A 922,746-nucleotide genomic window follows, 5' to 3' on the forward strand; every position below is an offset into this window, starting at 1 on the left:
GTAGTTTGCAGCAATTAGTTGCATCGATTCTCCGGGTTGAACAATATGATACATTTTCTATCCATCCTTTCTAGAGAAGGGTATGATATGTATATGTTATTAGAAGTTGTCACATACATTCTTTTTAAGGATAGGTATGTAGGTAGATTATTTTAAGGTGAGTGTTCATTAAAAATGAAAAACTCACCTAACATGATAAAAAGGCGATGTTATTCACTTTTTAAAGTGAAAATTGTTAATTCAGGCCGACAGAGGAAACGAAAAGGTAGTCTTGTTGTCCCAATTCCTCTATTAACATATAATTTAAGTGGTTTTTCATCTCCTACATCATAAAAACCTTCATAATAAATTTCTCCAAAAGGTGGCTTTACCAGTGCACCGATGAAGGGAATTTGAATTTGTCCACCGTGGCTATGGCCACTAAATTGAAAGTCTACATGATATTGACTTGCTTCCTCAGCTAAGTCAGGGGCATGCGAAAGGAATATATGATACCCGTCATTAGGTATGTCCGCAAAAGTAGTTTGGAAATTTGGTTTACCGAGCATCGCATCATCAATGCCTGAAATATATATACTTTCATTATTGATGGTCACTTTTTTACTCTCGTTAAGTAAAACCTCAAAACCCGAATCTTCCATTATCTCTCTGTAAATATCAGAACCATATCCACCGTGATCATGATTGCCATAGATAGCAAATTTACCAATCGATGCTTTTAGTTTTGATAATATGGGAGCAATTTGATTAATGTACGGATACTCATTCGGTTTGTCCATTAAATCTCCAGTAAAAAGTATTAAATCAGGCTGGTATGAGTTAATTTTATTCATTAATTTCTCGAGTTCAGTTAAGTCATAGTGAAAGCCTAAGTGTGTATCACTGAATTGTACTATTTTTAAATTATGAAAGGAGTGGGGTAATTGAGATTTGATGATGTTATGATGATTTACTTGTAAGTATTTTGGCTCAATATCACGTGCATAAAAAAAGCCACCTGTACCGATAGCGGCTAGAGCTACGAAAGATCCCATACTTTTTTTCAAAAAACTTCTCCGATTCATTTTTTCTGCCATTACATTATACCAACCAATCTCTTTAATATACTCTCTCATACTATCAAATATATGAACGAAAAAACAGCAAAGACCTATATTTCCAATCATTGATAACAAATTGTAATAATTAACTAGAAGTAAATTGTACCAATAGATAGGTTAATATCTTTTAACATAGATATTAAAATTTTAATTTTCGACCTATTGGCAATATGTATGTAAGAATATGCTATAATGGGATATCGTATTAAAAAGTTTAGATAAATGGGAGTGCCTCTTTATGGAACCATTAGAAATCCTACAAGACAGCAAACAAATTATTCCGTATTTTTTTCCGATATTTAGTGCGGACGAGCATAGAATTATCGGATATGAAGTGATGGGTAAGTGTATAACTGAAGATAATGAGATCGATTTGAAGTCATTTCTAGCTGACGATTCCATACCAGAAGAATATCGTAATAAAGTCGATGATATTTTGTTGGAAAAAGCGTTAGAGCATGCTATTCAAATGAAAGATGATGTAATGATATATATTAATCGAAATGTTGACTTACTATTAAATCAAGATAGTGAGCATCTACTTAATATTTTAAAAAAATATGAGAAGCAAGGTATTGCGTTAGATCGAATTGTCATCAGTATGACGAAAAAAACGCCTATCGATGATGATTTTGACTATTTGGATCATTTCATTAGCTATTATCGTACATATGGTATAAAAATAGCCATCGATAACTTAGGAGAAGCGAATAATAATCTAGAGCAGATTGGGAAATTAGCACCAAATATTTTAAGAATTGATTTAAAAGCTTTACGTTCTTCCTCAAATAATCATCATTATCAAGAAATTCTTTATTCTCTTTCGATGTTAGCCAGAAAAATTGGAGCAACATTATTATTTGAAAACATCGATATGGATTTTCAACTGCAATTTGCTTGGAGGAATGGAGGCAGGTATTATCAAGGAGACTATTTGCATAAAGCTGGAAGTGTATTTGTTGATCGAGATATCCTAAAGGAAAAATTAAAAGAGAAGTGTCATCAATTTATCACTTATGAGAAGAAAAAATTGCACTCATTACACACAATAACTGAAAAGTTTAACGAAACGATGGCAGAATACTTACAGAAAAATCATGTATATGAATCTTACGTGCCATTCCTGACAAAACTAGCATTGAAGTTAGATCATGTTGCTTTTAGGTTATATATTTGTGATGAAGATGGTTTTCAGCAAACACCAAATATTTTCAAGAAAAATAAGCATTGGATACAACAAGATGAATACTTACATAAAAATTGGAGCTGGAGACCATATTTTTTAGAGCATATCATGCGCATGAAAAATAATAAAAAAGGTTTATTGTCAGATCTGTATACGGATATTGAGACGGGGGAAACCATTAGAACTTTTTCTTTTCCATTAACAGCGACAGAGTATTTATTCGCAGATCTTTCCTATGATTTCTTATATGAAAGAGACGGGCTATTATAGATAAAGGCAATATCAACCAGCATAAAACAAACTATAGCGCACATCCTATCATTACTAGAACGCATTTTTTAAAGGAGTGAATTTAGGGTGAGCGGCTGGTTAATTGCTTTAATCGTTATTTGTTTAGCTATCATCGTTTGGTCATTGTTTTCCACTACATCTTTATTAAAGGAAAAAGCATCAACGAATAAAGAACTAGATGCAGATATCCCAGATGAGGTGAAAAAAAGACCTTATATATTTAATCCTATTCTTGTTGCTTATATCGTTTTTTTTGTTGCTTTAGTGGCTATCACTATATTTTTTGTTTTTCGGTAAATACTGTTTAAAAAGGCTTCCTATTTTTCAAGGGAGCCCCTTTTTGTTCCGAGACTATTCTTTAATCTCTAATAATTCTTTTAGCTTTTCTAAATTAAACCCGCTAACCACTTCGTTTCCGATTACGACCGTTGGGGTGGAGTAGGAATGATATGTTTGTGTAAGTTCTTTCATTGCCTTAGGGTCTTTTTTTATATCTTTTTGTTCAAAGGAAAAACCGTAGTCTTTTAAAAACATTTTAGTGATTTCACATGGCGGGCATTCTGGTTGTGTGTAAATAGTAATTGTTTTCACGTACAAACATTCCTCCTGAAAAGTCGAACTTTGAAAAAATCTGGACTTTTTTTGTTCTTTTACTTGTGTAATCATATCATATTAATTATCCTGTTAATATTGGTATGTGAAAAAACGGTTACTGACCGCTTTTTAGAAGTAGGATAAAAACATGCCTAGAGAGAAACCTTAAGTTAAAAGGGTTGTTCTGGAAAGGAGATAAACAATTGTCACAATTACAAGGCATATTGACTAGATTAAAAAATTTACAGGAGCAAGCAACTGGCTCAGAACCTACACAAAGATTCTTTGAGGTGAATGGTGAAAGAAAATGCCAAGTTACTTTTCACCCGAAAAACGAAACATTCGAATTAGAAGTTTACAATGACAAAGAAAAACCTAAACGTTATCAATTTGATAATGTTGATATGATAACAATTGAAGTGTTCGAGCTCATTCAGTAACTTTTATAAGCGAAGAGACCAATGAAATGGTCTCTTTTTTTATTGGATTTAACCATTAAGCCTGAAGAAGGCGAAACATAAAACCACCTGTCCTTACTTACATGGGGATAGCGAAAAGCACAAGTTCATAACGAGGCTAGAAGATTGTTCAAGCCTCATGCAAATTTAAAAAATACATGATATCACCTAAGATATGAATCGGTATTATTATTTTTCAGCGCCTAAATAATTTCATTGTTCTTCGGTCACCCTATAAACGAGGTGATGTGATATGGTACCAGAGGTTATTTGTCCAAACTGTGAAAGAAGAGCGAAGATGGATAAAACACTTACTGCGCAATCTAACCAAAACTTAATCTTTCATTGTCCTTACTGTCAATATCGTAGTAGAAATATTCATACAAGTAAAGGATAGGATTATGGGGTAAAAATAAGGCAGATATGAGGAAACTATGATAAAATCATAATTGAATACAAATCATTAAAGTTTGAGGAGTTTTCAAATTATGATCAGTCTCCACAGTGAAGAATTTTTAGAAATTGATATTAAAGACTTGCTTATCCCTTCAGAGCGAGTGGCACATGTTCAAATCGGCAATAACTTAGAACACACACTTTTAGTTTTAACGAAAAGTGGTTACACAGCTATTCCTGTCTTAGATCCTCACTATAAGCTCCATGGATTGATTAGTACTCCAATGATTATGGAATCTATTCTTGGATTACAGAGAATTGAATTTGATCAATTGGAAGAAAAGCGTGTAGAAGAATTTATGAATCATGATGTACCACGCCTAAACATTAATACTTCTCTTAAAAATGCCACAGGACTGTTAGTCGATCATCCATTTATTTGTGTTGAAGATGATGAAGGGTACTTTGAAGGTATTCTTACCCGTAGGTCCTTATTAGTACAATTGCAAAAAGCTTTGCATAGCAAAAAGAAGAAGGACTAAAGAGCTCCCGAATGATATTGGGAGCTTCCGTATGTCAAAATTATGTAAGCAAGCCATTATCCGTATGTGATGGTGAGAGATGTGAGTTTAAAGGTGGTGAACGTCAAAGGTGGCTTCTCTATCGGAATTCCATATGTTAAGTGTTCTTGCACAAGAAATGAATATGCGCAAAGCAGCTGAACGTCTATTTGTATCACAACCAGCTCTTTCTCAAAGGTTACAAAATATCGAGAAAGAATGGGGTAGTAAATTATTCGTACGATCTCAAAAGGGATTGTCCCTAACACCAGCAGGTGAAATGGTCATCAAATTTGTTAATGAAGTCGTGGTAGCAGAGGAAAAGGTAAAAGAATCGATTCAGTCTTTAAATACTGAGGTATACGGGACATTGAAAATAGCTGTTGCTTCCATTGTCGGTCAAAATTGGTTACCTCAAGTATTAAAGAAATTCGTTAATCGCTATCCGCAAGCGAAAATATCATTAATTACAGGCTGGAGTAGTGAGATTTTAAGATCACTTTATGATGACGATGTACATATAGGTATTATTCGCGGGACGCCAGATTGGAAAGGTGTTAAAATACCTTTGTTTAAAGATAGTCTTTATCTTGTTGATACAGAGATTAAAGATACGAATCAAATATTAGAAACCGATAGACCCTTTATTCAATTCAAAAGTGATTCAAATTATTATCAAGAGATCCAAGATTGGTGGTTAAGGAAATTTAAAACGCCACCGAAAAGGACGATTGTAGTTGATCAAATTGAGACATGTAAACAGATGACGTTAAATGGAATTGGTTATGCGATATTGCCTGCCATTACATTAACCGGGATGGAAAAAAATATATTTATTAGCCCCTTAGAGGATGAAGACGAACAACCTATTAGTCGGGATACATGGTTACTCGGATATGAATCAGCTTTTGAGTTGAAACAAGTACAAGCATTTGTAGAATTAATAAAGCAACACATAGCTGAAGAGCAAAATAGATAATTTCACTTGTTTTCAATGCGTTAGTTTGTTAAATTAATTCTAGTTAGTTATACATATATGAACATTAAAGGAGGAATTACAATGAAAATGATGGATGCAAATGAAATCATTTCTTTTATTCAAAATAGTACTAAATCCACACCTGTAAAAGTGTATATTAAAGGTGATTTAGAGAATATTGATTTTGGTAGCTCAAGTCAAACTTTTATTAATGGTCAAAGTGGTGTCGTGTTTGGCGAATGGGCTGAAATTGAACAAGCAATTAAAGATAACGGAGCGAAAATTGAAGATTATGTAATCGAAAATGATCGCCGTAATTCTGCTATTCCATTATTAGATATGAAAAACATTAAAGCACGTATTGAGCCAGGTGCAATCATTCGTGATCAAGTTGAAATTGGTGACAATGTTGTCATTATGATGGGTGCTGCTATTAATATTGGTGCTGCTATTGGTGACGGAACAATGATCGATATGAATGTCGTTCTTGGTGGACGAGCAACTGTCGGTAAAAACTGCCACATTGGAGCAGGCTCAGTATTAGCAGGAGTCATTGAACCACCATCTGCAAAGCCGGTTATTGTTGAAGATGACGTAGTAATTGGTGCAAATGCAGTTATATTAGAAGGAGTAACCGTTGGTAAAGGTGCTGTTGTTGCAGCAGGTGCAATTGTAATTGACGACGTAGCACCTAATACAGTTGTAGCTGGTACACCAGCAAAGGTCATTAAACAAATTGATGACAAAACAAAATCTAAAACAGAAATTAAGCAAGAACTTCGACAACTTTAATAATAAGGTAAAATGAATATAGAAGAAGCGTGGAAGTTTATTTCCACGCTTTTGTATATGGAGGAGAATGTTTGTTGAATGATAATCAATTTGTGAGCATACGCCGAGACTTGCATAAGATACCGGAACTAGGATTTCAAGAAGTGAAAACCCAAAAATATTTATTAGATTATATCGCCTCATTGGATCAAACGCGAATGGAAATAAAAAAGTGGAGAACGGGTATTATTATAAGGGTAAAAGGCTTAAATCCTTCAAAAACAATTGGTTACAGAGCAGATATTGATGGGTTACCAATTGATGAGGAAACAGAGTATCCTTTCCAATCCATACATAAAGGAAATATGCATGCTTGTGGTCATGATTTTCATATGGCAATCGCACTTGGGGTATTAACTAATATCGTCAATCATCCAATCAATGATCATACGGTATTTATTTTTCAACCAGCTGAAGAAGGACCAGGTGGTGCTAAGCCGTTATTAGAATCAGAAGAATTTCAACAATGGAAACCTGATATGATCTTCGCTTTGCATATTGCACCTGAATATCCAGTTGGTACAATCGCTGTGAAAGAAGGCTTATTGTTTGCTAATACGTCAGAATTGTTTATCGATTTAAAAGGAAAGGGTGGTCATGCAGCGTATCCTCATCAAACAATAGATATGGTCGTAGCGGCATGCTCGTTAGTTAATCAACTTCAGACCATTGTTTCAAGAAATATTGACCCTCTTGATAGTGCTGTTGTAACAATAGGAAAAATCACTGGTGGTACTGTGCAAAATATTATTGCTGAAAATGCAAGAATAGAGGGTACAATCAGAACGCTCTCACCAACATCGATGAACAGAGTAAAACAAAGAATCGAAGCACTTGTACAAGGAATAGAAGTGGGGTATGAATGTCAAACAACAATCGATTATGGAAGTAATTATTATCAAGTATACAATGATGAAGTGTTAACAGCCGATTTCATTCAATTCACAGAAGGCCATGAAGAGGCAAACTTATTCTTGTGTAAAGAAGCAATGACAGGCGAAGACTTTGGTTATATGCTCCGTGAAATTCCCGGTTTTATGTTTTGGTTAGGGGTCAATTCCCCATTTGGCTTACACCATGCCCGCCTTAAGCCGGATGAAGAAGCAATTGATCTAGCGATAAACTATATCGTTGATTACTTGAACTATAAAGGTAATAGTGCATAATCATTTCATATTAAGTCGAGCGTGCGCTCAATTATTTTCATCACCTAGCTTTTTTTGATAGTATAATATTATAGATAGTATATTGAATAAATTAGAATGAATCCTAATTTAAATTCATTTTAAATTATCTTGACTATTAGCAAGTGAAAAGGTATAATTATTATCGATAAACAAGATGCAAATGAGAATGTAAATAACAATTCTTGTTTAGTACATAATTACTGGAGGGAATTATTCATGGCAGAACGTATGGTAGGAAAACAAGCACCAAGATTTGAAATGGACGCTGTATTAGCTAACAAAGAATTTGGTAAAGTAAGTCTTGAAGAAAATATGAAAAACGATAAATGGACAGTTCTTTTCTTCTACCCAATGGATTTCACTTTTGTTTGCCCAACTGAAATAACTGCAATGTCAGATCGCTATGATGAATTCGAAGATCTTGATGCAGAAGTAATTGGTGTATCAACAGATACTATTCACACTCATTTAGCATGGATTAATACGGATCGTAAAGAAAATGGACTTGGTGACCTTCATTATCCATTAGCTGCTGATACAAACCATGTTGTATCACGTGACTATGGTGTCTTAATTGAAGAAGAAGGTGTAGCACTTCGTGGGCTATATATCATCAACCCTGAAGGAGAGTTAATGTATTCAGTAGTTAATCATAACAACATTGGTCGTGACGTTGATGAAACACTACGTGTACTTCAAGCACTTCAAACAGGTGGCCTTTGCCCAGCTAATTGGAAACCAGGGCAAAAAACTTTATAATTTTTTATAAAGCCTTATAACCCATATTTGGGTAACAGAAGAAAAGAGGCCTAACATTCGTTTGTTAGGCCTCTTTTCTTCAAAGCAATTAAACATGAAGGGAGATTAACTAGATGAAATTACGTGCGCCGATGCCAGAATTAACGGGAGCAACAGAATGGTTAAATGGACAAGTGACAAAAGAGGAGCTAATTGGTGAAAAACCAACGCTCATTCATTTTTGGTCTATCAGTTGTCATCTATGTAAAGAAGCCATGCCTCAAGTGAATCAATTTAGAGATGAATATAGCGAAAAGTTAAATGTGATTGCTGTTCATATGCCAAGATCTGAAGATGATTTAGATATAGAAGAAATTAAAAAAGTGGCTGCCGAACACGATATCACACAACCGATTTATATTGATAGTGAACATAAATTGAATGATGCCTTTGAAAATCAATATGTCCCTGCTTATTATGTATTTGACAAAGCGGGTGTCCTTCGTCATTTTCAAGCAGGTGGAAGCGGAATGAAAATGTTAACAAAGCGCGTAAATCGCGTGTTGGATGAAATGGAGAAATCTGAATAATAGTTAGTGTAAGGGCTGAGATCTAATAATCTCAGCTTTTTTCTATTAAATCCGAAAAGATAAAATGAATCCTTACATTTATGGCTTTTTCTTTCATAAATGTGGTAGAATAATGTTCGTTAATAGGTGATAATTCGGAGGTTTGACGGATGAGAAAAAACTTTGTTGTGATTGGTTTAGGACGATTTGGTGGTAGTATTTGTAGAGAGCTAACGGAACAAGGTATGGAAGTGATGGCCATTGATTCGAATGAGGCAAGAGTGAATGAGTTTTCAGTTATTGCTTCTCACGCTGTAGTAGGTGATACAACAGATGATGCCGTCATTAAAAGTTTGGGTTTACGTAACTTTGATCATGTCATTGTGGCCATAGGAGACGACATTCAAGCAAGTATATTGACAACACTGATGTTAAAAGAAAATGGCGTTAAAAAAGTAACGGTTAAAGCTCAAAATGATTATCATGGCAAAGTATTAAGTAAGATAGGGGCAGACGTCATTGTTCACCCTGAAAGAGATATGGGGATTAGGATTGCTCATAAGCTAGCCTCCAATAGTATCCTTGACTATTTAGAGTTATCTGATGAACATAGCATCGTTGAAATTGAAGCAAATGAAAGAATTGGCGGTCATTCGATTATTGATTTAGATATAAGAGCAAAATATGGTGTGAATATAGTAGCGATAAAACGCAGATCAAGTATTATCGTCTCGCCACAAGCAACGGAAATTATACAATATAAAGATGTCCTTATTGTCATTGGGGCAGATAATGATATTAATCGTCTAGAGAAAAAAATGTTAAGTTAATAAAAGCATTCGAGGTAAACTCGAATGCTTTTTATCATACTTCCATAATGATAGGTAGGATCATTGGACGGCGTTTTGTTTTTTCATATAAGAACGGAGCAAGTGTATCCGTAATTTCATTTTTAATCTCAGACCATTGTGTTGTTTTTCTTTCCATCACTTTATTCAAATGTTTAGCGATTAAGGATTGTGCATCATTGATTAGGTCGCCAGATTCTCTCATGTATACAAAACCTCTAGAAATCAAGTCTGGGCCTGCAGAAATCTTAAACTCTTTCATGTTAATACTAACCACAACCACAACTAATCCTTCTTCCGATAGAATACGGCGGTCACGTAGAACAATATTTCCGATGTCGCCAATACCATTTCCATCGATATACACATTTCCTGATGGGATTTTTCCAGCAACTTGAGCAGTCTGGTCACTGAGAGCTAGCACATCTCCATTGTCCATGATAAAAATATCTTCTTCCTTCACACCGCAATCTATAGCTAGTCCAGCGTGCATTTTTTGCATGCGATATTCACCGTGTATTGGCATGAAGAACTTTGGTTTGATTAATCTTAACATTAGCTTTTGCTCTTCTTGCCCACCATGTCCTGATGTGTGAATGTTATTTAATTTACCATAAATCACTTCAGCGCCAGCGCGTGAGAGGCGATCGATGGTTCTACTTACACTAATCGTATTACCAGGTATAGGTGAAGAAGAAAAGACAACAGTATCACCAGGGTGAATCTGTATTTGACGGTGTGTACCATTCGCGATTCTTGAGAGTGCTGCCATCGGTTCGCCTTGACTTCCTGTACATAGGATAGTGACTTGGTTAGCAGGGAGGCGATTGATTTGCTGTGCATCAATAAATGTATCTTTTGGTGCAGTAATATAACCAAGCTCTTGACCAATATTGATTGCAGCTTCCATACTTCTTCCGAACACTGCGACCTTTCTTCCATTTCTAACAGCTGCTTCTGTCACTTGCTGAAGACGATGAATGTTTGAAGCGAAGGTAGCAAAAATAATTCTACCCTCTACTTTACGGAAAATATCTTGAATGCTATCTCCGACTTTTCTTTCAGACATTGTAAATTCAGGAATTTCACTATTTGTACTATCCGAAAGTAAGCAAAGGACACCTTCTTTACCAATTTCAGCGATTTTTGTTAAATTAGCAGGTTCGCCAACTGGTGTAAAATCAAATTTAAAGTCTCCAGTATGAACAACTTGGCCTGGAGGAGTTTTTACAACAATCCCATAAGAATCTGGGATACTATGTGTTGTTCTAAAGAATGTCACAGACGTTTTTCTGAATTTAATGATATCATCTTCTTGAATCTCATATAATTTCGTCTGTCTTAGTAAACCATGTTCTTCTAGTTTGTTTTTTAATAATCCTAGTGCTAGTTTACCGCCATAAATGGGGATATTTATCGTTTTTAATAAATACGGAATCCCGCCGATATGGTCCTCGTGTCCGTGCGTAATAAACAAACCTTTAATTTTATCTTCATTTTTTTGTAAATAAGTGTAGTCAGGAATGACATAATCTATCCCTAATAATTCATCTTCTGGAAACTTAATACCCGCATCAATCAGGATAATTTCATCTTGGAATTGTACTGCATACGTATTTTTTCCGATCTCTCCAAGACCACCAAGAGCGAATACAGCAGTCTGGTCATTTTTAACAAATTTCATAAATTATTCAATCTCCAATACTTTAAAATCTTGATGGCCTTGCTCATAAGTTAAGTAGTCACCTTCAACTGCTGTAACAAACTCAATATTGATTGGACGCGTTTTTAGTTTCGTACGAACGTCCCTTTCATTTTTTCCTTCGACATACACGGTTTTTGTGTGCTCACGTACAGGCACTTCTTTCGCGGACTCTTGATAGTAAACTTTAAATAACATAGGGTATCTCTCCTTATTCCGTAGTCTTTATCTATATTTTTTAAAAAGTAACATGAGATATAGGATAAGAGATCGCCACATGTCAGTATATAAAGTAAAAAAGGCTACTCATTCATTATTATTTACTTTTAGTAATGGTTACCGACTATGGGTAACAAAGGCCTTTTATAAGAATCAGTGTTTAGCCTTATTTTCTTATCTTTATATCGTTAACTCAGATAATTTATAGACTAAGCCAAACATTGGTCTTATATACTTAACATCGTCGGATTTCTTAACACAATCTTATGTATTTACTTAGTTAAAGCGTTAATTGTATAATAAAATTAAATCAGTCTTAAGGCTTTCATCATCATGCCCATTCTTATTTATGTCTAAAACAGTGACTTTTTATTTTGCGAATTGCGATTTCATTTCTGTTTGTCATGTATGTAATTAAGTGTATTGATTATAAATTTACAATAATGAAGGAGCCCTCCGCAAGTTTGAAGGGCTCAAAATCCGTTTTTCACTACTATTTGTCATACTTTAAACACTTTTCGATTCAATTCCCTTAATCCTATTGTATACGATATGCGTGTAAAGTAAAGCCTTCGGTTAGAGTTTTAGTAAAAAATGTTATTGAATTGAAGTTGTTTGACATATTATACAAGAAGGTTATATGGTTGAGTGGCAGGAATCGTAACAACGGAATCATTTATAATGTAGGTAGTAAAAGGAGTCATATGATGAAAATTGTATTTTTTGATATAGATGGGACATTGCTTAATAAAGATAATATTATACCAGATTCAACGAAAAAAGCGGTCAAGCAATTACAGGAAAATGGTATTTATGTAGCGATTGCTACAGGCAGAGCTCCGTTTATGTTTAAGCATATTAGAGAGCAATTAGATATTGAGTCTTTTGTTAGTTTTAACGGGCAATATGTTGTATTTGAAGGAAACGTCATCTATAAAAACCCATTGAATAAAGATCAGTTGAGACAATTAGAGAAACATGCACACCAAAATGGCCATCCAATGGTCTATTTAAATGAAGAGACAATGAAATCATCTGTTTCTCATCATCCATACATTCAAGAAAGTATGGATAGCCTTGATTTTCCACACCCTGAAGAGGATGGCACTTTCTATGAAAAGAAAGAGATTTATCAGGCACTTGTTTTCTGTAAACATGAGGATGAAAGCCTATATGTGGACGGATATGACGACTTTGGATTTGTAAGATGGCATCGTGTATCTACTGATGTTGTCCCAACTGGAGGGACAAAAGCAGAAGGTATAAAAGAAATGATTAAGCGACTTAATATCAGTATGGAAGATGTATACGCTTTTGGTGATGGTTTGAATGATATTGAAATGCTTGAGGCCAGTGGTGTCGGTATTGCTATGGGAAACGCTTTACCGGAAGTTAAAAAAGTCGCAAATATGGTGACAGAACATGTAGACGAAGATGGGATATGGAAGGGTTTAAGAAAGGTAGAATTAATTTAAAAGTAGACTTAAGTAAAATTTAAATGAGGTTGGGACATAAGTATTCTAGCTAATGATTTATCCGAATGATTAGGAGTTATAGCATCTAATCATTCGGTTTTTTGTTGATTTGAACCCTTATATGAAAAGAATAGTGAAATGGAGCGGAAGACACTCGACTCCTGCGGGAAATAGAGGGAAAGCTGAGACACCACAGGCAATGCCTTAGGACGCTCAGCCCCTCCCCGCGGAAAGCGAGAGAACGTGAGCGCAATGGAACGGAATTTTTTGCAAATGATGTTTTAAGTTCAATTTGTTATTGTTCTTTTTTGAGGTTAGCTCATTTAGTTATGTCCCAGCCTCATTTCTATGTCCTTCACATTCTCTCTATCGCAATGGCATTCTCAATAGGTTTGAATGGGTCTTGTTGATTTATATGATCATAAAACATTACGCCATTTAAATGATCAATTTCATGTTGGAAACAAATAGCAGGTAACCCTTTTAATCTTATTTTAACTTCCTCATTGTCAATAGTATATCCTTTAACTGTAACTCGTGCATACCTTGGAACAAATCCTTCAATTGCTTCATCAACTGAAAGACAGCCTTCACCAGCAGTTAAATACGCCTTCTCAACTGAATGGCTAATGATTTTGGGGTTAAAGAGTGCATAACTGATTAAGTTGTTTTTTTCATCTGTACAATGAACGGCAATCATTCTTTTCGAAACATTTATTTGTGGAGCTGCTAACCCTATTCCTGGCCGTAATCCATATTGCTCCGCAATGGAAGGTTTTTGACTATTTTGTACGTACATCATCAATTCGTTTAATAGTTTCTTGTCCTCTGAAGAAGCTGGTAACATAACCTCTTCGGCTACTTCCCTTAACACGGGGTGACCATCTCGGACAATATCATTCATCGTTAACAAAATCTCAACACTCCTTGAAAAGTTAAATATCATGTTTTTATATTTAAAAGATCTATTGAAAAGTTTTGTGAAATAAGGATTGCTTATGTTCCCTATCTTTTCAATCGACAAAGTAATGAAATAAGTTTACCAAACAATATTGAAAAAGTTAATCTAATCATTTTACTTAATTTGTATGTAAAGGTGTAGATATTATCTACACCCTCGCAAATACTAGTTCCAAAGAGCTGCCCCTACAATAATTAGTAAAATAAAGAGGACGATAATTAAGGCAAATCCACTTCCTCCACAACCGTATCCGCAACCAGCATTACCGTATCCATAGCCATACATAGTTTATACCTCCAAGTTTTTTTCATTTTCATCCATAGCGGACGATTAGTATAGGCTATGACCATAGAAAGCAAGTTGTATGGGCCAGCGCCTAATGCATAGTTAAAAATAACAAGAATATATATAGTACAAGTTAATAATTGTAAAATGTTTAAAGTATCGATATAGTAGAAGGGATAAACGACAAATTTTTTATAATTAGACAAGTTTATGCAAGATAGATACATAATAGTCTAGACGAATTGAGGGAGGGATAGGATGTATAAGAAAGTAAAGCTCATCGGATTAACAATGGTCGCAAGTATCATTTTCCTAGGTGGTTGTAGTCAAAGTCCGAAAGAAGAGCTGCTAAATACGTTAGAGGAAGTTGCACAAGCTGAACAAGAATTTAAAAATCAACAGGAGCCTCTTGTAGAAATTGAGAAAAAAGAAAAAGAAATTTATGATCAAATTATTGCCTTAAGTATGAAAGAATTCGATCAAATTAAAGAACTTTCAAATGAGGCGATTGAGCTTGTTAATGAAAGACAAGACTTAATGAAAAATGAAGAAGAAAGCATTACAGCTTCGCAAAAAGAGTTCGAAAAAACGGATAAGCTCATTAATAAAATTGAAGATGATGATTTAAAAAAGTCAGCTAATGAATTATATGATGTGATGATGCAACGTTATGATGTACATAGTGAATTATATAAACATTATATGAATTCAACAGAAATGGACATCGAATTGTATGAGCTATTTAAAAAAGAAGATGTCACGTTAGAACAGCTTGAATCCCAAATTGAGAAGATTAATCAATCATACGAAAAGATTGTAGAAAACAATGAAACATTTAATGAGAAAACGGAAGAATATAATGATAAGAAGCTTGTATTTTATAAAGATGCTGGCATAGAAATTGAAGAGGAAAAAGAATAGTATACAATTAATAGAGAATATGACAACGAGCAAATTCAATTATGGATTTGCTCGTTGTTTGTTTTATATTATCTTATCAAAAACTTTACTGTTTTTTAGTGAGAGAGATAAACAGGATTCATTCCGACTATATCAATACGCGAGAAAGGGAAGTAGAAGAAGTAAGTTATTTAATAATAAAAATAGTCGAATTATAACTCTTTTTGTGAAAATTATCTTTATTATAACAGATGGGTAAAACCTCTTTTTTTATAGTACAGATTAAAACAGTTAAAGTTTTAAATTTTCATTTATTATTATTCAAATTGATTTAAAACCAAAAAAATAAAGGTTTTCACAATTGACGAATGAAAAACCTTATATTAAAATGAATGCAAACGAAGAAAAGTGTGTCATATATTTTTGTGATACAACTAGTACAGTTTGAAGAAAAGAAGTTATAATAATAAAGACGTTTTTTTTGTTGGTATTTGTGGAAAACTATACTATATGTTGTCATCAGACAAATATAAACGTGATATTCTCCATTTGATAATCAATTAAGCGTTTTTAAAATAAGAAAGGGTGACTTTTTATGGCTTCAAAAACGAAAAAGGCTAGTTTAGATGTAAAGAAGCAACTTGAAAAAGTAGAAGATCAATTTGAAACACTGCAAATTTTGGATGAAGAAGGTAAAGTTGTTAATGAATCAGCAATGCCTGATCTAAAAGATGAGCAATTACAAGAACTAATGAAACGTATGGTGTATACACGTATTCTTGACCAACGTTCCATTTCTTTAAATAGACAAGGTAGACTGGGCTTTTATGCGCCAACTGCTGGACAAGAAGCATCACAACTGGCTTCACAATTTGCTTTAGAGAAGGAAGATTTTATTCTACCTGGATATAGAGATGTTCCTCAAATCATTTGGCATGGCCTACCGCTTTCACAAGCTTTTTTATGGTCTAGAGGTCATTTCGAAGGTGGTAATATTCCAGAGGATGTCCATGTGATTGCGCCACAAATTATTATAGGTGCACAATACATCCAAACTGCCGGAGTAGCATTAGGCATTAAGAAACGTGGCGAAAAGAAAGTAGCCATTACTTATACTGGTGATGGTGGAGCTTCACAAGGTGATTTCTATGAAGGAATTAACTTTGCTGGTGCGTTCAAAGCACCTGCTATTTTCATTGTACAAAACAATCGTTTTGCCATCTCCACACCTGTAGAGAAGCAATCTGCTGCTAAAACAATTGCACAAAAAGCGGTTGCTGCAGGTATTCCTGGTATTCAAGTGGATGGTATGGATGCTCTAGCTGTTTATGCTGCTGTTAGTGAAGCACGTGAGCGCGCGATTAACGGTGAAGGGCCAACATTAATTGAGACATTAACTTATCGTTACGGTCCTCACACAATGGCTGGCGATGACCCGACACGTTACAGAACAAGTGATCTCGATAATGAATGGGAAAAGAAAGATCCACTTGTTCGTTTCCGTAAATTCCTAGAAGACAAAAACCTTTGGAATGAAGAGATGGAAAACGAGGTCATTGAAAAAGCAAAAGAAGATATCAAAGTGGCTATTAAAGAAGCTGATAACACACCAAAACAAAAAGTAACTGACTTAATCAATATTATGTATGAAGAAATGCCTTATCATCTTAAAGAACAATATGAAATTTATAAAGAGAAGGAGTCGAAGTAAGCCATGGCGCAAATGACAATGATCCAAGCAATCACTGATGCACTTCGTACAGAACTTAAGAATGACCCGAATGTATTAGTATTTGGAGAAGACGTAGGCGTAAACGGTGGAGTTTTCCGTGCTACTGAAGGTCTTCAAAAAGAATTCGGCGAAGAGCGTGTATTTGATACACCACTAGCGGAATCTGGAATTGGCGGTCTTGCAGTTGGACTTGGTTTACAAGGCTATCGCCCAGTACCTGAAATTCAATTCTTTGGATTTGTTTATGAAGTAATGGATAGTATTTCCGGACAACTTGCTCGTATGCGCTATCGTTCAGGTGGCAGATATAATGCCCCTGTTACAATTCGTTCACCATTTGGTGGCGGTGTACACACTCCAGAAATGCATGCTGATAGTTTAGAAGGATTGATGGCTCAACAACCAGGTTTAAAGGTCGTTATTCCATCTTCTCCATACGATGCAAAAGGCCTGTTGATTTCTGCGATTCGAGATAACGATCCTGTTATCTTCTTGGAGCATATGAAATTATATCGTTCATTCCGTCAAGAAGTACCGGAAGAAGAATATACAATTCCACTTGGTAAAGCTGAAGTGAAACGTGAAGGTAAAGATATTTCAATTATTACTTATGGTGCAATGGTACATGAAGCATTAAAAGCTGCTGATGAGTTAGAAAAAGAAGGCCATTCAGCAGAAGTGATTGACCTTCGTACAGTTAGCCCAATTGATATTGAAACAATCATTGCTTCAGTTGAGAAGACAAACCGAGCGATTGTTGTACAAGAAGCACAAAAACAAGCTGGTATTGCAGCAAATGTCGTAGCTGAAATTAACGACCGTGCGATTCTTAGCTTAGAGGCGCCTGTCTTACGTGTAGCAGCACCGGATACTGTGTTTGCTTTCCCACAAGCGGAAACAGTTTGGTTGCCGAACTATAAAGACATTATTCAAACTGCAAAAAAAGTAATTGAATTTTAAATAAAATCGGGGGCGTGGCCCCTAATTTCTATAATAACTATGATACAATAGGATGGTGAATTTAATTGGCATTTCAATTTAGATTGCCTGATATCGGTGAAGGTATCCATGAAGGCGAAATCGTCAAATGGTTTGTAAAAGCTGGTGATGAAGTTCAAGAAGATGATGTTCTTTGTGAAGTTCAAAATGATAAAGCGGTAGTTGAAATCCCTTCTCCTGTAAAAGGAAAAGTAGAAGAGATTCACGTAGAAGAAGGTAGCGTGGCCACTGTTGGACAAGTACTTATTAGCTTCGATGCACCTGGTTATGAAGACTTAAAGTTTAAAGGTGACCATGAAGATGAAGAGTCTGAGGAAAAGAAAGAAACAGAATCTCAAGTTCAAGGAACTGCTGAAGAAGGTAAAAGTGTAGAAAAAGAGAATACAGCTCCTAAAGAAGAAGACAAAAAAGAAGGAAAAGTAATCTCTGAAACAAACACGGATCCTAATCAGCGTGTTATTGCTATGCCTTCTGTACGTAAATTTGCAAGAGAAAAAGGTGTAGATATTCAACAAGTAAGCGGTAGTGGAAAAAATGGACGTGTGTTAAAAGAGGATATTAATCAATTCTTAGAGGGTGGAAACGAGCAACAAGTTGACACCGAGTCTCAACAACAAGAAGCTTCAGTTGAAAGTAAAGAAGTGGAGAAATCCCAAACTCAGTCTATTCCTGAAGGAAGCTATCCTGAAACACGTGAAAAAATGAGTGGAATTCGAAAAGCAATTGCTAAAGCAATGGTTAAGACGAAGCAAACGGCTCCACATGTGACACTAATGGACGAAATCGATGTAACAAAATTAGTTGCTCATCGTAAGAAGTTCAAAGAGGTTGCCGCAGAAAAAGGTATTAAATTAACATTCTTACCTTACGTAGTCAAAGCCTTAACAAGTGCATTACGTGAATATCCAGTTCTTAATACTTCATTAGATGAAGAAGCGGGAGAAATCGTTCATAAGCATTATTACAATATTGGTATCGCTGCTGATACTGATAGAGGCCTACTTGTACCAGTGGTTAAAGATGCTGACCGCAAATCAATTTTCACTACGTCAAATGAGATTAATGAATTAGCTACAAAAGCAAGAGATGGCAAACTTTCAGGAAGCGAAATGAAAGGTGCTTCTTGTACGATAACAAATATCGGCTCAGCTGGTGGTCAATGGTTTACACCACTTATTAACCAACCAGAAGTAGCTATTTTAGGTATCGGTCGTATTGCTGAAAAAGCAATCGTCAAAGATGGAGAAATTATCGCAGCACCAGTTCTAGCATTATCATTGAGCTTTGATCACCGCATCATCGATGGCGCAACTGCTCAAAATGCACTAAATCACATCAAGCGTTTACTAAATGACCCAGAATTATTGCTAATGGAGGCGTAAGAAATGGTAGTAGGAGATTTCCCAATTGAAACAGATACTATAGTAATTGGTTCAGGTCCAGGAGGATATGTGGCAGCCATTCGTGCCGCACAAACTGGACAAAAAGTAACAATCGTAGAAAGAGGTGAAGTAGGAGGCGTATGCTTAAACGTTGGATGTATTCCATCTAAAGCATTGATTTCTGCTGGTCACCGTTATGAAACGGCTAAAGAATCAGAATCAATTGGTATTACAGCTGAAAACGTAAAAGTAGATTTCTCTAAAGTCCAAGAATTTAAAGCTGGTGTAGTTAAAAAGTTAGTAGGCGGGGTTCAAGGCTTACTTAAAGGGAACAAAATTGACATTGTTAAAGGTGAAGCGTACTTTGTTGATGCAAACACTTTACGTGTAATGGATGACAGTTCCGCACAAACATACACTTTCAAAAATGCGATTATTGCAACTGGTTCAAGACCAATTGAACTACCAGCATTTAAATATTCTAAACGTGTATTAAATTCTACAGGGGCGCTAGCGCTTGAGGAAATTCCTGAAAAAATCGCTGTCATTGGTGGCGGTGTAATTGGTGTCGAGCTTGGTGGTGCATACGCAAGCTTTGGTTCTCAAGTAACCATTCTAGAAGGCGCAGATGATATTCTTCTAGGTTTTGAGAAACAAATGACAACACTTGTGAAAAAGAACTTAAAGAAAAAAGGTGCAGAGATTATTACTAAAGCATCTGCAAAATCAGTTGAAGAAACTGAAAATGGCGTAAAAGTAACTTATGAAGTAAAAGGTAAAGAAGAAGTTTTAGAAGCTGATTACTTATTTGTTATGGTTGGTCGTCGTCCTAACACAGATGAACTTGGCCTTGAGCAAGTAGGTGTGAAAATGTCTGATAAGGGCGTTATTGAAGTTGACAAACAATGCCGTACAAATGTCAATAGCATTTTTGCTATCGGTGATGTTGTCGCTGGACCTCAACTAGCGCATAAAGCTTCATATGAAGGAAAAATTGCTGCTGAAGCAATTGCTGGTGAACCGTCTGAAATTGACTATCTTGGCATTCCTGCTGTTGTATTCTCAGAACCTGAACTTGCTACTGTAGGATATTCAGAAGCACAAGCAAAAGAAGAAGGTCTTGAGTATACAGCTGCTAAGTTCCCATTTGCAGCAAATGGCCGTGCATTGGCTCTTGATAGCACAGATGGTTATGTGAAGTTAATTACTCGTAAAGAAGATGGATTAGTAATCGGAGCGCAAATCGCTGGTGCAAATGCATCTGATATGATTGCTGAGCTTGGCTTAGCAATTGAAGCGGGAATGACTGCAGAAGATCTTGCGATGACTATTCATGCCCATCCAACTTTAGGTGAGATTACAATGGAAGCAGCAGAGGTTGCTCTAGGTACACCTATTCATATTGTAAAATAATTATTATATCAACAACTGTTTATATGATGAACTGCATCACAAATGTTTGCTACATTTGCTGGTGCAGTTTTTTTGTTTAAAAAACACTATTTGCGATTATGAGGAACTCATCCTCTATTGAAAAATGTTTAGTAAAAATAAATATAAAATCTTGGATTACTGTATGTAGACGTATGATTATTATTTTCAATATCACTCTATATAACAGAAGCCCTTTCCGTTCTATGGCATTTGCATATAATGAGTATGCTGAAGGGAGGGCAATAATGTTATTTGATAAGAATAAGTATAGAGATGAAACACAATTCTATAAGAAAAGAAAACTTAAACATTGCTGATGTAATCGCAGATGTAATTGCTGTGGTGGGTACACCCCAGGACCACCGGGACCACCAGGGCCGCCGGGACCACCAGGACCACCAGGACCACCGGGACCGCCAGGCTTAGGATTAACGGGCTCAACAGGATTACCGGGTCCAACAGGATTAATAGGCCCAACCGGAATAACAGGCTCAACAGGATTACCGGGTCCAATAGGAATAACAGGTTCAACAGGATTACCGGGCTCAACTGGATTAACAGGTCCGACTGGATTACCGGGCTCAACAGGATTACCGGGTCCAACCGGAATAACAGGTTCAACCGGATTAATAGGCCCAACTGGAATAACAGGCTCAACAGGATTACCGGGTCCAACCGGAATAACAGGCTCAACAGGATTACCGAGTCCAACCGGAATAACAGGTTCAACAGGATTACCGGGTCCAACCGGAATAACAGGTTCAACAGGATTACCGGGTCCAACCGGAATAACAGGTTCAACAGGATTACCGGGTCCAACCGGAGTAACAGGCCCAACCGGAGTAACGGTCCCAACCGGAGTAACAGGCCCAACTGGAGTAGCGCCAATAATTCAAGGTTATGTAACGAATGGTCGTGATGGGACGGTCTCCGTTATAGATATGGCCACAAATACGGTAACAGGAACAATCCCAGTCGGAACAAACCCCATTACAGTAGTAATCACACCAGATGGATCAAGAGCGTATGTGATGAATACAAATAGCATAAATCTATCGGTTATAGATGTAGCAACTGATACCATTATAGCAACCATCCCGGTAAGTACAAATCCGCAAGATATCGCTTTTTCGCCTGATGGCACTAGGGGTTATGTTTCAGGCTTTGCTGTGAATATAGTTATGATAATTGATACGGCAACTAATACAGAGTCAAGCACCTTCACATTAACAGATTTCTATGATGGGCCTATTACTTTATCACTAGATGGTACCACTGCGTATATGCCGAATCCGTTTGATAACAACATACTCGTAGTAGATTTGATAACCCAGACGCAAATAAACACCATTCCTGTTGGTCTCTTTCCAGAAGATATTGCCATTGGCGATATACCGTTTTAATTATCAGATAATTAATGAAAATATTCTGTACGATAGCTATCGTTCTTTTGTGTGCGCCTGGCATGTGCATGAACTATAGGGTGTAAGTCCCGAACCTCGAAGATAGAAGTAGAGGTTAGCCAAAAGCAAGGGTGTCCGTGGCGACGCGGAAAGCCAAGGGCCGAAAAATCTGCAAGTTCGTTATGAAACTTTGCGTTATTCATTTTAATTGAACCGCCGTATACGGAACCGTACGTACGGTGGTGTTAGAGGTCGGGAGTTAATCACTCCCTCCTACTCGATTGCGCTCGGCATCATGGAAACTGAGGGAAACGAGTAGCTAATCTTCATTCTGAGGAACATTAATCTGCGAGATAAGAATCACTTCCTGAAACACTATATATATTTAAGTAAGGTATAGCATTACATCGGAAAAATATTTTTTGGTATATATTGTATGTTACAATAGAAATATCATTATATGGAATGCATACAATATAGAAATAAAAGTGGACTTTTCAGGATGGTGAGAGTATGAGGCTATATATGGTCGTTATGTTACAGTTAATCATTTGGAGCGGTTATACATTTGTTGAATGGTTATCTAAATATGACCAATTCAGTATAAAGGTCATCATCCTGCTTATATTTGTTTATTTTGCGATGGTATTGGGTAATCGTTTATTACATTCAAACATGAGAACAGTATTAGCTACATTTATAAGTATTAGTGTATATTTATTTTTCTATATTTTTATGTTCTACATAGATGATCTAATAAGATAACTTTTAACTAAAGAATTGCGTGAGAGGAATGAATGAGATGAAGAACAGTTTTTTCGTTTTATTACTTAGCTTTGTTTTGGTTGTTACAGCATGTGGTAATGAAGAAAAAGAAACAACGAATGAGCCAAAAGACGATGAGGCGATAGAAGAAACAAAGAATGAGGAAGAAACGATTGCAAAAGAAGAAGAAAAGGATGAAGATGTAACTGAAGAGAAAGAGGCAGAAGTTGATGTTCAACCATCCTATATCGTTAATGAAAAAACATGGAAGGTTGAGCCGATAAAAGATGCTAATGATAAAGTGGTATTGTTAACGATTGATGATGCACCGGACAAGCATGCATTGGAGATGGCAAAAACATTAAGTGAAAAAAATGTGCCAGCTATTTTCTTTGTCAATGGTCATTTTCTACAAAATGAAGAAGGTAAAAAGACATTGAAAGAAATTGCTGATTTAGGTTTCCCGATTGGAAATCATACATATCACCATGAAAACTTAACAGAAATTTCAGAAGAGAAACAAAGAGAAGAAATCATATCCTTAAATGATCTAGTGGAAGAGATTATTGGAAGTAGACCGCAGTTTTTCAGAGCTCCGTTTGGGGCGAACACAGACACTAGTTTGAGAATCGCTAAAGAAGAGAAAATGATACCAATGAATTGGACTTTTGGCTATGATTGGGAAGCAGATTACCAGTCAAAAGATGCATTAGAAAAGATCATGGTAGAGACCCCTTATTTGAGTAATGGAGCCATTCTATTAACACATGATCGTTCATGGACCAATGAAGCATTGGAAGGAATGATTAACGGTATACAAGAGAAGGGCTATGAGTTTCTAGATCCAAACAAAATACAAAAAGAAAAAGAGGCAGCTTAAGGCTGATCCTCTTTTTCTTTTCTTGTTGCCCGTCCATTAATAAATCGTGAAGTAATGGAGTAGATTGAGAAGAATAATAGAAAGTAGCTTAAAATGTTTAAAAGAAATGGAATCCATTGAATACTCGTCTCAGCGTCCAGTGGAGATGTAAATTCTATAACTTTCGGATAGGATGAGGAATCGTCTGAAACGGTTACGCTCTGTTTGGCATACGGAAATGGACCACCAAACAAAAATGATTGTTCTAATGTTTCTGGCACATCTTCGAGATATTTACTAAAAATAAATGGCGAGATAAATGTGAAAATAAGTGCGATGATTAAAGTGAATATGACTGGTTTTCGCATGAAGATTATAACCCCTCTAGTTGAAGTATTTTTTCATTGTAGTTTTCTTTTGTAATAGTACATGACTCTTCCATTGAATAGATGGAGCTCGGCTTGTAACTTTTTAGCGAGAAATTTGCAATATTCGTTTGCTTTTCCTTTATCGCCGAACGTCGCTCCTTCAGGCAATGTAAAGCAAATATTTGTTTGAATCCTCGGTGTATTATCATGATCCATTATTTTCTCTTTTTGAATAGAGATAAGTATAGCACGATATCTTTCTTTTTCAGAATAGAGAGTAATTTGTTCTGCTTGTTTTTCATTAGAATCAATGATTTCATACGGGAAAGCAGCTTGACCATATGTCCAATCAACCTGATCTCCAGTTTTCGCGGTGATGTCTTTATAATATAGAAAATATTCTTTTAGTTCAGTTGTTGTAATTGTGTCAATCTTCGATGCAGGCACTAGCTTAATCGATGCATATGCATTCATTTAAAAAGCCTCCATTCAAAAATCCTATAGTTATACACTATATCTATTCTATCACCAGTGAAATATATGTGACAATGAAAATGTTGCATAGAAATCAAAGATAAATTATAATAATATTCAAATTATTCAAAAGGAGGGTGGATATGAAGTTTTTAAAACAAATGTATGATGATTTAGAGGACGTACATGCCAGATTTGTCGGCTTTTCTTCTTCTATTACTCGCTACGATTTTGCCATTTTTTCGGTCCCTTTCTTTACGAAACCCCTTGTGGTTTGCTTGCAGACGAGTTGTTCTACTCTCCTCGATATAAAAGATCTTGATGATCGCCATTACCTCCAAAAAGCTTTTCAAATTGAAAGTAATGAACAAACAGCTGAACTTATTCAATTCTTTAAAATTGAATTAAATAAGTAAGGTTGTAGATAAATCAAGGTTAATAAGGTATAAGAAATCAGCTATTGTGCTGATTTCTTTTTTTTATAACGATATTTAGTATGTCTTATTTAATCGTTAATTAGTAAAAAAAGGGCTTGATAAGATAAATAGTATGTATTATTATAATATATATGATGTAAACGATTACAATTAATGATGAAAGGATGGATGAAGAATGGGTACCATCGTTTGTCAAATATGTGACGAAACTATTGAAGTTTTTGAAGATGAAAAGGTGTCAGTTTTATACGGTCAATGTGGTTGTAAAAATGAGCATAACAAGATGCACATTGAAGAATAGATGATATATTAAACGGGTCAATCATTATAATAAACAGAGAGCAAATGCCATAGATTTTATCTATGGCATTTCTTTTGTAGCTAAAGGGTACTTCTCATAATATTTTTCATAAAAAATGCGAATCAAATATGTCATCTGATTCGCAATGGAAATGTAAAACTAAGACCAATAGCATTTTATCTCCAGTCTTATTTTATCGCTTTATGTTCTTTGATTACTCGAATATATTTAAAATCATAATCCTCTGGGCCTTGGACAGGTAGTCCGGCTTCCATATTCGTTTTTATATAATTTAGGTTTTCCCTTGTAATAATTTCCCCAGGAGTGAAAATAGGAATGCCTGGTGGGTAAACCATGATGAATTCAGCAATAATCCTACCTTCTGATTCTTCAAAAGGAACAAGTTCACTATCCGCATAAAATGCGTCTCTAGGAGACAGTGCTAATAATGGAATATTTGGTAATAACACTTGCGGATTTACTTTCGCTGCTTTTCCATGTCTTTCTTTAGATAACTCTTTTAAGGCATGAATAAGCTTATCTGCATCACTTTTTGCATCACCTGGTGTGATGATGCAAAGGATATTGTATAGGTCAGATAATTCAACTTCAATATGGAAATGCTCTCTTAACCATACTTCTACATCAAACCCACTTATGCCTAAATCTTTCACAGATATGATTAATTTTGTAGGGTCGTAATTAAAGGTTGCATTTGTACCAAGAATTTCTTTACCTACACAATAAATATGTTCAATTTCGTTTAACTCTTTCCTCATATATTGAGCAAGCTCAATGGTTTCCTCAATAATTGCTCTACCTTCAGTGGCTAAACGTTTTCTCGCAACATCTAATGAGGCAAGAAGCAAATAAGAGGTAGAAGTAGTAGTTAGCATGCTTAGAATGGACTGTACCCGTTTTGCTGACACTCTCTTACCCTTTAAGTTGAGAATGGAGCTTTGCGTCATAGAACCACCTAGCTTATGGACGCTCGTAGCTGCTAAATCTGCACCAGCTTGCATGGCAGACAATGGCAGTTCATCATGAAAATGAATATGAACACCATGTGCTTCATCTACTAATACGGGAATATCGTAAGAATGAGCCAAATCAACAATTTCCTTTAAGTCACAGGCAATTCCAAAATAAGTAGGGTTAATAACAAGTACCCCTTTGGCATCTGGATGTTGTTCTAACGCTTTCTCAACGGCATCAGTTGTTATACCGTGAGAGATTCCTAACTCTTTATCGACGACGGGGTGGATAAAGATAGGGGTTGCGCCTGCAAAGATAATGGCAGACATAACCGATTTGTGCACATTTCTTGGTACGATAATTTTTTCTCCAGGGCCGCAAACAGCCATAACCATCGTCATAATAGCACCACTCGTACCTTGTACGGAAAAGAATGTATGGTCAGCACCAAAGGCTTCAGCTGCTAAGTCTTGTGCTTCTTTTATGATGCCTGATGGCTGATGCAGGTCATCTAGTGGACCGATATTTATCAAGTCAATCGAAAGTGCATTTTCTCCTATGAAGTCCCTGAAATCAGGATCCATTCCTTTTCCTTTTTTATGTCCAGGAATATGAAATTGAATCGGATCGCGTTTTGCGTGGGAGAGAAGTCCATTAAATAATGGTGTTTCTTTTTGAGACAATAAATTCACACCTCTTTAAACAATCAATTTTGCAAACAAACAAGTGAATTATAGCATTTATCCTTCAGTCTGCATAGAAAGATAAGCAAATATTTTTCTGGCGAATACTTTGCATTCCATTTGTTAGGATATATAGTTAACAGTACATAGTCTTAGAGGATTCGATTATGATTATGAATTGATTCATATAAGTGGATTATTCCCATACTAAGAGAGAAGCGCATCGACTAAATAATCTCTGCGGTTATTTTTTGGGATGCTAAAATTTAGCATACTTGCTCTTCTTCGCTAACTCCCGTACAATCAGCATGTAATCTAAGTGAGAGGTGTTTATATGGAGTATCAATATCCAATGGAAAGCGATTGGTCAACAGAAGAAATTATAGATGCGATTGCTTTTTTTCAAGCAGTTGAAAAAGCTTATGAAAAAGGAATTCAACGTGAGGATTTCATGGCAGCTTATCGTCGCTTTAAAGAAATTGTACCGGGCAAAGCCCAAGAGAGAAACCTTTGTAATGATTTTGAAGAAATAAGTGGGTATTCTTCTTACCGCACGGTTCAAATGGCAAAAAAAGCAGACGAGGGTAGTAAAATTAAAATGTAAAAAAGAAGAAGCAGTAAGAGATAAGTCTGAGTCTCTTACTGCTTTTTCCTTTTGGTAAAAGGATTAAACGATACTGAGGTTTATTACAATTGATAGAGGGGTATAACTTTTTTAAAAACACTCTCTGTGTAAGTAATAAACTCAGAACCAGAAAGTTTAATCGCTTCTTCTTTTGGCATATTTATACCACAGAGTAACTCTGCTTTTTTGACATTTTGAAGTCGAATAAACATGTTTTTTAGTTCTTCCTTTGTAAGATCGCTATGTTTGATCACCTCTGGTTTCGTGTGATCTAATGACCAAACGAAGTCTTGTGGTATTTCATCATAGATTTCATTTATTTTGGTTTGCAACTTTTCAGCAATTTCAACTTTATTTGGTGCTTCATATATAACGGCAAACCAGATAAATACATGCGTTTCCCACAGACCAATCTGAAAGTGAGGAAGCATCTTATAGCCTCTTGGATTATTGGCGAATGCGACCCAAGTATCATTAGGTGGATTTTTTGTTCTTCTCGCATGCTTAGCTACATGAGGAGACATTTCATCACCCGTTTCTGCAGAGAGAAAAGGAGAAAATGTTTCTCCAAGTGCTTCAAGTTTGGGTCTTACTGTTGCAATTAATGCTTCCATTCTTTCTTCTAAACCATCAATTGTAAAAACATCGAAATCCTCTTTCTTAAATCCATTAAATGTCATTTGTAAACACTCCTTAAACCGTCTGTCTATGTCGCATATTGTAGCATAAAAGCAGGAGAGATAACCAATTTAGTACATCAAAATAATAATCAATTGGGTGAAAACATCTTCTTCATAGGTAAACGTACAATTTTGTTGCACTGTGAAAAGAAGCTTCATATGATAAAAGTAAAAATAATCAGAAAATTAGCTTTGGGAAACTACTATAATGAAAAGGGGTGCACTGTCTAATGAAGCAGCTAATTAATTCAATCAAAATGGCTACATTTGAGAAAGAAAGAACGGCAGTATTGCGATTAGAAATGGATTATGAATTAGCAACACTTTTTGAAGCTTTAGAACTGAAAGATGAAGAGGAAGTAAAATCTACAAAGAAAAAGCTTGAAAAAATCAGACAGGAACTTCTCAAGCTTAATGCATTTTAAGTGTGATAAATAAAGATGATAAAAGCGAACTTTACAGCAAGTAGTTAAGTTCGCTTATTGCTTTTTAAAGTAGTTCACTTGAAGTATTGCTTTTTTTTCGTTAAGCTAATGGTATTTTATACCGCTTAATAAAGAGTGGAGGATGAAAATGACTAATTGGAATGAAATACATAAACTAGCCACCACATGGGTGAAGGAAGCTGGAGAGAGAATTAAAGCTTCATTTAGTGAGGAGTTAACCATTGCAACAAAATCTCATCGTAATGACCTTGTCACTGATATGGACAAAGCAACGGAGCAATTCCTTATTGGTAAAATACATGACCATTTCCCATCTCATCGAATCTTAAGTGAAGAAGGTTTTGGTGATAAATTTGCGGATGTAAGTGGGGTCATTTGGGTGATTGATCCCATTGATGGCACAATGAATTTTATTCACCAACAAAGAAATTTTGCAATTTCCATCGGTGTATTTCAAGAGGGAGTCGGTAAAGTCGGGATGATTTATGATGTGGTACATGATGAAATGTATCATACGATTAGTGGTGAAGGTGCATATATGAATGACACGAAGCTCAATCCATTAACTGAGGGTGAAGTGAAAGATGCAATAATTGGAATCAACGCCACTTGGGTAACAAGTAATAAACGAATTGATCCTAATTACCTGAGCCCCTTAGTTAGGGATGCAAGAGGAACAAGATCGTATGGATCTGCAGCGCTTGAATTGGCATATGTTGCATCAGGCCGATTGGATGCTTATATTAGTTTACGACTCGCCCCGTGGGATTATGGTGGCGGCATGATTTTAATTAACGAAGTAGGGGGCATAACGACTAATTTAAAAGGAGAAGCCTTAAAGATTACGCCTCAAACGTCAGTATTTGTTGCACGGCCGGGTGTACATGAAGAAATCCTTCAGCAGTATTTAAACGGTGGAAATTGGTAAATGAAAAAATGGTGCCAGGCTTGTCCAGTTGGCACCATTTCTAATTTGTGATTTAGACTTTATAATTCTCCATTTTCTCGCATTTTTTTCTTTAACGTAAAGCCGCATCCCATAACAGCAACGATACCTACGATACATAGAAGAAATCCAAGCATACTTCTTTCCCCAATAGCAATACCAATTCCGCCGATACATATAGCCGCAGCAATCGCACAAGCTAATAATGGCCATTTAATATTTTTCATTTTTATCCTAACCTCCAATTTTGTACATTGGATACCTTAATCGTCCACAAAACTTATTTTACACAAAAAGAAGTTAGTTTTCTACAATATATGTGATATAATGTATCAGTTAAAGTATGAAGGCAATGATTTTTAGTCAAAAATGAAAAGAAAATAAACTGATTATATATCTTCACATAGTAAGAAGGTTTACACAATCAGCTAGGAGGAAACATAGTTGAAACATAGAGATGATATACGTAATATAGCGATTATCGCCCACGTTGACCATGGTAAAACAACTTTGGTTGACCAATTATTAAAGCAATCTGGAACATTCCGTACAAATGAACATGTAGAAGAACGCGCAATGGATTCCAACGATATTGAGAGAGAGCGTGGAATTACAATCCTTGCTAAGAATACAGCTATTAAATATCAAGATACGCGTATTAATATACTTGACACACCAGGGCACGCTGACTTTGGTGGCGAAGTAGAACGTATTATGAAAATGGTTGATGGTGTATTACTTGTAGTTGATGCATATGAAGGTTGTATGCCACAAACGCGATTTGTATTAAAAAAAGCATTAGAGCAAAATTTAACTCCAATAGTTGTTGTTAATAAAATCGATAGAGACTTTGCTCGTCCTGAAGAAGTTATTGATGAAGTCATTGATTTATTTATTGAATTAGATGCGACTGAAGAGCAATTAGAATTCCCTGTTGTTTACGCTTCTGCTATTAATGGAACAGCTAGTCTAGATCCACAAAAACAAGATGAAGATATGAAATGTTTGTATGAAGAAATTGTCAATAATATCCCAACACCAATCGATAATAGTGAAGAACCTTTACAATTCCAAGTAGCACTATTAGATTATAATGATTATGTTGGACGAATTGGAATTGGCCGTGTATTCCGCGGAACGATGAAAGTGGGCGAACAAGTTGCGTTAATGAAGCTTGATGGGTCTGTTAAACAATTCCGTGTAACAAAAATGTTTGGTTTCTTTGGTTTGAAACGCCTTGAAATTCAAGAAGCAAAAGCAGGAGACTTGATTGCTGTCTCTGGAATGGAAGATATCAATGTTGGGGAAACAGTTTGCCCTGTAGACCACCAAGACGCTCTTCCTGTATTACGAATCGATGAACCAACATTGCAAATGACTTTCCAAGTGAATAATAGTCCATTCGCTGGTAAAGAAGGAAAATATATTACGGCAAGAAAGATCGAAGAACGTTTGCATGCACAATTACAAACAGATGTAAGCTTAAGAGTTGAGGAAACGGATTCACCTGATGCATGGACAGTCTCTGGTAGAGGTGAGCTTCACTTATCTATTTTAATTGAAAATATGCGTCGAGAAGGCTTTGAACTTCAAGTTTCTAAACCAGTTGTTATTATTAAAGAAATTGATGGCGTTAAGTCTGAACCAATTGAACGCGTTCAAATTGACGTACCTGAAGAATATACTGGTGCGATTATGGAATCTATTGGTGCGCGTAAAGGTGAAATGCTAGATATGGTTAACAACGGGAACGGTCAAGTGAAATTAATTTTCCATGTCCCTGCTCGTGGATTAATCGGCTATACAACAGAATTCTTGACACAAACTCGTGGTTATGGAATCATCAACCATACTTTTGACAGCTATCAACCAATGATGCAAGGTCAAGTAGGTGGTAGAAGACAAGGGGTTCTAGTTTCCATGGAGAGTGGAAAAGCATCTACTTATGGTATCATGCAGGTAGAAGACCGTGGTACAATATTTGTAGAACCAGGCACAGAAATTTACGAAGGTATGATTGTTGGTGAGCATACACGTGAAAATGATTTAGCTGTTAATATTACAAAAGTGAAGCATGCAACGAATGTTCGTAGTGCAACGAAAGATCAAACGTCAACCATTAAAAAGCCAAGAATCATGACGCTTGAAGAAGCACTAGAATATTTAAATGACGATGAGCTTTGTGAAGTAACACCTGAATCAATTCGTCTTCGTAAAAAAATTCTGGATAAAAACGAACGAGAAAAAGCAGCTAAAAAGAAAAAATACGCTGAAGCTTAAGTACACATAGTCACTCGAAAAAAAGGAGGTAATTCATATTGCCTCCTTCCTTAATACATACTAAGGAGGATTTAGAGCATGATTGAAGATCGCCTTTCCTTTTTTGCAGCACTATATAAAGTTCATGAGAATTCAGATCTAGGGATGTGGTTGTTGTATCTCACCATTGTTGCCCTTTGTATTATTGTCTTTAAGTTAGGATTTGCTAAAAAGCTCCCTATACTTAAATCAATTATCATTTACGTATTCTTATTTATGGGATGTACAATGCTTACTTTCTTAGGGGTATTTTTACCAATTGCAGAAGGACTTGTCGTTGCTGCAGTCATTTTAATTATTTATAAAATCCGTCTTCATCAAGAAAAGAAACAACAAAGAGCCAGCGCGGAATAATGAAGTGGGGGAGATTTTAATTGAACGTGCATGATGCTATTTATAATTGGCTAACAATTAAAGTTGTGACAGATGCGAGACCAGAGGATGAAGCAGCAACCGAAACAGAAGAAATGTTTTTACAAATGTTGAAAAGTGATCATGGCATTAACGAAATCCAATATGAAAAAGCTGATTTATTCTATCATGTATCTTATCTTGATAATGAAGAGAGTAAGTCAACTAAATATCCGATTGAATTAATAGAAGTGATGTTAAAACAAATTTTAGCAGAACCCGAAAAATACAAAAACTTCCCCACAACATAAAGAAAGAACGCCACTCCAATGTGGCGTTTTTTATTGCATTGAAGTAAGTAATTTTTGGATACAAAGGTTTAAATAGCAGATTAATGAGGTGAAGCTATTCAATCGGCTCAGAAATAGAGATAAGAGTAGGAGCATCAAAACCGGTCTACCGCACTGAAAATATATTTTCGAACATAGTAACCTAAACCTGCCTTAAAATAAAGGTTACTGGACAACGATATGCATCCCATGGCACATCCATACAGAAATAGAATCACTATGTACATATGTACAGCTAGCTTCCTTATCGTTAAAATAAGATAATAAATATGATGTTCTATAAAGAAGGTGTCCATCAATAGATATTCAACATTTAAAATATTTTGTTGCAGTTGCGAATGAAGGAAGTTTTACTAAGGCGGCAGATAAAATGTTTGTTTCACAGCCGACTATTAGTAAGATGGTTAAAGGGTTAGAAGAAGAGTTGGCGGTTGTTTTATTTGAAAGAAATGGGAGGACAATTAAGTTAACAGACGTTGGTGAAAGGATTTACAATCAATCGCAGAATATAATTGATTCCTTTGCAAACCTTACAGATGAAATTAATCAGCTTAAACTGTTACAAACAGGCACAATTCAATTAGGCATGCCACCTATGGTAGGGGCAAGTTTTTTTCCTGCTGTTATTTATGCTTTTCGGAAAAAATATCCTAGAGTTAAAATCGAAATTATTGAGGACGGAGCAAGAGCATTAGAGGAAAAGGTGAAAAAAGGCATGATTGACATTGGTGTATCTGTTCTGCCTATGAATAGTGAACACTTTGATTATATTCCTTTCGCTTGTGAAAACTTAAAAGTAGTTGTGCCCATTAATCATCATTTGTCACAAAAGGAAACAGTGCGACTTCAAGAGTTAGCGAATGAAAGCTTTATCTTATATCGAAAAGACTTTACCTTACATGAAAGAATTATTGTCGAGTGTGTCCGTTCTGGATTTCAACCAAAGATTGCCTATGAGAGTGCGCAATGGGATTTTATAAGTGAGATGGTTGCTACAGGGCTTGGTGTAGCCTTATTACCAGAAAGTATATGTAAGCGTATTGATGGTAAACTTCAAACGATACCATTGATTGAGCCAGCGATTCCATGGGACCTTGCTATGATTTGGAGAAAGGAACATTACTTATCTTTTGCTGCTAGAGAGTGGGTGGCGTTTTGTAGTGAGTGGTTTAAAGAAGGGTTGGAAGAAAGTTTTGGGGAGGAAATAGATGATTCGAAATGAAGGAGATATTTTGCAGTTAATTAGAGATGATGAAGAAATGATGGCCGTATTAAAAGCAGTTAAACAACTGCAATTACCTGATTGGTGGATTTGTGCTGGTTTTGTTCGCTCAAAAGTCTGGGATACCCTCCATCATTTTCAAGAAAGGACACAATTGCCTGATGTTGATGTAATCTATTATGATAATCAGCAATTGAATGAGAACATTGAAAAACAGTATGAAAAAAAATTACATAAAATACTTCCACACATTCCTTGGTCAGTTAAGAACGAAGCGAGAATGCATTCTGTTAATAGCCTGCCGCCTTATCGATCCTCAGAGGACGCTATTGCAAAATTTCCGGAGACAGCCACCGCGATTGGAGTAAAGTTGGATAGTGAAAATCAATTAGTCATAACAGCACCATGGGGTATTGAAGACCTCATTCATCTTCGTATCAAACCGACTCCTTTTTTTGCAGCATCGAGGGAGAGAATGCAATTATATGAAAGCAGAATGATTTCAAAAGGTTGGAATAAAAGATGGCATTTTGTTCAATGAAATGAACCCCTCCGTTTTCTCATTAACGGAGGGGTTTTAAATCACCATTCTTCTTCTTCTTGTTTACTTCTATACAATTTAAAATTCCCAGTAGCTGCTCTTTCATTAGTCTTTGTTGTTATTCTGTCATTGCATTCAACACACATATAGGTGTGTATAGGTCGGTTTCTTAAACGTTTTGCTTCATATGATTCATTATCAATTGCTTCAATTTTATCACAAATAACACATTGTACTTTCATTTATATACATCCCTTTTCTAATAAACAACCATTTTCCTTATTATAAACTAGCTGTTTTTGAAAAGAAAGGATGCCGTAGTGAATTACTTATGATTATTCGATTGTTCTTCTTGATGTTTATTTAATTTATTTGATTCTTGCTCATTAAGCTGTTCTTTCGATTCTTCCGTTTCTTCTGATTTATTCGGTTCAACGATATCAGCAGGTACTTCAGGCATCAATCGACCAGATATATCAGCTAACTCATTTAAAATCCCTGTGATCGGGTGGCCATTTTCCACATCTTCTGTTACTTCCTGTAGCCTGGCATATAAATCAGGATCGGCAATAATTACAGCATTTGCACCGTAGGGGTCATGCTTTAAGCTTTCAGCAACTGCATATTTAATCGAGCCAACTTCAGAACGCTCAACGTCTTCATCAATATCAATGCCTACGATGCAATAGTCACCTAAAACGACAGCAGTTGCATCATTCACATGACGATTATCAGAAGCTAATGTGGCTAAGTGCTTAGAAGTCTCTTGTCCAGTTAATACTTCTTTTTCAGAAATGGTACTATTTTTCACATTGACCGTATGAGGTGTATCTTTATCATTTTGTGAAGATTGTGCGTTATTTTGTGCACCACACCCCGTTAAGTTGAGTACGATAAATAATGATAGTAGAACGTAAAAGTACTTCATTTTACTACCTCCATCAAGATTAAACATAAAAAAAAGTAAATGTTTATAACTAGTGTGCGAAAGTTCTTCTATCTTTATGCGATAAATCATATATTTTAAGCAAAGTTAGATTTGTCCATGTTGATAAATGAAAATGTTGAAACTAACAAGCAATGAACTATTTACGCACTAATGTATTTCTAATGGCGGGAGGCATCGGGTTGAGTAAAATATACGTGTTAGATACAAATGTCCTATTGCAGGATCCAAATTCCATTTATTCTTTTGAGGATAATGAAGTCGTTATTCCAGCTGTGGTGTTAGAAGAGGTAGATTCGAAAAAAAGATACATGGATGAAATTGGGAGGAATGCAAGGCAAGTATCAAGAATGATTGACAGTATGAGGCAGTCCGGGAAACTGCATGAGCAAATCCTCCTTGAAAATGGAGGAAGCTTACGCATCGAACTAAACCATCGTTCTTTTCACCAATTGCAAGAAATTTTTGTTGAGAAAACGAACGATAATCGGATTTTGGCTGTCGCTAAAAACCTCTCATTAGAAGAAGAGACAAAAGAAGGTGGTAGACCAGTTATTCTTGTGAGTAAAGATGCGCTTGTAAGAGTAAAGGCAGATGCTATTGGTTTACTAAGCGAAGATTTTTTAAGCGATCGTGTGATTGAAAATGATGATATATATACAGGTTTTCTTGAAGTATATCTCCATTTAGATATGGTGAATGAATTTTACAGTCAAGGAGAATTATCACTAAAAAAAATAACGAACCACGCATTCTATCCCAATCAATTTGTTATTTTAAAAGATGCGCTTGGTTCATCAGCTTCTGCACTTGGCATTGTGGATCAATCGAAAGGTAAATTGAAAAAACTCATTTTTGATTATGATCATATTTGGGGAATTAAACCAAGAAATGTACAACAAACGATGGCATTAGAACTGCTTTTACGCAGGGACTTGCCTCTTGTTACCTTAATTGGAAAAGCAGGGACTGGAAAGACATTACTTGCGCTCGCTGCAGGATTAATGCAGACTGAGGATTTAGGGGATTTTAAAAAATTACTTGTCGCACGGCCGATTGTCCCAGTTGGTAAGGACTTAGGTTTCTTACCTGGAGAAAAAGAAGAGAAATTACGGCCATGGATGCAACCGATTCATGATAATCTTGAGTATTTATTTAATGTTAAGAAGCCAGGGGAATTAGATGCCATTTTGGCAGGTATGGGTTCAATTGAAGTCGAGGCTCTTTCTTATATAAGAGGAAGAAGTATACCTGACCAATTTATTATTATTGACGAGGCACAAAATTTAACAAAGCATGAAGTAAAGACGATTTTAACAAGAGTTGGTGAAGGTAGTAAGATTGTCTTAATGGGTGATCCTGAGCAAATTGACCATCCGTATTTAGATGCCTATAATAATGGACTTACCTACGTTGTCGAAAAGTTTAAAGATCAGAAGATTGCTGGGCATGCTAAATTGATTAAAGGTGAAAGGTCAGGGCTAGCTCAATTAGCTGCTGATATCTTATAAAATTTAAGAACTACTGAAGAAAAAAGACTGAATGAGCTTAGTTGCTCAAATTCAGTCTTTTTTCTCATATAATATGGAAGTCTAGCACATTTTTAATTGGCTGACGGCGATTGCTACCATCTTTATAATAAATATGCACTGGGCCATCTTCCTTCAATGGCTTTCCTTTTAATGAAAAGGCGAGAATGAGGTTTTCTGCCTCTGCCATAGGGATACTGACTGTTTCATTCTCACAATGTACTTCTATTGTCTTGCTTTCACTATTTGGCTCTGCATTTGTAAGGAAAGGCAAGAAGGGAATCCCAAAAGTACCAGTTAAGACACGGACTTTTTCAAATTTCTTTTCTGTTTTAAGTGTTGGTGGGTATACTGCACCTTCCATAATTTCACGATCCCAATGTTTAGAGGCTGCTTTCGTATATTCCTCCTTTTCATTCGGTAACTCTTCTTCATTCTCAAAATATGTATCAAGGTCAATTTTTCGATCATCAAAAATCCATACACTTGGATCGAGTGTAATTGTATATTTGACGTTGCCTGTAATATGGATGATATCTTTCATTTTGTCATACCCCCTGCTTGTGTGACTAATATCTTTTGTCCTAATAAAGTATAACGCTTTTAACCATAAATGTCATTTCAACTCGAATGGAATATCACTAAATGTATTAAACTATAAGGAAATGTCGATGGAGAGTAGGGGTGTAATGGGTTGTCAGACAGATCAAGAATTGTTAGGAATAATTGAACAAGTGAAGCCGCTTGCTGCTAGAGGTAAAGTAGCAGATTATATTCCGGCTTTGCAGGCAGCTGATCAGTCAAATGTTTCAGCTGCTGTCTTTCATATTACTCGCGGTCGTGATGCTTGTGTTTCAGCTGGAGATATTGAACAAAAGTTCACATTACAAAGTATTTCAAAAGTAATTGTTCTAGCACTAGCATTAATTGATCAAGGATACACGAATGTATTTCAAAAAGTAGGGATGGAACCAACGGGCGATCCTTATAATTCAATGATCAAGCTTGAGACGAGCTCTCATTCTAAACCTTTGAACCCAATGATTAATGCAGGTGCATTGGCGGTTACAAGCATGGTAAGGGGAGATTCTCCCGATGAGAGGTGGCGACGTATTCTCCATTTTGTGCAATGTTTATTAGGGGGTAAAGCCATCGGTTACAATAAAGAGGTTGCAGATTCGGAATATAAGACAACAGACTTAAATCGTTCATTATGTTATTTTATGAAACAACATGGAGTAATTGATGGAGATGTCGATGAGTTAATTGATGTTTATACGAAACAATGCGCGATTGAAATGAATTGTTTAGATTTGTCAAGAATAGCAGCTGTCTTTGCAAATAATGGCCGTGATCCGCAATCAGGAAACATATTAATTGATGAGGAAATTGCAAGAATATGCAAAACATTCATGGTCACTTGCGGTATGTATAATGCTTCAGGGGAGTTTGCAATCAAAGTGGGAATCCCTGCGAAAAGTGGTGTTTCGGGTGGTATAATGGCAGTTGTGCCAGGTAAGTTAGGTATAGGCATTTTCTCGCCTGCACTAGATGAGAGAGGGAATAGTATAGCTGGTGCAGAAATATTGAAGATTATGGCAAAGAAATATCATTTTAGTATTTTTTAATCTGCGGATCTCCCCTGATTATCCTTGCTTTTTTCTTCACTTAAGTTTAAAATTTATAGATAGGATAATCGCTCGGAAACGGGGGGATTGAAAGTTGGCTTCTGAAATGGTTATTGATCATAAAGAAAGAGCTAATGCTCTATTACAGGCAGATGCTGAAAAAATATTAAAATTAATCAAAGTCCAAATGGATAATTTTACTATGCCTCAATGTCCATTATACGAAGAAGTACTTGATACGCAGATGTTTGGCTTATCTCGTGAAATTGATTTTGCTGTGAGACTTGGATTAATTGCCGATAAAGATGGAAAAGAAATTCTTGATAAACTTGAGAGAGAATTATCCATTCTACATGAAGCATCAGTAAAAAAATAAAACATATTAAAAACTCAAGCTAAGGATATTAGCTTGAGTTTTTTTATTTGTTAGAACTTGGTTAAGAGGAGAGTGGATAAGAAGAAATATAGGTTATGCTGCTTTATAAATGATAGGCAATATTATGCTGAACTATGAAACTGAATCTATTAATTAAGCATATATAGTAGACAAAAAGATAATTATGATGTATAAATATATTAATTAGTATGTCACATTGAATAGAATAATACAGAACAATGATCTAATCATTTATCGCGTTACGTTTTAATTACATTCCTTTTTATCTTTATTTTGGCAGGAAAATGAATGCTATAGTAGAATAAATATACTACTTAAGAGAATAAAGGAAGAGGCATATGTTTAAAAAAATTCTAAAATCTTATGATTATTCATTGATCGTTGTATTAGGTCTTTTATGTATTTTTGGACTGGTTATGGTATATAGTTCAAGCATGGTGACTGCTGTCCAACATAATGAAGTTGCTAGTGACTACTTTTATGATAAACAAAGAACACATTTAATTTTTGGTACGATTGCTTTTATTATTGCGGCCCTATTCCCATATAAAGCATATAAAAGTAACAAGTTTCTCATTCCAATCGTTTTCTTTTCATTTTTTGGATTGTTACTTGTATCGATAATCGGGAACGCAGTTAATAACGCACAAAGTTGGATTGATTTAGGCACCCGTTCTATTCAGCCATCGGAGTTTGTAAAGGTTATTGTTATTGTTTATTTGTCTGCAGTTTATGCCAAGAAACAATCTTATATTAATGAATTTAATAAGGGAGTTGTACCACCGCTTGTTTATTTGATTCTCGTTTGTGGTCTGATCGCGATGGAGCCGGATTATGGAACGGCAGGAATTATCTTTTTAATTGGTCTAGCGATTATTTTATCTTCTGGTATGAATATGAAAAACCTTTTAAAATTAGCTGGTATTGGTGCTATTTTTTTAATTCCAATGATGATTATTTTAAGAGATAAAATCTTTACAGATACTAGGCTTGCAAGGTTCGATTTCCTTCATCCGTTTGAAGCTGAAGGAGGATATCAGTTATCCAACGCATTTATCGCCCTTGGTAATGGTGGATTAAGTGGTTTAGGGTTAGGACAAAGTATTCAAAAAATGGGCTACTTACCGGAGGCTCATACAGATTTTATTATGGCGGTTATCGTTGAGGAATTGGGTATTTTTGGTGTTTTATTTGTGCTATTTGCATTAGGTTTCATCGTACTAAAAGGCATATTCGTAGCGCTCAAATGTAAAGACGCATTTGGAAGTTTATTGGCTATTGGTGTTTCAAGTATGGTTGGTATTCAAACGTTTATTAACCTTGGTGGTATATCAGGAGTCATTCCTTTAACAGGGGTGCCATTACCTTTTATAAGCTATGGTGGATCATCCTTATTAGTACTTATGGTATCAATGGGAATATTAGTGAATGTATCAATGTTTGTAAACTATGAAAAGAAATATAAAGATAAAGAAGAACAAAATGTAACGACTGACAAACCGGTAAAGACAACAGCAAGTATGAGCGGTCGTTTTACATATAATAGACGATAAAAATATACGGGGTGTTATTATGGGTCAAAAAATTAGCAAAGTATTAGTCGCCAATCGTGGAGAAATAGCCATTCGTGTTTTTCGTGCCTGTACGGAATTAAATATCCGTACAGTTGCGATTTATTCAAAAGAAGACTCAGGATCCTATCATCGATACAAAGCAGATGAAGCATACCTTGTTGGTGAAGGTAAGAAACCGATTGATGCTTACCTTGATATCGAGGGTATTCTTAAAATTGCAAAAGATAGTGGTGTTGATGCGATTCACCCTGGTTATGGCTTTTTATCAGAGAATATTCAGTTCGCTAGAAGATGTGAAGAAGAAGGAATCAAGTTTATTGGACCTGAATCTAAACACTTAGATATGTTTGGAGATAAAGTGAAGGCGAGATCACAAGCGCAAATTGCGAATATTCCGGTTATTCCTGGTTCTGATGGACCGGTGCAAGCTGTGGAAGAAGTAGAGCAATTCGGGAGAGATTACGGCTATCCAATCATTATTAAAGCCTCCCTTGGCGGTGGTGGCCGAGGAATGAGAATTGTTAAAAGTGCTGAAGAAGTAAGAGAAGCATATAATCGTGCCAAATCTGAAGCAAAAGCGGCATTTGGAAATGATGAAGTTTATGTCGAGAAATTCGTACAAAATCCGAAACATATAGAAGTGCAAATTATTGGTGATCAACACGGCAATATTGTTCACCTGTTTGAACGTGATTGTTCTGTACAAAGACGTCACCAGAAAGTTGTCGAAGTCGCACCATGTGTATCGTTAGACGAGGAATTAAGAGGACGTATTTGTGAAGCAGCCGTACAACTAATGAAGAATGTGGATTATATCAACGCTGGAACAGTTGAATTCCTTGTTTCAGGTGATGAGTTTTATTTCATCGAAGTAAATCCTCGTGTCCAAGTTGAACATACCATCACTGAAATGATTACAGGTATTGATATCGTCCAAACACAGATATTAGTTGCAGAAGGATATGAATTACACAGTGAAAAAATTGGGATTCCAGATCAAACAGAGATCAAAACAATGGGATATGCGATTCAATCTCGGGTTACTACAGAGGATCCTTTAAACAACTTTATGCCGGATACAGGAAGACTAATGGCTTATCGTAGTGGTGGAGGATTCGGTGTTCGTCAAGATGCTGGTAATGCATACCAAGGTGCAGTAATCACACCACATTATGATTCATTATTGGTGAAACTTTCAACTCATGCCCTTACTTTTGAGCAAGCTGCATCAAAAATGGTTCGAAACTTGCAGGAATTTAGAATTAGAGGGATTAAAACGAATATTCCATTTTTGGAAAATGTCGTAAAACATAAAAACTTTTTGACAGGTGAATATAATACATCATTTATTGATCGTTCACCAGAATTGTTTATTTTTCCAAAAAGAAAAGACCGTGGAACAAAAATGTTATCTTACATTGGTAACGTAACGGTCAATGGTTTCCCTGGAATTGAAAAACAGAAGAAACCGGCATTTGATCAACCAAGAATGCCAAAAATTATTTTACCAAATGAGTATCAATCTGGTACGAAGCAAGTACTTGAAGAACGGGGCGCTGAAGGTCTTGTGTCATGGATTAAGGAACAAAAAAATGTTCTATTAACAGATACGACTTTTAGAGATGCCCACCAATCCTTATTAGCAACAAGAGTTAGAACAAAGGATTTACAAAATATTGCTGAACCAACTGCAAAACTACTGCCACAAATGTTTTCTTCTGAAATGTGGGGCGGCGCGACATTTGATGTAGCTTATCGCTTTTTGAAAGAAGATCCATGGGAAAGATTATTAACATTGAGACAAAAGATGCCGAACATTCTCTTGCAAATGTTATTAAGGGCTTCTAATGCCGTAGGATATAAAAATTATGCGGATAATGTTATTCAAGAGTTTGTAGAAAAGTCAGCACATGCAGGAATTGATGTCTTCCGTATTTTCGATAGTTTAAACTGGGTAAAAGGTATGGAAGTAGCGATTGACGCTGTTAGACAGACAGGCAAAATTGCTGAGGCAGCCATTTGTTACACAGGGGATATTTCTGATAAATCAAGAAAGAAATATGATCTAGCGTATTATAAAGAGTTGGCTAAAGAACTTGAGAATCAAGGTGCACATATTCTAGGGATTAAGGATATGGCTGGATTATTGAAGCCACAATCAGCATATGAGCTTATCTCTGAATTGAAAGAAACTGTAGATATTCCAATTCATTTGCATACGCATGATACGAGTGGTAACGGGATTTTCACTTATGCAAAAGCAATCGAGGCTGGCGTTGATATTGTTGATGTTGCCTTAAGTACGATGGCTGGGTTAACCTCTCAACCTAGTGCAAACACATTATATTATGCGTTAGAAGGGTCAGAAAGACAACCTGACATGAATGTGAATGCTTTAGAACAACTTTCCTATTATTGGGAAGATGTACGTAAATATTATCAAGAATTTGAAAGTGGTATGAAAGCACCTCATACGGAAATTTATCAACATGAAATGCCTGGAGGGCAATATAGTAATCTTCAGCAACAGGCGAAAGCAGTTGGACTAGGTGAGAAATGGGATGAAGTAAAAGGGATGTATTCTCGCGTCAACCACATGTTTGGTGATATTGTAAAAGTGACACCGTCATCAAAGGTTGTAGGAGATATGGCTCTATACATGGTACAAAATCAATTAGATGAAGAAGCGGTTATTCAAAAAGGTGCTTCATTAGACTTTCCTGATTCTGTTGTCGAGCTGTTTGAAGGTTATTTAGGACAACCGTATCAAGGATTCCCTAAAGATCTACAAAAGGCGATATTGAAAAATAGAGAAGCCATTACCGTTAGGCCTGGAGAACTGTTAGAACCTGTTGATTTTGATGAAATCAAAGCGACTTTATATAAACAATTAGGTAGAGAAGTGACAAGTTTTGATGCAATTGCCTATGCACTTTATCCAAAGGTATTCATGGATTACCACAAAACATATACGCAATTTGGTGATGTTTCTGTTCTTGATACACCTACATTCTTATACGGTATGAACTTAGGTGAAGAAATTGAAGTGGAGATTGAAAAAGGTAAAACGCTTATTGTTAAATTGGTGTCAATTGGTCAAGCACGAGCAGATGGAACGAGAGTGATTTATTTCGAACTCAATGGACAACCTCGTGAAGTGGTGATAAAAGATGAAAGTATTAAATCTTCCGTTGCAACGAAAGTGAAGGCGGACCCTCACAATGAAACACATATTGCTGCGACAATGCCTGGAACCGTTATTAAGGCAGTAGTAAACAAAGGTGATATTGTTAATCAAGGTGACCACTTGATGATTACTGAGGCGATGAAAATGGAAACAACTGTACAAGCTCCATTTACAGGCACAATCAAAGAAATTTATGCCACTGATGGAGAATCGATTGCTACGGGTGATCTTTTAATTGAATTAGCGCGATCATAACAAAAAAACTTTTCCTCTTTCTAAGAGGAAAAGTTTTTTTGTTTGCTCACATTTACTTACATCAAACTTTTAAAAAATTTATGATAACGGAACATTTTTGTCTTTTTTGTTATCCGTTTTTCTTGATTGAGCCAATTCATTCGCTTTGCTTCTTGTAGTCAGAAGAATAAAGTAGCTTAACACCCCAAACAAGCAAGAAATAAAAAATGCATGGGCGAGCGCAATGTACAAGTTTAATTGGGTAATTACAACTAGTGCGCCAGCAATGACTTGTAAACTGACTAAAATAAACGAGATAATCCAGCCTCTATAAATAACAGGCTGATCCTTATAATGTTTGAGTGCTAGTATCATGATATATGTAATCCAAATAAATATTAAACCAGCTGCTGCACGATGTCCCATCTGAATCCATTCATACATATTCAGCGGAAGACCGATGGCATCATTTCTACAGAAAGGCCAATCGAAACAAACCAAACTAGCATTTACATGTCTTACGAGCGCACCTGTATAAACAACGATATAACTATAGAGCGTAACCCCGATAATATGGCGTTTCATTCGTTGATCAATAACAAGTTTTTCTGCTTGAAACTTTTTATCCACTTCGAATATTAACAAAGTAAGTAATAGAACGGCGGCAAAGGAAATTAAAGAGATCCCGAAATGGAGTGCCATTACAAAATCAGATTGTCCCCACATGACTGCAGCTGCACCGATTAGTGCCTGCAATACTAGAAAAATGACAGATGAAATAGCTAGAAATTTAGTTTCTCTTACATGACCAATCTTTTTCCATGACCAAATGGCTAAAATGAGAACCATAAGTCCGACAGAACCTGAAACAAGTCTATGAGCGAGCTCAATAATTAATTCGGGTGATATATTGCTTGGGATAAATTCACCGTGACATAATGGCCATGATGCCCCGCAGCCGTCTCCCGAATCTGTCTTTGTAACTAATGCCCCGCCTAATAGAATGAGTAGCATGCCTATTGTTGTTAGGACAGCGAACCATTTTAATGATCGTTGCAAAACTTTCACCCTCTTCTGAATGTATAGGTATGTATGAGCGCTTTGGCTTTAAGAACATAAAGTCTTCACTGATACCATATAAATGATGGTATTTGCCAAAATATTGTGTAGATTTTATGTTTAATTTCTTAGTTTAAAAGAGATTCAGTTGCGATTTAACTAAATGTGAAAAAATAACGTCTATGTATACTCACTTTTTTGATACTACAGGATTCATCAAAATATTACAATACTTATAAAAATTCTCCCGTATTCATCCTTATTTCCCTTGAAAACATCGGTTTTGTCTGCTAGAAATATAGTTGTCATGAAAATATGTATAAAAAGCTGAAGTTGTGTAATTACCTTAATTTATCATTTAATGAAAAAATTATTAACTTAATTATCTCAGAAAAGTGATGAATATATAATGAAAAACAAACTTCTGACACAAATTAGTCATAATTAATTCTAGAAAATTTCACAAAATAACTAAAAAATGTGATTTAATATACAGTGAATGCATCACATTTGTTTAGGGGAATTGTAAGTGTTTTGGAATTTATTTTAACTGCTTTGGTGAATTTAATGACAAATATGGTAAAGTAAACTAATTTGCTTTATAGTGGAGATAGTGCTTAACTTTTAATCTGTCATTAAATGGCCTCCAGTATCACATACTTAAAAGGAATGGGATGAAAACGAAAATAGCTTGAAATCTGTCTGAGATTTTTTTAATAATCTGGATATTATGTTTACTTAAATACATAGCTAACACAAAAGAGATTACTTACATAATTAAAAAGTGAACATAATAGTAAAGAAGACAAGCTTTTAAGAAAGTTGTTTTCTAAGATAGGAATACCTTTTCCAAAGTTTGTAACAATATGATTAGAAGTATGTGCTGGGCTTTACTTATTATTACTGGTGAAGTAGTTCATTTTTCAGTTGTTGGGAGATTCTCTCTTGTTGAGAGATTTATCCATATTAAGTTTTAGCACTCAAAGAAATTTTCATGAAAGAGGGGTATGAATAAGCTATGAAAAGGCTTGCAAAAGGGCGTCTGCTATTTATGTTAGCTGTAACGACGTTATTTCTAGCCGGCTGTGGTGAACCATTTATATCGACACTACAACCAGCGGGTGAAGTTGCGCAAACACAATATGACCTTATGCTATTGAGTACATTCATTATGGTTGGAGTCATTATTGTCGTGACAGTCATTTTCCTTATCGTACTGTTTAAGTTTCGTCGTAAAGACGATAAGATCCCTAAACAAGTTGAAGGAAGTCACAAATTAGAGATTATCTGGACTGTTATACCAATTTTATTACTTCTAGTTTTAGCTGTACCGACTGTTGCAGCTACGTTTGATTTAGCTGATGTTTCTCCTATGGAAGAAAAGAATGAAGATGGGAAAACAGATGTAACGGTGGTAAATGTTAAAGCAAATCTTTATTGGTGGGAGTTCGAATATCCGAATCAAGGTATCGTCACTAGTCAGGAGCTAGTTGTTCCTACTGACGAAAAAGTATATTTCAATCTATTATCGACAGATGTGAAACACTCATTCTGGATTCCAGCTGCTGGTGGTAAGTTGGATACCAATACTGAAAATACGAATAAGTTTTGGTTAGAATTTAATAGTGAGAAAGCTGATGAAGTTGGTAATATTTTTTATGGGAAATGTGCTGAGCTTTGCGGACCATCCCATGCATTAATGGACTTTAAAGTAAAAGCTATTTCAAAAGATGATTTTAATGCTTGGGCTGAAGATTTAGCTTCAATGGAAGAAGCAGCTCAACCTGAAACTGCGTCTGCAGAACAAGGGCAAGAAATCTTTAATCAAAGCTGTATTGGGTGTCATGCGGTTACGCCTACAGGAGCAAATGCTGTTGGTCCTAACTTGACAACTTTTGGTGACCGTACGCATATAGCTGGATATTTAAAGCACACAGAAGAGAATCTGAAAGCTTGGATAAAAGATCCGGAAGAATTCAAACCTGGAAATAAAATGACAGGTCAATATGGTAACCTTTCAGATGAAGAAATTGATGCATTAACAGATTACTTAATGGGCCTTAAAGTTGAGGATTGATAAGGCGATATGCGTTTAATAAGGAGGTAAAATTGTGAGTACCTATGCTCAGAAAAAAGGTGTTGGCGCCGTTTTATGGGATTACTTAACAACTGTTGACCATAAAAAAATTGCCATCCTTTATCTAATTGCTGGTGGATTTTTCTTCCTAGTCGGTGGACTAGAGGCAATGTTTATCCGTATCCAGCTAGCCGTACCAGGCAATGATTTTGTAAGTGCTGGAGTATATAATGAAATACTCACTATGCACGGTACAACAATGATTTTCTTGGCAGCGATGCCGTTGATATTCGCATTTATGAATGCGGTTATGCCACTACAAATTGGGGCACGTGATGTTGCATTCCCTTTCCTTAACTCTTTAGGGTTCTGGTTGTTTTTCTTTGGTGGTGTATTCCTAAACCTTTCATGGTTTTTAGGAGGAGCTCCTGATGCTGGTTGGACTTCTTATGCTTCGCTCTCACTTGCATCAGAAGGTCACGGGATAGACTTTTACGTACTAGGATTACAAATCTCAGGTGCGGGTACATTAATAGGGGGGATTAACTTCCTTGTAACGATTATTAATATGCGTGCACCGGGAATGACTTATATGCGTATGCCGTTATTTACATGGACAACGTTTGTAACGTCAGCATTAATCCTATTCGCATTCCCTCCATTAACTGTAGCACTTTTCTTAATGCTTTTTGATCGTTTATTTGGAGGAAATTTCTTTAACCCAGATATGGGTGGTAACACAATTATTTGGGAGCATTTATTCTGGATTTTTGGTCACCCAGAAGTGTATATCTTAGTATTACCAGCTTTTGGTATCTTTTCAGAAATTTTTGCGATTTTCTCGAGAAAAAGATTGTTTGGTTATTCATCCATGGTATTCGCTACCGTGTTAATCGGATTTTTAGGATTCATGGTATGGGCTCACCATATGTTTACAACGGGATTAGGTCCAATCGCTAATGCGATTTTCTCTGTTGCAACAATGGCAATCGCTGTTCCGACGGGGATAAAAATATTCAACTGGCTCTTTACAATGTGGGGCGGTAGTATTAAATTTACAACCCCAATGTTATATGCGATAGCCTTTATTCCAACCTTTACAATGGGTGGAGTAACAGGTGTTATGCTCGCGTCAGCTGCACAGGATTATCAGTTCCATGATAGTTACTTTGTTGTTGCTCACTTCCATTATGTTATTGTTGGTGGGGTAGTCTTCGCATTACTTGGCGGTTTACATCTATATTGGCCGAAGATGTTTGGCACAATGTTAAACGAAGCTCTTGGTAAAATAACATTCTGGTTATTTTTAATTGGCTTCCATTTAACCTTCTTTATTCAACATTTCTTAGGTTTAATGGGAATGCCGCGTCGTATCTTTACGTTTAATAGTGGTCAAGGATTTGATATGGCAAACATGGTAAGTACTGTTGGTGCCTTCTTTATGGCGGTAGCAACCATCGTATTATTAATTAATATTGTGATGACAATTGCGAAGAACGAAAAAGTTGGTGGCGATCCATGGGGTGACGGTCGTACACTTGAATGGGCCTTACCATCACCACCACCGTTTTATAACTTTAAACAGCTACCACTTGTACGTGGTTTAGATGCATTCTGGATTGAGAAAATGGAAGGTAATAAAGAGATGACACCGGCAGAGCCAATAGGTGACATTCATATGCCTAACAATTCTTTCGTTCCATTTGTTATTTCACTCGGATTGTTTATCGCAGCATTCGGTGCAATGTACCATAATGAACATTCTTGGGGCATCCCAGTACTTATTATCGGCATGTTGGTTGTCTTTGGTTCTATGTTCTTTAGATCAGTTAAAGATGACCACGGATATCATATTCATAAAGAGGAATTAATGGATGATGATAAAGGGGGTAAGGCATAATGAAGGCAGATGAAAAATTCACATATGAAACATGGCCTGCAGCGCCTGAAAAGCAAACCCTCGATGGAAAAAATAAATTTTTAGGTTTCTGGCTATTCCTTGGTGGTGAAACTGTTTTATTTGCGACTTTATTTGCGACTTATTTAGCATTAAAAGATCGTGTACCAAACAGTGACCATTATTTAGCCAAAGATCTTTTTGAAATACCATTGGTGTTTGTTATGACAATGTTGTTATTAACAAGCTCACTAACAAGTGTTTATGCAATGTACCATATGAAGAATTTTAACTTCAAAAAAATGCAGTTATGGTTAGGCATTACCGTATTACTCGGTTTAGCATTCCTTGGTTTTGAAGTTTACGAATTTAACCATTATGTACATGAATACCATCATACATTTACGAGTTCAGCATTTGGTACAGCTTTCTATACCCTTGTTGGCTTCCATGGGGCTCACGTTGCATTTGGTCTTGCATGGATCATTACATTAATGGTACGTAATGCAAAACGTGGATTAGACCTTTATACAGCACCAAAGTTTTATGTTGCAAGTTTATACTGGCACTTTATTGATGTTGTATGGGTATTTATCTTTACGGTTGTATATTTAATGGGAATGGTGGGATAACTGATGGCAAATGAAGAATTAAACTCAGGTAACCCAAAAGTTGACATTGAATATCGTCGCAGAAAAAGCGCAGAGGAAATGAGATATCAGGTAGTTTCATTTGCAATGATGATCTTTTTAACATTTGTGGCTTTCATTGCTGTTGGCTATGATATTTCTGGATGGTTTACCATTCCGTTTATCTTAGTTCTAGCAATCATTCAAGTAGGCTTTCAACTATATTATTTCATGCATATGAGCCATAAAGGACATGAAGCTCCTGCATTGTTCCTGTACTCAGGCGTCTTTGTAGCTTTCATTACTCTGCTGGCATTCGTGACAATTATTTGGTGGTAAAATTAAAAAAACGGCTGATGAATATCAGTCGTTTTTTTTATGTGAAAAATGGTCAAATAACACTGCTCATTATTTCAAGTAAAGATGAATGACAAAATAGAGCTACAATTCTTAAAAATTTATGACAGTTACAACAATCAAGGTAAGATGTTGACAACGATTCCATAAAGTGGGTTGCCACGGTCTTTAAGACAAGCGTATAATAGACATTGATATCAGAAACAATAAAGATGGCCTGTAGTATTACATAAAATGAGGTGACGTAAGAATGCCACTTAGTATTTTTGGATTTAGAGCATTATGGAGTCCATATTTTTTTCTAGCATTGGTCTTGTTGTTAATCTTGTACTTTTTAGTGACTGTTAAGTTTCGCCACCGTTTTGCTAATAGTGAACCATTACATAAGAAAGAAGCGCTATTCTTCTCAAGTGCAATCTTAGTCTTATATCTGATTAAGGGTTCTCCGCTTGATCTAATGGGACATTTAATGTTTTATGCACATATGATTCAAATGGGTGTACTATATTTAGTTGTGCCAATTTTGTTTATTTACGGAATTCCTAAATGGATGTGGCGTTCCTTTATTGCCTTACCAATCGTAAAACCATTATTTCGGTTTTTTACAAAACCATTAATTGCTTTAATCTTTTTTAATGGGTTATTTTCTTTTTACCATATCCCATTAATTTTTGATGTAATCAAAGTGGATATGACTTTGCATACAGTTTATACAATTATCCTATTTTTCTTTGCTATCTGTATGTGGTGGCCGCTTATCACCCCGTTACCAGAACAGCAAAGATTAAGTGGGCTAAAAAAAGTCGGTTATATATTTGCAGATGGGATTCTATTAACACCCGCTTGTGCCCTGATTATTTTTGCAGATGCACCGATGTATGCAACGTATTCTGATCCACATGCATGGGGGCAAGCATTAGCTCTCTGTGTCCCTACAGGAACTCTCGCAGGGTTAAATTTAAGTGGACCAGAAATGTTTAATAGCATGTCTTTACTGCATGATCAGCAGTTAGGCGGCGTTATTATGAAGATTATACAGGAAATTGTTTATGGGTATGTGTTGGCGCTTGTATTTTTTGAATGGTATCGTAAAGAACAGTCAGAGAATGAAGCTGAAAATCAGCTCATGAATCCAAGAACAGTGGAATAAATCCCGAGCCTACCTAGCTACTGAGGTAGGCTCCATTTTTGAACAATTAGAGAACTTTTACGAAAACCATTCAATCATGATTGAAAAAGAAGTAATACTTTTATAAAATGAGCATAGCTTCTTCATGAAATTGATGAAGGATAAACTATACATATAGGAAGTTTGATGAGAAAGGAAGTTACTATGGAGCATTCATTGCCTGTCTTACCAACAATCAGTACAACCTTTATCGTGTTAAGTGCCATTATGGTGGCAATTGGTTGGGTTCAAATTAGTAAGAGAAAAATTGACGCACATAAAAAATCGATGACGTTTGCTGGCATTTTTGCCATCATATTCTTTATTATTTATGCTAGTCGAACAATATTTATCGGAAATACATCATTCGGTGGGCCTGATGATATAAAAATTTATTATACCCTTTTTCTTATCTTTCATATTACCCTGGCCACATCAGGAGCAGTACTTGGAATCATCAATTTGTATACGGGATATAAGAATAAGTTAAAACTGCATAGAAAGATCGGTCCCTTTACGAGCATCATCTGGTTTGCTACGGCCATAACAGGGGTAGCGGTTTATTTACTACTATATGTCTTTTATCATGGCGGAGAAACGACTTCATTAATCAAGGCAATATTCGGATTTTAAGGAGTTCAAAAACAATGCAAGTCCGAGCTTATTCGAGTGCTAATGCTATTCGAATAAGCTCGGATTTTTTTGTTTCCATCCTATGGCAATGGATAACATGAGAATAGAAAGTATAAAGTTAGTGACTCCATCAAACAGTAAGGAATAATGATTGGTTTTTAGAATCAGTTTAATGAGTACAAGACATAGTAGAACAAAATCCGATTGAACTGCATTAACTATATTATCCTTTCTTAAAAAGGTTGAATACAGGAATGAATGGATGATGCAATTGGTAAAGCGAGATGGGGAAAAACAAAAAGTACGCAAATTTATCATTTCATCCATTGTAGAATCCAATTTACGCTATCTTAAAATGGATGGTGCGGAGGAAAAAATAAGGTTAATTAGAAGAAGTAGTGAAGATATTATCACGCGTTTAGATGATCCGATAATAATTGAAGTAAGACTAAGTATTATACCATATAAAGAAGTTTTAACAGATTTGCTGGTTTTACAAAAACAAATAATTGAAGATATTCGATTATTGACTGGACTTCGCGTTGGTAAGGTAATTTTAAAAGTCGAGCATTGCTTTATCGATTCTTAAGAAAAAACGTGAAGATGTTGTCTTCACGTTTTTTCTATCGCTTACTTAAGTATTTGTTCTAAATCATTATTAATGTCTGTTAAGATCTTTTCAGATTGCTTTACAAGTGCTTGTGGGAAGTGTTCGCCATCCCCGTATTCTACTCCGTGCGGATAATAATGTTTGCCTAATAAAGGAGTAAGTAATTGAATCGTCGCCTTTCTAGCGCCAACGTCACCTTCTACTGCATATCCAAACACACGCAGGTAGTAGACTCCTTCTTTTAATTCGAATTTTCGATCGTATGTAACTCTTTCATAATCCCATTGTCCTGCACGTACTAACTGATAAGAATCCATTAGGTCATCTAGTCGCTTTAGTTCAACTTGCTTGTTTTCTAAACCCGTATTTTCAAGCTTCATAATAATCAATCCCTCCTGAAAAAAACAATTGGTAAACAGAACCAATATTGAATCATCTCAAATTTAATAATAGTTGAAAAATGGACAAGTTGCAATCTTTTTCAAATATATCACTATTCTCACCTAACACTAGTATTCCCAACATCCCTTATATATGTATAATGAAAAATTAGAGAAAAGAATGATGAATAGAGGGTAATGCTATAAAGTTCAATTCCATGTATAATAATATGTATAAACCTTTAATTCGAGACTTTTATACAAGTTATTCAACGTATTTAATGAAGTGTACCCATAAAATATGTGTAAAGGTTTTCTTAATTCATAAACAACTTGCTATTATCCATTTCTATGTGATGATATACTATATTTAAACATATGTTATAAAAAATACTTTTTTGTGTATTGAAAAAATGAGAAGTTGTGTATATTTTACGATACTCATGTTTATGACGTGGATATAATAGAAGTGTCCGAGTTTTAAAAGAAGTCATGGGAGGTGCAAGTTCTCTGAAGAGTGTATTACGTGTATTTGTACTGATATTGGCTCTTACTGTTATATGGTTATACTTAGATTTTAGTAGTGAAGATCAACTGCTATTGAGTGACGAGGGTACAGAAGTTGCTCAAGATGAAACGATAGGTAATCAAGATGATGAAGAGTCAATGGTTGCTGAGATGCCTGAAGAAGGGTTGCTCACCTTAATGGGGTCTAAAGCTTCGGATATTAAAAAAGAGTTTGGTGAACCAGAACGGATTGATCCTACACTTCAAGGCTATGATTGGTGGATTTATCCGAATGGCAATCATGAATATATACAAGTCGGTATATGGGAAGGAAAAGTCATATCCGTATATGCCACAGGTGATGAAGTGGATGTAACGCCTTTTAAAATTGGACAACCATCAGGAGAAATTTACTCATCTCTATATGCAGAAACAAATATAGAAATTGAATTTGAGGGTAGTGTTTATCGCTTTGAATTATCAGAAGCAGACATGAATATGAGACCTATTATTAGAATTGGTGATTATTACGCAATCCTTTATTTAGATAAATTTACAGGCACGCTTTCTAGTGTTCGTTTTCTAAATGATGAGTCTTTCGTGATGTTAAGGCCTTATGAATTAGTTTATAGAGGCGAGTTATTTGTTGTAAATGATATATTAGAAGAGGAAGAAGCAGCTATCAATCGAGGGATGGAGCAGCAGATTATTGATATTACGAACGTGATGAGAGAAAGATATGATGTGAAGGAGCTTTCCTTAGATGAGAAGACTTCAGAAGTAGCTTATAACCACAGTGTGGATATGTATGAAAGTGAAGCCTTTTCTCATACCTCTGATGAATATGGTGAACTGTCAGACCGACTGAAAGCAGGCGAGGTTGCTTATTTATCGGCGGGCGAGAATATTGCTGCTAATTATGTAGATGCACCTTCAGTGATGGAGGGATGGTTAAACAGTAGTGCACATCGTGAAACTTTATTAAATGAACAATTTACTGACATTGGTGTAGGCGTCTACAAGAAGCACTTTACACAAAACTTTATTGAGAAATGGGAACAAGAATAAAGACGTTGCTTACTCATTGTATGATGAGTGCAACGTCTTTTTTATTCACTTACCGACAACAAAAAAGTTAGAGGAAGCAATTGCAACATTCTTACCATCGTCTCTTTCAACGACAGCAGAGAGGACCATCATGCGGCTTCCTTTATGAGTGATTGTTGCATAACAAGTAAGGTTGTTCCCTTTAATTGCAGCTAAATAATGAATGTTTAATTGCGTGGTTACAGCCATCTTATCTATTGGTGTTGCTTTATTGCTTAATGTACCCATTGCGGTATCAATGAGGGTAGCAATCATACCTCCGTGCACAATACCAAGCGGATTATAAAGTAGAGGTGTAATAGGAATAGAGATTGTAACAGTATCATCCTCTAACTGTTCTTCTACATTCATAAATGCTTCAATATATGAACGATTTGTCCCATTTTGCTGTCTTTCTAAACTATCCACGATAGTATTGATTAATGGTAAGTCTTTGTCAGTGGTTTGATCAATCATTTTTGAAAACTTCTGAAGTAAGAGATCTTTGTTTGTCATCATTTGTGAGACTCCTTGTTATATCATTAACTTTTCATTGATTTTAAGTATAAGCAATTTCTATTCCTCATACCAATACAAATGAAGTGTTGTATTTATGCTATCTTTATCGTAACAGAAACTTGAGCAATAGAAATATAGAAATTTATCACTTTTATGATGGGCCACTCATACAATAAGGTAGGCATTTGTAACGAATAAGAGGTGAATAATAGTGGCACAGAAACAATTGCATCCTACTGTTGAGCGGTTTAAGTCATATGTAAAAAAGAATCCATCAGTACTAAAGGAAGTTAGATCCGGTAAAAAGTCGATGCAGCAATTGTATGAAGAATGGTACTTATTAATAGATGATGAGCAAGATGAACGTGAGCAGAAGACAGATTCGTCAGAAACGACCACAACAACCACTGAAAACAAACAAGATTGGGTCAATCAGGTGATGGGTACTGTAAAGAACATGGATGTGAATCAAGTACAAGGTTATATTACAAATATGAGCCAAGCTCTCGGAGCCATTCAAGGAGTGTTATCACAATTTCAAGGAGGAGCTTCATCCTCTAAAAGCGCTACTCAATCAAACCCAATAGCTCAAAAACCAAATCCATTTGCATTTAAAAAAGATTAAAGAAGGTGACAATCTTTGCGTAAAGATATTAGAGAATATATTCAACAAAATGAAGAATTGAAAAAGTTCGTTAGAGAACAACCACAATGGTATCGAACGTTATCGCGGAATCCAACAGAAATACAGAAATTAGAAGTAGCATCGTTACACTATCATAAAAAAACAATCCCTCATCATGTAGAAAAGTTTTCTAATGGAGTTCAGATGGCTTCTATGATGATGAGTATGTTTCAAGCAATGAACAGTCAATCATAAATGGTCTTCTTCGTTAAGGAAGAGGACTATTTTTTATGAGTAATTATTTTTGTAAAGCAAATAATACATAATAAAAAGGGTTGATGAGCTTGCAGAAAATTTTTCAATACTTCTCGCTTTGTATTTTATTTATTGTATTAGTTGCTTGCACCAAAGATATTCCAGAGCCAGAAACAAATAGCATCCTAGCGCCTGTTAATGGGCTTGAAATTAGAGAATCTATTCCAGTAACAACTGCCTTGGCAAAAGGACCACAAGATTTTCTTGTAAAGCATGTAGTGGAAGGTAATGATGTATTGATTGAATGTATCGTTGATGGGGTAACATTTAGAGAAGATCGACAAGGGGTGAAAGGGAAGTTCATTGTATATCTTGATGGGAAGAAAACAGATGAAATCAGCCGCGCTGCATTCAAAATAAAAGGGTTGTCACAAGGGAAACATCATATCAAACTGGAAGTAGTGAGTAGTGACCCTGCCCTTTACTTTTTGACAAAAGAATTTATCGTACAGGTGGAATAATTTTTCTCAGTGCTTTTGATTTTAGCTATTCCATGATATGATGAAAAGTGGAGGTGAGCTTCCAGATGCTTGCTACTTTAGAAAGATTAGAAATATTGGATGTAGCCGATGAGATTGTCACGATGATTGTCAAGTCTGAGGAAGCTGCTCAATACAAGCAATGCCTCAAGGAGATGCAATCAAATTCTGAAACTCAGAAAAAGATTCGTCAATTTGTTGAAATGAAAGATCTTTATGAGGATGTACAACGATTCGGTAAGTATCATCCTGATTATAAAAGAGTCACGATGTCTATACGTCAGTTAAAGAGAGAAATGGATATGGATCCATATGTAGCAGCGTTTAGACAATCGGAAACAGAGTTACAAAGTTTGCTTGACGAAATTAGTGTCATTATTAGTCACTCTGTGTCTCAACATATTAAAGTCCCAACAGGTAACCCATTTTTTGATAATGCTTGTTCGGGTGGTTGTGGATCAGGCGGAGCATGTAGCTGTTCTGCTTAACAGTGCGGTCATGACCGCACTGTTTTTTTAGAAGATAGAGAATGAAAAAATCAATCACATTGTAAAAATAATGAAATATATGCTAGACTAATAACAATCATTTGAACAAAAGGGGAAGTATTATGCTTGGAGAGAGGCAAGGTTTAATTGTTTGGCTTTATTCATTAAAGCAAGCGAAAATGTTACGACGATTTGGCAACGTTCATTATGTATCGAAACGGTTAAAGTACGTAGTTGTTTATTGTAACATGGAGGATATCGACGCCTTAACTGAAAAGATTAGTTCTTATTCGTTTGTTAAAAAAGTGGAACCTTCGTACAAACCTTTTTTAAAAACTCAGTTTGAAAACGCAAAACCAGATAAAGCAAAAGAGTATGATTATAAGATGGGCATTTAGCAATTTAAACAAACCTAGGCATATATATAGCTAATATATGCCTAGGTTTGTTTAAGTTAGTGCAGGTAAATAGTGATTTAACCTGAATATAGCAATTAAATGTTGAAAATATAAGTCTTTCTCAGAGAAAAGTGTTGAAGGTTTCACATTGAATTGGATGAGTTCTTTATCTAACTCTTTCGCTGTTTCGGCAAATAATTGAAAGCGTTTATTAGGTTTGATTTCATGATTTGGCACGCCTTCTCTGCAAATATATATCGGTTGGAATTTTCCTTCAGCAGGTGGGTTTAATATCACGATAAGTGAACTCATGGCCTTGTCATTTATTGTTGTATGTAAAACCATCATATGTTTAAGGCGGTCACTATTCCTTTTCGCTATCTCTATCAATTCATAAATGTCAGAATACCCTTCTCCGAGTTCAATAAATCTTTGAATCATATTTGTTCTCCTTTTATGTTTAATCAACACTTTTCTACTTTATCATTTTTTTTAATTGATTAGAAGGATATTCGGTGTTTATATATAATTAGGTACAAGTATTACTTGAGTGAGTAGTAAGGAGCACATGATGAAAAAGGTAATTTCTATTCTTTTTGTTATCATTATCGTCTGCATATTTTTTAATCAATGGGACCAATTCATAACTGATGGGCAAACCGTTAATGCACATGAAAGTGCACAAACAAAAGTGACCATTCATTCGGGTGAAAACTCTGTACGAGTCATTCAAACGATTTCTACCTTATCTGACGAATCCATATACGAAATGATCGTACCGAAGAAAGCTTCAAATTGGACATGTACATATGATAATAAAGGTGAGTGTAAGAGTGTTTGGGGAGCTGAGAATATTATCGAGACTAAAGGGAGTCAGTTACACATTACCTATAGTTTGCCTATAAATCAAAAGACTAACACTTTGATTCGTGAATGGTTATTTCAATTAAAGGGCGTCACTATTGATCATGTGGAATTAAAAATCATTGAATCTCACCACCGAAATGGAACTTGGATGGCTGGTATTCCTTTATCAGGGTTCGTGAAAGAGGACCTAATAGATTATTACTCCTTTTCAGGTCATGCAAACAACCCGGCACTCCTTTGGCATAAGGGTGAAATAAACACTGAGCAAAACGATAAGTATTATACATATTATGGGAATCATTATCATGAGATCAAAGAACTGATGCAAAAACATGAAGAAAAGGTAAAAGAAGCAAAATTCTTAAATATCATTACAACTAATCAGTTGAAAAGTGGCCTATATGAAGGGATTCTTATTTTACCTAGTGGGGAATCATTAGAACGAGAATTAGTAGAGGCTCTCTATTTCTATGCTATTGAAAGTGAAGAAATAGAATGGTTCTTGGATTTATTAACATCATTTATTATTGATGAAAATCCTCGTTTTGCTCTGAGTAAGTTTGCTTTTAACGAACTAAAAGAAAAGCTAACTGCAAGTGAGTTGGAGCAAATTGTTGCCAATATTTCCGACTTGGATGAAAGTTTCGTACCAGAAGATATGGATGAAATCCTCTATCAAATAACAGGAAAGCAAACGAACTTCTTTGCTGAATTATTTAGGAATAAACAACCGGTTTCATTAGAATTGTTTACAATGAAAGATTATCATTGGAAGGATAAAAAATTCACTGTAAAAATAATTGAGATTGATGGAATAGAGTGGGTACCTTTCCAAAAGACAATGTCATTCCTCGAGTTAGAAACAGAGCGTTTATCTGAAACGGAATGGGTAATCTTTGATGAGGAAGATGTTTATCGTTTATATTCAGATCAGTCGATTTTTATAAAAAATGAAGAGGTTTTTGGTTTGTTAGAACATCCACTAAAAAAGATGAATGGTGAGTACTATTTAGAAAAAAAATGGCTCCAGTCCATCTTTCGTATACACTTGAAAGAAGAGGGCAATAAAGTTTATTTTGACATGTAAAAGGAAAAACAATTTATATGGGGAATCCTTATTTAATGTCATCGTCAAATAAATAAAAAAATCCCTGTAGCAAAAATACTACAGGGTCCTTCTAACCAACTAATAGGCAGAAGGTAAAGGGAGAGGAGAAACCGGAGGAAGAACTTATGGGGAAACGTAAGTCTTCTCCGCGGTTGGCAACAACATCGTTTAGATGCTGTTAATCTCATTATCTCCATATAAGATATTGTTATACATTTTTATTCATCATCTCTTGAAATACTTAGGAGAATATGTGTTTGTTTCCTATAAAAAGTATGGTAGGATGATGAAGAAAAATTGAATTTAAGATAAGTGGTGAGTAGTATGCGGGTAGTATCTGGTCAATATAAGGGACTGCAACTTAAAGCTGTTCCTGGTAAATCAACAAGACCAACAACTGATAAAGTAAAAGAAGCAATCTTTAATATGATAGGCCCCTATTTTGATGGAGGCATCGCACTGGATTTGTTTGCTGGAAGTGGTGGCCTGGGGATAGAGTCATTAAGTAGAGGTGTAGAAAAAGCGATTTTCGTTGATCGTGATAGCAAGGCAGTACATACAGTACATGAGAATTTACGAATTTGTAAAATTGAAGAAGGCGTTGAAGTTTATAGAAATGACGCTGAAAGAGCTTTAAAAGCCATTATGAAAAGGGAGTTACAATTTGATTATATCTTCCTTGACCCACCTTACAAAAAGCAACAACTCGTAAAATTGTTAGAAATTATTAGTCAACAGAAATTACTAAAGCAAAATGGCATGATAATGTGTGAACATAGCTCAGATATACAATTACCCACTTTTTGTGGGGACTTAGAACAAGTAAAGTATGAAAGCTATGGTATCATTGCTGTTTCCATTTATTGTTTTATTGAGCCTCATGAATAAATTAGAAAGCAGGGGATAAAAATGAGCGGGATTGCCGTATGTCCAGGAAGTTTTGATCCAATTACTTTTGGCCATTTGGATATTATTAAAAGGGGAGCAAAAGTATTTGACGAAATACATGTTGTGCTATTAAATAACTCTTCGAAGAATCCACTCTTCTCTGTTGAAGAAAGAATCCACTTGATTGAAGAAGTGACGAAAGAAATTCCTAATGTCAAAGTGGGGACATTTCAAGGTTTATTAGTGGATTATGCTAAAAGTGTAGATGCGAAAGCAATTATACGTGGGCTAAGGGCTGTGTCAGACTTTGAATATGAGATGCAAATCACATCGATGAATCGAGTATTAAATGATGATATCGAAACATTCTTCGTTATGACGAATAATCAATATTCCTTTTTAAGTTCAAGTATCGTAAAAGAGGTGGCAAAATATCAAGGAGATATTTCTGACCTTGTTCCAGCAGTTGTACAACATGCGCTACACAAAAAATTCGCTAAGTAAAATAAAGAGGCAGGTCAACTCACCAGAGATTGTCTGCCTTTTTTTATACGGTCATTCTCCTTCAAGGTCGTGTACTAATGGGAATGAAAATGCCTACGATAGTAGATAAAAATATATAGAATGAGAGAAAATAAAGTAATGAGTGGTCCAAGTGTTATCATGTATTCATATAGGGTGAAACCTTCATTTTGAAAAACTGGTATGGCATTAGATGGTTGTTCAAATGACACGCGGTTATATAATAAATGCCAAAATAGATAGGCGTAAAAAGCAGCAATAAATGAATGAATAATTCGAGCGATGAAAAACGGCTTAAAGCGTATATCAGATTGAGCGATAATGCTTGCGACTTGTGCTTGAACGCTGAATCCACAAAAGGCTAAGATAGCACTTGCAATCATTACTTTTTGTAACAGAGGAACATGATCGACTTGAGCAGTCATTTGATTTCCTTGAGTCAGTTCAAAAATACCAGAGAATAAAGCTTTACTAAATTCAGGGGAAATTTGGAAAACAGATAATAATAGACCAAGGCCATAAGCGAAAAAGTCAGTAATGCCAATGTGGAATAATAATTTATTTATGACCGAAAATAAAATAATAAAACCACCGATCATTAATAAAGTATGGATAGAAGATATTACAGCATCACCAACAAGCTTTCCTAATGGACGCTGTTCTTGTAATCTTGTTTCATGTAAGACATTAAATGCTTCCTTAAAAGAAAATTTTCGAGTGGGAGGCGTGGCTATCTTAGTGTTCTGCTCTTCTTCCTTTCGTCCGTAAAAGCGCATGATTAAACCTACAGTTAAATTACCTAGATAATGGGCTAGGGCAAGAATAATCCCTAATTTTGTATTATGAAAGAACCCAACAGAAACCGCGCCAAAAATAAACAAAGGATTGGAACAGTTAGAGAAGGAAACAAGTCGCTCTGCTTCCAGACGTGATATTTGTTTCTCTTGTCTTAATCGTACTGTGAACTTCGCTCCAGCTGGATAACCAGATGCCATTCCCATAGCTAACACAAAGCCGCCAACACCTGGAACTTTGAACAATGGTCGCATGAGTGGTTCTAAGAGGACACCAATAAATTTCACAACACCAAAACCGATTAAAACCTCGGCTATAATAAAAAACGGTAAGAGGGAAGGAAAAACAATTTCCCACCACATTTCGAGGCCCCTTCTCGATGCATCAACGGATTCTTGTGGATATAATATAAGTGAAAAGGCGATTAATGACGCCGAAAGTGCAAGCATGATTGTTTTTAACTTTGAACGTGACACGAATGAGCCTCCCTTATGTAATGACGGCTGGAACACATTGTAAGCATGTCCTTCTTCTATTGAATATACGACGATAAATGAAAAATTAGACCATTGATTTCAAAACGACATTACTTATTGCCTGTTAACTAAAGCATCAATTTATACATAAGATAATAAATAGCCTGATGTATTCTGATATCCAACCATGTAAAGAAGAAAGACAATCATTTTATGAAAGGGATTGGAGGGAAAGATTTGGTTCGACCAAAAATAGGTCTTGCTCTCGGATCTGGTGGTGCGCGTGGGTTTGCTCATCTTGGTGTAATAAAAGCGCTTGTGGATGAAGATATACCAATTGACTTGATTGCAGGGAGCAGTATGGGGGCAATGGTAGGCTGCTTTTACGCTACAGGCATAGATATTGAAACATTATATAAATTTTCCACTGTTTTTAAAAGAAAGTATTATTTGGATTTTACGGTCCCTAGAATGGGGTTTGTTGCTGGTAATCGCGTGAAGGAATTTATCCGTGTATTCACACAAGACAAGAAAATAGAAGATTTAACGATTCCTGTTTCTGTTGTCGCAACGGACATCCAGAAGGGAGAAAAGGTAATTTTCCAAGAAGGGCCAATAGCAGAAGCTGTTAGAGCAAGTATATCTATTCCTGGTATTTTTGTACCTGAAAAGGTTGATGGGCGGTTACTAGTCGATGGGGGTGTGATTGACCGTGTGCCTGTTTCAGTTGTAAAAGATATGGGAGCAGATATTATTATTGCTGTTGATGTCTCAAGGGTAAATGTTCAGACAGAGATACACTCCATTTATGATGTGATTATGCAGAGCCTAGATATTTTACAAATGGAGAATGTAATCAACCGTGAAATAGCATCCAATGTGATGATTCGACCGAGTGTAGAGATGTATAGTTCAAAAGCTTTTACAAATATAAATGAAATAATTAAGATAGGAGAAGAGGAAGCGCTCAAATATATTGATAAAATAAAAGAAATAATCGAAAATTGGAAGGAGCCAAATGAATGAAAAGAAAAATTTGGGCTCGCTCCTTCTTCGTCTTAGCATTACTCGTCCTTGTTACTTCTTTTATACAACTTCCTTATTATGTCTCAAAGCCAGGGATGGCGAAAGAATTAGAACCAATCATTGAAGTTGAGAATGGAGACAATGCGACAGGAAGTTTCATGCTTACGACTATAAGAATGGGCAAAGCGAATATTTATACTTATTTATGGGCGAAATGGCAAAAATATCAACATATTTATCCTATTGAGGATATTCGAAGAGAAGATGAAACTGATCGAGAATATCAGTTAAGGCAATTATACTTAATGGATAACTCCAAGCAGTCAGCCATAGAAGTGGCATATCAACATGCTGGTTTAGAAGTAAATTACAATTATCAAGGTGTGTATGTACTTAACATTATGGAAGGTATGCCAGCAGAAGGGAAACTTGAAGCATCAGATAGGGTAACGAAAGTAGATGGCCAATCATTTCAATCTTCAGAGCAATTTATTGATATGGTTTCATCAAAATCGGAAGGTGACAGCATATCCCTTACTTTTGAAAGAAACGGGGAAGAAAGAGAAACTGATATCGAACTACAGAAAATTGCTGCGACCGGAAAGGTTGGTGTGGGCATCACATTAGTGGATGATAAAGAGATTTCAGTTGATCCAGAAGTGGCGATTGATACAAGTGAAATTGGTGGTCCGTCCGCTGGCTTTATGTTTTCATTAGAAATCTATAATCAGTTAGTTCAGGGAGATATAACAAGAGGATATGAAATCGCCGGAACTGGAACAATCGCACCAGATGGTACGGTTGGGCGCATCGGTGGTATAGATCAAAAAATAGTGGCTGCAGATAATGCCGGAGCAGATATCTTCTTTGCACCGAACGAGAATAATAGTGATAAATCAAACTACAAAGAGGCAGTTAAAACAGCTAAAGATATTGATACGGATATGAAAATCATCCCAATTGACACATTTGATGATGCAGTGAAGTACTTAGAAGACCTAGAAGCTAAATGATAGAAAATGTTTTTATTAAAGTGTGGCCTGTAATGAATAACGGAGAAGTTCTGCTAAATGAATCAGAATTTCTCCGTTACTTTTATGAGTTTTTTTCATATTTAGTTATGTGTATTCACCCAATGCTACTGATTTTCTGTAGCTATTTACAAGTAGAGGGTAGGTTGTGATATCCAACCAGAGCGATGGCGAAAATTGTCTTTTCCGCTAACTAACCAGTGTTATTTTTAGCTTAAACAGCACAAAAACTTATTTGACTATAACCTTAAACAAACTAAGCGCTGCTTTTATCGCTTGTCATAAATGATTGGTGGTTGGCTAAAGTCAAGTTTTAAAAGCTGCTGTTGTTGTGGAGAATTTGCTGCCAGTGCATATATTCTAGTTGCTTTAAGGTCTAGAGCTAATGACTCCCGATTTTTTTCGGAGACTTTAGAAATGAGTGGAAGCTTAAACTCACCTTTATGTTGATTTAAATAGACTCGCCCTTTTGATGACATGCCAAGTAAGCGAAGATATTCAGCTTCCTCTATATGCGACATGGATTGTTTACTCACATGGATAAGAATATACAAACAAATTCTTTGAATGCGTGTCCATGTATACCGTTTTGTTTTCACTGCTTCCATAAATGCTTGAAAAGAAGTTGAAGTCTTACTCGCCTCGATTAAACGAAATTCGATCCCTTCTTCAACCTCATATATTTCTCTAAGTTGAGCAGGTGACGAACTAAGCAAGCGGTACTGTAGCATAGGCCAATATCGTTCCCAATGATGCAGAACTCCATATTTTTTATAATACGAATGCAAGGCATCATATGAGGTTCTCGGCATATATTTAAAAGTTTCTTCTATATTTGGTTCTTGAGAAAATATCTTTTTTCTGATGCTTGTAGCACTTGCAATTGTTGATGCATTAAAGTCTTCATCGTGATACTCCGCATTCTTTCTGGCGATTGTGGTTGGCTCCATTTTCGCATTTTGTTGCTTTATAGCTTTTATGTATTGGAAACCAAGAATATTATTCGGTTTTGTTAAATCCACTATTTCTTCATCGATGGCCAATTGTAATTGTTGGAAAGCAAGAGATGCAGCTTTAGGATAACTATAGCCTTCTTTACTATAATGTTTAAGCAGTTGGTTATACTCAATTTCATGTTTCTGTAACCCGTGATAAGTTGATAAAAATGGCTGTATATTCCCTTGTTCACTACCAAATGATAAATATTGACATAGTGTAGCTTCGAGTATTGATATGGCTCCTTTTGCAAATATATCTGCTTGAGATGTCGCAAATGAGAAAGGCAGTTCAAAAACAAGGTCACAGCCACCAGCTAAGGCCATTTCTGCTCGCGTCCACTTTGATACGATTGCCGGCTCTCCTCTTTGCAGGAAGTTACCACTCATCACACAAATCACCACGTCTGCACCTGTTTCCTTTTTTGCTTGCTCTACTTGATAGGCATGCCCATTATGAAAAGGATTATATTCAACGACAATACCGACAGCTTTCATTTGTTAACCACTCCTTCTTATTTTAATTATAAATGAAGAAATAAAATTTCACTAATGGTTCCATAAATCGACGATAAAGGTTTGCAAATTGAATAAAATTGGTTACAATACTAAGAGAAAATGAGATAAATGATTCTCTTTTCAATAACCTTCTGACTGTAAAGAAAAAATATTGACAAATAATTATATGAAAGCTATAATTACCTTTGTTGCCTTGGGGTGATTTATATGAAATGGACTTTAAGTCAGTTACAGAAGTATCGAAGCAAGGACTTCCCCTTTGATGAAATCGTCAATGTTGATGAATTAGTCAAAATGGATAATGAAATCAGAGATGCCTCACCAATGAGAATTACTGGTCGAGCAGATATTGATTCTGAGAAAGTGATTGTCCATTTTAAAATGGAAGGTCATTTGATTCTCCCTTGTTCGCGCACGTTGGTTGACGTTAAATATCCAATTAATGTGGAAACAATTGAAACATTCCTCTTGAAAGCTAGCGATTATGAAACTGAAGAGGAAGTTCATCAAGTACAAGGTGATGTAATAGACATGATGCCTATTATTCATGAAATTCTTGTGCTTGAGGTCCCTATGCAAGTATTCTGCGATGATAGCGGTGAAGAGGGCGCTCCTCAATCAGGAAAAGATTGGGAGGTCATTTCCGAGCAAGAGAAAACGGAAAAGATTGATCCACGTCTTGCTGGACTTGCTCAGCTACTTAATCAAAAGGATTCTTCTGATTCATAACTGGAAGAAAACAGTGAAAGCTGGTCTTAATAATTTTTTCTTCATAGTGTATGTTCAAAATATAGAGAGGTCTTTTCTACTCTATTGTATTAATAGAAGTTAATCCTCAAGTTTGAACGACTCTAAATCTCTATAAGGAGGTGGGAATAATGGCTGTACCTTTTAGAAGAACATCTAAAACTGCAAAAAGACAACGTCGTACCCATTTTAAATTACAGGTTCCTGGTATGGTAGAATGCCCAAATTGTGGTGAAATGAAACTTTCACACCGCGTTTGTAAAGCTTGTGGAACTTACAAAGGAAAAGAAGTTGTAAACAACTAATTTTTCATATGACAAAACGCTGGAGCAATAAAAGCTTCAGCGTTTTTTCTATTGTCTGTTGTCAACTGTTTCTGGCATAGTAATGAAGAAACAAAAGAATTGAATATAGGGATCTACAGCGGAGTATCCTATAAAAATTTTAATAAATATTCAAGGTTTATAAAGCAATGGAGCAAAAAGCTATGCATAATTTATCCCTAATTATCTTTGTTACATTATACTTTTTAAAGGAGATCTGATAATAATGAGCAGTTACCTAATACATAAGGAAGAAAATTTGCTTGTATTCACGATTACTAGAGAACATAAGAGAAATGCCATTAATTATGAGGTAATGGATGGTCTGCTTAAAGTAATTGAAATGACTAAACAAGAAGCAAACATAAAAGGGTTGGTCATCACTGGAGAAGGAGAGAGAGCCTTTTGTTCTGGTGGCGACTTATCTGCTTTTCAAAATCTGATCACTGAAGAAGAAGCATTTAACATGCTATCTAAAATGTCAAAGATTTTATATAAGCTCACTACACTCAACAAACCGACAATTGCCCTTATAAATGGAACTGCAGTAGGTGGTGGATGTGAACTGGCTACAGCATGTGATTTCCGCATTGCTAAAAAAGGAACAAAAATGGGCTTTATTCAAGGTACTTTAGCTATTACTACAGGTTGGGGCGGAGGTAGTATATTGTTGGAGAAGCTGGAGAATGAAGTTGCTTTAAAGTTACTGATGGAAGCTAGACCAAACGCGGCAGAAGACTTGTATAAAAAAGGTTTTATTCATGCTATTTATGATCAAGTGAATATGGAGGTAGTGCAAGAATTCTTTGCCAACATTAATAGAATTCATACAGATGTTTTATCTGCCTATAAAGAGATCCTTGTTCGTAAGTGGAAGGTCACACAATTAGAAAAAAGAATGGAAGAAGAAGTTCATACTTGCTCGATTCTTTGGAGTAAGGAAAGTCACCATCAAGCGGTAAATACATTTTTAACAAAAAATAAGTAAATAAAGAAAACGACTGAATATCCCATGTTTAAGTCTATCTTTTCTAGTATAAGCATAAGATGAAATAAAAACACTACTAGGAGGGGTTAGGGATGTCTTCTACTCGTCAAGATGCGTGGTCACAAGATGAAGATGTTTTACTAGCTGAAGTCGTTCTTCGCCAAATAAGAGGTGGAGGAACACAACTTCAAGCATTTGAAGAAGTGGGTAAAAAGTTATCAAGAACAGGTGCTGCCTGTGGGTTTCGCTGGAACTCATATGTAAGAAAGCAATATAAGAAAGCAATTGAAGTAGCAAAGAAACATCGGAAAGAATTAAAGAATCGTAAAAAAGACCCAGCACCATCATCATTGGTTGTTGAAGAGGCAGCAAAAGAAAAACAAGTATCAACAAGCCTCCCGCAATTAAGCTTTAATGAAATTGTAGAGAGCCTTAAATCTGTATATGAACAAGCAGAAAATGCTCATTCTGCTGAAAAAAACACATTATCTCATTATGAGGGGAAAATTACTTCTTTAGAAAAACAAACTTATTATTTAGCTGCTGAGAATGAAAGATTATTAAAAGAAATACAAACATTGGAGCAGGATTATAAGGCGCTTGTAGAAATAATGGAAAAAGCAAGAAAAATGGTTGTACTAAAAACCGACGATCGCGAAAAAAATGTGCGTGTATAATTTCTATTACCCTATTACGAACAATGATATGTATACTTAAGTTTCCTTATAAAGTTTATTTTATATTATAAATAAAAGAGCACTCCATTTATATTCGGAGTGCCTTTTTATGTTTATTCGTCTTCTTTTAATGATTCCTTTACCATACCCTCTGGAAACCATAGAACAGGGTTTTCCCCTAAATCCCTATCCATATCATATTGAGCTGAAGTGAAGCCCATCTTTTCCCAGAATTCCTTTGACTTAATTCTTGTGTTCGTCTTAATAGGTAGGTTAAAGCTCTTGGCAAAGTTAACAAGTGCTGATCCATAACCTTTTGATTGATAATCCTTCAACACTTCAAGCTTCCAAAGTTCTAAATAATCATGAGAAGGTTGGAAGTAACGGTCGAATTTGGCTTCTACTTTATAAAGACTCATGCGGGCAACGAGTAGGTCTCCGAAGTAAATACCATAAAAAGGTGATTGGCTTCCGTTTTCTATAATATTGCCTTCGAGATCCTCGAGCATTGATAATTCTTGAAGACCATATTCTTTAAACTTTTTAAAATCTTCTAAGGTTCTGTAATTTACTTTTAGTCTTTCAACTTTATAGCTCATGATTCATCCCCCTAAAACACTTATGTAATTTATTGAATGCGCTTACTGTCTATCATTATATAACAATATTAAGAAAATTTCTTTAGTAAACTGTTATTCTTTTATCATTCAAGGCATAAAAATGTATTGTTCAAAAATAAACGTAAGCGTTTTCAATAAAAAAGAAGGAAAAAGAGAGAACCTTGTAGAAATAGAGAATATTGCGATAAATTATATTTATTTGCATTTGTATTAATGTAGTAACGAACGAAGGGAGACTAAATGATTGCAGAAAATATTAATTGCCAATAGAGGAGAAATTGCCTTAAGAATTATTAAAACTTGTAAAGCACTGGGAATCGAAACGGTCGCAATATACTCAGAGGCAGATGAAGGGATGCCATTTGTTATCGAGGCAGATCAAGCATTTCTGATTGGGCCACCGCCAGTTAATCAATCTTATTTAAATGTTGAGAAAATCATTCAAATAGCTTTGGCAGAGAAGGTTGATGCTATTCATCCAGGCTATGGTTTCTTATCTGAGAATGCTGATTTTGCTAGAAAAATTCATGCAGCGGGCATTATTTTTATTGGACCGAACCCTGACACAATTGAAAAAATGGGAGATAAGATTATTTCTAGGCAAACGATGGAAAAAGCTGGCGTACCTATTGTGCCCGGTAGTCATAGTGGTGTTGTAACGGTTGAAGCTGCTCTTGCTTTAGCTGAAACATATGGTTACCCTATTATGCTTAAGGCAAGTGGAGGCGGCGGTGGAATCGGTATGGTGCGCTGTGAAACTGAGCAAGCGCTCAAAAGTGCCTTCACCTCGACAAAATCAAGAGCGAAAGCATACTTTGGCAGTGATGAAGTATTCGTAGAAAAGTGTATAGAGGGTAGCCGTCATATTGAGGTACAAATATTTGGTGATGATAAGGGCCAGATTGTTAGCTTATTTGAAAGAGATTGTTCTATTCAAAGAAGACATCAGAAAGTCATTGAAGAATCGCCTAGCCCCTCTCTATCAATGAAAACGAGGGAGAAGATGCTTGAGACTGCTATTAAAGCAGGTGAGGCAGTAGGATATAAAAATGCTGGTACCGTTGAATTTATCGTCGATGCGGATGAGAATTTCTACTTTCTAGAAATGAACACACGTCTCCAAGTCGAGCATCCTGTCACAGAACAAATAACGGGGATAGACTTGGTAGAATGGCAAATAGATATTGCTAAAGGAAAAGAACTTCCTCTTAAGCAAAGTGAAATTAAATCAGTGGGGCATGCGATGGAGTTCCGCTTGTATGCAGAAGACCCTGTTACATTTATGCCTTCGCCTGGTACGATTAGCCAATTAAAATGGGGAAACCCTGACGGTGTTCGCATTGATTATGGTTATGTTGAAGGTTCTAAAGTAACCCCATTTTACGATCCAATGATTGCGAAATGTATTATCACGGGCAAGAACCGAGAGGAAACCTTACAAAAAGCAGCACAATTTTTCGAGGAACTAGAAATTTCTGGTATCAAAACGAATGCCCCGTTGTTTGTAGAAATTTTAGATGATCAAGATTTTAGTAAAGGTCAATATACAACTGATTTTTTAAAAAATAAACCATTAATGAAAAAACAGTAATACAACCCCAAGGAGGAAAAGAAAATGAAAGAAATCGTAGCAAATATGGCAGGTACAGTTCTTAATGTGTTAGTTGCAAATGGAGATGAAATTACTGCAGGTCAAGAAGTACTTGTCTTAGAAAGTATGAAAATGGAAATTCCGATTGAGAGCAATCAAGGCGGTAAGGTAGCTGAGTTAAAAGTTAATATTGGTGATTTTGTGAATGAAGGCGATTCTTTATTAGTTTTAGAATAAGGAGAGATAAACATGACAACGATACAAACACTAACAAACGATTTAAAAGAGAGACGAAAAAAAATTGAAGCGGGCGGTGCGCCTAAATACCATGAAAAGCTTGAAGGTCAAAATAAATTATTTGCCCGAAAGCGTTTGGAACTATTATTGGATGATGGTTTTTACGAAGAAGATGGTAAGTTTGCTAACTGTAGTGAGGAAGGATTGCCAGCTGATGGTGTCATCACGGCAGTAGGAAAGATTAATGGACGCACAGTTTGTGTGATGGCGAATGATTCAACTATTAAAGCAGGATCATGGGGAGCTAGAACAGTTGAAAAGATTATTCGTATTCAAGAAACAGCGGAAAAACTTAAAGCTCCTTTGCTTTATTTAGTAGATTCAGCTGGTGCAAGAATAACCGATCAATTAGATATGTTTCCAAACCGAAGAGGTGCGGGGAGAATTTTTCATAATCAAGTAAAACTTTCTGGTGTTGTCCCTCAAGTTTGTTTACTATTTGGACCATCGGCAGCAGGCGGCGCCTATATTCCCGCTTTTTGTGATATTGTTATTATGGTTGACGGCAATGCTTCTATGTATTTAGGGTCACCAAGAATGGCGGAAAAAGTCATTGGGGAAAAGGTTACCCTAGAAGAAATGGGCGGAGCAAGAATGCATTGTTCTGTTAGTGGTTGTGGGGATTACTTAGCATACAGTGAGGAAGAAGCGATTACGGTCGCACAAAACTACTTATCTTATTTTCCGGGGAATTTTCAAGAATTACCGCCGACTAAAGAACCTGTAGCACCTAAAACTGGTAAGTCTTTAGAAGAGATCATTCCTGTGAATCAAAATGCCCCATTTGATATGTATGAATGTATTGAACAACTAGTTGATGAGAATAGTTTTTTTGAAATGAAGAAATTATTCGCAGCTGAACTTATTACCGGAATAGCGAGAATAGATGGAAAACCAGTCGGAATTATCGCAAATCAGCCAAAGGTTAAGGGCGGCGTTCTTTTTGTTGACTCGGCTGACAAAGCAGCAAAGTTTATCTCACTATGTGATGCCTATCATATTCCATTGTTATTTTTAGCGGATGTTCCAGGGTTTATGATTGGCACTAAAGTTGAAAGAGCAGGAATTATTAGACATGGCGCAAAGTTAATTGCTGCAATGAGTTCTGCGACAGTACCTAAGATTTCAGTTATTGTAAGGAAAGCTTACGGTGCAGGGTTATATGCGATGGCGGGGCCAGCCTTTGAACCAGATTGCTGTATTGCCTTACCAACTGCTCAAATAGCTGTTATGGGACCTGAGGCTGCAGTCAATGCTGTTTACTCTAATAAGATTAATGAAATTGAAGATATGAAAGAGCGCATTGCGTATGTACAAGAAAAACAAAAAGAATATAAGGAAACAATTGATATTTATAAACTGGCATCGGAACTCATTATAGATGATATTATCGCTCCAGACGAGCTTAGAAGTGCCCTTATTAATCGCTTTGAGTTATACGCTACAAAAGATATACCAATCGTTTCTAGAAAACATCCAGTAAATCCAGTTTAAAGACAAATACCCTGACCTTTCTTAGGAGAGTATCAGGGTTTTTTCCTTTCTTGGAGATGTACAATCTACTATTTGTTCTTATCAGTGCTAATGTTTAAGTTTTGTTTTCTTAATTGATTGATAAACTCAGTTTTGTTTTTAGGTGAAATGGCAATTGTTTTGAACTTCCCATAATTAATTTCAAGTTTATCGATAGACAAAGCAGGATCTGTAAACGGGTTTTTAGTTTCCGTAACGCTGTGAATATCAGCTATCTTGATTTTCCACCTAAAAGGCCCATATTGAATAGTAAGAACATCTTTTTTAATTGAATACCCTGTCTTAAACCAAATCCACAGCAGACAAAATCCAATGAGCGATAAAGTAATAATTTTTATCCATTGTTTATCTAAGAACGATGGGCTTATCCAAACTCCGAAGTTTGGAAAGAAAATGGGTGGTATAATGAAAAACAATGCACATAACCAATAGATGATTGACAACCATAAATCTTTCTTTGATGGAAAATACATATAATCATTTCCTTTCGTTATTATGCTATACGCTTTTCTTGTTTAACCGGTTTCGTAAATTTTGAAAAACTCATAAGTAAGTTCGGAGTGGCTCGCACCCTTATTTTTTATAAGGTAAACGAATGCACTTTTTTATCTCTATCGTGTTTATTTTGAGTGTGGAATCTTTGAGCAATGATTATGGATAGTAGCCCTCCAAACAAAAAAAAGAAAAATATATGAAACTTTTAAGAAAAAAAGAATCGTCTCACCTTTCTAGAATGAAATTTGCTAAAATGAGACTAAATACATTGTAAGTGAAGTGATAATGATGAAAATTGGGATTATTGGCGGAGGTTCTATCGGACTATTATATGCCTTTTATTTAAATCAACAACATGAGGTTACTCTTTATGTGCGTTCAGATGAGCAAAAGGACATTATCTCCTTAGAAGGTATCTTTTTAAATACGAAAGAAAATCGGAGGAATGAACGTATTCATGTTGAATATATACATAATTGGAAAGGGCAAGACGAGATTACCTTTGTTGCTGTAAAAGAATATCACCTTGACCCACTCCTTGCCACTCTTAGCATACATACAAAAACGGTATTTATTTTTCTGCAAAATGGTATGGGTCATTTAGAAAAGCTCGAACGGTTAAAAAATCAACAAGTCTATATTGGTACAGTAGAACATGGTGCACTAAAGGTAAATAAAAATGAAGTGAACCATACGGGAATGGGGGTAACAAAGCTTGCTCCTTTAATGGAAAATGCTGAACCCACCCTACTGTCGAATGTAGTGGCTAATAGCGAAGATTTTCCGTTTGTGCTTTATCATAACTATGAGGAAATCATGCTGAAGAAATTAGTTGCCAATGCTGTGATTAACCCTTTGACAGCAATTTTAAAGATAAGAAATGGCTTACTAATTGAAGACCCATCTTATTTTAAAGTATTTAAAATCTTATTAACAGAAGTAACAGCTGCGCTTTCAATTAAAGAGAGTCAAGAGATCGAAACATATGTTGAATCAATTTGTAGAAAGACTGCTCATAATCACTCATCTATGTTCAAAGATATTGTTGAAGGCAGGAAAACAGAAGTTGATTCCATTGTTGGTTATTGTCTTAATCAAGCAAAAAAAAGTCAAGAGAGTGTACCATTATTAACATCTTGTTATTTTATGATCAAGGGGATGGAAAAAAAGGGGGAGAACGATTGAGTGTATTTTTATCCTCGATGATTGCGACATTTATTACTATACCATTTCTAGGGTATTTGCTCGTTTTTATCATTTGTAAACAAGTGACGAAAAAGCATAAGAAGTCTGTACATCTAGCTCTTGATATTACCACATTGTTGCTCATTCTCTCTGTTCACTTTATGATAGCTTCAATTTGGAATCGTTCGTACATTTGGTTGATTTTTCTTTTCCTTATTACTACTGCTATACTTTATCTTTTGTATTATTGGCGGGTAAAGCAAGAAATCGATTACAGTAAATTGTTCAAAGGATATTGGCGCATTAATTTTTTGTTTTTTCTTACTGCTTACGGTGTTTTGATAGTAATTGGTATTTTTAACAGTATAAGTTATTTGGTATTTTAAAAAGGCTCTTTAGTTGGCTAAGGAAATATATTATCATTATGAATGATGAAATCAAAAGAAGTTAAAATCTAGCTCATCATAAGCAAAGTTTTTTTCTTTTCTTTTCTGACAATGCTATACTCATAAAGATACTTGGAAAATGTGTTTAGAAAGGAAGTTCATAGATGGAGATTTTGCATCTCACAATACCGGCCACTAATCGGTTTGCAACAGAGTATACTGCTCAAGATGAGAAAATTCAGCCATACTTCCACTACCGTTATAATCATAATAGTGATTTAAAGAGACGTATAGAAGAACTTGGTCAGAGAAATTTTTCACGAGATAAGCTAGTAAGTCATATAAGTGATTTCATGAGTAGCTTTCCAACATCTGAGAAAGTACAAGAATCTCTTAAAAAACTAAATGATGATAAAAGTGTAGTTGTTATTGGAGGGCAGCAGGCAGGTATAATGACTGGACCACTTTATTCCATACATAAAGTCATTTCTATCATTGCCTTTGCTAAGGAAAAAGAGCGGGAATTAAATGTTCCTGTTGTACCTGTTTTTTGGATTGCTGGTGAGGATCATGATTATCAAGAGGTAAACCATATTTATTGTTGTGAAAACAACCAAATGAAAAAGCAGGTGTACCCAGAATCACCGAATGATAAAACGATGGTATCAAATATCGCTATTGATTCAGATGTTTGTATCAAGTGGGTTGACGAAATCATTGAGTCATATGGTGAAACCGCATTTACAAAAGATATTATGTCGTTCATCCATAAGGCTATAGAACAATCGAAAACATATGTAGACGTATTCGCCCATTTAATTATGGGGATGTTTAAAGAACATGGTCTGTTATTGGTTGATTCAGGTAATGCGCAATTAAAACAATTGGAAAAGGGCATATTAGCTGAGCAAATCAAAGCTGCGACAAAAATGACAACAGCTGTGCTTGAAAATCAACAGAGATTACAAGCTGATGGTTATGCTAAGATGTTAGAAATCAGTGAAACTGCTGCTAATCTCTTCTATTATGATGAAGTTTTTAAAGAGAGAATCCTACTTGATTACAATCATCAAACCCAATTGTTTGTAAATACAGATGCTAAAATAAGCTTCACATTAGAAGAAATGCTAATGATGGCTGAAACAACACCTGAGAAATTGAGTAATAATGTTGTTACAAGACCTTTAACACAGGAATTACTTTTCCCTACATTAGCGTTTATTGCTGGACCAGGGGAAATCGCCTACTGGGCAGAACTGCAAAAAGTGTTTGAGCAGTTCTCTTTAAAAATGCCGCCACTAGTTCCACGCTTGAATTTCACGATTTTAGAGAGAGCAATTGAATCGGAAATGAAAGAGCTTGGATTATCATTAGAAGATGTATTAATAAATGGCACTGAAGAACGAAAGGATCAGTTTCTCCAATCCGTCCAAAGTAAAGAACGAGATGAAATTTTAAACGAATTACAAGCGAAACTAGAAGATTCTTACAAACAGTTATTAACTTATACTTCAGAGCAAGAAAAGGGTATGTACCCACTCGTAGAAAAGAATCAAGCACTTGTGCAAAAGCAAATTGCATTTATACAAACTAAATTTAAACAATCGACAGAGCAAAAATATACAAATATACTCTCGAAATTTGATCGTATTCAATCTTCGGTAAAACCAGACGGTAACCCACAAGAAAGGGTATGGAATGGACTTTATTTTATCAACAAGTACGGTTTATCATTCTTCTCCCGAATTCTCGATCAGGAACTACCGTTTGATGGTACGCATAAAGTGATTAAGGTATAAAGCAAAAGACTTAATTCCTTCTCAATATAGAGGAGGGTTTAAGTCTTTTTTTTGTGCAGAACAGCCAAAGTACAGGAAGAAGTTTAAGGCTAGGCGAACAACAAAGAGAATCTTTTTAAGTTAGGCGTAATTGATATGCCTTTGTCGATTTTTAAAATGTGTGACTAAAGAAACATCTTCTTTTGACAATTCTCTTTCAACTTTATTCATTTTGAAAGAGATAAGCCGAAAAAAGCAAATATTTTTGTAAAAAGATAGCGAAAGAAAAATATTTGAAAAGTAAAAAAACAGCAGGAATTTATTGGACATAAGCGAATCATTTAAAATAGTGGAGGAAAGTGGGGGAATGTGGTACATTTGTGTTAGAAAGTGGGTGAAGCGGGTATGTTTATGGGAGAATACCATCATAATGTTGATACGAAGGGCCGCTTAATCGTACCCGCTAAATTTCGTGAGAACTTAGGAGAGATATTTGTATTAACACGAGGTTTGGATCAATGTTTATTTGGTTATCCCTTAACAGAATGGAAAGAGCTTGAAGAGAAACTAAAAGCTTTACCCATGACAAAAAAGGACGCCCGCGCTTTTACCCGATTCTTCTTCTCGGGTGCAACAGAATGTGAAATTGACAAACAAGGACGAGTAAATATCGCTTCCCCACTAATGCAATATGCAAAATTAGACAAAGAATGTGTCGTATTAGGTGTTTCCAACCGAATTGAGATTTGGAGTAGAAGCCTTTGGGAAGAATATTTTGCAGAGTCAGAAGAATCTTTTGCTGAAATTGCAGAAAATATGATTGGCTTTGATATTTAAGCAAGGCTGAACCCGAATGAATACATAAGGGGACTTTTACACACGATTACAGGTTGGGAAGGATGAGCAACAATGTTTAATCATACAACAGTACTTTTAAAAGAGACAGTAGATGGACTAAATGTGAAAGAAAATGGGATTTACGTAGATTGTACTTTAGGTGGAGCAGGGCATAGTGAATATTTATTATCACAGCTCTCAAGTGAAGGAAGATTATTCTCTTTTGACCAAGATGAAACGGCAATTGACAATGCGAAGGAGAAACTTGCTAAGTACAGCGGGCAAGTGACACTGGTAAAAAGTAATTTTAGTCATTTAAAGGAAGAATTGAATGCAAGAGGGATTTCTGAAGTGGATGGTATTTTGTATGACTTAGGTGTTTCATCCCCGCAATTGGATACACCGGAAAGAGGTTTTAGTTATCATCATGACGCTCCGCTCGATATGAGAATGGACAAGCAAGCGGAGATCTCAGCCTATGATGTTGTCAACCATTGGTCATATAATGAACTTGTGAAAATCTTTTTTAAATATGGTGAAGAAAAATTTTCTAAACAAATTGCAAGGAAAATTGAGTTAGCGAGAGAAAAAGCGCCGATAAAAACAACAGGTGAATTAGTAGATTTGATTAAGGAAGGCATACCTGCCCCAGCTAGAAGAAAAGGGGGTCATCCAGCTAAGCGGATTTTCCAAGCGATACGCATTGCTGTAAATGATGAATTAGGGGTGTTTGAGCAATCATTAGAGCAAGCGATGGGCTTGCTAAAAAGTGGCGGAAGAGTAAGCGTAATTACGTTCCACTCGTTAGAAGATCGTATTTGTAAAGCGGCGTTTAAAGAGGCCAGCTCAACACCAGACCTACCACCGGGATTGCCAGTTATTCCTGATGAATATCAACCTAAGATGAAATTAGTGAACAGAAAACCTATTATTCCATCTGAAGAGGAGTTATCTCATAATAATCGATCTCGTTCAGCTAAACTCAGGATTATAGAAAAAATATAAAATAAAAGATACACATTCAGGAGGGGAAATATGGAGAATGTAGCTCGTAAACTACAGCAAGAACAACATGTATCTAATCAGCCGGCTCAAGCGCCAAAAAAGAAAATAAAAGATCGTAAATCATTGCTCTCGCCTGGAGAAAAAATAATGGGTATTGTATTTGCGGGCGCAGTTTTCTTTGGCGCCACAACAATTATTTCAAATCAAGCAGGTTTATATGAAGTAAATGCGGAAATTCAAGACACGCAAAAAGCGATCACTGAACAGCAAAGTGTGAATAGTGATTTAAAAATGCAAATTGAGGAATTAAGTCGTCCAGACCGTGTAAAACAAGCAGCTGAAAAATCTGGATTTGAAATGAATGAATCTCCAAAGGTTGTTGGTGGTGAGTAATGTATAAAAAGCAAAGAAATATGAATGTTGGAGCAGCGATATTGTTTATGATATTCAGTCTGCTCTTTTTTGTCTTGCTTTTCCGGTTTATCTCCATTCAAGTGACTGGTGAAGCGGGTGGTAAAGTCATTGCTGCACAAGCTGAACAGTTGTACCAAGGTTCAACAACTATTGAATCTAAACGCGGGACAATTTACGATCGTAATGGCAATGTCATTGCTGAAGATAGTACAGCTTACACTTTAGTTGCCGTCTTATCAGAAAAAATGACCAAGAATAAAGATAATCCCAAACATGTTGTGGAGCCAGATGAGACGGCAAAGCAATTAGCTGAAGTCATTGATATGGAAGAGTCTGAAATCTACGAAAGGTTAACGATCAATGAAAGGCGAGGGAAGGATGAACAGTTATTCCAGGTTGAATTCGGTCGTGCCGGTCAAAAATTAACAGTTAGTCAAAAGAAGAAAATAGAAGAGTTAGAATTGCCAGGTATTGTTTTTCAACCGCAAACCATTCGTTTTTACCCTAATGGAACTTTTGCTTCTCACCTTATCGGCTATGTTGATTCTGTCGAAGATGAAGAGGGAAAACTAGAAGACAAAGGAATTATGGGCTTAGAGAAGAGTTTGAATGATGCAATGTTAGGGAAAGATGGCAAGTTTTCTTATGAAAAAGATATTTGGGGCTACTTATTACCAAATGGTGAAGAGGTTGTAGAAAAAGCAGAAGACGGAAATGATGTATACTTAACTATCGATAATAAAATTCAAATATTTTTAGAAGAAGCAATGAGCAAAGTGAGTGAAAAGTATGACCCCGAAAAGATGGTGGCTGTTGTTGCTGACCCGAAAACGGGCGAAATTCTTGCGATGAGTCAACGACCTACATTTAATCCGGAAACACGGGAAGGCATTGACCAAACATGGCGTAATCTCGCTATTGAGGATTCGTTTGAACCAGGTTCAACAATGAAAGCTTTTACGTTAGCAGCAGCAATTGAGGAAGGGGTGTTTACGCCTAATGCAACGTTTGAATCTGGTACGTATAAAGTGACGGAAAAATCCCCACCAGTAAGAGACCATAATAATGGACAAGGATGGGGAGCAATTACGTATTTAGAAGGTATTCAACGTTCCTCCAATGTAGCGATAGCGAAAATGGTGAAAGATCAACTAGGTTATGAAACGTATCGAGAATACTTGACGAAATTTGGTTTTGAAGAACCGACCGGAATTGATTTGCCTAATGAAGCTGGGGGAAAAATTGTTTACGAATGGCCATTTGAAAAAGTAACAACGGCTTATGGTCAAGGAACCGCCATTACACCCATCCAACAAATACAAGCGGCGACTGCTATTGCCAGTGACGGGTCTATGAAACAGCCTCATGTGATAAATGAGATCATTAACCCGAACAATGATAAAGTGGTAAAAGAAGCAAAAGAGGAAATAAAAGGTCAACCGATCTCTGAAAATACAGCGAAGGAAGTAAGAAAGGTATTAGAAACGGTTGTCTCTTCTGAGAATGGAACAGGGCATAATCATTATCAAATTGATGGTTACAAAGTAGCTGGTAAAACAGGAACAGCTCAAATACCAAAAGAAGGTGGCGGCTATATAACGGGGAGAGAAAATTATGTGTTCTCGTTTTTAGGAATGGCACCGGCTGAAGACCCTGAATTACTTGTATATGTGGCTGTTCAGCAACCTGAGCTTGAAAATACAGAAACAGGTAGCGATCCTGTTTCAGAAATTTTTAAACCAGTCATGAAGAATAGCTTAAGTTACTTAAGTATTGAACCTACTGACTACGATAAGCTTCAAGTGAGTAAAGCGTTGAATTTTGAAGGAAAGTCTGTTGAAGAAGCGAAAAAATCATTGGAGAAAAATAGACTGCAGCCAATTATTATCGGTGATGGGAAAAAAGTTATTGAACAATCACCAGCTGCGACAGAAAGTGTGTTAGAAGGTGAAAAAGTTATTCTGAAAACGGATGGGAAGCTTACTGTCCCAGATTTAACTGGTTGGTCGATGAGAGATGTGATGAAGTTTGTTAAACTAACTAATCTTAAGCTTAACAGTGTCGGCAACGGTTTTGCAGTTCAGCAAAACCTAGCACCAGGAAGCGCTATAAAAGAAGATGAATATTTAATTGTTGATTTTCAACAAAGTGGAAAAAAAACCTCCGATACTGAGGGGGAAGAACTGAAAGATGATAAAAGTGCCAGCGAACAGTAGAAGTTAAAGAGCTTCTGTTCTAAAAATAATGTACAAGCATAAAATGGAACGAGCCAGATAAAAAAGGAGGGTTCGTTCCATTTATGCGTGTATCTAATGTAACCGTTCGAAAGAGATTAATTGCTGCATTATTTATTGGGTTATTTGTGTTTTTAATTATTGATGTTCGCTTGGGCTATGTCCAATTTTTTATAGGAAATGTTCTCACAGATGGGGCAAAGGAATTATGGAGTAGAAATATTCCTTTTGAGCCTGAAAGAGGAGAAATTGTTGATCGGAATGGAGTCGCTTTAGCTACTAATGTTAGTGCGCCAACGGTTTACGTTGTCCCGCGACAAATTCTCGAGCCTGACGATGCGGCTGAAAAGTTAGCCGCTACCCTTAATTTATCTAAAGAGAAAGTATTTGAAGAAATTACAGAGAAAAAATCGAGTGTAAGAATTACTGGTGGCCGGAAAATCACCCACGAAAAAGCAAAAGAAGTAAGATCATTAAATATAGATGGTGTATATATCGGTGAAGATTCTAAAAGGCATTATCCGTTTGGCGATTATTTATCCCATGTACTTGGTTTTGCTGGCGTTGATAATCAAGGATTGATGGGTCTAGAATTATACTACGATAAAGAACTAAGTGGAGAAAAAGGATCAGTTAAGTTTTATGCTAATGCAAAAGGGCAAAGAATGAATGATATGGCTGATGACTATCAGGCACCTGTTGACGGTGATACATTAAAGTTAACTGTTGATACGAAAGTACAAACAATTATTGAGCGAGAACTTGATAATGCTGAGGCTAAGTATAATCCAGATGGGTTAATAGCGATTGCAATGGATCCGAATACGGGGGAAATTCTCGGAATGTCTAGTAGACCGACATTTGACCCTGCTAATTTTCGTAATGTGTCTGCAGATGTGTATAATCGTAATTTACCTATTTGGAGCTCGTACGAACCAGGATCAACTTTTAAAATAATTACATTGGCAGCTGCATTGGAAGAGGGGAAAGTTGATCTAGATCATGATCATTTTCACGATCCGGGTTATGTCGAAGTAGGTGGAGCAAAGCTTCGCTGTTGGAAAAAAGGTGGACATGGTTCACAATCGTATTTAGAAGTGGTACAAAATTCTTGTAACCCAGGTTTCGTTAATCTTGGTGAACGATTAGGGAAAGAAACCTTATTTAAATACATTCATGATTTTGGCTTTGGAGAAAAAACGGGGATTGACTTGCAAGGAGAATCTACAGGAATACTATTTAACTTAGATAAGGTAGGGCCAGTAGAGCAAGCAACAACGGCATTTGGTCAAGGAGTATCAGTCACACCCATTCAACAAGTTGCCGCCATTTCTGCCGCCATTAACGGTGGCACATTGTATACACCATATATTGCTAAAGAAATCGTTGATTCTAAAACAGACGAGGTCATAAAACAAGTAACTCCGGAAGCGAAAAGAAAGGTAATATCAAAAGAAACATCAGCGGAAATTCGCAGAGCATTAGAAACTGTAGTTGCTCAAGGATCAGGTAAGAATGCGTTTGTTGAAGGATATAGAGTAGGTGGAAAGACAGGAACAGCTCAGAAGGCTCAAGGTGGTAAATATTTAGAAAACAACCATATCGTTTCCTTTATTGGTTTTGCACCAGCTGATGACCCTGAGATTGTCGTTTATACAGCTGTTGATAACCCGAAAGGCACAATCCAATTTGGTGGAGTTGTAGCCGCTCCGATTGTAGGTAACATTATTGGTGATAGCTTACGTGCCATGGGAGTTGAACCTAGGAAAGATCAAGTAGAAAAAGAGTATGCTTGGCCAGATACACCGCTTTTAGAAGTACCTGATTTAGTTGGTATTACAAAATTGGAGTTAGGTGAGATGATGATTAACCTTCAAATTGAAGCTAGTGGACAAGGAGATACGGTTGTGAAACAATCGCCTCTTCCTGGTACAAAAATCAAAGAAGGTTCAACCATTCGACTCTATTTCAATGATGAACAGCAAGATGATTCAGAAAAAGGCGGCGACTAAAAGCCGCCTTTTTCTAAGTTTATAATAATTCATGTCTAACAAAGTAGCCAGAAGTTGAGTCAAATGATTAGCAGGATGGAAATGGCGTATAATGAATGAAAAAAGGCTAGTTGTAGAACGAATGCCTTTATTTTTATAGAAAACTACCGATAAAACGAGGCAATTATGAGAAACTCATAGAAAATTATCGCTAAATCATGTAAAATATTATACGCCTATCACCTTTAACGCATAGGTTAGACAAAATGATCGTAAAAATGTTTTATGAGAAGTTTGTATGAGAGGAATGGAGTTTCATGAAATTACATACGTTGCTGCAAAAATTGCAACCTTACCTTCGATATAATGATGTAGAAAATATTGATATTCAATCGATTGAAAACGATAACCGCAAAGTAGAAGAAGGTAGCTTATTTGTTTGTATAAAAGGTTATACAGTTGATGGTCATGACTTTGCTGCTTCTGCTGTTGAAAAAGGAGCAGTAGCTGTTATTGCTGAGAAAGAGCTCTCATTAAAAGTACCTGTGATTGTAGTGAAGAGTACAAGAAGAGCGCTATCTTTATTGGCAGATGCATTTTACGGGCAGCCAAGTCAACAGTTACACTTAATAGGTGTGACAGGTACAAATGGAAAAACAACGACAACTCATATTATTGACAAAATTTTATCAGATGCTGGGCAAAAAACGGGCCTAATGGGCACAATGTATACTAAAATTGGTCAGCAAAAATATGAAATTAAAAACACAACGCCAGAGAGTCTTACTTTACAGAGAACATTTAAACAAATGAAAGATTCTGGTGTCACATCAGCAGTGATGGAAGTGTCATCTCATTCATTAGATGAGGGCAGAGTACATGGTTGTGATTTTGATGTAGCTGTATTTACAAATTTAACGCAAGACCATCTAGATTATCACCATACTATGGATGAATATCGTCGTGCGAAAGGTCTTCTGTTTGCACAACTAGGAAATGCCTATCATTATGATCGAGCAAAATATGCTGTCTTGAACGTAGATGATCCAGCGTCATATGATTATGAAAAATCAACTTCCGCATATATTCTTACATATGGAATCGATCGAGATGCGGATTTTCGGGCAAGAAATATAGAAATGAATGCTTCGGGGACCACTTTTGATTTAGATAGTCCCAACGGCAGCTATTCTCTTCATATTCAGTTAATAGGAAAATTTAGTGTGTATAATGTATTGGCAAGTATTGCTGCAGCTTTTGCTTCTAATATTTCTATGGAGCAAATTATCCAGTCCGTTGAAAGTGTAGCTGGCGTTGCAGGAAGATTCGAAACAGTAGATGCTCATCAAGATTTCACTGTTATTGTCGATTACTCTCACACGCCGGATAGTTTAGAGAATGCCTTAAAAACAGTGCAACAATTAGCAAAGAAAAGAATCTTTACTGTTGTCGGCTGTGGAGGAGATAGAGATCGTACGAAAAGGCCTTTAATGGCTCAAATTACTTGTAAACATAGTACAGATGCTATATTTACATCTGATAATCCCCGTACCGAGAACCCTGAAAGTATTTTAAAAGATATGGAAGCTGGTGTGAAAAACGAATCTTTTGTTTCAATTATTGACCGTAAAGAGGCGATTCAATATGCAGTGAATCAGGCAGAACCTGGGGATTGCATACTAATTGCAGGTAAAGGGCATGAAACATATCAAATAATTGGTCATGAACATTTTGATTTTGATGACCGATTAGTAGCAAAGGAAGCCATTGAACAAAAGATAGCAAGTAGTAAGTGACAATAAAAAATATCATGATTATGAATGATTGATTGAAAGGTTTAGAATATATGATAAAACGATTAAGAAGAAAACAAGTAAAACAATTCTCAATACCCGCTAAAGGTTGTGAACAATGATGATGGAACAAGTGATATTATTTACAATTATTCTAGGTTTTTTAATTACCGTTCTCATTTCTCCTTTGTTCATACCTTTTCTAAGGAGACTTAAATTTGGTCAAAGCATAAGAGAAGAAGGGCCAAAATCCCACCTGAAGAAAACAGGAACACCTACAATGGGTGGCTTAATGATTTTATTTTCAATCACATTAAGTACACTTATTATGACAGCTAAATTTGAAGGACCGACAAGTACCACCTATTTGCTGTTGCTCGTTACTTTAGGGTTTGGTTTATTAGGGTTCTTAGATGACTTTATAAAAGTAGTCATGAAAAGAAACTTAGGTTTAACTTCATTGCAAAAACTAATTGGACAGATTATTATTTCCATAATATTCTTCATCGTGTTAAAACAAACAGGTTTTAGTACGGAAGTATCGATTCCTTTAACCGATTTTTCCATTGATTTAGGATGGGGCTATGCATTATTTATAATCTTTTGGCTCGTTGGATTTTCAAATGCTGTGAACTTAACAGACGGGTTAGATGGATTGGTTAGTGGGACAGCAGCCATCGCATTTGGAGCATTTGCCGTCCTTGCTTGGAGTCAATCTTTATTTGAAGTATCAGTGTTTTCAGTAGCAGTTGTTGGCGCGCTTCTTGGATTTCTTGTATTCAATGCACATCCAGCGAAAGTGTTTATGGGTGATACAGGATCACTTGCATTGGGTGGAGCCATTGCAGCGATTGCTATTATGACTAAGTTTGAACTGATTTTATTAATCATAGGTTTCGTATTTGTAATTGAAACATTATCAGTGATTATTCAAGTAGCATCATTCAAGACAACTGGTAAACGTGTATTTAAAATGAGTCCACTACATCATCACTACGAGCTTGTAGGGTGGTCAGAGTGGCGCGTAGTTGTGACATTTTGGACAGTAGGCCTACTTTGTGCCATTCTCGGAATCTATGTAGAGGTGTGGATGTAATGAAAACAGTCAATCATTATCATCATAAAAAAATACTCGTGTTAGGCCTTGCTAAAAGTGGTGTCGGAGCGGCATCACTACTACATAAGTTAGGTGCTTTTGTAACCGTAAATGACTATAAACCATTAGATGAAAACCCGGAGGCTCAAAGCTTGTTAGAGCAAGGTATCACTGTGATTTGTGGAAGCCACCCAGTAGCCTTGCTTGATGAAGGGTTTGAATATGTTGTGAAAAACCCTGGCATTCCGTATAGTAATCCTATTGTCCAAGGGGCGATTGATAGAGGGTTGCCGGTTATTACGGAAGTAGAACTTGCTTATCAAATATCCCAAGCGCCATTTGTTGCCATTACTGGTACAAATGGCAAGACAACAACGACAACGCTCATTAATGAAATCTTTCAAGCTGCTCAAAAGTCTTCGCTTATTGCGGGTAACATCGGAAAGGTCTCATCTATCGTTGCGGAAAACGCGAAGAAGGAAGATACAATTATTATTGAGTTGTCTTCTTTTCAATTAATGGGTATTGAAGCATTTCGCCCGAAAATAGCTATTTTAACCAATCTTTATGAAGCTCATATTGATTATCATGGCACAATGAAAGATTATATTAGTGCAAAAGCGAATATCACGAAAAACCAAACGAAGGAAGATTACTTCATAGTAAATGCTGATCAAGAGGCAGTGATGGAAGTAGCTGCTCATTCAAAAGCGACGATCATCCCGTTTTCAACCACAAAAACGTTGGATAAAGGTGGATATGTCAAAGGCGGCATCATTTACTTTAATGAGGAAGCAATTATATCTATAGCTGATATTGTTCTCCCGGGGGCACATAACTTAGAAAATATTCTATCAAGTATCATTGCTGCCAAATTATCCGGTATTGGTAATGAAGCTATCTATCAAGTATTAACGACTTTTCAAGGCGTAGCTCACCGTCTACAGTTCGTTGGTGAAAAGCATAAAAGACGGTTTTATAATGATTCAAAAGCAACAAATATTTTAGCGACAACGAAAGCATTGGCTGCATTTGACCAGTCTATAGTTCTTCTAGCTGGTGGACTTGATCGTGGCAATTCCTTTGATGAGCTTATACCAGCATTAACAAATGTGAAAGCGGTCGTCACTTTCGGAGAGACAGCTGAAAAAATTGCTGCTGCTGCTGCTCATGCGGGGATAAAAAGCATTGTACATGCCAATAATGTGGAAGATGCTGTGCCACTGGCTTTTGACCTTTCAAAAGAAGGAGATATTATCTTACTTTCACCTGCTTGTGCAAGTTGGGATCAATATAAAACTTTTGAAGTAAGAGGAGACATTTTTATAGAAGCGGTGCATAAGCTTAAGTAAAGGGCTTGTCTGCCGGTTCAAATGATTCTATTCTTGAGCTAAGCTTGATTATGTTCGGTAGAGGAAACAGCAAACAGCCCTAAAACTTGGACTTAGAGGTGTGTTGACTTTGCCAACAAAAAAAGCCACTCCAGATATGATATTAATTATTGTTACGCTCATGCTCTTAGCAGTTGGACTAACGATGGTTTATAGTGCCAGTGCCATTTGGGCAGATTACAAGTTTGATGATTCTTTTTTCTTCGCCAAAAGGCAGTTACTATTTGCAATTGTTGGTTTAGTAGCCATGTTCTTTCTTATGAATGTTGATTACTGGACATGGAGAACATGGGCAAAAGTCATTATCATTGTTTGTTTTGTGTTGCTATTATTAGTATTAATACCTGGTATAGGAAATGTTAGAAATGGTTCAAGAAGTTGGATAGGTGTCGGTGCATTCTCTATTCAACCTTCCGAGTTTATGAAACTAGCGATGATTGCCTTTCTCGCTAAGTTTCTTTCCGAAAAACAGAAACTCATTACATCATTTAAGAAGGGGTTAGTTCCTTCATTAGGTCTCGTCTTTCTTGCATTCGGCTTAATCATGTTACAGCCGGATTTAGGCACAGGAACTGTAATGGTGGGGACTTGCATTGTAATGATATTTGTGTCTGGTGCAAGAATTAAACATTTTGCACTTTTAGGTTTAATCGGTATAGGGGGCTTCGTTGCATTAGTGCTTTCTGCTCCTTATCGTATCAAAAGAATTACCTCATTCTTAGACCCGTGGGAGGACCCTTTAGGCAGTGGATTTCAAATTATCCAGTCGCTTTATGCCATTGGTCCAGGGGGACTATTCGGTTTAGGTTTAGGTGAAAGCAGACAGAAATTCTTCTATTTACCTGAACCGCAAACGGATTTTATCTTTGCCATATTATCTGAGGAACTAGGTTTTATAGGGGGCACATTCGTCATTCTACTTTTCGCCCTTCTTTTATGGAGAGGCATTAGAGTAGCGCTTGGTGCACCGGATTTATATGGTAGCTTTTTGGCAGTAGGGATTATCGCCATGGTCGCCATACAAGTAATGATTAATATTGGAGTAGTCACAGGCTTGATGCCAGTAACTGGTATCACTTTGCCATTCCTAAGTTATGGAGGATCTTCATTGACCCTTATGTTAATGGCGATTGGTGTGTTGCTTAATATTAGTCGGTATTCTCGTTATTAGTGAAACCCATTTAGGGTTTCTTTTTTTGCTGATAGGAGAATCGCTAACAAAAAAAGAATATATAGTTAAAGCTTCAATTAAGTGGTATTACTTGGCTTAATTTGTTAATGTAGAACTTTTATTTATTTCAAAAGGGAAAGAGATTTTCCAAATTCATTACATTTGCATGACATTGTAGGTTATCATTTCTTCCTTTCAGTGCAAATATAGTAGAATAGGATAAAGTAAGACTAGTAAACAGTAAGGAAACTAAAAGGAAACTAACAGCTTTGGTTGAGGTGAAAGCATGAAAATTGCATTAAGTGGTGGTGGCACAGGGGGACATATTTATCCTGCGCTTGCCCTAATTCGGGAAATTCAAAAGCAAGATAAAAACGCAGAATTCTTATACATAGGTACAAAAAATGGACTAGAGGCATCGATCGTTCCTCGTGCAAATATACCTTTTCAGTCAATTGAAATTTCAGGATTTAAAAGAAGCTTATCTTTAGATAATGTGAAAACGATTTGGCGGTTTTTAAAAGGTGTTCAAGATAGTAAAAAAATGTTGAAGGAATTTCAGCCTGATGTCGTCATTGGTACAGGTGGTTATGTATGTGGGCCAGTTGTGTACGCTGGTGCCAAGTTGGGGATTCCAACAATCATTCATGAACAAAATAGTGTACCGGGTTTAACTAATAAGTTCCTTAGTAAATATGTCGATAAAGTGGCTGTATGCTTTGATGAAGCTGTGGCGAGCTTCCCTAAAGGAAAAGTAGTCATGACGGGAAATCCGCGAGCAACAGAAGTGCTTGGACAAAATGCCATTAATGGTAAATTATCTGTTGGTCTAGATCCAGCGAAACCATCTGTGTTGATTTTCGGTGGTAGTAGGGGAGCAAGGCCGATTAATGATGCCGTGTTAAAAACGTTTACACAGTTAGCATCCAGGCCATATGAAGTATTATATATCACCGGTGAGGTCCATTATGAAAGTGTAAAGAAAGAGGCCGAATTGGCTGGGAATCCAGATAATATTAAAATTAAGCCTTTTATTCATAATATGCCAGAAGTATTAGCGGGAACGGACCTTGCTGTTACGAGAGCGGGTGCAACAACCCTAGCGGAATTAACGTCATTAGGCATCCCAAGTATATTAATACCAAGCCCATATGTAACGAATAATCATCAAGAAAAGAACGCGAGAGCATTAAGCGACCATGGCGCAGCAGAATTACTCCTAGAAGGAGATTTGAGCGCGAATAAATTAATTGAATCGATTGACCGGATTTTATTAGATGAGGACAAAATTATCGCGATGAAATCTGCTGCGAAGAAGATAGGCGTCCCAGATGCAGCGGATCGGTTATATAATGTAATGAAAAAAATAATGAAAGATAAGCAGTAATGTAGCCCATTCTTATTGACTTTAGCATAATATAGAATACGATACAGAGAGGGCGGATGTTATGAAGAGCATATATAGTGAGTTAAACAGCGCTATCAATGGAACGGTAAAAGAAAAAGAACCACTTGCTTATCATACAACGATGAAAATAGGCGGACCTGCTGATATATTTATCGAACCTAAGACAGTAGAAGATTTGCGTAAAGCGATGAAGATTATTGTCTCACATCAAATTAAATGGACTGTAATAGGAAGAGGCTCTAATTTACTTGTAGCTGATGATGGCATTGAGGGAGTAGTGATTAAGTTCGGTAAAGGTTTTGCCAATCTCGAACGAGAAAAAGAACTTCTTCGGGTCGGTGCAGGGTATCCCCTTGTGGCATTAGCTACCAAAGTGAGTAAACAGGGGTATGCAGGGCTAGAATTTGCAAGTGGTATTCCTGGTTCTGTTGGTGGAGCAGTCTATATGAATGCAGGTGCACATCAATCGGATATCGCAACGATTCTCGAGAAAGCGTATATCCTTTTTCCGAATGGTGATCTGCAATGGTTAACAAACGAAGAAATGAAGTTTTCATATCGAACGTCTATTTTACAAAAAGAACGACCAGGCATTGTGGTTGAAGCCATTTTTCGCTTAGAGCAAGGAGAGAAGGAAGCGATTACTAATAGGATGTTACGTAATAAGGCATATCGTAAAGAAACACAACCATGGGATGCCCCTTGTGCAGGGAGTATTTTTAGAAATCCACTACCACATCATGCTGGTCAGCTGATTGAAGCAGTTGGTTTAAAGGGACATACACTCGGAGGCGCCCAAATCTCGCCATTACACGGGAATTTTATTGTGAATAGTAATCAGGCAACTGCTGAGGATGTTTTGGGGCTAATTCAACATGCAAAGGATACGGTATTAGCAGAAAAGGGAATAGCATTGCAAACAGAAGTTGAAATAATTGGGCGCGAGTAGCGAAAAAGACCATCTTTCATTCCAATTATTGTGATATAATCATTCAATAGAATGATGATAAGCGAATAAAGATTTAGGTATATTATCTCATTATGTTAATATATTAGTTTAATTAACCGAAAATAAGGATATATGCTGTGAGTAACGATGTACGAGGTGATGATACTGGAACAAGGAAAAATAGTATCCATAGAAGATAGAATTCCTAAATTAAAACAACAGAGAAAAAAGAAAGCGAACCGGAGACTCATTTCCCTACTAATTTTCTTTTTATTTCTGATTGCCTTAGTAGTTTATTTCCAGTCACCGTTGAGCAATATAAAAGCAATTAAAGTATCAGGTAATACTGTCTTCAGCAATGAAACGATTGTAGAACAAAGTGGATTAACTGAAGATATGAATATATGGAAAGTTGATGAAGCTGAAATTGAGCAAGTGCTTTTAAAACTACCAGAAATGAAAGAGGTAAAAGTAGCAACTGAGTTTCCAAATACAGTCGTTATTTCGGTTAAAGAACATAAACGAGTAGCTTATATTATGGAAGGTGAGAACTATATACCCGTTCTTGAAAACGGTAAAACTCTCTCCGTAAAAGGTGAAAGTGAGTTCCCAGCCAGTGCACCTATTTTATTTCAATTTTCTGAAGGAAAAGTGTTAGAGAAGATGATTGCGTCTCTTGGTCAATTACCAGAAGAAGTTCGTAATTCAATTTCAGAAATACACGCGTCACCTAAAGAAACAGATAAAGAGGCGATTACGCTTTATATGAATGATGGATATGAAGTAGTCGCTACATTAGCTACCTTTGTCGATAAAATGTCTCATTACCCGGCAATCGTTGCTCAACTTGATCCCGAAGTTAAAGGAATTATTGATTTAGAAGTGGGCTCTTACTTTAAGCCTTATGGCGAAGGGGGAGCTGAGGAGAATGAAAAAGAACAAGAAGAGGAAGTTGAAGAATAACCAGGTTATCTTTTCACTCGTTTTCATTGGATTAGGTTTTCTGATTGCTTATTCCTTTCAATTGGCGAAAGATACGAAAGATGAAAGCAGTATAACGAGTAACCAGTGGGAGAGGGATCAACAATTAAGGCGTGAATTGATTGATTTGGAAGAGAAAAATCTTAACCTTCAACAAGAATTGTACAAGACACAAGATGTTCTACAAGAAATTGAAAAAGAATTTTCTCAAGATGAGCAAGTATATAGTAATCTTGCCGAGGATGTCGATAAATATCGCATGTATTTAGGGAAGGTCAAAGTGAGTGGCCCTGGTGTAAATGTCACTCTCTTAGATGGGGAATACAATCCCAAAGCCGATTCAGCAAATAATTACATCGTACATGAACATCATGTGTTTCAAGTTATTAATGAGTTATACATTGCCGGTGCTTCAGCTGTCGCCATTAATGGTCAGCGCTTAACGCACTCCTCTTATATTGTCTGTAACGGTCCGGTCATTGAAGTGGACGGGAAGCAACACCCAGCCCCATTTGTTATATCTGCAATTGGAGATACGGACGTTCTCACATCGGCATTAAATATTGCTGGCGGCGTTAAAGATTTACTTGTCAATGAAAATATTCAGTTTTCATTAGAGGGTAAATCTGAAATCATAATGGATCCGATAATTGGGAGTTAGCGCTTTTTCTATCATGATAGGAGCAATATTTGGTGGAAAAAGAAGATAGGTGAAAAGATGAACAAAAAGCAATGGGGTTTTACAATAATCACAGTCTTAATTGGTGTCATGCTAGCCGTTCAGTTTAAGACGGTAAAGAATACAGACGTAAGAGATACAAGAGACACATGGCAATTGCGGGAAGATCTGCAAAATGAGGAAGCATTACGACTTGAGTTGCTAAAGGAAATCCGGTCACAAGAAGAGAAAATAGCGCAATATGAAAATAATATAGATGCTAATAAGGAAGAGGTTCTGAGATCAACATTGGATGAGCTCAAAACAGAAGTAGGACTGACAGAAAAATCAGGTCCAGGTTTGATTTTAACGGTACAACCTATCGCTGAGGAGTTGATTATCGGTTCACAAGTAGGGAAAGTTACACCCGATTTATTGAAAAGGTTAGTAAATGAACTCAACCGTTATGGCGCGAAAGAAGTATCCATAGGTGGTCATCGGGTAATCAACTCAACTGTGATAAGAGATATTAATAATATAACGAAAATAGATGGTTATTCTATTCAGACCTTACCGCTAGAATTGAAGGTTATTGTTGAGAATGAAGATGATGCTGAACAAATGTATAAAAGAATGCAAGTTTCAAAATCTATAGAAGATTTTTTTATCGAGAATTTAACACTCGATATACAACTAGCAGAAAATAAGATTACTGTACCAGCCTACAATGAACCAATTCAAATGACTGATATGAAGGAGGCGGACAAGAAAAGCGAAGGAGGACATTCATAGATGTGGCTACCCATCTTAGGTTTACTAATCGGGTTATTTATTGGGTTTATGACAGACTTTCAAATTCCTGATGAATATGCCAATTACTTATCAATCGCTATTCTTGCTGCACTGGATACACTTTTTGGTGGCATTAGAGCCCATTTACAGGATGTGTACAGTGAAAAGATCTTTGTATCAGGATTTTTCTTTAATATTTTACTTGCAGCAGGTCTTGCTTTTCTAGGGGTTCATCTTGGTGTAGACTTATATTTAGCAGCTGTGTTTGCATTTGGTGTGAGGTTATTTCAAAACATCGCTGTTATTCGCAGGATTTTATTAGCAAAGTGGACAAGTAAGAATGAAAATTTAGAAAAAAATTGATTTTAAAAAAGGGAATAGTTTAGTTTTGACGAATAATTTTATTAATATCAAATTTGGTTTATTAGTTTAATATAAAGAGGTTATAGTAATGATAACTGCAAGAATAGGTAACTAAAAAAGTCGACTCGCAAAAAGGGAGGTGCCACAGAATGAACAGCAATGAAATATATGTCAGCCTTGACATCGGTACATCCAGTGTAAAAGTAATCATTGGTGAGATGGTCAATGATTCTTTAAACATTATTGGTGTTGGCAATGTAGCTTCCGAAGGATTAAGAAAGGGCTCCATTGTTGATATAGATGAAACCGTTCATTCTATTAGAAGAGCAATTGAACAAGCTGAAAGAATGATTGGCATGGAGATTAGAAGAGTGATAGTAGGTATCACCGGTAACCATGTTATGCTTCAGCCTTCTCACGGTGTTGTCGCCGTGTCAAGTGAAAATAAGGAAATCTCAGATGAGGATGTAGCGCGTGTTATGGATGCTGCTCAAGTGGTATCAGTGCCACCTGAGAGAGAAATTATTGATGTCATTCCAAGACAATTTATTGTAGATGGATTAGATGAAATCAATGATCCAAGAGGAATGATTGGTGTAAGACTAGAAATGGAAGGTACCATCATTACCGGATCTAAAACTTTATTACATAATACGCTCAGATGCGTTGAACGCGCAGGCCTAGAAATTATGGATATTACCCTTCAGCCGTTAGCAGCAGGTGCTTTCGCCCTATCAAAAGATGAGAAAAACTTAGGTGTGGCTCTTGTTGATATAGGTGGTGGTTCAACAACGATTGCTATCTTTGAAAATGGTGTACTAAAGGATACAAGTGTATTGCCAGTTGGAGGAGAACATATCACGAAAGACTTATCGATTGGTTTACGTACTTCAACTGAAGATGCTGAAAAAATTAAGATAAAACATGGGTATGCTTTTTATGACCACGCTTCAGAGGAAGAGGTATTTAGTGTACCAATTATCGGCAGTGATCAACATCAACAATTTAATCAGCTAGAAATAGCAGATATTATTGAAGCGAGAATGGAAGAAACCTTTGATCTTATTCAACATGAGATTAGAAGGCTAGGTGCATCAGACCTTCCAGGTGGTTATGTTTTATGCGGAGGGGTTGCAAATACGCAAGGGGTATTAGAACTTGCTCAAGTGGTCTTCCAAAATAGAGTAAGAATAGCCGTGCCTGATTATATTGGGGTTAGAGAGCCACAATATTGTACAGCCGTAGGTTTAATACAGTTTGCATATAAAAATGCAAAGATACAAGGAAAGAACATGGAAGCAATTGTCGATCAACCTGAAGCAAATGAAAAAAGAACACAAAAGCAAACACAGCCGAAGAAAAGCACAGAAAAAGAGCCGGAACAAAAAGTGACATCAAGAGTTAAAAAGTTCCTTGGATACTTTTTCGAGTAGCAAAAACAAAACATTGTATTGTAATAGATTAATAGCAAGACAGATTGTCAATTTACAGTAGATGTTAGTCAGCTATTAAACAGTTAATCATCAAGATAAATGAGCGAATCGAAAAAAAGGTGTTCTTAGGAATATCGACGAATTAGGAGGATTTGTCATGTTGGAATTTGATACGAATTTAGATTCATTAGCAACGATAAAAGTAATTGGGGTTGGTGGCGGAGGAAATAACGCCGTTAACCGTATGATTGAGCATGGTGTACAAGGTGTAGAATTTATTGCAGTGAATACAGATGCTCAAGCATTAAACCTATCAAAAGCAGAAGTAAAGATGCAAATTGGTGGTAAATTGACAAGAGGGCTCGGTGCAGGTGCCAATCCAGAAGTAGGAAAAAAGGCAGCTGAGGAAAGTAAAGAGCAAGTTGAAGAAGCTTTAAAAGGTGCAGATATGGTATTTGTTACTGCTGGAATGGGTGGAGGAACAGGTACTGGTGCTGCCCCTGTTATTGCCCAAATCGCACGAGATTTAGGCGCTTTAACTGTAGGTGTTGTGACAAGACCATTTACATTTGAAGGTCGTAAACGCTCTACTCAAGCAGCTGGTGGAATAGCTTCTATGAAAGATGCTGTGGATACATTGATTGTTATCCCTAATGATCGTTTATTAGAAATTGTTGATAAAAGTACACCAATGCTTGAAGCATTCCGTGAAGCAGATAATGTTCTTCGCCAAGGTGTCCAAGGTATTTCAGATTTGATTGCCACACCTGGTTTGATTAACTTGGACTTCGCTGATGTGAAAACAATTATGTCCAATAAAGGTTCTGCACTTATGGGAATCGGTTTAGCTGCAGGCGAAAATCGAGCAGCAGAAGCGGCCAAGAAGGCCATCTCTTCTCCATTATTAGAAAAGTCCATTGATGGTGCGCAAGGGGTTCTAATGAATATTACCGGCGGATCAAACTTAAGCTTGTATGAAGTACAAGAAGCAGCAGATATTGTTGCATCAGCATCAGATCAAGATGTTAATATGATCTTTGGTTCTGTTATCAATGAGGATTTGAAGGATGAGATTGTTGTAACAGTTATCGCGACTGGCTTCAATGAAGAAGTTATTCAAACAAAGCCTTCCAAACCTGCATTTGGACAAAATAAAGGAAACGTTGGCGTAGGATCGCAGGTGCAAAAGCGTGAAACGTATCGTGAACGCGAGAGGGAAGAAGCAGCATCACATGAGCAGCCATCAAGAAATACAGCAAAGGAACATCCAGAAGATACGTTAGATATCCCAACATTTTTAAGAAATCGTAACCGTAGAAGATAAGACAATTTGTATAAAGAAGCTAATGTCCGAAAATGAAGGGCATTGGCTTTTTTGTTTTAAAAGAAGATGATCCCCTCAAAAATTTTTTCTATATTAACGTTAATTAGATAATAACTCCTTAAATTAGTCCATTAAAAGACTTCATCATTTTCGTCATTTCCTATAAATGAGACAGACCGCAAAAAACTGACAAAAAAAGAAAAGAATAGTGAAAATTTCTGCTGTTTTACCAACAGAAAGTGACATCTTTATTTTGGTGAATAGGCTATACTTTTTTTAGCACATCAATAAGACAGCCACCCATAAGAATATACATTGTTAGTTTTAGGAAGGAAGAAGACAGATTGGCCATTTATTTAGATATTATTTGGGCATTAAATTTGTTGTTTGATAGTCTTCTCCTATATTTAACGTCTATTCTTCTGAAAATCGAAGTTAAATTATGGAGAATAGCCACAGGAGGTTTGGTAGGCTCAATAATAATCTTATTATCCGTCACACCGATTCATGCATACTCCAGTCATCCAATAGGTAAGTGGTTATTTTCTATTTTCATGGTCTTTATTGTATTTGGTTTTAGAAGATTAACTTTTTTTTTAAAAGCGTTAAGCACATTTTATGCAGTGACCTTTTTAATCGGTGGAAGTTTAATTGCCGTCCATTATTTTATTCAATTTGATCTAGACCTGACATCCACCGTTATGCTTGCATCCGTAAATGGCTTTGGTGATCCTATTAGCTGGTTATTCGTATTATTAGGATTCCCTATTGCCTGGCATTTTTCAAAGAAAAATTATGATTCTATTGAAATGACAAAGATCAATTATGAGTCAAATGTGAATGTACAAATTCAACTAAAGGGAGAAACTTATGATTTTCAAGGTCTAATAGACAGTGGTAATCAGCTTTATGATCCACTAACAAGAGTACCTGTCATGATTGTATCGATTGACCAGCATAAAGAGTCTTTTCCAGAAGCGATTACAACAATGGCAAAAGATCCGAATGGTGCGATAGAAGGCAGGTGGGAAATCCCGAACGATTGGATGTCAGTTGTCCGAGTGATACCTGCAAAGGTGGTCGGTAGTGATAATCAAATGATACTTGCCCTCAAACCAGAGAAAATTACATTAATCAAAGATAATGAAGTCATTGCAGTGGATAAGGGGCTCATTTCATTTACTATGCAAAAGTTGTCCCCAGAGAATCGCTTTCAATGCATTGTGCATCCAAAAATGTTAACAGGTGCCAAGAAAGTTGGTTAAAACGCATGAGAAATAATCAATCATAGGGAGGAGAAAGAGTGCGTAAACTTAAATTTCGCTTATCATATTATTGGTATAAGCTTTTAATGAAATTAGGTTTAAAAACAGATGAAATATATTATATAGGTGGTAGCGAAGCTCTTCCCCCGCCACTTAGTAAAGAAGAAGAAGCGATATTGTTAAATAAGCTTCCTAAAGGAGATCAAGCAGCACGATCCATTTTAATTGAACGGAATTTACGTTTAGTCGTGTATATCGCTCGCAAGTTCGAAAATACAGGCATTAATATTGAAGACTTAATCAGTATTGGAACAATTGGCTTAATAAAGGCGGTAAATACCTTCAATCCTGAAAAGAAAATTAAACTGGCTACATATGCCTCACGATGTATTGAAAATGAGATATTAATGTATTTACGTAGAAATAACAAGATTCGTTCCGAAGTTTCGTTTGATGAACCACTTAACATTGATTGGGATGGTAATGAATTATTATTATCAGATGTACTAGGCACAGAGGAAGATATTATCACGAAGGATTTAGAAGCAAATGTTGATAAAAAGCTCTTAATTAAAGCACTTCATCAATTATCTGATAGAGAAAAACAAATAATGGAGTTGCGTTTCGGGCTTGGTGAGGATGAGGAAAAAACACAAAAAGATGTTGCCGATATGCTTGGGATTTCTCAATCCTATATTTCAAGATTAGAAAAAAGAATTATTAAACGTTTGAAAAAAGAATTCAATAAAATGGTTTAAAAAAATTTTTTAGTCGTTGAAATATCTGTTAAATAAAGGATATTTCTTTTTTTTACACTTTATGCGCATTTTTCTTGTGCATATTTTTCCTTCTCGCGGAGATACTGATTTTTGTACAGCAGCTCCTGTGAGGAGGGAATGGGATTGACTCGAAATAAAGTAGAAATTTGCGGAGTAGATACATCAAAGCTTCCAGTACTAAAGAACGAAGAAATGAGAGCACTCTTCAAGCAAATGCATAATGGAGATATATCAGCAAGGGAGAGCCTAGTAAATGGGAACCTCCGACTCGTTTTAAGTGTCATTCAACGATTTAATAATAGAGGAGAATTTGTTGATGACTTATTTCAAGTTGGCTGTATCGGTCTTATGAAATCTATTGATAATTTTGATTTAAGCCAAAATGTAAAATTCTCCACTTATGCTGTTCCTATGATTATTGGAGAAATCCGTAGATATTTACGCGATAATAATCCAATAAGGGTATCTCGTTCCTTACGTGATATCGCCTATAAAGCCTTGCAGGTAAGAGAACGCCTAATGAGTAAAACTTCAAAAGAACCAACAGCTGAAGAGATTGCGAAAGAGTTGGATATTCCGCATGAAGAAATTGTTTTCGCCCTTGATGCAATACAAGATCCTGTATCACTTTTTGAGCCTATTTATAATGACGGCGGCGACCCAATCTTTGTAATGGATCAACTCAGTGATGAGAAGAATAAGGATATTCAATGGGTGGAAGAGCTTGCACTGAAAGAAGGCATGAGACGCCTGAATGATCGAGAAAAAATGATATTACGCAAAAGGTTTTTTCAAGGAAAAACACAAATGGAAGTTGCTGAAGAAATTGGTATTTCTCAGGCTCAAGTCTCACGCTTAGAAAAAGCAGCCATTAAACAAATGAATAAAAATATTCAAAGCTAATATGCCAGGAGAGTTTAACACAGACGTGTTAAGCTCTTTTTTATTTGTAATGAAATAGAGGCCCTACCATGAGGAATGATTGATGAAGACGCATGGGAAATAAGCATAATTAGATAAACGCGATTTATAGATAAGAATAAGAACTACACCAGAGAGAAAAATGCGGCTAAATACATACTTGTTTGATAAGATTTTCCAAAGGAAATAGCTTGAGAACCACTTCATTCTCAAATCACCACACCAAATTTAGCTCGGTCTTTTTAATCTTTCTAATCATATATTGTAATAAAAGGAGGCGTTTTAAGATGATGAGAATCTCAAGTTTTCAAATGAAAGATGTGATTAATGTTGCTGATGGTAAGAAATTAGGATTTATTAATGATATTGATATTGATGTTTCAACTGGGAAAATAGACTGTATTTTCATTAGTCAACAAAACAAGATGCTTCCTTTTTTTAATAAGCTGGAGGATATCGTGGTCGAATGGGACGATATTTTAAAAATCGGTGAGGATGTGATTCTTGTCCGTTTTCCTCATCAATATCAATTAGAAGAACCAAAAGAAGAATACAGCAATCGATAGTTATAGCTGTAAACCTTAATCGCAATATGGTAAACTAAAGAAAAAAATGGGGAAAGTGTATGGAGCCATTTCAACGAACGCATGAAAAATATTTAATCATAAAACATTGGTTTGAAAAATATGGACTGATGGCAGGCTTTACAACTAAAAATGATGGGTATAGTGAAAAAGATTACACATCACAAAACTTTGGCTTTCATGTAGGTGACCAACCAGCGCATGTGATCCAAAATCGTATAGCATTAGCGAAAGAATTGCAATTTCCATTAGAACATTGGGTGGGAGCAGAACAAACTCATGGTGTTCATATTGAATATGTTCAAAATAACCAAAGAGGTAGAGGCGCAAAAGAGTATGATACGGCATTTGCTGCTACGGACGCCTTGTATACGGATGAAAATAATATACTATTAACTATGTGTTATGCTGACTGTATTCCACTTTATTTCTTCCATCCCAAGAATCAATATATGGCAGTTGCTCATGCGGGATGGAAAGGAACCGTATTTGGAATCGCTAAAAATGTTTTAACTGCCTTTCATGAAAAAGGAATTCGTCCACAAGAGGTCGAAGTTGTTATAGGCCCAGGTATATGTCGCTCTTGTTATATTGTAGATAATTATGTGCTTAACAAGGTGAACGATGCCTTAGGAGAAATGGCTCCTAGTGTTTATAATGAAATATCTAAAGGTCAATATGAATTAGATTTAAAACGATGTAATCAACTCATATTGCAGAAATATGGTGTTTTACGAGATAATATTCATACAACTGAATTTTGTACAAGCTGTCATGATACCTTGTTTTTTTCCCACCGAAGAGATGAAGGGAAAACGGGTAGAATGATGAGCTTTATTGGTTTGTGTGAGGAGGAATAGCATCTTGAATGTACAAGAGAACTTAAAGAGGATTAAGGAAAATATACAAACTGTTTGTGAAAAAATGAATCGTCCTAGTGATGACGTAAAGATTATCGCAGTGACAAAATATGTATCAACAGAAAGAGCACAGGAGGCAATTGCAGCAGGAGTTAATAACCTAGGGGAAAATCGTGATGAAGGTCTGTTAGAAAAACAAGCCGTCATAAACAATGGGGCTGTTTGGCATTATATTGGGAGCTTACAATCTAGAAAAGTAAAAAATATCATAAATGAAGTGGATTATATACATTCATTAGATCGGATGTCTCTTGCTAAAGAGATTGAAAAGCGTGCGAAAAAATCAATTAAATGCTTTATTCAAGTGAATGTGTCTGGAGAAGATTCAAAGCAAGGGTTATCCAGAGAAGAAGTCATTCCTTTTGTTAAAGCGTTGTCAGATTTTAAACAAATAGAAGTAGTAGGCCTTATGACTATGGCGCCATTGACAAATGATGAGACAGTATTAAGAAACTGTTTTCGAAATTTGAAGTTGCTTCAGCAAGAAGTAGTATCACTTCAATTATCTCATGCACCGTGTATAGAATTATCAATGGGAATGTCCAATGATTATCAAATTGCTATTGAAGAAGGCGCAACAATGGTCCGTATAGGAACGGCTTTAGTTGGAAAAGAAAAGTAAGGAGGTTAGGTGCAGATGAGTATAAAATCAAAGTTTAAATCATATTTCTTTTTAGATGACGAAGAAGACAACTATGAGCCAAGAGAAGATGAGTACGCCAATAGCAGGGATCGTAAAGAGGAACAAGAAACAACCTCTATTCGGACATCGCAAAGGCAGCACGCTGCAACAAAACAAAATGTTGTTAGTTTACAATCTGTTCAAGGACAAGGCGGTCAGCAAAAATCATCTAAAGTTGTTCTTGTTGAGCCACGCGTCTATGCGGAAGCGCAAGAAATTGCTGATCAATTAAAGAATAGAAAAGCAGTGGTTGTTAATCTTCAAAGAATTGATAAAAGCCAAGCAAAGCGCATTGTTGATTTTTTAAGTGGAACGGTGTATGCCATTGGTGGAGATATACAAAAAATTGGAATGGACATCTTTTTATGTACGCCTGAAAATGTTGAAGTATCAGGGAATATTTCGCAAATGATTCAGGAACATGAAGAAGAGAACTCGAGGTGGTAAATTAATTATGGCAACTTTATTTTCGATTATTATTACAGCCGTGGAGATTTATTCATGGGCATTAATCATTTACATACTCATGTCATGGTTCCCAAATGCAAGGGAATCTAGTATTGGGCAAGTTCTAACAAAAATTTGTGAACCCTTTCTAGAACCATTTAGACGTGTTATTCCGCCAATTGGTGGAATGTTAGATATTTCTCCGATTGTGGCTATTTTAGTATTAAATTTAGCAACATCGGGAATTCGACAAATCTTTTTATGGATGATGTAAAAAATACGAGCTAATGCTTAGCTCGTATTTTTGTTTTTTTTTAATAATAGGTTTTCAAAGGAAATTGCAAAACATGCAAATTTAATAAATGATATACTATAACACAACTGTTGTTAAAGGAGTAAGCTCATGTCAAATATATATCAACACTTTCGTCCGGAAGAGAGGGAGTTTATTGATCAAGTGTTAAGTTGGCGACAAACGGTTGAACAATCGTATGCGCCTAAGCTTACTGACTTTCTCGATCCAAGGGAACAAGATATTTTACACACCATCATTGGATCACAAAGTGATGTGTGCGTGCAATTTGAAGGTGGACATAGAAACGCCGAAAGAAAACGTGCGCTAATTTATCCAGATTATTTTGTACCGGAAATGGACGATTTTTGCTTAGAATTATACGAAGTAAATTATCCTCATAAATTCGTATTAATCGAGCATCCACAAGTGCTCGGCAGTCTTATGTCACTCGGATTGAAAAGAAGTAAATTTGGAGATATTTTGTTTGAAGGTCATACGATACAAGTAATTGTTTCTAAGGAAGTATCATCTTATATTTCTATGCAATTAGAATCTGTTGGGAAAGCTTCTGTTAAACTTGAAGAAAAACCATTTTCATCTGTTATTGATGCAAAAGAGCAATGGCAAGAAAAAGTTTTTACAATGTCATCCTTAAGACTTGATACGTTGATTGCATCAATTTATAATTTTTCTAGACAAAAGGCGCAACAACTTATTGCTGCAAAAAAAGTAAAAGTAAATTGGGCAATGAAAGAAAATGTAGCGTTCGATTGCCGTGAAAGTGATACGATTTCTGTTAGAGGCTATGGGCGCTGTAAGGTGATTGCGATAGAAGGAAAAACGAAGAAAGAAAAATGGAAAGTAGTTGTTGGTATACAAAAATAATCTTTTTTAGCTATAATGATTATAGTGTTTTACCGATATAAAATTGAAAGTGTATCGAATTTTATGCAGGAATCTGCAAGAAACTGTCGAATTACATGTTAACAAATACATAATTTGACCAACTGATCTAGGAGGTGGCCTTATGCCATTAACACCGTTAGATATTCATAACAAAGAGTTCAGCAAAGGTTTTCGTGGATATGATGAAGATGAAGTAAATGAGTTTTTAGATCAAGTGATTAAAGACTATGAAATCATTATTCGTGAGAAGAAGGAATTAGAAGAGCGTTTAAACGACTTAAATGAAAGAGTCGGACATTTTAATACGATTGAAGAGACGTTAAATAAGTCGATTGTTGTTGCGCAAGAAGCTGGGGAAGAAGTGAAGCGAAACGCACAGAAAGAGGCAAAGCTAATTATTCGTGAGGCGGAGAAAAACGCTGACAGGATTGTGAATGAATCATTATCTAAAGCAAGGAAGATTGCGCTGGATATAGAAGATTTGAAAAAGCAATCGAAAGTATTTAGAAATCGTTTTAAAATGTTAATCGAAGCCCAATTAGATATGCTACAAAATGATGATTGGGACCACTTAATGGAATATGAGCTAGATACAACAGACTTGAAGTCTACAAAAGAAGAAGAATCTAGGGTATAAGATACTTTAACTTCTGAATTAAACCGACTTGACGAAGTTGTATCCTATCGCATATAATCTAGAAAAAACATGATAAAACGATGACAGGGATAGTAGCATTCTATCTTACTTAAAAGAGTGGATTCCCACTTCAGCGATTCAGGGAAGGTGAAAGCCTGATATTAAGAAGAAGAATTTGAACATCACCCTTGAGTTCCTTACTTGAGCTAAAAAGTTAGAGTAAGGCGTAGACGTTCACGTTACGAATTGATTTTTGAGCGGATAGGGAATTTCTCTATCTACAAGGGTGGTACCGCGGGAATATATAACCTCTCGTCCCTTTTTTTGGGATGAGGGGTTTTTTGTGTTTTCCCCGAGTACCTTATGTATGAGCGCTACTTTGGTCATAATGTTATGTAGTATGTTGAGGAGGAAATGAGCTATGGATTACAAAGATACTTTATTAATGCCTAAAACAGATTTTCCAATGAGAGGAAATTTGCCAAAAAGAGAACCTGAAATGCAAACAGAATGGAATGAACAAGATATTTACGCAAAAGTGCTTGAGCGCACGAAAAATCAGCCATTGTTTATCCTGCACGACGGACCTCCCTATGCGAATGGCGATCTTCATATCGGACATGCGTTAAATAAAGTTTTAAAAGACTTCATTAACCGCTATAAGTCAATGAGTGGTTACCATGCACCATATGTACCTGGTTGGGATACGCATGGATTGCCCATTGAACAAGCATTAACGAATAAAGGTGTAAAACGTAAAGAAATGACGGTAGCAGAATTTCGTAAACTTTGTGAAGAATATGCTTACGGTCAAATCGAGAATCAACGTGAACAATTTATGCGGTTGGGTGTTCGCGGAGATTGGGAAAATCCCTATATTACATTAAAACCTGCCTATGAGGCCCAACAAATCAAAGTTTTTGGTGAGATGGCGAAAAAAGGTTATATCTATAAAGGGAAGAAACCTGTTTACTGGTCTCCATCATCTGAGTCTGCATTAGCAGAAGCTGAGATTGAATATAAAGATAAGCAATCCGCTTCCATTTATGTAGGATTTAAAGTGAAAGACGGTAAAGATGTTTTATCTGAAGACGTACGTATTGTTATTTGGACAACGACGCCTTGGACAATGCCGGCTAACTTAGGTATTTCTGTCCACCCGAAACTAAAGTATGTTGTCGTTGAAGTGGCTAACGAAAAATATTTAGTAGCTGAAGATCTACTAGGGTCTGTAACAGAAGAGATTGGCTGGGAAAATCCTAAGGTCGTTCAAACGATTCAAGGTAGTGAGTTAGAATATGTGACTGCTGAACATCCATTATATGGCCGTGATTCACTTGTTATGCTTGGTGACCATGTAACTACAGACGCTGGTACTGGTTGTGTTCATACGGCTCCAGGACATGGTGAAGACGACTTTTACATTGGCTCTAAATATGGCTTAGATGTATTATGTCCGGTGGATGACAAAGGGGTAATGACAGAAGAAGCACCTGGTTTTGAAGGTCTTTTCTATGATAAGGCCAATAAACCAATCACAGAAAAATTGGAAGAAGTTGGCGCGTTATTGAAGCTTTCTTTTATCAAGCATTCTTATCCACATGATTGGCGCACAAAAAAACCAGTTATTTTCCGTGCAACAGCCCAATGGTTTGCTTCTATTAAAGATTTTAGACAAGAATTATTGCAAGCAATTAATGATACAACATTTACACCGGCATGGGGCGAAACAAGGCTTTATAATATGGTTCGTGATCGTGGTGATTGGTGTATTTCTAGACAGCGTGCATGGGGTGTGCCAATTCCTGTCTTCTATGCAGAAAATGGAGAAGAGATTATTACAGACGAAACAATTGATCATGTATCCCAACTATTTAGAGAGCATGGTTCGAATGTGTGGTTTGAAAAAGAGGCGAAGGAATTATTGCCTGAAGGATTTACTCATCCAGGTAGTCCAAATGGTGTGTTTACAAAAGAAACGGATATTATGGATGTTTGGTTTGATTCCGGCTCTTCGCATCAAGCAGTATTACTTGAGCGTGAAGATTTACAAAGACCAGCAGACCTTTATCTAGAAGGGTCTGACCAGTATAGAGGTTGGTTTAACTCATCATTATCTACAGGTGTCGCTGTAACTGGTAAAGCACCATATAAAGGCATCTTAAGTCACGGCTTTGTTTTAGATGGTGAAGGTAGAAAAATGAGTAAGTCAATTGGTAATGTCATTGTACCTTCAAAAGTGATGAACCAATTAGGTGCAGATATTTTAAGACTTTGGGTTGCATCAGTTGATTACCAAGCAGATGTAAGAGTATCTGATCCAATCTTAAAACAAGTAGCAGAAGTTTACCGTAAAATTAGAAACACTTTCCGCTTCTTATTAGGAAACTTAGCTGATTTCGATCCGGCAGTACATCGTGTCTCTTATGATGAATTACGTGAAGTCGATCAGTTTATGTTAGTAAAGTTAAATAACCTAATCGAAACATCGCTACAAGCTTATGAGAACTATGAATTTGCAGGCATTTACCATGCTGTTAATAATTTCTGTACTTTAGACTTAAGTTCATTCTATCTAGATTTTGCGAAAGATGTTCTGTACATTGAAGCGCAAGATCAACATGATCGTCGTGCGATTCAAACAGTGCTTTATGATAGCTTAGTTGCCCTTACTAAGCTTGTATCACCGATTCTTTCTCATACTGCTGATGAAGTATGGCGTCACATTCCAAGTGTGGAAGAGATGAGTGTTCAATTGACAGATATGCCGACAGTACAAACTTTTGCTAATGCGGAAGAATTAACGACAAAATGGACAGCTTTCATGAAATTAAGAAATCATGTCCTAAAAGCGCTAGAAGAAGCACGAAATGAAAAAGTGATCGGTAAATCATTGACAGCAAAAGTAACGTTGTATGTTGATAACGAAACCAATTCCTTACTTGATTCTATTTCAGAAAGCTTACCACAACTATTTATCGTTTCTGCATTTGAAGTGGCAGGCAGCTTAGAGCAAGCACCAAATGAAGCGCATAAATTTGACAATGTAGCAATCATGGTTTCTAAAGCTGAAGGTGAAACATGTGAACGTTGTTGGACAGTCACTCCAGATGTTGGGGAAGTAGAAGAATTTTCAACCCTTTGCCCACGTTGTGCTACTGTCGTGAAAGAAAACTATAGCGATTTGAACTAAATTTAGTATTAGCCTAATCAAGGCCCGAACTATTCGTTCGGGTCTTTTTCTGTTTTCTTTTCATGATTATATAAGAAGGGTGAATGAAGTTAGAAATCAAGGAGAATTCTAAAAAAGATTTGCTATAAAAACGATCATAATTTTAATGAAAAGTTGTTAACAAATATTGAAGTGAATAATTTTATCATGTCTCAACCTTTTCCTCTTTGAGTGAAACTAATAAAATTTTCCTCAACCTGTAAAACTTGTTCAGCTTGTAAAATCTTTAGAGGCGTTCAAAATTAGCCAGTTGCTCATAATAACTTTATGAACAATCTTGAAGGATGAAGGGGGATTTTTTTGAACAATCAACCACATGTTATTCCACTAATTGAAGAGCTTCGTAATACGAGACAAGAGTTACTGGAGAGGTTAATGCAAAGTAATCTTCACCCCTTTATAAATGAAATGATATTAGATGAATTATATGATGTTGAAAAGGCGATAGAGAAGTATGAAAATGGCCAATTTGGCACATGTGAAATTTCTGGTGAGTTTTTGCCAGAAGATTTATTAACATTAATCCCTACGCTACAAACAATGGACGATTGTCAGTCTCTTAAAAGGTTCTATCGTAAAGCCCTTTATGATTAAAACAATCGCCTTAAAGAGCAATGCTACCGTTTTTTATGGGTTTATGCTAAAATGCAAAGGTATACAAATGAATATTGGAGGTTGCCTTTGTGTTTTTCTACATAATCGCTTTATTGATTATTGCTTTTGATCAATGGACTAAATGGTTAATTGTCAAGAATTTTACGCTTGGTGAAAGTATGACTGTCATTGAAGATTTTCTGTATATTACTTCCCATCGGAACACAGGTGCAGCCTGGGGAATATTAGAAGGTCAAATGTGGTTTTTTTATTTGATTACTGTTATTGTCATCATCGGAATCATTTATTATATGCAAACACATGCGAAGGGAAAATGGCTTCTTCAGCTTTCATTAGCACTAATATTAGGTGGTGCAATTGGAAACTTTATTGATCGTCTTTGGCGAAAAGAAGTGGTTGATTTTATTCATACATTCCCGTTCGGATATAACTTCCCGATATTTAATGTTGCGGACTCCTCTCTATGTATAGGTGTCGTGCTGTTATTAATACAGATGATACGAGAGGAAAGAGAAGTGAAAAAGGAGAAAGCAAATGAGCAAAGTGGAACATAATATCACCGAAAATCAAGCGGGTGATCGTATTGATAAGGTGCTGGCTAATCTGAATGCAGAATGGTCAAGAACACAAGTGCAAGAATGGATAAAAGCAGGACATGTGCTTGTCAATGGTAATAAAGTAAAAACAAATTATAAGGTAGTAAATGAAGACCAGCTTGATATAATTATTCCTGATCCAGAGCCATTAGATGTAGTTGCTGAGGAAATGGACTTGGATATTTATTATGAAGATAGTGATGTTTTAGTAGTCAATAAACCGAGGGGAATGGTTGTGCACCCTGCGGTTGGGCATGGAACAGGTACATTGGTAAACGGCTTACTAGCACATTGTAAAGACTTATCAGGTATAAATGGGGTCATGAGACCAGGTATTGTCCACAGAATTGATAAGGATACATCCGGCCTGCTTATGGTGGCTAAAAATGATCTCGCCCATGAGAATTTAGTAGAGCAACTTGTGAATAAAACGGTGACAAGAAAATATAAAGCGGTTGTGCACGGCGTATTAAATCATGATCATGGTACAATTGATGCACCTATCGGGAGAGACACGAAAGATCGCCAAAGTATGACGGTTGTTGATAATGGCAAACATGCTGTTACGCATTTCAATGTTATCGAGCGCTTTAAAGATTTTACTTTGATAGAATGTCAGCTTGAGACGGGAAGAACGCATCAAATACGTGTTCATATGAAATATATTGGCTTTCCATTAGCTGGAGATCCGAAATATGGGCCGCGAAAAACAGTTGAGTTCGGCGGACAAGTGCTTCATGCAGGGGTGTTAGGGTTCAATCATCCAAGAACAGGTGAGTACCTAGAATTTACCGCACCATTGCCAGCTGATTTCAAACAGCTCATTGCTATGTTGGAAAAATAATTGTTGACAAGTAAGTTGAAGTGTTATAAGATGAATTCAGTTAAATAAGTCCTTTAAAAGCAGTCCCGTGAGGCTGGGAAGGAAACGGTATGAACATGCGGTTGCTGTATGTTCAAATAAAGTACGATCGTTTACCCTCTCTCCTTTAGGTGAGAGGGTTTTTTAGTATAAAATGAGGTGAAAAAGATGTCACAAAAAGCCATTGTACTGGACGAACAAGCGATAAGAAGAGCACTAACAAGAATAGCTCATGAAATGATTGAAAAGAATAAGGGCATTGAGGATTGTGTGCTTATTGGAATTAAGACAAGAGGGATTTATATTGCTAATCGCCTAGCAAAGCGAATAGAAGAAATTGAAGGTGCCAAAGTAGCGGTTGGTGAAATCGATATTACTCTCTATAGAGATGACTTATCAAAGAAGACAGATAATCAAGAACCGCTCGTTAAGGGGTCAAATATCCCGATTGATATTAACGATAAGAAAGTGATTGTCATTGATGATGTCCTTTATACAGGAAGAACAGTAAGAGCAGCATTAGATGCTTTAATTGATTTAGGTAGACCTTCAGCTATCCAGTTAGGTGTGCTTGTAGATCGTGGTCATAGAGAATTACCGATTAGAGCTGATTATGTTGGGAAAAACATTCCGACTTCAAGTTCTGAAAAAATAGTTGTCGAACTAAATGAAATTGATCAAACAGATCAAGTGAGTATCTTTGAAAAATAAAATGAGCCCTTTTTAAATGCAGTCCAGAGAGGCTGACAAAGGGGGAAGTAACAGACTGCTCCTGGTCTGTGCTTACCAACCCTCTTTGTCCGCAGGCAAAGAGGGTTTTATATTAAAGGGGAGAAATACCACCATGAATAAACCAGTATTAGACATACATGATAAACCAACGCCAGTACATTGGCTCACCCTCAGTTTACAACATTTATTCGCCATGTTTGGTGCTACCATCTTAGTACCATACTTAGTAGGTTTAAGCCCAGCTATTGCCCTAATCTCAAGTGGTATCGGAACACTTGCTTTCCTAATGATTACAAAATGGAAAGTTCCTGCATACCTAGGTTCGTCTTTCGCATTTATTATTCCTATCCAGACCGCACAGCTCGAAGGTGGACCTGGCGCTGCCATGATAGGAAGCTTTATGGCAGGTCTCGTTTATGGGGTCGTCGCTCTTATTATTAAGCAAGCGGGTTATCGTTGGATTTTGAAATTATTACCACCCATTGTTACAGGGCCTGTTATCATCGTTATCGGACTTGCGTTATCTGGAACTGCAATTGACATGGCCATGAACAACCCAGTAACAGGAGAATATAGCATGCTTCACTTCTCGGCAGCTTTAATTACGCTTGCTGCTACAGTCATTATCTCAGTTTATGGAAAAGGCATGCTTGGAATGATTCCGATTCTTGCTGGTATCATTATCGGTTATGTATATTCACTCATGATTGGCATTGTTGACTTCTCAGTTGTTGCAAAAGCTGCATGGTTTGAAATGCCTGAATTTATCTTACCTGTGATGGATTATGATGTCAGAATTACTCTTGATCTTGCTCTACTGATGATCCCAGTTGCTGTTGTCACTCTTTCTGAACATATCGGTCATCAACTTGTACTCGGAAAAGTAGTGGGCAAAGACTATATAAAAGACCCAGGTTTACATCGTTCCATCTTAGGAGATGGGATGGGAACAATGTTATCAGCTCTAATTGGTGGACCACCGAAAACCACCTATGGAGAAAATATCGGTGTCCTTGCAATCACCAAAATTTACAGTGTTTATGTCATTGCCGGAGCAGCAGTGATTGCCATCGTCTTCGGATTTATCGGAAAAGTAACAGCTTTAATAAGTTCAATACCGACACCAGTTATGGGCGGGGTTTCAATCCTTCTATTCGGTATCATAGCTTCTTCAGGATTAAGGATGCTTGTAGATAATAAAATCGACTTTGGAAATAACCGTAACCTAGCTATCGCCTCTGTTATCCTTGTATTAGGAATTGGCGGCGCGCATTTACAACTTTGGGTCTTCAACTTAGAGGGAATGGCGATTGCCGCAATTGCTGGGGTTGTACTCAACTTAGTCTTACCGGGTAAACCGGAAGTAGATGAAAATATGTTTGAAAACTAATTACGCCTTTTAAAAGGAATCCAGAGAGGTTCATAAGGGTGTTGAGGAGCTGAGTTCAAAGTGGGAAGAAAATCTCACTTTGAATCACTCATGTTTATTCGACACCTTGACTTGTTTTTGTCAAGGTGTTTTTTAATAGAAGTCAAGGGAGATCAACCTTTACGCTTCAATAAAAAAGGAGGCTGTCTTTTATGGAACATTGTCTGACTACAACTGATCTAACAATAGACGAAATTCAAGGGATTTTAGCCGATGCAGAGCGTTTTATTAACGGTGAAATATGGAAGCCTAAAAACAAAGTTTTTATCGCGAATCTCTTTTTTGAAAACAGCACAAGAACAAAGTGTAGCTTTGAAGTTGCTGAAAGAAGATTGGGCTTAGATATTATTCCATTTGAAGTGAGTACTTCTAGTGTGTCAAAGGGTGAAACGCTCTATGACACAGTAAGGACGCTTGAAGCAATTGGTGTTCAACTAGCTGTCATCAGGCATCACGAGAATTGTTATTTTGATCAACTTATTGGGAAGACGAAAAGTGCGATTATTAATGCAGGCGATGGTTGTGGACATCATCCCACACAATCTTTGCTTGACTTACTAACAATTAAACAAGAATTCGGTAGCTTTAAAGGGTTAAAGGTAGCAATCGTTGGTGACTTACGTCATAGCCGTGTTGCAAGGTCAAATGCAGAGAGTTTAAATCGGTTAGGTGCAAACGTGATTTTCTCAGGACCAGAAATATGGTTCGATCAAAGTATGGCCCAACACGGGCAATATGTGTCTATCGATCAAGCGGTAAAAGAAGCCGATGTCATCATGTTGCTAAGGGTACAGCATGAACGCCATGAAGGTAGTATATGGGACGCTGAAAAGTATCATAAAGCATTTGGATTGACACTTGAACGGGAAAAAATGATGAAAAAGAGCAGCATTATTATGCACCCTGCACCAGTTAACCGTGGTGTAGAGATTGCAGACAGTCTAGTTGAGTGTGGACGGTCGAGAATTTTCAAACAAATGAAAAATGGTGTATTTATTAGAATGGCGGTATTAAAAAGAATAATTGAACAACTTGAAGGGGGAGAGCGTAATGGGAATCATCATCAAAAATGGTCAATTGCTTACTAATGAAGGGGAATTACTTCAACAGGATGTGTTCATTAACGATGGGAAGATTGAAGAAATCAGTGACTCTATCGCAGTAAATGATCATGAGGTCATTGATGCAACAGGTCAACTTGTAACAGCAGGATTTGTCGACCTTCATGTCCATTTACGCGAGCCAGGTGGTGAACATAAAGAAACAATTGCAACTGGTACACAGGCAGCGGCGCGAGGCGGATTCACTACAATTGCTGCCATGCCAAATACAAGACCTGTACCAGATAGTAAGGAACAAATGGAAACATTACATAAAAGAATCACTGAAACAGGTGTAGTGGAAGTATTACCATATGCCTCGATCACGATAAGAGAAGCTGGAGAAGAACTCACAGATTTTGCAGCACTTAAAGAAGCAGGAGCCTTCGCTTTTACTGACGACGGGGTTGGGGTGCAGTCAGCAGATATGATGTACTCAGCGATGAAAAAAGCAGCAGAAGTAAATATGGCAATTGTCGCTCATTGTGAGGAAAATACATTAATTCATAAAGGAGCCGTTCATGAAGGGAAGTTTTCAAAAGCGCAAGGGATAAACGGTATCCCTTCAGTATGTGAATCTGTGCATATTGCAAGAGACGTGCTATTAGCAGAGGCAGCCAATTGCCATTATCATGTTTGTCATATTAGCACAAAAGAATCAGTTCGGGTGGTAAGAGATGCCAAAAGAGCAGGGATTAAAGTAACGGCAGAGGTGACGCCACACCACTTATTGTTATCAGAAGAAGATATTCCTGGTCTTGATACTAACTATAAGATGAATCCGCCACTTAGAGGCAAAGACGATCAAGAAGCGCTGTTGGAGGGGCTACTAGATGGCACCATCGATTTTATCGCTACTGACCATGCCCCGCATACAGCAGAAGAGAAGGCTGAAGGGATGACATTATCACCATTCGGTATTGTAGGGTTAGAGACAGCTTTTCCACTTCTTTATACGAACTTTGTTAAGAAAGGTATTTTCACACTAAAGCAACTCATCGATTTCTTAACAATAAAACCAGCTGAATCTTTCTCTTTAAATAGAGGGTTATTACAAACAGGAAACAGGGCAGATATTGTTTTGCTTGATTTAGAAAAGGAAGAAGCAGTTGATCCAGATACCTTCTTATCAAAAGGTAAAAATACACCGTTTGCTGGTTGGAAGTGTAAAGGTTGGCCAACAACGACAATTGTTGCTGGAAAGGTAGTCTTTAAAAAGGGGAGTGTAACAGCATGAAAAGACAATTGATTTTAGAGGATGGCACAGTATTTATTGGTGAAGGCTTTGGTAGTGGTAAACAAACGATGGGTGAAGTCGTGTTTAATACAGGTATGACAGGATACCAAGAAGTTTTATCTGATCCTTCGTATTGTGGCCAAATTGTGACTTTAACTTACCCGTTAATCGGTAATTATGGTATTAACCGTGATGACTTTGAATCTATTCATCCAGCTATCAGTGGCTTCATTGTTAAAGAAGCAGCGGAATATCCATCAAACTTTCGTAATCAACAATCGCTTGCTGAGTACTTTTCTATGAAAGACATTCCAGGCATCGCAGGGATTGATACGCGAAAGTTAACACGAATCATCCGTAAAGCCGGAACATTAAAAGGAACGATTTGTAGCATAGAAGAAAATGTTACCGATGTATTAGAAAAAATGAAAGCAACTAAACTGCGAGTGGATCAAGTAAAGCAAGTATCAACAAAAACGCCTTACCCATCACCAGGGCGTGGCAGAAGAGTAGTATTGGTCGATTTTGGTATGAAGCACGGGATTTTAAGAGAGTTAAATAAAAGAGACTGTGACGTCATAGTCGTTCCCTATCATACATCTGCACAAGAAATATTAAACTTGAGCCCGGACGGTATTATGTTATCTAATGGTCCTGGGGATCCAAAAGATGTGCCCCAAGCAATTGAAATGGTTAGAGAGATTTTAGGTAAAGTCCCACTATTCGGCATTTGTCTCGGCCATCAAATTTTCGCTCTCGCATGCGGAGCAAATACTGAAAAAATGAAGTTTGGTCATCGTGGGTCGAATCATCCCGTAAAAGACTTGGCTACCGGTAAGATTGCAATCACTTCACAAAACCACGGTTACTCTGTCAACGAGATGTCGGTTGATCAGACAGACCTAGAAATTACGCATATTGCCTTGAATGATGGCACAGTTGAAGGGTTAAAACATAAAGTCTACCCTGCTTTCACCGTACAGTACCACCCAGAAGCATCACCTGGACCAGAGGATGCGAACGGTCTTTTTGAACAGTTTTTAAGTTTAATTGAAACGAACAGACAGGAAGGTGTTTATCAATGACAAAGCGTACAGACATAAAAAGCATATTAGTAATTGGATCAGGCCCCATTGTCATTGGGCAAGCGGCAGAATTTGACTATGCTGGAACACAAGCATGTATCGCACTAAAAGAAGAAGGTTACCGTGTCATTTTAGTCAACTCCAATCCAGCCACGATTATGACTGATACAGAAATTGCCGATGCAGTCTACATTGAGCCGTTAACACTTGAGTTTGTTAGTAAAATTATTAGAAAAGAACGTCCGGATGCCCTCGTACCAACGTTAGGTGGGCAAACAGGTTTAAATTTGGCGGTAGAATTAGCCAAATCAGGTGTGTTAGAAGAATGTCAGGTAGAAATTTTAGGAACGAAGCTATCTGCGATTGAACAAGCAGAGGATCGTGATTTGTTCCGTACGTTGATGAATGAGCTCGGTGAACCGGTACCTGATAGTGAAATTATTCACACATTAGAAGAGGCCAAACAATTTGTTGACATTGTTGGTTACCCAGTCATCGTAAGACCTGCTTTTACACTAGGTGGAACAGGTGGAGGCATTTGCCACAACGAAGAAGAACTAAATGAAATCGTGACAAGCGGATTGAAAAATAGCCCAGTGACCCAATGTTTGCTAGAGAAAAGTATTGCCGGTTTTAAAGAGATAGAATATGAGGTTATGAGAGATTCAAATGATAACGCAATTGTCGTTTGTAATATGGAGAATATTGATCCTGTCGGGGTACATACAGGAGACAGTATTGTTGTGGCACCAAGCCAAACATTAAGTGATCGTGAATATCAAATGCTGAGAAACGCTTCTCTTAAAATAATTAGAGCACTTGGGATTGAAGGTGGCTGTAACGTTCAACTCGCACTTGATCCCTACAGTTTCCATTACTACATTATTGAAGTGAATCCTAGAGTCAGTCGTTCTTCCGCACTCGCCTCTAAAGCGACGGGCTATCCAATTGCCAAGCTTGCAGCAAAAATTGCCGTTGGGTTAACTTTAGATGAAATGATGAACCCTGTAACAGGAAAAACATATGCAAGCTTTGAACCAGCATTAGACTATATCGTGACAAAAATTCCACGTTGGCCATTTGATAAATTTGAATCGGCAAATCGTTCATTAGGTACGCAAATGAAAGCAACTGGTGAAGTCATGGCGATTGGCCGGAATTTTGAAGAGTCAATTTTGAAAGCTGTAAGGTCACTAGAAGCAAATGTGCACCACCTTTTCTTGCAAAACGGGGCCGAAATTGATGATGCTCTTTTACAAAAGCGTATTCGTAAAGCTGGTGATGAGCGTTTATTCTATATAGGTGAAGCGTTAAGACGCGGAGTTACAATAGAAACCATTCATGAATGGAGCCAAATCGACTTATTTTTCCTATATAAATTGAATAAAATTGTGGAGATGGAAACTCAATTAGCAAAAAATATTGGAAACCTAGAAACTTTACAACTAGCGAAAAAACTAGGCTTTGCTGATACGACGATCGCCAACTTGTGGTCAATGAAAGAAAGAGAAGTCTATGAAATGAGAAAAGAGGCGTGTATCACCCCAGTTTATAAAATGGTCGACACTTGTGCGGCAGAATTTGAATCGGAAACACCTTATTATTACGGTGCATATGAAGATGAGAATGAGTCGATTGTGACAAATAGGAAGAGTGTGCTTGTATTGGGGTCTGGTCCAATCAGAATCGGTCAAGGTGTAGAGTTTGATTATTCCACTGTTCATGCGGTATGGGCAATAAAAGAAGCTGGATATGAAGCCATCATTATCAACAATAACCCTGAAACAGTTTCAACTGACTTTAGTATTTCGGATAAACTATATTTTGAACCATTAACGATTGAAGATGTAATGCATATTATTGACCTCGAGAAGCCAGAAGGAGTAGTTGTTCAGTTCGGTGGTCAAACGGCGATTAACTTAGCAGCAGGTCTTGTGGAACGCGGAGTGAAAATATTAGGAACTTCGCTAGAGAATCTCGATCGCGCAGAAGACCGAGACAAGTTTGAACATGCATTGCAAGAATTAAACATACCTATGCCGCAAGGGAAAACAGCATTATCAGTAGAAGAAGCGGTGGAGATTGCAACTGATATCGGTTATCCAGTTCTTGTTAGACCCTCTTATGTACTAGGTGGTCGAGCGATGGAAATCGTATATAAAGAAGAGGAGCTTCTCTTCTATATGAAGAACGCTGTGAAAGTAAATCCGGAGCATCCAGTATTAATCGATCGATACTTAACGGGGAAAGAAATTGAAGTGGATGCAATCAGTGATGGAAAGACTGTAGTTATTCCAGGAATAATGGAGCATATCGAACGAGCTGGGGTGCACTCAGGGGATTCGATCGCTGTTTATCCTCCACAAAATATAAGTGTTAGCATTCAAGAGAAACTAGTTGATTATACGGAGAGGTTGGCAAAAGGACTTGGTATTATCGGGTTATTAAATATCCAATATGTCGTCTCAAAAGGTGAAGTATATGTGCTCGAAGTCAACCCCCGCTCAAGTAGAACGGTACCTTTTTTGAGTAAAATTACAAACGTACCAATGGCGAAGATTGCAACAAAGGTCATTCTAGGGGAAACATTACAAAGTCAAGGGTATGAAAATGGGTTGGTACCTGAAAAAACAGGTGTATACGTTAAAGTACCGGTGTTTTCTTTCGCAAAATTGAGAAGAGTTGACATCACCCTTGGTCCAGAAATGAAATCAACTGGTGAGGTGATGGGTAAAGATCAAACACTTGAAAAAGCTTTATATAAAGGGTTAGTTGCTTCGGGTATGAAGATTTATCCATATGGCACAGTTTTAATGACTATAGCAGACAAAGATAAAGAAGAAGCTTTGAGTCTCGCCAAACGCTTTGCTTCTACCGGTTATAGATTAATGGCAACAAGTGGTACGGCTGAATATCTTCAAAGTGCCGGTATACCTGTTGATATTACGAATAAAATTGGTGCTGATGAGCCGAACTTACTTGATGTCATTCGAAATGGGCAAGCGCAAATTGTCATTAATACACTGACAAAAGGAAAGCAACCAGCAAGAGATGGCTTTAGAATTCGCAGGGAATCGGTAGAAAATGGGGTTCCATGCTTAACATCATTAGATACGGCAGATGCGATTCTACAAGTCATCGAATCAATGACTTTCTCTGCAGATGCAATGAATAAACTAGAAGAAAAAGTAGTACAGGAGGCGGTTTTCTTATGATCAAACAAGAAATATGTCAAGTAATTGATCAAAGAGAAATCGCAACAAATATTTATGAGCTCACTGTAAAAGGTGAGCTTGTTCATGAAATGACAGAGCCAGGTCAGTTTGTACATGTAAAAGTGAATAACAGCCTTTCACCTCTATTAAGAAGACCGATATCTATTGCAAATATAGATCAATCCAGACAGACTTTCACAATGATTTACCGTGCAGAGGGGAAAGGTACAAGTCTGTTAGCGAAATTAAAACAAGGCGATTTACTTGATGTGTTAGGCCCACTTGGTCACGGTTTTCCTGTAGATGAAGTAGAGTCTTGTGAAACGGCATTGCTCGTTGGTGGCGGCATAGGCGTCCCGCCGCTATATGAACTTTCGCAAAGACTAACGGCAAATGGTGTAAATGTAATCCATGTTCTCGGATTTCAAACGAAGAATGCCGTTTTTTATGAAGAAGAATTTAAGCAATTAGGTGCAACTTATATTACAACTGCTGATGGGAGTTACGCTTATTCAGGGTTAGTCACTGATGTCATTAAAAATGAAAATATAACTTTTGATGTTTTGTACACTTGCGGGCCAACACCAATGCTACGGGCACTTGAGAAAGAAAACAGACATAAAAAGGTATTTTTATCCTTAGAAGAGAGAATGGGTTGCGGAATAGGTGCTTGCTTTGCTTGTGTTTGCCATACAGGTGACGATCCAACAGGAGTTTCTTATAAAAAGGTTTGTAGTGATGGGCCCGTATTTAGGGCAGGGGAGGTTGTCATTTGAATGCTCTAAATATTAGCCTACCAGGGCTTAGTTTGAAAAACCCAATTATGCCGGCATCGGGTTGCTTTGGATTCGGTAGAGAATATAGTCACTTGTATGATTTAAGTCAGCTTGGTGCGATTATGATTAAAGCGACAACGAAAGAAGCTAGGTTCGGAAATCCAACACCGCGGGTAGCAGAAACATCTGCGGGTATGTTGAACGCAATTGGACTGCAAAATCCTGGATTGACAAAAGTTGTTGAAGAAGAATTACCATGGCTCTCTCAATTTGATGTCCCTATTATAGCGAATGTAGCGGGATCGATGGAGGAAGATTATATCGCAGTAGCAAAAGAGATTTCACAAGCACCGAATGTTCATGCGCTTGAGTTGAATATTTCTTGCCCGAATGTGAAAACAGGTGGTATTGCCTTTGGTACTGTTCCGGAAATTGCGCAATCATTAACGAAAAAGGTGAAGGAAGTCTCAGCAGTACCTGTATATGTAAAACTCTCTCCAAACGTAACAAATATCGTTGAAATGGCAAAAGCCGTTGAAAATGGTGGGGCAGACGGATTAACGATGATTAATACACTTGTAGGGATGAGAATCGATATAAGGACCGGTAAACCAGTGATTGCTAATCAAACAGGGGGGCTTTCCGGACCGGCCATTAAACCTGTTGCTATTCGTATGATTCATGAAGTAAGCCAGCAAGTGTCCATTCCGATCATAGGCATGGGGGGCGTGGAAACGGCTGAAGATGTAATTGAATATTTTTATGCCGGAGCAAGCGCCGTTGCAGTGGGGACGATGAACTTTGTTGATCCATTTATCTGTCCAAAAATAATCGCAGAGTTGCCAGAACTGATTCACTCATTAGGCTTTGATCATATTTCTGAATGTACAGGAAGGAGCTGGAAGACTGTTGAAAAACTCACTCATCATCGCGCTTGATTTTGCTAATGGTCAACAAGTGGACGATTTCCTCAAACCTTTCACAAATGAGCAATTATTCTTAAAGGTTGGAATGGAGCTATATTATCAAGAAGGTCCACAAATTGTGGAACGATTAAAAGCTGAAGGCCACCAAGTTTTCCTAGATTTAAAGCTACACGATATTCCGAATACAGTAAAAAGTGCCATGAGGGGACTTGCTCGTCTCGGATGTGACTTAGTGAATGTTCATGCAGCTGGTGGAATGGAGATGATGAAAGCAGCTGTTGAAGGGCTTGAGGAAGGGAAACTTCAAGGCGATGAACGGGCAAAAATAATTGCAGTCACCCAATTAACGAGTACATCACAACAACAAATGAATAAAGAACAGTTAATTCCTGGTTCATTAAACGAGTCGGTATTGCACTATAGTCAATTAACGAAACAAGCTGGGTTGGACGGAGTCGTTTGTTCTACTTTTGAAGCAAAGCAAATTGCAGAAAGGTTAGGCAATGATTTTCTAACAGTTACACCAGGAATTAGGATGGCGAATGATGATAAACAAGATCAAAAAAGGGTTGCCACACCTGATTTTGCCAGAAGCGAAGGTGTCTCAGCGATTGTGGTCGGACGCTCCATTACAAAAGCAACTGATTCCCTTGCTGCCTATTATCAAATTAAAAATCTTTGGGAGGGCATTTCCGTATGAAAAAACAAATAGCAGAAAGCTTATTAACTATTAAAGCAGTGGCATTAAATCCTAAAGATCCGTTTACTTGGTCGTCAGGTTTAAAATCTCCCATATACTGTGATAATCGTTTAACATTAGCGTATCCAGCAGTAAGAAGTGAAATAGCTAAAGGCCTCAAAGCGTTAATTGAAGATCATTATGGTGATGCTGAAGTAATAGCGGGAACAGCAACTGCAGGTATACCACATGCTGCATGGGTAAGTGAGCGGATGAACTTACCGATGTGTTATGTACGTTCAACAGCAAAAGCGCATGGTAAAGGAAAACAAATTGAAGGGAAGGCAGAAAAAGGGCAAAAAGTAGTAATAGTTGAAGATTTAATTTCAACCGGTGGCAGTGCTATCAATGCAGTAGAAGCATTAAGAGATGCTGGCTGTGAAGTGTTAGGGATTGTCGCTATCTTCACTTATCAATTGCAAAAAGGAGAAGAGTTACTTCAAGCTGCGAAAGTCTCAGCTCACACACTTTCCGATTTTAATGCATTAAAAGAGGTCGCAAAAGAGCAAGGTACAATTGAGGCATCAGACTTTGATGTATTAGACGAATGGAAAAAAGATCCACAAGCATGGGGCAAAGCATTCGCATAACAAAAATGGTCGAAAAGTTTGATTACTTTTCGACCATCCTATGTGTATTGTCCTGAGATATTACAGCGACGATAAAAATCCCAATTGATGGTCTTTAATGAATCCATCAATTGGGGTTTTTTTATTTCTTTTTACTTAGTGAAATGACTTTTTCTTCATCAGGGGTGACGAAGATTGTTTGTTGTTGATCATAAATGACAAATCCTGGCTTAGCACCGCTTGGCTTTTTCACATTGCGTACCTTTGTAAAATCGACGGGAACACTGCTTGAGTTACGTGCTTTACTAAAGTAGGCAGCTAAACAAGCAGCTTCTTGTATAACCTCATTACTTGGCGCTTTATCTCTAATGACCACATGGGAACCGGGAATATCTTTTGTATGTAGCCATATGTCATCTTTTGCTGCTAATTTATTTGTTAAATAATCATTTTGCTTGTTGTTTTTACCAACAATCATCTCTGTACCATCACTAGCGACAAAATAATCGAGAATTGGCTTTGTATTTCCGGGCTTTTTCTGTTTTCTTTGTCTTTCCCGTAAGTAACCACCTTCAACGAGTTCCTCACGTATTTCTTCAATATCTTTCGGTGAAGCGGTTTGTATTTGTTGTAACAGATGATCGAAGTAGTTAACTTCTTCATAGGCTTGATCTATTTGTTCTTGTACAACTTTTTTGGCATGTTTTGCTTTTTGATATTTTTTAAAGTATAGCTGTGCATTTTGCGATGGTGTTTTTTGTGTATCTAAAGGGATCAGGACATTGCTGCCATTTTCATCATAATAATTGCTCACTTCAATCTCATCCATCCCTCTTTGAATGGCATACATATGAGCGGTAATTAATTCACCGTACAATTGAAATTGCTCGGCGTTTTTTGCATCTTGCATCGTTTGCTTTAATTTCTCTATTTTTTTTGTATTTTTTTCTTTTTCATTGCTAATGAATTTTTCCAAGTCATTGCCTTGTTGTTTGACGCGGTCTCTTTCAGCTTTGCCGAAATAATAGCGGTCAAGCATTTGACTTAAACTCTCGAAATGACGGTGTTCTCCTTTAATATGATCTAATTGAAGGAAATAGAAAGTCTCTTTTTGATCACTCGTCGTGATGGTTGGTTTAACTTTGTTGCTTCTTACTTTATCCATTGCCATGATAAAAGCTGATGGTAATGTTGCGCGGTTGGCTAGACCTGCTTGATAAACAATTTCTTTTGCAAACAGTGGTGAAAATCCGCTGTAATGTTCTACAAGCTGTTTATCTAACTTCCCGCTATTAAAGTCCAATCTTCGTAATACATCCGTCTCATCTGCTTCTAATGGGTTGGCTTTATTTTGCGCAGGTGGAGCCATATAAGTTTGACCTGGAAGTAAGGCACGATGCCTATTAACGGCAAAGGATACGTGTTTAATACAATCGAGAATCATATTTCGTTCTTGATCGATAAGCGTAATATTGCTATGTCGTCCCATTATTTCAATAATCAGCTTTTTATAGGATACGTCTCCAATCTCATTACGGCCTTTGATTTCAAGGATAATAATGCGGTCTAAATCCATTTGTTTAATATCTTCTAATATATATCCTTCTAAATGTTTTCTTAATAGCATACAAAACATCGGTGGAATGCTAGGGTTGTCATAGGTTTCATTCGTTAATTGTACCCGAGCATAACTTGGATGAGCAGATAAAAGTAATTTATGATTTTTTCCGTTTGCTCTAATCACTAATATCATTTCATTTTTATAAGGTTGGTGAACTTTATTAATTCGACCACCTTTAAGAGTGGATTGTAACTCCTCTACCATCGCTTTTGTAAATAATCCATCAAATGACATTGAAAACATCCTTTTCTACGCACGAGATTCAGCGCTGTGCGTCTCTTTACTTTATGGAAGCTATTTTCCCATAAACAAATGGTTTTTAAAAGCTTTCTGTTTATGTAAAAAACATTCTTTCTCATAATAGCATAGCATTTTTTAGGACGAGACTGAATAAGCTTTCATGAGAGCCTTAAAAATAGGACAGCTCTCCATCGAGACAGTAGGGGAAGTAGGACGGTTCGCATTCAAGCATGTGCGAATTCTCTTAAAATGAAAAGGAGGAAGTGTGATGTCCGGATGAAATACCATGAGATGGAAGCGAGAGAGGTTGAGGATACGTTAAATACGAATAGGCATGAAGGCATGTCTGAAGAAGATGCGCAAAAAAGGTTAGAGCAATTTGGATATAATGAATTAGTAGAGGGAGAAAAGCAATCTGCTTTACTCTTATTTTTTAGTCAATTCAAAGACTTTATGACTTTAATTCTATTAGTAGCCACATTAATATCTGGTCTACTGGGTGAATATATTGATGCAATTGCCATCATTGCAATTGTGCTTATCAACGGAGTATTAGGGTTTTTCCAGGAACGAAAAGCGGAGAAATCATTAAGTGCTTTAAAAGAATTATCAACGCCTCATGTAACGGTATTACGTGATGGGGAATGGAAAAAGATTCCTTCAAAAGAAGTGGTTGTTGGTGACTTACTGAAGTTCTCCTCCGGTGATAGAATTGGGGCGGATATCCGCTTAATCGAGTGCAATAACTTAGAAATAGAAGAATCGGCCTTAACAGGTGAATCATTACCAGTGCAAAAAACAGTCGCAGCAATTAAGCAAGATAACCCCGGAATCGGCGATATGGAAAATATGGGCTTTATGGGTACGATCGTAACCAAGGGTAGCGGAGTGGGGGTTGTCATTGGCACAGGAATGAAAACAGCGATGGGACAAATCGCTGATATGATTCAAAGTGCGGAAACGATGACAACACCGTTGCAAAGAAGGTTGGAACAATTAGGAAAAATCCTCATTGTTGTCGCACTATTCTTAACGGTTCTTGTCGTAGGTATCGGTGTACTTCAAGGACAAGAATTATATACGATGTTTTTAACAGGGGTATCGTTAGCTGTAGCAGCTATACCAGAGGGATTACCGGCGATAGTCACCGTGGCCTTATCGCTTGGAGTCCAACGCATGATTAAACAAAAGGCGATTGTCAGAAAGCTCCCAGCAGTAGAAACATTAGGATGTGCTTCTGTCATATGTTCTGATAAAACGGGAACCTTGACTCAGAATAAAATGACTGTCACCCATTTATGGAGTGGTGGGAACACGTGGCAAGTAGATGGCATTGGTTATACACCAAAAGGTGATTTTTATCGCAGCGAAAAACGTGTAGATCCGAAAAAAGAAAAAACATTACAACAATTATTGATGTTTGGTATGCTTTGTAATCATGCTGAGATTCATAAGAAGAATAAAGAATTTATCATTGATGGTGACCCAACTGAAGGTGCATTGTTAGTCGCTGGGATGAAAGCGGGGTATAGTCGACCCTCTTTATTAAATCAGTATGAAATTCTCGAAGAATTTCCTTTTGATTCAACTCGAAAAATGATGAGTATCGTATTAAAGGATGCCAGTGGCAGAAGATTTGTAGTCTGTAAAGGGGCACCGGATGTGTTGGCGCAAAACTGTGAGAGTATCCTGTGGGATAATCGTAAACAAGCAATGACGCAAGAGATGCATAAATCAGTTAATGAGGCCATTCACGGTTTAGCCTCCCAAGCACTTAGAACGATTGCGATTGGATATAAAGAATTGACGAATGAGGGCAGAATAACATCGGAAAAAGATGCAGAAAATCGATTGACGTTCATTGGTTTACAAGGAATGATTGACCCACCAAGGACAGAGGTACGAGCAGCGGTTAGGGAGTGTAAAGAAGCAGGAATTAAGACAGTGATGATTACTGGTGATCATGTTACGACTGCTCAAGCCATTGCGAAACAATTAGGTATTCTTAATAAGTCAACAAAAGTAATGGAAGGTAAAGCACTAGCTACAATGAGTACAGAAGAGTTAGAAGATGTAGTTGATGATGTATCAGTGTTTGCGCGTGTTTCACCAGAACATAAACTAAAAATTGTTAAAGCTTTGCAAAATCGCGGTCATATTGTGGCCATGACAGGGGACGGAATCAATGATGCACCAGCTATCAAGGCTGCCGATATTGGCATTGCTATGGGCATTACCGGGACGGATGTAGCAAAAGAAGCATCTTCTCTTATTTTACTTGATGACAACTTCGCTACTATTAAATCAGCAATAAAAGAAGGTCGAAATATTTACGATAATATTAGAAAATTTGTGAGGTATTTACTTGCATCTAATGTTGGCGAGATACTCGTAATGCTGTTTGCAATGATACTAGCGTTACCTCTGCCACTCGTACCTATACAAATTCTTTGGGTGAATTTAGTAACAGATGGCCTGCCAGCGATGGCTTTAGGGTTAGACCGACCAGAAGGGAATGTCATGAAGCGAGAGCCGCGTAATCCTAAAGAAGGTATTTTTTCTAGAGGACTTGGCTGGAAGGTTATTTCAAGAGGGTTTTTAATTGGTGGAGTGACCTTACTTGCATTTATGCTCACATATAAAGGCGATCCAAATGAGCTCGCCTATGCGCAAACTGTCGCCTTTGCGACATTAGTCCTTGCCCAATTAATTCATGTGTTTGATTGTCGTAGTGAAAAATCCGTTTTTGCTCGAAATCCATTTGGAAATATGTATCTTGTCTGGGCGGTCATTTCTTCGGTTTTACTTATGCTTGTCGTTTTATATTGGCCGCCATTGCAACAAATTTTCCACACAGTACCAATCGCTGGTCGTGATTGGTTAATGATTGTTGGCTTATCTGCTGTCCCAACATTTTTACTTGGCTTCACATATTTGGCAAGAAAAACGAAGTGAAATATGGTATAATCCTTTAGGTAGTAGAGTGACACTCTATTACCTTTTGGTTTTTAATGCAAACTACATAATGTATGAATGTAAGAAACAGGTATGGTTAGTGCCAAATTTGTAGAAGAAAATTGTAGGTACTTCCCGCAAACGGCGAAAGGAAGTGTGGTTAAACGATGGTAGTGAGTATGACAGGGTATGGACAGGGTAAAAGGCAAACTGACACCTTCTCTATCACGATTGAAGTAAAAACGGTTAATCATCGTTTTACAGAATATTTTCTGCGCATTCCAAAGCAATTTCTCAAGCTGGAAGATAAAATAAAAAAAACGCTTAATCAATACATTAAGCGTGGTAGAATAGAAGTCTATGCAACCATAGAACAAACGGGATCGAAACAAAAAAAGATACGTGTGGATTGGGATTTGTTAGACGAATTTTATCGTTCAATGACAGAAGTGAAAGAAAAATATATGTTAAGTAGTGAACCTGGGTTAAAAGATTTACTTAATGACGATGTGTTTGCTATTGTGGAAGTGGATGAAGACGACGAATGGTTAGATGAGTTAATCATTGAAGCGACAAATGAAGCTGGTAAAGAGTTGCAAATGATGCGTTTAGCTGAAGGTAAGGAGCTAGAGAAGGATCTTTTTAAACAGCTTGGTTTATTAACTGAATGTCTTAACCGCTTATATGACTTAGCTCCTAACGTCGTAAAGCAATACGAGGACCGTTTGCGTAAGCGGATGGAGGAATATGCTGATGGTCATATTGATGAATCAAGAATCATAACAGAGGTGGCAATATTTGCCGATAAGGCAGATATCAATGAAGAGTTGACACGACTTGCTTCACATCGAAATCAATTTCAATTGACTCTCTCCTTGGATGATGCAATTGGTAGAAAACTTGATTTTATGATTCAAGAGATGAATCGTGAGGTCAATACAATCGGTTCAAAAGCAAATGATTCTACCATTGCTGGGGAAGTGGTTGAAATGAAGGGTCTATTAGAAAAGATGAAAGAACAAGTACAAAATATTGAATAAAGCGGTTTAGAAACGTGTGAGAAAGGTCAAAATAGTTAACTGATGACGGGGGGACGCATATGTCAATAAAATTAATTAATATTGGTTTCGGAAACATTGTTTCTGCCAATAGAATCATATCAATAGTGAGTCCGGAATCGGCACCAATTAAAAGAATTATTCAGGATGCAAGAGACCGTGGTGTACTGATAGATGCAACATATGGCCGTAGAACAAGAGCAGTAATTGTCATGGATAGTGACCATGTCATTTTATCTGCTGTTCAGCCGGAAACAGTAGCTGCACGACTGAATGACCGCGATGATGTTATCGATGAAGGGTAGGATTTTCTAATGAAGGAAAAAGGTTTATTAATTGTACTCTCAGGTCCATCTGGTGTAGGGAAAGGTACAGTGAGAAAAGAGATCTTCTCGCAGCCTGATACGGCTTTTGAATACTCTATTTCTATGACTACAAGAAAACCGAGACAAGGTGAAGTTGATGGAGTAGATTATTTCTTTAAATCACGTGAAGAATTTGAAACATTAATAGAGCAAGATAAATTATTGGAGTATGCTGAGTTTGTTGGCAACTATTATGGAACCCCTGTTGATTATGTCAAACAAACGTTAAACGAGGGTAAGGATGTATTTTTAGAAATAGAAGTACAAGGGGCAAAGCAAGTGCGAGAAAAGTTTCCTGATGGCTTGTTTATCTTCCTGGTTCCTCCTAGTTTATCTGAATTAAAAAATCGAATCGTCACGAGAGGCACGGAAACAGAAGATAGTATTAATCACCGTTTAAGTGCAGCTAAAGAAGAAATTGAAATGATGAAATTATATGATTATGTTGTAGAAAATGATCAAGTGGAAAACGCTTGTGAAAGAATTAATTCGATTGTAGTAGCAGAACATTGCCGTCGCACTCGGGTTGAACCTAGATATTTGAAAATGTTGGAGGCTGAATAATATGTTAAATCCATCAATTGATTCATTGATGACAAAAATCGATTCAAAATACTCTCTTGTATCTGTAGCTGCTAAAAGAGCACGGAAATTACAAAATAATGAAGAGCAATATCGTTTAGAAAAATATGTATCACATAAAAATGTTGGTAAAGCATTAGAAGAGATTAATGCAAATGAACTTTTTTATCGCTTAGGTGATACAACGCATGAAGGGGAAAAAAGATAAAATCCACATATTTGAAAAAATAACAACCTGTATGGAGGTTGTTATTTTTGTTCATAGCCGTAAAATTTGTTAAAAACAAGAAGAGATAGATGAAAAATTGAGCGAAATTATTCATAATAAAAGAAAAGTAACCTTTTGAATATTGGGGGTTTGTAAGATGTTAGATGGTAAAAAAATCTTGCTATGTGTAACGGGTGGAATTGCTGTTTATAAAGCTGTAGCTTTAACAAGTAAGTTAACGCAAGCTGGAGCTTGTGTGAAAGTGATGATGAGCGATTCAGCTAGACAATTTGTGTCACCGTTAACTTTTCAAGTGATGTCCCGTAATGAAGTATATTATGATACCTTCGATGAAAAGGACGCCAGTAAGATTGCTCATATAGATTTAGCAGACTGGGCAGATTTGATTTTAATTGCACCAGCAACTGCGAATATTATTGGAAAGCTTGCGAACGGCCTTGCAGATGATATGATTTCTACAACATTGTTAGCACACACATCGCCTGTATGGATTGCGCCTGCGATGAATGTCAATATGTACAATCATCCTGCCGTGATAAAAAATATAGATACGCTCCATCAGTTTGGTTATCAATTTATTGAACCGAGTGAAGGCTATCTAGCATGTGGCTATGTTGGAAAAGGTAGATTAGAAGAACCGGAAAAGATTGTTGAGCATATGAATCATTTTTTCAATCAAAAAGAACCGTTGTTAAAAGGGAAAAAATTATTAATCTCAGCTGGTCCGACAAGAGAAAAAATTGACCCCGTTCGTTATTTAACCAATCATTCGAGTGGTAAAATGGGCTATGCGATTGCAGAAGTGGCAGCGAAGCTTGGTGCAGATGTGACATTAGTATCAGGTCCTGTTCATATTTCTTCACCTCGTGGGGTAAAAGTTGTAAACGTTGAAAGTGCGGAAGAAATGTATGAAGAGATGATTGTTCGTTTTGCTGATGCTCATATTGTGATAAAAACAGCTGCTGTAGCGGATTATCGTCCAAAATATACTTTTGAGCAGAAAGTGAAAAAGAATGATGGTGATCAACAGCTAGAATTAGAGAGAACGAAAGATATTTTAATGGCACTTGGTAAGAGAAAGAAAAATCAAGTGTTGGTGGGCTTCGCAGCAGAAACAAATAATGTGGATGTATACGCGAAAGGAAAGCTGGAAAAGAAAAATGCTGACATGATTGTAGCCAATGATGTAACAAGTGCTGGTGCTGGATTCGGAACAGATACGAATATTGTTACTCTCTATAAACGAGATGGAACTAAAACAGCGCTCCCATTAATGTCTAAACATGACGTGGCAGAAAACATTTTAAAAGAGGCCCTTCATTTACATGAGGATGAGAGGAAATGATTGCTGAGGTCATTGTTGACGTACCGGCTAAGCAAACAGATCGACCTTTTGATTATGTGATACCGCAATCACTTGAGACGGTCATTCAAATTGGGATGCGAGTCGTCGTCCCATTTGGGCCAAGGAAAATTCAAGGTTTTGTTATTGGAATCAAACCTCATTCCACGCTAAATAAATTAAAAGAAATCATCGAGCCATTAGATTTAACACCTGTATTATCTGAGTCGCTCATTTCATTAGGAAATTGGCTATCAGAAGAAACTCTAAGTTATCGAATCTCTGCTTATCAAGCGATGTTACCAGCAGCACTTAAAGCAAAATATCAAAAAAAACTACTGGTTCCAAAGGAAAATAAACCGTTGTTGCCTCAAACCTTACAAAGCTTATTTGCTAATCAAGAAAGCATCATGTGGGAAGAAGCGAAAGAAACGGGCTATTTATCATTGTTACAGCAAGAAGTAACAAAAGGTCATATACAAATTATTTATGAAGTGAAAGATAAAATAAAAAAGAAAAAACGTCTCGCCATTAGAAGTGCTCTTTCAATAGAGGATTTAAAGACTTATCAATCGACTCTTACACAACGGGCACAAAAACAACATGACGTGATCAATTACTTTATCGAACATAATGATTGGATTTTCCTTACCGACTTAACGGCAACCCTACAAATATCGAATGCCGTCGTAAAAGAACTCGTGAAAAAAGAAGTATTAGAGGAGAGCGAACGTGAAATTTATCGTGACCCTTATGCAAATCGTTATTTTAAACGAACAGAACCATTGCAGTTAACAAATGAACAACAAGAAGCCATCGATCCTATCCATGATCGCATTGCCAAATCCATGCATGAAGTGTTTTTATTGTATGGCGTCACAGGGAGTGGGAAAACAGAAGTTTACTTACAGTCGATACAGAAAGTACTAGAGAGAGGACAAGAAGCGATCTGTTTAGTGCCAGAGATTGCACTTACCCCACAAATGGTTCATCGTTTTAAAGGAAGATTTGGGAATCAAGTAGCAGTAATGCATAGTGGATTGTCAGCTGGTGAGAAATATGATGAATGGCGAAAGGTACAGCGGGGGGAAGTGAAAGTTGTCGTTGGGGCAAGGTCAGCTGTATTTGCTCCGTTTGAAAACCTTGGTCTCATCATTATAGATGAGGAACATGAAACCAGTTATAAACAAGAGGAAAACCCGAAATATCATTCAAAAGATGTAGCAATAAAACGAGGGAAGCAAGGGAGTTTCCCCATTATTTTAGGTAGTGCTACACCATCACTCGAATCATTTGCTCGCGCTAAAAAAGGTGTGTACACTTTGTTAAGTTTGCCGAAGAGGATGAATAATCAAGATTTACCACATGTGGATATTGTAGATATGCGTGAAGAGCTAAGAAGTGGAAATCGCTCGATGTTTTCTTCTTCCTTATTAGAAAAGCTCCAAGTACGTATCGAAAGAAAACAGCAAACGGTCCTCTTCCTCAATAAACGTGGATACTCTTCTTTTGTTATGTGTCGTGATTGTGGCTATGTTGTTAATTGTCCGAACTGTGATATCTCATTAACTTATCATCGCCACCAGCAGCAAATGAAATGTCATTATTGTGGATTTGAGGATCATGTCCCCACTGTTTGTCCAGAATGCCAGAGTGATCATATTCGTTATTTTGGCACAGGGACACAAAAGGTAGAGGAAGAACTTCATAAAGTGTTACCAGAAGCGAGAGTTATTCGGATGGATGTCGATACAACGAGTAAAAAAGGTTCCCATGAGCGACTGCTTAATGAGTTCCAAAAAGGCCATGCGGATATTTTGCTTGGTACACAAATGATTGCCAAAGGACTCGATTTTCCAAATATCACGCTTGTCGGTGTATTATCGGCTGATACAATGCTTCATTTGCCAGATTTTCGCTCATCAGAAAAAACGTTTCAGCTATTGACGCAAGTTAGTGGTAGAGCAGGCCGACATCAATTACCAGGAGAAGTGGTCATTCAAACATACAGTCCTGAACATTATAGTATTCAGTTAGCCGCTGAACAAAATTACGATCAGTTTTACGAGCGCGAGATGATGATTAGAAAAGGCTTGAAGTACTCACCCTTTTATTTTATTACGCTTATTACGGTTAGTCATGAACAATTGATGAAAGCGTTAGATGTCACAGAAAAAATTACCACATTTCTGACTAGTCGCTTAACTAAAAGCGCCGTCTGCCTTGGTCCTGTTGCATCTCCTATTCCACGAATCAACAATAGATATCGCTACCAATGTTTGATAAAATACAAACGGGAGCCAGAGTTAAATCAATCATTAAAACAGATATTAGATCAATATCAGCAAGAAGTGACTTCAACTTCATTGAAAATATCTGTAGATGTTAATCCATTTATTCTGATGTAAAGAAAAACAACTAAAAAAGGTTATAGATAGAGAAAATCGTCGAGAATGGTAATAATTTAAGTCACTTTTCATAGAAATGGCTGGCTGTTGAATGAGAAGATGTTATGGAGGATTTATATTTTGAGTGTTAAACAAATAGTGATGTACCCTAATACAGTTTTAGAAAAAAAATGTACACCGGTAACGGTTTTTGATAAAAAGTTAGTCAGGCTATTAAATGATATGTATGATACAATGATTGAATTTGATGGGGTCGGACTAGCTGCTCCTCAAATAGGTCTCGATAAGAGAATAGCGATTGTAGATATAGAAGATGAACATGGCACGATTGAGATGATAAATCCAGAAGTAATCGAAACATCAGGTGAACAAACAGATCCAGAAGGCTGTTTGAGCTTTCCTGGCATTTATGGTGAAGTTACACGGCCATCATATGTGAAAATAAGGGCATTCAATCGCAAGGGAAAGCCATATGAGTTCGCAGCAGAAGGTTTTCTTGCTAGAGCAATTTTACATGAGATTGATCATTTGGATGGAATCCTATTTACCTCGAAGGTTAGCAGATATATAGAGGAAGAAGAGTTAGAGAGGTTGGATGAAGAATGACGAAAATTGTATTTATGGGAACACCGGATTTTTCAGTTCCGGTATTACGAAGTGTGATTCAAGAAGGTTATGATGTCATTGCAGTTGTTACACAACCTGACCGACCAGTGGGAAGGAAAAAGGTGCTAACTCCACCACCAGTAAAGGTGGAAGCACAGAAACATGGTATTCCAGTGCTACAGCCTGAGAAGGTTAAAAATAAAGAGGACTTGCAAGCTGTTTTAAATCTTGAGCCTGAGCTTATTATCACGGCTGCATTCGGGCAAATTCTCCCTAAGCAATTGTTAGATGCACCTAAATATGGTTGCATTAACGTACATGCTTCATTGTTGCCAGAATTAAGAGGTGGAGCACCGATTCATTACAGCATCATCCAAGGGAAAGAAAAGACTGGTATTACGATTATGTATATGGCTGAGAAGTTAGACGCAGGCGATATCTTAACTCAAGTAGAAGTCGAAATCGCTAAGGACGACACTGTTGGTACCCTTCATGAAAAATTAAGTGAAGCTGGCAGCAAACTATTGTTAGAAACATTACCACCGTTACTAAAAGGTGAATTGCTTCCGATACAACAAGATGAAGATTTAGCAACATTTGCATACAATATTAAGCGTGAAGAAGAAAAAATCCAGTGGAGTAAACCAGCAGTAGAAATTTATAACCATATTAGAGGTATGAATCCTTGGCCAGTTGCATATACGACTTTGTCTGATGGGGTTATGAAAGTTTGGGCTTCGACTATCATTGAATCAAAATCAAATCAAGTGCCTGGAACCATTGTCGGATTAGAAGAGGATGGCATCAATGTTTCTACCGGCGATGGTCAGACATTGCAGATAACGGAGATTCAGCCATCAGGTAAAAAACGCATGAAAGCGAAAGATTACCTGCGCGGTGCAGGTGCCCATCTTCAAGTTGGGATGAAGTTAGGGGACAATCAATGAAAAAGCAAAGAAAGAAAAATGTAAGAGAAGTTGCGATGGATCTGTTAGAGGCGATTGAAAAGAACCAATCGTATAGTAACCTCCTGTTAAACCATGCTATTAATCAAAACCGTTTAGAACAAAAAGATATTGGTTTGCTGACAGAACTGGTTTATGGGACGTTACAACGTAAAATGACATTAGATTATTATTTACAGCCTTATATAAAAAAACCAAATAAAGTGGAGTCATGGGTAAAGCAGTTATTAAGGATTACTGTTTACCAAATGGTTCACTTAAATAAAATTCCTGATCATGCGGCATTAAATGAAGCAGTAGAAATAGCAAAAAATAAAGGCCATAAAGGCATTGCTTCATTTGTGAATGGGATATTACGGAATATACAGCGAAATGGAATGAGACAAGTTGATGAGATAAAAGATCCTATTCAACGCATTTCAATAGCAACAAGTCACCCAGAGTGGCTCGTTGCCAGATGGGTGGAACAATTTGGGCTAGAAACAACGGAAGAAATGTGTAAGCTTAATTTACAAGCCCCGACACAAACAGCACGTGTAAATCGTACGAAGGCTACGACAGAAGAAGTGATGACATTATTGGAAGAAGAAGGATATGCCGTAAAACGGAGTGAATGGATCTCTGAAGCCATTCATGCCCTTCGGGGAAATCTAGCCAAGTCGACAGCATTCAAAAGTGGACTGATTACAATACAAGATGAAAGTTCAATGCTAGCTTGCTGCGCGTTGAATCCCCAAAAGGATGAAAAAATCCTTGATGCCTGTGCTGCTCCAGGTGGGAAAACGACTCATCTTGCTGAAGCGATGTCGGGGAGTGGAGAGGTTATAGCGATAGATCTCCATGAACATAAAGTGAAGCTTATTTCACAAACAGCAGACAGATTAGGATTAAAGAATATTGTCACTCTTGCACTCGATAGTAGACAAGTCCAAGATCATTTCCCGCAAGAGTCGTTTGATCGTATTTTGTTAGACGCACCATGCTCAGGTTTAGGTGTGATGCGCAGAAAACCTGACATGAAATATACAAAAAAAGCAGATGATTTAGTACGCCTGCAGGCCATTCAATTGGATTTATTAAATGCTGTCACCCCATTATTAAAAAAAGGTGGTATGCTAGTGTATAGTACATGCACTGTTGATGAATCTGAAAACCATCAAGTTATTTCACGTTTTTTAAGTGACCATAAAGAATTTGTTGGAGACTCAACACTTAAGGAAAGGCTACCACAAGCATTACAAACGTTTGTGAATGATTATGAAATACAAGTATTACCGCAATATATAGGTTCAGACGGATTTTATATCGCTTGTCTGAGAAAGAAGGTGTAATCACATGGAAAGAAATGCAACAAAGAAAAAAACAGAAACGAATCATCAACCATCCATTTATTCATTACAACTGGACGAATTAAAGGACTGGTTAAAGGAAAATAATGAAAAAGCATTCCGTGCAAGTCAAATTTTTGATTGGTTATATACAAAAAGAGTAACAAGCTTCGATGATATGACAAATCTATCAAAAGGTTTGCGAGAAAAACTCGCAGCTACATTTACTTTAACAACATTAAAGACGATTATTCAGCAACAATCTACTGATGGCACGATTAAGTTTTTATTTGAGTTACACGATGGCTATTCAATTGAGACGGTTTTAATGCGCCATGAATACGGGAATTCAGTTTGTGTAACGACACAAGTAGGTTGTCGTATTGGTTGTACATTTTGTGCATCTACTTTAGGGGGATTAAAGCGTCATTTAGAAGCAGGAGAAATCGTTGCTCAAGTCGTAAAGGTACAACAAGCATTGGATGAAACAGATGAAAGAGTTAGCTCTGTTGTTATTATGGGTATTGGGGAACCGTTTGATAATTATGATCAAATGATGTCTTTCTTAAAAATTATTAATCATGATGATGGCTTAAATATTGGTGCTAGACACATCACTGTTTCTACCAGCGGAATCATCCCGAAAATTTATAAATTTGCTGATGAAAATATGCAAATCAATTTTGCGGTCAGCTTGCATGCGCCTAATAATGATATAAGAGGAAGACTAATGCCGATCAACCGTGCTTATAAATTGCCTGATCTAATGGAAGCTATTCATTATTATGTGAACAAAACAGGTAGACGTGTAAGTTTTGAATATGGTTTATTCGGAGGAGTCAATGATCAAGTTGAGCATGCAGAGGAGCTTGCTGATCTCGTTAAAGGATTGAAGTGTCATATTAACTTAATCCCGGTTAATTACGTACCTGAGAGAGACTATGTAAGAACTCCTAGAGAGCAGATTTTTCAATTTGAAAAAGCATTGAAAAATCGTGGGGTTAATGTGACCATACGTAGAGAACAAGGTCATGATATTGATGCAGCATGTGGACAACTTCGTGCAAAGGAGAGAAAAGAAGAAACGAGGTGACAGTATGAAGGCTGTTTTTATGACTGATGTAGGGAAACTTCGTCAGCGAAATGAAGATAATGGTGGCATATTTACAAACGCCAGTGGTGATCGCTTAGCTATCGTAGCAGATGGTATGGGCGGTCACCGCGCTGGTGATGTAGCTAGTGAAATGGCCAAAGAGAAGCTGAAATCTATGTGGTTGCTTGCGCCAAAGATTGAAACAGCTGATCAAGCAGAAAAGTGGTTACATGATCATATTAATGAAACCAATAAAGCCATATATGCTCACAGTAAAAAAGTAACTGAATGTGAAGGTATGGGTACGACCGTTGTTGCTGCTATATGTACAAGCCGATTTGCAACGATTGTAAACGTGGGAGATAGCCGTTGTTATATTAGAAATGAAGCGGGTTTTCAGCAGCTAACCGACGACCATTCCCTTGTTAATGAACTGCTTCGGTCAGGACAAATTACAAAAGAGGATGCTGAAAATCATCCGATGAAAAATTTAGTATTACGTGTCCTCGGTACGGAAGAAGATGTGAATCAAGACATTAAAACGATTATTTTTGAGGATGATGATAGGCTATTGTTATGCTCTGATGGTTTGTCAAACAAAGTTTCAGAACAAGAGATGGAAGCTATCTTAAATGGCACTGACTCACTAGAGGAGAAAGCTACTGAGTTAATTAAACGAGCAAATGAAAATGGAGGGGAAGATAATATTACCCTCGTAATCATCGAGTATGCAGATGATTGTGAGAGAGGGTGATAAACGGTGATGATTGGTAAGCGTATAAACGGCCGTTATAAAATTTTGGAAATGGTCGGTGGGGGCGGCATGGCCAACGTTTATTTAGCTCATGATATGATTCTAGATCGAAACGTTGCATTAAAGATGTTGCGACTAGACTTCGCTGAAGATGATGAGTTTATTAAACGATTTCACCGTGAAGCACAATCAGCTACAAGCTTAACTCACCAAAATATTGTAACGATTTATGATGTAGGGGAAGAAGATACCCTTTATTATATCGTCATGGAATATGTTGACGGTCAAACATTAAAGCAATACATACAAAAAAACGGACCTGTTCCTTTGGAAACAGCCATAGATATTATGAAACAGCTAACATCAGCTATTTCTCATGCCCACCAAAATCAAATTATTCATCGTGATATTAAACCGCATAATATCTTAATTGATCATGAAGGTAAGATAAAAATTACTGATTTCGGAATTGCGATGGCTCTGAGTGCGACGAGCATCACCCAGACGAATTCAGTATTAGGGTCGGTTCATTATTTATCACCAGAACAAGCAAGAGGCGGTATGGCAAACCGTAAATCGGATATTTATTCATTAGGGATTGTCATGTTTGAGTTATTAACTGGAAGATTACCGTTTTCGGGAGAATCAGCTGTTTCTATTGCGTTGAAACATTTACAATCAGAAACACCTTCCTTAAGAAGATGGAACCCAGATATACCACAAAGTGTTGAAAATATCGTATTAAAGGCAACAGCAAAGGACCCATTTCATCGCTATAATAGTGCCGATGAAATGGAAGAAGACCTCTCCACGTCTTTAAACGAAGAGAGGATGAACGAAAGAAAGTTTACTGTACCTGATGACGATGATGCGACAAAAGCAATTCCGATCATTACTGCAGATAAAATGTACCATCCTACTGACGAAACGATTATTCATAAGATTGAAGAAAAAAATGAAGATAGTCCTGCACCTAGTGTAAAAAAGGAAAGTTCCAAAAAAGAAAAAGTTGAAAAGAAAAAGAAGAAAAAACGCAAAAAAGGTCCAATTATTCTTATATCTACTTTTGTACTATTAGTTGTGCTATTCGTCCTTTCTATCACTGTTTTACCTGAAATGCTTTCACCTGATGATATTACTGTACCAGATGTATCAAATATGAGCGTGGATGAAGCGAAAACATTGTTACAAGAAGAAGGATTTACGATTGGTGAAGAAATCGAACAAAACAATGATGAAGTAAAAGCAGGGGAAGTTATCAGAACCGAACCGAGAGCAGGTAGGACACAAAAAGAAGGAACCGCAGTAAATATTTATGAAAGTATCGGTAAAGAGCGCTATTCTATGGAGGATTTTACTGGTCGCCCTTTTAGTGATATAGAAGAGATGCTGAAAGAAGAGGGTTTCCAATCTATTCAATCAGAAGAGGAATTTAGTGATGAAACAAAGGGAACGATTCTAGAACAGAATATTGATCCCGGAGAAGAAGTGATTCCACAAGAAGAAGAGCTCGTCTTTGTTGTCAGCAAAGGTGAGGAACCAATAGAATTAAAAGATTTAACGGGTTATAACGATAAGGCCTTATCAGAATACGAAGCATCTAGTGGATTAACAATTGAAGTAGCTGGAGAAGAGCATCATGCTGAGATCGCCCAAGGTGAGGTCATTTCTCAGGATCCTGAAGCAGGAGCATCTTTAAATGACGGGGACACAGTAAAAGTTTATCTATCAAGCGGACCCGAACAAGTTCCTGTAGAAGTGAAAAGAGAAGTGAATGTACCGTATAAGCCCAATCCTGATAATGTCGGACAACCTCAAGAAGTACAAATTTTTATAGAGGATATGGACAACAATATTGATGAGCCATTTAATACAATTCATATTACTGAAGATCGGGTTATTTCTTTTACTCTGCAAATTCAACCTGGAGAAACCGCTTCTTACCAAATTATGAGAGATGGTCAAATGATTATTCAAGAAAATGTTCCGTATGAACAGTGATGTAGGAGGACAGTTATGCCAGAAGGCAAAATCATAAAAGCTTTAAGTGGCTTTTATTATGTTTTGAACAAGGATAAAGAAATCATCCAATGTCGTGGACGTGGTGTTTTTCGTAAAAATAAAATAACTCCATTAGTCGGAGATGAAGTAAACTATCAAGCAGAAAATGATAAAGAAGGGTATATTTTAGAAGTGAAAGAGCGTAAAAATGAACTTATTCGCCCACCTATTGCGAATGTAGATCAAGCTTTTCTCATTTTCTCAAGTGTTGAACCTACCTTTAGTACAGCGTTATTAGATCGTTTTCTTGTCTTGGTAGAATCAAATCATATTACGCCTATTATTTGTATCACTAAGATGGATTTGGCAAGTAAAGAAGAACAAGAAACACTAGCTGTATATGCTGATAACTATCGAAAAGCGGGATATAAAGTTATTTTGACTTCATCCGAAACGGAGGAAGGAATCGAGGATCTTTATCCTTTCATTACGGGAGAAATATCAGTATTTGCTGGCCAATCAGGTGTTGGTAAATCTTCACTATTGAATGTATTACGACCTGATTTGCAATTGAAAACAGACGACATTTCCTCTCATTTAGGGAGAGGAAAACATACAACAAGACATGTGGAGCTCATTGAGATTAATGGTGGCCTTGTGGCTGATACACCGGGTTTTAGTTCTTTAGAATTTACTGATATTGAGCAAGAGGATTTACAAACTTATTTTCCTGACATCCAAGAAATAAGTAGCTCATGTAAATTTAGGGGTTGCATGCATTTGAAGGAACCTAAATGTGCAGTTAAACAAGCGATGGAAATTGGTGATTTGCCAAGCTATCGCTATGAGCATTATATTACTTTTATAGAAGAAATCAGAGACAGAAAGCCGAGGTATTAACGCATGGTTAAAATTGCACCATCGATTTTATCTGCAGATTTTTCTAGATTAGGAGAAGAAATTCTTGATGTTGAACGTGGGGGAGCGGATTATATTCATGTAGATGTAATGGATGGTCACTTTGTTCCTAATATTACGATTGGTCCGTTGATTGTTGAAGCCATCAGACCGATAACGAACCTACCATTAGATGTTCATCTTATGATAGAAAACCCTGATCAATATATTCCAAGCTTCGCCTCAGCAGGAGCAGATATAATTACTGTTCATGCGGAGGCGTGTAAACATCTTCATCGTACAATACATCTCATCAAGTCATTGGGTGTTAAAGCAGGCGTTGTGATTAATCCTGCAACACCTGTCGAAGCGATTAAGCATGTGATAACTGATGTGGATATGGTGTTATTAATGACTGTGAACCCTGGATTTGGGGGACAATCATTTATTGAAAATGTTTTACCTAAAATTGCTGAAGTAAAAGAGTGGAGTAAAACATGTAATCCCTCTCTCGAAATCGAGGTGGATGGTGGCGTAAATGAGGAGACTGCTAAAAGATGCATTGCTGCAGGAGCGAATGTTTTAGTAGCAGGATCTGCCGTTTATAATAAACAAGACCGTAAAGAGGCGATTGCTAGACTGCGGAATTGACCTGAAAAAGCTGATTTTAAGATTATACTTAGAGTCAGCTTTTCTTATGTTTTTATTTTACGTAGATAGCAATTGAAAGAATAAATAGTTCATAACCTGAAAGATAGAAAAAGTGGAGGGTGTGGAGATGAAAATCAATTTATTAGCAGGAGGGCCACAACAGTATTTACCCAATCTCAGTGACTATTGTTTTGATGACGTATTATGGATAGGTGTAGATCGTGGTGCTTATACATTAATTAAGAAGGGAATCGCTATTGATTATGCATTCGGAGATTTTGATTCAGTTGATGAAAGTCAGTACAGTATAATTAAACAGCATGTTCCTCATCTTCAGAGGGTAAAACCTGAAAAGGATGAAACGGATATGGAATTAGCACTTTTATGGGCGATCGAACAAAAGCCCGAAGAAATTACGATATTTGGAGCCACAGGTGGGAGATTAGATCATTTTTTTGCTAATACTCAACTGTTAATTCAACCACTTCTAAATGACACTCTAGTACCTATTCGTATAGTTGATAAACAAAATCAAATTATGGTTAAAAAGAGCGGGCATTATCAAATTGCTAAGGAATCAACATATCCATACATATCTTTCATTCCCGTAACAGAAAGCGTGAAGAACTTGACATTAACGGGTTTCAAGTACCCATTAACTAATCGCTTCGTTCCCTTTGGGTCAACTCTTTGTATAAGTAATGAACTTATTAATGATAATGGTACTTTTTCTTTTGATAAAGGCATATTAATGGTGATAAGAAGCAAGGATGAAAAATAACTATTATTGATTCCTTTGTTCTAATATGAATAAAAAGAAGTAGCGCGTACGTTTATTACTTAAGGTGTGAGACTTTGAGGAGGGACTTAAATGAGATTTTATACAATCAAGCTGCCTAAATTTTTGGGAGGCATTGTGAGGGCGATGCTAGGGACATTTAAAAAGGAGTAAAGAGAACACTCTTTCTTTAGTAAAGTCTTTAGTGCGAATATTGTATAAAAAAGAGGGTACCAATAATGGTACCCTCTCATTCATTATACGCGTTCAACTTTACCTGATTTCAAAGCTCTTGCAGAAACCCATACTCGTTTAGGTTTACCGTCTACAAGAATGCGTACTTTTTGTAGGTTAGCACCCCAAGTACGTTTGTTAGCGTTCATCGCATGAGAACGGGCATTACCTGTTTTTGTTTTCTTTCCAGTAATTACACATTGGCGTGGCATCTATATTCCCTCCTTACTAAAACATGACGTCGTTATTTTCATGTTTCGATCACAATTGTCAGTTACATCTAACTTAATACGAAAGTAGCTCGCACCACTTTCATACTAAAAAGATACTTTAATAATTTATCATACAAACACTTACAATGCAATAGTTTGCCTCTATTCTATCAAGAAAAAAACCTTGACATATATGTTGTGAAAATACGTTATAATATGAAAGAGGCAAGTATGACTTTTAAAATGCTTACATGTATAGTAAAATATTCTTTATGAAAAGTGTAGTACATGCGTCTATTCGTTCCATGGCTTCATCATACAATGAATGATATTCATTTTTATTCACAATGAAAACGAAGACTAGCTTAGAAGAAGCATAATTAACCAGAAGGGGGAACAACAAAATGTCCATCGAATTAAAGAATAACTACGGGCAAATTGATATCTCAAATGACGTAATTGCGACAATTGCAGGAGGAGCAGCAGTCGACTGCTATGGTATTGTTGGCATGGCCTCTAAACATCAAATAAAAGACGGCTTATCTGAAATCCTGCGTAAAGAAAATTTTACTAAAGGTGTCATCGTGCGTCAGGAAGAAGATGAAGTACATATCGACATGTATATTATTGTCAGCTACGGAACGAAAATCTCTGAAGTTGCTCATAATGTGCAATCAAAAGTTAAATACACTTTAGATCAAACAGTCGGTTTAAGTACTGAGTCTGTTAATATTTTTGTTCAAGGTGTTCGTGTAACGAACCCGTAATGAGGAGGAAAATTTCGTGTCAATTAAAGTTTTAGAAGGAAAACAATTTGCGAAAATGATTATCCAAGGAGCTAATCATTTATCTACAAATGCAGATTATGTAGACGCATTGAACGTTTTCCCTGTTCCTGATGGTGATACGGGAACAAATATGAACTTGTCAATGACTTCTGGTGCAAAGGAAGTTAAAAATATAACAACCAATCATATTGGTAAAGTGGGAGTTGCTCTTTCAAAGGGTCTTTTAATGGGCGCTCGTGGTAACTCTGGCGTAATTCTCTCTCAACTTTTTCGAGGGTTCGCAAAGCATATTGAGCAGAAAGAAAGTGTAAATGGACTTGAATTTGCTTCTGCATTTGCAGCGGGTGTAGAAACTGCGTATAAAGCGGTTATGAAACCTGTAGAAGGAACGATATTAACTGTTGCGAAAGATGCTGGGAAAAAAGCCGTACAAGTAGCACAAACAGAAGATGATATTGTTAAAATTATGCAAGCAATCGTCAATGAAGCTAAAGCTTCTCTTGAGCGTACGCCAGAGCTACTACCAGTGTTAAAAGAAGTAGGAGTAGTTGATAGTGGTGGACAAGGTCTCCTCTTTGTATATGAAGGCTTTCTAGCAGAATTAAAGGGAGAAGCATTACCAGATTCTAGTGCGTCTATCCAGAAAATGGAAGAGCTTGTGAGTGCGGAACATCATAAAAGTGTTCAGAGTCATATGAATACAGAAGATATTGTATTCGGTTACTGTACGGAATTTATGGTTAGATTTGAATCTGAGAAGTTAGCTGAGAATCCGTTCTCTGAAGAAAAATTCCGCCAAGACTTAAGTCAATATGGTGATTCCTTACTTGTTATTGCTGATGAAAACCTCGTAAAGGTTCATATTCATTCCGAACAACCAGGTGATTGCTTATCTTATGGTCAAAAGTACGGAAACCTTATAAATATGAAAATTGAGAATATGCGTTTGCAACACACAAACATTCTTGATGAAGATGAAAAGGCTTCCTCTTCACAAAATGACGCTAAAGTTCCCCAAGAAAAACGTGAATACGGAGTGATCACTGTTTCAATGGGAAGTGGAATAGCTGATGTCTTCCGTAGTATTGGTGCGCATGTAGTAATCGAAGGCGGACAAACAATGAATCCAAGCACAGAGGATATTGTAAAAGCTATTGAAGAAGTGAATGCAGAGAAAGTAATTATCTTACCAAATAATAAAAATATTATTATGGCTGCTGAACAGGCATGTGAAGTATCAGAAACTGATGCCATTGTTGTTCCTTCTAAAACTGTTCCTCAAGGAATGAGTGCGCTCCTTGCTTTCAATCCATCCATGGAACTAACAGAGAATAAGGATTATATGTCTGAAGCATTATCACATGTCAAAACAGGTCAAATCACTTTTGCAGTCCGCGATACAAGTATCGATGGTCTTGAGATTGAAAAAGGCGATTTTATGGGGATTGAAGAAGGCAAAATTATCGTTAAAGATAAAGATAAACTTCAATCTGCTAAAAGTTTAATTGACCAGATGATAGATGAAGATTCAGAAATTGTCACAATTATTCAAGGTGAAGATGCCTCAAAAGAAGATGTAGAAGTAATTCTTAACTATATAGAAGAGAAGTATGATGATGTCGAAGTAGAAGTGCACGACGGCAAACAACCATTATATGCATTTATCTTCTCGGTAGAATAAATAGAAGAGAATGGCCATGGGTAGCTTCTTTACACTCCCGTGGCCTTTTTTAATCATATGGTTTTTAAAACGATGCCTCTTTCTTCGCCTATTTAGTGCTCGCCAAAAAGGGCGAGTTTTCTTTATTTCCCGAAACGAAAGTCTGTTTGAAAAGGAGGGTCAAGCATGTTAAGTGACAAAGTAGATCATATAAAAGGATTGGGTCAATCTGCTGCAGATAATCTTAAAGAGATGGGAATCATCACTATAGGCGACTTGATTGAATACTTGCCTTTTCGTTATGAAGACTATCGTCTAAAAGATTTAAGTGAAATCAAACATGAAGAACGCGTTACAGTTGAGGGGAAAGTCCATTCAGAGCCCACTCTTAGTTTTTATGGACGTAAACGTTCTCGCTTAACATTTCGAGTATTGGTCGACCGCTATCTCATACAAGTAATTGCGTTTAATCAACCTTATTTAAAAAAGCAAATAGAATTAAATGATACAGTTACGATTACGGGAAAATGGGACCAACATCGCCAAACGATTACTTTAGGTAAACTTACAAAAGGTGAGGTTACGCAAACGAATGCATTTGAACCTGTTTATGCTGTTAAAGGGAAAGTCACTGTAAAGTCTTTACGTCGCTATATTAAGCAAGCACTTGATCAATACGGACACGATATAGTAGAAACACTACCTTCAGAATACATAGGGGCTTACCGCTTGATGGCGCGTGAAAAAGCGATTCGAACATTACATTATCCTGATACCCCGGAAATGCTAAAGCAAGCAAGAAGAAGATTAGTGTATGAAGAGTTCTTTTATTTTCAATTAAAAATCCAAGCTTTACGAAAAATAGAAAGAGAAAGTAGTGCAGGGGTAAACATTGATTATCATTTACAACGATTAAAGTCATTTATTGATACACTTCCTTTTGAACTGACGGGTGCACAAAAAAGAGTTGTTAATGAAATTCTCTATGATATGAAATCTAATTATCGTATGAATCGATTGCTTCAAGGTGATGTTGGATCAGGTAAAACAGCAGTCGCTGCTATTATGCTATTTGCTGCTAATAGTGCGGGATATCAAGGTGCATTAATGGTGCCGACAGAGATCTTAGCTGAACAACATGCGGAATCAATGGCTAAGATGTTTGCGGATTATCCAATACGGATTGAAACATTAACAAGTTCAGTAAAGGGGAAAAAGAGAAAAGAACTACTTGCAGAATTAGAAGCAGGCAACATCGATATTGTTATTGGTACACATGCCCTTATTCAAACGGAAGTTGTTTTTAAAAGATTAGGGCTTGTAATTACAGATGAACAACATCGCTTTGGTGTTGAGCAGCGTCGTGTATTAAGGCAAAAGGGTGAAAACCCTAACGTATTATTTATGACTGCGACCCCTATTCCGAGAACTTTGGCTATTACTGCATTTGGTGAAATGGATGTATCCATAATCGATGAAATGCCTGCAGGTAGAAAAGTAATAGAAACGTATTGGGCAAAACTTGATATGCTAGAAAGGGTATTAGGTTTTATGGAGAAAGAATTACGTGGAGGACAGCAAGCTTATGTGATTTGCCCACTCATCGAAGAATCAGAAAAACTTGATGTCCAAAATGCAATTGATGTCCATGCTATTCTTATGCAATATTTTCAAGATAGATATAAGGTTGGTTTAATGCACGGGCGTCTACATCCTAATGAGAAAGATGATGTGATGAAGAAGTTCAGTGACAATCAGACGCAAGTACTAGTATCTACAACTGTAGTTGAAGTAGGTGTAAATGTACCGAATGCCACAATGATGCTCATCTACGATGCCGATCGCTTTGGGTTAGCAACGCTTCATCAGTTAAGAGGACGAGTTGGTAGGGGAGATAAACAGTCCTTTTGTATATTACTAGCAGATCCTAAATCAGAAGTTGGGAAAGAAAGAATGCGAATTATGACAGAAACGAATGATGGGTTTGTTTTAAGTGAGAAGGACTTAGAATTACGTGGTCCAGGTGATTTTTTTGGTCGCAAGCAAAGTGGGCTTCCTGAATTCAAGGTAGCTGATATGGTACATGATTACCGTGCGCTTGAAGTGGCAAGGAACGATGCTACGCAATTAATTCAAACAGAGAGCTTTTGGTATGATGCAGAATATCAAATGTTAAGAGATTACTTAAGGGATCATGGTGTGCTTGAAGGTGAGAAGTTAGATTAATATTAAGAGCGATGAAAAGGAGATATTCCCTCTAGGTGCAGCTCTCCATTTATTACGGTGGATAAATGAAGTTATTAGCTACTAAAAGAAACAATTCCTAAATGCTCGCTAGTATGCTTAAGGCATCTAAAGGTCGATAGTAGCAATAATTACTTCTTGCAATATAATAGCTATAATTATATACTACTATTAGTACCTAGTCTTAAATTTCTTGGACGGTGTATAAAAAATGAAAAGAAACAAAAAGCAACGACAATCATTATTAGTTGAAACGATAAAAGGGAATCCTTTCATCACGGATGAAGATTTAGCCGATAAGTTTTCTGTCAGTGTGCAGACGATTAGGCTTGATCGGTTAGAACTCTCAATTCCTGAATTGAGAGAAAGAATAAAAACGGTCGCTGAAAAAAACTTTGAAGACGAGGTTGTCGCGCTCCCTATTGATGAAGTAATAGGGGAAATCATTGATATCGTGTTAGATGACGTAGCTATTTCTATATTCGATGTCAAAGAGGAGCACGTCTTTAAACGAAATCAAATTGCGCGTGGACATCACTTATTTGCTCAAGCAAATTCTTTAGCGGTTGCGGTTATTAATGATGACCTTGCCTTAACAGCGAAGGCAAATATTCATTTTACACGCTCGGTAAAGGAAGGAGAACGAGTAGTTTGTAAAGCGAAAGTGATAAGTATTGATAACGATCGGACAAAGATAGAGGTTATAAGTACCGTACATAATGAATGTGTTTTTAAAGGTGAGTTTGATATGTATCGCTCCCATCAATAAAAATATTAAATGAAATTAAAGGATGAATAGATGTGAAAATTGCAATAGATGCAATGGGTGGTGACAATGCACCAGAGGAAATTGTTCATGGTGCGATGAAGGCCGCGTTAGACTTCGATGATATTGAAATTACTTTAGTAGGTAATGAAGATGAGATTAGAAAATATTTAACATCAAATGATGATAGAATACAAGTGCTTCATACGGATGAAATGATTTTGGGCACAGATGAACCTGTTCGCGCAGTTAGAAGAAAAAAACAAGCATCAATGGTATTAGCAGCACAACTTGTTGCAGATGGCAAGGCTGATGCATGTATATCTGCAGGTAATACTGGAGCGTTAATGGCTGCTGGATTATTTGTAGTTGGGAGAATTGACGGAATTGAAAGACCAGCATTAGCCCCTACTTTACCAACCGTAGGAGGAGAAGGTTTCTTACTTTTAGATGTAGGAGCAAATGTCGATGCGAAACCTGAGCATTTAACGCAGTATGCCTTGATGGGGTCGATTTATGCAGAGAAGGTACGAGGAATTAAGAACCCTAGAGTTGGTTTGTTGAATATTGGTACAGAGGAGAAAAAAGGAACCGAACTAACAAAGGGTACTTTTACTAGTTTGCAACAAGCTGATATCAACTTTATTGGAAATGTCGAAGCGCGTGATTTATTAAATGGCGTAGCAGATGTGGTAGTGACCGATGGCTTTACTGGCAATATGGTATTAAAGACTATTGAAGGGACAGCCATGAGTCTGTTTAAAATGCTGAAAGCGGCAATGACAAGCAATATGAAATCGAAACTAGCTGCAGCAGTATTGAAGCCGGATTTAAAAGAGTTGAAAGGGAAAATGGACTACTCGGAATACGGTGGAGCAGCATTGTTTGGTCTAAAGGCTCCAGTTATTAAAGCGCATGGATCGTCTGATCGCAATGCTTTGTACAGTGCTGTAAAGCAGACTAGAATTATGGTAGAGCATGAAGTAGCTGAAAAAGTTAAAGCGGCGCTTGAAATTCAATCATAATGGGAGGCAGATAATATGGGGAAAATTGCATTTGTTTTTCCAGGACAAGGTTCACAAACTGTTGGAATGGGGAAATCACTAGCTGATGAAAATGAGAACGTTTTAAACTTATTTAAACAAGCTGATGAACGATTAGGATACCCTCTTTCACAACTTATTTTCGAAGGCCCACAAGAAAAGTTGACGCAAACGATGAATGCTCAACCGGCATTGTTAACAACAAGTATGGCGGTTTTAGAAGCATTCAAACAATCGGGCATTACAGCAGATTATGTTGCCGGTCATAGTTTAGGAGAATATTCAGCACTTGTTGCAGCAGGAGCCATTTCTTTTACTGACGGTGTTTATGCTGTTCATAAACGTGGTGAATTTATGGAAGATGCTGTTCCTAATGGTGAAGGGACAATGGCCGCAGTTCTTGGGATGGAAAGAGAAGCACTGCAAGCAATTACCGCTAAGATTACGGAATCTGGCCATTCCGTACAATTAGCCAATTTGAATTCACCTGGACAAATTGTCATTTCCGGTACAAAACAAGGTGTAGAACTAGCTGGCGTAGAAGCGAAAACAGCCGGTGCGAAAAGAGTATTACCATTAGAAGTAAGCGGTCCATTCCATTCACAACTGATGAGACCAGCAGCTGATCGCCTCTTAAGCGTATTAGATGAAATCAAATTACAGGATGCCAGTGTGCCAGTGATTGCGAATGTCTCAGCAACACCAATAACTGCGTCTGGAGAAATTAAAGAAAAGCTATTGCAACAATTATATTCACCTGTTCTTTGGGAGGATTCTGTGAGGAAGCTTCTTGCTTTAGGTGTAGATACCTTTATTGAAATTGGACCTGGAAAGGTTTTATCAGGTCTTGTCAAAAAGGTAGACCGCAATGTTCAGCTTTATGCTATCTCTGATAGTAAGTCCATTGAGTCAACCATTGAAGCCATAAAGGAGGCAGCAAAATGAAGTTATCAAGTAAAATTGCCATTGTAACAGGTGCTTCTAGAGGGATTGGTAGGGAAATAGCTTTAGAGCTTGCCAGAGAAGGGGCAAAAGTAGCTGTCAATTATGCGGGTAGTGAGGCGAAAGCCAACGAAGTAGTTGATGAAATTAAATCGTTAGGGTCGGAAGCATTTGCTGTTCAGTGTGATGTCTCTAATAGTGAATCGGTTTCAAATATGATTAAAACAGTCATCGACCATTTTGGGCGTATTGATATTTTAGTGAATAATGCAGGTATTACGAAGGATAACCTATTGATGAGAATGAAGGAAGATGAATGGGACGCTGTCATTAATACCAATCTTAAAGGGGTATTTTTGTGCACCAAGGCTGTATCAAGACAAATGATGAAACAGCGGAGCGGACGCATTATTAATATTTCTTCCATTGTTGGCACAACTGGAAATCCAGGACAAGCAAATTATGTTGCTGCTAAATCCGGTGTTATCGGCTTAACTAAAACAACAGCAAAAGAATTAGCATCGAGAGGCATTACGGTTAATGCGATTGCACCTGGGTTTATTACGACAGAAATGACCGATGAATTAAATGCGGAAATTAAAGAGCAAATGCTCGCTAATATTCCACTGGCAACATTCGGCGAGCCAAAAGATATTGCAAAAGTAGTTAACTTCCTTGCTTCTGAAGATAGTAAGTATATGACTGGTCAAACTTTGCATGTTGATGGCGGTATGTATATGTAATTAGTAGATCCTTTCAAAGGGTTTACATAAAAATGAGAGAGATAAGACGACGTGATTGTTGCATTTGCGAAAAACATCTTTCGTATTTATTAACTTTCATCTATAATATCTTGAGGGGAGGTGAACAAGCATGGCAGAAGTATTAGAACGTGTAACAAAAATCGTTGTTGATCGTCTTGGTGTTGATGAGGCAGAAGTAAAAGAAGAAGCGTCTTTCAAAGATGATCTTGGTGCTGATTCCCTAGATGTTGTTGAACTAGTAATGGAATTAGAAGATGAGTTTGATATGGAAATCTCTGACGATGATGCTGAAAAAATTGTAACAGTGGGTGACGCTGTAAATTACATAAAAGCAAAAAACTAATCGTTGGATAAGTATGAGTGAGGGATATCCCTCACTCAATCTTTCTATATAAATAGCAGTTAATGAGTCAGATGTTACTTTTGTGCTTATTGTCCGCCGTGACTTGGGAGTTTTCAGGTAGTGACGGACAGTAAGTACATCCAGATTAACCTTCATTAGCGCTTTAAACTTGGTTAAGAATTCTTTCTGCCAAGTTTCTTTGTGTTTTTATGTAAAATTGCTTAAACTAAGAGAGAATAATGTATATAAAAAAAGATAAGATTTGTCATCAGTAAAAGGGGAACCACGTTTAATAATGGTAGACAATGTATGTGGTTATCACCATTTTTGGATAAATTTATTTAAAGGTACAAGGTGGCTGTTAAAATGCGTAATTATAAAGAAAAAGAGAAAAGAAAACGTGCGGATGAAAAGAAGTTTAAAGAATTACAACAAGTATTAGAAATTGAATTTAAAAACGAAAAATTATTAAGACAAGCTTTTACTCATTCTTCATATGTGAATGAGCATCGAAGAAAGCCTCATGAAGATAATGAAAGACTCGAATTTTTAGGAGATGCTGTATTGGAATTAACAGTATCCAAATTTCTCTATATTAAGTATCCGATGATGAGTGAAGGAGAATTAACAAAATTAAGAGCAGCGGTCGTATGTGAACCTTCCTTAGTAGAATTTGCTAATGAAAGAGATTTCGGTAAATACGTTTTACTAGGAAAAGGAGAAGAAATGACGGGGGGAAGAATGCGCCCAGCCCTATTAGCTGATGTATTTGAAGCCTTTATCGGGGCGCTGTATTTAGACCAAGGGATTGATGTTGTTGTTTGCTTCTTAGAAAAATATGTATTTCCTAAAATAGACTCGGGCGCATTTTCTCATGTGATGGATTTTAAAAGCCAATTACAAGAATTAGTGCAGAGAGATTCAGCGGGAATGATTGAATATAAGATTCTACAGGAAAAGGGACCGGCTCATAATCGTGAGTTTGAGTCAACAGTTTACCTTAATGGTGAAGAACTAGGAACTGGTACAGGTCGTTCAAAAAAACAAGCGGAACAACATGCAGCACAAATGGCATTAGAAGTGCTTAAAAACCATGTGAACTAAATCTTTACAAAGATGAAAAAGATTTAGTAAGGGAGGAGCAGGATTTTGTTTTTAAAGCAACTCGATATCGTCGGTTTTAAATCTTTTGCTGAACGAGTAACAGTTGATTTTGTTACTGGTGTAACTGCAGTTGTTGGCCCTAATGGAAGTGGTAAAAGTAATATTACTGATGCCATCCGTTGGGTATTAGGGGAACAATCAGCTAAATCGTTACGTGGCGTGAAAATGGGTGATGTTATTTTTGCAGGAAGTGACACGCGCAAACCTTTAAACTATGCAGAAGTCACATTAACGCTAGATAACCATGATCAATTTTTACCACTAGAATACAGTGAAGTTAGTGTAACAAGAAGAGTTTTTCGTTCGGGAGATAGTGAATATTTAATTAACAAACAGCCTTGTAGATTAAAGGATATTGTTGATTTGTTTATGGATTCGGGGCTAGGAAGAGAAGCATTTTCGATTATTAGCCAAGGCAGAGTAGAGGAGATTCTTAATAGTAAGCCAGAAGAAAGAAGAACAATTTTTGAAGAGGCTGCAGGCGTTTTAAAATATAAAACACGTAAAAAGAAGGCAGAAGTCAAACTAACTGAAACGAAAGATAATCTTAATAGGGTAAATGATATTCTGCACGAATTAGAGACCCAAGTTGAACCGTTGAAGATGCAAGCTTCTATTGCCAAAGATTATTTACAACAAAAAGAGGAACTTGAACAGTTCGAAGTCGGTTTAACCGTTTATGAAATAGAGGATTTGCATAAAAAATGGGAGCAACACTCGAATGATTTTGATCAACAGCAACAGCAAGAAATGGCCCTTTCAACAGAGGTACAAATGAAGGAAGCGAAAATTGCTGATGTGAGAGACCGCACAGTCGCATTGGATGAATCAGTCAATGAATTACAAGAAGTGCTCCTACATGCCAGTGAAGCATTAGAAAAACTTGAAGGTCGTAAAGAAGTACTCAAGGAAAGAAAGAAAAATGCTTCACAAAATAAAGAACAACTACAAAAAAGCAAAGAAGAACTTACCTTACGTGTAGAGGAACTTAAGAAGATAAAACGAGAACAAGAACAATCAACACTTACTTTAAAGTCTGATGCTGCTACTTATGAAAAACACCTAGCTGAAAAGTTAGAGCAGTTGAAGTTATATAGCGTTGATATTGATGAACAAATTGAGAACTTAAAAAGTGAGTATATCGACCTTTTAAATACTGAAGCAGCAGCAAAGAATGAACAGCAAATGTTGCAAAAACAACTTACGCAACAAGCGACTCGTGAAGAAAAGTTGATCGGTGATAATAGTCGATATATTGAGGAAAGAGAAGCATTACTCGAGCGTAAAGCGGAGTTATTGCATGATCATGACGCGATTAAAACACAATTAGACAACCATATCCATCAATATAGGCAAAAGCAAAAAGAATATGAAGTATTGCAACAAACATATGAAAAGGACGAAAAGAAATATTATCAAGCTATCCAATTTCTTCAACAAGCACAATCTAGAAAAGAAATGTTGGAAGAGTTGAAAGAAGATTATTCTGGGTTTTTCCAAGGTGTGAAAGAAGTACTGAAAGAAAGAAACAACCGCCTGAGTGGTATTGAAGGAGCAGTGGCGGAGTTAATTGAAGTTCCTAAAGAATATCAAACTGCAATGGAAGTTGCGTTAGGTGCGGCAATGCAGCATATTGTTGTGCAGACAGAATCTGATGGACGAAAGGCGATTCAATATTTAAAGAGTCAATCCTACGGGAGAGCGACTTTCTTGCCACTTGATGTGTTAAAAAAGAAATCATTGAATGAAGCACAATTAAAAATAGTGAAAGAACACGAAGCGTACATAGGGACGGCGGCTTCTTTACTACAATATGATTCGAAATATGCTTCTGCTATTGAAAGCTTACTAGGCAACGTAATAATTGCTAGCGATTTAAAAGGAGCTAATACATTAGCCAAGTTATTAGGATATCGCGTGCGAATAGTCACACTAGATGGTGATATCGTTAATCCTGGTGGTTCAATGACAGGCGGAGCGGTTAAACAAAACAAGTCATCGATATTAAGTAGAAAAAATGAGCTAGATGATTTGAACGATAAAATCACACATATGGATCTGCAAACAAAAGAGCTTGAAGCACGTGTGAAGAAAATGAAGCAACAGTTCAAAGATGCTGAGCATCTATTAGAAACGCTCAAACAAAAAGGTGAACAATTACGCGAACAAGAGCAAAGCCGCCTTAGTCTCCTTAAAGATTTGGAGTATGAAGAGAAGAGAGTAAATGATCGTCTTTCTTTATATGACCTAGATAAGGCGCAATTTGTTGAAGAGAAAAACCGCTTCGTGAATCGAGAAAAAGAATTAACGGAAATACTGCGAAATTATGCTGAAGAAATCATCTCATTAGATAACCAAATTAAAGAATTAACGCAATTAAAAAATGTACAACAAACGTCAAAAGAAAGTTTACAAGAAGAAATAAACGAATTAAAGGTGCAATTTGCTTCTAAAAGTGAGCAACTAAAATCTGCACAAGATCGATTGCGTTCCATCGTCTCAGAAAAAGCAGACACAGAAGAGAAATTGCAACTGGTTATAGATGATTTGCAGTTATTATCATCAGAAATGACGAATAATTCCTCAGGAGAACAACATCTCGAAGAAGAAGCAATGAGAAAGCGTGAAGATAAGAAGCAAACGATTGAACTCATCGCTAAACGAAGAGAAGAAAGATTTTCATTGCAAACAGTACTTGAAGATATCGAAGTGGAGTTAAAAGAGTTAAAACGTCTTCATAAAGGAAGAGTAGAAGGATTAAAAGACCTCGAAGTAAAAATTAATCGTTTAGACGTCGAGTTAGAGACCCGGTTAACGCATTTGCGTGAAGAGTATATGCTCTCATATGAAGCAGCGAAAGAGTCGTTCCCACTAAGTATCGATGTGGAGGATGCCCGCAAAAAGGTAAAGTTAATCAAATTGGCAATAGATGAACTTGGCACGGTTAATTTAGGTGCCATTGATGAATATGAACGTGTATCAGAACGTTACGAGTTTTTATTAGAACAGCAGAACGATTTACTAGCTGCAAAAGACACGCTTTTCCAAGTAATTGACGAAATGGATGTGGAAATGAAAAGGAGATTTCAAGAAACATTTGAAGGAATCCGTTTCCATTTTGAATCTGTTTTTCAATCATTATTTGGTGGAGGGCGAGCAGATCTTAAGTTTACAAATCCAGAGGACTTATTAAATACGGGTATTGAGATTGTAGCACAACCACCAGGTAAGAAGTTACAAAACCTAGGGCTATTATCTGGTGGAGAAAGAGCTTTAACTGCGATTGCGCTATTATTTTCTATATTAAAAGTGCGACCTGTCCCATTCTGTATTTTGGATGAAGTAGAGGCAGCGTTAGATGAAGCAAATGTGCACCGCTATGCGAAATATTTAAGGAACTATAGCCATGAAACACAGTTCATTGTGATTACACACAGAAAAGGAACAATGGAGGAAGCGGATGTATTGTATGGTGTTACGATGCAAGAATCAGGCGTTTCAAAAATGGTATCTGTAAGGCTTGAAGAAACAAAAGAGATGGCGATGAATTAACTTAGATAAGTCCCATTAGTCATTCGTTAGTGGGGCTTATCCATACATATTGGAAAGTAATTATTAGCAGATTGGAGATAAGAAAATGAGTTTTTTTAAGAGGTTGAAAGAAAAAATCACTTCACAAACGGATACTGTAACAGAGAAATTTAAAGACGGATTATCAAAGACAAGAGATAATTTCTCTGGCAAAGTTAATGATTTAGTTGCAAGGTATCGGAAAGTGGATGAAGATTTCTTTGAAGAATTAGAGGAAATTCTTATCCAAGCAGATGTTGGTTTTGATACTGTCATGACATTAGTAGAAGAATTAAAGATGGAAGTGAAAAGAAAAAATATTCAAGATCCAAAAGAGGTCCATGCAGTTATTTCTGAAAAATTAATTGATATTTATGAAAGAGCAGGCGAATCCTCTAGTGATTTAAATATTCAAGAAGATGGTCTAACGGTTATGTTGTTTGTCGGCGTCAATGGTGTGGGAAAAACAACGACAATAGGAAAGCTTGCTCATAAGCTCAAAGGTGAAGGAAAAAAGGTCATGTTAGCTGCGGGGGATACGTTCCGTGCGGGGGCAATTGAACAACTTGAAGTATGGGGCGATAGAGTCGGTGTTGAAGTAATTAAGCAAGGGGCAGGTTCTGACCCTGCTGCCGTGATGTTTGATGCTGTTCAGGCAGCAAAGTCAAGAAAAGCAGATGTGCTTATTTGTGATACCGCTGGTCGTCTGCAAAATAAAGTGAATTTAATGAAAGAACTTGAAAAAGTAAAACGTGTCATTGAACGGGAAGTGCCAGGTGCGCCTCATGAAGTACTTTTAGCTTTAGATGCGACAACGGGGCAAAACGCAATGGTCCAAGCGAAAACGTTTAAAGAAGCGACAAATGTAACAGGTATTGTTTTAACGAAATTAGACGGAACAGCTAAAGGTGGCATCGTCTTGGCCATTCGTAATGAGTTGGAAATCCCAGTAAAATTAGTTGGTTTAGGTGAGAAAATGGATGATTTACAAACATTCAATGCCGAACAATACGTGTATGGATTATTTGCTGAAATGGTTGAAGCAGAAGATTAAGAAACAAGCTCATTGCTAAAAAGCAATGAGCTTTATTTAATGTCATCTTGTCTTGAAATTGACAGAAGCTTGTCTACTAATTTGATTTCTTCAATTTGAGCGTAGTAAGTTGTCTTTCTTAAAAGTCAGTCTATGCTTGACAATTTAGTGTGTGATAGGTAAACTTTACATTGTAAAGGCTTTTCACTTAACAAGGGGGTTTAGAGATGCTTGAAAAAACAACGAGAATGAATTATTTATATGATTTCTATCAATCGTTGTTAACACCAAAACAAAGCAGCTATATGTCCCTTTATTATCTTGATGACTACTCCTTAGGTGAAATTGCAGAAGAGTATCACGTGAGCCGTCAGGCAGTTTATGATAACATAAAGCGAACAGAAGCGATGCTTGAGGAATACGAAGAAAAGTTATTATTGTTTCATAAATTTCAAGAGCGCGCTAAAATTATTGCAAAATTAAAGAGTAATTTTCAACCAGAAAGCTCAAAAGAGCAATATGCAGCTTTGCTGGAAGAGCTTGAGAAATTAGATTAGGAGGCGGCGTGCATGGCATTTGAAGGTTTAGCCGACCGACTGCAGAATACAATTCAAAAAATCCGTGGAAAAGGAAAAGTAAGTGAAGCGGATGTAAAGGAAATGATGCGTGAAGTTCGCTTAGCGTTACTAGAAGCCGATGTTAACTTTAAAGTAGTTAAACAATTCGTCAAAAAGGTAAGCGAACGTGCTGTCGGACAAGATGTAATGAAAAGTCTGACTCCAGGGCAACAAGTCATCAAAATTGTTAAAGAAGAATTAACAGAGCTTATGGGCGGCGAGCAAAGTAAAATCGCTGTTAGCAATCGTCCACCAACTGTCATCATGATGGTTGGATTACAAGGGGCAGGTAAAACGACAACGACAGGAAAACTTGCAAACTTATTAAGGAAGAAATATAACCGTAATCCAATGTTAGTGGCAGCTGATATTTATCGACCAGCGGCAATTAAGCAATTAGAGACATTGGGTAAGCAAATTAATATGCCTGTGTTTTCCTTAGGAGATCAAGTTAGTCCTGTTGAAATTGCCAAACAAGCTATCGCTAAAGCGAAGGAAGACCATCATGATTATGTGCTTATCGATACAGCTGGTCGTTTACATGTCGATGAATCCCTGATGAATGAGCTTAAAGATGTAAAAGACTTAACGAACCCAGATGAAATCTTCCTTGTAGTAGATGCAATGACGGGACAAGACGCAGTCAATGTAGCGTCTAGCTTTAACGAACAGCTTGGCCTCACTGGAGTGGTATTAACTAAGTTAGATGGTGATACCCGTGGTGGAGCGGCACTATCTATTCGCTCAGTCACCGAAACACCTATTAAATTTATTGGTCTTGGTGAGAAGTTAGATGCAATTGAAGCTTTTCATCCAGAAAGAATGGCCCAAAGAATTTTAGGTATGGGAGATGTGCTTTCACTTATTGAAAAGGCGCAAGCCAATGTAGATGAGGAAAAAGCGAAAGAGCTAGAAAAGAAAATGCGTACGGCTTCGTTCACACTTGATGATTTTCTCGAGCAACTTGGTCAAGTGAAGACGATGGGTCCGCTTGATGAATTATTAAAGATGATGCCTGGTGCAAACAAGGTAAAAGGGCTGAATAACTTAAAAATTGATGATAAACAAATTGCCCATGTTGAAGCCATTATTCAATCAATGACACAAGAAGAAAAAAGTCAGCCTGAGATTATTAATGCAGGTAGAAGAAAACGAATTGCAAGAGGTAGTGGAAGAACGGTTCCTGAGGTCAATCGCTTACTGAAGCAGTTTGAAGAAATGAAAAAAATGATGAAACAGATGTCAGGAATGCAACAAAAAGGGAAGAAAAAGGGCGGTTTAAAGCTTCCTTTTAATCCTTTTTAATAAAAAAATACTATGTAAAGAAAAAAACCTTTACAAAACAGGGTAGTATCTGATAATATACTATCTTGTGTGAAACTATTCGGAGGTGCTTTAAAAATGGCAGTAAAAATTCGTTTAAAACGTATGGGAGCTAAAAAATCTCCTTTCTATCGTATTGTAGTAGCTGATTCTCGTTCACCACGTGATGGACGTTTCATTGAAACTGTAGGAACTTATAACCCAGTTGCTCAACCAGCAAGTGTTGATATCAATGAAGAACTAGCGCTTAAATGGTTACAAGATGGTGCTAAACCGTCTGATACAGTTCGTAACTTATTCTCAAATGCTGGTATTATGGAAAAATTCCATAATGCAAAGCATGCAAAATAAGTGATTAACTGATGATCAAGGACCTTATCGAGACAATTGTGAAGCCCCTGGTTGATTTTCCTGAAGATATTCAAGTGAGTATTCGTGAAGAAAAACGAGCGGTGACCTATTTGCTTTCTGTCAACAAGAATGACATGGGGAAGGTAATTGGGAAGCAAGGGCGCATTGCAAAGGCGATAAGAACTGTTGTTTATGCAGCAGGTACTTCTCAAGAAAAAAAGATTTTCTTAGAAATTAAATAATCGATCCTATCGATATAGCTGAATAAACAAAAATGAGAAAGGAGGGGAGACCCTCCTTTTTTCACCATTAAGAAAAATATGCACATTCTATTATTGAATGGAGGCTGGTTAATCTTGCAAATTATTCAAACGGTTACTGTGAAACAAGTTTTAACTGAAACGAGTAAACAGGAATTATTAAATAACTATGAATGGAAGAAACAGCAACTGCAAAAAGAATGTGATCAATTTAAATTTGAAATGAAAAAATGGGAGAAGAACCAAAAGGCCCAAACTGGCCATCTTCGCTCTTTTTTTGATAAAGAAATAGAATCAAGAAATGAAAAAATGAAATTACTTGATTTTCAAATAGAGCAGTTACATATGCTTCCACTTGGAAGTGAATTAAAAGAAAAAGAAGTTCAATCGTTAATAACCATCGAAAAGGGAGATAATTGGGAAGAGGTCGAAAAAGGCAAAACGATTATCATAAAAGATGGACGAGTTGACGATATCCGCTAGAGGTGAGTATGAAAATGGAAACATGGTTTAATGTCGGTAAAATTGTAAATACCCATGGTGTACGTGGTGAAGTTCGCGTCATTTCTCGAACAGATTTTACAAAAGAACGCTATTCACCAGGAAATAAATTGACTTTATTTATGCCTGATAATAAACAAGGGAGAGAATTAACCGTCTCATCCCACCGCACACATAAGTCTTTTGATTTACTTACTTTTGAAGAGGTCTTTGGTATGCAAGAAGCTGAACAGCTTAAAGGTGGCATTTTAAAAGTAAATGAATCGCAATTGAGTGAATTAGAAGAAGACGAGTTTTATTATCACGAAATCATTGGATGTACAGTCTATACGATGGATGGCGAAGAGCTTGGCGAAATTAAAGAAATTCTTTCACCAGGTGCGAATGATGTTTGGGTGATTAAAGGTAAGCAGAAAAAAGAAATCCTCATTCCTTATATCGCTGATGTCGTAAAGGAAGTAAATATCACCGATAAGAAGATTATGATCGATTTGTTAGAAGGGCTATTATAATGAAAATAGATGTACTATCTCTATTTCCAGAAATGTTTACAGGTGTATTCGGTCACTCTATCTTAAAAAAAGCAAGTGATGCAGGTGCTGCATCCTATAATGTAGTGAACTTTAGGCAATATGCGGATAATAAACATCAAACAGTCGATGACTATCCCTATGGTGGCGGAGCGGGTATGGTATTAAAACCACAGCCGATTTTTGATGCTGTCAGTGATATAAAGAGTAAAAGTGATACCAATCCTCGCGTTATTCTTCTATGTCCTCAAGGTGAAAGGTATACACAGAAAAAGGCTGAAGAGCTTGCCGAAAGTGAGCATCTTATTTTTATATGTGGACATTATGAAGGTTATGATGAACGGATTCGTGAACATATTGTAACTGATGAAATTTCCATTGGTGATTATGTATTAACAGGTGGAGAATTAGGAGCTATGGTTGTCATTGACAGTGTGGTAAGGTTATTACCTAATGTTTTAGGAAACCAAGAGTCACATATGAAAGATTCCTTTAGTACAGGGGTGCTTGAACACCCTCATTATACGCGACCAGCTGATTTTCGAGGATTGAAAGTCCCGGACGTATTAACTTCAGGAAATCATCTTCATATTGAACAATGGCGACAGAGGGAATCGTTAAAGCGAACGTATCAACGTCGCCCTGATTTACTTGAACACATAGATTTGACTGATCAAGAAAAGACTTGGTTAGAAGAAATAAAAAAAGAACAGATTTAACATTGATGTTCTCCGTATGATATGGTATTATAATCTTTGTGACTTGGGCTTGTTAAAAAGCCTTTTGTCTGATAACGATGTTCCGCTGAAACACAAATGGTTTGCATGAGCGTCTTGGGAGGAGTTGAAAACGATGCATAAATTAATTCAAGAAATCACTCAAGAACAACTTCGTTCGGATCTACCTGAATTCCGTCCTGGTGATACTGTACGTGTACACGTTAGTATCGTAGAGGGAACTCGTGAGCGTATCCAAGTATACGAAGGAGTTGTGATTAAGCGTCGTGGTGGTGGAATTAGCGAAACTTTCACAGTTCGTAAGATTTCTTACGGTGTAGGCGTAGAGCGTACATTCCCTGTACACACACCTAAAATTGCGAAGCTTGAAGTAATTCGTCGCGGTAAAGTCCGTCGTGCGAAACTTTACTACCTACGTAACCTACGTGGTAAAAAAGCTCGTATTAAAGAAATTCGATAATCCGTTTAACAAAAGGTATATTAGTTCAACTTATTTTACCTTAGTTAAAATGAAGAAAGGAGAGCTTGTATTTTTACAAGCTCTTTTTCTATACATATTTCTCATTTCTGATATGATAATAACATACTTATAAGCTGTTTTTTCAGTATTGGTAAAGTTAAGAAGCAATTTGATTCTACTAAATCAAACAATAGTTCATTGTATAGTTGCATCGTCTACTTCTTTTATGTATAAAATAAGAGTATGTCAATGATCGAGAGAATAAAAACGAAACTGTATAAGTGGCTATGCTTTTAAAAGAGAAAGAATGGTGGGGAAACGATGGCTAAAAAGAAAAGTGAATTATGGGAATGGACAAAGGCATTAGTTGTCGCCGTCTTGCTAGCAGCAATTATTAGATATTTTCTTTTTGCACCGATAGTGGTAGACGGATTATCAATGATGCCAACACTGCATGATCAAGACCGTATGATTGTCAATAAATTCAGTTATAAAATTGGAGAGCCTGATCGGTTTGATATCATTGTTTTTCATGCACCAGAAAATAAAGATTATATTAAAAGGGTCATTGGTTTACCTGGAGACAAAATTGAATATAAGGATGATACATTATACGTAAATGGGGAACCTTATGAGGAGCCATATCTGAACGAATATAAGCAACAAGTAGCTGACGGTCCATTAACAGAGCCATTTACTCTAGAAGAGAAAATCGGCCAAGAAACAGTGCCTGAAGGCCATTTGTTTGTGATGGGTGATAATCGCCGTTTTAGTAAAGATAGCCGTCATATTGGCCCAGTTCCTATGGAAGATGTATTAGGAACTGCTGGAATTATTTATTGGCCGATTGAGGATATTAGATTAATTAAGTAGATTTGCATGATAACATCTAAAACACAATATGGCGCTTAAGATGAGTGATTGATTTCTCTTAACTAAAGAATAGGGTTACCCTTTTCTAAAACAAGCGCCATGATTGTGTTTTTTTAGTACCTAGTAGTAGTTTAATTTAATGCTTAATAAAGCGTAAATTTGAAATGTGAATATAAAGGTGATGATAAGTAATGACAATACAATGGTTTCCAGGACATATGGCGAAAGCTAGACGAGAAGTAACAGAGAAGTTAAAGTTAGTCGATATTATTTTTGAATTGGTTGATGCAAGGATTCCTCTATCCTCACGAAATCCAATGATTGAACAGATTATTCAACAAAAGCCAAGGTTAGTATTGCTTAATAAAGCAGATATGGCAGATCCTATACTCACAAAACAGTGGATTGACTATTTTAAAAGCAAAGGGCTAACAGCAATTAGTATCAATTCACAAGATGGCCAGGGCATGAAGGAGATTACTCTGGCAGCAAAACAATTACTTCAAGAGAAATTCGACAAGCAAAGAGCAAAGGGTATAAGACCGAGAGCCATACGAGCGATGATAGTCGGTATACCAAATGCAGGTAAGTCAACTTTAATCAACCGCTTAGCAAAGAAGAATATCGCTAAAACAGGTAATAAACCTGGTGTTACGAAGGCGCAAAGTTGGATTAAAGTTGGAAAAGAGATGGAGCTACTCGATACGCCGGGGATTTTATGGCCGAAATTCGAAGACCAAGAAATTGGTTTAAAGCTTGCATTAACTGGTGCGATTAAAGATACGATTTTAAACTTACAAGATATTGCTGTTTATGCCCTAAGGTTTTTGAAAGAACACTACCCAGAGAAGTTAGTAGAAAGGTATCAATTGAATGAGCTTCCTGAAGAAATCGTAGAACTATTCGATGAAATTGGCAAAAAAAGAGGCTGTCTAGTGAGCGGTGGTACGGTTGATTATGATAAGGTGACAGAGCTAATTATTAGAGAGTTCCGCTCAGAAAAATTTGGGCGCTTAACATTAGAAAGTCCAAAAGATATAATAGATGAAGAGTAATGTGTTCAATGAACGAAAAAGAAGAATATAGTTAGTACATTATCCGATTTATAAAGGTCTTAATCATAGGCCTTTATTTTTTCGTCTATGAATGCAAGTATTTAAGAATTTGACCAATCTGTCGATGAAATAGGAGAATGCAAACATGAAATCGATTAAAGAAATAGAGCAATTATTAAAGAATAGTGATATAGAAAATGAATACATAAAAACATTAAGATTAGATGAAAGAAACGGCGTGCAAAAAGCATTAGGACGCTGGGATAAGCAAATAGAAAAACGAGGGGCATTACTAGAGAAGTACGAGTGCATGCAAAAATATGAAAAGCGATTTCATAGTGAAGGTTATCGTTTGATTGCCGGGGTAGATGAGGTAGGGCGAGGGCCGTTAGCTGGACCGGTTGTAGCCGCCGCCGTTATTTTACCTGAGAACATTCAGCTTATAGGTATTGATGACTCAAAAAAACTCTCTGAAGAGAAACGCTTGTATTATTATGAAAGAATTATGGAAGAAGCGACTGCTGTTTCAACATGTATGATTGATCATCATGAGATTGATACAATGAATATTTTAGAGGCATCAAAAAAAGCGATGATGAATGCGATCAATCGTTTGCAAACGCAACCTGATTTTTTGCTTATTGATGCCGTTAAATTAAACACACCTTATCCGAGTGAATCAATCATAAAGGGTGATAGCAAGAGTATTAGTATTGCTGCTGCCTCAGTTGTAGCAAAAGTAGAACGTGACAGCTTGATGAAAGATTATGATAAACAATATCCTGCCTATGGATTTGCGAATAATATGGGCTACGGTACAAAGGAACATTTACGTGCAATTGAAGAAACAGGAATATCTCCGATTCATCGCCGTAGCTTTGCACCAGTTAAGGATTTTCTAATTGACAAAAGAAGGGGATAGGGTTAGTGGAAGTGAATGAATTAACGCTGGTTTCAAGAGATCAAATAAAAAACCAGCCTCTCATGTTGCGGCCAGGGCAATTGCTAAAGGGCAAAGTTTTAAAGGTGAATGAGGAAAACATGGCTGAAATTCAAATAGGGGCCCAGAAGATTTTTGCGAAAACCTCAATCAATCTTATCAACAATAGTGATATTTGGTTTGTGGTGCAAAAAAATGGTGAGGGCATTCACTTACAAATTATCGATGAAAATCAATTTTTAAAAGGCATATCACCACAAGCGATTCTACAAACGATGGGAATAAAGGTTACACAAGAAAAGCTTAAGCTCGTTAAATGGTTTCAAAGTCGAGAGATTCCGCTTAATCAATCGCTTGTAAAATCATTTACTCTTTGGATGACGGGTGATACAAAACAAGATATTGCTGTATTTAAAACACTTCTAGATAGAAGATTGCCATTAATTAAAGATGTTTTCAACGCCGTACATAGCATTAAAAATGAGCGAACAATCACGTTTGCCATAAACAATCTTCAGCATAAGCTTACGCCCTATCTCAATAACGAAACAGCTCAAACACTTGATCACTTATTAACTAAATTTAACCATCTATTCAACGATAAAATGTTAACTAGTTTAATGGATGGCTGGTTGAAAAATAGCGTTCAAGCAAAAGAAAGTTTCTCCTTGTTACAAAAGTTAGGTGTATTTTCGCCGAAAAGCAGTGAAGAACAAATCATTCAGCAACTGTTATATACCAGATCAGATGAAAAAAATAAAGCAATATTAACCCTTTTACAAGATATACAAAGCAGGGGTATACAAAAACAAACGGCCCCTTTTTTGCTCACATTAACAAAATTAAATCACGCTTTCTCATTTGCGTGGGAGAGTGGTACTAAGTTACAAGCTAGCATAAAAAATGGAGAAATCACTTTGCCTTTAAATGCTAACCAGATAACAAGTTTAATAAAGGATGGTCTGGCGAAATTATATGATCATTCGTATTCGTCAACTCCCATCAAGCAAACTTCATCACCACTTATAAATATTTATTCACGTTTAAATGAACAACTTCAAGTGCTAGAAACCTTAAATAAAAGCGCTTATTCAAAAACACAACAGCTATTGTATAATATAGCGGAAGAAACCAGGCAGCAATTACATACGCCAGTGATGATAAAGGGTGAACTAAAGCAAATATTAGCTTTATTCGGTTTAACATATGAACAGCAAATGAATGAAAAGCAGCATATAAACATTCATGCTATTAAACCGCTAATATTACAGTTGCTCAAAGATATTCAGCAACCTGCACTGACTGAAGCTGCAAAAGAGTTATTAAATAAAATCACTGGCATGCAGTTACTTTCTTCTGATACAGATGGACTCTCACATTTTGCCCTGCAGTTGCCATTTCCACTAGGCCCATTTAGTAAACTTCTTTCAATGCAGTGGTCAGGTAAAAGTAAAAAGAATGGAGAGATTGATCCAAGTTTCTGTCGGGTCCTATTTCATTTAAATATGGAAACATTGGGAGAAACCTTTATAAAATTGCAGATTCAAAACAGAGTAATCACGATGAATCTATCAATTGAAAATACAAGACTGCTTCCAGATACGAAGCCATTTGAAGAGCTGATTAAAAGTAAATTGAACGAAATGAATTACCAATTAACGAAAATTAGTTTTTCTGAAATAACAAGTACAATGAAAGAGGAAAAGAAGGATACAACCAATCCAATTCAAATAATAGGTGTTGATATGCGAATATGAATGGACAAAGATCCAAAAAAGCGGTTGCCCTATCATACTCAGAAAAGATGGATGCACCAGTTGTTTCTGCTAAAGGAAAAGGGCTCATTGCAGAAAATATTATAACTGTTGCACAACAGCATGAATTACCCATTCAAGAAGATCCCTCGTTAGTAGAGGTACTAGGAAAATTAAATATGAATGAAAAAATACCTGAAGAGCTATATCAAGTAGTTGCAGAAGTTTTTGCGTTTATTTATCAAGTAGACCGAAAGGCAAAAGGAGTAAAATAATGGCGTGCGTTTACTGAGTCGATAGTCATTCTTTTCCAAATACCAGTACCCCAAAGTAAGGGTATTGTAATTATTCAATTTTTTGAAAAGGTGGAGTAGTTGTAAACAATAATATTTTTTTAAAATAGAAAAAATGCGATGAGATAAAGGCTTAAAGCGCTTTTTTTGAATAAGTATCGAATCCGAGGATTGAATATTTCAGATAATACTGTAGACAACTTTTGTCACATTATATAAAATGTAAACGCAGTCTAATTTTTTGAAGAGTTAGTTAGGAGGATGGGAAATGAATATACATGAGTATCAAGGAAAAGAAGTCCTCAGACAATACGGGGTTGCAGTACCAAATGGTAAAGTAGCATTCACTGTTGAAGAAGCAGTAGAAGCCGCAAAAGAATTAGGTACAGACGTATGTGTTGTAAAGGCGCAAATCCATGCAGGTGGACGTGGAAAAGCTGGCGGAGTAAAAGTAGCTAAAAACTTGGAAGAAGTGCGTACATATGCTGAAGAAATTCTAGGTAAAACGCTTGTTACTCACCAAACAGGACCAGAAGGAAAAGAAGTAAAACGTTTGCTTATCGAAGAAGGTTGCGACATTCAAAAAGAATATTATGTTGGACTAGTTTTAGACCGTGCAACTTCACGTGTAACGCTAATGGCTTCTGAAGAAGGCGGAACAGAAATTGAAGAAGTAGCAGAAGCTACTCCAGAGAAAATCTTCAAAGAAGAAATTGATCCTGTTGTTGGATTAACAGCGTTCCAAGCACGTCGTATTGCTTTTAATATTAATATCCCTACAAAGCTTGTTAACCAAGCTGTTAAATTTATGATGGGTCTTTATCAAGCATATGTAGAAAAAGATTGTTCAATTGCTGAGATTAACCCATTAGTTGTAACAGGGGACGGTAAAGTAATGGCCCTTGATGCAAAATTAAACTTCGATAGCAACGCATTATATCGTCGTAAAGACATTTTAGAAATGCGTGACTTAGAAGAAGAAGATACAAAAGAAATTGAAGCTTCTAAATATGACTTAAGCTATATCGCACTTGACGGCAACATTGGTTGTATGGTTAATGGTGCGGGCCTTGCTATGTCTACAATGGACATTATCAAGCATTATGGCGGCGATCCGGCAAACTTCCTTGATGTTGGGGGCGGTGCGACTGCTGAGAAAGTAACTGAAGCATTCAAAATTATCCTTTCTGATGAAAATGTTAAAGGTATTTTCGTTAATATCTTTGGCGGAATTATGAAATGTGATGTTATTGCTACAGGTGTTGTTGAAGCGGCTAAACAAGTTGGATTAGAAGTTCCTCTAGTTGTACGTTTAGAAGGTACAAATGTGGACTTAGGTAAGAAAATTCTTGCTGAATCTGATGTTGAAATCGTTGCAGCAGACTCTATGGCTGACGGCGCGCAAAAAATCGTATCACTTGTAGGATAAGACCTATAGGTAGATGACGAAAAAAAATGATAATGGGCGTTGTGCCTTAGTTATTATTTCTGAGATACGGAAATCAGGAAGGAGAAAAAAACATGAGCGTATTTATTAATAAAGATACAAAAGTGATTGTACAAGGAATTACTGGTTCAACTGCGCTATTCCATACAAAACAAATGCTTGAATACGGTACTAAAATTGTCGGCGGTGTGACTCCTGGTAAAGGTGGCATGGAAGTCGAAGGTGTACCTGTTTTTAATACTGTGAAAGAAGCTGTTGAAGCAACTGGTGCAACTGCATCTGTTATCTATGTTCCAGCACCTTTTGCTGCAGATTCAATCATGGAAGCAACGGATGCTGAGTTAGATCTTGCTATCTGTATTACGGAGCACATTCCAGTACTTGATATGGTGAAAGTGAAACGTTACATGGAAGGTAAGAAAACGCGTCTAGTTGGACCTAACTGTCCAGGTGTTATTACAGCAGACGAATGTAAAATTGGTATTATGCCAGGATACATTCACAAAAAAGGTCATGTGGGCGTAGTTTCACGTTCAGGTACATTAACTTATGAAGCAGTGCACCAATTATCAGAAGCTGGAATTGGACAAACGACTGCTGTAGGTATTGGTGGAGACCCAGTTAATGGTACAAACTTCATCGATGTATTAAAAGAGTTCAATAATGACCCTGAAACTTATGCAGTTATCATGATTGGTGAAATCGGTGGAACTGCAGAAGAAGAAGCTGCTGAGTGGGTAAAAGCGAACATGAATAAACCTGTTGTTGGCTTTATCGGTGGTCGTACAGCGCCTCCAGGAAAACGTATGGGCCATGCTGGTGCGATTATCTCTGGTGGTAAAGGAACAGCTGATGAAAAAATCCGTGTAATGAACGAGTGTGGAATTCAAGTAGCTGACACACCTTCAGTAATGGGTGAAACACTTATTAAAGTGTTAAAAGAAACAGATCTATATGATAAATGTAAAACGCATTAATTAATAAAAGAGTCCCCTTTTCAATAAAGGGGACTTTATTAAATAAAATAATTAACTAAAAATTAAGAAAAAGGAGTGTGTTATAATGCATGATTTGTTGACAACTAAATTACTCACCCTTCATCATTGTCGCTCTGTGTCGTGGAAAACACTATATCAAATTGTAAAAGCGGATCCTTCCCTTTCCTCTATCTCTTTTCAACAACAAAAACCTCTCCCTTATTTTCACTTTCTAACTGCAGATACAAGGAAAAAAATTAATGATGAAATTCATTCCTTAAACATGGAAGAGCTACTTTCACAGTATGTGAACAACGATATACAAATCATTTCTATAATGGATGAAAATTATCCTAAGCTTTTGAAGGAAACGTATCAGCCACCTTGGTTTCTTTATGCAAAAGGAGATTTGTCTATATTAAATAAAAAACCAATTCTATCTGTTGTCGGAAGCCGAAATATGACTGAATACGGTGCGAGAGTAATCGAAGAAATCTTTCCAACACTCATAAAAAAAGGATTTATTATCGCAAGTGGTTTAGCAAATGGAGTTGATGCCCATGCTCATAAAGTAGCTATGCACTTAGGTGGGCATACAATTGGGGTATTGGGAAGTGGTTTTTTTCATATGTATCCAAACAGTAACCGCCATTTATTTCAGCAAATGTCTCGTCATCACCTTGTTTTATCAGAGTATCCACCGCACACAAAAGCGGAAAGATGGCATTTTCCGATGAGAAATCGCATAATTAGTGGTATTAGCCGTGCAACTTTAGTCATTGAGGCAAAAAGTAAAAGCGGATCTCTCATTACCGCTAACTTTGCTGTTCAAGAAGGAAGAGATGTGTTTGCAGTACCAGGCGGCATTCTTTCACCTTTTTTCTCTGGAACAAATGAACTGATACAACATGGGGCGAAATTAATACTTTCTGCAGAAGATATTATAGAAGAGCTGGTATATTAGGGGCAAAAATCATAATTTTTACAGGAATTTTTATGAAAAAGGTTGAAATTATTGAAAAACTGTTATACATTTTGCTTCAGAAGTTTGTTTGTCAGACAACAATTTGAGATGCGATAGTCGCAGTTTAGATTTGACAAAGCTAAATAGATTGATTAATAATAGTGGATATTTCAAAGAACAAATACTATTGAGCATTTAAATAGGTAGAAAATGGTCAATAAATAACAATAAACATAAAAACATTTATCTAAAAATGAAAGAAACAGCGGGTTTAGCAAATTTATTCCCTCTTGAGGAGGACAACTGGATGTCAGAATTTCTAGTAATCGTAGAATCCCCAGCGAAAGCAAAAACAATAGAAAGATACTTGGGGAAAAAATATAAAGTGAAAGCATCCATGGGGCATGTAAGGGATTTACCTAAGAGCCAGACGGGTGTAGATGTAGAGAATAATTATGAACCAAAATATATAACCATTCGAGGTAAAGGACCAGTACTAAAAGAGTTAAAAACAGCTGCAAAAAAGGCAAAGAAAATTTACCTCGCAGCTGACCCCGATCGCGAAGGGGAAGCAATTGCTTGGCATTTGGCACATAGCTTAGATATGGATATTGATTCAAAATGCCGTGTCGTATTTAATGAAATCACAAAAGATGCCATCAAAGAATCTTTTAAACATCCACGTGCGATTAATATGGATTTAGTTGATGCCCAACAAGCAAGAAGAATGCTAGACAGGTTAGTGGGCTATAATATTAGTCCGCTACTATGGAAAAAGGTTAAAAAAGGGCTTAGTGCCGGTCGTGTACAATCAATCGCTGTTCGCTTAATTCTTGATAGAGAAAAGGAAATTAACCAGTTCGAACCAGAAGAATATTGGAGCATCGATGGCGAATTTGTCAAAGGTAAATCTGCGTTTGATGCAAGCTTTTTTGCGCTAAATGGTAAAAAGTTTGAGTTGAAGTCTGAAGAAGATGTGCAAGCGGTTTTAAAAGAGCTAAAGAATAATGAGTTTGAAGTGACAGATGTAACGAAAAAGGAGAGAAAGAGAAATCCAGCAGTCCCTTTTACTACGTCTTCTCTTCAACAGGAAGCAGCAAGAAAATTAAACTTCCGAGCAAAGAAAACAATGATGCTTGCACAGCAGCTTTACGAAGGTATTGATTTAGGAAAAGAAGGTACAATCGGTTTAATCACGTATATGAGAACAGATTCTACGAGAGTATCTGAAATTGCTCAAAATGAAGCAGTTGAATATATTACAAACCAATATGGTAAAGAATATTTACCGGCATCAAAAAGGAAAGAAAAGAAAAACGCTAATGCTCAAGATGCACATGAAGCCATCCGACCTACGAGTATATTAAGGGAACCAAATTCATTGAAAGAGCATCTCTCAAGAGATCAGCTTCGTTTATATCGCTTAATCTGGGAACGCTTTACTGCTAGTCAAATGGCTCCTGCTGTTATGGATACAATGAGTGTAGATTTAATCAATGGTCAAGTGACATTTAGAGCAAACGGGTCAAAGGTTAAATTTCCTGGGTTTATGAAAGTGTATGTCGAAGGAACAGATGATCAGACGGAAGAAAAATCTAATATGCTCCCTAATTTAAAAGAGGGAGATAAAGTCGTTAAGAAGGATATCGAACCGAAACAACACTTTACCCAACCACCTCCAAGATATACAGAAGCAAGGTTGGTCAAAACACTCGAAGAACTTGGGATAGGCAGACCTTCAACTTTTGCACCGACGCTAGATACAATTCAGAAGCGTGGCTATGTAACATTAGATAATAAACGTTTTGTCCCAACTGAATTAGGAGAAGTCGTTTCCGTACTATTAATGGAGTTTTTCCCTGAGATATTAGATGTAGAATTTACTGCAAAAATGGAACAAGATCTGGATTATATTGAAGAGGGAAAAGAAAATTGGGTTAAAATTATTGATGAATTTTACCAAGGTTTTGAAAAACGATTAGAAGTGGCAGAGAAAGAAATGCAGGAAATAGAAATTAAAGATGAGCCTGCAGGTGAAGATTGTGAACAATGTGGAAGCCCGATGGTATTTAAAATGGGGCGCTATGGCAAGTTTATGGCTTGCAGTAACTTTCCGGAGTGTCGCAATACGAAGGCAATTGTTAAGGAAATCGGTGTGAAATGCCCTACTTGTAAAGAAGGTAATATCATTGAAAGAAAAAGCAAAAAGCGCCGTATCTTTTATGGTTGTGACCGCTACCCTGAGTGTGAGTTTATATCATGGGATAAGCCGATAGCAAGAAGCTGTCCGAAATGTGAATCATTACTCGTTGAGAAAAAGCTGAAAAAGGGTGTACAAGTACAGTGTGTGGAGTGCGATTATAAAGAAGAAAAACAAGGATAAATATAAGTGAGCAACGCTTTGCTCATTTCTAATAAAAAAAGTATAGCTACACACAGAAACGAACAATTATTGTTTAATTACAGTAATTGTTCGTTTTATTTATGTTTAGATCATTTTTATCAATAATAAATGAAAAGATTGAATCTTTTTTATAGAAATCGCGTTGATCTAAAAGCTGAAAAGTAAAGAATCAATCTTCGTTTTTAGTTTATAAAATAATTATCATATCGTTTAACTGTTCTATATCAGAAAAGGTGCTACATGGAATCAAGAGAAGAGATTTAAAGTTTTTGTGAAAATATTGAAATGCCATCAAAAGCGATGATATTGATTGCTATGATTGTGGTAAAAATGTTGAAAGGGGATGAAAAAATATCATCATGCATCCTGTTAATAACGGTAAAATTACACGATGGGTGGACAAATGGTGTTGTACGACGGATAACAATTAAAAAAATACTTTATGCTTTCAAATTTTTTTGTAATATTGTACAATGCAATTTGGGATTAAAAGATTATACTCGTTTGTGATTTAGTTAAAACGAACAATTAAATGAATGATATAAATAATTTCATAATAAGTAAGGAGAATTAACTAATGACTGAAAAGGTAGTAAACGTAGTTGGGGCCGGGTTAGCTGGAAGTGAAGCCGCTTGGCAAATTGCTAAACGAGGCATTCAGGTGCGCTTATATGAAATGAGACCGGTTAGACAAACAGCAGCTCATCATACAGATAAATTTGCTGAATTGGTTTGTAGTAATTCTTTAAGAGCGAATAATCTAACGAATGCTGTAGGTGTTTTAAAAGAAGAAATGAGACGACTAGATTCTGTAATTATTTCTTCAGCGGATGAAAGTGCAGTTCCAGCGGGTGGGGCGTTAGCTGTTGATCGTCATGACTTCGCTGCTAGGGTTACTGAAGCTGTAAAGAATCATCCAAATGTGACAGTGATAAATGAGGAAGTGACGGAGATTCCTGAAGGGATTACTGTTATTGCAACAGGTCCATTAACAAGTGAAGGACTTTCTGATAAATTACGTGATCTGTCTGGGGAAGATTATCTTTATTTCTATGATGCAGCGGCACCTATTATCGAAAAAGATTCCATTAATATGGATAAAGTCTATTTGAAGTCTCGATACGATAAAGGAGAAGCAGCCTATTTAAACTGTCCGATGAACGAGGAAGAGTTCAATGTTTTTTACGAAGCGTTAATTAATGCTGAAACTGTGCCGTTAAAAGAGTTTGAGAAAGAAATCTTCTTTGAAGGTTGTATGCCGATCGAAGTTATGGCATCTCGTGGAAAGAAAACAATGCTTTTTGGACCGATGAAACCCGTTGGTTTAGAGGATCCTAAAACAGGGAAGAGACCATATGCTGTTGTTCAATTACGTCAAGATGACGCAGCAGGTACCCTTTATAATATTGTTGGATTCCAAACGCATCTAAAATGGGGACCACAAAAAGAGGTGCTTCGTTTAATACCAGGCTTAGAAAATGCTGAAATTGTAAGATACGGTGTCATGCATAGAAATACATTTATTAATTCTCCTAAAGTGCTTAAATCAACTTATCAATTCAAGAATAGAGAATCTTTATTCTTTGCTGGGCAAATGACTGGCGTAGAGGGATATGTTGAATCAGCAGCTAGTGGGTTAATTGCTGGAATAAATGCTGCCCGTCTTGTGGAAGGGCAAGAAGCATTAGAGTTTCCGATTGAGACCGCTATTGGAAGTATGGCAAGATATATTGCAAACGCCAATCCAAAGAATTTCCAACCAATGAATGCGAATTTCGGTTTATTCCCAGAGTTGGAAAAAAGGATTAAAGGTAAACAGGAGAGAAATGAACAACATGCTAACCGAGCATTAGAAACAATTCAGAACTTTGTGAAAAATATGTAAATTTTCTTGCATGGGTCGCTTAAATATGATAGTATGATGAAGCCCTTGTGAGGTGAGTACAAAAAATGAGCGAAAATGTGAACATTTCTTTAAAGTTATTTATCGAATATTTACAAATTGAAAAGAATTATTCACAATATACAATTGAGCATTATCAGACGGATATAAAAGGATTTTTTATGTTCATGGCTGAACAAGGTTTGAAAAAGTTAAATGATGTCGAATATATGGATGTTCGATTATTTCTCACAAAACTTTATCAAGATGGTTTAGCTCGAAAGACAATTGCTCGTAAAATTTCCTGCTTAAGAAGCTTTTTTAAGTTATTGGTACGAGAAGGTATAGTTAACGATAATCCTTTCCAATTAACATCCATCCCAAAAGGAGACAAAAGACTACCGCAGTTTTTTTATGAAGAAGAGATGGAACAGCTCTTTAATAGTGTAGAAGTTGATACAGCACTTGGACAAAGAAATTTGGCGATTTTAGAAGTGATGTATGCAACAGGCATAAGGGTAGCTGAATGTGCTTCTATACAACTGGGTGATATTGATATGGATATTTCCGTTATCCTTATTCATGGAAAAGGGAGAAAAGATCGATACATACCATTCGGAAGTTTTGCTCACGATGCTCTTTTTAAATATTGTCATGATGGGCGTTTGAAACTCCAAAAAGAGAAGAGCAACCATTTATTTTTAAACCACCGTGGTGGCGCACTAACTGACCGCGGTATAAGAGGTATATTAAATAAATTGATTGAAAAGTCGTCTCTAGAAGGTGGCATCCATCCCCATAAGATTAGGCATTCATTTGCTACACATTTAATGTCAAATGGGGCTGATATGAGAACAGTTCAAGAGCTTTTAGGTCATGCTTTTCTTTCATCAACGCAAATTTACACACATGTTACACCTGATTACTTGAAAAAGACATATAATCAGTATCATCCTAGAGCATAGATTTTAAAGAAGTTTAACTATATGATGGATAAACGAAAAGTCATACTCATATATAGTCTATAGTGGATTATTAACATACTCCAAAAGGAGGAATAAACATGTCACAATTTCATGCAACAACAATTTTTGCAGTACAACATAATGGCGAATATGCAATGGCTGGAGATGGACAGGTTACATTTGGTGAGTCGGTTGTCATGAAGCATACTGCAAGAAAAGTAAGAAAGCTAGCAAATGGCAAAGTGATTGCCGGATTTGCGGGGTCTGTTGCCGACGCATTTACTTTATTCGAGAAGTTCGAAGGTAAGCTTGAAGAATACAATGGTAATTTGCAGAGAGCGGCTGTGGAGCTTGCTAAGGAGTGGAGAAGTGATAAAGTTCTGCGGAAACTTGAAGCGCTTCTAATTGTTATGAATAAAGACGGTTTATTGCTCGTATCAGGAACAGGTGAAGTCATTGAACCTGACGATGGTGTGCTAGCAATCGGTTCAGGTGGTAACTATGCATTAGCAGCAGGTCGCTCTTTAAAGAGATTTGCAGGTGAACATTTAACAGCTCGGGAAATTGCAAAAGCTTCGCTTGAAATGGCTGCAGAAATTTGTGTATATACTAACCACAATATTGTTGTGGAAGAACTGTAAAACAAAGGAGTGCTAAAATGGTTAAAATGACAAGTTTAACACCCCGTCAAATTGTCGAAAGACTAGACCAGTTCATAATCGGTCAAAAAAATGCCAAGAAAGCTGTAGCAGTTGCATTAAGAAATAGATATCGTAGAAGCCTACTACATGAAGAGCTTCGTGATGAAGTAAGTCCTAAGAATATTTTAATGATTGGACCAACAGGAGTAGGTAAAACTGAGATTGCAAGAAGGATTGCGAAATTAGTTGGTGCTCCATTTGTTAAAGTTGAGGCGACGAAATTCACTGAAGTTGGTTATGTGGGTAGAGATGTAGAATCTATGGTTAGAGATTTAGTTGAGACATCTGTACGACTTGTGAAAGAAGAAAAGGTAGCAAGTGTGCAAGAAATAGCAGAGAAAAATGCTAATCGCCGAATTGTCGAATTGCTCGTACCTAGTAATAAAAAGTCCGCCAATTATAAGAACCCTTTAGAAATGTTTTTTGGTGGTGGGAATGATCAACAAGAGAGCGATCAAGAGCAACAAGATGATCAATCAATTCAGCAAAAGCGTAAAGTAGTTAAAACAAAGCTTGAAAATTTAGAGCTAGAAGATGAAATCATCACTGTTGAAATAGAAGAGCAGCAACCGTCTATGTTTGATATGCTCCAAGGTTCGGGTATGGAACAAATGGGGATGAATATGCAAGATGCACTTGGTGGATTAATGCCAAAGAAAAAGAAGAAGCGAAAACTTACAGTAAGCGAAGCTAGAAAAGTGTTAACGAACGAAGAAGCACAAAAGCTTATTGATATGGATGAAGTAGGTTCTGAAGCCATCTATAGAGCAGAACAATCTGGTATGATTTTTATCGATGAAATTGATAAAATCGCAAGTAAAAATTCAGGAGGTTCCTCAGCGGATGTTTCCCGAGAGGGTGTGCAAAGGGATATTCTTCCTGTCGTCGAAGGGTCAACTGTTGTAACGAAATACGGGACAGTTAAAACTGATCATGTATTATTCATTGCAGCTGGGGCATTCCATACCGCTAAACCGTCTGATCTAATACCTGAATTACAAGGGCGTTTCCCGATTAGAGTCGAATTGACAAAATTAACTGTGGATGATTTTGTGAAAATATTAGTTGAGCCTGATAATGCCTTAATCAAACAATATCAAGCATTATTGGAAACAGAAGGTATACAAATTGAATTTTCTGACGATGCTATACGTAGGATTGCAGAATTTGCTTATGATGTAAATCAAAATACCGATAATATTGGAGCAAGACGATTGCAGACGATTATGGAAAAAATGCTTGAGGACCTTTCGTTTGAAGCGCCTGAGGTAACATTGGAGAAAATTGTGATTACGCCACAATATGTAGAAGAAAAGCTCGGGGAAATTTCTAAGAATAAAGATTTAAGTCAATTTATTTTATAATCCTTATTTGATGAAATTTCATTGTACTCCTAATCAAGCAAATCTTAGCAAAAAAATAAAGTAATGAAACATTCAAGGGATTGAAATAATGTTCCAAAGTTATAGGAGGAAAAATCAATGAATTTATTAAAAAAATCAAGAACAATTAATGCAATGCTGCAAAAGGCTGCTGGTAAGCCAGTTAACTTTAAAGAAATGGCAGAAACTTTAAGTGTTGTTATCGAAGCAAATATCTACGTCGTAAGCCGTAGAGGTAAACTATTAGGATATGCTGCGAACCAACAAATCGAAAATGAGCGCATGAAGAAAATGCTAGAAGATCGTCAGTTCCCAGAAGAGTACACTAAAAACTTATTTAACATTCAAGAGACATCATCTAATCTAGATGTGAATAGTGAATATACTGCATTCCCTATTGAAAACAAGGAGTTATTTGGCGCTGGATTAACGACAATTGTTCCTATTATTGGTGGAGGAGAACGTTTAGGTACACTTATTCTTGCAAGAGTGGAAGATGCTTTTGAAGATGATGATTTAGTTTTAGCTGAATACGGTGCTACTGTAGTTGGTATGGAAATTCTTCGTGAAAAAGCAGAAGAAATTGAAGAAGAAGCTAGAAGTAAAGCAGTTGTACAAATGGCAATTAGCTCTTTATCTTACAGTGAGCTAGAAGCAATTGAACATATCTTTGAAGAGTTGGACGGAAAAGAAGGCTTATTAGTTGCTTCAAAGATTGCCGATAGAGTAGGAATCACTCGTTCTGTTATCGTTAATGCACTTAGAAAATTAGAAAGTGCTGGCGTAATTGAATCAAGATCATTAGGAATGAAAGGTACTTATATTAAAGTATTGAACGATAAATTCCTTTTCGAATTAGAAAAATTAAAATCTAACTAAGATGTAAATTAAAGACCCTTTAAAATAACACGGAGACGCAGTTGTGCGTTACCGTGTTATTTTTATGATGTCAAATTTTCTAATATTACAACTTTATTACGAACGAAATAATATAGTAATAACGAATGAAGTAGAACTTTACACCTATTTTTTCAAAAAATACTCACTTATAGTTCATTATACCTATAATAGAAAAAATATAAAAGTTGGATTAAACCGATATTTAATAGTATTTATAAATAGTGCAGAAAAATAGAGCGTATTTTTACCTAGTGAGGAAAATGTCGAAAATAGGACAAAAGAATTATTAAAAATACGTTCTAGGTCATGGACTTATTATTTCATATTCTTTACAATGATGATAGATGAAATGTTTAGTAAGTGCTAATTGGAGAGAATTTTGGAAAAAACGAGGTGAAGTTTGTGAAAGTCTTCTCACAATCCATGTCGATTATTGAAAACGCAATTCAACAAACATCGACAAAACAAAAGGTGATCTCGCAAAATATCGCGAATGTTGACACCCCAGGATATAAAGCGAAAGATGTAAGTTTTAAATCTGCATTTAAATCCGCGATATCTAACGTGAATACATATAAAACGGATGAAAGGCATTTTGATATTACGCCATCTAATTTAGGTACCACAGTTTTTACGAAGAAAAATGTAACGTATAACGAAAGTGGTAATAGTGTAGATATGGATCAAGAAATGTCAGAGCTTGCAGCAAATCAAATTCAATACAATGCATTGGTTGATCGCATGAGCAGTAAATTTAATGGACTTGAAAACGTAATTAAGGGAGGCAGATAATCGATGACTATCTTTCGTAGTTTGGATACAACAGCTTCAGCACTGACAGCGCAAAGGTTAAGGATGGATGTCATCTCTTCAAATATGGCCAATGCTGATTCTACTCGTAGCGTGACTGGAGAAGATCCTTATAGAAGAAAATCTGTCGTGCTTCAACCGAAAGATAACGGCTTTTCATCATTTTTACAAACGGCAATAAATGAAAAAAGTCAAACGGGTAATGGTGTAAAGGTAACGAGAATTGTTGAAGATGAAACGCCTTTTGAACTCGTCTATCAGCCATCTCATCCTGATGCTAACGAAGAAGGGTATGTAGAAATGCCAAATGTGGACCCATTAAGAGAGATGGTAGATTTGATGAGTGCAACACGTTCATATGAAGCAAACGTCACTGTATTTAATGCAAATAAGAATATGCTATTGAAGGCATTGGAAATTGGTAAATAAGAAGGAGACTAAGAGATGAATATTAATAGCTTTTCTCCCGTCGTACATACAAATAGTCCGAATAATGATCAAAACGTAAGAGAGGTTACACCAAGTGATGCGCATAATAGCTTTGCTTCGGCTTTGAAAAATGCAATTGATAGTGTAAATGAAAGTCAAATATCATCGGATGAAATGACGACAAAACTTGCTACGGGTCAGGATGTTGACCTCCATGACGTAATGATCACCGCGCAAAAAGCGAGTGTATCGATGTCTTTAACACTAGAAGTTCGTAACAAAGCAGTTGAAGCATATCAAGAGATGATGAGAATGCAAGTGTAAAACGCGTATTCTCGTCTGATGACTAACCAAGGACCATCGGGGGATTTTTAGATGAAAGATTCTTTGCAAGCATATGGTACAAAGGTGAAAACATTCTGGGATGCGAAAACAAAGGGGCAAAAGGCTCTAATTATCGGTGCTCCGTTATTATTAATCATTGGTATTAGTATGATTGTTTTTCTTTCGTCCAGAACCACCTTAGTTCCACTATATAGTAACCTGACACCCTCAGAAACAGGCAGTATAAAGGAAAATTTAGATGCTAAGGGGATTAAGTCAGAAATCGTTGAAGGTGGTACAGCTATTAAAGTACCAGAAGAACAAGTAGATAGCCTAATGGTAGAGCTAGCTGCGGAGGGTATTCCAGATAGTGGTAATATTGATTATTCATTTTTTAGTCAAAATGCTGGAATCGGCATGACGGAAAATGAATTTGATGTGATGAAGCTTGATGCGATGCAGTCTGAATTAGCAGAGTTAATGAAAGGTATTGACGGTATTAACAACGCTAAAGTTATGATAAACATGCCTGAATCGGGTGTGTTTTTAAATGAAACAGAGGAACAAGCATCAGCGTCTATCGTGTTAAACACGGATCCAGGCTATAAATTTGAAAATCAACAAATCCAAGCGCTCTATCATCTAGTGTCTAAAAGTGTACCTAATTTACCTACTGATAATATCGTCATAACTAATCAAAACTTTGAGTACTACGATTTAAAAAATAGCGAAGATTTTTCGACAGGTTCTCAATTTGCCGTACAACATGAAATTAAAAAAGAAATCGAAAAGGATATCCAACGTCAAGTACAAACGATGCTAGCTACATTAATGGGTCAAGAAAAAGTAGTGGTATCTGTTACAGCAGATGTCGATTTTACACAAGAGAATAGAGAAGAAAATCTTGTCGAACCAGTAGATGAAGAGAATATGGCAGGCATAGCCATTAGTGCGCAAAAACTAACAGAAACCTTCACAGGTAATGGAGATACAGAAGGGGGCATCCCACAAAGTGAAGATGGTGCAGATGCACTTGGCTCTTCTTATGTTGAAGGTTCAAATAGTAACGGCGATTATGAAAAAATAGAAGAAACAATTAATAATGAAGTAAACAGAATAAGAAAAGAAATCGTTGAAAGTCCATATAAGGTAAGGGATTTGGGCATTCAAGTAATGGTGGAACCACCTGATGCGAATAATCCAAATTCATTGCCACAAGATCGGATTAATGATATTACGCAAATCTTATCAACCATCATCCGTACATCCATCGATAAAGACACATTGAATGAAACGTTAACTGATGAAGAGCTACAAAATAAAATTGCTGTCTCCGTGCAAGAGTTCAATGGAAAAGTTGAATTTCCAAATGAAGAAACAGCAACGATTCCTTGGTGGATCTATTTGGTTGTCGGATTATTATTATTAGTGATTATATTATTGCTATGGTTATTTTTACGTAATAAAAAAGAGAAAGAAGAAGAGATTGTAGAGTATGAAGTGGAAGAGCAATTAAATGATTCTTTACCCGATGTACATCAGGTAAAGGAAACAGAGGCAAGCATCCGAATCAAGCAATTAGAGAAGCTAGCTAAAGAGAAACCGGAAGACTTTGCCAAGCTCCTAAGAACATGGATTACGGAAGATTAGGAGGCCAGTCAAGCGTGAAAAGGGAGAAGAAAAATCTTTCAGGACGGCAAAAAGCAGCCATTTTATTAATATCTTTAGGTCCAGATATTGCTTCTAATGTCTATAAACATTTAAGTGAAGAAGAAATTGAAAAGTTGACTTTAGAAATATCCGGTGTAAGAAAAGTAGACAATGAGGCAAAAGAAGAAGTGCTAGATGAATTTCATCAAATCGCGCTTGCTCAAGATTACATTGCTCAAGGTGGTATCGGATACGCAAAGACAGTGCTCGAAAAGGCATTAGGAAACGAGCAAGCAACAGCGATAATCAATCGTTTAACTTCCTCGCTTCAAGTGAGACCATTCGATTTTGCCAGAAAAGCTGACCCAACACAAATATTGAATTTTATTCAGAATGAACATCCGCAAACCATTGCGTTAATTCTTTCCTATTTAGAGCCACAGCAGGCTGGGCAAATACTGTCGGAATTACCTCAAAATACGCAAGCTGATATTGCTAGAAGAATCGCAGTGATGGATGGCACTTCTCCTGAAATTATTAATGAGGTTGAACAGATTTTAGAAAGAAAGCTGTCCGCTACTGTTACGCAAGATTATACGCAAACTGGTGGAGTTGAGTCTGTAGTAGAAGTGCTCAATGGAGTGGATCGCTCAACTGAGCGTACGATTCTTGATGCGTTAGAAATTCAGGATCCAGATTTAGCTGAAGAAATAAAGAAAAGAATGTTTGTATTTGAGGATATTGTTACGCTTGATAATAAAGCGATTCAACGAGTGATAAGAGATTGTGCAAGTGAAGATCTCATGCTTTCTTTGAAAGTGTCTAGTGAAGAAGTAAAAGAGATTATTTATAAAAATATGTCACAGCGTACTGTTGATACATTTAAAGAGGAAATGGAATTTTTAGGACCAGTTCGACTTCGAGAAGTCGAAGAAGCGCAATCAAGAATTGTCGCAATTGTACGTAGACTGGAAGAAGCTGGGGAGATCATCGTCGCAAGAGGCGGAGGGGATGATATTATTGTCTAGGTTATTTAAACATTCCTCTCACGATTACTTAAGTGAAGAGGAGAAAATAACAATCTCTATCCGGCCGATGTTTAAACAATCAGAGGATCATCCATCTCCGCAGCTATCTGACTATTATGATCAGGTGATTAGTGAGGCAGAGAAGAAGGCGGAGGAAATTATCCATTCAGCAAATGAGCAAGCTGATCGCATATATCAAACTGTTCAAGAAGAAAAGGAAAAGGCAAAAGAAGAACAAGAGGCGGCACGTAAAGACGCATATGAGAAAGGTTATCTCGCCGGGATGAGTAAGGGTAAGGAAGATGGATTAAACACTTATACCTCTAGGTTAGCAGAAGCAAAAGAGATGATTAATGCAGCAAAAACTGATTATGAAGAAACGATTCAGTCAGCAGACCGAGCGATATTAATGATTAGTATGAAAGTAGCAGAGAAAATCATTGCAACGGAATTAACTCATCATATTGAGCACTATCAATCATATGTAAAAAACGCATTAAAAGAAGCAAAGCATTACAAAAACATTAAACTAATTGTTCATCCTGATAAATATATAGAGTTATTAAGCTATAAGGATGAACTAAAGGCAATGTTACCAGTTGAAGCTGGCCTGTATATCCTTCCTGATGAAGAACTTTCTGTAGTAGATTGTGTGATTGACTCAGATAATGGGCGAATTGATGCCACATGTAAGAGTCAAATAGATGAGATCAAAGAAAAACTGTCAGAATGGTTGGAGACCCATCATGAACTTGGATAAGTTATTAGAGGAAATTCATGTTGTAGATAGTTTCAAAAAATACGGAAGAGTCAAGAGAGTTGTTGGCCTAATGATTGAATCTCAAGGGCCGGTTAGTTCGATTGGTGATGTTTGCTATATTCATGTCCAAAGTAAGAAGAGTAGGAAAATACGTGCAGAAGTGGTCGGCTTTAAAGATGAGAATATTATTCTGATGCCCTATACAACGGTTACTGATATATCACCGGGGAGCTTAGTAGAAACAACAGGCAAACCGTTAGAAATTAAAGTTGGGACTTCCCTTGTAGGAAATGTCCTTGATTCCCTGGGAAAACCATTAGACGGGTCTCAACTTCCAAAAGGATTAAGAGAGGTGCCAACAGAACAAGACCCCCCGAATCCTCTATTGAGACCACCTATTAGCGAACCTATTGAGGTAGGCGTTCGGTTGATTGATAGTTTACTAACAGTTGGTAATGGCCAAAGAGTCGGAATTTTTGCGGGTAGTGGGGTTGGTAAAAGCACCCTACTCGGAATGATTGCCAGAAATACAAAAGCAGACATTAATGTTATCGCTTTAATTGGTGAAAGAGGAAGGGAAGTCCGTGAGTTTATCGAGAGAGATCTTGGCCCTGAAGGATTAAAGCGTTCAATTGTCATAGTAGCTACTTCTGATCAACCGCCATTAATGAGAATAAAAGGCGCCTATACAGCGACAGCCATTGCTGAATACTTTCGGAGCAAAGGCATGAACGTGATGATGCTAATGGACTCTGTTACTCGAGTAGCGATGGCGCAAAGGGAAATAGGTTTAGCAATTGGCGAACCGCCAACAACAAAAGGGTATACGCCATCAGTTTTTTCAGTTTTACCTAAACTGCTAGAGAGAACTGGCACCTCCAAAGAGGGGTCTATCACTGCTTTTTATACAGTGCTCGTTGATGGTGATGATATGAATGAACCGATTGCAGATACAGTGAGAGGTATATTGGACGGTCATTATGTGTTAGATAGGGAACTTGCTAATAAGGGACAATATCCTGCTGTAGATGTACTAAAAAGCATAAGTCGTGTAATGAATCAAATTAGTAGTAAAAAGCATATGAAAGCAGCTGAGAGCTTAAGAGAATCACTTAGTACTTATAGGCAATCAGAGGATTTAATTAATATCGGGGCATATAAAAAAGGCTCTTCACAAGAAATAGATCGAGCGATTACTTTATATCCACAAATTTTAAATTTTCTTAAGCAACAAACGGATGAAAAAGTGACGATTGAAGCTGGAATTGAACAACTATTTACGCTAGTTGGAGAAGGAGCACAGTAACAGATGTCTTTTAAATATAAGTTCGAGAAAATTATGCATGTAAAAGAACGAGAAAAAGATGAAGCTTTGGATATTTATAATCAAGCGACGAGACGTTTTGAAGAAGCTGCGACCAAGCTATATGAATTGCTTAAGAAAAAAGAAAATCTAGATCAAATGCAATCTGAAAGACTAGTTAGTGGATTACAAGTAGTGGAAATGCGTTATCAGCAACAGTTTATTTCGAATTTAGAAAAGACAATAGACCATTATCAAAAAAGAGTAATGAATGCCCGTACACAAATGTACTATTATCAAGAAAAGCTTGCAGAAAAAATGACAGAGTTTAAGAAATATGAAGTCATGAAAAATAAGAAGAAGATGCAATACCTATCAGAAATGAAGAGATTAGAAAATATTGAAATGGATGATATTTCAATCCAGCAATTTATCCATAAAGAACTTTAGGTGATAAGATGGAAAGTCACAAAGAGAAAAAGTCTAGACCGGTTATTAAAATATTTATGATCATTGCCACCACTTTAATTGGCCTTATCGCAATTGGATTATTAATCCTAACGGTTAGTGGATATAACATTTTTGAAGTGACGAAAAAGTATAGTCAAAATATTCCTGTTCTATCTAGCCTTTTTGAAGAAGATCAAACAGAAATGATGCAAACAATGGAAAATAGACTGATTGAACTAGAGGCAGAAGTAAATGACCGTGAGGCAAGAATTGAGCAATTGCAAAATCAAGTAGAAAGTAAAGACAATGAATTAAATAAAGCAAGCCAAGAAAAAACACGATTAGAGAATAGGGTAGACGAATTAGTTTTAATGAAAGAAGAGAATAAACGGGCGTTTAGTGACATTATTAAAACTTATGAAGAAATGGCGGCTAAAAAAGCTGCGCCTATTTTATCTAATATGAATGAAGAAGAAGCGGTGCGAATCCTGGCAGAGGTAAAACCTGAAGTACTTGCTGAAATATTGGCAAAAATGGAACCAACAAAGGCTGCTTCATTTACAAGCCTGGTAACAGCGTCTGTAGAAAATACTTCTACCACAGATGACGATGAGCAAGCCGCTGAATAAAGAGGGAGATGTTTCATGGAACTCATGTCACTGTTACCGATAAGTCATAATTATCAATCTACTAAAGCAGAACCAGCTAATGACAAGATAGGTAAAGGCGATTTTGCTCAGTTTTTAGGAAGTGTTGTATCAACTGAGGACACAGTCACTCCTAATAGCGGCGACACGAAAGATACAGTTACAAATCAAGATGATTTGCTATCTCTTCTCGAGGTAGTAGAGTGGGATGATTTGCCGGAAGAATGGCAAGCGTTTATGTACATCGATTTACGAGATGAAACGCTTGTTGTAGAACGGGCTAGTCAGTTATTAAACATGGAAGAAGAACAAATGGAACTGGTCTTTGCTCATATCCAAGCATTGTTGACAAAGCAAGCTGATATGGCTGAAGGTTTACATACGACAGAAGCTAGAGAGCATTTTCTATCAAAGTTCATTTCAGCTGTAGAAGGTGGACGGACGCAGACACAAACAACTGACCTCATCACTCAAAATAAAGCCGTCTTTCAAATGTTAAAGCTTGTGCAAATGATGAATCAACAAACGGAACCATCGCCATTTAGTCAACAACAATTAGCTGATCTCATAGGCGACATCGTGAAAATACTAGAAAAAGAAGCGGTAATACAGATACCTCAATCCATTTCGTTAAAAGGCCAAGGGACAAAACTTTCAACACAACAGTTGATGAAAGACTTACCACAAAGCATGACGTTAATAAATGGTGAGCAAAAGCAAATGGAAGCAGAAGTAGATATACAAGCAACTATGAGTAAACGAATAGAGGATCAAAATCCGGATATAAAGTCTGTGCAACTTTCTGCAAATCCGGTTGCTACCACTAAAAACGATACTTTGCAGTTACCTATTTTACAAAATGGTAAACCAATTCCTGCAGAACAACAAATAAAACAGTTTGAGAATATCTTATCTCGTGCGAAATTTACCACTGTGAATGGGATACAGAAACTGAGCATACAACTCACACCAGAACATTTAGGCACATTAAAGATAGAAATTGTCCAAAAAGATCAAATGATGATTGCTAGAATTATTGCGAGTACACATGCAGCCAAAGAGGCATTTGAATCTAGCGCACAATCTCTCAGACAAGCATTTCATACACAAAATATCAATGTCGATAAGATCGAAATTTATCAAACTTCACTAGAACAAAAGCAAGCAGAGGAATCGTTCAATCAAAGAGAGAAGAACCAATCGAACCAAAATGGTCATGGTCATAATGAAAAAAATGAACAAGACACAGATACGATCTCTTTTTTCGATGAATTAGAAGCAGAATTATTAAATCTAAAGGTTTAGGTGGTACGTTTTATGACAAACAGTATTGATTCTTCTTTATTGCTATCACAATCACAAACAACGAATAAAAATAATAGCAATACATTAGGCAAAGATGATTTCTTGAAATTATTAATGGTTCAACTTCAAAATCAAGACCCAACAAGCCCGATGGATGATAAAGAATTCATATCACAAATGGCTCAGTTTTCTTCTTTAGAACAAATGACTAATTTGACAACAAGTATGGAAGAAATGATCAACATTCAAGAGCAGAACCAATTACTATCTTATTCTCATTTTGTAGGTAAAGAGATTACTTGGCATAAATTAAATAGTAGTGAGGATAATGTGGAAGTGGAGCAAGGGACTGGAAAGGTTGCTTCCATACAGTTTAAAGATTCTACTGTCACATTTATTCTTGAAGATGGCACGCAATTATCACCAAGTAATATTTCTGAACTAAATCAGCCAACGATTGATGAGAATACATTAGTACAATCTAGTTTATTAATCGGCAAAGAAATTACTTATCAGGATGATCAAGGCGAAAATCAAATAGCTAAAGTAGAGTCAGTATCCTTTAAAGATGGACAAACCTATTTTCATATTTCAGGGTCTGAAAAATTAATTACACCACAGCAAATTACGAAAATTGAATAAAAGAAAAATGATAGATGTAATGATTTAAAGGAGGAATTGCAATGTTACGCTCAATGTATTCAGGGATTAGTGGAATGAAGAATTTTCAAACAAAATTAGATGTAATTGGTAATAATATCGCCAATGTTAATACAGCCGGTTTTAAGAAAAGTAGAGTTACATTTAAAGATGCAATGAATCAAATGGTAGCCGGTCCATCTTCACCGACAGAATTACGTGGAGGGCGAAATGCAACACAAGTTGGGCTAGGGTCGACTTTGGCTACTATCGATGTTATTCACTCTGGATCGAGTATGCAAACAACCGGTAGAGCATTGGATTTAGGTATTGAGGGAGACGGTTATTTTATCGTTCAGCAAGGTGGCGCACAGTATTATACGCGTGCAGGTAATTTTTATTTGGATGATGATGGCAGTCTAGTGAATAGTGAGGGTTTAAAGGTACAGGCATATAATAATAACGGTGTATTAGGTGATGTAGTTGTAAATGTGAATGCCACCCTACCTTCAGTGACAACAGAATCAATCACAGTGCAAGGAAATCTAGCAAAAGATGCGAATATTGGAACGGTATTCAATCAACAAATAAAAACAATTGATAGTAATGGCAATGCCCATGCGTCAACGGTTTACTTTAAAAAGATGGGCGATAATAGCTGGGGTGTCTTTTTTAATGAAGAACCAAAACCATCTTCTGTTGGCACGATCACAAGTTCAAATGAAGAAGCTGGTAATATTAGCGTGAAAAATCCTGAGGGTTACAAGGGGACAGGATCAGGGACATGGACTGTGGCATTGGAAAGCGATGTATATACTATTTCAACTCCTGATGGTGATGTCACTGTAAATGCTTCTGCTGTAGAGAATGGCGTATTATCCGCCCATGGCTTACAAATTGATGTATCAAATGTGAAAGAAACTGGTTCCTGGACTTTTGAGGTAACCCCACCATCGCAACCTGAAGATAATCTTACATTAAGTTTTGATGCAAATGGACAAATCATTGGTGCTGATGCTTTAAAAGAAGGCATTAGAATACCAGTTCCTTCCGGTGTAACAGATAATATGGCAACGGGTGAAGATGAAAGTCAATTATTAGTTAATCTTGATTTTTCTGCACTTACACAAGTAGAAGGAGCATCAAATGCGAATGTATTCCCTGATGGTTATACGGAAGGGAAACTGGAAAGCTTCAATATAGGTGCTTCTGGTGAAATTAATGGTGTCTATTCAAATGGACTGATTGAAATTCTTGGAACGATTGCTTTAGCCAAATTTAGCAATAGCTCAGGGTTAACAAAAGCAGGTAATAACCTTTATCAAGCTTCTGCCAACTCAGGGGTGGCTAATATTGGTGTGGCAGGTGATGGAAGAGGCAGCTTAGCAGCAGGATCACTTGAAATGTCTAATGTCGATTTATCAGAAGAATTTACTGAAATGATTACTGCACAAAGAGGCTTTCAAGCAAATACAAGAATTATTACGACATCTGATGAGATTCTTCAAGAGCTCGTTAACTTGAAACGTTAAAAAGGGGAGGTTTAGGTAAGCTTGGGTTTGCCTATTACAATAAATTGATAAAATTATCGAGATTAAATGGTCAATCGTTTATGTTAAATGCATTTTATATCGAAACAGTCGAATCGTTTCCTGATACGACAATCACACTTACCAATGGTAAAAAGTATGTGGTGAAGGAAAATGAATTAGAAGTAGTGAAAAGTATTCAGCAGTTCTACCAGGCTGTTGGTATGATCAAAGCTCATTCTATGTGGGAGGAGAACGGTGAAGATGAATAAAAAATGGCTCATCGTTGGAATTCTGGCATTGTTACTGGTAATTAGTGGTTCGTTATTTTACTTTACGGATGTAATTGCTAAGGATGCAAATGAGTCTTCTATTGATGATATTCTTGAACGTACTGTTTCTATTGACGAGATTACGACAAATCTAGCAAGTGACGATTATATTCGGATATCTTTTACTATTCAAGTGGAGAGTAAAAAGGCGAAAGAAGAGTTAGAGAAAAGAGATTTCCAAGTAAAGAATTTAATGATTCAAGAGTTATCAGAAATGCAAGCAGATGATTTAAGAGGTAAAGAGGGTCAACTATTATTACAGAAAAGTTTAACTGAAAAAATAAATGACCTGATGGAAACGGGCAAAATTGAAAAAATCTATATTACTGAATCAATCCTCCAATAACATAATTGCTGTCAGATTACTCATCTTTTAAAAATAAGAGTTTATTTCAAAGATATGGAGGTGACTTTTTTGCCAGGAGAAGTTTTATCGCAAAGTGAAATAGATGCGCTTTTATCAGCCCTTTCAACTGGAGAAATGGACGCTGATCAACTGAAAAAGGAACAGAGTGAGCGCAAAATTAAAACATATGATTTTAAACGTGCTCTTAGGTTCTCTAAAGATCAAATTAGAAGCATAACAAGGATTCATGAAAATTTTGCTCGGTTATTAACAACGTACTTTTCAGCACAATTAAGAACTTATGTGCAAATTTCAGTGACATCTACAGATCAAATTCCGTATGAAGAGTTTATTAGCTCTATTCCTAAAATGACAATTCTTAATGTTTTCGATGTTCCACCACTTGATGGGAAACTATTGATCGAAGTTAATCCGAATATCGCATACGCATTAATGGATCGCATGATGGGTGGGAAAGGGTCTAGCTTAAATAAAGTAGAAAACCTAACAGAAATAGAAACAAAAATTATGTCTAATACGTTTTCGAAAGCTTTCCTTCTCTTGAAAGAGGCTTGGAGTAATGTAATAGACATCGAGCCCAGTTATGCAGATTTTGAAGTCAATCCTCAATTCTTGCAGATGGTTTCACCTAATGAAACAGTTGTCGTGATTTCTCTCAATGCCACAATAGGTGAGGCGAGTGGCATGATTAACATTTGTATCCCGCATGTGGCATTAGAGGCCATTATGCCGAAATTATCAGTAAGATATTGGATTGAATCAGATGTGAAAAACAGAGAGCCTGAAGAGATAGAACGATTAACAAAGAATATTGAGATGGCCAGTATTCCCGTTGTATGTGAATTAGGATCGACGGATATTAGTATTGAAGATTTCTTAGATTTATCAATTGGTGATGTGATTGAGTTGGATCAAGGCATTCACGAACCGATGCAGATTAAAGTTGGCGAAATTCCAAAATTCACAGGACAACCTGGGAAAGTCCATAAAAAAATGGCTGTACAAATTTTGGATTTTGTGAAAGGAGAAGAAGAATATGAGTAATGATATGCTTTCACAAGATGAAATTGATGCATTATTAAAAGGAACGGGAGACGAGAATGAAACATTTTTTCGTTCTGTTCCAGAAGAGCAAGACAAAGGGCAAGAATTAACTCTTATTGAACAAGATGCTCTTGGAGAAATAGGAAATATTTCCTTTGGTAGTTCGACGACAGCTTTGTCTACATTATTAAATCAGAAGGTAGAAATAACGACCCCTTCTGTTTCTGTTATCGAATATGACAAATTAATTGAAGAATTCCCACATCCTTATGTTGCTATTAAGGTGAATTATACAGAGGGCTTCAAGGGAACGAATATTCTCGTCATTAATCAACATGATGCATCGATCATTGCAGATTTGATGCTTGGTGGCGATGGAAGTCAACCATCAGCAGACATGGGAGATATTCATTTAAGTGCGGTGCAAGAAGCAATGAATCAAATGATGGGTTCGGCTGCTACTTCAATGTCCACTATTTTTGGAAAGAGGGTGGATATATCTCCTCCGACAATTGATTTACTTAATTTAACAACAGGTGAAGGAGCAGAAACCATCCCTAGGGAAGATCCTCTAGTGAAAATCTCTTTTCGTATTATCATTGGTCAATTAATTGATTCTCATATTATGCAAGTATTACCTTATCACTTTGCAAAAAGTTTAGTGAAGGAGTTATTACAAACTACAGCTGAAGAACAAAGTGACAAGGAAATTGAGGAGCAAGAAGTAAATGATGTACAACCGCAAGAGATTTCACAGATGCAAGAGAGACGCCCATCTTTATCAATGAGTGATATGTCTCATAGCGCCACTGAAAACGGTGATACATATAGTCAGCCTAATTATTATCAACAACCCACTGAGTCCATGCGAAAACAAACGGAACAGGCGCAGATTCAACCGGCCAACTTTTTAGATTTTGGTTCTCAACAACCAGCTGAAAAGCAAACGAATAATTTGGATATGCTCTTAGATATACCATTGCAGCTAACAGTCGAACTAGGACGTACCAAAAGGTCTGTAAGAGAAATTTTAGATATGACACAAGGGTCAATTATTGAATTAGACAAATTGGCTGGCGAACCAGTAGATATATTAATAAATAGTAGATTAATAGCCAAAGGTGAAGTGGTTGTAATAGATGAAAACTTCGGTGTAAGGGTCACTTCAATAATCAGTCAACAAGATCGTCTTAAAAAGTTAAGGTAATCAAGGAGGAAGAGAAAATGTCTCAAAAAATATTAATTGTCGATGATGCAGCTTTTATGAGAATGATGATTAAGGATATATTGGTGAAAAATGGTTTTGAGGTTGTAGGTGAGGCAGCAGATGGTGTACAAGCCGTGGAAAAGTACAAAGAAACAATGCCAGACTTAGTTACAATGGATATTACCATGCCGGAAATGGACGGGATCACCGCATTAAAGGAAATCAAAAAAATTAATAGTCAAGCTAAGATTATTATGTGTTCTGCTATGGGGCAGCAGGCGATGGTAATCGATGCGATTCAAGCAGGTGCGAAAGATTTTATTGTTAAACCATTTCAAGCAGATAGGGTTATCGAGGCGATTTCAAAAACATTGAATCAATAAGCCGTAAGAAGTGAGATGTAATGAACATGTATAAACAAGTAATAGGAAGAATATGTCTACTAACCATTTCCTGCTTATTTTTGACGCAGTTACTCATTGTGACTGCGTCAGCTGAATCTAGAAGTGTAGAAGAAATGGTGAATGATGAGGAGAAATCCGCAGAGACCAATGAGGTTGAACAAGATATAGACTCAGAAGAAATTACAGCAGACACTACCGATGTCGGTTTAAGTGCTTGGGATTTTATTAAGATGATTTTTGCTACAGTGTTTGTTGTAGCGTTGTTATATGGATTGTTAAAGTTCGTTAATAAAAAAAGCCGCTCTTATAAATCAACCAATGTCGTTAATCACCTCGGGGGGACTGCCTTAGGTCAAAACCGCTCGGTGCAAGTCGTCAAAATAGGTGAAAAAGTGTATATACTAGGCGTTGGTGAAAATGTACAACTCATCAGTGAGGTCGCTGATAAAGAAGAGCGGGAGACTTTATTAAAACATTATGAAGAACAAGGTGAGCAGTCGTTGCCAGCAAGACAGTTTCTTACTCAACCTTTCAAGATAATGAAGAAGTCGGAAAGTGAACAAGTTAAGAACCAATCTTTCCAAGATATTCTTAGTAAACAACTGGCAGATATGAAAAAAACACGTTCCGATCAACTTGATAAGGTGAAGAAGAAAGGTAATCACGAACATGAATGAAGTAATGGAGATATTTAATAACAGTTCACCTGATAATATTTCAACATCTATTAAACTGTTACTAATGTTAACTGTACTTTCCTTAGCGCCAAGTATTTTAATATTAATGACATGCTTTACGCGTATCGTGATTGTTCTCTCCTTCGTTAGGACGGCATTAGCTACTCAATCTATGCCTCCCAATCAAGTGATAATTGGACTTGCCTTATTTTTAACTTTTTTTGTGATGGCGCCTACTTTTCATGAGGTTAATGAACAAGCATTATCACCCCTTTTCAATGAAGAAATTGATCTAGAGGAAGCATATGATCGAGCTTCCCTTCCCTTTAAAGAGTTTATGAGTGCTCATACGAGAGAAAAGGATCTACAGTTATTTCTAGATTATTCAGGAGCTGAAAAGCCTACTTCTATCGAGGAGATTCCATTAACAGCACTAGTGCCGGCATTTGCTATTAGTGAAATTAAAACAGCCTTCCAAATTGGTTTTATGATTTTTATTCCATTTCTAGTGATTGATATGGTCGTGGCAAGTGTATTAATGTCGATGGGAATGATGATGCTTCCACCTGTAATGATCTCATTACCTTTTAAGATTTTATTGTTCGTATTAGTTGATGGTTGGTATTTAGTAGTGAAATCACTACTACAAAGTTTTTAAGTAAGGGAATGTTAGGGAAATGACTTCGGAAACCGTAATTTCAATTGCAGAGCAGGGGATAATGGCGGTACTAATTGTATGCGGACCATTATTATTACTTGCTTTAGTGGTCGGCTTAATTGTAAGTATCTTTCAAGCAACAACACAAATCCAAGAACAGACGCTAGCATTTGTTCCTAAAATTGTCGCTGTATTAGTTGGAATAGTCGTCTTTGGGCCATGGATGTTAAATTATATGGTTAGCTATACAAATGATATTCTTTCTAATTTAACAAGGTATATAGGTTAAAGTTATTATGGAAGAATTATTCAACTATTTTCCAAGTTTCCTATTAGTATTTGTAAGAATTACCTCCTTTTTTGTAATGATGCCGATTTTTTCATATAGGAATGTTCCAAATACAATGAAAGTAGGGCTTGGTTTTTTTATTGCCTGGATTATGGTATTTACACTTGATTTACCATTACTCGAAATAGACAATATGTATATTTTCCTAATTCTTAAAGAAGCATTGGTTGGATTGTTTATCGGCTTTCTTGCTTATTTATTATTATCGGCGATTCAAACAGCAGGTGGCTTTATCGACTTTCAAATGGGTTTTGCCTTGGCGAATGTCATCGATCCACAAACTGGTGCACAAAGTCCGCTTACGGGTCAATATTTATACATTATCTCACTTCTATTTCTATTATCGGTCAATGGTCATCATTTATTATTAGACGGTATCTTCTATAGCTATCAATATGTGCCACTCGATCAACCGTGGATTGCATTTGGAGATGCTAGTATGGCTGAATACATGGTGAAAGCTTTTAGTAGAATGTTTGTTATTGCCTTTCAAATGGCTATTCCCGTTGTCAGCTGTTTATTTCTTGTCGATGTTGCATTAGGGATTCTCGCTCGAACTTTCCCACAGCTAAACGTCTTTGTTGTCGGGTTACCGTTGAAAATAGGTGTTAGCTACATCATTTTATTTATTGTGATGGGTGTGATGATGTTAGTTGTATCAAAACTGTTTGAAGAAATGTTGTATTTTTTACGAGGCATGATGAACTTGATGGGAGGGGCATAAAAAATGTTTCTCACACTCGATTTACAACTTTTTGCTGGGGAAAAGACAGAGAAAGCAACACCGAAAAAGAAACAAGACAGTCGTAAGAAGGGGCAAGTTGCAAAGAGCCAAGATGTAACTACCGCTATTATGTTACTAGCTGTTTTTACTTTCTTCTTCTTTGCCGCAGATTTTCTGCAAACTTCCATCATCACAATGCTTGAGCATTCTTTTAATGAATATTTATTACTCGATGTAACGGAAGCATCCGTTTTTAAGATTTTATTGGATGTCTTAAAAGAACTGGTGATGATTGTTGGTCCAATTATGGTTGTTGCCCTGATCGCAGGAATCATTGTTAATTATATTCAAGTTGGCGTGTTATTTACGACAAAACCAGTTGAACCGAAGCTTGAGAAGTTAGACCCGATTAAAGGCTTCAAGAGAATTTTTTCCCTCCGCGCCATTGTTGAAATGTTAAAATCGATTCTTAAAATTAGTATAATTGGCGTCGTTGTTTTTTCTATTTTATGGTTAAGAATTGACGAGATTCTCATTCTTTCGCAAAAAACAATAGGGGCTGCAATGAAAACAGTCATAGATTTAACCATTCAAATGGGGATATTTGCTTCGTTAGCATTATTGGTTCTAGCAATATTAGATTATTTATACCAAAAATATGATTATGAAAAGAATTTACGGATGTCAAAGCAAGATATAAAAGATGAACATAAAAATTCTGAGGGAGACCCTTTAATTAAATCAAAAATTAAACAAAGGCAGAGGGAGATGGCGACAAGAAGAATGATGCAAGAAGTGCCAAAAGCAGATGTCATCATTACCAATCCTACTCACTATGCTATCTGTTTGAAGTATGATGAGTCTAAAGCAGACGCACCAATTCTTACAGCTAAAGGGGTCGACCATGTCGCCCAAAAAATAAAATTAATCGCTAATGAACATAAAGTAATCATGGTAGAGAATAGACCGCTTGCTAGAGGTCTTTATGATCAAGTTGATATTGGCGAGAGTATACCTGAAGAGTTTTTTAAAGCGGTTGCTGAAGTATTAGCTTACGTATACAAAGTGAAAAACCAATTGGAGAAATGATAACTATTAAAAATAACCATCTATCATAAGATGGAGAGATAGATTGTTTTATATATCGTTAGGAGAGAATCAGATGGCTGTAAAAGATTTATCGGTGTTGTTGAGCGTTATTTTAATTGTTGCTATGCTCATCATTCCTTTCCCCCATTGGCTATTAAGTATTTTAATTATCATTAATATGGCGCTCGCACTTATGGTTTTACTCATGGCCATGAGTATGAAGGAAGCACTAGAATTTTCTATATTTCCATCGCTTGTTCTTTTAATGACTTTATTTCGCATCGGGCTGAATGTCTCTACGATGCGTGCCATCCTTTCCGAAGGTGATGCGGGGAAAGTTGTTGAGACGTTTGGTTCCTTTGTTACTGGAGGTAACGTAATCGTCGGTTTAGTTGTGTTCATCATTCTTGTTATTGTTCAGTTTATTGTAATTACAAAAGGGACTGAGCGAGTGTCAGAGGTTGCAGCAAGATTTACTTTGGATGCAATGCCGGGAAAACAAATGAGTATTGATGCAGATTTAAATGCAGGGATGATCTCTGAACAAGAGGCTAGAAATCGTCGTGAAAAAATCGGGCGTGAAGCAGATTTCTATGGAGCGATGGATGGTGCGAGTAAATTTGTAAAAGGCGATGCAATTGCGTCAATTATTATTACCTTAATTAATCTAATCGTTGGAATAATCATTGGTGTCACACAATTAGGTTTACCTATAGGAGAGGCTGCCACTCATTTTTCTATGTTAACAATTGGTGATGGATTAGTGAGCCAAATACCCGCTCTTCTCATGTCTACTGCGACTGGGTTAGTTGTCACTAGGTCAGCTTCAGAGGGAAATATCGGATCAGATATCACTGGGCAATTATTCTCTTATCCTAAAATGCTCTATATTGCCGGCGCGACTATTCTTTTCTTAGGTGTGTTTACACCGATTGGCTTGTTATTAACACTTCCTATTGCAGGCTTGTTAATAGCTGGTGGGTATTTTATTTCTAAAACACCAGCACCTGACAAGGAACAATTACAAGAAATCGAAGAAGAAGTGCAAACGGATGAAATGAAAAGTCCTGAGAGTGTGATTAATCTATTAAATGTTGACCCGATAGAATTTGAATTTGGCTACGGGCTTATCCCACTCGCAGATGCGAATCAAGGTGGCGATTTACTTGATCGAATCGTGATGATTAGAAGGCAATTAGCCATAGAATTAGGGATTATTATCCCCGTCGTTCGCATTAGAGATAATATTCAATTACAACCAAACGAGTATCGTCTCAAAATTAAAGGGAATGTAATGGCCAAAGGGGAGCTCTTGTTAGATCATTATTTAGCCATGAGTCCAGGTGTCGAGGAAGATTCTATCGAAGGAATTGACACAATAGAACCTTCATTTGGTTTACCAGCTAAATGGATTAATGAAGACACGAAAGAGCAAGCTGAGATTTACGGTTATACGGTTGTTGATCCCCCTTCAGTTGTGTCCACTCATTTAACTGAAGTGATTAAAAATAATGCCCATGAGTTAATTGGTCGTCAAGAAACGAAGCAATTAATCGATCATTTAAAATCAAGTTATCCCATTCTGGTTGAAGAAGTTACACCGACGCCTTTAACAACGGGAGATATTCAAAAAGTACTGGCGAAATTACTTAGAGAAAACATCTCTATTAAGAACCTACCAGTGATATTTGAGAGTTTAGCAGATACTGTTCGATCGACAACTGATACAGATTTATTAACGGAGTATGTTCGCCAATCACTCGCTAGGCAAATCACCGATCAATTTCATGAAGGTGAATCGTTAAAAGTGATCACTTTATCTGGAAAAGTTGAGAAGATTATTGCTGATGGCATTCAACAAACAGAACAGGGGCGTTTTTTATCGGTAGATCCGACGCAAACACAAACGATTTTAGAGTCACTGGCAAACCAAATCGAACAAAGTTCTATGTTGAATCATTCACCAGTGGTCTTATGTTCACCTGCTGTTCGATTATATGTAAGACAATTGACAGAAAGGTATTTTCCGCAAGTACCTATTCTCTCTTACAATGAGATAGAAGCTAATGCAGAAGTACAAAGCGTTGGAGTGGTGAATCTATAATGAAAGTGAAAAAGTTTACTGTTAATACAATGGCAGAAGGGTTAGAGAGGATACGTAAAGATTTAGGGCCAGATGCCATGATTTTACAGACGAAAAAAACGAAAAAAGCAACGGGATTTCTCGGTCTGTTTAAAAAGGAGCAACTAGAGATTATGGCAGGTTTCGACCCTGATGTGAAACAGCAGGCATCTGATCCGCAAACTCCTTCAGGTGAGATAGAGAATATGCAACAAATTATTACGCAATTGAAAGAAGTAAAAGGACTCATCAAAGAAAAGCGAGACGATTTACATATTCAAGCTGAAACCATGCCGACAGATGTTAAACGAATGATTGAACGATTACACAATATGGAATTACCGCCATTCCTTATAAATGAGATGACAGATCATCTATTAGCCAGATGGTATAAAGAATCAGAGCAATTACGTGATAGCAAGGTGACAGAATGGATAGAAGAATATCTAAATAGTAAACTCACAGGTCTTTCATTTGGTGGTATTACTTATAACAATCAATTAATTAAACTTATAGGTCCAACAGGAGTTGGGAAAACAACTACAATTGCTAAATTGGCTGCTGAAGCGGTATTAAAGCATAAAAAACAGGTGGCATTTATTACAACTGATACGTATCGTATTGCTGCTATTGAGCAACTAAGGACATATGCCAATATTTTTCATGCACCTATAGAAGTTTGCTATTCTGCCGAAGATTATCAACAAGCAGTAGAGAAGTTTGCTCACTATGATGTGATATTCATAGATACAGCAGGAAGGAATTATCGACTTGAGGAAAATATAAAGGAGCTTTCCTCTGTAACAAAAACCACTGATTTCCCAACAGAGACGTTCCTAGTGCTGTCACTTACTGCAAAAGTAGAAGATATGAAAGAGATATATGAGCAATTTATCGGAATGGACATTGACCGTTTCCTATTTACTAAAATGGATGAAACGAGCAGCCTTCATGCAGTAGGAGAGATGGTATTTCATTATCAAAAAGGGATTGCTTATATGACAAATGGACAAGAAGTACCTGAAGACCTGCAAGAGATGACAAAGGAGAATTTTTTAGATATCGTTCTCAAAAAGGATTCGGCTCATGTATGATCAGGCGTCTAAACTACGTGATCAATTAAAGAATAATCAACCCTTTATCGCTTCAGAAGGTCGTGTCATCTCTGTGATTAGTGGCAAAGGCGGTGTGGGGAAGTCAAATATATCCTTGAATCTATCCCTTTTATTGAAAGAGCGAAAGAAGACAGTCTTGTTAATTGACATGGATATAGGTATGGGAAATCAAGATATTCTTATCGGTCGTTCTTTTCCGTTTACTTTAGCTGATTATTTTAATGGAAAGCGCTCATTCAATGAGTTAATAGAAAAAGGTCCATTAGGGATTGATATGATTGCCGGTGGTTCAGGACTATCAAATATGTTGCAACTGGATAAACAAAAGGTGAATAACTTCCTCGATGATTTAAGTTTCATTTTAAGGACATATGATTTCATTATTTTAGATATGGGTGCAGGGATGAGCTTCGAAGCCGTTTCATTTATATCATCTTCTAAAGAAGTGATTGTTGTTACAACGCCGGAGCCTCCAGCTATAATGGATGCTTACGGTGCGATAAAACAAATTGCCAAAAATCAGTCGGATGTTCATTTTTCAATGATTATGAATCGCGTCGATGATTTACAGCAAGCTCGTGAAGCATTCCAGCGGGTTTCGGCAGTAGTTAAGAAATTTCTACAATTGGAAATCGTATACTTGGGCTCTGTGTTAGAAGATAAAAAAGTGAAAAAAGCTGTTCAACACCAAGTGCCCTTTGTCCAATTGGATCGAGAAGGACAAGCTGCCAAGCAATTAGCACTTATTACTTCTCAATTATTAAATGAAATAGAAAGAGTAGAACAAGGAAACAGTACATCTTTTATCCAGCGTTTAAAACATTTGCTTTTAAGTAGGGGGTGATTGGGTGTGAGTAAGGATAAGATTAAGGTAGTTGTCATTGATGACTCAGCATTTATGAGAAAACTAATTACTGATTTTTTATCTGGAGATCCACTAATAGAAGTAATAGGTGTGGCGAGGAATGGTGAAGAGGGCGTCCGTGAAGTGATTCAAAAACAGCCAGATGTCGTGACTTTAGATATTGAAATGCCTATTATGAACGGACTTGAGGCGTTGCAAAAAATAATGGCCAATAAACCTCTACCAGTTATCATGTTATCTAGTGCTGCAAAAGTAAGTACAGATCATACGATTTTAGCATTTAAATATGGTGCATTTGATTTTATAGAAAAGCCATCAGGTCCGATTTCATTGGATTTATATAAAATCAAGCATGATTTAATAGAAAAAGTGAAAATAGCACGACAAACAAATATGAAATCGTTAATTAGTCCTATAAATAAACCTCGCAAAACCATAAAAACATCCGAAAATTATAGTAATATAGAACTAGAAAGTGAGTATTTTGTATCAAGTGAGAAGAAACCTTTACTCGTTACAATTGCCGCATCAACAGGAGGGCCAAGAGCCATTCAATCTATTTTACAAAGTTTTCCACAAGATATAAATGCAACAATACTCATTGTCCAACATATGCCTCCGTTTTTCACCCAATCTTTAGCAAACCGTTTGAATCAAATGACTCATATTACGGTGAAAGAAGTAGAAGATGGGGAAAGGTTGGAGAGAGGTGTTGCTTATATTGCAAAAGGCGGCTTTCATTTTACTATAAATCAAAAAGGCAGTTTTCTTTTCGCTCATTTAATACCACCGGAGAAAAAAGTGGGGCATTGTCCGTCTGCTGATGTGCTATTTGCTTCATTTAGTGAATTGCAGGGCTATAGACAATTAGCTGTCGTATTGACTGGAATGGGCGTAGATGGAAAAAAGGGAGCACAAAAGTTAAAAGAGAAAACGAAAACAACAATTATTGCCGAATCGAAAGAAACAGCCATCGTTTACGGAATGCCAAAAGCGATCGTTGATAATGGATTAGCTGATGAAGTGGTAGAGTTACAAAATGTCTCATCTACAATCTTGAAGTATGTTTAATGGAGGTGTCTTTAGATGGAAATGAACCAATATTTAGATCTTTTTATTGAAGAAAGTAAAGAACATTTACAAAACTGTAATGATTTGCTTCTTAAATTAGAGCAAAGTCCAGAGGATTTATTCATTGTTAATGAGATTTTTCGCTCTGCTCATACTTTAAAAGGCATGTCAGCTACAATGGAGTTTAATGATCTAGCCCAATTAACTCACCAAATGGAGAATGTGTTAGATCTTATTCGGAATGAGAAATTAGCTGTTTCTTCACAAGTACTTGATGTATTATTTTTAGCAGCTGATTATTTAGAAGAAATGGTAGAATCTATTGCCAATGGTGGGAATGGACAATTGAATGTAGAGACTGTTGTGAAACAATTGCAAAGCTTGGATAGCAACCAACCGCTTGAAATTGGAAATGCACCGGAAACTGTGCAAGTTGGAAAGCTGACCTATGATGATTATGAGTGGACGGTATTAAGTCAATCAAAAGATACCGATTATCAGCCCTTTGAAGTGACGGTGCAATTACATAAAGATTGTTTATTAAAAGCGGTTCGAGTATTTATGGTTTTTGAAACATTAGAGAAAAATGGGGAAATCATTAAATCGCACCCACAAGCAACTGCTCTTGAAGAGGAACAATTTGACTTTGAGTTTACAGTAACCATTCTCTCCTCTAACACAAAAGAAGAGATTGAAATAGAGCTGTTGAAGATATCTGAAATTGACGCGGTTGAAATCATAGCGATAGATTTGTCTCAAGCGAGTGAAGAAGTGGCTGTAGCTGTAGAAGAAACCTCGTTGCCTACAAAAAAAGAGGTTGAAGTAACGCAGCAACAGACTTCATCATTCAAACAGCAAAGCAAACATGGCACGAAAACAATAAGAGTAAACATTGAACGCTTAGATATCTTGATGAATTTATTTGAGGAATTAGTGATTGATAGAGGACGCTTACTACAAATTTCGCAAGATTTAGACCATCAAGGGTTACAAGAAACGGTTGAACATATGTCTCGTATTTCCGGTGATTTGCAAAATATCATTCTCAATATGAGGATGGTTCCAATTGATACCGTCTTTAATCGTTTCCCCAAAATGGTTAGGCAACTAGCAAAGGATTTGCATAAATCTGTTAACTTAGAGATTATTGGTGCCCAAACAGAATTAGATCGAACCGTCATTGATGAGATTGGTGATCCACTCGTTCATTTGATTAGAAATGCAATGGATCATGGAATTGAAAAGCCGGAGGAGCGTTTAGCGAAAGGTAAGCCACAACAAGGAACAATTATCTTGAAAGCTTATCATAGCGGAAATCATATATTCATAGAGATAACGGATGATGGAGCGGGAATAAATAAGGATAATGTGTGTCGAAAAGCCATTGCTAAAGGGATCATTAAAGAAGAAGAGATTGCTTCTATGGAAGATCAAGAAATTTATCAGCTTATTTTTTCATCAGGTTTTTCTACAGCTAAGGAAATTTCCGATGTTTCGGGCAGAGGTGTCGGTTTAGATGTTGTTAAAAGTATAATTGAATCATTAGGCGGATATGTGACGATTCAGTCTAATGAAGGCTACGGCTCAACTTTCTCCATTCAATTACCCTTAACCCTTTCGATTATTTCCGCTATGTTAGTAGAAGTAGAAAATGAAAAATATGCTATTCCTTTATCGTCAATTATTGAAACAGCCATTATAAAAAAAGCTGACATTATGAAAACACATAATCAGCAAGTAATCGACTTTAGAGGTAAAGTTGTTCCGCTCGTTTCCTTACAATCTATCTTTGAAGTGAACGATGTAAGTGAAGAAATACCAGAGACGCTTTCAGTAGTTATCGTTCGAAAAGGAGACAAGCTTGCTGCATTAATCGTGAGTTCTTTTATCGGACAACAAGAGATTGTCCTAAAATCATTAGGTGATTATTTAACGAATGTTTTTGCTATATCGGGTGCGACAATATTAGGGGATGGACAAGTAGCGTTAATTATTGATTGCAATGAGTTGATAAAATAATAGGAAGATGGTGATTGGACTGTGGAAAATAAACAACATACTGTTCAATTAATTGTATTTCAGCTTGGTGATAAAGAATATGGGGTACCTGTTGCTGATGTACTCTCAATAGAAAAAATAGAACATATTACGAGAGTGCCAGGTACAGAAAAATATATTAAAGGGGTCATTAATCTGCGTGGCGTTATACTGCCAATTGTCGATTTGCGTACGAGATTTAATTTACCCGAACACCCATATTCCCAACATACTCGAATTATTATTACGAAAAAAGGTGAAAAGGAAGTGGGGCTAATTGTTGATACAGCGAATGATGTGATAGATGTTGCCACATCACAATTAGAGCCCCCGCCTGAAGTGGTGGGAACAGAGTCGTTTGATTATATAAAAGCTGTCGCCAAAATGAATCAACAAATTCTTATTTTGATTGACTTAGCTAAAGTATTAAATATAGAGGAGAATGTAGAAATTTAATGGCGCATTCTTATTCTATTAATGAACGACACCATCTCCCAAAATTTATAGATATGTTAAAAGAAGTAGCAAATATTGGTGCAGGTAATGCAGCAACAGCCCTTTCTTTTTTGTTGGATAAAAAAGTAAATATGCATGTTCCCTCGGTTCATATATATAGCTATCAAGAGGTAGTCGAAGCAAACGGTAATGACGAGAACGTAACGGTTGGGGGCCTATCGCAAGTCTCAGGCTCTCTTTCAAGCCAACTATTATTATTAATGTCTCATCAAAATGTAGAACGGTGGATAGCAGATTTGCTACAAAGTCAAAATGAAAAGTTTAGTAGTCTATACGATCACATGGAACAATCTGCATTAGCAGAATTAATGAATATGTTAACAGGCGCTTACGCTTCAGCACTTGGTGATTTTTTTGGAGAACCTCTTTTTTGTTCGCTTCCTGCTATTAGTATCGATATGTCAGCTGCACTAATCAGTGATGCGTGTATTACACAATCATACGATTTTGACGAGTTATTAGTTATGCAAACGAGTATGGAGATTGTTGAAGAATCGAAACAAGAGCTTTGTCGCTTATTGATCTTTCTCGATAATCACTCGTTATCTGAAATCTTAAAGAGATGTGACGGACAAATATAATGAATACAAGTGAAGTCGTGAAAGTTGGGATAGCTGACTATCATATTGTTCAGGCACCTCAGTTAATCCGGACGTCAGGTTTAGGTTCTTGCGTAGGTGTCGTACTTTATGATCAAAAAAAGAAAATAGCAGGTTTGGTTCATATTATGCTCCCTGACTCATCCTTAGCAAAATCACAGGTATTTAACCCCGCCAAGTTTGCTGATTCAGGTATTAAGCATTTGTACGATGAATTAATTAAAAGTGGAGCGCATCGTATTTCCATCATGGCTAAGTTTGCAGGTGGGGCTCATATGTTTAAATTTTCATCTGGCCAAGATGTGATCCGTATTGGCGAAAGAAACATTGCCACTACAGAACGAATACTAAAAAGCTTGCAAGTTGAAGTGACAGGTAAAGATGTAGGCGGTCATTGCGGACGAACGATTGAGTTCAACCCAGAGAATGGCAAGATGATGGTTAAGACGGTTAATCAAGGAGTCACATATATATAAATATTTGTTAGAGGAGGTGAGTATCTGGTTTAAATCATGTATTTAGCCAGATTCAATCAATGCTACAAGTTTCAGAAGAAAAAGCTTGGGATGAATGGGTATGTTCACGAAATCAGGATGCGGGTAATTTTCTCGTTAAAAGATATATGCCACTAGTGAGTTATCATGTACAGAGAATTGCAGCGGGTCTCCCTAAAAACGTGTCAAGGGATGAATTGAAAAGTTTAGGCATGATGGGTTTATTTGATGCACTAGAAAAATACGATCCCAATCGAGACCTTAAATTTGATACGTATGCATCCTTCAGAGTAAGAGGCGCCATCTTAGATGGGCTAAGAAAAGAAGATTGGCTTTCTAGAAGCTCGCGAGAAAGAACAAAAAAAGTGGAAGCGGCGATTGAAAGACTAGAACAGGCCTATATGCGTAATGTCACAGTTGAAGAAATTGCTCTTGAAGTGCAATTATCAACAAAGGAAGTATATGCTACTTTAAATGAACAATACATAGCCAACTTATTATCTATTGATGAAAAACCGAGTGACTATGACTACGATGATTATTCATTTGTTCTTCAAGATGAAAGAGCGATATTACCAGAAAAGCAGCTTGTGAAAAATGAAATAATTGAAGAATTAACGTCCCAAATTAAGCAATTAAACGAAAAGGAACAATTAGTGGTTAGTTTATTTTATAAAGAAGAACTGACATTAACAGAAATTGGGGAAGTTATGCAGCTTTCTACATCTAGAATTTCACAAATTCATTCAAAGGCAATTCAAAAGTTAAAGAAAACATTAGAAAAAATCGTCTAATGTTCTTTGAAGGAGGGTTTTTCTATGGTAAGAGGGCAAATCATTACTGTATCACCTGATAGGTTAACTGCTATGTTGCACCTAAAGGCAAGTGAGATACAAAATGATGATATTAAAAAAGTAATAGAAAATAGTATTCTTAAGGCGAATATTACATATGGACTTGACCATGCACTAATCGCGAAAATCGTCGAAGACCCTCAAGCCTACACTTACCCAATCGAAATTGCAAAGGGCGAGAAACCAATCGCTGGAAGAGATGCTTATTTAGTAAAGGAAAAGTTAAATTTGCATAGTGAGAAGCGAGAGAAGCTTACTGACATCCATCGGCATATGCTGACAGTAACAAACGGTGAGGTGGTCGCAACCATTTTTCCAGCTACACCTGGGACGGACGGAATCGATGTACATGGACGCAGAGTGAACAGTATGGATGGGAGAGAATTACATATCACCCCAGGGGAAAATGTCATTTTTCATCATGGACAATATTATTCTTTAATTAATGGTGAAGTCTTACTGTCAAAAGACACCTTATCTGTTTTGCCGATACAAGTAATAGATGGTGATTATCATCCTGGAAAAGGGATCATAAAATTTGATGGCCATGTGGTTGTAAAAGGGAATGTCTTAACAGGGAGCCATATTGCCGCAACAGGTAATATAAGAGTAGAAGGAACTGTTGAAAACGCCAAATTAGAGGCACAAGGCTATATTTATATTGAAGGTGGAGTCTTGGGGAATCAATATGGTAAAATTCAGGCTCAAGGCAGTATTAGAGCCACTTTTTTAAATCAAGCTGCGGTAGAATCGGCAAGTAATATTTATATAGAGCGTTCTATCCTTCATAGTGTAGTAGTTGCCAAGGAACATATTTTTGCAAATAATGCATCTGTCATCGGGGGGCATTTATCAACATATGGTGAATTGATTGTCAAAGATATTGGCAATCACCATTATACATATACTGAAATTGAATTAAAAGAAGAGGATCATTCACTACAAGAAAAGCTAGGAGAAATCTCGACCAAACTTGCTGAATTAAATATCGTCAAACAAAAGTTAGTCTCAATTGAGTATAAATTGCAGGAGGATCAGCAGGGACATCCGTTGGCAGTAAAGCATAAAAAGACTAAGAAACATATCGACCAAGAAATTTTAAATCTGACGAAAAAGAAACAAGAGATAGAAAGCCACCACTCCTTACAAAAGAAAAAGCTAGCTATCAAAATTCTTGGAGATCTTTACCCACAAACGAAGATAAAAAAAGGAAAGTACGCCAAGTTATTTAAAAAGCCGAATGCGCATGTGACCATTCATTTTAATCAATCAGAATTTGTAGTATCACCTATCGAAAATTAAAAAGCAGAGAGTCACTTATAGTTTATAAAAAAGGGGATAAATAATGATTGTTTTCTTCCTTATCATAAGTCTTATATTGAATATACTCGCAATAACTGCGATTCTTCTCCTTTATTTACGGCAAAACCGTTTTGTTTCTTTAGAAAAAGAACAAAAAAATAATATAGAACAAATGGATCAATTATTAGCGATATACCTAACGGAAATGCGTGAAGAGAATGAAGCCTTTTTAAAGCAAATCCAACAAAGAAATACATTATCTCCGGTAAATAACGAATCTAACCTACAAACGGAGGCAAATCCACAAGAGTTGAATAAACGCTATCCAGCAACAACAGCTAAAAAGAAGGCTGCATCTATTTATCAAGCTAATCAAGCCAATAAGGATACTCCTATTGATCATCAAAGAGAAGAAAATGAAGCGACTACCCATTCTTCTATTCAGGAGCTTTATCATCAAGGGAACTCCGTTGAAGAAATTGCAAAATACATGAATAAAGGAAAAAAGGAAGTAGAACTTTTATTGAAATTTTCTATGGAATGATGATAAGTCTTGCTTACTTACTGGAGTTATGCTATATTATAAAACGGTGTTAATACACACGCTTATTGATTTAACTAGTTGGTGCTGTCAATACAGTTTCTAGTTAAAGATGATATGAGCGGAGGAAAATAAAAACCATTAGGAGGAAACATCCATGTCAGTAATTTCTATGAAGCAATTGCTTGAAGCTGGTGTACATTTCGGACACCAAACTCGCCGTTGGAACCCAAAAATGAAAAAATACATTTTCACTGAGCGTAACGGCATCTACATTATCGACCTTCAAAAAACAGTTAAGAAGGTAGAAGAAGCTTATAATTTCGTTAAAGAACTAGCTGGTGAAGGCGGAACAGTTCTTTTCGTTGGTACTAAAAAACAAGCGCAAGATTCTGTTAAAGAAGAAGCGATTCGTTCTGGTATGTACTATGTAAACCAACGTTGGTTAGGTGGTACATTAACAAACTTTGAAACAATCCAAAAGCGTATTGCACGTCTTAAAGATATCGAAAGAATGTCTGAAGATGGCACTTTTGAAGTACTTCCTAAAAAAGAAGTTGTTCAATTAAGAAAAGAGCAAGAACGTTTAGAAAAATTCTTAGGCGGAATCAAAGATATGAAAGCTCTTCCTGATGCTTTATTCATCATTGATCCTCGTAAAGAGCGCATTGCAGTTGCAGAAGCGCATAAATTAAACATTCCAATCGTTGGTATTGTTGATACGAACTGTGATCCAGATGAAATCGATGTAGTAATCCCTGCAAATGACGATGCAATTCGTGCCGTTAAACTTTTAACTGGTAAAATGGCGGATGCAATTTTAGAAGCTAAACAAGGTGAAGAAGTAACGACTGCATAATTGCTATGAAATGCGTTATTTTGAAAAGGTGATAATAGGGAGCACCCTTTATCACCTTTTTTTAAAAAGAATGACGTATTTATTACCTGCAAATGCAAAGAGAACGATTGGCACACGCAATAGTTGGAAAAGATAATGTAATAAAAAAACATGCTGAATGTTCGTTTACGACATTTACATATTCAATAAGGAGGATTCCATAATGGCAATTACTGCACAAATGGTAAAAGAATTACGTGAAAAAACAGGTGCTGGAATGATGGATTGTAAAAAAGCACTTCAAGAAGTAGACGGAGATATGGAAAAAGCAATTGACTTTCTTCGTGAAAAAGGTATTGCAAAAGCTGCGAAGAAAGGCGATCGTATCGCTGCTGAAGGTTTAACTTCTATTAAAGTAGAAGGAAATGAAGCAGTTATTCTTGAAGTAAATGCTGAAACAGACTTCGTTGCTAAAAACGAAGGTTTCCAAACACTTGTTAAAGAATTAGGAGAGCACTTGTTAAGTGCAAAACCTGCGTCACTTGAAGAAGCTCTTCAAGGGTCTATGACAAATGGTAACACAGTTGAATCTCATATCAATACAGCTATTTCAAAAATTGGTGAGAAACTATCATTACGTCGTTTTGAAATTAAAACAAAAACAGATAACGATGCTTTTGGCGCATACCTACACATGGGTGGCCGCATTGGTGTACTTACAGTTCTTGAAGGTACAACTGATGAAGAAGCAGCAAAAGACGTATCTATGCACATTGCAGCTTTAAATCCTAAATATATCTCTCGTGATGAAGTTTCACAAGAAGAAGTTGAACATGAGCGTCAAGTTCTTACTCAACAAGCACTTAACGAAGGTAAACCAGAAAAAATCGTTGAGAAAATGGTTGAAGGTCGCTTAGGTAAATACTTCGAAGAAGTTTGTGTAAACGATCAATCATTTGTTAAAAACCCAGATGAAAAAGTTGGTAAATTTGTTGCTTCTAAAGGCGGTAAAATTAGCGAATTCGTACGTTACGAAGTAGGAGAAGGTATCGAAAAACGCGAAGATAATTTTGCAGAAGAAGTAATGAGCCAAGTGAAAAAATAATAAATAATCTACACATAGTAGATGAATTTTGTAGGGAACACTGTGTGTTCCCTGTTTGTTAGAATAAATGTAATTTGAAATTTTAAGCAAAAGCTTTTCTTCATAAAAACTATTGCTTACTATTCATTATGGAGGTTCTTATGAGCGACCCTAAGTATAAAAGAGTTGTTTTAAAATTAAGTGGTGAAGCATTAGCTGGAGAACAAGGTTTCGGCATTAATCCATCGGTAATTAAATCAGTCGCGCAGCAAGTGAAAGACTTAGCTGAGCTAGATGTTGAAGTAGCTGTCGTTGTTGGTGGCGGCAATATTTGGCGTGGTAAGATTGGTGAAGAGATGGGCATGGAACGTGCTAATGCAGATTATATGGGAATGCTTGCAACGGTAATGAACTCCTTAGCGCTTCAAGATAGTTTAGAACAACTTGGAATTGAAACAAGAGTCCAAACATCAATTGAAATGAGACAAGTTGCTGAGCCATATATCCGTAGAAAAGCCATTCGTCACTTGGAAAAGAAAAGGGTCGTTATTTTCGCTGCAGGCACAGGAAACCCTTATTTCTCAACAGATACAACAGCAGCATTAAGGGCAGCTGAAATTGATGCTGAAGTGATCTTAATGGCAAAAAATAATGTTGACGGTGTATACTCTGCTGATCCACGAATCGATAAAAATGCAAAGAAATACGATGAACTATCCTATTTAGACGTTATTAAAGAAGGATTAGCCGTAATGGATTCAACTGCATCATCACTTTGCATGGATAATAATATTCCACTGATTGTCTTTTCTATTATGGAAAAAGGAAATATCAATCGAGCTGTATTAGGCGAGCCAATCGGTACAATCGTAAGGGGGAAAAACTAAATGCCAAAAAATATCATAGCTAATGTAAAAGAACGTATGACAAAAGCAACACAATCTTACTCACGCGAATTAGCCGGTATTCGAGCTGGGAAAGCTAATTCTTCTATATTAGATAGAATAACAGTAGATTACTATGGTGCACCAACACCTATTAACCAATTAGCTGGTGTATCTGTACCAGAAGCACGTTTATTAGTCATTCAACCCTATGATAAATCTGTATTAGGTGACATTGAAAAGGCAATCTTGAAATCAGATTTAGGACTTACTCCAACAAGCGATGGAAACTTGATTCGTTTATCTATTCCACAACTAACTGAGGAGCGCCGTAAGGAACTTGTAAAAGTTGTGAAAAAGGAAGCGGAAGAAGCAAAAGTAGGCATCCGTAATATTAGAAGAGACGGTAATGATGATCTAAAAAAACTAGAAAAAAATGGTGAAATCACTGAAGATGATCAACGTGGTTATTCAGATGATATTCAAAAAGCAACAGATGAGTTTATCAAGAAAATTGATGAATTAACAAAAGATAAAGAAAAAGAAATTTTAGAAGTATAATCTTATTTACCTTATATAAGACATACTTTTTCGATTGTAGGCGAAGCCCTCTATGATAAATAGGGGGCTTTTTCTATAATGGACCGATTCTTACATTTCGTATTTTTGAATAAAGTGAAAAGAACAGTAGCGTAGAAGAATATTGAACTCTTATCTTAACTGGTAGAATTTGTTGGCAGATAAAACAAAACGGCCATCTATGAAATCGATCTTATATTTTCTAATTAATATCTTAAAAAAATATCTTATTGCATCGTTTTGTGGTAATCTTTAAAATGAGGAGCACAATTGTAGGAAAGTTATTGATGTGCTTACTTATTCTGCCTATAATGAATATATCTGAAATGGCAAAAGCGTCACTCGTTTAATCATCGAAGTAGTATGAACGGAAAAGGGTGCTTATCCATTAAATATATTGTATTTCTTATTTAATGGTAAATCAGCCTATTAAAAGGAGTATTCAAATGTTCGATAAAATGAAACTTTGGAAAAATAATAATGACTCAATAGAGCTTCAAGAAAGAATAGATAATATTAAAGCACAACCAATTCCAGAGCATGTAGCCATCATTATGGATGGTAATGGTCGCTGGGCTAAAAAAAGAACGTTGCCACGTGTTGCAGGTCATCATGAAGGGGCAAAAGTCGTTAGAAAGATTACTCGATTCGCCAATGAACTCGGCGTTAAAACGTTAACATTATACGCCTTCTCTACTGAGAATTGGAAGAGGCCAAAAATGGAAGTCGATTTTCTTATGAAGCTGCCATCCGAATTTCTGCAAACGTTTTTACCTGAATTAATAGAAGAGAATGTTCAAGTGAAAATGATTGGCAATAAATCTATTTTACCATCAGCGACATTAAAAGCGATTGACGAAGCGATTCAGTCGACTGCTCATAATGATGGGTTAGTGTTAAATTTTGCTATGAATTATGGGAGTCGAGCTGAAATTATTGAGGCAGTTAAAAACGTCTTAATCGATGCACAAAGTGGTATAATAGATGAAGAAAAGCTAACAGAAGAAGTTTTTTCATCGTACTTAATGACAAGTGAGTTGAACGATCCAGACCTACTTATACGAACAAGTGGGGAAATTCGATTAAGTAATTTTATGTTATGGCAACTGGCTTATGCTGAATTCTGGTTTACAGATGTTTTATGGCCAGACTTTGGAGAAGAACATTTTGTTGAAGCAGTTGAAGTATTCCAAAAGCGTCAAAGGCGCTTTGGAGGAGTTTAATAAAGGTGTTGAAATGAATGAAAGAAAGAGTAATCACAGCAATCATTTTTGGAGCAGTTCTTTTGCCACTAGTATTTATTGGTGGGTGGCCATTGATGCTCCTTGCCTATTTTTTTGCAACAGTAGGTCTATATGAATTATTAAGAATGAAAGGGTTTAATCTATTTTCCCTTCCAGGACTCATATCTACATTTATATTATGGATGATAATGATTCCTTCAGAATTTTCTTTTGCTTGGATGATACAAGCAGGGCTTGGAAAGTCAGATATATTAATACTTGGTGTACTTCTTTTGCTTACATATACAGTATTAACTAAGAATCGTTTTACATATGATGATATGGCCTTTATGCTCATTTCTACTATCTATATAGGTTTTGGTTTTCATTACTTTTTAGAAACAAGGGCAATGGAGAATGGTCTAATATGGATCTTTTTTAGCCTCTTCATTATTTGGGCTTCTGATTCAGGTGCGTATTTTTTTGGAAAGGCATTTGGCAAAAGAAAGCTATGGCCAGATATTAGTCCTAATAAAACAATAGAGGGTAGTATTGGCGGCGTGATTTCGTCTGTTGTCGTAGCTTGTCTATTTTTAATTTTTACTGATATTAGTGAACCAGCTGTTCTCATCATTCTTATGACATGTTTATTAGCAGTTTTTGGACAAGTAGGCGATTTGGCAGAATCAGCTTTCAAAAGACATTACGGAGTAAAAGATTCAGGTAGAATATTACCTGGTCATGGTGGGATACTTGATCGTTTCGATAGCCTGTTATTCGTATGGCCATTGATGTATATTATCTTATCTATCATGTAAGCAAAGAGACGATTCTATATAGGCGCTGTTTTAGGCGAAGAAGAGTGTATATACATCATGTAATAGCTTGGTAGAAGCCTTCCGCTTTTCTTAATAGGAGATGATAGTAATGAAAAAGATTAGTTTAATGGGTGCATCAGGTTCTATTGGTACACAAACGTTAGATATCATTAGACAGCATCCTGATGAATTTCAGTTAGTGGCTTTTTCAGTAGGTAACAATATTAACTTTGCCCGTCAAGTAATCAATGAATTTCATCCAGAGCTTGTTTCTGTCTTAGAAAAAAGTTCAATGGAGATGCTTAAAGCTGAGTTTCCACGCATATCATTTACATATGGACAACTCGGTTTAACTGAAGTGGCAGTGTATAACAAAGCAAATATATTAGTAAATGCTGTTTTAGGACGTGTGGGGCTAGAACCAACATTACAAGCAATTGAAGAAAGAAAGACGATTGCTATTGCAAATAAGGAAACATTAGTAACAGCAGGGCATTTAGTCATGGAATCAGCGAAAAGCCATGGTGTGGATCTATTGCCTGTTGATAGCGAGCATTCAGCGATTTTTCAAGCCTTACAAGGTGAGAAAGCAAAAAATATTGACAGATTGATTTTAACCGCTTCTGGTGGATCTTTTCGTGATTATAGTAGAGGGGATTTAGAAGCAGTAACAGTGGAACAAGCATTAAATCATCCCAACTGGTCAATGGGTGCAAAAATCACAATTGATTCAGCAACTATGATGAATAAAGGCTTAGAAGTAATCGAAGCACATTGGTTATTCTCATTACCATACGATAAGATTGATTGTCTCCTTCATAACGAGAGCATCATTCATTCAATGGTTGAATTCCATGATAGTAGTGTGATCGCTCAATTAGGCACACCGGATATGAGGGTTCCTATCCAATACGCGCTTTCTTACCCGGACCGTTTACCTTTAAAGAATAAGCGATTAAATCTAGCCGAGATTGGTCAGCTACATTTTAAAGAAATGGACTATGATCGCTTCCGTTGTTTAGCGCTTGCTTATCAGGCAGGAAAAGAAGGTGGATCGATGCCTGCAGTTTTAAATGCAGCTAATGAAGCAGCGGTTGCAGCATTTTTAGAAGGGAAAATAAGCTTTTTAAAGATTGAGGAGTTAATTGAACAAGCTTTAAATAGACATTCCTGTGTAAAAGCACCGACATTATCGGACATACAAGAAGTAGATGAGGAAACAAGAGCCTATATCTATTCGCTTTTATCAAGCTGATTCGTTTTTGATTCAGAAAAAAGGTGGTTAAAAATTGAGTACAGTAATAGCCTTTATTATCATTTTTGGGGCATTAGTATTTTTCCATGAACTTGGACATTTAATCTTTGCGAAGCGAGCAGGTATCCTATGTCGTGAGTTCGCGATTGGTATGGGACCGAAAGTTTTTTCATTTACAAAAAATGATACACTTTACACGATCCGATTGTTACCGATAGGTGGCTATGTCCGCATGGCTGGTGAAGATGTTGAAATGGTTGAATTGAAAGCAGGCTACCGAGTAGGATTAGTTTTCAACGACCAAAATGAAGTTCAGAAGATTATTTTGAATAACAAAGATAAATATCCGGATGCAAGGATTCTCGAAGTCGAACATGCTGATATTGAACATGAATTAATATTAAAAGGGTATGTTGAAGGTGAAGAAGAAAAATTAGAAACGTTTAAAGTGAATCGACGAGCAGTATTGGTGGAAGATGGAACAGAAACGCTTATTGCTCCTTATGATCGTCAATTTTCTTCCAAAACTTTAGGGCAACGAACAATGGCCATTTTCGCTGGACCGATGATGAACTTTGTATTGGCTTTTGTTATTTTTGTCATCATCGCTATATTACAGGGGATGCCATCAAATGCGCCGATGCTAGGAGAATTAACAAAAGATGGTGCAGCGATTGAAGCTGGATTCAAAGAAGGTGACATTGTTCATTCAGTCGATGGTGCAGAAATTTCAAGTTGGCAAGATGTTGTAGAGATCATTCAGAAAAACCCTAATAATGAGCTTGAATTTCAAATTGATCGCGATGGAGAAGAAATGACAATTCCGGTCACACCTAAATCGCAAGAAATAGAAGATGGTCCGACAATCGGTGTGATCGGTGTATATAGTCCGATGGAAAAAAATCCATTAAAATCAGTAGTATATGGTGCGGAAGAGACCGTATTGTGGACAAAAGAAATTTTTGTTATTTTAGGAAAGTTAATCTCCGGGGAATTTACGATTGATGCCCTTTCAGGTCCTGTTGGTATCTATGTTTCAGTTGACACAGTTGCTCAATCAGGTATATTTTATTTAATGAAGTGGGCAGGTGTCTTAAGCATCAATTTAGGTATTATGAATCTATTGCCTATTCCTGCTCTCGATGGTGGAAGATTAATGTTCTTTGCTATTGAAGGGGTTAGAGGAAAACCGATAGATAAACAAAAAGAAGGTCTGGTTCACTTTGTTGGCTTTGCGTTATTAATGCTGCTAATGTTAGTTGTTACATGGAATGACATTCAGCGATTCTTTTTATAAGAAGATGAAACCTGAGGCTCAGAGATCCGTTTTAACTAAATGGTTTCTGAGCCTTGATAATGAAAATAAATAATAGAGGTGTATAGATAAAGATGAAACAAAGTCAGGTATTAATTCCAACTTTAAGGGAAAACCCTGCTGATGCAGAAATTAAAAGTCATCAACTTTTATTAAGAGCAGGATTTATTCGTCAAAATGCTAGTGGTATTTATAGTTATTTACCAATGGCAAGAAAAGTGTTACAAAATATTGAAACGATTATTAGAGAAGAGCTTGAAGCCATTAATGCAGTAGAGATGCTTATGCCTGCACTTCAGCAAGCAGAGTTGTGGCAGGAGTCTGGTCGCTGGTATACATATGGTTCAGAATTAATGAGAATGAAAGACCGTCATGAGCGTGAATTTGCTCTTGGACCCACACATGAAGAGGTTGTGACGAGTCTTGTGCGTGATGAAGTGAAATCATATAAAAGGTTACCTCTTGCTCTGTATCAAATTCAAACGAAATTTCGTGATGAAAAGCGTCCACGTTTTGGTGTGCTAAGAGGTCGAGAATTTATTATGAAAGACGGTTACTCCTTCCATTCAAGCCAAGAAAGTTTAGATGAGATGTACGACCATTTTTATCAAGCTTATTCCAATATTTTTTCTCGCGCAGGTTTGAATTTTAGAGCTGTTATTGCGGATTCTGGAGCAATGGGTGGTAAAGATACTCATGAATTTATGGTGCTATCTGAAATCGGAGAAGATACGATTGCATACTCTGATACATCTCAATATGCAGCAAATATTGAAATGGCGCAGGTAGTTTCAACATATGAAAAATCGAATGAAGAGTTAAGAGAACTTGAAAAAGTTAGTACGACGAATCAAAAAAGCATTGCTGAAATTGTGGATTATTTAAATGTCTCAGCAGAAAAATGCATAAAATCATTACTATTTAAAGTTGATGAAGATTATGTATTACTACTTGTTCGTGGTGATCATGAAGTCAATGATATTAAAGTAAAGAATCTACTTGCTGCGAATGATGTGGAATTGGCTGATGCCGAGGAGACAAAATCAGTTATTGGCTGTGAAATTGGTTCCATTGGTCCGATTGGTGCAAATGTACGGATAATTGCCGATCATGCCGTCCGTGCAATTGTTAATGGTGTCTGCGGTGCAAATGAAGCGGGCTACCACTATGTTAATGTAAATGTAGACCGCGACTTTACAGTAGAACAATATGCAGATGTTCGCTTTATCCAAGAAGGAGACCCATCACCTGATGGAGAAGGAAATATTCTTTTTGCAAAAGGAATTGAAGTTGGTCATATATTTAAGCTTGGCACGAGATACAGTGAAGCAATGGATGCGACTATTCTCGATGAAAATGGCCGTTCACAACCAATGATTATGGGATGTTATGGCATCGGGGTTTCTCGTGTAATGGCAGCTATTGCTGAACAACATAGTGATGAAAATGGCCTTGTTTGGCCGAAAAATATTGCACCATATCAACTTCACCTTGTTTCATTAAATATGAAAAAAGAAGACCAAGTGCAATTAAGTGAAAGAGTATACGGTACTTTGAAAGATTTAGGGTATCGTATTTTATGGGATGATCGCGCTGAACGAGCTGGTGTGAAATTTGCTGATAGTGATTTAATCGGTTTACCTTTACGAATTACAGTTGGTAAAAAGGCAAATGAAGGCATCGTTGAAGTGAAATTAAGAAGTACAGGCGAGCAATTTGAAGTATCGGTGGAAGAATTACCACAATTTATTCATCGTCAGTTAGCATAACAACTAACATTCCTATATTAAAAATGATCCGACCCCATTAGTCGTCCAATGTTAAAGGTGAGAAAGGGGGCGGTTTTTTTATTTATCTCGTTAAAACTAATTGATTGTCTATGAATAAAATCTCCGTACGAATGACCCTCTACATAATACTAAATGATCTTTTGAAATTTAAAAGTTCCATTTCTCGGGGGAATAAGTGCATTACCACAAAATAGTTGACAATTACCGTAATTTTTACTTTATCAGATCTAGTATTTAATTATGATATAATAGGGACCGATTGAAAAAAATAGAACGTTTATGAAAGGGGAGGGCTGAAATGAGCGATATAAAAGGAAATAAAGAACGTTTTCAGCTCCTGTTACAACAATTAGAATTAACAGAAGATGCTTTTGTTCATTATTTTGAACAAGCTGAAATCATGAAAGTATATATTCAAAAAAAGGAAAAAAGATGGCATTTTTCCTTTAATTTAGAACAAATCTTACCGGCAGCTGTTCTTCAAAGATTTGCAGCTCAATTGCACCATAAGTTTTCTCATATTGCACGAACCTCTTTTTCTATTACCGTAACGAATCAACAATATGATGAGAGCTTAATTCAAGATTATTGGACATTTTGTATGAAAGAAATTGAAGGCATCTCACCACCGATGCTTAAGCTTCTTCATGAGCAAGTGCCGAAAATGAAAGGAAATAAGTTAATCGTTACCGTGAGTAATGATATGGAAAGTCAGTCCATTAAAAATAAGTATGTACCACTTATTCTTGATAGCTTTCAATCATTTGGTTTTCCACCATTTCAAATTGAAACAGAATTGTCAACAGACGAAAGCAATGAAGCATATGAGCGGTTCTTAGAAGCAAAAAGAAAAGAAGATCAAGAACGCGGCATGCAAGCAGCGATTGAAATGGAGAAGAAAGCATTAGAACAAGAATCAGATACACCGATACCACAAGGACCATTGACGGTCGGCCTAACAATTAAAGATGATGCGGACTTCCGCAAACTAATTGATATCGTTGATGAAGAGAGAAGAATAGCAATAGAAGGTTACGTCTTTCATGCGGAAACGAAAGAACTTAGAAGTGGTCGGACATTATTAACTTTCAAAATTACTGATTATACAAGCTCGATACTTGTAAAAATGTTTTCCCGAGATAAAGAAGATGCTGCACTCTTTCAAATGGTACAAAAAGGCATGTGGCTGAAAGTTCGCGGTAGTATTCAAAATGATACATTTGTTAGAGACTTAGTGATGATTGGTAATGATTTGAATGAAATCAAACCAATTGAGAGAAAAGACACAGCAAAGGAAGATGAAAAGCGAGTTGAACTTCATCTTCATACACCAATGAGCCAAATGGATGCCGTTAGTTCGGTTAGTGCGCTTGTTGCACAAGCGAAGAAGTGGGGACACAAGGCAATTGCGATTACCGACCATGCTGTGGCTCAATCGTTTCCGGAAGCTTTTAATGCCGGTAAGAAAAATGGTATTAAAATCCTTTACGGTGTTGAAGCGAATTTAATCGATGATGGTGTACCAATTGCTTATAATGATGCTCATCGACGAGTAGCTGAAGATACGTATGTTGTATTTGACGTAGAGACGACTGGGTTATCTGCCGTTTATGACACCATTATAGAGCTTGCAGCGGTGAAAATTCATGACGGCGAGATTATTGATCGTTTTGAATCTTTTGCTAATCCCCATCATCCATTGTCTGCTACGACTATTAATTTAACGGGCATAACGGATGATTTAGTAGAGAATGCGCCGGAAGTAGCTGACGTTTTAAAAGATTTTTACGAATGGACAGGCGATAGTGTGCTTGTGGCACATAACGCTTCATTTGATATGGGCTTTTTAAATGTAGGTTATAAGAAAATAGGCCTTGGAAAAGCAACGAACCCTGTTGTAGATACACTTGAATTAGCGCGTTTTTTACACCCAGAAATGAAAAACCATCGCCTCAATACACTGGCTAAGAAGTTTGATGTTGAACTAACCCAACATCACCGGGCGATTTACGATGCAGAAGCGACAGGTTATATTTTAATAAAAATGCTCAAAGATGCGATGTCTAAAGGTATTGAATACCATGATCAATTTAATGATAATATGGGTAAAGGAAATGCTTACCAAAGGGCAAGACCGTCCCATTGTACATTAATAGCGCAAACGAGTGAAGGGTTGAAGAATCTCTTTAAATTAGTCTCGATTGCTCATATTAATTATTTTTATCGTGTGCCACGTATTCCTCGTTCTGTATTGCAGAAATATAGAGAAGGTATTATTGTTGGTTCTGGATGTGACAAAGGTGAAGTTTTTGAAGGGATGATGCAAAAATCTCCTGATGAAGTGGAAGAGATAGCTGCGTTTTATGATTATCTAGAGGTTCACCCTAAAGAGGTCTATGCTCATTTATTAGAATTAGAGTTAGTTCGCGATGAAAAGGCGCTCGAAGAAATCATTTCAAACGTTGTGCAATTAGGTGAAAAATTAAATATCCCAGTTGTGGCCACAGGGAATGTTCATTACTTAAATCCGAATGATAAGATTTATCGTAAAATCTTAGTGAATTCTCAAGGTGGGGCAAATCCGCTCAATCGTCATGAACTGCCTGATGTGCATTTTCGCACGACCAATGAAATGCTTGAATGCTTTTCATTTTTAGGAAAAGAAACAGCAAAAAAAATCGTAGTAGATAATACGAATAAAATTGCTGAAATGATTGATGAAATTAAACCAATAAAAGATGATCTCTATACGCCAAAAATAGAAGGCGCAGACGAAGAAATGCGCGAAATGAGCTATAGTATGGCAAGAAGTATTTACGGTGAACAACTTCCAAAAATCGTAGAAGCTCGTTTGGAGAAAGAATTAAAAAGTATTATCGGACATGGATTTGCTGTTATTTACTTGATTTCTCATAAACTTGTTAAAAAGTCGTTAAATGACGGCTACTTAGTAGGATCAAGGGGTTCGGTAGGCTCCTCATTTGTTGCGACAATGACGGAAATAACAGAAGTTAATCCGCTGCCACCTCATTACGTCTGCCCAGATTGTAAGCACTCTGAGTTTTTTGATGATGGTTCAGTTGGTTCAGGTTTTGATTTACCTGATAAGGATTGTCCAAAATGTTCTCAGCATTATCGAAAAGATGGCCATGATATTCCTTTTGAAACTTTCTTAGGGTTTAAAGGCGATAAAGTACCCGATATTGACCTGAACTTTTCCGGAGAATATCAGCCAAAAGCCCATAACTATACAAAAGTTCTTTTTGGTGAAGAATATGTGTATCGGGCAGGTACGATCGGTACTGTGGCAGATAAAACGGCCTTCGGTTATGTCAAAGCGTACCAAAATGATAACAACCTCCAAATTCGAGGTGCAGAAATTGATCGTTTAGCTTCTGGTTGTACCGGTGTAAAACGAACAACTGGACAACATCCTGGTGGCATCATTGTTGTTCCTGATTATATGGATATTTATGATTTTTCACCTATCCAGTTCCCGGCTGATGACCGTAATTCAGAATGGAAAACAACTCATTTTGACTTCCATTCGATTCATGATAATGTGTTGAAGCTAGATATACTTGGTCATGATGATCCGACTGTTATTAGGATGTTGCAAGATTTAAGTGGGATTGATCCGAAGACCATTCCAACCGATGATCCAGAAGTGATGAAGATTTTTAGTGGAACGGAATCGTTAGGCGTCACAGAAGAGCAAATTATGAGTAAAACGGGTACATTTGGTATCCCGGAGTTTGGCACAAGGTTTGTTCGGCAAATGCTAGAAGACACGAAACCAACTACATTTTCTGAGCTTGTTCAGATTTCAGGTCTTTCACATGGAACGGACGTATGGCTCGGCAATGCACAAGAGTTAATTCATAACAATACTTGCACGTTAAGTGAAGTTATTGGATGCCGTGATGATATTATGGTGTATTTAATTTATCAAGGCTTAGAACCTGCCTTCGCTTTTAAAATCATGGAATCTGTCCGAAAAGGAAAAGGGCTGACAGAAGAGATGGAAGCGGAAATGAGGAAGAATGAAGTACCTGAGTGGTATATTGACTCTTGCTTAAAGATTAAATATATGTTCCCTAAAGCCCATGCGGCTGCCTATGTCTTAATGGCGGTACGTATTGCCTACTTTAAAGTTCATCATGCACTTTTATATTATGCAGCTTATTTTACCGTTCGGGCAGAAGATTTTGATATAGATGCGATGGTGAAAGGCTCACAGGCAATTCGGGCGAAAATTGAAGAAATCAATGCGAAGGGACTAGACGCTTCTACAAAAGAAAAGAACTTACTGACTGTAATGGAGTTAGCACTTGAAATGAATGAAAGAGGATATAGCTTCCAAAAAGTTGATTTGTATAAATCTAGTGCAAGTGACTTTATTATTGAAGGTAATACACTGATACCGCCGTTCAACTCTATACCAGGATTAGGGACGAATGCGGCACTGAATATCGTAAAAGCAAGGGAAGAAGGAGACTTCCTATCGAAGGAAGATCTCCAGCAAAGAGGTAAAGTATCTAAAACAATTATCGAGTACTTAAATAATCATGGTTGTTTAGAAGATTTACCAGACCAAAATCAGTTAAGTTTGTTCTAAGTCGCTTTTACAGCTATTCCATTTGCATAAAAATTATGGTTATGGTATAGTTTTATTGGAAATACTAACGGATATCTTCGCAAACAAGAGTGGGGCAACCCACTCTTTCGTCTTGTTTTTAACCAAAATTTTCATCGGTTACTAAGATGATCCGGTATATCTTGATTAGCAGCAACTCTTGTGTTTGCTGCTACATTTATAATGAATAGGCATCTTGCTAGAAGGAGGGATAAAGATGAGTAAAGTGACTGAAGAAGTTGAACAATTAGTCACTCCTATTTTGAGCGATCTTCAGTTGGAATTAGTTGAGATCGAATATGTGAAGGAAGGGAAAGACTGGTTTCTTCGTGTCTTTATTGATAAAGAGACAGGCGTTGATATAGAAGAGTGTGGTTTAGTTAGTGAACGCTTAAGTGAGAAATTAGATGAAATTGACCCAATTCCTTATAACTATTTCCTTGAGGTCTCTTCACCAGGAGCGGAACGCCCTCTAAAAAAAGAACAAGATTTCATGAAAGCGATTGGTAAAAACGTATTTATAAAAACATATGAACCAATCGATGGAGAGAAAACATTTGAAGGTGTACTTACAGACTTCGATGGCCATATCGTAAAAGTTGAAATGAAAATTAAAACGAGAAAGAAAACGGTAGAATTACCGTATGAAAAAATCGCAAAAGCTCGCTTAGCTATTGTCTTCTAATAAAGCAATTGGCGTAACGCAACTTATTTAAAGGGGGATATGAATCACATGAGCAGTGAATTATTAGATGCTCTTATTTTGCTTGAAAAGGAAAAAGGAATTTCGCGAGATGTAATCATTGATGCAATGGAAGCCGCGTTAGTGTCTGCTTATCGTAGAAACTTTAATCAAGCACAAAATGTCCGTATTGATTTAAATTTAGGTAGTGGCACAATGAAAGTATTTGCCCGCAAAGAAGTCGTTGATGAAGTGTTTGATCCAAGATTAGAGATTTCTATCGAGGATGCACGCAAGATTAATCCTAACTATACGGTTGAAGATATTGTAGAAATGGAAGTAACGCCAAAAGATTTTGGTAGAATTGCAGCACAAACAGCCAAACAAGTCGTTACTCAACGTGTTCGTGAAGCAGAAAGAGGCATTATCTATTCTGAATTCATTGATCGAGAAGAAGATATCATGACAGGCATTGTCCAAAGACAAGATGCAAAATTTATATATGTTAGTCTTGGTAAAATTGAAGCGATTTTACCTGTAAGTGAACAGATGCCAAGTGAGCAGTATCGCCCGCATGATCGAATTAAAGTGTTTATTACAAAAGTCGAAAAAACAACAAAAGGTCCACAAATTTATGTTTCTAGAACACATCCAGGACTATTAAAGCGTCTTTTTGAAATTGAAGTACCAGAAATTTATGACGGTACTGTTGAATTAAAATCAGTTGCGCGTGAAGCCGGAGATCGCTCAAAAATCTCTGTACATTCTGATAATCCAGAGGTAGATCCAGTTGGTTCATGTGTTGGACCTAAAGGAACTCGTGTGCAAGCCGTTGTAAACGAGTTGAAAGGTGAAAAAATTGACATTGTTAAATGGTCTAGTGATCCAGTTGTTTTTGTAGCCAATGCATTAAGTCCATCTAAAGTACTAGATGTTGTAGTTAATGAAGAGGACAAAGCGACAACGGTTGTTGTACCAGATTATCAATTATCGCTAGCTATTGGGAAACGTGGACAAAATGCAAGACTTGCGGCGAAGCTTACTGGTTGGAAAATTGATATTAAATCAGAGACAGAAGCAAGAGAAGCCGGCACATACCCAAGAGATGAAGCACTTTTAAGCTATCATCAAGATGACGAAGATGAAGATTTTACATTCCCTGAAGATAAGGAATAAGAGGTGAATGGCTGGTGAACAAAAGCAGAAAAATTCCGATGAGAAAATGTATAGCGACGGGGGAAATGATGCCGAAGAAATCGCTCGTACGCATTGTTCGCTCAAAAGAAGGCGAAGTTTCGGTTGATGTGACAGGTAAGAAATCCGGTCGCGGAGCCTATCTTACAAAAAGCAAGGAAGCCATCTTACTTGCAAAAAAGAAAAATATATTAGCTAGTCATCTAGATGTACAAGTGGATGAGGACATATATAACGAACTTTTAGATCTTATTGAAAAGGAGAAATGACGGTCCAAAATGAATGAGAAAAAATGGATGTCATTACTTGGCTTGGCCAATCGAGCGCGTAAAATCACTTCAGGTGAAGAGCTTTCTATAAGCGAGATTAGAAAAGGGAAAGCGAAACTTGTTTTGTTGTCTGCAGATGCTTCTGCAAATACGACAAAAAAAGTAACAGACAAATGTAAATCTTATGCTGTTCCTTATAAGATTGTCCCAGACAGAGAATTGTTAGGGCAAGCAATTGGCAAGGAAGCAAGAGTAGTGGTGGCTGTTTTAGACGCTGGATTCGCAAAAAAGCTATTAACGTTGCTCGATTAATTCTAGCGGGGGTGAAAGCATGAGTAAAATTCGCGTTTACGAATATGCTAAAAAACATAATTTATCTAGTAAAGATGTAATTACGAAATTAAAGGAAATGAATATAGAGGTTTCGAATCATATGACAACATTAGAACCAGGTGAAGTAACAAAATTAGACGGTATTTACAATAAGCAAGAAGAGAAACAACCGCAAAAACAACAATCAGCGCAATCACAACCTGCAAACAATCAGAAAAATAAACCAGCAGGTGCACCAAAAGGCAACAATAGAAATAAGCCAAATAATAATAATAAGAATCAAAAACCTAATCGCAATAATAATCAAAAAAATAAACCAAAGAATAAAGGGCAAAAACCGCCTCAACCAACTGCACCTAAAAAAGTAAAAGAATTGCCAGAAAAAATCACTTTTACTGAATCACTAACTGTTGGTGAGCTTGCTAAGAAGCTTCATAGAGAGCCTTCAGAAATCATTAAAAAGCTATTTATGCTCGGTGTGATGGCAACAATTAACCAAGAATTAGATAAAGATTCAATTGAGTTAATTGCAGGCGAATATGGTGTTGACGTGGAAGAAGAAGTATTAGTAGATGTGACAGATTTAGAAGCATATTTCACAGAAGATGAAGAGGCTAATCTTGTAGAACGTCCATCTGTTGTAACGATTATGGGTCACGTTGACCATGGTAAAACGACATTACTTGATTCCATTCGCCACACTAAAGTAACTGCTGGCGAAGCTGGTGGAATTACCCAGCATATTGGAGCCTATCAAGTAGAAGATAAAGGTAAAAAGATTACATTCTTAGATACACCTGGTCACGCGGCATTTACAACGATGCGTGCCCGTGGAGCGAAAATAACTGATATTACAATTTTAGTTGTTGCAGCGGATGATGGTGTGATGCCACAGACAATTGAAGCAATTAACCATGCAAAAGCTGCAGAAGTACCTATTATTGTTGCTGTTAATAAGATGGATAAAGAAGCGGCAAATCCTGATCGTGTCATGCAAGAACTAACAGAACATGGACTAGTTCCTGAAGCATGGGGTGGAGATACAATCTTTGTACCGATTTCAGCGATTAAAGGTGACGGTATTGACGAATTGTTAGAAATGATTCTCCTTGTTGGTGAAGTAGAAGAATATAAGGCGAACCCTAATCGTAATGCTGTCGGAACAGTTATTGAAGCACAGCTTGATAAAGGTAGAGGATCAGTTGCTACATTGCTTGTGCAAAACGGAACATTGAAGGTTGGAGATCCGATTGTTGTCGGAAATACATTTGGCCGCGTACGTGCAATGGTTAATGACCTTGGACGTCGAGTGAAGACGGCAGGACCATCTACTCCTGTCGAGATTACAGGACTGAATGATGTTCCTCAAGCGGGTGATAGATTTGCTGTTCTAGAAGACGAGAAGTCTGCCCGCCAAGTAGGGGAAGCGCGAGCACAATTAGCTCTACAAGCACAAAGATCTGAGAAGTCTCGTGTTAGCCTTGATAACTTGTTTGAGCATATGAAAGAAGGGGAAATGAAGGACATAAACATCGTCGTCAAAGCTGATGTTCAAGGTTCGGCTGAAGCCCTTACTTCCGCTTTAAATAAGATCGATGTAGAAGGCGTTAAAGTACGTATTCTGCACACTGGTGCTGGTGCCATTAATGAATCAGATATTACGCTTGCTGCTGCCTTTAACGCAATTGTCATCGGCTTTAACGTAAGACCTGATACGAATGCAAAACGTGCTGCTGAAGCAGAAGATGTTGATATTCGTCTACACCGTATCATTTACAATGTAATTGAAGAAATTGAATTAGCAATGAAAGGAATGCTTGACCCAGAGTTTGAAGAAAAAATTATTGGTCAAGCAGAAGTCCGTCAAACATTTAAAGTATCAAAAATTGGTACAATTGCTGGTTCTTATGTTACGGAAGGTAAAATTACTAGAGATTCTGGTATCCGCCTTATTAGAGATGGTGTTGTTATTTTCGAAGGCGAAATTGATGCGTTAAAACGTTTTAAAGATGATGCCAAAGAAGTAGCAACGAACTATGAATGTGGTATTACAATTAAAAACTACAATGATGTCAAAGAAGGCGACATTATTGAAGCTTATATTATGCAAGAAATCGAGCGTAAATGATTGTAGGTTTGGTTTCGTGTGAGTGTATTATATATGATGCCCGTTCATTAAAGGAAAAGAGAAGTGTATTACAGCGAATCCTCACTCGTCTGCAACAGAAATTTAACGTTTCTGTTGCAGAAGTTGGGTTTCAAGATACGTGGCAGCATACGCAAATAGCCTTAACTGCTGTAGCTTCAAGTAAGCAAGCGGTTGAGTGGGAGCTTTCAAATGCGCTTAAATTAATTGATTCTTTTCCTGAGATAGAACGGACAATTACAGACATTGAATGGCTTTGAAAAAGAGGTGTAACAATTGAGCCTAAGATCAAATAGAGTTGGCGAGCAAATGAAAAAAGAGCTCGGAGAAATTATCGGTCGAAAAATTAAAGATCCACGTGTGGGATTTGTAACAGTAACAGACGTTCATGTGACAGGTGATTTACAACAAGCTACTGTCTATATTTCTGTTCTTGGTAATGAAGAACAAAGAGAAGATACATTAAGAGGATTGGCTAAAGCTAAAGGGTTTATCCGTTCTGAAATCGGTCAAAGAATTCGCTTGAGAAAAACCCCTGAAATCACTTTTGAATTTGACGAATCAATCGATTACGGTAATCGCATTGAAACACTTCTTCATCAAATTCAAGATGACGGTCAATCCAAAGATAAGGATAAATAATGATTGGCGGATAGACGTTTGTCTATCCGTATTTATTTCACCTTAATTGGAGTTTTAGTGAAAGGGGGCGTAAAAATGGAGGGAATATTACCTTTATTAAAGCCAAAAGGAATGACGTCTCATGATTGCGTATTCAAGTTACGCAAGATTCTAAAGACGAAAAAGGTCGGTCACACAGGAACATTGGACCCTGAGGTAACGGGCGTATTACCTATTTGTATAGGACGTGCTACGAAGGTTGCAGAATATATTACAGATGCAGGTAAAGAGTATGAAGGAGAGGTCACAATAGGATTCTCTACAACAACAGAAGATGCCTCAGGTGAAGTAGTTGAAGAGAAGAAAGTGGATAAACCGATTACTAGAGAAGAGATTATCGCAGTGTTCCAGCAGTTAACTGGAGAGATTGTACAAACACCACCAATGTATTCTGCTGTTAAAGTGAATGGTAAAAAGCTTTATGAATATGCACGTTTAGGGCAAGAAGTGGAGCGGCCAAGTAGAAAAGTGCGCATTGATCGTATCACATTGCTAAATGAGCAGGAAGTCTATAATGGGGAACAAATCACCTTTCGTTTTCGTGTTGCTTGTGGAAAAGGAACATATATTAGAACATTAGCCGTTATGATGGGCGAACTTCTTGGTTATCCTGCCCATATGTCTGATCTCACTCGTATCCGGTCTGCAGACTTTACAATTGAGGATTGTTTGACGTTATCACAAGTGGAGGAAATGATGAACGAGGGAAGAATAGCTGACGTACTCAAACCGTTAGAATGGGGGATTAGCTATTTGCCGAAATATCAAATAAATGATAAAGTAGCAATGAAAGTGAAGAATGGCGCAGTTCTTCCTACTCCTGAAGAACTTGAGAGTGTAGCTGGTCCTATTGTAATGGAGACTGTGAACAATCAAGCGTTAGCCTTGTATATTCATCATCCTGATAAACCAGGTATAATAAAGCCAACTAAAGTTCTATACATAGGTGAATAGGTAAAGGTAAACGGTCTTTTACATAAAGTAGAAGTTGTATGCCTATCTTCATGTTTAAACAATATAAAAAGGTGAATGATCATGGAAGTTATAAAAATAGTACATCCACATAACCACACTAAAGATAGTTGGCCACCTCTTTCAATAGCATTGGGCTTTTTTGACGGTGTTCATCTTGGTCACCAGAAAGTGATACAAAATGCAAAGGATAAGGCAGATGAACAAGGGATAAAAAGTGCCGTAATGACATTTGACCCTCATCCATCAGCTGTATTAGGTGATCCACAAGAACAAATTAGATATATCACTCCAATAAATGAGAAAATTAAGATTGTTGCAAAGTTAGGCATTGATTATTTATTTATTGTGCATTTTTCTAAAGCGTTTGCTAATTTAGATCCAGAAGCTTTTATCGATCAGTATATTATTGATTTAAATGTATCACATGTAACAGCTGGATTTGATTATACGTATGGCAAATTCGGAAAAGGTACTATGGATACGATGAAAACACATGCAAAAGGGAACTTCTCTACAACCACGATTCCGCAGTTGAAAAGAGACAATGCTAAGATTAGCTCCTCACTTATTAGGACTTACCTAAAAGAGGGGAGTGTAGAAAAAATCCCTCCGCTCTTGGGAAGATACTATACAGTTACTGGTCCGGTCGTGCAAGGTGATCAACGGGGGAGACAATTAGGTTTTCCAACAGCAAATGTTGCTGTGAGTGAAGAATTTATCACCCCTCCAACAGGTGTATACGCTGTTAGAATTTTTGTTCAAGGAAAATGGTGGAGAGGGGTTTGTAATTTAGGCTATAAGCCGACTTTCCATGATGACTTAAAGGCCCCTTCTATTGAAGTCCATATTTTTGATTTCGATCAAGATATATATGGTGAAGAGGTTGAAGTGGAGTGGCATCAACATATTAGAGATGAACGAAAGTTTAATGGAATTGAAGCATTAATAGAGCAAATTGCTAAAGATAAGCAAGCAACACTCGATTATTTTGCAAAAAACAACGGTTAATTCTTGCATTTTGTCTAAAAAAGTTGTATTCTTATAAACGTATTGATTAATGAACCTTTGCTTGGCAAGTCGAGTCACCGACGCTTGCTCAGTAACAGGGGATTGAAATTTTAGGAGGTGAATCGGATGGCTATCACTAAAGAACGTAAAAATGAACTTATCAGTGAGTACAAAACTCATGAAAATGATACTGGATCTCCAGAAGTTCAAATCGCTGTCCTTACAGAAGAAATCAACAATTTGAATGAACATTTACGTACTCATAAGAAAGATCACCACTCTCGTCGTGGTCTATTAAAAATGGTAGGTAAACGTCGTAACCTATTAACTTACCTTCGTAACAAAGATGTACAACGTTACCGTGAGTTAATCAATAAGCTTGGTTTACGTCGATAATAAGAAGTTTGTCTTCTTATTTGAAGAAGCGGGATTTTTTCCCGCTTTTTTATTAGCCTAAAAACGCTATTCTACATAAAATTTTGTTATTTTATATATTTGAAAAAGTGTGCATAATAGTAGTAATGATGAAAATATGTCATGGCATTTTGCTTTAGTATATATGATGTTGTAAGTGAAATGGTAGAGAGGGGTACAAATATGGGACAAGATAAGCATATCTACAGCATAGATTGGGCTGGACGCAAGTTGTCTGTTGAAATAGGACAATTGGCAAAGCAAGCAAACGGTGCTGTATTGGTTCGCTATGGTGATACAGCTGTGCTTAGTACAGCAACGGCATCAAAAGAACCGAAAAACTTAGATTTCTTTCCACTTACTGTAAACTATGAGGAAAGATTATACGCAGTTGGTAAAATACCAGGCGGCTTTATTAAACGTGAAGGTCGTCCAAGCGAAAGAGCCATTCTAGCTAGCAGATTAATTGATAGACCAATTCGACCACTTTTCCCAGACGGTTTCCGCAACGATGTTCAAGTTGTCAGTATGGTCATGAGTGTCGACCAAGATTGTTCTTCTGAAATGGCGGCTATGTTTGGATCATCTCTTGCATTAAGTGTTTCTGATATTCCGTTTGCCGGTCCGATTGCTGGTGTGACTGTTGGCAGAATAGACAATGAATTTATCATTAACCCTTCTGTAGAACAAACAGAAAAAAGTGATATTCATTTAGTCGTTGCTGGTACGAAAGATGCGATTAACATGGTAGAAGCAGGGGCAGAAGAAGTTCCTGAAGAAACGATGCTTGAAGCAATTATGTTTGGACATGAAGAGATTAAACGATTAATTGCCTTCCAAGAGAAGATTGCTGAAGAAATTGGCAAAGAAAAGATGGCAGTTACGCTTTATCAAGTCGATGAAGAGATAAATGCAACTGTGCGCTCTATGTGTGAAGCGGATATGATTCCTGCTATTCAAGTTCAAGAAAAGCATGCTAGAGAAGCGGCTATTAAAGTCGTCAAAGATAAAGTAATTAGCCATTTTGAAGAGCAAGAAGTAGATGATGATTTTCTTAAACAAGTGAAGCAAGTACTTGATAAAATTGTGAAACAAGAAGTACGCCGCTTAATTACTGAAGATAAAGTAAGACCTGATGGACGTGGACTAGAAGAAATTCGTCCGCTGTCATCTGAGATTGATCTACTTCCACGTACACATGGGTCAGGACTGTTTACCCGTGGTCAAACACAAGCGTTGAGCATTTGTACATTAGGTGCGCTTGGTGATGTACAAATTCTAGATGGTCTTGGCATTGAAGAAGAAAAACGTTTTATGCACCACTATAATTTCCCTAATTTCAGTGTTGGTGAAACTGGACCGATGAGAGGACCTGGTCGTCGTGAAATCGGACACGGTGCTTTAGGAGAAAGAGCTTTAGAACCAATTATTCCATCAGAAAAGGTATTCCCTTATACGATTCGACTTGTTTCTGAAGTGTTGGAATCTAATGGTTCCACTTCACAGGCAAGTATCTGTGCAAGTACATTAGCAATGATGGACGCAGGTGTACCAATTAAAGCGCCAGTTGCTGGTATTGCGATGGGTCTTATCAAATCAGGTGATTATTACTCTATTCTAACGGATATTCAAGGAATGGAAGATCACTTAGGTGATATGGACTTTAAAGTAGCAGGTACAAGTAAAGGTGTCACAGCCCTACAAATGGATATTAAAATCGATGGACTTTCTAGAGAGATTTTAGAAGAAGCATTACAACAAGCAAAAATCGGTAGAATGCAAATTCTTGATTCTATGCTAGCAACGATTGCTGAACCTAATAAACAGCTTTCACAATATGCACCGAAAATCTTAATGATGTCAATTAACCCAGATAAAATTCGTGATGTTATTGGGCCAAGTGGAAAACAAATCAATAAAATTATTGAAGAAACTGGCGTAAAAATTGATATCGAACAAGATGGAACAGTATTTATTTCTTCAGTGGATGAAGAGATGAATCAAAAAGCGAAGAAAATCATTGAAGATATCGTTCGTGAAGTTGAAGTTGGACAAATGTATTTGGGTAAAGTGAAACGCATTGAAAAATTTGGTGCTTTCGTAGAGATCTTTAATGGGAAAGATGGACTTGTTCATATTTCTGAACTAGCTGAAGAGCGGGTAGGAAAAGTCGAAGATGTGCTATCAATTGGTGATGAAGTCCTTGTAAAAGTAACTGAAATCGATAAACAAGGTAGAGTGAACCTTTCTCGTAAAGCTGTATTAAAAGAGCAGCGTGAACAAAAAGAAAAAGCTGAGAATAAATAAATTAATGTAAGAAAGTCAGGGTTTCCCTGATTTTTTTCTTTCTTTTTTTATGGAAAAATATAAGTTGATTGCCTATAATTCATGTGAGCCCTCGGCTGCTTTCTATTACCTGTAGAAGGCAGTTAATATGTAAGCGCTTTATCGAGTGGTTAAACGGTTCTACCTTGTCCTCCTTTAACATATTTTAATGAAGAGGGAGGCTGGTGTTAATGAGAAGAATTGGATACTTGTTGTTAATAGTCATTTGTGGCTTTTTAATCGTTGCGAACCCGTTAACAGATCAATATATGTCTTTAGCACTAAGTGAAAGCATATCGGTAAGTAAAGAAAAGGATCCGCTTTTAATAGAAATAAAGGAGCAAGCGAAAACGTTTGAAGTACCTGCTCAGGATGCTGTCATAGATAAGGTATGGAAGGCGATTCCAGGCTTAAATGGATTAAAAGTTGATGTGAATGCATCTTATAAAAAGATGAAAAAGGACGGGTTTTTTGATAAAGAGAAACTCGTATTTACCGAAGTTAAACCGAAGATTCACCTAGAAGATTTAGAACCTTCACCGATTTATAAGGGTCATCCAGAAAAACCCATGGTTAGTTTATTAATTAATGTAGCTTGGGGAAATGAGTATCTTCCTAAAATGTTGGAAACATTAAAGAAACATAATGTAAAAGCAACGTTTTTTTTAGAAGGAAGGTGGACGCAAAACAACCCTGATTTAGCAAAAATGATTGTTGCTGCTGGGCATGAAATTGGCAATCATTCATATACGCATCCGGATTTAAAAGTTTCTTCTGATCAAAAAACAAAAGAAGAAATCGTGAAAACAAACGAAGTCATAGAAGCGACGACTGAACAAAAAGTGAAATGGTTTGCTCCCCCAAGTGGTAGTTATCGTGATCAAACCGTCAACATCGCTGAAGGGCAAGGTCTACTTACTGTGATGTGGACTGTTGATACGATAGATTGGCAAAAACCATCACCTGAAACGATAATTAATCGTGTAGTCAATAAAGTAGAAAATGGTTCAATGGTCTTAATGCACCCAACAGAATCAACAGCAAATGCACTGGATCGAATGATTGTAGGGATTAAAGACAAAGACTTACAAATTGGTACAGTGACATCCTTATTGTCAGAGGAAAGAATCAGGTCACACGAAAAAAAGAAAAAATAGCAAGCGAGATTTTGCAAAATATAGCAACAATAGGATACACTTATGTTATTCTACCATCATGAGTCTTTTTTTCTTTATGTTTGATAGCAGCTGTTCTAATTAGCCTTTTAACATCTTGCGTATCATCCGAAAAAAAGACAGCTTGCAAACAGAACAGGAGGAGCATGCTTGATTAAAAGATATACTTGCAAAAATGGAACAAGAATTGTATTAGAAAATATTCCGACTGTCCGCTCTGTTGCCATTGGCGTTTGGATTGGAACAGGATCAAGAAATGAAGATAAACAGAATAATGGGATTTCCCACTTTCTTGAACATATGATATTTAAAGGTACAGAGTCAAAAACAGCTAGAGAGATAGCGGAGTCTTTTGATAGTATTGGTGGACAAGTGAACGCATTCACATCAAAAGAATATACTTGCTATTATGCAAAAGTACTGGATACTCATGCTTCATTTGCGTTAGATGTACTAGCTGATATGTTTTTCAACTCTGCCTTTGATAACGAAGAGTTGAAAAAAGAAAAAAATGTTGTATACGAAGAAATTAAAATGTATGAAGATACGCCGGATGATATTGTTCATGATGTATTAAGCAAGGGCGTATATGGAAACCATTCACTTGGATATCCGATACTCGGAACGGAAGAAACACTAGAAACATTTAACGGTGACACATTAAGAGACTATATGCATAATCACTATATACCTGAGAATGTCGTCATCTCCATAGCAGGTAATGTGCCTGAATCATTTATTAAAGAAGTAGAGTCGCATTTTGGTACATATACAGGTGGTAGCCCAGCAGTAAATGAAACAAAACCTACATTTCATAATAATAAGATCGCAAGAAAGAAAGAAACAGAACAAGCGCATCTTTGTTTAGGGTTTAATGGGCTTCCAGTGGGCCATGATGATATGTATCAGTTGATCGTTTTAAATAATATTCTTGGTGGAAGCATGAGTAGTCGCTTATTCCAAGATGTTAGAGAAGATAAGGGCCTCGCATACTCTGTATTTTCTTATCACTCTTCTTTTAAAGATGTTGGTTTGGTTACGATATATGGTGGTACCGGTGCGAAACAAATGAATGTTCTTTTCGAAACAATTCAGAACACATTAGATGTTTTGAAACGAAATGGCATAACAGAAAAAGAATTAGTCAACAGTAAAGAACAATTAAAAGGTGGGTTAATGCTAAGTTTAGAAAGTACAAATAGTCGCATGAGCCGTAACGGCAAAAACGAGCTATTGCTTGGGTCTCATCGTACATTAGATAAAATTATTGAAGAAATTGATGAAGTGACAATGGACGAAGTCAATGAAATGGCGAAAAAGATCTTTACAGATGATTATTCATTAGCCTTAATTAGTCCAGATGGGGAATTACCTCAAGGGCTATAAATAAAAACGAACAATTTCCTTCTTAAAAGAGAGGAAGTTGTTCGTTTCTTTATTCATTTAGCCATTTTTCTTTTTTAGAACGGCACGAAAACAATTTAATTCTCCCCATATGGTAGATGTGAGAACATTAGGAGGTCGGGTAAAGGACACATTTTCAAAAAAGGTTAATTCTGCCTCATTTATTATTCGATTGAATATGTCTAAATCGATTGTTGGATAGTCACAAGTTAAAATGATGAGTCCATCCTCTTTTAATACCCGTTTAAACTCTACAAGGCTTTTATAAATATCCTCAATATTTAAATGTTCAATAACGGAAATACAGAAGATTTTATCAAATAATTGGTTACTGTATGGTAAATCAGTTAAGGAACAGCAACTCATAGAGACACTGTTTAACAATCGCTGCACATGTTCTTCTTGGATTTCGTCATGTGTATATGTTTCTTTCATATCTAATAAAATGGCTCTATTGTCTAATAATCTTTCATCAATGTCACAGGCAAAGGTGTGTTTGCATTTCTCACCTAAATAAAACTTTAAAGGGTGTCCCAATCCACAAGCTGCATCGAGGACAATATCATTTTTGTCTGCAAAATTCTTTGCCCACTCATATTCATAGGGTCTTGTTTCCCATTCCTTAGGTAACTGAAAAACGAATTGCTGAGATTTCGGATCGTCAGTTGCAATAAATCTGGAATCTGTTATATTTTTCATTTCCTTTCCTCCTCACTTAGCATTTTATTGTATGTGAAGAAAAAGGAGTCGCTACCTAACTATTTAAGTTATTCAAAGTGGTTTTTATGAATAGAGGTTTGTTTTTACCCCCTTTCTCTATCTTCTCTACAAAGCCAATTCAAACTTAGTGTCTATTCTTTGTTAGAGAACTCACCGAATAGGTCATTTCTACATAAGATGTTGAAGTAATTGAGTAAAAGAACATTAAAAGTTCTTTAAAAGAAGGTGAGTGTTGCATGCTGACAGGATTACAAATTGCAGTGATCGGTGGAGATGCAAGGCAGCTTGAGGTCATACGTAAGCTGACAGAATTGGATGCAAAATTATATTTAGTTGGTTTTGAACAGCTTGACCACGCTTTTTCTGGTGCAGTAAAGGAGAAGTTAGATGATGTGGACTTTACATGCATTGACGCCATTATATTGCCAGTACCTGGGGCTGGGGTAGATGGACAGATTGATACAATTTTCTCTAATGAAAAAATTACGATAAATGAAGAAATCTTAAAGAAAACACCGCAACATTGTAAAATTTATTCTGGTATTAATCCTCCTTATCTTCAAGAAATTTCAACGAAAGCAGATCGTGAAGTTGTTCAATTATTCAACCGTGATGATGTCGCAATATACAATTCAATTCCCACTGTTGAAGGCACATTAATGATGGCCATTCAACATACTGATTTTACCATTCACGGATCAAATGTCACTGTATTAGGACTAGGAAGAACAGGTATGAGTGTAGCCCGTGCATTTCATGCTTTAGGAGCTAAAGTGAAAGTAGGAGCTAGAAAAAGCGAGCATATAGCGAGAATAACTGAAATGGGTCTTACGCCTTTTCATTTGAATGATATCGAAGAAGCCGTTGTGGATACAGATATATGCATTAATACAATTCCCGTACAAGTCGTGGTGGCATCAGTAATAGCGAAAATGCCTGTTCATACGCTCATTATTGATTTAGCTTCTAAACCAGGTGGTACGGACTTTAGGTACGCAGAGAAACGTGGGGTAAAGGCACTATTAGCCCCTGGCCTTCCAGGAATCGTTGCACCGAAAACAGCGGGACGTATTTTAGCTAATGTTCTTTCACAATTGATTTTGGCCAATTTTGATGAAAGGGAGGATAAACAATCATGAATTTAAAAGGGAAAAAAATAGGATTCGGCTTAACTGGGTCGCATTGCACATATGATGCCGTATTTCCGGAAATAGAAAAGCTAGTTGCGGCGGGAGCTGAAGTCTTACCCGTCGTCACTTTTACCGTTCAAAATACTGATACAAGATTTGGTGATGGAGAAGATTGGATTAAAAGGATAGAAGAAGTGACTGGGAATAAAGTCATCGATTCTATTGTAAAAGCAGAACCGTTAGGCCCGAAAATCCCATTAGATTGCATGGTCGTTGCCCCATTAACAGGAAACTCTATGAGTAAATTTGCAAATGCGATGACAGATTCTCCAGTGCTTATGGCTGCCAAAGCAACATTACGGAATGAAAAACCAGTCGTACTAGGTATATCGACTAACGATGCGCTTGGCTTAAACGGCACAAACCTCATGCGTTTAATGTCAACAAAAAATATTTATTTTATTCCATTTGGGCAAGATGACCCAGTGAAGAAACCGAACTCAATGGTCGCCCGTATGACAGCATTATCTGATACAATAGTGAAAGCAATGAATGGTGAACAGATTCAGCCAGTCATTGTTGAACGATACAAAGATGGTAACTAAGTTCGAGATTTATCATATTTTCTATCGTTAAAGTAAAATATTTTTAGCAGACGACGGCTTTCGCCAGTAGACTTGGCGATAAGCCATGTTTTCTCATAAAATTTTATTTTTTAATGCGGGAATATGATAAAATATAAAATAATCTTAGTATACTATCTCTAGCTTGCTCACATAGTTGACTGACAGTTAGTCGCTCACTTGCTTGTTAGCTGAAAGGTAAACTAAAAAAATATCAATCATTATGTTGGCCGGAAGGAGAAATGGTTATGACAGAGAAAAAAGACTTCCATGTAGCTGTAGTAGGAGCAACAGGAGCAGTAGGTGAACAAATGCTAAAAACATTGGAAGAGCGTGCTTTTCCGATATCAACGTTGAAAGTACTATCTTCGTCTCGCTCAGCTGGGAAGAAGATTCAATATAACGGTAAGGAATATACTGTAGAAGAAGCTACACCTGATAGTTTTGAAGGTGTAGATATTGCTTTGTTTAGTGCAGGAGGAAGTGTATCCAAGCAATTAGCTCCAGAGGCGGTAAAAAGAGGAGCAATTGTGGTTGATAATACAAGTGCATTCCGTATGGATGAAAATACACCACTCATCGTACCTGAAGTAAATGAAGAAGATTTGCATAATCATAACGGCATCATTGCCAATCCTAATTGTTCAACCATCCAAATGGTTGTAGCGCTAGAACCGATTAGAAAAGCATTCGGTTTAAATAAGGTGATTGTTTCCACGTATCAAGCAGTCTCTGGTTCAGGGCAAGCAGCTATTGATGAACTGCAGGAGCAAACAAGAGCGATCTTAGATAATCAAGCATATACACCAGAAGTTTTGCCAGTAAAAGGTGATAAAAAACATTATCAAATCGCTTTTAATGCTATCCCTCAAATTGATAAGTTTGTTGATAACGGTTATACCTTCGAAGAAATGAAAATGATTAATGAAACGAAAAAAATTATGCATCTGCCTTCTTTACCAGTAGCTGCAACTTGTGTTCGTCTGCCCGTTGGAACTGGCCATTCTGAATCTGTGTATTTTGAGATTGATCAGGAAGGCATCGACGCAAAGGATATAAAAGCTTTATTAAGTAACGCACCAGGTATAGAACTACAAGATGACCCTGACAATCAAATTTATCCAATGCCAGCTGATTGCGTTGGTAAATCAGAAGTGTTCGTCGGTCGTATTCGCAATGACTTAGATGAAGCAAAAGGGTTCCATATGTGGGTCGTTTCTGATAATCTACTAAAAGGTGCAGCTTGGAATTCTGTACAAATCGCAGAAAGTCTTGTTAAATTAAAGTTAGTGAAATAAATTGCAATTACTCGAGGTGTTTAGATGAAAATCGTCGTTCAAAAATTTGGCGGTACATCGGTAAAAAATGAAGAAGGCAGGAGTCATGCATTAAGGCATATTAAGAATGCCGTTCAAGAAGGGTTCAAAGTGGTAGTCGTTGTTTCTGCAATGGGAAGAAAGGGAGACCCTTATGCAACAGACACGTTATTATCACTCGTTGGTGCGCCCCTTGCCAAAATCAATAAACGTGAGACAGATCTATTACTATCTTGTGGAGAAGTTATTTCAAGTGTTGTATTTACAAATATGCTTTTAGAAAACGAACTAACAGCAACCGCTTTAACAGGTGCGCAAGCTGGTTTTCGTACAAATCATGATCATATGAATGCGAAAATTATTGATATGAAATGTGAACGTTTAAAAAATGAGTTAGAATTACATGATGTTGTTGTCGTTGCAGGTTTTCAAGGATCAGCTAGAAACGGTGATACAACAACAATTGGACGTGGAGGTAGTGATACTTCAGCAGCAGCGCTAGGTTCTGCCCTTAATGCGGAGTGGATTGATATATTCACAGATGTTGAAGGAATTATGACAGCTGATCCGCGCATTGCACAGAATGCACGTTCTTTGGATGTCGTGACTTATACAGAAGTTTGCAATATGGCGTATCAAGGTGCAAAGGTTATTCACCCACGAGCAGTTGAAATCGCGATGCAATCGAAAATTCCTATTCGTATCCGTTCCACCTATACAGACGGTTTAGGTACACTAGTTACGGCTGTTACTAAACAAAGTAGAGGAACAGATATAAAAGAAAGACCGGTTACCGGGATTGCCCATGTAGCAAATATTACGCAAATTAAAGTGGTTGCTAAAGAAAATCAGTATGACCTCCAATCAGAGGTTTTTAAGGCAATGGCCAAAGAAGGCATTAGTGTTGATTTCATTAATATTTATCCACATGGCGTAACGTATACAGTGACCGAGGAAATGACGGATCAAGCGATTCAAATTTTAAATGGATTAGGTCATGATCCAAAAGTGGAAAGAGGCTGTGCGAAGGTTTCAGTGGTCGGTGCAGGTATGCAAGGGGTTCCTGGTGTTGCCTCTAAAATTGTAACAGCACTTTCGGAACAAGGCATTAGAATTATGCAATCAGCAGATAGCCATACGACGATTTGGGTTTTAGTTGAACAAGAAGATTTACCGAAAGCAGTCAATGCACTCCATGATGCCTTTCATTTAGAAAAAGATCAAGTAGAAATGATATAAGTGATTATTTAAAAAGAGGTGTAAAAATGGTTTTATTCGGAAGAGTTTCAACAGCAATGGTTACGCCATTTGATATTAATGGACATATTGATTTTGCGAAGACAACTCAGTTAATCAATCATTTGATTGAGAATGGGACAGATTCCCTTGTTGTTGCTGGAACGACAGGCGAATCACCAACGTTAACGAAAGAAGAAAAACTCGCATTATTTAAACATGTAGTTAAGGTAACGGATGGTCGCGTGCCGGTTATTGCCGGTACAGGTAGCAATAATACTTATTCATCCATTGAATTAACGAAGAAGGCAACAGAAATTGGTGTAGATGCCATTATGTTAGTTGCTCCTTATTATAATAAGCCAAACCAAGCAGGTTTATATGAACATTTTAAAGCGATCGCCGCAAGTACAAATTTACCTGTTATGTTATATAATATCCCAGGTCGATCATCTGTTAATATCACACCAGAAACAATTATCGAACTTTCCAAGATTGAAAATATTGTCGCTGTGAAAGAAGCGAGTGGTGATCTTAATGCAATGACGAAGATTATCGCTGAAACAGATGATGATTTCTTATTATATAGTGGCGATGACGGTATCGCTCTACCTGTATTATCCATTGGTGGAGCTGGTGTCGTATCCGTGGCCTCACATATAATCGGCTCTGAAATTCAAGAAATGGTGCAAGCATTTTTAGATGGACACTATCAAGAGGCAGCAAAATTGCATCAATCCTTACTACCAATTATGGAAGCGATGTTTGCAGCCCCAAGTCCTGTACCAGTTAAAACAGCTTTGCAGGTCAAAGGTCTTGATGTCGGTTCTGTGCGATTACCAATGGTACCACTCTCTGAACAAGAAAGAGCCACACTGATTGCCATTATTAAAAAGTAAGCAAAAAATCTGAACGATCATTCCCCACTTTCGGGTTTGTATTGTTCAGGTTTTTTTGTCGTGAGAGAAAAGAGGGGCTCTTCGTAAAAAAAATAAAAAATAGTGACCAAACATAATTAGCTCAGTTTTCCTTAGCCTTTTCATTTCTTATAACCTTCATCACTTCTTTAAATAACCACTAGATTTTCCTATTGTGAATAATTATCCCTATTAGAGAAAGCTTTCATCCTTTATCGTCACTAATATGTTTAAACCTAATTTAACTGGATAAATTGCTTTATAACCGCAAAAATGCATAAATTTGGTTGTTATTATTTTCTTAGTTAAAGTATAATGGGAATAACTGATTTTGATCGGGTGAATGAACTATAGGAGGATACATAAGTGAAAAGACAGAATGAAAGCATCAAGTTAGCAGCTCTAGGTGGAGTTGGTGAATTAGGAAAAAATATGTACATAATTGAAGTTGATGATGATATTTTCGTTATCGACGCAGGTTTAATGCTTCCAGAGAACGAAATGCTAGGAATTGATACGGTTATTCCAGATTTCACCTATCTTATTCAACAAAAAGATCGTGTGCAAGGAGTATTTTTAACCCACGGACATGAGGATCATATCGGTGCATTATCTTATTTGCTACGTCAGATTGAGGTACCGGTATACGGAACTAAGCTTACGATTGCGTTAGCAAAAGCAAAAATGAAAGAGCAAGGATTTAAAGGGAAAGCTGAACTCGTGGAAATACATAGTGATACCGAACTTCACTTTGATCATTGTGAAATTTCATTTTTTAAAACAAACCATAGCATCCCCGACAGTGTAGGGGTTTGTATTCATACGTCACAAGGCAGTATCGTCTATACTGGAGATTTCAAATTTGATCAAGCGGCAGGACCCCTTTATAAAGCCGAAATTGGAAAGATGGCTAAAATTGGAGAAAATGGCGTTTTGTGCTTATTATCTGATAGTACAGAAGCAGAAAAGCCTGGCTATACAAAATCTGAAGCGGAAGTATTAGATGATTTAGTGAAGCATTTTTATCAAGCGAAAGGAAGAGTCGTAGTCGCTACATTTGCGTCAGAGTTAATAAGGATTCAACAAGTATTTGACGCTGCAAAACAGTCCAACCGAAAGGTAGCCATTGTTGGAAGAAGCTTACAAAAAATATATGATATCGCCATCAGACTAGGGTTTTTAGACGTATATGAAGACGTAATGGTCTCTATGAATGATGTGAAAAACTTGGCAGATGAAGAAATCATTTATTTAGTGACAGGTACGCAAGGAGACCCAATTGATGCGCTGTATAAGATGACGAAAAACTCCCACCGTCAAGTGCATATTCAATCTGGAGATTATGTTATATTCTTCGCTACTCCTTTAAGAGGATCGGAAGTTTATTTATCAAAAACAGTTGATGTATTGTTCCGAAGCGGAGCTCATGTGGTATCAGGAAAAGGAAGTTTTAATACATCTAGCCATGGTAGTAAAGAAGAACTTAAATTCATGATTAATTTGATGAATCCGAGATATTTCTTTCCTGTTCATGGAGAATACAGAATGTTAAAAGCGCATGCGAAGGTAGCCGAATCGACTGGTATGGATAGTGAAGCTATTTTTATTCCTGAAAAGGGAGAATTATATGAGATAGCTAAAGGAACAATGAAAAATGTGGGTAAAATACCAACTGGACATGTATTAATTGATGGCAGTGGTGTAGGTGATGTCGGTAATATTGTTCTTAGAGATCGAAAATTATTATCTCAAGATGGGATATTACTCGTAGTTGTTACATTAAACAAAAAACAAAAAATTATTTCAGCCGGGCCAGAAATTATTACAAGAGGCTTTGTGTATGTTCGAGAGTCTGAAGAATTATTAGCAGATGCAAGCAAGTTGGTAAAAGAAATTGTTGAAGCAAAACTATCGAAAGAAGCTTTTGACTGGTCAGGTATCAAGCAAGATATGAGAGAAGGTCTCAATCAGTTCTTATTTGATAAAACAAAACGTCGTCCGATGATCTTACCGATAATAATGGAATCCTAAAAAAAGGCAGGTAATTACGTATTTGTAATTGCCTGCTTTTATTCTTCTTACGATAATTGATAAAACCGATTCGAAAAGCATAAGTAGAATGAAAATCCCATCCCTGTCTCATACTAAATATATAAAAGTTTGAAGGGAGAAGACTTATGGATTTTGAAATGAATGGGAATGATCAAGAGCAACAACCGAAAGAAGATAAGCAATCGCCTTTAATGGAAAAAATACAGCAATTAGGTCAAACAAATGTACCGCAACTATCTCAAGATTCTAAAATTCATTGTTTGACAATTGTTGGACAAATAGAAGGGCATTTACAACTACCACCACAAAATAAGACAACAAAATATGAACATCTTATTCCTCAGATTGTAGCCATTGAACAAAATCCAAAAATAGAAGGCTTGTTAGTAATATTAAATACGGTCGGCGGAGATGTTGAAGCAGGGTTAGCACTTGCTGAGATGTTAGCATCATTGTCAAAGCCTACCGTTTCAATCGTACTAGGTGGTGGGCACTCAATAGGTGTTCCAATAGCCGTATCATGTGATTATGCTTATATAGCTGAATCAGCAACGATGACCATTCACCCCATTCGGTTGACAGGCTTAGTAATTGGCGTACCACAGACTTTTGAGTATTTAGATAAAATGCAAGAACGTGTCATAAACTTTGTAACAAAGCACTCTCATATTTCTGAAGAGAAGTTTAAAGACTTAATGTTTGCTAAAGGAAATTTGACAAGAGATATTGGTACGAACGTCATTGGTGCTGATGCTGTTGAATTTGGTTTAATTAATGAGGTTGGGGGCATTGGTCCGGCATTAAAAAAACTTGAGGAGTTAATTGAAAACAATGAAAATCAGGAGGGGCTTGTGCAATGATATTATATACATCTATGCCAAATGAATGGATATACCAAGCTGAACCATCTGAATTTGCGAAACAAAAAGTGGTTAACTTTGAAGGTATCCCATTACTAGTGGAATTAACTAGTGGATCTGAATATCGTGTCATTCAAGTTATGAGTACAGACCCAAATGATTTCATGAATGAAAATATTGGACCTGGAGTAAAAATCACCCTCAGTTAAGCAAATGTTGGATGAAATTATGCTATAATAAATGAACATACGTAGAGCAGCCACCTAAAGGCTGCTCTCTTCTTTCATGCATCATTCAAGTACTTATAAATCAGGTGATAAAATGGCGAAAAAAAAGAAACGTAAAACGCGAAAAAAGCAACAAGTGAGACAAACTTTAAAATATGAATTAACTGCCCTTGTGATGCTCGCATTAGCCGTGATTGCTATAGCGAAATTAGGCGCAGTAGGTGGAGCAATCGTACTCTTTTTCCGGTTTTTTACCGGAGAATGGTACATGCTTTGTTTAATTGGATTAGTCATATATGCAGGCTTTTTAATGTGGAAAAGAAAGAGACCTGATCTCTTTCATATGAAATTAGTGGGCTTATACTTCATCATTAGTGCACTTCTTTTATTAAGTCATGTAACGTTATTTGAATTACTCTCAAATGGGGGAGCATTTACCGATCCAAGTGTAATAATGAATACATGGCGTCTCTATTGGAGTGAGGTGACGAATCAGGCGAGCACTTCAGACTTAGGTGGGGGCATGATTGGAGCATTAATGTTTGCCGTTTTCTATTATTTATTTGATGAAGCCGGCTCAAAAATTATTGCATTCCTTTTGATCATCGTAGGAATTATATTAATTACGGGAAAAACTTTTGGTCCAGCGGTGGGAGATATGACCATTTCATTTGCTCAATTTCTAAAAAAACAATGGCTGGCCTTTGTTGAAGATGTAAAAGGTTGGATAAGTAAGAAAAATAAACGCAATGCGAAACCTCGTACAAGAAGAAGTAAAGAAAACCAAGAAGAGCCGGCAATAACGATTCATAACAATTCAGAAGAAGTGGATAAAGACAACACACCAGAAGAACCAATTATTTCTAGTTTTTCTCAAAATGCTTATGACCAAGAGCAAGATGTTACGTTGCCGATCCAAGGGATAAGTGAGAGTCAACCGGAGGAAGAAGAGCAACAAGATGAGACTGTACCGCCGATTACTTTTACAGAAGTGGAAAATAAAGATTATAAACTACCACCAATGAAATTATTAAAGGCACCTAATCATACCGATCAAAGTGGTGAATATAAACTCATACATGATAATGCAGCAAAGCTTGAGAGAACCTTCCAAAGCTTTGGTGTCAAAGCTAAAGTAACCCAAGTCCATCTTGGACCGGCAGTAACCAAATATGAAGTGCATCCTGATGTAGGTGTGAAAGTAAGTAAAATTGTTAGCTTAAGTGATGACTTAGCACTTGCTTTAGCAGCAAAAGATATTCGGATTGAAGCACCAATTCCAGGGAAGTCAGCTATTGGGATAGAGGTACCGAATTCTGAAGTAGCGATGGTTTCCTTAAGAGAAGTCATTGAACCTAAAGGTAAAGATCGCAATGATTCAAAACTATTAATCGGTTTAGGAAGAGATATTACTGGCGAAGCTGTCACAGCAGAGTTGAATAAAATGCCGCATTTGCTCGTTGCGGGAGCGACTGGCAGTGGGAAAAGTGTTTGTATTAATGGTATTATTACTAGTATTTTAATGAGAGCGAAACCTCATGAAGTAAAATTAATGATGATTGACCCCAAAATGGTAGAACTTAATGTGTATAATGGGGTTCCGCATCTATTAGCGCCAGTTGTGACAAACGCTAAAAAAGCTTCTCAAGCATTGAAAAAGGTTGTAAGCGAAATGGAGAGAAGATATGAATTATTCTCCCATACAGGCACAAGGAATATAGAAGGTTATAATGAATTTATTAAAAGGCAAAATAAATTAGAGGAAGCTAAGCAGCCCCTACTCCCTTACATTGTTGTTATTGTTGATGAGTTAGCGGATTTAATGATGGTTGCTTCATCGGATGTTGAGGATGCAATCACTAGATTAGCTCAAATGGCTAGGGCAGCTGGTATTCATCTTATCATTGCCACTCAACGCCCTTCAGTCGATGTCATTACCGGGGTGATTAAAGCAAATATTCCATCAAGAATTGCGTTTGCTGTTTCTTCTATGACGGATTCACGGACGATTTTAGACATGGGCGGGGCAGAGAAGTTATTAGGAAGAGGCGATATGTTATTTATGCCAGTCGGGGCATCAAAACCTATTCGGGTACAAGGTGCATTTTTATCAGATGATGAAGTAGAAGAAATTGTTGATTTTGTCATTGGGCAGCAAAAAGCGCAATATCAAGAAGAAATGATTCCCGATGATTTACCAGATGCACAAACAAGTGAAGTGGATGACAAGCTATATGATGAAGCAGTTGAGCTTGTCATTGAAATGCAAACAGCTTCTGTTTCGATGCTGCAAAGAAGGTTCCGTATCGGTTATACGCGAGCAGCGAGACTAATTGATGAAATGGAATTACGGGGGATCGTTGGGCCTTATGAGGGAAGTAAACCAAGAACAGTACTCGTCAGCCAAAGTGTCGATGAGGCATCTTCTTAAAAATATATTTTCCACACAGCTTTAGTCAACAATTGAAAGAAAGTATGTACAAAGAATAGGTTAATATTTATTATAAATATGACCTATTCTTTTTTAGAGGTTTCTATTTTAGTAGCAATTGGTTTTAACATAAGAGGCCTATAAATAAAGAGAAATAAATAAATAAAACTCTTTGAGACATCAACTACGAGTCAACAAATGTGAAAAATATTCACTTTTTTCACTATCTTTTTCGACATTTTTTGAAAAATATGTTTCTTTATATTTAGAAAAATGTTATATTATTTTCGATTAGTAGAGATGATTGAACATCAGATGTCTGATGTCTTGAGATTTTTGATTTGGAGGAGCACAGCATGTCTATTAAGTCAGATAGCCGCCATTTGTATTTACAAGTGATTGATCGTTTGAAGCAAGATATTGATAAAGGTATTTATAAAGAGAGAGAAAAATTACCTTCTGAATTTGATCTTGCGAAACAATTAGGTGTCAGTCGTGCGACGTTAAGAGAAGCGTTAAGAATATTAGAAGAAGAAAATGTCATTATTCGTAGGCACGGTGTAGGCACGTTTGTAAATACAAAGCCATTATTTACATCAGGAATTGAACAGTTAAATAGTATCACTAATATGATTACCCAAGCAGGAATGCAACCTGGGACTATATTCCTTAGCTCAGAGACGCAATGTCCGAGCGAGGAAGATACCAGACTTTTTTCCTGTTCAGCAGATGAAGAAATCTTAGTAGTAGAACGGGTAAGAACAGCAAATGGTGAACCTGTTGTTCATTGCTTGGATAAAATGTTGGCGAAGCATATTCCAGACTCTATCTCTTGGGAAAAAGAATCTATTTTTGAAAATTTGGAAGAAAAAACAGGCAGAAGAATTACATATGCGGTCTCTGAAATTGAACCGATTGGTTATCATGAGAAGGTCTCACCTATTTTAGACTGTAGTCCTGAGACAGCTCTACTTGTTCTTAAACAAATGCATTACACTGAACAAGACGAGCCATTACTTCTCTCGGTTAACTATTTTAGAGCAGACAAGTTTAGCTTCCATGTTCTTAGAAAACGGATTAACTAATCAATCATTTACAACTACTAATGTAAACCAATTCCTTAAGGGGGAGCAAAATGAAAAAACGTAAACTTGGATTTGTACTTTCTTTTGCACTAGCGGCAGGTACCATTTTAGGAGCATGTGGTTCTTCAGAAGAAAACGAAAAAGGATCAAGTTCAGAAGGCAACAAAGAAGAGTCCTTCACGCTTGCAATGGTAACAGATGTTGGTGGAGTAGATGATAAATCATTTAACCAATCTGCATGGGAAGGGATTAAAGCTTTTGGTGAGGAAAATGGTTTAGAAGAAGGTAAAGGTGGATACACTTACCTTCAATCCCAATCTGATGCTGATTATGCAACAAATTTAAATAACTTAACTCGTCAAAAATTCGATTTAGTGTTTGGTGTTGGAGCAATGATGCATGATGCAATTGCTGAAATAGCCAAGCAACAAAAAGATAGTCAATTTTCAATTATTGATTCAGAAGTAGAGGCAGAAAATGTCGCTAGCATTATGTTTAAAGAACAAGAGTCAGGTTTCTTAGCTGGTGTCGTTGCTGCCAATGCAACTAAAGGGGATACAGTAGGTTTTATTGGCGGGATGGAACTTCCTGTTATTGAACGTTTTGAAGCAGGGTTTATTGCAGGTGTTAGAGCTGTAAATCCAGATATTAAAGTAGAAAGCAATTACTCAGGCGCATTTGACAAAGCAGAGCTTGGGCAATCGATTGCATCTAAGATGTATTCTTCTGGCATTGATGTAATCTTCCATGCTGCTGGTGGAACGGGTAATGGATTATTTAAAGAAGCACGTGACTTAAAAGAAAAAGATTCAGAAAGAGAACTTTGGGCAATTGGTGTTGACGCAGACCAATCAGCAGAAGGGGTAGTCGGGGATCATAATATTATCCTTACATCTGCTATGAAACGTGTAGACGTTGCTGTACAAGACATCGCAACTAAAGCACAAGATGGGAATTTCCCTGGTGGCGAAACAACGGTTTACGGTTTAAATGAAGATGGTGTGACTTTGGCACCAATCAACGAAGAGTTTGCTGGCAAAGCGGAAGTTGAAACACAAGTAAACGAGTGGATTGAAAAAATTAAGAGTGGAGAGGTTACTCCTCCTGAATCAGTAGAAGAAGCGAAGGAATTTACTGCAGAGTAATGAGGAAAGGAATAAGGGACTTAAAATCTCTTATTCCTTTTTAACTTAAAAGTTTAATTGAAAAGGATAATAGCATACAAATGATCCTTTTCAATTAGGTTTTTAAAAATAAGCCTAAAATTTCATAAATGGATGATAAATCAATAATAAATAAAAAAGTGAGGTCTGACCTCTAACTACATAAGGGTAAGGAGTGGAGATGGTGGAATATGTTATTGAAATGCTCAATATTCGTAAAGAGTTTCCGGGTATTGTAGCGAATAATAATATCACACTTCAAGTAAAACCAGGAGAAATTCATGCGCTCCTCGGAGAAAATGGTGCAGGAAAATCAACGTTAATGAATGTTTTATTCGGTCTTTATCAACCTGAAAAAGGGGAGATTAAAGTCAGAGGTAACAGTGAAAAAATCACCAATCCAAATGTCGCGAATGAACTAGGTATTGGGATGGTTCATCAACATTTCATGTTAGTTGATAAATTCACTGTAACAGAAAACATAATTTTAGGGAAAGAAATCACTTCGAAAGGAAAAATTGATTTAAAAGAAGCAGAAAAAGTAGTTAGCGATATTTCGCATAAATATGGTTTATCTGTTGATCCAAAAGCAAAAATTGCAGATATTTCTGTAGGTATGCAACAGCGAGTTGAGATTTTAAAAACACTTTATCGAGGGGCAGATATTTTAATATTCGATGAGCCTACTGCGGTGCTAACCCCACAGGAGATTGCAGAACTTATCCAAATAATGGGTAAGTTGATTAAAGAAGGTAAATCTATCATTCTGATTACACATAAACTTAAAGAAATTATGGAAGTATGTGACCGAGTAACGGTCATTCGCAAAGGTGAGGGAATTGGAACGCTGAATGTATCTGAAACGAATCCTGATGAATTAGCAAGCTTAATGGTTGGTAGGGAAGTGACGTTTACAACTGAAAAAACAGAAGCTAAACCGGAAGAAGCGTCATTAGAAATACAATCACTTACAGTTAAAGATTCTCGCAATATCACTGTAGTTGATAATTTAAACTTAACAGTCAGAAAAGGGGAAATTGTCGGTATTGCAGGGGTAGATGGGAATGGACAAACAGAATTGGTAGAAGCAATTGCTGGATTAAGAAAAGTAGAAAATGGGTCAATTTTATTAAACAATAAAGAAATAACAAAATTAACTACTAGAAAAGTAACTGAATCTGGCATTGGACATATACCGCAAGATCGCCATAAACATGGTTTAGTATTAGATTTTACAATTGGTGAAAATATGGTGCTACAAACCTATTACCAACAGCCTTATTCCAAATCAGGCATGATGAATAAGAAAGCGATTTATGAAAAAGCAACTAGATTAATAGAAGAATATGATGTCCGAACACCTAGTGAATATACACCAGCTCGCGCGCTTTCTGGAGGTAATCAGCAAAAAGCGATTATCGGCAGAGAAGTAGACCGTAATCCGGATTTGTTAATTGCTTCACAACCGACGAGGGGGCTTGACGTGGGTGCAATTGAATTCATCCATCGTAAGTTAATTGACCAAAGAGATCAAGGCAAAGCCGTGCTCTTAGTTTCTTTTGAAATGGACGAAATCATGAATGTGAGTGACCGTATTGCTGTTATCTTTGAAGGGAAAATCATTGCAATGGTTGATCCAAAGGAGACGTCAGAGCAAGAGTTGGGCTTATTAATGGCTGGTTCAACAAAGAAAAAGGCAGGTGATGGAAATGTCTAACCGTATGCAAAATATATTAATACCGATCATTGCTGTCCTACTTGGCATCATTGTCGGGACTATTTTAATGATTGTAACAGGTTATGATGCCGTTGCTGGGTTTATTGCTCTTTGGAATGGCGCATTTGGTGATGTTTATTTTTTAGGTGAAACAATTAGGCAAATCATCCCCTATATATTAGCCGGCCTTGCAGTCGCATTTGCTTTTAAAACAGGCCTTTTCAACATCGGAGTTGAAGGTCAATTAATAGTAGGTTGGTTAGCTGCTGTTTGGGTAGGTGTAGCTTTTGAACTACCAAAAATCATCCATTTACCTTTAGCTGTGCTAGCCGCTGCTTTAGCGGGTGCGTTTTGGGCCTTTATTCCTGGTTTTTTGAAAGCGCAATATCGTGTTCATGAAGTAATAGTCACGATTATGTTGAATTATACAGCACTTCATATTACGAACTATATTATTCGAACTAAATTGTCAGAAGGTAGCGATAGTTCAGATCCAATTGCTGAGACAGCAAGTCTTCGTTCACCTTTATTAGAATCCTTAACAGATTACTCTCGTATGCACTGGGGAATCGTTATTGCCATTATTGCTGTTATTATTATGTGGTTTATTTTAGAAAAAACAACGAGAGGATTTGAGTTGAAGGCTGTTGGCTTAAATCAACATGCATCAAATTATGCAGGGGTGAACGTCAAAAAGAATATTATTCTTTCCATGGTGATATCCGGAGTGTTTGCTGGATTAGCTGGTGCTATGGAGGGGCTTGGGACTTTCGGATATGCTGCTGTGAAAAGTGGGTTTACCGGAGTCGGTTTTGATGGTATCGCTGTAGCTTTATTAGGTTCGAATTCACCGATAGGGATTGTTTTGGCAGCGATTCTTTTCGGAAGCTTGAAGGTTGGTGCGCTCAATATGCCACTAGAAGCAGGCGTTCCGAACGAGTTGGTTGATATTATTATTGCTTTAATTGTATTCTTTGTGGCTTCAAGTTATATGATTCGATTACTCATAAGAAAGATTAATAAGAAGGGGGTGAAGTAAGTGGGTTTCATGGAAATATTAATGATTATTGTGCCAACTACTTTACTTTGGGCAGCACCCCTTATTTTCACCGCGTTAGGTGGCACTTTCTCAGAACGTTCAGGTGTAATTAATATTGGATTAGAAGGATTAATGGTGATTGGTGCTTTTACAGCAATTGTCTTCAATTTATCATTTGCTGATACATTAGGTGCATGGACACCGTGGGTTTCGCTACTAGTAGCCATGCTAGCTGGAGTCATTTTTTCAGCTATTCATGCGGTCGCATCCATAACCTTTAGAGCGGATCAAACCGTTTCTGGTGTCGCAATAAATCTGTTGGCGGTAGGTGTTACCTTATTTCTAGTTAAATTTATTTATGGTAAAGGGCAAACAGATATCATTCAAGAGAGCTTCAGTAAAATAGATATTCCGCTCTTAAGTGATATCCCGTTTATTGGTCCAATATTCTTTTCTAATACGTATTACACTTCGTTTGTCGCAATCATTTTCGCTGTGGTTGCTTGGTATGTGATTTATAAGACAAAATTTGGTCTCAGATTACGGTCTGTTGGTGAACATCCAATGGCCGCAGATACAATGGGGATTAATGTGACGAAAATGCGCTATTATGGTGTACTACTATCAGGTGCGCTAGGTGGTATAGGTGGTGGTGTATATGCCCAAGCGATTTCTTCTGATTTTGGTCATGCGACAATTAGTGGACAAGGGTTTATGGCATTAGCTGCAATGATATTTGGCAAATGGCATCCGTTAGGAGCAATGGGCGCAGCGATATTCTTTGGTTTTGCCCAAAGTTTGAGTATTATTGGTTCTAGCTTACCGCTATTAGAGAATATCCCGAATGTATATCTACTTGTTGCACCATATGTATTAACAATTATTGCACTCACTGGATTTATTGGTAGAGCAGATGCGCCTAAAGCATCTGGTATACCTTATGTAAAAGGAAATAGATAAATAAGTAAAAGTCTCGGGTTTGAACCTGAGACTTTTATTTTACGTATTCTTCCTAAAAGATGTCTGCAAGATTAGCATAGGATAGGTGTTAACGTATATAATAGAAAATATTGTTTTCTTTTCATACATATACTAAAAAGATGACAAAATAGGAAGAAGTGTGCTCCAAGTATTGTTTTTTAGGTAAAAGGAATAAGGAGGTTTATTAATGAATATTACAACAGAAACGGTTAAAGCCATTGATGGTGTGAAGCTTCATCAAATTAAAACAGATAAATATAAAACGAATACGATTGTTTGGAAAATGAAAGCGCCTCTAAGTAAAGATACTGTCACACTAAGAGCTTTATTACCGCATGTATTAGAAAGTAGTAGTGCAGCTTACCCTACAACGGCTAAGCTGAGGGCATACTTAGATGAGCTTTATGGCGCATCCTTGTATGTGGATTTATCAAAAAAAGGGGAATACCACATTATTTCTATGACCATTGAAATGGCAAATGAAAAATTTCTATCTGACCAGACCCCATTACTTAGAAAAGCTTTTGAATTACTGTCTGAGTTATTGCTACGTCCATTATCAAATAATGGAGCTTTTGACCGAGAGGTGGTTGAGAGTGAAAAAAGGACTTTAAAGCAGCGGATACAAGCTGTTAATGATGATAAAATGAGATATGCTAATTTACGCCTTGTACAAGAAATGTGTAAAGATGAAGCCTATGCTCTCCATGTTCATGGTGAATTAGACGATTTACCATTAATTACAGAATCGTCCCTTTTTCAGTATTACGAAAGGGCTCTAGCTGAAGATGAGCTTGATTTGTATATGATTGGTGATATAGATACGAATGAAGTTGAACAATATGTTCGTGAATTACTACCTTTTAAAAATCGTCCTGTTAAAGAAGCTTCTTTAATAAGAGGAAACGATTCGATTGAACCAGAAACGATTAAGGAAGAGCAGGATGTGAAGCAAGCAAAATTAAATATTGGCTATCGTACCGGTATCAATTATGGTGACCCTGAGTATAGTGCTTTGCAAATATTCAACGGAATTTTTGGTGGGTTTTCGCATTCAAAATTGTTTATTAATGTGAGAGAAAAAGCTTCTCTAGCCTATTATGTTGCCAGTCGGTTGGAAAGTCATAAAGGTTTGTTAATGGTGATGTCTGGAATTGATAATAGCAGCTATGGGCAAGCAACTTCCATTATTGAAGAACAATTAGAGGAAATGCGGAAGGGTGCCTTTACAGAGGAGGAAATTACGCAGACAAAAGCGGTTATTCAAAACCAAATGTTAGAAACAATGGATACGGCAAGAGGCGTCGCAGAAGTGCTCTATCATAACATCGTTTCTCAAAAGAAAATGGACTTAACCCAATGGATGAATGGGATGGAGGCCGTAACAAAAGAAGACATCATAACTGTAGCTAAAAAAGTTCAGCTTGATACCATTTACTTTCTTCATGGAAAAGAGGTGCAAAAATAATGGAACAAATCGCATTTGATCAACTGCAAGAAAAACTTTATTATGAAAAAATGGCCAATGGTCTAGATGTATATGTCCTACCGAAACATGGTTTTAATAAGACTTTTGCAACATTTACGACAAAATACGGCTCGATCGATAATCATTTTGTCCCACTTGATAAAAATGGGCCAGTTAAAGTACCAGACGGAATCGCCCATTTCTTAGAGCATAAAATGTTTGAAAAAGAAGATGGAGATGTGTTTCAACAATTTAGTCGGCAAGGTGCATCTGCTAATGCATTTACTTCATTTACTAGAACAGCCTATCTTTTTTCAAGTACTTCAAACGTGCAAGAGAATTTAACAACTTTGATTGACTTTGTCCAAGATCCTTATTTTACTAAGGAAACGGTAGAAAAAGAGAAAGGTATTATCGGACAAGAGATTACAATGTATGATGATAATCCCGACTGGCGTCTATATTATGGTCTAATAGCAAATCTATATCATCATCACCCAGTGAAAATTGATATTGCGGGAACAATTGCAAGTATTTCTGACATTACGAAGGATATGTTGTATGAATGTTATCATACCTTTTATCATCCAAGTAATATGCTACTTTTTGTCGTTGGCCCAGTTGAACCAGAAGAAATTATTGCTCAAGTAAGGAAAAATCAGGATAGTAAAAATTATAGTGAACAGCCTTCTATCGAAAGAATTTTTGATCAAGAGCCACAAACGGTTGCTGAAAAGTTAAGTACATTAAGAATGAATGTACAAACTCCGAAATGTATGGTCGGCATTAAAACTAATGATGCGAGTCAACAGGGGGCTGAGATGCTTAAAAAAGAATTAAGCCTAAATGTCATGTTAGACTTGTTGTTTGGTAAAAGTACACAACATTACAACGATCTCTATCGTGAAGGTTTAATTGATGATACTTTCTCTTACGATTATTCCCAAGAATCTGGATTTGGTTTTGCGATGATCGGTGGAGATACAAGTGACCCAAATAAACTTGCTGAGAAAGTGAAAGAGATTTTATTGCAGTCTACAAATGGTTCAAATTGGGATGAAGCGGCACTTCAACGCTCAATCAAGAAGAAAATTGGAGGGTTTTTAAGGGCACTTAACTCCCCTGAATATATAGCCAATCAATTTACTCGTTATTCATTCAATGATATGGATCTCTTTCAAATTGTTCCTATTTTAGAAAATCTGACATTGGATGATATTAATCAATCTGCCAAAGAATTAATCTCTGAAGAAAGAATGTCTGTATGTCAAGTGTTACCAAAATAATTGATGCTAGCCCGTTTATAGATGGGCTAGCTTGATTTATGTATTAGTTTTTTGGAGGAAAGCAATGAAAAAATTTGTATTAATAACGGGAGCTAGTGGAGATATTGGCGGAGCAATTGCGCAGGTATTAGCGAAAGAAGGTTATTCCCTTTATTTGCATTATCACAAAAATCAATTACGCATTGAGCAGTTAATGACAGCATTGAATACTTATGGCGGGGAATATATCGCTATTTCTGCAGATTTAACTTCTCCTGAAGGATATCTAAAAATTGTTGAAAATATTTTTTCCGTTGACGCAATAATCCATTGTAGTGGTCAGGCTTCTTACGGTCTATTAACAGATATGAATGAGGTCGATATCCAACATTTAATGAACGTACACGTCTTAAATCCGATTTTATTAACGAGAGCATTAATGCCAAAACTTGTAGCAAAACAGCAAGGAAATATCCAGTTTATCTCTTCGATATGGGGACAAACAGGCTCTGCATGTGAAACAGTCTATTCCGCTGTTAAAGGGGCTCAGATTAGCTTTGTAAAGGCATTAAGTAAAGAAGTGGCTTATAATGGCATCCGTGTGAATGCAATTGCACCAGGTGCCATTGAGTCGAAGATGATGGCATCTTTTAACGAAATAGAAGTGGAAGATATTAAGAATGATATCCCGATCGGTAGATTAGGTCATCCAAATGAAGTTGCTCAAGCGTGTGCCTTTTTATTATCTGACGCCTCTTCTTATATAACTGGTCAAACCATAAGCGTCAATGGCGGATGGTATACATAAGAATGAATAATTTATTTCACCTCGTTGCATGATAATATTGTACGTTTTAATATTTTGCATTTGCACCATCTAGCTGTTGAGGCAAATGTCTATAACGAGGAGGAAATACAATGTCTGTACTAGATAATTGGCAACAATGGAAAGATTTTTTAGGTGAGCGTTTAGAACAAGGTCAAGAGCAAGGGATGAACCAATCTACAGTTAGCGAAATTGCTTATCAAATTGGAGATTATCTTGCTGGTTCAGTAGAGCCTAAAAACGACCAAGAAAAAATTCTTGCTGATCTTTGGTCTGTCGCAAGTGAGGAAGAACAACATGCGATTGCTAATTTAGTGGTGAAATTAGTTCAAAAATAATTAGCGAGTAAGGGAAAAGCAATGGAGGTGTACATGCCTTTAATTGCTTTTTTCTTATTTTATATATATTTTTACGTAGGAAAAGGATTTTCCTTTCATATTAGTGGAAAATCATATATTATAGTACCTAGATTTAATTAAAAATAAATTAATATTGTGATGAAATTATGTAAATAAGATTATCTGGAACTGTAGGCGAATAAGGAGTGTTTTAGGTGGAGAAAAAAGAATGGTATTTCGAATATGAAATCCAAAAAAACAGACCTGGATTACTCGGAGATATTTCATCATTGTTAGGGATGCTTTCCATTAACATTATTACCATTAATGGAGTTGATCAAGGTAGACGTGGAATGCTGATTCTTGCTAAAGATGATGACCAAATCGTTCGATTGGAATCAATATTAAAGACAATGGATACGATTAAGCTCATTAAACTAAGAGAGCCAAAGCTTCGTGATCGGCTGGCTGTGAGACATGGGAGATACATACAGAGAGACGCAGATGATAAGAAGACTTTTCGATTTGTCAGAGATGAGCTCGGTCTTTTAGTAGACTTTATGGCAGAATTATTTAAGAAGGAAGGCCATAAATTAATTGGTATTCGTGGCATGCCTAGGGTGGGGAAAACAGAATCCATTGTGGCATCAAGTGTTTGTGCGAATAAGCGCTGGCTGTTTGTTTCGTCAACGCTACTTAAACAAACGATTCGCAATCAATTAATTGAAGATGAGTATAGCGATGATAATTTATTTATCATTGATGGAATTGTCTCGACAAAAAGAGCAAATGAACGTCATTGGCAACTTGTGAGAGAAATAATGAGACTTCCAGCTATTAAAGTAATCGAACATCCTGATATTTTCGTGCAAAATTCAGAATATACTTTGGATGATTTTGATTATATTATCGAACTTCGTCACGACCATGATGAAGATATTGTCTATGATGTAGTCGAGCGTAACAATCATAATATGTTCTCCGACACAGGCTTCGGAGGTTTTGATTTTTAGTAATGTTGGAAGGTGTTAGTTTTGACAGAATTAGGTAGTCGTTTAAAAGAAGCTCGTTTACAAAAAGGAATGTCTCTTGATGAGTTACAGACAGTTACAAAAATACAGAAGAGATATTTAATCGGCATAGAAGAAGGTAATTATCGAATCATGCCGGGTAAGTTTTATGTGCGGGCTTTCATTAAACAATATGCAGAGGCAGTAGGCTTAAATCATGAAGAGTTGTTAGATGAGTATAAAAGTGAAATTCCAGCAACAACCAATGAAGATATTCCAGAGAAACTTTCTCGTGTACAAACAAGTAAGAATATTTCTCCTTCAACTTCAAAGCTTTTAGATGTTTTACCAAAAGTTTTAATTATTGTCTTTATCATTGGTGTTCTTGCCGTCATTTATTATTTTGTTGAAAATAGCGCATCTGATAGTGATAAGCAATTAAATGAAGACAATAATAACCCAGGTGCAATTGTTGAAAATAATATGCCTAAAGATGAGAAACAGAACGAAGATGCTGCATCTGAGAAAGATAAAGAAGATGCACCAGATGAAAAAGCAGAAGAGGAGAAACCTGTTCAAGAGATAAGTGTACAAGAATCCTCTGGTAAAAACACTGTATATGAATTGAAAAATACGGATACATTTATATTAACTTTATCAGCTGAAGGAAAAAGCTGGGTGAGAGTGGCTAGCGCTACCAATGAAACCTTCTACGAAGAAACAATGGAAGAAGGCGTTGAAAAAGAGTTAGATTTAACAGATCAAAAAGAAGTACAAGTAATCATTGGCAATACAACTGCTACTGAAATTAAAATCAATGATAAGAAGCTTGAATATGAAGTTTCACCATCAGAGTATGTAAACCAAAACATTACGATCCGTTTTACATCGCTTGGCGAATAGTCATCAACCATTGATGACTATTTTCGTGTTTAGCCCTTGAGGTGGGAGGTATAGTATGAATGCTAACATTGCACTTTAGGCTTTATTGCTTTTTTTTGATAAAATATGATCATCCCACCCAGGGAAGAATTACATAATTACCGGAGGGAACTTATGAATTTACCAAATAAGATTACGATTTCAAGGATATTGTTAATACCAATTTTCATTATTATTATGTACAACCCTTTCTCATGGGGAGACATGAATTTTATCGGTGTGACACTCCCTATTGCTCATTTTGTTGGCGCGCTCATTTTTATCTTCGCTTCCGTTACGGATTGGATTGATGGCTATGTAGCGAGAAAGTATCAATTAGTCACCAATTTAGGGAAATTTTTGGACCCTTTAGCAGATAAGTTATTAGTTTCAAGCGCATTAATTATCCTTGTAGAATTAGGGATGGCTCCCGCTTGGATTGTCATTATTATTATTAGTAGGGAATTTGCCATTACCGGTCTTCGCCTGATTTTAGCAGGTGGTGGTGAGGTAGTTGCGGCAAATATGTTAGGTAAGATTAAAACGTGGACTCAAATTATTGCTGTATCTGCGTTGTTGTTGCATAATACAATCTTCGCATTGATTTCATTTGACTTTGCGACATTTGCTTTATGGGTGAGCATGGTGTTTACTGTATGGTCTGGCGTTGATTACTTTATTAAAAACAAACATGCCTTTACCAATTCAAAATAATAGGAGAGTGGTCATCATGAATGCTGAAATTATTGCTGTTGGCTCTGAGTTGTTATTAGGACAAATCAACAATACGAACGCCAAATTTTTATCACAGCAGTTAGCTGACCTTGGTGTGAATGTTTTTTATCATACGGTCGTCGGAGATAATGCGGGCCGACTAGAGTCTGCTATAAAAATTGCTGAAAATAGAGCTGAACTCATTATCTTCACTGGTGGGCTCGGTCCGACAAAAGACGATTTAACAAAAGAAACCATTGCTAAACATTTGCAAACAGATCTCGTAATGGATGATACAGCACTCGCGTCTATTGAAGAATATTTTAAACGGACAAATCGTCCAATGACTGAAAATAATCGTAAGCAAGCCTTAGTGCTATCTGGTGCAAAAGTACTTCCTAATGATTACGGTATGGCACCTGGTATGTTTTATCGGAAAGAAAATAAGCAATATATGCTGTTGCCTGGTCCACCAAAAGAAATGGAACCGATGTTTTTGAAGTACGGGTTTTCCGCAATTAAATCACAAGCAGTAGAAGAAGCAGTTATCTCGTCGCGTGTCCTTAGGTTCTTTGGCATTGGTGAAGCAATGCTAGAGGCGGAAATAGAAGATATACTTGATAACCAAACGAACCCGACGATTGCACCGTTAGCTGGAGATCATGAGGTCACCTTGAGGTTGACAGCCAAACATCATAATATTGATACGGCTATACAGCTTTTGGAAGAGAAAGAGAAAGAAATTATGGCAATAGTAGGAGAGTACTTTTACGGTTTTGATGATACGTCTCTCTTTAATGAGCTCTCAAAAAAATTGCAAGAAAAGAATTTAACTCTGTCTGCTGCGGAGAGTTTAACTGGGGGCATGTTCCAAGAAACATTTACATCGTTTCCCGGAGCCGGTGGGCTATTAAATGGTGGCGTCGTTTGTTATACAAATGAAGTAAAAGCAAATGTACTACATGTAAAGCAAGAAACAATTAAAAATGATGGTGTAGTCAGTGCTACATGTGCAAAGGAACTTGCGGAAAATGTCGCCAAATTAATGGAAAGTGATATTGGTGTAAGCTTTACGGGTGTTGCGGGACCTGATGAATTAGAAGGCAACCCAGTCGGCACAGTATATATAGGGATTTATCACGATGGTGAAGTGAGGGCTGAGAAGCTCAATCTCGGTGGTTCTCGCACATCAATTAGAAAGAGATCATCTCTTTATGGCGCCTATTTTCTATTGAAGTCTTTGGCGTAGCGAGGTATTAAAATATTGAAGAAATCCGGACAATGATTAAACGTTGTTCGGATTTCGCACTTTTATTGAAGCAATAGATACATGTTGTGCCCCCCCTGGTCGCTATTTTAGCTAAAGAAATAGTCAGAGATTAAAAGAAATTTGAAGTTTATGCTAAGAAAGAGATTTGATAATTGGATTTATATTTAGCAAAACCATCATTTTTACGAAAAAACCTACTGACGAAAAAAACGAATGAATGTTCGACTTTTTTCTCGACAAAGTCATAAAAAAAAGCTATAGTATAAATATGAAATCGCAAGAACTGATGATAAATTTATCATAGATAATAGAAATTTAAAGGAGGAAATAGCATGAGTGATCGTCAAGCAGCCTTAGATATGGCGTTGAAACAAATAGAAAAGCAATTTGGTAAAGGCTCGATTATGAAGTTGGGAGAACAAGCAGAGCGCAAAATATCCACAATTCCAAGTGGGTCATTAGCATTAGATACTGCTTTAGGGGTAGGTGGATATCCGAGAGGACGTATCATTGAAATTTACGGTCCTGAAAGTTCTGGTAAAACAACTGTTGCCCTGCACGCCATTGCTGAAGTACAAGCAGCAGGTGGACAAGCAGCATTTATCGACGCAGAGCATGCACTTGACCCTGTATATGCTCAAAACCTTGGGGTTAATATTGATGAGCTTCTTTTATCACAACCAGATACAGGGGAACAAGCGCTTGAAATTGCTGAAGCTTTAGTTCGAAGTGGTGCCGTTGATATTTTAGTTATTGACTCTGTAGCTGCTTTAGTACCAAAGGCAGAAATTGAAGGAGAAATGGGAGATTCTCACGTCGGCCTTCAAGCAAGATTAATGTCTCAGGCACTAAGGAAACTATCTGGTGCGATTAATAAATCCAAAACGATTGCGATTTTCATTAACCAAATTCGCGAAAAAGTAGGCGTTATGTTTGGTAACCCTGAAACAACGCCAGGTGGGCGGGCATTAAAGTTCTACTCAACGGTACGGTTAGAAGTGCGTAGAGCAGAAGCTTTAAAGCAAGGCAATGAGATTGTTGGTAATAAAACAAAAATTAAAGTTGTAAAGAATAAAGTGGCTCCTCCTTTTAGAGTAGCGGAAGTTGATATCATGTACGGTGAAGGTGTATCAAAAGAAGGGGAAATTATTGACCTCGGATCAGAAATTGATATTGTACAAAAAAGTGGTTCTTGGTACTCCTATAATGATGAACGATTAGGTCAAGGAAGAGAAAATGCAAAGCAATTCCTTAAAGAGAATACGGAAATTCGTTTGCAAATCCAAGAAAAAATCCGCGAGTACTATGGTTTAGATGTAGATAAATCTTCTAACAGCGATGATGGACAAGAAGAATTTGAACTAATCGATTAAGTGAGAAATAGGAGAGTTTAGGCGACTGCTGCTCTTGTTACTTTGAAAAGAAAGAGATATTCACAACTTATGATAAATATAGTTGAATATCTCTTTTTGTATAGACGAATTGTTTCGGAAAGAATCGTTAACTTCTTTGGCTCATGATTATACATAATAACAGGCATTATGGACTTATACTCTACCTTCAAGTACTTGACAATGAAATTCTGCGGCTTTACAATTAAAAATGTATAATTTACATTTTTTATATGTTAATTTGCATATTTGCTAAGGAAAGGTAAGAATTACCTTTCAGAAGATATTCTGTTGTTAACAATGGAGTAAGCTTCCAAATAACTGTATTATTTGCAAACAATAGGAAGAATGAAAGCGTTGAAAAGCTTAAGTGCAGTATATTGTTAAAGACGGTATACATGCCAACACTTTAAAAACGTAACAAAAAAGTTTATAGCAAGAGGAGGTGAAATGATGGAACTAGGTTATATCATCTCCATTTTGCTTGGCCTAATCGTTGCTGCTTTTGTTGGCTATTTCTTTCGAAAATCCGTTACGGAAGCAAAAATCGCTGGTGCCAGAGGAGCTGCTGATCAAATATTAGAAGATGCAAAACGTGAAGCAGAGGCTCTAAAGAAAGAGGCATTACTTGAAGCGAAGGATGAGAATCATAAGCTTCGCACAGAGGCGGAACGTGAAATTCGTGAACGTAGGAATGAACTGCAAAAACAAGAAAATCGTTTATTGCAAAAAGAAGAGAATCTAGACCGAAAAGATGAAACGCTAGATAAGCGTGAAGCGGTTTTGGAAAAAAGAGACGACTCTCTTGGCAAAAGACAACAGCATATTGAAGAGATGGAAAGCAAAGTGGACAAAATGGTACAGTCTCAGCAAACTGAACTGGAAAGAATCTCCGGGTTAACTCGTGAGGAAGCTAAATCCATCATTTTAGATCGTACTGAACAAGAGGTTGCACATGATATTGCCATCATGGTAAAAGAGAGTGAATCAAGAGCGAAAGAAGAAGCGGATAAGCGTGCGAAAGAAATCTTATCATTAGCGATTCAAAGATGTGCTGCGGACCATGTAGCTGAAACAACTGTGTCAGTTGTTAACTTACCGAACGACGAAATGAAGGGTCGAATTATCGGTCGTGAAGGTCGTAATATCCGTACACTTGAAACGCTGACAGGTATTGATTTGATTATCGATGATACGCCAGAAGCCGTTATTCTTTCAGGATTTGATCCTATCCGACGAGAAACTGCTCGTCTTGCACTTGATAAACTTGTACAGGATGGAAGAATTCATCCAGCTCGTATCGAGGAAATGGTGGACAAGGCCCGCCGAGAAGTGGATGAGCATATTCGAGAAATTGGAGAGCAAACGACATTCGAAGTTGGTGTCCATGGTTTACACCCTGACTTGATCAAAATATTAGGCCGCCTAAAATTCCGTACAAGCTACGGTCAAAATGTATTGAAACACTCGATGGAAGTAGCACAGTTGTCCGGTATGCTTGCTGCGGAATTAGGTCAAGATGAGACATTAGCACGCCGTGCAGGATTATTACATGATGTAGGGAAAGCGATTGACCATGAAGTAGAAGGAAGCCATGTTGAAATTGGGGTTGAACTAGCGACTAAATATAAAGAACACCCAGTTGTCATTAACAGTATCGCTTCCCATCATGGTGATACGGAACCAACATCCATTATCGCTGTTCTTGTAGCTGCGGCTGACGCACTTTCTGCTGCAAGACCTGGGGCGAGAAGAGAAACGCTTGAGAATTATATTCGACGTTTAGAAAAGCTCGAAGAAATCTCAGAGTCATATGATGGTGTTGAAAAATCATTTGCTATTCAAGCGGGTCGTGAAATTCGTATTATGGTTAAACCGGAGCAAATTGATGATTTGGAAGCACATCGTCTTGCAAGAGATATAAGGAAGAAAATCGAAGAAGAACTCGATTATCCAGGTCATATAAAAGTAACGGTTATTAGGGAAACAAGAGCCGTAGAATATGCGAAATAAGAGCGATGCCTTTTAGGCATCGCCTTTCCTTTTTTTGAAGGATTAAACTCTTGAAGAGCTAACTATCTCCTCAGAGATTTGCGTATGTATAAACAGAAGTATATTTAGAAGGGAAAAGATTATGAGAATTTTATTTGTAGGGGACGTTGTTGGATCATTAGGTCGTGAAATGGTAGAGGAGTATTTACCGAAATTAAAGGAAAAGTATCGCCCGCAAATAACCATTATAAATGGCGAAAATGCAGCTGGTGGTAGAGGAATTACCGAAAAAATATACAGGGAATTTTTATCGGCTGGGGCCCAAGCAGTGACATTAGGTAATCACACATGGGATAATAAGGAGATATTTGATTTTATTGAAGAGGCAAAATATTTGGTTAGGCCTGCTAATTTCCCTGATAACAATCCAGGGAAGGGTTTAATTTATTTAAAATATAATAGTGAAGAAATAGCTGTTATCAATTTACAAGGTCGAACATTTATGCAACCAAGTGATTGTCCTTTTGAAAAAGCAGAGCAACTTATTGAAGAAGCAAAGCAAAGAACACCGGTTATTTTTGTCGATTTTCATGGTGAAACAACAAGTGAGAAACAAGCAATGGGCTGGTTTTTAGATGGTAAGGTTTCAGCAGTAATTGGCACTCATACACATGTGCAAACAGCAGATCAACGCATTCTACCAAATGGGACGGCATTTATGAGTGATGTAGGGATGACTGGACCATACGATGGCATTCTTGGTATGGAAAGAGAAGCTGTGTTAAAGCGGTTTATCACGAATATGCCCGTCCGTTTTGAAGTACCGAAAAGTGGAAGAGGTATATTGAGTGCCGTAATCATTGACATTGATATGAAAACAGGAAAAGCGAAGAAGATAGAAAGCGTTTTAATTAATGATGATCATCCATTTTATAGCTAAAAAAAACCTCCTCAATTTCTAATTTTTCTGGTCAAGCTGGAATATGTCTTTTTCATTATGAATATAGTAGCAGTGGAAACATTTATTGAAACCTGATGAACTCTTTAAAAAAGAGCATTCAGGAGGGGGAAAAATGAGGAGGAGCTAGGAATGGAAATATTAAAAGTTTCAGCAAAATCTAATCCTAATTCTGTAGCTGGTGCGCTTGCTGGTGTTCTACGTGAAAGAGGAGCAGCAGAAATCCAGGCAATTGGTGCGGGTGCATTGAATCAAGCGGTTAAAGCAGTAGCAATCGCAAGAGGATTTGTAGCGCCTAGCGGTGTAGACTTAGTATGTATTCCTGCGTTTACAGATATTTTGATAGATGGGGAAGAGAGAACAGCTATAAAACTAATCGTAGAACCTAGATAATGGCTGTCATTGTCCATCAAAAATGTAAAAGCTCATTTGATTATCAAATGGGTTTTTTCTCTTTGTAAGAAAAAACAATAGAGAATAGATGAAAGATTTTGTATATTTAAAGAATAAAGGAGTGAGAAAGTGAAGATATTTGATGGGCATTGTGATGTATTAGCAAAAATGTTTTTGGACCCTTCTATTGAGTTTCAGCATTCGCAGCTGCTACAGGCTAATCTTAATCGACTATTAGCCGGTGGTGTGAAAGTCCAATTGTTTGCTATTTATGTACCAGAGAAAATTCATCCAGAATTAAAGTTTAACGCAGCACTACAAATCGTTGATATTTTTTATGAAAAAATAGTTAAACCTCATCCTCAAGTGAAGGTAATTCAGTCAAATAAAGATCTTCAAGGATTACAGGAGAATGAACTAGGGGCTGTTTTAACTTTAGAAGGCTGTGATGCTATCTACAATGATGAAGTGAAATTGAAAACGCTGTTAAGATTAGGTGTACAGTCGGTCGGCTTAACATGGAATTACGGAAATTTTGTTGCCGATGGTGTATTAGAAGAGAATGCAGGAGGGCTATCACGATTTGGCAAAAAGGTTGTAGAAGTATTAAATGAACGAGATATATTATGTGATGTTTCGCATATATCAGAAAAAGGCTTCTGGGATGTAATGGATATAGCTAAAAGACCGTTTGCCTCACATTCTAATTGTCTTCATTATTGTGCGCATCCAAGGAATTTAACCGACGACCAAATTCGCGCACTTATTAAGAAAGATGGTTTGATTGGATTGACTTTTGTGAGGGAATTCTTAAATGAGCCACATCGAGCGTCAATCAATGATCTATTAAAACATATTGATTATATCTGCTCTCTTGGTGGAGAAAACCACATTGGCCTTGGTTCAGACTTTGATGGCACTGAACCACCACTAAAAGGGCTTGAGCATGCAGGAGAGTATCAATATTTGATTGATACTTTATTACAGCATTTCTCACAGGAGGTTGTAGAAAAGATTACCTATCATAATTTCAAAAATGTGTTATTTAGCAGATAAATAGATTAATTTTTCTTAACTATCTAAAAAAATAAATAAATCTATCAATTATTTAATCTTAAAGGCTTGCATTTTTACATTGTTAGGTCTAGAATTGAAAGCGTTTAGTACGTTAAATGGTGAAATGGATGTATAAAAAGAGATTATACAAGTTTTTTACATATTTCTCGAATGTAATAAAAGGGGTGTAGGACATGGTGAAACAACTTTCGTGGAAGGTTGGCGGACAACAAGGCGAAGGAATTGAAAGCACTGGTGAAATATTTTCTATTGCATTGAATCGCCTTGGCTATTATTTATACGGATACCGTCATTTTTCTTCTCGTATTAAAGGTGGGCATACGAATAACAAAATTCGTGTGAGTACCTCTCAAACGCGGTCTGTTGCAGATGATTTAGACGTTCTTGTTGCGTTTGACCAAGAAACGATCGATGTCAATTATAAAGAGTTACATGATGGTGGTATCATCTTAGCAGATGCGAAATTTAATCCAGAGAAACCAGAAGATACAAACGCGCTACTTCTATCCGTTCCATTTACACAAATGGCGACAGATCTAGGAACATCACTTATGAAAAATATGGTCGCTGTAGGCTCAACTTGCGCCGTTTTAAATTTGGATGTCGAAGTTTTTAAAGAAGTAGTTGAAGAGATTTTTGCCCGCAAAGGACAAGCCGTTGTAGATAAAAATATGGAAGCAATAAAAGCTGGTTATGATACAACAGTTGAACAATTAGGTAAAACAGATGGCTTGATGCAGTTGGATGAAGCGGACGGTAAGAAAAGAATGTTCATGATCGGAAATGATGCCATTGCACTTGGTGCATTAGCCGCAGGAAGTCGATTTATGGCTGCTTACCCAATTACGCCAGCTTCGGAAATTATGGAGTATTTAATAAAAAAATTACCTGAACTTGGTGGTACTGTTATTCAGACGGAGGATGAGATTGCTGCTGCAACTATGGCGATTGGAGCCAACTATGCAGGAGTACGTGCTTTCACTGCCTCAGCCGGTCCAGGATTATCTTTAAAAATGGAATCAATTGGTCTAGCAGGTATTACAGAGACACCGTTAGTCATCGTTGATACTCAGCGTGGTGGTCCGTCAACAGGTCTACCAACAAAACAAGAACAGTCAGATTTAATGGCTATGATTTACGGAACACATGGAGAAATTCCAAAAATTGTTCTTGCACCAAGTACAGTACAGGAAGCGTTTTATGATACTGCTGAAGCATTTAATTTAGCTGAAGAATATCAATGTCCAGTTATTGTTTTATCAGATCTACAATTATCATTAGGTAAACAAACGGTAGAACCATTGAATTTTAATGAAGTAGAAATTCGTCGTGGGAAGCTACAAGACGATCTACCTGAAATAGATAGCAAAGAATATTTTAAACGTTATGAAGTGACGGAGGATGGCGTATCACCACGGGTAATCCCAGGGATGAAATATGGTATCCACCATGTTACAGGTGTGGAGCATGATCAATCTGGAAAACCATCGGAATCAGCAGCAAATCGTATTCAACAAATGGATAAACGGTTCCGTAAAATTGAAAATGTGAAATTTAATACACCAGTATATAAAAACGCCCCTCATGAAGAAGCAGATTTGTTATTAGTTGGTTTCATTTCAACAAGAGGTGCGATTGAAGAAGCGATTACTAGATTAGAAGCAGACGGTTTGAAGGTGAATCACGCACATATTCGTTTGATTCATCCATTCCCAACTGATGAGTTAATGCCGCTAGTCGCATCTGCTAAAAAGGTTGTGGTGGTTGAAAATAATGCCACTGGACAGTTAGCAAATATTATTAAAATGAATGTTGGATATGCGAATAAAATCATTAAATATAATAAGTACGACGGGAATCCTTTCTTGCCGCACGAAATCCATACAAAGTGCAAGGAGTTGTTCTAAATGGCTACATTTAAAGACTTTCGAAATAATGTAAAACCGAACTGGTGCCCAGGCTGTGGTGACTTCTCTGTTCAAGCTGCTATTCAACGCGCATCCGCAAATGTTGGTTTAGAACCTGAAGAATTAGCTGTAGTATCTGGAATTGGTTGTTCTGGGCGAATTTCAGGTTATATTAACTCATATGGATTTCACGGAATCCATGGACGTTCATTACCGATTGCTCAAGGTGTTAAAATGGCGAATAAGGACTTAACTGTTATTGCTTCTGGTGGTGACGGGGATGGCTTTGCTATCGGTATGGGGCATACGATTCATGCTATTCGCCGTAATATTAATATCACGTATATTGTGATGGATAACCAAATTTATGGCTTAACAAAAGGGCAAACATCACCGCGTTCATCTACTGGTTTTAAAACAAAATCAACACCTGAAGGTTCCATTGAACAAGCGATTTCACCAATGGAAATGGCTTTAACGGCAGGAGCTACTTTTGTTGCCCAAAGTTTTTCTACCGATTTGAAAGATTTAACTGCTCTCATTGAACAAGGAATTCAACATGATGGATTTTCACTTATTAATGTGTTTAGTCCTTGTGTCACTTATAACAAAATCAATACGTATGATTGGTTTAAAGCAAATTTAACTAAATTGAAAGATATCGATGGATACGATTCTTCCAATAGAGAACAAGCAATGCAAACATTAATGAAACACGATGGTTTAGTAACAGGACTAATCTATCAAAACACTGAACGTAAGTCTTATCAGGAAATGCTTCACGGTTATTCTGAAACACCGTTAGCAAAGGCTGATTTAAACTTAGATCAAGCATACTTTGATAAACTAGTAGAAGAATTTATGTAAAATAAAAGACTTAAGAAAATCCAGTTTTGATTTTCTTAAGTCTTTTTTTCTTTATAGAATATGAGTATATTTTTTAATACTTTCCTACGAAAAAGAATAGGAAAGGTGCATTGCTATTGTGTTCAATAGAAATACGCTTTATACTATAGTAATGTGTATGGAAATAATGGATAGTAAACGCCTACAGTAACATAGAAAGGGGCATGTCGTAAATGAATGAAAAACAAAGATTAGAAACTCAACAAGTAAAGGTCGCAAATCCTGCGGACAAAAAATCCGAAAAGGATTACAGCAAGTATTTTGAACATGTGTATACAGCTCCATCTTTAAAGGATGCGAAGAAACGTGGAAAAGAAGATGTCAAATATCATAAGGATTTTGAAATACCGAGTGAATTTGCTGGATTAGGGGAAGGCCGAAAGTTCTATATTCGTACATATGGATGCCAGATGAATGAGCATGACACGGAAGTAATGGCAGGGATTTTTATGAATTTAGGCTATGAACCAACTGAATCCGTTGATGATGCCAATGTGATTCTTCTAAACACTTGTGCTATCCGTGAAAATGCGGAAAATAAAGTGTTTGGTGAACTCGGACATTTAAAACATTTAAAACAACAAAATCCTGACTTACTTATCGGTGTTTGTGGATGTATGTCTCAAGAAGAATCTGTTGTTAATAAAATTCTTAAAACATATAACCAAGTAGATATGGTGTTCGGTACGCATAATATTCACCGTTTGCCAAATATTTTACAAGAAGCTTATATGTCTAAGGAAATGGTACTTGAAGTTTGGTCTAAAGAAGGCGATGTAATTGAAAATTTACCTAAAGTGAGAAGAGGTAATATTAAGGCTTGGGTAAATATTATGTATGGCTGTGATAAATTCTGTACGTATTGCATTGTTCCTTATACAAGAGGAAAAGAGAGAAGTCGCAGACCGGAAGATATCATTCAAGAAGTCCGTCAATTAGCGGCCAAAGGCTATCAAGAAATTACTTTATTAGGGCAAAATGTGAATGCATACGGTAAAGACTTTAATGATATGAAGTATGGTCTCGGGGATTTAATGGATGAAATTCATAAAATTGATATTCCTAGGGTCCGTTTTACAACTAGCCATCCACGTGACTTTGATGACCATCTCATTGAAGTGCTGGCAAAAGGCGGCAATCTTGTGGAACATATTCATTTACCAGTGCAATCCGGTTCGAATGATGTATTGAAAATTATGGCTAGAAAGTATACCCGAGAACAGTTCTTAGAGTTAGTAGGCAAAATAAAAGAAAACGTACCAGGTGCAACTTTTACAACAGATATTATTGTTGGTTATCCGAATGAAACAGAAGAACAGTTCGAGGAAACGATGTCGCTCTATCGTGAAGTAGGCTTTGAGGCGGCGTATACTTTTATCTATTCTCCTCGTGAAGGCACACCTGCTGCGAAAATGAAAGATAATGTACCAATGGAAGTGAAGAAAGAACGCTTACAAAGATTAAACGCACTAGTCAATGAAATATCTGCTGAATCTATGAAGAAATACCAAGGTGAAATAGTTGAAGTGTTAGTAGAAGGGGAAAGTAAAAATAACCCTGATACATTGGCCGGCTATACAAGAAAGAACAAGTTGGTAAACTTTAAAGGACCGAAGACAGCAATTGGAAAACTCGTCAAAGTGAAAGTGACGGATGCTAAAACTTGGTCACTTAATGGTGAGATGATTGAAGAAAAAGAAAATCTTGAGGTGAGCTAAGATGGCGAAGTATTCTAAAGATGATATTGTAAAACGGGCAAGAGAACTAGCTGTAATGATAGCTGATACGGAAGAAGTAGATTTCTTTAAACGTGCGGAAGCACAAATTAATGAAAATGAAAAAGTTTCAAAGATTATTGCGCAAATTAAAGGGCTACAAAAACAAGCGGTTAATTTACAACATTATGGGAAAGAAGAAGCTTTAAGAAAAACAGAAGCGAAAATTGATTCTCTTGAAGAAGAGCTAGATGCAATTCCAGTTGTTCAAGAGTTTAAACAATCTCAAGTGGATGTGAATGATTTATTACAAATTGTCTCTTCAGCCATTTCTAACAGAGTAACGGATGAGATTATTTCGTCAACTGGTGGCGATTTACTATCTGGTCAAACGGGCTCACAATTAAAAAATTCAGGCTGCCAACATTAAAAAATCAAAAGGGTGATCACAAGTCGATGTGATCACCCTTTTGATTTTTTATTATTGGTTCGTAGGAATCTGCCACTTTAGAAACTCGTTTCAATAATTGAATGGTCTTTTGTTGTGGCCACTTTAGTCTTATCAATATATTCTTAGATTTAGAACTTCTTATTGTTGAATGTAGATATGGAAAGATAATTATCAAAATAGGGTAATTATATGGATTTATCACCATTTCCTCAGCAAATAACATTTTTTATGATTATTATAAAAGCCACGTGTCAATTTCTACAAGTATTTGAATCAAAAGCGAGAGGAAATGTTCCAAGAAGTTGATGAAAAATCTTTCCTAGATTGGGCCCTTGCCCACCTCAGTCCGTAACAATCGCCCGTATGCGGCATATGATAAAGCATGCTAATGGATTTGGCTAATTGCCCATAAGAAAATAGGTCGCACACTAGTCTAATATCCCGCATAGGATGAATTGAAAATGAATGAGGAGGGTTCGCTCGCAATGGGAGACTATAGAGAGATAATAACGAAGGCAGTCGTTGCGAAAGGACGTAAGTTTATCCAGTCCAATCACACGGTTTGTCCTCAACACCACCCATCTAGTATTCTTGGTGCCTGGATTATTAACCATAAGTACAAAGCAAAAAAGGTGGGAAATACTGTAGAGGTTAGCGGAAGCTTTGATATCAATATCTGGTATTCTTATAAAGATAACACGCAAACTGAAGTAGTTACAGAGTGCGTGGAATACAAAGATGTTATCAAAGTGAAGTATCGTGATGAAGAAATCCTTGACGATATTGAAGTTGTTGCACGGGTCGTTCAACAACCAAACTGTATTGAAGCAACAATCTCTAAAAATGGCAATAAAATTATTGTACATGTAGAGAGAGAGTTTATTGTTGAAGTCATTGGAGAAACAAAGATTTGTGTAGCAGTGGCTGACGCAGGTGACTGCGAAGATGAAGATTGGGGATTAGAAGTAGAAGATGAAGAATTTGAAGATTTAAACCCAGACTTCATCATTGGCACTGAAGAGGAATAATAACTAACTAGGAGGTTTTACTTCCTAGTTTTTTTCTTTTTTAAAAGTATTGAAGAGTGTAGATAGGCAAGAGTATGAAGCATTTCTAATCGTTTGTTGACTTTCAAGTATGATATAATAAGATAAGAAAATAATAGATTATGAAATATGTGGAGGAAATTATGGCAGCAACATATACGCCGATGATACAACAATATTTAAGTGTAAAGGCAGATTATCAAGATGCCTTTTTATTTTTTCGTTTAGGCGATTTTTATGAGATGTTTTTTGAAGATGCGATTTCAGCATCAAGAGAGTTAGAAATTACGTTAACAAGTAGAGATGGCGGAGCGGAAGACCGCATACCGATGTGCGGGGTACCTTATCATTCAGCCCCAAATTATATCGAACGCTTAATTGAAAAAGGCTATAAAGTAGCCATATGTGAACAAACCGAAGATCCGAAACAAGCTAAAGGTGTAGTCAAAAGGGAAGTTGTTCAATTAATTACACCTGGGACTCGGATGGAAGGCAAGGGGTTAAATGAAAAGGAAAATAACTATATCGCTACAGTAACTGCATTTGAAGATGATACCTATGGTTTCGCTTATAGTGATTTATCAACAGGAGAAACAAAAGCAACCATTATTACTGATGGTTTTACCTCTATTTTAAATGAGCTGTCAGTTTCTAATGCGAAAGAAATTGTCGTCTCTTCGCAGTTCTCAGATAAATGGCTTAAAAAGATGAAAGAAAGAATGGTACTGACCATTTCTATTGAAGATGATGTTCAAACTCAGCAACCGTTTGAGGAAAGTGTATCAAAGTTAGCAAATAATCGTCTGCGTGATACTGTAATGAGATTATATAATTATTTGTATAAAACACAAAAACGTAGTCTTGATCATTTGCAACTAGCTGAAGTGTATGAAGTGAACCAATTTATGAAAATTGATTACTTCTCCAAGAAAAACTTAGAACTTACAGAAACAATGCGTTCTAATGGGAAGAAGGGTTCGCTTCTTTGGCTGCTAGATGAAACGAAAACAGCGATGGGTTCAAGAATGTTAAAACAATGGATAGATCGTCCGTTAATTAATAAAGATGCCATTATAGAACGACAATCAATGGTGGAAACTTTCATGAATCATTATTTCGAACGAGAAGAGCTAAGAGATACTTTAAAAGAAGTATATGATTTAGAGCGGCTTGCAGGTAGAGTCGCATTCGGTAATGTCAATGCTCGTGACTTATTTCAATTGCAGAAATCATTACAGCAAGTACCCAAAATAGGACATGTAGTGAATCAGTTAACGAATGATGTAGCTAAAAAATTGGCAAGTGAACTGGATCCTTGTGAGGATGTAACCGATTTGTTAGAAAGAGCCATTGCCGAAAATCCCCCGTTAACTATTAAGGAAGGCAATATTATTGCTGACGGTTTTAATGAAGATCTCGATCAATATCGTGATGCAACGAAAAACGGTAAAAATTGGATTGCTCAGCTTGAGAAGAGAGAAAGAGAGAAGACAGGGATTAAGTCATTAAAAATCGGATACAATCGTGTCTTTGGATATTATATTGAAGTGACAAAGTCCAATCTTCATCTGTTAGAAGAAGGTCTATATGAAAGAAAACAAACATTAACAAATGCTGAAAGGTTTATTACTCCAGAGCTAAAAGAAAAAGAGGCATTAATCTTACAAGCAGAAGAAAAGTCTGTAGACCTAGAATACACATTATTTTTAGAGGTAAGAGAACAGGTGAAAGAACATATTCCACGCATCCAAAATCTTGCCAAGCTTATCAGTGAACTTGATGTGTTGCAATGTTTCTCTGTCGTTAGCGAACAGCGACAATACCATAAACCGAGCTTTTCAAATGAACGGAAAATCGTAATTGAAGACGGGAGACATCCAGTTGTCGAAAAAGTGATGAATGCGCAAGAATATGTAGCGAATGACTGTTATATGGACCAGGAAAGAGAATTACTACTTATTACTGGACCAAATATGTCAGGTAAAAGCACATATATGCGACAAATTGCTCTAACCTCCATTTTGGCACAAATCGGTTGTTTTGTCCCTGCTAAACAAGCGGTGTTACCTATTTTTGACCAAGTGTTTACTAGAATAGGTGCGGCGGATGATTTAATCTCTGGACAAAGCACATTTATGGTGGAAATGTTAGAAGCTAGAAATGCCATTGTTCATGCAACAGAAAATAGTCTTATCCTATTTGACGAAATTGGTAGAGGGACGTCGACCTATGACGGAATGGCACTTGCTCAAGCGATTATTGAATATATTCACCATCATATTGGGGCGAAAACATTGTTTTCCACTCATTATCATGAGCTTACTGTTTTGGCTGAAGAATTGCCACGTATAGAAAATGTGCATGTCAGTGCAGTTGAACAGAACGGAAAGGTCGTATTTCTCCATAAGATTAAAGAGGGCTCAGCAGATAAAAGTTATGGTATACATGTTGCTCAACTGGCAGAGCTACCGGAGACATTGATTCAAAGAGCAAACGACATTCTTACGCGATTAGAAGCAAAGGATTCATCAAAAATAAATACAACAGCAGCAACGATGGAAGTACAAGAAGAAGCAGTAGGCCAATTGTCATTCTTTGAAGAAGAAAAGCAAGAGAAGAGAGGGACAAATATTGCTACGAAGGAAAGAAAGATGCTTGATCAGCTAAAGAAACTAGACATTCTAGAAATGACACCGATGACAGCATTAAATACCTTATATGAGATGCAAAAAAAGTTAAAATAAAGATTGAAAGGGTGAATCCTAGTGGGTAAAATCAAGCTCTTAGATGATTATCTATCAAATAAAATCGCGGCAGGAGAAGTCGTTGAGCGTCCAGCATCTGTTGTGAAAGAATTGGTTGAAAATGCCATTGATGCAGGCAGTTCTGTCATTGAAGTGGAAGTAGAAGAAGCTGGCCTTGCAAGTATCCGAATCATCGATAATGGCGAAGGAATAGCAGAAGATGACGTTCTCCATGCGTTCCACCGACATGCGACAAGTAAAATCCAAGACGAGAGCGACCTATTTAGGATTCGCACATTAGGATTTAGAGGGGAAGCACTTCCCTCTATTGCTTCTGTTTCCAAAGTGGAATTGAAAACTTGCCATAGTGATATAGGTACGAGAGTGGTGCTTGAAGGCGGCAAGGTTGTAACGATGGAAAAGGCAGCTAGTCGCAAGGGGACAGATATCACGGTGTCGGATCTATTTTACAATACGCCGGCAAGACTTAAATATATGAAAACCATTCATACCGAATTAGGTAATATTACTGATGTCATGAATCGCTTATCTTTATCACACCCGGAGATCTCATTCAGGTTACTTCATAATGATAAACAACTGCTGAAAACAACAGGCAATGGTGATGTCCGTCAAGTTTTAGCGGCGATCTATGGTTTAAATATTGTCAAAAAAATGATCCCAATTCAAACTCAGTCGCTTGACTTCAAGGTTTCTGGCTATGTGGCGTTACCAGAAATAACGAGAGCATCGAGAAATTATATTTCAACGATGATCAACGGGCGGTTTATTAAAAACTATCCACTAGTGAAAGCTATTCAGGAAGGTTATCATACATTGTTACCGATAGGACGGTATCCCATTGTTTTATTAAACATAGAAATGGATCCATTATTAGTCGATGTAAATGTTCATCCTTCTAAAATGGAAGTTCGTTTAAGTAAAGAACACGAATTAAACGAATTAGTCACTGCCACCATTAAACAAGTCTTTAAAAAAGAAGAATTAATTCCAAGTGGCTTTACCGAAAAGAAAATAATAAAGCCGAAAGAAGAACAAACGTTTCTTCACCTCGATCATTTACCAGAAAGACAACCATTTAAAGAGATTGAGCAGGAGAGGAAAGCACCAGAAGTACAATTTATCCAAGAAAATACAGTAACACGAAATCAACCAAAACAAGATACGGTCTTTGAAACGGCTCCTTCAATAGAAATTCCTTCTCAACCTAAAGAAGTGGACTTACATGAAGAAGAAAAAACAACGATTGCGGAAGAAGATGAAACCGTGCTTCCGTCTAGAGTTCCAGCAATGTATCCTATAGGTCAAATGCACGGTACCTATATTTTTGCACAAAATGATAATGGTTTGTATATCATTGACCAGCATGCGGCTCAGGAAAGAATCAAGTATGAGTTTTTTAAAGAAAAGGTTGGGAAAGTAGAAAGTGAATTACAGGAGCTTTTGATTCCAATGACCTTCGAATATGCAAACGATGATGTGATAAAGATCGAGGAATACAAGGACGTACTTGAAAAAGTGGGTGTATTCTTAGAGGAGTTTGGTCATAACAGTTATATTGTTCGTGCCCATCCACAATGGTTTCCTAAAGGAGAGGAACAAGAAACGATTGTGGATATGATTGAGCAATTGTTGAACATGAAGCGAGTAGATATAAAAAAACTGAGAGAAGAAGCGGCGATCATGATGAGTTGTAAAGGTTCAATTAAAGCAAATCGTCATTTACGTAACGATGAGATTCAAGCATTGCTGGATGAGTTACGCCAAACAAATGATCCCTTTACTTGCCCCCATGGTCGCCCAATTATCATTCATTATTCTATATATGAAATGGAAAAAATGTTTAAGCGTATTATGTAAGACCTGATGAGAGAGGTTTTTTATAGGAAACTAACATAGTAATCCTTAAGGTCACATAAAAAAGAGAGAACCGCAAATAGTTACACGCGGTTCTCTCTTTTTTTATTATTTCGCATTAGCTGTTTGTAATTTATCCATGTACTTTAATGATTTTCCTGTCCCAATTGCAACAGACTCTAACGGATTTGGAGCAAGGTGAACAGGCACATCAATCTCTTGACTGATCCATTCTTGCATACCATTAAGTAATGCTCCTCCGCCAGTCAAGATGACTCCACGGTCAACAATATCACCACTTAATTCAGCAGGACTATCTTCTAGTGTTGCTCTAAGCGCTTCTAAAATACTGAGTAACGCTTCTTTCATCGCATCTCTAATTTCAAAGGAAGAAAGCTCAATCGTTTTTGGTAATCCAGTGACTAAATCTCTCCCGCGTATTTCCATTTTAAGTTCATCATGGTTAATAAGCGCATGGCCAATTTCAATTTTAATATTTTCTGCTGTTCTTTCTCCAATAAGCACATTATATTCTTTACGTACATACTGAATAATATCATCGTCTAAACGGTCTCCACCAATACGAACGGAGTGACAAGCAACTACACCACCGAAGGAAATAATCGCTACTTCAGTAGAACCGCCACCTATGTCAACTACCACATTTGCGACTGGCTCATCGACAGGCATGCCAGCGCCAATTGCTGCTGCAACAGGTTCCTCAATAACGAAAACTTTTTTCGCGCCTGCATTTCGTACAGCATCTTGAATCGCTCTTCTTTCTACACTTGTCGACCCGGAAGGTGTACAAACAACGACACTCGGCTTTCTAATTGAGAAGCCGCCTGCTTTTGCAGCTTTTTTCATAATATGACGTAACATTTCTGTCGTTGTATCGAAATCGGCAATGACGCCATCTTTTAGTGGGCGTATAGCAACAATCCGTCCTGGTGTTTTACCAATCATTTCTTTTGCTTCAGTACCAACTGCTAGTACTTTTTTTGTTTCTGTATCAATCGCAACAACAGAAGGTTCATTGAGAGCGATACCTTTTGCCTTACTATAAACAAGTATATTAGCTGTTCCTAAATCGATTCCAATTTCAGCATTTCCTATCATTATCAATCACCTAATTTCCTATAATTCTGCTTCGTCTCAAACCATTTTCATAAGACCATATTCATAAGACATCTTATCTTAAACTCCGCTTTTTATAAGGTAACATGAAACGACCATAGAAGCCTGAATGTAAATAAAACGTTATAAAAATGTAATCTCCACTGTAAAAAAGAATCGAATCCGCAATAAAAAAGGTTTAATTTGTAGAAAAAGGGTGAATAATGTTTGGGTATTGATTGTCTTTTTTCCTTCCTATGCTTATGGTACGATAAGATAGAAATTGAAAGACTAAAAGGCAGTGTGAATGAATGACAACTCAAAAAGAAAAAATCATTATTCTTATAGGACCTACTGCAGTAGGGAAAACAAAAACAAGTATTGAACTGGCAAAAAAATACAATGGTGAAATTATTAGTGGTGATTCCATGCAAATATACAAAGGTATGGACATTGGTACAGCCAAAATAACGGAAGAAGAGACTGAGGGTATTCGCCATCATTTAATTGATATTAAAGAACCGGATGAAAGTTTTTCGACAGCTGCATTTCAAACGATTGTTAGAGAGAAGATAACTGAAATCAGCAGGAGAGGGAAGTTACCGATTATTGTAGGAGGGACGGGACTATACATACAATCCGTTCTATTTGACTATCAATTTTCAAATGTTGCCTCAGATGATGGTTTCAGAAAGCACTTAGAGGAAAGGGCGAAAGTTGAAGGGAATATTTGTATTCATAAGGAATTACAGGTGGTCGATCCGGAATCTGCCTTAAAAATTCATCCTAATAACATTCGAAGAGTGATTCGAGCTCTCGAAGTATACCATTGTACAGGAAAAACGATGACAGAGTGGCAAAATACTCAGAAACCTGAATCGGTATATAATGCCGCTGTAATCGGTTTAACCATGGATAGAGATCTTTTGTATAAACGGATTAATCAGAGAATAGATATAATGATGGATAAAGGCTTATTGGCTGAGGTGAGAGGATTTTGTGAAAAAGGATTGCGAAACTGTCAGTCAATGCAAGCGATAGGATATAAGGAATTCTATCCTTATTTTGATGGATTGATTTCTTTAGATGAGGCTGTTGAACAGCTGAAGCAAAACTCTCGAAGATATGCCAAAAGGCAGCTAACTTGGTTTCGTAATAAAATGGATGTTAGTTGGATAGATATGAGTATAGCCCTCGATTCAAAGGGTTTTCATAAAAAAATCAATGAAATTTATGTAACGATTGAAGGAAAGCTGAAAATTAAATCGAATACATAATAATAGAGATAAAAGAGGAGGATTTGTAATGAAAACATCAATCAATATCCAAGATCAATTTCTAAATCAATTGCGTAAAGATAACGCCAATGTGACAGTTTTCTTGTTAAACGGTTTCCAAATTAGGGGTCAAGTAAAGGGGTTTGATAATTTTACTGTCCTATTTGAATCAGAAGGAAAACAACAACTTGTTTATAAGCACGCGATTTCAACATTTGCTCCTCAACGAAATGTGTCGTTAGATATGGAACAAAAATAATAAGTTGCTTCACCGAGTCCGCAAATCATGCGGGCTTTTTCTTATGGTTTGACAATCCTTTTGGGGATAATGATGGTATATATCATTTGAAGTGATTAACAATTTTGTTTTGACTAAAAAAACTTTAATGATTTTCTCCAAATTGAATATATATGAACAAGAAGACTCTTACTTCTAATAATAGAATAGGCTAAATAACTACTTGAGATAACGTCTAGGCTTTTGTCACAATTAAGGCAATCTTAGCGTATACTGGTGCAAGAGAATGTGAGGTGAAAGCTATTGGATCAGCCGATTCGTTTGAAAAATAATGGACAAATCAGTATTGTACTAAATTCTCAAAAAAGAAAAGCCTTAACAAAAGAAATACCCGAACCGAATGTGGTACAAAAAACCTTACAATCAGAGCATCTTGCTCTTAGAGAAATTGAAGAAGAATTAGCTGCCTTAGTAGGCATGGAAGAAATGAAAAGAATGATTAAAGAAATTTACGCCTGGATTTACGTGAACAAGAAGCGAGAAGAAGCAGGACTGAAAGCGGGAAAGCAGTCCCTTCATATGATGTTCAAAGGAAATCCTGGAACAGGGAAAACAACGGTAGCTAGGTTAATAAGTAAGCTATTTCAAAAAATGGATGTTTTGACAAAGGGGCATTTGATCGAAGCTGAAAGGGCTGACTTAGTAGGAGAATATATTGGCCATACGGCTCAAAAAACGAGAGACTTAATTAAAAAAGCGATCGGAGGCATCCTTTTTATTGATGAAGCTTATTCCCTCGGTAGAGGAGGGGAAAAAGATTTTGGTAAAGAGGCGATCGATACATTAGTGAAACATATGGAAGATAAACAGCATGATTTTATACTCATTTTAGCGGGATATTCAAAGGAAATGGACTATTTTTTATCGTTAAATCCAGGTTTACATTCTAGATTTCCGCTTGTCATAGATTTTCCGGATTATTCAATTGAACAACTAATGGAAATCGGGCAAAGAATGCTGAAACAAAAAGAGTACGTACTTAGCAGAGAAAGTGAAAGGAAATTAAAAGATCACTTACTTTGGGTGAAAACAGTATTAAATCCTCAAACATTTTCTAATGGAAGATATATAAGGAATATTATTGAAAAGGCAATACGTGCACAATCCATGAGGCTTTTAATGCAAAGTCATTATGACCGCCATGAATTAATGACAATTAGAAGTAACGATTTAGTTTTTGAAGAAGACGATTGAATGAGTCCTAGCTCCGCTTAATTTAGGAGTTTGTTTTTTGTTATTAATAGGAATGCTAATTGAAAAAATAGAGCCGCTCTCCTACTTTGTATAGTGGGCTTTGAGCTGGCTCTGTTTTTTATGACTAATTTAACTTATATTGTTTTGTAGGGAGTTTCCATTTATAAGTGTAAGATAATACTCTAAGGGCGGTAATTGTTATGAATAATATAATGAGCTCTACTGATGATGTAAAAATATTTAATCCGATTAATAACCCTGTAATAATCGCCCAAACAGCATAGATTTCTGATCGTAATACTAAAGGTTTTCTTTGTGCTAATAAATCACGAATCATTCCTCCACCACTACCTGTTAATACTGCGGCAACGATAATTGCGCTTAATGGATGATTCATATCAGCAGCATAAAGTGCACCTTGTATAGCAAATGCTGATAAACCAATGGCATCAGTGAAGTTTCCCCATTTATGCCAATGCTTTAATAAATGATGGGGAAAAATGATAATCAATGTAATAGATAATAAGGCGATTTGAAAAAAAGTTCCCTGTTCCCACAATGTTGAAACGGGTACCCCAATCAATAAATTACGGATGGCTCCTCCGCCAAAGGCAGTGACGATGCCTAAAATATAAATGCCTAATATATCATAATCTTCTTCCATAGCTACGATTGCACCGCTAATGGCAAAAGCAATTGTACCAATCATACTTAAAAAATCCCAAGTTAACACCACATATCACCACACGTTCTTAAAATCCTGCACAAACATATAGATTTTAACATGAAATAGCATGAAATCAATGATTTTTAATTAATAATTTTTTTGGCAAATGATAATGATAGATAAAACTGCAAGACATTGTGGATAAAAGGAAATTTTCTCCCTTTAACGTAAAGAATAATTAGTGTATTACAAAAGAATTTGATATGATAATAATATGTTAAAAAGAAAGTAGGGCTTTAATGGAACAACAGTCTTTTAAAGAAAAAGCGATACTTGTCGGCTGTCAAACGACTGAAGACGATTTGCAATATAGTTATTCAATGGATGAGCTTATGTCACTAACAAAAACGGCAAATGGTGAAGTCGTTACAAGTGTTATACAAAAAAGAGAAAGAATTCATCCATCTACATATATAGGAAAAGGGAAAGTTGAAGAAATTTCACGTCTACAAGAAGAGACAGAAGCTGATGTGATCATTTTTAATGATGAACTATCTCCTAGCCAAGTTCGTAACCTATCCGAATTCATTTCGGCAAGAATTATTGATCGCACGCAGTTGATTCTTGATATTTTTGCAGGCAGGGCTCGTTCAAAAGAGGGGAAACTTCAAGTTGAATTAGCTCAATTAAAATATTTACTACCGAGATTATTGGGACAAGGAACAGCACTTTCACGACTAGGCGGGGGAATTGGAACAAGAGGTCCCGGTGAGACAAAGCTCGAATCAGACCGACGTCATATACGAAAGAAAATAGATGATATTGATAAGCAATTGAAAGCAGTTGTTCATCATAGGAAGCGTTACCGTGAAAGAAGAAAGAAGAATCAAGCACTGCAAATTGCCTTAGTAGGTTATACGAATGCGGGTAAATCTACACTGTTTAATCGCCTAACAGAAGCGGATTCCTATGAAGAAAATCAATTATTTGCCACACTGGATCCAATGACAAGAAAAATGTCTTTACCAAGTGGATATACAGCTCTTTTAACGGATACAGTTGGATTTATACAAGACTTACCGACTACGTTAATTGCAGCCTTTAGATCTACTTTAGAAGAAGTAAACGAAGCGGATCTTATTTTACATGTAGTCGATATGTCTAATCCTGACTACATCCAACATGAACAAACTGTAAAGCAATTAATTGATGATTTAGAGCAAGAAGAGATACCACAATTAATCGTATATAATAAAAAGGATGAAGCACATGAAAGATTCATCCCAACAAAGGGTAAGGACACGTTACAAATAAGTGCCTTAAATGATCGTGATCGCCAGCTGCTAAAAGAGGCAATTGAACGAGCAATCACTCAATTAATGGATTCATATACTGCTGCAATCCCTGCTTCAGAAGGAAAGTTATTATCGCTCCTAAATACGGTGACTATTGTGCGGAGTAGTGAATTTATCGAAGAAGAACAAATATATTTAGCTAAAGGTTTTTACTTCAAAGATCATCCAATCACACAAATGCTAAATTATTATAGAGTATAGAAAGTAAAGGTGTAAAACATGTTCCAAAGCTTAGTAAATGGAGAATCCCTTTTTGAGATTGTTCAAGAAGTAGAAAAGAAAATTTCTGCTGTGACACATAAAATAGAGCAAAGAATAGATGATAATCAATTTCGCGTACTGCAAAGTTTTCAAAAACATCGTGTAAGTGATAGCCACTTTATACCGTCAACAGGATACGGCTATGACGATGCGGGTAGAGATACTTTAGAATTAATCTATGCAGATGTCTTTGGTGGCGAAGCAGCATTGGTTAGACCACAAATCATATCTGGTACCCATGCTATATCGACTGCATTATTTGGTATTTTACGACCGGGAGATGACCTTTTATATATTACAGGTAAACCTTATGATACGTTAGAAGAAATCGTCGGTATTAGAGGTAAAGGGGTAGGGTCTCTAAGAGAATTTCGTATTGGTTATGATACGGTTGAATTGCAAGCGAATGGTAGGGTTGATTATGAAGTAATCAAAGAAAGAATGACATCTAATACAAGGATGATTGGTATACAACGTTCAAGAGGTTATGCGGAAAGACCATCATTTACAATAAATGAAATAAAAGAAATGATTGATTTTGTTAAGTCAATTAACCCTGAAGTCGTTGTCTTCGTAGATAATTGTTACGGTGAATTTGTTGAAGAGATGGAACCATGTCATATTGGTGCCGATTTAATGGCCGGTTCACTTATTAAGAACCCTGGCGGTGGATTAGTGAAAACTGGTGGTTACATTGTTGGGAAAAAAGCTCTTGTTGAAGCGTGTTCTTATCGATTAACTTCCCCTGGAATAGGAGCCGAAGCTGGTGCATCCCTTTATAGTTTGCAGGAGATGTATCAAGGCTTTTTCTTAGCTCCCCATGTAGTGGGACAAGCTTTGAAGGGAGCGGTTTTTACTGCAGCAATCCTTGAATACTTTGGGATGAAAACAAATCCAAGATGGGATGCAGAGAGAACAGACTTAATTCAATCAGTACAATTTGGTGATGCTAAAATGATGGTTGCCTTTTGTCAAGCGATTCAATATGCTTCCCCAATCAACTCTCACGTAACTGCATATCCAGCATACATGCCAGGATATGAGGATGATGTTATTATGGCTGCGGGTACCTTTATCCAAGGGGCAAGTATTGAGCTAACAGCAGATGGACCTATTCGCCCCCCTTTTGAAGCATATGTTCAAGGCGGATTAACCTATTCTCATGTAAAAATCGCCATTTGTACGGCGTTAGACCAATTATTAGAGAAAAAACTCATTCAAAAGAATCAATAAATGTGGAGAAAGGAGGCGAATATACGCTGCCTTTTTTCAATACTAGGAGAAAAGTTTGAAAATTTCATCATTTACATGTGATAAAACATAACATTTTGTTGACAGATTATCTAACACGACATATAATAGGATATAAGATACAAAGAAATAAAAAGTAAAAGAATGAAGGAGGAGAGATGGTTGACTGGAAGTGAAATACGTCGTTCCATGCCGCTCTTTCCAATTGGCATTGTTATGCAGCTGACTGAGCTTACTGCAAGACAGATTCGCTATTATGAAGAACACCAATTGATTACTCCAGCTAGAACGGATACGAATAGAAGGCTGTATTCATTGAATGATATTGATAAATTGCTAGAAATCAAAGATTTAATTGATCAAGGTGTCAATATGGCGGGAATAAAGCAACTATTTACAGTGAAACAACAACAAGAGATGGATGAACAAGCATTTAAGAAGCAAGAAGAAAAAGTGAGACATGATTTGTCAGATGATGAATTGAGAAAGCTTTTGCGTAAAGAATTTATGCAAGCAGGTAGGTTTACTCGATCGTCTTTAAGACAAGGTGATTTATCACGCTTTTTCCATTAAAATAAAAAATCTTTTCTTGACTTTAAAGGAGGAAACACAAGGTGGCAAAATTCACTAAAGAAGATATCAGACGTATTGCTAAAGAAGAAAATGTAAAATTTATCAGATTACAATTTACTGACATTTTAGGAACAATTAAAAACGTAGAGATTCCAATTAGTCAGCTTGAAAAAGCTTTGGACAATAAAATGATGTTCGATGGTTCCTCAATTGAAGGTTTCGTTCGTATTGAAGAATCAGATATGTATTTATTCCCAGACTTAGACACTTGGGTAGTCTTCCCTTGGACAGCTGAAAAAGGAAAAGTAGCACGTTTAATCTGCGATATTTATAATTCAGATGGTACGCCATTCGCGGGAGACCCACGTAATAACTTAAAAAGAATCCTTAAAGAAATGGAAGACCTCGGTTTTACAGATTTCAATCTTGGACCTGAACCAGAATTCTTCTTATTTAAGTTAGATCAACAAGGTGAACCAACTTTAGAACTTAATGATAATGGTGGTTATTTTGATTTAGCTCCAACAGACTTAGGTGAAAATTGCCGTCGTGATATCGTTCTTGAGCTTGAAGAAATGGGCTTTGAAATTGAAGCTTCTCACCATGAAGTGGCTCCAGGGCAACATGAAATCGATTTTAAATATGCTGATGCATTATCAGCGTGTGATAACATCCAAACATTTAAATTAGTCGTTAAAACAATTGCACGTAAACACGGTTTACACGCAACATTTATGCCAAAACCATTATTCGGTGTGAACGGATCAGGTATGCACTGTAACGTTTCTTTATTTAAAGATGGTGTAAATGCATTCTATGATACAAAAGGTGATTTAGAACTTAGTGATACAGCACGTAATTTTATTGCAGGTATCATTAACCATGCACCAAGTTTCACAGCTGTAACAAATCCAACAGTAAACTCTTTCAAACGTTTAGTGCCTGGATATGAAGCTCCTTGTTATGTTGCTTGGTCTGCAAGAAACCGTTCACCACTTATTCGTATCCCAGCATCACGTGGTGTCAGTACACGTGTAGAAGTACGTAGTGTGGATCCAGCTGCAAATCCTTATCTTGCAATGGCTGTTCTTCTTAAAGCTGGGTTAGATGGCGTGAAAAACAACCTAACACCACCAGCTCCAGTAGATCGTAATATCTATGTGATGAGCAAAGAAGAGCGTGAAGCTGAAGGCATTAAAGATCTTCCAGCTACACTTTATAGCGCGCTAGAACTTCTTAAACAAGATGAAGTAATGGTTGCTGCACTTGGTGAACATATTCTTGAACACTTTATCGAAGCAAAAGAAATTGAGTGGGATATGTTCCGTACGCAAGTTCACCCATGGGAACGCGAGCAATATTTACAAATGTATTAATAAAATTAACCCCTCTACCACTATGGTTTGAGGGGGTTTTGTTTTGCTCAAATAAAATTCATGACCAACTAATTATTCTGTTGACCAAAATAAGACCAAAAAATGTGACTGTAGGTAAACTCGATGTAATCGAGGTACCTGCGGTTTTTTTGTATTAAAAATAGAAGAAAGTAAAGTGGTGAGGAGAGGTCTTAAGACATTCATTTTGAACCTTATTCCTTTTATAGAATGGACCTTAACGTCGCTTTTCCATGCATTTAAAAAAATCTAAAAGATGTCATATAAAACATAAAATGGTCTTTTAACAAGGTGATATAGCCCGTACAACTCTTCATCTTCCACATATAGTATTAACATAATCATAGAAAGGAGGATGAGAATATGGGATATAAAAATCAAAACTATTCAGATTCATATGGATATGATCATAACGATTGTGGCTGCGATGAATTCTTTAGAAACATTTCCCGTGGTGAGGATGTGAAAGTATTCCTTAAAGGCGGCGGCCATGTTTTCGGAGAGTTTATCGATGTTCGTGGAAATTTAGTTTTCCTAGCAAAAGCTAACTGTCATCGTCGCGATGATCGTCACGATGATCGCCACAAAGATTGTTGCGACAAGAAAGATCGTGTAAGGATTACTACGATCTGTTGTGATGATATCGTTGCAGTTGAAGTCTAAAGAAACACCTTAGTAAGAGTCCTTTTTTATGTGTCTTAGAGGAAGTTATTGCAAGGGATATAACTGCTTCTTCACTTCGTATCTATTTAATAAATACTAAAAGGACTCTGCTCAAAGCAGCCATAACGGCTGCTTTTTTATATTAGTTAGAGTAGACTCGAAAAACTAAAAGAAGATACAAAGAGAAAATAAAATGGTCTCTTAACAGGGTGAGATAGCCCGTACAACTCTTCATTTTCCACATATAGTATTAACATAATCATAGAAAGGAGGAAGAGATATGGGATATAATAATTGTTTTTTTGGTAGAAGCCCAAGATATTCAGACTCATATGGATATAATAACAACAATTGTGGTTGTGGCAATTACAGTAAAGACGACAATAAGGATTGTGGCTGTGATGAGTTCTTTAAGAACATTTCCCGTGGTGAGGATGTGAGAGTTTTTCTTAAAGGCGGCGACCATGTATCAGGAGAATTCATCGATGTTCGTGGAAATTTAGTCTTCCTAGCAAAAGCAGAATGTCATCATCACGATGATTGTTGTTGTGACAAGAAAGGTCGAGTAAAAATCACTACAATCTGTTGTGATAATATCGTTGCAGTTGAAACTCGATAATTAAGATTCTTCTTTATTGTATCATCGAGGAATTAAGGCAATAGGATATAACAGTTTCATATCATCATTCAACTTGCTATCTATTTAAGAGATACTAAAAAGGATCTAGCTCAAAGCAGCCATAACGGCTGCTTCTTTATTTAGTTAGGGTAGAAAGATTAAAAGATAGAAACATAGAGCAAATAAAATGGTCTCTTAACAGGGTGGTATAGCCCGTACAACTGCAAGACCATCCACATATAGTATTAACATAATCATAGAAAGGAGGAAGAGGTATGGGATATAATAATTGTTTTTTTGGTAGAAGCCCAAGATATTCAGACTCATACGGATATGACAACAATAATTATGGTTGTGGTAATTACAGCAAAGACGACAATAACGATTGTGGCTGCGATGAGTTTTTTAAGAACATTTCCCGTGGTGAAGATGTGAAGGTTTTTCTTAAAGGTGGCGGCCATGTGTTCGGAGAGTTTATCGATGTTCGTGGAAATTTAGTCTTCTTAGCAAAAGCGGAATGTCATCGTCACGATGATTGTTGTGACAAGAAAGGTCGTGTAAGAATCACTACGATCTGTTGTGATGATATTGTTGCAGTTGAGGTATAAGGCACTGAGGAAAACCCGATAGTTGAGAGTGCTTTTACAGTGTTTTAGCGGAAGTTAATTTATGAGAAAATAACTATTGCGGATACTAAAAAACATCTTTAAAACCAATCTTAACGGTTGCTTCACTTGTAGACAAACTCCTTATATTGAGTTTGTCTACAGTCCTATCTATTAATTAATAGGAAGAAAAACTATAACAATGATGCTAGATAATCGAAATCAATGAGAAATAGTTGCTTGAAGCGATCCTCAACCTGTGGATGACTTGGTTCGTGAAATCAAGATAGCTATTAATTCCTAATAGATGATGAATTGAATATAAAGTGTATGTATTTTGAAGTAGATTGTTCTATTTACCCATCAACTGGATCAAATGAACATTTATTCCATTAAACCATCAGTTTTTCATGAAAAGACATGATGTTTTATCGCCCCATAAAACATCATGTAGAAGGTAGTCAAGTGATTCTAAGATCTGTGTAAGACATACATACTACAATTTAAGAAGCAACTCATCGTAAAACGATGATGTGTTATATCCCTTCATAAATGTGAAATTGAACAGTCTGAGCAGGTATTTCTAGCGCTTAGTTCTTATAATAGTAGGTGAAAAATGAGGTTGTCTAGATATTATTTGTTCTTTTTATATACAACAAAAAACCGTTCATAAGAACGGAATAAAATTTATTCGTGATCTTTTACTTTTAGGGTATCTAATAATTTTAAGATACCCTCTCCTCCCATACCAGAAACGAGAGAGATGATGAAAACAGCAGTGGGGGAATCCGGTGTTGTTGTCACAATGACAAATACGGCCGCCAGTCCTCCTAGTAAGATGTCTTCTAAGAACCCTAAATAAATGAATTTTTTCGTCATCCGTGGCTTGACTAGTTTGCCTAACCTCTGCAAATGCCCTGCAACACCGACAATTCCACCAATCAACGCAGCGAAGAGAATGTTCATTAACATTTTTCCTTCACACTCCTAAAGCCGAGATTTTTTTGCGACCTTAGGTTGATTCTTGGTGTAAATTTCATTATAATATATTTTTGTCTCCATGTAATGATTCTATTTTACTGAATTTTTCAAATTTAATAATTGGATGCGTAACATATAAAGATAATTGCAACGATTAAAAAGGAGTGTCAAAAATGACACTCTTTTTTAATGAATTTGGCGATAAACACCAATAACTTTGCCTAAAATAGATACATTATGCAAAATAATCGGCTCCATAGTAGGGTTTTCTGGTTGTAGGCGAATAAAGTTCTTCTCTTTAAAGAATCGCTTAACCGTGGCCTCGTCATCTTCCGTCATAGCAACGACGATTTCTCCATTATTTGCTGTTTGTTGCTGCTTGACTATGACATAATCACCATCTAATATGCCAGCTTCAATCATACTTTCTCCCATAATTTCAAGCATGAAGATATTTTCGTCACTCGGAGCCATTCTTTCAGGTAAAGGAAAATATTCCTCAACATTCTCAATCGCAGTAATAGGTTGACCAGCAGTAACCTTACCGATAATAGGAACGTTCACTGTTTGCACTTTAGGAATTGGATTGCTCTCTTCTAAATTTAATACTTCAATGGCACGGGGTTTTGTTGGATCTCGACGAATAAGCCCTTTACTCTCTAGTCTGGCTAGATGACCGTGTACGGTTGAACTTGAAGCTAGTCCAACAGCTTCGCCTATTTCCCTAACAGACGGTGGATACCCTTTTTGTTTTACTTCATCCTTTATAAAATTCAATATATCTTGCTGCCTCTTAGATAATTTCACGCTATCACGCACCTTCGTCAATATCATTAAGCTTATTATACCACCAGTAGAAAACAGATACAAACATAAGTTCGAATTTTCTTGTTGACAGAAACAAGTGTTCGCATTATACTAAAATCATCAAATCGAACATATATTCTATTCAGGGGTGACAATTAATGATAAAACAATTGTGGAATTCTTATAGTTATGCTATTATTCTTATCGCTTTTAGTTTCGGTATGGCTTTCCTATTATTTTTGAACACTGGTAATGCAAATCAGGAGGAGTATGTAAAGGTTGAAGTAAAACAAGGGGATTCTTTATGGAAAATTGCGGAGGATTTTAGAGATGCCCATAATATGTCTTCTAAAGATTTTGTTGCTTGGGTAGAAGAATTTAATCATATACATTTAGGTGAAATACATCCTGGTGATACGGTATATCTTCCCATTACAGATGGTGAAATAATATCTGAAACCAATTTAGCTAGTGTGATATTAGAAGACTAAAGGAATGAATGAGAATGAATGTAATTATATATTGTAGGGTGAGCACGACGAAGGATACACAGGAAACGTCCCTTGCTAGACAAGAAGAAGAACTTTTACATTTAGCGAGAATGAAGGATATGATTGTAGTTGAAGTGATACGTGAGAAAGCAAGTGGCTATGATTTAGAAAGAATAGGTGTGCTGCAATTATTAGAGTTACTAAAACAGAAACAAGCGGAGGCTGTTCTTATTCAAGATGAAACCAGGATTGGAAGAGGCAATGCTAAAATCGCCATCTTACATTGTATACTTAAAGAAAATGGGAAGATTTTTACAATTGCCCATAACGGGGAATTGCAACTTTCAGATTCAGATTCTATGGTATTACAGATTGTTAGCATGGTTGAAGAATATCAAAGAAAACTACATAATGTAAAAATTAAAAGAGGGATGCAAAAAGCTGTTCAAAAAGGCTTTCGACCTGAAAAAAATTTAAAAAACCAAGGTAATATAAACGGCAGAGAACGAATAGAAGTACCAATTGAAGAAATAGTAAAATTGAGAAAAAACAACCTTACTTTTGCAGAAATTGCTGCAACGTTAAGAGGCTTTGGTTATAAAGTATCTAAAGCGACCGTTAACCGTAGATATAATGAATATATAGATGAAATAGAGCTGGTGGATCATGAACCATCATGATACAAATCTAATATGTCACTTAATTTGATTGCGCAATATATTTTAAAACTGAAAGACGAAGATATCTTGTTTTGCTCCCAAGAAAAAAGCATACTGAAAGATCCTTCAATTGTTGAGTTCATGCACCATCATTGGAGGGAAATAACGTAAATTGTGAATGGTTATCTGTGCTCCTAAGATTAATCCATGTTTTTTTACATTAAACGATAGTGAAAGTATATTTCCTCATTCCCCTTACTTCCATACGCTTCCTACATTAAATAGATTCATATTTTTCAAAAGAGCACAATGATACATAGCTTTACCAAATCTTAAAGCAATACTTTACCAACGTATTATCGTCTGAAAATTATAGTGAAAAACATGATTGTAAACTGCTTTCTTGTCAAATGCATTCATATTTAGTAATATGGCTATTAAGTATCTTCTCCATATGGTTGAAGACTTTTTGGATGGGAAGGAGTGTAACACAATGATTTCAAAAGAAAAATTAGCGAGAATTAATTCGCTTGCCAAGAAAGCAAAGACGGAAGGTTTATCAGAATTAGAGGCAAAGGAACAATCTAAATTAAGAAAAGAATATTTAGAAAAGTTTAGAGCTTCTATGTTAAATACATTAAAAGGTGTTACTGTTATTGACCCTGAAGGTAATGATGTTACACCAGATAAGTTAAAGCGTGAACAAAATAAACCACTTCACTAAGATTGTGTTTATAAATTTTAAAAGGAAACTGTAACGAGCAGTTTCCTTTGTTGTTGTTGTTTTATATGACAATTATATAATATTTTACCTTTCTGGTTGTAACTGAAGGTGAAAGTCTATTATATTTAATTTGTAGGATATATATTGAAAGGATGTCGTTCATGTTCAACAAAACAGATGCTTTATCAATTAGCGCCATAAGAACATTGTCAATCGATGCAGTCGAGAAGGCAAACTCTGGTCATCCAGGAATGCCAATGGGAGCTGCGCCAATGGCGTATACTTTATGGACAAAGTTTATGAATCATAATCCCAAAAATCCTGATTGGTTTAATCGTGATCGCTTCGTGTTATCTGCAGGTCATGGGTCTATGCTATTGTATAGTCTCCTTCATTTATCGGGATATGATCTTTCTTTAGATGATATTAAGGAATTTCGCCAGTGGGGTAGTAAAACACCAGGACATCCTGAATTTGGCCATACACCAGGTGTAGATGCCACAACAGGTCCATTAGGACAAGGGATTGCCATGGCAGTTGGGATGGCAATGGCAGAAAGCCACCTATCAGCTGAATATAATAAAGATGGCTACAATGTAGTAGACCACTATACATATAGTATATGCGGAGATGGAGACTTAATGGAGGGAGTGTCAGCAGAAGCCGCTTCTCTTGCTGGTCACCTTCAATTAGGAAAGCTGATCGTAATGTATGATTCTAATGATATTTCATTAGACGGAGATTTAGATCAATCATTTTCTGAAAGTGTAGCGGATCGTTTTAAGAGTTATGGCTGGCATTATCTCCGAGTAGAAGATGGAAATAATCTCGATGAAATTGCCCAGGCAATTGACAGCGCTCGTCAAAATACTACACAACCGACATTAATTGAAGTTAAGACGGTAATTGGTTATGGATCCCCGAATAAGGCAGGCTCCTCTGCTTCTCATGGATCACCACTAGGTTCAGCTGAATTAAAATTAACAAAAGATGCTTATGAGTGGACATTTGAAGAAGATTTTCATGTGCCTGAAGAAGTATATGCACACTTCAATCAAAATGTAGCTATTAACGGTGAAAAAGTAGATCGTGAATGGAAAGATCTTTTTGCTGCTTACAAAAAAGATCATCCGGAATTAGCAGAACAGCTAGAAGGTGCAATCAAAGGTGAATTACCAAATGGTTGGGATAAAGATCTTCCTGTTTATGAAGAAGGCAAAAGCTTAGCAACTAGAGCATCTTCAGGGGAAGCTCTCAATGGTATCGCGAAGAACTTACCATCTTTCTTTGGTGGTTCAGCTGACTTAGCGGGCTCGAATAAGACGATGATGAAAGATGCAGAAGACTTCTCAGCAACTAATTATGCTGGTAAAAATATTTGGTTTGGGGTACGAGAATTTGCCATGGGTGCAGCTTTAAATGGTATGGCTTTACACGGTGGTCTAAATGTCTTTGGAGGGACATTCTTTGTATTCTCCGACTACTTAAGACCAGCTATTCGACTTGCAGCATTAATGAAGCTCCCAGTTACTTATGTTTTTACACATGACAGCATTGCTGTAGGTGAAGATGGGCCTACGCATGAACCGGTTGAACAATTAGCAGCGCTTCGTGCCATGCCTAATTTAGCTGTGATTCGCCCAGCTGATGGAAATGAGACTTCAGCTGCCTGGAAGCTAGCGATTGAGTCAAAAGATCAACCAACAGCACTTGTGTTAACTAGGCAAAATATTGCTACACTACCAAACTCAGCAGAGTTAGCCCTTGAAGGAGTAGAAAAAGGTGCTTATGTGATTGCGAAAGCAGAAAAAGAGCAACCAGATGCGCTTCTTTTAGCGACAGGGTCAGAGGTAGAATTAGCGGTGAAGGCTAAAGCTGCGTTAAAAGAAGAAGGCTTTGATGTGGCGGTAATCAGTATGCCGGATTGGAAGAGATTTGATGCTCAATCAAATGAATATAAAGAATCTGTCTTACCTAAAAATGTAACCAAACGTTTAGCCATTGAAATGGCAGCATCATTCGGCTGGCATAAATATGTGGGCCTAGAAGGCGACGTTTTAGGGATTGATCAATTCGGTGCCTCAGCACCAGGAGATATTCTAATAAAAGAGTACGGTTTTACTGTAGAGAATATTGTAAGCAAAGTAAAGAGCTTATAAACATGAGCGAAGAGGGAATTTCCCTCTTCGTTTTTTTTCGACAAAAAAAGTAGAGATTTATAACAAAAAGAGACAGAAAATACTGAAATAAAATTTTATAATAAGAGAAAGACTTGTCTAAAAAGGAGTAATTCTATGAGAACGTATCAGCTATATTTAATAGATGAACCTTTTGCGTCTCATTATTTTGGTAGAGAGCAAATGTTTTATCAGCTGTTCAAGGAATATGAACAAGCGACAGGCACGATCCAATTTATTTTGGGAAAACAAATTGCCTTTATCACCAAGAATATTCCAAAAGATAAAGTAAATAATGATTTGTATAGAGAATTATATGCAGAGAAAAAAGTTTCTTATAAGAGCAATGCGTTTTACATTAAAGAAAAAAATAGTCAAGCAAAGTTGATGATCCATGATCGTTTTCTAAGTTTAGAGGCTTCAGGAAACTATGATGCAGAGACGGTGTTCTTTGAAGTTCTACGAAAAGAAGAGAGTTCCTATTTAGCTATTGACCTTTTTCATAATCGATTTGGCTGGTTAAAGCCATTAAAAGAAAGAAAGTTTGTCTAAATTAGAGAAAATCATCAGCAAATATTGTATAATAACCTTTGGTCTAGTACACTGTATGATAGACAACATGAAGGAGGAAGTAGTATGTGGACATATATTCTAGTTGGTATATTAGCATTACTTGCTGGTGTAGCACTAGGATTTTTCATCGCTCGTAAATATATGATGAGCTACCTTAAGAAAAATCCACCAATTAATGAACAAATGCTTAAAATGATGATGATGCAAATGGGAATGAAGCCATCTCAGAAGAAAATTAACCAAATGATGAATGCGATGAATAAGCAACAACCTGGAAAATAACTTAAGAACGTCAGTTAAATAAAGTTTCTAGGTTCAATTGCATATAGATAGAAACAGATCAACTTTATTTTTCGGTTCTTCATTGCAACAAAGAATAGACCAAAGCTAATTTTAGCTTTGGTCTATTTCTTTCATTAGGATCATATTGTCGAATTCTATGATATCAAATCACTTGTTAATATTTTTTAAAATGAAATTCAAGTGTTAGCCTTTTATGCTTGTCTATTTAATGTAAGTCTACTCTCGTAAAGACGATTATATTCATTTAATAGAGAATCTAACTCCTGACTATATTTGATGGCAGAAGCAGAGTTGAGGCCGTTTCTCATAGCGGTTTGAATCAGTTCCCGTCTTTTTTGTTCAATTAATAATAGTAATTCTTGTTTGTTCACGCACCTAAAACTCCTCTGCGATTTTGTTCTAACCATGAAGTAGTTTCTATTTTGTCCCAAATATTCTTTTATTAATTATAGCGAATAATGGTAATTAATTCAAAAGAAACTTATGTAAAACTCTTTACATTCATGATACAAAAAAACTATTTATTCAACTGATTTGATACATTGACGACATAAAGCTTGTGTTTAACCTGTGTATTCTATGTTAGACACAAATTATTCAAAAAGATTAATTTCTTTTCACATAATGTTTTGATAGAATGGGGAAGGAAAAAGGGGAAGGTATGGAGGTGTTGATATGACTGATGTGAATTTTATAATTGCTCTTGGTGCAGGTTTTTTGAGTTTCATCTCGCCATGCTGTTTACCATTATATCCGGCATTTTTATCGTATATCACTGGAATGAGCGTAGGCGAGTTAAAAACGGAGAATGCACTGCTACAAAAACGTAGTTTGATACATACGCTATGCTTTTTATTAGGATTTTCAATTGTTTTTATTGCCATCGGTTTTGGTTCTTCTTATATAGGTAGCTTTTTTTATGAATATGCTGATCTCATTCGTCAAATTGGCGCAATTTTTATTGTTTTATTTGGGCTTGTGATCTTAGGTTTGCTTAAACCAGCATTCTTAATGAAAGAAAGGAGATTTGATTTTAAAAATCGCCCGACTGGTTATTTCGGTTCAGTTCTAATAGGTCTAGCCTTTGCTGCTGGTTGGACTCCTTGCTCTGGGCCTATTTTAGCATCAGTTATTTTACTTTCAGCGACAAACCCTGGATCAGGTTTATTTTATATGATTGCCTATATTATTGGTTTTGCTGTCCCATTTTTGATATTGTCTTTCTTTATCGGTAGAATGAAATGGATTAAAAAACACAATGTAACGATTATGAGAATTGGTGGGATATTGATGATTGTAATGGGCGTCGTCTTGTTCTTTGATTGGATGACTGATATTATCTCCCTTCTCACTATGTTGACAGGTGGCTTTACGGGTTTTTAATAGCGATCATTGCATCAAAAAGCGAGGAAAACTCGCTTTTTGATACGTGCGAAAATTGTCGTTGGGTTTAAATTGAAATTATTAGAAAAATTAGATATATTGTAATGAGTGATATTACTTTGAAATCAAAGTAGTTCATTATATAAGATGTTGTAGCGCATGGTGTTTGGAGGAGGAATAATAGGTGGCAAAGATATTAGTAGTAGATGATGCGAAATTTATGAGGTTGACTTTAAAGAATATATTAAAAAAAGCGAATCATGATATTGTTGGCGAAGCAGAGAATGGTAAACAAGCCATTGCCTTATATGAAGAATTAACGCCAGATCTTGTGACTATGGATATTACGATGCCAGAGATGAGCGGGTTAGAAGCAATGAGAAAAATTAAAGCTGAATACCCAACAGCTAGAATTGTCATGTGTTCAGCCATGGGGCAACAAAAAATGGTAGTAGAAGCGATCGAAGCGGGAGCAAAAGACTTTATTATCAAACCATTTGATGAAGTTAGAGTGATAGATGCTGTATCGCGAGTGTTATCTTAAAATCATACATATAATTTACTATTGAATAGTAATTAGCTATAATAATAAGTGTCATTGATCTTATTGTAAAAGGATGTTTTTTATGGACATGGTGTTGTTGACATCAATTGGAGCTGTTTCTATGGCAGTATTAGCTATGTTCATTCGAATGAAGGCGGCTAATCATCCAGTCACGATTAAGAAGATAATCTTACCTCCCGTATTTATGAGTACGGGGGCATTAATGTTTATTTTTCCCTATTTTCGCGTTACGTCAATAGAATTATTGGAAGCTGTTATAGTAGGGGCATTGTTTTCCTTGATTTTAATCAAAACGACTAAATTTGAAACCAAGGGATCCGAAATCTATTTAAAGAAATCGAAAGCGTTTATATTTATCTTAATAAGCTTGCTTATTATTCGCCTTGTTGCCAAATTGATGCTAAGTTCGACTATTGATGTTGGTGCGCTTGCAGGAATGTTTTATTTATTAGCATTTGCAATGATTGTTCCATGGCGTGTGGCGATGTTCTTTCAATTTCGCAAAATGGACAAAGCGGTACATGTCAAACAAGTAGAATCGAGACCAACTACTTAATAATGAAAGAAGCACCTTTAAGAGTGTACTAACTCTTAAAGGTGCTTCTTTGTTATGGATCCTTTTTTGATTCGTTTAAAAAAGATGTTCATATGGTGTCATGTTGATTTCTTTTTGTGCCAGTTTTTTTCTTAGAAATTTATGATCTTTTTTTGGTGTAGCAATTATGTAGCCGCGGATGAGAATTTCTTCTGTTATCTTTGTTGCTTTTTCTTTTACAGCTAATTCACCAATTTTTCCGGCTATTTTTTGCCGCGCGACATCACGAAAGAGTTCTGGTACTGGGCTAACGAGATCATTTAATAACTCTTTTTCTTGCTGTCCCCATAAATGCTGTGTTTGTCTTACATAATATTCTTCCCAGTCCATATCAGATTTACCGTCCGCTTTTGGCAACCGTTTTAAAAACTTTCGGAACATAAAAAACCCGCCAATGGACATAAGGATTACTAATGTTACAACCCAAAAAAGTATAAACCACATAAACCAACCATCGAGCATGTTCTTTTCACCCTTACCGTTCTTATTCTTACCTTATTATAAGGCTTCTTAATCAATCAGACAAGCAAGTGTAGCAGAAGAGGTTAGTTTTCCCCAATTTGTGAAAACAGTGTTGCGTATTCCTTGTCGGTGATTAGTAATCGATGGTGTAGATCATATGTTCTCAATACATATTCTTTCACACCAATAAATTCAGATTCAGTAATGACGAGAAAAGGGGTACCCTTTTTAAAGTTTTGATAGTCTTTTATTAGACGTACTTTTTTCATGATTTCCCTCGCAAACGATAGTAAATAATTTACTTTCTATTATATTAGGATTTCTTGCTATTGTCGAAACATGTCTAAAAATAAATTTTTATTTTTTAGTACAAATTCTATTGCATATATTTATTATATTTTTTAGAATATACTTATATTTCAGAAAAATAGGAGGGGATCCATTGGATAATTTAGCAAAAGCGCATGACCAAAAGGAAAAGAATATTAATTATGAGGTTGTGGCAAGTAGTTCTGCTTTTAAAAATTTATTAAGTGCTAAGAAAGCCTTTTTAGTGCCAATGATTATTTTTTTCATGCTCTTTTATTTTATGCTACCGATACTGACTTCGTTTACGAATGTGCTTAATCAACCGGCAATCGGCTCTATTACTTGGACTTGGGTGTATGCGTTTGCACAATTTGTCATGACTTGGGTTTTATGCATGATTTACGTTAAAAAAGCTGCAAAATTTGATAAAGCTGCAGAAGAAATCATTGAAAGTCATAAAACACAAGGAGAACGTTAATTATGAGTGGAATTGGTCTAACTTTATTCGTATTAATCGTAGCGATGACATTAGTGGTAACTTATTGGGCAGCAAAACGCACGAATACAGCAAGTGAGTTTTATACAGCTGGCGGAGGATTAACAGGTTGGCAGAACGGCTTAGCGATTGCTGGTGATTATTTATCAGCCGCTTCCTTTTTAGGTATTGCGGGTGCGATTGCATTATTCGGGTTTGATGGTTTCTTCTATTCTATTGGATACTTAGTGGCTTATTTAGTTGTATTATATATTGTTGCTGAACCACTAAGAAATTTGGGTAAATATACAATTGCTGATATGATTAGTGCCAGGTTTAGTGAAAAGAAAGTTCGAGGAGTAGCGGCAATTAGCACGATAACGATTGTTATTTTCTATATGATTGCTCAATTAGTTGGAGCAGGTGCACTTATACAATTATTGTTAGGTATTGATTATTGGATTGCTGTTGTAATCGTAGGTGTCATGATGACAACTTATGTCTTATTCGGCGGAATGACTGCAACTAGTTGGGTTCAAATTATTAAAGCGGCTCTATTGATGATAGGAACAGTTATTATTTCATTCCTTGTTTTAAAAGAGTTTAACTTCAATATTATTGGTATGTTTGAGAAAATGAAAACGGTAACATCACACGGTGAATCGTATTTAAACCCAGGTGTGAAATATACGAACGGTGTTGACACATTGTCAATGATGGTCGCTCTGGTATTAGGTACAGCTGGACTTCCACATATTTTGATGAGATTTTTCACAGTGAAAGATGCTAAAACAGCGAGAAGTTCTGTTGTCACAGCTACTTGGATTGTAGGAATATTCTATATTTTGACAATATTCCTAGGATTTGGAGCGGCGGCGTTTGTAGGTTCACAAGATATCGTCGCAGCAAATGCAGCTGGTAATATGGCAGCACCGCTCTTAGCTGAAGCGCTTGGCGGAGACTTCCTCATGTCATTCGTTTCTGCCGTTGCGTTTGCAACAATTCTTGCCGTTGTTGCTGGGCTTGTGCTCTCAGGAGCTTCAGCCTTTGCACATGATATTTATGGGCAAATTATTAAAAAAGGTAAAGCAACTGAGAGAGAGCAAATGCTAGCAGCAAGATATGCTTCCATTGGTGTTTCTGTACTTTCGATTATTCTTGCACTATTTGCGCAAACATTAAATGTCGCCTTCTTAGTATCTTTAGCTTTCTGTGTGGCAGCAAGTGCGAACTTACCAGTTATCATTTATACAATTTACTGGAAGAAGTTCAACACAGCAGGTGCTATTTCTGGTATGGTAACCGGTCTTGTAACGGCACTTGTTTTAGTAGCTATTAGTCCAAGTGTATTAAGCCCAGAAGGTACAGCGATTCTTGTTGGTGATCCAATATTCCCGTTAACGAATCCGGCAATTGTATCAGTTCCAGCAGGGTTTTTAGCAGCATATATTGGTGCAGTTGTATCAAATAAACGAGATGAGAAGAAATATGCTGAAGTATCTGTTAAAGCGAATACAGGAGTCAAATAATATCATAATGATCAACAGGCAAAGCGGCTTTCACTAGAAAGTCGCTTTTCTTATATTATGCGAAATCATGGTGGTGAGATTTTAATGGATATGAAAAAAATAGAATTCTTATCGATGCCTGCACTTTTCTTAGATTTAGATGCTTTCGATCGAAACTGCCAGGCCATTGCACTGCATGCAAAAGGAAAAAAAATAAGAGTAGCAACAAAGTCTATTCGTTCCATTGAAGTGATAAAGCGTATCTTGGCATCAAATGAATGCTATCAAGGTATTATGACTTATACTGCTGGTGAAAGCTTAACATTAGTGAAGCAGGGTTTTAATGACATATTGCTTGGCTACCCAAGTATGGATGAAAAATTTCTATCAATCATTGCTCGTGATCATGCGAAAGAAATCACTGTCATGGTCGATTCCTTAGCGCATGTTGATTATTTAATAAAATTAGCAAAGTCTGTTTATGGTCAGTTTTCAGTTTGTATAGATATAGATATGAGTACAAATATTTTTGGTTTCCATTTTGGTGTCCGCCGTTCTTCTTTAAGGAGCCCCTCTGAAGTCCTAGCTATAGTTGAAGCTATTAATGCGAGTGAAGTGCTTCACTGGAAGGGAATCATGGGATATGAAGCACAAATTGCTGGTGTTGGAGATAACGTTCCGCATTCATATGGAAAAAATACCATTATTCGTTTAATGAAACAAAAAGCAAAACGAGAAGTCAAACGGAAGAGGGCAGAAATCGCTATAGCTTTACAACAACGAGGGTATACACCTGCTTTAGTGAATGGTGGCGGGACTGGGAGTATCCATTATACGGCAACAGATGAACAAGTGTCGGAAATGACTGTCGGGTCAGGCTTTTATTCACCGCTTCTTTTTGATTATTATCAAGAGATCAAATACGAACCTGCCCTTTTTTTTGCAGTACCTATTGTCCGTCAAGCGAAAAAGAATATCTATACATGTCTCGGAGGAGGATACATTGCTTCCGGTGTTACTGACCGCACGAAGATGCCACTTCCTGTATATCCATATGGCATGAAGCTTTTACCAATGGAAGGTGCTGGTGAAGTGCAAACACCATTGTCTTATTCAAAGGGACGTTTATCCATAGGGAGTGCCGTTGTTTTTCGGGCTGCGAAAGCAGGAGAGGTATGTGAAAGGTTTACAGAGATTCATTGCTACTCGGAGAATCAATCTACATTTACATTAAAAACGTATAGAGGAGAAGGGATGTGTTTCCTATGAGAAAAACTTCACTCGCATCTATTCAAAACTGGGCAGGAAATGTACAATTCAATGCAGGGCAATTATTTTTTCCAGAAAGCATAGATGATGTGATAGAAGTGGTAAATAATGCAAGAAAGGAAAAGAAGAAGATTAGAGTGGTAGGATCCGGACATTCTTTCACAAACCTGATTCAAACCGATGAGTGGTTCGTTTCATTAGACCGTTTATCCGGTGTGATTTTCTTTGATGAGGACCAAGGTTTAGTAGAGGTATATGGGGGCACTAAATTATATGAAATCGGAAAATATTTAGGTGAGAAAGGTTGGGCGCAAGAAAATCTTGGTGATATAAATACGCAAAGTATTGCCGGTGCGATATCAACTGGTACACACGGGACGGGTATGAAATTTGGCAATATTTCTACACAAGTTGAAGAATTAGTGATGATAACAGCTGAAGGAGAGGAACTAATGATTTCTCGCCAAGTAAACTCACATTTGTACGATGTCTCGCTTGTTTCGTTAGGCTTGTTGGGTATTGTTGTAAAAGTGAAACTAAAAGTCATCCACGCACCGACCTATGTTTATAAAAGTAGGAAAATACTTTATAGTGATTTAAAACATCAGATTAGCTCCTATATCCATGAGAACCGCCATTTTGAATGTTTCTTGTTCCCCTATTCTAACCATGTGCAAATAAAAACAATGAATATAACAGACAAAAAGCCTCGGACAAGGAAATGGCGTAGGATTGAAAGTATGATAATGGAGAATTATATATTTGGGTTTCTATCTGTCTTATGTCGCAAATGGCCAAATCTAACTAAATCAGTTAGTCGCATAAGCGCAAGAGCCATTAGTAATAGTGAGCAATATGCGCCAAGTTATGATTTATTTGCTACTCCACGAAAAGTAAAGTTTGTTGAAATGGAGTATGCCATTCCATTAGAGGATATGGTTGCCTGTATCGATGAAATAAGGGCAAAGATAGAAGAGCAACAATATAATGTTCATTTTCCAATCGAATGTCGTGTTGTAAAAAGAGACAATAGTTGGCTAAGTCCCTCTTTTGGAAGAGATTCAGCTTATATTGCATTTCATATGTTTAAAGGTATGCCATATGAAACCTATTTTAACGATATGGAAACAATTATGAAGAAGTATGATGGGCGTCCTCATTGGGGGAAGATTCATCAAGCAAAGTTTTCAGAGTTGACTACAAAATACAGCCACTTAAGAAATTTTCTCAAATGGAGAGCAAGGCTTGATCCAGACCAATTATTTGTCAATCCGTATGTGAAACAGATGTTAAAGATTGAACAGGATAACATAGAGATGAAAGAGGTAACGATAGAAAAGCTGTAATTTATCTAATATACGATAGGAATATGATAAGATAGTATTATCGAATGAACATTCAGGAGGATTCAGTCTATCTTGTCTAGAGAAAAATTTCAAAAAGCTCAGGAATTTATTTATCAGTTTTACGAAGAAACAGGGCAAACAAAAGAACAAGCGGATAAAAGATTAAGTATTATTTCTGATGAACTGAACTCAACAGGATCATATAGACAATTACAAGAAGAATTGGCTTATGGTGCCAAACTTGCATGGCGTAATAGTAATCGTTGTATAGGGCGTTTCTTTTGGGAAACACTTCAAGTCATCGATAAGAGAGAAGCTAAAACAGAAGAGGAAGTAGCAAAGGCGCTTTTTGAGCACATAAAAGTAGCGACAAATAGTGGGAAAATTAAACCTTCTATTACAGTATTTCCAAGTAAAGAGAGTGATACAAACTTTCGTATATGGAATCACCAATTAATTAGATATGCTGGATACGACACAAAAGATGGTATATTAGGTGACAGGTCTTCTATTGAGTTTACAAAAAAGTGCATCGAGCTTGGTTGGGAGCCGACCTATAGTCGTTTTGATATATTACCGCTTGTTATTCAAAAGAACAACGAAGAACCTAAATGGTTTACAATACCAACAGAATTAATTGTTGAGGTAGAAATCGAACATCCAAATTATGCTTGGTTTAAAGAATTACAGTTAAAATGGTATGGCATTCCCATTATTTCTGATATGAAAATGGAGATAGGTGGTCTCATTTATGAAGCGGCGCCTTTTAACGGTTGGTACATGGGGACAGAAATAGGAGCTAGAAATTTTGCTGATGAAGATAGGTATAATCAATTACCTATCATTGCAGAAGGGTTAGGCTTAAATATTCGCTCGAATGCTTCACTTTGGAAAGATCGTGCATTAGTTGAATTAAATTTAGCAGTGATGCATTCTTTTCGACGAGACGGAGTGAGTATTGTAGATCATCATACGGCTGCAGAACAATTCAAACAATTTGAAGCGAAGGAAAGAATACATAAGAGGGAAGTCACTGGAGATTGGACTTGGCTTATCCCCCCTTTATCACCAGCTACTACTCATATTTTTCATAAACCTTATAAAAACATAAGTAAGTCACCTAATTATTATTATCAACATAAACCTTATTAAAAAAAGATAGATACTCTAACGCAAAACGGTTAGAATATCTATCTTTTTTATGATTGGGAAGTAGCGTTGTTAACAATAAACTGAAGTCGTAAAACGCGACCTTTATTACAAATTGAATCTGTCCGTTTTAAAGTCTCTAAAGCACTATCAATTAGAAACTTTCTTGGCTTTTTTCTTAATAGGAGTTCATCTTGAATAAATTGTATCAACAATTCTTCGTCCTTAGTTAGTGTCTCCGTTTCCAACATGAGTGCACATATATGCTTAATTTCATCTTGTTGTGTTTCAGTACCTAATAAATCATTGATCTCTGTATCGATTAAGGATGGTGAGAATAATTGAACTTCCTTTGTCGCAACTTGATTTGTCATTTCAACAATTCTCTCAACACTATATCGAACAACCTTTGTAATACTGACCGATGATTGAAATAATTCAGTATAATATTTGCTCAACTGATGAAGAATACCAAGGAAGATAATAGACATATCGAGAAGGTAGGCTCTCCGATTCTCTCCAAACAGTTCAATAAAGCGATAATAAGTCCATTTAATTGTCCGGAGCTGACCTTTTCTTATAAATGCTTTTAGTTCTAAGTCGTCTGATATGAACATTTCATCAAATAAAGAAACAAGCTGATGTTTATGATTAAACATGACTTGCTGTTCAACTTGCTGTGTGAAAATCTCAATACTTTGTGGACTTTTTCCAATAAGTAAAGCATCTCTTTCCTTTTCCATCAGCTTGTAACTATCTTTAAATATGGCCATCAGTAATTCTGCTTTTGAGGAAAAGTAATTATAGAACGTTCCTTTAGATATACCTGTATAAGATAATATATCTTGGATAGAAGTAGCTTGAAAGCCTTTTTCGATAAATAATTCATGAGCTAAATGAATGACATGTAATTTTCTGTCCTTCAAGAAATATCACCTTATTTTTAAGTTTTAAATAATTAGTATCATAACATAAAATTCTCTTAGAAAAAAATTCGCAAAGCGAAATATAATCATTGCATTCACTAATCATATCAGTTATGATAAGTCCTGCGTGAAATAGTGGTATAAACAATTGAACAATGTGTATAGGGAGGGGAAATAATGACCGCAAATCACCAAAATTCAAATAAACCACCCTATGGATTATTAGCAATCCTAATGGTGGGTGCGTTTATTGCGTTTTTAAACAACACTCTATTAAATATCGCCTTACCATCAATCATGGAAGATTTGAATGTAGATACGGCTACTGTCCAGTGGCTAACAACTGGGTATATGTTAGTAAATGGGGTCTTAATCCCTGCAACGGCGTTCTTAATACGTAAATATAGTGTCCGCATGTTGTTTTTATTTGCGATGCTTATGTTCACTTTAGGTACATTTGTAGCTGGATTTGCCGATATTTTTAGCATCTTACTTATTGGAAGAATGATGCAGGCTTCCGGTTCGGCTATTTTAATGCCTGTATTAATGAATGTGATGCTCGTTTCTTTCCCTGTTGAAAAACGTGGATCTGCGATGGGCTTATTTGGATTAATATTAATGGCAGCTCCAGCAATAGGTCCAACATTGTCAGGTTGGATTGTCGAAAATTATGATTGGCGGATGCTGTTTCATTTTATTTCTCCAATTGCAATAATCGTTTTACTATTAGGCTTTATATGGTTAAAAGATAAAAAAGAAAAGCAAGCAATTAAATTGGATTTTCTTTCATTATTATTATCTAGTATTGGGTTTGGTGGTGTTTTATATGGATTTAGCTCAGCAGGAAATGATGGATGGGGTGCTACGAACGTTTATTTAACCATCATTGTCGGTGCTATTTCTCTATTCATTTTCATTATTAGACAAAATAAGCAAAAAGAACCGATGTTAAACTTTGGTGTTTTTCAATTCCCAATGTTTACACTCTCAACGATTATTACAATGGTTGTGAATATGGCGATGTTCTCAGGGATGCTACTCATTCCTATCTATGTGCAGAATATCCGAGGTATTTCCCCATTTGATGCCGGTTTAATGATGTTGCCAGGTGCATTAGTAATGGCAGCAATGTCACCTCTAACTGGAAAGTTATTTGATAGATTCGGTGGGAAAATATTAGCAATAACTGGCTTAACCATTATGACAATCTCGACTTACTTTTTTAGTCGCCTTGAGATGGATACAGGGGCTATTCATATTATGATATTACATACAATTAGAATGTTCGGTATGTCAATGGTAATGATGCCTGTATCTACAAACGGTTTGAACCAATTACCACCACGATTCTATCCCCATGGGACGGCAATGAACAATACACTTAACCAAGTATCTGGTGCTATTGGTACAGCGTTGCTTATTACAATTATGTCTAATAAGGCAAACGCTGCAGGAGAAGATTTAGCAAATGCTACTCTACGTGAAAATGGTGGAGGAGAATTATCTCAAGAAGCAATGTTACAAATTGGGTTGCAATCTACATTAGAAGGGATTAATTTTGCCTTTTTCGTTTCAACTTTTATTTCGGTTATTGCGTTGATTCTCGTCTTCTTTATGAAACGTTCAGTACCTGCAAAAGATCCTGAAGAACAGACTGAAGCATTAGAAACCGAGCCATTAAATGAAACAGAATCGTCAAAATGATAGAAAAAAGTGACTGGAGATCCTAATCTCACAGTCATTTTTTTATGCTTGTTTTACTTGATTTTAAAGTAAGATAATTGGCATCTTTATATGAAATAATTGCGAATTTCTGACACCCGTGAAATAATAGTAACTATACATAATCGTTTTAATTAAAAGGAAGTGTTTTCTTTGAAAAAGATCTATATTATTCACGAAAATGATGAATGGACAGACCATTTGACAAGTAGATTAGATGAATTGCAAGTACCTTACGAAACATGGCACTTGCATGAAGGGATAATTGATTTAACTTCTACACCACCAGAAGGGGTGTTTTATAATCGCATGAGTGCTTCATCTCATACGAGAGGGCATCGTTTCGCTCCAGAATTAGCAGCAAGTGTGATTACTTGGCTAGAAAGTCACGGTAGAAAAGTGTTAAATGGGAGTCACGCACTTTCGTTAGAAGTCAGTAAAGTGAAACAATATGCCCTACTAGAAAAAAGCGGAATTAAAACACCAAATACAATTGGAGCAGTTGGGAAAGAAAATATTATTACTGCAGCCGAGAAATTAGGAACTACTCCTTTTATAACGAAACACAACCGAGCAGGAAAAGGTTTAGGTGTGCAGCTATTCCAAACAATTGAATCTCTAAAAACCTATGTTAGTAGCAATTCCTTTGAAGAACCTGTTGATGGAATCACTCTTATTCAGCAGTATATAAAATCGGAAGATCAGATCATTACAAGGGCAGAGTTTATTGGCGGGAAGTTTTATTATGCTGTAAAAGTTGATACTTCGGAAGGATTTGAATTATGTCCGGCAGATGCTTGTCAAATTGGCGATGCTTTTTGTCCGGTGGGAGAAGAGACACAGAAGCGCCCTAAATTCGAAATTACTGATGAAGTGGATGCTGAACAAATGGATAAATATGAGAAATTTCTTAAATATGCAGGAATTGATGTAGCAGGAATTGAATTTATTAAAGATGCTGATGGGCGTGTTTATACGTATGACATCAATACAAACACGAATTATAATGCAGACGCTGAAGGAATTGCAGGTAAATACGGCATGTTACAACTGGCAAAGTTGTTGCAGGAGCAGTTGAACTTAGCATAATTCAAATTAGCCATCATATACTAATGAAGCTAGTCCGTTTTTTAAGAACAGTTCACATCAGAATGACATATGCTAATTCTAAATGTGTAAGTGAGTAATACTGACATTTTTAGCTATTACATCTAAGGGCTGCTTAATTTTAAGCAGCTTTTGATTTAGTAAATGAAAACCCTGGGCTCGGCCTAGGGTTCCAAAAAGCTTATAGCGTTGTATTAAAAAAACTCTTCCGAGATGCTAAGATAATCATGGTTCGCCAACCAAAATCAAAGCAACGGAGGAGTTTTTAATGTCAAAAGACACTAATAGTTTAGCACATACAACGTGGAATTGTAAGTATCATATAGTGTTTGCCCCAAAGTATAGAAGGCAAGTGATATACGGAAAAATAAAGAAAGATATTGGAGAAATTTTAAGGCTGTTATGTGAAAGGAAAGGAGTTGAAATAATCGAAGCAACGGCATGTAAAGATCATGTACATATGTTAGTGAGTATCCCACCAAAAATAAGTGTATCGTCATTTGTAGGGTATCTAAAAGGTAAAAGTAGTTTAATGATCTTTGATCGTCATGCAAATCTAAAATATAAGTATGGGAATAGAAAATTCTGGTGTACAGGCTATTATGTAGATACAGTTGGGAGAAACAAGAAGGTAATAGAAGAATACATTCGTAATCAAATACAAGATGATGTAGTGGCGGAGCAATTAAGTATGATGGAGTATCTAGATCCATTTACAGGAGAAGAAGTAAATCGAAAAAAGAAGAAAAGATAAAAAGAAGGAGACCTTTGAGGTCTGGCCAGAAGAAGTAGTACAATTGGCGAACCCTTCAGTAGCCCTTTAGGGTCTGGTCAGTAACAAAGGCTTTCAGCCGCAGAACAAACCACCCGTTATCACGGGTGGTTTTGACTTATGGAGGTCTTTAAGGATATTTCTTGACTTTTGCTCAAAAAAGAGTATATTTATAACTCGTGATAGCGTAAAGTTTAAAGAAAAATTTACATTGTCATAGAACGTTCATAATTATCGATTATAATCATAATATGCCTCTGGTCAATAAAAACGGGGAAGGTAGTTGGGAAGAAAAGGGTTTTTATTACCAATTACTTATAGAATTTTTTTTAAAGCATGTTATAATAATGTGCTAGAAGGTAGGTGCAATAATGGATAGTTTATCTAAAAAAGGTCAAAGTTTATTCTTCGATAAATATATTGGCTTCTTTATGTTAGCTGTATTCTTCCTTTGGATGAAAACGTATATAACACAATTAACTCAATTTAATCTCGGGGTTGACAGCCCAATACAGCAATTTCTTTTATTTTTAAATCCTTTAGGATCATCGTTAATCTTCCTTAGTTTCGCTTTGTTTTTTAAAGGAAGACGAAAGTATATTGCGACATTAGTAATATACAGCATCATGTCATTCTTGTTATATGCCAATGTGGTTTATTATCGTTCATTTACGGACTTTATCACATTACCAACATTAACAATGACACAAAACTTTGCAGATGTTAGTAAAAGTGTAACGACTCTACTACGCCCATATGATTTCTTATTCTTCATAGATCTTCTATTCTTAATTGCTTTATTAGCATTTAAATTTGTTAAGATTGAGAAGAAAGATTATGGTAAGAGACGCATGGTTGCTGTATTATCTTTAGGTTTAGCAATTTCATGTGCAAACCTAGGACTGGCTGAAGCAGATCGTCCACAATTATTAACACGTGGATTTGATAGAAACTATATTGTTAAATATCTAGGTATGTACAATTATACTATTTATGATGCAGTACAAAGTACAAAAGCATCAGCTCAAAGAGTTATGGCAGATAGCAATGATACAACCGAAGTCGTGAACTTCACGCAATCTAATTATGCTGAACCCAATCCAGAAACATTCGGTATTGGGAAGGATATGAATGTGATATATCTTCATTTGGAATCCATTCAAACCTTCTTAATGAACTATGAATTGCATGGAGAAGAAGTTACACCATTCCTCAATTCATTAATTGAAGAAGAAAACACAACTTATTTTGATAACTTCTTCCATCAAACAGCTCAAGGAAAAACAGCTGATGCAGAATTTATGCTTGAAAACTCCTTATACGGGTTACCACAAGGTTCTGCTTTTACGACAAAAGGAATGAATACATTCCATGCAGCACCAGCCATTTTAAAAGAAAAAGGCTATACGTCTGCAGTATTCCACGGAAATAACGGCACATTCTGGAATAGGAATGAGATTTATAAAGGATTTGGTTATGACCGTTTTTATGATGCAAGTTACTTTGATATGAATTCAGATAACTTAACTGACTACGGATTAATGGATAAACCATTCTTTGAGCAATCAGAAGCTTATTTGGATGAATTACCACAACCTTTCTATTCGAAGTTTATTACAGTAACACATCATTACCCGTATCCATTAGATGAAGAAGAAGCGACAATTGAGAAACATACAACTGGCGATCCATCTGTGGATAATTATTTCCAAACGGCAAGATATGCGGATGAAGCGCTTGAAGAGTTCTTTAATTATCTTAAAGAATCAGGACTCTATGATAATTCAATTATCGTTATGTATGGTGACCACTATGGAATTTCAAGTAGCCATAAGAAAGCAATGGAACAAGTATTAGATACAGAGTATAGCGATTTTCTTGATACAAGTTTACAACGTGTACCGTTATTCATTCGTGTCCCAGGTATGGAAGGTGGAACGAACCATGAATACGCGGGCCAAATTGATTTAAAACCAACGTTATTACATTTACTTGGTATCGATTCGAAAGAGTATATTCACTTTGGAACTGATATTTTTTCAAAAGAACATGATGATTTAATACCGTTTAGAAATGGCGATTTTGTAAGCCCAACAATTACAGCCATCGGTGGAAAATATTATGATTCAAAAACAGGTGAACTAATAGAAGATGAAGAAGTTATTGCAAAAGGTGATGAAATGAATGAAAATGTTGAGCAAAAGCTCGCTTATTCAGACAAAGTCGTCAATGCTGATTTACTTCGATTCTATGAACCAGAGAATTTTACTCCTGTAAATCGATCGGATTATGATTATGCCGACTTTAAAAAGTTGTTTACAGATACTGAATCAAGCAACTCAAAGGATATGATTAGAGAATAAAAAGAGGAGCCATAAGTGCTCCTCTTTTTATTTTTTAACAAAAGTTCTTAAAAACTATTGAATTTTTTAAAAATTTTAATTATTATATAATATATAAACCAATGACAGTAATTACCTTACTGCAAATATGGTTTCCCTTTTTGAATGTTTGAATATGAAAATCATTGACAATGATTCACTTGATTTTTCTTGCCGAAAAACAAGCCGTGAATAGGAGTCAGTAGAGTAAACTTTTTGAAGGAAAAGTTTATTTTGCTGGCTCCATTTTATTTGTTGTAGAAATGGAGTGTATAAAAGATGGGGCTTGCATTAGAAGGGGTAAAGATTATCGACCTTTCACGGGTGTTAGCAGGACCATTCTGTACGATGATACTTGGTGATTTAGGTGCAGAAGTCATCAAAATTGAACATCATCAGAATGGAGATGAAACAAGATTTTGGGGACCTCCTTTTGTTGAAGGTGAAAGCGCTTATTATTTATGTGCAAACAGAAATAAAGAGAGTATGACATTGAACTTAAAAGCTGAAGAAGGGAAGGAAGTTTTTCGTCATTTAGTAAAAGATGCTGATATCGTAGTACAAAATTTTAAGACAGGTACATTAGATAAATTGGGACTTGGATACAAGCAGCTAAATGAATGGAACAGTAAAATCATTTTGGCTTCTATTACAGGGTTTGGTCAAACTGGACCATATAAAGATTTACCTGGGTATGATTACATCATTCAAGCAATGAGTGGTTTAATGAATATTACCGGAGAGGAAGCTGGCTCACCAATGAAAGTTGGTGTTGCCATTTCTGATGTGATTACAGGATTATATACTTGTATTGGCATATTAAGTGCATTGCATCACCGTCAGCACACTGGAGAAGGTCAGGAGATTGATATAGCATTATTAGATTGTCAAATATCTGCCTTAGTCAATGTAGCCAGTAATTATTTGGTCGGTAAAACCGAACCTAAGCGGTTAGGTAATTGCCATCCAAATATTGCCCCCTATCAAGTATTTACGGTTGCTGATGGAGAAATGGTCATTGCTGTTGGCAACGATCAACAATTTGCCCGTTTCTGTAATATTTTAGAATTAGCTGAGTTGATAAACGATAAACGGTATGCCACCAACCGTAGTCGCGTTGAAAATCGTAGTTCGCTAATACCGATTCTACAACGAGAATTATTAAAAGATTCAAAACAGAATTGGAAGCGTTTATTTGATGAACATGCTATTCCTAACGGTCCGATCCATACAATTAGCGAAACGTTTAATGATCCACAAGTTCTGGCAAGAGAGATGGTGATAGAGGGCAATCATCCTCATATCCCGTCATTGAAATTAACAGGTTCGCCATTAAAGCTGTCAAAATCTCCGGTCAAAGTAAGACATCATCCACCGCTTTATGGGGAACAGACAGCCGAAATACTACAAAGAGTTGGATATACCAGTGCTGAAATAAAAGAAATGAAAAAAAATCAAGTTATTTAGGAGGATTTATGATGATGAATTTCGAATTAACAGAAGAACAAGAAAGTGTAAAAAAATTAGTGAGACGGTTTGTTGACAATGAAATTATGCCAAATATTCAAGAATGGGATCGCAAACAACATTTTGAACCACATATTTTAAAAAGGTTGTCAGAACTTGAATTAATGGGTGTATGTATCCCTGAACAATACGGCGGGGCTGGTATGGATTATAACACACTAGCAATCGTATGTGAGGAATTAGAAAGAGGAGACACAGCTTATAGAACAGCAGTGTCTGTTCATACAGGGTTAAATAGTATGACCTTGTTACAATGGGGAACTGAAGAACAAAAGCAAAAATATTTAGTACCTCAAGCAAAAGGTATAAAAATAGGTGCATTTGGTCTTACTGAGCCGAATGCTGGTTCAGACGTAGCAGCAATGAATTCGACAGCGAAAAAAGATGGTGACTATTATATTTTAAACGGATCAAAAACATGGATTTCACTTTGCGATGTAGCTGATCACTTTCTTGTATTTGCTAAAACAGATCATGATGCAGCCCATAAAGGCATCACAGCTTTTATTGTTGAGAGAACATTTGCTGGAGTAGAAACAAAGGCTATTAAAGGTAAGTTAGGTATACGAGCGGGTAATACCGGTGAAGTGTTCTTATCTGATGTAAAAGTACCGGTGGCCAACCGTTTAGGTGAAGAAGGGGAAGGCTTCAAAATTGCCATGTCGGCATTAGATAATGGTCGATTCACAGTAGCAGCTGGTGCTGTTGGCTTAATCGCTGCCAGTTTAGAAGCAAGTGTGAAATATTGCCATGAAAGAAAAACATTTGGTAAGGAGATAGGAAAGCATCAACTTGTTCAACAAATGATTGCTAAGATGACTGCTAACCTGGAAATTTCGCGCCTACTTGTATTCAAAGCAGGGTCGCTAAAAAATGCTGGTAAGAGAAATACAAAAGAAACATCATTAGCAAAATGGATTGCTTGTGACGCTGCGTTTGAGGCGGCAAATGATGCGGTTCAAGTACATGGGGCTTATGGTTACTCAGATGAATATCCAGTAGAAAGATACTTGAGAAATTCAAAAGCACCGGTTATTTACGAAGGAACGAGAGAAATTCATACCGTCATGCAAGGTGAATATGCATTAGGCTATCGTGAAGATAAGCCACTGCGTAACCCACTGCCATCTTGGCCTTTTGAAGAAGAAGAGGTGGCAATTCAACAAAGATAAGGAGATCAACCTATCATGAATACATTTTTTCTAGCAGGACACGCAAAGCTTCCTCAAGGAATGGCGGCAAGGAACTTATATGATTCGATTACAATTACATTAGAATTGGATCAAAAGTATGGTGTAATAATTGATGCATCATGCACGTTAGCAACAGAGCATGGAAGAGAATTTATTCGCCAGTTGTTAAGAGGGTATAGTTTAAATGATGGTTTGGAACCTTTAATACAAAGAGTAAAAGGTCATTATAAAGGCAAAGCGGGTCAAGCGATATTAGCTGCTTTAAAAGATGTACACACACAATATGAGATGGTTTTATCTTGAAATAAGGAAGAGGTTGGGACGTAAGTATTCTAGCTAATGATTTATCCGAATGATTAGGAGTTCTAGCATCTAATCATTCGGTTTTTTTGTATGGTTTGAACCCTTATATGAAAAGAATAGTGAAATGGAGCGGAAGACACTCGACTCCTGCGGGAAATAGAGGGAAAGCTGAGATCCCCCAGGCAATGCCTTAGGAGCTCAGCCCCTCCCCGCGGAAAGCGAGAGTACGTGAGCGCAATGGAACGGATTTTTTTGCAAATGATGTTTTAAGATCCATTTGTTATTGTTCTTTTTTGTGGTTAGCTCATTTAGTTATGTCCTAGCCCTTTTTTCTATCATCATCTAAAAAGGAGAAGAGTGATTTGGATACTAGTCGATTTAAAATAGGAGACAGTGCAACCATTGCAAGAAAATTTACAGAAGAAGATATATTGAGTTGTCAGGAGCTAACAAAGGATTATAGCCCTGTTTACCAAGTGCAAAATGAGAAATGGGATGAACCTTTTGATCAACCGATTGTACCGGCGTTATTAGTTGAAGGACTAATACATCAAGTAGTCAGTGAGAAATTACCAGGTTGTCCCTGTGTGCTCCTGCAAAAAGAGCTGCTATTTTATGACCCTGTTTACCGTGATGAAAAAATTACAGTTAAGTTAGATTTACTTGACTGTCATAGTGAACGTCATTGGTTAACGATGAAGGTATCTTGCTTAAACGAAAATAATCATGAAGTCATTAGAGGTCAGCTCGTGGTACAATTACTCGGGCGTAAAGGTTGAATAAGATGAAAGAGATAACATTGATGGATCAATCTCATCAAAATCCTATATTGATCGTAAATGAGCATGGACGAATAATTACTGCTAATACTGTATTTACCCAACGGTTTGCGATGACAGCAGAGGAATTGAAAGAGCAATTGATTGAAGTCAGTAATTTTCCTTATCTGATTGGCAAGCTCCAGTGTCTTACAATCTTATCGGTTCTCTGTATTGTCAAAGTTAATAAGGAAAATGAGCATTATCGTTTAACTATATTATTAAAAGCAGGTGAAATTTCTCTTCCTGTTTTAAAACAGTTTCTTTCTTTATTACAAGAAAAAAAGAAATATACACGTGCTACTCATGCAGCTAATTATGAATTTGCGCATATTATTGGTGAAAGTCAAAAGTTATTAGAAGTGAAAGAGTTAGCTGCCCGTATTGCTGTTAGTTCATCCACAGTTTTAATTACTGGTGAAAGTGGGACTGGTAAGGAATTATTCGCTCAAGCGATTCATCATGCCAGTCCAAGGCGAAGAGGTCCTTTTATTGCTGTTAATTGTGCGGCCATTCCACCAGAATTATTTGAATCTGAAGTATTTGGTTATGAAGAAGGCGCATTTAGTGGAGCAAAAAAAACAGGCAAGCCGGGAAAAATTGAGCTAGCACAAAATGGTACCTTGTTCCTTGATGAAATTTCCGAATTGCCTAAAGCCGCTCAAGGTAAGCTATTAAGGGTGTTGCAAGAGAGGGAAGTTGAGAGGCTTGGTTCCATAGGAAAGAAGCGGGTGGATATTCGGATTATAGCCGCTACGAATAGAGATTTATTTGAGCTAGTTTCAGCAGGGGAATTTAGACAAGATCTATACTATCGTTTATTCGTATTTGATTTACCTATCCCACCTTTAAGAGAAAGAAAAGAAGATATAATCCCGCTTGTTGACTATTTTTTAGATAAATATAATCAACAACTAAATAAAAACGTAAATCATATTCATCCTCATTTACTCAAATGGTTAATGAACCATGAATGGCCTGGTAATATAAGAGAATTAAAAGCTGTTGTAGAAAGAGGGGTAACACTTTCTACCGGAGAAGAGTTAGGTGACAATGCAGTGGTGAAAAGAGTAGCGACTCAAACTAGTCATACCGAGTGTTTATCAAGCATTCAACCTTCAAAAACCTTAGAAGAAATCGTAAAAGATACAGAAAGAAAGGCTATTGTTGAGGCTTTGGAGGAAACGGGTGGAGATAAAACAATGGCTGCTGTAAAATTAAATATTCATTTAGCTAGTTTATATAGAAAAATAGCTAAATATCAAATCAAAACATAAAAATTAGAAAACGTGAACAGATTTTGGCAGGTAGCCAATTTGTTTGCGTTTTTTGTTTGATCAATTATTGGATAAGGACTCACTTTTGCAAACGTAATTTGCAAAAGTGAGAATAATTCGCAATATTGAGAAAAATAAAACGACAAAACCGCTACAAACAAATAAAATAATTTGGCATGGTTCTTGCTTTATATTCACAGAGAGGAGGATGGATAATGTTACAATTTTCATTTACTGAAGAGCAAGAGGATTTTCGAAAAATTTTAAAACAATATTCTAAGGAGGTATTATTACCTCAATATACAAAATGGGACAGAGAGAATAAGACACCGAGACATTTATGGGAGGAGCTAGGGGGGTTAGGTGTAACAGGTTTACGTATTCCAGAAAAATATGGTGGCAGCGAGGCAGATTGTATCACGACAGGTATTGCTGCTGAGGAGATTGGCAAAGGTGACTTTAATTTGACTTATTCGGTAATGTTAAATGCATTAATAGGAGAAATTCTCTCCATTCATGCAAATAATGCCATAAAATCAGAGTGGCTGCCGAAAATTGCACAGGGAAAATCGATTGTTGGCATTGCAATTACTGAACCGCAAGCAGGTACCGATGCAGGTGGAATACAATCAACAGCTATAAGCAAAGGGAATTACTTCATTCTAAATGGTGAGAAATCGGGTATCAGTGTGGCAACCGTTGCTGATGCATTTATTCTTTTTGCTAAAACCGACCCAACAGCCGGAAATAAAGGAATATCCGCTTTTCTTGTACCTAGTGATCTACCAGGAGTAGAGTGCAAAGGTTACGAAGATATGGGAAATATCCCAATAGGTAGAGGCTCCGTTTATTTAACTGATGTGATGATTCCTGAGCAGTATTTGATAGGTAATCTAAATGAAGGCTTCTCTCAAGTGATGAATGGCTTTGATTTAAGTCGGTTATTAATAGGACTCCAATGTATAGGTGCAGCCGTACAAAGTTTGGATGAAACAATCGAACATGTGAAAACAAGACATTCTTTTGGCAGACCGTTAGCTGTGAATCAAGCAGTCTCTTTTCCGATAGTAAATCACTATACGCAACTGGAGCTCGTTAAATGGCAAGCTTATCGAGGACTGTGGTTGCGTGATGAAGGTTTACCACATACGAAAGAAGCAGCATCTGTTAAGTGGCTTGCACCGAAATATAGTAGTGAAGCGATTCATGAATGTCTCCTTTTAAATGGGCATTATGCTTATACAAAAGAAATGCCATTTGAACAAAGGTTAAGAGATGTTATTGGATTAGAAATTGGTGATGGAACAGCGCAAGCAAACCAAATGGTCATTGCCAAACATCTTATAGGAAAAGAATTTCGATCTTATCAAAAAATATAAATACAAATTAGAAGAAAAGGAGAATCACTGATGGAATTAATAGATACTATACTGGAAAAGAAAAATGGCGTAGCCAAAATAACTATTAACCGACCAGAGGTTTATAATGCCTTTCGAGCACAAACGATTAAAGAATTAATTTGGTGTTTTCGTGAAGCTTGGGATGATAACACAATTGGTGCTGTTATTTTAACAGGCACAGGAGAAAAAGCGTTTTGCACAGGTGGCGATCAAAAACAAAAAGATGGAGAAAGTGGCTATGATGGTAAAGGTGGTCTAGGGAATGGGATTGGTCTTGAGATAGAGAATCTCCATCAAACGATAAGAAACATCCCTAAGCCAGTTATTGCAGCTGTTAATGGCTATGCAATCGGTGGAGGGCACGTATTACACGTTGTATGTGACTTAACAATTGCTGCTGATACCGCAAAGTTTGGGCAATCAGGGCCAAAGGTTGGTAGCTTTGATGCAGGATACGGATCAGCATATTTAGCGAGAATCGTTGGTGAGAAGAAAGCGCGAGAAATTTGGTACTTATGTGAGCAATATAGCGCTGATGAATGTAAGGAAATGGGCTTAGTGAATAAAGTTGTTCCATTACATGAATTACAGCAAGCGGCAGAAGACTGGGCACAAAAAATCCTACAAAAAAGTCCAACAGCTATTAAAATGTTGAAACTGTCTTTCAATGCAGATAGTGCAAATATTCAAGGGATTACGCAATTGTCAATGGCCAATTTAGCATTATTCTATCAATCAAGTGAATCAGCGGAAGGAAAAAATGCTTTCATAGAGAAACGGCCAGTAGACTTTTCGACATTTAGAAGTTAAATGAAAGATGAAGGAGTGTTTGTTGTGGAACGATTAGGTGAATTAACATCGTATTCTTCACAATGGCTCAATAAAACGATTATTGATTACTTAGATGAAGCAATCACACGTACACCAAATAAAACAGCGATTATCGATAGTAAAAGTCGATACACATACAAAATGTTAGGCTCAGTAGTCGATCGCGTCGCACTTGGTTTATTGGACTTAGGTATAAAAAAAGGCGATGTCATTTCTATTCAGCTTCCGAATTGGAATGAGTTTGTGATTCTGCATTATGCTGCTTCAAAAATTGGGGCGATTACTAACCCGCTTGTCCCTATTTATCGAGAAAGAGAACTTACTTATATGATTAAAGAAGTAGGGGCTAAATTGTTAGTTATTCCGGATTGTTTTAGAGGCCATGATTATATTGAAATGGTAGAGAAATGTCTAAAAGAATGGCCGGAACTTGAGAATGTTGTAGTTGTAGGAAATTCGTTATCAATTCCGGAAGAAATGAAATCGTTTGCATCACTAGTCACTTCTATAGACTCACAGGAAAAACGCAGAAATGAGCTATTAAATATAGAAATAGATCCTAATGAAGTAACTGAGATCATTTTTACATCAGGTACAACTGGTCTTCCTAAAGGTGTCATGCATACTCATAATACTTTATGTATTACTTCTCATTATTGGATTGATCATTTGCAATTAACGAATGAAGATGTGTTATTTATGGCATCAACCTTCGCCCATCAAACGGGGTTTGCTTACGGTGTTAGGTTACCAACACAATATGGTGGTACAGCAATCTACCAAGATACTTGGAACCCAGATGCATTCTTAAAGCTGATAGAAACAGAGAATGTGACTTTTACGGCAGGAGCTACACCTTTTCTAAAAGACACGATCGCTGCTGCTAAAAAAAGAACGGCAGATATTAGTAGTTTGAAGTATTTTATTGCTTTAGGGGCACCCATTCCTAGAAACTTAGTCAAGCAAGCAGAAAAGGTTGTATCATTCAAAATATTGGCAGGGTGGGGGCAAACAGAAAATGGGTTAGTTACCTTAACAAAGAGAAATGATTCTATTCAAAAATTGACGGAAACAGATGGCGTTGCTTTCACTGGAATGGAAGTAAAGGTTGTCAATCAACAATTGGAGACTTGCCAGGCGGGAGAAGAAGGTAATATTTATTGCCGTGGTCCTGCATTATTTCGCGGTTATTATAAACAAATAGAGAAAACGCAGTCTGAATTCGATCAAGATTGGTTTATTACTGGTGATAGAGGTGTGATGGATGAAGATGGTTATTTAAGAATTACTGGCAGAAACAAAGATATTATTATTCGTGGTGGGGAGAATATCCCTGTATCTTATATTGAAAATGTCCTATATGAGTATGAGTTGATCAATGATGTGCAAGTTGTGGCAATGCCGGACGAACGATTGCAAGAAAAAGCATGCGCATTTATTCAATTAAAACAAAGGGATACTACGTTTACCTTATCAATGTTACAACAATTTTTACTAAAAAAAGGGGTAGCTAAACAATATTGGCCAGAACATTTTGTCCTTCTAGATGAATTTCCACGAACCGCAAGTGGGAAAATCCAGAAGTTTAAATTAAGAGAATCGTTATTAAAAAATTGAATGTACCTTAAGTAAAAAGGAGTGGATGAATAATGACTAAGATTGCCTATATAACCGGAGGCGGTAGAGGGATGGGAAGAGCGATTTCCTTAGCCGTTGCAAATAATTATCAGGTAGTTGCCAGTGATATTAATATAAATAATGCCAAAGAAACGATCGAACTTGTTAAAGAAATAGGCGGAGAGGGCTTTGCTGTACATTGTGATGTAACGAGTTTAGAAAGTGTAGAACAATCTGTAAAGGAAGTGCAACAGAAGTATGGAAGTATTGATTTACTTGTAAATAATGCGGGATGGGATAAAATCGAACCATTTTTACAAAGTGAACCCGATACTTGGAGAAAAGTAATAGACATTAATTTAATGGGGCAAGTACACACATGTAAAACGATTCTGCCGTTAATGATTGAAAAAGGGAAAGGAAAAGTAATTAATATTGCTTCAGATTCTGGACGAGTAGGTTCAAGCGGAGAAGGAGTTTACTCTGCTGCTAAAGGTGGTGTAATTGCATTTACAAAGACGATTGCGAGAGAAATGGCTAGATATCAAATAAATGTGAATTGCATCGCCCCAGGTCCAGCCGATACGCCGCTTTTCCAAGAAATAGGATCTTATAATAAAGGGATTGCTGCTGCACTTGAGAAAGCCATTCCATTCCGAAAATTAGCTCAACCAGAAGATATAGCTGGTGCCGTCGCTTTTTTTGCTTCAAAGGAAGCGGATTATATTACCGGGCAAACACTTTCTGTTAATGGCGGTTTAACGATGTGTTAACAAGATGAAAAGTAATGAATGGATAACGATTGGGCAGTCTTCTGCCTAAGTTATAAGGGTAGTTATTTTCTTTGCAGACTAGTAAATAAGTTTAAGAGCATACCAAACAAGCCGAAACCTTTTCCGGCTTGTTTGTGTTTTTAGATTCTTATGATAGGAAGAATAAGTGCTGTTACTCTTCTATATCATAAGAATGTTTCTCGTCAATGGTTCCATCTTGTTTATATATCACAAGATGAGTTTTTTTATTTTGAGCGATTTCTTTTGCCCTTTTTACTGCTTCTGCTTTCGTAGGAAGTATCTCAGATGGTTTTTTCCCATGATCAGTTGTAATAGCCCAACCATCATCATGGGGCAGTACATGTTGTCCTTCTTGAATTCTTCTACTCTTATCTTTATCCGCTTTTCCTTCGGGTTGTAAATCACTGTCAGATGATTGAATCATTTGGTTTCGTTCTTTCGTTGCTGCATTTCTATACCATTTCTTACTTTGTTCAATTGCAATTGGAATAGCACGACTTTCATTATAGCCATCACGTATGAGACTGTTAGCTATTTCGATGGCTTTTTTCTTTATCGCTGTTTCTAAGTTTTTGAATGAATCTGGATAATCTGTCGTATTCCAAGGCATATTCTCCACCTCCTAGTTGATTACTAAATTCATACCCTAGTTTGATAGAGTTTACTCATAAAAAATAAAAGAAAAAATAGTACATAATAATAGTGAAATATCTAAAAATTTAGAATAATGATTGACAAATGATGGGTATCTATTTAAAATTAAAACAATGTTTTGTTATAGAAACATAATGAAGAGGAGGAGTAGAATGCCTATCATAAGAGTAAGTGAAGAAATGAAGATTCATTATAGGGTGAAAGGCGAAGGAAAGCCGCTTATTATTTTACACGGGTTGGGTAATAATTCTCAGTCGTGGACAAAACAATTAGAAGGTTTATCAGATGACTTTCAAGTATTTGTATGGGAAGCACCAGGTTATGGGCAAAGTAGTGATCCGGAAGAAGAGTTTACAAGTTTCCAGCAATTTGCTGATGTACTTAAGCAATTCGTCGATGCATTAGGATTACAGAAATTTTACTTACTTGGTCATTCCATGGGCTCTGCCATTGCAATAGATTTTACCTATCGTTTTAAAGATCGAGTTGAATTACTCATTATTGCTGATCCAACACGAGGGGCTGCTGGGAATAGTGAAGAAGAGAACAGGAAAAAGTTAACTAGAAGAGTTTATAATGTGACAAATCTAACAGGAGAAGAACTAGCAAAACAAAGAGTAAGGGAATTGTTAGCGCCAGAACCTAATCTGGAGGTAGTGAAAGAAGCAGAAAGAATTATGGCACAAGTTCGACCGAAAGGGTATATCTCGGTTGCTAACTCTTTATATTCTTTGGATCACACAGATATTTATGGGAGCATAACGACGCCAACTTTAATAATATGTGGTGAATTTGATAAGGCAACTCCTGTTGAGGAAGCAGAAATCTTCCATCAAGCGATTGCTGAATCGCAGTTGGTCATTATCCCTAATACAGGTCATCTATGCTATCAAGAGGATCCGGCATCTTTTAATGAAGCTGTACGGAAATTTCTGCAAAATCCTGTAAATATATAAACGAAAATGATTCTTAATATCTTTTTCAACGATTTTTTGTTAAAATAGTAATATAGTATTTACTGGGAAAGTGGGGTGATGGAGTGGCTAACGGTGAAAAAGAGCGATATAATGCCAATTCATTAGTCAGAGGATTAGAAATTTTGAAACTATTCAACGGCGGACGTTCAACGATGTCTTTAGCTGAAATTGCGAAAGAATTAAATGTAAGTCGTACTGTACCATACCGTTTACTCTATACATTGCAAACGTTAGGTTACTTACATCAAGATGAACATACAAAGCGCTATAGCTTAACACCAAAAGTGCTCGAGCTAGGGTTTGCTTATTTAAATAGTTTAAACTTACCTGAAATCATTCAACCTTATTTGGATACGCTCCGTGATACAACTGGAGCGTCATGTCATTTATCGATATTAGATGATTATGAAGTCGTATACATAGGCAGTGCACCTGTTCGCGGCGTATCTGCCATTAATGTAAATATCGGTTTAAGATTGCCAGCACATGCAACAGCTAATGGTAAGCTTCTATTAGCTATGCAGCCAGAAGCAAAGCTACGTGAAATAGTGTATGGATCAAACTTAAAACCGTATACAGAAAAAACGCAAACTGATTTACCTGGCTTCTTTGAAGAATTAGAAACAATTAGGAAAAATGGTTATGCTATTTCTTTAGGTGAATTCCATCAAGGCATTCAATCGGTAGCGGCACCAATATATGATCGTAGCGGAAAAGTAGTGGCAGCTATTAATATTGTCGCCACTGATGTTACCTATCAGAATGATTTTATCGAAAAAGTAGCCCTACCGAAAATTCTTGAAATATCTAAACAATTATCGGGTCTTATTGGAAATTAATTCACTAGAAGACTCGAACAATTGTTGTACCCGAATCTAATGGATTCGGGTTTTTTGTATTGGAATTATTCTCTTTCTTTTAAACGAAGTTTTTTCCATTGCTTATTTCACCTCTGGACAATTTCGCCCTAGTAGGTAAAAGTTTAAACTACTAGATGAACGATGCATTAGAAACCCTTCATTTGTCTCTCCTTTTATAAGTAGTCCCCAATAAAAAAGTCATTAAATGAATAGATTCGCTAGAAATAATATTGAAATCCTATCATAAAGTGTCATTTATCTCTTTAAATTTACTAAGGTTTATGGCTGCTTTAACTGATATGCCCTAACTAATAGAGGAAGCAAACTCACTTAAGATGAAATAATTTTCTGTATAAGTATAGTGAAAATAGTTTTAATTTATAAGAATCTGTATTGACAAAATTTTTTAAAAATTTTAAGATTATATAAACTTTGTTTTGTATAAAAAACAAAGTTTTGAATGGATAGATATTTTAATGGGGGTGACTTTTTATAATTAGTGATTTTTTCCAGCATATTATAGGAGGGTAAAGGATGTTAACAGGAAAGAAAAGATGGTTGTATATTGCTGTACCGATATTCTTCTTTTGGTTTTTTGGCCAAATTGATAAGCTCGGTATTTCTATTATTCAAACAGATGCTGATTTTCTTAGTGATTTAGGCATTACTGGTGAAAATGCCAAGATTGGTTTTATCACATTTATATTCACAATTGCTTATGCTGTATCAAACCTATTCTGGGGTGTGATTATTGATAAACTAGGTGCCAGAAAAACAGCAATGTTAGGATTAGTTGTTTGGACCATAACGATGATTACCGCTGGCTTATCAACTACATATGAGATGTTTATCTTATCAAGAATCGTTCTTGGCCTTGGTGAGGGTATGATGATTCCTGTGTGTGGAAAATTCATTGCTAACTGGTTTCATTATAAAGAATTAGGAAAAGCACAAGCATCATGGTTATCTGGTAACTATTTAGGTCCGGCTGTGGGTGCTTTAATGCTAACCGCCATCATTGCTAGTCTCCATTGGCAAGCTGCATTCTTCTTACTCGCTGCTTTTAACTTATTGCTTGTACTGCCACTTTTTTATTTTCTTACTAGAGATACACCAGAAGAGCATAAAGGGATTACACATGATGAGCTTTCCTATATACGTGAGAAAAACCCGGTTGATAAAAAAGATGAATCGAAAAGTTTTGCCCAAGACTATCGTTACTGGATTGTATGGTTTGGAATGCTGATGTCTTCCTTTTTATTTTTTGGTATAAGTATCTGGTTACCTACTTATTTAATTGAAGCGAAAGACTTTTCGAGGGAAGCGATGAGTAGTATTACATCATTATCTTGGTTATTTGCTTTAGGATTTGTCCTTATTTGTGGGTACTTATCAGATAAGACAAACCGTCCAAGCCTTATGGCGACCATTTTATTTGCATTAACCACGATCTTTTTATGTGGTGGCATTATGTCACCTAACGCGATCATTGCTGGTATATGCATGGGATTAGCTATGGGAACACAAGGTGGGGTCTTCCATCTAAGTAATTTGTTTATTGTGAAATTCTCTACACCTGAAACCGCTGGGAGAGCAGCAGGTATGATGGGATTCACTAATATTATGGGTGGTTTTGCCAGTTATATTATGGGATATTTACGAGATCTATCTAACGGAGACTTTGGGACGTCAATCATTGTCTTAATTTTTGCCTCTGCTTTAGGTTTTGTTGCTTATTTATTTACACTTAAACGTGAATCAGCTGAGTTAAGGGTTATTCATAATAATCAGTCAATAGTAAGTTAATTGTTTGATTTCAACTATTTATCTTTTTAAAATTTTCTCAAAATTTGTTGACTTTTTTGTTAACAGATTTTAAAATTGATTTATAGGAGAAACAGTGTTTCTAATATAAAACATAAAGGAGTGTTTTGAAAATGGCAATTGATATTAAAGAATTTGAAAAGAAGCATGTAGCAAGATTACAGGATCGTTCATTAGATTGGAATGTTCTTAAATTCCAAGAAGAAATTGACCCAAGATTTAAAAGAGCACAAATGAGATATATTGGTCGTGGAGCCACTGCAAATGCTGATTCTAATGTTATTGCAGCTGAGCATTTTACATTAAGCACGATGGTATTACCTGCAGGGTGTATTGGACCATTGCATTTACATGATGATGTTGAAGAAGTTTTCTTTATTATTAAAGGAAGCGTAAAAGCGATGATTCAAGAAGTAGATAGTGATGAGGTTCATGAAATTCGTTTAAATGAGCGTGATTGTATCAGTTCACCACCTGGTGTCTATCGTGGGATTCATAATGATGGTGACGAAGAAGCATTAATGTTAGTTATGCTTGGTGCTGTTAAACCGAATTTGCCAACTTACGTAAAAGGGAGCGAATTAGAAGAACTTCGTCTTCAAAGAGCGAAAGAAAGAGAAGCAATTATTGCAGACAAATAATGAAGTGAGGTAAGGAAGGCCAATATCATATGGTCTATCCTTACCGATTTTTATTAACATACTATATTCACCAATAATTTGTAACGAGCGAAACATTTACCACGAAATTTCGCTTTATTTATAGAGGAGGTTTCAAAATGATTGGTATTACCCATTTAAGACATATCAGTCTCATTACTCCGAACATTGAAGAACAAGCTGCCTTTTATGAAAAAGTTTGGGGATTAGACAAAACGGCTGAGGATGAACAAACGGTTTATTTCAGAGGAGCAGGACCTGAAAACCATATTCTAAGTTTACACAGTGGCGACAGAAGTGCTCTTCATCATATCGCATTTGGCATGGTGGATAAGCATGCGGTTGACCGTGCTGCAGAATATTTACAAGAAAAAGGCGTACCGATTGTTCAGGCACCCGGCTATTTAGATGAAGAAGGTAAAGGTTATGGACTCCGCTTTGCTGATCCGGAAAATCGTGTAATTGAATTATCAACATGGGTTGAAATTCATACATCCATTTGGAATCAAAAAAATGTAGACCCAGTGAAGCTCAATCATGTCGTAATGAATACAGCTGATTTACAAATGATTACAGAATTTTATACAGATATTCTTGGCTTTAAAGTGACGGACTGGAGCGAAGATAAAATGGTGTTCTTACGTTGTAATCGAAAACATCACTCCATTGCTTTTAATCAAGAAGGTCATGCATCTGTTAATCATATTGCTTATGAAGTTGACACAGTAGATGAAGTAATGCGTGGCATTGCTAATGTGCGTAAAGCGGGATTTAGTGAACTATGGGGACCAGGTAGGCACGGCCCAGGAGATAATATCTTTTGCTATTTCAAGGACCCGGGTAATTTTGTCATGGAATACACTTGTTATCTTGAAACGATTGAGGACGAAGCAGAATGGAAAGCAAGAGTATGGAAGCGTGTACCACACTTAATGGATCAGTGGGGAATCGCCGGACCGCCATCTAAAGAAGCACGGGCAGCAATGGGGGGAAAACCAGATCCAGGCTGGGCAAAATTACAATCATTGATTTAATGGCTTACTTGAGAAAGGAAGAATGTAATGGATTTAGGATTAAAAAATAAAGTAGCAATTATTATGGGTGGTACCTCAGGTGTTGGATTGAAGACGGCTGAGATGTTTCTAGCTGAAGGTGCTAAAGTCGCTATTTGTGGTAGAGATGAAAGAAGAAAAAATATGGCAGAGAAGCATTTAACAGATTTAGCATCTGCTAACAGCATTTTTGCCGAAACATGTGATGTAACGAATAAAGAAGATGTACAGCGTTTTGTCAAAGGTACAGCAGAAAAGTTTTCGGGTATTGATATTTTAGTCAATGCAGCTGGGCAAAGTGTGATGGGACATTTCTTTGATGTCACTGATGAACAATGGGAACAACAAATTCAATTAAAGTATTTTGCTATCATCCACGCTGTAAAAGCTGTTCATCCATACTTAGTTGAGCGTGGTGGCGGTCGCATAATCAATATAAATGCTACGCTCGCGAAAGAACCTGAGAGACATATGATCGCAACAGCTGCAACAAGAGCAGGATTACTTAATTTAAGTAAAACATTATCTCAAGAACTGGCGAGTGATAATATTCTTGTAAATTCAGTAAGTCTTGGCTTAATTAGAACGGATCAATGGGAAAGAAGAAGGAAAAAGAATGCACCCGACATGGATCCGGAAAGTTATTATGCAGACTTAGCGAAGAAAAGAAATATCCCACTAGGACGTGTGGGAGAAGCAGAAGAAGTAGCTAGTGTGATTTTATTTTTAGCATCCAAACACGCAAGCTATGTCGCTGGTTCAACTATTGAAACAGCAGGTGCATTAGGAAAGGCATTATAAATATACAAAAAAGGTAGGAAGATACTAATGACAGAAACAAAGCAAATGGAGCAAGCGGAGTTAACAGAAAACTCAGAAATGGACTTTACCGTTGCTGATGCGGTTGTTCAAGAGCTTGTTAGAGCGGGTGTAACGACAGCGTTTGGTATTGTAAGTATACATAATATGCCAATTTATGATGCCATTTTACGAGAAGGAAGCATCCATCTTGTGTGTGCACGTGGTGAAAGTGGAGCGGTGAATATGGCCGATGGCTATGCACGTGTGACAGGAAAGCTTGGTGTTGTCATTACCAGTACAGGAACAGGCGCAGGTAATGCAGCTGGCGCACTTGTTGAAGCTTGGGCAGCAGGTGTACCACTTCTCCACCTAACTGGTGAAGTGGCATCAACCTATTTAGGTACTGGCCGTGGCTATATTCATGAATGTAAAGATCAATTATCAATGTTAGAAGGATGCTCTAAACAAGCGATGCGCTTAAGAGTGCCGAATCAAGCAAAAGCAGTGGTAAGGCAAGCGGTTGTAACTGCTCTAACTGCCCCATCTGGCCCTGTTTCGTTAGAGATCCCCATTGATTATCAATCTGCGATTATTCCTGACCTGCACCTACAAGACTGGTCGGTAAAAACTCCGGAAGTTAACTCAAATACATATATTCCTGAAGAGGTACTCTCATTGGTTGCTAAAGCGACGCGTCCTGTGATTTGGGCTGGTGGAGGTGTCATTTCAGCAAACGCATCCCAAGAGTTAACAAGATTGGCCAATCAGCTGGGAGCTGCTGTTATTACGAGCCAATCTGGAAAAGGAAGCATCCCTGAAGATCATCCACAATGCATTGGTCATTTTGCTGCCTATCAAGGCACGAAAGAATTGCTCAAGAATGCGGACTTGTTAATTAGTGTCGGTGTGAGATTTAGAGGAAATGAAACGTCTAATTGGAAGGTTGAAGTGCCGAATCTTCATATTGCTATTGATGCCGATTGGCAAGGAATGAACCGAAATTACACTTGTAGTTATGGGCTTGTTGGAGACGCAAAGGATATTTTAAATAACTTAGTCACGCAATTACAAACAAAAGGGGTTCAAGATAAACCATCATATAAAGCTGAAGTAAAGCACCTAAGAGAAACATTACGAGCTAATTTACGAGCAACATTAGGACCATATGAGCAAATAATGGACGAAATGAGAGCAGCATTACCTAAAGATACAGTGCTCGTACGAGATGTTACCGTGCAAGCTAACGTATGGGGAAGTAGATTGTTCGAGATTATTGAACCGAGAACATCTATTCATGCTTCCGGTGGTGGAATTGGTCAAGGGTTACCGACAGCGATTGGTGCTCAAATCGCTGCAAAGGATCGCAAAGTAGTTTTAATGGCTGGTGATGGTGGTTTTATGGTGAATGTTGGTGAAATGCCGACTGCTGCCCAAGAAGCACTGCCGCTTATTGTTGTCTTGTTTGATGATGGTGGATATGGCGTTCTTCGTAATATTCAACAAAATGCATATGGTCGTCAAGTAGCTGTTGATCTACTAAGTCCTGATTTTGTGCAAATGGGAGAGTCTATGGGATTTGATGCGGTACGAATTCATTCAAGTGATGAATTTGCGGTAGAGATTAATAAAGCGGCAAAAAGTGTTAATCCGACAATTATTGTTGTAGATATGGAAGCTGTAGGACCAATGGCTAAGCCTTTTGAAGGACCTCCTGGTGCTGCTGATGCATTTAAACCGAAGAAGTTATAAGCAAACATCTGAGTAAAGGAGGAAGCATAATGATTTCAACATATCCTAAAGTGTCTGGCAAGTTTTTAATTGATGGTAACTGGTTGGAAGCGGACAAGAAAAAGGAAGTCATTAATCCAGCAAATACGCAAGAAGTTGTTGGAGAAGTTGCTCTTTGTACAAAGGAGCATGTAGATAAAGCAATAACAGCAGCAGTGAAAGCATTCGAATCTTGGTCTCAATCAGATATTCACGAACGTGCAGCAAAAATGAAGGAAGCAGCAGGAGCGATTGAAAAAATCGTTGAAGAAAATGTGAATTTGCTCGTAAGGGAAAATGGTAAAATATTAGTTGAAGCAAAGAAAGATTTACTTCGATGTGTCGACATTATGAGAGAAGCGTCCGATGAATTATTAAATTGGTGGCAACCAGAGGCATTAGATGGAGAACAAAAAGTGCAAATTCGTAGAAGGCCAAGAGGGGTAACAGCGGTCATCTCCCCATGGAATTCACCAATGATCTTAACATTTAAGCGCGTAATTCCTGCTATTTTAACAGGGAATACAGTCATCGTTAAACCAGCTACAAGTTGTCCACTTACGATTATGACATTTCTAGAAAAGGTCGCTTCATACTTTCCAAATGGTGTATTGAATGTTGTAACGGGATCAGGTTCATTAATCGGGGATGCGCTATGCAAAGATTCTAGTGTACGTACAGTTGCCTTTGTTGGTAGTACGGAAACGGGTAAAGAAATCATGAAAGCGTCAGCTAGCAATGTGAAAAACATTTTTATGGAATTAGGCGGGAATGATGCTGCCATCTTTTTAGAAGACGCGAAACTCGATGACGAATTGATTACTAAGTTGAGATTTGGGATCTTACGAGCAGCTGGTCAAGTATGTTCAGCAGTTAAAAGGGTATATGTGCATGAATCTCGATATGAAGAGCTTGTGGAAAAATTGCGGAAAAAGTTCCAATATATTCGTGTTGGTAATGGGATTCAACCAGATGTAGAGATGGGGCCGTTAAATAATCAAACACAATATGAATATGTAAAAGGATTAATTGCGAGAGCGAAGGATACTGGGGCAGAAGTCCTTACAGGTGGAATCAAAATTGATCCAGATGGTTGGAATGATGGATATTTTATAGAACCGACTATTATTACTGGTGTTGCTCAAAATAGCGAAATTGTTCAAGCGGAACAATTTGGACCAGTTATTCCAATCCTCTCATTTCAAACAAATGAAGAAGCCATAAAACTTGCAAACGATAGCCATTTTGGTTTACGCGCTTCTGTTTGGACAGAGAATGAAGAGGAAGCGATTATGTTTGCTGATCAATTAGAAGCAGGAGCTGTATTTATTAATAACCATACCGTATTCCAGGACCTTCATTTAGATTTTCCTGGTTTAAAAGAAAGTGGTATTTCACGCGAAACAAGACACTGTAGCTTGGAATTTTTTGCAGACACATATGGATTCGCGAATTAGAAAGTAGGGTTGAAAAATGAAGCTGGGATTAATAGGTGGCGGAAATATCGGAAAATTTTTGCTACAATCTATCAATAACGATCAATTGGTTGATGGTGCACAATTCGTTGGATTGTATACAAGAAATCAAGAGAAAGCAAATGAGCTGGCAGAGCAGTATGATTTGCGAAGCTACCAAACCATCGATGAGCTGATTTCATCAGATATAGATGTGATTGTTGAAGCAGCAACTGTAGAAGTTGTTCGAACACATGCCGCATCGATTCTCACACATGGGAAAGATCTTGTTGTAAGCAGTGTAGGCGCATTTTCAGATAACGACTATTTTCTCCAATTAGAAACGATATGTAAAGAACATGGGACAACGATTCATTTACCATCAGGAGCGGTAGGAGGTTTGGATATATTAAAAGCTGCTAAAGCTATCGGTGCTTTACAAGAAGTAGCGTTAACAACAACGAAGCCACCGCATGCCTTAAATGGGGTTAGTCTTGAGAAGAAAACAGTCTTATTTGAAGGTAATGCCTATGAAGCGATTAAACAGTTTCCTAAGAATATTAACGTATCAATCATTCTATCGTTAGCTGGACTTGGTTCAAAAGAGACAAAAGTGAAGATTATTGCTGATCCAAAAGCATCGAAAAATAGTCATGAGATTATAGCAAAAGGGGCGTTTGGAAATGTGAAACTAGTGGTTGAGAATGATCCGATGCCAAACAATCCAAAGACAAGTTATTTAGCAGCATTAAGTGTTCTCTCAACATTGAAACATAAGGATCAATCTATCAAAGTGGGATAGGGATAAGTTACAATAATCTTTGCGACATCGATGAATCAATTGGTAAGAAGGGGGATTACTATGATTAAAACGGTAAAAGACTTAGAAGATATGACGAAATCGGAATTATTGGAACATTTGAATGATACGGTCAAACCGGAAGTAGGCGAAATACCTGCATACATTTTGGCCGATCCGAAAGTATATGATCTAGAACATAAAAAAGTCTTTATGAAAACATGGATATTTATTGGTCATGAATCAGAAATACCAAATAAAAATGATTATATGTTAAGAGACTTAGCCGGGTATTCAATTATTGTATCTAGAAATGCAGATAGGAGCATCAAGGCATTTTACAATATGTGTACACATCGCGGTATGAAGTTGTGTCGTGCAGACAAAGGGAACAAATCTGCTTTTGTTTGTCCATATCATGGATTTAACTTTAAAAACAATGGTGATTTGATTGGCGTCCCACTACAAAAAAATATCTATGGTGAAGAGCTAGATAAATCTACAATGGGTTTAACAGAAGTGCGAATTGAATCCTATAAAGGGTTGTTATTTGGTACTTGGAATGAAGAGGCAGAATCATTAGATGATTTTTTAGGAGACTTTAAATGGTATCTTGATATCTTAGTAGGTCGAGCTGAGATGGAAGTGCTAGGCGCTCCACAACGTTTCGTTATTCATTCAAACTGGAAAATTGGTGCTGATAATTTTGTTGGTGACTCCTATCATACAATGGTGACACATGGCTCAATTGCTAAATTAGGAATGGTACCTTCTGCAACGTATTCCAAAATGGGTTATCAAATTCATAGTGAAAATGGTCATGGTCTAAACCTTGGGACACCAAACCCTGATTTTGCTTTCCCAGAAGAATTAATAGAAGAGTATAAATCTAATTTATCGACAGAACAGTTTGAAGTATTAAGTAACTTGAAGAATATGATCGGGAACATCTTCCCTCATCTATCTTTCTTAATTTCACATACGAAAGTAAAAGGGCAATTGATTTCCAATACCACTGTTAGGTTATGGAGACCAATCGATCACGACAAAATGGAAGTGATTGCTTGGTTTTTAGTTGAAAAAAATGCGCCGGAAGATTGGAAGAGGCGGTCACGTGAATCCTTTGTCCTTACTTTCAGTCCATCAGGCATTTTTGAACAAGACGATACGGAAGTATTTACGGATATTACTGCCGCAGCAAAAGGGCCTATGCCAGTAATAAAAAATTTAACTTATAACTACACAATGGGCATGCATAGAAAACCTGTAGACTTTATCGGTCCTGGTGTGGCTTATGATGATAAATTTTCTGAAGCGAACCAAAGAAATTTCTATAAATATTGGCTGGAGCTAATGAATAAATAAATTTTCGTGAAGAAGGGAGATAGATGAGATGAGTATGGAAAAAATGCTTGCAAACTATGAATTTGAACAATGGCTATATAAAGAAGCACAATTATTGGATGATATCGATTTTGATGGTTGGTTCAGTTTGATGCATCAAGATTTGAAATATCAAATGCCAGTCCGTATAAATAAGGAAGGAACAGAGCGTCCTGATTATACAACAGATATGTTTTGTTTTGATGATGACATTGACTTATTAAAACTCAGAGTGGATCGGTTAAAAACAGATTATGCTTGGGCGGAAATTCCACCTTCTCGAACTCGACGTTTCGTCAGTAATGTAAAACTGGAAGGTTATAACGCGGAAGAATGGGCGTCAGTAAATAGTTATTTACTTCTTTACAGAAGTAGGAGTACAGATATCCATCACGATATTATTTCAGGAGAACGTCGCGATGAATTCAAGTTCGAGGATGGCAAATGGAAATTATCGAAACGGGTGTTTATCGTGGATCAAACGACAATCAATACTCGAAATCTAGCAATCTTTATTTAATTTATTCACAAGGAAGAGAGGAGAACAACTAGAATGGCGGAATTTGATGGTCGCTCACTTTATATAACTGGTGGGGCATCAGGTATTGGGAGAGCTGTGGTGGACTCATTTCTGAAAGAAGGAGCATACGTGACGATTCTTGATCGCTCAAAAGACGGATTAGCTGCAATCAAGGAACAATATGGTGAGCAGGTGATTTGTATAGAAGGAGATGTGACTCATTTTGAAGACCACGAAAAAGCTGTATATCAAGCGGTTGAAACATTTGGGAGACTAGATGTCTTTATTGCTAATGCAGGGGTGTTCGATGGGTTTGCAAAATTCGAAAATGTGACGGCTGAAGCCATGAATGATGCTTATGAATTATTAATGAACATTAATGTAAAAGGGTATTTTAACGGTGCGAAAGCTTCACTTCATGAATTGAAAAAGACAAAAGGTAATATCATTTTTACCGTTTCTGGTGCTGGATTTTACCCTGATGGTGGTGGGGTATGGTACACCGCTAGTAAACATGCGCAAATAGGTTTAATGAGACAATTGGCATTTGAGCTTGCGCCAGATGTCAGAGTGAATGCAGTTAGCCCAGGTGGGACATTAACATCACTTAATGTCATCACACCTTTAAAACCGTTTGTGAAAGAAATCGACAATGATACGAAAGCAAAAAGCATAAAAACGAGAAACCCATTAAGAATTGCAATGAATGCTGATGATCATGTCGGTCCATATTTATTATTAGCTTCAAGTAAATCACGCGCCATTACTGGCGAAGTCATTTCAAGTGATGGCGGTCTTGCCATCAGAGGTCTTAGTTAAGAAAGGGATGAATGATAATGGAATCAAATACAAAAATGCAGCCACTTCTTGGTAGTAAAGAAGTTAATCAATTAGCTTTTGTTGTCAATGATATTGAAAAAGCCTCAGCTGATTTTTCGAAATTGTTAGGTATTCCTAATCCTGGCTGGTTTTTAACAGGTGATGAGGAAGTATCTAAAGTAATATATAAAGGAAAGCCGACCGCTTCTCAGAGTAAACTAGCATTTCTAAATACACCGACTGTTCAATTTGAACTCATCGAACCTAATATGGAACCGGGAACAATGCGTGAATTTCTTAACGAGATAGGAGAAGGAATCCATCATATTGCCGTTGATGTTGATAAGATTCAAAATCATTTGCCGAACCTCGAAAAAAACGGTTATCCACTTCTTCAATCAGGTGAGTTTACATCAAGTGATGGTAGGTACGTTTATGTTGATACCGCGAATGAAACGAAAACTTTGATTGAATTGTTAGAAAGCGCAGAACCTAGGGTTACTACATACAAAGCGGGAGAAGATAAGCCACTATTAGGTACAAATGTTGTGGAACAACTGGCTATTGTGGTAAAAGATTTAGACAGAGCAGCAGATAAGTATTGTCAATTGTTAGGCATAGAAAAACCAGCAGTAATTCAATCAGGGAAAAGTGACATAACAAAAGTTGTATATAACGGTGAAGCTACGGAAGCAGATAGTCGCTATATGTTCATTCGTACACCATTATTAGAAATTGAATTAATCGAACCTGGAAAAGCACCAAGCACATGGAAGACTCATTTAGAATCATATGGTGAAGGTGTCCACCATATATCCTTTGTTGTAAAAGATATGGATGAAAAGATTACTCTTCTAGAAGAAATGGGTTATCCTGTTATTCAAAGAGGAAATTTTTATAACGGAAAAGGCAGATATGCTTATATGGACACAACTTCAACTTTTAAAGTCATCATTGAGTTATTAGAAAAATATTAAACAATATTGGGAAGCGCTTTGTAAATGAAGATGTATACAAGGTTGCTTCTCTCAATTTTTTTAAGATCATACAAAGTAGTTGATTTTTATTATCTGAATATTAAAATAAATAAGCGAGGGTTATTATATGGAATTAAAGGAGAAAGCATTAGCACTTCATCGTTTGCATAAGGGAAAATTAAGTATTAGCACAAAGGTTTCGGTAAAAACGAAAGAAGATTTAAGTTTGGCGTATTCTCCAGGTGTAGCTGAACCTTGCTTAAAGATCGCTGAAAATGAAGAGAAAGCTTACGAATATACGAGTAAGGGCAATATGGTCGCAGTCGTTTCAGACGGTAGTGCCGTATTAGGACTTGGAAATATTGGTGCACAGGCATCTTTACCTGTTATGGAGGGAAAAGCGATTCTTTTTAAAGAATTTGCCAATGTCGATGCAGTGCCGATCTGTCTTCAAACCAATGATGTAGAGGAGATTATCCGTACGGTGAAATTATTAGAGCCATCATTTGGAGGTGTGAACCTTGAAGATATATCTGCACCTAGATGTTTTGAAATTGAACAAAGATTAATTGAAGAGTGTGGAATTCCTATCTTCCATGACGATCAACACGGTACGGCAATTGTAACAGTAGCTGGTTTAATCAACAGCTTGAAGGTTGTAGGGAAAAAACTTGATAAAATAAAAGTAGTCGTAAATGGTGCAGGTGCAGCAGGGATCTCAATTATTAAATTATTAAGAAAATTGGGCGTTAGAGAAATGATTCTTTGTGATACGAAAGGAATGATTTATAGCGGAAGAGAAGAGGGTATGAACGCGATTAAAGAAGAGATGGCCAAAATAACAAACAGTAAGTCTCTATCAGGTACGTTAAAAGAGGCCATTAATGGGGCGGACGTGTTTATTGGAGTCTCTGCAGCAGGTGTATTATCTAAAGAAATGGTACAAACAATGAATCGTGATGCGATCATTTTTGCGATGGCTAATCCAAGTCCAGAAATCATGCCAAATGAAGCCAAAGATGCAGGAGCAGCCATCATTGGTACTGGCCGATCTGATTTTCCTAATCAAGTGAATAATGTATTAGCTTTTCCAGGAATTTTTAGAGGGGCATTAGATGTAGGAGCAAAAGTAATTAATGAGGAAATGAAAATTGCGGCTGCTTATGCAATAGCGGGCATCATTAACGAAGAAGAACTTACTAAGGACTATATTATCCCAGATCCATTTGATATCAATGTAGCGAACAATGTGGCAAAAGCAGTTAGTGAAGCGGCCATTTCTACTGGTGTCACAAGAAAGGCATATAGTGAACCAATTTTTATATAAAATAATGAATTCGCCGGGGATGTTTGTCCAAACAAAGTCAAGATGTGGACATACTATAATTGTGTAAGATCTCCTCCCTATTAGATCTTTTGATCTACTTTGGCCACAAGCACTTGAAACTTGTGGTCTTTTTTTATGCCCAATTAAAAACAAAATAAAGGCTACCGAACATGCCGGCAGCCTTTACTCTCACGAACACCATACCTCCTCAAATATCAGCCCTTGTTATCTGGTTTTTTATTTATCACTATCCCTTCCTTTGTTTGTTTCAAAACCTGATGACCAAAAACAGCGATACCTGCTGCAATAATACCGTTAACAATCGCATCCAAAGAAAAACCATATCCGATGCTCCCAATACCGATAGAACATATAAACAAGATCCAAATGATTGTCCAATCAGGGATAATAGGGGTCTGTTTGAGTGCATGTCCAATGAGCCAAAGCGCCGGTATTAATACAAAATAATTTTGGTTCAAAAATTGCACAAGATTCATGTCAACACCTCCTTATTCCGGCTATTAAATATTTTATGAAAACCGCATAAGATTGCTTGTTCGCTTGCACTATGTTTAGAAGGAGAAAAGTATTATTTTTCGTAGAATACTAGAAATAGTAATAAATAAATGCTTATTTTAGGTTTTCTGTTGTGTGAGATAGTGATGAATAATCTCAAAATTTTCATCAATGAAAGCATCTTTTGAGTAGCCTAATTTGATTATTTCTCATGATAGCCTGTCTCTTTTACCTTTCCACTTGTATATAAGGAATGAAAGGGGGGAGAGAATATGGCACAAACTATTTTAGTTGATTCAAAGCTTCGATTAAGTTTTGAGACAGGTGTGAATGAAAAGGGGGAAGTGGAGTATAAGGTAAAAACTTTTAGTCATGTGATGGCAGAAGCTACCGCTGATCAATTGTATCGATTTGCCGAGGCGTATGGATCGTTGGCACAATCACCACTTGTTTCCATCCAACGAAATGACAACCATGATATTTTACAATCATAATATTTTAAAGGGGAGAATAAAAAATGACTAAAAAGTTAGAGTTAACCTTTGGAACGTCAGATGGAAGTGTTTCGACCATTTCGGTTGATGACCCTAAAGAACCAATAGACATCGCTGAGGTCATTTCGGTAATGGAAGAAATGATTGCTTCAGAGGCGGTTCAATCTACAAAAGGAAAGCTTACAAATGTTAAAGGTGCAAGACTTGTAGAAAGAACCGTTACCGATTATGAGTTAGAGTAATATCGGTTGATTGTTACCAAGCTGCATTTTTAGGTGAACCTCTACCTCTTGCAAGGGAAGAGGTTCACTTTTTAATTGATCTTCTATTTATTATTACGTTATATTTGGGAGGGGAAAATGTGAGTGAGCTTGTTAAAATGATCAGTGAAGTCGGCTTTCCTATCATTGTGACATTGTTTTTACTTTATCGCATTGAGGCGAAGTTAGATGTAGTTGTTCAATCGATTCAAAGCTTGCCCGAAAAGCTAAAAGAATAAGAGCGTAATTTGTTGACAGTGATGGGGATAGATGCTAAATTTAATTTAACCGTTACTCATTAGTGATATATGAAGAAAGCTTTTCCTAGGATTGGATAGGTCTTTGTAAGTACGATGATTAAAGGTGAATTTTTATATGGTTGTTTCTTCAACCATAAGGAGGATTTTTTGTTATGAAAAACGGTAAAGTAAAATGGTTTAACGCAGAAAAAGGTTTTGGATTTATTGAAGGCGAAGACGGAAATGATGTATTCGTACATTTTTCTGCAATCCAATCTGAAGGATTCAAATCACTAGATGAAGGTCAAGAAGTTTCTTTCGAAGTTGTTGAAGGTGCTCGTGGACCTCAAGCGGCTAACGTTAATAAATTATAATTCGATAATCAACAGCCTAACATATGTTAGGCTGTTTTTATATATGAAGAAAATAGTTGCTCTTTTTCACTTAATGGGACGCCGAGCTACATTCATTAAGATGTGCCATATCAAAAGTAGGTACGGGTGATGCTTGAAACTCTCTCCACATTCCCTCATTAATCAATAATCTCTTGTGTTACTTCTTTGCAAAGTTTTTCCACCATACTTAATTTTATATATGTATCTTTTTAGGTTGTTCTTGATCCACAGGACTCATTATTTTCTTTATCAGTACACATTTAAAGAAGGGTATCTATCACATTTAACAAGATAGCCATCTAAAAGGTTGGATGGTGCGGTTCCAGGGTTTGGCTACTAAATATTAGCCAACTTAACTTTATTGGTTCAGTTGGCTTGAAAAAGGAAAACAAATACTTGTTTCTGTTTGTCGAAAGTTAAATCACATCACAGTAAAAATGTTGAGAAGTGCTTAACTAATTATTAGATATATATTTATTGCTTCCAGGAAGTTTCTTCGTTTCATACCAGGCTTCAATTGCTTCTTCACGACTTTTCCCTTGGTTTTCTGGGTCAGCAAAAAAGTCACGAATGAAAAGGTTGTATTCAAATTGAGGTGCAATGTTTTTCGTATACGAAGGGTCTTTTTTTCGTTCTTCCTCCTCATACCAAGCGTTTACAACATCACGATACGTTTTTCCAACATTGTTTTTAAAATAATTTTGGATATAGGTGGAAAAATGAAATTTCGGGATAATTGTCTTAAAAAACGCTCTAACATTTTGACTACAACGATGGTTTTCCGTAATAACTGTATCAAAACTTAAATCTACTTGAGGTTCCATCTTCTTATTCACTTTTGATTTTCTGAGAGGTTTTTTTATCTCTCCTGTCCGAAGAAATATTTCAATCCTACCGGAAATTTCTATTTTTGAACCAGAAGCACTTATTCCGTTTTCTCGACAAAAAGATTGTAATTCTTCCTTTAACCAATAGAAATCTTTAAAACTTTCAACACTAATATCTTTCGTAAGGTTAGGTCTCATAAATCACACCTCCATATTTATTTTTATTATAGAACAATTGTTCTTAGTTTACAAAAATAACCATAACCAAAAACAACAAAGTTTACGAAAACAGCCTTCAGAAAGAATGTTAACATCCATGAATGAAGACAACTCATCCATCATTCCAGCCAGAAGAAGGTCCATTTCTACAAGTTATACAACTGGATAATACAGATCATAAAAGACCAGCTCTGTACCATCCCACGTTCTAGCCATTAACAGTTTAAGGGGCCAATTTTTTATCCAGTTTGGATCAGTTCATTTTTCTGTTTACATACTTTACTAATGAAATAATGACATCTAATTGTATTAATGCTCGCGCTCTAGTCTTTGTATTCCTTTATTTGTTTTCATGCTAGATGAATTTTTCCGAGAACTGAAATAGAAAAAAGTAATCATGTAATAGGAAAAAGGTATTAAGGTATAGCTTGTAATAATACAAGATTATTGTGATAAAATGGAGAGAAAAGTGGTTTCGTGCTACGGCATGAAGGAAACTCAAGACATTTATTACCGTAGCTAGAGCTGAATTGTTTTGGTTGCGGCAAAGAAACTATTTATTACTTAGCCAACAAATATCTTCATTAGGATATTCATCTACAATTTGATCATTTAATAAAAGTTATATTGTTAAAAAACTCGAGCAAAATCAAATGGATATTGGTTTTACCCATTACAAATAAAATCAGCAGAAGCATGGGCATTATTACGTTTATGGAGACAGGCACAATATGTTGTCGTTGCGTGTAATCATCCATTGTTCCAATTTGAGAGCGAATCTTTTATTCTATTAAATAAATTGGAAGTACCAAAAGTTACAAATTACCGATTCGTGATGGACTAACATATATCATCAATCATGCCTCGCGTAGCATGCTGTATTGATGACTATTACCAATGTACCGAAGCATTCGGTTACCTATAGAAGTTCGACACTAAGATTTATAAATATTGAAGGTACAATCACAATGTGGAGAAAAGCAATCTAAAATCCAGTATTTAATGAAGGTTTCAGTAGCTAAACATAGATACATAGAAGAGAGGGAAAATAAATGAAATTTATCCATACAGCTGATTGGCATTTAGGCAAGCTTGTTCATGGGGTTTATATGACAGAAGATCAACGGTATATGCTCAAGCAATTAGTTAAGCTTGTCGAAGAAGAACAACCAGATTGTTTAGTGATTGCAGGTGACCTTTATGACCGATCTGTCCCGCCAGTTGCTGCGGTTGAATTATTAAATGAAGTATTATTCACAATCAATGTAAAATTAGGTGTCCCCATTGTGGCAATTGGCGGAAATCATGATAGTGCAGAACGATTGTCATTTGGCAGTTCGTGGTACCAACAAAGTAATTTTTACTTAGCTGGAAAGCTGACTGACACGGTTGAAAGTGTGAATATTAAGGGAGTGAATTTTCATCTTGTCCCTTTTGCCGAACCAGGTTTAGTAAAATATGCTTTCAATGATGATCGAATTAGCTCTCATGAAGAAGCAATGAAAGCGATTATTGAAAAAATAGACAAGAATATGAATCATAATGAGCCAAATGTCCTCGTTGGCCATGCATTCGTACTAGGAGGAGAAACGACAGATTCAGAGCGAATATTATCAGTTGGTGGTTCAGGTTGTGTAAGTGCCAGTAACTTCGATTTATTTAATTACACAGCTCTTGGACATTTACATAGTCCAGATGCGATATCACATGACAAAATTAAATATGCCGGGTCTCTGATGAAATATTCTTTCTCAGAGGCCAAACAACAAAAATCGGTTTCAATTGTTGAGATGAATGAAAATGGTACCTTTCAATTAGAGCGGAAAAGTTTAAAGCCGCTCCGAGATATGAGAGAAATTGAGGGCTATTTAGAAGAGTTATTAGATGAGGGTTATTATAGTGAACAGAAAAAGGATGATTATTTAAAAGTTACTCTATTAGATGATGGAGCATTGATTGATCCTATTAACAAATTACGGCAAATATACCCAAATATTCTTCATTTAGAGCGAAAACGTACGTTGCAGGATATGAAAAAGAAGACTCACTTAAATATTTTAACCGATGAGAGAAAAAGTGAACTTGAGCTATTTACGCATTTTTATCAAGAAGTAACAACCGCTGAATTCACTAAGGAGAAGCAAAATATTATCGTTGATGTAATAGAAAAAATGAGAAGGGAGGGAGTTGGCCAATGAAGCCACAGTTACTAATAATGCAAGCGTTTGGACCATATGCGGGGAAAGAAAAGATTGACTTTACTCAATTAGGCGGTCGTTCAATGTTTGTTATATCCGGAAAAACAGGAGCGGGAAAAACAACTATTTTTGACGGTATAACCTTTGCCATTTATGGTAAAGCAAGTGGGGAAGATCGCATGGGTGCAGACTTACGTAGTCAGTTTGCAGAAGAAGAATTGATAACGGAAGTATCGCTCACATTCACAATCAAAGAGAAACAATTCTATATTGTTCGCTCCCCTCAGCAGTTGAAGAAAAAAAAGAGAGGGGATGGCTTCACAACCGTTGGAGCAAAGGCAGAATTATATTCGATTGCTAAAGATGGTACACAACAGCAATTAGCTGCGAATGTGCGCGATGTAGATGAGAAAATTAAAGAAATCATGCTTATTGATAGCAATCAATTCCGGCAAATATTGATGATTCCACAAGGAGAGTTCCGAAAGTTACTCACATCAGATAGTAAAGAAAAGGAAGTCATTCTGCAAAAACTATTTCATACAGAGATATATAAAAGAATAGAAGAAAGATTAAAAGATGAAGCAGCTGAACTGCGAAAAAATGTGGAAGTGAAAATCGAGCAAAAGCAGAGAACCGCTCAGCAAATTCATGCAGTTATGAATCAAGAGTTACAGAGAATACTAGATGAGGATCAGTTCCAGTCTATCAATCATCATCAGTTTGTGAAACTTTTATTAGAAGAATTGGCACTAATGGAAGAGAAAATAATTGACTGGTCAAAAAAGATAAAAGAGCTTGAAAATACTAGTTTAGAATATCAGCAAAAGAAAATAGAAGGAAATCGGTTGATTGAACAGTTCACATTAAAGGAAAGATTAACGGAAAGGTATGAACAGCTAAAAGATAATGAGAAAATAATGTCGAAGAAAGAGAAAGATTTATCATCGGCGTACAAGGCAGCTGTCTTATTCGAACAGGAACAACATTGCCATCGTCTAAAAAAAGAAATTAATCATATTTCCGAGCAAATGCAATCAGTCCAAAGTGAAGAAAAAATTCAGCAGGAACGGCTACTGTATGCAAATAAAGCATTAGAAAAGGAATTGCTCCGTGAGAAAGAAAGAGAAACAGTAGAATCGGAGTGGTTGTCATTAAAAAATTTACATGATGATATACAAATTTTTGCTGACACAGAGCAAAAGGTCTCTTTTTTAGATCATGCAATGACAAGCAAAAAGAACGAGATAGAGAAAAACCAACAAAAACTTGATCATTTACAGCAGGAATTAAAGAAAGTAAAAGCAGAGAAGCTAGAGCTTGAGAAAAATCAAGAGCATATGCTATCAATAGAACAACATCTTCATCAACTAAAATACGAAAGCAAACAAATACAATCACTTATACAATTAGAGAGTGAATTAGTGATTGAAAAGGAAACTTATAAAGAAAAGGACAAATATCTACAAAATGCGATTGCTCGCCTGAATGATAGTAAATCACTTCAGGACGAACTCGAGAAAAAGTTGATAGAAGGGCAAGCAAGTATTCTAGCAAGGCAGCTTCAACAAGGAGAACCATGTCTTGTTTGTGGTTCTACTCATCATCCGTCAATTGCCAATGGTCATGAAACCATTCCAACTGAAGAGGATTTAAATGCAGCTAAACATCAAGTATTAGACATTGAAAAGGAAAAAATAGCGGCTGAGCAAGCATACTACCAAGTACAATCTAAACTTGAATTTATCGAAAAATCAATTGCGAAATTATTGCGAGAAATACAATCAGAGCATCTACCCCTTCTCACATTAGAAAATGCCAAAGAAGTTTTAGCAGAAGTGGAAGAAAACGAAAGAAAAAAAATGCAACGGAAAAATCAACTAGAAAAAGAAAAATCCAGGTTGAAGGAATGTCAAGAAAAAATCATAGTGTTAGAAGAAGAGGAAATACAGTATGCAGAAAAAACAGCTACGCTTAACCAATCTATCCTCGATTTAAACAATGAATATATAAAACATCATACTTCACTGCAAAGGTTGATTAAGATTATTCCTGAAGACTTGCGTTCTTTACCACAATACAAAATGGCTTTACAAAATAAACAGGAACAATTGCAGACATTAAAAGAGCAATTAAAGTTTGCAGAAGAACAGAAAGAAAAAGTTACTAAACAATTAACCATTTTGAAATCGCGGTATGAAACATTCACTCAACAATATGACCACTTACAAGGACAATTAGATCAGGAAAGAACGGACTTTGTTAATCGAATGCATGAACAAGGCTTTCAAAGCTATAGTGAATATGCCAATGCACAGATTTCAGAAGAGCTGCGTGAACAAATCGCTCAAGAGATCCGCTCGTATCGTGAAGAATTTCGTTCGGTTAATGACCGCTTAAATGAGTTGACGAATCAATTAAGAGATGTAATGAAACCAGACCTTGAGCAAATTGAATTGAAATTAAATGAACTCGTTGATAAGATTCAATTTGAAAATGAGCAATACAATCAACTTATGTATAAAAAAAGAGATAATGAAAAGGCGTATACACGTTTAGAAAGTATACATGAAGAAATTGCTGGTCTAGAAGAACGTTATCGCCTCATTGGTCATTTATCTGATATTTCGAAAGGACAAAATACGTATAGATTGACGTTTGAGCGTTTTGTTTTAGCGGCTTTCTTAGATGATATTCTTATTCAAGCCAATTTACGTTTATATAAAATGACGAACGGAAGATATGAATTAACGAGAAAAACGGATCGTTCCAAAGGGAATGTACAAAGTGGGTTAGAACTACTTGTATTTGACCAGTACACGGGACAGGAAAGACATGTTAAAACATTATCAGGTGGGGAGAGCTTTAAGGCTTCTCTTGCTCTAGCATTAGGTCTTGCTGATGTAGTTCAATCACATGCAGGTGGCGTGTCGATGGAAACGATGTTTATTGATGAAGGTTTTGGTACACTTGATCCTGAATCATTAGAACAAGCGATTGAATCACTCATCGAAATCCAGAGTAGCGGAAGACTAGTTGGTATCATTTCCCATGTTCCCGAGTTGAAGGAAAGAATGGATGCACGCCTAGAGGTAGAGTCATCCAAAGGGGGAAGTACAACTAAGTTTATTTTTACAACATAAGTAATTTTGGACTCTCTTCATTGATAAGAGAGTCCTTTTTATGTAACCAATTGAATCACATCACTTCGTTTCAAATACTTTTTTGCCGAGCGGTTATGAACTATTCATAGTACCTTCGGGCGAATAGGTGTGTTTGTTTATTGTCACTTTATTTACAAAAAGGAAGTACTGATACGAAAGCAAAAAATAGAGATGAGAGCAGAACAGAAAAGATAAGTGCGTCACTCAGAACGAAAAAATAAAAATGAAAACAAGGTTAGCTTAGTTAACTTAAGTTCAAAAACTCCTAACAAGAACCTCAAGCCAAAAAAATTGTCTCTTGTTTCCTTTCGAAAAGCGGAATAATAGGAATCAAAGTTTAATTATTGTATAATTATTAATAATCAGAAAATAATAAAAAGGGGGTGAAAAGGCATGGCCGTTGTATCTTATGCTCGAACGAGCGCTCAAAAGCAAGAAAACCCACAATATAAAAAGTTAATTTTAGCACTCTGTTTTTGTAGTTGGTTTGTCGTTATGAACACAACAATGTTTAATATTGCCTTACCAAATATCATAACAGATTTAAATATTACGCCTATTATCGGTTCGTGGATGGTTTCTGGATACTCAGTAGCTTTTGCCATTTTCACTCTCACATTTAGTAGATTATCTGATTATATTTCTATAAAAAAACTGCTCCTTATTGGACTTACTATATTTATATGTTCATCGTTGGTTGGATTTTTTGCTGAAAATGTTATTATCCTTTTATTTGCACGAATCTTCCAAGCGGTTGGTGCTGGAGCAGTTCCAGGATTATCTATGATCATTGCTAGTAAATTTGTGCCGATATCAGAACGAGCAAAATCAATTGCCATGATTGGTTCCGGTGCAGCATTAGGCTTTGGTTTAGGTCCAGTAGTAGGCGGGATAGCAACACAATTCTTTGGCTGGAATTACTTGTTTCTTATACCGCTAATGGTTCTTGGTTTTTTGCCTATTCTGATGCAATTGTCTCCGAAAAATGAAAGTAGGGAAGGTAGCTTTGATATAAATGGCTGCTTGCTTACTAGTTGTACAACCATTGCCGCCCTTTTAACTATCTCTCAAACATCATTTTTGTTCGGCGCCGTATTTGTAGGTTTAGCAATCATTACATTGTTCTATTTGTGGAAACAGAAACAGCCATTTATTTTCCCGCAATTATTATTAAATAAGGACTATATTCGATTATTAATCATTGGCTTATCAGGCTTTATTTTTCATTTTTCTAATTTATTTATGATGCCACTCATTTTAGGGGATTTACATCATAAAGATCCAATCGTTATGGGACTATTGATATTTCCAGGTGCCATTATCGCTATGTTTGCTGGCCCCTATATTGGTAAGTTGATTGATTTATATGGAAGCAAGCGTTTTATTTCTCTCGGCCAATTAACGTTACTGCTCGCCTCATTACTGTTTGCTTTTTTAGCAGCTTACAATCCGTACTCTATTATGGGTGCTTACATTTTTGCAAGTATCGGTTTTTCAATGTTGAATAGCAGCGTTGCTAATGAAACAGCTTATCTATTATCAGTTGAAATGAATAGTGCAGGAATGGGGTTGTTACAACTACTACAATTTATTGGTGGAGGAATTGGAGTGACATTATGTGGGTTATTAATGAATCTTCAGAAGGAATTGCCACTATATATTCAGTATGAGCGTGTCTACTTTATGCTTGCTAGTATCCTCGTACTTGCTTTTAGCTATCAAATGATCTTTCGCAAAGTAGTTATTGAAAAATAATAGCAGAAAACATTATGATAATAGAAAAAGAATTCAAGGGGACAACAGATGATGGAATTGATGATCGATGATTTATCAGGTACAGCTATTCAACAATTGATAATGGAACATTTAACCGATATGAGTAGTCAATCACCGCCAGAGAGTACACATGCATTGAATTTAGATGGTTTAAAACATCCTTCTGTGACCGTTTGGAGCTGCTGGGAATCTGGTATGCTCGTTGGTTGTGCAGCTTTAAAAGAGATAGACAACCGCCATGGTGAGATCAAATCGATGAGAACAGCTAAATATGCCTTACGTAAAGGAGTAGCAGGAAAACTATTAGATCATTTAATTCATGAAGCAAATGTTCGGGGGTACTTGCGTTTAAGTCTAGAAACAGGTTCGATGGACTCTTTTGAACCGGCTAGAAAATTGTACGAAAGTAGAGGATTTCAGTATTGCCAACCATTTGACCACTATAAGGAAGATCCTAATAGTGTGTTTATGACACGATCAATGAAAAGTTAAATAATTATGTTTGTTATTGATATTTGTGCTAGTTTAAAATCTCCTAAATTAAATGGGGATTTAAAATAAAATCGCGACGTTTGTAAAAAAAGATGCAAAGATTTACCCCTTTGAATATGCATTGCCTGAAGAGGGATTTTGGTGAAAATAACATGACGATATTCAACAATCGGGTCAGATAACGGAATAAGAATTAACAATGACCTTCTAAACATGCGGGACATATGATGGTTTATAATCATATGTCTTTGGAGGAATGTTTTAATGAATACCCCTTTTTATATGTATCCTTATTATTCGACCCCTTATTATAGTAATGGGCCAATGTGTAATCATGATAATATGTTTGGTCCTGGCTATGGAAATATGTCTTATGGTGTGGGCTATGCAAATCAATATTGGCCATATCCAAACACTCAGGGATATACTCGTTCCATATTAAATGACCATGGAAAAGACCCTTTTGTCGTAAATATTAATCAAGCTGCTAGGCAAAACAACACATTCCGAACTGCTATATGGACTGGAGATAATCTACAAGTGACCTTGATGAGTATCAACGTCGGAGAAGATATTGGTCTAGAGGTTCATCCTGACGTAGATCAATTTTTACGTATTGAGGAAGGTCAGGGATTTGTACAAATGGGCGAGAGTAGAGATCAGTTAAACTTTGTAAGGAATGTGCATGATGATTCTGCTATTATGGTCCCTGCTGGCATGTGGCATAATTTAACGAATACAGGCAATATCCCGTTAAAACTCTACACAATCTATGCACCGCCTGAGCATCCATTTGGCACTGTTCATAGAACAAAGGCAGATGCCGAAGGTTAGAATCTATAGTATTCTGGAATCGGGCGCTTAATGGCATAAGTTGTGTCAGAATCCGGCCATTTAGTTGAAAAAGTTTTCTTGGGGAAGGGAGAAAAAGTACTGTCTAAAGGTTTAAAAAAAATGTTATTTTGGTCACTTGGATTTCCAGTTATTATTACTATACTCCGCATTATTACGGATTACTTTTTTGATCGTGACATTGAATTATTCTCATATTCGGCAGTCTTCTTGGGGACTGTTGTCGCGGGATTAATTTTTGCAGGACCATTAAATTATTATATATCAAAATCTCGAGAAAGATAAAAATAGCTTATTGAAGTCCTTCTGTTATCGGGCGCATTTGTTGAGCATCACAGGTAGAAAATGATCAAACTTTTTTATAAAAACCAAACTTAAGTCTGCTAAAGAAGAATCCTTTTTGATCAATCTTTTGTTCAAATGGATTCTCCTTATTTATCGTAAAATAAGGGTTAGCGAGGTATTTTTGCTAAAACTTTATTTCAAAGCTACATTAAAAAAAGGGTGCAAACCGTTTGTGATTTGCACCTGCTTTTCTTCGCTAAGAGGATCTATTTTTAAAGGACAAAAGTGAATATAAAAAACAGAATGTAAATGAAGATTAATAACCCGACAATTGTAAAGGCAATGGTTGCAATTTTACTACTCGAGTATTTGTTAAGAACAAAGACCATCACAATAAAGAGAATAAAAAAGATGAGAGCTGGTAAGAAAATAGAGAATGTTGAACTCAATTGGAAAACCCTTTCTTTGTGCAAAATATGTACATTCTCTACTATCTTAAATGAAAGCGTAGAGGACATGCAATATTTCGTAAGGACTAAACCATTTTGGAATATTTTTCGAGCGAATGATCACCTAATGTTATAAAACGATGATAGATGGAGATGGGAAGAAGTGACAGAACCAGAAAAACAAGTAGTTATTGAAAGAACCTATAATCAACCGAGAGATATAGTCTCCTAAGCTTTTGCAGAACCATGTCTTTCCCGCTTTCATAAAATGTGTCCTTACAGTATTATGTAATAAAATGAAAGAAAATTTAGATGATTTTAAACTTGATTATTTTGTTGAGGATATTTGTGCTATTATTTGTAAATAGATCAGTCTTAGAAATTTAGTGAAAAGGAGATTTGCGCGACAATTGATATCATTACATAAAGTGAAAGAATGGAAAAAACCAATCATTTTATTATTCTCACTTTCTAGTGCGCATATTGGTAGTTTTGTATATTTGGCTGCAATTAATGTACTAGTGTACAAAGTAACAGACGGTTCAGCAGCGGCTGTCGCTGGTCTATGGGTGATTTCACCAATCATCAACATCATTACAAAGTTGTGGACAGGTAGTTTTATAGACTATCGTAGTAAAAAGAAAATCGTGATGATTACTTATGTTTTACGCGCTTTATTAATTGTGACCATGTTCTTCGCAACAAATATAACCTCCTTGTATCTGATTTTAATTGTTGTAAGTGTGGGCCAGTCATTTTTTGTCCCTGCCTCAATAACCTATACAACGATGATAGTCCCTTATGAGAAAAGAAAAAGGTTCAATACATTCCGTTCGGTCACATCATCCAGTGCTTTTATTATTGGGCCAGCTATAGCCGGTGTATTGATCTTTTTGACATCAGTAGAGGTGACTCTTTTGTTAACTAGTTTGTTTTTTGTCATCGCTGCCGTCTTTATTTGCTTTCTACCAGATGTTGATAAGAAGAAGACGGAGATTCCTCGATTAACAGTTAACAGAGTAAAGGAAGATTTCATCAGCGTTTTTACCTTCTTAAAAAAAGAGAAATATGTCAGCTTTGTCTACTTAGGTTATTTATTTCTAATGATCATTGCCTATGTTATGGATGCACAAGAGGTCGCTTTTATTCAAACTGTAGTTGGTCTTTCTGAAACTGATTATAGCTTTCTTCTGAGTATTACGGGGATAGGATCGGTTGCTGGCGCTTTTGTATTAACCATTATTGCAAATAGATTATCTATCCGATCAATGATTGCCTGTGGAATGTTCATGATGGCAATTGGATATGTTTTCTACTCCTTATCCTCGTCATTTACGGCTGTAATGAGCAGCTTTATTCTACTAGGTTTTTTTAATAGTTTCTTAAATGCTGGAGCGTTAACTTTTTATCAAAATAATATACCGGTAGAAATGATGGGCAGAGTGACAAGTATTTTTCAATTACTGCAAAGTATGCTACAAGTAAGTTATTTAAGTGTCATCATGCTGATGACTAATCTCATCCCATTAAAAAATATCATTATTTCATTGAGTCTACTCCTTTTTGTATTCACTTGCTTTTATGTTGTAGTTATTTTTCGCCATTCTTTTCAACGTTAGTTTACAGAGAAAAGTGAAGGGGTATCCGTTGATGAATAACAGGCACTTGCTATTCTTGTATAAGATTGCCCTGCAAACAGTTTATTTGCTGCTAAAGAGTGAAAGGAGTATGATACATTATAAGAATATTCAGTTTATTGAAAGGAGGATTACATGGGAAAAACGGCTTTATCTTGGAGTGGGGGGAAGGACGCTTGTTTGGCGTTAGACTACTTACTAGCAAATGGAATAAGTGTTGAAGTATTGATTACAACAAAACAACGATCTGAAAAAAGAACACACGGACATGGAGAAAAAACAAATCTGTTAGTAAAACAAAGTGAATCATTAGGTATACCCATCCATTTTATTGAGACAGACATAGATAATTATACAGATAGATTTGTAGAAGAGTTAAAGCAATTGAAGTTAAAATATGATTTAGAGGCTATCGCCTTTGGAGACATTTATTTTAGACCGCATAAAGACTGGGGAGAGAAGCTTGCTTCATCAGTAGGATTACAGGCTATCTATCCATTATGGAGGAAGAAAGAGGAAGTGGATGCACTTCTACATTCGTTTATTCAGCGTGGATATAGAGCTAAAGTGATAAGAGTCCGCCCTGATTGTTTATCTGATAGTTGGCTAGGCAGAGAGATTGATGAATCATTTTATCAACAGATTAAGTTAGAAGAAGTCTGTCCGATGGGAGAAGCAGGAGAATATCATAGCTTTGTTTATGATGGACCGATTTTTTCTAAAGTGGTTGCTATCCTTACTAAGGAAACGGTGATATGGGAAGGATCTAAGAAGGTTGATTTGCATTTAACTCATGATGGGGAGGTAGAAATATGAAAATAGGTGTGGCTGGTGCAGGGGCAGTTGGGAGTTTGTTTGGGGCATTACTTGCGAATGCTCATCATGAAGTGACCTTTCTAGCTAGAGGTAAGCATTTAACTAGATTGCAAGAGAGGGGCATAAAAGTAGTCAGTGAGCAATATCCTATCCTTAACTTAAATAATGAACATACAATTTTCACCAATGACATCCATGCATTAGCTTCAGTAGACATCCTTCTATTTTGTGTAAAGTCTACTGATACGAAAAAGTTAGCGGACAGCCTGAAGGGTGTGATAAAAGATGAGACGATGATCGTAACGATGCAAAATGGGGTAGATAATGAAGAAATATTGGCACGTAGTCTAACGAGTAATAAAATTTTTTCTTGTGCGACTTATGTGCAAGCAAGTATAACTGAACCAGGCTGTGTGAAAGAATCGGGCTCCCATCAATTATTAATGGGTGCATTACAAAAAGAGAATAGCAATCAAGCGAGAAACATCGTTGAATTATTTCAAGAGGCAGGAATAAGGGCAAAATTCACAGAAGAAATCCTTATGCATAAGTGGAAAAAGCTTCTCTGGAATATTACCTTTAATCCATTGTCTGCTATAACAAAAGCAACAATTGGCGAAATATTAGATAGTGTGGAACTAAGTGCTTTGGCGAAAAACGTGGCATCAGAGGCCGTTTCTGTGGCAGCAAGACAAGGGTATTCCTTTGATAAAGAAAAAATGATTCCTTCTATTTTTAAAAAAGCGGCCTATGCTAAGGAACATCAGACATCCATGCTACAAGACCGCTTAAATGGTAAAGCAATGGAATACGAATCGATGTGTGGGTATGTTCTTAAACTTGCTCATGAAACAGAAATAGAAGTGCCAACGATTAGGTCTTTATATAGTATTTTGAAATTTTGGGACGAAAAAGATAGGAGAAAGGACCACCGATATGCTGAAACCTTATAAACATGAAGGTGTGATTTGCGCCGAAGGGAATTTACTGAAAAATAGTAGAATTTCAAGAAAAATATTTTCTTTTATTGTCGATGGTTTGGTGATTGATACTGGGCCTTATTCAATGTCATCTGACTTCACTCAATTTTATCAATCCTATTTTGTTGATCAGGTCGTTTTAACACATAGTCATGAAGATCATTCTGGCAATGCCTCGTGGTTTGCCAATCAACAAATTCCTATTTTCTGTCATCGGTTAGGGGTAGAGATTTGTTCTGAAGATGCGCCCTATCCCTTGTATAGGCAAAGAACATGGGGAGCAAGGAAAGCGTTTACTGCATATCCATTATCGCAAAAATTTTCGTCAAGACAGCTTGATTGGGAGGTAATAGAGACACCCGGTCATGCGGATGACCATGTGGCCCTTTTTTGCCACAATAAAGGTATAATGTTTACTGGTGATTTATATGTTCAGCCTCATACAAAGATTGCGATGGATACAGAATCCATTCCGGAAATTATCCAATCAATAAAAAAATTGTTAACTTATGACTTTGAGGCAATGTTTTGTTCTCATTCGGGGTATTTTCCTAATGGTAAAGATCAATTGCGAACGAAATTGAATTATTTAGAGGATCTCAGTGGTAAAATCATTCAATTGTATCTTGAAGGTAAAAGTGTTTTAGAGATTAAGCAATTATTTTTTCCAAAACACTATCAGATGATTTCGATATCAAACGGTGAATGGGATACAATTCATATTGTAACTTCTATCATTAATGGCTATCAAGAAAAATTCAAAAAATCATCAGTTTAGTCTTGGCAAGAGAAAAAATCTCTGCTATTATAATGAATATTAAAAATATACTGACTAGTCAGATAATATTTTATGTTTTTTTATTACTCCATGATACATTTCCATTCAACTACTAAGAACTTTGCAAAACGACTGCTTGGTTTGGCTGTAGACACTTCTATGTTTTTAGTTCCGTTACCTCTGCAAAACGTTTTTATAAAAAATGAAAGCGTTTCCTAACTATTTTGTTCAAAGAAATACAACACCATTGTTCTAAGCAAGCTGTAAAAAGAATAGATTCATCCTATCATTTAAAGCTGGCTACCCTATGCTTCGCTTCATGGGGGAGTTGAACTAAATCGATCATGTAGTTTGTAGAAAGTGAAAAAACTAACCGGTTAGTATGTAAAAAAGTTCTAACATACTAACTAGTTAGTATAAATAAATAGATAGAGGTGAAAGAAATGGATTTACGATTAACAGAAGAACAAAAAATGGTCCAACAAACCATTAGAAAGTTTGTGGAGAAAGAATTGATTCCGCTAGAAAATGAAGTATTAAAGAATGAACGAGAAGGAAAGCCTAGCCTTTCTAAAGAAGTCCAGAAGAAATTACAGTTAAAAGCAAAGGAAGCGGGCTTTTGGGGAATTAACACACCTGAGGAATACGGTGGAGCTGACTTAGGACAAATGATGCAAGCCATTGTTTGTATTGAAGTAGCTAAAACGTTTGTGCCATTTAGTTTTGGTGGATCTGCTGACAATATCCTTTATTATGCTAATGAAGAGCAAAAACAAAATTACTTAATTCCTACAATAAATGGCGAAAAAAAATCTTGTTTTGCTATGACTGAACCTGGAGCAGGATCTGATACGCAAAATATACGCATGACAGCAGTGAAAGATGGAGATGAGTGGATCCTAAATGGTGAGAAAACATTCATTACTGGTGGTAATGAAGCAGATTTCGTTATGGTCATCGCGATAACGGATAAGGAGCTACATAAAAAAACGAAGGGTAGAGACGGTGTCACTTGTTTTATCGCTGACCGCGAAATGGGGTGGAAATCAGAATATATCCATACGATGGGTGAATGGGGACCAGCAGGACTTGTATTTGATAATGTCCGAGTACCAGAGAAGAATATCCTAGGTGAGCTGCATGGCGGTTATAAACTCGGTCTTGAATGGATTGGATTTGCTCGCTGGATAGTAGGAGCAAGAGCGGTCGGAGCAGCAGAGAGACTATTGCAAATGGCAATAGATTATGCAAAAGAACGAGAAACTTTTGGAAAACCAATTGCAGAGAGACAGGCAATTCAATGGCAAATTGCAGATTCAGCCGTTGAAATAGAAGCAGCTAAATGGCTAGCGTTGAATGCGGCATTTACTTTGGATCAAGGGGAAGATAATCGTCACTATGCATCGATGGCCAAACTTTATGGGTCTAATATGGGGAACCGCGTCGTTGACCGCGTATTACAAATTCATGGTGGCATGGGGTATACAAGAGAGCTTCCGATTGAGAGATGGTACCGAGAGGCAAGACTTTGGAGAATATATGATGGCACAGATGAAATCCAACGTATGATTATCTCAAGAAACTTACTGAAGGGGCACGTGAAAATCGGCCAACAAATATAAGAAAATGATACAGGGGGCATATGAAAATGACAAGATTCACAGGGAAAACTGCATTTATTACTGGCGGAAGCCGAGGAATTGGTAAAGGTGTCGCTGAGCTCTTCGCACAAGAGGGCGCCAATATTGCAATTATTGATATCAATGAGGATGCATTAGCGGAAACAGCCGCAGAATTCAAGGAAAAGGGCTATCATATCTTCGTGAAAAAAGCAAATGTTGTCGAAGCAGGCGAAGTAGAAACAGCGATGGAGGAAGTTGTGCAACAGTTTGGTACACTTGATATTTTAGTTAATAACGCTGGTATTATTCGCGATAATTTACTGTTTAAAATGACGGACGATGATTGGCAATTCGTAATGGATGTACATCTGAAGGGATCGTTTAATGCATCGCGTGCCGCACAAAAATATATGGTCAAACAAAACTATGGCAGAATTATTAGTATTTCTTCTACTTCTGCTCTTGGGAATAGAGGGCAGGCTAACTATGCAACAGCAAAAGCTGGTTTACAAGGATTAACAAAAACATTAGCCATTGAACTTGGACGCTATGGCATCACAGCAAATAGTGTCGCACCTGGTTTCATTGAAACAGAGATGACAAAGGCTACAGCAGAAAGAGTAGGGATTCCTTTTACAGATTTTGTTAATGGAGCGATAGCGGCTATACCGGTTGCGAGAAGCGGAAAGCCTGCCGATATCGCCAATGCAGTTGCATTTTTTGCAGATGAGAAATCATCATTTGTGAATGGTCAAGTTATTTATGTCGCGGGCGGTCCAAAAAATTAAAATTGGAGTGGATGCACAGGATGTACACTAATGTGATCGGCAAAGTATCAGGTAAGGTGAAGAATACGGTTGAACGTGGGTTAGTCAAACGGTTCGCGCAATCGATTGGCGATCCCCATCCTATTTTTATTGATGAAGAATATGGAAAGAAAAGTAAGTATGGCACAAATATTGCGCCTCCTACTTTCCCACGGGTGTTTGAATCTGGCACAATTGAAGCGTTACAGCTGCCGAAGAAAGGGTTGATTCATGGTGAGCAAAGGTTTCATTATGAAAGGCCTCTTCTAGTTGGAGAAGATGTATATGTTTGGACAGAAGTGAAGGATTATTATGAGAAGAAAGGGAGCAATGGTTTAATGGGCTTTCTTTCTGTAGTAAAGTATGGAGAAGATAAGGATGGGAAGCTCATTTTTAAAGAAGAAGCCATTACCATTATTACAGAAGCTGTGAGAAAGGCGATGAGTGTATGAGTAATATCTTGACTTTAGAAAAGGGAAAAACATTGTCCGAAACCTTAGCGCCTGTATCTAGAATGGACTTAATAAAGTATTCAGGTGCATCAGGTGACTTTAACCCCATTCATACAGTTGATGAAGAAGCAAAGAAAACGGGACTTCCAGGAATTATCGCTCATGGTATGTGGACAATGGGGAATCTTGCTAAATTATTTACACCCTATTTTGAAGAAGGTTTTATAAAGGATTATCGTATTCGTTTTTCAGGTATGGTCTTTATTGATGATGTGATTACACTTGTTGCTACAGTTACTGCTGAAGAGGAGCAAGAAATCGCATTTGAGGTGAAAGCAGTTAATCAAGCAGGAAAGGCCGTTTTAAAAGGTGATGTCACATTTGTTATAACAAATGAATAAGGGGAGGTGTGTGTAATGAATTTTGAATATTCGGATAAAGTAAAGCGTTTACAAGAAAAAATAAGTGATTTTATGGACCAATATGTTTTTCCAAATGAAAAAACTTACATGGAGCAAATAAGTAAAGAGGATCGATTCAGTACCCATCCAACCATTATGGAGGAACTAAAAGCAAAAGCAAAAGAAGAAGGATTATGGAACTTATTTTTACCGGATAGTAAAGATGGTGCGGGTTTAAGCAATATCGAATACGCTCCATTATGTGAGTTAATGGGGCGGTCATCTATCGGACCTGAAGTATTTAACTGTGCTGCACCAGATACAGGAAATATGGAAGTATTAGTACGATATGGAACGGATGAACAAAAGGAAAAATGGCTAAAACCATTACTAAACGGTGAAATTCGCTCTTGTTTCTCCATGACTGAACCGAATGTGGCCTCATCTGATGCGACCAATATCGAATCAAGCATTATTCGTGATGGTGATGAGTATGTCATTAATGGGACAAAATGGTGGTCATCAGGCGCAGGTGATCCTAGATGTAAAATTGCTATTGTCATGGGTAAAAACGATCCAAATGCCGAAAAACATAAACAACAATCGATGATATTAGTCCCACTTGATACCCCAGGTGTAAAAATCAAACGCACATTAAATGTATTTGGTTACGATCATGCTCCTCATGGTCATGCCGAAATTGAATATAACAATGTAAGAGTCCCTGCTAGTAATATGCTACTAGGTGAAGGGAGAGGTTTCGAAATTGCACAAGGTAGATTAGGACCAGGGCGCATTCATCATTGTATGAGAACGATTGGAGCAGCGGAAAGAGCATTATCCATTCTTTGTGAGCGTGTCCAAGAGCGCATCGCCTTTGGTAAAACATTAGCCGAGCAAGGTGTTATTCAAGAATGGATTGCCGAAGCTAGAATAAATATCGAACAATCACGCTTACTCACATTGAAAGCTGCTTATATGATGGACACTGTTGGAAATAAAGCTGCTAAAACAGAGATTGCCATGATAAAGGTAGTCGCACCTAATGTGGCACTTCAAATTATTGATCATGCCATTCAAGCACTAGGTGCAAAAGGCGTAAGCCAAGATACACCGCTTGCTGCGAGTTGGGCGAATATTCGAACATTGCGCTTGGCAGATGGTCCAGATGAAGTGCATAAAAGAGCGATTGCAAGACAGGAGTTAAAAAAATATAAAAAAGTAGCACAGGGGGTCAAATAATGCATGTAAAAGAACTGTTCGATCTATCTGGAAAAACAGCTATTGTCACAGGGGGCGGAAGAGGATTAGGTGAACAAATTGCCGAAGGGTTTGCTGAAGCTGGCGCAAACATCGTATTATGTTCCAGAAAAAAAGAGAATTGTGATGAAGTGGCCAATCGTCTCAAAGAACTTGGTGTTGAAGTACTGACTTTTAAATGTGATATTACTAACCCAGAAGATGTGCAAACAGTCGTCGATGAAACGATTCAGCGTTTTGGGAAGATCGACATTCTCGTCAATAATAGTGGGGCAACATGGGGTGCTCCAGTAGAAGAAATGCCCTTAGAAGCATTCCAAAAAGTAGTCAACGTAAATGTTGTAGGCACATTTCTAATGTCGCAAGCTGTTGGTAAAGCAATGCTCGTTGAAAAACAAGGAAAAATCATTAATATTGCTTCTGTAGCTGGACTGAAGGGGTCAAATCCAGAGTTAATGGATGCAATCGGATATAACTCAAGTAAAGGTGGCGTCATTTCTTTTACAAAAGATTTGGCAGTGAAATGGGGACCGAGAGGCATTCATGTCAATGCGATTGCACCAGGGTTTTTCCCAACAAAAATGTCAAAGGTACTTATTGAAAGAAACAGCGAGCGCTTCTTGCAAAGGACCCCACTTAGGAAATTCGGTTCGGATTCTGATTTAAAAGGAGTGGCTCTATTTCTAGCAAGTGGCGCGTCTGATTTCATTACGGGTGAAACAATTGCTGTAGACGGTGGAACAACAGCAATGTAAAGGGAAGGAGATGGATGACATGGGTAATAGAGAAGCTGTAATCGTTTCAGCTGTACGCACAGCGATTGGTAGGCAAGGAGGTTCTCTTGCCTCCGTTCCAGCTCATATATTTGGTGGCGAAGTCATTAAGGCAGCAGTAGAGCGGGCGCAAGTGAATGTGGGAGAGATTGATGATGTGATTTTTGGTAATGTGCTAAGTGGTGGCGGAAATATTGCTAGATTATCAAGTCTTCAATCAGGTCTTTCTCTTAATCTACCTGGTTTAACGATAGACCGTCAATGCGGATCAGGTATTAACGCTGTTGCACTTGCTGCAGCTATGATTAAAGCGGGTGAGGGAGATGTATATATTGCCGGTGGAGTAGAAAGTATGTCGAGGGCACCTTATTTGATGGATCGGGCTGATCAGCCGTATAGTCCAAGACCCCCTCAATTTAGAAAATCACGGCTTTCACCTGATGAAGTTGGTGATCCACCTATGGGGATAACGGCAGAAAATTTAGTAGAGAAATATGGTATTTCTCGTCAAGAGCAAGATGAATATGCCAATCGTAGTCAAGCTAGAATGGCTAAAGCGATGGTTGAAGGTCGTTTTAAAGAACAAATTGTTCCGATAAAGATTCCTGTTAGAAAAGGAGATCCGATTACTTTTAAAGAGGATGAACACCCAAGACCACAAACGAATATCGAGGGGTTAGCAAAACTTAAACCTGCATTTAAGCAAGTTGGCAGTGTAACAGCTGGCAACAGTTCAGGCTTAAATGATGCTGCTTCGGCGCTTGTTGTCATGTCGAGAGAAAAAGCGAATTCCCTCGGTTTACGTCCATTAGCTGTTATAAAAGAATCAGCCGTTGCTGGTGTTGATCCTAATATTATGGGGATAGGTCCTGTACCTGCTGTTAGAAAACTATTAAAGAAAACTGGCAAAACACTTGAAGATATCGATTTAATTGAATTGAATGAAGCATTTGCCGCGCAAGTCATTGCTTGTGACAGGGAGTTATCATTCAACCCGGAAAAGTTGAATGTGAATGGCGGAGCGATTGCTCATGGTCATCCATTAGGCGCAACAGGTGCCATACTTGTAACGAAAGCAGTATATGAATTGCAGCGGTCACTAAGTCATTCCGCTTTAATTACTGCTTGCATTGGTGGAGGTCAAGGGATTGCCCTTCTCATTGAAAGAGAACTAGTCTAAGAATAGGCATAGTCAGGAGGGCTTTTAGTGAAAAATCAAATCTTAAAGAAAAGCATCGATTTGTTTGATGATAAAGGCTTTAAGGAAACGACAATTCAAGATATTGTTGATCAACTCGATGTGACGAAAGGTACTTTTTATTACTATTTCAACAGTAAGCAGGAAGTATTAAGGGATATCCATTTAGAATACATCGAAGGCTTATTACAAGAACAAGAAGAAATCTTACAAAATCAAACATTAAGTAATAAAGAAAAGCTTTACGAGAACATTTATTTAACCTTAAGTAAGATTGACACTCAGGGTAAAGAAGCACGTATTGTGCACCGGGAGTTAAGACATTTACATGAAGATCATGTCAAACAAATTAAATTAAAGCGAAAAGAATATCGTTTAAATTTTGAAAAAATTATTGATGCAGGTAAAAAGACAAAAGAATTTAGTAATCATATTCGTACAGATATTCTTGCCTTCGGATTTTTAGGAATGACGAATTATAGCTATTATTGGTTTCGAACAGATGGTGAGCTAACGGATAAGGAATTAGCACGGTTTTATACAGAAATTATATTAAAAGGTATTGAAGAAGTGCCTGTTAAAGAGGGGATTTGATGATGTATATAAAACATCAAATAGAGGTGTATGTACGCTTTAGTGAAACCGATGCTGTTGGTCATGTCAATAATACGAGTTATTTTCTTTATTTTGAAGAGGCAAGAACAAAATTATTTTATGAGATCCTACCTAATAGAAATAGACAAAGTAGCATGATTTTGGCTTCGATTCATTGTGATTATGTTGCCCCCGCATTTGCCGGTGAGGAACTAGTTGTGACAACTGAGGTTAGCAATATTGGCCGTAAAAGCTTTGAATTACAGCATTTATTAACAAGGAAGATGGATGGTAAATTGGTGGCTAAAGCAAGTTGTGTCACTGTATGTTATAACTTCATAGATGATCATTCTATTTTGATTCCGGAACATTTAAGGGAAAACTTAAAAAAATATCAGCCTCTAGCATCACCAAGTAAAACAGAGGAGGGTGTTCATGACTTCTGATACAATTCCCATTCGAGAAGGTGAAGGGCTTGATGTTCATCGCTTAGAACAATATTTAAAGGCGAACATGGAAGAAATACCTAACAAACCATTAGAAATCTCTCAATTTAGTGCAGGTAAATCAAATTTAACCTATCAATTAAAGGTTGGTAACTGGGAGGCTGTATTAAGAAGACCACCTATGGGACCCGTAGCACCTAAAGCGCATGATATGGAAAGAGAGTTTAAAGTACTTCAGGAGATCCACCCTTTTTTCAACCAAGCACCGAAGCCTTTTATATATAGTGATAAAGAACTTTTAGGTGCACCGTTCTTTATTATGGAAAGAAAAAAAGGGGTAGTGATTGACGATTCCCTCATTATTCCAGATGGTGACAGTGCTTATGATGTCGGTCAAAGGATATCACAACTGATGGTAAACACCCTTGTGCAATTACACGATATTAATTATCAGAAGACTAAATTAAAAGATATGACGAGACCAGCTGGATTCATGCAAAGGCAAGTAGATGGTTGGATAAGTCGATACCATCGTAGTAAAACAGATGAAATTATTGAGATAGATGAACTTACAAATTGGTTAGAGTCACATCTCCCACATACCGAAAAAACAACGATCATCCATTATGATTTCAAATTAAATAACAGTATGTTCAATCAACAGTTAACAAGATTAATCGGTGTGTTTGATTGGGAAATGTCAACTGTTGGTGACCCGTTAGCGGATCTAGGTGTTGCCTTAAGTTACTGGCATGAAAAAAATGATTCCGATCTATTGAAGAGAGGTCTAGGAGATGAGTCGGTGACGACAAAGCCTGGCTTTTTCACAAGGGAAGAGTTTATTCAAGCATATGCTTTAAAAAGTGGGACCGATGTCAGTCAGATTCATTATTATTTAACATTTGCTTACTTCAAACTTGCCGTTATATGTCAGCAAATTTATTATCGCTGGAAGCGTGGACAAACAAAAGACGAACGTTTTTCTAAACTAAACTTATATGTAAATAACTTAATACAACATGCTGTAAAGACATCGAGGAGAAAATTGTGAGGTTATTGATATGGTGAAACTTCATGTAATCATGAAAAAAGAAGAAATCGATAAAGAGAAATTAAATGGGGAGAAAGTGGTCGTTGTTTTTGATATTTTGATGGCCACATCGGTTATAACAACAGCAATTCAACACGGGGCAAAGTCGGTCATACCAGTTGCGAATCAAGAGGATGCATTATATGAAGCAAGCATTCGCGAGAAAGGAACATATGTGTTAGTGGGGGAATATAACGGCCTGACGATAGATGGTTTTGAATCACCCCATCCAGAAACGTTATCTAAAACTGTTGGAGGCAAGGATATTATCTTAACAACCACCAATGGAACTGTGGCCATCAAACAGGCTCTTAAAGCGAAAAAAGTGTATATAGCATCCCTCTTAAATGCCAAACATTCGGCAAAGGCAGTTTGTAGCGAACATCATGATGAGACGGTTGTCCTTGTCTGTTCAGGATCTTCAGGTGCATTCAATGTCGAGGACTTTTATGGAGTCGGTTATTACATCGATTGTTTAATAACTAGTAGTCATAAGATTTGGGAAATGTCAGATACAGCACTATGTGCGCATCAGTTTTATTTGGGTGCAAAAGAAAAAGGAACAGAATTATTAATGGCTTCACGTGTAGGTAAAATGATTGCAAATCACGGTATGCAGACGGAAGTAGTGTTCGCAGCTCAAAAAGATATTTTTGCTGTTGCCCCTATTGTAACTAATGAAGGTGTTATCAGCGTTTAATAAAAAAATGAGGTGAAGATATGACATCGAAAACAATGAGTCATTTACTAATGAAAATTGAGAATGGTGTAATGGAATTAACGTTAAATCGTCCTGAGGCATTAAATTCATTTAGTCCTGAGCTGATTCAAGGATTAAAATCAGCACTACAACAAGCGAAGGCGGATAAAGATATTCGTGTTATTGTATTGAAGGGAGCAGGAAGAGCTTTCAGTTCTGGAGGAGATGTGAAAAGAATGGGTTCAAGATCGCCTCTAGCTACTTATGAACATATTGGTAACTTGAATGAGCTTATTCTTTTAATACAATCTGTAGAGAAACCAATCATTGCAGCCGTACATGGATATGCGGCAGGAGCTGGGTTTAATCTAGCATTAGCATGTGATTTAATCTTAGCAGAAGAAGAAACTATATTTATTTTAAGTTTTTCTAAAGTAGGCTTAATTTCGGATGGTGGCGGCTCTTATTTTCTTCCTCGATTAGTTGGATTGCAACGGGCGAAGGAATTATTCTTCAGCGCAGAGCCATTAACAGTTGAAAAAGCATACGAATATGGCATTGTTAACCATATTTACAAAAAAGGTCACTTTGAGGATGAAGTAAAACAATATGCAGAAAAATTAAGTGCTGGTCCAAATATTGCGTATGGATTTATTAAAAAACTTACTAACCAATCTTATCAGTTAACATTAGAACAAGTATTAGAACAAGAAAGGATTACACAAGGTACGATGGTAACAACAGAGGATCATCATGAAGGAATTACTGCTTTTAAAGAAAAAAGACAGCCTGACTTCAATCGTTCCTAAATTAATATAAAACCTCTATGAGCTATTCTGAAAAGTTAAGGAGGAGATTAAATTAATGCAAACAAGACATTTTGATCACTGGCCCAAGCTTCCTAAACAACTGATTGTTCCGGAAACTTCAGTTTACCAAAACTTAGAATTCTCAGCACTTCAATATCCATCGCGAGAGGCTATCCATTATTATGGGAATGAAATAAGTTTTAAGCAATTATTAGATGAAGTGAAGCGTGTATCTAGTTATCTGCAAACGGAATTACAGGTGAAACAAGGAGACAAAGTCCTGCTCTTTATGCAGAATTCTCCCCAGTTTGTCATTAGTTTCTATAGCATTATGAGAATAGGCGCTGTCGTCGTTCCGATTAATCCCATGCTTGTTACGAGTGAGTTAGCTTTTTATATTAATGATTGTCAAATTGAAACGGCAGTTATTGGTCAAGAATTACAACCTATTGTGAAACCACTTATTGAACAGACTTCTTTGAAACATCTACTCATTGCCTCCTACTCAGATTATATTGACCCACAAGATAACATAAATAGACCAGATGTAGTTGAAGAACCACGAAAAGAGTGGACAGAAGAGCAAGAGCATTACCAATGGGATGACGCTTTAAAGATGAGAGAAATCGTTCCATATTATACGAGCAAACAGGATGATTTAATCGTCCTCCCTTACACTTCAGGAACAACCGGTGTACCAAAAGGCTGTATGCATACGAATTATTCTGTTCAAGCCAATACGGTTGGGGGTGCTTTATGGGGGAGGATTTCAAGTAGCAATGTCATTTTGTCTTCCTTGCCATTTTTCCATGTGACAGGAATGGTGCAAAGTATGCATGTGCCAATTTATGCTGGAAGTACTATGGTCATTATGACTAGATGGAATAAAGATACGGCATTACAACTTATTGAGAGAAAGCAGTGCAGTAATTGGACCGCTATTAGTACAATGTTAATTGATTTTATTTCTAATCCAAAATTAACAGCTGATCGTATAGCTTCACTTATTGGCATTTCCGGTGGTGGCGCTACTTTGCCGGAAGCAGTTGGTCAGAAATTAGAGAAATTAACTGGATTAACTTTTTTAGAAGGATATGGCTTGACCGAAACAATTGCACAAACCCATTCGAATCCAACAGATCATCCAAAAATGCAATGTTTAGGCATTCCCTTCTTCGATGTGGATGCTAGAATCATAGACCCTATTACAAATGAAGAATTGGGAATCAATGAGGTTGGTGAAATCATCATTCATGGTCACCAAGTAATGAAAGGTTACTATAATCGTCCAGAAGAAAATGAAAGCGCTTTTATTACTATGGAAGGAAAACAATTTTTTAGAACAGGTGATTTAGGAAAAGTGGATGAAGAAGGTTATTTCTTTATTGTTGATCGTGTAAAAAGAATGATTAATTCTTCCGGTTATAAAATTTGGCCGACAGAGGTGGAGTCAATTCTCTATCGTCACTCTGCGATTCAACAGGCTTGTGTCGTGGGGATTCCTGATCCGAGACGGGGAGAATCAGCAAAAGCCTTCGTAATATTGAATGAAGACAGTAAAGGCAAGACATCTGCTGAAGAGATTCTTCAATGGGCTAAAGAGCATATGGCTGCTTATAAAGTTCCGAAAGTAGTTGAGTTTAGAGAGTCTTTCCCGATGACATCGAGCGGGAAAATATTATGGCGTAAATTGAAAGAAGAAGAGGAAGCGAAAGTGAATCAACAAAAAGTCTAATCTTCTACTGACGTGAAAAAGGGGGAAAATGATGGAACTTTTATTGCAACAATTGTTTAATGGATTAACAATTGGGAGTGTCTATGCTCTTGTAGCTTTGGGGCTCACTTTAGTGTACGGCATTCTCCATATTCCAAATTTCGCTCACGGTGCTCTGTACATGGTAGGTGGATATATCACCTTAATTATGATGACTGAAGCAGGTTTACACTATATTCTCGCAATGGTTGTTTCCATTTGTGTCGTCGGACTTTTAAGCGTCTTAATGGAGAGACTCGTTTTCTATCCTTTAAGGCACTCTCCTCCTATTCAAGATAAAGTGGCTGCCATCGGTATTTTACTTTTTCTTGAGGCATTAGCACAGTTTATATGGGGAGCGGATTATCGCCAAATGTCAACACCTTTTGGGCAGGTGGTAGAAGTGTTTGGTCTTACACTGACATTGCAAAGAATACTCATTGTATTCGCAGCAATTGCAGTAATGATTTTGCTTTACTGGTTCTTGAAGAAAACATTTACGGGTAGCACAATCATTGCAATGGCTCAAAATAGAGAAGGAGCGCAATTAGTAGGTATCAACACACATAAAGTAGCGATCCTCACTTTTTTTATTGCTGGTGCTCTTGCAGCAATTGGTGCTTCACTCACGTCACCAATTAACCTCGTCTTTCCTGGAATGGGACATCTGGTGATCCTAAAAGCTTTTGTTATTATCATAATCGGTGGAATGGGCAGTATTCCAGGAGCCATATTAGGTGGATATATTCTAGGGTTCACGGAAAGTTTAGGTGCAACCTATCTTTCTGCAGATTATAAAGACATCATTGCTTTTGTATTATTGATTCTCATTCTATCGATCAAGCCTCAAGGAATTTTCTCAAAAGGAGGCGTATAGAATGAACATTCTAACAAACAAGAAGGTCATCATATCTTTGCTCATCGTACTCGGAATCGTTTTCCCTTTCATCATCCCGAATCTTTATTATCTTCATATTATGACTTTGGCTTTTATTTGGACAATCGCGGTTTATGGCTTGAATTTACTTGCGGGTTATACAGGTTACTTATCTTTAGCGCATGGTGGTTTCTTTGCAATTGGGGCGTATGTAATCGGCATCCTTACCGTTAAACTTGAGATGGGTTTTTGGTTAAGTTTTTTGTTAGCTCCATTGGTAACAATGTTCATCGGTTTAATCATCGGGCTGTTTGCTTTAAGAACGAAAGAACACTTCTTTGCTATATATACTCTTTGTGTAGGCTATATTATTTACCTTGTGATTGATAAGTGGGAAGGTCTAACTGGTGGCGTAAGAGGTTTAATTGGTATCCCGTTGCCAGAGGCAATTGGTCCAATTTCTTTTCAATCACCAACAGCACAATATTATTTAGCGTTTATCATTTTTCTCCTCGTTGTGGCTGTTATTTATCGTATCGTGCATTCCCTTACTGGGAGAACGTTTGTCGCCATTCGTAATAGTGAAGATTTAGCGTTATCACTTGGTATTTCAACTAAGCGTAATAAACTTCTTGCCTTTGTCCTTTCAACTTTTTTTGCTGGTTTGGCAGGAGCGATGTATGCAGGTTTTATCCGTTTCATCGGTCCAGAAATAGCTTATACAACGATTACCTTTGATTTGCTTACTTATATGATTGTTGGTGGAATAGGTACATTTGCTGGTCCGATTGTAGGAACATTTCTTATTGTGATCATCTCGCAAAATCTACAATTCTTACAAGATTATCGTATGCTCATATTCGGCCCATTACTGACATTACTCATCATCTTCTCTCCAAGAGGTATTGTAGGGTTTATTCAAATGCAATTGTATCAAAGAAAACGGAAAAAACAGGAATCTCTTGCTTACAAAAATAGGGAGGAGGAGACAAATGCTGGAGGTTAAAGGCTTAACGAAGCGTTTTGGTGGGAATGTAGCAGTGAAGTCAGTGGATTATTCGGTACAACAAGGAAAAATAAACGCGATCATTGGCCCTAATGGTGCGGGAAAAAGTACATTCTTTAACTTGATTACAGGCGTGCACGAACCGACCGAAGGAACGATTATCTATAAAAATCAGGAGATTACTAGGCAACCGGCGAATGTGATAGCAAAGCTAGGTGTGGCAAGGACATTTCAAAGTACACACTTATTTGAAATGTCGACGGTGAAAGACAATGTAATCGTTGGCCATCGCTTGCGAACGAAATCTAATCTGTTTGATAGTATCTTTCGGACGAAAAGGCTGAAAGAAGAAGAACAACAATGTATCGCCAAAGCGGAGGAATCATTAGATTTCGTTGGCTTATCACATGTAAGTGATCAACTAGTAACAAATATTTCTCAAGAAGAGAAGAAACGTGTTGCTTTCGCATTAGCACTTGCTACTGATCCTGAGATCGTTTTTCTCGATGAACCAACAGCTGGGGTCAATCCTGATGAAACAGATGAAATGGCAAATTTAATCCAAAAAATGTCGGATAAGGGCTTAACGATTTGTCTTATCGAACATAAGATGCCGATGATTATGCGGTTGGCCCATCATATTATGGTTTTAAACTATGGAGAAAAAATTGCAGAAGGAACACCAGCAGAGATTCAAAAAAATGAAGAGGTCATCAAAGCCTACTTAGGAGGGACGGTGAGTGCTTAAATTAGATGGGGTTTCTGCTAAATATGGAAAATATTTAAGTATTAAAGATATTGGAATTGATGTTGCGCAAGGCGAGATTGTTGTTTTACTAGGGGCAAATGGAGCAGGGAAAAGCACCACTTTCAAAACAATTAGTGGTTTATTAAAAGCATCTTCAGGCAAGATCCTTTTTAACGATGAGCCTATTCATCAAACGGCACCTGAAAAGATTGTACAAATGGGGATTGTCCAATGTGCCGAAGACCGTAAATTGTTTCCTTATATGAGCGTAGAACAAAATTTAATGATGGGAGGATATATTCATCGTAAGCGTAAAGCGCAGTTGAAACAATCCTTACATGATGTGTTCGAGCTTTTCCCGATTCTTCACGAGAAAAGAAATGAAGCAGCAGGTTTACTAAGTGGTGGTCAACAGCAAATGCTTGCAATCGGTAGAGCTTATATGGCTAAACCGAAGTTAATGTTACTTGATGAACCTTCTATTGGGCTAGCGCCACTTATTGTTGAACAAATGTTTGAGAGCATTAAAAATATTAATCAAGAAGGAACAACCATTCTTTTAGCAGAACAAAATGCATTTGCAGCGTTAAGTATTGCGAAGAAAGGTTATGTGTTTGAAAATGGCCAGATTGCTTTGCAGGGGACTGCGGATGAGCTTTTATCAAACCAAGAGGTAAGAAAGGCTTATATTGGTGCATAAGTGAAAATCATTTAGGGGGAGAGTTTTATGAAAAAGCGGAAATGGTTAAGTGTTTTAGTAGTATTCACTATCTTTTTTCTTTCAGCTTGTGCACAATCAAGTGGTGGCGATGGTGAGAAAGTCGTCAATATTGGCTATAGTGGTCCGTTAAGTGGTGCTGCTGCTTATTACGGTGAAAACACTTTAAATGGTTTGAAGATGGCAGTAGAGGATATTAATAAAGAAGGATTTGAAGTAAATGGTGAGAAATACAAACTGAATGTTGTTGCCTTGGATGATAAATATTTACCAAATGAAACAGCATCGAATGGAAAACGGTTAGTTCAAGAAAACCAAACACCGATTATATTCTCGCCACATAGCGGTGGCATCTCAGCATTACAAGTTTTTAATGAAGTGGATAATTTCATCGTATCAGCCTATTCGAGTGAACCAGATATTGTAGAGCGTGGAAATACATTAACTGTTAGAATCCCGCCGAGTTATGAAGGTTATATTGAGCCATTCTCCGATTATGCGATGGATAATTTCGGAAAAAAATTAGCAGCGATTCCACCTGTTACGCAATATGGAAAAGATTGGGCTGAAGCGATTATTCCATATTGGGAAAGTGCGGGAGGAGAAGTGGTGCATAAAGCTTCAGTTGATTACTCAAAAGATACTGACTTTTTTACTCTCTTAACGAATGCATTAAAAGAAGAGCCAGATGTCCTCTTCATTGGTGGACCTTCAGAACCTACTGCTAAAATCGTATCACAGGCAAGACAGCTTGGATATGACGGCGGCTTTATTGTGATGGACCAAGCGAAATTGGATGAAATGAAAAATGTGACAGGTTCATATGATGTATTAGAAGGAGCAATAGGTGTTGTTCCGCTTATATATACAGAATATTCTGGAACAAAAGCTTTTATAGATAAGTATCGTGAAAAGCATGACAAGGATCCAGGTTCTGAAGCAGGGTATCACTATTTAGCCATGTATGTATTTGTAGAAGCAATGAAAGCAGCGGGATCTGTTGATGATGCTAAGCTTATACGGGCACATATTGGAGATGGATTAACTAATTTACCAGATGATAAAAAAGTATATGATTTGAAACAAATTGAAGAAAATGGGGCAATCGAAAACTTTATCAGAATGGGTGTAATTAAAGACGGTGAGTTTGAAGAAGTAGATTTAGAGTAAAAACAGGACGTCTGTGAGTGAGGAAGATTCACAGACGTCCTATCTTTTGTTTTACCTTAATTGATAAGGGTATAGAGAAGTAGAAAGTATATAATGGAGGGATAAAATGAATAATCGAAGTATTCTTTTAGTCGAAAGACCAACTGGAATGCCCAGTGATCAAAATTTTAAATTAGTAGAAAAAGAAGAGATTCCACGTTTACATGCAGGCGAGGTATTAATACAAACCATCTACCTTTCTGTTGATCCATATATGAGAGGTAGAATGAGTGGGCGAAAATCATATATTGAGCCATTTGCATTAAATGAAGTGTTATCCGGTGGAATTGTAGGTCAAGTAATTGAATCAAAGGATGGTAATTATAAAGTAGGTGACTTTGTGGAAGGACGGCTGGGCTGGTCTGACTATAATGTGGCTAAAAGTCATCAAATACGTAAATTAGACCCTTCTATAGCTCCTATATCAACAGCATTAGGTATTGTTGGAATGCCGGGATTAACAGCTTATTTTGGATTACTAGATATAGGAAATCCTAAAGAGGGAGAGACGGTTGTTGTCTCAGGCGCAGCAGGTGCCGTTGGATCTACGGTTGGGCAAATAGCTAAATTAAAAGGCTGTAAAGTGATTGGAATCGCTGGAACGGAAGAAAAATGCCAATATTTAAAAGAAGACCTACATTTTGATGAGGTTATCAACTATAAAACGGATAATATAAAGGATAAAGTTAAACAATATACACCCGATGGCGTCGATATTTACTTTGATAATGTAGGTGGCGAAATTTCCGATGAAGTAATGAAAAGAATTAATTACAAAGCAAGGATTATCCTTTGTGGACAAATCTCCTCCTATAATGCGACAGAAGTAGTGTATGGGCCGAGAATACAAGGATTATTAGTACAAAAAAGTGCATTAATGAAGGGATTCATTGTTGGAGATTATGCAGATAATCACGAAGAGGGATTGAAGCAACTTGGAGAATGGGTTAATTCAGGCAAGCTTCAATACCGGGAAAATATTGTCGAAGGTTTAGAAAAAGCTCCTCATGCATTTATTGGCTTATTTAAGGGAGATAATTTAGGTAAACAGCTTGTTAAAGTTAGTGATTATTAACACAACCTAACAATAAGCTTATTTTAAAGGAAAAGAACATGGCATGAGTTTGTTCTTTTCCTTATCATTGTGATTGTTTGATTTTGCTCCTATTTATGAGATAGGACAATAAGGGCAATTAGATACATATATTGGAGGAATGTTATGCAACTATTTGAGCAAAACAATAGCAGCTACTCCTTTGAGATATTTTCCACTTCACACCTTGTGATGGTGGCGCTTTTTTTATTTGGTTGCTTCTTCTTATATTTCGTGAGACATAGGTTAGCCGGACATAAAACGATAATGCGAGTAATCTTCTTATTGCTCTTGCTCTTTTTAGAAGGAAGTTATCACTATTGGTTATGGATAGGTGGAGAGTGGGATGTATCATTTGCTTTGCCTCTTCACTTATGTTCGATTAGCGTACTCCTTTGTATGCTATTACTTATTTTACAAAAACGTTTGCTCTTTCAATTAACTTATTATATTGGTATTGCGGGAGCGACGATGGCTATTTTGACACCAGAACTGTTTTTTGGATACCCTCATTTTCGTTATTTCCAATTTTTCTTGATCCATATAATCATCGTATGGACAGCTTTACTTTATATATTCAGCTTTAAGTTCTCTCCAACAAGTAAAGGGGTTGTAACTGCGTTTATTTCACTTAATATATTTGCAAGTGTAGCGGCTGTTATTAACTATGTTACTGGTGGAAATTATATGTTTCTTTCCCACAAACCAGCGACGGGTTCTGTGCTCGATTTTTTTGGCCCATATCCTTATTACATTCTTGTTCTTGAGGGTGTAGCTTTATTGTTATTTGTACTTATGTATCTCCCATTTAAGAGTAGGAGGAAAGACCCTCTAAAAAAAAGAAAACAATTAGTTGATTAAATCGTCCCATTTTCGTTATAGGTGTCACAAAATAGTCAAACAAAATGAAACTATTTTCTTTTGTGTTACATTTTGTTTTAGTGAGAAAGAACCGTTTGTTGTGGATGCTATTGGAAGTTTAGTATGTATTTTCTTTTAAATTGCATTTATTTTACATATAAACCATGTTTTACACGGTTTGTTTTTTATCGTATGCCCACTATCATGAATGAGAAATGATAGATTAGGAGTGTACAAGTGATGAAAAAACAACTCGTGTCAATAGCAGCGGCTACTACTCTTTTTGCGGCAACATATGCAGAAGTTGGAGCAGCGCAAACACATACAGTACAATCAGGTGATACATTATGGAAATTGTCAAATACATATAACCTTTCCATCAATCAATTAATGGAGTGGAATCAGCTAACGAGTTCTACAATTGTTGTTGGTCAAAAGCTGAAGGTGAATGGATCAGATCAAACAAGTACCTATACTGTCAAAAGTGGGGATTCACTTTGGAAAATCGCACAGCAATATGGCATCTCTGTCATTGATTTAAAAAACTTCAATGGTCTGAGTTCCGATAGGATATATCCAGGTCAGAAATTAAAGCTAAAAGGGAGTGCAGGGGGAGCGCCAACAACCCCTAGTACAAACCAATCAACTTATACAGTGAAATCCGGTGATAGCCTCTGGTTAATTGCCTCAAAACATCAGTTATCAGTAGCGCAATTAAAAAACATAAATAACTTAACAACGGATGTGATTAGTCCAGGGCAGGTATTAAAAGTGAGCTCATCTAACTCTTCGGCAGGTGGGAATCAAACGAGCACCAACCAACAGTCACAGGTAAATACATTAATGACAGAAGCAAAAAAACATATCGGGGTTCCTTATACATGGGGAGGAAATTCACCATCTTCTGGGTTTGACTGTAGTGGATTTTTAAAATATGTTTTTAATCAAATAGGCGTTTCCATTCCACGAACAGTGGAGACAATTTGGCAAGCGATTACATCTGTTTCATCTCCACAACCGGGTGATATTGTCTTCTTTGAAACGTATAAAAAAGGACCATCACATGCCGGTATTTATTTAGGTAACAATCAATTTATTCATGCTGGAACAAGTACAGGTGTAACAATTGCTGATATGTCTTCAAGTTATTGGAAACCGAAATATTTAGGTGCAAAAACGGCATTATAAGAACGAATTTAAAAGAGCATTTGGGAGACAGTTCTCAGATGCTCTTTTTTAGATTTAAAGCGCTGAATCATCTAATGAATATTCTAAATATTTAAAATTGACAAAAAGTATTATTTTGAATAAAATATTATATATAGATATATAGTATCGAATACCGATAAAAAGAGAGGGTGAAAAGTATTGGTTAAATTAGAAGTGCCAACTGTTCAATTCACATCTGATCAGCAGTCATTTAGAAATGAAGTCCGTGCATTTTTAAGAGAAGAAATACAATCCGGTCATTTTACACCTGCATGTGACTCATGGTTAAGTGGAGAATCATCTACTTTTTCGAAAAAGCTAGGTGATAAAGGGTGGATTGGAATGACATGGCCGCGATCATATGGTGGAAGTGAAAAAAGCGCCATTGAAAGATATATTTTAACAGAGGAATTACTTGTAGCCGGGGCACCAGTTGCTGCCCATTGGTTTGCTGATAGACAAACAGGGCCATTGCTTCTTAAATATGGGACGGAAAATCAAAAAAAGACTTTTTTACCGCAAATAACAAAAGGGGAATGCTTCTTTGCTATAGGTTTAAGTGAACCGAATGCTGGTTCTGATTTAGCTGCTATCAAAACCCGAGCAGTACGAACGGATGGTGGCTGGCTACTCAATGGTTCGAAGATATGGTCAAGTGGTGCTCATATCGCTCACTATATGGTGGTGCTATGTCGAACATCACCACAAAATGAAGAAAATCGCCATGATGGTATGAGTCAGTTAATGGTTGATTTACATGTTAACGGTGTGACCATTCGCCCAATCACTTTTTTAACAGGTGCGCATCATTTTAATGAGGTGTTTTTTGAAAACGTTTTCGTTCCTGATGAACACGTGGTCGGTCAAGTCGGGAATGGTTGGAAACAAGGAATGGCCGAACTTGCTTATGAAAGAAGTGGACCCGAAAGAATACTCAGTACATACCCGTTATTTTCAATGGTAATTGAAGAACTAAAAAGGATAAATGATCGAGACGGATTAACAGAAATGCTGTCACTCCTTCCCGAACTTTGGAGCATTAGAAATTTATCGATTGGTGTGGCAAAGTATCTTGACGAGGGGAAGGATGTTTCGTTTATTGCTTCACTTGTTAAAGATAGAGGAACAACTTTTGAAACAAAAGTGGCTGAGACTGTGAGGTTAGTATTATCTAAGCATCCCGAATTATTTAATAGTAAGTCTATCGATGAGCTGTATACACAGTCTATTTTGCATGGTCCAGGTTTCACTTTAAGAGGGGGAACAACGGAAATCCTGCGAGGAATTATTGCCAAGGGGGTTGTGTCACAGTGAGTGAAATCAAAGAGTATATTTATGATTCAGCCAGTAAATTCTTGAAGAAACAATCTACACAGGCATTACTTGAAAAGGGACAAATGGGGTTGTTTGATGATGAGTTATGGGCATCCGTAAATGACATGGGTCTAACAGGCGTAAATATATCAGAAGCATATGGTGGAGTGGGTGGAGATTATGAAGATGGTTTTACAGTTATTAAATTAGTTGGTCAGTACCCTATTCCTCTCCCTTTAACTGAAACTTTAATCAGTAAGTGGATCCTGTCACAGTACGGGATAAAGATCACTCATGATCAACCGCTATCTTTTTATTTTAATGAACAAAACCCTTTGGAAGTGAGAGAACATAACGGTAATTATATCTTAAACGGAGAGGCTTTGAACGTACCGTGGGGAAGGGTAGCGAAAGAAATCGTTGCCCTAGCCAAATGTCAAAACCAATGGATAATGGTCCTCGTACCAGTAAATGAGTCAAAGATACATGAAAAAGTGAATCTAGCCGGTGAACCACGTGATTCCTTGTTTTTTCATGGTGTCAATATTGAAGATTCAGCCATCAAAATAATAAAAGATTGTGAGAGTAAGAAAAAAGTAGAGCAACTGTATGCATTGGCTAAAGCGGCGATGCTTACTGGTATTAGTGAACGTGTAGTTCAGGAGTGTCTGCTTTATGCAAGTGAGCGCAAACAGTTTGGCAGAAAATTATATCGTTTTCAAGCGGTGCAACAGCATATCTCCTTTCTAGTCGGAGAAACAGCTGCTTGCTTAGCTGCTGTTAATAATGCAGTGGAAATGCTTCAAGGTGGAAATGATGCGTTGTCTATTATGTTGACAAAGATAAAGGTGAGTGCTGTTGCAGGGGATATCGCGATGACTGCCCATCAACTACATGGCGCCATTGGGATGACATATGAACATACGCTGCATCATTTAACAAAACGGTTATGGTCATGGCGTGATGAAGGTGGAAATGAACGCTATTGGCAAGGGGAATTAAGCACATATATAGAAAAAAATTCAGGCACTATATGGTCACTATTAGTAGATAATCACTCAGTTAGATCCATTTTATAAGGAGGTAATAAGGATGTCTGATTTACATTTTGAGGTAAGAGACGGAATTGCACAAATTATATTAAACCGCCCAGATGCAATGAATGCGTTTAGTGAGGAAATGCTAGATTTATGGATTGATGCACTACAGACTGTGCGAGATTCTGATGATATACGTGTTGTAATTGTTAAAGGAAATGGAAAAGGCTTTTGTGCTGGTGGGGATATGAAAGAAATGGGCGCAGGCAGAGGGTTTTATCGCTCTGATGAAGATCGTGTAACCACTGGACTCGCAAGGAAAAATTCTTTATGGAAAAAGGTACAACGTATTCCGCTATTATTGGAAGAGATTGATCAACCTGTTATTGCACAAATAAATGGAGCGGCATTTGGCGCAGGTCTTGATATGGCATTAATGTGTGATATCCGCATTGTCGCAGAAGGAGCGAAACTATCCGAAAGTTATACAAAAGTCGGCTTAGTTCCTGGAGATGGTGCTGCTTATTTTCTTCCAAGAATAGTTGGCATAGACAAAGCTTTAGATATGCTTTGGACAGCGAAAGTATTGACGGCTAGTGAAGCGAAAGAAATGGGGTTGGTCACATTTGTAGTTGCTGATGATGAGCTGGAAGGTTTTACCGAAAACTATGCCAAAAAATTAGCTAATGGACCACAAACGGCCATTCGCTTCATTAAAAGAGCAGTCTATCAAAATCAAACGATGAGCTTAAGGTCATCATTAGATATGATTTCTTCGTTTATGGCAATCGCAACCGAATTAGATGATCATCGTGAAGGGGTAAAAGCGGTAACAGAGAAAAGAAAACCGACATTTCAATAAACCGATGTAAAGGGGGGAGGAAGTTGTGGAGAGGGCATTGGATGGAATAAGAGTATTAGATTTATCAAGAGTTTACGCTGCACCGGCTGGTTCAATGATATTAGCTGATTTAGGTGCCGATGTAATCAGAATCGAATCACCTTTGGGTACTGATAGCATGCGAGATTGGGGACCATTTGTAAATGGTCACAGCAGTTATTATTTAACAGCTAATCGGAATAAACGTTCTCTTACCCTTGATTTAAAAACTCATGAAGGATTAACGATATTTAAGCAATTAGTAGCAAAAGCTGATATTGTTCTTGAAAACTTTAAAACAGGGACATTGAAAAAGCTTGGTATTGATTATGATGAATTAAAAAAAATCAATAATGGGATCATTCTTTGTTCTGTAACAGGTTTTGGACAAACAGGTCCAATGCGTACAGAGCCAGGTTTTGATCCAGTTATTCAAGCGATGAGTGGGTTAATGGATGTGACAGGTCACCCTGACGGTGAACCAACAAAAGTGGGGATACCGATTGCAGATATTCTAACCTCTAAATATGTCGCTATAGGTATCTTAGCCGCTTTAAGGATGCGGGATAAGAATGGTGTTGGCCAGCATATCGACTTATCTTTACTCGATGTGCAAATCAGCTCAATGGCCAATATTGCGAGTGGTTACCTAAATACTGGCATGGAATCTAAAAGGTTAGGGAATCAACATAACAATGTTGTCCCCTATCAAGTTTTTGATTGTAAAGACCATCCTCTAATGATTTGTGTAGGAAATAACCATTTATTTAGTCAACTATGCAAGCTATTAGAAAAACCTGAATGGATAAGCGATCATAGGTTTCTAACAAACGAAAAACGCTTAGAGCATAAAGATATATTAGTCCCATGGATAGCTGAACAAATGCTAGCAAATACAGCAGATAACTGGTTAGAGAAGTTTTCCCAATATGGTATTCCTGCTGGAAAAGTGAATAGTATTATGCAAGCCTTCAATGATCCACAAGTACTTGCAAGAGAAACGGTTGCAACGATGTCACATCCAGTGATGGGAGAGGTGAAATTAACGAAAAGCCCTTTACGCTTCTCTGGATTAAACATAAGATATGATCTGGCACCACCAATACTCGGTGAGCATACAAATTCGTTCTTGCAAGAAGAATTAGGTTTGGGTGAAGGAGAAATAGCTGCATTAAAAGAACAAGGGATCATATGAGAGAAAGAGGTATTTTAAAACATCAGTGGGCATGTTTTTTATTGAAGTGTTCATTACCATTTTCATTTGAATAAAAAAACACTTTTTACCGAGTGTTGCTTTCAGAAAGAAACTTTATGAGACACTTACTTTGAATTGATTAGAAAGTCATGTTTTTCTTACATCATTCCTTACCAATTACCTGGAAAATGTGAAGCGGGATGTGAGCCGGAAGTAGTAAAAGTCAAGTGAAATATGTGTTGATATTCCTCACTACATGGTAAAATATTGATGAAGATTAATATGACGAGGAGGAAGAAATGAATGAGTTTCTTTTCTAAAGTTTTAGCTAGTGTGGGTATAGGTGGCTGTAAAGTGGATGCAAAACTTGCAAAAGCATCTTTTGTGCAAGGCGAACAAATCGATGGTGTCATTGCAATAACCGGAGGGAAAATAGATCAACAGATTGAACATTTATATATAGAAGTATGCTGCAAATATGATGTCGAAAATGATGATAATGGAGTAAGCACACATACAGCAGTTTTATGTCGCCAATTGATTACACAAAATATAACTGTATTAGAAGGTGAAGAAAAAGAAATTCCTTTTTCTTTTCAATTACCTTATGATACACCGATGACCTATGGAAAAACAAAGGTTTGGTTACAGACTTCAGGGGATATTAAGAATGCAATGGACCCTAATGATACAGATTTTATAAAGGTTGAGCCTAATCAATTATCTTCTTCCATTTTACATAGCATGGAGGATATCGGATTTAGGTTAAGAGAAGTAGTTTGCGAGGAATTACCTAGAAGACTAAGAGGTAAATATCCATTTGCTCAAGAGTGGGAATTTGTCCCTGCTAGTGGAGAGTTTAGAGGCAGATTGGATGAAATAGAATTGATTTTCATGAAGCAAAACGAAAGTAATGTTGAATTACTCATAGAAGTCGATCGCCGAGCAAGAGATTTTGGCTCCTTTCTTTCAGAACTTATGGAAACAGATGAAACGAAATTAAGAGTCCGTTTATCTGTAAATGATATCCCTCAAATGGAAGCGAAACTTACAGAGCTCATTCGTAAATATGCTTAAATTGTAACAATATTTAATGGTGGCTAATAGAATCTTCACACGACAATGATTCTAGCTATTATGGTTGTTTTTACGTGAATTTATGCGAACATATCGTGGGGAAATCTTCATTGGTTATGTTCGCATTTGTCGTTTCGAGCATATAGAATCAACCTTTACATGTTTTATTAAATAATTTGGTAGGATGTTCATAAATAAATCAGAATTTTTGAATTAATCTTTCGGTTTGTTATACTTGTATTATGTTTGATTAAGTAAAAAATTTGCCCTACATACAGGACAGATTTGGGAAGGGGAATAAAAAATGAAAGCGGTTGTATTAAAAGACAAAATGAAAAAAGGAGATAAAATTGCTCCATTATATTATGAAGAAATAGAGACACCACAGCCCAAAAAAGGTGAAGTGCTCGTGAGATTACATTATGCTGCTGTTAATCGTCGGGATGTATTTATCCGATATGGTGCTTATCCTGGTATCGAGGTTCCATCTGTTTTAGGTTCTGATGGAGCAGGTGTCATTGCAGCATTAGGTGAAGGGGTTTCAAATATCGCTGTAGGTAGTGAAGTTGTCATCAATCCAGCGCTTGATTGGGGAGATAACATTGACTATCCTCAAGCTGAACATACAGTACTTGGTGTTCCTTCTAATGGGACCTATGCACAGTATGTGACAGTACCTGCTGAAAACGTGCTACAAAAACCTTCTCATTTGACATTAGAAGAAGCAGCTGCCATTCCTTTAGGCGCACTGACAGCATACCGAGCGGTTGTTACAAAAGGAGAGGTCAAACCGTCTGATACCGTTATTATTCCGGGTGTTGGAGGAGGTGTTGCGACTTTTGCATTACAAATTGCTGTAGCAAAAGGAGCGACTGTCTTTGTTACTTCGAGCAGTGATGAAAAAATTGCTTACGCTAAGGAACTAGGCGCTACTGGTGGAGTAAACTACCGCAATAAGGATTGGGTGAAGCAATTAAAAGCATTGTCAGGTGGAGCCAATTTAAGCATTGATAGTATTGGCGGGTCTACCTTTAATGATCTCATTTACTTGGCTAAACCAGGTAGTAAAATTGTCTCGTTTGGTGCGACATTAGGACCGGTAGAGCAAGTAGTAATGCCAAGAATCTTCTTTAAGCAATTACATATTTTAGGGACAACTATGGGCAGTGCTTCTGAATTTAAATCAATGATTGATTTCTATGAAGCTCATAAGTTAAAGCCAGTGATTGACGGAGTATATGACTTACAGGATATTGAAAATGTTCATGAAAAAATGGATAAAGGAAAGGTATTTGGGAAAATGGTTTTAAAAATACCGCATGACTAAGATGAAAAAATGGTAAAAACCATCACTCATTGTTGCCAGCTATGAGATTAAAGATATGAAGCCCAACCGCAGTCAAGACTGAAAATAAAAAATAGCAAAAAGGTTGAACTTATAGTACTGATAAGTTCAACCTTTTTATGCTGCTTTATGATAATTATTCAGGCTTCCATGAACTAAATCTTTTTTCAATCAAACCGATTACGCCGGTGAGAATGACACCACAAACAGCGATTACAACGACACCAACAAACATTTCAGCCGTTTTTAAATTTTGTCCTGCATGTGTGAGATGATAACCAATACCAGCTGTAGATGCATACATTTCTCCAACGACAATGGCGATTAACCCCTGACCTAGCCCTAAGCGAATACCATTTAGAAGAAAAGGAACCGTGGAAGGTAGAGCAATCGTTTTGAATATTTGGAATTCAGATGCGGTAAAACTACGAGCTGCTTTAATTAAGTTTTGATCTAAGGTGGACATGGCCTTTTGTGCACTCATGACAATGGGGAAAAAAGCCATTAAAAATACGACGACGATTTTAGATGCCACACCAATTCCAAAAGCAATGATGATGATTGGTAATAATGCAACCTTTGGTGTGACGTATAGAGCGGATACAAATGGACTAATAATACTATTGAAAATACGATTCCACCCTGCAAATATGCCAAGCGGAATCCCTATCGCCATGGCTAGTATAAATCCAAGAGAAAATTCATATGCACTAACACCTAGATGCTGCCAATACTTAGGGTCTGCAAAAAGTGTTGTAGCCGCTTCAACAATTTTAATAGGTGAGCTTATAAATAGCGGGTTAATAAGCTTATAATAGGAAATCAATTCCCAAGTAATTAAAAATAGAATGACGGATGTTACACTAATCCAAACGGTGTTTCTTTTGGTTTTTATTTTTCGTGACTTATTTTTGACAGGAGTGGTGGATATCATTTCGGTTTTACTCACTGAATGTCTCCTCCTTAGGCGAAACCTTGTTTTGCTGACTCGTTTTCTATTAATTGCCAAATACGGTCAACGTATTGTAGAAAATGTGGTTCTCTTTTTATCTTCAATTCTCTTGGTCTTTTTAAATCAATGGCAATATCATCAACTAAATGGCCAGGTCTTGCCCCGAATACAAAAACGCGATCAGCTAAAAAAACAGCTTCATCGATTTGATGTGTGATAAAAATACTTGTTTTTTTCGTTTCACTCCATATTCTCACAAGTTCCTGTTGCATAAATTCTCTAGTTTGTGCATCAAGAGCGGAGAATGGTTCATCTAAAAGTAGCAAGGAAGGTTCTACTGTTAAGGCTCTCGCAAGGTTTACTCGTTGTTGCATACCACCAGATAATTCATGCGGATAATGACTTTCAAATCCTTTGAGGCCAACCATTTCTATATATGTTTTCGCAAGCTTTCTCGTTTCAGAAGTGATTCTTTTTTGTAATTCTACACCGTATAAGACGTTGTCCATTACATTTCTCCATGGGAGGAGACTCGGAGATTGAAAGACCATGGAGCGATCTTTCCCAGGTCCGACTATTTTTTTATTATCTAAAAGAATGGACCCATTACTCGGTTCAATAAAACCGATCACCGTATTCAAGAAAGTTGTTTTTCCACAACCTGATGGACCGACAATACAAATAAATTCTCCTTCTTGAATGGAGAGGTTGATATTTTTTAAAGCAGTTACCTCTTGACCGGTTTTATGGTTTATATAAGTGACATCGAGGAATTGACTTTGCAGTTTTGGTATTGATTGTGTATCTATCATCGTAACCTTCCTTTCCTATTATTTTGGGAAAGCTTCTTTTAAGTAACGATTTGTCCAAAGTTTTTCTTCAGACGTATCATGAGTTTGGCTTACACCAGAAATTTCACTTAATTCAACTAAAGGGTTTTGTGCGTGATCCCATGCAGCTTGAGTCATTTCACCATAACCGACATAGGTTGGTTTTAATGAAGTGAGCGATTTTTCTAATATTGCTTGATCGACTCCTTCAAAATACCCTGTAATTAATCCAGCAGCTTCACCTGGATTGTCTCGAGTAAATTCAATCGCTTTTCCTAATGCTCTTACAACTTTTGTAGTAAGTTCAGGGTTTTCTTCGATATAGTCTCTCTTCGCAAAAACAATCTCCCAAGCTAGTTCAGCGTACATTTCTTCTTCACTTAGTTCGAGTGCAAGTGAACCACCCTCTTCTGCTTCAACCAGTGCAGAGAATGGGGGTGACGCAATTCCACCATCAATAATACCTTCTTGCATTCCACCGACTTTTGAACCTGTTCCTTCCATTTTTACTGTTTCAAGGGTCGATTGATCTTGGCCATACTTTTCCATTAAATAGCGTAAATAAACATCGCCGGAATCTCCCACTTGATTAGAGCCAATTTTTGCACCAGCTAATGCTTTTACTTTCTCCTCAACAGTGGATTCTTTTGTTATGCCTTTTTCTTTCATAAAGGTGTCAGACAGCGCTACTTCATATGTGAGAGCAGAATTTAATCCTTGGATGGCTACAAGGTCTTCTCCTGCTTCAATGGCAGATAACATGGCACGTGGTGCAGCTAGCGCAAATTGTGTATCTCCTGAAAGAATAGTCGCTGTCACTTGGGAACCACCACCTCCTGAAGCAATAGTTGCTTCGATCCCTTCGTCTTCAAAATATCCTTTTTCAATTGCCACATAGAGAGGAGCGAAGGAAAGAATTCTTGCTGGCTCTGCAAAAGTAAGTGTTGTCTTTCCATCCTCTGAAGTAGAAGAAGCATTACCGCAAGCTGTCAGAAGGAGCAGTGTTGACAGTAATAAGGTGAATAAGCTACTTTTCATGTTAAATCCTCCTTTGTTTTATATATAATACATAGTTTTAAATATACAAAAAATATTTGATTAATGTCAATATTATTTGAATATTTTATTTATTTAGATGAATTGAATATTTCTTTTACCGTAGAGTAGAAAGGAGGTCGCAGGAGCATTTCGTCTTTCAATCTAGTAAATGAACGATAAGTACAGGGAAAATGCGGTTCTATGTATTGAGTGATTATTCTCCAACATTTGGTGATTTAACCGTTTATTATCAGTTATAATGGTAAGTAAGGGAGGTGGGGTGATGAAGCCTAAACCGATTTATGTGGAGATTGATATCAATCGTGAGCTAGATGACGTTTGGACATATACACAAGAACCTACTAAGCATGTGGAATGGGATATCAGATTCTCAAGCATTAACTATGAAGAAATACTGGATGATGATGTGCAAACTTTTACATATAAGCGAAATATACCACCATTTTTAGAAATAGTAGGGTGGGGGAAAACAAGAGGGAGCGTAGATAGGGATGGAAAAAAGACTTCATCGCTTCATTTCGGTACAGATTATTCGCTTTCGCCAATAAGGGAAGGTAGAGGATACTGGAAATATGAACCTAAAGGAGAAAAGAAGACATTATTTATTACCCAATATGACTATAATGTCCCATTAGGTAAGTTTGGTATGTTGCTAGATAACTATTTTTTCCGACCTTTATTAGGATGGTCAACGGCCCTTAGTTTCGATGTATTGCGAAGATGGTTAGAAAAAGGTGAAAATCCAGGGGCGCAATATCGCAATTTTATCATTCACTGGATTGTTACGTTTCTATTTGCTTTTATATGGATCTATCACGGTTTGGTTCCTAAATTGATTACGCAACATCCCCTAGAGGTGCAAATGATTACCGATGTAATGCCAGTCTCATATGCGCATGCGAAAACATTGATGGTAATTGCAGGTGTAGGTGAGATTGTCTTTGGCTTGAGTTTTTTATTCATTCAGCGAAAAGGGAAGTTGTTTATAATAGCCCTTTTACTTTTACTTGCTTTAGGTATAGCGGCAATTGTCGGAATTCCATCTTTAATGACTGCCCCCTTTAATCCTTTTACGTTTAACACTAGTTTAATTATACTTGCCCTGATTGGGTGGTTAAGTTCGACTCATCTACCGTCTGCTAAAAATTGTAGGAGAGTGAAAAAGCGCAAATGACTATGTATGAGCAAGTATTAGGTGAACAGTTTGAAAGATTACATAAGAGAATGCAACAAAGATATCGTTTCAATCAGGCAACTTTTATAGGAAAAGGGAAAATGGATATTGTTGAAAACAAATGGTGGCTACGCCCTTTTTTATATTTAGCGACAAAAAGACGCTTAATGTTCCCTGAACATGGTAAAAATATTCCGTTTGAAGTGAAAAATACGTTGAATGTAGAAAAAAATGAAGTGTATTGGGAGCGGAAGTTTTTCATTGGTGGGAAAATGCGTTATTTTGATGCAAACATGAAGTGGAATGAACAGACGAGAGTAGTGGATGATTTTTTAGGTTATCCTTCACCTCTATACTCATCACTTTGTTTTCAAGTACAACCTTGTGGTGGTCTAAAGATTGTGTCGGGTCGGCAAGCGTTACTTATTGGTAAACACGAGTTAGAAATCCCCTCTTTCTTACAAGTAAAAGCTGAGGTGTATGAACAATTCGATGAGAAGATTGACCGGTTTCGAATTAAAGTAAAAGTAAGGAATCGGCTTATAGGTACATTGTTTACATATGAAGGGACTTTTATTGATGAATAGACAGAAAAAAACATTACTTATCCTATACCTCATTTTATTTATTATTACATTTATCGTATCAATCGATAGTGGCTATTTTTTACTTTTGACCGTGGCACAAATGATTTATGTTCCGGCAATGATCTTGCTTATTGTTGAGAAAGGGGATTGGATAGATAGATACGGATGGCTATTCATTACAATGGGTGTCATTTCGGTTTTTATACTAATGGTTTTCACTTCAAGTGAGACCAATTGGATTTTCTCTACAATTTACCTGATTTATACGGTTTTCTTCTGTTTTTATGGGATATGGCGCTTTCTAAACCGGGGGTTCACTCACTTTGAAGAATTTTTGATTGATGTTGGTTTGATTTATTTAGCAATTGGTGGATTATGGACATTTGCTCATTATAATGGAATTGATACTGGTTTTTCCCCTATGATTACTTGGTTAACGAGCATCCATTTTCATTATGCTTCTTTTTTATTACCGGTTTTTGCTGGTTTTTTAGGTCGAGTACTAAAAGGGAAGCGAAGGGGTTTTTACTACTGTAGCACAGCCATCCTTATTGCACCGCTTCTTCTTGCAATCGGCATTGCTGTTTCTTATTGGTTAGAAGTAGTGTCAGTCTTTCTTTATATATATGGAATCTATGGCTTGATTTATTATGCATTAAGCGCACGAATTCATAGATTGTTTTACAAATCCTTGGCTGTCATTTCATTTGCTTCCTTAGGTGTAACCATTTTATTTTCTGTTGCCTATATCATTAGTCGATATGCTGGGAATGAAGGGATGACTATTCCTTTCATGCTTCAATTTCATGGAATAACGAATAGTATCTTTTTTGCTTTATGTGGTTGCTTAGCGTGGTTTTTTATCCGACCACAAAGTCGTTTCGTTAAGCATCATATCCCACTGAGTCATGTGAGAGGTGGCGTGGTGGTTGGTGAAGAAGTGTTAACTAAAGTGAAAGACAGTAGAAAAGTAGATGGACTTGTTGAAGATCTACAAAGTTATTCATCCCATTCGATTCCAAAACCATACCAAGATTTTTATGAACATACGAGCGAGTTTCGCTTGTTTGCAACTGTACAATGGGCTAAATGGTTTAAACCATTTGCTTTCTGTTATTACCAAGTGAGCCGTTTCGTTAAACAAATCCATTTACCCCTGCATAACAATAAAATAGAAATGAACGGTGAGTTGGTATCGGTCTCATCTAAAGTCGATGGGCGAACAAATCCCCGAGCGTGGTTGAGAAAAATTAACAATGACGTTTGCTTTATTGCTTTATATTCAGCACATGAACATTTAGGGAAAAAATATATGAATATAAGTCTTCCCCTTCCTTTCTCTGCTATGACCGGTATTCTTTCACTGAAGATGGATAAAGAGAACTTAGTATTAACTAGTTTTCAAGAAAATGAGCAGTCGCATGAAGGGATATATTTTCAATGGAGAAATCACTTTTTCCGTTTGCCTTTAAATGAAAAATTTACGATGTTTGTTTCAAAAGATGGCAAGTTAATGGCGAATCATCATATGTGGATATTCGGAATCTCTTTTCTATTTATCTCTTATGAGATTGAAAATAGGCAGGAAAAAAATACTAAGAGTAGAACTATATTATCATGATTAAATGATCGGTTGCTAAAGAGGGCCATAAATGGGTGAGATGTCAGCAAAAGGATATCGTATGTTAGATGGGAAGAAATAATAACAGAATGTAGAGAAGGAAAAAGGTGATGAAAGGGATCATCACCTTTTTTCTTACTTCTGCTTGTTAAAAGCTTCCTTCACATCGCCGAACTTTTCTTTAACTGTTCCTTTCACTTGATCCATTTTACCTTCAGATTTTTTTGATGTATGATTTGTGCTATCACCATATTCTTCTTTTATTTTTCCTTTTATTTTATCTTTAAGACCATCCATTTGCTCTTTATTCATTTTATACCACTCCTTTTGAAGTTTGTAACATTTATTCCCTTTATCAAAAAACTGAAACCTTTTTCTTCGATTATTCGTTTATGAAACTGATAAACTATTAAAAGAGACAACTTTGTGTGGAAGGGAAAAGAAAAAGTGAAGATGGTGAAAGTTTTTAGAGCGTTTGTATTTACGCTCATATTTATTATTATTCTATTGTTAATTATCCAATATTTATTCGGTTCATTATTTAAGTATAAAGATGTACCTTTACCAGTTGAGGTTCATCCCGAAGTAAGAGCTAAGACAGAACAGCTAATCACATCATTAGAAGACAAAGGAATCAATATATTGATTACAGATGATTATCGCAGTTTACATGACCAAGATGAGCTGTATGCAAAAGGGCGATCTGAAGAAGGAGAAATTGTCACACATGCCAAAGGTGGAGAATCGTATCATAATTATGGGTTAGCTGTTGATTTTGCCCTAGTCACAAAAGGTGGAGAAGTAGTATGGGATATGACATATGATGGGAATGGAAATGGCCAAGCTGACTGGGATGAAGTAGTAGCAGAAGCGAAAAAGTTAGGATTTGAATGGGGTGGGGATTGGCAGCATTTTAAAGATTACCCGCATTTACAATATGACTTTGGCTTATCGATTAATGAATTACAAAGGGGGAAAAGACCTCCTGAAGAAGAATAAATATCGTTAAGGGGGCTTGAGTGTATTGGATATAGCTGCTGTAACTAAAGAGGAAGGCTTTGACTTGCATTTGCATACGACTGCTTCCGATGGTGAACTAACTCCTCTTGAGTTAATACAATATGCTGTTCAAAAAAGATTAAAGACCATCAGTATTACAGATCACGATACGATTGATGGTGTAGAAGAGGTGTATAGCATCTCCCACAATCTCCCTATTCATCTCATTAGAGGGATTGAGCTATCATCAACATATAAAGATAAAAGAATTGATATATTAGGTTATGGTATTCATCCGACTAATAGTCTTAAAAAGAAACTGGCATTTATTTATGAAAGTCGGTTAGATCGTGCCAACAAGATGTTAAAACTGTTAAACTCTTATGGAGTGCCTATTAGTATGAAAGATATAAGGAAACAAATGGCAGGAGAGCTTATTTGCCGACCCCATATTGCCATGGCTATAGTTGAAAAGGGCTATGCATCGTGTAAGAATGATGCTTTTCGGCGCTACATCGGTGATGATACGCCAACACATATTCCACTCGATACGATGTCTGTGGAAGAGGCGATTGCCACGATTCATGAGGCGGGTGGACATGCTGTGCTAGCTCATCCGCGCCTCATAAAAGATGATCAGTTAGTGTTAGAACTACTGCATTTAGGTCTCGATGGTATCGAAGTTTGGCATCGCAGGCATACAAGTAAGGATGTGAAAAAATACAAAAGAATGGCAAAAAAATATGAGATCCTGCAAACTGGCGGATCAGATTTTCATACATATGCCCACTATTTGGGTGAATTTGGTTTTAAGCGATAAAGGAATAATGGAGGTTTGTTATGCCTATTTGTCAAAATTGTCATCACAAGTGGAGTTGGACGCAAACATTTAAAAGGCTATTTACTATGAGAAGAACATTAAAGTGTATGTACTGCGGGGAAAATCAATATCAAAGTGTAGCTTCAAAAAAAGTAACTTGCTTTCTACCGCTCGTTTCCTCATTTATTATCGCTTTTATTTATCTGTTTAACCCTTCGCAAACCATTGTCTATCTATCCAGTGGCTTCGTATTTATCATTATTTGTCTTCTCATGCCTTTTTTTATCCGTTTCATTAATAATAATGATGTAATGTAATGAACTAATTAAGAACGATAATTTTGCTTGCTATGATGATAGGGTAAATACCATTTCATCATAGCTTTTTTTCATTTCCAGTGGCTTCGTCCCTTAAAAGCGCTCTTTAGGTATATGTTTCAATTTTATCTTTCAAAGACTTGCCTATAGCAAAGTCGAGATACAAGCATAAATTAATATTAGATAGAAAAAAGTGCTATGGTCTAGTAATTGAAAGGAAAGGGAGTGAAGGGATGAAGATCATGACAATTTTGGGGACAAGGCCCGAAATTATTCGCTTAAGTTTAATCATAAAAAAACTCGATCAAATAATTGATGAACATCTTATTGTCCACACCGGTCAAAATTTCACAAATGAATTAAGCGATATCTTTTTTAAAGAACTAGGCTTAAGACAACCTGATTATATATTAGCAACAAAACAACAATCACTTGGGAAACAATTAGCAAAAATGTATAGCGAACTAGAAGGCATATTACAAGATGAGGCACCAGATAAAATTCTCGTATTAGGAGACACTAATAGTGGACTCAGTGCCATTCTAGCTGAGCGCATGGGTATTCCAGTATACCATATGGAGGCGGGGAATCGTTGCTATGATTTAGAAGTGCCTGAAGAGAAAAACCGCCGTGTAATTGATGCGATTTCAACAATTAATCTACCTTATACACCAGGAAGTAAAGAAAACTTATTAAGAGAAGGGGTTGCCCCACAAAGAATCTATACTTCAGGCAATCCGATTAATGAAGTTATCCAACACTATTCAGCACAAATTAATAAAAGTAATATTTTACCCTCACTATCACTACAAAAAGGAAATTATTTGTTACTTACTGCACATAGAGCTGAAAATGTCGACCATCAAGAAAGACTGCTTGAGATATTAAATGGCGTTAATCAAGTAGCTGATCATTTTAATAAACGTGTTATTTGCAGTATTCATCCCCGCACAAAATCCAAAATCGATCACCTTACCGATTTCGTTCTACATCCATTAGTCGAATTCCATCAACCATTTGGTTTTTTTGATTTTGTACAACTTGAGAAAAATGCTTTCTGTGTATTAACGGATAGTGGAACAGTCCAAGAGGAATGCTGTTTATTCTATATTCCAACTGTTACAATCCGCCATACAACAGAAAGACCTGAAACATTAGCCTGTGGAAGCAATATGATTTCTGGTATACATGCAGAAAGAATTCTTTCCTGTGCAAAAATTATGACGAGTCAGCCAACAAACTGGAAATTACCTGAAGGCTACGAAGCAAATGATGTTTCAGATAAAGTAATCAAACTACTATTAGGGGGACTGACAGTTGTTTAAAGATAAAATCATCTTAGTAACCGGCGGAACAGGGTCTTGGGGCTATGAACTCGTCGAGCAATTACTATCCTATCAACCGAAAGAGATAAGAATACTTTCTAGAAATGAGTCTAATCAATTTTCAATGAAGGAAGCATTCGATCATCATCCTTCATTGCATTTTTTAATTGGAGATATAAAAGAAAAGGAAGCAATGATTGAAGCAACTCAAGGCGTACATTATGTTTTCCATCTTGCAGCACTTAAGCATGTTCCTGTATGTGAAGACCAACCGATTGAAGCTTTAAAATCAAATGTGATTGGAACGCAAAATGTCATAGATGCAGCAGTTATTAATAAAGTAGAAAGAGTTGTATATATATCCACAGATAAAGCTTCTAATCCGTCGAACTTTTACGGTTTATCTAAGGCGATGGGGGAGAAATTGATTATCCATGCCAATACATTAAACTCGGAAACAAAGTTTGTTTGTATAAGAGGTGGAAACGTACTCGGTACAAATGGAAGTGTCATCCATGTGTTTAAGAGACAAATACAAGAAAAAGGTAAAGTAGGCATTACCGACCCTCGTATGACAAGATTCTTCTTAACAGTAGAGGAAGCGATAAAATTGGTCTTTAAAGCAACCTTTGAAAGTATTGGTGGCGAAACATTTGTAATGAAAATGCCTGCATGCAAAATTACTGACCTAGCTGACTTATTAATTGAAGCATCAGGAAAAACGAATATCGGAACAGAAATCCTTGGAGTTAGACCAGGAGAAAAAATCCATGAACTCTTACTATCTGATTATGAAAGTACAATGACCGTCACATATGATGATGAATACTATGTTATCCTACCCTCTATTCATATCGATGGTTTGAGGGCTTATTATAAAGATTATCAACCGATTAATCTAGAAGAATATAATTCTGGTCAATCGTTAATGGATAAAGAGGAGCTGAGGAAGATGTTGAAGAAGGGCGGGTTTATTTAAAATGAAATTATTAATTTTGGGAGGGAAGGGCATGGCAGGTCACATGCTTGCCTCCTATTTTCATGCTTATTCAACGTTTGACGTCTATATAACTTCAAGAGAACATTCAGAAAATGATCATCAACTATATTTAGATGTGACCCGTACAACTGATGTAGAAGCGGTTATTGATAAGGTACAACCAGATATCGTTATTAATTGTGTTGGTATCTTAAACGAGCATGCAAGTGCTAATACAAAACTTGCCTTTCAAGTTAATAGTCTGCTGCCACAATCGTTGGCAAGTATTATGGAAAAAAGGGGAGGCCGTCTCATCCATATTAGTACGGACTGTGTGTTTTTAGGCGATAAGGGAGGTTATTCTGAAGAAGACATAACAGATGGCACATCTATTTATGCGCAATCGAAGCAATTAGGTGAAGTATCTTCCCCCCCTCATTTAACTGTAAGGACATCAATTATAGGTCCTGAGTTAAAGAAAGATGGCATTGGCTTATTCTTATGGTTTATGAATCAAACAGGTACCATAAAGGGTTTTAGTAATGTGTATTGGAATGGCGTAACGACTTTAGAATTAGCGAAAGCGATTCATCAGATGATTAAGGAGGATATACAAGGACTGTATCATCTTGGTATGCCTCAAGCCGTTTCTAAATATGAGCTCTTGTCTTTAATAAAAGAAGTATTTCACAAAGAAGATGTATCGATTATCCCTGATGATGAAGTAAAGTTGGATCGAACAGTGCAAACGGTAAGGAAAGATTTCTCCTATCGATTTCCAACATATAAAGAAATGCTCAGTGAGCTTAAAATAGAGATGAAAAGAATGAAAGAAAGAGCATAGTCGTGATTACTCATACAGAAAAAAACGAACAATTCCATTTAATCGATAGAATTTGTTCGTTTTTTATGTTTAGCGTCTCCTTTTTTAAAACGTCTCCGCTTATTCGCATTCAGATGGCATGGATAAGAAATTTAGCGAATCAAACCGGATTACTTGTTTACTAAAATTCAATTATTCATGCTGTTTTTTCTTATCGTCTGATGATAGAAGGGGGAGACTTGTTTAATTGTGTTTGTTAACGACCAGTAACTAGGAGCGAACGCAAATGCGCTCATACCCATACTTTTTCTGATCTTATCTTCACGTAGTAAGAAAGAAATTTGTTGAGCTAGTTTCTTTGAGTCTCCGCTCGGTATAAGAAAACCTGTTACACCATCTTCAATCATTTCTGGTTTACCTCCTACATCACGAGCGATAATAGCTAATCCTGATAATTGATAAAGGCTGGTTTTCTGAGAGGGTGATAAATAAACACATAGTGAAGAACAGTTAGTTAATGACTCTCGATGTGAATGTTATTACATAAGATACGCTTCATCCATTAGCTACCTATGTTTGTGTAACTCGCCTTACGGATTCATATCATTCTACACTCCTCCTAGGCATCATCTTCATAAAAAAGCTCCTTACATGAAGTTAGCTTTTGTTTTTCATAAATTGATAGGTTTGTAGTAATCCATTATCGATAGCATGTTGTGATACCCAATTGAGTTTCTGTTTGATTTTTTCCGGGGAGAGGCAGCTATCTTTTATATCTCCTTGGCGACCGGTAACATATTGTTTTTTGATCGGTTTGTTATGAATATGAGAGAGTTTTTCAATGATTTGATTAACTGAAGTCTTTAAACCTGTGCTCACATGAAAGGTATCATTTGTGACTTGTTTACTAGCAGAAACATTTGCAAGAACGATATCGTCGACAAATATAAAGTCTCGTGTTTGTTCGCCATTACCGTGTATATTAAGTGTTTCCCCTGCTAAAATCTTTTCCAGGAAAACAGCAATAACACCACCTTCTCCTTTTGGTGTTTGTCTAGGACCATACACATTGCCATAGCGTAAAATCGTATAGGGTAATTGATATAAATGGTGGTAAAGGCGGATATAATTTTCTGCTGCATATTTTGACATACCGTAATAGGAGATTGGTTGAGTGGTATCTGTTTCATGAATAATATCTTCTGATGATTCTCCATAAACAGCTGAGGTAGATGAAAATATAAATTGCTTGACTTTTGCTTGAACACTAGCTTCTAGAAGATTGATTGTACCAACGATATTAATATCTGCATCTACAGTTGGATATTTGATGGATTTTGTTACATCTGCTTGAGCAGCAAGGTGAAAAACAAGATCAGGTTTTATTGTAGAAAAGTGCTGCTTTATTGTCTCGCTTCTAATATCACAATCAAGAACGATTGACTCAGGGTGGAGATTTTTTTGTGTGCTAGATGAGAAGTTATCAATCACATATACTTTTGCTCTTTCTTTTATAAAGTAGTCCACTAGATGTGAGCCAATAAATCCTGCTCCTCCGCTAATAACAATATTCATGATTGTTCCTCCCTAAGTTTGCTTTGTCTTCAAGGCTTTTTGGTAAACAGCAATAACACTATCAATGGCTGGAGTTAAACGCCAGTAATCATGGGCGAAATGTTTGGCACGCATACCGAGATTATTCAAGAATGCTGGCTCTTTTAAGAGATAAGCAATCGTTTCATAAAGTGGGTAGGCGTTTTTTGGAGGCACTAGCATGCCAGTCATTCCATGTTGAATCATCTCGGGGACACCCCCAACTTGACTTGCGATGACGGCTTTCCCGGAAATTTGTGCTTCAATAACAGATAAAGGTTGGTTCTCAATTAACGTTGGTAAAATAAGCATATCTGACTGTTGCAGTAAGGCAGGGACATCATCTCGTTGCCCTAGAAAGACTATCTCTTTCTCTAGTCGTGCTTGTTTAACAAGTTTTTTCAAATCGTTTTCTTCAGGACCGCTCCCTACAAGCCAGCATACCCAATCACGCCTTGTTTCCTTAAGCATTGCAAGTGCTTCAATAAGAAACCTAACCCCCTTGAACGGCGTGAATCTACCTGTGAAAATGATCACTTTTTTATTGCGTGGCTTTTTCATATTGGTTGTTTCCTTAGCGCTAGCGGTAAATGCATCGATATCATAGCCGTAGTGTAAAATGTTTAATTGCTGTTCAGATACATCGAATTGGGATATCAGTTTTTCATACATCCATCGGTTTGCAACAATGGTGCAGTCGCTAGCTTCAGCTCCTTGTTTTTCGAGTTGACAGAAATATTCAACCCCTTCTATGGAGCGATTTTCAATTTGACCATTATAATGGGCATCAATAATTTCTTGAGCTACACATCCATGCATTGTTGTAACCGTTGCAGTTTGAGGGTATTTTAATCGATTGACCGCTATGGAAGAGAAAATATCTTGGGCATGTATAACATGATATTCGCTAAGGTCAATTTGTTTGAAACAATTTATATATATGTCTAATAAGGAAGAATAAGAGCCAATAATTGGATCCTTACTCTCAGCCATAGGTGGTGGTCCAGTAGGCGTAGGAATAAAAATATTACGATTAATCACCGCAAGCGCTTTATGATCTTGAGTAAAGCCAATGATATCAACTGTATGACCAAGTCGTTCATATCTATTCTTTAGTTGGTTCATATATTTCCATACGCCACCAACGTGCGGAATTTGCCAAAAGGTTGCAAAAAGAATCTTCATATATTCCTCTCCTTTGTGATTGTCCACATTATATGTATATGCGGTCCGCTATTATCTGTTATAGACGGGTATACCTGCTAAAACCTTATACAATATGAAAATAGAAAGCTGTGTTCAAATTAAAGTGCGAACAATATATGTTTAAAACATATATTGTCCGTGGTTTGCTTTATTCACAAATTAGTCAGAATATGCTGCTGCATAGAATGTTTCTGGGCCTGTTCGAGTTGGAAATAATACGACCCCGCCTGCTACATTGATTGTTGCGCGATAAATTGGAAAAGTCGTTTGTGCAATCGGGTTGTAATCGGCACCATTGAAGGATAATACAGTAGTTGAAGCTAATCCAAGGCCTGCAACTGCTAATGTTTGTGTCGCTGAATAAATAAGAGATGGCGTTCCATTTACAACGCGATAAACGTTTACGACAATCGGTGTTAACACTGTAGCTAAGGAAGTGAATGCAGCGCTGATAGAAAATGTTACACGAGGATTAGTCCCTGCACCAGCTAAATTCAAGCCTAATGTACCAAATAATGTTGGTGTAGCTGTCACAGGAATACTAATTTGACCATTTGCTGTTGAGTTTTGTGAGCTTTGTGAATCTAAAAATGTTCCCATTATATTCACCTCCTTTGCTTGTCAGTTAGTAATACATTATGTGCATGGCGTACGAGGTGCTTGGACAAGTTTTACCATTTTTTTAAAAGAATTGAGCCCAAACAAATAGACAAACTCTTCATATGCTATTTAGTAAGTTGTTCGAAATGGAGAGTGAGAGGGGCAATATGGGTAAAGGGAAAACGATCCTTATTACTGGTGCTGGTGGGTTTACGGGTCGGCATGCATGTGATTTCTTTCATAATCAAGGTTATCAAGTATATGCATTAATGAGGAAAAAGCCAAACTTATCATTACCATATAAGGTGATCATTTGTGATTTATTATCACTTGAACAAATTGAAGAAGCAGTAAATGTCAGTAAGCCTGATTATATTTTGCATTTAGCTGGGAGGTGTAATGTTTCTGATTCATGGGAACATCCAGTTGATGTATTGAGTGTTAATACAATCGCAACAGTCAAATTAATAGACGAAGCTAGAAAGTATGTGGCACACTGTCGCATCCTTATACCAGGTTCAGCATTAGAATTTGAACCGAATCAATTAGACACGCTAAAAAATCCTTATAGTCTTAGTAAAACCATACAAGTAATCCTGGCAAAGTCATGGATTCAGCTCTTTGAAAGCCAAGTCATCTTAGCCAAACCAACAAACTTAATTGGTCCAGGGAATTCGACGGGTATTTGTGCCATTTTAGGTCAACGAATTGCAGAATTAGAAGCAAAGCATTCCTATGATAAAAAAGAATCTATAGAAATTGCTGTCAATGCCAAGAGAGATTTTCTCGATGTAAGAGATGCAATAAAAGCGTACGAATTGTTGTTAAGAAAAGGAAAAGTAGGGGAAGTGTACGAGATTTGTTCAGAAACATCTTATACACTTCTTGAAGTGATGGCTATTTACAAATCTCTTACGAATGAACATATTCATATAGAAGAAGTGGAAGAGTTACGACCATCTTATGTCGCATCAATGAGTGCACAAAGCTTAAGAGATTTAGGTTGGGTGAGGAGCTATTCTTTAACACAATCATTAAATGATGTGTTAACTCACTTTAGGAATAAGATAAAGAAGGACGTGTAAATATGAAGCCACTAGTTTCGGTCGTTATTCCTTTTTATAATTGCCAATATGTCGATCAAGCAATTGAAAGCGTATTACAGCAAACTTATAAAAATATTGAATTAATTGTTGTCGATGATGGTTCAACTGAATACGTACACTTAGTGCAATCTTATAAAAATAAACTAACCTATATTTACCAAAGAAATAAAGGAACAGCTGCTGCGTTGAATACGGGAATTAAAGCTGCTAAAGGGAAATATATTGCCTGGTTAAGTGCCGATGATTTATTTGTACATGAAAAGATTGAAAAACAAGTAGATTTTATGGAAAATCGTCAACTGAGTATGAGTTTTACAAACTATGATATTATCAATGAAAATAATGAAGTGGTGAATAAAAACTTAACGATTAATTTTCTATCTACCAGTCATATTTATGAAACCTTTTTATACTATAACCCTGTGAATGGATGTACAGTCATGATAAAAAAAGATGTATTTAATGAATTGGGCTATTTCAATGCTCGATATAAATTCACTCAAGACTATGATATGTGGTTAAGGGTGGTTCTTGCCGAAACGTCAATAGCATTTATAAATGAAAGTCTGACAAAATATCGCGCCCATAGCAATTCAACATCAGCTAAAAATCAGCCGGCAATGAAAATGGAAATACGTAAACTCGAAGCGATTTATCGGAGAAAATTAAGGCAACTTTTAAAAAAGTGGAAATGAAAAGATACTAGTTTGCATAGTCACTTGGATGAATACATGTCAAATGGACACTCCTAAAAAAGGGAGTGTTTTCTATTTTACATAAAATTGTTTGGCTCATTGTTTAAGTATGAGTAATGGTTTAAAAACTGATTGTCGAGTAAGTAAAATTCTAGCCGAAAGACATTTACTTTAAAGGAAGTTAAGATATCTAGTTATACTATAGAGTAAAAACAGCATAAGAAAGAGCCAACATGAGGAAACGAATTGAGCAGTGTATGGTCCTGCTCAATTCGTTTCCTCATGTATGATTATTTTTACAATCTTGTTCGTTTCATCTCTTTATTAAGAGGCTAGTTGCTACGTATTCCTTAACGATGGTATGACGTTCACATAGAAAAACCGTGTAAAACCGATTTCTTTTATGAACAACTTTCAGTTGCTTACTAATGTACTTGTCATCATTTTCTTGAAATTTTGAGCATAAAGCGAGGGGTGAAAGTTCGTTTTTACATGCGATACTGCATTATTAATAATCGTTTGTCTGAGAGCTTGGTTTTGAATCAGTTCGACCCCTTCTTTCACAGCTTCTTTTGGGTTACCAATTTCATAGTATTTGCCGGTAATATTATGAGTAACAGCTGTTCTTATACCGCTAGAATCAGTTGTGAGTATCGGGCATCTACAACTCATTGCTTCTAATGCTGTTAATGGAGCACCTTCTATTTTTGAGGTCGAACAAAGAAATCCACCAGAATCACTAATCATTGAAAAATAGTCAGCCATATTCTCATTAGGAATATTCGGTAATAATGTTATGTTTTTTTCCAAATGGTACTTTCTCATCGCCTTTAAAAACTTCTCTCTATCTTCAGGGAAAGATAAAGTTGGATCTTCAAAAAGGTAGACTTGTAGCTGGTTGCGTAGCTTCCTTTTTAGTAAAAAACAAATGCTCAAAAATTCTTGCCAGTTTTTATTATCCTCAATTCGCCCAACCCAACCAATAATTGGTTGGACAAAACTTTTTCCAGTCGCTTTATAGTTGAAGTTACTGCAATCAAAGCAATTATTAAATTCATACTTGGGGACCTTTGGGAATATCTCATTTAATAATACGGAAATATGGGGAGTCCTTGGATTAAGAAAACCATCAATATCATTCTCCGCTAATGTTTTACCAAGAAAAAAACCATTTCTTGTTTGTTGTATCGACCCATAACCTTGGATTTCAACAAAGATTTTACCTTTGTATCCACTTTTTTTGATAGCAGGAACCATTTTAAAATCGGAAGTTATGACAATAGCATCATATTGATGTTTCTTTATTAGCTTAATAATTTCTGCTTCATCGCTTTTAATAAATACAGGATTATAGTGTTCATTTAAATAATTTCTACGATTTTCATAATATAGAAAATGACAATTGATTCCTACCTCCTTTAAAGCAATACTTCTTTGTCTATTTAAGGTTTCGACTCCTCCACTTGGTACATAGAATATAAATAATACTTTCAAGATGTACTCCTCCTATCACATTTACCCTTTAATTATAAATATGCGCAAGTCTCACATGTGGTTTGGACAATACGTCTAGAAAGAAAGAACGGAGTGCAGTTAATTTATGGATAAAGTTTCAGTCGTAATCCCTTTTTATAATTGTCGATATATTGGTGAGGCAATTGAAAGTCTGCTTGCACAGACATATGGAAATATCGAGATTATTGTCATTGATGATGGCTCCACATGTCATCTTGATAAACTTGAACCATATAAAACAAAAGTTACTTATTTAAGGAAGGAAAATGGAGGGACAGCTACAGCTCTTAACGCAGGGATTCAAATCGCAACTGGTAAATATTTTTGTTGGCTTAGTGCCGATGATAGCTATAAACCAACAAAAATAGAAAAACAAGTAAAATATATGGAAACATATGGTGTAAGAGCTTGTTATAGCGGCTGTGAGACAATTGGGAAAAGTGATACACAGTTAGATGCGAATTTTAATCAAACGTATTCATTGAGAAGTCACTTCTTAAAAGCTTTATTAGAAATATGTTTTATTCACGGTTGTACAGTCATGCTGCGTATGGATTTATTGCGCGAAGTTGGTCCGTTTGATGTCAGTTATAGATATACACATGATTATGAGATGTGGCTGCGCATTGGTTTAAGTGAAAACTTTCATTACATCGCGGAAAAATTGGTGAATTATCGTGTACACGAGGAGATGGGGACAGTTCATCATCAAAAAGAGATCAAGCGAGAAGTTTTCACTATTAAGAGACAATATCACAATCATGTACAAAAGAAAATTATAGAATTAAGAAGAGAAGGACATTAGGGGAAAAATATACCTGCCAACAAATGATATATCTGGGCAGGCAGGTATGATGAAAATAAGTTAATCCAGCATATGTTTTTATCCAACAAGTTCTGACTGTAGATAATAATAAAGTAAATCGTAAGTTTGGCGAATACTCTTTTCATGCGTGCGCTCAAAAGCGTGAGAAGAGTCAATACCTGGTCCGATTAATCCGTGAATAATATCAAATCCGGATCGAATAGCGGCAGATGCATCGGAACCGTAGTATGGATAAATATCTACCTTATAACCGATTTGATGTTCTTCTGCAAGAGTGACTAAATGTTTACGCAATTGATAATGATAAGGGCCGCTAGAATCCTTCGCACAAATAGAAACTGTATATTCATCAGTTGTCTGTCCATCACCGATAGCGCCCATATCGACAGCTAAATACTCTACTGTTTCGTCAGTAATATTTGAATTGCCTCCATAACCAATTTCTTCATTATTTGAAATGAGGAAATGAGTGGTATAAGGTAGTTCAATACGACTAGTAACGATATCTTTAATTAATTGCAGTAGAATAGCTACACTCGCTTTATCATCTAAATGTCTAGATTTGATAAATCCAGCATTGGTTATTTCCACTCGTGGATCAAATGAAACAAAATCTCCAACGGCAATTCCTAGTTTCTTAACGTCTTCAATTGAGTGGATTTCCTCATCTAAACGTACTTCCATATTATTCATATTTCTTTCCGCAGTACCAGCATCTTTATAGACGTGAACAGAGGTTTGATGCATGAGGATGGTACCACTATATCTTCTTCCATCTGACGATTCAATTTGACAGTATTCGCCTTCAATAGAGTTGTAACGAAACCCACCAATGAGATCAATTTTTAATCTTCCACTCGGTTTAATTTCCTTAACGATTGCTCCTAATGTATCCACATGTGCAGTTAACATCCTATGTTGGGAATGGTCTTTTCCAGTAATTGTTGCGATTAGACCGCCTTTGCGATTTTTCTTTGTTTGTACTCCCAGTTCATGCAAATAATGCTCAACGTATGAGATTACTTCATATGTATTCCCTGATGGACTAGGGATGGAAACTAATTCTTTTAATAATTGCAGTGTTTCTTTCGTTTGAAAGTTAGTCAAAATTGTGTTCCCTCCTATATGTTTTATTGTCTATTATTATACGCTTTTTTTCTGTGTCTGAACATGCCAGCTTCTTTATTGTTTTTGTGATTGAGATTCTCTTTTTTTAAGTTCTTGTAGGGCAAGAATTTTTAATGAAAGAATTTCTTCTTCACTGAAATGTTGATTGACGGTGTCCATTAATTCCTCCTTATCTTTCTCCGTCAACCCTTTTTTTAGTTTAGTAGAAAGATCTTTGATGTCTTGATTGGTAAAGGTTTGTGTTACTTTAGTTATAGCTTCTGATCTCGTTTTTATCGGTAAGTCTGTTTCACTTAAATTCATTGTTGCAATCTCGTCTTTTTCATTTATATATGACTGGATTGAAGGGTCGTTTAATAATATTTGCATGTCTTCTTCTTGAATAGTGTCAGCCAGTCTAGTCGCTGCATGATAAGAAACTCCCTCTAGCACTGCAAAACAAATAAGTATGGCGGTGAAAATCGTTGTTAAACTTATGAAAGAAATAAATATGATTTTCTTTCTAGACATGGAGAGCTCGCACATCCTTTTCTATATCTTTTAGCATATTTTAACATTAATTTAGCGTGTTGATGTACAAACTATTTAAATCTTTTATTATTTTCTCAATATTAAAGTCCCTTAATAATGCTTGACGAATTTCTTTCATTTCTACAATGTTTTTTTCATGTGTCATCAATTGGGAGATGTCATTTTTGATATTCCGTTGATGAATAGGTTGATCTGCATGATGATCTGCAAAATGACCATATTTCATCTTTTCCCAGTTTTCTTTTGTCACGATTCCACTATAACCTTTTGCTCCTGCTGCTATAACAGGAACTTCACAGCTTATTGCTTCCATTGCTGTTCTTCCGGTTCCTACAACCACATTAACGGAACGGTAAAAGGGACGTAAATCTTGTTGTGAGCCTAATAAATGAACGTACGGTGTTGCTCTTTTCCGGTTCATCGCTTTAATCATATTGTGAATTTGTTTCGTTCTAAAACCTTCCCCAGCAACAAGGGCGTAAAGGTTTGGCTGTCTCAATTCTTCAATTGCTTTTAACAGGCGCATGCAAATATCTGCTTTATCAAATTCTAGCCGGCTGGCGTAGAAGACGACAAACCCTGTGTCTGGGATGTGAAGGTTTTTTCTTACAGTTAAATCAGATTGATCAATATAATCATTTCCATCTATACCATTTGGGATGAAGGTAGATGACAGATTATATTGATGAACTAATTGCTCTTGAACTAATTGGCTCACAGTAATAATTTGATTACATTTTGGCAGTATTTTTAATAATTCTTCTCTGCGGTTGTATAGGCCATGAAGGGTGTAGACATAAGGGATGTTAAGTTTTTGGGCCATATGAAGTAATACAATACCGGAAAAAACTTGATGACAATGAATGAGATCAATTTGATGGTTGTGAATGATTTCTTCTATTTTTTCCTGTAATTCCGTAGATTTATCGTCAAAGGTGGTCGGAATATTTACCTCATAGACAGGAATGTTCTCATGTTTAAAATTGTCTCCTAACACGCCGGGTCTCCCGATTACAACGATCGTATAACCGATCGCTTTTAATGCTTTACTAATTGTGAATAAATAGGTTACTGTACCGTTTGCTCCTAAGTGATCAGCTACCATTAAAATGGATTTCATCTTAACACTTCCAATCATGTTTTTTACATTATATGTGGGATGATGGAAGAATTATTAGAAAAAAGGCGTTTGTACTGGGAAACTCGTCCATTCAGTTATAGAAAAACGACATAAGATAGTTAGTGATTAAGGAGTGAAGGGAGGGTATTACAATATGTTATGTACTGACTCTAAGAAAAAACATCGTTATCTAGATGGTAAGAAAAAAGAAAAGTTTGAGGGTTGTGGAAAACCATCTCATAACAATGACTGTGGTGATGACTTCTGTAATTTTGAAGGACTAAGAGATGAATTAAGACGCTTAGTTGGAACTTTTGTAGAAATTGAAACAACAGGTGGACCAGTAGAAGGTGTATTAGCAGCAGTGAAAAAAGACTATGTTGTTGTTACTGATGGCACTTCAACTTTCTTTGTTCCATTTAGAAATATTCAATCAGTTATAAATTTAAGTTAAGGAGGGGTTATATTGTCTAGAGGGTTTTCTGGTTTAGCACCAACTATTGCAGAAGAACTTGAAGGTTTCATTGGACGTACTATCACTGTAGTAAGTAACTTTTCTTCGCAAACGGGCGTCCTTTTACGCGTAGATGATGGTTCACTTGTGTTAGCTCGTGTCGTAACTGGTTATTACACAAATGAAACGGATGAGATCATTATACCGTTATGTAATGTAAGTTATGTAGAGTTACCAGTAATATAATGATGACTTAAAACCTTCGAAGGTCTTTGCCTTTGAAGGTTTTCTCATTCTTCTTTGCAGCAGGGATATATATAATCATGCAAAAATGAAACTTTACTAATTTCATCTTCGTCTTCATATTACATTTTTATTTATTAGAGCGATGTGAAAGAGGTTATATGATGGAAGAAAGAAACAGTAAATCTATATCATTTAATCCGATTTTCCTTATTGTATTAAGTTGCTTTGCTGTGAAGTTCATCATTACATATTACACCAGTTTTGATTGCCATTCGAAAGTCTAAAACTACAACAAGTCCCAGTCTTGATTCATATCCCTGGTGTGAAAACAGGAGATGATCCTACACCTATCGGCGGTCAGTTGGATATCAGGCCAGCACTTTTACATTTATTAGGGATTGAAACCCGGTTTAGGTACAAATTTATTAGCGAAAGGTCATTTTTAAACTTACTTCATTGCGAAATGGCGATTTTATCTCGACTGATATAAGTATGATTAATCAGCGTTATTATGATAGTAGAAGTGGGAAGGTGATATCGTATGAGGAGGAATTTGATTAACTGACACAAGCCGCGAGAGAAAAACTGAATCTTTCTGATGAAATATTAACAAAAGATTTATTAAGGTTTTATAATCCATCAGGGTTTACACCTATTAATCGTGAGGATTATCAATATGTTTATGAGCGAGAAGTAGAAAGTTAAAGTATTGAATGTGCACTTAGAGATAAAATATAGTAAACGATCTAAAATCAATGTTATACTTCATACATTGAGAAATCGATTAAGGGGGAAAAAAGATGAGCGAATGCAAATTGGATCACACAATGACAGATGTAAAAAATAAATATATGGATCAGAAAACGTATTTGCCTAAGGATTTTCATGCAAAGTTCGACCTGTTTTTCCAAGAAGAACATAGCCAAGAAATTTTAAACGATGTATTTCACTTATTAAAGAAATACGATTTAGCTAATCAAGAGGAGCAAGAAACGAGAAATAACCGTCTTCAGTTGATTTTAAGAAATGTTTGAAGGTAAAGAGGTTGGGACATAAGTATGCTAGCTAATGATTTATCCGAATGATTAGGAGTTCTAGCATCTAATCATTCGGTTTTTTTTTGTGATTTGAACCCTTATATGAAAAGAATAGTGAAATGGAGCGGAAGACACTCGACTCCTGCGGGAAATAGAGGGAAAGCTGAGACCCACAGGCAATGCCTTAGGAGGCTCAGCCCCTCCCCGCGGAAAGCGAGAGTACGTGAGCGCTATGGAACGGACTTTTTTTTGCAAAAATGATGTTTTAAGATCAATTTGTTATTGTTCTTTTTTGAGGTTAGCTCATTTAGTTATGTCCCAGGCTCTTTCCATTCGTTATTGGAGAAGATATGTGTATAATGAATTTTCAGTTATTAGATTTCAAAGCATCTCAAAGGCCATTCTCATAGGAAATGAGAGCATTTACTGAATAATTTTTTTTGCTAACCCCATTAGCTATTTCAAACTTGTTTCTTTTATATTTCCCTAGTTTAGTAGTTCTTTCGAAATGATATTACAAAAAAATTGTATGCATTAAAAAAATATTTTAATTGTACTTCATGTGTGTTATGATGATTAGGATTTGAAATACAACCATTTTGAAAACGGTTTCATTCGAAGAGTATAGGATGTGACAAAGATGAAAAAGAAGGATCAACATATATTTGACTTTGCTATTAGAACGGCTGATATGCTTGTGAAGATGTTTGGCCCTCATTGTGAAGTAGGTGTTCATGATTTCTCAGATTTTAAGAAATCGCTTATACATCTTGCCGGTAATGTAACTGGTCGTTCAATTGGTGCTCCGATTACAGATTTAGTTTTGAACGAATTAGCAAAGGGAAACAATGTAGCAGAGGATCTTGCCAACTATAAAACGCAGACACCAAAGGGAAATGTAATGAAATCATCAACCGTTTTCTTACGAGACGAAAATGATAAAATTATTGGCGCGCTTTGTATGAATTATGACATTAGCTTGATGATGCAATTTGGTGGTGTCCTTGAAACGTTAACAAACTTTAATGAGGAAGATACGAAGGATGAAACCTTCTTTACATCCGTACAGGATATTGTTCACGAAATGGTTGAACAAGTCCTTCAACCGTTTAAAAAAGCACCTGCAAGTATGACGATTGATGAAAAAATTGAGGCAGTGAAACAGTTAGAGGAAAAAGGGACTTTCTTAATTAAAGGAGCCAATGAATATGTTGCTTCTATTTTAGGAGTTTCCAAGTTTACTATTTATAATTATTTACAGAAAATAAAAGTGATGAATGAGAATGAGAACACGCCTGAGTATGTTTAATATAATGAGTCAGTTAATGATAAAGGAGCATAATATATGAAATATAGATCAGCTTTTGATATTATCGGCCCAGTGATGATCGGACCTTCTAGCTCACATACAGCTGGTGCTGCTCGCATTGGAAGGGTAGCTCGCACTTTATTTGGCAGACAGCCAACTAAAGCAGAAATATACCTTTATGGTTCATTTGCGAAAACATATAAGGGACATGGAACAGATGTGGCAATTGTCGGGGGAATTCTTGATTACGATACGTATGATGAACGTATTCCTGGATCGCTGCAATTAGCCGAGCAACTAGGAATAGAGATCGTTTTCTCTGTTGAAGAAGCAGTTGTCGATCATCCAAATACTGTGCGCATTAAATTGTTCGATGATGATAAAGAAATGGAGCTTGTTGGTATTTCCATTGGTGGAGGCTCTATTGAAATAATTGAATTAAATTCATTTGCTCTCAAGCTTACAGGTGAACATCCTGCTATCTTAGTTGTCCATAATGACCAATTTGGTGTAATTTCAAAAGTTACTTACCTTTTAGCACAACATGAAATAAACATCGGTCATATGGAAGTGTCAAGAAAAGAAAAAGGGAAAATGGCATTAATGGTCATTGAAGTTGACCAAAATATTGATCAAAACTTAATGGACGAAATCGCTCAGTTACCACATATCACTCAAGTCATCAAGATGGTGGATTAATGACAGCACGTAGGAGGGATGTATGATGTTATTTAAGAACGCGGCAGAATTAGTAGAAATAGCAGAAAGAGAGCAAATTAAAATTGCGGAAGTGATGATTCGCCAAGAAGTGGAAGTATCTGGGCGCACACGTGAAGATATTATTGCCCAAATGGATCGTAATCTCACCGTTATGGAACAAGCGGTAGAGAGAGGTTTAAATGGTGTAACTTCCGTTTCTGGGTTAACAGGTGGGGACGCGGTTTTATTACAAAAATATATAAAAAGTGGAAAAGCACTTTCTGGTCACACCCTGCTTGACGCTGTTAGCAAAGCTGTTGCTACAAATGAAGTAAATGCAGCGATGGGGACCATTTGTGCAACACCTACGGCAGGCTCAGCAGGCGTTGTACCTGGGACACTGTTTGCTGTTAAGGATGTACTTAACCCATCAAGAGAAGAAATGATTGAATTCTTATTTACATCCGCAGCGTTTGGCTTCATCGTTGCCAACAATGCTTCCATTTCCGGAGCAGCTGGTGGCTGTCAAGCAGAGGTAGGGTCAGCGAGTGGGATGGCAGCTGCAGCGATTACAGAAATGGCAGGTGGTTCACCTTCTCAAGCAGCACATGCGATGGCGATTACTTTAAAAAATATGCTTGGTTTAGTATGTGACCCTGTAGCTGGATTGGTAGAAGTCCCTTGTGTGAAAAGAAACGCAATGGGTGCTTCAAATGCGATGACTGCAGCGGACATGGCATTAGCAGGAATCACAAGTAGAATTCCATGTGATGAAGTGATTGATGCCATGTACCGTATCGGTCAAACGATGCCTTCCGCTTTAAGAGAAACGGCTGAAGGTGGGTTAGCAGCTACTCCAACAGGCAGAAGACTAGAACAAGAGATTTTTGGAAACAAAACAAAAGCAGTTAAATAATTTTTGTAAGAGAACTAAAAAAGAACATTCTTGATTCGTGTCCATACGATTCAAGGGTGTTCTTTTTCTGTTGTTTAGGTAAAAGGTGTACCTGTAAGCTAAGTTTGTAAAATTTTTCTGCGTTTGCTAATTAGGAATGAGATAGGGCGAGAAACGACTAGAGGTAAAGAGCACTGTAGTTAGTTTTAAAGAAATAAATCAAAAAGTCTTAATGAAGTGCTTACTTGACATACAAGGTTCTTCCTAACTTGAGAATATAATTAAGCAAGAGTAAAAGGGAAGACCACTACAATAGTGGTCTGATGTAAAGGGGTCAAATGATAGTTGATACTAGTATATTCTCCTTAACCTCGGTCCCAAAACCTTTGTTTACCTACATTTTGAATATAAGTTTTAAAAGGGCCATTTGTAATTGTTACACCAGGTTTATTAATAATCCCGACTTCTTGAATTAAGTACATGCCACTTCGAGAAGAGCCGATGGGTTTATAATGGTTATATTGCTCAATTATATAGCTCTTAGCCTTTTGATTAAAGTGAGGTGTGGCTCCTCTTCCAGATACGACAAATAGACTGTCATAAACCAGGGGAGAACCTGTTAAAAAGGAATCGTCGACTTGAAGCGTACTACCATCAGTTCCAGTCAATGTCTCCTGTGTTTCACTAATAATGAACGGGCGAGTTTTTGCAGCGAGCAGTTGTTGTAATAATGGACGTACAATTGCTGCATCATATTGATCAGCCACGATAATACCCACTTTTAAGGTAGCTGGAGAAAAAGTTGTGTTTGCCATACTAAGTGCTTTAGAGGATGCAGTTTCAGATGACTCTTTTACATTAGGCGGCTGGACACCAATTTTTTGTGCGACAGATGTGGCAAGGTCGTGGCTTATATGACCAATGAGATTGACGACATTTTGCCTCACCATTTTACTTTTTACTTTACCTAATTCAAAGCTAAAAGCTAAGTAGATATGATTCCTCTCAACATCACTCATACTATTCCAAAATAACCTTGCTTGAGAAAAATGGTCTTGAAAACTTGGCGCAGTCTTTCGAACTTTCATACCTTCAACTTGAGAAGGATATGTGAGGAACCCTCCTCTTGCTGGGGGTACTTCATAAGGTGTATTGTTTTGCAAGGAATTATTGTGATAAGCGACTTTGCCCTTATCGATAATATATCTGGCTGCACCGTCTCGTTGGTTGTTATGAAATGGACAAACAGGACGATTAATAGGAATTTGTTGGAAGTTTGTTCCTACACGATATATTTGTGTATCTGAATAGGAAAAAATACGCGTTTGTAGTAGGGGGTCATTAGAGAAGTCAATACCACGGACGATATTACCAGGGTGAAGAGCAACTTGTTCAGTTTCGGCAAATACATTATCAACATTTCGATTCAATGTCATTTTACCTATTTTTCGTACGGGCACAAGCTCTTCTGGCCATAATTTAGTCGCATCAAGAATATCAAAGCCGAATGTAAATTCGTCTTCTTCATTAATGACTTGTATGCCTAATTCATACTCAGCAAAGTGGCCTTCTTCGATATTTTCCCATAAATCTCGGCGGTGAAAATCCGCATCCGCTCCGCCAAGTTTTTGTGCTTCATCCCAAATTAATGAGTGAAGGCCAAGTACGGGCTTCCAATGAAATTTAACAAATTTCGCTTCGTTATTTTTATTAACAAGTCTAAATGTATGGACGCCGAAGCCCTCCATCGTTCTAAAACTACGGGGAATGGTCCGGTCGGACATAATCCACATCATCATTGCTGCAGATTCTTCATTGCTCGAAATGAAATCCCAAAAAGTGTCATGAGCTGTTTGACCTTGTGGAATTTCATTATGCGGTTCCGGTTTTACTGCATGAATGAGATCTGGAAATTTTATGCCGTCTTGAATAAAGAAGATGGGAATATTATTCCCTACCAGGTCAAAATTACCTTCTTCTGTATAAAATTTTGTCGCAAATCCACGTACATCTCGGTTTGTTTCATTTGCGCCTCTCGAGCCCGCTACTTGAGAAAAACGGACGAATACGGGTGTTTCTAAACTAGGATCTTGAAGAAAATGTGCCATTGTTATATCTTCTAACGATTCATATACACGAAAAACCCCATGTGCAGCAAATCCCCTTGCGTGAACTACTCTCTCAGGAATACGCTCTCTATCAAAATGCGCCATTTTATCCTGAAATATAAAATCCTCCATCAAGGTGGGACCGCGTTCACCAGCTGTTAAAGTATTTTCGTCATTCGCAATTTCTACCCCTTCATTAGTTGTTAACGGTTGATTTTTATTTTCACGTATGAATGCTTCTAATTGTTTCGTTTTTTTATTTTCTGGCTTTTTGCCTTCTCGCTCCACTACAGTCACCTCCATTATCAAAGGTATGATGACGGTAATAAAGTATGTATAAAATTTTATGATATCCGCTTTTGATGATCTTTTACAGCAATAAGAATCCCCTTATTAATCCAATAATTGAAATTTTCGGGCGGGAAAACACCACGTCTATGTGAAGAGCCCATTTCAATAATAATACTACTTTCACTTACATCCAAAACCTTCAAAGATTTTGATAAGCATAAGTTAGGTAAAAAACCATCTTTAATGTTAAACTCCATATTTTTTTTAATAGCCATCTAATTTCCTCCAATTTAAATTATGACTTATAACTATAGACTTGGTTTTACTTTGGGAATATATCTCAAGGGTGAAATAGAATCTTATGTAAATCGTATTGTAAAACCCTATTAAATATTTTTATATTCCATTGCTTCACTTGGGTTGTTTAATCATAATGTAACCAATTTTTAAGAGGTTTATCCTTTATAAGTGTATTTCAGCAATGATGAAGAATAATAGAAGAAAACAATTTTAATGGTCTTTATAATAAAGGGAGTAATAAAATATGGAATTTCCAATCATACATACAAATTTTTGGGATGCTATTATCGCCATTCCCTTAGTGATTATCTTTACGCAAGTGTTAAAATATTATCTCGGGATTAGTAAACCTTTTGTACCGACAGTGGCTATTTTATTAGGGTTAATTGTATCAATCTTTATAAGCCATAGAGGGGATTTCATTGCAGGTGTCTTTATGGGATACTTTTATGGTTATGGGGCTATTGGTAGTTATGCTTCCCTTAAAACATCTTGGCATTATTTTAGAAATAAAAAATAATGAAAAAAGGCCAAAGAGTGCTTGCTTTATTGTTGATTAAAAACACGAACAAATTTCCATTTGTCCGCGTTTATTGAGGATATCATTCTTTACTTGAGGTTTGAGCCACAAATTGCATCCTTTCATTAAACATTGTTGGGTAGGATAGGAACCCAAGTATAGTACTCGTAATAACAGCAGATGAAAGCAACATAAATAGAATCAACAATTGAAACATGACAGCCTGAACAGGATCAGCTCCTGCGATTATTTGTCCGCTCATCATCCCAGGGAGTTGTACAAGGCCAATCGTTTTTTGACTTTCAATTGTCGGTATCGTACTGGCACGAATACTTGTCATTAACTGGCGGTGAATGGCTTGCTTCGGTGTACTTCCCAATGATAGAAATAGCTCAACTTCTCCTGTTCTGTTTTCAATTTCAGCGGTAAACCGATTGAGAAATAATATCGATAGTACCATTGCATTGCCAATGATCATTCCACTAATTGGAATCATGTATTGGGCAGTTGCTGGAATGATTTTAAGACTAATAAGGACACCTTGTGTTAACACTTCAATAAAGCAGTATGTAAGGATAAGTTTCCATGTAATCCCTTTGATCATCACCCCTTTTTTTCTTGCATTATGTACGGCAGCAGTAATAATGAGAAGAATCATTAAAAAGATATAGAAATAGCTTTCTGAATCAAAAACGAATTGCAGCACATATCCGACCGCAAGAAGTTGGATGATTGATCGTATGGTCGCAATCAAGACATCTTTTTCAAGACCTAACCGAAATGTTTTTGATAAGACAATAGGAATAAGAACAAATATTAATGTCAGAGATAATTGAAAAAATGTCATTTTTTCTCACCACCTTCAAAAAACTGTTTGACCTTATCATTCGTGGAGGAAGCGACTTCAGCACTTTTTCCATACGCCGCTAGTTTGCCATCTATCATTACCCACGTATCATCCCCTATACGAAGTGCTTGTTCTAGATTATGAGTAATCCAAATGATGGTTGTTTCCTTCTTTTGATTAATCGATGTAATCAGTTGCTCAATTTCCCTTTGTGAAGACTGATCAAGGGCAGATGTAACTTCGTCTAACAATAATATTGCCGGTTCATTCAGTAATGTCCGCGCGATAGACACCCTTTGTTGTTGCCCCCCAGAAAGGTCTGTTGCTTTGCGGTGAAGAAATGTTTCATTCAACCCAATTAAATGAAGCATTTCAATCGCCTTTTCTTTTGATAATCGCTTTCCATGGAGGGATAGTGGCAATGATAAATTATCAAAGACATTCCCTTCTATCATGATAGATTTTTGGAGAACTATTCCTACTTTACGGCGTAATACTGTTGGTGTAAGGGTCAAAATATCCTCACCCTGAATGAAAATATCTCCAGATGAGGCTGACTTCATCCCATTACATAAATGAAATAATGTAGACTTGCCTGAGCCTGATGGACCGACAACGGTCGTTATATTTCCGGAAGAAATCGCACCCGTTATGTCTTTAATAATTGCTACTGAATCAGTATGATAATGCACATTTTGAAATGAAATCGCTGCTTGCAAATATAACCACCCTTTTACTTTTATGATAAATCTTTATGTACAACCTTAGTATATCCTAAAGGATGAGATTAGTTAGATATTTAAAGACTTCTTGCGCAAAATGACCAAGAAAAAACTTTATGTTTTTTTAAAATAAAGCGATCGAATGGTTACTTAGTAAGAAGACTTCTCTTAATATTTGAAAAAAGAAAAGGATTTATAAGGGGTCTTAAAGAAAATGAAATATATAACAATGACAACTAAGAGGAGGTAAAAGTGATGAAAAAATATGAACTAGCAGTAATTCCTGGTGATGGTATAGGAAAGGAGGTTGTACCTGCTGCCGTAAAAGTGCTCCAAACAGCAGTGACTTTACATGGTGGTATTCAATTAGAGACCACTGAGTTTCCATGGGGGTGCGACTATTATCTCAAACATGGCAAAATGATGAGTGATGACGGTCTAGAGCAACTGAAGAATTTTGATGCCCTTTTTTTGGGTGCAGTAGGAGATCCGAACAAAGTGCCTGATCATATTTCTTTATGGGGGTTACTCATTCACATTCGGAGAGAATTTGAGCAGACAATTAATATCCGTCCAGCAAAATTATTTAAAGGGTTAACTTCCCCTCTCGTTAATCCTGGACCATTTAATTTTTTAGTTATCCGTGAAAATAGTGAAGGGGAGTATAGTGAGTCTGGGGGAAGGATACATAAAGGAGAAGATGAAATCGCTATCCAAAACGCAATTTTTACTCGAAAGGCAACGGAAAGAGTAATCGATTATGCGTTTAAGCAAGCTGTTCTTCGGAAGGGGCACGTCACTTCTGCGACAAAATCTAACGGTATTGTCCATTCGATGCCATTTTGGGATGAAGTCTTTAATGATGTGAGTAAACGCTATACAGGAGTGCGTACATCTTCTGTGCATATTGATGCACTAGCTGCTTTTTTTGTTTCCAAACCGAGTGATTTCGATGTGATTGTTGCTAGTAATCTTTTTGGAGATATTTTAACTGATATAGGTGGAGCGATTATGGGGAGTATTGGTATAGCTCCTGCAGGAAACATCAATATCAATGGGAAATACCCATCTATGTTTGAGCCTGTACATGGTTCAGCGCCAGATATTTATGGGAAAGGAATAGCCAATCCCATCGGGCAAATATGGACGGCTTCGTTAATGTTAGATCATTTAGGTGAAGCAGCACTAGCTAGAGAGGTTTTACGAGCAATGGAAGAAGTGACTGAGGCAGGGATAAAGACAAAAGATATTGGCGGAAATGCTACGACTGATGAAGTGACAAATAAGATTTGTCTTCAATTACAAAATAATATTGGCTGAATTGAGGGAGGTTGAGCATATTTGATGAATCAAATGTTTAGCTTTTTATTCGTACCAGCGATTTCTACCAAGATGGTAAATAAGGCCTTAACGATTAAACAATCAGCTATCATACTAGACTTAGAGGATTCTATTGCCCACTCCAAAAAGCATGTAGCCAGAGAGAAGGTCTCTGGTTATATGAGTGAACTTAATGAATGGGATAGGCAAAGGGTATATATTAGGATTAATGATAGTGATAGTCCATATTTTTATCATGATCTCCAATTAGTGAAAGGCTGTAGGCCACGGGGGATATTTATCCCAAAGTCAGAAGATAAAAACATGATAAAGAAGGTAGCTACTTATTTGGCAGATGAATCTATAGCACTTATTCCGTTAATCGAAACGGCAAAAGGGATACATTATTCATTTGACATTGCCACTGCAACAGAAACCGTTGAAAGGCTCGCTTTTGGTGCGGTTGATTATTGTTTAGATACAAATATTGAGGTAGGGGAGCGGAGGGAAGAGTTATTATACGCACGTTCGCAATTAGTAAACGCTTCAGCAGCAGCTAAAACGTTACCCCCTATTGATTCTGTGTTCCTCCAATTAGAGAATAGCAACGATCTGATTAAAGAAACAAACCATGGACGGAAATTAGGCTTCGCCGGTAAATTAGCGATACATCCAAACCAAGTCGTATGGATCAATGATGTGTATCATCAAGAGAGTAAAAACCGTATTCAAGAAGCAAAAGAAGTAATTAGACTGTTTGAAAACGCTGAGAAAGAGGGGAAAGCATCCATTAATGTGAATGGTCGCTTAGTTGATTACCCCGTGTATAAACAGGCTAAGAAAATACTGCAGATTAATAATGAATGAAAGTGATAACACTCTCATATGGCTAACTATAAAAAGTTTGGTAAGTTGGTATGGGATTCCGTTAACGTCTTGCACTTAGTTTTACTACTCTTCGAAATAAATTCAGAAAAGTATAGACAATTTTAATTGGATTTTGTATCCTGTTTTAAAAGGGAGTAAAGGGTGAGTGATCATTGACGATTGATGTTGAATTAAAATTAGATAATCGCGATACACTGCATTTAAAAGTATGTAATGTCCTCCGAGAAGCAATTATAAAAGGCCAGTTTAAACCTGGTGAACGATTAAAACAATCAGATTTAGCAGAAAAACTAGGTGTTAGTAGAATGCCCATTAGAGAAGCCTTGAGGAAATTAGAATCTGAAGGCTTAATTACACTAGTACCACATAAAGGAGCTATTGTTAAAACCATTCATTTATCAGATTTACAAGAGGTTTACACCTTAAGAGCACAGTTAGAGAAGCTGGCTTTTATCCAAAGTGCAAAGCTGCTTACAGATACTGAAATCACGAGATTAATAGAACTTGTTCAATTGATGGAAGATAGTGAAGATGTAGATGAATTTGTTGAAAGAAATATAGAATTTCATCAATTATTATTAAAGCACTGCCATTGGGAGAGATTAAATGGTTTTATTGATTCTCTTTGGAATGGGCTACCACAACAAACCCCACATTTTATTACAGGTCAGACGGCTACATCAAATGAAGAGCATCAGGAGATTATCAAAGCGATAAAAGAGAAAAGATTTGAGCATGCAGGTGAGATTTTGTCTCATCATATTTTAAGAACAGGCGAATCACTTATTCACAGTTTAAAAAATGAGAGAATGACATAAACGTAGTTTCATCAAGAGGGCAGCACGAATTATTCCGAGCTGCCTTATCTTTTGTAAACGTTTACTTTAATGAAGGAAGGGAGAATGGGAATGACTTTAACGGAAAAAATTTCAGAATATATAGTTAATTTAGACTATCAAGATTTACCAAAAGATGTGATTGAATTTACGAAAGTGTGTATTTTGGATTGGTACGGTTCGGCAATAGCAGGAATAGATGAACCACCAGTTATTGCTTTAAAAGAGACGTTACTGGAAATGGGAGGGAAGGAACAGGCAACCCTCATTTCCGGTGAAAGAACTTCTCTTGCTAATGCTGCGATGATTCATAGTGCTGCTAGCCATATAGTGGAGTTAGATGATATCCATAAAGGATCGATTATTCATGCAGCAACAGTTGTGATTCCAGCTGCTTTATCTGTGTGTGAAGCGTATGACTTATCTATTGAAGACTTAATTACGAGTATCGTCATCGGCTATGAAGTTTGTTATCGTATTGGTGAAGCGGTTACGCCTAGTCATTATTATTATTGGCATAATACCGCAACATGTGGCACATTCGGAGCAGCAGCTGCAGCAGCGAAGTTATTAAGGCTCAATAAACAACAAATCGTTCATGCTTTGGGGAATGCAGGGACACAGGCAGCAGGATTATGGGAATTTATTGAAGATGGAGCTAATTCTAAACAGCTTCATACAGCAAAGGCATCCTATAATGGTGTACTTGCAGCATTACTTGCTAAAAAGAGCTTTACAGGTGCATCAAAAATACTAGAGGGAAAACGTGGCTTTTTCAAGGCAATGAGTGATTCGTACAACGAACAAAAGGTTGTGGAAGGACTCGGTGAGCAGTTTAAAATAATGGAAAATGGTTTTAAGCTGTATGCCTCCTGTCGTCATACCCATCCGAGTATGGACTGTGTGCATACATTGATGAACAAATATACAATAGACCCTACTGAAATTGAAAAAATCCACATAGAAACTTATCAAACAGTTTTAGATATAACGGATAATCCTGATCCTCGTTCCATTTATGCAGCAAAATTTAGTGTGCAATTCTGTGTTAGCTTACTTGCTCTTAAAGGTAGTGCTTTTCTACAAGATTTTAATGAAAAATCATTAAATAATAGTGAAATCAGAGAAATGATTCATAAAGTTCGAGTTACATCTACAAAGGATTTTACGGATGCCTATCCGGAACAATGGGGTGCAAAGGTAACTATTGTCTTAAGAAATAAAGAAAGTTATTGTTTCGCGACTGAATTTCCAAAAGGAGACCCAGAGAATCCTGCCAGTAAAAAACAAATGGTTGAAAAATTCCAGTCATTAGTGGCTCATAAGATCACAGATGTAAATCATAGAGTAGATGATATATACAATATTGAAAAATTAAAAATAAAGGATTGGCTAGTGGCAAATAGTCCAATTGCAAATGGAAAAGAGGCTTAATGATGAAAGTGATTGCTTATGACCATATAGTGGAACAAGTAGCGAAGCTTTGTCAGGAAGCGAACTTTGATCTTGGCGAAGATGTTATTTCTGCTTTTCGACAAGCGGTGGAAACAGAAAGGTCACCAATTGGAAAAGATATATTGTTAGATTTAATTGAAAATGCCAATATCGCTACTGAAAACCGTGTCCCCATGTGTCAGGATACAGGTGTTTCCGTTTTTATTGTTGAATTAGGTCAAGACTGTTTTATTAAAGGTGGGACAATCACAAATGCCATTAATGAAGGTGTAATGAAAGGGTATAAAGACGGGTATTTAAGGCATTCTCTCGTCAATAATCCCCTGACGAGAGATAAATCTGAAACATATAACAGCCCTGCCATTATTCATATCGAAATGAAAGCCGGAGATCAACTCGTTGTCCATATGTCGGCAAAAGGGGGAGGGAGTGAGAATATGAGTGCCCTTAAAATGTTAACCCCAGCAGATGGTATTGAAGGCGTAAAAGATTTCATCTTAACCACCGTTGAACATGCAGGACCGAATGCTTGTCCTCCTTTAGTCGTTGGTATTGGAATTGGTGGCAATTTCGAACGCTGCGCTTATTTAGCTAAAAAATCATTGTTTCGGCCAATTGGTCAACATCATCCATCTCCAGAAGTAGCCCAATTAGAAAAAGATTTGATGAAAAACATGAATGAAATGGGGATTGGTCCTCAAGGGTTAGGTGGAGATACAACTGCCCTAGATGTAAAGATCGAGTTAGAACCATGTCATATCGCTGCACTTCCTGTGGCAGTTAATTTGAATTGTCATGCGTCTAGACATAAAGAATTGAGAATGTGAGGCTGATAGAATTGGGAAAAAAACAGTTATCTTTACCGTTAAGTCCAGAAGAGTTGGCAACATTAAGAGCAGGAGAGCAAGTTGAATTAACCGGCTTAATATATACAGCGAGAGACGCAGCCCATAAAAAAATTTATGCTCGTTTATCTCAACAAGAAACGATTCCATTCTCATTAGAAAATGCTTTTATTTATTACGTTGGTCCGACCCCAGCAAAGCCTGACCAAGTGATTGGTTCCGCCGGTCCAACAACTAGTAGTAGAATGGATAAATACACACCATTATTATTAGAGCATGGCTTAAAAGGAATGATTGGAAAAGGGTATCGAAACGAAGAAGTAAAGGAAAGTATAAAAAGAAACAAAGCAGTTTATTTAGCAGCAATAGGGGGAAGCGGCGCACTTCTGTCTAGGGCTATTAGAGAGGCAGAGGTTGTGGCCTTTCCTGAGTTAGGTACGGAGGCAGTATATCGGCTTACAGTAGAACATTTTCCAGCTACAGTAATTATCGATTCTTTAGGTAATGACTGGTATATACAAGCAAGAGAGAAGTTTCAACAAGAAAGATCGAAGCTTTAATCAATTATTTTCATGCTAGGACAAAGACTTATATTGCCTATCAATTGTATCCATTATCCCAAACTAATTATCTATTTTCTCAATAAAATATTGAATATTATTAATATATATAATAATATAATTAATAAATTCAGAAAATTCTAATAAGGTGGTGTGGGTAGATGGAGTTTGAATATACAAGTGAAAACCAACAAGTCTTACAAATGGTAAAGGAGTTTGTTCGAAAAGAAGTGTCACCCCAAATTAAGTATTATGAGAAAAATCAATTATTCCCGAAAGATATTTTTGAAAAAATGGGGAATCTCGGTTTTTTTGGTGCTTGTTTCCCGGAGCAATATGGTGGATCTGAATTAGGTTTTCTTAATTTAGCTATCATTGCTGAAGAAATATCAAAAGTACATCCATCGTTAGGTTATGCCTTTAATATGCAAGCAATGACCTGTCCTTTTACAATATTAAATTGGGGAAATAAGCAGCAAATTGAAAAATATGTTCCTTCACTAATAAAAGCGGAGAAAATTGGTATGTTCGCTCTTACTGAATCTGGTGGTGGCTCAGATCCTGCAGGAGCAATGAAGACAACGGCTGTTCTAGATGGTGATGAGTACGTGCTGAACGGATCAAAAATGTGGATTACTTTTGCTAATGAAGCAGATGTAGGTGTGTTATTTGCGAAAACAGACCCAGAAGCTGGTCATAATGGCATTTCTGCTTTTATTATTGAGACTAATTTACCGGGGTTTTATGCAAAGCCAATCGAAATCAGTTCCCTAGGATTTATGACTAGAAGCTGTGAAGTATTTTTAGAAGACTATCGAATCCCAAAAAATCAATTATTAGGTAAAGAGGGAGAAGGTTTTAAAATAGCGATGAACGCCCTTGATTATGGGCGCTTAACTGTTTCTTCGCGATTGGTTGGTATTGCTCAAGGTTGTATTGATGAATCGATATCTTATGCAAACGAACGAGAAGTGAGTGGCGTAGCGATTGGTCAATATCAAATGATTCAACATTTGATTGCGGATATGGTAGTAGAAACAGAGGCTGCAAGATTGCTTACTTATAAAAGCGCTTACTTAAAAGACAAAGGCGAGGCGGCAACTAGACAAAGTGCATACGCAAAATATTTTGCCTCAGAAGTAGCTACCAAAGCAGCAAGAAGTGCGTTAGAGATATTTGGTGGCAATGGTATCGCAGATGAATATCCGATTATGAAGTATGTAAACTATGCGAATATGCTTCACTTTGGTGAAGGATCGGCGAATATCCAACGAATACTGATTGCCAATGACGCCTTAGGAGAAAAGGATGCCAATCGTCATCATATCGAAAGAAAGTTTTCCTTAAGTAGTGATATTCATAAGGTGAGGTTGTAATCGATGAGTGATAGTCAACCACTTGCAGGTGTTAAAGTATTGGATTTGTCTCGTGTATATGCAGGGCCTGGGGGTTCAATGATATTAGCAGATTTAGGGGCTGATGTCATCAGAATAGAGGCACCGAATGGTACAGATAGTATGAGAGATTGGATTCCTTTCATAGAAGGAGAAAGTACGTATTATTTTACCGCTAATCGTAATAAAAAATCAGTTGAGTTGGATTTGAAAAAGCAAAAAGGGAAGGAGATCTTTTTACAACTCTTAAAAGAGGCTGATATTGTCTTAGAAAACTTTAAAACAGGCACTTTGAAAAAGTTGGGTCTCGACCTAGAACAACTTAAAAAGGTTAAAAAAGATATTATATTATGTTCGGTAACCGGATATGGTCAAACGGGACCGTATAAAGGGGAACCTGGGTTTGACCCTGTTATGCAAGCAATAGGCGGTCTAATGGAAGTCACTGGATTTCCGGAAGGGGAGGCGACAAGAGTGGGGCTTCCACTCGTCGATATTATGACGTCACAATATGTAGCAATAGCGATTCTCGCCGCTTTAAGGCAAAGAGATCAAACAGGAAAGGAACAATATATTGATCTATCTCTATTTGAAGTACAATTAAGTGCACTTGCCAATGTAGGAAGTAGTTATTTAAATACAGGTACTGTTTCAACAAGAGTTGGCAATGATCATAGTTATATTGTTCCTTATCAAGTGTTTAAATGCAGTGACCGCCCTTTAATGGTTTGTTGTGGGAATGATAAATTATTCGCAAAATTCTGTGTGGTTTTAGCTCGTGATAGTTGGATAGATGATCAAAGGTTTATAACAAATCAAGCTAGAGTAACTAATCGTGAAGTGTTATCAAAAAAAATCGCAGAAATTATGATAACCAAAACGGCAGATGAATGGTTCACTCAATTATCACGAGTAGGTGTTCCAGCTGGACCAGTAAATAATATTGAACAAGTTTTTCAACACCCTCAAGCTGAAGCGAGAGAAGTTGTTGAAGAAGTTGACCATGTAAAGCTTGGACTTATTCAATTAGTAAAAAGTCCACTCAAGAATTCTACGCTAAATATTAAAACAAAAACAGGACCACCTTTGTTAGGGCAACATACTGAAGAACTTCTACATTCTTTAGGGTATCAAACATTAGAGATTAATCAATTGAGAAAAGAGGGAGTAATTGGTTCGTCAGATAAGAAGAAAGTGTGATTTTGAACAATACTGGGGGTGTTTCCAATGAAAAAGATCCTTCTATTGACTGTATTTTGTATAGGCATTTTATTAAGTGCATGTAGTCAACAGACATCCAATGAAAGCGCTTCCGATGAGGAGTATGTGATGGATATTAATAATTGGCAGCCATCTACACATCACTATGCTTATAATGCATGGGAGCCATGGAAGAAGATGGTGGAAGAAAAGACAAACGGAAGAGTAAAGGTCAATATTTATCATGGCAGTGCGTTAGGAAAGTCTAGCTCCGTTTATCAAGATATAAAAGGAGGGCTCTATGATGTAAGTCTTCTCGTAACAAACTATTTTTATGATACTCCTTTTTTTCCTTATACAATCGGTAGTCTACCTTTTGCCTTGCAAGGACCTGTTGAGGCCAACAAAGTTTTAAGTAAATTCGAAGATCGATTTGCAGACAAGGGATTAGATAATGTCATCCTTATGCCTCCCACATCAACAGATGCCTATGATTTATTCTCTACATCACCTATTTACACAATTGAAGATTTACAAAACAAAAAAATGAGAATGAGCGGAAAAGGAGAAAATGCCTTTATTCAATCATTAGGAGGAACGCCAGTATCGATCACATCTGAAGGTATATACGAAGGATTAGAAAAAGGGATGATTGATACCGCATTTTATACACCTATTGGCGGTGAAGCAGTAAGGTATTATGAACCGGCCCCTTATATCACACAAATGTCAGTACTCGTCAATCCACTCATTCCTGTAATGAATAAAAACTTCTATGATCAGCTTCCGCCAGATTTACAAAAAATCTTTACAGAAGAATTGAATCCTGCGTTATCAGAAATGTTTACAGAGAGTTATGTTACAGAGTTAGCTGCTTCCAATAAGCAGTTAGAGAAAGCAGTTGAAAAAAGAGGTGAATATATTAAACTTTCTACAGAAGAAGACGTTAAGTATCGTGAAGCGGGTAAAGGTGCCTGGGAGTTATGGATAGAAGATGCAAATAAACGTGGATATGATGGGGAAGAAATGGTCGAAGCTTTTTTTGAAATTCTCCGTGAAGAAGATTACCCTTTACCATTTGAAAATTAAAACAGTTAAGGTGGTGGAATACATGAGAAAGCTTGAAGAGGTCATACGTTTCTTTACAGCAATAACAAAATATATTGCGTTAGCAACGATGACACTGATGATGATATTTATTACGTTTGCTGTGATGAGTCGCTTACTATTTTCACCTATTATAGGTGATATCGAAATTGTTCAGTTAGGTATGGTTGTGCTAATCATGTGTGGTTTGGCTTATACAGAACAAGTAAACGGACATATTACAATAGATATTATCACAAGTAGACTTTCATATAAGTGGCAACGCGTCTTAGATATATTTGGCGCATTTCTTACATTTATTATTACCATCCTCATTGCTTATATTTATCTTCATGTCGGGATTTTTCATCAATTGACAATGCCTATATCTACTACTCTTTTAGAAATCCCTTTTTACCCCTTTGATTATATCATTACATTCGGCTTTCTCATGTGGGGAGCTGAGGCATTTCTAAGAATGCTCAAACTCATCCTTTCATTGAATCATGAAAATATAGGAGGTGATGAACATGCCGGTTGAATGGTTTGGCGTAATCGTTATTTTGCTCATGTTTGTTTTAATGTTTTTTAAAGTACCCATTGCTATCGCAATGGTCGTACCAGCCGTACTAGGAATCTTTTATTTGAAAGGTTGGACGGCATTGGCCACCGTTGTTGAAACAGTGACATGGGATCATAGTTTTAGTTATACGTTAAGCACTATTCCTATGTTCGTTCTAATGGGTGAATTATTATTTATCTGTGGAATTAGTACAGAACTTTTTAATACATTCAGACTTTGGCTTAGTAGATTAAGAGGTGGACTTGGGATGGCGACGATTGCATCCTCTGCAGTGTTTGCGGCCGCTTCAGGTTCAAGCCTTGCAAATACTGCCACAATGGGTGTAATTGCATCGAAGGAAATGCTAAAGGCGGGTTATAACAAATCATTAACCGGAGGAACGATTGTTGCAGGGGGAACATTGGGAGTGCTCATTCCACCAAGTACATTGTTTATTCTATATGGCATGATGACTGAACAATCTATCGGACAGCTTTTAGTGGCTGGCATTATCCCGGGGATTATGCTGATCATTTTATATATGATCACTGTATTTGTGGCTGTTTCTTTAAGACCAGAGTTAGCACCAATGATTCATACAAAGGTGGAGTGGAAGGATCGTTTTATCGCATTGAAATCCACCGTATGGATTATTTTGTTATTTGGCATTGTGATTGGCGGTATGTATATCGGCTGGTTTAACCCAACAGAAGCAGCAGGGATTGGCGCATTCTTTACTTTTATTTTTGCATTAATCAGAAAGAAATTAACGATACAGTCATTTGTTCAAGCATTATCTGCTACTTTGAAAACAACTGGATTTTTATTTGCCATTATTATTATGGCATTTATATTAAATTACTTCCTTACAATTACGAGATTGCCTTTTCTATTAGCAGATATTTTCGAATCTATTTCAGTTCCTCCTTTTCTATTATTTGTACTTATTATTCTTATGTACATTTTATTAGGAATGGTGATGGATGCCCTTGCTATGGTTGTCGTTACACTACCAATTATTCTACCGATCATTCTTGCGATGGATATGAATTTAATTTGGTTTGGTGTCATTATTGTTTTAGTGATGGAAATGGCTATGATCACTCCTCCTGTTGGCATGAATTGTTTTGTACTGAGAGGATCGGCCCCTGACCTTACTTTAGAACAAATTTTTAAAGGGGCGAGTATATTTTTAATTCCCATTTTCCTATTAATTATTATTCTTTATCTATTTCCTGATATTGCTTTGTTCTTGCCTAAAAATATGTATTAAGAGGAAGGTGAATAGATGTTTACAAGTGATGACCTTAGACCAATGTTAGAACCAGAAGCAATAGCCATTATTGGAGCTAGTGGAGATAAAACAAAAATCAGCTATAAACCGATAGCGAATTTAAAAGAGGTAGGCTATGAAGGTGAAGTTTATCTTGTGAATCCAAAATATGAAGAGATATTAGGTTTTCCTTGCTATCAGAAGATAGAAGAACTACCTGAACATATTGACTTAGCCTTGATTTCCGTAGCCGCTAAAAGTGTATTATCTATTATTAAACAATTACACGCGAAGAAGGTAAAAAGTGTATTAATTTTTAGTTCTGGATTTACTGAAATAGGTGGTGAGGGAGAGAAGTTAGAGAAAGAGATAAGAGAGTATGCAAAAGGGCACCATTTGCCGATTTGCGGTCCAAATTCTCTCGGGTTATTTAATTTAAATAAGCAAATGATTGCTTCCTTTTCCAGTTTAAAAGCATGTGATTCTGCACCGATTGCATTTGTTACACAAAGCGGAGCAATCGGATCTTTAACTCATACATTAGCAACTGAAATCGGTATCGGTTTTCAAGCATTTGTATCAAGTGGAAATGAAAGCGCGGTTGATTTCTTTGAGTATATTGATTATTTTGCTAAAAGTCGTGATATAAAAGTCATTGGTGGATATTTAGAGGGGGCAAGAAGTGTAACTAAAATGAATCGTGCAATAAAGGCAAGTCATGAAAATAATAAACCACTTGTATTAATGAAAGTTGGAACGTCAGTAATAGGGGCGGATGCGGCTAGTTCGCATACCGCATCATTAGCAGGCAATGCGAAGATCTATCAATCTTATTTTGCTGCAAACAATGTTGTCCTTGTTAATGATGAGGAAGAATTAATCGATACATTATCATTGTTTAATTATGCTAAAAATATGGCTAAAGATGGAGGGACGGTTATCGTCACACAATCCGGTGGTGCAGGCATTATGATGGCTGACCAATGTGAACGTAAAGGAATTAAGCTTGCCACTTTAAAAGCAGAAACGAAAGAAAGACTATCACAAACACTTCCTGCTTTTGCATCAATTAAGAATCCAGTTGATATGACTGCACAAGTGAATCAAAATCCTCAACAAATACTTGCCACTTTAACTGTGCTAGTAGAAGCAATTGAAGTGCAATCCATCGTGCTCTATATTCAAATGACCGATCATTTATTTACACCTATTATCAACAAACTTAGTACGTTGATTAAACAAGCAAATAAGCCCATTGTTGTTTGTTGGTCAGGAATACAGGAAGAAACTAAAAGGGCACTCTTTAGCGAAAAAAGTATTCCATGGATTCCTACCCCCACACGGACCATTAATGCCCTTGCACATGTCGTAAATTACTATACAGCAGAAAGGAATACATCCGCTCAAATAAGAAAAGGAAACCATAAGCAGTCACCGATGATTGTAAATGAAAAACTAAATGAATGGGAAGGGAAGCAACTATTACAATCGATTGGTATAAAAGTGCCTAAAGGGTCTTTTGTTCGTAATCAAGAAGATCTACATGCGCATAGTCTTCCTTTTCCGCTTGTCTTAAAAGGAGTTTCAAAGGAAATAACTCATAAATCTGACTATCAGTTGGTTCAAACAAAAATTAATAATCAACAAGAGTTACTTCGTTTTTATGAAGGGATGATAAATAGAATAAAGCATCATCAAGTCGAACATCTTATCGAAGGAATGATGATTGAAGAAATGGCAGATGAAGGGGTAGAGGTGATTATTGGTGCCATTGATGACCCCACTTTTGGACCGACAATCATGTTTGGTATCGGAGGAATATTTACGGAAGTGCTTGAGGATGTCGTTTTCTTGCCTGCACCGATTACAGAGGCACAGGCTTTACAAATGATCGCTTCTATTAAGGCGTTTCCACTTCTAAATGGAGCCAGGGGAAAACATAAGTCAGATATAAAAGCATTGGCATTAACGATACAATCTTTATCAGAATTTTGTTTATCTCATCAAGGAGAATGGACAGAAATGGAATTTAATCCGATACTCGTCCATAAAGAAGGTAAAGGTGTTACAGCAGTTGATGCTGTCATTGTTGGGAAGAAACAGGCAGAGATATATAATTGATTCACATCCCCTTATTAATGAGACTGAGCGTATAGAGTTCATTAATAAGGGAGTTTATATGCATTTAAATTAAATAGGGCTTCTGTTCAGTGACAAACGATAAAAACTTCTGTATCCCTCCCGCTATAACGGTATCTTGATGGTAAACAAGGTGAGAGTGACGATGCAAATCTAGGTCCTCACTTATCAGAATGACGCGGAGTTTACCATTTTCAATTTCTTCTTGCACTGAAATACTTGGCAAGAAAGATATCCCGAGATTGATCTCAATCATTTTTTTCGTTGCATTGATGTCATTAAGCTCCATGCCTGTTCTCATATGAAAATCATAGGAAGAAAGCTTTTGTTCGATTTGTTGCCAATAGTTTGATTCTTTCCCATAAACAATGAAGGTTTCATCAGCTAAGTCACTTAAATGTGGACTTGGAATATTTGTTAAGCGATTGTTCGCTGAGGCAACGAGGACAATAGGATCTTGTCCTATATGATGGCTGATTAAATCTTCTTCTATAAACTCTTTTTGAGCGGAACGTGCAATGGCAAAATGCACTTCACGATGATAGAGCATATCGATCATTTTAGGTGTAAAAGCCGTATGCAGTATGATTTCAATTGCAGGATAGGAAATGTGAAAGCTTTCTAAAATTTTTGGTAAGATCCAGTAACAAAATGAATCAGAAGTTACTAGAGAGAGGGAACCTTTATCCCCTTCTTTATATTGAGTGAGTGATTTTTCAGCCTCTTCTAGTAATGAAAGAATTTGTGTGGAATAGGGATAAAGAATTTTTCCGGCTTCAGTTAAGTTACCTAATGCTTTATTTTTTCGATTGAATAATTGCAGTCCTAATTGGTCTTCTAAAGATTTAATTTGAGAGCTAACAGTTGGTTGTGAAATACATAATTCCTCAGCAGCTTTAGAAAAGTTATGATGTTTATAGACTGATAGAAATACTTCTAATTGTTTAATATCCATCTACTAACGCTCCTTACATGTTTTCCTGCTGCCACTATTTTATCATATAGATATCAGATAATTTATATCATTCTAAAATTTCATTGACAAAAAAATTTTTTGTACATAAAATTACGGAAAATAGGAAAATGAAGGAGTAGAAGAGATGGATGAGCATGTAAAGAAGGCGAAGAGAAAATATAATGTACCTGCAGTCGACAGCGCATTTAAAATCCTTACTTTATTAAGTCGAAAAAAGTTTAGTAAAAGTAACTTAACTGAGATTGCTAATGCTTTATCATTAACGCCAACAACATGTTACCGCATTCTGCAAAAACTAGAAGAGCTATCGGTTGTACGTTATGATCAAAGTTCGAAAAGATATAGTCTTGGACCCTATTTAGTCGTTTTAGGAGAAAGAGCGAAAGAAAATATATTAGACTTATCTGTTATTATGCCTTATTTGGAAAGATTAACAGAAGAAACAGGATTAACGAGTTTTCTCGTCAATCGAATTGGTGAAAAAAAATCGACCATCATTGCGAAGGTTGAAGCAGAACAATTTGGAATAAATGTATCTGTAGGAAGACATTTCTCAATTGTAGATGGTGCTTATGGTAAGTGTTTGTTAGCTAATCTCAGGCGAGAAGAAGCAAAACGGTTAATTGATTATAATGATGGTCTTCGCCCTTTATCGGAAAACGAAATGAAAGAATTATTAATAGAGTTAGAGAGGATAAAAATAAAAGGATATGCCATTTCATATGGGGAATATATTGATGGTTTAATTGGCATTGCTGCCCCGATCTTTAATAATACGAATAAAGTGGAGATGTCCATTTCGTTAGTTGGCTTAACCAGTCAGTTGCAAGGAGCGGAAGCAGAAAGAATTGGTGAACTAGTAAAGGGAATTGCCAGTGAAATTACAATTAAATTAGGTGGAGAAAGCCGTTTAGTCTAATTAGAACAGACATTATTATTCAGTCAGAAGATAAGGAGTAATAATGTCTTCTTTGCTGAGAATTATCGAATATGGTTAAATAATCTTAATTTTCTAATTTTTCATTGACAAAAAATTTTTTAATATATAAAATTTAGTACATATCATATTTTCGAATGGGAGGTAGTTTAATGGACTTAAAGAATAAAGTAGCGATAGTCACTGGCGCTGGAAAGGGAATCGGTAGAGAGATTAGTCTTTTATTAGCTCAACATGGTGCTCAAATAGTCGTTGGTGACTTGAATGTAGAGGCATGTGAATCTGTCGTGAATGAAATCGAAAAGGTTGGATCAAGGGGATTAGCAGTAAAAGTAGATGTTGCCAAAAAAGAAAGTGTGGACGAACTTTTCTCAAAGACAATTAGTCATTTTGGTGATATAGATGTGCTTGTTAATAATGCCGGAATTACACGTGATGCAATGCTTCATAAAATGACAGAAGAGCAATTTGACCAAGTGATTCAAGTACATATGAAAGGGACATTCTTATGTATGCAAGCCGCGGCACTTCATATGAGAAAACAAGAAAAGGGAAAGATTGTTAATATCTCCTCCATTGCCGGTAAAGTTGGTAATATGGGGCAAGTGAATTACGCAGGCGCAAAGGCAGGAATTGTGGGCATGACGAAAGCCGCAGCAAAAGAATTAGCTAAGTTCCAGGTCAATGTTAACGCCATACAACCCGGTTTTATCGAAACAGATATGACCAAAGCCATTCCTGACAAATTAAAGGAGTTGAAAATAGCTGAAATACCGATGCAAAAAGTAGGTCAACCTCTTGATATTGCTAAAGCTGTCGTTTTCTTAAGCTCTCATTACGCAGATTATATCACTGGGAATGTAATTGAAGTAACTGGTGGCAGATATATGTAAGCGATTGCACAATAAGAAAATAAATTGATAATTACTAACATCTCTTCTCAGTCATACAAAATGACAAAACAACATCCTCAACAAAGATACATCTTGAAATACTCTCTTTTAACTTCTTTGTAATGACCAAACCCATTAATAAAAACATATTCCTACCAATTCATTAGTTATTACTTTTCATATGAATTTCCACAAATAAATGCATAGATGGAGGGTTACTATGTCAATTAAAAACGCTGCTGCCATTGTTGGAGTAGGTGACATTGAGCTTGAAGATGGGAAAGTAAAAGACGGTTTATCCGTCATGCAAATTCAAGCAATTGCAGCAAAACGAGCATTAGATGATGCAGGTTTATCAAAGTCTGATGTAGATGGTCTGTTTGTTGCTGGTCTATGGGGAGTACCCGGTGTTGGTACATTTCCTTCTGTTGTCATGGGAGAATATCTGGGGATTGAGCCAAACTATACAGATTCTACACAGATCGGTGGTTCTTCATTTGAAGCTCATATTGGCCATGCTGCAGCTGCCATTCAAGCAGGACTTTGTGAAGTGGCATTAATTTTATATGGAAGTACACAGAAATCAGAGAGATCACGATCTTTAGCAGGAAGGCCACCTACGTTTACTGCACAATATGAAACACCTTTTGGCTTACCTTCACCAGCTGGTGCCTATGCAATGGCGGCAAATCGCCACATGCATCAATACGGAACAACGAATGAAGACTTAGCCGAGATAGCAGTTGCAACAAGAAAATGGGCGCAATTAAATCCTTTTGCGACAAAAAGGGATACGATATCCATTGAGGATGTGTTGCAATCACCGATGATTACAGATCCTCTTCATTTACTAGATTGCTGTCTGGTAACAGATGGAGCAGGAGCCGTTGTACTTGTATCACCTGAGCGAGCAAAGGATTGTCGAAAAAAACCGGTATGGATTCTTGGTCAAGGTGAGGCACATAGTCATTGGTCTATTCAGGCGATGCCTGACTTAACAGTGACATCTGCTGCACAATCAGGTAAACGAGCGTTTGAGATGGCCGGTGTTGGCCATGATGACATTGATTTTGTTGAAATCTATGACTCTTTCACGATTACGGTGTTGCTCACATTAGAATCTTTAGGTTTTTGTAAGCGTGGTGAAGGTGGCGATTTTGTGAAGAATCAACGTACAGCTCCGGGCGGTGATTTTCCAATGAATACGAACGGTGGGGGCCTTTCATACGCACATCCAGGCATGTACGGTATCTTTTTAATTATTGAAGCGGTAAGGCAATTAAGAGGTGAGTGTGGAGAGAGACAAGTGAAAGAAGCAAAAATAGGACTTGTGAATGGAACAGGGGGAACACTTTCCTCAACATCGGTCGTCATTTTAGGGAGGGACTAAACAGATGGATGAGATAATGAAGCCATTACCAATTATTGATAATGATTCGAAATTTTTTTGGGAAGGGTGCGAGAAAAACAAATTATTCATTCAACAATGTCAAAGTTGCTCTTTGCATATCTTTTACCCACGTATTCTATGTCCTCACTGTGGAGAGGAAAACGTGACTTGGGTTGAAGCAAGCGGAGAGGGTACGATTTATTCTTATACGATTGCGCGAAGAGCTGGTGGTCCTGCATTTAAGGGCGATTTACCTTATTGTGTTGCCCTCGTCGAGCTAGAAGAAGGGGTTAGGATGATGACGAACATTATTGATACGGATATGGAAACCATTCATTGCAACCAAAAAGTAAAGGTCGTCTTTCAAAAAGTCGGAGAGATGACTCTACCCATGTTTACGCCTGTATAAGATAGTGTTCATTTGCCATATCTGGATGGGAGGTTATTACATGAAAAAAGGGAATAAAATGCTTCCATTAGTCCTGCTGCTAATACTATGTTTTCTTATAGCTGGATGTAGCTCCGCTTCGCAAGCTTCGTTGCTTGCAGATGAATCGGGTCTTGCTGATCAAATGACGTGGAGTGTATATGATGTAGGTTCTGGTGGTTATGCAGAAATGTCAGCTATTGCGAATGTGCTAACAGAAAAATATGATACAAAAGTGAGAATGCTACCATCTGCAAGTGGTGTTGGAAGGATGGTACCTTTAAGGCGTGAAATTGCTTCTGTAGGAAAAGTTGGAGATGAAATTCAACTGGCATTTGAAGGGACAGAAGAATTCACTTCAAAAAAATGGGGACCGCAAGATGTTCGTGCTTATTGGGCACCCATTAGCCAATTCGGATTTGCTGTGAGAGAAAACTCAGATATACAAACTCTCAAAGATTTAAGAGGAAAGAAGATTCCAATAATCGCAGGAAACACTTCCGTCAATTTGAAAAATGAAGCGATGCTTGCCTTCGCTGGTTTAACTTGGGATGATGTAGAGCCCGTAAAAATCACTTCCTATTCAGGACAAGGAGAAGCGCTTATCCAAGGACAAATTGATGTTGCTGGTATTAATCCGACTGCATCTACAATGTTTGAAGCCCATAGTAAAGGCGGGATTCGTTGGCTGGAAATGGATAAAGGTGACGATGAAGGTTGGGCAAGAGTAGAGGAAGTGGCTGCATGGTTATTTCCTATTCATTCAAAGCAAGGAGCAGGGATGGAAAAAGGTTTCAATGTCATGGGCCATGGCTATTTAATTGGGGGATACGCAGATCAAAGTGAAGAGGCAGTCTACCAGTTTATTAAATCGTTAAATGATTCTTTCCATCTATATAGCGATGCACTACCTAATCTAGCACTATATGGTAAAGATGAAGTTTTAACAGAGCCAAAAGGGATTCCGTTTCACGACGGTGTCATCCGGTTCTTTAAAGAAGAAGGTTTATGGAGTAAAGAGAAACAACAAAAAAATGATCAATTAATTGAACGGTATGAAGAGTTAAGAGAAGTGTGGGATAAAACAGTTGCATACGCTGAAAAAGAAGATTTAACAGATGAGGAATTCGAAGCGCTCTGGTTGCAAAACCGAGAAACTGTCAATAAGAAATAAGATAACCATCCATTCTTAAAATGTGAGGTGAGTTTAGTCTATGATGCAGTCACGTTTAAACACTTTTTGGAAAACGATCATTATTAGCTCTACTCTAATAGGCATTTTCTTATCTGTAAACATGTTATTCTATCTTGAATTATTTGGCATAAATCCAATCCAAAATGCTTATATGATCTTATTATTAGCATGTTTTCTCCCTAGCGCTTATCTTATGTTCCCCGCAAAGAAAACGGATCTTTCAATTAAATGGTATGATATCGCCTGTTTTTTATTATCCCTAATCATTGCTATCGCCATTGGCTTGAATGGTGAACGGATTATTATTGAGGGATGGGATTGGGAGGCTCCCATTTTACCGACAATTGCCTCAATTCTTCTTTGGGGGCTAATTATTGAAGCTCTTAGAAGAACGGCCGGTCTTGTTTTAGCGATGATTTGTCTAGTAATCTCACTGTATCCGCTTATTGCAGGAGTCATCCCGATAGAATTGCTCCAAGGACAGTCTTATGATTTTCTTACGTTAGCGAGAAATCACATCATGAGTTCTAATAGCGTCTTTGGTATTGCTTATACAACGATAGGAAATTTATTACTTGGATTTTTAGTCTTTGGTGTAGTCATTACGAAAACTGGAGGCGGTGACTTTTTCTTCAACCTCGCTCTTTCTATCTTTGGCAAAACAAGGGGGGGTTCAGCGAAGGTTGCCGTTGTAGGGAGTGCGTTTTTTGGCATGTTGAGTGGTAGTGCCGTTTCAAATGCCGTGACAATTGGTGCAATGACCATACCGGCAATGAAGAAAACAGGTTATAAACCGCATTATGCAGCAGCTATTGAGGCGACAGCCTCTACAGGAGGTACGATTACACCACCGATTATGGGGTCGGCAGCCTTTATCATGGCCTCTTTTTTAGCGGTTCCTTATTATGAAATCGCTTTAGCCGCTGCAGTACCAGCATTTCTTTATTATTTTGGCTTATTTATTCAAATTGATGGATATGCTGCCAAAAATGGATTGAAAGGGATGTCTGTTTCGGAAATACCACCTTTCTGGAAAACATTGAAAGAGGGTTGGTATTATATCTTCTCAATCGTTGTCATGATTTTCTTCTTAGCAGTACTAAACTCAGAAGGGCAAGCACCTTATTATGCGAGTGCTGTATTGTTACTCATTGCCATGATAAAGAAATCAACGAGGATGTCAGGTAAAGACCTAGCGAATATGGTTGTGAATATAGGAAAGGTTTTAACTGATATCGTTGTGATTATTGCTGGGGTAGGCTTTATTGTTGGTGCGTTGTCCGCTACAGGAGTATCGTTTTCGTTTTCACGTGAATTAGTGGCTGCTGCGGGTGATAATACTTTCTTAATCTTAATTGGTGGAGCACTTACCTGCTTTATTTTAGGGATGGGTATGACTGTATCCGCTGTATATGTATTTTTAGCAGTAATTATGGCACCGGCACTTGTTGCAGTCGGTGTAGATCCAATTGCAGCACATTTATACGTTGTTTATTGGGCAACTGTCTCCTATATCACGCCACCAGTAGCATTAGCTGCCTTTTCTACAGCAAGTATAGCAGGAGCAAGTCCGATGAAAACAGCTTTTCAATCTGTCCAGTTAGGGTCAGTAAAGTTTATCGTCCCTTTCTTCATGATTTATAATCCAGCCATATTGATTGGGCGCGGAGATCCGTGGGAGACGGTCATCAGTATAATTGTTGCCATTATAGGGATTGCATGCATTTCCTTTGCTCTGGAAGGTTATCTTGTGGGAGCTGGCACTTTAGTTGTGGCAGAGCGAATCATTCTATTTGTTGCAGGTCTGATAATGTTTGTTCCGATGTGGTCATTTATTATCGGGGGAACCGTGATAGCTATATGTCTTTATGTACTTAAATGGCGTAGAAATAGAAGTAATTATAATCAAGGTAATGAACTGGAGGTATAACGAATGGATAAAAATGAAGCGATACAAAAATTTCTTCACCCAGCATCAATCGCTATTGTAGGCGTATCAAAAGATTTTACATCCATTAGTGGTAAACCGATTAAAAATCTTATTCACCATCATTATAAAGGAAACATTTATCCTGTTAACCCTAAATATGACGAGATTGGTGGTTACAAATGTTACCCATCTTTAGTTGATATTCCGGAATCCGTTGATGTTGCATTAATTGCAGTTTCAGCTAAAAGAATGTTATCCATCATCGATCAATGTAAACAAAAGGCGATTAGAAATATTGTTCTATTCGGCTCAGGTTTTGCAGAAATAGGAGAAGAAGGTTCAAATCTACAGAACAAAGTATTAGAAAAGGCAAAGGAAGCAAATATTCATATTCTTGGTCCCAACTGTGTCGGCTTATTAAATGTTCATTTATCACTACCAATGGGTTTTGCTACCTCGTTTGAAACAGACCGGCCATTTATTTCTGGACCAGTCGGGTTTGCTTCTCAAAGTGGAGCGATCGGCTTTTCATTATTTGGGATGGCACAAGAAGAAAATATTGGGTTTTCCTATGTTGTAAATACAGGTAATCAGATGGATATTACGACACTTGATGTAATGAACTATATGGTAAATGATGAGCAGACATCAATCATTACTGGTTATTTAGAGAGTATTCCTGATGGGGAACAATTCATTCGATTAGCGAAAGCCGCAAAAGAAAAAAATAAACCACTCATCATGCTGAAAGCTGGAAGGTCAAAATTAGGACAGAAAGCAGCTTTATCACACACAGCCTCAATGACTGGTTCTGACGAAACCTATCAAGCCATCGCTAAACAATATGGCATTATTACAGTGAATGATATTGATGACTTAATCTCAACAGTCAAAGTCTTTTTGAATCAAAAAAGGGCAGCTGGGAATCGAGTGGTAACGATTTCTAATTCTGGAGCTGCAGGTATTGCAATGGCTGATTATAGTGAAGATTTACAGCTTAATATGATTACTTTAGCTGAAGAAACTAGGCGAAAAGTAGCAGATTTAATCCCTACTTACGGTTCTGCAATGAATCCGATTGATGTGACTGCGCAAAGTTTAAAAGAACAACATATCCTAACCGATACATTGAAAATTTTATTAGAGGATACAACAATAGACAGTATTGTTTTTCAAACGACATTTGGAGGCGAATTAGGCTTTAATATTTGCAAAACAATAGCGGAAATAGACGCAAAAACAGATAAACCGATACTCGTGACGATTACTGGCACCGATGAATTAACAGGAAAAGGAAGAAGGTATTTACAACAAAATAATATCCCAGTATATAAAACATCTTATGAAACAATGGTTGCACTAAGCGTACTAGTACAATATTCAACAAAGACGGTGAATGATGTGCAGGTAACAGCTGAAAACATGTATAAACGTGAGGAAATAAAAGAACGAATTTGGACTGAAGTAAAGGTCAAACATTTATTATCAAACTTTGGCATCCGCACACCTAAAGGCGTACTTATCAATAAGATAGACGAGATAGCGACAATGAAAGTAGACTGGGATATCCCTAAGGTGTGCAAAGTCATTTCTGCCGATATTCTTCATAAAACGGATGCAGGAGGTGTGATTGTTAATATACAGAATGAACAACAATTAGCATTAGCGGTTAAGGAGATATCAGAAAATGCCAAGAAATATGATAAAGAAGCACAGATAGATGGCTTTCTTGTGGAAGAGATGGTGAAGCAAGAAGGCGTAGAATTTTTCATTGGCGTGAAAGAGGATCCACAATTTGGTGCCATTATTGTCTGTGGACTAGGCGGGATATTTATTGAAGTATTAAAAGATGTTTCGCTAAGAAAAGCCCCAGTCAGTAAGGAGGATGCAATGGAGATGCTAACGGAATTAAAAGGTTATGCCATTTTGCAAGGAGTTAGGGGAAAATGCAGACATGACATTCATGCATTAGCTCGAGCGATAGAGAAGATATCTCATTTTGCTGCTAATCAAAAAGGTAGATTAAAAGAGATGGATATCAACCCTCTTCTTGTGCTTGAAGAAGGAGAAGGTGTGCTTGCCTTAGATGGTGTCATCGTTTGGGATGAAAAAATTGATCATTTAATAGAATCCTTATGAATGGAGAAGTCTCTATTATGAAGAATGAATACTTACATTGGCTAGAAAATGAGTTTCATACATCTCCTTATTGGCAGCTTCTTGGTATTACGATGGATGAATTGGAAGCAGGAAGAGCGCGCATTAAGATGGCAGTAGAAAAACAACATTTAAACTCTAATGGTGTGGTTCATGGAGGCGCAACTGCCTCCTTATTGGATTCGGTTATAGGGGTCACTATTCGCTCAATGAAAGATGTTAAAGTTGCGACAATTTCATTAACCACTCAATTTCTATTACCAGTTAAAGAAGGCATCTTGTATGCAGAAGCGAAAATGATACACGAAGGAAGAAGAATCCAATATGTTGAGTCTATCCTAACTCAGGAAGATGGAAGTGTTGTTGCAAAAGCGCTAGGTACCTTTTCTGTTAAACAGCGGATAAGTTAGGAGGGGGATTTATGGATGAGTCTATTAAAGTACCTCAACCGGAACCGATAAAAGGTGGCATGCCAGAACCGACAGAAATCAATTATTTCTTATCAGATCCCCATATTCATTTTTTATTAGCACACTATGCAAACGATAATTATCGATTATTTAAAGCTAAGTTAATGGAATTAGGGGATAGAGCAAGTAATGAAATCGATCAGCTTTCGAGAGAGGCGGACAGACATCCACCGACATTAACAATGTATGATAAGCGGGGACAACGAATAAATGATGTTAATTATCATTCATCCTATTCACGTCTCGAGGAAATCGGTTATGAAGAATTCGGGTTGGTTGCCATGAGTCATCGCATTGGTGTCATGGGGTCTAAAGAGGTTTTTAATAAAGTGATGAAATATACTTTTTGGTATGTATTTGCTCAAGCTGAATTTGGCTTATGTTGTCCGATGAGTATGACGGATTCAGCTGCGAAGATTTTGGAAGATTACGGAAGTTTAGAGCTGAAGGAAGAATATTTATCCAAATTAATTAGTACGAAGAGTAATAGAATGACCGCTGCTCAATTTATGACAGAAAAGCAAGGCGGATCGGATGTTGGTGCCAATTCAGTAACAGCAGAAGCTAATGGAGATGCATGGTTCATCACGGGGGATAAATGGTTTTGTTCAAATGTTAGTGCTGATGTAGCACTTGTTTTAGCTAGACCAATAGATGCAAAAGAAGGAACAAAAGGATTGGCCATGTTTTTAGTACCAAGAATCATACCAGGTGGAGAAAGAAATCATTATACGATCAATAAATTAAAAGATAAATTAGGGACAAAAGGAATGGCCTCAGGAGAAGTAACTTTTGAGCGGGCGATTGGTTACTTAGTCGGTGAACTTGATCATGGGTTTAAACAAATGATGTCAATGGTCAACGCTTCAAGGTTATCAAATAGTGTCCGTTCTACAGGTCTCATTAGGCGATCTTATTTAGAAGCTTTATATACAACTAGAGGACGAATTGCATTTGAAAAACCATTAGCGAAACTTCCTCTCATGCAGAAACAATTATTTGAAATGATGCTAACATCAGAAGTGGCGACATCCATGTCACTTTATACAGCATATATGTATGATTTGACCGAATCTAAAAAGGACGAGAAAGCAAAAACGATGCTAAGGTTGTTAACACCCTTGTTAAAAGGTGTAATTTGCAAACAAGCAAGAGTGATTGCAGGAGAATCGATGGAAATGAGAGGTGGCAATGGTTATATTGAAGAATGGGCAAATGCTAAACTTGTTCGAGACGCTCATTTAGGGTCAATATGGGAAGGTACGACGAATATTGTCGCCTTGGATGTTTTAAGAGCAATAACAAAAAATAAGGCAAATACGGTGTTAATAGAAACAATGAAAACGATTTTAAATGAAGTGACATTTGTTGATTTTACCCCATTGAAAAAGAAATTATTAACAAATATCCATCGATTAGAGGAAGATCTTAACTTAATAGGGCAAGTTAGCCCTACAGATGTAGAGATGGAAGCTATTTCTATTATGCAACACATTTATTATTTAGTAGCGAATTGCTTATTATTACAAGAAGCTGAAATCGAAAGGAAGAAAACAAGAAGTTATAGAAAATATTTTAATGCTTGTTATTATTATCATCTGCATTTCCGAGAAAGTAAAAGTCGATGTTTTCACGAAAGTGTATGGCAATGGGGGGAAGACGTTATCAATTGGGTAATGATCCCCAGATCAGCGATCTCTCTTTTTAATGAGTATTTGAGTAAATAGAAAATTCTAAAAAATATTGCAATTAAAAATTGGATACAGTATCCTATAGGTAACCATTATTAAGCAGAGTGAAGACGAACAATACAGCTCGAGAGAAACAGCGAGAAGCTGCGCTGACTAATGTAAGTTTTCTAGCAAGCCATTAAAATATCACTTAAAACGACCCTCTAAGTTACTGAATGGGAATGCACCATGCATCTCCACAAGTCCATCTATGACATTTGGCGAAAAATGAGCATGTATTCGCTCCCCTTTCTTTTTTGAATCATACTAAACCAAGAACAACTATGGCCATGATTGAGGATGAAATTAATGCTCATTCAAGGCAAAAAGGAGGATATAAATGAAGGTTGAGACATATGAAACGATTGGCCTAAAAAAAATCCATCATAATCAAATTGCTATTTTACGTTTAAACCGTCCACAATCAATGAATGCACTGAATACAAAAATGGCAAGTGAAATCGTATCAAGTTTAGAAAGCTTAAAATATGATCCAGATTTACGTGTCATTATTTTAACAGCAGAGGGAGATAAAAGCTTTTGTGTTGGAGCTGATTTAAAAGAACGAAACGGTATGAGCCAAAGTGACTGGAAAAAGCAACATGATATTTTTGAAAGAGTAACTGAATTAATTCGAGAGTTTCCTTTTCCCGTTATTTGTGCTGTAAATGGTTATGCGCTGGGTGGCGGTATGGAGATTGCACTAAGCTGTGATATGCGCACAGCAAATGAAAACGCTTCATTCGGTTTACCTGAAGCGAAACTCGGTCTTATACCGGGAATTGGTGGCACACAAATGGCCGTAAGAGTGTTACCACTTGCGATAGCGAAAGAAGTTTTATTTACCGGTAAAAGAATCAGTGCTATAGAAGCTGAAAAATATGGACTCGTGAATAAAGTTTGCAGAGAAGAAAATTTATTAGAAGAAACGATTAAGTTGGCTTCAGAAATTGCTGAAAATGCTCCACTTTCATTAAAGGCAATAAAGAAAGTTGTTAATAAAGGAGCAGATTGCGATTTATCTACGGGAATCGCGCTAGAATTAGAAGCATATTATCGTTGTGCTAATTCTAGCGATCGTTTAGAAGGAATTTATGCTTTTAATGAAAAAAGAAAACCACAATGGCAAGGAAAATAAAGGAGGGTAAAAATGGCACAGACGAAAGTCAATACTGAACATGACATGATTAGAAAAAGTGTGAAAACTTTATGTGAGAGATTTCCGGAAACGTATTGGCAAGAAACGGATGAAAGGGGAGAATATCCAACAAGTTTCGTTCAAGCCTTAACAGATGAGGGCTGGCTTTCCGTTCTTATTCCAGAACAATATGGCGGAGCTGGCTTGGGAATGACGGAAGCGAGTATCGTGTTAGAAGAAATTAATCGCTCAGGTGGGAATGCGGGTGCTTGCCACGCCCAGATGTATACAATGGGTGCCATCCTAAGGCATGGTAGTGAAGACCAAAAACAAAGATTTCTCCCGAAAATCGCCAGTGGCGAAGCAAGGCTCCAAGCATTTGGGATTACTGAACCAACAGCTGGCAGTGATACAACGAGTATCGAAACTTTTGCCCAAAAGCAAGGAGATAAATATATAGTTAACGGACAGAAAATTTGGACATCTAGAGCTGAGCATTCTGATTTAATGCTACTTCTAGCAAGAACCACACCAAAAGAAGCTGTAGCGAAGAAAACAGACGGCTTAAGTTTATTCATACTAGATATGAAAGAACAAAGTGATAAAATAACCATTCGTCCAATTGATACAATGATTAATCATGCGACAACAGAAGTATTCTTTGAAAATGCTGAAATTCCTGTAGAAAACTTAATTGGTGAAGAAGGTATAGGATTTAAATATGTTCTTAGTGGTATGAATGCGGAAAGAATATTAATTGCCTCAGAATCTGTTGGAGATGGTTTATACTTTATTGATCGCTCAGTGCAGTATGCTAATGAACGCGTGGTCTTTAATCGCCCTATTGGACAGAATCAAGGTGTACAATTTCCGATTGGTAAGGCGTATATGGAAATACAAGCAGCAAAGCTAATGAGGGATAGGGCGGCTGAATTATTTGATGAGGGAGTCAATTGCGGTGCAGAAGCAAATATGGCTAAATACCTTACTTCTGAAGCGACATGGAATGCAGGAAATGCGGCAATGGATACTTACGGTGGCTATGGTTTTGCTAAAGAATATAATATTGAACGGAAATTTAGAGAAGCGAGATTATTTAAGGTTGCCCCTATTGCCAATAACTTAGTGTTAAGCTTTGTCGGACAGCATGTATTGGGATTACCAAGGTCTTATTAACTTGTACCATTTCTTTTACTACAGGGAGGGATAAGGATGACGGGACCTTTAGCAGGCATGAGAGTCATTGATGTCACAACTAATATTTCCGGTCCAACTTTAACAATGATTCTAGCGGACTTAGGTGCAGAAATTATTAAAATTGAACGTCCGGGTACGGGGGATGACGCCAGGGGGATGGGGCCCTTTATGAGTGGTGAAGGTGTATATTTTCTTCATATTAATCGAAATAAAGAGTCGGTTGTCATCGACCTTAAGAAACAAGATGGGAAACAAATTGTTTATGATCTTGTTGAATCGGCAGATGTATTCGTGGAAAACTTCCGGCAAGGAAAAGCTGAGCAAATGGGGTTAGGCTATGCTCAATTGAAGGCAATAAACAAACAAATCATCTATTGCTCATTATCAGCATACGGCCAAAGTGGACCGCAAAAGTTGCAACCGGGCTATGATGCTATTGCTCAAGCAGAAACAGGTATCATGGGCATAAACGGAGCAAAAAATGCTGAACTAGCGAGAGTACCTGTCTCTATTTTAGATCAAGGAAGTGCAATGTGGGGTGCAATTGGTATTCTATCTGCATTTTTGCATCGAAAGCAAACAGGTGAAGGGCAATTTGTTTCTACTTCTTTATACGAAACAGGTTTATTTTGGAGTAGTTATCATATGCTTTCCTTTTTAGCGACAGGAGAGGAACCACAGAAAAACGGCTCTGGCCACACGGCTTTCGCTCCTTATGGTGCTTACTTGGCGAGTGATACGTATATTATGATTGGCATTTCCAATCAATCGTTATTTGAAAGATTATGTCGGGTTTTAAATAGTATAGAGTGGCTATCAGATCAGCGATTTATAGATAATAAAAATCGTGTGAAAAACCAATTCATCTTAAAAGAAAAAATGGAACTGATACTTCAAAGGGAAACGGCTGACTATTGGGTAACGGAATTAAACGCTGCGGGTATCCCAAGTTCCAAAGTAAAGAAAATATCTGAAGTCATTGATGCAAAACAGACAGAAGCCCTTGGCATGTGGCAACAGGTAACACATGATACAATTGAAGATTTACGTTTACCAAGACTCCCTTTTCATCTAAGCAAATCTACACCTGAGGTGAAAACAGCACCGCCAAAACTAGGGGAAAATACGGAGTGCGTCTTACAATCGTTAGGCTATACGCAAGAAAGAATAGAAGAACTTTCATCCAATCAAGTAATTGCATTGCAGCTGATGAAAAATAACTGAATAAAAAGTAAATAGTTTACCGTTTATTTCTGCGCTCTTCTTTCATGTGGTAATATTTTCATCAACTATGATAAAAAAATACTTTTCAAGAGAAAGATATCTGCTATAATAGTTTTAATATTGAAACGTTTTAATTGAAGAAAGTATTAAAATAATAGCTGAACGATTGAAAGAGGGCTAGTAAATAGGAATTGGCATGAAAGAGAGTGGGGTTTATCAGCTGAAAGATTCCACCATGTTTCAACCTATTGAACCTGCCTCTATAGTCTGATGAAAACCATCAGCGGTGATTGAGACGTTAACTCATGAAAGTGGAATGTTTCAGAAAAGTTGCATTCAATTAAGGTGGTACCGCGAAACCTAACTCGTCCTTATGTATTAAGGCTTGAGTTAGGTTTTTTATTTTAAAAAGAGAAGAAAAGACATTAAACGTATGGATGTTCTTGCTCTTAAAAGGAATGAATCGTATGGGGAAGAAAAGAATCATCGTTAAAATAGGTAGCAGTTCATTAACAAATGAAAGAGGAGAGATTGACCGTTATAAATTTACTGACCATATATTAGCACTTGCAAAAATACAGAGGATGGGTCATGAAGTGATTGTCGTATCGTCGGGAGCAGTAGCAGCAGGCTTTAGAAAACTAGGTTATTCTTCCCGTCCCATTACATTAAAAGGGAAACAAGCTGCGGCTGCTATCGGTCAAGGGTTATTAATTCAAAGTTACATGGAAGCCTTATTGAAATTTGACACTTTAGCAGCGCAAATTTTACTAACTCGGTCCGACTTTAACAATCAAGTACGCTTTAGAAATGCGTACGATACGATTATGGAACTGTTAGATCGTAAAGTCATACCGATTATTAACGAAAATGACACTGTTTCAATTGAGGAATTGACTTTCGGGGATAACGATATGTTATCAGCACTTGTTAGTGGGCTTGTTCATGCTGATTTACTTGTGATTTTAACTGATATTAATGGCTTATATGATCAAAACCCGTTTATGTATCCTAACGCAAGGCGAATTGACTTTCTGAATGAAATTACTGATGCACAAATGAAAGCGGCAAATGGTGCGGGCTCTAAAGTGGGTACTGGAGGCATGTACTCGAAATTGAATGCTGCTAAAACAGCTATGGAATTAAATGTTCCCGTTTTTATCGGTACTGGTAAAGGTGAAGACAAACTAATAAGCATCCTTAATGGAACTGGAGATGGTACTTATCTTTCTAATCAGCAAATGAAAAATATTAATACGAAGCGGCAATGGATTGCTCTTCATTCGACGGTCAAAGGAAAAATCTATGTTGATAAAGGAGCCGAAAAAGCACTCGTGCATGGTGGAGGAAGTCTATTATCACCTGGAATTGTTAAAATTGATGGAAGTTTTCATTCAGGTGAGGTTGTTGAAGTGAGGTTTGAAAATAAACTAATTGCTAAGGGGGAAGTAAGTTGTTCAAGTCAATTTCTCATGCAAACATCACTTGAGAAAAAACGAATAAAAGAAGTGATTCATCGCGATAAATTAGTTTTAGAAACGAATAGGAGTGTGGGAAATGGCAAGTGAAGTATATGAAAAAGGTAAGTTAGCAAAGAAAGCAAGCTATCGTTTAACTGGCGCTACGACCGAGGAAAAAAATCAAGCATTAAAGGCAATTGCTAAACAATTAATAGAAGATCAAGAGGAGATCCGTTTAGCTAATAAAAAAGATATAAGTATGGCGCGTCGTCATTTGAGTGATAGTATGATCGATCGCCTTATGCTGGATGAATCTAGAATAAAGGCAATGTCACAAGCAGTCACTGATATCGTACAACTTGACGATCCTATTCATCGAGTATTGCAGACAATAAAGAAGGAAAATGGTCTAATTATTCAACAAAAGTCAGTCCCACTTGGTGTGATAGGTATGATTTACGAGGCAAGACCTAACGTAACAATTGATGCTGCTGCACTAGCATTAAAGACAAATAATTGTGTGATTTTACGAGGGAGTAAAACGGCTTTACATAGTAATCGTGCGCTTGTCCAATCTGTTCATCGCGCATTACAATCGACGGAGTTACCAAGGGATAGTGTATTATTAATTGAAGATACAAGTAGAGAAGCTGCCAAAGAATTATTTCATCTTCAATCTTTTCTTGATGTTCTTATCCCTAGAGGTGGAAAAGGATTGATTGATACGGTTGTACGTGAGGCGTCCGTACCGGTTATTGAAACAGGTGCAGGCAATTGCCATATGTATATTGATGAGTTCGCTGAATTAGAAATGGCGAAGAAAGTAGTATTAAATGCGAAGAAACAAAGACCGTCTGTGTGCAATAGTATCGAATCTCTTTTGATTCATACTCGATGGTTGGAAAAGTACGGGGGAGAATTTTTAGCTTATATTGAGAACGAAGGAATTGAAATAGTGGGTGATCAATATATGAAAGATTTCTTGCCTCACATGACATTAGCCACTGAAGAAGACTATCACAATGAGTTTTTATGTTTGAAAATGAGCGTTAAAACAGTTGCCACTGTCGAAGAAGCCATTACTCATATTCGTCAATATGGGACGAAGCATTCAGAAGCGATTATAACGGAAAATAATAGTCGAGCAGCAACCTTTTTGAATCATGTAGATGCTGCTGCTGTTTATCATAATGCATCAACAAGATTTACAGATGGATTTGAATTCGGCTTTGGTGCAGAGATTGGGATCAGCACGCAAAAAATGCATGTGCGAGGACCAATGGGATTAAAAGCACTAACATCAAGTAAATATTTTATTGAAGGCAATGGACAAATAAGAGAATAATTGTTAGTAACAAGTGAGAGGAATTTTGCTAGCGTTGGAGAAGTATAAATGAATAAGATGATATTCTTCTAAAAAGGTGTGACTAAACAATGGTAACTATTCCTAAGCCAGCGGCAACGGTCTTATTAATCAATCAACAAGGCCAAGTATATATGACGAAACGCCCAGCAACAATGAAATTTCTTGCAGGGCATTATGTTTTTCCTGGTGGCGCAGTGGATGAGAAAGACTCGCTCCTATCTAATAGATTAATTGCTCCAACCGATCAAGAAAATATCCCATTAGCTTATTATGTTGCTGCCGCACGAGAAGTCTATGAAGAAATTGGCGTTTTCCTTGGATGTGATAGAAAAGGAGAGCCGCTTTCATTTCAAGAAGAGGAGAGTTTGCACGATAGGAAAAGGCTCTTAAATAAGGAAATAAGTTTTATCGAGTTATTAAAAGAAAAAGAAGCCGCGCTTGATTGTCGCTGCTTCACATATATTGGCCATAAAACGACTCCTGCAAAAAGCCCCATACGTTTTGATACACGTTTCTTTATTGCTCGTCTTCCAAAATGGCAACAACCAATTCCTGATCCTTACGAAGTGGCAGAAGCCAGGTGGATATATCCAAAAGAAGCTTTGCGTGCATATGAGATGGGTGAAATTAAACTCATACATCCGACTATCCGCTCACTTGAAAAAGCAATGAGTTGGCTGGATGCCACTTCATGAGTAAATGGAGTAAGCATTTCTATTCTGTATAACTTTTCTTTCGTCTATTAACTTAATTAAATGAGCTTCTGTTGTTTTTTCTGCAACTACCTTGTTTGAAGGATGAATATGGCCATCATATATCTTGTTCGTAATTTCGTGTAATAACAGGGGCTCATTGTCTTTTAAAATATGTAAAATTTGTTCTTCTCTCTGCTTCCTTCTATTCAGTACATATTCAATATGTTCGTACGGATTATGAATCCAATCACCATGACCTGGACCAACCATTGTTAACGATAATGATTTTATTTTTTCTAATGTGATGAAGTAGTCTTTCATATTCCCATCAGGTGTACCAATCCACGAAGTTCCCTTTTCAATTAAATTATCACCTGCCAATAAAATCTTTTTAGAAGGTAAATAAAAGCTTAAATGACCTGGAGAATGCCCAGGGAGGTGTAATACTATCAGAGATTCATCGCCTATAGATATCTCTTCGTGATCAGAAAGGTAGTGGAGGTTATCAATTTGAACATTCCTTCTGATTTCGGGCTCTTCAAGTGGATGAATAAATGTAGGTATTTGCCAATCAAGAAGTTGTTTCACGCCAGGTGAATGATCTTTATGTCCATGGGTAAGAAGGATTTTTTTCGGAATGGGGAGTTCGTGTTTTTTTAGTGCTGTTTGTAGTGTTTCTCTTGTAATCGGTTGATTATAACCAGTGTCAATGATAAGAGTTTCCTCTTTATTGCCGATAATATAACTATTTGTTGTCGTATAGGGCCAAAGAGTGGGAGTAGGAATAGGTATGCGTAAAACATTTATATCTGATTTCATTGTGTCCACCTTTTATAAATAGATTGAATATTGTGAATATTTTATAGCTATTGATACTTAATTAATACCTATGCTATGATACATAGGTATGACTTTTTTAAAATCATTGAGTAAAAGTATCCAATATAATAATAACAAAAATATTGGGGTGTGTCAACTAATTTTTATCAAGGAGTGATTTTATGCTAGAGCGACAAGAAGAGCAAAAAAGGGTCGATAGAATAATACATGAAGTGAATAAGAAGCAAGTCGCTTATATAGAAAATCGCGACCACGTACAAAAGGATGTGAAACATTTAAAAACTGGGTTTTGGGATGATGTGACAGTCAACCTAGAGGAAATGGATGATGTGATTGAGACATTTCAAAGTGTGAAGCAGCAAGCCGAATTATTAGGAGAAAGGGAACGGAGAATGGGCATGCTCGATCAATATGTCAACATATTGTCGAAACAAAAAGACTCTCCCTATTTTGGCAGAATTGATTTTAGGGAAGATGGGGAAGAAAAGGAATCCATTTATATTGGTATTGCCTCTTTGATGGATGCAAACGATGAGCAGTTTCTTATTTACGATTGGCGGTCACCTGTTGCGAGTATGTATTACGACTACACGCCTGGTGAAGCAAAGTATGATACCCCATATGAAACAATAACGGGAGAAATGTTATTAAAACGTCAATTTATTATAAAAAAGGGGAAAATTGAAGGATTATTTGATACAGGGTTAACGATTGGCGATAGTGTGCTCCAGGAAGTGTTAGGTGGACATGCGAATGCACAAATGAAAAGTATTGTTGCTACGATCCAGAAGCAGCAAAATGCAATTATCCGCAACGTGAAAGACGATTTAATTATTGTCCAAGGAGTAGCAGGTAGTGGGAAAACATCAGCAGCATTACAAAGAATCGCTTACCTTCTCTATCATTATAGAAAATCATTGCATGCTGAAAATATAATCCTATTTTCGCCGAATCCGCTATTTAATAGCTACGTCTCTCAAGTGTTACCGGAATTAGGTGAGAAAAATATGAAGCAGGATACTTTTTGGCACTTCATTCAAAGTAAGTTTGATGCGAAGCTTACGATAGAAACACCGCTAGATCAATTAGAATTACTTCTTCAAGAAAATAATGCGAGTGAAAAAAGAGTCCGGGAAATTGAATATAAATCTTCTATGGATCAATATATTAGCCATTTATTAATAGAAGGGATGATTTTCCGGGATATCACCTTTCATAATGAAAAATGGTTGACTGTCGATGAAATAGTTGAGAAGTTTTATTCCTATGATAGTCATATTTCCATCGCCAACAGACTGCAACTTATACAGGAATGGATCCTAGCTATCATAAAGAAAAAGGAAAAAGCAGAACGGAAGAAGGCATGGGTTGAGAATGAAGTAGAATTACTTGATAAAGAGGATTATTTACAAGCCTATAAAAAAGCACAGAAAATCGATGATGAAGGCTTTTTGCAACCAGAAGTCGAGCAGGCGTATTTGATGAAAATGGTTGTGAAAAGGAAACTTAAGCCGCTTCGGAAACAAATCAATTCTTTCTATTTTGTTGATGTAGTTGCAATGTATGTTGAGTTTTTACGTACAAATAACGAAGATGATTCGGGATTAGAGGCCATCTCATCTGGTGATATGTTGTATGAAGATGTTGTTCCCTACTTATATTTAAAACAACAATTATTAAAGGAAGATGGTCATACTTCTGTACGTCATATATTTATTGATGAAGCGCAGGATTATTCACCCTTTCACTTTGCCTATTTAAAAGAGTTATTCCCGTATAGTAAGTGGACGTTATTGGGGGATGTGAATCAAACCATCCACTATCATGCTGACAACCAGTCTGCTCTTTTTAGTAATGAAAAAGCAACAGTCTATCAATTAAGACAAAGTTATCGTTCAACGAAAGAGATTACGACATTTACATCAAGTTTGCTGTTGAATAATGAAGATATTATTCCTTTTAACCGAAGTGGCGAAAAGCCTGTTATTAAAAATGTGACTGAGGATGAAGCGCTAACAACACTCATCGATGTCGTTCGCCGCTCCGTTTCACTAGGTCATGAATCGATTGCGATCATTGCTAGAAATGCGAAACAATGTGAGAAGTGGTACAGTCAATTATTGCCTCATTTTAATAATGTGAACCTTATCCATCAAAAAACAACGGAATTTCAAAAAGGAGTTACTATTATTCCCTCCTATTTAGCAAAAGGGATTGAATTTGATGCTGTTGTTATCCCTGATGGTGAACAATATAAAAAAGAGAGGGACCGCTTTTTATTCTATACTGTGTGTACGAGGGCAATGCATCAGTTAGTTATCTTGCAAAAATCGCAAACAAATCCGTTTATTAATGGAGCAGACGTGCACACATATGATTATATCGTGTAAAGATTGTTTTAAGTATGTAGGATATTATTCGTATCTTACATACTCTTTTTTTATATCTTTTGATGTGTTTTTACATATTACAGGAGGAAAAGAAGATTTCTTGCATAACCCTTTTAAGGGAGCAATTTTTGCTTTCAAACTGAATAGAGGGAGGAATGTGAAGTGAAAAAAATGGTCGCTTCGATTGCCATCGTCACGTTATTTATGTTAACAACCTCTCAAGTATATGCTGCTAAAACAATTACGCCTCAAGGAAAGCTTAAGCCACCAGGGGAAGTATTCACGCCAGGAGAGTGGTTTCTCGGAAGTACACCACCGAATTTAGATGCTAGTAAACCCCCGATTGTCTTTGTTCAAGGAAAAAATGGTAGCTCAACTAGTTGGTATGAAGAAACAGAATACCATGGTGTGAATGATATGTATACAAAAGCGTACGAATCTGGCTATCAGACTGTGTTTGTGCAATTGCATGATGCCGCAGGAGAAGGTTCGGCTAGCCAATTTGATAACGGTGAACTTCTCGCTTCTATGCTTGCTGATATTTCCGGGCATTTCCAAGGAAAGAAATTAAATATTGTCGCTCACAGTAAAGGTGGACCAGATACACAAGCGGCGCTTATTCATTATGGTGCTCACCCATATGTCGGTCGAGTGATTACATTAGGCTCACCCCATCATGGTTCGCATTTAGCTGACCTTGCCTATAGTTGGTGGGCAGGCTGGTTAGGAACGTTATTAGGGCAAAAAGATGATGGGACCTATTCTTTACAGATAGGTGAAATGGCTCACTTTCGCTCGTTAACTGATCATCATTCTAATGCAACAAAAAATAAGTATTACACTGTTTCAGGAACAAATAAGGGGCCTTCATTGTCCGCTTTATGGATGGGTGGCCAATACTTATCCTCTGAAGGTGAAAATGATGGTTTAGTTAACGATTGGAGTACAAGATTACCATATGGTACACATCTCTTTAATGACACTTCTCTTGATCATGATAAAATTCGCATGGGCTCCGCTGTATTTTCTAGAATTGAACCCTATTTGCGGACATCATCTGTAGCAGGAGTGACAACGGGTGATATAAAAAGTAGCGACGCATATATGTCTAAACAGGTTTCTTCCTATGTTCACGGTGGGCAATGGCAAGGAAATGCACCATATAAACAATACTTTCATGTTGATGAACAACTCAAAAATATACAAATCTGGACTACAACGAAGGATGATAAGGTTAAATTAATCTCGCCAACTGGGAAAAAGTATCAAAGTTATGTTTCCTCTTCTCAAAGTGCAGAAATATTTAATGGGGCAGCAGCTCATAGTTTTACTGGCGTTATATCTGAGGCAGGTCGTTGGCAAGTGGAACTAACATCTAGTAAAAAAGATAATGCCTATGTGATGAATGTTACCCATGGAGGGGGAAATAATCTAGAACTAAAGATGAATTCACTCCTCTCTAACAATCCAGTTGCTTTCTCCTTACAATCAAACAACAATATACAATCTATCACAATGAATACGACATTAGTAGATAAGAAGGGCAATAAAGTAGTCGCACCGTTAAATGTACAAAATACTTCGCAAAAAGGGTCAATTGGGCAATTCACTACAAAGTTAAGTAGTGGTGTTTATAATATGACCATTGATATAAAAGGTAAAACACTTCAAGGAGAACCTTATGAAAGAACAGTTATTCGCTCATTTTATGTACAATAGAGAGTTTCATTCATCTTTTGATTGGTGTGGGGTGCTGATACTGGCATCTCTTTTTCTTTTTATCTAAAATAATAGACAAGTCATTTTAAATAGATGAGGAGAGATGTGAATGAAGTTTATAAATAAAACAGTTATTGTCACTGGTGCAGGGCATGGAATCGGTCAAGGTGTTGCACTCGCTTATAAACGGGAAGGTGCCAACGTAGTAGTAGCTGATTGGGATGAATCGAACTTTGCAATGCTTGAAGCAAAGGGGCTTGATTGCTATCAGATAGATGTCCAAGAAGAAGCGGATATTAAGCGATTATTGGAAGAAACGGTGGAGAAATATGGACAAGTAGATATTCTTATTAATAATGCTGGTATATCTGTCTTTAAACCTTTGTTCGAATTAACAATAGATGAATGGGATCGCGTCATCAATACTAATGTAAGAAGCGTATTTTTAGCCACGAAAGAAGCGGCGAAATATATGAAGCATAACGAAATGGGAGGGTCGGTTGTTAATATGGCTTCTACCCGTTCCGCAATGTCTGAAATCCATTCAGAAGCCTATGCTGCTTCAAAAGGAGGTATCGTTAGTTTAACTCATGCATTAGCTCTTTCCCTAGCTGATTATCACATTACGGTAAATTGTATATCGCCAGGGTGGATTGAGACAAATGAACAGGCGCAACTTCGAGAAATAGATCATCAACAGCACCCTTCAAAGAGAGTTGGGACACCAGCTGATATAGCTAAAGCTTGTCTTTACTTAACCGATCCCGAAAATAACTTCGTGAACGGAGAGAATATCACTGTAGATGGTGGTATGACGAAGAAAATGATATATGAAGAGTAAATAAATAATAAAAAAGCAAGATTTGCCCTTGTAAAGGAATCTTGCTTTTTTTCTTTTTATTTCATTGCATCTGACCACTCTTCGACATTCCACACTTTTGTGACCCAATCTTCGTAAAAGTCGGGTTCGTGGCAAACGAGGACGATGGTACCTTTATATGCTTTTAAGGCTCTTTTTAATTCTTCTTTCGCTGTAATATCTAAGTGGTTTGTTGGTTCGTCAAACAGCAACCAATTGCTTTCGTTCATCATTAACTTGCAAAGACGTACTTTCGCTTGTTCGCCACCACTTAGTTGGTTCATTGGTCTTGAAATATGTTCATTTTTTAGTCCGCATTTAGCCAGAGCTGCACGAACTTGATGCTGATCCATCGCTGGGAACTCGTTCCATACATCATCAATTGGTGTAATTTGCTCGCCTTTCACTTCCTGTTCGAAATAGGAAGGGTAGAGGAAGTCACCTCTTTCAATTTTCCCGCTAATGGCTGGGATTTTCCCAAGCATCGTTTTTAAGAGGGTGGATTTTCCGACACCGTTGCAACCAACAATGGCAATGCGATCCCCTTTTTCAATTGTGATTGACATTTTTGGCAATAGGGCATGGGTATAACCAATTTCAAAATTCTCGCCTTCAAACACATATCGACTACTCGCTCTTGACTCTTTAAATTCGAACGTTGGTTTAGCAGCTGTTTCAGGACGATCAATTCTCTCCATCCGATTTAATTGCTTTTGCCTACTTTTTGCTCGGCCAGTTGTCGAATACCTTGCCTTGTTCTTTGCGATAAAATCTTCTTGTTTTTTGATGAATTCTTGTTGCTTTTCATATGCTTGAATATGTTGATTTTTATTGATTTCTGCCAGTTCTAAGAATTTTTCATAACTAGCTGTATAGCGAGTAAGCTTAGAGAATTCTAGATGAAAAATGACATTTGAGACTCCGTTCATAAATTCAGTATCATGCGAGATTAAGATGAAGGCATATGGATATTCTTTTAAATAGTTGGATAACCAGTCTATATGTTCAACATCTAAATAGTTTGTTGGTTCATCTAATAGTAAAACTTGAGGTTGCTCTAGTAATAGTTTGGCAAGTAAGACTTTTGTTCTTTGCCCTCCGCTGAGTGCTGCAACATCTCTGTCCAAACCTATGGCATCTAATCCCAACCCTCTTGCGGCATCGTCTATTTTTAAGTCGATTGAATAAAATCCGCCTGCTTCTAGCATGTCTTGAATTTCACCCATTTTCTCAAGCAAAACTTCTAATTCTTCTGGTGTGGCATCTGCCATCTTTGCTGTGACTTCATTTAATTCTTCTTCTTTTTTATATAATGGAAGAAAGGCATCTCTCAATGCATCGCGCATCGTTTTTCCAGGGGTTAAAACGGTATGTTGATCGAGATAACCGTATTGAACATTAGGTGTCCATTCCACTTTTCCCCCATCGTGAATGAGTTGCCCTGTAATAATATTCATTAAAGTAGATTTACCTACTCCGTTTGCTCCAACTAACCCAACGTGATCCTCTGCTAATAAACGAAAAGACACGTCTTTAAATAATGTTCGATCGCCAAAAGTATGACTTAAATGATCAACTGTAAGTAAACTCATTTTGTAATCCTCATTTCTTCATAATCATTTAATAATCATACTAGATTTCTCGTTGTTTAACTAGGGGAGAGGCGATATTTATCTATAAAAGAAAAATTCCTTAAGGGGAATGGATAGTGGTATAATATGGTTTAAATACATATAAAAGGGGGATTGTTATGCAATTAACGATCCATGCAAAGGGAGAAGGAGCGAATGTCCTTTCTTTTTTATTGGCGAAACATCCTGAACGTCTATATGAAAGAGAATATAAAGGGCATAAAGTACGCCTCTTTTATCAATGCTTTACTCCAAATGAGGTGAAACTAACGATTTACGCCGTTTTGGATGCTATCAGTTTAGTGAGGGATGGCGGAGAGAAATTAGATATTACACATTATATTAATGACCGTGAATTTGCAGTTAGTAGTTTGTTTTTATCACTAATACGCTCTCCTCTTGCGACAGCCCTAAATGGCTTACCTAAGGAAGAATATTTACCATATGTGGAACAGGTATTTCAATTTTCGTTTTCATTTGGGCCAGTAAATACAGACCTTTCTGTAAAGAATCTTCGTGAGTTGTTTTCACCGCTTGGATTTACCGTATCTGTGCAATCGAAAACGAAAAACAGTCCTCTTTATGTAACCGTTACAGGTGAGACAACGTTGCAAAGGGGATTAAGGCAGTTATTTATTCTCATTCCAGTTATTGATAATTATAAGCACTACTATATAGATGAAAAGGAAGCGGAAAAGCTCCAGCGTTTCGGTGAAGGTTGGCTAGAGGATCATCCTCAGAAGGAATGGATTTATAAACGCGCCCTAAAATATAAAGGGTTATTAAACGGGACGATTTTTCAACAGGGAAAGGTTGAACGGGAAAAGAAACAAAAAGGGCTAAACCAACGACGTTATGAAAAGATCATCGAGATCATTCAAGCCAAACCTCATCTTAGAAAGATCGTAGATATGGGTAGTGGAGAAGGGAAACTAAGTACTCGATTAGGCTTTTTACCACATGTGAGTGAAATAATCGCGGTTGAACCAAGTGAACGAGAAACGTTAAAGGCGACAAAAAGATATGCCAAAGCTGCCGAAAATGCGGGTTTCTTAATGCCGATACAAAAATGGGGATCGGTATTTTATTATGATGATGGATTAAAGAATAAAGATGTCTTTATTTTATGTGAAGTAATCGAACATATTGCTGAAGAAAAACTGCAAACGGTCATGCAACTTATTTTTCAAGAGTATAAGCCTGAGGTTTGCATTATAACAACACCTAATAAAGAATATAATACTCTTTATCAACTTGGGGAAACCATGCGCCATTATGATCATCGTTTTGAATGGACAAGAGCAGAATTACATGCATGGGTTGAGAAGATGACTGCTATGTATGCTTATAAAGCAACCATTTCTAGTATAGGTGAGATTGATCATGAACGAGGCGGGCCGACTCAGATAGTCGTTTTTGAAAAAGGGGTGATGATATGAAGAGAATAACCCTTCCTAACGCTGGTGTCGTTTTACTTATTGGACCTTCTGGGAGTGGTAAGACAACATTGTTGCAGAAATGGGTCAATAGTGGACAAATAAAAGAGTCAGAAGTTTTAAGTTCAGATAAATATAGAAAAATCGTTGCAGATGAAGAGTATACCTCAGTTGAAAACAAAAATAGCGAGAAGGCGCAAATCTTATTTGAACAGTATCAAAGAATCTCTAAAGAGGCATTTGAACTGCTAGAATTGACCATACAAGCAAGATGTCGCTTAAATAAATGTAGTTTTATTGATGCGACTAATATAAATAGTGATGATCGTAAAAAATTGATTTCCCTTGCACATCGCCATCATTTGCCGGTAAGCGCCATTGTATTGGATGTCGATTTGGATACATTATTAGTGAGAGATAATGAACGAGCGATGCCTAGAGGTTCAAAGCGCATTAAACAACAAATGAAAAGATTTCAATACGATAAGCGCTATTTAAAGACGGAAGGTTATCATCAACTTCATATAATAAAAGAATTGAATCACTCTCTTGAAATAGAACGAATGGATGAAGTTCCTTCTATTGATGTGGGTGCAGGCATCGATATCATTGGTGATATTCATGGTTGTTTTACTGAGCTATTACAATTATTAGAGAAGTTAGGTTATGAAGAAAATGAACAAGGGCTTTATACTCATCCCCTAGGGAGGAAGTTTTTATCATTAGGGGATATTATGAGTCGGGGACCGCGCTCTTTAGAAACGCTTTTATTTTTTAAGAATCATGTTAATCATAACTTAGCTTATATGATTGATAGTAATCACGGGTGGAAAATTTACAGATGGTTAAAAGGAAATCAGGTCACTTTACGACATGGTGACGAATTGACAGCTAAAGAAATCAATCAATGGTTAGCAACCTATTCAAAAGAAGAGCAAAAACGATTGAAGGATGAGTTCATTCAGTTTTTAGGAAATGCTCCGGCACATTATATAATCGAAGATGACGGCGTGCCAATGCTTGTATGCACGCATGCAGGGATTAAAGATGAGTATATAGGGAAGAGTTCCCAACAAATATCCGATTATTGTCGATATGGTGAATCATCAAGTAGTACGGAAGATGGTAGGCCCATTAGAGATGAATGGTATCATCATCATTCAGGTCATATGACGATTGTTTGGGGCCATGATCCGAGACCGTATCCAACCAATATCAATGCTACGATTAATATTGATCAAGGTGTGGTATTCGGAGGGAAATTAACAGCTTACCGATACCCTGAGAAGTCATTTATCTCAGTTGATGCCCTCAAAAATTATAACGGGGTCGAGCATAACCCAATAATAGAATGGAAGAACAAGAGGTTGCAGCCCCCTAATATACAAGCACTTATTGAAGGTTATCGCGTACAAATAGAAGGATTCGATGATGTGAGTGTGAAAAGTAAATATATAAAGCCGGTTATTGGTTCGTTATCGACATCTGATACCCATTTTAATCAACTGGTTTATCTCCCACCAACTATGAGTCCTGTTCCTATTCCGAGTCAGTTACCAGATTATTTAGAACATCCATTAGAAGCTTTTCAGTACTATCGTGATCATGGTGTGAATCAGCTTATTGTGGAGAAAAAGCATATGGGCTCACGTGGCATTTTACTGATTTTTAAGAATGAGGAAGAGGCCTTTAACTATACTGGGATTAGTAATTTAGGGGCGATTTATTCAAGAAGTGGGAAACGTTTCTTTAAAAAGGATATTGAAGAGCAAATTTTAACGGGTATCCAATCTAGTTTAAAGAGAACTGATTATTTTGATAAGTACGAAACAGACTTTGTGTTACTGGATTGTGAAATCATGCCGTGGAATTTAAAAGCACAAGACTTAATCAATAAACAATATAATCTTGTCGCCGAAAGCGCGATTCTAGATCGAATGATCTTGGATAAAGAACTAAATGAAGCCCTAGTTGAGAATCATTGGTTAAAGGAAAATCAGGAAAAGTTAGAACGTGCAGAAAGTTTTCAAAAAGTGTATGAAAAGTATTGCTGGGAGGTTTCTGACATTGATCGCATTGTGATTGCTCCATTTCATATCCTAGCCCATAGTGGGAGAGTATATCACGAACAGTCGCATATATGGCATATGGATCATGTGGAAGAATTATCCGAAATATGCAGTATTTTTAGGCGTACTGATTATTTACTAATTGAAGGTGAATCAAATTGGGAGCGAGTAATTGGTTGGTGGCAGGAAATGACTGAAGAAGGGCATGAAGGAATGGTTGTTAAGCCCAATCAGTTTACCATATGGGATAAAGGGAAACTGTTACAGCCGGCATTAAAGGTGAGGGGAAGAAAGTATTTACAAATCATATATGGTATGGATTATTTAGAAGAGAAGAATTTAGAGCGGTTGAAGAAAAGAAATACAAACCGTAAACAAAAATTAGCATTGCAAGAATTTTCTTTAGGAATAGAGGCGTTAAACCGTTTTGTGAAGCAAGAAGAATTAGGCCGAATTCATGAATGTATTGTCGCTATACTTGCCCTCGAAGGAGATGAAGTCGACCCGAGATTATAGTCATCATAGAGAAAAGTCATCTATATCGATGGCTTTTTATGATGGAATTTTATCTTTCATAATCTTATTACCACAAGCGCAAATTGTACTATGCTTTAACTTAATCAATTTTGTTTTACATACTGGGCAAATTTTATCTTCTTTTTTCATAGGAATCATCCTTTCTCTATGCATTCTTGGCATTTCCCATACACTTCCATATTGTGGTTGTTGACGGAAAACCCTGTAAGATTAGCTACCATTTCTTCAATTTCTGTTAGTTCTGGATAGTTAATATCAGCGATCTTTCCACATGATTCACAGATGACGTGATAATGATTGGACTGACTAAATTCGAAGCGACTTAATCCATTGCCATAAGGTAGCTCATTAATGATTCCTAATTCAACAAATAATTTTAAGTTATTGTAAATGGTAGCGAGACTAATAATAGGTATTCTTTTTTGAATGTCTTCAGCTGTTGGATGTCCATTCATGTCAATTAGTGTTGTTAAAATTTGTATTCTTTGTGGTGTAACCCTTAAGTTTTTCTCTTTTAATAAGGGAATCAAGCTTTCTATTTGGTCTTTATTCATGCTATAACCCTCATTTATAGTGATGTAATTGTAGTGAATGCCTTTAAGATCTACTTAAAGGCAAATGAGAAAAAGTGAAAAAATAAACGAAATATGAGAATAACTAACATATTAACGATATATATTAATAATAACACTTCTCATTCGAAAATCAATACTTTTTTATAATAATTATAAATAAGGTCTTTGTATTAATTTAATTTCGATATTGTTGGTAATATATCCTCTGTTGAGAGTGCAATAAATTTAATCACCAATATACTAGTATGTTACATGACATAAATGTGTGAAAAATGATTGCAAGACGGAAAGAAATTATCAATTACACTTTGAATCGTGATTCTAGTTGATAAAAGAGTGCGAATTTTTCACAAATACAAAATCCGCATGTACCAATAACACGAGCGTTATTTGGTACAATGCGGATTTTTGTTTGAAATGTATAGCTAACCTATTAAAGGATATGAATTTTATTTTACCTTTTCTGCCCAGTTAATAAAATTTATTACAACCTGATCTAAGAAATCTAGAGTTTGTTCGTGGACAAGCTCTCCTTGCTCATCTACTTTTTCAAGCACGGTACCGATAAAAACTTCATTTCCTGGAAGCGTGACAGCACCAACACCTGCTGAGTTGAGTATTTGACGCAAGTGCATTTGTGCTTTTACAGTTCCCATTGCACCAGGCGTTGCACCAACAATCATTGCAGGTTTATTGACCATAACTTTTTCTACTCTGGAAAACCAATCAATGGCGTTCTTTAAAAATGCAGGAATGGAATGATTATATTCAGGTGTTAAAAATAATAACCCATCACTATCTTTAATTCTTTGGCGAATTTCTATGACAGCCGCTGGTGGTGCAAGTTCATCATCTTGATTATACATCGGTAACTCCTCAAGAGGGAGAATATCAATCTCTAGCTTTTCTTGATAACGTTCTTTCATTAATATAGCTAACTTTTTATTAATTGATTCTTTGCGATTACTTCCAACAAATGCAGCAATTTTCATATAAAACCCCTCCATATGTAATATTTAACGTTTCCATCATAGCATAGCCCCATTTATAATCTGATATAAATGCTCAAAAAAAAACCGCAGTTAATTCAATTAGTTATGAACATTTTTCAAGGGAAATGGGTAAATTAACTAATAAAGTTCCTTTGAAAAAATGTCCTCTATATGTGTACAATTATTTAAAATGTGGTAAAGTATAATTTGTAAAACCTATACATAGCAAATACATGACTAGGAATTAGTTGTGTTTTTCAAGAGGACAGTTGTCTGCTTTGAAAAGAAAATTAAGATGAAACGCTAGGAGGAAAAGGAATATGTCAAGCAATATTCTTAATCAATTTTTAAGTGAAAATCTTGAGGATTTAAGAAATAAAGGGTTATATAACGAAATTGACCCGTTAGAAAGTGCAAATGGTCCAATCATTAAAATTAACAGGAAAGAGTTAATCAACTTATCTTCGAACAATTATTTAGGTTTAGCAACAAATGATACGTTAAAAACAATTGCTAAAGAAGCGGTTGATAAATATGGTGTTGGTGCAGGGGCTGTAAGGACGATTAATGGTACGTTACAAATCCATGTAGAGCTTGAAGAAACACTTGCAAAATTCAAGCATACTGAGGCAGCTATCGCTTATCAATCTGGATTCAATTGTAATATGGCAGCGATTTCTGCAGTAATGGATAAAAATGATGCCATCCTTTCAGATGAGCTAAATCATGCTTCTATTATTGATGGTTGCCGTTTATCCAAAGCAAAGATTATTCGATTCAATCATTCTGACATGGATGATCTTAGAGCAAAAGCAAAGGAAGCAACAGAATCTGGGCAATACAATAAAGTAATGGTTATTACAGATGGCGTATTTTCAATGGATGGAGATATTGCTAAATTACCAGAAATCGTTAAAATCGCGGAAGAGTTTGATCTAATCACATATGTAGATGATGCTCACGGTTCTGGTGTATTAGGTAAAGGTGCTGGTACAGTTAAACACTTTGGCCTATCTGATAAAGTGGATTTCCAAATTGGAACATTATCGAAAGCAATCGGAGTTGTTGGTGGTTATGTAGCTGGTAAACAACAATTAATCGATTGGTTAAAGGTAAGAAGTAGACCTTTCTTATTTTCTACATCTGTTACACCTGCTGATGCTGCTGCAAGTAAGAAAGCGATTGAGATGTTAATGGAGAGCACAGCGCTAAATGAAAAGCTATGGGAAAACAGTGAATACTTAAAGGCAGGCTTAAAGAAATTAGGATTTAATATCGGTGATAGTGAAACGCCGATTACACCTTGTATCATTGGGGATGAAGTGAAAACGCAAGAATTTAGTAAGAAATTAAATGAAGCAGGAGTGTATGCAAAGTCGATCGTATTCCCAACAGTACCAAGAGGAACAGGTCGTGTACGGAATATGCCATCTGCAGCACATACGAAAGAAATGCTAGATCAAGCATTAACTATATATGAAGCGGTAGGAAAAGAATTAGAGATTATATAAAATCACTCCTTTAGGAAGAGTTTAGAAAAGGGTAGGAGAAAAAATGAAAAAAATAATGATTACTGGCGCACTTGGTCAGATTGGCTCAGAGTTAACACTTAAATTGAGAGAAATCTATGGAACAGACCATGTCATTGCAACTGATATTAGAAGCAATGACTCAGAGGCAGCTACATCAGGTCCTTTTGAAATGGTAGACGTTACAGATGGCAAAACGATGTTAGAAGTGGCGAAGAAGCATCAAGTTGATTCCATTATTCATATGGCTGCTTTATTATCAGCAACAGCTGAAGCAAATCCAGTGTTTGCTTGGAATTTAAATATGGGTGGATTGATGAACGCACTTGAAGCAGCAAGGGAAACGGGTGCGCAATTCTTTACGCCAAGTTCCATTGGCGCTTTTGGACCTTCTACACCAAAAGATCATACACCACAAGATACCATCTGCCGACCAACTACAATGTACGGTGTTAATAAAGTTTCTGGAGAGCTACTTTCTGATTATTACTACCATAAATTTGGTGTCGATACGCGTGGTTTACGTTTTCCCGGATTAATTTCTTACGTAACACCACCAGGTGGGGGAACGACCGATTATGCTGTGGAGATTTATTACGAAGCAATGAAAAACAAAGCGTATACATCTTATATTGCACCAGGCACATATATGGATATGATGTATATGCCTGATGCATTAAATGCGATAGTCAACCTTATGGAGGCAGATCCTACGAAATTATTACATCGTAATTCATTTAATGTGACAGCAATGAGTTTTGAACCGGAGCAAATCGCTGCTGAAATTCGTAAACATATACCAGAATTCACCTTAACGTATGATGTTGATCCAGTTCGCCAATCGATTGCTGACAGTTGGCCAAATGCCATTGACGCTTCAGCTGCAAAAGAAGAATGGGGATTTAAAGCAGAGTATGATCTCGCGAAAATGACTGAGGATATGTTAAATAAACTAAAAAAATAAAATAAAGATAAGAAAAACGCCCCTTTTGTTAAGCGGGCGTTTTTCATTGAGTTAGTTTATCCATACTAAAAGGTAAATTTGTTCATTTTAAATCGCAAACTGTAACCATAAAGAGGTTTACATAAATTTATTATGTAAACTAATATCTACTAGTTATTTGTCTATGAAAATTTCCAAAATAGAATGTTGGTGAACGATTCGTAGTGGAGTTGTAATATGAGGAAGTGTAAGTTTTCTGCTATAGGTTGCGCCATCACTTTTTGCAACAGCACTAATTATAAGTTGATCTCCTGTTGGTATGACTTTCACATGATGATAACGATCTTCTTCAATTAAGGCTTCAATAATATAAGCTGATTCTGTATCAAACACATCGATACGAAAGATAGACTCGTCTAAAAAAGAGGTTAAAGGATCGAGAAACATGCTCTCTAACCAACTTTGCCACTCCATATTCATACATATCACCCCAGTATGATAATGTATGCGTATACATAAGTAATGTGAATGGCCAATCGATTATTAATGAATTAATTGTTTTTGAAGGAAGAATTTATGATAACTGCCCCAGAACAATAGTTTAGAAAAGTTTAAGTAGAACAATCATGAATTTATACGGAGAGTTGCTAAAATAAGGAGAAATGAGTTCGATACAATACCGAACTCATTTAAGCAGATTTTTACCACTTATTCCATTTCATCCAATAAACTTCTACATATCATGATGAGCGTGATTCTTTTGTCTCGAATGATTTCTATTCTTTACTTTCTTAGATCCACTTAAAGGCTCAGGTTGTCCTGGATTATCCCCTTTTGGAGCGTTTTTTCTCATATCTTTACCATCATTTTTATTCATTTTTTTCCCTCCTTTGTTTATAGGATGAAAGAATCCCCATTTTTTATACGGTATATTTCATCATCACTCTGAACAATTTAATTGTAAGAATAGTAAAAGAGGTGAAAACAAGTTATGCCTTATCATAAAAATAAACAGCAAGCATTTCAAGCAGCACAACAAAGTATGGAAGATGTAGAAGAACAGTATGATGTAATAGATAAACACGCGAGTACGTATGGCCAACAACTCAACCATCTATCTCAAGAAATAGCAGAAACTTATGAACAAATTCAGAATGCCCTAGAAGTGGCATCTGAGCATCAAAAAGAGCAATTGCTTAAATTTCAAACTGATTTGGATGCCATCACACACCAAGTACAATCGGAAAATAAAAAATAGAGCTAAGAAAGTCGAATAAAGTCAATTAAACACGAATGGTTTATTTTCTTAATATAATAATTAAATGAAGTCTATTTCACACCGTAATTGATAACCTCTCTCAATTATGGTGTTTTTATGTTTATCATATCATTTGTTAGAAATACCATAAGTAAAACTTATCAATAACAATAACTTTCTTGTTATTTACTTATGTTGAATGTTGTATTATTATAGAAATTGTGAGAAAAGTGAGGATGGGTAAAAATTCAAACTTTTCGATTGATTACCATTAAGTGGTATTATAGTACTTTGTAGTTCGAATTAGGGGGTAATACTATGGCGAAAAATGATGTGTTTAATTCCCGTAAATCATTTGAAGTAGAAGGGAAACGCTATCATTACTATGACTTAGCAGCACTTGAAAATGCAGGTATTGGACAGGTATCTAAATTACCATATTCAATTAAAGTCCTACTTGAATCTGTACTACGTCAATATGACGGTCGTGTAATTACAAAAGAACATGTTGAAAACTTGGCAAAATGGGGAACAGCAGATGTGAAGGAAGTGGATGTACCATTTAAACCTTCACGTGTTATCCTTCAAGACTTTACAGGTGTACCAGCAGTTGTAGACTTAGCTTCTTTAAGAAAAGCTATGGCTGATATGGGTGGAGATCCGGATATGATCAACCCTGAAAAACCAGTTGATCTTGTTATTGACCACTCTGTACAAGTTGATAAATATGGCACACCAGATGCACTAGACGCAAACATGGTTTTAGAATTTGAAAGAAACGCAGAACGCTACCAATTCTTAAGTTGGGCACAAAAAGCATTTGATAACTATCGTGCGGTTCCACCTGCAACAGGTATTGTTCACCAAGTAAACTTAGAATATCTTGCTGATGTTGTCATTGCAAATGAAACAACAGAAGGAGATTTTGAAGCATTCCCAGATACACTTGTTGGTACTGACTCTCATACAACGATGATTAATGGTATCGGTGTACTCGGTTGGGGCGTTGGTGGTATTGAGGCGGAAGCTGGTATGCTTGGACAGCCTTCATATTTCCCAGTTCCTGAAGTTGTTGGGGTGAAACTTGTTGGTGAGCTACCTAATGGAGCAACAGCTACTGACCTTGCCTTAAAAGTAACACAAGTTTTACGTACACACGGCGTTGTAGGTAAATTTGTGGAATTCTTCGGACCAGGTGTTCCTGCACTTCCACTAGCTGACCGTGCAACAATCGCGAACATGGCACCTGAATATGGTGCAACATGCGGATTCTTCCCTGTCGATGGTGAATCTTTAGAATACATGCGTTTAACTGGACGTAAAGAAGAACAAATCAAAGTTGTTGAAGCTTATTCTAAAGCAAACGGCTTATTCTTTGATCCTTCATTAGAACCTGTTTACACAGATGTAGTAGAAATTAACTTAGCTGACATTGAACCGAACCTTTCAGGTCCAAAACGTCCGCAAGATTTAATTCCGCTTTCTGCTATGAAAAAAGAATTTAATAAGGCTGTTACGGCTCCTCAAGGGAACCAAGGTTTTGGTTATGATGAGAAAGAGTTTGATAAAACAGCGACAGTTAACTTCAAAAATGGCGATTCTACGACAATGAAAACGGGTGCAGTTGCAATTGCTGCGATCACTAGCTGTACAAACACATCTAATCCTTATGTATTAGTTGGTGCAGGTCTTGTGGCGAAAAAAGCAGTAGAACTTGGTTTGGAAGTTCCTAAATACGTAAAAACATCTTTAGCACCAGGTTCAAAAGTTGTTACTGGATACTTAAATAACTCTGGTTTACTTCCTTATTTAGAGCAATTAGGATTTAACCTAGTAGGTTATGGATGTACAACATGTATCGGTAACTCCGGTCCATTAAAAGAAGAAATTGAAGAAGCGATTGCTGATAGCGATTTACTTGTTACGTCTGTTCTTTCTGGTAACCGTAACTTTGAAGGTCGTATTCATCCATTAGTGAAAGGTAACTACCTTGCTTCACCACCATTAGTAGTTGCATACGCTCTAGCTGGAACAGTTGATGTTGATCTTCAACATGATGTTCTTGGTCAAGACAAAGATGGTAACGATATATTCTTTAAAGACATCTGGCCAACAACAGAGGAAATCAATGAAGTCGTTAAACAAACGGTAACACCAGATTTATTCCGTGATGAATATGAGCGTGTTTTCGATGATAATGAGCGTTGGAATGAAATTAAAACAAGTAATGAGCCATTATATACTTTTGATGAATCATCTACTTATATCCAAAACCCACCATTCTTTGAAGGTTTAAAACCAGATCCAGAAGAAGTAAAACCATTAAATGGTTTACGTGTGGTTGGTAAATTTGGTGATTCAGTTACAACTGACCATATCTCTCCTGCAGGTGCAATCGGAAAAGATACACCAGCTGGTAAATATCTTCGCGAAAATGGCGTAGAAGTTCGTGACTTCAACTCTTATGGTTCTCGTCGTGGTAACCATGAAGTCATGATGCGTGGTACATTTGCTAATATCCGTATCCGTAACCAAATCGCACCGGGTACTGAAGGTGGATTCACAACTTACTGGCCAACTGGTGAAGTAACTTCCATTTATGATGCATGTATGCAATATAAAGAAGATGGAACTGGATTAGTTGTACTTGCTGGTAAGGATTACGGAATGGGATCATCTCGTGACTGGGCAGCAAAAGGAACAAACTTACTAGGTATTAAAACAGTTATTGCCGAAAGTTATGAGCGTATTCACCGTTCTAACCTTGTGTTAATGGGCGTTCTACCACTTCAATTTAAAGCTGGTGAAAGTGCTGATACACTAGGATTAACTGGTAAGGAAACAATTAGTGTTGAAATCGGAGAAGGCGTAAGACCTCGCGACTTTGTAAAAGTGACTGCTGTTGCAGAAGATGGCACTGTAACTACTTTTGAAGCACTTGTTCGATTCGACTCTGAAGTGGAAATTGATTACTATCGTCATGGTGGTATCTTGCAAATGGTTCTTCGAAATCGATTGAAGAAATAATTGTAGATTTCCTACCCTCTACACATCTAGATGTGTAGAGGTTTTTTTAATTTGTCTATATTCAATACTCATAAATCACGATGTGAAAGTTTTTTGAGCATATTGAAATAAAAGGAGATAACAAATGAAAGCGTGGATGATTGGTCCGTTTTTAATCACTGTGAATCAGTTAAGTCTTGCGATCGCGTTTGTAATCACATATTTTCTTTTAAAAACTTTCTTTAAGGTGGAGGAGGAAATAAAAGATGAAGTTACTTCTAGTCTGATGACTGGTCTTATCATTTTTCTCCTAAGTTATAAAGGGTTGCCTCTAATAACGAAGTTTGCAGATGTAATAAAAAATCCTTTCATAATTGTTTATTTAAGTAGTGGACTGAAAGGTCTATATTTTGCTTTGATTATCATGTTTATATATTTATTTATTAAAGCCTATCGCTCGCAATTCCCAATGATTCCTTGGATGCGTATCGCTTTCGTTTATTTACTTACTTATTTCCTTTCATTTTGGATGATGAGAACACTATATTTTCTTTCCTATTAGGAACAATAATGAGAGGAAGGAGTGTTCAAGTTGAAAAAAATCGTATTATTCCTTTGTTGCTTTTGGCTATTCATCCCTTTAAAAACTGCAGCAGAAGATCAATTACCAGGCTTGAAGATCGGCACAAAAGCACCCGAATTTATGCTCCAGACTATTGAAGGTGAAAATATCAGTTTAACGGATTTCCGTGGAAAAAAAGTGATGCTCAATTTCTGGGCTACTTGGTGTGCACCATGCAAACAAGAAATGCGTGATTTCCAATTATTTTATCAAAATAAAAAGGATGCTAATATAGAAATCATTGCGGTAAACATTGATACAAAAAGTAATGTAGGCAAATATATTGAACGCTTAGGTATTACTTTTCCGGTTTTATTAGACGAGAATGATCATATAAATGAGATTTATCAAGTGCTCGTAATACCAACAACTTATTTCATTGATGAAGAGGGTGTCATAAGAGATAAGTACTATAGTGCTATGCCTTTATCATTAATTGAAGAAAAGTTAAAACAGTTTTAATTTAACTCTTTTATTTTTACATTTTTCCAATAGAGAAACCCATTATTAAATTTTCTAAAATTTGTAATAACTTTCTATTGAATAGGGCATACTGTTTGTAAATAGAAAGAAATGGTGGGTGAAGAATTTTATGAGAAAACCAAAAAGAAGAACATTTGCTGATTTAGTATTGGAGAATAAGCTGCAATTAATGAAAGATCAGTCTGCAATGGATAAAATAGAGATGCGATTAGAAGAAAAACATGCTAGTCACTTGAAGGCAGAGTAGATTTTTACCTGATTAGTTCACTTAACTTCCGAACATAATAAAAAAATGAAGGAGGGATAAGTGATGGGTAATCCAAAAAGAAATAGTAAAAATTTTGTACCCAATCACCTTGGTACCCAATCAAGGGGGTTTGGTGGCAATAAAGGAAAACAAATGCAGGATAAATCAGGCAAGCAACCAGATGTGATTCAAACAAAAGGTGAATAAATGATAAAAGGATGCTTAGGTAAACCGTACCTAAGCATCCTTTTGTCTGTAAGCGGCTTTACTTCAATGTGAAGAAAAAAATATGGTATAGTTAGTTTAAACCATTGAATAAAGTGATGTGAATAGAATGAAACAAAAGAAAACAGATGTTGACAAAAATGGTTCCCAGCAAGTACATACAGAAAGAAATATATTTGAACAAATTTCTCGTTTAGATGAAAAGTCTGATGCTGAACAATTATCAAAGTTGCTAACAGAAGCATCGCAATTGTCTGCTATAAGAGAAAAAACAGATGTTCAATTGCCAGTTGCATGGTTACAAAAGGCGATTGAATTATCACCGCAGAATTTCAGAGCAAAAGAAGCGCTTGCAGAAACAAAATGGATGATTAACAAAGAATTCATGGATCAACTTCAATATCCTATTATTCGTGAAACTGATAATCGAGCTACAAAAAAATATGCTGCAGAAGAAATGATCGCCATCACAAACCGTTTTATGCAACAAACGATTAAAGCAAAAGAACATTTAAAAGGACAAAAAGAGGAACTAAGCCATTATCAGCATGATCAACTGAGTCCTTTTGTAGACGATTTATATGCTATCCTTGAAGAAGCACTTTCCATTGGCAATCAATTAGTTGAGGTTGCAGAAGCATATGAGCAGTCAATATCCGGCGTATTTCATACAGCAATACATTATGATGAAGTAAAGCGAAAAATTGAGCTACTTTTGAAAGTGAAAGAAAAGTGGCAACAAAAAATCGAAAACTATGAAATACAGAAAAAGCAACATGTGACTCCTTTAAATGAACTTGATGAAATGATAGGTATGATGAATGTAAAAAAGAGAATTAAAGCTTATTATCAATTTTTACAGTATCAAAATAGACGTCGTACTTTAGGTTTTAACCAGCGAGATCAACTTAGTTTGAATATGGTGATTACGGGGAATCCTGGGACAGGTAAAACAACTTTAGCGAGAACACTTGCCCGTATATACCATCATTTAGGTGTCTTACCAAGGGAGAATGTCATAGAAACCAATCGTTCACAATTAGTCGGTGCATATGTTGGGCAAACGGAAGAGAATGTTGCGCAATTAGTCGAAAAAGCGCAGGGTGGAGTATTATTTATCGATGAGGCTTATACATTGAATCGCTCAGCTCAATCAAAGGACGATTATGGACAACTCGCTATTGATACCCTTGTTTCGTTAATGACAAGTGAAAAGTATAGTGGGCGATTGGCAGTAATATTGGCAGGCTATCCTGATGAAATGCGACAGTTTCTTGAAGTAAATCCAGGATTACGCAGTCGTTTCCCGCAAGCCAATCATCTCCATCTTCAAGATTACACTGACTATGAGTTGTTAGAGATCGGTAAGCGAATCGCTTTAAATAATGATTATGTGCTAACTAGTTCGGGAGAAAGGGCGTTGTTAAAGAGAATAGAAAGAGAGCGTGTTGATGACACTTTTGGTAATGCAAGAGCTGTACATGATGTCATTCTCGATGCGATCTTTTCTAAAGGTATAAAGGGTGAGGAAGCGGATATTAGAGAACTAACAATCTTAGATGAAGATGATTTTACCATCGATGAGGAAGAGTCCGTTGATCAACCGCAGAAGCAACTGGATGAAATGATTGGCTTGGAACATGTTAAAGAAGAGGTAAAAACTTTAGTGTCATTTGTACAAGTACAGCATATGCGCGGGAAACAAGGATTACCGACCATTCCTGTACAGCTACACTCAGTTTTTACAGGGAATCCAGGTACTGGAAAAACGACGATAGCGAAAATTTTCGCGCAATTATTAAAAGAATGCGGCTTGCTTAAACGGGGTCATTTGATCGTTTCGAGTAGAGCAGACTTTGTTGCTGGTTATATTGGCCAGACAGCATTAAAAACAAGAAAACTTATTCGCCAAGCATTAGGGGGTGTGTTGTTTATTGATGAAGCGTATTCCCTGTTATCAGACATCAATGCTGATTATGGAAAAGAAGTGATAGATACGCTTGTAGATGAAATGACTAAACATAATGAAAACTTGGTTGTGATTTTAGCAGGTTACCCTGAGGAGATGGAAAAGCTATTGGTAAGTAATCCTGGACTCAGGTCACGTTTTAAAAAGTTTTTACATTTTCCGGATTATACTGCTGAAGAGATGCTGAAGATGATGAAAGCATTTTTAGCAAGATATGAAATGAGTTTAACGAAGACTGCTGAACAATTACTACTGGAGTATTTTACAAAAACAGTAACAGAAGGGAATGGCCGATTAGTTGTGAATCTTGCTGAAGGGGCCATTCAAAATCAAGCTAGAAGAATTATGGAAGAGTCACATACAAGTGAGTCTTCGTTATCTACATTAACAGAGACAGATTTTATGAATACATTAGGTGTAAATAGAAAGGAAGACAAGACAAGTGCTAGTTTCAACGAAAGAGATAGAAGTTAGATATGCAGAAACAGATCAAATGGGTGTGGTCTATCATGCCAATTATATTATTTGGATGGAACTAGGTCGAACGCAATTCGTAAAAGACTTAGGTTTTAATTATGCGGCATTAGAAGAACAAGGTGTACTATCACCTGTACTCGACATACAAGCATCTTATAAAAAACCGCTCCATTATGGGGAAACAGCCACAGTCAAGACATGGGTGGAGGCTTATGATGGTTTAAGGACAACTTACGGATATGAAATATATAACCAAGAAGGCATTCTTGCTGTTAGTGGGTCGTCATTACACACTTGTGTGAAGAAGGATAGTTTTCGACCAATTTCACTTCGAAGGAAGTTTCCTGATTGGCATGAAGCATATGAAAATGCAAAGAAATAAAGAAAGAAGGCTGTAGTATGGCGTTCGGTATTACGAAGGCGGTTATAAGAAAGTGGAAATCTGATATAGATGCAGGAAAGATCGCCTTTCTTACTCATTATTGGCTAGATGATCGTTTCCCCGCGTGTAAAACGGTGACGAAGGTGGGAGCGTCCGACTTGAATCAGCTCATTTTATGGGGGAAACAGTACGGATTGAAGCCGGAGTGGATTCATCACCGTAAGGATGGTTACTCTCATTATGATTTATTAGGCGATAAACAAATCGAAATTATGAGGTTAGAGGGAAAAGAAGAGCATATTTGGCGTTAAAAAACATCACCCCTAGTGCACTAGGGGTGATGTTTTATTTTTCATATTTATACTGCGGTTCGTTTAAGTCCTCATCATAATTAACAATTAAATGGTGATCATCAAAGTACCATAAGTCTTTTTCTTCGATAAAAAACTGGATACCCTCTGATTCTTTTATAACAACAGGATTAATCGGTTCTTCATTAGAAATACCTAAAGAAAAGCCTTGTTGTATCGGGCTTGAACCTCCATAACGGGCAAAAAAACGAACGTAATCTCCATCTGTCAAAAGCATCTCATCTTTGAACCAACTAATGGCTTTTTCACTCAATCGAATGTCCAAGTTCCCATCTCCTTCTATCTTTATAAGCCTATTGTATCCGAAAGCGAATCGCACTGCTAAGATTTTGATTGCTAAGAGAAAGGAACCTTATTTATGCTCAGAGAAATATTCGTTGATGGCACGAATCCAATTGATTCTTGTTACATCAGAGGCTGTTTGTTTGTCACCTGTTTCTAGCGCTTGAATAATCCGTTCATGCTCGTCGATAGATGATTCTGTTAAGATAATGGCTTTATAATAGTAAAGTCTCATCACGTGAGGTTGGAGACCTTCAATTGCCTGAGTAATATAAGGATTTTTAGTTTCATCTACAATTAATTGATGGAACTCTTCGTCATATTTAAGAGCAGAGAATGAATCCTCAGTTTTAATAGCTTCAGCAAACTTTTGATTAATTTCTTTTAAACGATGAATCACCTCTTGATTCAGATTGCCTGCTACTAATTCAGAAGACAATGCTTGCAGAACACTTAATGGAGGGAGGATTTTCGTTATATCTTCGTGGTTTACTGCAGTAACTTGTGTCCCGACTCCAGGATACATTTCTACAAACCCTTGGGAATTTAATAATTGTAATGCTTCTCTAATAGGTGTTCTGCTGACTCCTAAAGCATCCGCAAGATCAGCATCATTCAATTTTTCTTTTGGTTTTAACGTGCCATCAATAATCCATTCTTGAATTTGCAAGAATGCGCGTTTTTTGGCCGAAAGTCGTTGTGGAGTTGAAAAATTACTTGGAATTGGCATAATAAACCACCTTTGTCGTATCAAATATCTGTTCATTATTCTGTTAGTATGGTGTGATTTTTTAAATTGCTCTAAGAAATACAGAAAAAATTCTATCCGTATTAGTAATATATAGAAAAAATTATATAATAATATAGTTTTTAATGCAATATATCACCTTTAGCATTCTTTTTATTAGCATAATTTATTGTGTTCATTTTAGTGATATGTTATCTTATAAATGCAATATATTAAAGAGGTTCTATGGGTGGAAGAAATTATTAATATTATTTCAGAAATATTTAATTCTTATAAGAATTAATATTCTGAAAATACTGGCGGTGTGAATATCACATGCTATTAGTATTTGAGAGGGGTAAACTTGTAATATGAATCAAAAATCTTCAAATTCTTATGTAGTTGTACTAGGTTTAATGTTATTCTCTTTGTTCTTTGGAGCGGGTAATTTAATATTCCCGATTATGATGGGGCAAGAAGCGGGTACAAATGTTTGGATAGCAACAGCTGGGTTTATTATAACTGGTGTGGGGCTTCCATTATTAGCTGTTGTTGCTCTTGGCTTTTCAGGTAAGAGTGATTTGCAATCGCTTGCAAGTCGAGTTAATCCAACATTTGGTCTGATTTTCGCTATTATCTTATATTTAGCTATTGGTCCATTATTTGCCATCCCGAGAGCAGGAAGTGTTTCATTTGAAATTGGAATCCGACCATTATTGCCAGAATCTTCACTAACGATTGGATTATTAATATTCTCAATCTGTTTCTTTGGAGTTGCAACGATATTATCATTAAATTCATCAAAGATTGTTGATATCGTAGGTAAATATTTAACGCCTATTAAAATTAGCTTTATACTATTATTAATTCTTGTTGCTGTCTTTAATCCTCTTGGATCTTTTGCGGAGCCAACAGAAGCTTATTCACAACACTCATTCTTTAATGGCTTCTCAGAAGGCTACTTAACAATGGATGTACTGGCTGCATTTGTCTTTGGGGTAATTGTTATAAATGCACTGCGTGCAAAAGGTATAGAGTCAAACCGCTCTATTATGTTTGCTACTATGAAGGCTGGTTTGATTGCTGCAATTTTATTAGCATTCTTTTATAGTGCAATGGCTTACATGGGTGCTAGTAGTGTTGCAGAATTAGGCGTTCTCGAAAATGGTGGAGCTGTTCTTTCAGGTGTAGCCTATGCATATTTTGGCTCTTATGGTGGGATCGTTCTAAGTGCTGTTATGATCATTGCCTGTATGACAACAAGCGTAGGTTTGATCAGTTCATGTGCTAGCTATTTTAATAAGATCATGCCTAAATTTTCCTATAAGACATATGTAATTGCATTTGCTATTTTCAGTACCGCTGTTGCTAACTTTGGTTTAACAGAGCTAATTGCTATTTCTGTTCCCGTACTAACAGCGATTTATCCTTTGGCGATTTTATTGTTAATTTTAACATTTTTCCATCCGTTTTTTAATGGCAAGAAGTCTGTATATCAAGTGAGTATGATTTTAACGTTTATTGTTAGTGTTTTTGATGGTTTAAAAGAAGCTGGTGTTCAAATTGAGCCTGTTTATAATTTATTCACAAACATTCTTCCGCTGTATGAGGTGGGATTAGGTTGGATTGTACCAGCTATCATCGGTGTGATTGTAGGTATTGTTATTGATCTATTTAAAAGGAAGACAAAGATAAAAGAGAATGAAGAATTAGTTTAACTGTTTCTTTACCCTTACAAAAGACTTTACTTTTGTAAGGGTTTTTTTATGTGAACGATAAAAATATTTTTGATATCTAGACGGATTATTCTAAGCCACTCCAATCAAAAACGTAAGTAATCACATATATTCTATTATCGTGGTTCTAGTAAATGAGCATGGAAGATAAATAAAACTAAGAATAATTCTATTAATATATTACATATGACTATATTTTTTTAAAATAATATATTGCATTCAACACAAGGATATGTTACTTTAAGAATGCAATATATTGCTTGAATTTTTTCAGAGATTGTAATTCATACAATATTATATTTAAATATGAACTTTCTGAAGAATTAGTAAATTATAGTATTTATGATTGTTAACTACAACAGTAGGTGCAGAAGGGGGTAGAAGATATGAATCAAAAGGTTCCATCTTCTTATATTATTGCAGTAGGGTTTATGTTATTTTCATTATTTTTTGGAGCTGGGAACTTAATTTTTCCAGTCATGATGGGTCAAGAAGCAGGAACGAACGTATGGGCAGCGGTAGCGGGCTTTATTATTACAGGTGTTGGCCTTCCTTTATTGGGTGTAATCGCTCTGGGCTATTCTGGTAAGAGTGACTTGCAATCGCTTGCAAGTCGTGTAAATCCATTGTTTGGTCTAGTTTTCACAGTTGTATTATATTTATCTATCGGACCATTATTTGCGATCCCGCGAACTGGTACAGTCTCTTATGAAATTGGTATTAGACCTTTCATTTCTGATGAATGGAGTACGATTGGATTAGTTGTTTTCTCCATCATTTTCTTTGGAATTACCGCATTTTTCTCTCTAAATGCATCGAAAATTGTTGATATCGTAGGGAAAGTTTTAACACCTATTCTACTATTATTTATCTTAATTTTAATTGTAGTAGCATTTGTTAATCCACTAGGGTCTCTACAAGCACCAAGTGAGGCATATACTGTTAACTCTTTCTTTAACGGTTTCACTGAAGGCTACTTAACAATGGATGCTCTTGCTGCTTTCGTATTCGGAATCATTGTAATTGATGCGATACGTTCTAAAGGCGTTCAATCAAATAAAGTGGTGATGCTTTCAGTTATTAAAGCAGGTTTAATCTCAGCCGGATTGCTTGCCTTGATATACGGCTCACTTTCTTACATTGGTGCAAGTAGTGTTTCGCAATTAGGTATTTTAGGAAATGGTGGTGCGGTTTTATCTGAAGTTTCAGCACATTATTTTGGTTCATATGGAGGAGTTATACTAAGTGTAATTGTTATTGCAGCCTGTTTAACGACTAGTATTGGTTTAATCTCCTCATGTGCAGCTTATTTTAGTAAAATCATGCCTAAAGTCTCTTATAATACATTTGTTATTATTTTCTCAGTATTTAGTGCAGCCATTGCTAATTTTGGTTTAAGTCAATTGATCGCTATTTCAGTACCGGTATTGACAGCTATTTATCCATTAGCGATTGTATTATTAATTCTTACATTCTTACACCCATTGTTTAATGGCAAGAAAACGGTTTATCAAATGAGTATGTTATTTACATTTATTATTGGTGTCTTTGATGGCTTTAAAGCAGCAGGATATACGATTGCCTCAGTAGATAATCTTTTCTCTAGTATTCTTCCATTATATGATGTAGGGCTAGGTTGGTTATTACCTGCATTTATAGGCGCTGTTATAGGAATGATTATTGGCTTATTTCAACGGAAAAAAGTTGAGGATGAAAAAGAACAAGTCATTTAAAGAGAAAAAGAAGCCTCCGACTAAAATGGAGGCTTCTTTTATTGATATAAGGACAATGCTGATTATTCAGATATGTTAAGTTCATCTCTCAACTCTGTATGTATGATCTTAATCAAGCGGTAATGTAATTGTAATGGTTGTACCTACATTCATTTCAGATGAAATGTTAATCCACCCATTATGTTGTTCAATAATTCTTTTGCAGATGGATAACCCAATGCCTGTGCCCGTTGTTTTAGTAGAATAAAAAGGTTGAAAAAGCTTTTCTAATGTCTCTTCATTCATCCCATAACCCGTATCTTTTATAACGATTATACAGGTTTCATCTGTACTTCTAACAGAGATTTTAATCGTATTTTCTTGGTGTTGCTCCACTGTATCAAATGATTCGAGTGCATTTTTAATTAGATTGACTAATACTTGTTTTAATTGCTTGGCGTTTCCATTTATATACGGGTCATCTTTTGATAATTGGAATGTGAGTGCTGTATTTTTTAAAATCGCTTCACTTTGAAACAACAGGAAAGTATCGTGGACAAGTTTATTAATAGAAATACGTTCTTTAATATTGTCTGTTGGTTTTGCTGCATTTAAAAACTCATGGATAATGTCATTGGCACGATTAATCTCATCTAGAGCAATATCAACATATTGATTTTTCCCTGACTCATTGAGATAGGGTTTTAACAATTGTAAAAAACCTTTAACTGTTGTAAGTGGATTGCGGATTTCGTGTGCCATAGATGCTGCAAGTGTACTTAAATTTTGTGCGTATTCATTTGTGAAATTTGCTTCATTAATCTGAGAAGCTGTTTCATGAATGATTTTCTTTTTTTCATTCAGTTCTAAACTAAATCTGAGAAGTTTCTGTTCCAATTGTTGTGTTTGATAGTTATGGTCAGCAGATAATGAATGAAATAAGGGATAGCAAAATAAATGACATGATTCTTCCTCTGGAATCGTATAGACGCGATAATTGTGATACCCGTTACCGAAAAATAGCTGTAAATTAAGAACTGCTTTTTTCTTGCGTATTACATTAAATTGTTCGACATCTTCGTAATTCATTAATTGTGTGAATGGGGTACCAATGATTGTATGTTGATTAACTATAGATGTTGAAACCACGTGATTATTGTTGTCAATTAAGAAGTATGGAAATGGTAGTTCTTTTAAGACAATCTCAGTTAATTTCATTTCTTATCATCCTTACCATTGTTTGTCATGTGGAAGTAGTATTTAATGTCATGCTCTTTTATTCTATTAGAAGAAATTGCAATATATGTTAGAAAAAGATGTATATTGAGAAAAAAACACGAAACTTCTCTACATATTTTGTTATGTACTTGAGTTAAAATGTCATATTTTTAAATAAATAGCAAAGTTGGAATGATTAATCTTATCATACCAAAGTCATTCAATGGCTTTCAATCACCGTTTTCATTCGTTAAAGGGATTTTTTAGGATTGATTAGAGAAAAGACTCACGTCATTCTACCTAGTAAAGAAATGGATAGATAAGAAAAAGACAGCATTCCTTAACGCTGTCTTTTGGATGTCTATCTTTTCTTTTTGAATAAATTGACCTTTGGTTCGGTTTTATTGACAATCCTTTTAATATTTGTACGATGTCGATAAATGATGAACGATGTCATTAAGGCAATCACTATGATTAAAATTGGATCACCGAGAATAATTGAATAAATCAATCCTGCAATACCAGCAATCATTGATGATAATGAAACATATTTAGTAGTGAGAAGCGAGATGAAAAATACAACTAATATGACCGCAAACATAACAGGCACGAACGCCAGCACAACACCTGCAGATGTAGCAACAGCTTTACCACCTTTGAATCCTGCAAATATCGGATACATATGTCCAATAACAGCAAAAATCCCTATAATCACTGTATGTATATCAATATCAAAGAAGATAGGTAATACTCCAGCAGCTATTGTACCTTTTAGGATATCTGCAAGTGTAACGGTAAACCCTGCTTTTTTCCCTAGCGTTCGGAAAGTGTTTGTCCCACCAAGGTTACCACTACCATGCTCACGGATATCAATGCCATAAAACACTTTACCAATGATTAATCCAGATGGAATGGAACCAATTAAATAAGCAATAAGAAAAACGATGATTACTTCAAATGTCATAAACTCTCCCCCACGGAATAAAAATACAGTTCTTATATTGTACCATGTAAATAAGTGAATGTACTATGTTGCATTTAAATTATCTTTTCAAGTGCCAAGATTGATTCCTTTATTATGAAACGAATGTTAAATAGATATATGAGTAAAATTAGTAGAAAAGAACATTTTTGTTAAGCGGTATGGCGTAAATTTAGCGAGAAAGAAAGCTGTATAAAAGAGATGACGATATTATGTTAGAAAGAACAGAATTGCGATCTATTCGCATTTATACTTTAATTCAGATAAAATAGTGTAGAGTTCAAAATAAGAGGTGAATGTATTGAGTATAGAAAACCCAACAAGAACTGAAATTGGAAAGTTGTTAAAACAAGCAAAGAGGATTGCCGTCGTAGGATTAAGTGATAACCCTAATCGCACATCCTATATGGTAAGTGAAGCGATGCAAAAAAGTGGTTACGAAATTATTCCTGTTAACCCGAAAATTAAGGAAGTATTAGGTGTAAAAGCGGTTGCATCATTAGCTGAAATAGAAGGCAAAGTGGATATTGTTAATGTCTTTAGACGTTCAGAATATTTGCCAAGTCTTGCAAGTGAATTTCAAAATATTGATTGTCCCATTTTTTGGACTCAGCTAGGTGTTGTAGATGAAGGTGTATTTCAGCAATTAAGTGATGCTGGTTATACCGTGATCATGGATCGATGCATTAAAGTAGAGCATGCGCTAACAAAATAACATTTGTAGCATGGGATCATGAATTTGATTTCATGCTTTTTCTTTCATAAGCGGATTAGTAGAGAAAATATGATATAATGATTAGAACGTTTGTTCTTATTCCTTGTTGCAACAGTATATCTATCTTTAAAGCATGTTACAATGAGGAACATATATGCATACTACTCGCATGATTAAGAAGGAATATAGTGAATAAGAATGGAATAATAAACCGATATCTAATGTAGAGAGGTGCATAAAGAGGCGGTTATGATATAATCAAACTCTATTGCCAACTCGGATTGATAGACAATAGACGGTTTTTGAAGAGATGAAAGGGGAATGCTTGTGGCAAAAAATCAGGAAGTATTTGACTATAATGATGATGCCATACAAGTACTTGAGGGATTAGAAGCTGTTAGAAAACGTCCCGGAATGTACATTGGAAGTACGGATGCAAGAGGGTTACACCACCTTGTATACGAAATAGTCGATAACGCTGTAGATGAAGCACTCGCAGGTTTCGGCGATCATATCATTGTCAAAATACATAAAGACAATTCAATTAGTGTTCAAGATAAAGGTCGGGGAATGCCGACCGGAATGCACAAAATGGGCAAGCCTACAACCGAAGTCATATTGACTGTGTTGCACGCTGGAGGGAAGTTTGGCCAAGGTGGATACAAAACAAGTGGTGGACTTCATGGTGTGGGTGCATCAGTTGTTAATGCCTTATCCCAATGGCTAGTTGTAAAAATTAAACGTGATGGACTTGTTTATGAACAGCGATTTGAAAACGGTGGAAAGGCAGTAACAACGCTTGAGAAAGTTGGCAAAACGAATCAAGTCGGGACAACGATCCACTTTAAACCAGATCCCACGATTTTTTCAACAACTACATATAATTTTGAAGTGTTAAGTGAACGATTACGAGAATCCGCTTTTCTTTTAAAAGGGATGAAAATCGAAATAACGGATGAACGTCATGATCTTAAAGAGATTTACCATTATGAAAACGGAATTGAAGCTTTCGTTCAGTACCTAAATGAAGAAAAAGACACGCTCCATCCAGTAGTTAGTTTTGAAGGCGAGCATAACGGCATTGAAGTTGATTTTGCCTTCCAATTTAATGATGGTTTTTCAGAAAATGTCCTTTCTTTTGTGAATAATGTTCGTACGAAAGATGGAGGGACGCACGAAGCTGGAGCTAAAACAGCGATGACCAGGGTGTTCAATGAATATGCCCGCAAAGTCCAGCTGTTAAAAGAGAAAGATAAGAACTTAGAAGGAACCGATTTAAGAGAAGGTTTCGCAGCGATTGTCTCCGTACGTGTACCCGAAGGACTTTTACAATTTGAAGGACAAACAAAGGGTAAGCTCGGCACAAGTGAAGCACGTTCAGCAGTCGATGCCGTTGTATCAGAGCACCTCTCCTATTTCCTTGAAGAAAATCCAGAGACAAGCTCTTTATTAATTAAGAAAGCAATTAGAGCTTTTCAAGCAAGAGAAGCAGCACGTAAAGCGAGAGAAGACGCTAGAGGCGGGAAAAAGAAGAAACGCGCTGAAGCGGTTTTATCAGGGAAGCTGACACCTGCTCAATCACGTAACCCAGAAAGAAACGAATTATATTTAGTAGAGGGTGACTCTGCAGGTGGTTCAGCAAAGCAAGGGCGCGATAGAAGGTTTCAAGCGGTATTGCCCTTAAGGGGTAAGGTAATAAATACTGAGAAGGCGAAACTCGCAGATATCTTTAAAAATGAAGAAATAAACACGATTATACACGCTGTTGGAGCGGGTGTCGGTGGTGACTTCACGATTGAAGATATTAATTACGATAAAGTGATTATTATGACGGATGCTGATACTGATGGCGCCCATATTCAAGTGCTCTTATTGACCTTCTTTTACCGCTATATGAAGCCGTTACTTGAAGCAGGTAAAGTCTATATTGCTTTACCACCATTGTATAAAGTGAGTAAAGGTTCAGGAAAGAAAGAAGTAATAGAGTATGCATGGAGTGATGAAGAGCTTCCGGATACGATTAAGAAGGTCGGTAAAGGCTATATTATTCAGCGTTATAAAGGACTTGGTGAAATGAATGCTGACCAATTATGGGAAACAACAATGGATCCGGAAACGAGAACGCTCATCCGTGTGAAAATTGATGACGCTGCGAGAGCGGAACGTAGAATTACCACATTAATGGGTGATAAAGTTGAACCGCGTAGAAAATGGATTGAAACCAATGTTGCATTTGGCTTAGAAGAAGATGGCAGCATTTTAGAAAATGAAAACATTTCTACGCTTGAGGAGTTAGATTCATGAACAAAGCAGAACAATTTCGTGATCTGCCGTTAGAAGATGTCCTTGGGGACCGATTTGGCAGATATAGTAAATATATTATACAAGATAGAGCATTACCTGATGCGAGAGACGGGCTAAAGCCCGTACAGCGTCGTATTTTATATGCCATGCATGTAGAAGGAAATACGCATGATAAAGGTTTTAGAAAATCGGCAAAAACGGTCGGTAATGTGATTGGTAATTATCACCCACATGGTGATACGTCTGTATATGATGCCATGGTGCGTATGAGTCAAGATTGGAAGTTGCGCAAGCTTCTTATTGAAATGCACGGTAATAATGGTAGTATCGATAATGATCCGCCTGCTGCGATGCGGTATACAGAGGCGAGATTATCTTCTATTTCTTCTGCACTCTTAAATGATATTGAAAAAAGAACGGTTGATTTTATCCCGAACTTTGATGATACTTCGAATGAGCCAACAGTTTTACCAGCGAGTTATCCTAACTTACTTGTCAATGGATCAACAGGCATTTCTGCCGGGTATGCAACGGAAATTCCACCTCATCACCTCGGAGAAGTGATTGATGCTGTTATTCATCGTATGGATCGTCCACAAAGTACTGTCGATGACTTAATGCAGTATATAAAAGGACCTGATTTTCCTACCGGTGGAATGATACAAGGTGTGGAAGGTATTAAGAAAGCCTATGAAACGGGCAAAGGTAAGGTTATTATCCGTGGTAAAGTAGATTTCGAGGATATTCGTGGTGGTAGAAAGCAAATTGTCATTACTGAAATTCCTTATGAAGTCAATAAAGCGAACTTAGTGAAGAAAATGGATGAATTTCGATTCGATCGTAAAATCGAAGGAATCGCTGAAGTCCGTGATGAAACGGATCGTACTGGGCTGAGAATTGTCGTTGAATTAAAGAAAGATGCTGACCCACAAGGTGTTTTACACTATTTATATAAATATACTGATCTGCAAATCCCATATAATTTTAATATGGTGGCGATTCATAACCGTCATCCGAAAACGATGGGTTTAGTTCCCTTATTAGATGCCTATATTGACCATCGAAAAGAGGTTGTCACACGTAGAACACAATTCGATTTAGAAAAAGCGCAAACACGTCAGCATATCGTTGAAGGACTCATAAAGGCGTTATCTATATTGGATGAAGTCATCGCGACGATTCGTGCTTCAAAAGATAAGCGTGATGCGAAAGAGAACTTGATGAGAGAGTATCAATTTACAGAGCCACAAGCAGAAGCGATCGTCTCATTACAACTTTATCGTTTGACGAATACGGATATTACAGCTTTGCGTGCAGAAGCAGAAGAACTAGCGGCCAAAGTAGAGGAACTCACATCGATTCTTGCCAGTGACAAGAAACTCGCATCAGTGATAAAAAAAGAGCTTCGTGAAGTGAAGAAGCGATTTGAAGACAATCGAAGAACAGTAATTCAAGCAGAAATAGAAGAAATTAAAATTAACCTAGAAGTTCTTGTAGCAAATGAAGATGTGATTGTTACTGTCACAAGAGATGGGTATATTAAACGGACAAGCCAGCGTTCTTATTCTGCTTCAAATGGACAAGATTTAGCGATGAAAGAATCCGACCGTTTATTAACAAAGCTAGAGATGAATACAACCGATGTTCTCCTTCTATTTACGAATAAGGGCAGCTACTTATATTGTCCTGTTCACCAATTACCTGATATCCGTTGGAAGGACATGGGTCAACATATTGCCAATATCATTGCTATTGATCGTGATGAATGTATCATTCATGCCATCCCTATTACTGATTTTGAACAAGAGAACGCGACATTACTATTTATTACGAAAAACGGTATGGTGAAGAAAACCGAATTAAAATCATATAAGGCACAACGTTTCTCTAAAGCGCTTGTTGCTCTTAACTTAAAAGGTGAAGACGAGGTTGTCGATGTTCACTTAACACATGGAGAATATGATGTGTTTCTCACGACTCATTTAGGTTATGGCCTCAGATTCCATGAGGAAGAAGTAAACTTAGTAGGTCCAAGAGCTGCGGGTGTAAAAGGAATTAATCTAAAAGATGATGATTATGTTGTTTCTGGAAAAATGATTAAAAATGAAAAAGATGAAGCAATTGTCATAGCAACCCAGCGCGGGGCAGTGAAAAAAATGAAACTGCAAGAGTTTGAGCAAACATCAAGGGCAAAACGAGGTGTAGTGATGTTACGGGAATTGAAAAAACATCCGCATCGCATTGTCGGTATGGTGATAACAAATAACCATGAAACGGCATTTGTTGAAAGTGAAAAAGGAGCAATAGAGTCTATCGCAATAAATGAACTTCGATTCAATGATCGCTACTCCAATGGATCGTTCATTTTGGATGAAGAAGAAAATGGTTCCATTATTCATTTATGGACTGAAAAGAACGATTAAACATCGTGCTAGAATAAAAATGAGAGATGCTCTTTATAAGGGTATCTCTTATTTTTTTTAAAAAATTTCTTGAATTGAAAGGAATTTTACTTAGGTAAGTATAATATTATTAAAAGTCAGCATGTAAATCGACGTAATCTTTAAAATGTAAGCGCAATCATTCAAGTAGAAAGGTGTGAGTAATTGATGGCCAATCACAATCATCAAGATATCCCTTCCTATGATGCAATCATTGTTGGTGCTGGGTTTTCTGGCATGTATATGCTCTACAGATTACGAGAACGTGGCTTACGGGTGCGGGTTTTTGAAAAAGGTGCTGGTGTAGGCGGAGCTTGGTATTGGAGCCGCTATCCTGGTGCGAGGTGTGACTCAGAGAGCCATACGTATAATTTTACTTTCTCAGAAACGCTATATGAAGAATGGTCTTGGCGTTCTCGTTATCCGACACAACCAGAAATTCTCGAATACTTAAACTTTGTAGCGGATCGCTTACAACTGAGAGAGGATATCGAGTTACAAACAGAAATAAGTGCGGCTCATTTTGATGAAGAAGTGTCACAATGGCGAGTGTATTTACAAGATGGTCGACAATTGACATGCAAATATTTTATTACAGCTGTCGGTTGTCTCTCAGCACATGCGAAGAATATACCGCAAATATCAGGCTATAACCAGTATAAAGGTGAAAGCTATCACACAGGTACTTGGCCCCATGGCGAAGTAGATTTTCGTGGCAAGAAAGTTGGAATTATTGGCAATGGCTCAAGCGGCATTCAAAGCTTACCGGTTATTGCAGAAACAGCAGCGGAAGTATATAGCTTCCAAAGAACTCCTCAATATGCGATTCCCGCACAAAATCACCCTTACACAGAAGAAGAAATTAAAGAATATAAAGCAAATAGATTAGATCACTAGTGTTGCATAAATATTGTCGCAATTTTCAGTCTGATTATCCTCCCTGTTTAGAGCCAAAAAGGTAAATACCTATTCAAAGGTGGCTCCATCCATTTGGGTTTTTTTTACAATTAGACTTGTGCGACAACAACAATTTGCTTATTAAGGGATGGCTTTCCCTTCAATCTTTCGAAGCCAGATATGGGCTGGTTTCCACAATGCAGCCCTTAAATAACGGCTAATTTGTAAGGTTTTTCGCTTACTTCTTGTTTCAAGTTGTACGAGAACATGTAGGCAAAAAACAATCAGTGCGATAAACACTTGGTTTTGAATCGCCCATTCACTTTGACCGTAGAATTTTTTGATGCTGAGATGCTGTTTGATCCATTTAAAGAACAACTCAATTGCCCACCGTGATTTGTACATCTCTGAAATTTCTTCGGCACTCAAATCAAAACGATTGGTAATTAAATGCAGTTCATTTCCTTTTGAATCCATCACTTTTAGAAGACGAAAGTAATTTTCAGCACGGTTTTGAGTCGTACCAATCAACACCATTTGATCTGACAAAACAGCTGAATTCTCGGGTAGTTTAAAATTATAAACTTCCCGTATGACTGCGTTTTTCCGTAGCCTTGAAAGAAAAAAGTAACCATCATCTGTCATTCGGTCAAAGCGCTCGTAATCTAGGTAGCCACGGTCAAACACATACATGCATTCTTTATCATCAACCATGATTTCAAGCTGACCACGATCATGTTCTTTTGCCGTTGTTAAAACAGCCTTTTCAGGATAGGAACTCCCTTTTTCCATAAACACAAGTCTCAAATGCAACTTGACACCCGCTTTTGTTTTGCGGAACTTTGCCCATTTATGATTGGTCAAATTAAGTGGCAATGTGCTTGAATCAATAATTTTTAACGGCATAATAAGCTTTGTATAATGTGTTTTTGCATGAATTTGTGCGACTAAATCAAGGAAAAGCCTTTGAAATAAATCTGGATTTATACCGTTTAATCGGCGTGAGAGCTGAGAAATACTGATTGAATCAAGATCAATGCCTTTTTGTAGTTGGTCGTCGAAAAGACAATCGCTTAGCTCATGCAAACTTTCGACTTCTTGTAGCTGTGCAAAAAGGAGTAATTTTAGAAATGAGTCTGTTTTTAGTTTTTTCGTATAGTAATCTAATTTCAACGTTTTCACGGTTTCTTCAAAAAGTTGAAGATTTATTGGTGAAAACCATTGTCCAAATGAAGTTTTTCGTGTAATCTTGTCCATGAGTTGGTCCTTTTTTAGTGGATTTGGACGGGTTACCACCTGACTTATCCATTATAAAGGACTTTTTCTTTGCACAAAATAATAAAATTGAACATTTTGAGTATTTTTAATAGTGAAAATAAATTAATGCAACACTAGTGAGATTAGATACAAGAAATAAAATGTTTCAATCTCATACTGGTTATCCGTTTTTTTCCCGACCGATTTCTGCCTTAGAAGAAAATCAATTCAAAAGGCAGGAAGTTTATGAAACAGCATGGAATAAAGGCGGATTTGAGATTAGTGCCACTTATAATGATTTATTACTTAATGAATCCTCTAATGAAACACTTAGTCAATTTGTTAAAGACAAGATTAAACAAGTTGTTAAGGATCAAACGTTGGCAGAAAAATTATTACCCACCTACCCCATTGCCACTAAACGATTAGTTCTTGATACAAATTATTACGAAACATTTAATTTGCCACACGTCCACTTTGTCAATGTAAAAACTGCGCCTATAACACAATTTAGTGAAAACGGCATTTGCACAGCAGACAAAGAGTACCCCTTAGATATGGTCGTGTTCGCTACAGGTTATGACGGCATGACCGGACCATTATTAAATATGGATATTAAAGGACGTGGAGGAGAATCACTAAAAGAAAAATGGGAACATGGCGCCAATGTATCAACTTACTTAGGTGTTGCGACTAACCTCTTCCCGAATATGTTTATGATTACTGGACCACAAAGTCCATCTGTTGCAACAAATATGCCGACAAGTATTGAACAGCATGTGGATTGGATTGACCGCTTTATTGCTTATATAGAGGCAGAAGGGCTTGAAATGGTAGAAGCGAATGCGCAACAAGAAGAGGAATGGCGTATCCACTGTGAAGAAGTATATAGAAAAACATTATATAGCAAGACCCCTTCATGGTACTCAGGGGCAAATGTAGAAGGAAAGCCTGAAGCATTTTTAATTTATCTAGGAGGACTAGGACCATACGGAAAAATCCTCGAGAACTGCGCTACTAGTGAGTATAGCGGATTTGACCAATATTCTTCTATCACAAAAAGTATGTAAAGGAGTGTTATTAATGGATTTTATGAGTAGAGTAGCGGAAGAAATAAGAGAAATCTGTGAGGTTTTTCCACCATTTAAGTTACCTGAGGGGTTAGAAGCAGCAAGGCAGGCCGCATTCGTTCCAGTGGAAACCTCCCCTTATGTAAGGATTAATCAATTATCCATTCAAGGTGGAGATAAACAAAGAATGTTAGTGAAGATCTATGAACCTTCTAATAGAAATGAAGAGGCACTACCAGCTGTTCTTTTCATACATGGAGGAGGTTATGTAACTGGTCATCCAGATGGTAGTGATGCTATTTGTCAAGCGTTTGTAAAAGAAGCTGAATGTGTGGTTGTGTCAGTGGATTACCGGTTAGCTCCAGAGCATCGCTATCCATGTGCAATAGAAGATTGCTATGCTGCCTTGTTATGGATGCATGAAAGTTATGAAGAATTAAAGATTGATAGAAGTAGAATCGCAGTAGCTGGTCAGAGTGCGGGCGGGGGATTAACAGCTGCGCTCTCACTGTTAGCACGAGATCGAAACGGTCCAAAAATTGCCTTCCAAATGCCACTTTATCCAATGATAGATGATCGCAATACGAGTCCATCAAGCTATGAAATCACCGATGAAAGAGCGATATGGAATCGTGGCAATAACCTAGAAGCATGGAGAATGTATTTAGGTAAAAATATCAATGGCGAGATTTCACCGTATGCTGCTCCAGCAAGAGCAAAAAATTATTCTGGCTTGCCACCAACCTATACTTGTGTGGGTCAATTGGATCCATTTAGAGATGAAACAATTGAATATGTCTCGAGGCTAGCGAAAGATGGGGTCGATGTAGAGTTTCAGATTTATCCTGGCGCTTATCATGGCTTTGAATTATTGAATCCAACTTCTGATTTGGGAAGTACAGCCATTCACAACTATATACAAGCATTAAAGAAAGCGCTTAACCCAAAAGTGAAAATCATGAAATAAAAAGAATGAGCTGCGTGATTGAATCGCAGCTCATTTTCGCAGAAAAAATATTGTTAATTTAGAAATATCTGATATTTAATTGACGGGTAACAGAAATATGGGTTAAATTGGACATATAGAAAACAGCTGTAAATAGGTGTTACCGTTTTCATTCGTTCTTTGAAGGGAGAAAAGAAAAATGTCTCGTTTGCCAAAACAATTTCAGCAATTACAGTTACCGGTCATCGGATCACCGCTTTTTATTATTAGTAACCCAAAGCTAGTGATTGAACAATGTAAAGCTGGTATCGTTGGATCGATGCCAGCATTAAATGCCAGACCTTCTTCACAGTTAGATGAGTGGTTAGCGCAAATTACAGAAGAGCTTAATGATTATAATGCACAAAATCCCGAAAAACCAGCTGCACCATTTGCGATTAATCAAATCGTACATAAATCAAATACAAGATTAGAAAAAGATATGGAGCTATGCGTGAAATATAAAGTACCCATTATTATCACCTCTCTAGGAGCGAGAGAGGAAGTGTTCTCTGCTACTCATAGTTATGGAGGTATTGCACTACATGATGTAATTAATAACACTTTTGCGCATAAAGCGATAGAAAAAGGTGCAGATGGTTTAATTGCTGTTGCTGCAGGAGCGGGTGGCCATGCTGGAGATAAAAGTCCGTTTGCGCTTATTCAAGAAATTAGACAATGGTTTGATGGAACTTTAGCACTGTCTGGCTCTATCGCGAACGGACGAGCCATATTAGCGGCGCAAGCAATGGGTGCAGACTTAGCCTATATTGGCTCGCCATTTATCGCTACAGAGGAAGCTAGAGCCTCAGAAGAGTATAAACAAGCCATTGTGGATGGTTCATCAGATGATATTGTTTATAGTAATCTATTCACTGGGGTTCATGGTAACTATTTAAAACCGTCAATAAAAGCTGCTGGATTGGATCCTGATCATTTACCAGATAGTGATCCAAGCAAAATGAATTTCGGGGAAAATCGAGTAAAAGCATGGAAAGATGTTTGGGGAAGTGGACAAGGTATTGCTGCTATTTCCGCAGTCACAACTACTGCTGATTACGTCAAAAAACTAAAACAGCAATATCAACAAGCCCAAGCCGACTTGTTCGCCCATAGCAAACAATTTACGTGATCAATGAATCCTCTTGGCCGCCTTTTAGGTGGCTTTTTTTAATGCCCGAATTTACAAGCATACAAAAATTAGTGAAAATAATTCTATTAGAACCATGTTCCAAATATTCAATAGATAAAGAAAAAACAAAAAAGTCATTAAGTAAGTAAAAAAGAAAATTAATAAGGGGCTTATTGAAATATACAGTTAGACTGTATATAATTGAACTATATAGTTTAACTGTATATTTTGTGTTGGAGTGATTCAATGGACATAAACAAATATTCGCCATTAACCGAAACAACCTATTATATTTTATTATCATTAATTGAACCTTCACATGGATATGTCATGATGCAAAAAGTGGAGCAATTAAGTGACCACAAGGTGAAAATAGCGGCAGGAACGATGTACGGAGCCATTGAAAATCTAGTCAAACATCGGTTAATAAAATCTGTGCAAAGTGATGATAAGCGTAGGAAAACGTATGTAATCACAGAGAAAGGCATCGAGGTACTAAAACAAGATTACAAGAGGATGAGCCATATGATTCACATTACTGACAACTTGTTCTCTAAAACCGATAAATAATGGAGGGGGAGAAGATGCGTAAATTTAAGCTTTTTATTGACTTTGATAAAGAGGAACAATGGTTAGAAGAAATGGCGAGTAAAGGATACCAGTTAGATAGCACTAATTTCGGCTACAAATTTCGTTTAGCTGAGCCAAAAGCGAAAAAAATCAAAATAGATTTCAGAAAGTTTCGTCATTCAACAGACTTTTGGGATTATATTACACTGTTCGAGGATAGTGGTTGGAGACATTTAGCTGGATCAAAATATTCAGGAATCCAATATTTTGAGAAAGTCGATGACCGAGCAATAGACGACATTTTTTCAGATAATGATTCAAAAGCAAAAAGGTATAAGCGCTATGCCCATTCTTCTCTAATACTTGCCATCAGTAACTTTCCACTTTTAATTTGTCTTTATTTTACAGGCATCATTGATCCAGTTTATCTCATTCGACCAAGAGAACTTTACTTAACCCCGGGGCTATGGGACAAAAGTGGAACCTCATTTTGGTTTTCGTTTATTTTTGAGACACCTTTTGCCTTGTTCAGAGGGGCAGCTTGGACATTCATTCCACTGTCTATTCTATCCTATTTATTCTTTAGTTATAAAGCAAATAAACGATATATTCAGTCAATGATTAAAAAATAACATGATTCATCATAGCAAAGGTAGGGGAGAACGATGGAAACAGAATTAAAGAGGGGCTTTCTTGTCAGACAAAGAGCATTTTTGAAATTGTATTTACTCAAAATGATTGAAGCGAATAAACGTTATGGTACTCAGTTTTTAGATGATTTAAGAACCGAATTTAAACCATATGGATATCATCCTACTCATTCCGAAATCTATAAAACATTACATGAATTAACGAGAGAGGGGTGGGTGAGAAGAGAAAAAAAGTTACTTGGAGAACCTGGCGTAGATTTTCAAGAAATTATCATTTATCATTTTACGGAAAAGGGAAAACAAGAATACGAGCTGTATAGAAAGCAAATGAAAGTGGAGCTTGACCGTTGTTTAGGACTGCTTAATCAAGCCATGAGTGATCATTATGGACCGATAAAAAGAAAATAAATTTTTCATGTCTTTTTTGCATTTTTCTTCCAATAAGGGACATCCTAATAATAATGTTAGGAGGGTCTTTACAATGAAGAAAGAAGTGCTTGTCGCATTAACTGCCTTTTTCTTGATGAGTTTATCCACCATGACCGCTGTATATGCTGGTGCAGATAAGAATGAAGAGCAAAAAACAGTCATTACCCAAGAAGCAGAGCTTTCTGGTAAAGCGTTAAAAGAGACGATAAAGATTAAAGGGATCCGCTATGAAGAAGAAGCTGGTTTTTTTAAAGAATTATCATTAGAAGTAGAAGATAATCTAAAAAAATCTGTCAAAGTAGATTTAGAAGCAGGGTTTGACCCACGATTAAAAATCATTGATTTTAATGATGATGGTAAAAAGGAATTACTAGTGAAAATCAATACAGAAGATAGTGGAGAAAATGCTGCATACTATCTTTATAGTTATCAAGATGGGAAACTAATTAACTTAGGAGTGCCTGATCCAGTCATTTCTACTGCGCAATTAGAGGATAATTACGAAGCTGTTATCGCAGTAGAAAACGAAAATAGAGAAGTAACGTTTGATTTAGCTGGAAATGCAAAAGCGTATGAAAAGCTCGGTATATATCATAAAGGGAAGTTAAACGAACCATTTGAACTAACTGTTAACTCTTACAGTATGCTGACTCCTTTTGAAAATACAAAGGGAGAAAAGGGTTTGAAGGGCATGCAAAGGGTCACAGGTATAGACCATAATGATACTATTGCTTTTTTGCAATCTTTTTGGATAAGAGAAGATGAAAAATGGCAATTAATGAACGTAGAAATTTTGGATGTAAGAAACAAATAAGCCGTTATAGCCTATAGTTTATCTTCGCTTAAAAAAGTAAAGATAAACTATAGGTATTTTTTATGATATATTCATCAAGTTTGTTAACTTGTAGTAAAGGATAAGGGATAAATGTCTAACTAGCACAACTTTAGCTAATAGGCATATGATGTATAGAAGTCACCACTTTATAATGAAGGGGAAGGATACAATGAATGAAGAGTTAGATTTAACAAAATTAAAGGTTGATATTCTTGCTCCTGCAACAGATGTAAAGCCAGTTGAATATAGAAATTATTACTTTCGACAGCCTTATGGAGATGAACAAGCTTATTTGAGCATTTCCATTGAGGACGTACAAGACAATGAGTACAATCATTCTGATGCGCTCCAAGCGAAGTGGATACCGCAAATGGGGCAATATGTATTGTTCTGCCGTTTTCAAATTAGTAAAGGGGAATACACTGAACCTTATGCTAAGATAAGATTCCTTATTTATGAAAGAGAGATCAATAATTGGTTAATAGCGCTTGTTTATGGGGATCAACAATTTTTACAGCATTATCCTTGGTTGCTCGATTCACCAATCTACGTACAGTTTCAATCTGATTATACTGAGTTTAATAAGATACAATACTATGGAAACGTAAGACAGTTCTTAAGTAAAGCTTTACAGAGACAATAATATTATTATGTAAACTAAAAGTTATAAATCGAAGAATGGTTTATAACTTTTTCCAATTATGATGTATTGAAAAGTATTAAAAAATCATAACGAGACAATATTATTAATGGTCATGGCCTAAAAAGATAATTAATTATATGGTATAAACTAGCAAAAGTAAAAGAACGAAAACAAATGGAATCAAATCATTGAGTTACGTTATTTCAATTGGATTATTTTTAACAAAGTGAAATATAAATTCATGAATCGAACTAAAACTTGAACAAACATGCAAATTATAGTTGTTCAAAAGATTCCATATGGATTTGCTATTATTAATTATTGACAACAAAAAAGATTAAGATCATAAAATTTTATTCCGTCTCATTATTTTAAGTATACTTAGATATTGAGACAGAAATGATTATGATTATTTAACTTCCTATAATATATATTATGTAAACTAATAAAAATTTATATTACTAATAGGTCTCCCTCATTCCTGTTTAATTGTACAAACATAAGGATGCCAAAACTAATAGGACAAAAAAGTCTAAACTTCTTCCTCTATACGATTTTTGAAAGGAAAAAGTCTAAACTTTTATTTGATGAATCGCCGTAAAAACAACTTCATTATGGGGTCCTACCAACAAAACGTGGAAAACATACGCTAAGGAATCAACGGCTTTTTAAATTTTACTGTAAAAGTTTTTCCACATATTTTAGTATTAGATGTTAAGAAAATCCTTATTTTTTTCTAAGACTTTACTGGTACTCATTAATTACTTTATCAATCTGTGGACTTTGATTTCCCTTTCGGAATGTAATTAAGGCAAAAATTGAAGAAATCAAATACAGTAGAAATGCCAAAAAGTAGACATAAACAACACCCATATAGTCCGAAATCAGGCCTGTAATAAACACTGAAAGCGCAAATACCAAATAATAAAGATTATCCTTTGCGGCATACAATTTAGATAATGAGTCATCTAAAGTAACTTTTTGGATATAGGTTTGTTGAGAAATATCTCTTAATTGGTAAAAAGGGCCCATTATGACTACTAAAACAAGAGCTATCCAGGCAGTACTGTTAGCTGCATAAAAAAATATCAACATACTCACTAAAAATGAACTTACGATAATCCCTTTTATTAAATGCTTTTCAAGCTTTCTGGAGAAAATAGTTATCAGGATTCCACCTAAAATACTTCCTACATAATAACTTGTATTAATGAAGCCCCACCATTGTTCCCCTTTATTCAGTACTTCAATTACGAATACCAATGTTATACCGCCTATCCAAATTCCAGAAGCAATTCCTTCCAATATATCCATAGTTGTAATGGTTCTCATATGATTTTTTTTACTAAAAAGAATGAACCAACCAGCTTTGATGATTTCCCATTTCGGCAGTTTTTTTGCTTCCTTTATCTTTTTAATTTTTAATCGTAATGATGAGAAAAAAGAAAGCATCAAAAGAGTTAAACTTACTAATAAAACCCTACTTTCACCATAATAATTAATAGCTATTGTTCCTACAGACCATCCAAGTAAAGCAAATGATTGATCAGTTGTACTAATCAGGCTATTTGCTTTACCTATCTTTGTGTCTTCCACCAGCTCAGGTATTAGTGACATGCGAGATGGGGAGATAAACCCATCCATAAATGCTGCTAGTCCGATTAAAGAATAAATAAATGTTAATTGCACAACCTGATTGATATCCATACTTACAACACCTAATATGCATGCAATAATGTAGCACTTTGGATAATGGGATGAATTTTCACATCTGAATCAGTATCATTTCTCAAATTAATAATTAAGTCTTGTTTACTTCCAGGATCCATCATTAAATCAAAATACGTTTTGTCTTTATTAATTTGATTCTCAGGTATCTCTGTCTCAACTGCGAAATTAAATTCTGATGCTGTTATTTTCCATGGGTCATTAAGAGAGAAATCAATTAAAAGAATAGACATGGATAATAAAAGGATGAATGTCATACGTTGTCTTCTCATTTTACAGACCTCCATTAAAAGTAATACATCAAAAGTTTAAATGATGTATTACTTTTTATTACATTCTAGTATTTACATCACAATTTATTAGCTATTTCCAGGTGCATCTGTTAAGACCCAAGTAAGATTTGTGGAATATTCCTTTGCGTATTTAGTTGTGCTACCAGGAACAGTTAGTGATACACTAGTTGATATATTTTCGTCCCCTGCATCTCCAAAGCGAGCCACATATGTACCGGCTCCTTCACCTGCTTCAGCAGACATTACATCAGATAATACACCTGCTGTTAAGTCTATTTCACTTGAGACAGTACTTGGAAGAGAGGAAGCAGATGAAGTTTGAACATTAACATTTGAAATTAAAATAGCTGCTCCAGTCAATTCTTCAGCTTCTTCTGTTTTAAATTGCTCTTCTTGCCTTACTTGTAGAGTCCATCCTGTCTCAAGCCCCCTGTTATCACTCACCTGTACATAGTTTGCTCTTTCTTCCTCTATTCCATCAATTAATATAGTTTGTGGAGTAGCAAAATAGGTCTGGTCTTCAGAGGTAATCGCTTGTTCGCCAAAATCAAAAGATGACGCAAAGTCAATACTTAATGGTCCGGTAGTTCCTGGGGTTGGATCGGTTCCATCTGGATTTTTTGGTTCTACTTTTTCATCAGGATTATCTGGATCAATAGGATCTGTTATACCGGTATATGGTGTGAAACTGATTGTACCTGTTGTATCGTACTCTCCCCCATCAGCTGATGCTATTAGAGATCCTCCTATTAATAAGGTGGATGTGAACACTATACTTGATACTATTTTCAAAGGTTTTTTCATGATATTTATCCTCCTATATAATTCTATAAATAAATAATTCTTAATATTAATTTGTAGGTGAATCAGTTAAAATCCAAGTTAATTTTGTACTGTATTCAACAGCATCTTTTGGTGTACTACCTGGAATTGAAAGGGTAATTGCTGTATTTTTCAGTTCACCATTCACCTCTTCAACTTGACCAAACACATCTAGCCATTTTCCCGCTCCTGCTTTGTCTGTAGCTGTCATTACTAATGATTCTGCACCATTTGGATCTAATGTAATATCAGTTGTAACTGGAGCTGTTACGTTAGTCATATTTGTTACTGCGTTCCCATCAATCATGGAAATTTGTGCCCCAGTTAATGTGGCATTTAGGGTATTATCATTTGTAAATTGACCTTCTTGTTTAACTTTTAATGTCCATCCAGCATTACTACCACGGTTATCGGAAATTTGGACATAATTTGAGCGTAATTCTTGTGTTACATTCCCCTCAGTGTCAGTGATGTTAATTTTTTGTGGATCAGCATAATATGTTTGGTCCATGTTTGAAATTTCATTTTCACCAAAGTGTATACTTGAGGCAAAGTCTATGCTAAGTGGTCCATTCGTACCTGCGTTTGGATCAGATCCATCTGGATTTTCTGGTTTTACTTCCTCGTCTGGATTATTAGGGTCAACTGGTTCTGTTATTCCTGTATAAGGTTTAAATTTTACTGTACCTATTGATTCATACTCAGCACCATCCGCAACTGCAGAAAGTGCCCCTCCGATTAAAAGAACTGACGCTAAGGCTGTACTTGATAGTACTTTAATATATTTTTTCATAATATACTTCCTTCTCTGTTTATTTTATCTATTGACTATAATTCATTCTTAATAGAAGAATTGCTAATGAGATTATGCAAAAACCAAATAAAACATGTAAAAATCCTGTTTGTTCACCTGTCTGTGGTAATCGATTAAACTCTTTTAGTGTAGACGGACTACTATGCTTTTCTAACCCCGATGTTTCAGGTGAAGAATTTTTATCATGTTCATAAATATATTCACCATAAAAGCCAACACTTGATTTTGAGTTATATTCACCATTACCTTCAGCATTTGAGAGAGTGGGTAAAAAAATGAGTAAACTGATGAGTATACTAGGAATAATAATTTGTTTCTTCAATTAGAATTCACCCTTACTTCTATTGATTTGATGGAGTATCTTCTAAGGTCCATTTAATCACTGCTTCATATTTTCCAATTCTCGCTTCGCCAGATTGGGCTTGTACATATAGACCATTTTCAAATTTACCATTCCACAAATCAGAAATATAGAATGGTTCATCATCAGTATTTAAATGCTCAAAAATGGTTGTTGAAAAATTATTCAGTTCAGTAACTACTCCATCTTTTATATATACAATCGGTAAGGTTGAATCACGTTCTTGATTATAAAGAGGTTCTACTAGTGAACTTGATAATTTCCATGATGATTTTTCTTTTCGAGTATCTATGACACCTAGCTTTTCATTTAAAGTAACAACTTCAAATAACTGATCATTCGGGGAAATCTCTAATTGACTTCCAAATGAAATTATATTTGGAGCAACCAATGATAAACTACCTGAATATTCAACAATCTTAAAAATGGGGCCAGCTTTAAAAATAGCATCTTTATAACTTATGCTTGTATTTGGGTTTTGATTTCCCATTGGGTTATTTGTTGGAGGATTAATTAACCCTTCTACATCTAAAAGCCCACTATTATCGTTTAATATAATTTGGAGATTAGATCCAACTTGTAAGGGCAATAAGTTATCCGGTATTTCAAATGACCAGTTACCCTTTTCATTCACTCTGGCAGTAATCAGGTTGCCCTGAGTATCCTTTATAGGTTCACCATCTATTTCAACTATCACCGTCGAACCAATTTCATCTGCAGTTCCTATGATTTTGTTTGTTTTTTCATCTATTACTTCCAAATCAACATTAGCTGGATTGGGAGGTGTAACATCCATTACCTCAGTTGTTTTAGGTTGTCCCTGAATCCAGGGCCCCCTTGTCGCCATCGCTGAAATTTTTTCTCCTGCTAAATTAAATTTCGTATCTGTATATTCAACATACCCTTCACGATTCGTATATAATTTATGTGTATCACCAAATGTGTCTGTAAGATCAACATATGCCTGTTTTTCCGAAGCATATACCGGAATATAGTTTACGTTTCCATTTTCATCCAAACCTTTACCATCAGGTACTTCTCCTATTTTCACTCGTGCTTGAAGTGTATAATCCGCATCTGTATGTACCTTTTCATAGATGATATCTGGTAGGCTGTTTAATCCCGATATTCTTCTAAAATCTTGGGTTGAACTAAAATCAACCATGATAGTTTCATTTGTTGAAGTAACTGTCATATTATTATATCTAGTTGCCTCAATTAAGAAGTCGCTGACTTTTACATAGTTAAAATCTGATGGTCCAAGTAATTCTGATTTTTTCTTCCATAAATCTATATCGGAATCGCTGATTTGAAAGGTTGTATCATCTCCCATTCTTACTGCAGTCGAATTAGTACCTGTACCTGCATTTCTTATATCATAAGAAGCTGGTTCATTAAGAATAAATGAATGCCCTGAGCCTTCATCCATATTTATTAATCCTGTTGAACTATTACCAATAACATAAAGCTCTGCATTTTCCTCAACAATAAACTTGCTATTATCGGGAGTGTTTACGATTGACCTAAAGTTTATTACAGACCCATTTGATTTACTTGTTAGATTCACGTATGCTCCAGATTTAACTGTAAAAATTGAATTATCACGACTAAAGGCTACTGCATAACCAGGCATATTAATATCTAGTTTAGAATCCTCTCCTACAGTGATACTATCATAATGATGATATATCGCAGGATAGGTGGTTCCAGAAGTTTGTGATTGAGTAAGTTGAACGGCGCAATTTTGACCAATTGTAAATTCTCGAGAAGCTCCAGTATCACCTTCTCTAGCTGCAAGATTAAACCACATAATAGAAAAATTATAATAATTAACATTTCCTTTATATGTGGTCCCCTCTTCCATAATAAAACTACCTAAATAAAAATTTTCAGCACGTGTATTTATATTCATTTCACCATATACGGTTACTTCAGCATACTGAGCTCTTGCAAGTCTTTGCACTGTAGGTTCAGCTATAATATTTCCAAACTTATACTTCCACTTACCAGTGTAACTCCCAACTAATCTAGAACCTACAATGTCCTCTGCATACGCTCCTGCATATCTTTGAGCTAATGTGATATCATGCATATGGAAATTTCCCTCTCCACTAGTAGGATTACCGAGGTAAATAGAAGAGTAGTCAAAATTCACTTTGTTACCATTTCCGTTAATTTCTAAATCCCTTCTTACCTGATAAGTAGATAATCTAGTTCTATTAGCAGATGTTTCTGTGGATGCATCCAAATTTTCCATAATATTAATTTTGTTGATTTCTGGATTTCTCACTGCGTTAACAAATTCATTCCAAGTGTTCACATCTATTTCATTAGCAACTAGGTCTATAACGTCTAAATTGCTTACAGAATTAAAATGATCATAATCCGCTTCTTTGTTGTTTTCTATTCTAAAATTTTCTTTAGCATAATCACCTTCATTTTCTGTATTTGGTTTGCTTCCTACATCTTTATCTACTGTAACACCTTGACTTTCTTCAACAGTGTCATTATCTGTTCCGGATTCTTGGTTGCTTTTTTCATACTCTTCTTCAGAAATTTGACTTTCTTCAACAGTGTCATTATCTGTTCCGGATTCTTGGTTGCTTTTTTCATACTCTTCTTCAGAAATTTGACTTTCTTCAACATTGATATTAACTATATGAGTAGTTTGACCATCTTTACTAGCAACTATAGGAAATTGTCCCACATCCTCAGCTAGTAAATATAAATCTAATAATTGATTACCCATTTGAGAATTATCATATGTAATATTAATCAAATTGGTAGAAGAGTCATATTCAATCTTAGGTGGATTGGTTATATTTTCTAATGATTGTTTTGTTTGATCGAGTGCATATTTTAATCCACCGGGAATATGAAGTTGAATGACTACTGCTTTTGAATTGGTTTCCTCAATAGTAGTTGATACCGTTATTTTGAAAGTTTCGTGAAGTTCAATTTTTTTCTCTTCTACCTCAAGTAGTAAACCATTAGAAGCATTTACAGAATGAATTGTGAAGAAGTTTTGTATGTTCATAGATGTTATCAATATAGCAATAATAAATATACTTAAGCCTGCTCTTATATAGTTTTTTTTTCTTCTTGCCTTACCTGTCAAACGTCTTTTTCTCATTTTTTCTTTTTTCACCTCTTCCCTTTATTCGATTTTCAAACTGAATAATAATATTCTAAACTAATATTCTTTAAACCTGCCATTCAACTTTTACTTAATATAGAACCATTTTTGAAAATGCAATTATTTACCTTCTTCTATGTAAGGGGCGTTTTCTTTTTTATTTTATGCGCCTCTATGGATGTATGTCCTTGTGGATAAAACAGGAATACTAAAATGCTCTACAAACAATCATCAAAATGTAAACAGATGAGACATGTGGTACATAAGTCAATAAGAAGCTCATAGAGAAAGAATAGTATTTTTGAATCGGTAAATTCTTCTTGTTTTCTTTCTTATAAAAGGATTAGGACATAATAGAAGCTCCTCCTAAGTGTGGGTTCGAAGAGTAGAAGAAACGGTCTATATAAATTATGAGGAGAAATAGAAAATGTTGTAAAAAAATGAGGGGAACGTTTAAACTAATTTACTCAATAATTGGGTGTAGAAGTTTACTCATCGTGGAGGCACAAATCGTTCATTTCTATATGCTATAACACGTAGTCGAGCTGTTAAGTGATTTAACGAAGTTGATGAAATTTTACTGTTTATATCACGTTTATTTTATGATTTTGGATATATATTATTTACGGATAACTAATATTACTAAAATAAAATTTGATATAAACCATCGAGTATGCCAAATTAGACTATTTCAATATATGAAACTTAACTTAATGTGAATATATTTATAACAGGATACTATACAGCATTTAAAAAAATGAAAAATAAAACACTTACAATTCGTGTGTGGTTTTGGTTTATACACTAAGCAAAATAATATCAGATATTACTTCATTAATATATTTTTTCAGAAATTACTAGTATAATAACTTTTTTTGAAAATAAAAATTTGAATAATTAAGATATTATTTATCATAGTGCATCATCTTACCTTTTTAAGTTATTAAGAGAATGTCTTCCTGTTCAAATAATCCAATAAATAATGAGGTGTGAAAAAATGGTTTGTAAATATTGTCTTAAGAAATTTCCGTTTTCAAAAAATATTGATGAAGCAATTATTAATCCGAATGGAACAAGATTTACTTACAAAACAATAGATAACCTAGAAATAATTCTCCACTTATATCATCATGAAAATATAACAATTTTTGATATTTCCAAAATACTTCAAATGAGTAAACTTACTATCAGTAAAATATTAGTTGAATTTGGTATTTCTCATCCTGTTACAACCAAATTAACTATTTATGATGAGAAAGAGATAAATATTACTTACAATTTATTGAAAAATACCCCTAATTACATCAAAGATCCAAGCCTACTAATTAGAAATTTGGCTCGAGAATATAAAGTAAAAACATCAACTATTAAGTCAATCGTACATAGTGATAACTAAAATTACTTAGTCGGTTAAGTTAATGTGTTTATACACAGCTGGTGATTTTGTTAATAGAGTAAATTTGCATATCTTTAGTTTTACGTATAATTCTCCCTCCCTTCTTCTGCCTTTGTTAACAACGTTTAGTTTAGCAATTTGACATATATAGAAGTATCGATATAATAGCAATATGGAACCTATCGATATTTTTAAAGCATTATCTAATGAAACGAGACTAAATATCTTACTGTGGTTAAAAGATCCAGAGAAGCACTTTCCAAAACAGGGTGCTCACCTACCTAAGGAAGTGAGTTACAAAGGCGGAGTATGTGTTGGAGATATACAAGAAAAGGCTAAAGTTTCCCAATCTACAGTGTCACACTACTTAAATATGATGCAGAAAGCAGGATTATTAGAATCTGTTCGTTATGGTCAATGGACTTATTATCGAAGAAATGAGGAAGCTATTAGTCAATTTGCGGAATATTTTAAAACGGAAATCTAAGTTTTTATGATTTTCGTATTTTTTTTAATGCGTATATCGATAATTCTAGATATTTAAATTTATGACAGGAGGATTTAATCATGCGGTTTATTGCATATATTTTTGCATTATTGGCCGGAATGGCACTTAGCTTTGAAGGAGCTATTTACGGTGAACTAGGTAAAAATATTGGAAAATTAGAGACTAGTTTTTACAACTTTATTGTAGGTGCAATCATTCTTGGTCTATTATGGTTATTTTTTGGAAAAGGTAATTTATCATACGCAGTTAAAGCACCTAAATGGTCCCTTTTAGGAGGAGTATTAGGTGTTGTTTACTTAACAGCAATAGTAATTAGTATTCCATTTGTTGGAGTTGGGATCACTATGGTTGCTGTAATCCTTGGCCAATTGATTATGAGTATGGTAATTGAGCATTTTGGATGGTTAGGAACAAATAAAGTGAAAATTAATAGAGAGAAAGTTTTAGCTGTCATTTCAATGATGATAGCACTCATATTAGTTAACTAGGAGAGGTTTTTATTATGGGAATTATTATGATTTTGTTTACTATAATTGGTGGTATAACATTAAGTGCACAATCAGCAATAAATGGATCATTCAGCCGTAGAGCAGGTACAATTGAAACTACGTTTTTAACATTTATAACAGGCAGTATGTTATTGGCCCTTATCATATTATTCTTTGGTCAAGGAAATATATTTGCCATATTTGACGCACCTCTTTGGCAACTAAGTGCCGTTTTCTTAGGTGTTATATTTTTGCTCTTTAATGTTTTTGCTGTTACAAAAATTGGCGTTATAGCTACTAGTATTACGGTGATAATCGGGCAATTAGTCATTAGTGTTGTAATTGATCACTTTGGATGGTTTAATAGTTTAATTATTCCACTAGATACTAAACGATGGTTTGCTCTTTTATTTATGTTAATAGCCTTATATTTCATATTTAAAGGGAATAAGCGTTCTGTGGTAGAATCGAAACAACAAAAGTAGTTAAGGTTACTTCACTTAATGCATTTAAGAATCCCCTATTAATCAGTATGTCATTAGGTAGCATAGCTAAATCATCTCAATTTTTTTACCGCAATGAATTTAACTATTATACTTCAGCTCTATTAGAGCGGGACTTGCAGTTCATATCTAATTAGGGTATAAAGAATCAACAAAACCAGTCATCAACACTATAGATGACTGGTTTTGAATTTGACTCTGTTAAAAGCATCAGTCTGTGTTTTACCTACTATTTCTAACTTTTGCTATTAATGGATAGCAACCTCGCTTTGATATTTTAAGTCCCCTGCTGCTTTCACCCTTACTCTAGTTGCATTTCCTGGCAAGTAGGCCAATGGGACATCCTCAATATCTACAATTTCTATACTACTTGGTTCAGCCCCAGCTTGCACAGCTTGGACACCAAAGGTTGAATTCTGCCTATCACAATTCTCAAAATAGATATGTATCTTACAAGAATAGTGGCGAAAGAACCTTATAGCAATCGTCGTTATTTCACTTTTGTATAATTCAGATAACAACAGGATCACCACTTTTACTGAGATTAAAGTTATTATAACAAATAATCGAGATGTCCCATTGGTATATTGACGCATTTAGATCAATTTCACTTTAAATGAACCTTATGAAAAATAAACATCCTTTTATATTATATAAAGGTGAATTAAGGTCGCGCATCCCAAGGCTTAAGTGAGCCAATGATTGTGAAATCCCTCTCTGATTGCATGCTGTCAGTTGAATGATTTTAAGCTTACATTGATCTTTGTAGTTTTATTGGGAGGATTTGATACTTTCGATGTCTGAACTGCTCCTTTTTCAAGATAGAGTATCCACGGTTCATTTTGTAATTGCTCGGGTACTTAAATGGTAGGAGAAAAATCGAAAAATCTGCTATCTATTTACTTAGAAAAGCTATCCATTAATGGTTCAATGTCAGCTCCATAACATCCGATTTTTGCTGATTAGGTTGATTTTCTTTTCGTTATTTGTTTGCACCCAAGAATGAGGATAGATTGAGTATTTATTCTTTCTCTTAATGGAAAAATGTATGACAAGGTGGCTTTGTCATACGGTTTGATAAAACAGTTGAGAAAGTGACTATTGAAGGGTTGGCGTAGCATGGAAATTCCAACTACTACTTGGAAACCATGTATTCTAAGGGATACCCATTCAAAGTTGCTGAACCATTAAAAATGGAAAATAGCAAATTAAACATACTTTTACTTTTAAATCCTACATACTAGATTTGATATATGTGTTTTTTGTAATTAAGTAGTTTCTTCAGCATATAAAGGGTGATACTAAAATTCGGGGGTTTTAAGGATGGAAGACAAAATGGGAAATTACCATTTTTTCAGCCTCTTCTAGTAAGTTTTCTTTCAGCATGTAATAAGGGTAAAAAAGACTATAATAATCAAGATGAAGTAAAAATATCAATCCTGTTCGATTTGACAGTGATACGAATTCAAATAATAATTATCAATTCCTTTTGATTCAAGAGGGGAATAAGTTGGCCAAGAGCCAATTTTATACGTAATAATTACTCAGTTAAACAAGTTTAATACAGGCGATAAATAAAGCTTCTCACAAAACTTAAATTCAGTAATATCTGTGATCTTTTTTTCATTTGGGGCATCTGCAGTGAAAAAATGATTTAAAATATTTGGGGCAATTTTACCAACTTCTTTTTTACATCCTCATTTTCCATACGTAAACGTTTGAGTGCTGCATGATGCGCTTCTGGAGAACCTACCTCTTTAATTTAATTTTTCCTCTGCTCTTCCCCTAATATTAATCAATTTATTGGATAACCTATAAATACAAATAACCAAAGAATCAGTATCGGAAAAAAACCTTCTATTTCAATGCAAATATATAAGGAGGGCTTTACCCTTGCTAAAATGGCTTAACCAATCGAAAAAGACATTATTTAATAAGAATAATGACGATACTGAAACAGAATTTAAGATAGATGATTTAATTAAAGCGTTAAAACCATCGAAAGACTTTCAACGGTTTGAATTCAAAACTGAAAGTACTAGTTGCATTATTAGCTATATGAATACTTTAGTGAACCCGGAGTTTATACATCGTGATGTTCTGTCGCATTTAACAGAGAACGCCTTTACTAGCCTAAAAGAAATAGAAAAATTACTTCCAATAGAACAGAAATTAATAACTGATGATGTAAAAGAAATCCAAAAGAAAATAATGACTGGTTCAATTATGATTCAATTTAGTGAACATGATTCGAACTGTTTACTGATACCTGCTGTTACTGTTGAATCGCGACAAGTAACAATACCAGAAGTAGAGTTTAGTGTAGTTGGACCGAAGGAAGCATTTGTGGAAACACTTGATATAAATATTAACTTAATCAGAAAGAGACTTCCACTTCCGCAGTTACATTTAAGAGAGATTGAGGTTGGGAAAATATCAAATACACGAATCGCTGTTCTTTTTATTGATGGCATCGCTAATCAGGAAAATGTTAATACAGTAATACAGCGATTATCTGATATTGAATATGACAATATAATTGATAGTTCGTATATAACTCAAATGATTTCTGATAATAAAAATTCACCTTTTCCACAGCTGCTCGATACGGAACGTCCTGATCGTGTTTGTGCAGTATTAACAGAAGGGAAAATTGTGATTCTAGTTGATGGTTCACCGCATGCCCTATATGCTCCTATAACAATAGTTGAATTTTTCTCGGCATTTGAAGATTATTTTCTTATTTGGCATATGGCATCTTTCTTTCGATTGATTCGTCTATTCGCTGTAGCTTTTTCAGTTTTTTCTACTCCTTTTTATATCGCAATATTGACATATCACTTTGAAATGTTACCGATAAATCTTTTAGCCACCATTTATTCATCAAGAGGAAATGTCCCATTTCCACCAGTGCTAGAGGTGCTAATAATGGAATTTGTTATCGAACTATTGCGTGAAGCTGGTGCTCGATTGCCTAGTAAAGTCGGACAGACAATTGGTATCGTTGGCGGTATTGTAATTGGAACAGCTTCTGTAGATGCTGGTTTAACTAGCAGCGTATTACTAATTATTGTAGCACTTGCAGCACTTGCATCTTTTACAACACCAGTCTACCAAATGAGCAACACCATTCGCTTCATTCGCTTTCCTTTTATATTATTTGCACATTTGTGGGGATTTGTCGGAATCGCTATTTTATTTGCAATTACAATTTGCCACCTATTAGGATTGACCTCTTTAGGAAGGCCATTTATTGAACCTATATTTCCGCCACGTTTAACGGATTTAAAAGATGCCTTTTTTCGTATGCCTTTCAATCGTCAGGCTAAGCGTCCAATCTACCAAAGACCTGAAGACTCGAATCGTGCAAATTCAGTTCGCTTAAATCAAAAACATGATAAGAATAAAAATAAATAAGGAGCATAGAGCTTTTTAACTTAACAGCAAATGAATCTTGAACAACTACTATGGAAATTTGGTGAGGTTTATGCGAAATCTTTTAAAAGAAAACTTACTTATTTCACCCTTCCTTGTCTTTTATCTGATTCATTCAATGCAGACAGGTATCTCTGTCCTCGACTTAAGAGGAATAAGTAAGTCTGCTGGACACGATTCTTGGATCTCAATAATAATATCTGGGTTAAGTATACATCTTCTAATCTTCATCTTATATCGTATTTTAAACAAAGGACAAGGAGATTTAATTGCTATTCACAAGGAGTTGTTTGGCAAATGGGTTGGTGGTTTTCTTAGTCTGCTGTTTATTTTATATTTATTAATGCTTTGTTTCACTGTATTACGTTCATATATCGAAATCATACAATTATGGGTATTTCCGCAATTAACTCCATGGTTTTTTAGCTTAGTACTTTTAATAGCTGCAGGTTATTTTGTGATTAACGGACTTCGAGTTGTAACTGGGATATGTTTTTTAAGTACCCTATACTCGATACCAATTTTACTAACATTTCTTTTCCCCCTGAAATTTGCTCATTTCAGTAACTTGCTTCCTGTAATGGACCATAGTTTTAGAGAATTGATTGATTCAGCAAGAAATGCCACATTAGGTTTGAGCGGATTTGAATTATTATTTATGTATTACCCGTTTATTAAGCATCCGAAAAAGTCTGAAAAATGGGCTCATTTAGCAGTCATAGTCACAACACTTGTTTATGTCTTTATAGCCCTAGTTACTTTCGTTTTTTATAATCAAGGTCAGCTGCAAGAAATATTATGGGGAACAATCACAATTTGGAAAATTATCGAATTTCCATTCTTTGAGCGTTTTGAACATTTAGGAATAGCTGCATGGATATTTATTGTATTGCCAAATATTTGTTTGACATACTGGGGAGCACACCGTGGAATTGTAGAGATATTTTCATTTAACAAAAAACTTATTTTGAGTGTGATCATAATCATTTTAGTAGCTGCTTCAGGATTAATTGAAGATCGGACAAGTATCGAAGCACTTAGAAGATTTTCAGGAGAAGTTACTTTCTTTTTTGTATATGGTTACATCCCTATCTTGTTTATTTTACAAAGGCTTATATTGAAGCTGAGAGGGGGTAAATAAAGTATGAATACCCCCTCACAAAAATTTAAAAATAACTTTAAATCTATTCGTTTCTGTTTTTTTACTCAGTAATACCCTTTTCTATAATATCGAATTTAATTTTGACATCTACGGAGGCATCTGGATACAGTTCCCGCCATTTATCTGCTTTCCATCCCCTTGTTTGGCTTCTAACTCTATCTCCAAAACCAAGTGGATCAATGCCCTTTTCTTGAAAATCTTTAATCATTTGTAAACTTCTTTCCTTTAATTGTGCCTCTAACATTTTTTCCATCTTCATTTCATCAGCCGCATTCTGCAACTTAATGTCAGAGATAACTTCATTAATAAAAGCTTTAGCTTTAACAGTGATCTCAATTTCTGGACTGGTCATCCCCTTCTTTATTTGATAATCCACTTTCGATTTTATAGTTTCCAATGCTATATAAGTATCCTCTTCAGGAAAAGAGGCCTCGTACGTCCCATAATCTATATGTTCATATAACATTTTAAATAAGAAAAGCTTATCCCCCCGTATAGCATCTATGTATTTATCTTCTTTAAATAAGGCTAGACCAGTAAGCTTAATTTTATCGTTTTGTTTTTGGACAAGCACCATAAAGGGATCTTGACCTTTAGCTGAATAATTGTACATAAACTCATGATAATTTGTTGAAGGTAAATTTCCTGTTTTATGATGTTCAAGAAGATTCTTTAAATAACGGGAAGGTGTTTCTTCAAATGCGTATGTCCCTTCTAATAATTCCTTGGCGTTTCCTTCAATTACACAAAAGTCAACCATTCTTCCAATAGATGGATGTCTTTTAAGACCATCAAGAATCTTAATAACACCTTCTTTCGCTAATTCTTCCCCGTAGACAGCAACCAACACTTTACCCACTGTAACAGGTTTAGGCGACTCATTTTGAGCACTTCTTGCAGCACCATATCCAGTAAAATTCACATCGCTGAGGGTTGTGTTAGTCACTTTTTTTTCCTTACCTGTACTGAAAATAGCAACATCCAAAGTTAATTCGTATTTTTTTTTGTCAGCAGAATCATAACCGATGCCTTCCGCAATCTGAAGATCTTCAATTGTTTTTGTCTGAACACAGCCTACAAGTAAATAAATACAACAGATAGGGATGAGCGACTTTTTAATTATCATTAATATACTCCTTGACATTAAAATTTACCAAATTAAGGTCAGGTTATCATAGATATTTGATAGTGACATTGATTCAATATCATTATTCCGCACAAACCTTTATATAATGTGACAACTATTCATATATTATTGGACTTTGTTGCAAGTGCAGAGATTGCATAGTTTCATGTACTAATACTAAATATATTAGTAAATTTAATAATGGTATATTTTAAATTTATTGGAAAAAGCCCTAAAACTATAGGTGAATTTAGAAAGAACATTAACTTTTAAAAATAGATTAAATATTATATACAAAAAATAATCTCAATTGTTATAAATTATTCTTTGTTAATTGCCGTAAATTATGACAAGATATATTGAAAATATACCAATACATTTATACCCCTTCATTAGTAAATCAGGCTCTTTTTCTATATGATCAAATACCTATTTTTAACTAACTTGTATTTAAAAAAAGGATTTAATAATTTTATTAAAATCCAATATTGTGAACCAATAATTTTTAGAATACTATCTGGAACCATCTTATACTCAAACTTATTTATGTTAATAAAATAATTGATGATTATTTCTCTTTATGGTTGACTTTCCAAGGTTCAAATGAAAATGGAATTCCCACCATTTTAGCTGTTAACTCATCATAGGATACTAAATCTTTTTTTGAAAGTTCTTTTAATGAGCGTTTCCCCATTGCTCTTAAGGCCATTTTCATTTCTTCAATGCTCGCTGTTAAAAATTTTTCAGCAGTTTTTACCCCATCTTCAACCTTAAACTGATCCTTGAATTTACCTTCATTCCATACAACTTGTGTAGGTGGTTCGAAAGGAATTGCCTTAAATATTTGATTATGTGCCACCGTAAATAAAATAGCAGATCCCAAATAAACAGCATCAGCACCTAATGCCAGTACCTTTAAAAAATGTCCTGGAACAAAAAGTCCACCAGAAACAATTAAACTAATTTCTCCTTTCATATTTCTCTTCTTTAAATGATTAACAGCACGAACAATTGCATGTAAGGTTGGAATCCCCATATCATCAGATAAAATCGGCGGTGCACCCATTGTAGCTGCTTGACCACCGTCTATCGAAATAAAATCCACACCTAGATAAATTAATTGATCGATGTCCTCTTCTATCTTTCCGCCTGCCCCCATTTTAACACCTATAGGAACACCCCCAGATACAGTTCGAAGTTCATTAACAAGCTCTTTTATATCATCAATCGTTTGATCTTCATAGAAATTATCATAAATCACAGCATCTTCATTTTCTTTCAGTCCCATTACATCACGAGCACGTCCGGTTAGATTTTTTGGTGAAATTTTCGTACCCACACCGAATAGTGCACCTTGTCCAAGTTTAATTTCAATCATATCAGCACGTTTAATTAAATCTTCGTCCTTTGACCATTCCGCTTTTGAAAATTGCAATATATATTTCCCTGCAGCGTTTAATTCTTCAGGTAAAACGCCTCCTTCTCCTGAATTAATTGCTGTTCCTGTATTGTTAGCTGCTTCTGCCAATGCAAGCCTTACTTCTTCGCTCAGTGCGATGCCATAAGCCATCCCACTGATCAGTAATGGTATTTTTATTTTCATTGGCTTCTTTGCTTTTGGTCCAATTGTTACTTTGACATCTACCTCTTCTTCGCCATCTATAGGAAATGGTGTTGTTTGTGTAGGGATAAAGTTAATCGGATCAAAATGTGGCCACTTTTTTGAAGAGCCTAATGGACGATGGAGGACATCGCCTGTTTCGGCACGCAAGCTGTTTTCTAGCATATTTTGAATTCCCATATGGCGTAAACCCGGCAATATTTCCATAAGATTTTCTTGATATCCATCGGTTAGTATGATTTTCCCCATTTTTTTCGCTATTTTTTTTATCATCCAACGCCAACCAATAAGGATGAAGATGAAAAAGATAAATAATATTGAAATCATCACAAAAGAAAAATAGTATAAGATGTTCGGCATAATCACTTCTCCACTTTGTATTAATAAACAACCATCATCTCCATTATTGCCCAAATTAAAATTTATTATCATATTGATATAGAACACTAGCAAGTAGTACATATGTAGTTCTAATAAAATTCATCTTAAGGGGAAGGCTAGAAATGATTTTAAGATTGAACAATTACTAATGTAATAAGACGTGCTTCGGGTAATTTTTATTAACATCATTTTCTCATGGATTATAGTGTTGCCATCTAACATGGAAAGGAGAAGATTTTCTTGAATATTTTAAAAGATACCAGTCATCGACCATTTTCAATATATTCAAAAAAATGGATAATGAGACAAACATGGAGAAACCTATATTTTCTTCATTGGCCTGTCCCAATTGAAGCGCTACGTGCACATGTTCCTGATTCATTACAAATTGATACCTTTAATAACTATGCTTGGTTAGGAATTGTTGCATTTGTTATGGAAGGAATCTATCCTCGCGGAATACCTGCTGTCTCAATAACCCCTAAATTTCCTGAAGTCAATTTAAGAACCTATGTTAAATATAATGGTAAACCAGGAGTCTATTTTCTTTCTTTAGATGTCGAGAACTGGGCTTCCTATAAAATCGCAAAAAAATGGTATCGTTTGCCTTATTATCCTGCACAAATTACTTTTCGAAATGACGATCAAATTTTTCATTGTACGAGTGTCAGAAAAAATAACAAAGCCCAAATAGCGTTTCGTGGGACGTTAAGACATTCACAAGAAGTAATTTTTGCAAATTCAGGCACTCTTGATCATTGGCTTACAGAGAGGTATTGCCTATATAGTACCGATTCTAATGGCACCATTTATTGTGGGGAAATTCATCATGGGCCATGGCCGTTACAGAAAGTAGATATAGATATAGAGGTGAATACACTTTTTTCACCTTTTAATATTGATCTTTCTAATAAAGAACCGATATCTCATTTTTCAAAAGGAGTTGATTCTCTTATTTGGAATATTAAGAAGCTACATTAAATTAAGAAGACGTAGACTCTCTTTTAAAAGAGTAACATTAAGGTCGCGCCTCCCAAGGCTTAAGTGAGCCAATGAGTGTGAAATCCCTCGCTGATTGCATACTGTCAATTGTACCTGCTGATATTTCTTCGTGTGTGAGCCACCTGGAAGATGTTCCGTTATATTTGAAGCCTAGTTGGATGATTTTAAGCTTACATTGGTCTTTGTAGTTTTGTTGGGAGGATTTGATACTTTCGATGTCTGAACTGCTACCTTTTACAAGATAGAGTGTCCAAGGTTCATTTTGTAATTGCTCGATTTGTTTGTTCATTATAGGAATAGCGTTGGGGGCTGTATTATGAATCCATGCTAAAACAGTGTGAATGGGACCGCCTTCTTTGTGAGCAAGGGTAATCTCTTCAATAAGTTTGTCAGTATCAGTGTAATCTAAAAGACGATAAGTTGTATTTGATTGCTCTAGGGATTTGCTCTTTCTTCCATAGATTCTTGTTTGAGTCGTGCGATCAATTAACCATTGTGTTGTTTCCTTTAACATACCTGTTCCTCCAAAAATGAGCGTATGTCCAAAGTTTTTCATATTGCTTCTCCCTCCTTCTAATTAACTGCGATGTTACTGCGAGCGCATACATAAAACTTCCATTTATCAGCGATTAAACCCTCTTTTTTACAAAATTTCCTTGAAGAATTTTGACAGTTTAAAGAACTTGCTTCTTGTATCGGAAATATTTCTTTTCTAGTTTTGCAGAAGTTGCAAAGATATATTGGTAGCTTTGCTGAATAAGCTGAATTAAATCATTTAGTTGCACATCCGATTCATTCATTACTTCTTCTCTCATCTCTTTAAGTGATTGATGAAAACCTTTAATGTCTTCATATTCCATAATGTCATAGAGTGTTTCCATATCTTCATATGATGTATAGATGAACCGTTTCATTAATTCGTGTAATCTTTTTGCTTTTAGATGGTAATCAATATCTAAATTAAAAACATTAGAGTATAGTAATGCTTCATTAGCAATCTCTTTATATTTAGGTTCAATCTTCGTCGTTATTAAAAGTAGTTTTGAGGTGGCGGTAGATAGAAAGATTTCCTTATCACGATGCCAAATGGTTACTCTAACACCGTAGTAGGTAATCATTCCGCCAATAATCGCTCCAACAAATCCGATCAAACCAGCTATAATGGTCAAGTCCCATTCAAACATGATATGTAAACAAGCCCCTAGAACCAATGTAATACATAATAGTAATAGAGTAATGATGATGATTAAGAAGCTGTTTTCCTTTTGATGAATCATTGCCTACCCCACCTATTTAAGAGGATTATTAAGAAAGATTATATTTATCATAGGCTAATACTTTCCATTTTAGTTACTTTCATTTACAATAAAAGATGAATAGTCTGATTTTTCTATCTTTATTTTATGAACTCTATTGACTGATAATACCCTTTACTGATTTATTTTCATTTACATATTAATTTTATCAATTTCATTTACATTTTCTCATATCCTCCTTCTCTTTTTACTATTTTACAAGAATAAAAGCACCCTAATATTCCATTGTTTATCCTCTTAGAATATAATTTTCTCGTAAATTTCATCTTTTCCCTTTACTTTTTTAATTATATTTTATTATAATCATTATATAATAATTATTATTATCTAAGATTAATTAGTAGATAATGATAATTACCTCATTTCACAATAAAGGAGAATCAGTATGAGCGAAAATAATATTATTTCTGAAGCAAACCATTCAGGCGGAGGTGGCTGCCCTTTTCATCATGGAAGTGTCACTAAGCAGCAATCTGAAGCAACGACTAACAAAGATTGGTGGCCGAATCAATTAAACTTAAATATTCTTCACCAACATGATAAAAAGTCTAATCCAATGGGTGAAGATTTCGATTATACTGAAGAATTTACTAAACTAGATTACTATGCTTTAAAGCAAGATCTTCATAAATTAATGACGGATAGCCAAGATTGGTGGCCAGCAGACTTCGGTCATTATGGACCACAGTTTATTCGTATGGCTTGGCATTCTGCAGGTACTTACCGTACAGGTGACGGCCGCGGGGGTGGCGGTACAGGTTCACAACGATTTGCTCCTCTTAATAGTTGGGCAGACAATGCCAACATTGATAAATCTCGTCGTCTTTTATGGCCTATTAAACAAAAATACGGTAACAAAATCTCTTGGGCAGATTTAATTCTATTAGCAGGAAACGTTGCCATTGAATCGATGGGTGGTAAAACATTTGGATTCGGTGGTGGCCGAGCAGATATTTGGCACCCTGAAGAAGATGTATATTGGGGTAATGAAAAAGAAATGCTTGGTGACAACCGCTATTCAGGAGATCGTGAATTAGAAAATCCGTTAGCGGCTGTACAAATGGGTCTGATTTATGTGAACCCGGAAGGTCCAAATGGAAAACCAGATCCTTTAGCAAGTGGTAAAGATATTCGGGAAACATTTGCACGTATGGGTATGAATGATGAAGAAACAGTTGCCCTTGTTGCAGGTGGGCATACTTTCGGTAAAGCACATGGGGCTGGAGATGCTGCACAAGTAGGTCCAGAACCAGAAGCAGCGCCGATTGAAGCGCAAGGACTTGGGTGGATCAGTTCACATGGCAGTGGTAAAGGTCGTGACACAATTACAAGTGGTATCGAAGGTGCATGGACTGCAAACCCTACGCAATGGGATAACGGTTTCTTCGAGCAATTATTTGGATATGAGTGGGAGTTAACTAAAAGCCCTGCTGGTGCGTATCAATGGCAAGCGGTAGGTCAAGATGAAGCACATATGGCTCCTGATGCCGAAGATAGTTCTGTCCGTGTAAAAACAATGATGACAACAGCTGATATGGCGTTACGTATGGACCCTGCTTATGAGAAAATCTCTCGTAGGTTCTATGAAAATCCAGAAGAATTCGCCGATGCTTTTGCACGTGCTTGGTTTAAGCTACTTCACCGTGATATGGGTCCACGCGACCGTTATTTAGGTCCAGAAGTACCAGAAGAAGAATTAGTATGGCAAGACCCAATCCCTAAAGTTGATTATGATTTAACAGATGCTGAAGTGTCTGAGTTAAAAGCCAAAATTCTAGATACAGGTTTATCAATTAGTGAGCTTGTTACAACTGCATGGGCATCTGCTAGTACATTCCGTGGTTCTGACAATCGTGGAGGTGCAAATGGTGCCAGAATCCGTTTTGCTCCACAGAAGAACTGGGAAGTGAATCAACCTGAACAACTTTCTAAAGTGCTTCATACATTGGAAGGTTTACAAGCGGGATTAGATAAGAAAGTTAGCTTAGCTGATTTGATTGTCCTTGGTGGTAGTGCGGCGATTGAACAAGCGGCAAAGAATGCTGGTTTTGACGTCACTGTTCCATTCTCTGCAGGTCGTGGAGATGCGACAGAAGAACAAACAGATGTAGAAAACTTTGAAGTATTAGAACCAATTGCTGATGGTTTCCGTAACTATCAAAAGCAAGAGTACAGTGTATCTTCAGAGGAGTTATTAGTAGATAAAGCACAACTGCTTAACTTAACAGCTCCAGAAATGACTGTATTAGTTGGTGGTATGCGTGTATTAGGTACGAATCATGGTGGTACGAACCATGGCGTATTTACTGAAAATGTAGGCACACTATCCAATGATTTCTTTACGAACTTACTTGATATGAGTGTTGAATGGAAGCCAGTTCAAGGCGGTATTTTTGAAGGTCGTAATCGTCAAACAGGTGAAGTTGTTCGAACGGCTTCAAGGGTGGATTTAGTGTTCGGTTCTAACTCAGTGTTACGCTCAATTGCTGAAGTGTATGCACAAGAGGATAATAAAGAAAAGTTTGTCAACGATTTTATCTCTGCATGGGTTAAAGTAATGAATGCCGATCGTTTTGATTTAAAAATCAAGGATGCTGTATTAAGCAAGTAATATGAATCTAAAGAGAACGCCGCTACATATGTAGACGGCGTTCTTCTTATTTACTTCTGCGAGCGGCTTGTTGCACTGGGTCCCATACCCCATTGTAAGGTGGCGCATAAGATAAATCTAAATCCATTAAGTCATCGATGGACATTTCATTGTATAAAGCAGTAGCAAGAACGTCTATCCGCTTATCTACCCCGTGCTCTCCGATTATTTGTCCCCCAAGTAACGTACGATATTTCTTATGATATAAAAGTTTTACCTTCATTTTTTTAGCATCTGGGTAATAACCAGCAATATCGTGCGCCTCTGTTACAACAACCTCATAAGGAATATTAAGTTCATTAGCTTCCTTTTCAGAAATACCTGTTCTTCCTAATGTTAAGTTAAAAAATTTAATAACAGATGATCCTACGATTCCTTTAAACGGCTTAGCGATTCCTAATAGGCTCAGACCTGCAATTTGCCCTTGCTTATTTGCGTGTGTCCCCAAAGGAATATGATCATCCAACGCTTTGATTCTATGATATTGCGTAGCACAATCTCCTGCAGCATAGACATCTTTAATATTGGTTTGCATATAATTGTTTACCCGTATAGCACTATGCTGACTCAGTGCAATATCTGTTTGCTTGAGAAATGCTACGTTTGGCTTGACACCAATTGCCACTAAGACAAGATCAGTTTTGTATGCCCCTTTATCAGTCGTAATGCTTTCGACAAAAGTGTTTCCTGAAAAGGATTGGACTTCCTCACCTAATTTTAAAGTCACTTCATGCTCGTTAGCCTTCTGATGGATTAGCTGTGCCATATCTTCATCAAAAATCGTAGCAAGTTGTTTATTCCGCTCGATAATTGTTACCTTTTTCCCTAACTCCACAAAGCTTTCAGCCATTTCCAAACCAATGTATCCACCACCAATAATCGTCACATGTTTTATCGTTCGATTATTCATTTCCTGGATGATTTCATTTGCGTCAGGTATGGTTTTTAAAGTGAATATTCCTTGAAGATCAGCCCCCTCCCAATCGGGCACAATAGGACTAACACCAGTCGCAATTAATAATTTATCGTATGTAAGTTGAAATCGTTGTTGATCAATATAGTTATAACCTTCAACGGTTTTCGTCTGTGTATTGATATTAGTGACTTCATGCTGTACTTTGGCATCTATTCCATATTTCTCGCGAAAAGTTGTAACAGAACGGGCAATTAAGTCTTCCTTTTGTGGAATGACGCCACTAATATAATAGGGCAGACCACATTGTCCATAAGAATAAATCGTTCCTTTTTCTAACACAGTAATTTCGTGATTTTCCTTGCTGTTGCGAATGATTTGCATCGCTGCACTCATCCCAGCAGCATCGCCACCAATAATAATTATTTTCATTCTTCATTCCTCCCTTCACTAGTTTTGCTCAACATTGTGTTTTTCACACTATGATTCGATTTTTTACATACAATTAAACAATTGATCGAAGTCAACTGAGGGTTAAAGAACCACCTCTTAATCATTGCTTAGCAATCCCATGATTAATGATAACAGAATCGTATATTAATATGGAAAATAATTGATAAATGCCTTGATTAATAATATTTACCATAAAATTATTATGTAAACTAGTTCGAGGCCTTCAGATTTTCATACATATATTATCATTTTTGTAGAGCAATTAAGTATAAACTTATCGGATTAGTTGTGAATTTGTATAATAATTAATTTTTTGATATGTAAACTCCGATAATTTTGTAACAATATTCTATTATATGTATTATTATTCATTAAATTTCCCCAAAATTAAGGTTTTCTTCAAAACATGTTTAAGTAATATCGTGAAAATAAGTTTATATCATTATACACTTATTGTAAAATTAGGAATCGAAAGAAAAAATATATCCCGAAAAACTATTTATTCTTTTTTTAGTCTAAAAGGTTTGCTGCTTACATAAAGTGGATATGTCATAAGAAAGGAGAATTTACATGAAGACGATAGAGATAAAAAGATTTTCTGTTGGGAGTGTAGTTAAAAGCACTTTGTACTTATTATTTATCCCCATTATTGGCATGATTATTTTCGGATTATTTTCCTCATTATTATTATTTACCGAAGACGGGGTGATCGCCTTTACGGGCATTTTATTTATGCTTTTATTATCTGTATTGTATGCGGCCATTTATTTTGGCTTAATTGCACTCATGACCGTTATTTATAATTGGTTAGCTGGAAAATTTGGTGGATTGACGATGGTAATTGAAGAGAAAGAGTAAACACACTAGGCTGGGGTCATTTTATCCCAGCCTTACGGTTGTTTTATGAATTAAAATGGAGCATTTTTTTATGGTAGATTCTAATGAGTGTGAAGATTATCGCTGTTAGCCATATGAGTACGACAGCACTATACACAATGGGGTGAATCTCTTCATTGCTAATCCATGTTTGTGCAATTGTCCGAATGTTGATGAGAATGATGAATCCCCCAACAAGCACCCCCATTAATTGTGGATTTAATTTCTGTACAAGCCAAGCAGCAATCGGCGCTGCAATCACACCGCCTACCATGAGTGCGCCCACCCAAAGCCAGTTTACTTCGTTCCACCCTAATGAAATAAGAAAACCAATGGATGCAGAGAGGGCAATCGCAAATTCACTCGTGTCGACAGTACCAACCACTTTCCTTGGGCTAACCCCTTTTTTTGAAAGCAATACTGGTGTTGTAACAGGACCCCAACCGCCACCACCTGTTGCATCAGCAAATCCTGCTATAAAACCTAATGGAATCGATTGCTTTTTACTGAGATTGATTGATGACTGGTGGTTACTTTCCTTATATTTAAATAAAAATCGTATAAAGATAAAAACACCTAATAGTAAAAGGAAAAGGGCTATATATGGCTTCGCTAGATCACCTGGGATATTACTTAAAAACGTGGCACCTAAAAACGCGCCAATGGAACCAGGGATAATTAACTTATATACAGTTTGTTTATCAACATTGCCAAATTTTATATGTGAAATACCTGAAGCGGCTGTAGTGACCACTTCAGCAAGGTGGACCGAAGCGGAAGCAACGGCAGGAACAATGCCAAAAGCAAGTAAAAGCGAAGTAGAAGTCACGCCATATGCCATTCCGAGAGCACCATCAATTAACTGTGCGAATAAGCCAATAAAAATAAAGATTAATAAATTTTTCATAGGTAACACCTCTTTCGTTAAATAAAAAAGGCAAAATCTATTGTCTAGATTTTGCCTTCGGTTGACCGAACAGCAGCTATATGTAAGGCTTCTAAGCTCTCTCTTTGTTGTTCTTTATTTAAACGGCATTCATCTGTTAGTACTTCTTGTAAATAGTCATTCTTTTCACTCTCACTAATTGGCAATTTTTTAACCAATTGTCTATACTCCGTGAGAAAAGTTGTATATTCCGTCCAACTTTCATCAAATTGTTTGCTTAACTGTTGTTTTAATGCTCTTGTTAACTTTGGACTACTCCCATTTGAAGTAACGGCTACTTGGAGGTGTCCTCTCGTTACAGTCGCAGGGAAGAGGGTATTGCCATCCGTTAATTCATCTACTACACAAACTAACTTTTTCTGCGTTAATATTTCGCCAAAGTGCTTATTAATCGCTCGATTATTGGTTGCAAGAATACAAAGAAACACATCCTCGAAATCAGCCAATTCAACCTCTCTTTTTATGCATTGAAATTGATTTTGTTGCGCTAATTCCAATACTTCATCTGAAAATGTTGGTGCAATGAAAGTAATGTTGGCCCTTTGTTCTAATAAAACCTTTGCCTTGCGTGCGGCAATCTTCCCACCTCCCGCAATGACAACTGCTTGATTACTTAAATCAATAACGAGTGGCTGCACTCTTCTCGACCCCCTTTATTTAAATATTGAACCAAACGAAGCTGTATGCTGGAGATATGACTTAATGGGTCAATGATGAAAGTCTGATCTCCTAAAGCTCTTTTCTGTTCAGTAAATTGTTGCAATTCATCTAGTAATAAACCTGAAAATAATAAGTAAGGGATAATGATTATTCTGCTTTTTGTACGATTCTCTAATAAATGATAGCCTTCTTCAAGTCGAGGGGTCGCAGCCGCAAGAAAACAGGAAGTTATGTTGTTCACTGCTAACTTTGCCTTTAGCCCCTTTGTTATTAATTCAAAATCCGCATAGATGTTCACGTCACTACTTCCTCTTCCTACAACAAGTAATTGATCTTTTTCAGTAATGGGAGATAATTTTTCGTTTAACAAATCACCTATTCCGTCTAAGATATAGTTCTGAACGCCAAAAGGTGGATGGAGATGGATTTTAATAGCTGAAAATCGCTTCTTCAATGATAGAAGAATGGTATGAATATCCTTCTTGAAATGACCTCCTTTTAATAAAAGTAACGGAATAACATCAATTTCTCGCGCCCCTTGATGAACACAAGCTTCTATTCCTTGTTCAATCGTGGGGGCACATATTTCTAAATAAGACCATTTTTGTATAGGGACATTTACTTGTTTCATGATGGTCTGCAAAAAACTTTCTACTTCCCGTAGCCCTTTTTTTGACCTTGTGCCGTGAGCAATATAAAGAATGGCTTTCATTCGCTATGAACCTTCTGAAGGGCTGTGCCATTTTCAATATACCAGTTCAGATCGTCTCGTAATTTAACAACTTCTCCAATTATAATCATGCTTGGATTGATGATTGCTTCGTCTTCCGCTAACCTTACAATTGTATTTAATTTTCCTATTATCGTCCGTTGTTTTACTGTTGTTCCCCACTCCACAATAGCAATTGGGGTATCACTATTTTTTCCGCTTTTTATAAGGTGATTAACAATGACAGGCAATTGTGAAACGCCCATATATATACAAAGTGTATCGACCCCATGTGCTAAGTGATGCCATTTTTGGTCAGCAACTGAGTCACCCGCTTGATGACCGGTAATAAATGCAAAGCTTTGACTGATGTGCCGATGGGTGACAGGAATGCCGGCATAGCTCGCAGCACCAATGCCAGCAGTAATCCCAGGAATCACTTCAAATGGAATACGATGTTTAACACATTCAAGCGCCTCTTCTCCTCCTCGACCAAACACGAAGGGATCCCCACCTTTAAGGCGAACAACGGCTAATCCTTTTTTTGCATATTTTACGAGAAAATTGTTAATCGTTTCTTGTTTCATCGTATGATAATGAGGAAGCTTTCCACAATAAATCAATTGTGCCTCTTCTCTCGCAAATGATAAAATATCCCGATTGACTAGTCGATCATATAAAATGACATCCGCTTGCTGAATTTTTTTAATTGCTTTTAATGTAAGTAATTCGGGATCGCCACAACCTGCACCAACAAGGTAAACATGCCCCTTCATTTATCTGCCTCCATCATTCATCTAATATAAAACCGACTTTTTTTGTTATCCGTTTCTTTTCTCTTAGCGTTACTTCGTTTATCTCTGGCAACTTTAAATAATATTTTTCTAGTTCAATATCTAACTGGGTAAATGCTTCATCATCAGAATCAGCTACAATGACTGCTGGAATTTCCTTATTTACCAATGACAATTCAAACCTATATAGAAAGGCCATCTTTATGAGTCTCCAATACAATATTTAGTTGCTCTTGCAAAGATTGTGTGCCATTTCTTTGCACAAAAGTATAAAAATTCTCTCCTGCTATTTTTTCCTTTTTAAAAAAATGCAGTAGATGTTCGAGAGTATCTGTGAGGAAGTTAGCTGGTACTTTCCCTTTTAATTTTTTGTTAAACTCTCCGCCAGATTCTAACGTCCCTCCAACATACACTTCATAAGCTTCTTCCATTTCCTTATTCTTGTTTCGTATCATCACACCTTGTAAACCGATATCGGCAATTTGCCGTTGACCGCAGGAATTCGGACAACCAATCATATGCATGCGTACTGGAACATCAACAGTTAAGCGACGGTCAAGTTCTTCTGCAATTTGGCGCATTCTTTCTTTTGTCTCAACTAAAGCTAAGTTGCAAAATTGGATACCTGTGCAAGAAACGGAATGGCCGATAAAAGAATTCGGATTCACTGTAATTCTATTAAAAATAGGTTCGGCAAGTAGCGATTCTACATGTTCTTCTGGGATATGTGGAAGAATCAAGTTTTGTGAATTACATGTTCTAATTTCACCTTGACCATATTGATCAGAGATTCGAATAAGCTCAAATACTTCATCCGCGGTTAACCGGCCGACAGGTACATTGAAACCGATGAACTTAAGCCCTGATTGTTTCTGATCATGGACACCATAGAAATACCCTGCATTCCATTTCTTCACGGGTTCAACCCCTTTAGAAGGCAGTACTCCTGTATATTCTTCAAGTTTTTCTTTAAATTTCTCCACACCCCAATCAGCAATTAAAAACTTTAATCTAGCACGATGTCGTTTATCTCGATAACCGTAATCTCTGAATATAGTTGTTACGGCAATAGCAACCTGTAACACCTGCTCTTTTTCTACAAAAACATCTACGGTTTCTGCTAGAAATGGCTTAGCAGATAGGCCTCCCCCTACTTTTAAATGAAAGCCTTGTTTTACGGCACCATCGATGTTTTTTTCAGCCGGTGTAAAAGAGACACAGTTAATTTCTGCATTAGCGGCGTTTTGTAAGTTTGTACTGATAGACATCTTATATTTTCTTGGTAAATTCGAAAATTCCTCATTAAATTGGAAGTACTCATACACTTCTTTAACAATATCTCTCGTATCAAATAATTCGTCAGGGTCAATACCTGCAATTGGATTTCCGACTATATTCCTTGTTATATCCCCACATGCACCAGCACTGGAAAGACCGACACTTTCTAGTCTTGTGAAAATATCAGGGATTTCTTCAATCGTTAACCAGTGAAATTGAATCGCTTGTCGCGTCGTAATGTCGAAAATTCCGCGACCATAATCTTTGGCAATACCAGCTAGAATATTCGCTTGTTCCTTCGTTAAAATTCCAGAAGGTACATTTACACGCATCATAAAATACCCAGCTTCTTTAGGCTTTTGCAAATACAAGCCTGCCCATTTAAAAAGGTCCCATTGGTCTTTAGGAATAGATGAGAAGCCATTTTTTGCATAATGTGGAATGTCCTCATAAATTTTCAGGCCATCTTTTTCTAGTTTTGCTAATTCGGTTTTGTTTAGTTTTTCATTACTTGACCAATGCTTTGTATAAGCCATTGTCTACAACTCCTTAATGATTTGATGTTGTTGCAAAAACGTTAGTATTTCAGTTATTGCTTCCTCTACTGATAAACGGTCGGACCTAATTGTTACATCTGGATGTTTAGGAGGCTCATAAGGGGAATCGATTCCGGTGAAGTTTTTTATTTCGCCTCTACGCGCTTTTTCGTATAATTTCTTCGGATCCCTTTTCTCGCATTCTGCTAACGGGCAGTCAATAAATATTTCAAAAAATTCATTGGAGGCAAACTGTTCACGCACGCGATCACGGTCTGCTGCGAAAGGTGAGATGAATGCCGTAACGACAATTGTTCCACTATCAACAAACAGTTTAGCTACCTCCCCAATACGGCGGATATTTTCTGTGCGATCTTTTTCAGTAAAGCCTAAGTCTGCATTTAGACCATGTCTGATATTATCACCATCAAGGACATACTCTTTAATACCTTGTTCAAACAATTTGGCTGATAAAGCACTCGCCAAAGTAGATTTTCCAGAACCAGATAATCCAGTAAACCATAATGTACAACTACCATGTTGCTGCTTTAAGCAACGTTCCTTTTTTGAAATGAGCGTATCGTGCCAAGTAAGATGACGGCTTGCCATATTTATCCTCCTTTCTAGACGCTTACATCAGTCTTTAAGCCATTAATCAATACATCAATTACTTCTTTACGGCTAAATGTGGAAGGGGGCTGTTCACCCTTGCTTAATAGTTCTCGTACTTTTGTGCCAGATAATATCACTCGATCTTCTTGTTCATGAGGACATGTTTTATTTGAAGCCATCCCTTCACAGCGGTAGCAATAGAAGCTATGTTCAAAAAATAAGGGGGTTATGCCAAGTTCCTCTTCAGCAAATTGTTGGAAAATATATTGGGCATCATATGTACCGTAATAATTCCCAACACCCGCATGATCTCTGCCGACGATAAAATGTGTACAGCCGAAATTTTTTCTGGCTATGGCGTGAAACACTGCTTCTCTAGGACCAGCGTATCTCATCGCTGCCGGGTAAACACCCAGATGAACACGTTCACGAGGAAAATATTCTTTTAATAAGATGCGATAACTTTCTAAACGGATATCTGCTGGGATATCATCTGCTTTTGTTTCACCTACTAGTGGATTCACAAATAAGCCATCGACCGTTTCAAGCGCAGCTTTTTGAATATACTCATGCGCTCGGTGAATTGGATTACGCGTTTGAAAACCAACAATTGTTTGCCAACCCTTTTCAGCAAACAATGCCCTTGTATCCTTTGGCTCTAACCAGACATCTGCAAAGTCTTTCTTCTCAGGTTTTTTGATGAGGATGATCTCTCCAGCTACATAGATATTGCCTCTTTCAAAAAGTCGTTTAACCCCTGGATGAGCTTTATCTTTTGTGCGATAGACAGATTGTGCTTCTGTTTCTAAATCAGGTTCAAACCACTCAGAAACAGTAATGACGCCATAGGTTGTATTTTCTAAAACCAAACGATATTGCTCACCTTTTTGAAGTTGGGTAGCAATCAAACTATCAACAGGTAAAGTGATGGGAATGGACCATATTGTTCCATCACTTAATCTCATGTCTTGAACAACAGATTCATAATCTTCTTTTCCTAAGAATCCTGTTAAAGGACTAAATAACCCAACAGCCATCAGCTCTAAATCACTTAGTGTAATTTTGTCAATTCCTATACTGTTTGACACTTTAGAAATATCAAATTCTGGCTCAAATCTTTGAATTAATGTACCTCCATGTGGGCTTGGTATGCTCATCTGTTTACTCCTTTTTTATGAATTTGTATGCAACCCGCATTCTGTTTTCGTTAAGCCTTGCCAACGACCCGCGCGGGAATCAGCGTCTTCATTTGTTGGTTGCGTGCAAGGAAAACACCCAATACTCGGATAGTTCACATCGTGTAAAGCGTTATAGGGTAATTGTTTTTCTTTGATATAATCCCAGACATCTTTCGTGCGCCAATGAATAAGTGGACAAATTTTGATGTTTGTGAATTTCTCATCCCTGTTAACAAAATTAGTATGCTTTCTTGTCGGCGACTGTTCGCGCCTAAGACCTGAAATCCATGCTTTTTTTCCCACCATTGCTTCTTGTAAAGGCAGTATTTTACGTATTTGACAGCATTGATTCGGATCTTTTTTCCACAATGCCGACTCGTAACGACCGGCTTGTTCATCTAATGTTAAATGAGGTTTTTTCATTTCAACTTGAAGCGCTGGAAAACGTTTTTTTATGTCTTCAATCACTTGATAAGTTTCAGGAAAGTGTAAATCCGTATCAAGAAAAACCAACTTAGCCTCTCTTTTGATTTGCGTAATTAAGTCGATAAGGACGATGGCTTCGGCGCCAAAACTAGAAGCATACACAATTTCATCTTCGTTGTACGTGTGATAGGCCCACTCTAGAACAGACAAAGCGCCTTTCGAGTGATCATCGGTAGTAAAGCTTGCAGAAATATCCTGCCAGTACTCATAAGTAATCGCCTGTTGCATTTCATCCCTCCTTTTCCGATAAAAAAAGACGGCATCTCCCCATTGAAGGAAAATGTCCGCCTTTAGTTGTCTAATCAGCGAATGACTATTATTTTTAAAGAATCACCTCTTATACAAAAAACACCTTTTCAATAAGAAAAGGTGTGAGATAACGATTCATGACACCTTATCTTTCAAAATGAATCAACATTTTGCTGGAATTAGCACCTTGCAGTAAGCAGGTTGCCGGGTTTCATCGGGCCAGTCCCTCCACCTCTCTGGATAAGAAAATATTGGATAAGATAAATCCTAACATACTATCAATAAAAGTCAATATAAAAATCTAAATTTTTTGATTAATCTCAAAGATACTTCTATATTGCAATAATTTTCCACTGAAAGCGAATGAACAATTACCTACATAAAAAAAGATAATTTCGTCAGAGAGCGATTCTCAAGCATCCTAATTAATGGAAAAGTATTATTTTATTTTTATAGATTCGTATGATAATATATAAGTAAAGATAATTACGCATTATCTTTACTATACATAATAATATTATTGTTAATTAAAAAGGAGTCCTTCTTATGGATGAATTAGTTTTATTACATACACTTTCAAATGAAGATTATTTACTTCAATTACGAAATCGATTAAAGGATAGTAACTTCTTAGATTCAAATCGAAATCTCAACTTGAAAAATGCCAGTGATCAAGAATTACTTGAAATGTTTTTTGTCGTAAAGGTTTTTACAAGTAATAAAGAGTTATCTCCCCATACTTTGAAAGCTTATCGGACTGATGCTAAAACATTGTTAATATTTATGAATGAACATCAGCTGAAGTTTAAAGAGATCGGTTTTCTTGAAGTGAAAGCATATAATCATTATATTAATGAAAAATACGCCCCGAAATCCGCAATTAGAAAACTGGAATTCTTTCGTCGAATTTTAGATTTTGGATACGAGACGCAATTTTACGCTGCGCATTTATCTACATGGGTTTCAAAACCATCTAGTAAAAAGGGGCATATTACAAAACAAGATGGGAGTCAGGTAAGAGAGTTAACTCCCAATGATGCTGAACATCTGATATCCTGCTTCCCTAAAATTGTAAAAACGAATAAAAATCGTGAAGCACTGCAAACTCGCAATTTATTAATCGGTTATTTACTTTATACAACTGGCATGCGCGCTAGTGAGTTATTAAGTTTAAACTGGGGAAGTTTTCGTATCAACCGTCGCGGAGCTCTTTATGCAGACGTCATAGGAAAAGGGAAAAAAAACCGTTCCATACCGATTCGTGAAGAAGTAAAAGCAGTTCTATTCACTTATAGAGAAAGTATCTCTGCTCCCACAGAATGGAATACAAATGATACTGCACCTCTCTTCTTCTCCATATACAACAAGAATGATATTGAGACAGACCCAAAGAGATTATCTTATCCTGCCTTGTATAAAATTGTTAAGGAAGCAGTTGCCTTAGCAGGAAAACAATCAAATGTCTCTCCCCATTGGTTCAGGCATACATTTGTTACGATGTTACTAGAAAACGATGTGCCGCTTGCCGTTGTCAAAGATTGGGCTGGCCATGCAGATATATCTACAACCAATATTTATTTGGAAAGGATTAATCAAGATGATTCATTTAAACATTTACAAAAAGTATCTATATTTCAATAAAAATTCATAAATTTTTGTTTTGTATTTTATACAATGGCTTTTGTTAACGTTTGGCTGTTCACCTATTTAGCGTTGTGGACAGTCAGATATACCCAGGTGGATTTATGGTCACATGCAATTAATGAGTCTCTCCACTATTTAATAAAAGGAACTTTGTATAATGCTTGATTCATATAAACCAATTCATTGGCTAAGTTTTTCACTCTTGATAAAACATCTTTATCAAACAATTCGTTCTTATGATTGAAATGATCAATATGGGCATACACATAGCTTGGAGCTACATATGCACGAAAATAGCCTGCAATTGGTTTTAATTGATTTTCTATTACAAGATAATGCTGATAAGTTCCTCCTGTCGCAATAAATCCCATTACTTTATTGCGAAATACATCGGGAGGAACTAAATCAAACAAATTTTTAAGTACTCCTGTTATCGATCCTTGAAAAATAGGTGATCCGATAACATAAAAGTCAGCTGAAGAAATGGTTTCAATAAGTTGCTTTGTATCATCATTGTATTCAGAAGGATGTCTTCCATCACAAAATTGAATGTCAAAATTCTTTAAGTCTAGTAACTCTACCTCAATTTCAGGATGAATGGTTTGAATCTCATCTAACACTTTATTTACTACGACTAAAGTTTTCGAGCCTGTTATTGTTCCAGAAATACCTAATAATCGCATGCTTAATCTCTCCTTTTTTATCATTGGTAATATAAGATTAAAGATGCAATATCTATGCCAATCAAAAACCTAGTGATTAGATGAAACAGCATATTTAATATGTATCAAATTTGAACCTAAACGATGATTTTTGCAACATTGAAGAGTGTTTAGATTGGGGATGATTATATTTAAATTAATTCTTCTTCATTTAACTTCCTCCATAATGTACTTCTACTAATTCCTAATAATTTCGCCGCTTCACTTTTGTTCCCGTTTGTTTTATTTAGAACATCTTTAATTGTATTCATCTCTGCCTTTTTTATCAGATCCTGAGATGATGTATTTTCTGCATAAATTTCAGAATTTAATTGCGAAAAGTCATTATCCTCTAATGTTTCAATTAAATTAGTAATCAACTCTTTTCTAGTCACTTTTATTGGTGATTCTAAGTAGGCAAATAATCGTTCGAGATTATTTTCCAATTCCCTAATATTCCCCTGCCATTTGTACTCAGCTAATATTTCTGTCATTTCATGGATGTGCTCATTTATAGTATTAAAAAAATGAGGATATCTCTTAAATGTATAAGATAATACCAAATCTTCCAAATCTTCTTTGCGCTGATTTAATGTAGGTAAAATAAGGTTTAATACACTTATACGATAAAATAGGTCTAAGCGAAAATCACCTTCTTTTACTTTATCCAGAAGGTTTACATTTGTTGCCGCAATAATTCTAACATCTATTGGTATAATCGATGCACTTCCCACTCGTCTAACTACTTTCTCTTGAAGAATTCTTAATAATTTTGACTGCATGCTTAATGAGATTTCACCTAATTCATCTAAAAATACAGTACCTTTATGAGCAAGTTCGAATAATCCTGCTTTTCCACCCCTTTTTGCGCCTGTAAAAGCACCTTCTGTATATCCGAAAAACTCTGATTCAATTAAGTTTTCTGGAATAGCTGCACAATTGATAGCAATAAAAGGTTCAGATGCGCGAGAGCTGTCATTATGTATACTTTGTGCAAATAGCTCTTTCCCAGTGCCTGATTCTCCAATGATTAAAACATTTGCATCGGTTTTCGCAAACTTTTTGGCTTTTAATTTTGTCTTTTGAATCGGCGTGCTTTTACCGACAATGTCATGAAAATCGTAAATTGCTCGATTGGATTGGTCATATAACTTTTTTCTTATACTCTTTTCGTGCTTTTGGATCTCGTCGGTATCCGATATAATGATAACCGTTCCATCAAAAATATCTTTAACATAGATTGGGAATGAGTTTAAAAATAAAGTTTTATTTTTATAATCAAATAATTTCCCCTTTAAAGGAACGTTTTGTTTTGAACTTTTAGAAATAAAACCAAACTCACCAATTTCATTAATAGAAATCCCCTTTAAATCCCGATATTTTTGTAGAGATAACAATTCAATTGCTTTTTGATTGATTTGGAGGATTCTGTTTGTTACGTTTAAACTGATGACTCCTTCATTAAAATGTTCTAATATATACTCTTGACGTTTTAAGTTACTTTGCTCTTCAAACCTTCCAGTTAATACATTAAATGCAATATCGATTGCCTGTTTTACACTTTCTCTTCCATACCAAATGAACCCACTTAATCCTTTTTTTATAGCTTTAGAAACAATTAAACCAGAACCAATAACACTTTTTTGTTTTTTCGCAACAAGTTCATCTATTAAATCATCAATTGATTCTACATTCGGATAAGAGTATTGGTTAATCTTTATATTTAGCAAATTTTCTAAATCCGATAAATCTTCCTTAAAAAATTTTTCTTTATAATTAATAATATTGATTTCATTTCCAAGTCTTACGGCTTGATTTAGTGCTTTTAGAAATTCATTTGTTTGTACACGGAATGGTATTAAATGTCCTCTAACCTGACGCCGCTTAAACTCTTCATATATAGTAGCACCACAAATTAATACATCATCATTTTGTATATAGGTAGGATTTTTTAAAATATCTTTTGCTTCTAATTTTTGCACTACTAATTCTTGGAAATTTCGTTTTCTTATTGAGATTTCTTCTTCGACAAATACATCCAATGGTGAAAAACCGGTTACAAATAACTTCATCCTCATCCCCCCTTATATAAGAATATTTATTAAAACATGTGGGTATGTTGATTTTCTATCAATTTAACCATGTTTTCACATTTTCATAGAGCATAATATTGATTTGTTCTTCACTCAATCCATTGGCTAACAACATAGGAACAACTTTATCTAATAAAAAAGTCATTGACCAATCTGGGTATACTTCCTTTTTTAAACTCTCAGGTTTATATCTATCTGTCGTACAACAATAATCTTGTGATAAAAACATTCTATTAGTATATCCTTTTTGAACAAGAGCGATTACTGTTGCATTTCGTCTCTCTGTTGATAATGTAGAAGTAAGACCGTAGCGGTCCATCCCGATATAAACCCCTTTATCTAACAATCTTTCAAGATAATCGAGATTATCGGTGTCCCCACAATGGCCAATTAGGACTTTATTCAATTGAACTCCTTCCTCTTCAAAAATTTCAATTTGATTTAGTCCATTTTCTTTGGAGGGTACTGAATGAGTCATAATAGGAACTCCTGTACGCAGGTGTGCTCGAGCAACTGCCCTTAAAACTTTTTCGACTTGAGGAGTAAGCCCTGGGATATCTGTTGCACATTTTAAAAAGCCAGCTTTAATCTCACTATTTTGAACCCCAATTTCAATGTCCCGTACAAATTGCTCTACCATAAAGTCGGTATTATTAAACATAAAGCGTGTCGGTAAATAATGAAATGTAAAGATACCTGTAGCAGCAATGATATTTACCCCTGATGCCATAGAAACCCTTTGCATAAATCTGACGTCACGATCTAGTCCCATTACACTCGGGTCAAAAATAGTCTGAACCCCTTGTTTCTTAACACCAAGCACTTGTTCTAAAGCAAATTGATATTCTTCATCATGATTGTATAAATGGGGGAATTGAACAGCGACTTCTTCTGCTCTTGTTCTTAAATGTTCATGTATAAGTGTTTTACCTAGCTTGTTGATTTCAATTGGCCCCGTAACCGAATTAATTACTTTCATATTCAACCTCCATTCATTTTTTTAAATTATTTCACAAATTTATAAATTTGAATATAAAAGAAGGGAGAGGCGTTTTATAGTAAACGTTTTCATTTTTAACTTTCTCCCTTGTTGGAAACAAGTTGTATCTAATGTTTGGGGAAATTAAATCACCTTACATAATTCGGTAGAAACAGAGCGATTTCAGGAAAAATATATAACAATATGATTAATGATAGAATTGGAATCATGAACAATAGCGCACCTTTAAAAATGGATTGAAGGTCAAGGTCGTCCACGACGCCCTTCAACACAAAACAATTCATCCCAACTGGTGGTGAAATTAAGGCCATCTCTACGAGAAGTACAATAATGACGCCAAACCAAATCAAATCAAATTCAAGCGCTTGAATAATTGGCATGATGATCGGGATAGTGACGACAATCATTGCCATTGTATCCATAATGGCTCCTAAAATTAAATACATAAGCACAATGAGTAAAAAAATCATTGTTGGTGATAATTCTTTACTAAATAAAAAGTCGGCTAATAGATTCGGTACTCTCGTAATCGTCAAAATAAAGTTTAAGAGAAATGCCCCCATCACAATAGCGAAAATAAAACCAGTCGTTTTTACTGTACTAAAAATCGCTTCACGAAATCTGGCAAATGTCAGTTTTTTTCTTAATAAGGCTACAAGAAAAGCCCCTAATGCACCAAAACCAGCTGCTTCTGTAGCGGTGAAAAATCCGATATATATTCCACCCATAACCAATATAAATAGTAAAATAATCCATACATTCGTTTTTAAAGATTTAACTTTTTCACTCCAAGGTACATTGTTCTCATAAGTACCAGACACTAAACTAGGCTTTATCAATATACTAATCCATATCGTTAACATAAAAAAAAGGGTTAATAGAATCCCAGGTACAATGCCAGCCATAAGTAACTTACCTATAGATTGCTCTGTCATCATGCCATAAAGAATGAACATGGTACTTGGAGGAATAAGTATTCCTAATGTTCCTCCTGCTACAATAGATCCACCAGTTAAGCTTTTAGAATAGCCCGCTTTGAGCATTTCTTTTGATGCGACTACCCCAATTGTACCTGTTGTAGCTAAACTAGAACCTGAAGAAGCGGCAAACATAGCCGAAGCCCCAATAGTTGCTATACCTAATCCGCCTTTAAGCTTTCCAAACCAATTCTTGAATGCGGTGTATAATTCGTCACTAAATCCAGCAACATATAAAAATTGTCCCATTAATACAAATAGAGGAATTGTACTCAATGTATAGCTATAACTATGGTGCCAAATGATGCTTTCAATAGCAGTAAACAGTGCATTTTCACTTTTTAAGAATAAAATACCTATACAGGCAGGTACCGCCATTGCTACTACAATCGGAATTCTTAAAAACATTAAAATAAACACAAAAACTAAAACAATCACACCTATAGCAGTTACATCCAAACGAATCCCCTCCCTACTTTCCTTGTGTGAGCAACCTAAAGTTACCAACTATTTGCTTGATTGATTCAAATCCCCAGCCGATGAAACCAAATATTAATAGGGCTTTAAAGTAGAAAAAAGGTATCCTGAGAATGATAGAGGCTTCGGCGAGATCAAATTTGATGACAAAAACATAAGCAACTAAAAAAGCAAAAATCGTAATTAATATAGAAGAAATTAAATCAATCACATACTGAACTTTGATTGGGAAATGATCTGCTAGGATCCCTACCGAAATATGAGCTCTTTGATTTTCAGTATACGAAAGGGCACCGACGATCAATGTAACCATTGTTAATTGGACAAGCTCCACATCTCCGACAATCGGACTGCCTAAACCTCTTGATATAGCTGAAAAGGCAACAATTATCATCATGACTATCAATGAGAGGAATGCCAACCATTTATTGATTTGAGTACATTTGGAAATTATTTTCGCCCACATCTTTAACCCTCCAATCACAAATGATCATTACTATTAAAATTTATCGGGGCTCACTTAGTAGCCCCTTTTCATTATTCTGGAATGATAATCCCTTCTTCTTCAAGTAGACTTGTAAAATACGCCATCATTTCTTCGCCAGGATATCCTCTCTTATTCGCAATTTCTATCCACTCATCCATCACGATTTTTGCAGGTTCTCTAAACGTAGCTAGTTCTTCTTCAGTAGGAACAATAACTTCGCCTCCATCTCCTTTTACATTAACTTCAAAAATATCTATCGCCTCTTCTGCACTTTGTGTATAAAGGTCTGTAATCAAGCTGGCGTATGCCGGACCAAATTTCTTATAAAACATCTCTTTTATCTCTTCAGGTAAGCTCTCTAAAAAATCATTATTCATCATTAACATTTGTGTTGCCACACCAATATCCAATTTCGTCATATAAGGGCTCACTTCTTCTAATTTGAATCCATTGGCACCGACTGCAGTGTAGGCAACGGAGTCCACTATACCTTTTTCAACAGATTCATATAATTCAGTATTATTTAAAGATACTGGTATAGCTCCTAACTCTTTGAATAATTCGATTCTTTCAAGAACCGAATCGGCTATCTTCAGTTTCTTCATATCCTCCATCGTACGAATTGGTTGTGTACTATATAATTGATAAGCGTCAGTAGAAGAAATAGACATAAATTGTCCTTCTTTAAAAGTATCTTTCATATATTTATCTTTGAATTGTGTAAGTACGGATTCTGCGATTGCGGGGTCATCAATTAGAAAAGGCAAATCACCAATAGTTAACGGGAAAAGATCTGTATCTATATGTCTACCAGGTGATACAATGCCAGCTTCATAAAGGCCCGATTTTATATCCTCATAGGCAGAAGAAAGCTCTCCTAAAGCAGCACTTGGAAAAATGTTAACTTGAACAATTCCATTCGTTTCTTCTTCAACCATTTTTGCCCATGGCTCTGCTACTTGTTTGGTAAAAGGATGTACAGGTCCGGCTGAAACATTTAAGTTTAATTCATATATTTTTTCCCCAGAAGCTGTTTTTTGAGAAGAACAGGCTGATATAAATAAGAGTGAAATAATCAGCGTGATTATTACTGCCTTGTACCTCATAAAAGTACCCCCCTTTTTAGTAAACGTTTTCATTATGAAGTATTATCGAATGAAATTTTCCGTCTTCGAAAAATACGGCATCACTTTTTCAGCAAACAATTTCATAGACTTTAACACTTTCTGTTGTGGTTGACCACCAATATTCATCCAAAGAATAATATTATTTAATCCTGTAATTCTCTTGTATTCTTGTATATCCTGTATTACTTTTTCTGGTGACCCAACTAATGTATTTTCCGATTGTAAAAATCGTTGGTAATCTATATTTCTTTCTCTATCGATCACACCAAACGTCGGTCGATTATCTCTTTCATTCATATACCATTCAAGCCCTTCTCTATATTCCGCTTGTGCTTCTTCAGTCGTTTCTGCAACATAGCAGAAAAGTAACTTTCCTGATCTAGCAACAGCATCTTCTACATATTCAGATGATAATCCGGATGCAAGTGCAGACTTTTTATACAATTCGATTTTGTGATTCGTATCTTCATTGGTTATTCCTCCTAGAACAAATGAATGCCCCTGTTTGGCTGCATTAATGATTGAAGAATCATTACCAGAAACCATTACAAATATCGGCGGTCCTGAACGATGCACAGGTCTCGGATAAACAGGAATGTCTTTGATATCATAGAATTTTCCTGAATAAGTAACCTTATCGTTTTTCAATGCAGTTGTAAGAATATCTAATGATTCTAAGTATTTTTCATGGCGTTGATCAAAGTCAATATTGTATGCTTCATATTCTAATGCATCGTATCCTTTACCCACGCCTAAATACAATCTTCCATTACTAATGATATCTACTAAAGCCATATCTTCAGCCAATTGTAATGGATGATGAAGAGGTAATCTAGAAACGGCAGAGCCTAGCATAATCGTATTCGTTTGTGCGGCTGCGGCTGCCAAATAAACAGACGTAGAACTAACAACACCATAAGCACGAGCATTATGTTCAGCAATCCATGCGGAATGAAAGCCCAATTGATCAGCAATCTTTATCTGTTCTAAACCATCACGTAACTCTTCCGCATCAGTTTTCCAAGGAGCAACCGAATTCAAGAAGAAAAGTCCAAATGTCATATCTTTTCCTAAAATAGGCATTATCCAACACTCCATTTCTTTAATTTACAGGCATAAAAACAAAATCTTAACTGAATATTACAAAAATTTAAATAAAGGTTATTTATTGTGTCGTTAGCATTCCTTAAGTCCAATAACTGACTTACTTTAACTATCAAGTTTGATAATTATATTTCTGAAATCGCTTCTTCTAAAATAGGCAAGCTTATATGAAAAGTACTACTTCCTTGTGTACTGACTATTTTAAAAATTTCCATTATCTCTTCAAATGTAGCTCCATACTTCAATGCATTTCTAATATGAATCCGCAACCCTTTCTCAAATAAGTGTGTAGTGGAGCTATCGATAGCAATATAGATAAATTCTTTTAGTTTTTCACTTATTATGTCTTTTTCCCAAGGGTTTGTTAAATATTTAAGATAACTTTCAAAAAATTGACCATCATTTACTAGAAGTATGTCACGAAAACGGTTCCAATAGCCCATTTTCTTTATAAACTGATTTTTTTGCTCTGTTTGCTTTTCATTCAAACATACTGACATAGAATGGTTCGAGTACGCATTGTATTCATCTTCTAAAATCGGGATTCCTACTGCACAAGTATGCATGCCTAGAACACTAACTAGTTTAAGAACTTCGAAGATTTCCTCTATTGTTGCCCCGTGAATAATTGCGTTTTTAATATGCATTTCTAGTTTACTTTGGCAGAGGTTTGTCGGAGAAGCGTTTATTGCGATATGAATGAGCTCAATTGTTTTTGCATCAAATATATTATTCGTATAAGGGGTTAACAAGAAGTCTTTGTATATGGTATAAAAACTAGAATCGATAGTCGATAAATATTCCATAGTCGAATCCCAATAACCCATTTCTTTTAATTGAGCATTAGAAATTGTTTTATTAGTATTGCTGTTAGCTTCCATTGATAAATCCTCCTTCCTAAGATCAAATTGATTCATTTAGCAAAACTGGTTCTATAATAAAAAATGGGGTTTATTCATTTTTCTTCCCATTTTTAGTTAGACTTCGAATAAGATAAATAGTCTTTTAATTACTCGGTGATCCAGATACATAGATGATTTGCCCTGTAACATAATCAGATTTTTCTGTGGCTAAAAATTCGATTACATTTGCGACATCTTCTGGTTTGCCAATTCTTCTTATTGGATTACGATTAAGAATCGCCTCCTTCATTTGATTGAAATTATCAATTCCTCTCTTATGTGCATCGGCTTCAGACACTTTACTCATCTGTGTTTCGATATAACCAGGGGCAACTGCATTAACATGTATGCCATGGGGACCAAGTTCAATAGCTAAAGATTTTGTCAGTCCTTGAATTCCTGCTTTTGCAGCAGCATAGTTGACTCTTCCTTTTGCACCTAAAGCCGCAACGGATGAAATTAAGATCATCTTTCCTTGTTGCTGTCTCTTCATGAATGGTGTAACCGCTTTACAACAATTAAAGGAACCTTTCAAATTAACATCTATCACTGTATCCCACTCATCATCCAACATATCATCAATTAAATGATCTTTTAATATTCCAGCACAATTGATTAAAATATCAATTCGATTAAACTTTTTAAAAACACAATTTACAGCATCTTCAACTTCTCTTCTATTACTTATATCTACTTTCATTTCATATACATCGTCTGAATAGTCCTGCCATTTTCCTTGTAGTAAATCAAAAACAACTATCTTTGCTTTCTCAAACAACAATTTCTTCACCGTTGCTTCGCCTATTCCCCCTGCACCGCCTGTGATAATTGCTACTTTCCCTCTGAACGTCCCGATATGTCTCATTCCTCCTTTTAAATTTCTTGTTCATTAAACCATTGAATGGTTGACTTGAGACCCAACTCATTTATTTTGTCTCTAATCGATTGAATCCCTTCGGTCGTATGGATAATTGCATCTTGCTCTGGTCCGAACATCACACTTGTTCTAAATCCTTGAATATCCATTACTCGATTATGTGCTTGCTTCTTTAACTTCAAAATATCAAGAGGTGTTTTTGCAATTCCTTTAGCAATTTCTAATGTTTTTTCTTCTAACTCTGCTTCGTTAAAGCAACGGGCGGCAAACCCATATTCTGTCGCTTCGATACCTGTAATTCTACTCCCAGCTGTTAAATCTAGTAATTTTGCTCGTTGGTGCCCAATATGCCATCCCCAATAAATTCCTACAAACCCTCCTCCAAGAGGCAGTGAAGGAAAGCCAAACTGTGCATTCTCAGCTGTGATAACAAAGTCACATGAAGCTAACAGCTGTGTACCCCCTGCCAATGCAAAACCATGTACTTGCGCAATGATTGGTTTTGGAAACGCCCATATTCTTAACCATCTTTTCGTAAATTCCTCTAATTTATCTCGGTCTTCAGTGACAGTGGAATGATTGTATTTACCGACATCGTACCCTACACTAAATGCTCGCCCACTTCCTTTTATGATAACTACACTAATAGAATCATCTTGTTCAATTTCGGTTAGCGCTTGATCAAGCTCTGTTAACAGCTGCTTATTTAAGGCATTTAATTTTTCTGGACGATTCAATATGATATAGGCGATTTTTCCTTTCTTTTCCATTAATACTGATAATTCTGACATTTAAAAACCTCCAATGAATTACTATTATCTTTTTATTAAAATCCACCACCACTAACATCCAATGTTACACCTGTAATATAAGATGAATCGTCTGAGCTTAAGAATGTTACAGCAGCTGCTTGCTCATGAGGTACTGATGCTCTCCCGATTGGAACATTTCTTAATGTAGATTCAATATCTCGATTCTTCCATATTTCCTGCATTCTATCCCCACTAATACAATAGCCTGGAGCAACTGCGTTAACCCTAAATCCTGATGGAGAAAACTCTTTTGACATATGCTTGGTTAAACCTATAACAGCAGCCTTCGCCGCACTATAATGTGGCCTCATCGACTCATTTGGGTTGATTCCTGCTTGTGAAGCCATATTGACGATTGTTCCTTGTGTCCCTTTTTCGACATGATTCCTAATAAACGATTGCGATACTATAAAAATACTTTTTGTATTTAAATCAAATACACGATTCCACATGTCCTCTGTTAATTCCAATAAGTGAATGGGGTGTTCCATGCAACCTCCACCTGCATTATTTACTAAAATATCGATTGTACCTAGTTTTTTCCAACAATCTTTGATGACATTGTTCACTTCATTACTTGATGTGACGTCACAAATCTTCGGAAGACAGGAGCTTGGAAACTGGTGATTGATTTCATTACAAGCTTCATTTAAAGATTGTTCGTCTATATCTAAAACAATGACATAAGCTCCTTCTTGAACAAAACGCTCGACAATTGATCTGCCAATTCCCGATCCTCCTCCAGTGACGAGCGCGATCTTGTTATTTAGCTTACCCATTTCAGCTCCTCCTTCTGTTTAATTAAAGTTCAGGTCACCTCTTAATAGGCTTCTAGCTATTGTTCGTCTATGGATTTCTGAGGTACCATCAGGGATTCGAAGAATTCTGGCATAACGGTATCCTGCTTCAAGTTTTAGTTCATTTGAAACGCCAACTCCTCCATGAATCTGGATGACTTTATCATATACACGCCCTAACATTTCCGTACAGTAAGCCTTTACCATCGAGATCTCTTTGACCGGTTGCTTTTTCGTGTTTTCAATTTTCCATGCGCAATGTAAAGCCATATTTCTAGCCGCATAGATATCCATGGCAGATTCCGCCAACATATTTTGTATAGTTTGGTGCTCTCCTATTGTTTTTCCAAACGTTTTTCGCATATTCGCATAGTCTATTGCCTGTTTCAATGCCCATTGAGCAGATCCAATACATTTACCACTCATCCCTAACCTTCCATTATTAATCCCGTGCATTGCCTTTGTAAACCCTTGATCTAGTTCTCCAATAATATTTTCTTCTGGGACTCTTAATTGATCGATGCTAATAATTCCAGCATCCCCTCCTAATTCCCCCATAACCGGAATTACTGAATCTACATTGAAGCCTTCGCTATTTGTTTCAACAAAGAAACAAGTAATACCACCTTTTCTCTTCTCATGTAATTCGGGATTTGTCACTGCAAATAACATACAGTAATCCGCATAAGGTGCATTCGTTATCCACTGCTTCGTTCCATTTATTACCCATTCATTGTTCACTTTAACAGCTTTTGTTTTGATCCCCCAAACATCAGAACCGGCATCTGGTTCCGTTAATCCAAAACATAATGTTTTTTCTCCTTTTCTTATCCCATCCAGATAATAATCTTTTAGTTCTTGTTTTAGCCCTCTCAACACTGGTGTAATTCCATTGGTAAAAGGAGAGGGAATAACCACAGGGTCAATTAGTTTTCGATTAGGATAGCTTTTTGCAATCGCTTCTTGCGTTAATAAAGCAGTAATAGGTCCAAGTTCCTCACCACCTAATTCTTTGTCCCCGAACATTGTATAAAAACCTGCTTCTGCTGAAGCCATTCTTACTTCTTTTCTTAATCTCTCAACTTTTGGATGACGTCTGCCATTTTCTAGATAATAATTTCTTTCATTGTAGAGTAATTCAGCGTTTTCTTCTTCTAAAGGGATTACCCTTTTATCAATAAATTGTTTTAAGCCGTTTATAATTTCTAAAGTTTCTTCTGGTACGGTAAAATTCATGAACACTGACTCCTCCTTTGTTATTTATTTAACTTAATTTCATCAATGCGTCTGCAACCTTTACACCTTTACTCCCTTCAAACACCATAATAGGATTGAGGTCAACTTCCTCTAAAAGCTCTTCTTGCATGCTAATCACAAAACTAAACTGTGAGATGAGGTTACATAATGAGTCAATATCGTACCGAGTTTTTCCTCTAAAACCCTTTAAAATCATACTTGCTTTTAATTCCTCTACCATTTCTTTTGCAACCATTGGCGATACCGGCGCTTTTCTCATAGAGACATCTTTAAAAACCTCTATAAAAATTCCGCCTAAACCGACAAGTATCATTTGCCCGAAAATGGGGTCTCTCTTTGCACCCACATACATTTCTATGGAATGATCCTTTATCATTTCCTGTATTAACACTCCATCAAATGCTGCCTCTTCTTCATTAACAATAATAGTTTTAAGTTGATTGAAAACATCTTTTACTTCTTGATCATTGTTAATATTTAACTGCACTAGTCCCTTTTCCGTTTTATGTAATATTTGCGGTGACATCCCCTTTAATACCACGGGATAGCCTATTGAATTTGCCCATTCCACCGCTTCAGTTGGGGTTAGTGCTAATTTTTCTACTGTTATAGGAATCTTGTAATTACGAACTATTTCTTTGCTTTGAAATTCCGTTAACGCTTTTCTGTGATTTGACATGAGTTGATTGATTTGAACAAGTGGCACCTCCATTTCCTCATTAGCACAAGCTTTTTCTAGATGTATTTTTGACTTTCTTAATTCATTCATAGCTGAAAGAATCTTTACAGCTCTAGTTGGGTCTTCATTTGATACTAATCCCGAATCGTGGATTATTTTTTTTGCTTCAGGATTACTTAATGTAACTATCACACAAGGAATATCAGGAAATTGTTGCTTAATATGAATCAGCGATGTAAGCTTTGTTGACAATGAATCCGGTTTCAATCCAGAAAACCCTAAAAATACGATTGCTGCATCATATTGCCTACTCTTTAAGACCGCTTTCATAAAATCTTCTAACAATGTCGGCATGTAAGATACTTGTGCTGTAGTATCTAAGGGGTTTTTCACTCCAGCGATAGGTATAATGGATTTTAAATGATTTTGAACATCTTGAGGAGTCTCGGGTAAAGTAAGCCCATTTTCTATTACTTGGTCGGAAAGCATAATCCCTACGCCGCCAGAGACTGTAAAGATTGCTACTCGATCCCCTTTCATCCTCGGTAATTCCGCATATGCGTTAGCTACATCAATAAACTCATCAATCGTCTCTGCCCTATACACACCGTATTGTTTAAAGATTGTGTCATATACCGAATCAGAACCGACCATAGAACCTGTGTGTGACATTGCAGCATGCATACCTACATCTGACCTGCCTACTTTTAGTAAGACGATTGGCTTTTTCTTTTGCGCAGCTAACTTAAACATATTGATTAATTTATTTCCATCTTTTGCTCCTTCAAGATAACAGGCAATTACACTTGTTTTTTCATCATGTATTAAATACTCGATACAATCTGCCACATCGATATCACTTTCATTTCCAGTTGCAACAAACTTACTGAAACCGATTTGATGTTGTCTTGCTAAAGTGAAAACATGTGATCCAAACGCTCCGCTTTGACTTACAAAACCAATTTTCCCTTCTGGTAATGGTTCTTCGTTTTCTAAAATTGTGGAAAATGTAGCATACATTCTTTTACTTACATTAAATAACCCTAAACAATTCGGCCCTAATACTCTGATATGATGTTTTTTTGCAAGGGCAGTAATTTTTTCTTGGTCTTTTTTTCCCTCTTCTCCTATTTCCGAGAAACCAGCACTAAAAATCACAACAGACTTCACACTCTTTTTGATACATGCTAGAAATGTGGGGAGAACTAATTTTTGTGGCAAAGCAATAATTGCTAGATCAATATCACTTGGGACATGCAAAATGGTCTCGTAACATTTCATATCTTCAATTATTTCATAATTAGGGTTAACTGGATAAATACTTCCTAAGTATCCATACTTCATTAAATAATCTAACGGTCTGCCACCAATTTTCTTTTTGTCAGGAGAACAGCCAATAATGGCAATACTTTCTGGCTCAAATATTGATTTTAATTCATTTTGCATATAAGACTCCTTTCATGAAGTAATAATTAATCTTATTGCAAGTGCTATGCCAAAACCATTTTTAATAATAAAATAATACAGATAACTGCTCTTATTATAGGGGACCTTAAGATTCGCAATTGAATTTCAAATAAAAAATGATAATTGTGTTTCAAAATAGTATATTTGGTTTTTAAAATGAAACAGATACAATTTTTAGCGCTGTAATTTTGACCAATATTTACATTAATTAATGAATATTATTAAGTTTAATGTTTCTTTCTTTTTAACACATAAGTTGCTCTCCCTGTTGCTAATAGCTTACCTTCTTCATCCAATATATCTGCTACGCCAACTACTAGTGTCCTTCCTTTATTAATAATCTTACCTTCTGCTTTAATTACACCTGAAGAAACAGGGCGAAAATAATTAATATTCATTTCAGCTGTCATGGCATTAAAATGATCTGCGAGAATGGTTCTAACAGCTGTCCCAACAACGGAATCAATTAGAACTGATATTACTCCTCCATGAACAACTTGATTCGCTTGTAGTAACTTTTGGCTTATTGGAAGAATTAGCGTCGCCTTTCCATCGTCAATTTGTTCCAACCTTACCCCTATTAGTTCACGAAAATGGTTGTTTTTCATCCTATTTATTTCTTTATCCCAAAGCTCTTTCTTCATCGAAATCTCACCTTCCCACATAGTTATAAAAACAATTATGTAGCATGCAATTTATATGCCTATCTTATTGAGTTAAGATTATTGCATTAGATTTTTTAACTATGTAACTGATAAAAAGCAGGTTGCATTTATGAATGGATATAAAAAAAGCCAATCTTCCTATAATGAGGAAGATTGGCCATATTTGCAGTCTGATATCCAGGTGTATTTTTCTGGAAAACACTATTCCTTTATAATAAGGAAAATACCAGATACTGAACTTTAAACGTTGTAAATGAAAAAGGCAGCCTGGGCGAGCTGCCTTTTTCTCCGTTTGAGGTGAATCAATTTTCAGAAGGATTACTATACTATATGTACAAGCAGACGAAGTGGACAAGGATAAACGTCTAATTTTAGTAAAATGGGCTTAATTATTCCTTGCTTCATAGCCTTCGTTATTTAGGTGTTCGTGCAAAAAAGCATATCAAATTATGGGGGTTGGTTTTAATTCAAAGGTTTATTTTTCATTGCTTTATGCTAGTTAGATCATTAAATAATTGACATTAAACATGCTATATCTCTTTAAGGATACTCTTTCTTTAAGTTTCATTGTAGTCTTCTTAGAGTTAGATGATAATAAACTAAGGTCAGCTGGTCTGTTTACATCCATTATGTTTGTTAAATTACCATTTTATATGAGCAATTTTTCTTTGATGGTTATTTTTCTATGTGGAATACTCTCACCTTTTGTACTTTGAATTTTAATAAATGATGAAGGAAAGGTAAGTGAATAGCATGCAATATTTTTAATTACCTACTTTATGGATACTAATAAGTAGGTTTATTATACAAAACATTGAATATTTAAATTTCTCTAGTTTTCTAATATTCATTTGACATCAGATGTCATACTACCTTATCATCAATACTATTGGAGTAAAATTTTTAAGGGGAGACATCATGGTAAATATTTTAATTGGGATTTTAGGCTTTTTTCTCGTTCTCGGCTTAGCATACCTCATTTCCAATGATAAGAAAAATATCAACTATAAAGCGATTGCTATTATGGTTGGCTTACAGATTATCATTACTTTATTCATGTTCCAAACAACCATTGGTTTAAAGTTAGTTGAATGGGTTTCTAACGGCGTAACAACTGTTTTAAATTTTGGTTATGAAGGTATTGATTTTGTATTAGGTGGCTTGGTACAAGAAGGACAAACAGTCTTCTTTATGAATGTACTCATGCTCATTATTTTCACTTCAGCGCTATTATCCATTCTTACTTATATTAGAGTTTTACCTCTAGCTATTAAGTACATTGGTGGGTTTTTAGCAAAAATCACTGGTCTATCAACAGTAGTTACATTCAATAGTATTAACTCCATTTTCTTTGGTCAAAGTGAAGCATTATTGGCGATTAAATCTCATTTGGCAAAAATGAGTGATAACAAATTATTCATTATTAGTACATCAGCAATGGGGAGTGTATCAGCTAGTATTATGGGCTCTTACATGACAATGGTTCCTCCTCAATACGTTTTAATTGCAATGATTTTGAATTCGCTTTCAGGCTTAATTATCGCGACAATGATCGCTCCAATTAAAAACAACGAAAAAGAAGAAATTGATGTAAAAGATGTGACAGGGTCTAAATCATTATTTGAAGCGATTTCAAATGGTGCACTTGACGGCGGTAAAGTGGCTTTAATCGTTGCAGCTATGCTCGTTGCCTACATTGCGTTAATGGCTTTACTTAATGCGATGTTTGATGGAATATTCGGTATGGATTTAACAACGATACTAGGTTATATATTTGCTCCTGTTGCCTGGTTGATGGGTATACCATCAAATGAAATTATTACAGCTGGCTCAATTATGGGAACAAAGCTTGCTACAAACGAATTTGTTGCAATGTTACAATTCCAACCACTAATTGGAGATCTTTCAGAGAAAACAGTTGCGATTATTTCAACATTCTTAATCTCTTTCGCTAACTTTAGTTCAATTGGTATTATTAGTGGTTCGATTCAAGCTATTAATGGTGAGAAAGCGGCTGTTGTTGCCAAATCAGGTTTGAAGATTTTATTAGCAGCGACAATGGCATCAATTTTAACCGCGATTATGGTTGGATTATTTAGTTAACCACGAAAAAAAAGGCATCCATGTATGCCTTTTTTTCGTGATCTAAGAAATACTATTGAAGAGGTATTGACCTTTTCAATAACCTATTTTACATAATAATCTACCTTGAAAGATGAATATTAATACATAAACTGGTGGGTGCCTCTTCTAAATAACTCTCCTTTAGAAATGGATGAGATTTTCAGTTGTAATTAACGAAAAATTTAGTCTTATCTCCCAGCAACTTTATAGTATAAAGAAAATACAAACCAGATAAGTGTTGGTAGTAAAGTGGCTCCTATAAGCATATAAGCGAGCGTTTTAATTGCATCATTTGGTCCGTTTACATATAACAGAAAAATTGTCAATGTAGCAAAAATTAAAATCATCATTGTATTCATCAAAAATACACTTTTTTGTTTCCCTTGTACTTTCCATTTATTTGATTGAATTTTCATCGCTGTCCAAACAGCTGGTATTGCCAGAATCGTTAATATTACTGCTACAACCGTTAATATATTTGCGATCATTCCTGTTGTAAGCATTGTACCCGTCCAAGAACTTATTGCAAACAGCACTAATGCTCCTACCCATCTTGCCGTGTTACTTAAAGACTCCTCGTGTTTTTGGGCAAGTGTTTCTTTATCTGAATAAATTGGTTCAGTACCAGGAGCGGCACGAAATAAATGAATACCTGCTTCTGAGAAAACATGCTTCCAGCCTGCGTCTTCAAAATAACTTAAGTATTCCCCTTCCTCAGTTTCTTCTACTGTACGGTAATCTATGCTATATATACTCTTTTTCTCACCTTTCACCAATGTATATCCCATGAAACTGAGCTTTTTAACATGCCATCCTTTAAGAGACTGTTGTCTCAGTTTCTCCATATCGGTACTTTCTGCAAATGCCAATCCACCTGACATCATATACTTTGTTTTACTCATTTTCTATTCCTCCTAATCCCTCTTCTGCTAATTGAAGCATTAGCTTTCTCACATCCACTTCCTCTTTTAAAGCCAATTTACCTTGTTGGGTCAGTCCATATACTTTTCTTCTTGAGTCTGATCCGTCCTGCAAATAGATCCATTCTTATTTTAAGAGCTTCTTTATAATCGTATACATCGAGGCTGGTCCAATGGCTATTCTTCCTTGTGTAGTCTCTTCGATCAAAGACATAATTGCATATCCATGCCTTGGACGGGTTAATGCCGTCATTATATAAAACATAGAATCGGTTATCTGCCCTTTTGATTTCAATTTTCATCATCCTTATTGTATCTTTTTTTGATATATCATAAAGTGATATAATTTTTCATAAAAAAAGCTTCCTTCAACATGAAGAAGCTTAGTCAATATGATCGCTTAAAGTAATCGAACATAATTTTAATTTCTTTTACTATTACATTGTTCACTACACATCAAAGAATATGCCATTAACCAATTACTATCATTATTCATTTTTCTCACTTTCGTAAAGCCAACTTTTTCATAACAAGCAATAGCACGATGATTGTTTGTCGCAGGATCTAAAATAACCATTTTTGCTTCTGTTCTTTGCGCAATGTATGCCACAAATAGTTTCACCATTCTCGTCCCAATACCTTTTCCGAAAAGCATTGGTTCACCGATAAACTGATCGATTCCATAGATAATTTCATTGCCCTCAAAACCAAAATACTCATTATCTACAGGATAATACTGCATAAATCCAATCGGTTGATCTTTGAGTTCTACGATAAATGAAGGGACATTGATTTCGCCGTCTATACGAGGACCATATTTCTGTTTCACCATTTCTAAAGAAAAAGGTTCATTTACATCTCCGTAGAATGTCAACACTTCTTTAGTACTTAACCATTTACTCATATACTGATAGTCATGTTTAGTCATTTTCCTTATATATAAATCATTTTCTTTCAACACGAACTCTCCTATTCAATATATAGCGTGAAAACTCGCACGTATAAAAGCAGATAAATTGGAGCCATCCTACCGAATTTTAACAGTTTCAAAGGGGAACAACTGAAATTCCTTTTCATTTATTCGCATGTTCAACCATACACTTATCTACAAAAATGAACTGAATTTTCACATAATAAATTACACACTATTTCTTAAAGTCCTTATCTACTAAAGGTTTACCATCTGGATCAACCATGACCGTTAATCCACTTGTCGGACCTGCATAATGGAACATATACATGACTCCGGTTTCATTATCCCGAATGATCTTAAAAGTTTCTATTTTCCCTTGAGTATATATTGTTTCAAAACGTTTATTCTCCATAACTCACCGCTCCCTACATTTTTTAATGAAGTATCACTTAAGGTAATGTAGCTGTATATGAGTTTCATTACCTTATTTTTACCATAAAACCACTTATTGAACAATGCACATTTCAAAGAATATTTCGACATAGACAGTTTTCAGATATAAGTAATGAAAAGGTGGCGTAAACCCTTACTGGATTTATGCTACCTTGTTCTACTCCTAATCAATTACCTATTGGCTTCATATTATATTCGATTATTTATTAAACAACATCAGAAAAATTCACAGAATGTTCATTTACTCAGGTTTTGATATTTATTTTATATTTGTGGTGGGTACAGAGATATTTCGTATCTACCAAACTGAAAAGGAGAGATCATTATGAGCCAAAAGAACGTAATTAAGAAGAACATTAATCACAATAAGGGATGGGCACTTGATTTGTTCAGTGATGTTGTTATTGTTGAGAACAATGGCACAAAATTCCTTTTCCTCTCAGGTGTTTCTTCTGAAGACCCAGAAGCTACAGATCTTCATTCAGTCACAATCTTAGGAGAAAACGACTTCCGCAAACAAACGCAAATTGCATTTCGAAAGATTAAGAGCATACTCGCCGCACATGGGGCAACACTTGCCGACGTCGTACGAATGACGGGGTATGTCACTGATCGAAATAATATGTATACATACTTTGAAGTGCAAGGAGAGGAACTAGAGGGCGCCCCACGACCACCACACACATTTCTAGAAGTTTCCTCCCTCGCCGTTCCAGAAATGCTTGTAGAAATCGAAGTAACTGCGATAATTGATAGTAGTGAGAGCTAAGGAAGCCCAATGAGAATAAGAAAGATGCCATTGAGGAGCAACTCCTCAATGGCATTTCATTAGATAAATTACTAACCATGTCTTAAATTATATTTTCGTCTGAGCACAAATATTTAGCTTCAACAAATGGATGCAATGTATTAAGAGAGGCAATCATACTAAATGGTAAGTTAATTACTCTAAACTATGCCGACTCAGTATTGGGATTGAGTCATTTAGTAGGATTTTCTTTTTGCACCAACACTACGAGATTTAGCTGACTCTAAGCTTTTCACCATCCAAATGCCGACTGCCAATCAAACGTCCGTATTGAGTGAAACTAAGCTTGTTAACTTCAAAAGCTAACAAGCCAAAAATTATCCTATTCTGTTTTGCTTTTTTGATCTTTATTTCGTTTATTTCCCTTACTATTATCACCACTTATTGCGCTTTGATTTCCTCGCGGTGAACTTTGGTTCTTACTGCCGTTATTAGGTACTTTTGTCAAACTGCTTCACTCCCTTCTATTAAGGAGTATTGTGGACTGTTCGAGAAAATTCTATACAAGAAAAAAGAGAGCAGTCACTCTCGAGTTTTCCTCTTATCAAATCACGAGGTGACTAACGTCAAATGTACGATGATGTAAAGTCATTAATTGTTAAAATTAGCTTCCGAGACTCGTGGTTTTTATTTCCATTGGTGTGGAAGTCCGGAGTTTTTTCGTTCGTTTTCTAATCTTGTTCCCGTTTCTAGTTAATGAAAGAACTTCTAGCCTAATATGGCATTATTGATCTATTTTTTCTTTTGAATGATAGCCAACTTTTTCTTCCTCAATGCAAGAAAAACAAGTCATTTTATCATCTTCTTCAAGAACTCCACCTAAAAATCCACCATGACAATAAATCCCTTCACCACAACGACTACATTTACCAAGATACTCTTTTTCCATATGTCCTCCTTACAATAAGAGTTCTCCCTTTTTAGATGAGACTTTTAAAAATTTTTTATGTTCTTGTGTAGATTCAGCCCAGCCCAAACATTTAAACTTATTGTTATATATATTTTAAAAAAGAGAAAACATATTCCCTCAAGTTTGAGAGTGCTGATGGGATTTTTAGCAAAATTAAAGTATACGGAAATAAATAACTCTGTGGAATCTCACCCTCCAATCTCTGATATGTTGTAATATTTCCAGAATATTGGGCTTGCCAGTTACTTTGTTCGCCCATAACCAAATCAATGTAGTAATTGCCTTAAAAAATAATAAGTAAGAAACCTCATTAGCTCAAATGAAGTTTCTTACTTTACTATAAATTAAATGCTCATTACGCCACCTTTTGATGCATTTGTAACCAGTTTAGAGTACCTTCCTAACCAGCCATTTTTAATCTTTGGTTCAAATGGTTGTAATGATTTTTTTCGCTCAGCTAATTCTTCATCAGATAATTTTACGTTCATCGTTCTGTTAGGTAAGTCAATCACAATGATATCCCCATTCTCAATAAGTGCGATTGGCCCACCCTCAGCAGCTTCTGGAGAAATATGACCAATGGAAATCCCACGTGATGCTCCGGAAAAACGGCCGTCTGTTAGTAAAGCAACTGAACTGCCTAACCCTCGACCCATAATGGCTGAAGTCGGCGCGAGCATTTCCGGCATTCCTGGCCCACCTTTAGGTCCCTCATACCTGATGACAACAACATGACCTTCTCTTACAGCTCCATTATCGATTGCTTGTTGTGCTTCTTCTTGTGATTCAAAAACAATCGCTTCTCCTTCGAATTCTTGAATAGTTGGGTCCACTGCACCGACTTTGATGACAGCACCTTCAGGGGCGATATTTCCATATAAAATGGAAAGTCCACCAACTGGGCTATAGGGATTATCTTTTGGACGAATGACCTGTTCATTAGTAATGTCATGTCCACTTACCAACTCACCCATTGTTTTACCGGTAATCGTTATTCTCTCTGGGTGAATGGCATTTGGAATTTTCGTTAATTCATTAATGATTGCACTAATGCCCCCAGCTTTATTAATATCATCCATTGAATAATCTGATGCTGGCATAATTTTTGCTAAATATGGAACACGAGCAGCGATATTATTAATATCTTCTAGATTATAATCAATGCCAGCTTCATTTGCGATTGCTAAAGTGTGAAGCACCGTATTCGTCGAACCACCCATCGCCATATCTAAAGCAAAGGCATCATCAATGGCTTCTTTCGTAATAATGTCACGTGGTTTCACATCTTCTTCAATCATCCGAACTAAATGTTTAGCAGCTTCATAGATTAACTCTTTCCGTTTCGCACTTGTAGCGACAATCGATCCGTTCCCAGGAAGAGCGACACCTAGCATTTCCATTAAGCAGTTCATTGAATTAGCAGTAAACATACCTGAGCAAGACCCACATGTTGGACACGCATTATTTTCAATATCATTGAACTCTTCTTCTGTCATTTTTCCTGACTTGAAGGCGCCTACGCCTTCGAAAACGGATGTTAATGAAAGTTGTTTTCCGCTGGCACTCGTTCCTGCTTCCATCGGACCACCTGAAACAAAGACGGAAGGAACATTTGTACGTGCAGCTGCCATTAACATACCAGGAGTGATCTTGTCACAGTTTGGAATATAAAATACGCCATCAAACCAGTGAGCATTAATTACCGTTTCCGCACTATCAGCAATTAACTCTCTGCTAGGTAAGGAATAACGCATACCAATATGCCCCATGGCAATTCCATCATCAACACCGATCGTATTAAATTCAAAGGGGATGCCACCTGCTTCAATGATAGCTTCTTTAACCACATCTGCAAATTCTCGTAAATGAACATGCCCAGGAATAATATCAATATATGAATTACATACACCAATAAACGGTTTCTCTAAATCTTTCGCTTTTACTTTCCCTGTCGCATATAAAAGACTACGGTGAGGAGCTCTATCTACTCCAAGTTTAATCGTATCGCTTCTTCTCATTTACAACCACACCTTCAATTTTCATTATTTTGATTATTTGTATAATGTATTGTAAATCGTAAGTTGTCTGCTGTCAATAACGTTGTTAGACAAAAAAGACATCTTTTAAAAAAAGATGCCCTTTTTGCTTTTTATTCAATTCCTAATTCACTCATTGCATGTAATATATGAATTTTCATCGCACTTCTGGCTCCTTCAGGGTTACGATTCTTCATAAAATCCATAATCATTTGATGATCATTCAATGTATCTTTAATTGCCACCTCTTTTTCGACTGATAAAATCACTCCTTTATCGATGGCTTGATAAATAACAGGCATGAGCTTTTCCATAAATTCATTATGCGTGGCTTTAACGATTGATTGATGGAATTTCTGCTCTTCAGCTGTTCGGTCTTGCTTCTTTTTAATCTTTTCTTCAATTTGCAACCCATAATCGATGATTCTTTTCATTTCTTGATCACTTGCACGAATGGTCGCATAGTATGCGGCTTCTGGCTCAAAAATTAAGCGCATTTCATACAAATCTTTCGCATTAATTTTTGCATCTGTAAGCAATCCGAAATGTTGCATATGGTCAATATCCAAATCTTCTTTTATAAAGGTCCCTCTACCTCTTTTGATTTCGACAATGCCATTTGTAACGAGGATTCTAATCGCTTCTCTTAAAGTCGTTCGACTAATATTCAATTCTTCCGATAATTCATTTTCGTTAGGTAGCTTATCTCCAGGTTGAAAACGTTTCTCAATGACAATCATAGAGATAATATCATCAGCGATGGAATCGGATAATCTTTTTTGAGTCATATATTTGTCCACACCTTATTTAGTATTAATATAGAATATAGTGGAAACGATCATTTATGTAAATCCTTATTTTTAACGATATGAAAAAACCACGAATGCGAGAACATTCGTGGAGAGAATTTATTCATTATTGGAAGTTACTAGTGGCGCGTTTTCGTCTTGCACCCATTCTGTCATGGAACCGTCGTATACAGCGACATCTTTGCGACCTAGTGTATATAGAATGAAAGCATTCCATGTAGCAGCAATTCCACCGCCACAATAAGTGATGACTTTTTTAGATGGATCAAATACACCGGTCGGCTCGAAAATTTCACGTAATTTTTCTTCCTCTTTAATGAGAAGAGATTCATCATCTGATAAGTCAGCAAAGAAGACATTTTTACTATTAGGGATATGACCGGGACGGCCGTAAGTGTTTTTCTTACCACTAAAGACGTCTGGTGATAGACAATTCATAATGATCATGTTAGGATCATCGATTGCATTTTTGACATCTTCTTTTGTAGCCAATAATTCCCTTCTTCTTCTACCATTAAAAGTCGCTTTCGGATAATATTCAATCCCTGACTTAACTTCTCTACCTTCTTCTTTCCATTTTCTAAAGCCGCCGTTTAAGATAGAGACATTATCAAATCCTTCGAAACGAAGTTGCCACCAAACACGGGATGCCCAATCAGACGCGGCATTCGGTGAGCCGACTTCAGCGATTTTGTCATAAATAATCACATGTGTACCATCACCGACACCCAATTTTTCAATGCCTTCTACGAACCTTTCTCGAGATGGCAATGTAAATGCTTTTGGATCATCTGGGTTTGCTAATTCGTTTACTACATCTGCATGCACAGCGCCCGGAATATGCTCTTCTTTATAAGCGTCTCGTCCGTTCGTTACAGAGTAAAGTCCATCACCATCTGGTAACTTTAAAAAAGTTGTTGCGTCTAATATGCGGATATTTTCATCATTTAAATGTTCCTCTAACCATTGGGTTGAAACAATTGATGGAATCGTTTTGGTCATTACTTTTCTCTCCTCTATCGATTTTTGATTAATATAACATTATACCCATCTGTTTACAAGGAATTAGGTTTGTGATGTTCATTTTCATGACCCAACCATTACACTTTCATATTCCCTCATTCTGAAGGTAGAAACATTGTTAATAGCGTAATCATAGAAATCATTATCAGATCAACATATAACAACCACAAACAATAAAAACATTATCTAATGAAAGCTTTCGGGCAAAAAAACACCTTCCCCAAACCTTTTCATTGAATAGAGAGAATGAAATAGAGTAAAGGCATCCGACATTCATACCAATAATCATAAAAATAACTTTTCGATTCGTCTTCCTCATTACAATTCAATCTTGCTACATAAGGCCCCCTCTATAGTGGGAACAAACAACGGGAAAAAACCGATTCTTATCAATCGGTTTTTAAAATAATTTGCCATTAATAGAGGATGCCTTCTGCTTCTTTTGTGTAAATTTTCGCCTGATCAAGTGCCCCATCTTTTAACTTAGTAACCCATTCTGGATCTGCAAGTAGGGCACGACCGATAGCCACGTAATCATATTCACCAGCATTCATTTTTTCATCGACAATTTTAAGATTTTTTTCAATGGTGATTTGTGCATTATCTTCACTACTTAAATAGGCGCGATTAATGCCAATGGATCCAACTGCAATGGTTGGTTTCTGTGTAATTTTCTTTGTCCAAGCAGCTAAGTTATATGTAGGGTGTTCTTCAACAAACTCTGGTTCCCATATGCGTCTTGTTGAACAATGAAAAATATCGACACCCGCTTCAACTAAAGGTGTTAATATGGTGGCAAGTTCCTTACTATTATTCGCTAACTTGGCTTTGTAATCTGTCCCTTTCCACTGAGAATAGCGGAACACAATTGGAAAATCAGGACCGACTCTTTGTCTGCAAGCTTTAACGATCTCTGCTGCAAATGTAGAGCGTGCTTGTAAGTCTCCACCATACTGATCGGTCCGTTTATTCGTCAGTTCCCAGAAAAATTGGTCAATTAAATATCCATGAGCACCGTGTAATTCGATACCATCAAATCCAATCTCTTTGGCAGATTTAGCAGCTTCTGCATATGCATCGACTAGGTCGTGTATTTCTTCATCGGAAAGTACCTTGATTTGATCAATTTTCTTTCCTTTTAACGTGATTCCCGAAGGACTGACAGGCGGTGAATCGATGTTTGGTAAACTTCCAGCTTTTCTTGCTGCACCAACATGCCATAATTGTGGAATAATTTTACCGCCAGCCTCATGTACTTGAGCTACTACATTTGCCCAACCTTTTAGTGCATCCTCACCATAAAAAAGAGGAATTGTTTCACCAACAACCGCTGACGGGTGATTAATCGCTGTGCCTTCAGTAATAATAAGGCCTACACCATTTTCTGCTCTCCTACGATAATATTGTGCTACCTTTTCATCCGGTACACCATTTGGTGAGAATCCTCTAGTCATTGGTGCCATTACTACCCTGCTTTTCAATTGCTCATTTCCAAACGGAACCTTTTCTAATAGACTATGCCCTGCCATTTTTTCTTCCATCTTTATCACTCCTTGCTTTCATTTTACAAAGAATGATAGCAAATACAAGTAAAAAGCATTTAATTAACAGAATATTTTATTCACTTATCGCTTCATAAAAAAAACATTTCAAAAAAGGAATTTGAAATGTTTTCTCTTTATTAAGAATCAGCTCTTACATTTCTTCAGGTTTAAAGCCATAAATAACAGAAACACCTAAATACAAAGAAAAGAAATCTAAAAACCAATTATTATTATTTTCTTTTGTGTGAAGGCAACGAAAGATTTCTTGGAACTGCATGCTTTCACTTGCCTTCACTACAGGCGTTATGCCGAAATACTTAATTACCGTATCTAAATTTAAATGTTTTGCAACCTTCAAAACATCCTCTAATAGTGAGTAATAGATTGCGATTTCCTTTTCCTGAAATAGTTTAATCATTTGTGGATGTAAGTTAGCTAATAATAAACGTCCTTCTTCTTCATTTACAACAGGAACTTGATTTAACATTTCTTTTATATCGATTTTAATCACCTATTTTTTTTTATTATCTTTACGAGTTGAGAGTTCTTAAACCATTCGGTTCTTCCACCAATCAGAACAACTTAAAGTATATATTTTACTATGTATACAATAAGCCCGCCATTCACCTATTATTATATAGTAATAGGCAATCTCTTTACCTATTAGCCATAAATTACTTATATAAGTATAATTTCTTTCATAATAAATATCAATTAGGGGGACGGTAAATAACCACATTTCAAGACGCTCTCCCCTCATTGAAAAATGGTTAATGAACGGGGTGAAAGAATCGCCAGAAGGAATGACAACCATCAATACTAAGAGTAGTAATCGGTTATTTTTCATTCAAAATAGTATGTTAATGTTAGAATTTCGAAATTACTCACCTCTACTATATTGAGATTTTTAATTGCCTTTCATATGAATTGATATATCAATATATATTTTTCTCTATTTCAAGTATGGATTGACAAGTTTTGGTTTACAGGGGATGATTTTTTGCTTATGATTAGATAGATGAACAAACAAAATATTTCGAATGCGCTAGGGGAGCTATGTTTAATGGCTGAGAAGGCAATTGCCTGACCCTTATAACCCGATCTAGATAATACTAGCGTGGGGAAGTGCAGTTGGTCAGTGTATTCTCTTTTTTTGCATAGCCAAACTGCATTCCATCGGGGTGCAGTTTTTTTTGTTCAAAAAATGTTTAAAGGGGATATTTATATGAATCAATTATGTGGAAAAAGTAGAATCGTCGGTTGTCAGTTTACGCTTTCTGTAATGAGTGAAAGGTATGTGGACATTATCTTATTTGCCCTTAAAGAAGTGAACATGTCAAAGGTGTGGTCTCATACTGATGATGTTTCTACTTGTATACGTGGGAAGCAAATTCATGTTTTTGATGTAGTGAGAGCAATATTTTTACACGCGGCTAAAACAGGAGAACACATTGCTATGAGTGGCACTTTTTCGATTGGTTGTCCAGGAGATTCAGCAGCAGACGTATACATGGACGAAACTGACATTGCTTTGAACAAGGATTATACAAAAGAAATAGAGCAGTTAGCAGGTTGCAAATTTGCCCTCTATCCCTTAGGGAGGGAAGATTATATGGAAAAAATTTATGAACAAATTGATTGGTCCAAGGAGTCAGAAGTAAAGGTAAGCCATAGCCATTATGCCACAAGGCTTGATGGAGATGTGAATGATATTTTTAACTTGTTACATAACGTTTTCGATCAGACCAAGCAAGAGGTTTCTCATGTGACAATGACATTCACATTGTCAGCTAACAGCCCAACTGGAACTGCTAAAGAAGTGAAAGTATCATGAGAAAATCTTGGCGTTTGAAAGATATTGTTCTCATGTCAGTCCTCGGGGTAGTATTTGGCTTCATTTATTTAGGTTTTTTTGGGGTCGGTAAAGTTCTTGTTGCCATCCTTACCCCGTTTGGACTTGGACCCATTGGTTATGAATTGATTTATGGCATATGGTTTATTGTATCAATCATAGCTGCTTACATTATCAGAAAGCCAGGCGTTGCTTTTACAGCAGAAACCATTGCTGCTATTACCGAAGTACTTGTCGGTTCAACATCTGGTCCAGCTTTAATTCTTTCAGGAATGGTGCAAGGGTTAGGTGCAGAAATCGCTTTCGCTGTTACAAAATGGAAAAATTACCAACCTCGTATTCTCGTTTTTTCCGGTGTTAGTGCAGCATTTATTAGTTTTCCTTACCATTTCTTTGTATCTGGTTTTCATGCTTATGAATCCTGGCTTATTATGACAATGTTTGTTATACGTCTCTTAAGTGGAGCCATCATTGCTGGTTATTTTGGAAAAATATTAGCGGATCAATTAGCGAAAACAGGTGTGTTAAATGGGTATCCTATTGGGAAGGAGATAATAGCAAGGCATGAAAAATCATCAACCAATTTTTGAACTAGACTCTTTCTCTTTTTCCTTTGATAAACACGATGAACCTTCTTTAAATAATGTTAGCTTTAGCTTATATGCAGAGGAAGTGACTTTATTACTTGGAGCAAGTGGATCTGGCAAAAGTACACTTACATTATGTTTAAATGGCCTATATCCTGAGGCGATTGATGGTTTTACTTCAGGGGATCTTTTATATAAAGGGAGATCGATCTCTTCCTATCCCAAAGGAGTAATCAACCAAGAAATAGGTATTGTCTTTCAAGATCCGGAAAGCCAGTTTTGTATGGTTCGTGTAGAAGATGAATTAGCATTTGTTTTAGAAAACTTGTCTATTCCCAGAAGCCAAATGAAACAAAGAATAGAACATGTGCTAGACATTGTAGGATTATCACAATATAAGAAACATAACATTCACCAGCTTTCAGGAGGACAAAAACAAAAGGTTGCTCTAGCTTCCATCCTTTTAATGGACCCTCAATATTTAATTTTAGATGAACCTACAGCAAATTTAGATCCTATATCTAGCATTGAGTTTATCGAGACAATTATGAGGATTCAAAAAGAACGAAGATTTGGTCTGCTTGTAATTGAACACGAAATCGATGATTGGGAAACGTACGCTCATCGGTTGATTGCGCTTAATAAAAAAGGAGAAATCCTTTTAGATAGTGCGCCAAAGGAAGGTTTTATCAATCATTTACAGGAGTTAAGAAGTAATCGTATAAGAGTACCTAAAAGATATGTAATTAGGGAACTCGCAAGACCACCATCAAGTGAAAAAGAAAGTACAGAAGTAATTGTAAATCTTAAAAACATACAATTTAACTATAAAAATAAGCAAATCCTTAATGAACTTTCTTTCTTGATCAAAAAAGGAAGGTTTTGTGCGATCGTTGGCGAAAATGGTGCTGGTAAATCTACCTTATTACAATTAATAGCCAAATTAAATAAGCCTGTATCAGGTTCAATCGATTTTTTAAACATCCCATTAAGTGATTGGCATGAAAATGAGTTATATAAGAAGATAGGCTATGTATTTCAAAATCCTGAGCATCAGTTTATTAACCAAACTGTATACGATGAAGTGTGTTTTGGTATGAAACTAAGTGGCTATTCTAGAGTAGAAACAGAAAGAATGGCTCATCAGTTATTAACCGATTTTGATCTTTTATCTGATAAGTGGAAAAATCCATTTTCATTAAGTGGTGGACAAAAAAGAAGGTTAAGTGTAGCAACGATGTTACATTCCACACCTGATTTACTCTTATTCGATGAACCCACATTTGGACAAGATGCCTATACAATATCTCAATTTATGCGTATAGTCATGCAACTAAATGAAAAAGGGACAACCATCGTTTTCGTTACCCATGACATGGATTTAGTTGATTCATATTGTAATCATGTCTTGGTCATGCAAGAAGGAAACATCGTTTATAACGGTACACCTAAAGAACTTTGGCGAAGAACTGAGCTTTTAGAAAGAGCCAGATTAAGGATCCCTTACCGTTTACGGTCGATGAATGAAGAGATGACAGTATGATACACTCATTAAATCCAACTATGAAAGCTATTACGATTATCATGCCTGCTATTCTGTTGAGCTTTTCCTTTGATATTATTACACCAGCGATTATGTTTATTTATATCCTGATACTTACATTTTTCTTCAGTAAACTGAACATAAAGAAATGGTTGTTTTACTTTATACCTATGTCCTTTTTTGCGCTCGGACTTGCTTGGATGACAATGCTTTATACGGATGATAGATATGCAACTGGTCCTATTATCTTTTCCTTCCTTTCTTTTGATATCAGGATGGGTAGCATTATAGTTAGTATAAGTTTAGCGCTAAGGTCATTGTGTTTTATAGGGTTATCTTTACTCTTTGCTTTTACAACTGATCCGACAAAGTTTATGTTAAGTTTAATGCAACAAGCTCGCCTTTCACCTAAGTTGACTTACGGTATTTTGGCTGGCTATCGCTTTGTTCCAACCTTCAGGCACGAATTAGATATGTTAAAGAAAGCTCATCGTATTCGCGGCTTTGGTCATGCAAAAGGATGGAGAAATCTTGTAGAACAAATGAAACAATATTTTATTCCCCTATTAGCTGGTGCGATTCGGAAGGCTGAAAGAGTCGCAATTGCAATGGAATCAAAAGGTTTTACAGGATCAAAAGAACGAACCTATTATACAGTAATGAAAATAAAGTTTACAGACTACCTATTTTTATCGATCATGCTCATCATATTAATAATCGCCTATTACGTCTCCTATCGATTGGGTACACTTAACATATTCGGTCATCGGATTACGCCCTAACTTTTCCTTGCTAGAAATCTTTCTAAGTAAGGTTAACAACGAACAAGTTCAGTTTGATGATTGAGAATTTGTTCGTTGTTAATTACCTGAATGTACTTGATAGTATTTATTTCTTGAATAACACAAAAATATATCTAATCAATATCATCCATCCCCCATGCTTTGAACAAAGCTTTCAAGCTATGTTCCAATTCCTCTTCGCGAATGCCTGCAAAGCCTAATATGATTTGTGGTTCTTTATCGTCTCTTCGAATAATGGAGTAATTAGATAATGGATAAATTTTCAAATTCTCTCGCTTTGCGCGGGTGACGAGTTCGTTTTCATTCATACCGTTCTTGACTATCAATACGACATGCAATCCAGAACTCTCTCCTATCACTTCTAATTGTGGAAAGTACTTGAGTACGTTTAGAACTATTTCGACCTTTCTTCTATAAACCTTTTTCATTCGGTTTAAATGCTTTTCAAACTCTCCGTCTTTCATAAATCCACTTAAGGCATTTTGGTCTATTCTCGAAACTGTGCAATGATAAAAAGAGAATTTTTCTTTATAAGATTTAACAAGGGTGTTCGGCAAAACCATATAACTAATTCGCAATGATGGAATAAAAGATTTAGAAAAGGAGCCTAAATAAATCACTTTCTCTCCTCTGTCCATACTTTGCAGAGACGGTATCGTTTTTCCGTTATAGCGAAACTCACTGTCATAATCATCTTCAATAATATAGCGATCATTCTTCTCTATTGCCCAATTCAACAATTGTTGTCTTCGTTGAATCGGGAGAACAGTTCCATAAGGAAAATGGTGTGAAGGTGTTGTATATAGGATATCTATAGGTGATTTTTTTATGGCGTGAATGTCGACTCCTTGTCTATCCACTAACAATGGATACACTTCATATCCGTAATTATGTAATATCTTCATCATTAAATGGTAGCCTGGGTCTTCCACCCCATAGACCGTATCTTTATTAAATAGAAAAATGAGCTGTTGTAACAGAACTTCTACACCTGCGCCAATAACTATTTGTTCAGGCTTACAAGTTACCCCACGGGAATGATATAAATATTGCGCAATTTCTTTCCTTAATTCAAGTTCCCCCTGATTATCACCAAGCAGCAATGAGGACTGATGGACGGGTTCAATATGTTGTTTCACATATTTTCGCCATTTATCATACGGAAAGTGAGTTGTATCAATTTGACTCGGGTGAAAATCATAGAGGACCGTTTGTTCTTTATGATAAACGCCAACTGCTGAACTTTCATTCTTCATTTTACTTTCAATATATTCTAAGTCTGTTAGAGGCAATATAAAGTAGCCTCTGCGCGCTTGGACCTCAATATAACCTTCCGCTTCCAGCTGTTCATACGCTGTTTGAATGGTGTTTTGACTTATTTTTAGTAAGGAGGCTAATTTCCGTTTAGATGGAAGCTTATCGCCTTCTAGTAATCTTCCCTCTGTTATTTCGCCTTTAATATAGTCATATAATTGTTCGTATAACGGTACTTCACTGTCTCTTAACAACTCACAAGCTAAGTAATCCATCTAAATCGCCCCTCTAACTGATACCATAAAATTATCAAAAACTGATACTTACAATCATATCAGTTCCTTTTTATACTAATAAACAAATCTGAAAAATGCAATGGAGGAATGAAAATGAGTCAATTAGTAGGTACAGAAACAGTAAAACGCGGGATGGCACAAATGCAAAAAGGCGGGGTCATTATGGATGTCGTTAATGCTGAACAAGCAAAGGTCGCTGAAGCAGCAGGCGCAGTTGCTGTGATGGCATTAGAACGCGTGCCGTCAGATATTCGTGCTGCTGGAGGAGTTGCCCGTATGGCGGACCCAAGAATTGTAGAAGAAGTGATGCAGGCAGTGTCTATTCCTGTCATGGCCAAAGCTAGAATTGGACATATCGTTGAGGCACGAGTGTTAGAAGCAATGGGTGTTGATTACATAGATGAGAGTGAAGTATTAACCCCTGCAGATGAAGAATACCATATTTTAAAAAGTGAGTTTACAGTTCCATTTGTGTGTGGATGTCGTGATTTAGGTGAAGCAGCCAGAAGAATTGGTGAAGGTGCATCCATGTTAAGAACGAAAGGTGAACCGGGTACAGGTAATATTGTTGAAGCGGTAAGGCATATGAGAAAAGTTCAAGCACAAATTCGGAAAATCACTTTGATGAATGATGATGAACTCATGACAGAAGCGAAACTCTTAGGTGCACCATATGAAATCCTTCGTGAAATTAAGAAAAATGGCAAATTACCAGTTGTAAACTTTGCTGCAGGTGGGATTGCAACACCAGCAGACGCTGCTCTTATGATGGAACTTGGTTCTGATGGTATCTTTGTAGGATCCGGTATTTTTAAATCTGAAAATCCAGAAAAGTTTGCTCATAGCATTGTGCAAGCAACGACGCATTATAAGGACTACGATTTAATCGGGAAGCTTTCGCAGGAACTCGGTGCTGCAATGAAAGGATTAGATATTTCTAAATTATCCTTAGAGGAAAGAATGCAGGAGCGTGGTTGGTAATGTTGAAAATTGGCGTACTCGCCTTGCAAGGAGCCGTTTCTGAGCACATCAAACAAATTGAGTCAGCCGGGCTAGTCGCAGTAGCTGTAAAAAAAGCAAGTGAACTACACACCCTTGACGGTTTGATTATTCCTGGTGGAGAAAGTACGGCGATAAGAAAACTGATTGATTATTATGAGTTCAAATCACCAATTCAACAGTTTTCAGCAGAAAAGAAACCGATTTTTGGCACTTGTGCGGGATTAGTATTACTAGCTAATGAATTATCCGATGGTAGTGAAGCACATTTACGGTTAATGAATATAACGGTAAAGCGAAATGCCTTCGGTCGACAAAAGGATAGTTTTGAAACAAAGTTAAAAGTAAAAGGATTTACAGACAATGTACCGGCAGTATTTATTCGTGCACCAATTATTACAGAAGTACAAGAAAATGTGGAAGTATTAGCTACACATGATAACCAAATTGTAGCTGCCAAACAAGGGCATTTACTCGTTACCTCTTTCCACCCTGAGTTGACAGAAAATAATCGTTGGATGAATTTATTTATCGAGATGGTAAAGCAAGCACATCAAAAGACTACCATTCATTAATCAAAAAAAGAGCCGTGCTACAGATAATCTAAAAAGAAATGCCCGGAAAAGAGCTGTATTCTAAAAGGAATTTTTCCGGGTAGTATTGGTGATTTTAGTCATCCCTATTAATCATAGGGCGGTATACTCTGTGGAAAATGAAACAAGTTTTCTGGATTGTATTTCGTTTTTACTTCTCGTATCTTTTCAAAATTATTACCGTAATATGCTTCAATAAGAACTAAATTTATCAATCGTTATTTTTAATTAAAATTTGATTGTGAATATGGTGTTCCATATGCGAAAGATAATCTTGAATAAGCCACTCGAGTGTCTTATGTTGATTATTTCCTATGTCACAAAGTTTAGATAGGCTTTCGCTAGGAACATTTTTAACAATAATGACAATTTGCTTATTTAATGACTGAAAAAGGTTTATTATTTCACCCAGCGGTCTATCTTGATAATTCTGAACCTTTACCCATTGATCTTGATTATATGATTGAATAACATACACTTGTTCTTCATACTGAATTTTTATAAACCTTTCAATATTATTTATCGCAGAGTCACATAAATGTCCTAAAATTTCTTTTTTAGACCATTTATTTGGTAATGGTCGATTAGAAATTTCTAATTCTGACATAGAATTGTACGCATCTGGTAATGTTTTTATCCAATGATTTATCCCCTCAACAACCTTTTGCATATTGCTCTTCCCCCTAAAATTTTTTTATTCAACTGTACTGGAGTCTATCCTTTTGAAGTTATCCGTATATAATATCCATCTGGGTCAATGACTCTAAAATCAGTTGCCCCCCAACTTTGGTGTTTAATAGGTGATTCTATGACTTCTGGTGTGACATTTGTGATTTGTTTGTAGTGATAATTGACATCCTCCACACTTAAAATCAACTCTACGCCCACGCCCTTATTTGCCAAATTCCTTCTTCTAAAGTAATGGTCCTCGTCTAGGATGGAGTCTGCTGTGAGTAAGAGGAAAGTATCCTCATTCTTAAACAAGGCACTACTCTCACTCTGTTTCACAAGACTGCAAGCTACTATTTCTTTGTAAAAACGAACCGATTGGTGCAAATCTTCTACAAAGAGTTCAATTTTGAAAGCCATCACATGCCTCCTTTATTCACTACGAATGGTGCAATCATTTTAATGACATCTTGATAAAATGATGGTGGGTGTGGTACAAATTGCTCTTTGGTCACAGTAGCTTTCAACTGACCTTTTTGTAATGGCTTTATGATAGTTCTTTCTATAATAGGAATGCTATCTAGTTCTTCTGCCCATAACTGACAAAAGTCACCCCATTTTACTTTTACCAAACCAGCTACTTCTTCCTCTTGAAGAGAAAATTGTTCTAAGTGGAATACTCCGCTATGTAAAAAAACATGTGCATGCTCTCTATCTTTCATCTTTTCCGTTTCTATGGCATAGTGAAGCATACCAACTGAGGTAAGTTGTTTTATAGAGACATTGATGCCTAGCTCTTCCTCTACTTCCCTAACACCATCTTCAATTGTCTCATCCGCTAATAAATGCCCGGCAGCAGTAATATCTAGCAAGTTCGGATAATCTTTCTTTTGCGCACTTCTGATTTGTAAAATGAGATAGTCTGTTTCTCCTTCTTGACTTAGTAGCCAACAATGAAAGACCTCATGCCAATACCCTTTGTGATGCGCTTCGTCTCTTGTTGCTATACCAATTTCCTGGTATTGTTCATCAAAGATTTTCAAGTATTCTTTAGTCATGAATACAGTCCTTTCCTTTCAACCAATCTTCTAGTACACTCCAAGTCATAGTGGCTTTGCCGTTGTCTGATTTCATTGTGCCGGTATAGATCTTTTCATTTTCCGGATGTTCATTATAATGACTAGCAATAGCCCGCGACGTTTCAGATACGTTTTCTTTTTCGATATCCTTCATCCTGATCCAGCACAATTCTCCTTCATTACTTGAAATGAATGCTACATCCTCCTTTAATTTTGCAAAGAAAACATATTGAACCCTTACCTCATTTTCATCTGCTTTTAATCTATGAACAATATACTTTAACTGTAATTTATCTAAAATAAGACCAGTCTCTTCCTTCACTTCTCTTATAATTGTTCGTTCTGGGTCATTTATCTCTTCTGGCTCCATATGACCACCGATTGGTACGAGTTTCCCCGGAAGAAATGCGTGAGAGGAAGGTTTTTGTAATAATAAAACTTCATCATTTTGATTGATTAAAAACGCAACGGCCATTTGTCTTAATCTCACTCAGGAATCACTCCACTTCCCAATTAACTTTTATTCTCTCCTTTACATCTGAACCCGTTACTATAACACGATAATCACCTATTGTATCCGCTTTAAAAGAGAGTAAACTATTGTGAATGTCTTGATCATTTGCTTCAATAACTTGAAAAAACACATCTTGACCTTTTCCGTCTAAAATATAATAACCATAGCCGCCCTCATTTTCAGGTGAAAAGTGTATGGTCATGTTGACTTTTTCACCACAAGCAAGTGTAATAGGAATCGAATGCATGCCGTTAAAATGAGCAAATTGTGCAGAAAATGAGTTTTCTGACGTTTGTTCATGCCAGTCTTTCTTCTCTGTATAATCGATGGTGGATAATGCAAATAACACGGGCAGAAGAAGAACAATTGCCCATAACTTTTTATGGTAATGTTTCACAACCCTGTAGCATATGAAAAAGATTCCAGCCACAATGGCAGCTGCCATTCCAGCGAGAACCGTAAAAACGGTAAAACCCGTTAGAGGAAAGAAAGCGCCAAAACCAGCAACTGTATAAAAAATAGTCTGAGCTTCCAAGGATATAGAAAACTTAGCTGAAAACTCATCAATGATCACAGCAACAAGTAGAGCATAAATGATGCAATAAAGATAAACCCATGACTGATATGACTGCTTCCATTCATATAAATCAAACCCAACACTAGTTAGAAGGAAGACATGAAGTAGCATAAGTAAGCAAGTAAGTGTAGTTAATAGATTCATTATATATGATAGAATGGATTGGATTTTATCCTTGTCCATATGGTCAACTCCTAAAAAGCCAAATAATTATTGGAAAATCTGCAATTTCCGCTGATTATTAATGGCAATAATGCCTATCCATTGTTGTTTGGCTACAGCAAAGTTTAGCTCATCTTCTCCCCAATCCCAATTAGGGTTCCATATGCCTTCCGTTGTGACTGTTTTATGTAAGTAAACAATATTTTCTTCAACAAGAGCGCGATATTGATGATATAAAAGGTCCTCTTTATTATGAATTAAATCTAGTGGCAGTGCACCATAACTTTTCCCCCATGTATCTGGTATTTTGTTTATCGCTTTCTCTGCTAGTTGATGGATTTTAGCGAGCACCTTTTTTGCTTCACCCATTTTGTCCTGTAATAAGAGGGCGGCCTTCTGAAAATTATTAATCTCATGAAACCCCATGTCTTCCACTTGTTGCAGATAGGTAAAGGCTTTTTCGATTACATGCCACCCCAACTTATTTGCTTCACTCTCCTCGCTAGACCAATGTATCAGATAGGCGGCTAATTCAACTGATGGATTATACATCCACATAGACTGAACATCTTTTGTATAGTGCCAATGAGGGGCATGAGGGTAAAGGTTATGTTCGGGTGTTACTGTGAGCCAAAATTCCGCCTCTTTATTATAAGAGAGTACTAAATAGTTTATGAGATTCCTTACTATCTTTTCATCCTTAGTGGCATGTACTTCTAGCAATTGTTGGCACGCTGACCATGTCGCGATAGCCGAAGAAGCTGGCAGCCAGAAATCCGGTTCCAATCCATTACCGAAGCCTCCATCTTCATTTTGATAGGACGCTAAATACTGAATGACCCTTTCTCGCGACCCTCCCTCAAATAGGTATTCCCATCGCGCCAATTCAAGTGGGCGAGCATTACGCTGCATCCAGGTCTTCGTTTTGTTATTCATTCTGTTTCCTCCTTAATCATAGTGTCTTGAATGTATATACGATTTGCGTGTGGTTCATCCATTTTTTCACCTGATTTTTTTGCTCATCAAAGATAAAACGAAAACTAAACAATAGACTTTGAGATATTTCTAAGGTCAATCGTTCAATCTGTCTTATCTAATTTCTAATACCTTTCAATGGCGATATCTGAAATTCACCCTTTTCGTTGAACAGACTCATCTTCCCCTTTAATGGTAGTTCTTTGGCCACGTTCATAAGAAAAAAGACTCTCTTCAGTCCACTTAAGATTGTTTATATCCTAGAGAGAAAGATTTTTCTTTCACATCCCCTACTTCTGGATGACTGTCAGGAATATCCCAGCCCCGATTTTGTACATGTACAAGTAATAACTGCTGTTTCTAAAACAAAACCCATAAGTACTTGTGATGTATTATATATTAGGAAGTGTTTGACTCTTTTTCCATGATAATTGTATTTCTCCATCCCAATTGACTGTTACCGTCGTCATCTTTAACCCGTTATCTTGACTAGTTGGATTTGTTTTTTCATGTGAACAACAGGGATTTCAACGCCATTTGCTTTCCGGACTATTACTTGATCAAAGATCTCATAACCAACTGATTGATATAATAAGATATTTTTAGGGACAGTCATTCGAACTTTGCAAACAAGCTGGGTAACTACATGATTACCTGCATAGGATTCTAATTCCTTTAACAATAGCTTTGCAATCCCTTTTCGTTGATAGGTTGGCAGTACAGAGAGGCGATAAAAATAGAGCTCCTTATTTGTGAGTTTAAACCGGACCATCGCCACTGGAATATCTTGATCATAGCAAATTAAACTTTGTTCACCATTCTCTAGTGCACTCCTTACTTCTTCCGTTGTTTCTATTAAAGCACTAGATGGGGGATTATTATATTCACTAAATGCAACTTGCATAATTTCGGTAATGATGGCAGCATCATCGCTCGTTGCGGGTTTTATTAACATAATCTGGCTCCTTTATACTCTTTTGCTTAATGTCATGATAGAAGGAATCTTTCCGTACAATATGAAAAGAATTTATATTCTAATGGAATGATCACTCTTCTAATATTAATCATTGTGATTGATTATTTTTTACTTGGCTTTGGATAGAAAAGAGATGTGATTGGTAGAAAAGTACAAGTCGCGTCAGCAAAATATCATGAATGATGAAAGAATCACTAATAATGGATATCATTTTGCGCCTCATTTTTCTGCTTAATCTTCATAGATAGTAGAAACCTTCCATATAATTGTAGGAGAATACATTTTAACTTTAGGAGGTCTATTACCAATGAATTTGTTAGGTATGATTACTTTTATATTTTTAATTATTGCTGTTGATTATTTTTACTTTGATAGGGATAGAAAAAGATGGGGTTGGTTGAAAGGTGCAAGTCGCGCAAAGAAAGCCATTTGCATATCCTCTATCCTTCTCCTTTCTATCATAACTTATCTAGGTTTAAGTATGTGATATTACCTCTGAAAATTCTTATAATTCTTGTTACTTTTGTAATAAAAGAACAGGCAATTTCTCCTCTTTAGTATAAAAAGAATGGCTAATCTCCCGTTTTGCTGGTATCATATGTAAATAGTAAAAATTTTTATTGATTTTTCAATTTGATTACATCTCATAATTGGAGGGTCTATTGGTTTCTTTTTAGCCAAACATACTATATAATGCGCACTAGATGATTTTAATCAAAAAATCATTCTGCTTGCAGGAAGGAGATTGATTATGAAGAAATGGACAGTTTTATTAATGACAAGTTTGATGGTGCTATTCTTAGCTGCTTGTGGAGGAGACGAAGAAGCAAAAGATGCTGAGAAGAAGGACGAAGGACAAAACACTGAACTATCTGCTGAAGATAAGAAAAAACAAGAAGAAATGCAGAAGAAATTAGACGAACAAATGGTTGAGGATGATTCAACTGTTGCTGTAGTTAATGATGAAAAAATCTTAGGTGTTGATTATAATTTGACACTTACTACACTACAAGGGCAAATGCAACAAATGGGTCAAGACCCAACGACTAAAGAAACATCTGAACAAATGAAGACTCAAGTAATTGATAGCCTTGTAGGACAAACACTTATCCTTCAAGAAGCCGATAAAAAAGGGATTAAAGCTTCTGAAGAAGATATCAATGAACAGTTTGAGCAGACAAAAGGTCAATTTGAAGATGAAAAAGCCTTTGCTGCTGCCCTAGAGCAATCTCAATTAGATGAAAAAGAACTAAAAGCACAAATCGCTAATAGCATTCAATTCAACCAATACGTTGAAAAAGAAGTACCTACTGGCGAAGTATCAGAAGATGAAATCAAAAAAGCTTATGAAGAAGTAAAAACACAAAGTGAAGGTGCCGATCAAGAAGTGCCTAAACTTGAAGATGTAAAAGAACAAATTAAAGCATCTATCCAACAACAAAAACAACAAGAAGTACTTGCTCAACATGTTGATGAATTGAAAGAAAAAGGGAAAGTTGATATTAAAATTTAAAACTAAACGCTATCCACTTTGAACTGTACCCTATCTGTTAGACATGATCTAACAGTGGAGGTGCAGTTTTATTTTGTTTTAAAAAACGCCTAGGACTTCCTAGACGTCTGTAATCTATTTATTTCGCTACAAGAATCTTACTATCAATATTCCTTAATCCTTGTCTTGGCATCATCTATTTTTCACGTACTGTTTTCAGTGCTGCACTCCAAGAAACGACTTCATCCATCATTTTTTCTACGACTGGTACATGTAAGTCTGCTGGATTGAATGTTGTACGTTCTTCCCAATCTGTGAAAATTGAAAGACCTGGATGTGTACGAACATCCGCAATTGCAAGCTCCCCTAAAATACCTCGTAAGTGTTCTGCTGCACGCGCTCCACCAAGTGCGCCGTAAGATACAATACCTGCCGCTTTGTTATTCCAAGGTTCACGGCCGAAATCTAACGCATTTTTTAATGCACCTGTAATCGAGTGATTATATTCTTGTGCAATGAAAATGAATCCATCGCATTTCGCTATCGCTTCATTCCAACGAAGCACACGCTCATCTTCCATTAATGTCACGCAAAAGAATGGTAAATCAAATTCTGCGATATCTATGATTTCAAACGTTGCATCTTCACGTTTATCGGCAATTTGCTTAACCCATTCGCCTACTGCTGGACTATAACGACCTACTCGTGTGCTACCTAAAATAATTCCGATATTTACTGACATAATAAATCCTCCTAATTTCTAGTCAACTTTTGTTTACGTCATGCTACCCATATTATAATAATGTGATAACGGACCAAGCTTATTTGCTGACTGGTACCTTTAAATATTCGCTCATCCTTATCAGACTATAAAAACTTTTTTAAATATTTCAATTCTTAAATATCCGCATGAGCATCCTTACCATAACTGTACACGCCATAGTCTACTCTCGTCATATAGGTTTTTCATTTCATCTTGCCCTTTGCATCAATAGCAATTAGATATAATGTTACATTGGCATTTGCGATAAAATCGTCGCGGTTTATTGTCAGCGGTTTTATAGTTAATGACTTCGTCTCCTCCTAGTTGTTTTAAAAACTAAGTATTACGTTCTGACCCTGTTGTATATACATATACTTCTGCTTGTAGAAACGTTGATTAGGAAGGACAGGCTCTTTTGCCTCGATTGAGCATGTCTATATTACCAGGGATTAAGTAGCTTTTTACAATCCTTTCCTTCCTTTTTTCCTTATCGGCTTTCAATTTAAATCAAACAAACTGTACAAAAGGATGGGCTATTTAAGCTTCTTTTTTGTCTGAACTCTTGTCCCTACATAAAGAATGTTGGAGTTGCCTACTTTCAATCTTTGGATGAATAGGATACACCTTTTTTCTTGTAATTCAGCCAAATAATATCCTGTTCCACTTGTTCCATCTTTTCAAAGGAAAACTCCATAGGAGGGATATTCCCGGTAAGGGAAGGGCTTTTTTCAAACAGAGATGATTTCTCCACTGAGTCGTCCACAATAGGAGCGACAATGAGACTCAACTCATCTATCAGGCCTTCATAAGCAAAGGAGCCGTTCACCATCGGTCCGCCCTCCACAATCATTTTTTTGATACCAAAGTGTTTGTACAGCTTTTCGGCTGCGACAGTAAAGTTGAGCCCTTCTGCTCCTGCAAAAATATACGATACGCCAATACTCTGCAAGTAGGCGAGATAAGCGTTATCTACATTTTCGGAAAGCACGGCCACCACATGGGCATTACCACTCACGCCATAGTCTGCACTCGTCATATTGGTTTTCCATTTCAGCTTGCCCTTTGCATCAATAGCAATTAGATATAATCCTGCATTGGCATTTGCGATAAAATCGTTGCGGTTTATTTCCTTGCCATAAAAAGGTGCTAAATCAATCGGGTCGTTGGAAGCAAAACTGCCATCCAAACTAACGCGACCGGCGGCAAATGCATCCGGCTTGTATTCTGTAAACTTGCTGTTAAAGACTTTTGATACAGGATATACATCCTCAAGGCTTAAAAAATCGTACTTGGTCCTTCCGTCGATGGTAGCGAGTATCTGGCATACAATATGGGGTCTAGTCATAATGGTTTCCTCCTGATTATTTGATGTGTTCTTTCAAGTGATTCTTGAATGTGGTAATATTCACTTCGCGCTTACTTTATTTCTTAAATCATTAACAGCGACTGTAAACCATTTTGTGAACTTTGAATGATTCCACATAAATGTACAATTCGTTTAATACTTTGGGATCCAACATGAGCTTGATAAAAATTCTTTTGGATGAATCTCACTTAAAAAAATAAGACTAATACTATTTTGATTGCTCTGTACCTACAATTTGAATTTCAAGGCCCCATGGGCTAGTAATATAGAAGAATCCTATTGGACTAAATACTCTAACTGATACACCAGGAGTATTTTCAAAATAAGTGTAAGCTTTTTTGAGGTCCGTTACTGAAATGGCTAAATGTGCTGTGCCGATATCTGCAGGCTTTGGTCCACTATTTTGTTCAGGGTCAGTCCATTGAACAAGCTCTATTTTCTTCCCACCATATTGGAGGAATGCTGCACCTTCAACAAATGCTTTTTCATGAACACCAAAGCTTTGTTTTAATCGGTCGTCCTCAAACTTCATAGGTTGAGCCTGAAATAATACTTCGAAATTTAAAACTTCTGTAAAAAATGTAACTGCTTCCCTAAGGTTAGGTACTACGATCCCAGTGTGATCAATCGTTCCTTGGAAAAGTTCATTTTTCAATTCCACCGCCCCATTTCCTTATAACATTCTGCTACCTATATAGAAGTAGAATAGTCAAATCACAGGTTAGATATTAATTTTCTTCGTCAGGTAAATTTATTTTTATTTATTAAAAGAAATAATTCTCTTTCCATTATTTGGGCCATTTTCGAAATCTTTGTGTGAAGTTTTGATACCATCTAATGTAAAAGGATATATTTTATTAACACGAACGATTAGCTTCTTTTCAGTATATAAGTTAATAATTGAATGTAATGTTTCTGTTCTGATGTCACTGCTTATATATTGAGCTTCGACGCCATATTCAACAGCTTTCTTTTGGTCAGGTACTTGAGCAGTAGAAAACATCTTACCAGAAGATTTCATTACTCTATAGCTTTTATCCTGAGTTATCCCGCCGACTGTGTCTATTACCAGATCAATATCATGAATGACTTCTTCGAAATTTACTGTTGTATAATCAATTATTTCATCGGCACCAAGTTCTTTTAGGAATTCCTTGTTACTTTCGGTTGCTGTCGTAATCACATAGGCACCTGCATTTTTTGCATGTTGTATAGCCATACTACCCACACCCCCTGCTCCACCATGTATCAAGACTCTTTGATTAGGCTTAACTTGACCATGACCGATAACAGACCTCCACGCTGTGCTAGAAACTACCCCTAAGCCCCCAAGAGGTATCAAATCGAGATCATTTGGTACTTTAGCAACATAGCTAGCTTCATCTACAGCAATATATTCTGAATATGTCCCCGTAAAAGTGATACCTATAACGTGATCTCCAACTTGAAATTCTGTGACATTTTCACCAATTTGCGTAACGATTCCAGAAAAGTCCTGACCTAGCAAATGGGGAAATTTAGGTTGCAATTCTGCGGGCACTGACGCTGGTAGCCCCTGTTTTCGAATCACTGTATCAATATTATTTATACTTGCTGCCACCATTTTTATTAATATTTGGCTTGCAGTAATAGATGGTATGTTTTCATTCGCCTCAAATAGAACATCTTCAGAACCGTACTCACGCATAAGAATTTTTTTCATAGTATAAACATTCCTCTCTATTCATTTTATAAGATTAATGTTTTTTGCTTATTCATAGTATAATTAGTATAATAATAAAATAAAAGTACGATAAAAAAATATATATACTATCAAAAAGTATACTATGAGGTGATTACATGAAAGTTAAGAATGATGAAATAGACATAACACAATGTTCAATAGCACCTGTTCAAAAAATAATAAGTGGAAAGTGGAATATGGTAATACTGTATTTTTTGAACCAAGGCGGAGTACTGCGTTTTGGAGAATTACAAAAAAAACTACCTAATGTTACTCAAGCAGCACTAACAAAACAATTAAGGGCATTAGAAGAGTATAAATTAGTTCACCGAGAAGTTTATAAACAGGTTCCACCCAAAGTTGAATATTCATTAACAGAGATTGGAGTTAACTTCTTACCAGTTCTTACAGCACTAGAGGAGTGGGCAACGGATTATCAAAAATTAGAAAAATAATACATTATTATAACTAGTGGAAAATTAAATAAAACAAGAGCAGCACAACATGTAGAGTTGAGTATGCTCTTGTTTTTGGTTTATATTTCCTTGAAATTGTACAGCGTATTTTTCTAACGGAGCTCCATTAACTTTGTCAAACATAAACAATAGGGGCATTGGTAAAAAAGTTAAATTAAAAAGTCGAATCCTTAAGTATGAAGTGACTTTTTTAGTATGAAAGTTACTTAGCGTATGTTTTCCGCGTTTTTTGTTGGTAGAACCCCTATAGAAAAATAGTAAGTTTACAAACCATAACCCTCTATTCAATTAAATTACAATTTTCCCCCTTTTAAGAAAACAAATTTATTAATACGTTGCCTACACGATGCCTAAAATGTGAATAATCATGTTTAGCACCATTGATAATGGTTAATTCTGTCTGAAATGCCTTCGCAACTTCTTCGTTAGAGTGAATAAAAGCCTGATTGACTTTATTATCATCACTTTCTAAACTACCACAATCCATATAAATTTTATTTACATGTGAGATATCTGACTTTCTAATTAAGTCTTCTATTTTTTCTTGATTTCGATAAAATGATGAAGAGAAAACTGCCATACTATTATAGATAGTCGGATAAACACAAACCGCATAAGCAGATATAAGTCCACCTAAAGAGATACCTGCTATAGCTGTCTTATCAGACTTTGTACGATAATGTTTATCTATAAATGGTTTCAGTTCATTTGTTACAAACTCAATATATCTTTGTCCATCTGGTTGCCAACTGTCATCGATGTGAAATTGCTGACTATACTCACCCCCTTGCCACGGACAATAGTCTTCTATTCTTTGTGCTTGGATACAATCAATCCCGACAACAATCATTTGACAATCTTGTTCATTAAACACTTTTTCTAAAGATAAAGAGACGCCACCAATCGCATCCTCATCTCGAAAGATATTTTGTCCATCATGCATGTAAAGCACTGGTAACCGTTTATTTGTATTAAAGTAATGTTTCGGTATATACATGCGAATTGTTCTTGTTTGATTCATAATTGTTGATTGAAATGAAAAAACTTTATGCAATTCTAACTGCACCTCCCTTAATACTTTTGAAAGAAGAAACATAATAGCGATATTCTAGAAGCAAAAAATCGAGCTTTCTTGGCTAGGAAGCTCGATTTTTTACGTGTTATGATTTTATTCGATATTTTTTGCTCTTTTTCCTATTACTTTATTAATGGAGTTTCTTATCTGCTTACTTTATTAATGGAGTTTCTTATCTGCCCTAACATAATTACAATCTTTTCAAGAGCAGAAACCGTAATGTATTCATCCACTCGCTCGCAAAAAAAGGATAGATTGTATAATCGGCAGATTCTACAATTACTACAGATTTACTATCATCGAGAGTTCTGGTTATCAATTTTTCTTGCATTAATGAATTTGTAATCTAATTTGCTATTGCATGGCAGTTTCAGCGGTCCGATTCTTAGTATCATATCCGCATTTAATACATATTCTCCTTCAATCGCTCAGTGATTGATTGTTTTGTCATTTTTTTGAAAGTTAGCAATGGAACTGTTATACAAATAATTAATACGACTATTGACACAACCACCATTGGTATGAGTGGAAACTGATAGACTGCATATTTTGAGACTGAATTAAATAAGACGAATAATCCATAGGCTATTCCATTCCCTATTGTCCATACTAATCCCAAGGAAATCATAGCATAATATACGCCTTCAGTCGCAACCATCTTTTTCACTTGCTTTCTTGTCATACCAATACTTTCTAATACAGATAATTCTTGTTTTCGATTAATGATTCCCGTAAACATGATATTAATAAAATTGACAATGCCTATCAAGGCAAGAAGAACAGAAAATCCGCCGCCAATAAGTGAGATCGCAATTTTTGATAGCTGCAAACTATCACGTATGGCTTCTTTTGTTTCGAATTGGAAAACACCGTATTCCTCGGATATCTGTTGGATTTGTTGTTGGACTTCCTTGTCTTTTCCTTTTTCGACAGACACATAGACCGAACCGATCTCGGGTTGATATTTACCATTGAAGTTCTCCATGAATTTTTCCGGTACGATTAATGTTGGGGCCCAGTTATTGAGTCCGGATGAATCTAGATTGAGTGGTAAGTAGCCGCCAAAATTGACTCTAAATTGTTCACCTGTTATCGGATGTGTGATAACAAAATTGCTCGGAAGTTCATAGATTCCCTCAAGTGATTGCCGTAAATACACCGTCTTTTCCCTTGATAAATCGATATTGCTATTTACTTTAGCAGGATGAAGACTCAATAAACGTTCAAAATCCTCATTTTTCAAGCTAATGATTTCACCCTCAAATCGCTTTGCTAGTTCTGCTTTTGAAATACTATCCTTAGCCCAATGATAATAAGAGGAAAATGCATCCGAAAATTCCGCTTTATATTTTGATTCATACTGTGGACTAACGTCTGTCACTCCAGAAACTGTTTCAAACTCCTTAATTAGTTTGTGCGATAAATTGTAAACTGGTTCATAATTTCCTTCATCATCCATCATATAGCCATTACGAATTTCAATATCACTTATCATTGAATTGGATACATAATTCTCAATATCTAAGCTTTCAACAATTGTAAAAACCGATAAAAATGTTGTCAATCCAAAGAATAAGGACATAAAAACCACCGTTGTTCTTTTTCCATGTCGGAAAATGTTTCTCCATGCCATTTTCCCTATTTTTCCACCATTGGTTGTTGCCTTCGTTTTTTTACTTTGAACTTTTATATCTGTATAACGAGTCGCTTCTACTGGTGATATCTTCCCAACCTTTCGGGCCGGCTTCCATACACTAATAAAGACAGTCATAAATGAGAATAAACTACTTAACAAAATAAGTACTAACTGTACTTGCCAATATCTAAAGAAATTCGGTAGACCGCCATATAAAGCAAAACCAAAAGCTAAAGCAATAGCTAGGGCACTACCAATTGGGATACCAATGACAGAAAGTCTCAATGCTTGTCCTCTAATAATCTGTTGAAGCTGTTTAGCAGTAGTACCAATTGTTTTCAATAATCCATATGACTGAATATCGTGTGAAATCGATAGATAGAAGATATTATATATAAGTAGGTATCCGCTAAACATAATAAGAAGAACAACCACTCCAATACCTGCAAGCATCATCATCTGATCACTTGATCCAGATAAGTTAAAATATGTTGCGAATTGCTGCGAATCAAATACATTCACTTGCTGTTCTAACCGTTCTACTTCATCTAATGGGGTAATTCCTCTTTTAAACTGAATATCTGCATATCCGTTATTTTCTAATGTGTGATTGGTGCTTTCTAAGTAGGCTTTTGAAACAAACCCCATACTGGCAAAAGGATCCTTTGAAAAAAGTGGATCAGTAAACCACCCTGTGAGAGTAAATTCCTGCATCACTTGTTTCCCGTGCTCATCCAAAATCGGCAACTCAATTTCCATTCCCTTTTTCGGTGTTGAACCAGTTAAATAATCAACTGCTTCCTTCGAGAGCATGATTTCATCTTGCTTTTTAGGGTATTCTCCGTTAATTGGATATAATGCATCTTGTTTCATATGATAGGCTTCTTTTGATAAATAACTTAATTCAATACGGTCATCACCAATTTCACTACTTGCTGCTTGTGTGATTTGTCCTATTCGTTCAACCGAAGATGCTTTATCTAAAGTGGATAACTGTAATTCAGTCGGATTTGTTAAATACGCATCAGCTGCTGTTCCCGCAGATTGAATCCAATTGACTTCAATAAACCGATTAGCATTCATGCCAAAAAGAATCAATGCACTCAACATAAAACTTGTTAAAACAATCGCCAGTAAAGCTACTTTATTCCTAGACTTATTTTCTTTAAGTAAACGTTTGGATAATGTTTTAATGACCTTTTGATTATTGACCTTCAGCATAACCATTACCACCTACGATCTGCCCATCCTCAATTCGAATGGTGCGATCGGCCATTTGCGCGATTTCTTCATTATGTGTAATCATAATAACCGTCTGCTTAAAACGATCACTTGTTACTTTTAATAAACCAATTACATCTAAGCTCGTTTTACTATCTAAATTTCCTGTAGGCTCATCTGCAAGTATAATTGACGGCTTTGTAGCCAGTGCTCTTGCTATAGCCACACGCTGCTGTTGTCCACCTGACAGTTGATGAGGCAGATTGTATACTTTTTCCTTCAATCCTAATAGTGTAATGATCTCCTTGACATATTCCTCATCCACCTGGTTACCATCTAGTTCTATTGGCAAAACAATATTTTCATATACATTCAGAACGGGGATTAAGTTAAATTGTTGAAAAATAAAACCGATTTTACGTCTACGAAAAATGGTTAATTCATCAGCACTTAAGGTAAATAACGATTGTCCATCAATAATGACTTCACCTGAATCTGGATAATCCAAACCACCGAGCATATGGAGTAAAGTGGATTTCCCACTACCTGATGTCCCAATAATCGTTACAAATTCTCCATGCTCAATTTGTAAGGTAGTATGATCTAATGCTTTTACTATATTCGTTCCACTACCATAGTATTTTTTTAAAGCGTTTGCCGTAACTATGTTCATATGTCTCTCCTCCAAAATACTTGTTCGTTAACAATGTGATTGTAAAAATTAAATCTTTCTATGTTCTTTCTGAAATCTATCACAATTGAAAGAAATGAAAAGTATTTATTATTTTGGAAGAAAAACGGAAAATAACGATCCTTGATTTGGTTTAGAGGCAACTTTAATATAACCACCTTGGCGCATAATAATTTCTCTTGTTAAAAACAAGCCAATCCCTACACCTTCCATATGATACACCTCTTTAGAGCGGAAAAAACGAATAAAAATCTTGTTAATTTCAGATTCTTTTATACCAATGCCTGAGTCCTGGATATCTATCCTACAGAAGCTATCATATTCAAGTACCTTAATTGTTATTTTTCCTGCTTCTTTCGTATATTTATTAGCATTATCAACAATATTTAATAACGCCTCTTTTGTCCATTTATAATCAAAACTAGCTTGTTCTATCCCACATTGAAGATCAATCCTTTGTTGCTTCTCATTAAATATTGGCCGCAAATCTTGAATAATATCTTGTAGCAAAGGTTTCAGTAACTGCTGTTTTGGCGTCACATGTATGATTCCGGTTTCTAATCGAGAGGAATTAACTAATGCTTGTACTAAAAAACTTAATTTTGTCGTTTGATGGTTTAATTGATTAATGTATGTTTTTCCATTCATTGATAAGCCTTCCTCATCTAACAGTTGCCCATAGAGCATAATATTGGCAATGGGTGTTTTTGTTTGATGTGCTATATCAGATATTAATGTCTTTATTTCGTCACGTTCTTTTGAAAGCTGTTCTTTAGATGTTCCACTTTCTAAGAGATACTGCCTCATCTTTGATTCTACCGCTGATAATTTAGACTCATCATACGTCGATTCTCTAAATTGTCCGTTCTTCGCTGATTCAATCATCTCAGATAAGCGATTTAAAATACGGCTAATTTTTCGCTCATAATACCATTTTCCAATTAGCCATGTACTTATAATGGCTACAATTACAACTAACAAAATAGCTATTTTTTCCATGAGTAGCCTATCCCGTACACTGTTTCAATTCTATTCTCTTTCCCTAACTTATCTCTTAACCTTTTAATAGCAACTGAAAGTGCATTCTTTTCAACAAATGCTGATTCATCCAACCATACTTTGTCTATCAACAGTTCTCGTTGTAGTGTTTGCCCTTTATTGACGATTAATAAGCGCAACAATTTCTGTTCCGTTTTGCTTAATTCTATAGGCTTTGATTGATTCATAAATTGCATTTTTTCGAAGTTAAAATAAAAATTTCCTATTTGATAAATATCTGTATTCTGTTGAGATTGTTGTCTACGAAACACTGCCGAGACTCTTGCCCGTAAGATCATTAAACTGAATGGTTTCGTTATATAGTCATCTGCCCCAAGTTCTAACCCTCTCACAATATCGACTTCAAGATCATTAGCTGTAAGAAAAATAAAAGGACACAAGTCATTTTTCATCATAGCTTGAATCCATTCAACACCATTTCCGTCTGGCAAATTAATATCTACCAGCATTAAATCAAATATTTCCTTATGTAAAGCAGCCGTCGCATCTTCTAATGTATATACTTGAGTAAACGAATAATTATCTTGTTTCAAACTCAAAGTAATGCCCTGATTCAGCGCGATATCATCCTCTATTACTAGAATTTTTTTCATACTTACGCTTCCTTCCTAGAGACTATTGACACCAATCTGTCCCCTCTTATTATTCCTTTTGGTACGATTAACTAGCCTTTTATAAGATGTTAGCAAAAATTAATCCACTATCTCTTAAGGTTTTAATTGAAAACTACAAGTTGGCCACTCAATTAGGTAGATTCATCTTCTTTACATATTAAGTACTTCTCATAATTTCTGCAAACAACTATCATGACTGTTTAACATAACTTTGGAATTTCCTATGAGTAATTGATAAGCGCTTTATTTTTCTAAACTTAATATACATCCTTAACAACTACATAGTATATACAGGTGTAGGAAGAAAATAATAGAAGATATGTATATATGTAAAGGGGAGTGCGGATGATGACTTATATTTTATTAATTGTTGGATTCGCTTTATTGATTAAAGGAGCCGATCTTTTTGTTGACGGTTCTTCCAATATTGCTAGGTTGCTAAGGGTCCCACCCATGTTAATTGGGTTAACGATCGTTGCATTTGGAACAAGTTCACCTGAGGCTACTGTCAGTATTATTGCCGCACTTGAAGGAAGTGCAGATGTTTCACTAGGAAATGTGCTCGGGAGCAATATCTTTAACATCACACTTGTGGTAGGGGCTACTGCCTTTTTATATCCATTGAAAGTACAAAGTGAGACAATAAAAAAAGAAATCCCTTTCACATTTCTTGCAAGTGTTACTTTGCTCATTCTGATGAGTGATATAACTTTGCAGGGTTTTGACAGTAATCTACTGACTCGTAGTGACGGACTTGTCTTTTTATTATTTTTATCTATATTTATGTATTATGTCATTGAAATTGGCCTAAAAAGTCGGCAAAATATAGAAACTACATCTACTCCTCAAGACCTTACCTGGGGTAAAAATATATTCATTTCGACTTTAGGTCTGGCCGCCATTATTTTTGGGGGGAATTTAGTAGTTAACAATGGTACAGAAATTGCGTACTCCCTTGGTATGAGTGAAACATTAGTAGGATTAACAATTGTTGCAATAGGTACCTCTCTACCAGAACTAGTAACTTCGATTACTGCAGCGTTAAAAAAAGAAAGCGAAATCGCATTGGGTAATATTGTAGGCAGTAATATTTTTAATATTTTATTTGTACTTGGTGCATCGGCAACCATCTCACCATTAGCCGTGAATGATAAAGTCTTTATTGACGTCATTCTAATGATAATCCTGACGGTTGTCCTATTTATATTCTCGCGGACCCGTTTTAAAATCGGCAAAAGAGAAGGATTAATACTCGTTTTCGCGTACATTATTTATTTGGTTTATATTATTATTCGGAATTAAAAATCGATGAAATCATTAAATGTGAATGATAAAAAAAGACTTTCATTTCTAGTTTGAAAGTCTTTGTTAGTATGCCCTATATAGTTGGCTTACGACATTTGATAATAAAACTAGTCGGTAATAGACTAGCTTTATCAGGTGAATACCAGCCATTACTATGTCTATCTTTATCTTCTTCTGATATACAGACCTCTTCGATTATTTGCTCAATATGAAACCCTGAAGTAATTAGTAAATTGATATATGTACTTAATTTATATTGTTGCATTGTTGCTGGTTCCTGCCATGCATGATGATCATATGCACCTTCCTCATGATAGCTTTTAGTCATAACGAGTTGTCCATTTTGATGGCTCATTCTATTATATAGTGGATGTTCCCAACTAAAGATAAATAAACCACCATCATTTAAATATTGAAAGACATTGGCCAACGTTTTGCTTAAATTCGTCGACCATCCAATCGCGTATATTGAGAAGACGATATCAAAATATGCACTCGGAATACCAGGATTCGCTTCCATTGGAGACTCAAATAATTGAATCAATGTATTACTTTCTGCTAATAAGTGCTTAGCTGTTTGAATTTGTACATGAGATAAATCAAGCCCCCATAATTCACTAGGAGATTTTCCATCTAGATATTTGATTGAATGACCACTCCCGCATCCTAATTCCAATATCCTCTTTCCTTTCACCTCACCGAATAACTGTAAATCTTCTTCAGTAGGTGCGAACGGACCATATTCAGGCAGCGGGTTTCTAGCAAAAAATCTCTCTGCAGCTTGATCCCAACTTTTTTTGTTTTGTATTAACGTTTCATTATTCATTCTTTCACCTCTTAAGAACATACATTCGACCTTAAAGTGGTGAAACCCTGCAAATTATTCGTATTTTTCCTTAAGCGAAATCTACATCCTTTTTTATTATTCTTTTATTCCTTTCATTTCTCTACACCTACTATTGCCATATTCATTCGATTATGTTGTTAGATATAAAATTTTTCTAAAAAAAACAAAAAAGAGCATCCTAAAAAAGGACGCTCCATTACTTTATGCAGTTACAGTGCTTTTCTCAAATTCTGTGACAATGTAGGTTCCTGATGTATTATAATTGCTCATTTCTTCAAAGATTTTTGTTACTTCAGATAAACTGATTTCTGCTGTTACCATCTTACCTGGTGTTATTTTCCCTTGCAATACTAAAGGAAGTAATGAATCAAAACGGTGATTCGGCATCCCTAAAGTTCCGATAAATTGGATTTCTTGCATAACCATTTGATCAATAGGTAAGGCAATTTTTCCATCTTCAACTTTTGTTGTCACGCCAACTTGTAAGTGGCGACCACGTTTGGCTAAACTATGAATCCCATTTAAACATGTATCTGCAATACCAAGGGCGTCAATAGATACATTCGCCCCACCACCAGTGATTTCCTTCACTGCATGAACCGGATCTACTTCTTTACTATTAATCACTACATGTGCGCCCATTTGCTTAGCCAACTCTAGATTCTTTGGATTAATATCGACACCAATGACGGTTGCACCAATGGAAGCAGCAATATTAATGGCATTTAAGCCCACTCCTCCACATCCATAGATAACAACCCACTCACCTGGTTCCACTTTTGCTCGATCGACTACTCCATGAAAAGCTGTCATTAAACGACAACCTAATGCTGCACCATCTAAAAAACTAATTTCCTCTGCTAAAGGAATAATATTACGGTCACCCAATGGAACACCTACATACTCCGCATATCCACCATTATAAGTCGATCCAGGAATATAAGAAGAATGACAGAGGTTAGAGTGGCCCTGTAGACAATATGGGCATGTACCATCACTACCTGAGAAAGGAACGATAACGCGGTCTCCTTTTTTATAGTTTTTTACATTTTTCCCTACTTCTTCGACAACTCCGGTAAATTCGTGACCTAATATTTTTTGGGTAATCGGTATATCTCCTGCCCAGTAATGCCAATCACTACGGCAAACGCCATTTGCTTTTACTTTTACAATCACCCCATTTTCATCAATTGTAGGATCAGGTACTTCTTGAACAATTGCATTTTTTATTCCTTCAATTACTAATGCCTTCATAACATCAGCTCCCTATCCATGTTTAATGGCAACACTTTTTACTTTTGTATAGGCTTCGATACCTGCTAAACCTAATTCCGATCCCATTCCACTTTGCTTAAATCCAGTTAATGGGATATTGTCATCAGTTAAAAAATATTCGTTGACCCAAACAGAACCCGCATTTAATGAATCAACCATTTTATGCGTTGTCTCTATGTTTGTCGTCCACACACCTGCAGCTAGCCCATATTCTGTTGCATTGGCTCTTTCTATGACTTCTTCGATTGAATCGAAAGGTATAATACAAAGGACAGGACCAAAAATCTCCTCATAGACAGACTGACAATTTTCATCAAGTCCTTCGATAATTGTTGGTAAATAGAAGTTCCCTTGTTGAAGGTTTGGACTAGTAGGTCGTTTGCCTCCAGTAAGAATGGTAGCTCCATCTTTTTTGGCTAGTTCAACATACTTTTCAACAGTAGCTATTTGTGTTTTAGAAATGAGTGGCCCCATTTGCGCGTTTGGATCAAGGGGATCACCTAAAATAAAGCTTTCCGCTATTTCAACGAGCTTAGCTTTCACAGTATCATATACAGAACGTTCAATATATAAACGTGAGCCTGCCGCACACACTTGTCCTGTATTCATTAGGATCGCTTGAATTGCACCAGGAATCGCTTTGTTTAAATTAGCGTCTGCAAAGATAATGTTTGGCGACTTCCCTCCTAGTTCAAGCGTGATTTTTTTCAAAGATTTCGACGCTTTTTCCATAATCCGTCTTCCTACACTTGTTGAGCCTGTGAAACCAATTTTATCGATATCTGGGTGTGATGTAATCGCTTCCCCAAGCTTCCCTCCTGCACCTGTAACAATATTAACAACCCCAGGAGGAAAACCAGCTTCCTCTATTAATTTACCAATATATAAAGTCGATAGAGATGTTTGTTGCGAAGGTTTTATCACAACAGTATTCCCAGCCGCAAGTGGAGCGGCAATCTTCCAACATGCAACTAAAGCAGGAAAGTTCCAAGATGTGATTTGACCACAAACACCTAGAGGTTCACGTTTAGTAAAAGCATGGATCTTTCCACCACTAGTAAGGTCGAGCGTATTTCCATAAAGCTTCGTTGCCCAACCAGCATAGTATCGAACATGATGTACAGCATTCTCAGCAAAGCCACCTGCTACTGCAAGTGTCCCCCCATAATCAAGGGCATCCAGTTGCGTAATAACTTCTAAATTTTCTTCTAATAAGTCCGCTAGCTTATTTAATAATCTTGCTCTCTCTCTTGGAGCTGTGTTTTTCCAGCTACTTTCGAAAGCTCGTCTGGCAGCCTTAACTGCTATATCAAGATCTCCCTCATCACCTTCATAAATTTTCGCCAAAACTTCATTCGTTGTTGGGTTAATGGACTCATACACTTTTCCCTTATTTGCCGGAACCCATTTTCCATTTAAAAACATTTTCTTTGTTCCTCTTAAAAACTCTTGAACAATCGGATTAATCTGTAAAATAGTATTAGCCATGTTCATTCCTCCTAATTAAGCTTCAATTTTATTAAACTCAAAAGCATATCCTCTGTAATCTTGTTGTGATACTTCGTTACATATTTGGCGATAATTGTCTAATCCACCTAAATAAATTAAGAAATCCTGGGACTTTCCATCGATATTAGACCCTGTATACCAGGATGCTGTTTTCGTAAACAGAGTGTTATCGGCAATCTCTTGACATTTCATGCTCCATTCCCTTTCCGCACCCTCGGTTGGCTCAATCGTTTTTACATGATGATCACGCATATACTTTAAGCAATCTGATATCCACTCTACATGTTGTTCAATGGCTGTTGGTACATTCGTTAAAACAGAAGGGCTTTGTGGTCCAGTAATCATAAAGAAATTTGGGAATCCTGCTAAGCCAAGTCCTAAATACGTCTCAACTTTTTTTCCACTTTTCCACTTGTTTCTAAGTGATAATCCCTCACGCCCTCTTATATCTATTTTCAATAGCGTTCCTGTCATTGCATCATAACCAGTTGCAAAAATAATGATGTCTAATGGGTATTCTTGTTCCTTTGTTTGAATCCCATTTGTAGTAATACCTTCAATCGGTTCTTGTTGTAAATTCACTAACATTACATGTTCTTGGTTATACGTATCATGATAGTTTGTATCTAAGATGGGCCGTTTTGTTGCGTAGTAATAATATGGGAGGAGATGGGCAGCCACTTCAGGTTTATTGATATTTGCACGAATTTTATTTCTGAGAAACTCTGAAATTAACTCATTTGATTTCTCATCAGTTGTTATATCATTAAATGCATTATTTAAAATCATCCCGCCTTTTTCCCAAGCCATTTCTAAGATTTCATTACGTTCCTCTTCTGGCGTCTCTACTACAGATTTCGTTGGTTTAGGAATGGGCAACCCTGAAGGTGAGGTTAACATGACGCTTCGTGCTGAATGAAACTCATCTTTAAATTGATCAACTTCTTCTTTTGTAAATGAACGATTCCGTGCAGGTACAGAATATTGAGGTGTTCGTTGAAAAACATAGACTTCTTTCGCTGATTCTGCAATGACGGGAATTGATTGAACACCACTAGAGCCTGTGCCAATCACTCCAACACGCTTATCTCTAAAATCAACAGTTGTATTTGGCCATTCGCCAGTATGATAGCTTTCACCTTGGAAATTTTCAATTCCTTTAAAATTAGGAATACTCGAGGTGGATAGGCAGCCGACACCTGAAATTAGGTAAGTTGCTGTGAACTCTTCACCGTTTCCCGTTGTAATGTGCCAAACTGCATGTTCTTCAACCCAAACTGCCGATTTTACTTCAGTATTAAATTGCATATATTTCTTAACATCTAATTCATCAGCCGCAAAATTTAAATAGCTCAAAATCTCATCTTGGCCAGCAAACCTTTTAGACCATGACCATTTTTTATATAAATCCTCTGAAAACATAAAATTATAGTAAAAACTATCTGAATCACACCGGGCACCAGGATATCTAGCGACATTCCACACGCCACCAACTCCAGCTGCTTTTTCAAATGTTTTCACAGAAAAACCTTCTTTACGTAACTTATACGTCATATAGATTCCAGAAAAGCCAGCGCCAATCACTACCGCGTCAAAATATTGAGTCATTTCTTATCCTCCTTTGTACTGTAATAGATAATTTTTAAAAAAAGAGAATGTAAGATTTGAACTTAATTTACTTGATTACCACTTTTTATACGCCTTGTTCGACTTTGTTTAAAAATCTCACAATATGTTGAACGGACTCTTTTGTTTCTTCTTCAAAGAAATCCATATTACCGTAATAACCATGGATTGCGCCTGAGATCACTTCATATTGAACAGGTACACCGTCCCGTCTTAACTTTTCTGCATAAGCAACTCCTTCATCTTTTAAAACATCATTTTCCGCTGCGATAATAAGCGTTGGAGGTAACCCTTGAACGGAATCGTATTTTAATGGTGATACATCGGGATGATTATACAGTTTTTCATCTCCTACATAATGGATACCAAACCATTTCATCAAATCTCGATCGAGACCAAATCCTTCAGCAAATTCGTTATAGGAATCTGTATTAAATTCTAAGTTTGTAACTGGGTAAATAAGAACTTGTGATTGAATGGATGGGCCATTGTTTAAAGCTTTCTTGGCAATAACCGTAGATAAGTTCCCACCAGCACTATCTCCACCAACAGAAATTTTCGTTAAATCTACTTTAAGCTCGTCTGCATGATTAGCTACCCATTCTAGTGCTGCATAGCAATCATTCATTGGAATGGGAAATTGATTTTCCGGAGCAAGACGATAATCCACAGAGATAACAACCGTTTTTGCTTCTGTCGCTACTAATCGATTGGCAGCTTCAAACATTTCAACAGAACCAATGACCCAACCGCCTCCATGATAATAAACTAGTGCTGGAAAAGGCCCTTCTCCTTCCGGTGAATAAATACATAATCGTATTTCTGCTCCATCATTGACTTTAATTAAGCGCTCTTCTCTTAGATGAATATGTGGTAAAATATTTTGTTCAGGTATTGGGGCATTTTTCTGAATTTCCTTTAATTCAATTGGATCAAATGATTCGATTTTCGGACCAGAATAAAAGCTCTCTAAATACAATTTTGCCCTTTCAGATAAACTTGCCAAATGATCTCCTCCTTTTTACTTAGAAAATTGTAATCGCTTACAATGATATTGTATAATCTAAATATTCTAACAACTATTCCTACTTTTTGATAAAACAGTACATACTTTAAGTCAAAATACAAATATGCCATTAGGTAATGAATATATAAGCCTAAATTAAAAAAGGAGAGTGTATTTATTGGTTAAATTAGATAATTGGGAAAGTAACATAGATAAAATAAAGGCAGCTATCAATCAAGAGCATAAAATTAAAATAATATTGGAAAGCTTTCTTACTGATTTTTCATTAAATGAAGCGATGTTATTTCGATATTCTCCGATAGACCACTTAGCGGAAGGGATACTTTCTGCTACTAAGTCAGAGTTCAAACATATTTCGTCTATACGGGATGATATCACTTCCATTCCAGCCATATTCAAAGCTATTAAAATGAGAACACCACAATATTATGAAGGAAATAATTTCCATTTAAATATATCAAAAAAATATATTATTGCAGATAACCAAGATGCTTTATTGGTCGTTCCTATCATATTTAACCAAGTTGTCATTGGCTATTTTCTAGGATCTCAATTTAAGAAGCCATTTGACCTTAAACTATTAATAGAAGCAAGTTTGTTTAGCAAGGACATTGGAGAAATTTTATTCAATCAATTTAATTTTATCGAGGAGGCAGAAATTAAACTATCGAAACGTGAATACGAAGTAATGAAATGTACTGCAAGCGGTTATAGTACGAAACAAATTGCCCATATATTAGAGATTAGTGAAACGACGATTAAACAATATATCAAAAGTGTCATGGCAAAAACCAATACATTAAATCGAACACATGCTGTAGCGTTTTTAATTCAAAAAAATATTCTTAAATAAGAGGAGTTTCGTTTGAATTACTTTGTATTCATGTAAAAAAATCCTTTGATTAAAGGTTATTTTTATATTTTAGAATAAAATTTTATGTTTAAAACTTTTATTCTATCTAAAAGGGAGAATAAATTATTGAAACCTAATATTTGTTTCTAGTATTATATTTATCTTAACTCGCTTTTTTACTATAGTTATGACAAGTTAGTATGGAAAAGAGGTGGATTTAATGTGCCTATAGCTAAATTAATGTAGGTGGATGTATAGAAGTCATTTTTAAAGTAAAACGTTTATAATTTTCTTTACAAGTTTGAAATGGATTGAAAACGAAACAAACATAGATTTTGCGCTAAATTCCATAATGAATTTTTTCCTCGTGTCATTCATTTCCAATCATGCTAAAATCTTTTAACTAAATTTTATTAGTATAAACAATTATTCATCCTTGTCTTTTTAACCATCTATTCATAGTTTCACTGAATCGTTTTACTTAGAGCAAGCTCTTATCGACTGCAATATGGATAAAAGCTCGCTATCCTTTTGTTGTATGAATATTCATACCAATCCCTCCTTTTTATTCTAAGAAGCATAGTTTTGTATGAAAATCTCAAATTTCCCGTACATATTAGCCACTTTTTACAAACATAAGGAAGATTGTAAAAAAAGGTATTAATCCTTGATGTCCCTTTAAATTGTCTATCGAAATAAATTTTCTTTTATATTGGTTTAAAGAAATTCTTGCCGATCTGTTTTATTTTACCCCACATATGTAAAAGCAAAAGAAGCATTGAACTTGGCCAAGTGCAAGTGTATGCATCATGGAAGTTAGATTCATTCTTTTAACAAAAATATAAAGAGTGCTAAATTTTTCTAATTTTCATAAAAAACGAACAAGATATCCTGAATATATGACGTGCTAATTCAGGTATATATAATTTTTTTGATATATATATTGTATAGATCAGAAAAATATAAAGGAGTGACGTTTACATGTGTACAACAGTGACAATGCATACGACAAACCAACACCATTTTTTAGCAAGAAATATGGATTTTGTAGACCTTCCTATTGATTATGATGTTGTGGTTTTGCCAAGGAGGTACAGGTGGTTAAATCAACAAGAAAATCGTTATATAACTAACCGATATGGCATTATTGGTATGGGGGTTGAGGGGGAGAATACTCATATTGGCTTATTTGATGGAATGAATGAACACGGTTTAATGGGAGTGATTCATTATTTTGAGGGCTTTGCAGAGTTTCAGACCGAGAAACAAAGAAATCGACTTAATTTAGCAGCTAATGATTTATTACTTTTTATATTGTCACAGTTTACGTCCACTTCTCAAATCACTCAGCAGATAAGAAATATTAATTTAATTGCACAAGAAATAGAATTCCTCGGAACGGTACCTCCCATTCATTGGATCTTTACTGATCGCCAATACAATACAATTGTTATAGAAAGCACAAAAGATGGAGTAAATGTTTATAATAATCCAATAGGTGCTTTTTCAAACAGCCCAGATTTTCGCTGGCATTTAATTAACTTAAACCTTTACACTTCATTGAGCCCTTCTGATCCAGGTGAAACCATTTGGGGAGACTATAATCTAGTTCGCTCTCCTGAGATGGTAAGTGGTGTATATGGGATACCTGGTGATTATTCTTCGCCTTCCCGATTTGTTCGTGCTGCTTACCTTCGAAATCACATTGAAGAAGCTGAAACAGAGTTAGACGGTTTACGCAACGCTATGAAAGTCCTAGAATATTGTGCTGTAGCTAGAGGTGCAGAGCTTGAAGACAATCAGCCATCTTATACACTTTACACAAGTGCCATGTGTAGCGAATCAGAAACTTATTATTATCAAACTTATAATAATATGCAAATTAATGCTGTTCAATTGTCTAATGAAGATTTAGATGCCCAAGATGTAAAACATTTTCCTATTTCACAAGAACAATCTATCTTTTATCAAAACAGAACAAAATAAAATCAAATCAAATCAACTACCAATCTAAAGGGCCCTTGATTCGATAAAGATGGTTATATGTGAAATTCATTATGATGAAGGTCTAATCCGAAAAGACCATAGTCTGTCGCCATGACAAATAATTTTCATATAGATTTATCTTGTATTCTATACGATCTGAACACCTGCTTATTCTTCGATTGATAAGATAGTGAATCGTATCTACAGTGTATTACTTCTTGCAAGGGCCCTATTTACCTAACAGATTATTGAAAGTCGGCAAGTTCAAGTAAATCATCAATCACTTTATCTGCCTGCTGTAGTTCTTCAGGCTGGGAAAAGTCAAAGCGGCAGCCTACTGCTAGCAAATCATTTTCCTTTGCTGCTAAAATATCTTATAGGTGATCCCCAACTACTAGCCCTGTTTCAATGTGATGAGTCTGAACAATTTCTCTTACTAAATCCGTTTTATTTAATGAGTCGATTTGTTCAATACTGTATACCTCTGTTAGAAAATGTGCGAAATCATAAAAATCGACGATCGCTTGTAAATATTTCGCTCGACCATTACTTGCGATAAAGATGTCGTAGCCCTTTTCCTTTAACAAAGTTAGCGTTTCGATGGCATGTGGGTAAAGTTCACCATTTCCTTCTTTTATATTGGCGATTAAACACTTTAAGAAGTATTCATCGACTTCTCCATGATCGAATGGAGAAAATGTCGGAAGTAATGTTTGCCATACTTGAGGAAGAGGCACACCCATTATTTCACGATATTTTTCAATCGGTGTGATCTCATGCCACTTTTGCTGAGACCTCAAGTAATTAAATGTACCGTCTAGTGACTTCTCTAGAATTCTCTCTGTTTGAAATAAAGTCCCATCCATATCGAAAATAACCGCTTTATGTATACTCCTTATGTATAATGTTCATGGCCTCGGCTATCCCTTCAACCACCTCATCCAACTCAATGTCTTTGACACTCCCAGTGCTCATTTAATGTTTGCTCTCCTGCACCAGTTTTGACTAATATTTTCCTTGCCCCTACTTTTGATGCGGCGATCATATCACTCCAGCGGTCGCCAATTACGACAGTTCGCGCGAGTGAAAGCTTATACTCATCTGCTGCTTGCTGGAGCATTTCAGTATTTGGTTTGCGACACTTACAACTCTCTTCGGGGGCATGAGGGCAAATATACACTTGATCAAATCCGAAAGAAAGTAATTCGTCCATAAATGCCGTTTTTGTCGTTAACCCTTTCCCAATTCCTGGTTGGTTCGTGAAAGCAAACACCTTGATTCCCTTCTCCTGCAACTTGCTTATATTTTCTTTTACACCGGCAAACAGAGTAAATTCTCCAGGATAGTGGATGGTGTCATCGCCACCAATTGTGCCATCGCGATCTAAAAAAACGGCTTGTAATCTATTGTTTTCCTTCATTGTGATTGTTCTCCCATAGGCGATTAACCGTTAGCAGTTGCTCTTCAGCAAAAATCATCTCATAAATATCAGGTTTAGTCGTTTGTTGGAAAAATTGATAATCATACTGTTTTTGAAAGTAATTCATTATAATCGTCATAATATTTCCGTGTGTCCCAATGACAATGGACTCTCCCTTGTAATGGTTCAAAATCTCTTTTATGACTGGGATGGAACGTTCTTGTGCGGCAAATGTGGATTCTCCTCCAACTAAACAGTATTTTTCGTCTTTAAATGACTGCTCAATCGCTGATAATAATTCCTTTTCTTCTGCATGGTAATCGAGTCCCTTAATTGGTCTTTCTCTTAGATTTTCATATGTTGTGATTTGTAGTTGCCTATTTTCTGCAACCTCTCGAACAGTCTCGATTGCACGCGTATATGGACTAGAAATGACTCTATCAATCTTTTTATCCTTTAAAACTTTTGTGACTTTATTTGCTGCCTCTCTTCCCTCTGGCGATAAACCTCTCTTTTTCTCCTCACCAAATATAAACGGCGATTCCGCATGTCTAACCATATAAATTGTCGTTAACATAGCTATTCCCCTCTATCTTTCTCTATAAGTCTCAAAATATTTTCCAATCATTTTGAGTGTTAAAGTTGATGGTAATCCTCATAAAACCGTTTTTAATAAAATGCCACTCTCCTTTTTACGCAAAATCACAATGACATTTTTTACTCTACTCTTCCCTCATGTTTGTCTTTCCCTCGTGAAAAGCCTGCAAACAATCTCCCCCCATATGGAAGCAATACTTCATCAGTAAGTGCGATTAAACCTGCTTTGCTATTTTTCTTATAATATTCTTCTAAACAGTCGGTCAGTTTATTAGCAAAATGAGAATCATATGTTTTTAATGCGCGCAATAGCCATTTGGCATCGCCTATCTATTGCCCTTTCGTTCGTAAATAGAATTCTCCTATTCATTCAACTAATGTCTGCACAATGAATAACCCCTCTGCTCTATCATTGCCACCAGATATATCGTCTAATACATCTGTTAAAAAGTAGCGTTTCATTTCAATCGTACTTGAATCCCATAAAGCTGGACCAAGGGCTAACAAGTCAGCAGCTTCTTTTTTATTTTTTCAACATTCCATCTTCTTTCAAGATGATTCCTTCCGTTATCATTATTCAATTTTTATCGTACTTGTAGTGAATTTAATATTATAGAACCTTCTCATAACAAAAACATTCATAAGCCCGCTTATACTGTGACTTCACTTCTTCTTTGTTATCACCGACATAATGCGCGAAGGTTGTCATTGGCAGGATATTTTTATCTTGGCTATGAATGACCTCACTAGAATCTTCTTCATTGATATAAAGATGAAGATACGAATAATCACTAGAGAATCCGTTTTGTTGGTACCATCTGTTCACACCTTTATCGTCTCTCGTCCACGCTTCAAACCGGTTGAGGTTTTTTTGCCTAGCCATTCGCTCTGCTTCTGCCAATAATGTGCGCGCAATCCCTTGTCTTCGGTAATCGGGATGGACAGCAATATGCCATATCATGCCACCGAGTCCAGTACCACGAGAACAAACACTTCTTTCCTCATTTTCATATTCTACATCAATCAAGCCGACTACTGTTTGATCCAATATAGCTACGAGTTCTATCGCCTGATTTTCGTAACGCTCTTTTGCAGTTAAAACATTGTCATAATAAGCTGAATCCAAAAAGGCAAGTACTCGACATCGCACCCAACCTATTTCATCCTCCGGTTTATATGCTCTAATTTCCACTTTCATCCTCCTTAATTAAAAGAAGCCCATAACCACCTACATGCAATTTTTGTTTGATTCATTGTAAACATTTCTATATAAGAGTCATTCATGATTAAAGAATATATAAGATAATAATAATCGAACAAGAAGTCCAGCCATCATGAGTTTAGAACTAACTTGCTAAACAGCCTTTTACCCCATTCTATGGAACAAGATTAACGAGAAACATGTGTTTATCTAATAATCATTTTTATCAAATTTGAAATCGACATGTTGACTCTAACTTCCAAGAGAAGCGTGGAGCTTACATAGGGATTCTCTCTTTATTTTCTATCAAAACAATAGTAATCGGCTACTTCGTTTTTTAAAAAATAGTTAGACTACTTTATTTAATGTATCCCCTATTTTATTTTCCTCTACAATTAATCTACTTCCTTTTACTTTTTTTGCTATAATTAATAGTATCATATTTTGGAAAAAATGTATTTTTATAAAAGGAGTGAAATGATTTTGTTCCATTTCTTTCAATACAATTGGCAAGTGAGAGATGAATGGTTGACATTGTTGAAAGACCTCCCTCCTGATGAATTATTAAAGGAGAGAGTCGGTGGTGTCGGGAGTATTCTTTATACCTTCTTCCATATCATTGATGTGGAGTATAGCTGGCTACGCTGTATCAATGGAAGAGAAGATGTCCTATTTGATTATAGTGACTATCAGACACTTGATCGTATTCGAAATCTTTCAAATGAACGAAGAACTGAAATAATCGAAAACTTTCCTCATGATGTACCTTTAGATCAACAAGTATTTATTCCTTGGGACTCTAGTTACCAAAATGTGAATGCGATTCTCCATCATATAATTGCCCATGAAATCCATCATATTGGTCAGCTGTCTATTTGGGCAAGAGAATTGAATTTACATCCTGTCTCAGCTAGCTACATTGATCGAAAATTTTAATGCGGAGGTATGTATGCGTTTCACTTATGTTTGTCTTAGCTTAGCAATGTCGTTTTTATTATTCGGATGTTCTGAAATGAGCAGTAAAGAAGAAGTAGAAACGAACTGGTCGTTCCAAACTGAAAACGGACAATCTTTTAATATTGTAGAAATCCAACATTTAATGGAAAGTTACATAAAAGGTATTGATGAAGAGGATGTTGTATTCGCAGATTACAAAGAAGCGGTCATTGAACCTATTTATAATGATTGCTTTCTTGACGGTGAATTTCTTCCTATCGCTGAAGGTGTATTGTCACAAAAACCAGAGAATTTCGACAAACTAATGAGAACCATCGAACGGATGAATAGTAAGGAAGTAAAAGATAGCTTGTCCGAAGCACTAGAGCTTTCTGCTACTGCCTTACCGATAGAAAAGGAAATCAATGTCTGCTTACTTCCTGTTTCCTATCCTGGTATTGGAATGGCAGTAGGATCAGATAAGATTCTCATTTTGTTTGACGAGTATTTTTCCATCGATCATTTTAAGGTCACACTCGCTCATGAATATCATCATAGTGCCTGGGAGGCTGAGTATCGAAAGCCTTCTGAGAAATGGACTGTCCTTGATAATATGGTCTTTGAAGGCAAGGCAGTGATGTTCCAAGAAATCATATATCCACACCAGCAAATGATAAATACAAATGAGATTTATGACCAAGAGGCATGGGATTATGCATCACCTCATTTCGAAAAAGAAACACTCGAGCACTCTAATCAGATTCTTTATGGCGGATTTGATCCACTGCCATCATTGTATGGCTATTCTGAAGGCTATCGAATGGTGAAAAATTACCTTGAGGAAAATCCGAATTTGAGTATTCCAGAGTGGACAGAACAAGACGCTGCCACTATTTTTAAAGAAGGTAGTCATGAGGAAAACTATGATTAAGATAGGAGAGCATTTATGCAACATGGAAATGTACTAATTCCTTCAAAGAAGGGACTGTTTCTCTATAAAAACACCTTTCAACAAGAAAGCTTATGGCGTTCAGATGCTTCGTATAAATTGTTATATGCGTTAAATGGATCCACCCATTATCATCTATCAAAAAAAAGAGAAAAACTAACGATTAATCAATTTCTTATAGTTGATCCTTTTACACCTCATCAGCAATTATTTGTTGAAAAGCAAAAATTTCTCATTGAAATCAATCCATCTTTTTTAAAAGATGTCAATGAATCTTTTGGTAATCACCCTGCTGATATTGCGTTTGCTGCGGTCATTCAGCTCAATCCAATGATTACGAAATGGATTGAGCTGGTCATTGAAATGATGACACTAGAAGAAGATCATCAACAGCCGATGTTTCGGTTATTCCTTGAGAACAGCTATACCCAGTTAGCGATTCTTCTTTTAAAACACACGATACATACGAATAACCATCAGCTACCAACTGAACATTTTCAAACCGGAGCACCTGCTATTTACAAAGTCACTTCCTCTTTAAAAGAAGCCTATCAATCACCATGGTCACTCAATGATATGGCGGCAATTATTGATTGGGATGTCTATCATTTCTCTCATTATTTTAAAGAAGTTGTCGGTGTTTCACCTTATTCGTGGTTACAAATTTATCGTCTGCAACGAAGTTTGTTTTCATTGAAACAGAATGATACGACTATTCTCGATACGGCTCTTGACGCAGGTTTTTCATCTATTTCTGTCTATAATCGTCTTTTTAAAAGAGTATATGGCATTTCACCCCGGACATTTCGAAACAACTTCACGAAGTAATAAAGTGTGAAGAGACATATAAATAGGCCACATATTGTAAAGAGAAATCTTACTGGTACAATATGTGAGAATAAACCAAATAATAATAAGGAAAAGGCATTCGCACAATATAAAGTAAATGCGCTAAAACTAAAGCCTCGGCCCAACATCTCGTCTGGTAGGTGTTTTTGTAACAAATACACTCTAGCAAGCCCCGAAATCGGTAGACCAATCGCTGCGATCGACACACCAATAAACAAAAACGGGTGCCCATTAATTAAACCGACGATACTAATGCCAGCTCCCCAAATAAAAGAACCAATTACATATTGCATCATCGTGAACCTTTTGATAAATAAAGGAATGATTACATTAACAACAATGACAAATAGGCCATACCAACTGGTTAAAATACTGTACCATTCTTCTCCCTTTGTAACCATTTGTTCTACTAACAAAAATAATCCTACTTGCCAGACCCAAGTATGGAAAAACACAATCACAACAGTGATGAAAATGACTTTCCTAAGAATATGGTGCTGTATTAACCAGCGAAAAAATTCCTTTAAGGACCTGTAAATTTTTAAGTTATTCTTTTTGATGTCACTATGAATGTAAACCGGCACAAATGAAAGGAATATTGCACTAACAAGATAGCTAATTATCGAAACTGTAAAAAAATGTATTTTACCAATCGTAGCTAAAATGATGAGGTTTCCAACGGGTCCTACTATAACAACGCCTCTTGTAATAGAGTCAACTAAGCTGTTGGCCGTTGTTCTCTCTTCTTAAACCGTCACTTTCATCAATAACGCTCTACTCGCAGGGTCATATAAGCAACCTATTGTATGTATAGATAAACAGAGAAAAATTAGTTGCCAATACTGTAATTGCTGAGTATAAAATAAAACAATCACTACCATGATTATCGGTATTTTAATAATTTCCATTCGAATAAGCCATTTCTTAATTGGAATCCAATCCGCTAATACGCCCCCTATTAATCCAAATAGCAAATATGGCAACACCTGAGCGGCCACCATAGCAGTAGTATAACTAGATGAACCTGTTAATGAGAAAGCAAAAAACAAAAAAGCCATATTTATCATCATATTACCTAAACTGGTGAAACTCTTACTTAGTAAATAAAATCTGAATGCCCGGTTTTTTCGCAGGATAGATTGATACATCTCGATCACCTCACCTACTAGCTTATAGTCAAGCGAGGGATTTTTCTGCTATGATATTGCATATGTTTTGCACAATATCGTACCATTAAGTGCATTAAGATCAGAAATACGGAAGGTGATTTAATGATAATAACGTTTCAACACAAACCCTAAGATTGGTGGTTCTCTCACATAAAATAAAATCATATTATTTAGGTCACGCTATAGCCTTCCTCACCAATTTCACCAACAATTTCTTCTAAAACATCCTCCATTGTGACAATACCAATGGCTTGCTTTTCTTCATTATGAATAAGTGCCATATGCATTCTTGTTTTTTGCATCGTTAGTAAGGCTTCCTTAATTGGGGAACTCTCTAGAAAGTTGGGAATTTCATGAATAAAATCACTGATAGATACATCTTGATCCACTAGACTTTTTGTTAATAATTCCTTTGCATTTATATAACCTATAATCCTTCCATCTATCTTGTCTTTAACTGGATATCGAGTAAAAGTGTGTTTTTCTAAAATGTCTAATAATACTGTAAGAGTCATGTTTTTTTCAAGTGTAATGATACTTGCTTTAGGAATCATGATATCTTTTAGTTGTCGTTCATCAAAACTAAAAATATTTTCTAAATAAGTAAGTTCTGCTTGGTTAATCTCACCACTTTCGAAGCTTTGTGTTGCAATCAACTTAATCTCTTCTTCTGTATGTGCTGTTTCGTGTTTTGACGGCTCGACTCCAAACAATTTTAAAAGCCTTTGTGAAGCACCATTTAAAAATTTTATAATCGGTTTTGTTATTTTTCCAAACCAATATAATGGAGGAGCAAGTAATAATGTCATCTTCTCTGAATATTGGATCGCTAATGTCTTTGGTGCTAATTCGCCAAAGACAACGTGGAAAAACGTGACAATAGCTAAAGCAATGAAATACGACAATAAAGTGGCTGTTGCTTGAGAAAGTTCGAATCGTTCGAAAACGGGATGTAAAATTTTTTCTACTGTTGGCTCTCCCAATGCACCGAGTACGAGGGCTGTAACAGTAATTCCTAATTGACACGCCGATAAATGATAATCGAGCCCGACAACCACTTTTTTCGATATTATAGCCTTTTTATTTCCTTCTTCAATCAGTTGGTCAAGTCGTGACATGCGCACCTTAAGAATAGCGAACTCTGCCCCAACAAAAAATGCTGTTAAAATAATAAACACAACCACAAGAAATAGATTTAAAATAATCATACCGTCCATCATCACTCCCCTTTGGGTTCACCTCCAATATGAAGTCCTTCCAATTGTACCCTTTGGATTTGCAGTTGTTTTACTTTCATTACTGTCCAGGTGAGACCGTTTTCTTCCACGACATCTCCCTTTTTTGCAATGCCTGATAATTTTTGGTGAATCCAACCGCCCAACGTATCAATTTGATCACTATTTGCGAATGTAATCCCGAATTTTTCTTCTAAATCATCCAATAAGACACGTCCTGAGATGCAGTATATGTTAGGTGCACGGAACTCAATTTCTTCGACTTCCTCTTCGTCAAATTCATCGCGGATTTCACCAACAATTTCTTCTAAAATATCTTCTATCGTAAGTAAACCGGAAGTACCTCCGTATTCATCTACAACGATCGCCATATGAACACCGGTTTTTTGCATTTTGATGAATGCGTCGTATATTTTTGTTGTTTCTAAAATAAACGGAATAGATTGAATAAAATCAGACAAGTGATAATCCCTTTTCCCTGCCATCTTTGCTAACATTTTTTTAACATTAACGATGCCGATCACTCGATCCTTTGTTTCATCTATCACAGGATATCTTGTAAAGTTATGTTCTATCATAGTTTGCGCAATTTCTTCCTTCGTCATGTTCTGCTCGAACACTGCCATATTAATTCTGGGAACCATGATATCTTTGGCCACCCTTTCATCAAAGGAGAAAACATTTTCCATATACTCGAGTTCGGTTTGGTTTATTTCACCGCCTTGATAACTTTGTGTCATGACGATTTTCAATTCTTCTTCCGTATAGGAATCTTCTTCGGCTTTTGCTGGAACGCCAAACATACGTAATATCACTCGTGATGTTCCATTGAGTAACCAAATGAAAGGAAACATGATTTTTCCGAACCAGTAAAGAGGCGGCGCTAATAATAAACTCATTTTTTCAGCAAATTGAATCGCTAATGTTTTTGGTGCCATTTCACCGACAACTACATGTAGAATGGTTACTAAGATAAATGCAATGGCATATGAAAGAACTGATGCTAATGATTGTGAAACATTTAACCAATCAAAAACAGGATATAATATTTTCTCGACGGTTGGTTTACCAAGGGAACCAAGTCCTAAAGCTGTTACGGTAATACCCAGTTGGCAAGCTGATAAATTATAATCTAAGTTATCAGCTACCCTCTTGACGGTAATTGCTTTTTTATTTCCCTCATCAATAAGCTGATCAATCCGTGACATTCTTAGTTTGACAACAGCAAATTCTGCTGCCACAAAAAAACCAGTCGCGAAGATTAAGAAGGCAAGGAGCAGTAAGTTTAATACTGTAATAAGATCCATAGGGCACCACCAGTAAAGAATTTGTTTTATATTAATGTGTCCATTCTTTGATCATGTACTCATGCTTTTATAGTGATTAGTTAATATCTAATATCATAGGTTTAAATGATCTATGAAAACTCCAATAAAAAATAAAAACGAGGAAAGAATATACTTTTTCTCTCCTCGACAGCATTTACATCTATTATAACTGGACCGATATGTCTAACTATTGATTGTCCAGCTAAATGGATCTGGCAGTTCATCCCACTTCGCATCATACTCACTTGGTGATAACAAGCAGTCATCTAATTCTTTTGTTATTAAATCTACATCAATATCCATTCCTATAAACACAAGTTTAGTATGACGATCACCAACAACCTAGAGTTTTCTTATAAAACCTCACCTTATTCTAACTACAAGTAATAACAATATAATATTAATTGGATATGACAAAAAATAGATAATATTATTTATAAACCAAAAATTATTTTAGGTATAAATATTCAAGGTAGTCATTCATTTAAACTATTTTTTCTTTGCAAGTTGACTTTTCCCGTAGCTTCATTCTTATACTTATAATAAAAGGAATATTCATACAATTATCCAAATAAAATATCTTTTTTAAATAATAGGAGTGTGATTTAAGATGATTCAAGATATTTTTATAATGTAATTTGGTTTGGATATTTGATGATATCCAAAAATCTCCTAACATTAATTATTGGTTATACTAACTTAAGTGGTTTTTAAAAGGAGTGAGTTAATTGAAGGTATTGGTATATACAATTCTTTTATCAATTATGTTTTTAGTTGGTTGTAGTGACGATACTACACCTGGTTCTTATCAATCTATTATTATGGTAAATGGAACTGAATATGTTCTGACTCAACCTGAAAATGAAAATGTCCAATATGATCGAGATAAAAAGATTGGAAAAATTGAAAGAAAGGTTCCAATTGAACAAATCCCTAATTCTCACCTATCTTCTAATGAGTTGCCAAAAGGTACTAAACTATATTCAACTATTCAAGACAGTGAATATATTATTGCGCAGCGACCAGATATGAACGAAGAACTGTTATATACCCTGCAAAAAAATTTAAAGTCAGCCGAATGAGATTAAATTATAAAACACTACTACGATTGACAAACGTTTTTTACTCCTTTATAAAAAAAGAGCCATCATATTGTATGATCGCTCTATCCTTTGATTATTTAATTTACATAGTTGTTAATGGACTAATCTTCACTGCTACTCTCACAGATTGCTCTAATTTATGATCGAGCATGAAGTTAGCTTGGATATAGTAATTATTATCTTTAGAATTCATCTCGTTTGCTGAGGGAATTTCCAAAGTAAACGTTGTTTCTTTCTGCTCATTCGGTTGGATAGGAATCGAACAAAATACAGAGTGAGATCTCACAATCTTTTCTTTATTATTTTCTTGGTTGCACGCAATCAGATCAATATCATATCTTCTAATCTTTTGTGGGATGAGACCACCAAAAAATTTTATGCCACCTTCAATAATATGGCCTTCTTTATATTCTTTTTCATTAGTAGATAAATGAATTTTCTTCATTCCTATACCCATTTTTAGAGCATATTTTTTAAGCATTCTAGCAATGTCACCTATACCTTCTTATATATTGTTTAATAACTGTTGATTGTAATCGTACTAACCTATAATAGTATATGATATAAATAATGGTAAAGAATTTTTTTACATGATAATCTTTTTTATTATTTGTCCTTCTATTAATCTTTGTATCATAAGCTTTCAGACAGTAACGCCATTTACTAAACAATTAATCAATCGGATTCATTATTAACTCCCTTTTTGAAAGTGAAACGTTACAATTGTTTAGCATTTCTTCAGTTAATTAACCTTAAGAAAAAGTGCAACGTTATGGTTATTTAAATTATATAATGCTCAACTACCTTTGACAAGATAAAAGCGTGTGCTTTAAAAAAATTTACTGTGGTTTTACATTAGGTGATCATTGCATAAAAAACATTCGCCAAGAAATCTGCTAACAGCTATCAAGGAAAAAAGTGAAGGAGTAGATAGCTATGTAGCAGAAACACATTTCGACCATCATCTTAACGATTTAGCAGGAAAATGCAACACAAAATAAAGCCTTTTAGAAAAGAGGAGAATAATCATTTCATACTTGCCTGAATGTCATTTAGAATGGGGAAAACGTGGCGCAAGAGAAGCAGCTATTCGAGGAGATATTGTGATTATTGTTGATGTCCTCAGTTTTTCCTCTACAGTTGTAACCGGTTTAAACTACGGAGCAATCATTTATCCTTATCCCCCTCATTTAAATGGCAAAGAATACGCGCGAACATTGGGGGCGCAATATATTCTTGGGAGAGCTGAAGCAGCGAGATTAGGTTCACCCACTTTATCACCTGTGACATTTAATCACTCACATAATAACGAAAAATATGTGTTGAGTTCCTTAAACGGTGCTTTTTGTACTTGGATTGCCTCCCATATACCAGCCTTATTCATTGGCTCTTTATTAAACGCTTCTGCAGTAGCATCCGTAGCAAATCAATTATCCGCTTCTTTAAAGGCTAATATTACTGTTGTTCCTTGTGGGGAATTATGGAATGGTGTGAAAGAATTTGAAGACTCTCTCCGCCCTGCAATGGAAGACTACTTGGGGGCTGGTGCCATTCTTTCCAGGATAGAAGGAAAGCATTCAGCTGAGGCGCAAGTGTGTATTGGCGCTTTTCAGCATTCAAAGTCTACTCTTAGTAGATTGATATGGGATTGTACAAGTGGAGTAGAATTAAGAGCAAGAGGGTTTGAAGAAGATGTGAAGCATTGTAGCCGTTTAAATATTTATCAAACCGTGCCTATATTAAAAAACCAACATTTTTGTCAATATACAACAAGGACATGAAGAAGCAATAAACGATCGTTTATTACGGTTGCTCCTCCATGTCGTGAGCTTTTAGGGGTACCGCCAGCAAAACGCGGATTTACAACGTTAAGGATATTCCAGTATTAAAAATCCCAATCTCTCAGTGATTTAAATGAGAAATTGGGATTTAATTATTCAACGATTGGGTAGTTATCTACAGTATCAGCTCATAAAAGTTGAAAGAATGCACCTTTTATCGTTGATTACATGTAGTCATAGATACACGTATTAAGGACGTGACTTGAGCCCCCAGTGGGTACAATTGATACTTTAGGCTTAGTATGTTTTCCATCAGGCAACGAGCCTATCTATCACACCTACCGGGCCTAGTGACAGGGTTCCTGCTGTAGACCGCAAAGTAACTTTGGAGAAGTAATAAAATCCTATTTTTTTAGTTCTTCAAGCTTTCTTCTATTGACTGCTCTGTATAAGGAACCTTGTGATATTCCAGTTGCCGAGACAATCTCCTTTATGGAATATTCCTCACTATCATACATCCTTAGCGCAACAGCAAGCTTTTCTTTATCCAACTTGGGTCTACCTAATGTTTTCCCACGCCTTTTACTTGCTTCAAGTCCTTCCTTTACTTTCTCAGCAATAAGGTTTCTTTCTAATTCTGCAATGACACACATCATTTGGAACATGGCTTTGCCTGTAGAGGTTCTTGTATCCATATTTTCTTTTAAAGAAATGAATTGCACCCCCATCTCTTCTAACTGTTGAATAATGTTGAGGATATCCAATGTTTTACGTCCTAAACGGGAGATGCTCTCCACTACAACTGTATCGCCTTTCCGGATGACATCAAAAAGTTGGTGAAGTCCTTTTCTATCTTTAACTGTACCAGTGAATTTCTCCTCAACTATTTTTTCACAACCATATTCATTAAGCATACCAATTTGCCGATCTAAATTTTGGTCAATAGTAGATACCCGAGCATAACCAATTATCATTTGTAACCTCCAATAAACTTGTATATTTTTATTTTACTAGAGGGGCAATTATTGTAAAGGTATTTGATAATACTTTTGGTAATTATTTTTGGTAACTGCTAATCTTAATAAAGTCAAAGGGTAACAGGGCGATGGGGGGACATTACAAAAACACTGGTTTTTGGTAATCTAGTTGAGTAAAAAGTTTATTAATTTAGTGTTTAAAATTTATGTGTGCTTGAGTGTGATTAAATTTACCTCTCAAACACGTTAATTATTCAAGAAAAGGGCTATTTTCTTGAATAAGAGAAGGAATTATTAGAAAGTGAATTCGAAGCTTAAGATTTCCCTATGTATAATAGGATTTGAAAAGCATTGATCTTAATTATTAATATATTGCTCTTTATGTCTAGCTCTTGGTTTTGTGCCAAGGACATTTTTAATAATGTCTTCACTCATATGTATACCATGCTTATATAACCTATTTTGTTCTTGTTATTTGTTCGTCTTCATTGAAAAAATGTAATAAGACATATTTTAGCCCAAGCCTGGAAAAGAGAATCTTCCCCTGCATACGGAAAAAAAATAATATTTAAACCGGCCAATATACCCAATAACCATGAAAAATTCATATTAAGAGCTATCATCATTTTATTAACTTTGTTTGATCCACCTTACTCCCCACCTTTCTATATTAATAAATTCCCAGTAAATTAATGTAATTCGCGCAAAAATCATTAACATATCATTTCCAAAAACGGCACATATTATTAGTTATAAAAGCCATAATAACAGTATAAAAAACAAACTTTTCTAGGATGGGTTAAACTATGCGTTATTTAAAAATTAAATCCATTATGCAAAAAATGAAGCAAAATACTAAATGGACACAGGAAGAACAATTTAATAATTCAATTTTGTTCTCATCGGATGTTCATAAAAATGAAGAAAAACTAAAACAACTGTTAGATTCAAGTGATGATATCATTTTTCATGATTTCATCATTCCATTACATGACGGTCGCACATTGAAAGCTCTACTAGTTATAGTAGACGGGTTAATTGATGAAGATGCCATTCGCAATAATGTATTAGAGCCACTGACTAAGGAATCTCTAGATAGCACTATGGGAGAAGAATTAAAACAAGTAAAAGAAAGAATTTCTATTTTTAACACAAAGAAGGAAAATAATCTAGAAAAATCTGTATACCAAATACTGAAGGGAAATACGTTACTATTACTGGATGGGTATAGTGAAGGATTACTGCTAAATGCACCAGGGTACGAGGTTCGAGCAATCTCCGAACCTCAATCTGATCGAGCTGTGAGAGGAGCACATGACGGATTTATTGAATCATCACCTACTAATATTGCATTGTTACGGCGAAGAATCTCACATCCTTCTTTACAGTTTGAAACAATTAAAATTGGTGAATATAGTCAAACGGATATTACTATCGGATATGTAAAGGACATTGCGGATCCAAAATTGATTGAACGGATCAAACAAAGATTAGAACAAATTAAAGTGGATGAGATAAATAATTCAGGGGAAATCGAACAATTCATCGAAGACCATCCCTTTTCAATCTTTCCTACGATTGGAAATACAGAACGTCCTGACAAAGCTTCAGCCTTATTAATGGAAGGAAGAATTGTGATCATTGTAAATGGGGATTCGGTCAGTTTGTTTGTTCCATCCCTATTTCTTGAAAATATAAAAAGTATAGAAGATTACAGTTCTCGACCCTATTATAGTTCCTTCATTCGAATGCTGCGTTTCGTGTCATTTGTAATCAGTATTTCTTTACCAGGCATTTATATTGCAGCTATTAATTTTCATAAGGTGATGATTCCATCTGATATGATTGTCCCTATTATTCAAGCGCGAGAGACGGTCCCATTCCCTCTAGCAATGGAAATTGCCATGATGATTTTAATGTTTGAAGTTGTCCGTGAGGCTGGTGTCAGACTTCCTCAACAAATTGGCTCAGCGTTAAGTATTGTTGGTGCTTTGATTCTGGGACAAGTCTCAGTCTCAGCCGGACTTGTTGGTGCACCGACCATTATTGTTGTATCCATATCGTACATTGCTGCATTTGTTATCACCCCAATTGCAGACGTCACCGCACTTCTTAGGATAGGATTATTTATTGCTAGTAGCTTATTCGGGGGATATGGACTAATTGTCGCCATGCTCGGTTTATTAACACATATGATCTCTTTAACATCGTTTGGGATTCCATTTATGGCGCCATTTGCACCTTTTTATTTTCAGGATTGGAAAGATTCACTGATTCGTTTACCGTTGAGGTGGAAAAAACAGCGACCAAAAAGTATACCGAATCAGCGTAAGACTAGAATTAGATCATTACCTAAAACAGGTGATAAATGATGGTAAGGATGCTAACTATCATCCCATTATTATTTTTATTAACCGGCTGTTGGAGTAGTCAAGAACTTGATAAATCAGCACTTGTACATGGGATAGGGTTGGATAAATCTGACGGACAATTACGAATTAGCGTCGAAATCATAAAACCAACTGGACCAAGTGAACAAGGTGGAGGAGAGGGGGGCGGAGGAAATGGCCAAAATATTCTATTAGAAAGAGACGCGGACTCATTGATACAAGGCGCAAGAGAATTCATAAAAGATGCGAAACGTCGGCTTTATTTTGAGCATACTCGTTTATGGGTGATTGGTGAGGAATTAGCAAAAGATAATTTTATTGACTACCTTGATGAAAGCAGACGCGATCAAATGTTTCGTTTGAATAGTTATCTTTTCATTACAGAAGAAAAGCCAATTGATATTTTGGGTACTTCTACACTTTATGAAGATCTTTCTTCGGCAGAAATAGTTTCTGCTTTAGAACAAACACAATATATTGCTGAATTTACATCCGTAAAAATGTATGAATTTTATAAGTTAATTGAGGGCCCTATTCCTAATGCCTATTTGCCGATAATTCGAACAAGAAAAGAAAAGGGTAAAGCAATTACTTCAATAGACGGCACTGCTGTTATTAACACTTATAAAATGGTCGGTAAACTGAATACAGATGAAACTGTTGGGCTGAATATCCTTTTAAACAAGGTAAAAGGCGGAAGTAAAACTGTATCTCGAAGTAAAACTGTATCTCTGAATGACAAGGAGAAGATCTCTGTAGAGATAAAGAAATTAGAAACGGAAATAAATCCAACATTAGATGGTAATCAGCTTGAAGCATATCTGAAAATCGAGATAGAGGGAACTTTAGCTGATAATACTACGAATAGGAATATAAATGATCAATGGATAAGTAAAGTTGAAGAAGAAGTATCAAATCAGACTGAAAAATCCGTACGTTTAACTTTGAATAAGCTTCAAAAGGTAATAAAGACTGATATATCAGGAATTGGACTGGAAACCTACAGAAAATATCCTAAACAATGGAAAAATGTCCAATCTGAATGGAATGAGATTTTTTCTAATGCAGATATAATGATTGATGTTCATACAAATATTACTCATCAAGGTCTTATTAATAAAAGTGTAGGAAAAAATCACAAAAAGCCTTATAACAACCCTTATAAACGATAGATTCTATGGACAATGAAGAAGGAGATTACTGATATGTTAACGAAATGGGAGACACTTTTTTTATTAATAATGACGCTTCCAATCATGGGACATGTCGTGATTCTTCCGTTAATGCTCGATGTTGCTGGGAGAGATGCTTGGATTTCCATAATTATATCACTTCCGGCAGCATTTACGTTGGCAATCTCCATTTATCGTTTGAGACTTAAATACCCAAAACAAAATATTTCTGATATGCTTCACAATTTATTAGGAAAACCTTTTGGAGTGATGATAAAGATAATTTTCATTATCTACTTTTTATTTTTAACAATTTTCTCGTTTGCTTTGTTAGTTGATTTTATCTACATTGCCTTTTTTCCTGAGACACCACGATTGGCTATACTGGTCTGGTTTTTGTTATTCTTTGTTTATGCAGCTTCAAAAGGTATTAAAAGAATTGCATTAACGGCAGGAATACTAGCAATAATTGCTATGGCGACTGGACATACAGTCACGATTTTGGACAGACCAATGAAAGATTGGAGTGAGCTCCAACCTATATTTGAGTTTGGTTGGAATCCAATATTATGGGGATCTTTGATAATTTTAAGTATATGGGTAGAATTATTACTACTTTTATTTCTACCCATTCAAAACATTCGTGAAAAACGAATGTTTTTACTATGGAGTATTGGAATTTTGTTAAATGCACTTATGATGTTTTCAACAACTATAGGTAGTATTACGATTTTCGGATTAGGTCAGGCTGATAATTTTGTATATCCCGCATTAGAGTCAGTACGAATTATTAGTTTAGGATTCATTGATCGTTTTGATATTTATGGATTACTATTAATGGCTGTAGGGACATACATACGCTGCAGTCTATACTTCCGAATCGCTTATGATATAACTGTATCAAAGGTTTCCTCAAAGTGGATAAGACGATTTGGGTTTACGGGGTTTGTTTTACTCGTATTCCTTGGTACGTACTATTTATCAAAAGAACATCTTCGGCTAGATAAAACATTAGATATTTACGCATATATGATTGTCCTGTTTCCTATTCCATTTTTGTTACTAGGTATCTCTTATTTAAAAGGAAAAACAAAGCAGAGTTAGCTCCCAAAAAGGGAAAAGTGATGCTTACCTTATGTCTTAAGTTTTGCAAAAATCATTGCTAGATAAGGGGGTATTTTCAGAGTTATGATTTTAAAAGTATAACTATCAGTTGATAAAAAAGTAAGCAAGGCAAGCACCCTATCATTGTGCAGATACATCAATACTACGGGGACTACATACCGTTTTAATTTCAGCTAGATTGGACAATTCACCTCGATCACGTATATGAATTTTTCTCGCATCAACCTCAAAGTCCTCAAGCTAATATCTTGATGGGATATTAGCTGGCTTTTGTCACCGATCAAAATGATAAAAAACTACGACACCTTCAACTTAATAGGTATTCGCTGATTCATATTGAGTTCAAAAGTTCCGTATGGATTGACATGATGATAAAATAAAGGTGTTAATCCCCTAAAATCTTCTGGAGTCATTTTCTTCAACCAATATTGGTTGTTGTCATAAAGAACCTCTTGTACCATTAAGGTATTCATATAGACTAAGCAATTTTGCAGCAATTGAAGTGATAAGACAGAAACCTCTTGATCTTCTATCGAATTGGAACGAATTTCACTGTTTTTTCCATAGAAAATATAGGTATTCACCGAGTTCCATTGTTCCACTGTATTTAATCCTTCATGGATCTCTCTGCGAATCTCTTCATAGTGTAAATAATCACATAAAAAGATTGTTTTAATCGCTTTTCCTAATTCACATAAAGCCTGATAAGTTGGATGTTTCGTATCCCGTGTAAATCGCTTTAATATAGATTCGGCAGAAGCAGTACCCAACCGTAGAGCAGTTGCAAACTTAATGATTTGTTCATACTGTTGCCGAATAAGATCCCAGTTAATCGGTCTACTTAAAGTCGGTTGCAGGTGAGGATATTCCTCATTCATGCCGGCTTCTGGACGATATAGCTTTTGAGACCCGATATTTTTAAAGCGTGGCATCAGTTTAAAACCAAGTAGATGACAAAAAGCAAAAGCAACGACACTTTGTCCGTGTGTATCGACATAATTTCTGTCAACTTCCATATCCGTACAGTGCCGAAGAACTCCTTCCATCATAGCTGCCACTTCCGAAGAAAGGCAGGACTTTAGCTGAGAATAAATACAAGCTGACTTTCGATCTGTATGCCAATAGATCATGACTCCATGTTTCTTATAACGAGGATGCCATTCAGAGAGTAGGTTCTGATCCCAAGAACCAAAATGTTTTGAATCGGAAGCACATGCAGTGGTAGCTTCTCCCCATACCTCTTTCATTCGATTGTAGATGATATGGTTGGTAACCTCTGCGTTGGCTTTTCGCAAATGGTCTTTATGAATAAATTTTTGACGGATATATCGAAGTTCCCGATAACCATCTAGGTGGTTTCCAGCAGAAACAGTTTTCAAACCTGTATTCGTTCCTAATCCAAATAAACTTAGTAGAAGCCGTCGTTGGATGGTTTCTCGATCTAAAATCTCTCGATCGGCTGTGGTTTTAAAGTGCTTGGTAAACTCCGTGTGAAAATCTGTTTCTTTTAGTAAATCCAATAGGTTAATGTCGGACCAACGGCTCTTAATCTCCCGTTTAAGCGTCGTCACATGTGGGGGTTCGGGTTGCTTTTCAAGTGGAGTGACTCTAATCCATCCCTTGTTATTTCTGGTAGTGATCGCTACTTTTTCGTTACTTTGATCCCTTAACCCTTGATTCAATAAATGGAGTTTATCTTTCATCAACAGTATAATATCTTTGATAAAAGGCTCTACATCAAGAGGCACTTTCAGTGCTTGAAAATATTCTTCCTTGTGCTCTTCAAAATCTTGAGGGAGATCTTCATCCGGGTTTCGATATCGATCAGCGCCCTCAATCCAAATTTCTTTACAACGAAGTCGAGTGCGAAGCGATTGTATGACAGCAATTTCATAATTGATTCGATTTACCCTTTCAATTCCTTTGCTGTCTGTCTCGACAATGACGTCTTTCCATTTTGGCTGAATTACGCCTTCAATGGGAACTTCATCACCAGCAGCAAAATAACGCTGCCCACTTTCCCCATACTCTCGAATTAGTTGTAGCTTTGAAATAAAGTTTGAGCAAAAAGATCTCGCAAATCCTTATTTTACGATAAATAAGAAGAATCCATTTGAAAAAAAGATTAATCAAAAAGGATTCTTCTTTAGCAGATTTAAGTTTGGTTTTTATAAAAAAGTTTGATCATTTTCTACCTGTGTTGCTCAACAATCGCGCCCGATAATGGAATGAATAGAATATTAATTTAAAGGTTCTAATTTCATCATTGCACCAAAATATTGTGAAGCAGTTGTAAAAGAGATAAATGCACATAATTCACTTATTTCCTCTTCAGTGAAATATTCTTTTAAAATATCAAAAGATGAATCAGCTATGTCACCCTTTTGTTTTAAAAAGACTTCTGCAAATCCTACTGCAATAGAAGTTTTTTCATTAAACTTATCTGGATCAGGTTTTCCTTTCGCCTTACAATACTCACATCCGTTACTTTGGGCTAATGTTCTCCTTACTTGTTCCTTTAATTCAGATGTTAGTAGTCCATCTTTTTCTAACACATTTCCTAACTGATTCCATCCTTCCATTACTTCTTTATTATGCCCCAATAGTCTCTGAAAATGTGTTTCCCCGAAATTAGATCCAACAATCCTTGCCATATAGGTACCTCCCTGTTATATTTAATTACAAATTAATTATAAAAAATAAAATCACTAAAACAAATTAAATTTATAACGATTATCAAATTAATCTTTTATAAAATTAACGATTATTGGGGATAGACTTTAAAAATGAAAATAGATGATATTGATAAAAAAATTTTAGATGAACTACTTAATAACAGCCGTCTATCAATGAGCGAGCTTGGGAGAAGGGTGAATCTGTCCTCCCCATCAGTAACAGAACGGGTAAGGCAAATGGAATCATTTGGAGTTATAAAAAAATATACTTTAGAAGTGAATTATGAAAAATTAGGTTTACCAATCCAATGCATAATTGAAGCAACAGTTAAAAATGGTGACTATAAATCTTTTAAAAATTATATTGAGAAACTTCCAAACGTCGAATTCTGTTATCGAATAGCAGGAAGTGCGTGTTATATGCTTAAAATGCAATTTGAAACGTTCGATAAAACAGAAAAGTTTATTGATGAAGTAAATCCAATCGCACATACTGTAACACATTTTATTTTTTCACAAGTTTCAACATATTTAAAAATTAATATGGATTGATAAGTTTTCAGTCAAAAGCAATACTCTTTATTTACCAGACAGTTAATTGAAATAGCATGCTTAAATAATAATGGAAATTCTTGAACGAGTTCCTGCTTATTCCACAAAATGGCCCGATTCTGGTATAACCTTATTCAATAATTGCGCCCGATTCCAGAAGACTATAGATTTCTAACCTTCGGCATCTGCCTTTGTTCTATGAACAGTACCAAAAGGATGATTAGGTGGTGCATAAATTGAATAAAGCTTTAACGGTATATTACCTGTATTGGTTACATTATGCCAAGTATTGGCAGGTACTATAATGGCAAAATCATCACCCGCATTTCTTACAAAATTCAGGTTATCTTTACTCTTACCCATCTGAACAAGTCCTTGACCTTCCTCAATTCGTAGAAATTGATCAACCTTAGGGTGAATTTCCAACCCTATATCATCTCCAACGTCAATACTCATTAAGGTCACCTGCAAATGACTTCCGGTCCATATAGTATCTCGATAGGTATTATTTTGTTTAGCAGCCTGATTGATATTTATTACAAAAGGTTCTTTTCCATGGTCATTTAATATGGAACTAGTATATCCCTGAGTGTTTGGATATGACCAATATTGATTTGCATAGCGCCTAGCATATGACATATTTCCATAGCCAAGACCAAACATATTATCATGATTACACATTTGCCCATTACTATAATAAGTGTTCGAATAATAAGGATACATATAAAAAGGGTTATTCATTAAAACATACCTCCAAAGATATATGATTATAAACCCATCATATGTCCAGCGGATTTAGAAGTTCATTGCTAATTCTTATTCCGTTATCTGGCCCGATTGCGGAATGAAAAATTCCTGCATTGATACAGGAATTTTAATCAAACTTTATTATAAATTATCGAACTTTTTTACAAATTAGCAGACTTTATTTTAAATCAACATTAGTTGGATAGCCTCGATAATCGGCTGATGAACTTGATTATTTGAGCGAAAAGTAAGGTTGTTTAAAATTTTAGAAAGGGACTTTCGATAATGACCTTGGTAAGAAGCGTGCATTTTCGTATAGATTTTTTCTTTGTATTCCCGGTTATTTTTTGTCATGTCCTTAATAATATCCCGAATCATATCAGAGCTAACAATAGGGAATAGAGTATCTTGAATGACCCCTTCTGGGTTATCTACGGTCGCTTTTAATAAATTGACAATATGTTTATTTTTCCCTTGGACTCTTTCTAATTCTTCTACTGCTTCTTTTCGGGTTGTATTTTTGGCCTTATTTCCGAATTTTAGCGCAATTTCATCCAATAAATCAGCTAAATAATCAATGACTTCCTCATGACGATGCGAAAATAAAATGGCAAGAAGGGTATAGCGTATAGGTGCAGGGTGAGCACGCAATTCCGTTACGGTTTCGGTAGCTGCACGTAGTCGATATTTTTTTACTAGTTTAGGAGACATCTGTTTACATAAACCATCAGGGATTTGAAGATGTTGAATGGCTAATAGTTTTTTGATTTCCATTTCCATCGTACTTACACTTGGTTTGCCTGGAGAGGATAGCAACTGGCGAAAGGTTAAAATGTCGTTGTTTTCTTCATCAGGAATTTTAGCTTCGAAATAACCATCGGACCCTTCATCAGAGTGTGATTCAAGAAAGGCATCTAATCGTGAACAGGTCTTAGGAGAAAGTTGTTGATAGGTCATTTTATATAAATTCTTTTCAAAATGATCGATAGCAGATTCAATCATTCGCTTCAAACTTCCTAATGAAGGAGGTTCAACTTTCCACGTACGAAAGAAACTGTATGCTTGATTTTTCAAGTAGTCGGTATCATGTGTAAACTGAACCTGTTCTCCTAACCACTCTGCGAAGAGATGTTTGTCGTTTGCAGTAAGTTCTCGAAATCCAAAAAGGTTACGTATTGCCTTTCGATGTTCCGTATAACTTCTTTCTTTTCCACCCCAACCATAGTTGTCAAAAAAGTCCTCTACCGAAGCATCTACTTGATCAGCTACATGTTGGACAACTTCTTTGGGCACATCTTGCTTCTTGTTAGGAAACTGTGCTTCCTGTTGGAAATATTTAAGAAGGACAGCAAACCCTAAACGGTTTGCGCTTGTTTTCTTACTTAGCACTAAGTGATTTTCATTTGGCAATAAACTAAAATGTTCATCGAGTTCATTTTGATTCCAATTTCTCTTCAATGGTTTCCCTCTTCTCACTATGTCATTTTATAAACAGTATAAATTTCGACATAGTGAGCTATCAACAATACTTATCGAAATTATCAAAAAACAACTTTACTTTTATTGGAAATAATCTTGCGGACTAGAGCAGCTACCCTGTCACTAAGCCTATCGGAAGGAAACAAATAGTTTGTCCTGATTCTATCAAAAGGTTTATTTTTTGATACCAACATTTTTAGGCATGAAATGTCGGCAATTATTATCTATTTTGTTTTAAAGTAAATATTGAAAGGGAGTAAACTTATGGATTGGCTAGAAAGAATGAACAATGCGTTAAACTACATTGAAAATAGCTTGAATGAAGAAATAGACTACAAAGAGATTGCAAAAGCAGCTAATTGTTCTGAGTTTCATTTTTCAAGAATGTTCTCTTCAATCTCAGGTATATCGCTATCAGAATATATTAGACGTAGACGGTTAACACTCGCAGCATTTGAAATTCAAAAAAGTGATATTCGGATCATTGATGTGGCAATTAAATATGGTTATGTTTCTTCTGATACTTTCTCACGTGCTTTTCAAAAAATGCATGGAGTAACCCCTTCCAATGCTCGTAATAGAGGGGTACAGTTAAAAGCCTTTCCCAGAATTTCCTTTCAAATTTCTATTAAAGGAGATACCGAGATGGAGTACAGAATTGAAAACCTTGATTTTGAATTAAGAATTGTTGGAAAAAGTAAGCCAGTAAAAACAAGCAGAGCATTTAAAACAATCCCTACGCTTTGGAACACTGCGAAAAAAGATGGATTTATGCAAGAACTAGTAGATATGTCATGGGAAAATCCAAAATGCACGCTTGAAAGCCTTCTGGGGGTTTGCGGAAAAGAAGCTGCCATAACAGATGAACAATTTTCCTATTTCATGGGCGTAAGATACGATGGGGAATCCCCAGAAAATATGGAGACGCTTATTATTCCCGCAAGTACATGGGCAGTTTTTCCGAACATAGTGGATGCATGGAAACGTTTATATTCCGAGTGGGTCCCTACCTCCGAGTATGAACTTGCAAATTTACCGTGTATAGAATGTTATTACGGTCCGAAGCATAAACCAAGACACGAACTCTGGGTCCCTGTTATCCCGAAGTAAATTACATATTCAGTAATAGAATGCTGTTTATGGAGTAACGAAAAAAGAGCCTAATTTCTCAATTTAGGTGATGGGAAATCAGGCTTTTTATATTGGAAATTCCTTATCGTTGTAAATCCGCATTTTCCTGACGCTACCCCTTTTAGTCTTGTCAGGTTATTATTCATCAACGATTAAGTCTTTTTATTCTCCTAAAATAAGTGTTACTATTTGATAGAAATCTCGTTGGGCAATGAGAAAGTGGGGATGATTTTCGTCATCTAATAACATGATATAAGGCTCTTCTTCTTCAGGAATAATTAATACCATTTCGTTGATAAAATCATTAAACCATTTGTTTTTCACAGTCAGTGATGGTGCCAACGGAATCCGAACCATATAGCCGTCTTTCGGCATAGGATTAATTTTCACATAGATTCCATTGATTGATTGTAGAATGGATGTTGCTTCTTTTTGTATTTGTTCATTTGGGGTTCGTTTTTTTACAACGTCGTTGACTTCTACATCAAACAATTCCACTTGAGGAAGTCCTTCAGCAGCAGTTGTTGAAGCAAAGGATAATAATAGTGCGAAAGAAAGTAAGAACATCGTTTTTTTCATAATAATCACCTCTTTTATTAACTTTTCCATCAAGATTTTTTTTACTCTTAAATGTGTATTTATTATTTTAATTACTATTGAATATTTGGAACATAGTTCATTTGAATTATTAGTTAAACAAAAAAACCAATCTAAGATGTAAACTCAGATTGGTTTTTTTGTTCTTATGCTTGTAATGATTTTGCTTGCATTTCGTACATTTGTTCGTATATCCCACCAGCTGCAATGAGCTCTTCATGACTGCCTTGTTCTTTGATTTCACCTTTATCTAGAACCAAAATGCGATCAGCGTTTTTAATCGTAGACAGTCGATGAGCGATGATAAAAGTTGTTCTTCCTTGTTTTAATACATTCATCGCGTTTTGAATAATTTCTTCTGTTTCTGTATCGATATTGGATGTCGCTTCATCGAGGATTAAAATCGCTGGATCAAAAGCAAGCGCACGCGCAAACGAGATTAATTGTCTTTGACCGGAAGATAAAGTACTTCCTTTTTCAATCACCGGTTCATCTATCCCTTTTTCCAAATGTGATAACACACGATCGGCACCAACTGACTGAATCGCATGCTCCACTTTTTCTCTTGTAATATTAGGTTGATTTAAACTTACATTCGAAGCAATTGTCCCGGTAAAAAGGTACGGGTCTTGTAAAACAATCCCCATATGTTCACGAATGGTTTGTCGCGGTATTGTCGTAATATCCATCCCATCAATATAAATTTTCCCGATTGTTGGATCATAAAAGCGAAATAATAAATTCATAATCGAGCTTTTTCCTGAACCTGTATGACCAACGAGCGCAATCGTTTCTCCCTTTTTTGCTTGGAATGAAATATCTTTTAAAACAAAATCAGGCTCTTTATATGCGAAGGATACTTGATCAAACACCACATGCCCTTTATATTTTGGTATCTTTTCATTAGATACCTTCTCACCTTTTAGTGCTAAGACTTCAAATACACGATTACCGGCAACGAGTGAACGTTCCATTTGCGAAAATTGATTAACAATATTTGTAATCGGATTGAATAGTCTTGTTAAATAGTCAACAAACGCATAGAGTGTTCCAGCTGTCACTATTTGTGTACCACTAAACGATTGTGTACCAAAATAAATGATAAAACATGTAAATAACAGTAGCCTTAACGTATTTACAAGGTTATGAGAAGTAGCAGAATCAAGAATAATCAGCTTTCTCTCATACTGATAATGTTCTTCATTCATATTATCAAACTCTTTCGTCATTTGTTTTTCTCGACGGAAAGCTTGGATAATGGTCATTCCTTGAATTGATTCATTAATCATTGCATTAATATCAGCGATTTTTGTGCGAATAACGTCATTATACTGTGAAGCATACCTTCTATATACAATCATCCAAATATAAACGATTGGTATCATAACGAGTGCGATTAAAGCCATTTTCCAGTTCAATATGAACAAGGCAATATAGACTCCTGTTATAGAAATGGCACTTGTTGCAAAACTCGAAAGTACTTGAACAAATAAGTTTCTTATTGCCTCTGTATCATTTGTCACTCTCGCAACGATTTTACCAGATGGTAATTGATCAAAGAAACCGATTGGTAATGTTTGAATATGCTTGAATACATCTTTTCTTAATGCTTGAATAATTCTATTCGAACCCTTTTGTAATTGTAAATACATAAAATAACGGAAAATAGCCGTACAAATTGATAACGAGAAATATAGGATGAGTAAATATAGAATTGGTGTAAAGTCAAATTGGCCGACTGTCATATGATTATCAATGATATGTTTAGCGATAAAAGGGCCGGCTAGGTCAGTGAACACCGCAATTGATAGGAATAACAACCCGAGCAAAATGGTGCCTTTAAACCTTAGCGCATACGATAATAATTGTTTGCCTGTGCTCATGTATTCGCCCCCTCTAGCTGTTGGCGTACATACTGCTCTTTATACCAACCATCTTCATGAATTAAATCATCATGTGTACCTACTTGTGTAATTACCCCATTATCTAAAACAATAATTTGATCGGCGTGTTGAATACCTGATAGACGGTGGGTTGTAATGATTGTCGTTTTTCCCGCTCTTTCGTTTTGGATATTGCTAATAATTGCAGCCTCTGTTTTTGCATCAACAGCTGATAAAGAATCATCCAATATTAATATATCAGGATCTTTAATTAACGCCCGCGCAATCGATACCCGCTGCTTTTGTCCCCCTGATAAAGAAACACCTTTTTCCCCTACTAGCGTATTTAAACCGAGTGGAAGATAAGCTAAATCTTTTGTAAAAGCAGCCAAATCAATCGCTTTTTCTATTTCTTCGTCTGTGGCATCTTCTTTACCGAATAAAATATTTTCTTTAATAGTTCGAGAAAACAGCACATGACTTTGCGGTACATAGCCAATCCAATCTAATACTTGCTCTTTCGTCTGTTGGGAGAGATCGATATCATCAATTGATATTCCACCTTCTCCTAAAGGATACTCCCTCAATAATTGGCGAATGAAGGTCGTTTTCCCTGCACCTGTTTTCCCAACAATCCCTAACGTTTCCCCACTGCTTAAGCTTAAATTAATATTTGCGAGGTTAACGACTTTACTCGTAGGGTATTGAAAGGTTAAGTCTTGAAATTGTAAAGTATGGGGCTTATCAACTGCAAAAGGTTTTGTTGGCGGCACGATATCCGCTTCATAATTCAATGTCTCTTGCACCCTATCTAAAGACGCGTTCCCTTGTTGCATGACATTGATTAACTCACCAATGGCAAAGATCGGCCAAACCGCTAATCCTAAGTAAACATTAAAGGTAACTAATTGCCCAACAGATAAGTCTCCATTTGCCACTAATACTGATCCATAACCGAGGGCGACGATATAACTAATGCCTGTTCCAATTGTGGTGATTGGGTTAAATAAAGCATTTATTTTTGCGGTATGCATATTTTTCTCATAAACATCTTCACTCATATCAGCAAATCGTTTTTCATCTGCCTTCTCTTGCACATAAGCACGAATAACTCTAACACCAGAGACAGATTCTAAAACACTATCATTCATCTCGCCAAAAGCATCTTGTGCTCTCATATACCTTTCATGGACAAGCTTGCCGTAATATTGAATTAATATTGCCATAACCGGGACAGGTAACATGGCGAAAAAAGTAAGTTCCCATGAGATCATGAAGCCCATCGCTAAGATAATACCACCGAGAAAGAAAGTGGAGTCAATCAATGTCATAATGCCAAACCCCGCTGTTAATGAAACGGCATTCAAATCATTAGTCGCCCTAGCCATAAGATCTCCTGTGCGATTTTTTTCATAAAAAGTCGGTGTCATGCGCAGAAATTGGCTCATTAATTTCCTCCGCATTAACCGTTGCAAGTTGACGGAACCTTCGAATAGACCGTATTGCCAAAAGAAATTTAACATATAGCTTAAAATAATAATACCTAAGAAAACGGCTACATACTGAATTAATAACTCACGTGTCATTTCACCTTCTGTAATATAATCAATAATGACCCCAATTAAGTACGGTGGAATAATTTCTAATACAGTAGCTAACATCAATAATAGAATAGCGATACCGTATTGCTTTTTGTATTTTTTGAAAAACCAAGCGAGTTTCTTTAACACATCAAACATTTATTACACAACCTTTCCTCTCTTGCTGACTAATTTCTCTACCCACAACCTATACGCTGGTTTTTTAATAGTAATATTCTTTGCTTTCTGTTCATCTTTAACATCCCCTTATCTTTATGCAACTATCTATTAGAAAAACGTGACTTGCGCGCAATTTTTAAAAGCAAGTCTTCGTTTATCTTCCTTTTAAAAAAGAAAATGCGACCCCAAAAGAGGCCGCATTTCTCTTCTAAGGTATGAACGTGTTGCCATACCTCCATTCATTAAAAAACATAAAGCATTATCGAAAAAAAGGTAAGGACGGATATGTATTTGTTTTCATGAATGCCTTCACTCTTGCTTTCATCGTCCTTACCTCCTCTCATTTGTAAATAGCGTCTTTTGAATATTACCACTATTTACATATTTATGTCAATATGTTTTTTTAATGACATTCTGTTTGAATGCCTGTCTACTTCAACCGCCATATCAAAAAAATCAGATAAAGTTTCACTCGTAAGCAACTCGGATGTATGCCCACTTTTAAATACCGTACCTTCTTTAATTAATAGAGATTTATTAAAAATAGAAATAATTTCTTCGATATGATGGGTCACAAAAATAATGGTCGGTGCTTCTTTTGATTTTGAGATACGAGCAATTGAATCTAGCAACTGTTCACGAGAAACAAAATCTAATCCCGTTGTTGGTTCGTCAAGAATGAGCAATTGCGGATGGGCCATTAGGGAGCGAGCGATTAATATTTTTTGTTTCTCTCCTTGGGAGCAAGTTTGGTAAATGTCATGCTGCAAATGGGTTAGATGAAATTGCTCTAACCATTCATTTGCCTCTTTAACATCATCGGTTGATGGTTCTTCATAAAGTCCGATAGAAGCATATTTTCCACTAATAATAATATCTTGTACCCGCTCATATGGGCGAATTTTCTCTTGAAAAGAAGATGATACCCATCCAATGGATTGCCTTACTAGCTGTAAATCGACTTTACCATATGTATGACCCAGTACTGAAATGTTTCCACTGGTTGGCCATATATAGCCCATAACCATATTTAATAATGTGGTTTTTCCAGATCCATTTAAACCAAGCACTGCCCAATGATCCCCTTTATTTACTTGCCAATTCATATTTTTTAAGATGAGCTCCTGATTTCTTGACCAGTAGACATTTTCTATTTGAAGCACTGTATCCATCCTTACCCTCCCGCAAAACTAAAAATTGTGATATTTTTATAATAAAAAAACAGAACGGCGCTTATAGCTTTTGCCCGTCCTGCTCATGTAAATTATCTATTTCACTCATAAAAACTGTTAGGGATACCTGCGAATTTACGCTTATGATATAATAACGGTTCTTTTTTATTGCTTTCAATATCAATCACTTTTCCAACTAATATACTGTGGTCGCCAGCTTCAATGGTGTCATGCATTTCACATTGAAATACACCAGCGCAATCAGCAATAATTGGTAAACCATTGACTGATTCGGACCAATCCGTATTTTTAAAACGATCAAGACCTTTTGAAGCAAATAATGAACAAACTTCTGCTTGGTCATGAGCTAATACATGAACAGCAAATTTTTTCGTTTGCGTGAACTTTTCATAAGAAGATACTCTTTTATCAATTGACCACAATAATAACATTGGATCTAATGAAACAGAAGCGAATGAATTAACCGTTAAACCGATAGGTGTGCCTTCTTCGTCCATCATTGTGACAACCGTGACACCAGTAGGGTAATTACCCATGACTTCTTTAAATAAATCTGTTTTACTCATGATTCTTTCCCCTTTCATTCTCCTCATAACCCCCTAAAATTTGTACTTCTCTTTCTAACTTTACACCAAAATTGGCAAAGACTTTTTCTTGTACAAGATGAATGAGCTGAATATAATCACTAGCAGTCGCTTTATTCTTATTCACCATAAAACCTGCGTGTTTTGTAGACACTTGCGCGCCACCGACCGTTAACCCTTGTAAACCGCTATCTTGAATCAACTTCCCGGCGAAGTATCCTGGAGGTCGTTTAAAGACACTACCACAAGAAGGATACTCTAATGGTTGCTTCGATTCTCTCGCAAAGGTAAATTCATCCATCTTTGCTTTTATGTCTTCTTTATTTCCCTTTTGTAACGTGAATGTCGCTTCTAGAACAATTAGCTTTTTCTTAGCAAATGCACTTGTACGGTAAGCAAAATCAAAGTCTTCTGATGTTAAAGTTAATAACTCCCCTTCCATATTTAAAGCAATGACCTTTGTTAATACATTCGAGATTTCACCACCGTATGCCCCTGCATTCATAAATACAGCACCGCCAACACTTCCTGGTATCCCACATGAGAATGCTAACCCCTCAAGACCGTGTTCATAAGCTGTACGAGAAACATGAATAATTTCAGCGCCACTTCCTGCCTTTATTTGTTCACCTTCAACAGAAATATCGTTAAAATGATCGAGGTTTAACACAATACCAGGTAAACCATGATCACTAATAATGACATTTGCTCCTTTCCCAAGTAAGGTTAGAGGAATCTTTTTATCGTAGGCAAATTTTACAACCTTTTGTGCGTCTACAGTATTGCTTGGCTGCACGAAAATTTCCGCCTCACCACCAACCTGTATATATGTATGTTTAGACATCGGCTCTTGATGATAGATATCACTATTCGTTAATAGCTGACGTAATGTTTCTTTGATGTTCATTTTTTTACTCCAATCTGTTATGCTTTACAAAAAGTCAATGCATTTTTATACTGAAAGGTATAAAAATAAAATAACATGAAATCATGTATTTATCTAGTACTTTGTGAGACGAAAGAAAGTGTGATGACTATGGGTTTAATATTACTAGAAATTTGCGACATGAACCTCTTGTCAGAAGAAGCGCTGCAAGCTTTATTAGAAAAATACCCCGAAGTAGCTGTTATGAGCTATGATTGTCAAAACTTATGTGGTCTTTGCAAAATGAGACCATATGCGCTCGTAAACGGACAAAGGATATTTGGAAAAGACTTGCCGGAATGTATTGAAAATATTCGCTTAAAAATAGAAGAGGAACTGGCATTGTTCGCATAATTCATTTTCACTGGAGCCTAATAACAGGCTCCAGATTTTATTTGTCTTTAAGTGTGATTCCGAATTGATCTTTAGCTAATTGTAAAAATTCAGCTGTTGTTACCTTTTTCTTCGTTATATTTCCACCTACATTTAGGGTATAGGAATTTTCTGTCAGCGTAACCGTTTCGTATTCTCTAATTGATGTGAATAGATAACCCTTATTAAAAGGTGATGATTCACTATGAATAATAGTGTCTTGTATTGTTGTTAATTCATCTTCTGATTGAACAATGTTTGCTAATGAGAATTTATATCCTGTTTTCCAATCATGCACACCATTTTTTTTCATATTTAGAATATATTCATCGTTATTGTATGTGATTCTAAAAAAACCGTTCGCTGATTTCACTTCTTCACCGTCTAACGGTACAGCTTTTAAAGGTAAATTATTGCCAAAGCCTGTGTCTACTAAAAATGGTTTATTTTTGTGAGTGAGAATGATAAATACATGCGTGTCCCCCGTTTTAGACCATGTTTGATTACTGTGATCATACACATTCCCTCTTACTAATTTTACATCTAATCCCTCATCTTTTAACACATAAAAAAGCAAAGGGTTCAAATGGTAACAAACACCACCAAACCCATTATTTAAACAAGTTTCTTCAATTAATTCTTTTGTAATCGGTGCTGTACTTCTCGCCATAATACTCGTGTTTTCAAACGGGAAGACATTCGTTGCTTTTCTTAAAACTTCATCCAAATTTTTAAATGTAACCTTCTCTTGAAAATGAATTTTCTCTTTAAACTTCATCGCCAAGTCTGTCATTGTTCATCATCCTTTAGTATAACTTCACTCTAATATAACACGCTTCGCTTATCTCATAAATGAATTTGCATAAAATTGGCTAACAGTGTATCTTTCTTATTCTTCAAATACTGTGAAATATTTAACAGCTAAACAATCATCCCTCATCAAAAACCAAAACACTTACGTGAACACCAATCACTTTGAATAAACCTTACATAATAAAGAGACAAACCGCTGACAATATAAGCAACAAAGATAGGAGGACTTCATTATGTTATCTGCTGAACAACTACATCATTTCAAGAATTTGTTAACACAATCTTTGAAGGAAAATGAAAAACAAATAGAGCAAAATCACCATTTCGGACTCCATGAAGAACAAAATAATGTCGGTCTATCTGGCGAATTATCTAATTACGATAATCATCCAGCCGATTCTGCGACTGAATTATATGAAAGAGAAAAGGACCTAGCGATAGACGATCATTATCGAGATGAAGTTGATGAAATTCGCGCAGCTCTTGTTGCTATAGAAAAAGGAACTTATGGAGTGTGTCAAGTTTGTCAAAAAGAGATTCCCATTGACCGACTTGAGGCAATGCCAACAGCGACAACTTGCATTGAACATAGTCAACAGCAGAACTTAAATGAATACAGACCCATAGAAGAGGAAGTCATTAATGCCAATGTCGAGGTACCGCATGATGATAATAATGGTTTTGATGAAGAAGATAGCTGGCAATCTGTTGCAAAATGGGGAAATTCAGATGGACCGTCAGATTTATACGATGCCCCAACAGATTATGATAAAATGTATCTTAATTCCGGTGAAAACGTTGGCTATACAGAAGAGTTCGAGAATAGTGTGGGCACGGATATCGACGGAAAAAACATCCAAATTTTTGACACAAAACAGTTACGTGCTTATGAAGATGCACTGGATGAAGAAGGAATCATGACCACTTTCGGTGATTTAAAAGCATATGAAGAAGAACCTTATGTTGATAATCAAGAAGATGAGCAATAATAAAAAGCGAGACAATGGCGTCTCGCTTTTTATTATTCACTGCTTTACTTCTCTTCTTTGGCGAGATCGATTATCATGACAATTAACACAAGTAATTGAATCAAGACATCGGCTTCGATTGGAATCATCCTCCTCCAATAGATGGTGAAGTTCATTCCTCCGTTTTATCTAAGAAGTAAAGACTTACGTTTCCCTTACTCCATCTATATGCATGAACCCATTCATTATGTCTCATTAAACTAGTAACCACTAGAGATATACGTTAAACTAAAGAAGATTATATACATAGGTGGGGAGAACAAATGACATTACGGGAAATTGAAAACCAATTGACAGAACTAAAAATGGACTATATGCGTTTACAAGATGATATCGAAAAATTAGAGTCATTTGGCCGTTCAGTTGAGAAACAAGAATTACGAATGAAAGAAATTGAAGAAGAACTACAAAAACTTAATCGTTTAAAAGCTGAGCTTGAGAAATAATTCTCTTTCTGCAATGGGAAATGGCGTGTTGTATATGCGCCGTTTCCATTAATTTGATAATAAAGGCTTCCCTCACTTTATTTGGGGGATGTGTTTGAGTAGATAAAGACAACTTGCACTAATTATCACTATTATATTGGATAGATGAAAATATTCATGAAAAGAAAATATCATCAAAATAGTCTTATTTTTCAAATTTATTAAATATTGCTAATAAAACGCAGATGGATATCTTGAGATAACATTTTTATCAGAGGTTGAACCTGGAGATTAACTACGAACCGGCTCCCTGTTTACACTGCACTATTTCCTCAACCTACCAAAGCAGATGAACCATATTTGATCGATTTTCTAACAAAGACAAAAAATATCCTGTAATGAATACAGAAACAACGTAACGTACTTACGAAATGATGTTGCTCTTGTTGTCATATAGCTAACGAAAAGTGGATGAAGATGAGCAGAAAGTCACAATATTTCTGGCGAATCAAATGATTATGAGGAAAGTTAAGGAGGCAACAAAAACGATGTCTACAGGAATGATTCACCATATTGAATTGTATGTGTCGGATTTTTTTCGCAGTGTAGCTTTTTGGGATGCATTACTATCAGAGCTGGGATACAGTCGTTTTCAAACATGGAAGCACGGTCAAAGTTGGAAAATAGAGAACAGTTATTTAGTCATTGTTCAAGCGGAAGAGAAATATTTAGACATTCCCTATCATCGCTGTCGCGTTGGCCTTATTCATTTAGCTTTTCATGCACAGTCACGAGAACAGGTTGATGTGATTACAGAAAAACTAAAAGAAAATCAAGTTACAATTCTCTATGAGGATAAGCACCCATACGCTGGTGGTTCAGGGCATTATGCTGTTTTTTTTGAAGACCCAGACCGGATGAAGGTGGAAATTGTTGCACCCGCACCATAGTTTCATCGTCATTCTCCACCATTTGTATACTTGTTATCACCCATCATCACATTTTTATCTTCTCCCCTGTTTACATTAGTGGGAGGCAAATATTTATGATGCCTCCTTTTTCTATCAATCCAAAAAGCCATACTAATTAAAAAAACCATGATAAAAAACAGCACCCACATTTATATCATCACCCTCTATTCAATAAATCGCCTTTTGTCTAATCCATTTGGTTGCCACCCACTTCTCTCCTTTTTGTACTGGTAAACTTGAATGTAATGATTTACGATCAACTTCACCTAGAGAATTACCATAGTGAAAAAAGACAGCCGACCCTTTCTTAGGGGTAAATGAAGCATTAATCTTTGGAAATATGGTTTCACCGCCTGATTCAACATCATTCAAATAGATAAGCATCGTTGCTATTCTTTGGCCGCCATTCCGAAGGTCTACACGGTTATCCGGGAAAAAATCAAAGTGAGATTTATATTCATCACCGACTTCATAATGCAATACTTGCAACCCTTCCCCATTTTCAATTGGATAAGAGGTCAGCAAACTGATTCTTTTTTCAATACGAGCAATAAAATCATCTTCTTGAAGGTTAAAGTACATCCCTTTACTCGTTCTACCAGCAGCAGCTTTTTCTGCTCCAGAATTCGCGTCTATGACTTTAGATGGCTGGAGGCGACTCTTCGCCCGTGCAATGAGAAAATCACATTCTTCATCTGATAATACATCGTCTAGTTGTACAATCGCTGGTTTGATAAATTTTGAGCGTACAAACACTTTTTGATTATCTACCACAATGGAATTGGGTTGTTCATTTAAATAGACAGATTCATAATGATAAGCAGAAGCACCTTTTATCTCTGAACTGGCAAACGCAATTTCAAACATTGTCTCATAGGCAAACCTAGCATCGAAACCTTTTTTAATGAGACCATTCGTAATCGCTAATGGACTCACTCCTTGTTTTAATGTATCAATAATCCAATCTTGTAGTTCATTTGAAATAGTTTTCATTTTTTCCAAAACAGACGTCAACTCCTCCCCTATTTTGACAATATGTTTTGTTGAGACTGAACAATCTTCATTAACTGCTCTGAAGAATAAATACAAACCCCTTGTTTCTCCATCTCAGTGATACATTTCATTGCTTGTGCTACATGCTTTGCTTCAATGGCATACTTCATTTTTTTCTCATCATTCAATAATGGCGACAAAAGTTGATACAGCTTTTTACCGGCAAGTTCTCCCCTACGCTTTTCTAATCGTTCTCCCATTAACAATGAAGGCCTTACAATCGATAACGCAGGTAATGACAATGTTTTTAGTTTATCTTCTAGTAAGCCCTTAATACGCGGATAAAACAATTTAGAACGAGCATTTGCATTGATAGAACTTATAATAACAAAATGTTCAACATCATGATTTTTTGCTAATTTAGCCATCGTATAAGGATAATCTACATCTACTTTTATCATTTTTTCTTTTGTTTTTGCTTTTTTAATGGTTGTGCCTAAACAGCAATAGATGTGATCAACACAAAAATGCTCAGCATATTCTTCTAAATAATCAAAGTCAATGACTAATTCAATCAATTTTTCATGTTTCATATGAAGCGGTGTTCTAACAACCGCAATCACTTTCTCATACGAACCTTGGAGTAATATTTTTAATAATTCTTGCCCGACTAGGCCTGTTGCACCTGCTATCAGCGCAGTCTTTCCCATCTTTAGATCATCCTTCTATTTTTTTTCCTTTCATTCTATGATACATGGAAACGGGTACAGATAAAAACAAAAAGTTTGAATTATTGTGCATTTGTTGTTTTTTTCTAGTCACGAAGCTTTTCTTTTTGCAAAAATAACATCATATGCCATAATATGACCATAACATTAAAGGAGGTACTACATGAATACAATTACTTTAAACAATGGAGTAGAGATGCCCCAACTTGGCTTTGGTGTTTGGCAAGTGGACAATGAGGAAGCAACCGCTGCTGTTCAAACAGCCATTGAAGTTGGTTACCGTTCCATTGATACAGCGATGATTTATCAAAACGAAGAAGGTGTCGGTAAAGCAATTAAAAACGCTGGTATTGCTAGAGATGATCTTTTCATTACGACAAAAGTTTGGAATACTGATCATGGATATGAACAGACATTAAAAGCATTTGACGAAAGTCTAGAAAAGTTAGGATTAGAATATGTTGATTTATACTTGGTTCATTGGCCAACACCACAATTCGATACTTATGTAGATACATATAAAGCATTAGAGAAATTATACAATGATGGCCGTGTAAAGGCGATCGGCGTCTGCAACTTTCATATTGAACATTTAGAACGTATATTAAATGAGTGTTCAGTGAAACCAGTATTAAATCAAGTCGAATGTCACCCCTATTTATCCCAAAACGAATTAAAGGAATTTTGTAAGAAACATGATATTTATGTGGAGGCATGGAGTCCATTACAACAAGGTGGGGAAGTATTACAACTTGATTCAATTAAAGCAATTGCCGACTCAGTAGGGAAAACCCCTGCCCAAGTAGTTCTTCGTTGGCATTTGCAGAATGATACAATTGTTATTCCTAAGTCAGTCACTCCTTCTAGAATCAAAGAAAACTTCGATGTCTTTGATTTTGAGCTTTCGCAAGAACAAATGGCAACCATTAATCAACTTAATCGCAATGAAAGAAAAGGCCCAGATCCATCTGACATGAATGTTCGCTAATATTCTTTCATCAATAGATAAAAGAGGTAAGTGCTAAGATATTTTTATATTCGCACCTCCCTCTTTTTTTTATTCCATAAAGGCGTCTTCAATATTATATAGGGCTAAATCAATATCTAATTCTTCGCCACTTACAAGCTTTGCTAATTGTGCACCTAAATACGGACCAGATGTTAATCCAGATGCCCCTAACCCATTGGCAGCATACAGTTTCTCGTATCCAGGTACTTGACCTATAACGGGTAAAAAACCTGGTGTAAACGGCCTAAATCCTACTTTTGTTTCAATAAGAGTTGCTGCTTGTAAACCCGGTGCCACAGTCAACGCTTTAGATAAAACTTCAAGCACGCCCCCCGCTGTCACATTCGTATTAAACTGATGTTCATCCTCATGTGTCGCTCCAACAACGACTTTACCATCATCAAAAGAGAGTAAATAATGATTTGTTGGCGGTTGCACCACGGACCATTCAGATGTATCTGCGTCAGGTACGTGAAGATGAGCAATTTGTGCTTTTTGAGCGCTCACTTGAAAATTGAGCCCTATTGGCTCTAATAATTCCTTCGCCCAAACGCCAGCCGTTACGATGATTTTATCCGCATGTAATAGCTCTCCATTCACCTTTACCCCTTCAATTTGACCACTATCATTCACTAAAGCAGCTTCACCATGAATCATATCTGCACCATATAATTCAGCAGCTTTAAGCAGCGCCTTCCTAAGTTTACGCCCATCTACTCTAGCCGCTCCACTCACATATACAGATTGAAAATCATTCGACAGTGGCGGAAAAGCACCTCTCGTTTCTTCTTGATTATAACTTTTAATTTCTTCTATTTCTGGTGCATCTTCTCTCCTTTTTAACGCTCGTTCTATCATCTTTTCAAGTTTTGTTTCGTCGTGATGTAAACTAATCGCACCTACTTTTTTATAACCGGTGTCTTGATCAGTTTCTGCTTCAAGTGCTGGGATTAATTGTTGATAATACTTTGCTCCCCCTTTAGCAAGCTGATACCACGCTTTGTTTCGCCGTTGTGACAACCATGGACAGACAATACCTGCGGCTGCTTCTGTCGCTTGGCCAGCATCTTGCCGGTCGATAACCGTCACCTTAAAACCTGCTTTCGCTAAATGGTAAGCAGTAGATGCTCCAAGTATCCCTGCTCCAATCACTATCATTTGTTGCATATTTTTTCCTCCATCATGGATAAAAGACGAAAAGGCAATATGCTTTCCGTCTTTTATCGAACTAGCTTAAGCGTGCGAACTCTTCCACAAGCTCTTCAAACGTTTGTAACGCTTCGTCAATCGGTTTTGAGGTCGTTAAATCAACGCCCGTATTTTTTAATAAATCTAATGGAAATTCTGAACTTCCGCTTTTTAGAAACTCTAGGTAAGTTTTCAATGTTTCCTCATCGCCATTATAAATCTTTGTTGCTAATTGAATAGCTGAAGCATAACCTGTCGCATATTTATAAACGTAAAATGGGCGATAAAAATGCGGAATCCTTGACCAACCGTATTTTACCTCTTCATCTAACACAAGGCTTTCCCCATGATAATCTTTAAATAGTTGTTCATAAATGCCATTAAACACTTCTGTATTTAATGTTTTACCTTCTTCTGCTAATTGATGCGTCTTCCATTCAAATTCACTGAACATGACTTGTGTAAAGAAAGTACCTTTAAACTGATCAATAAAATGATTAAGTAAATGTCGTTTAATGTCTTCATTCGTTTCGTGATCAAGTAAATATTTTATTAAAAGTACCTCATTTACTGTTGATGCAACTTCAGCGACAAAAATACTGTAGCCAGCCGTAATTTGCGGCTGATGCTGGGCACTCCATTTGCTATGAACACCATGTCCACATTCATGCGCAAGTGTAAACATACTATCAAGATCATCACGATGATTTAAAAGAATATAAGGGTGTACACCATATACGCCCATATTATAAGCACCAGAGCGTTTCCCTTTCGTTTCTCTTACATCAATATAACGATTCTCTTTAAACGATTGCAATGTAGAAGTATACTCTTCCCCAAGCGGTGCTAATGCTTTACACATCGTCGCAAATGCCTCTTCATATGGAATCTTCATATCGACATCTTTCACCAGCTGAGCATTTAGATCATATTGTCTTAATTCATCTAACTGCAATAACTCTTTCCTTAAGGCTGTATATTTGTGCATCGTTTGTAAATGGTCTCTTGTCGACTGAATAAGATTATGGTAAACCTCTGTCGGAACATTATCACCAAATAATGCTTTCTCTAATGCAGAAGGATACTGCCTAATTCTAGTGGTTGTAACATTATTTTTGATCGCTGCTGATAAAGTTGAGCCGATCGTATTTTTAAGTTGTACATAAGGTTTATAATACGCCTTATACGCTTCTTTCCGTTTTTGTCGGTCATCACTTTCAATTAACTTTGCATACATTCCACGAGTAAGCTCTACTTTTTCGCCATCATCATTTGTTACGAGACCAAACTCAATATCCGCATTATTAATCATATTATATGTATTGGATGGTGCAGAAAGCGATTCACCTAGTTGTGATAATAAGCTTTCTTGTTCAGTTGAAAGTACGTGCGCTTTATAACGAAACGATTCGAGTAAGTCTTCTTCAAAATATTGCAGGCCTTCTTCTTCTTTAATATAAGCTTTTAATGTTGTTTCATCTAAGCTAAGTAAAAACGGCATAAAGAAAGAAGTTGCACTACTCACTTTCACACTTAGTTGTTTCGATTGATCTAATAAACTTTGTGCATGACTATCCCTTGTATCGACATCTGATTGTAACATCGCATAAGCATAGACTTTGCCAAACAAATAAGATAAATCTTCCTGTTTCTTCAGAAATTGAAATAAACTTTGCCCATTACTTATTTTCCCCTCGAACCCTGCTAACTCCTGTGCTAATGACTGGATGGATTCATAATCCTTTTGCCACTGAGAATCCTCACTATAAATATCAGCGACATTCCAAGTTTCTTCTACTGGGATGTCTTTTCGACTAGAATAGGTCGTCATTTCTTTTAACACTCCTTAATAGTTCATTTTTTTGCTCATATGCGTTATATTAACTAAATATATTCTATTTCGCCATTCTTAAACCTTTTTATAATAATTAATAATGGAAAAAGGAAAGGAGATCCAATCATGGCTATTACATTACCTCATATCGAGGATGCGAATCAAACTAATTATCTCCCACCTCAAGGTGAGATTCAACAGTTTGAATCTGACGAAGAGTACGAAACTAAGTTAAAAGAATGGAAGTTGCCTGCAAAGAAAGCGTTTTGGTTTAAACAAAAAACCCATCAACGCAAAGTAGAAATTGTTGGCTATCAAACATACGGAGAGGAAGATGATCATTACACCATTGTCATCAAGTTCCAAGATGGGAAACTAAGTTGCATTCATCCTGCTTATTTAAAAGAAATGCAAGCAGGTAACTTTGGTAAAGAAGCTTTTGATGCTACTGGTCAACCGAACACCGCACAAATCGAAGAAAAACAGGCCGACGAAAAAACAAAAGAGCAAGCGCCAACACCGCCGAAAACCACAGCTAAAAAAACGAAAACAAAGAAAAAAGAAACAGCCAAAAAAATCCAACTTCCTGAAGATAAAGTGGCTTTCTCAGCAATTGTGAAGCAATTTGCGCTAAGCTATAATCATTTCACTGAAGACCATGATGAAGTCATTGTGCTCGATGAGATTGTCATTCATCAAGACGACCCTTTACCAATTGGACTAGCTTGGTGCAGTCACTCTAAAACATTAAAAAAACATGAATTAGCTATAGGGGACAAACTTTCCTTTAACGGCAAAATCGTTAAAAAGAAATTACCAAAAGCCCAAGACGATGCCGATGAAGAGCATAAAGTAGAAGAAGCCGTTCCTTACAAAATTAATAATCCTTCAAAAATTGAAAAACAATAGCAAATAGAGTGAGGCTACTCCCTCACTCTATTTTTTTTACTAATGAATGCAAATGTTAGCTAGAGAACCTTTTTGTACTGATTCGACAAATGATGGAATCAGTTCTCATCAATCATTCCTGCTTGTACATTTAACTCATGCTTGAACCTAATCTCTTACATAATCTAATTTCGTTTTTGGTTAAGGTTTACGCAAGAAATGAGCGACCGTGACCTTAGTAAATACAAGCTTTTAGAGATTCTCTAAACAAAAAAAGCATCTCTACAAAAAATAGAGATGCTTACGTATCGAATTAGAATTGAGCAGCAGCTTTTGCTACGTTTCGTAATCCTTCTTCAATAATATCTTGTGTACGATCTGGATATTGGTTATGTCCTTCAATTACTACTTCTGAAGGAGATGTAATGCCCCAAAGGCTGATAATTGATTTTACTAAGTTTAATGCCATTTCGCCAGCAGCCATACCTTCTAGTGAATAATCAGAACCTCTAGCGTTTAAAAGCATCACTTTCTTGTCGCCAGCAAATCCTACTGGACCTTCAGCTGTATATTTAAACATTTTACCTGCTTGAGCTAAGTAAGAAACATAGCTGATTAATGGAGCTGGTACAGTTGAATTCCAAAGTGGGAAGGCGAAAACGATTTTATCAGCATCAAAGAACTGATTTAAATACTTGTCAACTAGCGCAACAGACTTTTCCTCTGCAGCAGATAATTCCAATCCTTGGTTCTTTTTGAAAGTACCATTGATTGCATCATTACCATAGTAAGGCATGTTTTCTTCAAAAAGATTCAATTCCATAATTTCATCTGATGGATTTGATTCTTTATATGATTGTAAAAATGCATGATACATTTTTACAGAAATCCCAGCTTCAACTGGACGATCACTTGCGTTTACAAATAGAACTTTTGCCATTATGTGAAGACCTCCGAATGTCGTAATAATTTATCCGAAATACACTAAAATGAAATATCTCGAACCAAAAGTAATTTTAGTATATTAATAGGATCTTGTCAATGGAATAAGTTCTCTTTAACTAACACTTATGATATTTTTTAGGTCTAAAGGAATAACTGTAGTAAATCTCGCGCAGACTTTTCTGGATCTTTAGATTTACTAATCGCTGAAACAACAGAAACACCTGCTAATCCTCGATCTTTAAGCATTTTTATATTTTCTAGTTGAATGCCACCAATAGCGACAGCAGGAATATCAATCGCTGCAATGATTTTCTCGAGCATACCTGGTGCTAATAAATCAGCATCAGATTTAGAAGTCGTCGGAAAAACCGAACCTATTCCAACATAATTTGCTCCTTGTTCTTGCGCCAATTTCGCTTCCTCTACATTGGATACAGAGATACCAACAATCATATCATCAGGAACAATCTTTCTAACGACGTCACAAGGCAGGTCATCTTGACCGACATGCACACCTGCTGCACCAACCGCTAAAGCGACGTCTACTCTATCATTAATAATCAGTGGAATATTCAATGGTTTTAATATAGATTGTAATGTTTTCGCCTTTTCATAAAAGAGTCGACCATCTGCAGTCTTCTCCCTTAATTGAACGATGGTCACACCACCTTTTACACTAGTACGAACCATATCATATAATTCATTGTTTGCTATTTTATCATCTGTGACTAAATATAAACGATAATCCATTATTTTTGCCTCACTCCATCTAGCCAAGTGGCTGCATTCATTGTACTAATCGTATCCATTAGCTTCACTCGAAATGAACCTAACCCTTCCCCCGCATGTAATCTCTTTGCTGCGATTTCCCCTGCTAGACTCATAGTAGCCATACCAATGACAGCACCGTCAAACCAATTTTCTGAAACAGCAGCAGCAGTTGCTACTAATGAAGCTGTCATACAGCCTGTTCCTGTTACCTTCGTCAAAAGGTAATCTCCGTTATCAATCACAACTAATTGCCTGCCATCTGTAATAACATCTTCTTTTCCACTAATAACAATGAGACAGTTTAGAACTTCGGCTGCCTCCTGTGCAAGTACTTCAGGTGCCATTTCAATTGCCCCTGCATCGACACCACGGGTTTTTGTATTTTTTCCAATAAGCGCTGAAATTTCAGAAGCATTGCCGCGAATAATGGACACTTTTATTGTACTAATTAGCTCTTTTGCCTTACTTGTTCGATAGGTGGTTGCCCCAACACCAACGGGATCAAAAACAACTGGAATCCCCTTTTGGTTAGCTGTTTGTCCAGCTTTAATCATTGCCGCAAACATTGCATCATTAATTGTACCAAAATTAATCACAAGCCCCTCAGCCATCATTGCCATTTCTTCTACTTCTAACAGCTGTGTGGCCATAACAGGTGAACCACCCATTGCAAGAGTCACATTGGCGCAATCATTTATAGTTACTGTATTAGTTAAATGATGAATGAGTGGGGTCTGTTCTTTTAACTGCTGAAAGACTCTCTCAACTGCTTCACTTGAAATCGTCATTATCTTTCCTCCATCTTCGCTTTGTTGTATAACTCATAAAAATGATTTGTTGGACCATGTCCATTACCGAGTACTAGACTATGCTCAATCGCTATGGAAATATAATTTTTCGCAGACTGAATGGCCACAATAAGTTCTTCTCCTTTTGCCAACCCAGCAGCAATGGCAGATGAAAGCGTGCAACCTGTACCATGGGTATTTTTTGTCTCTATTCTTCTACCATTAAACCAGGTGAAATTTTGTCCATCCCATAATAAGTCATTCGGTTCTCCTTCTAAATGTCCACCTTTTAATAAAACGGCTTTTGGCCCTAATTTATATAAGTTTTTACATGCTTGTTCCATGTCTTCAACCGTGCGAATCGTCATACCTGTTAGTACTTCAGCCTCAGGAATGTTTGGCGTAATAACAGTCGCAAGTGGTAACATCTTTGCTTTCAGTGCTTCAATAGCTTGTTCCTTTAAAAGATGATGACCACCTTTCGATACCATGACAGGATCTAACACAATCACTTTTGGACTATAATGATTTAAACGGTCTGCGACGATACTGACAGTCTCACTCGATGACAACATGCCGATTTTGACAGCATCGACCTGGATATCATCAAACACGGCTTCTATTTGGTCTTTTATAATATTGATTTCAATATCCTGTACCGAACGTACCTCTACTGTATTTTGAGCGGTAATCGCCGTAATGACAGACATGCCAAACACTCCATTGGCGGAAAAAGTTTTAAGATCTGCTTGAATCCCAGCTCCTCCTCCTGAATCAGAACCTGCGATTGTTAATGCTGTTTTCATCGATGTAACCTCCAATAGCTTTATTCTTAATTAAAACTCTTAATAAACCATATCCTAAAATCGCTCCCGTAAACGAGCTCACCATAAATGCTGGTAGAAATCCGAAGAGGGTTGCTTCTTGCCCTAAAAGTAATGTACTAATCGGATAAGTCGCTACTGCCCCTATCACTCCTGTTCCAATGACTTCACCTAGTGCTGAGAAGCCAATTTTTTTCGTTTTTTGATAAAGCAACCCTGCAAGTAAGGCGCCAATCATACTGCCAGGATAAGCAAAAATACTTCCAGTACCCATCATATTTCTCAATGTAGATGAAAGAAACGCTTGACTCACGGCATACCATGGTCCAAGAAGAACAGCAGATAATACATTTGCCAAGTGCTGAATGGGAAAAATTTTCGCTATTCCAATCGGAATAAAAATGAGACTACTCGACACAGTAGTAATGGCTGCAATTGTTGCCGTCATCGTCATTTTTTGAATTTTATTCATAGACCTTTCCTCCTTTCGATAAAAATAAAAAAGCCGCTATTTTTAAAATAAGCGGCTTTGGTCATCATGATATGTATGACGTCACTCGCTTCCCTCCGCTAGTATTAACTAGATCAGGTTCAAAGGGTTCATCTCAGCCAAATAGTTGGCACCCCTAGCATTTATTTATATATAAAATAAAAAAATCCTCTACTTCCAAAAGGAAGCGAGGACGACTACATCGACACACTTCCCTCCACTGGTACAAACCAGATCAGGTTCAAAGGGTTTTGAATGCCATTCAATCTCAGCCTCTTTTCTTAAGGCACCCCTAGTGAAAACTTATATCATATGATGCACTCAATATAACATGAAATGAAAGAAATGAAAATAAAAAACATTGAATAGAAACGATGTTGCGACATAAAACGTTATGATATGATATTTATATAACATTCGGGAGGACAGGCTATGGAGGATAAGAGTATTGTACTAATAGGGTTTATGGGGGTCGGAAAGACATCCATAGGAACGGAATTAGCGAAGAAATTACAATGGGGTTTCATCGATACAGATGAACGCATTGAACAACAGTTTGGGATGTCTACTTCGAAAATTTTTCATGATTATGGTGAAGAAGTTTTTCGAAAAGCTGAAAGCGAGTTGATTGAACAACTTTCTGCCGAAGAAAAACATATTCTTTCATTAGGCGGCGGTGCCTTTTTAAACAGTACAAACCGCGAAATATGTTTACAAAACAGTACCGTTGTCCTTATCGAACTCTCATGGGATAAGTGGCTCGACCGATACCCATTGATTAAAGATACAAGACCGAAATTGAATGGTCTTTCTACTGAAGAAATGTATCATTTATACAAAGAAAGACAAGCTCATTATCAACCATATCATTTAAAAATCAATGTAGATGGGAAAACAGCTGAAGAAGCTGCTGATTTGATTGTTCGAGGGATTAGTTGAGATAACTCTAGATGGTTTTTCGCCTGTTTATCAGGCGTTTTTTTGTCATTTGTATATTTATATTGTTCGTTTATCTTTTCAACACCTATACAAACCACTTATCACCAACATCTCTCAATAGTATATTAACTATAATAAAAGTGATTCCCTCATCATTTGTTTTAAATTCTTTTTGTAAAAAATATAGGATGGCTGAACCGCTAAATGCCCCTGCGGAAGAAAACACCAATTTATTAAACATTCTAAATCCATATATGCAGTTCATTCCATTTTCCACTCACCCCTCAAAAAAACCACCTACCAACAATGGCAAGTGGTTCTCTCTTCTATTAAATCGCTGTTGTAACAGCTTTTTCTTCATCTACTTTCACAATCCACCCAAATTTATCTTCTACTTTTCCTTTTTGGATACCTGTTAGTGTTTCGTAAAGTTTGCCGGCAACTTCACCTGTTTGCCCACCACTAATAGTCAATTTTTCGTTATTCCAGAATAGTTCTCCGACTGGTGAAATGACTGCTGCAGTACCGGTCCCGAATGCTTCTTCTAACGTGCCATTCTTTTGTGCTTCATAAATCTCATCGATTGAGATACGACGTTCAGATAAAGGAATACCCCAGTCTTTAATGAGTTCAATAACAGAGTTTCTTGTAACCCCTTCTAAAATGCTTCCGTTCAATTCAGGTGTGACGACTTCACCGTTAATTTTAAAGAAAATATTCATACTTCCTACTTCTTCAACATATTTATTTTCTTTCCCATCTAACCATAGTACTTGAGAATAGCCTTCCTGTTCAGCTACTTCTTGTGCTTTAAGGCTAGCTGCATAGTTTCCTCCCGTTTTAGCATTACCCGTTCCACCTTTTACTGCACGCACATATTCGCTTTGGACAGCGATTTTTACTGGATTAATTCCTTCTTTATAATAGGCACCGACTGGTGACATGATAATAATAAATTTGTATTGATGTGATGGAGCTACGCCTAAATAAGGTTCGGTAGAAATGATAAATGGACGAATATATAGTGATGTCCCCTCAACATTTGGTACCCAATCACGATCGACTGCAATTAATTGTCTTAATGCTTGAACAGCAAGTTCTTCGTCAATTGGCGGAATACAGAGTCTGTTGTTCGATTTGTTCAGCCTTTCCATATTTTTATACGGTCTGAACATGAGCACTTCCTGATCTTCAGATAAATATGCCTTTAATCCTTCAAAAACACTTTGGCCATAATGAAATACCATTGCAGACGGGTCAATTTGTAATGGCTCATAAGGGACTATACGTCCATCATGCCACCCCTTGTCTGCATGATAGTCCATTACAAACATATGATCTGTAAAATTCCTACCGAAAATTAACTGATCAAATGCCGGTTTTTCTTTTTTGGTTGCACGTCTTTGGATTTCAAACTGATAATCATTCATTTCTACTCTACTCCCTGTCTAAGATCAATTTAAAGTGCTGTTAAACATCTTTACTCTTTTTCTTGTGGTATTATGCACCATTGTAAACGAAATGCATTTAACTACTACTTCCCAATGATATACGATATTAAGAATTTATCACTTTAATACGTGAAAACAATATAACATTTCCTTAATAAAGTACATTGATTGTTTAAAATATTATGAACCCTATTCTTAGTATTGTCAACACAGTTCCTGAAACTTTTCTATTATTCTTACAAATTTATAATATCCCTTTAAACACGGGATTTCACTAGTCTTTTATTGAAATGGTTTGCATGAAATATTATGCAGAAAGAGCTCTAATTTTTCAGATAATTAGTTAAAGAATACAAAAATACTCGTGACCTCCTTCTCGTCACGAGTACTTATTAATGAAACCAACCTTTCTTTTTTGATTCTGTGATGGCTTCGATTCTGTTTGTTACCTCTAACTTCTCTAATATTGCTGAAATATAATTACGAACTGTACCGACTTTGATTGTTAATGTTGAAGCAATTTCTTTCGTACTTTTTCCTTCTGCCATTAATTCAAGTACCGCTTTCTCACGTTCTGTTAAGGGATTTTCTTCTCGATACACATCATCCATCAATTCCGGGGCAAAAATTCTTTTGCCTGCCATGACACTACGAATCGACTCAGCTAATTCTTCACTCGGGCTATCTTTTAATAAATAGCCGCGGACTCCTGCTTTTATCGCTCGTTGAAAATAACCGGATCTTGCAAAAGTGGTTAATATAATGACTTTTATGCCACTGTTTTTGATGTCTTCAGCTGCTTCTAAACCTGTTTTTAAAGGCATTTCAATGTCCATAATACAAATATCAGGACTTTGTTCTTGTACTAATGTAACGGCCTCTTCTCCATTGGAGGCTTGACCAACGACTTGCATATCGTCTTCAAGATTTAGTAACGAACCGAGTGCGCCTAACATCATTCTTTGATCTTCCGCAATGACAATTCGAATCATGCCAAATCTCCTCCTTCAACTTGTTTAACTACAAGTGGAACAATAATTGAAATTGTCGTCCCCTCATTACAATTAATGACCAAATGGCCATTTACAAATTCTAATCTTTCTTTCATTCCATGAATCCCATTACCATAGCTTTTTTTCTCACTATTCGTAATGCCTATACCATTATCCTTTACAGTAACGACTAACTCTTTATTTTGTTCTTCAATAACTATTGAACATTTTGTAGCTCTACTATGCTTGACTACATTTGTGACTGCTTCTTTTAAGCACATACTAATAATATTTTCGATAAAAATCGATGTGTAAGCTTCTTTTAGCGGTTCATTGATTTCTAAATCCATTTGCGCAGCTTGTAAGATTTCTTTAATGCGAACTACTTCTTCTTGCAATCTTATCCCTCTCATTTGCGATACCATTTTCCGTACTTCATTTAAAGCTGTACGAGCTGTTTGCTGGACATCTTTTAATTCCACTTTTGCTTGTTCAGGGTCTTTTTGAATTAACTTTCTCGCCAGATCACTCTTTAATCCGATTAGTGAGAGTTTTTGTCCAAGTGTATCATGTAAGTCGCGCGCAATTCTTTGTCGCTCCTCTTGTTTGACAAGATCGGCAATTCTTTGGTTAGCGTATTCTAATTGTTTCTCTAACCTCTCTTGTTTTCTTTTGTTATAAATATTAAACGGCAATAATATCATACTGACTAAAATAATAATCACAAATGGAAGTTGACTTAAAAACATTTCACTTTTGACAACAATATGATAGTTAATCGCTACAGTCGTTGAAACAATGTGAATGATATAAACAATAAAAAATGCCACTCTATTTTTTATATATCCATTATAATAAGCGATGAAAAAAGCAAAATATACATATTGATAAATAATTAACATCGTCATTGAAATCGCAATTAATAAAAGAGACCAAATATAAACAGGCCATTTATTAGAGATGAAAGCAAAGCGAAAAGTGATAAAAAAGACGACCGTTAAGATGATACCAACAATAATCTCCCAGGTCGTTGAAGATTGAAAGATAAAATAAAATGGGAGAATGGTCAGGATAATCCATATGTATGGCGTCATCCCAGAGCTTTTTAGTTTATGTAAAAGTGGATATGACATTGTGATCCTCCGCTTCCAATGTAGAAATAGAAAACTCCTTTGTTTCTTTCATACAAAGGAGTTTCTTAACAGTATTATAGCAGATTATGAAGATACCGGTACTTTTCGGTATTGTTTTACTGCACGGTAACCGACAAATATTTTCTTCTCTTCATCCCAAAGCTTAAAGCGAAGAGATTCTAAGCTTGTTGCTAGCGAAATGGTCGGTACATTTTGTAATTGCTCACTGTTCGTATGTGCTTTCTCTAATTCGTAATTTGGTACTCTTGGGGCTAGATGATGTACATGATGGTAACCAATATTCCCTGTCATCCATTGCAGTGGTTTTGGCAATTTATAAAATGAACTGCCTTCAATCGCTGCACTCACATATTCCCATTCTTTATCTGGCTCAAAATAAGAATCTTCAAATGTATGCTGGACATAAAATAACCAAATACCCGCTGCACCAGAAATCAGGAAAATTGGGATTTGCACAAGTAGGAATGCTTCCCAACCGATGAGGTAACACATGAACGCATATAAAGCAACAATACCAACATTGGTTAAATACGTATTTAGTCTCTCGGGTAAACGAGCGCCTTTCCGATTAAAACGATTTTTGAATAAAAATGTATAAATGGGACCTAAACCAAACATAATGATTGGATTACGGTAAAGTCGATAACCAACCTTCGTTAAAAAAGGGGCATCCATATATTCTTTAACAGTCAATAACCATATATCGCCTGTCCCTCGCTTGTCCAAGTTACTGCTTGTCGCATGGTGAACAGAATGATCATGTGCCCAAGCGCTATATGGAAAAATAGTAATAATCCCCGTGATCGTTCCGACAATCTTATTCGCCTTACGACTTTTGAAAAATGAATTGTGGCAGCAATCATGAAAGATAATAAATATACGTATTAAAAAGCCCGCTGCTAAAACGGATAATGCTAATGTCAATAAATAATGAATGGATAGTGAAAAATAAGCTAGTGTCCATAAACCAAAAAATGGTACAAGCGTATTGATTAATTGATATATACTTTTGTTTCGATTCGCCTTTTCAAATGGCAGCATTTGTTTTCTCAATGTTTTCAAACGTTCTTTTGTCATATTGTAAGTTCCTTTCCTTCAATATTAACTTAATAATAAAGACGTCTGAAAATACTGTGAAGACATAGGTGTCATCAGGCAACCATGATAAATGTCATGTATACATCATGACCAGCTACTAATATCAACCTTCAAGCTCTATTGTAAGGTGAAATAAAATTTGATAAATAAGTGAAAAAGCTTCGCCTATCGTCATATCATCGGAAAAACCTTCCATATAATCTAATGTAAAGTTAATTTCCCATAATCCATCTTTTTGATTAAACATCGGGCTGAGTCGCGCTTCGTCACTTGTGAAGATTGACATAAAATAGGCCTTAATTTCTTTTTCCTTTTTCTTAGGCTGCTTTAAACCAATCAAGCAATCATATGTACGAAATAAATCATCTACTTCAAAAGAAAGTGATTCTACATTTAGTTGATCAAACCATACGGATTCTACATATACGAATTCATTGATATGTTGTTTAAAATAAGTGATTGGCTGTTCAAAAAATTCACTGGCCGATTCCGTCCCGAGAAAGTTTTCTGTTTCTTTATCGCCCCTTTCAATATAACTATCAAAAAAGCGCTTTTTAGGATCGAGAACGTTTACCTCTTTTTCATCTATTAACTCCTGCTTTTTAGCGTAGTTTAATTCTTCAATAAATAGTAATTCTCCATTTTCTTTTGCTTGTTTAATTCTTTCTTCTAACTGTTGTTTAAACATCATTCGCACCTCTTTGTCTTTCATTGCAAGTTTTTCTCCTTTACATTCTACACAACTCTCTATCATGCTTTCAACAATGTAAAATCACATATTGAATATCATCCACGATCAGTGCGACCGAATAAGTGCAATTCCTTGCAATTAATCAACCAGAAAAGCCCGCACCCCTTGCATAATAAATTTTATCTTAAAATCTTTACTTCTCTCATATGTATAAAATAGGCAGCAACTGATTCATGAACGTACTTGAATGCATAAACTATAAATTAAAAATGTGGTGATGACTTTTGCAAATACTTCCTTTTCAAAATTTACAAGAGAAAAACTTAACATTTGAAGATGTCTTTGAGCGCATCCTTCACTTCATGTACATCCAACCGAGAGGAAATTATAAGCTAATTGTTGGAACAGACTCTCAAGTACATCCAGCCCATACTTTATTTATCACAGGGATAGTGATTCAAAATGCAGGCAAAGGAGCGTGGGCGTGTATTAGAAAATGTTCCATTCCTCGCAAGATGCTTCAACTACATGAACGCATTTCTTTTGAAACTTCGTTAACTGAAGAGGTCGTTGCATTATTTGATGAAGAGAAGAAAAACAAGATGATTGATATCGTCTTACCATTTATTTACCAAGGTGCAAGTTTTACGATGGAAGGTCATTTAGATATTGGGGCCGGCTCTCGTAATAAGACGAAGGAATATGTAGCTGAAATGGTTGCGAGGATGGAATCCATTGGAGTGGAGGCCAAAATAAAACCAGAGGCATATGTCGCCTCTAGTTATGCAAATAAATTCACAAAATAAATTACTGATGCAGTGAATACTGTTCTTCTGCTTTTTCCGCTACTGCATTCGTTAACTCGGTTGTAATATCAGGAAGAGAAGTGTCCAGAATGGCATTTGCCATTTTCGCCATCATTCCTTCCGCTACAATCTCTAAAAAGCCCGTCATCACTACTTCTTGTTTGGAAGAACTTACGCTTGAGAAAAAACCATTACCCTTAAATTTCTCATTGATACCTGTTAAGTTAAATGTCACTTTATTTGGTGCCTGCCATCTCGTGATATCCACCTGTAACTCTATCTTCTTTTTCATTAAGCCGACATCTACTTTAAACACCCAGATGGAGCTTTTCTCATTTAATATCTCATGCCTAATATACCCTGGAACAAGTGGAGCCCAATGGTTCATATCACTAACAAATTGCCATAAATGTTCAATTGATACATTTACTTTTTTTTCATGATGAAAGCTTGCCATTATGCCTCTCTCCTTCATTCTCGTCTTAGATGCTACTGCCTTATTTCTATTCGACCTGTAGGAGAAACATGCTATCAAATTTAGGATTAGCGTATCAGTATACGCAAAACAAATTAGAAACTTTGGAGGTAACAGCTGCTTTCTTTCTGACCAAAAGATTAATATTGTCTCAGTTTAATAAAACGAAAATACGTCATCTGTTTGCTTTTATAAATGCCGAAAAGGAGAACTTGACTTTTTTTAAATCAATGGAGGAAACAGATTATTTTGATATGATATCGCGATTGGATATGTCTGTTTGAGACAAAGGCTATGCTACAGAAGTGTCAAGCGGTGATTAGCTTTAGAATGATGGTCGAACCACATATAATTCCGCACCAGTGCAGTTATAAAAAAAGCTGGGAATGCGCTACAACTATTTATATAGTGGGATAGCAATCTAGAGAAAAAATCGTCACCTTTCGTTGTTTGCACATAACAAAAAAGATAATGTGTAGGTTTGCTACACATTACCTTTACAACACTAATTAAATGGTTTATTAAACATATCAGCCAATAATTTATATGATTTGAGACGGTCGTTATAATCATGTGTAATTGTCACGATCATGATTTCATCTATGCCGTATTGTTCTGTAAGATTTAGCAATTCTCTCTTGACCTTTTCCGGATTGCCAATAATCATTCTATCTTTCATCTGTGCAACTTTTTCTTGTTTTGCACTGAAATAGGGATGCTTAATTGCTTCCTCTATTGAGGGCACTCCTTGCTTCTCTCCATCATCTGATTGTAGATGCCATAACAATACTGAAGTAGCTATTTCCTCAGCCTTTTCATCTGTTTCAGCACAAATAACGGAAACGGTTAACATCATCTTTTGTTGGTCGTTCTTGCGCTTCTCTTTAAAAAGATAAAACGCCTCTTCACCATTGGCTTCACTCATAAAATGTCCAAAACAGTAATGCAACCCTTTTTCCGCTGCTAAACGTGCACTTTTATCGCTTGTTCCTAACATCCACACTTCCGGTTTTATTGGTGGGATGGGACTTGCCTTTACTTTACGAAAAAGATGGTCTTCTGGATGCTTGTCATTTAAAAAAGCAAGCAGTGTATCAATCGACTGTGGCCACTCTTTGACGGCTTGTAAATAATTTCCCGCCAGTGCAATACTTGCTTCCGCAGAACCTCCTGGTGCTCTTCCTATGCCAAGGTCTATACGACCTGGAAAAAGTGTGCTTAATAGATGAAAGTTCTCTGCCACCTTATAAGGCTTATAATTTGGTAGCAGCAATGCACCCGAGCCGATTCTAATATTTGATGTTTGTGAAGCAATATAACTCATCATTATTTCAGGAGAGGAGCTAGCAAGCCCAGGCAAGTCATGATGCTCTGCAATCCAATAGCGGTAATAGCCTAATTCATCCGCTTGTTTGGCTAACTGCAGTGATGCCTCAAGTGCTTCTTTTGCTGTCTTGCCTTTTGCAATAGGTGATTGATCTAAAATACTCAGCTTCAATATTACCCCTCCTGTTTACCTCTTATAGTAACGTCTTCTTCTATTCGGTTGATTCTTATGGCAATCATCGCAAATGTTAAAAGCATGATCCCACGTTAAAGATTTTCCACAACGCTTACAAGTTTTTTTCATATTTGCAATATCATCATCTAATCGTTCAAACACATGATTAGATATATCATCCCTTACTCTTTCCCAATAGATGGCTTCGGTATGTTGACCTAATTTATAAAGAAAAAGTAAATGAAGGCCTATTGCTTTATAAGAATACTCAAGGTCTTCAAGATTACGATTCCTTAACCTCGGTTCAGGTAACTCTTCATGATCAATGATACTGTACATTGTCTGCTCCCATTGTCGAACTAGGTCTGCTTCTTTTTTAGAAAATGGTAAATGTAAAAAGCTGTACAAATCTTTTAAAGGCATCCTCGCCTCAATCTCTGTCCCTCGAACCAATTCATAAAGCTCTCTTTCTTCACTTAATGTGGCTTTCTTTGTTCCTTTTGGACTTTCAAACAAATCCCAGAGTTCAAAAAACTTCCCTAGATCACGATAATACGAAAGAAAGCGATCAAAAATGGCTGAAGTAGGTGCAATAGCAAAACTTTCAATCGGAGCATCTACTTGTGATAATAAGCTTCTCATTAACTTAATTCGATCAAAAAAAGCCACTCTACCGACAGGGTAAATCCCTTTTCGCCCCGCTCTCCCAGCAATTTGCTTCACTTCTTGAGATGTCAAAGTCCGACGCTTCGTACCATCAAATTTCTCCGTTTCCAGAAAAACAATCCGTCGTATCGGTAAATTCAATCCCATCCCGATCGCATCTGTTGAGACAATGACATCAGACTGTCCAGCTGTAAAACGATTAACTTGTTTCTTCCTCGTTTCAGGTGGCATACTGCCATATATCATACTGACTTGATGACCTTTTCTCTGTAACATAGATGCTGTTTCTAATACCCTTTTACGTGAGAAACAAATTAGCGCGTCACCCGCTTTTACATTTTTTAGTGAGAACTCTTCACTGTCTACTTCCAAAGGGGCTTCTCGTTGATATCTATTTATTTCAACATCGCTATCTCCAATTAATTGCAACAGCATATCTTCGGCATTTTTACTGGCAATAATATGCACTTCCCTCGCATTTGCCTTTGTGATTGCTTTAAACCAAGCATAGCCTCGGTCCTTATCACTAATCATTTGTGATTCATCGATGACAATGACATCATAATCATCTTTCTCATAAAACATCTCAACAGTACAAGATAAATGTGTCGCACCTATTGTTTCACGTTCCTCTTCTCCTGTTTTTAAAGAGCAAGGCGTTCCTTCACTATTTAGTTTTTCATAAACTTCTAGTGCCAATAATCGTAATGGAGCTAAATATAACCCGGATGGGGCTGCTTTCATTTTTTCCAGTGCATGGAACGTTTTTCCTGTATTGGTGTCACCAATATGAAGAACAAATTTTTGATGAATATTTTTGCGGCTCTCATAAGCTGATCCAAAAATATCATTCAACATTCTTTGTTGTTGTTCTTCTTTTTGCCTACGTTCCTGTTCTTCTTGCTTTCGCTTCTGTTTTCTTTCTTTCACTTGAATTTCATACAATCTTCGCTGCTCTTCTACTTCATAATCCTCATTTGCTATCGTCAATAAATCTGTAACATAGTCTTCCATTAAACGGCCTAGTGCATTTGGAATCAAATCCTCCCAATCGATTAGATCCAATAGCTTCTCTCCCGTCAAACTATGATGAAACAAAGATTGATACTTATCGATATGATTTTGACCAAGATGTAAAAGAAGCGCTTGTTGTATAAGCGTATGTAAAGATTCTCCTATCATTTGTTCATATTCAAAATAGTAGGTCTCATATTCAAAATACCATTTATTTTTTATCATCACTTTGTGGAGATTACCTGTAAACTCTTCAAAGAAATCTTCTACTCGTGGGTAATCATCAACTACAAAAGGACCCACTTCTACTAAAGGTTCCTCTAAATAACTCGATTCCGTCTCATCGTATTTCACTCTATCTGCTAAATCCTTTTTAAGCTTTAAAGCCGCTTTATGTCTTAAAGCTAAAAAGAGATCTTCGCTGTTTTTTGCCAACCATTGTTCTGCTTCTTCACAAAGAAACTCTTGATAGGCGTATCTTTCTTGTTTGATCTGACGTTCTTTTTCTTCTTGAAGATATCTTTCTCTCGCATAAACATAACGCTTTGCCCACTTTTCTGGTTGATCTGCAAAAATCGAATGGAGCAACTTATTGACATTTAATGGACGAAATTCAATGACTTCTTTCCTAAATGCTTGATTTAACGTTTTCTTATTCATATCTTCAACAACATAGTTTTTTTTCTTTAAATACTCCTTCTTATGAAATCGAGAGAGTTTGTTTGTCGCTTTATTACTCCACACATTCTGCCAAACTTGTGCTAAAAACGGGGCACGATCGTTTAAATATTGGGCAAAACTTAACATTTGTTCATTTGCACCTAAATAATAATCTATGTCTTCATAAATTTTCATTTTTGTATATTCAGTCGCTTGACGATGGATATCCTCTAATTGCTTCATTTCTTTAACTCCTCTAACAAATACATATTATTCCTATTGTATACGAACTCGTGTCACTTCACTACCATAACATATCGCACTTCCGCTAAAAAATTATCAGAGAATTTAAAATTAAAATCAACAAACAAGGAGTTCGGAATCAATTCATTTTTAATTTGACTTAAATATTATAGAAGGAAAATATAATGGCTAAAACAAAGTGGACGTTAACGCCCAGCCAAAGTAGTATTGATTTCTGTTAAACATATGATGATTGATAATATAAAGGGATTATTTACAGCGTATGATGCTGTCATCGAGGCAGATCCATCAAATTTAACAACTGTTGATATTGCATTACCAATTGACAAAGCTAGTATTGAAAAAAGGAAGACCATGATAAACATGTAAATTCACAAGATTTCTTCGATACCGAAACCTATCGAATAATTATTTTTAAAGCAACTTGTTAAAAAAGGGTAGATGAATATGGCGTAAACAGCTTCTGACCATTAAAGATACAACGAAACTAGAAACGCTTGCCGTCATTGAATTTGAAGGAACAGGTATTAATCCATGGGGAAATACAAAAGTTGGCTTTACCGTAACAGGATTAGTAGAAATGATTATGCGTTAACATGGAATGCTGCATTAGAAATGGGTGGCGTCCTTGTTGGAGATAAAATAAAATTGGTTTATGTTTTGTAACAATAAAGTCTTTTATTTAAACCACTAACAAATGAAATAACAACCTATCTATAGTTTGATAGGTTGTTATTAAAGTTATCTAAAAACCTATTTGAGATCGAAGGTAAAGTGTTTAACGAATAATAAAAATGTAGTTTTAGTACACTATTTCATAAACTTAAATATTACCTCATGTTATTTACATAAATTTTGTACAAATTTAGGCAACACGAAACTCGCTTGATGTAATTCTGGAGTATAGTATTGACCATTAATATCACTTATTCTATTAGAATCAACATCTAAGGGATCATACTTCTTGGAACCTATAGTGAATGTCCACATCCCACTTGGATATGTTGGTATATTACAAGTGTAAAGGCGTGCAATTGGGAAGATTTCCTTGGTATCTCGAATAGCATTTCTAATTAATTCTGCTTTAAACCAAGGATTATCTGTTTGTGCAACAAAAATACCGTCTTCTTTTAGTGCTTTTGCAATGCCTGCATAAAATCCTTTTGTGAATAAACCCGCAGCCGGTCCCACAGGTTCAGTAGAATCAACCAAAATTACATCGTACTTGTTGTTGCTTTTTATAATATGATCAAATCCATCACCAATTATTAATTCAGTCCTAGAATCACCAAAACTTGAAGATATGTGAGGTAGGTGTTTTTTTGAATATTCAACAACTTTATTATCGATTTCAACCTGAGTAACTTTCTCTACACTAGAATGTTTCAATACCTCTCGTACTGTACCACCATCTCCTCCACCAACAATTAATACTTTTTTAGGAGAAGGATGTGTAAATAATGGGACATGCGCTATCATTTCATGATAAACAAATTCATCTTTTTCGGTTGTCATAACCATATTATCTAATAACAACATATTGCCAAACTGTTCAGTCTCTAACATATCTAGTTGTTGATATTCAGTTTTTTCGTTCTCTAATATTTGATTAATTTTACCTGTAATTCCAAATGATTGAGTTTGTTTCTCTGTAAACCATATTGACATAATGAATCTCCTCTTTCTATTTAGCTAATAAGTTTTAATCCTACTGCAGCACTCAATACCATTGCCATAAAAATGATACGTAGCCAATGTTTTGACTCACCGTAAAATAAGATTCCTACAACTCCTGAACCGACAGTTCCAATTCCCGTCCAAATAGCATAGGCAGTCCCCATTGGTAAAGATTGCATTGCCATACTTAAGAAAATAAAACTACTTCCTAATCCAAGAATAAATACTAAGAATGATTTAATTGATTTTTTTTGAAGTATCATATTTATTCCAGTAACACCAACGACCTCAAATATCCCTGCGAGAATTAGAAAAGTCCATCCCATTATCCTTCACTCCCTTCTTTTTGAGGTTTACCTGTTACTACTTTAAGACCAATAACTCCTGTAAGAAGAATAAGGATTAACAATAATTTTAATATTTTAAATGGCTCACCAAAAACTAACATTTCCATTAGGACAGTTCCAGTTGTACCGAGCCCTGTAAATACTGCATACGCCGTTCCTACTGCTAGTTTAGATGTAGCTTTTATTAATAGAGCAAAAGACAGTATGATAGCAATGATTGTGCCAGTCCATGTTATTACATCATTTGAATGCTTAAGCCCTATAACCCAGCCAACTTCAAATAAAGATCCTAGTATTACTAAACTCCATGCGCGATTCATCTTCATCCACCTCTCTCATTACTAATGCCTTGCCAATAAACATACCAAGCTTCTGATAATCTAATAGCAAGTCGTTCTGAATTACCATATAGAAGTTCTACAAATAAACCGTCTAAAATAGTTAGAAATGCTAATGTAGCTGTCCTCTCATTAACAATTGGTTTTAGTATTCCGCATTTTTGTTCAAATAGTAACTTAAATATCTCTTCAAGTTCACTAACATATTTATCAGTTCCAATTTTTATAAGGTCTTTAAGTTGTATTGGAGGAAAAAAAGAAGTCCTCAAAAAGAAACTAGTATTACTATTTTCTTTATTATAGGAGTCCAAATATTCATTTAAAAAATTGTATAAGATTTCTCTTAGAGGTTTTGCTTTATTTTTAGATATAAACTTTTTGACAAATAATAATTCATTATTTACAGCATCATTAAAAGTACTAATAAAGAGTTCATCTTTACTTTTAAAATGAGTGTAAATAGATTGTTTTTTTATTCCAACCTCACTTGCAATTTGAGTTAAAGATGCACCTTCATATCCATGAAGAGCAAATTGAGTTAGTGCTACTTTTTTTAGTTGTTCATATGTCATAAATTATCATCCTTCCGAACGGTCGTAAGGATATATTATCACTACACTTCATAAACGTCAAATAAAAATTATATTGAAGTTATATAAAAAATGTGGATTTATAGTAAGGGAGTTTGAAAATGGGTAAGAAAGGAGAATTGGGAGTTATTATTACTTTTAAATATCTTTTTATTAGTTAATCGACTTTATAATGGATTAAAAAATACTTTATTATTTCTATACAGTTATCCTTTCAGAAAGGGTGAATAGTTGAAAAATAGGGGAACTAAAAAGTAGCTTTTAAAATCAAACGACGAAAACGCTTGGAGGAGTAATCCAAGCGTTTCCGTCGTTTGACGAGAGCGATTTACTGCTCAGCTAAAATCGTCGCAATTTTATCTTCAATGATTTTCCCTTTAGATCCATCGATCATATTATTTAATACGATAGAAAATACATATCTTTCGCCTGATTGGTTATCAACGTATCCTGAAAGTGAGCTTACTGTTGAAATGGATCCTGTTTTTGCATAGACATAGCCCTCTGCAGGAGAGTTTTTCATGCGATTTCTTAATGTACCTCCTATCATTCTTTCTGGATGACCAGCAACCGGTAATGATTGAAAATATGTTTCAAACCAAGATTCCTTCTGTACTTCGTATAAAAGTTTTGTCAGCTCATTTGCTGGTATTAAGGTAACATGAGAGATACCGGACCCGTCCCTTAGTAGGGTAGTTTCTTGGTTAACTCCCCAATTTTTTAATTCATTTGCCAATACTTCTAAGCCTGCATCCCAACTGCCTTCATTTTTAACCACTTTCCCCATTTCTTTGATTAAGATTTCCGCATGTGTATTATTACTCAATTTCATAAAGGGGATGAGCAGTTCCTTTAACGGCATGGACTGTTGTTCAAACAACACTTCTGTTTGTTCAGGTGCGACTCCTACCTTTACCCCACCATGTATTTTAATACCTTCATCTGCTAAAGAATCCTGTAATAACGCTGCAGCATACTGTGTTGGTTCCCATACCGCAATCCACTCTCTACTAGATGTCGCTTCCAAGGGAATCGTCCCAGAGATTGTTATCTCATTTGTACCATGTTCTCTTACGATATCGATATCCTTCTCGTCTGAGGCACCAACTGTTTTAGCCTCATTATTGATTTTGACATATCGATTGTCCGGTTGCAGTGTAATTTCTGGCTTATCCCCCTCTCGCTTCCCTGATTTTACTTCTACAATGACACTACCAGCATCATAATCTTCATTTGGACTCGCAGTTAATGCAGAAATTTGTGCACCGTAATAATAACTCTCATCATTCCAGACAATATCTTCTGACAAACGCTTATCATCATACCAACTGTCATCTGCAATAAGTTGTCCCTTAATCATTTTGATCCCTTGTTTTTTTAATGCTTTAGCCATGTTAGTAAAATCTTCTTTCATTAAAGTAGGGTCGCCATAGCCCTTTAAATAAATATCGCCATGGTGGACAGAGCCCCTTTGTTGGCCTTTTGATAATAGTTCTGTTTTAAAGCGATAATCCTCACCTAATACTGATAGTGCTGCCGCGGCTGTTAATAGCTTCATATTAGAAGCTGGTCGCAATCTTGTATCAGCTATATGCTCATAAACAATCTCTCCTTCATCTGCGCTCCTCACGCTAACACCAGCAAGAGCTCCTGCTAACAGTGGATCGTTGTTAATGAGTTGATTAAGCTTTTGAACTAATTCATCTCCTTCTTCATTAGCCGAAACTTGTGGTTCCACTGCTGATTGAAACGGTGTGTAGGCAATGGAAAGTAGTAGTACAACCGTTATCAAACTCACTAAAGCCTTTTTCATTTTTCCTCATCCCCTCCTATTTTCTCCTGTCTACATTTCTTCTACATAGATTGACAAAAAACTGCATGTATATGTATTGAACTTCGCTTTTTCTCCAATTTTCTCCTGTAAGTGAATGGATGTGTTTTTACCTTCTATCTTAATAGGTAGCAATTACTACTCAATTATTACTTTTGTCAATTATAGGCATACTTTAGGGGGATAGAGAGAGTAGAAGGACAAACTTAACTGAGTCCTAAGGCTGAACTAGGCTCGATCATACTGAGATCGACTCATATCTACTTGATGATCACGTATAAAGAAAACACCTTCTCGTTCGAGTAACTCTTTTTGCCTATCGGCTTGATGGCCATCACTTATTTTGATTTCACCTACTTTATTGACCACTCTATGCCAAGGTAAACTATATTTATGACTCATTGAATGGAGAATGCGCACAACTTGTCTTGCACCGCGAGGGCTACCCGCATATGTTGCAATTTGTCCGTAGCTCATTACTTTGCCTTCAGGGATTTCTTTGATGATTTTAATCACTGTTGCTGTAAATGGTTGCATATACTTTCCTCCAAACGGCTCGTTTTGTTACTAGTATAATTTAATAATCCATCATTAAATAGTCTCAATTCATTCATAATAAGATACATGCAATCACTAAAACAAACCTACCAAGCCTAGAGAAACTTCTATCTATCATTATTAGACAAAAAAAACAAGAACAAATTCAATGAAGTGAATTTGTTCTTGTTTTTTAATCAACTCAATATATTAACTACTTACTAATCTATTTTTTACTACTTCAGTTAATACGCGGTTTAAATGTTCTGGTACTGTTAAATAAAGGAGACCGTTTCCTTCTAATTTTGGCGAATAGCCTAGTGGAACAGTTCTTCTAATAAGTTGCGCATATGACTCTGGCTCTGAGAAATCTCTTTCAAAAGTAATTTGAGATAGATCTTTTATTAACGCCAAAGCCCCTGCGACGTGCGGTGCGGCCATTGATGTACCGCTAAGTTTTGCATATTTACCATTTAAAAAAGTAGATAAAATTTCTTCCCCAGGAGCGACCAAATCAATTTCCGTATGAGAATTGCTGAAAGGCGATGATTCGCGGTTTAAATTAACGGCTCCAACACTGATGACTTCATTATATGAACCTGGATAAGCAAGCTCATCGGTGTTATCATCCCCGTCACCTTCATTCCCAGCCGCGCAAACGACGAGAATATTTTCCCTTACGGCTTGTTGTATCGCTTCATGTAGTTCTGGAACATCTGCAGGCCCACCTAGTGACATCGATATAATATCGACTTTCTGTTCAATCGCATACAATATTCCATTTATAATCCAATCATATTGACCAGACCCATCTTTGTTCAACACTTTTACAATGAACAAATCTGCTTCCGGGGCTACACCAATTACTCCTGATTGATTAGCAGTAGCTGCAATTGTACCAGCAACATGTGTGCCGTGACCATTATGGTCATCTAATATATCTGGTGAACTCCCATCATCGTCTGTAAAGTTTCTACCACCTATAATTCTCGCTTTTAAATCGGGGTGGTCCATGTCACAACCTGTATCTAATATTGCCACCTTCATGCCTTTTCCTTTCGTCTCTTTCCAAATCTCAGGTGCCTGAATCAATTGTATTCCTTGCGGTGTTTCATTGACATCTGCCACTTGATCATTGACTGTGTAAGGCATTACTCTAACTAATTGCTTCATCCTTTATCCCTCCCTAACATAATCGTGAAAACCCATTTTGGTCCCATGAACGCATAGACAAGATAATTTTGAAGCGATACAAGTTGTATCTTTATTATAACAAAAGATTAAATATTCTGAAAGAAATTAGACCTTTTTTTCTCTCGGACTTTTTTCCTGTTTTTTACTTCCCTAACTTTTGCCTCAATTGTTTATAGATATCTACAATTTCATCTATTTTCATTCTTACAAGTCCACTTGACGAAGGAGCAACAAAATCAATTACACCCGGTACAACCGATTCGCTCTGGAACCCCCAAGATATCTTCTTTTTCTTACTAAATTCTTGATATACGCCCTTCCCTACATAACAGGCCACTTCAGGTTGATATTTTTCTAGTTTCTCTAATAGCTCCAATCTACCTGCTTGATATTCTTCCTTCGTAATATCACTAGCCGCTTTTGTTGGTCTTGAAACGATATTTGTTAAACCATATCCTAATTCAAGTAATTGATGATTTTCTTCTGGTAAGTAAATCCGTTCAGTCAATCCGGATTGATAGAGGATTTTCCAAAACCGGTTATGACGATTGGCGTAATGAAAGCCAGTTTCTGCAGACTTGACACTTGGGTTAAACCCAATAAATATGACTTTTAAATCCTTCTTGAGATGATCATCTATCGGTTTCATTTATCATTACTCCTTTATTTCTTCATACCATAACCATAGCATGTATATGATATTTTTTGCATTGATACAATCTACTAATTTTGAAGAGTGGAAGGAGAGATGAGCGATCGTATGTATGAAGGTTCTAATAACAAACGACATCAACAATCATTAAAAAGTGCTGTGATTATCTTTACGATCATGATTAATGTACTATTTGGAAGATTTCTTAATTTTTAAAGTGTTGCCCTTTACAGAAGACAAAAAATCCTCTCTAAAAATCAGAGGATTTTTACGCATCATATGCTCTAAAGCCATACTCCAGTAACTCAATAGCTAAGCTTTTTTCTTCTTTAATGATGAAGGGCGGATGCCATGTGATGCAATTGCCAGCTGCTACTTTAAACGATAGTCCATGCTGCAAACAGTAGTAGAAAAAAAACTCGGTCAGTTGCTCATTAATTTCTTTTGTTTCTCTGCTTTTAACAAGCTCGATAATTATTTCAGTAAAGCGGCAACTTGTGGCATAATACCTCGCCTACACTTTCCCCAATACAAGGATATCTGGCTGGGTATCATATAATTGATTCACATAACATTCACCGCTTCGGTAAAAGGCGTTCGAATTTCATCAAAAATAGTAAGGTCCATGTTCGTCACATATTTTTCTTAACCTTTTAAAATAAGATTTTGGAGGAATATGCGTGACTGTTGCTCTAATTGGCTTTAGTAATTTATTCATAATCACAGACTCCAAATAATTTAACGACTTTTGAGCGTTATCTTCTGGTGAACTTGCATCAAAGACATTCCGGTAGGACTGGTAAGGTATAACTTTAATTATCATCGGCAACATTGGACCAATAACCTTTTTAAAAACAGAGAAGTGCTTCTTTACTTCTCAATAGCTTCCCTTTCCTCCCCGGATACTTGAAGATTAATTGTTTCTATCAGTGAGGGTAATTCTGTCATTGTCTCAATTGTAAAATCAGCCCCTGCGCTTATAAAGGCTTCTTTTGTTCGTTCCATTTCTTTCAATCGTTCCTCTCCTGATAATTTGTTAAACTCATTGATTGATAAGCCCATTTCAGAACTACCAACTATCACCCCAACCGTCCATACGCCTGCTTGTGCACCTTCTTTAATATCTGAAATCGTGTCTCCAACCTTCACGACGTTTTTCACACTCGATATTTTTAATGCCTGCAAGTTTTTAAAGATCATAAACGGATACGGTCGACCGTACGAATCGGTATCATCAGCGGTAAAGTAACAATCAGGTGTATAGCCTTTTTCCTTTGCTAAGGGTACAACAATATCCATCATTGAACTCGTATAGCCTGTCGTTGAACCTATTTTCACCCCATCTGCTCTTAACTCTTTAACCGTTTCGACCACACCAGGTATCGGATCAGTAAAATGAGCTAATGATTGCAATAAAGCCGGTTCGAATTTGCTATACAACCTTTCTACATCTGATTCAGTAAATGGCTTGCCGTGTTGTTCTTCCCAAAGACATCCTATCCGATGCATTGACAGCATTGCGCGTATATGATCGATCTTTAGCATTCCCATTGGTTCTCTCGCCTCTGCTATCGTCACCTCAATGCCTGCATCTTTAAAAATATCAATAAAGACGTTTACAGGTGCAAAACAACCAAAATCTACTGTCGTACCCGCCCAATCAAATATTACTGCTTCAATTTTTTTCATTACGCTTTCACTCCCAAATAGTTTTCGATAATATCACATAAACGGTTAATATCTTCTTCGTAAATTTCGCCAATATTGCCCATTCTAAAAGTATCTTCATCAGTTAGTTTTCCTGGATAAATAACAAATCCATGTTCTTTCATATAATCATAGAAAGCTTGAAAACTAAATTGATCGTTCGGATAAATAAAGGAAGTAATAATCGGTGATTGTTTGTCCTCACTAATATATGTATCAAATCCAATGGCTTTCATTCTCTTCCTTAATAACTGATTATTATTTCGGTATCGTTGTTCACGAGCAGGAATCCCTCCTTCTGTGTTCAGTTCATCCAAGCTCTTCCCGAAAGCAGCAACGACATGAGTTGGCGAAGTATAGCGCCATTTACCATCTTTGTCCATCGCTACCCATTGATCATATAAATCGAGTGATAGGCTTCGTGCATTACCTTTACAAGAGATGATTTTCTCTCTTTTAACAATCACAAATCCAAACCCTGGTACTCCTTGAATACATTTGTTCGCACTACTTATTAAGAAATCAATCCCAAGCGCGGGTATATCAATTTCCATTCCGCCAAAGCTTGACATTGCATCAATAATTAATGTTTTATTTGTTTCTTTAGCAACGTTTGCGATCATCTCAAGTGGATTAAGAATACCTGTCGTTGTTTCACAATGGACCATGACGATATGTGTAATCTCATTATCTAAAGACAATAAATTTCTAATCTCTGCTTCTTTCGGATATTCATTATAGGCAGCAGCATAATGCGTATGCTTAATACCGATATAGTTGGCGATTTTGACAATCCTCTCCCCATAGGCACCGTTCGTAATAATCAATGCTTTATCTTCTTTACTAAAAGCAGAAGTCATAACTGATTCCACTGTAAAAGTGCCGCTACCTTGCATCAAGACTACGGTATAGTCATCATTTTCTGCATGAGCAAGTTTTAATAAATCTGTGCGAATTTTTTGCGTAATTTGCTTATAATCTTCATCCCAAGTACAACGATCAAACAACATTTCTCTTTTGACCGCCTCTGTCGTTGTTAATGGACCTGGTGTTAATAATTTATATTCTCTCATTTGTAAACTCTCCTTTATTTAGCTGAATTAAAGAATGCTTGATGTTTCTCTAATAACTCTACTGTCATTGGTTCTGGGAATATTTTTTGATTGCTAGCAATGTTTTCATCTGCAACCGTCTCGCCATCGTATAAAGCAACTGGATAATAGTCGATTAAACCTTCTCTCGCTTCTTTTACCAGAACTTCAGCCATTTCTTCCGCTAATTCTTTTTTCCCCTCACCCTTATCAATGATGGCAATCGATTCTGTAGTTGAGAAGTTCCCTTCTGTTGGGTCGATAAAATCAATTGGTGCGCCTTCCGTTTTTGCAGCAACGGCTTGATGACGCAACCCAAACCCAACGGCCACTTCCCCTGCTTGCACCTTTTTAATAGAACCAGAACCTGAACTTTCTAAATGAGGACCCGCATTTTTTATAATCCCAGCCATTACATTCCTACCCGCTTCTTCTCCATACTCACTAATAATTGCTTGAATAAGCATCCACCCTGTGGAAGAATCCATAATATTAGGAATTGACACTAAGCCTTCGTATTGCGGTTCTGCCAACTCTTTTATTGAGGTCGGTACTTCTAGCCCTTTTTGCTCTAAAAGAGAAGTGTTATAAAATAATGAACCAGTATTAGCTAATAAAGGCGTATAAAAGTCAGGATATTCTTCTAAACTACTTGTATCAAAACTTAAATCCTTAAACATGTCATGTTGCTTTTCAGCACTTTCTAAAAAGTAAGAGCTCATTGTGACGATATCTGCTTCGATACTTTTCCCTTCTGCTAATAATTTTCCTCCTAATTCTGATGTTCCTAATGATTGAATTAAATAGTCTCCTTCAAAGCCAGCGTCGTTTAATGTTTCTTCCATCACGTTTACTGCTTCTTCATCACCATTTGATAAGATTACGACTTGATTACTGTCACCACTTGCTGCCTCCCCTCCACATCCAGCTAGAATCATGACGATAGCAACTGCCAAGAGTGTGAACCATTTTTTATTTTTTCTCATGTTACATCCCTCACTTTTATATGTTTTTTAATGATCTTCTTTTTTGTAAATAATCACAGAGTAATTTGATAATGAGATTTGTGAAGAAAATCAGTAAAGATAGGACAAAAATGTCATTAAATTTAGCAAAATGCTGTAGTTCTTTGATCTTACTTGAAACAAGCGATGTTTGAGCAGATACGAGAAAAATAATCCCGCTAATCGTGACCATCGCATTAATAAAATAATAACTAAACATTTCTATCACTGTGCCCCAAGAGTTTGGCAGAATCACTCGGTAAATCGTTTTAAACCAACTATCTCCGAGTAATCCTCCCGTTGTCTCCCATGACGGGTTCATCTTAGATAAAGAATTTTTCGCCATTAAGTAAGGCGTTGTGTAGTAGTGAACAATATTGCATACAATAATAATGATAAATGTGCCTTTTAAACTACTATTATTGAAAAGTAATAGATAGGATAAACCAAGTACCATACCAGGCAAGGTATTTGTAATCATTGAAACAATATCAAACGCGCCTTTTCCTTTTATCTTTGTTCTCGCATTAATAATCGCTGAACTGTAGGCTATCAAGATCCCAAAGATTGTCGTAAAAAGAGCAACGATTAGAGAATTCTTATAAACACCAATGAGATCATTTGATTGAAATACATTGATGAGATGATTCCATGTAAAAGTTAAATTGTAAGGAAAACTTGTTAAAAACGGTGCAATGAACATCACTAGAAAGACAGATAACATGCCGATTAAGACAATGGAAACAAATAACGCAAAACTAATATCTCTTCCTTTATGTTCAACCATTTCAATTTCAGTGATTTTGTCATAATGGAAATTGAATCGTTCTAAATATTGCAGTAAAAACACACCGAATAGGGCTGGTATGAGCATTAATATAGCGATGACTGCCCCGTGGCTGAAATTCGGAATCGAACCAAGCATGACTTGATAAAGCTGAGTAGAAACCACCGAATAGGTTCCGCCAATCGAAGCCGGTATCCCATAATCAGTAAAACTTAGAATAAATGAAAGGACAAAGGCTCCACCTATTGCTCCAGTTAAAGGACGTAAGATGGTATGATAAAAGCTTCTCCAAGTACCATCTAACATCAACTTTGAAACAACCATGAATCTCTTATCTATATACATAAACGAGTTATTAATAATTAAAAAGGCAGCCGGTAAAGTGTAAATTGTATAGCCTAACAACAACCCATTAAATCCATAGATATTAAATAATGGTTGTCCTAAAAGCTGTGTGATCAATCCTTGATTACCAAAAGAATACATAATCGCAAAACCATATGTAATAGTAGGTAATAACATAGGAATAAGTATCCCGACTTTAATGATACTTTTATACTGATGTTGAATATTGGTACAATGTAATGCGTAAGCAATCATAAACGCTAACACAGTTGAAATTACGGCTGTTAACCCTGAAACTTTTATACTGTTCATGAACGCTGTTAGTAATTCGCCATTCGCTAGTACATTTATATAATTGGATAATTCAAGGCCCTTTGTTGTTTGAAAGGAACGGTAGAACAATGCCAACATTGGCAACACAAGAAATACCGAGAATAATAGGATGATAGCCAAATAGATGACTTTCATTTCCAACTTGATATTAGGCATATTGCTCACCAAACAAATGAAAAATATTTTGCCTTTTAATGTGGAGTTGTTTCAGAATAAATTCTTTCACAAATTCATTGTTCGGTTCATGAATGATTTCATGTGGGGTGCCAAATTGTGACACATGACCTTGATTAATAATTAAAATCTTATCTGACAAGGTTAACGCCTCTTCGGGATCATGCGTAACAATAATGGTTTTTAATTGATATTGCTTAGCAATCGACTTGATCCTTTCTTTAATTGACTCTTTAATTACCCCATCTAGTGCACTTAACGGTTCATCTAATAGAAGAATTCTTGGTTTCATCACTAACGTTCTCGCAAGTGCGACTCTTTGTTTTTGCCCTCCAGATAGCTGACTGATTTTCTTGTCCAAATGGGGACCGAGCTCAAGAAAATCAATATATTCTTTTAATTCTTTCTTTGAGTCAGTAGACTTCTTATTCTTCAAGCCATAAACAATATTTTCATAGGCGTTTAGATGGGGAAATAAGGCATAATCTTGAAAAACAATATTAAAACCTCTATCCTTCATCTTTACATTCGTTAAATCTTCATTTTTATAATAAATTTTTCCACTATCCATTTTTGTCAAGCCTAAAATGATGTTTAATAGCGTTGTTTTCCCACTTCCACTTTGACCAAGAAGTGACACGATTTCTCCTGCTTGAATCTCTAAATCAATATTTTCTAATACTGATTTGTTATGATATTTTTTAGATATATTCTCGAGTTTGAGCATATTTAAATCCTCCTATAGTTAGAAAATTCAATATTTTAAAATGAATTCCCCGCTCTTCAGCTTTTTATCCATTGTTCTTTAGTAAGGTCAATTGAGTACGGATAGTCAATATTCGTAATAAAATAATTTACTTCTTCTAATGATGCAATTTTATAATTGGCTACCTTATGCACTTTTGAATCATCACTTAGAACAATAGATTTTTTTGATTGCGAGATAAATACTTGTGATAATAGGCATTTGTCTATATCATAGCTTGTAAATCCAGCTTGATTAGCGACACCGTCGATGGCAATAAATGCTTTATCGACATAAAATTCTTTTGCCATCTTTTCTGCCAAAGATCCGGTTGTACGGAAATGATCATGACGAACATGTCCACCTAAGAAGATGAGTTCACCTGTGAAACTTCTTAACTCCTCTCTTTCCATTAATTTAATCGCGATGGGAAAAGAATTCGTTATCACTGTAATGCCGTCTTTCATTAATAAACCATCAGCCATCTGCATCGTTGTACTGCCTTCATCAATGAAAAGAACATCACCATCTTCAACAAGAGTAGCTGCTTTCCTTCCAATCAATTTCTTTTCTTCGATATGTAGAATTTCTCTTTCAAACATCGACAACTCATTATTTACAGGCTCAACTTTGACTGCGCCACCATGAACTTTTTTTATTTTATATTCATTTGATAATTCTTCTAAGTATCTACGAATGGTTTCCGTTGATACATGAAATTCTTTCGCCAATTGATTAACCTTCACTTGCCCAACCTCTTGGATTAAACTCATAATCTTTTTCTTTCTTTCTTCGGCTAGTAAAGACATACATGTTTGCTCCCTTAATCTTTTTATTGTTTTACTTTGTTTTATTTTGTTTTATGTTGTTTTTTTATTATATAAGCAAGAATATCACATGTATATCATCCTGTCAGAGAGTCTCACAAACATTTACAAAACCTTACATATCATTTACATCCCCTTAAAGGGTTTTACATATTTCTTATATTAGATGTACTTATAACAACACAAAAAAAGCCGCCAAAGACATTGCATTGGTCGGCTCTATTACTCAATTATTTACTCTGCTAACAGTAATGAGATTTCTGGAAAGACAATAACGAGAATAAGGGCAATAACCATGAGTAAGTAAAAGGGGGCGACACCTCTTATGACTTCTCCGATTTTTGCTTTTGTGATCCCACTAACAACGAATAGATTTAATCCAACTGGAGGTGTAATCATTGCTAACTCCATATTTATCGTCATGATAATAGCAAAGTGGATTATATTAATATCGAACATCACTAATACAGGCAGTAAAATGGGAAGGGTAATTAAAATAATCGCCGTTGCTTCTAAGAACATGCCGAGTAGGAAGAACATCAAATTCACACCAATGATAAATATCCATTTATTTGCTGAACTTGCTTCAATCCATTGTGCAAAAATTTGTGGTACTTGTTCTGTTGTTAAAAACATGCCGAATACCATCGCAGATGCTATAACTAAGAAAATCATTGCGGTAATATTAATAGACTCTTTTAATACTTCGCGAAATTTACTGAAGGTCATCTCTTTGTAAATAAATATCGACACAATTAAACCGTATAAACAAGAAACAAAAGCCGCTTCAGTTGGCGTGACAACCCCACTATAAATGCCACCTAAAATAAAAACAGGTAGTAAAAACCCCCAGATTGCCTTATATGTCTTTTTCCACCTTAATTGAAAGGGAACTTTTTCTAATCTACCATAATTATGTCTCCTTGCATGGAAGATAGCTGAACACAAAAGTAAACCAGTTAGTAACAGACCTGGGATTATTCCTGCAGCAAATAACTTCCCTACTGAGGCTTCTGCAACTGTAGCATAAATAATTAATGGAATGGACGGCGGGATTAAAATACCTAATGTACCAGCAGCTGCCACTAAGCCCATCGAATATCTTTTACTATAACCTGCCTTTACCATCGCAGGAATCATAATCCCACCAATTGCTGCAGCTGTGGCCGGACTTGAGCCTGAGATGGCAGCAAAAATCATGCATGCAAGGATAGTGACCACAGCTAATCCACCGCGAAAATGACCGACCCATGATTTTAGTGCTTCAATCAAGTGAAAGGAAATGCCTCCTTTGGACATAATCACCCCTGCAAAAACGAATCCGGGAATAGCCATTAAAGTTGCCGAGTTTAAAGCATTAAACATCTTTAAACTAACCGTATAAAGTGTGAAATCTACCATAAATAAAGCAATGATACTAGATAGCCCAAGACTTACTGCGATTGGAACTCTTAATAAACAAAGTATCGCAAAAACAACAAAGAGGACAATGATCGCACTCATAAACTAACCCCCTTGTTATTATTTTCTCTATTTTGTTGTTCTATTTCTTCATATAATTCTTCTACTTCACCTGTTAGCTCTTTCTTATCACCTTTAGCAGATTTATAAGCTTTTCTAATGAAGTAAAGCCCTAGTAGCCCCATGCTGATAGGTAAGACAAGTAAGGTGATCCAAATCGGAATACCAACATCAACAGTTTCAGTTCCTTGCACTCTTGTAAGCGTTACCAATTTAATACTTGTAAACATTAAAAAGAAGGCGAATCCCGCACCGATACAATTGCTAATACAGTTAATAATCATTTTTGCTTTGTAAGGTAAACGATCAAATAGGAGTTCAACACTGATATGACGATTTTCTTTTAAAGCGATACCAAAGCCCAAAAATATGGACCAAACAATCAAAAATTCAAAAATCTCTGTCACCCAAGCTTGTGGCATATTGAGAATATACCTTGTAAATACCCCATACAGACTTACAAACACGCCAGCAATAAAAAACAAGCCAGCCATTCCCTCTTCTAAGTTTGATAGTTTCTTAAGCATGTCGATTATCAACTCCCTTTTGTAGATTGTATCCAATATTTATACTTTACTATATAACTAACAAATAATAAACAGAATATTTTATTATTTTTATTTATTCACAATTTTCATTTATTTTGTTATAATTTTAGATATTGTATCCAATCTACTATTTTGTAAGCGATTTCTTTTTGTGACGAGGAGGGTTTTTCATGTTAAAAGTAAAATCAATTTTTGTCCTTTGCCTTTTGATTCTCGTTGGAACACTTCTGTCTGGTTGTCAAAGTCATCCGACACATGCAGATGCTACACAAGTAAACGGCATTCAAGCAATGACTATTAAGATATCCCATGTAGTTGCAGAAAATACCCCGAAACATAAGGGGGCATTAAAAATGAAAGAAGTGATTGAAGAGCAATCCAATGGGAAAATTCAAGTTGAGATTTTTCCTAATAGCTCCTTGTTCGGTGATAAAGATGAATATCAAAACTTAATTGCCAATAATGTACAATTCATCATGCCAGAAATGACAAAATTAGTTGGTTCTGAAGTTGGTTTTAATATCCCAGGCATGCCGTTTCTGTTTGAAAATGACGAAGCAGCTGAAAGCTTTTGGGATGGGCCAAAGGGAAAAGAAGTGTTAGCGCGTTTACAAAAAGATAAGGTATTAGGATTAACGATGTGGCCAAATGGAGCTAAGCATGTAACAAATAATACTCGCCCCCTATCCTCTCCACGTGATTTTTCCGGTTTGAAAGTGCGGACAACTGGAGGGCAACTATTAGAAGAACTATATAAATCATTAGGTGCGGGCTCAAGTTCAATCCCATTCGGGGAGTTATATACTGCCTTGCAACAGGGAACCGTCGATGGTCAAGATAACCCGTTTAGTAACATCGAATCGAAAAAATTTGCCGAAGTCCAAGAGTACTTAACCATTATCGGTATGAACCGTGTTGACTATGCACTACTAACAAACACAACTTTTTGGGATGGATTAAATGAAGAAAGCAAACGCATTGTGCAAGCTGGCATCGACGCAGGTACAGAGATTGCTAGAGATTCTGCTGAAAAGCTCAATAATGAAGCTTATGTAAAAATACAAGACGAAAGTGATATAGAAGTGAATGAACTAACTGATGAAGAAATCGAAGCTTTTAAAGACCATCTACAGCCCGTGTATAATAAATGGAAGAAAATTATTGGCGAAGATATTATTGAGGATGCTGAAAATAGATAATTGATACTTCCAATAATCTCCATACCATGTATAATGGTAAGAAACGATTGAATGAGGTGTGATAGAGGTAATGACTGGAGATATGGTCTTTCAAATGATAATGTTACTGCTCCTTTTAGCTATTTTATTCATATTCACTGTAGCTGTAAAAGTTCTTTTTCGGAAAAAGAGGAGGAACCCAACCCTCGATGTAGAGGAAAAATTAGATAAAATTATTGCATTATTGGATAGTGAAACAAATAGGAAAAGGTAGAAGGCGTTCTATATTTGGCGCTTTCTTCAGGATGGTTTAACCGTTTAGCTTGTCTTTGCTGTTCTAAAAGATTTTCGCTTTAGAAAAGCTATATCACCTTCTTCTATCATAAAATGATTCAATTTTTAAAAGTACTATTGTCATAGTAAAACAATAAAGGAATAATAGGAGGATAAAACTTTGCACTATCTCGGTATATCATTCGCACTTTTTGGGGCATTATTGATGGTTATCAATCTTTATTTCCTACCATCCCACCAATATGATATAGTTAGATATATTTCTGGCACGTTTTTTTGCTCGGAATCATTCTTACTCCCCAATATATTATAAAAAAAGAGAAAAAAACAAAATAACAAGCCAAACTAACACTTTTAAAAAGAATTGAAGCCTATCAACTCTACCTACCTCATGAAAATATGCTATTTCTCTTCAATTACTCATTCATTTCCAGCAGTAATTATCTCTAAAGCTTTCTCTAGTTGTCCATCACCATTCATAAGGTCGCCAATTGTCCGTGTGATTGGTATATCAACATTTAATAATTCATTACCGGATGGATCAAGTACAGGTCTAACAAACTCGTGTTGAGAAATAGCAACTTTTATTTTTGAATGGGGCAGCTCAATGATCATCACTTCTCCATCATGATTCGAGTTCATACCTGCCGGCTCACCAATCAGCTTCCCCAAACCATTATCTTTTAATATCGTGGCGAACATCGTTCCTGAGCTGAATGTACCTGGTCCAGTTAAAATATAAAGTTCTCCTTTATACTTCCCTTTATTTTTAGTTTTCACCACCACTTTGCGGTCTCCATCTACTTTACCCACTCGGTAACTTAAATATTGATTCACGTCCAGATAGTTTATCCACTCATCAGCAACTGTTGAATCCCCACCACTATTATGTCGCAAATCTAGTATGACCTTTTTAATTCGTTGCTCTTTTACACTTTCAAAAAAACTCGCTATTGATTGTTGATAGCTACTATCATTTATTGAATGTATTAATTGAAAATAACCTACATTCACCGTATCATAACTCAATATTTCCCACCTGTAGGGCTCATCATGATTATTAATGGTTTCCATTGTTTTATATGCTAGCTCCAAAGTTATTATTCTGCCATTTCGCTCTACCTTCAATTCAACCATTTCATCTTTTTCAATTCCAATAGATTGTAAAATGCTATCTATCGTTAACAAATTGACCAAATGTTGAAACCGCCCTTCATGATCATAGGATATATACGGCCTTAATTCATCCAATAATTCATCAATCTCTTTCGCACCAATCGCCAAAATCTTGTCCCCTTTTTTGGCTTGTCCATCCTCACTCTGCAAAATATAAACGTCATTATTAACATTTACTAATGATATTGGTAGTTTTTTTTCTGTTTCATTAAGTAATACATTCGTATGAGAATCCCCAATTTTGGCAATAACTCTCATTAATTCCATCGAGAACGATGAATGATCATCGATTGCCTCTAGTTCATTATAAAAATGAGCCATTCCTTCTTGATTAGTTTTAAAAGCTGGATGTACAGCATGTAACTTGTGAAGCAGAAAATCAATATCCTCTTTTCTTTCTTTAACCAAACTATTTCCATCTGCATGATTAACAAAAATTGTACTCAATAAAAGCAAATATAGTATGATGCGATTCATCACTTACCCCACATTTATGTATTATATAATCCTATTTTATATAAATTATAGCAAAAAATGTATATATTAAAATTAAAATTATTCGTAAGTTAAACTTCTATTAAGAATTGGTACTAATAGAACAACTTTATGTCAATTTCTAGGAGATTATGTGTAGGGGGGAAATAGGGGTTGTTCAGCTATTCGATGAATAGGCTTATGATTAAATGGAAGAAATTTCATTTGCTAAATTTTCACCCATTCTCATCATATATAACAGCATCCTGCAGTATTAATGGCAAGCTCACTTACCTTTCTTCCCTCATTTTTAAAAAGAACCTTCAAGTAAGAAAAAAACCCAGACAAAAGTCCGGGTTACATTCCAGCTTAAACTAGCTAGTTTAAGCTTAGAAAAAAGGCATTAGTCTTCAACGACAACCTTTTCCATTACGTCACCATTTTTCATCGCTTTCACAGCTGGCATGCCAGATGTTACTTTTCCGAAAACAGTGTGTACACCATTTAGGTGAGGTTGTGGCTCATGTACGATGAAGAATTGGCTGCCACCAGTATCTTTTCCAGCATGCGCCATAGATAATGATCCTTCTTCATGTTTATGTGGATTTCCTTCTGTTTCACATTTAATCGTGTAACCTGGACCACCTGTACCTGTTCCAGAAGGGCATCCTCCCTGTGATACGAATCCAGGAATTACACGGTGGAAAGTTAAACCGTTGTAAAAACCCTCATTAATTAGCTTTTTAAAGTTTGCTACTGTACCTGGCGCTTCATTTGGGTATAATTCAAATTCAATTTTTTCTCCGTTTTGTAGCTGTATGTATCCTTTTTCAGACATATATAACACTCCTTTTATATTTCAAAATCCTTTCTATCATAACATTTTTTTATATAAGAATAAAATCTGAAGGTAAATAAATTTAATTGAAGCACTTATTATGTTCCAAATAAGCTTAAGAATAGTAATAAAAGAAATATGACCGATGCATAAAATGAGACATGGAGAAAAAAAGTAGTGAGGTTGAATTTTATTTCTTCAGTGTTAAAGGTTTGTCTTTTCGTCCGTTTTTGCATATCATCACCATCCTTATGTAGATGTTAATAATATTCGTTATTCAAGTGACATAATCCTCCAAATTTAAGCAAAATAAATAGCCCTTCGTTTGTATGAAGTGCCATTTATTCAGCTTGTCTTTGCTGAAGTTGTTGCGTTAAATGACGATCAATGATGCTGTCTAACTTTTGTAAACTTTGCCTTGCTCTGTCAGCAGTAATGGTGCGGTAATGGTGGGCTCCTCCTGGTTCTTCATCCATTTCATCTGCTCTTTTAACAATGGATTGTAAGGCGGTACGGTCCACTTCCCCACCTGGTAAAAAAGAATCTGTATGAAATAATATCGCTAGTGAAACTTGTTTGGCTCTAATCGGATTTTCACCTAAGCGAATCAGTAATTTATGGGCTCTTTCCGCTCCTTTTATCGCATGAATATCGTTTTTACGATATAATTCATAGTCCCATTTACCATTTTGATTATACCAAGTGTAATGACCGATATCATGTAAAAACCCTGCTTTTGCAGCTAAGTCGACATCCACATTTTCTATCTTTGATAATTTAACTGCATGATAAGCAACCGCTACAGCATGGGCAAGACCTGATCTTGTTACATATTTCTTGGCAATATGATGATCAAAAATATCAGTTAATGTAACATCTCTCATAAAAATACCCTCCTCTTTTTATCCTTTACCTTATTTATGCCCCTCTATACAACTGTTGGCTTATAAAGTTATCATATACATTTTCATTGTCGAAAGTGTTAGGGCATATTATATGGAAATAGATATTTTAACTATACATTTTACTTGTTTTCTCGGAAAATTACTAGTGTTTTGTGCGATTATCTAACAAGAATGTTAGTGAGCAATGACTCTACCACCACTTATCCTTAATAAATAAAAGTAGCACCCAGTTCGTTCAGGTGCTACTCCCTTCTTAATTTACATATTCATTCCATTTATCGCGCAAGTATCTCGCAAAATCTTTTCCTTCTTCAATGCTTTCTTTCATAAATTCTTTCCAAACGGGCAGTTCTTCTTTTAGTTTTTCACCTAGCTTGTCAGATTGTTCCTTAATGGTGGTTTCCATTTTCTCTTTTGCTTTGTTAAAGGCTTCTCCACTACTATTGTTCACTTCTTTAGGTTCAATAGCGCCTTCCATAACCGCTTTGAAAATCGGTACAACATTTGTCGAGGTGCTTCCTGATAAGTAATGTTCTCGGTCCGTTTTATCATACCCCAACCACACTGCTCCAACGATTTCACCTGTATAACCAACAAACCACTGATCTTTTGTTCCATTTAAATCAGCATATGGCAATTGAGTAGAACCTGTTTTCCCCGCAAGTGATACACCTTCTATTTTGGCACCTGCTCCCGTTCCATTTTCAATGACGTCCTCAAGCATTGTATCCATTTTTTTTGCGACTGATTTTGATGTTACCTTTGTAACCTTATCATCATGGGCAACAATTTCATTACCTGTTGGTCCAACAATTTTCGTAATAAAATGAGCATCATGTCGCTTTCCTTCATTAGGGAAAGTAGAATAAGCTTCTGCTAGTGTTAATGGAGATATCCCTTTATGCATACCACCTAAAGCGATACCTAAATACTCATCTTCCTTTTCATAAGGAATCCCAAATCGCTGCAAAGAATCTAACCCTTTTTTCAATCCGATTTGATCTAGTAACCAGACAGCAGGTGCATTAATCGAATCAGCAACTGCTTTTGTCATCTCTACTTCACCAAAGTATTGATCGTTCACATTTGTTGGTGTGTAGTCACCATACGTTACTTTTTCATCTTGTAACATTGAATCTGGCTCATAATCTTCTTCAAGCGCAGGGGTATAGGCAGCTAATGGTTTTAATGTTGACCCTGGTTGTGCTTTTATATGTGTCGCCCGGTTAAACCCTCTAAAGACATGTTCGCCTCTTCCACCTACCACTGCACGGACACCACCAGTTTGCGGATCGAGTAGAACGGCTCCACTTTGAACAAGGGTATTACCATTACCATTAGGGAATAGTGCGTCATTATGATAAGTCACTTCTAAATTTGATTGGATATTTTGGTCCATTTGTGTGTATATTTTATATCCTCTTGTGAAAATTTCCTCTTGAGTTAAACCATAGCGGTTAATCGCTTCATCTAGTACCGCATCTACATAGTAAGGATATTGCCTCTCAAATGTATTTTTTTCCCCTTCTTTTAACACAATTTCTTCTGCAACCGCTGTTTCATACTCAGCGGTTGTAATCATGTTTAGCTCCTGCATTTTAGCTAATACGATATTCCTTCTTTTCATTGCTCCTTCATAGTTTTTATAAGGGTCCAGATAAGAAGGTGATTGCAATAAACCTGCAAGCATCGCTGATTCACTAATTGTTAACTCGCCAACATTTTTACTAAAATATTGATTGGCTGCGTTGTCAATTCCCCAGGCACCACTACCAAAGTAAACTTGATTTAAGTACATTTGCAGTATATCTTCTTTTTCATACTCTTTTTCAATTTCAACTGCCAGAAATAGCTCTTCTATTTTACGCCGGTATGTTTGCTCAGAAGTTAGTAATGCATTTTTAGCTAATTGCTGCGTAATTGTACTTCCCCCACCTGTGATTCTACCAGCAAATAAATTGCTTACAAACGCCCTGGTCATTCCTTTTAAATCAAAGCCATTATGTTGATAAAAGCGCTCATCCTCAATGGCAACAACCGCATTTGGTAAATGTTCTGGTAGTTCTTCAAACGAAACTCCTTCAGTACGATTTGTGGCAAAGCTTGACGCTTCATCCCCATCCTTATCATATATGACAGTAGATTGCTTTAAGCCTTCTTGTAATGTAGACACATTGGCGTTTACAGCAAGGAAAGCAAAAAATAGAATCGCAAGTAAAATAAAAGTCAATCCTAGTAATAATCCGATTTGTGTTAAATGATATTTTTTCCAAAACTTCTTTATCCATTGCCATAAAGTTTTTAGTCTCTCTTTTAGTTGAGCTTTCATTGTTTTACTCCTTCATATAAATGGAAAAGTGAAGAGTTTTTTATTTACTCTCCTCTATTAAATAGAACGTAATAAAAGAAAATAAGTTTCATTTTTATATTATTTTCTACCAACCATTAGATTTTACCCAGTTGACTAATGTATTTGATATGATCCTTGCATTGACATAAGGGGGTAATAAATTAGTCATTGCTTCAAAAGGAGCGCCAACCCATAAAATATCATCATCAATCATAATAAATGCAAAGCTCGGATGACCTTTCATATGACTAGCAGAAGGAAGCTCAGATAAATGCGTCTCGCTACAAATTGTAAGTAATCCCCTTTTAATAAGTGATTGAAATACTTCTAAGTAAGGGGATTGAACACTAAATGTCCTTGGCAAACCAACGATCACTTGTTTTTTGGCATGATGTAAATCATAGAGTAAGCGTTCGCGCTTTTTAGCATAATGCCAAGACAATTTCGGATGCGAGTGATTCATCCATTGCCCTATTTCAGCGGGACCAATTACATGTCCTTCGCTTATTTGATGTTGCCATAATTTTTTCCATATTTTCTTACTTGATACATGGCGTCTTATAAACGTACCATTTGCGATATGAATAAACTTCCCTTTTGTACGTGTAAGCGCAACATTCAATAAACGTTCACTATTTTGACCGGTTAATAACATACCTGGTCTTGTTTCTGGATCCCCATCGACTGTATCAAATATCATCATATCCTGTTCACTCCCTTGAAAGCGATGGACAGTTGCTGACACAATTTGCGCAGTCATTTTCTCCTTCTCATAGATTTCATCTAAGAACTGTGTCATTAATATCGCTTGTGCTCTATAAGGTGTGACGTAGCCTATTGAGCGATTGCCTGCCTTATAAGCCTCATGAATAAGTTGAAAAGAGAGCAATAGTTGCCAGAGATTCACGCGAGAATGCGTTGCTTTTTCCTTTATGCAATAGGCACCTGTACTCGATGTATCTAACAATATAGAGGCACGCATAGGAAATGGTTGACTTTCTACAATGTTCTCTCTCGTTTGATAGACAGAATGATGATCGACAACGAGGGACTGATAAATATATTCATTAGTGAATTTTGATATATCTGGGTGCATTCTTCTTTGTTCATTTAATAAGAATAACTGTGGATGAAGTTTCCCTTCATTCTCTTGGTTAACGACACCAGCATGGTGAAAAATATCTTCCTGTAACCATTTCTTCACTAAAGGATGCTTTGCTGAAGCAATTGGCGGTAGCTGTTTAAAATCTCCACAGATAATTGTCCGTTTTCCTAGAGAAGTAGCAAGAGCAATTTGAGGGATGTATGCCATACTTGCTTCATCTAAAATAATATAGTCGAATTCATCTTCATAGATGAGCGGATCAGTTGCCATTTTCGCCAATGTTGTACCAATGATTCTTGATTGCTTCACGAGGGTATTTTCTTTTTTCTTCAATTTTTCATGTAATGTATGAAGCTTTTTTTCTATTTCAACTAATTGCCTACTATCACGTTGGCTAAAGGAAGAAGATAGATCTAATTTTAATCCTGCTCTTTCCTCCATTAATTGATTTTTCTCTTCTATTAAATCACCATCACTAATGTTCAATAAACCTGTCGCTGTAATTGAAACAAACTGCTTCATGAATTCATCCGATTGTCTGCCATACCTTAATAGATCACCGAGATTATATTTCTCCTTCTTCAAGAGAAACTGATAAACTTCCGCCATAAGAACATCCACTGCTTGATTACTATGTGCGACAACTAATATCCGCTGATTTTTTAAATATTTATTTGCAGCTACTCTTGCTAACGTATAGGTTTTACCGGTTCCTGGAGGTCCCCAAACATAAGTAATTGGATTATACTTCGATCGTAGTACTAATTCATGTAATGGTGATTTAATTTTATCTTGCTGATGTTTTACCTCAGTTGAGGGATTCATCAGATGCTTTATTCTTACTCTTTTTTTCTTTTGATCCTTTATTTCCGCTAGCCTCTGAAAGAGTTGATCTAACAACTCCCAAGGGTCATGCTGTAATTGGGCTTCATGAATATCTTCACCGAGATAATCTTCTATCGTTACAATGATATTTTTCCCTTCTACCGATACCATCCGGCCCTTTGACTTTCTTTCACCCCAAAGAACGGTAATGGTTGAACCAATTGGAATCGATAAAGGAAAATGAACTTCAAAGTAATAACTATAGCCCTCTTTTGCGTCTAATTTTCTTCCAGCAAAAAGATGATAGCTCTTACTACCAAATTGTTTTAAATGACTGATTTCTGCTGCAATCGCTTTTTGCCACTCTTTTATATAAACTTTTGTTGATACCATTCACTCATACTTCCTTTGTTTTCATTCATAAATATTTACTATACCATATTTACGAACAAGTAGACGCTACTTGCAATAAAAAGATCACTAGCCTATATGCCATTTTTCAATAAAAGATTTCAGCTCCATACTTAGTACATAAATAATCAAATTACTCTGTAATCCTTAGGTAAATCACCTTTTAGGAGCCACCTTTCAACCATATCATTAAACAAGTCAGGTTTTGCCAAAGGAAAGCCATGACCAATTTTCGGTAAAATCACTCCTTGGCAATTTAAATGAGAAGCTACAATGTCTGTTGCCGATTTTTTCATTACCGCCTTTTCTTTCTCACCGACAGTAACCAGTATTTTCGTTTCTGCCTGTTTAAATGCTTTAGGTATTCGAAACGACATGTTTTCTTGTAATACTCTAATGAAGGTTTCCATTTCCATTCGAGCACTTTCTTCATAATACTTTTCAAAGTAGGCTTCATTTACGTACAATGTTTTAGCTTGGATTCTGGAAAAATATTTATTTTTGATTAAAGGAAATGACCATTTGATTGTGGGTATTATCCATTTTTCTATGTGTGGATAGGGCCTGACCAAAGCACTATTGATGATGGCAAAATCTATTAAATAGGGTTTCATGCTTAATATTTGTATAATCACTTGCGCTCCTAGAGAAAAGCCGATTAGTATTATTTTCTTACCGCTCGCTTTTTGTTCGATTAAGTTTATAACTAATTCTGCACTACCTTTTATGGTAAATTTAATATCATCACTGTGTAAACCATGCTCAGGTAAGTCTGGAACAATGCAATGATAATGCGGGAAATGTTGAATTTGTTTATCCCACATCCAACCACTTACTCCACCGCCATGTAAAAATACGATTAAAGAGGCACTTTTATCACCGTATTCTGAAAACTTCAATGCCGCTTATTTCACCTCTCCTCCTTATAAACGAGACCGATTTATTAATATGCTCTGTTTATTTTAGAAACGTAATTGTCGTAACTTATCCCTCTCAACAATCATGAATGAGAGATCTATGAAAGAGGCTCAATCATTATAAAAAAATGATTGAGCCTCTCTTCCTTATACTTCTAAGCCATAGTTTTTACATAATGCTGCTAGTCCACCTGAGAAGCCACTACCAATGGCATTGAATTTCCATTCGTTATTGTGGCGATATAGCTCACATACAACCACAGCTGTTTCAATAGAAAAATCTTCTCCTAAATCATAACGTAGAAGTTCTTCATTTGTTTCTTCATTTACTAAACGGACAAACGCATTAGAAACTTGTCCGAAATTTTGCTTTCGTATTTCTGCATCGTGAATTGTAACAGCAATTCCGATATGATCAACAGTTGAAGGGATTTTTGAAAATTCAACAATTAATTGTTCATCATCCCCATCTCCTTCACCCGTACGATTATCTCCTGTATGTATCACTGCAGCTGATGGATGCTCCAACTGATTGTAGAAAACAAAATCTTGATCTTGCTGGCAACGATTTTGATGATCTGCTAAAAAGGCGGACGCGTCTAGGTCAAAGGCTTCTCCGCCACTATACTTGTTCGTATCCCAACCAAGACCGATAACAGCTCTTTTTAATCCCGGGTTTGTTTTTGTTAAATCGATTCTTTGTCCTTTTGATAATTGAATAGCCAATGAGACTCCTCCTTTTATCGCGTTAAGATTAACCTACTTGTAAACCGTAATCAGTTGCAATTCTTGCTAAACCACCTTGATAGCCTGAACCAATCGCCGAGAATTTCCACTCACCATTATGACGATATAATTCCCCAACAATGACAGCTGTTTCAATAGAGAAATCTTCTCCCAAATCATAGCGAATCAATTCTTCGTTGCTTGCTTCATTTAAAATACGAACATAAGAATTTGCAACTTGTCCGAAATTTTGCCCTCTTCCCTCTGCATCATGAATCGTAATTACAAACGAGATCTTTGCAATAGAAGCTGGTACATTGGATAAATCAACTTTTATACTTTCATCATCGCCATCACCAACACCTGTGCGATTATCCCCTGTATGTACAACTGACCCATTCCCACCTTCTAATTGATTGTAGAAAATAAAGTCTTTATCCGAAGAACATTTTCCAGATTCATCTAATAAAAACACACTAGTATCTAAGTCAAAATCTTTGCCACCGTCATATTTATTTGTATCCCAACCAAGACCGATAACGACTTTAGATAGCCCTGGATTTGTTTTCGTTAAATCAATTTTTTGTCCTTTTGATAATGAAATTGCCATTTTTCATCTCTCCCTTTTTATTAAAAATTGTAAATATGTATATATTTAGTTTAAACGTTTCTTTGAAAAACGTAAACTGATTTACTCTCGCTTTACTTTTTAATACTAGATCCAATAAGCTTTGTTCCTTAAGCTTTAGAAGATTGCTGTTCTTTCATCTCCTCTGTTTATAGTACATACGTAATCCCCCCATAAATAGTTTCAAAATTTTTTCACTTAAATAGGTAAGCGCCTATTATTGCCACAGTTTAACAACGACCCTCATATGCTATAAAAACAGATATGAGGGAAGGTTTATATTTTGTCTAAACATGAGCAAGTAACGCCAGCATTATTTCTTAAGGAAAAAACCACGAGTAATCAAGATGTATTTAGAAAAAATTATCTATCTGACCTGTTAGAAGAACAATCACAGCTTAATCATAAAGTAACAAAACAGTATCGCAATTTACAATATCAGTTAGAGGAGACGTATGAAGATTTATTGAGCTATGCTAAAGATGAGAGTATACGCCACGAAAAAAATAGGCAGCAATACAATGAGGAATGGACTGCTCTTCAATCAGCCTATCGAGCACAAGAGCAAAATCAACGAGAGATGAGTGGTTCTCTTCAACAAATTGAAGAGAAAAACGAAGAATTACTCATTCAGTTACGAGCTAGTATGTCTTCATACGAAGCCCTATTAGAACAAGCATCTATTCAGGAAACAGCTATTTTAGAACTTTCACGAAAATTAGATAGCTTTGAGAAGCCGACTGAAAAAATGCTAGAGGAATTAACAGTCATTACTGATGATCAAGCTGCAATTAAAGACAAAATGGAAACACAAGATATCTATCATCAATCTGTTATGGAAAAACTCGAATCTCAAGATGCACTTAATGAGAAAGTATTAAGACAAATCGATCATTTAAAATCAATTATTTTTGAAAGAACAGCCTACCTTACAGAAAACTTTAAATCACTCATTTCTCCAGTGAAAAGTTTTTTTGTTCACCATGAGGAGAAAAACAAAAATAAATAAGACTAGATAAGATAAATTTCTTGCGCGAATTTTGGTTTATTTCAAATGCCTAATCGCGCATTTATTTTGCCCATTCCATTCATCCTCTTTTCAAAAAATTACACTTTTGTTCACCCATCGTTAGTACAGCCCAAAGGGGGTTGAGTAAAGGGGGGTTGCAACGCTCTCAAATGAAAAAATAGTAATGAAATCTTGAAAACGAAGTGGCACCGCTCACAACTCTCTTTTTTTCTAAGAAGACATAAAAAAATCCGAACCCATACATCTTTAGCGGTATGGGTTCGGACTTATCAGCTAACTATTATTCTCTTTTTACTATTTTCTATTAAACAATTAATCTAAGATTGTCACTTTTACTGTTTGTCTTCCATAATTAATGGCATCTTCTTTATTTGGAATAAAGATATCAATTTTATTTCCTTTAATCGCACCGCCGGTATCGCCAGCGATTGCTTCACCATAACCTTCTACAAATACTTTTGTTCCAAGTGGAATAACATTTGGATCAACTGAAATGACCTTCGCATCAGGATTCTCTTTTAAGTTAATACCAGTTGCTGTTACACCAGAACAACCTTCACAAGATGCTGTATATGCAGTTGCTTCCATTGTAATTTCTTTTGTTCCTTCTTCATTAGAGGAATTATTCGTGTTTTCCTCTTTTTTAGGTGCATCTACTGTCTCTGCAGGTTCTTCTTTTGCCTGTTCTTTGTTCGTATCTTTATTCACTGCTGGTTTTTCTTCTTTAACTGGTGTAGATTCGGTATTTTCTACCGGAGTATGTACCGGGTTTTCTTTCAAGATACTACTCGGTGCACCTGGATACACAACAAGCTCTTGGCCAGGATGAATCACTTCTGAACTTAACTGGTTCCAGTTTTTTAATGAATCGACCTTCACATCAAGTTCTTTAGCAATGCCCCAAAGCGTGTCGCCTTTATTTACTTTATATTTTTCTTCTTCATATACGTTTAACACATCTTCAATATAAATTGTATTTGAAGATAAGTTATTCCACTCTTTAACCTGTTCAACTGTCGTATTGTATTTTTGAGAGATGCTCCATAAAGTATCTCCCTTTTTGACAGTTACTTCCTCGGCTTGCACGCTTGCTGCAGCTCCTCCTGCAATAGTTGCTACAGCTAAAAATGATAATACTGATTTTTTCATTTCGCATAACCTCCTGTATAGCTTGTATTAGCTAACGGTGATAATCATAACAAAAGTTCGTTACAGGAAAAGAACAGGACAATAATAATCTAATGACTTATATAACAGAAGTTTAACAAAATGAGGTTTGTCTCTTAATAAATGTATTAATAGTAATTTCTCTTCCTTAAAATGAAAATTTTTCTCCCTTTTATTAAAAAATTCAAAAAATAGGTACACATTTTTATTTTCATCGTGTATACTGTATCATAACAGAAGGAATAATAAAATAATTGTTATATAAAAGGAGATGGAAGAAAATGATGAGTCCAGTAGAATTTTTTCAAACTTTACCTAAGAAAGTTTGCCCAGAATGCGGTCAAGTAATGGAGGAACAAGCCGAATCCTACTTAATGGAATGTGATCGTTGTCTTTCAAAAAAAGGAGAATAAAACGACAAAAACCGTGCAGTCGAAGTAGACTACACGGCTTTTTTGTACCACTCTGGCTAAAAATAAAGCGATTATCACAAACAAACTATGTTAATCGCTTTATTTTTAGCTTGGAGTTAAGTTACGTTAAGATTTCTGGGAGATCTCTTACTTCTAAAGTTGTGTCACTTCCACATAAAGGGCATTTCAAATCTACGGATACAAAATCCTTTCTCATCCAGCCATTACACGTATTATCTAAACAAGCATATACATCCGTACTTAAAATCACCACTTCAGGTTTTTCTTCTTGTGCTTTTTTATTAAAAAACATCGTGATCCCCCTTCAAATTTTAATCTTCTGCTATTATTATGGACAACTTTGCTTAATTTAATGAATATAAATCTGCGTAATTTTTCGTAAGTAACGTAAACTATAGAAAGAGGTGAATACAATGTCATCAAAAGAAAAGCGATTTACAGTTGCAGGAACAGATATTAATGAAGTAAAACAATTGAATCAACAGTCTGGTCTTTCTTATAATGAAGTAAAAACATTATTAGCTGCAAAATATATAAAATCAAAAAATGAGATGAAATAAAGAAGCTGCCTGCAAGCAGCTTCTTTCAGACCGTAGACAAACCCCACCTTTGCATTAAAGTGAAGGTGGGGTTTTCTGTTATTTTAAAAGATTTTTCTTCTTTTTCAGCTTGGACATGGTCCTCGCCATGTCCAGTTTGCCAATTTTTTTAGATTCATGGCAGCGAACGTAAGCATCGCCTGCATTGAAACTTTTTTAAGACCTCTTAAGGTCGTCCAACGCATGCCATGCTTTTCTTTTGCGTCCGCAAAAACTCGTTCGATTGTTTCTTTGCGTTTCGCATATAGAGTTTTATTAAGTTCGGTATGTCTCAAATGATCTACTTCATCTATGTAATCCTGCCATACATGTCTATGAATCATTTTGGTGTGATTCTTACTTTGCGTACAACGGTCTAACAGAGGACAGTCTTTACATTCCAAAGGATTTGAAGCGTATTGCTTGTACCCGTCTCTTGTCGTCGTACGGTAAGGTAGAATTTGCCCTTCGGGACATAGATAGCAGTCAAAATGCTCATCGTAAACGTATTCGTATTTTCTAATATATCCTTCTTTCGTTCTCGGACGTGTATAAGGCATAACAGGCCTGATGTCTTGGTCCATTAAGAATTTAGCGATGTGTGGTGTTTTATATCCTGCATCAACAGCGATAGAACTGGGCTTACCGACTTTATCTGTGACTTGAGTGACGAGCTTGTCCAACATCCGACTATCGTGAACATTCCCTCCTGTGACGAGTGAACCTAAGATAAACCCCCGGGAGTCACTTGCCGTATGAAAAGAATACGCAAATAGCTTTTCGCGTTCATCTTTTACGTAATAACCACTTTCAGGATCTGTCGTGCTGACTTTTATTTCTTTTGACTCTTCTTTATTCTGTGGGGGGAAGGGCTTTTTTTCGTGTTTCTCACGGTCGATATTGATCTCGTCATCTAACTGAGCCTGATACGTTCTAGTTTCGACTCGGGCTATTTTCTTTTCAAATTTCTTCTTATTAGCATTCGCTTTAACATGAGTAGAATCAATAAACGCAACGGATGGATCCACCAATCCCTTGGTCATCGCTTCTTTCAAAATGCGGTAGAAAATTTGTTCAAATAGGTCTGTATCGTGGAAGCGTCGAGCGTAGTTTTTACCGAAGGTTGAAAAATGAGGAATCTTCTCGGTGAACCCATAACCAATAAACCATCGATAAGCCACGTTGGTTTCGATTTCCTTTATAGTTTGACGCATTGAGCGTATGCCGAAAAGGTATTGTATGAAGACCATTTTAATAAGGACGACGGGATCAATACTCGGACGACCATTGTCTAAGGAATACTTATCTTTCACCAGGTCATAAATAAATTCAAAGTCAATCGCTTGTTCAACCTTCCTAACCAGATGATCCTCTGGAACAAGTTGATCCAACGCTACCATTTCAATTTGATTTCTTCCATCCTCAACGTGTTTTGATAACATTTTATATCCCCCACATAAAATTGATTCCATTCAATTATACAAAAAAAACTTGTAGACGTGGTCTAATTCTTAGACTTTGTCTACAAGCTGAAAGAAGCTGCCTGCAAGCAGCTTCTTTAAATTAATTCTGTGATTTTTTTCTTGGAATCGCGATGTCAATACCTTCAACAACATCCCAATTTTCATCAGCATTTTCCAAATCACCATTTAGCAAGGATAGATTCTCATAAAGATTTTTGGATTCACTTAAAGGCATATCCTCATATTCTTTCAAATCTTTTATCCTCCCTTCATGTAGTTCTATTGTGTTCAAATATCACTGTTTCATACACTTTCTTAGGCATTTATGTACTTAAGCAATTTAAAAAGTGTATGGGTTTCAATCTGAGGTTAAAAATTTTTTATGTAGTAGAAACATTCAAAAAGGATTGAGATCATACAGAGGTACTTAAAATAAAAAAGCAGCCATCTAGACTGCTTCGCATTTTTTCTTTATATCTGATGTTGACATAATCATTTGAAGGATAGCTTTTAATACATTTGTTATGGAAAGCGTATGGCGTTAATATCAACATTTAATGCACTTGATGAGGTAACATTTGCTGCTACTGTATAAGCGATTCTAATTTCATATGTTGCAGTTCCAGTGGTAGCAGCAGTATTTACATTAGTGGATGCAACAGGAAATCTTGATGTACCTGCCGAACTGACACTTCTTTGAACAGAACGAGTATCAAGTAAAGTTCCATTAAGATATAGCCTAATTTGAAAGGTGAAATTAGAATTGGCCGTCGTAATTACATCAATTGATGCCGCGTAGTCAATTTTAATGTTTTGAGCAACTGTTGTTGGTACATTTAACGTAGCCACTGTCGTTTCAGTTCCATTAGTTGTTAGCGCAACGGGACCAGCTACTTCCGTAAAAAATAATTGAGACCCAGTTCCTGTGGCTCCTGTTGGTCCGGTTACTCCGGTCGATCCAGTATTTCCTGTGGCTCCTGTAGCCCCTGTTAACCCAGTCGAGCCTGTTGCTCCGGTTATTCCTGTCGGACCTGTTGTTCCTGTGGCTCCGGTTACTCCCGTCAATCCTGTATTTCCTGTTACTCCTATAGCCCCTGTTACACCGATTGAGCCTGTGGCTCCGGTTATTCCTGTCGGGCCTGTGGATCCTGTGACACCAGTTACTCCGGTCAAGCCTGTATTTCCTGTGGCTCCTGTGGCACCGGTTACACCGGTCAAGCCTGTATTTCCTGTGGCTCCTGTGACACCGATTGAGCCTGTTACTCCAGTTATTCCTGTCAGGCCTGTTGTTCCTGTGACACCAGTTATTCCGGTCAAGCCTGTATTTCCTGTGGCTCCCGTAGCTCCTGTTACTCCGGTCAAGCCTGTGGCTCCGGTTATTCCTGTCGAGCCTATGGATCCTGTGGCACCCGTTACTCCGGTCAATCCTGTAATTCCTGTGACTCCTGTAGCCCCTGTTAACCCAGTCGAGCCTGTTACTCCTGTCGGACCTGTTGTTCCTGTGGCTCCCGTAGCTCCTGCTCCACCGGTCGAGCCTGTTGCACCCGTTACTCCTGTCGGGCCTGTTGTTCCTGTGGCTCCCGTAGCTCCTGCTCCACCGGTCGAGCCTGTTGCACCCGTTACTCCTGTCGGGCCTGTTGTTCCTGTTGCACCCGTTACTCCGGTCAAGCCTGTATTTCCTATGGCTCCTGTTACACCGATTGAGCCTGTGGATCCGGTTACTCCTGTCGGACCTATTGTTCCTGTGGCTCCAGTTACTCCAGTCAATCCTGTATTTCCTGTGACTCCCGTGGATCCTGTTGCACCCGTTACTCCTATCGGGCCTGTTGTTCCTGTGGCACCGGTTACTCCGGTCAAGCCTGTATTTCCTGTGACTCCTGTAGCCCCTGTTAACCCAGTCGAGCCTGTTACTCCTGTCGGACCTGTTGTTCCTGTGGCTCCTGTTACCCCGATTGAGCCTGTTACTCCAGTTATTCCTGTCGGGCCTGTTGTTCCTGTGACACCGGTTAATCCGGTCAAGCCTGTATTTCCTGCTACTCCCGTGGCTCCTGTTACACCGGTCGAGCCTGTTGCACCCGTGACTCCTGTCGGGCCTGTAGATCCTGTGGCTCCAGTTTCTCCGGTCAATCCTGTATTTCCTGTGGCTCCCGTGGATCCTGTTACACCGATTGAGCCTGTGGATCCGGTTACTCCTGTCGGACCTATTGTTCCTGTAGCTCCAGTTTCTCCGGTCAATCCTGTATTTCCTGTCACTCCCGTGGATCCTGTTACCCCCATCGAGCCTGTTGCACCCGTGACTCCTGTCGGGCCTGTTGTTCCTGTGGCTCCAGTTTCTCCGGTCAATCCTGTATTTCCTGTCACTCCCGTGGATCCTGTTACACCGATTGAGCCTGTGGCTCCGGTTACTCCTGTCGGACCTATTGTTCCTGTGGCTCCAGTTTCTCCGGTCAATCCTGTATTTCCTGTGGCTCCCGTAACTCCTGTTACACCAATTGAGCCTGTGGCTCCGGTTACTCCTGTTGGGCCTGTAGATCCTGTGGCTCCAGTTTCTCCAGTCAATCCTGTATTTCCTGTGACTCCCGTAGATCCTGTTACCCCCATCGAGCCTGTGGCTCCGGTTATTCCTGTCGGGCCTGTGGACCCTGTAGCACCAGTTACTCCGGTCAATCCTGTAATTCCACTAGCTATCGCATTAAAACTCTCTGGACCCACACGCGTTACATCTGTATCAACTGCACCAGTAATATTACGCACAAAGGCAGTATATATTAAAAACCCAGAACCTTTGGGGACATTGTAATCAGAAGCTGAAAATGCGTACTCTTGAGGACCGAACTCAGAGCCATTAAGAACAATAGTCTTGATACCAGTAAAAATTGTATTAACATTAGGATTAGTCCCGCGAACAATTTTAATTTCTACAAAATTTGTAGAAGTACTAGCTGTTGGACTTAGTTTTAAAGTGATAATACCGTCAAATTGAACACGAATGTTTGAAGTGGGTATGGCTTCACTAACATTAAGGCCAACTTGTCCCCAAATTTGGTAAACAGACGAAGTGGGAATGTTTATAGAATTTGCATAAGAAGCATTTTGAGATATTATTCCATCAAAGAATTCCGGCATACGTTTTCACTTTCCTTTTTATAAAGAATACAAGCGAAATTTAATTTAAATTAACTTTCAAATTAATTTATGAAATATGAAACAAAAGCGGAACGGCACATTTATTTATCCTTGAATAAACCGGGATTATATAAAAAACTTTGTCACATTTTATTAAAGATGCTGGGAATAAACGAATAAAATTCGACAAAAAACTATGAAAATAGTAATAATGATAGCCTTTTCCTGAATGCCTTTGAGTTGGATTGTTTTATTCAGCTTCAGGATTAATGCCTGTCAACCGTACATGTATTTAAATTAACTCCGATGTTAAAACTTTTACATGAAGCTGTATGATAAAGGGCTGCTTTCTAATATTTATTAAATGTATATGTCGAATATAGACGGAAAATTATAAATCTTCTTAGTTGATTTATAATTTTAAAAAATGATACTATATTCATGTAAACGGTTTCTACGCTTAACAATTCCAGCCATGAGAGTACATAGACACTATTTTTAAGGAGGAATTCGATGAGTCAGTTAACTGTAAGTGTGAAAGAAAAGGTGGAAAAATTTTTAAGTGGGAAGAAAAAGCTGTATATTAATGGGGAGTTTGTCGAAAGCAAATCAGGCAAAACATTCGAATCATTTAACCCAGCAACAGGTGAAGTACTCGCCCATGTATATGAAGCTGACAAAGAAGACATTGATTTAGCGGTTAAAGCAGCTCGCGAGGCATTTGATAATGGTAAATGGTCAAAGATCTCTGCTGCACAACGCAGTCGCCTTCTCTATAAACTGGCCGACTTAATGGAAGAGAATAGTGAAGAATTAGCACAATTAGAAACCTTAGATAACGGAAAACCTATAAGAGAAACAACATATGGAGATATCCCACTAGCTGTTGAGCATATACGTTACTATGCTGGCTGGTCAACAAAAATCGTAGGCCAAACAATTCCAGTAAGCGGTCCATTCTTTAACTATACAAGACATGAACCAGTTGGAGTAGTTGGACAAATCATCCCATGGAATTTCCCATTATTAATGGCTATGTGGAAAATCGGTGCAGCTCTAGCTAGCGGTTGTACGGTTGTATTAAAGCCAGCTGAGCAAACTCCTTTATCCGCTCTCTATCTAGCAGAACTTATCGAAGAAGCCGGATTCCCTAAAGGTGTCATAAATATTGTTCCTGGATTTGGTGAAACAGCAGGCAGTCCATTAGTAGATCATCCATTAGTCGACAAAATTGCTTTTACTGGCTCTACTGAAGTCGGTAAATCGATTATGTCCAGTGCTTCTAAAACATTAAAAAGAGTAACGTTAGAGCTTGGCGGTAAATCACCTAATATTATCTTACCAGATGCCGATCTTTCAAAAGCAATCCCAGGGGCTTTAAATGGTGTTATGTTTAACCAAGGTCAAGTATGCTGTGCCGGGTCTCGTGTGTTTATTCAGAAGAAACAATTTGATAATGTAGTTGCTGATATGGCAAGCCATGCTAAGAATATCAAACAAGGAGCAGGTATTCACGCTGACACAGAAATCGGACCACTCGTGTCGACTGAACAACAAAAACGCGTACTTGGTTATATTGAAAAAGGTGTGAGTGAAGGTGCAGAGCTTGTCGTAGGAGGAACGAAACCACAGGATGATGGCTATTTTGTTTCACCAACGATCTTTGCTAATGTGCAAGATAACATGACAATTGCTAAGGAAGAGATATTCGGTCCGGTTATCTCCGCCATGCCGTATGAGGATTTGGATGAACTAATTGATCGGGCTAATCACTCAGAATATGGTTTGGCTGCAGGAGTATGGACACGAGATGTAGCAAATGCTCATTATATTGCTAATAAACTTCGAGCAGGTACCGTTTGGGTTAACTGCTATAATGCTTTTGATGCTGCTTCACCATTTGGTGGCTACAAACAGTCTGGTATCGGTCGTGAAATGGGTTCCTATGCTCTTGATAATTATACTGAAGTGAAAAGCGTCTGGATTTCAATGAAATAAATAGAATAAAAAAGAGGCCGGAACAAAACCATCCTCTAAATGAAAAAGCCGTTGAAATTTAGTGATTGTAAAATTTCAACGGCGTTGTTTGTTTGTCTTCTAAAATAAGGGCAAACTTCTGATAAAACACCAAATAAAATCAAAAAGAAGGGCCTTATGTTTAAATTACCATCAAATGATCAAGAGGGAATCGATGTGGAGCCAGTTTTTGGATTTTAGAAGGCTAATTTACGTTTCACTCGATTTTCCGTCCGCAAGAAAAACAAAAGTTTAAAATGAAATGGGTCTCGAGTTAATCGGCAGTGCATTTCAGAAAATACACGACCAATACCTAGGAGTGAGAAGAACTAACAGAAAAAGGTGAATTTGAGTTCCCTCAAAATTCACCTTTTTTCATTAATTGAAGGTAGTTTTGTCCCAGCCTTTTGTTTACGCGTATGCTAAAATGCTGTCTCTTAATAGTCGAGCTGCTCCAACACCTGCTTTTTCATCGTAATACTGAGTAAATCTCTCATCAGCTATATACATTTCTGCCAAACCTTTATGTGCCTCAGATGAATACGTCGACCAGCTATATTGTAACCATTCTTTGTGTAGCATCACGATTTGCTTTGCATCTTCCATTTGTTGATCCGTTTGTTGATTGAATTGTTTCAGTCTTTCAATCAGTTTCCTCTCTACCTCTTGCATTTCTTTATAACTTTCTTCAGACATTTGCATCCAAGATTTATTTGCTTCATCTACAGTTTCCGTTCCGTATTTTTCGCGAATCTCTTCTCCGAACATGCTTTCGTTTTCTTCTACTCTCTTCTTTTTGAATGCTGCAAATTTCTCTTCGTTACTCATTTCTATCTCTCCTTTATGATAAGCAATCGTATGTTCAACTGCTTTAATTAGGCTGTCAATATGATGCCTCTTTTCAACTAATGCATCATAATGCGTGTGCAATATACTTTGTATCGATTGATTTTCAGAAGCTAATATTTTTTGTATGTCAGACAACTTGAAGTTTAATTCCCTATAGAACAAGATTTGTTGCAATCGATCAACTTCAACTGTTGAATAAAATCGATAACCCGCTTCATTGATTTTTGCCGGCTCAAGTAAATGAATTTCATCATAATATCTTAATGTACGCGTACTTACACCAGACATTTGTGCCATTTGTTTAATTGAATAGAGCATCACTTCACCTCCTAATCACTACAATAAAGGTTTACGTTGCGTAAAGGTCAAGAAAGAATTCAAAAAAAATTTTTTCAACCAAGACTATTCAGCCGTCACTTACTTCAACCATACTCTGTTAGCTTTATCCATATAATCACCAATTTTTCCAATTTACTTTCATTTAATGTATAACGAAGAAGCTTGAGCATCCTTAAATCCAGCTTCACTCAAATTTCGGTGAATAGATACAGGTTGTGTGTCGCCTCTTGAATCGGAAATGATGTAGGAGCAGAAGCAGGTTTTATTATTGCTTTAAATGTGAAAAAGATTATTCTATCAATACGAAAGTTTTAATGATTGGGAATGTAAGATGCGGAACGTGAAATTAACCGAAGATAAACTTAAAGGTTGGGAGATTGATCTCTCCCGACCTTCCATTCACTTCGTCCTTCTTTCGACCAAATTCACGCCAACTCCCATACAAATCACGCCAATTAACAACATGAGCACCAAAGGCAATGTAACCTCATTCCATCCTGCATCAAAAAGTGCTATATCCATCAGGGCTTCCATCGCATGAACGAGTGGAAATAAATCTGCAATGAACAAAAGAACAGGGTTGCTAATCAGACCAGGAGGCATGTAAACACCGCTTATGACCGGTACAATTGGTATAATAGACGGGAAAATCATATTAAACTGTTCCGGTGTTTTGATAAATCCAGTAAATAACATGGCCAAACTCACCATACTGAGTGTAAAGACAGCTGAGACAGTAAGTAACATGCCAAAGTTATGACCTAGATTATAGTCCATCACATAATTAAAAATCACTAACACAATACAAATCTGTATAAATCCGATAAAAAAGCTGTAAAATAGGTGGCCTGCATACATCGCCGTTTTGCTGACAGGAGAGAGAATCATTCGATCCCATACACCACTTATTTTATCCGAAGTAACGCCATTCACTTTAAATCCAATTGTAAACATGGCCAAAAATAGGGTGAATCCAAACAATAGTTGGAGCTGCATATTATATTCTGGCACTTCTCCATCCTCAATGGATTCCGTTTGCATTTGTAATGGAGCATCTTCCAGATAACCACCTATTTGCTTCCGTGTAGCTTCAATGTCCTCTGATCCAGATGCAGCTTCCAGCTGGGCCTCTTGTGTAAATACAGTGTGAACATAGTCTTCCACTAATTGGACAGCCTGCGTATTGGAAGCTGCAATAATCTGATAATCACTTTCAGATAACCGAATCGCAGCTTCACTATTTCCTTCTTCCACATCTGCATGAGCCTCTGATTCATCTGTAATAACAAAAACATAATCTTGATTTGCATTTAATAAAGGTTCCCATTTTTCTTCCACCTCACTGCTGTTGAAGTCACTGCTGAAGATAGGGATAGTTGTTTGTGTTTGTTCATTATTATTCACATACGTGAAAATATACGTAAAAAGAATGCTTCCTAAGGTCAATAGAATGACTAACCAGGGGCTTCTGATATCCTTCTTTAATTGTGCCTTCACTACTGGAAACATTACGATTTCCCCCTTTCAGGAAACAGGAGTATTCCAATAACTAAAAATCCAATGAAAAAGCCGAATTGTTTCATCAACGGTACTGCAAAAGAAATCGCATTCCCATTTTGCGAAAATTCCGTAAATAAATCTATGACTACCCCTGTCGGCGTCCATTGACTCAATGCCTGCACCCATTCCGGGAACTGTTCCAACGAGAAAAAATTTCCTCCTAACGCAGCAAATCCCATAACGACCATAGTAAAAAGCCCATTCGCTGTATTTATGTTATGCATTCTTATCGTCAGAGAAGTGAAAATAGCAGATAACCCGGAAATAGATAATGAGAAAAACGTGACAATTACAATGATACCTAACCAAAATTCTGTTGATTTTTCGGGGAAGATTCCCAACATGAGATCAGTTACAACAAACACAAGCATTAATTGAATCCAGGCCATACAGAAAGTAGAAATTACTTTACCCATTAAATACGAAAATGGGCGGCTGTTCGTTAATAAAATTCGATTGAAAACACGCTCTCTTTTCTCCGTTACCGTCTTTGCTGCAACTGTCGCAGCAATAAATAGCGCAAATAGTGAGCTCATCCCAATCGTGTAATATTGGGCAAGTTCTATTTCAACCGCATTTTCTTTGATTACTTCTCTTCCGCCTTGCGGTAATGCGGGTTCTGATCCTTCCTCTCCTCCTGTCACCGCACTAAGCGCAAATTGAAAATTGAGTGCCTCCATATAATTATCGATCACACCAGCTAAGATATCTGTTTCTAATGAATGTTCTTCTATTTGAAAACGAATGGGTGTTTCTACAGGTTCATCCAGCATTACTTTCCCTAACACATCATACGTAAACCCTTCTGGAATTTTAATGATGGCATCCAATTCGCCGTTTTCGATCTGTTTTTGCGCTTCCTCTTCATTCATCTCAATAGTATGGATCCAGGAACTCAATTCTGGATCTTCAAAAAGCTTTACCATTATCCCAATCGGCGACAAGGTTTCAGCCTGTTCCATCATTGCATCTATTTCTATTTCTCGTAAATCCATCTCCAGTAACGCTTCTTCAAATTGCTTAAGACCGGTAGCTTTATCATCTTCCAGTATCAAACCAACCCTTAAATCCATTTCGCCAGCATCTTTAACCGATATTCCGGAGAAAGCAACATGCAGCACGACAAGGATGAGTATTGGCGCCAGTAAAGAAATGAGTACTTCTTTACGATCCCGCCAAAAAACCAATAAATCTTTTTTAATAAAAGAGAACATTTTGCTATTCTTCCTCCTCTTAATCTCTTAATGTCCGGCCGGTTATGTGCAAGAATACATCTTCAAGACTTGGCGTTTCCATTTGAAAATTCGTTAATAAAATGCCTTCACTTTCAACAGCGTGTATCAAATCACTTAGGATACTGCTTCCTTTCTTAGAGATAATCCGTAAACTTTTATCTGTTGCATCTACACGACGTATGTTCTTAATAGATTTTACTTTTTCCACTACCGTATCACTCATCTCGCTCAAAGTGACTTGAATCATATCTTCAGTGGATAATATGCTTAATAACTCTTCCTTACTTCCTGAAGCCACCACTTTCCCATGATCCATAATGTAGACTCGTTTGCATAATTGCTCGACTTCCTCCATGTAGTGACTCGTATAAAGCACCGTCGTTCCATTTTCTTCATTAAGCTTACGTACAGTTTCAAGAATATGGTTTCTTGATTGTGGATCAATCCCTACAGTCGGTTCATCCAAAATAAGAATTTTTGGATCATGCAACAAAGCAGCTGCAATATTAACCCGTCTTTTCATCCCACCGGAGAATGTTTTTACCAACTCTTTTTGAGGTTTTTTCAATCCAACCATCTCAAGAATTTCCTGGATACGTTGTTCTAAAATGGTCTTTTTGACGTTATAAATTTCACCAAAGAACTTCAAATTCTCATAAGCCGAAAGTTCTTCATATAATGCAATCTCCTGGGGAACAACACCAAGAATCCTTCTTATTTCTGCGGGGTTTTTAATTGTACTTTTTCCATTTAGTTTCACATCTCCGGCAGTCGGTTTAAGTAAAGAAGAAATCATGGAAATTGTAGTAGACTTGCCAGCTCCATTCGGACCAAGCAAACCAATAGATTCTCCCTCATCTATATAAAGATCAATTTCATCAACTGCTTTTTTTCCTTTAAACGTTTTGCTTAATTTGACCGTTTCAATCATATCCACTCACTCCTGTATTAGTTGATAACACAGAAAAACTTGACACATCACTCGTTTTTCTATATTTTTCATCCTTGCCTCACAATGTAAAATATACATAAAAAAAAACAGTGCCACCACTGTCTCTAGTCATTTTCAACATCATTCGGAATTACTTTAGTCATTTTAATTTTTCGCCTATGTAGTTAATCAGACAAGATTATGGCGAATCGAGTAAATAGCAAGTTGTGTCCGGTCTCTTAAATCTAATTTATGTAAAATTTGACTCGTATTGTTTTTCACAGTTCCTACTGATAAACCTAATCGCTCTGCAATTTCATGATTGTTAAGCCCTTCACCGATACAAGTTAAAATAGCACGATCACGCGGAGTCAGAGATGGATCTGGACTTTTATCTTCCTGTCGCTGGAGAAGAAGAGGCATCACTTTGGCGGCAACTTGATCTTCCACACTCAGTCCGCCTTTTAAGGCACTACGGATGGAGCGAATCAAAGAATCGGTATCCGCATCTTTTAAGATATAACCACTCACACCTATTTTTAATGCTTCCATCACATACTCATTATTATCAAATGTTGTTAACATTAAAACTTTAGATGTGTTCCAGCGGGTTTGTATAATTTTTGCTGCTTCAATTCCGTCCATAACAGGCATTCGAATGTCTAAAATCACTACATCAAATACGTGTTGTTCACAGAGGTGGATAGCTTCCTTCCCATTACTTGCTTCTCCGACTACCTTCATTTCCTTATCTGTTTCAATCATCATCTTTAACCCCTGCCGCACCATCACCTGATCTTCAACCAATAGTATCCGTATCATCATTTCCCTCCTGATCTGTTATTTTTATAAAACCCCTGACAATGAATTGCTCTTCCGTTTTATGTACTTCTAATTTCCCGCCAATTTTTTCTAGTCTTTCCCGCATAGAGATCAGTCCGAACCCTTCCTTATATCGATAATTATTTATTACGGGATTGCTGATTTCAAAACGAAAAACACTGCCCCCTGGAGCTTCAAACGAAACCTCAGCCTCTCTGGCATTACTATGTTTCATTATATTCGTCAATGCTTCCTGTACAGAACGAAAAATGACGAAAGACTGTTCACCTGTAAGCGGCACTGTAAAAGCCCCGTGCTTGACAGAAAAATGAATCCGGATAAAGCTTTCTGTTTCCAGCTTACGGATTAATCGTAAAATACCCTGAAGTCCTCCAACTTCATTGGTTTTAAGCACTTTTACAGCATTTCGCGTTTCCTCAAGACTTTCACTTGCAAGTGTCTTTAAAGATTGAATCTGCTTCTTATCTTTTTCATTTGCCGTTATCCTCAAAACTTCTATTTGCATAAGGAGCGCAGTAAGTTTGTGACCAACAGAATCATGAATCTCATGTCCAATCAGTGTACGTTCTTCCTGCCTTGCTGACTCTTCCTCCGAGGCAATCCCCCTTTTTAATCTCCTATATTCACTGAGTAAGGCATCATACCTGAGGAAAAAATCATCCTTCGCGTTCTTTGTTTGCTTAAAAAGAATGAGTGCGGCAATGAGGCAAGCAAAATACGTCAAGATAAAACTAATAACAGATACGGAAAGCTCTGTATTTAAAATGATAGAGATCATTCCTACAACAGAAACGACTACAACCATACTAGCTAGGCGAGTTGACAATTGATAAAAGGCCTCTGCAATTAACAAGGATAAAATCAACAATAGAAACGGATTAAATCCTTCCCCTTGCTGCGGGAATAATGTAATGACCGAAGCTAATGCATTAATAGCAATTATAATGGTGGAAACGACTGGCTTTTCCTTAACAAGCGGCATGAGAAAAAAGAGAATAAAAAACACCGACAAACCAAGCAGTCGCCATGTTATTTCTGACGCACCACCTGCAAAATATAGAATAGCAAAACTCCAAACGACTGTATTAAATAAGAACCATATCCAGTATAACTTCATACATATTTTCCCTTTCCTTCTACTGAATATATCGTACCAAATAGGGTTTGGGATGACAATGGGAAATGTATTTCTGGGAAGGAGAGTGTTTTTTCAGGAGAAAGTTAGTCATTACATCATTTTGTGGAATTTATTGCAATAGAATTTTAAGCTGTCGCTAAGCTTTCCTCTAAGGTTTAAATGGTTCTAGAAACGACAATGTATTTTTTAGTGACATGGAAGCTATAAACTCGAGTAATTATTTTATCAAACTGTTTGAACTTACCACTGTAAAACAGAGTATTATCATATTAAAAGACCAGTCAAATAATGTGGAATAAGGGAAAGGATTGTTTTTGAGTTTGTTCTTTAGGTTTATTTATTGTATTAATGCTTACCAAGTCCAATAGTGCTTTGATAATAGGCGCTGTAATCAAAATTAAGTCTTATTCTTATTTTCATTATTATATATTTGATAGAAAAGAGGTAACTAATCGTGCAGTTTACTTGAATAAGAAGATGTCTTTTTAGTATCTCCTTCACATTCAGCTTGAAATTTGTACAGCCTGCAAAATTCCCGCAAGGTTGTCTGTATCCCATGTAAATTTTGCATTTACTTATGAAAAAGTTTACTTTACCATTCATTTACCCCCAAATTTCTAAAAAAAAGAGAGGTGAATAACTCACCTCTCTAAAATAATCATATGTAGTAGCCCTGCTTTTGCTTAATTAGAAGCAGATGGCATTGGTTTACATGGCTGAATGGTTAATAATGATCTTGGTTTTGTAAGGCTCACTTTAATACCAGCTTTTTTTAAACGGTTCACTAAATCTACGATCTGTGTTTTCTCCATTTATAAAACTCCTTTTTTCCTGCCTTTATACTTTATATATTAAGGGATAATTATGAAAAAACTATGAACAATCCTTTATTTTTTTCCTTCTTTTATAACTTTTTTGTGAAAAAAGTATAATAGAATCATGATTTTGTTGGATAAACAGAAAACTGGCTTGTATGTATTGTCCAAACTTATCGTATTGTCTATTTTATCATTACTTACCCTTTTAGAATTATGACAAAACCTCAACATTTTCATTTCAACCACATATATTTATATTCGCTTTAAAGTGGTAAACCCCTCTATTTTTTCGTGTTTTTTCAAATAAATATGATCTAGATTAACACTGTGACTTAAGTTAATGTTATAATTTTATCGATTATGATGCATGGAGGAATATAATTAATGCTAACTGTTACAAACGTAGGTCTCCGTTATGGCGACCGCAAATTATTTGAAGATGTGAATATTAAGTTTACACCTGGCAATTGCTATGGTTTAATTGGCGCAAATGGTGCGGGTAAATCCACCTTTTTAAAAATTTTATCTGGCGAAATTGAATCACAGTCCGGAAATGTTAGCTTAGGTCCAGGAGAACGGCTTGCAGTCTTAAAACAAGACCACTTTGAATATGAAGAATATGAAGTATTAAAAGTGGTGATTATGGGTCATGCACGCCTATATGAAGTGATGCAAGAAAAAGATGCTATTTACATGAAAGCCGATTTCTCAGATGAAGATGGTATGAGAGCTGCCGAATTAGAAGGTGAGTTTGCTGAGTTAAATGGTTGGGAAGCAGAATCAGAAGCGGCTATTTTACTTAAAGGTCTCGGCATTCCAGAAGAGTTGCATACGAAGAAAATGGCTGATTTATCTGGTGGAGACAAAGTAAAAGTATTACTTGCTCAAGCATTGTTCGGAAAACCCGATGTTTTATTACTAGATGAACCGACGAACCACTTGGATATTAAAGCAATTGCTTGGCTCGAGGAGTTTTTAATTAACTTTGAAAACACCGTCATCGTTGTATCTCATGACCGTCATTTCTTAAATAAAGTTTGTACTCATATTGCTGACTTAGACTTCGGTAAAATTCAAATTTATGTCGGTAACTATGATTTCTGGTATGAATCAAGTCAATTAGCACAAAGAATGGCGCAAGATGCTAACAAGAAAAAAGAAGAAAAAATTAAAGAACTACAAAACTTTATTGCTCGCTTTAGTGCCAATGCGTCAAAATCTAAGCAGGCTACATCAAGAAAGAAATTGCTTGATAAAATCTCTTTAGATGATATTAGACCGTCATCAAGACGATATCCTTATGTAGGCTTCTCTCCTGAACGTGAAATAGGAAACGACCTATTAAGAGTGGACGGATTATCGAAAACAATTGACGGTGTGAAAGTACTCGATAATGTCAGCTTTATTATGAATAAAGATGATAAAATTGCGCTTGTTGGGGCGAATGAACTTGCTAAAACCACTTTATTTAAAATTCTGATGGGTGAAATGGACCCAGATGAAGGCTCATTTAAATGGGGAGTAACAACTTCTCAAGCTTATTTTCCAAAGGATAACTCAAATTTCTTTGAAAATAGTGAGCTGAATTTAGTTGAATGGCTTCGTCAATATTCTCCTGAAGATGAAAGTGAAAGCTTCCTTCGTGGCTTTTTAGGTCGTATGCTCTTCTCAGGTGAAGAAGTATTAAAGAAAGCAAGCGTGCTTTCAGGTGGAGAAAAAGTTCGCTGTATGCTATCAAAAATGATGCTCAGTGGGTCAAACGTTCTTCTACTTGACGAACCGACGAACCATTTAGACTTAGAATCCATTACCGCTTTAAATAATGGTTTGATTGCCTTTAAAGGTTCGATGATTTTTGCATCACATGACCATCAATTTATCCAAACGATTGCTAACCGAATTATTGAAATCACACCAAATGGAATCGTAGATAAACAAGTAACTTATGATGAATACCTTGAAAACGATGAGCTACAAAAGCAAATCGCCACAATGTATCAAGGATAATAGTATGGAGCTGGAGGTCAAGTATGGCCACCAGCTTCTTTAAATTGATAGGTAAAGACGAATTTACCTGAGCGTTCTCAAGTTTTTATCTAAAAACCCATCGTGTGTTCATCCAAGTTGCTTTCCGAAATGACTTGAAAACCATTTCTTCTCAATAGGGCTGTTGTGACACCCATACCTAATATTTGTTCCCCTTTAAATTCTCCATTGTAAATAATTGAACTACCACATGATGGACTATTTACCTTAAGAATAATGGTATTTGCTCGCAACTCTTGGGCTTTCTTTAAAGTAGCATATGCTCCGTTGATATATTGTTTTGTAACATCCTTACCTGACTTTTCAACAACTCTTGCTTTTCCGTCCAATACATCTTCCCCATCACCACCCACGATCTCAGCTGGCTCTCTTGGCGTCATAAAACCTCCGAGTAGTTCCGGACAAACAGTCATTGCTTGATTCTCTAATAAAAGGTTCTGGATTCTTTCATCTAAACTATTTGATCCATTATATCTTACATTCATTCCTGCCAAACATGCACTTACTAATATCATCAATTCACCACCACCAACTATTTTTCCATACTTTCCTATTGGCAATTGTAACCACATTCAAACTTTGCAGTTATTTAAACATTTATATACATGCATAAAAGCACAGTAAAGTTACTGTGCTTCCTTGCTACCATCTCCTATTAGGAATATCATAGCGGTTCCGTTTCCTTTTTTTGTTTATAAATAAGAAAAGCATGATTAAAATGATGGCACCTATGCCAATTACTATATAGAAAAAAAGGCTCGTATTTTCCTTCTCAGTATAATCACTAGCTTCATTTATCGTATGATGATTCGCTACTTCTTGTTTAAGCTGTTCTCTTTCCAAATTAATTTTTTGTATCACTTTATCATTATGATCAACGATTTCTAATACACCCTGATTATTTAAGTTTTCTTTAAATCCCTCAATCGGTAAAGTTACCTTGTAGCTATTTTCTGTCGGTTGAAACACTTTTTCACCAACAAAATATTCTGGTTCAGGTACAAGTTCTTTGTTTTCATAATGAGAGAAACTGTAATCAAATATGGTTTTCGTGTCTTTATAAATATCACGTTTAAAATCTGCTTTCATCACAATTGCTGTTAATGTCAATTTCCCATTATCTGCTGTGGATGCGAGTGTTTGTTTAGATTCACTAACAAAACCCGTCTTCCCGCCAGTAATCCATTCATAGGGTCTTTGTCCGGTTAAAAGTTGATGATGGCTAAGTAGTGTCGTATCCCAAGATTCACCATCCCATTTTAATTCTACAGTGCCAAAAACTTCAGCGAAGGTCGCGTTTCTCATAGCATAATTTGTAATGATTGCCATATCTTTTGCCGTTGTATAATGCTCTTCAGAAAATAATCCGTGCGGGTTTGTAAAATGAGTCTCGGTCACTTTTATTTCGTTTCGCATGTAAGCATTCAATTTTTTCGCAAAATTCTCTTCGTTACCTTCCAAATGAATGGCAATGGCCTTAGCTGCATCATTTCCTGAGTTAATGAGCATACCTTGAACGAGCTTTTTTAAAGTTACCTGCTCGCCTTCTTCTAAGTATACCTTTGTCCCCTCAACATCTACTGCTTCTTTAGAAATTGTTACAACATCATTTAAATTTCCATTTTCAATTGCATAAATAGCGGTTGCAATTTTTGTTAAACTTGCTGGATACATTTTTGTGTTTGCATTTTTTTCATACAATATAGCGCCCGTTTCTGTTTCCATAACAATCGCCGTTTCACTTACAATTTCTGGTTCATCATCCTTAGCAAATGCTGTTTGTGTACCTAATAACATGAGGAATAGGAAGATGATTATCCATTTTTTCTTCATTCATCCACTTCCATTTCTAGTGCTTTTACCCTATTGAATTGTATCAAAAAAATTGTACGTAAAGATAGATGATAACAAATTGTTACATAATTGAAAGAAGATTGTCGTATTTTGCAATAAATTATCTATTTGTGTTGCTACAGGATTAGACTAAACATCCTAGATTTTTCGCATAAAAAAGAGCATCCTCTTATTTAGATGCCCTAATTTACTAATTATATGATATTAACTACTGCCACAGCCGCTTCCGCAACTTGCACCTGAATCACCACTAGAAGAAGAACTGTCGTCGGACTTGGATGATACATCACTAGCACAGGCAAAACCGCTACATGAGGAAAAAGTAAAGCTATTCTTTGCTAGCACATCAGGTAAATAAATACTTACCGCTTCTTCGAAATTGTCATATTCAAACATTGAAAAATAAATGCAAATAAAAAGAATACTTTGGTGGGAAAATTCGGGTTTCGGTTTCAGATTCTCATTTTGCGCTTTATTTTTTTCATGGAGTTCTGTTGCAGATTTAATATTTTTTTTTATTGATTGTATCATTTCCAACTGGATATTCTTCCATTTAGAATGTGTACGGAAATAAGTCATTAACAGTTCTTTTTCACTTAAAGCCGTAAAATCAGCTAAGATTTGAGGGTGCAAAGGTTTTCTCATAAAAGATCCCCATATTTTCACACTATTCTCAGATGGTTGGAAATAACTCAAATACAATAAGTCAAAAAACGCCCTTTCATTATGTGGAGATGGATTGCCACCACCAGTGTGAGGCGTATGGTGTAAATATTGACCAAATAATTGCTTGCAAAAATCAGCATACTTTTGGGTAAATAAAATCATTTCATGCCATAATTCATCCACTTTACTACTATACATTGGTACGGATTTGAGCAGACTACATAGGAAGAAATATCTTTTTAATTCCATAAAAAGCCAATCAAATTCATGATCTTTCCATTTAGGATGTTCTTTGAGCACGCGATTTTTTAACTGCCTTTTATCGCTTTCTGTAAATGAACTCTCTACTTGATGAACTAAAGGTTGAGCAAGCGGTTGAACTAAACCAATATTATTCGGGATTGGTAATGCCTTTAAAGGTTTTGCAGCCGGTTTTAAGAACTTTGCAAATACTACAATGATGATAATGAATAAAATAATAAATAAGTACAACATTCTCTTCTTACCCCCTCTTGCTAATTATACACAAGATATTGGTACCCCACCATAAATTTGGAAGATTCGTATCTGTACACGAAATTAACATACGCACATTTATCTTTTGCGTTTTTCATTCATTGAACAATCATATTTCCGCTCAATATTTTGGACAATCGATTTTTAAAATAAAAAACTCCCCGAAGATTGCTCTCTTCATCGAGGAGTTATGACTTACTTATTCTTCTTCATATAGTTATCATATACATCATCTTTCGCCAGCCAAGCAAAGTCCGCTATCTTAATTGCATTCACGGCCGATTGAAAATCTTTAAATACCATCGCATTTTCTTGATGATTCTTTTCAATTTTCCACTGCTCTTGTTTTTCGTAGATACGATAAATGTCACCAGAGCGCCCTTCATAAATCGTACCATGACTATTTTCTTTTTGGTTCAATTTATTTTTAGGTGCATCAATTTTCAATGATTCTTCTGTGAATAATTCTACTACGAATTTTCTAAACGCGTCTTCATTCATCGTACAGCCTGATGCCTTCGCATGGCCACCTCCACCGTACGTGCCTGCAACAGCTGAAACATCGATATGATCGTGAATCGTTCTGAAGCTGACTTTGCGTCCACCCATATTAAGAATCGCAATATAATCTAAATGAGGATATTCTTTTCCTAACTCATTGCCTAGTTCGGAATGATAAGATTCCGCATGAACAACACCAACAATGTGATTATCAATCGACGCTTGGATAAGTTCTCTTTTTTTACGCTTAATATAGCGTTCAATTTTCGCTTCTTCCATTGATAATAATTTCGCTTCAAGCTCATCAAATTCAAAATCATCTGCGGATTTTAATCTTTGCAGTATCATTTCCTCAAATTCTTCTATAGAAAACATATAAAATAAATCATTCAACTGCTTCGCTTTTACATTATTATTCTCGTCCCATTCCCAAGTATCATATTGTCTAACCAATTCAATAAATTGTTCAATGGACCTTTTTGGAGATAGTTTTTTTTGCTCAACAAAATATTCATATAATAATGATGTAGCACAAGTTTGTCTCCCATCATCATATTGTACTGTTACTTTAGCCCATTCATATTGATTGAAATGTAAGGCCGTTTTATGATGATCAATTAGTTGTGCATGACCACCATGTTTGACAAAATCATCAACTCTTTTCGTGTTATCCTCATTGATCGATAAGTCTGTTATGTATAGCGTTGCATCTTTATGGTCTTTTTCAGAAAAAAACTTCTCGACTTTATAGTCTAAGCCTCCGACAGAATTATAATAAACTTGCCCTTCTTCACCTAATGCTAGTTTGATGATAATACCACAACCAACACCATCTAAGTCGTTATGAGAATATAATTTATACATTACTTCACCCGCTGTTCTAGAATATTTCAATATGTATGCTCTCCCAAAAGAGTTAGTACTATTATATATGAAAAGAACCCTGCATGAAACCGCAGGGCATTAATTTAAAACAGAAGGTAGGCAATAGGTGTGACAAGAATAAGAGCAAGGACTGTTCGCTCAAACCAAATAATCACCATTTGCCTAATGGTAAGAGGAATATCAGTTGATAATATGCAAGGAACTAAAGCCGAAAAGAAAATAATCCCACTAACAGATACAACACCAATAATAAATTTCGTCATCAAAGCGGATTCTGTCACTACCATAGAAGGTAAAAACATTTCTACAATCCCAACCGAAGTCGCTTTTGCTGTTAACATTGCTTCTGGCAATCCTAGTATAGCTGTAAATGGATAAAATAAATAAGCAAGCCAATCAAAAACTGGCGTGTATTCGACTAATACCAAGCCAATAAGCCCAATAGACATAATTGAAGGCAGGATGGACATCGTCATTAATATACCATCTTTCAAATTTTGTTTCACATTTTCAAATATTGATGGTGCCAAAGCAGCAGCTTTCATCGCTTCTTTCCACCCAGTTTTTAGCAGTGGTTTGTCATATACATCATTTTCTCTCTTCACACCCTGATAATACTCATTTGACATATTCCGTATCGGCCATATTCGTACCGTAATCGCTGTTACTGTAAATGTAATCACGAACGATGTCCAAAAATAAATCGTCCACATAGACATTAAGTCTAACGCTTTAGCTACAACAATCATAAAAGTGACAGAAACAGTGGAAAACCCCGTCACAATAATCGCTGCTTCTTTTATTGAATACTTACCTTCTTTATATATACGATTGGTAATTAATATACCGACAGAATAACTGCCAACAAAGGAAGCAACTGCATCAATTGCGGACCGTCCAGGTGTTTGGAAAATCGGTCTCATAACTGGTTTCATCAACACCCCTATAAATTCAAGTAGACCATAGCCTACTAATAAAGCTAAAAAGACAGAACCAATAGGAACTAATAAACCGACTGGCGTAACAAGGCTATCGAATAAAAACGAACCCATATTTGGAGCAAATATAAATGTGGGACCGAAATTAAAATAAACCATAAAGGCAATGACTACACCTAAAAGTTTTAAGAACGAAAATATCGCTGTGACAGTTGTTTCTTTCCAATTACCTTTTATAAATGGATATAAGCCACCTAAGAGGATAATCAAAAGCAAATAATAAGGAACGACATTACCTAGTAATTGTCGCAACCCACTGACAATATGATCGATCATAATGGAAGATTGCCCATTCAATGAGATCGGAATAAAAAACATAAAAAACACCAATCATACTGTAAATGAAAAACTTCCATACATGACTATGGCTGTTTTTCGGTTGAGGATTGGTTTGGCGATTACTCAGTTCAGTTTCCATATTCTCCTCACAACCTATCTTCCTTATAATTTTATTTTTTTATAAAAAGAGACTGGCATATACCAATCTCCCCCTTACTATTAGTGACTTTTTAACGTGTTTATTACTAGAGCACCATTGTCAATAACGATTCTCCCAGCTTTAATTACCGAATGAGTATGATTCATTCCATATAAATATTGTGTTTGCATATAGTTAGGCACATCAAGTATAAGAATATCTGCCTTTTTTCCTTCTTCAAGACTGCCAACCTCATGCCCCTTCCCAATAGCATGGGCAGCATTGATGGTTGCCGCGTAAATCGCTTCAGCAGGCGTTAAGCCCATATGCATACAAGCGAGATTCATCATAAACGGTAATGAAGTTGTTGGTGAGGAACCAGGATTACAATCCGTAGACAAGGCTACGGCTACTCCTTCATCAATCATTTTTCGACCATTAGCTGCTTCTTCCATTAAGAAAAAAGCGGTACCAGGAAGAAGAACAGCGATGACACCCGCTGCTGCCATTTTTTTAATCCCTTCATCTGATGCTTTCAATAAATGATCAGCTGAGATGGCACCTACTGCTGCTGCTAATTCAGCGCCACCATACGGTTCAATTTCATCTGCATGAATTTTTGGTATTAAACCAAGATTTTTTCCTGCTAACAATAACTTCTTCGATTGCTCAGGGGTAAAAACTCCTCGTTCACAAAATACATCGTTAAAAACAGCTAACTCCTCCTCCACAACTAATGGGAGCATCTCATCAATGATAAGATCGATAAAAGCATCTGGTCGCTTCTTGTATTCTGCAGGTATCGCATGCGCGCCCATAAAGGTGCTGACAATATCAATCGCATGCAACCGGTTGAGTTCCTTTGCAACAAACAATTGCTTATACTCTGTTTCCCAGTCAAGTCCGTAGCCACTTTTTGCTTCAATCGTTGTAACCCCATGCATTAAAAAGCGATCCAATCGCTTAAGGCTCTCCTCTTTTAATTCATCTATTGTCGCTGCTCTCGTTTTAGACGTTGTGGCATGAATGCCACCTCCGTTGTTCATGATTTCCATATAGGTGGCACCATTTAACCTCATATTAAACTCTTCTTCACGACTCCCCGCATAAACTAAATGTGTATGTGGGTCCACTAACCCAGGCATGACCACCTTACCACTTGCATCAATTACTTCTGCTGAATTTAGTTCTTGCTGAAATTGGCTAATCAATTCATTTGTTTCACCGATGGCCACAATGTGTTCATCTTTTATTAGGATCGCACCATCATTAATGACGTGTAATTGATTCATCGCTGCTTTGACTGCAGGTTGTTGTGAATGCCCTTTTAATGTAAGAAGTTCATTTGCATGCTTTATAAACAAATAAGTTGAGTTCATTACCTTACCTCTCCTCTATTGATTATTTTTCCATCCCTTTCTTGAGCATTGGTATTTGAATGCCTTTATCTATGGCCGTTTGTTTCGCAAGCTCATACCCAGCATCAGCATGCCGAACTACACCCATACCGGGATCTGTTGTAAGCACTCGCTGTAATCTCTTCTCCGCTTGTTCCGTTCCATCAGCAACAATCACCATACCAGCGTGTAAAGAATAGCCCATGCCTACTCCACCACCGTGATGTACTGACACCCAACTTGCACCACCAACACTATTAATTAGAGCATTCAAAATCGGCCAATCTGCTATTGCATCACTACCATCCTTCATAGCCTCTGTTTCCCTATTAGGTGAAGCGACAGAGCCTGAGTCAAGATGATCGCGTCCAATCACGATTGGTGCTTTTAATTCACCAGATGCAACCATATCATTAATGATCTTGCCGAACCTTGCTCTTTCACCATAACCTAACCAGCAAATTCTTGAAGGTAAGCCTTGAAATTGAATTTTTTCTCTAGCCATTTTGATCCAGTTACATAAATGTTTATTGTCAGCAAACTCTCTTAAGATGACTTCATCTGTTTTATAAATATCGTCTGGATCTCCAGAAAGTGCTACCCATCTAAAAGGGCCTTTTCCCTCACAAAATTGTGGACGGATATAAGCCGGTACGAATCCTGGAAAGGCAAAAGCATCTTTCACACCTTCATCATGAGCGACTTGACGAATATTGTTACCGTAATCAAATGTGATGGCACCTTTATTCTGCATTTCAAGCATAGCAGTCACATGAATGGCGATGGACTTCTTAGCTTGTTGCACATATTCTTGTGGATTTTCAACTCTTAACTTGGCTGCTTCTTCCATTGAAAAAGAAATAGGAATATAACCATTTAACGGATCATGTGCTGATGTTTGATCTGTTAATACATCTGGGATGAAGCCGTATTCCAACATTTTGGGGAGGATTTCCGCTGCATTTCCAAGCAAGCCAATAGACATCGCCTTTCCCTCTGCTTTTGCTTCCTGTGCAAGCACAATCGCTTCTTTCATATCATAAACTTTCTTATCCAAATACTTTGTTTCTAATCTCCGGTCAATTCTCGTCTCATCTTTATCTATTGCAATACAAACACCCCCAGCCATTGTCACTGCTAATGGCTGGGCCCCGCCCATACCGCCAAGACCCGATGTAAGTGTAATCGTTTGCTTTAAAGAACCGTTAAAATGTTGCTTAGCCAGTTCTGAAAATGTTTCATACGTTCCTTGCACAATTCCTTGGCTGCCAATATATATCCAGCTGCCGGCTGTCATCTGGCCATACATAATTAACCCTTTTTTGTCTAGTTCATGAAAGTGTTCCCAATTAGCCCATGCAGGAACAATGTTAGAGTTAGCAATTAATACTTTGGGTGCATCCTCATGTGTTTTAAAAACCGCAACCGGTTTGCCTGATTGCACAAGCAATGTTTCATCATTTTCAAGCTGATGAAGAGTTTCCATCATACTATCGTAGCTCTCCCAATTTCGCGCCGCTTTACCAATGCCGCCATATACAATTAATTCTTCAGGCTTTTCGGCGACTTCTTTATTTAAATTATTTCTTAACATACGAATAGCAGCCTCTTGAATCCAACCTTTTGCATGGAGTTCACTACCGGTATAATTAATAATTTCTCTCTTCACTTTTTCCATCAATATCCCTCCAACTCATTAATAAATTTATTTTAACTTAGAATTTTCCGAATAAACTGTCTATTAATGTTGGATTATTTATATTTTTTTGTGATTTATCACTTTGTTTTATATAGTTATTTATCCATTTATTCGATTTTTTATATAAATATAAAAAATATATAAATCTACTGCTTTTATTTTTCTTCTATTTATAAACAGTGTCATTCTTGCATAAAAGATCTGGTCTAATTCCGGTACATTAGACTTGTCTCTTTTAATTGAAGGCTGATTCTCACTCAAAACAAAAAATCCAAACAACCATTCTAATTTCTTTAAGGAAAATTGAATGATTGTTCGGATTAAGTTTGTTTATGATTTCGAGACGAGATGTTCTAGTTGTTCGTCATTGATAAAACGCTGTATATTTTCTAGCGTCAGCTGGTTAATTCTTTGCACTGCTTCAAAAGTAGCCCCACCAATATGAGGAGTTGCTATCACATTTGCTTGCTTTGACAACTCCGTAATGGAAGGCTCTTTCTCAAAAACATCTAATGCTGCACCTTTGATCACCTGATTTTTTAATGCTGCAAGCAGGTCGACTTCATTCACTAATCCGCCGCGTGAGATATTGATAAGAAACGCACTCGGCTTCATTTTTGCTAACGTTTTTTCATTGATTAGATGGCGATTTTTCTCAGATAACGACGTAGAGAGAATAATGTAGTCAGCAGTTGATAGTAATTCGTCAAGTTCAGTAAAGGTAACATTCAGCTCTTTCGCTTTTTCCTCATTTCGATAATGGCCGAAAGCAATGACTGACATATCAAAACCACTTGCTCTTTTAGCAATTGCTTGTCCGATTGCACCGAAACCAATAATCCCTAACTTCTTCCCGTAGACTTCGTTACCCATAGAGAGCTGCCATGTACCCGTTTTCATCTCATGATCTTTTTGCGCAATTTGTCTTGAAATTGACAATAATAACGAAAAGCCAAGATCTGCTGCGGAATGTGCATTTTGACCTGGTGCATTTGTAACAACAATCCCTTTTTTCTCAGCATAGTGCACATCGATATTATCGTACCCTGCTCCGAATTTAATAATGTACTTTAAATTGGGGGCATGGTCAATGACTTCTTGATCAATTTTCACAATAGCAACGACGATGATATCAACATCTTCGACTTCTTGTAATAATTGTGATTTTGTAAGTCCACTATCACTATGAACGAACTTCACTTCAGCATTTAACCGCTTCGCTTCTTCTATAATTGTCGGATATTCCTCGATAAATGGATCTCTAATTAAATATAAAACTTTCATTTTTCATCTTCACCTTTATGTTCATTTTTGTTAGGACGTACGACTTGTGTTTGCACGAAAAGTACTTGGAGAGCACTTCATTATTTGATTAAAGACTTTATTAAAATATTGTTGATTACGATAACCACATTCTTTCGCAATCATTTTAATTGGAAGATTTGTTTCCGTCAATTGCTGAGTCGCCTTTTTTATACGGCGCATCGTAACGATTTCCCTAAAAGATTGCTTATAATATTTCGTTAATAAGGAGCTAATATAGCTCGTATTACGATTAAATTTGGCAGCAATCATATCTAAACTCATCTCTTTCTCATGAAAATGTTCTTCTATATAATGATATATTTGCTTGGCTAACTTCTCAGACTTCGAGTCTAGTTGCATGTCTGTATCTATTAATCTAGCTATCAACTTGATCATTTCTTCAATTACTCGATAGATAAGAGGTGAGTAGAGAATCGTCTGGAATAATGCTTGATACTTTTCTTCCTTTTCTTTATCAATTAAATGCCTTGCAATCATGTATCGTCTAATTTGTGCCAAAATACTAGTTAATCTAATTCTAATTATAGCTGGATCAGGATAAGGGGACGTTAGGCTTAAAAATTGTTCATATAGCCATGTTTTGATTGCTTTTATATCCCCCCGCCGTAAATGATCAATCCAAAACTCTTGCTCTTTTGGTGTTAAAAAAGGGTCGATGCTCACCCATTCGTTGGCTGACCATGGAATAAGCTTATTTAAACCGGTGTAGAAGGAAAGCTCCATTCGTTGCTTAATCTTGCCGTATTGTGATTGCAGTAGACCTTTATCATTTGAATTTCCTTCGGCTAAAATGATTGCTTCATTTGATTCTTTCGCCCATCCACGAATAAAGGTATGGCATTTTCTTAAAAGATCTTGGTCATTCTCCTCTACAAGGCATAAAATCATCTCAGGTAAAAGAAATACTTTTCTGACATTCGCCCATGAATGACCGATTACATAGGTATATAACTTAAATATTTCATTTGGATGAACAGTTCTCATTCCTATAACCTTTACATGATGGGCTTGATCTGTTTGCAGAAAGGTTCGTTCTTCAGTATCGTCCTCGGCTATTTGTGCATGGTTAAGACTTTTTCTATGTATACGATAAAGCACTCGAAGTGATCGAAGCACATCCTCTGGAGACACAGGTTTTACTAATAAATCACTCACTCCTATTTCAATCGCTTTCTTTGCCTGATCAAAAGTAGGTTCAATCGTCATTGCTAATATTTTTATGTTAAAGATCGGGACAAGCTGTTTTAATTTCTTATACGCCCCTGAAGCAAACATTTCCATTTCCAACAATAAGAGATCCGGACTTTGTTTTTCAATGATTGTGAATACTTCATTTGTAGATGATCTTATTTCAATTTGCCAAGTAGGATAGACGGTTTTAATTAACCATTTTAATCCCTCTGCATCGTTGTGATCTCGATCAGCAATCAAAATCTTATACATGCCATCATCTCCTTTTTATTATGTTAGCTTAAAATGCAAAAGTAAACAATTTTGAAAAAAAGATAAAAATGAGACAAGTTCTGTTGTTCTCTCAGCATACATATGAAGTACAACCTAATAAATGAGGAGAGATAGAATGAAATTCCTAATTATTACAAAGCAAACGATGATCACTGTTTTATTAGTCATTGCCCTTATTGCATCTGCTTCTGTATGGCTTATATCAAAGAATGGGAGTTTAGCTGTGTTCGGGGAGACGACAGAAACAACAAGGGAGATTGAAATGGTCACGACAGAATATAAAACAACAATGGAAAATGGACAAGAAATGGAAGTGTATCGCTGGGATCCAGGAACTGTATTTTTAGAGGTCGGAGAAAAAGTCAATTTAAATATACTAGGTGTGATGGGTAAGGAACATTCCTTTTATGTAGAGGGGACTGATATTAAAGGTGTGGTTCAAAAAGGAGAAGAAACCAAGGTACCTCTCCAATTTGACGAAAAAGGTACCTATCAACTCATCTGCCATAACCATTCTCAAGCAGAAGATCATGGGAAAATGATTGCTTACATTGTTGTGCAATAATTGTATTTTTCTCGATGGATAAAATATTCATTCACATATAACCAAGAGACATGATGTTTTAAGTAACAAAAGCCAATGAATAATGACGCGAACAAACTTAACATTCGGTTGAGTTTGTTCGTACACCATTGTAGCCATTCAACTCTTCCTAGTCTCTCGGGAAGCTATAGCCTGCGCAAGAGGATCCCTTTATTGTTACAGTTATGCTTTTTCAAGATGTGCCACAATAGTAATATACCAGTTAAATAACGCTCTAACCTCAAAAGACACAGTTAGATTATCGCAAAAGGGCTTAATAAAAAAACTGCCGTAATCATACGACAGTCGGTTTCCTTTCTATATTATTATTTTGAAATAAACATTTGTGTCCAATAGTGACCGTAAGAGCCACCTTTAGCATAGCCAACACCGATCTCAGTGAACTGACTAGATAGGATATTTTTACGGTGTCCATCGCTATTCATCCATGCTGTTACAACAGCTTGTGCACTTGTTTGGCCAGCTGCAATATTTTCCCCTGCTGCATTGTATGTTAGCCCAAAATCTTTTATCATTTGAAAAGGTGTGCCATATGTAGGAGATTGATGACTAAAGTAACGACGATCAATCATGTCTTGAGATTTAAAGCGTGCCACTCGCGCGAGCTCCCAATTTTCTTTTAATGGTTTTAAGCCCTCTTTAGCGCGCTCTTCGTTTACAAGCTGAACGACTTGTGATTCCATTGATAATGTAGCTTGAGCAGTAGAGGGAATTTGAACTGTTTGACCAGGGTAAATAAGGTTAGGATTCCCGATTTGCTTATTAGCTTGAATAATCTCTAGCACCCCTACTTGATACTTCACCGCTATTTTCCACATTGTATCACCGGATTGCACTGTATGTACGGTTTGAGCACTTGCTATATTTTTTATTCCAAAGACAAGAGTGACAGTTAACAAAAATAATGATAAGTATTTAGTTATTTTTTTCATATTCATATTAAACCAAAACCTATTAAACTATTATAGCGGTAATTGTTGGCTACATTGGGTAAAAGAAGCTTAGTTAGTAAATGAAAGGGTATGCAGGAAAAAACATTACCTTAAAAATTTTATTAAACAAAGGTGTAGGGAAGTTGCCTTTATTCTCGTCTATTCTTATGATAATGTAAGTTACTTGATAGAATCAGATGACAGCAATAGGAAAAATGATTATAATGGAGTAATGACATTAGAAACTGATAGAATAGAAAGGTATTGAGAGATGAACGAAATCAATATTAGTTTATTTAGAGGAATAAATGACCTAGGCTTTGAATATCCAGCTTTAAATCCAATGATTGTTTTTATTGCCGAATATACAGTGATTTTATTAGCCTTAATTACTTTGATGTATTGGTTTACACGTAAAACAAAAAATCGTTATATGGTGATGACGGCAGGATTTACATTTATTTTAGCTGAAATTATTGGTAAGTTCGTTGTTAGCAAACTTCACTTTAACTACCAACCTTTTGTTGAATTGGATAACGTCAATCAGCTAATAGAGAAAACGGCGAATAATTCTTTTCCAAGCGATCATACGATATTATTCTTTTCATTCTGTATCGTCTTTTGGCTATTTAATAAGAAAAATATATTGTGGCCCATTCTTGCTGTATTAGTAGGTATTTCACGAATATGGGTTGGTGTCCATTATCCATTTGATGTGATAACAGGAGCACTCATTGCCATCATTTGTGCGTTTATCATGTATAACCTCATAGGTAGAATGCAAATGTTCACGACATTATTGGAAGTTTACGAAAAAATAGAAGAAAAAGTATGGCCAAGAAAAACTAAAGGTAGACATTTAAATCGATAGAAGCGGGATGGATCTTTTTAGATCCATTCTTTTTTGGCTCTAAGTTAAAGGGAAAGCTAGATAGCATTTGCTCAATTATTTAGTGAAAATACCTAATGAAACAGTGGAAACGCCTTATAATTGGTATTCAATCACTTTTTCTTTTTGAGTAAGGCAACCGCTTTTGCTAGATCTTCATCTTCTTTCCTGAGTAACGGACAAAAACCCTCTGCTCTGCTTTCATCCGCGTCTTCTCTTCTGCATGAAGTGCCAACGCTTTGAACACCTGCTTCTTTATTAGCAATTCAAAGTCAGTAGATTGGTCAAAACCTCTAATCATTTTAATTTATGTACTTACTTCCCTCCAAAAAAAACAGACTGCCACCTAGCAGTCTGCCTACAACATTATTTCCACCAGTCGTCATGCATAGAGGCTGGCATTTGTCTTTTATGTTCTGTTATGATATACCTTTGCTCAATTTTCTTAGCAGCTTCGGCACTGACTTCTTTTCCTTCTAAATAGTCATCAAGCTCATCATAAGTAATCCCTAATTCTGTCTCATCAGCCTGTCCTGGTGATTGATCAAGTAGATCTGCTGTCGGTACTTTCATATAAATTCTCTCTTCTGCACCTAGCTCTTTTAGTAGGGCTTTACCTTGACGCTTGGATAAGCCTGCTAGTGGCAATAAGTCTGCTCCGCCATCACCGTACTTCGTATAAAATCCTGTAACTGCTTCTGCAGCGTGGTCCGTCCCAATCACTAAAAGACCCATTTCTCCACCGAAAATATATTGGGCAATCATACGTGTTCTTGCTTTCACATTCCCTTTATGGAAATCTTTTAGCTCAGCAATATCGGCCACATCATTATATACTTTTTGAATTTCATCGACTGGTGATTTCACATTATAAACATATGTTTCATCCGGTTGAATAAATTGCAATGCTCTTTGTGCGTCATCTTCATCATGTTGCTCTCCGTATGGTAATCGAATCGCCACGAACTTTGCTTCATATCCTTCCGTCCGTAATTCCTCTACTGCTATCTGTGCTAATCGTCCGGCTAGTGAAGAGTCTTGACCACCACTTATCCCCAATACAAATCCTTTAGCATGAGCACCCTTGACATAACTTTTCAAAAAATTAATTCGTTCACTGATCTCCTCTTTTGCATCAATGAATGATTTTACATGTAAAGCAGCGCGAATCTTATCTTGCATGGACATTATTACTCATCCTTTCATCAAGCGTCAGCATTTAGGCTATCTTTAATTTTTTTCTTAATTGAATCGATCAGTTCTATTTTGTTATTCCAGCAAATCGGGCTTAAGTCTACAGGATATTCTTCCGGATTTAATGACCTTCTATACTCATGCCATAATAGAGAAAGGTTTTCTTTCACGTATCCTTGTATCTCCTGTAGACTTGGCTTTTCGTATACTAATTGACCATTCGTAAAGATGTCCTGATGTAAGTCTTTCGCTTCGAAATTGGTGACAAATTTACTAATATAGGTGTGGACAGGGTGGAACATTTTTAAACGTTCTTCTTCTTTAGGATTTTCACTCTCAAGAGCGATATAATCACCCTCTGATTTGTGATTTTCCCTATTTATAATTCGATAAACACGTTTCAAACCAGGCGTTGTCACTTTTTCTGGATTCCCACTAATTTTAATTGTGTCATCCATTTCTCCTGCTTCATTTTCTATAGACACCATTTTATACACAGCACCAAGTGCAGGTTGGTCATAACCGGTAATCAGCTTTGTCCCAATACCCCAAGAATCAATTTTGGCACCTTGTGCTTTAAGATTCATAATTGTATATTCATCTAAATCATTAGAAGCAACAATTTTTGTGTTAGTAAATCCAGCTTCATCTAACATTTTTCTAGCTTCTTTAGATAAATAAGCCAAGTCCCCACTATCAATTCGAATACCGACAAAATTAATGCGATCACCTAACTCTTTTGCAACCTTAATAGCCGTTGGTACACCAGAACGAAGCGTATCGTATGTATCAACAAGGAAGGTACAATCTTTATGTGTTTCTGCATATTTATGAAAAGCAATATATTCATTTTTATATGCTTGTACAAGCGAGTGAGCATGTGTACCTGCTACTGGTATATTAAACATTTTACCAGCACGTGTGTTAGATGTAGCACCAAACCCACCAATTATAGCCGCTCTTGCTCCCCAAACGCCGGCATCCATTTCTTGTGCTCTACGGGAGCCAAACTCCATTGCCACACCATCATCTAACACTTCCATAATACGGGCAGCTTTAGTAGCAATTAAAGTTTGGAAGTTGATAATGTTTAATAAAGCTGTTTCAATTAATTGCGCTTGAGCAAGTGGTGCTTCAATTCTTACAATTGGTTCGTTGGCAAAAACAAGCTCACCTTCAACCATTGAACGAATACTACCTGTAAAACGTAAATTCGCTAAATAATCAAGAAAAGCATCAGGATAATGTAATTCATCTCGCAAATAAGCAATATCACTCTTAGAAAATTCGAATCCTTGCAGGTAATCAATGATGCGTTCAAGACCTGCAAACACACCATAGCCGTTTCCAAAAGGAAGCTTTCTAAAATAAATATCAAAAACCGCTTTTTTATCATGTATGCCATCTTGCCAATATGTTTGTGCCATATTAATTTGATATAAGTCTGTGTGTAATGCCATGCTGTCGTCTGGATATGGCTTGTTCATTCTATTTAATACCCCTTTTTCTTTATTTAACTACTGCATTCAGAGAACCAGTAAAATGATCGAGTGCCCATTTATGACCCATTTCATTAAAACTTGCTGTGGCTCTTTCATAAACAACAATTGAAAATCCTTTGTTATAAGCATCTACAGCCGTGTGTAGTACACATATATCTGTACAAACGCCAACTAAATGCAATTCGCTAATGTTTCGTTCTCTTAATACAAGTTCTAAATTCGTTCCACAAAAAGCACTGTACCTTGTCTTATCTAACCACTTTACATGGCCTAAACCTTTATTTTCCTCGAAAACTTGTTTTAATTTACCATATAGCTCTCTACCCTCTGTCCCTTTTATATTATGAGGTGGATATAGCTTTGTTTCGGGATGAAAATGATCATCTTCTTCATGGCAATCAATAGCCATAACAGTTAAATCACCATTTTTAATAAAATCTTCTGTTATTCGTACAATCTCATCTTCAATAGCAATGGCCGGTTCTCCACAAGGTAATGCTCCGTTAACAAAATCATTGGTATAATCAATATTAATCAAAGCCCTAGCCAAAAGTATCTCCCCCATTATCTTTCTTGATATCGTCCTGTATATATAGGTTTCACTACTTCTACTTCATTAAACCTATATAATTGCGTTGCTTTTTTTGACGTTCTTTGCGTCGTTTTCCCCTCAACCTTTTCTATAAAAGGAAGGGATTTAATTTTCCTAGCAAATGCTTGTTCATTTAGTATAGCGGGATCTTTTGTTACTGTTGATAATACGGCTTGTAATTCTGAGTATGTAAATTCATCTTGTAATAAATTCTTTGCTGCTGTCGTTTGTAACAGCTCACTTTTGATTACGCTCAGGGCATCATAAATAATTTGCCGATGATCAAATGCAAGCTCTAATTGCAGGACGTCATTAATATTCACTAATTTAACGTCAGATGCGTCATCATTTGCTTTTATTTGCCTTAAGTCATCTTCAGAGATAATCGCATAATGGGCATTTGATATAATCCAACCTCTATCATCTCGACCCGGTTCATCATATATGCCAAAATGCTTCATATGCACACAATCAATCCCGGTTTCCTCTTTTAATTCCCTAACAGCTGCCTGCAAGGCATTTTCATGAACGCCAACAAAGCCTCCCGGCAGCGCCCACTTCCCTCCCTCTGTATTTAACTCTCCTTCTGCATTCCATTTAGCTCTCTCAATTAACAAAAGGTTTAAGCTCATAACTGGCGGAGTAAATGGTTTGGATTCCTCTGTAACAATGGTAAAAACAGCAATATCTGCTGTATAGCCATCTGGTGTACGATATTTTTTAGTCATAAGGTAATTGCCCCACCACCATTACATTAATTAACAACTTGATAATTGTTAATTATATTTTACCCTACTTTAAAGAAACTTCAACTCTAATGTTTCATTTGATTGCAGGAGTTTCTTTTTTCCTCAAGAATATATCACAAAAAGAATAATACTTTATTTGAAAGGAAAGAACACATGATTAAAAATATCTCTAATCATATTCAAACAATACGTTCCTTAACAATCCAATCACTCGAGAAATTAAATCCTGCATTCATTTCTACAATCCCAAAAGGATTCAATAATCATATTCATTGGAACTTTGGACATATCGCTTACATACAGGAAAGACTTGTATTTGAACTTTCAGGAGAGAAGATGGGGATTTCAAGTGAATACGAAACATTTTTTGCTGCAGGTACTGCTCCACATCTCTGGCAAGGGAATCCACCAGCTATTTTAGAAATCAAAACTGTATTACAAGAGCAGCCGCAGAGAATCATTTCCGTTGCCGAAAACAGATTTACTGATTCCTTGCCATCCCCATTCACAAATAAAATGGGAATTACTTTTCATACAGTTGGCGAATGTATCCTTTTCTCTATTTTTCATGAAGGGATGCATTTAGAAACCATTAAAAGAATTGAGAAAGCACGACAAATAAGTAAACCAAACACAAAACATAGTTGACATAAAAATACCGTCACACTATAATGTAAACTATATTATACATACGGTTAACATTATGGATGAGGTGAAAGAATTGACGAAAGAACAATTACGATTAAGGTCGCTCCTTACGACAGCATTATTCGCAGCTATTATTGGAATTATGGCACAATTAATTATCCCACTACCTCTCGTCCCAATTACTGGACAAACATTAGCAATTGGATTAGCTGCCGTGATTTTAGGATCGAAATACGGCACTTTTTCCATCCTCTTATATTTAGCATTAGGATGTGCTGGGGTGCCTGTGTTTGCAGAGTTTTCTGCAGGATTCTCAGTAATTGTAGGACCGACAGGTGGCTATTTAATTAGCTATATACCAGTTGTATGGCTGATGGGAAAATACCTAGAGAAAACAAAATTTACATTTGCCCATGCGCTTACAGCCAATCTCATAGGTATGTTTATTACCTTAATTATTGGAACCGCGTGGTTAAAGTGGTTGACTGAATTAAGTTGGAGCGCAGCATTTTTGGCAGGATTCGCTCCATTTATTATCGGTGGTTTGATTAAAGCGATAATGGCCGCATGGATTGGATTAATCGTTAGAAAACGATTAATTAGTGCTCGATTGCTTTTTACGAATCAGTTATCAACTAAACCAGTTGATAAAAGCGCCTCTTAATGATAAAGTTTGGATGCTTTTAAAATAAAGTAATGCGCATACATCTTTATTGTGTGCGCATTTTACTATTTCCCTCAATTATACACATTGGATTTGAGCACCGACATCGGTCTTAATCACACTTCATACTCCCAAATTTACTTCTTTCACTATGATTATTGCCGTCTCTCTTTAGCTAAAAAATTTTTTTGTTTTTAAATGGCCACAAATAGCATTCAGAACAACTGGTGTACCAATTACTGCAGGAATAAAGTAATAGCTAAGGCGATAAAACATTAAAATCATAAATGTTAATTCTGCTGGTATACCGTGCGATTCAAACCCGATTAGAATAACTAAATCAAACGAACCAATTCCGCCAGGTAACATACTTATTATGCCAGCACAAGCAGCCACAATGACAATTGGGAAAACAGAAAATAAAGAAAAATTCACACCGACTATATTTAAAATACCCCAAATACAAATAACGACAAATATCCATTCAAACACTGAGATCATTAATAGTTCCGTTATAAACTCCCTTTTGATGGGCAAACTTTGTAGTTTTCGTTTAATAAAATAGACGAAAAGCAATAGAGGGGTATAAATTGCAACAATCCAAATAGCAAGATGCGCTAATCTTACCTCTGAGAAAAGTTCAGAACCATTAATTAACACAATCCAAGACAAGATTGATAAACCACAAAGATAAAATAATGACAGCTTGGCGATTACCTTAATATAAGGAATATTATTGTCTAAGTAGGGACGGTAATAAACCGTTCTTAATGTTGCACCTGCTACTCCACCAAACCCAATTAAGTTAGAGTAAGCATTTGCAGATAACGAATACCCTAGCAATTTATGCATCGGAATTTTAACTTGCAGTAAGCGATTTAAAATAACATCATAAAAAAACATTGGTGATAAACAAATGAACCCTAAAATAATAATGAAAAAAATTCGCCAAAATGAAAGCTCATCTAAGTAATGCTCAAGCAATGCCCAGTTGAAATCTTTAAAAAATTTATTTGCTTCCATTATTACAATAAGCAAAATGATGCATGGGATAACATATTTTATTACTTGAATTAATTTTTGATTAGAAAATATTGACACGATGATTCACCTTATTCACTACTTTTACAATCATTTTCATTCCCCTTTTGTTTCCATCCTATTAATATGTATTCCATACTTGTCCATAAATGAACAATCGATTTATGGCAACATTTTTAATCCTAACATGAAAAAGGCAATGCCTCCTATATAAGTGACAAATAAATATATAAAAGCCATCTTTTGTTTCTTCATCATTAATTCCACCATTTCTAACTGAACAGATGAAAAAGTCGTAAATGCCCCCAGTAAACCAACTGCAAGTAAAGCTGATACATTTTCCCAATTTAGAAAATGAACAACAATCCCCATCAAGAAGCAACCAAGTAAATTAACGATAACCGTTCCATATGGAAAGAGTGAATTCGTTATCCTATTGATCAACGTTGATAAGTAGAAACGGGCTATGGCACCAAAAAATCCACCTATCATCACATAAAGTATTTCAGTCATGCTCCCCTCACCTCTTTACGGTTACCCAAAACCATACCAAGATAGACCATTACTAATCCTAGTGCGATATTACAAAAAATATAAATAAAACCTTGAATGAAATATCCACTTTCAACTAATAAGACTGTATCCGCACTCACAGTTGATAATGTGGTAAATGAGCCAATTACCCCTACAGTGATTGCTTGTTTAAGTTTAGGATCAATAGGCAATGTGATGGTTGATAAATAACCTAGAACAAAGGCACCAAACACATTGATTATTAAAATATCTACAGGAAACGCACTTTGCCAAAACTGGCCAATGACCATTATAATAGCAAACCTCATGCCCGCACCGATTATCCCGCCAATTCCAATGTATAGATACTTCATCCTTGACCTCCTGCTCCTAAAAATTGTTCATGCATACTATCGATTATATGTGCCAAGCTAACAGTGTAAGAAAAAAAGAAAGGGTGTTAAAAAATGAAAGGTACAATCATTGCAGTTGCTCTTTCAGGCTCTCTCCTATTAACAGCTTGTGGCATGAATAATGGGCAAGAAGTGAACGACACTGCTAATAGAGCACCAGATATGCATGACCCCGCAAAGGTTGGATATGACAGAAATGGCGACAATGATAGACCAAGTATTGACCACAATATTCATACTCGTAATGTCGATTATGATGGAACACAACAATCAATGAGATTCGCTGATAAAACCGCTGATAATATTACACAAATGGACGAAGTAAAAAGAGCAAGAGTTTTACTCACTGGCGACAATGCCTATGTAGCAGCAACCTTAGCGAATGGTAAGGAATTAACACAAGATTTAGAAAGTAAAATTGCTGATCAAGTAAAATTATCTGACCAGAACATTGATGATGTTTATGTATCAGTAAATCCTGATTTCTACAACCGTGTGGACACATATGCAAAAGATGTTCGCGACGGAAAACCAATTGAAGGTTTCTTCGATGAATTTAGTGAAACAGTGAAACGAATCTTCCCTGATCATGAATAATGGTCATTCTATGGTCTGATAGGAAAGTATCCCTATCAGACCTATTTAAACAAAACTTATATTACCTAAAAATATTCTGTAAAGCCATTAAAGTAACAGGCTTGATTATACCAATCATCATCATTTAAATAAGAATCTTATACATAATTATTAAGTTCAATTCTTTGCTCAATAGTCCCGTCCTGCTCCATCCTCAATGCAATGATTATTTCTTTCTTATCTATTTTTTTGCATACGAAAAAGCTGTCAGTTCTTCTGACAGCTTTTCAGCTTACACTTCTTTAAAATAGTCTTTATAAAATCCACTAACTTTACCAGAATTGTCAATGATGAAGAAAAACTCTTCTGTTTCATTTTTCACATCATAGATTTTCCCTTCAGTTAAAGCACGATTAACAATATATTTCGCTGCATTCGTATGTACACATTTTACCTTTTTTAATGTATCACTTTCATGCCAAGTTTGATGAATCATATTTTGCCACTCCTTATGTGTTCTCTTATACAGTGTAAAAAAATAAAATGTGTTCTGCAAGCTGTATTGTGATTTTTTTCTAGATGTGATGATATATACTCATTTGAAATGTGTGTTTATAGAAATACTTTTTGCAAAAAAGATATTTTTTCCTTTTCAAAAGTATACATTTCACTTGTGAAGAAATCTTTAAATGTTACATATAGTATATCACAAATATAATCGATTCTAACCATTTCCAAGTGTTGATAATGTTGCTTATCATAAACAATCTCAAAGAAGCATGTTTTCGTCAATTGTTTCATTTAGACGACCTTCTTTCATCTTTGGTGACATTGTTATATACCCCCAAAGTAGCTTATAGTAAACTTCTTTGTTTAATTCACAACTCCGAGCTTTTTTATTTCATCTTTTAAGTGCTGAACATATTTATAACTGAGTCTCCCTTCAGCTGCCCGCAAAATTTCCCTCGCATAAAAGAGTGGCGGAGCAGACTGGGGATTCTTATCATAAACATGGAAGGTTAATACATCTTTATATATCGTCCCATCGATTGTCACATTAACAAAAGTCGGTCGATAATGACCAACAGTAACGCCTTCTCTTTTAAATAAATAATCCATTGCTTCGATCGGTAATTGATAAACAATGCCTTCTGTTTCACCAGAACCCTCAACAATGTCCGCGCGATTCCCATCAGGTGCATAGAAATAATAGCCCATTTGATAGCCTTTTAACATCCCTACACCGACGACATCTTCAAAAAAATGGTCAACTCCAGCTTTCATAAATCTTTCAGTATCCATACAAGAGCCATAAGCAAAATAGTAAAAAGTCTTTGGGGCATTCCTTTGCAGATTGTATAACTTCCAATCTGAAGCTTTAATTACTTCTTGCTGTAGAGTTTTATCGAGGGATACAAAAATAAGACCTTGTTGCTCGCCTTGATCCGTATGTACGAGCACTTTTTTCCTTACAGATAATGAATGCTTGTCATTTTCTTTATAGCCTTTTAAAACATCGATCGTTTCTAATTGTTCAGTACTGACAGCGTATAATTCACCATATACTCTTTCAGATGGTTTCTCTGACAATTCGACTGTCGGATAACCCTCACTCGTCTCAACCATGACCCCATTTATCCAAGCTTGTTCAGCAATTAAAGGACATTTAGTTAAATAATGATGATGATTCTCATTTTTTCGTAATGTGCCATATACAAAGAGGTGAATCGTTGCCATACACATAAGTGCTCTCCTTTATTGTCACTATAGTAATATATTTATTCTTTCTCCTCCTACAATATTCAACAATTCGAAAGTGATTCCCTCTATCTTTACAAATTTTTACCATATTTTTACCTTAACTACATATCCTATCACCTGAATCCGATTAAAACTCTAGGAAGTTTGGTGGAATAAAAAGCAAGGCAAACAATTTGCCTCGCCTCTTGCTCATTCCTTTTCTTTACTCTCTACATTTTTATTTCATCTCGTCTTTCATTCATAATTTCTGGGCAGTAATCGCTTGAATCGCTTGTTCCTTTAATTTGAATTTTTGTATTTTACCAGAAGCAGTCATTGGGTATTCTTTCGTAAAAGTAATATGTTTAGGTATTTTATGCTTCGATATTTTGTCTTTACAATATTCTTTAATTTCGTCAGCGGTAATGTTAACCTGATCTTTTAATATAATCCATGCCATTACCTCTTCACCGTAAACCTCATCAGGAACACCTACAACTTGAACATCTAAAATGTCAGGATGGCTATAGAGAAATTCCTCAATTTCTCTAGGATATACGTTTTCCCCACCTCTTATAATCATATCTTTCAGACGACCTGTTATTTTACAATAACCATTTTCATCCATAATAGCTAAATCTCCGGTATGCAACCAACCCTCTTTGTCGATAGCTTGTTCTGTCGCTTCAGGATTGTTATAATAACCTTTCATCACATGATATCCCCTTGTGCAAAGTTCCCCTTGAGTACCTAATGCCACTACATTTGATGTCCCGGGTTCAACAATTTTCACTTCTACCTCTGGTAACGCTCGGCCCACTGATTCCACACGTAAATGAAAGGGATCATCCGTGCGTGTTTGAGTAATAACTGGTGAAGATTCCGTTTGTCCATAACAAATCGTTATCTCTTCAATACCCATTTTTTCAATGACCGCTTTCATTACTTCTATCGGACAATTGGAACCAGCCATTACACCTGTTCGCAATGTTTGCAAATTATATTTGCTAAATTGTTTGCTATTGATTTCCGCAATAAACATCGTTGGTACGCCATGAAGTGCTGTACACTTTTCTTGTTCAACCGTTTGTAATACAGTATCAGGATGAAATTCTTGTACAGGTATCATCGTTGCCCCAACTGACACACAAGCTAAGGTGCCAATAACACAACCAAAGCAATGGAAGAATGGTACAGGAATACATAATCGATCATCCTTTGTGAGCTTCATACAAGCGGCAATATTTAATGCGTTATTTACGACATTACTATGTGTAAGCATAACCCCTTTCGGAAACCCTGTTGTACCTGAAGTATACTGCATGTTAATGACATCATCTGGATGTAGCGAACGCAAACGTTCATTTAAGATCTCATCACTAACCCCTTCACCAAGAGTTACAATATCTTCCCAACTATAAGTGCCCGCAAAGCGCTTCTCTCCCAACACGATGACATTTTTCAGAAAGGGAAGCTTGCTACATTTTAACTGCCCAGGCTGGGATGTTTTTAATTCTGGTGCTATTTTATAGAGAATATCTATGTATGATTGGTCACGGTATTTTTCCATCAAAATAATGGTGGTGGCATCAGATTGTTGTAATAAATATTCAAGTTCAGCGGCTTGATAATTCGTATTGACAGTAACCAATACGGATCCAATTTTACCTGTGGCAAATTGAGCACTTACCCATTCAGGTGTATTAGAAGCCCAAATCGCTACATGTTCTCCTTTTTCTAAGCCGAGTTTCATGAAACCTTTAGCAACTGTACGGCAATACTCATTAAAACTATGATATGTGTACCTCAAATCTCTATCTGCATAGACTAACGCTTCGTGATTAGGATTCTCTTCTGCTCTTTTTTCTAATAAATCACCAATCGTAATATTTAATAATTCAGTCAAGTTTTTTCCTCCTCAGAAAATTTTGAAATTAAAACGCTTTCATATATTATTATGTAAAATTCGAATGTAATATTTTTAGTCATAATCATTTAAAGTCAAGTAAGGTAAGCCTACCAGGTTTCTAAACAGACAAATTCCGATCATTCTTGATGTTCAACACCTAAAAACACCTTTAAATTTTTCATCTAATAAAAATTAAAAAGTTCGAATATTTATATATTCGAACCTTCTCGTATGATTTCCTTTATTTTTTTCTTACCATTATATAAAAGGTTGTGCTTTTTCTTTGAAATTGATGTTGAATAATAAAACCGAGTTTTTCATAAAGATGGATGGCTCGTTTATTAAACGAAGCGACTGTTAACCTTATTGGAGTGTTTGGAAAAAGCCTTTCTATTTCCATGAGAATGCTGGTTAAAAAACTTTTTCCCCCTCCCTTTCCTGTTAAATCTGGCCTCATCCCTAGGCCAATATCAATGTATTCATCTATATATAGAAGACGGTTATTCACCGGCACTCTTGCTGATTCACCGTAACAAAAAAAACCAATCATTTCTGCTTGTTTATATATACAGAAGTAGTTTCCCGTTAGCCATTCTTGTTTACGATCTTCAGTTTGAGCGTGATTATAAAAATCATAAGGAGGTGGATAGGTCCAGGAACTGAGGATTTCAGCATCGTCTTCTTTTACTTTATTAAACGTGGTGGTTTCCATATCACTTCCCCCCGTCTCTCGTCCTTAAACTAATCTCAATTCATATACAAGTTCTTCTTGGCGAGTGTCATCAAACCATTCTTTGCCTAATAAAGTAAACCCTAGTTTTTCTACGATTTTTATGGATGCTTCGTTTTTAGGATCACATGAGGCTTGAATGTATTTTACTTTTTTATGTCTTTTTGCTAATTTGATACATGCTGTGATGGCTTCTGTGGCATAGCCTTTATGCCAATAAGATTTTCTAAAATGGGCAATTAATTCAATTCGTTTCACTGAGGCATCAATATTAAATCCAGCTGCTCCAATGACTTCATTGTTTTTCTTATCTTTTAAAATATATACTGAGAGGCCGTATTCTTTATGACAGTCTTCATACCATTTGACGATTTTAGGAATCTTGACAGAAGCAACTGCTCCTCCACTTCTGGCCATCACTTCCTGACTACCCCAAATTTCATTCATTTGTTTAATGTACGCTTTTTCAAATACAAAGAATGTCATTCGTTTCGTTTCATTTATTTGCATGTTACACCCCTCTTTCTATAATGAATGATAAGAAGAGCCAAAGAGTTGTATTGTTTTTTCATTCTTCAAAAAAGGTTGTAATGTAATATAAACGGGACGGTTTTTGCAAGCATGTTTTTCATTATATGCGTCAAACTTAAAGGATACATCTGCAATCATTACATTTGTCCCTTGTTGTTTCCCTTGAAACAACTCACACCATTCCTCAGCTGTTTCTTCAGGTGATTCTACATTATACACAATGTCCTTTACTTTCGTATGAATAAGTTTTTGATCTATCATACCTAATGTCTTGAATTCTTCATATCTCGTATGATCATCTTGTTCCCATTGAATGAAAAAAGGAAAAGGCACTTTACGTTTTGCTTGTAAAAATAGCATCTTCCATCTAATCAGTTGCCCATCTGACCTCATCCGTTCACCAGGAAAGATCGGATAGGTTTTATATCCCTTTTCATTCAATTCTTGCTTTAAAACCTCAATATTTTCTGTGCGAAAACATACTTGCCCTAAGCCCTCAAATGTAGCTATATCCTGCACAGCTTGTTGTATTAAGGGGTTTTCTGATTGCACAGCAGTCGCTTTATTTTCTATAGCTAAAAATTCTATGTAAGATGAGTTTAAGTACAATAAACTATTATATGTTCCCCATTTTTCATGTCTGCCACCTTTTACCGCTTTTATATTCATAACAGATAAATGATCGACAATCTCTTGAGGGCTTCGATTAATAAAATGAACGATATGATCCAGTTTCATAAAGGATCCCCCTTTCATCAAAAGAAAATATATCCAAATTTACTCTAGATAAGATTAGTTTACCATAACTTTTCTACTTATCTATGAAAGTTTTCTTACTCGACTATTACTTCTCAAATAAATTGTTTGTTCTTTATAGACATTTTACATTTCCTTAACAATTAAAAATTTTATTCATTTTTCCTTTTCAAAACAGGGGATAACGTTTACAATAAATAAAAGAATATTCAATCCTTTACCTAGGAGGTATGTATCAAATGAAGATAATGAGTAATGAACAGTTGGTCGTCTCGTATCGTGATGCATTAAAGTCAGGTTCAGAAAAGGAATGGATTCGAATACTTAAAGCTGAAATTCAAAAACGGGGATTAAAACCATTTAAAGAGTAAAGCATAAGGCGAGCAATTATTTGCTCGCCTTTTTTTATTTTGATCTTTCAGTAATGTGGAAGATACCCATCCATTTTTTAATTATCGTTGCTTTATTTCCTTTGTCGTTTGAATTTCATTATTTTGTAGTATTTGTTTATAGTCCATATCAGAAATAACACCCAGCTTTTTGAACAGTACGGAATATTTCAAAATCCTATTTTTCCTTCCTCTCATGGTCATCACTCCTGTTTTTCTATCATAATATGCATTTTATTTATAAAGTTTCCTTAATGCAACATTTTTACATTCGTAAAATTATTTTTATCAAGTGCATAAACCTTACTATTCCCTAAAAGGTTTGAAATTATGATTAATAGGGGACGACTAAAAAGCCTAAGGAATGCAACAATAAAAGGTGTGGGTCGCTTGTTGATGATACAAATGTAAAAATATAGGGTGTTTAATCAATGGTTTAACTATCAAGAAGATTGGCCTACTCGATTTTTCCTGGCCCTTTATCGCTACAGTTTTGAGTCATGTCCAAGTGTTGATGACATACTTCTTCAAAGGCATGCCATTCTCTCGAAGTTCAAATGAAGGCTTCAACTATGAGTGCGACTCACAAAAAAACGAGGAAGTGAACAATAAATCGCTTCACTTCCTCGCTATAAACCCTTTTGAGTATTCGTTTATTTTATATTAAGCTTCAAATAATAAAGACTCAGGGTCTTCAATTAATTCTTTAACACGTTTAAGGAATGTTACTGCTTCTTTACCATCAACAATACGGTGGTCATAAGAAAGTGCAACATACATCATTGGGCGGTTTTCCATTCTTTCAGCATCAATAGCAACTGGACGAGTTTGAATTGAATGCATCCCTAAGATACCTACTTGTGGTCCATTAAGAATTGGCGTTGATAATAATGAACCAAACACACCACCATTAGTGATTGTGAATGTTCCACCTTGTAAATCAGAAATCGCTAGTTTATTATCTCTTGCTTTTTTACCAAGACCCATAATATCTTTTTCAATTTCTGCAAAGTTTTTACGATCAGCATCTCTTACAACTGGAACAACTAAACCTTCATCTGTTGAAACAGCGATACCGATGTCATAGAATTTTTTAAGAACTAGTTGATCGCCATCGATTTCAGCGTTTAATAACGGGCTACGTTTAAGTGCAGCAACTACCGCTTTTGTGAAGAAAGACATAAACCCAAGTTTAACATCATTTTCTTCTTGGAATTTATCTTTACGTTTTTTACGTAAGTTCATCACATTTGTCATATCAATTTCATTGAATGTTGTTAACATAGCAGATGTTTGTTGAACTTCTACGAGTCTTTTCGCAATCGTTTGACGACGACGGCTCATACGGATGCGTTCTACTGGTTTTTCACTATTTGCCTCAGCTGCTGCTGGCTTAGAAGCTGGTTTCGCTGCAGCTTGTGGCTGCGCCGCTGGTTTCGCTTGGTTTGGATCGTAGTTCGCAACATCTTGTGAACGCACTCTTCCCATTGGATCTGTTGTTGGAACTTCACTTAAATCGATTCCTTTTTCACGAGCCATTTTTCTAGCTGCCGGTGAAGCAATTGTGCGCTGTTTATTTTCTTCAGCTGGTTTAGAATCAGCTGGTTTCGCTTCTTCTTTAACTTCTTGTGGTGCTTCCTCTTTTTTCTCTTCCGCTTTAGGAGCAGGAGCTTCTCCACCTTCACTTACTACCGCAATGGTATCCCCTACATTGACAGTGTCGCCTTCTTCTGCTTTCAATTCTGCCAGTACACCACTATATTCAGAAATGATTTCAACATTTACTTTGTCTGTTTCAAGCTCAACAACATAATCACCTTTGTTGATTGTATCACCAGGTTGTTTAAGCCACTGAGCGACTGTACCTTCTGTAATTGATTCTGCTAATTCAGGAACTTTAATTTCTGCCACAATAATTTCCTCCTTATTACTTACGTGTTAAAGATTCTTCAATAATTCTCTGCTGCTCTTTTTTATGCACGACTGGATCGCCTTCTGCTGTGCTTGAGCGGCGGCGTCTACCGATATAATTTACCTCTACTCCGTCAGGGGCAATATGTTTTAACCTAGGTTCAACAAAATTCCATGCGCCCATATTCTTCGGTTCCTCTTGCACCCAGATCATTTCTTCAAGATTTGGATAACGTTTTACTACTTCCGTAATGTCAGCAAATGGGAACGGATAAATTTCTTCTACACGTACAATATGGAACCATTCTTTATCTTCAATATCTTTTAATTTATCTTCTAAATCAATAGCCATTTTTCCTGAGGTGAAAACAATTCTCTTCACAAGATCTTTTTTCTCACCAAGACCGGATTGCTCAAGAATCGAGTTAAACTGCCCTTCTGATAAATCTTTAGCAGTTGCAGCAACTGTAGGGTTTCGTAAAAGACTCTTAGGTGACATGATCACCAATGGTCTTACTTCTTCCTTATTTAAAATCGCTGCTTGTCTTCTTAAAATATGGAAGTATTGCGCTGCTGAAGAAAGATTAGCTACAGTCCAGTTATTTTCAGCTGCCAGTTGCAAGAATCTTTCTAATCTTGCACTTGAATGCTCTGGTCCTTGTCCTTCATATCCATGCGGAAGAAGCATTACTAAACCAGATTTTTGACCCCATTTCGCGCGACCAGCAGAAATGAATTGATCAAACATCACTTGTGCAGAGTTCGCAAAGTCACCGAACTGCGCCTCCCAAAGAACTAATGTTTCTGGAGCTGACACATTATAACCATATTCAAACCCAAGTACAGCCATTTCTGATAACGGGCTATTATGAACAGCAAATGAAGCTTTAGCTGTTGAGATTTGATGTATCGGTGAGAACGATTTACCTGTTACTTCATCATGTAACATAATATTTCTATGGGCAAATGTTCCACGCTCTGAATCTTGACCCGTAAGTCTCACAGGTGTACCATCTGAAATAATTGAAGCAAATGCTAATGTTTCAGCATGACCCCAATCAATTTTTCCTACTTCTTCTAGTCCATTTTTACGACGTTGTAAAATTTTACTTAGCTTTCTAAAGACTTTATATTCTTCCGGCCATTTTAGAAGCTCTTCATTCAATTGTTGTAAAGATTCTAATGGCACAGCTGTTTGAAGACTAGGTATACCATTTTCCACTGTCTCAGGTGGATTTAATTCTGTTGCATCTTCTTGTTTATCTGGCACTTTATCGTAAGCTTGCTGAAGTTTTTCTACTACTTCAGATTGAATAGTAGTAACCTCTTCTTCTGATAAGTACTGATCTTTTTTCAATTTCTCGCCATACAGTTCTTTGATCGTAGGTCTTTTATGAATAATATTATACATCGCTGGATTCGTTGTCATCGGCTCGTCCATTTCATTGTGACCAAAGCGACGATACCCAATTAAGTCAATTAAGAAATCTTTATGGAATTTATCTCTATATTCAATCGCTAATTTAGCGGCATTAATAACGGCTTCCGGATCATCTGCATTTACATGCACGATCGGTACCTCATAACCTTTTGCTAAATCACTTGCATATCTAGTCGATCTAGAATCATAAGATTCTGTTGTAAAGCCAATTGTGTTATTAGCAATAATATGGATGGAACCACCTGTATTATAGCCATTTAATTGACCAAGATTTAATGTTTCAGCGACAACACCTTGTCCTGGGAAAGCAGCGTCTCCGTGAATAATGATGGAAAGTGCTTCGTCGTAATTAACTTCCGGGAAACCAAAAGAAGTGCGTTTATCTTGTGCCGCTCTTGTATACCCTTCAACTACCGGGCCAACGAATTCTAAATGACTTGGATTGTTAGCAAGTGTCAATTTCGCAACTGTCGTATTTTCAGCCTTGATTTGTTTGTCTAATCCAAGATGATATTTTACATCACCTGTCCAACCATAGCTGATGCCAATGGAACCTTCTGATGGGACAAGATCTTTGTTTGGCGCATGCTGAAACTCCGCGAATATCATCTCATAAGGTTTACCAAGTACATGAGCAAGCACATTTAAACGTCCGCGGTGTGCCATTCCAATATTTATTGTTTTTGTTCCATTCGCAACTGAACCTGATACAATTTCATCTAACATTGGTACCATTGTATCTAAACCTTCAATGGAAAAGCGTTTTTGACCAACGAAAGTACGGTGTAAGAATTTTTCAAACTCCTCTACCTCTGTTAATCTTTTGTACACTTTCGATTTTTCAGGTTTTTGCAGGTTAAGTTTAAGGCTATTTGTTTCAACCTTGCGACGTAGCCAATCTTTTTCTTCTAAGTTATCAACATGTGTAAATTCAAATGCTAATGTTCCCATATAAGCATTCTTTAAGTATTCCAATGCTTCTAATCCATCTCTTAACGGAATATTCGCATCTGTACAAATAAGATGAGCTGGTATTGCACGTAAATCTGCTTCTGTTAATCCATAATTACTTAAATCAAAAATAGCAACATTCTTTTCTTCCCTATTACTTAGGGGATAAATATCAGCAGCTTTATGTCCGTTTGAACGAATAAAATCGGCAAGACGAATAGCTGACAAAGTTTTTTCAATTTGTTCTGGGCTTACGCCAGTGCTTTCTGCTCCTGTACTTACAGGAGCTACCCCTGTTTGTTGCAACGGTGAACCATTAACCTCAAAATACTCTCTCATTTCTTGGTCAACTGATTCTGGATTTTCTGAATACATCTCATAAAGCTCGATTACATAGCCAAGGTTAGGACCATAAAAACTTTCTAAAGGCCCACTACCCTCTGAAGGCTTCTTCATGGAAAATTACCTCCACAACTCTTTTTTAAATATATTTGGATAATTTATTTCCGTCCAATATCCATACTAGGATAGTAACAATATTATTTCGTATATTAAAATTCCGAATAATGTTAATTTCCAGAGGACGAAATGTTTCCTAAGCCATTTTACCACGTTAAAGGCGTATATACAAAGGGAAAAAAGAGAAAATCACAAAAATACAGCTAATATTTTTTGAAAAAATACTTATATTAAAAAAGTGAATTAATTTTATTTCCTATTTCACGCCTATTAGTGTAATAAATTGGCCAGATGAACTAAACGTCTACAAGCCTGACAATCATTCAACTTCTAAACCGTTTTCCTATTTAAGTATATATCAAAAGCCTTATTATTGGTAGAATTGTGCACTAGATAATCAAACTAATGAAAATACTACGAGAGGGTGTAGACCTATGGATTTATCTAGAGCGAGGGAACTACTAAATAGTCACAACGAATATGAAGTGACTTTCGACGGTGTAAATATCGTCATTGTCGATCTCTATGAATTAACTAAAATGGCGAGGGTGTACGACAGAAACAACATAGGTAAGAATCAAGTTGTTCCTCTCGCACAACTAATAGAAGTAAAGCAAATACGTTAACGATCGGTTTTTTCTGTAAAAATACGGACGATTCTCTCTGTATCTTTATTATATTCAATAAAAACATAGAGCCCATATTCTTTCTCCTGCTGACGCATCCAAAGTTTAAACTTTTCTATTTCAGTTTGTTCCTTTATCTCTTTTCCAAGATGCTGATAATCAACAATATCTGCTAATGGGTATTTTTCCTTTGCAATCATCATCGCTTCTTTGCCCCACTTCGCATAAGAAGGCGCATTATCAACCGCATAGTTTGTTTGAGGACTTAAGATGAATACAAAGCTAAACAAGACTAAGACCGTTGCGAATAACACTCTTTTCACCATTTTCTCCTCACCTCTTCACTTTCTTTTTTGATGGATGTATTTTTAGTTTTACTTTCTTTCCTAACTTTATTCTTTTGAAATTTTTTAGGGTTATTAAGGGTTATATAATGAAAGAAAAAATCCCACTATATACTTGCTAGTACAAAAAAATACTCATAAAAAAAGAAAAACGATCTAGTTAATTGTAATAACTTGCTCGCCTTTCTTTATCTATTGTTTGATTAACCCTTATACCATAAAGCTTTTAAATCATTTTCAGTTAAGCTTCTTATAGGAAAAATTCGTTTAAATCTAACTATATATTCAATCATCGTTCAGCATATCCAACAATAAATTGAAGAATTAAAAGGTCTATTTTGTTCTCTCAAGTAAATCATCTATTTCAATGATGTCTAATAAATGATGAATATCATCAGTTGGGTTATATACACCGTCTAAAAATTGATCAATATCAAATTTCTTTAACAAGATAACCCTCCTCTTTTTCATTCGTTTCAAAATCATTCGCAGACTTCACATTTTTTTTGAGGGTGCCGTTATTCAACATCCAACAACATTTATATTAATATAATAAATCCAGAAACTACCTTTAAGATTTATTGAATGATACAATGTTTAATTTTCAGTTTTTTCTCAAAATAGAGTATTTAAATAATATTATTTTTTCTTTTTACTTTCAGTTTCATGAACATTTTGTGACCAAATTCATCATTTGTTCATGAACATTTTGTGACACCTATCACATTCAATTGTTTTTAACCATTTATGATACTAACATAGGGTTACAGACGTGATAATTCACGTTCAAAATAAAACAATAGTTTTGTAGAAAGATAGAAAGGGGTACATCAATGAAATTGAAAAGGGCTCTTTTATTGGCTGTAGTTGCCATTGCCGCCGTACTTGCTGGGTGTGAACCACTTACTGTTCTAAATCCTAAAGGTCCACAGGCCGAAGTCCAGGCTAACGATATTATGATGTCCATTTGGTTAATGTCTGGCATTGTTATTGTAGTTTTTGCAATGCTTGCATATATGCTCATTAAATATCGTTCATCTAAACAAGCAAAAGATTATGAACCACCTCACATCGAGGGAAATAAATGGGTGGAGGCAGTTTGTGTCGGAATTCCTGTACTAATTGTAGCTTATCTATCATTTGTTTCTGTCCAAAGTAATTATAAAGTTGAAGCTACACCTCCAGGATATGAGGATAAGGAGCCATTAGTTGTATATGCATCATCATCTAACTGGAAATGGCACTTTAGCTATCCTGAAGAAAATATCGAAACAGTAAATTACTTATATATTCCTACAGATCGAGCACTTGAATTTAAACTTTACTCTTTCGGTCCAATTACAAGCTTCTGGATTCCACAACTTGGTGGACAGAAATATGCAATGGCCGATATGGTAACAACATTACATTTAGCTGCTGATCATCCAGGTGAATTCATGGGTAGAAATGCTAACTTCAGCGGAAAAGGTTTTGCTGAAAATACGTTTGATGTAACAGCTATGTCTCCAGTTGAATTTGAAGAATGGGTTGATGAAGTTCATCAAACAGCAGATCCAATCACTGAAGAAAAATTTGAAGAGTTATTAGAACCAGGTCATTTAGGTAAAATGACGTTTACTGGTACTCATTTAGACTTTAGCCCGGCACCTGAAGGGCATGAACATCATCAATCTAATGATGAAGATTCAGAAGAAAATCATGAAAATCATGATGAGCACGAAGGTCACTCTGACCACAGTGGCCATTAATTAGATGAAGTGTCAATTGACATCTTCTGAAAGGAGTATACAGGATGGAGTTCTTTGAACGTTTTGCCATACCGCATCCAAGTCCAGCTATTTATGCATCAATGGTAGCAATCGCAGTTGTTTCTATCGCCATTGTAGTTGGGTTAACATATTTTAAAAAATGGGGTTATTTATGGCGTGAATGGTTAACAACTGTTGACCACAAACGATTAGGTATTATGTATATTATCGCAGCGATCCTCATGCTATTCCGTGGAGGCGCTGACGCAATTATGATGCGTGCGCAATTATCAGCACCTGAGAACAAGTTGCTTGATGCACAGCATTATAACGAGATATTCACAACACATGGTGTTGTTATGATTCTCTTCATGGCTATGCCATTTATTATCGGTTTTATGAACTTTGTTGTTCCACTGCAAATTGGGGCTCGCGATGTTGCGTTCCCACGTCTTAATGCACTTAGCTTCTGGTTATTCTTTGCCGGTGCTATGTTATTCAATATTTCATTCGTTGTCGGAGGGTCACCAGATGCCGGTTGGACATCTTACTTCCCGTTAGCAGATAATGAATTTAGTACCTCCGTCGGTACGAACTATTATATGATTGCTATACAGATTGCCGGTCTTGGTACATTAGCAACAGGTATTAACTTTTTGACGACAATCTTGAAAATGCGTGCTCCTGGCATGACATTAATGAAAATGCCAATGTTTACTTGGTCAGCTTTAATTACTAACGTTATTATCGTATTTGCTTTCCCTGTATTAACAGTTGCGCTTGCAATGGGTACATTAGATCGTTTATTCGGTACACATTTCTTCGCTTCAACAAATGGCGGTATGGATATGTTATGGGCCAACCTTTTCTGGGTTTGGGGACACCCTGAAGTATATATCTTGATCTTACCTGCATTCGGTATTTACAGTGAAGTTATTTCTACTTTCGCTAGACGTAACTTATATGGTTATAAATCAATGGTTGCTTCAATGGTAATCATTTCACTATTATCATTCGTTGTATGGGTTCACCACTTCTTTACAATGGGTCAAGGCGCTTTTGTTAACAGTATTTTCTCTATTACCACGATGGCAATAGCAGTACCTACCGGTGTTAAAATATTCAACTGGTTGTTAACACTGTATAAAGGTAAAATCGTTATGACAACGCCAATGCTTTACTCAATGTTGTTTATCCCACTTTTCACACTTGGTGGTGTAACAGGGGTTATGCTTGGTATGTCAGCAGCTGACTATCAATACCATAATACAATGTTCTTAGTTGCTCACTTCCATATGGTAATCATTCCTGGGGTTGTGTTCGCAATGCTCGCTGCCCTTTACTACTACTGGCCAAAAATGTTTGGCTTCATGTTAAATGATCGTCTTGGTAAAATCGGCGCTTGGATTATTGCTATTGGTACATTAGTTGCCTTTATGCCAATGTTCATCTCTGGTTTAGATGGTCAAGCACGACGTATGTACACTTATTCTGAAGCAAGTGGATTTGGTATTTGGAATATGATTTCTATGGTTGGCGCACTTATGTTAGCAGCTGGATTTGCGTTGATCGTTTATAACATTTACTATAGCTTCCGTCATGCACCACGTGACATTGGATCAGATCCTTGGGATGCACGTACACTTGAATGGGCTACACATACACCAATTCCTGAGTACAACTTTGCAACTATGCCTAAGATCGATACCTATGAAACATTCTGGGATTCAAAGAAGAAAGGCACAACGTTATTCCCAGATAAAATTGAAAAGATTCACATGCCAAACAACAGTGGTATTCCATTTATTATGGGTATTATCTTCTTCCTGTGGGGATTCTCGTTCGTCTTTGCAATGTGGATTCCGTTAATTATTTGTACACTAGGTATTTTCGCTTGTATGGCTTATCAATCATTTGAAAATGATCATGGAAGATATATTTCTATTGAAGAAATAGAAGAAACAGAAAAAGAATTGGGAGGTAAAAGATAATGAAGATTGATCACTCTCTCCCTCTTGAATACAGTACTGATGAAAATCGCTTGAAGATTCTTGGCTTCTGGATTTTCCTTGGTGCGGAAGTTATGTTATTTGCAACATTATTTGCATCTTACTTTATTTTGTCAGGTGGTACAGGTGATGGCCCATCGGGTGCTGAAATTTTTGAAATTACACCTGTATTAATTGAAACGCTCGTTTTATTAACAAGTAGTTTTACAATCGGTCTTATGGTTCACGCGATGAGACTTGGACGCCAAAAAGCAATGATGGGATTCTTTATTGCAACCATCGTACTTGGGGCTATTTTCCTCGGTGTTGAGATTTACGAATTCGTTCACTATGTTCATGTTGGCGCAGGACTACAAACAAGTGCTTTTAGTGCAATCCTATTAACAACTTTAGGAACACACGGCGCGCACGTAACTTTCGGGTTATTCTGGGGAATATGTATCCTAATTCAAGTAAAGAAATATGGCTTAACACCAAGAACAACGAATAAGTCATTTATCTTCTCTCTTTACTGGCACTTCCTAGACGTTGTTTGGATCTTCATCTTCAGCTTCGTCTATCTGAAAGGAATGATGTAATGATGAAAGAATTATTCCCGATGAAACAAGTGATGGGATTTATCTTTTCACTCGTGCTCACTGCTGTTGCCCTAATGGTTTACTTCTTTGATATGTCATTTGCAATTGGAATGACGATCTTACTAGTAACTGCTTTTATTCAAGCAGGGCTACAATTAGTACTATTCATGCATGCTGGTGAATCAGAAGATAAAAACGCCATCTATATCACAATATACTACGGTGTATTAATTGCTATCTTCACCATTCTTGGTTCCCTACTAACAATGGTTTGGACTTACCAATTTCAATAAATAAAAAAAGGAGCGTCCTCTTATAGGGCGCTCCTACTTTGTTTTAATAGATGTTGCCGTTACTTTTGTTAATGTGTCTAATTTTGATTTTCTAAGTCCTGTCTTTTCTAATACTTCCTCTGTAGCTACAAAAAAGACCCCCATTAAAAAGACAAAAATAGCTCCCATTACCGTTCCAATACCGATACCAGTTAATGCGCTGGAAACGTTTCCAAAGAATCCGATCGAAAAGATGATGATCCCAGCAATTAATAATGTCCCTCCATAATACTTAACTGCTTTTAACATAGCTTTTGATGTATTCATTTCCATCATCCTCCTTTTCATCCATTATCCACCCTGTTCACAATTATGTCAATATTTTTTCGTAAATTTGACAAAAGTTTATCTGGTTTTAGGTTGACATTTTAGATTTTAAGTTATTTTTTTATTATATTATGCAAATATTTATAGATTGATTTTACTTTTAGACTTATTTTTGACAAAAAAGATGGTTTTACTTCTTATTTTCTTCACAAATTATGTATTATATTCCTTTGTTAACAACGTTTTATACTAAAAATAGCTCTTCGCTCCCTTTATAATGGAAATATATTTACATTACGAAATCATGCTTGATATTATTTTTTTGGGGGTTATAAATTTGTCACATAAAATAAAACGTACAACTCTCATTTTTGCTTCAATATTATTTATGATTGCTATTTTCATCACCTATTATTTAATAAACAAGCCCACCACTTATACCATTCCCTTCTCTCAATTGGAAACCAAAATACAAAATAATCACCAAGGTGACATTGAAATGAAGGAATATAAAAACGGAAAAATAGAAGTGGTTTTAAACGATCAAAAATTTATTTCTCACATTACACCTAATAGTGATAAAGTTGAAACCCTTGTCACAACTTATCCTATAGACTATAAATATTCTACGACTAATCCATATAGCATATGGATGATCATTGCTTTCTTATCATTATTATTTGCAATCACAATTTATTTAATTAAATCAGGAAAAATGGGCGCAACCAATCAACTAAAACAATCTGTATCTAAAGCGAAACCTCTCCCCCAGACATCATTAAATGATGTTGGAGGTTTGCAACCAGAAATGAAGGATGAATTATTACAAACCATATCATCTTTGAAGTCGCCAGCAAAAGCGGAGGAATTAGGGATTAAGCCTCCTAAAGGAATTCTTCTTTATGGTCCTCCTGGCACAGGTAAAACATTGCTGGCACAAGCAATAGCTAAGGAGTTAAATGCGCAATTTTACTCATCAAGTGGTTCTGCCTTTAATGAAATGTTTGTTGGTGTCGGTGCTTCAAGAGTTCGTTCACTCTTTCAAAATGCCCGCAAAAATCAACCTGCTGTTATTTTTATTGACGAGGTAGATGCGTTAGCAGGCAAAAGAAAGCCTCATGGCGGGGAAGAAAGTGAAAAAACATTAACGGAATTACTCGTTCAATTAGATGGCGGACATTCAAATGATGGCATTTTATTTATTGCAGCAACGAACAGAAAAGATATGCTAGATGATGCATTTCTTCGACCAGGTAGAATTGACTTCAGCTTTCATATTCAGTTACCTGATTTGAAAGGAAGAAAAGAAATAATTGATATTCATGCAAGAAATCGACAACTTGCCAGTGACGTCTCAGCTTCACTTACCGTTTTAGCTGAATCAACATCCGGTTTTTCTGGAGCTGACCTCCATTCTCTATTTGAGACAGCAAGTAGAAAAGCAATACTTAATAATCATAAAGAAATTACAAAAGATGATCTCAATTTTGCATTGGATCGTACCATTTTAGGAAACAGCAGCCTACCTTTACAAGATGTAAAAATTAAGCGAAGAGTAGCAATCCATGAAGCTGGCCATGCGCTCATTGCAGCTGTTACAAAACCAGGGTCAGTCAGAAAAGCGACTATTATTCCTCGTGGCCAAGCATTAGGTTATGTTGCACCTATTCAAAAAGAGCTCCATTTATCTACCTTTAGTGAACTCCTTGATCAAGTAGCAATGATTTTAGGTGGAGGAGTAGCAGAAAGACAACTATTAGGTGAGCATAGTATCGGTGTAAGCGGAGATGTCCAACAAGCAAAGCAATTGTTAGAACAAATGGTTGAAAACGGGCTTTTAGAGGATGGCTTCACCCTTTCTTTTGAATCGAAGCGTAAAGAAGAATTATTACAATCCCTTTATTTTCAAGCGTTAAAACGAGCAGAAACTTTACTAGTCGAACATAGTAAAGCGCATGCAGACATTGTACACGCCCTCGTGTCTTATGAAACATTAGATGGGGATGAAATTGAACAATTAGTGCGAAAAAATTATTGATGACCATTGCATGTAAACGAACACATTCAATTTCTCTGTTGAATGTGTTCATTTTTTTCTGCTTCCCTTCCCTTCATACATAAACAAAACTTCTACAAAAGAATAATACTATTATTAGACGAGATAAAGCAAATATCAAACTAAGTGTAATGTATATATAAGTATACAATGCTGCATTTCTTGATTTTAATAATTAAATCGATGACAAAATAATTGCCCCTGCTTAATATCATTATAAAAGAAAGTTGGCGTTTTTTTGTTTCTATTTTACTTACATTCACAGTAACTATTCTTTTTTCAGTGCTTCTTTCTTTCTAAGCATACCGTCTTTACAAACACGCGAGGGACTTGCCTTAGATTAATGATTGCCTTTTTAGAAATGATAAAGAAAAGGAATGGGAAATTTGATATTGAAGGGAATATAAACGAAGAAGAGCCATTCATTTGTTTTTTCTTGCATCATATTCTGTCTAACGTTGTCGAATTTTCGTCAATATAATAGGAAATATGTCACTTCTTGCGCTTGCCTAGGAAATAACAAGAGAATAAAGTCCTTTAATCATTAGAAGTGATAATTGGCTTCAACTCAATTATCACTTCTAATCTGTCTATTCATCCGTTCGTTCTTAAGTTTTCGAAACTACTCTATTGACGAAGCCATTCACTTCCTTCAATCTGTTCAGATAAAGGAATGATATGGGCATTTTCTTTCAAATGTCCAATATGGCGATTTAAAACCTTAACCATCATTGGCCCCGAAACACCCACATGCCCTATGGCAATGATGCTATTCTCAGTTTTAAGCTTATTCTCTAGTCTTTGAGTTTGTTTTTCAATATGATTGACGGAATAAGTGTCATCAAAAAACATATTGTTTTCTAAATAAGGTAAGTGTAGCTCTTCTGCTAGTGTTGGAATGACACTCTTTCCAGTCGTTTTACTATCAAGATAATACAAGCCCTTTTCAGCGCAAACCTCTAGTACAATTTGCATAATTCTTTTATCTTCAGTGATTTTCGACCCCATATGATGATTCATTCCAACAGCATGTGGCACATTCTCAATCGCTTCCTCTACCCTTTTACGAATTTCTTCATCACTCAAATCGGCAGTAATCGCTCCTGGACCTAACCAACTTTTTTTCCCTACTTTGGGCTCCATCGGCATATGAACAATGACTTCATGCCCTTTTTCGAATGCTGCATTGGCATCTGCAGTTGTTGAAGGCATAAACGGCATAATGGCAACAGTTAACTGAACCGGCAAATTAAGAATATCTTCTGTTCCATTCATATGGTTACCTAAATCATCAATAACAATGGACAAAGAGGGCTTTTCCCCTTCTTCCACTTGTGCGAAACCTCCTTTACACATTAATGGAAATAACATAATATTAACAAGCAAACTTGTTAACAATAATCGTTTCATCTAATCACTCCTCCAAGTTAAATTTCCCATAACTTCGAGGAAAATTGCATCCTTTTCTTATAAAGCTGATTTTTTTTCTATTTGTGTGTAGGAAGTTTTTCTATTTCGAACCCAGGCAATGATAACAGCAGCGATAAGTACTAAACCTAAATACCCAGTAATCGGATACAGGATACCAACTAAGTTTGTAAACCCAAAGAAACTAGAAACAAAAGATGTCATACTAATCACAAGAACTGCCCATTTAAAATGTTTGTTTTCTCTTTTCACTAACCTTGAAGTAAAGCTATAGATCATACCTACGGCAGTGTTGTATATCATGCCTAAAAGAATAATTGTCATTAATACACCAACGAATGGAGAGATCTCATTCGCTAGAAAAAGCATTGGAATATCGAGTGTTGCCACATCTTCTATTCTTGTGAACATTCCGACATTTATGAGTATAAGCATGAGTCCAAGCCCAAGACCACCAACAACACCACCCCAACCTGCTTGTTTTGCATTTTTGGTTGTGCCACCCATTACAGCTAACATTGCTACTCCACATGTAATGTTATAAGAAACGTAAAGCACGGCACCTAGCACCCAATTTGGTGCTGCCGGATTTCCTTCTTGCGCTACATTGCTCAATTGTGAGAAATTTGCATCAGCTGTAAATAGAGCATACGCTGAAATAATTATGACAAGCATGATAAGGAAAGGTGTGATACTACCGATTATCGTCATCACACGATTAACATTTACAAAACATGTCAGCATGGTTAACAGGACCATAATGAAACTTCCTATTTGACTCGCAATACCAAATTGTTGTTCAAATGTTGAACCTGCCCCTGCAAACATAATCGTTGCCACACCGAATAAAAAGAAAGTAATAATAAAATCCACTACTCTGCCTATATACTTTCCACAAATATAGTGAACAACATCTTTATGAGATTCTGTTTGTAGCCTACTACCTATTTGCGTAATATTCATACCGAGAAAAATGAATAAAATCGTAGCGACTATTGTACCAATAAAACCTAGCCAGCCAAAATTAGTAAAAAACTGCAAGACCTCTTGCCCAGATGCAAAACCAGCTCCAATAATTGTGCCAATATAGGCACCTGCTATTTGAATGATTTTTCTCATAATCCTCATCCTTATTTTTGAATTTTCTGATATTTAATTAACAATGAAAGCAGCTGCCTTTAAACACACAGCTGGCTTTCTTATTTGACATTATTGATACGTTTTTTCCATTATTGTATATTTTTCAATGACCGCTAGATCTGGTGCGTATCCTATTCCGGCGTTTTCAGGTACGGTAATATATCCATCTTCTACAACAACCTCAGGTGTTATGATATCCTTTTCCCAATATCTTTTGGAACCTGCGGTGTCACCAGGCATAATAAAATTAGGTAGCGTGGTTAAAGCAACATTATGTGCTCTTCCAACGCCTGACTCTAGCATGCCTCCACACCAAACAGCAATTCCTTGTTCTTGACAATAGTCATGGATTTTCTTTGCTTCTGTTAAGCCTCCTACTCGGCCAATTTTAATATTAATAATCTTACAACTTCCTAATTCTACCGCTTTTCGTGTATCCTCAAGTGAATGAATACTTTCATCTAAGCATATCGGTGTCTTCATTTCGGCTTGTAATTTCGCGTGATCGACAATATCGTCTGAAGCTAAAGGCTGCTCAATCATCATTAAATTGAACTCATCTAATTGTTTAAGATGATCAATGTCTGTTAAACGATAAGCAGAGTTTGCATCCGCCATTAGTAAAATGTCAGGAAACTTCTCTCTCACTTGTCTCATTACATCAACGTCCCAGCCCGGCTTAATCTTTACTTTCATTCTTTTATAGCCTTCAGCTACATAGCCCTCAATTAATTGCAGTAGATCTTCTACAGATTTCTGTATGCCGATACTGATCCCTACTTCAATCTTCTTCTTTTCTCCACCAAGTGCCTTAGCCAAAGTGATTTGATTTCTTTTTGCATATAGATCCCATACAGCTCCTTCTATCGTGGACTTGGCCATATTGTTTTTTCTAATAGAAGAAAAGATTTCACTTACTTCATCTGGATGGGTAATTTCTTTATTTAATAATGCTGGAATGAGAAAATCTTCGAGCATATGCCAATTCGTTTTAAATGTTTCTTCATTATACCAAGGCACCTCAAAAGCAACAGATTCTCCCCAACCACTATTACCTAAGTCATCAGTTGCTTCTAATAAGATAAACTCTTTATCTTGAAAAGATCCAAAGCTAGTGGCAAAAGGTGCTTTCATTGTCATTTTTAGATGGCGTAACTTTACTTCCTTTAGTTTCATTGATTTTTTCCCCTCACATCTAATTGTAATTTTTGTCTTTTGATCGTGATGATATAGCTTACATGATTATTTTTTTGGACATCATACGCGGTGTACCCATGCTGAAAGAGTTGCTGAAAGATCTTTCTTGTCACCTCTCGCCATTCCTTTGCTAATGCAGGATTATGTTTTTTTATTTCCATAAACTCTGCTGGAATGGGGACAGCAATACTCATTTCATTATAATCAATATGTTGTAACGTTTGTTCCATTTCGCTTATCGCAGGAAAATCATCTCGATGGACAACTTCAAATGGGTATATCGGTGTCACATCATAATTAAGCTGTTGTTTGACATGTGAACTGCTGATTCGCCACTCGATGTTGAAACGATCACTTGGTAAGCCTTTGTTAATTCCATCGACCATTTCACCATAACAATTCACAAGATAATCATTACAAATACCATTTAATTTTGATAAGTTCAAGTAAGCATTTCTGCTTTGTAAAGGATCAAATGTCCAGCGAATCAGATTGTACCCCATTTCCTCAGCAGCTTCCCTTTGTGCCACTTTAAGTAGAGCACCAATTCCTTTATCACGATAGCTTTGATGGATACCAAGCATATGAGAACAAAGGAAAGCTTCTCCATTTGCATAACCAGGAAATCCATAGCTGAATCCAATCAGATTATTTTCATCAAAGGCACCTAGCATGAGACCACCATTTTTTATTGCTGTTGCCGTTTGGTGGACAGGAATGGGATCCATCCCCCATACGTCTCGCTCTAGCTTTTGGATTGTTTCCATCTCTTCTATCGTTGTCAATTTTTTTATCTCTAAGCCAGTGAGCATTGGCTACGCACCTTCTTTTTCTAACGTATTTAATACTGTTTTGACAAGGATTTCAATGCCAGTAAATATCGCTTCATGGTTAAAATTCATTTCAGGATGATGTAACCCAGGAGATAATCCACAACCAAGCCCTAGCATCGTTGCCTTCAATTCAGGTTTTTTTAAAGTATAAAAATGGAAATCTTCTCCCCCTGATGTGATAATTGGTGGAACCATTTTGTCTTTACCAATTGTTTCAATAATTGCCTGGCCCATTAATTGCACTGCATCATCATCTACTTGTGCTGCAGCAATATCAGCTGTTATTTCATAATGAATTTCCACCTCATAAAGAGATGAAAGGTAAGCAAAAATTGCTTCTACTTTAGTTGCTAATTGCTGCATCACTTCATTTGTTTGTGCCCTTAAATCTAAACTGAATTGCGCTTTACCTGGAATAATATTACTTGAGTCACCACCGGCTTGGAACTTTGTCATTTTAACTGAATGTGGGACCATGGGATCTAATTTGATTCGATTCAATTCTTGAACCATCGCTGCACCTATTTCAATCGCGCTTTGCCCCAGATGAGGTCTCGCTCCATGGGCATCTTCTCCAATGATTTCTCCAGTTACAAACCGTCCAGCTCCGTGCATAATAGCTGGTGAGCATTGACCATCTGCCAACTCCTGAATCGGCCTTACATGTACGCCGAATAAATAACTCAAATCGTCAACTAATCCCTCTTCAATAAACTTCAATGCGCCGGTACCTTTTTCTTCAGCTGGTTGGAATAAAAATTTAATCCTGCCTTTTTTATGTACATTTAATCGATGCAGTACAAGTAATGTACCGATCGCCATAGTCATATGTGCATCATGTCCACATGAATGATTGGCCTGCATTACTCCATTCACTTCCTGCCACAGTGCATCTATATCAGTTCTAATGCCAATGGCTTTTTCACCGCTACCTATTTCGGCAATGAGTCCTGTCGTTGTAGGTAAAGTTAGAAAACAGACCCCTTCTTCTTTTAAAACCTCAGCTATAAATGCTGTTGTTTGTGTTTCTTGCCAGCTTATTTCTGGATTTTGATGTAGATGATTAAATATGTTTGTTAATTTTGGCTTTAGTGCTTCTAGTACCTGCAATTCTTTCACCCCTTTAAGCTGTTAACTGATTTCAAAATAATCATGGAACACTTTATCGTAATAATCCTTTTCTTCTTTAAATGCCTCTTTATTCTCTGTCATCATTGCCGCAATTATCGCATTCAAGAATGAAAACAGCACCGGTGTAGAATCAAGTGTAGGTTTCTTCCCTGAAAAAAGTGGTATAAGAATGTCCACATGGTTTTTTAATGGAGATAGTGGCGTGTCAGTAATCCCAACGACTTTGGCATTTTGGCTTTTTGCTTGCTTTGTAAAATCAGTCGTACTTTTCACATAACGATGAAAACTAATTGAAACCACAACTGAAGTTTCATCCATCGAATGTAAAATTTTTAATAAATCATCGGACTCTGTTCGAATAAGGTGAACATCAACCTTCACAAGCCCTAATGTAAATGCTAACCAACTTGCAGCAGCAAATGATGTTCTTGCACCGATAACATAAATCTTTTGGGCTGATTTCAACTGATCAATAATCAAATCAAATTTTGCTTCATCTATTGTCTGAATGGCTTGAGTGATCCGCTCGGCATCCATATTCATCACTTTTTCTAGAAAATGTGGTTCGCCAGCGAATGGTTGCTTCGTCTGAATATAAGAATCTAAGCTGCTTTTATCGTGAAAGAATTGCTCACGAACTTCTTTTTGTAATTCAGTATAGCCTGATAATCCTATTCGGTAACAAAAACGGATGACAGTGGTTTCGCTCACACCTGCTTTTTTACCTAATTCCTTTGCTGACAATACGGCTATATCTTGATCATGGTCTAGTAAATAAGTGGCTAGTTTCTGTTGTGTTTTCGATAGTCCTTCATAACTCAATGTAATAACTTCTTTCAGATTCATCTAATCACCAACCTTGGAAATGAAGTCTGTGCTTTTTATGCAATATATTAGAAGGGTTTACTTCTTGTTTATAGTAAATTATCACAATCTTTCAGTTATTTCAATGCTTTATTGCGAAAAAGTTTCAATTTGATTGCCTATAAGCATTGATCATTGCACAATGCAAAAAAAAGCGGACAAATTCCACCATTGAAATTTGTCCGCTTTTCGGCTTGCGATATATGCATTTTTTTATCATTTTACTTATTGTTTATTTACGATGCATCTTAAATTCAAGAAACAGTTCATTATAGTATGCGAGCATTTGTTTACCTAGGTTCTCGTATACTTCTAGCTTAGCTGTTTGCTCTTCATCTGGATAGAAACGTTCATCACTTGTAGTTTCCTCATCCATATGAGGAAGAGCTGCTTTATTCGGTGTTGAGTAACCGACATATTCAGCGTTTTGAGCAGCAACTTTCGGATCTAACATAAAGTTAATAAATTGATGAGCCGCCTCTCTATTTTTTGTTGTCTTTGGGATGACCATATTGTCAAACCAAAGATTCGAACCTTCTTCAGGAACCATATATTCCAGTGATTCATTTTCCCACATCGCATCTTGGGCAGTTCCAGACCATAAAACAGCAACAGCCGCTTCATTATTTTGCATTAATAATTTAATTTCATCACCAACGATAGCTTTTATATTCGGTGTTAATGTATCAAGTTTATTTTTCGCTTCCAGTAATCTTCCTTTATCTGTTTCGTTCAAAGAATACTCGAGGCTATTTAAGCCAAAACCGATGACCTCTCTTGCTCCATCAACAAGTAATACATCATTTTTTAAACTTGGATGCCAAAGATCGTCCCATTGTTTAAAATCAATTTCATCACTTACTTTGGCAGGATGATAAAGAATACCTACTGTTCCCCAAAAATAAGGGATAGAGTATTCATTGTTTTCATCAAATGCTAAATTTAGAAAACGAGGATCAATATTTTTCAAATTCGGCAGTTGTGCATGATCAATAGGGAGAAGCAAATCTTCCTGTTTCATTTTGTCAATCATGTATTCTGACGGTACGGCTATATCATATGAGGTACCACCCTGCTCTATTTTTGTTAACATAGCTTCATTTGAATCAAAGGTTTCGTAAATTACTTTGATACCTGTTTCATCTTCAAACTGCTCCAATAACTCAGGGTCAATATAATCTCCCCAGTTATAGACAGTAATCGTGTGCTCGCCTGTATATCCTTGTGCAGTATTTAAGCGGTTAACGATATACAGCAATACAAAAGAAACAATTAATACAAGTGACAAAGCACGTATGAGGTTTTTCATTTTCTAACCCCCATTCGACCGATCTTGCTCGTCTTCTTTGTTATAAAGTAATACCCAACGACTAATAACATGGTGAATAAAAATAACAATGCGGATAAGGCATTGATACTTAGTGATACCCCTTGTCTTGCCAGCGCATAAATTTCTACGGAAAGCGTTGAGAATCCATTACCGGTCACAAAAAAGGTAACAGCGAAATCATCCAAAGAATAAGTAAGTGCCATAAAGAAACCAGCAAATATACCAGGTGTAATATAAGGCAATACAACCTTTGTTAACACATCTAATCGACTTGCACCTAAATCCAAAGCCGCATAAATGATGCTCGTACTCATTTCTTCTAACTTAGGTAATACCATTAGGACAACAATTGGTACACTAAAGGCAATATGCGCCAATAAGACGGAAATAAAGCCGAGCTTTATACCAATCATTGTGAAAAAGATGAGAAAAGATGCACCAATAATGACGTCAGGACTAACAATTAAAACATTATTTAACGACAATAAAGTATTTTTTGTTCTTCTTCTTCTTGCATAATAAATGGCCAAAGCACCAGCCACGCCTAAAACTGTCGAAATAGCTGATGACAGAAGGGCAACAATTATTGTATTTAATACTATGATTAGTAGCCTTGTGTCATTAAATATTTCTTTATACCAATCCAATGTAAACCCTTCAAAGTGATACATATCACCGCCACTATTGAAGGAATAAAAAATCAAATAAAAAATCGGTGCATATAAAACCATAAAAATGATGATTAAATACAGAGAGGACCATTTAAATCTCTTCATCGCATTTCGCCTCTCTTTCTTCTACCAGTAAGAAGCATAATGACAACCATAAAAATAATTAAGAAAACTGCAATAGTTGCCCCCATTCCCCAATCTTGCGTTACGAGAAAATGTTGCTCAATAGCTGTACCTAATGTAATCACTCGGTTTCCTGCGATTAATCTTGTCAACATGAATAAAGATAGGGCAGGGATGAATACGATTTGGCACCCAGATTTGACCCCATCTAAAGTCAATGGGAAAACGACACGAGAAAAAGTTCGCCAGCTTGAAGCACCTAAATCTTTTGAAGCATCAATAAAGGATGGGTTCAGTTCATCTAGTGCATTAAAGATCGGTAAAATCATAAACGGTAAAAAGATATAGACAGAAACAAACACAAAACTAAAGTCAGTAAATAAAATTTGCTTTCCACCTACACCCATCACTTCGAGAAATTTATTGGCTGCTCCATATGTGCCAAAAATACCTATAAATGCGTAAGCTTTTAATAATAAATTGATCCATGAAGGAACGATAATAAGTAGTAACCATAATTGTTTATGCTTTGTTTTTGTTAATAAATAGGCTGTAGGATAAGCGATTAATAACGTGAAAAAAGTAATTAATAACGCGTACCAAAAGGAGCTAAGTGTCATTTTTAAATAAACAGGCGTAAAGAATTTTTGATAATTCTCTAAGGAAAAATCGCCTTCTATATTAAAAAAAGAATAATAAACAACTAAAACTATTGGTGTGATGACGAAAAGAGCAATCCATAAAACATAAGGAATTAAATAATAATTACGAGATTTAGCTTTCATAACTTCCCTCTTCATATGCTTCGAGACGCTTATCGAACTCCTCTTCTGTTTCACCAAGACGCATGACATGTATGTCTTCTGGCTCAAAGTAGAGACCAATTTCACTTCCGACAATCGCTTTTTTCGTCGAGTGAACGAGCCACTCATTGCCATCTTCATCATAACAACTTATCTCATAATGTACGCCTCTAAATAATTGTGAATCGACTTTCACCTTTAACTTACCAACATCAGGACTAGTAATTTCTAGATCTTCTGGGCGAATGACTATCTCGACCGTTTCATTTTGATTTAAACCCGCATCGACACAAGCAAATGTTTTACCTGTAAAGCGAACAACATAATCTTCAACCATTACACCTTCAACAATATTAGATTCCCCGATAAAGTCGGCAACAAAACGATTAATCGGCTCATCATATATATCATTAGGGGTACCACTTTGTTCTATTTTACCGTTATTAAGAACAAAAATTTCATCAGACATTGCTAACGCCTCTTCTTGATCATGTGTAACAAAAATAAAAGTGATACCTAAATTTCTTTGTAATTCTCGCAGTTCATATTGCATTTCTGTTCGCAACTTTAAATCTAGTGCAGATAATGGTTCATCAAGGAGAATAAGCTCAGGTTCATTAACAATCGCTCGCGCAATCGCAACACGTTGTCTTTGCCCACCTGACATCTCTTTTATCTCTCTTTTTTCATATCCTTCTAAGTTCACAAATTTTAAAGCTTCTATTACTTTTTGATTGATTATTTCAGATTTGAGTTTTTTTATTCTAAGTCCAAATGCTACGTTCTCAAAGACATTCAAATGAGGAAAAAGTGCATAATCCTGAAAGACAGTATTCACTTGTCTTTTATTTGCAGGTACTTCATTTACCTTTTTATTATTAAAATAAATATCGCCTTTTGATGGTGAAATAAATCCAGCAATTAAGCGAAGGATTGTTGTTTTTCCGCATCCAGAAGGACCGAGCAAAGTATAGAATTTTCCACGCTCTATTTCAAATGAAACATCATTTAAGACAGCCGGGTCATTATCATATTGCTTTGTTACGTTTTCAAAACGAATAATAGTTTGGTCTGACATTCCAATCTCCTTCTTCTATAAGATATTTCTTTGTAATTCTAGATTAAAAAAAACGGATAATCAATACACAATAAAAAATAAATATTGATATTTTTATCTGCGCATAATAATTGGAATTGCTGAGACAATAAGGAAAAAAAGGTGAGTAACTTTGAATCAAAAACTAAGCTTTATTAGCATTGCCTATATTTTTATTCTCGGTATCGGTTTATTTGCTCATGTTGAAATTATTCCTGCTGTATTATCTACCTCTGGACGCGATACATGGATCAGTATGTTACTTGCCATTATTCCTTTGATTTTATTCATCCCTCTTATTTATAAAATGGGACAAACAGTTAAAGGAGCGCCGTTTATCCGAATTATTAGTAAAAAATTAGGAAAGTTAAAATTCTATATTTTATTCTTCCCTTTAATCCTATATTTAATAATTTCTGCCTTTGTCTCTACAAAAGAAATTGTCTATTGGTCACAATTAAGTTTTATGCAAAATTTTCCCACTTTGATAATTGGTGGTGTACTATTAATTGCCTGCTTCTATTGCAGTTTTTCCGGTGTGGAATCAATGGCCATTATTAGCCGTATGTTACTACCAGCAGTCATATTTTTAGGTTTTTTTGTTTCATTCGCTAACATGAAGAAAAAACATTATGAGTTGTTATTACCCATTTTCCAAGAAGGTGCACTAGATATTCTAAAGGGGATGTTTTACACAAGCTTACCGATTATTGAAATTGCTTTTGTTTTATTTCTCCTACCATATATGAAAGGAATGATTAAAATTAAACATTTAATCATTCTGGGCGTACTGATTATCGGGTTAATGATTGGGCCTGCAATTGGGGCTATAGTGGAATTTGGGCCAAAACACGCTTCTGACTTTAGGTACCCAGCATTTGAAGAGTGGCGAATCATATCTATTGGAAGATATATTTCTCATACAGACTTTTTTGCCATTTTCCAATGGCTCTCAGGTGCTACAATCCGAATTGGTTTTTTTACCTTTCTCACCTCTCAAGTTCTTACGAATGGAGGGAAAAACAGAACACCTATCTGTATCATCTTTATCTTGTTATTCATTGCGGTTGTAATGCCGCTAGACCAAGACCAATTTTATAACTTTGTTTTTCATTATTTCTTACCGATATCAACTATTGTTCTTCCTATTCAATTTATCCTGGTTTCAATATTTATCTTTAAGAATAAACAATTATTCCAAGGAGGATGAAGAGCTTGTATGATCAATCTCTCTTTACAAAAGATAAGTTGGCAGAAATTTTTAACCATTCTTCAGATATACAGATCAAGAGCATCCCTGTTCGTCATACTCCTAAGGGAGAGCTTATCATTATATATTGCCGCCCCATTGTAAACATAAATTTAGTTCACTCTCTGGTAATTCCTTATTTAATGGAGGAGGATAAAGAAGGTGAAAAACTTTATAACTATATACAAAGTGATTACAGTTTAAAAGCTAAATTAACAAAAGAAGAATTAATTCATCAAGTATTTTGTGGTAAATTAGCAGTGATATCAAACTTCCGTGAACGGATTTATTATTATGATGTGAAGGATGAACCGAATAGACAACCAGAAGAATCCGTTATTGAGGTATCAGTAACTGGACCAAAAGATGGGTTTATCGAAAATATTGATACTAACCTTGGACTTGTACGTAAAAGGTTAAAAACCCCCTCGTTCGTTAATGAAGAGTTTGTAATTGGTCGGCGGTCGAAAACGAGGGTTGCGCTTCTATATATTAAAGATGTTATGAATGAAGAAATAATTAACAATGTACGCGAGAAACTAAATAAAATTGATGTCGATATTTTGCAAAGTCGGGATGAACTAGAAGAGTTAATAATAGATTATAAATACTCACTACTACCACTTACAAATTTCTCAGGTCGACCTGATTTTGTCGTTGAATCACTCAATCAAGGAAGATTTTCAATTATGATTGATGGTGCACCTACAGTTATTATCGCCCCAATCAACTTGAGCTTCCTAGTCAAAACTGCCGAAGATAGTAATATTAGCTTTTATTACTCCTCAGTAGAACGAATGATTCGATTACTAAGCTTATTCCTGACGGTATTTTTACCAGGGTTTTATACAGCACTTGTTACGCATAATGTGGGACAATTACCTTTGCCGTTAATTGCCACTATTACGATTGCAAAGATGGGTTTACCGTTTTCGACACTACTGGAAATGATTACAATTTTTATTATGTTTGAGTTGTTTAAAGAAGCGGGTGCAAGACTACCAAAAGGAATTGGACAAACAGTTGCAGTCATAGGGGGATTAATCATTGGTGATGCAGCGATTAGAGCGGGTATAACCTCGCCTACGCTACTCATTGTTGTCGGAATTACAGCAATAGCAGGGTTTACTCTTGTTAATGCCAGTCTTACGGGTAATGTCTTTTTCTTGAGAATGGCTGTCTTATTAATCAGTTATGCTTTTGGTATATTTGGTTTTATTCTTTCGGTAATTTGTGTTTTTATCCATTTATCTACACTCAAATCCTTTGGTATTCCTTTTTTAAACATAGCAAAGCAAAAAAAGTGGTCAGAAGAACTAAAAATGTTTGTTACACTTCCTTTTAGCCTACAGAAAAAAAGAAATCTATCTTACGGAGTTAAAGATAAAACGCGAAAAAATGATGACACTGATTAAAGAAAATGGAAATTTATACTTATCTGCTTTTAAGTGGTTACCAAAGTTTGAGAAAATGCTGCACCCGTATACGCTGTTTATCAGTATTGCTTTTCAAGATAAACAGTTTATTATTTATTTACAGTTTTTAAACTGCTGCAAAAATTCATACAAGATGAGACCAAACAAAAAAGGAGTTAAAAACTCCCCAGCTCATAAATTAGATTTTTACCTATGCATGTTCTTTTTGTTATATACTTTTCATTTCCCTCCCTTCCTTTAGGTTTCCGTTTGCCATCAGTGCGAGTTATACTTGCGGAAACTCTTTAACTCTTTATACGGTCCCCTTATCAATGCCTCTATCTGCTTATCTTTAGAGACATTAGGCACTTTTTTCCCTTTAACTTGCTTAAAAATGGGCATTACAGAAGTAGCTCCTTCTTCAATATTCCATTGTTTTCCGTCATGAGTTAGCTCAAGTTCTATTCTCCCTAAATGATTTCCCCAATGCCCCGCTTGAACGATAAATGGTGTTGTCTGAGATTGAAGCCATTCATTCGGTTTTTCTGGAAAAATATTATGACTATGTCCAAAAAGAATCACATCAATATTCTCTATTGATTTTAATTCATTCACGCTATTCCCTTCTTGCTGAGTAAGGCCCTTGTCAGCATTGATACCAACATGAGCTAAAGCAATGATAATATCTGCCCCTTCTGCTTTCATTTGTGGAATATACTGATTAGCCGTTTCAGTGATTGTTCTCATTTTTAACTTTTGCTTAAAATAATTGCTATTCCAATCGGCGACAATAGGGGTTAAAAAACCAATCACTCCAATTTTTATTGCACGCTCATTCCCATATTCATCGATCAATGTCCGCTCAAGAATCACATATGGATTCATATAAGAAACATCATCAAAGATATTTTTCGTCATATCCTCATTGTATATATTGCTACTTACAATTGGAAACGTTGCATCTCTTAAGCTTTCCGTTAAAAAGCCGATACCATAATTGAACTCATGATTTCCGAGTGTCATGGCATCATATTGTAGTGTATTCATGACATTAATTACCGGGTGAGTTTGTCCTAAATGCATCAATCTTGTTTGAAATACATAATCTGCAAATGCATTTCCTTCTAAGATATCACCAGTATCAAATAATAAGACATTTTTGTTTTCGTGACGTTCACTCTTAATTAAAGTTGCGGTTCTAACGAGTCCAAAATCGCTAACAGATTCGCCTTCATCGTTTTCATCCATCATATGACCATGCATATCTGTTGTTTGTAGAATCCGTAATTTAACCGGAGCTGATGAGGCATAAGCGTTAGTAAATAACGAGAAACCGAAGAGCCATCCAATGATAGGAAGTATAAAGAAAACGACAGTTATCTTTCGCATATGACTTTTCATCATTTCACCTCAACACATTTGATGAATTCTTATTTTGTCATGACTCGCTTAAAATCATTCGATGGAAAGCAAATTGTCCTAAACCACTTTATTCCAATTAACACATTTATAATTGGTATTGTGCATAGGTTAGAACAAGCCATTATATTTTTTTATCTAAAGAAAAATATATGAAATTAAAAAAAAGTAGGATAGAATAATAAATATAAGGAAATGCTGAGAGGATGTAGGTTTTGTATAAGATATGTTTACCAATGATGTTCCTTTGCTATATGTTCATTACGCCATTGTTTACTGAGGATATAAATGATCATCGTTCTCTACATTATGATGATGATGTTCAAATAACGGCTACGATTGCCGCATTTAAAAGACCTACGGAAATTGTTATACGAGAAAAAAACAATCATATTGTACATAATATCAATGAATTTATTAGCTTAGAAGAACCCCATAGCATCGTTCAGGAGAACCAACAATCAAAACAGGATCGATTTCAACTACCCGTCCAGTATCAATCCAGTTACTTATCTAATCTCCTTATATAAAAAGATGCTTTATTGTTGAAGATTTTATAGGGGGAATATGAAAATGGAAAATTTCAAAAAATGGTTACAAAGTAGCGGGATTAAAAGAGTTATTATTTTTGCAATTCTCGTCTTCGCTTTATTTTTAATGAGAAGTATGATTAATGTCATCCTTATTACGTTTATTATTTCCTTTCTAATGGATCGATTAGTGAATCTTGTCTTGAAGAGAATGAACATAAATCGAAAATTCACAGTAATCGGTCTTTACTTAATTATTATTGCGATATTGACTGTTGGCATTAGCAGATATTTACCAGTTATTATATTTGAAATCTCGCAACTGATTGGACAAATGCAAAGTTTCTTTAGTCAAAAACATGACAATATTATCATGAACTATATTACTGAATTATATGAGCGCAATGAAATATCATCTTATTTAGAACAAGGGGTAACCGTTCTACTTAAATACTTCTCTGATATAAGTTCATTTGGCATACAATTTTTAATTTCACTTATTTTAAGTATTTTCTTCGTTTTAGAGAAGCCAAAGTTGATTGCCTTTACAAACAAATTTAAATATAGCAAAGTTGCACCTTTTTATAATGAAATTGCTTACTTTGGTTCTAAGTTTGTGCAAACATTTGGCAAAGTAATTGAGGCGCAATTTATTATTGCCCTTGTGAACTGTGCATTAACAACTTTTGCTCTATGGATAATGGATTTCCCTCATTTAATGGGATTATCTATTCTTATTTTCTTTTTAGGCTTAATACCAGTTGCGGGTGTGATTATTTCATTGGTGCCATTAAGTTTAATCGGCTATACGATTGGTGGAATCATGCTCGTTATTTATTTATTAGTCGTAATTATGATTATTCACGCAATCGAAGCATATATACTTAATCCAAAACTAATGTCATCAAAAACCAATTTACCTGTCTTCTATACTTTTATCGTATTGATTTTCGGAGAACATTTCTTTGGCGTATGGGGACTTATTGTTGGAATACCAGTGTTTGTCTTTTTACTAGATGTATTAGATGTACAAACGACAGAAAAAAAATCGGTAAAAGCATAAATAGCTAAGGGGATAAAAGCCGTGCAAGTTAGTACGGCTTTTATCCTCTTTTTCTGCACTTTCCGCTCTGATTGACGACAAACTCAAAATTCTAAACATATTCCTTAGAGCATTTGAATTGTTACAACCCCGATGAATAAGCTGTATTCCTCCATTGTAGTTAAAGTCTTTCACTATAGTTAATAAATATAAAAAAGAAGAAACCTCCCAAGTAGTCGTACCCGTGAGGTTTCCTTATTGCTGATTTTGTATGGTCTTTAAACCCGTTATAATTAAAAATGCAGCATATATAAGTAAGAAAACACCTGGAACAATTAGTAATAACGCGCTTCCCTCTCTTGACTGTGCGAATTGTGTAAAATAACCTGCGTAAGGAATGGTAAAGCCCGTATATTTAGCTGTTACATTGTCAGAAAGAACGAGATCTTTATCAATTGTATTATTATTATCCCCTTTTGTTTCATACATTGTGTGCACGCCACTGTGAATAACATTATGAATGCGATGAGTAACAGGAATGCCTTCTTCACTTAGAAAAGTGATAATATCTTGCTTATTTAAGGATTGTTTTTCTTCCTGCTCTAATGGTTTTACGGCAATAATTGCACCTGTTTGAAACGTCGGTTCCATAGAACCAGATAAAACAGACTTTAATTGGTACCCTAAAATTGTTGGTTCCCCACCTGATGCTTTAGCAGCAACAACAATAACCGCTAACACGATCACTAGCACCATTAAGAAAACTGTCATAGCCGTACTAAACCAGTTAAGTACCTTTCTCATTTATTCAACTTCCTCTACATCAAGTATTTGTTCAATTTCATCCTTTGAAGATGGCTTTTCATCGATTATTTCTTCTTCTTCTGTAAGTTCTTCTTGGTTTTGTTCAACATCAACATTTTTTTCTTCTTCAGTAACTTCTTTTTGCTCTACTTGTTGTTGCTTATCTTCTTTTGGCACCTTTTCATCCTCTTGCTTTTCTTTCTCTTGCTGATTTTCCTTTTCATGCTTATTTACTGTCTCTGGTTTTTTTTCACTATCGGTAACTTCTTCATTAGGTAACCAGACTTTGCTCTCGACATTTACCTCAACAGAGGTTGAATATGTATAACTTGCTTTAGTATGTCCTATGAATACTGTATGGAAAGTCACAATAAGAGAATAGATAGATAGAACAGATAGTAATAAAACGATTTTTCTATTGCACTTCATATTTAAATCTCCTTTTCTTACAAGAGCTGGGGAAACGATCATCATTTCCCCAGCATGTTTTAATTATTGAACGCCTACAGCGTCATAAGCTTGTTCAACTGCTGTAACTGCTGGTGAATCTTCACCATAGAGATCTTCTGCAGCATGGATTGCAGCTTGTCTCATCATGGCAAAAGTTGAATTTGGGGTTAAATAAACCGATAAGGCACGATAATAAATTTGTTCCGTTTTTTCACGGCCAATACCAGTTACTTCTACTCCGTAATGCTCTCCCCCTTCAGAGACAAGGTAAGCAGCTTTATTATTAATACTACTATTAATATGCACACCACCATTATCAAGAGAGCCTGTATATCTTCTATCCCAATGATCTGGATAAGGTTGTTGTGTTCTATTCTCAATTAAACTAGCTGGATCTTCCATAGAGCGTAATCCAATCGCCCCGTTCGCCATAATATCCTCACCGATAATCCAATCATCTCGATCGACCATAGCACCAAAAATATCAGCGAATGATTCATTCAACGCACCTGATTCATTACGATAAATTAACCCTGCTGTATGTTGAATGACACCGTGAGACATTTCATGTGCAGCCACATCGAGACTACCAGCTAATGGATGAAACCTAATACCATCACCATCGCCATAAGACATATATACACCATTCCAAGAAGCATTGTTCCAATTATCACCAACGTGAACACGAGAGAGTAATCTTTGCCCTTGATCATCTACAGAGTTGCGATCAAATGTTTGTTTGTAGTAATCATATGTCTTTTGAGAATTGGCATGAGCATCAACTGCAGCACCATCGGTAAATAACTTACTTCTACTAACAATATCTTCATTAATATTATTATCATAATCGTATGTAATGACCCCATCACCTCTTGTTTGGTCATACATTTTAAACAAACCATCAATGTACGATGCCTTAAACATTTGTTTATCTCCGAATACGCCATATCCAAATGCCGTTATTTCATTTGCTGCATTATACGAATCAATAATTTGACCATTCTCTACATTAACAAAGTAATGCCAGTATCCTACTTCTGGAGAAGTAGTGGAAGCTTTTACAAGATAAACAGGATAATAGTTATTATCAAACTTGTATATGACTTTTTCTGCTGTTACTTCACTATCATATTGTTTTACTTCGCCAATTACCGCTTCTATTCCTGCTGTTGCAATGGAAATAGCCTTTTTTTCACTTATTTGTTCGGATGAAGCTTTTATTTCAATATCTATGTCTGAAACGACTTCACCGTAAAAACTAACTTTATCGCTATCTGTTCTAATATTAAAAGTTTGTTCTGCTCCATATATAGGAATACCTTTATATAATTGTTGCAAACGATAATGATGAAAGTTTTCATTTTTGTCAAACTCATAATCTTTTACTGTAAAACTTTCGCTTATTTGTTTATTAGATAAATTAAATTGCTTACTTTTAGAAAGAAGATAACTTTCAAGTACTTGTTTAGGTTGAACCGTTTCACTTGCCTGCATATGTTCAGTAAGATTAGATGAGTGGCTATCCAGTTTGGTTTGTGATTCATTTGCATAAACTTGTCCTTGAATAGGACTTGCTAGCATTCCTAAAATGAATGCTGTTGATAATACTTTCGTTTTTATCGACATGCACAAAAGCCTCCCCCATTGCTTATTTTAATTTTACTTCTCCTCACCAGCTGTTTGTGAAGCATTAAATACCCATTCTAGATTTAACTGATCCCCTTGGAATTGGTTTTGATCTTCACCGTTTTCAACAAATTCGAATTGTACCCATATTTCATTTGTTTCGCCTGGAGCTAGGCCACTATTCTGCTTCCATAATGGATCCCATAGATCTCTCTGTACGATATCAGGGTCCATATTTTTCAATTCATACAAAGTTGTCTCAAAAATAGGTTCAGACTCTTTCTCCCAATTCCATAAAAAATTCACACGAATATGTTTACCAAAATCTTCTGTATTATCAGATAATTCATCCGATACTTGGTAATCTGTTAGCAAATGAATGGATTCGATCGGCAATGAACCACTATTACTTAATACAAGCTCTCTCGTGACAGTGTCACCCGGTTTTAAGTTTTCCACTTGAAACATAACCTCAGGGTTAATGGATAAGTCTAACGTGCCCGCAGCAAATACATGATTCGTCGATACTTCATCGGAAAAATAAGCAAATGTCCCTCCTCCAACTAGAGCAAGTCCAAGTGCAGCTGACATCATCCCAGATGCAAGCTTTTTTTTCACTCCCATAGTAAATCTGCTCCTTTCAACCGTTTATATTTACTTTTCTTCATTTGCTAAGACTATTAAGAAAAGCTTACGTCAAACATAAAGGAATCTATAGGAAGAATTAAGTTTCCTATGCCCTATTTCAATATAGTCATATTCCTTCATTTTTCACATTTTTAGTAAAAATGAGGTATTTATTACCATTATTTTAGGCGGAAAAAGTGATTATCCTCCGAATTTATTTGAATACTGGTATTATTTTATTCCATTTGCTCGTCTACTCATTGTATTTAGGCATTTGCCTTCATCAACCTCACAACATCAGATTCTCTGAAAATCATAGCGAGTTGCCTATGAATATAGAAAGGGACCATTTTAAAGGATAAGAAAAGGGGCAATGGATTTCACAAAATGTCTCATGTCAGAAATCCATTCCCCTATAAAGAACGTTCTACTTAATGCTTAGCGGCTTTATATCGCCAAACTCCATTTTCCATTCCCTTCTCTACTTTGTTCTTTTCTTCCAAATAATCTAAGTGACCAATTACCTCTGACATTACAAGGCTGAACTGAGTATAATATTTGTCAGGGTAAAAATGTTGTGCAATTTCACTCGCTGTTTTTTCTGCTTCTGAAACATAGGACAGGAATTTTTCAGCTTTTCTTTCTATCCCTTTCAACCTTTTATGTATAAGTAAATGTGGCGTCGTTATTCGTTCCCCATGCCCACTATAACAATAATCAATATCATAGGTTAAACATTTTTGCAGTGAGTGCGCATACTCAATGACAGTCTTTCTTCTTTCACCATTCGTATAAGGTTCAATTAAAGCATTACTTGAGATATGGGCGATAAGGTGGTCTCCACCTACCATTACATGGTTTCTTTCATCTATTAAAGCGATATGATCAGGCGCATGTCCTGGTGTTTCAATTACTTTCCTATTTATAATATAATCATTTTCTGCTAACATTCTATAATCAGCATGCAATCCCTCGTTTTGTTTTTCTATGACGATATTCTTGAGCTGCTGTACTCTTTTTTCACCCTCCTTCCCACAACCCATCTCACGATATAACCTTTCATAAAAGGAAGTTCTTTGTTCAAAAAATGACTTTTCCCTCTTTAAGCGAGGAATCGCTTCAGCATGAACATAGACGGGCATATTATGCTTTTCAATGATTCTAGGAATCAAGCCTATATGATCTTCGTGTGAATGAGTAAGGATGATTTCATTGATATCCTCTAACAGAAATTGATGGCGCTGTAGTGTTTGAAGAAATTGCTGCCAACATGCTTCATGATTAATTCCAGCATCTATTAATGTTAATCCTTTAATGCCTTCTACAATAAAGAAATTAAAAGACCGCAAATCACTGTTTGTCGGTATGGTAATTGGATAAATCATGACCTTATTCCCCCTTCTAAACTATTTATCTAAAAAATGATTGAGTGAGCACTCAATCAAAATGTCTTATTTCTCTAAAAATTTCACTGGCAATGATTATCTCTTAAGTTTTTTTATACAATATAGTATAATAAGTATTATTGTCAAACCGACCATTGCCACGCGAATATTGTCCATACTTGAGGTGATAGAATGGAATTTCATGCAGAAACAACAAAAGATAAAGTGTTATTTTTATTAAAAAAAGAGTCTTCCATGTCTGTCAACGACCTTAAGGAACGCCTGAATATTAGCCATATGGCGGTGAGAAAACATTTAACCGGATTAGAGAATAGCGGTTTAATCGCATCCACAGAAACGAAACAAGCGCTAGGTCGCCCGACTCAATTCTACTATTTAACAAGTAAAGGCGAACATTATTTTCCGAAAAATTATGAAGGTCTATCACTTGAATTTCTTAATGATATGGAAGAATTGTATGGCAGTGAAGCGATTGAAAACTTATTTATGAAACGGGAAAAGCGACTAGTGGAAGAGTACGAACATAGATTACAAGAACAAGCGCCTGATATGAAAATGCAAACATTATTAAACATTCAAAATGAAAAAGGCTATATGGCATACTTGTCAAAAACAGGGACAGACGAATATGAGCTCACAGAGTTTAATTGTCCCATTCTTTCCATAGCCCAATCCTATAATACAGCTTGTCATTGTGAAACCCAATTGTTCAAGCAAGCATTAAACACAAATCAAGTCCACCGTGTAAGATGCAAAACAGAAGGTCATGATCATTGCCAATTTAAAATTAAATTTAATTGACTGAACTATTACTTGATAGAGTAATAGTTTTTCTTTTTTATTGACACTGGTCGGTTGATTGTTTTGTGGATTTTTAGGGCTTCCTTTTTTGTATGTATCTTCTTTTTGTGACATGTCGGATAGGAACAACAGCGTACATTTTTAACTTTGTGTGTATTTTCTATTTGTCCCCTCTTTTTCCTAGATGCCTCATAGATTGTGTGCTTTTTGTTTTTACTTTTAAATGTTTCTACCTCTCATTATGTATATAAAAAAGACCCAAAATTAAATTTTGGGTCCCTCATCAATATCCTTATTTTGATGCTGCGAATAATTTGTTAACTTCATCCCAATTCACAACATTGAAGAATGCTTGTACATAATCTGGGCGTTTGTTTTGATATCTTAAGTAGTAAGCGTGCTCCCAAACGTCAAGACCAAGGATTGGTGTTTTACCTTCCATTACTGGGCTATCTTGGTTTGGTGTGCTTGTAATAGATAATTGACCATTTTCAGATACTAACCATGCCCAACCAGAACCGAAGCGTCCAGCTGCAGCTTTAGCGAATTGATCTTTGAATGCGTCATAGCTACCAAAAGCTTCTTCAATTGCAGCAGCTACGTCACCAGTTGGTGCACCGCCACCATTTGGAGAAAGAAGTGTCCAGAACAAGCTGTGGTTTGCATGTCCGCCACCGTTATTACGTACAGCTGTACGAATATCTTCAGGAACAGCGTCTAAATTAGCAATTAGTTCTTCAATAGATTTGCTAGCTAATTCGTCATGTCCTTCTAATGCAGCATTTAAGTTGTTTACATATGTTGCATGATGACGATCGTGGTGGATTTCCATTGTTTGCGCATCGATATGTGGTTCAAGCGCATCATTTGCATAAGGTAATGCTGGTAATTCGTGTTTAGCCATTTTGAATTCCTCCTAATATGTAAAATCTTTTTACACTCTATATTTTAGAATACCTTATCTACTTTTTCAACTAATAAGTATAAAAAGTAGAGAGAAAATTAAAGACACTATTTCCTACCTGATTTTGTTAAAATTGGTATAAAAGGAGCGAGAGAGGATGATTGTATGAAAGCGGTTCTATTTGATTTTGATGGTACGTTAGCCAATACCTTACCTATTTATTACGCTGCGTTTAACAAGGTGTTCCAAAAATTTGATCAACGTACACTTTAGAACAATGTAGTTCTATCTATGTTTGCCCCATCAGAAACAGGGATTATTCGAAAACAACTAAAGCATGCTGATAAAGAAAGATATTGACTATTTTTACCAACATTATGAGGCAATTCATGCAAAAATTGTACAAGATAATAATGAAATAAATCAAATGTTAAAACAGCTAAAACACAATGGCTTACTCTTGGGGATTGTCACTGGTAAAGCGCAAAGGAGTCTACAAATATCGTTAAAGCGACTACAAATGGGCGATTATTTTGATGTAATGATTACAGGAGATGATGTTGAGAAACCGAAACCACATCCAGAATGAATCGAAAAAGCACTATCTAGACTTAAAGTCATTCCATCAGAAGCGACCTTTATCGACGATAGTGAGGCAGATATATTAGCTGGGAAGGCGGCAGGCGTAACAACAATCGCTGCTAAGTGGTTAGAGGAAACACAAACGACGGCGTTTCAACCACAAGCAAATATTGAATTGAATGAATGCAATACATTGCTGCAATTTATCAAAGGGGATGAAATAATGACTGATAAGTGGTTAATATGGGCGCGGAAAATCCAAGCAATCTCACAATCAGGCTTAGCTTTTTCAAAAGATATCTATGATATTGAAAGGTATGAACAGTTAAAAGAACTGAGTGCTGAAATCATAAGTGAGTACTCAGAGCAATCAACGGACGATATTGTTGCGGTATTAAGTAATGAATCAGGCTATCAAACACCGAAAGTTGACGTACGGGGCGTTGTTTTTCAAAATAACAAAATATTACTAGTGAAAGAAAAGTTTGATAACAAATGGGCCTTACCAGGGGGCTTTTGTGATGTTGGCTTATCCGCAAGTGAGAATGTTATAAAAGAAATTCAAGAAGAATCTGGTTTTATTTGTGTTGCGAAGAGGCTCATCGCCTTGTTGGATATGAATAAGCACCCGCATCCGCAACAACTCTTCCATTATTATAAAATATTTATTTTATGTGAGATTTCGGGGGGACAGGCAGCCTGTGGGATAGAAACTGAAGCGATTGATTTTTTTGCTGAAGACAACTTACCTCCTCTATCTCTTAATCGAAATACGAGAGGACAAATCAAAATGGCTTTCGACTTTCTTAAAGATTCTCATGGATTCCCCATCATCGATTAATCAAGCAAAAAGGCCTATAACCATTTTCGGTTATGGGCCTTTTACTTATGCATCAATTGTTATCTTCTGTAATCGTTGTTGCCACTCTTCGTCTGTTAAACCATTTTCTTGCACGTATAAATTATTAGGATGTGTGCGGCACTCATCCGAACAGCTCCTTAAATATTTATGCTCGTTTTCTTCTGTTGTCATAAAACGTTTATCGCAATCAGGATTAGCACAATTAACATAACGTTCACAAGGTTCACCAGTGAAATGGTCTTTCCCGACAATGGTATGCTCTTTCTGATTAATGGGCACACTGATCCTTTCATCAAATACATAACATTGGCCGTCCCATAGTTCTCCTTGAACTTCTGGGTCTTTACCATATGTGACAATGCCACCATGTAGCTGACTCACATCTTCAAAACCTTCTCTTACTAACCAACCAGAGAATTTTTCACAACGTATGCCACCTGTACAATATGTTAAGATTTTCTTACCAGATAGTTCGTCTTTATGCTCACGTATCCAATCAGGTAAATCACGAAAAGCTTCAACATCCGGTCTAATCGCCCCTCTAAAGTGGCCGATATCATATTCGTAATCATTTCTTGCATCAATGACAACAGTATCTTCTGCTTGCATGGCATCAAAGAATGCTTTTGGCTCTAAATATTTGCCTGTTATCTCATTAGGATTAAGATCATCCTCTAGTTTTAATGTTACTATTTCTTTACGAGGTCTGACATGCATTTTTTTGAATGCATGGCCATTCGTTTCATCGATTTTAAATACCATATCACTGAAGCGTTTGTCGTTTTTCATCATATCTATATACGCATTTGTTTGTTCCACTGTTCCTGACACTGTACCGTTTATACCTTCTTTAGCAACAAGGATTCGTCCTTTTAATCCGAGCTCACGACATGCTTTTAGATGATGTTTACTAAAGGCTTCAGGATGTTCGATTGTTACATATTTATAATAGAGTAAAACGCGGTATTGATTATTTTTTTCTGTCATTTCTTCCACCTGCTTATTTCTGTTCTTTCATTTGCGACAATAGTTCACTGGGCGTTTCACATTGAATAAACTCGCCATTCACTATTGCATATGGACTTTTCTTACATTGCTTACAATGTGATTGGCATTCATATTGTTTATAAGATACTTCTTTACTAGAAAGAAAAGGGCCAAATAACGCAAAGTCTTCATCAGTATAAAACCGATCGAGGTTCTTTTCGCAAAATTCTATCGTAACTTGTTCTTTTTTTGAAAAAATTTTATTAAATAATCCCATATACAACATCCTTTTTTAGATGTCTATTTTCATATTTGTCCGTAGAATACTATACCATGATTTAACAGGCATTTTCAAATAGATTTATATCAATTACCTTGCCCTAATCTCATTCACTATAACTTCTAAACCGTTCGTCAAAGGAGAGTTCTTCATACTAGCAATCATTTTTGGTCTATCCAATTCCATTTGCCTTAACGTGTGTAAAAGGGAACCGATTGCTTCTTCCTCGATTACTTTTGCGAACCCTTTTTGGGCGAATGATTCAGCATTTAACAATTGATCACCTCTACTTTGTTTTTTAGATAAGGGGATGATCAGCATTGGCATGTTTAGTGCTAAAAATTCAAATAACGCATTAGATCCACCCCTCGTGATTACACAATGAGTAGCTGCAAGGATATGCGGTAATTCCTCATGAATATATTCAAATTGTCTATACCCTGCTTTCCCTATTAAGCTTTCATCCACTTGACCTTTTCCACAAATATGCACAACTTGATAGTTATCTAATAGATTCGGTAATTCCTTGCGAATTTGTTCGTTTATCTTTTTAGCACCCAAACTACCACCCATAACAGTAATAATAGGCTTTACACCGGAAAACTCAAGGAACTTTAAGGCCGTGTTTTTATCGCCGGTAAATATCTCTGGCCTTATTGGTGAACCAATGGCAAGTACTTTTTCTTTCGGAAAATAAGCTTTCGCCTCTTCAAACGATGTGAACACCTTTTCAGCAAATCGTTGGGCAATTTTATTCGCTAATCCAGGTGTTAAATCACTCTCATGGATAATTGCTGGTATTTTTAGCATTTTAGCAGCAATTATCACTGGAACTGATACAAATCCACCTTTTGAAAAAAGCAAATCGGGTTTTATCTTTTTTAAGATCCTCCTTGCATCAATCACACCTTTCATGACGCGAAAAATATCTTTTACATTCTCTAAGTCTATATATCTTCTTAATTTCCCACTAGAAATAGGAAAATATGGAACATCAGTCTTTGCGATTAACTCCTTCTCAATGCCTGTTTTCGAACCTATATAAAAAAAATCTACTTCTTTATGTAATTCAGTAATAAGGGCGAGATTAGGGGTGACATGCCCCGCTGATCCCCCTCCTGTTAAAACCACTTTTTTCTTAGTTAACATCAACCATTCTCCTCTTTCTCTAATTAAAGACCTCATTACTATTATAATCTACTTTTATTTCCCTAGCCCCTCCCATGCAAATTTGATTTCTTCTATTTCAGCCTTAGCTCCCCCCTGATCATGAACATCAATAAAACCAATTGCTCTGTTTAAACTTGTACCTATTTGATTGAGTTCATTTTTCTCAACAGAAAACTGCACTCGCTTTTGAACAGTTAAAAACCCTTCTTTGGCTTGATTGATTTGTTTTTTTGCACTTTTCCAATCACCTTCTTGAATTGATTGTTCAACTAAAGAAAGCGTCCCTATTACATCATCGCCATCAACGAGTGGTTGTTTAAGAAAATCTCCAGACTTCATTGTGAATATAAAAATAGCCAGTATAAGACAGGGGATCAATTTATAAAGAATAAACTCTTTCATTTACTTCAATCCTTTAAAATCTGTAATATCTACGGGATTTTTCATTTTATCTTGATAAGCGTCAATAAAGAGCATCCCATTGCTATCAATAATCGCTAGAAAGATATCACTAATTTTTGTATATCCACGATTTTTTAATTCTTTCATCAGCCATTCCTCGGATTTTTTCAATTGATGCAAATTATTGCGAACAAGCACTCCATCATAAATTAATTCCGTCCCTATTCCTTTATATGTAGACTTTAACTGTAAATCCCTTGGGGTAACTGGTAAATAATCCGCTTTTTTTAACACGGATATTTGCCCATCTTTTTCTACAATTGCATAATCTACCTCTTTTAAATCAAATATCCCTTTTTCTCTTAGTTGTTCTTGGAGATCAGAGATACGGTAACGCAGTTTCTTCATGACTTCATCCATAATTTCCCCATCCATAATAACGATTACAGGCTCCCCATCGAAATAGATCGATGCTTGGCGCCACTTCATCGTTACTTTTTGCAGACATAATACGAGAACCGTCCATGTGAACAGGCCTACCCAATAAGGCCATGCATCTGTCGCGATGTCTGCAGAAAGATTCGCAGCCATAGAACCAATCGATATTCCTAAAATATAATCAAAAAATGTGATTTGACTCACTGTTTGTTTACCTAAAAATCGCGTAAATATAAGCAATGTACCAAAAGCAATAATCGACCTTACTATAACGACCGATGTCTCATTCATCGAATTCACTCCTACTATCATTGCCTTTAGTATGAGCGTAATTAGAAAAAGTATCCAGAAAACAAAGATAAAGTTGGGGGAAATATGTAGATTTTTTGCATATGGCACTTTTTTAAAAACCAAAATGGTTCCGAATATAAAAGATATAAGAGAAAAATAAACGAGAAAGATTCTCGCAACATTTTCACAACTATTTTAGAAGGGGGTCCGACAGTTAGTAAGAACAATTCCTGTTTACTTGGTTATGTTGTTAACATCACGGAGGTTCTGGGAAAATACACAGAAAAACACTCGCTTTTATTAGTGAGTGTTATATTTTGTAAAAACATAATTATTTAATCATCATTCACATTATTATGTACAAGTTGTATAATACATGTTATTACAGTGACTAAAATTATACCTCTAACTGATCTTAGAAACACTAAAGCTATTAGTGATATGGTTATAAAGAATCCAACGGAACCCGTTTTTGTAACCAAACATGGAAGAGAATTTTTAGTGTTATTGAGTCATGAAGAATACAAGAAATTAGTAAAAAATAAAAAAGGAAGATACGGGTTAAGGCCGTATCTCCAAAGTTGGGGAGTTCAGTGGTGGCTGAACTCTTTTTATTTGTTCTTTTTCATTTTTTCAATTCTTGCAGTTACTTTTTGGTATTCTTCAACTGTTTTACAATCTTTTAATTGTTCCACAATTAAAGATAATACTACATCAAATTGGTGATCCGTCATACCTTGCATTACATTTCCCTCACTTAATCGAAATATTTCATCTACTATATATAATAACAATAGAAATGTCAGAAACATTGTTCTACCAGTACTAAATAATCATATGCTTTTTCAGCATACAATTGAGACTCTCAATCGCTTGTTTAACCTTCCTAACCAGATACAAGTTGGTCCAACACTACCATTTCAATTTGATTTCTTCCAGTCTCAACGTGTTTTGAATATATTTTATATCTCCCACATAATTTTGATTCCATTGAATTATACAATAAACTTGTAGACATGGTCTAGTTCTTAGACTTTGTCTACAAGCTGAAATGAAGTCTAAAACTTCATTTTATTTTCTCCCTATATATCTAATTCTAAGAAAATCGGACAATGATCACTACCCATTGTTTGACAGTGTGCACCGGCATCTTTGATTTGTGCTTTTAATTTTTCCGACACGATAAAATAATCAATTCGCCAACCAATATTCCGCTCTCTCACTTTGGCCATGTACGACCACCATGTATAGACATCCGTCTTTTCTGGATAAAGGTATCTGAAAGAATCGACAAACCCTGATTCAAGGAGACTTGTCATCTTTCCGCGTTCCTCATCAGTAAATCCTGAATTTCCTATATTGGATTTTGCATTCTTCAAATCAATGGTTTGGTGTGCAACATTAAGATCGCCGGTGTAAATCACGGGTTTTTCAGCCTCTAACGAAAGCAAATATGTTTTTAAATCATCTTCCCATTGTAAACGATAGTCTAATCGGGAAAGGTCTCTTTTTGAATTCGGTGTATATACATTTACAAGGTAAAACGTTTCAAATTCCAACGTAATAATTCTTCCTTCTTCTTGTTCTACGTTTTCTCCCACACCATATTTTACTGATAGTGGTTCTACTTTAGTAAAAATAGCGGTACCGGAATAGCCTTTCTTAACGGCATAATTCCAATATTGATGGTAGCCTTTTAAATCTAATTCTATTTGACCCGCTTGAAGCTTTGATTCTTGTATACAAAACACATCTGCATCTACTTCTGCGAAAAAGTCGAGAAACCCCTTCTTCACACAAGCGCGCAAACCATTGACATTCCATGACACAAATTTCATGTTGCTAAACTCCCCTTTTTCTCTATCTGATCCTTCTTATTCTATAGGAAGTTTGACTTTGATTAAAGTCTTGTGATTTGCTATAGTTTTTACGTATAGTTGAAGGAGGAATTTGAATGGCTGATCATCAATTTCATTTAAAAGCACACTTTCCAGGATTACGAAATAGTGTCGGAATAATTGAAAGTGGACAACTGCGTACAAAAGTATCTATTCCGCCTGAAATGAACGGACCAGGAGTAGGGACAAATCCGGATGAAATGCTTCTAGGTGCTGCTGCCACTTGTTATATCATTACATTAGCTGCCATGATGGAAAGAAGTAAATTGGAGAAAAATGATTTATCGATGGAATCAACAGCAATTGTTAACGAAACAAATGGCGTCTTAACTTATAAGAAAATCATCCATAAACCAACCATTGTACTTACAAACCATGATAATGACCGTGACAAGGACCTTGCGTTGAAGTTGGCTAAAAAAGCAGAAGCATCCTGCATGATTTCACGCGCCATCCAAGGCAATGTAGATATTGAACTAGAAGTAACCATCAAATAAAAACAGCAATCCAATCCACGTCTCTTACAAGTTTCAATAGAGGCGTGAAGGTTTAATCAAACGACGCTACCCACTTCTCCGTGATTTCTACACATCTTTTGATAGCTGGGGACAATATGCGATAGCTTTCTTCCTTTAATGGCATTACCACACAATTTTTAGGAATGGTTTCTAATAATAATTCTAGCAATATGCTTACACCAAAATTATGAGCAACCATTGACTTAATTAACTCTTCCGCCATTCACTCAACGCGGATTATTTGGTTGAATCTCTGCTTTGGCAAATAAATCTATTATTTCACCCCCCATATGTTGACATGATGAAAAGGGATAGCCTTTACCTCTTGTACGCTCACCTCACTTCTTTCTGAAAAGGATGATTTGCTAGCGCCTTTGGTTTTATTTCTATTCGCTGCCGGTTTAACTGTCACTTTACCATTCGAGATATCATAGGTGCATTTTTGGCGTGATTGTTGCGACATTAGGAAGTTACCCGAGTGCCTGTTAAGGTGAAACTACCCCACCAATGGAACAATAAACAGAAAGTACTTTACTTTAATACAGCCTAAAAGATATTCTTAACTAAATAGGGATAGGAGAAAGTTTATGTTTTCACTTCGTAGAGTCTTAAAATTACGTGATTTAGAAATTTTTCATGTTTGGAAGAAGGAACATTTCTTATCTTATGTAATCATTGAAGATACTAGAAATCCATTTACTAATGAGGATAAACAACTAGACCCACTATGTTATATGGAAGATGAAGAGATTGATGAGATACTAAATGTTTTCAGGATTTCTATCATTAATGATGAAAAGTTAAACGAAGAGGATTCAAAAGCACTACGATCATATTTTTCGGACTTCGTTAATAATACGAACTTAACAAATTTTATTATTAAGGAATATGTTCAAGAAGATTTGTATGATAATGAAGACAATATAAAATCCTTTAATAAAATCTTACAACATATAGGTTCAAATTATAAAATAGAAGAATTTGATGAAAAAAATTGGATTTATTTATCACAAGATTAAGGTTTCTTAAAAAAAAATAAAGCCGTTCTCTTCGTTCAGAACGACTCTATTTTTATATTTTTTTAAAATGGGCCTATATCAATAACCTTTCTTCATTAAATACCCACATAATAAAAGTGAAAGTACGATAAAGCTAATTAACGCCATAAAACCGCCTGTAAATGAGCCTGTTGTTGTACTGAAAAAGCCAACAACCATTGGGCCAGCAGCTGCTACTAAATAAGATACACATCCGAATATACCACTGATTCTCCCCATTACTTGGGGTGATGCAACTTCATGGAGCATCGTCATGGTTATCGGTGCTGGCATGTATAATACACCTAATAGAATAATTGTAAGTAGGATCACGACTGTAGTATTCGTAGTGTATAAGAATCCTAGGAAGCAGCCAATGATGATGAGACTAGCTACAGCGACAAAGACAGCCCGTTTCATCCATCTATCAGATAGATAGCCACATACTAATTGTACGATGATAGCGAGCGCATAACCCGCTGCATTAATCATAGCTGAATTAACAAAATCAATCCCCTTTGCTTCTGTTAAATAGCTTGGCAAAAAAGTAGAAAATCCGAAAAAACCGATTGAGACGCAAGCATATACCGTTGTTAATATCCAAAACAAAGGACTGGTTAAAACGGACTTCAGACTACCTGTATCGATGCTAACAGTCTTTTTCACACCTTGTCCATTTTCTATATAGTTCACTTCTGCAGCATTTGTGGCATAATGTTCAGATGGCTTGTTTCTAATCATAAAAATAAATACGGCCAAACAAATAAAAGAAATAATCGCTAGTGCAAAATAACTTTCTCTCCATCCAAATGATGCAGCAATTAATGCAATGGCTGGAATCCCAATAACCGGGCCAATCGCATTACCTGTAAACCAAAAAGACTGTGCTTTACCTTGTTCGTGTTGTGGAAACCATTTAGCTGTTAAGGTTAGTGCAATGGGGTATAAAACACCTTCACCAACTCCTAGTAATGCTCTTGACCATAATAATGCCGTAACCGATGTAGCTGCTCCACCGATAACCATCGCTATACCCCAAATGGCTATACCAATCATCCCACTCTTAAACGCACCGATACGATCAACTACAAACCCCCAGAAAAATTGCCCTAATGCGTATGTAATTAAAAAGACAGAGCTTAATGTTCCCTTGATTACATTATCACTAATGGCTAAATCTTGTAAAAACTGTCTTTCTGCAAATAATATATTAATATTAGATTTATCAATCATTGAAACTGTGAATAATAACATCAATGGTAATGAAATATAAATCCACCTAGTATTGGTTGCCTTAGTCATGTTTTCTTCGTGAATTACTTTTGCATCTTGCATAGTTGAATCACCCCTAGTGAAAATTGGCATGTTAGTAGAAGAGTGATATAATAAGTACACTCTTATTGATAACGATCCTAGTAATCTTTAAGACAGAACAGGTATCTTGCAAACAAAGGGATTTCCCACAAAATCCTTTGGAAGATACCTGTTTTTCCCTTTAATTTGTTTGTAATGCTTGAAAAGATGCCTCTGCTTCCTTAATCCATGTTCTTAGTTTATTTGGACTGATGGGTAAATCATTTGTTTTAATTTCTAATGGATGAAGGGCATCTACGATCGCATTTGCTATTGCAGCGGGTGGCGCGATCGCTCCTCCCTCACCTACACCTTTTATCCCTAGGCGATTTCTTGTCGACTTGAATTCCTGATGTGCTTTTTCCACTGTTGGTACTTCCATCGATGTTGGTAGTAAATAATCCATATAAGTACCGGTAAGCAATTGCCCTGTTTGGTCATAGACAATTTCTTCATAAAGAGCAGAACCAATCCCTTGCGCAATACCGCCTTGCACTTGACCATCAACAATCATCGGATTAATAACCGTACCACAATCATGTACAACACTATAATTCTGTAAGTTTACAAAACCTGTTTCTTTATCCACCTCCACTTGTGCCATATGAATCGATGCAGCAAATGTGACTGTTGGAGGTGCAAAATAATGTGTTACTTCTAAGCTAGCTTCCATGCCTTCCGGTAAATTTCCTAATTTAGCAGGTAGCGCAGCTCGCCCAACATCTTTATAGGTGACAAACTTTTCTGGAGAAGTCTCTGCATATATTTTCCCTTCATCAATGACTAATTCTTCATCCGTTTTTAGTAAATGGGCGGCAATTTTTAACACTTTCTCTCTCATTTTTAATGCTGCCTCATAAATAGCTGAACCTGCATTTACGGCGCTTCGGCTAGCGTACGTTCCTTGGCCCATTGGCAACACAGTTGTTTCGCCAACGCGAACAGTAATATTTTGCGGGTTTACTCCCAATCCATCTGCTGCAATTTGTGAGAATACTGTTTCATGCCCTTGTCCTTGAGGCGTACAGCCTAAATAAGCTGTCACATGGCCAGAAGGATCAATAGAGATATGTGCCCCTTCATAAGGTCCTGCACCTGTACCTTCTACATAAGAAGAGATACCAATACCAACAAGCTTGCCCTCTTTCTTCTTCTCTTCTTGTTCTTTTCTAAAAGCTTCATAATCAACTAAATCAACTGCTTTGCGTAATGCATCAGGATAATCGCCACTATCATAAATAAGCTGGTGGCCATCTTTCACTAAAATTCCTTGATCATAAGGCATGTCTTCAGCTTGAATCATATTTTTCTTCATAATTTCGATTGGATCTACTTTTAATTTTCTTGCGACGATATCGATAATTCGATCCATTACGAAGACTACTTCAGGTCTACCAGCTCCCCTAAATGGCACATTAGGTGTTTTATTCGTTAAAATGACTTCACATTTACTATCATAGTTAGGGATTTTATAAGCCCCTCTTAAATGATAGGCACTATTATAAGCACAAGTTAAAGCGAAGAAATTAACAGCACCACTATCAATCACAAAAAAATCTTCAATGGCCGTAATTGTTCCATCCTGTTTAAACGAAACTTTTACTTCATGGATTTGGTCCCTAGATTGCCTTGCACTTGTTAAATGCTCCATTCGGTCCTCTATCCATTTTATCGGCCTCCGAATTTTTTTAGCTAAGTAAGGAATGAGAATCTCTTCTGGGTAAACACCACCTTTTGGTCCGAAGCCGCCTCCTACATCAGGTGCTGTGACACGTATACTTAAATCGGGTAATGACAAACAATGGGCTAAAGTAGATCTGATTTCATAAGGCATTTGCGATGACGACCATACTCTCAGCTCTTGATTTCTTGTATCAAATTTCGCCACTACTCCTCGTGTTTCTAACGGATTTGATCCCAGTCGGGGAGTTCGAATTTTTTCATTAATAATATAGTCTGCTTCGGAAAATGCTTGCTCAACATAACCTGTTGTTACGTGAAAATGAGACTGAATATTGTTTTCTAAATGTTCTTGTATGAGCGGTGCATCCTCTTTTCGCGCTTCATATGGGTCAACAAGCGGTTGTAGCGGCTCATAAGTTACCTCGACTAGATCAGCTGCATCTTCGGCGATGTAACGATTTTTCGCCACAACAATTGCGACAGACTGGCCAACGTATGTCACTTTTTTCTTAGCCAAAATATCCTCATAGTTGAAGTTAATCGTTGGTGATATCGCCTCAACTAAATTAGGTGGAAGAAAACAATGTGATTCAAATTGCGTCAATGGTTTAATATCTTCAATATCTTTTGCAGTAAATATCCCATAAACACCCTCAATTGCTTTTGCAGCCTCTATATTTATATCCACAATCTTCGCATGTGCATGGGGGCTTCTCACAAATACTGCTTCTGACATATTTGTTAAACTAATATCGCCCACAAACATGCCTGTTCCCGTTAAAAGGCGATAATCTTCCTTTCTTTGCATGCTTTTTCCGATATATTTATGCATATTTCTCCCTCCTTTTTTATAGCGTTTGGTGTGTGACTTGCTTTACTGCTTTAACAATATTGGCATAGCCTGTACATCGGCAAAGATTTCCTGAAATCGCTTCCCTAATTTCTTCTTCAGACGGATTTGGATTTTCTTTCGTAAATTGCGTTAATGTCATTAAGAAGCCTGGTGTGCAAAATCCACATTGAAGGGAATGACAATCCGTAAATGCTTGTTGAAGAGGATTTAATTGACCATCCTCACCCACAAGTGATTCAACCGTTTCAATCGTAGCCCCATCCGCTTGAACAGCTAGCATTAAACAGCCTCGCACCGCTTCCCCGTTCAATAGTATAGTGCAAGCCCCGCATACCCCATGCTCACATCCAACATGTGTGCCTGTTAAAAATAATTCTTCTCTTAAGAAGTCAGTTAATAAGAGCCTAGGCTCTATATCTCTTTCCACTTTTTCACCATTTACAATTAAAGATATTTTCACTTTATCCAACCTTCTCTTCTCCTTCCCATGCTCTAGCTGTTGCTTCTTCTATTGCACGTTTTAATAGCGTACCAATAAGTTCCCTGCGATAATCCGCACTTCCATGCAAATCGCCTTCTGGGTCCACACAATCACTCGTTAATTCAGCGACTTCTTTTAATAAAGCTTCCGATACTTTCTTTCCTATTAATAATTCCTCTGCTTCTTCTACTACAAGTGGAACAGGATTGACTCCACCAACGGCTAGTTGTGCCTTTTGAATGAGTCCTTGATTATCAAGTTCAATTACTGCTGCAGCGATTGCTAAGCCAAAATCGCCATGTCTCCTCGCTACTTCTACAAAAGAATGCCCCACTCTCTCTCCTTGAGTCATAATTGGAAAGCGGACTTCTTTCACTAATTGATTTGTTTGTAATGCGGTCAGGAGATAAGTGAGAAAGAAGTCTTCAGGACCGACAACTTCTTCTTCATCAACTGAGGCAATCACAATCTCTCCTCTTAATGTCGTCAATACACACGGTAATTCTGCCGAAGGATCACCATGAGCAATACTGCCACCAATTGTCCCACGATTGCGAATTTGTTTATGACCCACCCACTTGATTGCGTCAATAAGCAGCGGACATTTTTCTTTAATTAATTGTGAATTTTCCACTTCCACATGCCTTGTCAGTGCACCAATGGCAATATATCCATCTTCTTCACGAATATAATTTAATTCTTTTATTCCGCTCACATCGATTAAAAACTCAGGGGTGGATAATCTCATATTCAATACAGGTATTAAACTTTGACCGCCAGAAATGATTTTACAATCATCTCCGTATTCTTCTAGATAAGTTAATGCCTCCTCAACACTTGACGGTTTTAAATATTTAAACTTTGATGGTTTCATTCATCTGCCACCCTTTCGTTACGCTTTTTGTAAATTGATTTGTTTCTCAACATCTTTAAAGAAGTTCCCAGCAATAAATTTCGCAACACCGCTCATTACCCTGCTTCCTACACCTGCAATCATGCCGCCGACTTCTGCATCACATTCCCATTTCACTTCACACTTTTCTTCGTCAACTGCCGTAATATAGCAATCCATTTTTGCCTTAACAAATCCTGGCTTTCCACTGCCTTCTGCAATTAATTGATAGTGTATAGGTGCTTCGATGTCTTCAAGTTTTACATTTCCCTTGTAATCTCCTTTAACTGAAGCAATGCCCAATTTCATCTCAACATCATAGGTTCCATCCTCTTTTAAAATTAGACTTTTGCATCCTGGGATGGCTTTTTCTAATATTTGAGGATTATGCAGAGCATCCCAAACATCTTTATTATTTTTTTTCATTTTCGCTTGACCTGATAAGATCATCATTTTCTCCCCTTTACACTTTTAAAATTGTGCTAATAGTAACAATATTAATTTTTTCAAAAAATTTTGTCAATGGAATACAGACGTTTTTGTTTCATTAATTAAATACAGTTTCTCATATAAAACATAAATGCATATAAAAATCTATATTTATATAAATAATCTCTTTTTGGTTTTATTAGTAAAACCATATTATTATTTAAAAATCAACTAGCTTTTCATATCTTTGCCTTGTATCAATATCTAATAAAATACCGCGGTCATTCACTGCTATTTCTTCTTTATATGGGATGGTGCGAATAAAGTTCTTTCCACTTTGTTGTTGAATCGATTGAATCATCGTATTACTGATATTTGCAAAATAGACAGGATGGCCAGCCGTTTGATTATATAATGGTCTTATAGTAAATGGATGATTTTTTTCTCTCGCTATGTACTGACCTCTCTCAATAATCATTTCACTTGTTTTCTTTTCTATAAAGGGGGTATCTCCTAAAAAAACGAGTGCATCTTCCTCTGGAAAAACCACTTTGGAAAGTCCCTTGTACAGTGAAGAGGATTGACCATTGGCATAATCCTCATTTATGAGCCAAGAAAAGGAAGGATCGCTTATCTTGATTTCTTCCATAATGGTAACCGCATCATGCCCAATAACTGCAATCACTTCTTTACAATGTAACTTTAATACTTGTTCAATTACATATTGAAGCATTGTTGTCCCTTTAAATGGTAGCAACTGTTTTGTCCGCCCCATTCGCGTGGATAATCCAGCTGCAAGAATAATGGCTTTAATCGGACGCTTATGGTGATTGGTGTATAAATTCCGCACCTTGTAGAAAACCCCCTTTATGTCTTGTTCTAACGGCAATTACTTCAGCAACAATACTAATGGCAATCTCCTCAGAGGATACGGCTCCAATATCAAGACCAATTGGACTATGTATTCTTTGTAAGTCTTGATTCGTGAAATGACACCCTTCCAAATATAGCTGATCGAGGATTTTGATACGTCGTGATTTCGGTCCTAAGACGCCAATATAAGGAGCCTGTGAAGATAGGGCAAATTTTAATGTCTGCTTATCTTTTTCAATATGATGATTCATAACGACAATATATGTACGATTTGTGAGACGAATACATTCTGTGAAATTCTCTGGTCTAGCTATTATTCTCTCGGCATGAGGAAACCTTTCTTCATTGTTATATAGACTTCTTTGATCAACGACAATCGTCTTCATCCCGCATTCTGCTGCATATTTAACAACAGGTATCGCATCATGTCCTGCACCAAACACCATCAAAGTAGGCGATGGAACAAACACATCAAAAAATACGCCTACATCTAATTTATTCTCATCTTGTAACAACAAACTTTCTGGTTTCGGGTTGGATTGTCCTAACTTTTCTTGAGCAATGGATTTCGCCGCCGCTTCCAACACTTGGTCATGAAATGATCCAATAGAGGGTTGATTTTCTAGATAGCAAACCCGTTTATTTTTTTGTGACGAACTAGCTTCTGTAATTGTCATTAATACAGCAGGCTGTTGTTGATCAATAGCTTCTAGCCAAGCATCAAAAGGCAGCAATTGCTTTTGCACATTCATCCACCTCTTCAATATTTTGTGGTGTATACATTAATGGTTCAATATAGATATAAACCGTTCCTGGACAGCCAAGACCTAAACCCCATACTTCTTCTTCATCTAAATGATACGTTTTAATAATTGGAGTTTTTGTTTTTATTACTTCCTTTGCTACTTCCGCTACATCTGCCTCTAAACAACCTCCCGATATTAATCCGACAGTACCTCCATCCGCATCGATTAGCATTTTTGCCCCTTCTTTTCGATAAGCCGATCCTTTTACTTTAATCACCGTTGCCAGAGCACAAGGAAGCTTCTCAGCTTTGCATTTTTGTATTGCGCTAATTACTTGTAGCTGTTCATTCATCATCGACATCACTCTCCAATGGGTATATATTTAATAGTATAAGTAGGAAATGGAATGTTTTACCTATAAAACGAAGTTTCCGATATAGAATAATATAAGCGTTCCTTCTTGACAATGTCAATTAAATTTTTAGAAAATTTACAATAGATTACTTTTTATGATTTTTGACTTTTTATTATCCAAAATACACATAGAAGGTATTCATTTGAAGAACCCTACGTTATCTACTTATTGGCTTTTTCCTCACTCTCCCGAATGGTATAGGCAAATAAGCAAGAACGGAGAAGCATACAAATATCCTTGGCAATCTACTATTGATTCACCTATAGCAGAAAATATATTTGATCAACTCGTCTGTCTACACACAAAAGATAAAGTTACCCTTGATTTTGGCTGCGGGGATGGGCGATTCACAAAAAAATATGCTTTATATGCCAAGCAAATGATTGGGGCGGATTCTTCTATCCAATTTATTCATACAGCAACGAAAACAAAGCCTGATAACACTACATTTATTATTGCTCATTCAAAAAATGAACTTCCTTTTAAACCAGCATTCTTTGATCTCGCGATTACGCGTAAAGGACCCACATCCATCTATCAACAATTACCTCATTATGTAAAAGAAGGAGGGCTCATTTTAGGTTTGCACCCTGGTGAAAATGAAGGAAAAGAGCTATCAACCTGGTTTCCTCACCTTTTTCCAGACAACCAACATACCATACCAATTGAACAACATCTCACAGAAATCTTCACAAAGACTAATTTCAAGAAGTTTAAAATTCACCCGTTTCATACGATTGAATATTTACATACCCCCCTTGATCTCATCCACTATCGTTGCTTTGGACAAAAAAAAGAAATTTATCAAATAGTTAACTCCGATTTACGAGAAATCACTAACATTTTCAAGAAACACCAAACAGCAAAAGGCTTACCTCTCACCTATGAACGATATATAACAATAGTACATGTGTAAATCCCTTACAATTCTAGGTTCTTTGAAGACATTATGTAGAGTAAATATTGGTACATTTGAAAAAAATATTGCAGGTATATAGATTTTGTTCTCACAGGGGTAAGTAAGATTCTTCGTTTTGCGTTTGGATGGGTTTTATTTATCATGATTATTTCGTTTGCGGTGCTCATTACTGTGGGGTCTCTTTTATTTGCTTCACTTTCATTGTTTCCATTGCTCATCACTGCTAGATTTCTTTCATTTGCCTCGCTTTCATTGTTTGCGGTGCTCATAACTGTTGGATTTCTTCTATTTGCTTCGCTTTCATTGTTTGCATTGCTTATAACTGCTTGATTCCTTCTATTTGCTTCGCTTTCTTTATTTGCATTGCTCATAACTGCTTGATTCCTTCTATTTGCTTCGCTTTCATTGTTTCCATTGCTCATAACTGCTTGATTCCTTCTATTTGCTTCGCTTTCATTGTTTCCATTGCTCATAACTGTTGGATTTCTTCTATTCTCATCGCTTTCATTATTTCCATTGCTCATAATTGCTAGATTTTTTCTATTTGCCTCCTTTTCATTGTTTGCACTGCTCATCACTACTGGATTCCTTCTATTTGCTTCGTTTTCTTTATTTGCATTGCTCATCACTGCTAGACTCCTTCTATTTGCCTCGCTTTCATTGTTTCCATTGCTCATATCTGTTGGATTCCTTCTATTTGCCGCGTTTCCATTGTTTGCATTGCTCATCACTGCTAGACTCCTTCTATTTGCCTCGTTTTCATTGTTTGCGTTGCTCATTACTGCTGGATTCCTTCTATTTGCCGCGTTTCCATTGTTTGCATTGCTCATAACTGCTAGACTCCTTCTATTTGCTTCGCTTTCATTGTTTGCGGTGCTCATAACTGCTTGATTCCTTCTATTTGCTTCGCTTTCATTGTTTCCATTGCTCATAACTGTTGGATTCCTTCTATTTGCTTCGTTTTCTTTATTTGCATTGCTCATAACTGCTAGACTCCTCCTATTTGACTCGTTTCCATTGTTTGTACTGCTCATCACTGCTGGATTCCTTCTATTTGCATCGTTTTCTTTGTTTGCGTTGTTCATAACTGCTAGACTCCTCCTATTTGACTCATTTTCTTTGTTTGCATTGCTCATAACTGCTAGATTCCTCCTAATTGCCGCGTTTCCATTGTTTGCGGTGCTCATCACTGCTGGATTCCTTCTATTTGCATCGCTTTCATTGTTTCCATTGCTCATAACTGCTAGATTTTTTCTATTTGCATCGCTTTCATTGTTTGCACTGCTCATAACTACTAAATTTCTTCTATCAGCCTCGTTTCCATTGCTCATAACATCTACTTTCCTTCTATCTGCCTCAATCAACCATTTTCCATAAACACACAACGCCAAATCTTTGATGAATTCTTATTAGAAAGCACTAAAAAAGACTAATCCGTGCCTTTACAGCAAGGCTAGATTAGTCTTCTTCTTTAAATATTTCATGTAAATATCGCTCTCTATTTTCCAAGAAGTATCTCGTTATTTGGTAATGATCTGTTTCTTCGTAGGTTGTTTCAGCAATTCTACCTTTATCGAAATTTAGGATTGTTGCGCCAGGAAAGCCTAGTAGTATCGGGGAATGAGTGGCAATGATTAATTGGCTCTCCTCCGTCGAGACGATGTCATGCATGATTCTTAGGAAAGCTAGCTGCCTTGCAGGCGATAGTGCCGCTTCCGGCTCATCTAACAAATAAATACCCTCTCCATCAAACCGATTGAGAAAGAGTGATAGAAACGATTCGCCATGCGATTGTTCATGTAATGACTTTCCTCCGTATCCACTATAACCTGTTGGGCATTCCCGTTCTAATTCATCAATATGTGTAGAAAACTGATAAAAAGATTCGGCTCTTAAGAAAAAGCCATTTGTTAACTTCGGCATCCAAGAAAGCCTAATATGGGGAGCTAAAGAAGATTCGGATGCATGTAAATCATAACGATTACTTCTATTCCCTCCAGCCACATTAAAACCACAGTGGTGGGCAACGGCTTCTAGTAAGGTTGACTTGCCAGAACCATTATCACCTACAAAGAATGTTACAGGTGACTTAAATTGAATTTCATCCATTGATGCAATCGTAGGAATGGATAAAGGATAGGTATTTTCATGACTATTACTCATTTTCTTTATTTTTTTTAGCATTGTCTCTCCTCCTGTTTCCTAATGTCCCATTGATCATTTACTGAAAATATGCCATTGTCTATGGTATGATAAACATATCTTTCCAGAATCGAACTTTCTCATAAGAAAAAGAAGGTCTGCATATGAACAAAAGCTATTCATTATTGCTAGCAGTTATTATCGCTTTAGCAGGAGGGGGCGTCTTCACCCTACTTCATATACCAGTAAGTTGGTTATTAGGATCCATAACAAGTATTATGCTATATTCTATCATATCAAAGAAGACGTTGTACTGGCCAAAATCGTTTAGAAACATCGGGATTTTTATTATTGGCTACAGTATGGGTCTTTCATTAACAAAAGAGGCGATGGTGTTCATCTTGCACCAACTACCCTCCATGCTATTTTTAACAGTACTTATTATTGGGTTTAGTTTAATCACTTCATTATTAATAGCAAAATTGACTGGTATCCATTATCCATCGATATTGCTTGGTAGTATTCCTGGTGGTTTGTCACAAATGCTCGTATTAGCTGAAGAAACAAAAGATATTAATGTGACTGTTGTTACTTTCTTACAAGTCGTGCGATTAATACTTATTATCTTTTTTGTCCCTTTTCTCATTTTTGGTCCGTTCTTTCATAATGGTGAGAACATCTTGCCAACTATTGAAAAGCCGGCTAGTTGGCAGCAATTATTTCCTGACATAATTCCATTTATTATTCTATCACTTATCTTAGTTATAATATTTAAAAAATGGAAAGCACCCACCCCGTTTCTACTCGGCCCTATTATTGCGACAAGTCTCATGACATTGCTCCATATTAATGGTCCAGAATTACCTAACAGCTTACTAGAGATTGCACAAGTTTTTATTGGCATTAACATTGGACTCATGATGCATCCAGAAAAGCTTGAAAACAAATGGAAATTATTAAGCTTAGGAATATTTAGCAGCGCTTTATTAATCGTCATCTCCATGATGCTCAGCTTTCTTCTTAGTCAATTTTATGGGTTTTCTCTCGCAACAAGCTTCTTAAGTTTATCACCTGGCGGAATGGATCAAATGGCTATTATTGCCCATGAAGTCGATGCACAATTAGCTGTTGTAACCGGCTATCAACTATTTCGGGTATTTTTTATCTTCTTTATTGTACCACCTTGTTTAAAACTTCTATTTTCGCGATATAGAAAAGAAAAAGGGTGACCAGTTGGTAACCCTTTTTACCTATACTAAATGATCTATTCTCTTTATCGTTCATTTTACCTATTCCTTACTCATCTCATTTTTATCTACAAAATTTATTGTCGAAATAGTCAATTTCGTTATAAAGTGACTACATTTGTGGAATAACGTCTTGTTTTGATATCTTTTGTCAGCCGGCAGGAAAAGACGGGTTATGATGCGGAATAGCTAATTATACGGAATTTATTATGTAGTTCGGAATCCCCTTCCGAAACATGAAAAATTACACTATGATGAAAGGGAGTTATTCATGAATCAAATTATGCAAGCATATACCATTAATGAAGTATCTAAACAGTTAAACATTCCGCCGGGAACCTTAAGACAGTGGGAAAAAGATTTAAAGGATATATTAGTGATTCCCCGCTCTAAAAATGGGGCAAGATATTATACAGATGAAGAAATTAGCTTACTAGATACCGTTAAAAAAATGCGTAATCAAAATTTAAGTCAAAAAATGATTCGCAGATTACTGAAACAACATCTTGATTCAAATGCTATGACAGATCAACAAGAGAGCCCCCTAGAAACTTCATTGAATCCTATACTACATGAAGCAACAACTAAGCAAGATCATCACCCACTCAATATCGAACAGCTATCTATGGTCATGACACAATTCCAAGATCATTTATTACAAGAGATCAAGCAAGAATTAAACACGAGCTTTAAAAAAGAAGTTGTAGACGAAATGAAAATGGAGCTTTCCAAAAATTCGCTTCATACAGTTAAAACGATTTCTGACTCCATCTATAAATCCAACGAAAAGACGAAAGCAGAAATTCAAGAAATGACTGACGAATGGAAACATGCTTCAAAACAAAGCTCCGGAGCACTCGAAACCTTGTCAAAAAGAGTTGCGAAGCAGTCGAAGCGAACGACAGACCAAATGCACTATATCACGAACAAAATAACCGAATCTTCAGAAGCATCCTCTGAAGAGTTCAAAACAATGATTCATTATATTTCTAGCTCTCAAGAATTAACAGGTACAGAGTTTAGCAATGAAATAAATGAATTAAAAGAAAGTATGAATGCCGATCGCGATATTTATGTCGAAACAATGAGAAAAGAACATGAAGAATATTTACATCGATTACGCGAACGAGAAGACGCATTCCAAGATATGATGCTGTCTTTCCGGGATGCAGCAGCGAGTAAGCAAGAAAAGAAATGGTGGCAAAAGTGGAAAAAATAAATTTGTAGGGGCGAGTATCCCCTCAATATAAAGGGGTTTTTATCAAATGAAAAATCAGCAAAAAGCGCATAATGTGGATGAATTATTAGTTACAATGGACAATAATCATCATCGTGTAGATTTTCGCCTAGATGAACTCGAATCGAAAATGGAGATGTTAAAAAGAAAGTTAGAAAAATTTGAACACAAAATGCAAATGCTTAAAGACTAATTACACCTGATAATACCCTCTAAAAGAGTATTAACTTATAATAAACGTTAATACTCTTTTTCTTCATTCTTATGTTATTCTCCTAAAACGCCCCCATGTATTCAGTATGATCATCTCTCCATTCAATGACTTTTCCTACTATCGTTTTCTTTAAAAGAAACTATATTTTCCTAAACAGATTATGTTATTCTGTAAATAATAGGAAATATATCCTTATGGAGAATTATGGATAAGTCGAATGAGTTGTTACCTATGTTTAACGAGACTATAATTTAGGCAATAAAGAGTAGTATCAAGGTTAGAAAGGAATTCTATTTTGAAAAAGATTAGTATATTTTTCTTAATATGTTTGCTTATTTATATAAGTTGGCCGTCAATTAGTGAAGCTCTTGGGGATAAGACCAACGAACACTTGAAACAAATTCAATCATCTATTGAAGAAAAAGATGTTCAAGGCTTTACAGAAGAAGCTGTTAATGCTTTTAATCAAATGATAATAAATTTTGAACAATGGATTCAGCCTTCACCTAATGACTATTCTGCAGAGGAAGATGAATCAGTCGAGAAGCCCACATTATCTGAACCTGATAATCAAACAGTTTCAGTCTATAATTTTGAAATCGGGGAGGAGAAAACTGAAGTTGAGAATACATTAGGATCCCCTCAAAGAATTACATTAAATGAATATGGTAGTAAATGGCATACTTATCATGATAATTATCATCATTTCATCATGATTTCTTACGATGAGAATGATTTAATTAATGGCATCTATACGAATCAAGATTTAATTACTTCTAAAAATGGCTTTCAAATGAATATGACAAAAGACGAAGTAACAAAGATATTTGGGGAACCGATAAGCTCTATTCGGAAAGGTATAACCAACTATCAATATGCAACCGATAATAATTATGCACTTTATGAAGTCGATGATAGTTATTTAACGGTTTTCTATGATATTCATGAAAATAACCAAGTAACAGCTATTCAATTAATTTCTAAAGAGCTAGAACTTAAAAAGGTTGGCTTCTATGGTGAAAAAAGTGCAGATTTAAAGGAAGGTTTTGAATTCCAGTTATTTGATTTAACAAATGCTGAGCGCGTTAATTATCGTTTACCTACACTTACTTGGGATGATCCCGTAAGACAAACAGCTAGAGATCATAGTGCTGATATGGCTGTTAATAATTATTTTGGTCATGATAACTTAAAAGGTGAATCGCCATTTGACCGGATGAATGCTGATGATATTCTGTTCCGAACAGCGGGCGAAAACTTGGCCTATGGCCAATTTAGTAGTATTTTTGCCCATGAAGGCTTGATGAATTCTGCTGGACATAGGAAAAACATTCTTAAAGAAGATTACCAACTTCTTGGTGTTGGTGTGGCATTTAATGACGATAATCAGCCTTATTTCACAGAAAATTTTTATACGAAAAGATAAGCATGCAGGAATGCTCTGGCATGCCCTTTTTCATGCAACAAACCATTTAACATATCTATTCACTTCCAAAGTCCCTACTGCCAAAAGTTTAAATGAGTTTTTGCCTTAATGATCGTACCAGGTTACATTTTTAATGACCGGATGATTCATTATAAAAGCAGATAATTTCATTCATGTAAGAGAAGTTGCTACAATATGTACAGATACTAAAAAGAAAGTAGCTGAAAACGATGTCAACGATAAAATATTCTGTTTTAGATTTAGCACCAGTTCTTGAAGGTGGGACACCTAGTGAGTCATTAGCGAACTCGCGTGATTTAGCCAAACATGTAGAAAAGTTAGGTTATACGAGATATTGGTTGGCCGAACACCATAATATGCCGGGTATTGCTAGTTCAGCGACATCAATTGTCATTAGTGATATTGCCCGCGCAACCAATACGATTCGAGTAGGATCTGGGGGCATTATGTTACCGAATCACTCTTCTTTAGTGATTGCTGAACAATTTGGTACGCTCGAAACACTTTACCCAGGAAGAATTGATTTAGGCTTAGGTCGTGCGCCAGGTACTGATCAACTTACTGCGGCGGCATTAAGAAGAACACGACGAACAGATGCCGAAGATTTCCCTCAACAAGTGGAAGAATTGAGAACTTATTTTGATCCTTCCCGCTCTGAACAGCCATTACCAGTTAGAGCGGTTCCAGGGGAAGGCTTGAATATTCCAATATGGTTACTCGGTTCAAGTGGTTATAGTGCGCAACTAGCTGGTCAGTTAGGTTTACCATTCTCTTTTGCTAGCCATTTTTCACCAGACAATACACTACCAGCAATTGATTTATACCACCGGAGCTTTAAACCATCTGATGTATTAAAAGAACCTTATGTAATGGTTGGGGTGAATATCATTGCAGGGGAAACAGACGAAGAAGGACAATACCTTGCAAGTTCTCTTTACCAAACTTTCTTAGGTATGATGCGTAATAAACGTGGAAAGATGTTGCCTCCTATTGAGAATATGGACGAAGTTTGGACACCTGTTGAGAAACAATTATTACAACAACAATTAGGTTCTTCTATTATTGGTGGTCCCGAGACAGTGAAAGAGAAGCTCGAAATATTCCTTGGCGAAACCGGAGCAAATGAGATTATCGTCAATGGTCAAATCTATGACCATGATAAAAGAAAAGCATCTTATCAGCATGTGGCAGATGTAATGAAAGAAATAAATGCTTAAGAACTTTGATTATCGAAAGCAAACAAACTACTTGAAATCTAGTTACCTGTTTGCTTTCGAAGCCTTTGTTCTTTTTAAAACGCGGATAGCACTTAGGAATCTGCGTTGCAGGGATGAGGTACGAAGCACCCTTCCTCATCCCTCTTTTATTATTTTTCACTTTCTCTTCTTGGTGGTACACTTTCGTTAAGTATGTATATTATGAATGATGATTTTTGCTATACAACTCTACAAATTGCACAAGCACCCCCCATTCCTCAGCTTTTCCCGCAGCACATCTCCCTTCCGGACACTTTTTCTAAGCAAACTCTAGTTATTTCCTTCTCACTTCATTGCCTATCAAATTTCACTACCATCAGCCTTGTTCGGTATAAACGAAACACGCTAACTAGTGAAAGACTTGATTCACTTCTTATCTTCTACTTTAGAAAGTGAGTCAATTTTTGCTTCAGCTAAGCGGCGATAAAGGTTGCTCATATGGACCAATGAGTTAATCATTAATACCTCTTTCATTTCATTGTTAGGTTGGGGGAATTTTTCATTGTAGTTTTGAGCAATCGATTGCTCCATCCATTCAATATTTTCATTAAATTGTTCTTCATTCTCATTTATCATGTCTACATACATTTCATAAACGTCTTCTATATTCCCCTTATCTCTTTGCACTTCCTGATTTAGACTGTCTAACGTTGTTTTAATGTCCTGTATTGATAAAATGCCTTTCAATTGATAAATAAGGCTCATCGTTAATATATGTTCTTTACTGTAGCGTTTATTTTTAATGGGAGGTAATAATTTTCCTTTGGCATAATTATTAATCATTGTTTTTGTTAAAATCTTCTCATCTTCATTTCGTTTATAAGAATGGTAGTTTTGTTCAAATAGTTGTATAACTTGATCCATATATAAAGCGATAGAAGGAATATCTTCCATGCGAATAGGCTTTCCTTGTCTGATTCTTTCTTGTTTTTCCATCATTCATCCCTCATTATTTTTCTTATTATCATACATCCTATCACAAAGAATGTAAATGTTGACTATATATTATAGTTAGTAGTAATATTATATGTAGTATTAAAAACTACTTATAATATTACTAGGGGTGTTATCATGTCGTTTATAAGAGAACCCATCAATAGCTTAACTCATTTCGTTGGCGCGATATTGTCATTTATTGGTTTACTGGCACTAATCATCAAAGCATCATTACATAACGGAACAAATATTGCCATATTCTCCGTTACTTTTTTCGGCATTAGTATGATGTTACTTTATCTTGCTTCCTCCACCTATCATGGGGTGATAGCAAAAGAAACAGTTATTGCTTTCTTGAGAAAAATTGACCATTCCATGATTTTCATCTTAATTGCTGGTTCTTATGCACCTTTCTGTTTAATAGCACTTGATGGCGTATTAGGGATCAGTTTATTTGCTTTCGTTTTAACGACATCCATTCTTGGTGTATTATTTAAAATGGTCTGGTTTAGTTGTCCTAGATGGTTATCTACCTTTTTGTATATTATGCTCGGTTGGGTTATCATCATCGCCTTCCTCCCATTAAGTGAAGCATTGAGTACAGCAGGGCTCATATGGTTAATTCAAGGAGGCGTCTTTTATACAATTGGTGGCGTTATTTATGCGGTCAAACCTAAATTTATGGAATTTAAACATATGGGGTTTCATGAGATTTTTCATATCTTTATCTTATTAGGTACGCTTTGTCACTTTATTAGCGTATATGTTTATGTTCTTTAATTAGATGAACATTGCAACGGATTTAAAAAGAGAGGGCTAAATGAGACAGATGTTTACTTACTCATTTAGCCCTTCTCTATTTTTTATTTAATTAACTTTTTCAATAGCTTTAATGACTTTTCGCTCGGGTATCGAAATGGAAAATCCACTTTTGTTGTTTGTTTTAAGACGCTTTTATAATGCGTGAATGCATCAAAACTTGCCCGTCCATGATAAGAACCAATCCCACTATTGCCTACACCACCAAATGGTAAATGTGGTGAGCTTAAATGCATCACTGTATCATTGATACAACCACCACCGAACGAAAGGGATTGCAAGATTTTTTGCTGGACTTTTTCATCTTCTGAGAAAAGATAAAGTGCTAGCGGTTTCGGTTGTTCTTTTATTTTGGTAATGACATCATCTAATTCCTTATAAGACAATACTGGAAGAATTGGACCGAAAATCTCATCTTGCATAATCGGGTCCTGCCAATTAATTTCGGTTAAGATGGTCGGTTCGATCAGATGATTTGATTGATCCACTCTCCCTCCATAATAAGATTGACCATTTGTTAAAAATGTAGAAAGCCTTTTAAAATGCTTCTCATTGACGATCTTTGTATAAGCTGGATTTTCTATCGCATTCTCTCCATAAAGACGTTCGATCTGAACTGTGACTTCCTTAAGAAACTCAGCCTGAATATCTTGATGGACATAAACAAAATCGGGTGCTACACATGTTTGTCCAGCATTCAAGAATTTCCCCCATACTAACCTTTTTGCCGCATGGTTTATTTGGGCGTCGTGATGAATAATTGCTGGACTTTTTCCTCCCAGCTCTAGCGTAACAGGTGTTAAATGATTAGCGGCTGCCTGCATAATGTTTCGACCAACTGCTACACTTCCGGTAAAGAAAATATGATCCCAAGATTCTTCTAATAAGCTTTCACTTACTTCCACGCCTCCTTCCACAACTGTAATATACTCAGGCGGAAAATGCTCCGCGATAAGTTGCGCAATTAAACGAGAAGTGTGAGGGGTTAATTCAGAAGGTTTGATGACTGCTGTGTTCCCTGCCGCAATCGCACCAATTAGTGGGGCAATCGCTAATTGAAAAGGATAGTTCCATGGTGCAATGATTAATGTATTCCCATATGGCTCAGGATAAATCATGCTTTTTGAACCAATCGTAGTTAAAGCTGATTTTACTTTTGCAGGTCTCGCCCACTTTTTCACATGTTTAATGGTAAATTTTATTTCCTCTAACAAGACTGCAATCTCTGTTAAAAAAGAATCAAAAAATGATTTCCGTAAGTCTTTTTGCAACGCCTCGGCAATGCTAGTTTCGTTATCCTTAATTAAATCTCTTAATGTATATAATGCGTCCACTCGGTATGTAAGAGCTTTTGTTTTACCCGTATGAAAGAATGCTTTTTGCTGTGCTAAAATATTATTGTCCATGCTCTTCCCTCTTTCTACTTTCAATGTTATGTCTCCTGCAGGAAAATGGTTTTACTTTCTTGAATATATACTAAAAAATGAGGTGAATCCTATGCGCAAGAAACTGCCAATTTTAATTCTTCTATTTGCTGTCCTTTATATATTTTTTATACCTGAGCAACCGACAGCCATGAAGATCTTTTTTAAATTAGTACCGATGCTTCTTATTATTCTATACACATATCGCAATCAGCAAGAAAATAAACCTATTCATTACCATTTTATTTTTTTCGGTCTTATTTTTTGTATGTTTGGTGACGGCTTACTCATATGGTTTGTTGTGGGACTAACTGCATTTTTAATCGGCCATATTTTCTATACAATAGGTTTTTTTAAGGTCTGGGACTACTCTTTAGCAAGGTTTCTTTCTTTTATTCCTATTCTTGCTTATGGTATCTTTATGAGTTCGAAGTTTATTACAGCCCTAAATTACCGCAACGAAAATGAATTAATTATACCTGTCATCCTTTACATTGCCGTCATATCATTGATGTTTTGGTCCGCCATTATGTCAGGGCAACTGTATGCCATAATTGGTAGTTTTCTCTTTGTTATTTCTGATAGTGTGTTAGCATGGAATAAATTTATTTCGTCCGTTCCTTTTTCAGGAAGTATTATTATGATTACCTACTATATAGCACAATTTTTAATAGCTTTTAGCTTGTTTCATTTAACAGTAAATCAAGTGAAGAAACAAAAACCGAATACACCTATTCCAACAAAAGGATAATTTTTGAAATTTATGCTAAAATAAAGAGATAACCTAAATTGGGCAATCGCATAGAATGACAATAGGCAAATGTTTTTCTTTCCCTTTTAGGCTTATGTTTATCTTACCATTGTAGGAGGAGGATACCAGTATGAACAAGAAACAACATTCTTTTCATTCACAAGATAATGGCGAAAATCAGGAAAATGAATTAGAGACAGTTGAGACAGCTGCTGAAAGAATTGAAAGAAAACCAGAATTTGATACGTTCGGGACGGGGTTAAATGGTTACGGAAATTAAGAACAAAAAAAATGATGGTGATTCATTTTCATATTGAATCACCATCATTTTTTATGCAGTAGCCTCTCCTTGCGTATTTCGACCCTGTTTCTTTTTCTTCACTGGCATTAAGCTTCTTTCCAACCAACCCATTATCACATCAGCAATTACTGCCATCAATGCTGTTGGAATAGCACCAGCTAATATGATTGCCGTTCCGTCTTGCGCATTCGTTCCACGCATAATAATATCACCAAGGCCCCCAGCCCCAATAAAAGTACCTATTGTTGCAATACCAATTGTAATGACTAATGCTGTTCGAAGCCCTGCCATAATGACAGAAAGGGAAAGCGGTATTTCTACCATTCTTAATATTTGCCATTTTGTCATACCCATTGCTTTACCGGACTCAATTAAAGTATGATCGACATTCCTAATTCCTGTATAAGTATTCTTAATAATTGGCAATAAGGAGTAAAGGAATAGTGCAAAAACGACTGTATTTGTTACAAGGCCCATAACAAGCATTAATACTGCGAGCATGGCGAGTGCAGGAATCGTTTGAATGACATTTGCTAACGAGAGAACTACACTACTTAAACGCGCATATCTCGCTATTAAGATGCCAACCGGAATACCCACTATCGCTGCAAATAATACCCCGTAGGCTGACATTAGAAAATGTCTAAAGAACTGTTCCCATACATAAGAACCGTTATTTATAAAATACGTCAGTAAGTCAGAAATCAAATCCATTTATGCCACCCCCTATTCCTTATCACGGAAATAATTATTTTCTTCTAAAAATTCTTCAGCAATAATTGCCGGTTCTCTTAATTCCCCGTCTGCTGCATAATTTAATTCTTGCATTTTTTCAGTACTTATTTCTCCTATTAATCTTTCTAATAATGGATCAAGTTCAGGATACTTCTCTAAAATTTCTTTACTCGCAACAGTAGATGAATCATATGGTGGAAAGAAATTCTTATCATCTTCTAATACTTTTAAATTAAAGGCTTTTATACGCCCATCTGTCGTGTAAGCTAAAACGACATCCATATCTCCTGATGCCGCTGCTTGATAAACAAGTCCAATTTGCATAGGATACACATTCGAAAAATCAAAGCCATATGTTTCAACAAAACCATCATATCCATCTCCTTCACGATTCAACCATGAAGTATCTACACCGAAATTTATTTCATTTGCTAACTTCTCTAAATCAGATACCGTTTCCAAATTCTCTGCTTCTGCTAATTCAGCTGTTACGGTAAAGGCATACGAGTTGTCAAATCCAAATGAATCATACCATTTTTGATTATATCTCTCGCTAAACTCTTCTTGGACTACTTCCATTGCCTTATTAGGATCCAGTACCGGCTCCATTCCTAAAGCTCCTGCAATATCTGTCCCTGTATAGCGAGTGGCTGATATATCTACATCATTTCTCACCATTGCCTGATGAAGCACAATAGAAGACCCAAGGTTATTAACCATATTGACACTGAGATCGGTTTCTTCTTCAATTAACTGTTTAATTATTTGACCGACAATTTGTGATTCAGATGTAGCCACTGTTCCAATTGAAATTGAATCTTCACTCGATCCGGTTAAACCAGGAAGTGAACAGCCTGATAATAAAAGAGTCATAGTTAACATCATCGTCATGAAGATTTTTTTGCTTTTTATCAAACTAATCACCACCTTATGCTGTTTTTTTGTCACGCATTGATTTAGGAGTAACCTTATATTCTAACTTTCCAAGTATTAAATCAACGATTAATGCGAGTATCGTAACTGGAATCGCCCCTGCAATAATAAACTCAGTTTGGTATAAATTTAATCCACTAAAAATAAAATCACCTAAACCGCCTGCACCAATAAAAGCAGCTAAAGTAGCCCAACCGATTAAGTATACAGTCGATACACGAATACCAGCCATTATAACAGGGATGGATAATGGTAATTCTACATATCGGATTCTTTCCCATCCAGTCATGCCCATCCCACGCCCAGCTTCTAATAAGCTTTTATTAACATCCTTCACACCTGTATAAGTGTTTCTTAAGATAGGCAGGACTGAATAGAAAAATAAAGCAATAATGGCAGGAACTTTACCAATTCCAAAAATAGGAATAAAAAACGCTAAGATTGCGAAACTTGGAATTGTTTGAATCATGCCAAGCACAGCCATTACTGGTGATGCGGCTTTTTCGAATCTTGTCAGAAGTACACCTAAAGGGACTGCTACAATGATACCTAGAACTGCAGCGATCACTGATATATATAAATGCTCCCAAGTTTTGATCAATAATTCCGTACCGTTATTATTTAAAAAATCCATTATGGCACTCATCTACATCTCTCCCTTCTACTGTGCACGCTCCAGCTCTTCGTCTCCCCAGATAGAGTCATAAACGATATCAACTAAGCTTGTTCTTGTCACTATACCGACAAGATGTTTTTGTTCATCTACAACCGGCACATATTTCAGCCCTTTCTTCAATATTTGCCTGATCGTATCACGTACAAGGGCATCTTTTTGCACAGAAAATGTATCCGGATTTAGAATATCTGCTACGCTTTTTGCTTTTTTTCTATTTTGATCAATGGCTTCTACATCAATATATCCTTCTAAAACCCCTTCTTTATCAATAACCAATAATGAGTCTACGCGATTTGTTTTCATAACAGTTATCGCATTATATAACTGCTCATCACTTGTAATCGTGACAGGATGAGCATTCATTATTTGCTCAACTGTTGTAATGTTTGGTTTTGCTTGCACTAATCTTTCTTTTCCGATAAACTCTTCGACAAATTCATCGGCAGGCTCTCGTAAAATTTCCTCAGGAGTCCCACATTGTACAAGCTGTCCATCACGCAAAATGACAATTTTATCTGCTAGTTTAAGAGCTTCGTCCATATCATGCGTAACAAAAACGATTGTTTTGTCTAATTTCTTCTGCAAGTTTTTAAATTCATCTTGTAGGGCATCTCTCGTAATCGGATCGAGTGCACCAAAAGGTTCATCCATTAAGATTAACGGCTGATCAGCGGCTAACGCTCTCAAGACACCAATACGCTGCTGTTGACCTCCACTCAGTTCATGAGGATATCTCTCCAAATAATCCGGAGTCATATCAACGAGAGAAAGAAGCTCCTCTGCCCGTTTTTTTCTTTTTTCTTCTGGCCACTTTAAAAGCTTAAGCACAAGAGAAATGTTTTCTTGAATGGTCATATGCGGAAATAGACCAATTTGTTGGATGACATAACCGATTTCTCTTCTTAGCTTTACTGGATCTTTCTCCATAATATCCTCACCATTAATGAAGATTTTGCCTTCAGTTGGTTCGATTAAGCGGTTGATCATTTTCATTGTTGTTGTCTTCCCACAACCACTTGGCCCAATAAATACAATGAACTCACCTTTTTTAAATTCTAAATTCAGATTAGAAACAGCTATTTTGCCGCCCTTATACTTTTTTGACACATGCTCAAATTTCAGCATTTATAACACCCCCGTTTTTTTCCTCTACCGCATAATACCCATTTCACCGTAAAATGAATCTTCTTATCAGACTTTTTACTTACTTAATATAGTATATTATAAACTTTATAAAATAAAAAGTTTACAAAGTGTACATATTTTATAAAAAATAGTTAAAATAAATATTGTATAAAGTTTTTACTCGTTATATCTTATAATAGCTACGTAATCATACGAATTACTCTACAAAGTATGATTATGTAAATTTTTTCAAATATGGTACATTGTCATTAACTAAATGATCCTTATATTGAAAGGGTGATTGGATTGAGCGAAAGTTTAGATCATATTGAATCTATTTTTGTTGATAGAATAGCGGATAATATGAACACGTATGGTGTGTCTTCGACTGTCGGCAGAGTGTTAGGGATTATTTATATGCACCGAAAACCGATGACACTTAGCGAATTATCGGAAGCAACTGGCATGAGCAAAACAAGAATGAGTCAAGTAGTAAGAGAAATGGTGGAGCTAAATATTGCGGAAAAAGTATTCGAGAAAGGCATCCGTAAAGACTTATACAACGTAGAACAAGACTACTACCAAACGTTCGTATCACTATTCACTTCCAATTGGCAAAAAGCGATACAAAAAAACAAACAATTTGAAAAGAAAATAAAAGAAGAACTTCATAATATCACATCAAAAAAGGAACTTACGATCGAAGATGAATTAAAGATAAATGACTTATTGGCTGAAGCAAAGGAATGGATGGAATACTACAAATGGTTGGCTAATCTTGTGGAATTTTTTGAAAGTGGTGAAGTATTTAAACATGTACCGAAGCCATACTAAAAAAACGGCATGAAACTTTTCTTAAATATTTATTGTAAAGTTTGTCCTTTCTTTTCATATATATAACATATCCAACCATTACTAAAGGTTAGGAAAAACAATTAAATGGGGATTGTTATATGTTAACTGGACTGATCATCATTTTTTTATTTGTCTTATTTCTGCCCTTTATTTCAAAAGTAGTCGAAGAGAATTTAGAAATATTTCTTTTCTTTATGGGCGTTCTAGCTGTTTTTATTAGTCAAGTCTATACGGAAGCATTATTTTTTAAAGCAGCAATTGCACCAATTAATATCGCTATAGCGGTTTTTATTGCAGGTGTCTTATTCAAGTGGTTTCAGCGTGGATTGCAAAATTCAGTCGTCTATGTTAGTGAACGTGTACCCTTTTGGTTTTTTATTTTTTTCACAGTGATCTTTTTAGGACTAATTTCAAGTGTTATTACTGCTATTATTGCCGCACTCATTCTTGTCCTTATCACTTCTTCCCTTACACTACATAGACGGTCATTACTCATTTTTGTTGTTCTTTCCTGTTTTTCTATTGGTTTAGGGGCATCTTTAACACCTATTGGTGAACCACTTTCCACAATTGCTATTAGTAAATTGAATGAGGATTTCTTTTTCCTTATCAATTTAGTTGGTAAAGAAATTCTAATTGCCCTATTATTCTTCGGCTTACTAGCCGCTATTTTAGTTAAGCCACCTAGTCAAACAGATAAATTCAGTAAAATGGGGCAAAATGAAGCAGAAGGATACGGTGAAATAAGTATCCGTTCATTAAAAATTTATTTCTTCGTCATGGGGTTAACATTTTTAGGGGCTGGATTTGAACCTTTAATTAACCAATATTTAATCAACCTCACACCTTCAGCTCTGTACTGGATAAATATGCTATCTGCAGTACTTGATAATGCGACATTAGCTGCTGCGGAAATTAGCCCTTCTATGAGTGATCAGACCATTCAAGCGATATTACTCGGTCTTTTAATCAGCGGTGGAATGCTTGTTCCCGGCAATATCCCGAATATTATTGCAGCCGGTAAATTAAATATTACTAGTAAAGAATGGGCGAAAATCGGATTACCTATCGGACTCGTATGTATGCTTGCTTTTTTTATTGTGCTATTGTTTATACAATAACCATTTGTATGTCTATCTTTCTGGCAAAACGCTGATGATTTATATTATTAAAACTTCACATAATAGAGGAATAGCGGAGACAAATTGAATCGTAAATGTCTCCGCTTCAATATTTGTAGATGAATAAAAATTTGCGAATAACTAAGATAAAGGAATTATATTGGTCTAATTATTAAGTAAATTCTTTTCAAGGATGATTTTATGTAGGCCCTTTTCATTTGTATAAGTATGAATAATGTCAAACCCACTTTTTATATTCAAAATCAACATATTTCGCCACTTATACATTGTTTTTGTCTGTACAATATGAAAACCATTATTTCTTAAATACTGATGTTGCTTCTTCATTAGCATTGATGCAATACCTTGTTTTCTATAATTAAAATCTATTCCACCTAGCCAACTATAAAACTTCGTGCGATCAATGGCATACCCAATCTTATATCCGATTGTTTTCTCGCCATCCTTTGCAATTATAACCAACAATTTAGATTGACGCTGCATGTGGCTAATCAAAGAATCTGAGGTTCCAAAAATGTCTTTATGAAGTTTCAAAATATCATTTAACACTTTTGCTTCAGGGGTTGTATTGTAAACAATATATTCATATCCCATAGATACCTTTTCTCCTTCTAAACATTTTATATTGAAATTTGCCTGCCATAAACAGACAAATGTATCCGACATTACAAATGCAAACAAAAAGAAGGGATATTTCTTCATACAGAAACAGCTCGTATGGACATGTTGATCCTCTTCTTACATTAAGCTAGATCAAATAAGGAGTGTACAACCGTGTCATTTCTGCCAACAGTCGTTTCGGCTTGGGATAATGAGTTCATAATTGCTTCTTCTGTTACTTCTGCTGCTGCTACAAATAGATCATTCATAATCGAATGATCTTCTCTTAAAGTTTTCATCGTATTCAAATAAGCTGATTGTTGATGCTTTATTGTATTTGCAGTAGAAAAAGCGATCACAATATCTCCACTACCATGACTATAATGGCTCCCCGTCCTTCCCAGTCCAATTCCACATCTTTTAGCAACTCGATGTAATTGCCGATCACTTAAAGGAGCATCTGTTGCTAATACAATAATAATCGAACCATCAGCTGTTTTATCTAACGCTAAAGGAGGATTTACGCTGTTTTTAAAATAGCGTTCAAAAGGGAATTCAGGTTTTCCTCCGAAATTACTTAAGACGAGACATCCTACATGAAAGAATGTTTCGTCATTTATTGACAATTTTCTAGAAGAGGTACCGATCCCTCCCTTATAGCCAAAACATATCATCCCCTTCCCTGCACCAACTGCACCTTCTTCCACTGGATTTGTTGAAGCATGCGAGATCGCTTCCATCGTATCTTTTGGCGTAACAACCATTTCTCTTATTGAATTCAGTAAACCATCATTACACTCTCCGGTGACGATATTAATCGTCCCTGTTGTATCTCCAATGTCTTTATTCTCTTGTAACATATATTGTAGGGTACCTTGTGTAACAGCCGGGACTGAAAATGTATTGGTTAACATAATGGGCGATTCTATCTGTCCTAATTCATTTACTTGTACCAACCCCGTTGTTTTACCAAAACCGTTAATAACATATGATGTCGCCACTACTTTTTCTTTAAATAAATTACCACCATGTGGCAAAATTGCTGTGACACCTGTACAGGCATATCCTGTTTCCGTCTTTTCATCAATGGTTTTATGACCAACTCTCACCCCTGGAACATCAATCAAGCAATTATTTTTCCCTGTAGGTATCCTACCAATGATTATTCCTCTGTCTCGTATTTTCAATCCTTTTCTCTCCATTTCTTTCATTACCAAAAAAGCAACCTTCCTCGAAGAAAGGTTGCTTTTTTTTATTCATTTGTTAACTTATTTAATTCATCAGTTAATGCCATAAATCTCTCTTCATTTCTTTCTTCAAGAGCGTTATCAATTTCTTGGCGGAGCTTTTTCATTCTGAAGTCAAGTATAGCCTTATTTAACACTTGTTCCGCTACGACTGAGTATTGGTTTTCATCGGTTTGGACTGTTGAGTTAAGCGTGTACTTTTCCATTTTGAAATCAACCCCTTGACCTTTTTTCTATTATAACAAAAAATTTCAGATAATTCAATTCTTAAATGAAATTAATCTTATACACTATTTTTAATAGTTGTTAATATAAATATTACCCAGTAATATCTTGAGATAAACCTTTTTAAAATAGTTTATCCACTTCCTTGCAAATATAATTTTCTTTACTATAATGGATATTTAGGGAATCAAAATATATCTATTGGTATATATATTTGTAAACGAGGTGGGGTATTTGGATCAATCAACAAATTCATTACAAAAAGAAAGAATTTGGACAAAGGATTTTACATTAATTTGTTTTGCAAACTTCTTTGTATTTTTAGGTTTTCAAATGACATTACCAACATTGCCTTTGTTTGTCGAAGAACTTGGTGGCAATGATCAATTAATCGGATTAGTCATCGGGATATTCACCTTTTCATCGCTTATTATGCGCCCTTTTGCGGGACATGCATTGGAATCAAAAGGCAGGCGATTTGTCTTTCTTATCGGACTCGCTGTATTCGTTCTTTCCGTTGGCGTCATTGGCTTTATTACGAGTATTGCCTTTCTACTCATACTCAGATTAGTTCAGGGATTAGGCTGGGGATTCTCTACAACAGCATCAGGGACTATCGCAACAGATCTTATTCCACAGAAAAGACGGGGAGAAGGGATGGGTTACTTTGGTCTATCAGGTAATCTAGCGCTTGCATTTGGTCCTACATTAGGATTAGCACTTATTGGTAATATTAGTTTTACCTCCTTATTTCTTATTTGTTCTTTATTAGGACTCGCTGCTTTTATCCTTTCATCATTCATAAAATATAAGGAAGTTGACCATACTGCTAGTGTTGTAGAGAAGAAAAAGTTTGATGTTTACGAGAAATCCGCTCTCCCACCTTCCATATTAATCTTCTTTGTTACCGTTACATTTGGAGGGATTGCTACATTTCTACCTATCTATTCATTACAAAAAGGGATTGATGGAATTGAATGGTATTTCTTTCTCTATGCTTTAGCTCTACTCATCAGCCGTACTTTTGCAGGTAGAATTTATGATAAAAGAGGGCATCAAGCTGTATTTATTCCAGGTGTGCTCCTTATTATTGTAGCCATGCTTCTACTCGCATGGTTACCAAGTAATGCGATTCTATTTACCGCGGCTATTTTATACGGTTTTGGTTTCGGTACCATCCAACCAGCTCTGCAAGCTTGGTCTGTTAAAGAAGCACCAATTAATCGAAGAGGAATGGCCAATGCCACATTCTTTTCCTTTTTTGATTTAGGAATCGGTATTGGATCAATTATGTTTGGACAAATTGCTTTTTACTTAGGATATAGCTCTATCTACATCGTCGCTGCCATTTCAGTTGTTGTTTCTTTATTCATCTATATTGGCATGTTATTACAAATGAAAAAGAACCGCTAACTATGTTGCAAGAAAAAAAGAACCTAATAGAAAAACCCGAAAAACATTTTCCAATTGTGTTTCAAATGCTTTTCGGGTTTTTAATGATGGTTTAACCAAAAACTACCAACTTCAAGATTAGCCCCCCTGCATGGGACTGTCTCTTTTCTTCGTCACACTGCCTCTTTCCTCTCATTCAGTCTATCCTTTTCTTCAACTTTATTGATAATCATCCCAAATAAAGCCGCTAATATTTGTTGAAAAAGCATGCCAATAACAACGGGCACAGCTACTGGCGGTGGGAAATAAGCAACGGCTAAGACAGAGCCTGCACTAATGTTACGCATCCCACCATTAAAAGTAATCGCAATCACTGCTTCTCTATCTTTCCCTACTATTTTTCTCGCAATTAAAAAGGCTACTAAATATCCCGTAAAGGCTATAAAGAAAACGATGACAACTAATGCTAATAAGCGTAAATCAAAGGCTGTCAAGTAAGATGATACAACCGCACTGTTAATCATTACAACAGTAGCCATACCTATTTTAGAAAATGGCGCAAGTCTTGCACTAAGTATGTTTGAAACCTTCTCTTTTGTGATTGAATTAACAATCATTGCCAAAATAGATGGAATAACAATCATCATGAATAACCCACTCACCATGCTTATGACATCCATTTCCACCTTTGCCCCTACTAAGAGCTTTAATGTAAGTGGAACGAGTATTGGTGATAATAATGTATCAACGAGAATAATCGTTAACGTCAATGGAATACTGCCTTTATAAATGGAAACCCATATTAAACTAGAGATGCCCGTAGGTATTGCCATCATTAAGATTAAACCAGTAATTGTATAAGTATCATTTGGAAAAGTGATATGACCAACAGTAAATGCCCACAATGGCATAAAAATATGTAGAACAAATAAGACGATAAATAGTGGCAAAGGGTGGGTGATCGCTTCTTTCATCGATGTAAAATTTGCCTTCAAACTACCTGCGAATGTCATAAACGCAAAGATCCATGGGATAAGATGATCTAGGTTTTTTAAATAGACAGCAAAGCATATACCTAATATGACACTGGTAGGAGTGATCAAGGGCATCATTTTATCTAACTGACTGTTTATTTTCGTTAATATCATCCCTCACTCCTTTCTCTTTTTATACAGATATATTTTAACACTTTTTAGCAATGATTTTTCCGATAAAATAAAAACGTAATATTATGCATTATGAGCACAATATTACGCTACCCTTGATTATTCACACGAAATTTCCTGTAAAGTTACATGATAGTCGCCAATTTCACCTTCACGATACAGGTTTGTTACTGATGTATAATATTGAATAATTTTGGCTTTCATTCTAAGATTATTCGCCGGCACTTGCACATCAAAGTTTTCTTCATATAAAAGCACGGCAACATCATGATAGTTCTCACTCGTTACTTTAAAGTCTATGGCAATTTGCTTTAAACCATTTACAGATGTTTCCTTAAATTGATTAATAGGTAATAAATAATTGTTTAATTGAATCTCTTGAACCATTTTCATCTACTCCCTTTCTTTCATTTATTATTCTAGCAAATAATGAGGGGAGGTTATATTGTTTTGCTTACTTCATAAACACATTAAACCATCCATCTTTTTTCCAGATAAAAAAAGTTAATTAAATGAAATAAAAATCTACTCAAGTCATGACTCCGCTTACATTTTTGCGCATACATTTAACTCCTATGGAAAAAAGCACCGGCATGCTAACTATAGCAGCCAGTGCAAAGTATAATCAAAGTTTGTTTATTTGCTCTGTTAACGTATCAACTAAAAGATCAATATCACTTTCAGTTATATTTAACGGTGGCGCAAGTGTAATTATATTATTATATCCTGCCACAGTTGCTCCGTTTTTACCAATTAATACCCCATTGTCTTTACATCCGGAAATTATCTTATTCACATACTCCACCGCTAACGGTTCCTTCGTCGCCTTATCCTCTACTAACTCAATACCGATTAATAAACCTTTTCCTCTAACATCCCCTACATAAGAATGATGTTGCAGCTTTTGACGTAATGTTCTCTTTAGCGCTTCACCGGCCGTTTTTGACCGTTCGTACAGCTTCTCATCTTCCATAATCTCTAAGTTTTTCAATGCTAAAGCGCAAGCAGCAGGGTTACCTCCAAAAGTATTCACATGGCGAAAGTAATCATATTCTGCTGTTCCTTTGAAATAATCATAGATTTCTTTTTTCACTGCGGTAGCTGATAAAGGTAAATACGCACTTGTTATCCCTTTTGCCATCGTAATAATATCTGGTGACACTTCATAGTTCATAAATCCAAATGGTTCACCCGTGCGACCAAAGCCATTAATGACTTCATCACTAATGAGCAATGCCCCGTGCTTCTCACAAACCTCTTTTACACCTTTCATATAGTTTTCTGGTGGCATAATCACTCCGCCACCTGTAATAATTGGTTCCATTATGACAGCTGCCACAGTCTCATTTAGCTCCCACGTCATTACCTTATCTATATCCTGTACTGATTGCAGCTTAGTAGGTGCCAAGGCTTCATCTTCCGGTTGGCGATACATATCAGGTGGTGCGACGTGAATAAATCCAGGTGCGAGCGGTTCATATTTATATTTTCTTTGCGCCTGGCCTGTTGCTGCAAGTGTTGCCATCGTATTCCCATGATACCCACGATACCTAGAAATTATTTTGTAGCGTTCATGTTCTCCCTTTTGCTTATAATACTGTCTAACGATTTTAAATGCGGTTTCATTCGCTTCTGACCCACTATTTGAAAAGAAGAATACATAGCCGCCACCGAGCATTTCATTTAGTTTTTCAGCTAACTTTATCGCTGGTGTATGACTTTGTGATAAAGGAAAATAAGCCATCTCTTTTAATTGTTCGTATGCTGCTTCTGCGAGCTCTTTTCTACCATAACCTGTATTCACACACCATAGCCCTGCCATTGCATCTAAATAACGATTACCTTCATGATCAGTAACCCAAGCACCATCTGCTTTTTCCGCTATAATTGTGCTATTAGGGCTAAATGGTTTCATCGCATGCCAAACGACTTCTTCATCTTGCTTAAGCAATCCCTTCTCTTCCTTAATTTCAGCCATGCCCTTCCCCTCCTTATTAATAATCAAAACGTGAGGTAATCATTTTCTTCCGAGTATAAAAATTAACACCATCTTTACCGTTCACGTGCAAATCTCCATAAAACGAATCCTTCCAACCAGAGAAAGGAAAAAAGGCCATTGTAGCTGGAACACCAATATTGATACCTAACATGCCTGCATCTGCTTCTTCTCTGAACTGACGGACAGCACGCGCATCTTTTGTATATATCGTTGCTCCATTTCCATATCTTGATTGACTAATATAAGCTAATCCCTCATCTAAATCTTTCGCTCGCAGTAAACTTAGTACTGGGGCAAATATCTCATCTTTCGCAATTGTCATATCAGGTGTGACTTGATCAAAAATTGTCGGACCTAAAAATGTACCTTTTTCCATTTCTGTCATAACAGCCCTGCCATCACGTAACAGCTCTGCTCCTTCTTCAATGCCTTTCTCGATATATCCTAAAACTTTTTGGCGATGAGAATCTCTTATAACTGGTGTTAGCAGCACTTCTTCATTAGAGCCATCACCAATGATTAAATCATCTGCTGCTTGTGAAAGCTTTTCTACAAACTCTGATCCCTCCCCTACTACAACGACCGCACTACAAGCCATACAACGCTGGCCAGCGCTGCCAAATGTTGAGCTAATAATATGACCAATCGCTTTCTCCATATCCGCATCTGGCATAACAATATGATGATTCTTCGCTCCTGATAAAGCTTGCACTTTTTTGCCGTAAGAAGCCGCTTTTTCATAGACATATTTCGCGACTGGTTGAGAACCAACAAATGAAATCGCCTTAACGAGGGGATGTTCGAGTAAGCCATTCACCACATCATGCGCGCCATGGACAACATTTAAGACGCCAGCTGGTGCACCAGCTTCCATAAACAACTTCGTCAATTCATTAGATAAAATAGGTGTTCTCTCTGATGGTTTGAGAACAAAAGTATTCCCACATGCGATGGCAAGTGGAAACATCCACAAAGGAACCATCATTGGAAAATTAAACGGTGTGATACCAGCAACAACTCCATGTGGGTAACGAAACATTTGTGAATCGATGTCCTCTGCAATCGTCGACAAAGTTTCTCCCATCATTAACGTTGGTGCACCAGCGGCAAATTCTACGCATTCAATTCCCCTTTGCACTTCCCCATATGCTTCTTTATATGCTTTGCCATTCTCTTCTACGATTAATTTTGCTAATCTTTCATGATTTTCCGTTAATAAATGATGATATTTATAGAGAATTCTCGCTCTTTTTGAAACCGGTGTTTTTTTCCAAGTTTGAAAAGCGTTTCCTGCTGCCTCTACTGCTTGATCTACATCTGATTTTGTGGAAATAGGTACCTTTGCAATAATTGCACCAGTTGCTGGGTTAGGCACCTCCATTGTTTCTGTAGATTGTGAAGCTACCCATTGGCCATTAATAAAATTCTGTAATGTTTTTGTTTCCTGTTCAATTACGCTCATCATCAAACCTCCTATTAAAGATTGATTATTCTGATTTCATTATCTCTTATTTACTACCTTCTTTTCATTAGACATACTGTAAAAAGGATAACGGTCATTCTTAAACAAACGGTCTATATTAAAGAATAGGGTCAGTTTTGAAATCAGTGTCTCAAATAGAAAATCGGAACAAATAAAATAAACCGACTACTATTAGAGACGGTTTATTCTAAGTTTACTTGATTTGTTTTATATCGATTGGGCGCTGGATAAAATCATAACTTAATAGCATAAACTCCAATGCCAATCTTTTCTCATGACTCATAAAATCGGAACCTAATAGCTGCTCAATTTTTTCCAACCGGTGATATAATGTTTGCCTAACAATATATAGTTTTTGTGCCGTATCTTTTTTGGAGCCATTACAAATTAAGTACATTTTTAATGTTTCCATTAACTTTGATTGATGTGCCGTATCATATGCAATCATCGGTCCTAAATATTCTTCAATCATTCCTTGTAAATTCATATGTCTACTGGCAACTGAGATAATGCGAAATATATGTAGATCATCATAAAACATACTTAAATGCGAACGATGATAAAATTGTTGATTGACTTGAATCGTTTCTAATGCCGTTTGATAACTCTCATGTACTGCATTCAAATCAGAAACATATTTTCCAATTCCAAAGTTGAAAGTCTTGTCTGATTGCATATCCGAGAATAATTGCTTCATTTTTTCAATTGCTTGTACTACTCGCCTCTTCCAATCCGTTACCCCTCTTTCATTAAATAAAATAAAGACAATGGCTTTGTGCTTCTCAACAGCTAAGAGGGAAAAACCTTTTTGTTCTAATATGGAGCGAAAATACAACTTGAAATAGGTTAGGTTTTCTAACATTTCCACTTGATAGACACATACTACTGCCCCTCTAGGTGTTTTTGGTAAATAGGCAGATGCATGATTTAATAATGAAGGAGGCGTTTCCTTGCCTTCTAACCAAGAATTAACCCACTCACTTTCTTCTAATCTTCTTTTTTCTTCTACATATAATTCACGAATAAAGAATTGTCCTAAAGCGTTAGCTGTTCTGTCTACAATTAGCTGATCATATTCTGTTAATTGATGGGATGAAGAAATAATGATAAGTTCAGCAAATTTCTCACCTAAAAGTTCAATAGTAGCTCTTACGACAAAACGTGATGATTCTTGTTGGGCTTGCACTTTCTTTAGTATATTTTCTCTTTTTATTTCCGGTAGTACAGGATAAAACTTCGCACTTTCATCTTGAAATAACAATAGGATTTGCACTTGCAATTCTTCATAAATGACCTTCAAAAGTTCATCATAATGATTAATAGAAAGAAGTTTCTTATTTAAGATATGAGAGATTTTTTCTAAATTTGCTAACATATCATATTGCTGATTAATTAAAGAAGTATGAATATCCTGCGTGATTTCAACGAAAGGAACTTCCTTTAATATGAGGATAATGGGGAAATTCGCTTTGTTAGCCATTGAGATGATTTCATGAGGTATGCCTTTCGTATAAGTACCATATTCAATACACAAGCCTGCTGCATTCGACTTAATTAGCTGTTGTACAATTGAGATAAATAATTCCTTTCTCTCTCGCCATGCAACTGCAGTTGAAAGAATTAATTCATTGCCTTTTAGAAGATTACCTATTTTCGTTACCTCAACAATATGAACCCACTTTACTTGATCTACTAATCCATCTTTCCCTGCAACGATTTCAATTTGATCAAAATGCTTCCTTTGCAAGATATCATTGACGGTTAAATAGGATTTCATTTTCGCCCTCCTATATTCTGAATATATAGAATATTAATTGATTACTAGACAAATTGTCAAATAATATAGGCACATTTATTACATTCAGTTAATTGAATAAAAGAAATACTCCAATTTAAACGCATTAAAGCATTCCCCTATCAAACATTCTCCCTTCACGTAACCAAATAAGCGAATCTCCCTCCTCAGCAAGAATGCTTTATGAGTCCCATCTCATAAATGTTGCTCGTAAATAAAACCCAGCGCTTTATACTGTTTGTGCGCTGGGTTCAATCATTTCTTCAAATGTGACGAGTTGCAGGTGTTGAGGAAGTCTTTCCTCGGTAGACAATGTGCAAAGTGATAAGCTATATTGCCTTAGAAAGTTATAAACCTTTACTTTTCCTTCCGGATAACATTTTTGTTGATGGTAGACATCGAATTCACTCCGATTTTTTTCTTCGAGTTCAATTTCTTGAAGGTCTATAAGTAAACCCGTACCGATGGCTTTTAAATAGCTTTCTTTTATCGTCCAACGATTAAAAAAATCTTTCGCTCCCCTACACTCTTCTTCCTCTCGAAACAAAAGGGAGTATAACTCTGGCTTTGGTTTAGTTACTTTTTCTAAATCTATCCCAACCATTCCATCGGTTCCAACGGCACACACACACCAATCACCTGAATGGGACAAGCTAAAGGAAAGCAAAGGGTCTGAGTTCATATAAGGTTTACCATATTTGCTGAATTGCATCATAGTAAAATCAACGTTAGGTAACTTCTTCATAAGTACTTTTCTTAATAATAGATAACCTACTAACGTTCGATATGCATCTTCCATTCTCCTATAACGGTGGATTTGTGCTTTTTTTAATGGTGGTAAAAAGTCACAATAACGATGAAAAGTTACCTCTGACTGTACTTGTGGTAATCGACAAGCAAAAACTTCAAGCATACCTTTCCCCTCCTTCTTTTACTAGCTTGCTTTTTTCATTTTTGGTGAAGTTGACTTAATAGCAGTTTGACTATTGATCGCAAACAAGCCCGCGGCGAGTAGAAGAACGGCACAACTAATAATAGCTATTTGATATAATTGTTCATTTTCAATTGAAAACAGGCTGATAATTAAAGAAATAATCACAATCCCCATTGCTGCACCTAAGCGGTTCTGCACATTAAATAATGTGGTTGCTTGCGACATTTTCTCTTTATTAATATGATGGAATGCCGTATATTGCATGGCAATCACTGCATGTCCTAACGTCAGTCCAATTCCAAATAAACAAATTTGTAACCCGATGATCGAACCAGTAGGGCCTATCCAACTGATGAGTAGGAAAAAAACACTGGATAAAAAGAATCCATAGACAATCACACGATATACGCCTAGAAGCTTTAATGTCAGGGGCATCACTCTTGATGCTACCATTAAACCAATCGCTTCAATAAAAATGGTTAATCCGCTTTTTAATGGTGAGGCACCAGTCGTATATTGATACATAATTGGGAATAAATACAAGAAACCTTGTAAGCCTGCCGCTCCAAGAAAGGAGAGCATACTTATTCGTTTAAATGTCTTTTCCTCCAATAATTTTAAGTTCAATAATGGATGCTCTGTTTTTAATGCATGAAAAACATATGTAACGATCATCACTAGCCCAATGATTCCTAAAACAATTATTGGCAGACTCATTCCTGCTGTTAGTTTATTCAACGTATACATGAATAATGGAAAACCAACCACCATTAAAAAGAACCCTTTAACATCTAGCTTTTTACCCATATACTTATGTTTTTCCTGTAAAAATAGTGCACCGATTATGACGATGAACAAGCCAATCGGAATATTAATTAAGAAGATCCACTGCCAAGGCAAATAAGTCACGATTAATCCACCAATTATCGGACCAAGGGCGGGTGCAATGGCAATAGGAATGACGAAAGACCGCGATAGTTTCGGACGTTCTTCAATTGAAAACGTCCGAAAAATCATCGCCATGCCTATAGGGGCAAACAAGCCGCCTCCTAATCCTTGAAAAAATCTTGCGATGTTTAACATCGATACTGAATCTGCTAAGGCACACATATAAGAAGCGAATGTAAAAACTAGTGAGCTAACGATAAACATCTTTTTACTACCGAAACGATCACCTAAGTACCCTGCACAAGGTAAAATCATACTAACGCCAACAAGATACCAGACAGTCAATCCACTTAACTGAGCGGATGTTACGCCCAGTTCAGCAGCAATCGAAGGAAGTGCGACATAGACGATTGTTCCGTCTAATGCCGCCATAAACATAGCTAGAATATACACTGTACATAATACTCTTCTTTGGTATTTAACTTTTTTATCCATTTTCATTAGAGTGATAGACTTTCCTTCTCTTTTTCATTTGGAAGTAGACTTTCCCAATGCTCTTCAATATATTGATGGCAGCTGGAAAGGGTCGTTTCACCCCAAACCACTTGCCAACCTGTTGGTACATCAATATAACTTGGCCATAATGAATACTGCCCCACATTATTCATTAAAACGAAATACATAGAATCTTTTTGATCAAATGGGTTACTCATGTTTGTAGACTCCCTTCTAATTGCTTATTTTCAATTAAACACTCTAACTCTCTTGCGATTCCTTCTCCTATTTCTGCTAAAGGCTCTGGCTGACACATGTCTTTATGACGGCAAGCAATATCATATTGTCTCATTCTGCCATGAACATATGGTAACCATCTCGCTGGATCATCATTTTTAAACCACTCTGGAACAATCGTTGACTTGAAGAAAATGATATCTCCCTTATATACTTCTGGATCATATTCAGACATAATCCGAACGGAATTTTGATACGTTTCTTTAAGATTTTCGATGGTTTTCTCATCCAATGATGCAAGTACACTACCTTTTTCCTGAAGTAATTCTTTTACAGATTGTATCGTTAATTGATCGCCTTTCACTTCTAGAGGATCATATCCTCCAAGTGCTAGCATCGCAATTAACGCATCATCTTCTGCTTCTTCTTCATTCATAGAAATGAAGTGGCCTGGATAGGAATCCATCATGACTAAAAACTCAATGTTTTCTCCTTGCTTTTGTAATTCAACTGCCATTGCATGAACAACGTTGCCTCCTAACGACCAGCCAAGTAAGCGATACGGACCTTTTGGTTGAACAGAACGAATTTCTTCGATATAATCCTTCGCCATTTCTACTAAACTTATAGGTTTATTTTTCTTTTCTTTAATCCCCTTTGCTTGTAGACCATAGATGGGAAAACGACTATCTAGTTTCGACATCAATCCAGCATAACACCAGCTTAAACCGCCTGCTGGATGGACACAGAATAATGGCGTCTCACTTCCTGTTTTTCGTAAACCCAATAATGACTGTAATGATGCGCCTTCTTCAGCATCCCCTTCAATCACTTTTGCAAGTTGGGCAGCAGTTGGCGCTTCAAACAGCACACCAATGCCTAATTCTTTGCCAAATGTTGATTCTATTTTTTTCATTAATTGCACTGCTAATAACGAATGGCCTCCTAAATCAAAGAAGCTATCATCGATACTTACTTCAGATAAATGTAGGGTTTCAGCAAATAACTGCGTAAGCATCTCTTCTTGTGGCGTTCTAGGTAGATGCCTATCCCCTTGTATTACCTCCATTTCTGGTTTCGGGAGAGCTTTCATATCTAATTTCCCGTGGTTCGTTAACGGAATATCATCTGTTTTAACGAAGTGATTCGGAACCATATATTTTGGCAATCTCGTTTGTAAAAATTGTCTCAGTTCTTTATAATCAACCTCATCATGAGAGATGAAGTAGCTAACCAATTGCTTATCACCATGCATCGTTAATACTGTTGTTACTGCTTGTTTAATAGCAGGATATTGAAGAAGGGCTGCATTTACTTCACCCAACTCGATGCGGAAACCACGGATTTTCACTTGATGATCAGAGCGACCAATATAATCAAGTGAACCATCTTCTGTCCATTTTGCTAAATCTCCAGTTTTATACATTCGGCTTCCTGCTGATCCATATGGATTAGCAACAAACCTTTCCGCTGTCAGTGCGGGTTGATTTAAATAACCATGGGCGAGCCCATCCCCGGTTACATACATTTCTCCGATGACACCTTTAGGAACAGGTTGAAGGTAATCATCTAAAATATATACACCTAAATCAGGGATTCCTTCACCAATTAAACTACTAGCAGATTGACGAATTTTGTCTTTCGTTAATTCTAAATAACTGACATGAACGGTTGTTTCTGTAATACCGTACATGTTAATAAGCTTTGTTTTTGCCAGTGTATGCAGGTTATACCAACTTTCTAATCTAGGTAGTTCTAGCGCCTCTCCACCAAAAATAATATATCTGATTCTCAACATATCTGATAAATCAATTCTTTCTTCTTCAGCTTCCATTAATTGATAGAATGCTGATGGTGTTTGATTTAACACAGTCACTCGTTCTTTAACTAATAATTGTAAAAAAGCTTGTGGATTTCTTGTCGTCTCGTATGGGACAATTACTAGTTTTCCACCAAATAATAATGCGCCCCATATCTCCCAAACAGAGAAGTCAAAAGCATACGAATGGAAAAGTGTCCAAACATCATCATGATCAAAAGAAAACCATTGATTCGTTGATGCAAACAGTCGTACCACATTACGGTGAGGAACAAGTACTCCTTTTGGTTTACCGGTAGAACCTGATGTATAAATAATATAAGCTGGTGAACTAGGATGTATCTCATTCCGTTCATTTTCTTCCAAGTTAGAAGGATCGTACATTGTCAATTGTTGGTGTAATTGTTGATCAAATATCATTTGATTTCTGTGTTCTGCCTGTTTTTTATCAGTAATCATCATAATCGCACCAGCATCTTGATGGATATATTGTTTGCGCTCTTCTGGATAATCCGGATCTATTGGTACATAAGCCGCACCAGCTTTCAATACTGCTAAAATACTTGTAATCAACTCCAAGGACCGTGGTAATGAAATCGTGATAAAATCATTCGCTTTTACACCTTTATCCACTAACAATCGAGCTAGCTGATTTGCCCTGTCATTTAGCTGTTGATAACTGATTGATGTCTCCTCATAGGTTACCGCTATTTCATCCCGGTATTGTTCTACCATTTGTTCAAAGTGATGAACGATATGTTCTTGTTTCGCCGTTACTTTTTTCGATTGGAGATGCAATAACTCATTTTTGTCTGCTTCTATTAGAATAGGTAACTGACCGACAGATTGATTAGGCGTGGCAATGATTGAGTTTAAAAGAGTCAACCATTGCTGCAATAATTGTTGGATTTGTTCATCCTTATAAAGGTCTTTTCGATATTCAATCGCACCTTCCAACGTTTCTTGATTAGATGCTTGCCAAAATTCAAAAGTTAAGTCAAATTTTGCTGTGTTCGTTCCGTTAATTTGAATTTCTGCTTCCACTCCCTCTACCTTAAAAGTGGGTTGTGGTGTGTTTTGCATAATAATCATTGATTGGAATAATGGATGTACTTTATTAGAACGGGTTGGGTTAATCGCCTCTACTACTTTATCAAACGGTGTGTCTTGCTGATCATAACTACTCATATTTTGTTTCTTTACGCGATGTAGTAACTGTAAAAATGATGGGTTGCCCGACACATCCGTACGTAAAACGATTGTATTAACAAAGAAGCCAACGATTGCTTGTAACGACGACTCATTCCTTCCAGCTACTGGTGTACCAAATGGGATATCATCTCCAGCGCCTAAACGATGATACAATGTTGCTAATGCTGATTGCAGAACCATAAACAACGTAACATCTTCATCTTTTGCTAGCTGATTGAGTTGTCGATAAAGGTTTTTATCCATCTCAAAAGTCAATCGGCCACCTTCAACCCTTCTTTTTTCTGGTCTTTCAACCCCATATGGTAGTGGAATGGCCTCAGGTAGATGAGCTAATTGTTTTTTCCAATATGCTAGCTTTTCCTCCATATCATGCACGAATATTTCCTGTTGCCAGAAGGAATAATCGCCATACTGAATAGGTAAGGCAGATAAAACTGCTTGATTGCCTTCAACAATTGCCTCATATGCTGTTGATAAATCATCCATAAATGGTGCGATTGACCACCCATCCGCGAATAGATGGTGGTAAACAATACATAATACATGCTCTTCTTCATTTATTTTAAATAGAAAACTATGCCAACCTAATTCATTTTCCCAATCGATTGGTGTCTTGATTGCTTCTTCAATCTCATGATTGAGGTCACTTCGATTAATCGTTTTTTCAAAGTATTTCAATGTTGCTTCATCTGCTGGTAATATCCTTTGGTATACTTCATCATCTATTGTGTCTATCACCGTGCGCAACGCTTCATGTTTTTTCATTACCTCAACTAAAGATTCGAATAAAGCTTCCGTTGCGAGTCCACCTTTCAGCTTGATTATTACAGGAATATAATAAGTAGAAGCTACATTTTCTGTTTGTTCGATAAACCATAACCTTTTTTGTTCATGACTCATTGGTGCATGCTGTTCTCTCTTATATGGCTTTAACTTTCTACCTTCAAACTTGGTGTCGGTTTGTTTTGTCACTTGTTCTACGATAAATTGCATCGTTGGATTTTGATAAAATAGTGAGAAGGATAAACTTAGACCGAACCTCTCACGGAGCTTACCAAGTAATTGGGAAGCAAGTAGCGAATGGCCACCAAGGGCAAAGAACGAATCAGTTTCGCTTATTTCATTCAGCATTAATGTTTGTTGGAAGATATGGTAGACATCCTTCTGCAAAGGGGTCCAACATTCCTCATCTGTATTGACAGCGTTACTTACCTGTGGATGAGGTAATTCACGCAAATTTAACTTTCCATTTAGGGTCATTGGGAAAGCGTCCAAATACATGAAGAAACTAGGAATCATATAATCTGGTAAAAACTCACGTAAGTATGAAATGAATTCTTCACTTGTTCTCTTCTCGCTTTCAGCCGCTATTACATAAGCAGTTATCCGTTGATCTCCCGGTTGATCTTCTCTTACAATCACTTTACAGCTTTTAACATTAGGGTGTGCTGACAAATGATGCTCGATCTCACCTAACTCCATCCGGTGACCTCGGACTTTAACCTGATCATCACTTCTTTTCACATAATGAAGTCTTCCAGAAACATCTCTTATGCCTATATCTCCTGTGCGATACATTCTTTGACCGTTTTTTGCAAATGGGTTCGCGACAAACCTTGAAGAAGTGAGCGCTGGCTTACGATAGTAACCGTAAGTAACACCCTCTCCTGCAATATAGATTTCACCTGGTCTTCCCGGAGCAACTAGTTGCAGATTTTCATCCAAAATGTAAATTTCTGTGCCTGCAAGAACGTCTCCAAGTGGTGGAGCAGAAAAACCATCAATTGATGTTAATTCATCATGAGTAGACCAAATTGTCGTTTCAGTTGGTCCGTACACATGATGCACTTCTTTGCATAACGCTTGCATTTCCTTTGCTGTATGTGAAGGAAGTTTTTCTCCTCCCACTAATACTTTGACATTCTTTAATTCATCAGTAACAAATGGCAGGAGCATTTGCCAATGTGTCGGTGTTGCTTGAACCGCACTTATGTGCTTTTCTTTTAATTCGTTAACAATGATTGGTGGATCTGAAATGACTGCATTTTTAGCGATTACACATGTGCCTCCGACAGTGATAGGTAAAATCAATTCTAAAATCGAAATATCAAAAGAAATCGTCGTTAAAGCATAAAAGCGATCCATATGGGTTAATTGTAAATGCTTATTCATGGCCGATAAGAAATAAGAAAGTGACTTTGCAGGTACGAGCACACCTTTTGGATTACCGGTTGAACCTGAAGTATAAATCATATACGCAGGATCTCCATTATTTACGAACGGTAGCAAAGTTTCACTCTCACCCTTATAAATATCGATGTTCATAAGATACGGTTGGAAACTTTTTGGCAGTTTCTGTTCCCCTTCTGTATCAGTAAGAATCAGTTGTGTTTGACTATCCCTTAACATATAGTTGAGTCTACTCTCAGGATAATCGATATCAATTGGCACATAGGCACCGCCAGCTTTCCAAACAGATAATATGGCAATCAAAATATTGGCTGAACGGCTAACAGCTATCCCGGCAATAAAAGGATAATGCTGCCCAGTGCTAATCATTTCTGCTGCTAATTCTGAAGTCACCTTATCCAACTGTTCATATGTCCATATTTCACCACTATATTCTAATGCCGGGTGATGAGGATATTTTTTTACCATTTCCTTGAATTGAATAAGCGGATGAACGCTTTCAGATGGATCATAGCCTATATCTTTTCTCATCAACGTGTTTTCTTCATCTAATAACAAATTGATTTGCCAAATAGGTTGCCCGCCATCAATACTTGGTAATCTCTTTAGCCAATGGATGATTCTACTTGCATGTTGCTCTACTTCTAATTGTTGAAACTTTGTACCATTTGCTTCAATATCTACCCTTAGACTGCCATCTCCATCTTGCTCAAACATATTCATATTCATTAAATCAATGGGCCCAGTTGCTAATTTATAAGTTGTGGCAGTGATTTCGCCAAAAATCGGTTGATACGTAAACGGCATAATATTTACTTGAAAAGAGTTCAAAAAACTACTCTGACCAATGGATCCTAAATCTCTTTGTAATTGCTCTTGACGATATTGTTGATGTTTACTATTCTTCCTGGTTTCATTTACAACTTCTTTCACCAGACTGTTAAAAGTGGACTCATGAGAAAATGAAAGCATTAATGGCAGAATATTCATTGTTGTTGCTGGAATATTCATCGCAACTGTAGAACGATTCATCATCGGCACTGTTAATAAACTCTTGCGATCCCCCGTTAACTTATATTGATAGATCCCCATAGCTGCAATCACGAGATGCGGCCAAGCGATTTTCCATTCTTTCGCCTTGTTCTTTAACATTTGAAACTCTGCGGCTGTTAATTTTCTAGTTATTTTAATAGAAGATGTTGCCTCAGAAGAGTCAAACTCATTCTGAGACAAGGAAACGTCTTGCGTGACACCTTTATACTTCTCGTTCCAATATTTTTTATCTTCCAAATATAATGGAGATTCTTTATAATTATTCTCTGATTCTACCAATAGTGACAGTGGTTTAAAAGCTGGCTCCGGCACGGACTTTCCTTTTAGATATGCTGAATACGTGCTTGCTACTTTGTTCGTTATTAATGAAAAGCCAAACGCATCACAGGCAATATGATGGATTTTCTGATACCAAAGATACTCATCACTAGCTATTTTAAAGAGAATTTGCTTATATACAGGACCATTTTCCAAGTCAATTGAAAGTGACAAATCATCTTTCATAAGATCAATAGCCGTTTGCTTAGGAGTCTCCATTAAACTCACATCAATATATTGAACAGGCACTTCGGTCGGTTTTTGCAGAACTTGATATAAATTCCCAGCCTCTTCATAAAAAGTGACATGGAGACTGTCTGCTTCTTGAACGGTGCTTTTAATACTTTCGATTAATAACGAGACGTTGATTCGTCCGTTTATCTCTACATATTCACCCGTATTATATGCTGTCTTCTGTTCATCCAATTCATGAGCGTACCAAATGCCAGCTTGGGCATCTGTCGCTTGCAGCTTGGTTGCTTCACTGATCATTCCATGTGCCTCCTTTTAAGAATAGACTTCGTTTGTTTCTCGAAAGATTTCATACCAAGCTTGTAAGGTTGGATTTGATGCCATTTTCATAAAGTTTACATCTGCTCCTTCAGCTCGCCATTCTTCTACTAACGTCATCATCCTAATGGAGTCTAACCCTAAGCTCACTAAATCATCATCATCCTTAATTTCATTAGGGGAGATTTCAAGCATCGCTGCTACTTTTGCTTTCACTTCACTATGAACATCATTAGTTACATTATTTGTTGATAAATCATAGAGTAATTCTTCAGTTAATAAAACTTTGCCACATCTAGTAGCTGTATAATTTAATGCCTGTATATGTTCCTCATAAGAGAAATCAGCTACTGCATCGGCAATAAGAAATGGTTGGATATCATACATAAATGCTTCCATTGCCGTAGCTAAACAACCAATATGTGCGTACACACCACATATAATAAGTTGATCACGACCCTCTTCCTTCATGCGATCAAGTAAATTTGATTTTTTAAAAGCACTATATCTCCATTTTGTTTGAATCGTATCATTGTCTGTTGGTGCCAACGCAGGTACAATACCTGTTTGTGCTTCATCTTCTGTGAGTCCTGGCCCCCAAAAATCGGTTAATAAGGCACGGTCTTCATCTTTTTGATTACCTGGTTGTGCGGTATAGACAACAGGAATATTTGCACTTTGACAATAGGCTTTTATACTAGCAATCTTCTCAATCATCTCTTTAATCAATTGAGAATCATTCTCATAGTAGTTGACAAAATAATTTTGCATATCATGTATAAGCAGGACTGCACGCTTTTTATCAAGCTGCCAATCTACTTTATTTTTTGGTAAATTATTTGCCTCAGGTAATGGATAGGTTTTGATTTTTGGTATTGACATAGGGAATCGCTCCTTTTATATTTTTGTGGCCAATTTTTCTTGGATGATTTCTCTTAAGCTTTTTTTACTTACTTTTCCAAGTGGCGTTTGTGGAAACTCATGCACAAATTCAAAACGGTCAGGTATTTTAAATGCGGCAATTCCTTTTAATTGTAGAAACGACTTCAAAGCTTGACCTGTCAGCTGTTCTTTTTGAGAGATGATAAATGCACAAGATCTTTCACCAAGAAAGGCATCTGGCATGCTGACAATTGCTGCATCTAACACCTCTTCATGTGAGAGCAAATAATTCTCAACCTCTTCAGCAGCAATCTTTTCTCCACCGCGATTAATTTGGTCCTTATCTCTTCCTTCTACGATTAAATAACCATCTTCCGTTTGTTTAACAATATCTCCTGTCCGATAAAAGCCATCATGAGTAAATGCTTTTTCGTTATGGGTTTCTGCATTGTAATACGCAATGATTGTGTAAGGACCTCTTACTTGTAAATGGCCCGTATCACCAACGGCAATAGACTGATCCTCTTCATCTACAATACGAATCTCATCAAATTCAGACATGGGTCTTCCTTGTGTATAAACGATTTTTTCCTCTGCATCATTTAATCTCGTATAATTAACCAAGCCCTCAGCCATGCCAAAAACTTGTTGTAGTGTACAGCCAAAACTAGGCCCCACTTTTTTCGCTACTTCTGCACTACATTTTGCCCCTCCTACTTGAATCACTTCTAAACTAGTAAGATCATAATCTCTTGTCTTACTAGCTTCAATCCAAATAATTGCAAGTGGAGGAACGAGTGAAGTAAAGTTTATTTTTTCTTTTTCAATTAATGGAAAAGCCGTATCTGGACTAGGATCGGGACTTAATACGATGCACCCACCAGCGTATAAGACACCAAATACACCTGGTGAACTCATCGTGAAGTTATGTGCAACTGGTAATACAGCAAGATATTTCGTCCTTTCACTTAATTCACAGATTTCTACACTTTTTCGAATACTATATAAATACTCATCATGTGTTCTCGGAATTAACTTAGGCAATCCTGTGCTCCCACCAGATAATTGGAAGAATGCTAAGTCACTCCCTGTAATAGTTGGTAGAGTCACAGAAGATCCTTCAGACATTAGTGCTTCAACATTTAAAAACTCCTGCTCATCTCCCGCGACAATTATATGTTGTAATGTATGGACTTTTTCCTTCACTTCTCTGGCCATCTTCACATAATCATGTCTATCAAAAACATCAGGTATCACATAAGCAACGGCTTTTGTATGTTCGCAAAAATAAGTAATTTCTGTTTGGCGATGTAACGGCAAAGAGAAAATAGGGAGGGCACCAATCCGGAATAGCGCAAAACAAATTTCAAAAAAGGTAATGCTATTGCTAAGTTGCAATACTACGCGATCTTGCTTTTTTATCCCAAGATGAATGAATCCATAGGCTAAGCGGTTGGCTCTCTCATCTAGCTCTTCATAAGTAACTTTACGATTTCCTTCAATGAGTGCAATGGATGTCGGTGTTAATGTTGCCATCCTTTCTAATACTTCTCCAAATGTTTCACCAGTCCAACAACCATTTGAGCGATATTTTGTCGCCAATTCATCTGGCCACGGTGTATATCCTTGTAACATTTACAACTCTCCTTTATGAATTATTCAATACCTAATGCACTTAACATCGTTTTAAGTTTGGCAGCCGTTTCATCGCATTCTTCTTGCGGTACTGACTGAGCAACAATTCCAGCTCCAGCAAATAACTTCATTTGTCGTTGACTCAGTTCTGCACATCTAATTGAAATCGCCCACTCCCCATCACCGTTTCTTGTACTATAACCAACCATCCCTGTAAAATAATGACGATTGTATGGTTCTAGTTCATTAAACAATTGATAAGCTTCAACTGCTGGTGTACCACAAATAGCCGGTGTCGGGTGAATACTCTCGGCTAATTGAACAGATGAAACGCCCTCGTCATACAACTCCCCTTCAATTCTTGTTGAAAGATGCCACATCGTTTTTGTAGAAATAACAGAAGGTTGAGCGGGAACAGTTAATGTTTTACAATAAGGCTTAAGATTTCTTTCTATCGCTTCAACGACAAGGCGATGTTCATATAAATCTTTTTCAGAGCAACTTAATTCTTCAGCCATTTTTTTATCATCCTCTTCGTTCGCCATTCTCGGCCTTGAACCTGCTAAAGGATTCGTAATCACTTTCCCTCCCACTTTTTTAATCAGCAATTCCGGGCTAGATCCTATCAATGTACTTTTTTCATCTAATAAAGGAACCGCAAAATTAAATTTATCCTCATTATCTGCTAATAAATTCTGTAAAACATAACGAATATTTACATCTTTACTAAACTCAATCTGCATTAAACGGCCTAAAACCACTTTTTTAAGCTCCGCATTTTTTATTCTCGCTACAGCCTTTTCGACCATCATCATATATTCTTGTGGCTGTGGATGAAACTTAACCTTATTAGGTAGCGAGAGACGACTTCCTGCTTGATATCTTGTACGAGTGAACGGTTTCTCCATCATCACTTCTTTTGGGATAAATAAGGTGGACTCATCCTTTTGATTCAAAGGAAAGGCACCTATCATCAAATCATGATGTCCATATGTCCGGGGGCATTTCTGCCAAAGCAAATCCACTCGTTCGCTAAAGGTTTTTCCTTCTTGTTCTTCCCTATGTAATTCTACTTCCTTCCCCTTTGCTAAAATATGCTGCATGGGGAAACCAATGAAACTATCGCCTTCATTATATAAATCAGTTATTTCATTGATGCTCTTTTCTTGTAATGTCGCCATTAATATCCACCTCTTTTTTCGTCATTGTGCACCTAAGCTCGCTCCGCCATCTATTACAATATTATTCATTGTGATATGACTTGCCTGATCTGAAACGAGGTATAGAATCGAATCAACAATATTTTCCGGAGTGGCAATTTTTTGTAGAGGAATACCTACGCGATATTCTTCTTGAACACCCTTAATTCCTTGCTCTATCGCACCGTTCATCCAGAAATCTCTTTGCATATCTGTATCAGTGGCACCTGGTGAGACAATATTGCAGCGGATATTGTATTTTGCAAGCTCTAACCCTAAACATCTTGTAAACATGAGGGAAGCAGCTTTTGATGCACAATACGCTGACATGGATGTTCTCGGTACAGATGCTGCGTTTGAACTAACAGTAACAATTGCCCCTGATTGCTTGGCAATCATCACTTTACTCACCTCTTGGGATAGATAAAACACCCCATTTGTATTGACTGAAAAAGTATGTTCCCATTCATCCATTGTCATAGATTGAATCGGATTGACGGAAATCACACCAGCGACATTGACAAGAATATCAATCGCTTTATATTTTTCTATTACTAGTTGTATTGTATCTGTGACATGTGCTTTATTTGAAATATCACAAATGTATCCTTCAAACTGATACTCCTGGTTTGATAACTCTTTTGATAGTTGTTTTAGTTTATCTGCTTCAATATCTAAGCCAACCACCTGGCAACCTTCTAAACAGAGACGCTTGACTAAAGCGGCACCCATTCCTTTTGCGGCACCTGAGATGACTGCAACTTTTCCTTTAAGCATCGAAACACCCTTTCTCAACAGATAATCATTCTCAATTAAGAGTAAAAAAGAAAGCGTTCATTTCTTCCTGACATTGTTAGAAAAAACTCACACTTCTAATGATAATGATTCTCATTATCACATCACAATATTAACAATAGTATAGATTCCTAATATTCGTCAAGGAGGAAGATAATCCTATTTCAATGAAATCGGAAAGTTATTTTACCGGATTGACTTGTTATTAATGGGAAAACAAGGAATTAACAACGATCAATTGAACCAAAAAAATTTAAAATGGTAGGAAAAGTTATTTAAATATCCGATAGTAAAAAATACTGGGATTTTTTTAGAAATTAATTCATTTTCCCTTCAATTATAGCCAAAAAAGAAACGAACTTTCAGTGACTATCACTGTTAAGTTCGTTTCTTTTGTCATTCATTTATTTTACAAGTTCTAATACAGCCTCTAACATCACATTGACACCTGCTGCACAATCCTCATATGGAGTAAATTCATCTTCGCTATGGCTTTTTCCATTTATACTAGGTACAAATAACATAGCAGTAGGAATCATACTTGCGATAAACTGAGCATCATGCCCTGCTCCGCTTGCCATTTTTTTATACGGTAATCCTTGTTCTTTTGTCACACTTTCTAGCAATTGAACAATGTCATTATCAAAATGGACGGTCGAGCGATCCCAAAGTTTTTCAATGAATACCGTACATCCTTCACTATTTACGGTGTCTTGTACTTGTTTTATTTTTTCTTCGACAATTGCTATCACTTCAGGTTCCTTATGCCTTGCTTCTATCGTAAAGATCACTTCATTTGGAATAACAGTATGAACATTAGGAGAAACATCTAACCTTCCCATAGTAAATACGAGGTCATCTGGTAAACTACTTAATTCATTTCTAATCTCTTGAATGAAGTTATTCGTTGTGAATAGTGCATCCTTACGTAAATGCATAGGCGTCGTGCCCGCATGATTAGAGTCACCTACGATTTTAATTTCATAACAAACCATCCCTACCACACAGTCAACTACACCAATCTTCAACCCTTCATGCTGAAGAACAGGCCCTTGTTCGATATGTAGCTCTAAAAAGGCGTGCGCTTCTTTTAATCTATTCTCTTCAGAGCCATTGAAACCGATCTTCGCCAACTCTTCTTTAAAGACCTTCCCATCAGCATCTTTTTTGTTCAACATCTTTTCACAATCGAATTTACCACTTAAAACCCCGGAGGACATCATAGAAGGCTCAAATCTAGCACCTTCTTCATTGGTAAAATTAACTAACATTATAGGAATCTTCGGTGTAATATTATTATCAACAATCGTTCTTACGATTTCTAAACCTGTTATAACCCCTAACACACCATCGAAACGACCTCCGCATTTAACTGAATCAAGATGAGAACCGATGACTACCGGTGGAACCTTTTCCAAACCTGGTAAAAGAGCATACATATTACCCATATCATCCATTTTTACTTCCATTTTAAGTGCTTCACAGCATGTTTTAAAATATTCGCGTGCTAAACGATCTTCCTCAGATAGAGCTAATCTTGTTACACCATTATTCTCTGTTCTACCAAAATTCGCGAAATGTTCAATCGTCTCTGTTAATCTCTCACTATTAATCTGGATTTTTTGTTTCTCCAAAATGCCATCTCCTCCAGCAACTTATTTACGATTAATTAAATGGACAGAAAAATACTTGCGTGCATCAGCTGTTAATATGTGTAAAGTTTCAGAGTGAATCTTTGATCCCGTAATTCTTTCAAACTCTACAAAGGCACCGCTTAAATTCTCCGTAATACTTTTAATTGTATAACCGTTATTTAACAGAACATCAATACTTGTTTTTTCCTTCATATATTCGATATGCTCAGACATTTAACCATCTCCTCTATTGGATTTTTTCTTTAACCTTAGTATTTACTATTTCCCCTTCATCATTAGATAAAACCCAATCTCTTCCGACTGTTATTCCTAGATATTTTTCATCACTAGGGTCATTCATTTCGACTTGCTCGTATTTTTTAAACCACCAATACTTCGCTAAAACATAATAGAGAACGGCTCCTACGACAAAGCCAACAATGGAAGAGTAAGTAGACAATAAATTGGCACATATCCCCCCAACAATCCATGCAATGAGTCCAGCGCCATTAAAACCAGCAAAATATTTGAACTGTCCTTCATTCTCATATAAAGCTGGCACATTCACTCTTCTTTTTCTTAATAAATAATAGTCAGCAAATAAAATACCTACGATAGATGTTAGGATTCCCCCAATGACTAATAACGCTTGATTAAGCACATCGAACAAGCTCCAAGGCTGTGCAAGCGTACCAATAATTCCTGCAAAAATGACTCCTACCCAAAAAGGCACTTTTGGCCCGCCTATATTAGAGAAAACAGTTGCTGCTGGTATAATGTTGGCTGAAGTATTTGTAGACCACTGTGCTAAAACAATCATTAATAGAAGAATGCCTAAAATAAAGCCACTAGCTGATTCTTGTAATGCCACAATTGGATCAGATGTGCTAACTGCCATATATGACACAGCGCCAATCGCAATCATAAATGTATTCACAATCGGCATCACGATGATATTACCAATTAACTGAGATTTGTTCCGTTTAAACCAATTTTTCTCATTTCTAGGCGCTTTAAAGAATCTTGATAAGCTTGGCATATCAGCTGCAAGCGTAGCCCAAAAGCCCATATTCGCCATAATAACAACCATGAATGCTGTAAAAGCAGTTATACCTGTCGCAGGACTCTCCACCCAGGTCCAAACATCTTTACCTTGGCTTGTAGCATTGTCTGATAATGTAATATACATCCAACATGAGATTAAAATAATAATGGGGGCAGCTAAATCAGCAAACCGTTCAATCGATTTAATTCCTAATGCTGTATTGATTAATTGTGCAGCAGCAAAAAGAATAAAGCATACGAACCACTGATCAAAGCCAAAGAGAAGATTGAGTATCCCGTTGATTGCGGAAGCACCAAAGTAAGTGTTTATACCAAACCAACATGAAGCAGTAATCCCCCTAACAACCGAAGGAATATGTGTCCCAATTGTTCCAAACGGCGCCCGCATGTAAACAGGAAAAGAAAGTCCATGCTCCACACCAATATCGCCAATTAAGGACATTAATATCCCAATGGCCACTGAGCCGATAATGGTTGCTAACAGAACCATCGGGAGTGATAAATGAATTATTCCGCCACCGCCAATAGCAAATGCCGCTAGCACAATAGCCATGCCAACCCATATAACTGCAAAACCAAAGGCACCAATTTTTCTTTCCTTATAACCAATTGGCAATAAATCTGGTGATTTTAAATAATTACCTTTCTTCTCCAATATGGACACCCCCTTAAAATGAACAACATATTTGTAAAGTTCATGAAGTTGGATACCCTGCTGAAATCATTTCAGCAGGGCGATAAAGTTAAATCATTGTTGGCATTTTTTCTAATGTTTCTCCATATTTAGCACGCTTAATAAATTTACCTTGACCTGCTTCTCCTACAAATTGTTTATCCTTGATGATAAAGTTGCCCCTAGATAATACTGAAATAGGCTCTCCTGTAATTTTCATGCCTTCAAAAGGATTGTAATCAACTGCCATATGATGCGTTTTCGCGGATAACGTCCGTTCAACATTGCCATCATAAATAACAAGATCAGCATCAGCGCCAACAGCTATCGTGCCCTTTTTAGGATATAATCCAAACAATTTTGCTGCACGGGTTGAAGTAATCTCTACGAACTGATTCAGCGATATTCTCCCTTTTTTCACACCTTCTGAGTATAAAATACTGACGCGATCTTCAATTAATGGACCACCATTAGGAATCTTTGAAAAATCACCTTTTCCTAAGTCTTTCTGGCCGACAAAATCAAAAGAACATTGATCAGATCCAAGTGTTTGTAATTGTCCTGTCTTTAACGCATTCCATAAATGATCTTGATTCCATTTTTCTCTTAATGGCGGTGACCAAACATATTTAGCTCCTTCAAAATCTGGTTTTTCCAAATAGGTTTGATCCAAGACCAAATATTGCGGACAGGTTTCACCCCAGATATCGATGCCTCGACTTCTAGCTTCAGCTATCTTTTTAGCGGCATCTGCACATGATACATGTACGACATATAATTGGGAACCAGCAAGTCCAGTAAGGGTTGCCGCTCTTCCTGTTGCTTCTGCCTCTGCTTCTGGCGGACGAGTCAAAGCATGATAAATAGGGTCTGTATTTCCTTTTGCTAATGCGTCTTTTACTAGATAATCAATCACATCGCCATTTTCAGCATGCACCATTACAAGTGCACCAAGCTCTTTTGCGGCAAGTAAAGTTTTATATAGTGTTTCATCATCTGCTTGGAATTGATTTTTATAAGCCATAAATACTTTTAAAGAAGTAATGCCTTCTTCCTCAACCATTTTCGGTATCTCTGCTAATACAGCATCACTGCTCTCGACAATTTGCAAGTGAAAACCATAGTCAATGACAGCCTTATTTTTTGATTTATGATGCCAAGCTTCAACCGCGCTACTGAGCGATTTCCCCTTTGTCGTTAAACAAAAATCAACAATCGTAGTTGTTCCACCAAATGCGGCAGCTTTTGTACCTGTTTCGAAATCATCTTTAGTGACCGTTCCACCAAATGGCATGTCTAAGTGGGTATGAGGGTCAATCGCCCCTGGGAAGATATAATGTCCTTTTGCATCAACAACTTCCGCACTACTTTCTTGTATATTCTCACCTATTTGCATAATTGTTTCATTCTCAATTAGGATATCTGCTTTGTAGGTATCTGTTGCTGTGACAATTACTCCATTTTTTATGATTTTTTTCATAAGTATTCACCCTTCCCACTCTTTTACTTTGCTGTACTATTTGCGACATAGCTTATATTTGCAATCGCTTCTTGCCTTTCATTCCAAGTCATCGGTTGCAGTTCATTTGGTTTTTCGATCATATCAATTGCTCCATCTACTGGACAAACAATAGAACATAAATTACAACCGACACAATCTTCTTCGCGAACTTGGAGATAAGGCTTGCCATCCGTTCCAGTTAGCATTTCAATACATTGATGAGAGGTATCTTCACAGGCAATATGGCATTTATTACAATTGATACAAACATCATTATTAATGTGTGCGACAATTTGATAATTTAAATCTAAATCGCCCCAATCAGAATATTTAGGTACAGATTTACCAATAATTTCATTTACTGAAGCGATCCCTTTCCTATCTAAATAATGGTTTAGCCCATCAATCATATCTTCTACGATACGGAAGCCATGATGCATGGCCGCTGTACAAACTTGTACGCTTGTTGAGCCCATGAGCATAAACTCGACAGCATCTTGCCAATTAGATATACCACCAATTCCTGAGATCGGCACATCAATTCGACTATTTCGTGCACATTCTCCAACCATATTTAGAGCAATTGGTTTTACTGCAGGTCCGCAATAGCCTCCGTGGGCGCCCTTCCCTCCAACATGCGGAATGGTATTCCACGTTTCAATATCTACACCTGCTAAACTATTAATCGTGTTAATCATACTAATTGCATCTGCTCCACCATTGACCGCCGCTTCAGCTGTTGCGGTTATATCAGTGATATTTGGTGTAAGTTTCACAATTACCGGTGTCTTCGCTACTTCTTTTACCCAATACGTTTGTTGCTCAACAAGTGCCGGTACTTGACCTGATGCTGCTCCCATTCCTCTTTCAGCCATCCCATGCGGACAACCAAAATTTAATTCAAGTCCATCTACACCTACTTCTTCAACCTTCTTAACAATTTCATGCCATTTTTCTTGTTTTGGTTCGACCATTAACGAGGCAATGATTGCATGATTAGGGTATTTCTTTTTCGTTTCATAGATTTCTTTCAGGTTTACTTCCAGCGGTCGGTCAGTAATTAACTCAATATTATTAAAACCTGCTACTTTTTGACCATTAAAACTCACTGCTGCAAAACGCGATGAAACATTTAATATCGGGTCACCTAATGTTTTCCATACTGCACCTCCCCACCCAGCTTCAAAGGCGCGTTGTACTTGATAACCTGAATTGGTCGGCGGAGCTGAAGCTAACCAAAATGGATTTGGGGATTTAATTCCAGCTATATTTGTACTTAAATCTGCCATTATTTCACCTCCAAAAGATTTACGCAGTTTCTATCGTTTCTTTTAATAGAGAACGGTGGATGCTTATAGCACTCGCTTTTCCTTGTTGTGCAGCAGAAACAACCATTGCTTCACCTTGTCCTTTACCAAATATACAATCTCCACAGGCAAATACTTTACTGTTAGAAGTTTGATAGCTTTCACTATCTATTGTCACAACACCACCATCATGACTAATATCAAACTGCTCAATTAAATCAATATAACGACTTTGCCCAATCGCTTTAATCACTGCATCTACTTCAATTGTAAATTCAGAATCATTTAAAGGTACAGGACGTCTCCTTCCATCTTCACCAGGTTCCGATAAAGTCATCTTGACACATTTAATCCCTGTAACCTTCCCTTCCTCATCTCCTAAAATTTCTACCGGTGCTGTTAACCAGCGAAATTCGACACCATCCTGCTTTGCAAATTCATATTCAAAATCATAAGCGGTCATCTCAGCCAGTGTTCTTCTATATAATATTTTGACATTATCCGCTCCTAATCTAACTGAACAAGTTGCAGCATCAATAGCTGTATTACCAGCGCCGATGACTGCTACCCTTTTTTTGTACAAGTTATCATGAATAGGGGCTATCTTTGTTTCTTTTACAAATTCAATTGCATCATGAACGCCATCTAAATCTTCACCAACAATTCCTAATGCTGGTACAGATGACATGCCGATGGCTAAAACAACCGCATCATTTTGTTCCAGAATTTCTTTGGCAGAGATATCTACCCCTACTCTCGTATTTGTAACAATTTCTACATTCAATTTTTTTACTTGTTCTACTTCCCAAAAAGATATCTTCTGCGGTAATCTAAATGAGACGATTCCGTAAGTATTCAAACCTCCCGCTTCACTTTCAGCTTCGTAAATCGTCACTTTATAACCCATTCTTGCTAATTCTCTAGCGGCTGATAAACCGGCAGGGCCGCTTCCTATGATTGCTACTTTCTTTCCATTTGGCTTTCCAGCATGGAACAGTGTAGCTTCATTATTAATTGCCCAGTCCGTTGCATATCGTTGTAAATTCCCAATTAAAATAGGTTTAGTAGAATGATTGAGCACACATGCGCCTTCACAAAGTTCTTCTGTCGGACAAACCCGTGCACAACTAGCTCCTACAGGATTAGCAGACATAATTGTTTTTGCTGATCCAAATAAATTATCTGTGGCAATTTTTTTAATAAAACTAGGGATATCAATTCCCGTTGGACACGCTTGAATACAAGGAGCATCATAACAATACAAACATCGATTGGCTTCATCCAGTGCATCATGCTTAGAAAAAGGTGGTTCTACTTCTTCAAAGTTCCGCTTTAATGCTGCTAATGTTTCTTTTCGGTCGCTTTTCACTATAGAGTAACCTCCTTACAAGATAACATCTTTGAATGTTAGTTTTTCTAACATAAATTATACTGAATTGTTAGAATCTTATAATCATTTTACTGTGTTCTAATTGATTAATCATTATACAATTCGTAAAATAGTTTGCCAGGCTTGCTTGTCAAAATGTAAAAAGCAACGTTTTGTAAGCGCTTCACATAATACTAGTTCCAAATAGTTTTTTCTTTATCACTTTTATATGTTATTTATCCTTACATACCCTGTAAATATGAGCGTTTTATTACATTCGAAAGTGGTAAGCGGATGTGATTTATTATGTCTCACAAATAATAATAGACTTGATGCTTGTATTCTGATCTTTTATAGAGATAGAATGGAATGATAAAAGGTAAATTTCTATAGGCAGAAATGATTAGGGGGAGCCTTTGCAGAATTCTGGAGGTGCGCGGGCAACTTTGCAATTCACTTTAAACTAAAAAGGGAACCACCCCCTTAGTACCCTTTCTTACCAGACTTTTTCAATCTTTTTTTGTTTCAGTGATCGTTTTAATACGTTCTTGCTCTTCTCTCTTATCTAAGTATTCGAAAAATCCAAGTCGGTTTCCCCAAGGGTCTGTGAAAGTTCCCCATTTCACTGGTACTTCAGGTCTTGTATGTATTTCAAACCAATTAATCTTTAAATCTTCTATCAGTCTGTCTCTTTCAGCCTCAATGTTAGTAACTCCTAAACGTAAAGGTCCGTTGCCCTCAGAAAGAGTTCCTTCTGCCACCTGCAACCAACATCCCGGAATAAGTTCCCACTCAGCAAACCCCTCATGCGGAGTAAAATCAGCCTGCTTATTAAGCAGTGCCTCATACCACTTTTGCCCTTCTTCAATATTGGCCACTCTAACCTGAGTAGTCATTTCAAAAATCATTTCTATCCCTCCTATATTTATATTTTCAAATATAATCATACGTTAATTTGTCTTATACTTTCCTTTACATTTCACTGATGTATGTCCACAATAAGAACGATTTTACCGAATCGTTTTCAACGTTTAGTTTAGTAAACTTTTCAATTTCATCTAAGAGCTTTAATAAGCTCTCATTGTTCTTCTTTTGCTTTAAAAAGATTGTCAATCCATACGAAAACAGCGTAAATGTAAAAAGACCCGAACAATTGATCGGGCCTTTTGTTGAAGATTATTGCATTACCTTACAAATATCATTTGTGAAAGCAACTGGGTCTTCCACAGATAAGCCTTCAATAAGTAATGCTTGGTTATAGAGTAAATTTGTATATAAAGCTAATTTTTCATCATCAGTATTATTAAATGCAGCTTGGATACTATTGAAAACAGAATGGTGGATATTCAGTTCTAATACTTTATCAGCTTTAACATTTTGATTGTCTGGCATCATACTTAATACTTTTTCCATTTCTATGGTTACTTCACCATCAGCTGATAAACAAACCGGATGAGACTTTAGTCGTTTGGATGCTCGGACCTCTTTTACTTTGCCAGTAAGTATTTCAGACATTTTCGTAAAGATTTCTTTATTTTCTTTTACTTCATCTTCATTGTCTTCATTTTTGTCTGCTGCATCAATCCCTAAATCTCCGCTAGAAACTGACTTAAACTCTTTTTCTTCATAGTTAACAAGCATTTTTATCGCAAATTCATCAATATCCTCGGTAAAGTAAAGAATTTCATATCCTTTATCGGCCACGATTTCTGTTTGTGGTAACTTGTCAATCCGATCAATTGAATCACCTGTAGCATAATAAATATATTTTTGCTCTTCAGGCATTCTGCTTATATATTCATCTAATGTTACTAGTTTTTTCTCTTTTGACGAATAGAACAATAGTAAATCTTTTAATAAATCCTTATGCGTACCAAACTCATTATACACACCAAACTTGATTTGGCGACCGAATGATTCATAGAACTTCTCATATTGTTCACGTTCATTTTTCAATAAAGTTTTTAACTCGCTTTTAATTTTCTTATTGATATTTTTGGCAATGAGTTTTAATTGGCGGTCATGTTGAAGAATTTCTCTTGAAATATTTAAGGATAAATCTTCAGAATCAACCATCCCTTTAACAAAGCTGAAGTGATCCGGTAATAAGTCTGGGCATTTCTCCATAATTAACACGCCATTTGAGTATAGTTCTAACCCTTTTTGATATTCTTGAGAGTAATAATCAAATGGACGATTTTCTGGGATAAAAAGAATGGCATTATAACGAATAGAACCATCGACACTAACATGCACATGCTTTAACGGCTGATCAAACCCATACCGTTTCTCTTGATAGAAGTTTTGATAATCTTCATCCGTTAACTCATTTTTATTCTTACGCCAAATTGGAACCATGCTATTAATGATTTGCTCTTCAATTACTTCTTCAAATTCTTTGTCATTATCCTCTTTCGGTTTACTCGTTGTCACATCCATTTTGATTGGATAACGAATGAAATCAGAGTATTTTTTAATAATTGATTTTAATTGATATTCATCAAGAAAATCATCAAAGTTCTCTTCTTCTTCGTTTTCTTTTAATTTAAGTGTGATGGTTGTACCTACTTGATCTTTCGTTGCTTCCACAATCGTATATCCATCGGCTCCTTGAGATTCCCAAAGATAAGCTTGATCACTATGCAACGCTTTTGTCAACACTTTTACTTCATCCGCTACCATAAAAGCTGCATAAAATCCGACACCGAACTGCCCGATAATATCATGGCCGTCTTTTGCTTCATTTTCTGATTTGAAAGCAAGGGATCCACTTTTAGCAATGACACCTAGATTATTTTCTAATTCTTCTTTTGTCATGCCGATACCAGTATCAATAATAGTTAATGTGCGCGCTTCCTTGTTAGGAACCACCTTTATGTAATAATCATCTTGTTCAAAAACAAGTTGGTCATCCGTTAACGCCTTATAATAGATTTTATCAATTGCATCACTCGCATTAGAAATTAATTCACGTAAAAACACTTCTTTTTGTGAATAAATAGAATGTACCATCATATCAAGCAATCGTTTCGATTCAGCTTGGAATTGCATTTTTTCTGCCATCTCCGCAGTCTCTCCTTTTCGTGAAATTTTCAAAGAATAAATTAGCACTCTACCTTATAGAGTGCTAATACTATTTTAATATCCTCTTTTTTCCCAGTCAATAGTTAATATTTATAAAGAACGCACCATTCCGCCATCTATTAAAATTGAAGAACCGGTTACGTAAGTATTAATATCTGAGCATAAGAAAGTGACAAATTGAGCAAATTCTTCAGGCTTGCCATAACGACCTAATGGGATTGATTGTGCTGATGCTTTTTGCACTTCTTCTTTCGTAATCCCTTTTTTATCGGCAGTTAATTGATCAAGATAGTCAATACGATCTGTTGCTATTCTACCTGGTGCAACCGTGTTGATTAAGATTTGATGTGGCGCTAATTCATCAGCAAGGGTTTTAGTCAAACCGACAATTCCTAAGCGAAATGTATTAGACAATAATAAACCTGGGATTGGTTGTTTAATAGATGTGGAAGCAATATTGATGATTTTTCCACCATGTTTCTTCATTTCAGGCAATACACTTCGGATCGTTCGTACATAGCTAAGTAAATTTAACTCGAACGAACGATACCAGTCATCATCCGTTAAATCCTCAAACCCACCACCAGGGGGTCCTCCAGCATTATTGATAAGGATATCAATTGTTCCATATGTAGCAGTTGTCTTTTGAATAAGTTTTTCAATATCATCCTGCTTTGTAATATCACACACTTGGTAATCCACATCCTCAACACCACTTGCTTTTAACTCTTGTTGCACGACTTGTAGTTTACTTTCATCTCTACTCGAGATCATTACTTTGGCGCCTTCCTTAGCTAATTCAAGAGCAATCGCCTTTCCTAAACCTTGACTAGAAGCTAATACTAAAGCTACTTTCCCTTTTATTTTTAAATCCATCGACTACTCCTCCTATTTCTTTCTATAAAATATATCAAACCGCTCCCATAAGTCTTCTAGTTTCTCTAATCTTTCTTCTACAACTTCAGTCCGCTCTTTCCCTAAATAAACAATTAAAGCATTAATTAAGCTAAGTGGGGCGGTAAAGGAGTCGATAAACGTCGGAAGCTTGCTAGAAGCAGTTAATACAACGTCTGCATATGGCACTAAAGGTGATGTTAGATGATCAGTAATAGCAATAACCTTTGCTCCATTTTCTTTTGCATATTGCACTTGTTCAATTGTATTCATTGAATAACGAGCAAAGCTGATACCAATAACTACATCATGCTTATCCAGCTTAAATAACTGTTCCGATACAGTGTCAGCAGCACCGATTAATTCACTATGGCCAAGGATAATATTTAAATAATATTGCAGAAACACACCTAATGACCGAGCACTGCGATTGGCACTTATGTATATTCTTCTTCCCGCTAATATATATTGTGCTGCTTGCATAAATTGTTTTTCATCTAACTTTTCCATAGTCAATTGAATGTTAGCTATATCATCTTGGAACAGCGACACTACCCCTTCTCTTTCATGCTCATAAACATCTGATGACATTTTCAATCTCTCTGTTGTAGTAAGTTGCTTTTGGATAGAGCTTTGCATATGCTGTTGTAACTCAGAGTAGCCAGTAAAACCAAGAAAAACAGCAAATCTAACAACCGTTGCTTCACTTACTTTCGTTGACTTGGCCAGTTTGGCAACAGTTAAAAAAGGGATTTCATTTTTATGATCAAGCATATATGTAGCAATTTTCTTTTGAGATTTACTCATTACCGGGAATTGATCTGCGATTAACTTTTCGATAGTCTCCATTTTATCAGTCATACCTTTTCTTCAAAATTAACAGATTTCTTTCTATACTTTTTATTATACGTGAAAAGCGTAAGAATTGATAATTTATATAACGAATGATGAATTATTTATTTCATTTTAATTAAAAATGAAATTTACACTTCACAAATAATGAATTTCAGCGTATGATGTTCTATATATTTCTTATACGAATAAACATGAAATATATATTTCATTATAGAGGTGAAAAATACAGTGAAAACCAGTTCATTAGATGATGTACACGAACAATTAAAAGCAAAAACGAGTAAATCATATCAATACTCTTTAGAAGCCCAAAGCTATATGCCAGGCGGTGTAACAGCAAATATTAAGTACTTTGACCCTTACCCGATTGTTATGCAAAGAGGTAGTGGCGCTTATTTATTCGATATTGATGGCAATGAATACATCGATTACTTATTATCTTATGGCTCTTTAATGCTCGGTCACGGTCACCCTAAAGTGCAAAAAGCATTAGCTGACCAAATGCAGGTGAATGGTACACATTTATTCGGGACACCTCATCAACTTGAACTCGAAATGGCAAAAAAATTACAAGCCCTTTATCCTTCAATGGAGAAACTAAGATATACAAACTCTGGTACTGAAGCAACCTTATTATCTATAAGACTAGCCTATGCTTACACTGGTAAATATAAAATTGCCAAGTTTGAAGGCCATTACCACGGTGGATATGATCAAATGCTGATTAGTGTCAATCCGAAAGTAGATCAAGCAGGTCCAGATTCAAAACCAAATGCATTAATTGAATCTAAAGGTGTGGATCCGTATCACCAAACTCATACGATTGTTTTACCTTTTAATAATTTGGAAGCAACAGCTGAAATTTTGACAAAGCATAAAGATGAGATAGCAGCAGTGATTTTAGAACCTGCTCAAAGTGGCTTTATCCCTGCTACACAAGAATTTATGACTGGATTAAGAAAAATTACGGAAGACTTAAATATTGTTTTAATTTTTGATGAAGTAAAAACCGGCTTTAGATTGGGGCTTGGTGGTGCCCAATCCGTTTATCATATTTCACCTGATTTAACGACATTAGGTAAAGTAGTTGGAGGAGGTTTCCCAGTTGGTATGGTTGGAGGCAAAGCAGAGATCATGATGACTTGTGCCCCTTCGACATTCTCGGATGTTTTTGACCATAGTACAGGTAAGAACTCCAGTGCCAAAGATGTCCTATTCCATAGCGGGACATATAATGGTCACCCTTCTATCCTTGCAGCAGGTATAGCAACTATTGACGTATTGCAAAATGAAATCTCTGAAGTGATGGCTAGAACGCATCGTTTAAAACAAGAACTTACAAGTCTTTTTGAAAGAAAAGGACTAACGATGCAAACCATTGGACTTGGCTCCATTTTTAACATCGTATTTACTGATAAAGAAGTATGGAATTATCGCGACTTACAACAGGCGAATTTTGTCTTACGAAAAAGATTAGACCTATTATTATTAATTAATGGTTTATATACAAAACCAATGAATCGTTTCAGCCTATCTACCGCACATACTGATTTAGAAATTAATCGAACACTGGAGATTTTCGAAAAAGCTTTACAAGATTTATAATTATTTGTATCTAGTGAAAAAGCACAAATAAAACCCTTAAAATACAGGTTTTGTTTGTGCTTTTTATGATGCATCTATTTTTCGCTCACTACCGCTGATAGGTGCTTATCAATGATTGTTTTTATTTCTCCCTTTTATCTCGTTGCTAGTTAAAAACTGAAACACTGTTTATAAGACCATTTTCCTTTTTACTAGATTTCTATATTAGGTTCATACGATAAGGTAACTATTGATTGTATAATATGTAAAAATATGTGATAATGTAATTAGTTATGATATTTTGAATTCGAGGTAATGACAAATGCAGGTAACTTTTATAGATATAGAAAGTCAGATAAAAGATACAAGAGAAATGCTTTTAATTATCGGGGATATTTTTGGATTATCAGACCCTTTCACTATTCAAATAAGCGAGGAACTCGACCACTTAATTAATCTGGTACAAAAAGAAAAATACACAGTTAATAAATAAGGAAAAGCCTAGTTTCTTATTTAAAGAAATTAGGCTTTTGTCATTATGAAACAACTTTATTTCCTGGTGTCGGCGATGTTGGAAAGGGTGGTAGAAATTGCGATAATAAATATTGATAAATCGTTTGTTCAACTGATTTTCCTAGTTTACTTAATCCTTGATTCCCAAATAACACATTAAATTCGATAATAAAGTACTTTCCTTCGCTTACCATAACATCAAACCCGGCATGATTAATACCTAATTGACCGGCGACATCTAAAACAAGGTCGATCGCTTCTTGTGGAATAAAGTCGGCACATAGTTCTCCACCTTGGGCAATATTATGAAGAAACTCTCCTTCTAGTCCCACTCTCCAGTAAGCGCCCAATACTTCATCTCCAACCACACATATACGTAAATCTTTGCCATCATTCGGTAAATATTCTTGGATATATAAAGCGTCAACTTTCTCGCAATACGTTAGAAAGTCTTCTTTGGATTGGATGAGAAAAACCCCTTTTCCCATAGAGTTTCGTGATTCTTTTGCTACAAAAGGAAAGGGAAAAGTATCTAAAACATACTCTATATTGCTCCTTGTATTAGCAAGGATTTCAGTATAGGGAACATGATCAGGACTCACCGCCCAAAGCGCTCTTGTCATTTCAATTTTACTAAAACCTAACTGCATTGTTTCTATACTAGGAAAGATCTTTTTCTTTAATCCGTACACAAGCGACGGTACTTGCCACGTTTCAGGAAATAATACGATATCAGCTTGTTTAATTGCATCTATTTCTTTAAACATATGTTCTGGCTTTATATAGTGCACATTAGGCATGCCAATCGTGCGAAATGCATTAAAAGAAACAATTTTCATTGATTCATTCACCTTCATTATTCAATTATGTTTTTGCATTGCAGATGTTAAAAAATGTATTTAAAAGAATATAAAACTATTAATATCATAGCATTTTTATAACAAAATACAATCAATTTTTTTTCGGAAAATACTCCCATTGCTTCGCGATTCTACTTTAGCAGTCGGTTTGGAATATTTCCCCCCGAAGCCGGGATTACGAATTCCAAATACTTTCGATAGGGGAGCGTCACCAACTTCTCCAACAAGATTGACATTTACACCTTTTCACGTAAAAGCTTCATCATCCTTTCAACATAAAAAAACACCCCGACCGTAGACTTTTTGGTCTAACTTTCGGGGTGCAAATCGGTCTTTTTCAGTTAAAGTTCTTCATTTTCTTCGCCTTTTTGTTTAGTCTTCATTTTAAAATAAGCATCAAATACTTCATCAGCAATATGAAGGTTAATCTTGGATTTATCTGAAGACAACCATGGAATAACAACTGAAATTGCAATTTCAGGGTTATCATACGGTGCGTACCCGACAAAGGTTAAATTCCAAGTATCTGGATTCGATTGCACCTTAAGTGGGCCCCCGTAGTAAGCTTGAGCTGTTCCTGTTTTCCCCGCAATCTTATACTTTTTATTTGTAATCCCACTATTTGCTGTTCCTTGCGGATGGTTGACTACTTGGATAAATCCATCTTGTACATGTTCAATCCACGCATCCTTCATCGTAATTTTATTTAATACATTCGGCTCGATTGACTTATAAACCGCTCCAAGTTGATTATTCTCAAGATTCGGTTCGCGAATTTCCTTCACAATCTGTGGTTGCATACGATAACCACCGTTCGCAATCGTTGATACATATTGAGCGAGTTGTAGTGGACTATACGTATCGAATTGGCCAATAGCAAAGTCTAGCGTATTCCCTCCATTAGGGGGAATTGGTGCTTGTCCCGTTACTTCACCTGGTAAGTCGATACCCGTTTTTACTCCCAGTCCGAACTGGTGAAAATTATATCGTAACTTTCTAATACCTTCATCTTTATCAATACGAAGTTTACCTTTGGGAATGTATTCTTGTTGTCCACCCATTCTCATTGCAATTAAAAACATATAAACATTGGACGATTTCCTAAGGGCCGTTAAGTCATTAATGGCACCAAATCCTGCTGTATTCCAAGATCGTTTAGGCTGTGTTCCGTCAAAATACAATGGTCTATCCACTAAAACACTCCAAGGTGAGATCACCCCTTCTTGATATCCCGCCAATACTGTTGCACCTTTAACAGTGGAACCCATCGAATATTGACTTGTCATATTACCTAAGGCGTAATCCATGACCTCAGTTTCACCTGTTTTTTCATCTTTGACAAACTGTTTACCCGCCATTGCGAGAACCTCACCTGTTTGTGGGTTCATCGCTGAAACAAAGCCACGATCTAAGAAGTAATTTCCACCTCTTAGACTGCGAATATGCTTTTCAATGATTTTTTCTACTTCTTGTTGGAATTCGATGTCAGTTGTTAAAACAAGATCTTTTCCTGCTTGTCCTTCTCTTACAACATCTTGCTTTGTTACTTCACCCGTTTTATCTGTATAATTTTTCATGATTTTCTTTTGCCCTTGTAAGACAGACTCGTATTGCAATTCTAAATAACTTTTGCCAACACGGTCATTGCGACTATATCCTTTAGATTGATAATATTCGAGCATTTCACTAGGTAAGCCCTCTTTTGAACTTGAAACATTTCCAAGCACAGAACTTAATGTCACTTCGCCATCTTCGTCCTTCAAGGCATTATAACGTTCCCAGTCTACTGTTGTATCAATGCCAGGTAATAAATGAAGATTCTCACTAACAAGGGCAAATTCATCTTCATTGACATTTTTGTTCTTAATAAAATGAGGTGTCAACATTCGACTACTTGCCATTTCTCGAAAGATTGCTAAAACTTCTAGTTCATCCTTCTTAAAAGCATTCAATTCTTCTTCTGTTATTCGTTCCCTCGTTCGTTTATATATTTCTTCATCTACTTCTTTCGATGACAAATCACTTGCCTGCAATTCATCTTTTTCTTTGTCTGATACTTTTTCTGCTGCTTCATTTGGATACTTTATGATCCAAAAGTCTTGTTTATCTCTTTCAGTAATTGCCTTCAAGTCTTCTTCCGAGTCTTTTTTAATCATTTTGGCTAATAGCTCTGATGTCTGAATCATTTCTTCTTGTGTAGTAGATTGCGAGCGTGTATAACTTATTGCTAATTGAGGTTTATTCCCTACAACCAGTCTACCTTTACTATCATAAATCTGCCCCCTAGGTGCTGTGCTTGTAACTGGCACCTCCACTTCCCGTTCAATCTCTTTTTTATAATTCTCCCCGTAAACAATTTGAACAATACCTAAGCGGAAGATTAGAATCGAAAAGAGTATAAATACTGCAAAAAACATTACATTAATCCGAAAAACCATTTTTTTATTTCGTTTCTGTCTTTTTTGCTCTCCCGCCATCATCAACACAACCAATCATCAAAGTATGAATCTTCTTAATTATTACTATATGTAACTACAATATTTCGAAAATATGTAAACTATTAAAATTAGATTAATAATATAAACTATCTTACAACAAATATCCATTTTTTACAATTGGTATGAAGAGGTATTTGATAAAAATGATCAATTTTACACTACCAGTAACATTTTCTATAAAGACGATAGATAATGAACAAATCAGGTATCCACTTACCTTTCTTTTAAGTGATTATTCTTCTTCTTTTTTAGCGGCTAAACAAAAAATCGATTGTTAAGTTAACCAACCGATTTTTCCATTTCACTCTTTTGTAGTTTTTGACGATAAACTGCTGGCTCATATAACATAAATACACCAATTAACCCAATAATCGCAAAGCTTAAAGGAATATACAGTCCATATTGATAAGCAGTTGCTAAGTCAGACAGAGCAAAATAGTCCAATACTTTTCCAAAAAGTGCTGGCAGCAACACTGCGCTAAGAAAGCCACCCGTATTGGCAAAACCAGAAATAAGCCCCACTTCTTTTATATGAAAGGACTGCCTAACGACTGTAAAAGTTAGCGTACTGGCACCATTTGCATAACCAATTAACACGAATAAAAGGATGAATAATAAATACGGTGGCTCCCCGCCCATCCATACTAAGGTAATCCAAGCAGAAACCGACAGCAGATGCACAAAGACATAAGGTAATTTGACTTTGTCAAAAAAAGTAGATAGATAGCTCGTTAATGGAGCTCCTATAATGGCACCAAATAATCCGTACATTATTACTTCACTTGCATTAGATCTTGATAAGCCGTAAACCTCCATACCATAAGGAACAGCCCAAGAGCCAATAAAGCCGATATACGTGCCTACTACACCAAAATGACAAAGGAATGTCGCCCAAGCTTGACGATTGACAAGTAATCTTCTTATGATGACTAGTAACGGTTCATTTGTTTCTTTTTGGTTTTTTTCATCTGCCATATAAAATTTCTTCCTGGGATATTTTATTAAAACAATATAAAGTCCCATACCAAGGATGAATATTAAGATGCCAACAATTAAAAATGGCATTCGCCACCCTAGTAAAGCAATGGTCGAACTAAAAGGGACGGTTGCTAATAAGAAACCTAAACTACCTGTCATTCCGGCAAATCCTACAAGCATTGAAAATTCTTGCTGCTTGAACCAAATGCTTAGCACAAGAACTAAATTGACCCATATAGTAGCATCGCCAATTCCACATAATAATCTAGCAAAGATTAACATATAACTATTATCTACCAAACTATATAGAATGGTACCAAGTCCGTTAAGCAGCGTTCCAACGACAAGAAATACATTTGGACCAAATCGATCAGAAAATAATCCGATGGGAATTTGCAATCCAGCATAAGCAAAAAATTGAATACTCGTTATCAAGCCAATCGTTGCAGCCGTTAAATGAAATTCTTCCATTAATTGATCTGTTATTAAACCAGGTGCCGTTCTTTGACTTACCATAAATAAATAGGCTAAAAGTAAAACACCAAATACAACCCATCTGTACTTACTTTGTTGTTTATTCATAATTAAACGCCTTCCTTAATTTAACATTCGTCTTTCATTATACGCTTATTGACATTATATATATATAGGAAGTTTTTCTATCTATGAGGGTGGAGTCATCTTTCTATAGACGAGATGAGTAGTTGGGGAAGAGCGAACTTTTTTGTGAAAGAAAATCTGCCATATTTGTAGATTGCCTTATTCCATAACAAACCTAATATTACGACGAGAATAGGGATTTGATGTTAACAGAATAAAGTTAATAAGAATGAACCTTATTCTGTTAACACTATTCCCTCTTTATCTTATGATGTTTTATGCATATGTTTTATCAGTTAACCACTTTTCTTGAGTATACGCCATTTCCCAAAAAGCTAATTCATATTGACAGCTGATGGTAAATGCAGATTTCATTTTTTCTTTTTCTGTTTCAGATGCAAGTTCAGCAAGCCGATCAAGGTGGTGAATTTGTTCCAGTACAAGTTTAACAAACCATTCTCCACCGTAAGTATCAATCCATGTACGATAAATTTCTTCTTTTGGTTTTGCCCCTTTAAAGCTCTGTCCAATATCATAATAAATCCAGTAACATGGAAGCAAACTAGCGATGACCTCGCCAACTGTACCTGTCTCTGCTACTCGGTATAAATGGGATGTATAGGCATAGGCAGTAGGAGCTGGTCTAAACTGGTTTAGCTCTTCTTCTGAAACTTTTAATAACTCCATAAATTTGTTATGTAACCCTAGTTCTGCTTCATAAGTCCCTTGCGCATGTGAAGCCATTCTCGAAGTCATATATAAATTCTCCGCTTTAGAAGCAGCGATTGCTTGCACACGTGCAAAATGTGATAAATAGTAAGAATCTTGTAACACGTAAAAGCGGAAACACTCAATTGGTAAATCTCCCTTAGCGATTCCTTTGACAAAAGGGTGTTCAAAATTAGCTTCCCAAATATCATGTACTTCTTTCCTTAACATTTGTGTAAACGTTTCTTTTGTTGCCATCATTTCTACCTCTTCTCTCTTTTTTAATGAGCATAAAAAATCCAGAAAAGCGAAAAAACCACTTCCTTAAAGAAAGTGGCTACTGTATACATTATTCATTTAGTTATATTACGTTAACTAAATTTATATACGCCACTTCCCTACGCTGGTATCAATCAGATCAGGTTCTAAGAGTCTTAAAGTTACACTTTAATCTCAGCCTTTTAAAGGCACCCCTAGTGGATTTATGTAATTATGCTGTCATCGTTATGTTATCATCTTATCAAAAAATGTCAACTTAAATGAAAAGCATCTTGAAGTATAGTAATGAGTAATGTCATGCTTCTCTTTCAGTTATCATGTTTAAGTGAGTTGGATGAAATGTTGTTGTATCGTTAACACTTCAAATCGCGTAACACTAAATTGGCATTGACTAAAAGTAACGATAACCTCAGGTATTAACCACTTAAAAATCTCGACCTTTCGACGCTTTACCTTCTCAATTTAGTGAAGTTTTTCTTTCTAATGAAACCATTCGACTTTTTATCATCTTAAAATAGGTTTATACTAGAATTATGATATTGGGTAAAGAATGGGTGAATACTATTGGAAACACATATTTTTTCAAAAGGGGAAGAAATCGCCAACGCGATTGTTCACGGAGTTGGTGCACTATTAAGTATTGCGGCTCTTGTAATTTTAACTGTTTTCTCATCCTTATATGGAACAGCTTGGCATATTGTCAGCTTTGTTCTATTTGGTATAACGATGGTTATTTTATATTTCTCATCTACTTTGCTACATAGTTTACCAGCAGGCAAAGCAAAAGATGTATTTGAGATTCTCGATCATTCTTCCATTTACTTTTTTATTGCAGGAACGTTCACACCGTTTTTATTTATAACTGTTAAAGGTCCCTTAGGATGGACTTTATTTGGTCTTGTTTGGGGACTAGCAATTGCAGGTACGGTTTTTAAATGTTTTTTTGTTAAAAAATTTTTAGTCCTCTCGACATTACTATATGTTTTGATGGGCTGGCTAATTATATTTGCATGGGAACCTCTTGTTACACACTTAACCACACAAGGCTTGATTTTTCTCATCATTGGTGGCGTTTTATATACTGCTGGGTCGGTATTTTATGTTTGGAGAGGGTTTAAGTACCATCACGCATTGTGGCATGTTTTTGTTCTTGCCGGATCGATTATGCATTTCTTTGCCGTTCTCTCGCTTCTGCCATGATCAATTTTTAAAAATGGTCTGCAGGTGGCTTCTCTTTCACCTGCAGATTGTTTAATACATATTAAGTTGTTGTTCACTTCCTCCTTCTACAAGGCAAACCACTACTTATAATAACTTCATGACTTCATAGCGAAAGCTGACTTTTTTATATCCTTGTTTACGATACATATCCTTTGGAGTATCATTGCTGTCGGCTACAAGTATAACCTTATGATTGTTAAAACGCTTCATAACTTCATATTGCAGAATTGCAGCAATCCCCTTTAATCGGTGAGTTGGTAACACACCTACACTATCAATTTCAGCTGTACACTTATTAATAAATACTTGTAACGAACCTGCTGGCACACCATGATCATATGCGATTAACTGTAACGTATCCTTTGCATTATAATGATAGGAATGAAGTCGTCTATTCAGGTTCACATATTCCTCTCCATAATCTTGATCAAAGTTCCTTTGCAATTGTAAATATTCTGTAAAATTAGCGTTTGTCACTTCCTCAACTACGATTCCATTCTTTTTATCTTTATAGAGAAATTGGAGAGGATTAATTTCATATAACTCCTGACACCCTATCGTATAGAATTGTTGATAAAGGTATACTAAAACATCCTCTTTAATTTTTTCGTCAGCCGGTAAGTAAAACTTCATATGCTCTTGTTGATGATTTTTCTGATAGTCTTCTAAATACCTTTCCGCTTGTTGAAATTCTTGCAAACTGGGATTTATTTTTAATTGAATATAGTTTGCATCATATTTAAAATAGAACGTTGTTGAACCGTAATGATCAAAATTGACTTCTTCTGCTATTAACTGACCATCATGGTGTATATCCCTAAAACTAACCACTGACCATCTCTCCCTACTTACAGCTCTTAAGTATATCGATAAAAAGCATCATTCTAGGAAACTAAGAAACAATGCCCCTACCTATTTTATCATTTTTTCGCAAATTAAGAAGGCTGGGACATAACTAAATGAGCTAACCACAAAAAAGAACAATAACAAATTGATCTTAAAACATCATTTGCAAAAAAAGTCCGTTCCATTGCGCTACAGTCACTCGCTTTCCCTCTATTTCTCGCAGGAGTCGAGTGTTTTCCGCTCCATTTCACTATTCTTTTCATATAAGGGTTCAAATCACACAAAAAAACCGAATGATTAGATGATATAACTCCTAATCATTCGGATAAATCATTAGCTAGCATACTTATGTCCCGACCTCAGTAATACCTCGTTATTACAAATACATTTCGATACCGGGTCCGATTGGAATACCGAATAATCCAAAAATGAATAACAAAACTACCCAAATGACTAAGAAGACCATTGAATAAGGGATCATTAAGGAAATAAGCGTACCTAAACCTGCTTTTTTATCGTATTCTCTCATAAAAGCAAGAACTACGAGGATATACGGATTTAATGGCGTAATGATATTTGTAGTTGAATCGGCAATTCTATACGCTGCTTGGATAAAAGCAGGGTTATAATCAAGTAACATAAACAATGGAATAAAAATTGGGGCTAATAATGCCCATTGAGCAGAACCACTAAAGATTAATAGATTCAGTATAGAGACAAGAATAATAAATCCAATAATTACAGGAATACCAGTTAAATTGATGGAAGATAAGAATTCCGCACCATTGACTGCAATCCAAGTACCTAAATTGGACCAGTTAAAATAGGCAATAAATTGTGACGCAGCAAAGATAAGGACGATATAACCTGCCATATCTTTCATCGAATCTGCCATATACTTTGGAATATCAGCACTTTTTGTGATCTTCTTCACTGTTACTCCGTAGGCTGTTCCTATCGTTACAAAGAATAATAAAACAATTGGGATAATTCCGCTTAAAAATGGGGAAGGGATCATACCACCTTCTTCGTTTCTAAGTGGGGAGTCTGGTAAGAAAATAATTGTAAGTAAAAGAGCAATATATGCCAGACCCGCTATAACGGCATTTCTTAATCCTTTTGACTCGATAGCTGAAACCGGTTCAAAATTCTTTTTCAAATCCCCATCATATTTGCCTAATCTTGGTTCGATTACCTTTTCAGTTAAGAATCCACCAACTAAAGTTAAAAGAACAGTAGAAACAGACATAAAATACCAGTTATCAACAGGTGATACAACAAATGATGGATCAATTGCTTTCGCTGCCTCTGTAGTAATACCCGCCAATAACGCATCTGTTCCAGCGATTAAGATATTAGCTGAAAATCCTGCACCTACGCCAGCAAACCCCGCTGCTAAACCAGCTAATGGATGCCTACCAACAGTGTAGAAAACCATCGCAGCTAACGGTGGTACAAGTACGAATGCCGCATCTGAAGCAATATTCCCCAAAATACCAATAAAGAATACCGCATATGTAACTAATGACTTGGGTGTACCTAAGATCGACTTTTTAATCGCTGTTTCTAGTAAACCTACTTTATCAGCTAAGCCGACACCAAGCATCATAGCTAACACAAGCCCTAGTGGTGCGAAACCAGTAAAGTTCGATAGCATCTCAGTTAATATAAATTGTAGACCTTCACCAGAAAGTAAACTCTTAATGGCCAACTCTTCCCCAGTGCCTGGGTGCACTACTGTGACATCAAACTGGTTTACAATGAATGTTAATACCATAACAAACACTGCAAGATAAACGAATATAAAAAATGGATCTGGTAGCTTGTTCCCTATCGTTTCAATGCCGGACAAGAATTTAGACATTAAACCCTTTTTTTCTTGTTCATTATTTACATTTGCTTGCAAATCATTTCACTCTCCTTACGTCGAATTTTATCGGAATTTATCCTTAACATTTCCGTTATTATATCATCACATTTATATTGTGAATAGTCTTTTTTTAATCTTTTTTGTCTTTTTTGATAATTTTCTAAAAAATATAATTTATTCTTACAAATATAAGAATATATAGAAATAATATGGTTGAAAATAATTCTCAATGTTCGCCTTCAAGTTTATATTAATTAATTACAAACAATAAAAAAACCCAAACAACTGGAAATAAATTATATTTCAGGTGCTTAGGTTCAAAATATACGGTTTTATTTTTTATATTTTAGCTAACTGTTTAAAGTCTAATTGATAAATCTTTCGTGGTCTCCCGCGATGACCTGTCTCTTCTCCAATGATTTCTGCTAATCCGATCTTTTCCATCTCCATCAAGATTCTTCTTGCGTTGCGATCAGTGCTTTTTAGCCAATGAGATAAATCTTGAGAAGTAATCATATTTTTTTGGTAGTGCAATGATAAAGACTCAATTTTTGCAACAACTTTACTACTTATACCTGCATCTTTAAATATTTTTTCCCAATCATTTCCGTAAATCCTTGAATGAAAACTTATTTCTTCTCGTTCATTTTTAATAATCGTTAATTCTTTTTCTTCATTAACAGAGATAACAATTGGGCCCTTAAATTCACGAGCATGAGAGAAAGCCATACTCACATTTTCCTCAGCCTCTAATACTGTTAAACCAAAGCCTACACCTATGCGGACTCGTAACCGACTATTGACAAAAATTTCTTCACTGATTGTCAACATAGATTGATCTCTCATAAATAGCTCAAGTTCTCCTCGCGTTGTAAAAATATAGTGGACACCATCATCCATCTGGACAACCGAACCATTCATTTTTTCACCAACGTCAAGCAAGACTTTTTTTAGTTCTAATTCTTGATGCTTTAACCGAAAGGATCGCCTTCTTTCTTCACTTTCAGAAGAAGCAACGATGCGTTCGACACCAATAATGACAAGTTGTGATTTACGGTACCATGATGCTTGTCCCTTTTCTTTAATGGTTTCTAAAGAACGTCTGACCGTTAATTCAGATTGCTCGATTCGATAAGTTGGGATGTTCATCTTCGTTAATTCTTTATACACCTTATTTAAACAAGTAATAGCAATATCAACTTTGTTACTTTCATATAATTCTTTATGGAAAGCAATAATTTCTTCAGCCGGCATATATCCGTCGTAAGAATTCATCTGGAAAAGGACTCGATTCCTTACTAGCGGATCGAGTCCTCTATCCATCTCTTCTTCTTGAATAGTATCCAAACTAAAACGCTTTTGCACTTGATCGCTATCTAAAAAAATCTTTACTAAGACAGCAAGCAGGCCCGCGCCACTTAAGGGAATATAACTCGCTTCTTTTTTTGTAATCACTTTCTTGGATAATGCATAGAAATATGGCGCCTGCCCTGAAAAAAGCCACTGGTCGACCCATTCTCTATTTCTAATAATAATTTGCTCCGTTTCTTCAGTCGATTCATACACAAAGGGAATAAAGTGAAGTTCATCGTAGTCCGCCCCTGTATCTATGATCATTTTAACTGAATCTTTCGGTCCGATAACCCCCACTCGAATTTTCATCCAACGCACCTGCCTCCAACAAATTAAACGATATATCCTTATTTTAACATGATTGGTTAAGGTTCGTTCTTTTTAACTTATTGCCACCCTAAAATCACACGACAAATTGATTCAACGGCAATAGGCAGTACCTCTTCATCATAATCAAAACTTGGATGATGATGTCCAGCAGCGAGCGGTGTTCCAAATAACATATAGTTCGCCGCTCCCCCATTTTGCCTAACCTTCTCTAACATAAAGGCTGCGTCTTCAGAAGCCCCTAAAGGTAGTTTTGGAATCACATTTTTAATATTTGAACTGCCTTTCACTGCCCCATTAATAAAATCTATCCATTCATCTTGACACTCTGCACTCGGCGCCTGGCCAACGATTTCAACATTTGTTGTGACATCATAAAGAGCTCCACTTGCATGAATAATTCTCATTGCTTCGGCAACCATGTAATCCTCATTGAGTTCAGTCGATGAACCTCGTGTTTCTAATTGCATTTTCGCATAATCAGCAATGATATTTCGGCCACTTCCTGCCTCTAGTGTCCCTATATTGATGCGTGTCGCACCACCTGCGTGTCTTGTAATACCATTTAAATGTAATGAAGCGGCTGCAGCGGCTAATAAAGCATTCCTGCCTTCATTTGGCTCTAATCCAGCATGTGCAGATTTTCCAAAGTATTCAACGTCTATCTTTGTACTGGCTAAGAACTGATCTGTTGTTGCCACTATGTCACCTACGTTTAATGAGTGGATACCTATATGCCCGCTTAAAAAGACATCCGCATCATCTAGTAAGCCTTTATCCACCATCGGCTTTGCCCCTCGTCCCCCTTCTTCTCCAGGTTGAAATAACAAGGTGAACCGGCCGTTTAATTGGTGGCGATTTTCATGAATAAAACGCGCAACACCCAAACCTATAGCGGTGTGCCCATCATGACCACACGCATGCATATAGCCTTCTCTGTTGCTATGAAACCCTTGAGCAAAAGGAAAATGCGCTTCATCCTCTGCTTCATTAATCGGCAGCGCATCGATATCAAATCGCAGAACAATATGTTTTCCTTTGCGACCAGTGTCGAAATAGGCTCTAAGTCCGGTAAAAGCACCTTTCATTAAATATAAATGTGCCTTATTTATGCCCGCCTCCATGGCTCTTTGTTCTTCTTTTTCTATCTGATCTTCTGTTGGCAATCCCATTCTTGTATGTGGATGAAGAATTGCCTGCCCCATCTCTACTTCAAAATCGAGCTTTTCTATCTCTTCAGCAATCTTTGCAGTTGTCACATACTCTGTCCAAGCTACCTCTGGATATGCATGAAACATTCTTCTCATTTTAGTTAAATACGGGGTGATGTCTTTAATGAATGCTTCCATTTGAAAAAATTCCTCCTATAAACCCTTACTTTGTAATTGTTCAATTGTATCTACAGCAACTTGAGCCATCAATTCCATACCGATCGGCAAAATATTTTCATTCAGTTGGAAAGAAGGGTTGTGAAGTGGCTTTTGATTATGTCCTATTGAACAACCTAGCCAATAATAAACACCCGGATATTCTTTTAAAAAGCGGCCAAAATCCTCTCCCGCCATTGATGGAGCGACTTCTGGAACATTTTCCTTACCTACAAATTTCGCCGCTGTTTCCTTCACTCTTTCAGCCCACTCCGGCGTGTTTACTGTCGCAGGATAACCATCAAGGTAAGTGATGTCGACCTGTCCACCGAGCGCTTTAACAGTGTCTGTTACGATTTGATGAAAACGATTCTTCACTTCTGACTTTACATGATCCGCTAACGTTCTTACTGTCCCTTCAATCATTACTTCTTCCGCTATGACGTTATGGGCAACCCCACCAGATACCTTGCCAATTGTAACAACCGCTGATTCTAGTGGATCAATGTTTCGGCTCACAATCGTTTGCAACATTGTAATCACTTGGTTCGCGATAATAATTGCATCTTTTGTCATATGCGGCATACTGGCATGCCCACCTGAACCAGTGATTTTCAAAGAAAACCGATCAGAATTACCCATCATCGCTCCCGATCTAACACCTATTTGCCCTGGCGGGAGGTCTGGCCATACATGCTGCCCAATAATAACTGATGGTTTATATTCATCAAATACACCGTCTTCCATCATTGTCTTCGCTCCACCTATTGGAGACTTTTCTTCCGCCGGCTGAAATAGGAGCAAGATCGTTCCAGCTAAATTGCTTTTATGGTTATTTAAGATAATACCAGCTCCTAATAGCATTGCTGCATGACTATCGTGACCACAAGCATGCATCACACCTTTTACTTTCGAAGAATAAGAGACACCACTTTGTTCTTCAATCGGTAAGGCATCAATATCCGCCCGTAAACATATCGTCGGCCCCTGTTTTTCTCCTTTAATAATTGCTAGAATCCCAGTTTTAGCAAAACCAGTTTGATATGGAATTTGATAATCGTTTAGTTTCTGTTGTATTTTCAAAGATGTTTGCACTTCTTCACCACTTAGCTCTGGATACTCGTGAAGTTCACGCCTAAACAATGTTAATTCAGTAGCTATTTTTTTTGCTTCGCCTTTAAAAGAAACGGACATGATAATCTCTCCCTCTTCAAAATCATTAAGGAAAAATTCCTTATTAATTCCGATAATACACTAAAATCAATCAAATTTGAGGGAAATCCGGGAATTTTTTAAAAATTTTCACTAAATTTATTCTGCAAAACGAAAAATGAGATGATATTTGATCAAAACTCCCCCATTAACAACTATTCATTTTCACTCTCCGTTTCTAGACGTAAAAGATGCTCCTTTCTTTCTATACCTCCGCCATATCCGCCCAATTTTCCACTTGCTTTAATCACGCGATGACAGGGTATGATAATGGCTATTTGGTTGGCTCCATTGGCATTTCCAACAGCTCTTACGCGGTTGCTATTCCCTAATAAATTAGCAATATCTTGATAAGAAACAGTTTGTCCATATGGAATCTTTTGCAAAAGAGACCACACTTCCATTTGAAAACATGTTCCTTGAAGGAAAAGAGGAATAGTAAATTGTCGAAGTTGTTTAGCAAAATAAAGCTTGAGCTGTTCTTCTAGTTTTCGATTGATTGTCGTAACCCCTGGCAGTATCCGCGCATTTTGTTTATTTCGTATGTTTTCAATCTCTTTTTCAAGACCTCTCCTATCGATAAATTCCAATAAATACAAATACTTTTCATCGCTAATACTAATCATCCTACCAAGAGGTGTCGATAAAATATTCGCATATACTATCGATAAAGAAGCTCTCTTTGGAGACCTACCAATGATTTTCGAGAAAGCATCATTAAAGGCACTCGATGAATCATAGCCGAGCAATACTTGTTGGTCTATCACTTTTTTTCCATTTAATATTTCTTTAAAGGCGATACCCATTCTTCTTGAGCGGGCGTACTGTACAAAGGTCATCCCGTAAATTTCTTTAAACTTTCTTCTTGCTGTTGCTGAATGAATACCTAGTTCGCGAAAATCCGCTTCCTTCCATCTTTTCTCTGGGCTAGCCTCAACTGCTAAAACTAATTTCTCAATTTCGTTAGGAATACTGTTTGGATAGAATAATGGTGTACAACGTTTACAAGGACGATAGCCTGCTAATAATGCTTCCTCTGCCGTTAAGAAGAATTCACAATTCTCATACTTAGGTTTTCTGGCTGAACAAGTTGCATGACAAAAGATACCTGTTGTTCTTATACCTACAAAGAAAATCCCATCGTATTGTGAATTTCTTTGAACTAACGCTTCGTAAAACTCTGTTTTCTTTTCCTCACTTATAATCATAGTTGTCCCTCCTTTATTTCGGTAATTGCTACTATTATTATAGCGAGGCTAAGCAAAATTTCTTTCTGAAAATGAACAACTATTTTTAACTAGATTGACATTCCTTTCATAGTCATTTCAATCATTTAGATGATGGGTGATATAATATTCTTTTTTCAACCAGTCATTTCCCTTCAAATTGATTGTATAAATGCAACCATATGATGAACTTCACCTTTTGCGGAATGATTTAGTAGGGTGCCAAACTGCACCATATGCGACGAGCAGTAATTTTTTATGAGGATAATGATAATGTAGTGTGGAATATTATATGATGGAAATGGCTCTTTTCTTTCTTCATTAGTCATACGCTCTGCCTATCTAAACATCTTTCACTCCATTCATTCGTGACCAACAACAGGTAAATTTAATGATTTCTGCTGTTTGTCTGACTCTCTTCTAGGGACTTACAATAAATACAGCTGCATTTGTTTCAGAAATATAGCTTCTACAAAGTTTCGCTTGTAGCTTTCCGACCGGCTTCTCCATATCTAATTAAACAAATCGTAGTTATTCTTTTCCCCCTTTAGAAAGTTAACGCTTTTTTCATCATGTGTTCATAGGTTATTCATATTTAATGTGTATAGTAATATTACAGCTAGGACATAAACAAATTCCCCCCCTTTTGAAATAGGGATTGAACATGTAGGATTGTTCAATCCCTTTCTTATTGCCTTTACTAAGCAATTCCCCTTATTTTTTTATTCGTATGATGCACATACTTGTCCTGATATCATAAGATAACAGTGAATAAAAATTTTCTTTCCCGCTAAAACCAGTTTGCTTCGTCTATAGCCCACCTAGTGATAAAGACTCGCTAGTGGGCTACTTTATTTGTTAACAAATTCGAACTGGTCTTACTCATCAATCTCTTTCGTATTTTTTTCAAAAAAGGCCAAAGTAATTTGCTCACTTACTCTCTTCTGATTCACCAATTGAAAACGATTTTTTTTATAAAAATTGATTGCTGGTGTATTTTTAATTGCTGTTGAAACCTTCAATTTTCTGAATTTGTTTTCACCCTCAATAAAGTTTAATAGTGCTTGTGCAACTCCCTTTTTAAAAAGTATTGGATGGACCACTAAGCGACAAACCTCTATGACATCACTATCAATATGAATAGATATAACCCCATATAATCGACCCTTCATGTAATAACCAAAAAAAGTTTCTCGACAATGTCGCAAAGTTTCTACCGTCTCTTTTAATGGAGGTAAATCATATGAACCAATTATCTCTGCTTCTATTTTGTATGCAGCGATTTGAATGGAGAGCACCTCTTGAGCTGACTCAATGTCAGTAATATCAATTCTTTTTATCATTATCCAAATCCCCCACTCTATCAACTCTTATAAAGCTTTTACCTTGTTACATATCTGTGGCATGTATTGCCATTATATCATCCTATTTTTATACAAACGCTATAATTTAACTCCTTGATTGTCTATAATAATAAAAAGTAATAAAAGTTGGGGGGACTTGGATATGTTAGCAAATTGGCTGAAAAATGCACATTCAACCGTTATTTTTACTGGGGCTGGTATGTCTACTGAAAGTGGCTTACCCGATTTCCGCTCATCTACAGGCTTATGGAAGCAATTTAACCCAACACAATTAGCTAGTATTGATGCATTGAACAATCAACTCAATGATTTTATGCACTTTTATCAAGAAAGAGTGCAAAGTGTCCAGCTTGTAATGCCTCATAAAGGACATAGCATTCTCGCGAAATGGGAAGAACAAGGGTTAATTAAAGGGATTATTACGCAAAATGTTGATGGATTACATCAAGAAGCAGGTTCCACACATGTAGCAGAACTGCACGGAACTTTAAGAAGATTTCACTGTCAAAGCTGTGGGAAGTCAAAGAATAGAGTAGATTTTATAAAACAACTAACCCAGTGTCACTGTGGTGGTAAGATAAGACCGTCTATCGTATTATTCGGAGAGCAGTTACCAAAAGATGCTTTCGAAGTTGCGCTACACTTATCTGAATTTAGCGACCTCTTTATCGTTTTAGGTTCCTCTCTATCAGTAGCCCCAGCCAATCAATTTCCTTTAATCGCAAAAGAAGCAGGGGCTAGGTTAGTAATCATTAATGAAGAACCAACTGACCTCGATCATTATGCTGACTTGGTCATTAATGAGAGGAAGATTGGAGAAGTATTATCCGCTGTTGATCAACAATTATAAAGCAATAATCTAAGAGAATTCGATCTAAATGACGAGAAAACTTTACTAAAAAAAATTATCCATTAATGCTTTACCTACAGCACACTATTGTTATCGCTTGTTTTAGGTTATCTTTGCATTTAAATTCACGGATAACCCCCGACTCCTTATTGTCTTATATCGATAGATTCTTTTCTTAAATGACTATATTTACAGGCGTTAACTACAACTATTAATAAAAAAAGCCTGATAACAATGGTTATCAGACTTCCTCCCAAGTGGGGCTTAGGATCATAACCTTACTATATTATGATTCTTTTTCATTTGCATCTATTTTGTCAAAAAATCTAACATGGTTTTTTATTTTTACAAACTTTGGCTAAGTTTAGGACAAATCATCTGTCAGCTGATGTTCATTTTCCGTTCAATTAACCAGAAAAGCTTATGGCAATAATAGAAGGATCATAGTAGAGACACTCGCACTATCGACAGTAAACCAATCCCATTTTCCATTAAGAAAGGAAAAAGAAGTTGAATGGTTTAAAGCAGTGAAAGAAAGCGTGAAGCTAACAGGTGGGGTGATCGTCTGCAGGAATTATATTAGCAGCAACTTGTGCAGTGCTTATCACACAACCACTACAGGAATTGTATCTTTTCGGGATGACGATTGTTATCAAACTGGATACTTTATGTTGTTCGTATTTGCTTATTATCTGCACTTTTTGTTTGGACTACTAAAAAGAAAAGGACAACCTTATGGTGAAGAACCTTTGAAACAATCAAGTAGGTATATCTCTCCTCACTTTGAAGCAAACTATTATAAAAAAAGTAAGGAGGGACTTTCATGGGATTACTCAATGCTTTTAACGAGTGGCGTGAAACGAGATATGCTAATCACGTGGAGAAAATGAAAGATCTCGAAAAATGCCCTGATTGTCGTGGAAAGGGATTTCAATATTTTGCAGGTCAAGAATATATGTTTATGGACGACGATGCATATTATTGTGCTAGCTGTAATGGCAGTGGCGAGTATGATATATGGGAAAGTAACCAAATCAAATGATATTCCTTTGACCATTTAAAAAACCATCTCCAGCATTATCTGGAGATGGTTTTTTTATTGAAAATCTATTTCTATAATCATTACTTCTGATTGAGAACCTATACGTAGTGCTGGTCCCCATAATCCGAATCCAGAAGAAGTAAAAGAATGTAATTGCTCTTTTGCCATATAGCCCCAATCATTTTCAAACAATTTTGCAGTAATTAAATTAGCAGGAAATAGCTGCCCCCTATGTGTATGACCTGAGAATATTACATCTGCTCCTGCCTCTTGTGCTTCTGTAATCTCATGAGGCTGATGATCTAATACAATAATGGGTAAATCTTTTGTTTCATTCATAGCAATAAGTTCCTCTATGGTCTTTCTATTAGGGTTTGTTAAATCCTCTCTGCCAATTACTACAAATTGGTCATTTATCATTGCTGCTTCATCCATTAAATAGTGAATACCGATCTCATTTAATTCCTTTTTTAATTGATCATTATCGCCACCATAATAATCATGGTTACCAGGAGAAGCAAAAACACCCAGTGGGGCTTCTAGTTTTGCCATCGTTTTATTCATTTCCTTCTCTACATATGGGGTAATATCATCATTAATAATGTCACCTGGAATAAAAATAATATCAGGTTTCTCCTCTTTCGCTATTTTCACCAACTTCTCAAGATGATTATTACCTACAATTGTACCGAGATGTAAGTCTGATGCCATTAATACCTTTACATGACCTTCTTCTTCATCATTAGCCTTTTCAATTGTTATTTGATAGTCTCTCACTATCGGTGTCCAAGCGTTATATGTACCGTATATAAAGACAAACGTAAAAAACGCAACAACCGCCCAACCTGCATAAGTGAAGAATCTAGCATTTTTCTTTGTAATAAAATAAAGCAAATTGATAATCGGTAATAGGAGCATACCATAGCCAACAATGACAAGCCAATATCCACCAATCCATTCAATAACCGGCAGATGAAACGAAAATCCAACAAAAAATGATATTGAAAGAAGAAAAACAACTACGATAAATGTTTTTTTGAAACGAAAAGAAAAAGTTTTACGTAACCAACGCCATGTATTAAAGCCAATATAGTAACAAGTTAAGCCATAAATAAGTATCATTGTGATGCCAACGAACAATGTAAGCATATTTTTCCCCTTCACATTATGTATAAAGTATAGAACTGTAAAAAATATTATCAAAGACGTATGTTGAAAACAACTAATTGCTTCTCAAATGACAAAAATAATGTTAAATGACTTGATTTCATATAAAGAAAGAAAGAAGCCTCCACTTTTACTGTGAAGACTTTAAGGTGTGATTTGTTTTTTAATTTGCTGTAATTCTTTTAAAGATAGGCCTTCTAAAGATTGTTTAATTTCTTTTGCTATTTCCCTCTTATGTTGCTCTTCATACTCATTCCACCACTGTCTTAGTCCTTCAGTAGAATCAAGAAGATAATCAAAGTCTATCTCCTCGACTGTTTCATCTGTTAAGTAATTCATTACTGCTGCAAGCATAGAGTTGAGGTGGTTGATCTCCTTATTATTATTTTCTTCTTTTTTAGCCATACGCTCATACCCTTCATCTATTGTTAACGATAGTATGGTCTATTTAGCTTTTAATTAATAAATAAATAAAGTATGGTGCACCAATGGCAGAAACGACTAACCCAATCGGTATTTCCGAAGGTGCTAAAATCGTACGTGAAACAACATCTGAGAAAAGTAACAGCACCGCGCCGACCAATGCTGAAACAGGTAATAAAATTTCATTTCTCGGCCCAACTAGTTTTTTCGCTAGCTGTGGAGCCACTAAACCTAAGAATGAAATGCCTCCACCAACAGCGACACAAGACCCAGCTAATCCAACAGCAAGTAGTAATAACCATTTTCTTTGACGATTGACATTGACACCTAGGCCAGTAGACATCGCATCCCCTAGTGTAAGAACATTTAAATACCTCGCCTTAAATAACACAATCGGTATCAGTACAATTAACCAAGGTAAAAGGGCATATGTATAACTCCAACTCACGCCAGAAATATTACCCGATAACCAAACAGTTGCCTGTGTAAAGGAACGAGGATCCATTTTTAATTGGAGAATAATAATTAAAGCTGAAAAAGCTGCATTAATACCTATACCTACTAAGATTAACCGTATAGGTGTAACACCAGACGACTTTTTCCACGAGAAAACATAAATGAAAAAAGCCGCAAGTAAAGCCCCACATAATGCAAATATAGGGAGAATAAACAGTTGTAATAGTTCAGATTCAAATCTTATCCCCTGTGTGAAAAAGATATATAAAATTACAGCAAATCCAGCACCACTATTAATACCTAAAATCCCCGGATCCGCCAGACCGTTTTGAGTCGCACTTTGTAATATCGCACCAGAAACAGCCATGCCAATACCAATTAAAATGGCTAGAACAATCCTTGGTAAACGAAACTCAAAAACGATTAAATCATATTGCCCAGGGGTAGAAGATAATACACTATTGAAAATAGCAACAGGTGAAATAAAACTGGATCCAAAGCTCAAACTAGCTATAAAGAGGACAACTAATAATATCGTTAAAAAGAAAACAACCGCTTTCCATTTTTGTTTCATTATCTTCCACCTTCCCTTCTTGCTAAATAAAGAAAGAAAGGTACGCCAATCAATGCCATGATGGCACCCACTGGTGTTTCAAAAGGAGGATTAATCATTCGCGCACCAATATCCGCTAACACAAGTAGTAGACCCCCTAATACGCTTGAGCAAGGGATGATTAACCGGTAATCTGTTCCAACTAAAAACCTAACCATATGTGGGATAACGAGGCCCACAAATCCAATCGTACCTGATATAGAGACTGCTGCACCAGTTAAGAGTAAAACAACAATAAAACCAATTGTACGTATTAAACCTGTCTTTTGCCCTAGTCCGATGGCCACTTCCTCACCCATACTCAAAACAGTAATGGAACTGCTAATCATAATTGCTAGGATAATACTTATAATAAAAATGGGAATAGCAGGAGCTACACTCTCCCACTGGATACCCGCAACACCACCTGCATACCAAAAACTTAAATCTTTTGCGACATTAAAGTGAATAGCAATTGCAGATGAGATAGAACTTAAAAGAGCCGTAATAGCAGACCCGGCAAGCGCCAGTTTAACAGGCGTCAACCCATTTCGGGATAGCATTCCGACACCAAAAACAAGCCCTGCTCCAATGCTTGCTCCGATAAAAGCAGCAAACATGGTTCCAATTGGGCTTAAAGAGGTAAAGATGGCTAAAGCAACTGCAATAGCAAAGGTAGCACCAGAAGTAACCCCCATAATCGATGGTGACGCTAGTGGGTTTCTTGTCATCCCTTGCATAATTGCCCCTGCAATGGCAAGTGCAGAGCCAACTAATGCTGCCGCCACTACTCGAGGCATCCGTAAATTAATAATAATTTGATGTGTCGTTTTAGATGGGTCATATGATACAACACTTTCCCATACTGTTGAAAGATTAATATTCACTGCACCAAAGGCAATTGAAACAGCCATCGCTAAACAAAGGATGATTGTACCAAGTGTGACGATCATCATCGCAAAAAAACGATTTCTACTTGTGTTTGTTCCATTAAGTAAAGCCATTATGTATCTCTCTTTCATAAAGTAGTGCAAGAAATATCTTGTAATTGATAGTGATAATTGTTATCATTTTCATAGGCTAATTATATCATAGTTCATTTAGGAGGTTAACATCTTGTTCTCATCTCACAAGAAAAAAAACTTATTATTAATTGCAACAATTACAACATCTCTTGCCCTTTTTGGTTGTGGTAATGACGATGCTGAAAATAAGAATAATGACTCCAACCAAGCAACTGAGCAAACCGAGGATCGTGTATTAACTGATGCATTAGGAAACGAAGTAACGATTCCTGCTAATCCTGAACGAGTAGTTGCTACATACTTAGAAGATCATCTTGTCGCTTTAGGTATTACACCCATTGTACAATGGTCTGTTGCTAACGGCAAACAGGAATATCTTCAAGAATATTTAAAGGATGTACCTACAATCGCTCATGATTTACCTTTAGAAGCTGTATCTAGTCAAAATCCAGATTTAATAATTATGGATGGAGCAGGTATGGTTGAAGGTGGTAAATATGATCAATATGCGAAAATTGCGCCAACTTACGTGATTGGTGAAGAAGAAAATAGTGATTGGCGTACAGAACTTGAAACAGTTGGTAAAATCTTCGGTAAAGAAGATAAGGCAACTGAAGTTCTTAAAGAGTACGAAGATAAAGCAGCACAAGTTGAAGAAGAGCTACAAAAAGATCATGCTGGTGAATCTGCTGCAGCTATTTGGTTAGTGAATAACAGTTTATTTGTCGTAAGCAAGGATCTTTCTGCAGGTGATGTAATTTATAATGATCTAGGTATGGCAGTTCCTTCTGTCGTTGAAGAAATTTCAGCAGATGCTACTGGGAACTGGTCTGCGATTTCTTTAGAAAAATTAGCAGATATGGATGTGGACCACCTATTCTTTATTAATAGCGATGGTGAAGGGGCAGAAGTCTTATCTGATCCATTATGGGCAAATATTCCGGCAGTAAAAAATGAGCATGTCTATGAATTCTCTAGGGACACAGGATGGTTGTACACCGGAACGATAGCGAATACACAAATCATTGAAGATGTGGAAGAAACTATTCTTAATAAATAAGACAAGCAAAAAGGCTAAGTTTTCCTTTTGGAATCTTAGCCTTTTTCTTATGCCACGTGATCATGTCCACCTTGTTTATTATGATAAATATGAACAAAAAATGTGATAACGAAGGCTGCAATGATAATACTAAAAAATAATATATGTCCAATCTCTATATGGAACAAACTTAATAACATTTTAATTGCAATGATTCCAATAAGAATAAAAGCTGTTGTCTCTAACTCCGGAATCTTATCAATTAATACTAAAAATAACTTTGCAACTGTGCGCATCATTAAAATCCCAAGCATACCTCCAATTAACAAAATCCATACTTTATCTGAAACAGCAAAGGCAGCTAATATACTATCTACAGAAAAAGCTAAATCCATTAGCTCTACTGAAATAACCGTTCCCCAAAAAACACCAAAAGTACGGATCATCCAACCGTCTTTTTTTACTCCGTCGATATCTTCTTCAGGCGTTTTAAACCAAAATTGTTTAATCACTAAATAAGCTAAATAAGCGGCTCCTAGTACTTTAATCCACCAAAATTTAATCAGCCACATACCTAAACCGATAAAGAGAAATCTGAAAAAATAAGCACCAATTAACCCATACGTAAGTGCTTTTTTTTGCTGCTCCTTCGGTAAATGCTTAACCATAACGGCTAATACCAATGCATTATCAGCTGATAATAGACCTTCTAGAACAATGAGTGTGCCTATATACCCCCAAGAAACAGGATCTGTAAGAACCTCTTTCCACATTGACCAATCAAAAAATGATGCATAGGTTGATAACAACTGATTTAATACTTCCATTGACAAGACTCCTTTAAATGAAATGAACCTATTATACTGCTCTATTATACCAAATAGTTTCGTAACACGAAAGTTTCGCTAAACTAACAAAATCTTTTTCATTTCCTCTCATAAAGTATGAGCAAAAATAATTCTTTTTAATATAATAATTAACAGAAATGTGTAAAAGACTTTTGCTCGTTACTATAAGCTGTACGGAAATAATCCCTTACCTCATTTAAACATTGAGGTTTAACACTAGTTTGTCTAGCATCACGACAATTTATCGCTTCATAAAAAGCGATGATCAGAGGTGAAGTCGATGAGTTTAGGTAAATCTTTTAATCAATGGAAAAATGCGCGAGAACATAAACATTTAGAAAAGATGAAAAGAAGTAATAGATGTCCAGAATGCTATGGACAAGGCTTTTTATTATACCCTAGCCTCATGTACTCCCTACATTCTGATACACTCTTTTGTCCAGGTTGCGAAGGAAGTGGTCGTTTCAATGATTGGGAGCGTATTCAAGAAAAAGAAAAGCGCAGTGAGAATCATAAGTCGAATAAACAAACTTCATCACAAGAACCCAGCGAATATTAGGTGCTTCTTTATCAATTGGCAACGAATTATGTATAGTTTCTGCGGAAATAGTGAATGAAGAGCAGAAAAAGGATGTTTCTCAGCTCTAATGACGATATGTAAACGTAGAAGATTGGTAGGTTACCAAGCTAGTATAGAACATTCAAAAAAGCCCTCTCCAGAAAATGAAAGAGAGGGCTTAAAATGAACTTATACTGTTTTCCAATCAGCAGCGAATTTTTCCATCCCTTGATCTGTCAATGGATGTTTTGTTAACTGCTCAATTACTTTATAAGGAATTGTCGCAATATGTGCACCGGCTAATGCAGCTCTTGTGACATGATCCGGATGTCTCACTGACGCAGCAATAATTTGTGCATCTAACTGATGAATGCGGAAAAGCTCAGCAATTTTAGCAACGAGGGTAATCCCGTCTTCTGAGATATCATCAAGTCTTCCTAAGAACGGTGAAACATAAGTAGCTCCAGCTCTTGCAGCAAGTAATGCTTGGTTCACAGTAAAGATTAATGTGACGTTCGTTTTAACACCTTTTTTGGATAAATATCTTGTTGTTTCAAGACCAGCCATTGTCATTGGCACTTTTATAGTAATGTTCTTATCACCATTATTTATCTTAATCAGTTCCTCAGCCTCAGCAATCATTTGTTCAGCTGTTTCTGCAGAAGGAGTGACCTCAGCAGATACTGATTCTACTTCCGGAACTGCTTGAAGAATTTCTTCAATTCTTGTTTCAAACTTGATGCCTTCTTTTGCTACAAGTGACGGGTTAGTTGTTACGCCTGATAGGACACCTAACTTGTATGCTTGTTTAATTTCATCTAAATTGGCTGTATCTATGAAAAATTTCAATGTAATATACCTCCCTTTCTAACTTCCTTTACTATTATACCATACTAAAGCTGGTAATCGTTTCAAGTACCACTTTCTACTTTTCCATCCAATTAGTATGATACGTTCCTTCTTTATCTACTCGCTGATACGTGTGTGCTCCAAAATAATCTCTTTGTGCTTGCAGTAGATTAGCTGGTAATGTTGCCGTTCTGTAGCTATCATAATAAGCAATAGCACTTGAGAATGCAGGCACAGGGATACCTTGTTCAATAGCAATAGAAAGAACTTTTCTTAATGAAGACTGATAGCTTTCAACGATTTCCTTAAAATAAGGATCCAATAATAAATTTGCTAATGCTGGTTCACGATCATAAGCATCTTTAATTTTTTGTAAGAATTGTGCACGAATGATACAGCCTCCGCGGAAGATCATGGCAATATCGCCGTATTTTAAATCCCAATTCTTTTCATCAGACATCGCGCGCATTTGAGCGAATCCTTGTGCATAAGAAACAATTTTACTCATATATAATGCTTGTCTAACAGCTTCTATTAACTCCGCACGGTCTCCACTATATATGTCCTTTTTAGGACCTGTAAGAATTTTACTAGCATGGACTCTTTCTTCTTTCATTGCGGAAATAAACCTTGCAAATACAGATTCTGTAATAATCGGAAGAGGTACACCAAGATCTAAAGCATTTTGGCTTGTCCATTTACCGGTACCTTTTTGTCCCGCTTTATCGAGAATCACATCAACAAGTGGCTTGCCAGTCTCGTCATCTACTTTTGTAAAGATATCAGCTGTAATTTCAATTAGATAGCTATCTAACTCACCCTTGTTCCACTCTGCAAATGTCTCATGAAGTTCATTCGCTTCTAATCCAAGTACATGTTTAAGAATAAAATAGGCCTCAGAAATTAACTGCATATCACCATATTCAATCCCATTATGAACCATTTTCACATAATGACCAGCCCCATTTGGACCGATGTATGTACAGCATGGATCTCCATTTACTTTCGCAGAAATAGCTTCAAAAATCGGTTGTACAAGGTCGAATGCTTCCTTCTTACCACCAGGCATGATTGAAGGCCCTTTTAAAGCTCCTTCTTCACCACCGGAAACGCCTGTACCAATAAAATGATAGCCTTCTTCTGCTAATTCTTGATTGCGGCGAATGGTATCTTCAAAATATGTATTACCACCGTCAATTAAGATATCACCCTTTTCAAGATATGGTTTCAGCGATTCAATTGTCGCGTCTGTTGCTGCACCCGCTTTGACCATTAACAAGATTTTTCTTGGTGTTTCTAGTGATTGGACAAAATCTTCAATAGTTTCGGCACCAGTAAAGTTCTTACCCTTTGCTTCATTTTGTAAGAATGCTTCTGTTTTTTCATAAGAACGGTTAAAAACAGCTACTGAGAAGCCACGACTTTCTATATTTAAAGCAAGGTTTTTTCCCATTACTGCTAATCCGATAACACCTATTTGTTGTTTACTCATTTAATTGGTCCTTTCGTCTTTCATTTTTTCCTGACTGCTACTTTAGTCAAGAATAGAATAACCCTCATCTGTGATTATACAAAACGATGAAGGTGATTACAATCCATCCTACTATAGAACAAACTGTATGAAATTTCTCACATTATCCCTTTATGGACAATGACTTTCATCATGAAATCCGATAGATCATCCTATTCGCCGTATGTGATGAGAAAAGATAACACCCGCTTGAGTATTTGGGATGCTGTTGAGTCATTGGTTATCCTTTATGTGTCACCCCAAAACTTGTCCAATAAGAGCTGTTCTAATTCAGGGAGAGCGAATATTTTTTTCGCTAATTGGTAAGCAAAGCATGCCCCGCTCGAACCGCTTCCAATAATGCACACAACTCATTTCTAAATCTCCTGCAAAGAGCCATAATTTTTCACGTTGTTTATTGTCATTGACCAGTATCATTTGCCTGTTTTTAAGTTCTTTTTATTATCATCAACCTACGGAAGATTATGACCTTACTTTCCCCAATAAAAATAAGATAAAACATGAAAGCAATGACAAAGAGAGACTATGACTTAACGATTTACGAAGCCTTTCTATTATGAGATGGCAATGGCGCTGATTTTGTTTTTCTTCTTATATGAGTAATAAAATAGAGCAGGAAGATAACGACAGCGAACAATGAAGATAGGATGTACATAAAATCGTACCCTTTTTCGTTTGCGACGACGCCAAGTAGCAGTGCCCCCATCGCTAGTCCTAAATCCATAAAACTTAAGCTCATTGCATTAGCCGTTGCCCTTTTTTCTTTTGGTACAAGGCTAACAGCCCAAGCTTGGAATGTCGGTTGCATCACACCATATGCAATGCCATAAAACACAGCGGCTATGAATAATGAAGATATTCCTTTAGCAAATGCAATGAGTAACAATCCGATAAATGCTGCAATCGTTGCGCTATAAATTAAATAAGCATGTCCGAAGCGATCGAAAATTTTGCCCGAAAATGGGCGAATGATAATAAGCATCGCCACTAAGATAAGAAAGAATATGGAGGTTTTCTCCCCTACTCCAATAGAACTTCCTAATCCCTCAATAAAGTTCACTACCCCAGCAAACGTAAAATAAAATAATAACACTAAAAAACATGGTAGGAAAGCGCGTGAATCAAAAGCGGATTCTACTATTGACAATTTCCTAACTGCCTGTTGATTTATATTTTGCGAAGTTTTAAGGGCAAGACTACCAATTATAATCACTATAATAAGAATAAGAGAAAAGGACAAAACGGATTTAAATGAATAAATATTAATCATTGAAATAGCCAAAAAAGGACCGCTAGTTGTACCAACACTTGTAGCCAAACCAAAATAGCCGATTCCTTCCCCTAAGCGGTGTTCAGGAATTAAATTTGTCGTTATTGTTGCTAATAATGTAGTAATAAAACCGAAAGCAATACCTTGTAATATGCGAAGGATTGTGAATATAAATATAGAATTTGTGAATATTGTCACAAAAATAAACAACAACATACCTAATAAAGATAGAATTAATAACGATTTCTGATTCATATACCGTAAGCAAAAACCTAAGAAAAGCCTAGATACAACAGCAGCAATCATAAAGGCTGTTGTCATTAACCCTCCGTATGTTGGGTTATTACTTAATGCAGTAACATAGATTGGAAATCCCCCTAACAAGGATTGTAAACTTAAAAAAAATAAAAAAGTAAGCATTAGTGCCATTGTATACTGCGTGGACCAAAGCTTGCCTCCTAACGTATGCATATTCAACCTTCTTTCTTAAAAAATCAATGTTTATATTTCGACTACCTAAGCAATTATAGCTTAAAATTCTCCAATAAAGTATTTTCATTTTTTTGTCGAAATAAAGGGAAAATTTTTTATTGTTTATGTAAGCGTTTTCATATATACTAAGTATTAGGCGGATAGCAAGTGTGGCTATCATCGTACTTGGCGAAGGTGGGGCCGGTATATATTGAATGGTAATCATTTTATTTAGTACATATAAAGGTTGTGATTAAGCTTGAAAAGAACTAACTTTTCGTATTTTGTTAAGAATAATGAATTTAACCTACAAGCCTACATCAATTATTTATTGTTGAAATATCATTCATCCACTATTCAAATTCAATCGCATTCTCATCAGACGAAACTTTAAAAGCTTAATTATCGAAACCTATACTAAAAGGTTACCATTACACTTTTTGTAGGGGCACGAATGGGTAAAGATGAATGGTAAACAACATATCCCCTAGTAAAAATCACAGCCATCCGCCATTGGCTGTGATTTTTCATTGTTCAATCGTCTATTTTAACTTTGATTGTTTCTCCATCAACATGCAGATTTGTCATTTCGTCTACTTCTGCTAATGTAATTGACTGGACAAGTAATGATTCATGTAAAAGCGCCGAAAACTTCTCTAATGCTCTTAAAACCTTTTCATTGCCAAACATTGTTAGATGAATACGAAGATCAACCGGTAACCCTTGCTTTTTTCGCCTGTTTTGCACTTCTCTCATTACTTCCCTCACTAACCCTTCTTGCAAAAGCTCTTCTGTTAATCCGATATTCAGGATGACTGTACAATCTTTTCCTTCTGCAAATCTATATGGATGTTTCGCTTTTTTCTCTACTAACACATCCTCATTTTCTAAAACAAGCATTTCACCATTTTTTTCTATGTTTAATGATCCATTCGTGAGTAAGGTATTTTTTTCACAGACTGTTAATTCTTTTAATGTTTGCTCAATCACTTTTATTCTTTTACCGTATTTTTTACCGGCAATTGCGTAGTTAACTTTTAACTCAACTGTTACAAAGTTATGGGTATTTTTTTCATAAATTATTTCTTTTACATTCGTTTCATCTTTTATGATCTGTTCAAAGGAAGATACACTTGCTTTCCCTTTAACTGCACTTACGATTACTGTTTGAAGTGGCTGCTTTGTTTTGATATTAGCTGCCATCCTGATTGATCTAGTGAGTTCAACAATTTGTCGAACATCTTTCATATCGGATTCTAACTGGATGTTGGTCTTCGTTTTCTCTTGCTTAGGAAAATCAGATAGATGAACACTACTGCCGACTAATTGTAAGTGAATCTCATCGGTGACGAACGGCATAAATGGTGCAAATAATCGCGTTGATTGCACCAGCACTTCGTAAAGAGTGGTATATGCTGCCCTTTTGTCGTGGTCTAATCCTTCCTTCCAGAATCTTTGCCGTGATCGTCTGACATACCAATTACTCACATCATCTAAAAATTCTGCCAGTAATTTAGCACTTTTGAAAAAGTCATAAACTTCTAATCCTTCTCTTACCTTCTCAATCGTATGATGCAATCTTGAAAGTATCCATTGGTCAATGATTGCCAATTCCTTTACTCGATGCTGGCTAAAATCAAAACCATCAATCTTTGCATACATATCATAGAAGGAAAAAACATTCCTGAACGTATCTACTATTTTTGATTTTGCCTGTTGAACGGTCTTTTTAGAAAATCGCTTATTATTCCAAGGAGCACTATCACTAAGAAGAGCCCATCTTAATGCATCTGCGCCAAACTCTTCAATCAACAAGGTAGGATTTAGAGCATTCCCTTTGCTTTTAGACATTTTTTGTCCTTGCTCATCTAATATATGACCGAGAGATAAGACCTTTTTATACGGTGCGACACCTTTATAAAGTGTTGATACGGCAAGTAAACTGTAGAACCACCCTCTCGTTTGATCTACTCCTTCGATCACAATGTCGGCGGGAAATTGATTATTAAATAGCGTTGTCTGTTCGAAAGGATAATGATATTGAGCATATGGCATTGAACCACTATCAAACCATACATCAATGACCTCCTTCTCACGCTTCATTTCACCACCACAAGAACATCTCAAATGAATACGGTCAACATAAGGTTTGTGCAAATCGATGCGATCATCTACATTTTCAATCGCTCTTTCTTTTAATTGTGCAATGGAATTTGGGCTACTTTCTAGTCCACAAGTTTGACAAGTCCATACATTTAACGGCGTTCCCCAAAAACGATTTCTTCCAATATTCCAATCAACAAGTTGGTCAAGAAAATGACCGAATCGGCCATTCTTCATATGCGCTGGATACCATTCAACCGTTTGGTTATTGTCTATCATTTTTTCTTTGACATCAGTTGTGCGAATGAACCAACCTTCCATCGCATAATAAATCAGCGGATTGTCACATCTCCAGCAATACGGATAACTATGTTCATATTTCCTCTTACTATAAAGTAGATTCTCCTGAGCTAGCATTTGAATGATCGTTACATCACTTTCTTTCACTTTCTTATTTGCAAGAGGAACATTCTGCTTATATCTTCCTTTCTCATCAACAACTTGCAAAAAATCTAATCCATTTTCTTTTACAGCTTGGTAGTCATCTTCGCCATGTGCTGGGGCAATATGGACTAACCCAGTTCCCGAATCTTCCGTTACAAAATCGGCTGCAATCACTTTATGTCCATTGTTGAGTGAGACAAATGAAAATGGCGCAACATACTTCATACCTACTAATGCTTCACCTCTTACAGACTCGATGACTTTGTATCCTTCTTTAAGTACTGTTGAAACCAAGCTTTCTGCGACAATCAATCGTTCATTATTTTGCTCTACTTTCACATAACTTAGCTTAGGGTTTACCGCTACAGCTACATTTCCAGGTAATGTCCAAGGTGTTGTTGTCCAACAAAGTAAGTATTCATTCTCAGCCACTTTAAACTTAACTGTTGCTGATAGATCATGCACATCTTTATATCCTTGTGCAACTTCATGCGAACTTAGGGATGTTTCACAATGAGGACAATAAGGGACAACCCGATGCCCTTTATATAAGCGTCCATCATGATGAATTTGAGATAATATATGCCAAACCGATTCAATGTACTCATTATCGAGTGTGATATAAGGGTGATCCATCTCCACCCAATAGCCCAATTGCTCAGTAAACTGTCGCCATTCTTTTTCATATGTGAATACACTCTTCTTACATTCTGCTATGAATGCTTCTACACCAAATGCTTCAATATCATCTTTGCTAAGCAATTGTAATTTCTTTTGTACTTCAAGTTCTACAGGGAGCCCATGTGTATCCCATCCTGCTTTTCTTAAAACTTGATGTCCAGTCATGGTTTTGTAACGGGCAACAAAATCTTTTATCGTTCGACCAAGTGCATGACCAGCATGTGGCATACCATTTGCTGTTGGTGGGCCTTCATAAAAAACAAAGGATGGCGCCTCATGTCTTTGCTGTATGGACCTTTGAAAGATTTTTTCCTCTTGCCAATATTCGCGAACCTTTCTCTCCTTTTCCACATCTCGTTCTTTCATTTTAAAATCTCCCTTCCATATCCATTCATATACGAAAAAAACTCGATTCTATACGTAGAATCGAGTTAAAATATCCCCTCTAAAAAACAAAAAAACCAACTGTAGTGGTTTGTATTTGCTCTCACTACGTACTATCATACGCGTCCAGGATATCGGTTGGATGCCGTCAAAGCTTAGTTTCACTTCAGCTTTGCTTCTCAGAGAGGATTTTCATTGTGGTCTTAACGTCAGCCTCTCAGCAAATGGCTCACTCTCTTTGGATAAGATGTTCACAACTACTCTTTCTCGTCAACGAATTGAATAGAATTTAATTAATATGAAGTATCATATGTTAATAATTGTGAATTGTCAATAGAATAAATATTTATCATTGCAGGATAAAGAGAAGTAACCTATTATAATAATTATTAATAAAAACATGCTAAATAGACAATAAAGATTGCCAACCATAAAAGGAGATAACAAAATGACGATTCACACAGAGAAAGAAGGCATTTTCACGTCCGTTTGTTCCCTAGATTGTCCTGACCAATGTGGTTTACTCATACATAAAAAAGACGGGAAAATCGTGAAAGTTGAAGGCGACCCTAACCATCCTGTTACGCAAGGGAATATTTGCAATAAAGTAAGAAATATGGCTGAACGGCTATATGACCCAAAGAGATTAACTCATCCTCTCAAGCGAACGGGTCCAAAAGGTAGTAGTCAATTTGAGGAGATCAGTTGGGATGAAGCACTACAAATCATTACAGATAAATGGAAAGATTTAATTAAAACGCACGGACCCGAGAGCATTCTTCCCTATAGCTTTTACGGTAATATGGGTAGAGTGGCTGCTGAAGGAATGGACCGCCGTTTCTTTTCACGCTTAGGTGCAAGTAGACTAGAACAAACAGTTTGTCAAGCAGCAGGTAAAGAAGGTTATCGTTACACAATGGGCGGAGGCTTTGGCACAGATCCAGAAGACACAAGTGAAGCCAAGCTCATCATCCTTTGGGGAATCAATGCTGTCAGTACGAATATGCATCAAGTTATTCTTGCCCGAAAAGCAAAGAAACACGGGGCAAAAATCATCGTGATTGATGTCCATAAAAATCAAACAGGCAAAATGGCTGATTGGTTCATTCCCATTAAACCAGGTACGGATAGTGCTCTTGCACTTGGAATGATGCATATCTTGTTTGCTGAGCATATGGTAGATGAAGAATTTCTTGAAACGTATACCATTGGACATGAGCAATTACGAACGCATGTAAAAAAATACACGCCAGAAGTTGTCGCGTCTATTACAGGGGTCTCTGTAGAGGATCTTTATCAATTAGCAAGAGAATATGGTCAGACTACACCATCATTTATCCGCATTGGCAATGGATTGCAACATCATGATAATGGTGGGATGAATGTACGTGCTATTTCCTGCCTTCCTGCTTTAACAGGGCAATGGCTGCATAAAGGTGGTGGCGCACTCAAATCAAATTCTGGTTATTTATCGTTCAATACCGCGGGTATGCAACGACCCGATTTATTAGCAAATAAACAGACAAGATCGATTAATATGAATCTCATAGGTGAAGCTTTAGGACAAAAAGATAAACCTATCCGTTCCATGTATGTTTATGGTAGTAATCCGGCAGTTATTGCACCTAATAGTAATCTGGTGAAAAAAGGGCTTGCAAGAGAAGACTTATTTTTAGTTGTGCATGATTTATTCTTAACGGAAACAGCTCAATATGCTGACATCATCTTGCCATCTACTTCATCATATGAGAATACCGATTTTTACACTTCTTATTGGCATCATTATATTCATTTGCATGAACCGGTAATAGAACCATATGGTGAGTCACGATCCAATCATCATGTTTTTCAACAACTAGCACATTATATGGGATTTACTGAAGATTTATTTAAGGATTCCGAAGAAGATTTAATTACATCCGCTTTAGAGAATTCAAAGAATGAATATATGAAGGATATTAATTTTGAGCTTTTAAAAGAAAATCGGTTTATGAAAGCAGACGTACGTCCATTACTTCCCGGCAAACTTAAAACACCAAGTGGAAAAATCGAACTTTATTCAGAATTAATGGAGAAGGCTGGCTTAAATCCGCTACCGACTTACAATCCAATAGTAGATGAAGGCGATGCACCATTTTTATTCGTTCCAGCACCAAACCATAATTTTCTAAATAGTACCTTCTCAAATAATGAAAAGCATATTAAATTAGAAAAACAACCAAAACTCCATTTGCATAGCAAGGACGCACAAGATTATCAAATTGAAAATGGAGATGTAGTAAAAATCTATAATGAACGAGGAGAATGTGAGTTAACGGCCGCTATCGGAGAAAACGTACTTCCAGGGGTTGTTGTTAGTCAAGGCCTTTGGGCTGATGAGCCAGGCAAGAAACAACTCGTTAATACGCTCACACCTGATAGAGTCGCTGATATGGGAGGCGGTGCCACTTTCTTTTCCGGGAGAGTATATATTGAGAAAGTCAGTAGTCATGAATAAACATTGAGAAAATGGACATATATCTAAAATACAAATAGGCTAGGACAAACTGGTAGGATGATTGTTTGTTCTAGTCTTTTTTTATTGTAGCAACTAAGTGAAGCAGCTGAGTCATAGGACGCTAGCGTTAACTTATATGGGTTGAGGCATTTTTCGGCTTTGTCTCTTCTATACATAACAAACAGTAAAGTAATGACTAACGTGAGACAAATGAACAGCACAAATAGTGAGTCAGCTTCCAATATAGACGATGAATAATTAAAACTAGTTCCCCTCTTATGCTTTACACCTTTGAATCATTGTTCGCAAACAATAAAAAGCCGAACAAATCCCTCTTATTTACAAAGGGAAATTTGTTCGGCACCTATCTTTTTTTATTAACCAAATCTGCCAGTCACATAATCTTCTGTACGGCTATCTTTTGGCATGGAGAAGATTTGATCGGTTTGTTCAAATTCAATGACTTCTCCGTTTAAGAAGAAAGCTGTCTTATCGGATACACGAGCAGCTTGTTGCATATTATGTGTAACGATGACGATGGTATAATCTTTCTTCAAATGAGCGATGAGCTCTTCTACTTTCAGTGTTGAAATCGGGTCAAGTGCGGATGTTGGTTCATCCATTAAGATAACGTCTGGTTTCATCGCAATTGCTCTCGCAATACAAACACGTTGTTGTTGACCACCTGATAAACCAAGAGCCGAAGTTTTTAAACGATCTTTTACTTCGTCCCAAATCGCTGCTCCACGTAAACTTTCTTCAACAATTTGATTCAATTCTTTTTTATTTTTAATCCCTTGCATTCTTGGCCCATATGCTACATTATCATAGATGCTCATTGGGAATAGATTAGGCTTCTGGAAAACCATACCGACTTTTGTTCTAAGTTCAATAACATCTTTTGATTGATATATATTGTTGCCATTAATATGGATATCTCCATTAATTCTCACACTATCAATTAAATCATTCATACGATTCAATGTTCTTAAAAAAGTCGATTTTCCACATCCAGAAGGACCAATTAATGCTGTTACCTCTTTTTCACGAATATCTAATGATACTTGATAAAGCGCTTGGTTATCACCGTAAAATAAATCTAAGTCTCTTACGCTAATTTTCACTGAACGCTGATCATTTTGGTTCTCAACATTTGCAGTCTCTTTTACTTCTTTACGTTCTAGTGTTGTATTCATGAATAGAACACTCCTTTTTAATAGTCAGCTTTATTAAGCTTTTTAGAGATAAATGTTGCAGCAAAGTTTAGAGCAAGAATCATTACAATTAACACAATACCAATCGCTGCTGCTAATTCAATATCACCAGATTCTTGAGTAACAAGATACGAATGAACCGTTAATGTTCTCGCTGATGAGAAAATCCCTTCAGGCATTGCTGCTACTGTACCTGCTGTTAAAAAGATCGCTGCTGATTCACCGATAATTCGTCCCATAGAGAGGATAATCCCCGATAAGATTCCTGGCATAGCGCTAGGTAAAATGACTTTATATAGTGTTTGTAACTTTGTTGAACCTAATGCAAGTGACCCTTCTCGGTAACTAGCTGGTACTGTTTTTAATGCTTCTTCAGTTGTACGGATGATCACTGGTAAAACAATAATTGTTAAAGTTAAGGATGCTGATATAATAGACATCCCCATCGCCAATGTGGTAACAAAGAATACAGCACCGAATAATCCGTATATAATAGATGGAATACCCGTTAAACTCTCTGTTGCAAACCGGATCATTCGAACGAGTCTGCCTTGTTTCGCATACTCTTGTAAATAGACTGCTGCTAAAATCCCGATTGGTGTGGCAATCACTAGCGATATTACAATTGTATAAATGGTAGTAATAATCATTGGCCAAATGCCACCGCCGCCGACAGGTGAATAGTCACCGAAGATAAACTCAAGATTAATTAACCCGATACCTTTATAAAAAATATAACCAACAATAATAAGGAGGATAGCTACAGTTAAGAAAGCTCCAAACCACAATAAGCCCAATAATAAATTATCTTTAAACTTTCTCACCTTACTTCCCACCTTTCGAACTTATTTTCGCTAATACGAAATTCAATATAAGAATGAATGAGAATAATACAATCCCAGTCGCAAATAGCATTTCTTGATGTGTACCATACGCGTAACCCATTTCAAGGGCAATATTCGTTGTAAGTGGTCTTACACTATCAGTTATACTTGTTGGTATAATCAAACTATTACCAGCAACAAGAATGACTGCCATCGTCTCTCCAATTGCTCGTCCTAGCCCTAATACGATCGCTGCCATAATACCTGATTTTGCTGCTGGAACAACGACTTTAAAAATGGTTCCGATTGGCGAGGCACCTAATGCTAAGGAACCTTCTCTATACGTTTTCGGTACTGCTCTGATTGCTGTTTCAGCAACGGTTACAATCGTAGGTAACATCATAATCGCTAAAACTAGAATCACCGCAATTAAACTTTGCCCTTTTACTAAGCCAAGATTATTTTGTAAGAAAGGAACAATAATAGCTAAGCCGAATACACCGTATAATACAGATGGAATACCCGCTAATAATTGAACAGCCGGTGAAATAATCTTTGCAATAGGTTTCGGAGCAATTTCCGATAAGAAGATCGCAGTTAATAACCCAATAGGTACTCCAATAACAAGCGCTCCAATCGTTGCATAAATAGAAGCAACAATCATTGGAAAGATTCCATACTTATCTTCACTCGGTATCCAATCAGATCCAAAGATGAAATCAATAAAACTGTATCCATCTGCAATGAAAGGGTTCGATCCTTTAAAGAAGACGAAACCAATAATTAGAAATAAACTAAGCACAGAGATTAACGCACAGATTAAAAACAATTTCTCTGAGATGAACTCCATAATATATTTTAAACGATTTGATTTATTTTTTTGTTTTACTTCTGATGGATTTGGCAAAACACATACCTCCAAAGTCACTTGCTAATTGTTTGATAAACGTTATTCTTCTGTAATTGGTATTGCACCTGCTTCTGCAGCTATCTCCTGTCCAGCTTCACTTAAAATGAAGTCAATAAATGCTTGGCTTTCCTCTGATAAATCTTTATGCACAAAAAGGAAAGGACGAGATAATGGATAATTCCCTTCAATCACATTTTTAGCAGTTGGCTCTACACCATTAATATGAACGGTTGAAATGGTTTCATCTATATATTCAAAAGAAATAAATCCAATCGCATGCTCATTTGTTGCAACCGTCGTTTTTATATTTCCGTTCCCACTAGCGATAATTGAGTTCCGCACTAATTCACCAGAAGAGTAGTCAACAATTTCTTGAAAAGCATCTCTTGAACCTGATCCATCTTCACGTGAGACGACAACAATCTCCATATCTTTACCGCCTACTTCTTTCCAGTTTGTTATTTCACCTGTAAAGATTTTTTTCACTTCATCCATTGTTAAATCTTTTACTTTATTGTTTGCATGTGTAACCACTACAATTCCGTCAAAGGCAATAATTGTAGGTGATACTTCTTCCTCTTCTCCTGACTCTAAGCTTCGAGAAGACATGCCGATATCGGAAACACCATTTATTGCATTTGTAATCCCTGCTGAAGAACCAATTTGATTGATTTCAATATTTACATTTGCACTTTCCATATATTTAGCAGCTAACTTTTCTGCTAGCGGACCAACTGACGTAGAACCGGAAATGGAAATCGTACTTCCGTTACCTGAACTTGCTTGTCCTTCATCTTCTTCACCACCATTGCATGCAGTCAAAATTAAGGTGAGTGACATAAGTAACAAAATACTCTTCCATTTTCGAAGTTTTAGCATAGATAAACCTCCACTTTAGATAGCTTTTATCTTTTTTGTTTGTGTTAATCCCAATATAACGAATCATATTTAATTCTCTATTAACCTTTTGTAAAGCCTTTGTAAATTTTATCAATGTACGCATAAATATATGGAGAAATTGTAAAAATCAACCTGTTATTTTTGATAATTTTCTAAACTTTCATATTTCTCTATTGAAGAATACCTTTTATATTGTCTACAAAAATGAATGAAAAAAACATTTAAAGAAAAAATACAGGGAAGTATAGGCTTTTTCATGTAGGGTATGGTACGATGATTGCTAGAATAGGAAGTGATTATTGATGATTAATATTGAAATTCCTCATCCAGACTTAGTTATCACAAAAAAGAAGCCTGGCGGAGAACAAGGAACAACGGCTATCAGCCACTTATATGGTTTTACGGATTTTACAAAGATCCCAAGAGATAAAGGTGGAATGATTTTATTTTTTGACAAAAAAGAGAACCTTCTTTTTGTTGGGAAGGCACGTAAACTTAGACAACGTGTAAAAAAACATTTCGACGACCAAGTATCACCCATTAAAAACCACCGTGAACAAGTATCCAAGATTGCATGTATATATGTTGATGATCCCGTTGAGCGTGAAATATACGAAACGTATATTATCAATAAGTTAAAAGCAAAATATAATACTGAAAAAGTTTTCTTTTCAAACTAAAAATTTTATTTTAGCTATGGGATGGAGGAGAATAATCCTTCATCCTTTTTTTATAAATGTTTTCTCGACTTATGCGGGAGAAGTTCCTGCTTTAGTAACTAAAGTTAGGCAAGCTAAACTTTATATATTTTCACAAAAAAAAAGACTTCCGAACAGTAAAAATCTTACTAATCGGATGTCTTATTATTTTGGTTCTTTTTAAAGCGGTATGCTAAATAGGCAATGTATAATGGAGTGGCAATATAGATTAAATAAGGATAAGAACCATATGTTCCTTTATAAAGTACAAAAAGCATACAGCCTAAAAAGATTGTAACAATTGTCCCGTACTTTGGTAATGGGATATCTTTAAAACTCGGAATGCGAATACGACTGACCATTAAAAAGCAAAGCGCCGTAAATACAACTGTCGTAATAATACTGGGTACTAAATGGCCAAACAATGTAAGAATAGCTAAAATTCCCCCAGCGGCCGTAATCGGAACACCGATAAAATAGTTTGTGGACTGCTTACTAGTACCAACATTGAATCGTGCTAAGCGATATGCACCGAATAGCGGGAATAACCCAGACACTAATAATCCAATCGAACCAAATTGGTAAAAGTATGTATAATATACAAGAAATGACGGTGCTACCCCAAAAGTTACAACATCCGCTAATGAATCTAATTCTTTGCCTAGCGTACTATCTGCTTTTAACATTCTCGCTGCACGACCATCCATACTATCAAGCATCATACCGATAATAATCAATATTGCAGCATTATTATATTGGCCATGAGCAGCAAATCCAATAGACAAAAATCCACAATATAAATTGCCTAAAGTAAGCATATTAGGTATCATCTTTATTAATTTCACTTACAATCATCACTCACTTTTTTGTGATCTACGTTGCAAACATAAACCTATACTTAAACACAAATCACTTTTTAAGGTTTATCTATTATAACACTTTATTCTAAGTTGTTACTATATATGTTTGATGATTATTAAGTTCTTTTGACTCTATTTCTTTTTTTGAGAATTTCTCAAGTCAGAATATTGTTGAATACGTGACCAGTTATCATGAAAAATGAAATTTCCTCTTTGTTGATGATAATTACTTTTTGGTACTTCATCGATTTCTAATACAGGTGTTAAGCAACAATCGACTTGCTCGCTAAAATCCATCCAATCTGTAAATGACCGCTCCTTAAAAACTGTACAAACTTGTTTATAAATTGGATCACTTACCTCCCTCATATGACATGATGTCCATTCAGGATGATCAACAGCTAAGCAAAAAGCCTGCCAGAACTTCTTCTCCAATGCGCCTAATGCCATATAGCGATTATCACTTGTTTCATATAAACAATAGTTAACAATGGTTCCTGCTAAAACCTCTACACCTTTTTTCATTTCAGTGGCTTGATGAATGAGATGATGATTACCCATTAAAGCCGTCATTGTATCTGCCATACTTACTTGATGATAGCTACCTATTCCATATATCCCTCTTTGAACAAGACCCGCTAAAATCCTTTCGCTTGCCACAATTCCACCGACTAAATCAGCTATTTGTTGAGAAGGATGAATGGGACGTCCCTTATCATCCTTCCACTGTGCTAACATCCCACTGATGGCCATATAATTCAGATCATGACTTCCAAAGGTAGAATAAAAAGTATTTTCACCATATCCAACTAATGAACAATAGACAATTGTAGGATGATATTTTCGGACCGTGTCGTAATCTAATGTTAAACGCTTCATTACACCTGGTCGAAAACTTTCAATGATTACGTCTGCTTCTAGTATTAATTCCTTTACCTTATTTAAATCTCTTGTGTCTTTTAAGTTGAGGAAATGACTGTGCTTCCCACGATTATTACCCGTAAATAGGACTCCTTGGCCTTGGACAATTGGCTCTAAGTGTCGCGCAGGATCACCATTCGGTCCTTCTATTTTAATTACTTCTGCGCCTAGTTCTGCTAATCTAAGCGTGGCAAAAGGGCCTGGTAAATAGTTTGTAAAATCAATTATTTTCACATCCGTTAACATTTGGTATCCTTTCATTTACTGGCGATTATTTTTGTAATTGTTCCTGATTTCTTAATACAAATTTTTGGATTTTTCCACTGGCATTCCTCGGTAGACTTTCTACAAATTCATATCTTCTTGGTCTTTTATAATTCGCAAGGCTTTCACTCTGCTTACAAAATACATCTAACACCTCAGCAGTAATATTACCCTCTTTTTTGACAACGTAAGCAATGACAACTTCGCCCCAATGCTCATCTGGTATACCTAATACAGCTACATCTAACACGGAAGGATGTGCATGGAGAACATCTTCTACCTCACGTGGATAAATATTCTCTCCCCCTGAAATCACCATATCATCAACACGGTCTTTCACATAAAGAAATCCTTCTTCATCGAGATAACCCATATCTCCTGAGTGATACCAGCCGTTATGAAGTGCCTTTTTAGTTGCTTCCTCTCTTTTATAATAGCCTTGCATCATACTTGGCCCTCTCACAATAATCTCACCTACTGTCCCAGTTGGAACGACTTGATCATCGTATGAGCGACCCTCTTCATTAGGTTCAACAATTCTTATCTCATGGTTTAAGCAAGCTTGCCCTGCGGAGCCTGCTTTTCGAATCTGGTCTTCATCACTTAAAAACGTAATTGCCGGGCCCATTTCCGTCATCCCATAGGCTTGAGTTAATTTAACACCCAACTTTTCCCGACAGGCAAACACGAGACTTGGTGCCATCGGGGCTGCACCATATAAACCTTTTTCTAATGTTGAGAGGTTATAAGCCTGTAAATCTTCTTGAAGCAACATATTCCACATCGTTGGTGCTGCAAAGAATGCGGTAATTTTTTCAGACTCAATCAGTGCCAATGCTTTTTTAGCATCAAACTGGTGGAGAATGGTACTCTTCGCCCCAATATGAACTCTTGGTAAAAAAGCGCAATGTAACTCTGCACAATGAAACATAGGAGCAGCAACTAACCCATTATCATTCTGATGATAATTTAATGCATGAATGACAATCAGACTTTGTTCTGTCATATCTTTATGGCGATGTAGCACACCTTTTGGCCTCCCTGTTGTCCCGCTCGTATACATAATCGCATATAGATCATCTGATGATAGTTGCACTTCTACCTTCTCTCTGTTAACAGCTTTGATTTGCTCATGATAACTTTTGGCAAAAGGAGGATGAATGCCATCAATGGACCAAAATTGAACGGTGGGGAAACTATTGGCCACTTTTTCAACAGCTGTCTGTAGGGCTTCTTCAAAAATAAACACTTTTGGTTCAGCATCAGAAATAATAAATGACAATTCTTCTGACATCAGACGGAAATTAATAGGATTAAATACTGCACCTATTTTTGCACAGGCAAAAAACGTCGTTGCTAATTCTTCTGTATTATATAAATAGGTAGAAACTCGGTCTCCTTTTTTTACTCCTGCTACATGTAATGCTTGTGCTAAACCATTGACTTCTTCTGCCCACTCCCGATAAGTAAACCTTAAATCTTTTCTGACATCATATAATGCTTCCTTCTCTGGAAACTTACTTACCGTTAAATCAAAGATTTCTGCAATCGTCATTGTCATCTATTATTCCTCCTTTTTTATTAAAAGATTTTTTCTATAATGGTTGCGTTTGCCATCCCCATACCTTCACACATTGTTTGTAATCCATACCTACCTTCTGTGCGGTCTAATTCACTCATCATCGTTAATAATAAGCGAGCTCCACTTGCACCCAGTGGGTGTCCTAAGGCGATAGCACCTCCATTTGGATTCAGTTTATTCGCATTTGCTCCTGTTTCTTTCAACCACGCTAATGGCACAGAGGCAAAGGCTTCATTCACTTCAAAAACATCCATATCCGCTAAAGTTAATCCAGACTTCTGCAATACTTTTTCAGTAGCAGCTATCGGTCCTGTTAACATCAAGGTAGGGTCAGAGCCAATGACAATACGGGTAATGATTTTGAATCTTGGTTTTAAACCTAACTCATGCGCTTTCTCAGCTGACATAATTAATAAAGCACCTGCTCCGTCACTTATTTGACTCGCATTTCCAGCGTGTATGATACCATTCTCTTTAAAAGAAGGTTTCAATCCACCTAATTTCTCTATACTTGTTCCTTTCCTCGGACCTTCATCTTGATTAAAAGTAAATGTTGCCCCATCATCGTCAAGTAACTTCATTGGCATAATTTCATTCTTAAAGCGATTTTCTGCTTGTGCAAGTAGTGCCTTTTCATGACTGTGATATGAAAATTCATCTAGTTGAGCACGAGTGAACTGATATTTCTCTGCTATTCTTTCTGCCGATAACCCTTGATGGATAATCTCATAATGCTTTGTCAATTGCTCACTCGGTTTTACACCTTGATAGCTTGAACCAATTGGGATTCTCGACATACTTTCAACGCCACCTGCTATGACAATATCCATATCACCTGACAAAATCGCCTGGGCAGCAAAATGAACCGCTTGCTGACTCGATCCACATTGTCTGTCAATCGTTGTTCCTGGAACCGTGATTGGTAATCCAGCAATAAGAGCCGCCACACGAGCAATGTCTCCAGTTTGTTCACCTATTTGCGATACACATCCTAAAATAACATCATCTACTAGTGCTGGATCTATCCCTGTCCTTTCTACTAATCCTTTAATAACTGCTCCAGCTAAGTCATCAGGACGTGTATTTCTTAAAGAACCGTTCCTTTTTCCGACTGCACTTCTTATCCCATCAATAATAACTACTTCCCGCAAAAGAAATCCTCCTTTATAATCCTAAGTTTTTAGCAATAATCGATTTCATCATTTCATTGGTACCTGCGTAGATGCTGGCAACAGGTATGTCTCTATACCTTCTCGCTATTTCATACTCTTCCATATAGCCGTATCCGCCGTGAAGTTGCATGCATTCTGTCGCAATTCTTCTTGCATTCTCTGTGCATTTCCATTTCGCCATTGAAACTTGAGTGACAATATCCTTCTGATTGATATGGTCCTGAATTAACATTTGAAGAAAGGCACGGCTCATCTCTACGTCTGTTACCATCTCAGCCATTTTAAACTGCGTATTTTGAAAGGAGCTAATCGCCTTGCCAAACGCCTTTCTTTCTTTGATGAAAGCCATTGTCATTCTAATCATTTCTTCTGCAGCAATCTGGGCAGCAATGGCAACAATTAACCGTTCTTGTTGAAGTTTATCCATTAAATAGTAAAATCCTCTACCTTCCTCACCGAGTAGATTTTTACTAGGTACGACACAATCATCAAAAATAAGCTCTGCTGTATCTTGGCTATGTAAGCCAACCTTGTTTAATTTTCGCCCCCTTGTAAACCCTTTCATTCCTTTCTCTACTACAACTAAGCTGATGCCTCTATGTGGAGGATTCACCTTCGTATCTGTTTTTACTGCCACAATGACCAAATCTGCACTAATCCCATTTGTGATGAAGGTTTTTTCACCATTCAGAATATAATGATCATCAACTTTTTTAGCTGACGTCCTAATCGATGCCAAATCAGAACCCGCACCAGGTTCAGTCATGGCAATCGCCGTAATGATTTCCCCTGTTGCACATTTTGGTAACCATCGCTTCTTTTGCTCTTCTGTTCCATATGTTGTGATATAAGGTATGACAATATCATTATGAAGGCCGATACCAATCGTTCCGGATCCGACTCTTTCTAATTCTTCATTTATAACGACAGAGTAGCCAAAATCACCCCCACTTCCACCATATTCCTCGTCAATATTTGGGCATAAATAGCCTTGCTCACCCATTTTCCTCCAAAAAGCTCTAGGAATCATACCGTCTTTTTCCCATTGTGAATAATAGGGATAAGCTTCTTTATCTAAAAACTTACGGAAAGATTTTCTAAAAAGTTCATGCTCCTCTGTTATATATGTATCATTCATATCTGCCTTTCCTCCTTTTCTATATTTTATTATATTTTATTATATTTTTCTTATTTTTTCGAATATTTTTAATACAAATTTCTTACACCTATTCTGTAATTATGAAATGGATTACGTGAACTTGATCTCATCAGTGATGATCCGTTCTCGCTAAACGTGTTGCATGATTATATTTTTTTGATATGATTACTGTATGAACATAGGGAAGGGCCTGGCACAAAATGAATGATCAAACTGTTTTCGAACTCATTCATGCGATGGAACAAGTAACCAACCGCATGATTATTAAATGGAATCAATCTTTTAATGAAGGATTAGGGATATCTCATATTCTTTTGCTTAGCCATTTAAAGCGTGATGGAAAAATAAAACCTATCGATTTGGCAGAAAGCCTCGGTATCGCACCATCTTCTATTTCGCATCTTATTCAGAAATTATCTAAACGGAATTATATTATTCGAATTCCTGATTTAAATGATAAAAGAATTTCATATTTAGAGATAACTGATGAAGGCTTAGAAGTATTAAAAAAAGCAGCTGAAGACGGGCATCAACTGCAAAGAAATACATTTGCACAGCTCACTAATGAGGAAATAAAACAATTAATAGTAATTTACCAAAAATTAAATTTCACCCTCGATCAACTGTGAGCATCGTTTTTCATTGCGCGTATCACTCGGTAGCCCAGATGGTTACTTAATTGCAGGTTTAGTTGGTAATGATCAATTAGCACTTGTGATAAATCTTCATTTAATAATTTGATATGTTGATGGGAACTATCATCTCCCATCTTCACTCCTTCTGCTATCATCTCTGCAATCGTACTTGCTTTTAACACTTCCACCTTCTTAAAGCCGGCTCTGTCTAAGGCCGAAGCCCAATCTTTTTCACTCAACACTTTTTCTAATTGATAAAACCCCTTCATTTCATCTTCCATTTCACTAGTCAATGATGCTTCTTTCGTCATCTCTATTAAATAGAGTTTTCCTTTGCCTTTTAATACACGTGCAAATTCCTTTAACGTATTTTCTACGTTAGTAAAAGCGGTAACTGATTCAGATAGAATAAAATCAAATTGTTGATTAGAAAATGATAACTTCTCCACATTACCTAATGAAACACGAAAGGGCTTTGCTAACTTTCTCGCCCTTCTAGTTGCTGCCTGTACCATTTCTGAATGTTTATCTATTGCTTCTATTTTCGCATGATATAAATCACTTAATAGATAAGATGTGCTTCCTGTTCCACAGCCCGCATCAAGAATAGTTGTTTCTGACGTTATATCCTCATTAATAAATAACTCGCTCGTAAGTTGTTTCCCTCCAGGGTGAGCGAATGGGACTTGAAAATAGGCTAAAGCATCTTCATAAGAATTTTTCATTGTTCCCCTCCTTGTATATAATCTATATTATTCTAAGATTCTATTCGATGACACTGGATAAAAACTCCGCTCTTCATATGAGACATGCACCTATTCAAAAAAGAAAGGTGGACATACCATAAGGAGAGAAAGCATTTTTATTTCCCGGAGGTGTTAATTTAATGAGTGGTTATTATCAACGCTGTTATAACGGAATAGGAAAACCTGTAGAAATCAAAATGAATGATGGTAGAATTCATCGTGGGGTTATTGAAAGAGTTTCTAACGATAGAGTGTATTTACGTCCAATGAACCGAAATTATGGTGGTTACGGTTATGCTGGCAGATGCCGCAGAGGTGGTTGCGGTGGCGGCGGTTGGGGCTGGGGATTTGGCGCGGGAATTGCTTTAGGTGCCATTGCTGCCTTAGTTTTTCTTCCTTTATTTTTCTGGTAATTGTAACACAAAAAAGTAACCGCTAATATATTGTGCGGTTACTTTCTTTGTTATCCAAAACTTACTTTGAAATGGTTTGATTATATTGATGTAACGTATTAAGCCGTTTATTGTTCGTGGCAATAATATAAAATGCAGCTAAAATGATAAGAACAGCAATAAGTGTACCAAGGTTAAATAAACCTTTACTTGAATACCATACAATAGAGTACCCTATTGCCCCTGCAAATAATGAGTAATAAACAAATGGCAAAAGTGTTTTACGAATAATTTCCCCCTCTTTACCGACGAGTCCTACTACCGCAGAAGCAGCAACAACATTATGGACACAAATCATATTACCCGCTGCTCCACCGACTGCCTGTAAAGCGACAATCCAGCTCGGGTTCACCCCAATTTGGCTACCGACATCATACTGAAAAAGAGAGAACATCATATTACTAACCGTATTACTACCAGCGATAAATGCACCAATTCCACCAATAAAGGTAGCAAAAAATGGCCAAAATTCACCAGCTAATGCCGCGGCCCCATTTGCTAGTTCGATTGGCATTTGTTCATAACCGGCAGCTCCTCCACCAGTATTGATGAATACTTGCACCATTGGAACAGTGAAAATAAGTGCAACGGATGCCGCAACTGTGGTCTTCGCTGACGTACTCCATGCTTTTTTATATGAATGTGTATTCATTCCATGAATAAAGAATGTAATGAGTGAAACTAGTATAAATACTGTACCTGGTGAATAAAGAATTTCAAAACTTGCTGTAATTGTAGACCCAAAAATATTTTCTGCCTTAATCACTACGGATTGTAGCCATTCTTTTAAAGGAAGCGTTTTCAACCTCGTTAAAACTAAAAAGATTCCCACTAGTATATAAGGGGACCAAGCTTTAAATAAGCCCATTGTTTTCCCGTTATTATTTAGTTGTACTTCAATTCTACCTGTCCATTCAGGATCCCATTTTGACTTCTCTTCAAAGTCCCAAGTCTCGTCTTTCGGAAGGAGAAAACCTTTTCTAGCTGCAAGTACGACTATTAGTAAACCAACTAGTCCCCCTGTCATAGATGGGAATTCTGGTCCAAGTGTATTTGCAACAATAACATATGGAATAGTCATTGCAAAGGCCGCAAACAGAGCGAACTTCCATACTTTTATTCCTTCTGCAAATGATTTATTTTTACCAAAAAAGCGAGTCATTAAAGCAACAACAAATAGTGGAATGAAGGTACCAGCAATCATATGCAATATAGCGGCATGACCACCAATAGTTGTTACAATATTCAAGAGATTATCAGTTATACTTTGGTTAGCAGATAAACCTGTTTGTACCCCTACTAATACAGGTGTACCAACAGCTCCAAAAGTAACAGGTGTACTTTGAATGACCATGCCCGCCACAACAGCTGCCATTGCAGGAAATCCTAAACCTACCATTAATGGAACTGCTACCGCAGCAGGAGTACCAAAGCCTGATGCCCCTTCAATAAATGAGCCAAAGAGCCAAGCAATAATGATTACTTGAATTCTTCGGTCTGGTGAGATATCTATGAAGCCTTGGCGAATGGTTCTCATGGCTCCACTTTCCTGTACAGTATTTAATAATAATATTGCACCAAAAATAATATATAACAGTGTAATGGCAACAACTAAACCATTTACACTTGCTGCAGCTACAGTATTGAATGGAACCTTCCATACAAATAATGCTAATGCGGCAGCAATTAGAAAGGAAATCGGCATCGCTTTACTGGCCGGCCATTTAAGTCCAACAAGAAAAATGGCAACAGCAATAATCGGTAATAAAGAAATAACTGCTAAAACACCTGTACTCACACACACTCCCCCTTAACCTTTTTCTTTGTTATACAACTAAAGCATTTTGTTATATAACAAATGTTATATATATTAATTATACTTATTTATTATACAATTACAACAATATTCCGAAAATTATAAATTGATATTTTCTATTTATTAGAAGCGTTTTTCAGAAACAAAATGATAAATCACAAATAAGGTAGAAACGATCAATAGTCAGGCTTTAAAAAATATAAAAACGCTCACTTTTTAAAAATCAGGGAGCGCTTTTATCATTTGTAAGATTACTATTCACCTAGATACCCTAAGCGTATGGATACTTTCTTTCCAATTTCAACCATAAGGGGAGCGAGTTTTTGCAAACGTTCTTGTGACATTCTTATTAATGGTCCTGATACACTGATTGCAGCACATACATTGTTTTGATAGTCGAAGATTGGGACAGCAATACATACAATGCCATTTTCATTTTCCTCTAAGTCAAGGGCAAAACCTTTTGTCTTGATCATCTTTAAATTTTCTAACAATGCCATCTCATCTGTAATTGTGTGCTCTGTATGAGGATTCAACCCTTTTCTCTGTATAATCTCTTTGACTACTTGTACTGGTTGATGTGCTAAGATCGCTTTACCAACAGATGTACAATGCATAGGCGCACGCTTACCAACTGAGGAATGCATTCTCAATGCTTCATTACCATCTAGTTTTTCGATATAAACAACCTCGTTATTATCTGGTACAACTAAATGAATGACCTCATTCGTCTTTTGTTCCAAATCCTGCAAATAAGGCTTCGCTTCTGAGCGGATATCTATTGAATCAAGCAATCTAGTACTAATATTTAATATTTTGTACCCTACTTTATATTTGCCTGAATCTTTTACTTGCTCGATATAACCATACTTCACAAGAGTTGATAATATGCGGTGTACGGAGCTTTTATTGATATCCATTTCGTTTGCAATTTCAGTCACACCCATGCCATGTTTTCTTAAACTAATCATATCAATAATATCAAGCGCTCTACTTACCGATTTCACCATATTATCTCTTTCCATGCCCTCACCTCAATCAAAACCTACAAAAATCATTTATGACTTCACTTCCGCTTTACTTCTTACGACTGTATTTGCTAACTGACCGATTGATTCAATCTCACATGAAATTATATCACCTTCACCAATCAATTCGGCGCCTACAGGACTTCCAGTAAGGATAACATCTCCAGCCCTCAAAGTCATTACCTTCGATAGAAACGCAATCATCTTTTGGATAGAAATAATCATTAAATCAGGGGAACTATCTTGCTTTAATTGACCATTTAGCTTTGCTCTGATTCGAGTTTCTTCTAGCTCAAGCTCTGTTTCTATAACAGGACCAAGAGGAGTAAAAGTATCGAATGCTTTACCGACCGTCCAATGGCCGTCTTGATGGAAAAATTGTGGGGCTGTTACATCATTACCAATCGTGTAACCAAAAATATGATCAAACACATCTTCTTCGGCGACATCTTTAGTTTCTTTACCAATCACTACTGCCAACTCTGATTCAAATTTAACTTGATCAATCCCCTTAGGAATGATTATTTCTTCACTCGGACCGATTACAGATGATACCGGTTTAAAGAAAAACACCGGTACTTCTGGAAGCTCCTCTGGTAGCTCTAGTTTATCACTAACAAAGTTTGCACCGATTCCGATAATTTGGTTGGGAACTATAGGAGAAACAAGTCTAACATTACTTTGATCATAATAGTTGCCTGTCTCTTCCCACTCACTGAATATATCACCTGAGATTTCTTTGATTTTCTCATTTTCAATGATACCTTGTAATAATTGATTATTAATCGTAAACCTTACAAATTTCATTTAAAATCCTCCTACAACAAACATTTAAGTGTTTATCATTACATGTTTAAGTCCTACTCTTCTTACGATATTTAGAAAAGAGCGGCCGCAACCGAACCACTCTTTTATTCATTATTTTTTACTGTTTTACAGCGAACTTCGCTTTTGCCTCAATTCTACGACGGTGTAAAATCGGTTCAGTATAGCCACTTGGTTGTCTAACTCCTTCAAAAACTAGTTCACATGCAGCTTGAAAAGCAACAGACTCCTCAAAGTTCGGTGCCATCGGATAATACAATGGATCACCCGCATTTTGTTCATCCACTACTTTCGCCATTCTTTTTAAAGTAGTCATTACTTGGTCCTTTGAAACAATCCCATGATGCAACCAATTCGCCATATGTTGGCTCGAAATTCTTAAAGTCGCTCGGTCTTCCATTAAATCAATATTATTAATATCTGGAACTTTCGAGCAACCGATGCCTTGATCAACCCATCTAACGACATACCCTAATATCCCTTGTGCATTATTATCCAACTCTGCTTGGATTTCTTCTTCTGTCCAATTTGTATCCTGTGCCACTGGTATTTCGAGTATTTCGTCTCTTAGATCAGCCTTTTTCACTGTTAACGATTGCTGTACATCAGCTACGTCTACTTGATGATAATGAAGAGCATGAAGCGTAGCAGCAGTCGGTGAAGGAACCCATGCTGTATTTGCACCAGCTTTAGGGTGTGCCACCTTTTGTTCGAGCATGGCTGCCATTAAATCAGGCATCGCCCACATGCCTTTACCTATTTGCGCCTTCCCTTTGAAACCGGTAGAAAGCCCTGTTAACACATTAGACGTTTCATATGCTTGCAGCCATTTTGTTGACTTCATATCATTTTTTCGAATCATTGCGCCCATTTCCATTGAGGTATGCATTTCATCTCCGGTACGATCTAAGAATCCTGTATTAATAAATACAACCCTTTCTTTTACTTCTTTAATACAAGATTTTAAATTTAAAGAAGTTCTTCTTTCTTCATCCATTACACCTATCTTCAATGTATAACGATCAAGTCCCAATAAATCTTCTGTTCGATTAAAAAGCTCATTGGCAAAAGCCACTTCTTCTGGACCATGCATTTTTGGTTTAACGATATAGATAGCATTCTTTTTACTATTTTGATATTTTCCATTTCCAAGCAATGTATGTTTTGCTGCTAGTGAAGTAATCACACTATCTAAAATTCCTTCTTGAATTTCCTCACCATTCTCAGTTAATATCGCTTCATTTGTCATTAAGTGGCCAACATTTCTGACAAACATAAGTGAGCGTCCATTAAGCGAAAAGGTCTCCCCATTAGGTGCCAAATATTCACGATCATCATTCATAGCCCTTGTGATCGCTCGGTCTCCTTTTTTAAATGTAGAAGTTAAATCTCCTTTCATTAACCCTAACCAATTACGATATACCAGTACTTTATCCTCAGCATCAACTGCTGCAACTGAATCTTCACAATCCATAATCGTAGTAACTGCAGCTTCTAATAAAATATCTTTAATTCCTGCGTCATCGGTTTTTCCAATTGGGTGTTGACGATCAATCTGAATTTCAAAATGAAGTTGATTATTTTTCAATAGAAGGGCTGTTGGTTCTGTTTTTGTTCCACAATAACCGATAAATAATGCTTTATTACGGAGAGATTCTTTTCTCCCACTATTCAATGTAATGACTAGTTCACTATCTTCAACTGTATAAGCGATTGCATCTTTATGACTGCCATTTTGTAACGGCATCACTTCATCTAAAAAGTTCCTACTAAAAGCGATTACTTTCTCTCCGCGAATAGGGTTGTATGCACCTTCTCTCGTTGCCCCATCTTCGGTACTAATTGCATCTGTGCCATATAATGCATCATATAAACTACCCCATCTCGCATTGGCTGCATTAATTGCATAACGCCCATTATTAATTGGAACAACTAATTGCGGTCCTGCTTGAATGGCTATTTCATCGTCAATATTTTGAGTAGTAATTTCGAAATCGTCAGCTTCAGGGAGCAAATAGCCTATCTCTTCTAAAAACTGTTTATACTGTTTAGAATCAAATGATTTTCTTGTTGTATGCCATTCATTAATCTTTGTTTGTATGTCTTCTCTTTTTTGTAATAACTGTTTATTCTTCGGAGTTAAATCGGTAATTAATTTTTCGAAACCTTGCCAAAATTGCTCTGAGTTCACTTCTGCCCCTGGTAATGCCTCTTTTTCAATAAAACGAAATAATTCCTCAGCGATTTTTAGACTGCCTTTTTCTACATATTGCGTCATAATAATCCTCCTTGTTTGTTATTACAAAACACTGTTTCTATTATTCTAAAAAAAATATACCATGATTGTATGATCGTTTCAACGATTTTTAGATTATTCTTACGATTGTTTAGCCAATAATTTTCTCTTTCATTTCTTTTTTCACTTCTGCACATCTACTTGGAGACGGAAATAGCTTGCCAGCATTTAAAAGATTATCTGTATTAAACACTGAGCGAATATCCGTTTGTGCTGCAATTTCCTCATCAGTGAAAACGAAGCGCATTTCTTCTCTCTTTTCAATACCTACTCCATGTTCACCTGTAATTGTCCCACCAACATCTGCACACACTTTTAGACAAGCACTTCCAGCTGCCAGCGCTTTCTCTGTTTCACCAGGAATTCTCGCATCAAATAAAACAAGCGGGTGTAAATTGCCATCCCCAGCATGAAATATGTTTGCAATTCGTAAACCATATTCTTCACTAATCTTATTGATTCTTCTAAGAACTTCAGGTAATTTACTACGAGGAATGACGCCATCTTGAACAAGATAATCAGGTGATATAGCCCCCATTGCGCCAAATCCTGTTTTTCTATTAGCCCACCATGCTGCCCGTTCTTGTTCATTCTTAGCTGCTCTTACCTCTCTCACATTACGATTACGACAAACCGATAAAATTTGTTCAATTTGGTCATCAATTCCCGCTGCAATCCCATCTACCTCTATCAATAAAACAGCTGCAATATCTTTCGGATGGCCAACAGGGAATGACGCTGCTTCCACTCCTTCAATAGCTGTCTTATCCATCATTTCAAGGGCTGCCGGAACAATTCCTGCAGAAATGATATCCGATACAGCTTGACTGCCGTCTTCAATATCATCAAAATAGGCTAACACGGTTTGTTTTCCTTCTGGGTTTTTCAGTATTCTGACGATGATTTTTGTTACAATACCTAAAGTACCCTCTGAACCTGTAATAAGGCCTAACAGGTCATAACCAGGTTCATCTAAAACACCGTTTTTACCAATTTCAACAATTTCTCCAGTGGGTAGGACCAATTCTAACCCTAAGATGTGGTTTGTTGTCACACCGTATTTTAAACAATGGGCACCTCCAGCATTCTCAGCCACATTCCCACCAATTGTACAGCAATATTGACTTGATGGATCTGGTGCATAGTAATAACCACGTTCAATAATTTGATTTGTCAGTTTCAAATTCACATAACCAGGCTCGACAACTGCTCTTCTATTATCAAGGTCAATATCAATTAATCTTTTCATTTTAACTAGGCTAATAATGACCTCATTATTAAGTGGAATTGCTCCACCACTCAACCCTGTGCCCGCACCTCTAGCTAAAAAAGGTAAGGCATGATCATGACAATACTTGACGATACGTGCCACTTCTTCCGTTGAATGAGGAAAAACAACCGCTCTCGGTAATGATTTATGAATCGTAAATCCATCACAATCATAACTGATCAAATCTTCTTTATGATAAAGAATCGCTTGTTTATCATTTAACAATTGAGAGAGCCCATGAATATGGCGATCGTTTGTTTTTAATTTCTTTTTCTTCATCCTCTACTCTCCTTTTGATAAGCCCAATCTAATAATTGAACGGTATGAACAATCTTTTGACTGCGGCCATGTTTTTTCACACCAATCGCCATTTGCAACATACATCCAGGGTTCCCCATCGAAATCATCTCGACATCATCTGGTACATTTTCCATTTTACTTTCTAATACTGCTCCTGCCATTTCTGGATTAGTAATATTATAAATACCAGCACTCCCACAACATCGATCCGCATTCGGCATATGGACCATCTCTACCCCCGGAATATTTAATAACAAATCTCGTGGTTCCTCTCTAACTCCTTGACCATGAGCAAGATGGCAGGCATCGTGATAAGTAATTCTTTTATTCAAGGAAGCTGTTGGCTTTTCATAACCAGTATCATAAAGAAACTTCGAAATATCCTCCACTTTATCTGCTAATGCTTCAGCTTTTTCTCGCCACTCAGGTTCATCCTTAAATAATTCACCATATTCCTTCATCATACAACCACATCCTGCTGCATTGACAATAACCGTCTCATCGTTCTCAAAGGCAAGAATATTTTGTTTGGCTAGTTTTCTTCCCATATCTCTATCACCTGCATGAACATGTAATGCCCCACAACAGGTTTGATTTTGCGGAATATGAACATCATTACCATTATGTGTTAACACGTTTATAGTAGATTCATTGACATCACTAAACATAACATCCATTACACAACCCGTTAACATCGCCACTTCACGTTTACTTTCTTTTTTTGCTTTAATTACTGACCCATTACGATGTTTTTTCTTTACTGATGAATGAATATTAGGCATGACTGCTTCCATATCGACTAAATGTTTAGGCATGATTTGAATGAGCTTCGTTTTTCTTACCAATGTTTGCATCCCGCTTTTTTGGTAAAACTTCAGCAGTCCACCTAATGTTTGCAGACGATTTTCATGTGGAAATATTCCATGTAAAAATAACTTGTTCACAGACTTTTTCCAGCCTTTTAGAGGGATCGCTTGCCTTACCTGTCCCCGTGCTTCTTCAATTAACCCACCGACATCTACATCAGCCGGACATGCTGTTGTACAAGCTCGACAATCTAAACAAGCAAATACAGGGTCCATAAATTCTTCATTTACCGTTAATTTCCCTTCTGCCACTGACTTGATTAAATAAACTCTCCCCCTTGGCGAATGCTGTTCTTGACCTGTTTGCTCATAGGTTGGACAAGATTCTAAACACATGCCACAATGCACACAGTCTGCCCATTTCGTTTCATCAGGCGCATCACTCCATAAATAATTACTCACTCCGTCTTTACAAGCTGGTTGCTTTAATTTTTGTTGTGAGACCGCCACCTATATCCCTCCTACATAACGCTTACGGTTTAAGATTTTTTTTGGATCGACCTTCGTTTTAATTCCTTCTAGTAAATACTGAGCACCTTTCGTCTCTCCCCATGTATCAAAAACTAATCTTTGTGCTAACGGTAAATGTTTAACAATACAATAACCACCATTTTCATTTGTTATGTTTCTTATTTTTGTAAGCGTTTCAATCATTTCTCTCTCTTTCCCTTTAATATAAAGCTGCATCAAGCCATGACCTACTCCTCCATGCGTATATATATCAATGTTGTCTTTTTTTCTAATCTCCATTACTTTTAGAAGAATATCTATGACGTTTAGATTAATTGTCCCTATTTTAGCAACAGCAAAGAGTTTTTCATCTTTATCATGTTCTGGCCCCTTATCAAAAGGCAGTTGATAAAGTCGATCCCATAACTGTTTTTCCTCGTTATTTCTAAGAACAGTCAGTTTCATTTCTTCTTCTACTAAGCTTTGAATATACTTGATTTGATAGTCCACTGATTTTTCGACATCTTCAAAGCTTACAAGTAAGGAAAGTTTATTTATGCCGCTAATTTCATATGAAACAACAGGATCAAGTAACTCACAACTAATTGGTTCAATACTATTATTTAATAATTTTCTAGTAAAAGAATAAATCTTATTCCTATCTTCACCTTGAAAAGATATGATGCAAGTAGCTGTACTCTTTGCCAGCGGACGCAATTTAACAGTCACTTCAGTTATTACTCCAAGTGTCCCCATGGAAGAAATAAATAACTTATTCATGTCATAGCCAGCTACATTTTTGACTACCTTACCACCCGTTCGAATCACCTTACCATCTGGGTAGACTACTCTTAATCCAATGACTGCATCTCTTGCTGAACCATAATTTAGTCTCTTCGGTCCACTATCATTACTTCCTATCACACCACCAATTGTACTTACGTAGGGCATAAAGGGATCTAATGCTAGCTTTTGATTAAAAGCCTCTAAATAACGTTGCACATCCTCAAGTTTTGTTCCTGCTTTCACTGTTAAAGTCATATCTCCACTATGATGTTCAACAATCCCCGTAAACTTTTCCATAGAAATAAGTAAATCAGCTTGATCGATTAATCCCCCATAACCCCTTTTAGATCCAGTACCTTGGATATTGACTGTGAATTGATGCATATGAACAAAAGCGAAAAGTGCACTTAACTCTTCTTCAGATGTCGGATATACGGTGTATTGTCCGCTGTTACCAAACAAATCAGGTTCAGTCATTTCATACTCTAGTTTATTAGTTGTTAAATACTCCGCTATAGAAAGAACATCATTCATCAATTTCCTTACCTCCTTTTTGTTCGCTATTACAAAACATCGTTTCTTAAATAGCGAAAAATTTTAACTACATACTAGATGTTTCTTGTAACATTTCTTCCACTGTGGACAAATGCATAAGCATTTCTTCTGAAGCTTTTTTGCTCTTTCGTTCTTTAATTGCTTGGAAAATGCTCATATGTTGGGCTTCAATGATTGAAACTTTTTCTTTATTGTTCTGTATATATTGATGGAACTTTACTAGCGTTTGCTTTAATGGTGCTGAAATTAAGTCTATAAATTGCAGTAATACTGTGTTGCCTCCAATACAAGCAAGCTTTTGGTGAAATAAGAAATCTGATTCCCACCCCTTTTTGGTTGTAAGTATATAATGTAAATCTTCTACATCCTTTTCTGATCTGTGATTGGCTGCTAATTCCGCTAACCCTACCTCGACAATCTTACGTGCTTGAAAGAGTTCTCTTATATCCTTTTCATACAAATTCCAATACTTACTTCCCAGCAATGTATGAACATCAAACGCTTTCACATAAGTACCTTCTCCTTGCTTTACCTCAACTAGTCCCTTCCCTTTCAAAGCAGTAATTGCATCTCGAATCGCGGAACGCCCGACACCAAAAGACTCACAAAGCATGCGGACTGATGGAAGTTTTTCACCTATTCGATATTGACCTTCGAGAATCATTTCCTCTAACTTCTCTTCAATTATATGTGAGACTTTCTTCGTCTCAATCTTTTCAATTGCCAAAATCACCACATCCTGTTATATATCACATATCAGATAAGTTAATTTTATTAAAACACCTGATAAGAATAATTGCAACTATTTTTAGAATAAACTGATAATTTTTTAGTTAAAGAAAGTGACTAAGCCATTCTACAATTTTGCTTTGAACAATCCTACATTTAGAGAATTCAACTAAAATTAGCAGGATGTATATTATCCGTGTTTAAGATTGGTACAGAACTGGGTATAAATAAATAAGCGCCTCATTACATTCGTAATAAGACGCTCTTTCAAAAATTTAAATGATAGATTAGTTGATGCGATTCACACGGCCGTTAAATGCTTTAGCCCAATAACCACTTGACATGTCAGCAATAGCTACACCTGTGCTGCTTTGTGAACCGATGAATTTACCGCCACCGATATAAATACCAACATGACCATCTGTTTTATAAGTATTAAAGAATACCATATCCCCAGGTTGCATTTGGCTTGCTGGAACTGGCGTACCTTGATTTTTCAATGCATCCGTACTAGAACCTACACTATAGCCACCTTGAGCAAACGCCCAATGTACGAATCCTGAACAATCAAAACGTCCTGCAGCGATATCAGATGCTGAGCGACCGCCACCAAATACATAAACTGAATTTCCGATATATTTATTACCTGCTGAAATGACTGCTTGCATACCACTACCAACAGTTGTAGATGCTGGTGCAGAAGATGATTTTTCTGAAGACTTAGATTTAGAACTACTATTAGAACTACTATTAGAGCTAGTAGCATTTGTAGTTGAAGCTGATTCATTATTTGTAACACTTGCTTCTACAGGAGCTTGTCTAGCCATACTACTTTCAATTTCAGCTTGCATTGATGCTAAGTCAACATCTTTAGCTTGTAGCTTGGATTTTTTTTCAGCTGCAACTTCTTCTTTTTCTTTTAATTCAGCTTTTAATTTATTATTTTGTGCTTCCTGTTCTTTTAGTTGCTCGCGCATACCTTCAAGATCAGTCATTTTTTCATTTAGTGAAGTTAACTCTTTATCTACTGTTGCTTTCTTTTCTTCTACTTCTTTTTTATCTTTATCATGTTGAATTAATAATTCTTCGTCTGCATCGACAATTTTAGAAATCGCACCAACGCGATCAACAAAATCACTGAAGCTAGTTGAACCTAGAAGAACTTCAATATAGTTAACGTTAGAGCCACCGCTATTTTGGATAGCCACTGCACGCTCTTTTAAGATTTCACTTCTCTTGTCAATTCTTTCTTGAATGACTTTAATTTCTTCTTCAAGTTTTTTTACTTTTGCTTTCGCTTCTTCAATTTCTTTTTCTGTTTCTTTAACGATTTTCTCGTTATCGGCTACTGCTTTGTCTACTTTTGCAATTTTCTCTTCTAGACCATTTAATTCAGTTAATACAGTTGCAAGTTCTTTTTCTGCTTTCGAAAGATCAGATTTGACATCAGAGCGTTCTTTTTTAATGTCATCCAGAGATTCTGCGTTCACTGCTGGAAGTGCGAAGGCTCCAAGGCCTAACATAATTGTTGTGTTTAATGCGATAATCTTTTTCTTCACTCATTTTCCCCTGCCTTTTTAACATTTTTCCTTTTTTATGTATGTTTTATCTATTTTGTCTATTTTTCTATGTTTTTTTTACTATAGTTCACTTTTATATGTCGGTATATTATCTAGTACAAAATGCATTATATCATCCCTTTTTGACATTCAGGTAATAGCAATGTTACAAATATATTACTAATCCGACATATTTCATCATTTTTTTATTACAAACTGAAACTTTTTCCTAAAAACTTGTATTTTTTTGCACCTTTCTCCTAATCTCTTTGGCCTAATAAAGAGGAGGGCTACTTCATGATCTGTAAAAATCTAGTTTTTTTCAATTATTTAATACAGTCTCCATGAAAACATACTAACTTCATTATTTCAATGATTAACCCCTATAGTACAGAATACGTTAAATAGGTGAGTAAAGATTGTGAGTCAATTGTTGGTGGACTAGATGAACAAATTTAAAGTTGGTAGACTTTCATTCTTTTATCCAAAAATGAAATATTTGTATTACAAAACAACAGTAATTAAATGAACTAGGAAGATTACTTGCCTTTTAGCACCTAAGCAATATAACAGAAACAAAAAAAGAGACCCATTAGTCTCTTATATCTAAAAGATGTAATAGATCTTCTTCCGTAAGAAAGTCTTCTGTTTCTCTGTCAATGATCGTATGAATTAAATCTTTTTTGCGATACTGCATTTCTTCCATTCTTTCCTCAATCGTACCTTTAGCGATTAATTTCACGACAACGACATCTTTTTTTTGACCGATGCGGTAGGCCCGGTCCGCTGCTTGGCTTTCAACTGCTGGATTCCACCATGTGTCATATAAAATAACAGTGTCTGCACCTGTTAAATTCAAACCAGTGCCACCAGCTTTTAATGATAATAGGAAAAGATTCTTTTCCCCACTATTGAACTGTTCGCACATTTCTACTCTTTCTTTTGCGGTAGTATGACCATCTAAATAAAAGAATTCTTCCCCTTGAAAGGAGAGTTCACTACTGATAATTTCAAGCATGCTAGTGAATTGAGAGAATATGAGCACACGGCGATTCGCCTGTTTTGCTTCTTGTAATAAAGTCAATAATTGATCTAGTTTAGCTGAGCGGCCATGATAGTCTTCTACAAATAATACCGGGTGACAACATAACTGTCTTAACCTCGTTAGTCCTGCTAAAATTCGTATACGATTTTTCCTTAACGTCCGTTTATCTAAATGCTTTAATGTATCTTCTTTTAATTTGGCTAAATACGCTAAATAAATTTTTTGTTGTTCTTTATATAAATCTATTCTTTCGATTTTTTCTTCCTTAACAGGAAGCTCTTCCAATACCTCTGTTTTCATTCTTCGCAATACAAAAGGTTGAATGATTCGAGCAATCGCAGCATTATTTAGTTCACTAAATTGTTGTAAGCCGAGAAATAAATCTGGGAAGATAATATGAAAGACAGACCATAAGTCTTCAATTGCATTTTCAATCGGCGTACCTGTTAACGCAAATTTATATTGTGATGATAATTGTTTTACAGATTTATGCGTTTCAGTTAGTGGATTTTTAAAACTTTGTGCTTCATCAAAGATAATCGTATGAAAACGTTCATTTTTCAACCATTGAATGTCTTTTCTTAATAACGTATATGATGTAATAACTACATCTGCTACATGAATATCTTTACGTAATAATTGTCTTTCGCTCTGTTTGCCATCTAATATCACTACATTCATATCCGGTACAAACTTCATCCATTCTTGTAACCAATTGTAGAGTACGGCTGAGGGACATACAATAAGAGCAGGTGACTGTTTATGTCTTATTTCATCTATATAAGAATAGATGAAAGTAATCGCTTGTACCGTTTTCCCAAGCCCCATATCGTCTGCTAAAATTCCACCAAATTGGTTTTCTGCCAGCTTTCTCATCCACTGATAACCTTCTATTTGATAGGGCCTTAATATTGACGAAAAATGCCCTGGTAGAGGATAGTCATCTTTATTAAGGTTTTTAAATTCTTGAAGGAAATTTCTTATAGATGCTTCGAAGGCAATCGTTTCTTCCTTCGTTTTTGCAATAAGCTGTAAACCCCGAGCAAGTGTTGCCTCACTCCAATTTTCAGCTTGCAGAGGTACTTCGTTTAAAAAAGCCTTAATTTGTTGATAATCTTCAGTTTCTAAAGATAATAATGCCCCGTTCTTGAGGCGATAGTATTTCCGTTTATGTTCAATTGCGTTTAGGATTTCTTTAATTTCTTGCTCAGGAATCCCTTCAATATCAAATTTAAATTGTAACCAATTCATGCGCTCTTTTTTCATTTTCACTCGAATGATTGGGCGCGTTTTACCTTTATCAACCCTCATCTTTATGGCTTTAGTCGTATATGTACGTACAAGCTTTTGTAAATCAGGTAAAATATGCATTAAAAAATGATATTCTAATTCTTCATTTTGAATATAATATCCTTCATCCGTTTTTGTAAAAGAGGCCTGTTCCATTAAAGAGAGGATTTGCTCCTCTTCTTCTATATTTCTAAATAGAACCTTTTTAGCTTTTTCTTCATCTAAGGGATTAAAACTTAATTTGCCGTAATGAAACTCCAAACTTGCTAATAATTTATGATTTAAGCGATCTAAATAAAGCTTTGCCACAAGGGGTGCTTGCATATATTGCTTTTTAATCGTATCAGCTATTGTTATCGTCGCTAGCTTCTTTAACCCAGGCACTACTTTATGTAAGAAAAATGAGATTTGTTCATTCGCAATCCGCAATTTCCCATCCTTTTGCATCATCTTTAACAATTCAGTTAAGCGTCTAAAGTCTTGTTTGGGCCAACGATAAAAGCACCCCTCTTTATATACAACTTGATAATAAGGTAAAAGCTGAAAAGAATCACTTTGATTGTAAGACAAGACAGCCGTATTTTCAGCTTCGTTAAAAGAGAGTTCAAAAGTGATGGGTAAAGGTTGCTCTGATAATCTCATCGTTTGTAACTGTTTGTTCTCTTCTATAAAGTGACTATTTCCTAACTGAATAATGTTTTCCATTACTTTTTCCCATGTTAATGAAGGAATGAATAACCATTCTTGCTTTCTTTCTGCATTCTCTAATAGTTGGATAATATTAGCGATTGGCTCAGCTACATAATGTGCACTAGCATCCAAAAGAAGTCCATTACTTTCTTTATATACCCTTCCTTGCCTAAAAGAACGGAACCAATCGAGAGGAGAGGATATAGGTAGATCTTGATAGATAAATGATAGCGCTAGCCTTGTTTCATTCTTCCATTGCACCATACGGCATTGTATATGGATTTCTAATTTTTTTCTATACTCAAAATGGGCTTGTTCATTTATTTCCGGCATCTCTTTTGCAAATAAGGAGAATAGTTGATTCGCATCTGAGTCCGCTCTCACTCTGTTCTTTTTTTGACAGGCAATATAAACGGCCGCTAAATGCTGACATTCTTTACGATAAGAAGAGAGTTGAGGGCAACTACACTTTGACTGTATCTCACCATTTGTCCATTCTATTTCCACATTGAAGTGTTCTCCGCTTTCAACAACTGCATAGATTTTGTTTTCTTCTATTGTTATAAAGTTGACTTTCCCTGCAGAAAAAAAAGCTTTACCACGCTTAAAAGAAACAGCTCCACATCTTTCAATAATCATTTTGTCAGTGAGGTTCAATTCCACAAATCATGCTCCTTTATTCAAATGTGCTTCTATTATAACAAACCTATACATAAAGATTGTATAGCAAAAACTTTCTATTCATTGCTAAATGAATGTTTTGAAAGTGTATAAAAGGATATATGAATAGTAGAAACAAAAAATACAAACGGAGGAGATTAAATGTTTAAATTTATCCTTTCCTTATCCGTCCTACCATTCGTCCTTTTTCTAAACTTAACTGCTGTTCCAAGTGGGGAACCAGTTGCAGCAAAGGATACTATCATTGAAAATAAAACGAGTCAAGAATCAACAAATACCGTTTCGACATTAAAAGAGAAATTACATAGCAACCTGACAGAACAAGACGTAATCGATCAGTTTGGTCAGCCTGATCAAAAAATGAAAGATGATATGTATGGCTTACCCACTTTTCGCTATGATTTTAAACAGGATGAACATTATGCATTAGATGCTGATTATCAGCTCGTTGACATGGAAGCTTTAAAAAATAATCAATTAGAGGCCATTATATACTTTGATTTTGATCATAACAAAAATATTAGAAGTGCAGCACTCTATTATGTAAACGATGAGGAGAAAATTGAAGAATACCGTATATTTGCTGACGGCACAGAAAAAAAGTTGGTGATTGAATAGTAGAGCTAACCTAAAGGCGGTAGATAAAAAGAAAAAGTCAGTCTCGTTATCACTCATATACGGGACTGACTTTTTCTTTCCTTTGACAATCATTTATATTTATTAAGCGCTCGCCTTAAGAGCGACCGTTCTAATCATTCTTCTTTATTCAACTCGGCTGCTTTCCTTTGAATAGTAATAATTAGCTTTACTAATACAACTGTACCTGCGATATTTGCTATTAGACTTGAAAGTAATAATAGTATTGCAACGATTGGCGAAACATCTAGTTTAAAGGAAAAATAGAGTAATACAATACCTATAAATATTAGAAGAAAGCCAGGATATTTTTTCACCACATCACCACCTATCGAAACCATATTTTTATCTGTTGCTGAAGTTTAACTCTTTTGTTTATCACAGGTCTCTCCTCTAAGTACCGACACATCTTCCACTGTTCTTAGGAGAAAACTCATGACATGTTCATTAATCCAATCTTGCCTTTTCCCAATCATAATATAAGTCTGTTCTCCGGTCACGCCAAGTTGTTACAGATCCTTTTTTTCTAACTTCATACAATAAATGAGGATCGATATCAGCTGTAATAATCATATCATTATTTAATTCACCCTCAGCTAAAACACCTTGCGGAGGAAATGGGATATCGTTTGGTGTTATGATAGCTGCTTGCCCAAAATTTGCACGCATAAATTCAACTGTAGGCAGTGATCCCACTGTCCCAGCACCAACGACATAGATTTGGTTTTCGATTGCTCTTGCGTGAGAAGTGTATCTGACGCGGTGAAAACCATGACGGTCATCTGTACATGAAGGGCAAAAAATAATATCTGCTCCTTTCGCGACTGCCATGCGGACTATCTCAGGAAATTCTATATCATAACATGTAAGAATCGCAATCCTACCTTTTTCGGTATCGAAAACTTTTAGGTCCTCACCTTCTGTAATACCCCACTCATATATTTCAGTCGGTGTCAAATGAAGCTTTGCTTGTTCTTCTATCCGTCCATCCGGGAAAAAAAGATGCGCCATATTATAGAGCCGATTATTACGCCTGATTACGTGAGTACCTGCAATAATATGCATATTTGTTTCAATAGCTAATTGAGAAAACAGGGATTGATATTGTTTCGTAAAACCTGGTAATTCTGCAATCGATAAACTCTCACCGGTTTCACTACCAATTGATAATAATTGAGTAGTAAAAAATTCCGGAAACAATACAAACTCAGAATCAAACTCTTTTGCAGTAAGAATATAATGCTTACACTGACGAGCAAAATCCTCAAACGAACGAATCGTATGCAAATGATACTGCACACTAGAAACTCTCATCTTCATTGTCATCCTCCTTATCTTTTGGGCATAATAAAACCCAGAGAAAGAAAACCGCATTCTTTCTACCGGGTAAACAAGTCATTCTTTAAATTTCTTACCTTTTATTATGATAAATAATCATCAATTTGACAACCTTTAATTATTGGTACTGTACATGATGTAAGTTCGCAAATATTCCTCCAAGAGCGAGTAACTCTTCTTCAGTTCCCTCTTCCGTTATACCATTTTCAGTAACGACCATGATTTTATCGGCATTTTTAATCGTGGCAAATCTATGAGCTATAACAAGTGTCGTGCGGTCTCTAGATAACTCGGTTAGGGCCGACTGAATGAGTTTTTCAGTTTCCGTATCAAGTGCTGAAGTGGCTTCATCTAAGATTAAAATCGGTGGATTTTTCAAAAACATTCTTGCAATGGCTAGACGTTGCTTTTGCCCACCAGAAAGTTTCAACCCTCTCTCACCAATTTGTGTATCAAATCCATCAGGTAATGTATCAATCCATTGAGTTAGATGAGCTTTGCTTGCTGCTAATATGATTTCCTCTTCCGTTGCATCTAACTTGCCATAAGCAATATTCTCTTTAATGGTGCCTGTAAACAAAAAGACATCTTGTTGCACGATACCAATTTGCTTTCTTAAAGCGTTTTTTGTCATATCTTGAATGTTGATACCATCAATCGTGATGGCTCCTTTATCGACATCATAAAATCTTGGAATTAATGAACAAATCGTAGACTTTCCAGCGCCTGAAGGTCCAACAAAGGCAACCGTTTGTCCAGATTGAATATGAAAGTTCAAATCTTGTATAACTTTTTGATTATCACTGTACCCGAATGTGACATCGTGAAAAGTAATATTCCCTTGTAATGAATCAACTTCTATTGCATCAGGCTTATCATTTATATCTGGGTCTTGATCCATCATTTCTATGAAACGCTTGAACCCCGCCATTCCTTTTGGATAAAGTTCCATTAACGCACTAATTTTATCAATCGGCTTTAATAGAAGATTGGCATATAATACAAAGGCGACCAACTCTCCTGGTGCTAACTGATTATTGAACGCTAACCAAGCACCAAAAACTAAAACAGACAGAATTAATACTCTCGTGAGGAAATAGACGCCTGATAATGTGATCCCCATCACTTTATAACCTCGAAGCTTAGCCGAACGAAACCTTCTATTATCTTTTGTAAATCTTTCAATTTCAAAAGCTTCATTTGTAAAAGACTGAACAACACGGGCACCAGAAACACTATCTTCCACTCTACCATTCACTTCGGCAATTTCAGTATACATTCTTCTCCATGCTTTATTCATAGAAATATTACAATATGCGATAAGCCATACAAGGAACGGTACAATAAATATTGCTACTAGTGCAAGCTTCACATTAATGGTTAACATGATCCAAAAAGCACCGACAAAAGTCATCACTGCAATAAAAAGATCTTCTGGTCCATGATGGGCTAACTCACCAATATCCATTAAGTCATTGGTTGTCCGGCTCATAATATGACCGGTTTTCGTATTATCAAAGAAACGAAAAGATTGCCTCTGCACATGTGTAAATAATTGCTGTCTCATATCTGTTTCAATATTAATACCCAGTTTATGTCCCCAGTAGTTAACAACAAACTGTAGCCCAGTACTCGTAAAATAAAGAGCAAACAAACCAGCACTAACCGCAACAATCATTGACCAATTGTTTGTTGGTAGTAATTCATCGACAAACCAACTAACAGCTAATGGAAAAGCTAATTCTAGTAGAGCAACGATAATGGCGCAACTAAAATCAATAATAAATAGTCTTTTATGGGGTAAATAATAAGTGAAAAATCTTCTAAACATGCTATTCTCCTAACATTCAAAATATATCTTGGATTATATGCTTCGAAGATAAAAGTTACAATACCTTTTGACTTTATTTACACCACTGTTTATTCGTTTCAACCACTTTTCCTGTTGAATCGTGTATGGAAACTGGTAGACATCCTGTTGCTAACAATTCCCCTGTAAGATAATCACTTACTGCCTGTATACTCGCTCTCGATTGACTAAATGTAGAAATAAAGCCTTGTACAAAATCCCATTGTTCATAGTGATAAGGAGCTGTTGTCGAAATCACTAATACTGACTTCTCTCCCTTTTGTAAGTTGTTCTTCAATAACGCGTCTTTTTTATGATGTAAAATATAAATTAATCGTTCTGCCTCTTCTTCGGTTGTAACGGTGATTCCTGATTTAACTAATAATTCAGTTAACCGTTTGTTCGATTGATGATTACTACCATCATCTATAAATGCCACTTTCTCACCCTTTCGAATCGGAAGTGTCTCATCTCGTTTTATAATTGTAATCCCTTTTTCAGCCGCTTCTTTTTCTACCTAAAGATGTTCTTCAGAACGGATGACATCATTCGTGTTATGTTCTTTAATTAGTTGTGCTTTCAAGTTTAGAATCCTTAGAACAGATAAATCAATTCGTTTCTCACTAATAACCTCCGTTTTGACGGCATTTATCAGCGCCTGCTTAACAGTTCGTGCTTCGCTTGGCATTAATAATATATCTGCACCAGCCTTAACAGCAGAAATAGCGGCATCCGCTGCTGTAAAAGAGCTAGCAACCGCTTGCATATTTAGGGCGTCTGTTATCACTACCCCATTAAACCCGAGATGTTCGCGAAGCAGATTCGTTGTTATTGCTTGAGATAGCGATGCTGGATAAAGTGACTTCTCAATATTCGGATAAGCAATATGAGCAGTCATAATGGACTGTAGGCCATTGTCTATTAAAAATTGAAAAGGAATGAGCTCATTTTTCTTTAATTGCTCGATAGACTTAGACACAGTGGGGAGCCCTTTATGAGAATCAACTGTTACATCACCATGACCTGGAAAATGCTTTGCTACAGCCACTATTCCTTCTTCATGGAGCCCTTTCATAAAAGCAGCGCTCATCTTTGCACCTAAGTACGGATTTTCCCCAAAAGAGCGGACACCTACAATGGGATTTAATGGATTACTATTCAAATCAACTACTGGTGCGAAGTTCATATTAAAACCTAATGAATCCAACTCCTCCCCTAATACAGAGGCAACACGTTTTGTAAGTCCAAGATCACCACTAGCTCCTAAAGCCATATTCCCGGGCATCTCTGTTAAGAATGGGAGGCGATTCACAATTTCTCCACCTTCTTGGTCCACACTTATAAAGAAAGGAATGCCACGATTGAGGTGCTGTAACTCTGTTGTAAAACGCTTTGTTTGTTCTATCGATTGAATATTTTCCTTAAAAAAAATGATCCCGCCAGGTTGGAGTTGCTCTATTTCACGAATGATTGAATCATTCACACCTATTTGTCCGCTCCCGACTGTTTGATTTAAATCGACCATCAACATCTGCCCTATCTTTTCTTCTAAACTCATTTGATGGAGTTGCTGGGTAACGTTCGCTTTTTCGATAGTTAAAGCTTGAACTCCCAAACCATCCTGCAATAGAAACATGAAACAAATACATAATAAGAAACGTCTCATCTAGCTTTCACATCATTTCATTAAATAATAGAAAAGAGGCGCTATCCGCACCTCTTCTCTATTATGTGTTTTTTGATATTAATTTATGTTTTGCTTTCATAAACAATTGAAAAAACACTTCTGCAATCACTAGTCCCACCGCAATCGCACCAGATATCATAAATGCCTTTGCAGCCAATTGGATGGCCATATTATAATCATTTAATACAAAATGTCTCATTGCATCGTAGGAAATACCACCTGGTACCAATGGAATTATTCCCGCAACACTAAAGATGATAATAGGTGTACGATAGATTTTTGCGAAAATGTGACTAATCGCTGAAATGAACACAGCAGAAATTAACGAAGCAGGGATCGCGTCATAATGATTGTTCACAAGAATGATGTAGATGATCCAGCCAACCATTCCAACAAAACCACAACGAAGCAATGATTTTCTGGGCGCATTAAAAATGACACCGAACGATGCAGCCGCAATAAAACTTGTAAACAAATGTGTAATAACCATTGTCATGCATTTCGCACCTCTCTTTCATTTAACTCATTGTTGCAAAGACAACAGCAACCCCAGCACCTATAGCAAATGCCGTTAAAAACGCTTCTGCTCCCTTAGATAAACCTGAAACAAGATGTCCCGCCATTAAATCTCTTACTGCATTCGTAATCAGTAATCCAGGTACAAGAGGCATGACTGAACCAATAATAATTGTATCCAGTTGCTCACCTAAACCGACTTTCACAAACAGCATGGAGATCACACCAATAATTAGAGAGGCAAGAAATTCAGAAAAGAAGCGAATTTGTACTACTCTCTGTAAAAAAATAAAAGAAAGGAAACCAACACCACCAGCAATAAAGGCAGGAAAAAAATCATCCCACTGGCCTAAAAACATAATCATAAAACAAGCACTAGCGATCGCTGCTGCAAGTACCTGTTGATAAATAGGGAATGTATAATTTGCCTGTTCAATTTCCATTAACTTTTCATATGCTTCTTGTCTTGTCAGTTCGCCATTACTTACTTTTCTAGATACACTATTTACTAATGTTACCTTATATAGATCAGTAGAACGTTCCGAGATTCTGATTAATTTCGCTGGGTTTGTGTCATCTGTCGAAAAAACAATTCCAGTAGGAGTAACATAACTATGTGAATTAGGAATCCCTAATGCCTCAGCTATTCTCGTCATCGTATCTTCTACACGATATGTTTCTGCTCCAGATTGCAGCATAATTTTACCTGCTAATAAACAGAGCTCAATTACTTCAAATACATTTTCATTATTTTTACTCAAAGAAAAATCCCTCCATGTCTGTCAATATCTTATTCTGAAGGTCCATAATTACGCTTAACTATCGTATACGAATTCGTTAAAATAAGGAAGTATTGAGAAGAAATACAGAATTATTTAATTATATCCCTTCTCAAGTTATGTGAAGGGACATTCATAACTTATAGAATATGTATTTATGTCATATATATAACAGAATACCATTATCGGCATCGTGCTGAAACTTACGATATAACGAAAAAAGGGCTTTAAAAAGGCGACTATATTCGTCATCCTATTTTAAAGAACCCTGTCACATTCTATTACATGCAATTTTAACTAAATCTCTTTCCATTATTCTGCCCCATAAACCTTGCATTGAGCTGTCCTTGTATCATTTTCTTTCTTGTTTCGCGATCTTCTTTCACCTTTTCTTTCTTATATTCCATGCGTATTTCATCTGTTCTTACACCTTCTTCTCGTTTATTTGCAATATCTATTAACCTTTCTACATCCGAAAAAGAGTATTTGCGATTACCACGATCAGACCTTGAAGGAAATATCAATTTCCGTTCTTCATAGTATCTAATTTGCCTTTCGCTTAATCCAGTAAGTTCACTAACAGCGCCAATTGAAATGACTTTTCTTTCCTTATATGACCATTCATTTTCCATCTGCAGACCACCTATTTTTAAAGGTTTTATTTCTATTATACAGAATTGTTAAAAAATTTCACTAGTTATGTTAAAAAAAATAACATGAAATAAATCACGTTAGATTTTCTTACAATTCAGATGATTTTTTACAACAAACGTTTTAGAATGACATCATCATCAATTTAAAGGAGCAGAAAAAAATGCAATATTTACGTAAAGCGGTGGAAAAGAAGCGAAATTACTTAATTAAGTTATTACAAGAATATGGTTTGCAAGATCAGAAGCTTCAAAGCTTAACACTGTCTGAACTTGAAGGATTATCAAAAAAACATTTATCGATTAAATAATCAAAATTCATTGGGGGATTTAACAAATGGAAAATGAAGAAGCAGTTCAATTAGCAAAAAAAATTATTGAACTCGACTTATTAAGAGACGAGATATGGGAGTATTATGCGGCTCTTACAGGAGATGATGCACATAAACTTCTTCGTCTTGTACAAAACAGTTAAATCAGGATATTTGTTAAATTCTCTAACTGATTATGTCGAGATTGTGGATAACGTTGGTTATATTACTCCAATTCATATATAAAGATTGAACCTATTCCTATATTGATGAAACGAACGCCATTCCTAGTAATAGCGGAATTAGCTCGTTTCTTTTTTTATTTATCCTGAGCATTCTGTTTTAGGGCAACCATGTTGTACGAGAAATATGATAAAATGAATATTGAAATCATGTCAGAATTTCCTCATGCTGATTAATATTCCCACTAAAAGGAGGGTTATCAATGCCCATTTGGTTACTTATTGCCTTTAGTATTTTAGTAGGATTAATTATCATAGAAGAAGTTTTATATTATGTAGTCAATCGTTCACTTCTTTATAAAACCCGTGAAAATGATGAAAAAGCAATACGAAGCAAACGATGGTCTCATTTAAAAGAAAAGTATATAAAATTCAGAGCGAAAAAAACAGGAGTTGAGTAACTTGTTTACAATTACCAAAGAGGCTATTCAGGCACTCTTAGAATGGAGCGGTCAAGACAAAGTAATGATTCGCTTCCGAATTATGACCCCTTGTTGTAACCAACGGAAATATGATCTTACTCTAACCGATACGATCACAGCACAAGATGCTATTTTTACATATGATACCGTTCAAGTTATTTATCACCCTTCAGATTTACCTTATCTACAAGACACAATGATTGATTATAGCGATGGTGGATTCTTTATTCGGCACCCACATCCGCTCGTACAACCATTTTAAAATTGTTCAAGAAGCTGCTCTTGAACAATTTTTTTGATTATAAACTATTCAGTAATTCCGGATAATCATTATGAACAGAATTCACCAATTCTGATACTTTAACCATTTGCATTTCATCACTGCCAAAAGGTTTGCATAATGATTTTAACTGAAGTGTATCATTGCTATATATCCACTTATCCCCTGCATCTCCTGTCAACATAACCGGCATCCGATGATGAACAGACGACATGATCTCATTTGCTGCTGTGGTTAAAATACAACATGATGTAAAAAGCTCATCCCCTTGTCTATATTCGCTCCAGATTCCCGCCATCGCAAAGGGCCTTTTGTCAAGCAAAGTGAAATGAAAAGGCTGGCTTTTATGACCTTCTATTTTCTTCCATTCGTAAAAACCATCTGCTAAGACTAAACAGCGACTGGTACGAAAAGAGTGCTTAAAGCTAGGTTTCACATCCACTGATTCTGCACGGGCATTAATGAAGGAAGTACTATTATGCTTTGCTTTTGACCACGGTGGTATGAACCCCCATGTCATTTTCCTCCCAACTTTCTCTCCTTGTTCCTCTATTATAGCTAAAACTTTTTGCCCTGGTGCAATATTATACCTTGGTAAATCCGCTACCTCATGATAGTAAAATTCAAATGTTTTTTGAAGAATGAATACTTCTTCTGATAAAGTAAATCGACCGCACATCATACCAACCCCTTTCCTTTTAGAACGTGAACTTTTTACTTCAATAAAATAAAAAGAAGGGCATCAGCCCTCCTTTCATTAATAACGATCGGCATCATGTCCCATCTGCTCAGCATGACCAGGTGCATCATCGCCATCTTTATCACCAAGTGGACGACCTTTATGCATGCCTGTTTCTTTCCGAGCATTCGCTAAACCTTCTCTCAACCTCTTGCCATATTCATCATCCGCTGATTCGGCTAATGAAATCATTTTATCTTGTATCACCTTAGCACATATGGAGAGATCATTAACTAAGTTTTTGATCAATTCATCTTTTTCCCAGTCTTCAAATTCACGGAATGTATGACCAGCCTGTTTTGTATTATCATCACGATCAATTGATTCCCGAACGAGCTCCCCACTGACTTTTGGTGTATGTTCTTTACCGGATTGCTCTGATTCTTTTAACCCCCCTAAGCTGGACGGTTCGTAGTTAATATGTGGATTTTGTCCAGTTCCTTTATCCACATAGTACGACATCTGCCCACCGCGCTGATTTGTCGCTTGATTTGTTTTCGGCTTATTAATAGGTAATTGTAGATAGTTAGATCCGACGCGATATCTTTGCGTATCTGAATAAGAAAATGTTCGACCTTGCAACATTTTATCATCAGAAAAATCAAGTCCATCGACGAGTACCCCTGTACCGAAAGCAGCTTGTTCGACTTCATTAAAGTAATCTTCCGGATTCTTATTTAACACCATCTTACCAATATGAAGCCATGGAAATTGATCCTCCGGCCATAATTTAGTATCATCTAATGGGTCAAAATCTAATTCTGGATGCGCATCATCACTCATGATTTGCACAAAGAAGTCCCATTCAGGATAATTACCTTTTTCTATTTCATCATATAAGTCTTGTGTAGCATGATTAAAATTTTTCGCTTGAATCTTTTCAGCTTCCTCTTGGGTTAAGTTTTTAATTCCTTGCTTCGGTTCCCAATGATATTTTACAAGTACCGCTTCTCCATCTTGGTTAACCCATTTATATGTATTCACACCCGAACCTTGCATTTGGCGATAGTTTGCAGGTATGCCCCAAGGAGAATAGAGAAATGTGACCATATGAAAACTTTCAGGTGAGTTAGAACAAAAGTCAAAAAACCTCTCCGAGTCTTGAATATTTGTTAATGGGTCTGGCTTAAATGCATGGACCATATCAGGAAACTTCATTGCATCTCGAATAAAAAATACTTTTAAATTATTCCCTACCAAATCCCAATTCCCTTCTTCGGTGTAAAACTTTGTTGCAAACCCTCTTGGATCCCGTAGTGTTTCCGGTGAATGTCCACCATGGATTACAGATGAAAAGCGAACAAACACTGGCGTCTTCTTCCCTTTTTCTTGGAAAAGTTTCGCTCTTGTATATTTTGATATCGGTTCGTCCCCAGCCATTCCTGTCGCTTCAAAATAACCGTGGGCGCCAGCGCCTCTTGCATGCACTACCCTTTCTGGAATACGCTCACGATCGAAATGACTTATCTTTTCAATAAAATCATAATTTTCTAAGGTTGCTGGTCCTCTGTTACTCACTGTTCGTATGTTTTGGTTATTCGTAACTGGATGTCCTTGACGATTGGTCAATGTTTCTTCTTGTTCTAATTTTTCATTTTCATCATTATTCATAAGAAAAAACCTCCTTTTACATATCTTTCCTTCAGTAATATGTCCAAGTTAGACTTTTTCTATGTATAATTTTATGGACGAACAACAAATAACTCTCCTTGATAAGCAAAAGATATACGACCAGACTCTTCTGATACCACTAAGATAACGGCATCCGTTAGTTCTGATAAACCAATCGCTGCCCGATGTCGCGTACCCAGAACGCGTCCATTCACTTCCATATTGGTTAAAGGAAGAATATTACCAGCTGATTTGATCATATCCCCACGAATTAAGGTTCCTCCATCATGTACAGGGCCACCAGGATAAAAAATGGTTTCTATTAAAGCTTGACTCACTTTTGCATCGATTTGAATGCCATTATGGATAAATGGTGTGACATCCACTTCGCGCTCTATAATGATTAAACCACCGTGACCTTTGTTCGATAATGTTTGTCCCGCCAATGATATGCTAGAAAAATGGTTTGTAAACGGTGCTAAATAATGTTGCAAATAATAAATCGCAGTTAAATTATGAGCATCAGACACAGTTTGTTGAAGCTGTTCGAATTCTGTTAAAATGCAACAATCAACGCCAATATTAATATTTGATAAATGAGTAAGTTGAACTTCAATCTCTTTGATATATTTTTCAAGTGTGTTCTGGTAGTGTTCCAGGCCATATTGCATTTTTTTCTCCTTTCATGGGAGTATTTTTTCTACTTATTATATATTTTGATTGATCGACCATTAATTATGTTTATTTTTTGTTGTTAGTTTTAGACAAAAAAGAGGCGATTGTTAAATTAAAAGGATCGTTAGTCTATGAAAAGGAAAAGTTGGCTCACTATTTTGAGAGTATATAATCCTTTATTACGGGGAGGTTTGTTGGAGAAGTGGAAGATGAGTTGAATGAAAATTAGAACGGGCTAAATCATTAGTAAACTAATAGCCGATAGGTTATAAAAACCTATCGGCTATGACTATGTTTAATACTTATTAAAAATTTACAGCCTCTGTTTTACGTGCTTGTTTTGCATGTATTTTTTTCATTGCAAATCTTGCAATAGGCTGGGCAATTAACAATTCAATCCAAAATGCTACACCAAAGTTCCTGAACCAACTATGAAAAAAATGCTGAAATGGTTCAAGGCTTATTTGTTTCGTACCAACCCATGTTCCGATAATTGTAAGAAGAATAGATAAGATTGTAACATTTAAAAGAGTATTTAATAAAACTCTGGCATTAAACCCATCTGTTTCTCCTACAAATATTGGCATCACTTTACCAACTAAAGGTCCCGCAACAAATCTTATTAATATAATGACGATTATCCACATAACCGGAATAATCTTTAATGTTTTCAAGTAATTTTCCTTACTGAAACCGAATTCCATCCCCATAATTATCGGTGCGATAGTGTTGACAGAAATAATCGAAATAATCAACATAAATATTATGCCTTCTTTTGGACTTTGAGGCAGTCTATCTTCCCTATACATATTGTTACCCTCCGAAAAAATAAAAATTTCAGATGGCAGACGTATCATTCGACATATATTTTTGGTTAGGAAAACTCATACCAATATCTCTACTCACTGATTATTTTATTTTAACCAGGTTTTCAAATGAATACCAGTCTTGAAAAAATTGAATAGATATGAGCAAAAAGGATTGTATTGTATAACAAAGAGCGCTTTAGTTTAAGAAGGAAATAAAATTGGACCAACTTATTAGACATAACTAATATGTGTGGTCCTTTTATTATCATGATCAACTGCTTCAGCTCTTTTTCATACTAATTTTTCAAGCAATAGGTAGCTTGGTTGCGTCAATCAAAGCACGGATATGTTCATAATTACCGGCTTCCATTAGCTCTATAATTTTAGTACCCACAATAACGCCATCACAATACTTGAGAATTTCTTCTACATGTTCTGGTGTGGAGATGCCAAATCCGGCTAAGACGGGTAGAGGACTTACACTTTTTATTTTCTTTAAATGACTTGATAGATGAGTAGCAAATTGTGCCCTCGTACCAGTTATACCATTGACGGTGACAGCATAGACGAAACCTTTACCTCGTTTTGTAATTTCCTCCATTCGCTCGATTGGACTTTGTAATGTCACTAAGCGAATCAATTCGATTTTTACTTCATCTAGATAAGCAGTGATGATTTCTTCTTCTTCTATAGGTAAATCAGGAATAATCAAACCATCGATACCCGATGTTTGAATATCTCTTGAGAAGCGCTCCAGCCCATAAGCTAATAATGGGTTCATATACGTCATAAAGATTAATGGAATATGGATAATTGGTCGTATTTCTCTTATACAATCAACAATTTCTTGTAAAGTAACACCCGTATTTAAAGCTCTTATACCAGCCTCTTGAATAACGGGACCATCAGCTACTGGATCAGAAAATGGGATTCCTATCTCAATGGCAGTTGCTCCTGCTTCTTGTAAAAACACTAACTTTTCTTTTAAAGAGGCTAAACCACCGTCCCCAGCCATCACATAAGGTACAAATGCTTTTCTTCCTTCTACTTTCATTGTTTTGAACACTTTTTCGATGCGGTTCATGCTTTTACTCCCCCTATTTTCGATCTAACAGCCTCCATATCTTTATCTCCTCTCCCAGAAAGACAAACAACGATATGCTCGGTTGGCTCCATTTCTTTTGCAAGTTTTAGCGCATAACTAATGGCATGTGCACTTTCTAATGCCGGGATAATTCCTTCAGTTTTCGAAAGCACTTGTAACGCTTCCAGTGCTTCATCATCGGTTATGGCGTCATATTTCACTCGTTCAATATCATGTAAATAGCAATGTTCAGGGCCAATTCCCGGATAATCCAGACCCGCTGATATCGAATGGGCTTCCTGTATTTGACCATCTTGATTTTGCAGGAGATACATATAAGCACCGTGAAGAATACCAGGTTTCCCTTTCGCTAATGAAGCTGCATGCTTTTCACTATGAAGACCTAAACCTGCAGATTCTACGCCATATAGTCTGACTTCACGATCTTCTAAAAACGGATAAAACATGCCAATTGCATTACTCCCTCCGCCGATACATGCAACTACAGCTTCAGGAAGCTTAGCTTCTTTCTTCATAAATTGTAATTTCGTTTCCTGTCCAATCACACTCTGAAAATCTCTAACAATTTTAGGAAAGGGATGTGGTCCCATTGCAGAGCCCAATATATAATGTGTATCTTCTACATTTGACACCCAATATCTTAATGCTTCATTAACAGCATCTTTTAAAGTTGCACTTCCAGACTTGACACTGATAACCTTTGCCCCGAGTATTTCCATTCGAAACACATTTAATTGCTGACGTAATATATCTTCTTCTCCCATAAAAATGACACATTCTAAATTAAGAAGAGCACAAGCGGTAGCAGTTGCTACCCCATGCTGACCAGCTCCTGTTTCTGCAACAACTTTTGATTTCCCCATTCTTTTAGTCAATAAAGCTTGACCAAGGGAGTTATTTATTTTATGAGCACCAGTATGATTTAAATCTTCACGCTTGAGATAGATTTTTCCACCCCCAGCGTATTTTGTCAAATTTTTCGCATAATAGAGTGGTGTTTCTCTTCCAACATAATCTCTTAATAAATCATTTAGCTCATTTTGAAATGAAGGATCAACTTTTGCCTTTTCATATTCCTTTTCTAATTCTATGATGGCCTGCATAAGTGTTTCTGGTACATATCTTCCTCCATACATGCCAAAATGTCCTTTTTCATCAGGTAGAGTTGTTGTCGTCATTTTTATTCCTCCTCTTAATTTGCTGCTTCTATAAATCTTTTTATTTTACTTGGACTTTTCTTTCCATCTATTTCAACACCAGAACTCACATCAACCATATAGGGAGCACATTGCGAAATGGCGGCTTTCACATTTTCTGCTGTTAAACCACCCGCAAGTATCATTCTTGGGTGTTTACTCTCTATTTCTTGGAGCAACGCCCAATCAAAACTCGTTCCATTCCCCCCATGATATTTTCCTCTTGGACTATCAACAAGAATGTAAGAATCACCGTATTCACAGATGAGGTTGATATCATTTTCACTTTTCATTTCTATCGCTTTAATTACCTCATAACCACGAGATGCGATTTTTTTGCAATAGGCCTTCGATTCATCACCATGTAATTGCACATGTGTTAGCCCTACTTCTTTTGCAATGGAAAGAAGTGATTCTATTGGCTCATCAACAAAGACTCCGACCTTCCATACATTTGAAGGCAAACCCTTTATAATCTCCTTCGCCTTCTCGGAAGAAATCCTACGTTTACTTACTGCAAAAACAAACCCGAGTGCATCAGCACCATAGACTATTGCTTGTTGAGCAATTTCCTCACTAACAATTCCACAAATTTTCACTTTCATTTTGATCCACCAGCCAAATTCTCTGTCTTTTTCATTTGCCTCATTAATAATTCTAGATTTTCAGATGTCATCAATGCTTCACCAACTAAAATACCGTCTGCCCCCGCATGAATTACTCTTGCTACATCTTCCCCTGTTTTTAACCCACTCTCACTAATTAAGAATGCTCCTGATTCTTTTATAAGTGGAGCGAGCGATTCCGTTACCTCAAGATCTACATCGAATGTATGAAGGTTACGATTATTCACACCAATGATTTCTGCACCTAATTCAATTGCTCTCTCTGCTTCAGCTTTATTGTGTACTTCAACCAAAACCTCAAGACCTTCATTGATTGCATAATGATAGAGTTTGTATAATTCCTCTTTCGTTAATGCTGCTACAATCAATAAAATAACTGTTGCCCCATGATTTTTGGCATAAACGATTTGCCTTTCATCGATAATAAAGTCTTTACATAATAAAGGGAGTGATACTGCGTCAAAAACAGTCGTTAAATCTGTAAAGGTCCCTTTAAAAAAAGGAGTATCTGTCAAAACAGACATCGCATGAGCACCAAAGCGCTCATATAAACAAGCTTGTTCGTTAGGTTGTAACTGATTATTTATGACTCCTTTAGACGGTGAGGCTCGTTTAAATTCAGCGATAATCACAGGTTTACTTTTTTCTAATTGTTTTAATAAAGAACGTGCCGTTCCATCCCTTTGACTATTTTCGGAATAGGATAAATTTGATAACGTTCGTCTTTTTTCTGAAATGATACGGTCTAAGATTGTCATCGTCTATATCACCTTTTCTGTAGATTGAACACTTAATGCTTTAAGTTGCTCTAACTTTTCCATTGCAGCGCCTGAATCAATGATTTCTAAAGCAAGTTGCACACCTTCCTTAATCGATTCAGTTCTACCACCAACAAAAATACCGATCCCGGCATTAAGCGCAACGGTTTCGCGATACGCCCCTTTTTCTCCGTCTAAGACCCGAAGTAAAATATCTGCATTTTCTTTTGCATAACCACCACGAATTTTTTCATTCGTATATACATGTAAACCCACTTCTTCAGGATGTAGTAATGTCGTTTGAATGTTTCCGTCTTTTAAAATAGCTAAATAGTTTTCTCCCTGTAAAGAAGCTTCATCCATATAACCTGCACCATTGATAACGACAGCTCTTTTTCGTCCTAGCTTTTGAAGGACTTCAGCAAACATTTCGACAGCCTCTCTTTTATAAATACCTAATAATTGATTTTCAAGATTCATTGGATTAATCAGCGGACCTAATAAGTTAAATGTTGTCGGAATTCTTAAATCTTGTCTTACTTTCATAATTCTCTTGATTTGCGGATGAACATTTGGTGCATATAAAAATGCGATGCCAATCTTTTCTAATATTCCCGTAATTTGTTGCGGGGACAAATCAAGACGAATCCCTAAATGTTCCAAGACATCCGCACTGCCCGTTTTACTTGATACGCTCCTATTTCCATGTTTGGCTACAGGAATACCACTGGCAGCTATCACAAAAGCAGAAGTAGTACTAATATTAAAGCTTTTTGAACCATCTCCTCCTGTACCACAATTATCCATTAAATGCGGAATAGATGTATCAAAGGTTAGCGCATGAGCTCTTAATGTTTTAACAAATGTAGCGATTTCATTAACCGTCTCCCCCTTCGCTTTTAAGCTAACAAGAAAGGCAGCAATTTCGCTATCCGTAATATCAGGTGAGAACAGATATTGCACAGCTTCCATCATTTCTTCTTCCGTTAATGAAATGCTATTGGTTAATTGCAGTAGTATTTCTTTCATTTTTCTCTCTCCTTTTTGTGTTTTCAATAAAATGTCTCAACATTTTTTGTCCTTGTAATGTACCAATGGATTCAGGATGAAATTGAAATCCATATAAATCAAATGTTTCATGTTTGATGGCCATTATTTCGCCATCCTCTAGTGAACGGGCTAAAATGTTGAAGTATCCTGGAAGGCTACCTGATTTGATGACTAATGAATGATATCTCATCACTACCAGCGGTTGGCTCATATATTGAAAAACGTCCCCACCTGTATGCATCATATTTGAGGTTTTTCCATGCATAATTTTCTTCGCTTCAGTGATTTCAGCTCCGAATGCATATCCAATGGCTTGGTGGCCTAAACAAACACCTAAAATGGGGTATTCTTGATATAGTTGTTGAATCAATTCCACACAGATACCTGCGTTTTCAGGGCGCCCAGGTCCAGGTGACAAAATGATATGAGTTGGATGTAGTGCACGTATTTCATCGACAGTGATTTGGTTATTTCGTTTCACTACGACTGTTTGCCCTAGTTCTCCTATATATTGATACAAGTTATAAGTAAAAGAATCATAATTATCAATTAATAAAATCATTTGTTTGCCTCCAGAAACGCCTTTAATTTATGAATCGTTTCTTCATATTCTTTTTTAGGAATCGAATCATAAACAATTCCTGCGCCAGCCTGAATATATGCGTTCCCATCTTTTGCTACCATTGTTCGAATAGCAAGAGCAAAATCCATATTACCGTTTGCCGATAAATAACCGATGGCACCGGAATAAATCCCCCTCTTTGTTTCTTCTAGTTCATTAATAATTTCCATTGCTCTTATTTTAGGTGCACCTGATACTGTTCCAGCTGGCAAGCATGAAATAAGTGCATCAATATTTGTAAATTCATCCTTTAACTGGCCCTCTACTTCAGAAACAAGATGCATCACATGTTTATATTTTTCAATATTCATATATTTCCGAATAGTAATCGTCCCAAAATCACATACTCTTCCTAAATCATTTCTCCCAAGATCAAGAAGCATCCGATGCTCTGCCACCTCTTTTTCATCTTGCTTGAGCTCTTTCGCTAACACATCATCTTCTAAATTGCTTCTTCCTCTCGGTCTTGTGCCAGCTATGGGGTTGGTCATGACCTTTTGCTGACTCACCTTCACTAAACTCTCTGGAGAAGCCCCCGCTACTTTGTAATCACCAAAGTCCAAGTAATACATATATGGTGAAGGGTTATCAATTCTGAGTTTGCGGTAAAAATCAAAAGGATCGCCACTTATTTCTGCTTGTAACCGGTGGGATAGTACGACTTGAAAAATATCTCCCGCCTTTATATATTCTTTCGCTTTTTCTACCTTTGATATAAAGGCATCTTCGCTCATTAATGCTCTATATTGACTAATTCTCGCTTTTTCACTCGTCGTTTGTTTGTTTGAAAATAGCTCTTCCCTACGCTTTCTTAATTTTTCTTCAAGTTGCCTTTTATTTGAGACGATAGGTACGCCTACTAAAAATAATTTTTGCTTTAAATGGTCAAAAACAATGATCACTTCAAAGAACATGAAATGTACTTCTGGAATCTGCAAATCATCCTGTAATTCACAGCCAATTTCTTCATATTGCCTAATTACATCATAACCAGCAAATCCTACGGCACCACCAATAAACGGAAATTGTTGAGAGTGCGGAATGCTGATTTTTTTCAATTGTTGTTTGACTACTTCTAACGGTTTATCTTTTACTTCTTCTGTTTCATTTTCTGAAACGATCATCGTTGTTCCTGCACTTCCTAATACTTCTATAACAGGATTGCAGCCAATAAAAGAAAATCGACCGGCGTCTTCATGTTTTAATGAGCTTTCAAACAAAAATTTCTTTTTACCTGATAGTTTTTGATAAATAGCGATTGGTGTTAATAAATCGCCATCAATCACTTCTAAAATAACCTGGGTTTTTACAGTCCGATTCATGTTTCCACTTCTCCTTATCAATGAGCCATATACATTGCAAACAATCATTTTAAACGCAAAAAATCCCCTATACCATAAAAGCTCAATCGCTTTAGGTATAGAGGACGTATCTATATAGATGCGTGGTGCCACCTCAAATTTAGAATGACCATATTGTACATTCCCTTTTTCGAGTACAGATATCATAATCGATACTCTATCCTTGTAACGGCGGAATCCCGTGTCCCTTACTTCCATTTTCAGGGTACCTCTCACAAGTCCATTCCATTTATCAATCACACCGGATTCCCACCACCACCGGCTCTCTTAAGTGATTAATGATAAATATACTACTCTTGATCAACGATTTTTTTATGAAATTAAAACGAAAAAGGGCCTCTCTCCTTATAAAAAGGACGAGAGACCCGTGGTGCCACCTTTATTAGCTGTAAATTACAACTCACTTAACAAATACGAAAAACAATTTCGTATTCGTCTCTTTTAACGATGAGACATTCGCCAGAGCCTACTAGTTATAAAAGGTTCGGTCTGGAAGCTCGGAAGTCCATTCGCTTATATCGCCCACTGATTTTCACCAACCATCAGCTCTCTATAACGAGCATATATAAGTTACTACTCTTCGTCATTGCTTACGTCTTTATTTGTTACATATGATATGCCTGATTCTTTTAATTGTCAATAGGTTCCGTTAATTTTTTAAATCTTTTTTCTAATATTTCTGTCCATTCTTGTGATAATCCTGGTACTTTTAACAATTTTTCCATTGCTGCGATATCTTTTGGTTTATGTAATATCGTATCAGTCGCATCCCATACAGACAGTTCCGATTGCTTTCTTTCAACTAATTGAATTTCTGACTGAAGATTAATCGTCCCCTCTTTTAACACACGGAAAAAATAACCTGTATGATTCGACTGGAAAACTGTTTTTAATAATTGATCTTCACCGTTAAATTTTGAAATGGTTGAACAAGGCACTCTACCTTGTGTCACTTCAACAATCGTTTCACCAATTGCAAATACATCACCAATATATATATCCTTCTCAGTCATATTTATTGCACTAATATTTTCACCAAAAGAAGGAAGCATAAAAGTACGGTTAAATACCTTTTGCCATTTTTCATAATGTTCGTATGGATATAGACATAATGCCCTGTCTTTCCCACCATGAAAGTCTGTATTAGCTACACCATCTCCTGCAATCGCTTCCTTTTTTAAAAAGAGTTCTTTTACAGGTGTTTTACCGATAGCAGATGTTTCTCGCTTTTCTTTCCATTGATAATCTCTAGGTTTACCTTTACTTAAAGATACGATTCTCAATTTACAGCCCCCCTTTATCTCCCTTTTATTTTAACTTTTTTTACTATTTTTAACTAGCTAAGAAAAAACAAAAATTGTAGCCATATTTTCTTTCCATTTCGTTCATATTAATAAATAGTGTTTGAAGGTAAAAACAATTTGAAAGTGAGTTAATCATGGACCATATTGAACAAGCCATACCAAAAAAGACCCATAAGAATAAAAAACAAAATAAAAAGAATAATCAAAAGTGGGCTATTCTATCCATTTCTTCCATCCCGCTCGTCATGACCCTTGGAAATTCTATGCTTATACCTGTCTTACCTGTTATGGAAAAAAAGCTTGCGATTAGTTCTTTTCAAGTAAGTATGATTATCACCATTTATTCCATTGTCGCGATCTTTCTCATCCCGATTGCCGGGTATCTTTCTGATCATATTGGAAGAAAAAAAGTCATTATTCCGAGTCTGTTGATTGCAGGAATTGGTGGAATCGTTTCTGGTTGGGCTGCATGGAAGTTGGAAAATCCCTATACGGTCATTTTGATTGGAAGAGCCCTTCAAGGAGTAGGAGCAGCCGGTGCTCAACCAATAGTTATGCCATTAGTTGGTGATATGTTTAAAAATGAAGATGATGTAAGCAGTTCGTTAGGTTTAATAGAGACCTCTAATACTTTTGGGAAAGTATTAAGTCCCATTTTAGGGGCATTGCTTGCTGGAGTTATTTGGTTTTTACCGTTCTTTTCTATCCCTGTCTTTTGTTTATGCTCCATTATTTTAATGCTCTTTCTTGTAAAAACTCCCAATAAGCGGGAAGAGCCTATTCCTTTTAAGCAGTTTTTTCAGCGTATAAAGGATATCTTTACGAAAAAAGGAAAATGGTTATATGCCATTTTTATTATTGGCGCTATCCTTATGCTTGTTCTATTCGGGATATTATTTTATTTATCGGATTTGTTAGAGAAAAGTTATCATATAAAAAATGTAAAAAAAGGACTGTTACTTGCCTTACCTTTATGTTCACTCTGTGCATCCTCCTATATTACAGGAAAATTAATTAAACAAAACAAAGTATTGATGAAGTGGATGATATTTATTAGTTGTTTAGGAGCGACGATAACTGTAGCTTTATTAAGCTTAAATGACCAACTCTGGTTCATGATTTTGATGTTTCTTTTATGTGGGATTGGTATCGGAGTCGCTTTGCCATGTTTGGATGCAATGATTACTGAAGGCATTGAAAAAGAGGAAAGGGGGACGATTTCTTCTATTTATAGCTCTATGCGTTTTATTGGTGTCGCAGCAGGACCACCTATTACGGCATTATTGTTAAAGCATACAGAAAATTGGATGTTCTATATCTTTAGTCTCATTTTACTTATCGCTGCATTAGCAACCATCTTTGCAATTAAACCAAAATCCTAAGTAACATAGAAGATAAACCCGTGACAACTGAACACTCATATGATATGATTTTATTATATATTCCGTATAAAAATGACCACAAGTGTTGCAGCACCTGTGGTCATCTGCAATAGGTTCGTCCTAAAAGGGGACGGCCAAATAAGTTTGACGTAGACCTCACCCTTAAAGTTTAAAGGCTCAAGGGAGGTCTATTTTTTATGATTAAAGGCTAAAACTGCCATAATCAGTGTCGTAAATGAAATCATCAACATTAGCGATTCAAATACTGTCAAAAGGCCTCACCCCCTTTCTGCGGGGTTAGCCGACCACCCTTGTGAACACTATCGCTCTTCCATTATAACATATTTCCAAAAAAATATAAGAACACATGTTCTATTTATAAAAATTGAGCCTATCAACCTATTCTACTTTAGGTCTCCTTTTGATGGTTCCTAGCAGTAAAGCAGCAAAAAGACTGCCTACAGCAATTGCTAACAAAAAAGAAAGAGAAGAACCGAACACAAAAGGTGTGACTAATACACCTCCATGAGGAATGGCAATGCCTGTATGTGTTGCCATCGACAACGCTCCCGCAGTAGCAGAACCGAGGAGAATTGGAGGTATATAAGCCTTCTTATTCCGCTCGACAAAAGGAATCGCTCCTTCAGTCATAAACAAAAAGCCTTTTACATAATTCGTCCGATAATATAAACGCTCATTTTTAGAGAACTTCCAATAAAAAATACTCGTCGCAAAGGCAATGGCAAGTGGGGGAACCATCCCACCAACCATAATAGCAGCTAATGGTTCGTAAACACCATTTAACATAAATCCAATTCCTACCAAATAAGTCATTTTATTTATAGGGCCACCTAGATCAATAGCCATTAATAGCCCAAACACCGCACCAACCAAAATAGATACTGGCGTAGTCATCGTTTGGAATAACGTTGTAATGGATTGCGTTAACCAAGTTAATGGCTGCAATAATACAAACATCGCCAATAAGGTCAGCAAAATGCCAATGACAGGATAGATGATAATATTCGACATCGCTGTAATTGAAGATGGTAAATAATTCGCCCATTTCTTTAAACGATTAATAACGAAACCACCGATTATACCTGCACTTATCCCTCCAATCAAGCCAGAACCATTCATTGCAGCGAATAAACCACCTATTGCTCCAGGCGCAAATCCTGGCCGGTCACTAATGCTCTTACCAATATATCCAGAAAATATAGGCATTAATAGAACAATGATTGTTTGATCACCGAAAATAGAGAGAATCTCCCAAAATTGATGCCGAAAATCTGAACTAAAAATCGTTAACGACAATAAAAAACCGGCTGCAATAGCAAGGGGGAGCATATTAGATAACCCATTCATCACATGTTGATAAAGCTCTCTTGACCAAGTTTTACTATTTTTACTCACATGATTATGGTCATATATATCACAATCTTGCGAAACAGCTTTTTCTAATAACTGAAAAGGTTTACTCATCCCTTCAGCAACAGAGGCTTGCACCATATGTTTACCACTAAATCGTTCCAAATCTACTTTTGTGTCGGCTGCAATAATAACGGCAGTTGCTTTTTCTATTTCATCTTTAGTAATTTGTTGCTTAACCCCAGCAGCTCCATTTGTCTCTACCTTTAGAGGAATATGCAAAGTGTTGGCAGCTGACTCAAGGGCATGCGCTGCCATATAAGTATGGGCAATTCCTGTTGGGCAACCTGTAACTGCTAAAATAAATGGCGTCTCTTCATTCGTTTCATAAGTTTCATTTCTCGTATCATCTTTATCTAATTCACTAATAATCGAGAGTAAATCACTCTTTGACTCGGCCGTCATTAGTTTAAAATGTGTTTCTTTGTTCATTAGGATTGTTGATAATTTAGCTAATATATTCAAATGAAGTTCATCGGCATTTTCCGGAACAGCAATAAGGAAGATAAGATGAGCTTTTTTTCCATCTAAAGAGTTAAACTCTATCCCATCATGACTCCTTGCTAAAGCAATGCCAACATTTGTGACTGCCCTAGATTTTGCATGTGGGATCGCAACGCCATTACCGATACCTGTCGTACTTTGCGCTTCTCTTTTAAGCACATCAGCTAGGAAAAGGCCTTTTTCCTTTATACCACCATCATTGTATAGCTGATCGACTAGCGCAGTAATCGCTTCTACTTTTGTCACTTCTTCAAGTGAGAGAAGAATTGTTTCTTCACTTAATAAATCAGTAATATTCAATACCTCTCTCCTTTCCACTATCTAAACGGCTTTTTATCTTTCAATCATACAAAAAATAATAATAAAATCAATCATTTTTTCTAGTAAATGATAATTGCTGAAATTGTTCATGTATGCTAGAATCAAAATAACAATATATAGTTAAAATCAACTTCACTAATCACTATATATTGTATTTTGTAAGATTATCCTCATCCATAGTCTCATTTTCCGTTTCTTTATAAGAAACGGCTTTTTTCTTTTTATCTTCTTCTTATTGATTACATAATGACCTAACGATTGGAAATAAATGATACTTCCAGTATATCTAAAGTTCCTGTATAACTATAGATGTTTACGTATGCATTTCTTACTGTTTTTATGACTATTCTGTGACCTTTATCATCAAATAAAGAAATCATTATTTTTAAAATAGTTAAATAAAATAACTAAATATAGCAGGTTACATGTTACAATATGAATATGCGATATATTACATAAAAATATAGAGGAGCTTCAATTATGGTAAAGCCATCTAGTGAAACAATCATCTTTTATATTGCAGGAAGTATTTTCACTGTATTATCAATTTGTGGAATTACTTTTTTATTAACGGAATGCTATCAATCCCAAACCCTCAATGGTGCAGAATTATGGATTATCATACTCGTTAGTTTTGCAGTAACCGCTTTATGTGATTTAGAGTTAGAGCTTGAAAAACAAAGTGACACGTATGAATAACTGTCTAATAGGCAGAGGCAATCGTTTTGATCACTGGAATGGCTTTTCTTGTTTGCAAATGAAACATTACAAAAACCTTTTCACTTGTCGCTATGATTTTTTGATTTCTAGATGTCATTTGTTGAAATATGACAAAACTCGTATGACCAACTCTCGTTAAAGTTGTCGTAATCTCTAACCGTTCTCCCACTAATGCCTCTGTTATATATTCACTCTCTACTTTCTTTATCACGCAACCAATATGTCTTGATTGTAAATATTGAACAGAGAGACCAAGTGCTAAAAACCACTCATCAATACCACACTCGAAGTAATCAAAATATTTCAAATAATTCATATGACCAAGTTCATCTATATCACTCTCACGAACAACAATACTTGTTTTAATTTCCTTCAATTTAAGCGAGTCCTCCTTTAAAGGTAATGAAATGACCTAGGTGACATCATATTTAATCACTCTGTTTTTGTAAGCTATTTCTTCGCTATTCACCTCGAAATAGTATTGGTAAATTGGCAAAAGAAATGTAACCGCCATTCCTTTCACCAATAGAAACCTTAATGATTTAATGCCTTTCTTTTATTAGCAAATTCAATATACGTATTTAATATTTCTGGATTAGCCATGGAGCCAACATTAATAACTTTCTCTGGTTGATGACCTAATAAAATCCTTTTAATTGGTACTTCCATCTTCTTACCAGTCAATGTTCTCGGTACTTGCTGAACAGCAATAATTTCATTCGGAACAAAGCGTGGTGAAACTTGTTCCCGAATCACATTTTTAATATGTGAAATCAGTACATCATCCAGTAATTGTTCTCTCTTTAACACTACAAATAAAGCCATATATGAATCTTTCCCTAGACTTTCTAAATCAACTACTAAGCTATCGCTCACAATCTCGATATTTTCGACTGCTCGATAAATTTCACTAGTACCTAAGCGAACGCCTTGTTTATTAATGGTTGAGTCTGACCTGCCAAAGATAATGGATCTCCCTTTTTCATCAAACTGAATCCAGTCTCCATGCCGCCAAATTCCCGGAAAAGTACTAAAATAACTTTCTTTATAGCGTTTATCACCGGCATCATTCCAAAAATAAATAGGCATCGATGGCATTGGATTAAGAATCACTAATTCCCCTACCTCATTAAGTACTGGCTTTCCATCATCATTAAAAGCTTGGGCGTTTACTCCTAAAGCCTTTGTTTGAATTTCGCCGGCACGAACAGGCAAAACTGGCGACCCTCCAATAAAAGCTGTGCATACATCTGTACCTCCACTTACAGAGGCTAACCATACATCCTGTTTAACCTCGTTATATACCCATTTAAAACCATCTATACTGAGGGGAGAACCTGTGGAACAAATAGCTTTTAAATGGGGGAATGCATACTTTTCGCTCGGCTTCATTCCTAATTTTAAACTTGCCTGTATAAAAGCAGCACTCGTGCCAAAGAAACTTACTTTCGTTTTTTCGGCTAATTCCCATAAAACATCGGGTTTCGGGTACATTGGGCTACCATCATATAAAACAATCTTTCCACCTGTTAAAAGGCCACCGACAAGTAAATTCCACATCATCCAACCCGTTGTCGTAAACCAAAAAAATACATCTTCGTCTGTAACTCCTTCTTCAATCACTAATACTTTTAAATGTTCAACTACGATCCCTCCTTGACTTTGTACTATCGGTTTAGGAAGTCCTGTCGTTCCAGATGAAAATAAAATCCATAATGGATGATTAAAAGGCACTGGCTCGAAAACAAGTTCGCTTTTTCTTTTCATTACTTCCTGCCAGTCGATGGTTTGCTGCTGATTTAACCGTTTATGGTCACTATCTATGCTCTTAAACAGCACGGTTCGTTTCAAAGTTGGTAGCGCCTTTTGTAAGTGAGCCACTTGTTCCACTCGGTCTGATGTTTTGCCATTATATACATAACCGTCCACTGCAATGAGTACAGTCGGTTCAATCTGTTTGAACCTTTCCACAACACTTTCCATTCCGAAATCAGGTGAACAACAAGACCATACCGCTCCAATACTCGCACATGCTAAAAAGGCAATAATAGTCTCAGGAATATTAGGCATATAGCAAACGATGCGATCTCCTTTTTTTACACCTGTCTCTTTTAAATAATCTGCCAGTGAAGCCGTTTTTTCTCTCAACTCTTTCCAGGATATTTCCTTTATATCTACGATTTCTGATTGGAAAATAAGCGCTGTTTCATCCCCTTTATCATTTCTGAACACATGCTCGGCATAATTCAATGAGGAACCTTCAAACCATCTCGCCCCCGGCATTTTACGAGATTGTAAGACATGTGAGTATGGCGTATATGAAATGATTTGACAATATTCCCATACATACCCCCAGAATAATTCTAATTCATCAACTGACCATTTCCATAAATGGTGGACATCATTTATTTCGAGTTTCTTTTCGTTTCGGATCCATTGAAGAAATTTTGTTACCCCTGCTTTTTCTATCTCTTTTTCGCTTGGTTGCCATAAAAGTTGACCTTTTGAAACCGTTTCCATTTTCTTAGCCCCCATCCTTCTTTTTATTAAACGGACGACAGTAAATCTATAAAGAAATTAATATCTATTTTATATATATTACCAAAAAAACCTATATTATCATACTATTTATTATATTCAGGTAATAAGAGTAACAATTACGATATTTTATATAAAATGATTCCTTCTGTTTAGGTTCCTGTCTTTCCCCTCTGACTTCAAAAATTTTATTAAATTCTAACATTTATCTTTTTTCTAGAGATAATCTTTGACAAGTTGAATAAAATGATGTAAATTACGTAATGGGCGAACAATTAATATGTTAACCCAATATAATATTCGTATTTAGAGGTGCTAGCTATGGAAAACGTATTTGATTATGAAGACATTCAATTAATTCCTGCTAAATGTATTGTGACTAGTCGTTCTGAGTGTGATACGGCTGTAACACTCGGAAAACATAAATTCAAACTCCCCGTTGTCCCTGCAAATATGCAAACAATTATCGATGAAAAAATTGCTACTTATCTTGCTGAAAACGGTTATTTTTATGTCATGCACCGCTTCCAACCTGAGACGCGCAAAAACTTTATTAGAAATATGCATGCGCGTGAACTTATTGCTTCTATTAGTGTTGGTGTAAAGGAAGAAGAATATGGATTTATTGAAGAATTAGCTCATGAAAAAATTGTACCTGATTATATTACAATCGATATTGCTCATGGCCATTCCAATGCAGTCATTCAAATGATTCAACATATTAAATTACATTTGCCTGATGCTTTTGTTATTGCTGGTAATGTAGGTACACCTGAAGCTGTCCGTGAATTAGAGAATGCCGGTGCAGACGCAACAAAAGTAGGCATTGGACCAGGAAAAGTTTGTATCACAAAGATTAAAACAGGTTTTGGTACTGGTGGCTGGCAATTAGCTGCACTTCGTTGGTGCGCAAAAGCAGCAAGCAAACCTATTATTGCTGATGGTGGGATTAGAACACATGGAGATATTGCAAAGTCTATCCGTTTTGGCGCATCAATGGTCATGATCGGTTCATTGTTTGCCGGTCATGAAGAATCACCTGGTGAAACAATTGAAAAAGATGGTAAGCTTTTCAAAGAATATTTCGGTTCAGCATCTGAATTCCAAAAAGGCGAACGTAAAAATGTTGAAGGCAAAAAAATGTACGTTGAGCATAAAGGTTCTCTTGTGGATACATTAAAAGAAATGGAACAAGATTTACAATCTTCTATTTCTTATGCTGGTGGAAATAAGCTTGAGAGTATTCGTAATGTAGATTATGTAGTAGTTAAAAACTCAATCTTTAATGGTGATAAAGTTTATTAAACAGTACGATTGCGCTAAGAAAATTATTTATTTCATCCTGCCAAAGATTTGAATCAATGGCAGGATGAGTACGTTTATTTTGAAGTGAAAACAGGTTTTCTTTTCTCCATAAAGGCCTGTGTTCCTTCCTTTTTATCCGCTGTTGCAAATAAGACCGCTTGTGCTAATTTCTCAATTATTTGTCCTGTTTTTTGATCGGTTTCTGCCCCATATTGTACGGCCACTTTAGCTAGCCTCACCGCTAATGGACCTTTAGCTAAAATTTGCTCTGCTATCTCTTCTACTTTACCCTTCAAACAATGCAATGGAACAACTTCTGTTACTAAGCCATGTGTCATCGCTTCCTCAGCAGAAAGAAATTTTCCTAATAGAATCATTTCTAACGCCTTTCCTTTTCCAACCATTCGCGATAATCTTTGCGTTCCACCTGCACCTGGGATAATTGACAAATTCAACTCAGGCAAACCAATCTTGGCATGATCAGCCATCACTCGTATATCACATGCTAATGCCAGTTCACATCCTCCACCAAGGGCAAGACCATTTATCATGGCAATTGTCGGCATGTCATACGCTTCAATTTCATCATAAATTTCTTGCATACTACCTGATGCAAAAACATCTAACATTTCTTTCTCATTTAGTTGGGTAATGTCTGCACCTGCCGCAAATGCCTTCTCTCCTTCTCCTGTAAATACGACAAGCTGGGACACTCCATCATGTTTAATTTCTACGAGAGCATCTCTTATTTCGCTAAGCGTTTCTTTACTTAATCTATTTCTTACTTCTGGTAAGTTAATATATATATAGGCGAGCTGACCTTCTTTTTTTACAATAATATTTTCATACATCAGATTTCCTCCTTCTTATTTTTGAAGGTTTTCAATCAACATAGCCATTCCTTGACCACCACCGACACAGAGAGAGGCAATGCCAAATCTCCCCTTCTCTTTTGCTAGTGCATGCATTAAAGTAACGACAATTCTCGATCCAGTTGATCCAAGCGGATGTCCGAGAGCAATTGCTCCGCCATTAATATTTACTCGTTCAGGTGGTAGCATCAACTCTCTTTGTACAGCAATGGCTTGAGAAGCGAACGCTTCATTTATTTCAAATAAATCTATGTCTCTGATATGAAGCTTTGTTCTTGCCAATAGCTTTTGTATAGCCGGAACCGGTCCAATCCCCATGACTTCAGGTGAAACACCGACAGATGTCCAATCATGAATGATTGCTTTTGCTGATAATCCCCTTTTATCAGCTTCTTGTGCTGTCATAAGCAAGAGTGCTGAGGCGCCATCATTTCTTCCACATGCATTTCCCGCAGTTACGCTACCACCTTCTTTAAATACCGGCTTTAAGCTAGCAAGCTTTTCTCGTTTTGTCTCCGGTCTTGGATGTTCGTCTTGAGCGAAAGTGATTTGTTCTCTTTTGTTTTGTATTGTTAGTGGGATGATTTCTTGTTGAAATGCATTCCTTTCTAGCGCCTTTTTATACTTTTGCTGACTTTCATAGGCAAACTGGTCTTGATCTTCTCTTGCAATATTGTAGCGCTCAGCAACATTCTCTGCTGTCATCCCCATCCCTAAATGAGCGCCATAAATTTCTGGCGGTTGTTGACCATTCTCTTTATTGGCATCCACTAGTATCGTTTGGTCACCGCCAAACCGTGCGCCTCTAATAAAAATGGGGGAATTACTCATACTTTCCGTACCACCTGCGATAACAACATTTGCCTGTTTGGAGTAAATTTGTTGCATACCTGAAGCGATGGCCTGCATGCCTGATGCACATAATCGATTCACTGTAAAAGCGGGAGAGGTTTCTGGAATGCCCGCTCTTAAAGCGGCTACTCTTGCCACGTTGGATGATTGCGAGGACTGTCGCACTTCTCCTAAAATGACTTCTTCTACAGTCGATGGGCTCATATTGACACGTTTAAGCAATCCAGTTATGATATCGGAGGCTAAGTAGCTAGAAGATATATTTCGCAATGTTCCTCCATACCTTCCAATCGCTGTTCTTACGCCATCTGCAATGACGATTTTATTTGAGTCCATTTTCTTCCCCCTAGTTATATTCTTTATTTAATTGAGCAGCAATGATATTTTTTTGGATTTCTGATGTTCCTTCATAAATCCTCGTAATTCTCGCATCACGATAAAACCGTTCAATAGGAAAATCTGAAATGTATCCAATCCCACCATGTACTTGTACGGCTTTATCAGCTACACGGTTATATACCTCTGAGCCGAATAATTTAATCATTGCAGCTTCCTTGATTACTTTCTTGCCTTCATCAACCATCGTAGCTACTCGGTACGTAAAAGAGCGTAATGCTTCGATATCGACAGCCATTTCCGCTAACATATGAGCAACGGCCTGATGCTCAATAATTGGCACATTGAACTGCACTCGTTCTTTTGCATACATCATTGAAAGATCTAATAATTTTTGAGCAGAACCTAAGTTTCTGGCCGCCAATCCTGCACGACCGTTTGCAAGAATCGTTAATGCATTCACATACCCTCTTCCTTCTTCACCAAGGACATTTTCTACTGGGACTTCACAGTCTTCCATAATTATTTCTGCTGAATGTGAACCGCGCAGGCCCATTTTATGTTCTATCGCTCCGACTTGAAAACCAGGAAAACTTTTTTCTACAATAAAAGAAGTAATCCCTTTTGCACCTTTAGATGGATCGGTGACAGCCATAACCGTAAAGACATCCGCTTGCGGTGCGTTTGTAATATAGTGCTTTAACCCATTTAAAATATATTTATCGCCTTTACGTACGGCCGTCGTTTTTAAATTAGTGGCATTCGAGCCAGCCTGTGGCTCTGTTAATGCGAAGGCACCTATCTTCTTTCCTGTTGCCATATCAGGTAAGTACTTCTGTTTTTGATATTCATTTCCCATTTCCACAATGCCAACTGATCCGATACCCGTATGTCCACCAATCAAAGTGGTGAATCCATTATGCGTGGCCCCAATTTCTTCATACAATGCACATTTGCCTACCATCCCAATGCCTAACCCACCATACTCTTCTGGAATACTTAAACCAAATAAACCTAGCTCTTTTGCCATTTCTACAATTTTATCTGGGATGTAATCCTCTTTTTCGATTTGCATCGCAACCGCTTCCACTTCATTTTGCACAAACTCTCTCACACCTTTTTTCAACACTTCAATATCTTCACTTACTGTATAACTCATATCAACTACCTCCTTTTATTTTTGAATATTCTCTATTTTCTTCCCGTGTTGATCGTATGCATACCATCCTTTACCTGTCTTTCTACCTAATTCACCTTTTTCCACTTTTTCAACTACCGACTGTTTAGGACGATCCACTTCGAGCCCTGTTTCAGCATATCGTTGCTTCCTTACCGCATAATTCACATCAAGACCAGTTAAATCCATTAAAGCAAATGGACCAATAGGATGACCTAAAGCCTTTTCCACAACGTAATCGATTTCTTCAAAACTGGCATATCCTTGTTCATATAAATAAAGCGCCTCATCCATAAGTCTCGCTAAGATACGATTGGCAATGAAACCTGAAATTTCTTTTTGTAAAAGTACTGGTTTTTTGCTAATACTTTGAATGAATGTCATCGCTTGCTGTGCAACTTCCGTTGAAGTATGCGGACCTTGAACAACTTCAACGAGCTCCATCACAAGTACAGGGTTAAAGAAATGGATATTACATACACGATTTTGATAGGTTAACTTATCTATCAATTTAGAACTCACTATGGTAGAGCTATTTGTCGCAATGATACAATTTTCTGAGACAATCTTTTCTAAAGTTTGAAATAATGATTGTTTTGCCTCTAAATCTTCAATAATAGCTTCTATGATAATGTCTACATCATGTAACTGATTGATTTCAGTAGTAAATGTTAAATGATCGAAAGCTTTATCCACCTCATCACGAGAAAACTTTCCTTTTCTCACCCTCTTCTCTAACTGCGTTTCTAACACTTCTTTCGCTTTTATTAAACGATCATTTGATATATCTTGTAACACGACATCGTATTGATGAAGCGCTGCTACAACAGCAATTTGGGCACCCATTGCTCCCGCTCCAACAACACCCACTTTTTTTATGTTTGTCATTCTCGTTTACTTCTCCTTTCTAATTCTTCTTTCACGAGTAATCTTTTTAATAGTTTACCAACACCATTTCTCGGTAGATGACTTCTTTCTTCAAAATCTCTCGGTACTTTATAAGGTGTCAATTTCGTATAACAAAATGCTTTAATTTCTTCAAGATGGAGCGTATAACCTTCCTTAGCCACAAGAAACGCTTTTGGAATTTCTCCATTTTCAGAATCAGGGATGCCGACTACTGCCACTTCAGCAATAGCCTGATGTTCATAAAGGACATTTTCCACTTCTTGAGGATAAATATTAAACCCTGAAAAAAGAATCATTTCTTTTTTGCGACCGACAATATAGAAATAGCCATCTTCATCTACTGTGGCTAAATCACCTGTAAACAACCACCCTTCTTGTAACGTAGAAGCTGTCTCTTTCTCATTGTTCCAGTAACCTTTCATTACTTGTGGACCTTTAATGACCAATTCACCAACTTGATTCATCCCTAAATCTTCCTGTTTTTGATCAACGATACGACAATCTACATCAGGAACAGGAATACCAATGCTGCCATGTTTATGTGTGCCATTTATTGGCGTACGATGTGTCGTTGGAGAAGTTTCCGACATACCGAAGCCTTCTAAGATGGTACAACCCGTTAATTGCTTAAATTGCTTAATCACTTCCACTGGCAATGGCGCTGATCCAGATGAACATATTTTAAGAGAGTTTAATCCTGCAGATCGTACATCTGGATGATGGATAAAAGAAAGATACATTTTAGGGACACCCGGAAACATGGTTGGTGAGTATTTCTTCACTTGAATTAAAACCTCATCAACGTCAAATCGCTCAAAGAGCAAGATTCGTGCGCCTAAATAGATGCCTACATTCATCGCGCTTGTCATCGCATACACATGATAAAGCGGGGTTGCCGCTAATATCGTTTCATTTCCGAAAGCCACTTTTTGTCGATACATCACATAGCTTTGGTAAACATTTGCAATTAAATTATAATGTGTAAGCATGGCTCCTTTAATCGCTCCGGTTGTTCCACCTGTGTATTGTATAATAGCTAAGTCGTTCTTAGGATCTATGGTCACTTCATTAAATTTAGTCATTCCGTTTTTGAATATATCTTTCATATGATGTTCTATTGGAGGTGCTGCCTTATTATTACTGACATTTGTGGCGTACATTATATGCTCTAAATCATACACTTCCCTAATTTTCTGCAGTGTTGTGGCAGATTTTTCACCAATAACTAGTGCGCGCAATTCTGTATCATGTAACACTTGCAAAACCTCTCTTGGTGTATAGCCTGGGTTAATTGGCACGATGATAAGACCAAGTGCATGACTGGCATAATAAGCTGTGACATAATCTGGATGGTTTCCGAGCCATAACCCGATTCTATCCCCTTTTTTCAATCCATTTGTCTGCCAATACGAAGCGAGTGCATCTGTTCGTTTCTTCAGTTCCTCATAGGTGAGTGTTTCGTGATTGAAAATAATAGACACATGATCTGGAAAAGAAAGCGCAGTTTCCTTTAACATTTCATAAAGTCCAATTTGAGGTATATGGAAATTTGGCATCCGATCTTCATAATACTTTTCCCATACTCTTTTTAAAGAGAGATTACTCAAGACACATTCCTCCTTTATGTGTCACATATAGTCTTTTAAAAGATCTCTTGCAATAATTAGCCGCTGGATTTCATTTGTGCCTTCATAGATTTTCGTTATTCTTGCATCACGATAATATCTTTCAACAGGATAATCAGCGACATAGCCCATCCCGCCATGAATTTGCACTGCTTTGTCAGCTACTCGATTAAACACCTCAGACGCGTAGAGTTTAGCCATTGAGGATTCTTTGACAACCTTCTTGCCTTGATCGACTAAATGAGCAGCTTTTAATGTTAATGTTCTTGCAGCTTCCGTTTCTGTCGCCATATCAGCTAACATCCATTGAATCGCTTGATTCTTAGCAATTGGCTTTCCGAACTGAATACGCTCATTCGCATATTTCGCTGATAATTCAATGAGTTTATCACAAGATCCAACTGCCCTTGCC

882 protein-coding genes, 12 pseudogenes, 5 riboswitches and 3 other annotated features (2 of these 902 only partly in view) are annotated in these 922,746 nt (G+C 36.4%); of the genes and pseudogenes, 516 read left to right on the forward strand and 378 right to left on the reverse strand.

The features are described from left to right. Both MHH73_RS08615 and MHH73_RS08620 read right to left on the reverse strand, forming a co-directional pair. On the reverse strand, window positions 1-54 hold the beginning of the coding sequence (locus tag MHH73_RS08615; RefSeq protein WP_191812557.1) for a L,D-transpeptidase family protein. Its footprint begins 441 nt before the window's first position; 54 of the gene's 495 nt are visible here — the first part of the coding sequence; its start codon is at window positions 52-54; its stop codon lies beyond the left edge, outside the window. Between the two features lie 155 nt (window positions 55-209). Then, window positions 210-1,076, reverse strand: a complete 867-nt coding sequence (locus MHH73_RS08620; protein ID WP_191812555.1) for a metallophosphoesterase — start codon at window positions 1,074-1,076, stop codon at window positions 210-212. Window positions 1,077-1,338: 262 nt separating this feature from the next. Between MHH73_RS08620 and MHH73_RS08625 the strand changes: the two genes are divergently transcribed. Together MHH73_RS08625 and MHH73_RS08630 are read left to right on the forward strand one after the other, a co-directional pair. Continuing rightward, window positions 1,339-2,556 (forward strand): EAL domain-containing protein, encoded by a 1,218-nt coding sequence (locus MHH73_RS08625; RefSeq protein ID WP_341066170.1) that lies wholly within the window; start codon window positions 1,339-1,341, stop codon window positions 2,554-2,556. An 87-nt stretch (window positions 2,557-2,643) separates the two neighbouring features. Beyond that, complete coding sequence (locus tag MHH73_RS08630) at window positions 2,644-2,874, forward strand: hypothetical protein (RefSeq protein ID WP_191812551.1); 231 nt, start codon at window positions 2,644-2,646, stop codon at window positions 2,872-2,874. Between the two features lie 54 nt (window positions 2,875-2,928). Here the strand turns inward: MHH73_RS08630 and MHH73_RS08635 are convergent, their stop codons facing one another. Further along, the gene (locus MHH73_RS08635; RefSeq protein WP_191812549.1) at window positions 2,929-3,168 is read right to left on the reverse strand and encodes a glutaredoxin family protein; all 240 of its coding nucleotides are present in this window, start codon (window positions 3,166-3,168) and stop codon (window positions 2,929-2,931) included. Between the two features lie 206 nt (window positions 3,169-3,374). Here MHH73_RS08635 and MHH73_RS08640 point away from each other — a divergent pair, with 206 nt between their 5' ends. From MHH73_RS08640 to MHH73_RS08680, 9 genes are all read left to right on the forward strand, one after another. Continuing rightward, complete coding sequence (locus MHH73_RS08640; RefSeq protein ID WP_191812547.1) at window positions 3,375-3,611, forward strand: YkuJ family protein; 237 nt, start codon at window positions 3,375-3,377, stop codon at window positions 3,609-3,611. A 271-nt stretch (window positions 3,612-3,882) separates the two neighbouring features. Further along, window positions 3,883-4,026 carry a hypothetical protein gene (locus MHH73_RS08645; RefSeq protein ID WP_191812545.1) on the forward strand — a complete coding sequence of 48 codons (144 nt, stop codon included), beginning with the start codon at window positions 3,883-3,885 and terminating at the stop codon, window positions 4,024-4,026. 91 nt (window positions 4,027-4,117) lie between these two features. Continuing rightward, on the forward strand, window positions 4,118-4,567 hold the full coding sequence (gene cbpB / locus MHH73_RS08650) for a cyclic-di-AMP-binding protein CbpB (protein WP_191812543.1): 450 nt from the start codon (window positions 4,118-4,120) through the stop codon (window positions 4,565-4,567). A 109-nt stretch (window positions 4,568-4,676) separates the two neighbouring features. Beyond that, a complete protein-coding gene (locus MHH73_RS08655) occupies window positions 4,677-5,564 on the forward strand; it encodes a LysR family transcriptional regulator (protein ID WP_318245456.1) in 888 nt (295 codons plus the stop codon). 81 nt (window positions 5,565-5,645) lie between these two features. Then, on the forward strand, window positions 5,646-6,356 hold the full coding sequence (dapD, locus tag MHH73_RS08660; protein ID WP_191812541.1) for a 2,3,4,5-tetrahydropyridine-2,6-dicarboxylate N-acetyltransferase: 711 nt from the start codon (window positions 5,646-5,648) through the stop codon (window positions 6,354-6,356). A 74-nt stretch (window positions 6,357-6,430) separates the two neighbouring features. Continuing rightward, window positions 6,431-7,561, forward strand: coding sequence for an N-acetyldiaminopimelate deacetylase (locus MHH73_RS08665; RefSeq protein ID WP_341066177.1), 1,131 nt, complete (start codon window positions 6,431-6,433; stop codon window positions 7,559-7,561). A gap of 237 nt (window positions 7,562-7,798) precedes the next feature. Further along, the gene (locus MHH73_RS08670) at window positions 7,799-8,341 is read left to right on the forward strand and encodes a peroxiredoxin (protein WP_191812537.1); all 543 of its coding nucleotides are present in this window, start codon (window positions 7,799-7,801) and stop codon (window positions 8,339-8,341) included. 113 nt (window positions 8,342-8,454) lie between these two features. After that, window positions 8,455-8,910, forward strand: coding sequence for a TlpA disulfide reductase family protein (locus tag MHH73_RS08675; RefSeq protein WP_191812534.1), 456 nt, complete (start codon window positions 8,455-8,457; stop codon window positions 8,908-8,910). A 149-nt stretch (window positions 8,911-9,059) separates the two neighbouring features. Then, on the forward strand, window positions 9,060-9,719 hold the full coding sequence (locus MHH73_RS08680; RefSeq protein ID WP_191812532.1) for a potassium channel family protein: 660 nt from the start codon (window positions 9,060-9,062) through the stop codon (window positions 9,717-9,719). A 34-nt stretch (window positions 9,720-9,753) separates the two neighbouring features. Here the strand turns inward: MHH73_RS08680 and rnjA are convergent, their stop codons facing one another. Beyond that, window positions 9,754-11,421 carry a ribonuclease J1 gene (gene rnjA, locus MHH73_RS08685; protein WP_191812530.1) on the reverse strand — a complete coding sequence of 556 codons (1,668 nt, stop codon included), beginning with the start codon at window positions 11,419-11,421 and terminating at the stop codon, window positions 9,754-9,756. Window positions 11,422-11,424: 3 nt separating this feature from the next. Continuing rightward, complete coding sequence (locus MHH73_RS08690) at window positions 11,425-11,637, reverse strand: DNA-dependent RNA polymerase subunit epsilon (protein WP_191812527.1); 213 nt, start codon at window positions 11,635-11,637, stop codon at window positions 11,425-11,427. 725 nt (window positions 11,638-12,362) lie between these two features. Between MHH73_RS08690 and MHH73_RS08695 the strand changes: the two genes are divergently transcribed. Continuing rightward, window positions 12,363-13,133 carry a Cof-type HAD-IIB family hydrolase gene (locus MHH73_RS08695; protein ID WP_341069714.1) on the forward strand — a complete coding sequence of 257 codons (771 nt, stop codon included), beginning with the start codon at window positions 12,363-12,365 and terminating at the stop codon, window positions 13,131-13,133. Window positions 13,134-13,488: 355 nt separating this feature from the next. Here the strand turns inward: MHH73_RS08695 and def (MHH73_RS08700) are convergent, their stop codons facing one another. Beyond that, a complete protein-coding gene (gene def / locus MHH73_RS08700; RefSeq protein WP_191812525.1) occupies window positions 13,489-14,046 on the reverse strand; it encodes a peptide deformylase in 558 nt (185 codons plus the stop codon). Window positions 14,047-14,259: 213 nt separating this feature from the next. Continuing rightward, window positions 14,260-14,379 (reverse strand): YjcZ family sporulation protein, encoded by a 120-nt coding sequence (locus MHH73_RS08705; protein WP_191812523.1) that lies wholly within the window; start codon window positions 14,377-14,379, stop codon window positions 14,260-14,262. Between the two features lie 258 nt (window positions 14,380-14,637). Between MHH73_RS08705 and MHH73_RS08710 the strand changes: the two genes are divergently transcribed. The 8 genes from MHH73_RS08710 to MHH73_RS08745 all read left to right on the forward strand — a co-directional run bounded on the left by MHH73_RS08710 (window position 14,638) and on the right by MHH73_RS08745 (window position 23,874). Then, complete coding sequence (locus MHH73_RS08710) at window positions 14,638-15,300, forward strand: YkyA family protein (RefSeq protein ID WP_341066186.1); 663 nt, start codon at window positions 14,638-14,640, stop codon at window positions 15,298-15,300. 574 nt (window positions 15,301-15,874) lie between these two features. Next, window positions 15,875-16,990, forward strand: a complete 1,116-nt coding sequence (pdhA, locus tag MHH73_RS08715) for a pyruvate dehydrogenase (acetyl-transferring) E1 component subunit alpha (protein ID WP_341066188.1) — start codon at window positions 15,875-15,877, stop codon at window positions 16,988-16,990. 3 nt (window positions 16,991-16,993) lie between these two features. Further along, window positions 16,994-17,971, forward strand: a complete 978-nt coding sequence (locus MHH73_RS08720; RefSeq protein WP_191812517.1) for an alpha-ketoacid dehydrogenase subunit beta — start codon at window positions 16,994-16,996, stop codon at window positions 17,969-17,971. A gap of 65 nt (window positions 17,972-18,036) precedes the next feature. Next, on the forward strand, window positions 18,037-19,392 hold the full coding sequence (locus MHH73_RS08725) for a dihydrolipoamide acetyltransferase family protein (RefSeq protein WP_341066191.1): 1,356 nt from the start codon (window positions 18,037-18,039) through the stop codon (window positions 19,390-19,392). 3 nt (window positions 19,393-19,395) lie between these two features. Continuing rightward, window positions 19,396-20,805 (forward strand): dihydrolipoyl dehydrogenase, encoded by a 1,410-nt coding sequence (gene lpdA, locus MHH73_RS08730; protein ID WP_191812513.1) that lies wholly within the window; start codon window positions 19,396-19,398, stop codon window positions 20,803-20,805. Window positions 20,806-21,716: 911 nt separating this feature from the next. Next, on the forward strand, window positions 21,717-22,229 hold the full coding sequence (locus tag MHH73_RS08735) for a YncE family protein (RefSeq protein WP_341069717.1): 513 nt from the start codon (window positions 21,717-21,719) through the stop codon (window positions 22,227-22,229). Between the two features lie 513 nt (window positions 22,230-22,742). Further along, on the forward strand, window positions 22,743-22,994 hold the full coding sequence (locus MHH73_RS08740; RefSeq protein ID WP_191812511.1) for a hypothetical protein: 252 nt from the start codon (window positions 22,743-22,745) through the stop codon (window positions 22,992-22,994). 37 nt (window positions 22,995-23,031) lie between these two features. Beyond that, complete coding sequence (locus tag MHH73_RS08745; RefSeq protein WP_191812509.1) at window positions 23,032-23,874, forward strand: polysaccharide deacetylase family protein; 843 nt, start codon at window positions 23,032-23,034, stop codon at window positions 23,872-23,874. Here the strand turns inward: MHH73_RS08745 and MHH73_RS08750 are convergent. Next, window positions 23,871-24,221, reverse strand: coding sequence for a hypothetical protein (locus MHH73_RS08750; protein WP_341066196.1), 351 nt, complete (start codon window positions 24,219-24,221; stop codon window positions 23,871-23,873). The two genes, MHH73_RS08745 and MHH73_RS08750, sit on opposite strands and share 4 nt — an antisense overlap. 33 nt (window positions 24,222-24,254) lie before the next feature. After that, complete coding sequence (locus MHH73_RS08755; RefSeq protein ID WP_191812505.1) at window positions 24,255-24,695, reverse strand: DUF1885 family protein; 441 nt, start codon at window positions 24,693-24,695, stop codon at window positions 24,255-24,257. A 143-nt stretch (window positions 24,696-24,838) separates the two neighbouring features. On the opposite strand from MHH73_RS08755, the gene MHH73_RS08760 reads away from it, so the two are divergent. Both MHH73_RS08760 and MHH73_RS08765 read left to right on the forward strand, forming a co-directional pair. Next, on the forward strand, window positions 24,839-25,111 hold the full coding sequence (locus tag MHH73_RS08760) for an SAV0927 family protein (RefSeq protein WP_191812503.1): 273 nt from the start codon (window positions 24,839-24,841) through the stop codon (window positions 25,109-25,111). Between the two features lie 196 nt (window positions 25,112-25,307). Beyond that, window positions 25,308-25,433: a GapA-binding peptide SR1P gene (locus MHH73_RS08765; RefSeq protein WP_191812501.1), complete on the forward strand. Its 126-nt coding sequence runs from the start codon at window positions 25,308-25,310 to the stop codon at window positions 25,431-25,433. Between the two features lie 188 nt (window positions 25,434-25,621). Here MHH73_RS08765 and MHH73_RS08770 read toward each other — a convergent pair whose 3' ends face one another. Beyond that, a complete protein-coding gene (locus MHH73_RS08770) occupies window positions 25,622-27,091 on the reverse strand; it encodes an aminotransferase class I/II-fold pyridoxal phosphate-dependent enzyme (RefSeq protein ID WP_191812500.1) in 1,470 nt (489 codons plus the stop codon). A gap of 334 nt (window positions 27,092-27,425) precedes the next feature. On the opposite strand from MHH73_RS08770, the gene MHH73_RS08775 reads away from it, so the two are divergent. After that, window positions 27,426-27,695: a UPF0223 family protein gene (locus tag MHH73_RS08775; protein ID WP_191812498.1), complete on the forward strand. Its 270-nt coding sequence runs from the start codon at window positions 27,426-27,428 to the stop codon at window positions 27,693-27,695. Between the two features lie 83 nt (window positions 27,696-27,778). Here the strand turns inward: MHH73_RS08775 and MHH73_RS08780 are convergent, their stop codons facing one another. Then, window positions 27,779-28,396 carry a YktB family protein gene (locus MHH73_RS08780; RefSeq protein WP_341066203.1) on the reverse strand — a complete coding sequence of 206 codons (618 nt, stop codon included), beginning with the start codon at window positions 28,394-28,396 and terminating at the stop codon, window positions 27,779-27,781. Between the two features lie 230 nt (window positions 28,397-28,626). On the opposite strand from MHH73_RS08780, the gene MHH73_RS08785 reads away from it, so the two are divergent. Then, window positions 28,627-28,821, forward strand: a complete 195-nt coding sequence (locus tag MHH73_RS08785; protein WP_095369670.1) for a hypothetical protein — start codon at window positions 28,627-28,629, stop codon at window positions 28,819-28,821. Window positions 28,822-28,969: 148 nt separating this feature from the next. After that, complete coding sequence (locus MHH73_RS08790) at window positions 28,970-29,770, forward strand: inositol monophosphatase family protein (protein ID WP_191812494.1); 801 nt, start codon at window positions 28,970-28,972, stop codon at window positions 29,768-29,770. A gap of 59 nt (window positions 29,771-29,829) precedes the next feature. Here the strand turns inward: MHH73_RS08790 and MHH73_RS08795 are convergent, their stop codons facing one another. Next, a complete protein-coding gene (locus tag MHH73_RS08795; RefSeq protein ID WP_191812492.1) occupies window positions 29,830-30,015 on the reverse strand; it encodes a DUF5325 family protein in 186 nt (61 codons plus the stop codon). Window positions 30,016-30,232: 217 nt separating this feature from the next. Between MHH73_RS08795 and typA the strand changes: the two genes are divergently transcribed. From typA to MHH73_RS08820, 5 genes are all read left to right on the forward strand, one after another. Next, window positions 30,233-32,068, forward strand: coding sequence for a translational GTPase TypA (gene typA, locus MHH73_RS08800; RefSeq protein WP_095369667.1), 1,836 nt, complete (start codon window positions 30,233-30,235; stop codon window positions 32,066-32,068). A 78-nt stretch (window positions 32,069-32,146) separates the two neighbouring features. Further along, window positions 32,147-32,461, forward strand: coding sequence for a YlaH-like family protein (locus MHH73_RS08805; protein ID WP_191812487.1), 315 nt, complete (start codon window positions 32,147-32,149; stop codon window positions 32,459-32,461). A 26-nt stretch (window positions 32,462-32,487) separates the two neighbouring features. After that, complete coding sequence (locus MHH73_RS08810; RefSeq protein ID WP_318245460.1) at window positions 32,488-32,769, forward strand: hypothetical protein; 282 nt, start codon at window positions 32,488-32,490, stop codon at window positions 32,767-32,769. Window positions 32,770-33,106: 337 nt separating this feature from the next. Further along, entirely contained in the window at window positions 33,107-34,030 is a 924-nt protein-coding gene (locus MHH73_RS08815; RefSeq protein ID WP_341069720.1) for a LysR family transcriptional regulator, read from the forward strand. After that, window positions 34,017-34,571: a nucleotidyltransferase family protein gene (locus MHH73_RS08820; RefSeq protein WP_191812483.1), complete on the forward strand. Its 555-nt coding sequence runs from the start codon at window positions 34,017-34,019 to the stop codon at window positions 34,569-34,571. The genes MHH73_RS08815 and MHH73_RS08820 overlap by 14 nt, the downstream gene beginning before the upstream one ends. A gap of 41 nt (window positions 34,572-34,612) precedes the next feature. Here the strand turns inward: MHH73_RS08820 and MHH73_RS08825 are convergent, their stop codons facing one another. Continuing rightward, entirely contained in the window at window positions 34,613-34,813 is a 201-nt protein-coding gene (locus tag MHH73_RS08825; RefSeq protein ID WP_191812481.1) for a YlaI family protein, read from the reverse strand. An 83-nt stretch (window positions 34,814-34,896) separates the two neighbouring features. Next, window positions 34,897-35,499, reverse strand: a complete 603-nt coding sequence (locus tag MHH73_RS08830; protein WP_341066210.1) for a YhcN/YlaJ family sporulation lipoprotein — start codon at window positions 35,497-35,499, stop codon at window positions 34,897-34,899. Window positions 35,500-35,681: 182 nt separating this feature from the next. Here MHH73_RS08830 and MHH73_RS08835 point away from each other — a divergent pair, with 182 nt between their 5' ends. Next, window positions 35,682-37,028 carry a PhoH family protein gene (locus MHH73_RS08835; protein WP_225230503.1) on the forward strand — a complete coding sequence of 449 codons (1,347 nt, stop codon included), beginning with the start codon at window positions 35,682-35,684 and terminating at the stop codon, window positions 37,026-37,028. Window positions 37,029-37,092: 64 nt separating this feature from the next. Here MHH73_RS08835 and MHH73_RS08840 read toward each other — a convergent pair whose 3' ends face one another. Further along, complete coding sequence (locus MHH73_RS08840) at window positions 37,093-37,590, reverse strand: peptidyl-prolyl cis-trans isomerase (protein WP_341066213.1); 498 nt, start codon at window positions 37,588-37,590, stop codon at window positions 37,093-37,095. 145 nt (window positions 37,591-37,735) lie between these two features. On the opposite strand from MHH73_RS08840, the gene glsA reads away from it, so the two are divergent. From glsA to pyc, 4 genes are all read left to right on the forward strand, one after another. Next, window positions 37,736-38,674 carry a glutaminase A gene (gene glsA, locus MHH73_RS08845; protein WP_191812475.1) on the forward strand — a complete coding sequence of 313 codons (939 nt, stop codon included), beginning with the start codon at window positions 37,736-37,738 and terminating at the stop codon, window positions 38,672-38,674. A 94-nt stretch (window positions 38,675-38,768) separates the two neighbouring features. Beyond that, on the forward strand, window positions 38,769-39,050 hold the full coding sequence (locus MHH73_RS08850; RefSeq protein WP_341066217.1) for a YlaN family protein: 282 nt from the start codon (window positions 38,769-38,771) through the stop codon (window positions 39,048-39,050). Between the two features lie 359 nt (window positions 39,051-39,409). Beyond that, window positions 39,410-40,624: an FtsW/RodA/SpoVE family cell cycle protein gene (locus tag MHH73_RS08855; RefSeq protein ID WP_341066219.1), complete on the forward strand. Its 1,215-nt coding sequence runs from the start codon at window positions 39,410-39,412 to the stop codon at window positions 40,622-40,624. Between the two features lie 19 nt (window positions 40,625-40,643). Next, window positions 40,644-44,087 carry a pyruvate carboxylase gene (gene pyc, locus MHH73_RS08860; protein WP_341066222.1) on the forward strand — a complete coding sequence of 1,148 codons (3,444 nt, stop codon included), beginning with the start codon at window positions 40,644-40,646 and terminating at the stop codon, window positions 44,085-44,087. Window positions 44,088-44,165: 78 nt separating this feature from the next. Here pyc and MHH73_RS08865 read toward each other — a convergent pair whose 3' ends face one another. Next, entirely contained in the window at window positions 44,166-45,125 is a 960-nt protein-coding gene (locus MHH73_RS08865; protein ID WP_191812469.1) for a COX15/CtaA family protein, read from the reverse strand. Window positions 45,126-46,143: 1,018 nt separating this feature from the next. Between MHH73_RS08865 and coxB the strand changes: the two genes are divergently transcribed. The 7 genes from coxB (at window position 46,144) to MHH73_RS08900 (ending at window position 52,475) form a co-directional block, all read left to right on the forward strand. Continuing rightward, the gene (gene coxB, locus MHH73_RS08870; RefSeq protein ID WP_341066225.1) at window positions 46,144-47,202 is read left to right on the forward strand and encodes a cytochrome c oxidase subunit II; all 1,059 of its coding nucleotides are present in this window, start codon (window positions 46,144-46,146) and stop codon (window positions 47,200-47,202) included. A 34-nt stretch (window positions 47,203-47,236) separates the two neighbouring features. Further along, on the forward strand, window positions 47,237-49,102 hold the full coding sequence (ctaD, locus tag MHH73_RS08875; protein WP_191812465.1) for a cytochrome c oxidase subunit I: 1,866 nt from the start codon (window positions 47,237-47,239) through the stop codon (window positions 49,100-49,102). After that, complete coding sequence (locus MHH73_RS08880; protein ID WP_191812463.1) at window positions 49,102-49,731, forward strand: cytochrome (ubi)quinol oxidase subunit III; 630 nt, start codon at window positions 49,102-49,104, stop codon at window positions 49,729-49,731. Before ctaD ends, MHH73_RS08880 begins: the two co-directional genes overlap by 1 nt. A gap of 3 nt (window positions 49,732-49,734) precedes the next feature. Beyond that, window positions 49,735-50,067: a cytochrome c oxidase subunit IVB gene (gene ctaF, locus MHH73_RS08885; RefSeq protein ID WP_191812461.1), complete on the forward strand. Its 333-nt coding sequence runs from the start codon at window positions 49,735-49,737 to the stop codon at window positions 50,065-50,067. A gap of 268 nt (window positions 50,068-50,335) precedes the next feature. Next, window positions 50,336-51,235, forward strand: a complete 900-nt coding sequence (gene ctaG / locus MHH73_RS08890) for a cytochrome c oxidase assembly factor CtaG (RefSeq protein ID WP_191812459.1) — start codon at window positions 50,336-50,338, stop codon at window positions 51,233-51,235. A gap of 183 nt (window positions 51,236-51,418) precedes the next feature. Beyond that, the gene (locus tag MHH73_RS08895; protein ID WP_191812457.1) at window positions 51,419-51,886 is read left to right on the forward strand and encodes a DUF420 domain-containing protein; all 468 of its coding nucleotides are present in this window, start codon (window positions 51,419-51,421) and stop codon (window positions 51,884-51,886) included. Window positions 51,887-52,157: 271 nt separating this feature from the next. Then, window positions 52,158-52,475, forward strand: a complete 318-nt coding sequence (locus MHH73_RS08900) for a hypothetical protein (RefSeq protein ID WP_341066234.1) — start codon at window positions 52,158-52,160, stop codon at window positions 52,473-52,475. A 41-nt stretch (window positions 52,476-52,516) separates the two neighbouring features. Here MHH73_RS08900 and MHH73_RS08905 read toward each other — a convergent pair whose 3' ends face one another. Continuing rightward, window positions 52,517-52,876: a YugN family protein gene (locus tag MHH73_RS08905; RefSeq protein WP_191812452.1), complete on the reverse strand. Its 360-nt coding sequence runs from the start codon at window positions 52,874-52,876 to the stop codon at window positions 52,517-52,519. Between the two features lie 492 nt (window positions 52,877-53,368). Here MHH73_RS08905 and MHH73_RS08910 point away from each other — a divergent pair, with 492 nt between their 5' ends. Next, complete coding sequence (locus MHH73_RS08910; protein WP_191812450.1) at window positions 53,369-54,451, forward strand: CAP domain-containing protein; 1,083 nt, start codon at window positions 53,369-53,371, stop codon at window positions 54,449-54,451. 45 nt (window positions 54,452-54,496) lie between these two features. Here MHH73_RS08910 and MHH73_RS08915 read toward each other — a convergent pair whose 3' ends face one another. Next, window positions 54,497-54,988, reverse strand: coding sequence for a PaaI family thioesterase (locus MHH73_RS08915; RefSeq protein WP_341066238.1), 492 nt, complete (start codon window positions 54,986-54,988; stop codon window positions 54,497-54,499). A 211-nt stretch (window positions 54,989-55,199) separates the two neighbouring features. Between MHH73_RS08915 and MHH73_RS08920 the strand changes: the two genes are divergently transcribed. The 5 genes from MHH73_RS08920 to MHH73_RS08940 all read left to right on the forward strand — a co-directional run bounded on the left by MHH73_RS08920 (window position 55,200) and on the right by MHH73_RS08940 (window position 57,293). Further along, window positions 55,200-55,613 (forward strand): YlbD family protein, encoded by a 414-nt coding sequence (locus MHH73_RS08920; RefSeq protein WP_191812446.1) that lies wholly within the window; start codon window positions 55,200-55,202, stop codon window positions 55,611-55,613. 15 nt (window positions 55,614-55,628) lie between these two features. Beyond that, window positions 55,629-55,868, forward strand: a complete 240-nt coding sequence (locus MHH73_RS08925; RefSeq protein ID WP_191812444.1) for a YlbE-like family protein — start codon at window positions 55,629-55,631, stop codon at window positions 55,866-55,868. An 89-nt stretch (window positions 55,869-55,957) separates the two neighbouring features. Beyond that, on the forward strand, window positions 55,958-56,389 hold the full coding sequence (locus MHH73_RS08930; RefSeq protein ID WP_404826078.1) for a hypothetical protein: 432 nt from the start codon (window positions 55,958-55,960) through the stop codon (window positions 56,387-56,389). A gap of 65 nt (window positions 56,390-56,454) precedes the next feature. Continuing rightward, on the forward strand, window positions 56,455-56,895 hold the full coding sequence (locus MHH73_RS08935) for a YlbF family regulator (RefSeq protein WP_191812440.1): 441 nt from the start codon (window positions 56,455-56,457) through the stop codon (window positions 56,893-56,895). A 122-nt stretch (window positions 56,896-57,017) separates the two neighbouring features. After that, complete coding sequence (locus MHH73_RS08940; RefSeq protein WP_191812438.1) at window positions 57,018-57,293, forward strand: YlbG family protein; 276 nt, start codon at window positions 57,018-57,020, stop codon at window positions 57,291-57,293. A gap of 51 nt (window positions 57,294-57,344) precedes the next feature. Here the strand turns inward: MHH73_RS08940 and MHH73_RS08945 are convergent, their stop codons facing one another. Further along, a complete protein-coding gene (locus MHH73_RS08945; RefSeq protein WP_191812437.1) occupies window positions 57,345-57,734 on the reverse strand; it encodes a DUF7147 family protein in 390 nt (129 codons plus the stop codon). A 130-nt stretch (window positions 57,735-57,864) separates the two neighbouring features. On the opposite strand from MHH73_RS08945, the gene MHH73_RS08950 reads away from it, so the two are divergent. The 3 genes from MHH73_RS08950 (at window position 57,865) to coaD (ending at window position 60,660) form a co-directional block, all read left to right on the forward strand. Further along, the gene (locus MHH73_RS08950; RefSeq protein WP_341066245.1) at window positions 57,865-59,247 is read left to right on the forward strand and encodes a hypothetical protein; all 1,383 of its coding nucleotides are present in this window, start codon (window positions 57,865-57,867) and stop codon (window positions 59,245-59,247) included. A 345-nt stretch (window positions 59,248-59,592) separates the two neighbouring features. Further along, a complete protein-coding gene (gene rsmD, locus MHH73_RS08955; protein ID WP_341066247.1) occupies window positions 59,593-60,156 on the forward strand; it encodes a 16S rRNA (guanine(966)-N(2))-methyltransferase RsmD in 564 nt (187 codons plus the stop codon). A gap of 21 nt (window positions 60,157-60,177) precedes the next feature. After that, a complete protein-coding gene (coaD, locus tag MHH73_RS08960) occupies window positions 60,178-60,660 on the forward strand; it encodes a pantetheine-phosphate adenylyltransferase (protein WP_191812431.1) in 483 nt (160 codons plus the stop codon). Window positions 60,661-60,734: 74 nt separating this feature from the next. Here coaD and ylbJ read toward each other — a convergent pair whose 3' ends face one another. Continuing rightward, window positions 60,735-61,949, reverse strand: coding sequence for a sporulation integral membrane protein YlbJ (gene ylbJ / locus MHH73_RS08965; protein WP_341066249.1), 1,215 nt, complete (start codon window positions 61,947-61,949; stop codon window positions 60,735-60,737). A gap of 237 nt (window positions 61,950-62,186) precedes the next feature. Between ylbJ and MHH73_RS08970 the strand changes: the two genes are divergently transcribed. Together MHH73_RS08970 and MHH73_RS08975 are read left to right on the forward strand one after the other, a co-directional pair. Further along, entirely contained in the window at window positions 62,187-62,975 is a 789-nt protein-coding gene (locus MHH73_RS08970) for a patatin-like phospholipase family protein (protein WP_341066252.1), read from the forward strand. Then, on the forward strand, window positions 62,972-63,988 hold the full coding sequence (locus MHH73_RS08975) for a SepM family pheromone-processing serine protease (protein ID WP_341066255.1): 1,017 nt from the start codon (window positions 62,972-62,974) through the stop codon (window positions 63,986-63,988). The genes MHH73_RS08970 and MHH73_RS08975 overlap by 4 nt, the downstream gene beginning before the upstream one ends. Before the next feature lie 287 nt (window positions 63,989-64,275). On the opposite strand, the gene MHH73_RS08980 is transcribed toward MHH73_RS08975, so the two are convergent. Then, window positions 64,276-65,499 carry a nucleotidyltransferase gene (locus tag MHH73_RS08980; protein ID WP_341066258.1) on the reverse strand — a complete coding sequence of 408 codons (1,224 nt, stop codon included), beginning with the start codon at window positions 65,497-65,499 and terminating at the stop codon, window positions 64,276-64,278. A gap of 228 nt (window positions 65,500-65,727) precedes the next feature. On the opposite strand from MHH73_RS08980, the gene MHH73_RS08985 reads away from it, so the two are divergent. The 4 genes from MHH73_RS08985 (at window position 65,728) to MHH73_RS09000 (ending at window position 68,255) form a co-directional block, all read left to right on the forward strand. After that, the gene (locus tag MHH73_RS08985) at window positions 65,728-66,249 is read left to right on the forward strand and encodes a YceD family protein (RefSeq protein WP_191812420.1); all 522 of its coding nucleotides are present in this window, start codon (window positions 65,728-65,730) and stop codon (window positions 66,247-66,249) included. A 149-nt stretch (window positions 66,250-66,398) separates the two neighbouring features. Beyond that, window positions 66,399-66,572 (forward strand): 50S ribosomal protein L32, encoded by a 174-nt coding sequence (gene rpmF / locus MHH73_RS08990; protein ID WP_095369631.1) that lies wholly within the window; start codon window positions 66,399-66,401, stop codon window positions 66,570-66,572. 244 nt (window positions 66,573-66,816) lie between these two features. Continuing rightward, on the forward strand, window positions 66,817-67,578 hold the full coding sequence (locus tag MHH73_RS08995; protein ID WP_341066263.1) for an enoyl-CoA hydratase/isomerase family protein: 762 nt from the start codon (window positions 66,817-66,819) through the stop codon (window positions 67,576-67,578). A 92-nt stretch (window positions 67,579-67,670) separates the two neighbouring features. Next, window positions 67,671-68,255: an RsfA family transcriptional regulator gene (locus MHH73_RS09000; protein WP_341066265.1), complete on the forward strand. Its 585-nt coding sequence runs from the start codon at window positions 67,671-67,673 to the stop codon at window positions 68,253-68,255. 113 nt (window positions 68,256-68,368) lie between these two features. Here MHH73_RS09000 and MHH73_RS09005 read toward each other — a convergent pair whose 3' ends face one another. Next, the gene (locus MHH73_RS09005) at window positions 68,369-68,854 is read right to left on the reverse strand and encodes an N-acetyltransferase (protein WP_191812414.1); all 486 of its coding nucleotides are present in this window, start codon (window positions 68,852-68,854) and stop codon (window positions 68,369-68,371) included. A 265-nt stretch (window positions 68,855-69,119) separates the two neighbouring features. On the opposite strand from MHH73_RS09005, the gene MHH73_RS09010 reads away from it, so the two are divergent. From MHH73_RS09010 to MHH73_RS09020, 3 genes are read left to right on the forward strand one after another with little or no spacing between them, the layout of a single operon-like run. After that, a complete protein-coding gene (locus MHH73_RS09010; RefSeq protein ID WP_341066268.1) occupies window positions 69,120-70,466 on the forward strand; it encodes an acetyl-CoA carboxylase biotin carboxylase subunit in 1,347 nt (448 codons plus the stop codon). Between the two features lie 24 nt (window positions 70,467-70,490). Continuing rightward, window positions 70,491-70,703: an acetyl-CoA carboxylase biotin carboxyl carrier protein subunit gene (locus MHH73_RS09015; protein ID WP_341066270.1), complete on the forward strand. Its 213-nt coding sequence runs from the start codon at window positions 70,491-70,493 to the stop codon at window positions 70,701-70,703. A 12-nt stretch (window positions 70,704-70,715) separates the two neighbouring features. Beyond that, window positions 70,716-72,257: an acyl-CoA carboxylase subunit beta gene (locus MHH73_RS09020; protein WP_191812408.1), complete on the forward strand. Its 1,542-nt coding sequence runs from the start codon at window positions 70,716-70,718 to the stop codon at window positions 72,255-72,257. Window positions 72,258-72,325: 68 nt separating this feature from the next. On the opposite strand, the gene MHH73_RS09025 is transcribed toward MHH73_RS09020, so the two are convergent. Continuing rightward, the gene (locus tag MHH73_RS09025) at window positions 72,326-72,769 is read right to left on the reverse strand and encodes a PH domain-containing protein (protein ID WP_191812406.1); all 444 of its coding nucleotides are present in this window, start codon (window positions 72,767-72,769) and stop codon (window positions 72,326-72,328) included. Window positions 72,770-73,076: 307 nt separating this feature from the next. On the opposite strand from MHH73_RS09025, the gene MHH73_RS09030 reads away from it, so the two are divergent. The 44 genes from MHH73_RS09030 (at window position 73,077) to pyrE (ending at window position 120,550) form a co-directional block, all read left to right on the forward strand. Then, window positions 73,077-73,976 (forward strand): 2-dehydropantoate 2-reductase, encoded by a 900-nt coding sequence (locus MHH73_RS09030; RefSeq protein WP_191812404.1) that lies wholly within the window; start codon window positions 73,077-73,079, stop codon window positions 73,974-73,976. Then, window positions 73,973-74,362 (forward strand): DUF3397 domain-containing protein, encoded by a 390-nt coding sequence (locus MHH73_RS09035; RefSeq protein ID WP_191812402.1) that lies wholly within the window; start codon window positions 73,973-73,975, stop codon window positions 74,360-74,362. The genes MHH73_RS09030 and MHH73_RS09035 overlap by 4 nt, the downstream gene beginning before the upstream one ends. A gap of 164 nt (window positions 74,363-74,526) precedes the next feature. Beyond that, window positions 74,527-76,161 carry a bacillithiol biosynthesis cysteine-adding enzyme BshC gene (gene bshC / locus MHH73_RS09040; protein ID WP_191812400.1) on the forward strand — a complete coding sequence of 545 codons (1,635 nt, stop codon included), beginning with the start codon at window positions 74,527-74,529 and terminating at the stop codon, window positions 76,159-76,161. A 384-nt stretch (window positions 76,162-76,545) separates the two neighbouring features. After that, window positions 76,546-76,977: a division/cell wall cluster transcriptional repressor MraZ gene (gene mraZ / locus MHH73_RS09045; protein ID WP_191812398.1), complete on the forward strand. Its 432-nt coding sequence runs from the start codon at window positions 76,546-76,548 to the stop codon at window positions 76,975-76,977. Between the two features lie 72 nt (window positions 76,978-77,049). Next, the gene (rsmH, locus tag MHH73_RS09050; RefSeq protein ID WP_191812396.1) at window positions 77,050-77,982 is read left to right on the forward strand and encodes a 16S rRNA (cytosine(1402)-N(4))-methyltransferase RsmH; all 933 of its coding nucleotides are present in this window, start codon (window positions 77,050-77,052) and stop codon (window positions 77,980-77,982) included. Window positions 77,983-78,012: 30 nt separating this feature from the next. Next, the gene (ftsL, locus tag MHH73_RS09055) at window positions 78,013-78,375 is read left to right on the forward strand and encodes a cell division protein FtsL (RefSeq protein WP_095369620.1); all 363 of its coding nucleotides are present in this window, start codon (window positions 78,013-78,015) and stop codon (window positions 78,373-78,375) included. Beyond that, entirely contained in the window at window positions 78,375-80,612 is a 2,238-nt protein-coding gene (locus MHH73_RS09060; protein ID WP_341066281.1) for a penicillin-binding protein, read from the forward strand. The genes ftsL and MHH73_RS09060 overlap by 1 nt, the downstream gene beginning before the upstream one ends. A gap of 83 nt (window positions 80,613-80,695) precedes the next feature. Next, entirely contained in the window at window positions 80,696-82,642 is a 1,947-nt protein-coding gene (locus tag MHH73_RS09065) for a stage V sporulation protein D (RefSeq protein WP_341066283.1), read from the forward strand. 296 nt (window positions 82,643-82,938) lie between these two features. Continuing rightward, window positions 82,939-84,417, forward strand: a complete 1,479-nt coding sequence (locus MHH73_RS09070; protein WP_191812390.1) for a UDP-N-acetylmuramoyl-L-alanyl-D-glutamate--2,6-diaminopimelate ligase — start codon at window positions 82,939-82,941, stop codon at window positions 84,415-84,417. A gap of 118 nt (window positions 84,418-84,535) precedes the next feature. Beyond that, the gene (mraY, locus tag MHH73_RS09075) at window positions 84,536-85,510 is read left to right on the forward strand and encodes a phospho-N-acetylmuramoyl-pentapeptide-transferase (protein ID WP_191812690.1); all 975 of its coding nucleotides are present in this window, start codon (window positions 84,536-84,538) and stop codon (window positions 85,508-85,510) included. Continuing rightward, on the forward strand, window positions 85,510-86,862 hold the full coding sequence (gene murD, locus MHH73_RS09080) for a UDP-N-acetylmuramoyl-L-alanine--D-glutamate ligase (protein WP_341066285.1): 1,353 nt from the start codon (window positions 85,510-85,512) through the stop codon (window positions 86,860-86,862). Before mraY ends, murD begins: the two co-directional genes overlap by 1 nt. Window positions 86,863-86,971: 109 nt before the next feature. Then, window positions 86,972-88,072, forward strand: coding sequence for a stage V sporulation protein E (gene spoVE, locus MHH73_RS09085; protein WP_191812386.1), 1,101 nt, complete (start codon window positions 86,972-86,974; stop codon window positions 88,070-88,072). A 286-nt stretch (window positions 88,073-88,358) separates the two neighbouring features. Further along, a complete protein-coding gene (gene murG / locus MHH73_RS09090) occupies window positions 88,359-89,459 on the forward strand; it encodes an undecaprenyldiphospho-muramoylpentapeptide beta-N-acetylglucosaminyltransferase (protein WP_341066289.1) in 1,101 nt (366 codons plus the stop codon). 61 nt (window positions 89,460-89,520) lie between these two features. Beyond that, on the forward strand, window positions 89,521-90,429 hold the full coding sequence (gene murB, locus MHH73_RS09095) for a UDP-N-acetylmuramate dehydrogenase (RefSeq protein WP_191812381.1): 909 nt from the start codon (window positions 89,521-89,523) through the stop codon (window positions 90,427-90,429). A 159-nt stretch (window positions 90,430-90,588) separates the two neighbouring features. Continuing rightward, window positions 90,589-91,392, forward strand: coding sequence for a cell division protein FtsQ/DivIB (locus tag MHH73_RS09100; protein WP_341066293.1), 804 nt, complete (start codon window positions 90,589-90,591; stop codon window positions 91,390-91,392). Next, window positions 91,358-92,071 carry a DUF881 domain-containing protein gene (locus MHH73_RS09105; RefSeq protein ID WP_341066295.1) on the forward strand — a complete coding sequence of 238 codons (714 nt, stop codon included), beginning with the start codon at window positions 91,358-91,360 and terminating at the stop codon, window positions 92,069-92,071. Before MHH73_RS09100 ends, MHH73_RS09105 begins: the two co-directional genes overlap by 35 nt. Before the next feature lie 57 nt (window positions 92,072-92,128). Then, the gene (locus tag MHH73_RS09110; RefSeq protein WP_341066297.1) at window positions 92,129-92,860 is read left to right on the forward strand and encodes a DUF881 domain-containing protein; all 732 of its coding nucleotides are present in this window, start codon (window positions 92,129-92,131) and stop codon (window positions 92,858-92,860) included. Continuing rightward, window positions 92,861-93,223, forward strand: coding sequence for a small basic family protein (locus MHH73_RS09115; protein WP_191812375.1), 363 nt, complete (start codon window positions 92,861-92,863; stop codon window positions 93,221-93,223). It abuts the gene before it with no gap. Window positions 93,224-93,372: 149 nt separating this feature from the next. After that, window positions 93,373-94,656: a cell division protein FtsA gene (gene ftsA / locus MHH73_RS09120; RefSeq protein ID WP_191812374.1), complete on the forward strand. Its 1,284-nt coding sequence runs from the start codon at window positions 93,373-93,375 to the stop codon at window positions 94,654-94,656. Between the two features lie 157 nt (window positions 94,657-94,813). Beyond that, window positions 94,814-95,980 (forward strand): cell division protein FtsZ, encoded by a 1,167-nt coding sequence (gene ftsZ, locus MHH73_RS09125; RefSeq protein ID WP_341066301.1) that lies wholly within the window; start codon window positions 94,814-94,816, stop codon window positions 95,978-95,980. 344 nt (window positions 95,981-96,324) lie between these two features. Further along, window positions 96,325-97,245 (forward strand): sigma-E processing peptidase SpoIIGA, encoded by a 921-nt coding sequence (gene spoIIGA, locus MHH73_RS09130; protein WP_191812372.1) that lies wholly within the window; start codon window positions 96,325-96,327, stop codon window positions 97,243-97,245. Window positions 97,246-97,283: 38 nt separating this feature from the next. Further along, the gene (sigE, locus tag MHH73_RS09135; protein ID WP_095369607.1) at window positions 97,284-98,003 is read left to right on the forward strand and encodes an RNA polymerase sporulation sigma factor SigE; all 720 of its coding nucleotides are present in this window, start codon (window positions 97,284-97,286) and stop codon (window positions 98,001-98,003) included. A 144-nt stretch (window positions 98,004-98,147) separates the two neighbouring features. After that, window positions 98,148-98,927 carry an RNA polymerase sporulation sigma factor SigG gene (gene sigG / locus MHH73_RS09140; RefSeq protein ID WP_191812371.1) on the forward strand — a complete coding sequence of 260 codons (780 nt, stop codon included), beginning with the start codon at window positions 98,148-98,150 and terminating at the stop codon, window positions 98,925-98,927. Window positions 98,928-99,232: 305 nt separating this feature from the next. Continuing rightward, window positions 99,233-99,511, forward strand: a complete 279-nt coding sequence (locus tag MHH73_RS09145; RefSeq protein WP_191812370.1) for a YlmC/YmxH family sporulation protein — start codon at window positions 99,233-99,235, stop codon at window positions 99,509-99,511. Window positions 99,512-99,570: 59 nt separating this feature from the next. Then, window positions 99,571-100,389 (forward strand): peptidoglycan editing factor PgeF, encoded by an 819-nt coding sequence (gene pgeF, locus MHH73_RS09150; RefSeq protein WP_191812369.1) that lies wholly within the window; start codon window positions 99,571-99,573, stop codon window positions 100,387-100,389. Between the two features lie 4 nt (window positions 100,390-100,393). Further along, the gene (locus tag MHH73_RS09155; protein ID WP_191812367.1) at window positions 100,394-101,071 is read left to right on the forward strand and encodes a YggS family pyridoxal phosphate-dependent enzyme; all 678 of its coding nucleotides are present in this window, start codon (window positions 100,394-100,396) and stop codon (window positions 101,069-101,071) included. A 15-nt stretch (window positions 101,072-101,086) separates the two neighbouring features. Then, on the forward strand, window positions 101,087-101,578 hold the full coding sequence (locus MHH73_RS09160; protein WP_191812365.1) for a cell division protein SepF: 492 nt from the start codon (window positions 101,087-101,089) through the stop codon (window positions 101,576-101,578). 7 nt (window positions 101,579-101,585) lie between these two features. Beyond that, window positions 101,586-101,852 (forward strand): YggT family protein, encoded by a 267-nt coding sequence (locus MHH73_RS09165; RefSeq protein WP_191812363.1) that lies wholly within the window; start codon window positions 101,586-101,588, stop codon window positions 101,850-101,852. A 129-nt stretch (window positions 101,853-101,981) separates the two neighbouring features. Then, a complete protein-coding gene (locus tag MHH73_RS09170; RefSeq protein WP_191812361.1) occupies window positions 101,982-102,758 on the forward strand; it encodes a YlmH family RNA-binding protein in 777 nt (258 codons plus the stop codon). A 142-nt stretch (window positions 102,759-102,900) separates the two neighbouring features. Next, window positions 102,901-103,416, forward strand: coding sequence for a DivIVA domain-containing protein (locus MHH73_RS09175; protein ID WP_191812359.1), 516 nt, complete (start codon window positions 102,901-102,903; stop codon window positions 103,414-103,416). A gap of 71 nt (window positions 103,417-103,487) precedes the next feature. After that, window positions 103,488-103,739 (forward strand) — a binding site (T-box leader). A gap of 98 nt (window positions 103,740-103,837) precedes the next feature. Next, window positions 103,838-106,609: an isoleucine--tRNA ligase gene (gene ileS, locus MHH73_RS09180; protein WP_341066311.1), complete on the forward strand. Its 2,772-nt coding sequence runs from the start codon at window positions 103,838-103,840 to the stop codon at window positions 106,607-106,609. A gap of 339 nt (window positions 106,610-106,948) precedes the next feature. Continuing rightward, the gene (locus tag MHH73_RS09185) at window positions 106,949-107,242 is read left to right on the forward strand and encodes a hypothetical protein (protein ID WP_225230473.1); all 294 of its coding nucleotides are present in this window, start codon (window positions 106,949-106,951) and stop codon (window positions 107,240-107,242) included. Window positions 107,243-107,331: 89 nt separating this feature from the next. Next, entirely contained in the window at window positions 107,332-107,817 is a 486-nt protein-coding gene (gene lspA, locus MHH73_RS09190) for a signal peptidase II (RefSeq protein ID WP_191812354.1), read from the forward strand. Further along, window positions 107,798-108,703 carry an RluA family pseudouridine synthase gene (locus tag MHH73_RS09195; RefSeq protein ID WP_191812352.1) on the forward strand — a complete coding sequence of 302 codons (906 nt, stop codon included), beginning with the start codon at window positions 107,798-107,800 and terminating at the stop codon, window positions 108,701-108,703. Before lspA ends, MHH73_RS09195 begins: the two co-directional genes overlap by 20 nt. 186 nt (window positions 108,704-108,889) lie before the next feature. Further along, entirely contained in the window at window positions 108,890-109,432 is a 543-nt protein-coding gene (pyrR, locus tag MHH73_RS09200; RefSeq protein WP_191812350.1) for a bifunctional pyr operon transcriptional regulator/uracil phosphoribosyltransferase PyrR, read from the forward strand. Window positions 109,433-109,565: 133 nt separating this feature from the next. Further along, entirely contained in the window at window positions 109,566-110,843 is a 1,278-nt protein-coding gene (locus tag MHH73_RS09205; protein WP_191812348.1) for a uracil-xanthine permease family protein, read from the forward strand. Window positions 110,844-111,034: 191 nt separating this feature from the next. Next, the gene (locus MHH73_RS09210; RefSeq protein ID WP_191812346.1) at window positions 111,035-111,970 is read left to right on the forward strand and encodes an aspartate carbamoyltransferase catalytic subunit; all 936 of its coding nucleotides are present in this window, start codon (window positions 111,035-111,037) and stop codon (window positions 111,968-111,970) included. After that, on the forward strand, window positions 111,933-113,219 hold the full coding sequence (locus MHH73_RS09215) for a dihydroorotase (protein ID WP_191812344.1): 1,287 nt from the start codon (window positions 111,933-111,935) through the stop codon (window positions 113,217-113,219). Before MHH73_RS09210 ends, MHH73_RS09215 begins: the two co-directional genes overlap by 38 nt. Continuing rightward, window positions 113,216-114,304, forward strand: a complete 1,089-nt coding sequence (locus tag MHH73_RS09220; RefSeq protein WP_191812342.1) for a carbamoyl phosphate synthase small subunit — start codon at window positions 113,216-113,218, stop codon at window positions 114,302-114,304. Before MHH73_RS09215 ends, MHH73_RS09220 begins: the two co-directional genes overlap by 4 nt. Then, entirely contained in the window at window positions 114,301-117,519 is a 3,219-nt protein-coding gene (gene carB / locus MHH73_RS09225; protein WP_191812340.1) for a carbamoyl-phosphate synthase large subunit, read from the forward strand. Before MHH73_RS09220 ends, carB begins: the two co-directional genes overlap by 4 nt. Continuing rightward, window positions 117,516-118,295, forward strand: coding sequence for a dihydroorotate dehydrogenase electron transfer subunit (locus MHH73_RS09230; protein WP_191812338.1), 780 nt, complete (start codon window positions 117,516-117,518; stop codon window positions 118,293-118,295). The genes carB and MHH73_RS09230 overlap by 4 nt, the downstream gene beginning before the upstream one ends. Then, window positions 118,292-119,233: a dihydroorotate dehydrogenase gene (locus MHH73_RS09235; RefSeq protein ID WP_191812336.1), complete on the forward strand. Its 942-nt coding sequence runs from the start codon at window positions 118,292-118,294 to the stop codon at window positions 119,231-119,233. The genes MHH73_RS09230 and MHH73_RS09235 overlap by 4 nt, the downstream gene beginning before the upstream one ends. Further along, window positions 119,205-119,921, forward strand: coding sequence for an orotidine-5'-phosphate decarboxylase (gene pyrF / locus MHH73_RS09240; RefSeq protein WP_191812334.1), 717 nt, complete (start codon window positions 119,205-119,207; stop codon window positions 119,919-119,921). The genes MHH73_RS09235 and pyrF overlap by 29 nt, the downstream gene beginning before the upstream one ends. Beyond that, window positions 119,918-120,550 (forward strand): orotate phosphoribosyltransferase, encoded by a 633-nt coding sequence (gene pyrE / locus MHH73_RS09245; protein WP_191812332.1) that lies wholly within the window; start codon window positions 119,918-119,920, stop codon window positions 120,548-120,550. The genes pyrF and pyrE overlap by 4 nt, the downstream gene beginning before the upstream one ends. A 121-nt stretch (window positions 120,551-120,671) precedes the next feature. Here the strand turns inward: pyrE and MHH73_RS09250 are convergent, their stop codons facing one another. Further along, a complete protein-coding gene (locus MHH73_RS09250) occupies window positions 120,672-122,384 on the reverse strand; it encodes an Rqc2 family fibronectin-binding protein (protein WP_341066323.1) in 1,713 nt (570 codons plus the stop codon). 282 nt (window positions 122,385-122,666) lie between these two features. Between MHH73_RS09250 and MHH73_RS09255 the strand changes: the two genes are divergently transcribed. From MHH73_RS09255 to spoVM, 17 genes are all read left to right on the forward strand, one after another. Further along, the gene (locus MHH73_RS09255; protein ID WP_404826077.1) at window positions 122,667-125,345 is read left to right on the forward strand and encodes a cation-translocating P-type ATPase; all 2,679 of its coding nucleotides are present in this window, start codon (window positions 122,667-122,669) and stop codon (window positions 125,343-125,345) included. Window positions 125,346-125,512: 167 nt separating this feature from the next. Beyond that, window positions 125,513-126,385, forward strand: coding sequence for a YicC/YloC family endoribonuclease (locus MHH73_RS09260; RefSeq protein WP_191812326.1), 873 nt, complete (start codon window positions 125,513-125,515; stop codon window positions 126,383-126,385). A 59-nt stretch (window positions 126,386-126,444) separates the two neighbouring features. Continuing rightward, window positions 126,445-126,708, forward strand: coding sequence for an extracellular matrix/biofilm regulator RemA (gene remA / locus MHH73_RS09265; protein ID WP_095369581.1), 264 nt, complete (start codon window positions 126,445-126,447; stop codon window positions 126,706-126,708). 9 nt (window positions 126,709-126,717) lie between these two features. Next, window positions 126,718-127,332, forward strand: a complete 615-nt coding sequence (gmk, locus tag MHH73_RS09270) for a guanylate kinase (protein ID WP_191812324.1) — start codon at window positions 126,718-126,720, stop codon at window positions 127,330-127,332. A gap of 1 nt (window position 127,333) precedes the next feature. Then, a complete protein-coding gene (rpoZ, locus tag MHH73_RS09275; RefSeq protein ID WP_095369579.1) occupies window positions 127,334-127,558 on the forward strand; it encodes a DNA-directed RNA polymerase subunit omega in 225 nt (74 codons plus the stop codon). A 157-nt stretch (window positions 127,559-127,715) separates the two neighbouring features. After that, on the forward strand, window positions 127,716-128,924 hold the full coding sequence (gene coaBC / locus MHH73_RS09280; RefSeq protein ID WP_191812321.1) for a bifunctional phosphopantothenoylcysteine decarboxylase/phosphopantothenate--cysteine ligase CoaBC: 1,209 nt from the start codon (window positions 127,716-127,718) through the stop codon (window positions 128,922-128,924). Next, window positions 128,921-131,329 (forward strand): primosomal protein N', encoded by a 2,409-nt coding sequence (gene priA / locus MHH73_RS09285; RefSeq protein WP_191812319.1) that lies wholly within the window; start codon window positions 128,921-128,923, stop codon window positions 131,327-131,329. Before coaBC ends, priA begins: the two co-directional genes overlap by 4 nt. A gap of 120 nt (window positions 131,330-131,449) precedes the next feature. Then, on the forward strand, window positions 131,450-131,935 hold the full coding sequence (def, locus tag MHH73_RS09290) for a peptide deformylase (protein ID WP_191812317.1): 486 nt from the start codon (window positions 131,450-131,452) through the stop codon (window positions 131,933-131,935). After that, window positions 131,932-132,882 (forward strand): methionyl-tRNA formyltransferase, encoded by a 951-nt coding sequence (gene fmt, locus MHH73_RS09295; protein ID WP_191812315.1) that lies wholly within the window; start codon window positions 131,932-131,934, stop codon window positions 132,880-132,882. The genes def (MHH73_RS09290) and fmt overlap by 4 nt, the downstream gene beginning before the upstream one ends. Further along, window positions 132,879-134,231, forward strand: a complete 1,353-nt coding sequence (gene rsmB, locus MHH73_RS09300; RefSeq protein ID WP_191812313.1) for a 16S rRNA (cytosine(967)-C(5))-methyltransferase RsmB — start codon at window positions 132,879-132,881, stop codon at window positions 134,229-134,231. The genes fmt and rsmB overlap by 4 nt, the downstream gene beginning before the upstream one ends. A 4-nt stretch (window positions 134,232-134,235) precedes the next feature. Continuing rightward, window positions 134,236-135,321, forward strand: coding sequence for a 23S rRNA (adenine(2503)-C(2))-methyltransferase RlmN (gene rlmN / locus MHH73_RS09305; protein ID WP_191812311.1), 1,086 nt, complete (start codon window positions 134,236-134,238; stop codon window positions 135,319-135,321). 4 nt (window positions 135,322-135,325) lie between these two features. Next, window positions 135,326-136,075: a Stp1/IreP family PP2C-type Ser/Thr phosphatase gene (locus tag MHH73_RS09310; RefSeq protein WP_191812309.1), complete on the forward strand. Its 750-nt coding sequence runs from the start codon at window positions 135,326-135,328 to the stop codon at window positions 136,073-136,075. Window positions 136,076-136,084: 9 nt separating this feature from the next. Then, entirely contained in the window at window positions 136,085-138,076 is a 1,992-nt protein-coding gene (gene pknB / locus MHH73_RS09315) for a Stk1 family PASTA domain-containing Ser/Thr kinase (RefSeq protein WP_225230499.1), read from the forward strand. 15 nt (window positions 138,077-138,091) lie between these two features. Continuing rightward, window positions 138,092-138,976, forward strand: coding sequence for a ribosome small subunit-dependent GTPase A (rsgA, locus tag MHH73_RS09320; RefSeq protein ID WP_191812302.1), 885 nt, complete (start codon window positions 138,092-138,094; stop codon window positions 138,974-138,976). A gap of 3 nt (window positions 138,977-138,979) precedes the next feature. After that, entirely contained in the window at window positions 138,980-139,624 is a 645-nt protein-coding gene (rpe, locus tag MHH73_RS09325; protein ID WP_191812300.1) for a ribulose-phosphate 3-epimerase, read from the forward strand. Window positions 139,625-139,751: 127 nt separating this feature from the next. Continuing rightward, a complete protein-coding gene (locus MHH73_RS09330; RefSeq protein ID WP_191812298.1) occupies window positions 139,752-140,405 on the forward strand; it encodes a thiamine diphosphokinase in 654 nt (217 codons plus the stop codon). Between the two features lie 90 nt (window positions 140,406-140,495). After that, window positions 140,496-140,576, forward strand: a complete 81-nt coding sequence (gene spoVM / locus MHH73_RS09335; RefSeq protein WP_095369568.1) for a stage V sporulation protein SpoVM — start codon at window positions 140,496-140,498, stop codon at window positions 140,574-140,576. An 83-nt stretch (window positions 140,577-140,659) separates the two neighbouring features. On the opposite strand, the gene rpmB is transcribed toward spoVM, so the two are convergent. Continuing rightward, window positions 140,660-140,848 carry a 50S ribosomal protein L28 gene (gene rpmB, locus MHH73_RS09340; RefSeq protein ID WP_095369567.1) on the reverse strand — a complete coding sequence of 63 codons (189 nt, stop codon included), beginning with the start codon at window positions 140,846-140,848 and terminating at the stop codon, window positions 140,660-140,662. Window positions 140,849-141,252: 404 nt separating this feature from the next. On the opposite strand from rpmB, the gene MHH73_RS09345 reads away from it, so the two are divergent. From MHH73_RS09345 to MHH73_RS09785, 89 genes are all read left to right on the forward strand, one after another. Further along, window positions 141,253-141,615: an Asp23/Gls24 family envelope stress response protein gene (locus tag MHH73_RS09345; RefSeq protein WP_095369566.1), complete on the forward strand. Its 363-nt coding sequence runs from the start codon at window positions 141,253-141,255 to the stop codon at window positions 141,613-141,615. A 16-nt stretch (window positions 141,616-141,631) separates the two neighbouring features. Beyond that, window positions 141,632-143,317, forward strand: a complete 1,686-nt coding sequence (locus MHH73_RS09350) for a DAK2 domain-containing protein (RefSeq protein WP_191812296.1) — start codon at window positions 141,632-141,634, stop codon at window positions 143,315-143,317. Window positions 143,318-143,482: 165 nt separating this feature from the next. Then, window positions 143,483-145,522 (forward strand): ATP-dependent DNA helicase RecG, encoded by a 2,040-nt coding sequence (gene recG / locus MHH73_RS09355; protein ID WP_191812294.1) that lies wholly within the window; start codon window positions 143,483-143,485, stop codon window positions 145,520-145,522. Window positions 145,523-145,751: 229 nt separating this feature from the next. After that, window positions 145,752-146,309 carry a transcription factor FapR gene (fapR, locus tag MHH73_RS09360; RefSeq protein ID WP_191812292.1) on the forward strand — a complete coding sequence of 186 codons (558 nt, stop codon included), beginning with the start codon at window positions 145,752-145,754 and terminating at the stop codon, window positions 146,307-146,309. 32 nt (window positions 146,310-146,341) lie between these two features. Beyond that, entirely contained in the window at window positions 146,342-147,331 is a 990-nt protein-coding gene (gene plsX, locus MHH73_RS09365) for a phosphate acyltransferase PlsX (protein WP_191812290.1), read from the forward strand. A 15-nt stretch (window positions 147,332-147,346) separates the two neighbouring features. Then, window positions 147,347-148,294 carry an ACP S-malonyltransferase gene (fabD, locus tag MHH73_RS09370; RefSeq protein WP_191812288.1) on the forward strand — a complete coding sequence of 316 codons (948 nt, stop codon included), beginning with the start codon at window positions 147,347-147,349 and terminating at the stop codon, window positions 148,292-148,294. Beyond that, a complete protein-coding gene (gene fabG, locus MHH73_RS09375; RefSeq protein ID WP_191812286.1) occupies window positions 148,291-149,034 on the forward strand; it encodes a 3-oxoacyl-[acyl-carrier-protein] reductase in 744 nt (247 codons plus the stop codon). Before fabD ends, fabG (MHH73_RS09375) begins: the two co-directional genes overlap by 4 nt. A 130-nt stretch (window positions 149,035-149,164) precedes the next feature. Beyond that, window positions 149,165-149,398 carry an acyl carrier protein gene (locus MHH73_RS09380; RefSeq protein WP_095369559.1) on the forward strand — a complete coding sequence of 78 codons (234 nt, stop codon included), beginning with the start codon at window positions 149,165-149,167 and terminating at the stop codon, window positions 149,396-149,398. A 366-nt stretch (window positions 149,399-149,764) separates the two neighbouring features. After that, window positions 149,765-150,502: a ribonuclease III gene (gene rnc / locus MHH73_RS09385; protein ID WP_191812284.1), complete on the forward strand. Its 738-nt coding sequence runs from the start codon at window positions 149,765-149,767 to the stop codon at window positions 150,500-150,502. Between the two features lie 45 nt (window positions 150,503-150,547). Beyond that, window positions 150,548-154,114, forward strand: a complete 3,567-nt coding sequence (gene smc / locus MHH73_RS09390) for a chromosome segregation protein SMC (protein ID WP_191812282.1) — start codon at window positions 150,548-150,550, stop codon at window positions 154,112-154,114. A gap of 85 nt (window positions 154,115-154,199) precedes the next feature. Further along, a complete protein-coding gene (gene ftsY, locus MHH73_RS09395) occupies window positions 154,200-155,186 on the forward strand; it encodes a signal recognition particle-docking protein FtsY (RefSeq protein ID WP_191812280.1) in 987 nt (328 codons plus the stop codon). A gap of 206 nt (window positions 155,187-155,392) precedes the next feature. Continuing rightward, on the forward strand, window positions 155,393-155,722 hold the full coding sequence (locus MHH73_RS09400; RefSeq protein WP_191812278.1) for a putative DNA-binding protein: 330 nt from the start codon (window positions 155,393-155,395) through the stop codon (window positions 155,720-155,722). A gap of 12 nt (window positions 155,723-155,734) precedes the next feature. Further along, complete coding sequence (ffh, locus tag MHH73_RS09405) at window positions 155,735-157,087, forward strand: signal recognition particle protein (protein WP_191812276.1); 1,353 nt, start codon at window positions 155,735-155,737, stop codon at window positions 157,085-157,087. 96 nt (window positions 157,088-157,183) lie between these two features. Next, complete coding sequence (rpsP, locus tag MHH73_RS09410; RefSeq protein WP_095369553.1) at window positions 157,184-157,456, forward strand: 30S ribosomal protein S16; 273 nt, start codon at window positions 157,184-157,186, stop codon at window positions 157,454-157,456. 14 nt (window positions 157,457-157,470) lie between these two features. Next, complete coding sequence (locus MHH73_RS09415) at window positions 157,471-157,698, forward strand: KH domain-containing protein (protein WP_191812684.1); 228 nt, start codon at window positions 157,471-157,473, stop codon at window positions 157,696-157,698. A 114-nt stretch (window positions 157,699-157,812) separates the two neighbouring features. Next, window positions 157,813-158,199 carry a YlqD family protein gene (locus MHH73_RS09420; protein ID WP_191812274.1) on the forward strand — a complete coding sequence of 129 codons (387 nt, stop codon included), beginning with the start codon at window positions 157,813-157,815 and terminating at the stop codon, window positions 158,197-158,199. Between the two features lie 14 nt (window positions 158,200-158,213). Beyond that, a complete protein-coding gene (gene rimM, locus MHH73_RS09425; RefSeq protein WP_341066360.1) occupies window positions 158,214-158,729 on the forward strand; it encodes a ribosome maturation factor RimM in 516 nt (171 codons plus the stop codon). Beyond that, the gene (gene trmD, locus MHH73_RS09430; RefSeq protein WP_341066363.1) at window positions 158,729-159,466 is read left to right on the forward strand and encodes a tRNA (guanosine(37)-N1)-methyltransferase TrmD; all 738 of its coding nucleotides are present in this window, start codon (window positions 158,729-158,731) and stop codon (window positions 159,464-159,466) included. Before rimM ends, trmD begins: the two co-directional genes overlap by 1 nt. A gap of 133 nt (window positions 159,467-159,599) precedes the next feature. Then, window positions 159,600-159,944, forward strand: a complete 345-nt coding sequence (gene rplS, locus MHH73_RS09435; RefSeq protein ID WP_095369549.1) for a 50S ribosomal protein L19 — start codon at window positions 159,600-159,602, stop codon at window positions 159,942-159,944. Between the two features lie 321 nt (window positions 159,945-160,265). After that, the gene (lepB, locus tag MHH73_RS09440; protein WP_341066365.1) at window positions 160,266-160,817 is read left to right on the forward strand and encodes a signal peptidase I; all 552 of its coding nucleotides are present in this window, start codon (window positions 160,266-160,268) and stop codon (window positions 160,815-160,817) included. A gap of 191 nt (window positions 160,818-161,008) precedes the next feature. Then, window positions 161,009-161,872 carry a ribosome biogenesis GTPase YlqF gene (gene ylqF, locus MHH73_RS09445; RefSeq protein ID WP_191812268.1) on the forward strand — a complete coding sequence of 288 codons (864 nt, stop codon included), beginning with the start codon at window positions 161,009-161,011 and terminating at the stop codon, window positions 161,870-161,872. A gap of 145 nt (window positions 161,873-162,017) precedes the next feature. Next, a complete protein-coding gene (locus tag MHH73_RS09450) occupies window positions 162,018-162,794 on the forward strand; it encodes a ribonuclease HII (RefSeq protein WP_341066369.1) in 777 nt (258 codons plus the stop codon). A gap of 5 nt (window positions 162,795-162,799) precedes the next feature. Next, the gene (locus MHH73_RS09455; protein WP_341066371.1) at window positions 162,800-164,569 is read left to right on the forward strand and encodes a hypothetical protein; all 1,770 of its coding nucleotides are present in this window, start codon (window positions 162,800-162,802) and stop codon (window positions 164,567-164,569) included. Next, window positions 164,566-164,841 (forward strand): EscU/YscU/HrcU family type III secretion system export apparatus switch protein, encoded by a 276-nt coding sequence (locus tag MHH73_RS09460; protein ID WP_191812262.1) that lies wholly within the window; start codon window positions 164,566-164,568, stop codon window positions 164,839-164,841. The genes MHH73_RS09455 and MHH73_RS09460 overlap by 4 nt, the downstream gene beginning before the upstream one ends. A 286-nt stretch (window positions 164,842-165,127) precedes the next feature. Further along, complete coding sequence (sucC, locus tag MHH73_RS09465; protein ID WP_095369543.1) at window positions 165,128-166,288, forward strand: ADP-forming succinate--CoA ligase subunit beta; 1,161 nt, start codon at window positions 165,128-165,130, stop codon at window positions 166,286-166,288. Between the two features lie 92 nt (window positions 166,289-166,380). Further along, window positions 166,381-167,283, forward strand: a complete 903-nt coding sequence (gene sucD, locus MHH73_RS09470; RefSeq protein WP_191812260.1) for a succinate--CoA ligase subunit alpha — start codon at window positions 166,381-166,383, stop codon at window positions 167,281-167,283. Between the two features lie 85 nt (window positions 167,284-167,368). Beyond that, window positions 167,369-168,247, forward strand: coding sequence for a DNA-processing protein DprA (gene dprA, locus MHH73_RS09475; RefSeq protein WP_191812258.1), 879 nt, complete (start codon window positions 167,369-167,371; stop codon window positions 168,245-168,247). A 307-nt stretch (window positions 168,248-168,554) separates the two neighbouring features. Next, window positions 168,555-170,630, forward strand: a complete 2,076-nt coding sequence (gene topA / locus MHH73_RS09480; protein ID WP_191812256.1) for a type I DNA topoisomerase — start codon at window positions 168,555-168,557, stop codon at window positions 170,628-170,630. Window positions 170,631-171,228: 598 nt separating this feature from the next. After that, complete coding sequence (gene trmFO, locus MHH73_RS09485; RefSeq protein WP_191812254.1) at window positions 171,229-172,536, forward strand: FADH(2)-oxidizing methylenetetrahydrofolate--tRNA-(uracil(54)-C(5))-methyltransferase TrmFO; 1,308 nt, start codon at window positions 171,229-171,231, stop codon at window positions 172,534-172,536. A gap of 65 nt (window positions 172,537-172,601) precedes the next feature. Further along, complete coding sequence (gene xerC, locus MHH73_RS09490) at window positions 172,602-173,498, forward strand: tyrosine recombinase XerC (protein ID WP_191812252.1); 897 nt, start codon at window positions 172,602-172,604, stop codon at window positions 173,496-173,498. 98 nt (window positions 173,499-173,596) lie between these two features. After that, the gene (gene hslV / locus MHH73_RS09495) at window positions 173,597-174,139 is read left to right on the forward strand and encodes an ATP-dependent protease subunit HslV (RefSeq protein ID WP_191812249.1); all 543 of its coding nucleotides are present in this window, start codon (window positions 173,597-173,599) and stop codon (window positions 174,137-174,139) included. A gap of 26 nt (window positions 174,140-174,165) precedes the next feature. Continuing rightward, window positions 174,166-175,563, forward strand: a complete 1,398-nt coding sequence (gene hslU / locus MHH73_RS09500) for an HslU--HslV peptidase ATPase subunit (RefSeq protein WP_404826081.1) — start codon at window positions 174,166-174,168, stop codon at window positions 175,561-175,563. A 117-nt stretch (window positions 175,564-175,680) separates the two neighbouring features. After that, window positions 175,681-176,460 carry a GTP-sensing pleiotropic transcriptional regulator CodY gene (codY, locus tag MHH73_RS09505; protein WP_095369536.1) on the forward strand — a complete coding sequence of 260 codons (780 nt, stop codon included), beginning with the start codon at window positions 175,681-175,683 and terminating at the stop codon, window positions 176,458-176,460. A 423-nt stretch (window positions 176,461-176,883) separates the two neighbouring features. After that, window positions 176,884-177,273: a flagellar basal body rod protein FlgB gene (flgB, locus tag MHH73_RS09510; protein ID WP_191812682.1), complete on the forward strand. Its 390-nt coding sequence runs from the start codon at window positions 176,884-176,886 to the stop codon at window positions 177,271-177,273. A gap of 3 nt (window positions 177,274-177,276) precedes the next feature. Further along, entirely contained in the window at window positions 177,277-177,720 is a 444-nt protein-coding gene (gene flgC / locus MHH73_RS09515; protein ID WP_191812244.1) for a flagellar basal body rod protein FlgC, read from the forward strand. Window positions 177,721-177,735: 15 nt separating this feature from the next. Then, entirely contained in the window at window positions 177,736-178,044 is a 309-nt protein-coding gene (gene fliE / locus MHH73_RS09520; protein WP_191812241.1) for a flagellar hook-basal body complex protein FliE, read from the forward strand. A gap of 51 nt (window positions 178,045-178,095) precedes the next feature. Further along, window positions 178,096-179,694, forward strand: a complete 1,599-nt coding sequence (gene fliF, locus MHH73_RS09525; protein WP_191812239.1) for a flagellar basal-body MS-ring/collar protein FliF — start codon at window positions 178,096-178,098, stop codon at window positions 179,692-179,694. Then, on the forward strand, window positions 179,676-180,722 hold the full coding sequence (gene fliG, locus MHH73_RS09530) for a flagellar motor switch protein FliG (protein WP_191812237.1): 1,047 nt from the start codon (window positions 179,676-179,678) through the stop codon (window positions 180,720-180,722). The genes fliF and fliG overlap by 19 nt, the downstream gene beginning before the upstream one ends. Next, window positions 180,715-181,482 (forward strand): flagellar assembly protein FliH, encoded by a 768-nt coding sequence (gene fliH / locus MHH73_RS09535; RefSeq protein WP_191812235.1) that lies wholly within the window; start codon window positions 180,715-180,717, stop codon window positions 181,480-181,482. Before fliG ends, fliH begins: the two co-directional genes overlap by 8 nt. Next, the gene (fliI, locus tag MHH73_RS09540) at window positions 181,469-182,788 is read left to right on the forward strand and encodes a flagellar protein export ATPase FliI (RefSeq protein WP_191812232.1); all 1,320 of its coding nucleotides are present in this window, start codon (window positions 181,469-181,471) and stop codon (window positions 182,786-182,788) included. Before fliH ends, fliI begins: the two co-directional genes overlap by 14 nt. 3 nt (window positions 182,789-182,791) lie before the next feature. Further along, a complete protein-coding gene (gene fliJ, locus MHH73_RS09545; protein WP_191812230.1) occupies window positions 182,792-183,235 on the forward strand; it encodes a flagellar export protein FliJ in 444 nt (147 codons plus the stop codon). A gap of 8 nt (window positions 183,236-183,243) precedes the next feature. Next, window positions 183,244-183,864, forward strand: coding sequence for a MotE family protein (locus MHH73_RS09550; RefSeq protein WP_191812228.1), 621 nt, complete (start codon window positions 183,244-183,246; stop codon window positions 183,862-183,864). Between the two features lie 15 nt (window positions 183,865-183,879). Beyond that, window positions 183,880-185,187 (forward strand): flagellar hook-length control protein FliK, encoded by a 1,308-nt coding sequence (locus MHH73_RS09555; protein WP_191812226.1) that lies wholly within the window; start codon window positions 183,880-183,882, stop codon window positions 185,185-185,187. Between the two features lie 12 nt (window positions 185,188-185,199). After that, complete coding sequence (gene flgD / locus MHH73_RS09560; RefSeq protein WP_191812224.1) at window positions 185,200-185,829, forward strand: flagellar hook assembly protein FlgD; 630 nt, start codon at window positions 185,200-185,202, stop codon at window positions 185,827-185,829. Between the two features lie 41 nt (window positions 185,830-185,870). Beyond that, window positions 185,871-187,358, forward strand: coding sequence for a flagellar hook protein FlgE (locus MHH73_RS09565; RefSeq protein WP_191812221.1), 1,488 nt, complete (start codon window positions 185,871-185,873; stop codon window positions 187,356-187,358). A 44-nt stretch (window positions 187,359-187,402) separates the two neighbouring features. Next, window positions 187,403-187,627, forward strand: coding sequence for a flagellar FlbD family protein (locus MHH73_RS09570; RefSeq protein ID WP_191812219.1), 225 nt, complete (start codon window positions 187,403-187,405; stop codon window positions 187,625-187,627). Then, entirely contained in the window at window positions 187,620-188,033 is a 414-nt protein-coding gene (gene fliL, locus MHH73_RS09575; RefSeq protein ID WP_191812217.1) for a flagellar basal body-associated protein FliL, read from the forward strand. Before MHH73_RS09570 ends, fliL begins: the two co-directional genes overlap by 8 nt. A 69-nt stretch (window positions 188,034-188,102) precedes the next feature. After that, complete coding sequence (gene fliM, locus MHH73_RS09580) at window positions 188,103-189,098, forward strand: flagellar motor switch protein FliM (RefSeq protein WP_191812215.1); 996 nt, start codon at window positions 188,103-188,105, stop codon at window positions 189,096-189,098. Next, a complete protein-coding gene (gene fliY / locus MHH73_RS09585) occupies window positions 189,091-190,305 on the forward strand; it encodes a flagellar motor switch phosphatase FliY (protein WP_191812213.1) in 1,215 nt (404 codons plus the stop codon). The genes fliM and fliY overlap by 8 nt, the downstream gene beginning before the upstream one ends. A 17-nt stretch (window positions 190,306-190,322) precedes the next feature. Continuing rightward, window positions 190,323-190,688, forward strand: a complete 366-nt coding sequence (locus MHH73_RS09590) for a response regulator (protein ID WP_191812211.1) — start codon at window positions 190,323-190,325, stop codon at window positions 190,686-190,688. Between the two features lie 20 nt (window positions 190,689-190,708). Then, a complete protein-coding gene (locus MHH73_RS09595; RefSeq protein ID WP_191812209.1) occupies window positions 190,709-191,386 on the forward strand; it encodes a flagellar biosynthetic protein FliO in 678 nt (225 codons plus the stop codon). Then, a complete protein-coding gene (gene fliP, locus MHH73_RS09600; protein ID WP_095369518.1) occupies window positions 191,379-192,044 on the forward strand; it encodes a flagellar type III secretion system pore protein FliP in 666 nt (221 codons plus the stop codon). The genes MHH73_RS09595 and fliP overlap by 8 nt, the downstream gene beginning before the upstream one ends. 19 nt (window positions 192,045-192,063) lie before the next feature. After that, window positions 192,064-192,333 (forward strand): flagellar biosynthesis protein FliQ, encoded by a 270-nt coding sequence (fliQ, locus tag MHH73_RS09605; RefSeq protein WP_191812207.1) that lies wholly within the window; start codon window positions 192,064-192,066, stop codon window positions 192,331-192,333. A gap of 7 nt (window positions 192,334-192,340) precedes the next feature. Beyond that, window positions 192,341-193,117, forward strand: coding sequence for a flagellar biosynthetic protein FliR (fliR, locus tag MHH73_RS09610; protein WP_191812205.1), 777 nt, complete (start codon window positions 192,341-192,343; stop codon window positions 193,115-193,117). 3 nt (window positions 193,118-193,120) lie between these two features. Further along, window positions 193,121-194,206 carry a flagellar biosynthesis protein FlhB gene (gene flhB / locus MHH73_RS09615; RefSeq protein ID WP_191812202.1) on the forward strand — a complete coding sequence of 362 codons (1,086 nt, stop codon included), beginning with the start codon at window positions 193,121-193,123 and terminating at the stop codon, window positions 194,204-194,206. Between the two features lie 73 nt (window positions 194,207-194,279). Further along, window positions 194,280-196,310 carry a flagellar biosynthesis protein FlhA gene (flhA, locus tag MHH73_RS09620; RefSeq protein ID WP_191812200.1) on the forward strand — a complete coding sequence of 677 codons (2,031 nt, stop codon included), beginning with the start codon at window positions 194,280-194,282 and terminating at the stop codon, window positions 196,308-196,310. After that, the gene (gene flhF / locus MHH73_RS09625; RefSeq protein ID WP_341066399.1) at window positions 196,310-197,422 is read left to right on the forward strand and encodes a flagellar biosynthesis protein FlhF; all 1,113 of its coding nucleotides are present in this window, start codon (window positions 196,310-196,312) and stop codon (window positions 197,420-197,422) included. Before flhA ends, flhF begins: the two co-directional genes overlap by 1 nt. Then, window positions 197,415-198,287 carry a MinD/ParA family protein gene (locus tag MHH73_RS09630; protein ID WP_191812195.1) on the forward strand — a complete coding sequence of 291 codons (873 nt, stop codon included), beginning with the start codon at window positions 197,415-197,417 and terminating at the stop codon, window positions 198,285-198,287. Before flhF ends, MHH73_RS09630 begins: the two co-directional genes overlap by 8 nt. 6 nt (window positions 198,288-198,293) lie before the next feature. Next, complete coding sequence (locus MHH73_RS09635) at window positions 198,294-199,379, forward strand: protein-glutamate methylesterase/protein-glutamine glutaminase (protein WP_318245453.1); 1,086 nt, start codon at window positions 198,294-198,296, stop codon at window positions 199,377-199,379. A 15-nt stretch (window positions 199,380-199,394) separates the two neighbouring features. Continuing rightward, the gene (locus tag MHH73_RS09640; RefSeq protein WP_191812193.1) at window positions 199,395-201,398 is read left to right on the forward strand and encodes a chemotaxis protein CheA; all 2,004 of its coding nucleotides are present in this window, start codon (window positions 199,395-199,397) and stop codon (window positions 201,396-201,398) included. Window positions 201,399-201,419: 21 nt separating this feature from the next. Continuing rightward, window positions 201,420-201,872 carry a chemotaxis protein CheW gene (locus tag MHH73_RS09645; protein ID WP_191812191.1) on the forward strand — a complete coding sequence of 151 codons (453 nt, stop codon included), beginning with the start codon at window positions 201,420-201,422 and terminating at the stop codon, window positions 201,870-201,872. Further along, complete coding sequence (locus MHH73_RS09650; protein WP_191812189.1) at window positions 201,872-202,513, forward strand: chemotaxis protein CheC; 642 nt, start codon at window positions 201,872-201,874, stop codon at window positions 202,511-202,513. Before MHH73_RS09645 ends, MHH73_RS09650 begins: the two co-directional genes overlap by 1 nt. Continuing rightward, window positions 202,513-203,007 (forward strand): chemotaxis protein CheD, encoded by a 495-nt coding sequence (locus MHH73_RS09655; protein ID WP_191812187.1) that lies wholly within the window; start codon window positions 202,513-202,515, stop codon window positions 203,005-203,007. The genes MHH73_RS09650 and MHH73_RS09655 overlap by 1 nt, the downstream gene beginning before the upstream one ends. A 59-nt stretch (window positions 203,008-203,066) precedes the next feature. After that, window positions 203,067-203,819 (forward strand): FliA/WhiG family RNA polymerase sigma factor, encoded by a 753-nt coding sequence (locus MHH73_RS09660; protein WP_191812185.1) that lies wholly within the window; start codon window positions 203,067-203,069, stop codon window positions 203,817-203,819. A 24-nt stretch (window positions 203,820-203,843) separates the two neighbouring features. Further along, window positions 203,844-205,181: a DUF342 domain-containing protein gene (locus MHH73_RS09665; protein ID WP_191812183.1), complete on the forward strand. Its 1,338-nt coding sequence runs from the start codon at window positions 203,844-203,846 to the stop codon at window positions 205,179-205,181. Window positions 205,182-205,224: 43 nt separating this feature from the next. Next, on the forward strand, window positions 205,225-205,725 hold the full coding sequence (locus MHH73_RS09670) for a DUF6115 domain-containing protein (protein WP_191812181.1): 501 nt from the start codon (window positions 205,225-205,227) through the stop codon (window positions 205,723-205,725). Between the two features lie 154 nt (window positions 205,726-205,879). Then, window positions 205,880-206,581 carry a 30S ribosomal protein S2 gene (gene rpsB / locus MHH73_RS09675; protein ID WP_095369504.1) on the forward strand — a complete coding sequence of 234 codons (702 nt, stop codon included), beginning with the start codon at window positions 205,880-205,882 and terminating at the stop codon, window positions 206,579-206,581. Between the two features lie 202 nt (window positions 206,582-206,783). Then, window positions 206,784-207,665, forward strand: coding sequence for a translation elongation factor Ts (gene tsf / locus MHH73_RS09680; RefSeq protein WP_191812180.1), 882 nt, complete (start codon window positions 206,784-206,786; stop codon window positions 207,663-207,665). Window positions 207,666-207,805: 140 nt separating this feature from the next. Continuing rightward, window positions 207,806-208,531, forward strand: coding sequence for a UMP kinase (gene pyrH / locus MHH73_RS09685; protein ID WP_095369502.1), 726 nt, complete (start codon window positions 207,806-207,808; stop codon window positions 208,529-208,531). Next, a complete protein-coding gene (gene frr / locus MHH73_RS09690; RefSeq protein ID WP_191812178.1) occupies window positions 208,532-209,089 on the forward strand; it encodes a ribosome recycling factor in 558 nt (185 codons plus the stop codon). It begins immediately after the preceding gene. A gap of 464 nt (window positions 209,090-209,553) precedes the next feature. Further along, window positions 209,554-210,330 (forward strand): isoprenyl transferase, encoded by a 777-nt coding sequence (locus tag MHH73_RS09695; RefSeq protein ID WP_191812175.1) that lies wholly within the window; start codon window positions 209,554-209,556, stop codon window positions 210,328-210,330. Window positions 210,331-210,347: 17 nt separating this feature from the next. Further along, window positions 210,348-211,148 (forward strand): phosphatidate cytidylyltransferase, encoded by an 801-nt coding sequence (locus MHH73_RS09700; protein WP_191812173.1) that lies wholly within the window; start codon window positions 210,348-210,350, stop codon window positions 211,146-211,148. A 109-nt stretch (window positions 211,149-211,257) separates the two neighbouring features. Continuing rightward, a complete protein-coding gene (gene dxr, locus MHH73_RS09705; protein WP_191812170.1) occupies window positions 211,258-212,403 on the forward strand; it encodes a 1-deoxy-D-xylulose-5-phosphate reductoisomerase in 1,146 nt (381 codons plus the stop codon). A gap of 34 nt (window positions 212,404-212,437) precedes the next feature. Continuing rightward, window positions 212,438-213,700 (forward strand): RIP metalloprotease RseP, encoded by a 1,263-nt coding sequence (gene rseP, locus MHH73_RS09710; RefSeq protein WP_191812168.1) that lies wholly within the window; start codon window positions 212,438-212,440, stop codon window positions 213,698-213,700. A 92-nt stretch (window positions 213,701-213,792) separates the two neighbouring features. Beyond that, window positions 213,793-215,487 carry a proline--tRNA ligase gene (locus tag MHH73_RS09715; protein ID WP_191812165.1) on the forward strand — a complete coding sequence of 565 codons (1,695 nt, stop codon included), beginning with the start codon at window positions 213,793-213,795 and terminating at the stop codon, window positions 215,485-215,487. Between the two features lie 319 nt (window positions 215,488-215,806). After that, a complete protein-coding gene (locus MHH73_RS09720; protein WP_191812163.1) occupies window positions 215,807-220,126 on the forward strand; it encodes a PolC-type DNA polymerase III in 4,320 nt (1,439 codons plus the stop codon). 235 nt (window positions 220,127-220,361) lie between these two features. Next, a complete protein-coding gene (gene rimP, locus MHH73_RS09725; RefSeq protein WP_191812161.1) occupies window positions 220,362-220,829 on the forward strand; it encodes a ribosome maturation factor RimP in 468 nt (155 codons plus the stop codon). A 48-nt stretch (window positions 220,830-220,877) separates the two neighbouring features. Beyond that, window positions 220,878-222,002 (forward strand): transcription termination factor NusA, encoded by a 1,125-nt coding sequence (nusA, locus tag MHH73_RS09730; protein ID WP_191812158.1) that lies wholly within the window; start codon window positions 220,878-220,880, stop codon window positions 222,000-222,002. A 14-nt stretch (window positions 222,003-222,016) separates the two neighbouring features. After that, a complete protein-coding gene (gene rnpM, locus MHH73_RS09735; protein WP_095369493.1) occupies window positions 222,017-222,289 on the forward strand; it encodes an RNase P modulator RnpM in 273 nt (90 codons plus the stop codon). Window positions 222,290-222,298: 9 nt separating this feature from the next. Continuing rightward, a complete protein-coding gene (locus MHH73_RS09740) occupies window positions 222,299-222,601 on the forward strand; it encodes a YlxQ family RNA-binding protein (protein ID WP_191812156.1) in 303 nt (100 codons plus the stop codon). A gap of 19 nt (window positions 222,602-222,620) precedes the next feature. Beyond that, window positions 222,621-224,750, forward strand: coding sequence for a translation initiation factor IF-2 (gene infB / locus MHH73_RS09745; protein WP_191812154.1), 2,130 nt, complete (start codon window positions 222,621-222,623; stop codon window positions 224,748-224,750). Continuing rightward, entirely contained in the window at window positions 224,747-225,028 is a 282-nt protein-coding gene (locus tag MHH73_RS09750) for a DUF503 domain-containing protein (RefSeq protein WP_191812152.1), read from the forward strand. The genes infB and MHH73_RS09750 overlap by 4 nt, the downstream gene beginning before the upstream one ends. Before the next feature lie 16 nt (window positions 225,029-225,044). Beyond that, window positions 225,045-225,410, forward strand: a complete 366-nt coding sequence (gene rbfA, locus MHH73_RS09755) for a 30S ribosome-binding factor RbfA (RefSeq protein ID WP_191812150.1) — start codon at window positions 225,045-225,047, stop codon at window positions 225,408-225,410. Window positions 225,411-225,485: 75 nt separating this feature from the next. Then, a complete protein-coding gene (truB, locus tag MHH73_RS09760) occupies window positions 225,486-226,403 on the forward strand; it encodes a tRNA pseudouridine(55) synthase TruB (protein WP_191812148.1) in 918 nt (305 codons plus the stop codon). 81 nt (window positions 226,404-226,484) lie between these two features. Continuing rightward, window positions 226,485-227,432, forward strand: a complete 948-nt coding sequence (ribF, locus tag MHH73_RS09765; protein ID WP_191812146.1) for a bifunctional riboflavin kinase/FAD synthetase — start codon at window positions 226,485-226,487, stop codon at window positions 227,430-227,432. A gap of 126 nt (window positions 227,433-227,558) precedes the next feature. Further along, the gene (gene rpsO, locus MHH73_RS09770) at window positions 227,559-227,828 is read left to right on the forward strand and encodes a 30S ribosomal protein S15 (RefSeq protein WP_095369486.1); all 270 of its coding nucleotides are present in this window, start codon (window positions 227,559-227,561) and stop codon (window positions 227,826-227,828) included. A gap of 201 nt (window positions 227,829-228,029) precedes the next feature. Then, window positions 228,030-230,153: a polyribonucleotide nucleotidyltransferase gene (pnp, locus tag MHH73_RS09775; protein ID WP_191812144.1), complete on the forward strand. Its 2,124-nt coding sequence runs from the start codon at window positions 228,030-228,032 to the stop codon at window positions 230,151-230,153. A gap of 209 nt (window positions 230,154-230,362) precedes the next feature. Further along, entirely contained in the window at window positions 230,363-231,328 is a 966-nt protein-coding gene (locus MHH73_RS09780; protein ID WP_191812142.1) for a polysaccharide deacetylase family protein, read from the forward strand. 168 nt (window positions 231,329-231,496) lie between these two features. Next, complete coding sequence (locus MHH73_RS09785; protein WP_191812140.1) at window positions 231,497-232,732, forward strand: M16 family metallopeptidase; 1,236 nt, start codon at window positions 231,497-231,499, stop codon at window positions 232,730-232,732. 57 nt (window positions 232,733-232,789) lie between these two features. Here the strand turns inward: MHH73_RS09785 and MHH73_RS09790 are convergent, their stop codons facing one another. Further along, window positions 232,790-233,449 carry a class I SAM-dependent methyltransferase gene (locus MHH73_RS09790; RefSeq protein ID WP_191812138.1) on the reverse strand — a complete coding sequence of 220 codons (660 nt, stop codon included), beginning with the start codon at window positions 233,447-233,449 and terminating at the stop codon, window positions 232,790-232,792. 257 nt (window positions 233,450-233,706) lie between these two features. Here MHH73_RS09790 and dpaA point away from each other — a divergent pair, with 257 nt between their 5' ends. The 34 genes from dpaA to mutL all read left to right on the forward strand — a co-directional run bounded on the left by dpaA (window position 233,707) and on the right by mutL (window position 274,520). Next, the gene (gene dpaA, locus MHH73_RS09795; protein WP_341066423.1) at window positions 233,707-234,609 is read left to right on the forward strand and encodes a dipicolinic acid synthetase subunit A; all 903 of its coding nucleotides are present in this window, start codon (window positions 233,707-233,709) and stop codon (window positions 234,607-234,609) included. After that, window positions 234,606-235,205, forward strand: coding sequence for a dipicolinate synthase subunit B (dpaB, locus tag MHH73_RS09800; protein ID WP_191812134.1), 600 nt, complete (start codon window positions 234,606-234,608; stop codon window positions 235,203-235,205). Before dpaA ends, dpaB begins: the two co-directional genes overlap by 4 nt. 266 nt (window positions 235,206-235,471) lie before the next feature. Continuing rightward, the gene (gene asd, locus MHH73_RS09805) at window positions 235,472-236,521 is read left to right on the forward strand and encodes an aspartate-semialdehyde dehydrogenase (RefSeq protein WP_191812132.1); all 1,050 of its coding nucleotides are present in this window, start codon (window positions 235,472-235,474) and stop codon (window positions 236,519-236,521) included. Window positions 236,522-236,545: 24 nt separating this feature from the next. Further along, window positions 236,546-237,778, forward strand: coding sequence for an aspartate kinase (gene dapG, locus MHH73_RS09810; protein ID WP_191812130.1), 1,233 nt, complete (start codon window positions 236,546-236,548; stop codon window positions 237,776-237,778). 26 nt (window positions 237,779-237,804) lie between these two features. After that, window positions 237,805-238,674, forward strand: coding sequence for a 4-hydroxy-tetrahydrodipicolinate synthase (dapA, locus tag MHH73_RS09815; RefSeq protein WP_191812128.1), 870 nt, complete (start codon window positions 237,805-237,807; stop codon window positions 238,672-238,674). Window positions 238,675-239,058: 384 nt separating this feature from the next. Further along, entirely contained in the window at window positions 239,059-240,723 is a 1,665-nt protein-coding gene (locus MHH73_RS09820; RefSeq protein WP_341066428.1) for a ribonuclease J, read from the forward strand. A 146-nt stretch (window positions 240,724-240,869) separates the two neighbouring features. Further along, entirely contained in the window at window positions 240,870-241,604 is a 735-nt protein-coding gene (locus MHH73_RS09825) for a ClpP family protease (RefSeq protein WP_191812126.1), read from the forward strand. Next, on the forward strand, window positions 241,601-241,813 hold the full coding sequence (locus MHH73_RS09830; protein WP_341066433.1) for a YlzJ-like family protein: 213 nt from the start codon (window positions 241,601-241,603) through the stop codon (window positions 241,811-241,813). Before MHH73_RS09825 ends, MHH73_RS09830 begins: the two co-directional genes overlap by 4 nt. Window positions 241,814-241,925: 112 nt before the next feature. Next, complete coding sequence (locus tag MHH73_RS09835) at window positions 241,926-244,262, forward strand: DNA translocase FtsK (RefSeq protein ID WP_341066435.1); 2,337 nt, start codon at window positions 241,926-241,928, stop codon at window positions 244,260-244,262. Between the two features lie 356 nt (window positions 244,263-244,618). Further along, window positions 244,619-245,347, forward strand: coding sequence for a GntR family transcriptional regulator (locus MHH73_RS09840; protein WP_191812119.1), 729 nt, complete (start codon window positions 244,619-244,621; stop codon window positions 245,345-245,347). A 50-nt stretch (window positions 245,348-245,397) separates the two neighbouring features. Next, complete coding sequence (locus tag MHH73_RS09845; RefSeq protein WP_191812117.1) at window positions 245,398-246,492, forward strand: BMP family lipoprotein; 1,095 nt, start codon at window positions 245,398-245,400, stop codon at window positions 246,490-246,492. Between the two features lie 202 nt (window positions 246,493-246,694). Further along, entirely contained in the window at window positions 246,695-248,227 is a 1,533-nt protein-coding gene (locus tag MHH73_RS09850) for an ABC transporter ATP-binding protein (RefSeq protein WP_191812115.1), read from the forward strand. After that, a complete protein-coding gene (locus tag MHH73_RS09855; protein WP_341066439.1) occupies window positions 248,220-249,266 on the forward strand; it encodes an ABC transporter permease in 1,047 nt (348 codons plus the stop codon). Before MHH73_RS09850 ends, MHH73_RS09855 begins: the two co-directional genes overlap by 8 nt. Next, the gene (locus tag MHH73_RS09860; RefSeq protein ID WP_191812111.1) at window positions 249,267-250,226 is read left to right on the forward strand and encodes an ABC transporter permease; all 960 of its coding nucleotides are present in this window, start codon (window positions 249,267-249,269) and stop codon (window positions 250,224-250,226) included. Between the two features lie 208 nt (window positions 250,227-250,434). After that, window positions 250,435-251,715 (forward strand): EF-P 5-aminopentanol modification-associated protein YfmF, encoded by a 1,281-nt coding sequence (gene yfmF / locus MHH73_RS09865; RefSeq protein WP_341066443.1) that lies wholly within the window; start codon window positions 250,435-250,437, stop codon window positions 251,713-251,715. Continuing rightward, on the forward strand, window positions 251,715-253,001 hold the full coding sequence (yfmH, locus tag MHH73_RS09870) for an EF-P 5-aminopentanol modification-associated protein YfmH (protein ID WP_191812107.1): 1,287 nt from the start codon (window positions 251,715-251,717) through the stop codon (window positions 252,999-253,001). The genes yfmF and yfmH overlap by 1 nt, the downstream gene beginning before the upstream one ends. Window positions 253,002-253,065: 64 nt before the next feature. Further along, window positions 253,066-253,788, forward strand: coding sequence for an elongation factor P 5-aminopentanone reductase (gene ymfI / locus MHH73_RS09875; RefSeq protein WP_341066447.1), 723 nt, complete (start codon window positions 253,066-253,068; stop codon window positions 253,786-253,788). Window positions 253,789-253,898: 110 nt separating this feature from the next. Further along, the gene (locus MHH73_RS09880) at window positions 253,899-254,144 is read left to right on the forward strand and encodes a DUF3243 domain-containing protein (protein ID WP_191812102.1); all 246 of its coding nucleotides are present in this window, start codon (window positions 253,899-253,901) and stop codon (window positions 254,142-254,144) included. Window positions 254,145-254,359: 215 nt separating this feature from the next. Beyond that, a complete protein-coding gene (locus MHH73_RS09885; RefSeq protein ID WP_341066449.1) occupies window positions 254,360-255,157 on the forward strand; it encodes a DUF3388 domain-containing protein in 798 nt (265 codons plus the stop codon). 12 nt (window positions 255,158-255,169) lie between these two features. Further along, window positions 255,170-256,057 (forward strand): helix-turn-helix domain-containing protein, encoded by an 888-nt coding sequence (locus MHH73_RS09890; protein ID WP_341066451.1) that lies wholly within the window; start codon window positions 255,170-255,172, stop codon window positions 256,055-256,057. A gap of 153 nt (window positions 256,058-256,210) precedes the next feature. Next, a complete protein-coding gene (gene pgsA, locus MHH73_RS09895; RefSeq protein ID WP_191812097.1) occupies window positions 256,211-256,789 on the forward strand; it encodes a CDP-diacylglycerol--glycerol-3-phosphate 3-phosphatidyltransferase in 579 nt (192 codons plus the stop codon). 16 nt (window positions 256,790-256,805) lie between these two features. Continuing rightward, a complete protein-coding gene (locus MHH73_RS09900) occupies window positions 256,806-258,038 on the forward strand; it encodes a competence/damage-inducible protein A (RefSeq protein ID WP_341066453.1) in 1,233 nt (410 codons plus the stop codon). A gap of 353 nt (window positions 258,039-258,391) precedes the next feature. Continuing rightward, window positions 258,392-259,432, forward strand: a complete 1,041-nt coding sequence (gene recA, locus MHH73_RS09905; protein WP_191812093.1) for a recombinase RecA — start codon at window positions 258,392-258,394, stop codon at window positions 259,430-259,432. 471 nt (window positions 259,433-259,903) lie between these two features. Beyond that, the gene (gene rny, locus MHH73_RS09910) at window positions 259,904-261,463 is read left to right on the forward strand and encodes a ribonuclease Y (RefSeq protein ID WP_095369460.1); all 1,560 of its coding nucleotides are present in this window, start codon (window positions 259,904-259,906) and stop codon (window positions 261,461-261,463) included. A 121-nt stretch (window positions 261,464-261,584) separates the two neighbouring features. Next, the gene (locus tag MHH73_RS09915) at window positions 261,585-262,382 is read left to right on the forward strand and encodes a TIGR00282 family metallophosphoesterase (RefSeq protein WP_191812091.1); all 798 of its coding nucleotides are present in this window, start codon (window positions 261,585-261,587) and stop codon (window positions 262,380-262,382) included. A 150-nt stretch (window positions 262,383-262,532) separates the two neighbouring features. Further along, a complete protein-coding gene (spoVS, locus tag MHH73_RS09920) occupies window positions 262,533-262,793 on the forward strand; it encodes a stage V sporulation protein SpoVS (RefSeq protein ID WP_095369458.1) in 261 nt (86 codons plus the stop codon). 129 nt (window positions 262,794-262,922) lie between these two features. Next, window positions 262,923-263,849, forward strand: a complete 927-nt coding sequence (locus MHH73_RS09925) for a dipeptidase (RefSeq protein WP_341066456.1) — start codon at window positions 262,923-262,925, stop codon at window positions 263,847-263,849. A 194-nt stretch (window positions 263,850-264,043) separates the two neighbouring features. Beyond that, a complete protein-coding gene (locus tag MHH73_RS09930; RefSeq protein WP_191812087.1) occupies window positions 264,044-265,777 on the forward strand; it encodes a 2-oxoacid:acceptor oxidoreductase subunit alpha in 1,734 nt (577 codons plus the stop codon). Then, a complete protein-coding gene (locus tag MHH73_RS09935; RefSeq protein ID WP_341066458.1) occupies window positions 265,778-266,644 on the forward strand; it encodes a 2-oxoacid:ferredoxin oxidoreductase subunit beta in 867 nt (288 codons plus the stop codon). A gap of 212 nt (window positions 266,645-266,856) precedes the next feature. After that, window positions 266,857-268,401: a tRNA (N6-isopentenyl adenosine(37)-C2)-methylthiotransferase MiaB gene (gene miaB / locus MHH73_RS09940; RefSeq protein ID WP_341066461.1), complete on the forward strand. Its 1,545-nt coding sequence runs from the start codon at window positions 266,857-266,859 to the stop codon at window positions 268,399-268,401. A 1-nt stretch (window position 268,402) separates the two neighbouring features. After that, window positions 268,403-268,828: a RicAFT regulatory complex protein RicA family protein gene (locus MHH73_RS09945; RefSeq protein WP_191812081.1), complete on the forward strand. Its 426-nt coding sequence runs from the start codon at window positions 268,403-268,405 to the stop codon at window positions 268,826-268,828. A 506-nt stretch (window positions 268,829-269,334) separates the two neighbouring features. Beyond that, window positions 269,335-269,877 carry an outer spore coat protein CotE gene (locus tag MHH73_RS09950; protein WP_191812676.1) on the forward strand — a complete coding sequence of 181 codons (543 nt, stop codon included), beginning with the start codon at window positions 269,335-269,337 and terminating at the stop codon, window positions 269,875-269,877. Between the two features lie 161 nt (window positions 269,878-270,038). After that, window positions 270,039-272,639, forward strand: a complete 2,601-nt coding sequence (gene mutS / locus MHH73_RS09955; RefSeq protein WP_341066464.1) for a DNA mismatch repair protein MutS — start codon at window positions 270,039-270,041, stop codon at window positions 272,637-272,639. A 21-nt stretch (window positions 272,640-272,660) separates the two neighbouring features. Then, window positions 272,661-274,520 (forward strand): DNA mismatch repair endonuclease MutL, encoded by a 1,860-nt coding sequence (mutL, locus tag MHH73_RS09960; RefSeq protein WP_191812077.1) that lies wholly within the window; start codon window positions 272,661-272,663, stop codon window positions 274,518-274,520. A 105-nt stretch (window positions 274,521-274,625) separates the two neighbouring features. On the opposite strand, the gene mreBH is transcribed toward mutL, so the two are convergent. Next, complete coding sequence (gene mreBH / locus MHH73_RS09965; RefSeq protein WP_191812075.1) at window positions 274,626-275,636, reverse strand: rod-share determining protein MreBH; 1,011 nt, start codon at window positions 275,634-275,636, stop codon at window positions 274,626-274,628. 308 nt (window positions 275,637-275,944) lie between these two features. Between mreBH and miaA the strand changes: the two genes are divergently transcribed. The 3 genes from miaA to spoVK all read left to right on the forward strand — a co-directional run bounded on the left by miaA (window position 275,945) and on the right by spoVK (window position 278,402). Beyond that, window positions 275,945-276,910 carry a tRNA (adenosine(37)-N6)-dimethylallyltransferase MiaA gene (gene miaA, locus MHH73_RS09970; protein ID WP_191812073.1) on the forward strand — a complete coding sequence of 322 codons (966 nt, stop codon included), beginning with the start codon at window positions 275,945-275,947 and terminating at the stop codon, window positions 276,908-276,910. A gap of 28 nt (window positions 276,911-276,938) precedes the next feature. Continuing rightward, window positions 276,939-277,169, forward strand: coding sequence for an RNA chaperone Hfq (gene hfq / locus MHH73_RS09975; protein ID WP_095369447.1), 231 nt, complete (start codon window positions 276,939-276,941; stop codon window positions 277,167-277,169). Between the two features lie 282 nt (window positions 277,170-277,451). After that, complete coding sequence (gene spoVK / locus MHH73_RS09980; protein ID WP_095369446.1) at window positions 277,452-278,402, forward strand: stage V sporulation protein K; 951 nt, start codon at window positions 277,452-277,454, stop codon at window positions 278,400-278,402. A gap of 124 nt (window positions 278,403-278,526) precedes the next feature. On the opposite strand, the gene MHH73_RS09985 is transcribed toward spoVK, so the two are convergent. Continuing rightward, complete coding sequence (locus MHH73_RS09985) at window positions 278,527-279,111, reverse strand: trimeric intracellular cation channel family protein (RefSeq protein ID WP_191812674.1); 585 nt, start codon at window positions 279,109-279,111, stop codon at window positions 278,527-278,529. A gap of 257 nt (window positions 279,112-279,368) precedes the next feature. Here MHH73_RS09985 and hflX point away from each other — a divergent pair, with 257 nt between their 5' ends. From hflX to MHH73_RS10020, 7 genes are all read left to right on the forward strand, one after another. Beyond that, window positions 279,369-280,625, forward strand: coding sequence for a GTPase HflX (gene hflX, locus MHH73_RS09990; protein WP_191812070.1), 1,257 nt, complete (start codon window positions 279,369-279,371; stop codon window positions 280,623-280,625). Between the two features lie 18 nt (window positions 280,626-280,643). Continuing rightward, complete coding sequence (locus tag MHH73_RS09995; protein WP_341066470.1) at window positions 280,644-281,918, forward strand: methionine gamma-lyase family protein; 1,275 nt, start codon at window positions 280,644-280,646, stop codon at window positions 281,916-281,918. Between the two features lie 180 nt (window positions 281,919-282,098). Beyond that, on the forward strand, window positions 282,099-282,509 hold the full coding sequence (locus tag MHH73_RS10000) for a MerR family transcriptional regulator (RefSeq protein ID WP_095369443.1): 411 nt from the start codon (window positions 282,099-282,101) through the stop codon (window positions 282,507-282,509). Window positions 282,510-282,550: 41 nt separating this feature from the next. Beyond that, a complete protein-coding gene (gene glnA, locus MHH73_RS10005) occupies window positions 282,551-283,885 on the forward strand; it encodes a type I glutamate--ammonia ligase (protein WP_191812066.1) in 1,335 nt (444 codons plus the stop codon). Window positions 283,886-284,266: 381 nt separating this feature from the next. Further along, entirely contained in the window at window positions 284,267-284,566 is a 300-nt protein-coding gene (locus MHH73_RS10010) for a hypothetical protein (protein ID WP_191812064.1), read from the forward strand. A 280-nt stretch (window positions 284,567-284,846) separates the two neighbouring features. Continuing rightward, complete coding sequence (locus tag MHH73_RS10015) at window positions 284,847-285,185, forward strand: hypothetical protein (RefSeq protein ID WP_191812062.1); 339 nt, start codon at window positions 284,847-284,849, stop codon at window positions 285,183-285,185. A gap of 275 nt (window positions 285,186-285,460) precedes the next feature. Then, window positions 285,461-285,793 (forward strand): hypothetical protein, encoded by a 333-nt coding sequence (locus MHH73_RS10020; RefSeq protein WP_191812060.1) that lies wholly within the window; start codon window positions 285,461-285,463, stop codon window positions 285,791-285,793. A gap of 684 nt (window positions 285,794-286,477) precedes the next feature. On the opposite strand, the gene MHH73_RS10025 is transcribed toward MHH73_RS10020, so the two are convergent. Further along, window positions 286,478-286,762, reverse strand: coding sequence for a DUF4257 domain-containing protein (locus MHH73_RS10025; protein ID WP_191812058.1), 285 nt, complete (start codon window positions 286,760-286,762; stop codon window positions 286,478-286,480). Window positions 286,763-286,957: 195 nt separating this feature from the next. Further along, a complete protein-coding gene (lexA, locus tag MHH73_RS10030; protein ID WP_191812056.1) occupies window positions 286,958-287,605 on the reverse strand; it encodes a transcriptional repressor LexA in 648 nt (215 codons plus the stop codon). A 131-nt stretch (window positions 287,606-287,736) separates the two neighbouring features. Between lexA and yneA the strand changes: the two genes are divergently transcribed. The 6 genes from yneA to MHH73_RS10060 all read left to right on the forward strand — a co-directional run bounded on the left by yneA (window position 287,737) and on the right by MHH73_RS10060 (window position 292,484). Continuing rightward, window positions 287,737-288,069, forward strand: a complete 333-nt coding sequence (gene yneA, locus MHH73_RS10035; RefSeq protein WP_191812054.1) for a cell division suppressor protein YneA — start codon at window positions 287,737-287,739, stop codon at window positions 288,067-288,069. A 14-nt stretch (window positions 288,070-288,083) separates the two neighbouring features. Continuing rightward, a complete protein-coding gene (locus MHH73_RS10040; protein WP_341066481.1) occupies window positions 288,084-288,749 on the forward strand; it encodes a YneB family resolvase-like protein in 666 nt (221 codons plus the stop codon). A gap of 472 nt (window positions 288,750-289,221) precedes the next feature. Continuing rightward, on the forward strand, window positions 289,222-289,452 hold the full coding sequence (locus MHH73_RS10045; protein WP_191812050.1) for a DUF896 domain-containing protein: 231 nt from the start codon (window positions 289,222-289,224) through the stop codon (window positions 289,450-289,452). Between the two features lie 161 nt (window positions 289,453-289,613). After that, complete coding sequence (tkt, locus tag MHH73_RS10050; protein ID WP_191812048.1) at window positions 289,614-291,611, forward strand: transketolase; 1,998 nt, start codon at window positions 289,614-289,616, stop codon at window positions 291,609-291,611. Window positions 291,612-291,746: 135 nt separating this feature from the next. After that, window positions 291,747-292,181 carry a sporulation inhibitor of replication protein SirA gene (sirA, locus tag MHH73_RS10055; protein WP_191812046.1) on the forward strand — a complete coding sequence of 145 codons (435 nt, stop codon included), beginning with the start codon at window positions 291,747-291,749 and terminating at the stop codon, window positions 292,179-292,181. Between the two features lie 84 nt (window positions 292,182-292,265). After that, window positions 292,266-292,484: a YneF family protein gene (locus tag MHH73_RS10060; RefSeq protein WP_095369430.1), complete on the forward strand. Its 219-nt coding sequence runs from the start codon at window positions 292,266-292,268 to the stop codon at window positions 292,482-292,484. 212 nt (window positions 292,485-292,696) lie between these two features. Here MHH73_RS10060 and MHH73_RS10065 read toward each other — a convergent pair whose 3' ends face one another. After that, a complete protein-coding gene (locus tag MHH73_RS10065) occupies window positions 292,697-292,876 on the reverse strand; it encodes an aspartyl-phosphate phosphatase Spo0E family protein (protein WP_318245450.1) in 180 nt (59 codons plus the stop codon). A gap of 304 nt (window positions 292,877-293,180) precedes the next feature. Between MHH73_RS10065 and MHH73_RS10070 the strand changes: the two genes are divergently transcribed. The 3 genes from MHH73_RS10070 to MHH73_RS10080 all read left to right on the forward strand — a co-directional run bounded on the left by MHH73_RS10070 (window position 293,181) and on the right by MHH73_RS10080 (window position 295,009). Further along, window positions 293,181-293,888: a cytochrome c biogenesis CcdA family protein gene (locus MHH73_RS10070; RefSeq protein ID WP_191812042.1), complete on the forward strand. Its 708-nt coding sequence runs from the start codon at window positions 293,181-293,183 to the stop codon at window positions 293,886-293,888. A gap of 184 nt (window positions 293,889-294,072) precedes the next feature. Beyond that, on the forward strand, window positions 294,073-294,432 hold the full coding sequence (locus MHH73_RS10075; protein ID WP_191812040.1) for a response regulator: 360 nt from the start codon (window positions 294,073-294,075) through the stop codon (window positions 294,430-294,432). Between the two features lie 82 nt (window positions 294,433-294,514). Then, a complete protein-coding gene (locus MHH73_RS10080) occupies window positions 294,515-295,009 on the forward strand; it encodes a CcdC family protein (RefSeq protein WP_191812038.1) in 495 nt (164 codons plus the stop codon). Between the two features lie 75 nt (window positions 295,010-295,084). On the opposite strand, the gene MHH73_RS10085 is transcribed toward MHH73_RS10080, so the two are convergent. Continuing rightward, a complete protein-coding gene (locus MHH73_RS10085) occupies window positions 295,085-295,510 on the reverse strand; it encodes a DUF2621 domain-containing protein (RefSeq protein ID WP_191812036.1) in 426 nt (141 codons plus the stop codon). A gap of 83 nt (window positions 295,511-295,593) precedes the next feature. Further along, on the reverse strand, window positions 295,594-295,779 hold the full coding sequence (locus MHH73_RS10090) for a hypothetical protein (protein ID WP_191812034.1): 186 nt from the start codon (window positions 295,777-295,779) through the stop codon (window positions 295,594-295,596). A gap of 173 nt (window positions 295,780-295,952) precedes the next feature. Here MHH73_RS10090 and MHH73_RS10095 point away from each other — a divergent pair, with 173 nt between their 5' ends. From MHH73_RS10095 to MHH73_RS10115, 5 genes are all read left to right on the forward strand, one after another. Next, a complete protein-coding gene (locus MHH73_RS10095; protein ID WP_191812032.1) occupies window positions 295,953-296,297 on the forward strand; it encodes a DUF485 domain-containing protein in 345 nt (114 codons plus the stop codon). Window positions 296,298-296,299: 2 nt separating this feature from the next. Then, a complete protein-coding gene (locus MHH73_RS10100; protein ID WP_191812030.1) occupies window positions 296,300-297,823 on the forward strand; it encodes a solute symporter family protein in 1,524 nt (507 codons plus the stop codon). An 84-nt stretch (window positions 297,824-297,907) separates the two neighbouring features. Beyond that, window positions 297,908-299,071, forward strand: a complete 1,164-nt coding sequence (locus tag MHH73_RS10105; RefSeq protein ID WP_341066496.1) for an alanine racemase — start codon at window positions 297,908-297,910, stop codon at window positions 299,069-299,071. Then, window positions 299,068-300,417 carry a D-arabinono-1,4-lactone oxidase gene (locus MHH73_RS10110; RefSeq protein ID WP_191812026.1) on the forward strand — a complete coding sequence of 450 codons (1,350 nt, stop codon included), beginning with the start codon at window positions 299,068-299,070 and terminating at the stop codon, window positions 300,415-300,417. The genes MHH73_RS10105 and MHH73_RS10110 overlap by 4 nt, the downstream gene beginning before the upstream one ends. Before the next feature lie 72 nt (window positions 300,418-300,489). Beyond that, on the forward strand, window positions 300,490-301,569 hold the full coding sequence (locus MHH73_RS10115) for a nitric oxide synthase oxygenase (RefSeq protein ID WP_191812024.1): 1,080 nt from the start codon (window positions 300,490-300,492) through the stop codon (window positions 301,567-301,569). A 47-nt stretch (window positions 301,570-301,616) separates the two neighbouring features. On the opposite strand, the gene MHH73_RS10120 is transcribed toward MHH73_RS10115, so the two are convergent. Further along, window positions 301,617-302,492 carry a TetR/AcrR family transcriptional regulator gene (locus tag MHH73_RS10120; RefSeq protein WP_191812022.1) on the reverse strand — a complete coding sequence of 292 codons (876 nt, stop codon included), beginning with the start codon at window positions 302,490-302,492 and terminating at the stop codon, window positions 301,617-301,619. A 177-nt stretch (window positions 302,493-302,669) separates the two neighbouring features. Here MHH73_RS10120 and MHH73_RS10125 point away from each other — a divergent pair, with 177 nt between their 5' ends. The 13 genes from MHH73_RS10125 to MHH73_RS10185 all read left to right on the forward strand — a co-directional run bounded on the left by MHH73_RS10125 (window position 302,670) and on the right by MHH73_RS10185 (window position 318,213). After that, the gene (locus MHH73_RS10125; RefSeq protein WP_191812020.1) at window positions 302,670-304,196 is read left to right on the forward strand and encodes an MDR family MFS transporter; all 1,527 of its coding nucleotides are present in this window, start codon (window positions 302,670-302,672) and stop codon (window positions 304,194-304,196) included. Window positions 304,197-304,367: 171 nt separating this feature from the next. Then, window positions 304,368-305,303 carry an ATP-grasp domain-containing protein gene (locus tag MHH73_RS10130; RefSeq protein ID WP_191812018.1) on the forward strand — a complete coding sequence of 312 codons (936 nt, stop codon included), beginning with the start codon at window positions 304,368-304,370 and terminating at the stop codon, window positions 305,301-305,303. Between the two features lie 286 nt (window positions 305,304-305,589). After that, entirely contained in the window at window positions 305,590-306,075 is a 486-nt protein-coding gene (gene tnpA / locus MHH73_RS10135) for an IS200/IS605 family transposase (RefSeq protein WP_191817419.1), read from the forward strand. A gap of 389 nt (window positions 306,076-306,464) precedes the next feature. Next, the gene (locus tag MHH73_RS10140; RefSeq protein ID WP_191812016.1) at window positions 306,465-308,456 is read left to right on the forward strand and encodes an LTA synthase family protein; all 1,992 of its coding nucleotides are present in this window, start codon (window positions 306,465-306,467) and stop codon (window positions 308,454-308,456) included. Between the two features lie 297 nt (window positions 308,457-308,753). Continuing rightward, window positions 308,754-309,941: a CaiB/BaiF CoA transferase family protein gene (locus MHH73_RS10145; protein WP_341066502.1), complete on the forward strand. Its 1,188-nt coding sequence runs from the start codon at window positions 308,754-308,756 to the stop codon at window positions 309,939-309,941. 14 nt (window positions 309,942-309,955) lie between these two features. After that, window positions 309,956-311,173 (forward strand): acyl-CoA dehydrogenase family protein, encoded by a 1,218-nt coding sequence (locus tag MHH73_RS10150; protein ID WP_191812672.1) that lies wholly within the window; start codon window positions 309,956-309,958, stop codon window positions 311,171-311,173. A gap of 15 nt (window positions 311,174-311,188) precedes the next feature. Further along, window positions 311,189-311,497, forward strand: coding sequence for a DUF3870 domain-containing protein (locus tag MHH73_RS10155; RefSeq protein ID WP_191812012.1), 309 nt, complete (start codon window positions 311,189-311,191; stop codon window positions 311,495-311,497). Window positions 311,498-311,859: 362 nt separating this feature from the next. Further along, window positions 311,860-312,276, forward strand: a complete 417-nt coding sequence (locus MHH73_RS10160) for a hypothetical protein (RefSeq protein WP_191812010.1) — start codon at window positions 311,860-311,862, stop codon at window positions 312,274-312,276. Between the two features lie 5 nt (window positions 312,277-312,281). Beyond that, a complete protein-coding gene (locus MHH73_RS10165) occupies window positions 312,282-313,592 on the forward strand; it encodes a sigma-54 interaction domain-containing protein (protein WP_341066505.1) in 1,311 nt (436 codons plus the stop codon). Between the two features lie 215 nt (window positions 313,593-313,807). Further along, window positions 313,808-314,971 (forward strand): acyl-CoA dehydrogenase family protein, encoded by a 1,164-nt coding sequence (locus MHH73_RS10170; protein WP_341066507.1) that lies wholly within the window; start codon window positions 313,808-313,810, stop codon window positions 314,969-314,971. 30 nt (window positions 314,972-315,001) lie between these two features. Beyond that, window positions 315,002-315,802 carry a 1,4-dihydroxy-2-naphthoyl-CoA synthase gene (gene menB / locus MHH73_RS10175; RefSeq protein ID WP_191812004.1) on the forward strand — a complete coding sequence of 267 codons (801 nt, stop codon included), beginning with the start codon at window positions 315,002-315,004 and terminating at the stop codon, window positions 315,800-315,802. Between the two features lie 24 nt (window positions 315,803-315,826). Further along, window positions 315,827-317,440: an AMP-binding protein gene (locus MHH73_RS10180; protein WP_341066511.1), complete on the forward strand. Its 1,614-nt coding sequence runs from the start codon at window positions 315,827-315,829 to the stop codon at window positions 317,438-317,440. A 32-nt stretch (window positions 317,441-317,472) separates the two neighbouring features. Further along, window positions 317,473-318,213: an SDR family NAD(P)-dependent oxidoreductase gene (locus tag MHH73_RS10185; RefSeq protein WP_191812000.1), complete on the forward strand. Its 741-nt coding sequence runs from the start codon at window positions 317,473-317,475 to the stop codon at window positions 318,211-318,213. Window positions 318,214-318,385: 172 nt separating this feature from the next. On the opposite strand, the gene MHH73_RS10190 is transcribed toward MHH73_RS10185, so the two are convergent. Continuing rightward, a complete protein-coding gene (locus MHH73_RS10190; RefSeq protein ID WP_191811998.1) occupies window positions 318,386-318,844 on the reverse strand; it encodes a DUF2188 domain-containing protein in 459 nt (152 codons plus the stop codon). A gap of 196 nt (window positions 318,845-319,040) precedes the next feature. Between MHH73_RS10190 and MHH73_RS10195 the strand changes: the two genes are divergently transcribed. The 14 genes from MHH73_RS10195 to MHH73_RS10260 all read left to right on the forward strand — a co-directional run bounded on the left by MHH73_RS10195 (window position 319,041) and on the right by MHH73_RS10260 (window position 334,107). Continuing rightward, window positions 319,041-319,844 (forward strand): alpha/beta fold hydrolase, encoded by an 804-nt coding sequence (locus tag MHH73_RS10195; RefSeq protein WP_341066515.1) that lies wholly within the window; start codon window positions 319,041-319,043, stop codon window positions 319,842-319,844. Window positions 319,845-319,927: 83 nt separating this feature from the next. Further along, complete coding sequence (locus tag MHH73_RS10200) at window positions 319,928-320,704, forward strand: IclR family transcriptional regulator (protein WP_191811994.1); 777 nt, start codon at window positions 319,928-319,930, stop codon at window positions 320,702-320,704. Window positions 320,705-321,259: 555 nt separating this feature from the next. Beyond that, on the forward strand, window positions 321,260-322,531 hold the full coding sequence (locus tag MHH73_RS10205) for an MFS transporter (RefSeq protein ID WP_191811992.1): 1,272 nt from the start codon (window positions 321,260-321,262) through the stop codon (window positions 322,529-322,531). A 131-nt stretch (window positions 322,532-322,662) separates the two neighbouring features. Then, window positions 322,663-323,190 carry a cupin domain-containing protein gene (locus MHH73_RS10210; protein ID WP_341066520.1) on the forward strand — a complete coding sequence of 176 codons (528 nt, stop codon included), beginning with the start codon at window positions 322,663-322,665 and terminating at the stop codon, window positions 323,188-323,190. A gap of 137 nt (window positions 323,191-323,327) precedes the next feature. After that, a complete protein-coding gene (locus tag MHH73_RS10215; RefSeq protein WP_341066523.1) occupies window positions 323,328-324,242 on the forward strand; it encodes a VOC family protein in 915 nt (304 codons plus the stop codon). 27 nt (window positions 324,243-324,269) lie between these two features. After that, the gene (locus tag MHH73_RS10220; RefSeq protein WP_341066526.1) at window positions 324,270-325,061 is read left to right on the forward strand and encodes an SDR family oxidoreductase; all 792 of its coding nucleotides are present in this window, start codon (window positions 324,270-324,272) and stop codon (window positions 325,059-325,061) included. A gap of 27 nt (window positions 325,062-325,088) precedes the next feature. Next, complete coding sequence (locus MHH73_RS10225; RefSeq protein ID WP_341066528.1) at window positions 325,089-326,810, forward strand: thiamine pyrophosphate-binding protein; 1,722 nt, start codon at window positions 325,089-325,091, stop codon at window positions 326,808-326,810. 29 nt (window positions 326,811-326,839) lie between these two features. Next, complete coding sequence (locus MHH73_RS10230) at window positions 326,840-328,285, forward strand: aldehyde dehydrogenase family protein (RefSeq protein ID WP_341066529.1); 1,446 nt, start codon at window positions 326,840-326,842, stop codon at window positions 328,283-328,285. Window positions 328,286-328,301: 16 nt separating this feature from the next. Beyond that, window positions 328,302-329,084: an aspartate dehydrogenase gene (locus tag MHH73_RS10235; RefSeq protein WP_341066532.1), complete on the forward strand. Its 783-nt coding sequence runs from the start codon at window positions 328,302-328,304 to the stop codon at window positions 329,082-329,084. A 60-nt stretch (window positions 329,085-329,144) separates the two neighbouring features. Continuing rightward, window positions 329,145-330,446 (forward strand): aromatic ring-hydroxylating dioxygenase subunit alpha, encoded by a 1,302-nt coding sequence (locus MHH73_RS10240; protein ID WP_191811977.1) that lies wholly within the window; start codon window positions 329,145-329,147, stop codon window positions 330,444-330,446. A gap of 43 nt (window positions 330,447-330,489) precedes the next feature. Beyond that, a complete protein-coding gene (locus MHH73_RS10245; RefSeq protein ID WP_263600736.1) occupies window positions 330,490-330,984 on the forward strand; it encodes an aromatic-ring-hydroxylating dioxygenase subunit beta in 495 nt (164 codons plus the stop codon). A gap of 33 nt (window positions 330,985-331,017) precedes the next feature. Continuing rightward, window positions 331,018-331,803: an SDR family NAD(P)-dependent oxidoreductase gene (locus tag MHH73_RS10250; protein WP_341066537.1), complete on the forward strand. Its 786-nt coding sequence runs from the start codon at window positions 331,018-331,020 to the stop codon at window positions 331,801-331,803. 17 nt (window positions 331,804-331,820) lie between these two features. Continuing rightward, a complete protein-coding gene (locus MHH73_RS10255) occupies window positions 331,821-332,780 on the forward strand; it encodes a VOC family protein (RefSeq protein WP_341066540.1) in 960 nt (319 codons plus the stop codon). Window positions 332,781-332,907: 127 nt separating this feature from the next. Next, complete coding sequence (locus MHH73_RS10260; protein ID WP_341066545.1) at window positions 332,908-334,107, forward strand: NAD(P)-dependent malic enzyme; 1,200 nt, start codon at window positions 332,908-332,910, stop codon at window positions 334,105-334,107. 215 nt (window positions 334,108-334,322) lie between these two features. Here MHH73_RS10260 and MHH73_RS10265 read toward each other — a convergent pair whose 3' ends face one another. After that, window positions 334,323-334,604 carry a phage holin family protein gene (locus MHH73_RS10265; protein WP_191811967.1) on the reverse strand — a complete coding sequence of 94 codons (282 nt, stop codon included), beginning with the start codon at window positions 334,602-334,604 and terminating at the stop codon, window positions 334,323-334,325. 291 nt (window positions 334,605-334,895) lie between these two features. Here MHH73_RS10265 and MHH73_RS10270 point away from each other — a divergent pair, with 291 nt between their 5' ends. From MHH73_RS10270 to MHH73_RS10285, 4 genes are all read left to right on the forward strand, one after another. Further along, complete coding sequence (locus tag MHH73_RS10270) at window positions 334,896-335,117, forward strand: DUF1659 domain-containing protein (RefSeq protein ID WP_191811965.1); 222 nt, start codon at window positions 334,896-334,898, stop codon at window positions 335,115-335,117. A gap of 23 nt (window positions 335,118-335,140) precedes the next feature. Beyond that, window positions 335,141-335,359: a DUF2922 domain-containing protein gene (locus tag MHH73_RS10275; protein WP_191811963.1), complete on the forward strand. Its 219-nt coding sequence runs from the start codon at window positions 335,141-335,143 to the stop codon at window positions 335,357-335,359. Between the two features lie 137 nt (window positions 335,360-335,496). Then, the gene (locus MHH73_RS10280) at window positions 335,497-335,616 is read left to right on the forward strand and encodes a YvrJ family protein (RefSeq protein WP_225230489.1); all 120 of its coding nucleotides are present in this window, start codon (window positions 335,497-335,499) and stop codon (window positions 335,614-335,616) included. 173 nt (window positions 335,617-335,789) lie between these two features. Next, complete coding sequence (locus tag MHH73_RS10285) at window positions 335,790-335,990, forward strand: cold-shock protein (RefSeq protein WP_191811959.1); 201 nt, start codon at window positions 335,790-335,792, stop codon at window positions 335,988-335,990. Between the two features lie 476 nt (window positions 335,991-336,466). Here the strand turns inward: MHH73_RS10285 and MHH73_RS10295 are convergent, their stop codons facing one another. Further along, the gene (locus tag MHH73_RS10295) at window positions 336,467-337,036 is read right to left on the reverse strand and encodes a DUF6434 domain-containing protein (RefSeq protein WP_341066557.1); all 570 of its coding nucleotides are present in this window, start codon (window positions 337,034-337,036) and stop codon (window positions 336,467-336,469) included. 1,073 nt (window positions 337,037-338,109) lie between these two features. Between MHH73_RS10295 and MHH73_RS10300 the strand changes: the two genes are divergently transcribed. The 36 genes from MHH73_RS10300 to MHH73_RS10475 all read left to right on the forward strand — a co-directional run bounded on the left by MHH73_RS10300 (window position 338,110) and on the right by MHH73_RS10475 (window position 376,939). Continuing rightward, entirely contained in the window at window positions 338,110-339,255 is a 1,146-nt protein-coding gene (locus MHH73_RS10300) for an exonuclease SbcCD subunit D (RefSeq protein WP_191811958.1), read from the forward strand. Next, window positions 339,252-342,398, forward strand: coding sequence for an AAA family ATPase (locus MHH73_RS10305; protein ID WP_341066560.1), 3,147 nt, complete (start codon window positions 339,252-339,254; stop codon window positions 342,396-342,398). The genes MHH73_RS10300 and MHH73_RS10305 overlap by 4 nt, the downstream gene beginning before the upstream one ends. A gap of 414 nt (window positions 342,399-342,812) precedes the next feature. Beyond that, complete coding sequence (locus MHH73_RS10310) at window positions 342,813-344,174, forward strand: MFS transporter (RefSeq protein ID WP_341066563.1); 1,362 nt, start codon at window positions 342,813-342,815, stop codon at window positions 344,172-344,174. 51 nt (window positions 344,175-344,225) lie between these two features. Then, window positions 344,226-344,687, forward strand: a complete 462-nt coding sequence (locus MHH73_RS10315; protein WP_191812670.1) for a GNAT family N-acetyltransferase — start codon at window positions 344,226-344,228, stop codon at window positions 344,685-344,687. A 264-nt stretch (window positions 344,688-344,951) separates the two neighbouring features. Then, entirely contained in the window at window positions 344,952-345,521 is a 570-nt protein-coding gene (locus MHH73_RS10320) for a cupin domain-containing protein (RefSeq protein WP_341066566.1), read from the forward strand. Window positions 345,522-346,683: 1,162 nt separating this feature from the next. Then, on the forward strand, window positions 346,684-347,892 hold the full coding sequence (locus tag MHH73_RS10325) for an MFS transporter (RefSeq protein WP_341066569.1): 1,209 nt from the start codon (window positions 346,684-346,686) through the stop codon (window positions 347,890-347,892). A gap of 153 nt (window positions 347,893-348,045) precedes the next feature. Continuing rightward, on the forward strand, window positions 348,046-348,726 hold the full coding sequence (locus MHH73_RS10330; protein ID WP_341066572.1) for a Dph6-related ATP pyrophosphatase: 681 nt from the start codon (window positions 348,046-348,048) through the stop codon (window positions 348,724-348,726). After that, entirely contained in the window at window positions 348,723-349,679 is a 957-nt protein-coding gene (locus MHH73_RS10335; protein ID WP_341066575.1) for a ketopantoate reductase family protein, read from the forward strand. Before MHH73_RS10330 ends, MHH73_RS10335 begins: the two co-directional genes overlap by 4 nt. After that, window positions 349,663-350,484 (forward strand): MBL fold metallo-hydrolase, encoded by an 822-nt coding sequence (locus tag MHH73_RS10340; protein WP_341066578.1) that lies wholly within the window; start codon window positions 349,663-349,665, stop codon window positions 350,482-350,484. The genes MHH73_RS10335 and MHH73_RS10340 overlap by 17 nt, the downstream gene beginning before the upstream one ends. A 443-nt stretch (window positions 350,485-350,927) precedes the next feature. Further along, a complete protein-coding gene (locus MHH73_RS10345) occupies window positions 350,928-352,106 on the forward strand; it encodes an acyl-CoA dehydrogenase family protein (RefSeq protein WP_191811942.1) in 1,179 nt (392 codons plus the stop codon). A gap of 26 nt (window positions 352,107-352,132) precedes the next feature. After that, window positions 352,133-352,894: an SDR family NAD(P)-dependent oxidoreductase gene (locus MHH73_RS10350; RefSeq protein WP_191811940.1), complete on the forward strand. Its 762-nt coding sequence runs from the start codon at window positions 352,133-352,135 to the stop codon at window positions 352,892-352,894. Between the two features lie 20 nt (window positions 352,895-352,914). Continuing rightward, on the forward strand, window positions 352,915-353,364 hold the full coding sequence (locus MHH73_RS10355) for a MaoC family dehydratase N-terminal domain-containing protein (protein ID WP_191811938.1): 450 nt from the start codon (window positions 352,915-352,917) through the stop codon (window positions 353,362-353,364). Then, window positions 353,361-353,765: a MaoC/PaaZ C-terminal domain-containing protein gene (locus MHH73_RS10360; protein ID WP_191811936.1), complete on the forward strand. Its 405-nt coding sequence runs from the start codon at window positions 353,361-353,363 to the stop codon at window positions 353,763-353,765. The genes MHH73_RS10355 and MHH73_RS10360 overlap by 4 nt, the downstream gene beginning before the upstream one ends. 15 nt (window positions 353,766-353,780) lie before the next feature. Further along, window positions 353,781-355,007: an acyl-CoA dehydrogenase gene (locus MHH73_RS10365; RefSeq protein ID WP_341066585.1), complete on the forward strand. Its 1,227-nt coding sequence runs from the start codon at window positions 353,781-353,783 to the stop codon at window positions 355,005-355,007. Continuing rightward, window positions 355,007-355,780: an SDR family oxidoreductase gene (locus tag MHH73_RS10370; protein ID WP_191811931.1), complete on the forward strand. Its 774-nt coding sequence runs from the start codon at window positions 355,007-355,009 to the stop codon at window positions 355,778-355,780. Before MHH73_RS10365 ends, MHH73_RS10370 begins: the two co-directional genes overlap by 1 nt. Window positions 355,781-355,799: 19 nt before the next feature. Further along, window positions 355,800-356,978 carry a thiolase family protein gene (locus MHH73_RS10375; protein ID WP_341066589.1) on the forward strand — a complete coding sequence of 393 codons (1,179 nt, stop codon included), beginning with the start codon at window positions 355,800-355,802 and terminating at the stop codon, window positions 356,976-356,978. A 27-nt stretch (window positions 356,979-357,005) separates the two neighbouring features. After that, window positions 357,006-357,590 carry a TetR/AcrR family transcriptional regulator gene (locus tag MHH73_RS10380; RefSeq protein ID WP_191811927.1) on the forward strand — a complete coding sequence of 195 codons (585 nt, stop codon included), beginning with the start codon at window positions 357,006-357,008 and terminating at the stop codon, window positions 357,588-357,590. A gap of 2 nt (window positions 357,591-357,592) precedes the next feature. Next, window positions 357,593-358,036, forward strand: a complete 444-nt coding sequence (locus MHH73_RS10385; RefSeq protein ID WP_225230465.1) for an acyl-CoA thioesterase — start codon at window positions 357,593-357,595, stop codon at window positions 358,034-358,036. Continuing rightward, entirely contained in the window at window positions 358,026-359,087 is a 1,062-nt protein-coding gene (locus tag MHH73_RS10390) for a phosphotransferase family protein (protein WP_341066595.1), read from the forward strand. Before MHH73_RS10385 ends, MHH73_RS10390 begins: the two co-directional genes overlap by 11 nt. A 10-nt stretch (window positions 359,088-359,097) precedes the next feature. Next, a complete protein-coding gene (locus tag MHH73_RS10395) occupies window positions 359,098-359,826 on the forward strand; it encodes a 2-phosphosulfolactate phosphatase (protein ID WP_341066598.1) in 729 nt (242 codons plus the stop codon). A gap of 20 nt (window positions 359,827-359,846) precedes the next feature. Continuing rightward, window positions 359,847-360,635, forward strand: coding sequence for an enoyl-CoA hydratase/isomerase family protein (locus MHH73_RS10400; protein WP_341066602.1), 789 nt, complete (start codon window positions 359,847-359,849; stop codon window positions 360,633-360,635). Window positions 360,636-360,690: 55 nt separating this feature from the next. Next, window positions 360,691-362,370 (forward strand): long-chain-fatty-acid--CoA ligase, encoded by a 1,680-nt coding sequence (locus MHH73_RS10405; protein ID WP_191811920.1) that lies wholly within the window; start codon window positions 360,691-360,693, stop codon window positions 362,368-362,370. Window positions 362,371-362,401: 31 nt separating this feature from the next. Continuing rightward, window positions 362,402-363,265 (forward strand): branched-chain amino acid ABC transporter permease, encoded by an 864-nt coding sequence (locus MHH73_RS10410; RefSeq protein WP_191811918.1) that lies wholly within the window; start codon window positions 362,402-362,404, stop codon window positions 363,263-363,265. 1 nt (window position 363,266) lies between these two features. Next, on the forward strand, window positions 363,267-364,271 hold the full coding sequence (locus MHH73_RS10415; protein ID WP_191811916.1) for a branched-chain amino acid ABC transporter permease: 1,005 nt from the start codon (window positions 363,267-363,269) through the stop codon (window positions 364,269-364,271). After that, complete coding sequence (locus MHH73_RS10420; protein WP_191811914.1) at window positions 364,258-365,019, forward strand: ABC transporter ATP-binding protein; 762 nt, start codon at window positions 364,258-364,260, stop codon at window positions 365,017-365,019. Before MHH73_RS10415 ends, MHH73_RS10420 begins: the two co-directional genes overlap by 14 nt. Continuing rightward, entirely contained in the window at window positions 365,012-365,719 is a 708-nt protein-coding gene (locus MHH73_RS10425) for an ABC transporter ATP-binding protein (RefSeq protein ID WP_341066607.1), read from the forward strand. The genes MHH73_RS10420 and MHH73_RS10425 overlap by 8 nt, the downstream gene beginning before the upstream one ends. 27 nt (window positions 365,720-365,746) lie before the next feature. Next, window positions 365,747-366,907 (forward strand): ABC transporter substrate-binding protein, encoded by a 1,161-nt coding sequence (locus MHH73_RS10430; protein WP_191811910.1) that lies wholly within the window; start codon window positions 365,747-365,749, stop codon window positions 366,905-366,907. A gap of 106 nt (window positions 366,908-367,013) precedes the next feature. Beyond that, window positions 367,014-368,021: an NADP-dependent oxidoreductase gene (locus MHH73_RS10435; protein WP_341066610.1), complete on the forward strand. Its 1,008-nt coding sequence runs from the start codon at window positions 367,014-367,016 to the stop codon at window positions 368,019-368,021. A 144-nt stretch (window positions 368,022-368,165) separates the two neighbouring features. Continuing rightward, window positions 368,166-368,900: a YwaF family protein gene (locus tag MHH73_RS10440; RefSeq protein WP_341066611.1), complete on the forward strand. Its 735-nt coding sequence runs from the start codon at window positions 368,166-368,168 to the stop codon at window positions 368,898-368,900. Window positions 368,901-369,140: 240 nt separating this feature from the next. Continuing rightward, complete coding sequence (locus MHH73_RS10445) at window positions 369,141-370,088, forward strand: C40 family peptidase (protein WP_341066613.1); 948 nt, start codon at window positions 369,141-369,143, stop codon at window positions 370,086-370,088. Window positions 370,089-370,268: 180 nt separating this feature from the next. Then, the gene (locus tag MHH73_RS10450; RefSeq protein WP_341066616.1) at window positions 370,269-371,423 is read left to right on the forward strand and encodes an acyl-CoA dehydrogenase family protein; all 1,155 of its coding nucleotides are present in this window, start codon (window positions 370,269-370,271) and stop codon (window positions 371,421-371,423) included. Then, window positions 371,420-372,502, forward strand: a complete 1,083-nt coding sequence (locus tag MHH73_RS10455; RefSeq protein WP_341066617.1) for an acyl-CoA dehydrogenase family protein — start codon at window positions 371,420-371,422, stop codon at window positions 372,500-372,502. Before MHH73_RS10450 ends, MHH73_RS10455 begins: the two co-directional genes overlap by 4 nt. 13 nt (window positions 372,503-372,515) lie before the next feature. Further along, complete coding sequence (locus MHH73_RS10460) at window positions 372,516-373,322, forward strand: enoyl-CoA hydratase/isomerase family protein (RefSeq protein WP_341066620.1); 807 nt, start codon at window positions 372,516-372,518, stop codon at window positions 373,320-373,322. Window positions 373,323-373,347: 25 nt separating this feature from the next. Beyond that, a complete protein-coding gene (locus MHH73_RS10465) occupies window positions 373,348-374,535 on the forward strand; it encodes a CaiB/BaiF CoA transferase family protein (RefSeq protein WP_341066622.1) in 1,188 nt (395 codons plus the stop codon). Between the two features lie 303 nt (window positions 374,536-374,838). After that, window positions 374,839-375,612 carry a sporulation protein gene (locus MHH73_RS10470; RefSeq protein WP_341066624.1) on the forward strand — a complete coding sequence of 258 codons (774 nt, stop codon included), beginning with the start codon at window positions 374,839-374,841 and terminating at the stop codon, window positions 375,610-375,612. A 304-nt stretch (window positions 375,613-375,916) separates the two neighbouring features. Next, the gene (locus MHH73_RS10475; RefSeq protein WP_341066627.1) at window positions 375,917-376,939 is read left to right on the forward strand and encodes a zinc-binding dehydrogenase; all 1,023 of its coding nucleotides are present in this window, start codon (window positions 375,917-375,919) and stop codon (window positions 376,937-376,939) included. A gap of 154 nt (window positions 376,940-377,093) precedes the next feature. On the opposite strand, the gene MHH73_RS10480 is transcribed toward MHH73_RS10475, so the two are convergent. The 3 genes from MHH73_RS10480 to MHH73_RS10490 are packed head-to-tail and all read right to left on the reverse strand — an operon-like array spanning window position 377,094 to window position 379,777. Continuing rightward, a complete protein-coding gene (locus MHH73_RS10480; protein WP_341066630.1) occupies window positions 377,094-377,906 on the reverse strand; it encodes an ABC transporter permease in 813 nt (270 codons plus the stop codon). Between the two features lie 14 nt (window positions 377,907-377,920). After that, the gene (locus tag MHH73_RS10485; RefSeq protein WP_191811865.1) at window positions 377,921-378,721 is read right to left on the reverse strand and encodes an ABC transporter ATP-binding protein; all 801 of its coding nucleotides are present in this window, start codon (window positions 378,719-378,721) and stop codon (window positions 377,921-377,923) included. Between the two features lie 18 nt (window positions 378,722-378,739). Then, complete coding sequence (locus tag MHH73_RS10490; protein ID WP_191811863.1) at window positions 378,740-379,777, reverse strand: ABC transporter substrate-binding protein; 1,038 nt, start codon at window positions 379,775-379,777, stop codon at window positions 378,740-378,742. Between the two features lie 283 nt (window positions 379,778-380,060). Here MHH73_RS10490 and MHH73_RS10495 point away from each other — a divergent pair, with 283 nt between their 5' ends. The 3 genes from MHH73_RS10495 to MHH73_RS10505 are packed head-to-tail and all read left to right on the forward strand — an operon-like array spanning window position 380,061 to window position 383,180. Further along, window positions 380,061-380,972: a DoxX-like family protein gene (locus MHH73_RS10495; protein WP_341066636.1), complete on the forward strand. Its 912-nt coding sequence runs from the start codon at window positions 380,061-380,063 to the stop codon at window positions 380,970-380,972. Beyond that, window positions 380,969-381,559, forward strand: coding sequence for a DUF4166 domain-containing protein (locus tag MHH73_RS10500; RefSeq protein ID WP_341066639.1), 591 nt, complete (start codon window positions 380,969-380,971; stop codon window positions 381,557-381,559). Before MHH73_RS10495 ends, MHH73_RS10500 begins: the two co-directional genes overlap by 4 nt. Further along, entirely contained in the window at window positions 381,552-383,180 is a 1,629-nt protein-coding gene (locus MHH73_RS10505) for a YndJ family protein (protein WP_341066640.1), read from the forward strand. Before MHH73_RS10500 ends, MHH73_RS10505 begins: the two co-directional genes overlap by 8 nt. A gap of 135 nt (window positions 383,181-383,315) precedes the next feature. On the opposite strand, the gene MHH73_RS10510 is transcribed toward MHH73_RS10505, so the two are convergent. Next, the gene (locus MHH73_RS10510; RefSeq protein WP_341066643.1) at window positions 383,316-383,492 is read right to left on the reverse strand and encodes a CsbD family protein; all 177 of its coding nucleotides are present in this window, start codon (window positions 383,490-383,492) and stop codon (window positions 383,316-383,318) included. A gap of 114 nt (window positions 383,493-383,606) precedes the next feature. Between MHH73_RS10510 and MHH73_RS10515 the strand changes: the two genes are divergently transcribed. From MHH73_RS10515 to MHH73_RS10540, 6 genes are all read left to right on the forward strand, one after another. Further along, complete coding sequence (locus MHH73_RS10515) at window positions 383,607-384,179, forward strand: M15 family metallopeptidase (RefSeq protein WP_404826075.1); 573 nt, start codon at window positions 383,607-383,609, stop codon at window positions 384,177-384,179. A 25-nt stretch (window positions 384,180-384,204) separates the two neighbouring features. Next, window positions 384,205-384,999 carry a PHP domain-containing protein gene (locus MHH73_RS10520; RefSeq protein ID WP_341066644.1) on the forward strand — a complete coding sequence of 265 codons (795 nt, stop codon included), beginning with the start codon at window positions 384,205-384,207 and terminating at the stop codon, window positions 384,997-384,999. Between the two features lie 20 nt (window positions 385,000-385,019). Beyond that, window positions 385,020-385,316 (forward strand): TIGR04104 family putative zinc finger protein, encoded by a 297-nt coding sequence (locus MHH73_RS10525; RefSeq protein ID WP_191811851.1) that lies wholly within the window; start codon window positions 385,020-385,022, stop codon window positions 385,314-385,316. 233 nt (window positions 385,317-385,549) lie between these two features. Next, entirely contained in the window at window positions 385,550-386,641 is a 1,092-nt protein-coding gene (wecB, locus tag MHH73_RS10530; RefSeq protein ID WP_341066646.1) for a non-hydrolyzing UDP-N-acetylglucosamine 2-epimerase, read from the forward strand. Further along, complete coding sequence (locus MHH73_RS10535; RefSeq protein ID WP_191811847.1) at window positions 386,634-387,620, forward strand: polysaccharide biosynthesis protein; 987 nt, start codon at window positions 386,634-386,636, stop codon at window positions 387,618-387,620. Before wecB ends, MHH73_RS10535 begins: the two co-directional genes overlap by 8 nt. A gap of 1 nt (window position 387,621) precedes the next feature. Beyond that, window positions 387,622-388,464: a dTDP-4-dehydrorhamnose reductase family protein gene (locus tag MHH73_RS10540; RefSeq protein ID WP_341066648.1), complete on the forward strand. Its 843-nt coding sequence runs from the start codon at window positions 387,622-387,624 to the stop codon at window positions 388,462-388,464. Between the two features lie 167 nt (window positions 388,465-388,631). On the opposite strand, the pseudogene MHH73_RS10545 reads toward MHH73_RS10540, so the two are convergent. The 4 genes and pseudogenes from MHH73_RS10545 to MHH73_RS10560 form a co-directional block, all read right to left on the reverse strand. Then, window positions 388,632-388,889: pseudogene (locus tag MHH73_RS10545) on the reverse strand (glycosyltransferase); the annotation flags it as partial. Between the two features lie 211 nt (window positions 388,890-389,100). Then, entirely contained in the window at window positions 389,101-390,018 is a 918-nt protein-coding gene (locus MHH73_RS10550; RefSeq protein WP_341066651.1) for an NAD-dependent epimerase/dehydratase family protein, read from the reverse strand. Window positions 390,019-390,030: 12 nt separating this feature from the next. Further along, the gene (locus tag MHH73_RS10555; RefSeq protein ID WP_341066653.1) at window positions 390,031-391,221 is read right to left on the reverse strand and encodes a glycosyltransferase family 4 protein; all 1,191 of its coding nucleotides are present in this window, start codon (window positions 391,219-391,221) and stop codon (window positions 390,031-390,033) included. Window positions 391,222-391,401: 180 nt separating this feature from the next. Then, the gene (locus MHH73_RS10560) at window positions 391,402-391,842 is read right to left on the reverse strand and encodes a hypothetical protein (RefSeq protein ID WP_191811840.1); all 441 of its coding nucleotides are present in this window, start codon (window positions 391,840-391,842) and stop codon (window positions 391,402-391,404) included. A gap of 167 nt (window positions 391,843-392,009) precedes the next feature. On the opposite strand from MHH73_RS10560, the gene MHH73_RS10565 reads away from it, so the two are divergent. Next, a complete protein-coding gene (locus MHH73_RS10565; protein WP_341066657.1) occupies window positions 392,010-392,927 on the forward strand; it encodes an NAD-dependent epimerase/dehydratase family protein in 918 nt (305 codons plus the stop codon). Between the two features lie 2 nt (window positions 392,928-392,929). Beyond that, complete coding sequence (locus MHH73_RS10570; RefSeq protein WP_341066660.1) at window positions 392,930-393,643, forward strand: glycosyltransferase; 714 nt, start codon at window positions 392,930-392,932, stop codon at window positions 393,641-393,643. A gap of 414 nt (window positions 393,644-394,057) precedes the next feature. Here MHH73_RS10570 and MHH73_RS10575 read toward each other — a convergent pair whose 3' ends face one another. Then, window positions 394,058-395,137, reverse strand: a complete 1,080-nt coding sequence (locus MHH73_RS10575) for a glycosyltransferase family 4 protein (RefSeq protein WP_191811833.1) — start codon at window positions 395,135-395,137, stop codon at window positions 394,058-394,060. Window positions 395,138-395,243: 106 nt separating this feature from the next. On the opposite strand from MHH73_RS10575, the gene MHH73_RS10580 reads away from it, so the two are divergent. After that, window positions 395,244-395,963 carry a glycosyltransferase family 2 protein gene (locus MHH73_RS10580; RefSeq protein ID WP_191811831.1) on the forward strand — a complete coding sequence of 240 codons (720 nt, stop codon included), beginning with the start codon at window positions 395,244-395,246 and terminating at the stop codon, window positions 395,961-395,963. Between the two features lie 78 nt (window positions 395,964-396,041). Here the strand turns inward: MHH73_RS10580 and MHH73_RS10585 are convergent, their stop codons facing one another. From MHH73_RS10585 to MHH73_RS10595, 3 genes are all read right to left on the reverse strand, one after another. Then, entirely contained in the window at window positions 396,042-397,064 is a 1,023-nt protein-coding gene (locus MHH73_RS10585; protein WP_445662541.1) for a M42 family metallopeptidase, read from the reverse strand. Between the two features lie 102 nt (window positions 397,065-397,166). Next, window positions 397,167-397,622 (reverse strand): hypothetical protein, encoded by a 456-nt coding sequence (locus MHH73_RS10590; RefSeq protein ID WP_341066666.1) that lies wholly within the window; start codon window positions 397,620-397,622, stop codon window positions 397,167-397,169. A gap of 46 nt (window positions 397,623-397,668) precedes the next feature. Beyond that, window positions 397,669-398,763 carry a glycosyltransferase gene (locus MHH73_RS10595; RefSeq protein ID WP_341066668.1) on the reverse strand — a complete coding sequence of 365 codons (1,095 nt, stop codon included), beginning with the start codon at window positions 398,761-398,763 and terminating at the stop codon, window positions 397,669-397,671. Window positions 398,764-398,917: 154 nt separating this feature from the next. On the opposite strand from MHH73_RS10595, the gene MHH73_RS10600 reads away from it, so the two are divergent. The 6 genes from MHH73_RS10600 to sdaAA all read left to right on the forward strand — a co-directional run bounded on the left by MHH73_RS10600 (window position 398,918) and on the right by sdaAA (window position 403,424). Further along, window positions 398,918-399,217 carry a DUF2642 domain-containing protein gene (locus tag MHH73_RS10600; protein WP_341066670.1) on the forward strand — a complete coding sequence of 100 codons (300 nt, stop codon included), beginning with the start codon at window positions 398,918-398,920 and terminating at the stop codon, window positions 399,215-399,217. 12 nt (window positions 399,218-399,229) lie between these two features. Continuing rightward, window positions 399,230-399,463 (forward strand): hypothetical protein, encoded by a 234-nt coding sequence (locus MHH73_RS10605; RefSeq protein WP_191811820.1) that lies wholly within the window; start codon window positions 399,230-399,232, stop codon window positions 399,461-399,463. Window positions 399,464-400,263: 800 nt separating this feature from the next. Next, entirely contained in the window at window positions 400,264-400,497 is a 234-nt protein-coding gene (locus MHH73_RS10610) for a group-specific protein (RefSeq protein ID WP_191811818.1), read from the forward strand. Between the two features lie 643 nt (window positions 400,498-401,140). Continuing rightward, window positions 401,141-401,809, forward strand: a complete 669-nt coding sequence (locus MHH73_RS10615) for a helix-turn-helix transcriptional regulator (RefSeq protein ID WP_341066674.1) — start codon at window positions 401,141-401,143, stop codon at window positions 401,807-401,809. 36 nt (window positions 401,810-401,845) lie between these two features. Beyond that, on the forward strand, window positions 401,846-402,508 hold the full coding sequence (gene sdaAB, locus MHH73_RS10620; protein ID WP_191811814.1) for an L-serine ammonia-lyase, iron-sulfur-dependent subunit beta: 663 nt from the start codon (window positions 401,846-401,848) through the stop codon (window positions 402,506-402,508). A gap of 25 nt (window positions 402,509-402,533) precedes the next feature. Further along, window positions 402,534-403,424, forward strand: a complete 891-nt coding sequence (sdaAA, locus tag MHH73_RS10625) for an L-serine ammonia-lyase, iron-sulfur-dependent, subunit alpha (protein WP_191811812.1) — start codon at window positions 402,534-402,536, stop codon at window positions 403,422-403,424. A 344-nt stretch (window positions 403,425-403,768) separates the two neighbouring features. On the opposite strand, the gene MHH73_RS10630 is transcribed toward sdaAA, so the two are convergent. Further along, window positions 403,769-405,799 carry a catalase gene (locus tag MHH73_RS10630; RefSeq protein ID WP_318245448.1) on the reverse strand — a complete coding sequence of 677 codons (2,031 nt, stop codon included), beginning with the start codon at window positions 405,797-405,799 and terminating at the stop codon, window positions 403,769-403,771. A gap of 56 nt (window positions 405,800-405,855) precedes the next feature. Beyond that, window positions 405,856-406,077 (reverse strand): hypothetical protein, encoded by a 222-nt coding sequence (locus tag MHH73_RS10635; RefSeq protein ID WP_341066680.1) that lies wholly within the window; start codon window positions 406,075-406,077, stop codon window positions 405,856-405,858. Between the two features lie 269 nt (window positions 406,078-406,346). On the opposite strand from MHH73_RS10635, the gene MHH73_RS10640 reads away from it, so the two are divergent. Continuing rightward, window positions 406,347-406,622, forward strand: coding sequence for a hypothetical protein (locus tag MHH73_RS10640; RefSeq protein ID WP_191811806.1), 276 nt, complete (start codon window positions 406,347-406,349; stop codon window positions 406,620-406,622). A gap of 82 nt (window positions 406,623-406,704) precedes the next feature. Here the strand turns inward: MHH73_RS10640 and MHH73_RS10645 are convergent, their stop codons facing one another. Together MHH73_RS10645 and MHH73_RS10650 are read right to left on the reverse strand one after the other, a co-directional pair. After that, window positions 406,705-407,469, reverse strand: a complete 765-nt coding sequence (locus MHH73_RS10645; RefSeq protein WP_341066683.1) for an ABC transporter permease — start codon at window positions 407,467-407,469, stop codon at window positions 406,705-406,707. After that, window positions 407,466-408,188, reverse strand: a complete 723-nt coding sequence (locus tag MHH73_RS10650; RefSeq protein ID WP_191811802.1) for an ABC transporter ATP-binding protein — start codon at window positions 408,186-408,188, stop codon at window positions 407,466-407,468. The genes MHH73_RS10645 and MHH73_RS10650 overlap by 4 nt, the downstream gene beginning before the upstream one ends. Before the next feature lie 258 nt (window positions 408,189-408,446). On the opposite strand from MHH73_RS10650, the gene MHH73_RS10655 reads away from it, so the two are divergent. The 12 genes from MHH73_RS10655 (at window position 408,447) to MHH73_RS10710 (ending at window position 421,731) form a co-directional block, all read left to right on the forward strand. Then, on the forward strand, window positions 408,447-409,511 hold the full coding sequence (locus tag MHH73_RS10655; RefSeq protein WP_341066685.1) for a tartrate dehydrogenase: 1,065 nt from the start codon (window positions 408,447-408,449) through the stop codon (window positions 409,509-409,511). Between the two features lie 24 nt (window positions 409,512-409,535). After that, the gene (locus MHH73_RS10660) at window positions 409,536-410,378 is read left to right on the forward strand and encodes an HpcH/HpaI aldolase/citrate lyase family protein (protein WP_341069731.1); all 843 of its coding nucleotides are present in this window, start codon (window positions 409,536-409,538) and stop codon (window positions 410,376-410,378) included. A 173-nt stretch (window positions 410,379-410,551) separates the two neighbouring features. Then, complete coding sequence (locus MHH73_RS10665; RefSeq protein WP_191811796.1) at window positions 410,552-411,217, forward strand: GntR family transcriptional regulator; 666 nt, start codon at window positions 410,552-410,554, stop codon at window positions 411,215-411,217. Window positions 411,218-411,307: 90 nt separating this feature from the next. After that, window positions 411,308-412,669 carry an MmgE/PrpD family protein gene (locus tag MHH73_RS10670; protein ID WP_191811794.1) on the forward strand — a complete coding sequence of 454 codons (1,362 nt, stop codon included), beginning with the start codon at window positions 411,308-411,310 and terminating at the stop codon, window positions 412,667-412,669. A gap of 2 nt (window positions 412,670-412,671) precedes the next feature. Beyond that, on the forward strand, window positions 412,672-413,517 hold the full coding sequence (locus MHH73_RS10675; protein ID WP_341066687.1) for a fumarate hydratase: 846 nt from the start codon (window positions 412,672-412,674) through the stop codon (window positions 413,515-413,517). 11 nt (window positions 413,518-413,528) lie between these two features. After that, window positions 413,529-414,095: a Fe-S-containing hydro-lyase gene (locus tag MHH73_RS10680; protein ID WP_341066690.1), complete on the forward strand. Its 567-nt coding sequence runs from the start codon at window positions 413,529-413,531 to the stop codon at window positions 414,093-414,095. 161 nt (window positions 414,096-414,256) lie between these two features. Then, a complete protein-coding gene (locus MHH73_RS10685; RefSeq protein ID WP_341066693.1) occupies window positions 414,257-415,471 on the forward strand; it encodes an acyl-CoA dehydrogenase family protein in 1,215 nt (404 codons plus the stop codon). 3 nt (window positions 415,472-415,474) lie between these two features. After that, a complete protein-coding gene (locus MHH73_RS10690) occupies window positions 415,475-416,689 on the forward strand; it encodes a CaiB/BaiF CoA transferase family protein (protein ID WP_341066695.1) in 1,215 nt (404 codons plus the stop codon). A 27-nt stretch (window positions 416,690-416,716) separates the two neighbouring features. Next, window positions 416,717-417,778, forward strand: a complete 1,062-nt coding sequence (locus tag MHH73_RS10695; protein WP_225230461.1) for a TRAP transporter substrate-binding protein — start codon at window positions 416,717-416,719, stop codon at window positions 417,776-417,778. 22 nt (window positions 417,779-417,800) lie between these two features. Beyond that, window positions 417,801-418,316 carry a TRAP transporter small permease gene (locus tag MHH73_RS10700; protein ID WP_191811782.1) on the forward strand — a complete coding sequence of 172 codons (516 nt, stop codon included), beginning with the start codon at window positions 417,801-417,803 and terminating at the stop codon, window positions 418,314-418,316. Beyond that, the gene (locus MHH73_RS10705) at window positions 418,306-419,610 is read left to right on the forward strand and encodes a TRAP transporter large permease (protein ID WP_191811780.1); all 1,305 of its coding nucleotides are present in this window, start codon (window positions 418,306-418,308) and stop codon (window positions 419,608-419,610) included. The genes MHH73_RS10700 and MHH73_RS10705 overlap by 11 nt, the downstream gene beginning before the upstream one ends. Before the next feature lie 15 nt (window positions 419,611-419,625). Continuing rightward, window positions 419,626-421,731, forward strand: a complete 2,106-nt coding sequence (locus tag MHH73_RS10710; protein ID WP_191811777.1) for an acetate--CoA ligase family protein — start codon at window positions 419,626-419,628, stop codon at window positions 421,729-421,731. Window positions 421,732-421,795: 64 nt separating this feature from the next. Here MHH73_RS10710 and MHH73_RS10715 read toward each other — a convergent pair whose 3' ends face one another. Continuing rightward, on the reverse strand, window positions 421,796-422,704 hold the full coding sequence (locus MHH73_RS10715) for a LysR family transcriptional regulator (RefSeq protein ID WP_341066699.1): 909 nt from the start codon (window positions 422,702-422,704) through the stop codon (window positions 421,796-421,798). A 145-nt stretch (window positions 422,705-422,849) separates the two neighbouring features. Between MHH73_RS10715 and MHH73_RS10720 the strand changes: the two genes are divergently transcribed. The 15 genes from MHH73_RS10720 (at window position 422,850) to MHH73_RS10790 (ending at window position 440,934) form a co-directional block, all read left to right on the forward strand. After that, on the forward strand, window positions 422,850-423,644 hold the full coding sequence (locus tag MHH73_RS10720) for an IclR family transcriptional regulator (protein ID WP_191811774.1): 795 nt from the start codon (window positions 422,850-422,852) through the stop codon (window positions 423,642-423,644). Window positions 423,645-423,814: 170 nt separating this feature from the next. Continuing rightward, window positions 423,815-424,555 (forward strand): 3-oxoacyl-ACP reductase FabG, encoded by a 741-nt coding sequence (gene fabG, locus MHH73_RS10725; protein ID WP_191811772.1) that lies wholly within the window; start codon window positions 423,815-423,817, stop codon window positions 424,553-424,555. A 220-nt stretch (window positions 424,556-424,775) separates the two neighbouring features. After that, entirely contained in the window at window positions 424,776-425,945 is a 1,170-nt protein-coding gene (locus MHH73_RS10730; protein WP_191811770.1) for an acetyl-CoA acetyltransferase, read from the forward strand. A gap of 4 nt (window positions 425,946-425,949) precedes the next feature. After that, entirely contained in the window at window positions 425,950-426,354 is a 405-nt protein-coding gene (locus MHH73_RS10735) for a Zn-ribbon domain-containing OB-fold protein (RefSeq protein WP_341066705.1), read from the forward strand. Window positions 426,355-426,394: 40 nt separating this feature from the next. Further along, entirely contained in the window at window positions 426,395-427,546 is a 1,152-nt protein-coding gene (locus MHH73_RS10740; protein WP_191811766.1) for a TAXI family TRAP transporter solute-binding subunit, read from the forward strand. A 40-nt stretch (window positions 427,547-427,586) separates the two neighbouring features. Then, window positions 427,587-429,497, forward strand: coding sequence for a TRAP transporter permease (locus tag MHH73_RS10745; RefSeq protein WP_191811764.1), 1,911 nt, complete (start codon window positions 427,587-427,589; stop codon window positions 429,495-429,497). A 3-nt stretch (window positions 429,498-429,500) separates the two neighbouring features. Next, window positions 429,501-431,636 carry an acetate--CoA ligase family protein gene (locus MHH73_RS10750; protein WP_341066708.1) on the forward strand — a complete coding sequence of 712 codons (2,136 nt, stop codon included), beginning with the start codon at window positions 429,501-429,503 and terminating at the stop codon, window positions 431,634-431,636. A gap of 17 nt (window positions 431,637-431,653) precedes the next feature. Continuing rightward, window positions 431,654-432,064, forward strand: coding sequence for a PaaI family thioesterase (locus MHH73_RS10755; RefSeq protein WP_191811760.1), 411 nt, complete (start codon window positions 431,654-431,656; stop codon window positions 432,062-432,064). 11 nt (window positions 432,065-432,075) lie between these two features. Beyond that, a complete protein-coding gene (locus tag MHH73_RS10760; protein ID WP_341066712.1) occupies window positions 432,076-433,851 on the forward strand; it encodes an acyl-CoA dehydrogenase family protein in 1,776 nt (591 codons plus the stop codon). Window positions 433,852-434,194: 343 nt separating this feature from the next. Next, a complete protein-coding gene (locus tag MHH73_RS10765) occupies window positions 434,195-434,992 on the forward strand; it encodes an enoyl-CoA hydratase/isomerase family protein (protein ID WP_191811756.1) in 798 nt (265 codons plus the stop codon). 12 nt (window positions 434,993-435,004) lie between these two features. After that, window positions 435,005-436,168: an acyl-CoA dehydrogenase family protein gene (locus tag MHH73_RS10770; protein WP_341066715.1), complete on the forward strand. Its 1,164-nt coding sequence runs from the start codon at window positions 435,005-435,007 to the stop codon at window positions 436,166-436,168. Window positions 436,169-436,204: 36 nt separating this feature from the next. Next, window positions 436,205-437,413 (forward strand): CaiB/BaiF CoA transferase family protein, encoded by a 1,209-nt coding sequence (locus MHH73_RS10775; protein WP_341066718.1) that lies wholly within the window; start codon window positions 436,205-436,207, stop codon window positions 437,411-437,413. A gap of 467 nt (window positions 437,414-437,880) precedes the next feature. Continuing rightward, the gene (proB, locus tag MHH73_RS10780; RefSeq protein WP_341066720.1) at window positions 437,881-438,981 is read left to right on the forward strand and encodes a glutamate 5-kinase; all 1,101 of its coding nucleotides are present in this window, start codon (window positions 437,881-437,883) and stop codon (window positions 438,979-438,981) included. Beyond that, the gene (locus tag MHH73_RS10785; protein ID WP_191811748.1) at window positions 438,971-440,218 is read left to right on the forward strand and encodes a glutamate-5-semialdehyde dehydrogenase; all 1,248 of its coding nucleotides are present in this window, start codon (window positions 438,971-438,973) and stop codon (window positions 440,216-440,218) included. Before proB ends, MHH73_RS10785 begins: the two co-directional genes overlap by 11 nt. Window positions 440,219-440,307: 89 nt before the next feature. Continuing rightward, the gene (locus MHH73_RS10790; protein WP_191811747.1) at window positions 440,308-440,934 is read left to right on the forward strand and encodes an NUDIX hydrolase; all 627 of its coding nucleotides are present in this window, start codon (window positions 440,308-440,310) and stop codon (window positions 440,932-440,934) included. Here the strand turns inward: MHH73_RS10790 and MHH73_RS10795 are convergent. Then, window positions 440,929-441,753 carry an MBL fold metallo-hydrolase gene (locus tag MHH73_RS10795; RefSeq protein WP_191811745.1) on the reverse strand — a complete coding sequence of 275 codons (825 nt, stop codon included), beginning with the start codon at window positions 441,751-441,753 and terminating at the stop codon, window positions 440,929-440,931. The two genes, MHH73_RS10790 and MHH73_RS10795, sit on opposite strands and share 6 nt — an antisense overlap. A gap of 182 nt (window positions 441,754-441,935) precedes the next feature. On the opposite strand from MHH73_RS10795, the gene helD reads away from it, so the two are divergent. The 3 genes from helD to MHH73_RS10810 all read left to right on the forward strand — a co-directional run bounded on the left by helD (window position 441,936) and on the right by MHH73_RS10810 (window position 446,724). Further along, window positions 441,936-444,164, forward strand: a complete 2,229-nt coding sequence (gene helD / locus MHH73_RS10800; protein ID WP_341066726.1) for an RNA polymerase recycling motor HelD — start codon at window positions 441,936-441,938, stop codon at window positions 444,162-444,164. Window positions 444,165-444,368: 204 nt separating this feature from the next. Next, window positions 444,369-445,883: an esterase/lipase family protein gene (locus MHH73_RS10805; protein WP_445662542.1), complete on the forward strand. Its 1,515-nt coding sequence runs from the start codon at window positions 444,369-444,371 to the stop codon at window positions 445,881-445,883. A gap of 109 nt (window positions 445,884-445,992) precedes the next feature. Continuing rightward, window positions 445,993-446,724, forward strand: coding sequence for an SDR family NAD(P)-dependent oxidoreductase (locus MHH73_RS10810; RefSeq protein ID WP_341066728.1), 732 nt, complete (start codon window positions 445,993-445,995; stop codon window positions 446,722-446,724). A 56-nt stretch (window positions 446,725-446,780) separates the two neighbouring features. Here the strand turns inward: MHH73_RS10810 and MHH73_RS10815 are convergent, their stop codons facing one another. Then, complete coding sequence (locus MHH73_RS10815) at window positions 446,781-448,334, reverse strand: ABC-F family ATP-binding cassette domain-containing protein (protein WP_191811738.1); 1,554 nt, start codon at window positions 448,332-448,334, stop codon at window positions 446,781-446,783. 158 nt (window positions 448,335-448,492) lie between these two features. On the opposite strand from MHH73_RS10815, the gene MHH73_RS10820 reads away from it, so the two are divergent. Both MHH73_RS10820 and MHH73_RS10825 read left to right on the forward strand, forming a co-directional pair. Beyond that, on the forward strand, window positions 448,493-449,812 hold the full coding sequence (locus MHH73_RS10820) for a 3' terminal RNA ribose 2'-O-methyltransferase Hen1 (protein WP_191811736.1): 1,320 nt from the start codon (window positions 448,493-448,495) through the stop codon (window positions 449,810-449,812). Next, window positions 449,809-452,394 (forward strand): AAA family ATPase, encoded by a 2,586-nt coding sequence (locus MHH73_RS10825; RefSeq protein ID WP_191811734.1) that lies wholly within the window; start codon window positions 449,809-449,811, stop codon window positions 452,392-452,394. Before MHH73_RS10820 ends, MHH73_RS10825 begins: the two co-directional genes overlap by 4 nt. Window positions 452,395-452,549: 155 nt before the next feature. On the opposite strand, the gene MHH73_RS10830 is transcribed toward MHH73_RS10825, so the two are convergent. Further along, a complete protein-coding gene (locus MHH73_RS10830) occupies window positions 452,550-452,969 on the reverse strand; it encodes a Fur family transcriptional regulator (RefSeq protein WP_191811732.1) in 420 nt (139 codons plus the stop codon). A gap of 470 nt (window positions 452,970-453,439) precedes the next feature. After that, window positions 453,440-453,982, reverse strand: coding sequence for an NADPH-dependent FMN reductase (locus MHH73_RS10835; protein ID WP_191811730.1), 543 nt, complete (start codon window positions 453,980-453,982; stop codon window positions 453,440-453,442). Between the two features lie 320 nt (window positions 453,983-454,302). On the opposite strand from MHH73_RS10835, the gene MHH73_RS10840 reads away from it, so the two are divergent. Then, complete coding sequence (locus MHH73_RS10840; protein ID WP_191811728.1) at window positions 454,303-455,493, forward strand: glycine C-acetyltransferase; 1,191 nt, start codon at window positions 454,303-454,305, stop codon at window positions 455,491-455,493. 43 nt (window positions 455,494-455,536) lie between these two features. Beyond that, complete coding sequence (locus MHH73_RS10845) at window positions 455,537-456,475, forward strand: L-threonine 3-dehydrogenase (protein ID WP_191811726.1); 939 nt, start codon at window positions 455,537-455,539, stop codon at window positions 456,473-456,475. Between the two features lie 153 nt (window positions 456,476-456,628). On the opposite strand, the gene MHH73_RS10850 is transcribed toward MHH73_RS10845, so the two are convergent. Further along, entirely contained in the window at window positions 456,629-456,934 is a 306-nt protein-coding gene (locus MHH73_RS10850; RefSeq protein ID WP_191811724.1) for an Hsp20/alpha crystallin family protein, read from the reverse strand. A 253-nt stretch (window positions 456,935-457,187) separates the two neighbouring features. After that, window positions 457,188-457,331, reverse strand: coding sequence for a small acid-soluble spore protein P (locus MHH73_RS10855; RefSeq protein WP_191811722.1), 144 nt, complete (start codon window positions 457,329-457,331; stop codon window positions 457,188-457,190). A gap of 114 nt (window positions 457,332-457,445) precedes the next feature. Here MHH73_RS10855 and MHH73_RS10860 point away from each other — a divergent pair, with 114 nt between their 5' ends. The 9 genes from MHH73_RS10860 to MHH73_RS10900 all read left to right on the forward strand — a co-directional run bounded on the left by MHH73_RS10860 (window position 457,446) and on the right by MHH73_RS10900 (window position 465,434). Continuing rightward, the gene (locus MHH73_RS10860) at window positions 457,446-457,712 is read left to right on the forward strand and encodes a hypothetical protein (protein WP_191811720.1); all 267 of its coding nucleotides are present in this window, start codon (window positions 457,446-457,448) and stop codon (window positions 457,710-457,712) included. Window positions 457,713-458,030: 318 nt separating this feature from the next. After that, window positions 458,031-460,739, forward strand: a complete 2,709-nt coding sequence (gene acnA / locus MHH73_RS10865) for an aconitate hydratase AcnA (protein WP_191811717.1) — start codon at window positions 458,031-458,033, stop codon at window positions 460,737-460,739. 124 nt (window positions 460,740-460,863) lie between these two features. Continuing rightward, window positions 460,864-461,280, forward strand: coding sequence for a hypothetical protein (locus tag MHH73_RS10870; protein WP_191811715.1), 417 nt, complete (start codon window positions 460,864-460,866; stop codon window positions 461,278-461,280). 21 nt (window positions 461,281-461,301) lie between these two features. After that, window positions 461,302-461,802, forward strand: a complete 501-nt coding sequence (locus MHH73_RS10875; protein ID WP_404826072.1) for a peroxiredoxin family protein — start codon at window positions 461,302-461,304, stop codon at window positions 461,800-461,802. A gap of 130 nt (window positions 461,803-461,932) precedes the next feature. Beyond that, window positions 461,933-462,070 (forward strand): FbpB family small basic protein, encoded by a 138-nt coding sequence (locus tag MHH73_RS10880; RefSeq protein ID WP_095373332.1) that lies wholly within the window; start codon window positions 461,933-461,935, stop codon window positions 462,068-462,070. Between the two features lie 63 nt (window positions 462,071-462,133). Beyond that, complete coding sequence (locus tag MHH73_RS10885; RefSeq protein ID WP_191811713.1) at window positions 462,134-462,277, forward strand: acid-soluble spore protein N; 144 nt, start codon at window positions 462,134-462,136, stop codon at window positions 462,275-462,277. 127 nt (window positions 462,278-462,404) lie between these two features. Then, window positions 462,405-464,738: an AAA family ATPase gene (locus tag MHH73_RS10890; protein ID WP_191811712.1), complete on the forward strand. Its 2,334-nt coding sequence runs from the start codon at window positions 462,405-462,407 to the stop codon at window positions 464,736-464,738. Further along, window positions 464,707-465,123, forward strand: a complete 417-nt coding sequence (locus MHH73_RS10895; RefSeq protein ID WP_191811710.1) for an acyl-CoA thioesterase — start codon at window positions 464,707-464,709, stop codon at window positions 465,121-465,123. The genes MHH73_RS10890 and MHH73_RS10895 overlap by 32 nt, the downstream gene beginning before the upstream one ends. A 17-nt stretch (window positions 465,124-465,140) precedes the next feature. Beyond that, a complete protein-coding gene (locus MHH73_RS10900) occupies window positions 465,141-465,434 on the forward strand; it encodes a hypothetical protein (protein WP_191811708.1) in 294 nt (97 codons plus the stop codon). Between the two features lie 34 nt (window positions 465,435-465,468). Here the strand turns inward: MHH73_RS10900 and MHH73_RS10905 are convergent, their stop codons facing one another. Both MHH73_RS10905 and MHH73_RS10910 read right to left on the reverse strand, forming a co-directional pair. Next, window positions 465,469-465,759, reverse strand: coding sequence for a HesB/YadR/YfhF family protein (locus tag MHH73_RS10905; RefSeq protein ID WP_191811706.1), 291 nt, complete (start codon window positions 465,757-465,759; stop codon window positions 465,469-465,471). 87 nt (window positions 465,760-465,846) lie between these two features. Continuing rightward, complete coding sequence (locus MHH73_RS10910) at window positions 465,847-466,506, reverse strand: GntR family transcriptional regulator (protein WP_191811704.1); 660 nt, start codon at window positions 466,504-466,506, stop codon at window positions 465,847-465,849. A gap of 368 nt (window positions 466,507-466,874) precedes the next feature. Here MHH73_RS10910 and brnQ (MHH73_RS10915) point away from each other — a divergent pair, with 368 nt between their 5' ends. Beyond that, a complete protein-coding gene (gene brnQ / locus MHH73_RS10915; RefSeq protein ID WP_191811702.1) occupies window positions 466,875-468,221 on the forward strand; it encodes a branched-chain amino acid transport system II carrier protein in 1,347 nt (448 codons plus the stop codon). A 404-nt stretch (window positions 468,222-468,625) separates the two neighbouring features. Beyond that, complete coding sequence (gene brnQ, locus MHH73_RS10920; protein ID WP_191811700.1) at window positions 468,626-469,972, forward strand: branched-chain amino acid transport system II carrier protein; 1,347 nt, start codon at window positions 468,626-468,628, stop codon at window positions 469,970-469,972. Between the two features lie 108 nt (window positions 469,973-470,080). On the opposite strand, the gene MHH73_RS10925 is transcribed toward brnQ (MHH73_RS10920), so the two are convergent. Further along, the gene (locus MHH73_RS10925) at window positions 470,081-471,169 is read right to left on the reverse strand and encodes a sensor histidine kinase (RefSeq protein WP_191811698.1); all 1,089 of its coding nucleotides are present in this window, start codon (window positions 471,167-471,169) and stop codon (window positions 470,081-470,083) included. A 361-nt stretch (window positions 471,170-471,530) separates the two neighbouring features. Continuing rightward, a complete protein-coding gene (plsY, locus tag MHH73_RS10930) occupies window positions 471,531-472,133 on the reverse strand; it encodes a glycerol-3-phosphate 1-O-acyltransferase PlsY (protein WP_191811696.1) in 603 nt (200 codons plus the stop codon). 319 nt (window positions 472,134-472,452) lie between these two features. On the opposite strand from plsY, the gene MHH73_RS10935 reads away from it, so the two are divergent. The 4 genes from MHH73_RS10935 to MHH73_RS10950 all read left to right on the forward strand — a co-directional run bounded on the left by MHH73_RS10935 (window position 472,453) and on the right by MHH73_RS10950 (window position 478,508). Beyond that, entirely contained in the window at window positions 472,453-472,866 is a 414-nt protein-coding gene (locus MHH73_RS10935; protein ID WP_191811694.1) for a CoA-binding protein, read from the forward strand. Window positions 472,867-473,193: 327 nt separating this feature from the next. Next, on the forward strand, window positions 473,194-475,170 hold the full coding sequence (parE, locus tag MHH73_RS10940; RefSeq protein ID WP_341066745.1) for a DNA topoisomerase IV subunit B: 1,977 nt from the start codon (window positions 473,194-473,196) through the stop codon (window positions 475,168-475,170). Beyond that, window positions 475,167-477,593, forward strand: a complete 2,427-nt coding sequence (parC, locus tag MHH73_RS10945) for a DNA topoisomerase IV subunit A (RefSeq protein ID WP_191811689.1) — start codon at window positions 475,167-475,169, stop codon at window positions 477,591-477,593. Before parE ends, parC begins: the two co-directional genes overlap by 4 nt. 186 nt (window positions 477,594-477,779) lie before the next feature. Beyond that, on the forward strand, window positions 477,780-478,508 hold the full coding sequence (locus MHH73_RS10950; protein ID WP_341066747.1) for a flavin-containing monooxygenase: 729 nt from the start codon (window positions 477,780-477,782) through the stop codon (window positions 478,506-478,508). 141 nt (window positions 478,509-478,649) lie between these two features. Here the strand turns inward: MHH73_RS10950 and MHH73_RS10955 are convergent, their stop codons facing one another. Then, window positions 478,650-479,765: an IS4 family transposase gene (locus tag MHH73_RS10955; RefSeq protein ID WP_016201461.1), complete on the reverse strand. Its 1,116-nt coding sequence runs from the start codon at window positions 479,763-479,765 to the stop codon at window positions 478,650-478,652. Window positions 479,766-479,926: 161 nt separating this feature from the next. On the opposite strand from MHH73_RS10955, the gene MHH73_RS10960 reads away from it, so the two are divergent. From MHH73_RS10960 to MHH73_RS10995, 8 genes are all read left to right on the forward strand, one after another. Beyond that, the gene (locus MHH73_RS10960) at window positions 479,927-480,835 is read left to right on the forward strand and encodes a hypothetical protein (protein ID WP_341066749.1); all 909 of its coding nucleotides are present in this window, start codon (window positions 479,927-479,929) and stop codon (window positions 480,833-480,835) included. Window positions 480,836-480,848: 13 nt separating this feature from the next. Further along, complete coding sequence (locus MHH73_RS10965) at window positions 480,849-481,802, forward strand: alpha/beta hydrolase (protein WP_191811687.1); 954 nt, start codon at window positions 480,849-480,851, stop codon at window positions 481,800-481,802. A gap of 178 nt (window positions 481,803-481,980) precedes the next feature. Then, on the forward strand, window positions 481,981-482,952 hold the full coding sequence (locus MHH73_RS10970) for an NAD(P)H-dependent flavin oxidoreductase (RefSeq protein ID WP_191811685.1): 972 nt from the start codon (window positions 481,981-481,983) through the stop codon (window positions 482,950-482,952). 246 nt (window positions 482,953-483,198) lie between these two features. After that, the gene (locus MHH73_RS10975) at window positions 483,199-483,522 is read left to right on the forward strand and encodes a PadR family transcriptional regulator (RefSeq protein ID WP_191811683.1); all 324 of its coding nucleotides are present in this window, start codon (window positions 483,199-483,201) and stop codon (window positions 483,520-483,522) included. Window positions 483,523-483,536: 14 nt separating this feature from the next. Next, window positions 483,537-484,154: a DUF2812 domain-containing protein gene (locus MHH73_RS10980; RefSeq protein ID WP_191811682.1), complete on the forward strand. Its 618-nt coding sequence runs from the start codon at window positions 483,537-483,539 to the stop codon at window positions 484,152-484,154. A 33-nt stretch (window positions 484,155-484,187) separates the two neighbouring features. Next, window positions 484,188-484,580, forward strand: coding sequence for a helix-turn-helix transcriptional regulator (locus MHH73_RS10985; RefSeq protein ID WP_191811680.1), 393 nt, complete (start codon window positions 484,188-484,190; stop codon window positions 484,578-484,580). A 73-nt stretch (window positions 484,581-484,653) separates the two neighbouring features. Further along, the gene (locus MHH73_RS10990) at window positions 484,654-485,415 is read left to right on the forward strand and encodes a hypothetical protein (protein WP_191811678.1); all 762 of its coding nucleotides are present in this window, start codon (window positions 484,654-484,656) and stop codon (window positions 485,413-485,415) included. A gap of 190 nt (window positions 485,416-485,605) precedes the next feature. Then, window positions 485,606-486,079: a staygreen family protein gene (locus MHH73_RS10995; protein ID WP_191811676.1), complete on the forward strand. Its 474-nt coding sequence runs from the start codon at window positions 485,606-485,608 to the stop codon at window positions 486,077-486,079. 744 nt (window positions 486,080-486,823) lie between these two features. On the opposite strand, the gene MHH73_RS11000 is transcribed toward MHH73_RS10995, so the two are convergent. From MHH73_RS11000 to MHH73_RS11025, 6 genes are all read right to left on the reverse strand, one after another. After that, window positions 486,824-487,786, reverse strand: a complete 963-nt coding sequence (locus tag MHH73_RS11000; RefSeq protein WP_341066757.1) for an MFS transporter — start codon at window positions 487,784-487,786, stop codon at window positions 486,824-486,826. 11 nt (window positions 487,787-487,797) lie between these two features. Further along, complete coding sequence (locus tag MHH73_RS11005) at window positions 487,798-488,079, reverse strand: WxL protein peptidoglycan domain-containing protein (protein WP_341066759.1); 282 nt, start codon at window positions 488,077-488,079, stop codon at window positions 487,798-487,800. An 87-nt stretch (window positions 488,080-488,166) separates the two neighbouring features. Then, window positions 488,167-488,904: a WxL domain-containing protein gene (locus tag MHH73_RS11010; protein ID WP_341066760.1), complete on the reverse strand. Its 738-nt coding sequence runs from the start codon at window positions 488,902-488,904 to the stop codon at window positions 488,167-488,169. 46 nt (window positions 488,905-488,950) lie between these two features. Further along, the gene (locus MHH73_RS11015) at window positions 488,951-489,715 is read right to left on the reverse strand and encodes a WxL domain-containing protein (protein ID WP_341066763.1); all 765 of its coding nucleotides are present in this window, start codon (window positions 489,713-489,715) and stop codon (window positions 488,951-488,953) included. A 28-nt stretch (window positions 489,716-489,743) separates the two neighbouring features. Next, window positions 489,744-490,058 carry an LPXTG cell wall anchor domain-containing protein gene (locus tag MHH73_RS11020; protein WP_341066766.1) on the reverse strand — a complete coding sequence of 105 codons (315 nt, stop codon included), beginning with the start codon at window positions 490,056-490,058 and terminating at the stop codon, window positions 489,744-489,746. 19 nt (window positions 490,059-490,077) lie between these two features. Beyond that, on the reverse strand, window positions 490,078-493,230 hold the full coding sequence (locus MHH73_RS11025; RefSeq protein WP_341066768.1) for a pectate lyase-like adhesive domain-containing protein: 3,153 nt from the start codon (window positions 493,228-493,230) through the stop codon (window positions 490,078-490,080). A 1,000-nt stretch (window positions 493,231-494,230) separates the two neighbouring features. Here MHH73_RS11025 and MHH73_RS11030 point away from each other — a divergent pair. The 4 genes from MHH73_RS11030 to MHH73_RS11045 all read left to right on the forward strand — a co-directional run bounded on the left by MHH73_RS11030 (window position 494,231) and on the right by MHH73_RS11045 (window position 496,110). Then, a complete protein-coding gene (locus MHH73_RS11030) occupies window positions 494,231-494,629 on the forward strand; it encodes a MarR family transcriptional regulator (protein ID WP_341066770.1) in 399 nt (132 codons plus the stop codon). A 172-nt stretch (window positions 494,630-494,801) separates the two neighbouring features. Then, complete coding sequence (locus MHH73_RS11035; RefSeq protein ID WP_191811650.1) at window positions 494,802-495,116, forward strand: ArsR/SmtB family transcription factor; 315 nt, start codon at window positions 494,802-494,804, stop codon at window positions 495,114-495,116. 80 nt (window positions 495,117-495,196) lie between these two features. Continuing rightward, window positions 495,197-495,625 (forward strand): DMT family transporter, encoded by a 429-nt coding sequence (locus tag MHH73_RS11040; protein WP_251161591.1) that lies wholly within the window; start codon window positions 495,197-495,199, stop codon window positions 495,623-495,625. Window positions 495,626-495,639: 14 nt separating this feature from the next. Then, window positions 495,640-496,110, forward strand: a complete 471-nt coding sequence (locus MHH73_RS11045) for a DMT family transporter (RefSeq protein WP_191811646.1) — start codon at window positions 495,640-495,642, stop codon at window positions 496,108-496,110. Window positions 496,111-496,376: 266 nt separating this feature from the next. Here the strand turns inward: MHH73_RS11045 and MHH73_RS11050 are convergent, their stop codons facing one another. Next, window positions 496,377-496,649 carry a hypothetical protein gene (locus MHH73_RS11050; RefSeq protein WP_341069875.1) on the reverse strand — a complete coding sequence of 91 codons (273 nt, stop codon included), beginning with the start codon at window positions 496,647-496,649 and terminating at the stop codon, window positions 496,377-496,379. Window positions 496,650-497,675: 1,026 nt separating this feature from the next. Further along, window positions 497,676-497,819, reverse strand: a pseudogene (locus MHH73_RS11055) (IS3 family transposase); the annotation flags it as partial. 202 nt (window positions 497,820-498,021) lie between these two features. Between MHH73_RS11055 and MHH73_RS11060 the strand changes: the two are divergent. Both MHH73_RS11060 and MHH73_RS11065 read left to right on the forward strand, forming a co-directional pair. After that, window positions 498,022-499,545 carry a spore germination protein gene (locus MHH73_RS11060; protein WP_445662520.1) on the forward strand — a complete coding sequence of 508 codons (1,524 nt, stop codon included), beginning with the start codon at window positions 498,022-498,024 and terminating at the stop codon, window positions 499,543-499,545. A 70-nt stretch (window positions 499,546-499,615) separates the two neighbouring features. After that, window positions 499,616-500,704, forward strand: a complete 1,089-nt coding sequence (locus MHH73_RS11065; protein WP_191811630.1) for a GerAB/ArcD/ProY family transporter — start codon at window positions 499,616-499,618, stop codon at window positions 500,702-500,704. Window positions 500,705-500,765: 61 nt separating this feature from the next. Here the strand turns inward: MHH73_RS11065 and MHH73_RS11070 are convergent, their stop codons facing one another. Together MHH73_RS11070 and MHH73_RS11075 are read right to left on the reverse strand one after the other, a co-directional pair. After that, window positions 500,766-501,851 carry a Ger(x)C family spore germination protein gene (locus MHH73_RS11070; RefSeq protein WP_341066776.1) on the reverse strand — a complete coding sequence of 362 codons (1,086 nt, stop codon included), beginning with the start codon at window positions 501,849-501,851 and terminating at the stop codon, window positions 500,766-500,768. Window positions 501,852-502,419: 568 nt separating this feature from the next. Beyond that, window positions 502,420-503,832, reverse strand: a complete 1,413-nt coding sequence (locus MHH73_RS11075; RefSeq protein WP_341066777.1) for an FMN-binding glutamate synthase family protein — start codon at window positions 503,830-503,832, stop codon at window positions 502,420-502,422. Between the two features lie 261 nt (window positions 503,833-504,093). Here MHH73_RS11075 and MHH73_RS11080 point away from each other — a divergent pair, with 261 nt between their 5' ends. Then, window positions 504,094-504,834 carry a YqjF family protein gene (locus tag MHH73_RS11080; protein ID WP_341066780.1) on the forward strand — a complete coding sequence of 247 codons (741 nt, stop codon included), beginning with the start codon at window positions 504,094-504,096 and terminating at the stop codon, window positions 504,832-504,834. 37 nt (window positions 504,835-504,871) lie between these two features. Here MHH73_RS11080 and MHH73_RS11085 read toward each other — a convergent pair whose 3' ends face one another. Together MHH73_RS11085 and MHH73_RS11090 are read right to left on the reverse strand one after the other, a co-directional pair. Further along, a complete protein-coding gene (locus MHH73_RS11085) occupies window positions 504,872-505,411 on the reverse strand; it encodes a hypothetical protein (protein ID WP_191811623.1) in 540 nt (179 codons plus the stop codon). A gap of 118 nt (window positions 505,412-505,529) precedes the next feature. After that, window positions 505,530-506,132, reverse strand: a complete 603-nt coding sequence (locus MHH73_RS11090; protein WP_191811620.1) for a hypothetical protein — start codon at window positions 506,130-506,132, stop codon at window positions 505,530-505,532. 424 nt (window positions 506,133-506,556) lie between these two features. Between MHH73_RS11090 and katG the strand changes: the two genes are divergently transcribed. Further along, on the forward strand, window positions 506,557-508,782 hold the full coding sequence (gene katG, locus MHH73_RS11095) for a catalase/peroxidase HPI (protein WP_341066784.1): 2,226 nt from the start codon (window positions 506,557-506,559) through the stop codon (window positions 508,780-508,782). A 46-nt stretch (window positions 508,783-508,828) separates the two neighbouring features. Here katG and MHH73_RS11100 read toward each other — a convergent pair whose 3' ends face one another. After that, window positions 508,829-510,166: an FAD-dependent oxidoreductase gene (locus tag MHH73_RS11100; RefSeq protein ID WP_341066786.1), complete on the reverse strand. Its 1,338-nt coding sequence runs from the start codon at window positions 510,164-510,166 to the stop codon at window positions 508,829-508,831. A 591-nt stretch (window positions 510,167-510,757) separates the two neighbouring features. Between MHH73_RS11100 and MHH73_RS11105 the strand changes: the two genes are divergently transcribed. Next, a complete protein-coding gene (locus MHH73_RS11105) occupies window positions 510,758-511,045 on the forward strand; it encodes a hypothetical protein (RefSeq protein ID WP_341066789.1) in 288 nt (95 codons plus the stop codon). A 43-nt stretch (window positions 511,046-511,088) separates the two neighbouring features. Here MHH73_RS11105 and MHH73_RS11110 read toward each other — a convergent pair whose 3' ends face one another. The 9 genes from MHH73_RS11110 to MHH73_RS11150 are packed head-to-tail and all read right to left on the reverse strand — an operon-like array spanning window position 511,089 to window position 518,490. Further along, a complete protein-coding gene (locus MHH73_RS11110) occupies window positions 511,089-511,970 on the reverse strand; it encodes a sulfite exporter TauE/SafE family protein (protein ID WP_191811606.1) in 882 nt (293 codons plus the stop codon). Window positions 511,971-512,014: 44 nt separating this feature from the next. Further along, entirely contained in the window at window positions 512,015-512,647 is a 633-nt protein-coding gene (locus tag MHH73_RS11115) for an NAD(P)-dependent oxidoreductase (protein WP_341066791.1), read from the reverse strand. After that, complete coding sequence (locus MHH73_RS11120; RefSeq protein WP_341066794.1) at window positions 512,623-513,381, reverse strand: sirohydrochlorin chelatase; 759 nt, start codon at window positions 513,379-513,381, stop codon at window positions 512,623-512,625. The genes MHH73_RS11115 and MHH73_RS11120 overlap by 25 nt, the downstream gene beginning before the upstream one ends. Beyond that, window positions 513,378-514,154, reverse strand: a complete 777-nt coding sequence (cobA, locus tag MHH73_RS11125) for a uroporphyrinogen-III C-methyltransferase (RefSeq protein WP_341066796.1) — start codon at window positions 514,152-514,154, stop codon at window positions 513,378-513,380. Before cobA ends, MHH73_RS11120 begins: the two co-directional genes overlap by 4 nt. Before the next feature lie 13 nt (window positions 514,155-514,167). Further along, window positions 514,168-514,371, reverse strand: a complete 204-nt coding sequence (locus tag MHH73_RS11130; protein ID WP_341066797.1) for a DUF3906 family protein — start codon at window positions 514,369-514,371, stop codon at window positions 514,168-514,170. Beyond that, the gene (locus MHH73_RS11135) at window positions 514,355-515,986 is read right to left on the reverse strand and encodes a nitrite/sulfite reductase (protein ID WP_191811595.1); all 1,632 of its coding nucleotides are present in this window, start codon (window positions 515,984-515,986) and stop codon (window positions 514,355-514,357) included. The genes MHH73_RS11130 and MHH73_RS11135 overlap by 17 nt, the downstream gene beginning before the upstream one ends. A 3-nt stretch (window positions 515,987-515,989) precedes the next feature. Then, on the reverse strand, window positions 515,990-516,595 hold the full coding sequence (gene cysC / locus MHH73_RS11140) for an adenylyl-sulfate kinase (protein ID WP_341066800.1): 606 nt from the start codon (window positions 516,593-516,595) through the stop codon (window positions 515,990-515,992). A gap of 14 nt (window positions 516,596-516,609) precedes the next feature. Further along, complete coding sequence (gene sat / locus MHH73_RS11145; protein ID WP_341066804.1) at window positions 516,610-517,755, reverse strand: sulfate adenylyltransferase; 1,146 nt, start codon at window positions 517,753-517,755, stop codon at window positions 516,610-516,612. 15 nt (window positions 517,756-517,770) lie between these two features. Then, window positions 517,771-518,490 carry a phosphoadenylyl-sulfate reductase gene (locus MHH73_RS11150; RefSeq protein WP_341066806.1) on the reverse strand — a complete coding sequence of 240 codons (720 nt, stop codon included), beginning with the start codon at window positions 518,488-518,490 and terminating at the stop codon, window positions 517,771-517,773. Between the two features lie 163 nt (window positions 518,491-518,653). Then, a riboswitch (SAM riboswitch) is annotated at window positions 518,654-518,758 on the reverse strand. A 299-nt stretch (window positions 518,759-519,057) separates the two neighbouring features. On the opposite strand from MHH73_RS11150, the gene MHH73_RS11155 reads away from it, so the two are divergent. Further along, window positions 519,058-520,152: a tyrosine-type recombinase/integrase gene (locus MHH73_RS11155; protein ID WP_341066809.1), complete on the forward strand. Its 1,095-nt coding sequence runs from the start codon at window positions 519,058-519,060 to the stop codon at window positions 520,150-520,152. 134 nt (window positions 520,153-520,286) lie between these two features. On the opposite strand, the gene MHH73_RS11160 is transcribed toward MHH73_RS11155, so the two are convergent. From MHH73_RS11160 to MHH73_RS11225, 14 genes are all read right to left on the reverse strand, one after another. Next, the gene (locus MHH73_RS11160) at window positions 520,287-520,838 is read right to left on the reverse strand and encodes an NADPH-dependent FMN reductase (protein WP_191811553.1); all 552 of its coding nucleotides are present in this window, start codon (window positions 520,836-520,838) and stop codon (window positions 520,287-520,289) included. Window positions 520,839-521,008: 170 nt separating this feature from the next. After that, window positions 521,009-522,928, reverse strand: coding sequence for a sigma 54-interacting transcriptional regulator (locus MHH73_RS11165; RefSeq protein ID WP_191811551.1), 1,920 nt, complete (start codon window positions 522,926-522,928; stop codon window positions 521,009-521,011). 58 nt (window positions 522,929-522,986) lie between these two features. After that, window positions 522,987-523,928, reverse strand: coding sequence for a phosphotriesterase family protein (locus MHH73_RS11170; RefSeq protein ID WP_191811549.1), 942 nt, complete (start codon window positions 523,926-523,928; stop codon window positions 522,987-522,989). A gap of 149 nt (window positions 523,929-524,077) precedes the next feature. Beyond that, window positions 524,078-525,385 (reverse strand): TRAP transporter large permease, encoded by a 1,308-nt coding sequence (locus MHH73_RS11175; protein ID WP_191811546.1) that lies wholly within the window; start codon window positions 525,383-525,385, stop codon window positions 524,078-524,080. Window positions 525,386-525,398: 13 nt separating this feature from the next. After that, the gene (locus tag MHH73_RS11180) at window positions 525,399-525,869 is read right to left on the reverse strand and encodes a TRAP transporter small permease (RefSeq protein ID WP_191811544.1); all 471 of its coding nucleotides are present in this window, start codon (window positions 525,867-525,869) and stop codon (window positions 525,399-525,401) included. A 71-nt stretch (window positions 525,870-525,940) separates the two neighbouring features. Continuing rightward, window positions 525,941-526,996, reverse strand: a complete 1,056-nt coding sequence (locus MHH73_RS11185) for a TRAP transporter substrate-binding protein (RefSeq protein ID WP_191811542.1) — start codon at window positions 526,994-526,996, stop codon at window positions 525,941-525,943. Window positions 526,997-527,038: 42 nt separating this feature from the next. Then, window positions 527,039-528,100, reverse strand: a complete 1,062-nt coding sequence (locus tag MHH73_RS11190; protein ID WP_191811540.1) for an LLM class flavin-dependent oxidoreductase — start codon at window positions 528,098-528,100, stop codon at window positions 527,039-527,041. A gap of 146 nt (window positions 528,101-528,246) precedes the next feature. Continuing rightward, window positions 528,247-529,002 carry a carboxymuconolactone decarboxylase family protein gene (locus MHH73_RS11195; protein ID WP_191811538.1) on the reverse strand — a complete coding sequence of 252 codons (756 nt, stop codon included), beginning with the start codon at window positions 529,000-529,002 and terminating at the stop codon, window positions 528,247-528,249. Between the two features lie 124 nt (window positions 529,003-529,126). Beyond that, the gene (locus MHH73_RS11200) at window positions 529,127-529,888 is read right to left on the reverse strand and encodes an SDR family NAD(P)-dependent oxidoreductase (protein ID WP_191811536.1); all 762 of its coding nucleotides are present in this window, start codon (window positions 529,886-529,888) and stop codon (window positions 529,127-529,129) included. Window positions 529,889-529,896: 8 nt separating this feature from the next. Further along, window positions 529,897-530,691 (reverse strand): enoyl-CoA hydratase-related protein, encoded by a 795-nt coding sequence (locus MHH73_RS11205; protein WP_191811534.1) that lies wholly within the window; start codon window positions 530,689-530,691, stop codon window positions 529,897-529,899. A 35-nt stretch (window positions 530,692-530,726) separates the two neighbouring features. After that, entirely contained in the window at window positions 530,727-531,491 is a 765-nt protein-coding gene (locus MHH73_RS11210) for an SDR family NAD(P)-dependent oxidoreductase (RefSeq protein WP_191811532.1), read from the reverse strand. Between the two features lie 18 nt (window positions 531,492-531,509). Continuing rightward, a complete protein-coding gene (locus MHH73_RS11215; RefSeq protein WP_191811530.1) occupies window positions 531,510-532,745 on the reverse strand; it encodes an acyl-CoA dehydrogenase family protein in 1,236 nt (411 codons plus the stop codon). Window positions 532,746-532,773: 28 nt separating this feature from the next. Further along, window positions 532,774-534,891 (reverse strand): acetate--CoA ligase family protein, encoded by a 2,118-nt coding sequence (locus MHH73_RS11220; RefSeq protein WP_191811528.1) that lies wholly within the window; start codon window positions 534,889-534,891, stop codon window positions 532,774-532,776. 248 nt (window positions 534,892-535,139) lie between these two features. Beyond that, window positions 535,140-535,556 carry a PaaI family thioesterase gene (locus tag MHH73_RS11225; protein WP_191811526.1) on the reverse strand — a complete coding sequence of 139 codons (417 nt, stop codon included), beginning with the start codon at window positions 535,554-535,556 and terminating at the stop codon, window positions 535,140-535,142. Window positions 535,557-536,495: 939 nt separating this feature from the next. Here MHH73_RS11225 and MHH73_RS11230 point away from each other — a divergent pair. Further along, complete coding sequence (locus tag MHH73_RS11230) at window positions 536,496-537,680, forward strand: NupC/NupG family nucleoside CNT transporter (protein WP_191811523.1); 1,185 nt, start codon at window positions 536,496-536,498, stop codon at window positions 537,678-537,680. Window positions 537,681-537,889: 209 nt separating this feature from the next. On the opposite strand, the gene MHH73_RS11235 is transcribed toward MHH73_RS11230, so the two are convergent. The 4 genes and pseudogenes from MHH73_RS11235 to MHH73_RS11250 form a co-directional block, all read right to left on the reverse strand. Continuing rightward, a complete protein-coding gene (locus tag MHH73_RS11235; RefSeq protein ID WP_341066819.1) occupies window positions 537,890-538,603 on the reverse strand; it encodes a DUF2812 domain-containing protein in 714 nt (237 codons plus the stop codon). Next, window positions 538,596-538,886, reverse strand: a pseudogene (locus MHH73_RS11240) (PadR family transcriptional regulator). The gene MHH73_RS11235 and the pseudogene MHH73_RS11240 overlap by 8 nt, the downstream one beginning before the upstream one ends. 156 nt (window positions 538,887-539,042) lie before the next feature. Further along, on the reverse strand, window positions 539,043-539,579 hold the full coding sequence (locus MHH73_RS11245; RefSeq protein ID WP_341066820.1) for a GNAT family N-acetyltransferase: 537 nt from the start codon (window positions 539,577-539,579) through the stop codon (window positions 539,043-539,045). Window positions 539,580-539,766: 187 nt separating this feature from the next. Next, on the reverse strand, window positions 539,767-539,946 hold the full coding sequence (locus MHH73_RS11250; protein WP_341066823.1) for a DUF6440 family protein: 180 nt from the start codon (window positions 539,944-539,946) through the stop codon (window positions 539,767-539,769). 366 nt (window positions 539,947-540,312) lie between these two features. Here MHH73_RS11250 and MHH73_RS11255 point away from each other — a divergent pair, with 366 nt between their 5' ends. Beyond that, window positions 540,313-540,756, forward strand: coding sequence for a RidA family protein (locus tag MHH73_RS11255; protein WP_341066824.1), 444 nt, complete (start codon window positions 540,313-540,315; stop codon window positions 540,754-540,756). Between the two features lie 763 nt (window positions 540,757-541,519). Here MHH73_RS11255 and MHH73_RS11260 read toward each other — a convergent pair. The 6 genes from MHH73_RS11260 to MHH73_RS11285 all read right to left on the reverse strand — a co-directional run bounded on the left by MHH73_RS11260 (window position 541,520) and on the right by MHH73_RS11285 (window position 547,604). After that, window positions 541,520-541,684: a hypothetical protein gene (locus MHH73_RS11260; protein WP_341066826.1), complete on the reverse strand. Its 165-nt coding sequence runs from the start codon at window positions 541,682-541,684 to the stop codon at window positions 541,520-541,522. A gap of 365 nt (window positions 541,685-542,049) precedes the next feature. Continuing rightward, window positions 542,050-543,723, reverse strand: coding sequence for a dihydroxy-acid dehydratase (gene ilvD, locus MHH73_RS11265; RefSeq protein ID WP_191811511.1), 1,674 nt, complete (start codon window positions 543,721-543,723; stop codon window positions 542,050-542,052). Window positions 543,724-543,854: 131 nt separating this feature from the next. Then, on the reverse strand, window positions 543,855-544,529 hold the full coding sequence (locus MHH73_RS11270; protein WP_191811509.1) for a FadR/GntR family transcriptional regulator: 675 nt from the start codon (window positions 544,527-544,529) through the stop codon (window positions 543,855-543,857). A gap of 120 nt (window positions 544,530-544,649) precedes the next feature. Next, window positions 544,650-545,552: a sulfurtransferase gene (locus tag MHH73_RS11275; protein WP_341066829.1), complete on the reverse strand. Its 903-nt coding sequence runs from the start codon at window positions 545,550-545,552 to the stop codon at window positions 544,650-544,652. Window positions 545,553-545,989: 437 nt separating this feature from the next. Next, window positions 545,990-547,114, reverse strand: coding sequence for an NADH:flavin oxidoreductase (locus MHH73_RS11280; protein ID WP_341066832.1), 1,125 nt, complete (start codon window positions 547,112-547,114; stop codon window positions 545,990-545,992). Between the two features lie 154 nt (window positions 547,115-547,268). Further along, window positions 547,269-547,604, reverse strand: coding sequence for a hypothetical protein (locus MHH73_RS11285; protein ID WP_341066834.1), 336 nt, complete (start codon window positions 547,602-547,604; stop codon window positions 547,269-547,271). Window positions 547,605-548,154: 550 nt separating this feature from the next. Then, window positions 548,155-548,258: riboswitch (TPP riboswitch) on the forward strand. Window positions 548,259-548,342: 84 nt separating this feature from the next. On the opposite strand from MHH73_RS11285, the gene MHH73_RS11290 reads away from it, so the two are divergent. From MHH73_RS11290 to MHH73_RS11305, 4 genes are read left to right on the forward strand one after another with little or no spacing between them, the layout of a single operon-like run. Continuing rightward, complete coding sequence (locus MHH73_RS11290) at window positions 548,343-548,951, forward strand: YkoF family thiamine/hydroxymethylpyrimidine-binding protein (RefSeq protein WP_191811503.1); 609 nt, start codon at window positions 548,343-548,345, stop codon at window positions 548,949-548,951. Then, window positions 548,948-549,559 carry an ECF transporter S component gene (locus MHH73_RS11295; RefSeq protein WP_191811501.1) on the forward strand — a complete coding sequence of 204 codons (612 nt, stop codon included), beginning with the start codon at window positions 548,948-548,950 and terminating at the stop codon, window positions 549,557-549,559. Before MHH73_RS11290 ends, MHH73_RS11295 begins: the two co-directional genes overlap by 4 nt. After that, complete coding sequence (locus MHH73_RS11300) at window positions 549,534-551,099, forward strand: ABC transporter ATP-binding protein (protein ID WP_341066836.1); 1,566 nt, start codon at window positions 549,534-549,536, stop codon at window positions 551,097-551,099. Before MHH73_RS11295 ends, MHH73_RS11300 begins: the two co-directional genes overlap by 26 nt. Next, entirely contained in the window at window positions 551,096-551,881 is a 786-nt protein-coding gene (locus tag MHH73_RS11305; RefSeq protein WP_341066838.1) for an energy-coupling factor transporter transmembrane component T family protein, read from the forward strand. Before MHH73_RS11300 ends, MHH73_RS11305 begins: the two co-directional genes overlap by 4 nt. A 134-nt stretch (window positions 551,882-552,015) precedes the next feature. Here the strand turns inward: MHH73_RS11305 and pdxR are convergent, their stop codons facing one another. Next, a complete protein-coding gene (gene pdxR, locus MHH73_RS11310; RefSeq protein ID WP_341066840.1) occupies window positions 552,016-553,431 on the reverse strand; it encodes a MocR-like pyridoxine biosynthesis transcription factor PdxR in 1,416 nt (471 codons plus the stop codon). A 114-nt stretch (window positions 553,432-553,545) separates the two neighbouring features. On the opposite strand from pdxR, the gene pdxS reads away from it, so the two are divergent. Continuing rightward, window positions 553,546-554,433 (forward strand): pyridoxal 5'-phosphate synthase lyase subunit PdxS, encoded by an 888-nt coding sequence (pdxS, locus tag MHH73_RS11315; RefSeq protein WP_341066843.1) that lies wholly within the window; start codon window positions 553,546-553,548, stop codon window positions 554,431-554,433. A 2-nt stretch (window positions 554,434-554,435) separates the two neighbouring features. Continuing rightward, window positions 554,436-555,026 carry a pyridoxal 5'-phosphate synthase glutaminase subunit PdxT gene (pdxT, locus tag MHH73_RS11320; protein ID WP_341069738.1) on the forward strand — a complete coding sequence of 197 codons (591 nt, stop codon included), beginning with the start codon at window positions 554,436-554,438 and terminating at the stop codon, window positions 555,024-555,026. A 107-nt stretch (window positions 555,027-555,133) separates the two neighbouring features. Here pdxT and MHH73_RS11325 read toward each other — a convergent pair. The 8 genes and pseudogenes from MHH73_RS11325 to MHH73_RS11360 all read right to left on the reverse strand — a co-directional run. Next, window positions 555,134-555,238, reverse strand: a pseudogene (locus MHH73_RS11325) (BBE domain-containing protein); the annotation flags it as partial. Between the two features lie 17 nt (window positions 555,239-555,255). After that, window positions 555,256-555,714 carry a DinB family protein gene (locus tag MHH73_RS11330; protein ID WP_341066846.1) on the reverse strand — a complete coding sequence of 153 codons (459 nt, stop codon included), beginning with the start codon at window positions 555,712-555,714 and terminating at the stop codon, window positions 555,256-555,258. Between the two features lie 44 nt (window positions 555,715-555,758). Beyond that, window positions 555,759-556,133, reverse strand: a complete 375-nt coding sequence (locus MHH73_RS11335; protein WP_341066848.1) for a VOC family protein — start codon at window positions 556,131-556,133, stop codon at window positions 555,759-555,761. Further along, on the reverse strand, window positions 556,133-556,771 hold the full coding sequence (locus tag MHH73_RS11340; protein ID WP_341066849.1) for an NUDIX hydrolase: 639 nt from the start codon (window positions 556,769-556,771) through the stop codon (window positions 556,133-556,135). The genes MHH73_RS11335 and MHH73_RS11340 overlap by 1 nt, the downstream gene beginning before the upstream one ends. After that, window positions 556,764-557,282 carry an NUDIX domain-containing protein gene (locus MHH73_RS11345; protein WP_341066852.1) on the reverse strand — a complete coding sequence of 173 codons (519 nt, stop codon included), beginning with the start codon at window positions 557,280-557,282 and terminating at the stop codon, window positions 556,764-556,766. The genes MHH73_RS11340 and MHH73_RS11345 overlap by 8 nt, the downstream gene beginning before the upstream one ends. A 7-nt stretch (window positions 557,283-557,289) precedes the next feature. Next, entirely contained in the window at window positions 557,290-558,066 is a 777-nt protein-coding gene (locus MHH73_RS11350) for a hypothetical protein (RefSeq protein ID WP_341066854.1), read from the reverse strand. Between the two features lie 27 nt (window positions 558,067-558,093). Beyond that, window positions 558,094-558,981, reverse strand: a complete 888-nt coding sequence (locus tag MHH73_RS11355) for a hypothetical protein (protein WP_341066856.1) — start codon at window positions 558,979-558,981, stop codon at window positions 558,094-558,096. Between the two features lie 511 nt (window positions 558,982-559,492). Next, window positions 559,493-559,975, reverse strand: a complete 483-nt coding sequence (locus MHH73_RS11360; RefSeq protein ID WP_341066858.1) for a GNAT family N-acetyltransferase — start codon at window positions 559,973-559,975, stop codon at window positions 559,493-559,495. Between the two features lie 328 nt (window positions 559,976-560,303). Here MHH73_RS11360 and MHH73_RS11365 point away from each other — a divergent pair, with 328 nt between their 5' ends. Together MHH73_RS11365 and MHH73_RS11370 are read left to right on the forward strand one after the other, a co-directional pair. Next, a complete protein-coding gene (locus tag MHH73_RS11365) occupies window positions 560,304-560,483 on the forward strand; it encodes a hypothetical protein (RefSeq protein ID WP_341066860.1) in 180 nt (59 codons plus the stop codon). 264 nt (window positions 560,484-560,747) lie between these two features. Beyond that, a complete protein-coding gene (locus MHH73_RS11370; protein WP_191811471.1) occupies window positions 560,748-561,509 on the forward strand; it encodes a SurA N-terminal domain-containing protein in 762 nt (253 codons plus the stop codon). Window positions 561,510-561,684: 175 nt separating this feature from the next. Here MHH73_RS11370 and MHH73_RS11375 read toward each other — a convergent pair whose 3' ends face one another. From MHH73_RS11375 to MHH73_RS11390, 4 genes are all read right to left on the reverse strand, one after another. Further along, window positions 561,685-562,230, reverse strand: coding sequence for an NADPH-dependent FMN reductase (locus MHH73_RS11375; RefSeq protein ID WP_341066863.1), 546 nt, complete (start codon window positions 562,228-562,230; stop codon window positions 561,685-561,687). A 619-nt stretch (window positions 562,231-562,849) separates the two neighbouring features. After that, window positions 562,850-563,596: a dihydrofolate reductase family protein gene (locus MHH73_RS11380; protein ID WP_341066865.1), complete on the reverse strand. Its 747-nt coding sequence runs from the start codon at window positions 563,594-563,596 to the stop codon at window positions 562,850-562,852. Between the two features lie 229 nt (window positions 563,597-563,825). Next, the gene (locus MHH73_RS11385) at window positions 563,826-564,272 is read right to left on the reverse strand and encodes a VOC family protein (protein WP_191811464.1); all 447 of its coding nucleotides are present in this window, start codon (window positions 564,270-564,272) and stop codon (window positions 563,826-563,828) included. 102 nt (window positions 564,273-564,374) lie between these two features. Continuing rightward, entirely contained in the window at window positions 564,375-565,319 is a 945-nt protein-coding gene (locus tag MHH73_RS11390) for an NADP-dependent oxidoreductase (RefSeq protein WP_341066868.1), read from the reverse strand. Between the two features lie 137 nt (window positions 565,320-565,456). Between MHH73_RS11390 and MHH73_RS11395 the strand changes: the two genes are divergently transcribed. Continuing rightward, on the forward strand, window positions 565,457-565,795 hold the full coding sequence (locus MHH73_RS11395) for a winged helix-turn-helix transcriptional regulator (protein WP_341066870.1): 339 nt from the start codon (window positions 565,457-565,459) through the stop codon (window positions 565,793-565,795). Between the two features lie 331 nt (window positions 565,796-566,126). Here the strand turns inward: MHH73_RS11395 and MHH73_RS11400 are convergent, their stop codons facing one another. From MHH73_RS11400 to MHH73_RS11420, 5 genes are all read right to left on the reverse strand, one after another. Beyond that, window positions 566,127-566,870 (reverse strand): alpha/beta hydrolase, encoded by a 744-nt coding sequence (locus tag MHH73_RS11400; protein WP_341066872.1) that lies wholly within the window; start codon window positions 566,868-566,870, stop codon window positions 566,127-566,129. A gap of 424 nt (window positions 566,871-567,294) precedes the next feature. Continuing rightward, window positions 567,295-569,748, reverse strand: a complete 2,454-nt coding sequence (locus MHH73_RS11405; protein ID WP_341066875.1) for an ABC transporter permease — start codon at window positions 569,746-569,748, stop codon at window positions 567,295-567,297. Beyond that, window positions 569,732-570,421, reverse strand: coding sequence for an ABC transporter ATP-binding protein (locus tag MHH73_RS11410; protein WP_191811456.1), 690 nt, complete (start codon window positions 570,419-570,421; stop codon window positions 569,732-569,734). The genes MHH73_RS11405 and MHH73_RS11410 overlap by 17 nt, the downstream gene beginning before the upstream one ends. Window positions 570,422-570,529: 108 nt before the next feature. Then, window positions 570,530-571,438, reverse strand: a complete 909-nt coding sequence (locus tag MHH73_RS11415) for a sensor histidine kinase (protein ID WP_191811454.1) — start codon at window positions 571,436-571,438, stop codon at window positions 570,530-570,532. After that, the gene (locus tag MHH73_RS11420) at window positions 571,426-572,091 is read right to left on the reverse strand and encodes a response regulator transcription factor (RefSeq protein WP_191811451.1); all 666 of its coding nucleotides are present in this window, start codon (window positions 572,089-572,091) and stop codon (window positions 571,426-571,428) included. Before MHH73_RS11420 ends, MHH73_RS11415 begins: the two co-directional genes overlap by 13 nt. A 369-nt stretch (window positions 572,092-572,460) precedes the next feature. Here MHH73_RS11420 and MHH73_RS11425 point away from each other — a divergent pair, with 369 nt between their 5' ends. Further along, window positions 572,461-573,414 (forward strand): calcium/sodium antiporter, encoded by a 954-nt coding sequence (locus MHH73_RS11425; RefSeq protein WP_191812632.1) that lies wholly within the window; start codon window positions 572,461-572,463, stop codon window positions 573,412-573,414. Window positions 573,415-573,490: 76 nt separating this feature from the next. Here the strand turns inward: MHH73_RS11425 and MHH73_RS11430 are convergent, their stop codons facing one another. The 5 genes from MHH73_RS11430 to MHH73_RS11450 form a co-directional block, all read right to left on the reverse strand. Beyond that, window positions 573,491-574,243, reverse strand: coding sequence for a class I SAM-dependent methyltransferase (locus MHH73_RS11430; protein WP_191811449.1), 753 nt, complete (start codon window positions 574,241-574,243; stop codon window positions 573,491-573,493). A 222-nt stretch (window positions 574,244-574,465) separates the two neighbouring features. Continuing rightward, on the reverse strand, window positions 574,466-575,518 hold the full coding sequence (locus tag MHH73_RS11435) for a zinc-binding dehydrogenase (RefSeq protein ID WP_191811447.1): 1,053 nt from the start codon (window positions 575,516-575,518) through the stop codon (window positions 574,466-574,468). Between the two features lie 12 nt (window positions 575,519-575,530). Beyond that, a complete protein-coding gene (locus MHH73_RS11440) occupies window positions 575,531-577,027 on the reverse strand; it encodes an aldehyde dehydrogenase family protein (protein ID WP_191811444.1) in 1,497 nt (498 codons plus the stop codon). A 15-nt stretch (window positions 577,028-577,042) separates the two neighbouring features. Then, on the reverse strand, window positions 577,043-578,656 hold the full coding sequence (locus MHH73_RS11445; RefSeq protein WP_191811442.1) for a flavin-containing monooxygenase: 1,614 nt from the start codon (window positions 578,654-578,656) through the stop codon (window positions 577,043-577,045). Between the two features lie 85 nt (window positions 578,657-578,741). Further along, complete coding sequence (locus tag MHH73_RS11450; RefSeq protein ID WP_191811440.1) at window positions 578,742-579,680, reverse strand: alpha/beta hydrolase; 939 nt, start codon at window positions 579,678-579,680, stop codon at window positions 578,742-578,744. Window positions 579,681-579,849: 169 nt separating this feature from the next. On the opposite strand from MHH73_RS11450, the gene MHH73_RS11455 reads away from it, so the two are divergent. After that, window positions 579,850-580,554, forward strand: a complete 705-nt coding sequence (locus MHH73_RS11455; RefSeq protein ID WP_191811438.1) for a helix-turn-helix transcriptional regulator — start codon at window positions 579,850-579,852, stop codon at window positions 580,552-580,554. Window positions 580,555-581,535: 981 nt separating this feature from the next. Then, the gene (locus MHH73_RS11460) at window positions 581,536-582,540 is read left to right on the forward strand and encodes a choloylglycine hydrolase family protein (protein ID WP_191811436.1); all 1,005 of its coding nucleotides are present in this window, start codon (window positions 581,536-581,538) and stop codon (window positions 582,538-582,540) included. 245 nt (window positions 582,541-582,785) lie between these two features. On the opposite strand, the pseudogene MHH73_RS11465 reads toward MHH73_RS11460, so the two are convergent. The 6 genes and pseudogenes from MHH73_RS11465 to MHH73_RS11490 form a co-directional block, all read right to left on the reverse strand. Beyond that, window positions 582,786-583,430 (reverse strand): annotated as a pseudogene (locus MHH73_RS11465) (HAD hydrolase-like protein). Between the two features lie 56 nt (window positions 583,431-583,486). Then, a complete protein-coding gene (locus MHH73_RS11470) occupies window positions 583,487-583,960 on the reverse strand; it encodes an HAD-IIIA family hydrolase (RefSeq protein ID WP_225230444.1) in 474 nt (157 codons plus the stop codon). Further along, on the reverse strand, window positions 583,944-584,537 hold the full coding sequence (locus MHH73_RS11475) for a histidine phosphatase family protein (RefSeq protein ID WP_191811433.1): 594 nt from the start codon (window positions 584,535-584,537) through the stop codon (window positions 583,944-583,946). Before MHH73_RS11475 ends, MHH73_RS11470 begins: the two co-directional genes overlap by 17 nt. 140 nt (window positions 584,538-584,677) lie before the next feature. Beyond that, window positions 584,678-584,866, reverse strand: a complete 189-nt coding sequence (locus tag MHH73_RS11480) for a hypothetical protein (RefSeq protein WP_191811431.1) — start codon at window positions 584,864-584,866, stop codon at window positions 584,678-584,680. A 57-nt stretch (window positions 584,867-584,923) separates the two neighbouring features. Continuing rightward, entirely contained in the window at window positions 584,924-585,064 is a 141-nt protein-coding gene (locus MHH73_RS11485; RefSeq protein ID WP_191811429.1) for a hypothetical protein, read from the reverse strand. 103 nt (window positions 585,065-585,167) lie between these two features. Continuing rightward, window positions 585,168-585,755, reverse strand: coding sequence for a GNAT family N-acetyltransferase (locus tag MHH73_RS11490; RefSeq protein ID WP_191811427.1), 588 nt, complete (start codon window positions 585,753-585,755; stop codon window positions 585,168-585,170). 486 nt (window positions 585,756-586,241) lie between these two features. On the opposite strand from MHH73_RS11490, the gene MHH73_RS11495 reads away from it, so the two are divergent. From MHH73_RS11495 to MHH73_RS11505, 3 genes are read left to right on the forward strand one after another with little or no spacing between them, the layout of a single operon-like run. Then, entirely contained in the window at window positions 586,242-586,694 is a 453-nt protein-coding gene (locus MHH73_RS11495; RefSeq protein ID WP_191811425.1) for a DinB family protein, read from the forward strand. Between the two features lie 13 nt (window positions 586,695-586,707). Beyond that, window positions 586,708-587,625: a DUF2268 domain-containing putative Zn-dependent protease gene (locus MHH73_RS11500; RefSeq protein ID WP_191811423.1), complete on the forward strand. Its 918-nt coding sequence runs from the start codon at window positions 586,708-586,710 to the stop codon at window positions 587,623-587,625. A 15-nt stretch (window positions 587,626-587,640) separates the two neighbouring features. Then, a complete protein-coding gene (locus tag MHH73_RS11505; RefSeq protein WP_225230443.1) occupies window positions 587,641-588,471 on the forward strand; it encodes a helix-turn-helix transcriptional regulator in 831 nt (276 codons plus the stop codon). Here MHH73_RS11505 and MHH73_RS11510 read toward each other — a convergent pair. The 5 genes and pseudogenes from MHH73_RS11510 to MHH73_RS11530 form a co-directional block, all read right to left on the reverse strand. Next, on the reverse strand, window positions 588,402-588,908 hold the full coding sequence (locus tag MHH73_RS11510) for an MFS transporter (protein ID WP_191811422.1): 507 nt from the start codon (window positions 588,906-588,908) through the stop codon (window positions 588,402-588,404). The genes MHH73_RS11505 and MHH73_RS11510 overlap by 70 nt on opposite strands. Before the next feature lie 330 nt (window positions 588,909-589,238). Continuing rightward, a complete protein-coding gene (locus MHH73_RS11515; RefSeq protein ID WP_191811420.1) occupies window positions 589,239-589,640 on the reverse strand; it encodes an MFS transporter in 402 nt (133 codons plus the stop codon). Between the two features lie 191 nt (window positions 589,641-589,831). Next, window positions 589,832-590,878, reverse strand: a complete 1,047-nt coding sequence (locus tag MHH73_RS11520) for a hemolysin family protein (protein ID WP_191811418.1) — start codon at window positions 590,876-590,878, stop codon at window positions 589,832-589,834. Window positions 590,879-590,880: 2 nt separating this feature from the next. After that, window positions 590,881-592,203: a hemolysin family protein gene (locus tag MHH73_RS11525; RefSeq protein ID WP_191811416.1), complete on the reverse strand. Its 1,323-nt coding sequence runs from the start codon at window positions 592,201-592,203 to the stop codon at window positions 590,881-590,883. Between the two features lie 204 nt (window positions 592,204-592,407). Then, window positions 592,408-592,560, reverse strand: a pseudogene (locus tag MHH73_RS11530) (CobW C-terminal domain-containing protein); the annotation flags it as partial. A 392-nt stretch (window positions 592,561-592,952) separates the two neighbouring features. Between MHH73_RS11530 and MHH73_RS11535 the strand changes: the two are divergent. After that, window positions 592,953-593,306, forward strand: coding sequence for a hypothetical protein (locus tag MHH73_RS11535; protein WP_191811412.1), 354 nt, complete (start codon window positions 592,953-592,955; stop codon window positions 593,304-593,306). A gap of 103 nt (window positions 593,307-593,409) precedes the next feature. Here the strand turns inward: MHH73_RS11535 and MHH73_RS11540 are convergent, their stop codons facing one another. Further along, window positions 593,410-593,808, reverse strand: a complete 399-nt coding sequence (locus MHH73_RS11540) for a sporulation protein (RefSeq protein WP_191811410.1) — start codon at window positions 593,806-593,808, stop codon at window positions 593,410-593,412. A 556-nt stretch (window positions 593,809-594,364) separates the two neighbouring features. Between MHH73_RS11540 and MHH73_RS11545 the strand changes: the two genes are divergently transcribed. Then, window positions 594,365-595,108, forward strand: coding sequence for a 2-phosphosulfolactate phosphatase (locus MHH73_RS11545; RefSeq protein WP_225230442.1), 744 nt, complete (start codon window positions 594,365-594,367; stop codon window positions 595,106-595,108). 404 nt (window positions 595,109-595,512) lie between these two features. Here MHH73_RS11545 and MHH73_RS11550 read toward each other — a convergent pair whose 3' ends face one another. Then, window positions 595,513-596,082 carry a recombinase family protein gene (locus MHH73_RS11550; RefSeq protein ID WP_341066904.1) on the reverse strand — a complete coding sequence of 190 codons (570 nt, stop codon included), beginning with the start codon at window positions 596,080-596,082 and terminating at the stop codon, window positions 595,513-595,515. A gap of 809 nt (window positions 596,083-596,891) precedes the next feature. Between MHH73_RS11550 and MHH73_RS11555 the strand changes: the two genes are divergently transcribed. The 3 genes from MHH73_RS11555 to MHH73_RS11565 are packed head-to-tail and all read left to right on the forward strand — an operon-like array spanning window position 596,892 to window position 600,751. After that, entirely contained in the window at window positions 596,892-598,457 is a 1,566-nt protein-coding gene (locus MHH73_RS11555) for a spore germination protein (protein WP_009336473.1), read from the forward strand. Next, the gene (locus MHH73_RS11560) at window positions 598,457-599,647 is read left to right on the forward strand and encodes a Ger(x)C family spore germination protein (protein WP_341066906.1); all 1,191 of its coding nucleotides are present in this window, start codon (window positions 598,457-598,459) and stop codon (window positions 599,645-599,647) included. Before MHH73_RS11555 ends, MHH73_RS11560 begins: the two co-directional genes overlap by 1 nt. 33 nt (window positions 599,648-599,680) lie before the next feature. Further along, window positions 599,681-600,751 (forward strand): GerAB/ArcD/ProY family transporter, encoded by a 1,071-nt coding sequence (locus MHH73_RS11565; RefSeq protein ID WP_341066909.1) that lies wholly within the window; start codon window positions 599,681-599,683, stop codon window positions 600,749-600,751. 144 nt (window positions 600,752-600,895) lie between these two features. On the opposite strand, the pseudogene MHH73_RS22460 reads toward MHH73_RS11565, so the two are convergent. From MHH73_RS22460 to MHH73_RS11575, 3 genes and pseudogenes are all read right to left on the reverse strand, one after another. Continuing rightward, window positions 600,896-601,012, reverse strand: a pseudogene (locus tag MHH73_RS22460) (tyrosine-type recombinase/integrase); the annotation flags it as partial. Between the two features lie 56 nt (window positions 601,013-601,068). Next, window positions 601,069-602,826, reverse strand: a pseudogene (locus MHH73_RS11570) (Tn3 family transposase); the annotation flags it as partial. A 186-nt stretch (window positions 602,827-603,012) separates the two neighbouring features. Continuing rightward, window positions 603,013-603,426 carry a carboxymuconolactone decarboxylase family protein gene (locus MHH73_RS11575; RefSeq protein ID WP_116354206.1) on the reverse strand — a complete coding sequence of 138 codons (414 nt, stop codon included), beginning with the start codon at window positions 603,424-603,426 and terminating at the stop codon, window positions 603,013-603,015. Window positions 603,427-603,558: 132 nt separating this feature from the next. On the opposite strand from MHH73_RS11575, the gene MHH73_RS11580 reads away from it, so the two are divergent. Beyond that, complete coding sequence (locus MHH73_RS11580; protein WP_116354207.1) at window positions 603,559-603,999, forward strand: Lrp/AsnC family transcriptional regulator; 441 nt, start codon at window positions 603,559-603,561, stop codon at window positions 603,997-603,999. Between the two features lie 171 nt (window positions 604,000-604,170). On the opposite strand, the gene MHH73_RS11585 is transcribed toward MHH73_RS11580, so the two are convergent. Beyond that, window positions 604,171-604,740, reverse strand: a complete 570-nt coding sequence (locus tag MHH73_RS11585; RefSeq protein ID WP_223254522.1) for a cupin domain-containing protein — start codon at window positions 604,738-604,740, stop codon at window positions 604,171-604,173. Between the two features lie 198 nt (window positions 604,741-604,938). Further along, window positions 604,939-606,204: pseudogene (locus tag MHH73_RS11590) on the reverse strand (DUF4158 domain-containing protein); the annotation flags it as partial. Between the two features lie 285 nt (window positions 606,205-606,489). Here MHH73_RS11590 and MHH73_RS11595 point away from each other — a divergent pair. Next, the gene (locus MHH73_RS11595; protein WP_010731423.1) at window positions 606,490-607,335 is read left to right on the forward strand and encodes an AraC family transcriptional regulator; all 846 of its coding nucleotides are present in this window, start codon (window positions 606,490-606,492) and stop codon (window positions 607,333-607,335) included. A gap of 183 nt (window positions 607,336-607,518) precedes the next feature. Here MHH73_RS11595 and MHH73_RS11600 read toward each other — a convergent pair whose 3' ends face one another. From MHH73_RS11600 to murB (MHH73_RS11625), 6 genes are all read right to left on the reverse strand, one after another. Beyond that, a complete protein-coding gene (locus MHH73_RS11600) occupies window positions 607,519-607,935 on the reverse strand; it encodes a hypothetical protein (protein ID WP_191814042.1) in 417 nt (138 codons plus the stop codon). 164 nt (window positions 607,936-608,099) lie between these two features. Further along, window positions 608,100-609,836, reverse strand: a complete 1,737-nt coding sequence (locus MHH73_RS11605) for an ABC transporter ATP-binding protein (RefSeq protein WP_191814044.1) — start codon at window positions 609,834-609,836, stop codon at window positions 608,100-608,102. Beyond that, window positions 609,833-611,575, reverse strand: a complete 1,743-nt coding sequence (locus tag MHH73_RS11610; RefSeq protein WP_191814046.1) for an ABC transporter ATP-binding protein — start codon at window positions 611,573-611,575, stop codon at window positions 609,833-609,835. Before MHH73_RS11610 ends, MHH73_RS11605 begins: the two co-directional genes overlap by 4 nt. 398 nt (window positions 611,576-611,973) lie before the next feature. After that, the gene (locus MHH73_RS11615) at window positions 611,974-612,768 is read right to left on the reverse strand and encodes an ABC transporter ATP-binding protein (RefSeq protein WP_191814048.1); all 795 of its coding nucleotides are present in this window, start codon (window positions 612,766-612,768) and stop codon (window positions 611,974-611,976) included. Between the two features lie 101 nt (window positions 612,769-612,869). Beyond that, window positions 612,870-613,355, reverse strand: coding sequence for a flavin reductase family protein (locus MHH73_RS11620; RefSeq protein WP_225230593.1), 486 nt, complete (start codon window positions 613,353-613,355; stop codon window positions 612,870-612,872). Then, entirely contained in the window at window positions 613,348-614,280 is a 933-nt protein-coding gene (murB, locus tag MHH73_RS11625) for a UDP-N-acetylmuramate dehydrogenase (RefSeq protein WP_191814049.1), read from the reverse strand. Before murB (MHH73_RS11625) ends, MHH73_RS11620 begins: the two co-directional genes overlap by 8 nt. Window positions 614,281-614,409: 129 nt before the next feature. Between murB (MHH73_RS11625) and MHH73_RS11630 the strand changes: the two genes are divergently transcribed. Beyond that, window positions 614,410-614,652: a DUF1450 domain-containing protein gene (locus MHH73_RS11630; RefSeq protein WP_191814051.1), complete on the forward strand. Its 243-nt coding sequence runs from the start codon at window positions 614,410-614,412 to the stop codon at window positions 614,650-614,652. A 37-nt stretch (window positions 614,653-614,689) separates the two neighbouring features. Here MHH73_RS11630 and MHH73_RS11635 read toward each other — a convergent pair whose 3' ends face one another. Further along, on the reverse strand, window positions 614,690-615,463 hold the full coding sequence (locus MHH73_RS11635) for an arylamine N-acetyltransferase family protein (RefSeq protein ID WP_191814053.1): 774 nt from the start codon (window positions 615,461-615,463) through the stop codon (window positions 614,690-614,692). Window positions 615,464-615,716: 253 nt separating this feature from the next. Here MHH73_RS11635 and MHH73_RS11640 point away from each other — a divergent pair, with 253 nt between their 5' ends. The 3 genes from MHH73_RS11640 (at window position 615,717) to MHH73_RS11650 (ending at window position 617,886) form a co-directional block, all read left to right on the forward strand. Continuing rightward, window positions 615,717-616,472, forward strand: a complete 756-nt coding sequence (locus MHH73_RS11640; protein WP_191814055.1) for a TraR/DksA C4-type zinc finger protein — start codon at window positions 615,717-615,719, stop codon at window positions 616,470-616,472. A 302-nt stretch (window positions 616,473-616,774) separates the two neighbouring features. After that, window positions 616,775-616,957, forward strand: a complete 183-nt coding sequence (locus MHH73_RS11645) for an SE1832 family protein (protein WP_191814057.1) — start codon at window positions 616,775-616,777, stop codon at window positions 616,955-616,957. 527 nt (window positions 616,958-617,484) lie between these two features. Further along, the gene (locus tag MHH73_RS11650; RefSeq protein ID WP_191814059.1) at window positions 617,485-617,886 is read left to right on the forward strand and encodes a VOC family protein; all 402 of its coding nucleotides are present in this window, start codon (window positions 617,485-617,487) and stop codon (window positions 617,884-617,886) included. Window positions 617,887-618,075: 189 nt separating this feature from the next. On the opposite strand, the gene MHH73_RS11655 is transcribed toward MHH73_RS11650, so the two are convergent. After that, entirely contained in the window at window positions 618,076-618,900 is an 825-nt protein-coding gene (locus MHH73_RS11655; protein ID WP_191814511.1) for a 2OG-Fe(II) oxygenase, read from the reverse strand. Between the two features lie 29 nt (window positions 618,901-618,929). Beyond that, complete coding sequence (locus MHH73_RS11660; protein ID WP_191814061.1) at window positions 618,930-619,610, reverse strand: NAD-dependent epimerase/dehydratase family protein; 681 nt, start codon at window positions 619,608-619,610, stop codon at window positions 618,930-618,932. A 181-nt stretch (window positions 619,611-619,791) separates the two neighbouring features. On the opposite strand from MHH73_RS11660, the gene MHH73_RS11665 reads away from it, so the two are divergent. Beyond that, entirely contained in the window at window positions 619,792-620,616 is an 825-nt protein-coding gene (locus MHH73_RS11665) for an aldo/keto reductase (RefSeq protein ID WP_191814063.1), read from the forward strand. A gap of 69 nt (window positions 620,617-620,685) precedes the next feature. On the opposite strand, the gene MHH73_RS11670 is transcribed toward MHH73_RS11665, so the two are convergent. Continuing rightward, window positions 620,686-621,804 carry an NAD(P)/FAD-dependent oxidoreductase gene (locus MHH73_RS11670; protein WP_191814065.1) on the reverse strand — a complete coding sequence of 373 codons (1,119 nt, stop codon included), beginning with the start codon at window positions 621,802-621,804 and terminating at the stop codon, window positions 620,686-620,688. A 61-nt stretch (window positions 621,805-621,865) separates the two neighbouring features. Continuing rightward, the gene (gene pepF / locus MHH73_RS11675) at window positions 621,866-623,656 is read right to left on the reverse strand and encodes an oligoendopeptidase F (RefSeq protein ID WP_341066920.1); all 1,791 of its coding nucleotides are present in this window, start codon (window positions 623,654-623,656) and stop codon (window positions 621,866-621,868) included. A gap of 129 nt (window positions 623,657-623,785) precedes the next feature. On the opposite strand from pepF, the gene MHH73_RS11680 reads away from it, so the two are divergent. Then, the gene (locus MHH73_RS11680) at window positions 623,786-624,568 is read left to right on the forward strand and encodes a hypothetical protein (protein ID WP_341066922.1); all 783 of its coding nucleotides are present in this window, start codon (window positions 623,786-623,788) and stop codon (window positions 624,566-624,568) included. Window positions 624,569-624,860: 292 nt separating this feature from the next. On the opposite strand, the gene MHH73_RS11685 is transcribed toward MHH73_RS11680, so the two are convergent. The 5 genes from MHH73_RS11685 to thiW form a co-directional block, all read right to left on the reverse strand. Continuing rightward, complete coding sequence (locus MHH73_RS11685; RefSeq protein WP_191814071.1) at window positions 624,861-625,487, reverse strand: FMN-dependent NADH-azoreductase; 627 nt, start codon at window positions 625,485-625,487, stop codon at window positions 624,861-624,863. A gap of 146 nt (window positions 625,488-625,633) precedes the next feature. After that, the gene (gene thiE / locus MHH73_RS11690; RefSeq protein ID WP_191814073.1) at window positions 625,634-626,242 is read right to left on the reverse strand and encodes a thiamine phosphate synthase; all 609 of its coding nucleotides are present in this window, start codon (window positions 626,240-626,242) and stop codon (window positions 625,634-625,636) included. Further along, window positions 626,242-627,051 (reverse strand): hydroxyethylthiazole kinase, encoded by an 810-nt coding sequence (gene thiM / locus MHH73_RS11695; RefSeq protein ID WP_341066925.1) that lies wholly within the window; start codon window positions 627,049-627,051, stop codon window positions 626,242-626,244. Before thiM ends, thiE begins: the two co-directional genes overlap by 1 nt. Further along, window positions 627,051-627,857 carry a bifunctional hydroxymethylpyrimidine kinase/phosphomethylpyrimidine kinase gene (thiD, locus tag MHH73_RS11700; RefSeq protein WP_191814077.1) on the reverse strand — a complete coding sequence of 269 codons (807 nt, stop codon included), beginning with the start codon at window positions 627,855-627,857 and terminating at the stop codon, window positions 627,051-627,053. The genes thiM and thiD overlap by 1 nt, the downstream gene beginning before the upstream one ends. Continuing rightward, window positions 627,826-628,347: an energy coupling factor transporter S component ThiW gene (gene thiW, locus MHH73_RS11705; RefSeq protein WP_341066928.1), complete on the reverse strand. Its 522-nt coding sequence runs from the start codon at window positions 628,345-628,347 to the stop codon at window positions 627,826-627,828. Before thiW ends, thiD begins: the two co-directional genes overlap by 32 nt. Before the next feature lie 73 nt (window positions 628,348-628,420). Then, a riboswitch (TPP riboswitch) is annotated at window positions 628,421-628,513 on the reverse strand. Window positions 628,514-628,560: 47 nt separating this feature from the next. Next, a riboswitch (TPP riboswitch) is annotated at window positions 628,561-628,669 on the reverse strand. A gap of 128 nt (window positions 628,670-628,797) precedes the next feature. Between thiW and MHH73_RS11710 the strand changes: the two genes are divergently transcribed. Then, complete coding sequence (locus tag MHH73_RS11710) at window positions 628,798-629,304, forward strand: shikimate kinase (RefSeq protein ID WP_191814081.1); 507 nt, start codon at window positions 628,798-628,800, stop codon at window positions 629,302-629,304. Window positions 629,305-629,389: 85 nt separating this feature from the next. Here the strand turns inward: MHH73_RS11710 and MHH73_RS11715 are convergent, their stop codons facing one another. From MHH73_RS11715 to MHH73_RS11740, 6 genes are all read right to left on the reverse strand, one after another. Continuing rightward, window positions 629,390-629,581 carry a hypothetical protein gene (locus MHH73_RS11715; protein ID WP_341066931.1) on the reverse strand — a complete coding sequence of 64 codons (192 nt, stop codon included), beginning with the start codon at window positions 629,579-629,581 and terminating at the stop codon, window positions 629,390-629,392. A 52-nt stretch (window positions 629,582-629,633) separates the two neighbouring features. Further along, window positions 629,634-630,734, reverse strand: coding sequence for a branched-chain amino acid aminotransferase (locus tag MHH73_RS11720; protein WP_191814084.1), 1,101 nt, complete (start codon window positions 630,732-630,734; stop codon window positions 629,634-629,636). A 413-nt stretch (window positions 630,735-631,147) separates the two neighbouring features. Then, window positions 631,148-631,747, reverse strand: coding sequence for a response regulator transcription factor (locus tag MHH73_RS11725; protein WP_191814086.1), 600 nt, complete (start codon window positions 631,745-631,747; stop codon window positions 631,148-631,150). Continuing rightward, entirely contained in the window at window positions 631,744-632,880 is a 1,137-nt protein-coding gene (locus MHH73_RS11730) for a sensor histidine kinase (RefSeq protein WP_341066935.1), read from the reverse strand. Before MHH73_RS11730 ends, MHH73_RS11725 begins: the two co-directional genes overlap by 4 nt. A gap of 84 nt (window positions 632,881-632,964) precedes the next feature. Then, on the reverse strand, window positions 632,965-633,978 hold the full coding sequence (locus MHH73_RS11735) for a fatty acid desaturase (protein ID WP_191814090.1): 1,014 nt from the start codon (window positions 633,976-633,978) through the stop codon (window positions 632,965-632,967). 124 nt (window positions 633,979-634,102) lie between these two features. Beyond that, complete coding sequence (locus tag MHH73_RS11740) at window positions 634,103-634,711, reverse strand: branched-chain amino acid aminotransferase (RefSeq protein WP_225230596.1); 609 nt, start codon at window positions 634,709-634,711, stop codon at window positions 634,103-634,105. 263 nt (window positions 634,712-634,974) lie between these two features. Here MHH73_RS11740 and MHH73_RS11745 point away from each other — a divergent pair, with 263 nt between their 5' ends. Further along, entirely contained in the window at window positions 634,975-635,496 is a 522-nt protein-coding gene (locus MHH73_RS11745; protein ID WP_225230597.1) for a ribonuclease H-like YkuK family protein, read from the forward strand. A gap of 1 nt (window position 635,497) precedes the next feature. On the opposite strand, the gene MHH73_RS11750 is transcribed toward MHH73_RS11745, so the two are convergent. From MHH73_RS11750 to MHH73_RS11760, 3 genes are all read right to left on the reverse strand, one after another. Beyond that, entirely contained in the window at window positions 635,498-635,953 is a 456-nt protein-coding gene (locus MHH73_RS11750) for a CoxG family protein (RefSeq protein ID WP_191814092.1), read from the reverse strand. A 523-nt stretch (window positions 635,954-636,476) separates the two neighbouring features. Beyond that, complete coding sequence (locus MHH73_RS11755) at window positions 636,477-637,469, reverse strand: LLM class flavin-dependent oxidoreductase (RefSeq protein WP_341066942.1); 993 nt, start codon at window positions 637,467-637,469, stop codon at window positions 636,477-636,479. A 15-nt stretch (window positions 637,470-637,484) separates the two neighbouring features. Next, window positions 637,485-640,055, reverse strand: a complete 2,571-nt coding sequence (locus MHH73_RS11760) for a helicase-related protein (protein ID WP_341066944.1) — start codon at window positions 640,053-640,055, stop codon at window positions 637,485-637,487. Between the two features lie 555 nt (window positions 640,056-640,610). Here MHH73_RS11760 and MHH73_RS11765 point away from each other — a divergent pair. Next, window positions 640,611-640,742 carry a hypothetical protein gene (locus MHH73_RS11765; RefSeq protein WP_341066947.1) on the forward strand — a complete coding sequence of 44 codons (132 nt, stop codon included), beginning with the start codon at window positions 640,611-640,613 and terminating at the stop codon, window positions 640,740-640,742. Between the two features lie 174 nt (window positions 640,743-640,916). On the opposite strand, the gene speE is transcribed toward MHH73_RS11765, so the two are convergent. From speE to MHH73_RS11845, 16 genes are all read right to left on the reverse strand, one after another. Beyond that, the gene (gene speE / locus MHH73_RS11770) at window positions 640,917-641,744 is read right to left on the reverse strand and encodes a polyamine aminopropyltransferase (RefSeq protein WP_341066949.1); all 828 of its coding nucleotides are present in this window, start codon (window positions 641,742-641,744) and stop codon (window positions 640,917-640,919) included. A 20-nt stretch (window positions 641,745-641,764) separates the two neighbouring features. After that, window positions 641,765-642,079, reverse strand: coding sequence for a DMT family transporter (locus tag MHH73_RS11775; protein WP_225230598.1), 315 nt, complete (start codon window positions 642,077-642,079; stop codon window positions 641,765-641,767). Beyond that, window positions 642,079-642,420: a DMT family transporter gene (locus MHH73_RS11780; RefSeq protein WP_191814103.1), complete on the reverse strand. Its 342-nt coding sequence runs from the start codon at window positions 642,418-642,420 to the stop codon at window positions 642,079-642,081. Before MHH73_RS11780 ends, MHH73_RS11775 begins: the two co-directional genes overlap by 1 nt. 2 nt (window positions 642,421-642,422) lie before the next feature. Further along, window positions 642,423-643,010 carry a TetR/AcrR family transcriptional regulator gene (locus tag MHH73_RS11785; protein ID WP_341066954.1) on the reverse strand — a complete coding sequence of 196 codons (588 nt, stop codon included), beginning with the start codon at window positions 643,008-643,010 and terminating at the stop codon, window positions 642,423-642,425. A gap of 346 nt (window positions 643,011-643,356) precedes the next feature. After that, entirely contained in the window at window positions 643,357-644,841 is a 1,485-nt protein-coding gene (gene dacB / locus MHH73_RS11790) for a D-alanyl-D-alanine carboxypeptidase/D-alanyl-D-alanine endopeptidase (protein ID WP_341066957.1), read from the reverse strand. Window positions 644,842-645,087: 246 nt separating this feature from the next. After that, window positions 645,088-645,396, reverse strand: a complete 309-nt coding sequence (locus MHH73_RS11795) for an MGMT family protein (RefSeq protein ID WP_341066960.1) — start codon at window positions 645,394-645,396, stop codon at window positions 645,088-645,090. 210 nt (window positions 645,397-645,606) lie between these two features. Next, window positions 645,607-646,569, reverse strand: a complete 963-nt coding sequence (locus MHH73_RS11800) for a S8 family peptidase (protein ID WP_341066961.1) — start codon at window positions 646,567-646,569, stop codon at window positions 645,607-645,609. 163 nt (window positions 646,570-646,732) lie between these two features. Further along, entirely contained in the window at window positions 646,733-647,239 is a 507-nt protein-coding gene (mug, locus tag MHH73_RS11805) for a G/U mismatch-specific DNA glycosylase (RefSeq protein ID WP_341066963.1), read from the reverse strand. A gap of 873 nt (window positions 647,240-648,112) precedes the next feature. Beyond that, window positions 648,113-648,931, reverse strand: coding sequence for a phosphonoacetaldehyde hydrolase (gene phnX, locus MHH73_RS11810; RefSeq protein WP_191814115.1), 819 nt, complete (start codon window positions 648,929-648,931; stop codon window positions 648,113-648,115). Continuing rightward, window positions 648,931-650,022 (reverse strand): 2-aminoethylphosphonate--pyruvate transaminase, encoded by a 1,092-nt coding sequence (locus MHH73_RS11815; protein ID WP_341066965.1) that lies wholly within the window; start codon window positions 650,020-650,022, stop codon window positions 648,931-648,933. The genes phnX and MHH73_RS11815 overlap by 1 nt, the downstream gene beginning before the upstream one ends. A 14-nt stretch (window positions 650,023-650,036) precedes the next feature. Beyond that, window positions 650,037-651,026 (reverse strand): extracellular solute-binding protein, encoded by a 990-nt coding sequence (locus MHH73_RS11820; protein WP_191814119.1) that lies wholly within the window; start codon window positions 651,024-651,026, stop codon window positions 650,037-650,039. Window positions 651,027-651,042: 16 nt separating this feature from the next. Then, on the reverse strand, window positions 651,043-652,665 hold the full coding sequence (locus MHH73_RS11825) for an ABC transporter permease subunit (protein WP_341066970.1): 1,623 nt from the start codon (window positions 652,663-652,665) through the stop codon (window positions 651,043-651,045). Beyond that, entirely contained in the window at window positions 652,658-653,410 is a 753-nt protein-coding gene (locus MHH73_RS11830) for an ABC transporter ATP-binding protein (RefSeq protein WP_341066974.1), read from the reverse strand. Before MHH73_RS11830 ends, MHH73_RS11825 begins: the two co-directional genes overlap by 8 nt. Window positions 653,411-653,466: 56 nt before the next feature. Then, a complete protein-coding gene (locus MHH73_RS11835; RefSeq protein WP_341066977.1) occupies window positions 653,467-654,237 on the reverse strand; it encodes a DeoR/GlpR family DNA-binding transcription regulator in 771 nt (256 codons plus the stop codon). A 252-nt stretch (window positions 654,238-654,489) separates the two neighbouring features. Continuing rightward, the gene (locus MHH73_RS11840; protein WP_191814127.1) at window positions 654,490-655,758 is read right to left on the reverse strand and encodes a TRAP transporter large permease; all 1,269 of its coding nucleotides are present in this window, start codon (window positions 655,756-655,758) and stop codon (window positions 654,490-654,492) included. Next, entirely contained in the window at window positions 655,755-656,303 is a 549-nt protein-coding gene (locus MHH73_RS11845; RefSeq protein WP_191814128.1) for a TRAP transporter small permease, read from the reverse strand. The genes MHH73_RS11840 and MHH73_RS11845 overlap by 4 nt, the downstream gene beginning before the upstream one ends. A gap of 191 nt (window positions 656,304-656,494) precedes the next feature. Here MHH73_RS11845 and MHH73_RS11850 point away from each other — a divergent pair, with 191 nt between their 5' ends. Both MHH73_RS11850 and MHH73_RS22465 read left to right on the forward strand, forming a co-directional pair. After that, on the forward strand, window positions 656,495-657,523 hold the full coding sequence (locus MHH73_RS11850; RefSeq protein ID WP_191814130.1) for a DctP family TRAP transporter solute-binding subunit: 1,029 nt from the start codon (window positions 656,495-656,497) through the stop codon (window positions 657,521-657,523). Between the two features lie 82 nt (window positions 657,524-657,605). Further along, window positions 657,606-657,776, forward strand: a complete 171-nt coding sequence (locus tag MHH73_RS22465; protein ID WP_225230617.1) for a DUF4083 family protein — start codon at window positions 657,606-657,608, stop codon at window positions 657,774-657,776. Window positions 657,777-658,216: 440 nt separating this feature from the next. On the opposite strand, the gene MHH73_RS11855 is transcribed toward MHH73_RS22465, so the two are convergent. The 8 genes from MHH73_RS11855 to MHH73_RS11890 all read right to left on the reverse strand — a co-directional run bounded on the left by MHH73_RS11855 (window position 658,217) and on the right by MHH73_RS11890 (window position 668,133). Next, window positions 658,217-659,449, reverse strand: a complete 1,233-nt coding sequence (locus MHH73_RS11855; protein WP_191814134.1) for a S41 family peptidase — start codon at window positions 659,447-659,449, stop codon at window positions 658,217-658,219. Window positions 659,450-659,849: 400 nt separating this feature from the next. Next, on the reverse strand, window positions 659,850-660,284 hold the full coding sequence (locus MHH73_RS11860; RefSeq protein WP_191814136.1) for a peptidylprolyl isomerase: 435 nt from the start codon (window positions 660,282-660,284) through the stop codon (window positions 659,850-659,852). Window positions 660,285-660,625: 341 nt separating this feature from the next. Continuing rightward, entirely contained in the window at window positions 660,626-661,168 is a 543-nt protein-coding gene (locus tag MHH73_RS11865) for an HD domain-containing protein (RefSeq protein WP_191814138.1), read from the reverse strand. A 274-nt stretch (window positions 661,169-661,442) separates the two neighbouring features. Beyond that, the gene (locus MHH73_RS11870) at window positions 661,443-663,518 is read right to left on the reverse strand and encodes a transglycosylase domain-containing protein (RefSeq protein ID WP_191814141.1); all 2,076 of its coding nucleotides are present in this window, start codon (window positions 663,516-663,518) and stop codon (window positions 661,443-661,445) included. 106 nt (window positions 663,519-663,624) lie between these two features. Further along, window positions 663,625-665,862, reverse strand: coding sequence for a DEAD/DEAH box helicase (locus MHH73_RS11875; protein ID WP_341066986.1), 2,238 nt, complete (start codon window positions 665,860-665,862; stop codon window positions 663,625-663,627). Between the two features lie 146 nt (window positions 665,863-666,008). Next, window positions 666,009-666,779, reverse strand: coding sequence for an alpha/beta fold hydrolase (locus tag MHH73_RS11880; protein ID WP_341066988.1), 771 nt, complete (start codon window positions 666,777-666,779; stop codon window positions 666,009-666,011). A 165-nt stretch (window positions 666,780-666,944) separates the two neighbouring features. After that, a complete protein-coding gene (locus MHH73_RS11885) occupies window positions 666,945-667,523 on the reverse strand; it encodes a TerD family protein (protein WP_191814145.1) in 579 nt (192 codons plus the stop codon). Between the two features lie 28 nt (window positions 667,524-667,551). After that, window positions 667,552-668,133, reverse strand: a complete 582-nt coding sequence (locus MHH73_RS11890) for a TerD family protein (RefSeq protein ID WP_191814147.1) — start codon at window positions 668,131-668,133, stop codon at window positions 667,552-667,554. A 301-nt stretch (window positions 668,134-668,434) separates the two neighbouring features. Between MHH73_RS11890 and MHH73_RS11895 the strand changes: the two genes are divergently transcribed. Continuing rightward, window positions 668,435-669,160, forward strand: coding sequence for a hypothetical protein (locus MHH73_RS11895; RefSeq protein ID WP_341066992.1), 726 nt, complete (start codon window positions 668,435-668,437; stop codon window positions 669,158-669,160). A gap of 333 nt (window positions 669,161-669,493) precedes the next feature. On the opposite strand, the gene MHH73_RS11900 is transcribed toward MHH73_RS11895, so the two are convergent. Then, the gene (locus MHH73_RS11900) at window positions 669,494-670,330 is read right to left on the reverse strand and encodes a 3D domain-containing protein (protein ID WP_191814151.1); all 837 of its coding nucleotides are present in this window, start codon (window positions 670,328-670,330) and stop codon (window positions 669,494-669,496) included. A 299-nt stretch (window positions 670,331-670,629) separates the two neighbouring features. Between MHH73_RS11900 and yhfH the strand changes: the two genes are divergently transcribed. Then, window positions 670,630-670,761: a protein YhfH gene (gene yhfH, locus MHH73_RS11905; RefSeq protein WP_191814154.1), complete on the forward strand. Its 132-nt coding sequence runs from the start codon at window positions 670,630-670,632 to the stop codon at window positions 670,759-670,761. Between the two features lie 121 nt (window positions 670,762-670,882). Here the strand turns inward: yhfH and MHH73_RS11910 are convergent, their stop codons facing one another. After that, complete coding sequence (locus tag MHH73_RS11910; protein WP_191814156.1) at window positions 670,883-671,074, reverse strand: cold-inducible protein YdjO-related protein; 192 nt, start codon at window positions 671,072-671,074, stop codon at window positions 670,883-670,885. A gap of 121 nt (window positions 671,075-671,195) precedes the next feature. Here MHH73_RS11910 and MHH73_RS11915 point away from each other — a divergent pair, with 121 nt between their 5' ends. Further along, window positions 671,196-671,342, forward strand: a complete 147-nt coding sequence (locus MHH73_RS11915) for a hypothetical protein (RefSeq protein WP_191814158.1) — start codon at window positions 671,196-671,198, stop codon at window positions 671,340-671,342. Window positions 671,343-671,446: 104 nt separating this feature from the next. Here the strand turns inward: MHH73_RS11915 and MHH73_RS11920 are convergent, their stop codons facing one another. From MHH73_RS11920 to MHH73_RS11930, 3 genes are all read right to left on the reverse strand, one after another. Continuing rightward, on the reverse strand, window positions 671,447-672,802 hold the full coding sequence (locus tag MHH73_RS11920) for an IS1182 family transposase (RefSeq protein WP_341066997.1): 1,356 nt from the start codon (window positions 672,800-672,802) through the stop codon (window positions 671,447-671,449). Window positions 672,803-672,923: 121 nt separating this feature from the next. Further along, window positions 672,924-673,076, reverse strand: coding sequence for a hypothetical protein (locus MHH73_RS11925; protein ID WP_191814160.1), 153 nt, complete (start codon window positions 673,074-673,076; stop codon window positions 672,924-672,926). Window positions 673,077-673,345: 269 nt separating this feature from the next. Further along, a complete protein-coding gene (locus MHH73_RS11930; RefSeq protein WP_341067000.1) occupies window positions 673,346-675,949 on the reverse strand; it encodes a beta strand repeat-containing protein in 2,604 nt (867 codons plus the stop codon). Between the two features lie 513 nt (window positions 675,950-676,462). Here MHH73_RS11930 and MHH73_RS11935 point away from each other — a divergent pair. Next, the gene (locus tag MHH73_RS11935) at window positions 676,463-677,947 is read left to right on the forward strand and encodes an aldehyde dehydrogenase family protein (RefSeq protein WP_191814164.1); all 1,485 of its coding nucleotides are present in this window, start codon (window positions 676,463-676,465) and stop codon (window positions 677,945-677,947) included. 429 nt (window positions 677,948-678,376) lie between these two features. On the opposite strand, the gene MHH73_RS11940 is transcribed toward MHH73_RS11935, so the two are convergent. The 7 genes from MHH73_RS11940 to MHH73_RS11970 form a co-directional block, all read right to left on the reverse strand. Continuing rightward, on the reverse strand, window positions 678,377-679,132 hold the full coding sequence (locus tag MHH73_RS11940; protein WP_341067002.1) for a MerR family transcriptional regulator: 756 nt from the start codon (window positions 679,130-679,132) through the stop codon (window positions 678,377-678,379). A 420-nt stretch (window positions 679,133-679,552) separates the two neighbouring features. After that, entirely contained in the window at window positions 679,553-680,662 is a 1,110-nt protein-coding gene (locus tag MHH73_RS11945) for an ABC transporter permease (protein WP_191814167.1), read from the reverse strand. Continuing rightward, window positions 680,662-681,927: an ABC transporter permease gene (locus tag MHH73_RS11950; protein ID WP_191814169.1), complete on the reverse strand. Its 1,266-nt coding sequence runs from the start codon at window positions 681,925-681,927 to the stop codon at window positions 680,662-680,664. Before MHH73_RS11950 ends, MHH73_RS11945 begins: the two co-directional genes overlap by 1 nt. A 19-nt stretch (window positions 681,928-681,946) precedes the next feature. Then, window positions 681,947-682,879 carry an ABC transporter ATP-binding protein gene (locus tag MHH73_RS11955; protein WP_191814171.1) on the reverse strand — a complete coding sequence of 311 codons (933 nt, stop codon included), beginning with the start codon at window positions 682,877-682,879 and terminating at the stop codon, window positions 681,947-681,949. Between the two features lie 189 nt (window positions 682,880-683,068). Beyond that, window positions 683,069-683,701 (reverse strand): response regulator, encoded by a 633-nt coding sequence (locus tag MHH73_RS11960; protein ID WP_191814173.1) that lies wholly within the window; start codon window positions 683,699-683,701, stop codon window positions 683,069-683,071. Then, entirely contained in the window at window positions 683,679-684,839 is a 1,161-nt protein-coding gene (locus MHH73_RS11965) for a sensor histidine kinase (protein WP_191814175.1), read from the reverse strand. The genes MHH73_RS11960 and MHH73_RS11965 overlap by 23 nt, the downstream gene beginning before the upstream one ends. A gap of 704 nt (window positions 684,840-685,543) precedes the next feature. Next, window positions 685,544-685,672: a hypothetical protein gene (locus MHH73_RS11970; protein WP_263600751.1), complete on the reverse strand. Its 129-nt coding sequence runs from the start codon at window positions 685,670-685,672 to the stop codon at window positions 685,544-685,546. A gap of 390 nt (window positions 685,673-686,062) precedes the next feature. On the opposite strand from MHH73_RS11970, the gene MHH73_RS11975 reads away from it, so the two are divergent. Continuing rightward, a complete protein-coding gene (locus tag MHH73_RS11975; RefSeq protein WP_191814177.1) occupies window positions 686,063-687,685 on the forward strand; it encodes an ABC-F family ATP-binding cassette domain-containing protein in 1,623 nt (540 codons plus the stop codon). An 89-nt stretch (window positions 687,686-687,774) separates the two neighbouring features. Here the strand turns inward: MHH73_RS11975 and MHH73_RS11980 are convergent, their stop codons facing one another. The 9 genes and pseudogenes from MHH73_RS11980 to MHH73_RS12020 form a co-directional block, all read right to left on the reverse strand. After that, window positions 687,775-688,239, reverse strand: a complete 465-nt coding sequence (locus MHH73_RS11980; RefSeq protein ID WP_191814521.1) for a DUF523 domain-containing protein — start codon at window positions 688,237-688,239, stop codon at window positions 687,775-687,777. Between the two features lie 127 nt (window positions 688,240-688,366). After that, window positions 688,367-689,557 (reverse strand): D-alanyl-D-alanine carboxypeptidase family protein, encoded by a 1,191-nt coding sequence (locus MHH73_RS11985; RefSeq protein ID WP_191814180.1) that lies wholly within the window; start codon window positions 689,555-689,557, stop codon window positions 688,367-688,369. A 225-nt stretch (window positions 689,558-689,782) separates the two neighbouring features. After that, a complete protein-coding gene (locus tag MHH73_RS11990; protein ID WP_191814183.1) occupies window positions 689,783-690,739 on the reverse strand; it encodes a glycine-rich domain-containing protein in 957 nt (318 codons plus the stop codon). 216 nt (window positions 690,740-690,955) lie between these two features. Next, complete coding sequence (locus MHH73_RS11995; RefSeq protein WP_318245478.1) at window positions 690,956-692,155, reverse strand: DHH family phosphoesterase; 1,200 nt, start codon at window positions 692,153-692,155, stop codon at window positions 690,956-690,958. Between the two features lie 74 nt (window positions 692,156-692,229). Next, window positions 692,230-693,562: pseudogene (locus tag MHH73_RS12000) on the reverse strand (YjiH family protein). An 80-nt stretch (window positions 693,563-693,642) separates the two neighbouring features. After that, window positions 693,643-694,941 carry an imidazolonepropionase gene (gene hutI, locus MHH73_RS12005; RefSeq protein WP_341067012.1) on the reverse strand — a complete coding sequence of 433 codons (1,299 nt, stop codon included), beginning with the start codon at window positions 694,939-694,941 and terminating at the stop codon, window positions 693,643-693,645. 22 nt (window positions 694,942-694,963) lie between these two features. Then, window positions 694,964-696,637, reverse strand: a complete 1,674-nt coding sequence (gene hutU, locus MHH73_RS12010; protein WP_341067014.1) for a urocanate hydratase — start codon at window positions 696,635-696,637, stop codon at window positions 694,964-694,966. A gap of 351 nt (window positions 696,638-696,988) precedes the next feature. After that, window positions 696,989-697,942 carry a phosphoglycerate dehydrogenase gene (locus MHH73_RS12015; RefSeq protein ID WP_191814192.1) on the reverse strand — a complete coding sequence of 318 codons (954 nt, stop codon included), beginning with the start codon at window positions 697,940-697,942 and terminating at the stop codon, window positions 696,989-696,991. A 30-nt stretch (window positions 697,943-697,972) separates the two neighbouring features. Beyond that, window positions 697,973-699,427, reverse strand: coding sequence for a helix-turn-helix domain-containing protein (locus MHH73_RS12020; RefSeq protein ID WP_341067018.1), 1,455 nt, complete (start codon window positions 699,425-699,427; stop codon window positions 697,973-697,975). Between the two features lie 136 nt (window positions 699,428-699,563). Between MHH73_RS12020 and MHH73_RS12025 the strand changes: the two genes are divergently transcribed. Beyond that, window positions 699,564-700,013, forward strand: coding sequence for a cupredoxin domain-containing protein (locus MHH73_RS12025; protein ID WP_191814196.1), 450 nt, complete (start codon window positions 699,564-699,566; stop codon window positions 700,011-700,013). Between the two features lie 344 nt (window positions 700,014-700,357). Here the strand turns inward: MHH73_RS12025 and safA are convergent, their stop codons facing one another. Continuing rightward, complete coding sequence (gene safA / locus MHH73_RS12030) at window positions 700,358-700,984, reverse strand: SafA/ExsA family spore coat assembly protein (protein WP_191814198.1); 627 nt, start codon at window positions 700,982-700,984, stop codon at window positions 700,358-700,360. Between the two features lie 271 nt (window positions 700,985-701,255). Here safA and MHH73_RS12035 point away from each other — a divergent pair, with 271 nt between their 5' ends. Continuing rightward, window positions 701,256-701,855 carry an undecaprenyl-diphosphatase gene (locus MHH73_RS12035; protein WP_191814200.1) on the forward strand — a complete coding sequence of 200 codons (600 nt, stop codon included), beginning with the start codon at window positions 701,256-701,258 and terminating at the stop codon, window positions 701,853-701,855. Between the two features lie 384 nt (window positions 701,856-702,239). Here MHH73_RS12035 and nadE read toward each other — a convergent pair whose 3' ends face one another. Genes nadE through MHH73_RS12055 form a run of 4 tightly spaced genes read right to left on the reverse strand, consistent with a single transcriptional unit; the run spans window position 702,240 to window position 705,889 of the window. Continuing rightward, entirely contained in the window at window positions 702,240-703,061 is an 822-nt protein-coding gene (gene nadE, locus MHH73_RS12040; protein ID WP_341067022.1) for an ammonia-dependent NAD(+) synthetase, read from the reverse strand. A 17-nt stretch (window positions 703,062-703,078) separates the two neighbouring features. Continuing rightward, window positions 703,079-704,554, reverse strand: coding sequence for a nicotinate phosphoribosyltransferase (locus MHH73_RS12045; protein ID WP_341067024.1), 1,476 nt, complete (start codon window positions 704,552-704,554; stop codon window positions 703,079-703,081). Between the two features lie 22 nt (window positions 704,555-704,576). Beyond that, the gene (locus MHH73_RS12050) at window positions 704,577-705,119 is read right to left on the reverse strand and encodes a cysteine hydrolase family protein (RefSeq protein WP_318245479.1); all 543 of its coding nucleotides are present in this window, start codon (window positions 705,117-705,119) and stop codon (window positions 704,577-704,579) included. A 14-nt stretch (window positions 705,120-705,133) separates the two neighbouring features. Further along, window positions 705,134-705,889 carry an NUDIX hydrolase gene (locus tag MHH73_RS12055; RefSeq protein WP_341067027.1) on the reverse strand — a complete coding sequence of 252 codons (756 nt, stop codon included), beginning with the start codon at window positions 705,887-705,889 and terminating at the stop codon, window positions 705,134-705,136. 174 nt (window positions 705,890-706,063) lie between these two features. Between MHH73_RS12055 and MHH73_RS12060 the strand changes: the two genes are divergently transcribed. Both MHH73_RS12060 and MHH73_RS12065 read left to right on the forward strand, forming a co-directional pair. Beyond that, window positions 706,064-706,558, forward strand: a complete 495-nt coding sequence (locus MHH73_RS12060) for a DinB family protein (protein ID WP_341067030.1) — start codon at window positions 706,064-706,066, stop codon at window positions 706,556-706,558. 73 nt (window positions 706,559-706,631) lie between these two features. Then, window positions 706,632-707,222 (forward strand): biotin transporter BioY, encoded by a 591-nt coding sequence (locus MHH73_RS12065; RefSeq protein ID WP_191814213.1) that lies wholly within the window; start codon window positions 706,632-706,634, stop codon window positions 707,220-707,222. A gap of 171 nt (window positions 707,223-707,393) precedes the next feature. On the opposite strand, the gene MHH73_RS12070 is transcribed toward MHH73_RS12065, so the two are convergent. From MHH73_RS12070 to crcB (MHH73_RS12080), 3 genes are all read right to left on the reverse strand, one after another. Then, entirely contained in the window at window positions 707,394-708,323 is a 930-nt protein-coding gene (locus tag MHH73_RS12070; RefSeq protein ID WP_191814215.1) for a lysylphosphatidylglycerol synthase domain-containing protein, read from the reverse strand. Window positions 708,324-708,425: 102 nt separating this feature from the next. Further along, window positions 708,426-708,776 (reverse strand): fluoride efflux transporter CrcB, encoded by a 351-nt coding sequence (gene crcB / locus MHH73_RS12075; RefSeq protein ID WP_191814217.1) that lies wholly within the window; start codon window positions 708,774-708,776, stop codon window positions 708,426-708,428. Further along, entirely contained in the window at window positions 708,773-709,150 is a 378-nt protein-coding gene (crcB, locus tag MHH73_RS12080) for a fluoride efflux transporter CrcB (RefSeq protein WP_191814219.1), read from the reverse strand. The genes crcB (MHH73_RS12075) and crcB (MHH73_RS12080) overlap by 4 nt, the downstream gene beginning before the upstream one ends. Before the next feature lie 93 nt (window positions 709,151-709,243). Between crcB (MHH73_RS12080) and MHH73_RS12085 the strand changes: the two genes are divergently transcribed. Beyond that, window positions 709,244-709,786 (forward strand): YhcN/YlaJ family sporulation lipoprotein, encoded by a 543-nt coding sequence (locus MHH73_RS12085; protein ID WP_341067036.1) that lies wholly within the window; start codon window positions 709,244-709,246, stop codon window positions 709,784-709,786. Between the two features lie 271 nt (window positions 709,787-710,057). On the opposite strand, the gene MHH73_RS12090 is transcribed toward MHH73_RS12085, so the two are convergent. The 7 genes from MHH73_RS12090 to MHH73_RS12120 form a co-directional block, all read right to left on the reverse strand. Then, entirely contained in the window at window positions 710,058-710,261 is a 204-nt protein-coding gene (locus MHH73_RS12090; RefSeq protein ID WP_191814223.1) for a DUF6501 family protein, read from the reverse strand. A gap of 116 nt (window positions 710,262-710,377) precedes the next feature. Then, window positions 710,378-710,566 carry a hypothetical protein gene (locus tag MHH73_RS12095; protein WP_191814225.1) on the reverse strand — a complete coding sequence of 63 codons (189 nt, stop codon included), beginning with the start codon at window positions 710,564-710,566 and terminating at the stop codon, window positions 710,378-710,380. 72 nt (window positions 710,567-710,638) lie between these two features. Next, window positions 710,639-711,502, reverse strand: a complete 864-nt coding sequence (locus MHH73_RS12100; RefSeq protein WP_341067040.1) for a gamma-glutamylcyclotransferase — start codon at window positions 711,500-711,502, stop codon at window positions 710,639-710,641. Between the two features lie 262 nt (window positions 711,503-711,764). After that, window positions 711,765-713,411 carry an AMP-binding protein gene (locus tag MHH73_RS12105; RefSeq protein ID WP_341067042.1) on the reverse strand — a complete coding sequence of 549 codons (1,647 nt, stop codon included), beginning with the start codon at window positions 713,409-713,411 and terminating at the stop codon, window positions 711,765-711,767. Between the two features lie 244 nt (window positions 713,412-713,655). Further along, entirely contained in the window at window positions 713,656-714,126 is a 471-nt protein-coding gene (locus MHH73_RS12110; RefSeq protein ID WP_341067044.1) for a GNAT family N-acetyltransferase, read from the reverse strand. A 24-nt stretch (window positions 714,127-714,150) separates the two neighbouring features. After that, entirely contained in the window at window positions 714,151-714,654 is a 504-nt protein-coding gene (locus MHH73_RS12115) for a GNAT family N-acetyltransferase (RefSeq protein WP_191814233.1), read from the reverse strand. A gap of 15 nt (window positions 714,655-714,669) precedes the next feature. Next, complete coding sequence (locus MHH73_RS12120) at window positions 714,670-715,413, reverse strand: VOC family protein (protein ID WP_341067048.1); 744 nt, start codon at window positions 715,411-715,413, stop codon at window positions 714,670-714,672. Window positions 715,414-715,670: 257 nt separating this feature from the next. Here MHH73_RS12120 and sda point away from each other — a divergent pair, with 257 nt between their 5' ends. Beyond that, a complete protein-coding gene (sda, locus tag MHH73_RS12125) occupies window positions 715,671-715,802 on the forward strand; it encodes a sporulation histidine kinase inhibitor Sda (protein ID WP_191814237.1) in 132 nt (43 codons plus the stop codon). Window positions 715,803-716,483: 681 nt separating this feature from the next. Here the strand turns inward: sda and odhB are convergent. Together odhB and MHH73_RS12135 are read right to left on the reverse strand one after the other, a co-directional pair. Continuing rightward, window positions 716,484-717,731 carry a 2-oxoglutarate dehydrogenase complex dihydrolipoyllysine-residue succinyltransferase gene (odhB, locus tag MHH73_RS12130; protein ID WP_341067053.1) on the reverse strand — a complete coding sequence of 416 codons (1,248 nt, stop codon included), beginning with the start codon at window positions 717,729-717,731 and terminating at the stop codon, window positions 716,484-716,486. A 16-nt stretch (window positions 717,732-717,747) separates the two neighbouring features. Next, window positions 717,748-720,579, reverse strand: a complete 2,832-nt coding sequence (locus MHH73_RS12135; protein ID WP_341067054.1) for a 2-oxoglutarate dehydrogenase E1 component — start codon at window positions 720,577-720,579, stop codon at window positions 717,748-717,750. Between the two features lie 437 nt (window positions 720,580-721,016). Between MHH73_RS12135 and MHH73_RS12140 the strand changes: the two genes are divergently transcribed. Next, window positions 721,017-721,208 carry an H-type small acid-soluble spore protein gene (locus MHH73_RS12140; RefSeq protein ID WP_341067057.1) on the forward strand — a complete coding sequence of 64 codons (192 nt, stop codon included), beginning with the start codon at window positions 721,017-721,019 and terminating at the stop codon, window positions 721,206-721,208. Here MHH73_RS12140 and MHH73_RS12145 read toward each other — a convergent pair. After that, window positions 721,205-721,534, reverse strand: coding sequence for a DUF3889 domain-containing protein (locus MHH73_RS12145; protein WP_341067059.1), 330 nt, complete (start codon window positions 721,532-721,534; stop codon window positions 721,205-721,207). The two genes, MHH73_RS12140 and MHH73_RS12145, sit on opposite strands and share 4 nt — an antisense overlap. 851 nt (window positions 721,535-722,385) lie before the next feature. Between MHH73_RS12145 and qoxA the strand changes: the two genes are divergently transcribed. Genes qoxA through qoxD form a run of 4 tightly spaced genes read left to right on the forward strand, consistent with a single transcriptional unit; the run spans window position 722,386 to window position 726,180 of the window. Further along, a complete protein-coding gene (gene qoxA / locus MHH73_RS12150; protein ID WP_191814245.1) occupies window positions 722,386-723,300 on the forward strand; it encodes a cytochrome aa3 quinol oxidase subunit II in 915 nt (304 codons plus the stop codon). Window positions 723,301-723,344: 44 nt separating this feature from the next. Beyond that, the gene (gene qoxB / locus MHH73_RS12155) at window positions 723,345-725,291 is read left to right on the forward strand and encodes a cytochrome aa3 quinol oxidase subunit I (RefSeq protein ID WP_191814247.1); all 1,947 of its coding nucleotides are present in this window, start codon (window positions 723,345-723,347) and stop codon (window positions 725,289-725,291) included. Next, window positions 725,291-725,887 (forward strand): cytochrome aa3 quinol oxidase subunit III, encoded by a 597-nt coding sequence (gene qoxC / locus MHH73_RS12160; RefSeq protein WP_191814249.1) that lies wholly within the window; start codon window positions 725,291-725,293, stop codon window positions 725,885-725,887. The genes qoxB and qoxC overlap by 1 nt, the downstream gene beginning before the upstream one ends. A 2-nt stretch (window positions 725,888-725,889) precedes the next feature. After that, the gene (gene qoxD / locus MHH73_RS12165) at window positions 725,890-726,180 is read left to right on the forward strand and encodes a cytochrome aa3 quinol oxidase subunit IV (protein ID WP_191814527.1); all 291 of its coding nucleotides are present in this window, start codon (window positions 725,890-725,892) and stop codon (window positions 726,178-726,180) included. A gap of 33 nt (window positions 726,181-726,213) precedes the next feature. Here qoxD and MHH73_RS12170 read toward each other — a convergent pair whose 3' ends face one another. After that, entirely contained in the window at window positions 726,214-726,486 is a 273-nt protein-coding gene (locus MHH73_RS12170) for a hypothetical protein (protein WP_191814251.1), read from the reverse strand. 337 nt (window positions 726,487-726,823) lie between these two features. On the opposite strand from MHH73_RS12170, the gene MHH73_RS12175 reads away from it, so the two are divergent. After that, window positions 726,824-728,524, forward strand: coding sequence for an AAA family ATPase (locus tag MHH73_RS12175; protein WP_445662521.1), 1,701 nt, complete (start codon window positions 726,824-726,826; stop codon window positions 728,522-728,524). 645 nt (window positions 728,525-729,169) lie between these two features. Here the strand turns inward: MHH73_RS12175 and MHH73_RS12180 are convergent. The 10 genes from MHH73_RS12180 to MHH73_RS12225 all read right to left on the reverse strand — a co-directional run bounded on the left by MHH73_RS12180 (window position 729,170) and on the right by MHH73_RS12225 (window position 739,140). Further along, window positions 729,170-729,952: a divergent polysaccharide deacetylase family protein gene (locus tag MHH73_RS12180; protein WP_445662522.1), complete on the reverse strand. Its 783-nt coding sequence runs from the start codon at window positions 729,950-729,952 to the stop codon at window positions 729,170-729,172. A 57-nt stretch (window positions 729,953-730,009) separates the two neighbouring features. Beyond that, window positions 730,010-731,089: a YkvI family membrane protein gene (locus MHH73_RS12185; RefSeq protein ID WP_191814252.1), complete on the reverse strand. Its 1,080-nt coding sequence runs from the start codon at window positions 731,087-731,089 to the stop codon at window positions 730,010-730,012. Window positions 731,090-731,179: 90 nt separating this feature from the next. Then, complete coding sequence (menC, locus tag MHH73_RS12190; protein ID WP_191814254.1) at window positions 731,180-732,286, reverse strand: o-succinylbenzoate synthase; 1,107 nt, start codon at window positions 732,284-732,286, stop codon at window positions 731,180-731,182. Next, entirely contained in the window at window positions 732,283-733,119 is an 837-nt protein-coding gene (locus MHH73_RS12195) for a GNAT family N-acetyltransferase (RefSeq protein WP_225230603.1), read from the reverse strand. The genes menC and MHH73_RS12195 overlap by 4 nt, the downstream gene beginning before the upstream one ends. A 3-nt stretch (window positions 733,120-733,122) precedes the next feature. Beyond that, window positions 733,123-734,250: a M20 peptidase aminoacylase family protein gene (locus MHH73_RS12200; protein ID WP_445662523.1), complete on the reverse strand. Its 1,128-nt coding sequence runs from the start codon at window positions 734,248-734,250 to the stop codon at window positions 733,123-733,125. Between the two features lie 21 nt (window positions 734,251-734,271). Further along, window positions 734,272-735,117 (reverse strand): MurR/RpiR family transcriptional regulator, encoded by an 846-nt coding sequence (locus MHH73_RS12205; RefSeq protein ID WP_191814258.1) that lies wholly within the window; start codon window positions 735,115-735,117, stop codon window positions 734,272-734,274. Window positions 735,118-735,367: 250 nt separating this feature from the next. Next, window positions 735,368-736,444 (reverse strand): ABC transporter substrate-binding protein, encoded by a 1,077-nt coding sequence (locus tag MHH73_RS12210; protein ID WP_341067068.1) that lies wholly within the window; start codon window positions 736,442-736,444, stop codon window positions 735,368-735,370. Then, complete coding sequence (locus tag MHH73_RS12215) at window positions 736,441-737,241, reverse strand: ABC transporter permease (RefSeq protein ID WP_191814262.1); 801 nt, start codon at window positions 737,239-737,241, stop codon at window positions 736,441-736,443. Before MHH73_RS12215 ends, MHH73_RS12210 begins: the two co-directional genes overlap by 4 nt. Continuing rightward, the gene (locus MHH73_RS12220; protein ID WP_191814264.1) at window positions 737,238-738,044 is read right to left on the reverse strand and encodes an ABC transporter permease; all 807 of its coding nucleotides are present in this window, start codon (window positions 738,042-738,044) and stop codon (window positions 737,238-737,240) included. The genes MHH73_RS12215 and MHH73_RS12220 overlap by 4 nt, the downstream gene beginning before the upstream one ends. After that, on the reverse strand, window positions 738,034-739,140 hold the full coding sequence (locus MHH73_RS12225; protein WP_341067075.1) for an ABC transporter ATP-binding protein: 1,107 nt from the start codon (window positions 739,138-739,140) through the stop codon (window positions 738,034-738,036). Before MHH73_RS12225 ends, MHH73_RS12220 begins: the two co-directional genes overlap by 11 nt. 151 nt (window positions 739,141-739,291) lie before the next feature. Between MHH73_RS12225 and MHH73_RS12230 the strand changes: the two genes are divergently transcribed. Together MHH73_RS12230 and MHH73_RS12235 are read left to right on the forward strand one after the other, a co-directional pair. Next, entirely contained in the window at window positions 739,292-740,368 is a 1,077-nt protein-coding gene (locus MHH73_RS12230; protein ID WP_341067079.1) for an endospore germination permease, read from the forward strand. 5 nt (window positions 740,369-740,373) lie between these two features. Then, window positions 740,374-741,822: a spore germination protein gene (locus tag MHH73_RS12235; protein ID WP_191814270.1), complete on the forward strand. Its 1,449-nt coding sequence runs from the start codon at window positions 740,374-740,376 to the stop codon at window positions 741,820-741,822. Between the two features lie 276 nt (window positions 741,823-742,098). Here the strand turns inward: MHH73_RS12235 and MHH73_RS12240 are convergent, their stop codons facing one another. Next, window positions 742,099-743,223, reverse strand: coding sequence for a metallophosphoesterase (locus MHH73_RS12240; RefSeq protein WP_341067081.1), 1,125 nt, complete (start codon window positions 743,221-743,223; stop codon window positions 742,099-742,101). A gap of 233 nt (window positions 743,224-743,456) precedes the next feature. Here MHH73_RS12240 and MHH73_RS12245 point away from each other — a divergent pair, with 233 nt between their 5' ends. Further along, window positions 743,457-743,771, forward strand: coding sequence for a hypothetical protein (locus MHH73_RS12245; protein ID WP_341067084.1), 315 nt, complete (start codon window positions 743,457-743,459; stop codon window positions 743,769-743,771). Between the two features lie 43 nt (window positions 743,772-743,814). Further along, entirely contained in the window at window positions 743,815-744,834 is a 1,020-nt protein-coding gene (locus MHH73_RS12250; RefSeq protein ID WP_191814276.1) for an AI-2E family transporter, read from the forward strand. Window positions 744,835-745,068: 234 nt separating this feature from the next. Here MHH73_RS12250 and sipW read toward each other — a convergent pair whose 3' ends face one another. From sipW to MHH73_RS12275, 5 genes are all read right to left on the reverse strand, one after another. Next, window positions 745,069-745,617 (reverse strand): signal peptidase I SipW, encoded by a 549-nt coding sequence (sipW, locus tag MHH73_RS12255; protein WP_341067088.1) that lies wholly within the window; start codon window positions 745,615-745,617, stop codon window positions 745,069-745,071. Continuing rightward, on the reverse strand, window positions 745,618-746,046 hold the full coding sequence (locus MHH73_RS12260; RefSeq protein ID WP_341067090.1) for a hypothetical protein: 429 nt from the start codon (window positions 746,044-746,046) through the stop codon (window positions 745,618-745,620). It lies immediately after the preceding gene. Between the two features lie 63 nt (window positions 746,047-746,109). Continuing rightward, on the reverse strand, window positions 746,110-747,687 hold the full coding sequence (locus MHH73_RS12265) for a M4 family metallopeptidase (RefSeq protein ID WP_191814536.1): 1,578 nt from the start codon (window positions 747,685-747,687) through the stop codon (window positions 746,110-746,112). Between the two features lie 39 nt (window positions 747,688-747,726). Further along, the gene (locus MHH73_RS12270) at window positions 747,727-748,317 is read right to left on the reverse strand and encodes a CalY family protein (protein WP_191814282.1); all 591 of its coding nucleotides are present in this window, start codon (window positions 748,315-748,317) and stop codon (window positions 747,727-747,729) included. A gap of 434 nt (window positions 748,318-748,751) precedes the next feature. Further along, complete coding sequence (locus tag MHH73_RS12275; protein WP_341067093.1) at window positions 748,752-749,705, reverse strand: MBL fold metallo-hydrolase; 954 nt, start codon at window positions 749,703-749,705, stop codon at window positions 748,752-748,754. A gap of 192 nt (window positions 749,706-749,897) precedes the next feature. Between MHH73_RS12275 and MHH73_RS12280 the strand changes: the two genes are divergently transcribed. Next, window positions 749,898-750,527, forward strand: a complete 630-nt coding sequence (locus tag MHH73_RS12280) for a helix-turn-helix transcriptional regulator (protein WP_341067096.1) — start codon at window positions 749,898-749,900, stop codon at window positions 750,525-750,527. 292 nt (window positions 750,528-750,819) lie between these two features. On the opposite strand, the gene MHH73_RS12285 is transcribed toward MHH73_RS12280, so the two are convergent. After that, window positions 750,820-751,431, reverse strand: coding sequence for a superoxide dismutase (locus MHH73_RS12285; protein ID WP_341067099.1), 612 nt, complete (start codon window positions 751,429-751,431; stop codon window positions 750,820-750,822). Between the two features lie 165 nt (window positions 751,432-751,596). On the opposite strand from MHH73_RS12285, the gene MHH73_RS12290 reads away from it, so the two are divergent. The 3 genes and pseudogenes from MHH73_RS12290 (at window position 751,597) to MHH73_RS12300 (ending at window position 752,854) form a co-directional block, all read left to right on the forward strand. Then, complete coding sequence (locus tag MHH73_RS12290; RefSeq protein WP_341067102.1) at window positions 751,597-751,704, forward strand: HAD family hydrolase; 108 nt, start codon at window positions 751,597-751,599, stop codon at window positions 751,702-751,704. 64 nt (window positions 751,705-751,768) lie between these two features. Further along, window positions 751,769-752,071, forward strand: a pseudogene (locus tag MHH73_RS12295) (HAD family hydrolase); the annotation flags it as partial. Window positions 752,072-752,236: 165 nt separating this feature from the next. Beyond that, window positions 752,237-752,854: an NUDIX hydrolase gene (locus MHH73_RS12300; protein ID WP_341069750.1), complete on the forward strand. Its 618-nt coding sequence runs from the start codon at window positions 752,237-752,239 to the stop codon at window positions 752,852-752,854. Between the two features lie 45 nt (window positions 752,855-752,899). On the opposite strand, the gene trhO is transcribed toward MHH73_RS12300, so the two are convergent. The 5 genes from trhO to MHH73_RS12325 form a co-directional block, all read right to left on the reverse strand. Next, window positions 752,900-753,862, reverse strand: coding sequence for an oxygen-dependent tRNA uridine(34) hydroxylase TrhO (gene trhO / locus MHH73_RS12305; RefSeq protein ID WP_191814294.1), 963 nt, complete (start codon window positions 753,860-753,862; stop codon window positions 752,900-752,902). 13 nt (window positions 753,863-753,875) lie between these two features. Beyond that, window positions 753,876-754,139: a DUF1450 domain-containing protein gene (locus tag MHH73_RS12310; protein WP_191814296.1), complete on the reverse strand. Its 264-nt coding sequence runs from the start codon at window positions 754,137-754,139 to the stop codon at window positions 753,876-753,878. Between the two features lie 93 nt (window positions 754,140-754,232). Beyond that, window positions 754,233-755,291, reverse strand: coding sequence for an undecaprenyldiphospho-muramoylpentapeptide beta-N-acetylglucosaminyltransferase (locus MHH73_RS12315; RefSeq protein WP_341067105.1), 1,059 nt, complete (start codon window positions 755,289-755,291; stop codon window positions 754,233-754,235). Window positions 755,292-755,345: 54 nt separating this feature from the next. Then, window positions 755,346-755,714 (reverse strand): DUF4363 family protein, encoded by a 369-nt coding sequence (locus MHH73_RS12320; RefSeq protein WP_341067107.1) that lies wholly within the window; start codon window positions 755,712-755,714, stop codon window positions 755,346-755,348. Next, on the reverse strand, window positions 755,715-756,443 hold the full coding sequence (locus MHH73_RS12325; RefSeq protein WP_341067109.1) for a DUF421 domain-containing protein: 729 nt from the start codon (window positions 756,441-756,443) through the stop codon (window positions 755,715-755,717). 441 nt (window positions 756,444-756,884) lie between these two features. On the opposite strand from MHH73_RS12325, the pseudogene MHH73_RS22470 reads away from it, so the two are divergent. Then, window positions 756,885-756,977 (forward strand): annotated as a pseudogene (locus tag MHH73_RS22470) (type II toxin-antitoxin system prevent-host-death family antitoxin); the annotation flags it as partial. A gap of 77 nt (window positions 756,978-757,054) precedes the next feature. On the opposite strand, the gene MHH73_RS12330 reads toward MHH73_RS22470, so the two are convergent. Both MHH73_RS12330 and MHH73_RS12335 read right to left on the reverse strand, forming a co-directional pair. Further along, the gene (locus tag MHH73_RS12330) at window positions 757,055-757,186 is read right to left on the reverse strand and encodes a hypothetical protein (RefSeq protein ID WP_263600752.1); all 132 of its coding nucleotides are present in this window, start codon (window positions 757,184-757,186) and stop codon (window positions 757,055-757,057) included. Between the two features lie 339 nt (window positions 757,187-757,525). Then, window positions 757,526-758,281 carry an exodeoxyribonuclease III gene (locus tag MHH73_RS12335; protein ID WP_341067112.1) on the reverse strand — a complete coding sequence of 252 codons (756 nt, stop codon included), beginning with the start codon at window positions 758,279-758,281 and terminating at the stop codon, window positions 757,526-757,528. 116 nt (window positions 758,282-758,397) lie between these two features. Here MHH73_RS12335 and MHH73_RS12340 point away from each other — a divergent pair, with 116 nt between their 5' ends. Then, window positions 758,398-758,838 (forward strand): OsmC family protein, encoded by a 441-nt coding sequence (locus tag MHH73_RS12340; RefSeq protein ID WP_341067115.1) that lies wholly within the window; start codon window positions 758,398-758,400, stop codon window positions 758,836-758,838. Between the two features lie 52 nt (window positions 758,839-758,890). Here MHH73_RS12340 and MHH73_RS12345 read toward each other — a convergent pair whose 3' ends face one another. Next, the gene (locus tag MHH73_RS12345) at window positions 758,891-759,082 is read right to left on the reverse strand and encodes a hypothetical protein (RefSeq protein WP_341067118.1); all 192 of its coding nucleotides are present in this window, start codon (window positions 759,080-759,082) and stop codon (window positions 758,891-758,893) included. A gap of 364 nt (window positions 759,083-759,446) precedes the next feature. Between MHH73_RS12345 and MHH73_RS12350 the strand changes: the two genes are divergently transcribed. Next, window positions 759,447-759,878 carry a terpene synthase gene (locus MHH73_RS12350; protein WP_341067121.1) on the forward strand — a complete coding sequence of 144 codons (432 nt, stop codon included), beginning with the start codon at window positions 759,447-759,449 and terminating at the stop codon, window positions 759,876-759,878. Between the two features lie 78 nt (window positions 759,879-759,956). Here MHH73_RS12350 and MHH73_RS12355 read toward each other — a convergent pair whose 3' ends face one another. The 8 genes from MHH73_RS12355 to MHH73_RS12390 all read right to left on the reverse strand — a co-directional run bounded on the left by MHH73_RS12355 (window position 759,957) and on the right by MHH73_RS12390 (window position 767,561). Then, window positions 759,957-761,231: an MFS transporter gene (locus MHH73_RS12355; RefSeq protein ID WP_191814316.1), complete on the reverse strand. Its 1,275-nt coding sequence runs from the start codon at window positions 761,229-761,231 to the stop codon at window positions 759,957-759,959. A 160-nt stretch (window positions 761,232-761,391) separates the two neighbouring features. Then, entirely contained in the window at window positions 761,392-763,764 is a 2,373-nt protein-coding gene (locus MHH73_RS12360; protein ID WP_341067124.1) for a xanthine dehydrogenase family protein molybdopterin-binding subunit, read from the reverse strand. A 16-nt stretch (window positions 763,765-763,780) separates the two neighbouring features. Further along, window positions 763,781-764,245: a (2Fe-2S)-binding protein gene (locus tag MHH73_RS12365; RefSeq protein ID WP_318245483.1), complete on the reverse strand. Its 465-nt coding sequence runs from the start codon at window positions 764,243-764,245 to the stop codon at window positions 763,781-763,783. Between the two features lies 1 nt (window position 764,246). Then, window positions 764,247-765,140, reverse strand: a complete 894-nt coding sequence (locus MHH73_RS12370; RefSeq protein WP_341067127.1) for an FAD binding domain-containing protein — start codon at window positions 765,138-765,140, stop codon at window positions 764,247-764,249. Window positions 765,141-765,158: 18 nt separating this feature from the next. Beyond that, window positions 765,159-765,608: an SRPBCC family protein gene (locus tag MHH73_RS12375; RefSeq protein WP_191814325.1), complete on the reverse strand. Its 450-nt coding sequence runs from the start codon at window positions 765,606-765,608 to the stop codon at window positions 765,159-765,161. A 199-nt stretch (window positions 765,609-765,807) separates the two neighbouring features. Then, on the reverse strand, window positions 765,808-766,437 hold the full coding sequence (locus MHH73_RS12380; protein WP_341067131.1) for a nucleotidyltransferase family protein: 630 nt from the start codon (window positions 766,435-766,437) through the stop codon (window positions 765,808-765,810). Then, window positions 766,409-767,206, reverse strand: a complete 798-nt coding sequence (locus MHH73_RS12385) for an XdhC family protein (RefSeq protein WP_191814329.1) — start codon at window positions 767,204-767,206, stop codon at window positions 766,409-766,411. The genes MHH73_RS12380 and MHH73_RS12385 overlap by 29 nt, the downstream gene beginning before the upstream one ends. Beyond that, a complete protein-coding gene (locus MHH73_RS12390; protein WP_341067136.1) occupies window positions 767,181-767,561 on the reverse strand; it encodes an XdhC family protein in 381 nt (126 codons plus the stop codon). Before MHH73_RS12390 ends, MHH73_RS12385 begins: the two co-directional genes overlap by 26 nt. Window positions 767,562-767,763: 202 nt before the next feature. On the opposite strand from MHH73_RS12390, the gene MHH73_RS12395 reads away from it, so the two are divergent. Continuing rightward, complete coding sequence (locus MHH73_RS12395; RefSeq protein ID WP_341067138.1) at window positions 767,764-768,537, forward strand: methyltransferase domain-containing protein; 774 nt, start codon at window positions 767,764-767,766, stop codon at window positions 768,535-768,537. A 5-nt stretch (window positions 768,538-768,542) separates the two neighbouring features. On the opposite strand, the gene MHH73_RS12400 is transcribed toward MHH73_RS12395, so the two are convergent. Together MHH73_RS12400 and MHH73_RS12405 are read right to left on the reverse strand one after the other, a co-directional pair. Continuing rightward, on the reverse strand, window positions 768,543-769,904 hold the full coding sequence (locus tag MHH73_RS12400) for a hypothetical protein (protein WP_341067140.1): 1,362 nt from the start codon (window positions 769,902-769,904) through the stop codon (window positions 768,543-768,545). A 94-nt stretch (window positions 769,905-769,998) separates the two neighbouring features. Continuing rightward, window positions 769,999-770,724: an AAA family ATPase gene (locus MHH73_RS12405; protein ID WP_341067143.1), complete on the reverse strand. Its 726-nt coding sequence runs from the start codon at window positions 770,722-770,724 to the stop codon at window positions 769,999-770,001. Window positions 770,725-770,846: 122 nt separating this feature from the next. Between MHH73_RS12405 and MHH73_RS12410 the strand changes: the two genes are divergently transcribed. The 5 genes from MHH73_RS12410 (at window position 770,847) to MHH73_RS12430 (ending at window position 776,044) form a co-directional block, all read left to right on the forward strand. Beyond that, window positions 770,847-771,911 carry an AbrB family transcriptional regulator gene (locus MHH73_RS12410; RefSeq protein WP_341067146.1) on the forward strand — a complete coding sequence of 355 codons (1,065 nt, stop codon included), beginning with the start codon at window positions 770,847-770,849 and terminating at the stop codon, window positions 771,909-771,911. Window positions 771,912-772,200: 289 nt separating this feature from the next. After that, window positions 772,201-773,148, forward strand: coding sequence for a MerR family transcriptional regulator (locus MHH73_RS12415; RefSeq protein WP_191814340.1), 948 nt, complete (start codon window positions 772,201-772,203; stop codon window positions 773,146-773,148). A 46-nt stretch (window positions 773,149-773,194) separates the two neighbouring features. Beyond that, window positions 773,195-773,359 carry a hypothetical protein gene (locus MHH73_RS12420; protein WP_191814342.1) on the forward strand — a complete coding sequence of 55 codons (165 nt, stop codon included), beginning with the start codon at window positions 773,195-773,197 and terminating at the stop codon, window positions 773,357-773,359. A gap of 316 nt (window positions 773,360-773,675) precedes the next feature. Next, window positions 773,676-774,806 carry a CAP domain-containing protein gene (locus MHH73_RS12425; RefSeq protein ID WP_341067150.1) on the forward strand — a complete coding sequence of 377 codons (1,131 nt, stop codon included), beginning with the start codon at window positions 773,676-773,678 and terminating at the stop codon, window positions 774,804-774,806. Between the two features lie 230 nt (window positions 774,807-775,036). Then, window positions 775,037-776,044: an LLM class flavin-dependent oxidoreductase gene (locus MHH73_RS12430; protein ID WP_341067153.1), complete on the forward strand. Its 1,008-nt coding sequence runs from the start codon at window positions 775,037-775,039 to the stop codon at window positions 776,042-776,044. Window positions 776,045-776,449: 405 nt separating this feature from the next. Here the strand turns inward: MHH73_RS12430 and MHH73_RS12435 are convergent, their stop codons facing one another. Further along, window positions 776,450-777,019, reverse strand: coding sequence for a DUF1836 domain-containing protein (locus MHH73_RS12435; protein WP_225230610.1), 570 nt, complete (start codon window positions 777,017-777,019; stop codon window positions 776,450-776,452). Between the two features lie 132 nt (window positions 777,020-777,151). Here MHH73_RS12435 and trhA (MHH73_RS12440) point away from each other — a divergent pair, with 132 nt between their 5' ends. Next, complete coding sequence (trhA, locus tag MHH73_RS12440) at window positions 777,152-777,799, forward strand: PAQR family membrane homeostasis protein TrhA (RefSeq protein ID WP_445662543.1); 648 nt, start codon at window positions 777,152-777,154, stop codon at window positions 777,797-777,799. Between the two features lie 83 nt (window positions 777,800-777,882). Here the strand turns inward: trhA (MHH73_RS12440) and MHH73_RS12445 are convergent, their stop codons facing one another. Then, window positions 777,883-779,244: an aldehyde dehydrogenase gene (locus MHH73_RS12445; protein ID WP_341067161.1), complete on the reverse strand. Its 1,362-nt coding sequence runs from the start codon at window positions 779,242-779,244 to the stop codon at window positions 777,883-777,885. Window positions 779,245-779,335: 91 nt separating this feature from the next. On the opposite strand from MHH73_RS12445, the gene MHH73_RS12450 reads away from it, so the two are divergent. Both MHH73_RS12450 and MHH73_RS12455 read left to right on the forward strand, forming a co-directional pair. Beyond that, window positions 779,336-780,013, forward strand: coding sequence for a lysoplasmalogenase (locus MHH73_RS12450; RefSeq protein ID WP_341067164.1), 678 nt, complete (start codon window positions 779,336-779,338; stop codon window positions 780,011-780,013). 130 nt (window positions 780,014-780,143) lie between these two features. Next, a complete protein-coding gene (locus MHH73_RS12455; RefSeq protein WP_191814354.1) occupies window positions 780,144-780,293 on the forward strand; it encodes a hypothetical protein in 150 nt (49 codons plus the stop codon). 51 nt (window positions 780,294-780,344) lie between these two features. Here the strand turns inward: MHH73_RS12455 and MHH73_RS12460 are convergent, their stop codons facing one another. From MHH73_RS12460 to MHH73_RS12475, 4 genes are read right to left on the reverse strand one after another with little or no spacing between them, the layout of a single operon-like run. Then, complete coding sequence (locus MHH73_RS12460; RefSeq protein WP_341067168.1) at window positions 780,345-781,028, reverse strand: ABC transporter permease; 684 nt, start codon at window positions 781,026-781,028, stop codon at window positions 780,345-780,347. A 12-nt stretch (window positions 781,029-781,040) separates the two neighbouring features. After that, window positions 781,041-781,961: an osmoprotectant ABC transporter substrate-binding protein gene (locus MHH73_RS12465; protein ID WP_445662544.1), complete on the reverse strand. Its 921-nt coding sequence runs from the start codon at window positions 781,959-781,961 to the stop codon at window positions 781,041-781,043. Between the two features lie 16 nt (window positions 781,962-781,977). Next, the gene (locus tag MHH73_RS12470; RefSeq protein ID WP_191814358.1) at window positions 781,978-782,628 is read right to left on the reverse strand and encodes an ABC transporter permease; all 651 of its coding nucleotides are present in this window, start codon (window positions 782,626-782,628) and stop codon (window positions 781,978-781,980) included. Window positions 782,629-782,643: 15 nt separating this feature from the next. Continuing rightward, on the reverse strand, window positions 782,644-783,783 hold the full coding sequence (locus MHH73_RS12475) for a betaine/proline/choline family ABC transporter ATP-binding protein (protein ID WP_341067173.1): 1,140 nt from the start codon (window positions 783,781-783,783) through the stop codon (window positions 782,644-782,646). A 306-nt stretch (window positions 783,784-784,089) separates the two neighbouring features. Here MHH73_RS12475 and MHH73_RS12480 point away from each other — a divergent pair, with 306 nt between their 5' ends. Together MHH73_RS12480 and MHH73_RS12485 are read left to right on the forward strand one after the other, a co-directional pair. Continuing rightward, window positions 784,090-784,617 (forward strand): GbsR/MarR family transcriptional regulator, encoded by a 528-nt coding sequence (locus MHH73_RS12480; RefSeq protein ID WP_404826094.1) that lies wholly within the window; start codon window positions 784,090-784,092, stop codon window positions 784,615-784,617. 119 nt (window positions 784,618-784,736) lie between these two features. Beyond that, window positions 784,737-785,759 (forward strand): DUF1646 family protein, encoded by a 1,023-nt coding sequence (locus MHH73_RS12485; RefSeq protein WP_191814362.1) that lies wholly within the window; start codon window positions 784,737-784,739, stop codon window positions 785,757-785,759. Between the two features lie 165 nt (window positions 785,760-785,924). Here MHH73_RS12485 and MHH73_RS12490 read toward each other — a convergent pair whose 3' ends face one another. From MHH73_RS12490 to MHH73_RS12500, 3 genes are all read right to left on the reverse strand, one after another. After that, on the reverse strand, window positions 785,925-786,374 hold the full coding sequence (locus MHH73_RS12490) for a GNAT family N-acetyltransferase (RefSeq protein ID WP_191814364.1): 450 nt from the start codon (window positions 786,372-786,374) through the stop codon (window positions 785,925-785,927). Window positions 786,375-786,523: 149 nt separating this feature from the next. After that, on the reverse strand, window positions 786,524-787,591 hold the full coding sequence (locus MHH73_RS12495) for a DmpA family aminopeptidase (RefSeq protein ID WP_225230623.1): 1,068 nt from the start codon (window positions 787,589-787,591) through the stop codon (window positions 786,524-786,526). 41 nt (window positions 787,592-787,632) lie between these two features. Further along, on the reverse strand, window positions 787,633-787,833 hold the full coding sequence (locus tag MHH73_RS12500) for an IDEAL domain-containing protein (RefSeq protein WP_191814366.1): 201 nt from the start codon (window positions 787,831-787,833) through the stop codon (window positions 787,633-787,635). 253 nt (window positions 787,834-788,086) lie between these two features. Between MHH73_RS12500 and MHH73_RS12505 the strand changes: the two genes are divergently transcribed. Continuing rightward, window positions 788,087-789,265: an MFS transporter gene (locus tag MHH73_RS12505; protein WP_225230611.1), complete on the forward strand. Its 1,179-nt coding sequence runs from the start codon at window positions 788,087-788,089 to the stop codon at window positions 789,263-789,265. A 152-nt stretch (window positions 789,266-789,417) separates the two neighbouring features. Here the strand turns inward: MHH73_RS12505 and MHH73_RS12510 are convergent, their stop codons facing one another. From MHH73_RS12510 to MHH73_RS12620, 23 genes are all read right to left on the reverse strand, one after another. Then, a complete protein-coding gene (locus MHH73_RS12510; RefSeq protein ID WP_191814369.1) occupies window positions 789,418-790,392 on the reverse strand; it encodes a bile acid:sodium symporter family protein in 975 nt (324 codons plus the stop codon). Window positions 790,393-790,509: 117 nt separating this feature from the next. Beyond that, window positions 790,510-790,797 (reverse strand): DUF3219 family protein, encoded by a 288-nt coding sequence (locus MHH73_RS12515; protein ID WP_191814371.1) that lies wholly within the window; start codon window positions 790,795-790,797, stop codon window positions 790,510-790,512. Window positions 790,798-791,035: 238 nt separating this feature from the next. Next, window positions 791,036-792,388, reverse strand: coding sequence for an aspartate aminotransferase family protein (locus MHH73_RS12520; protein WP_191814373.1), 1,353 nt, complete (start codon window positions 792,386-792,388; stop codon window positions 791,036-791,038). 16 nt (window positions 792,389-792,404) lie between these two features. Continuing rightward, complete coding sequence (locus MHH73_RS12525) at window positions 792,405-793,871, reverse strand: CoA-acylating methylmalonate-semialdehyde dehydrogenase (protein WP_191814375.1); 1,467 nt, start codon at window positions 793,869-793,871, stop codon at window positions 792,405-792,407. 214 nt (window positions 793,872-794,085) lie between these two features. Beyond that, entirely contained in the window at window positions 794,086-795,669 is a 1,584-nt protein-coding gene (locus MHH73_RS12530) for a PucR family transcriptional regulator (RefSeq protein ID WP_191814377.1), read from the reverse strand. A 247-nt stretch (window positions 795,670-795,916) separates the two neighbouring features. Beyond that, the gene (locus MHH73_RS12535; protein WP_191814379.1) at window positions 795,917-796,600 is read right to left on the reverse strand and encodes a 4'-phosphopantetheinyl transferase family protein; all 684 of its coding nucleotides are present in this window, start codon (window positions 796,598-796,600) and stop codon (window positions 795,917-795,919) included. A gap of 21 nt (window positions 796,601-796,621) precedes the next feature. Next, window positions 796,622-798,010 (reverse strand): DHA2 family efflux MFS transporter permease subunit, encoded by a 1,389-nt coding sequence (locus MHH73_RS12540; RefSeq protein WP_191814382.1) that lies wholly within the window; start codon window positions 798,008-798,010, stop codon window positions 796,622-796,624. Beyond that, entirely contained in the window at window positions 798,010-798,222 is a 213-nt protein-coding gene (locus MHH73_RS12545; protein ID WP_191814384.1) for an MbtH family protein, read from the reverse strand. Before MHH73_RS12545 ends, MHH73_RS12540 begins: the two co-directional genes overlap by 1 nt. After that, the gene (locus MHH73_RS12550; RefSeq protein WP_191814386.1) at window positions 798,219-805,325 is read right to left on the reverse strand and encodes an amino acid adenylation domain-containing protein; all 7,107 of its coding nucleotides are present in this window, start codon (window positions 805,323-805,325) and stop codon (window positions 798,219-798,221) included. Before MHH73_RS12550 ends, MHH73_RS12545 begins: the two co-directional genes overlap by 4 nt. 15 nt (window positions 805,326-805,340) lie before the next feature. Further along, complete coding sequence (locus MHH73_RS12555; protein ID WP_191814387.1) at window positions 805,341-806,225, reverse strand: isochorismatase; 885 nt, start codon at window positions 806,223-806,225, stop codon at window positions 805,341-805,343. A 15-nt stretch (window positions 806,226-806,240) separates the two neighbouring features. Continuing rightward, window positions 806,241-807,860, reverse strand: coding sequence for a (2,3-dihydroxybenzoyl)adenylate synthase (locus MHH73_RS12560; protein ID WP_191814389.1), 1,620 nt, complete (start codon window positions 807,858-807,860; stop codon window positions 806,241-806,243). Between the two features lie 20 nt (window positions 807,861-807,880). Then, a complete protein-coding gene (locus tag MHH73_RS12565) occupies window positions 807,881-809,041 on the reverse strand; it encodes an isochorismate synthase (protein ID WP_341067189.1) in 1,161 nt (386 codons plus the stop codon). 21 nt (window positions 809,042-809,062) lie between these two features. Beyond that, window positions 809,063-809,836: a 2,3-dihydro-2,3-dihydroxybenzoate dehydrogenase gene (locus tag MHH73_RS12570; RefSeq protein ID WP_191814393.1), complete on the reverse strand. Its 774-nt coding sequence runs from the start codon at window positions 809,834-809,836 to the stop codon at window positions 809,063-809,065. A gap of 422 nt (window positions 809,837-810,258) precedes the next feature. Further along, window positions 810,259-811,488 carry a Zn-dependent hydrolase gene (locus tag MHH73_RS12575; protein ID WP_191814395.1) on the reverse strand — a complete coding sequence of 410 codons (1,230 nt, stop codon included), beginning with the start codon at window positions 811,486-811,488 and terminating at the stop codon, window positions 810,259-810,261. Window positions 811,489-811,509: 21 nt separating this feature from the next. Beyond that, on the reverse strand, window positions 811,510-811,722 hold the full coding sequence (locus MHH73_RS12580; protein ID WP_191814397.1) for a hypothetical protein: 213 nt from the start codon (window positions 811,720-811,722) through the stop codon (window positions 811,510-811,512). A gap of 13 nt (window positions 811,723-811,735) precedes the next feature. Then, window positions 811,736-813,208, reverse strand: coding sequence for an NCS1 family transporter (locus tag MHH73_RS12585; RefSeq protein WP_191814400.1), 1,473 nt, complete (start codon window positions 813,206-813,208; stop codon window positions 811,736-811,738). A gap of 88 nt (window positions 813,209-813,296) precedes the next feature. Then, window positions 813,297-814,706 carry a dihydropyrimidinase gene (gene hydA, locus MHH73_RS12590; protein WP_191814402.1) on the reverse strand — a complete coding sequence of 470 codons (1,410 nt, stop codon included), beginning with the start codon at window positions 814,704-814,706 and terminating at the stop codon, window positions 813,297-813,299. 23 nt (window positions 814,707-814,729) lie between these two features. Then, entirely contained in the window at window positions 814,730-816,016 is a 1,287-nt protein-coding gene (gene preA / locus MHH73_RS12595) for an NAD-dependent dihydropyrimidine dehydrogenase subunit PreA (protein WP_191814404.1), read from the reverse strand. Between the two features lie 19 nt (window positions 816,017-816,035). Continuing rightward, the gene (locus MHH73_RS12600) at window positions 816,036-817,403 is read right to left on the reverse strand and encodes an NAD(P)-dependent oxidoreductase (RefSeq protein WP_191814406.1); all 1,368 of its coding nucleotides are present in this window, start codon (window positions 817,401-817,403) and stop codon (window positions 816,036-816,038) included. A 509-nt stretch (window positions 817,404-817,912) separates the two neighbouring features. Then, window positions 817,913-818,311: a VOC family protein gene (locus MHH73_RS12605; protein WP_191814408.1), complete on the reverse strand. Its 399-nt coding sequence runs from the start codon at window positions 818,309-818,311 to the stop codon at window positions 817,913-817,915. Between the two features lie 268 nt (window positions 818,312-818,579). Then, entirely contained in the window at window positions 818,580-820,466 is a 1,887-nt protein-coding gene (gene htpG / locus MHH73_RS12610; RefSeq protein WP_191814410.1) for a molecular chaperone HtpG, read from the reverse strand. Window positions 820,467-820,577: 111 nt separating this feature from the next. Further along, entirely contained in the window at window positions 820,578-821,363 is a 786-nt protein-coding gene (locus MHH73_RS12615) for an SDR family oxidoreductase (RefSeq protein ID WP_191814412.1), read from the reverse strand. 12 nt (window positions 821,364-821,375) lie between these two features. Beyond that, window positions 821,376-822,242 carry a MurR/RpiR family transcriptional regulator gene (locus MHH73_RS12620; RefSeq protein WP_225230613.1) on the reverse strand — a complete coding sequence of 289 codons (867 nt, stop codon included), beginning with the start codon at window positions 822,240-822,242 and terminating at the stop codon, window positions 821,376-821,378. A 222-nt stretch (window positions 822,243-822,464) separates the two neighbouring features. Here MHH73_RS12620 and MHH73_RS12625 point away from each other — a divergent pair, with 222 nt between their 5' ends. After that, window positions 822,465-823,841: an aspartate aminotransferase family protein gene (locus MHH73_RS12625; RefSeq protein WP_318245480.1), complete on the forward strand. Its 1,377-nt coding sequence runs from the start codon at window positions 822,465-822,467 to the stop codon at window positions 823,839-823,841. Window positions 823,842-824,142: 301 nt separating this feature from the next. Then, window positions 824,143-824,313, forward strand: a complete 171-nt coding sequence (locus tag MHH73_RS12630; RefSeq protein WP_191814414.1) for an aspartyl-phosphate phosphatase Spo0E family protein — start codon at window positions 824,143-824,145, stop codon at window positions 824,311-824,313. A gap of 43 nt (window positions 824,314-824,356) precedes the next feature. Here the strand turns inward: MHH73_RS12630 and MHH73_RS12635 are convergent, their stop codons facing one another. Together MHH73_RS12635 and MHH73_RS12640 are read right to left on the reverse strand one after the other, a co-directional pair. Next, window positions 824,357-825,172: a hypothetical protein gene (locus MHH73_RS12635; protein ID WP_191814416.1), complete on the reverse strand. Its 816-nt coding sequence runs from the start codon at window positions 825,170-825,172 to the stop codon at window positions 824,357-824,359. A 362-nt stretch (window positions 825,173-825,534) separates the two neighbouring features. Further along, window positions 825,535-827,670, reverse strand: coding sequence for a peptidoglycan D,D-transpeptidase FtsI family protein (locus MHH73_RS12640; RefSeq protein WP_191814418.1), 2,136 nt, complete (start codon window positions 827,668-827,670; stop codon window positions 825,535-825,537). A 164-nt stretch (window positions 827,671-827,834) separates the two neighbouring features. On the opposite strand from MHH73_RS12640, the gene MHH73_RS12645 reads away from it, so the two are divergent. Further along, window positions 827,835-827,969, forward strand: coding sequence for a hypothetical protein (locus tag MHH73_RS12645; RefSeq protein ID WP_341067199.1), 135 nt, complete (start codon window positions 827,835-827,837; stop codon window positions 827,967-827,969). 1 nt (window position 827,970) lies between these two features. Here MHH73_RS12645 and MHH73_RS12650 read toward each other — a convergent pair whose 3' ends face one another. Continuing rightward, window positions 827,971-829,251, reverse strand: a complete 1,281-nt coding sequence (locus MHH73_RS12650; protein ID WP_191814420.1) for an MFS transporter — start codon at window positions 829,249-829,251, stop codon at window positions 827,971-827,973. Between the two features lie 294 nt (window positions 829,252-829,545). Then, window positions 829,546-830,235, reverse strand: coding sequence for a thiaminase II (tenA, locus tag MHH73_RS12655; RefSeq protein WP_191814422.1), 690 nt, complete (start codon window positions 830,233-830,235; stop codon window positions 829,546-829,548). Window positions 830,236-830,355: 120 nt separating this feature from the next. Further along, window positions 830,356-830,462, reverse strand: a riboswitch (TPP riboswitch). A 358-nt stretch (window positions 830,463-830,820) separates the two neighbouring features. Here tenA and trhA (MHH73_RS12660) point away from each other — a divergent pair. Continuing rightward, a complete protein-coding gene (gene trhA, locus MHH73_RS12660) occupies window positions 830,821-831,456 on the forward strand; it encodes a PAQR family membrane homeostasis protein TrhA (protein ID WP_191814424.1) in 636 nt (211 codons plus the stop codon). 105 nt (window positions 831,457-831,561) lie between these two features. On the opposite strand, the gene MHH73_RS12665 is transcribed toward trhA (MHH73_RS12660), so the two are convergent. The 7 genes from MHH73_RS12665 to MHH73_RS12695 all read right to left on the reverse strand — a co-directional run bounded on the left by MHH73_RS12665 (window position 831,562) and on the right by MHH73_RS12695 (window position 841,021). Continuing rightward, window positions 831,562-832,308 carry a GNAT family N-acetyltransferase gene (locus MHH73_RS12665; protein ID WP_341067203.1) on the reverse strand — a complete coding sequence of 249 codons (747 nt, stop codon included), beginning with the start codon at window positions 832,306-832,308 and terminating at the stop codon, window positions 831,562-831,564. Between the two features lie 391 nt (window positions 832,309-832,699). Next, window positions 832,700-834,187, reverse strand: coding sequence for an AbgT family transporter (locus tag MHH73_RS12670; protein ID WP_191814554.1), 1,488 nt, complete (start codon window positions 834,185-834,187; stop codon window positions 832,700-832,702). A gap of 345 nt (window positions 834,188-834,532) precedes the next feature. Beyond that, window positions 834,533-835,855 (reverse strand): hypothetical protein, encoded by a 1,323-nt coding sequence (locus MHH73_RS12675; protein WP_225230614.1) that lies wholly within the window; start codon window positions 835,853-835,855, stop codon window positions 834,533-834,535. A 77-nt stretch (window positions 835,856-835,932) separates the two neighbouring features. Further along, entirely contained in the window at window positions 835,933-837,222 is a 1,290-nt protein-coding gene (locus tag MHH73_RS12680) for an amidohydrolase (RefSeq protein ID WP_341067206.1), read from the reverse strand. A gap of 15 nt (window positions 837,223-837,237) precedes the next feature. Then, window positions 837,238-838,434, reverse strand: coding sequence for a M20 metallopeptidase family protein (locus tag MHH73_RS12685; RefSeq protein ID WP_191814431.1), 1,197 nt, complete (start codon window positions 838,432-838,434; stop codon window positions 837,238-837,240). 173 nt (window positions 838,435-838,607) lie between these two features. Continuing rightward, entirely contained in the window at window positions 838,608-839,660 is a 1,053-nt protein-coding gene (locus MHH73_RS12690; RefSeq protein ID WP_341067209.1) for a bifunctional transcriptional activator/DNA repair enzyme AdaA, read from the reverse strand. A gap of 896 nt (window positions 839,661-840,556) precedes the next feature. After that, window positions 840,557-841,021: a GNAT family N-acetyltransferase gene (locus MHH73_RS12695; RefSeq protein ID WP_341067211.1), complete on the reverse strand. Its 465-nt coding sequence runs from the start codon at window positions 841,019-841,021 to the stop codon at window positions 840,557-840,559. A gap of 163 nt (window positions 841,022-841,184) precedes the next feature. Between MHH73_RS12695 and MHH73_RS12700 the strand changes: the two genes are divergently transcribed. Together MHH73_RS12700 and MHH73_RS12705 are read left to right on the forward strand one after the other, a co-directional pair. Then, window positions 841,185-841,892, forward strand: coding sequence for an NAD-dependent deacylase (locus tag MHH73_RS12700; protein WP_341067214.1), 708 nt, complete (start codon window positions 841,185-841,187; stop codon window positions 841,890-841,892). An 823-nt stretch (window positions 841,893-842,715) separates the two neighbouring features. After that, window positions 842,716-842,934 carry a methionine aminopeptidase gene (locus MHH73_RS12705; RefSeq protein ID WP_095373037.1) on the forward strand — a complete coding sequence of 73 codons (219 nt, stop codon included), beginning with the start codon at window positions 842,716-842,718 and terminating at the stop codon, window positions 842,932-842,934. Between the two features lie 54 nt (window positions 842,935-842,988). Here the strand turns inward: MHH73_RS12705 and MHH73_RS12710 are convergent, their stop codons facing one another. The 4 genes from MHH73_RS12710 to MHH73_RS12725 form a co-directional block, all read right to left on the reverse strand. Beyond that, window positions 842,989-844,083, reverse strand: coding sequence for a metallophosphoesterase (locus MHH73_RS12710; protein ID WP_341067217.1), 1,095 nt, complete (start codon window positions 844,081-844,083; stop codon window positions 842,989-842,991). Between the two features lie 162 nt (window positions 844,084-844,245). Then, entirely contained in the window at window positions 844,246-844,506 is a 261-nt protein-coding gene (locus MHH73_RS12715; protein WP_191814445.1) for a hypothetical protein, read from the reverse strand. A gap of 43 nt (window positions 844,507-844,549) precedes the next feature. Then, window positions 844,550-845,554, reverse strand: a complete 1,005-nt coding sequence (locus MHH73_RS12720; protein WP_341067221.1) for a FecCD family ABC transporter permease — start codon at window positions 845,552-845,554, stop codon at window positions 844,550-844,552. Continuing rightward, a complete protein-coding gene (locus MHH73_RS12725) occupies window positions 845,554-846,576 on the reverse strand; it encodes a FecCD family ABC transporter permease (RefSeq protein ID WP_191814450.1) in 1,023 nt (340 codons plus the stop codon). Before MHH73_RS12725 ends, MHH73_RS12720 begins: the two co-directional genes overlap by 1 nt. 112 nt (window positions 846,577-846,688) lie before the next feature. On the opposite strand from MHH73_RS12725, the gene MHH73_RS12730 reads away from it, so the two are divergent. Beyond that, window positions 846,689-847,657 carry an ABC transporter substrate-binding protein gene (locus MHH73_RS12730; protein WP_341067224.1) on the forward strand — a complete coding sequence of 323 codons (969 nt, stop codon included), beginning with the start codon at window positions 846,689-846,691 and terminating at the stop codon, window positions 847,655-847,657. 47 nt (window positions 847,658-847,704) lie between these two features. Here the strand turns inward: MHH73_RS12730 and MHH73_RS12735 are convergent, their stop codons facing one another. Continuing rightward, window positions 847,705-848,463, reverse strand: a complete 759-nt coding sequence (locus tag MHH73_RS12735) for a TerC family protein (protein ID WP_341067227.1) — start codon at window positions 848,461-848,463, stop codon at window positions 847,705-847,707. Window positions 848,464-848,764: 301 nt separating this feature from the next. On the opposite strand from MHH73_RS12735, the gene MHH73_RS12740 reads away from it, so the two are divergent. Beyond that, entirely contained in the window at window positions 848,765-849,043 is a 279-nt protein-coding gene (locus tag MHH73_RS12740; RefSeq protein WP_341067230.1) for a methionine aminopeptidase, read from the forward strand. Between the two features lie 189 nt (window positions 849,044-849,232). On the opposite strand, the gene fsa is transcribed toward MHH73_RS12740, so the two are convergent. The 4 genes from fsa to ileS (MHH73_RS12760) all read right to left on the reverse strand — a co-directional run bounded on the left by fsa (window position 849,233) and on the right by ileS (MHH73_RS12760) (window position 856,758). After that, window positions 849,233-849,892 (reverse strand): fructose-6-phosphate aldolase, encoded by a 660-nt coding sequence (gene fsa, locus MHH73_RS12745; RefSeq protein ID WP_191814459.1) that lies wholly within the window; start codon window positions 849,890-849,892, stop codon window positions 849,233-849,235. A 76-nt stretch (window positions 849,893-849,968) separates the two neighbouring features. Further along, the gene (gene gndA / locus MHH73_RS12750; RefSeq protein WP_191814461.1) at window positions 849,969-851,384 is read right to left on the reverse strand and encodes an NADP-dependent phosphogluconate dehydrogenase; all 1,416 of its coding nucleotides are present in this window, start codon (window positions 851,382-851,384) and stop codon (window positions 849,969-849,971) included. 577 nt (window positions 851,385-851,961) lie between these two features. Further along, complete coding sequence (locus tag MHH73_RS12755) at window positions 851,962-853,164, reverse strand: MFS transporter (protein WP_341067236.1); 1,203 nt, start codon at window positions 853,162-853,164, stop codon at window positions 851,962-851,964. Window positions 853,165-853,698: 534 nt separating this feature from the next. Beyond that, window positions 853,699-856,758: an isoleucine--tRNA ligase gene (gene ileS / locus MHH73_RS12760; protein WP_341067239.1), complete on the reverse strand. Its 3,060-nt coding sequence runs from the start codon at window positions 856,756-856,758 to the stop codon at window positions 853,699-853,701. 466 nt (window positions 856,759-857,224) lie between these two features. On the opposite strand from ileS (MHH73_RS12760), the gene MHH73_RS12765 reads away from it, so the two are divergent. Then, entirely contained in the window at window positions 857,225-859,273 is a 2,049-nt protein-coding gene (locus MHH73_RS12765; RefSeq protein ID WP_341067242.1) for a molybdopterin-containing oxidoreductase family protein, read from the forward strand. A gap of 377 nt (window positions 859,274-859,650) precedes the next feature. On the opposite strand, the gene pstB is transcribed toward MHH73_RS12765, so the two are convergent. The 4 genes from pstB to MHH73_RS12785 are packed head-to-tail and all read right to left on the reverse strand — an operon-like array spanning window position 859,651 to window position 863,100. Further along, window positions 859,651-860,469, reverse strand: a complete 819-nt coding sequence (gene pstB / locus MHH73_RS12770) for a phosphate ABC transporter ATP-binding protein PstB (RefSeq protein ID WP_191814469.1) — start codon at window positions 860,467-860,469, stop codon at window positions 859,651-859,653. A 17-nt stretch (window positions 860,470-860,486) separates the two neighbouring features. Continuing rightward, the gene (gene pstA / locus MHH73_RS12775) at window positions 860,487-861,311 is read right to left on the reverse strand and encodes a phosphate ABC transporter permease PstA (RefSeq protein ID WP_191814471.1); all 825 of its coding nucleotides are present in this window, start codon (window positions 861,309-861,311) and stop codon (window positions 860,487-860,489) included. Between the two features lies 1 nt (window position 861,312). Next, a complete protein-coding gene (gene pstC, locus MHH73_RS12780; protein ID WP_225230615.1) occupies window positions 861,313-862,218 on the reverse strand; it encodes a phosphate ABC transporter permease subunit PstC in 906 nt (301 codons plus the stop codon). A 42-nt stretch (window positions 862,219-862,260) separates the two neighbouring features. Then, window positions 862,261-863,100: a phosphate ABC transporter substrate-binding protein gene (locus MHH73_RS12785; RefSeq protein ID WP_341067249.1), complete on the reverse strand. Its 840-nt coding sequence runs from the start codon at window positions 863,098-863,100 to the stop codon at window positions 862,261-862,263. Window positions 863,101-863,423: 323 nt separating this feature from the next. Here MHH73_RS12785 and MHH73_RS12790 point away from each other — a divergent pair, with 323 nt between their 5' ends. Further along, window positions 863,424-863,801: a nucleotide excision repair endonuclease gene (locus MHH73_RS12790; RefSeq protein ID WP_191814475.1), complete on the forward strand. Its 378-nt coding sequence runs from the start codon at window positions 863,424-863,426 to the stop codon at window positions 863,799-863,801. Between the two features lie 167 nt (window positions 863,802-863,968). Here the strand turns inward: MHH73_RS12790 and pssA are convergent, their stop codons facing one another. The 5 genes from pssA to MHH73_RS12815 form a co-directional block, all read right to left on the reverse strand. Further along, window positions 863,969-864,664, reverse strand: a complete 696-nt coding sequence (gene pssA, locus MHH73_RS12795) for a CDP-diacylglycerol--serine O-phosphatidyltransferase (RefSeq protein ID WP_191814477.1) — start codon at window positions 864,662-864,664, stop codon at window positions 863,969-863,971. Window positions 864,665-864,811: 147 nt separating this feature from the next. Then, window positions 864,812-865,846, reverse strand: a complete 1,035-nt coding sequence (locus MHH73_RS12800) for a CoA transferase (RefSeq protein WP_191814479.1) — start codon at window positions 865,844-865,846, stop codon at window positions 864,812-864,814. A 25-nt stretch (window positions 865,847-865,871) separates the two neighbouring features. Beyond that, complete coding sequence (locus MHH73_RS12805) at window positions 865,872-867,425, reverse strand: fatty acid--CoA ligase (protein WP_191814481.1); 1,554 nt, start codon at window positions 867,423-867,425, stop codon at window positions 865,872-865,874. Window positions 867,426-867,445: 20 nt separating this feature from the next. Next, a complete protein-coding gene (locus MHH73_RS12810; protein WP_341067257.1) occupies window positions 867,446-868,597 on the reverse strand; it encodes a thiolase family protein in 1,152 nt (383 codons plus the stop codon). A gap of 13 nt (window positions 868,598-868,610) precedes the next feature. Continuing rightward, the gene (locus MHH73_RS12815; protein ID WP_341067260.1) at window positions 868,611-869,756 is read right to left on the reverse strand and encodes an acyl-CoA dehydrogenase family protein; all 1,146 of its coding nucleotides are present in this window, start codon (window positions 869,754-869,756) and stop codon (window positions 868,611-868,613) included. A 221-nt stretch (window positions 869,757-869,977) separates the two neighbouring features. Between MHH73_RS12815 and MHH73_RS12820 the strand changes: the two genes are divergently transcribed. Beyond that, on the forward strand, window positions 869,978-870,406 hold the full coding sequence (locus MHH73_RS12820; RefSeq protein ID WP_191814487.1) for a MarR family winged helix-turn-helix transcriptional regulator: 429 nt from the start codon (window positions 869,978-869,980) through the stop codon (window positions 870,404-870,406). On the opposite strand, the gene MHH73_RS12825 is transcribed toward MHH73_RS12820, so the two are convergent. After that, window positions 870,397-871,137 carry a class I SAM-dependent methyltransferase gene (locus tag MHH73_RS12825; RefSeq protein WP_341067263.1) on the reverse strand — a complete coding sequence of 247 codons (741 nt, stop codon included), beginning with the start codon at window positions 871,135-871,137 and terminating at the stop codon, window positions 870,397-870,399. The genes MHH73_RS12820 and MHH73_RS12825 overlap by 10 nt on opposite strands. A gap of 161 nt (window positions 871,138-871,298) precedes the next feature. On the opposite strand from MHH73_RS12825, the gene MHH73_RS12830 reads away from it, so the two are divergent. Then, the gene (locus MHH73_RS12830; protein ID WP_191814491.1) at window positions 871,299-871,571 is read left to right on the forward strand and encodes a hypothetical protein; all 273 of its coding nucleotides are present in this window, start codon (window positions 871,299-871,301) and stop codon (window positions 871,569-871,571) included. 61 nt (window positions 871,572-871,632) lie between these two features. On the opposite strand, the gene MHH73_RS12835 is transcribed toward MHH73_RS12830, so the two are convergent. From MHH73_RS12835 to MHH73_RS12880, 10 genes are all read right to left on the reverse strand, one after another. Beyond that, window positions 871,633-873,408, reverse strand: a complete 1,776-nt coding sequence (locus tag MHH73_RS12835; RefSeq protein ID WP_341067268.1) for an L-lactate permease — start codon at window positions 873,406-873,408, stop codon at window positions 871,633-871,635. Window positions 873,409-873,680: 272 nt separating this feature from the next. Further along, window positions 873,681-874,451 (reverse strand): IclR family transcriptional regulator, encoded by a 771-nt coding sequence (locus tag MHH73_RS12840; RefSeq protein WP_191814495.1) that lies wholly within the window; start codon window positions 874,449-874,451, stop codon window positions 873,681-873,683. Between the two features lie 33 nt (window positions 874,452-874,484). Next, a complete protein-coding gene (locus MHH73_RS12845) occupies window positions 874,485-875,261 on the reverse strand; it encodes a fumarylacetoacetate hydrolase family protein (RefSeq protein ID WP_341067272.1) in 777 nt (258 codons plus the stop codon). Window positions 875,262-875,379: 118 nt separating this feature from the next. Beyond that, on the reverse strand, window positions 875,380-877,557 hold the full coding sequence (locus MHH73_RS12850) for a malate synthase G (protein WP_341067276.1): 2,178 nt from the start codon (window positions 877,555-877,557) through the stop codon (window positions 875,380-875,382). 109 nt (window positions 877,558-877,666) lie between these two features. Beyond that, complete coding sequence (locus MHH73_RS12855; RefSeq protein WP_341067279.1) at window positions 877,667-879,124, reverse strand: FAD-linked oxidase C-terminal domain-containing protein; 1,458 nt, start codon at window positions 879,122-879,124, stop codon at window positions 877,667-877,669. Further along, complete coding sequence (locus MHH73_RS12860; RefSeq protein ID WP_191814503.1) at window positions 879,121-880,461, reverse strand: (Fe-S)-binding protein; 1,341 nt, start codon at window positions 880,459-880,461, stop codon at window positions 879,121-879,123. Before MHH73_RS12860 ends, MHH73_RS12855 begins: the two co-directional genes overlap by 4 nt. Beyond that, the gene (locus MHH73_RS12865) at window positions 880,462-881,781 is read right to left on the reverse strand and encodes an FAD-binding oxidoreductase (protein ID WP_225230627.1); all 1,320 of its coding nucleotides are present in this window, start codon (window positions 881,779-881,781) and stop codon (window positions 880,462-880,464) included. Window positions 881,782-881,848: 67 nt separating this feature from the next. Continuing rightward, window positions 881,849-882,529, reverse strand: coding sequence for a FadR/GntR family transcriptional regulator (locus MHH73_RS12870; protein WP_341067285.1), 681 nt, complete (start codon window positions 882,527-882,529; stop codon window positions 881,849-881,851). 289 nt (window positions 882,530-882,818) lie between these two features. Further along, window positions 882,819-884,090, reverse strand: coding sequence for a C40 family peptidase (locus MHH73_RS12875; protein ID WP_341067288.1), 1,272 nt, complete (start codon window positions 884,088-884,090; stop codon window positions 882,819-882,821). A gap of 592 nt (window positions 884,091-884,682) precedes the next feature. Next, window positions 884,683-887,778 carry an SNF2 helicase associated domain-containing protein gene (locus MHH73_RS12880; RefSeq protein ID WP_191817258.1) on the reverse strand — a complete coding sequence of 1,032 codons (3,096 nt, stop codon included), beginning with the start codon at window positions 887,776-887,778 and terminating at the stop codon, window positions 884,683-884,685. Window positions 887,779-887,937: 159 nt separating this feature from the next. On the opposite strand from MHH73_RS12880, the gene MHH73_RS12885 reads away from it, so the two are divergent. Then, window positions 887,938-888,414 carry a hypothetical protein gene (locus tag MHH73_RS12885; protein WP_191817259.1) on the forward strand — a complete coding sequence of 159 codons (477 nt, stop codon included), beginning with the start codon at window positions 887,938-887,940 and terminating at the stop codon, window positions 888,412-888,414. 134 nt (window positions 888,415-888,548) lie between these two features. Here MHH73_RS12885 and MHH73_RS12890 read toward each other — a convergent pair whose 3' ends face one another. The 8 genes from MHH73_RS12890 to MHH73_RS12925 all read right to left on the reverse strand — a co-directional run bounded on the left by MHH73_RS12890 (window position 888,549) and on the right by MHH73_RS12925 (window position 895,233). After that, window positions 888,549-888,749 (reverse strand): hypothetical protein, encoded by a 201-nt coding sequence (locus MHH73_RS12890; protein ID WP_191817260.1) that lies wholly within the window; start codon window positions 888,747-888,749, stop codon window positions 888,549-888,551. A gap of 130 nt (window positions 888,750-888,879) precedes the next feature. After that, window positions 888,880-889,752: a carbon-nitrogen hydrolase family protein gene (locus tag MHH73_RS12895; protein ID WP_191817261.1), complete on the reverse strand. Its 873-nt coding sequence runs from the start codon at window positions 889,750-889,752 to the stop codon at window positions 888,880-888,882. Between the two features lie 136 nt (window positions 889,753-889,888). Further along, complete coding sequence (locus tag MHH73_RS12900; RefSeq protein WP_341067294.1) at window positions 889,889-891,601, reverse strand: ABC transporter ATP-binding protein; 1,713 nt, start codon at window positions 891,599-891,601, stop codon at window positions 889,889-889,891. 73 nt (window positions 891,602-891,674) lie between these two features. After that, window positions 891,675-892,058: a glycoside hydrolase family 3 C-terminal domain-containing protein gene (locus MHH73_RS12905; RefSeq protein ID WP_341067297.1), complete on the reverse strand. Its 384-nt coding sequence runs from the start codon at window positions 892,056-892,058 to the stop codon at window positions 891,675-891,677. A gap of 78 nt (window positions 892,059-892,136) precedes the next feature. Further along, a complete protein-coding gene (locus tag MHH73_RS12910; RefSeq protein ID WP_341067301.1) occupies window positions 892,137-893,234 on the reverse strand; it encodes a glycoside hydrolase family 3 protein in 1,098 nt (365 codons plus the stop codon). Window positions 893,235-893,346: 112 nt separating this feature from the next. Next, window positions 893,347-893,796, reverse strand: coding sequence for a threonine/serine exporter family protein (locus MHH73_RS12915; RefSeq protein ID WP_191817286.1), 450 nt, complete (start codon window positions 893,794-893,796; stop codon window positions 893,347-893,349). Between the two features lie 28 nt (window positions 893,797-893,824). Next, entirely contained in the window at window positions 893,825-894,583 is a 759-nt protein-coding gene (locus MHH73_RS12920; RefSeq protein WP_191817264.1) for a threonine/serine exporter family protein, read from the reverse strand. Between the two features lie 311 nt (window positions 894,584-894,894). Next, on the reverse strand, window positions 894,895-895,233 hold the full coding sequence (locus tag MHH73_RS12925) for a MerR family transcriptional regulator (protein ID WP_191817265.1): 339 nt from the start codon (window positions 895,231-895,233) through the stop codon (window positions 894,895-894,897). A 182-nt stretch (window positions 895,234-895,415) separates the two neighbouring features. On the opposite strand from MHH73_RS12925, the gene MHH73_RS12930 reads away from it, so the two are divergent. The 4 genes from MHH73_RS12930 (at window position 895,416) to MHH73_RS12945 (ending at window position 896,488) form a co-directional block, all read left to right on the forward strand. Next, complete coding sequence (locus tag MHH73_RS12930) at window positions 895,416-895,562, forward strand: Fur-regulated basic protein FbpA (RefSeq protein ID WP_191817266.1); 147 nt, start codon at window positions 895,416-895,418, stop codon at window positions 895,560-895,562. Between the two features lie 26 nt (window positions 895,563-895,588). Continuing rightward, window positions 895,589-895,726, forward strand: a complete 138-nt coding sequence (locus tag MHH73_RS12935; RefSeq protein WP_180316959.1) for a hypothetical protein — start codon at window positions 895,589-895,591, stop codon at window positions 895,724-895,726. A 281-nt stretch (window positions 895,727-896,007) separates the two neighbouring features. Further along, window positions 896,008-896,205 carry a hypothetical protein gene (locus MHH73_RS12940; protein WP_191817267.1) on the forward strand — a complete coding sequence of 66 codons (198 nt, stop codon included), beginning with the start codon at window positions 896,008-896,010 and terminating at the stop codon, window positions 896,203-896,205. 1 nt (window position 896,206) lies between these two features. Then, window positions 896,207-896,488, forward strand: a complete 282-nt coding sequence (locus MHH73_RS12945; protein WP_191817268.1) for a HesB/IscA family protein — start codon at window positions 896,207-896,209, stop codon at window positions 896,486-896,488. A gap of 37 nt (window positions 896,489-896,525) precedes the next feature. On the opposite strand, the gene MHH73_RS12950 is transcribed toward MHH73_RS12945, so the two are convergent. The 12 genes from MHH73_RS12950 to MHH73_RS13005 form a co-directional block, all read right to left on the reverse strand. After that, complete coding sequence (locus MHH73_RS12950; protein WP_191817269.1) at window positions 896,526-897,185, reverse strand: SOS response-associated peptidase; 660 nt, start codon at window positions 897,183-897,185, stop codon at window positions 896,526-896,528. Between the two features lie 78 nt (window positions 897,186-897,263). Continuing rightward, a complete protein-coding gene (locus MHH73_RS12955; protein WP_191817270.1) occupies window positions 897,264-898,856 on the reverse strand; it encodes a catalase in 1,593 nt (530 codons plus the stop codon). Window positions 898,857-898,927: 71 nt separating this feature from the next. Then, window positions 898,928-899,527 (reverse strand): sporulation-specific diadenylate cyclase CdaS, encoded by a 600-nt coding sequence (gene cdaS / locus MHH73_RS12960; protein ID WP_341067310.1) that lies wholly within the window; start codon window positions 899,525-899,527, stop codon window positions 898,928-898,930. A gap of 309 nt (window positions 899,528-899,836) precedes the next feature. Further along, a complete protein-coding gene (locus MHH73_RS12965; protein ID WP_341067313.1) occupies window positions 899,837-900,340 on the reverse strand; it encodes a hypothetical protein in 504 nt (167 codons plus the stop codon). A 304-nt stretch (window positions 900,341-900,644) separates the two neighbouring features. Then, window positions 900,645-901,424, reverse strand: a complete 780-nt coding sequence (gene trpA, locus MHH73_RS12970) for a tryptophan synthase subunit alpha (protein ID WP_191817273.1) — start codon at window positions 901,422-901,424, stop codon at window positions 900,645-900,647. Beyond that, window positions 901,421-902,623 (reverse strand): tryptophan synthase subunit beta, encoded by a 1,203-nt coding sequence (trpB, locus tag MHH73_RS12975; protein WP_191817274.1) that lies wholly within the window; start codon window positions 902,621-902,623, stop codon window positions 901,421-901,423. The genes trpA and trpB overlap by 4 nt, the downstream gene beginning before the upstream one ends. A 14-nt stretch (window positions 902,624-902,637) precedes the next feature. After that, entirely contained in the window at window positions 902,638-903,246 is a 609-nt protein-coding gene (locus MHH73_RS12980; RefSeq protein WP_191817275.1) for a phosphoribosylanthranilate isomerase, read from the reverse strand. Next, a complete protein-coding gene (trpC, locus tag MHH73_RS12985; RefSeq protein ID WP_191817276.1) occupies window positions 903,243-904,025 on the reverse strand; it encodes an indole-3-glycerol phosphate synthase TrpC in 783 nt (260 codons plus the stop codon). The genes MHH73_RS12980 and trpC overlap by 4 nt, the downstream gene beginning before the upstream one ends. Before the next feature lie 3 nt (window positions 904,026-904,028). Beyond that, window positions 904,029-905,054 carry an anthranilate phosphoribosyltransferase gene (trpD, locus tag MHH73_RS12990; protein ID WP_191817277.1) on the reverse strand — a complete coding sequence of 342 codons (1,026 nt, stop codon included), beginning with the start codon at window positions 905,052-905,054 and terminating at the stop codon, window positions 904,029-904,031. Beyond that, a complete protein-coding gene (locus MHH73_RS12995; protein WP_341067321.1) occupies window positions 905,023-905,637 on the reverse strand; it encodes an anthranilate synthase component II in 615 nt (204 codons plus the stop codon). The genes trpD and MHH73_RS12995 overlap by 32 nt, the downstream gene beginning before the upstream one ends. Then, a complete protein-coding gene (gene trpE, locus MHH73_RS13000; protein WP_191817279.1) occupies window positions 905,634-907,019 on the reverse strand; it encodes an anthranilate synthase component I in 1,386 nt (461 codons plus the stop codon). Before trpE ends, MHH73_RS12995 begins: the two co-directional genes overlap by 4 nt. A 97-nt stretch (window positions 907,020-907,116) precedes the next feature. Beyond that, window positions 907,117-907,371: a binding site (T-box leader), on the reverse strand. Between the two features lie 36 nt (window positions 907,372-907,407). Next, window positions 907,408-907,654, reverse strand: a binding site (T-box leader). 33 nt (window positions 907,655-907,687) lie between these two features. After that, window positions 907,688-908,341, reverse strand: a complete 654-nt coding sequence (locus MHH73_RS13005) for an MOSC domain-containing protein (protein ID WP_191817280.1) — start codon at window positions 908,339-908,341, stop codon at window positions 907,688-907,690. 155 nt (window positions 908,342-908,496) lie between these two features. Here MHH73_RS13005 and MHH73_RS13010 point away from each other — a divergent pair, with 155 nt between their 5' ends. After that, window positions 908,497-909,744, forward strand: a complete 1,248-nt coding sequence (locus MHH73_RS13010; RefSeq protein WP_191817281.1) for an MFS transporter — start codon at window positions 908,497-908,499, stop codon at window positions 909,742-909,744. 188 nt (window positions 909,745-909,932) lie between these two features. On the opposite strand, the gene MHH73_RS22475 is transcribed toward MHH73_RS13010, so the two are convergent. Next, window positions 909,933-910,016 carry a putative holin-like toxin gene (locus MHH73_RS22475; protein WP_224938507.1) on the reverse strand — a complete coding sequence of 28 codons (84 nt, stop codon included), beginning with the start codon at window positions 910,014-910,016 and terminating at the stop codon, window positions 909,933-909,935. A 127-nt stretch (window positions 910,017-910,143) separates the two neighbouring features. After that, window positions 910,144-911,979 carry a PTS fructose transporter subunit IIABC gene (locus MHH73_RS13015; RefSeq protein ID WP_191817282.1) on the reverse strand — a complete coding sequence of 612 codons (1,836 nt, stop codon included), beginning with the start codon at window positions 911,977-911,979 and terminating at the stop codon, window positions 910,144-910,146. Between the two features lie 501 nt (window positions 911,980-912,480). Here MHH73_RS13015 and MHH73_RS13020 point away from each other — a divergent pair. Further along, a complete protein-coding gene (locus tag MHH73_RS13020) occupies window positions 912,481-912,699 on the forward strand; it encodes a hypothetical protein (RefSeq protein WP_191817283.1) in 219 nt (72 codons plus the stop codon). 4 nt (window positions 912,700-912,703) lie between these two features. Here MHH73_RS13020 and MHH73_RS13025 read toward each other — a convergent pair whose 3' ends face one another. After that, entirely contained in the window at window positions 912,704-913,096 is a 393-nt protein-coding gene (locus MHH73_RS13025; protein WP_191817284.1) for an acyl-CoA thioesterase, read from the reverse strand. A 158-nt stretch (window positions 913,097-913,254) separates the two neighbouring features. Next, on the reverse strand, window positions 913,255-915,240 hold the full coding sequence (locus MHH73_RS13030; protein ID WP_191817285.1) for an acetoacetate--CoA ligase: 1,986 nt from the start codon (window positions 915,238-915,240) through the stop codon (window positions 913,255-913,257). 339 nt (window positions 915,241-915,579) lie between these two features. Here MHH73_RS13030 and guaC point away from each other — a divergent pair, with 339 nt between their 5' ends. Beyond that, window positions 915,580-916,563 (forward strand): GMP reductase, encoded by a 984-nt coding sequence (guaC, locus tag MHH73_RS13035; protein ID WP_191811289.1) that lies wholly within the window; start codon window positions 915,580-915,582, stop codon window positions 916,561-916,563. Between the two features lie 74 nt (window positions 916,564-916,637). Here the strand turns inward: guaC and MHH73_RS13040 are convergent, their stop codons facing one another. The 6 genes in view from MHH73_RS13040 to MHH73_RS13065 are tightly spaced (at most 21 nt apart) and all read right to left on the reverse strand, a layout consistent with a single transcriptional unit that may run on beyond the window. Next, on the reverse strand, window positions 916,638-917,414 hold the full coding sequence (locus tag MHH73_RS13040; protein ID WP_191811287.1) for an enoyl-CoA hydratase/isomerase family protein: 777 nt from the start codon (window positions 917,412-917,414) through the stop codon (window positions 916,638-916,640). Window positions 917,415-917,429: 15 nt separating this feature from the next. Then, on the reverse strand, window positions 917,430-918,623 hold the full coding sequence (locus MHH73_RS13045) for a thiolase family protein (RefSeq protein ID WP_191811285.1): 1,194 nt from the start codon (window positions 918,621-918,623) through the stop codon (window positions 917,430-917,432). Between the two features lie 10 nt (window positions 918,624-918,633). Next, window positions 918,634-919,782 (reverse strand): acyl-CoA dehydrogenase family protein, encoded by a 1,149-nt coding sequence (locus MHH73_RS13050; protein ID WP_191811283.1) that lies wholly within the window; start codon window positions 919,780-919,782, stop codon window positions 918,634-918,636. Window positions 919,783-919,797: 15 nt separating this feature from the next. Beyond that, window positions 919,798-920,688: a 3-hydroxyacyl-CoA dehydrogenase family protein gene (locus MHH73_RS13055; RefSeq protein WP_341067332.1), complete on the reverse strand. Its 891-nt coding sequence runs from the start codon at window positions 920,686-920,688 to the stop codon at window positions 919,798-919,800. After that, window positions 920,685-922,316 carry a long-chain-fatty-acid--CoA ligase gene (locus tag MHH73_RS13060; RefSeq protein ID WP_341067336.1) on the reverse strand — a complete coding sequence of 544 codons (1,632 nt, stop codon included), beginning with the start codon at window positions 922,314-922,316 and terminating at the stop codon, window positions 920,685-920,687. The genes MHH73_RS13055 and MHH73_RS13060 overlap by 4 nt, the downstream gene beginning before the upstream one ends. A 21-nt stretch (window positions 922,317-922,337) precedes the next feature. Next, window positions 922,338-922,746, reverse strand: the end of a protein-coding gene (locus tag MHH73_RS13065) for an acyl-CoA dehydrogenase family protein (protein WP_191811276.1). Its footprint extends 740 nt past the window's final position; only the last 409 of its 1,149 coding nucleotides appear in the window; the start codon falls outside the window, past its right edge; its stop codon occupies window positions 922,338-922,340.

Origin of the sequence: Cytobacillus sp. FSL K6-0265 (assembly GCF_038003465.1) — a bacterium.
Taxonomy (GTDB): Bacteria; Bacillota; Bacilli; order Bacillales; family Cytobacillaceae; genus Cytobacillus; species Cytobacillus stercorigallinarum.

Bases quoted from the DNA above. Each gene is read 5' to 3' on its own strand.
- tkt (WP_191812048.1), top strand. From the start codon at position 289,614: ATGTTCAACAAAACAGATGCTTTATCAATTAGCGCCATAAGAACATTG.
- MHH73_RS09170 (WP_191812361.1), top strand. From the start codon at position 101,982: ATGTCAAATATATATCAACACTTTCGTCCGGAAGAGAGGGAGTTTATT.
- sdaAA (WP_191811812.1), top strand. From the start codon at position 402,534: ATGTTATTTAAGAACGCGGCAGAATTAGTAGAAATAGCAGAAAGAGAG.
- MHH73_RS10580 (WP_191811831.1), top strand. From the start codon at position 395,244: ATGGATAAAGTTTCAGTCGTAATCCCTTTTTATAATTGTCGATATATT.
- MHH73_RS10710 (WP_191811777.1), top strand. From the start codon at position 419,626: ATGTTTACAAGTGATGACCTTAGACCAATGTTAGAACCAGAAGCAATA.
- MHH73_RS12490 (WP_191814364.1), bottom strand. From the start codon at position 786,374: ATGGGATATGAATATATTGTTTACAATACAACCCCTGAAGCAAAAGTG.
- MHH73_RS09985 (WP_191812674.1), bottom strand. From the start codon at position 279,111: ATGATTGGTACAATTGCTTTTGCCATTAGCGGTGCAATCGTAGCTATG.
- MHH73_RS10615 (WP_341066674.1), top strand. From the start codon at position 401,141: ATGAAAAAGAAGGATCAACATATATTTGACTTTGCTATTAGAACGGCT.
- MHH73_RS10260 (WP_341066545.1), top strand. From the start codon at position 332,908: ATGGAATTAAAGGAGAAAGCATTAGCACTTCATCGTTTGCATAAGGGA.
- murB (WP_191812381.1), top strand. From the start codon at position 89,521: ATGAAGAGCATATATAGTGAGTTAAACAGCGCTATCAATGGAACGGTA.
- MHH73_RS10355 (WP_191811938.1), top strand. From the start codon at position 352,915: ATGTACACTAATGTGATCGGCAAAGTATCAGGTAAGGTGAAGAATACG.
- MHH73_RS12015 (WP_191814192.1), bottom strand. From the start codon at position 697,942: ATGAAAGTTTTATATTTAATTAGAGATCCATTTATCGAGGAATATCCG.
- qoxD (WP_191814527.1), top strand. From the start codon at position 725,890: ATGAAAGAATTATTCCCGATGAAACAAGTGATGGGATTTATCTTTTCA.
- MHH73_RS10890 (WP_191811712.1), top strand. From the start codon at position 462,405: ATGAAACAAAAGAAAACAGATGTTGACAAAAATGGTTCCCAGCAAGTA.
- MHH73_RS10310 (WP_341066563.1), top strand. From the start codon at position 342,813: ATGGCCGTTGTATCTTATGCTCGAACGAGCGCTCAAAAGCAAGAAAAC.
- MHH73_RS10570 (WP_341066660.1), top strand. From the start codon at position 392,930: ATGAAGCCACTAGTTTCGGTCGTTATTCCTTTTTATAATTGCCAATAT.
- pyrR (WP_191812350.1), top strand. From the start codon at position 108,890: ATGTCACAAAAAGCCATTGTACTGGACGAACAAGCGATAAGAAGAGCA.
- MHH73_RS11410 (WP_191811456.1), bottom strand. From the start codon at position 570,421: ATGAACATAGTTACGGCAAACGCTTTAAAAAAATACTATGGTAGTGGA.
- MHH73_RS10880 (WP_095373332.1), top strand. From the start codon at position 461,933: ATGAGAAAACCAAAAAGAAGAACATTTGCTGATTTAGTATTGGAGAAT.
- MHH73_RS11650 (WP_191814059.1), top strand. From the start codon at position 617,485: ATGTCTACAGGAATGATTCACCATATTGAATTGTATGTGTCGGATTTT.
- lepB (WP_341066365.1), top strand. From the start codon at position 160,266: ATGGCTAAAAAGAAAAGTGAATTATGGGAATGGACAAAGGCATTAGTT.
- MHH73_RS11795 (WP_341066960.1), bottom strand. From the start codon at position 645,396: ATGCAACCATTTACAGCAACAGTGATTAAAATCATCAAAGAAATCCCT.
- MHH73_RS12830 (WP_191814491.1), top strand. From the start codon at position 871,299: ATGAGTGGTTATTATCAACGCTGTTATAACGGAATAGGAAAACCTGTA.
- MHH73_RS09900 (WP_341066453.1), top strand. From the start codon at position 256,806: ATGAATGCTGAAATTATTGCTGTTGGCTCTGAGTTGTTATTAGGACAA.
- MHH73_RS12270 (WP_191814282.1), bottom strand. From the start codon at position 748,317: ATGGGAGTGAAAAAAAAGCTTGCATCTGGGATGATGTCAGCTGCACTT.
- MHH73_RS13020 (WP_191817283.1), top strand. From the start codon at position 912,481: ATGGTAAAGCCATCTAGTGAAACAATCATCTTTTATATTGCAGGAAGT.
- MHH73_RS10330 (WP_341066572.1), top strand. From the start codon at position 348,046: ATGGGAAAAACGGCTTTATCTTGGAGTGGGGGGAAGGACGCTTGTTTG.
- MHH73_RS08745 (WP_191812509.1), top strand. From the start codon at position 23,032: ATGAAGAACAGTTTTTTCGTTTTATTACTTAGCTTTGTTTTGGTTGTT.
- MHH73_RS12565 (WP_341067189.1), bottom strand. From the start codon at position 809,041: ATGGCGACATTACAAGAAAAGAGCATCAATGAAATAACTGATTTATAT.
- MHH73_RS12410 (WP_341067146.1), top strand. From the start codon at position 770,847: ATGAACAAAAGCTATTCATTATTGCTAGCAGTTATTATCGCTTTAGCA.
- thiM (WP_341066925.1), bottom strand. From the start codon at position 627,051: ATGACGATTTCAAGTGAAGCAGTTGAGAGAGTCTTTCAGCAGTTAAAA.
- MHH73_RS09790 (WP_191812138.1), bottom strand. From the start codon at position 233,449: ATGAAAAATATAACAGATTCCAGATTTATTGCAACTGACGATCCGAAA.
- coaD (WP_191812431.1), top strand. From the start codon at position 60,178: ATGAGCGGGATTGCCGTATGTCCAGGAAGTTTTGATCCAATTACTTTT.
- MHH73_RS08855 (WP_341066219.1), top strand. From the start codon at position 39,410: ATGTTTAAAAAAATTCTAAAATCTTATGATTATTCATTGATCGTTGTA.
- pnp (WP_191812144.1), top strand. From the start codon at position 228,030: ATGGGACAAGATAAGCATATCTACAGCATAGATTGGGCTGGACGCAAG.
- MHH73_RS10670 (WP_191811794.1), top strand. From the start codon at position 411,308: ATGACTTTAACGGAAAAAATTTCAGAATATATAGTTAATTTAGACTAT.
- MHH73_RS10395 (WP_341066598.1), top strand. From the start codon at position 359,098: ATGGTGAAACTTCATGTAATCATGAAAAAAGAAGAAATCGATAAAGAG.
- MHH73_RS12280 (WP_341067096.1), top strand. From the start codon at position 749,898: ATGGAATTTCATGCAGAAACAACAAAAGATAAAGTGTTATTTTTATTA.
- acnA (WP_191811717.1), top strand. From the start codon at position 458,031: ATGGCGAAAAATGATGTGTTTAATTCCCGTAAATCATTTGAAGTAGAA.
- MHH73_RS08835 (WP_225230503.1), top strand. From the start codon at position 35,682: ATGGCGGGAGGCATCGGGTTGAGTAAAATATACGTGTTAGATACAAAT.
- MHH73_RS12765 (WP_341067242.1), top strand. From the start codon at position 857,225: ATGACGATTCACACAGAGAAAGAAGGCATTTTCACGTCCGTTTGTTCC.
- murB (WP_191814049.1), bottom strand. From the start codon at position 614,280: ATGAACATCAAAGAAACATTACGTCAGCTATTAACGAATAGTGATATC.
- MHH73_RS13055 (WP_341067332.1), bottom strand. From the start codon at position 920,688: ATGACAAACATAAAAAAAGTGGGTGTTGTTGGAGCGGGAGCAATGGGT.
- mug (WP_341066963.1), bottom strand. From the start codon at position 647,239: ATGAAACCGATAGATGATCATCTCAAGAAGGATTTAAAAGTCATATTT.
- MHH73_RS10510 (WP_341066643.1), bottom strand. From the start codon at position 383,492: ATGAATAAAGAGCAAATGGATGGTCTTAAAGATAAAATAAAAGGAAAA.
- remA (WP_095369581.1), top strand. From the start codon at position 126,445: ATGTCAATAAAATTAATTAATATTGGTTTCGGAAACATTGTTTCTGCC.
- thiW (WP_341066928.1), bottom strand. From the start codon at position 628,347: ATGAATAAAATTCAAAAAATGACGATGACGGCAACAATTGCAGCCATT.
- MHH73_RS10340 (WP_341066578.1), top strand. From the start codon at position 349,663: ATGCTGAAACCTTATAAACATGAAGGTGTGATTTGCGCCGAAGGGAAT.
- MHH73_RS12710 (WP_341067217.1), bottom strand. From the start codon at position 844,083: ATGCTTACATTGTTCGTTGGCATCACAATGATACTTATTTATGGCTTA.
- MHH73_RS11435 (WP_191811447.1), bottom strand. From the start codon at position 575,518: ATGAAGGCATTAGTAATTGAAGGAATAAAAAATGCAATTGTTCAAGAA.
- MHH73_RS10275 (WP_191811963.1), top strand. From the start codon at position 335,141: ATGACTAAAAAGTTAGAGTTAACCTTTGGAACGTCAGATGGAAGTGTT.
- MHH73_RS08790 (WP_191812494.1), top strand. From the start codon at position 28,970: ATGACTAATTGGAATGAAATACATAAACTAGCCACCACATGGGTGAAG.
- MHH73_RS12725 (WP_191814450.1), bottom strand. From the start codon at position 846,576: ATGGCTTTACTTAATGGAACAAACACAAGTAGAAATCGTTTTTTTGCG.
- ftsA (WP_191812374.1), top strand. From the start codon at position 93,373: ATGAACAGCAATGAAATATATGTCAGCCTTGACATCGGTACATCCAGT.
- MHH73_RS11670 (WP_191814065.1), bottom strand. From the start codon at position 621,804: ATGCAACAAATGATAGTGATTGGAGCAGGGATACTTGGAGCATCTACT.
- MHH73_RS09330 (WP_191812298.1), top strand. From the start codon at position 139,752: ATGAAAATCAATTTATTAGCAGGAGGGCCACAACAGTATTTACCCAAT.
- MHH73_RS11200 (WP_191811536.1), bottom strand. From the start codon at position 529,888: ATGAGACATATCGGGACGTTCAGAGGGAAAGTAGCAATTATCACAGGC.
- MHH73_RS09110 (WP_341066297.1), top strand. From the start codon at position 92,129: ATGAACAAAAAGCAATGGGGTTTTACAATAATCACAGTCTTAATTGGT.
- MHH73_RS09780 (WP_191812142.1), top strand. From the start codon at position 230,363: ATGAGAAGAATTGGATACTTGTTGTTAATAGTCATTTGTGGCTTTTTA.
- MHH73_RS10390 (WP_341066595.1), top strand. From the start codon at position 358,026: ATGACTTCTGATACAATTCCCATTCGAGAAGGTGAAGGGCTTGATGTT.
- gndA (WP_191814461.1), bottom strand. From the start codon at position 851,384: ATGAGTAAACAACAAATAGGTGTTATCGGATTAGCAGTAATGGGAAAA.
- htpG (WP_191814410.1), bottom strand. From the start codon at position 820,466: ATGGCAGAAAAAATGCAATTCCAAGCTGAATCGAAACGATTGCTTGAT.
- menC (WP_191814254.1), bottom strand. From the start codon at position 732,286: ATGAAACTAAAGGAAGTAAAGTTACGCCATCTAAAAATGACAATGAAA.
- dxr (WP_191812170.1), top strand. From the start codon at position 211,258: ATGAAAAAGATTAGTTTAATGGGTGCATCAGGTTCTATTGGTACACAA.
- MHH73_RS10705 (WP_191811780.1), top strand. From the start codon at position 418,306: ATGCCGGTTGAATGGTTTGGCGTAATCGTTATTTTGCTCATGTTTGTT.
- MHH73_RS11950 (WP_191814169.1), bottom strand. From the start codon at position 681,927: ATGTTCTCTTTTATTAAAAAAGATTTATTGGTTTTTTGGCGGGATCGT.
- MHH73_RS12330 (WP_263600752.1), bottom strand. From the start codon at position 757,186: ATGCAAGGTATGACGGATCACCAATTTGATGTAGTATTATCTTTAATT.
- MHH73_RS09945 (WP_191812081.1), top strand. From the start codon at position 268,403: ATGGCGAAGTATTCTAAAGATGATATTGTAAAACGGGCAAGAGAACTA.
- MHH73_RS10240 (WP_191811977.1), top strand. From the start codon at position 329,145: ATGATTAAAACGGTAAAAGACTTAGAAGATATGACGAAATCGGAATTA.
- MHH73_RS10405 (WP_191811920.1), top strand. From the start codon at position 360,691: ATGCAAACAAGACATTTTGATCACTGGCCCAAGCTTCCTAAACAACTG.
- MHH73_RS09670 (WP_191812181.1), top strand. From the start codon at position 205,225: ATGATTGTTTTCTTCCTTATCATAAGTCTTATATTGAATATACTCGCA.
- nusA (WP_191812158.1), top strand. From the start codon at position 220,878: ATGAGCAGTGAATTATTAGATGCTCTTATTTTGCTTGAAAAGGAAAAA.
- MHH73_RS09060 (WP_341066281.1), top strand. From the start codon at position 78,375: ATGTATAAAAAGCAAAGAAATATGAATGTTGGAGCAGCGATATTGTTT.
- MHH73_RS09825 (WP_191812126.1), top strand. From the start codon at position 240,870: ATGGATTTTGAAATGAATGGGAATGATCAAGAGCAACAACCGAAAGAA.
- MHH73_RS12670 (WP_191814554.1), bottom strand. From the start codon at position 834,187: ATGTCTAAATTCTTGTCCGGCATTGAAACGATAGGGAACAAGCTACCA.
- ilvD (WP_191811511.1), bottom strand. From the start codon at position 543,723: ATGAGAAGAAGCGATACGATTAAACTTGGAGTAGATAGAGCTCCTCAC.
- MHH73_RS08915 (WP_341066238.1), bottom strand. From the start codon at position 54,988: ATGATGACAAACAAAGATCTCTTACTTCAGAAGTTTTCAAAAATGATT.
- menB (WP_191812004.1), top strand. From the start codon at position 315,002: ATGGAATTAATAGATACTATACTGGAAAAGAAAAATGGCGTAGCCAAA.
- MHH73_RS11785 (WP_341066954.1), bottom strand. From the start codon at position 643,010: ATGACATATGAACAACTAAAAAAAGTAGCACTAACTCAATTTGCTCTT.
- MHH73_RS11445 (WP_191811442.1), bottom strand. From the start codon at position 578,656: ATGACTCAATATTTTGACGCGGTAGTGATTGGCGCTGGCTTTTCTGGA.
- bshC (WP_191812400.1), top strand. From the start codon at position 74,527: ATGGAGATTTTGCATCTCACAATACCGGCCACTAATCGGTTTGCAACA.
- MHH73_RS12500 (WP_191814366.1), bottom strand. From the start codon at position 787,833: ATGGAAAAGTACACGCTTAACTCAACAGTCCAAACCGATGAAAACCAA.
- MHH73_RS11340 (WP_341066849.1), bottom strand. From the start codon at position 556,771: ATGACTAAAGAATACTTGAAAATCTTTGATGAACAATACCAGGAAATT.
- rpoZ (WP_095369579.1), top strand. From the start codon at position 127,334: ATGTTAAATCCATCAATTGATTCATTGATGACAAAAATCGATTCAAAA.
- MHH73_RS10170 (WP_341066507.1), top strand. From the start codon at position 313,808: ATGTTACAATTTTCATTTACTGAAGAGCAAGAGGATTTTCGAAAAATT.
- MHH73_RS11660 (WP_191814061.1), bottom strand. From the start codon at position 619,610: ATGGGAAAGACTGCGCTGATAGCAGGTGCAACAGGCCTAGTCGGGCAA.
- MHH73_RS12950 (WP_191817269.1), bottom strand. From the start codon at position 897,185: ATGTGCGGTCGATTTACTTTATCAGAAGAAGTATTCATTCTTCAAAAA.
- MHH73_RS12045 (WP_341067024.1), bottom strand. From the start codon at position 704,554: ATGAACAAGCCATATCCAGACGACAGCATGGCATTACACACAGACTTA.
- rpsO (WP_095369486.1), top strand. From the start codon at position 227,559: ATGGCTATCACTAAAGAACGTAAAAATGAACTTATCAGTGAGTACAAA.
- MHH73_RS12060 (WP_341067030.1), top strand. From the start codon at position 706,064: ATGATTAAAAATATCTCTAATCATATTCAAACAATACGTTCCTTAACA.
- MHH73_RS11335 (WP_341066848.1), bottom strand. From the start codon at position 556,133: ATGGCTTTCAAAATTGAACTCTTTGTAGAAGATTTGCACCAATCGGTT.
- MHH73_RS11390 (WP_341066868.1), bottom strand. From the start codon at position 565,319: ATGAAAAAAATTCTTATGCGTGAGTACGGTTCTGAAGATGTTCTATTT.
- MHH73_RS10900 (WP_191811708.1), top strand. From the start codon at position 465,141: ATGGCGTTCGGTATTACGAAGGCGGTTATAAGAAAGTGGAAATCTGAT.
- MHH73_RS11985 (WP_191814180.1), bottom strand. From the start codon at position 689,557: ATGAAGAAAAAATGGATAATCATCTTCCTATTCCTCATGTTATTAGGT.
- MHH73_RS10810 (WP_341066728.1), top strand. From the start codon at position 445,993: ATGAAGTTTATAAATAAAACAGTTATTGTCACTGGTGCAGGGCATGGA.
- fliY (WP_191812213.1), top strand. From the start codon at position 189,091: ATGAGTAATGATATGCTTTCACAAGATGAAATTGATGCATTATTAAAA.
- MHH73_RS11215 (WP_191811530.1), bottom strand. From the start codon at position 532,745: ATGAATTTTACCGTACCAGAAGAAACTTTAGAAATTATAAACGGCTTA.
- MHH73_RS10730 (WP_191811770.1), top strand. From the start codon at position 424,776: ATGTCAATTAAAAACGCTGCTGCCATTGTTGGAGTAGGTGACATTGAG.
- speE (WP_341066949.1), bottom strand. From the start codon at position 641,744: ATGTCAATATGGTTTACAGAGAAACAAACTCAATCATTTGGAATTACA.
- MHH73_RS10220 (WP_341066526.1), top strand. From the start codon at position 324,270: ATGGATTTAGGATTAAAAAATAAAGTAGCAATTATTATGGGTGGTACC.
- MHH73_RS12930 (WP_191817266.1), top strand. From the start codon at position 895,416: ATGCAATATTTACGTAAAGCGGTGGAAAAGAAGCGAAATTACTTAATT.
- MHH73_RS11210 (WP_191811532.1), bottom strand. From the start codon at position 531,491: ATGGGTAAGCTAAATAACAAGATCGCGCTCGTCACTGGAGGAGGATCG.
- MHH73_RS11415 (WP_191811454.1), bottom strand. From the start codon at position 571,438: ATGGAAAAAATAGCTATTTTGTTAGTTGTAATTGTAGCCATTATAAGT.
- recA (WP_191812093.1), top strand. From the start codon at position 258,392: ATGAGTGATCGTCAAGCAGCCTTAGATATGGCGTTGAAACAAATAGAA.
- MHH73_RS12955 (WP_191817270.1), bottom strand. From the start codon at position 898,856: ATGAATAATGATGAAAATGAAAAATTAGAACAAGAAGAAACATTGACC.
- MHH73_RS12220 (WP_191814264.1), bottom strand. From the start codon at position 738,044: ATGAAAGCTAAATCTCGTAATTATTATTTAATTCCTTATGTTTTATGG.
- MHH73_RS09845 (WP_191812117.1), top strand. From the start codon at position 245,398: ATGAAAAAACGTAAACTTGGATTTGTACTTTCTTTTGCACTAGCGGCA.
- MHH73_RS08820 (WP_191812483.1), top strand. From the start codon at position 34,017: ATGATTCGAAATGAAGGAGATATTTTGCAGTTAATTAGAGATGATGAA.
- MHH73_RS08985 (WP_191812420.1), top strand. From the start codon at position 65,728: ATGAAATGGACTTTAAGTCAGTTACAGAAGTATCGAAGCAAGGACTTC.
- sucD (WP_191812260.1), top strand. From the start codon at position 166,381: ATGAGCGTATTTATTAATAAAGATACAAAAGTGATTGTACAAGGAATT.
- MHH73_RS11380 (WP_341066865.1), bottom strand. From the start codon at position 563,596: ATGACTAGACCCCATATTGTATGCCAGATACTCGCTACCATCGACGGA.
- MHH73_RS08980 (WP_341066258.1), bottom strand. From the start codon at position 65,499: ATGAAAGCTGTCGGTATTGTCGTTGAATATAATCCTTTTCATAATGGG.
- MHH73_RS11875 (WP_341066986.1), bottom strand. From the start codon at position 665,862: ATGGTATCAACAAAAGTTTATATAAAAGAGTGGCAAAAAGCGATTGCA.
- rsmD (WP_341066247.1), top strand. From the start codon at position 59,593: ATGCGGGTAGTATCTGGTCAATATAAGGGACTGCAACTTAAAGCTGTT.
- fliI (WP_191812232.1), top strand. From the start codon at position 181,469: ATGAACTTGGATAAGTTATTAGAGGAAATTCATGTTGTAGATAGTTTC.
- MHH73_RS11565 (WP_341066909.1), top strand. From the start codon at position 599,681: ATGTTAACGAAATGGGAGACACTTTTTTTATTAATAATGACGCTTCCA.
- MHH73_RS08680 (WP_191812532.1), top strand. From the start codon at position 9,060: ATGAGAAAAAACTTTGTTGTGATTGGTTTAGGACGATTTGGTGGTAGT.
- MHH73_RS12420 (WP_191814342.1), top strand. From the start codon at position 773,195: ATGAAAAATCAGCAAAAAGCGCATAATGTGGATGAATTATTAGTTACA.
- MHH73_RS10375 (WP_341066589.1), top strand. From the start codon at position 355,800: ATGGGTAATAGAGAAGCTGTAATCGTTTCAGCTGTACGCACAGCGATT.
- MHH73_RS12820 (WP_191814487.1), top strand. From the start codon at position 869,978: ATGAATGATCAAACTGTTTTCGAACTCATTCATGCGATGGAACAAGTA.
- MHH73_RS12115 (WP_191814233.1), bottom strand. From the start codon at position 714,654: ATGCAAATAAATGAAACGAAACGAATGACATTCTTTGTATTTGAAAAA.
- MHH73_RS12170 (WP_191814251.1), bottom strand. From the start codon at position 726,486: ATGAATACATCAAAAGCTATGTTAAAAGCAGTTAAGTATTATGGAGGG.
- MHH73_RS09345 (WP_095369566.1), top strand. From the start codon at position 141,253: ATGTCCATCGAATTAAAGAATAACTACGGGCAAATTGATATCTCAAAT.
- MHH73_RS10980 (WP_191811682.1), top strand. From the start codon at position 483,537: ATGCGTAAATTTAAGCTTTTTATTGACTTTGATAAAGAGGAACAATGG.
- MHH73_RS12580 (WP_191814397.1), bottom strand. From the start codon at position 811,722: ATGTCTGAGCATATCGAATATATGAAGGAAAAAACAAGTATTGATGTT.
- MHH73_RS10885 (WP_191811713.1), top strand. From the start codon at position 462,134: ATGGGTAATCCAAAAAGAAATAGTAAAAATTTTGTACCCAATCACCTT.
- MHH73_RS12965 (WP_341067313.1), bottom strand. From the start codon at position 900,340: ATGTATAGGGAAGATAGACTGCCTCAAAGTCCAAAAGAAGGCATAATA.
- MHH73_RS10950 (WP_341066747.1), top strand. From the start codon at position 477,780: ATGGCCAATCACAATCATCAAGATATCCCTTCCTATGATGCAATCATT.
- MHH73_RS10540 (WP_341066648.1), top strand. From the start codon at position 387,622: ATGAAATTATTAATTTTGGGAGGGAAGGGCATGGCAGGTCACATGCTT.
- MHH73_RS08795 (WP_191812492.1), bottom strand. From the start codon at position 30,015: ATGAAAAATATTAAATGGCCATTATTAGCTTGTGCGATTGCTGCGGCT.
- MHH73_RS11155 (WP_341066809.1), top strand. From the start codon at position 519,058: ATGGATGAATTAGTTTTATTACATACACTTTCAAATGAAGATTATTTA.
- MHH73_RS09835 (WP_341066435.1), top strand. From the start codon at position 241,926: ATGGCGAAAAAAAAGAAACGTAAAACGCGAAAAAAGCAACAAGTGAGA.
- MHH73_RS08785 (WP_095369670.1), top strand. From the start codon at position 28,627: ATGAAGCAGCTAATTAATTCAATCAAAATGGCTACATTTGAGAAAGAA.
- MHH73_RS12640 (WP_191814418.1), bottom strand. From the start codon at position 827,670: ATGGCGGGAGAGCAAAAAAGACAGAAACGAAATAAAAAAATGGTTTTT.
- MHH73_RS11865 (WP_191814138.1), bottom strand. From the start codon at position 661,168: ATGAGAGATGTTACATTAACTGATATTTTTGATCATCATATTGCCAAG.
- proB (WP_341066720.1), top strand. From the start codon at position 437,881: ATGGGGAAGAAAAGAATCATCGTTAAAATAGGTAGCAGTTCATTAACA.
- MHH73_RS11580 (WP_116354207.1), top strand. From the start codon at position 603,559: ATGAAAATAGATGATATTGATAAAAAAATTTTAGATGAACTACTTAAT.
- MHH73_RS10460 (WP_341066620.1), top strand. From the start codon at position 372,516: ATGTCTGATTTACATTTTGAGGTAAGAGACGGAATTGCACAAATTATA.
- MHH73_RS11550 (WP_341066904.1), bottom strand. From the start codon at position 596,082: ATGATAATTGGTTATGCTCGGGTATCTACTATTGACCAAAATTTAGAT.
- dprA (WP_191812258.1), top strand. From the start codon at position 167,369: ATGCATGATTTGTTGACAACTAAATTACTCACCCTTCATCATTGTCGC.
- MHH73_RS12620 (WP_225230613.1), bottom strand. From the start codon at position 822,242: ATGACTGATAAAATGGAGACTATCGAAAAGTTAATCGCAGATCAATTC.
- MHH73_RS09740 (WP_191812156.1), top strand. From the start codon at position 222,299: ATGAATGAGAAAAAATGGATGTCATTACTTGGCTTGGCCAATCGAGCG.
- MHH73_RS11800 (WP_341066961.1), bottom strand. From the start codon at position 646,569: ATGAAGCAATTAGTTAGAGTAATGCCTTACACAGTCAATGATCAAGTG.
- MHH73_RS10785 (WP_191811748.1), top strand. From the start codon at position 438,971: ATGGCAAGTGAAGTATATGAAAAAGGTAAGTTAGCAAAGAAAGCAAGC.
- MHH73_RS11605 (WP_191814044.1), bottom strand. From the start codon at position 609,836: ATGAGCACAGGCAAACAATTATTATCGTATGCGCTAAGGTTTAAAGGC.
- xerC (WP_191812252.1), top strand. From the start codon at position 172,602: ATGAGCGAAAATGTGAACATTTCTTTAAAGTTATTTATCGAATATTTA.
- dacB (WP_341066957.1), bottom strand. From the start codon at position 644,841: ATGAAAAAGGCTTTAGTGAGTTTGATAACGGTTGTACTACTACTTTCC.
- murD (WP_341066285.1), top strand. From the start codon at position 85,510: ATGAAAACAGTCAATCATTATCATCATAAAAAAATACTCGTGTTAGGC.
- MHH73_RS12900 (WP_341067294.1), bottom strand. From the start codon at position 891,601: ATGTTTAGAAGATTTTTCACTTATTATTTACCCCATAAAAGACTATTT.
- trpD (WP_191817277.1), bottom strand. From the start codon at position 905,054: ATGAAAGAAATACTACTGCAATTAACCAATAGCATTTCATTAACGGAA.
- yfmF (WP_341066443.1), top strand. From the start codon at position 250,435: ATGAATATTACAACAGAAACGGTTAAAGCCATTGATGGTGTGAAGCTT.
- MHH73_RS10205 (WP_191811992.1), top strand. From the start codon at position 321,260: ATGTTAACAGGAAAGAAAAGATGGTTGTATATTGCTGTACCGATATTC.
- MHH73_RS09660 (WP_191812185.1), top strand. From the start codon at position 203,067: ATGCTACAAGTTTCAGAAGAAAAAGCTTGGGATGAATGGGTATGTTCA.
- MHH73_RS11940 (WP_341067002.1), bottom strand. From the start codon at position 679,132: ATGCTCTATTCAATTAAACAAATGGCACAAATGTCTGGTGTAAGTACG.
- MHH73_RS11850 (WP_191814130.1), top strand. From the start codon at position 656,495: ATGTTAAAAGTAAAATCAATTTTTGTCCTTTGCCTTTTGATTCTCGTT.
- MHH73_RS08805 (WP_191812487.1), top strand. From the start codon at position 32,147: ATGATTGAAGATCGCCTTTCCTTTTTTGCAGCACTATATAAAGTTCAT.
- MHH73_RS12680 (WP_341067206.1), bottom strand. From the start codon at position 837,222: ATGGAAGCATTCATTAAAGACATCACCCCGTATTTAACTAAAATGAGA.
- MHH73_RS12460 (WP_341067168.1), bottom strand. From the start codon at position 781,028: ATGGATTTGATTTCTGACTTACTGACGTATTTTATAAATAACGGTTCT.
- MHH73_RS12430 (WP_341067153.1), top strand. From the start codon at position 775,037: ATGTCAACGATAAAATATTCTGTTTTAGATTTAGCACCAGTTCTTGAA.
- MHH73_RS12650 (WP_191814420.1), bottom strand. From the start codon at position 829,251: ATGAATAAACAACAAAGTAAGTACAGATGGGTTGTATTTGGTGTTTTA.
- MHH73_RS11190 (WP_191811540.1), bottom strand. From the start codon at position 528,100: ATGCCTATTTTAGGAAAAGATATGACATTTGGACTTTTCTTCTTGAAT.
- MHH73_RS09565 (WP_191812221.1), top strand. From the start codon at position 185,871: ATGTTACGCTCAATGTATTCAGGGATTAGTGGAATGAAGAATTTTCAA.
- MHH73_RS11595 (WP_010731423.1), top strand. From the start codon at position 606,490: ATGGATTGGCTAGAAAGAATGAACAATGCGTTAAACTACATTGAAAAT.
- trmD (WP_341066363.1), top strand. From the start codon at position 158,729: ATGAAAATAGATGTACTATCTCTATTTCCAGAAATGTTTACAGGTGTA.
- MHH73_RS12700 (WP_341067214.1), top strand. From the start codon at position 841,185: ATGTTAGCAAATTGGCTGAAAAATGCACATTCAACCGTTATTTTTACT.
- MHH73_RS10010 (WP_191812064.1), top strand. From the start codon at position 284,267: ATGGGATATAAAAATCAAAACTATTCAGATTCATATGGATATGATCAT.
- MHH73_RS12035 (WP_191814200.1), top strand. From the start codon at position 701,256: ATGAACGAAATCAATATTAGTTTATTTAGAGGAATAAATGACCTAGGC.
- MHH73_RS10925 (WP_191811698.1), bottom strand. From the start codon at position 471,169: ATGAAATTAACTGAGATTGTCTTAAAAGAACTACCATTTCCATACTTC.
- MHH73_RS10835 (WP_191811730.1), bottom strand. From the start codon at position 453,982: ATGAAAATTGCTGCATTTGTTGGAAGTAATCGCAAAGAATCAATTAAT.
- miaA (WP_191812073.1), top strand. From the start codon at position 275,945: ATGACAACTCAAAAAGAAAAAATCATTATTCTTATAGGACCTACTGCA.
- MHH73_RS10285 (WP_191811959.1), top strand. From the start codon at position 335,790: ATGAAAAACGGTAAAGTAAAATGGTTTAACGCAGAAAAAGGTTTTGGA.
- MHH73_RS10655 (WP_341066685.1), top strand. From the start codon at position 408,447: ATGAAAAAATATGAACTAGCAGTAATTCCTGGTGATGGTATAGGAAAG.
- MHH73_RS12705 (WP_095373037.1), top strand. From the start codon at position 842,716: ATGGGATTACTCAATGCTTTTAACGAGTGGCGTGAAACGAGATATGCT.
- MHH73_RS12815 (WP_341067260.1), bottom strand. From the start codon at position 869,756: ATGAATGATACATATATAACAGAGGAGCATGAACTTTTTAGAAAATCT.
- flgD (WP_191812224.1), top strand. From the start codon at position 185,200: ATGACAAACAGTATTGATTCTTCTTTATTGCTATCACAATCACAAACA.
- MHH73_RS10445 (WP_341066613.1), top strand. From the start codon at position 369,141: ATGAAAAAACAACTCGTGTCAATAGCAGCGGCTACTACTCTTTTTGCG.
- MHH73_RS08895 (WP_191812457.1), top strand. From the start codon at position 51,419: ATGGAGCATTCATTGCCTGTCTTACCAACAATCAGTACAACCTTTATC.
- MHH73_RS10255 (WP_341066540.1), top strand. From the start codon at position 331,821: ATGGAATCAAATACAAAAATGCAGCCACTTCTTGGTAGTAAAGAAGTT.
- MHH73_RS13050 (WP_191811283.1), bottom strand. From the start codon at position 919,782: ATGAGTTATACAGTAAGTGAAGATATTGAAGTGTTGAAAAAAGGTGTG.
- MHH73_RS11825 (WP_341066970.1), bottom strand. From the start codon at position 652,665: ATGCCTAATATCAAGTTGGAAATGAAAGTCATCTATTTGGCTATCATC.
- MHH73_RS12180 (WP_445662522.1), bottom strand. From the start codon at position 729,952: ATGAAACGATTATTGTTAACAAGTTTGCTTGTTAATATTATGTTATTT.
- MHH73_RS08825 (WP_191812481.1), bottom strand. From the start codon at position 34,813: ATGAAAGTACAATGTGTTATTTGTGATAAAATTGAAGCAATTGATAAT.
- MHH73_RS12275 (WP_341067093.1), bottom strand. From the start codon at position 749,705: ATGATTTATCCAATTACCATACCGACAAACAGTGATTTGCGGTCTTTT.
- MHH73_RS09105 (WP_341066295.1), top strand. From the start codon at position 91,358: ATGAAAAAGAACAAGAAGAGGAAGTTGAAGAATAACCAGGTTATCTTT.
- MHH73_RS12310 (WP_191814296.1), bottom strand. From the start codon at position 754,139: ATGGGATTATTTAATAAAATTTTTTCAAAAAAAGAACAAGTTACGATA.
- MHH73_RS10360 (WP_191811936.1), top strand. From the start codon at position 353,361: ATGAGTAATATCTTGACTTTAGAAAAGGGAAAAACATTGTCCGAAACC.
- yhfH (WP_191814154.1), top strand. From the start codon at position 670,630: ATGATGAGTCCAGTAGAATTTTTTCAAACTTTACCTAAGAAAGTTTGC.
- MHH73_RS12690 (WP_341067209.1), bottom strand. From the start codon at position 839,660: ATGATTATAAGTGAGGAAAAGAAAACAGAGTTTTACGAAGCGTTAGTT.
- MHH73_RS11075 (WP_341066777.1), bottom strand. From the start codon at position 503,832: ATGCCGAACATCTTATACTATTTTTCTTTTGTGATGATTTCAATATTA.
- MHH73_RS10270 (WP_191811965.1), top strand. From the start codon at position 334,896: ATGGCACAAACTATTTTAGTTGATTCAAAGCTTCGATTAAGTTTTGAG.
- MHH73_RS10105 (WP_341066496.1), top strand. From the start codon at position 297,908: ATGGATATGAAAAAAATAGAATTCTTATCGATGCCTGCACTTTTCTTA.
- MHH73_RS11085 (WP_191811623.1), bottom strand. From the start codon at position 505,411: ATGAAAAACTTTGGACATACGCTCATTTTTGGAGGAACAGGTATGTTA.
- MHH73_RS11645 (WP_191814057.1), top strand. From the start codon at position 616,775: ATGACATTACGGGAAATTGAAAACCAATTGACAGAACTAAAAATGGAC.
- MHH73_RS11135 (WP_191811595.1), bottom strand. From the start codon at position 515,986: ATGGCTTATACAAAGCATTGGTCAAGTAATGAAAAACTAAACAAAACC.
- MHH73_RS12195 (WP_225230603.1), bottom strand. From the start codon at position 733,119: ATGCTCACTGGCTTAGAGATAAAAAAATTGACAACGATAGAAGAGATG.
- MHH73_RS08975 (WP_341066255.1), top strand. From the start codon at position 62,972: ATGAAAAGAAAAATTTGGGCTCGCTCCTTCTTCGTCTTAGCATTACTC.
- trpC (WP_191817276.1), bottom strand. From the start codon at position 904,025: ATGACAATCTTAGACCGTATCATTTCAGAAAAAAGACGAACGTTATCA.
- MHH73_RS09260 (WP_191812326.1), top strand. From the start codon at position 125,513: ATGGTAGTGAGTATGACAGGGTATGGACAGGGTAAAAGGCAAACTGAC.
- MHH73_RS11280 (WP_341066832.1), bottom strand. From the start codon at position 547,114: ATGGAAGAAAAAATGGCAGGGCATAGTCTATTAGAAAAGGTTCCGTTT.
- fapR (WP_191812292.1), top strand. From the start codon at position 145,752: ATGAAAAGAAACAAAAAGCAACGACAATCATTATTAGTTGAAACGATA.
- MHH73_RS11945 (WP_191814167.1), bottom strand. From the start codon at position 680,662: ATGTTTCCAGTAGTGAAGGCACAATTAAAGAAGGATATCAGAAGCCCC.
- tenA (WP_191814422.1), bottom strand. From the start codon at position 830,235: ATGGCAACAAAAGAAACGTTTACACAAATGTTAAGGAAAGAAGTACAT.
- MHH73_RS12630 (WP_191814414.1), top strand. From the start codon at position 824,143: ATGCAGGTAACTTTTATAGATATAGAAAGTCAGATAAAAGATACAAGA.
- MHH73_RS11960 (WP_191814173.1), bottom strand. From the start codon at position 683,701: ATGATACGGATACTATTGGTTGAAGATCAGGTGATGGTGCGGCAGGGG.
- flhB (WP_191812202.1), top strand. From the start codon at position 193,121: ATGTTTCTCACACTCGATTTACAACTTTTTGCTGGGGAAAAGACAGAG.
- MHH73_RS10265 (WP_191811967.1), bottom strand. From the start codon at position 334,604: ATGAATCTTGTGCAATTTTTGAACCAAAATTATTTTGTATTAATACCG.
- MHH73_RS10090 (WP_191812034.1), bottom strand. From the start codon at position 295,779: ATGAAAAAAGTACGTCTAATAAAAGACTATCAAAACTTTAAAAAGGGT.
- MHH73_RS11640 (WP_191814055.1), top strand. From the start codon at position 615,717: ATGTTATCTGCTGAACAACTACATCATTTCAAGAATTTGTTAACACAA.
- infB (WP_191812154.1), top strand. From the start codon at position 222,621: ATGAGTAAAATTCGCGTTTACGAATATGCTAAAAAACATAATTTATCT.
- MHH73_RS10645 (WP_341066683.1), bottom strand. From the start codon at position 407,469: ATGACATTTTTTCAATTATCTCTGACATTAATATTTGTTCTTATTCCT.
- fabD (WP_191812288.1), top strand. From the start codon at position 147,347: ATGGGGAAAATTGCATTTGTTTTTCCAGGACAAGGTTCACAAACTGTT.
- MHH73_RS10070 (WP_191812042.1), top strand. From the start codon at position 293,181: ATGACTGATGTGAATTTTATAATTGCTCTTGGTGCAGGTTTTTTGAGT.
- MHH73_RS22465 (WP_225230617.1), top strand. From the start codon at position 657,606: ATGGTCTTTCAAATGATAATGTTACTGCTCCTTTTAGCTATTTTATTC.
- preA (WP_191814404.1), bottom strand. From the start codon at position 816,016: ATGGCAGATTTAAGTACAAATATAGCTGGAATTAAATCCCCAAATCCA.
- pyrE (WP_191812332.1), top strand. From the start codon at position 119,918: ATGAAAAAACAAATAGCAGAAAGCTTATTAACTATTAAAGCAGTGGCA.
- MHH73_RS11105 (WP_341066789.1), top strand. From the start codon at position 510,758: ATGAAGACGATAGAGATAAAAAGATTTTCTGTTGGGAGTGTAGTTAAA.
- MHH73_RS11975 (WP_191814177.1), top strand. From the start codon at position 686,063: ATGCTAACTGTTACAAACGTAGGTCTCCGTTATGGCGACCGCAAATTA.
- MHH73_RS08620 (WP_191812555.1), bottom strand. From the start codon at position 1,076: ATGGCAGAAAAAATGAATCGGAGAAGTTTTTTGAAAAAAAGTATGGGA.
- MHH73_RS10970 (WP_191811685.1), top strand. From the start codon at position 481,981: ATGTCTCGTTTGCCAAAACAATTTCAGCAATTACAGTTACCGGTCATC.
- MHH73_RS10125 (WP_191812020.1), top strand. From the start codon at position 302,670: ATGACCGCAAATCACCAAAATTCAAATAAACCACCCTATGGATTATTA.
- MHH73_RS12375 (WP_191814325.1), bottom strand. From the start codon at position 765,608: ATGATCTTATCAGGTCAAGCGAAAATGAAAAAAAATAATAAAGATGTT.
- MHH73_RS12055 (WP_341067027.1), bottom strand. From the start codon at position 705,889: ATGACTAAAAAATATCGTACACCAGATGGCTATACAGCAGATATTGCT.
- MHH73_RS12855 (WP_341067279.1), bottom strand. From the start codon at position 879,124: ATGAAGAAAAAGAAATTAAAAACAAACGATCGCCATATTCATGGGCTC.
- rsmB (WP_191812313.1), top strand. From the start codon at position 132,879: ATGAAAAAGCAAAGAAAGAAAAATGTAAGAGAAGTTGCGATGGATCTG.
- truB (WP_191812148.1), top strand. From the start codon at position 225,486: ATGGAGGGAATATTACCTTTATTAAAGCCAAAAGGAATGACGTCTCAT.
- MHH73_RS10995 (WP_191811676.1), top strand. From the start codon at position 485,606: ATGAATGAAGAGTTAGATTTAACAAAATTAAAGGTTGATATTCTTGCT.
- MHH73_RS11110 (WP_191811606.1), bottom strand. From the start codon at position 511,970: ATGAAAAATTTATTAATCTTTATTTTTATTGGCTTATTCGCACAGTTA.
- MHH73_RS11505 (WP_225230443.1), top strand. From the start codon at position 587,641: ATGCAACATGGAAATGTACTAATTCCTTCAAAGAAGGGACTGTTTCTC.
- MHH73_RS09555 (WP_191812226.1), top strand. From the start codon at position 183,880: ATGGAACTCATGTCACTGTTACCGATAAGTCATAATTATCAATCTACT.
- MHH73_RS12615 (WP_191814412.1), bottom strand. From the start codon at position 821,363: ATGGATTTAAAAATAAAAGGGAAAGTAGCTTTAGTATTAGCTTCTAGT.
- MHH73_RS12740 (WP_341067230.1), top strand. From the start codon at position 848,765: ATGAGTTTAGGTAAATCTTTTAATCAATGGAAAAATGCGCGAGAACAT.
- MHH73_RS11185 (WP_191811542.1), bottom strand. From the start codon at position 526,996: ATGAGGTACAAGGCAGTAATAATCACGCTGATTATTTCACTCTTATTT.
- MHH73_RS13045 (WP_191811285.1), bottom strand. From the start codon at position 918,623: ATGGACTCAAATAAAATCGTCATTGCAGATGGCGTAAGAACAGCGATT.
- carB (WP_191812340.1), top strand. From the start codon at position 114,301: ATGACAAAGCGTACAGACATAAAAAGCATATTAGTAATTGGATCAGGC.
- MHH73_RS10745 (WP_191811764.1), top strand. From the start codon at position 427,587: ATGATGCAGTCACGTTTAAACACTTTTTGGAAAACGATCATTATTAGC.
- MHH73_RS10345 (WP_191811942.1), top strand. From the start codon at position 350,928: ATGGATTTACGATTAACAGAAGAACAAAAAATGGTCCAACAAACCATT.
- MHH73_RS12825 (WP_341067263.1), bottom strand. From the start codon at position 871,137: ATGAAAAATTCTTATGAAGATGCTTTAGCCTATTTTCAAGTCCCATTC.
- MHH73_RS11555 (WP_009336473.1), top strand. From the start codon at position 596,892: ATGCGTTATTTAAAAATTAAATCCATTATGCAAAAAATGAAGCAAAAT.
- MHH73_RS11375 (WP_341066863.1), bottom strand. From the start codon at position 562,230: ATGTCAGTAAATATCGGAATTATTTTAGGTAGCACACGAGTAGGTCGT.
- nadE (WP_341067022.1), bottom strand. From the start codon at position 703,061: ATGTCCATGCAAGATAAGATTCGCGCTGCTTTACATGTAAAATCATTC.
- MHH73_RS11680 (WP_341066922.1), top strand. From the start codon at position 623,786: ATGGCTATTACATTACCTCATATCGAGGATGCGAATCAAACTAATTAT.
- MHH73_RS09550 (WP_191812228.1), top strand. From the start codon at position 183,244: ATGGAAAGTCACAAAGAGAAAAAGTCTAGACCGGTTATTAAAATATTT.
- MHH73_RS08710 (WP_341066186.1), top strand. From the start codon at position 14,638: ATGTATAAGAAAGTAAAGCTCATCGGATTAACAATGGTCGCAAGTATC.
- MHH73_RS11355 (WP_341066856.1), bottom strand. From the start codon at position 558,981: ATGAATAACAAAACGAAGACCTGGATGCAGCGTAATGCTCGCCCACTT.
- MHH73_RS10385 (WP_225230465.1), top strand. From the start codon at position 357,593: ATGTATATAAAACATCAAATAGAGGTGTATGTACGCTTTAGTGAAACC.
- MHH73_RS10850 (WP_191811724.1), bottom strand. From the start codon at position 456,934: ATGAATATGGAGTGGCAAAGTTGGTTAGAGAGCATGTTTCTCGATCCT.
- rpsB (WP_095369504.1), top strand. From the start codon at position 205,880: ATGTCAGTAATTTCTATGAAGCAATTGCTTGAAGCTGGTGTACATTTC.
- rlmN (WP_191812311.1), top strand. From the start codon at position 134,236: ATGGAAAGAAATGCAACAAAGAAAAAAACAGAAACGAATCATCAACCA.
- MHH73_RS12250 (WP_191814276.1), top strand. From the start codon at position 743,815: ATGGAAAATTTCAAAAAATGGTTACAAAGTAGCGGGATTAAAAGAGTT.
- MHH73_RS12315 (WP_341067105.1), bottom strand. From the start codon at position 755,291: ATGTTAACTAAGAAAAAAGTGGTTTTAACAGGAGGGGGATCAGCGGGG.
- MHH73_RS12520 (WP_191814373.1), bottom strand. From the start codon at position 792,388: ATGGCTGAAATTAAGGAAGAGAAGGGATTGCTTAAGCAAGATGAAGAA.
- MHH73_RS11710 (WP_191814081.1), top strand. From the start codon at position 628,798: ATGGAGGATAAGAGTATTGTACTAATAGGGTTTATGGGGGTCGGAAAG.
- MHH73_RS10475 (WP_341066627.1), top strand. From the start codon at position 375,917: ATGAAAGCGGTTGTATTAAAAGACAAAATGAAAAAAGGAGATAAAATT.
- brnQ (WP_191811702.1), top strand. From the start codon at position 466,875: ATGAATCAAAAATCTTCAAATTCTTATGTAGTTGTACTAGGTTTAATG.
- MHH73_RS12570 (WP_191814393.1), bottom strand. From the start codon at position 809,836: ATGCTTAAAGGAAAAGTTGCAGTCATCTCAGGTGCCGCAAAAGGAATG.
- MHH73_RS09255 (WP_404826077.1), top strand. From the start codon at position 122,667: ATGAAATACCATGAGATGGAAGCGAGAGAGGTTGAGGATACGTTAAAT.
- MHH73_RS09855 (WP_341066439.1), top strand. From the start codon at position 248,220: ATGTCTAACCGTATGCAAAATATATTAATACCGATCATTGCTGTCCTA.
- MHH73_RS10040 (WP_341066481.1), top strand. From the start codon at position 288,084: ATGAATGTAATTATATATTGTAGGGTGAGCACGACGAAGGATACACAG.
- MHH73_RS12940 (WP_191817267.1), top strand. From the start codon at position 896,008: ATGCCCATTTGGTTACTTATTGCCTTTAGTATTTTAGTAGGATTAATT.
- MHH73_RS11300 (WP_341066836.1), top strand. From the start codon at position 549,534: ATGAAAAATCATCAACCAATTTTTGAACTAGACTCTTTCTCTTTTTCC.
- pyc (WP_341066222.1), top strand. From the start codon at position 40,644: ATGGGTCAAAAAATTAGCAAAGTATTAGTCGCCAATCGTGGAGAAATA.
- MHH73_RS10820 (WP_191811736.1), top strand. From the start codon at position 448,493: ATGCAATTAACGATCCATGCAAAGGGAGAAGGAGCGAATGTCCTTTCT.
- MHH73_RS11015 (WP_341066763.1), bottom strand. From the start codon at position 489,715: ATGAAAAAATATATTAAAGTACTATCAAGTACAGCCTTAGCGTCAGTT.
- MHH73_RS11930 (WP_341067000.1), bottom strand. From the start codon at position 675,949: ATGCCGGAATTCTTTGATGGAATAATATCTCAAAATGCTTCTTATGCA.
- sirA (WP_191812046.1), top strand. From the start codon at position 291,747: ATGAGAACGTATCAGCTATATTTAATAGATGAACCTTTTGCGTCTCAT.
- MHH73_RS09995 (WP_341066470.1), top strand. From the start codon at position 280,644: ATGTTCCAAAGCTTAGTAAATGGAGAATCCCTTTTTGAGATTGTTCAA.
- MHH73_RS10765 (WP_191811756.1), top strand. From the start codon at position 434,195: ATGAAGGTTGAGACATATGAAACGATTGGCCTAAAAAAAATCCATCAT.
- MHH73_RS08945 (WP_191812437.1), bottom strand. From the start codon at position 57,734: ATGATTCAAAGATTTATTGAACTCGGAGAAGGGTATTCTGACATTTAT.
- MHH73_RS11070 (WP_341066776.1), bottom strand. From the start codon at position 501,851: ATGATAATTAAAAAGTCGCTCATCCCTATCTGTTGTATTTATTTACTT.
- MHH73_RS13040 (WP_191811287.1), bottom strand. From the start codon at position 917,414: ATGTATGAAAATATTATTGTAAAAAAAGAAGGTCAGCTCGCCTATATA.
- lpdA (WP_191812513.1), top strand. From the start codon at position 19,396: ATGGTAGTAGGAGATTTCCCAATTGAAACAGATACTATAGTAATTGGT.
- MHH73_RS11915 (WP_191814158.1), top strand. From the start codon at position 671,196: ATGTCATCAAAAGAAAAGCGATTTACAGTTGCAGGAACAGATATTAAT.
- MHH73_RS11665 (WP_191814063.1), top strand. From the start codon at position 619,792: ATGAATACAATTACTTTAAACAATGGAGTAGAGATGCCCCAACTTGGC.
- MHH73_RS11490 (WP_191811427.1), bottom strand. From the start codon at position 585,755: ATGAAAGTGGAAATTAGAGCATATAAACCGGAGGATGAAATAGGTTGG.
- MHH73_RS11395 (WP_341066870.1), top strand. From the start codon at position 565,457: ATGAAAGTTAAGAATGATGAAATAGACATAACACAATGTTCAATAGCA.
- MHH73_RS09000 (WP_341066265.1), top strand. From the start codon at position 67,671: ATGTCTTCTACTCGTCAAGATGCGTGGTCACAAGATGAAGATGTTTTA.
- hslV (WP_191812249.1), top strand. From the start codon at position 173,597: ATGTCACAATTTCATGCAACAACAATTTTTGCAGTACAACATAATGGC.
- pyrH (WP_095369502.1), top strand. From the start codon at position 207,806: ATGAGCGACCCTAAGTATAAAAGAGTTGTTTTAAAATTAAGTGGTGAA.
- MHH73_RS10985 (WP_191811680.1), top strand. From the start codon at position 484,188: ATGGAAACAGAATTAAAGAGGGGCTTTCTTGTCAGACAAAGAGCATTT.
- hfq (WP_095369447.1), top strand. From the start codon at position 276,939: ATGAAAACATCAATCAATATCCAAGATCAATTTCTAAATCAATTGCGT.
- MHH73_RS10140 (WP_191812016.1), top strand. From the start codon at position 306,465: ATGGATAGTTTATCTAAAAAAGGTCAAAGTTTATTCTTCGATAAATAT.
- MHH73_RS10245 (WP_263600736.1), top strand. From the start codon at position 330,490: ATGCTTGCAAACTATGAATTTGAACAATGGCTATATAAAGAAGCACAA.
- MHH73_RS11195 (WP_191811538.1), bottom strand. From the start codon at position 529,002: ATGGAAGCTAACAGCAATACTAATAAAACAATTTCTAATGCTCAATTA.
- MHH73_RS12340 (WP_341067115.1), top strand. From the start codon at position 758,398: ATGGCTGATCATCAATTTCATTTAAAAGCACACTTTCCAGGATTACGA.
- MHH73_RS12685 (WP_191814431.1), bottom strand. From the start codon at position 838,434: ATGTCCGTTTCTTTTAAAGGCGAAGCAAAAAAAATAGCTACTGAATTA.
- fliF (WP_191812239.1), top strand. From the start codon at position 178,096: ATGAAAGATTCTTTGCAAGCATATGGTACAAAGGTGAAAACATTCTGG.
- MHH73_RS11820 (WP_191814119.1), bottom strand. From the start codon at position 651,026: ATGAGAAAAAATAAAAAATGGTTCACACTCTTGGCAGTTGCTATCGTC.
- MHH73_RS09015 (WP_341066270.1), top strand. From the start codon at position 70,491: ATGAAAGAAATCGTAGCAAATATGGCAGGTACAGTTCTTAATGTGTTA.
- trmFO (WP_191812254.1), top strand. From the start codon at position 171,229: ATGACTGAAAAGGTAGTAAACGTAGTTGGGGCCGGGTTAGCTGGAAGT.
- MHH73_RS10215 (WP_341066523.1), top strand. From the start codon at position 323,328: ATGATTGGTATTACCCATTTAAGACATATCAGTCTCATTACTCCGAAC.
- MHH73_RS12215 (WP_191814262.1), bottom strand. From the start codon at position 737,241: ATGAAGAGATTTAAATGGTCCTCTCTGTATTTAATCATCATTTTTATG.
- MHH73_RS10490 (WP_191811863.1), bottom strand. From the start codon at position 379,777: ATGAAAAGTAGCTTATTCACCTTATTACTGTCAACACTGCTCCTTCTG.
- MHH73_RS10975 (WP_191811683.1), top strand. From the start codon at position 483,199: ATGGACATAAACAAATATTCGCCATTAACCGAAACAACCTATTATATT.
- MHH73_RS10155 (WP_191812012.1), top strand. From the start codon at position 311,189: ATGAATACATTTTTTCTAGCAGGACACGCAAAGCTTCCTCAAGGAATG.
- MHH73_RS11830 (WP_341066974.1), bottom strand. From the start codon at position 653,410: ATGCTCAAACTCGAGAATATATCTAAAAAATATCATAACAAATCAGTA.
- flhA (WP_191812200.1), top strand. From the start codon at position 194,280: ATGGCTGTAAAAGATTTATCGGTGTTGTTGAGCGTTATTTTAATTGTT.
- MHH73_RS11835 (WP_341066977.1), bottom strand. From the start codon at position 654,237: ATGTCTTTACTAGCCGAAGAAAGAAAGAAAAAGATTATGAGTTTAATC.
- MHH73_RS10955 (WP_016201461.1), bottom strand. From the start codon at position 479,765: ATGGACAAGATTACACGAAAAACTTCATTTGGACAATGGTTTTCACCA.
- MHH73_RS11615 (WP_191814048.1), bottom strand. From the start codon at position 612,768: ATGGATACAGTGCTTCAAATAGAAAATGTCTACTGGTCAAGAAATCAG.
- MHH73_RS11230 (WP_191811523.1), top strand. From the start codon at position 536,496: ATGGTAAATATTTTAATTGGGATTTTAGGCTTTTTTCTCGTTCTCGGC.
- spoVS (WP_095369458.1), top strand. From the start codon at position 262,533: ATGGAAATATTAAAAGTTTCAGCAAAATCTAATCCTAATTCTGTAGCT.
- cysC (WP_341066800.1), bottom strand. From the start codon at position 516,595: ATGGCAAGCCGTCATCTTACTTGGCACGATACGCTCATTTCAAAAAAG.
- MHH73_RS11025 (WP_341066768.1), bottom strand. From the start codon at position 493,230: ATGAGAAAAAGACGTTTGACAGGTAAGGCAAGAAGAAAAAAAAACTAT.
- MHH73_RS12210 (WP_341067068.1), bottom strand. From the start codon at position 736,444: ATGAAAAACCTCATACGTGCTTTGTCACTTGTATTAATTGTTTCTTTT.
- MHH73_RS08950 (WP_341066245.1), top strand. From the start codon at position 57,865: ATGAAAAAGGTAATTTCTATTCTTTTTGTTATCATTATCGTCTGCATA.
- MHH73_RS12915 (WP_191817286.1), bottom strand. From the start codon at position 893,796: ATGGTTATTACACATTTGTTTACAAGTTTTATTGCGGCTGCATCGTTC.
- MHH73_RS11765 (WP_341066947.1), top strand. From the start codon at position 640,611: ATGGGGAAATACAAAAGTTGGCTTTACCGTAACAGGATTAGTAGAAAT.
- MHH73_RS10695 (WP_225230461.1), top strand. From the start codon at position 416,717: ATGAAAAAGATCCTTCTATTGACTGTATTTTGTATAGGCATTTTATTA.
- MHH73_RS12555 (WP_191814387.1), bottom strand. From the start codon at position 806,225: ATGTCAATACCAAAAATCAAAACCTATCCATTACCTGAGGCAAATAAT.
- MHH73_RS08935 (WP_191812440.1), top strand. From the start codon at position 56,455: ATGCTTGCTACTTTAGAAAGATTAGAAATATTGGATGTAGCCGATGAG.
- MHH73_RS10415 (WP_191811916.1), top strand. From the start codon at position 363,267: ATGAACATTCTAACAAACAAGAAGGTCATCATATCTTTGCTCATCGTA.
- MHH73_RS08840 (WP_341066213.1), bottom strand. From the start codon at position 37,590: ATGAAAGATATCATCCATATTACAGGCAACGTCAAATATACAATTACA.
- MHH73_RS12020 (WP_341067018.1), bottom strand. From the start codon at position 699,427: ATGTATAAGATTTTGATTGCTGATCGAGATCACAACGATGCAGAGGGA.
- MHH73_RS10815 (WP_191811738.1), bottom strand. From the start codon at position 448,334: ATGAGTTTACTTACAGTTGATCATTTAAGTCATACTTTTGGCGATCGA.
- rpmB (WP_095369567.1), bottom strand. From the start codon at position 140,848: ATGCCACGCCAATGTGTAATTACTGGAAAGAAAACAAAAACAGGTAAT.
- MHH73_RS10150 (WP_191812672.1), top strand. From the start codon at position 309,956: ATGAATTTCGAATTAACAGAAGAACAAGAAAGTGTAAAAAAATTAGTG.
- MHH73_RS12455 (WP_191814354.1), top strand. From the start codon at position 780,144: ATGAACAAGAAACAACATTCTTTTCATTCACAAGATAATGGCGAAAAT.
- MHH73_RS11255 (WP_341066824.1), top strand. From the start codon at position 540,313: ATGAGCCAAAAGAACGTAATTAAGAAGAACATTAATCACAATAAGGGA.
- MHH73_RS10365 (WP_341066585.1), top strand. From the start codon at position 353,781: ATGAATTTTGAATATTCGGATAAAGTAAAGCGTTTACAAGAAAAAATA.
- MHH73_RS12085 (WP_341067036.1), top strand. From the start codon at position 709,244: ATGAAAGGTACAATCATTGCAGTTGCTCTTTCAGGCTCTCTCCTATTA.
- MHH73_RS09310 (WP_191812309.1), top strand. From the start codon at position 135,326: ATGAAGGCTGTTTTTATGACTGATGTAGGGAAACTTCGTCAGCGAAAT.
- MHH73_RS09380 (WP_095369559.1), top strand. From the start codon at position 149,165: ATGGCAGAAGTATTAGAACGTGTAACAAAAATCGTTGTTGATCGTCTT.
- MHH73_RS09650 (WP_191812189.1), top strand. From the start codon at position 201,872: ATGGCGCATTCTTATTCTATTAATGAACGACACCATCTCCCAAAATTT.
- MHH73_RS11815 (WP_341066965.1), bottom strand. From the start codon at position 650,022: ATGAGAGAATATAAATTATTAACACCAGGTCCATTAACAACGACAGAG.
- MHH73_RS11520 (WP_191811418.1), bottom strand. From the start codon at position 590,878: ATGGACGGTATGATTATTTTAAATCTATTTCTTGTGGTTGTGTTTATT.
- MHH73_RS12370 (WP_341067127.1), bottom strand. From the start codon at position 765,140: ATGAAACCATCAAAGTTTAAATATTTAAAACCGTCAAGTGTTGAGGAG.
- MHH73_RS10370 (WP_191811931.1), top strand. From the start codon at position 355,007: ATGCATGTAAAAGAACTGTTCGATCTATCTGGAAAAACAGCTATTGTC.
- MHH73_RS09750 (WP_191812152.1), top strand. From the start codon at position 224,747: ATGATTGTAGGTTTGGTTTCGTGTGAGTGTATTATATATGATGCCCGT.
- MHH73_RS10565 (WP_341066657.1), top strand. From the start codon at position 392,010: ATGGGTAAAGGGAAAACGATCCTTATTACTGGTGCTGGTGGGTTTACG.
- ylqF (WP_191812268.1), top strand. From the start codon at position 161,009: ATGACAATACAATGGTTTCCAGGACATATGGCGAAAGCTAGACGAGAA.
- MHH73_RS11420 (WP_191811451.1), bottom strand. From the start codon at position 572,091: ATGAAAAAAATTCTAGTAATAGAGGATGATATCGCGCTGAATCAGGGC.
- MHH73_RS11775 (WP_225230598.1), bottom strand. From the start codon at position 642,079: ATGGGATGGACTTTTCTAATTCTCGCAGGGATATTTGAGGTCGTTGGT.
- recG (WP_191812294.1), top strand. From the start codon at position 143,483: ATGTTAAGTGACAAAGTAGATCATATAAAAGGATTGGGTCAATCTGCT.
- asd (WP_191812132.1), top strand. From the start codon at position 235,472: ATGACAGAGAAAAAAGACTTCCATGTAGCTGTAGTAGGAGCAACAGGA.
- MHH73_RS10755 (WP_191811760.1), top strand. From the start codon at position 431,654: ATGAAGAATGAATACTTACATTGGCTAGAAAATGAGTTTCATACATCT.
- MHH73_RS12550 (WP_191814386.1), bottom strand. From the start codon at position 805,325: ATGATCAGTGAAGCAACCAAGCTGCAAGCGACAGATGCCCAAGCTGGC.
- MHH73_RS09630 (WP_191812195.1), top strand. From the start codon at position 197,415: ATGTATGATCAGGCGTCTAAACTACGTGATCAATTAAAGAATAATCAA.
- MHH73_RS10110 (WP_191812026.1), top strand. From the start codon at position 299,068: ATGAGAAAAACTTCACTCGCATCTATTCAAAACTGGGCAGGAAATGTA.
- codY (WP_095369536.1), top strand. From the start codon at position 175,681: ATGAATTTATTAAAAAAATCAAGAACAATTAATGCAATGCTGCAAAAG.
- safA (WP_191814198.1), bottom strand. From the start codon at position 700,984: ATGAAAAAAATAACTAAATACTTATCATTATTTTTGTTAACTGTCACT.
- MHH73_RS12885 (WP_191817259.1), top strand. From the start codon at position 887,938: ATGTTTAAATTTATCCTTTCCTTATCCGTCCTACCATTCGTCCTTTTT.
- MHH73_RS11990 (WP_191814183.1), bottom strand. From the start codon at position 690,739: ATGTTGTACTTATTTATTATTTTATTCATTATCATCATTGTAGTATTT.
- MHH73_RS09450 (WP_341066369.1), top strand. From the start codon at position 162,018: ATGAAATCGATTAAAGAAATAGAGCAATTATTAAAGAATAGTGATATA.
- MHH73_RS10045 (WP_191812050.1), top strand. From the start codon at position 289,222: ATGATTTCAAAAGAAAAATTAGCGAGAATTAATTCGCTTGCCAAGAAA.
- MHH73_RS11165 (WP_191811551.1), bottom strand. From the start codon at position 522,928: ATGAAGTTATTTGTAACCGGTTTTTCACCATTGGATGTATTTGTCGAA.
- MHH73_RS09220 (WP_191812342.1), top strand. From the start codon at position 113,216: ATGAAAAGACAATTGATTTTAGAGGATGGCACAGTATTTATTGGTGAA.
- MHH73_RS12350 (WP_341067121.1), top strand. From the start codon at position 759,447: ATGTTTTCACTTCGTAGAGTCTTAAAATTACGTGATTTAGAAATTTTT.
- MHH73_RS10410 (WP_191811918.1), top strand. From the start codon at position 362,402: ATGGAACTTTTATTGCAACAATTGTTTAATGGATTAACAATTGGGAGT.
- MHH73_RS08750 (WP_341066196.1), bottom strand. From the start codon at position 24,221: ATGCGAAAACCAGTCATATTCACTTTAATCATCGCACTTATTTTCACA.
- rplS (WP_095369549.1), top strand. From the start codon at position 159,600: ATGCATAAATTAATTCAAGAAATCACTCAAGAACAACTTCGTTCGGAT.
- MHH73_RS12635 (WP_191814416.1), bottom strand. From the start codon at position 825,172: ATGAAAATTGTTTCTTTTAATGCATTTCGCACGATTGGCATGCCTAAT.
- MHH73_RS11350 (WP_341066854.1), bottom strand. From the start codon at position 558,066: ATGGACAAGGATAAAATCCAATCCATTCTATCATATATAATGAATCTA.
- MHH73_RS10350 (WP_191811940.1), top strand. From the start codon at position 352,133: ATGACAAGATTCACAGGGAAAACTGCATTTATTACTGGCGGAAGCCGA.
- MHH73_RS08780 (WP_341066203.1), bottom strand. From the start codon at position 28,396: ATGACATTTAATGGATTTAAGAAAGAGGATTTCGATGTTTTTACAATT.
- crcB (WP_191814217.1), bottom strand. From the start codon at position 708,776: ATGACTGAAATACTTTATGTGATGATAGGTGGATTTTTTGGTGCCATA.
- MHH73_RS10485 (WP_191811865.1), bottom strand. From the start codon at position 378,721: ATGATAGATACACAATCAATACCAAAACTGCAAAGTCAATTCCTCGAT.
- sipW (WP_341067088.1), bottom strand. From the start codon at position 745,617: ATGAGAAAGGTACTTAACTGGTTTAGTACGGCTATGACAGTTTTCTTA.
- MHH73_RS12840 (WP_191814495.1), bottom strand. From the start codon at position 874,451: ATGGAAAGAGATAATATGGTGAAATCGGTAAGTAGAGCGCTTGATATT.
- MHH73_RS11440 (WP_191811444.1), bottom strand. From the start codon at position 577,027: ATGGCTAATACTATTTTACAGATTAATCCGATTGTTCAAGAGTTTTTA.
- trpB (WP_191817274.1), bottom strand. From the start codon at position 902,623: ATGACGACAACAACTCTACCTGATGAAAAAGGACATTTTGGCATGTAT.
- MHH73_RS11475 (WP_191811433.1), bottom strand. From the start codon at position 584,537: ATGTTAACGACAATTTATATGGTTAGACATGCGGAATCGCCGTTTATA.
- MHH73_RS09030 (WP_191812404.1), top strand. From the start codon at position 73,077: ATGATGAAAATTGGGATTATTGGCGGAGGTTCTATCGGACTATTATAT.
- MHH73_RS10335 (WP_341066575.1), top strand. From the start codon at position 348,723: ATGAAAATAGGTGTGGCTGGTGCAGGGGCAGTTGGGAGTTTGTTTGGG.
- MHH73_RS10015 (WP_191812062.1), top strand. From the start codon at position 284,847: ATGGGATATAATAATTGTTTTTTTGGTAGAAGCCCAAGATATTCAGAC.
- MHH73_RS11935 (WP_191814164.1), top strand. From the start codon at position 676,463: ATGAGTCAGTTAACTGTAAGTGTGAAAGAAAAGGTGGAAAAATTTTTA.
- MHH73_RS10295 (WP_341066557.1), bottom strand. From the start codon at position 337,036: ATGAGACCTAACCTTACGAAAGATATTAGTGTTGAAAGTTTTAAAGAT.
- MHH73_RS10760 (WP_341066712.1), top strand. From the start codon at position 432,076: ATGGATGAGTCTATTAAAGTACCTCAACCGGAACCGATAAAAGGTGGC.
- MHH73_RS10190 (WP_191811998.1), bottom strand. From the start codon at position 318,844: ATGCCTTGGAATACGACAGATTATCCAGATTCATTCAAAAACTTAGAA.
- MHH73_RS11500 (WP_191811423.1), top strand. From the start codon at position 586,708: ATGCGTTTCACTTATGTTTGTCTTAGCTTAGCAATGTCGTTTTTATTA.
- ribF (WP_191812146.1), top strand. From the start codon at position 226,485: ATGGAAGTTATAAAAATAGTACATCCACATAACCACACTAAAGATAGT.
- rnjA (WP_191812530.1), bottom strand. From the start codon at position 11,421: ATGAAATTTGTTAAAAATGACCAGACTGCTGTATTCGCTCTTGGTGGT.
- MHH73_RS11685 (WP_191814071.1), bottom strand. From the start codon at position 625,487: ATGGCAAAAGTTCTATTTGTAAACGCAAGTGATCGTCCAGTTGAAGCT.
- MHH73_RS12135 (WP_341067054.1), bottom strand. From the start codon at position 720,579: ATGAAGAAGCCTTCAGAGGGTAGTGGGCCTTTAGAAAGTTTTTATGGT.
- MHH73_RS09695 (WP_191812175.1), top strand. From the start codon at position 209,554: ATGTTCGATAAAATGAAACTTTGGAAAAATAATAATGACTCAATAGAG.
- MHH73_RS09210 (WP_191812346.1), top strand. From the start codon at position 111,035: ATGGAACATTGTCTGACTACAACTGATCTAACAATAGACGAAATTCAA.
- MHH73_RS12225 (WP_341067075.1), bottom strand. From the start codon at position 739,140: ATGTCAGACCAAACTATTATTCGTTTTGAAAACGTAACAAAGCAATAT.
- flgC (WP_191812244.1), top strand. From the start codon at position 177,277: ATGACTATCTTTCGTAGTTTGGATACAACAGCTTCAGCACTGACAGCG.
- MHH73_RS09070 (WP_191812390.1), top strand. From the start codon at position 82,939: ATGAAATTACATACGTTGCTGCAAAAATTGCAACCTTACCTTCGATAT.
- cobA (WP_341066796.1), bottom strand. From the start codon at position 514,154: ATGAAGGGGCATGTTTACCTTGTTGGTGCAGGTTGTGGCGATCCCGAA.
- MHH73_RS11635 (WP_191814053.1), bottom strand. From the start codon at position 615,463: ATGACAGACTTGGCGATGAAGTTTAAAGAGAAAATTCATTTTCAAGAG.
- fabG (WP_191812286.1), top strand. From the start codon at position 148,291: ATGAAGTTATCAAGTAAAATTGCCATTGTAACAGGTGCTTCTAGAGGG.
- coxB (WP_341066225.1), top strand. From the start codon at position 46,144: ATGAAAAGGCTTGCAAAAGGGCGTCTGCTATTTATGTTAGCTGTAACG.
- MHH73_RS09640 (WP_191812193.1), top strand. From the start codon at position 199,395: ATGGAAATGAACCAATATTTAGATCTTTTTATTGAAGAAAGTAAAGAA.
- MHH73_RS10770 (WP_341066715.1), top strand. From the start codon at position 435,005: ATGGCACAGACGAAAGTCAATACTGAACATGACATGATTAGAAAAAGT.
- MHH73_RS10830 (WP_191811732.1), bottom strand. From the start codon at position 452,969: ATGAATAAAGACCAAATAGAAAGCTTGATTCCCTTATTAAAAGAGAAA.
- MHH73_RS11630 (WP_191814051.1), top strand. From the start codon at position 614,410: ATGGGTTTAATATTACTAGAAATTTGCGACATGAACCTCTTGTCAGAA.
- MHH73_RS11040 (WP_251161591.1), top strand. From the start codon at position 495,197: ATGCGGTTTATTGCATATATTTTTGCATTATTGGCCGGAATGGCACTT.
- sat (WP_341066804.1), bottom strand. From the start codon at position 517,755: ATGAGCATACCAAGCCCACATGGAGGTACATTAATTCAAAGATTTGAG.
- MHH73_RS09160 (WP_191812365.1), top strand. From the start codon at position 101,087: ATGAGTATAAAATCAAAGTTTAAATCATATTTCTTTTTAGATGACGAA.
- ftsZ (WP_341066301.1), top strand. From the start codon at position 94,814: ATGTTGGAATTTGATACGAATTTAGATTCATTAGCAACGATAAAAGTA.
- ftsY (WP_191812280.1), top strand. From the start codon at position 154,200: ATGAGTTTTTTTAAGAGGTTGAAAGAAAAAATCACTTCACAAACGGAT.
- MHH73_RS12445 (WP_341067161.1), bottom strand. From the start codon at position 779,244: ATGGACAATAATATTTTAGCACAGCAAAAAGCATTCTTTCATACGGGT.
- pgsA (WP_191812097.1), top strand. From the start codon at position 256,211: ATGAATTTACCAAATAAGATTACGATTTCAAGGATATTGTTAATACCA.
- flhF (WP_341066399.1), top strand. From the start codon at position 196,310: ATGAAAGTGAAAAAGTTTACTGTTAATACAATGGCAGAAGGGTTAGAG.
- MHH73_RS09005 (WP_191812414.1), bottom strand. From the start codon at position 68,854: ATGAGCTATAAAGTTGAAAGACTAAAAGTAAATTACAGAACCTTAGAA.
- MHH73_RS12995 (WP_341067321.1), bottom strand. From the start codon at position 905,637: ATGATTTTATTAATTGATAATTATGATTCTTTTACTTATAACTTGTAT.
- ileS (WP_341066311.1), top strand. From the start codon at position 103,838: ATGGATTACAAAGATACTTTATTAATGCCTAAAACAGATTTTCCAATG.
- MHH73_RS12535 (WP_191814379.1), bottom strand. From the start codon at position 796,600: ATGCTTGAAGTTTTTGCTTGTCGATTACCACAAGTACAGTCAGAGGTA.
- MHH73_RS12605 (WP_191814408.1), bottom strand. From the start codon at position 818,311: ATGATTTTTGAAATGACTACTCAGGTTAGAGTGGCCAATATTGAAGAA.
- rny (WP_095369460.1), top strand. From the start codon at position 259,904: ATGGAACTAGGTTATATCATCTCCATTTTGCTTGGCCTAATCGTTGCT.
- MHH73_RS11295 (WP_191811501.1), top strand. From the start codon at position 548,948: ATGAGAAAATCTTGGCGTTTGAAAGATATTGTTCTCATGTCAGTCCTC.
- MHH73_RS11515 (WP_191811420.1), bottom strand. From the start codon at position 589,640: ATGTATCAATCTATCCTGCGAAAAAACCGGGCATTCAGATTTTATTTA.
- gmk (WP_191812324.1), top strand. From the start codon at position 126,718: ATGAAGGAAAAAGGTTTATTAATTGTACTCTCAGGTCCATCTGGTGTA.
- pstB (WP_191814469.1), bottom strand. From the start codon at position 860,469: ATGAATACAACACTAGAACGTAAAGAAGTAAAAGAGACTGCAAATGTT.
- MHH73_RS10685 (WP_341066693.1), top strand. From the start codon at position 414,257: ATGGAGTTTGAATATACAAGTGAAAACCAACAAGTCTTACAAATGGTA.
- MHH73_RS12095 (WP_191814225.1), bottom strand. From the start codon at position 710,566: ATGAAACAATTGACGAAAACATGCTTCTTTGAGATTGTTTATGATAAG.
- MHH73_RS10635 (WP_341066680.1), bottom strand. From the start codon at position 406,077: ATGGCTATTAAAAAAAATATGGAGTTTAACATTAAAGATGGTTTTTTA.
- fliQ (WP_191812207.1), top strand. From the start codon at position 192,064: ATGACTTCGGAAACCGTAATTTCAATTGCAGAGCAGGGGATAATGGCG.
- priA (WP_191812319.1), top strand. From the start codon at position 128,921: ATGATTGCTGAGGTCATTGTTGACGTACCGGCTAAGCAAACAGATCGA.
- MHH73_RS09065 (WP_341066283.1), top strand. From the start codon at position 80,696: ATGCGTGTATCTAATGTAACCGTTCGAAAGAGATTAATTGCTGCATTA.
- MHH73_RS09840 (WP_191812119.1), top strand. From the start codon at position 244,619: ATGTCTATTAAGTCAGATAGCCGCCATTTGTATTTACAAGTGATTGAT.
- MHH73_RS10795 (WP_191811745.1), bottom strand. From the start codon at position 441,753: ATGAAATCAGATATAAATGTTTTACGCATACCTATTCCTACTCCCACT.
- MHH73_RS11840 (WP_191814127.1), bottom strand. From the start codon at position 655,758: ATGAGTGCGATCATTGTCCTCTTTGTTGTTTTTGCGATACTTTGTTTA.
- MHH73_RS12185 (WP_191814252.1), bottom strand. From the start codon at position 731,089: ATGAGAAAAATCATTCAAATAGCAGGTGCCTATATTGGCACAATTATT.
- MHH73_RS11525 (WP_191811416.1), bottom strand. From the start codon at position 592,203: ATGGATCTTATTACAGTATTAAACTTACTGCTCCTTGCCTTCTTAATC.
- MHH73_RS09700 (WP_191812173.1), top strand. From the start codon at position 210,348: ATGAAAGAAAGAGTAATCACAGCAATCATTTTTGGAGCAGTTCTTTTG.
- MHH73_RS10020 (WP_191812060.1), top strand. From the start codon at position 285,461: ATGGGATATAATAATTGTTTTTTTGGTAGAAGCCCAAGATATTCAGAC.
- MHH73_RS12415 (WP_191814340.1), top strand. From the start codon at position 772,201: ATGAATCAAATTATGCAAGCATATACCATTAATGAAGTATCTAAACAG.
- MHH73_RS11780 (WP_191814103.1), bottom strand. From the start codon at position 642,420: ATGAATCGCGCATGGAGTTTAGTAATACTAGGATCTTTATTTGAAGTT.
- MHH73_RS11405 (WP_341066875.1), bottom strand. From the start codon at position 569,748: ATGCTGAAGGTCAATAATCAAAAGGTCATTAAAACATTATCCAAACGT.
- fliE (WP_191812241.1), top strand. From the start codon at position 177,736: ATGAATATTAATAGCTTTTCTCCCGTCGTACATACAAATAGTCCGAAT.
- hslU (WP_404826081.1), top strand. From the start codon at position 174,166: ATGACAAGTTTAACACCCCGTCAAATTGTCGAAAGACTAGACCAGTTC.
- MHH73_RS10420 (WP_191811914.1), top strand. From the start codon at position 364,258: ATGCTGGAGGTTAAAGGCTTAACGAAGCGTTTTGGTGGGAATGTAGCA.
- MHH73_RS09715 (WP_191812165.1), top strand. From the start codon at position 213,793: ATGAAACAAAGTCAGGTATTAATTCCAACTTTAAGGGAAAACCCTGCT.
- MHH73_RS09145 (WP_191812370.1), top strand. From the start codon at position 99,233: ATGATGAGAATCTCAAGTTTTCAAATGAAAGATGTGATTAATGTTGCT.
- qoxB (WP_191814247.1), top strand. From the start codon at position 723,345: ATGGAGTTCTTTGAACGTTTTGCCATACCGCATCCAAGTCCAGCTATT.
- MHH73_RS10720 (WP_191811774.1), top strand. From the start codon at position 422,850: ATGGATGAGCATGTAAAGAAGGCGAAGAGAAAATATAATGTACCTGCA.
- MHH73_RS11560 (WP_341066906.1), top strand. From the start codon at position 598,457: ATGGTAAGGATGCTAACTATCATCCCATTATTATTTTTATTAACCGGC.
- MHH73_RS11330 (WP_341066846.1), bottom strand. From the start codon at position 555,714: ATGCAAAAGGTTGTTGAGGGGATAAATCATTGGATAAAAACATTACCA.
- MHH73_RS10775 (WP_341066718.1), top strand. From the start codon at position 436,205: ATGACGGGACCTTTAGCAGGCATGAGAGTCATTGATGTCACAACTAAT.
- MHH73_RS11845 (WP_191814128.1), bottom strand. From the start codon at position 656,303: ATGCTTAAGAAACTATCAAACTTAGAAGAGGGAATGGCTGGCTTGTTT.
- fliP (WP_095369518.1), top strand. From the start codon at position 191,379: ATGAATGAAGTAATGGAGATATTTAATAACAGTTCACCTGATAATATT.
- MHH73_RS12525 (WP_191814375.1), bottom strand. From the start codon at position 793,871: ATGAGCGTAATTGAACAGGAAACAAAAACATTACAGAATTTTATTAAT.
- MHH73_RS08690 (WP_191812527.1), bottom strand. From the start codon at position 11,637: ATGTTATTTAAAGTTTACTATCAAGAGTCCGCGAAAGAAGTGCCTGTA.
- MHH73_RS11250 (WP_341066823.1), bottom strand. From the start codon at position 539,946: ATGGAGAATAAACGTTTTGAAACAATATATACTCAAGGGAAAATAGAA.
- MHH73_RS11920 (WP_341066997.1), bottom strand. From the start codon at position 672,802: ATGTTATCAAAACACGTTGAGGATGGAAGAAATCAAATTGAAATGGTA.
- MHH73_RS10990 (WP_191811678.1), top strand. From the start codon at position 484,654: ATGAAGAAAGAAGTGCTTGTCGCATTAACTGCCTTTTTCTTGATGAGT.
- MHH73_RS10560 (WP_191811840.1), bottom strand. From the start codon at position 391,842: ATGGGAACATTTTTAGATTCACAAAGCTCACAAAACTCAACAGCAAAT.
- MHH73_RS08760 (WP_191812503.1), top strand. From the start codon at position 24,839: ATGAAGTTTTTAAAACAAATGTATGATGATTTAGAGGACGTACATGCC.
- MHH73_RS12320 (WP_341067107.1), bottom strand. From the start codon at position 755,714: ATGAAAGAGTTTATTCTTTATAAATTGATCCCCTGTCTTATACTGGCT.
- MHH73_RS10910 (WP_191811704.1), bottom strand. From the start codon at position 466,506: ATGCCAATTCCAAGTAATTTTTCAACTCCACAACGACTTTCGGCCAAA.
- MHH73_RS10840 (WP_191811728.1), top strand. From the start codon at position 454,303: ATGTCAAGCAATATTCTTAATCAATTTTTAAGTGAAAATCTTGAGGAT.
- fliJ (WP_191812230.1), top strand. From the start codon at position 182,792: ATGTCTTTTAAATATAAGTTCGAGAAAATTATGCATGTAAAAGAACGA.
- pdhA (WP_341066188.1), top strand. From the start codon at position 15,875: ATGGCTTCAAAAACGAAAAAGGCTAGTTTAGATGTAAAGAAGCAACTT.
- MHH73_RS10735 (WP_341066705.1), top strand. From the start codon at position 425,950: ATGGATGAGATAATGAAGCCATTACCAATTATTGATAATGATTCGAAA.
- MHH73_RS09400 (WP_191812278.1), top strand. From the start codon at position 155,393: ATGCTTGAAAAAACAACGAGAATGAATTATTTATATGATTTCTATCAA.
- MHH73_RS12485 (WP_191814362.1), top strand. From the start codon at position 784,737: ATGTTAACTGGACTGATCATCATTTTTTTATTTGTCTTATTTCTGCCC.
- MHH73_RS10100 (WP_191812030.1), top strand. From the start codon at position 296,300: ATGAGTGGAATTGGTCTAACTTTATTCGTATTAATCGTAGCGATGACA.
- MHH73_RS12865 (WP_225230627.1), bottom strand. From the start codon at position 881,781: ATGAATGATGTTCTTTCTATAGCGGAGTATTTAACAACTAATAAACTA.
- MHH73_RS10085 (WP_191812036.1), bottom strand. From the start codon at position 295,510: ATGCTCGATGGTTGGTTTATGTGGTTTATACTTTTTTGGGTTGTAACA.
- mraZ (WP_191812398.1), top strand. From the start codon at position 76,546: ATGTTTATGGGAGAATACCATCATAATGTTGATACGAAGGGCCGCTTA.
- MHH73_RS08910 (WP_191812450.1), top strand. From the start codon at position 53,369: ATGGGAGGTGCAAGTTCTCTGAAGAGTGTATTACGTGTATTTGTACTG.
- MHH73_RS12980 (WP_191817275.1), bottom strand. From the start codon at position 903,246: ATGAAAGTGAAAATTTGTGGAATTGTTAGTGAGGAAATTGCTCAACAA.
- MHH73_RS08675 (WP_191812534.1), top strand. From the start codon at position 8,455: ATGAAATTACGTGCGCCGATGCCAGAATTAACGGGAGCAACAGAATGG.
- MHH73_RS11655 (WP_191814511.1), bottom strand. From the start codon at position 618,900: ATGAAAACTATTTCAAATGAACTACAAGATTGGATTATTGATACATTA.
- MHH73_RS09830 (WP_341066433.1), top strand. From the start codon at position 241,601: ATGATATTATATACATCTATGCCAAATGAATGGATATACCAAGCTGAA.
- MHH73_RS10675 (WP_341066687.1), top strand. From the start codon at position 412,672: ATGAAAGTGATTGCTTATGACCATATAGTGGAACAAGTAGCGAAGCTT.
- mraY (WP_191812690.1), top strand. From the start codon at position 84,536: ATGATGGAACAAGTGATATTATTTACAATTATTCTAGGTTTTTTAATT.
- topA (WP_191812256.1), top strand. From the start codon at position 168,555: ATGTCAGAATTTCTAGTAATCGTAGAATCCCCAGCGAAAGCAAAAACA.
- pdxS (WP_341066843.1), top strand. From the start codon at position 553,546: ATGAGTCAATTAGTAGGTACAGAAACAGTAAAACGCGGGATGGCACAA.
- MHH73_RS12300 (WP_341069750.1), top strand. From the start codon at position 752,237: ATGACTGATAAGTGGTTAATATGGGCGCGGAAAATCCAAGCAATCTCA.
- MHH73_RS12435 (WP_225230610.1), bottom strand. From the start codon at position 777,019: ATGGAAAAACAAGAAAGAATCAGACAAGGAAAGCCTATTCGCATGGAA.
- MHH73_RS11160 (WP_191811553.1), bottom strand. From the start codon at position 520,838: ATGCGATTATTAGGTATTTCTGGAACAATAACAGGCTCGAAAACTTTA.
- MHH73_RS10145 (WP_341066502.1), top strand. From the start codon at position 308,754: ATGGGGCTTGCATTAGAAGGGGTAAAGATTATCGACCTTTCACGGGTG.
- MHH73_RS10060 (WP_095369430.1), top strand. From the start codon at position 292,266: ATGTGGACATATATTCTAGTTGGTATATTAGCATTACTTGCTGGTGTA.
- MHH73_RS10440 (WP_341066611.1), top strand. From the start codon at position 368,166: ATGCAACTATTTGAGCAAAACAATAGCAGCTACTCCTTTGAGATATTT.
- MHH73_RS11740 (WP_225230596.1), bottom strand. From the start codon at position 634,711: ATGAAAGACAAAGAGGTGCGAATGATGTTTAAACAACAGTTAGAAGAA.
- MHH73_RS11540 (WP_191811410.1), bottom strand. From the start codon at position 593,808: ATGCTTAAAAAATATGCTCTAAAAATGGGTATAGGAATGAAGAAAATT.
- MHH73_RS11090 (WP_191811620.1), bottom strand. From the start codon at position 506,132: ATGATTCATCAAAAGGAAAACAGCTTCTTAATCATCATCATTACTCTA.
- rpe (WP_191812300.1), top strand. From the start codon at position 138,980: ATGGTTAAAATTGCACCATCGATTTTATCTGCAGATTTTTCTAGATTA.
- MHH73_RS10500 (WP_341066639.1), top strand. From the start codon at position 380,969: ATGACTATGTATGAGCAAGTATTAGGTGAACAGTTTGAAAGATTACAT.
- tsf (WP_191812180.1), top strand. From the start codon at position 206,784: ATGGCAATTACTGCACAAATGGTAAAAGAATTACGTGAAAAAACAGGT.
- MHH73_RS09655 (WP_191812187.1), top strand. From the start codon at position 202,513: ATGAATACAAGTGAAGTCGTGAAAGTTGGGATAGCTGACTATCATATT.
- MHH73_RS10555 (WP_341066653.1), bottom strand. From the start codon at position 391,221: ATGAAGATTCTTTTTGCAACCTTTTGGCAAATTCCGCACGTTGGTGGC.
- parC (WP_191811689.1), top strand. From the start codon at position 475,167: ATGAACAAAGCAGAACAATTTCGTGATCTGCCGTTAGAAGATGTCCTT.
- plsY (WP_191811696.1), bottom strand. From the start codon at position 472,133: ATGACATTTGAAGTAATCATCGTTTTTCTTATTGCTTATTTAATTGGT.
- MHH73_RS11370 (WP_191811471.1), top strand. From the start codon at position 560,748: ATGAAGAAATGGACAGTTTTATTAATGACAAGTTTGATGGTGCTATTC.
- MHH73_RS09100 (WP_341066293.1), top strand. From the start codon at position 90,589: ATGATACTGGAACAAGGAAAAATAGTATCCATAGAAGATAGAATTCCT.
- MHH73_RS12205 (WP_191814258.1), bottom strand. From the start codon at position 735,117: ATGAATCTGAAAGAAGTTATTACATTGAGTTATGAAGGACTATCGAAA.
- MHH73_RS10740 (WP_191811766.1), top strand. From the start codon at position 426,395: ATGAAAAAAGGGAATAAAATGCTTCCATTAGTCCTGCTGCTAATACTA.
- MHH73_RS08705 (WP_191812523.1), bottom strand. From the start codon at position 14,379: ATGTATGGCTATGGATACGGTAATGCTGGTTGCGGATACGGTTGTGGA.
- MHH73_RS11610 (WP_191814046.1), bottom strand. From the start codon at position 611,575: ATGTTTGATGTGTTAAAGAAACTCGCTTGGTTTTTCAAAAAATACAAA.
- MHH73_RS12290 (WP_341067102.1), top strand. From the start codon at position 751,597: ATGAAAGCGGTTCTATTTGATTTTGATGGTACGTTAGCCAATACCTTA.
- MHH73_RS12140 (WP_341067057.1), top strand. From the start codon at position 721,017: ATGGATTTATCTAGAGCGAGGGAACTACTAAATAGTCACAACGAATAT.
- MHH73_RS10320 (WP_341066566.1), top strand. From the start codon at position 344,952: ATGAATACCCCTTTTTATATGTATCCTTATTATTCGACCCCTTATTAT.
- MHH73_RS12800 (WP_191814479.1), bottom strand. From the start codon at position 865,846: ATGTTAACGGATGTGAAAATAATTGATTTTACAAACTATTTACCAGGC.
- MHH73_RS10860 (WP_191811720.1), top strand. From the start codon at position 457,446: ATGCCTTATCATAAAAATAAACAGCAAGCATTTCAAGCAGCACAACAA.
- MHH73_RS10025 (WP_191812058.1), bottom strand. From the start codon at position 286,762: ATGTTAATGAACATTCTCTTCGCTGCGTTGATTGGTGGAATTGTCGGT.
- brnQ (WP_191811700.1), top strand. From the start codon at position 468,626: ATGAATCAAAAGGTTCCATCTTCTTATATTATTGCAGTAGGGTTTATG.
- MHH73_RS08940 (WP_191812438.1), top strand. From the start codon at position 57,018: ATGCTTGGAGAGAGGCAAGGTTTAATTGTTTGGCTTTATTCATTAAAG.
- frr (WP_191812178.1), top strand. From the start codon at position 208,532: ATGCCAAAAAATATCATAGCTAATGTAAAAGAACGTATGACAAAAGCA.
- MHH73_RS11170 (WP_191811549.1), bottom strand. From the start codon at position 523,928: ATGAAAGTAATTAATTCGGTTACGGGGCCAATTGAAATCAACAAGCTA.
- MHH73_RS09215 (WP_191812344.1), top strand. From the start codon at position 111,933: ATGGGAATCATCATCAAAAATGGTCAATTGCTTACTAATGAAGGGGAA.
- trpA (WP_191817273.1), bottom strand. From the start codon at position 901,424: ATGAACCGCATCGAAAAAGTGTTCAAAACAATGAAAGTAGAAGGAAGA.
- MHH73_RS08995 (WP_341066263.1), top strand. From the start codon at position 66,817: ATGAGCAGTTACCTAATACATAAGGAAGAAAATTTGCTTGTATTCACG.
- MHH73_RS11730 (WP_341066935.1), bottom strand. From the start codon at position 632,880: ATGTCATATCCACTTTTACATAAACTAAAAAGCTCTGGGATGACGCCA.
- ffh (WP_191812276.1), top strand. From the start codon at position 155,735: ATGGCATTTGAAGGTTTAGCCGACCGACTGCAGAATACAATTCAAAAA.
- MHH73_RS12895 (WP_191817261.1), bottom strand. From the start codon at position 889,752: ATGAAGATGAGAGTTTCTAGTGTGCAGTATCATTTGCATACGATTCGT.
- MHH73_RS11600 (WP_191814042.1), bottom strand. From the start codon at position 607,935: ATGAAAAAAACGATGTTCTTACTTTCTTTCGCACTATTATTATCCTTT.
- rpsP (WP_095369553.1), top strand. From the start codon at position 157,184: ATGGCAGTAAAAATTCGTTTAAAACGTATGGGAGCTAAAAAATCTCCT.
- MHH73_RS11000 (WP_341066757.1), bottom strand. From the start codon at position 487,786: ATGGATATCAATCAGGTTGTGCAATTAACATTTATTTATTCTTTAATC.
- MHH73_RS09880 (WP_191812102.1), top strand. From the start codon at position 253,899: ATGTCTGTACTAGATAATTGGCAACAATGGAAAGATTTTTTAGGTGAG.
- fliL (WP_191812217.1), top strand. From the start codon at position 187,620: ATGAATAAAAAATGGCTCATCGTTGGAATTCTGGCATTGTTACTGGTA.
- MHH73_RS11620 (WP_225230593.1), bottom strand. From the start codon at position 613,355: ATGAGTAAAACAGATTTATTTAAAGAAGTCATGGGTAATTACCCTACT.
- MHH73_RS11965 (WP_191814175.1), bottom strand. From the start codon at position 684,839: ATGAAGTTATACTGGATATGGTTCTTATTTAATACAGTCGTTTGGAGT.
- sucC (WP_095369543.1), top strand. From the start codon at position 165,128: ATGAATATACATGAGTATCAAGGAAAAGAAGTCCTCAGACAATACGGG.
- MHH73_RS11900 (WP_191814151.1), bottom strand. From the start codon at position 670,330: ATGAAAAAATCAGTATTATCATTTTTAGCTGTAGCAACTATTGCAGGA.
- sda (WP_191814237.1), top strand. From the start codon at position 715,671: ATGAAGATAATGAGTAATGAACAGTTGGTCGTCTCGTATCGTGATGCA.
- MHH73_RS11735 (WP_191814090.1), bottom strand. From the start codon at position 633,978: ATGACAAAAGAACGTTTGAAAACATTGAGAAAACAAATGCTGCCATTT.
- MHH73_RS10280 (WP_225230489.1), top strand. From the start codon at position 335,497: ATGATCAGTGAAGTCGGCTTTCCTATCATTGTGACATTGTTTTTACTT.
- MHH73_RS11235 (WP_341066819.1), bottom strand. From the start codon at position 538,603: ATGAGTAAAACAAAGTATATGATGTCAGGTGGATTGGCATTTGCAGAA.
- cdaS (WP_341067310.1), bottom strand. From the start codon at position 899,527: ATGCAATATGGCCTGGAACACTACCAGAACACACTTGAAAAATATATC.
- MHH73_RS11910 (WP_191814156.1), bottom strand. From the start codon at position 671,074: ATGTTTTTTAATAAAAAAGCACAAGAAGAAAAACCTGAAGTGGTGATT.
- MHH73_RS12145 (WP_341067059.1), bottom strand. From the start codon at position 721,534: ATGGTGAAAAGAGTGTTATTCGCAACGGTCTTAGTCTTGTTTAGCTTT.
- MHH73_RS13010 (WP_191817281.1), top strand. From the start codon at position 908,497: ATGGACCATATTGAACAAGCCATACCAAAAAAGACCCATAAGAATAAA.
- MHH73_RS09595 (WP_191812209.1), top strand. From the start codon at position 190,709: ATGAACATGTATAAACAAGTAATAGGAAGAATATGTCTACTAACCATT.
- ileS (WP_341067239.1), bottom strand. From the start codon at position 856,758: ATGAAAGAACGAGATGTGGAAAAGGAGAGAAAGGTTCGCGAATATTGG.
- rimP (WP_191812161.1), top strand. From the start codon at position 220,362: ATGAGTAAAGTGACTGAAGAAGTTGAACAATTAGTCACTCCTATTTTG.
- fliG (WP_191812237.1), top strand. From the start codon at position 179,676: ATGGATTACGGAAGATTAGGAGGCCAGTCAAGCGTGAAAAGGGAGAAG.
- glsA (WP_191812475.1), top strand. From the start codon at position 37,736: ATGGGTTGTCAGACAGATCAAGAATTGTTAGGAATAATTGAACAAGTG.
- MHH73_RS10640 (WP_191811806.1), top strand. From the start codon at position 406,347: ATGGAATTTCCAATCATACATACAAATTTTTGGGATGCTATTATCGCC.
- MHH73_RS12720 (WP_341067221.1), bottom strand. From the start codon at position 845,554: ATGAAACAAAAATGGAAAGCGGTTGTTTTCTTTTTAACGATATTATTA.
- MHH73_RS11870 (WP_191814141.1), bottom strand. From the start codon at position 663,518: ATGAAAGCTCAACTAAAAGAGAGACTAAAAACTTTATGGCAATGGATA.
- trpE (WP_191817279.1), bottom strand. From the start codon at position 907,019: ATGAATCGGACTGTAAAAACCCAGGTTATTTTAGAAGTGATTGATGGC.
- MHH73_RS09950 (WP_191812676.1), top strand. From the start codon at position 269,335: ATGGGAGACTATAGAGAGATAATAACGAAGGCAGTCGTTGCGAAAGGA.
- MHH73_RS10855 (WP_191811722.1), bottom strand. From the start codon at position 457,331: ATGAATAAAAATGATGGTAAAGATATGAGAAAAAACGCTCCAAAAGGG.
- pepF (WP_341066920.1), bottom strand. From the start codon at position 623,656: ATGACGACCTATTCTAGTCGAAAAGACATCCCAGTAGAAGAAACTTGG.
- MHH73_RS10525 (WP_191811851.1), top strand. From the start codon at position 385,020: ATGCCTATTTGTCAAAATTGTCATCACAAGTGGAGTTGGACGCAAACA.
- MHH73_RS10080 (WP_191812038.1), top strand. From the start codon at position 294,515: ATGGACATGGTGTTGTTGACATCAATTGGAGCTGTTTCTATGGCAGTA.
- MHH73_RS09020 (WP_191812408.1), top strand. From the start codon at position 70,716: ATGACAACGATACAAACACTAACAAACGATTTAAAAGAGAGACGAAAA.
- MHH73_RS08755 (WP_191812505.1), bottom strand. From the start codon at position 24,695: ATGAATGCATATGCATCGATTAAGCTAGTGCCTGCATCGAAGATTGAC.
- MHH73_RS11270 (WP_191811509.1), bottom strand. From the start codon at position 544,529: ATGACTCAAAAAAGATTATCCGATTCCATCGCTGATGATATTATCTCT.
- MHH73_RS11750 (WP_191814092.1), bottom strand. From the start codon at position 635,953: ATGGCAAGCTTTCATCATGAAAAAAAAGTAAATGTATCAATTGAACAT.
- MHH73_RS12790 (WP_191814475.1), top strand. From the start codon at position 863,424: ATGATTAATATTGAAATTCCTCATCCAGACTTAGTTATCACAAAAAAG.
- MHH73_RS10790 (WP_191811747.1), top strand. From the start codon at position 440,308: ATGGTAACTATTCCTAAGCCAGCGGCAACGGTCTTATTAATCAATCAA.
- dpaB (WP_191812134.1), top strand. From the start codon at position 234,606: ATGAATTTAAAAGGGAAAAAAATAGGATTCGGCTTAACTGGGTCGCAT.
- MHH73_RS10700 (WP_191811782.1), top strand. From the start codon at position 417,801: ATGAGAAAGCTTGAAGAGGTCATACGTTTCTTTACAGCAATAACAAAA.
- MHH73_RS10805 (WP_445662542.1), top strand. From the start codon at position 444,369: ATGTTAACAACCTCTCAAGTATATGCTGCTAAAACAATTACGCCTCAA.
- MHH73_RS12285 (WP_341067099.1), bottom strand. From the start codon at position 751,431: ATGGCTAAACACGAATTACCAGCATTACCTTATGCAAATGATGCGCTT.
- MHH73_RS11890 (WP_191814147.1), bottom strand. From the start codon at position 668,133: ATGGCAATTTCATTATCAAAAGGACAAAAAATTGATTTAACGAAAACA.
- fmt (WP_191812315.1), top strand. From the start codon at position 131,932: ATGACGAAAATTGTATTTATGGGAACACCGGATTTTTCAGTTCCGGTA.
- MHH73_RS11970 (WP_263600751.1), bottom strand. From the start codon at position 685,672: ATGGAGAAAACACAGATCGTAGATTTAGTGAACCGTTTAAAAAAAGCT.
- MHH73_RS10595 (WP_341066668.1), bottom strand. From the start codon at position 398,763: ATGAAATCCATTTTAATGGTAGCTGATCACTTAGGAGCAAACGGTACA.
- MHH73_RS12025 (WP_191814196.1), top strand. From the start codon at position 699,564: ATGAAATTCCTAATTATTACAAAGCAAACGATGATCACTGTTTTATTA.
- MHH73_RS08720 (WP_191812517.1), top strand. From the start codon at position 16,994: ATGGCGCAAATGACAATGATCCAAGCAATCACTGATGCACTTCGTACA.
- MHH73_RS12850 (WP_341067276.1), bottom strand. From the start codon at position 877,557: ATGACGCAATATGTAGAAAAAGGCAGTCTAAAAATCGCTGAGGAATTA.
- MHH73_RS12260 (WP_341067090.1), bottom strand. From the start codon at position 746,046: ATGAAGTGCAATAGAAAAATCGTTTTATTACTATCTGTTCTATCTATC.
- fabG (WP_191811772.1), top strand. From the start codon at position 423,815: ATGGACTTAAAGAATAAAGTAGCGATAGTCACTGGCGCTGGAAAGGGA.
- MHH73_RS08775 (WP_191812498.1), top strand. From the start codon at position 27,426: ATGGAGTATCAATATCCAATGGAAAGCGATTGGTCAACAGAAGAAATT.
- MHH73_RS11855 (WP_191814134.1), bottom strand. From the start codon at position 659,449: ATGAATCGCATCATACTATATTTGCTTTTATTGAGTACAATTTTTGTT.
- MHH73_RS10165 (WP_341066505.1), top strand. From the start codon at position 312,282: ATGAAAGAGATAACATTGATGGATCAATCTCATCAAAATCCTATATTG.
- MHH73_RS12120 (WP_341067048.1), bottom strand. From the start codon at position 715,413: ATGAAACTGGATCATATCGTTCATTTTATTAATCGAAGCCCTCAAGAG.
- MHH73_RS11010 (WP_341066760.1), bottom strand. From the start codon at position 488,904: ATGAAAAAACCTTTGAAAATAGTATCAAGTATAGTGTTCACATCCACC.
- MHH73_RS09930 (WP_191812087.1), top strand. From the start codon at position 264,044: ATGGTGAAACAACTTTCGTGGAAGGTTGGCGGACAACAAGGCGAAGGA.
- MHH73_RS10960 (WP_341066749.1), top strand. From the start codon at position 479,927: ATGTTTCAATCTCATACTGGTTATCCGTTTTTTTCCCGACCGATTTCT.
- MHH73_RS12935 (WP_180316959.1), top strand. From the start codon at position 895,589: ATGGAAAATGAAGAAGCAGTTCAATTAGCAAAAAAAATTATTGAACTC.
- MHH73_RS10505 (WP_341066640.1), top strand. From the start codon at position 381,552: ATGAATAGACAGAAAAAAACATTACTTATCCTATACCTCATTTTATTT.
- MHH73_RS09590 (WP_191812211.1), top strand. From the start codon at position 190,323: ATGTCTCAAAAAATATTAATTGTCGATGATGCAGCTTTTATGAGAATG.
- crcB (WP_191814219.1), bottom strand. From the start codon at position 709,150: ATGAAGTATCTATACATTGGAATTGGCGGGATAATCGGTGCGGGCATG.
- MHH73_RS10225 (WP_341066528.1), top strand. From the start codon at position 325,089: ATGACAGAAACAAAGCAAATGGAGCAAGCGGAGTTAACAGAAAACTCA.
- mutS (WP_341066464.1), top strand. From the start codon at position 270,039: ATGGCAGCAACATATACGCCGATGATACAACAATATTTAAGTGTAAAG.
- MHH73_RS11005 (WP_341066759.1), bottom strand. From the start codon at position 488,079: ATGAGAAGACAACGTATGACATTCATCCTTTTATTATCCATGTCTATT.
- MHH73_RS11260 (WP_341066826.1), bottom strand. From the start codon at position 541,684: ATGGAAAAAGAGTATCTTGGTAAATGTAGTCGTTGTGGTGAAGGGATT.
- MHH73_RS10235 (WP_341066532.1), top strand. From the start codon at position 328,302: ATGAAGCTGGGATTAATAGGTGGCGGAAATATCGGAAAATTTTTGCTA.
- MHH73_RS11955 (WP_191814171.1), bottom strand. From the start codon at position 682,879: ATGATTGAAACGGTCAAATTAAGCAAAACGTTTAAAGGAAAAAAAGCA.
- MHH73_RS10750 (WP_341066708.1), top strand. From the start codon at position 429,501: ATGGATAAAAATGAAGCGATACAAAAATTTCTTCACCCAGCATCAATC.
- MHH73_RS11150 (WP_341066806.1), bottom strand. From the start codon at position 518,490: ATGCAACAGGCGATTACTTATGAGTACTGGCAGGATATTTCTGCAAGC.
- MHH73_RS11720 (WP_191814084.1), bottom strand. From the start codon at position 630,734: ATGAATGATTATCAGTTTGAAATCCAAAGACGTGCAACCAAAAAAGAA.
- MHH73_RS11285 (WP_341066834.1), bottom strand. From the start codon at position 547,604: ATGTTAAATCAAGTTCCTGTTGTAAATGAAGAAGAAGGACGTTTATTA.
- hflX (WP_191812070.1), top strand. From the start codon at position 279,369: ATGGAACAACAGTCTTTTAAAGAAAAAGCGATACTTGTCGGCTGTCAA.
- MHH73_RS12335 (WP_341067112.1), bottom strand. From the start codon at position 758,281: ATGAAATTTGTGTCATGGAATGTCAATGGTTTGCGCGCTTGTGTGAAG.
- MHH73_RS12100 (WP_341067040.1), bottom strand. From the start codon at position 711,502: ATGGCAACGATTCACCTCTTTGTATATGGCACATTACGAAAAAATGAG.
- MHH73_RS11205 (WP_191811534.1), bottom strand. From the start codon at position 530,691: ATGTCAGAATTATCAGTATTAATGGAAAAGAAAGGAAAAATCGCCTAT.
- yneA (WP_191812054.1), top strand. From the start codon at position 287,737: ATGATAAAACAATTGTGGAATTCTTATAGTTATGCTATTATTCTTATC.
- MHH73_RS11035 (WP_191811650.1), top strand. From the start codon at position 494,802: ATGGAACCTATCGATATTTTTAAAGCATTATCTAATGAAACGAGACTA.
- MHH73_RS09935 (WP_341066458.1), top strand. From the start codon at position 265,778: ATGGCTACATTTAAAGACTTTCGAAATAATGTAAAACCGAACTGGTGC.
- rimM (WP_341066360.1), top strand. From the start codon at position 158,214: ATGGAAACATGGTTTAATGTCGGTAAAATTGTAAATACCCATGGTGTA.
- thiE (WP_191814073.1), bottom strand. From the start codon at position 626,242: ATGGATTATCGTTTATATTTAGTCACAGATGATAAAATAGCAAACAAT.
- MHH73_RS12515 (WP_191814371.1), bottom strand. From the start codon at position 790,797: ATGGTTCAAGAGATTCAATTAAACAATTATTTATTACCTATTAATCAA.
- MHH73_RS08645 (WP_191812545.1), top strand. From the start codon at position 3,883: ATGGTACCAGAGGTTATTTGTCCAAACTGTGAAAGAAGAGCGAAGATG.
- MHH73_RS12735 (WP_341067227.1), bottom strand. From the start codon at position 848,463: ATGGAAGTATTAAATCAGTTGTTATCAACCTATGCATCATTTTTTGAT.
- MHH73_RS11290 (WP_191811503.1), top strand. From the start codon at position 548,343: ATGAATCAATTATGTGGAAAAAGTAGAATCGTCGGTTGTCAGTTTACG.
- MHH73_RS10305 (WP_341066560.1), top strand. From the start codon at position 339,252: ATGAAGCCACAGTTACTAATAATGCAAGCGTTTGGACCATATGCGGGG.
- MHH73_RS11130 (WP_341066797.1), bottom strand. From the start codon at position 514,371: ATGGCCTTTCTATATAGGTTTGAATTGTCATTGGTAAATAAGGAAATT.
- MHH73_RS09250 (WP_341066323.1), bottom strand. From the start codon at position 122,384: ATGTCATTTGATGGATTATTTACAAAAGCGATGGTAGAGGAGTTACAA.
- ctaF (WP_191812461.1), top strand. From the start codon at position 49,735: ATGGCAAATGAAGAATTAAACTCAGGTAACCCAAAAGTTGACATTGAA.
- MHH73_RS12450 (WP_341067164.1), top strand. From the start codon at position 779,336: ATGCGCAAGAAACTGCCAATTTTAATTCTTCTATTTGCTGTCCTTTAT.
- MHH73_RS11030 (WP_341066770.1), top strand. From the start codon at position 494,231: ATGGTTTGTAAATATTGTCTTAAGAAATTTCCGTTTTCAAAAAATATT.
- sdaAB (WP_191811814.1), top strand. From the start codon at position 401,846: ATGAAATATAGATCAGCTTTTGATATTATCGGCCCAGTGATGATCGGA.
- MHH73_RS10495 (WP_341066636.1), top strand. From the start codon at position 380,061: ATGAAGCCTAAACCGATTTATGTGGAGATTGATATCAATCGTGAGCTA.
- dapD (WP_191812541.1), top strand. From the start codon at position 5,646: ATGAAAATGATGGATGCAAATGAAATCATTTCTTTTATTCAAAATAGT.
- MHH73_RS09665 (WP_191812183.1), top strand. From the start codon at position 203,844: ATGGTAAGAGGGCAAATCATTACTGTATCACCTGATAGGTTAACTGCT.
- MHH73_RS08695 (WP_341069714.1), top strand. From the start codon at position 12,363: ATGATGAAAATTGTATTTTTTGATATAGATGGGACATTGCTTAATAAA.
- MHH73_RS10430 (WP_191811910.1), top strand. From the start codon at position 365,747: ATGAAAAAGCGGAAATGGTTAAGTGTTTTAGTAGTATTCACTATCTTT.
- MHH73_RS10195 (WP_341066515.1), top strand. From the start codon at position 319,041: ATGCCTATCATAAGAGTAAGTGAAGAAATGAAGATTCATTATAGGGTG.
- helD (WP_341066726.1), top strand. From the start codon at position 441,936: ATGCTAGAGCGACAAGAAGAGCAAAAAAGGGTCGATAGAATAATACAT.
- katG (WP_341066784.1), top strand. From the start codon at position 506,557: ATGAGCGAAAATAATATTATTTCTGAAGCAAACCATTCAGGCGGAGGT.
- MHH73_RS12110 (WP_341067044.1), bottom strand. From the start codon at position 714,126: ATGGAAACCACCACGTTTAATAAAGTAAAAGAAGACGATGCTGAAATC.
- MHH73_RS11430 (WP_191811449.1), bottom strand. From the start codon at position 574,243: ATGAATAATGAAACGTTAATACAAAACAAAAAAAGTTGGGATCAAGCT.
- MHH73_RS12530 (WP_191814377.1), bottom strand. From the start codon at position 795,669: ATGAAATCCTATTTAACCGTCAATGATATCTTGCAAAGGAAGCATTTT.
- MHH73_RS10825 (WP_191811734.1), top strand. From the start codon at position 449,809: ATGAAGAGAATAACCCTTCCTAACGCTGGTGTCGTTTTACTTATTGGA.
- pknB (WP_225230499.1), top strand. From the start codon at position 136,085: ATGATTGGTAAGCGTATAAACGGCCGTTATAAAATTTTGGAAATGGTC.
- MHH73_RS12240 (WP_341067081.1), bottom strand. From the start codon at position 743,223: ATGAAAAGTCATATGCGAAAGATAACTGTCGTTTTCTTTATACTTCCT.
- phnX (WP_191814115.1), bottom strand. From the start codon at position 648,931: ATGAAAAAAATTGAAGCAGTAATATTTGATTGGGCGGGTACGACAGTA.
- dapA (WP_191812128.1), top strand. From the start codon at position 237,805: ATGGTTTTATTCGGAAGAGTTTCAACAGCAATGGTTACGCCATTTGAT.
- MHH73_RS10590 (WP_341066666.1), bottom strand. From the start codon at position 397,622: ATGTCTAGAAAGAAAATCATATTTATTTCTTTCATAAGTTTAACAACG.
- rnc (WP_191812284.1), top strand. From the start codon at position 149,765: ATGCGTAATTATAAAGAAAAAGAGAAAAGAAAACGTGCGGATGAAAAG.
- MHH73_RS11365 (WP_341066860.1), top strand. From the start codon at position 560,304: ATGAATTTGTTAGGTATGATTACTTTTATATTTTTAATTATTGCTGTT.
- MHH73_RS09720 (WP_191812163.1), top strand. From the start codon at position 215,807: ATGAGCGATATAAAAGGAAATAAAGAACGTTTTCAGCTCCTGTTACAA.
- MHH73_RS08880 (WP_191812463.1), top strand. From the start codon at position 49,102: ATGAAGGCAGATGAAAAATTCACATATGAAACATGGCCTGCAGCGCCT.
- rsmH (WP_191812396.1), top strand. From the start codon at position 77,050: ATGTTTAATCATACAACAGTACTTTTAAAAGAGACAGTAGATGGACTA.
- MHH73_RS10660 (WP_341069731.1), top strand. From the start codon at position 409,536: ATGAATCAAATGTTTAGCTTTTTATTCGTACCAGCGATTTCTACCAAG.
- wecB (WP_341066646.1), top strand. From the start codon at position 385,550: ATGAAGATCATGACAATTTTGGGGACAAGGCCCGAAATTATTCGCTTA.
- MHH73_RS11065 (WP_191811630.1), top strand. From the start codon at position 499,616: ATGCGAAATCTTTTAAAAGAAAACTTACTTATTTCACCCTTCCTTGTC.
- coaBC (WP_191812321.1), top strand. From the start codon at position 127,716: ATGTTAGATGGTAAAAAAATCTTGCTATGTGTAACGGGTGGAATTGCT.
- hutU (WP_341067014.1), bottom strand. From the start codon at position 696,637: ATGGAAAAAGTGAAGAGAGAAATTATTAATTATACCGGTAGTGAACTC.
- spoVM (WP_095369568.1), top strand. From the start codon at position 140,496: ATGAGATTTTATACAATCAAGCTGCCTAAATTTTTGGGAGGCATTGTG.
- MHH73_RS11585 (WP_223254522.1), bottom strand. From the start codon at position 604,740: ATGAATAACCCTTTTTATATGTATCCTTATTATTCGAACACTTATTAT.
- MHH73_RS10550 (WP_341066651.1), bottom strand. From the start codon at position 390,018: ATGAATATTGTTATTAGCGGAGGAGCAGGATTTATTGGCTCACATCTA.
- MHH73_RS10185 (WP_191812000.1), top strand. From the start codon at position 317,473: ATGACTAAGATTGCCTATATAACCGGAGGCGGTAGAGGGATGGGAAGA.
- MHH73_RS11120 (WP_341066794.1), bottom strand. From the start codon at position 513,381: ATGAAAGCCATTCTTTATATTGCTCACGGCACAAGGTCAAAAAAAGGG.
- MHH73_RS12675 (WP_225230614.1), bottom strand. From the start codon at position 835,855: ATGAAAATTCGAGTGGGGGTTATCGGACCGAAAGATTCAGTTAAAATG.
- thiD (WP_191814077.1), bottom strand. From the start codon at position 627,857: ATGAAAACAGCATTAACAATCGCAGGTTCTGATTCAGGAGGAGGAGCT.
- MHH73_RS11760 (WP_341066944.1), bottom strand. From the start codon at position 640,055: ATGAAGCAATTAGAGGATATCCATCGTCAAGCGACTGAATATACAAAA.
- MHH73_RS09195 (WP_191812352.1), top strand. From the start codon at position 107,798: ATGAGCAAAGTGGAACATAATATCACCGAAAATCAAGCGGGTGATCGT.
- hydA (WP_191814402.1), bottom strand. From the start codon at position 814,706: ATGAAAAAAATCATAAAAAATGGAGTAATTGTCACAGCAACAGATACC.
- MHH73_RS09175 (WP_191812359.1), top strand. From the start codon at position 102,901: ATGCCATTAACACCGTTAGATATTCATAACAAAGAGTTCAGCAAAGGT.
- MHH73_RS12695 (WP_341067211.1), bottom strand. From the start codon at position 841,021: ATGATAAAAAGAATTGATATTACTGACATTGAGTCAGCTCAAGAGGTG.
- hutI (WP_341067012.1), bottom strand. From the start codon at position 694,941: ATGAACTCAACTTATTTGTTTATAAAGCATGCAAATGAACTTCTTACA.
- MHH73_RS08670 (WP_191812537.1), top strand. From the start codon at position 7,799: ATGGCAGAACGTATGGTAGGAAAACAAGCACCAAGATTTGAAATGGAC.
- rsgA (WP_191812302.1), top strand. From the start codon at position 138,092: ATGCCAGAAGGCAAAATCATAAAAGCTTTAAGTGGCTTTTATTATGTT.
- MHH73_RS11360 (WP_341066858.1), bottom strand. From the start codon at position 559,975: ATGTTAATAAAACCCGCAACGAGCGATGATGCTGCCATCATTACCGAA.
- tnpA (WP_191817419.1), top strand. From the start codon at position 305,590: ATGTCAAAAGACACTAATAGTTTAGCACATACAACGTGGAATTGTAAG.
- MHH73_RS12495 (WP_225230623.1), bottom strand. From the start codon at position 787,591: ATGAAAGAAATGGAGAGAAAAGGATTGAAAATACGAGACAGAGGAATA.
- MHH73_RS11470 (WP_225230444.1), bottom strand. From the start codon at position 583,960: ATGAAGGAAAACAATAGATTACAAGCCGTTTTTTTAGATCGCGATGGC.
- qoxA (WP_191814245.1), top strand. From the start codon at position 722,386: ATGAAATTGAAAAGGGCTCTTTTATTGGCTGTAGTTGCCATTGCCGCC.
- MHH73_RS10300 (WP_191811958.1), top strand. From the start codon at position 338,110: ATGAAATTTATCCATACAGCTGATTGGCATTTAGGCAAGCTTGTTCAT.
- MHH73_RS12805 (WP_191814481.1), bottom strand. From the start codon at position 867,425: ATGACAATGACGATTGCAGAAATCTTTGATTTAACGGTAAGTAAGTTT.
- MHH73_RS11860 (WP_191814136.1), bottom strand. From the start codon at position 660,284: ATGTCTGAAAAAGGATACATACAGCTACAAAACGGAGAAAAAATTGAA.
- MHH73_RS10845 (WP_191811726.1), top strand. From the start codon at position 455,537: ATGAAAAAAATAATGATTACTGGCGCACTTGGTCAGATTGGCTCAGAG.
- ctaG (WP_191812459.1), top strand. From the start codon at position 50,336: ATGCCACTTAGTATTTTTGGATTTAGAGCATTATGGAGTCCATATTTT.
- MHH73_RS10690 (WP_341066695.1), top strand. From the start codon at position 415,475: ATGAGTGATAGTCAACCACTTGCAGGTGTTAAAGTATTGGATTTGTCT.
- guaC (WP_191811289.1), top strand. From the start codon at position 915,580: ATGGAAAACGTATTTGATTATGAAGACATTCAATTAATTCCTGCTAAA.
- MHH73_RS08765 (WP_191812501.1), top strand. From the start codon at position 25,308: ATGGGTACCATCGTTTGTCAAATATGTGACGAAACTATTGAAGTTTTT.
- MHH73_RS11180 (WP_191811544.1), bottom strand. From the start codon at position 525,869: ATGTGGGCGAAAATAATTTCCAAATGTACTCAAATCAATAAATGGTTG.
- MHH73_RS09025 (WP_191812406.1), bottom strand. From the start codon at position 72,769: ATGTATTTTCCATCAAAGAAAGATTTATGGTTGTCAATCATCTATTGG.
- MHH73_RS11220 (WP_191811528.1), bottom strand. From the start codon at position 534,891: ATGCAAAATGAATTAAAATCAATATTTGAGCCAGAAAGTATTGCCATT.
- MHH73_RS12925 (WP_191817265.1), bottom strand. From the start codon at position 895,233: ATGGAAAATGAATGGTCATATAAGGAAAGAAAAGTCATTTCAATTGGC.
- MHH73_RS10315 (WP_191812670.1), top strand. From the start codon at position 344,226: ATGGAATTGATGATCGATGATTTATCAGGTACAGCTATTCAACAATTG.
- ftsL (WP_095369620.1), top strand. From the start codon at position 78,013: ATGGAGAATGTAGCTCGTAAACTACAGCAAGAACAACATGTATCTAAT.
- MHH73_RS11100 (WP_341066786.1), bottom strand. From the start codon at position 510,166: ATGAAAATAATTATTATTGGTGGCGATGCTGCTGGGATGAGTGCAGCG.
- qoxC (WP_191814249.1), top strand. From the start codon at position 725,291: ATGAAGATTGATCACTCTCTCCCTCTTGAATACAGTACTGATGAAAAT.
- MHH73_RS08740 (WP_191812511.1), top strand. From the start codon at position 22,743: ATGAGGCTATATATGGTCGTTATGTTACAGTTAATCATTTGGAGCGGT.
- MHH73_RS11460 (WP_191811436.1), top strand. From the start codon at position 581,536: ATGTGTACAACAGTGACAATGCATACGACAAACCAACACCATTTTTTA.
- MHH73_RS11980 (WP_191814521.1), bottom strand. From the start codon at position 688,239: ATGATATTAGTAAGTGCATGTTTGGCAGGAATGAATGTAAGATATAAT.
- MHH73_RS12560 (WP_191814389.1), bottom strand. From the start codon at position 807,860: ATGTTACAAGGATATACACCGTGGCCAGATGAATTGGCGACAAAATAT.
- mreBH (WP_191812075.1), bottom strand. From the start codon at position 275,636: ATGATAGGAAATGCTGAAATTGGAATCGATTTAGGAACAGCTAATATA.
- MHH73_RS10435 (WP_341066610.1), top strand. From the start codon at position 367,014: ATGAATAATCGAAGTATTCTTTTAGTCGAAAGACCAACTGGAATGCCC.
- MHH73_RS09915 (WP_191812091.1), top strand. From the start codon at position 261,585: ATGAGAATTTTATTTGTAGGGGACGTTGTTGGATCATTAGGTCGTGAA.
- MHH73_RS10210 (WP_341066520.1), top strand. From the start codon at position 322,663: ATGGCAATTGATATTAAAGAATTTGAAAAGAAGCATGTAGCAAGATTA.
- MHH73_RS12475 (WP_341067173.1), bottom strand. From the start codon at position 783,783: ATGCTGAAATTTGAGCATGTGTCAAAAAAGTATAAGGGCGGCAAAATA.
- MHH73_RS08625 (WP_341066170.1), top strand. From the start codon at position 1,339: ATGGAACCATTAGAAATCCTACAAGACAGCAAACAAATTATTCCGTAT.
- murG (WP_341066289.1), top strand. From the start codon at position 88,359: ATGAAAATTGCATTAAGTGGTGGTGGCACAGGGGGACATATTTATCCT.
- MHH73_RS12090 (WP_191814223.1), bottom strand. From the start codon at position 710,261: ATGATTCATCAAACTTGGCATGAAAGTGATACATTAAAAAAGGTAAAA.
- miaB (WP_341066461.1), top strand. From the start codon at position 266,857: ATGAATGAAAAACAAAGATTAGAAACTCAACAAGTAAAGGTCGCAAAT.
- MHH73_RS11425 (WP_191812632.1), top strand. From the start codon at position 572,461: ATGACTTATATTTTATTAATTGTTGGATTCGCTTTATTGATTAAAGGA.
- pdxR (WP_341066840.1), bottom strand. From the start codon at position 553,431: ATGGATTACTTAGCTTGTGAGTTGTTAAGAGACAGTGAAGTACCGTTA.
- MHH73_RS12845 (WP_341067272.1), bottom strand. From the start codon at position 875,261: ATGAAATTTGTAAGGTTTACGATTAATAATCAATTATTACAAGGTATC.
- MHH73_RS09205 (WP_191812348.1), top strand. From the start codon at position 109,566: ATGAATAAACCAGTATTAGACATACATGATAAACCAACGCCAGTACAT.
- MHH73_RS12470 (WP_191814358.1), bottom strand. From the start codon at position 782,628: ATGAGTGCCATAATGGATTTTTTAAATAATAACGGTACGGAATTATTG.
- MHH73_RS10470 (WP_341066624.1), top strand. From the start codon at position 374,839: ATGAGTTTCTTTTCTAAAGTTTTAGCTAGTGTGGGTATAGGTGGCTGT.
- MHH73_RS10610 (WP_191811818.1), top strand. From the start codon at position 400,264: ATGAGCGAATGCAAATTGGATCACACAATGACAGATGTAAAAAATAAA.
- fliR (WP_191812205.1), top strand. From the start codon at position 192,341: ATGGAAGAATTATTCAACTATTTTCCAAGTTTCCTATTAGTATTTGTA.
- MHH73_RS10250 (WP_341066537.1), top strand. From the start codon at position 331,018: ATGGCGGAATTTGATGGTCGCTCACTTTATATAACTGGTGGGGCATCA.
- rpmF (WP_095369631.1), top strand. From the start codon at position 66,399: ATGGCTGTACCTTTTAGAAGAACATCTAAAACTGCAAAAAGACAACGT.
- MHH73_RS08830 (WP_341066210.1), bottom strand. From the start codon at position 35,499: ATGAAGTACTTTTACGTTCTACTATCATTATTTATCGTACTCAACTTA.
- MHH73_RS12540 (WP_191814382.1), bottom strand. From the start codon at position 798,010: ATGAAAATGGATAAAAAAGTTAAATACCAAAGAAGAGTATTATGTACA.
- MHH73_RS12405 (WP_341067143.1), bottom strand. From the start codon at position 770,724: ATGCTAAAAAAAATAAAGAAAATGAGTAATAGTCATGAAAATACCTAT.
- MHH73_RS10715 (WP_341066699.1), bottom strand. From the start codon at position 422,704: ATGGATATTAAACAATTAGAAGTATTTCTATCAGTCTATAAACATCAT.
- MHH73_RS11725 (WP_191814086.1), bottom strand. From the start codon at position 631,747: ATGATTCGAATTGTCATTGCGGAAGATCAAAGAATGATGTTAGGCGCA.
- MHH73_RS10230 (WP_341066529.1), top strand. From the start codon at position 326,840: ATGATTTCAACATATCCTAAAGTGTCTGGCAAGTTTTTAATTGATGGT.
- MHH73_RS10400 (WP_341066602.1), top strand. From the start codon at position 359,847: ATGACATCGAAAACAATGAGTCATTTACTAATGAAAATTGAGAATGGT.
- MHH73_RS12715 (WP_191814445.1), bottom strand. From the start codon at position 844,506: ATGGCTAAAAAAGAAGAAAATAATAATAAGGAGATCAACCACCTCAAC.
- trhO (WP_191814294.1), bottom strand. From the start codon at position 753,862: ATGACAGAAAAAAATAATCAATACCGCGTTTTACTCTATTATAAATAT.
- MHH73_RS12325 (WP_341067109.1), bottom strand. From the start codon at position 756,443: ATGAATGAGACATCGGTCGTTATAGTAAGGTCGATTATTGCTTTTGGT.
- MHH73_RS10965 (WP_191811687.1), top strand. From the start codon at position 480,849: ATGGATTTTATGAGTAGAGTAGCGGAAGAAATAAGAGAAATCTGTGAG.
- MHH73_RS12785 (WP_341067249.1), bottom strand. From the start codon at position 863,100: ATGCTAAAACTTCGAAAATGGAAGAGTATTTTGTTACTTATGTCACTC.
- MHH73_RS11275 (WP_341066829.1), bottom strand. From the start codon at position 545,552: ATGACCAAAACGATTCCATCAATTGTTTCAACCCAATGGTTAGAGGAA.
- MHH73_RS09460 (WP_191812262.1), top strand. From the start codon at position 164,566: ATGAATGGACAAAGATCCAAAAAAGCGGTTGCCCTATCATACTCAGAA.
- MHH73_RS10870 (WP_191811715.1), top strand. From the start codon at position 460,864: ATGAAAGCGTGGATGATTGGTCCGTTTTTAATCACTGTGAATCAGTTA.
- ymfI (WP_341066447.1), top strand. From the start codon at position 253,066: ATGAAAAAATTTGTATTAATAACGGGAGCTAGTGGAGATATTGGCGGA.
- dapG (WP_191812130.1), top strand. From the start codon at position 236,546: ATGAAAATCGTCGTTCAAAAATTTGGCGGTACATCGGTAAAAAATGAA.
- MHH73_RS12355 (WP_191814316.1), bottom strand. From the start codon at position 761,231: ATGCAAGATGCAAAAGTAATTCACGAAGAAAACATGACTAAGGCAACC.
- MHH73_RS11575 (WP_116354206.1), bottom strand. From the start codon at position 603,426: ATGGCAAGGATTGTTGGATCTAATTTCGGGGAAACACATTTTCAGAGA.
- lexA (WP_191812056.1), bottom strand. From the start codon at position 287,605: ATGATATTGACGAAGGTGCGTGATAGCGTGAAATTATCTAAGAGGCAG.
- MHH73_RS12510 (WP_191814369.1), bottom strand. From the start codon at position 790,392: ATGATATTAACGAAAATAAACAGTCAGTTAGATAAAATGATGCCCTTG.
- MHH73_RS13030 (WP_191817285.1), bottom strand. From the start codon at position 915,240: ATGGAAACGGTTTCAAAAGGTCAACTTTTATGGCAACCAAGCGAAAAA.
- MHH73_RS12755 (WP_341067236.1), bottom strand. From the start codon at position 853,164: ATGCATACGTTAGGAGGCAAGCTTTGGTCCACGCAGTATACAATGGCA.
- pgeF (WP_191812369.1), top strand. From the start codon at position 99,571: ATGGAGCCATTTCAACGAACGCATGAAAAATATTTAATCATAAAACAT.
- MHH73_RS12645 (WP_341067199.1), top strand. From the start codon at position 827,835: ATGATCAATTTTACACTACCAGTAACATTTTCTATAAAGACGATAGAT.
- MHH73_RS10600 (WP_341066670.1), top strand. From the start codon at position 398,918: ATGTTATGTACTGACTCTAAGAAAAAACATCGTTATCTAGATGGTAAG.
- MHH73_RS09165 (WP_191812363.1), top strand. From the start codon at position 101,586: ATGGCAACTTTATTTTCGATTATTATTACAGCCGTGGAGATTTATTCA.
- MHH73_RS11045 (WP_191811646.1), top strand. From the start codon at position 495,640: ATGGGAATTATTATGATTTTGTTTACTATAATTGGTGGTATAACATTA.
- dpaA (WP_341066423.1), top strand. From the start codon at position 233,707: ATGCTGACAGGATTACAAATTGCAGTGATCGGTGGAGATGCAAGGCAG.
- MHH73_RS11225 (WP_191811526.1), bottom strand. From the start codon at position 535,556: ATGAAGAAAGAGCTTTGGGATAAAGAAATAAATAGGATGAAAAACAAC.
- MHH73_RS12545 (WP_191814384.1), bottom strand. From the start codon at position 798,222: ATGAGTAACCCATTTGATCAAAAAGATTCTATGTATTTCGTTTTAATG.
- MHH73_RS12345 (WP_341067118.1), bottom strand. From the start codon at position 759,082: ATGGCGGAAGAGTTAATTAAGTCAATGGTTGCTCATAATTTTGGTGTA.
- MHH73_RS09115 (WP_191812375.1), top strand. From the start codon at position 92,861: ATGTGGCTACCCATCTTAGGTTTACTAATCGGGTTATTTATTGGGTTT.
- MHH73_RS08905 (WP_191812452.1), bottom strand. From the start codon at position 52,876: ATGAAGCTTGAAAATACGGGTTTAGAAAACAAGCAAGTTGAACTAAAG.
- MHH73_RS12390 (WP_341067136.1), bottom strand. From the start codon at position 767,561: ATGATGAATGAACAGCTACAAGTAATTAGCGCAATACAAAAATGCAAA.
- cbpB (WP_191812543.1), top strand. From the start codon at position 4,118: ATGATCAGTCTCCACAGTGAAGAATTTTTAGAAATTGATATTAAAGAC.
- MHH73_RS11305 (WP_341066838.1), top strand. From the start codon at position 551,096: ATGATACACTCATTAAATCCAACTATGAAAGCTATTACGATTATCATG.
- MHH73_RS09230 (WP_191812338.1), top strand. From the start codon at position 117,516: ATGATCAAACAAGAAATATGTCAAGTAATTGATCAAAGAGAAATCGCA.
- MHH73_RS12360 (WP_341067124.1), bottom strand. From the start codon at position 763,764: ATGCATAAATATATCGGAAAAAGCATGCAAAGAAAGGAAGATTATCGC.
- yfmH (WP_191812107.1), top strand. From the start codon at position 251,715: ATGGAACAAATCGCATTTGATCAACTGCAAGAAAAACTTTATTATGAA.